Genomic DNA, 683,315 nt, shown 5'->3' with positions numbered 1-683,315 from the left:
CGGCTCCCCGAGTGCGGGTTCGCGAAACCCGCCCGCAGGCGCCGCATCCTCCTCCGCTTCCACGACGCCTCGCGAGAGCGCCCCTCGGCGAAGAGGACGAAGCCGATCTAGACTATATTCCTAACAATGTCAAGCCGCATGTCATCCCCGGCGCCTGCGCAGCAGGCGGGAAGGGGATCCAGACAACCTACCGCCGCGTGTCCCCCTGGATTCCCTTCCCCTTCGCAGCGCTGTCGCGCCGCTCCGGCCGGGAATGACAGTTGCGCGTGTCATCCCCGGCGCCTGCGCAGCAGGCGGGAAGGGGATCCAGGAAACCTACCCGCTGCGCGACGCCCCTGGATTCCCTTCCCCTTCGCAGCGCTGACGCGCTGCTCCGGCCGGGAATGACAGTGGAGGCGGTCCGGTGTCATCCCCGGCGGCCCGCAGGGCCGGGAAGGGGATCCAGACAACTCGCCGGTGTGCGACGCCTCTGGATTCCCTTCCCCTCCGGCGGCTCCGCCGCCTCCGGCCGGGAATGACAGTTGCGCGTGTCATCCCCGGCGCCTGCGCAGCAGGCGGGAAGGGCGGCTCCACCGTCATCCCCGGCGGCCCGCAGGGCCGGGAAGGGGATCCAGACAATCTCGCACCGCGGGAAACACCCCTGATGTCCCGTCCCCTCCGGCGGCTCCGCCGCCTCCGGCCGGGAATGACAATGGGGCTTGTCATCCCGGCGGGCGCGTAGCGCCCGGGAAGGGGACCAGAGAACTTGAGCGCCACACCCTTCCCCTGGATGCCCGTTCCCCTCCGCAGCGCTGCTCCGGCCAGGAATGACGGCGGAGACGATTGACCGCCCATTCCCGACGGAATAGCTGTAGCGCTTCAGATAGATAGTCAGATTCCTTTCAGCGACGATCCGGGGGGACGAATGGCGGGTCGGACGATCACGCGGGCCGATCTCAGCGAGGCCGTGTACCAGAAGCTCGGCCTGTCCCGGACCGAATCGGCGGCGCTCGTCGAGAAGGTCCTGGACGAGATCTGCGACGGGCTCGCCCGGGGCGAGACGGTGAAGCTCTCCTCCTTCGGGTCCTTCCTGGTCCGCAGCAAGGGGCAGCGGGTCGGCCGCAACCCGAAGACCGGGGTCGAGGTGCCGATCGAGCCGCGGCGCGTCATGGTGTTCAAACCCTCGAACGTGCTCAAGGCGCGGATCAACGGCGGAAACGGCGCCGCATCCGACGCGTGAGGCCGCAGCAGAACGCGCCGCCATGCAGAAGAGCCCCGACGCGTTCCGGACCATCAGCGAGGTCGCAGCCGACCTCGACATCCCCCAGCATGTCCTCCGCTTCTGGGAGACGCGGTTCTCGCCCATAAGGCCGCTGAAGCGGGGCGGCGGGCGTCGCTACTACCGCCCCGACGACGTCGACCTGCTGAAGGGCATCCGCCACCTGCTCTACGGCCAGGGCTATACGATCAAGGGCGTCCAGCGGATCCTGAAGGAGGACGGGCTCCGCTTCGTCCAGGCGATCGGCCGGGGCGAGCAGGTCGTTGCGGTGGCGCGGCCGGACAGCCAGCCCGACGACGGGCCCGAGCTCGGCGATTTCGAGGCGGCGGAGCTCAAGAGCGACCCCGGGCGGCCGCAGGCGGTCGCGCGCGAGGCGGCGGATCCGGAGGAGCCGGCGCATCCCCGGCTCGCGGCCGAGGACGTCGCGGCGCTCCAGGCGGCGCTGGACGAGCTCCTCGAATGCGAGCGGATCCTGGGAACGCTTCGCCGCGACTAAGGTGCCCGGGCGCCGCGGCCCGGTCCGCTTGCCGCCGAAGGCGCACGCGCCGTCGGTCTCACGGATGCGGAATGACCTGCCGTTTCCCTCCCCCGGCGAAGCGCCCGAGTTGCCGAACCGGCCGTCCAGCGGCAGTGTCGGCGCCGCAACACAATGTTCAGCGGGTATATGCCAGTGTCCCCTCTCGTCGGGCACCACGGCAGCGGAAAGACCAGGTCATGATCATGGACAGCGGAAAGCCCGATGCCGGCGATGCGGCGTCGCTGGGACGGCGGCCGGGTCTCCTTGGCCGCCGCTCGTTCCTGGTCGGCTCCGCCGCCGCGGGTGTCGGCGCGCTGGGGCTGGCCGGCTGCCAGACGACCGACGGCATGAGCTTCGCCGAGGCGTCGAAGCTCTACGGGCCGGTGCCCGAGGAGAAGTTCCCGATCCCGGCGGTCGACATCAGCAAGGTCGACCCGAAATACTACCGGCGAACGGTGGCCTACGAGACCAAGGAAGCGCCCGGCACGATCATCGTCGATCCGGCCAACTACTACGTCTACCGCATCGAGGAAGGCGGATCGGCCACCCGCTACGGCGCCAATGTCGGCCGCGACGGGTTCCGCTGGAGCGGGGACGCCTATGTCGGCCGGAAATCCGAATGGGCGACCTGGACGCCGCCGAGAGAGATGATCAAGCGCCAGCCCGAGGCGGCCAAATGGGCCCGCGGCATGCCGGGCGGGCTCGACAACCCGCTCGGCGCCCGCACGCTGCATCTCTACCAGAACGGCGCCTATACGCTCTACACGATCTACGCCTCGAGCGACCCCGAATCGATCGGCAGCGGCATCACCAGCGGCTGCGTGGGCCTCCTCAGCCAGGACATGATCCACCTCTACAACCGGACGCCGGTCAAGACGAAGGTGGTCGTCCTGCCGGCCTGAGGAATCGGCTTTTTGCCTCAGGCCTTGCTGGAGGCCGACGAAGCAGCGGGCGAGCCGCCTTCCTTCTCCCCTTGCGGGAGAAGAAGGCGCACACAGGTCGCGCGAGCGGCCTGCTACCGCGCCCCCGTTCCCCTGATCTCGCTCAGCGTGCGGTCCGGCGTGATCGCCTCCGGATCGACGAGGCAATGGATGATGGCGGGCTGGCCCGAGGCGAGCGCCCGTTCGAAGGCGGGCGCGAAATCCTCCGTGCGCTCGACGCGCTCGCCGTGGCCCCCGAAGGCGCGGGCATAGGCCGCGAAATCGGGGTTCACCAGCTTCGTGGCCGAGACCCGGCCCGGATAGTCGCGCTCCTGATGCATGCGGATCGTGCCGTACATGCCGTTGTCGACCACCACGACGACGACCGCGATCCCGTACTGGACCGCGGTCGCGAATTCCTGGCCGTTCATCAGGAAGTCGCCGTCGCCCGCGAAGCAGACCACCGTGCGGTCAGGGAAGATGCGCTTCGCCATGATGGCGGCCGGCGGGCCGTAGCCCATCGAGCCGCTGGTCGGGGAGAGCTGGGTGCGCCGGCCGGTCATCCGCATGAAGCGGTGGACCCAGACGGCGAAGTTGCCGGCGCCATTGGCGACGACGGCGTCCTCCGGCAGCCGGTCGCGCAGCCAGACCATCGCCTCCCCGTACTGGAAGGCGCCGGGCCCTTTCTTCGGCGTCTCGGTGCGCTCCAGGTAGTCGGCATGCGCCTCCGCGGTGCTCTGCAGCCAGGGGATCCGGCTCGGCGGCTCGAGCCGCCGCACGGATTCCGCGAAGGCCGCGGGCGAGGCCTCGATGGCGAGCGCGGGCTGGTAGACGCGGCCGAGCTCGGAGGCGTCCGGATAGACATGGACGAGCCGCTGGCGCGGGCTCGGGATGTCGAAGAGCGTGTAGGAGGAGGACGGCATCTCCGACATGCGCCCGCCGACGAGGAGCACGAGGTCGGCCCCCTTCACCCGCTCCGTCATCTTCGGCCCGGGATTGATCCCGACATCGCCGGCATAGTTCGGATGATCCGCCGGAAAGAGCTGCGCGCGCCGGAACGAGGTCGCGACGGGTAGGCCGAACCGCTCGGAGAACTCCACCATCCCGGCGCGCGCCGCCTCGCTCCAGCGCGAGCCGCCGAGGATGACGAGCGGCCTTCGGGCTTCCCCGAGCATGCGGCCGAGCTCGTCCACCGCCTGCGGGGCGGGCCAGGGCTCGACGGGCTGGACGCGCGGCGCGTCCTCGACGACGGCCGTGTCGAGCAGCATGTCCTCCGGCAGCGCGACGACGACCGGGCCCGGCCGGCCCTGGGTGGCGACCCGGAACGCCCGCGCCACGATCTCGGGGATGCGCTCGACCTGGTCGATCTCGGTCGCCCATTTCGCCACCGGGCCGAAGGCGGCGCGGTAATCCAGCTCCTGGAAGGCCTCGCGCTCGCGCATGGAGCGGTCGACCTGCCCGACGAAGACGATGAGCGGCGTCGAATCCTGCCTGGCGATGTGGATGCCGGGGCTCGCGTTGGTGGCGCCCGGGCCGCGCGTGACGAACAGGATGCCGGGCCGGCCGGTGAGCTTGCCGTAGGCTTCGGCCATCATGGCCGCCCCGCCCTCGTTGCGGCACACGAGCACGTCGATCTTCGCGTCGTGGAGGGCGTCGAGCACGGCGAGGTAGCTCTCGCCGGGCACGCAGGTCGCCCGGTCCACGCCCTGCGCAAGGAGCTGATCCACCAGGATCCGCCCGCCCGTCCGTGCCTGGCCTGAACTCATCCCGATCCGCTCCTCCGCCCTGGACTCCAGGCGGAGCGCGCCGGGTCCGGTGATCAGGCGGAGGCTGTAGCGGGGGCGGCCCCGCAAGGCCAGAGGCGGCGCGCCCCCGGCCCGGCCCCGTGCGGGCCCCGGCGCTCTCCCGCCGTCAGGACCTCTGGTAGCCGCACTGGTTCGTCTTGCCCCAGCAGCCGGTGCTCATGCAGTCGCTCTTGCGCCCGTCGCAGGTGCGGTTGCACTGCGTGCTGTTGCGGTAGTTCCTCACGCATTCCTCTCGGCAGACCTGGTCGCGGCCGCTGCAGGTCCGCCCCTGCGCAGAGGCGGGCAAGGGCGCGAGAAGCGCCGACAGGACGAGAGCCGAGAGCGCAGCCTTGACCATCTTTCCCCTCCCCTTCCGGCCGGACGGAGCCCGGCGCCGCGAGTGGATGGCCAGGCACGCCCGAGGGCAATGCTCTCTTTAGGGGAGGCGGAGCGATCGCCCCGGCGAGCAAGAGGTAGCACCGGGCGGAACCGCCCGGGCCTCCCGCCGGCGCCGGCCCGGCTCACTCCGGCGGACGCCGGAGATGCCAGTCGGTCGCCGCCTGATAGGCCCAGCCGATCCGAAGGGCGGTGGCCTCGTCATAGGACCGGCAGACGATCTGCAGCGAGGTGGGAAGGCCGCCGCTCCCGACGCCGTTGGGCAGCGCCACGGCGCAGAGGTCCAGGAAGTTGCCGAAGCGCGTGTAATGGGCCGGCGCCTTGGTCTGGTCCACCTCGTCGAGCGGCAGCGCCGTCGTCATCGTCGTGGGCGTCAGCAAGGCGTCGATGCCCGCCATCGCCAAGCCGAAAGCCTCCTTCATCGCCTCCCGCTGCTGCAGCGCCTCGAGATAGGCCTGCGCCGTCAGGCTCCGGCCCGCCGCGATGCGCGGGCGGACATGCGGGTCGAGCGGCGCATTCTCGTCGTCGATCAGCTCGCGCAGGATCGCATAGCTCTCCGCCGCCATGATGCGAAGGTTCAGCGCGGCAACATCTGCGAAGCCGAAGGGCAGCCTGGCCTCGACGATCTCGGCGCCGAGCCGCTCGAGCTCGAGCAGCGACGCATCGTAGGCGGCCAGGACCTCCGCAGTCGCAAAGCTGCGCTCGGCCTCCGGCATGCGCGCGAGGCGCAGGCCCCTGACGCCGCGCTTCAAGGTCGGCAGCGGGTCGGCCTCGGGCACCCGCAGGGTCCGCGGGTCCAGCGGATCCGGTCCCTGCATGGCCATGTAGAGCAGCGCCGCATCCTCCACGTCGCGGGTCATCGGGCCGGGCGTGTCGAGCGTCGGAGAGAGCGGCAGCACGCCGTGCGTGCTGATCCGGCCGATCGTCGTCTTCAGCGAGGTGATCCCGCACCAGGAGGCCGGCATCCGCACCGAGCCGCCCGTATCGGTGCCGAGCGCCCAGGGCGCCATCCCGGCCGCGACCGCGACGCCCGAGCCGCTGCTCGAGCCGCCCGGCGTCCGCGGGCGCTCGAGGTCCCACGGGTTCCAGGGCGTGCCGAGGCGCGAATTGGTGCCCCACCCGCCCATCGCGAACTCGACCGTATGCGTCTTCCCGAGCACGATCATGCCCTGGGCGATGAGGCGCCGGGCGAGCGTGGCGGTCCGCTTGGCCCTGCGCTCCCGCCACGCCGCCGTGCCGCCGGTGACGATCCGGCCCTCGAGCTCGACCAGGTCCTTCAGGGCGACCGGTATCCCGTGCAGCGGCCCGACCGCATGCCCGGACCGGATGGCGAGTTCGGCCGCCTGGGCGGCCTGACGCGCCTCCGCCGAATACACCTCGACGAAGGCCTGGAGCTTCGGCTCGCGGGCCGCGATGCGGCCGAGATAGGCTTCGGTCAGCTCCACCGGAGACAGGCGGCGCGCCATGATCTCCTGCGAGAGCTGATGGACGGGCAGGAAGATCGGATCGGTCGACGTCATTACGGGCCCTTGTGGAAACGCATCTCTCGGCCGCGAGCGGTCAGGTCGCGGAGAACATGGTGCGGGGCAGCCAGGTCACGATCCCCGGAAAGATCGTGATGAGGAGGATGCCCAGGCACAGCACGAAGAAGAACGGCAACACCGCCCGGGCGACGCGCAGGATGTCGTAGCCGGTGAGCCCCTGGACGACAAACAGGTTGAACCCGACCGGCGGGGTGATCTGCGCGATCTCGACCACGAGCACGATGAAGATGCCGAACCAGATCAGGTCGATCCCCGCGGCTTCGACCATCGGCATGATGACCGCCGTCGTCAGCACCACCATCGAGATCCCGTCCAGGAAGCAGCCGAGGATCAGGAACAGGATGGTGAGCGAGAAGATGAGGCCGTATGGCGAGAGCCCGAGCGTCCCGATCCAGCTCGCCAATGCGCGCGGGATGCCGGCATAGCCCATCACGACGGACAGGAAGGCGGCGGCCGCGATGATGAAGCCGATCATGCAGGAGGTGCGGGTGGCGCCGTAGAGGCTCTCCTTGAAGTTCTCCCAGCTCAGGCTGCCGGAGAAGAGCGCCACCAGGAGCGAGCCGACGACGCCGAGCGTCGCGGCCTCCGTCGCGGTCGCGATGCCGGTATAGATCGAGCCGATGACGGCCATGATCAGGAGCACGGTCGGAAGGAGGAGGCGCAGCCGCTTGAGCCGCTCGCGCATGGGCAGGTCCGGCTCCGGCGGAGGCATCTTGTCCCGGTTCAGCAGCGCCCAGATCATGATGTAGCCCATGAAGAGCGCCATCATCAGCAGGCCCGGGAGGACCCCGGCCAGGAACAGGCGGGCGATCGAGACGTTCGCCGAGACGCCGTACACGATCATGATGATCGAGGGCGGGATCAGGAGGCCGAGCGTGCCCGAGGCCGCGAGCGAGCCGATGCTCGTGGCTTCGTGATAGCCGCGCCGCCGCAGCTCCGGCAGCGACATCTGCCCGACCGTCGCGGCCGTAGCCGCCGACGAGCCGCTGACGGCCGCGAAGATCCCGCAGCCGATGACGTTGACGTGCATCAGGCGGCCCGGGAGGCGGGTCGTCCAGGGCGCGAGGCCGTTGAAGAGGTCGTCCGCGAGCTTCGTCCGGAACAGGATTTCGCCCATCCAGACGAAGAGAGGCAGCGCGGTCAGCGTCCAGCTGCTGACCGCGCCCCAGATCGAGGAGGGCATCACCAGCTCGATCGGCGCGTCGGCGAACAGCAGCATCCCGAGAAGCGCCACGCCGATCAGCGACACCGCCACCCACAGGCCCGAGGCCAGGAGCAGCAGGAGCGCGAGGGCGAGGATGGGGCTGTAGAGAAGCGGATCCATGCTCGCCCTATTCGGTGAAGCCGTCGCCCTCGGCGCGGGCGTAGCTGGGTTCGCGTCCGGTCAGGACCCGGACCAGTTCCTCGATCGCTGCGATCTCCAGCAGCACGGCCCCGAGCGCCATGGAAAGCTGCGGTATCCACAGGGGGATCGGCATCATGCCGGTGGAGACGTCGCCGAACTCGTAGGAATCGAGCACCAGCTTGACCGCGAAGGCGGCAAAGAGGCCTCCGACCACGCACAGGAACGACACGCACCACACTTCCAGGGCCCGGCGCATGCCGCGCGGAACATGGATTAGAAGCAGGTTCACGCGGATATGCCCGCCGCTGCGGAGCGTGTGCGGCAGGGCCAGGAAGATCGATCCCGCCATGGCGTAGCCGGCGAGGTCGCCCGCATCCGGCACCACCAGGCCGAAATAGCGGCCGACGACCTGCGAGAGGGTCAGGGCCGCGATGATGACCATGAAGATCGCGGCGAGGACGATCCCCGCCGCGTACAGCCTGTCGAGCAGCCGCATCCGCTTCAGCTTTTGCGGTAGGCCGCGAGGATCTTCTGGCCGTCCTCACCGGCGGCCTTCGCCCATTCCTGGATGAGCTGGTCGCCGATGGCCTTCAGCTCCTTCATCAGTTCCGGACTGGGCTGGCGGACCTCCATGCCCTTGGACCTGAGGGTCTCGACGAGCTTGCCGGTCTCCTCGGCCTGCAGGGCCCAGCCCCGCTCCTCGGCGGATTTCGCTGCCGCGAGCACCGCGTCCTTCGTGGCCTGATCGAGCCGGCTGAACACGCGCTCGTTGACGATCACGACGTTCCAGGGGGCCATGGCCTTCACTTCGTAGAAGTACTTCACGAAGTCCCAGGCCTGGGTGTCGACGCCGGTGGCCGGCGAGGTGATCATCGCCTGGATGACGCCGGTCGAGAATGCCTGCGGCACCTCCGATTGCTGGACGGTGGCCGGGATGGCGCCCATCAGCTCGGCCAGGCGGCCCGTGACCGGGTTGAAGGCGCGGAACTTCACGCCCTTGAAGTCGGCCACCGAATTGATCTCCTTGCCGGCATAGAAGGAGTTCGGCGGCCACGGCACCACGAACAGGACGCGCATCCCCTGGCGGCCGAGACGCTCCTCGATGAACGGCCGGGCGGCCGCCAGGAGCTTGCGGTTCTCCTCGTTGTTGCTCGCCAGGAACGGCACCGCGTCGACGCCGAAGACCGCATTCTCGTTCGAATGCATCGACATGAGGAACTCGCCGAGCTGAACCTGCGCGGTCTGCACGGCCCGCTTCACCTCCGGCTGCTTGGTGAGCGAGTCTTCGGGATGGACGACGATCTCGACCTTCCCGCCGGTCCCCTGCTTCACGTCCTGCGCGAACTGCTGGATGTTGCGCGTGAAATAGTTCCGCTCATTGGAGCGGACCGGCATGTTCCATTTGTCCGCCAGGACGGCAGAGCTCGCAAGGAATGCGGCCGCAAATCCGGCACCCGCGAAAATCGATCCGATGTTGCGCACGTTTCATCTCCATAAGGATGATTACAGGGTTGCTGGATGCGGTCCGCTCATAGTTCACCTTTCACGAGGTCCCACAAGAGCCGGTACGTGCCGGTCGCGACGACGGGAATCCCGGCTGCCTGGAACCTGCTCTCGACGAGTTGGGTGACGGCGCCGACATCGGTGCCGTCGATGAGCACGTACCAGTCGGCGGCACCCGGATTCGCCGTGTCCGGATCGGTCAGCGTCCTGGACAGTTCCGGATCGCTCTCCACGAGATGGAGCGAGACGATGCCCGGCAGCATGCCCGGATCGAGCAGCGGGAGAAGCCCGGTACGGGCGGCGTCCCTCCCGTCCGCGGCGGGCCGGAGGCGGACGACGCCGAGCGCGCCGCCGCGGCCCTGGCCGCGGCTATGGCTGATGCGGCCGATCACCCGGCCCGGGTTGCGGAAGCGGGAGATGTGCTTGTTGGACCAAGCCGTCTGGTTCGCCAGGACCTGCTTGTAGGCCGGGCTGCTGAGGGTCTCGAAGCTCTGCGTCGAGTAGGTGTTGAAGTATTTCGCCCCCGCCTGCACGGCGATCCAGCGCCGGGCCTCCATGAAGCCCTCGATCGCCACCCGCTCGGCGAGATGCTCGCGGTCGTACCAGAGGTTGAAATCGGCCTCATCGGCGGGATCCACGTCCATCCAGGTGATCAGCATTCCCTTTCCGGCGATCGGCATCCTCGATTCCTCCCGTTCTGGTCCCGAAACAGTCGTGCGGCGGCCTCCGGCGCCGGTCTCGCGTGCATGCTCGCCTTCCTGGGACAGGTCGCCTCCCGCAGAGTTGCGTCACGATGCCCTTTCCACGGCGAGGAGGCGCGGCACGACCGAAACATCCTCCAGCTCGTCGAACCGGGCGACGAGCGCCACCAGCCTGTCCCGCAGCTCCGGCGGCACCGGCGGATGGGCATAGCCGCAGCAGCGGCCGAACTTCTCCAGGTTCTCGGCCTCGCTCAGGGGCGCGTCCGGGTGACCGTAGATCGCCGGAACGATCATCTCGTGCCGCTCGCCGCCGTTCAGCCGGACGGTGACGCGCTGCGGGGCGATGGCGTTCTGGCTCGGGTTGTCGTCCGGGACGAGGCGGACGCGCCCGGCGAATGCGTGGACCGCCGGATCGTTCCGCATCTCGGGCGTGCTGAAATCGGGCACATCGACCCGCCCGCGAGCGAGATACGTGCCAACCACGAAGGGCAGGCAGAGCTTGGCGTAGTTCGAGGACGGGTTCGGCACGTTCGGCCGGCCCATGAGCCGCATCACGACCGGCGGCACATGGACCACGACCTCCGCCACGGCCTCCGGCGCGAAGCGATGCGCGGCGATCAGCCGGCGCAGGCCGTCCACGGCGCCGTGGCTCAGCCGGCCGCTCGGATAGGGCTTGTGCGAGAGCCGGGTGAGCTGCGGGACCCGCCCGAGCTCCGCCTCGATCGGCGCCGGCTCGAACGAGCCGTCCTCCATCATCGCGTAGTAGCCGAAGGGCCCGTTGAGCATGTCCTTCGGGCCGGTCAGGCCGGCTTCGGCGAGATCGATCGCGGTCACCGCCGCCCGCGCGTTCGCCGCGATCTGCAGGCCCAGCGCGGGCGAGCCCTCCACATGGGCCTGCATCGTCCCGGAGACCTGTCCGAAATGGAGGCCGAGAACATTCAGCACCCCGGCTTCGGCGAGGCCGGCCGCGTTCGCAAGCGCGGCCGCGGCCCCGAACCCGCCGGCCGTGGCGGGGCGGAAGAAGCGCAGGCCGGATCGGGTGGCCGATCCGAGGAGGCCCGCGACGTCCACTCCGACCGACATCGCGGCGACGAAGCGGCGTCCGCTCACCGGGTCGCCGCGGCGCGCCGCGCGCTCGGACCAGGCGAAGAGCGCCGACAGCAGCGTCGCCATCGGGTGGACGATGGCGCGCTCGTGGATGCAGTCGAACTCCAGCGCGTGCACGAGATAGGCGTTGACGAAGGCCGCGGAGGGCGCCGGCAGCTCCGCGCCGCTGCCCCAGGCGGTCGCGTCCGCGCCGCTGCCCCAGCCGGACGCCGCCGCGAGCACCCGGCCCGCATTCGCGTCGGACGTGCCGGCAAGCCCCACGCCGAGGCTGTCGAGCAGGAAGGTCTTCGCCCTGGCCACGGCCTCCGCCGGGAGATCGCCGAACCGCGTCTGCGCGGCATGGCGCGCGAAGGCCCCGGCCGCATCGAAGGAGTCGGGTGCGCCGGCCGGGCGGTCGTCCATGCGCCTATCCGGCCGGGTTCCGCGATGACGGCGCCGGCTCGTGCCGGGCGTACCAGTCGGCGATCTCCGCGCCGACCACGAACTTCACCTGCGTCGAGGCCTGGAGCAGGTCGACCATCCGCTCCAGCTCGTGGAAGCGGTGCGGAACGCCGATGAGATGGGGGTGCAGCCCGAGCGCCAGCACGCGCACCGTCTCCGTCGCCTCGCGCTCGAACAGACGCAGCGTGTGCTCCAGGCGGCTCGCCATCTCGCCCGTCGCGTGCCGCTCCACCGCGTAGATTACCGAATCGTTGATCTCGAGGTTGTAGGGCATCGCAAGGAGCGGCCCGGCCCGGGTCGTCATCCAGGACGGCAGGTCGTCGACGACCCAGTCGAAGACGTAGTCGATCCCGGCCTCCTTCAGGATGTCGGGGGTGGTCTCGGTCTCCCGCAGGCCGGGCGAGAGCCAGCCGCGCGGGCGCCTGCCCGTGAAGGCGGCGATGCGGTCGAGAGCCTCCCGGATCGTGGCGCCCTCCCCGCCTTCGGCATGGTTCAGCGCCTTCTGGTGCATGCCGTGGCCGATGAATTCCCAGCCGGCCTCGCGCATGGCCGCGGCGGCCTCCGGATAGGCCTCGATCACGCCGGCGTTGAAGCTCGTCGAGGCCGGCAGCCCGCGCGACCTGAACAGCTCGAGTATCCGGGCCATCCCGGCCCGCATGCCGTAATCCGCCCAGGAGAAGTTCGGCACGTCGGGCACCGTCTCGCGCCCGTGCGGAGGCGTGAGGATCGTCCTCGGCATGGGGTCGCTGAAGCGCCAATGCTCAACGTTCACGACGAGATGCGCCAGGATGCGCTTGCCGCCGAGCGGCGGCAGCGCGGGCCGGCTCGAGCTCAGGCGGTAGGGGATGCGGGGATTGGCCATCAATGGGTTCCGTGCGCGAGCTTCATCTCCGCCATGATCATCGCCTTGTAGGCGGTGAATTCGGGCGTGATGAGATTGTCGATCGAGCGCGGCCGGGGCAGCTCGACCTGGATCTCGCGCGTGATCCGTCCGGGGCGGGCCGACATCACGCAGATCCGGTCGGCGAGGAGAACGGCCTCGTCGATGTCGTGGGTCACGAACAGCACCGCGATGCCGAGCGTCTGCCACACGTCGAGCAGCAATTGCTGCATCGCGAGCCGGGTCTGCGCGTCGAGCGCCCCGAAGGGCTCGTCCATGAGGAGGGCGCGCGGGTTCATCACCAGGGCGCGCGCGATGCCGACGCGCTGACGCATGCCGCCGGAAAGCTGCGCCGGGAGCGCGTCCCTGAAGGCCTCCAGGCCGACGAGGCGGAGCATCTCGCGTGTGCGCTCCTCGTATTCCGCCCTGCTCCGGCGCTGCACGCGCGGCCCGAAGGTCACGTTGTCCCAGACGGTCAGCCAGGGGAACAGCGAGGCCTCCTGGAAGACGACGGCCCGATCCGGTCCGGGGCGACGGACCTCCTGGCCTGCGAAGGTGAGATGACCCTCGCTGAGCGGCTCGAAGCCGGCGAGCAGGTTGAGGAGGGTCGATTTCCCGCAGCCCGACGGTCCGAGCAGCGCGACGAACTCGCCGTCCCGGATGGAGAGATCGACCTCGGCGAGCGCCTGGACCGCGGTGCGGCCGGCGAAGGTCTTCGATACGCCCTGGAACTCGATCACCCTCGCGTGCCCCTCAATTCTGGAAGCTCTGGAGACGGCGCCAGCCGAGCACCCAGTGCTCCAGCAGGAGGATGAGCCGGTCGCTGAGGAAGCCGAGCAGGCCGATCGAGGCCATGTCGGCGATCACCACGTCCATCCGGCCGATGTAGTAGGCGTCCCAGAGCACGTAGCCGAGGCCCGACTTCACGGCGACCATCTCGGCCACGATCACGGCCGTCCAGCCGATGCCGAGGCCGATGCGCAGGCCGGTGAAGACCGACGGAAGCGAGGCGGGCAGGACGACGCGGAGCAGGATGTCGGACGGGCGCGCGCCCATCATCAGCGCGGCGCGGATCCAGTTCTTCTCCACGCCCCGTGCCCCGGCCGTGGTGTTGATCACGATCGGGTAGAAGGCGCCGAGCGCGATCAGGAACACCGCGCCCATGCTCTGGATGCCGAAGACCGCGATCGCGAAGGGCAGCCAGGCCGTGATCGGGATCGGCCGCAGCACCTGGATCAGCGGATCGAAGCTGCCGGCCGCGAGCCGGTTCCAGCCGATCAGGATGCCGAGCGGGATCCCGACCAGCGTGGCCAGCGCGAAGCCCTGGGCGACGCGCTGCGCAGAGAAGAGGACGTTGGCGAGCCAGGTGCCGCTATACGGATTGAGGCCGAGGCCGGACTTGCCGAAGGCCCAGACCTCCCAGGCCGCCCAGACGCGGTCGGGCGTGGGCAGCACCCCTCCGAAGAGCGATCCCGTCCCGCGCCCGGCAAGCTGCCAGAGAACGAGGACGAGCAGCGGCAGGATGACCGCGAGGACGGCCCTGCCCCCGCCCGTGCCGGTCAGGAAGGCGGCCGCGCCCCGGGCCGCCGCCGGGCGGGCGGATGCCGGCCGCGCCGGCTTGGACGCGGATGCGCTCTGCCCCGCCTGCAGGAGTTCAGCCTGTGCCATCTGCCCCTCCGCAGCCGCCGCCCGGAGGGCGACGGCCGTCGAGCCTCCCCGTTACCTTCCCGTCGCCTTCGCCACGAAGGACGCGTCCCAGTACTTGCGGATCTCGCCGGACACGTCCTTCTGGATCACCCCGAGCTCGTTGAAGGCCTTGGCCTGGCGCTCGAGCTGCTCGGGGGAGACGACGGCGCCGAGCGTGATCAGCTTGGAGGCCTCGGTCGCGATCTTGGGGTCGACGCCGGTCAGCTTGGCGTAGGCGTCGGCGAACCTGGCCGGGTCGGCGCTGAGCGTCTCCTGCGCCTTGATGTAGGACCACACGAAGCGCTCGACGGCGTCGCGCTTGGTCTCGACCGCCTTGCGGCTCGCGGCGATCATGCCGAGCTCGGCGCCGACCGACTTGGACTGGCTGTATTCCAGGTTCTTGGCGAAGAAGCCGTGCCCCTCCATCACGGCGAGCGACTCGAACGGCTCCCAGCAGACGATGGCGTCGACATCGCCGCGCTGGAGCGCCTGGACGTAGTTGGCGCCGCCGCCCTGGATGTTGACCGCCTGGAAGCTGTTGTACGGGATCCCCTTCTCCGTGACCGTCGCGGCGAACTGGAACCAGACGGCCGATCCGGGCCCGATCGCGACCTTCTTGCCCTTCAGGTCGTCCCAGGAATCGAGCTTCACGCCCGTGCGGCCGATCACGTACTTCTTCGACCCGCCGACGCCCATGATCCCGACCATGCTCGTCGAGCCCTGGGCGAGGCTGATCGCGAGGTCCGCGGGCGCGACCGCGGCGACGTCGAGCGAGCCGGCCAGAAGCGCCGTGCGGGCGTCGGCGTAGCGCGAGAACTCGACGAGATCGAGCTCGACGCCGAGCTTCTTGGCCTCTTCCGGCACCAGCGACAGCGGCGCGAGATGGCCGACCTTCACATAGCCGACCGTGAGCTTGGTCGGCGGCGAGAGCGGCGCGGGCGCCGGCTGGACCGCCCGGGCGAGGCCGGGCGCGAGCGCGAGCGCCGCCGAGAGACAGAGTGCAGCGAGTGACCTCATCATGTCCGACCGTCCTCTCTCCGTTGTGGCGCAATTCTGAGCCGATTGCGCGCTGGTTGGTTCATCGACCCGTGAACCGCGGCTCCCGCCGTTCCCGGAACGCCGCCTGCCCTTCGCGGTAATCCTCGCTTGCCGAGCAGGCGGACACGGCCGCCTGCAGCAAGGCGAAGTCCCGCTCCCCGGCCGGCTTGGCATGCTCCAGCAGACCCAGCTTGAGCGCCTTCAGGACCAGCGGGGCGTTGCGGGTGACCGACGCGGCATAGGCGGCCGCGTCGGAGGCGAAACTCTCCTCGGCGAAAACGCGCCCGACGATGCCGGCGCGGCGCGCCTCCTCCGCATCCAGGATCGCGGCCGTGAACAGGATCTCCGCCGCCGCGCCCGCGCCGAGCCGGTCGGCGAGCAGCGCGACGCCCTCATACGCATAACCGAGGCCAAGCCGCGCGGCCGGCAGCCTGAACCGCGCACCCGCCGACGCGATCCGCAGGTCGCAGCAGAGCGCGATCTCCAGGCCGCCGCCGAAACAGATCCCGCGGATCGCCGCGATGGTCGGCTTGGCGGCGGTCCGAAGGGCGTCGATGGCGGCGTGGACTGCCCTGTCATACGCCGCGGCAGCGTCCGGACCGCTCCGGTTCTCGCCGAATTCCGAGATATCCGCGCCGGCGCAGAAGGCGCGTTCCCCGGCGCCCGTCACGAGGATCGCCCGCACCCGCTCGTCGGCGACGGCCGCCTCGACCCGCTCCGGCAGTTCCCGCCACATCGCGAGCGACATCGCGTTGTGGCGCGCCGGCTGGTCGAGGGTGATGGTCGCGAGCGCGCCTTCGACCGCGAGCCCGATCGTCCCGATGCTGAAGTCCGCGCCCATCCTACACCACCCCGGCTGCGCGCAGGTCGGAGACCGCGCCGGCGTCAAGCCCGATGTCCCGGAGGATCTCCTCCGTATGCTCGCCCGCATCCGGCGTGGGCGAGGCGATGCCGGCCGGCGTGCGCGACAGATCGATCGGCTGTCCGACCAGCCGGATATCGCCGAGCTGCGGGTGCCGGACGGGCTTGGCGATCCCCAGATGCTGGACCTGCGGATCGGCGAAGACCTCGTTCACCCGATAGATCGGGCCCGCGGGCACGCCATGGGCGTCGAGCGTGCGCAGCCAATCGGCCGAGCTGCGCGTGGCGAAGACGGCCGCGAGTTCGGTCATGAGCTTCTCGCGGTTGCGGAAGCGCAGATCCTGCACGGCGTAGTCGGGATGGTTCGCCAGATCGGGCCGCTCGAGCGCCCGGCAGAGCGCGGCCCACTGCCCCTCGCCGCCCACCCCGATATTGATGAAGCCGTCCTGCGTCGGAACCACCCCCATCGGAGTGGAATAGGGATGGTCGTTCCCGGCCTGGCCCGGCACCTTGCCCTCCACCAGGAAGGCGGCGGCCTGGAAATCCATCATGGCGATCTGGGACTGGAGGAGCGATGTCTGGACCCATTGGCCCTCGCCGGAACGCTCGCGCTCCGCGAGCGCGACCAGGATCCCGGTGGCGGCGTAGATGCCGGCGGAGGAATCCGCGACCGCGATGCCCGCCCGCATCGGGCCCTGGCCCGGCGCGCCCGTGACCCACATGAGCCCCCCCATGCCCTGGGCGATCTGGTCGAAGCCGGCGCGGTCGCGGTAGGGCCCGGTCTGGCCGAAGCCCGAGATGGAGGCGAGAATGATCCGCGGGTTCACGGCCCGCAGGTCCTCGTAGGCGATCCCGAGACGCTCCTTCACGTCGGGACGGAAATTCTCGACCACGACGTCCGCGGTCTCGACCAGCCGCATCAGGATGGCGCGGCCCTCCGGCTTCTTGAGGTTGAGGGTCAGCGAGCGCTTGTTCCGATGCAGGTTCTGCATGTCGTAGCCGAGGCGCTGGCCGCTCATGCCCTCGTTCGGGTCGACGCCCTGCGGCGCCTCGATCTTGATCACGTCCGCGCCGAAATCGGCGAAGATCCGGCAGCAGGTGGGGCCTGCCCGGACGCGCGTGAGGTCGAGCACCCGGATGTGGGAGAGCGCTGAGGAAGGTGCGGCGGCCGTCATGGGGTCCGATGCTCTCATGGAAGATCGCCGAGAGCCGGCGGGCGGCGGCCATGCCAGTCGGTCATCGCCTGGACGCGGATGGCGGTCGCCAGGAGACGCGCTTCGCTGCCGGCGGGACCGATCATCTGCAGACCGATCGGGACGCCGCGCTCGTCGAACCCGCAGGGCAGCGAGAGCGCCGGAAGGCCGAGGAAATTCACGAACCGGGTGAACTGGCTCATCCGGTAGAGAACCCGCGGCTGGAAGGCGGCGCTGGCCGGGTCCGTCTCCGCCGCAAGCGGCGTCTCGATCGGCATGACGGGCAGCAGCGCCGCCTCGGCCCCGCCGAGGCTGGAGAGGAACGCCTCCGCGACCCGGGATCTCGCGCCGTGGCTGGCCTCCAGGATGTCGTCGGCGATCTCCCGGCCCTTGGCCAGACGCCTCGCCAGCGTGGGCGGGAGATGCTCCTCGCCGAAGCCGTCATGGGACCGGGCGCTCTCGGCCTGCATGACCGTGAGGGCGTGCCCGTCTGCCTCGGCGAGAGTCCCGCCGAGCTGCGCCGCGCCGATCTCCAGCCCGGCCGCCCGCAACGCCTCGGTCCCGGCCGCGAAGGCGCGCCGGACCGGCGCCGTCGCCTGCGCGAGGCAGTCCGTCAGGATCGCGGCGCGGGTGAAAGGCTCGCCGGCATCGGCCGCCGCGGCCGGGGCGACGACCGGCAGGACGGAGGCGATCTCGGCCGCGCTTCGCGCCATGAATCCGATCGCGTCCATGCTGGGGGCGAGCGGCATCACGGCCCGGTCCAAGGGCGCGCCGCCCGTGGGCTTGAGGCCCGTGATCCCGCAGCAGCCCGCGGGGATGCGGACGGACCCGCCGGTATCGGAGCCGAGGCCGAGGACCACGGCCCCGCATGCGACGAGCGCAGCGGAGCCGCTGGAGGAGCCCCCGGACACGGCGTCCGGATGCCACGGATTGAGCGTGCGGCCGCGCAACGCGTTGTAGCCGGACGGCTCGTAGGCGAGTTCGGTCATGGCGGAGATCGCCACCTCGACGGCACCGGCGCCATCCAGCCGCTCCAGAATCTCCGCCGTGGCCTCGGGAGCCGGGCGATCCGCCCTGACGCCACCCCAGCCGGCGGGGCGCCCGACCCGGTCGAGCATGTCCTTGGTGGCATAGGGCAGACCGGCAAGAAGGCCTGCGGCCTCGGGTTTCCGGGATGGCGCGATGATCTCGACGGTCGCGTTCAGCCGCGGCCCGAGCTCGGTCAGCCGCCGGAACGATGCGGCCGCCTCGCTCCGGCGCTCCTCCGGCGAGAGCGAAGTCCAGTCGGGAAAACGTGCCTCGGTCATCATTCGCGATGCAGCTCGGACGGCTGCGGGGCCTCCAGGCCCGGACATTAGGGGTTCGCCGGACGGAGCAGAACCTGAATTACGAGGGGCCAGGATTCGATAATTTCGAAACCTCGCCCCGCTTGGCTGCGTCGCCGAGCAGAAACGTGATCAGGCGGCGGGCAGGCGCGTCGAGTTCGTCGTAGGAGCGGACGCAGATTGCGAAATCGCGGCAGGCCCAGGGCTCGTCGAGCACGAGCACCTTCAGGCCGAGCGCCTCCGCGAAGGGCCGGACCGCGTGTTCGGGCAGGATGCCGATCCCGAGGCCCTTAGCCACCATCAGGCCCACCACCTCGAAGCTGCTTACCTGAACGCGGACCTTGAGGTGCTGCCCGAGGTCCCGCGCCCGGTCCGTCAGGAGGCGCCGCAGCGCCGTGGACGGCTCGAGGGTCACGATCTCCTCGGCCAGGATGCGCTCGAACCGGAGCCTGCCGAGCTCCGCGAGCGGATGCGAGGCGGGCACCGCGACGACGAGACGGTCGCCGCCGAACGGAAACCGCTCGAAGGCATGCGCCTCCGCGCCCATCACGACGGCGCCCATATCGACGCGCTTCCGCGCGAGGGCATCGAGCGTGCCGAGGGTGGGATGCTCCTCGAGCTCGAGCTTGATCTCGGGATTCTCCTTCATGAATTGCGAGAGGTCCGAGGCGAGGCGCTGGACGAGCACGGAGCTCGAGGCGCTGATCCGCACGAAGCCGCGGATGCCGGAGCGATGCTCCTCCAGCAGCCCGCCGAGCTGCTCGGTCATGTGCAGCATGTCGCGGGCATAGCGCAGGACGGTCAGCCCGGCCGCCGTCGGCTCCACCCCGTGCGGCCGCCGGGCCAGGAGCGGGCTGTTCGCCTGTTTCTCGAGAAGCTGGATGCGCCGGCTCGCGGCGGAGGGGGCGAGGTTCATGCGCTCGGCCGCCTGGCTCAGGCTCCGCAGCTCGCAGGCGGTCACGAACAGCCGCAGCGTCTTGGCATCGTGGTAGTTCATCGTCTCCCGGGACCCCACCGTCAGCCGTCCGAGCTCAGGATATGCCATGCGAGCCTGCGCGCGACGACATCACCGGTCATGCGCGCTCCGGCTCTCCGAACCTCCCGGACCGACCGCCCGGAAGGCGGCTTGCAACCTCCCCTTGCCGATCCGGCAGCCACCGCTCATATTTGAACTCGGGCGGCTCAGTTATGACCCACGAGTAGCAAGACCGGATGAAGGCAGAAACCCTGGAGCGGCGCCGGAGGAAGGTGCTGGGCGTGGCGGCGGCGCTGTTCGCGTCCGAGGATTACGCGCGCGTCCATATGGACGACGTCGCGGTGGCGGCGGACATCGCGAAGCCCACCCTGTACCGCTACTTTCCGACGAAGGAGGCCCTCTTCATGGCCGCCCTCGAACAGACGCTCGGGGAGCTCCGCTCGAAGGTCGCGGCCCTGCGGAGCGAGCCCGGCTCGGCGGAGACGCGCCTGCGCCGGACGATCGCGCTCATCCACGAGCAGATCGGCGCGCTCGCGCCGGCCCTCCGGGCCATCGAGGGCGAGGGAACCGGACCGAGCGAGCACAGCCGCAAGATGCTCCGAAAGGGCATGAGGGACCTCCGCGACGAGGTCGTCTCCCTGATCGAAGAGGGGAACCGGAGAGGCGAATTCGACGCCGCCGATCCCCAGCTCGCCGCCCTCGCCATACTGGGTGCGGTCCGGATGGCCGCGATCGTCGGCGGCGGCACGGGCGCGAGCTCGAAGCGGCTCAGCGACCTGCTTCTCGGCGGCCTGGCGCGCCGGGAAGAGCCGCATTGCTCGTCCGAGCGCCACAGGCAGGCTCTCGCAATCGGAGGGGCGTCTTGAAGCGTTCTGTCCTTCTCATCGCCGCGATGCTCGTCATCGCGGCGGCGGCCGGCTTTGCCTGGCTCGGCGGGGCCGAGAGGCTCGGCATCGTCAAGCCGGGGCCGCGGGCAAGCGCGGCGGCGCCGTCGCAGGCCGCCGCGGGCCCGGTCCCGGTCCCGGTGGAAATCACATCCGTTCGGGTCGAGCCCGTTTCCGACGAGGTCGAGGCGCTCGGAACCCTGATGGCGGACGAGTCCGTCGCGATCGCGCCGGAGATCGCGGGCCGGCTTATGAAGCTCGGGTTCCGGGAGGGCGACCGGGTCAAGGCGGGGCAGATGCTCGTGGAGCTCGACACCGCGATCCTGACGCAGGAGCTGAAGCAGGCGCAGGTCGACCGCGGCCTTGCGCGGGACACGTTCGAACGCGCGAACTCGCTGGTCCAGCGCGGGGCCGGCACGCGCGTCGCCCTGGAGCAGGCGGAGGCCCAGCTCGCGGCGGCAGAGGTCCGGGTGGCTCTCGCCCAGGCCCGCCTCGAGAAGGCCACGATCGCCGCCCCGATCGACGGCATCGTCGGCCTGCGCAGCGTGAGCGTCGGGACCTACCTGACGCCCGGGCAGACCGTCGTCACGCTGACGAAGCTCGATCCCATCAAGGTCGATTTCAGGGTCCCCGAACTGCTGCTGCAGGACGTGGCGGTCGGCCAGAAGATCCGCGTCCGGGTGGACGCCTTTCCCGACCGCGTCTTCGAGGGCGCGGTATACGCGATCGATCCCGTGGTCGACGTGAACGGACGCGCGATCCGCCTGCGCGCCCGCATCCCGAATCCGGACCTGCTCCTGAAGCCCGGCCTGTTCGCCCGCGTCTCGATCGTGACCGACATCCGCGAGAGCGCCGTGGTCGTTCCGGAATCGGCGGTCGTGCCCGACGGCTCCGCCAAGGCGGTCTATGTCGTCGAGGGCGACAAGGCGCGCCTCGTCCGCGTGCGGCTCGGAAAGCGCCTCCCCGGCCGCGCCGAGATCGCCGAGGGCCTGAAGCCGGGCCAGAGGATCGTGACCACCGGCCAGATGAGGCTCCGCGACGGCTCGCCCATCGAGGCGGTGCAGCCCCAGGCCAAGGCGGGAGAGACCGTCACGCAATGAGTCTCTTCGAGCTTTTCGTCCGCCGGCCGGTCCTCTCCACGGTCCTCAGCCTGCTGGTCGTCCTGGTCGGCGCGGTGTCCTACACGCGGCTGCCGGTCCGGGAATACCCCAACATCGACGAGCCGATCGTCTCCGTGCGCACGACCTATCCCGGGGCGAGCGCGGAGATCATCGAGACGCAGGTCACGCAGATCCTGGAGAACTCGATCGCCGGCATCGAGGGGATCGAGACGGTCACGTCGATCAGCCGTCAGGAGAGCTCGAACATCTCCGTCACCTTCCGGCCGGAGGTCGACCCGGACGTGGCCGCCTCGGACGTGCGCGACCGGGTCGGGCGCGTTCGCGGCCGGCTGCCCGATGAGATCGACGAGCCGATCATCGCCAAGGTCGAGGCCGACGCGCAGCCGATCCTGTACCTCTCGCTGATGAGCTCCCGGCATACACCGCTCGAGCTCACCGATTTTGCGGACCGCTTCATCACGGACCGCGTCCAGAACGTCACGGGCGTCGCCGAGGTCCGCATCCTCGGCGAGCGCCGCATCGCCATGCGGATCTGGCTCGACCAGACCCGGCTCGCCGCCCAGAACCTGACCGTGCAGGAGGTCGAGGCGGCGCTGCGGCAGCAGAATATCGAGATCCCGTCCGGTCGCATCGAGAGCAAGGACCGCGAGTTCACCGTGCTCTCGCAGACGGGCCTCGTCACGCCCGAGCAGTTCGGCAACATCGTCGTCAAGGACGTGCAGGGCTTCCCCGTCCGGATCCGGGACGTCGCCCGCGTCGAGATCGGCGCCCTGCAGGAGCGCAACGCCGCCTGGTTCACGGGCCGCCCCTCGGTCACCATCGGCATCGTCAAGCAGGCGACGGCGAACCCGCTCGACGTCTCGGCCGGCGTGCGTGCCGCCCTGCCGGAGATCACGTCGGACCTGCCCGACGGCATGAGCATCGCGGTCTCGTACGACACATCGATCTTCATCGATCGCTCGATCAAGGCCGTCTATCACACGGTCGCCGAAGCGGTCGCGCTCGTCGTGCTGATCATCTTCGTGTTCCTGCGCTCGGTCCGGGCGACGCTGATCCCGCTCGTCACGATCCCGGTCTCTCTCATCGGCGCCTTCGCGATCATGGCGGCGCTCGGCTTCACGGTGAACACGCTCACCCTGCTGTCCATGGTCCTGGCCATCGGCCTGGTCGTCGACGACGCGATCGTCGTGCTGGAGAACGTGCACCGGCATATCGAGGACGGCATGAAGCCTGTCGCCGCCGCGATCCGGGGCATCAAGGAGATCGCCTTCGCGGTGGTGGCGATGACGCTGACCCTCGTGGCGGTCTATGCGCCGATGGCCTTCGCGACCGGCCGCACGGGCAAGCTGTTCATCGAGTTCGCCCTGACCCTGGCGGGCGCCGTGCTGGTCTCCGGCTTCGTGGCGCTGACCCTGACCCCGATGATGTGCGCCAAGCTCCTGCGACATCACGAGGGGCACGGGCGCCTGTACAACCTCCTCGAACGGTTCTTCGAGGGTATGACCAGCGGCTATCGCCGCGCGCTGAACTTCGCCCTGTCGATCCGCCCCGTAGTGGTCGTCCTGGCGCTCGCGGTGGCCGGCTCGAGCTACTACTTCTTCACGCATCTGAGGTCCGAGCTGGCGCCCGTCGAGGATCGCGGCAGCATCACGGCGATCGGGGTCGCTCCCGAAGGCGCGACCCTGTCCTTCACGGCCGAGCATGCACGCCGCGTCGAGGAGTTCTTCGCCGCCGCTCCCGAGGTGCAGAACTACCTCGTGATCGTGGGCTTCCCCGACGTGACGAGGGCCATCGCGTTCGCGCGGCTGAAGCCCTGGGAGGAGCGGACGCGCACCCAGCAGGAGATGGTCGCCGACCTGAACACGCGGCTCGCCAAGATTCCCGGAATCCGGGTCTTCGCCACGAACCCGCCCTCGCTCGGCCAGGGCGGGGCAAGCAGCCGCCCGGTGAACTTCGTCCTGCGCAGCTCGGAGAGCTACGAGCAGCTGCGAAGATATGTCGACCTCGTCATGACCGAAGCGTCGAAGTCGCCGGCCCTGACGAATGTCGAGACCGACCTCATCCTCGACAAGCCGCAGGTGAAGGTGGAGCTCGACCGGCAGCGCGTCGCCGATCTCGGCCTGTCCGTGGATATCGTCGGGCGCACCCTCGAGACGCTGCTCGGCGGTCGCCAGGTCACCCGCTTCAACATGAACGGCGAGCAGTACGACGTCGTGGTGCAGGTCGCCGAGGATGGCCGCGACACGACGGAGGACCTGCAGACCATCTATGTGCGGGGCCGGCAGGGAGAGATGGTTCAGCTGTCGAGCGTCGTTCGGATCGCGGAGACGGTCGCCCCGAAGGAGCTGAACCGCTTCAACCAGATGCGCTCGGCGACGATCACGGCCGTGCCGGCGCCCGGCTATTCGCTCGGGGACGCGCTCGCCGTCCTCGAGCAGACCGCTGCGCGCGTGCTCCCGCCGACCGTGCAGACGGACTATGCCGGCCAGAGCCGCGAGTTCAAGAAGTCGGGCGCCAGCATCGTGTTCGTCTTCATCCTCGCGCTCGGCTTCATCTATCTCGTGCTCGCCGCGCAGTTCGAGAGCTTCGTCGATCCGCTCGTGATCATGTTCTCGGTGCCGCTCTCGATCACCGGCGCGCTCGCGGCGCTCTACTGGTCGGGCGGGACGCTGAGCGTCTACAGCCAGATCGGCCTCGTGACGCTCATCGGGCTCATCACCAAGCACGGCATCCTGATCATCGAGTTCACCAACCAGCTGCGGGAGGAGGGACGTCCGGTCCGGGAGGCCCTGGTGGAGGCCGCCGCGCTCCGGCTCCGCCCGATCCTGATGACGACGGGCGCCATGGTGCTCGGCGCAGTGCCGCTCGCGCTGGCGACCGGCGCGGGGGCCGAGAGCCGCTCCCAGATCGGCTGGGTCATCGTCGGCGGCATGACCTTCGGCACGCTGCTGACGCTGTTCGTCGTTCCGGTCGCCTACACGTTCCTGGCCGGATCGCGCGACCAGGAGGAGCCGCGCCCGCTCCAGGGCACGGCCGTCCAGCCTGCCGAGTAGGCCTGCTTCAGATCATCTCGGGCGAGTCCGGGCCTCAGGGCACGGTCGAGGCGGCATCGACCGTCAGGGCCGCGCCGTTGATATGAACCGCGCTGTCCGAAAGAAGGAATGCCACCGCAACCGCAACGTCCTCGGGGCGGCCGTAGCGAGCGGAGCCGGCGCGCTGCACCTGCGAGCCGCGCGAGCGCGCGATCTCGTCGAGGGAGCGGATCATCCGAGACTCGATCGGCCCCGGAAGGACGGCGTTGACCCGCACCTTCGTGCCCTCGGCCTCGAGCGCCGCGACGCGGGTCAGTCCGAGCACCGCGTGCTTGCTCGCGACATAGGCTGCGAGCCCGGCGCGGCCGCGGATCGATGAGGTGGAGCCCGTATTCACGACCGCTCCGGCGCCGCGCGGGATCATTCTCGCGAGGACATGCTTGAGGCCGAGGAACACTCCCCTGACATTGACCGACTGGACGCGGTCGAAGATCTCGTCCGGAAAGAGGTGGATCGGCGCGATCGTCCCCTCGATCCCCGCATTGTTCGCAAAGGCGGCGATCGGCCCGAGCCGCGTTTCCGCCTCGGCGACGAAATGCTCCACTTGGTTCGCGACGGTGACGTCCGCGCGGATGAAGAGCGCACTCCGCCCCGCCGCCTCGACAAGGCGCGCTGTGTCCGCGCCCGCCGTCTCGTCGAGATCGACGAGGGCCAGATCGTATCCGGCTTCCGCCAGCCGGAGCGCGATGGCGCGCCCGATCGCGCCGCCGGCACCGGTGACGAGCGCGACCGTCATGTCCTGACCAAGGGACAGCCGCCCTGGTCGAGCGGACGCCAGACCTCCGCGGCCGGGATGGACCCGACCACCCGGTAATAGTCCCAAGGGTATCTGGACTCGACCGGCTTCTTTACCTCGAAAAGGTACATGTCGTGCAGCTTGCGGCCGTCGATCCGGATCGAGCCCTTGCCGAAGCAGGGATCGTCTGTCGGGAGCGCCTTCATCTTCTCGACGACCGCCCGGCCGTCCGCGGGACCACCGGCCGCGTCAGCAGCCTTCAGATAATGCAGGACCGACCCGTAGGCGCCGGCATGCAGCGCGCTCGGAGCCCGTCCGCCCATCCGCTCCGCGAACCGCTTGCTCCAGGCGCGGGTGGAATCGTTCAGGTCCCAGTAGAACGATTCTGTGAACTGGAGCCCCTGCGCGACGGTCAGTCCGAGGCTGTGCACGTCGGTCACGTAGAGCACCGTGGCCACGAGGCGCTGCCCGCCTGCGACGATCCCGAACTCGACCGCCTGCTTGATCGAGTTGATCGTGTCGCCGCCGGCATTGATCAGACCGATCACCTGCGCCCCTGACGCCTGCGCCTGCAGGAGAAAGGATGAGAAATCCTGCGTGTTCAGCGGGGTGCGCACGCTCCCGAGAACCTGGCCGCCCTCCTTCTCGACCACGCGCCGGACATCCTGCTCCATGGCGTGGCCGAAGGCGTAATCAGCCGTCAGGTTGAACCAGCGCCGGCCGCCGGATTTCACGACCGCCGTCGCCACCCCGGTCGCGAGCGCATAGGTGTCGTAGGTCCAGTGGATCGTGTTGGGCGAACATGCCCTGCCGGTGAGGTCCGAGGAGGACGGCCCGGAGGCGAGCATCACCTTGTTCTTCTCGCGGACGATGTTGCTGACTGCAAGCGCGACCGCGGAATTGGGAACGTCGACGACGACATCGACGCCCTGCCGGTCGATCCATTCCCGGGCGATGGCGGCGGAGACGTCCGGCTTATTCTGATGATCGGCGCTCAGGACCTCGATCGGGCGGTAGCTCCTGCCGCTGCGGAAATCCTCCGCCGCCATCTGCGCGGCCGTGACCGAACCCGGGCCGGACACGTCCGCATAGAGGCTCGACATGTCGGTGAGCACGCCAATGCGCAGTGGTGTTGCGCTTTGCGCCCTGGCCCCGACTGCGGCCGCGCTCGCGAATGCGGCGCCCGATCCAAGCATCGCACGCCGGCTTAGAGTCGCATGTCTCATCGTCCCGCTACCCTCCCTGTCGTTATCGTTGGTCGACCGCCGGCGTCACCGCGGCTTCAGGCGCTCACGGGATCAGCCGCTTCAGCAGCCGCCGGTCCTCGACCTCGAAGCCGCCGCCGTAGACGTCGGAGGTCATGAAATGCGCGCCCAGGATCTCCGGCTCGAGATCGGCGACGGGATCGAAGGCCGAGGAGTGGAGCACCATTCTGGCGCGGCCTGCGAGCGGAGGCGTGTATTCGAGTGGCGTTCGGCGGTAGACGATATCGGCGTAGGCCGTCTCGAGGCGCTCGGGATGAGGGAGGCGGCGGACATGGATCTCGCCTGCCGGCTGCTCGGGTCCGTCCACGAGCCGCACGATCTCCGCCGAGGGATCGGGCTGAAACTCGTAATCAACGAGCTGAACGCCCCGCCGCCTCACCCAGCCGGTGACCGCGTGGTCGGGGCTCTCCTCGAAGGCGTAATGGGTGTCCTTCTTGGTGTAGCCGAAGAGTTCGCGTCCGGCCGCGATCCCCATCGGATCACTACAGTACATGTGGATATGTGTCTGCGTGAAGAGGTCCTCGTAGCGCACCGCCACGGTCACCATCAGGTCGAACATCTGGCCCGCATGGATCGCTAGGGTGTGGCCCGGCGAGAGCATGAAGCGGAACGCCACCCGGTCGTTCACGAGCCGAAAAGGTGTGTCCGCAAGCAGCTTCTCGACCTTCGACTGGTCGACCCTCGTGACCACCTCGACCGTCCGCAGCGGACATTCCCACTCGACCGGGTAGGCGGGAGCGTAGGGAGGGTTCACCCCGCTATTGGGGTGCATCTTGTATCGCCCGAACATCGCAGCCTCCCTGGCGCCCTGCTCGGCAGGACATTTGTACTTGGCATTCAAAGTTCATAAATTGCTAGGGGTAGAGGTTTGCGGTGTCAAGCTGGCAGCCGGCGGGAGTGGACGAGGCGATGGGGATGGTTCGGGACAGCGGGGCGCGTGCGGCGGAGGATCCCGATTCCCTCCGCCATCGGGCGTTCGCTCGCCTTCGGGATATGATCGAGGATGGCCGGCTCCGCTCGGGCGACCGGCTGACGGAATCACAGGTCGCCCGCGCCTTCGGCATCAGCCGCTCTCCCGCGCGCGAGGCTCTCGCTCTGCTCGCGTCGCAGGGGCTGATCGTGCAGCGACAGGGGCGCGGATACGAGATCCCCGGCGGCTCCGGGGACGTCCACGGCCGGGCAGCCGAGCTGGACGGAGAGAAGATCAGCTCATCGCCGCAGTGGCAGCGGATCTATGCCGAGGTCGAGCAGGAGATCCTGAACCGTGTCCTCCTGGGCTCGGTCAGGATCAAAGACAGGCAGCTGGCGGACCACTTCGGCGTCAGCCGCACCGTGACGCGGGACCTCCTGGGGAGGATGCACGGGCTCGGCATCGTGTCGAAGACCGATACGGGGAAGTGGGTCGCTCGGCAGGTTCGGCCGGAGCAGATTAGCGACCTCTTCGAGCTTCGAGCCGTCCTGGAGCCCGAGGCGTTGCTGCGGGCCGCATCGGCTCTGGATCCCGCTTTACTGTCCGAGGCGCTCCGGCACGTGGAGCGATTGTTGGGCGGCGCTCCCGCAGGAAGCTCGGATTTCGACAGGGCGGAAACGGATCTTCACATCACCATTCTCGGCGCATGTCCCAATCCTGAATTGCTCAGGCCCTTGAGGAAGGCCCATCTTCTGTTCGCGCCGACCCGCCACCTGGTCGACCCGGTGCTGGGCCTCCCGTCCGAATTGATCGATGCGGCGCTGCGTGAACACGCGGAGATCCTGCACGCTCTCGCACAAGGCCGAGCAGAGATGGCCGCGAAACTGCTCAGGAACCACATCCAGGTCGCCGAGGCACGCTGGATGCACCGCTTCAATCTGGCCGAACTCGGCTCCCTTCCCCAGCTTCCTCGGTATCTGACCTTCGTCGACTGATCCCTCCCCTGGACTCCGTCGGCCGGGACCCGCGAAAGACTCGGATCCCGCCGAGCGGCGCCATGCTGGCCTTCGGAGGGACAAGGACGCTATGATGCCGGCCGTGCTGTACGAATTCTCGTCCGAGGACATGCGCCTCGCCGTGGAGGCGCAGAACAAGAATCACTTCCTGGGCCTGCTCGCAGGACAGGCGGCCAGGTGCCTTCAGCTTCCCGACAGCGGGATCCTGGATGCGCCCGCGACCCAGCTGGAACTCGGTTCCACGGCGCACGGCAAGGGAGTAGCCCTTCCCGCACACGCAGCTTTACGAAGCGGGGTGGCCGGTCGTTCTCTGCGCCACCTGCTATATGGCGGGGAAGCGATTCTGCCGATGGGAGCCGAAGCTGAAGCGGCTGCTCTTCCCCGCCCTCCTTTTTCTCGCCGGCTGCGGGCCCAGCACGGGCCAAAGGGCCGTGACGCCCGGCGACCTCCCGCCGATCGCGCGCGACTACCGCGCCCGCATCGCGGAATGGGCGCGAGGCTTCTATCGGGATCCCGGCGCGCTCCGGGATGCCGCCCTGAGCGACCCCGTCCTGACCCGCGACAGCACCGGCCGGCTGCTCTGGCTCGTCTGCCTGGACGTCGATGCCGGACCCGGCTCCGGCGGGCGCCAGATGCAGGCCTTCGGTTTCGCGCCGGGCTATGTCTCGCTGCCGCTGAGCCGGGCGGGCTCCAGCGTGAACCGGGCCGATTGCGCCACGGCGCCGCTCACCTGGCGGCCCTGGCCCGGGCTGCACGCCCGGCCCTGATCCGGAGCTATTCCGGGTCCTCGTCCGGCGCGTCCCGGGCGGGTTCGCGCACGCGGGAGGACAGCAGCTCGCCCTGCCCCTGCAGCACCGGATAGGCGGCGCCGGCCACGAGGTGGTCGTTCACCCGCTTCAGATCCCGCAGGAGATCGAGGTGCAGCGGGCTCGTCTCGGCGGGCGCAATCCCCGTCCCGCGCAGCTGGCCGAAATGCGCCGCCATCGCCTTCGCTTCGAGGTCGCGGAAGGCCGCCTTCTCGTCGGCCAGGATCCGGGCCGCCCGCGCATCCTCCGTCACGAAGACCGAGGCGGCCGCACGCAGATTCGCCTCCAGCCGGTCGATGAGAGCGCGCATCTCCTCCCGGTCCTGGCGGGAGAGCTGCAGCCCCCGCTTCAGCCGCTTGGCGGCGAGCGCCATGACGTTCTTCTCGATGATGTCGCCGGCATGCTCCAGATTGATGGAGAAGCGCAGGATCGCGGCGGCGCGCCGGCGGTCGGCCCTGGTCATGCTGTCGACATCGAGCGCCATGACATAGGCCTTGATGGCGGCGTTCAGCCTGTCGAGCACGTCATCCATCCGGCGCGTTTCGCCGATGCGCGCACGGTCGCCCCGGTCGAGCGCGTCGGAGGCGCCCTTGAGCATGGTCTCGAGCACGTCCACCATCCGCAAGGCCTCGCGGGTGGCGAGGCCGAGCGCGATCGGCGGTGTCTCGAGCGCGCCCTGGTCCAGGTGCTCAGGCTGGCCGGGATCGGCCGCGTCCACGCGCGTCGGGAACCAACGCTTCAGAAGGCGCGCGAGCGGCCCGAGCAGCGGCAGGAACAGCACCGCGAGGACGAGGTTGAAGGCGGTGTGGAAATCCGCCACCGCCCGGCCGAGGTCCGGCTGGTAGCGCAGGATCGCCGGGCCGATCACGCCGAGCAGGGGAACCACGACCGCGAGCCCGACGAGGCGGTTGATCATGTTGCCGACCGCGACCCGGCGGCCGGCCGGATCGGATCCCGAGGAGCCTTCCAGAAGGGGGTTCAGCGCCGAACCGACATTCGCCCCGATCACCAGCGCCATCGCGGCCTCGAAAGGCACGATGCCCTTGTCGGCGAGCGACATCACGAGGAGCACGACCGCAACGCTCGAATGCGCGACCCAGGTGACGAGGGCCGCCAGCATGATCGCGACGAAGGGATCGGTCACGACCATGCCCAGCATGGAGCGGAGCGGGGGCGAGTCCTCGTAAGGAGTGAGGATTTCCAGAAGGCCAGCCAGGGCCAGCAGCATCAGCCCCAGTCCGATCGCGACGCGGCCGAGATCGCGCGCCCGCGTCGAGCCGCCCCGGCGGAACATGATCACGCCGGCGAGCACGAAGAGCGGCGCGATGCGCACCACGTCGAAGGACAGGACCTGGACGATCAGCGTCGTGCCGATATTCGCCCCGAGCATGACGGCAAGCGCCGGCACCAGGTCGACGAAGCCGCCGGCCGCGAAAGACGATGCCATGAGGCCGGTCGCCGTGCTCGACTGGAGCGCGGCCGTGACCCCGATGCCGGCCAGCACGGCTCGAAAGCGGCTCCCGAGGGCGGATCCGAGCATGCGCCGCAGATCGGGCCCGTAGGCGCGCTGGATCCCGCTCTGGACCATATGCACGCCCCAGAGGAGGAGAGCCACCATCCCGGCGAGATCCAGCAGGGTGAGGGTCGCGCCCATTCCAGTCCTCCGCCGCGAGCGGCCGCCTGCGGCAATCTGTGCCCGGATCTGACGTCCCGCGTTAGGCCACCGTCAACCCTGCCGCGGCCCTAATCGCATCCATCAAACTCGAACAGATCGCGTGGTTCTGTGATGCGTACCTACGAATGGGATGCGCCTGCGAAGCTATTCTTCTGGCCCGCGGGCGACGGCTGGGACGAAGAGGCGGTCTACCCGACCCTGCACGACGCCCTCCAGGCAGCCTCCGAGGGGGCGTCCGAGGCCGCCTGGATCGTCACGCGCAACGGCGACATCATCTCGCCCAGGCTGATCGCGCATCTTCGCGAGGAGATCGAAGAGGCCGCGCGACGCCGCCCGGCTCCGTCCCGCTCCCTGTTCGGCTGGGCCCGCGCGGCCTGATCAATCGACCTGAAGGAAGGCCTCCGGGGCGGCCTGCTCGTCGCCGAAGCGGGCGGCCGTGAGCCGCCCGCCATAGACGGCCGCGGTGTCGAGGTTGACGCGGTGCCGGCGCAGATCCGGCCTGCCGTCCGGGCGCGGCGTATGGCCGTGCACGACGAACTTCCCGAAATCGTGGTCGCCCACCAGGAACTCGTCGCGGATCCAGATGCGGTCGTACTCGCTCTGCTCGTCCAGGAGCCGTCCCGGGCGCAGCCCCGCATGGACGTAATAGCGCCACTCGTCCTCGAAGCTCACCGGACATGACGCGATCCAGGCGGTGACGTCGGCCGGCACCTCCTCGATCCCGCCAGCTCCGAAGGAGGCGAGCATCGCGTCCCCGCCGTTGTAGAGCCAGTTGCGCAGGACCTCCGGCCGGCCGAACGATCTCAGATAGAGATCCTCGTGGTTGCCCTTCAGGCAGACGACCTCGCCGCCGCGCTGGGCCTGAAGCGACCGCAAGGTCCGGATCACGCCGGCGCTGTCCGGCCCGCGGTCGATATAGTCCCCCACGAAGACGAGCCGGTGCCGGCGTCCGGCGGCATCCGCCTCGATCCGCGAAAGCAACGCGACAAGAAGGTCGAGGCATCCATGAATATCCCCGACCGCATAGGTCAGCATGATCCGGTTCAGGCCCCCGACGATGTGGCTTCCCTGGCGTTCGTCCGCCACGCAGAGGCGCTTACGTCGTTTCCAGCCGGAGGGGAATTCGGTCTCCGGGCTTCCCCCGGTCTCTCGGGCTCTCCGCGCCCGACGATCGCCAGGACCTCGCGCGCCGCGCGCTCGCCTTCCTCCCAGGCGCCTCCGACGGTGCCCCACAGCGAACGGGAGGTCGCCTCGCCGGCGAACCATATCCGGTCTGCGACGGGCTTCGCCGCCTCCGTGCGGATCGCCACGCGGCCCGGCGGCACGACCGACCAGGAAGAGCGGGACAGGGGGTCGGAGAGCCAGTCGGTCACGGCGAGGACGCGCATGTTCCGGATCGCGTGCGTCCCGAGGACGCCGGCCAGGAAGTCGCGCGCGAGGCGGGCGGCGCGGTCGCGCCCGCTGGCCGCGAGGGCCGTGGCGTAGTCCAGCTCAAGATAGTGGATCGGCGCCCCTTCGATCCAGGTCAGGAGCCCGAGGCTCCGGCGCACGGTCACGATCTTGGCCAGCCGGTCCGCCCCCCTGAAAGGTGCGTCGGGCCATTGCAGCACGACATGCTCGTAGGCGCCGGGCAGGAAGCCGGACAGGGCTTCGGCCATCCCCGGCGGAAGGCCGGGCGCGAAGCGGATCGCGCCTCCGGCGAGGAGCGGCATCGGCACCGTCACGACCGCGGCCCTCGCCCGCACCGTGCCTCGCGGCGTGGACAGCCGCACGCCCGGTCCCGACCAGTCGATCGCGGTGACTGGGCAGCCGAGCCGGACCGGAAGGCCGGCCGCGAGCCGGGCCAGGAAGGCGCCATAGCCGCCGCGGATGAAGTAGTTGTCGCCGAACTCGTCGCTCGGGAAATCCTGGGCGCTGACCTCGGCCAGGGGGCGGCCGCTGATCAGCGCCATGGTGGCCGCGATCGGAGCGCGCCAGCGCCCGAGCGGCGGCAGCGCCTGCGCGAGCGAGACGTCCCCGTCGCGGCGGGCGGCAGCCGCGAAGGCCCTGTCCGCCGCCTCGAAGCCGCGGCCATGCGCCTCCCGGTCGGCCCGCGTCCCGAAGCGCCCGTCCAGGACGACGTGGCCCTGCCCGGGCGCCCGCCGGATCGCCTCACCCCGCTCGCGGCCGAGGCGCACGAGCGGATTCAGGCCGCCGGCATGCAGCCAATGGGCGCCGAGATCCACCGCATGCCCGCCGAGCCGCACGGTGACGGCGCGCCCCCCCACCCGGTCGCGCGCCTCCAGGACGGCGGTGCTCGCGCCCGCGGCGCGGCAGAAGCGGGCGGCCGCGATCCCGGCCGCGCCCGCCCCGACGATCGCGACGTCGACCTCCCCTTCGGGCTCTGCGAGGGACGGCGTGGAGATCGGGCGATGCACGGAGCGCTCGGAGGTGACTGACCGGAGGGTGATGCCGGGAGGCAGCCGCGGGGGCAAGCCACAGCCGCGCGAGCGCGCCTCCGCAAGGTCGTGTATGGCGGAGCGATGCTCGCCATCCTCCTCCCATCCGCCTATGCCGCCTTCCGCCAGGTCCTGTCCCCGGAACTGCGCGGCCTGTTCTGGCGGACGCTCGGCTTCACCCTCCTGCTCATCGGGCTCCTCTGGTACGGCCTGACGCAGCTCCTGGCCTATATCGTCACCGCCCACCCGGTCAGCGCGGACTACCCCGTCGTCAACACGGCGCTCGTGTTCCTCGCCGGCGCCGGACTCCTGGTCGGGCTCTTCTACATTCTCCCGGTCACCTCGGCGCTGGTCGCCGGCTTCTTCCTCGACGAGGCGGCGCTCGCGGTGGAGCGGACCGACTTTCCGGCCGATCCGCCGGGGCAGCCGATCTCGCTCGGCAAGTCGATCGCCTACGGTCTGCGCTTCGCCGGGCTCGCGCTCCTCGTGAACCTCGCCGCCCTCATGCTCATCCTGGTGCCGGGGGTGAACATCTTCGCCTTCTTCGCGGCCAACGCCTATCTGCTCAGCCGCGAGTATTTCGAGATGGCGGCCGGACGCTTCAGGCCGATGGCGGAAGCCGCCCGGCTCCGCCGCGAGAACCGGGGGACGATCCTCGCCGCGGGCGCGATCCTTGCCGGGCTCGTCCTCATCCCGATCGTCAACCTTCTGATCCCGCTCTTCGGGATCGCCTTCATGGTCCACCTGCACAAGCGCATTGCGGCGCGGCGGCTGCCAGCCCTATGAGCGAGGCGAGGAGCCGAGATCCATGTCTTCCAAGCTCGAGCAATTGCGGTCCATGATGACGGTCGTCGCCGATACGGGCGACATCGAAGCCGTGCGGCGCCTGCAGCCGCAGGACTGCACCACCAACCCGACCCTCCTGCTCAAGGCGGCCGAGACCGAGGCGGGCGCCGAGCTGCTCGAGCGCGCGCTCGACTGGGGGCGGCGCCAGTCCGGGACCAGGGAGGCGACGGTCGCGGCGGTGGCGGACCGGGTCGCGGTCGCGGTCGGCGCCGAGCTCGCCGGCATCGTGCCGGGCCGGGTCTCGACGGAGGTCGATGCCGACCTCTCCTTCGACACCGCCGCCACGGTCGAGGCAGCGCGCCGGATCATCCGCGACTACCAGGCTCTCGGCGTCGGGCGCGAGCGCATCCTCATCAAGATCGCCGCGACCTGGGAGGGCATCCGGGCGGCCGAGATCCTCCAGCGCGAAGGCATCGATTGCAACCTCACGCTGGTCTTCTCCTCCGTCCAGGCGATGGCCTGCGCCGAAGCCGGAGTGTTCCTCATCTCGCCCTTCGTCGGGCGCATCCTCGACTGGCACATCAAGAACGGCGGCGGGCCCTACACGGCCGAGACGGATCCCGGCGTCCTGTCCGTTGCCAGCATCTACGGGGCGTTCAAGGCGCGCGGCGTGGCGACGATCGTCATGGGCGCGTCGTTCCGCAACGTGGGCGAAGTCGAGGCGCTCGCCGGCTGCGACCGGCTCACGATCTCCCCTGCCCTGCTCGACGAGCTGTCGCGGGACGAAGGCAGGCTGGAGCGCCGCCTGTCGCCGCACACGCCGGCGGCCCATCCTCCGTGGCGCGATTTCGACGAGCCCAGCTTCCGCTTCTGCCTGAACGAGGACGCGATGGCGACGGAGAAGCTCTCGGAAGGCATCCGCCTCTTCGTCCGCGATCTCCGTGCGCTGCGCTCGCTCGTCGCCCGCCGGCTCGACGAGGCGAAGGCCGCCTGAACCGGGCTTCGCCCTCGGACTAACGTCGCAGGAGCGGCTGTCATCGTATTGTCGTATATCGGTCACGCGGGCATCGTGCCGTCCGACCAACACGAGACGGGCCCGGCCTCCCGGCCAGGGCTCCGGATTTCAGGGAAGAACGCTATGAGATCATTCGCCCGCTTCGCGGCCGCCGCCGCGGCCGTCGCGCTTGCTTCGCCGGCTTCCGCGCAGATCGAGGTCCAGTGGTGGCACGCCATGACCGGCGGCAACAACGAGGTCGTCGTGAAGCTCTCCGAGGAGTTCAACGCCGCGCAGCGCGAGTACAAGGTCGTCCCGACCTACAAGGGCAGCTACCCGGACACGATGAATGCCGGCATCGCGGCTTTCCGCGCCGGCAACGCCCCGCACATCCTCCAGGTCTTCGAGGTCGGCACCGCGACCATGATGGCCGCGCGGGGCGCCGTGAAGCCCGTCTTCGAGCTGATGAAGGAGGCGGGCGAGCCCTTCGATCCGAAGTCGTACCTGCCCGCCATCACCGGATATTACTCCACCGCGAAGGGAGACATGCTCTCCTTCCCCTTCAACTCGTCCTCCATGGTGATGTGGATCAACAAGGACGCGCTGACCAAGGCCGGGCTCAACGCCGACCAGCCGCCGAAGACCTGGCCGGAGGTGTTCGATGCCGCCAAGAAGCTGAAGGCCGCCGGCCATGCGACCTGCGGCTTCTCGACCGCCTGGACCACCTGGGCCAATCTCGAGCAGCTTTCCGCCTGGCACAACCTGCCGCTCGCGACGAAGGCGAACGGGCTCGACGGCTTCGACACGGAGCTTCGCTTCAACGGACCGGTCCAGGTCAGGCACCTGCAGACGCTCGTGGAGCTGCAAAGGGACAAGACCTTCGACTATTCCGGCCGGACCAATGCCGGCGAAGGCCGCTTCACCTCGGGCGAGTGCCCGATCTTCCTGACCTCGTCCGGCTTCTACGGGAACGTGAAGGGCAACGCGAAGTTCAACTGGGCCGCGGTGCCGATGCCGTACTATCCCGACGTTCCGGGCGCGCCGCAGAACTCGATCATCGGCGGCGCCTCGCTCTGGGTCATGGGCGGCAAGAGCGCGGCCGAATACAAGGGCGTGGCGAAGTTCTTCGCCTTCCTGTCCGACACGGACCGGCAGGCGAAGCTGCACCAGGAATCCGGATATCTGCCGATCACCCGCGCGGCCTATGACAAGACCAAGGCGTCGGGCTTCTACGACAAGAACCCCTCGCTCCAGACGGCGCTCATCGAGCTCACGAACAAGGAGCCGACCGAGAATTCGCGCGGCCTCAGGCTCGGCAACATGGTCCAGCTCCGCGACGTCTGGGCGGAGGAGATCGAGGCGGCGCTCTCGGGCCAGAAGCCCGCGAAGGACGCGCTGGACGCGGCGGTCGCCCGCGGCAACCAGATGCTGCGGCAGTTCGAACGCTCGGTGAGCCGGTGAGTCGCGCGTTCCCTCCCCCTTGCGGGGAGGGCCGGGCCGAAGCGAAGCGAAGGACCGGGGTGGGGGTCGGGCCGGATAGAGCTCGACGCCTACGCCCCCCACCCGTCTGCTTCGCAGCCGGTCTCCCCGCAAGGGGGAGGTAGGGCGCCGTGGAGAAGCGCGCCGTCTTCGGCAACCGCGCCCTGCCCTACGCGCTCCTCGCGCCGCAGATCGCGATCACGCTGATCTTCTTCTACTGGCCGGCGGCCCAAGCGGTCCGCCAGTCATTCCTCGTCGAGGACGCCTTCGGGCTCTCGACCGAGTTCGTCTGGTTCGAGAACTACATCCACCTCTTCACCGACCCGGGCTATTACCGCACGCTCTGGACGACGGTGGTCTTCTCGACGGCCGTCACGGTCATGTCGCTCTCGGTCGCGCTGCTGCTCGCGGTCATGGCGGACCGGGAGATCAAGGGAGCGACCGGCTACCGGACGCTGCTGATCTGGCCCTACGCGGTCGCGCCGGCCGTCGCGGGCGTGCTCTGGATCTTCATGCTCGATCCCTCGCTGGGGATCATCGCGCAGGGATTGCGGCGGCTCGGCATCGACTGGAACCCGCGGCTCAACGGCACCCACGCGATGATCCAGGTCGTGCTCGCCTCCTCCTGGAAGCAGATCTCCTACAACTTCCTGTTCTTCCTGGCCGGGCTACAGGCGATCCCGAAGAGCGTGATCGAGGCGGCCGCGATCGACGGCGCGCGGCCGTGGCGACGCTTCTGGACGATCATCCTGCCGCTCCTCTCGCCCACGACCTTCTTCCTCGTGGTCGTGAACATCGTCTATGCCTTCTTCGAGACCTTCGGGACGATCGACGCGATGACCGGCGGCGGCCCGGCCAAGGCGACCGAGACGCTCGTCTACAAGGTCTATGCGGATGGCCGGCTCGGCGGCGATCTCGGCGGCTCGGCCGCGCAATCCGTGATCCTCATGGCGATCGTGATCGGCCTCACGGCCATCCAGTTCCGCTTCATCGAGCGGAAGGTGACCTACTGATGGTCGAAAGACGCAGTCTCTGGGGCACGCTCCTGCCCCATCTCGTGCTCATGGCCGGCGTCGCCGTCGTGGCCTTCCCGGTCTATCTCGCGGTCGTCGGCTCGACGCATGAATCGGCCGTGATCGCGAACGGCCAGATGCCGCTCTATCCGGGCGGCGAGGCCATCGACACCTATTACCGGACCCTCGTCATCGGGCCGAGCCGGTCGACGCGCGAGCCGGTGGCGGGGATGCTGCTGAACAGCTTCCTCATGGCGATGATCATCGCGGTCGGGAAGATCGCGATCTCCATCCTGTCCGCCTACGCGGTCGTCTATTTCCGCTTCCCGCTGCGGATGGCCGCATTCTGGACGATCTTCGTCACGCTGATGCTGCCGGTCGAGGTGCGCATCTACCCGACCTACAAGATCGTCGCCGATCTCGGGCTGCTCGATTCCATGGCGGGCCTCACCCTGCCGCTGATCGCCTCGGCGACCGCGACGCTGCTCTTCCGGCAGTTCTTCATGACGGTCCCGGACGAGCTGGTGGAGGCCTCCAAGATCGACGGTGCGGGGCCGTTCCGGTTCTTCAAGGACACGCTGCTCCCGCTCTCGCGCACCAACATGGCGGCGCTCTTCGTGATCCTCTTCATCTATGGCTGGAACCAGTATCTCTGGCCGCTGCTGATCACGACCCGCGACGACATGCAGACCATCGTGATCGGCATCAAGAAGATGATCGTCACCTCCGATGCGCTCACCGAGTGGCAGATCGTGATGGCGACGGCCGTCCTGGCCATGCTGCCGCCGGTCCTGGTCGTGATCGGGATGCAGAAGCTCTTCGTCCGCGGCCTCGTGGAAACCGAGAAATGACGGCCCCACGCCCGCTTCTCCCCTTGCGGGAGAAGCCGAGCCGCGCGCTAGCGCGGCCGGATGAGGGGCGGGGCCGCCTGAACCCCTCATCCGTCACGGCTCCGCCGTGCCACCTTCTCCCAAGGGGGAGCGGGATCGCGCGCACAGCTTGAGAGACACATGGCAAGCGTCACCCTCACCGACGTCCGCAAGGTCTACCACGGCGGCGTCGAGGCCGTCCGGGGCGTCTCCTTCGAGGTCGCGGACGGCTCGTTCTGCGTGCTCGTCGGCCCCTCGGGCTGCGGAAAATCCACCCTGCTGCGGATGATCGCGGGCCTGGAGACCATCTCGGGCGGCACGGTCAGGATCGGCGAGCGGGTCGTCAACGCGATCGAGCCGGCCGACCGGGACATCGCGATGGTGTTCCAGAACTACGCCCTCTATCCGCATATGAGCGTGTACGACAACATGGCCTATGGGCTGCGCAATCGCGGCACGCCCAAGGCCGAGATCGATGCGCGCGTGCGCGAGGCGGCCCGCATCCTCGATGTCGAGCCCTATCTGGACCGCAGGCCGAAGGCGCTGTCGGGCGGCCAGCGGCAGCGCGTCGCGATGGGACGGGCCATCGTGCGCAAGCCGCAGGTGTTCCTCTTCGACGAGCCGCTCTCGAATCTCGACGCGAAGCTCCGGGTCCAGATGCGGGTCGAGATCAAGCGGCTGCAGCGCTCGCTCGGCGTGACCTCGATCTACGTCACGCACGACCAGGTCGAGGCGATGACCCTGTCGGACCAGCTCGTCGTGATGAATGCCGGCCAGGTCGAGCAGATCGGCACGCCGACGGAGCTCTACCGCCGCCCGGCCACGCGCTTCGTCGCCGGCTTCCTCGGCTCGCCGGCGATGAACTTCATCCCGGCCGTCCTCCGCGACGATGGAGCGGTCTCGGTTGGCGAGCGGCGGGTCGCGGTCTCGGCCGGCGCCGGCGGCGGGAGAGCGGGGCTTCCGGTGGAGCTCGGGATTCGTCCGGAGGACCTGCGCGTCGCGGCGTCGGCGCCGGGCACCCTGCCGCTCGAGATCGAGTTCGTCGAGGAGCTGGGCGCCACGCAGCTCATCCATGGCCGAATCGACGGCGTCGCGGCAACGGTCCAGGTCGCCACCGGGGCCGCGCCGACCGAGGGCACCCTCGCGCTCGCCGTCGAGCCGGCCGCGACCCATCTCTTCGAGCCGGAGAGCGGGCGTCGGCTCTGAAAAGCCCGACGAGCCCGCCCGAGGCGGGTCCAGCTCCCGTCGCGCTTCAGCCGTCGGCTGCGATCTGCTCCTGGGCGCGGCGCGTGATGGGAGGCGTGCCGGACTGCTCCACCGCCTCCGCCCGCAGATGGCGGCGCTGCTGCGAGCGCCGCACCCACATGTTGAGCGCCTCCACCGAGATGGAGAACGCCATGGCGGCGTAGATGTAGCCCTTCGGCACCTTGAATCCGAACCCGTCCGCGATCAGGACCATGCCGATCATCAGGAGGAACGACAGGGCCAGCATCACGATGGTGGGGTTCGCCTTGATGAAGTTCGCAAGCGGCCCGGCCGCGATCACCATCACGACGATGGCGAAGATCACGGAGATCACCATGATCGGCAGATGCTCCGTCATCCCGACCGCGGTGATGATCGAATCGAGAGAGAACACGAGGTCGATCATGATGATCTGGACGATGATCCCGCCGTAGCTCACCGCCGCTCGGCCGACGCCGGGCGCGTGCTCGCGCGGATCGACGCTCTCGTGGATCTCGCGCGTGGCCTTGTAGACGAGGAACAGCCCGCCGCCGATCAGGATCAGGTCGCGCCACGAGAAGCCCTTGCCGGCGATCTCGAAGATCGGCTGCGTCAGACCGATGATGATGGTGATTGTGAAGAGGAGGCCCAGCCGCATGAAGAGAGCGAGGCCGAGGCCGATATAGCGCGCGCTGGCCCGCTGGTGCTCCGGCAGCTTGTTGGTCAGGATCGACAGGAAGATCAGGTTGTCGATGCCGAGCACCACCTCCATGACGATGAGGGTGGCGAGCGCCGCCCATGCGGTCGGGTCGGTGAGAAGCGGTAGGATCTGATCCATCGTCAGGTTTCGCGTCCGGTGGGCGCAGGGGTGAAGACGCGCACGGCCTTGGGCCGGACGCGGAAGACGGCGGGCGTCGCGGTCGTGAGTTCGCCGTCCGTGTTCACGGAGCGGCTGCGCCGCGTCTTGATGGTCACTTCGGAGGCCGTGAAGGCCCGCACGTCGCGCCATGTGCCCTGCGTGCCGCGCTTGAGCGCCGGGGCGAGCGCCACGAGCTGCCACCAATGGGCGACCTCGAGGCTGTAGACGTGGAAGCGGCCGTCATCCGGCTCGGCGGCCGGATCCATCGTGAGCCCGCCGCCGTAGTGACGGCCGTTCCCCACCGCGATCTGGACGGTCTTCACCTTGAGGGTCTCGCCCTCATGCTCGATGAAGGCCGTGAAGGGGCGCGTGCGGGCGAGAAGCCGGGCGCTCGCCATGGCATAGCCCAGCACGCCCCAGCGCTTCTTCGCCTCCCGGGTCAGCTCGCGCGCGAGCTCGGCCGAGAAGCCGATCGAGGCGACGTTGAAGAAGAGATGGCCGTTGACCTCGCCGAGATCGATCGCGCGCAGGTGGCCGTCCACGATCGTGCGGGCCGCGCTCGCCGGGTCCGGCCCGATGCCGAGCGTCCTGGCGAGGTCGTTCGCGGTGCCGAGCGGCAGGATGCCGAGCGGGAGCCCGGTCTCGACGAGGCCCGGGGCGGAGCAGTTCAGCGTGCCGTCGCCGCCGCCTACGATCACGAGGTCGACCCCGCCCGCGACCGACCGGATGGTCTCGGCCATGGCGGCGGCGCTGTCGCAGCCGCGCGTCTCGATCTCGATCCCGCCGCGGCGGAGGATGTCGAGGGGCTCCGAGATGTCGAGCCCGCCGTTGCGCGCCTTCTGGTTGAGGAGCAGGAGCGCGCGCCGGGTCGCAACCCGCCCGGGAGCAGCGCTCTCCTCGTCGATGACCTCCACGGACCGCTCCGGACCAAGCGCCGCCAACCGGCCCAACCCTCGCGAGGGCCGCCGGAAGGCGCCATCCCCAACCTGTCCGGCGAAGCCGAACGACGGCCCCCGCCAGAGCGGGAGACTTAGCTGGGAATGCCCGCTGCGCCGTACAAGTTCCCGGCTGCCGCGTTATGTGCGGCGGAGCTCGACCTCGAGCTGCGGGCGCTGGTTGATGGTCTGGAAGACCACGCAATAGCGCTCGGTGAGCTTGAGCAGCGTGTCGATCTGATCGGGCGAGGCGTCGGTATCGACCTCGAAGCCGAGCCGGATCGACCTGAAGCCGACCGGCGCGCCCTTGTCGACGCCGAGCGTCCCGCGGAAGTCGAGGTCGCCCTCCGCCTTCACCCTCCCGCTGCGCAGCTCGATCCCGAGCGCGGTCGCGACCGCCTTGAGCGTGACGCCCGCGCAGGCCACGAGCGCCTCGAGCAGCATGTCGCCCGAACAGAGCTCCGCCCCGGAGCCGCCCGTCGCCGGGTGGAGGCCCGCGACCGCGAGCGCCCGGCCCGTCTCGACCTTGCAGGCGATGTTCGACTCGTCGAGCCTGCCCTCCGCCTTCAGGGTGATCGTCGCGGCGTCGGGATCGCTCCGATAGCGCTCCTTCAGGGGAGCCTGCATGGCCCTGAGCGCAGCCGCATCCATCCTCGCCTCCATCACCACCAGAGCGCATTCCCGGCCGGTCCGCCGGCCGGGCGGTTCTGCACGGGTTTGAGAGAGCGGTCGAGGGCCGCGAGCACGCGCCGCGTCGCCACCTCCACGGCGGCCGACATCCGGTCGCGCGGCCGGGCGAGCCCGAGATCGAGCTCATCGTCCACGCGGCCGGGCTTGGGCCGCATCACGACGACGCGGTCGGCGAGCGTCACGGCCTCCGAAACGTCGTGCGTGACGACGAGGACCGTGGGCCGCGTCTCGTCCCACAGCCGGAAGAGGTGCTCATGCAGGCTCGCGCGCGTGAAGGCGTCGAGCGCCGAGAAGGGCTCGTCGAGCAGCAGGACCTTGGGCCGGGTCACGAAGGAGCGCGCGATCGCGACCCGCTGCTGCTGCCCGCCCGACAGCTCCTTCGGCCAGCGATGGGCGTGCTCGGCGAGCCCGACCCGTTCGAGCGCATGGGCCACGATCTCGCGCCGCTCGGCCGCGGGCCGGTCCATGAGGCCGAAGCCGACATTGTCGGCCACCGTGTGCCAGGGCAGGAGCCGCGGCTCCTGGAACACGATACCGATGGCCGGATGGGGCTCCACCACCAGCTCATCGTCGAGGCGCACCGCTCCGGCGCTCGGCCGGTCGAGCCCGGCGATCAGGCGGAGCGCGGTCGTCTTGCCGCAGCCCGATCCCCCGATGAGGGCGACGATCTCTCCGGGACGGACCTGGAGCGAGACGTTCGACAAGGCCGCGGTGCCGTCGGCATAGGTCTTGGAGAGACGATCCAGAACCAGCATCAGAGCCTCTCCCGGGAGACGTCCTGCCAGCGGAGCAGCGGCCGCGTGGCGGCGACGAGAATCGCGTCGGCCAGCTTGCCGAGCAGCGCGAAGGCGATGATCGCGGCCAGGATCCGGTCCGGCTTGCCCATCTGCTGGCCATCCACCAGCAGGTAGCCGAGCCCCTCCGAGGCGCCCATGAACTCGGCTGCGACCACGAACATGAAGCCGAGCCCGAGGCCGGAGCGCAGCGCGATGATCGTCTCGGGGAGTATCGCCGGCAGCAGAATCCGCCGCACCTGCGCGGAGCGCGAGAGGCGGAAGACGCGGCCGACCTCCACGAGCTTGCGGTCCACCGACATGATCGCGCCCGCGACCCCGAGATAGACCGGAAAGAAGACGCCGACCGCGATCAGCGCGACCTTGGAGGCCTCGAATATCCCGAGCCAGAGGATGAAGAGCGGCACCCAGGCGATCGAAGGTATGGCGCGCAGCGCCTGCAGGGTCGGATCGAGCAGCCGCCGGCTCGTGTCGCTGATCCCGGAGAGCGCGCCGAGCAGGATGCCGCCGGCGGCGCCGAGCCCGAATCCGACCGCCACCCGCCAGAGCGTCGCCCAGACATGCGTGGAAAGCTCGCCACTACGGGCGAGCTCGGCGAAGGTCTGGAGGATGCGGCTCGGCGGCGGGACGAGGCGGCCCTGGGCAAGGCCGAACCGCACGGCCGCCTCCCAGCCCAGCGCGAGACCGACCGGAAGGACGAGGCCGAGCAGAACCCGCAGGTCGAGCTGCTTGTTGCCGGCGCGAGCGGGAGCCGCCGCAGCCCCGACGGAGCCTTCCGCGAGCGCCGCCTCGGTCACTGCGGCGCCGGGGCGAAGCGCCGGTCGACGAGGGCGTCGACCGCCTGCGCGACATTGGTGTCGGCCGGCAGGACGCCCGCCTCCTTCAACGCCAGGCCCGCCTGCAGGATCGTCTCCCGCTGGTGCTCGCCGATGGCGGAGTGAGTGAGTTCCGTGCGCTCGAGCTGCCGCTCGATGACGGGCGCGGACAGCCCGGTCGCCTGGCCGAGGATGCGGCGCAACTCCGCCGGATTCTCGAGCGACCATTTCCGCGCCTTCTCGTAGGCGGCGAGCACGCGGTTCACGAGTTCCGGATGGTCCTTGGCGAAATCCTCGCGGACATTGAGGATGCCCCAGGTATTGGCCGACTTGTCGCGGTGGAAGAGGATCGCGCCGCTGTCGATCTCGGCGGCGGCCATGATCGGATCGAGACCCGCCCAGGCGTCGACGTCGCCCCGCTCCAGGGCCGTGCGCCCATCCGGATGCTGCAGCAGGACGAGCCGGACGTCCTTCTCGGTGAGCTTCGCGCCGGCGAGGGAGCGGACAAGGAAGATGTGCGGGTCGGTCCCGCGGGTGACCGCGACGCGCTTGCCCTTCAGTTCCTCGACTTTCGTGATGCCCGAATCCTTCCGGGTCACGAGCGCAGTCCATTCGGGCCGCGAATAGACGTAGATCGACTTGATCGGGTTGCCGTTGATCCGGGCGATCAGGGCGGCCGCGCCGGCCGTCGAGCCGAAGTCGATCGAGCCGGCATTGAGGAATTCGAGCGCCTTGTTCGAGCCGAGCGTCTGCACCCAGCGCACGCCGATCCCGTCCTTCGCAAGGTCGTCCTCCAGGAAGCGCTTCTCCTTGAGGACGAGGCTGACGGGATTGTACGTCGCCCAATCGATGCGTATCTCCCGCGGCGCGGACGCGGCCTGGGCCGGGGCTGCGGCGAGCAAGGACCCCCCAAGCAGGGCGAGGAGGCAGCGTCGGGTCGTCAGCATCTCCGGCAATCTCTCCAGCGCCCTGACCGGGCGTGTTCTTTTTGTAGGACAGCCACGTTCGTTATGTCAAACGAACGCGCGGGAACCGCATGGCTGTCCGGAGCTTGCGGTGCTAAGGCCGCTTAGCAGCGAACCCGAATGTCCGCACAGACCGCCACCGGCCGGCCCGAGCCGCGCATCGTGAGCCCGAACGCCTTCCGGGAGCGTCTCGTTCCCGAGCTGCGCGCCCAGCTCGAGGCGGATCGCGCCGGGGCCGAGCGCCGGCTCGTGCGGGATCGTGAGGGGCTCGCCTGCGCACGCTGCCTGTCGGACTCCATGGACCGGCTCCTGCGCCAGGCCTACACGGCGATCGCCGGCGAACTGGGCTTCGCGCGCTCGCCGAAACAGACCGGCATGGCCGTGGTCGCGACCGGCGGATACGGCCGCGGCGCGATGGCGCCCGGCTCGGACGTCGACCTCCTGTTCCTTCTGCCGCCACGGGGACCCGGCCCGGAGCAGGCCGTCCTGGAGACGCTGCTCTACGCGCTCTGGGACCTCAAGCTGAAGGTCGGTCACGCCACGCGGACGGTGGACGAATGCATCCGCGAGGCGCGGGCCGACATGACGACACGGACGGCGCTGCTGGAAGCGCGGTTCCTGTTCGGCGACGAGAAGCTGTTCCGGGAGTTCCAGGCCCGCTTCGCCAGGGAGGTGGTGAAGGGCTCGGCCGCGGCCTTCGTGGACGCCAAGCTGAAGGAGCGCGACGCCCGGGTGAGGCGCGCCGGCGAGTCCCGCTACCTCGTGGAGCCCAACGTCAAGGACGGCAAGGGCGGCCTGCGCGATCTGAACACGCTCTCCTGGATCGCGAGATACGTCTACGGCATCTCCAATCCGGACGATCTCGTCGGGGTCGGCCTGTTCACGCCGGACGAGGCGCGCCTATTCAAGCGCTGCGAAGCCTTCCTCTGGCGCGTGCGCTGCCATCTCCATTTCGCGACCGGCCGCGCGGAGGAGCGGCTCACCTTCGAGAACCAGCGGATCGTCGCAGCCCGGATGGGATTCAAGGATCGCGGCGCGGAGCAGGCCGTCGAGCGCTTCATGAAGGCCTATTTCCGCATCGCCAAGGACGTCGGCGACCTCACGGCGATCGTCTGCGCGGGGCTCGAAGCACGCCATGCCAAGCACCGCCCGGTGCTCGACCGGATGCTGCGCAGCTTCAAGCGGCGCCGCGGCGCGCTGGAATCGCCCGACTTCACGATCGACAACGACCGGATCACGGTCCGGGACGACGGCGTCTTCGAGCGGGATCCGGTCAATCTCATCCGCATGTTCTGGCTCGCCGACCGCCACAACATGCCCATCCACCCGGACGCGACGCGCCTCGCCTCGCGATCGATCGGGCTCATCGGCCCGCGCTGCCGGCGCGATCCGGAAGCCAACCGGCTCTTCCTGGAGATCCTGACCTCGCAGAACGCCCCGGAGGTGGTGCTGCGGCGCATGAACGAGGCGGGCGTGCTCGGGCGTTTCATCCCGGACTTCGCCCGCATCGTCGCGATGATGCAGTTCAACATGTATCATCACTACACGGTGGACGAGCACCTCATCCGCTCGATCGGCGTCCTGTCGGAGATCTATGCGGGACGGGCCGAGAGCGAGCACCCCCTCGCCAACACCATCGTCCACTCCGTCCGCAACCGCCGCGCGCTCTACGTTGCCCTGTTTCTGCACGATATCGCCAAGGGCCGGCGCGAGGACCATTCCCTCGCCGGCGCCGCGATCGCGCGCAAGCTGGGACCGCGGCTCGGGCTGGACCCCGCCGAGACCGACACGGCCGCGTGGCTCGTCGAGCACCATCTCCTGATGTCCTTCACGGCCCAGGGCCGGGACCTGTCCGACCCGAAGACGGTCGAGGCCTTCGGGGCCGTGGTCCAGACGATGGAGCGGCTCAAGCTCCTGCTCGTCCTCACCATCGCGGACATCAAGGCGGTCGGTCCGGGCGTCTGGACCGGCTGGAAGGGAGAGCTTCTGCGCACCCTCTACTACGAGACGGAACTCTATCTGAGCGGCGGCCATTCCGAGCGGATCAAGCCGGCGCGCGCCCGCTCCATCCAGGCTCAGCTGCGCGCCGCCCTCCCCGACTGGAGCGATGCCGAGTTCGAGGCCTATGCGGGGCGGTTCTATCCCGCCTACTGGATGAAGACGCCGCCCGAGCGGCAGCTCAAGCATGCCCGCTTCGTGCGGCAGGCCGAGCAGGCCGGGAAGACCGTCGCGACCGCGGTTGAGACCGACGAGTTCAAGGGCGTCACGGAGCTCACGCTGCTGTCGCCGGACCACCCCCGCCTGCTCGCCATCGTGACGGGCGCCTGCGCGGTGGCGGGCGGAAACATCGTCGATGCCCAGATCTTCACCTCGGCCGACGGCACGGCCCTCGACACGATCTTCCTGTCTCGCGCCTTCGATCGCGACGAGGACGAGATCCGCCGGGCGGAGCGCATCGCCGCCTCGATCGAGCGCGCGCTCCGCAGCGAGGTCAGGATCGCCGACCTCGTCCGCGACCGCCGGCCGGGCAGGCCGCTGCCGAAGGCCTTCCAGGTCAATCCCGAGGTCAACATCGACAACGACCTGTCGTCGCGCCACACGGTGGTGGAGGTCTCGGGTCTCGACCGGCCGGGGCTGCTCTACGACCTCACCACGGCGCTCGGGAAGCTCAACCTCAACATCGCCTCCGCCCATGTCGCCACCTTCGGGGAACGGGCCGCGGACGTCTTCTACGTCACCGACCTCACCGGCACGAAGGTCAGCCATCCCTCGCGGCAGGCTTCCATCAGGCGCGGGCTCCTGAGCGTACTGGAGCAGAATCAATAGGCGAGGAGACCGGCCGAAATCCTTGATCTTGCACTGCGAAACACTGATATCAGCGGCAACCCAACCGGACAGCGGACGATGATGAACGACAGCACGCCGAGCAACGGCGCGATGGACGCCACATTGCAGACCGAGCAGAACAAGGATGCCCCCGAGACGCAGGTGCCCGACAGGGTCGCCGAGCTCGAGGCGGAGCGGACGGACCTCAAGGAGCGCCTGCTCCGCACGCTCGCCGAGATGGAGAACCTGCGCCGGCGCACCGAGCGCGAGGTGCAGGATGCCCGCACCTACGCGGTCACGAACTTCGCGCGCGACATGCTGACCGTCGCCGACAACATCCGCCGCGCGCTCGAGAACGTTCCGGAGGGCGCGGCGGAGGGCGCGACCAAGGCGCTCATCGAGGGGATCGAGCTGACCGAGCGCGACCTCCTCAAGACGCTCGAGCGCCACGGCGTGAGGCGGGTGGAGCCGCAGGGCCAGAAGTTCGACCCGAACATGCATCAGGCGATGTTCGAGGTCCCCAACGAGGAAGTGCCGGCCGGGACGGTCACGCAGGTGATCCAGACCGGCTACGCCATCGGCGAGCGGGTGCTGCGCCCGGCGCTCGTCGGGGTGGCCAAGGGCGGGCCGAAGCCCGCGCCCCAGCCAGCGGCGACCGCGGACGAGGCCGCGCCGGAGAACGGCTGACTATTTCAGCGCGACGCCGTCCACGAGGCGCCGGAAGCGGGGCATGACCTCGTCCCGCTTGTCCGCGCGGGCGATCCCGACCATCCGGATGTAGCCGTCCGGCGCGAAGCGGATGGTCTGCATCACGATGACGGGCTGCTCGGACGGCCCGTCCTTCGCCTTGGCCACGATCTCGTGCCACTCCGAGCCGCCCAGGCGGAAGCCCTGGGCGCGCTCGAGCACGGTCTCCTTCAGCATCGTGTTGGCGACGAGGGCCTGGCGCGCGAAGACGTCGCGCTGCTCGGCGGTGGGCGGGGCCGGCGCGAAGGATTGCGCCACGATCATGATCGGCTGCTCGGCATCCTTCACGACATCCTTCGGCCCGTCGGTCATCAGCAGCGCATTGCCGGCCATCGCCCGCACGGGGCGGAAACCGGCGGGATCGCCGATCCTGAAGGGCAGGGAGGCGACCTGCTGCTCGACGGAGAGCGGCGGGCGCAAGGCCACGGTCTTCAGCGCCGCCTTCGCCTCGTCGCGGGCGGCCTGCGCCGCGCCGACCGGGAGCTGCGCGATGACCAGCGCGGTCATGGTGCCGTCGCCGGTCAGGAGGATCGCCTTCGGGATCGCACGGCCGTTGTCGTTCTGCTCGCCCGCGACCAGCGTCGCCTCGCTCTTGCCGACCGTGAGCTTGTCGCGCGACTTCAGCGTGAAGCCCTGGTTCTTCAGCGCTTCGTCGCCGAAGCCGGCCACTAGGGTGGAATAGGCCTCGGCCGGCATCTCGATGGCGACGATCGCGGCGCCCGTCGCCGGGTCCTGGAATCCGGCCACCCCGCGGGTGAGCTTCATGCTCTTGGGCGGCACGAGCCCGATCCGGGAGCCGGGCGGGAAGACGGGCTCGGCCGCCAGGGCGGCGCCGGCCGCGAGGAGGGCCAGGACGAATGTCGTGGGACGGAGCATCGCTGTCGCTGCGGTCAGGAGGAAGCCCGAAGGTGGAGCCGAGAAAAGGGGCGTAAACGTGACCCCGGGGTCAAGCGGCGGGCGCGGGCGTCACGCGCCGCAGCGTGAGGTTGACGCGGCCGGATCCGGGGATCAGGTCGGAGGTCTCCGGAAGGATCCTGTCGATGCCGTGGAAGACCAGCCGGGCCGCGCCGCCGAACACAAACGCATCGCCCGAGGAGAGGCGGATGGAGCGCGTCCGGTCCCGCCGGGACAGCCCGCCGATGCGGAACAGCGCGGTCGCCCCGAGCGAGAGCGAGACCACGGGCGCGGCGAGTTCCCCCTCGTCCTTGTCCTGGTGCAGCCCCATCCGGGCGCCAGGCCCATAGAAGTTGATGAGGCAGGCCTCCGGCGGGTGCGGGAACCGGGCGAGTTCGTTCCAGGCGTCCAGGAGGCTCTCCGGCATCGCGGGCCAGGGCTCGCCCGTCTGCGGATGAGTGGGCTGGTAGCGGTAGCCGGAGACGTCCGACACCCAGCCGAGCGGCCCGCAATTGGTCATCCTGACGGAGAAGGGCTGGTCCGTTCGCGGCATGCGCGGCGTGAAGAGCGGGGCGCGCCGCGCGAGATCGCGGATCTCCGCCAGGAGCCGTTCCTGGGCGAGGCGGTCCAGATAGCCGGGGACGAAGGTCAGGCCCGGCCCGAGATCGAGCCGCTGGGCCGCAGGCCGCGCGGACGCGAGGTCCGGCCCGCCGGTCAAAGCTCGGACAGGCCGAGGACGTCCGCCATGCTGTAGAAGCCGGGCGGCTTCTCGCGCGCCCAGAGCGCGGCCTTGACTGCGCCCCGGGCGAAGATCGCCCGATCCTCGGCACGGTGCGCGAGCTCGATCCGCTCGCCCGCGCCTGCGAAGATCACGCTGTGCTCGCCGACGACCGTGCCGCCGCGCAGGGTCGCAAAGCCGATATCGCCGGCTCCCCGCTTCCCGGTATGGCCGTCGCGCGAGCGGACGGAGCGTTCGCGAAGTTCGATCCCCCTCCCCTCCGCGGCGGCCTCCCCGAGCAGCAGCGCGGTGCCGGAGGGCGCGTCCACCTTCATCCGATGGTGCATCTCCAGGATCTCGACGTCCCAGTCCTCGCCGAGGGTGCGCGCCACCTTCCGGACGAGTCCGGCAAGGAGATTCACGCCGAGCGACATATTCCCGGACCGGACGATGCGCGCGCGGGCTGCGGTGCTGCGGAGCGCCTGCAGGTCCGCGTCGGACAGGCCGGTCGTTCCGATCACATGGACCAAGCCGGCCTGCGCGGCGGCCTCGGCGAAGAGCCGGGTCGCGGCCGGCGCCGTGAAGTCGATCACCCCATCCGCCGATCTGAAGGCCGCGATCGGATCGTCCGTGATCGGCACCGAGAGGCGGCCGACGCCGGCGAGCAATCCGGCATCTTCGCCGAGCGCCAGCGAGCCCGGCTGCTCGACCGCACCGACCACGCGGCAGGCCGGGTCTTCCTCCGCCGCCCGGACGAGCATGCGGCCCATGCGGCCCGCGGCGCCGACGACAACCAGCCGCATCTCGCTCATCGTGCTTCCCGCTCAGGCCCCAGGCTGCGGGCCGTCGTACCCTTCGACGATGACGAGGTCCATCTCGGCGCCGCCCTTCTGTTTGGCCTTGGCGGCCTGGTATTCGGGCGAGCGCCAGCATTCGAGGGCCGCCTCGTAGGACGGGAACTCGATCACGACGTTGCGGCCGCGGCTCGTGCCGACCGGGTTCTCGAACCGGCCCGCACGCACCAGGAAGCGGCCGCCGAACTTGGCGAAGGCGGCGCCGTTCGAAGCCACGTAGTCCTTGTAGCTTTCGGTGTCGTGCACATCGACCCGCGCCACCCAATAGCCCTTCGGCATTCCGATCCCCTCCCCGGCGCCGCGCTTGCCCGGCTCCACCCAGTTGACTAGTTTGTTGACTAACAGGAGGCCCGCATGGTCGCAACATCGGCTGAACGACGGAAGGCGGCAGTCCCGGTGCCGAGCTGCGGGCTTCGCGAGGCGACGGTACACGAAGCCAAGACCCACCTTTCCCGGCTGCTCGCCGAAGTCGAGGCGGGCGGAACAGTCATCATAACGCGGCGCGGAAAGCCGGTCGCGAGGCTCGGGCCCGTCGAGCCGACGCGGCATCGCGCGAAAGGTTCGATGAAGCACCTGATCAAGTTCGACGAACGCTTTTTCGAGCCGCTTTCGAAGGAAGAGCTCGCTCTTTGGGGTGAGATTTGAGGCTGCTCCTGGACAGCCACACCCTGCTTTGGTGGCTGACCGACGATTCTCGACTGTCCGCAGCCGCCGATGCCGCACTCGCTGACGCGGGTAATTCTGGCCTTGTAAGTGCCGCATCGGCTTGGGAAATCGCAACCAAGCACCGCATCGGCAGGCTGCCGGATGCGGCGGCCCTCGTGCGCCACTTCCAGCAGGTCGTCATCGACGAGGGCTTCGAGCCGCTTTCGGTGACCGTCCAGCATGCCGAGCTCGCAGGAACGATGGACGGGTCGCACAAGGACCCGTTCGACCGCATGCTGGTCGCCCAGGCGCTCGTCGAAAATCTTGTGCTCGTCTCGAACGAGAGCGCGTTCGACGCCTTCGGCGTGACCCGCCTCTGGTGAGCTGAGCGGTTCAGCGGCTTCGGTACACCCAGACCCGGGCCGGCGGAACGTTGCGCCAGATCCGCTCGGATGCGGTCGCGACGTAATGGGGCGAGCGCGCCGGCATCGGCGGGACGACCGCATAGGTGAACTGGACGAAGGGCGCGCCCGGGCGCGACATCGCGTGGGCGGCGGCCAGGAGCTCGAGCCGCTGCGGCAGGGGCTTGGTGAAGAGCGGCAGGCTCGAGACGAACCCCGCGCAGGGCTCCGTCACGACATCGGCCAAGGCATCCTTCACGTCATAGGCATCGCCGCAGACGATCGCCGCGCGCGGGAAGCGCCGCTTGAGGAGCTGGGCGAATTCCGGGTTGAATTCGACCAGGACGAGCCGCTCCTGCTCGATCCCGCGCCTGATCAGGGCGTCCGTCACAGGGCCCGTCCCGGGACCGAGCTCGACCACCGGCCCGGGCACGCGCGGGTCGACATAGGACGCCATCGCCTGCGCGAGGTGCTTGCTCGAGGGCGCGACCGCGCCCGTCAGCAGCGGGCGCTCGATCCAGGACCGCAGGAAGCGGGCCTCGTCCTCGAACCTCTCACGACCGAAGAGACGCTTCCGCGGCGCCGGTTTCTGCGACAGTTGAAGCAACGACACGCCCCCTGCACCCGGCCGAAGCCGGGCAGCTACACAATGCTATCAAGCTCGACTTGATCCACCGATCCCGTCGAAGAAATCACGCACTCGCGCGAAAAATCCACTGCTTTCGGGATGCGTGTCGCCGGACGACTCGCGCTCGAACTCCAGCAGGAGCTCGCGCTGCCGGCGCGTCAGGTTCTGCGGCGTCTCGACCACGACCTGGATGTAGAGGTCGCCGACATCGCGCGAGCGCAAGACGGTCATTCCCTTGCCGCGCAGCCGGAACTGCCGGCCCGACTGGGTGCCCTCCGGCACCTTCACGCGGGCGTCGAGGCCGTCGAGCGTGGGGACCGTGAACTCGCCGCCGAGCGCCGCGGTGACGAGCGAGATCGGCACCTGGCAGAAGAGGTCGGCCCCATCCCGCTGGAAGAAGGGATGCGGCTTGATCGAGACGAAGATGTAGAGGTCGCCGGCCGGGCCGCCGCGCAGGCCCGCCTCTCCCTCCCCGGCAAGCCGGATCCGCGTGCCGTCCTCGACCCCGGCCGGCACGTTGACCGTCAGCGTGCGCTCGCGCGTCACCCGGCCGGCGCCGCCGCAATTCGGACAGGGATCGTCGATGACCTCGCCTCGCCCGTGGCAGTTGGGGCAGGTCCGCTCGATCGAGAAGAAGCCCTGCGCCGCCCGCACCCGGCCGGCTCCGCCGCAGGTCGGACAGACGCGCGGCTTGGAGCCGGCCTTCGCGCCCGTGCCGGAGCAGACCTCGCATGACACCGAGGTCGGAATCGTGATCGAGGCGGTCTTGCCCTGGTAGGCCTCCTCGAGGGTGACCTCGAGATTGTAGCGCATGTCGGCGCCGCGCTCGCGGCCGGGCGCACCGCCGCGGCCGGATCGCACGCCGCCGAAGAACGTGTCGAAGATGTCCGACATCACGTCGCCGAAATCGGCGCCGAATCCGGGGCCGCCCGGTCCTCCGCCACCGCCCTGGAAGGCGGCGTGACCGAATCGGTCATAGGCGGCCCGCTTCTGCGGGTCCGACAGGACCTGGTAGGCCTCGTTGATCTCCTTGAACTTGACCTCGGCCTCGCCGTCGCCCGGGTTCCGGTCCGGGTGATACCTCATGGCGAGCTTGCGGAAGGCCGACTTGAGCTCGACTTCAGTCACAGTGCGGGACACGCCCAGCACCTCGTAGTAGTCGCGCTTGGACATTGGTCGCCGCTTTGACCCCGAAATACGTCATGGCCGGGCTCGGCCCGGCCATCCACGTCCAGCTGTCACAATCCCAAAGAGATGGCCGGGACAAGCCCGGCCATGACGATGATCCCAGGGGCGATCAGGCCCGCTTCTTCTTGTCTTCCTCGACGTCCTGGAAGTCGGCGTCCACGACGTCGTCCTTCTTCGGGCCGCCGGTCCCGGGCTCGTTGGCGGCGCTTGCGGCCGCCTCGGCCTGGGAGGCCTTGTACATGGCCTCGCCGAGCTTCATCGAGGCCTGCATGACGTCGTTGGTCCGGGCGCGGATGGCCTCCACGTCCTCGCCGGCGAGCGCCGTGCGCAGCGCCGCGATGGCGCTCTCGATGGCGGACTTGTCCGCGGCTTCGACCTTGTCGCCATGCTCGGCGACCGACTTCTCGGTCGCGTGGATCATGGCCTCGCCCTGGTTGCGGGCCTCGACGAGCTCGCGCCGCTTCTTGTCCTCGGCCGCGTGAGCCTCGGCCTCCTTGACCATCTTCTCGATGTCGGCCTCGGAGAGACCGCCGGAGGCCTGGATGCGGATCGCCTGCTCCTTGCCCGTCGCCTTGTCCTTGGCGGACACGTTGACGATGCCGTTCGCGTCGATGTCGAAGGTGACCTCGATCTGCGGCATGCCGCGCGGGGCGGGCGGAATCCCCATCAGGTCGAACTGGCCGAGCAGCTTGTTGTCGGCCGCCATCTCGCGCTCGCCCTGGAACACCCGGATCGTGACCGCGCTCTGGTTGTCCTCGGCGGTGGAGAAGACCTGACTCTTCTTGGTCGGGATCGTGGTGTTACGCTCGATGAGCCGGGTGAACACGCCGCCCAGCGTCTCGATGCCCAACGACAGAGGCGTGACGTCGAGCAGGAGGACGTCCTTGACGTCGCCCTGGAGCACGCCCGCCTGGATCGCCGCGCCGATCGCGACCACCTCGTCCGGGTTGACGCCCTTGTGCGGCTCCTTCCCGAAGAAGGTCTTCACGACCTCCTGGACCTTCGGCATGCGGGTCATGCCGCCGACGAGCACCACCTCGCTGATGTCGCCGGCCGTGAGGCCCGCATCCTTCAGCGCCTTGCGGCACGGCTCGACCGTCTTCTGGATCAGGTCGTCGACGAGGCTCTCGAACTTGGCCCGGCTGAGCTTCAGCGCGAGGTGCTTCGGACCGCTCGCATCGGCCGTGATGTAGGGCAGGTTGATCTCGGTCTGCGCCGCCGAGGACAGCTCGATCTTCGCCTTCTCGGCCGCCTCCTTCAGGCGCTGGAGGGCGAGCTTGTCCTTGGTCAGGTCGATGCCCTGCTCGCGCTTGAACTCGGCCGCCAGGTACTCGACGATCCGGTTGTCGAAGTCCTCGCCGCCGAGGAAGGTGTCGCCGTTCGTCGACTTTACCTCGAACACGCCATCCCCGATCTCGAGGATCGACACGTCGAAGGTGCCGCCGCCGAGGTCATAGACCGCGATCGTGCCGGAGGACTTCTTGTCCAGACCGTATGCGAGCGCCGCGGCGGTCGGCTCGTTGATGATGCGCAGGACCTCGAGCCCGGCGATCTTGCCGGCATCCTTGGTCGCCTGCCGCTGCGCGTCGTTGAAATAGGCCGGAACCGTGATCACGGCCTGCGTGACGGGCTGGCCGAGATGCGCCTCCGCCGTCTCCTTCATCTTCTGCAGGATGAAGGCGGAAATCTGCGAGGGCGAATACTTCTTGCCGTCCGCTTCCACCCAGGCGTCGCCATTGTCGCCGCGCACGATCTTGTAGGGGACGAGACCCATGTCCTTCTTGGTCATCGGGTCGTCGAAGGTGCGGCCGATCAGTCGCTTGATGGCGAAGAAGGTGCGGTCGGGGTTCGTCACCGCCTGGCGCTTGGCCGGCTGACCGACGAGCCGCTCGCCGTCGTCGGTGAAGGCGACGATGGATGGGGTGGTACGGGCGCCTTCCGAGTTCTCGATGACCTTCGGCGTGGCGCCCTCCATCACTGCGACGCAGGAATTGGTGGTGCCGAGGTCGATACCAATCACCTTACCCATGGGGTGGATCCCTCGTTTCTTAAGCAGACCACCGGGCCCCTCCGCGAGGCAGCCCGGTCCATGGCTCTGTTACATGCGGATGGGAGTTGCGCGCCCGCAGGTCCTTGGACGCTGCTGACGCCGCACCTCCCGTGACAGGTCCGATATAGTCCCGAGGAGAAGCCCTTCAAGACAAGCTGCTGCCCCGCGTGACACTTTTCCGCCACACGGGCACCGGCTCAGACGCGCCAGCGGCCGTTCCGCCGGACCAGAACCGTCGCACCCACGGGCACCCGGTCGTAGAGGTCGACCACGTCCTCGTTCAGCATGCGGATGCAGCCGGAGGAGACCTGCTCCCCGATGGACCAGGGCTCGTTGGTTCCGTGGATGCGGAACAGGGTGTCGCGGTTGCCCTGGTAGAGATAGAGGGCGCGCGCGCCGAGAGGGTTGTCGATGCCTGGCTCGCGCACCCCGGCCGAGGCGATCTTGAGGCTCACCATGGTGCTGGTCGGGTTCCAGCTCGGCCACTTCGCCTTGCGGCCGACACGCGCCACCCCCTTCCAGGAGAAACCCTGGCGCCCGACCCCGATGCCGTAGCGGATGGCCGTCCCGTCATCCTGGACGAGGTAGAGGAAGCGCTCGTCGATATCGACGATGATCGTGCCCGGCCGCTGGTCCCCCTTGTAGGGCACGACCTGCCGGGCGAGTTCGGGCCGCATCAGCTTGCGGTCGACCAGATAGTAGTCGTGCGGATCGTCCTTGACGGCGCCGATGTACCAGCGGTCGTAGTCGGAATCGGCCGCGGAAGCGGGCTGCGGCGGCACGGCCGCCATCTGGCTCGTCTGGCAGGCGGCCAGGGGCAGCCCGGCCAGGAGGCCGAGCAGGGCGCGTCGGGTGGTCATGATCTGCCGCGATCGGGAATCGGATCGCCTCACCTAGCAGTCGGCACCGGGGCGCGTTGTGCCCTGCGGGTCACACGTGTTGCTTCGCAGATGCAGCAATCGTCGGCTGAGGCCGGAGTTCGGGCGCGCGCGAAAGTCCGAGATGTTTCAGGAGGCCGACGAAGGCGGCGAGGCGCTCCCGGCGATATGCGTCGAGATCGAGCCCGGCATAGTCCAGGAAGCCCTCCCCCGTGCGCAGCCCGATGCGGCCCTCCTCCATGTTGCGGTGGATGACCTCCGGCGCGCGATAGCGCTCGCTGCCGAGAGCGCCTTCCAGGTAGCGGCTCGCGTGATAGAGGATGTCGCCGCCGCCCCAATCGATGAACTCGAGCAGGCCGAGCACGGCGAAGCGGAAGCCGAAGCCGACCCGGATGGCCTTGTCGATCTCCTCGGCGGAGGCGACGCCCTCCTCGACCATCCTGGCCGCCTCGTTCATGGCCAACGCCTGGATGCGCGGGACGATGAAGCCGGGGCTCGACCTGCAGACGACCGGGACCTTGCCGATCCCTTCCAGCACCGTCTTGAGCCGTTCCGTCACCGCGGCATCCGTGGCGCTGCCCGGCGAGACCTCGACGAGCGGCACGAGATAGGCGGGATTGAGCCAGTGAGCGTTCAGGAAGCGCTCGGGCCGCGCCACCGCCACGGCCATGTCGTCCACCATGATGGTCGAGGTGGTCGAGGCGATGACCGCGTCCGGACGGGCGAGGCGCGAGGCGTCGGCCAGCACCTCGCGCTTGAGGGCGAGGATCTCCGGCACGCCCTCGAAGACGATCCCGGCTCCAGCCAGCGCCGTCCCGCGCTCCGCCGCCGGCACCACCTCCACCCGTGCGGCCAGAGTGTCCACGGCAGAGGGATCGAACAATCCGAGCGAGGCGAGGCTGGCCAGGATACCGCGCACCTCCCCGAGGGCGGCATCGCTCAAGGCCCGGAAGCCGTCCGCATCGCGCTCCTTCACGTCGAGAAGGAGCACGCTGTGCCCGGCATAGGCGAAGGCGACCGCGATGCCGCGCCCCATCCGGCCTGCGCCGAGGCAGGCGATCAGCGGGCGGGTCATGGTGTGGCTCCCATGGTCGGATCGCGGCGATGAACGACCGTCAGGCCGAGGCCACGTCGATCCGATCCCGTTCGCCGAACGGATCGATCGTCACCTGGAGCTCCCGCACGACCACTTCGGGCACACGTCTGTTGTCGACGCGCTTCAGGACGAGCAGACCGGCACTGGCGAGCTTTTCGAGAGTGCGGCTCAGGTTCGACTCGGCGCGGTCGACCTTTCGGGCCAGCTCGGCGATCGATTGCGGTCTCTCGTCGCGGATCACGCGCATCAGGACCCGGTTTTCCGGCGTGAGGATGCGGGCAAGGGCTTCGAGCGAATTGAAGCTTGCGACGTTCGCGCCAGGCGGGGCCCGCCGCTCGCCTCTCGCGACCGCCCGCATCTGCGCCTCGAGCTCGCTCAGGCTCATGAGCCGATGTTCCGTCACCCTCGCCTCCCCGCACGGTCACGCCGACCACCGTGTCGCCGATCCCATGCTCCCCGAGCACGCGTCGGACTTCCGCGAAGAAGTCGGCGAGCAGCTGGTCTGCGTCCTTGAACTCATATGGCCGGCCTTCATCGGCTTCCGTTCGGTGCCAATGATCGTGGCTGACCGGCCTCGCCTTCGTTCCAGCCCGTTTCGGCACGGAATGAGCGTTGTCGAAGCCGAGAATGCGCTCGCCGGAAGGCTTGTGGAGCGTGAACGAGTACCGCAGCCCATGGGGTCTCTCCCGACTCGGCGTCGTGCGGACGATCTCGAATTTCAGCCAGTATCCCTGCTCCAGCCAATGAACGCGGCCATCGAAGTCGAGCAGGAATTCCAGTGTATGGTCCAATACCCCATCCTATGGTGATATGATAGAGTGAGCGCAGATCGGCATCATCTTCGTCAGAACCCCTCCCTCAACAGCCGCTGCAGCGCGTTCCGGTCGAGCTGCCCGAGCCCGAGATCGGCGAGGGTCCGACTCCTGATCTCCCCCGCATCGGCGCAGATGGCGCGGCCGATCGCCAGGAAGGCGCGGGCGAGCGGCGTCTCCACGCCGGCGAGCTCGGCGACGGAGACCAGGAAGGAAAGACCCAGGAGCAGGTCCTCCCGCATGTAGCGATGCTGCGTCAGGACCAGCGTCTCGCGCCAATCGCCGGAATCGGTCAGCCGGTCGTGCGAGCCGCGGCCATACATCCACTCGGCCCCCTCGCGGGCATAGTGGTCCGCGAGCGGGAAATGCGGCGCGCCGTAGCCGAGCGCCTCGCGCACACGCATCCGCTCCGCGTCGAGGCGGTCGGTGACGCGCCGGATCGCGGGCTGGGTGCCCTCCTTGTGGATGTCCCAGCGCTCGAAATGCTCGATCGGCCCCGCATTCATCACGATGAGCGGCGGATGGATGATCGGGCCGGCATTCATCAGCGCGCCGGACAGCGCATCACCGCAGGAGGTGACGACGCCCGGGAAGGCGCGACCGATCACATCCAGCGCCCATTCGGATGCCGTCGCCGGAAAGGTCCCGACCGGCAGATGCTTCGCCCTGACGGTGATCGCGACCTCGCGCGGTCCGTGCTTCCTGGCGAGCCAGGGGAGCGTGCCCGTCTCGGCAAAGGCGGCGCCCTCGGCCGTGCCGGCCCGCCGCGCGGCCTCGGCGAAGATCATCGAGCCGAAGGTCGCCGGAGGCAGGAAGACCACCTGCCCGGGCTTCAGATGCGGAGCGAGCCGGGCCGCGATGTCGGGCTGGGCGAAGGCCGGCGCCGGGCAGAGGATCAGCTCAGCTCCATCGATGGCGGCCGCGATGTCGGTCGTGGCGAGCGCCAGCCTCGCTTGGTGCCGCCCGGCATGATCCTTCACGGTGATGGCGGAACCGTTCCCGGCGAGGTCGGCGATCGCCTCCCCGTCGCGGCGCCACAGCCGCACCTCGTGGCCGGCGAGCGCGAAATCGCCGGCGGCGGCGAAGGACCCGTTGCCGCCGCCGAGTACCGCAATCTTCATCGAGACACCTTTGTCATTCCGGACGCACGAAGTGCGATCCGGAAACCACGGCTAGGCTCCGGAGCTTGATCGTGGGTTCCGGGCTCTCGCTTCGCGCGCCTCGGAATGACAGGTCGCGCCATCATCGGCGCTCCCGCAGCAGGTGGTGCTGCACCTTGCCGAGCGCGCTCTTCGGCAGGCTGTCGGCGAAGATGAAGTCCTTCGGCGCCTTGAACCGGGCAAGCTGCGACAGGACATGTGCCGACAGGCTTTCGGCCGTGCAGGATGCGCCCGCGCGGAGGACGACATGCGCGACCGGCACCTCGCCCCAGCGCGGGTCGGGGCGGCCGATGACGGCGCATTCGGCCACCGCCTCGTGCTCCAGCAGCACGCGCTCGATCTCGGCCGGGTAGATGTTCTCCCCGCCCGAGATGACGACGTTCTTCTTCCTGTCGTGCACGTAATAGGCGCCGGCCGCATCGCGAGAGGCGATGTCGCCGGTGCGGAACCAGCCGTCCACGATGCTGTCACGCGTGGCGGCCTCGTCCCGCCAATAGCCGGAGAGGATCTGCGGCCCCCGAATCCAGATCTCGCCGGAGGTGCCGTCCGGCAGCTCCCGCCCGGCATCGTCGACGAGCTTCGCCTCGCAGAACGGGCCGGGCCAGCCGGTCGATCCTTCCGGCCGCGGACCGCCCAGGCGCGTATAGACCGAGATCGGGCAGGTCTCCGTCGCGCCGTAGACCTGGAGCACCGGCACGCCACGCCGCTCGAAGGGGTCGATCAGCGCCTGGGGCACATAGGTCGAGCCGGTCGTGATCGCGCGCAGGCTCGACAGGTCGGCCGAGCCGAAACCGGGATGAGAGAGGACGGCCCCGAGCGTCGCCGGCACGAGGACCGTCAGCGTCGGCCGGTCGTCCGCGATGGCGGCGAGCGTCGTGTCTGGCGCGAAGCGCGAATGGATCGTGACCGTCGCACCTTGATGCAAAGCCGGCGTCGTCTGGATGTTCAGCCCGCCGACATGGAAGAACGGCAGGACGGTGAGGACGTGGTCGTCCGATGTCAGGCCATGCATGTGCTGGCTCATGACGCCGTTCCAGACGAGGGCCTCCTGCCGGAGCAGGGCGCCCTTGGGCCGCCCGGTGGTGCCCGACGTATAGACCACGAGGAGCGGGTCCGAGAGCCGGCCCTCGCATCGGGAGCTTCCCTCCCCGCCGGATGCGATCAGCTCGCCCAGGCTCCCCGCGGCTTCACCCACGGAAAACAGGGGCAGGTTCGAGCGCCCGGCGGCGAGCTCCGCTGCTTCCTTGGCGAAATGCTCGTCCGCCACGAAAAGGGCCGGATCGGCATCGGCCAGGATGTATGCGAGCTCCGGCCCGGCAAGGCGCCAGTTGAGCGGCACCAGCATCGCGCCGAGCCGGGCGCAGGCATAGAGGAGGACCAGCGTATCGGGGTGGTTGTAGGCGAGGATCGCGACCCGGTCGCCCTTCCCTATCCCGAACTCGCCGGCAAGCAGCGCGGCCGTCGCTTCGATACGCCCGCTCAGCGCACCGTAGGAGATCGTCCCGCCCTCGAACCGGAGCGCAACCTTGCCCGGCGCGAAGGCGGCGTTGCGACGGATGACGTCGGCGAGGTTCACAGTTCCCCTCCCCCCGCTTGCGGTGGGGAGGGAATGCCGCGTGCGGTCCTCACTCGTCCGTCTCGCCCGGCTCGTAGAGCGCGGCACGGCCGATCCGGTCGACGCAGAGCTCCGCCGTCCAGGGCAGCATGAGCGAGCCGCAGCGGCTGTCGCGGAAGATCCGCTCGAGCGGCAGCGACTTCAGCATCGACTGGCCCCCGCAGGTGCGGATCGCGAGGCGCGCGATGTCGTTCGCACCCTCCATGACCGCGTATTGCGCCGTCCAGGCCCGGATCACCTGATCCTTGGACGGATCGGCGCCCGCCTCCGAGACCGCCTGGAACCACACGGCTTTCAGCTGCTCGAGCTTGATCCGCATCTCGGCGACGGCGATCTGCTTCGTCGGGTACTGGCGCCGCTTCACGGGCGGCGTGCCGGGCTGCTCGCCTCGCAGATATCGCACCGTGAAGTCATAGGCCGCCTGCGCCTGGCCAACATAGGTCGGCGAGAGCGTCAGGAACATGTGCGGCCAGCGCGAGGCAGCCTGGAAATAGGTGCCGCGCGGCATCAGCGCGGCCTCCTCCGGCACGAACACGTCCTTGAAGATGAGCGTGCGCGAGACGGTGCCGCGCATGCCGAGCGGGTCCCAGTCGCCGACGACCGACACGCCCTCGGCCTTGGCGGGAATGGCGAGATACAGGGTGTTGCGGCGCGAGGCCTTCTCGTCCGGGCCGATCTCGGTGCAGAGGATGCCGTAATAATCCGCATGGCCCGCGAGCGAGGCGAAGATCTTCTTGCCCGAGACGAGCCAGCCGCCGTCCGTCGGCACGGCGCGGGTCTCGAAGGCGACCCCGCCCGCCGCCGCCGCGCCGCCTTCCGAGAAGGGCTGCGAATAGACGGCCCCCTCCTCCACGATGCGGCGGTAATGCAGGGAGCGCCGGCGCTCATGCTCCTCGCGCTCCTGCGGCGTGAGGTCGAGATCGTCGACGATCGCGCCGGACCACAGCGTCGAGCAGACATGCATGTTCCAGGAGAGCGCGGTGGCGCCGCAATAGCGCCCGATCTCGGCCGCGACGATCGCGTAGGTCTTGTAGTCCGCGCCCGCGCCGCCCTGCTCCTTGGGGATGCAGATTGCGAGAAGGCCCGCCTTGTGGAGGTCCTGGTAGTTCTCCGTCGGAAAGCGCGCATCCCGGTCGTAGCCCGCGGCGCGCTCGGCGAAGACGGTCTGGGCGAGCGCCCGGGCCCTGTCGGCGAGAGCGGCCGTATGCGCCGACAGCCTGAACGCCTTCGGGTCGAAGAGAGGCGGATCGAGATCGGCGGGACGCACGGCCTCGAACAGGTCTGGGGCGCTTGCGGTCACGAGGCAGCTTCTCCGGTTGCGAGTCGGCGGTTCAGGAAGTCGAGCACGGCGCCGTCGAATGCCTCCGGCGCCTCCGCAAAGGCGAGATGGCCGATCCCGTCCAGGCAGACGTACTCCGCCCCCGGAATCCGCTCCGCCATCTTCGCCATGGTCGGCGCCGGCGCGTTCTGGTCTTTCGACCCGGCGATCAGCAGCGTCGGGACCGAAATGCGCCCGAGCGCCTCGCGCTTGTCGAATCCGACCAGCGCCATCACGCTGGCACGCCATGTCGCTTCCGGGACGGCCGCGACGCAGTCTCGCGCGAGCGCGAAGGCGGCAGGATCCGGGTCCTCGCCCAGGAGCGACGCAGCGATCGCCGGGGCGAGCGAGGGCATGGTCTCCCCGCGGTCGAGCGGGCCGAGGCGCGCGGCCACGAACTCCTCCGCCCAGCGCGGATCCTTGCCGCCGAAGGCCGGCGTCGTCTGGGCGAGGACGGCGGCCCGGATCGGCCCGAGTCGGTCCGCCATGTAAGTCTGGACGATCATGCCGCCGATCGAGTGGCCGACGAGCACGGGCGACGCGAGCCGGAGCGTGCGGAGGAAATCCGCCACCGCTTCGGCATAGGTCCGGATGCCGGTCTCGGCGAGCGGCTGCGAGCCGCCGTAGCCGGGCAGGTCGAGGGCGATCGCCCGATAGCGCGGAGCGAAGCTCTCGAGCTGGCTCGACCAGAGCCGCGCGCCGCCGCCGATCCCGTGCAGGAAGACCACAGGCTGAGCCCCGTCCGGCCCGGCCGCCAGATAGCTGAACCGGCCGTCCCGGGTTGTCGCCGCGATCGCCTGCCCCATCTGCCCTCGTCCTGTCCCGGTTGCACGATAGCGCGGCTGTTCGGGATGAAAAGAAAATCTTTTAAGCTTCAAGCATTCCGGTCTAGCCTTCAGGGCGCGCAAGTCCCGCAGCCCGGAGGCCGGACATGACGATCGCCCGCGAGGCCTGCCTCGCCCAGGACAGGGACGACCCGCTCGCCTTCGCGCGGGAGCGGTTCGAGCTGCCGCCGGGCGTGATCTATCTCGACGGGAACTCGCTGGGAGCGCTGCCGAAATCGGTTCAGCCCCGGATGGAGGATGCCATCCGGCGCGAATGGGGACGGGACCTGATCGCCTCCTGGAATACGGCCGGCTGGTACACGGCACCGGGACGGGCGGGCGAGAGACTGGCCCGTCTCCTCGGCGCGAAGCCGGGCGAGGTGACGATCACCGACTCGATCTCGGTCAACCTCTTCAAACTGCTCGTGGCCGCGGCCCGGATGCGGCCGGACCGCCGCGAGATCCTGGCGGAGGCGGGCAACTTCCCGTCCGACAATCACATCGTGGAGAGCGTGGCCCGGCTCCTCGGCCTGGAGCCCCGCTTCGTGCCCGCCGGCGAGATCGCCTCTGCCGTGACGCGGGACACCGCCGTCGCGACGCTCTCCCACGTGAACTACCGCACGGCCGAGATGCAGGACATGGCGGCCGTCACCGCCGCGATCCACGCAGCGGGTGCGCTGGTCGTCTGGGACCTCGCGCATTCCTCCGGCGCGGTCGAGCTCGATCTGGATGGCTCCGGCGCCGATTTCGCGGTGGGCTGCGGCTACAAATACCTGAATGGCGGCCCGGGCTCGCCGTCGCACGTCTTCGTCGCCGAGCGGCACCAGGCTGCGTTCGACCAGCCGCTCCAGGGCTGGTTCGGCCACGCCGATCCGTTCCGGTTCGAGGATGGTTTCGCCAAGGCACCGGGGATCCGCGCCGCGCTCTGCTCGACGCCTCCGATCCTGTCCTTGCTCGCCTTTGAGGCAGCGCTCGACGCGTTCGACGGGATCGCGATGCGGGACGTCGCCGCGAAGGGCCGCGCGCTCTGCGATCTCTTCATCGCGCTCGCGGACGAGAAGCTCGCGCGCTTCGGCGTGACGCTCGCGACGCCCCGCGACGGCTCGCGCCGCGGCAACCACGTCTCGCTGCGCCATCCGGAGGCCTTCGGCATCGTCCGGGCGCTCATCGCGCGCGGGATCGTCGGCGATTTCCGGGCACCGGACGCCATGCGGTTCGGCTTCGCGCCGCTCTATATCCGCTTCGTCGACATCTTCGATGCGGTTGCGGCCATGGAGGAGGTGATCGCGACGGGGGCTTGGCGCGAGCTTGCGCCGGTCGAGGCGGGAGCGGTGACGTGAGCGGGAAGTCCACATCGTCATTCCCGGCGACCGCGGAGCGGCCGGGAAGGCAATCCAGTGCGCCGGCCGGCTCCCCTTCCCCTCCGGCGGCCTCGCGGCCTCCGGCCGGGGATGACAAGGGTGCTGCCCCCGCCTGGCACGACGCCAAGCTCGATTTCCGCAAGGACATGTCCTACGCGGACTACCTCGACCTCGACCGCATCCTGGCCGCGCAGCACCCGCTCTCGCGCGATCCGAACGAGCTCCTCTTCATCATCCAGCACCAGGTCTCGGAGCTCTGGATGCGGCTGATGCTGCACGAGATCGACGGCGCGATCGCGGCGATCCGCGACGACCACCTGCCCCAGAGCTTCAAGGCGCTGGCGCGCGTCTCCCGCATCATGGAGCAGCTCGTGAACGCCTGGAGCGTGCTCGCGACCATGACCCCGTCCGAGTACAGCATCATCCGGCCGCATCTGGCGAACTCGTCCGGCTTCCAGTCCTTCCAGTACCGCGCGATCGAGTTCCGGCTCGGCAACAAGAACCCGGCCCTGATCGAGCCGCACCGGCACGATCCGGCCCGCCTCGCGGTCGTGGAGGCGGCCTATGCGGAACCCTCGCTCTACGACGAGGCGGTCCGCTGCCTCGCCCGGCGCGGCTTCGCGATCGGGCCTGCCGTGCTGGACCGCGACCTGACGCAGCGCATGCCCGAGGACCCGACAATCCTCGCCGCCTGGACGGAAGTCTATCGCGATCCCGACCGCCATTTCGATCTCTACGAGCTGGCCGAGGAACTCGTGGACCTCGAGGAAGCCTTCCGGCTCTGGCGCTTCCGGCACGTCACGACGGTTGAGCGCATCATCGGCTTCAAGCGCGGCACCGGCGGGACCGCCGGCGTATCCTATCTGCGCAAGATGCTCGACGTGGTCCTCTTCCCGGAGCTATGGCGGCTCCGCACGGAGCTGTGAGCATGGCGGAGGGTGACCGCGACTGGGCGGAGCGCGAATACAATCCGCGCCTTCTCGTCCCGCATGCGCTCGAGATTTACGGGAAGTGGCCGGCCCGCGCCGAAGCGGCCCGGCGCCGCCATCCGCCGATCGCGGATATCCGCTACGGCGAGCATCCGCGCGAGGTGCTGGACCTGTTCCGGGCCGAAAACGCCCGCGGCACGGTGCTGTTCATCCATGGCGGCTATTGGCGCGCCTTCTCCAAGTACGATTTCTCCTGGGTGGCGGACGGCTTTCTGCCCTTCGGCCTCTCGGTCGCGATCCTCAACTATCCGCTGACGCCCGAGGTGCCGCTCGCCCGCATCGTCGCGGCGGCGCGCGACGCCTTCGCCAGTCTCTACGCCGACGTGCTCACGCCAGCCGAGCGGAGGCGGGTGGTCGTGACCGGCCACTCGGCCGGGGGCTATCTCTCCGCCCTGCATCTCGCGACCGCCTGGGACGATTACGGCCTGCCGGAAGATCCGCTCGCGGGCTGCGTGCCGATCTCGGGCGTGTTCTCGCTCGCTCCCTTGATCGACACCACGATGAACGACGCGATCCGGCTCGATCTGGCGCAGGCGGGCGAGCTCAGCCTCTACGGCAAGCCGTGGCGCTCGCGCGCCCCGCTGACGCTCGTCGTCGGCGGCGACGAATCGGCCGAGTTCCACCGGCAATCGGAGGACCTCGCCTCCGGCTGGGCGGAGCTGGAGCCGAAGATCCTCGACATCCCCGGCCGGAACCATTTCGACGTCATCGACGGCCTGGCGGAACCCGGCTCGGAACTTCACGCGGCCGTCATGGCCATGATCGAGGCCGCGCGCTAACGAGGGGGGACCTGCAGACCATCCCCTGACCGGAGCCGCCGTGAAGCCGATCGCCACCCTGACCCTCAACCCCGCCATCGACGGGGCCGCCGAAGCCGAACAGGTCAGGCCGATCCGCAAGATCCGCACCTCCAACGAGCGCTACTTCCCCGGCGGCGGCGGCATCAACGTCGCCCGGGTGGTCCGGGAGCTCGGCGGGTCCGCGCTCGCGCTCTACCTGTCGGGCGGCGTTCCCGGACCGCTCCTCGACGCGCTCCTCGACGCGACCGGCATTCCGGCCAAACGCATCCCGATCGCGGATCATACCCGGATCAGCCATGTCGTGTTCGAGCGCTCGACCGGGCTCGAATACCGCTTCGTGCCGGAAGGACCGGAGATCGCGCCGGCCGAGTGGCAGGCGGCGCTCGACGCCGTACGGGAGCTCGACTTCGCCTATATCGTCGCCAGCGGCAGCCTGCCGCCCGGCGTGCCGGCGGATTTCTACGTCCGGGTCGCCGCGATCGCGGCCGAGAAGCGGGCGAAGCTCGTGCTCGACAGCTCGGGCGAGGCGCTGCGGCGCACGCTCGGCCGCGGCGTCCTCCTCGTGAAGCCGAGCCTCGGCGAGCTCGAATCGATCGTGGGCAAGCCGCTGCGGGACCCGGCCTCGCAGGAGCGGGAGGCCGTGGCGCTCGCGCGTTCCGGCGCTGCCGAGATCGTCGCCGTCACGCTCGGCAGCGAGGGCGCGCTTCTTGCCACCCGCGACGGCACGCTGCGCCTCGCGCCGCCCCCGGTCGAGGCGAAGAGCGCGGTCGGCGCCGGCGACAGCTTCGTCGGCGCGATGACGCTCGCGCTCGCGCAGGGCCGCGCGGTCGAGGACGCTTTCGCGCTCGGGCTCTGCGCCGGGAGCGCCGCCGTCCTGTCGGTCGGGACCGAGCTCTGCAAGCGGGAGGATGTCGAGCGGCTCTACGCCGCGCTCCCTCCCGCTCCGCGGCTCGCCTCCCCTGCATCGCCGGTTGCTCCGTCGCGCGCGGAGCATTGACCCACCGCCCGTTCCGCCCTATCTGACCGCGACCGACGCCCGGCCACCCGCCGCGGCGCAGATCCCTGTCTCGGCAGCATGGATCGCAGGGCCGCCAGCGGCTCCGTTGGGGGATAGTTTAACGGTAGAACAGCGGACTCTGACTCCGTTAGTCGTGGTTCGAATCCACGTCCCCCAGCCAACCTAGAAGACGTTCGCAAGTGAGGCGGCGGAGTTGCCCCATTTCCGTGGACAGTGACGTGGTCGGGTCTCAGCTCTCGAACGTCATCTTCATCTCATAGGCGCTCGGGGATATGTAGCACAGGTCGGAGTGTCGCCAGCCGAGTTGTGCCAGCCCTCGATATAGCTGAAGAGCGCCATCCGGCTTCTGCCTGCGAGGCGAAGCGGCGGCGGGCCAGGAGCTCGCATTCGAGCGTGGCGAAGAAGCTATCGCACATGGCGCTGTCGTAGGCGTCGCCGACCGAGCCCATCGAGGTCGCGGACCCCAGCCTCGCGACAGCGCCCTCCGAAGGCGAGATACGTGTATTGGCTTCCCTGGTCGGAGTGGTGCACGACGTCCGCCGGCCGGCGCTGGCCGAGCGCCAGCTGAAGACGCCGAAGGGCCTCACGCCGCGTTCATCTGCAAGCGCTGGACAATCGAGCGGGAGCGCTTCACCCGCAGCCCGCTCCAGCAAATGCCGGGACCGTACATCTTCTAGGGCGGGGGTTATCCAGGTTACGGTGACAATGCCAAAGGCCGCACCTGGACGGCCGACGAGTTCCAACGCGTCTTCGATGAGGAGACGTGAACGACCTCTCATCCGAGGACCCGCATGCCTGGCCGCGTGAAACTCGAGCCGAGCGACGCTCGCACCAGCGCTCAGACGACGCTGATCCGCCCGAGGCAGGGGCCGGATGAACTCCCCATTTTACGCGGCAACGATAGAAGCGGCGATCTACTGTGCAGCGGATGCGAGAGCGTTCTGTTTGCGGCAACGAGCCCTGAGTTTTTCTACCAGAACCTGTCTCCCCGCCGGCGGCTCACGGTGCAATGCCCCGAATGCGGCGCCTACAGCGCGGTCCCGGCGCCCGCAGACGATAACCATGGCGGCGCCTAGGTCGAGAGGACAATCAGCGACAAAAGCCCCGAGCCGAGACCCGGACCTGGCTCGCTTGATGGTCGGGAGGGCGGAGTTGACGAGAGATCCGTATCTCTCTCGACAAAGTCGCGCCCTACAAAATTTTTCTTGGGCCACATTGTAATTTTTGTCCGGACGGCGTAGGTATAGTCATCGACTTTGGCCGGACAATCGGGCCGTCGCTCCTGGCATTGCCGAGCGCACGTTCAGACTTCTCTCCAATTATCGACAGCGGAGACGGATTTGCATCCCGCAGGTCCGACTTACGTGCATTCACATGTCAAGGAACACGAAATGATCAACGGAACAGTCAAGTTCTACAACGAGATGAAGGGCTTCGGCTTCATCGCTCCCGAGGACGGCGGCAAGGACGTGTTCGTCCATGCGACCGCTCTGGAGCGGGCCGGCATGCGCAACCTCGTCGAAGGCCAGAAGGTCTCTTTCGACACGGAAGCGGATCGCCGCACCGGCAAGATCGCGGTCGGCAACATCCAGAACGCCTGATCGGGCTCCAGGGGAGAAGCGCCGCTTCTCCCCTTTTTCTTATCCGGAGGAGGCTCGCGTGGCGAGATTTGTAGGACACGCGCTCGGGCGAACCCCCGCCGAGACGCTGCAGCAGGCAAGCGGGTATCTCTCCGAGAAGGAGATGCCCAAGGCGAACGTCCCCGCGCGCGGTAAGCGCTTCTCGCCCCGGCAGGCAGCAAAGGTCGAGCCTGATGCGCTAAGGCAGGAGCCCGCAGCCGACGAGGCGCAGGATTAGTCTCTTGCGCCCGCTCCCGACCCGAGGAGTCGGCGCCGTTCGGGAGCGCTCTGCTCACGCGAAACGCGACGCCGAGCGCCGGAACAGTCGGCAATCATGAGCGACCACACGAAGAGCGCGCGCGCCAAAGCCGAGGCGGAATTTCAGAAGGTCCAGAGCGAAGCTCGCGACCGCGACAGGATCCGCGACAGGCGGCATTCGGAGACACAGGCTCGCGACGACAACACGGCTCGGTTGAAGGCCTTGCGCTTGGCGGCGGACGGGGCCGAGAAGAGGGAAGCGGTCGTGAAGCAGAACGCGGCCGAGGCACGTTCTCACGCGGCCAGCGCTGCCGATAAGGAAATGGCAGGGATCGAAGCGACGGCAGATCAGAAGGTCGAACGTCGTAAGGCTCTGACCGACGAACCGGCGCTCGTCGCGAAAGCTCGCACCAAGCGGCCGCGCCAGCGTAGTGGCTGATCAAACGCTTCCTTCCGTTGAAGAGCGTCGTGGCGCGATCGGCCGGCACTGCCACGGCATGACCGATGCACCCTATCCGCGACGATGATGAACGCGGCCGCCAGGAGGTCGCCCGCAAGCACGCGGCTTGGCTGCGAACGCGGATGCTCCTCGGTGTCGTTGCCATCTTGGTCGGGGCGATTGCAATCCAAGTTCTGGTCGGGTGGGTGCGGGGTTAATCCAGAGGGACACGATCACGAAGCCAGGAGCCCAGATGGAGCAACTAGCTGCAATGCGGTCCTTCACGATCACGCTCGCGACCCCCGTGGGCGCACTCTCCGTCCGCAGAGGCACCGCCGCAGAGGCCCTTGCGAAGGGCCGCGAGCTTGCGACCGAATCCACTGATCGGGTGATTATCACCGACCCGGACGGCCGGTCCTTCGAGCTGGCGGATTTCGCGGCGGACCGGTCGGAAGACAGCACGGGTTGAGAGACGATGCGCCTCACCGTCAGGCCGGGAGGGAGCACGTCGAGCGGCGGATTGGCAGATCGCAATGACGCGCGCGACGCTCTCGACCTCGTCCAGAACATGCTCGATCGAGGCCCGACAGATATCGACGTCCTGGATCCTGATGGGAGTCGCGACGATCTCGCGAGCTCGAGCGGTCGGCGAAGGAGACAGAGGATGGCGGCGATGGCACGCCTACCGCTTGCTCCGGCTCGTGCTGAAGGCGGTATCCCGGCAGACGTTGAGGATGCGGGTCGGCCTACCTATGCAGCAGACCAGCGCGGCGCCGCCGATGAGGATCATCGCGGTTCGGTTCGTCGGTGGTAGTGGGCATCAGCGAGCCGCAACGCTGCTCATCTGCTGAACGCGCTCTGACATCGTTGCTCGAAAGCGGGCACCCCAGCGGCAGGCATGATCAAGCCCCTTTCTACGAGGCGCGGGCGGATTCCGACACGACGGCCATCGCGAGGGTGCCGCGGCCCCGGTTTTTCGCGCGATAGAGCGCGGCGTCGGCCTTTCCGACAAGACTGGCCGGGTCTGTACCGTCCTGCGGGGCTACGGCCACACCGACGCTGGCGCTGACATGGATGTCACGGCCCGCGATGTCGAAGGGCATCTTGAGAGCCCGGACGATCCGTTGCGCGACAAATTCTGCCTGGTCGCGTGAGGTGCAGTTCACTTGGAGCACGACGAACTCGTCTCCGCCCAGCCTGACCGCGAGATCGCCCTGCCGGAGTAGCCCTTCAAGCCTCGCCGCCGCGGCCCTCAGAAGCGCATCGCCGATCACGTGGCCGTACATGTCGTTCACCGGCTTGAAGCGATCGAGGTCGACGAAGTGGACCGCGACTCCCTGGCCGCGCGCCAGTGCATCCTCCAGCTGCTCCTCGAACTGTAGGCGGTTCGCGAGCCCGGTCAGAGAATCGCGGCGCGCGAGCCCGTCGAGATGGTGCTTGAGCTGAACTTGGTCGCGGACCGCCCGGTAGATATAGGCAGTCGTCTCGACACCCCCGAGCGCGAACGTTGCGAGCACCGCCGCGAGAATCATGTGCTCGATCGTGCCGGTCTGAACCAGCGCGAGGACCGGCGGAGTCGCCGCGAGGGCGAGGCCCGACAGCGCGATCCACGGTCGGATCGAGACTCGAGCGACGAGGCCCGCACCGAAGCCGAACAGCAGCGCAATCACGAGTTCGTGCACGAGCGGCGTGCCGAGCGTGATCGTGCGCGCGGTGAATAGCCCGAGGACCGAGCCAAAGGCCATGGTGCCCGCCCCAAAAATGCGCTCCCAGACCTGGACTTCGTTCGGCGCGATGGGGCGCTGTGCCCCTCGCGCCCGAAACCGGAAGATGATCCAGATCCGGACGCATGAAACTGCCATGCCGAGCAGGTAGAGGGCGGTGAGCCAGGAATCTCGGCTCTCTCCCAGATAGAGGACGACCCCACCGACCACCGCGTAGCTCAGGGAGACCAGAGCGAGCGGCATCATTGCGTCAAAAAGCGGCGCGGTCAGCTCCAGTCGCACTTCGGGAGAGAGGGCCTGCCTGCCCTGACGTGGAGCGTTCGCCTGCAATACGTCCTCGCTACGGAGGAGGGAGAACCTGCCTCAGCTCCGTAAAGAGAGCGTTGCGGCCGCCAGCAGATCTAAGATGCAATCCCAGCCCGCCTGGGACGCACCCATGGGGCCGCTGGGGCGCTCAGCCATTGGACTTGAGCGGGGCTCACCGTGTCCCTGCGCTGGTCCGAACCGTGTATGCTGGGCGGGAAGCGGGAGCGAAACCGATCATGTCAGAGCGACGAGAGCTGTACCGAAGCCCGAACGGGGATGCCTGGTTTCTCGGTCGCGAACCGCAGAACGGGCACGCCTTCGTGATCCATCAGCCCAATCCCGGTTCTGGCGGCCATGTCTCACATATCGAGCTTGGAGCCTTCTTGAGCCGCGACAGAAACCGCCCAGAATGCCAGGCCATCCTACGGCTGATTGGCACGCTCGTCGAAATTCCTCCATATGCCGAGCGCCCGCTGCCCCCCCGCGAATGAACAGCTTGCGCACGAGGTGCTGCGGCGATCGCTAGCCGAAGATTTTCACCTGGTCTGCCACCACGTCAGGCTCATCCGTTCCGCATCTCCACCCCTCGCTCCAAACCACTCGCGCGGCCGATCCGGCAGGGTAAGGGCAGCTTTCAAGGGGCGTGCCGTCTAGGCCCGCCTGCATGCCAGCCTCGAGGACTTCTCCATCCCCGAAGGCTTTGTTGCGGTTGTGCATGGTTGGGCCTGTACCCCGTTCAAAACGGGTGGTCGCGTCGTATCGCTGCCGAGCTGCGATCAAGAAAAAGGCCGCCTCCCGGGAAGGAAGCGGCCCATAGCGACGTCGAGAGCCGGAGGCTGCTTACGCAGCCTGGATGTTGCCGACCGCGATCTTGCCGCTCCGGCGATCCGCTTCCGTGTCGAAAGAGACCTTCTGGCCTTCGACGAGGTTGCGCATGCCGGCCCGCTCCAGAGCAGTCGCATGGACGAACACGTCCTTGCCGCCGTCCTCGGGGGCGATGAAGCCGAAGCCCTTTGTCTCGTTGTAGAACTTGACTGTGCCGTTGATCATTTCGTGTTCCTTGACATGTGAATGCACGTAAGTCGGACCTGCGGGATGCAAATCCGTCTCCGCTGTCGATGATTGGAGAGAAGTCTGAACGTGCGCTCGGCAATGCCAGGAGCGACGGCCCGATTGTCCGGCCAAAGTCGATGGCTGTACGTACTTCATCAGATTGAAAAAGGCAACATGGCCCGAGAAGATATTGCGGGTCGGCGTGAACGAGGATCTGTTGTTGCCGCCGAACAACCGGACACGGTCACGGGACAGAGCGAGCCTTGATGAACTCGCGTGAGGGCTCTGGCTAAGCGCTACGGCGTCAGCCCGACCACGATCCAGAAGTGGCGTAAGCGATCCACGACGACCGATGCCAGAATGGGGCCGTGCCGGCTGGACATGCAGGCGAACTTTTGCGCTTGGCGGGCTGCCTGCCCACCGCGGAGCCTTCGCGCCCTCCGGTCGGAAGAGAGCCTCTCCGCAAGCCTGCTATCCGCCCCTTCCTCCGAGCGCGCCGGTCACGAGCGATTCGATCGTGAGCCCCTCGCCTCCTTCGGGAGCGGCGGGAGCCGCCTCCCGGTCCAGCCCGTAGATGTCCTCGCGGAAATGGACGGTCCCGTCGGGCGTGGCGTAACCCGTGAGGTAGGTCCAGATCACCGGGATCTGCCTGGTCAGCTTCACGTCGATGCGCTGTCCGGACGCGATGGCCGCCGCGATCTCGGCCTGGCCCCAGCTCGAGCCCGGACCGTTCGGGCCGGGCTGGCCCTCCAGCACCCATTGCGCGAGCTCGCGAATGCCCGAGACCCGCACGCAGCCGGAGGAGAGATTGCGGGCATTGCGCGCGAAGAGCTTCTTGGACGGCGTGTCGTGCATGTAGACGGCGAGCTTGTTCGGCATGTCGATCCGGATCTCGCCGAGCGAATTGTCCACTCCCGGATCCTGCCGGAGCGTGTAGGTCGCGGCCTTGTCCGTCGACCAGTCGATCGTCGCCGGGTCGATCTCGGCGCCCTGCCCGTCGAAGATGCGGATCTTCATCCTGGCGAGATAGCCGGGATCCTTGCGCATATGCGGGATGATGTCCTTCCTGATCAGGGACACCGGCACCGTCCAGGTCGGGTTGAAGTTCACGTTCTGGATGCGGGCCGCGATGGTCGGCGAGGGCCGATCGGTCTTGCCGACCACGGCGACATGGCGCTTCGCGACGACCCCGCCCTGGACGGCCTCGACGGTTGCGGCCGGGATGTTCACCGCGACGTAGCGCTCGCCGAAGGGAAACCTGGACCCCATGAGGCGGTTCGCCGAGGCCTGGAGCTGGCGTATCCGGACCGAGACCGGCACGTTCAGCTCGACGAGGGTGCGCGGCCCGACGAGGCCGAGAGCCGGCAGCCCGTGCCGGTCCTGGAAGCGGCGGATAGCGGCCTGCACCGCCTCGTCCAGCGCATCGCCCCCGGCGAGATCGGCCGAGAGATCGCCCGACGCGATGAGGCGCGCCCGCAGCGCGGCGACATGCGGTCCCCTGTCGCCGGGCTTTGCGCGCGTGATCTCGTTCGGGACGGTCGCCCAGCCCCCCGCCTCCGCGATGGCGCGATAGCGCTCGACCGCGTTCATGGTGGCCACGAAGGTGCCCGGCCCGAGCGTCGGCGTCGGGTCGGCGGAGAGCTTCACGGGCTCGGGGACGGCCGCGGGCTGGGCGGGCTTCGCCTGGGCGCCGGGAGTTGGCACGGGCTGGGCGGGCGCCGGGACTGCGGGGAGCGCCGGAACTGGCCGGGGCGGAGCAGCGGGCTCCTCCTGCGCGAGCTTGGGGAAGGGCGGACGCGGGGCCGGGGCGGGCTCGGCGAGAGCCGTGGCCGCAAAGCCCGCCAGCCCGAGGGCCAGACCTGCCGATCCGCTCCGCACCATGGTCCCGTCCCGACGCAACATGCGCGGGAGCATGGTTGACGAAGGTTGAAGAAGTCTGACCCGATCCGAGCCGCCCGGGTCCGGGTTACAGCACAACGATCCCGGAATGCTTCGCCTTGTTCTCGGGCTCGACATGGATCGTGACCAGCGCATCCGGCACGTCGGCCCTGAGCGCCCGCTCCACCGCGTCGCAGATGTCGTGCGCGTCCGAGACGGTGAGGTGGCCCGGCACGACGAGGTGGAAGTCGATGAACGTCATGCGGCCGGCATGGCGCGTGCGCAGATCGTGCGCCTCGATCGCGCCCTCCGCATTGGCCGAGATCACCTCGCGGATCCGCGCCAGAGTCTCCGGCGGCGCCGCCTCGTCCATCAGGCCGCCGAGCGACTCGCGCATCACCTTCCAGCCGGACCACAGGATGTTCAGCGCCACGACCGCCGCCAGCGCCGGATCGAGGATCGGGAGGTCGAAGGCCCAGGCCGCCCCGAGACCGGCGAGCACGCCGGCCGAGGTCAGGACGTCGCTGAGGAGATGCTTGCCGTCCGCGACCAGCGCCTGCGAGCGCAGCCGCCGCCCCGCGCGGATCAGGAGCCAGGACCAGGCCGCGTTGACCACCCCCGCCGCGCCGTTGATCGCAAGCCCGAGCCCCGGCGCGTCGATCCGGCGCGGCTGGAAGACGGCCTCCCAGGATTCGCGCAGGATGAGCAGGGCGGCCACGATGATCAGCGCGCCTTCGAGCACGGCCGAGAAATACTCGGCCTTGGTGTGGCCGTAGGGGTGGTTCGCGTCGGCGGGCTGCGCGGCGATGCGGATCGTGTAGAGCGCGACGGCGGCGGTCACGACATTGATCACGCTCTCCAGCGCGTCCGAGAACAGCGCGACGCTGCCGGTCACGTGATAGGCGAGCCATTTCAGCCCGAGCACCAGGAGCGCCACCCCGATCGAGGCCGCGGCGAGCTTTTGCCGTTTGTCCATCCGAGGCCCGTGACGGTCGCGTCGATGCCGAAGGGAGCGGCTGCTAGCACGCTACCACACGGATTTGCAGGCCCGGCGACGTCGCCGCCGTACCTCCCATGGTCTCCCCCTTGCGCTCGCACGTACGTTCCGCGAAGCCGCGCGGACATGGCCGCCTGGATCAACGCCTTCTTCCCGACTTTCGCGCTGATCGGGCTCGGGCTGCTGCTGCGCTGGCGCCTGCTTGCCGATCAGGCGGTCTGGGGCGGGATCGACCGGCTCACCTTCTTCGTGCTCCTGCCCTCCCTCCTCGCCTCCTCGATCTCCACCGTGAAGCTGTCCGAGCTCCCGCTCGGTTCCCTCGCGACGACGATCTGGATCACGCTCGGCCTCGCGACCGTGTCGGCGCTGATCCTGTCGCGCCTCCTCGGGCATAACCGGGCCGCGATGACCTCCGTGGTCCAGGGCGGTATCCGCTTCAACAACTATGTGGCCCTCGCGATCTCGGCCGGTCTCTACGGCGACGAGGGTTTGGCTTTCGGCGGCGTCGCGGCCGGGCTGATCGTGCCCTGCGTGCAGGTGATCCTGACCGTGGTCTTCGTCGTGAGCGACGGCGGCCGCCTTCAGCCGCTGAAGCTGCTCCGGCAGATCGCCATCAACCCCCTCCTGCTCGGCTGCCTTGTCGGCTTCGCCTTCGCGGCCGCGGGCGGCATGCCGCCCGGCATCGCGCCGCTCGCGCGTTCGCTCGGCCAGGCGGCGCTGGCGCTGGGCCTCCTGTCGGTCGGCGGCGGGCTGGTGGTCGGAGCCTTGCGGGAGGCCCCCCTCACCCAGACGCTGGTCGGCCTGCAGAAGCTGCTGCTCGTGCCGCTCGTGACGCTCGGGCTGGCGCGCCTCTTCGGGCTTCCTGCCGGCCCGGCCGCCATCGCGACGCTCACGATGGCCATGCCCACCGCGTCCACGGCCTATGTCATGGCGCGCGCAATGGGGGGCGACGCCCGCCTGATGGCGGCGATGATCACCCTCCAGCACCTCGCGGCCGTCGTCACGCTGCCGCTTTGGGCGCTCTTCCTCGCCGGCTGAGGGCGGCCGCTACTTTTTCGTCGCTTCCTTCACGGCATGGGCGAGCTTGTCGCCCTGGTGCTTTGGGCTGTCGCCCGTCGCCTTTGCACCCGTCTTGCCGAGAGGCGGCTCCGTGCCGGCCTTGAGCTTGTCGCCCTGCCGCTTCGGGCTGTCCGCGCTTCCCCCCGCCTTTCCGTCCGCCATGTGAACCTCCCTTCCGAGCCCAACCCCGGACGAGAGCCCGGGTTGCCATCCCGGCATCCGCCCGTCCAGCCATTCCGTGGCAACCTACCGCAACGGAGGTGACGCCGGAGCCCTTGGCGAGGCCGCAGCGAGATGCTAAGTGATTGATATCACAGCTTGTTTTGAATCCTTCCAAACTGCGGCTCCCGTGATCGTCTGCTCCTGCAACGTTCTGTCCGATGGCGACGTCAAGTCCTGCCTCGCGCCCGGTCCCGGCTGTCCGCGCACGCCGGCACAGGTCTATACCTGCCTGGGCTGCAGCCCGGATTGCGGACGCTGCGCCCGGACGATCCGCTCGATCATGGATCAGGCCCTGCGGGCAGCCGCCGAAGAGGCCTGCGGAGCCTGCCCCCTCACCTGCGGCCTCGACCACGAGCACGTCCATCGCGGCCACGCCGAACAGGCTCCCGCGCTGGCCAACGCCAACATTTGAAATCGTTCTAAACTAGCTGGACAATCCGCCCCGATCGCCCTAGATGCCTCCCATCATCATGCATGTGAGGATGGGATGAAGGGCGACCCCAAGGTCATCGACTACCTGAACCGCGGGCTCCGCAGCGAGCTGACCGCCGTCAACCAGTACTGGCTCCATTACCGCCTTCTGGACGACTGGGGCTACAAGGAGCTCGCCAAGAAGTGGCGCAAGGAATCCATCGAGGAGATGGAGCATGCCGACCGCTTCGTGACCCGCATCATTTTCTTCGAGGGCTTCCCGAACATGCAGGTGCTCGATCCCCTGCGCATCGGGCAGAACATCAAGGAGATCCTCGAATGCGACCTCGCGGCCGAGGTCGAGGCTCGGGCGCTCTATCTCGAGGCGGCGAAGTACTGCGACAGCGTCAACGACCGCGTCTCCAAGATGCTGTTCGAGGACCTCGCCTCGGACGAGGAAGGCCATATCGATTTTCTCGAGACCCAGCTCAACCTGGTCGAGCAGCTCGGCCTGCAGCTCTACGCCCAGAAGCATGTCGGCCATGTCGACGAGGGCGGCGCCTCCGGCAGCCCGGGCCTGGAAGGCTGACGATTCCGGGGGGGCGCCTCGGCACCCCCTTCCGGTCCTCACGACAGGCGCAGCCGCGCCTCGACGAGATTCGCCTCGCCGGCTGCCGAAAAGGTGAAGCCGAGCTCGCGGCAGAGCGCGATCATGTTCACGTTCTCGCGCAGGATCAGGCCGAGGACGGAGCGTAGACCCAGCTCCTTCGCGCCCTCGAGGACGAGGTCCATCAGCGCGTGGCCGAGGCCAAGGCCTTTCAGGTCCGAGCGGACCAGGACGGCATACTCCCCCTCGTCGTCCGAGAGCCGGTGGACGCGTCCGACGCCCAGGAGCCGCCCACTCCCCGGCTCGATGGCCGCATAGGCCCGGCCGTGTTTCCGGTCGAAATGCGTGAGCCGGAAGATCTGGTTCTGCGGTATCTCCCGCATCGCGACGAGGAAGCGGAGGCGGCGGTCCTCGTCGCTCACATGGCTGTCGAATTCGGGATAGAGCGCGTCGTCCTCCGGGCGGAGCGGGCGCAGCAGAACCTCCCGCCGGTCGGCGAGAACAATCCTGCGCGGCGGGACGTCGAACGCGTCCCGCCTCTCGATCTCGGCGGCCTGGGTCACGGGCCTGTAATCTGGGGGCCGCGGACCGGCTCCCCAAGGCTGGCCGGCCGGTTAATCCTCGGCCAGAACCCGTGCGGGCGGGAACAGGACTTCGACGAGCGTGCCCTCGCCGCGGCGGCTCGAAATTGAGAAGCTGCCGCGATTGGCCTCCACCAGGGCCTTTGAGAGCGGAAGCCCGAGACCGGTGCCGTCCTCCCGCCGCACGACCGACACCTGGCGGAACGGTTCCAGGGCCTCCGCGATCTCGGCCGGGGTCATCCCGATGCCCGTGTCCCGCACGCGGAAGACGAGTTCGCCGCGCTCCGTGAGGCTCGTGGAGACGATGACCTGGCCGCCCGGGCCGGTGAACCGGATGGCGTTCGACACCAGGTTCAGGGCGATCTGGCGGATGGAACGTTCGTCGGCAATGAGGCGCGGCAGCCTGGACGCGAAGCTCGTGCGCATCACAATGCGCTCGCGCGCGGCGGCAGGCTGCATCATGCCGACGCTCTGGGCGACGATCTCGTTGAGATCGAGGCTCGTGAAGACGAGCTCGCTGCGGCCGGAGGTGACCTTCGCCAGATCGAGAAGGTCGTTGACGAGGCTCACGACATGCCCGCCGGAATCGTGGATGTCGCGGAGGTAGTGCTTGTAGCGCTCGCTCCCGACCGGGCCGAAGCGCTCCTCGAGCATGATCTCGGCAAATCCGATGATCGCGTTGAGCGGGGTGCGGATTTCGTGGCTGATCCGGGCCAGGAACTCCATCTGCCGCGCGGCGGCCTCCTCCGCGGCCCGGCGCGCGCCCTTCAACTCGGCTTCCGTGCGGCGGAAAGCCGAGACGTCGCGGAACAGGAGCGCCAGCGACGGGCCGAAAGCCGTCCCGATGGAGCCGGCGCGCGCCAGGAGCGGAACGGGCTCCCCGGTGCGCGGCCTGCCGAGCAGCTCGACATCCTTCGCCTCTCCCGGCCCGGCCGTCGCGCGCGCCGCGTCGACGAGGTCGATCGCGGCCCTGTGGCTCTCCACGGCGATGAGGGTCGTGAAGCCCTCGCCGGCGATCTCGTTCTCGCGATAGCCGAAGATCCGCTCGGCGGCAGCATTGGCCGTGAGGATGCGGCCGGCCCCGTCGATCGTCACCAGCCCGAGACCCGCGAGATCGAGCGCGCCGCGCAGTTCCTGAAGGCGTGCGTCGCGCCGGCCGATCTCGAGCTCGAAGGAGCGCGCGGCCCCGTCCGAGCCAGCCTCGGGCAGAGGGCGCACCAGGACGAGCGAGGCAGGCCCGTCGCCCCATTCGACGCTCGTCAGCCTTGCTTCGACCGGCAGGCTCCGCCCACCCTTCCCCACGAGCGCCAGCGAGCCTTCCCGCGCTTCGAGCCGGCCGGCGAAGAGCCGGGACACGCCGCGAAGCTCGCCGATGTCGCGGTAGCCGAGAAGGTCGAGCACCGAGCGGTTGGCGAAGAGCGGCGCCTCTCCTCGCAGGACGAGAATGCCGACGGGCAGCCGCTCCAGGATCCGGACGGCGTCCGGCTCGCGCGGACGCGCGGCCGAGATGGACACGATCTCGGCCGGGAGGCGCGGCGCGGGCTGGTCCTGGGCGTCGTCCGTCTCGAGACGCGCTCCCAGCGCCCGGGCGATCTCCCGAAGGGCGCCGCGTTCCGAGACCGAGAGATGGGGCTTCGCTTCGCCGGACTCCACCACGGACTCGCTCCGGGCGGCACCGCGGCCCCCTGCATCCGGATCTGTGAGAGGCCGAAGCGGCACCGCACGGGCGCCGCCGAGCTGGGCCCCCACCCGCGCCTGGATCGGCTCGAAGGCGAGGTCGACCGACCCGGCCTCCTCACCCGCCAGATGGAGCAGGGGCAGCTCCGATCCTTCCGCCTCCGCTTCGGCTTCGTCCGGCCTCTTCTCCCCGACATCCGCTTCGGCCTGGAGCCGCAGGACCGGGCTGTCCGGCGCCGGCCGGATCTCGTCTGCGCGGCAGAGCCCGAAACCGCGGAACCCTTCGAAAACATGTCCCCGCCCGAAGACCGGCATGCCGCCCAGGTCGACGGGAACCACATAGGAGGTATCCGCCACGCGCCACAGAACGGTCTCGTCGCTCCAGGTCGAGCGTCCGCTCAGAAAGGAGGCGATCCGGTCCGGCTCGTCGAGCACGAAGCGGTCGAGGATCTCCGCCCAGGTCAGGCCTGTGATCGCGGCGTTCTCCGCCCCCACCACCTGGCCGAGCGGCGGCGAGACGGAAACGAAGCGCCCATCCCGGTCCATGCTCCAGATGAACCGAAGGCGTCCCTGACGCCGGACCCGCTCCACGAAGGGTGCCGTCCGGCCCGAATCTGCGGGGCCGTCCTCTCCGCCGCGAAGGCCGATTCTAGCCGGAAGCGGGCCGGTGAAAACGGTGACGAGCACCGGCTCTCCCTCAACCTCCATGAGGCGGCAGGCGAGTTCGGCCGGGGCCTCGCCGGGCTCGTCAGAGAAGGAAAGCCGCTCGATTCGTACGCCCGCTGTCGGGGCGAGGCCGCCGGCAAGCGCCGCGAGGCGGCGATGCGCCGGAAAGCGCGCCGTCACGCGGCCGTCCGAACCCGCGAGTTGCTCCGCCACGGCCCGAGCCGCGGACGAAGCCCAGAGCACGCGCTCGGCCGTCCGATCCCATGCGATGACCGCGGCCTGCGGACCGAGCGACCCGGCCAGGGCCGGATCGCCGGAGAGTGCCGCGACGGCTGCCTCGATCCCGTTCGTCACGATCCTGCCCAAGCAACGACGCCGTCATGACGAGAAAGCAAATCGGGGCACCGAAAGCGAGGCCTCCCCGGTTGCGGAGCCATTTACTTCGGGTCAACGTTAACCGCCGAGCAGCGCATTGTCTTTTTGCGCTGCACAAAGTACGGTGCAACGCACAAGCACGATGGAGGATCCCATGGCCATGAACCAGGGCATGAAATACGAAATCCCCACCGAAATGAGAGATTTCGCCGAGAAGAGCGTCGAGCAGGCCCGCAAGGCGTTCGACGGTTTCCTGAGCGCCGCCCAGAAGGCCGTGGAATCCATAGAGGGTTCGACCTCGTCGATGCAGTCGAGCGCGGCGGATGCGACGCGGCGCACGCTGAGCTTCGCCGAGCAGAACATCACGGCAGCCTTCGACCACGCGCAGAGGCTCGTCCGCGCGAAGGACCTGCAGGAAGCCTTCCAGCTCCAGTCGGATTTCGCGAAGGCGCAGTTCGCGGCCATCCAGGGCCAGATGAAGGAGCTCGGCGAGCTCGCCTCCTCGGCCGCCCGGACCGCCTCCAGCCAGGCGGCCTCGGCTGCCGGCCAGGCCGCGGCCGCGGCGCGCAGCGCCGCCGACCAGGCGACCTCCGCCATGAACCCGAACCGGGGCCCGAACGAGGGCTGAGTCCCACCGCTCGGCTTCCCCGAGATGTGACCGGGCCGGCGGTTTCTCCGGCCCGCCTTTCCCGCCCGCGTAAAGCTCCGGATGGTCGGAGGACGTGGTGTCGAGTCCAGAAAAGCCTTCCGCGAATCGTCGGAAGCCGCGGACCAAGACGGCGCAGGCCGCCGGCTCCGGTCCGTCCGACCGGCCGGCCGCTCCGACGCCCCGAAGCAAGAAAGGGCGGGCCGGCCGCGCCGTCGCGCGGCCGCCTGCGCAGGATCGCGCCTCGCTCACCGGCATCCCGGAATTGCAAGCCGAATTCGCGAGCCTCTATGTCCAGGCCGCCGCCATCGGCATCTCCGCCTGGGCACGGATCCTGGCCCCCGTGATCGAGCAATGGGCGCCTCCCAGGCGGCCGAGGCGCTGAGCCAAGCCCCGTTGAACCACTCCCCTTGCGGGAGATTGTTTTAGGCTTAAAATATCTTCCCGCATGGCGGATGGAGGCGGGGCATGAGGATCGCGGTCGTGGGCGGCGGCCCGGCGGGGCTCTATTTCGCCATCCTCATGAAGAAGGCGCGACCGGAGACCGAGATCACGGTCTTCGAGCGCAACCGGCCCGACGACACGTTCGGCTTCGGGGTCGTCTTCTCGGACGCCACGCTCGACACCTTCGAGCGCTATGACGGGCCGAGCTACGAGCGGATCACGCGCGAATTCGCCTACTGGGACGACATCGCCATCCATTTCAAAGGAACGGTGCATCGCATCGGCGGCAACGGCTTCTGCGGCTGCTCGCGGCGCACCCTCCTCCTGATCCTGCAGGACCGCGCGAAGGCGCTCGGCGTCGACATCCACTACTCGACCGAGATCCGGGACGAGAGCGAGCTCCGGGGCTACGACCTGATCGTCGCGGCGGACGGGATCAACAGCCTGTTCCGTCAGAAATACGTGGAGCACTTCCAGCCCGAGACTGACCTCAGGCCGAACAAGTTCACCTGGATGGGCTCCACCCGGCCGCTCGATGCCTTCACGTTCCTCTTCGAGGAAAGCGAGTGGGGGCCGTTCATCGCGCATGCCTACCAGTACGAGCCTGGACGCTCGACCTGGATCTTCGAGACCGATCCCGAGACCTGGCAACGCGCCGGGCTCGACCGGATGGACGAGCGGGAATCCGCCGCCTTCTTCGAACGGATGTTTGCCCCCTTCCTGCAGGGCCATCCGATCCTGACGAACCGCTCGATCTGGCGCTCCTTCCCGATGATCCGGAACAAGCGCTGGGTGAAGGACAATATCGTGCTGATGGGCGACGCCAAGGCGACGGCCCATTTCTCCATCGGGTCCGGCACCAAGCTCGCGATGGAGGATTCCATCGCGCTCTACGAGGCGATGGTGGCCAATCCGGACGTGGAGACGGCGCTCGCCGCCTACGAGACCGGCCGACGTGAGGAGGTGGAGAAGACCCAGCACGCCGCGGACGTGTCGCTGGTCTGGTTCGAGCATGTGGACCGCTTCTGGGACTTCGACCCCGTCCAGTTCGCCTTCGGGGTGATGACGCGCTCGAAGGCCATCACCTACGACAACCTGCGTCTCAGGGCGCCGGACTTCGTCGACAAGGTCGACCGGAATTTCGCCGAGGGCGTTCGCCGCGCGGGGTTCGACGTCGATGTCGCAAAGCCCGCCGTCCCGATGTTCCAGCCTTTCCGGCTCCGCGAGATGCGCATCGAGAACCGCGTCGTGCTCTCGCCCATGTGCATGTACTCGGCGCAGGAGGGCGTACCGGGCGACTGGCATCTCGTCCATTACGGCTCGCGCGCCATCGGGGGCTGCGGCCTCATGTTCACGGAGATGACCTGCGTCGGGCGCGACGCCCGCATCACGCCCGGCTGCACGGGGATGTGGAACGACGAGCAGGAGGCTGCCTGGAAGCGGATCGTCGACTTCGTCCACGCGAACTCGGCCGCCAAGATCTGCCTCCAGCTCGGCCATGCCGGCCGCAAGGGCGCGACCAAGCTCATGTGGGAGGGCATGGACCGGCCGCTCGAGGAGGGCGGCTGGGAGGTCTTCTCCGCCTCCCCCCTGCCCTACTATCCGGACAGCCAGGTGCCGCGCGAGATGACCCGCGCCGACATGGACCGAGTCAAGGCCGAGTTCGTCCAGGCGGTCGAGCGCGGGGAGCGCGCGGGCTTCGACATGGTCGAGATGCATGCGGCCCACGGCTATCTGCTCGCGAGCTTCCTCTCGCCGCTCACCAACCGGCGGACGGACGAGTATGGCGGCTCGCTCGAGAACCGCATCCGCTTCCCGCTCGAGGTGTTCGAGGCCATGCGCGAGCGCTGGCCGGCGCACAAGCCGATGTCCGTCCGCCTATCGGCGACAGACTGGACGGAAGGCGGGCTCACGCCCGAGGATTCGGTCGAGATCGCCCGAGCCTTCGCGCGCGCCGGGGTGGATCTCGTCGACGTGTCGACCGGCCAGACGGTGCGCGAGGCGCGGCCCGTCTATGGGCGCATGTTCCAGACCCCGTTCTCCGACCAGATCCGCAACGAGGCGAAGGTCGCCACCATGTGCGTCGGCAACATCACTACGGCGGACCAGGTGAACACGATCCTGGCCGCGGGCCGCGCCGATCTCGTCGCGCTCGGCCGCCCGCATCTGGTCGATCCGGGCTTCACCATGAAGGCGGCGGCCTGGTATGGCGCGGCCTCGATCCATTGCCCGCCGCAATACGCCCCCGGCAAGGACCAGATCTTCCGCAACAGCGTGCGCGACCGTGCCGATCTCGAGGATCTCAAGATCCGCGGCAAGCCGAAGACCCGCGCCGAACTCGCCATGGGCCGGGACACGCCCATGGCGGCCGAGTGACACCCGCGCCGCAGATGGTGGTAGATCAGCAACACTCGGTCCGGCTCGCCGACAGGTTGCGCGACGTCCCGGTGCGAGCCGGACCGGCGAGCCAGCGCAGACTCACCGGGGATCGTCCGAATTGAAAGCCATCATCGTCGGCGGCGGGATCGGCGGCCTGACCGCCGCGCTCATGCTGCATGCGCGCGGGATCCGCGCCGAGATCTACGAGCAGGCCGAGGAGATCCGTGAGCTCGGGGTCGGCATCAACACGCTCCCGCAAGCCATCGCCGAGCTGTCCGAACTCGGGCTCCTCGAGCGCCTCGACCAGGTCGCGATCCGCACCCACGAGCTCCTCTATCTCAGCCGCCACGGGCAGGAGGTCTGGCGCGAAACGCGCGGCATGCATGCCGGCCATCCGGTGCCGCAATTCTCCATCCACCGCGGCCGCCTCCAGGCGGTGATCAAGGAGGCGGTCCTCGAGCGTCTCGGCCCCGCCGCCATCCGGACCGGATGCCGGCTCGGCGGCTGGGAGGAGGACGAGGGCGGGATCACGGGCCACTTCTTCGACAGGGCGGGCCGGCAGGTCGCCTCGGCACATGGGGACATCCTCGTCGGGGCGGACGGCATCCACTCCTTCGTGCGCGGCCGGCTTTTCCCCGAGGAAGGCCCCCCGCGCTGGAACGGGCTGCTCCTCTGGCGCGGCGCCCGGGACTGGCCGGCCTTCCTGGACGGCCGCTCCATGATCGTCGCCGGGGGGCTCGAAGCCAAGCTCGTCGTCTACCCGATCGCCGAGGGGACGCGCCCCGAAACGCGCCTGACCAACTGGGCCGTGATCGGCCGGATCGGCGAGCCGAACACGCCGCCGCCTCGGCGCGAGGACTGGTCGCGGATCGGCCGGTTCGACGAGCTCGAGCCGCATGTCTCGGGGTTCCGGGTGGATCAGGTCGATTTCCTCGGCCTGATGCGAGAGAGCCCGGCCATCTTCGAATACCCGATGTGCGACCGCGACCCGCTGCCGTTCTGGACCCGCGGACGCGCGACGCTCCTCGGCGATGCGGCGCATCCGATGTACCCGGTCGGCTCCAACGGCGCCTCGCAGGCGATCCTCGATGGCCGCGCCCTGGCCGATGCGCTGGTCCGGGCCGAGCATCCGCGCCAGGCCCTCGTCGCGTATGAGCGCGAGCGGATCCCGAAGACGGCCGCGATCGTGCTGGGCAACCGGCAAGGCGGACCGGAAGGCGTCATCGACGCCGTCGAGCGGCTCGCGCCCGAGGGATTCGACGACATCGAGGCCGTGCTGCCCCATGCCGAGCGGCAGGCGATCGTCCAGGGCCGCGCCGGCGCGGCCGCGCTGAAGGGCTGAGCGGGCTTCAGCCCTGCTCGTTCGGCGCGCATCGCCGGCATCTGAGCGCATTCCACCCTGGCACCCCGTTCAGAGCGGTCGCCCGTGCCGGCGATGCGCGCCGATCAACCAGCAAGGATGTCGCGCACCGCACTCCCCCATGCGGCGGAGAAACCGATTCCCGAGCCTCGCTGCCCCGACCCCGAATCCAGCGATTTTCGCCTATCTCGGTGACTGTTTGAAACTGAACAAGGAAAAATGATCCATCGATCTCTTTCTTTTCAAGTGTTCTATTTAAGATATTGAACGATAGTCTTGATCGTATCGGCCGTATTCGCTACGAATAGCGGCCTTGATTTACTAATCGGCCGGACGATGACGCCGCGCATATCGGAGCGTGACGTGAGGGCTCTGCTCGGAGCGCTGGATGATCTGATCCTGCGCGAGATCATACGTACCGGAACCACGGGACCGGAGCTTCGGCGCGCGATCCGCCTCGCCCGCCGTCCGGACCTGCAGGACGATGCCACCGGGAAGGACCAGAATCCGCGCATGCAACGTCTCGTCGATCTCTGCCTCGTCGCTGTCCGAGACGGCGATCGCAAAGCCGAGGGTCACTGATTATGCCGGGCAGGCCCGACCTCGGCAGTGCGGAAAGCGAGGCGCTGGACGAGCTGCGTCAAGCTCTCGTTCGCTCGTTCTGTGCCGTGCTGGCCAGAAGCCGCATGCCGCCAATGACCGTGCTGCGCCTGGCGGGCATGGCGTTAGGCTCCGTCTATCGCGAGGTGGCCGCGGCCCACCGCGGGCCCGATGCTTGCCCCTGCGGCTGGGAACCCTGGGAAGAGGCCGATCTCGAGGTCCTGCGCGGATCCATCACGGATGACAGCGTGGCCTCCAACGCCATGAATCTCTTGGCCGTACGCGCGGCGGGCTCCGCCTGAGCAGGTACATGCCGGGAGGTGAGGCAAGAGCTTCCGGCGGTCCCAAGCTTCGTGGCGATATCGATGGAGCGAACAGGTCAGACCTGCTACCTTCATTTTCGAATTTTTCTAATTCTTCTTGGGTCGTTTGTTGCGGCAATTTCGTCGTCGGTTCTTTCGACGGTGCGCGACCGAGGCAGAAGACATGCTTCGACTTGACTGCCGGCAGAGAGGATGCAACCCAGCTGCGGCCCGTTCGGGATTTGAATCCCCGCTCTGCCGCTCTCGTGATCAGCGGGTGCATGCCGGAGCAGATGCTCCGCTTGGGGCCCGGCCGGGACGTCTTTGGAGTCACCCGTGAGCTTTCTGCGCCAATCGACTTTAGCAGCCGCGGTGGCGGTCGCGTTCAGCATGCCCGCCTCCGCCCAGGCACCCCAGCCCACGGCCGTGATCGAGACCTATGTCGCGATCGCTCGTGCCATGTACGAGGACGCGGCCGCCGGGACCCGGGAGCTGGCCAAGCGCGTCGACGCGCTTCTGGCCGACCCGTCGGACGCGACGCTCGGAGCCGCGCGAGAGGCCTGGCGCCAGGCGCGGGTTCCCTATCAGCAGACCGAAGGACTGCGTTTCGGCAACAAGTCCGTGGATGAGCTCGAAGGCAAGGTGAACGCCTGGCCGCTGGACGAGGGGCTCATCGACTATGTCGACACCTCGATCTACGGGGAAAGCTCGGACGACAACCCGCTGTTCCGGGCGAACGTCATCGCCAACAAGCGCATCCGAGTCGGCCGCAACCAGATCGATGCGGGCAAGATCGACAAGAAGCTGCTCGAGCGCCTGCACGAGGCCGGCGGCGTCGAGGCCAATGTCGCGACGGGCTATCACGCCATCGAGTTCCTCCTCTGGGGACAGGACCTGAACGGCACCGGACCGGGAGCGGGGAACCGCCCTGCGACCGACTACTCGCTCAAGGCCTGCACGGGCGGGAATTGCGACCGCCGGCGCGACTACCTGAAGGCCGCCACGGCGCTCCTCGTGGAGGACGTGGACGCCATGGCCAAGCTCTGGGCCCCGGGCGGCAAGGCCGTGACGGACCTCGCCAGATCGGGCGAGAGCGGGGCGCTGGCCGTGATCCTGACCGGGATCGGTTCGCTCTCCTACGGCGAACTGGCGGGCGAGCGCATGAAGCTCGGCCTCATCCTGCACGATCCCGAGGAAGAGCACGATTGCTTCTCCGACAACACCCACAACTCGCACTGGTACAACCAGGTCGGCATGGTCGACATCGTCAGGGGCCGCTACGTCCGGCCCGACGGGAAGGTCGTCGAGGGGCCCTCGATCATGCAGCTGGCCGAGGCGAACGCGCCCGAGGAGGCGCGCCGGCTCGAAGCCGCCATGAACGCGGCCTCCGAGAAGCTCGGGGCCATCAAGGCGCGGGCCGATTCCGGCACGGAGGCCTACGACCAGATGATCGCGGAAGGAAACGCGGAGGGGAACCGCATCGTCCAGGAGGCGATCGACGCCCTGATCGCGCAGACGCGAGCCGTCGAGGCCGTGGTCGCGAAGCTCGGGCTCAAGATCTCGGTCGGCGGGTCCGACAGCCTCGACGATCCTGGGAAGGTGGGAAAGAAGGGCTGAAGCTTGTCCCGTCACGAGGGGCTCACGCGTCGCCTCCTCCTCGGCGGAGCGCTGGCGGGAGCCACCGCAGCGACCCTGCCGTTCGCGCCGGCAGTCCGCGCGGCGGATGACGGCCTGAGCGGGCTGCCGGCCCGTCCACCCACGTCGGGCCCCGAACGCACGCACCGCCTCACGCTGGTCGCGGCCGAGCGGGACGCTCACATTCTCGGACCGGGCCGGCCGGCCAGCCGGGTCTGGTCCTTCGCGCGCCAGGGCGAGCCGATCTTTCCCATCCTGCGGGCCCAGGTGGGCGACCGCATCTCGGCGCGGCTGGAGAACCGCCTGCCGCAGCACACCTCCATCCACTGGCACGGCGTCCGCGTGCCGAACGGGATGGATGGCGTCCCCTACGTCACCCAGCCGCCGGTCCAGCCGGGGGAGACCTTCGAGTACGGCATCCCGCTGGAGGATACCGGGACCTATTTCCTGCACCCGCATTGCGACGAATCCGGCCAGACGGGACGCGGGCTCATGGCGATCCTCGTCGTCGAGGGCGATGCGCCGCCGGGCTATGCGGATTCCGACCTCGTCCTGGCCGTCAAGGATTGGCGCCTGGCGGATGACGGCACCTACCTGCCCTTCGACACGAAGGACGGAGCCGGGCGTGCGGGCACCTTCGGCACCGTCCGGGGCACCAATGGGCAGGCCGGCCCGATGCGGGCCGCCGTGCCGACGGGCGGGATCGTGCGGCTGCGCGTGCTCAACCTCGATCCGACCCGCATCCTTCAGCTCGGCGTCGAGGGCGCCGCCGCGGCCCTGATCGCGACGGACGGCCACGCACTGCAGCCGGTATCCCTCGACGGCCTGACGGACGGGGTCTGGCGTCTCGGCCCCGCCATGCGGGCCGACCTTCTGGTCCAGGCTCCGGCGCGCGCCGGCGAGACCCTGCGCATCATGGATTACGGCTCGGCCGAGCCATGGCTCGCAGCCGAGCTCACTGCGGCCGGCCCCCGGATCCGGCAAGACGCCTTCGAGCCGCGGCCCCTCTACGCGGCGCAGATTCCGCGCGTCACCGATCTCGGCGCGGCGGAGCGGCTGTCCTTCACCTTCGGAGCGAGCTCCGGCGCTGATGCCGCTGCCGAGATCGCGGCGGGCCTGCCGGCCGGAGATCCGCTCGCGAAGGTGCTTCTGGATACGCTCTGTGTCCGCGATACGAGCCTCTGGGCCATCAACAAGACGCCCTGGCCGGCCGGTCCGAATGCAGTCCTGCCGCCCCCGCTCGGCACCCTCGCGGCGGGCCGGCCCTACATCGCCGAGTGGATCAACACCACGCCGCACCCCCATCCGATCCATCTGCACGGACACACGTTCGAGGTCCTGTCCTATTCCCGTCAGGCGGGGATGCCGCGGCACCTCGCCGACACCGTCATCATCAACCCGCGCGAGCGGGTGGAGGTCGCCTTTCTGGCGGCACCGGGGGACTGGATGCTCCACTGCCACATCGTGGAACATCTCGAATACGGGATGATGGGCTATCTGAGGGTGGCGTGATGCGGCGCGCTCTCGCCGCGGCCCTCCTGGCGGTCCCGATCATCGGGAGTGCCGCCTTCGCGGCCGGCGATTTCGAGGCGGCGATCGGCCGCGCGCTCTTCCGGCGGGCCTGGGTGCCGGCCCCCTCCTCGACCCGGGGAAATGACGGGCTCGGCCCGCTTCACAATGCGCGCTCCTGCCAGGCCTGCCACGGCGGTCTGGGCCGAACACCGCCACGCCTGGATGCAGACGGAACGGTCGTGGGCGAGCAGCTCGTGCTTCGCTTCTCCGACGCGGACGGACGGCCCGACCCCGTCTACGGCGCCCAGATGCAGACGCGCGGGCTGCCTGGAGTACCTGGAGAGGGGTTCGCCGTCCTGGCCGGCGGCAGCTACGGGCCCCAGGGCCTGACCTATGGTCCGCTCGCTCCCTCGACCCGTGCGGGCGCGCGCCTTGCGCCCCCCCTCCTCGGGCTCGGCGGGCTGGAGCAGATACCCGAGGCTGCGATCCTTGCGATCGCGCAGGAGCAGGCGCGAGGAGGCGACGGCGTCCGCGGACGCCCGAACTGGACAATCGGCAAAGACGGCGCCCGCCGGCTCGGCCGGTTCGGCCTGAAAGCCTCGGCAGCGACGCTGGCCGAGCAGGTCGAGACGGCCTTCGCGCTCGATCTCGGGATGTCGACGCCCGGGCGCGATGCGGCTGCAGGTGATTGCACGCCGGCGCAGGAGGCCTGCCTCTCGGCGCCGCACGGCGGACAACCCGACGGACCGGAGATCACGGCGGATCTGGTCCGCCTGCTCGCGGGTTTCCTCGCCACGCGCCCAGCACCCGCAGCCCCGCCGGCCGATCCGGACGGGGCGGCGGTGTTCCGGGATGCCGGCTGCGCGTCCTGCCACCGCCCGGCCCTTCCATCGCCGGGCGGCCCGGTCGCGGCCTATACCGACCTTCTGCTGCACGATCTCGGACCTGGGCTCGACGGCGGCGCGACCGAGCCTGGAGTCGCGCCGACCGAATGGCGCACGGCGCCGCTCTGGGGCGTATCCCGCACCCTGGCGGCCGGGGCCGGCCTGCTCCATGACGGGCGTGCCCGCACGGTCGCCGAAGCCATCGACCTTCACGGGGGCGAGGGAGCCGCTGCCCGCGCCCGTTTCCGCGCCCTGCCCCCCGCCGACCGGGAGCGCCTTCTCGCCTTCGTGAGCACCCTATGACGACGACCCACGATCACCCGACGCGCCGCACAGCCATCATCGGCGCGCTGCTCCTGCCGCTCCTGCCGAGGCGGGCGGCGGCACAGGCGGTCTCCGGGGAACGGTCCCAGCGCGAGATCGCATTGCGGATCGCGCGCGAGCTGATCATCCCGCGATACCGGGCGCTCGCGGCCGAGACCGGAAGCCAGGCCGAGGCCTGGCGCAGCTTCCGGGCCCGTCCGGAGGCGGGCGCCCTCGCCTCGCTGAAGCGCGCCTATGGCGCCGCTGCGGATGCCTGGTCCGGAATCGAGGCGGTGCGGTCGGGTCCGATCGCGGAGGACAGCCGCTACGAGCGCATCGCGCATTGGCCCGAGCGCCGAAATGCCGTCAGCCGTGCGCTGACCTCGCTGCTCGCCGGCGACGAGCCGTTCGCGCCGGAGCGTCTGCGCCGCGCGAGCGTTGCCGGCCAGGGCCTCACGGCCCTCGAACGCCTGCTCTACGGCGAGGCGGAGGGCGGGACGGACGCCGCCGCCCGCGCCATAGCGGCTCCGGATAAGGCGGGCGCCCGCCGGCGCGACCTCGGCCTCGCCATCGCGGAGGGCGTGGACCGCATCGCGAGCGAGGTGCTCGCGGCCTGGACCGGTCCCGAACTCGCGCGTTGGGAGGCGCCGGGCCCGGACGAGGCGCGCGAAGCGCTGACCCGGCTCGCGACCGACCACCTTGCCATGCTGGAAGTGATCCAGGACGCGAAGATCAACGCGGTCATCGGCAGGGACTCGGACGAGGCTCGCCCTCTGCTCGCGGAAGGCTGGCGGTCGGGCCGCTCGCTCCGGGCGATCAGCATCGGCCTGGAGGAGCAGGAGGCGTTCGCCCGCGCCGCACTGGCACATGATCCGGATCAGCTCCAGAGCGTCGTCGCCGGCCTCGCCACGGCGCGGTCGCTCGCCGGGGAGCTTGCAGCGAAGCCCGCCTCCATCGGGGCCGTCGCGGCAGACGCGAGCGGCCGGATGCGCCTGGTTCTGCTTCGCGACGCAGTCGCCTCGGCCAGAGAGGTGGCCGGGCCGGCTCTGTCGGAGAGCCTGGACATCACCATCGGCTTCAACAGCCAGGACGGAGACTGAGATGATCGAGCGCCGCACCTTCCTGGCGCAGCTCGGCGCCACGCTCGCAGCCGGCATGGCCGCGGGATCGGCCCGCGGCGGCATCCTGCCGCCGGTCTTCATCTCGGCCGCGATGCGAAGCTCCGACCGGGACGGGGCCGCCGTCAATGCCTTCGACCTCGACGGACGCCTGCTCTTCTCGACGCGCCTCCCCGAGCGCGGCCACGACGCCACCGCCCGGCCCCACGCCGCGGAGATCGTCGTCTTCGCCCGGCGGCCGGGAAACTGGGCCGCCGTGATCGACCGGGCAACGGGAACGGTCCGGCAGGTGATCACCTCGCCGCCGGGCCGCCACTTCTTCGGGCATGGGGCCTTCTCGCCCGATGGGCGGCTGCTCTACGCCACGGAGAACCTGATCGCGACCGGGGAAGGCGTCCTCGGCATCTACGACGCGGCGGCCGGCTATCTGCGGGTCGGCGAGATGCCGACCCACGGCCTCGGGCCGCACGATCTCGGCCTTCTGCCCGACGGCGCCATGCTCGTCGCCAATGGTGGAACCCGGACCCAGCCCGAGACCGGACGCGAGATCCTGAACCCGGACAGCATGCGCCCGAGCCTCGCCGTGGTGGATCTCGAGGGCGGCGAGCCGCGCCACGTCGTCGAGCTCGGCCGGAACCTGCGCGGGCTCAGCATCCGCCACCTCGCCATCGCGTCCGACGGCCAGGCGGCCTTCGCCTGCCAATGGGAGGGCTCGCCGGACGAGGGTCCGCCGCTCGTCGGCCTCTTCGATCCCGAGGCAGGCGCGCGCTTCCTCGACATGCCCGAGGACGACCTGGCCGCGCTCGACAATTATGTCGGTTCCGTCGCGCTCAGCGCGGGCGAGAGCTTGATCGCGGCGACCTCGCCCAAAGGCGGTACGGTCGCGTTCTGGGATCGGGCGAGCCGGCGCTATCTCGGCCGCAAGCGGCTGCCGGACGTGTGCGGGGTGGCGCCCGCCCTCGGCCAGCCGAGCGGTTCCGAGCTGTTCGTCGTGACCTCCGGCCATGGCGGAGCGTATCTCGCCGGAGCAGGCCCGCGCGGCCCCGACCGTTTCGGCGACGCCGCGCTCGGGCGAGAGGCGTGGGACAACCATGTCCTAGCCCTTTAGGATTAATCTCGCTCCCCGAGGACCGAACCACTCCGACTGGCTGGCGGCCCGCACACGGCGCCCGGCCCCTTGTCAGGCGCCCGAATGCAGGCTCTGATCGACCCAGGCCTCTCGCTCCTGCCGGATGAGGAACGGACCACGCCACGACGAAGCATCGTGCGAAATCCCCTGCGAAGCGATCGGGCGAAATCGCTTCATCGAGCAAACAGGGCCGTCGCGACTGGTCCATGTCGTCGGCGCCAGCCCCCAGACGTCAGCAGCGAGAGGAGCAGGGCATGGGCACGGTGACGACACGGGACGGGACGGAGATCTTCTACAAGGACTGGGGTCCGAAGGACTCCCAGCCCATCGTCTTCCATCACGGATGGCCGCTCTCGTCGGACGATTGGGACGGGCAGATGCTCTTCTTTCTCGCGAAAGGCTATCGGGTCGTCGCCCACGACAGGCGCGGCCACGGCCGCTCCGCCCAGGTCTGGGACGGTCATACGATGGACGGCTACGCGGCCGACGCCGCCGCGGTCGCGCAGCATCTCGATCTAAGAGGGGCGATCCATATCGGCCATTCCACCGGCGGCGGCGAGGTCGCCCGCTACGTTGCCAGGCACGGAGAACCTCAGGGGCGGGTCGCCAAGGCCATCCTCGTCAGCGCCGTGCCGCCGCTCATGGTCAAGACAGAGGCCAATCCAGGCGGCCTGCCGGTCGAGGTCTTCGACGGCTTCCGCAAGGCACTCGCGGAGAACCGGGCGCAGTTCTTCCTGGATGTGGCGAGCGGGCCCTTTTACGGCTTCAACCGGCCGGGCGCCAAGATCGACCAGGGTGTGATCTGGAACTGGTGGCGCCAGGGCATGATGGGCAGCACGAAAGCCCATTACGACGGCATCAAGGCCTTCTCCGAAACGGACCAGACCGAGGACCTGAAGGCGATCGGCGTCCCGACCCTCGTCCTGCACGGCGAGGACGATCAGATCGTTCCGATCGGCGCCAGCGCCAAGCTCTCGATCAAGCTGCTGAGGAACGGCACGCTCAAGACCTATCCCGAGTACGGCCATGGCATGCTGACCGTGAACGCCGACCTCCTCAACGCCGATCTCCTCGCCTTCGTGGAGGCGTGACCTGGCCTCAGGCCCGGCCGGCACGTTCGTCCGGGACGACGGTGCGCTCGGTCGAGGTCTCCGCCCGCCGCCGCGCTCACACGGCCGTGCCCGTCGCGCGGAGCGCCTCGGCCGCCTTGGTCCGGACGGACATGGCATTGCCGCGCCACTCGATCCGCACGGCCACCCAGGCATAGGCCCACATCGGCAGGATCATCAGGTCGCGGACCACGAAGGTCACAAGCGAGCGGCGCGAGAGCGGCCAGCCCTTGAGGCGGGCGAGCACGAATTCCGGCCCGTACCAGAACAGCGCGACGGCCAGCACCGTCCCGATCACGCTCCAGCCCGCGCTCGCGGCCCAGAGCGCGCCCGCCGCCATCGGCAGCACGGCGCCGGACGAGATCTCCGGCGCGAAGAAGAGCGGAAACGTGACCCGGCGCAGCCGGGCCCAGCGGAGCTGGCGATACCATACCTCGGCAGCGGTGCGCGGCCCCAGCGGCTGCTGGAAGGGAGCGTCCACGAGGTGCACGTGCAGCCCGGCCTTGCGCACGAGCTTCGTCGCCGCCGCATCCTCCGCGATCTCGGCCGCGAGCGCCCGGATCCCGCCCCGCGCCTCCAGGATGTCCTTGCGCCAGAGCATGCTCTTGCCCTGCGCGAAGCCGAAGCCGAGCGCCTCGCCGGCATATTGCCAGCGCGCCTGGAGGGTGTTGAGGAAGGCGCACTCGACCTCGGCCCAGAACCCGTCCGGATGGGAGCCGGCCGGCGTGGAGCAGACGAGACCGGTATCGGGGCGCCAGGAGGCCCGGAGCCGCTGGACGTAATCGCGCGGCATGAGAACGTTCGAATCGGCCAGGATCACCCAGTCGTGACGGGCTGCCTCCCAGCCGCGCACGCAGTTGTTCAGCTTCGGGTTCTCGCTGATGCGCTCGTCGCCGATGATGAGCTGCGACGGAATGGCCGGATAGGCCGCCATCAGCTTCTGGACGAGCGGCACGATCGGATCGGAGGCCCGGGCGACGCAGAAGATCAGCTCGTAATCCGGATAGTCGAGCTCGAAACCGGAGCGTAGCGTCTTCTCGCTGAACGTTTCGATCCCGCAGACGGGCCGGACGATGGAGACGGGCGGGGGATCCGCCCCGACCGGCAGCGGCGCACGCGGGCCGCGGATGCGGATCGCGGCCACCGCCAGGCTGACGAGGTTCACGACCGTCGCGGCAAGGCAAAACGCGCCGGCCCAGAATGCACCCGTCATCCGTCCCTCTCCGAAACCAATCAGGGACTTAGAGGCCGAGCGGGGGCGCTACAAGGTTCGTGGCGTGCTGCCCACGATTATGTCTATCATCGGGCCGTCCGGGCCTGGGCAGCCCCGGGAGGCCGCCATGCCGCACACCGTCACCCCAGCGGAGCCCGGATCCGGCGACCAGGTGGTCACGCTGCAGGAGGCGCTGGAGATCGCGGTCTCCGCGCACAGGTCGGGCGACCTCCAGGCCGCTGAGGAGGTCTACGGGCGCATCGTCGCAGCGGCGCCGGACTGGGCGCCGGCGCTGCACTTCTACGGCCTGCTCCACCACCATCGGGGCAAGTCCGAGGAAGCGGTTCGGATGATACGCCGTGCGATCTCGCTCGGAGGCGATCCCGGCATGCACAACAATCTCGGCAACATCTTCTCCGAGCTCGGCCGCCCGGCGGAGGCGGCGGAGGCCTACGAGGCGGCGATCCGCCTCTATCCCGAGCATAGCGACGCGCTCAGCAATCGCGGCGTCGCGCTGCGGGCGCTGGGCCGTCTGGAGGAGGCGGAGGCGTCCTACCGGCGCGCGATCGAGGTCGATCCCCGGCATCGCGAGGCCTACGACAATCTCGGCGGGCTCCTCTCCGGGCTCGGCCGCGTCCAGGAGGCGATCGCCTGCCATGCGCACGCCATGGAGCTGCAGCCGCGCAACGCCGATACGCGCCGCCTCCTCGCCTCCGCCTATACGGCCACGGGCGAGTACGACAAGGCGCTCGAGATCCTGCGGGCCTGGCTCGACCAGGAGCCGAACAGCCCGACCGCCCGCCATCTCTACGCCGCGATCTCTGGACGGGACGTCCCCGAGCGGGCCGGCGACGCCTTCGTCGAGACGACATTCGACCGCTTCGCGGCGACCTTCGATGCGAAGCTCGCCAAGCTGGACTATCGCGCGCCGGAACTCGTCGGTGCCGCCGTGGCCGGGGCGGCCGGCAAGCCGGGGGGCGATCTCGCGGTGCTGGATGCAGGCTGCGGCACGGGCCTCTGCGGCCCCCTCCTTCGCCCATACGCGTCACGCCTCGTCGGTGTCGACCTCTCCTCCAAGATGCTGCAGGGCGCCGCCTCGAGGGGCGGCTACGACGAGCTGGTCCACGGCGAGCTCACGGGCTTCCTCCAGAGCCGCCCCGCCTGTTTCGACGTGATCGTGTCGGCCGACACGCTCTGCTATTTCGGCCCGCTCGAGGCGGTGCTCGCCGCCGCCGCGGCCGCGCTGCGACCGGGCGGGCTCATCGCCTTCACGGTGGAGGAGGAGGAAGGGCCGGAGGAGGTTCGGCTCAACCCGCATGGCCGCTACAGCCACCGTGCCGGCTACGTCGAGCGCGTGCTGGCCGGGGCCGGCCTCGCCGGGATCACGATCGCACGCGACATCCTCCGGAAGGAGCGCGGCCTGCCGGTCGGCGGGCTCGTCGTCACGGCCCGGATGCCCGCCTGACCGACGAAAGGCTAATTCAGCGCGGAGCTGTTCCGCTCGCGGTGGCAGCGAGCCAGCCTCTGCCCCGCTTCGAGCAGGCTCATGTCGATGATGCTGCGCAACATCTCCTCGCCGGCTTCCGCCGCCAGGGCGCGCGCCATCAGGAGATGGTCGGCAATCAGGTCCAGCACCGAATGGGGCTGCGTCAGCGGGCTTGGCGGCAGCGGGCGGTAATGGCCGACCCGGCCATGGGCTTTCGACGCCGCGAGCTTCGGGGCCTCGGAGATCGAGCCGAGGAACCCCAGAAACCGGCCGTCCTGCGGCGAGAAGGACGGCATCGCTCCGCCGACCATCCAGACGAAGTCGCCGTTCCTGCGGCGGAGCCGGAACGTGATGGTGAAATCGGCCGCCGCCCTGTTCGCCTCCTCCACGACGGCCAGAACGATCTCGCGGTCCGCCGGATGGGTGACCTCCAGCCAGCCGAGGCCCTCCGCCTCGGCCCGGCTTTGCCCCGTGAGGACGAGCCATTCCGGGCTGACATAGGTCGTTCTGCCCTGGCTGTCGGATGCCCAGATCATTGGCGAGCCCCGGGGTGGAACGGCGCATCGGCAGATTAACGCCCGGGGCGCACTTTCGTCCCCTCGGAAGCTCTGCTGCCGACCTAGACCATTGTCGATACGGCTCGATGGAATAAGTGGAACGCCTGATTCTCGGCAATAAAGGGCACGCTTTCGCGCCCCGCAGCTGCTGCGGATTTCCGGAAGAGCCGCCCGCCCAGGCCGGATCGATTTGCCCTGTACGGAACGAGACTGAACAAAGATCTGCGCCGCCGATGCCCGCCCGGGCGCCAGAGCCACCAGGGGAACGCTTCGGTCTCCGCCCGGCTCGAATAGACAGAGCGGAGGCCTCTCCGGCAGATCAGCCGGGGCACCCTGCTCCGGGCCCCAAGGGCGGCATGGCGATCCGGCGCGTCCTGGACCAGCGGCGGAGCACCCGCTGATCCAGGACGCTAGCGGCAGCAGCGTCGAGGCCGGATGGCGAAGGCCCGGACCGATCCAGGCGCCGTTGCCGTAGCTGGCAGAGGCCGCCCGCCGGCCTTCCGTGGCCGCGACCGTGACGCGAGAGCCATCGCGGACGGGATTCCGACAATCCCAGCCGGATTGCAACGACGTGTGGCCACCAACGACATGGGGCGGCGCGGAGCCGCCTGCCGCGAGGATCCGATGAACCTCAGCTCGGGCCTCGGCTCACGCAGCCGAAACCCCGGAAAGGGCAGGAGCTCACATCTTCCTGTAGGCGTCGATAACCGCCTGCCCGGAGGCTCCCGCCTTCTTGATCCAGTCGGCCGTGAGCTGCTCGCCGATCTTCCGCATGTCGCTGGCGAGCCTCTCGGACGGGGGCTGCACCTTCATGCCGCGCGCCTTGAGCTGGTCGAGATACCAGCCCGACTTCTCCTCCCAGGCCTTCCAGCCCCGCTGCTCGGCGATGGCGGCCGCCTTGAGAATCGCCTCCTGGGTCGGCTTGTCCAGCCCGTCGAAGGCCGCTTGGTTCACGAAGGTGAGGTTCTTCGGAATCCAGGCCTGCAGATCGTAGAAGTGGGTCAGCGACTCCCACACTTTCGAATCGTAGCCGGTGCCGCCAGAGGTTATGAATGCATTGATGACGCCCGTCGCGAGCGCCTGGGGCAGCTCGGCCGCCTGGACGGTGACCGACTGAGCGCCGATGAGCTCGCCGATCTTCGCCGTCCCGACATTGTAGGAGCGCCACTTCAGCCCCTTCATGTCCTCGACCGAGTTGATGTCCTTCTTCGCGTAGAGGCCCTGCGGCGCCCACGGCACGGCGAAGAGCAGCTTGATCCCTTGGCTGGCGAGCTTCGCTTCGACGGCCGGCTTCTGGGCCTCCCAGAGCTTCTTCGCCTGCGGATAGGAGGTCGCCAGGAAAGGAACGACGTCCAGACCGAAGATCGGGTCCTCGTTCTCATGGATCGAGATCAGCACCTCGCCCATCTGAGCCTGCCCCGTCTGGACCGCCCGCTTGATCTCCGGGGCCTTGAACAGCGAGGCATTGGCGTGGACGGTGATCTGGAGCTTGCCCCCGGTCGCGTCCGCCACGTCCTTCGCGAAGGCGGTCAGGTTCTCCGTATGGGGGTTGTCGGCCGGATAGGCGGCGGGAAGGTTCCACTTCGTCTGGGCCGAAGCGGGCAGAGCCGCCAGCAGTCCCACTGACAGGCCGAAGGCCAGAGCACTCAATCTCATCTACGTCCCCCTTGTTTGGCCCAGAGCGGCAGGTTCGGGCGCTCAGGTCGGAAAGGCAAGCCGCGGCAGAATCATCACGATGTCCGGAAAGACCGTGATGATCGCCACCGCGACGACGAGCAGGAAGAAGAAGGGCAGCGCGGCGAGCGCGACGAAGTTCGAGTCCTTGCCCGACATCGTCTGCAGCACGAAGAGGTTGAAGCCCACAGGCGGCGAGACTTCGGCCATCTCGACCACGAGCACGAGGAAGATCCCGAACCACACGGGATCGAAACCGGCCGTCTTGATCATCGGGATGACGACGGTCGTGGTCAGAACGATCATCGACAGCCCGTCGAGCGCGGTCCCGAGAAGGATGTACATGACCGTGAGCGCCGCGACGAGCGCGTAGGGCGAGAGCTGGAGGCTGTCGACCCAGGTCGCGAGCGCCTGCGGGATGCCCGTATAGGCCATCGAGGTCGACATGAAGGAGGCGCCGGCCAGGATCAGCATGATCATGCAGGTCACCCGGACCGTGCCCATGACCGAGAGCCAGAACGCCTCCCAGGACAGGCTTCCCGACCACCAGGCTATCACGAAGGAGGCGACGACGCCCCAGGCGGCGCATTCCGTTGCGGTCGCCCAGCCGAGAAGGAGCGCCGCGAAGATGAGGAGGATCAGCAGCGAAACCGGGATGAGATTGGCGGATTCGCGAAGCTTGTGGCGGAAGGTCGAGGGCGGCTCGGGGGGCGGCGCTTTCGCGGGGTTCGCGAGAGACCACACCGCGATGTAGCCGGAATAGAGCGCCATCACGAGGAGGCCGGGCAGAAAGCCGGCCAGGAAGACCTGGATGATCGAGACGTTCGCGGCGACCGCATAGACGACCATCGTGATCGAGGGCGGAATGAGGATGCCGAGCGTCCCTGCCCCGGCGAGCGAGCCGAGCGAGAGCTTCTCGTCGTAGCCGCGCCGCTTCAGCTCGGGCAGCGCGATCTTGGCGACGGTCGCGCAGGTCGCGGCCGAGGAGCCGGAGACCGATCCGAAGATTCCGCAGGCCAGCACGTTCACGTGCATCAGCCGCCCGGGGATCCGGTTCAGCCAGGGTGCGAGCCCGCGGAACATCTCCTCCGAGAGCTTCGTCCGGAACAGGATCTCGCCCATCCAGATGAAGAGCGGGAGCGCGGCGAGCGTCCAGGACGCCGAGTTGCCCCAAATCGTGGTCGCCAGCACGGCGCCTGCCGGAATGCCCCCGCCCACGAACTGCATGCCGACCCAGCCGCAGGCGAGCAGCGCGATGGCGATCCAGACGCCGCCGGCCAGGAGGCCGAGAAGGAGAAGGAGCAGGAGCCCCGCGATCTCGATCATGGCCATGGCTAGACGGCGCTCTCCATAGCGCGCTCGATGACCTCGTCGGCCGTCTTCGGGGGCGGCTTCTCGTATCGCGGCGTGCCGCCCGCCGCGACGTGGACGAGCTCGTCGACGAAGGCGACGAGCAGGATGGCGAGGCCGCCCGCATAGCCGAGCTGCGGGATCCAGAGCGGCACCGCGACCACGCCCGTCGAGGTGTCGGCGAACTGCCAGGACTGCCAGGTCATCACGGCCGCGTACCAGGCGAAGTAGCCGACGAACCCCGTGCCGGTGAGAAGCGCGAACATCTCGACGAGCCAGCGCGCCCGCCCGGACAGCCGGTCGACCAGGAGCCCTACGCGGATCATGTCGCCATGCTTGAAGGTGTGCGCGAGGCCGAGGAAGGCCGTCGCGGCCATGCACCAGGACGCGAAATCGTCGCCGGCCGGGATGTTCACGCCGATCTCCCGGCCGAGCGAGAGGCCCATCATCAGGAGGAGAATGGCGATGAGGAAGAGCCCCGCCAGCCAGCCGGCGAGGAGGTAGAGGCCGTCCAGGGCGCGGCGGAGCCGGCCGGGTACGGGAACAGTGGTCGATGCCATCGAGGATGTCACGTGAAAGATCGCGAAGACCCGATCCAGCGGCCGGCCCGGACGGCGCGCCGGACAAGAGGAGTTGCGGTACGATGAAGCGGCGCGAAGAAGCGGTCGGTTGACATCGGGCGCCCTGTCCGGCCGGCGAAGCCGGTCCCCTCGGGCCCGTTGCGGCCCTGCCTCACTCTAAGCAGAAGCCGTGCCGGACGCGAAGCTACCCGCCTTGTCGGCTTGCATTCCGCGTAGGACGCCGGACGCGAAGCCTCGACCGCGCCGATGCCCGCTCGGTTAACCGGGCGGTAGGGACGTTTCGGCAATCACGGCCCTCCTTGGAAGCCCGTTCGCCGGAGAGCGCTCCTTGCAGAAGAAGGCCCAACTCGCAGCGGCCGAGATCAGGAAGATCGTCAAGGCGCAGCTCGACGATTGCCACCGCGCCATCAAGGCCGGCACGCGCTCGATCGCGCTCTACGAGCTGGAGGATGCGAGCCGCAAGCTGAAGCAGATCGCGGACATCCTGGAGAAATAGCCGCTCAGGCAGGCAGCGGCGCGTCGATCGTGCAGACCAGACCGCTCGGCCGGAACTCCATCGACACCTCCCCCTCGAGCTCCTGGGCGAGGCTGCGCTCGATGAGGCGGGATCCGAAGCCGCGCCGGGCGGGCGGCCTGACCTCGGGGCCGCCCCGCTCGACCCAGCTCAGGCGAAGCCGCGCGGGTTGGGCGTTGCTGACGCTCCATTCCACGCCGATCTCGCCTTCCGGACCGCTCAGCGCGCCGTATTTCACGGCATTCGTCGCCAGTTCCTGGAGCGCCATGGCGACCGCGAGGGCGGTCCGGGGCTGGAGCCGGACTTCCGGGCCGCGGTAGCGCAGCCGTCCCGCCCCGTGCTCGCCATAGGGCTCGAGCGCCTGCGCGACGATCTCCTGCAGGTTGGCGCCGTCCCAGTTCTCGCGGGTCAGCACGTCATGCGCCTTCGACAGCGCGATGAGCCGGCTCTCGAGGGCCTCGCGGGCGGCCTCCGCCGTCGCGGCGTTCCGCAGCGTCTGGGTCGCGACGGACTGCACGGTCGCGAGCGTGTTCTTCACGCGGTGATTCAGCTCGTGGATGAGGAGCGTCTGGTGCTCCTCGGCACGCTTGACGTCCGTGATGTCGACCGCGCAGCCCGTATAGCCCAGGAAGGCCTGGCTGTCCGAGCGCCGCGGCACGCCCTCGCAGCGCAGCCACCGGACCTTTCCGTCGCGGTCGAAAACGCGGACCTCCGCCCTAAACGGCCCGCGGCTGGCGAAGGCTTCGCGCATCACCGCCCGGAAGCTCTCCAGGCGCGAGGGTTCGACGACATCCATCCAGCCCTGGCCGTGCATGTCGCTGTTGGGCCGGCCGAAGACATGGTCGAAATGGAGATTGGCGAAGATGACCCTGCCGCGCTCGTCCGTCATCCAGATCAGGGCCGGCGCGCTGTCGGCCATGTGGCGGAACCGCGCCTCGCTCTCGCGCAAGGCCGTCTCGGCCCGCGCCCGCACGACGGCGTCCCAGGTCCGGTGGGCGACGTCCTCCGCCACCTGCACGTCGAACTGCGCCCACCGGCGCGGGGCAGGCTCGTGTAGATAGAGCAGCGCGGCAAGTTCCCCGTCCCGAAGCAGCGGGACAACTAAGAGCGAGCGGCATCCGGTGCCCGCCCAGCTCTGCGCGGAGATCTCACCCGCACATCGCGGATCGCTGGTGCAGTCCTCGACGACGACCGTGCGTCCCGCGCGCAGCTCGCCGGTCAGCGTGGGACCGAACGCCTCGCGGAGGCGGGCTTCTCCCGCCAGGCTGGGAACCTCGGGAGAGCCGACCCAGTCCCGCGCGACGGAAACGATCTCGCCTCCGGCCACGATCTCCGCGTAGCCGACCCGCGCGGCCCGAAGCTCGCGGCCGAGCGCTTCGGCCGCGGCCTCCGTGATCGCGACCGGATCGGTGATCACCCGCAGGGCATCGTCGAGCGCTAGGCGGAAGGTGGCCCGCCTCTCGGCCAGAACCTCGTTCGTCGTCTCGGTGCAGGCGCAGAACATGCCCGCGACGCGGCCCGAATCGTCCCGGACCGGCGAATAGGAGAAGGTGTAGAAGGTCTGCTCCGGATAGCCGTTCCGGTGCATGACCAGGGGCAGGTCCTCGGACCAGGTCGCCCTGCCCTGCAGCGCCGTATCGATGAGGGGCCAGAGATCGTCCCAGATCTCGGGCCAGACCTCCCGGAAGGGGCGCCCCATCGCGCCCGGGTGCTTGGCGCCGAGGATCGGCGCGTAGGCCTCGTTGTAGAGGAAGGCGAGATCGGGCCCCCAGGCCACAAACATGGGGAAGCGGGAGCTCGCCATCAGGTCCGCGACGGTCCGCAGCGAGGCCGGCCAGTCCTCCGGCGGGCCGAGGCGGCACGCCGACCAGTCCCGCCCGGCGAGCAATCTGCGCAGGCCGGCCGAGACGGACCGCTCCGATCCTTCTTCTATCGGCTCATCCTGCAGCAGCAAGGTCCGCCCACATAGCATAGCCCCGCCGAAGCCTCTCAGAACTGCCCCCCGATGGGAACAGGTTCCAACCACGCGCACAACTCAAGGTCAGCAAATCACCAATCGCTGCACCGAAACCGCAATGCCCTGCTCGCCCGGAACCCGCAGCCGGCTGCGCCTTTCCCCCAAAGCGAGGCAGAGGATGGGAGAACAGCATGCAGGGAGAGGCGGCCAGCTCGCCAGGCCGCCGTCGCGGCCGCGACGGCGGGGGTTCGAAGGTGGTGGGCGGCGCGGCGGACGCGACCGCGGTCGAGGAAGCCGACATCGCGCTGTCGGCCGAGATCACGGCCGCGCGGCACCATCCGGCCGTGAGAGCGCTCGGCACGTTCGGGGAGCTTGGGGACCAGCCGCCGCTCTTCGGCCTGTGCGCCGGGATCGTCGCAGCCGGCGCGTTGCGCCGGGATTCCCGCATCGCGGCCGCCGGCGCGATGATGCTCCTCTCCTTCGGAGCGGCAACCGCGATCAAGGCCGTCCTGAAGCGGAGCGTCTCGCGAACGCGCCCGCATGTCCTGCTGGACGAGGGCCGCTACGAGGTGCGTCCGCTCGGGCCCGATGCCGGTCCCTGGCACTCCTTCCCGTCCGGTCACACGGCCGGGAGCGTCGCGGCCGCCCGCGCGCTCGCCCGGGTGGTGCCGGAGGCCGCCCTCCCGGCCTATGCGGCGGCGGCCGTGGTCGCGGCGGCGCAGCTGCCGACCGCCCGGCACTTCGCGAGCGATGTCGTCGCGGGAGCCGCGATCGGCGTCGCGGCCGAGGCGCTTGCGCGCCGCGGCGTGAGACTTGCCCTGGCCGTCGCGGCTCGCCGAGCCGGAGGGTAGCGCGCCGGCTACCAGGTGCCGGTATTCGGCATCGACTTCCAGGGCTCGGCCGGCTCCTTCGACCCGCCCTTGTGCAGGAGCTCGATCGAGATGCCGTCCGGCGACTTGACGAACGCCATCCGGCCATCCCGCGGTGGGCGGTTGATGGTCACCCCGGCATCCATCAGTCGCTGGCAGGTCTCGTAGATGTCGTCGACATTGTAGGCGAGGTGCCCAAAGTTGCGGCCCCCCGTGTACTCCTCCGGGTCCCAGTTGTAGGTCAGCTCGACGAGCGGGGCCTGATCCCGCCGGGCGCGCTCCAGATCGCCGGGGGCGGCCAGGAAGACGAGCGTGTAGCGCCCCGCCTCGTTCTCCGTGCGGCGGACTTCGACCAGGCCCAGCTTGTTGCAGTACCAGTCGAGCGACTGCTCCAGGTCCCTCACGCGCACCATCGTGTGCAGGTATTCCATGTCGTGTCCTTTCAGAGAGCGGCCTCGGGGCCGAGAAGCTTGCGGATGGCGGGCTCAAGCGCGCGGGGCCGGATGCGGGGCGCGAAACGCGCCACCACCTGCCCGTCCCGGTCGGCCAGGAACTTCGTGAAGTTCCACTTGATGCTCCTGGTGCCGAAGATCCCGCGCCTGGCCGATGTCAGAAACGCGTAGAGCGGGTGCGCGTTCGGCCCATTGACGTCAACTCTGGCGAAGACCGGGAAAGTCACGTCGTAGGCGACGCGGCAGAAGGTGGAGATCTCCTCCGCGCTCCCGGGCTCCTGCGCCCCGAACTGGTTGCAGGGGAAGGCCAGGACCGAGAGCCCCAGCGGCCCGAGCGCCTTGTGAAGCTCGACGAGCTCCGCATATTGCGGCGTGTAGGCGCAGAAGCTCGCCGTGTTCACGACGAGGAGCACGCGGTCGCGGTAGCGGTCGAGCGGCACGACCTCCCCCCGCGCGCCCGTCACCTCGAAATCGTAGATGCTCGGCAAGTCCCGGTGCTCTCCTCGCCGCCTCCGGCCCGCGTTGCGGCGCCATCCGCACTCGGCGATAACGCAACCACCCGCAAGAGCCCAGGCCCCGACGTGCGCACGGACACGCAGACCATCACCCGTCTCGAGGATTACCGGCCGCCGGACTACCTCATCGACACGGTCGAACTCGACATCAGGCTGGATCCGGCCGCGACCCGGATCAGGTCCGTCCTGAAGATCCGCCCCAATCCGGCGGGACGCTCCGGCGCGCCGCTCGTGCTGGACGGGGACGAATTGCTGTTCCACGGCCTCGCGGTCGACGGCGAGCCCGCCCCGCCCGATTCCTACGAGGCTACGCCCGAGGCGCTCACCCTGCGCGAGCCCCCCGCCGGGCCCTTCGCGCTGACGGTCGACACGGAGGTCAATCCGAGCGCCAACACCAAGCTCATGGGCCTCTACCGCTCGAACGGCGTGTACTGCACCCAATGCGAGGCGGACGGCTTCCGCCGCATCTCCTACCTGCTCGACCGCCCGGACGTGCTCTCGGTCTATACCACACGCATCGAGGCCGAGCGGGAGGAGGCGCCGGTCCTCCTGGGGAACGGCAACCTGCGCGAGACGGGCGAGGTCGAGGGCACGACGCGCCACTTCGCCGTCTGGCACGACCCCCATCCCAAGCCGGCCTATCTCTTCGCGGTGGTCGGCGGCGATCTCGCACGCACGGCCAAGACCTTCCGCACCATGAGCGGCCGCGAGGTGGAGATCGCGGTCTATGTGGAGCCCGGCAAGGAGGACCGCTCGCACTACGCGCTCGACGCGCTGGAGCGCTCCATGCGCTGGGACGAGCGCGTCTTCGGCCGGGAATACGACCTGGACGTGTTCAACGTGGTCGCCGTGTCCGACTTCAACATGGGCGCGATGGAGAACAAGGGCCTCAACATCTTCAACGACAAATACGTCCTGGCGAGCCCGGATACGGCGACCGACGCCGATTACGCGAATATCGAGGCGGTCATCGCGCACGAATACTTCCACAACTGGACGGGCAACCGCATCACCTGCCGCGACTGGTTCCAGCTCTGCCTGAAGGAGGGGCTGACCGTCTTCCGCGACCAGGAATTCTCGTCCGACGAGCGCTCGCGCGCCGTCCACCGCATCGCCGAGGTGCGCACGCTGCGGGCCCGCCAGTTCGCGGAGGATGCCGGCCCGCTCGCTCACCCCGTGCGCCCGACGCGCTACCGCGAGATCAACAACTTCTACACGGCGACCGTCTACGAGAAGGGCGCCGAGATCGTCCGCATGCTGAAGACGCTGCTCGGCGACGCTACCTTCGCGCGCGGCATGGAGCGCTATTTCGAGCGCTGCGACGGCACCGCCGCCACGGTCGAGGATTTCCTGGATTGCTTCGCCGAGGTCTCCGGCCGCGACCTCGGCCATTTCAAGCGCTGGTACGAGCAGGCCGGCACCCCGACCGTCACGGTCGGCACGGCCTATGATCCGCAGGCGGGCACCTACCGGCTCGACTTCCGGCAGGAGACGGCGCCGACGCCGGGGCAGCCGGACAAGGCGCCGCTGGTCATCCCCGTGCTTCTCGGCCTCGTCGCCGAGGATGGCGGCCGCCTCGATTGCGTCAGCAACAACCTGCGCGAGGACGGCCTCTTCGTGCTCGAGAGCGCGACGGACAGCCTGAGCTTCGAGGGCGTGCGGTCGCGCCCCGTGCCGTCCCTGTTCCGGGGCTTCTCGGCTCCCGTCCGGGTGGAACTCGATCTTCCCGACAGCGATCTCCTGACGCTGCTCCGCCACGACACGGACCCGTTCAACCGCTGGCAATCGGCCCAGACGGTCGCGCTTCGCCTGCTGACGGCGCTGGCCCGCGATCCGTCGCAGGCGCCGCGCGACGAGTTCCCGGACGCGATTGGGGCCTTTCTCGACCGCTCTGGACGCCACGATCCCGCCTTCACCGCCATGGTGCTCGCCCTGCCGGGCGAGACCGAGATTGCACAGGAGATCGGCCGCGACGTCGACCCCGACGCGGTCCACGCGGCGCGGGACCGGATGAAGGCTGCGCTCGGGCACAGGCTCGGAGAGCGGCTGCGCAGCCTGCGCGATGCCTTCCCGCCGGAGGACCGCTACTCGCCGGACGCTGCGAGCGCCGGGCGCCGGGCGCTGCGCAACGCCGCGCTCGACCTGATCGCGGCGGGGGACCCGGCAGGCGGCGAGCGCCTCGCGGCGGAGCAGTTCGAGCGGGCGACGAACATGACGGACAGGCTGGCGGCGCTCGTTACCCTGTCCCTCATTCCCGGCGAGGTCCGTGAGACCACGCTCGCCCGCTTCGGCGAGCTCTACGCGGCCGAGCCGCTCGTCCTCGACAAGTGGTTCGCGCTCCAGGCGGCGATCCCCGAGGAGGGAACGCTCGCGCGCGTGCGCGAGCTGATGAACCATCCGGCCTTCGCGTTCTCGAACCCCAATCGGGTACGCTCCCTCATCGGCAGCTTCGCCATGGCGAACCCGACGCAGTTCCACCGGGAGGACGGAGCCGGATATGCCCTGCTCGCGGAGGCGGTCCTGGCCCTGAACGGCACGAATCCGCAGATCGCGGCGCGCCTGCTCACCGGGTTCGGAACGTGGCGCTCGATGAACGCTCCCCGCCGCGCCCAAGCTCAGGCGGCGCTCGAGCGGATCGCCGGCGCCCCGAACCTTTCGCCGGACGTGCTGGACATCGTCCAGCGCTCGCTCGCACCGACCTAAGCTTCTGACGCGACTCATGATTTCGTCGAGTGAGTCGCACGTGCAACGGACTCCGAAAACTTAACGAGTCTTTACCGGATCCCTGGACAAATCGGCTGTCCTCGATTCTATTGTTCCCGATTCGAGGAGATGCGGCACGTCTTCCCGAACGGGGCAAGATGAGCAGGGGAGCTCGCATGGGTGCGAACGCCTTAGGCGTTGCCACACGTTTGCACGAAATCGCGAGCCGTTCGGGGCTCGCGATCGCCCCCCTTCTCCGCAGGATCGCTCCCTCCACCCTCAAGCTGGAATACGTCACCCCCGCCCTCGTTGCGGGAATCCTTCTGGCGCTCGTGCCCGCAGCCCTCTCGGCCCTGCGCGCGGACCGGGACGCGGCGATCGAGGATGGGCTCGTGCAATCCGAGCTCACGCTGGCTCTGCTGGCCCAGGAGATCGCGCGGGCTGCCGGTTCCGGTCCGGCCGAGACCGCCCATTTCCAGGCCGCCGCGCGCCGTCTGCCTGCGGGTGCGCTTTCCGCGGGACGGCTCTTTCTGACGGACGATGCGGGCCGGGTCGTCGCGGCCGTCCCGAGCGGCGCGGCGATGCCCGCTCACATCGGCGATCTCCTGGACGAGGAGCAGCCGCTCGCCATCCTGGCCGATCAGGCCGGCGCCATGCGGATCAGGCTCCAGGACGGAACGGATGCGCTCGCGGCGCTCCGGAACGTCCGGGGCGGCCAGGTCGCGATCGTGAAGCCAGTTGCCGAGCTCGCGGCCGCCCGCGAGCCCGGCCTCCCCCCTTCGGCAGCGGCCGCGGCCTTCATCCTGGCCTTTGCGGCGCTGGGCGGCGCGTGTCTCGCGCATGCGCGAGGGGCCCGGGTCGCGCGCGCCGCCTGCTCGCGGATGCAGCGGCGCGTCGACACGTCCCTGGCGCGGGGCCGCTGCGGCCTATGGGACTGGGACATCTCGCGCGGGCGCATCTACTGGTCGAGCTCCCTTTACGGCCTCCTCGGCTACCAGCGCCGGGACGAGTACCTCTCCTTCGGCGAGGTCAACGGGATGATCCATCCCGACGACGGCAACCTCTTCGAGCTAGCCAAGCGCATCGCCTCGGCGGGCGTCCGCCATCTCGACCACGATTTCCGCATGCGCACCGCCGAGGGCGGCTGGCTCTGGCTCCGGGCCCGGGCCGAGGTGGTGACCGATCCGGAGGATGGCGGGCGCCATCTCGTCGGGATCGCGGTCGACATCTCGGACGAGCGCGGCTTCGTCGAGCGGAGCGCCAAGGCCGACATGCGCCTGCGCGACGCGATCGAAGCCATCTCGGAGGCATTCGTCCTCTGGGATTCCGAGAACCGCCTCGTCCTGTGCAATTCGAAGTTCAGGAAGTTCCACGATCTCTCGCCCGAAGCGGTGGTGCCGGGGGCGACCTATGCCGAGATCATCGCGGCCGGTCGCCCGCCGCGGATCACCTCGCATGTGACTCACGAATGCACGGACGGCGCCGGCGCCCGGACGCTCGAGGTGCAGCTCTCCGACGGCCGCTGGCTGCAGATCAACGAGCGTCGGACCAAGGACGGCGGCTACGTCTCGGTCGGAACGGACATCACGGCGCTCAAGCGGCACGAGGAGAAGCTGCGCGAATCCGAGCGCCGCCTCCTGGGGACGGTGAGCGACCTCAAGCGCTCGCGCGAGACGCTGCAGCTCCAGGCGCAACAGCTCGCCGACCTTGCCGAGCGCTACCACGAGCAGAAGGCGCAGGCCGAGACCGCGAACCGGGCCAAGACCGACTTCCTGGCCAAGGTGAGCCACGAGCTGCGCACGCCGCTCAACGCCGTGATCGGCTTTGCAGAGGTGATGCAGCGGGAGATGTTCGGGCCCCTCGGCGACGAGCGCTACCGCGATTACGCCGGCCATATCCGCGGCAGCGGGCTCGATCTCCTCGCCGTGATCAACGACATCCTGCATATCTCGCGGATCGAGGCGGGGCACGTGACGCTCGCCACCGGGCCGCTCGACGTGGGCGAGGCGGTGCGCGACGCGATCGCCGCGGTCGAGGAGCCGGCCAGGCAGAAGGGCGTGACCATCGATTGTGCGGTCCGGGGGCAGGGCTTCGTGCAGGCGGACGAGCGCGCGCTGCACGACGTCCTCACCCAGATCCTGCAGAACTCGGTGAAGTTCGCCCCCGAGGGGGCAGGCACCATCCGCGTCCGCGTGGCGCGGGCCGGGCGCGTGATGAACTTCTTCATCGAGGATGACGGGCCCGGAATCCCGCGCGAGTTCATGCCGCGTCTCGGCCGCCCCTTCGAGCAGGTCGAGCCGGAGTTCAACCGCGCGCAGAGGGGGACGGGATTGGGCCTCGCCATCGCCAAGGCCCTGACCCGCATGCATCGCGGCGGGCTGCGCATCCGCTCTCAGGTCGGCGTCGGGACGATCGTCCTGGTCAGCATTCCGTTGAGCGAGGCGGAGGCGGCCGACCGGCCCTTTCGCCCGGCCGCCCTCCCCTTCCTGCAGGCGGCGGAATAGGCCTGCCTAACGCTGGCTTGGCTCGCCGAGCACGGCGCGGAAGATCGTCCGGACCTCCGTCCTGATCTCGCCCAGCCGGGCCACGAGCTCATCCGGGCCGGGCGCACCGACGAGCGCCGCGAGCCGACGCAGCATGGCCGGGGGCGCCGCCTCGCCCTGCGTCTCGCCGACCGTGAGCCGCTGCCAATGCGCGACGTCGTCGAGCACGCGATGGGCCTCGGCGAGGCGCGCCGCCGCGTCCGGAGCGAGGATGCCGGCCCGCCCCGCCTCCGCGATGACGCCGGGCGTGCCCTGCCCCAGGAGCGAGGGATGCTCCGAAGCATGCGTCAGGACGAGAGCCTGCGCGAGGAAGTCGAGATCCATGATGCCGCCGGCCGCGAGCTTGAGATCCCAGAAATCCTGCTCGCCCTTTTCCCGGGCGACGAGCTCGCGCATCTCGCCAACGCGGCGGAAGACGTCGGCGCTCGACCGCGGCTGCGCGAGGATCGAATGGATCGCCGCCGCCGCCTCCTCTGCGAAAGCCGCGTCCCCGGCGAGGACGCGGGCGCGGGTCAGCGCCATGTGCTCCCAGAGCTCGGCCTCGGCCCGATGATAGGCGATGAAGCCGCGGTACTGCGACGCGACGGGGCCCTTCGTGCCGGAGGGCCGCAGCCGCATGTCGACCTCGTACAGCCGCCCGCGCCGGGTCGGCGCCGTGAGCGCCGCGATCAGACGCTGCGTGAGGCGCGTGTGGTAGACGACCGCGTCGAGCGGGCGCCTCCCGTCGCTGGTCCGGCGCGCCTCGTCGAAATCGTACAGGACCACGAGGTCGAGATCGGAGCCCGCCGTGAGGTCGCGCACGCCGAGCCGGCCGAGCCCGAGCACGGCCATGCGGGCGCCCGGCACCGTGCCGTGCTCCTCTGCGAAGGCGCGTGCGGCCCATTCGAGGCAGAGCCTGACCACTCCCTGCGCGATCGCCGCGAAGGACATCCCGGCCTCGGCTGGCGAGATCACGCCGGAGAGGAGGCGCGATCCGGTCGCGAAATGCACCTGGCGGAAGGCATCGCGCACCCGGTCCAGGAACTCCTCCGTGCTGCCGGGCGTGCCGACGAGGCCGCGGATCTCGGCCTCCGCGGCGGCCTCGTCGCGCGCCGGCGCGGCGAAGCTCGGATCGAGGATGGCGTCGAGGACATGCGGGCTGACTGCGACCGTCTCCGCCAGCCGCGGCGCGCTGCCGAGGAGGTCGGCGAAGAGAAGCCGCAGCCTCTCGTGCGAGCGCAGGATGGTGAGGAGCTCGACCGCGGCCGGCATCCGGGCGAAGGCGCGGTCGAGCCGAGCGAGCGCGCCGTCGGGATCGGCGGATCCGCCGAGCGCTGCGAGGAGGGCGGGCGTGAGCTCGGTCAACACCTCGCGCGCCCGTGCGCTCGTCACCGCGGCGCGGCGGCCGAAATGCCAGCCGCGGACGGTCTCGGCGGCGAGTTCCGGGTCGCGAAAGCCGAGCCGCCGGAGCGTTTCGACCGTGCCCGGATCGACGCTGGCGCCGGTGAAGACGAGGTCGCCGAGATCGGAGGCGAGTTCGGGCCCCTCCTCGAAGAGGAGCCCGTAATGGTGCTGCACGCGCTGCGCCCGCCGCGTCAGGGCGGACGCGAAGGCCGGCAGGTCCTCGTAGCCGCAGAAGCGGGCGAAAGCGGCGAGCTCGTCGTCGCGCGACGGCAGCCGCTGCGTCTGCTCGTCCGCCACCATCTGCAGCCGATGCTCGACGGTGCGCAGGAAGCGGTAGGCTTCCGCCATCTCGTCGCGCGCTTCCGCCGTGATCCAGCCCTCGTCGTGCAGCGCGCCCAGCATGTCCAGCGTGCGGCGGCCGCGCAGCTTCGGCCTCCTGCCGCCGAAGACGAGCTGCTGCGTCTGCACGAAGAACTCGATCTCGCGGATCCCGCCCCGCCCGAGCTTGATGTCGTGGCTCGCCACCGCGATCTCGCCATGCCCGCGCACCGCATGGATCTGACGCTTCATCGCGTGGATATCGGCGATGGAGGCGAAGTCGAAATACTTGCGCCAGATGAAGGGCGCGAGATCGGCGAGGAAGCGCTCGCCGAGCGCGACGTCGCCCGCGATCGGGCGCGCCTTGATCATCGCGGCGCGCTCCCAGTTCTGGCCCACGCTCTCGTAGTACACGAAGGCTCCCGGCAGCGAGACCGCGGGCGGGGTCGAGGCCGGATCGGGCCGCAGGCGGTAATCCACCCGGTGCACGTAGCCGTCCACCGTGCGCTCCTGGAGAAGCCTGGCGACGCTCTGGGCGAGGCGGGTATAGAGCTTGGCCGGAGCCTCCGGGGAGCCGGAGGCCGCCTCCGATTTCGGGTCGTAGAAGACCACGAGGTCGACGTCGCTGGAGAAGTTCAGCTCCCCGGCGCCATGCTTGCCGAGCGCCAGGACGACGAGGCCGGAGCCGGCGAGATCGGCCCCGGGCGCAAAGGCGGGCAGCTTCCCAGCCATGGCGAGCTCGGCCAGCGCGATCTCGACCGCGCTCCGGACGGAGGCGTCGGCGAAGTCGGACAGGGCGAGCGTCACCTCCTCGACGTTCCACACGCGGCCGAGATCGGCGAGGGAGACGAGGAGCGCATGCGCGCTCTTGTTCCGGCGCAGCTCGCGCATCGCTTCGTCGCGCGAGAGCTCGCCCGCGGCAAAGCGGCAGCCGACGGCGCGCTGTGCGGCGACGATCGCCGCGTTCGCCGCCTGCGGCTCGCCTGCTGCCAGGCGGTCGAGGCGTGCCGGATCGGAGCCGGCCAGCTGCCGGAGATAGGGCGAGTAGAGCCCCGCGAAGCGGACGAGGCCGGCGAAGGGAGGCTCCCCGGCCGAGAGCGGATGATGGTCCGGCGCCTGGACCAGCTCCGCCAGAGGCCGCGAACCGGCGCTCATGCCGAGCCGGCCGCGCGCGCCGGGATGCAGAGCTGGACCTCGAGTCCCGGCTGGTTGTCGTTCAGCTTCAGCGTGCCGCCGTGGAGACGGGCGACCGCCGCCGCGATGCTGAGGCCGAGCCCGAAGCCGGGGCGGGAGCGCGCCTCCTCCAGCCGCACGAAGCGCCCGAGCACCCGGTCGCGCTCGTCCACCGGGATGCCCGGCCCGCGGTCCCCGACGGTGATGATCACGGTGTCATCGTCCTTGCGCGCCCTCACCGTCACGGGCGCAGCCGCCGGGCGGCCCCCCTCGGTCCCGTACTTGATGGCGTTGTCGACGAGATTCGCCACCGCCTGGCCGAGAAGCTCGCGGCTGCCATGGACAGGCAGGCCCGGCTCGACCTCCACCTTGAGCTCGGTCCCGGCCTCCTCGGCGACCGGTTCGTACATATCGGCGACGCCGCGCGCCACCTCGGCCGCGTCGAAATCCGCCATGCCCTCGCTCTGATGCCCGGCTTCGAGGCGGGCGATCATGAGGAGCGCGTTGAAGACCCGGATGAGGTTGTCGCTCTCCTCGATCACGGCCTCGAGCGAGGCCCGCAGCTCCTCGGCGCTGCGCGCTCCGCGCAACGCTTCGTCGGCGCGGTTCCTCAGGCGCGTCAGCGGCGTCTTCAGATCGTGCGCGATGTTGTTGGAGACCTCCGTCAGGCCCGCCATCAGCTCGCCGATGCGGTCCAGCATGGCGTTGAGATGCTGTGCGAGCCGGTCGAGCTCGTCGCCCGTGCCGGCGATCTGAAGCCGGCCGTCGAGATTGCCGGCCATGATCGTCTCGGTCATGGCCGTCATGTCGTCCACCCGTTTCAGCACGCGCCGGGCGACGAACCAGCCGCCCAGGCAGCCGAGGACGCAGATCAGCAGAAGCGACAGCCCGAACGCGCGGCCGATGATCTCGCGAATGCGGACGCGCTCGTCGACGTCGCGTCCGACCAGGAGGCGGAAGCCGCCGGGCAGGATATAGACCCGCACGATGGCGCTGTGCTCCCGCGCATCCTCGTCCAGCCGGGCATAGGTGACCTCCTTCTGGCCCGCCTCGTTCAGCGTCCCGGGCGGAAGCGAGCCGACATTGCCGGCGATGCGCTCGCCCTGGAAATTCGTCACCAGGTACAGGGAGGCGCCGGGCTGGCGCGAGCGGCGATCCACGATCGCGACGAGACGCCGGATGCCGGCGAGCCGGTACTGCTCGGCAAGGCCCGTGATCTCGGCCTCGATCGTGTCGATGATCTGGCTGTCGAGCACCTTCGTGGCGTTCCAGGCGACGTAGCCCAGGATGACGAAGGCGAAGACCGCGAAGGTGACCAGGTAGGCGAATGACAGCTTGAAGGCCGTCGTCCGGAAAAGCTTGGGAAGGAAGCTACTTTGCGGTGTCACGGACCATGTACCCGGCGCCGCGGATCGTGTGGATGAGCGGCCGATCGAACCCCTTGTCGATCTTGGACCTGAGGCGGGAGACGTGAACGTCGATCACGTTGGTCTGAGGATCGAAATGGTAGTCCCAGACATGCTCCAGCAGCATCGTGCGGGTCACGACCTGGCCGGCATGGCGCACGAGGTATTCGAGGAGCCGGAACTCCCGCGGCTGGAGCGGGATCTCCTGCCCGCCGCGCGTGACGCGGTGCGAGAGGCGGTCGAGCACGAGGTCGCCGACCGTGTAGCTCGTCGGCTCCCCACGGGCCGCGCCCGTGCCGCGGCGCGCCAGCACCTCCACGCGCGCGAGCAGCTCGGAGAAGGAATAGGGCTTCGGCAGGTAGTCGTCGCCGCCCGCACGCAGCCCCTTCACGCGGTCGTCCACCTGGCCGAGGGCCGACAGGATGATGGCGGGCGTGTCGACCTTCTGCTCGCGCAGGGAGCGGATCAGCGACAGGCCGTCGAGCTTGGGCAGCATGCGGTCGACGACGAGGACGTCGTAGGCCCCTTCCCGGGCAAGCGCATAGCCGTCGAGACCGTCCGGTGCGGCATCGGCGACATGACCGGACTCGCGGAAGGCCTTGGCCAGGTACTCGCGGGCTTCCCGGTCGTCTTCGATGATGAGGATGCGCATGTCGGCCATGGTAGCGCGCCCTTGAACGGAACGGCAGGCCGGATCGGGGTGATCCGGCCTGCCGCCACGAGCCGCAGAGCTGGCGGGGGGCGACATGGCAGCCCCGCGTCCCGTTCCCTTCTGAGAGCGGCGGTCCGGACTGGGGGGTCCGGCTTCCGCCCTTGGGGATGAGGATGGGTATAGGAGCCGCCGCCTTACGGTGCTCTCTCGCTCGGATGAACTCTTCGTAAGGTACGGACCCGCGTCAGAAGATGGCCGCAAGGCCGCTGACCACCGCCCAGATGAAGCCGAAGCTCAGCGCGAGGCCGCCCAGACCGGCAATCAAGCCTACCACGACCAGGACGCCGTCCCGCTCGACGAGGCCGAGCCCGACGAGGCACACCGCGATGCCGAGCGGGATCTGGCCGATGATGGGCGCGGCGACGAGCAGTCCGAGCGCAAGCACGATGAGAACGAGCCCGAGGATGCGCACGGCGATCGGCGTCTCGAAGAACTCGATCCGCGGCCTGGACCAGCGCTCGAGCTTCTGGAGGATGGGAAGCGCGCGCCCGACGGCGCGCTCGACCGCATCCTGCGGCACGGAACGGCGCAGGAGCGTACGCGGCAGCCAGGGGGTGGGCCGCCCGGCCGCGAGCTGAGCCGCGACGAGCGCCAGGAGGAGGCCGCACACGAAGGGGATCGGCGGCGGCATCGGCAGGCAGTTGGGCAGCCCGAGCAGCACGACGAGCAGGGCGAAGGCCCGATCGCGCAGGACGGAGACGATGTCGGCGACGGTCAGCCGCTCGCCCGCGTTCCGCGCCAGCGAGGAGAGGACCGCAGAGATGCGCGCTTCAGGAAACAACCGGGGATCGCCGCTGGGAGGGAGAGCGCCTCTCTAGACCAGCGGCGCCCACGGGCCAAGCCGTGGGCCGGGGACTCGCAGATCGGGCCGTGACGGAGCTGATCTCAGTGCAGCATCAGCTCGCCGTTGACCGCCCGGAATTCAGCAGGGCGGATCAGGCCCGCATGGGCCACCTGCACGGAATGGAGGGGACCCTCGATCTCCCGCTGCCAGAAGGCCAGGAACCTGGTCAGGACCGGGAAATTCGGCGCAAGATCGTATTGCTGCCAGATGAAGGTCTGGAGGACGTTCGGATGGTCCGGCATGCCGTACAGGATCTGGGCCGTCGTCAGCCCATAGCCCTGAAGCTGGCGGATGAAATCCTTGGAGACCATGCAACCTCCTTCTGAATCAGCACCTTTCGCGCGGAGCTCCCGCTTATCCTCGACGGTAGAACGTTATCTTCAAGCGCAAAGATTAAGAAGTTAGTCTAATGCCGCAGCATTCTTAGCACTCAAGACCCGCAAGTGCTAAGAGGACTGGCCGGCTATACCATGCGAGTGCTTCCCCTGAGTGGACCGCTTGAACGCGGCAGGATCAACAAGGGTTCCGCAGCGGGCGCCCCCGCGCCGCCGATGCCCGCGGCCGGATGCATTTCTCCCGCAGTGACTCGACAGCTTGCCCCAGCTGAGCTTTGATCATCCGAAGTAACCGGGAAGCCGAGCTTCGTTCAGGCGAGCATCGCTTTGTTGCGTACCTGGCGCTTGCGCCGTCTCGGCTTCGCTTGTCTGGCGCTCCACTTGGCCGCCTGCCCCTGGCCTGCGGCGGAGGCCGCCGATCCCGATCGCCTCCTCTTCATCCGTGCGGAAGACCAGCGGACGGTGCTCTTCGGGCAAATCGACGCGGGGCGGTCGGTGTTCCTGAGCGCCGGGTCCAAGCAGACCCTGACCGGTCCGCTCGACCGAACCGGCTTCGTGACGATGGAGGCGAGCGGGTTCGGCATTACCCGGGAGCGCGTCTCGGGCCCGCAGGGCGAGCTGCCCGCCACGCGGTTCGTCACCCAGACGAGCGTGGTGGTCGGCCACCAATGGAGTTTTGACAAGCTCTTCCTCGCCGGCTTTCTCGGGCCGGAGATCCTCCATGAGCAGCTCACGGTCGCCGGGCAGGTCTACCGCTTCTCGGAGCCGCGTTACGGGGCCAAGGCCCAGCTCGAACTCTGGGCCCATCCGACGCGCGACACGCTCCTCACGGCGACAATCGTCGGCTCGACATCCAACCGCAGCCTGTGGACCCGCGGCTCGGCGGGCGTGCGGGTCTGGGCCGACCTCTTCGCCGGACCGGAGGTCACGGCCTATGCGACGCAGACCTATCAGGAGACCAAGCTCGGCGCCCACCTGACCGGCTTCCGCCTGGGCCTCGTGCAGGGGCGGCTCTCCGGCGGCTGGATGTTCACCGACGACGGTCGTCCGGGTGCGCCCTATCTGTCGCTCGCCGCCTGGATCAGGATGTGAGCGGAACCGTCACTCCGTCTCGTCCGCCACCGGGCCGAGCGCCATGGCGGCGAGATCGAGCGGCTCCTCGTCCTCGTCAAGCGCCGTGTCGTCGGACGGGACGGGAACGAGGTCCCCCGGCAGCTTGCCTTCGAGAAGCCCGAGGCCCTGGAGCTCCTCCAGGCCCGGCAGGTCGGTGATCGCGTTCAGGCCGAAATGGCGGAGAAACTCCGCCGTGGTGCCGAAGGTGACCGGCCGGCCGGGCGATTTCCGGCGGCCGCGCATGCGGATCCAGCCGGTCTCCAGCAGGACGTCGAGCGTCCCCTTGGAGGTCGTGACCCCGCGGATCTCCTCGATCTCGGCCCGGGTCGTCGGCTGGTGGTAGGCGATGATCGCCAGGACCTCCATGGCGGCGCGGGAGAGCTTCTGCGGCTCGGGCGCCTCGCGTGCGAGCGCGAAGGCGAGGTCCGCCGCCGTCCGGAAGGCCCATTTGCCCTCGACCCGGACGAGGTTGACGCCGCGGCCGGCATAGGCGCGCTCGAGATCGGCGAGCACCCGGCCCGCATCCGCGCCGGCCGGCAGCCGCGCCGCGAGCTCCTGCTCGCCGACCGGCTCCGGCGCGGCGAAGAGCACCGCCTCGGCGATCCTCATGGCTTCGGCCTGGACGGGACCCCGTTCCGCCAGGTTGTCGACGGCGAGCGTCAGGGCGCGGCGCGCGGTCATGCCGGGGCCTCGCAGCGGCGCACCATCAGGGGGCCGAAGGGTGCGTCCTGGCGGAGGACCGCCCTCCCCTCGCGCACGAATTCGAGCGCGGCCGAGAGCGCGGATGCGAGCACCGTCGGCCGCATGGCGGGCTCGACCACGTAGCGCAGCAGGTAGCTGTCGAGGACCATCCAGTCTCCCGCCTGGCCGACCAGCCGCTCGAGCGCAGCCCGCGCATCGACGAGGGACCAGAACGGCCGCTTGGCGACGGTGACGTGGTTGGAGACATGCCGCTGGCGCTGCCGGGCATAGGCCGAGAGAAGATCGTAGAGATTGGCCGTGAAGCTCTGCGGCCCGGCCTGCACCGGCGTCTCGCGCCAGCCTCGCGCGAAAACCTCGCGGCCGAGCTGCGGGCGCTGGGACAGCAGCCCGGCCGCCTTGCGGATCGCCTCCAGGCGGCGGAGCCGGTTCGCGAGGGCGGTGGCGAGCTCGCTCGCGCTCGGCCCCTCGGGCTTGGGCGGCTCGGGCAGGAGCAGGCGGGACTTCAGATAGGCGAGCCAGGCCGCCATGACGAGGTAATCGGCCGCGAGCTCGAGCCGCATCGTGCGCGCCGTCTCCACGAAGGCGAGGTACTGCTCGGCGAGGGCCAGGACCGAGATCTCGTGCAGGTCGACCTTCTGGCGGCGGGCGAGGTCGAGCAGGAGGTCGAGCGGGCCCTCGAACCCGCCCACATCCACGACCAGGAGCGGGTCGCTCTCGGCCCGGTCGGGCTCAGCCTCGAAGGGAAACGCCTCCGCCATCGCTCACGTCTGATTCGGCCAAAGGCCAGCTTGACGCGTCAGGCGGCCTCGGCAAGCGCCGCCTCGAAACCTCGCCGCGCGTCCACAACATCGAAGGCCGGAGGAGGTCCGGCGATGCGCGCCTGGGCGGCGGCGACGCGGCGCGCGCTCTCGCCCGAGAGCCGGGGCGCGGCTTCGGCCACGGCGCGCGCCTCGGCAAGATCGCCGTTGCAGTGGAGGACGACGTCGACCCCGGCCCGCAAGGCCGCCTCCGCGCGTTCGCGGAAGGAGCCGGACAGCGCCCTCATGGAGAGATCGTCGGTGAGGAGCAGGCCGCCGAAGCCGATCTCGCCGCGGATGATCTCCGATACGACCAGGGGCGAGGTGGTGGCCGGTCGGTCAGGGTCGATCGCCTCGTAGACGACATGCGCCGTCATCGCGATCGGCATGTCGGCGAGCGCGCGGAAGGGCGGGAAATCCTGCGCGCGGAGCTCGGCGAGGCTCGCCGAGACGCGGGGCAGGCTCTCGTGGCTGTCCACCCCGGCCCGGCCATGCCCCGGAATGTGCTTGACGACCGGGAGCACGCCGCCCGCCAGCAGGCCCTCAGCCGCCGCGCGGCCGAGAACGGCGACGGCGGCCGGATCCGTGTCGTAGGCGCGGTCGCCGATGATGTCGTGCGCGCCCGGGACCGGCACGTCGAGCACCGGAAGGCAATCCACGTCGATGCCGACGGATCGGAGGTCATGCGCGATCAGCCGCGCGCCCGTCCGCGCACAGGCGCTGCGGCCGGCGAGATCGGCCGCGAGGCGTCCATAGGCGCGGCCGGCCGGATATCGCGGCCAATGCGGGGGTCCGAGCCGCTGCACGCGCCCGCCCTCCTGGTCGACGAGGACAGGCGCGTCCGCGCGCCCGACCGCCTCCCGCAAAGCCGCCGTCAGCGCCCGGACCTGGTCCGGATCGGCGATGTTGCGGCGGAACAGGATGAAGCCGAGCGGATCGGCATCGCGGAAGAACGCGACCTCTTCCGCCGTGAGGCTCTGGCCGGCGCAGCCGGCGATGAAGGCGCGGGGGCTCGCCACGTCGGTCCCCGGCTCAGTTCGCCACGACGAAGCACTGCCCGCCCGAGGCTTTCAGGCGCGTGCAGAGCGTGTTGGCGTCCTCGCGCGAGAGCGGCGTCACGCGGACGCGGAAGACGGAACGCCCGTTCACCTGCGCCTGGGTCACGGTCGCAGGCTTGCCGCCGAGATCGGTCGCGAACTTGTCGGCGAGCTGATCATAGGCGGCCCGCGCGGCCTCCTCGGTCGGCCGGACGGCGAGCTGCACCGCATAGGTACGCGAGCCGGCGGCCGCCGTCGCGGCGGCCTGTTCGGGCAGTTCGGCGACGGCGTCCGTCGCGGCGACGCGCTGGCCAAGCCGCGCGGGACGCGAGGGCGGCCGCACCGAGACGGCCGGGCCGCCGGCCGGGGCGGGGCTGTCGCCGGCATCGGTCCGTCCGACATCCGCGTGCTGGAAGAGCCCGCCGGAGCTCTGCTCCGCCGCGCCCGTCGCGGCGGGTTCCGGTGCGGCTGCGGCAGCGGCCGAGCGCGGGCGCGAGGGAGGCAGGACCTGAACCGGCGTCGCCGTGGCGGGCGGCGTGCTGCCGTCGGCGGAGGGCGTCGCCGAGGATGCCGCAGGCGCGGCCTCGGGCGGCGGCGGCGCGGCGGGAGTTGACGGGATCGAGATGGTCGGCCGGGTGACGGGCGGCGGGGCCTGGCCGGTCGGCAGGACCGGAAGGTTGGGATCGCTCACCATGAGCCCGCCGGAAGCCCCGATGGGAGTCCCGTCGGGCCTGACCGCCACGGTGCGCACCCGCCGGGGCTCGCCGAGGGCGCTCAGCGCCGGGTTGCGGGGCGCGGCCGCAGGGGGCGGTGCAGGCGGCGACACGGTGGCGTTCACGCCGGGGGGTACGGAGGTCTCGGCCGAGGAGGGCGCGACCGCGACCACGGCCGGGGGCGGCGCGCCCGCGATCCCGCCATTCGCGGGCGGGATCGCGGGCTGCGGCGGGGGCGGCTCGGGCTGCGCCATCTGCCGCGCGGCCTCGCGCACGTCGATCGGCTGCTCCTGCCGGTCGAGCACGCGGGAGCGGCCGGCATCCGTCCGCCCCTCGAAGATCTGCTTGTTCTGGTTCGGGATATCCATGCCGCCCGGGTTCTCCGGCGCGACCTTGAGCGGCGCATTGTCGGCCGTGATCAGCGGCGGCGGGCCGGACTGAGCGAGATCGCCGCCCATCTTGCGCCAGGTATAGGCCCCGGCGACGCCGACGGTGGTCAGCGCCACGAGCGCCATCACGGCGCCGAGCCGGCGGCGCGAGCGCGGAGTCGGCATGGGCGTGAAGTCGCCCTCGTCGAATGCGTCGGCCTCGCGTCCGAAGCTGCGCGCGACGGGATCGAACGGCTCCGGCGCGGCCGAAAGCGCGCCTTCGTCGCGGGCGGGCTGCCCGGTGCCGAGCACGCTCCGGTCCTCCGCCGTCAGGACGGCATCGGCCTGGCTGCGGCGCGGCTCGCGGACAGGTTCGGCCGGAGGAGGCGGCGTGTCGAGCTTGGGCTCCTGCCGCTCCCGTACCGCCCCCGTCTTCTTCGCTTCGCCCAGGATGTTGAGGAAGGGATCGTCCTGCCCGACGATACGGGCGAGCTCGGCCAACGGATCGGATTGCGCAGGCGGCGCCGACGGGCCGAGCTCTGCCGACCGCCGGAGCTGGCGCTCGATCTCGTCGAGATCGATCTCGAAGCGATTCTGTCCCGTGTCGCTCATACCTGGACCCAACTCAGCACCGGGGCTGGCACGAGACGCTCAGCTGAAGCTTGCGCCGGCGCCGTTCCGCAGATGCCCCCGCAGAACGAAAGGCATCACCGCATCTCGTCAGGCGCACTCACGCCGAGGGTCCCGAGCCCCGACGCCAGCACTGCCTTCAGCGCGCCCAGAAGGGCGAGCCGCGCCCGCGTTGATCTTTCATCGTCATGCTTAACAAAGCGTAATTGCGGCAAGTCTTTGCCTTTGTTCCACAATCCGTGGAACACGCTCGAGAGGTCGTAGAGGTAGAACGCGATCCGGTGCGGCTCGTGCGCCTGCGCCGCGGCCTCGACGATCCGCGGATACTGCGCGATCCGCCGCTGCAGCTCCAGCTCCGCCTCGTCGGCGAGGAGCGACAGGTCCGCCGTCGCCAGTTCCTCCAGCGCAGGCACCCTGCCCGGGAAAGCTTCGCCCGCCTGCCGGAACACCGAGGCGCAGCGGGCATGGGCATACTGGACGTAGAAGACCGGGTTGTCCTTCGACTGTTCGAGCACCTTGGCGAGGTCGAAATCGAGCGGCGCGTCGTTCTTCCGGTACAGCATCATGAACCGGACCGGGTCGCGCCCGACCTCGTCGACGACCTCGCGCAGCGTGACGAAGTCGCCCGCCCGCTTCGACATCTTCACGGGCTCGCCGCCGCGCAGGAGCTTGACCAGCTGGCAGAGCTTCACGTCGAGCTCCGCCCTGCCGCCGCTCACGGCCTGCACGGCGGCCTGCATGCGCTTCACGTAGCCGCCGTGATCGGCCCCCCAGACGTCGATCATGGTCGCGAAGCCACGCTCGAACTTCGAGCGGTGATAGGCGATGTCGGCCGCGAAATAGGTGTAGGAGCCGTCCGACTTGAGCAGCGGGCGGTCGACATCGTCGCCGAACGCGGTCGCCCGGAACAGCGTTTGCTCGCGGTCCTCCCAGTCGTCCGGAAGCTGACCCTTCGGCGGCGGCAGCCGGCCCTCGTAGACGAGGCCCCGCGCACGCAACTCCTCGATCGTCTCGCCGATCTTGTCGACCTCTCCCTTGGTAAGGGAGCGCTCGGAGAAGAAGACGTCATGCCGGATGTCGAGGGAGGCGAGATCGTCGCGGATGAGCGCCATCATGGCCTCGATCGCGGCCGCCCGAACGACCGGTAGCCACTCCGCCTCGGGCAGGTCGCGCAAAGCCGGACCGTGCCGCTCCGCAAGCGCCTGGCCGACCGGCACGAGGTAGTCACCCGGATAGAGCCCCTCTGGGATCTCTCCGATCGCGTCCCCAAGCGCCTCGCGATAGCGTAGGAAGGCCGAGCGGGCGAGAACGTCCACCTGCGCGCCGGCGTCGTTCACGTAGTACTCGCGCGTCACCTTGTAGCCCGCGAAGGCGAGAAGGTTCGCGAGCGCATCGCCGAACACCGCCCCGCGGCCGTGGCCGACATGCATGGGTCCCGTCGGGTTCGCGGAGACGTATTCCACGTTCACGGCCGCGCCGGCCCCCTGCCCGCTCCGGCCGAAGCCCGCAGTATCCAGCAGGGCCGCCCGGACCACGTCGTGCAGGACATGCGGGTGCAGCGACATGTTGATGAAGCCGGGCCCTGCGACGGAAGCCTCGCTGACGCGGGGATCGGTCCGCAGGTCCTCCGCGATCAGCTCCGCGAGCTGGCGCGGATTGGTCTTCGCCGCCTTCGCGACCGCCATGGCGGCGTTCGTCGCAAGATCGCCGTGGCTCGCGTCGCGCGGCGGCTCGACAAGGACCTTGGACGTGTCGATGCCGGCCGGGATCTTCCCGGCTGCCGCCAGGCGGTCGAGAGCCTCGCCGACGCGGCGCTCGAAAAGCCCGAAGATGTTCATGGAATCCGTGTTCGCAGGCGCGACCGGAACGGAGCCGGCTCGTGGAATGACGCAGGATCGCTGGTGAGCGCGACCCTCTAGCAACCCGAAGCGCGAGTGTCACGCACCCTCCGGTGCGCTGGCCCCTGTCTCGCCTCGCTCCAATGTAGTAAAGTAGAAACAACCCCTCGGGAGACCGCCATGACGGTGTCGCGGATGACGAGCCGTGAGTTCAACCAGGATACCGCGCGCGCAAAGAGAGCCGCGGAGAATGGCCCGGTGCTGATCACGGATCGGGGGACACCGTCTCACGTCCTCCTCAGCATAGAGGATTACCGACGTCTGACCGAGGGAGGACCGAGCCTTCTGGACGCGATCGCACCGGCGGAGGCGCAGGACTTCGAATTCGAACCGCCGCGCTTGCACGGCGCGTTGCTCTCGGTTCCCGACCTGATCTGATGTTTCTGCTCGATACGAACGTCGTCTCGGAACTGAGGCGCCCCGATCGTGCGGATGGCGGCGTGCTTCAATGGGCGAAAGCTCAGCGCGCCGCAGAATTCCATCTGAGTGCGATCACCATCCTGGAGATCGAGCTTGGAATCCTGCGGCTTGCGCGCAAGGACGCCGAGCACTCCTCGCGTCTGCGGAGCTGGATGGACCACGTCCTACAGGAGTTCTCGAGACGCATCCTGCCGATCGACCTTGCGGTCGCGCAGCGATGCGCTCCGCTCCACATACCCGATCCCCTGCCGGACCGCGACGCGTTGATCGCCGCGACCGCGCTCGTGCATGGGCTGACGGTGGTGACGCGCAACACGAAGGACTTCGCACCCACGGGGGTCTCGACGCTCAACCCGTGGAGCGGCTGCCGCAGCTGAGGTCCCGCTCACGCGATGCGCAGGTCGGGCGTGCTTCCGAACAGGCGGCGATGCTCCAGGATCGCGTAGCGGTCCGTCATGCCGGCGATGTAGTCCGCGACGCGGCGGGCGAGCTTCGCATCAGGCGCCCCGGCAAGGTCCTGACGCCAATCCTCCGGCAGAAGCCGGGGCTCCTGCGTCAGCTTCCGGAAGAGGTCGTGGACGATCGCCTCCGCGTCGAGCCGGACCGACATCAGGCGGGGATGCTTGTAGAGCTTCGGAAACAGGAAGCCCTTGATGGAGCGGTCCGCCTCCGCCATCGCGTCGGAGAAGGCGACGACCGGCGCTCCGGCCGCCCGGATGTCGTCGGCGGATATCGGCCGAAGAGCGCGCAGGCGGCGGTCGCTTTCGTCCAGCACGTCCTCGACGAGCCGGGTGATCACGCGCCGCGTGAGCTCATGCGTCCGGCGGGAGGGATCGAGGTCCGGGCCGGCCGCGTCGATCTCGCGCAGGAGACCGTCGAGGAAGGGCACGGAACGGAGCTCCTCGGGATCGAGTATCCTGGCCCGGAGGCCGTCATCGAGATCATGCGCGTTGTAGGCGATGTCGTCGGCGATCGCGGCCGCCTGCGCCTCCGCCAAGGCATGGCCCGAAAGGCCGAGCGGCTGGAGCGCGTCGTATTCCGTGATGGCGGGCGGAATGCCGTGGCGCCGGTAGCGCTCCGTCGGCCGGCCATCCTCCCCGAGAAGCGGCCCGTTATGCTTCACGAGCCCCTCGAGCGTCTCGAAGGTGAGGTTCAGCCCGTCATAGGCGGCGTAGCGGCGTTCGAGCCGCGTCACGATCCGGAGCGCCTGCGCGTTGTGGTCGAACCCGCCGAACGACGCGAGGCAGGCCTCCAGCGCATCCTCGCCCGTATGCCCGAACGGGGTGTGGCCGAGATCGTGCGAGAGGGCCACCGCCTCGGCGAGATCCTCGTCTAGGCCCAGCGAGCGCGCGAGCGACCGGGCGATCTGGCTCACTTCGAGCGTATGGGTCAGCCGCGTCCGGAAGTGGTCGCCCTCGTGGTAGATGAAGACCTGGGTCTTGTGCGTGAGGCGCCGGAAGGCGGTCGAGTGGATGATCCGGTCGCGGTCGCGCTGGAACTCGGACCGGGTCGGGGACGGGTGCTCCGGATGGAGGCGGCCGCGGCTCTCCCCGGGATGGCAGGAATAGGCTGCGCGCCAGCGCTCGCCGTGGGGCCGCACGAGGTCTTCCGGGTTGAAGGGCTTCCATGCGCGCCTTACCTTGGGCCCGAGACGAACCGCAAGCTCAGGCCATGCACGTTCAGACCTCCGACGAGATCAGACTGACCGAGACCGCCGCGCGCCGCATCGGCGAGATCCTGGCAGACGAGCCGGCCGGCTCCATGCTGCGCATCAGCGTCAACGGCGGCGGCTGCTCGGGCTTCCAGTACGGCTTCGACATCGACCGCACCCGCCAGCCCGACGACATCGTCGTCGAGCGCGACGGCGCGACGGTGCTCGTGGACGAGACCTCGCTGCAGTTCCTGAAGGGGTCGGTGGTCGATTTCGTGGACGACCTGATCGGCCAGTCGTTCAAGATCGAGAACCCGCAGGCGACATCCTCCTGCGGCTGCGGTACATCCTTCTCCCTCTGACGACCCGGCCGTCTCCTCTCCGGGTCTCTATCCTCGATCGGAGAGCGGGATGGTCGAATCGGGGCGCGTCCTCCGGGGCGTGCGGCTGTGTCTGCTGGCCTGCATCGCAGCGGCGGCACTTCAGGGTCATGCGACCGCCGAAGAGCGGCCGCGGCTCGCCGCCCAGGCGGGCCCTGGCGGGCCGGCCTCGGTTGCCGTGCCGGCCGGACCCTTCTCGGTCACGCAGAACGCGGCCGGGTACAGGGCAGCGAATCTCCGGCTCGCGGCCGGACCGACGACCTATCTGATCCCGACGGCGGAAATCCGCGGAACGAGCCTCTCGCGGGACGAGCTCGCGCGCATCCTCGACCCGGGCTCGGCGGTCCCGCTGGCGGAGCGAGTGAGGACGCTCGCGGCTTCCGAGATCGTTATCCCCGAGCTGCGGGCCGAGACGCAGACCGGCGCCGGCCGGCAATCCTCCACATACCACGACATTCGCCTGTCCGGCATCGGGGACGGCCGCGTCGCGAGCGCCTCGGCGGCCGACGGGAGTTTCGAAGGGCTCGGGCCGGAAGGCCCCTCCCGCGGCACCTTCGGCCGCATGGAGATGAGCGAGGTCGATCTCGGCGTCATGATGGCCCTGCTCGAGATTCCCGCAGCAGGCGGACCCGCGGAGCTGCGCCGGGTCTACGGCGCATTTTCGGTCGAGAGGATCGCGACCGAGGGACCGAAGGGCGCCCGTTCGAGCATCGCCCGCATGTCGGGGCGCGACTTCCGGGCCAGGCCGACGAAGGATGGGTGGATCGCGACCGCGGATGCCGTCGCCGGCCATACCGACCTGGACAAGGCCGCCCCGGCGGAGCGCGGCCGCGTGATCGGCGCGATGGCCGATCTCTTCGACGCGTTCGAGGTCGGCTCCGTCGAGGCGACCGGCATCGCGTTCTCGGATGCCGGCGGGAAGGAGGCGGCCGGGCGCATCGGCCGCGTCGCCTATACGGCAGGTCAGGGCGGGGGCGAGTTCCGCATCGAGGAGATCGAGGCGGGCGGCGAGGACGGCCGGGTCCGCGTGGCGAGCTTTTCGATGGGCGGCGTCTCGATCGCTCCCGCCCTGGCGGCCGCACGCGAGCTCGCGGGCAAGACCGCCGAGCTCTCGGCCGCCGAGCTCAGGCGGCTCGTCCCCGTCATCGGCTCGATCCGGCTGAGCGGGATCGAAGTGGACGCGAAGGGTGAGCCGGCCGAAGGCCGCCCTCCCGTGAGGATGTCCGTCGGTGCGGCCGAGTTCCTCGCGGACAAGGTGGTCGAGGGCCTGCCGACGGACATGCGCGTCTCGCTGCGGAACGTCTCGGTGCCGATCGCGGCGGCCGCAAAGGACAATACGGCGAGGCAGCTTCTCGCTCTCGGCTACGACCGGGTCGATGCCTCCCTCACGGCCCATCTCGCGTGGAACGAGCCGGGCCAGGAGCTCGTCATCCGGGAGATCTCCGCGGAGGGCGCCGGGATGGGGAGCGTGCTCGTCCGCGGCGTGGTGGGTGATGTGGGACGGGAGGCCTTCGGCGCCGATCCGACACTGGCTGCGATCGCCTGGATGGGGGCGAGCGCGCGCGCGCTCGATGTCGTGGTCCAGGATGCGGGTCTCCTGGAGCGCTTCCTGTCGCGGAAAGCGGCGGAGAAGAAGCGGGGCGTCGACGATCTGCGGCGCGAATACGGCATGACGGCCGCCATCGGGATACCCGTCATGCTCGGCAACTCGCCGGCGGCCAAGGAGATCGGGCAGGCCGTGGCGCGCTTCATCGCGAGGCCGGGGCGCCTCACGATCGAGATGCGGGCACGCGACGGCGCGGGGCTCGGCATCGCGGACCTGGCCGGGGTCTCCGATCCGACCGAGCTGCTCGACAAGGTCGAGATCAACGCGACCGCGGAATAGGTCTCAGTCCTCGTCCTGACGCGGCAGACGCGTCTGCGCCTCGACGACCGCGACCGCCGTCACGTTGACGATGCCGCGCGCCGTGACCGAGGGCGTGAGGATGTGGGCGGGCTTGGCCGGCCCGAGAAGGATGGGGCCAACGGGCAGCGCGTCGGCCAGCACCTTCACGATCTGCAGCGCGATGTTCGCGGCGTCCAGGTTCGGCATGATGAGGACGTTGGCCTCGCCCTTCAGGGTGGAGGCGGGGTTCACGCGGTCCCGGATGGTCTGGAGAAGGGCGGTGTCGGCCGCCATCTCGCCGTCGACCACGAGGCCTGGAGCCCGCGCCTGGATGAGGGCCAGCGCGCGCTGCATCTTGCGGGCGGAGGCCGTGTCGGCCGAGCCGAAATCCGAATGCGACAGGAGCGCGATCCGCGGCTCGATGCCGAACCGGCGCACATGGCCCGCGCAGGCGAGCGTCATGTCGGCGAGCTCCTCGGCCGTGGGCTCGGCCGTGACATGCGTATCGGCAAGGAAATAGGCGCCCTTGCTGGTGATGAGGAGGCTCATCGCGGCCATCTGGCGCGCGCCCGGCGCGAGGCCGAGGATGTTCGAGATGTGGCGCAGGTTGGACTGGAAGCGGCCCTCAAGGCCGCAGATCAGCGCATCCGCATCTCCGCGCCGGAGCGCGATCGCGCCGATCACGGTCGAGTTCGTCCGCACCAGCGTGCGGGCAGCATCCGGCGTGATGCCCTTCCGGCCTGCGGCCTCCAGATAGGTCGCCACGTAGTCGCGGTAGCGCGGATCGTCCTCGGGGTTGATGAGGTCGAACTCGCGCCCGATCGCCATCGAGAGGCCGAAGCGCCTGAGGCGCGTCTCCACGACCGAGGGCCGCCCGATCAGGATCGGCCGTGCGATCCGCTCCTCGACGACGGCCTGCACGGCGCGGAGCACGCGCTCGTCCTCGCCCTCGGCATAGATAACCCGCTTCGGCTCCTCGCGCGCCGCCGTGAAGAGCGGCTTCATGATGAAGCCCGAGCGGAAGACGAAGCGGCCGAGCGATTCGGCATAGGCGGCAAGGTCCGGCAGGGGCCGGCGCGCCACGCCCGTCTCCATGGCCGCCTTCGCGACCGCAGGCGCGATCCGGAGGATGAGGCGCGGATCGAAGGGGCTCGGGATGAGCGAATCGGGCCCGAAGGGCCGGGCCTCGCCGCCATAGGCCCGGGCGACGACGTCCGACGGCGCCTCGCGGGCGAGCCCTGCGATGGCCTCGACCGCCGCCGCCTTCATGGCCTCGTTGATCGTGGAGGCCGCAACGTCGAGCGCGCCGCGGAAGATGTACGGGAAGCAGAGGACGTTGTTCACCTGGTTCGGGAAATCCGACCGGCCGGTGCAGATGAGCGCATCCGGCCGCGCCGCGCGCGCCAGGTCCGGCATGATCTCGGGTGTCGGGTTGGCGAGCGCCATGATCAGCGGCACGGGCGCCATGCGCTGCAGCATCTCGGGCTTCAGCACTCCGCCGGCGGAGAGACCGATGAAGACGTCCGCGCTCTCGATCACCTCGGCGAGGGTCCGGAGTTCCGTCCTCTGCGCGTAGGGTTCCTTCCAGCGGTCCATGAGGACGTTGCGGCCCTCGTAGACGACCCCCTCGATATCCGTGACCCAGATGTTCTCGCGCTTCACCCCGAGCGAAACGAGCAGGTTCAGGGTCGCGAGCGCGGCCGCGCCGGCGCCGGAGGTCACGACCTTGATGTCGGCGAGCTTCTTCGAGGCGAGCTCCATCGCGTTCACGACCGCCGCCGCCACGATGATCGCCGTCCCGTGCTGGTCGTCGTGGAAGACGGGAATGCCCATCCGGGCCTTCAGCCGCTCCTCGACCTCGAAACATTCCGGCGCCTTGATGTCCTCCAGGTTGATCCCCCCGAAGGTCGGCTCGAGCGCCGCGACGACGTCCACGAGCCGGTCGACGTCGTTCTCCGCGACCTCGATGTCGAACACGTCGATCCCGGCGAATTTCTTGAAGAGGACGGACTTCCCCTCCATCACGGGCTTGGAGGCGAGCGGCCCGATATTGCCGAGCCCGAGCACGGCTGTGCCGTTGGACACGACGGCGACGAGATTCTGGCGGGAGGTGAGGCCGGCGGCCTCGGCCGGATCGGCCGCGATCGCCTCGCAGGCCGCGGCCACCCCGGGCGTATAGGCAAGCGCCAGGTCGCGCTGGTTGCCGAGCGGCTTCGTCGGCTGGATCTCGATTTTCCCCGGGCGCGGGTTGCGGTGATAGAAGAGAGCCCCCGACCGCAGGTCTTCCGTGACGTCCGCCATCAGCTTCTCCAGAGCCCCGGGCCCCCGCCCGTGCCGTTCCCTTAACCCCCCGGGCCGCCGCTGTTCAGCCCCCGCCCTCGCTGCGCGGGCGGGAAGCCGATGAATCTACGTCACCGGATCCGGAACTGGCGCAATCCGCACAACGCGACCGCCCTGCACCTCGCGCATCTCTCCCGGCGCTACGGCTTCTCGATCGGCGCGCATTCCTACGGGCGGCCGAAGGTCCGGTTCCCCGAATCGGGCGCGAAGCTCACCATCGGCCGCTTCTGCTCAATCGCCGACAAGGTCGAGATCCTGCTCGGCGGCAACCACCGCACGGACTGGGTGACCACCTTCCCGTTCGCGGCCTTTCCGGAGCTCTGGCCGGGGGCCGCGGCGAGCGGTAGCGCCTACCACGGCAGCCGCGGGGACGTGGTTATCGGGTCCGATGTCTGGCTCGGCTCGGCCGCCATGATCATGTCGGGCGTCGCCATCGGGCACGGCGCCGTCGTCGCCGCACGCGCCGTCGTCACGAAGGACGTGCCGCCCTACGCGATCGTGGGCGGCAACCCGGCCCGGCCGATCCGGACGCGGTTCACGGAAGAGCGGGTCGAGGCGCTGCTGGAGACGGCCTGGTGGGACCTTCCGGACCGCGACGTCGCGGGTCTGATTCCGCTTCTCTCGACCGGCCAGGTGGACGAGCTGGTGGCGGCGGTCAGGGCGCTGCGGGCTCGATCGTCCTGATCGTGCGCCGGCCGAAGGCGCGCGCCTTCAGGGCGAGCGCGGGCGCCTCGACGAGACGCCAGGACAGCCAACCGGCCGCGAGCGCGATCAGGAGCGAGGGGGCGAGCAGTTCCGGGATGCCCGCCTTGGGCCAGAGCTGCCGCAGCGCCTGCTGTACCGGCCAGCCGTACAGATAGACGCCGTAGGAGAGGTCCTGCGAAAGGTCGAAGGACGGCCGGGCGAGCGCGGGCGCAAGGCCAAGATAGATGACCCCGTAGGCCTCGGCCGCGAACAGGAGGGCGCCGTAGGCCGGACTTCCGGCCGCAAGCGCGGCTGCGAGCGCGAGCGCGAGCGCGAGCGGACCGGAGACGGGCACCCGGTCGCGCCACACGAAGAGCGCGCCCCCGGCGGCGAAGAGGAAAGGCAGGCGCAAGGCCGTCTGAACCCCCTTGGACGCCTCCGGCGAAAGCCAATCGAGCGCGGCTACCGCCAGGAAGAGGCCGCCCGCGACGGCTGCCGCGACCCACCGGAACCTGAAGAGGCCGGCGAGACCGGCGAGAAGCACGCCGAGATAGCAGAGCACCTCGTATTTCAACGTCCAGACCGTCCCCATCGGCATGCGGAACGGGTTCTCGGCGAAGAGCCCGGGCAGGACGGCGTTGCTCTTCAGCGTCGTTAGCGTGGCGGAGACGAAGCGCCAGGTGCCCGCGCTCGCCAGATACTCGCCGGCGGAGAGCCGCGTCAGGGCCGTCCCGAGGACGAGCGCGACCACGAGCGTCGCGGCGACGAGCCCCGGGGCGATCCGGAGCGCCCGGGCGATCACGTAATCGCGCCAGCCGCGCCGGCAGAAGCTCATCGTGACGAGGAAGCCGGAGACGGCGAAGAAGCCGTTGACCGCGTGCTCGCCGAGCGTGAAGCCGGTAAGCCGGTGAAGCGGCTCGTCCTCGACCCGGCCGGTCACCACGCTGAAGCCGTGGCTCACGACGACCGCGAGGGCCAGCCCCAGACGCAGGGCCGTGAAGGCGTTGGCGGGCGCATCGAGCGCGGCCGCGATCGTGCGGGTTCCCCCTCCCCTGCCCTTCATCGCGGCTCCGGCAATCCCTCGCGCTCGAGCGCCGTACGTCCCCGCAGGAAGGCCCAGGCTCCCGCCGCGGAACCCGCATAGCGCTCCACCAGAGAGCGCCGGAAGGTCAGGCAGGCAAGCGCCACCTTCAGGCCGTTCACCGCGAAGATGCGAAACGCGCCGCCGGGCAGGCCCCATTTCCGCGCCGCATAGGCGCGCGACCAGGCGAGGTGCCAGCGTGCCGCGAAGACCCGCCCCGGGCGTGAGCGCGTCGAGCCCCCCCTGACATGGCGCGCCACCGCCTCGTGGACATGGACGAGCGCGTGCCCGGAATCGGCGACGCGGCGGCAGAGGTCGTCGTCCTCGTAGAAGAGGAAGATGCGCTCGTCGAAGCCGCCGAGCCGCGCGAACAGCTCCCGCCTGATCATGAAGCAGGCGCCGGACAGAAAGGGCGCGCAGCAATCGCCTTCCGGAGGGCTGCGCCGGCCGCCCGGATTGGGGAGATAGGGCGCGAGCAGCGAGCGCGGCTGGAAGAAGAACCGTCCATCCGGCTCGACGATGCGCGGCGCCAGCATCCCGGCATCGGGATAGAGTGCGGCGGCGCGCAGAAGCGCCTCCGCCGCGTTGCGCTCCAGCACCACGTCCGGGTTCGCGACGAGGAGCCAGGGCGTGTGAGCGACGGCCGCGCCGCGGTTGCAGGCCCGCCCGTAGCCCTCGTTGCGGCGATTGCTCAGGACCCGGGCGCCGAGCCGTCCGGCCAGCTCCGCCGAGCCGTCCTGGCTGGCATTGTCCACGACCACCGCCTCGACGCCGTTCTCATGCAACGCGCCGAGGCATGCCGGCAGGACCTCGGCGGAATCGAACGCCACCACGACGGCGGTGATCCCCGGCCTGTCCGATCTCCCGCCCGCGACATCTCCGCCCATGCGGCCTTGTCCCACCGGCGCTCCCATCCGGCAATCCATGACGGCCGGCTGAACGGGCCGTTCTGAAGCTCGCCAGCATCGAAACGGTGCGTTCCGATCAGCGGCCCTGAACGGAACGGATCGTTTCGGCGCATGCTGAACCGGAACGATCCGTTCTGATTCGATAAGCTGGGAGACACCCGTTGCCGGGAGAGAAGGATCGGCGCAGATCGATCGGCGCGCGGCGCAATCCCGCCACCGAGGCCGCCGTGCTGGCGGCCGCCCGCGAGGTGCTCGCGGAGGCGGGCTATGCCGGCTTCTCGGTCGACGAGGTGGCGCGGCGGGCCGGGGCCGGGAAGCCCACGATCTATCGCTGGTGGCCGAACCGGGCCGATCTGCTGGCGGAGGTCTATTTCGCCGACCGCGCCGCCCGGATCCCGGAGCCGGAGACGGGCCGTCTTGCGACAGATCTCGCCGCGCTCGCCCGGTCCTATCTCGGAGCCTGGCGCGGCTCGCCCGCGGGAGCCGCCCTGCGCGGCCTCCTGGCCGAGGCGCAGGCGAACGAGGCGGCGCTCGTCGTCCTGTGGGAGCGCTTCCTTCCGCGCTGGTCCGAGCCCGTCCGAGGCGTCCTCGGCGAGGCGGCGCGGCGGGGCGAGGTGGAGCCGGGCGACATCGAGATGCTGGCCGAGCTCTTCTCCGGGTTCCTGTGGCTCCGGCTCCTGACCGGGCAGACCGACGACGATCGCGCCGCGATCGATCGGGTGGCCCGCCTCCTCGCCAGCGCGCGCGGCCGGAAGGTCTAGCCGGTCCTCACGGCCGCAACGACGAGGCCCGTCACGGGCTCGCCTCGCTCCATCCGGAGCTGCTCGCGGTGCAGGCTTGCCACGCCGAACCCCGCCTCGTGCAAGGCGGCGCGAACGTAATCTTCGCGATGGCAGTAGCGCCCATGCGGGTGGAGCCTGAAGCCCTCCGGCCCAAGCTCCTCCTCGACGCTGAAGATCAGGCGACCGCCCGGGCGAAGCGCTCCCGCGGCGGCGGCAAGGGCGGGGCCGAGCGCGCCGAAATAGCAGAGCGTGTCGGCCGACACGATGACGTCGTGGGCTCCGGTCCGGCCCCGGAGATATTCGGTGAGCTCCGCCTGGCGCAGCTCGTCGTAGCCGCCCCGGGCCGCGGCCTTCTCCAGCATGCCGCGGGAGAGATCGACGCCCGTGAGCCGGGACGCGAAAGGCCGAAGATGGGGCGCGCAGAGCCCGGTCCCGCAGCCCGCATCGAGGATGTCGAGCTCCGCCCTGCGGTCGGCGTATGCCTCGGCGACCAGCCCGGCCACGAGTTCGGGCGCGCGGTAGCCGAGCGAGGCGAGCTTGTGGTCGAAGCTCGCGGCGAAATCGTCGAACAGCGTCTCCACATAGCCGTCGCTCGCCCGCTCCGGCACCTCCTCGCCGGAAAACGCGGCCAGCAGGTGCCGTCCCATCGGGTTGTCCGGCTCGTCGGCCAGCCAGTCCCGGAGGATAAGCATCGCCCGGTCGGTCTCCTTCACGGCCCCGAAAGCGGAGACGAGGTCGCGCCGGCTGCGCTCGTGACCAGGCTCGAGTTCCAGCGCCCGCAGGTGGCACTCGGCCGCCTCGGCGAGCCGTCCCGTGCTGGCGAGCAGCCGCCCGAGATTGCTCCAGCTGTCCCGATGCTGCGGGTCGAGCGCCACGGCCTCGCGATAGACCTCCTCGGCCTCCTCGACCCGGCGCATGGCCCGCAGCGCGACCCCAAGATTGTTGCGCGCGCCGACATGTCCGGGATTCATGACGATGGTCATCCGGTACGCCTGCATGGCGAGGTCCGGCCGGTCGATCTCCAGGAAGACGTTGCCCAGATTGACGTGCTTGCCGGGATCCTCCGGGTCGATCTCGATCGCGCGCCTGATGAGCCGGATGGCCTCGAGCGGCCGGCCGCGCTGGTGGTGCAGCACCCCATAGAAGTGGAGCGCGTCCGGCATCTCGGGCAGGACGGCGAGGACGCGCCGGTAGACCGCCTCGGCGACGTCGAGGTCGCCCGCACGATGCGCGTTCACGGCGGCCCGGAGCGCCTCCACGGGGGTCAGTTCGCCCGTCCTCTCCTCAGGTTCCGCTTCCGACCCCGGCATGTCGCTCCGCCTCCGGCCCGGCCGCCCAATGAGAGCGCGGCGCGGCGGCCCGGGCAAGTCGCTGTCCGGGTCAGGTCATATGGGACCGGAGGCCTCGGCGGCTTGGCGGTCTGCGAGTATGCGGCAGCGCGTGAGGGCGAAGGCCCGGCCGATCTCGGCCAGATCGGTGCCAGCGACGCCGGCTGGCTGGGGTCGCACCGACCGGGCTCCGCAAACGGTCACGCCTGCCGGGCCGTCCGGATCGCGCGCCAGAGCCGCTCGGGCGTCGCCGGCATGTCGAAGCTCTCGATCCCGAGCGGCGCGAGCGCGTCCAGGATGGCGTTCATCACCGTCTGGGGCGCCGCGATGCAGCCGGCCTGGCCGGAGCCCTTCACGCCGAGCGGGTTCGCGCGGCTCGGCACGGGATTGAACAGCACCTCGAGGGGCGGCAGGTCGGCCGCGCGCGGGAGTTGGTAGTCCATCAGCGAGGCGGTCAGGAGCTGGCCCGATCGCCCGTCGTAGACGACCCGCTCGAAGGCCGCCTGCCCGATTCCCTGGACAAGGCCTCCCTGGACCTGCCCCTCGGTCAGCATCGGGTTGACCAGGGTTCCGTAATCGTCGACCGCGACGTATCGGAGGATGGAAAGCTCCCCCGTCTCCCGGTCGATCTCGACCTCCGCGACGTGGCAGCCGTTCGGGTAGGTGACGAGGTCGAGCGGATTGTCGACCTCCCCGAAGAGCCCCGGCTCGAAGCCCGGCGGAAGCTGCTCCGGATCGCGGGCCGCCGCCGCGACGGATCCGATCGCGACCGAGCGCCCCTCCCCGCTCGCAGCAAAGGATCCTCCCTCGAACCGGAGCTCCTCCGGGGATGCCTGGAGGAGTTGCGCCGCGATGAGCCGCGCCCTGTCAAGCAGCGCTTCGATGGCGCGAACCATCGCGGTCCCGCCCTGGTGCAGCGAGCGCGCGCCGCCATGGCCGGACCCCTTGCGGACGCGCCGCGTGTCGGCCTGGACATAGCGGAAGCTTTCGACCGGCAGACCCAGAAGGTCGGCGGCGATCTGCGGAAAGCTCGTCTCGTGTCCCTGGCCGTTCGACTGCGTGCCGACGAGCAAGGTCACGGTCCCGTCCGGCTCGAACGCCACCCGCGCCCATTCGCCGGGCGCCCCGCGCGCAGTCTCCAGGAAGCAGGCAAGGCCGAGCCCGCGCAGCATCCCCCGCCCGGCGGAATCCTGCCGGCGCGGCTCGAAGCTCTCCGCAGCCGCCGCCGCGAGCGCGCGGTCCAGACTGTCTCCGAACGCGCCCTTCTCGATCGTCATCCCCATCGGGGTGACGTGGGGGAAGCTGCGGATGATGTTCCGCCGGCGAATCTCGGCGGGGCTGATACCGATCCGGCGAGCGGCTAGATCGGCAAGCCGCTCGACGATGTAGTTCGCTTCGGGCTTCCCGGCACCCCGGTATGCGTCGACCGGGACGGTATTCGTGAAGGCCCCGCGGACGTCCATGAAGATGGCGGGAATGTCGTAGACGCCGCCCATGGCGGTCGAGGCGGGATTGGTCGGGATGGCGGGGCCGAGCGAGGAGAAATAGGCGCCCATATCCGCAACCGTCGCCACGTCGAGCGCAAGAAATCGGGCTTCCGCATCGAGCGCGAGGCGCGCGCGGGTGTGATTGTCGCGCCCCTGGACCGAACTGACGAAATCCTCCGTCCGGTCGGAGCTCCAGCGCACCGGCCGGCCAAGCCGGCGCGCCGCAAAGAGCAGCAGCACCCATTCGGGGTGGAGCACGTTCTTCATTCCGAACCCGCCGCCGACATCCGGCGCGACGAGCTGGATCTTCTCCTCGGGGACCCGGAAAACGTCCGCGGCAAGCTCGCGGCGGATGTCGTGGACCGCCTGGCCGGAGAGAATGAGTTCGAAGCTCTCCCGCTCCGGATCGTATCGGCCGATCCCGGCGCGCGGCTCGAGGGGCGCGACCACGAGCCGATTGTTCACCAGCTCGATCTCGACCACGGTCGCAGCCCGGGCGAAGGCCTCGTCCACGGCCGCGCGGTCGCCCTTCAGGAAGCGGAACGCCTCGTTGCCGGGGACCTCGTCCCAGACGAGCGGCGCGCCGGATTCGAGCGCGGCCGCGCAATCCACGACCGCAGGCAACTCCTCATAGGTCACCTCGATCAGCTCGGCCGCATCGCGCGCCGCTTCCGCGGTTTCGGCCACCACGAAGGCGACCGGATCGCCGACATGCCGGACGCGCTCCCGCGCGAGCGCATGGCGCGGCGGGACGACGAGCGGCGAGACGGTTGCGACCTTGGCGCTGCAGGGAAGCGGACCCAGGCCCTCGGCCTCGAGATCCGCACCGGTGAAGACCGCGACCACGCCGGAGGCCTCACGCGCGGCTGCCGCGCCGATCGCGAGGATGCGCGCATGCGCCATGGGCGAGCGCAGGACATGGCCGAAAAGCTGGCCGGGCTCGGCGAAATCGTCCACGAACCGGCCGCGCCCGGTCAGAAAGCGCTCGTCCTCGAGCCGCCGCCGGGAACGCCCCCGCTCGGGCGCCGCTTCGAACTCGTGTCTCATCGCGACTCAGCCGTCCTCGCCTGCCCCGCCGCCCCGCCCGCGTTCGGATAGCCGACGCAGGAGGGCGCCGCTATGGTCCGCCTGCGCCGCCCGCGGCGCAGCGCCTCACCTGCCACCCACGCGCGAGCGCCAGCGTGACCGCAAGCAAGACCTATGAAACCGCGGGCCTGTCCGCTCCCGCAGAGATCCTCGTCGACCGCTATGGCGTCGCGCATATCCGGGCGGGCTCGCGCCGCGACCTGTTCTTCGCCCAGGGCTTCAACGCGGCTCGCGACCGGCTCTGGCAGATCGATCTCTGGCGTAAGCGCGGGCTCGGCCTGCTCGCTTCGGATTTCGGGCCGGGCTACCTTGAGCAGGATCGCGCCGCGCGCCTCTTCCTGTACCGCGGCGACATGGATGCGGAATGGCGCGCCTATGGCGTCCCGGACCTGCGCGAGATCGTCCAGGCCTTCGTGGACGGCATAAACGCCTTCATCGGGCTGGCGGGGCGCGAGCCGGAGCTGATGCCGCCGGAATTCGCCGCCCTGGGCACGCGCCCGGGCCGCTGGGCGGCGGAGGACGTGGTCCGGATCCGCTCGCATGCCCTCGTCGCGAACGTCCTGTCGGAGGCGCTGCGCGCCCAGGTGCTCGCGAAGGCCGACCTCGAGACCGATCTCGCCCGGCGCTCCATCGATCCGCCGCACGAGATCCGCATCCCGAAGGGGCTCGATCCGTCTGCCGTGACCGCCCGGGTGCTCGACGACTTCAAGCTCGCGACCGCGCCGGTGACCTTCTCGCCCGAGCGGCTTTCGGCGACCCTCGCCGACGGCCCCCGCTGGCGCAAGGTGGACGAGTTCGGCACCGTGTTCCTCGACCCTTCCGCGCCGGAGGACGGGTCGAACAACTGGGCGGTCGCGCCGGCGCGGACCGCGACCGGCCGGCCGATCCTCGGCAGCGACCCTCACCGGACCTACCAGCTCCCGTCGCTGCGCTACCTGGTGCACCTGACCGCGCCAGGCCTGGACGTCATCGGCGCGGGCGAGCCGGTCCTGCCCGGCATCTCCTTCGGCCATAATGGCCATTCGGCCTTCTCGATGACCATCTTCCCGACCGACCAGGAGGACCTGATCGTCTACGAGACAGATCCGGGCGATCCGGACCTGTACCGCTTCGGCGACGGGCAGGAGCGGATGCGCACCGTCGTCGAAACGATCGCGGTGAAGGGAGCCCCGGACCAAGAGGTGACCCTCAAGTTCACCCGCCACGGCCCTGTCGTCCACGAGGACCACGCCCGCCATCGCGCCTTTGCGGTCAGGACCGTCTGGCTCGAGCCGGGCAGCGCCGCCTACCTGGCGAGCATCGGCTCGATGGAAGCCCGGTCTCCGGAGGCCTTCGAGGCGGCCATCCGGCATTGGAACGTGCCGCCCGGCAATCAGGTCTATGCCGATGTCGCGGGGAACATCGCCTGGTACGCTTCGGGACTCGCCCCCCTCCGGCCCAACCACGACGGCCTGCTGCCCGTGCCGGGCGATGGCCGCTACGAATGGGACGGGTTCCACGATCCTTCGGAGCTGCCGCGCTCGGTCAATCCCCCGTCCGGTTTCGTCGCCACCGCGAACGAGATGAACCTGCCGCCCGGCTTCCCGGCCGAGGAGGTGAAGCTCGGCTACGAGTGGTTCGAGTATGCGCGGGCAGACCGGATCAAGGCGGTGCTCGGCCAGGATACGGCCCACACGGTCGAAGCCTCTATGCGGCTTCAGACGGATGACCTGTCGCTGCCCGCGCTGCGCCTCCTGAAGCTGATGCCGAAGGAGGGTGCGCTCTCCCCCGCCCTCCAGCTTCTCTCCGGCTGGGACGGGCATCTGCACGAGGACAGCGGCCCCGCCGCCCTCTTCGAGGTCTGGTGGACCAGGCACCTGAAACCCGCGCTGTTGGCCCGCGCGGCGCCCGACCCGGCCGTCCGCGCATTGCTGTCGCCCGGCGACCACGAAAGCCTGCTGGCCGCGCTGGAGCGGCCCGGGCTGCGGCCCTGGATACGCGACGAGCAGGACCGGACCGAGCTCCTCGTCGCCACGCTGGCCGACGCCTACGCCGCCTGTCAGACGCTCCTCGGCGCCGATCCGAAGGGCTGGCGCTGGGGCGATCTCCATCACGGCCATTTCGAGCACCCGCTCGGCGCCGTCCTGCCGGAGGCCGCCGAATTGCGCGATGTCGGGCCGCTGGCGAAGGGCGGATCGGGCTCGACCGTGATGAACACACGCTACCGCCAGAGCGATTTCCGCGCCGTGGCGGGCGCCTCCTTCCGCATGGTGCTGGATGTCGGCAACTGGGACGGGAGCTGGTTCATCAACGCGCCGGGCCAGTCCGGCGACCCGCGCTCGCCGCATTACGACGACCTCGCGCCGCTCTGGGCCTCCCGCCAGTACCTGCCGCTGCTCTATTCCCGCGAGGCGGTGGATGCGGCGGCCGAACTGCGGATCGTGCTGATGCCGTCCTGACCCCGAAGCTCACTCGAAAAGCTCGGGGTTCTCCGCCTCCACGCGCGGCATCGCCCGGAGGATTTCGGTGAGATGCTGCCGCATGGCTTCGGCCGCGCCGTCCGGATCGCCTGCGTCGATCGCCCTGATGATCGTCCGGTGCTGCTCGACCAGCGCCAGCATGGCGGGCGCGTCGAATAGGGTGAGCTGGCAAAGCCGGTCCATATGGGTCTTGATGTCCCGCACGACCTCCCAGGCCAGCGGGCAGCCTGCGCCCTCGGCCAGCGCGATGTGGAAGAGTTCATCGTAGCGCTGGAAGCTGTCGTGATCGCCGGCGGAGGCGAAGCGCTCCTGCACGTCGATGAAGCCGTCGATGCGCTCGCGCGCGTCCCGGTCGAAGGCATCGCAGGCGCGGCGGACCACCGCGGTCTCCACCGCCTCGCGCACGAAGCGCGCCTGCATGAGGCGGCCTACCGAGATCTTGGTCACCACCGTGCCGCGCTGGGGCAGCACCTCGACAAGGCGCATGCGCGAGAGCGCGATCAGCGCCTCGCGGGCCGGCTGCCGGGACACGCCGTGACGGTCGGCGATCTCGGATTCCGACAGCCGGGTGCCAGGCCGCAGCTCGAGCCCCACGATCGCGCGCTTCAGCTCCGTCTCGAGCCGCTGGGCCGCCGACCCTGCCGTCGCACCTGAGCCGTTCCCGGCCAACGAATCCTCCTTGACAGTCCTTCAGCTTTGTCGACACTACCATACAAGTCTGTGGCGACAACGCCAGCCGGCCCGGGACAAACCCGGCGGAAGGCAGAGGACGGGCCCGAGAGGCCGACGGAGGAAACGACGATGAAGCGCAGAACGGTTCTGTCCCTGCTCGGCGCCGGCGCACTCGGCGCAACGGCGCCCGGCCGTGCGGCGGCCCAGAGCAAGATGGTGCTCAAGGCGAGCGACGTGCATCCGCTCGGCTATCCGACGGTGGAAGCCGTGCAGCGGCTGGGCAAGAAGCTCGATCAGGCCACCAACGGCCGGCTCACCGTGCAGATGTTCCCGTCCATGCAGCTCGGCGGCGAGAAGGAGGCGCTGGAGCAGGCGCAGGTCGGCGCGCTCGCCTTCGCCCGGGTCAGCGTCGGCGTGGTCGGCTCGATCGTGGACGAGGTGAACGTCTTCAACCTGCCCTTCGTCTTCCGCGACGTCGCGCATATGCGCAAGGTGATCGACGGCGAGATCGGCAAGGAGCTCCTCGACAAGATCACCACCAATCCGCAGGCCCGCCTCATCGGCCTCTGCTGGATGGATGGCGGCTCGCGCAATGTCTACAACACCAAGCGCCCCGTCCGCACGGTGGAGGACCTGAAAGGCCTCAAGATCCGGATGATGGGCAATCCGCTCTTCGTCGAGACGATGAACGCGCTCGGCGGCAACGGCGTCGCGATGGGCATGGACCAGGTCTACAGCGCGCTGCAGACCGGCGTCGTGGACGGTGCGGAGAACAATCCGCCGAGCTACGATTCATTCGGCCATTACACGATCGCCAAGCATTACTCGATGACCGAGCACCTGATCATCCCGGAGATCCTGGTGTTCTCGAAGCGGATCTGGGACGGCCTGTCGAAGGACGACCAGGAGCTCATCCGCAAGTTCTCGGCCGAGGCCCAGCTGGAGCAGCGTCAGCTCTGGGACCAGCGCGTCGCGGAATCGATGAAGAAGATCAGGGACGCGGGGATCGAGGTCGTCACCTTTACCGACAAGAAGCCGTTCCAGGATGCCGTGAAGCCGGTCTGGGACAAGTACGGTGCGAAGCACACAGTGCTCGTGCAGCGTATTCAGGCCATACAATAGGCGGCGCCCTTGTCATTCCGGGGCTGCGAAGCAGAACCCGGAACCCACGACCAGGTGAGCGAGGCCCAGCGGCGCTCTCCCTCGTCCAGCCAAGCCATGGGTTCCGGGTCTTCGCCTGCGGCGAATCCTGGAATGACGGGCGGAGGCGAAGCACCAGCGCAAGGAGCCTCGATTGCAAGCCAGCTACATCCGGGCGATGGATGCCATCCATCGCGCCTGCCTCGTGGTGTGCGGCGTCTGCCTCGCCGTGATCGCGATCATCATCCCGTGGGGCGTCTTCACCCGCTACGCGCTGAACAGCGCCGCGTCCTGGCCTGAGCCGCTCGCCGTGCTGCTGATGATCGTCCTCGCGTTCCTCTCCGCCGTCGTCTGCTACCGGGAATATCTGCATATCGGGGTCGGCATCATCCCCGGCCTGCTGCACGGCCCGGCCAAGGTGGCGCTCGGGGTCGTGATCGAGCTCTGCATGGCCGCCACCAACGTGTTCATGCTCTGGTGGGGCATCTCGCTCGTCCAGACCACCTGGTACCAGACGATCGGCGAGTTCCCGGTCGTGACGGTCGGGATGTCCTACCTGCCCGTGCCGATCGCCGGCCTGCTCACGCTCCTCTTCGTCATCGAGCGGCTCTGGACGGGCGCGCTGTTCCCGGCCGAGCCGGAGGACGCGACCGCCACCGTCTCTCTCGAATAGCCGGACCGCCTATGGACATCCTGGTTCTCCTCGGCGGCTTCACGATCATCTGCCTTCTCGGCGTGCCGGTGGCCTATGCGCTCGGCCTCGCCTCCATCCTGGCCGCGCTCTGGATCGACCTGCCGCTCGAGGCGGTGATGCTGAAGACCTCGGACGGGATGGACAACTTCCCGCTCCTCGCCATTCCCTTCTTCGTCCTGGCCGGCGCCATCATGGCCGAGGGCGGGATGGCCGCCCGCCTCATCAACGTCGCCAAGATCTTCGTCGGCTTCATCCGCGGCGGACTCGCGCTCGTGAACATCCTCGCCTCGACCTTCTTCGGGGCGATCTCCGGCTCGTCGGTGGCCGACACAGCCTCCGTCGGCTCGGTCATGATCCCCGAGATGATCCGCAACGGCTATCCGCGGCTCTTCGCGGTGAACGTGACGATCTCGGGCTCGCTGCAGCCCCTGCTGCTGCCACCCTCGCACAACATGGTCATCTACTCGCTGGCGGCAGGCGGCTCGATCTCCATCGCGCATCTCTTCCTCGGCGGCATCATCCCGGCCCTGATGCTCGGCGCCTCGCTGATGATCCTCTGCCTCATCATCGCGCACCGGGAGGGCTACCCGAAGGGCGAGGTCATTCCGTTCCGGCAGGCGCTGAGGATCATCCTGGATTCGATCTGGGGCATGATCACCGTCGTCATCATCATCGGCGGGATCCTCACGGGCGTGTTCACGCCGACGGAATCCGGCGCGGTCGCCTGCGTCTACGCCCTCCTCGTCACGCTCTTCGTGTACCGCGACTACAAGTTCAGCCAGGTGCCGCTGCTGCTCGCCCGCGTCGTGCGGACCGTCGGCATGGTCATGATCATGATCGGGTTCTCGGTCGCCTTCGGCTACATGATGGCGCTGATGCAGGTGCCCGCGAAGGCGACGGAGTTCTTTCTCCACATCTCCGAAAACAAGTACATGTTCCTCCTCTGGGTGAACATCCTGCTTCTGCTGCTCGGCACCTTCATGGATCTGGCGCCGATGCTGCTGATCTGCACGCCGCTGTTCATGCCGATGCTGAAGACCTTCGGTATCGATCCGGTGCATTTCGGGATCGTGATGATCCTCAACCTCGGGATCGGGCTGCTGACGCCGCCGGTCGGGCCGACGATGGTGGTCGGCTGCGCCATCGGAAAGGTCAGCATGGAGGCCGTCGCGCGCTCCATCATGGTCTTCTACATTCCGATGATCATCGTCCTCCTGCTCGTCACCTACATCCCGGGGCTCGTGCTCTGGCTGCCCTCCCTCTTCGGCTGAGGACGACATGACCATCGACATCCGGCAGGCGAGCCATCCGGACGCCGTCCGTCACTTCACGACGGTCGAGCTCCGGCGCCATTTCCTCGTCGAGGGGCTGTTCAGCCCGGGCGAGGTCAACCTGACCTACAGCCATATCGAGCGCTTCGTCATCGGCGGTGCCGCGCCCGTCGGCGCGCCCCTCTCCCTCCCGGCGCCGAGATCCCTCGGCACGGCGACGTTCCTCGCCCGCCGTGAGCTCGGGATCTTCAATATCGGCGGGCCCGGGCTCGTCCGAGTCGGCGCCAGGCGTTTCGAGCTCGCCCACCGCGACGCCCTCTATGCCGCAATGGGCGCCGGCGAGGTCACCTTCGAGAGCCAGGACGGCGGCGAGCCTGCGAGATTCTACCTGCTCTCGACCCCAGCCCACACCGCCTACGACACCGTCCAGGTCCGTCTCGCCGAGGCGAAGAGCATGGTGCTCGGCGACCAGGCGACCGCCAACCGGCGCACGATCTTCCAGATGCTGCACCCGGACGTCTGCACCACCTGCCAGCTCGTCATGGGCATGACGAAGCTCGACGAGGGCTCGATCTGGAACACGATGCCGGCCCACGTCCACGACCGGCGCTCGGAGGTCTATCTCTATTTCGACCTCAAGGAGGACTCGCGTGTCTTCCACATGATGGGGGAGCCCGCCGAGACCCGGCACCTCGTGATCGCGAACGAGCAGGCGGTCATCTCGCCCAACTGGTCCATCCATTCGGGCGTCGGCACGCGCGCCTACACCTTCATCTGGGGCATGGGCGGCGACAATATCGACTACACGGACATGGACCCGGTCACGATGGACATGCTCCGTTGAGCCGGTTCGACCTCTCGGAAAAAGCCGCGATCGTCACGGGCGCGAATACCGGGATCGGCCAGGCGATCGCGGTGGGGCTGGCCGAAGCCGGGGCCAGCATCGTCGCGGTCGGCCGCTCGCCGATGGACGAGACGGAGGCGCTCTGCCGCCGGCATGGGACGGGCTTCCTCGCCGTCCACGCCGACCTCAGGACAATCGAGCCGATCGAGCGGATCATGCGGTCGACCGAGGAACGGTTCGGCCGCGTGGACATCCTGGTGAACAATGCCGGGATCATCCGGCGGGCCGACGCTCTCGATTTCACGGAGGCCGATTGGGACGCCGTGATCGACGTCAATCTGAAATCGGCCTTCTTCCTCGCCCAGGCAGCGGGCCGTCGGATGATCGACAGCGGCCGCGGCGGCAAGATCGTGAACGTCGCCTCGCTGCTCTCCTTTCAGGGTGGGATCCGGGTTGCATCCTACACCGCCTCGAAAAGCGGACTCGCCGGGCTGACCCGCCTCCTCGCGAACGAATGGGCCGCCAAGGGCGTGAACGTCAACGCGATCGCGCCGGGCTACATCGTGTCGAACAACACGGCCGCCCTCATCGCCGACCCGAAGCGCTCGGCCGAAATCCTCGCCCGCATCCCGGCCGGGCGCTGGGGCGAGCCGCAGGACATCGGCGGCGCAGCCGTTTTCCTCGCCTCCCCGGCGGCGGACTTCGTGCACGGCGTCATCCTGCCGGTCGATGGCGGCTGGCTCGCCCGCTGAGGAACCTGCGATGATCGGCAGAAAAGACGAGCCCTTCGTTCGGGATGGTGAGGCGGAATGGCAGCCGGCCGGCGAAGGCGTCGTGCGGAAGGTGCTGACCTATTCCGACCGCGTGATGATGGTGCGCGTCCGCTTCGAGGCGGGCGCGGTCGGTCCGCCGCACAGCCACCCGCATGTGCAATGCACGCTGGTCGAGAGCGGCGTCTTCGACGTCACGATCGCGGGGCGGACCGAGCGCCTGCGGGCGGGCGACAGTTTCCTCGTGCCTCCGCACGCGGAGCACGACGCGAGGAATATCGAGGCCGGCACCCTGCTCGACGTCTTCACGCCCATGCGCCGGGACTTCGTCTGATCAGGGCCGCACGGCGGGTGTCTCGATGGGGAGTCCGGCGGCCCGCTGCATGAGGAAGGCCTCGAGCTCGATCAGCTCCGGCGCGTCGTATGGAAAGGGCTCTGCCCGGACGCCGCTCAGGCAGTTGCGGAGGCGGCGCTGCAGGGAGCCAACGGCCTGCCATTCGAGCCGATAGATCGGATACCCGACCGGATGCGCCTGGGGGATCGGCGTTCCGCCGAGGCGCTTCCCCCAGTTGTCGTCGTGGCATGCGGCGCAGGCGAGATCGAGCTGCCCCATGCGGGCGGTGAAGAGGCGTCCGCCGCGCTCGCGCGCGGCCGCCATCTCCGGATCGCCCGGCGGAGAGATCGGCATTCCGCGCGACTGGTGCGCCACGTAGGCCGTCACCGCGAGCCGCTCGCGGCTCTCCGCCGGCCAGGCGGAGATGCCCTGCCGGTCGGCGCGGCAGATATCGATCTGGCCGGCGAGACCGACCGGGGTGCCGCGCGCGGCATTCCAGGCCGGATAGCGTGCCGCAACGCCCCTCATGGTGATGCGCGCGTCGCCGTGGCAATCGGCGCAGGATCGTCCGGCCGGCCCCGCCTTCGCCCGCCACAGCGCCTCGCCGTCAAGGACCGCGAGCATGCCCGGATTGGCTGTATCGTCCGTCTGCATGGCCCGGGTCTCAGGGCTCATCTGGTGGAAATCGGATCGCCGCTCGTCGGGACGGATCTCCGCCCCGAGCGGCGACGCCAGGAGCAGCGTGAGGGCGGCCGCGCCGGGGAGCCTCACGCGACCTCGATGGTGGCCGTCTCGGTCTGGCTGAAGCCGTTGTCGCCGGTCCAGGTCAGCGCGATCGTGCCGCTCTCGGACGCCACGGTGGTGAAGACGAGATAGGGATTCGCCGACATGGCCGGGAAGAGCTCGGCGCTGAAGACCTCGACCCCGTTATAGGTGCAGGTGAAGCGCGTGATGATGTCCCGGGGCAGCAGCACGCCGTTGGGTCCGGGCCGGTAGCCGGTCTCCATCTCGTGCGAGATCAGGGTCCGGATCTCGATGACGTCGCCGCGGCGGGCGGTCTTGGGGATGTTGACGAGCGCGCGGGCCATCTCACGCTCCCTCGATGCAGGCGGCGAGCGTGACGATCACGTCCGCAGTGCCGGACCAGAACGAGCCGTCGCTCATCTCGGCGACCGCCGTGATCCGCTGCGAGTTGGCGAGGCGTATGCGGGTGGAGAGGCTCGCTCGACCGGAGCGCGGACCGAGATGGGCCGTGATCACGTTCGGCTGGGGGTTGCGCTCGTTGAACACGGCGATCCGGCGGACATGGTCGGCCTCGGTCATCGGGCTCTCGACCAGGATCGCGAGCGGCGCGGCGTTGCCGTTCTCGACGAGCGGCGGCAGGTCGAGCCGGACCCGGCCGGCCTTCGTCTCCGCGCCGCTGGTGAAGCGCCGGATCGCCTCGTTCATCTCCTCCGGGCTCGCAAGCGCCGGGACGGCGAGGACGAACGAGGCGGCGCTCCCGGCCAGCAAGACCTCGCGGCGGCTCAGACTCACGAGCATGAGCCCCTCCTCACGGCTGCTCTCGGAGCGTGGCGAGATATGCGACCACGTCCTCGATCTCCTGCGGCTCCAGGATGGGCCTGCCGCGCCAGGCGGGCGCGACCCGGGTCAGGCCGTCCCGCCGCAGATAGGACGGCATGATCGTGTCCGGATTGAGCCGTCGCGGGTCCACCACCCGCAGCCGCAGCTGCCCCTCGGACCAGCGCGTGCCGGCACCGGCGAGCGGCGGCGCGAGATCGCCCTGGAAGCGCTCCTCGGGGATCGGCGCCGAGTGGCAGAGAAGGCAGAGCCCACGCGTCCGGTCCGCCACGATCCTGCGGCCCCGCGCCGGATCTCCCGGCAGCCCGGTCAGGGATGCCGGAATCGCATCGCCGCGCTCCTGCGCGGAAACGTGCGTTCCTATCGTGCAGCAGGCCAGCGCGGCTGCCACAGGCAGACGGAACCACATCCTCACCCGAAGACGTCTGCCGTGATCGTGCGGAACCAGGCTTCCGCATAGGCGGCCTCGAGCTCGCGCGTTTGCCGCGGCGCCTCGAGCGGACTCGTCCCGCCTGCGCCTTCCACATCGGCCAGAAGGCCGTTCCGCGGCCGGTACACGCCCGCGACCGAGATGCCGTATCCGGGCGCGACGAGGCTGTAGCAGGTATTGATCAGCTTCGGGGTCGCGGGCTCCTTGTCCGCGAGAAGATCGACCACCGCCGCGGCGCAGACCTTCGCCTGGGCATTCGCCGAAAAGGCGGATTTCGGCATCCCGCCCGCGATCGCGGAGTCGCCGATGACGTGGATGCCCGCCCTGAGCCGCGACTCGAAGGTCACCGGGTCGATCGGGCACCAGCCCGAGCGGTCGGCCACGCCCGCGATCTCCGCGATCCGCCCGGCCCGCTGCGGCGGGATCACGTTCGCGACCGCGGCCCCGTGCCGAGCGAAATCGGTGACGAGAGTGCGGGTGGCAGGCTCGACCGCCGTCACCTGCCCTCCGCCGGCGAGCCCCACCCATTCCAAACGATTCGAGTAAAGCTCCTTCCAGCCCTGCTCGAACAGACGCTGCTTGGAGAAGGTATCCTTGGCGTCGAGCACGAGGAGCTTCGAACGCGGCTTCCTGGTCTTGAGGAAATGCGCGATGAGGCTCGCGCGCTCATAGGGACCGGGCGGGCAGCGATAGGGATTGGGAGGCACGGAGATCACGACGGTCCCGCCATCCTCCATGGCCTCGAGCTGGCGCCGGAGCAGCAGCGTCTGCGACCCGGCCTTCCAGGCATGCGGCATCTGCTCGGCAGCGTCCTCGCCATAACCGGGCAGCGCGTCGAAGCGGAGCTCGATCCCGGGCGCGAGGACGAGCCGGTCATAGGAGAGTTGCGCCCCGTCCGCGAGCGTGACGCGGCGCGCCTCGGCATCGATGCGGGTCGCTGTGGCCTGAACGAGCTCGATGCCCTCGCGCCGGATCGCGTCGTAGCCGAAGAATTGACCTTCCAAGGGCCGCAACCCGGCGATCACCTCGTTGGAAAAGGGACACGCCACGTAGGTCGCGTTCGCCTCGACCAGGGTCACGTCGAGCCCGGCCCGCTTCAGCTCGCGCGCGGCCGTCGCGCCGCCGAACCCACCGCCGATCACGACGACCTTCGGCCGGGCCTGGGCGATCGCGGGGCGGGGGAGGATGGAGGCAAGTGACACGGCAGTGAGGCCGCCGAGCAACGCACGCCTTGTCGGAGAGCGCGAAGCTTGGGCGCGCGCCACCTTCTCCCCTTGCGGGAGAAAGTGGCCTGGCATAGCCGGGTCGGACGAGGGGAGGAGGACGTCCTGCAAGCGGGCCCTCACCTCTGCCCCTCCAGCCATTCGGCGATCGCGCGCGTCTCCTCGGGCGAGAAGCCGCGGGCGATCCGCGTCATCACGGTTCCCGAGCGCTCGCCGGCCCGGAAGGCGGCCATGAGGTCCGCTATCTCGGCCGCGGGCCGGCCGGCGATCCAAGGCACGGCCAGCCCTGCCGCGGGCCGGGAAGCATGGCATCCGCTGCACGAGGATGCCCCGGGCGGGGCGACCCGTCGCAGGCCGGACGCCTCCTGGGCCGCGGTCGCGAGCGGTATCGCGGCAACCGCGAAGGCCACCGGGAGGCAGCGCATCAGGCGCGGCGCAGATCCGCGTTCTTTACCGGGATCTGACGGACGCGCTTGCCCGTAGCAGCGAAGATCGCGTTCAGCACGGCGGGCGCAGCGACCGCGATCGTCGGCTCACCGACCCCGCCCCAGAACCCGCCGGACGGCATGACGATCGTTTCCACCTTGGGCATCTCGTCCAGCCGCATCACCGGGTAGCTGTCGAAGTTCTGCTCGACGATCCGCCCGTCCGCCACCGTGCACTCGCCATAGAGCGCGGCCGAGAGACCGTAGACGAAGGACCCCTCCACCTGCGCCTCGATCTGTTGCGGGTTCACCGCGTGGCCGGGGTCGGTCGCGGCCACGATGCGATGGATCTTCAGGCGTCCGGCATCGTCCACCGACACCTCCGCGACGGCTGCCGTGTAGCTGCCGAAGCCCATGATCTGCGCGATGCCGCGGCCGTGCCCGGCCGGCATCGGCTTGCCCCAGCCTGCCCGCTCCGCCACGGCATTCAGCACCCCGAGATGCTTGGGGTGGTTGGCCATCAGCTTGCGGCGGAACTCCAGCGGATCCTGCCCGGCCGCATGGGCCAGCTCGTCCATGAAGGATTCGAGATAGATGGCATTCGGATTGGTGTTCACGCCGCGCCAGAAGCCCGGCGGCACATGCGGATTGCGCATGGCATGGTCGATCAGGACGTTCGGGATCGTGTAGCCGATCGCCGCTTCCGCCCCGCCGGGATTGAGACCCTGGAAGGTGACCGGGTCGCGCCCGTTCTGCAGGTTCTGCGGCAGGAGCCCGGCCAGGATCGACTGGCCGGAGATGCGCATATGCACCCCGACGAGATTGCCCCTGTCGTCCAGCCCGCCGACCAGCTTGCATTGCGTGATCGGGTGATACTTGCCGTGCACCATGTCCTCTTCGCGCGACCAGATCAGCTTGATCGGCGTGCCCGGCATCTCCTTGGCGATCGCGACCACCTGGCGGACCCAGTCGTGCACCGCGCCGCGCCGGCCGAAGCCGCCGCCGAGGTGGATCTTGTGGACGTCGCATCTCAAGGCCGGCAGGCCGGCCGCCTCCGAGGCCGCTGCGAGCGCCGCCTCGCCGTTCTGGGTCGGCGTCCAGACCTCGCATCTGTCGGACGTCCAGACCGCGGTGGCGTTCATCACCTCCATCGTGGCGTGGTTCTGGAACGGGTAGCCGTACACGGCTTCCACCCGCTTCGCCGCTCCGGCGATCGCGGCCGCCGCGTCCCCGTTCCTGTTGCCGACGAAAGCTTCCTTGGCCTCGAGCCCCTCCTTCAGCATCGCCATGATGGTCTCGCTCGAGACCTTGGCGTTCGGGCCCTCGTCCCAGGTGACCGGAAGCGCGTCGAGCGCGGTCTTGGCGCGCCACCACGTGTCGGCGACGACCGCGACGGCGCTTTCGCCCACCCGGACGACCGCCTTCACGCCGGGCATGCCCTCGACGGCCTTCGCATCGTAGCTCGCCACCTTGCCGCCGAAGACGGGGCAATCCTTGATCGCCGCGTTCAGCATGCCGGGCAGCCTCAGGTCCATGCCGTAGACCTGCTTGCCGGTCAGCTTCTCCGCCGTATCGAGCCGCGGGACGGACTTGCCGGCGATCGTCCAGTCCTTCGGGTCCTTGAGCTGGACTTCTTTCGGCGGCTCGATCTTGGAGGCTGCCTCCGCCACCTTGCCGTAGCTCGTCGAGCGGCCGGAGGCGGGATGCGAGATCACGCCCTTCTCCACGCGGCATTCCGAGGCGGGCACGCCCCAGGCATTGGCGGCGGCCTGGACGAGCATGGTGCGAGCGGCGGCGCCGCCCTGGCGCATGTACTCCTGCGACTCGCGCACGCCGCGGCTGCCGCCCGTGGAGAAGTTGCCCCAGACGCGATTGCGCGCGAGGCTCTGGCCGGGCGTGGGATATTCGGTCGTCACCTTCGACCAGTCGCATTCCAGCTCCTCCGCCACGGGCTGAGCGAGGCCGGTCAGCGTCCCCTGCCCCATCTCGGAACGCGCGATCCGGATGACGACCGTCTCGTCCGGGCGGATGACGACCCAGGCATTCACCTCCGGCGTCGAAGCGGCTGCGCTCTGCGCCGCGGCGTCGAAGGGGACGTGGAAGCCGAGGCCGAGCCCGCCGGCCACGGCGGCGCTGCGGGCGATGAAATCGCGGCGGGACAGTGCGGAGGCGGATTGCTGCTCGGTCATGTCGCCCTCCTCAGCCGCGGCCGGCTTCGCCGCCCTCGGCGGCGAGCTTCACGCCCGCCAGAACCCGGTTGTAGGTCCCGCAGCGGCAGATATTGGTGATCTCGGAGCGGATCTGCTCCTCCGTCGGCTTCGGGTTCTGCGCCAGCAGCGCTGACGCCGCCATGATCATGCCGGGCTGGCAGAAGCCGCATTGCGGCACGTCGAGCGCGAGCCAGGCCTTCTGGACGGGGTGCGAGCCGTCGGGTGAGAGACCCTCGATCGTGACGATCTTCTGCTCCTCGGCGACCGCCGAGACCGGGAGCGCGCAGGAGCGGACAGCCGCCCCGTCGATGTGAACCGTACAGGCCCCGCACTGGGCGATGCCGCAGCCGTATTTCGTGCCGGTCAGCCCGATCTGCTCCCGGATGACCCAGAGGAGGGGCGTGTCGGGCTCCACCTCGATGTCCCGGACGGTCCCGTTGACGTTCAGGCGCGGCATCGATCCCTCCCCGTTCGGGGGAGATCATCGATTGGAATTGGACGAAGTCAAATCCGAGTTGCGGCAATTCGGCGGCAGAGGGTGCGCCTGCCGCGCCTCACGCCGACGTGATCGGCCCGCCTTCGGGTTGCGCGGCGACTTGACCTACTGCTGCTTCTTCCCGGAGGCGTCGAACTGCTTCAGGTAGGCGATCAGGTCCGTGATCCGCTGCTCGTCCTTGAGACCCGCATAGATCATCTTGGTGCCCGGCATCTTGGCGCGCGGATCCTTGATGTATTCCCGGAAGGTGGCCTCGTCCCAGGTCAGGCCGGAATTCTTGTTGGCGGGCGAGTAGCTGTAGCCCTCAACCGTACCGGCCTTGCGACCGAACAGCCCGTTCAGGACCGGACCGACGATATTTCTGGCCGTCTCGCCGACCTGATGGCAGGCGCGACACTGCGCGAAGACGCGCTCGCCCGCAGCAACGTCCTGCGCCCGGGCGGAAGAGGCGCCGAGCAGCACGAGGGCGAGCGTAGGGAGGATTCGCATGGAGACTCCTGGTCTTGAGTTCCCGGCCGGGCAATGGACCGGAGCCCACAACGGTTCCCTGCCAGGCGGACGCCGACGCCCGACCCTCATGCCCGGTAGTTCGGCCAGAGTCCCGGCGTTGCGAGTTCGAGAAGATGGCCGTCCGGATCGCGGAAATAGACGCTCGTGCCGCCTTGCGGCCAGTCCGTCCGACCCTCGACCGGGATGCCATAAGCGGCGAGATGGCGCTCCCAGGCGGCAAGGTCATCCGCCGCCACGGCAAGCGCGATGTGGATCGGGCCGTGCCCGTCATGCGGCGGGATGGTGCCGCCCGGCATGGTCGCGGTCGTGAGCGTCGACCCCCGGCGGAAGAGCAGCAGCACGCTGCGCGGGCCGGCATCGTAGGCGGCGAGCCGCTCGTCGCGGAAGATCGGCCTCAGGCCTAGAACATCCTGGTAGAACGCGGACGCGCCAGAGAGATCATCGACGTAGAGCGCCGTCTCGAGCACGCCCGAGATCGGCGGCGGGGCTCCGCCCTCGCCTTGGCGCCCCGTCGGCATCACCACATGTCGAGCGCGATGCGGGCCTCGTCCGACATGCGGCTCTGATCCCATGGCGGATCGAACACCATGTTGACCTTCACGTCCCGGACGCCGGGCACGGCCGAGACGGCGTTCTCCACCCAGACCGGCATCTCGCCCGCGACCGGGCAGCCGGGCGCCGTGAGCGTCATATCGATGGTGACCGCCCGGTCGTCGGCGATATCGACGCGATAGATCAGGCCGAGCTCGTAGATGTCGGCCGGGATCTCGGGGTCGTAGACGGTCTTCAGCGCCGCCACGATGTCGTCCGTCATGCGGTCGAGCTCCTCGGCCGGAAGCGCGGAGGGCTGCGCCATCGCGGGCGCGTTCGGGGCCGCAGCCTCGATCGGGGTACCGTCGCTCATGTCGTCACCAAAACGGTCAGGTGCCTGGCACCGGTGCGGCGGAAGATAGGTCCGCCGCCTGGAAAAGACCACTCAGCCGAACAGCGCCTCGGCCTTCTGCAGGGCTTCGGCGAGCTTATCGACCTCCTCCATCGTGTTGTAGAGGCCGAAGGAGGCGCGGCAGGTCGAGGTCGCGCCGAAGCGATCGAGCAGCGGCATGGCGCAATGCGTCCCAGCCCGCACGGCGACGCCCTGCCGGTCGATCACGGTCGCAACGTCATGCGCATGGGCGCCCTGCATCTCGAAGGAGAGGATCGGGCCCTTGCCTTTGGCCCTGCCGATGATCCGGATCGAGTTCATGGCGGACAGACGCTCATGCGCGTAGGCCGAGAGCCGCTCCTCGTGCGCACGGATGTTCGAACGCCCGACCCGCTCCATGAAGCGGAGCGCGGCCCCGAGCCCCACCGCCTCCACGATCGCCGGCGTGCCGGCCTCGAACCGGTGCGGCGGGTCGCCATAGGTGACCTCGCCGCAGGCGACTGTCTTGATCATCTCGCCGCCCCCCTGATAGGGCGGCAGCCGCTCCAGCCATTCGCGCTTGCCGTAGAGCACCCCGATGCCGGTCGGGCCGTACACCTTGTGGCCGGTGAAGACGTAGAAGTCGGCGTCGAGCTCGCGCACGTCCACGTCGAGATGCACGGCGCCCTGCGCCCCGTCGACCAGGACCGGCACGCCATGCGCATGGGCGATGCGGATGATGTCCGCAATCGGCGTCACGGTGCCGAGCACGTTCGACATATGCGTGATGGCGACGAGCCTGGTCCGCGCTGAGAACAGCTTCTCGAACTCCTCGAGCAGGAAGTTGCCCTCGTCGTCCACCGGTGCCCATTGCAGCACGGCGCCCTTCCGCTCGCGGAGGAAGTGCCAGGGAACGATATTGGAATGGTGCTCCATGATGGAGAGGATGATCTCGTCCCCCTCCCCGATCATGGACTGTCCCATGCTGTTGGCGACGAGGTTGTAGGCCTCCGTCGCCGACTTGGTGAACACGATCTCGTCGACGGAGCCGGCGTTCAGGAAGGCCCGCACGCTCTCACGCGCCGCCTCGAAGGCGTCGGTCGCGGCATTCGCCATGTAGTGAAGGCCGCGATGGACGTTGGCGTAGCCCGTCTCCATGGTGGAGACCATCGCGTCGATGACCTCGCGCGGCTTCTGCGCCGAGGCGGCATTGTCCAGATAGACGAGGGGCTTGCCGTAGACCCTCTGCGCCAGGATCGGGAACTCAGCCCGAAGCGCCTCGACGTCGTAGGGCGGTAGGAAGGGTGCGTTCATCTTGTCATGGCTGGGCCTTGCCCGGCCACCCCGATTAGATGTGCTTCGAACGTCTCCGATCGGGATGGCCGGGCCAAGCCCGGCCATGACACCGGAGCATTGCTCAGTGCCTGGCCTGCAGCCAGCCTTCGACCACCTCCACCAGGGCGTCGTGCACGGCCTCGTTCTCGACCGTTTCGACCGCCTGGCCAAGGAAGGCCTGGAGCAGGAGGCTTTCGGCCTCCGCCGCGGGCAAGCCGCGGCTGCGCAGATAGAACAGGAGATCCTCGTCGAGCGCGCCGCAGGTCGCGCCGTGGCCGCAGACCACGTCGTCGGCGAAGATCTCGAGCTCGGGCTTGTTGTTCATCGTCGCGCGCTCCGACAGGAGGAGCGCGTCCGACTTCATGCCGCCGTCGGTCTTCTGCGCATCCGGACGGACGATGATCTTGCCCTGGAAGATGCCCGTCGCCTCGTCGTCGATCACCGTCTTGTAGAGCTCGCGGCTCGTGCAATGCGGGACGGCATGGTCGACGAGGAGCGTGGCATCCGCGTGCTGGCGTCCGCGCAGCAGGTTCGCGCCGTCGATCCGCGCGGTGGAATTCTCGCCCGCGAAGGTCACGAAGACCTGGTGGCGCGAGACCTGCGCGCCGCTCACGACGTTGATGGTGTTGAAGGACACCTCCGCCCCGAGCCGCGCGGTCAACGTCGATAGCGCCAGCGCGTCGCGCCCCTCCGCGTTCAGCCGGACGTGCCGGACCCGCGCGCGGTCGCCGACCACGAACTCGATCACGTCGTTCGGCTGGCAGGCGAGCCCGTCCGGTCCTTCGTGCGATTCGAGCACCGTCACGGACGCGCCTTCCTCCACCACGACGAGGACGCGGGTGGCTGTCGCGAAGGCCTGGCTGCCGGAATTGACGAAGCGCAGATGGAGCGGCTGCTCCACGGCCGTGCCGGCCGGGATCCGGATCACCGCGCCGTCCGCCATGAAGGCGGTGTTCAGCTCGTAGACCGGGTTGCCGCGGGCTGCCTCGACCGCGCCCAGCCAGCCGAGAAGCGCGTGCCCCCTCGCCAGCGCCTCGTTCATGGACGCGACCTCGACGCCGGCCGGAAAGGCAGTGGCCTCGGACAGCTCGGTCGCCACATGCCCGTTCACGATCGTGAGGCGGGCAGCGGCAAGACCGGTGAAGGCTTTCGCATGGTTGAAGGCGACCGCGAGCTCGGCCGAGCCGGGCTTTTCGGCGAAGGGCGCCGCCTCGCGCAGAAGCGCCCGCAGGTCGGTGTACTTGAACTCCTCGATGCGCCTGTGCGGCAGGCCGCGCTCGGCGAAGCCGGCCATCGCGGTCTCGCGGACCGACAGGTCGCCCGGGAGCGACCCCTTGAGGCTCTCGAAGAGCTGGGCGAGGCCGGTCTCGGCCGGCGTCTTCATGATGGTGATATCGGCCATGGCTTACGCCGCCTCGGCCTGCTGCCGGTAATCGGCATAGCCGTTCGCCTCGAGCTCGAGCGCGAGTTCCTTGCCGCCGGAGCGGACGATGCGGCCGCTCGACATGACGTGCACGGTGTCGGGCACGATATGGTTCAGGAGCCGCTGGTAGTGCGTGATTACCAGGAAGGAGCGGTCGGGCGAGCGAAGCGCGTTGACACCCTCCGACACGATGCGGAGCGCGTCGATGTCGAGGCCGGAATCGGTCTCGTCCAGGATGCAGAACTTCGGCTCGAGCAGAGCCATCTGCAGGATCTCCATCCGCTTCTTCTCGCCGCCCGAGAAGCCGACATTGAGCGCGCGCTTCAGGAAGTCACGGCTGATCTCGAGCTTCTCGCCGACCGCGTTGACGCGCTTCATCAGCTCGGGCGTGGTCAGCTCGGGCTCCCCGCGTGCCTTGCGTTGCGCGTTGAGCGCCGCCTTCAGGAAGGTCATCGTGCCCACGCCCGGGATCTCGAGCGGATACTGGAAGGCGAGGAACACCCCGGCGGCTGCGCGCTGGTCCGGCTCCATCTCCAGCAGGTTCTGCCCGTCCAGCACGATCTCGCCGTCCAGGACCTCGTAGTCCTCCTTGCCCGCGATGACGTAGGACAGTGTCGACTTGCCGGAGCCGTTCGGCCCCATGATCGCGGCCACCTCACCGTCGTGCACGGTCAGGTTCAAGCCGTTCAGTATGCGGTTGTCCTCGATCTGGACGACCAGGTTTCGGATCTCGAGCATATCTCTTCTTTCTTCGTTCAGATCGCCGCGAAGGCCCGGATCTCTTCGACGAGCCCGTCGAGATCGCGTTCCTGGCCGCCGCCGGCATCAAGGAGATTGGTGGAGCCGCTCGCGGCGGCATTCTCGGACAGCCTGAAGAGGTTCGGCCCGACGCGGCGGACGAGCAGCCGACGCGTCTCCCCGGCGACGATCACGAGATCGTCCTCCTCGCGGAAGACCGAAAGGTCCGGAAAGGCCTGCTCGATCACGCGGTCCAGCTCGGCCGCGGGCCTGCCATCCCCGAGAGCGGCCGAGATCGCGTCCCTGAAGTGGTGTTCGCTCATCAATGGGTGCTCCCCGGCGCGCCCGCGAGGACCGCCTGGAACTTCGCACGCAGCCTCCGCTCGCGGGCGTCGAGCTCGGCGTGGCGGTGGCGCGTCCTGTCCAGCACCTCGCGCAGATGCCCGACCTGAAGGTCGTGCCGGGCGAACTCGGCCATCCTGGATTCCGCCAGCGCGATCTCCTCGGCCATCTCGTCCAGCTCCTGGCGCGTGATGTCGAACTCGCGGCGGAGTTCCTCGGCTTCGCTAGCCAACGGAGCCCTCCAGCGAAATCGAGATGAGCTTCTGCGCCTCGACCGCGAACTCCATCGGGAGCTGCTGCAGCACGTCCTTGACGAAGCCGTTGACGATGAGCGCGACCGCCTCCTCCTCGCCGAGGCCCCGCTGCATACAGTAGAACATCTGGTCCTCGGAGATCTTCGAGGTCGTCGCCTCGTGCTCGAAGACGGCGGTCGAGTTGTTCGACTCCAAATACGGGACAGTATGAGCCCCGCACTGGTTGCCGATGAGGAGCGAGTCGCAGTTCGTGAAGTTGCGCGCCCCTGTCGCACGGCGATGGGCCGAGACGAGGCCCCGGTAGGTATTGTCCGACTTGCCCGCGGCGATGCCCTTCGAGATGACCCGGCTCGTCGTGTTCTTGCCGAGGTGGATCATCTTGGTGCCGGAATCGACCTGCTGCCGGCCGTTGGAGATCGCGATCGAGTAGAACTCGCCGCGCGAGCCGTCGCCGCGCAGGATGCAGGACGGGTACTTCCAGGTGATGGCGGAGCCCGTCTCCACCTGCGTCCACGTGATGACCGAGTTCCTGCCCCGGCAGTCGCCGCGCTTGGTGACGAAGTTGAAGATGCCGCCCTTCCCTTCGCTGTCGCCCGGGTACCAGTTCTGGACGGTCGAATACTTGATCTCGGCATCGTCCAGCGCGATCAGCTCGACGACGGCAGCATGGAGCTGGTTCTCGTCCCGGCGCGGAGCCGTGCAGCCCTCCAGATACGAGACGTAGGATCCCTTGTCCGCGATGATGAGCGTCCGCTCGAACTGGCCGGTATTGCGCTCGTTGATGCGGAAATAGGTCGACAGCTCCATCGGACAGCGCACGCCCGGCGGCACGTAGACGAAGGACCCGTCAGAGAAGACGGCCGAATTCAGTGTCGCGAAGAAGTTGTCGGTGACCGGCACGACCGACCCGAGGTACTTCCGCACGAGCTCGGGATGCTCGCGGATCGCCTCGGAGATGGGCATGAAGATGACGCCGGCCTTGGCGAGCTCGGCCTTGAAGGTCGTGGCCACCGAGACCGAGTCGAATACCGCATCCACCGCCACGTTCGGACGCTGGATGCCCTCGAGCATCTCGACCTCGCGCAGCGGGATGCCGAGCTTCTCGTAGGTCTTCAGGATCTCGGGATCGAGTTCGTCGATCGAGGTCGGGCCCGTCATCCCCTTCGGGGCGGCATAGTAGTAGAGTTCGTCGTAGTCGATGGGCGGGTACTGGACGCGCGCCCAGCGCGGCTCGCGCATGGTGAGCCAGCGCCGGTAGGCGTCGAGGCGCCACTCGGTCATCCATTCGGGCTCGTCCTTCTTCTTCGAGATGAACCGGACGATGTCCTCGGAGAGACCCTTCGGGGCCTTCTCCATCTCGATGGTGGTCTCGAACCCGTACTTGTACTGATCGACATCGATCAGCTTCACCCGATCGATCGTCTCCTGCACTGCAGGCATCGCTGTCTCCCAAAGCCGGCCCCGCGCGGGACCGGGCAATCCAAGCCGAATTTGATCTAGATCAAGCCGCGCGCGCCCGTCCCGGCTCATATAGGCGGCGCAGCAGAGTTTCGAAGGCCCGCGCGAAGCCGAGCACGTCGTCCTCTCGGGAATTCCAGCCGAAGCTCACCCGGATGGCGCCGCGCGCAAGGGCATCGGGCACGCCCATGGCGGCGAGCACATGCGAGCGGCCGACCTTCCCCGAAGAGCAGGCCGAGCCTGAGGACACCGCGATCCCGGCGAGGTCAAGCGCCATGAGCGCCGTTTCGGCCGACAATCCGGGAACCGCGAAGGCGAGCGTATTGGGAAGCCGATCCGCTCCTTCCCCGAAGACGACCGCATCGGGGGCGAGCCGCCGAACCTCCTGCTCGGCGCAGTCGCGCAGCCTCCGCTGCCGTGCGCCTTCGGCCGCGAGGTCCCGCGCCGCCATCTCGGCCGCAACCCCGAAGCCGACGATGCCGGCCAGGTTCTCCGTACCGGCGCGTGCGCGGCTTTCCTGGCCGCCACCCCGGACGAGGGGCAGGTTCGGCCCGGCCCGCCCCGGCCGAAAGACGAGAGCCCCGATCCCCGCCGGCGCCCCGAGCTTGTGCCCGGAGAGCGTCAGGGCGTCGAGGCCGAACGTCGCCATGTCCAGCGGCATCCGCCCGGCCGCCTGGACGGCATCCGCATGCGCGATGCCGCCGCGGGCCCGGACGAGCGCCGCCGCCTCCGCCACCGGCTGGATCACGCCCGTCTCACTGTTCGCGACTTGGAGCGAGAACAGAGCCGGCTGCCCGACCGCACCGTCCAACATGGCCTCGAGCGCGGCAAGATCCACGCGCCCGGTCCGATCGACGGGGATCGCCTCGATCTGTCCGAAGCCGTGGCCCTGGAGGACGGAAGGGTGCTCGGCCGCGCCGCAGGCGAACCGCTCGGCAGGCTGCCCGGCCGCATTGCGGAGGGCACCCGGCCGCAGGGCCATGTTGTTCGCCTCGGTGCCGCCGCTGGTAAAGACGACATCCTCCGGCCGCGCGCCGACGAGGGCCGCCACCTGCGCGCGCGCATGCTCGACCAGTGCACGCGCCGCCCGCCCCTCGGCATGGACCGAAGAGGGATTGCCTCCACAGGCGAGCGCCTCGCCGACCGCCGAGAGCACCTCGGGGCGGATCGGCGAAGTCGCGTTATGGTCCAGGTAGATCCGGGCCGCAGCCATGCCTCAGGTCTCTCCCAGCCAGGCAGCAAGGCGCGCGAGAGCCTTGCAATTCGCCCCGCTGGACGTGATATTCTCTTGTGGTACGACACCGTCGCATCCGGCATGCGAGATGTCCACGATTCGTTCTTGTCTTAGAATATTTCTAAACTCGTGTACGGCCCCATATGGTCGGAGTCAAGCGCGCCGCTGATCGGCTCGCGCAGCACAGCACCCGACCCCGCCTCGCCAGAAGGTTCATCGCGCATGCCTGAAGTCACGTTCACGGGCCCCGCCGGTCGTATCGAGGGGCGCTACCAGCCCGCCAAGCAGAAGGGAGCGCCGATCGGCATCGTGCTCCATCCGCATCCCCAGTTCGGCGGCACGATGAACAACCAGATCGTGTACAACCTGTTCTACGGCTTCGTGAACCGGGGCTTCTCGACGCTGCGCTTCAACTTCCGCGGCGTCGGGCGGAGCCAGGGCTCCTTCGACCATGGCGCGGGCGAGCTCTCGGACGCCGCCGCAGCGCTGGACTGGGCGCAGGCGATGAACCCGGACGCGCGCACCTGCTGGATCGCGGGCGTGTCGTTCGGCGCATGGATCGGGATGCAGCTCCTGATGCGCCGCCCGGAGATCGAGGGCTTCATCTCGATCGCCGCCCCGGCGAACCGTTTCGACTTCACATTCCTCGCGCCCTGCCCCTCCTCGGGCCTGTTCGTGCACGGCTCGGAGGACCGCGTGGCCCCGCAGAAGGAGGTGATGGCGGTCATCGAGAAGGTGAAGACCCAGCGCGGGATCCAGCTCGAGCACCAGATCGTCGAGGGCGCCAACCACTTCTTCGACGGCAAGATCGAGGAGCTGATGGCGACGGTCGATGCCTATCTCGACAAGCGTCTCGGCAAGAGGGAAGAGCAGGCCGCCTGAGCCATTCTCGCCTGGGATGATCCTCCGAGGCTTGGGAGGCGAACCGGAGCCGCCCTCCAGAACCTCGGATAGACGACCTCCCTGGCGGCGATCGCCCGGACCTACTTCTGCGGCAGGTTCAGGCGGATATGCAGCTCCCGGAGCTGCTTGGGCGTCGGCTCGGACGGCGCGCCCATCAGGAGATCCTCGGCCCTCTGGTTCATCGGGAAGAGCGTCACCTCGCGCAGGTTGATGGCGCCGCAGACGAGCATCACGATGCGGTCGATCCCGGCCGCCAGCCCGCCATGCGGCGGGGCGCCGTACTGGAAGGCGCGCAGCATGCCGCCGAACCGCTGCTCCAGCACCGCCTCGGGGTAGCCCGCCACCGCGAAGGCCTGCTTCATGATGTCGGGCCGGTGATTGCGGATGGCGCCCGAGACGATCTCGTAACCGTTGCAGACGGCGTCGTACTGAAAGGCGGTCAGCTTCAGCATCGCGTCCCTATCCGTGACGTCCATCTCCAGAAACGCCTCGGGATCGACATTCGGCATCGAGAACGGATTATGGGAGAACTCGATCTTCTTCTCCTCGTCGTCCCACTCGTACATCGGGAAATCGGTGATCCAGGCGAGCGCGAACTGGTCCCGGTCGACGAGGTCGAGCTCCTCGCCGATGCGTAGCCGCGCCTTGCCGGCGAGGCCGGCGGCCTTGGCCTCCTCGCCCGCCGCGAAGAAGATCGCGTCGCCCGCCCCGACGCCGGCGCGGAGGCAGATGCGCGCGAGCGCGTCCTCGGGCACGAACTTCGCGATCGGACCGCGGCCGACGACCTTCTCGTCCTCATCCGCCAGGATGATGTAGCCCAGCCCGGCCGCGCCCTCGCCCCGTGCCCAATCGTTGAGCTTGTCGAAGAACGAACGCGGCTGCGCGCCGGCGCCCGGCGCCGGGATGGCCCGCACGACGCCGCCCGCCCTGATCACGTTCTTGAAGGCGTTGAAGGTGACGCTCTCCTCGGCGAACTCGGCCGTGACGTCCGCGATGACGAGCGGGTTGCGTAGGTCCGGCTTGTCCGAGCCGTATCTGAGCATCGCCTCCCGGTAGGGGATGCGCGGGAACTCGCCCGTCACGCGCTTGCCGTCGGCGAAGTCCTCGAAGACGCCGCGGAGCACCGGCTCCAGCGTCCGGAAGACGTCCTCCTGCGTGACGAAGCTCATCTCGCAGTCGAGCTGATAGAACTCGCCGGGCAGGCGGTCGGCGCGGGGATCCTCGTCGCGGAAGCAGGGCGCGATCTGGAAGTATCGATCGAAGCCCGCGACCATCAGGAGCTGCTTGAACTGCTGCGGCGCCTGCGGCAGCGCATAGAACTTGCCGGGATGGAGCCGCGACGGCACCAGGAAGTCGCGCGCCCCTTCCGGCGAGGAGGCCGTGAGGATCGGGGTCTGGAACTCGAAGAAGCCCTGCTCCTTCATGCGCCGGCGCAGCGAGTCGATCACCTGGCCGCGGCGCATGATGTTGGCGTGCAGCTTCTCCCGGCGCAGATCCAGGAAGCGGTATCGGAGACGGACGTCCTCCGGATATTCCTGCTCGCCGAAGACGGGAAGCGGAAGCTCGCCGGCGGGGCCGAGCACCTCCATGTCGGTCACGTACAGCTCGATCCCGCCCGTCGGCAGGTCGGGATTGGCCGTCCCCTCCGGCCGCTGCCGCACGCGTCCGTCGACGCGCACCACCCATTCCGACCGGACCTCGTTGGCGAGCCTGAAGGCAGCCGAGTCCGGATCCACCACGCATTGCGTGAGGCCGTAATGGTCCCTGAGGTCGATGAAGAGCACGCCGCCATGGTCGCGGATGCGGTGGCACCAGCCGGACAGGCGGACATTCTGGCCGATGTCGGACGGGCGGAGGGCGCCGCAGGTGTGACTGCGATAACGGTGCATGACGGTTCCTCGGGAAGCCGCGCACCATTCATGGGGTCCGGGCCTTGTCAAGCCGTCGAGCGCACGCCCCCGCAACGCCGTTCGGTTCCCTCCCACGGCGCCGATCTTGGCCGGGATCGTTACCGCTTAACCCTGCGGACCACGCGCGAAAAGTAACTCAAATCGTAAGGGTCTCGTTGAGATTTGCGGACCTAGCTGGGGCGCTCGTCAGGACCCGCGAGCCATGCGAGCTCCCCTTCAGCACACCCTCATTCTCGTCCTCTGCACCGGCGCAACCATGGTGGTGCTCGGCCGGGCGCCGGGCGCCGTTAACCTGCGCACGCGCGACATCGAGACGGCGATCGCGGCAGAAGGAAAGCCCGGGCGCGATCTCAGGTCGCGATCGAGCTCGGCCGCGCGCGGCATCGCGTGAGCATGCCACCGCCAAGTCGAGGCCAAGTCGCCATCGCGCAAACATCTTGTCTCGGCTATAGCCGCGGGATGGACTTGATCACGACGACGGAGGCGCTCGCCTCCGCCTGCTCCCGCTTTGCCTCCGCGCCCTTCGTGACGGTCGATACGGAGTTCATGCGGGAGACCACCTACTACTCGAAACTGTGCCTGATCCAGATGGCCGGGCCGGGGCTCGACGGCGTTCTGGTGGATCCGCTCGCGCCCGGGATCGAGCTGCAGCCGTTCTTCGGCCTGATGGCGGACGAGAGGGTGCTGAAGGTCTTCCACTCCGCACGGCAGGATCTCGAGATCGTCTGGAACATCGGCGGCCTGATTCCGAGGCCGCTCTTCGACACGCAGGTTGCGGCCATGGTCTGCGGCTACGGCGATTCCGTCTCGTACGAGCAGCTCGCGAACGACCTCGCCAAGGCGCGGATCGACAAGTCGTCCCGCTTCACCGACTGGTCGCGCCGCCCGCTGAGCGAGGCGCAGCTCGCCTACGCCCTGTCCGACGTGACCTCGCTCGTCACCATCTACGAGAAGCTCGCCGACGAGCTCGAGCGCAGCGGCCGGACGGACTGGGTCGAGGACGAGATGGCCATTCTCACCTCGCCCGAGACCTACCGGAACGACCCCGACAAGGCCTGGATGCGGCTCTCCGGCCGCATGCGCAAGCCGCGCGAGATCGCGGTGCTGCAGGAGGTCGCCGCGTGGCGCGAACGCGAGGCGCAGACGCGTGACGTCCCCCGCTCGCGCGTGCTGAAGGACGAGGCCGTGATCGACATCGCGGTCTCGGCACCCCGCGGAGTCGAGGCGCTCGGGCGTCTCCGCTCGGTCCCGAACGGATTCGAGCGCTCGCGCGCGGCAGCCGACATCCTGGCCGCGGTGGAACGCGCCCTCGCGCGCGATCCGGCCACCGTAACGATGCCGCAGCGCGGGCGGCCGCGGGGCGGCGGCAACGGCGCCACGGTCGAGCTGCTCAAGGTGCTGCTCCGGGCGGTCGCCGAGAGCGAGCGCGTAGCCCCCAAGGTCCTTGCGACCGTCGACGATCTGGAGGCGATCGCGGATGACGACGACGCGGACGTGCCGGCCCTCAAAGGCTGGCGCCGCAGGCTGTTCGGCGAGAAGGCCCTCGCCCTGAAGGCCGGTCGGCTCGCGCTCGCCATCGAGCGCGGCGCCGTGGTGGCGACCCCGCGCGAAGGCTGACCGCCTCAGCCCGCCTGGATCACCGTCTCGGCATCGAGCAGCTTGCCCAGCGCGCGCATGCGGTTGGCGAGGCGCTCGCTCGCCAGCGGCGCGAGTTCTCCCGGGAGCTCCAGCACGATCCGACCGCCCCGGCATGTCAGGGGCGCGCGCGGCAGGATCCCGGCCATCGCGACCGTGATCGGATAGGCGATCCGGAAGAGAGCGGCCGAGAGCTTGGCCAGCTCCGCAAGCCGCTGGCCGGCGAGCGCCATCAGCGGCGTGCTCGTCGGATCCGAGGTCACGCCCTCGTGCCTGAAATAGACTGCAAGCGCCAGGAAGGCGCGGCCAGGATGATCCACCCCCTGCAGGGCCGCATGCGCGATCATGGCGAGGCTCTGGGCGCCCCGATAGTCGGGATGGGCGCGCCAGCCCGTGTCGGAGAGGAGGCAGGCGGCATGCCTCAGCCGCCGCTCGTAGGGCGTCTCCTTCGCCCCGAAGCTCTCCATGAAGGCGTCAGTCCAGGTCCGCAGCTCCTCCCCGTGCCGCGGGGCGCGGGCGCGCAGCTCGTTCAGCTCGGCGGCCGCGGTCAGCAGCGGATCCTGCTTGCGCTCCTCCGGGGAGAGAGCCTCGAAGAGGAGCCCCTCTCGCACCCCGAGCGCCGAGATGGTCACGCCCGAGGGCTGGCCCAGCCGGACGATTTCGTCGAGCACGATCGCCCCGTAGATCAGGAGCGGCCGGCGGGCTTCGGACACCGAGGCCATGGCCTTCAGCGCGGCCGGACTCGTCCGCTCGACCATGCGCTGGAACCCTCCCCGCATGAGCTCGAACTGGTAGCCGTGCATCACATGGAGCGGGTAGCCGCGCTCCACCATCTGCATCCGCGCGAGCGCACGCCACGTCCCGCCGACCGCGTAGAAGGTGCGCCCGGCAAGCTTCCTGAGCTGCGGCGCCTCGGCCAGCTCGGCCCGGGCGATCTTGACCGCGTTCTTGGGCGAGTCGTTCGCCATGTCCCGCAGGACGAGGCCGCCAAGGGGCAGCGTGATGCCGGTGCCCGCCTGGTCTCCCCGGACGTCGACGATCTCGAGCGACCCTCCGCCCAGATCGCCGACCACGCCGTCCGGCTCGTACAGGCCCGAGATGACGCCGGCTGCCGAGAGCAGCGCCTCGCGCTCGCCGGTGAGAAGCTCGACGGGAGCGCCGCAGGCCTCCTCCGCGGCCTCAAGGAAAGCCGGGCCGTTCGCGGCCATCCGGGCGGCCGCGGTCGCGAGAACCCGCAGCTGGCGGGCGCGGACCGTCCTGCAGAGCACGCGGAAACGGGCGAGCGCCGCGAGCGCACGCTCGACGGCCTCCTCCGACAGCCGGCCGGTCGTCGCGATGTCGCGCCCGAGGCCGCAGAAGAGCTTCTCGTTGTAAAGCGGAGTGGGCGAGCGCGACGGCCCCTCATAGATCACGAGACGAACCGAATTCGACCCGATATCGACGATGGCGATCGGCTCGCGGCCGGCGATGCGGCCGGGCGTGGCGCGGTCCATGCTATGAGGCGGCGGGGCGTCCACGCTTGGGCAACGACCGGGGGCTGGAGGTCTTCTGAGCCTTGCCGCGTCCGGAGAGGCTCGGATTGGTCATGAAATACTTGTGCGCGTTGAACGGTTCCTCGCCGGGCTGAAGCTTGACCCGCTCACTCGCGCCGGAGGGCAATACGGTCCAGCTCTGCTCGTTGTCCAGCAGGTTCGCGAGCATGATCTGGTCCAGGATCTGCTGGTGCACCGTCGGGTTGAGGATCGGCAGCAGCGCCTCGACCCGGCGGTCGAGGTTGCGGGTCATGAGGTCGGCCGACGAGATGTAGATATGCGCCTTCGCGTGCGGCAGCCCGTGGCCGTTGCCGAAGGCGTAGATGCGGCTGTGCTCCAGGAAACGCCCGACGATCGATTTGACCCTGATGTTCTCCGACAGGCCCGGTATGCCGGGCCTGAGGCAGCAGATGCCGCGCACGACGAGATCGATCTGGACCCCCGCCTGGCTCGCATCGTAGAGCGCGTCGATGATCTGGGGATCGACGAGCGAGTTGCACTTGCCCCAGATCGCGGCCGGGCGGCCGGCCTTGGCATGGGCGACCTCTTCCTCGATCCGGCGCAGCAGGCGCTTGCGCAGGTTCACGGGCGAGACCGCCATCAGCTCGAGCTCGTCCGGCTCCGCATAGCCCGTGATGAAGTTGAAGATGCGGTTCACGTCGCGCCCGATCGCCGGATCGGCCGTGAAGAAGGACAGGTCCGTGTAGATGCGGGCCGTCACCGGATGGTAGTTCCCGGTCCCCACGTGGCAATAGGTGACGAGCTGCCCGCCCTCGCGCCGCACCACCATCGAGAGCTTGGCGTGCGTCTTGAGCTCCAGGAAGCCGAACACGACCTGCGCGCCGGCCCGCTCCAGGTCGCGGGCCCAGCGGATATTCGCCTCCTCGTCGAACCGCGCCTTGAGCTCGACGAGCGCCGTCACGGACTTCCCGGCCTCGGCCGCCTCGGCCAGCACCCGCACGATCGGGCTGTCCGATGAGGTGCGATAGAGGGTCTGGCGGATGGCGACCACGTTCGGGTCGCGCGCGGCCTGCTGGAGGAACTGGACGACCGCGTCGAAGGACTCGTAGGGGTGGTGGACGACGATGTCCTTCGGCCTGATGGCCGCGAAGCAGTCCCCCCCATGCTCCCGAATCCGTTCCGGGAAGCGCGGGTTATATGGCTTGAACCTGAGGTCCGGCCGTTCGAGCCCGACGAGTTGCGAGAGGTCGTTGAGGGCCAGCATGCCCTCCACGACGAAGACCTCGTCCGGCTCGGCATCGAGTTCGTCGGCCACGAACTGCGCGAGGTCTTCGGGCATCGCCGCCTCGACTTCGAGCCGGATGACGCTGCCGCGCCGGCGTCGCTTCAGCGCGGTCTCGAAAAGGCGAACGAGGTCTTCCGCCTCCTCCTCAACTTCGAGGTCCGAGTCGCGCAGGATCCGGAACGCCCCGCGGCCCTCCACCTTGTAGCCGGGAAAGAGCTGCCCCGTGAACAGGCTGACGCATTCCTCGAGGGCAACGAATCGCGCGCCCCCGCCCCCTTCCAGGTCGGGCAGACGGATGAAGCGATCGATCTTGGCCGGCAGGCGGATCAAGGCTTTCAGTGCCCGGCCGTCGAGCTTGCGCGAGAGCTTCAGCGCGATCGAGAATCCGAGATTCGGGATGAACGGGAACGGATGGGCGGGATCGACGGCGAGCGGCGTCAGCACGGGAAAGACGTGGTTGAGGTAGTGGTCCTCGAGCCAGGCGCGCTCGCGCTCGCTGAGCCTGTCGCCCTCGACGAGAGCGATGCCCTCGTCGAGGAGGACGCGCCTCAGTTCGCTCCAGCGCCGCTGCTGATCGCCCGCCAGCGACGAGGCTTCCGCGGCGATGCGAGCCAGCTGTTCCGCGGGAGACAGACCGTCCTGAGACGGCACCGCGACGCCCGTTTTCACCTGCCCGCGCAGACCCGCCACGCGGACCATGAAGAACTCGTCGAGATTGTTCGCCGAGATGGATAGGAAGCGAAGCTGCTCCAGGAGCGGGTGATTGGGGTTCGACGCCTCCTCCAGGACGCGCCGGTTGAACTGCAGCCAGGACAGCTCCCGATTGACGAAGCGCTCCGGTCGCTTGCGCAACGCCTCGCCCTCGTCGCGGCTCGTATCAGCCTGCACACGGGTCGCGGGCTCGCGCGGTTCGAGCGCCACGACCTCGGCTTCGGGCGGCGGAGTGTCGCTGCCGATGGGGTGCGACTGAGCCACGACGCGCCGCCTCTGCGACGGACGCAAGATCCTCGGAGCTCTCCCCGCGTCGCGCTCCGCGGCACCGTCGCTCGAGCCGGCCGCGGGATCGGCCTCGGGCTGAACCGCGCTCTCACCAGCCGGCATGGTCTGCGAAATCCGTCTGCGGCGTGCTGCCATCGTAGAGGCCTTAAGACGCGTTTGTGACTGAGCTATGATGCCAAGTCACGGGTCGGTCATATCCGCGGCTGGATCGCCCTCCGCGAGAAGCGCGGACGCGACCGGCCGCGTGATGCGGCGGCCGCGGCTCAGCGCCTCCCGGTCGAGGGCGGCCACGATCTCGGCCGCACGGCCGAGCGAACGTTCGATCCGCGCCGCGATGTAATCGACAACGCTCGTGTCGACGACGAGTTGGCGGTCGACGAAGAGCTTCACGAGCACGGCCTTGAGCAGGGCATCGTCCGGCGGATGGATGTCGACGGAAGGTGCGAGGCGCAGGCGCGACAGGAGATCCGGCGTGCGGATCCCGCAGCGATCGACGGGCTCGGCGCTGGTGAAGAGGAGCGGCAGCCGCTGCTCGCGCGCCATGTTCACCAGATGGAACGCCGCCTTCTCTGCGAGCGGTCCCCGGTCGAGGTCCTCCAGCACCAGCGCGGGAGCCCGCGACAGCGCGGGTGCGCTCTCGTCCGTCACGGCGGCCGCCGCGACTATGGCCGCCCCGGCGCGCTCGGCCCAGATCGCGGCCAGATGGCTTTTCCCGCTGCCCCGCGGCCCGCGCAGGTGGAGCATCGGGTTCGGCCAATCCGGCCAGCGCTCGAGCAGCGAATAGGCTTCCTCGTTGGAGGGGCTCACCAGGAAGTCGTCCGGCCCGAAGCGCGGTTCGACGGGAAGGTCGAGGACGAGCTGGCGCATGGCTCAGAGCTCGGTCTTCTTGGAGACCGGCAGGATCGTGATGTCGGGCGGCGGAAGCCTGGCATCGCTGTCGAGATAGAGCGGGCTCTGCTGGTAGCGCGTGATCGCAAATCGGGTGAGCACGCCGATGATCGCCGCGACCGGGACCGCGAGAAGCAGCCCGAGGAAGCCGAAGAGCGATCCGAAGGCGAGGAGCGCGAACATGACCCAGACGGGGTGGAGCCCGGCCGAGGCCCCGACGAGCTTGGGCGAGAGGATGTTCCCCTCGATGAACTGCCCGACCAGGAAGATGCCGAGCGTGACGAGGACCATCGTCCAGTCCGGCAGGAACTGAACGAGCGCGACGCCGACGGACAGAAGGAGGCCGGTCAGCGAGCCCACATAGGGGATGAAGCTGATCAGGCCGGCCAGGATGCCGATGAGCGCCCCGAAGTTCAGCCCGATGATCGAGAGCCCGGTCGCGTAGAACACGGCGAGGAAGATGCAGACCGCCGTCTGGCCGCGCACGAAACCGGATACGGCCCGATCCATCTCGCGGCCGAGCCGCCGGACGGTGGAACGGTGCCGGGGCGGGACCCAGCTGTCGATGGTCGAGATCATCCGGTCCCAGTCGACCAGGAGGTAGAAGGCCACGACCGGCGTCACGACGAAGATCGAGACCAGCCCGATCACCGCCTGCGATCCGCTCCAGAGGGAGCGCATGAAGGTTGTGACCCAGTTCGCGCCCTGGCCGAGCAGATCGCCGAGCGAGCGCTGGACCTGCCCGAGCGCCTCCTCGCCACCGAATTCCCGCACGAGCGGGCCGCCGTGCTCGGCGATGAGCGCCTGCAGCCGGACGATGTAGCCCGGCACCTGCTCGGCGAATTTCACGACCTGCTGCACCGCGATCGGGACCGCGATGATGAGGACGAGTCCGAACAGGAGCACGAAGACGACGAGGATCACGATCGTCGCCCCGAGGCGCCCGACCCCGAGCCTCTGCAGGCGGTCGGCTACGGGATCGAGCAGGTAGGCGAGCGCCGCCCCCGCCACGAATGGCAGGAGCACGTCCCGGAGCACGTAGAGGCCGAGGAGCAGGAGCCCCAAGGCGAGCAGAGGATAGGCGAGCTGCCGCTGCATGTGAGATCCGGGGTGACCCTGGCCAATGTAGCGGATTTCGTGCCGTTCCGCTCCGGTCGCCGGGACCTGCCCGCGCTACCCGGCCATGTGGCGGAGCCAGCGCCCGAGATAGCCCACTCCGGACACCACGGTCAGGAAGGCCACCACCCAGATTCCGATGCTGATGATCCAGGCGAGCCCGCCGTCGAAGGCCATGGCCGCGAGGACGAGACCTGCGAAGGCGATCTGCGCGGCGGTGTTCAGCTTGCTGATGAGCAGCGGCCGGATCGCCATCGGCTTCTCCATGAGCCGCGACACGAGGATGGCCGCGAAGATCATGAGGTCGCGCGAGACCACGATGATGGTGATCCAGGCCGGAAGCACGTTCACGAGGGAGAGCGCGGCGTAGATGGAGACGAGGAGCGCCTTGTCCGCGAGCGGGTCGATATAGGCGCCGAACTCGGTGCGCATGTCGAAGCGGCGCGCGATGAAGCCGTCGACCGCGTCCGAGATGCCGGCCAGGGCGAAGATGCCGAAGGCGGCCGCCCACTGGCCCTGGTTGATCATCACCACCACCACGGGAACCAGGACGAGCCGCAGGATCGTAATCAGGTTGGGGATCGTCATCTCGCGACCGGCTGGGGTCTCTCTCTGGCCTGTCCTCGCGAGCGTCCGTGCTTGCGTCGGGTCGACGGGACCCTTACTGCCCGGGCAGCTTCAGTCCAAGACCGCATGAGCGACCCACGATCCCGGCCGACCGGCTCCGGCCTGACCTATGCCCAAGCGGGTGTGGATATCGATGCCGGCAACGCGATGGTCGATGCCATCAAGCCGCTCGTGCGGGCCACGCGGCGCCCCGGTGCCGATGCCGAGATCGGCGGGTTCGGCGGCCTCTTCGACCTGAAGGCGGCCGGGTTCAGGGACCCGATCCTCGTCGCCGCCAATGACGGCGTCGGCACCAAGGTGAAGATCGCCATCGAGACCGGTCGGCACGACACGATCGGCATCGACCTCGTGGCGATGTGCGTGAACGACCTCGTGGTCCAGGGCGCCGAGCCGCTGTTCTTCCTCGACTACTACGCGACCGGCCGGCTCGATCCGAAGGCCGGGGTCGAGATCGTGCGCGGCATTACCGAGGGCTGCAGGCGGGCGGGCTGCGCCCTGATCGGCGGCGAGACGGCCGAGATGCCGGGCCTCTATGCGGAGGCGGATTACGACCTCGCGGGCTTCGCGGTCGGCGCCGCCGAACGGGGCGCGCTGCTGCCGCGCGGCGTCCAGGAGGGGGATGTGCTCCTCGGGCTGCCGTCCTCCGGCGTCCATTCCAACGGGTTCTCGCTGGTGCGCAGGATAGTCGAGCGGGCGGGGCTCGCCTGGAGCGACCCGGCCCCGTTCGACGGCGGCCGGACTCTCGGCGAAGCGCTGCTCGAGCCGACCCGCATCTACGTGAAGCCCCTCCTTGCCGCGCTGAAGTCGGGCGCCCAGATCCGGGCCATGGCGCATGTCACCGGCGGCGGCTTTCCGGACAACATCCCCCGCGTGCTGCCGGACGTGCTCGGGGTCGAGCTCGATCTTCAGGCCATCTCCCCTCCCCCCGTCTTCGGCTGGCTCGCACGGGAAGGCGGCATCGCCGAAGCCGAGATGCTGCGCACCTTCAATTGCGGCATCGGCATGGTGGTCGTCGCGCCTGCAGGCGAGGCAGACGCCATCGCGGGAGCGCTGCGCGAACAGGGAGAGAATCCGGTGCGGCTCGGGCGCGTGATCGCCGGGGCGGCGGAGCGCGTGCGCTACGCGGGCAGGCTCGCCATCTGATGGCGGCTGCGAAGAAGCGCGTCGGGATCCTGATCTCGGGGCGCGGCTCGAACATGGCCTCCCTGATCGAGGCCGCGCAGGCGCCCGACTACCCGGCCGAAATCGCCCTCGTCGTCTCCAACCGTCCGGGCGCGGCAGGGCTTGTCCGGGCGCAGGCGGCGGGGGTCGCGACGGCCATCGTCGACCACAGGCTCTTTCCGGCCAGGGCGGATTTCGACGCGGCCCTCGGACGGGCGTTCGAGGAGGCCGGGATCGAGCTGATCTGCCTGGCCGGCTTCATGCGCATCCTGACGGACGGCTTCGTCCAGGCCTGGCTCGGCCGGATGCTGAACATTCATCCGTCGCTCCTGCCGCTCTTCAAGGGGCTCCACCCGCATCGCCAGGCGCTGGAGGCGGGCGTCCGCATTCATGGCTGCACGGTGCATTTCGTCGTGCCGGAACTCGATTCCGGGCCGATCGTGGCGCAGGCGGCCGTGCCCGTGCTGCCGGGCGACACCGAGGAGATGCTCGCCTCCCGCGTCCTGGCCGAGGAGCACCGGCTCTATCCGCTTGGGCTCAGCCTCGTAGCCGCGGGGCAGGCGCGCCTCGAGGGCGGCCGGACGGTCTTTGCAAACGGGAGCCGGACGGCGCTCGGGCTCGCCTGACCCTTCAGGCCAGCGCCGGCTCGGGCTCCGCCCGCACCGGCTCGTCGAAACCCTCCAGCACGGGCCCGATCCGCTCCAGGGCAACCCGGTTGTCGTGGAACCCCGCCCCGCCATAGGGCGCGACGGGATCGGCCGAGGTCAGCGTGTTGATGCCGCGGCCGTCCGGGAAGAAGCCGTTCGGCCAGATCGACTCCGCGATCAGCACGCCCCGCCGCAGGCCGGCGAAGATCCGCGCCCGCAGCAGCACGGCTCCACGCTCGTTGGAGAGCCGGACCCAGTCCCCGGACGCGATGCCGAGCCTCGCCGCATCCTCCGGATGGACCATCACTTCGGGGCGGCCCCCTTCCTTGGCGCGGGAGGTCGGGGTCTCGTTGAAGCTGGAATTCAGGAAGTTGCGGGCCGGGCTCGTCGCGAGCCGGAAGGGGTGGCGCTCCGTCGCGACCTCGATCGCCTCCCAGTGGTCCGGAAACTCGGGGAGCTCCTGCCAGGGGCCCATCGGCCCATCATTGGCGTTCGGGACCTTCGTCCAGTCCGGAGCGAAGCGGAACTTGCCGTCCGGATAGCCGAACCCGTTCAGGTAATGCGCCTCCTCGAAAGGCGGCTGCGCGTCGAGCCAGTTGTCCCTGGCGAGATCCGCGAAGGTCCCCCGCCCAGATGCCGCGAGCATCCGGTCGATCAGCTCGCGCGGCGTCATTCCGAACCCGGGATGCTCCGCGCCGACGCGGCGCGCCAGCCCGCAGATGACGTCATGGTTGGAGCGGCACTCGCCTGGCGGGTCGACGAGCCTGAGGCCGAGCTGGATGTGCTGGTGCCCCCCGCCCGTATAGAGATCGTCGTGCTCCAGGAACATGGTCGCGGGCAGCACGATGTCGGCCATCCGTGCGGTCTCGGTCATCACCTGCTCGTGCACGCAGGTGAAGAGGTCCTCACGGGCGAAGCCTCGCTTGACAAGTTCCTGCTCCGGCGCGACCGAGACCGGGTTCGTGTTCTGGATCAGCATCGCCGTGACCGGCGGGCCGTCCCGCAGCGCCTCGCGGTCGCCGGTCAGCACGCGACCGATCTGGGTCTGCTGCAGCCGCCGGATCGAGGGGTTGCGGACGTCCTCGCCCTCGATCAGACGCTTGTCGAGCCGATACACGCCCGAATTGGAGTGGAACGCTCCGCCGCCCTCGACCTGCCAGGCTCCCGTGACCGCCGGGATGGAGAGCGCCGCGTGCATGTTCACGGCGCCGTTGCGGCTGCGCGAAAAGCCGTAGCCCAGGCGGAAGAAGCTCGCCTTCCGGGTCCCGACGATCCCGGCAAAGCTCTCGATCTCTCCGACCGAGAGCCCCGTGATCGCGGCGGCCCATTCCGGCGTCCGGGCCGCGAGATGCCGCTCGAGATCGCCGGGCCGGTCGGTGTAGCGGGCGAGATAATCGCGGTCGGCCATCCCGTCCCGGAAGAGGACGTGCATGACCGCGCAGGCGAGCGCCCCGTCCGTCCCCGGCCGCAGCAGCAGGGCGAGATCCGCCTGCTTCATGGTCGGGTTGTCGTAGACGTCGACGACCACGATCTTCGCCCCGCGCTCCTTCCGGGCGCGCAGGGCGTGCGTCATCACGTTGACCTGCGTGTGGACCGGGTTCGTCCCCCAGATCACCACGCAATCCGCTCGCGCCATCTCGCGCGGATCGGCGCCGGCGAGCTTGCCGGTTCCGGCAATGTAGCCCGTCCAGGCGGGCGTCGTGCAGATCGTCGAATACTGGCCGGAATAGTTCTTCGCGTGGCGCAGGCGGTTGATGCCGTCGCGCATCACGTAGCCCATCGTGCCGGCGTAATAGTAGGGCCACACGGCCTCCGAGCCGAAGCGGCGTTCGGCCTCGATGAATGCCGCAGCCGTCCGGTCGAGCGCCTCCTCCCAGGAGATGCGCTTGAACTGACCCGACCCTTTCGGACCGACCCGCAGCAGCGGGTGCATCAGCCGGTCGGGATGATAGAGCCGTTCGGAATAGCGTGCGACCTTGGCGCAGACGACGCCCGCCGTGTAGCTGTGGCCGGCGGCGCCCCGCACCCGGCCGATCGTGCGTCCCTCGATGACCTCAACCTCCAGCCCGCAGGTGGAGGGGCAATCGTGCGGACAGGTGGAAAGCCGGGTTTCGACCCGGGGGATGAGGTTCATAGGCCTTCCGATCGGAACGCCTCGAAACTACGGCCGGCTCTTCCAGCCCGCAACCTCCGTGGCCTGTTGGCGCGTAGCGCGCCGACGAAAAGGCAATCGTCGAGGAGGCGCTCGGAAGGCTGGTCGCCGATTGCGAGCGCCGTCCCTCGGGCTTGTCGGCAGCCTACCGCACGATCTCGTTGCCGGAGAAAAACTGCGCGATCTCGATCCTGGCGTTCTCCGGGCTGTCGGAACCGTGGACGGTGTTCTCGCCGACCGACTGCGCGAACTTCTTGCGGATCGTGCCCTCGGCTGCGTTGGCGGGGTTGGTCGCCCCCATCACCTCCCGATACTTGGCGATCGCGTTCTCCCCTTCGAGCACCTGGACCACCACGGGCCCGGAGGTCATGAATTCCACGAGCTCGCCGAAGAAGGGGCGCTCGCGGTGCACCGCATAGAAGGTCTCCGCCTGGGCCTTGGTCATCAGGATCCGCTTCTGCGCCACGATGCGCAGGCCCGCCTCCTCGATGACGGCATTCACGGCGCCTGTCAGGTTGCGCCGGGTCGCGTCGGGCTTGAGGATGGAAAAGGTCTGCTCGGTGGCCATGTAAATCCGTTCCTAGAGGAGATGGGTGGCGGCTTATAGCACCGAGCTTGCCCGTCTCAACCCGGACCGGGCCCTCGGTTGCCCAGCCGGCGTCTGGTTCTCGTCACAGATTCTGCAAGATCAACCCTGAGCTTGCCCCCGCGCCGGCAGTCGGGGCGCCACAGCGAGGTGACTGACGGGAGGGTTTCGGGATGCGAGTAGCTTGGATGGCCGGAGCGGCGGCGTCGCTCCTGATCGCAGGCGCTGCCTCGGCGGAGAGCGGGCGCATCACGGGCGTGTGGCTCACCGAGAACGGGGATTCCAAGATACGCATCTCGCCCTGCGGCAAGGGCTATTGCGGCACCGTCGTATGGGCGAAGACCCAAGGGGTCGACGAGAACAATCCCGATCCGTCGCTTCGCAAGCGTCCGATCGTCGGCATGCCGCTGACCAGGGACATGCGCCCGGCTGGCGACCGTTATGCGGGCTCGATCTACAATCCCGACAATGGCAAGACGTACAGCGTGACGATGCAGGTCAGGGGCACGAGCAAGCTGGAGGTCGAGGGATGCGTGCTGGGCTTCCTGTGCGGCGGGGAGTCCTGGTCGCGGCTGCCGGACGAGACGGCAAGCGCCGAACCCGTCCCGAAGGCGCGCTGAGGCTCGCAAAAGCGATCGCTGCCGGAGGGCTCTGGCTCGGAGCGGTCCCAGCGCTGGCGCAGGACGTCACCGGGACTTGGCTGACGGAGGGCGGGCGGTCGCAGGTTCGGGTCGCTCCATGCGGGACCGCCCGGTGCGGGACGATCGTCTGGACGCCGGCCGGGGCGAAGGATGTCAACAACCCCGACCCTGCCCGCCGCTCGAACGCCCTCGTTGGGCTGCAGATGATCCGCGGCGCGCGGCCCACGGCCGACGGCTGGACAGGCGAACTCTACAATCCGCTGGACGGGCGGACCTATACCGGCCGCATGCGGCTGATCTCGCCGGCGCAGCTCGAGCTCTCGGGCTGCGTCCTCGCCGGACTGATCTGCAAATCACAAATCTGGACGCGACTCCGCTAGCACTATCGCGCGCGAGGATCGAAGAATACGGAGCGACGGCGGGATCATTCCTGTTCGTGCTGCCGCGATCTCCGGCTTTCTCTCGATGGCTAAGGACATTCACCGCAAGGATGCTCCCGGCTGCGCTGAACACGACATCTCTCCATGTCGTCGCGACCGCGTTCGGGCGGTCAGGATGCAGCGCGCCGGCGTGGATTTTTACAGTTGCAAGGCGGTCCGCGGCATTTAGCATCGCGCTCCAGGCCGCCAACCGGCTGCACGGAGACAACATGCGCAGGCTCAGCTTCGTTTCAGCAGCCCTCATCTTCACCTGTTTCGTCGGAGTTCAGCCGAGTCTCGCCCAGGGAAACCCTCCCGCGGGAGCGAGCATCGGTGAGAAAGTCGCGGAGCAGCCCAAGGCGGAACGGTCCTCCCGGCGGACGCGGGCGGCGCGCAAGGACCGCGAGCCGACCGTCGGGCAGATGGCAGCGCGCGAGCGGCAGCGGAAATGCGGGGCGGAATGGAAGGAGGCGAAGGCCGCCAACAGGACGGGCGCGATGAAGTGGCCGCAATTCTGGAGCAGGTGCAACGCCCGGCTCAAGGGAGGCCAGGCCTGACCCGGATTCGCCTGCGCGGCCGTGTGGGACAGCGGCAGCGCTCCGTTGCGGGCACCCTCTTCCGCCCCGGGTGAGGCGGCGATGGACCGGATCGAACGCGAGAGGCGCCTGCTGCAGAAGGTGGTCGCTGTCGGCGGCTTCGTGCCCGTGGCTGTGGGCCTCTTCGGCGTGCTGTTCGGCCCCACGCTCACCGGCGATGTCGGGCTCAGCGTCTCCGGCGACAGCCATTACCGCTATCTTTCCGGCCTCCTCCTCGGCGTCGGACTTCTATTCTGGTCGTGCATTCCGGCGATCGAGGAGAAGACCGGCCGCTTTCAGTGCCTGACCCTGATCGTCGTCGCGGGCGGTCTCGCGCGCCTGCTCGGGCTCGGGCTGACCGGCATTCCATCCCTCGCGATGCTCGGGGCGCTCGCGATGGAGCTCTTCGTCACGCCCGTCCTCTGCCTGTGGCAGGCACGGGTCGCCCGTCAGCACCGCCGGCCGCCGCAGGACGAGGCCGCCAAGCCAACCTGAAGCTTACGGCACCCGGCTCGCAACGGCCGTCTCCCGGTCCAGCGCCTTCTCGAAGAAGAACTCGCGCGACCGCGAGATATCGTGGAGGTCCCGCGTTTCGCCGGAGGTCGAGAAGCCCAGGCGGGCGTAGAGCCGGTGCGCGGCCGCAAAGCGAGTGTCCGACCAGAAGACGAGGCGTTCCGCCCCGGATGCGCGCGCATGATCTTCAGCCAGGCCCACCAGCCTCTCGCCAAGGCCGCGACGGCGCTGGTCCGGACGCACGTAGAGCCGGTGGAGCTCGGCGAGCCGAGGTTCCGGGAAATCGACCGCGACGCAAGCGCAGACCCGGCCGCGGCCGTCTTCCGCAACCCAGAACGTGCCTCCCGTCCGGACATAGACGTCCGCCGGACGAAGCAGGTCGGAAAGGTCCTGGTGCGGATCGACATAGCAGCCCGGATATTCCGCGAAGCACAGAGCCAAGAGCCCGAAGAGGTCCTGGGCGTCGTCCTCGCGGACCGTCCGAATAGCGATGCTCATGATCCAGCCATGGCCAGGAGAAATCCCAGCGCAACATGAAAAGGCCCGCCGGGGAACCGGCGGGCCAGGATCTCGACAGGGAAGCCCGGTTACCGGGTCGCGGGAGCGGCCGCGCCCGACCCGGCCGAGGGTCCGCCGCCCGTAACGCCGCCGGCCGAGCCGGTCGCCCGCGTGCCGGCCGAGCCGGAGCCCTCGGAGCGGGCGCCGCCTTGCTCGCCGCCGCTCCGGCCGGAAACGCTGCCCGTCGCATCCATGCGGCTGCCGCCCGTGCGCGCGCCGCCCGTCAGCTCGCGGCTGCCGCCGTCACGGCCACGAACCTCGTTCTGGGTACCGGTGCGGACGCCGATCGAGACGCCCGTCCGCTCGCGGGCGCCGACGCCGACCCGTACGGTATCGCGGTCGTAGCTGCGCACGCGGCGGCTGCGGACGGTCACGCTGTCCGGCTCCGAATAGCTGCGCACCACCGTGCGGCGGCGCACCGTGGTGGCCGGCTCGGCGACATAGCGCCGGCTCTTCACGACGTATTTCGTTCCCTTCTTTTTCTTGGAGACGTGCTTCGCGGCTACCTTCCGCTTGATGACCGTCTTCTTCACCGCCGGGACGGAATCCTCCTCCACCGTCACGTGGCGGACGCCGCGCCGGCGATGGACGACCTGCACGTCGGGCTCGCTCGAATGGCTGCGCACGCGGGTGCGGCTATGGACGACCGAAGGGCGATCCCGAACCTCGATGCCGACCCTTGCTCCGGATTCGCGACGCAAGCCGGTCTCGACCTGTGCCGAGCCCGAGGTGCGGCCCTCGGCGCTCACCCCGGAACTGCTGCCCCGGTCGCTGGAGCGGCTCGTGCCGCCGCCCGTGCCGCGGCTTTCCGTCGTGGCGCCGGCCGAACCGCCGGCGGGTGAGCCGGCGCTCGTGGCGCCTGTCGCCCCACCCGAGGCCGCACCCGCAGCACCACCCGATGCGCCTGGGCCTGATCCGCCGGATGTCTGGGCCAAGGCAGTGCTGCCGATCAATGCGGCAGCAAGCCCGAGAGCAAGAATTCTCATAGGCGTTGTCCTCTCAACCGGTTCCACCGTGGCCGAGGAACGCCCTGCGCGGGGCCGAGTTCCGGATCTGCAGCTGTGGATCTTGAATTCGCCTGCCGCTACACTGAAAATGAACGCCCGTTCATCTTTTCGAATGGAGCTAAATACCGCCTCACCCTATCAGATGCCGAGCTTCTGCTTGAGCATCTCGTTTACTGCCTGGGGGTTTGTCTTCCCGCCGGTAGCCTTCATGACCTGACCGACGAACCAGCCGAGCAGGGTCGGCTTGGCCTTAGCCTGCTCCACCTTGTCCGGGTTCGCGGCGATGATCTGGTCGACTGCGGCCTCGATCGCGCCCGTATCGGTCACCTGCTTCATGCCGCGCGCCTCGACGATCTCGCGCGGCTCGCCGCCCTCGCTCCACACGATCTCGAACAGGTCCTTGGCGATCTTGCCCGAGATCACCTTCTCCCCGATCAGGTCCACGATCGCGCCGAGCTGCGCGGCGGAGACGGGCGAATCCTCGATGCCCTTGCCCTCCTTGTTGAGTCGGCCGAAGAGCTCGTTGATGATCCAGTTCGCCGCCGCCTTCCCGTCGCGGCCTCTCGCCACCGCCTCGAAGTAGTCGGCTGAGGCGCGCTCGGCCACGAGCACGCCCGCGTCATAGGGCGTGAGCCCGTAATCGGCGACGAACCGCGCCTTCTTGGCATCGGGCAGTTCGGGCAGGTGCTGCGCGAGGTCCTCCACATAGGCCGGGCTGAGCTCCAGCGGCAGCAGGTCCGGATCCGGGAAGTAGCGGTAGTCATGCGCCTCCTCCTTGGAGCGCATCGACCGCGTCTCACCCCGGCCCGCATCGAAAAGCCGCGTCTCCTGGTCGATCGTGCCGCCGTCCTCGAGGATCGCGATCTGGCGGCGTGCCTCGTACTCGATCGCCTGGCCTATGAAGCGGATCGAGTTCACGTTCTTGATCTCGCAGCGCGTGCCGAGCGGCTCGCCCGGCCGGCGGACGGAGACGTTCACGTCCGCCCGGAGATTTCCCTTCTCCATGTCGCCGTCGCAGGTGCCGAGATAGCGCAGGATCGTGCGCAGCTTCGCCACATAGGCCTTGGCCTCCTCGGAGGAGCGCATGTCGGGCTTCGACACGATCTCCATGAGCGCCACGCCCGACCGGTTCAGGTCGACGAAGCTGTCCGTCGCCGAGAGGTCGTGGATCGACTTGCCGGCGTCCTGCTCCAGGTGCAGCCGCTCGATGCCGACCGTGATCGTCTCGCCGTCGGGCAGGTCGACGACCACCTCCCCCTCGCCCACGATCGGGCTCTTGTACTGGCTGATCTGATAGCCCTGCGGCAGGTCCGGGTAGAAGTAGTTCTTGCGGTCGAAGACGGACCTGAGATTGATCCGGGCCTTGAGCCCGAGCCCGGTGCGCACGGCCTGGGCGACGCATTCCTCGTTGATCACCGGGAGCATGCCGGGCATCGCGGCGTCCACCAGCGACACGTGGGCGTTCGGCGGCCCGCCGAAGGCTGTGGACGCGCCCGAGAACAGCTTCGACTTGCTGGTCACCTGCGCATGGATCTCCATGCCGATGATGACCTCCCAGTCGGAGATGGCCCCTTTGATCAGCTTCTTCGGGTCGATAGCGGCGTTCATGACTTCGTCCAGTTCCGGCCTGCAGTAAGGACGAGGAGCCCGGAGGGTCAACCGGCGCCCGCTGGACGCGCCCCTCTGCCGCGTCTGCTTGCCCGGGCGGCGACGCACCTCCTGGCCGCCCGACAGGTCCATTCCGGCGGACGTCCCTGCAGCAATACCGGAGGCGCCCGAACCGCCAAGCTGTCTTGCTCGCGAAGGAATACGTACAGCATTCGGCAAGCTGAGCAGCTCATCAGGTTGAATCGCGATGAACCAAGCCATGTGCTTCTGCGTTGGGAAAGCAGAAATGAGCAACCTGGAGCTTGGTTATGGCTCTCGAGAGACCAGACAACCTTGACAATATGCCGCCCGAGCTCGAGCTGCGGGACGACGACCGTTTCACCGGTTACGAAGCGGAGCCGGAGCGCTCGCATTTCGGCGCGTTCCTCATGGGCGGCATGGTCGTTGCCGGCGGGCTCCTCGCCTTCCTGTACTACGACACGGACAACCTGAACGGCCGGGCGAGCAGCGATCTCATGACAGGCGGCATCAGCCGGACGGAGGCTCCGCCTTCGCTTCCGAGCCTGAGGCTCTCGCCCTCCAGGCAGGACGCTCCACAGCAGCCGTGACCGAGGCCGGGCGCATGCCCGGCTTTCATCTCCAGCGGCCGCGAAGCCGGCGAGCGCCATATCCCAGAGCTGCCCAGGCGAGAGCCGCGACCGCCCGCACCGGGAACAGGGTCGGGCCGCTTCGCGAGAGCGGCGCGAGCGTCGGCAGGCCGATCAGGGTGAGCAGCCAGTCGACGAGGAGCGCGATCGCGAGCGCGGCGATCGCGGCGATGAAGATCTTGCCCTTCTGGTCCGCGCGCCAGCCCAGCGACACGGCGACCGCGATCAGGACGGGATCGAAGGCCGCCCAGATCCAGACCGAGACCGGAACGCCGACCGGTGTCACGTCCACCAGGCGTCCGGCATCGTCAGACGCCCGGCCGCATCCTCGATCACCTGGCCGGCCGCGAACAGCGTCTCCTCGTCGAAGGCGCGGCCGATCAGCTGCAGCCCGAGCGGCAGGCCCTGCGAATCGAGGCCCGCGGGCACCGAGATTCCCGGCAGACCGGCCATGTTCACGGTGACCGTGAAGACGTCGTTCAGGTACATCTCGACCGGATCGGCCGAGCCCTTCTCGCCGATGCCGAAGGCCGCTGACGGAGTCGCGGGCGTGAGGATCGCGTCCACCCCGCTCGCATAGACCTGCTCGAAATCCCGCTTGATGAGCGTCCGGATCTTCTGCGCCCGGACGTAATAGGCGTCGTAATAGCCGGCCGAGAGCACGTAGGTGCCGATCATGACCCGCCGCTTGACCTCGCGCCCGAAGCCTAGGGCGCGGGTCTCCTCGTAGAGGCCGATCACGTCCTTGGCGGGAACCCGGAGCCCGTACCGCACGCCGTCGTAGCGGGCGAGGTTCGACGAAGCCTCGGCGGGCGCCACGATGTAATAGGCCGGAAGAGCGTATTTGGTGTGAGGGAGGGAGACCTCGACGATTTCGGCTCCGGCATCGCGCAGCCACTCGGCCCCGCGCTGCCAGAGCGCCTCGATTTCGGCCGGAATGCCGTCGAGCCGGTATTCCTTCGGGATTCCGATCTTCAGCCCCTTCACGCCGCGCCCGACAGCGGCCTCGAAATCCGGCACCGGGATGTCCGCCGAGGTCGTGTCCTTCGGATCGTGCCCGGCCATGGAGCGGAGCAGGATCGCGTTGTCGCGAACCGTGCGGGCGATCGGGCCGGCCTGGTCGAGGGACGACGCGAAGGCGACGATGCCCCAGCGCGAGCAGCGGCCGTAGGTCGGCTTGATCCCGACCGTCCCCGTGAAGGCGGCGGGCTGGCGGATGGACCCGCCGGTATCGGTCGCGGTGGCGCCCAGGCAAAGGCGGGCCGCGACGGCTGCCGCCGAGCCGCCCGAGGATCCGCCGGGCACCAGGTGCTGGCCGACGATTCCCTCGCCCGTCTCGGCATGGACGTTCGAGCCGCGCCGCCGCCAGGGCGACACGACGGGCCCGAAGCAGGAGGTCTCGTTCGACGAGCCCATCGCGAATTCGTCGTTGTTGAGCTTGCCCAGCATCACGGCGCCGTCGCGCCAGAGATTGGCCGTGACGGTCGACTCGTAGGTCGGCTTGAACTCCCCGAGGATGCGGCTGCAGGCGGTGGTGCGCACTCCCCTGGTGCAGAACAGGTCCTTGATGCCGAGCGGAAGCCCTTCGAGCGGGCCTCCCTCGCCGCGGGCCAGCCTCGCATCGCTCCGAGCCGCGGCTTCGAGGGCGAGCTCGGGGGTCTCGAGGACATAGGCGTTGAGCGCCCGCGCGTTCTCGACCGCGGTCACATGGGCCTGCGTCAGCTCGGTCGAGGAGAGCTTGCGGGCCTTCAGGGCGTCGCGGGCCTCCGCGAGGGTCAGATCGGTCAGATCGCTCATGGGCTCTTCGGGCCGGGTTCCGGCGCTCGGGGATCTCGGCGCTCCGATCGTTGCGGAGCGCGGCAGGGAATTGTCGGCCTATTCGACGACCTTGGGTACGACGAAGAAGCCATCTTCGGACACAGGCGCGTTGGCCAGAATGGACACGACGTCGCCGCCGTCCGTCACGACGTCCGGCCGCATCCTCATGGCCATCGGCGTGACGGAGGTCATGGGCTCCACACCGGCCACATCCACCTCCTCGAGCTGCTCGACGAAGGACAGGATGGCGTTGAGCTCATCCTGCATCTGCGGCAGGTCCGCCTCGTCCAGTCTGATGCGAGCAAGACGTGCGATCCGGCGGACAGTCGCTTGGTCGACCGACATGGTTTCCTCGAGATGGCGGTGATGGGGCGGCTATAGCACCGCCCGTCTCACGCCGACAACCGACGGGCCGCTCAGGTCACGACCGAATAGAAGCTCGACGGCCCCGGAACCACGATGACTTTCTGCAGGCCGTGGACCCGCCCGCTCCAGAAGGCTCCGGCCACGGTGGCGAAGAGGACGGCCAGAAAGAACAGGTCGCGCCACACGGAGCGGCGCTCGCCGGCCGGCGCATTGTCGTTCGCCGAGCGGCCGCTCACCTGCCTCCCGGCCCGGTGGCTCGGTACGGGCGAGGACGCACGCCGCCCGATGGAGACGAAGGCCGAAACGGGCACCCGCCGGACCGCCCCGGGGATCCGGAGAACCCGCTCGCCCTCGCCGGCTCCGGGGAGGGACCGGACGGCACCGGCCGCCGGCCCCGCCGGCACGACAGGTGCCGACCCGGGCACTTTCGGGAGAGATGCGAGCACAGGCCCCAGGCCGAGCTGGTGCCAGCTCTCGTCCCGGACCTCGCCGTCGATCACCTGCACCGCCCGGCGGCTATCCGCGTCCCCTGTCCCGGCCATCCGTCGCGCCCCGCTACGGTTAAGAAACCGTAAACGGTCTTATGCCACCGGCGCACTGCAGGTGTCACGCGCCTAGGGACGGGCGCACGGGATATGGTTAATCCGCGCGGATCGTGACCGCCGTTCCGACATGCGGCGTGATCACCTGGACGCCGCTCCCCTCCATGGCGGCCACGAACCCGTCGGCATTCTGGGCGATGATCGGGAACGAGCCGAAATGGCACGGTATCACGGCCTTCGGCGTGAAGAAGCGCTTCACCGCGAAGGCGGTGCGCTCGGCGCCCATCGTGAAGCGGTCGCCGATCGGGACCATCAGGATGTCCGGCCGATGCAGCTCCTGGATGAGTTCCATCTCCATGAAGAGATCGGTATCGCCCATATGGTAGACGGTCGGCTCACCGGGGGCCGTGACGATGAGGCCGTGCGGATTCCCCATTGGCGTGAAGACTTCGCCGTCGATCATGGTCGAGCTGTGGTCGGCCCGGACCATCGTGACCTGGAACCCGCCCTGGTCGGTCGTCCCGCCCGAATTCATCGGGTCGATGGAGGACACGCCGCGATTCGCGAGCCACATGCAGATCTCGAAATTCGCGACGACCTTCGCTCCGGTGCGCTTGGCGATATCGATCGTGTCCCCGATGTGATCGGAATGGCCGTGCGTGATCAGGATGTGGGTCGTCCCGGCGGAGGCGGCTTCGCCCTCGCCGGAGAAGCCCGGATTGCCGGTGAGAAACGGATCGATCAGCACGACCTTGTCAGCGAATTCGAGACGGAAGGCGGAATGGCCGAGCCAGGTAATCCTCATGGACGTGCATCTCCTTGTCGCGCCCTCCCACTTACCGGGCGAATGAAGGAGCCGGAAGCCTTTGCGCGGGCTTGTTCCGGGGCGGGCACGTGATCGCGCTAGAGCCTGCGCTCGCAGCCCTCGCAGCGCTTCCCCGCGGCCAGCGCCTGCTCGGCTTCGACATCGGGACGAAGACGATCGGGCTCGCCATGTCCGACGTGGAGCGGACCTTGGCGACGCCTCTGGAGACCCTGGTGCGGACCAAGTTCGGCAAGGACGCCGAGCGGCTCGGCGAGCATGTGCGGCGGTACGGGATCGGCGGCTTCGTGGTGGGCCTTCCAGTCAACATGGACGGGTCCGAGGGACCGCGCGCCCAGGCGACCCGCGCCTTCATGCGCAACCTCGGGCGCGTCCTGCCGCTGCCGGTCGCCTTCTGGGACGAGCGGCTCTCGACGGCGGCCGTGCAGCGGGCCCTGATCGACGCGGACGCCTCGCGCGCCAGACGAGCCGAAGTCGTCGACCGCATGGCTGCAGCCTACATCCTTCAGGGCGCCCTCGACCGCATCCGCACCTCGCGCAGCGAAGACACAACCTTGTATTAGTCATCAACCGCCGTTGCGATAATCTTTGGTTGTGTATACCTTCCGCTGGAAGGGCGGAACGGGGGCAGACGCATGGGGATGCCGCAAGATCCCGGAGACGGCGTCAACCGGGCGGCAGGCAGGGCTCGGCAGCATCGCCGGGCGGAATGCAGCTCCGCACCTGTCCGGCCCGAAAGCACAGCCGCCTATATAGCCGACATTACGATCGAGCTCGCCAGACTTGCCCGAGGCTCGCAGCTCGAGGTGCTGGCCTATCTTCTGGATATCGCTCAGCTCGAAGCGGCGAGCACGCTCCGGCGGCTCGCCCGAGAACCCCGCGCCCGCTGAACTCCCCTCGGCCGAAACCTGGTTCAGACCGGGCGGGCTGCCCGGTCCGGCCGGAGCGTGATCGTCTGGCCGGGATGACGGTCGATCACCCCTTCCATGTCGAGCTCTACGAGGACCATCTGCACGGTCCTGACGGGCAATCCTGACTGCCGGGCGATCTCATCCGGTCCGATCGGAGCACCACCGATCAGGGAGAGCACGCGCTCGCGGTCCGTCGTCGCGGCAGCGGGTTCCTCGAACGCCTCCTCGAAGCTGAGGCTCGGGGCGGGCGCGGCGCCTGCGATCTCGAGCTCGTCCCACAGTTCCTCGTGCTGCCCATAGAGGCCGGCCGCCTCGCGATAGACGCCGTCCGTCCCGGGCGAAGCCGTAGGGGTCGGACCTGCCGCCAGGAGCGGCTCGATCACCGCAATCACATGCTCGGCGCCGGCACACAGCGTGGCGCCGCTGCGGATCAGGTCGTTCGTGCCCTCCGCCCGGGGATCGAGGGGCGAACCCGGAACGGCGAAGACCTCCCTGCCCTGCTCCAGGGCGAAGCGCGCCGTGATCAGCGAGCCGGAGCGCCGCGCCGCCTCGACGACCACGACCCCGTAGGACAGTCCGGACACGATACGATTCCGTCGGGGAAAATCGCGGCCCCGCGGCTCCCAGCCGATCGGCATCTCGCTCACCGCGGCTCCACCCTCTCCGAGGATGCGGTCCAGGAGAGGCAGGTTCTCGCTCGGATAGACCCGCTCGTGGCCCCCGGCGAGCACCGCGACCGTCCCGGTGGCCAGCGCGGCCTTGTGGGCCCGCGTGTCGATGCCCCGGGCGAGGCCGGATACGATCACGTAGCCGTGGCGGCCGAGCTCGGCCGCGAGCCGCTCCGTGAAGGCGCCGCCCGCAGCGGACGCGTTCCGGGAACCGACGATCGCCACGGTGGGTCTTGCGAGCGCCTCCGCCGAGCCGCGCACCGCGAGGAGCGGCGGCGCGCTGTCGATCGCGAGAAGCGGTTTCGGGTAGTCCGGCTCTCCTTGCGCCACGAAGCGGCCGCCGAGCCGCGCGAGCGCATCGCGCTCGCGCTCCGCTTCCGCGCGGGTCGCCACCCTGATGGTGAGCCGCCCGGCACGCCGGGCGAGATCCGGCAGCGCCTCCAGCGCCGCCCTGGCCCCGCCGAACTGGTTCACCAATGCCCGGAAGGTGCGGGGACCGACGCGCTCGCTTCGGATCAGGCGCAGCCAGTCGAGCCGCTGCTCGTCCGTGAGCGCGAAGCCGCTCATCCCTTCTGGCCGATCCGGCCTTCGGTGCCGGCCAGGAGCCGCTCGATATTCGGGCGATGCTTGAACCAGAGGACGACGACGAGCCCGGCCATGGCGAGAGCCGTCGGCGCATCGCCGAAATACCACAGCCCGAACGGGGTCAGGATGGAGGCGACGAGGGCGGCGAGCGACGAGTAGCGCGACACGAACGCCACGCCGAGCCAGACGGCCGCGAATATCAGAGCGACGCGCCAATCCAGGGCCAGGAGGCAGCCGATGAAGGTCGCCACGCCCTTGCCGCCCTTGAAACCGAGCCAGACCGGGAAGACGTGGCCCAGGAAGGCGCCTGCCGCCGCCGCGAGCGCCGCTTCGGGGCCGAGGAGCCGCAGCGCGACCAGGATCGCCACCGTCCCCTTCAGGGCGTCGAACAGGAGCGTCGCGGCGGCAAGCCCTTTGCGGCCCGTGCGGAGGACGTTCGTCGCGCCGATATTCCCCGAGCCGATCGCCCGGACGTCGCCGAGCCCGGCGGCCCGAGTGAGAAGCAGCCCGAACGGCACGGACCCGAGCAGGTAGCCGAGAAGGAGCCCGGCGCCGATCGCGCCCCAGGACAGGGCGGTCATCCAGCCACCTCCTCGAAGCCCCCATGCACGCGGCGCCCGGCGACAAAGGTCGCGACGACCCTACCCTCCAGCCGGGCCTCGTCGAAGGGCGAGTTCTTGGACAGCGAACGCAGCTTGCGCTTGTCCAGCACATAGGGCCGGTCGATATCGACGAGTATCAGGTCCGCCGGCGCCCCGGCGGCGATCTGCCCCCCGGGCAGGCCCAGGATCTCGGCCGGCCGGCTCGACAAGGCCGCGAGGAGCGGCGCCAATTCGATCGCCCCCTCGTGGACGAGCCGGAGCGAGGCGGCGAGGAGCGTCTCCAGTCCGACCGCGCCATCGGCGGCCTCGGCAAAGGGAAGCCGCTTGGTCTCCACATCCTGCGGGTTGTGATCGGAGACGACCACGTCGATCAGCCCCTCCGCGAGGGCCTGGATCACGGCTTGGCGGTCATCCTCGTGGCGGAGCGGCGGCGAGAGCTTGCAGAAGGTGCGGTAATCGCCGACATCGTTCTCGTTCAGCGCGAGATTGTTCACGGAGACGCCGCAGGTGACCTGCAGGCCCGCCTCCTTCGCGCGCCGCACGATCTCGACCGAATCGGCGCAGGAGATCATGGCCGCGTGGTACCGGCCGCGGGTGAGGCGGACGAGGCGGATGTCCCGCTCCAGCATCAGGGTCTCGGCCTCGCGCGGAATGCCGCCGAGACCGAGCCGCGAAGCGAATTCCCCCTCGTTCATCACCCCGGTGCCGACGAGGCTGGCCTCCTCGAGATGCGGCATCAGGAGAGCGTCCAGGTCGCGCGCATAGGTCAGGGCCCGCCGCATCACGCCCGCGGACGCCACCCCCTTCGCACCGTCGGTGAAAGCGACCGCTCCCGCCTCGCGGAGAAGGCCGATCTCGGTCATCTCGCGACCTTCCAGGCCCTTCGTAATGGCGGCGGCGGGATGGATGTTGACGATCGCGGTATCGCGTGCCCGGCGCAGTAGGAAGTCGACGATCGCGGGATCGTCCACGACCGGGTTCGTATCCGGCATGGAGACGAGGGTCGTGACCCCGCCCGCGGCCGCAGCTTCGCTCGCGCTCTTCAGCGTTTCCCGGTGCTCCGCTCCCGGCTCGCCGATGAAGGCCCGCATGTCGACGAGCCCCGGCGCGAGGACCAGGCCCTCGCACGCGACGCGCTCCGCGCCGTCGGGCAGATCGGGGGTCGCGCCCCAGACCACGTCGGCGATGATCCCGTCCCGCACCAGCACCGCGCCGCGCCCGTCGCGGCCGGAGCGCGGGTCGACCACGCGGGCGTCGGCGAACAGGACAGGCCGGGCCGGATTCGCGCCGCCCATCAGCGCCGCGCGTCCAGATCGTCGAGGGTCGGGAAAGCAGCCATCGCCTCTGCCGATTTGCCGGTCGCCCGCCGTGCATCGGACACAGCGGCCGCTACATACAGGAAAGCCGCCCGGAGGCGGCCTTCGGAATTGGTGCCAGAATGGTCGGAGCGGCGGGATTCGAACCCACGACCCCTAGTCCCCCAGACTAGTGCGCTAACCGGGCTGCGCTACGCTCCGACACCCTGGCGGGCGTCTGCTTGGTATGGCCTTCCGGCCGTTCGCGCAACCCCGGCCGGCGGACCGGCCGGAGCCACGCTTCGGCTCAGCTATGGGCGAGGATCGCGAGAAGAAGCAGCGCGATGATGTTGGTGATCTTGATCGCCGGGTTCACGGCCGGGCCTGCGGTGTCCTTGTAGGGGTCGCCCACGGTATCGCCGGTGACGGAGGCCTTGTGCGCCTCCGACCCCTTCATGTGGCGCACGCCGTCCTTGTCGACGAAGCCGTCCTCGAAGCTCTTCTTGGCGTTGTCCCAGGCGCCGCCGCCGGAGGTCATCGAGATCGCGACGAAGATGCCCGTGACGATCACGCCCATCAGCATCGCGCCGACCGCCGCGAAGGCCTGGTTCCGCCCGGCGATCGCGTTGATGGCGAAATAGGTCACGATCGGCGCAAGCACCGGGAGAAGGGACGGGATCACCATCTCCTTGATCGCGGCGCGGGTCAGCATGTCGACGGCGCGGCCGTAATCGGGCCGGTCCCGCCCCTCCATGATGCCGGGCTTCTCCCGGAACTGGCGCCGCACCTCCTCGACCACCGAGCCCGCCGCACGGCCGACCGCGGTCATCGCGATGCCGCTGAACAGGAAGGGGATCAGGCCGCCGAGCAGGAGCCCGACCACGACGTAGGGGTTGGACAGCGAGAAGTCGACCGTCACGCCCTTGAAGTACTGGAAGGCGGTCGAGCCCGGCTTGTTCGCCTCCGTCACGAAGAAGTTGAGGTCGGACGTGTAGGCGGCGAAGAGCACGAGCGCCCCGAGCCCGGCCGAGCCGATCGCATAGCCCTTGGTGACGGCCTTGGTCGTGTTGCCGACGGCATCCAGCGCGTCGGTGGACTTGCGGACGTCGCTCGGCAGCCCCGCCATCTCGGCGATGCCGCCGGCATTGTCCGTGACCGGGCCGAAGGCGTCCAGCGCCACGACGACGCCCGCCAGCGCCAGCATCGCGGTCGTCGCGATCGCGATCCCGAAGAGGCCCGCGAGCGCATAGGAGACGATGATGCCGGCGATGATCACGATGGTCGGCATCGCGGTCGATTCGAGCGAGACCGCGAGGCCCTGGATGACGTTCGTGCCGTGGCCCGTGACGGAGGCCTGCGCGATCGAGACCACGGGGCGCTTGCCGGTCCCCGTATAGTACTCGGTGATGACGACGATCAGCGCCGTCACGACGAGCCCGGTGAGAGCGCAGCCGAACAGCGCGCCGGACGTGAAGGTCGCCCCGGCCGCCGTGCGGAACTCCGCGCCGAAGCCGCCGAACATCACGAGGTTCACGATGGCGATCGCGACGACCGAGAGGAGGCCGGTCGCGACGAAGCCCTTGTACAGGGCGCCCATGATCGACTGGTTCTGCCCGAGCTTCACCGCGAAGGTGCCCATGATCGAGGTCACGATGCAGGCCGCCCCGATGGCGAGCGGGTAGAGCAGCATCGTCTCGAGATAGGGCTGGGCGGCGAAGAAGATCGCGGCGAGGACCATCGTGGCGACGATGGTCACCGCGTAGGTCTCGAACAGGTCCGCCGCCATGCCGGCGCAGTCGCCGACATTGTCGCCCACGTTGTCCGCGATGGTGGCGGGGTTGCGCGCATCGTCCTCCGGAATGCCGGCCTCGACCTTGCCGACGAGGTCGGCGCCGACATCGGCGCCCTTGGTGAAGATGCCGCCGCCGAGGCGGGCGAAGATCGAGATGAGGGAGGCGCCGAAGCCGAGCGCGACCAGCGAATCGATCACCAGGCGGCTCGCCGGCTGCGCGCCCAGCACGCGGGTCAGGAAGGCGTAGTAGATCGTGACGCCGAGAAGCGCGAGGCCGGCCACCAGCATCCCGGTCACGGCGCCGGACTTGAAGGCGACATCCAGCCCGTCGCCGAGCGAGCGGGAGGCGGCCTGCGCCGTCCGCACATTCGCGCGGACAGACACGTTCATGCCGATGAAGCCCGCCGCCCCCGAGAGGATCGCGCCGATGGCGAAGCCGACCGCGACCCAGATCCCGAGGAAGAAGGCGAGGACGACGAACAGGACGAGGCCGACGACCCCGATCGTGATGTACTGGCGCTTCAGATAGGCCTGCGCGCCTTCCGCGACCGCCGCCGCGATCTCCTGCATGCGCGCCGTTCCGGCATCGCGCTTCATGACGTCGTTGATGGCCCACAGGCCATAGGCGATCGACAGCGCGCCGCCGATCACGATGAGGAGGAGTGCCAGCATCGAGGGTCCCGGTCCGTTTCCTGAAGGAGTGCCTGAGGTGTTCTGGGCAGCCGGACGGCCGCCGCCCTCTTGGGGCGAGAAGAGACTCCCAAGTCTCTGCCAAACTTTCGCCGTATGGGCAAATGCGCCCTTCAGACGAGGCGGCCCTCCGCCGGAGCGAAGACCCGGCGCGCCAGGCCCCAGAGCATCAGGGCGATGGTGAGCGCCACCACGGGCAGCACGATCCAGTTCAGGAGCGTCCAGCCGCCGGCCGTGACCAGCGTTCCGGACGAGAACGACGCGACCGCCACGCAGCCGAAGACCAGGAAGTCGTTCATGGCCTGCGTCCTGGTGCGCTCCTCCGGCCGGCAGCATTCGGCGACGAGCGCCGTCGCCCCGATGAAGCCGAAGTTCCAGCCGATGCCGAGCAGGACCAGCGCGGTCCAGAAATGGGGAACGCTCGTCCCGCCGAGCGCGACCGCCGAGGCCGCCGCGATCAGAACAAGGCCCGCTATCACGACCCGCTCCCGCCCGAACCGTCCGATCAGGCCCGCCGTGAAGAAGCTCGGGCCGTACATGGCCAGGATGTGCCACTGGATCCCGAGCGTCGCGCTCCCCAGCGAGTGGCCGCACTCGACCACCATGGCGAGCGGCGCGGCGGTCATGACGAAGCTCATCAGCCCGTAGGAGACGAGCCCGGCCACGACGGCGAGCAGGAAGCGCGGCTGGGCGAAGATCACGCCGAGGGGGCGTCCGGCGGCCGCGCCTGCGGTCGGGGAAGCCGCCGCGACCGGGGTCGGGCGAAGGAGCGCCACCACGCCGAACGACAGCAGGGCCAGCACCGCCTGCCCCAGGAAGCCGCCGGCAAAGGGCGAATGGGGGACGAGATCGCGCGTCCAGATCACGGTCTGCGGGCCGACGATCCCGGCCACCACCCCGCCCGCCATCACCCAGGCGATGGCGCGCGCCCGGAACCCGGGCGATGCCGCGTCGGTCGCGGCGAAGCGGTAGCTCTGGACATAGGCGGAGTAGAAGCCCGCCAGGAAGGTCCCGAGACAGAACAGGCCGAAGCTGCCATAGGCCGCCCCCGCAGCCGCGACCGAGCCCGCGACGACGCCGATCGTCGTACCGACGAAGTAGCCGCCGCGCCGTCCGAGGCGCCGCATGACCAAGGCCGCCGGTATCGTGCCGGAGGCGATGCCGAGCTGCAGCAGGCTGACCGGCAGGGTCGCATAGGCGGGATCCGGCGCGATCGCCTGCCCGACCAGCCCGCCCAGCGAGACCACGATGGCGGGATTCGCACCCCCGAGCGCCTGGGCGCAGCAGAGAATGACCGCATTGTGCCGGGCGGTCCTGTCATCGATCGCAGGCAAGATCCCGCCTCAGTTGAACGACGTGCGAGCGGCCCGATACGCGGCAAAGGCGTTCTCCGCAACGATTGCGGGGGAGCAGATCGTTCTATCCGAAAGGTAGAGTCCCGGGCGACGCCCCGAATTGAGGAGCATCGCATGTGCCGGAGCGGGACCGATCCTGCGTGAGCTCCACAATGCGCCGTTCCCGGAGCTTCGTCAGGCAGTGCGCCCAACCGGCCACCTTCCCTCGCCCCATCAGGGACGCAACCGAAGGTCAGTTGCAAGGTCGCCTATGGGTTGAAAGCGGACACCTGCCGTGGTGTGCTCTCCGTGTGGGTTGGAGTTGCCATTATGGTGGTCGCGAACGTGGTCGAAGCCCTCGACATCGACGGAGATGATAGCGTCGATATCGTTGTTGCCGTCGAACAAGCCTTCGGGATCAAGATCACCGACAGCGAAGCAGAAGCCTGTCAGACGGTTGGCGACCTCTTCCGGGTCATTTGCGCTCACGTCCCGACTGTCGAACGAAGCGACGCCATCCCCTGCCTAACGGCTGCAACGTTCCGCGAGCTTCGTCGCGTGATCAGGTTGATCGAACCGTCGCTCGACCTTCGCCCAGCGACCCTGTTGTCCAGCTTCGCCGGCCATCATGATCATCGAGAGTGGCACGCGCATCTGAAAAACACGAGCGGCCTGTCAGTCCCAGACCCGTCATTGACGGTGCCCTCAATGGTTGGCGGGCTAACGCTATACGGCATTGCCGCTGCTGGTGCGGTCGCCACGTTTGGGCATGATGCTGCCGGCTTCTTTGTAGCCGCGCTTTTAGCCCCCGCGGCCGGCTTCATTGTTCATAGCTACGGGCGTCGGACGTGGGACGCAAACAGAACCTTGGGTGATCTCGCGAGAGAGACGGCGGCCTACAGCTTAGGTCAGATCGCCAAAGCGCACGGCGCGGTACGCACGCGAGAACTGTGGGAGGCGCTAGTAATCGTGCTCCGCCCCTTTTCTCGACACACTGGCCTTTTCGCGCACGAGACCCGCTTCTTCGCGAAGCAGAAATAAGGGTTCCTGCCAATGTCCGACATGGGTGGGAAGCAGACCTGTCCAGACCGGTTCGATTAGCCCTGCTTACCTCGTGCGTGCTGCCTCGATCTCCCGAAGAAGCCACGCCAGACGACCTCGCTTGTCACTATCATAACCTGGGTCCCTGAGCCGAATGTCCTGATCAGACACCCATTGGTGAAGTTCCAGCCACGCCTTCCTAGCTGTTCGCTCCGCAGCGCCGAACTCCTCCCAAGTTACGCTAGGGAGAGCTTCGGCAGCTATCGTTCCTCCGGCAGCGATCTGCCTCAAGGCGTCGGTGAGCGGAATGGAGTTCACCTGTTTGTCTTCCCCGGGTGGATGACGCTGAGTGGGAGGCCGACCTTCACGAAGCCACCCGCCGCGATTTCCCATTCTGACGCTGAGCCGAACGTCCGAGAAGGGTCGGAAGCGGCCGAGTTGCCTGCTTCCGCTTCTCCGGCTGCGTGCCCGAAAGTGCTCGTTCCGGTCCGCGGCTCAACGCGGCGATCGGGCGTGCGCAGTCACGTTGTCCGAAGGGAAGATCATCCGGTCGCACCGCTTCGGGAACTGGCCTGAACGGCAGAGTGCGCTTTCACGGATCGTCCGCCCGCTCGGGCGTTTGAAGTCGCCTCGTAGCGCCGGCATGCGGCCGGCACGCCGTCGCCCGCCGCGGCACGCGGATCGCGGCTTCCAGTTGCACCGAGGCTGTCATCCGGACATGCTCCTCCTCATCGGAGGATTCTGCTCATGTCGGTTTGGTCGAGGCCGCGCGCCCTGCTCGCAACAATCGTGCTCGCCGCCGCCTCGTCCTCCGCGCTATCGCCCGCGCAGGCCGATGGTGGACGCATTCAGTTCTCGGTGATCAAGGCGGGCCTGGTGATCGGTGGTTCCGGCGGCAGCGGCACGCTCAACTTCAAGGGGCGGCGCTACCCGCTCTCCATCGGCGGGCTCAGCTACGGCTTCACCTTCGGCGCCTCGCAGACGGATTTCCGTGGCACGGTCAGCAACATCCGGCGGCCGCAGGATGTCGAAGGCGTTTACGCCGCCGGCTCAGCGGGAGCCGCGCTGGGCCGCGGCGCGCAGGTGATCGTCCTGACCAATCAGAATGGCGCGGTGCTCACGCTGTCGGGCCGGTCTGTCGGCGCAATCGTTTCCGCCGACCTCAATGGCCTCGCGCTTTCCTTGAGCCGTTAGCGGCGTCCTCCGATCCGTCGCCCGTATGCGCCCGTTCCCGCGTTCCAACCGAGCACCCGGCCTGATCGCTGCAGGCTTGGGTTCCAGCCGACCGGTCGTTCTGGATAAGTGATGGCGGCTGTCCTGCTCGGCGGGTAGACCAGGCGCGCACCCTCGATGTCCAGGCCTTCTGGATGGCAGAAGCCTCACGGACGGCGCGGCGGACGACGCCGGCGCCGCCGCGCCGGGCGGCCGTCCGGAAGCGGGATGTCGCGCGGACGCGTCCAGCCATACGCCTTCGCCCACCGTGACAGGCGTGACCCGCACCCGTGCGGCGATGATGACGGTCGGCAACTCGGTCTGTTCGAACCATCGCCGCGCCGCCGCGACGGTCTCGGGCGCGTAGGGGCGGCCGCGGCGGCTCCCGGACTCGGCGAGCGGCGCCGTTCGCGCGGCCGCGGTGAAGCGGCGGCTGCCGGGCCTTGGGGACGGCCGCGTCCAGCCGCGCTTCCGGATCCAGATCGAGACCGTGGCCTGGCTGACGCCGGCCTGGGGTGCGTTGTTCTACAACTTCTCGCTCCTTGGCGTGAGGCTCAGAGCGGCGCACGTCCCCAAGATCACGGCCGACGCCCGTCACCAGCACAGAACCGAGTTCTTCACGGAATAGGTGGAGTGCAGATATCGAGCGGGAGCGTCGTTTAGCTTAAGCGACGGTTCGTACCGCCCCAAGCTTCCCGAGTGCCGCCGTACCGTGCAGCGATCCGCATCACAGTGGCCATACTGCTCGGAACCGTCGGCGCTTGGCTCCTTCAAGGGAACCATCAGCAGCAAACACTCTGGCTTGTATTGGTCGCCGTTGTAGTCTTGGGCTGGTGGTCCACCATTTGAGTCTTAGCGCTACGGTGAGACTGGTCTCAGAACACTGCCTTAGGAACGAGTTGGGTGGTTTGCGGACCCGCCGAAACAACGACCGTAACTAGCCTTCGAGGTGGCGATCATTGCGGCTCATCTTGCGCAACCGTGCTGCTGCTCTAACTGCGCTTTCTCAAGCGTGCCCGGAATATGAGAAAAGCCAAGACCACCGCCAAGGCAGCTAGGGCGATCATGCTCGCGCTTTGGCGGTCGAAGGCGAATATGAGGATGAGGGATACTGCGCAGAGCGATAGCGCGATCTGAATCAGTACAAGCGTCCAGGTGACCCTGGAACTACCTTCATGCCTGTCGAAGGGGTTGCGCCACCCCTCAAGCCAAAGCCAGACGTTTGCCAGGGGCGTGAAGACACCGCCGAGGAACTGCCATAGTGTTATCCGAGGGAAGCGCTCCTCGTCGTCGTCGTGTATCAAGGTAAGCCGGGTTGCTGGGCAGATGACAAGATGCTCTAGCACAGATTACGGAGGCTCGGCGTCTAGCCTTCAATAAGCGATGTCCCTCTTGGGTTCGAAAGCGTCCGAACGGCTACGCCCGCGTGCCCGTCCCGCTCGCCCGAAAGCGGTCCTTCCGGTCCAGGCCTTGCCCCGTCCGCACCGGCCGTTCAGCCGCCGCGCATTCCGGTGGCACCGTCAGAAATGCTGGAACGACCCGGCGGAAAGAGGATATGGTGCCCCGTTGCGCAGGATGGCGAGCGGCTCCGGTCCGCTCCGCACCTCGCCCAGGACGGCGAAGCCGATCCCGAGCGCGGCGGCTTCGCGGGCGAGCGCGTCGAGACCGTCCGGCGCGGCGGTGAGCAGGATCTCGTAATCGTCGCCGCCTGAGACGAGGCCCGGCAGGAGGTCCGGCGTGGCGGCGAGCGCGGCCTGGGCGGCGGGCGAGAGCGGGACGCGGTCGAGCGCGAGCGTGCCGGAGACCCCGCTCGCCCGCAGCATCTTGGCGAGGTCACCCGCGAGCCCGTCGGAGACATCCATGGCGGCCTTGGCGTGGCGGCGGAGCGACGCCGCAAGCGCGGTCCGGGGCTGCGGGTTGCGGTAGCGGTCGAGGAGGAAGGCGCGTTCGGCCGCGGAGAGCGCTTGCGCCCAGCCCGGCTCCGGATCGAGACCGGCCTCGGCGCGGGCGAGCGCGAGGCCGAGCGCCGCGTCGCCGATCGTGCCCGTGACGCAGATCGCCTGGCCCGGTGCGGCCGCCGTGCGCCGGACCATGCGGCCGGCCGGGACGGCGCCGAGCGCCGTGACCGAGATCGAGAGCGGCCCGGAGGTCCTGACCGTGTCGCCTCCCAACAGGGGGCAGGCGAGCTCGCGCGCCATGCCGCCGAGGCCCGAACAGAAGCCGGCGAGCCAGGCTTCGGTCCAATCGGCCGGGAGCGCGAGCGTGAGCAGGAAGCCGAGCGGGTCGGCCCCCTTCGCGGCGAGGTCGGACAGGTTCACGCCCAACGCCTTGCGGCCGATCGCGCCCGGCGGATCGTCGGGGAGGAAATGGACCCCGGCGACGATCGCATCCGCCGTGAGCACGAGGTCGTGGCCGGGCGGCGGAGCGAGGAGCGCCGCGTCGTCCTTCAGCGCCAGAGCGCCCGGGCCGGCGAGCGGCGCGAAATAGCGCGCGATCAGCTCGTCCTCGCCGGGCCGGGGCAAGCGCCCCTCCCTAGCTGCGCGGGCGGGACGGACCGCGCGCCTTCATCTCGCCTTCCCGGACCTCGCGCGCGATCGCATCGAGCACGGCGTTCACGAGGCCGGGCTCCTCCTCGCCATAGAAGCCATGCGCGACGTCGACATATTCCGAGATGATGACGCGGGCAGGGACATCCTTCCGGAAGGCGAGCTCGTAGGCGCCGGCCCGCAGGATCGCGCGCAGGACCGCCTCCACGCGCGTCAGCGGCCACCCGGTCGCCAGCGCCTTGTCGACGAGCTTGTCCACCGTCACCTGCTCGGACACGGTCCCGCGCAGGATGTCGCGGAAGAAGGCGTTCTCTGCGGGTTTGAAGGAGACCCCCTCGACCTCGCGGCCGATCCAGAACGCCTCGAACTCGGCCATGGCGTCGATCACGCCCTTGCCGGCGACATCCATCTGATAGAGGGCCTGGACGGCGGCGAGCCGCGCGGCGCTGCGCTCGGCCGGCTTGGATACGGGCGCGCCTCTAGCCACGGGTGCCCTCCCTCAGCCGGCGGGCATGCCGGAGCACCCCGAGCGCGGCCTCGGCCGCGCCGCCCCCCTTGTTCATCTCGGACACGCGGGCGCGCGCCCAGGCCTGCGCCTCGTTCTCGACCGTAAGGATCCCATTCCCGAGCGGAAGGCGCTCGGCGACCGAGAGATCCATGAGCGCCCGCGCGCTTTCGCCCGCCACGATGTCGTAATGCCCGGTTTCTCCCCGGATGACGCAGCCGAGCGCGACCGCGGCGTCATAGGGCCTGCCCCCGCTCCTCGCGGCATCCACGGCGATGGCGATCATGGCCGGGATCTCGAGCGCGCCATCGACCGTGACGAGGTCCCAGGAGGCGGAGGCGGCTTCGAGCGCCGCACGCGCGCCTGCCAGGAGCTCGTCGGCGATGCCGTCGTAATAGCGCGCCTCGACGATCAGAACGCGCGCCCCGGGGACGGGTTCGCGCGGCTCGGCCCTTGTGTCTGTAATCATCTCGTCCAGCTGGCCGCGGAGCTCGGGGCGAGCCGCAGCGAGCGGGTGACTACCCGCCCTGCCCCGCCTCGACAAGGCGCGCAGCGTAGCGCGCCATCAGGTCGACCTCGAGATTCACGCGGTCGCCCGCCCGGCGCTCGCCCCAGGTGGTCACGGCGAGCGTGTGCGGGATGAGGAGCACGGAGAAGGTGTCTCCCTCGACCGCGTTGACGGTGAGCGAGGTGCCGTCGAGCGAGACCGAGCCCTTCTCGGCGACGAACCGCATCAGGCTCGACGGCGCGCGAAGGACGAAGCGGGCGGTCGGGCCCCATTCGCCCTCGCCCGTCACCTCCTCGCGCGCCGCGATCTCGGCGACGCCGTCGACATGGCCCGTGACGATATGCCCGCCGATCTCGTCGCCGACCTTCAGCGAGCGTTCGAGATTGAGGCGCGTCCCCTCCCGCCAGTTCGCGGCGGTCGTCCTGGCGAGCGTTTCGGCGGCGACGTCGACCTCGAACCAGGATCCCTGGTTGCGCGGCCCGGATGCGACCACGGTCAGGCAGGGGCCGGAGCAGGCAATGGAGGCGCCCAGCGCGATCGTCTGCGGATCGTAGGCCGACTCGATCCGGAACCGGCGGAGCTTCTCCCCGCCGGACGCGGCGACGACCCGCCCGACATCGCTGACGAGACCGGTGAACATCAGGGCGCCCTTTCGAAGACTTGGATGCGATCTGGCCCGACCTGCTCAACCGACAGCGGGATGAGCCTGGACCGGAGCGCCTCCGCAAGGTGGGGTCCGATGGCCACGAGCCCGGGCCGGCCGAGCGGGCGCTCGTTCGTGATCACGACCGCCTCGTCGACCAGATCGTCGCGCGCGAGCGCATCGGCAAGGGTCGGCCCGACCTCGCACAGAACCCGTGTCAGACCGGTATCGCCGAGACGTCGCAGGGCGGATGTCAGCTCGATCCTCCCCTGGTCGTCGCACGATGTCCGGATGATGCGCGCACCATGATCGGACAGCGCCCGCTCGGCATCCGGATGCGCACCCCGTCCGCACAGGATGATGGTCTGGCGCTCTCCGGCCGTCTTCACGAGGCGCGACTGCGGAGGCGTGCGCAGCCGGCTGTCCAGCACGATCCGCACGGGCGAGCGCTCCTGCAGGCCGGGCAGCCGCACATCGAGCCGCGGATCGTCGGCAAGGACTGTCGAAACCCCGACCAGCACGGCGTCGGCATGGGCCCGCAACATGTGGGTCCGAGCATTGGCACCCTCCCCCGTGATCAAAAGCCGCCCCTGTTGTTCCGCGGCGGCAAAACCGTCCGCCGTCTGGGCGAGCTTCAGGGTTACGGCGGGCCTTCCCTCCCGGACCCGAGTGAAATGCCCGCGATGATCGCTCGCCGCCTCGGCTGCCAGCACGCCGGTTTTGAGCGCGATGCCGGCCTCCTGGATCATCGCGTGGCCACGCCCCGCCACACGCCCGTCCGCATCCTCGAGTGAGGTCACGACCCGGCTTACCCCCGAAGCGATCACGGCCTCTGCGCAGGGAGGCGTCCGGCCATGATGCGAACAGGGCTCGAGCGAGACATACAGCGTCTTGCCGCGGGCGGCCCCGCCGGCCTCCGTAAGTGCAATCCGCTCGGCGTGCGGGCGCCCACCGGACTGCGTCATCCCGACGGCGACGATGCGGCCGTCATCGGGATCGACCAACACCGCCCCGACGGAAGGGTTCGGCCAGGTCCGGCCGAGGTTGCGGTACCCGAGCGCCAAGGCGAGGCGCATGAGCCGCTCGTCTTCCGGATGTCCGGTCACGCCTCGGCGCGCTCAGGCGGCGGGCCATCCTCGCCCGCCGCCTTGTCCTCCGCGGCAAGCCTGCCGATCAGCTCGGAAAAATCGTGTGCGTCCCGGAAGTCCTTGTAGACGCTGGCATATCTGACATAGGCGACTGCGTCGAGCGTGCGCAGGCCTTCCATCACGAGCTCGCCGATCGTCCCGCTGGGGATCTCGGTCTCGCCCGAACTCTCGAGCTGGCGCACGATGCCGTTGATCAGCCGCTCGATCCGTTCGGGCTCCACGGGCCGCTTCCGCAGTGCGATCTCGACCGAGCGCTGCAGCTTGTCACGGTCGAAGGCGACCTTGCGGCCCGACCGCTTGACCACAGTCAAATCGCGCAGTTGCACACGCTCGAAGGTGGTGAAGCGGCCGCCGCAATCCGGGCAGACCCGTCGCCGGCGGATGGACGACGCGTCTTCCGCCGGGCGGCTGTCGCGCACTTGGGTCTCGAGGCTCCCGCAATAGGGGCAGCGCATCGGCCGGACCTCGTCCTGAGCTCAGCCCTGAGGCGCCGCGCGTCAGCCGTAGATCGGGAAGCGGCGGGTCAGCTCGCGGGCGCGCTCGGCGACGGCCGCCTCGACGGCGCCGTTCCCCTCCTCGCCATTCGCCTTCAGCCCGTCCAGCACCTCCACGATCATGGCGCCGACCTTGCGGAACTCCGCGACGCCGAAGCCGCGCGTCGTGCAGGCCGGCGTCCCGAGCCGGATCCCGGACGTCACGGTCGGCTTCGCGGTGTCGTTGGGCACCCCGTTCTTGTTCACGGTGAGATGGGCTCTTCCTAAACTGGCCTCTGAGGATTTTCCTGTAAGCCCCTTGGAGCGCAGGTCCACCAGCATCAGGTGGTTGTCCGTCCCCCCGGCGACGATCTTGTAGCCGGCCGAACTCAGCGAATCGGCCAGCGCCTTCGCGTTCTCCACCACCGCCCTCGCGTAGAGCTTGAAATCCGGCCGCAGGGCCTCGCCGAAGGCCACGGCCTTGGCAGCGATGACATGCATCAGCGGCCCGCCCTGCAGCCCGGGGAAGATGGCGGAGTTGATCCTCTTCGCCAGCTCCTCGTCGTTCGTCAGGATCATGCCGCCGCGCGGCCCGCGCAACGTCTTGTGCGTCGTCGTCGTCGCGACATGCGCGTGCGGGAAGGGCGAGGGATGCGCCCCGCCCGCGACGAGCCCGGCGAAATGCGCCATGTCGACCATGAACACGGCCCCGACCTCGTCCGCGATCTCGCGGAAGCGCGCAAAATCCCAGAGGCGCGAATAGGCCGAGCCGCCCGCCACGATCACCTTGGGCTTATGCTCGCGCGCGAGGTTCGCCACCTCCTCCATGTCGATCGTCTCGTCCCCCTCACGCACCTTGTAGGAGACGACGTTGAACCACTTCCCGCTCATGTTCACGGCCGAGCCATGCGTCAGGTGCCCGCCGCAGGCGAGGTCGAGCCCCATGAAGGTGTCGCCCGGCTTCATCACGGCCATGAACACGGCCTGGTTCGCCTGGCTGCCCGAATTCGGCTGCACATTGGCGAAGCGGCAGTCGAAGAGCCGGCAGGCGCGCTCGATCGCGAGTTTTTCCGCGATGTCGACGAAGGCGCAGCCGCCGTAATAGCGCCGGCCCGGATAGCCCTCGGCATATTTGTTCGTCATCACCGAGCCCTGCGCCTCGAGCACGGCGCGGGAGACGATGTTTTCGGACGCGATCAGCTCGATCTCGTCCCGCTGCCGCCCGAGCTCGCCCTCGACGGCGCGAAAGATCTCCGGATCGGCATCGGCGAGGCCGGCGGAGAAGAACGAATTCGACAGCCGGTCGCCGCCGGACGGGGATGCGCTCATGGGTTCTCGCCCTTGGGACTTGGCTCGCGGGATCTGGGCCTATGCGGAGGGTTCCGCCGGTTAGCACGCGGGGCGCGGCGGGGGCAAACGGGCCGGCCGTGATCCTCCCCCGCTCTGGATCCTCCCCCGCTCACGGGGGAGAGCCTGCCCTCGGGCCCGACCCGAGGTGGCGAGCGCAGCGAGCCGGAGGAGCGAGAGGTAACTCAACCGCCCTATCGGGTATTACACCGTTGTTTTCTGCCTGACTATTTCACTCTGCCCTTCGCGCCGGCAGTATCCTTCTATGTTCGACATAGCTCCCAACGACATCTCTCAGTTGAATGACATCGACCTGCGCGAGCTTGTCGGACGTCTCTGTGAAGCCGAGCTCGCCAGTCGCAGGCTTTCCCCCGCCGCCGTAACGTGGGGCGGCAACCAAACAGCGGCGGACGGTGGCCTCGACGTGCGTGTCGCGCTGCCGGCAGGTACCCCCATCGACGGCTACATCCCAAGATTTTCGACGGGGTTCCAGGTCAAGACACCAGACATGCGGAGGGTTGCTATCCTCGCCGAGATGCGGCCGGATGGTGCGATCCGGCCCGTCATCCAGGAACTCGCCGACGAGGCGGGCGCCTACATCATCGTCAGCTCGCACGGATCAACGGCCGACATCGCTCTTCGGAATCGGCGAAACGCCTTGCGCGAGGCCCTGACGGGGGTCGCCAACGCCGCTCAGCTCCACACCGATTTCTACGATCGCACGCGGCTTGCGAGTTGGGTGCGAAAGCACCCCGGGCTGATTACCTGGGTCAAGGAGAAGGTAGGCCGCGCTCTCGTCGGCTGGCGTCCTTATGGGCCGTGGAGTGGCGCGGCGGAGGGCGTCGAGGCCGAGTACCTGCTCGACGACAAGCTGCGCCTGCATCTCGGCGGGCACCGCGATACGCCCGCGCAGCCCGTCGCCGACGCCATAGACGAGCTGCGTGACGGGCTCGCCCAACCTGGCAAGATGGTGCGCTTGGTCGGCTTGTCGGGGGTGGGCAAGACCCGCCTTGTCCAGGCGCTCTTCGATGCGCGCATCGGCTCGCTTCCCCTCCCGCCGTCGCTCGCCGTCTACACCAACCTTTCGGACAACCCCGACCCGCAGCCGACCGGCCTCGCCTCTGACCTGATCGCGACCCGCACGCGCGCCATCCTGATCGTCGACAACTGCCCTCCGGATCTCCACCGCAGGCTCTCGGATCTGTGCGCCGCATCGGGCAGCACGGTCAGCGTCCTCACGGTCGAGTACGACGTGCGCGACGACCAGCCCGAGGGGACACAGGTCGTCACCCTGGACACGTCCTCGCCCGAGCTGATCGAGAAGCTGATCCGACGTCGCTTCCCGCACGTGTCCGAAGTTGACGCACGCACCATCGCCGAGGCGTCCGGCGGCAATGCCCGGATCGCGATCGCCCTCGCCGGGACGATCGAACGCTCCGAGAGCATCGCCGGATTTTCAGATGTCGACCTCTTCGAGCGGCTTTTCTGGCGGGAGCGCGACCGAGATCACGCGCTCCTGCGCGCTGCAAAGGCGTGCGCGCTTGTGTACTCATTCAATGGCGAGACACTGGACGGAGATGAGGCTGAGCTGCCGCGGTTATGTGCGTTCGCCGGCCAGACGCCCGCGGAGATGTACCGGCACGCTGCTGACCTGCTCCAGCGCGATCTGGTGCAGCAGCGCGGGGTGTGGAGGGCGGTGCTGCCTCATGCTCTAGCGAACAGGCTAGCCGCGTGGGCTCTCGACGAGATCCCATACCAGCTGATCGATCAGCAGCTCGTGACGGGCGGAACGGATCGGCTCGCCCGGTCCTTCTCGCGGCGACTGGCATTCCTGCACCAGCATCCCCGCGCCATTGCCATCGTCGAGCGGTGGCTCGCGCCCGGTGGCCTGCTGGGCGACGTGACCGCTCTCAATGACCTTGGCCGAGCGATGTTTGAGAACGTCGCCCCAGTGTCGCCCGGGGCCGCGCTCGCGGCTCTGGAGCGGGAGGGCGATGGCAATCCAGAGTCGGCCGCGACGGTATGGCGGCAATATCGGTCGTTGCTGCGCTCTCTGGCCTACGACCCAACCCTTTTCGAACGAAGCGCCTCTCTACTGGTGCTGTCGGCGACGCAGAGCTCGGACGAGCGAAAGGCCAAAGAAGCTTCGGACACGTTCGTCTCACTCTTCACGATCTACTTGTCAGGGACGCACGCCACCATCAAACAGCGCCTCGGGCTGATCGAGCGGCTGCTCCGATCCGGCGAGGTGAAGCAGCGCTCGCTCGGCTTGGCCGCCCTGGATGAAGTTCTGGAAGCGACACACTTCAGCTCCGGCCATCGTTTCGAGTTCGGGGCGCGGTCGCGGGATTACGGTTACCGGCCCGGGAGCGATGAGGACGTCACCCGATGGTACGGCACCGCGCTGGCGCTGATCGAACGGTTGGCATTCACCGAGGAGGTGCTCAAGCCCGAGTTGGGCGGTCTGCTGGCGCGGAACTTTCGCGGGCTGTGGACCTCGGCGCACATGTTCGACGAACTCGAAGGTCTGTCCCGCCGGTTCGCCGCCGACGGGTTCTGGCGAGAGGGCTGGGCCGCGTGCCGGCAGACCATGCGTTTCGACAGGGAACGGCTGACCCCAGACAGCTCGTCTCGCCTTTCCGCTCTGGAAGCCGTGCTCAGGCCGTCCAACCTCTCGGAACGGGTCCGGGCGGTGGTGCTAGGCGACAGGTCGGGCGGGCTCGACCTGGAGGACATTGACCTCGAAGGCGACATCACGAGCGAGTTCGAGCGGCTTCAAGTGATCGCCGCCGAGCTTGGCGCGGCAGTTGCCGCCGACGAAGCGGTGTTCGCAGATCTCCTGCCCGACCTTCTCCGTGGCGGGAACAGGGCCTGGGCGTTCGGTCGTGGGCTCGCAGGCGCAGCCGAGAACAGCCGCGCTACTTGGTCAAGGCTCGTGGAGGGTCTCGAGCAGATCCCGCTGGAGCAACGCGACGTTCAGGTGCTCCGAGGCTTTCTCGCCAAATTCTGGGAGCAGGACAGAGACCTTGCGCAAGACTTCCTCGATGCGGCTCTCGACCAGCCCGCTCTCATCGCGTTCATGCCAGTACTGCACTCGGCGGTGCAGCTTGATGCGCGTGGTGTCGAGCGGCTGAAGCAGGCCCTCAACTCGGATCAGGTGCCGGTCTGGATGTATCGAAACCTGGCGCTCGGGCGAACGACGGACCAATTGGGAGCCGGGGATCTGAGAGATCTGCTCCAGCTGATCGCTGACAAACCCGACGGGTTCGAGGTAGCTCTAAATGTCCTCTTCATGCGCCTATACTCGGATCGCTCGGCACAGAGACAGCATGAGCCCGAACTCCTGGAGGCCGGTCGAGAGTTACTGCGGCGCATCAGGTTCAGAAAGGACCACCAGCGTGACGACCATAATTTGGCGGGGGTCGTGCGAGCCTGCCTTACAGGGCCAGAGGCCGCGCTCCTCGCGGCGGAAGTCGCCGGCCGGCTGAGGCGGGCCGTCGCGGCATACGAGACCTACTCGTTCCACAACGACGACCTGCTTAAAGCCCTGCTGGCGGTCCAGCCAGTGGCCGTTCTGGATGCCCTATTCGAGGGAGAAGACCAGGAGCAACGGGCGGGTGTCGGCGTGTTCGACCACCTACATGACTACCGGCCAAATCCAGCGGACGAGATTCCGTGCGAGGAGCTCGTTGCTTGGTGCAACCGAGACCGCGAGAGGCGTTATCCGATCGCCGCCTCATTCGTCACGTTCGCCCGCCGATCCGGTGAGGCCAGCCCCCTGGCGTGGTCCGAGGAAGCGATCGCACTATTCGCAAACGCACCCGAACCCGACCGTGTTCTGATGATCTTCATCGAGCGGTTTCGGCCGACAAGTTGGAGCGGCTCGCGCGCAGCGATCATCGAGGCGAACGCTCGGTTGCTGGACGATCTGGAGCCCCATCTCAGTCCGGATCTGATGTCCTTTGTTCAGGTTGCCCGCGCTAAACTCGACCACGTGATTGCGGCTGAGCGCCAGTGGGAAACTGAGCGGGACCGCGAAAGAGATGAAACATTCGAGTAGCAGAGCTGGTTACATCCTTAGGTCGACATACGAGAGCCGACCTAAGAGATCCTCGGATCGAGCCCGAGGATGACGGCCCGTGGCGCGCCCCTCCGCCGGGCTTCGACCGCCCTTCCACCGCCGATCGAGCGAGGTCACGGCGAGTGGGGTGCTTGACGTTTAGTGAAAATAGGTCTATTTTCCTGAATGACAAATACAGGACCCACCCTGCCCGGCTGCGCCCCACGCCCCCTTCGCCGGGCGGAGCTCGGTCCCCCTCCGCCATGGGCGAGAAACCCCCTCCGGCGCTGCACGCCACCCTCGTGTCGTCGCCCGAGGGCAGAGTCTTCCCCCGCGCCAGCCGGGCCTACCCGGTTTGCGCATGCCTGATTGCGGATCTCGGCAAGAGCCGGGATCCGATGCGAGGGAGGATAACCGGCGCCAGCGGCCCCGCCCTGCCCGGCTTCCGCTCGCCGGGCAGCGCGGCGGCGGGCATCCGATCGTGCCGGAGGTGGTGGCCGCGGCACGGGCGCTGCTGGAGGGCACCCGGCTCTCCTTCGAGGCGATCTCCGAACGGACGGGCGTGTCGGCGACGAGTCTCTGCCGCTGGCGCAAGCGGAACGGGTGGCAGCGCCCGGCAGCGCCCGGTCCGGATCGGGTGCGTCCGCCCCGCTATCGCCGCGGGCGTGGAAGACCCTACGCGGCGGACGCGATCGGCATGGCGCGGGATCTCGTCACCGGGACGCTCCTGTCGCAGAAGGCGATCGCGCGGCAGGTCGGGGTGTCCCAGGCGCAGATCTCGGTGTGGATCCGCAGACGCGGCTGGGAGCGGCCGGCGGTGCCGTCCCATTCGCGGCGCTTCGCGGCGTCGAAGCGGAGGGGCGTGCTCGCCGGCGCGGGGGATCGCCGCGGCCGGCCCTATGCGCCGGAAATCCGCAAGGAGGCGCGGGCGCTCTACGAGCTGACGCGGCTCGGCACGGCGCTGATCGGGGCGCGGCTCGGCGTGCATCCGGGCACGGTCGCGCGCTGGGCCAGGGAGGATGCGTGGGAGCGCCCGCGCGGGCGGGCCAACGCGGCGCAGCTGCGGGGGTTCTTCGGGTCCGGCGCGTCCGGGCGCTGATCCCCGCCTGGACCCTCCGCCGGAACTGACCGGGACGGCCAAGGTTGGTTGCAAAAGGCTGAGGTTTCGAGGGTTTCCATGAACAACATCATCTGGCTTGTCGGCGCAGTGGTGATCGTCCTCGCGATTCTGTCGTTCCTCGGCCTGCGCTAGGTTTTCCGGGCCCGGGTCCACTCTCCCCGGCGGAGAGAGGGACAGGGTGAAGGGGATGCGCCTTGTCCGGAGAGGGCACGCCCCTTAACCGTTCGCCCTCCGGGCAACTCGGCCTCCCGCTCTCGGGAGAGGCGGGGCGCGCGAACGAAAACGGCCCGCGTGAGTGGGCCGTTTTGTCGGAGCAGGCGGGACGAGGTCCCGGGTCGAGCCCGGAGATGACAGGGACCCTCGGGACGCGCCCGAGGGTGAGTCCTGATGCTCCGCCTCAGGCTCAGTTCTGGAGGAAGGCCGCGTCCGGATCGTCCGGCTCGATCGCGCCGCGGCGGGCGAGCGCGACGGAGAAGTTGCCGAGCCCGTCCTTGTTGTAGATGTCGTCGCGGAACTGGACGAGGCCGTCCGGCGCCGCCCAGGCCGTGATGTAGACCCAGTAGACCGGGATGGGCTGGGCCAGGGTCGCGTCCGTGCGCGAGCCCGCCTCGAAGGTCTGCTCGATGCGGTCGCGGTCCCAGCCGGGCGTGTCCTTGAGGAGCCAGGTGATGTAGTCGCGCACGTTCTGCACGCGCACGCAGCCGGAGGAGACGAAGCGGAAATCGTCGCCGAAGATGCCCTTGGACGGCGTGTCGTGCATGTAGACGCCGTGCGGGTTCGGGATGTTGATGCGCACGAAGCCCATCGAGTTGAGGTCGCCGCCCGGATCCTGGCGGAACATGTAGCGGGTCGCCTCGTCCGAGCGCCAGTTGATGCTCTCCGGCCGCACCTCCTGCCCGTCGCGGTTGAACACGCGGATGCGGTTCTCCGTCAGGTAGGTCGGGTTCTTCTGCATCATCGGGATCAGGTCCTTGCGGACCACGGAGGCGGGCGCCGTCCAGAACGGGTTGAAGTTCACCTGCGTGATCTTCGCGTTCATGATCGGCGATTGCCGGTCGATCTTGCCGACGCCGGCGGCGTGGCGGGTGACGACGCGGCCGTCCTCGACCGTCTCCACGAGCGCGGCCGGGATGTTCATGATGACGTAGCGCTGGCCGAGATTGCCCGCATAGGAGCGCAGCCGCACGATGTTCAGCTCGAGCTGCTTGAGCCGCGTCTCGGCCGGGACGTTCATGGAGGCGAGGGTCGCCTCGTTGAGGATGCCGGTGGCGTTGAGGCCGTGCCGCGCCTGGAAGCGCTTCACGCCCGCCTCGACATAGGAATCGAAGATCGGCGAGGAGCCGGCCGCCGGGTCGAGGTCGCCCTCGACGATGAGGCGCTGGCGCAAGGCCATGACGGCGGGGCTCTTGGAGCCGACGCGCAGGCCGGCCGGCGCCGCGAGGCGCTCCCAGCCGCCACGGTTCACGATGTCGCGGTAGCGCTCGGCCGCCTCCTCCGTCGCGGCGACGGCCTGGGGCGAGAGGATGGGCGTGGTGGAGCGGGGGACGCGGATGCGCGCGACGGCATCGTAATTCTGCGCCCATTCCGCCTGCTCGGCGGCGGCGGCGGGAAGCCCCCCCGCGGCGGCGAGCGCGACGGCGGCGGAGGCAGACAGGAACTGGCGGCGTGACGGCATTCGGCCCTGCTCTCGGAAGCTGGTGGCGGCGTGAGCACAGCGGCCCAGGCGCGATGCCAACCATCACTGCCCAAGCCGCGGTTAAGGAAGCCTGAGCAGTCCGGCCGTTTTGTGGCGGTGCGGCAGCGCACACCGCGCCGTGCGGAGCAGGACGGTCCGCCTCAGAGGCGGTAGCGGATCTGGTCGGTCCAGAAGCGCTCGAGCCGGACGAGCGCCTGGTTCAGCCGGGCGAAGTCGTCGGTCGAGATGCCGCCGATCGGCTCGATGGTGCGGGCATGCTTGTCGTAGAGCCCCGACACGATGTCGTGCACCTGGCGGCCCTTGTCGGTCAGGCTGATGCGGACCGAACGCCTGTCCACCCGCGAGCGGGCGTGGTGCAGATAGCCCATCTCGACGAGCTTCTTGACGTTGTAGGAGACGTTCGAGCCGAGATAGTAGCCGCGGGTGCGCAGCTCGCTCGCCGTCAGCTCCTTGTCGCCGATATTGTAGAGCAGCAGCGCCTGCACGCTGTTGACGTCGTCCCGGCCGCGCCGCTCGAACTCGTCCTTGATCACGTCGAGGAGGCGGCGGTGAAGCCGCTCGACCAGGTGCAGCGCCTCCAGGTAGCGCGGCTTCACGCCTTCCTCGGCCGCCGGAGCTTCCGGCTGAGCGACCTTCTTCGCCAGGTTTGCCATCTGTTGCCTCATGCCCTGTCTGCCGGCCGGGTTCTCCCGGTCCGTTATGAGGCCAACCTAGGTTACGCGAATGAAGACCACTTTAAGTAAGAGGATGAATCGGCGATTTACATCTCTACGTAAATGAACCTTGAAGTTGCTGGTTTGTTAGGTAAACGAGTCGTTAGCAGAGCCTACAAAATCGTTACTCCGTCACTCCTCGACCGCCGCGAGCCAGGATATAGTCAAGTACATCATCAACCCGATGATGAATAGCGCAATGAGAAGGGCGCCGTTGGCAACGAAGCGGGGAAAGAACACGGCAAGGATCAGGTGGCTCATGACGGCGAGGAGCCAGAGCACGCCGCCCCATGTCGAGGTGAGCCAGAGGCCGACGGCGGCAATGAGATCGATCACGGCGAAATAGACGGTCACGGCCTGCTGGCCGGTCGGGCGCGCCTCGAAGGGCACCGTGCCCGCGATCCCGAGGATATGCGCCCAGGCGATCAGGCCCTTCACGGCCCAGACGAGCGCCATGATGCGCATGAACCAGACGAGGACGAGGTTCCAGCGCAGGTGCCGCGGCGCGGCGGTCGCGAGCAGGCGGTCGTCCTCGTCCGCGACGCTCGCCCCGCCGATATAGCGCACGCCCAATCAGGCCACTCCCAGCTCGGCCGGCCCGAGGGCCGCGAAATGCGCCGCCACCCAGTCCGGATCGACCTCGTCGATGCTCGTCCGGCTCCAGCGCGGCGCGCCGTCCTTGTCGATGATGGTCGCGCGCACGCCCTCGTAGAAGTCGGGCTCGTGCACCACGCGGCTCACGATGCGGAACTCCGTCGCCATCGCCTCCTCGAAGGAGAGGTCGCGTCCGCGGCGGACCTGCTCGAAGGCGATCGCCAGGCTCGAGGGCGCCTTGGTCCGCATCTCGGCGGCGGTCGCGCGGGCGAAATCCGAACCGTTCGCGGCCGCTTCGTCCAGCCGGGCCAGGATGGCCGGCACGCTCTCGGCCGAGAAGCAGGCATCGATGACGGCGCGCTCGCGCATGATCGGGCCGGGCTCGCTCGCGCGGCACGCGGCCGCGAGCACCGCGTCCACGTCCCCGCCCGCGGCCAGGTCCCCGAGCACCTGCGGAAAGGCGCCCGACGGCACGACATGGGTCGCGAGCCCGAGCCCCCCGGCATCGTCCGGGCCGACCCGGGCGCCGGTCAGCGCCAGATACATGCCGGTCGCGCCCGGCAGGCGCGGCAGCGCGTAGGTCGCCCCGACATCCGGGAAGAAGCCGATGGCGACCTCCGGCATCGCGAAGCGGTAGCGGTCGCCCGCGACGCGGTGCGAGCCGTGCAGCGACACCCCGACGCCCCCGCCCATGACGATGCCGTCGATCAGCGAGACATAGGGCTTAGGATAGCGCTTGATGCGGATGTTGAGGTGGTACTCGTCGCGCCAGAAGGCGAGCGCCTCCCCGTGCCGGCCGCCCTGCCCGGCCTCGTAGAGGGCGCGGATGTCGCCGCCGGCGGAGAAGGCCTTCCCGCCGGCTCCCTGGACCACGATCCGGGTGACGGCCGGGTCCTTCTCCCAGGCATCCAGCGCGCGGGCGAGGTCCAGCACCATGCCGTGCGTGATCGCGTTCAGCGCCTGCGGGCGGTTCAGCGTGACGAGGCCGGCGGCGCCGCGGCGCTCGCAGATGATCTCCGGTTCGCTCATGCCCGCGGCATAGCCGGAAGGGACGGCCGAGAGCAAACGGCGGAGCCGTGGGGCAGCTTCGATGCCGGGACAGGATCGCCCGGCGGCGCTATGCCCAGGTCCGGAGGTGGTAAAGGCATCGGGTCTCGCGCCACTCACGCGGTCGGCTTCGACCCGAGTTGGAAGCTCATGAGGTCTGCTTACGGGCATTCCGCTCCGGCTTCATCGACCCGTCCTGGCCGAAATCGGTTCGACTGCTCTGAAGCGCGCAGGGCAGGGAAGCGGACGTAGCGCTCTCGTCCGTTCTGACCGAGCAGGAGAACGCGCCGAGCTTTCCTGCTCCGGTAGGCCGAAGTGGCCGTCGGTGATAGAACCGGCTAAGATGCAGTTTTATAAAGGCGTGGTTGAGCGCAAGAAGTAGGGTGCCGATTGGGGAGTGCCTCACCATGAACGATGGCTCGCCTATCCATCTTGATCTGAACTCAGAGATTTTAGCGGACCTTGATAGCTGGATCGCCGACGCGCCACACCCCAAGCCGTCGCGTTCCGAGGCTATCCGGCAGATCCTTGTCGCGGCCTTAGACGTTCGCCGCCGAGATCAACAGCGGGCTAACCGCGCCGAGTGTGCTGATCAGGCCTTCGCCGCTCATCTCAGGGCCAAAGGATTCCTGCCTGACTAAGCTGCCCACATCACGCGGGCCGGCAACTGTTTCACTGACAAAAGCCGTTGCCGCCGGCATCACCGGCGCCTTGGGATACTGGCGAGCATCGAAGATCGCGGGCTCAGATTCCGAGGCATAGATCTGGCCCGCTCCGCTCGGGAATTACGAGATCTCGCGCGTCGTTACGGCAAATTTGATCAACTCGGCCGGGCCGAATGTGAGTGTGAGCGGAACATCTGCTGCGTCCCTTCCATAGGCGATCAGGATGCGCCCGATTCGCGGGTCCTTGTTGCGCGGATCGAACATGTGCCAGCCTTCTCCGAGGAAGACTTCTATCCAAGCCGCAAAATCCATCGGCGAGTTGGGCGGCGGAAGGCCGATATCGCTCACGTATCCAGTGCAATAACGAGCTGGGATGTTGAGGCACCGGCAGAACGCTACCGCTAGATGGGCGAAGTCACGGCAGACCCCTCGCTGCCCTTCGAATGCCTCGAAGGCTGTCCGGGTCGCTCGGGAGGCATCGTAGCTGAACGCGATGTGGTCGTGAACGAAGTCGCAAACCGCTTCTACGCGCTGGAGGCCAGGCGGCGTGTGGCCAAATAGCTTCCACGCGATCTCAGACAACCGGTCCGTCTCGCAATAGCGGCTGCCGAGCAGGAAGACGAGCACATCCCCAGGGAGGTGCTGAACGGGCGTTTCTTCAACTTCAGGCGGGGGCGGATCCCACTTCCCGTCGTCACGCACAACAGTGTCCGTTCGCAGAGTAAAAGCCCCCGAAGGCGCAACGAGACGATTGCACCAGTTCCCGAACCCGTCACGATAGCCGCGGACAGGAACCCAGGGCTCGGTCGTGAGTTCATCGGGCCGCTCAAGATCGGCGATCCGAGACGAGTGAATGTTCAGCGTTGTTAGAATGGGCGTTGCCTGCCCAAGCACATACGACATCTCGCATCCGACCTGGATTCGCATCGGGTCGCCCTATTGCCCCCGTCCTCGAGCCCCAAGATCTTCGCAAAGCTCGTGCTGCTGAACGATCCGATCGAACGACTCTCCCGCGCTTCTGATCGCGTATCGAGTGCCACCGCCGCGAACCGGGTGCAGGCCGATTATCTCGAACCCGCCCGCCCAAATCTCGGGTTTGCCGTCCTCAGCATATGAGACCGCTTCACCGATCTCAAAAGGCCGCCGCATGCTCGGCACAGGAGGGGCGGGCCGGGATGGTTCTGGTTCGACTACATCACGTCTCGCCAGGGCCGGGTGATCGGCTGTGGGACTTAGGTTCTCCATCGAGGTGCTGCCTCGGCTCGGCACGAGCGCTTGTAGGAGCGTGCGCCCGTTGTCGCCCAAGATGCGGATCGCTTCTGTCTGAAACGGCCAAGCCCGGCCGCCTCTAAGAGCCACTGCACCGTCGAGGGCTGCGTGTTCATCTGTTCCGGGGTAATTCCACGTGGACACCACCTCGGGAACACCGCGCCTGAACCGCAGGAACTGAATCATCATGCTCATTGTTGGCTCCTAATTCGTACGCGAGGCTCGATTCCAACAGATTGGTCGAACGAACCGCGTTCGGAATCCGTCGGCGCCTCTGACTGGTCGTAGAAGACGACCGTCGGCCTGGAGCGAAGGACACTGCCCAGATGCGGGCGCGCAGTTCGTTTCTCGATCCCCGGCACGTCGTGAGGCGCCCTGCGGCATCGTCCGCAGCCTCCTGCGCTGCCCCAGCCGTTACCTCACCCTGGTTTCCCAAATCCGCGTGGCCGGGTTCCGACTGAAGGATGAAGTTGGTCATGGTGCGACCTCTCACGTCTAGCGGAGGAGAAGAGTTCGCCTTCAGCAAAAGTCACTCTTCGGGTAGCCCCGTCCGCTAGAAGATAACACTGCTCGGGACCGCCCATGAGGCAGGTGATAACGGTGAGTTCGAAGCGCCGCACCCCGCAGGGGCATCGCGTGCCCACGTGAGTGACTGCGTCGCCTGCGCGGAACCGTTGCTCTGCCACCGTCGCCTCCTCCAGCTCGAATTCCCAGGCGTCCCCTGTTACGTGTAGCCTAGCGCCGTCAGAACCGACGCGAACACGACGGCGGCGATGGCGATGGCCACGAAAACCTGACCTGTCGGCTCGTTCATCCAGCCGTAGCGAGTGCTGATCAACATGGCTTCCTCCTATGCGTGATCTGACCGCATGATCGGTGAGTGGCGCGGGCACCCACCTGAATGTCAGCCGTCAGAATTGTTTGCCTCGGACCCAGTCCCGAACATCCTCCCGGGCGGCGTCGGCGGAAGACCCGGAGCGGTCCTTGACCATAGACGTGAGCTGCTCTTCGTTCTTGATGGTAGAAAGGTCGAAATTGGTCAGAAAGCTCCAGCGCTGCTGTGCAGCGCTCATGTAGCTCTTCTTACGCGAAACCGTCTCGGGGCTCTCGCCACCTCTGAACCCGAACATCTTGCGTCCTCCACCCGGCGCTCGGAGGCGGCCGTGCCATAGGCGTCGCGTCGAGCCCACTATTTAAGATATGAGTCCGAATAACAGTCGTTACAAGGAGCCGACATTGAATAAAAGCGCGCCGCTCCTACTTATTTAAATGCCTAGCCAGCCCCAGATATACGAGACCTAAGGGAGGTACGTATGCGCTATGTAGCGGCGGCTCATGACAACATGTTCCAACACGCGCTTCGACGTCATCCTGGTGCCGCCGAGGCGAGGTGGCCTAATCTTTCTACAAGGGAATTGTCTAAGATCACGACAGAGCGCCACTTCGCGGTAACCGTAGCAGGACGCTACGGGATCGGGATGGCTGCCGCCGAAAAAGAGGTCCACGGCTGGATAATAAGTCAGAGCTGAGTGCAGGGACGACCAAATCAGGGGACGACCAATGAAGATTATGGTGTTTGCCGCATGCCTCATCGGGCTTTGCGGGTCCGGCGCAGCAGCTCCGCTTCAGCCGGCCGAGTGCGCCAGAACCGTTCCTTTGATAGATCGGGCTGTCGCTTCCACAGACCTCGACGTAGCAAAGCTCGTCCGCGATGGTGACCCGGAAGTTGCTGCTGCAGCCCGTCGCTTCCAGGCGGTCCGGTCACAAGTGCCGCGGTCGGAGGCCGCGCTCATGAACGCGGCGCAGGATCTCCGCTATCAGCTCCAGGTCTGCGCCCACCGCTGATGAAGGGCAGGCGGAAACCGGCGAGACGAATAGGAGCCGAATAGCGATGAAATACGTTCTTCTCATAGCGGCTGTCTTCGCGGGAGACCACACTGCGAGCGAGCCGTCGCTGGAACTGATTCTGACGGCTTTTGACAATAGGACGAGCTGCGAAGAGACGAAAGCCAAATCAACAGGTATCGGTAAGGGTGAAATTCGTGGCCGACAGGTGCTACGGATTGTCGGTGTCTGCCAGGAGCTGAGCGAGAAGGGCGTTGCTCAATTAAAAGAGAGCTTGAATCGGTGAGGGTCGAGAAGAGCACCGTTTCGAGGGCAACTGGGCTCAGAGAGCCATGGTGGGCCTGGGCGGCTCGGAACACTCGGCATGGCCAGTTGTTGGTGGCCTCAGTATGTTTGTTGCTCCGCCCCTAGCAGGGGCACCCTCTCGGCGCTTGGGCACTTTCACCCGGAGGCAGAGCCATGACCCATACCGTCGTTATCGAGAGCCTGGTTTACAGCCCGGACCACGACTCTGTTCGGGCTGTTCTCTCCGGTGAGATGGGAGGCAGGCATGTAGACCTTCAGCTCCATTTCCCCTTGAGAGCTCATGGCGAAGCCACCCCGGACGAACTCCGGCGGAGTGCCCTCCTGGAATTGCAGCAGATTCTAAGGTCCGCCTCGAACGTAACCTTGGCGAGTCGTTCTTACACGGACGCGGCAGAGCCTCCCGAACGGAACGAAGCCACGTCACGATGGGACGACGAGGGTGGCTCCTCGCCGGCGAAGAGCCCCGATATCGTTTGGGCCTAGCACTGCTCTGACAGCGGACGGGCACCACTTGCAGAACGAGGTCAACGCGGCTGCCTGTCCAGGGCGGCGCAAACCGATTCCGAGCCGCGCAGTGTATGACATCTTGACTTATCTCAACGAGGGAGCGGAGGCGGGTCTGGACGGGCTCTCTGTCGAGAGATGCCCTTACTTGGCCGGCTCCCGGAAGGGGGGTCTCTGGATCCGGGGCTTTGTGTGTGCCGAAGCTGGTCCAGCCGTGCCCTTTCCGACATCCTCGCCGCGCTCCGCTTCGGCAGCGGAGCGCGCACCCAGAGTACGTCCACCGAAGCTGTCATGACCGGAACGGGCGCAACGCCGAATGCCCGGTTCTGGGCTGCCGGCGAACTTCGGCTTCCCACCCCTCCCGGCCCATTCGTGCCCGAAGCCGAGCCAGGATCAGGACCACTCGCGGCCCGAGCCGGCCTGCGGCCCTACGTAATCCACCATATCTGTTTTGGATCAGTTCGAATGTGCTAGGTGTTGCGCCACCCGCCTGCGAGACGCCGCCGAGCCACCGATGTCCAACGTCCGATCGATCTCCCGCCCCGCGATCCGCGAGGTCGTCCGCGAGACGCTGAGCCCCGAGGCGCCGCCGCTCGCGCTGCGCAACCGCCCCCGCCGGAACCGCAAATCGGCCTGGAGCCGGGCGCTCGTGCGCGAGAACGAGCTCACGGCGGGCGACCTGATCTGGCCGCTCTTCCTCATCGACGGCGAGCGGCGGCGCGTCCCGGTCCAGGCGATGCCCGGCGTGGAGCGGCTCTCGGTGGACGAGGCTTTGCGCGAGGCCGAGCGGGCCGCGAGGCTCGGCATCCCGGCGATCGGCGTCTTCCCCTACACCGATCCGGCGCTCCGGGACGAGCGCGGCTCGGAGGCGCTGAACGCCAAGAACCTCGTCTGCCGGGCGGTCCGGGCGATCAAGGAGGCGGTCCCGAATATCGGCCTCATCACGGATGTCGCGCTCGACCCCTATACCAGCCACGGCCATGACGGGCTGCTCGACGGCGACCGCATTCTCAATGACGAGACGGTGGCGGTGCTGGTGGAGCAGTCGCTCATCCAGGCGGCGGCGGGAGCGGACATCATCGCGCCCTCCGACATGATGGACGGGCGCGTCGCGGCGATCCGCGAGGCGCTCGACCGCGCCGGCTTCCTCGACGTCCAGATCATGGCCTACGCGGCCAAGTATGCCTCCGCCTTCTACGGCCCGTTCCGGGACGCGCTCGGCACGAAGCTGAAGGGCGACAAGCTCACCTACCAGATGGATCCGGCGAACTCGGCGGAGGCGCTGCGCGAGGTCGCGCTCGATCTCGACGAGGGCGCCGACATGGTGATGGTCAAGCCCGGCCTCCCCTATCTCGACGTGATCCGCCGGGTGCGGGACAATTTCGACGTGCCGACCTTCGCCTACCAGGTGTCCGGCGAATACGCGATGATCCAGGCGGCCGCCCAGAACGGCTGGATCGACGGCGAGCGCGCGATGATGGAGAGCCTGATCGCCTTCAAGCGCGCCGGGGCGGACGGGGTGCTGACCTACTACGCCCCGGTCGTGGCGGAGCGGCTGCGGCGGGGGTGAGCGGCACATTCTCCGCGCGGGACGGCCCCTCACCCGGCCCTCTCCCCCTCGGGGAGAGGGAGCGCGGCGGCGTTTCCCGCGATAGTGCTCGAAGCTAGCTCCCGACCTTGCCAGAATAGGCGCGGGCTCCCTCTCCCCGAGGGGGAGAGGGCTGGGGTGAGGGGGCTGCGCCGATGCCGAACCTGACGCCCGTTGCGCGGCGGCTCCGGCGAAAGCAGACCGAGGTCGAGCGTCTTCTCTGGAGCAGATTGCGGGACCGCAGGCTTGGTGGGTGGAAATTCCGCCGGCAGATGCCGATCGGGCAGCATGTGGTCGACTTCTGCTGTCCCGACGCCTGGCTGATCATCGAGCTGGATGGCGAGCAGCATGCGGCCGAGGAAAAGCTGAATCGGGATCGCCAGCGAACGGTCACCCTTGAGGCCGGCGGATACCTCGTGGTGCGCTTCTGGAATCGCGAGGTGATCGAGAACCTGGACGGCGTTTGCGAAACCATCCTGAACCTGCTGCAAGGCGCGCCTGCCGATCTGGATCAGCCTGCCCTGCGCGCCGACATTTGAGTTCGAATCCCCCCTCACCCCAACCCTCTCCCCGACGGGGAGAGGGAGCGCGGCGGCGCGTCCTGCGGTCTCTTACGACTGCCGCATTCACGGCATCCGCCCTCCTCTCGCTCGCGCTCGCAGCCTGCTCCCGCGCGGTCGATGGCGAGCAGGCGCGGATCTGCCGCATGGCGCTGCCGGCGCTCGAGGGCGGCGGGGCGCGGATCGAGATCCGCCAGGTCCTGCACGGGCACGAGCCGAACAGCGTGCGGATCGAATACCGCGCGACCCGCCCCGGAGGCCCGGCCTTCGCGCGCCACGCCGTGTGCCGCTTCGCGGCGGACGGGCTCTCCGCCAGCAAGATGGAGCTCGTCGGCGTCACGACCGATCGCGGTCCGCTCTCGCCCGCGGCCGTGTACCTCCTCAAGCGCTACTACCTGGACACGCCGGACGCGCTGGCGGACGAGCCGCCCGAGCCGGCGCCGGGCGGGAGGAGCTGAGCCTCCCCTGTTCCGGATCGGCGGGAGGGCTGGCGATCGGCCTCTTCGAGACGCTATGGTCGGCCTATCTGCCCATCGAGGGACGCGATCTCGCGCTCTTTGTCATGCTGGTCCTGTTCGCGCTCCTGCGGCCGGAAGGCCTGTTCGGCCTCCCCTCCTCCCCGAAGGCCGCCGCTTGACGGACGCGATGCCGGCCATCGCGGTCGAGGACGTGCGGCGCGCGGCCGCCGCGATCCGCGGCCAGGTTCTCCGGACGCCGTTCCTGGCCGCGCCACGCCTCTCCGAGCTCACGGGCGCGACCGTCGCGGTGAAGTACGAGAACATGCAGGCGACGGGCGCCTTCAAGGAGCGGGGCGCGCTGAACCGCCTCCTCGCGCTCTCGCCCGAGGAGCGGGCGCGCGGCGTCGTCGCGATGTCGGCGGGCAACCACGCCCAGGCCGTGGCCTATCATGCCGGCCGGCTCGGCATCCCGTCCACCATCGTCATGCCGGAAGGCACCCCGCTCGTGAAGGCGGAGAACACGCGCGGGCATGGGGCCGAGGTGGTGCTGCGCGGCGCGACGCTCGCGGATTCGGAGGAGGTCGCCCGCCGGCTCTCGGCCGAACGCGGCCTGACCCTGGTCCATCCCTACGACGACCCGCTCGTCATGGCCGGCCAGGGCACGATCGCGCTGGAGATGCTGGAGGAGGATCCGGAGCTCGACGACATCCTCGTGCCGATCGGCGGCGGCGGGCTGATCTCCGGCGTCGCGGTGGCGGCGAGCGCGGTGCGGCCGGACATCCGCATCATCGGCGTCGAGGCGGCGCTGTATCCCTCCTGCGCGAACGCGATCCGGGGCGAGGACGCGCCGGTCGGCGGGGCGACGCTCGCCGAAGGCATCGCGGTCAAGAATGTCGGCCGCCTGACGCTGCCCATCATCCGTGCGCTCGTCGCCGAGATCGTGCTGGTCGACGAGCCGGCGATCGAGCGCGCCGTCAACGCCTATGCCACGTTCTGCCGCGCCATGGCGGAAGGGGCCGGCGCCGCGGGGCTCGCGGCCATGCTCGCCCGGCCCGACCTGTTCCGGGGCCGGCGCGTCGGACTCGTCCTGTGCGGCGGCAATATCGATGCCCGGCTCCTCGCCTCCGTGATGGTGCGCGAGCTCGAGCGCGAGGACCGCATCGCCTCCTTCCGCATCACCTCGCCGGACCGGCCCGGGCTGCTCGGCGAGATCGCGACCCGGCTCGGCGCGCTCGGCGCGAACATCCTGGAGGTCTCGCACGGGCGGCTCTTCCTCGACGTGCCCGCCAAGGGCGTCTCCGTCGACGTCACGATCGAGACGCGCAGCCGGGAGCACACCGCCGCGATCTTCGAGGCGCTGACGGGCGGAGGGCTCAATCCCCGCCGGATCGGACCGGCCGGCCTCTCCGAAACGAATTTCTGAACGGGCAGCCCATGCAGGACATCCTCTCGCTCGACGTCGCCGGGCTCGTCTCCGCCTACCGCGACAGGAAGCTCTCGCCCCGGGACGCGGTCGGCGCGGCGCTGGATGCGATCGAGCGCGTGAACGGGGCCGTGAACGCCTTCTGCCTCGTGGATCGCGAGGGCGCGCTGAAGGAGGCTGCGGCGTCCGAGAAGCGCTGGGCCAAAGGCAACCCGGCGGGCCCGCTGGACGGCGTGCCCTTCACGGTCAAGGACAACGTGATCTGGCAGGGGCACCCGACCCGCCGCGGATCGCGGACCACGGACGAGACGCCCTCGGCCGAGAACGCGCCGGCGGTCGACAGGCTGCTGGAGGCCGGCGCCATTCCGGTCGGCAAGACGACCCTGCCCGAATTCGGCTGGAAGGGCCTCGGCGACAGCCCGCTCTACGGTCTCATCCGCAATCCGTGGGACACACGAATGACGACCGGCGGCTCCTCGGGCGGTGCCGGGGCGGCCGCCGCGCTCGGCCTCGGTCCGCTCCATATCGGCACGGACGGCGCGGGCTCGATCCGCATCCCGGCCTCGTTCTGCGGCGTCTTCGGGATCAAGCCGAGCTTCGGCCGGGTGCCGGCCTATCCGCCCTCCCCCTTCGCGATCGTGTCGCATGTCGGGCCCATGACGCGGAGCGTGGCGGATGCGGCGATCATGCTCGGCACGATCGCGGCGCCGGATCCGCGCGACATGACCGCGCTCGTCACGCCGCCGCAGGACTACCTCGCGGGGCTCGAGCTCGGGGTGCGCGGCCTGCGCGTCGCCTGGAGCCCGCGGCTCGGCTATGTCGAGACGCTCGATCCGGAGGTCGAGGCGATCACCGCGCGGGCGGCGCGCGTCTTCGAGGAGCTCGGGGCGCGCGTGGAGGAGGCCGATCCCGGCTTCGCCGATCCGATCGGGATCCTGGAGACGCTCTGGCATGTCGGCGCCTGGTCGGTCCTGCGCGGGATCCCCGAGGCGCGCTGGGCGGAGCTCGACCCCGGCTTCGTCGCCGTCGCCGAGAAGGGCCGCTCGGTGCTCGGCGCCGATTTCGTGACCGCGATGAACGCCCGCGGCGCGCTCTATCTCGCGATGGAACGCTTCCACGAGCGCTACGACCTGCTCCTGACGCCGACGCTGGCGACGCCTCCTTTCGAGGTGGGGAACAACACGCCGCCGGACGGACGCTTCGGGGAGAACTGGATCGACTGGGCGCCCTACAGCTTCCCGTTCAACCTGACGCTGCAGCCCGCCGCGACCGTGCCCTGCGGCTTCACCGCGTCGGGGCTGCCGGTCGGGCTGCAGATCGTCGGCGCGGTCCAGCGGGACGGGCAGGTGCTGCGCGCCGCGCGCGCCTTCGAGACGGCGCGGCCCTGGCCGACCCTGACCGAGCCGCGCGTGACGCACGGGTGAGGCGGCGGCCCGCGCTCAGGCGGAAGGCTGCTCGCTCATCTCGGCCAGGAAGTCCTGGCCCGGGAGGAGGTCGCCCTCCGGGGTGGTGACGTAGACCGTCCGCCCCTCGGCCAGGAGGGCGCCGGTCCGCTCCGCCGCGCCTTCCGCGCTCGGATGCAGGACCGAGCTCACCCCGTAGGGGGGCGTGTCCACCGTGATGTAGTAGCCAGGCGCCACAGCTCACCCCGTCGAGGGCCGAACATCGCATGCGTACGGCATGCAGGTTGCAGGCCAGATGGTTACCCGAAGATTAAGCCGGCAGGAACGCCGCCGTTCGGAAAAAGTCACCGCCTCGCCTCCTCGAAGGCGCGGAGGAAGGCGACGAGGTTCCCGGGCAGCGCCTCGCAGAGATAGCCGCCCTCCTGGACGAGGAGAACGGTCCCGTGCGCAGCCGCGACGGCGCGGGCGGCAGCCTCGAATCCCGCGGTCGTCACCTTGAATGCGCCGATCGGATCGTGCTCGGAGGCGTCGAATCCGAGCGCGACGACGAGCGCGGCGGGGCGGAAGGCGGCGATCCGCCGGAGCCCCTCGCCGATCGCCTCGAGCCACGCGCCGTCGCCGGTGCCCTGCGGCAGGGGGATGTTCAGGTTCGCGCCCGCCCCCGCGCCCTCCCCCGTCTCCCCGGCATAGCCCGCATAGAAGGGGAAGTAGTTCGCGGGATCGGCATGGACCGACACGGTCAATACGTCGCCGCGGCCGTAGAAGATGCCCTGCGTGCCGTTGCCGTGATGGACGTCGATGTCGAGGATCGCGACGGGGCCGCCGGTTCTCGCCAGCAGTCGCTCGGCCGCGATCGCGGTGTTGTTCAGGAAGCAGAAGCCGCCCGCCGAATCGGCATAGGCATGGTGCCCGGGCGGACGGCACAGCGCATAGGCGGCGCCGCGTTCCGGCACGGCGTCTGCGGCGGAGATCGCGGCCTGCGCGCTGCCGTAGATGGCTTCCCAGGTCCCGGCCCGGACGGGCGTCGAGGTGTCGGCCATGTGGTAGCCGAGAAGCCCGAGGAGACCCTCCGGGCGCGCATGCATCTGCGGCCGCGAGAAATGCCCGGTCAGGATCTCCTCGCCGATGCCGGGCAGTTCCGCCTTGCGGTCCCAGGCCGTCCTGAACAGGTCCAGGTGGCTGTCCGTATGGACGGCCCGCAGCGGCTCGATCCCGTGATCGGCGGTGTCGAGGAGCGCGTGGCCCGCCTCCTCCACGGCCGTCCGGAGGATGCGGTAGCGCGAGGCCTGCTCGGGATGCTCGACCGTCCGGCCGCGCCGGAAATATCCGGTAGGGTCGTGCAGGACGGATGCGGGAGAATGCGTGACGAGCATGGGACAGGGGGATTGCGGATCGGAGCCGGGCGGCTCACGCTTTCCTGAATCCACCCGGGACGCAACCGGAATAGCTCGGCCGTATACAGCGTCATTGCGTCTGGCCTGCGCAGGACCGGCAGCTTCCGCCGGCGGACGACGACGAGGGAGGTTTTTGGGATGATCAACCGACGCATGGTACTCGCTTCAGGACCGATCGCGGTCGCGGCCGCCGGCACGAGCCCCGCCCTGGCCCAGACCGCCGCGGCGCCGGCCGCGCCGGCCGGCTCCGCCCAGGCCCCCGGCTATTACCGCTACAAGGTCGGCGACATCGAGATCACGGCCATTCATGACGGCTTCGGGATGCGGCCGCTGGAAGGCTTCATCAGGAATGCCGAGCTCGCCGATGTGAAGAAGGCGATGGCGGAGGCGTTCCTCCCGGACAACGCGCTCCCGATCACGTTCACGGCGCTGGTCGTCAGAACCGGCGGCAAGACGGTCCTGATCGATACCGGCAACGGCGATGTCGGCCCGCCGACCGCGGGCCGCTGGATGACGAATTTCCGCGCCGCCGGCTTCGACCCGGCCCAGGTCGACACGATCGTCGTCAGCCATTTCCACGGCGACCACATCAACGGGATCCGGCTGAAGGACGGGCCCGCCGTGTTCCCGAAGGCCGAGATCATGGTGCCGGAGCCCGAATGGGCCTTCTGGATGGATGACGGAAAGATGAGCTCCGCGCCGGAGGGCATGAAGGGCGCGTTCCAGAACGTGCGCCGCGTCTTCGGACCGATCGCCAAGGACGTGAAGCAGTATCAGGCCGAGAAGGAGCTGGCGCCCGGAATCACCGCCGTCGCGGCGCCCGGCCACACGCCCGGCCATACGGCCTTCCGCATCGCCTCGGGCGGCAGGCAGCTCCTGATGGTGTCCGACATCACCAACCATCCGGCGCTGTTCGTCCGCAATCCCACCTGGGCCGCGGTCTTCGACATGGACGCCGACAAGGCGCGCGAGACCCGCATCAGGATGCTGGACATGATCGCGGCCGACCGCATGCAGGTGTCGTTCTACCACGCCCCCTTTCCGGCCACCGGCCATGTGCTCAAGGAGGGCAGCGGCTTCCGCTTCGTCCCGATCCAGTGGACGCCCGCCATCTGAGCTGACCGGGCCGGCGCGGCTCTCCGGACCCGCGCCGTCTCCCCGGACGCTGCCGCTCGGGACGGTTCCAAGCCGGGTCCGCCTCGTGTAGAGGCACCCGCTCGGCTGCGACGCAGCGCCGACCCGGGCGCGAGCCCTCCGGACCAGAGCGGGACGAGATGACCGGCCGGGACATCACAATCGGCTTCGTGGCGAGCCCGACGCCGGACGCGCAGGCCGCGCTCGCCGACCTTTCGGCCCGCTATCCGTCCGTCCCGCCAGACAAGGCCGAGATCGTCGTCGCGCTCGGGGGCGACGGGCTCATGCTGCAGACCCTGCACCGCTTCATGGGCCAGGCGAAGCCCGTCTACGGCATGAACAAGGGCTCGGTCGGCTTCCTGATGAACGAGTTCAGGCCGGAGGGCCTGGTCGAGCGTCTCGGAGCCGCCCAGCGCAGCGTCGTCCACCCCCTGCTCATGGACGTGCGCGACGTGCAGGGCGAGCGCCACACGGCCTACGCCATCAACGAAGTCTCCATGCTGCGCCAGACGCACCAGGCGGCGAAGCTGAGGGTGGAGGTGGACGGCAAGGTGCGGCTGCAGGAGCTCGTCGCCGACGGCATCCTGCTCGCGACGCCCTTCGGCTCGACGGCGTACAACCTGTCCGTGAACGGGCCGATCCTGCCGCTCAACGCCCCGCTCCTCGCGCTGACCCCGATTTCGGCCTTCCGGCCGCGGCGCTGGCGCGGCGCGCTCCTGCCCGACCGCGCGCGGATCACGATCAACGTCATCGACCCGGAGCTCCGGCCGGTGAGCGCGGTCGCGGACCATACCGAGTTCCGGCGCGTCGCCTGCGTGAGCGCGTCGCTCGACTACACGATCGACCTCGTGATGCTGCACGATCCCGGCCACGGGCTCGAGGAGCGCATCCTCGTCGAGCAGTTCGGGTACTGACCCGCTTCAGGCGGCCATCGAGGAGGGGGATTCGGGCCCTTCCAGCAGGATCTCGGGGGCGTGCCGCATGACGATGTCCAGCGCGGCCTCGTCCGCGAGCTCGTCGGCGATGAGCCGGGCTTCCTCGCGCGCCGCCTCGACCTCGAAGCGCCGCAGCAGCGCGACGAGGCGTCCGGCCTGGTCGGGCGGCAGGTCGCTGCAGGCGGCGAGCGCGCGCTCGATCACGCCGCGCGACAGCCTGGCCCCGGCGGGCCGGGCGGCGGCGGTGCCGCCCCGCAGGGCCGCGAGCGCGGCCTCGAAGGCCGGGCGGAGCGCGGCGGGCAGGCCGGCCTTCGCGAACATGGCGCGGAATCCGTGCCCGCCCGGCTCGCGGCAGAAGCCGGCGACGCGCTTGGGCGAGACCTCGGTGAGCTCGCAGAAGGCCGCCTCGACGAAGGCCAGCTCGCCCGACAGGATCGCCCGCAGCATGAGGGCGGGCGTGAGCTGCTGGGACTCGCGCAGATAGGCGACGAGCCGGCCGACCTCGTCTCGCTCCGACTGCGCCGAGAGCGCGACCGTGGTGCGCTCGCAGGCCTCGCGGGTGATGCGGCCGGAGCGCTCCGGGCTCAGCCAACCGCAGCCCACCACGAAGCTTTCCAGGGCTCGCGCCAGCGCGGCCGCGATCGCCTGGGCGATGTCGACCGGCAGGTCCGGACGGGCGAGAAGCGTCTCGCGGAGCGGCGCGTGGTCGCCGTGTCGCTCGACCATGCGGACGAGCGTCGAATGGCCGATATCGGCGCCGCGATTCCTGGCGAGCCGCACGAGCGCCGGCCGGCGCCCGATCTCGCCCAGCGCGGCCGCGACCGGGCGCGAGAGAGGTGCCCGCGAGGCGATGGCGCACTGGACGCGATCGTCGCCGATCGCGGCCGCATCGACCAGATCCGCGTCGATCAGGACCGGCGAGCGCGCGAGCACGAGTTCGGCCACCTCGGGCGCATCCGCCGCGAGCGCCACCATGATGTGGCGCGGCGCGTCAGGCGAGGCGGCGAGGCTCTCGGCCATGGCCCGGCGGACGATCGCGGAGGGATCGTCGAGCATGGCCGTGAGCGCGGTCTCGGCCTCCCAGCGGTCGGCCTCCGAAAGGTCCGAGTAGAGGAAGGCGCGGGCGAGCGCGCCCGTCGCCTCGGCGCGATGGCCGGGGGAGGCGCTGCGCGCCCAGAGCAGGAAGCGGCGCACGATCATCTCGGCAGGCCCGTCGTGGCGAGGCGCGCATTCGCGGCCGGGCCGGCGGCGCGCGGCCGCGGCGGGGGAAGCGGCACCTCGGCCGGGATCCCCGCCACAGGCAGGCTCCCCGTCGAGACGGCCGCCTCCGGCTCGGCCGCGAGGGCGACCTCGGCGCCGTCCCCGCGCGGGAAATAGCCGAAGGCGGCGCGCTGCTCCCCGGCGCCGCGGTTCACGCGCCAAAGCTTGGCGACGGCATCCGAGACCGGACCAGTCCGCACGTCGTTGCGGAACAGCCCGTGCAGCGGCGGCCCCTCCCCGGTGCGGGTGACGGCGGGCTGGCCCGTCGCCGTGATGGTGCGCGGCGCGCCGGGCGGGGTCGGGACCGGCGCCGGACCGGCGGCGGCGCCGAGCAGCGCGTAGAGCTCGCCGGCGCTGCGCGCCCTGCCGGTGCGGTCGAAGAAGATCGGGCGGTTCGCGGCCGCCGCCTCGGGCATGTCGGGTGCGACCGGGCGCTCCGGGTTCCGGCTCGCCGTCCGGATCAGGTCCGTCGCGCCGCGGGCGCCGAGGAGATGCGCCATGTAGAGTTCGCCGCCGCTGGGCTCGCGGCCGGTCGCGGCCGCCAGCGCCTGGCGGTTCTGCTGCGTCAGCGCCCCGGCCATCATGGAGGCGAGGCGCGGATCCTCCCGCAGCTTCAGGATGGCCTCCCGCGCCGAGCCGTCCGGGACCGCATAGGTGCCGTCGCCGCGCGCCGTGATCGCGGCCGAGAGGTCGGAGAGCCCGAGCCGGCCGCCCTCGCTCTTCATCAGCCCGAGCCAGGTCTGCTCGACGAACTGGAACAGCCCCGCGGCCGAGGAGGTCGCGGCCCGGGCCGCGGGGTCGAGGGCCGATTCCCGCCGCGCCGTCGAGAGGAGGTACTCGAAGCTCGTGCCGGTCTGCTCCGCGCCCTGGCGGATGGCGTCGACGACCGGCGTCGCGGCTGCGCTCGCGCGGGGTTCGGCGGGCGTCGTGAACAGGAACATCGATCGGGGGCGCCGCCTCGGATGGAGAGCCCGACCTTGCGGCCTTATGGTAAACGAAGCCTCAACCCGCGGGATCGGGCTTGGCACGGGCCGCTCCGGCCGCTCATCCTGGGACGATGCGCGCCGCCCTCCTCATCGCCGCCGAGAGCCCCCGGATCGAGGACGCGCTCCGGGTCCGACCCGACCTGTTCGTGATCGACCAGTGGCGCGGGGGCGACCCTGCCGCGGCGCTCGGGCGGGTGCGGGCCGGCGCCCCGGGGGCCCCGGTCTTCATGCGCATCCAGTCGCTCGAACGGGGCGGCGCCGACGAGCTCGCGGCCGCCATGCCGGCCGGACCGGACGGGATCTGGCTGCGGGACGCGGTCGGCCGGGCCGATGCCGAGCGGCTCGCCGCCCGCCTCGCCGTGATCGAGGCCGAGCTCGGCCTTCCCGACCGGGGCACCCGGATCGTCGCCTGCGTCGAGAGCGCGCGCGGCGCGCTCGCCCTCCCGTCGCTCGCCGAGACCGGGCCGAGGCTCGCCGGGATCTCCTACGACTTCGCGGCGCTGGCTCGCGATCTCGGCTGCGCGAGCGCGGGAGCGGCGCGCCTGCCCGAACCGCTGGCAGCGATCCGCGCGGCCGTGGTCGTCGCGGCCGCAGCGGCCGGCGTCCCGGCCATCGACTCGGCCGGCCCGGCCCTCCCGGATCTCGACGCCTTCGCGGGCGAGGCCGCGCGCGCCCGGCGGGACGGGTTCTCGGCAAAGCTCGCGCTGAGCCCGGACGAGGCCGCGGTGCTGAGGCGCCTCGACCCTCAGGCGCCCTTGGGGCGCTGGATGGAGAACTTCGTCTCCGGCGTCGCGACGAAGTAATCCATGTAGCCGCCCCGCATGATCGGCCGCATGGCGGCGGTGTCGACGAGCCCGTCCTTGACGAAGCGGTCGTCGATATGGACGCCGATCACCTGGCCGAGGACGAGGTACTGCTCCATCCTGCGGCCGTCCCGGTCCTCGAGCTGGATGGTGCGCAGCCACTGGCATTCGAGCGCGGCCGGCGCCTCGGCCACACGCGGCGGCTTCACGAGGCGCGAGGGCGCCTGGGTGAGGCCCGCGAAGGCGAATTCGCTCTCGCCGCGCGCGAGCGGCGCCGAGGTGAGGTTCATGGCCTCGCGCGTGTCCCAGGTCGCGAGGCTGCAGACGAACTCCTTCGTCTCGTCCACGAAGGCGACCGCGTCCTTGTAGCCGTTCGACGAGAAGGCCACGATGAAGGGGTTCTCCGCCACCGCATTGAAGAAGGAATAGGGCGACAGGTTCACCTCGCCCCTGGCGTTCAGGGCCGAGATCCAGCCGATCGGCCGCGGGCCGATCAGCGCCTTCATCGGGTTGTGGCGCAGGCCGTGGTCGTTCTTTGTCGCGTCGTAGAACATGGGGGCCCCTCAGAGGCGGGTGACGATGTCCGAAAGCGCCGGGCGCTGACGGTCGGCCGGCACCTCGCTCGCCCGGCCGATATGGATGAACCCGGCGAGCCGCTCGTGCGCCCTGAGCCCGAGCACATCGAGCACCCGGCGGTCGAACCCGTACCATTCGGTCAGCCAGGCGGTGGCGTAGCCGAGGAGGTTCGCGGCGACGACGAGGTTCATGCAGACCGCGCCGGCCGACAGGACCTGCTCCCATTCCGGGATCTTCACGTGCGGCCGGGCGGCCGAGACGACCGCGACGACGAGCGGCGCCCGCGCGAGCCGGTTCCGCTCGGTCGCCACGCGCTCGGGATCGGCGCCGGGCTCGTCGGCCTGGAAGGCCGCCGCGATCGCCTCCCCGATGCGATGGCGGGCCTCGCCCGCGATCACGATGAAGCGCCAGGGCGCGAGCTTGCCGTGGTCGGGGACGCGGGCCGCGATGGTGAGCAGCGCCTCGAGCTCCGCCTCGTCGGGACCGGGACCGGTCATCAGGTGGGGCGGCACCGAGCGGCGCCGCGCCAGAAGAGCCAATTGTTCGTTCATTCTGCCTTCAGCCGAGAGGGAGCAGGGAAGAGGCGGCTCGCGGGACAGAACCATCAGGTCAGCCGCGGGCCGGGCCGAGAACACGAGTCCGCCATCTCCCTGCCACTTGTCCCCGGTAGAGATCAAACCGGATCGGACAGGCACCCGGCGCGAGCGGGCGGAGAGGTCGGCGGCGCCGCGGGGGATGTCAGGTGTCAAACGCGTTTCAGCCGGCGCGGCTTCCGCGCCGGGCCATGCCGCAGCGGGCCATCGCCGCGCGCCGGCCAGGGGCCTCCTCCGTCACGGCGTCACCCTTCGATGCGTGCTGAATATCTCGGACCGGCCGGCGGCACAGTCGCGACCGACGCCGATGCCGCGACCGCCTTGGTGGTCGAGCCGCGCCGCATCTCCGGCGCCTGGACGCGCCGGCAATGGGCGCTCGCGATCGCGGCCGTCCTCGCCTTCTGGACCTGCGCCGCGCTCGCCTGGCCGCTGACCGGAAGCGTCGTCCCGTGGGATTCCAAGAACCACTTCTACCCGATGCTCCGCTATCTGGGCGAAGCGCTGGCCCATGGCGAGCTGCCGCTCTGGAACCCGTACCATTTCAGCGGGCATCCGGCCGTGGCCGACCCGCAATCGCTCCTCTTCACCCCGACGATGCTGCTCTTCGGCTGGCTCGTGCCGCAGCCCTCCATGCAGCTCTTCGACGCCGTGGTCTTCGCCCATTTCCTGCCCGGGGCGCTCGCCATGCTCGCGCTCTTCGCCCGGCGCGGCTGGCGGCCCGAGGGCGCCTTCGTGGCGGCCGCGATCTTCGTGCTGGGCGGCTCCGCCTCGGCGCGCCTGCAGCATACGGGCATGATCTTCGGCTACGGGATCTTCCCGCTCGCCCTCCTGCTGCTGGAGGAGGCGCTCGACCGCCGCTCCTACCTCCTCGCCTGCCTCTTCGCCGCGGTGGCGAGCACCATGGTCGTCGGGCGCGACCAGGTCGCCTTCCTGACCGGGCTGATGCTGATCGGCGTCGTCGTCCACCAGGCGGTCCTGTCCGGCCGCCCGGTCGGGTATCTGCGGGCGCGGGCCGGCATCCTGCTCGCCGCGGGCCTGGTCGGAGCGGCGCTGCTGGCCGTGCCGGTCGTCCTTACGATGCAGCTCCTGGCGACCTCGACCCGTCCCTCCTTCGGCTTCGGGGTCGCGGCGATGGGCTCGCTGCCGCCCGAGAGCCTCGCGACCATCCTCTTCGCCAACGTCTTCGGGTCGCTGCGCTGGACCTATGACTATTGGGGGCCGGACTGGCACTCGCTCGTCGAGGGCACCTGGACGGACCGCGCCACGAACTACCTGTTCGCCGGCACGGCCCCGGCGGTCCTGATCCTCTGGCACGGGCTCGCCGGGGGGCGGCTCCTGGCGCGCGAGTTCCGCTTCTTCCTCGTCGTCGGGATCGCGGCCGTGCTCTATGCGCTCGGCCGCTATACGCCCGTCTTCTCGCTCGTCTTCGACAACCTGCCCGGCATCGCCCTCTACCGGCGGCCGGCCGACGCGACCTTCCTGATCAACATCGCGCTCGCCTTCGCGGGCGGCTACCTGGTCCATCGCTTCCTGAACGAGGGCAATCCGCGCTTCGCCGACATGCGCCGCTCGCCGCTTGCCGCCGTCCTGGTCGCCTGCGCGATCGCCGCGGTCCTGGGCGCGGTTCTCTCCGGGCTCACCTTCGCGATCAGGGCGAACCAGGGCGCGGCGGCCGGGACCGAGATCGCGCTCGGCTTCGCGCTTTCCGGCGCGCTCGTCTGGCTCCTGTGGAAGAGCGGCGGCGACCGGCGCCGGCGCGCGGCCGCGGCCGCGCTCCTCGCCGCCCTCACGGGCGGCGAGCTCCTGTGGCGCAACGCGGCCTCGGCGCTCAACGCCGAGCCGGCGGAGCGCTATGCCGTGTTCCGCGAGCTTCCGGCGGAGCAGCTCCGCGGCCTGCAGGTGCTGAAACAGGCCCTGGCCGAGCGCCATGCGCGCGGCGAGCGCCCGCGCGTCGAGATCCTCGGGCTCGGCGGCGCCTGGCAGAACGCCTCGATGGTCCTCGGGCTCGAGGACACGATCGGCTACAACCCGCTCCGGCTCGCCGATTACGAGCGCGCGATCGGCCCCGGCGAGAATGCGGCCGATCCGAACCTGCGCCAGTTCCCCGGCACCTTTCGGGGCTATCGCTGCCGGCTCGCGAGCCTGCTCGGCCTCGAATATCTCGTGCTGGACCGCCCGGTGGAGAAGCTGCCGCGGCACTTCCCGCGCCTGCCGGGGGCGAAGCTCCTCTACGGCTCGGGCCCGATCTGGGTGTACCAGCTCAGCCCCGGGGCGCCCCGGGCCTATCTGGCGACGCATGCGATCCCGGTCGATTCGGAGAAGGTGCTCTCCGAGGAGGAGATGCCGGAATTCGACCGTCGCTCGGCGGCGCTCATCGAATCGGACCAGGTCGCGGAGCTCGCGGGCGATTACGGCGTGCGGGACACCGCGACCGAGCCGGACCCGGCGGTCGGGTCCGTGAAGGTCGCCGGCTATCGCCGCAATGCCGTCTCACTCGAGGTGGATACGGACCGCAACAGCATCGTCGTCCTGCATGACATCTATTATCCGGGCTGGGAGGTCACGGTGGACGGCAAGCCGGCCAGGATGCTGCGGGCGAACCTGCTCTTCCGCGGCGTCGAGGTGCCGGCCGGCCGCCACCGGGTCGAGTTCCAGTTCCGCCCGCTCTCGGTCGCGAACCTGGTCTCGGCCGCGAGCGGGCTGATCGAAGACGAGGACGGCGAGGCGGAGACGCTGACCCGCTGAACGGAATGGTGATGGGTTTCAGGCGGTTCGGGATTGCGGCGGCGCTGCTCGGGCTTCTCGCGCAGCCGGCGGTGGCGCAGAGCCTGACGGGGCCGGCGCCATCGCCCAACGGCCTCCTCGGCACGATGCCGCCACCCCCGGCCGCCGCCCCGACCATTCCGCTTCCCGGCGGCGCGATCGGGGTCGCGCCGCCTCCGCCCGCCGTGCCGGGCCCGGCTCCTGCGGCGGATGCGGCCAATCTGTCGCTCGCCGCCGTGTTCTCGGCCGATGGCCGGCCCATCCGGTCCGGCCTCGTCTGGCGCGTCTTCGCGGAGAGCGGCGTCGAGGCCCGGCCCAAGCTGATCGCGAAATCGACGGCGGCCGCGCCGACGATCTCGCTGTCCCCGGGCAGCTACACGGTGCATGTCGCCTACGGCTTCGCCACGGCCTCCAGGAGGATCTCCGTCTCGAATGGCGGCGCCTCCGAGCGCCTCGCCGTCAACGGCGGCGCCCTCAAGCTCGCCGGCGCCATCGGGGACAGTCCGATCAGCCCCGACCGCCTCAGCTTCTCGGTCTTCCTTCCCGTCGGCAACGACAGCGAGGGCCGGCTCGTCGTCGGCAATGTCCGCGCGGGCGAGATCATCCGGCTGCCCGAGGGCAGCTACCATGTCGTCTCGACCTACGGCGAATCGAACGCCATCATGCGGGTCGACCTGAAGGTCGAGGCCGGTCGTCTCACCGAGGCGACCGTGAACCACCGTGCCGCCACGGTCACGCTCAAGCTCGTCGCCGCACCGGGCGGCGAGGCCTTCGCGGGCACGGCGTTCAGCGTGCTGACCCCCGGCGGCGACGTGATCCGCGAGGCGATCGGCGCCTTCCCGACCGTCACCCTCGCCGAGGGCGAATACATGGTCATCGCCCGGCATGACGGGCGTGTCTATACCCGCGAGTTCAAGGTCGAGAGCGGCCTCGATCGCGACATCGAGGTTCTGGCCGGCAATTCCTGAGCCGGCACCGCGAGGCTCAGCGCCGGGAGGGCGGCGTCGCGTTCGTGCCCCGCCACCGGCCGTAGCGCCAGGGCAGGTACCAGGCGGCGCGCTCGGGCAGCTCCTCGCAGACGAAATCGAGGCCCGAGCTGCCGCCCGGCCCGCAGCGGCAGATCCGGGCGGCGGCCATCCAGGCGCCCGGCCAGACGCCGTGCCGCTGCACCGCCTCGGCCGCGTAATCCGAACAGGTGGGAAGATGCCGGCAGGTCCGCCCGGCAACGGCCGAGAAGGTGAGCTGGTAGGCGCGGATCAGGCCCGTCGCGAGGCGCCGGCCGGCGGCGCCGGCCAGGCTGCCGGCCGTCATTCGGCGGCCTCGCGCGGGGCGCTCCGGCGCGCCTCCGCCTGGTCGAGCGCCTCCACCACCGCATCGAAGGTCAGCATCGTCGAGGCGTGGCGCGCCTTGTAGTCGCGGACCGGCTCGAGCGCGGCGAGGTCGGCCCAGCGCCCGCTCGGCGGTGGGCCGTTCTCCTTCAGCATCCTGCGCATCGTCTCGCGCAGCCCGCGCAGCTCGGCCGCCGTGGAGCCCACCACGTGGCGCGCCATGATGGACGAGGAAGCCTGCCCGAGCGCGCAGGCCTTCACGTCATGCGCGAAGTCGGTGACGACCTCGCCGTCCGTCGCGATATCCACCGTCACGGTCGACCCGCAGAGCTTCGAATGGGCACGCGCCGTGCCGTCCGGGTGCGGCAGCCGGCCCAGCCGCGGGATATCCGCCGCGAGCTCCAGGATGCGCTGGTTGTAGATGTCGCTCAGCATGCCGGGATGGCTTCCCTCGGCCCGTCGGGTCCGGCACAGGATATAGGAAGAGGCGTGCCCCGTCGCGAGCGGCGCGCAGGAGGGCCGGGCCGGTGGATTTCGCAAGCGTCGGGACGAAGCGTGAGCTGGAGGAGGGCCTGCGGCTCGCCCCGCGCTTCGGGCGGGACGGACTCGTCACCTGCGTGGCGACGGACGCCGATACCGGCGAGCTCCTGATGGTCGCGCACATGAATGCCGAGTCGCTCGCGCGAACGCTCGCGACTGGCGAGGCCTGGTACTGGTCGCGCTCGCGCGGCGAGCTCTGGCACAAGGGCGCGACCAGCGGCCAGATCCAGACCGTCGAGGAGATGCGGGTCGATTGCGACCAGGACGCGATCTGGATCAGGGTCCGGGTCGGGGGCGACGGCGGCTGCTGCCACACGGGCCGCCGGAGCTGCTTCTACCGGAGGGTGGAGCGGTCGGGCGAGGGAGCTGTCCTCGTGCCTGCATCCGCGGGATCGGACACCTAGCCGCGTGCGCAGCGCGGCGGAGGGTTGCGCCCGCCGTTCATGCCGCCTTCACGGCGCCGTGGCAGCATCCGGGGAGGAGGAGTGAGCCGGAATGCTGTTCGATGGACTTGCCCGCCGCGCCTTCAGCCTCGGAGGGGACGGCACGGCGGAGGCGCAGAAGGACCCGGCGCCAACGAGGCGGCTCCGCGTGGGGCTGGCGCTCGGCGGGGGCGCGGCGCGGGGCTGGGCGCATATCGGCGTGCTGCGGGTGCTCGACGCGGCCGGGATCAGGCCCGACATGATCGCGGGCTGCTCGATCGGCGCCGTGGTGGGCGGCTGCTACGCGGCCGGCAAGCTCGCGGAGATCGAGAGCTTCGCCCTCTCCCTGACCAAGCGCCGGGTGATGGGCCTGCTGGATTTCCATCTCGGCGGCTCGGGCCTCATCGCGGGCGGCCGGCTGCAGAAGCTCCTCGAATTCGATCTCGGCCGGCTCCGCGTCGAGAACCTGCCGATCCGGTTCGGGACCGTCGCGACCGAGCTCGTGACCGGGCACGAGATCTGGCTCACCCGCGGCTCGCTGGTCGACGCGCTGCGGGCTTCCTACGCGCTTCCCGGCGTCTTCTCCCCGGTCCGGCTCGGCGGGCGCTGGCTGATGGACGGGGCGCTGGTCAATCCCGTTCCGGTGACGGTGGCGCGCGCCTTCGGGGCCGACGTCGTCATCTGCGTGAACCTGAACAACGACATCCGGCTGCGCGGCACCGTCATTCCCGATCACGGGGAGGACGAGGAAGGGCCGCTCGACGAGGCCGCCGGCGAGCCGCCGCGGTCCGGCCTGTTCTCGCAATGGCTCGACAATCCCGCACGGCGGCGGGAGCGTCGCACGGCGCCGGGCATGGCGAGCGTGATGATCGATGCCTTCAACATCACGCAGGACCGCATCTCTCGGTCCCGTCTGGCGGGCGATCCGCCGGACGCGATGGTCTCGCCCAAGCTCGCCGGCATCGGGCTGTTCGAGTTCCACCGCGCCGCCGAGGCGATCGAGCTCGGCAGGCAGTCGGCCGAGCGCGCGCTGCCCGACATCCTCGAGATGATGGACGCGGCGCTCGCCGTACCCGGCGCCGCGAAGGGGTCGCTTCAGGCGGTCGCGATGTAGTCGCGCATCGCGCGGTGCTCCGATTCGATGTCGGAAAGGCGCTGCTTCACCACGTCCCCGATCGAGATGATCCCGGCGAGCTTGCCGCCCTCGATCACCGGGACGTGGCGGAACTTGCCCTCCGTCATCAGCCCCATGATGTCGTCGATGCTCGAGGTCGGCGTGCAGGTGACGACCTTGGCGGTCATCCGGCTCGAGACGGGCGCGTTCAGCGCCTCGGATCCGGCCTCCGCGACCGCCCGCACGACGTCGCGCTCGGAGATGATGCCGAGCACTCCGCCCGAGCCGTCGACGACGACCACGGCGCCGATCCGGCGCCGGGACAGGCACTCGGCCGCGTCGGCGAGCGTGCGGTCGGGGCCGATCGTCACCACGTCGCGGCCCTTCCCCGCCAGAATCTGCTCGACGCTCATGGGCTTGCCTCCAGATCGACCCGTGCTTCGGACCCGGATTGTGCGGAAGCGGGCGGCCGCGTTCAAGCCGCGGGCGGATACGGCAGGCTCGGCGAGCGCCGCACGGGATCGAGCCAGGGGAAGACGAGGAGGCCGGTCAGGAGCCCGCCGATATGGGCCTGCCAGGCGATGCCCCCCTCGGCGATCCCGAGCGGCTGCGACACGAGCCCGACCAGGAGGTTGATGCCGAGCCAGGTGCCCAGGAAGAAGAGCGCGCTTCGGTTCCGCAGGAGGTCGAGGGCGCTCGTCCGCTCCGTCCGCGGACCGGCCGGCCAGGACCGGAACGGAGACGGCCTGGTGAAGACGAAGAGCGCGGCCGCGCCCATGAAGCCTGATACGGCGCCCGAGGCCCCGATCATCACCTGCGGGCTCAACGGATTGGCGAGCCATTGCGCCAGGGCGGCCCCCACCGTCGTCGCGGCCGCGAGGGCCACCGCCCGGCCCGCCCCGCAGCGGCGCACCACGGGACTGGCGAAGGCCGCGAGCCAGATGCAGTTCAGGAGAACATGCATCCAGGACCCGTGCAGGAGCGCATAGGTCAGGAGCGACCAGGGGCGCGTCTCCCCGCTCGCGACGACGAACTGGGCCAGCGCCGCGCGCGCAGCCTGGAGGTCGGGATCCCCCGTCTCGGCCGCCGCCCGGATGATCTCGCCGGCTTCGGCCCAGCCGATCGCGAGCGACCAGCGCGCCGGGATGAAGCCGGCCCCGAAGAGGAGCTCGGCATCGGCCATCGGCGACAGCCATCCGCGGACGAGATGGATGGCGACGAGAGCCAGGATGGCGCCCAGAACCACGCCCGGCAGGTTCACGGCCGGCTCGCGGCGCCCGATCGCATCATAGGACATCGCCGGCGAAATTGGGGCCGCGCACCCGAACCCGCAAGCGGGCTCCTCGCCTGCGTTAACCCTAACAGGACCTTTCTGTGGGCGGCCGCCTCTTCGGCATGCCCCTCGCGCCGGGGCCGCGTGAGCCTCGCGCCCGTCCCGGTTTAGACCGGGGGGCGCGGGCCCGGTTCCCGAAACGGAGCGGCGCACGCTCCGGAAGCATCGAGGCGGTCCCGAGATGAAACACGCCACCTCGCGCCTGCTGTTCGCCTATTGGGACAGCCTGCGCGGCGACAGGGCAGCTCCGGAGCGGTCGCAGATCGAGCCCGGCCGGATCCGCCACATCCTCGCCGACACCTTCATTCTCGGCATCGACCCCGAGGGCCGCGCCCATGTACGGCTTGCCGGAACGCGCGTCTGCGCGCTGTTCGGCCGCGACCTGAAAGGCGTCGAATTCGCCAGCCTGTGGCTCGCCGATCGCCGCGCCGAGCCCGAGCAGCTGATCGACCTCGTGGTGAACGACACGGTCGGCGTCGTCGCCGGGATGGTCGGCCAGTCGGAGCTCGGATCCGTGATCGGGCTCGAGCTGATCGTCCTGCCGCTGCGCCACCACGGCGCGCCGAACCGGCGCGCGCTCGGCGCCCTGTCGCCGAGCGCGGTTCCCTCGTGGCTCGGCCTGACCCCGCTCGACTCCTTCGAGATGCGGTCCCTGCGCGTGATCGGCAACGCCCGGCCGCTCGCGCCCGGCCTGGCCGAATTCGCCGCGACGCCCGCGACGAAGCGGTGGCCCTTCGTGGTTCTCGACGGCGGCCTCTGCTCCTGAGCCGGGACGGGCGGCGCCGTTTTGTCGCCCTGACGCCTTCTGCTCAAGCCAGCGTTAACACTGGAGGGGTATCGTCCGACGGCCATAAAGGACCCGATCCGTCGAGATGAGCGCATTGCAGGCGGCGCCCCAGCTTCAGACACGCCCGATCGAGCGGCGCCGTCACCAGCGCGTGCTTGTCTCGCTGCTCGGCCGCTACATGCTGACGGACCGGCAGGAATATCCCTGCCAGACGGTCGACATCTCGCCGGGCGGGGTGCTCCTGACCGCGCCCGTGAAGGGCGCTATCGGCGAGCGCGTGGTGGTCTATCTGGAGCATCTCGGCCGCATCGAGGGCGAGATCAAGCGGCACACCGCGCAGGGCTTTGCGATGTGCATCCATGCCGCCCCGCGCAAGCGCGACAAGCTCGCCTCGCAGCTCACCTGGCTCGCCAACCGGACCGCGCTCGGCCTGCCGGAGGACCGCCGGCACGAGCGCATCACGCCGCGCGTCCTGACGAGCGTGCTGAAGCTGGAGAACGGGCGGGAAATCCCGGCCCGGATCATCGACATCTCCATGTCGGGCGCCGCGATCGCGGTCGATTCCAAGCCGCCGATCGGCGCGGGCGTCACCATCGGCAGCACGAACGCCAAGGTCGTGCGCCATTTCCAGAACGGCGTCGCGCTCGAATTCCGGCTCCCGCTCTCGGCCGACCGGTTCGACGAGAACATCATCCTCTGAGCGGCGGCGCGGCCGCTTCGCCGCCCTTCATCTCCGGCCGGCCGGGCCGACCCGGCCCCTCCGTCCAGATCCGCCCGACCCGCGGGTCCAGGCGGGCTCGCCCTGCCCGCCCCGCCGTTTCGCGAAACCGTCAAATTCTTCGCATTCCGGCAGAGCCGTGTTCGGCACGTGATTTGTCGAGAATTGCGCGGCGCCGATTGCATCAAATTGCGCAGATCGGCTTCAGCGCCGGTGTATAGGGCGCGGGCATGTTGCTCCCCGGGACAGGGGGAACAACATGAACAACAAGATCAAGGCGGCGGCAGCGCTGGTGATCGCGGCGGGTTGCTTGGGGGCGGCGTCGGGATCTGCTTGCGCGCAGACGGTGGCCGCGCTGCCGGCCCAGGCGCAGCCGATCGCCCATGTCGGCGAGGCGCGCCCGCTCCCGGCCTGGACGGATTTCTGCCGGAACTTCCCGGGCGAATGCGCGGTCGATCCGACCGAGCCGGCCGTCGTGACGCTCACCCCGCGCATGTGGCAGACCATCGTGGCCGTGAACCGGAAGGTGAACGGCACCATCAAGCCCATGCTCGATTCCGAGCACTGGGGCGTTGCCGACCGCTGGGACCTCGCGGCCGACGGCTACGGCGATTGCGAGGATTTCCAGCTCCTCAAGCGCAAGATGCTGGCCGATGCCGGCCTGCCGCGCCGGGCGATGCGCATGACCGTGGTCATCGACGAGAAGAACGAAGGCCATGCGGTGCTCATGATCCGCACGAGCCAGGGCGATTTCACGCTCGACAACAAGACCGACGAGGTCCTGCCCTGGTCGGAGACCGGCTACATCTTCGTCAAGCGCGAGAGCCAGGACGCGGTCGCTTGGGTCTCGCTCGGGCGGGCCGCCTCCCCGACCGTGACGGCCAATCGGCGCTGACCTCGGTCCATTCGGACGCGCACCGGCCTCCATGCCCCCAGGGCCGGGATCGCGGCGGGGCCGGCTCCTGCGAGCCGGCCCCGTGTCTTCGGGACAACGCCCGGCAGCGGCGTTAACGAAGCTTTAACAATCGCCTTGAGGGCTCCCGGCGGCCATGGCACGCTTGGTTAATCGGACGTTAATCGGGGCAGGCGGTCATGCTGAGGGGCGGGGTAGGGTCGCGCGGGTTTCGTGGCCTCACGAAGGTCCTCGCGGTCGCAGGCGCCTTTCTAGCCGTAGCCTCCGCAAGTCCCTCCTCCGCCCAGACGGTCGCGGCCCTGCCGAACGCCGCATCGATCGGCAGGGTCGACGCGGCCGGCTCCGCCCGCCCCGTCCAGGGCTGGGTGAAGTTCTGCGAGCGCTACCAGGGCGAATGCGACGTCAATCCCGCAGAGCCCGCCACCGTGGCGCTGAACGGCCGGACCTGGAAGGCGCTGAACGCCGTGAACCGGAAGGTGAACACCACCATCAAGCCCCGCACCGACATGGAGCATTGGGGCGTGGTCGACCGCTGGGACCTGCCTGAGGACGGCTACGGCGATTGCGAGGACTTCCAGCTGCTCAAGCGCAAGATCCTGGTCGAGCAATACGGGTTTCCGAAGCGCGCCTTCCGCATGACCGTCGTCATCGACGAGCAGGGCGAGGGCCACGCGGTCATGATGGTCCGGACCGACGGGGGCGACCTCATCCTCGACAACAAGCGCTCCGCCATCCTGCCCTGGCACGAGACGGGCTATGTCTTCGTCAAGCGCGAAGGCCAGGACGGCCGCGAATGGGTCTCCCTCGGGGAGCAGACCTCGCCGACGACGACGGCGAACCGCTAGAAGCCGCGGCGCAGCTCTCCTCCGCCGGCGGACGGCGCCGACCGGGTGAGGCGCTGTCTGGCTCGGCCGGGGCATGGTGCGGTGCGGGCCGTCATGACGGCCCAGTGTTGTCAATTTTCGACATACTCCTACGCTCGGCGCAGAGGAGGGGTGCCGTGCCGACGCGGAACATCAATCTCACCGATCGTCTCGACGCCTTCATCGAAAGCGGAATGAGACTGGAGCGGCTTCGGGCAGCAGCGGAGGAAGGCGAAGAGGCATATCGCCGGGGCGAATTCGCCGACATCGAGCCAGAGGCGCTTGCGTCCCACATAGCCCGTCACGGCGCAACCGCGCGGCGTTAGGCGAGGTCGGATGCGCGCTCTGCGGCTCACGTGGGCCGCCCGTCGCGACATCGAAAATGTCCTCGACCGGAGCGCCAAGCTCTTTGGCCCCTCGGGTCGCGATCGCTACGAGGCACTCCTCGTCGCCGCTCTCGAGGATATCAGGATGGAACCCGACCGAGCCGGCAGCCGCCTGGAGGCGTGCATCGGTCCGGGCCGCCGCATATACCATCTCCGCCTGAGCCGCAGCCGCGCAAAGCAATCGCCTCGGTCCGTGCGGAAGCCGAGGGCACTTCCTGCTCTACCGTGTGCTGGACGACCAGGCGGTTCTCGTCCTGCGAGTCCTCCACGACAGCATGGATCCGTTTGATCTTGTCGAGGGAAACCCGAATTTCGGCGGGTAAGCTCGGGCGCGATCCAGATTCCGCGCGGTGAGGCTCACCCGATCCGCCTGAGCCCGGCCGCGTAGCGGCGCCAGTTCCTGACATAGTGCTCTGCCGTGCCGGCGAGGCGGGCGACGGCCGCGTCGTCGAGCTCGCGGACGGCCTTCGCGGGCGCGCCGACGATCAGGGAGCGGTCCGGAAAAGTCTTGCCCTCGGTCACGAGCGCGTTCGCGCCGACGAGGCATCCGGTCCCGATCACGGCGCCGTTCAGCACGGTCGCGCCCATGCCGATGAGCGAACCCTCGCCGACCGTGCAGCCATGCAGGATGGCGTGATGGCCGATCGTGCAGGCGGCCCCGAGCGTCAGGGGGAAGCCCGGATCGGTGTGGAGGAGCGAATTCTCCTGGATGTTCACGTCCTCGCCGACATCGATCAGCTCGTTGTCGCCGCGGAGGACCGAGCCGAACCAGATGCTCGCCCCGCGGCCGAGGCGCACGCGCCCGATCACATGCGCGTCGGGCGCGATCCAGTATTCGCCGTCCGGCGGCAGCTCGGGCGCGACGTCGTCGAGGGCATAGATGGGCATGGGACCGGGCGGCTTGGGAGACAGTCGCCGTCCAGAAAGACCGCAGGCCGCGGCCGGTCAAGCCTGGGTCAGAAGATGCGTCAGGTCGAGCACGATGCGGCCGCACATCAGGCTCCAGAGGCACGCGATCACCGTCGCCAGCATGACGTAGGGGATCGGACGCCCGTCCAGCCGCCGCCCCCTCACGGTGTTGCGCAGGATGATGAGCGGCGCGGAGAAGACCAGGACCGGCACGGTCGCCACCGCGCCGAGATCGCCGGTCTGGAGAGAGGAGAAGCCGAGCGGCCGCCGCACCACAAGCTCGAAGCCGCTCGCGAGGACGCCCGCGAAGGCGAAGCCCAGCAGTATCGCCGAGAACGCGTCGATGCTCGATTGGCCAAGCGCCATGCCGGTCTCCTCTCGGGCCGTTTTGGCGCGGAGTTTACCTCCCGTTAAGCAACTTCGCCGGACTTGGTTAAAATCCGACCGGATCAGTCCTGTAGGTCCTCGCTCAGGATCGCCATCTGGAAGTTGAAGGAGCGGTCGCCGTCCTCGTCGTCCACGAACACGACGCCGACGAATTCCTCGCCGACGAAGACCTCCGCGGAATCGGTCTTGCGCGGCCGGGCCACCACGCGGATCGAATGGTTGGCGAAGGTGCGCCGCATGAAGCGCTCGATCTTGGCGAGCTCAGACTTGTCCAAAAGCTTTCCCTCGAATTGTTCCGAACCAGCCCTGCCACGACGCGGCGCGGGCGGCAAGGCGAGCTCCGCCGCTCGGTAAGGCGGCTACGGCTCGCTCTTCTCGGACAGGATCTGGTCCATGGAGCGGGCGGGCTCGGCGCAGCCCGCCGCCCCGACGACCCGGGCCGGCACGCCCGCGACCGTCGTGTTGCGCGGGACCGGCTGCAGGACGACGGAGCCTGCGGCCACGCGGGCGCATTGCCCGACCTCGATATTGCCCAGCACCTTCGCGCCCGCACCGAGCAGCACCCCGCGCCGGATCTTGGGATGGCGGTCGCCCCGCTCCTTGCCGGTGCCGCCCAGCGTCACGCCCTGCAGGATCGAGACGTCGTCCTCGATCACGGCCGTCTGGCCGACCACAAGGCCGGTCGCATGGTCGAGGAAGATCCCCTTCCCGATCCGCGCGGCCGGGTTGATGTCGGTCTGGAACACCTCCGAGGAGCGGCTCTGGAGATAGAGGGCGAAGTCGCGTCGCCCCTCGTTCCACAGCCAGTGGGCCAGCCGATGCGTCTGGATGGCGTGGAAGCCCTTGAAATAGAGCAGCGGCTCGAGGAAGCGCGAGCAGGCCGGGTCGCGATCGACCACGGCGATGAGATCGGCCCGGAAGGCCTCGGCGACGCTCCGGTCCGCCGCCAGCGCCTCCTCGAAGGTCTGGATGATCAGGTCCGAGGTGAGCGCCGCATGCGCGAGCCGGCTCGCGACCCGGTGGATCACGGCGGCTTCGAGCGTCGCCTGGTTCAGGATCGTGGTGAAGAGCAGGGTCGCAAGCGCGGGCTCGGCCCGGAGCGCCGCCTCCGCCTCCTGGCGTATCCGCATCCAGACCGGGTCGACGATGCCCGCGATCTCTCCGACGGCCTCCTGACGGGCCAAGTGATGCGCCATGACGGTGCCTCCTGGAGGATCTCTCTACCACGCCCGGCTCGCCGCCCGGAACTGGCCGGCCGCCCGGCTCAGCGGTGCTCAGCCAGGAAGGCCAGCACGCCTTCCTTGTGCACCCGGTCGCCCACCGCGAGATTGTGGTCGCGGCCCGGGATGTCCAGGGCGCGGCCGCGCGGCAGGAGGTCGGCGAGCTCGTGCGGCGAGCCGGCGATCGGATCGCGGGTGCCGACGGAGACCAGCGCGGGCATGCTGATCCGGGCGACCTCGTCCCTGCTCAGCGTCTGGCGCGACCCTCTTATGCAGGCGGCGAGCGCGCGCAGATCGCTCCGCGTCTGCTCGGCGAAGGCGCGGAACATCCGCTGCATCGGGTCGGTCAGCACCTCGAGGGAGGGCGCCTCCATGGCGTCCGCGATCCCGAGCGGCAGGCCGACGCCCTCGACGAGGTGGATGCCGAGCCCGCCGAGCAGCACGGTCTCGGCCCGGCCGGGATGCTCCAGCGCCGCGAAGGCCGCGATGCGCGCGCCCATGGAATAGCCCATCACGTGGGCGCGCTCGATCCCGAGACGGTCGAGCAGGCCGATCGCGTCGCCCGCCATGAGCGAGGTGTGGTAGTCCTCGGGCCGGTACAGCTTGGCGCTCTCGCCGTGCCCGCGGTTGTCGAGCGCGACGACCCGGTAGCCGGCCCGGCTCAGGGTGCTCGTCCAACCGGTCGCGATCCAGTTCACGCCGCGGTTGGACGCGAAGCCGTGGATCAGCAGGACGGGCACGGGCTGCGGCGCGACGCCCGCCGCCGGCGCCACGTCCGCATAGGCGATCTCCACGGAGCCGAGATCGGCCCGCCTCGTCTCCAGGCCCGCTGCGTCAGCCACGAAAGGTCTCCGCCCATTGCCCGGCCCGGCCACGCATGCCAGAGAGCGCCGCGTGCCCGGAGGCGAACGGGCGGCCGGAAGAGGCAGGATGGCTCAGTCGGGTATTCCGCATTTCCACAACGATGTCGGCGTGTCGACGATTCATATCGGCGCGAAGGAGTTCATGTGCATCGGGGCGCGGCCGCCGGTCGACCATCCGCATGTCTTCATCGACATGGGATCGGCCGACGAGGCGATCTGCTCCTATTGCGGTACGCTCTACAAGTACAAGCCGTCGCTCTCCGCCTCCGAATCCGAGCCGGCCGACTGCCTCTGGGACGACCGCGACAGGGCCTGAGCGCAATCCGTTGTGAGCCGTCTCAGCATCGCGGTCGTCGGCGCCGGGATCGGGGGCCTCACGGCCGCCCTCGCCCTCGCCGGCCGGGGCCATGACGTCACCGTCTACGAGCGGCGGACCGGGTTCGGCGAGACCGGCGCCGGCATCCAGCTCTCGCCCAATGCCAGCCGCATCCTGATCGATCTCGGGCTCGGGCCGGTGCTGCGGCGCGTCGCCTCCGAGCCCGAGCGCATCCGCGTGCGCGACCTCGGCTCCGGGGCGGAAATCGCCACCGTCGCGCTCGGCGCCGAGGCGAACGAGCGCTTCGGCGCGCCCTACTGGTTCGTGGCGCGCCAGGACCTGCACACGGCGCTGCTCGACGCGGTGCGCGGCCGCGGCAATGTCCGCCTCCGGGTCGGTCGCGGCCTCGCCGGCCTGTCGCAGGCGGGCGGGCGCGTCGCGCTCTCCTTCGAGGCGGCGGGCGGGGCGGCGGATGCGGCCGAGGCGGACCTCGCGGTCGGGGCCGACGGGCTCTGGTCGCGCGCGCGGACGTGCCTCGGCGACGCGCGCGAGCCCGTCCCGAGCGGCTTCGTCGCCTACCGGGCGAGCGTCCCGCGAGCCGGCGCGCCGGTCGAGCTCGGCGGCAACGAGGGCGGGCTCTGGCTCGGGCGCGGCCGCCACCTCGTGCACTACCCGATCGGGGCGACCCGCCTGATCAACGTCGTGGCGGTCGAGCGCCGGGCCGAGCGGCTGGCCGAGTGGTCGACCCCGGCCGGCCGCGAGCGGGTGCTCGCCGCGTTCGACGGCGTCGCGCCGCCGGTCCGCGAGCTCCTGTCCGCCGCGGAGCGATGGTCCGCCTGGTCGCTGCACGACCTGCCGGCGAGGCGGATGGGCGCGGGCCGCGTCGCGCTCCTCGGGGACGCGGCGCATCCCGCCCTGCCCTTCCTGGCGCAGGGCGGCGCGATGGCGGTCGAGGATGCCGCCGTGCTGGCCGCCGCGATCGCCCGCGCGCCGGACGACGTTCCGGGCGCGATCCGGGCCTACGGCAAGGCCCGCCTGGCGCGGGTGAAAAAGGTCCAGGAGGCGGCGCGCAGGAACGCGACCGCCTACCATGCCGGCGGCTTCGTCCGGCTCGGCCGCAACCTCGTCATGCGCCGGCTCGGGCCGGACGGCATGAGCGAGCGCTATGCCTGGCTCTACGGCTGGCGGCTGCCGGCTTGATCGCCTCCCCGGCCCCGGCTACCGCTGCCGGGAGCGCGGACGTGGCGAAACCGGTAGACGCAAGGGACTTAAAAAGTCTTTTTTCTACCGTGCTGAAAAAAAGTTTTGGAGAGGAAAAAGGTTGGCATTTCAGAATGTTGGGAGTGCGGGCTAAGGGAGGCATAAAAGGGCTGTTTTTGTGCTAGGTGCAATATAGGTGCAGAAACCTAGTGCGAGAATCGGCGGCAAAAGGCGGACGTGGCGAAATCGGTAGACGCAGCAGACTTTATAATTGGAGTGCCCGTGGGGAAATCCGCGGAGTAGAACCGCTCAAAGTCGGGGAACGCTAACGGGCAGATGCCTTAAGCCAATCCCGAGCCAAGCCCCTCTTCGGGGGAAGGTGTAGAGACTGGACGGGCGGCGCCTAAAGCCTTTGGGCCACGGCGAAGGGACAGTCCAGACCACGAACGCCATATGGCGGCGGCGAAAGTCGAGGTGGTACGAAAATCTGCTTCTCTGTGAGAGTACGGGTTCGAGTCCCGTCGTCCGCACCATTATCCAGCGTCACAGGGTGCCGCTGGAATCCAAGCATTAAGCGGTGGCGGGTGATCTTGCATAATAAGATCGTGTACGGTGAGTCCGAGTCCAAAAGATCGTGCGCGCCATTTCATCTTCGAACTATGAACACTACAGCCGCTGTTCCGAAGGTCAAAGTGGAACGGGCGTTACGTTTTCGATCCTGACCCTGTGATGCAGTTCACCTAGCAACGCACCTCAAGCCCCGAAATAAAATCCGCTTATGCAGCTTGCGGACGGTCCCTCTCGAATTCCTATGCAGCAGCATCCTAGAAATAGCTGCGCACTGGAGCGCCGAGGGAGCGCTCATCGCAAATGGCTGGAAATGATAGGGTCTGGAAGAATCAGAACGAGGCGCCGCGCCCTCAGAAAGAGCCAGGGAATGGTGGGCTTGGCTTGCTGCTTGTCCTGGCGATTACCGCGATCGGCGTTGGGTATGTCGGCTACCGGCTGTCCCTCGTCTTCGGCCTGATCTAACGAACGATCCAGGCGTGTTATGCGGTTAGACGAGCAGTCGCGAGAGCACATTGGGCGCTATGGCATCAAGCTGGTCGTCGCTGCGGCAATCGCCTACATTCTGAAGAGCGAGAACTTCCTTGCCACATTCGCGCTGTGGACCGGCATATACGGCGTAATGGCCGTCGCTTACGCAGTTCATCGCGGCGAACGATTCGGCAAGACCAGGTTCACCTATTGGGATGAGGCTCTATGGTTGGCGGCGACGGCGTTGGGTCTCTACATTTTCAGTGGCCATCAGTTGGCCGTCTGATCGGCTGCTTCTGTTGGTTCAAAGAAACCGTGCGGATGCGTCGCCAACGCCTGACAACTCGACCTTCAGTTCCTGACCAGGAAGGATTTGCAGCAGCATCGGAATAATCGATCCGGTTGCTACGATATCGCCGGCGCTGAGATAATTGCCTCTGGCGATCAGGTCATTCACGAGCCAGAGCGCAGAGTTGATCGGATCAACCAGCCCCTCTCCCGATGCCGACTGAAACACCGGAACGTTATTGATCGACGCTCGCATGTCGATTCTGTCCATGGCCTCCAGGCCTGTTGGCTCATGATATTTGTCGACGATCGTCGAAACATGAAACGCGTAGTCAGCGATGGCGGCCAAGTGTGGTTGCCCAGTCAGGTGACCACGTCGCCCAACAAGACCAATAGCCGGTTGGTAGCTGAGGATCGCCTTGCAGAATTGATCGCGAGTGATGGGCCAATGGTCCGCCCCCAGGGGACCGCCTATCGTAAAGACGATTTCGCATTGTGCCCCGATGAAGCCTTGAGGAAGCCGGAACGGCCCGTGGGAGTCCTGAAGAACTGTTCCCACAGGGATCGGGCAGTAGATGGGACTGGTAAGGCCAAGCGTGCCGCGGATGGCGGGGCAAGTGCCTATCAGGGCATAGCCCACCGCGTCATTGGCGAAGGCCGAGATTGCTGCTGACTGCACCGCCCAGGCGTCATCCTCGCTACGAAGCAGATCGAACGGGATATCTGAGGTCAGTCCTTGCCGACGGTTTCGGCAAAGCAAGTTAGCGAGATAATCGAGATTCTGGTCAATCATAGAAGCACACTCCCGCGCGAGAGAGGGCGCAAAGTCGTGCTCAGTCAAATAAAAATCCGGCTATATGAGTACGTATATTTTTGTCAGGGCTTTTTCTTATGAAAATACTATCGCAGCGCGGCTGAGCTCCCGTCGAAACAATATGCGGCTCTATTTAGCTTGAGGGTCCCACCAAACCGGAAGGACCTGAAGGTATGAAGCCGCATAAACCGTCCCTCGCACCCGCCGCTACGGCCACAGCCGAGGCCGGTCGTCCAACAAGACCGGGGTCTGAGCGTCGGAAGATGTTTTGCCTGAGCGCGGTTGGCGCGGTCGCGATCATGGCCGGTTCGGTGATGGGTCTTGGCCAGGCAGCGGCCGAACCCCTGAGCGCGCCGAGCTTTGGTGGCCCTCTGCGCCCGAACCCCGATCCGATGAGCATGGATGCGGGCGTGTTTGGTCGCGTTCATATCACCGGCCAACTCACAGGCATCGGCAATGCGCAGACGAACGGCATTCCTGGCATCGATCCCCGAACGACAGATCCCCTAGTCGATATCGGCAATGCCCAAATTCAGGTGCAGACAACCGGGGCGCCCTTGACGTTCTTCGTCCAGGGCGGTGTCTACTCGCTGCCTTCTTTGGGTTCGGCCTATACCCGCGCAACCGACGTCACCGATCAGTTCTACGGGCCCGTGCCGGTTGCCTATGGCAAGCTCGAGCTGTCGCCGAATTTCTCGGTGCAGGCGGGTTTGCTGCCGACGTTGATCGGCGCGGAATCGACCTTCACGTTCCAGAATATGAATATCGCGCGCGGCCTGCTCTGGAACCAGGAGCCGGCCATCAGCCGCGGTGTGCAGGTGAACTATAGCAATGGACCGCTCAATGCCTCGGTGTCGGTCAATGATGGGTTCTACTCAGGCGATTACAACTGGGTATCCGGTCTGTTGTCTTATGCGGCGACGCCGTCGAGCACGATCACGCTGGTCGCCGCAGGCAATTTTGCAGAGTCCGGCAAGACCGGCGCGGCAACGCCTCTGGCGCAGAACAACAGCAGCATCTTCAATGTGATCTACACCTATGTCGACGGCCCGCTGACGCTCCAGCCCTACCTGCAATACACAACGGTCCGCTCGAACAGGGACATCGGGATTGATCGCTCGGCCGAAACATTCGGCGGAGCGCTGCTGGCTCGTTATGCCATCAATGAGAATTTCTCGATCGCTGGACGCGCCGAGTACATCGCTTCAAGCGGAGGAGATTGCGGCGTCGCCGCAGACTGCGCCCCCACCAATCTGCTCTATGGGCCGAAAAGCAGGGCGTGGTCGCTGACAGTGACGCCGACCTATCAGCGCGGGATCTTCTTCGCGCGGACCGAGCTTTCGTACACCCGCATTGACCGGGTCACCGAAGGCTACGGCTTTGGGTCCAATTTCGACAAGCGCGACCAGGTTCGCGGGATGTTCGAGGCTGGCGTGCTTTTCTAAGGCGGGGTCGAGATCAAACGCGGAGCCATCGGCTCCGCAGACTCTCTGCTTGCTTAGGTGAAATATGGCTTTGGAATTGATCAACTCGAAATCGGAGGCGCCTCAAGCCGTAGCGACTTTGTATCCGGTCCTGCCCGTGCTCTGGGTCTATCGGAACTACGACGATCGCTGGACTGTGCATCTGGAAGGTGAAGACTCGGAGTGGTGCCACCCGACGCGCAATGATGCGGTCGTCGCGGCACGGCTGATAGGCGAGAGCTACGGCTGCTACCGCCTCTTTCTTCAACTGTCAGACGGTCGCTTCTGCATGGAGATGCTGAACCTCAGTCGGCGGCGCGAGCCGCGTCAGATTGGGTAGTGAGGGCGAAAATTGAGCCAGGCTGTACCAAGCAAGCGCCAAGTCTCCCGACACCTCATCCGCTGCGGCGTGGAGATCATCGTTCTGGTGGTGATCGCCGGTTGCGCTGTTGTTGCTGCCGCAGGCCCCAGCATCTATCTGGTGCTCAGCAATGGCGGCTGAATGCAGATTTGCAGGCCGTTCTGCTCGCCCCAGGTTGCCGCGGTCGAAACCGAAGTTCAGCAAACGCGAGCGACGCCGTAGATCGGAATACCTGCTCCTGATGTTTGCGGCGAGCTGTGCCGCTGTGCAAGTCGTCGCCATAGTTTTTCTGAGAGCGGCATGACACGCCCTGCTGCGCCCGCTCTCCAACCCGACGACCGAAGGCGCGCTATCGGTGAAAGCCGTCTGGCTGAGTTGCCAGGCCTGAGGACGCAGTTGGAAATGGCCAGAGTCCTCAAGGAGCACCACATCTGGCTGGCTGTGAGGATTATCGAGGAGCGCGAAGACCAGCCGCAGTTTCGACGGCACCGCCGGCTCCGGGATCTGCTCGAAGCGAATGCCTTGCTTGAAGCGGTGATCGAACTGGGAGCGCATTTGCAGCCGAAACGCCACCCGTGGTCGATGGGTCGTTCGGGAGATCGGTGGCGGTGTCGCATGGCCTGGAATGATCGCGGCAATTTACGCAGGTGCGTGGGCCGACATGACGATCTAGCGGCAGCCCTGATGATCGCGTTGCTAGGCTCCCTCGGTCGGCGCCGGGCACGGCCAAAAGATGCTTCGAAAGATGGAGAAAAAGCACCATGAAGCCCAGTGGCGACCCTCCTTTATTTGGCGGGTTGATGACCGCGCTTGTCACTCCGTTTAGGGGTGAGGCTATCGATTTCGACGCCTTGGCGGAGCTTGCCAACTGGCAGATCGACCAGGGCGTGCAGGGGCTGGTCGCCTGCGGCACCACGGGCGAGGCGCCGACCCTGTCTCATCCGGAATGGGCGGCGGTGATCCGGTTGTGCGTCGAGGTTTCCAATGGCCGTGTGCCGGTGATCGCCGGCTCGGGGACAAACGACACCCGGCGGACCGTCGAACTAACCCGCGAGGCGGCTCGGCTCGGCGCGGATGGAGCCCTGGTCGTCACGCCTTATTATAGTCGGCCGAGCCAGGAGGGCCTGTTCCGGCATTTCGAGAGTGTCGCGCAAGCTGCGGAGCTGCCGATCATCATCTACAATGTGCCTTCGCGGACGGCCGTCGATATCAGGATCGAAACGCTGGACCGCCTTGCGCACCTGCCCGGCCTTGTCGGCATCAAGGACGCAAGCGGAGATCCGACGCGGGTAAGCGCGATGGCTCTCCGCTTTGCCGATCGTTTCACCCAGCTTTCCGGACATGACCGTTCGATGCTCGCCTTCATGACGACAGGAGGAGATGGTGCGATCTCGGTCGTCTCCAACGTCGCCCCGATGTTGACCGCGGCGATGATCGGCGCGGTACGGAAAAGCGCCTATCTGGAAGCACGGCGCATCAACGCCCATCTTTTCCCCCTGATCGAAGCGCTGGAGCTTGAAAGCAATCCATGCCCGATCAAGTTCGCGTTGCATTGCGCGCGCGGATACTCGCCCGCCGTCCGCCTTCCGCTGGTCGAGGTCACTGAAGCCACCGTGGCAAGAGTTCGCGCGGCCGTTGCGGAGATCGACACATTGGCGATCGACACGTCCCTGGTCGCCGAGCGGTCTCTCGTCCCCCTCTCGGTCTGACCGGGTCGCCTTTATAACAGCAGCATGGTGCTGCCGTGTTCTCCAATGAAAATACTATGAAATGCGTTCTTCCAAGAAATGGAGAACAAATCCCGACATCCTTAAATTCAACGTATCGGCAAAAAGCATCATCTTACTCGACGAGTAGAAGGTCCTGCCGATATCGAGAAAGGATGTCTGCGATGTACCCTCGTGGTTACTATTTCTATGCGATGCAACAACAGAACAAGGCCAAGGTCGGGCGGACGGATGGGGAGGTCAAGGTTGCCACGCCCTCGGATGAGCCGATGGCCGACGTTGGAATGTTCCTGCGGCTCGGAGTCGTGATGGCCCTGGTGATCGCGGCCGTCGCCACAGTCACCTCGTTGGCCGGCTAGCGCGCCATCGACGTCCACAGCTCAGTCTTCAACGAACAATCAGGATTATCCACCATGGCAAGCGCCATTCAGCCGAAAGAGCCTCCTCAACCTCTGAACCATTTCTTTGTCGGCCAGGACAACCGAGGATGCTGGACCGTCCGCGATGAGCGTAACCTCGTCGGCGGCTGCTTCGTGAGCAAGGAAGCGGCGATCCACTTCGCCCGTCAGGAAACCAACAACGCGCCGGGTGCCGTGATCTGCATGGGCGAAAGCCAGCGCCTGAGCCTGGACCCGCTGTTTGGACATAGGGCAGCCGCCTAGCCGGTTGCCGTCGATCCGGAAGCCCCGCCTTTGCACTCATGACCTTCTCGCGACGTTGGAGATGGGGAAGTAAAGCTTCGGCTTGAAATAAGCAAAGCCCGCCGACTCTGCCGAGTCGGCGGGCCTTTTACTTGCCAACGGGCTTCTAGCGAAAAATTCCTATGGAATTTTTATGCGCGAGGCCCAAAATACTATTAGATTCCTATTTTTTGAGGCCCCGTCCTCTCTCGAACCTATATGCGGTTCGCGTCCATATTTCCGCCAAATTCCTCCTCCGGCACCCGTGCGTACGCAAGGGCGCGCTGGAAGAATTCAACCTGTGACCGGTCAGGACGATCCATCCTGGGCGGCCATTTGTACCAACAGCGGCGCCGGAGGCGAAAGCAATGGATGTTCTTGTACTAGCGATAGGGTTCGGATTCTTCGCCTTGATGTTTGGATACATCAAGCTTTGCGAAAAGCTCTGACCCAGGAGGCGGCAACATGATCTTGGAATATTTCCTTGGGGCAGCAGTCGCGGTGTTTATCACCGGCTACCTGCTTTACGCCCTCGCTCGTCCCGAGCGGTTCTGATCAAGGCAACAGCTCGGAAAGAAACGACCGATGACAATAAATGGATGGATACAGATCCTAGTCTTTCTCGGGATCGTCATCGCGCTGGTGAAGCCGCTCGGCGGCTACATCACGCGTGTCATGAACGGCGAGAGGACCTTCCTTTCGCCGGTTCTGGGACCCGTGGAACGCGGCCTCTATGGCATGGCCGGAACCAGTGAGAAGGAAGAGCAGCACTGGACGACCTATCTGGGCGCCATGCTGCTGTTCAACCTAGCCGGTTTCGCACTGCTTTATCTCTTGCAGCGCATCCAGGGCGGTTTGCCCTTCAATCCCGCCGGAATGGGCGCTGTAAGCGCGGATTCGTCGTTCAACACGGCGGTCAGCTTCATGACCAACACCAACTGGCAGGGCTATGGCGGCGAAACCACCATGAGCTATCTGACACAGATGGCCGGCATCACGGTGCAGAACTTCGTGTCGGCGGCTGTGGGCGTGGCCGGTGCCATGGCGATCATTCGCGGCTTCTCTCGCGCGTCCGCCAAGACCGTCGGCAATTTCTGGGTCGATCTGACGCGGGCGACGCTCTACATCCTGATGCCGATCTGCATCGTCGGCAGCCTGGTGCTGGTGTGGCAAGGCGTTCCGCAGAACCTGAACCCCTACACCGTCGCCACGACGGTTGAAGGCGCTCAGCAGACTATCGCGCAGGGCCCTGTCGCTTCGCAGATGATCATCAAGCATCTGGGAACGAATGGCGGCGGCTTCTTCAACGCCAACTCTTCCCATCCGTTCGAGAATCCGACGGCACTGACCAACTTGATCCACATTCTGGCGATCTACTCGATCTCCTTTGCGATGCTGAACGTGTTCGGCCGTATGATCGGTAACCAGAAGCAGGGTTGGGCACTGCTTGGCGCGGTCCTCACCATCGTTGTCGCCGGCATCAGCGTCATCTATTGGGCTGAATCCGCTGGAAACCCGCTGCTCCATGCGCTCGGCCTCGAGGGCGGCAACATGGAAGGCAAGGAGACGCGGTTCGGTCTCGCACTGTCTTCGCTTTTTGCCGTCGTAACGACCTCTGCCTCGACGGGCGCGGTCAACACCATGCACGACAGCCTGATGCCGCTCGGCGGCCTGGTGCCGCTGTTCAACATGCAGATCCCGCCGCTCGGCGGCATCGGCGCCGGCGTCTACGGCACCTTGATCTTCGCGATCCTGGCCGTCTTCATCGCTGGCCTGATGGTCGGTCGGACGCCGGAATATATCGGCAAGAAGATCGAGGCCAAGGAAGTGAAGATGAGCATCCTCGCGATGCTTGGGCCGTCGCTCGCCATTCTGGCCCTGACCGCGATCGCCGTCGTTCTTCCTGTTGGCTTGTCCAGCATCCAGGACGCTGGCCCGCATGGATTGAGCGAGGTGTTGTACGCCTACACGTCCGGCGCCAACAACAACGGCAGCGCCTTTGCCGGTCTCAGCGCGAACACGCCCTTCTACAACATCACCATCGGTCTCGCGATGCTGATGGGGCGCTTCCTGCTCATCGTGCCGGTGCTGGCGATCGCGGGCTCGCTCGCAGCCAAGAAGAGCGTGCCGGCATCAACGGGAACACTGCCCACGACGGGACCGCTGTTCATCGGCCTTGTCGTTGGCGTGACGCTGATCGTCGGCGGCCTGACGTTCTTCCCGGTCCTGGCGCTGGGTCCGATCGTCGAGCACTTCGCCATGTTGGCGGGCCAGACGTTCTGAGGATCGCGATGACGGCCAAATGGCTGAGATCGATCCGATTTGTCGTGAACCCTCGCTCCTGGTTTCAGGAGCGAGGGGCGGCCAGACCGCCCAGGGCATCGACGATCATTCTCGGCATGACACTGGCTTTGGGGGGCGTGGTGCTCCTCGCCAAACTTATCACTGAATTGCTCGCGGCGGCGTGACCGAGTGGTTGGCCCCCAAGAACAAACTCGCTGGAGTTTCTTATGAACCAGTCCAAATCCGCGAGCATGCTGGACGCTCGCATACTTGTACCGGCCATTGGCGATGCCTTCCGGAAACTGAATCCGAAGAGCCTCGCCAAAAACCCCGTAATGTTCGTCGTCGCGGTCGTCTCGGTGCTGACGACGGTGCTGCTGTTGAAGGACATCGCGACCGGGGCCGAAAATGTCGGCTTCTCGCTGCAGATCGTGCTGTGGCTCTGGTTCACAGTGCTTTTCGCCAACTTTGCCGAAGCCGTCGCCGAAGGGCGCGGCAAGGCGCAGGCGGAATCGCTTCGGCGCACGCGCAGCGAGACCCAGGCCAAGCTGCTTTCGAACGGCGGCTCCGACTACAAAATGGTGCCCGGGGCCACGCTGAAGGTTGGTGACGTTGTTCTCGTCGAGCCCGGCGACATCATCCCCTCTGACGGCGAAGTCATCGAGGGCGTCGCGTCGGTGAACGAAGCGGCTATCACCGGCGAATCGGCCCCTGTCATCCGCGAGTCTGGTGGCGACCGCTCCGCCGTCACTGGCGGCACGCAAGTGCTCTCCGACTGGATCAAGGTCCGGATCACGGCCGCGGCTGGCTCGACCTTCATCGACAAGATGATCGCTCTCGTTGAAGGCGCCGAGCGCCAGAAAACGCCGAACGAAATCGCGCTCAATATCCTGCTTGCGGGCATGACGCTGATCTTCGTTCTGGCGGTCGTGACCATTCCGAGCTTCGCGACCTATTCGGGCGGGTATGTTCCCATCATCGTTCTGGTCGCCCTGTTCGTCACGCTGATTCCGACCACCATTGGCGCACTGCTCTCGGCCATCGGCATTGCCGGTATGGACCGGCTGGTCCGCTTCAATGTTCTGGCCATGTCCGGCCGTGCCGTTGAAGCCGCTGGCGACGTCGACACGCTGCTGCTCGACAAGACCGGCACGATCACGCTCGGCAACCGTCAGGCGAGCGAGTTCCGGCCGATCCGGGGCGTCACCGAAAAGGAACTCGCCGATGCAGCGCAGCTTGCTTCGCTGGCCGACGAGACCCCCGAAGGCCGCTCGATCGTCGTGCTCGCCAAGGAAAAATACGGCATCCGCGCGCGAGACATGGCGAGCCTCAACGCCACCTTCGTCCCCTTCACGGCGCAGACCCGGATGAGCGGCGTCGACCTGGACGGTTCGACCATCCGCAAGGGCGCGGTCGATGCGGTTCTGAAGCACGTGGATCTCTCCACGGTCGCGACCGGCAGCCCGCGCGCGTCCGCCGAAAGCGTTCGTGAGCTTCAGGGCATCGCCGACCAGATCGCCAAGGCAGGCGGCACGCCGCTCGCCGTGGTGAAGGATGGCCGCCTGCTCGGCGTCATCTACCTCAAGGACATCGTCAAGGGCGGCATCAAGGAACGGTTCGCCGAGCTGCGCCGCATGGGTATCCGCACGGTGATGATCACCGGCGACAACCCGATGACCGCGGCGGCCATCGCCGCCGAAGCTGGCGTCGATGACTTCCTGGCGCAGGCGACGCCGGAGAACAAGCTGGCGCTGATCCGCGAGGAGCAGGCCAAGGGCAAGCTGGTCGCCATGTGTGGTGACGGCACCAATGACGCCCCGGCGCTCGCCCAGGCGGATGTCGGCGTCGCCATGAACACCGGCACGGTCGCCGCCCGCGAGGCCGGCAACATGGTGGATCTCGACAGCGACCCGACCAAGCTGATCGAGATCGTGGAAATCGGCAAGCAGTTGCTGATGACGCGCGGCGCGCTGACGACGTTCTCGATCGCCAACGATATCGCGAAGTATTTCGCGATCATCCCGGCGATGTTCCTCGTCTTCTATCCGCAGCTCGGCGCGCTCAACATCATGGGCCTCGCTTCGCCCGAGAGCGCGATCCTGTCGGCGATCATCTTCAACGCCCTCATCATCGTGGCGCTGATCCCGCTGTCGCTGAAAGGCGTCAAGTATCGCGCCATCGGAGCGGGTTCGCTGTTGTCCCGTAACCTCCTGATCTACGGCCTGGGCGGCATCCTCGTCCCCTTCGCCGGCATCAAACTCATCGACATGGCGATCACCGCCGTCGGTCTCGCCTAAGGCGCGCCCGACGACCACGAAATCATTCCGCGTCCTTGCTGTTGTTCAGCGGCGGATCATTCGGGACAAACAAAGATGCTTAAGCAAATCCGACCTGCGATTTTCATGATCGTAGCCTTCACCATCATCACCGGGCTTCTCTATCCGCTCGGTATCACCGGAATCGCGCAGGCGATCCTTCCCTTCCAGGCCAATGGCAGCCTGATCGAGCGCAACGGCACGGTCGTCGGCTCCGAGCTGATCGGCCAGCGGTTCACCGGCGAGCGCTACTTCCACCCCCGCCCGTCGGCGGCCGGCTCCGACGGCTATGACGCGGGCGCTTCGGGTGGCTCCAACCTTGGCCCTACCAGCCAGGCGCTTCGCGACCGCGTCGCCGCCGATACAGAGGCTCTGCGCGCGGCGAACGGTGGCGATGCGACCGTTCCGATGAACCTCGTGACCGCCTCGGGCAGCGGACTTGACCCGCACATCACGCCCGAAGCCGCCTACTTCCAGGTGGGGCGTGTCGCCAAAGCGCGCGGTATCGACGAGGCTGTGGTGCGCGCATTGGTCGATCAGTATGTCGAGCCGCGCATGCTCGGCTTCATGGGTGAGCCCGTGGTCAACGTTCTCAAGCTGAACCTGGCGCTCGACGACGCCAATAGAGGCTGAATGAAGCTGTCAGGACGGCTATAATAGTCGTCCTGACGGATGATCCGGAGCCAATTAAGTGTCTGACGACCCAATACGAGAGCAGAACCGGCCATCGCCTGATGCATTGCTGGAAAGTGCGCAGCGGGAGACGCGGGGCCACCTCAAGATCTTTCTTGGGGCGGCGCCGGGTGTGGGCAAGACGTATGAGATGCTCATGTCGGGCCGGGCTCAGCGGGCCGATGGCGTCGACGTGGTCATCGGGGTGGTCGAGACCCACGGGCGGGCCGAGACCGAGGCTCTGGTCGACGGGTTCGAGATCGTTCCGCGCCGCACTGTGCCGTATCGAGGGCATGTGCTCGATGAGATGGATATCGACGCAATTCTGGCGCGCAAGCCGGCGCTGGTCCTGGTGGACGAACTCGCCCATACCAACGCGCCGGGCAGTCGCCATCCGAAGCGCTATCTCGATGTCGAGGAACTGCTCGCGAACGGCATAGACGTCTACAGCACCCTTAACATCCAGCACGTCGAAAGCCTCAACGACGTGGTGGCGCAGATCACACGGATTCGGGTGCGCGAGACCGTTCCGGATTCGATCATTGACCGCGCCGATGATATCGAAATCATCGACATCACGCCGGGCGACCTGATCAAGCGCTTGAACGAGGGCAAGGTCTATCTGCCCAAGACCGCCAAGCGCGCGACGCAGAACTATTTCTCGCCGAGCAATCTGACGGCCCTTCGTGAGTTGGCGCTGCGGCGCACGGCGCAGCGGGTCGATGACCAGTTGGTCACCCATATGCAGGCGCATGCGATCGCCGGGCCGTGGTCGGCCGGTGAGCGCGTATTGGTGTGCATCAACGAACGGCCCGGAGCGATGGCGCTCGTGCGCTATGGCCGCCGCCAGGCGGACCGGCTTCGTGCGCCATGGGCCGCGGTTCACGTCGAGACGAGCAAGGATGCCCGGCTCTCCGAGCAGAATAAGGACAAGATCGCCAGCGCATTGCGTCTCGCTGAACAGCTTGGAGCCGAAGCCGTTACCCTGCCCGGCGAGAACGTTGCGCAAGAGATTCTGACCTACGCATCCACCAACAACTACACACACGTCATCGTCGGCATGCCGACCTCGCCCCGATGGCGGGAGATTTTCGCGGGCTCCGTTTCGCATGATCTGATCCGCGCCAAGACGGACGTGAGCGTGCATGTCATCTCGCCGGGCAACGGCGAGGAAACACGATCTCCAGCGACAGTCAGCGCGCGGCCCAAACGACGAATCGACTTCGGCCACTATCTGTGGAGTTCGCTCTACGTCGCCATGGCGTTGGGTATTGGAACGGCGCTGTCGCGCTTTCTGGATGTCCGCAACATCGCCCTCGTCTTCCTGATGGCCGTGCTGGCCTCGGCGATGGGCGGCGGGCTCTGGCCGGCGCTGTTCGCCTCCGTGGTCAGCGCGCTCGTGTTCAACTTCTTCTTCCTCGAGCCCCGTTACACGCTGGATATCGGCGACCCGGAAAGCGTCGTGGCTTTTGCGTTCTTTCTCGGCGTCGCGGTGATTGCCAGCAATCTGGCGGGCCGGGTGCAACGGCAAGCCGTGACGGCGCGCCAGCGGGCCAAAACGACCGAGGGCCTTTATCTCTTCAGCAAGAAGCTCGCCGGCGCCGGCACCTTGGGCGACGTCCTCTGGGCGACGGTCTATCAGATCGCTTCCATGCTTCAGGTCAGGGTCGTCGCTCTGTTGCCGGAGAACGGCCGCATCGCGGTCCAGGCGGGTTTCCCGCCCGATGACACGCTCGACGATGCGGACATTGCGGCGGCTCAGTGGGCCTGGGAGCATGACAAGCCCGCAGGGCGTGGCGCGGACACGCTGCCGGGCGCGAAGCGCCTCTACTTGCCCCTGAAGACCGGGAGGACCCGGGTCGGCGTCATCGGTCTGGACAACGACAAGCAGGGTCCGGTTCTGACGCCAGTGGAACAGCGGCTTTTCGACTCTTTGGCGGATCAGGCCGCTCTGGCGATCGAGCGTATCCAACTGGTCGCCGATGTCGACAATGCTCGTCTGGCCGCCGAGGCGGACAAGCTGCGCTCCGCGCTTCTGACGTCGCTTTCGCATGACCTCAAGACGCCTTTGGCGTCGATTCTCGGGTCGGCGGGAGCGTTGAGAGACTATTCGACATCCCTGACCGATTCCGGTCGGGTCGAGCTGCTGACGACGATTGTCGAAGAGGCCGAGAGACTCAATCGATTCATCGCGAACCTTCTCGACATGACACGGTTGGAATCCGGCGCTGCGGCGGTGTCGCTGACACCACTGTTCATCGGCGACAGCGTCGGCAGCGCCCTGCGCCGAGCCGAAAAGATTTTGGCTCTCCATAAGCTGGACCTCGCGGTGCCGTCCGATCTGCCGATGGTTCGGCTCGATCCGGTCCTGTTCGAGCAGGTGCTGTTCAATCTGCTCGACAATGCTCGCAAATATGCGCCGACAGGCTCGCTGATCTCGATCAGGGCATGGGCGGAAGACAGCCACGTTGTCTTGCAGATCGTCGATGAAGGTCCCGGCATTCCGCCCGACGATCTGACGAGGATTTTCGACAGCTTCTATCGCGTCCGGAAGAAGGACCACGTTCAGGCTGGGACCGGGCTCGGTCTGTCGATCTGCAAGGGTTTTGTCGAGGCGATGGGCGGGACGATTTTCGCGACCAACCGGGCCGACAGACCCGGCGCCATTTTCACGCTGCGGTTTCCGATTGGACCGGAGCCCTCGACTTTGGAAGGAAGGATATGAGTACGTCCGTAGTCAAGATTCTCGTCGTCGATGACGAGCCGCCGATCAGGAAGCTCCTGCGCGTCGGGCTGACAGCCGAGGGCTACGCCATGGTCGAGGCCGCGAATGGCGAGGAGGCCGTCGCGCTTCTCGCCGAGGAAAAGCCCGATCTCATTCTGCTCGATCTTGGGCTGCCCGATATCTCGGGCCATGAGCTGCTTGAAAGGTGGCGGGCCGAGCTCGTCGAACTGCCGATCGTCATCCTCTCCAGCCGGACCGATGAAACGGGCATCGTCAAGGCGCTGGAACTGGGCGCCGACGATTACCTCACCAAACCATTCGGGATGCGCGAGCTGGCGGCGCGCATTCGGGTGGCGCTCAGGCACAAGCTCCAGCAGCAGGGCGAGCGTCCGATATTCCAGGTCGGCGATCTCTCGGTCGACCTGGTGAAACGGATCGTCAAGGTCGCAGACAAGGAGGTGAAGCTCTCACCCAAGGAATACGAAATCCTGCGCGTTCTCGTGCAGCACGCGGGCAAGGTTATCACGCACCAGCACATCCTCAAGCATGTGTGGGGCGGCTCGACCGATGTCCAGTATCTGCGGGTCTATGTCCGCCAGTTGCGGCAGAAGATCGAGGCCACGCCCGATCAGCCGCAATATATCCTTACTGAAACAGGTGTCGGTTACCGCCTCCGTGAGCCGGAGCAGTGACCGCGCGCGCTCGTCCACGGGCGGGCGACTTAACGTGAGTGCTCTTATGAACCTGTCATCTGCAATTGCACCAGAGGACGTGATCCTTGATCTATCCATCTCGACAAAAGCCGTCCTGATCAAGAAGCTGGCCGCGCATGCGGCCGCCCGCACGGGGCTGACCGAAGAAGCGATCCACACGGCGTTGCTGGGCCGCGAGCGTCTGGGTTCGACTGGCATCGGCCATGGCGTCGCCATGCCTCATGCACCAGTCCCCGGCCTTCAGACATCCTTCGCCGCGCTGATGGTGCTGAAGAAGCCCATTGATTTCGAGGCAGTGGACGACCTTCCGGTCGATGTTGTCTTTCTGCTGCTGTCGTCCCCCGAAGGCAGCAACGAGTACCTGAAGATTCTCGCCGCAGTCGCCCGCCGGATGCGCGATGAGCAGGTCATGAAAATGCTGCGCGGCGCGAAGTCGGCGCATGCCGCTTACTCCATCCTGGTGGAACAGCCGGTATGAGGAGTATCCGACGACCGGATAGGCAGGCGGTCGTAGAGGTCGCTGGCTTCGCCCGTGTGGCGACGCCAGGACTGACCGTGGCGGTTTTTCACAAATGGGATTGTTGCCCGAGGCCATTGATCCTGAGGCAGTTATCGCTTCCTCCGCCGGCGGACTGAAGGTCGAGCGGATGGAGGAGGAAAACCACGATTCGGAGGGGCCTTCTTTTCCTCCCGTGTCCGAGAAGATCCCATTTGATCTGAGCGCGCTTCAGTATGTCGTGGCGGCGGCGGACTATCGCAGCTTTCGGCGGGCTGCGGAGGCGCTTGGCCAGTATCCGGCGACAGTGAGCCGGGGCGTGCAACGCATTGAGGATGTGGTGGGCGTTTCGTTCTTCGAGCGATGCCCTTCCGGAATTTGCCTGACGGATGCCGGAGAGCAATTTGTCGCTGCCGTCCGTCCAGCGATTGACCAGATCATGCGAGCGACCCGAACCGCCGGTGCTGCGGGCCGCGGTGAAAGCGGAAGCCTGAGCATCGGCGTCCTGACCTCGCTCGCGGGCGGGTTTCTGAGGGAACTGATTGAACAGTATGCCTTATCACATCCAGGGGTAGCCATAGAGATCAGGGATGGAGGAAGGGCTGAACACATAGCCGCACTGCGGTCCCGGCAACTGGATATCGCTTTCTTTACCGGGAACGGCGCGATCGCCGATTGTGAAACCGCCGAACTCTGGCAAGAGCGGGTGCATGTTGCGTTCTCGGCGGATCATCATCTAGCCGAGCGTGAAACGATTGAATGGTCGTGGCTCCGCGACCAGAAATTCTTGGCAACGAAATGCGCGCCTGGACTCGAAGTCCACGATTACATCGTTCGTCGCTTGGCGGATTACAGCACCTATCCCGCCATCAAGATCATGCCATGCAACCAGGAGACCTTGATGAATATGGTCGCTATCGGCAGGGGCATAACCGTGGTATCGGCCGGCTGGAGCTTTGTTTCAGTCCCGCGGCTCGTACTGCGACCTCTGGTCGAGGACGAAGACATAGTGCCGTTCAGCGCAGTGTGGGCACCCGGGCGGGATAATCCAGCACTTCGGCGATTTCTATCGCTAGCCTCAAAACTGGCGTCCAAAGGCTCTGGAGACCATCTGCGGCTTATCTGATCTTGTCGGACGACGTCCGGGATCACTATCAGCCGCGATTTCGGCGCGCTTTGGCGAACCCCCGGTCGGTTGCCATAAACCGCTCAAGCATCGGAACAATGAGCTTTTTGGGGTCGATGACGGGTTGGCCGGATTCACGACCAAGCGCCTCCGCATAGGCACTGAGGTCACGGTGCAGAGCGCCGGGCAGATCCAGAGTTATCTTTACAGGCTTATCCTCGGCGATCGGGCCGAGCTTCAGTTTGGTCATTGCGCTGCTCCATAGGGTTCGAGCACCAGGTCGCGAGTGACGATCACCCGGACCGGGAATCCCGGCCGGATTGTCAGGGTGGGCGCGACCTGCAACTGACGGCGGATGATCTGCTGGCCAGCGTCATTGATGGTGTCCTGGGCGCCGTCGCGAATGGCGCGGATCAGACGGTCCTCATCGTCGACGGCGATCTCGGCGCCCACGGCGAGAAGGGTCGACAACCCGGCGGCTTTCGCAAGGTCCCACCAATGGTAGTCGACGCCGTCCTCAAGGCCGGCATAGCCTTGCGTGTCGGCGCCGGGCTGGCGTTCCAGGACGATAGAGCGTCCGTTCGGCAAGATCAGCCGGTTCCAGACCAGCAGCACGCGGCGTTGTCCGAAGCCGACATCATTGCTGTATTCGCCGATGATACGGGTGCCTTGGGGGACGAGCAGGATGCGGCCGGTGGGACTGTCATAGATGTGCTCGGTCACCTGGGCGGTGATCTGGCCTGGAAGGTCGGAGCGGATGCCGGTTATGAGGGCGGCGGATATCACCGCGCCGGCCTGAAGCAAATAGGGTGATGCCGGGGCCATGACGCGATCTGGCGCGACCGTGCGCCGATCGACAGCAGCGTTCAGGAAAGCGCTCTGCCGCTCCTGGGCGGTTGGTGTTCCCATCTGACCCGGCAGGCCGAGGCCCGCCAGCGACGGACTGCTCATGGCTGGGGTTGCAGGCGGCGCGCCCGTTCCAGGTCCTGTTTGGAAGAACACCCGGCTCGTTCGAGCTGCTTCTTCCTCGGCGAGACGACGTTGCTCCTCGGGATCGACCTGGGGTGTCGCCATTGCTGGCGGCACGACGGGCTGGCCGCGGTTCTGGGCGTCGAGTATCGGACCGCCGAGATCGCCTGGCAAAGGCGGGCCGAGGACCGGTCCGGTATAGTCGCGCGGCAGTCCCGCAAGACCATCGGCAGTGGTTCTGTTCTCCGTGGAATAGAGCTCCTCGTTGCCAGGCCCGCCTTGGCGCGTCTGCAACGCATAAATCAGCGCGCTGCCGATGCCGATGCTGGCGATAAGGCCGACACCAGCCAATACCTTGCGGGATAGCCGGGTGACGCGCGGGGGCTCAGAGCGCAGCCGCATGGTCGAGGTTGACTCGACAGTGGGACCGGCGGGCGCCAGGCCGTCATCGCGGTTATCTTCCTTGTTGCTCATGACGCTGGCCTCCCGTCGGTGCGGACAATCCTGACGGTTTGCTGGCGGTCGCCACTGCCGAGTCTCAGCTCGGCTGCGCCGAAGAGACGATCGACGATCAGGATGTGCTGGAAAATGCGGCTGTTGGCGATCTGCGCTTCGCCATCGAAACCAATGACGAACAGCGGCGGCATCTCGCCCTGCACGATGCCGCGCGGGAACTCGACATAGACCCGCCGTCCGTCATCATAGACCGACACCGGCCGCCAGGGCGGTGAATCGCCGGTCAAGCCGTAGCGATAATTGCGCGCCGAGGCGACGGGGATGACGGGCGTCGCCGGGACGCTCTGTCTCTGACCTGCGGGCGGCTGCGGGTAGGCCCAAGCGACGGCGGGCATATAGGGCGCTTCGCCGGAGCGCAGCTCGATCATATAGACCCGCCGATCGGTCGTGATGACGAGGTTGGTCGTGATGTCAGCGCGACTTGGTTTGACGAGGATATGGACGCGACGGGTCGCGCCGCTGCCGCTTTCGGTATCGCCGATGATCCATCGTGCCGTGTCGCCAGCAGCAATGGGGCCGGCCCCGGTCAGGCTCTCCCCTGGCTCCAGCGCGATATTGGTGATCTGGCCGGGCGCGGCATAGACCTGATAGAGCGCGCCTTCGCTCCAGGGATAGATCTGGATCGAGTTGAAATAGCCTTCGCGGCGAGGCTGAACGCGGGCGGCCGAGTTGGCGTTCTGGACGCGCCCCTCCGGGGTGTTGGCGGCTGTCCCCCCTCTTGCCGGCGTCCATGCCGGAGGGACATGCAATGGCCTCGGCTGCGCGTCCGTGACGACTGCCGGCACGGCGGGCAGCGGCGGCACGTCCGAGTCGTAACTGATTTGCGGCGGCCGATTGGTCGCGCAACCGGCGAGTACGGTCGCGGAAAGCAGAACGATCGCGAGGCCAGATCTGGATAAACCCTGAAACGCGGATTTGCTCATCGGAGGGCGGCTCATTGGCTCATCTCCCGCGACCAGTTGATGGCATTGACATAGATGCCCAGAGGATTGGCGCGGAGGCGTTCTGCGTCGCGCGGCGTCTGGATGACGATGGTCAGGATGGCGGTCCAGCGTTCCGTTCGGGCGAGCTGGCCGTTTTCATAGTGACGCTCTGTCCAGGCGACACGGAAGCTGTCGGGGGAAGCCCGGATCACACTTGAGACTTCTACGGCGACTTGCTGGCGGCCGACCCGTGTGAAGGGGTCGTTGGAGCGGGCGTAGTCGTTCAGCGCTGCGGCGCCGCGATCAGTGGTCCATTCATAAGCGCGAAGCCAGTTCTGGCGCACGATAATGGCGTCAGACGGGATCGCTCGGGTCTGTTCGATGAAGCGAGCAAGGTGGAAAGCGATCTGAGGGTCGTTGGGCCGGTAGTCCGCGGAGGCTGGTGCGACGGTTTGCGCCTGGCCGAGATTATCGACCTGCACGACCCAGGGTACGACGGTCCCGCGTGCTGACTGCCAGACCAGGGCCGCGGCAAACCCCGCTGTGAGAATCAGGCTGCCGAACGCCATGTAGCGCCAGTTCTTCGCCTGCACGCGGGCCGAGCCGATGCGTTCGTCCCAGACCTGAGCAGCCTTCTGATATGGTGTTTCAGGTTCGGGTGTCTTGCCGTAGTGGGTGGCGGGTCGTTTGAAGAGGCTCATGAGCGATCACTTTCAGAAAGGTTGACGGAAGAGCCGCCGCCATGGCTGTCGCCGGAGCGGACGGCCTGACCGGCCGCTGAGACGCCGTGGCTGAGTGCCTGGCTGCGTTTCATGCGCTTCGCCCAGTCAGGGGCTCCATCTCGCGGGGGGCTGGCGGAAGCGGCGGCAGCGTCGGCGCCGCCTATGGTCCCCATGGTCGAGGACCCGCCGGTCGCTCCAAAGCCGGCCTTCGAGCCTTCGGCGAAGCTGGACTTGACGCTTTCGCTGGCCTTCGATGCGGCGCGCTTGAGCGGCGATGCGGCAGCCGAACCTGCGGCGCGTGCGACGCCTCCGAGGCCCGAGGCCACGCTCGACGCGCCGGTCTGACCAAGAGAACCGAGACTGTAGGCCGAGGATGCGGCGCCGGCTGCGGCAGCACCGCCACGCACGGCGGCCCCTCCACCGGACATGGCTGCAGCGCCACCCTTGACGGCAAGGCCCGCTGCACCACCGGCGGCAAGAGCCGCGCCGCCGACGGCAAGCCCCGTACCGACTGCGGCGCCGGCGCCGAGCTGCGGACCGCCTGAGACAAGCCCGCTGGCTATGCCAGGACCGAAGATTCCCAGGCCGAGCAGCGAAAGCGCAGCGAGGACAACGGCCATGGCCTCATCAATTGTAGGGGTCTCGCCGCCTAAGCCAGCGGTAAACTGGGAGAACAGCGTCGATCCGATGCCGATGATGACGGCAAGCACCAGGACCTTGATGCCGGATGACACGACGTTGCCCAGCACGCGTTCGGCCATGAAGGCGGTCTTGCCGAACAGCCCGAAGGGTATCAGCACAAAGCCGGCGAGCGTCGTCAGCTTGAACTCGATCAGCGTTACGAAAAGCTGCACGGCCAGGATGAAGAAGGCGAGAAGCACCAGAGCCCATGCGAACAGCAGGCAGGCGATCTGGATGAAGTTCTCGAAGAAGGCGATCCACCCCATCAGATCGGAAATGGATTCGAGCAATGGACGGGCGGCATCGAGGCCGGTCTGCGCCACCTTGCCGGGGCGTAAAAGATCCTGAACGGTGAAGCTGGTGCCCGAACCCTTCAGACCGAGGCCGGCGAAACTGTCGAAGACGATGTTCGCCAGATTGTTCCAGTTGCCGATGATGTAGGCGAAGACGCCGACGAAAAGTGTCTTCTTTACAAGGCGCGCGATGATGTCGTCGTCGGCTCCCCAGGACCAGAAGAGCGCGGCCAGCGTCACGTCGATGACGATGAGGGTTGTGGCGATGAAGGCGACTTCGCCGCCAAGCAGGCCGAAGCCGGAATCGATGTAGCGGGTGAAGGTCCCGAGGAATGTGTCGATGACGCCGGTACCGCCCATGGATCACTGTCCTTGATTCTGAGGTGGGGCTGTGGGCGCCGGCGCACGGCCGAGGAAGCGGTCGCGGGTTTCGGCCCAGACGCGCATGCAGTCCGCATCGCTTGCGGCGCTCTGACCAAGCTGCTGGCACCGGCGTTGAGCCTCGCGCAGGGGATTGCGCACGGGCTCTGCGAGACGCGCGGGCTCCTCTGCGGGAGCTTCCTCCTTCCGGGTCATCTCGATCGCCGTCGCAGTGATCGCGATGGCGACGAAGACGACCGCGCCGAGCCGTGCCAGCAGCTTGCCATCCATGCTCGCGCCCTCAGTTGCCGTTGTTGAACATCTGGGCGTTGCCGGGCTGATAGCCGGAGCCAGGCGTCAGGAACCGGCGGCGTTGTTCGCGCCCCTGTTCGGCTGCGGCAGCCCTTTCTGCTTCGGTCAGCGCCCCGGCACGTCCATCGGCCGCAAGCAATGCGACAAGATCGGAGAGCTGCTGCGACTGGAGAGCGAGAAGCTGATTGCCGGCCTGGGTCGCCTGGAGCGCGCCTGTCGCCCCCTGGCTTTGGCCGACCAGCGTCGAAACTTCGGCGCGGTTCGTGTCGATGTTGCCGACCACGCCGGCCTGGACGCGCATGGCGTCCTGCAGTCCGCCCACGGTGTTCTGCCAGCGTGAGCGTGCATCGGCGACGAGCTGCTGTTCCGTCGTCGACAGTGAGACATTGCTGTATTGTTGCTGAAAGGCCCGATCGATGCCCTGAACATCGAACGCGATGTTCTGAGCCTGGCTCAGAAGCTGTTGCGTGCGCTGAAAGCCCTGTTGAAGCTGCTGGAGCGAGGAATGCGGCAGGCTCGCGAGATTGCGCGCCTGATTGATGAGCATCTGCGCTTCATTCTGGAGCTGTGTGATCTGGTTATTGATCTGTTCGAGCGTGCGCGCGGCAGTGAGCACGTTCTGCGCGTAATTGGACGGATCATAGACGATCCGTCCGAAGCCAAATTGAGCATGCGCCTGAGAGATGAAGATCGGCGACAGGGCGACGGGCATCGCCAGCATTGTCGCGGCCATGAATAGTGCGCGCGAGCGGGAACGATGGATAGTCATGACGTAGTCTCCTTGGGGGCTGGGGGAACGAGATTGGCGAGATCGGGGATAAGGTCGGCGGCCCAGCCGACGCCGCGCAGGCGCAGCCATGCGGGGAGAAACCCCTCCGGCCCATGCTCGGCCAAGATCCTGGCGATGGCCGTCTGATCGGTTTTGGAGGAAGCCGCGGTTAGCGCGAGGCCCACTTCGGAGAGGCCCAGGTCGAACAAGCGGTTGCCGCGTCGCGACTGGCAGTAATAGTCCCGCTTCGGTGTGGCCCGCGCGAGGATCTCGATCTGCCGATCATTCAATCCGAAGCGACGATAGATTGCGGTGATCTGGGGCTCGATCGCTCGTTCGTTAGGCAGCAACAGCCGCGTCGGGCAGCTTTCGATGATGGCCGGGGCGATCGCCGAGCCATCGATGTCGCTGAGCGATTGGGTGGCGAAGATGACCGAGGCGTTCTTCTTGCGCAGGGTCTTCAGCCATTCGCGGAGCTGACCTGCGAAGCCTTCGTCATCGAGGGCGAGCCAGCCTTCGTCGATGATCAGCAGTGTGGGCGATCCGTCGAGGCGGTCGCCGATGCGGTGAAAGAGATAGGCGAGAACGGCGGGCGCTGAGCCTGTGCCGACAAGGCCCTCGATCTCGAACGCCTGCACCGCTGCATGCCCAAGATGCTCGTTCTCGGCATCAAGAAGCCGACCATAAGGCCCGCCGACGCAATAGGACCGCAAGGCTTGCTTGAGATCGTTCGATTGCAGCAGCACGCACAGGCCGGTGATGGTGCGTTCCTGGACAGGGGCGGAGGCGAGCGACGTTAAGGCGGACCAGAGGTGTTCCTTCACCTCCGGCGTGATCTGGATGCCTTCGCGCATGAGGATGGCGATGAGCCAGTCGGCCGCCCAGGCGCGTTCGGGCACGTCATGAACGCGCGCGAGAGGCTGAAGCGACACGGAAGATTCGGCGCCGTCAGTCAGGTCACCACCAAGGTCGTGCCAATCGCCGCCCATCGCCAATGCCGCGGCCCGAATGGAGCCGCCGAAGTCGAAGGCGAAAACCTGTGAGTTTTCGTAGCGGCGGAATTGGAGCGCCATCAGCGCCAGCAGCACGGACTTGCCCGCACCAGTCGGACCGACGACGAGCGTATGGCCGACGTCTCCGACATGAAGGGAAAACCGGAACGGAGTGCTTCCCTCGGTCTTGCCGAACAGCAAGGGGGGCGACCCGAAGTGCTCGTCCCGTTCCGGCCCCGCCCACACCGCTGAAAGCGGGATCATGTGGGCGAGATTGAGCGTGGAAATCGGCGGCTGCCGAACATTGGCGTAGACATTGCCCGGCAGCGAGCCGAGCCATGCGTCTACGGCGTTGATGGTCTCGGGCATGGCGGTGAAGTCGCGGCCCTGGACCACCTTCTCGACCAAACGCAGCTTTTCGTCTGCGATCCGCGGGTCGTTGTCCCAGACGGTGATCGTCGCCGTGACATAGGCCTGGCCGGCATAGTCGGCCCCGAGTTCCTGGAGCGCGAGATCGGCGTCTGCGGCCTTATTGGCTGCGTCGGTGTCAACGAGGGCGGATGCCTCGTTGGTCATGATTTCTTTCAGGATCGCGGCGATGGATTTGCGCTTGGCGAACCATTGCCGCCTGATCCTGGTGAGCAGCTTGGTCGCGTCGGTCTTGTCGAGCAGGATTGCCCTTGTCGACCAGCGATAGGGGAATGCAAGACGGTTCAGCTCGTCCAGGATTCCGGGTGTCGTCGCGGTGGGGAAGCCGACGATAGTGAGGATGCGCAGATCGGAATGTCCCAGACGCGGCTCAAGCCCACCGGTGAGCGGCTGATCGGCGAGCAGAGCATCCAGATAGATCGGCGTTTCGGGGACCCGCACCCGATGACGGTTGGTTGAAACGCAGGAATGCAGATAGGTCAGCGTCTCGGCGTCATCGAGCCAGCCGCATTCCGGCATGAAACCATCGAGCAGCGACAGCACCCGGTCGGTGCGATCGATGAAGCCGCGCAGGACTTCGTGCGGATCGACGCCGCTTCGGTCGCGTCCTTCATAGAGCCACGCTTCGGTACGCGCCGCATCTTCGGCCGGCGGCAGGTAGGTGAAGGTCAGGAAGTAGCCGGAAATGAAATGAGCGCCGGCTTCTTCGAAGTCGGCCTTACGCTCGGCATCGACCAAGGCCGAAGCCGGATCGGGAAAACGGCTCTTGGGATAGGTCGAGGCTTCGTGCCGTTGCGCTTCAACGAAGATCGCCCAGCCAGAGCCGAGCCGACGGAAGGCGTTATTGAGGCGTCCCGCGACCGCGACCAATTCGGCCGCAACGGCACTGTCGAGGTCGGGGCCGCGGAAGCGTGCGGTACGCTGGAACGAACCGTCCTTGTTGAGGACGGCGCCGTGGCCCACCAGAGCCGCCCAAGGCAGGAAATCCGCCAGGCGGCTGGCAGTGCGGCGATATTCGGCAAGGTTCATCATGGGCGGTGCTCCCTCAGACCGACAGGTGGCCGGGGATGCGCAGATGCCTCCGCCCGACCTCGACGAAGAGCGGGTCGCGCTTGGCGGCCCAGACGGCGGCAAAGTGGCCGACAACCCAGATGGCAAGGCCGACAAGCCAGAGGCGCAGACCGAGGCCGACGGCGCCGGCCAAAGTGCCGTTCATGATGGCGATGGAGCGCGGGGCGCCGCCGAGCAGGATGTGCTCGGTTAGCGCCCGGTGGACCTGCACGGTGAAGCCCGGCACCTCGTCGAGCTGTTCCAGCCTCCCCGCCATCAGACGAGCGCCCCGCCGCCGAACGAGAAGAAGGAGAGGAAGAAACTGGATGCGGCGAACGCGATCGACAGACCGAACACGATCTGAATCAGACGGCGGAACCCGCCGGACGAGTCGCCGAAGGCCAGTGTGAGGCCGGTGACGATGATGATGATGACCGCGACGATCTTGGCGACCGGGCCCTCGATCGATTGCAGAATCGATTGAAGCGGCGCCTCCCAGGGCATGGACGAACCGGAAGCGTGAGCGGCCGGGGTGAGGATCAGGGTCGCATAGGTGACGGCTGCTGCTGCCGTGACATGGCGGCGGATGCGCCGGGCGTGACGGATCATGAGGGATCTCCTGTTGGGCTTGAGGCTGAGGTTGCGGGAGTGACGCGGTAGTCGCCGTCCGGGCCGAGGCCATCGACGCGCGCAAGTTCGGCGAGCCGGCGTTGCGAGCCACGACCAGCAAGAACGGCCACAAGGTCGATGGTCTCGGCGATCAGCGCCCTTGGGACGGTGACGACGGCTTCCTGGATGAGTTGCTCGAGGCGGCGCAGCGCACCGATCCCTGTGCCGGCATGGATGGTGCCGATGCCGCCCGGATGACCCGTTCCCCAGGCCTTAAGCAGGTCGAGAGCTTCGGAGCCGCGGACCTCTCCGATCGGAATGCGGTCTGGGCGCAATCGCAGTGAGGACCGCACCAGATCCGACAAGGTGGCGACACCGTCTTTGGTGCGCATGGCGACCAGGTTGGGTGCGGAGCATTGCAGCTCGCGCGTGTCCTCGATGATGACGACGCGATCCGTGGTCTTGGAGACCTCGGCGAGCAACGCATTGGTGAGCGTGGTCTTGCCGGTCGAGGTGCCGCCGGCGACAAGGATGTTGGCCCGGGCGGCGACCGCCCCGCGCAGAGCCTCGGCCTGGTCCGCCGACATGATTCCGGCGGCCACATAGTCGTCGAGCGTGAAGACTGCGACGGCTGGTTTGCGGATCGCGAAAGCCGGCGCCGCAACAACCGGGGGCAACAGGCCCTCAAACCGCTCCCCCGTTTCGGGCAGTTCGGCCGACACCCGCGGATTGCCGGGATGGACCTCGGCGCCGACATGGTGCGCGACGAGTCGCACGATCCGTTCGCCATCTGCGGGCGCCAGCCGCTCGCCTGTGTCAGACAGGCCTTCGGACAGCCGGTCGATCCAGAGCCGGCCGTCAGGATTGAGCATCACCTCGACGATCGACGGGTCTTCCAGAAACCGCGCGATGGCCGGTCCAAGGGCTGTGCGCAGCATGCGCGCGCCGCGCGTGATCGCTTCCGATTTCTGGTGAGATGCCGCCATGTCGTCCCCTTGCGGCCAGGGACCGTTCAGCCGGCCCTGGATCGGGGACGATTAAAAGAGCCCGAAGTTGGGCTGATTCAACAAGTCTTTGTCGTAGTAGTAGCGTAGAGTGCAAATACAGGCGAACGGCGGAGCGGACTTCGGGAAGATTCGAAAAGGGTATAACTATTGCTTCGCTTCTGGCGAATCGCCTTCGCCAGGTTCTAGGTCAGGAACCACGTCGTCCGGGATCTCCCGTAGGAAACTCTGACCCTGCTGTAGTCGTCGCCCGATTGTCTCAATGAACCCTTCATAGCGTTCGCGGCCTTTTGGCTGCGCAGCGGCGTTGGCGTCGCTGGTCAGCGGCGGTGTGACCGACAGCCAAAAGCGAACGTATAGCGCTAGCGTCTCGGCGGTGATGCCGAGATCGCGTTCGATGCGCTGGATCTGCCTTGTCATACGGTCGAGACGGCGTGTGAGGGCGGCTTCGCGCTTGTCTGCGCCATCTGGCGAGAGAAACGATGCGACTGCGGCTTCGACGATCGCCGAGCGTGAGATTTTCTTTCGGTCAGCAAGGTCTGCGATCTGGCGCAGCATCTCGGGCGGGAAGTATACGTTCATCCGGTCGCGCATGGCTCAGAGCTCCATATTGTCGTTGGGGTCCATGGCGACCTGGCGCGCGATGCCGCTCATCTGGCGGCGAAGCGCTTGCCGCTGGCGCGCGGCGTCCTCGGGTTCGTCGTCGAGCAGGGCTTTGAACTCGTCGGCAGGGTTCGGATCGGTCGTTTCCTTGACGATTGCGACATGGTCGGGAAGCTCGGGCTCTCGACGAAGGCCGCTATTGGCCGCGTCTTGCTCGGCCTTCTGGATCTCGGCGAGCAGCGCAGCGTCCGGCGCCTGCGGCTTCAGCTCTGTCCACGCATCCTTGCGCGTCGTGCGACTGGTTTTAGCCGGGTCCGGTGGGGGCAGTACGCGCTCGACGAAGCGCTTGTCCTCGAAGTAGCGCGCCTTGTTGGCCCGGATCGGCGGGGTCGCCGCCAACATGACGATTTCATCGTTGGGCGGAAGCTGCATGATCTCGCCGGGGGTCAGCAGCGGACGCGCGGTTTCAGAGCGCGACACCATGAGGTGACCGAGCCAGGGCGACAGACGGTGCCCGGCGTAGTTTTTCATCGCCTTCATTTCTGTGGCGGTGCCGAGCGCATCCGAGACGCGCTTTGCGGTGCGCTCGTCATTGGTCGCGAAGCTCACGCGGACATGGCAGTTGTCGAGGATCGAGTTGTTGGCGCCGTAGGCCTTTTCGATCTGGTTGAGCGACTGAGCGATGAGGAAGGCTTTCATGCCGTAGCCGGCTATGAAGGCGAGCGCGCTTTCGAAGAAGTCGAGACGGCCGAGAGCCGGAAACTCGTCGAGCATCATCAGGACCCGGTGTCGCCGGGCCTTGGTGTGCAGATCCTCGGTCAGGCGGCGGCCGATCTGGTTGAGCACAAGCCGGATCAACGGCTTGGTGCGCGAGATGTCGGATGGCGGGACCACCAGGTAGAGGGTCGCCGGCCGCGCGTCCTCGATAAGGTCGGCGATGCGCCAGTCGCAGCGGCGTGTCACCTCGGCGACAACGGGATCGCGATACAAGCCTAGAAAGGACATGGCGGTAGACAGGACGCCGGAGCGCTCGTTGTCGGACTTGTTGAGCAGTTCGCGGGCCGTCGAAGCGATGACAGGATGCGGGCCGGCCTCGCCGAGATGTGGCGTGGTCATCATCGCCGCCAGCGTGGTTTCGATCGGGCGCTTCGGGTCGGACAGGAAACCTGCGACGCCGGCGAGGGTCTTGTCCTTCTCGGCATAGAGGACGTGAAGGATGGCGCCGACCAGCAAAGAGTGACTGGTCTTTTCCCAGTGGTTGCGTTTCTCCAGCGAACCCTCGGGGTCGACCAGGACGTCAGCGACGTTCTGGACGTCGCGCACCTCCCACTCGCCGCGCCGCACTTCGAGCAGAGGATTGTAGGCGGCCGATTTCGGATTGGTGGGGTCGAACAGCAGCACCCGACCGTGCTTCGAGCGGAAGCCGGCGGTGAGCTGCCAGTTTTCGCCCTTGATGTCGTGGACGACGACGGAGCCCGGCCAGGTCAGCAGGGTTGGGACGACGAGGCCGACACCCTTGCCGGATCGGGTCGGAGCAAAACACAGAACATGCTCCGGTCCGTCGTGGCGAAGATAGTCACGATCGAGCTTACCGAGGACGACGCCGTCAGGGTTGAGCAGGCCCGCCGCCTTCACCTCCTGCGGTTTCGCCCATCGAGCCGAGCCATAGGTTTCGATGTTCTTCTGTTCGCGGGCGCGCCACACCGACATGCCGATGGCGACCGAGATGGCGATGAAGCCGCCTGATGCGGCGATGACGCCGCCCTTGGCGAACACGCCCGGCGCATAGGCGTCGAAGAAGTACCACCACCAGAAGATCGCCGGGGGATAATAGATTGGCGTGCCGGCAAGCTCGAACCATGGTGTGCCGAGCTGGGCCTGATAGCCAAGTTGCCAGGCGACATATTGCGTCGCGCCCCAGGTGGTGAGGAGGATGATCAAAAAGACGGTAAGGATCTGGCCCCAGAGGATTTTGGTGGCGGACATTCGCCGGGTCCTTTCTTGCTGCTTGTGGTGCTAGAGGCCCAGGCCGCGCTGGCGGCCCAGGCTCCACTCGATGCCGCCATGCCCCTTGGCGACGCCGGCGATATGCTGGCCGAGCTTCTTTTCGAGCGGCGGTGTCCAGGGCACGAGCTGGAAGCCGAGCCCGTTGTCGATCATGGCGAAGCGGCCCGAGGTGAGCGCGATACGCTGGCGATAGACACCGGCGACATGCTCGCCGGCCTGCGCTTTCTGGTACGGCAGTCCGTGTTCGCTCTGGAGCTTCGTGCCAACGGCATCGAGCTCGCGCTGTCGCAGCGTATTGAGCAGATCGCGTTGCAGCAGGATGCGTTGGCCCTGCCGGCGGGCAAGGCCCTCATCGGCCAGATGCTCGGCGCGCGCCTGCATGGCGTCGCGCACCTCGGCGCCGAAGCCTCCCATCGACATGGGCATCGCCTCGCGCTCAACCAGGCGATGATCCAGCCAGGTCGCGCCCGGCGCCGTGATCTGGCGGTTGAGATCGAAGTCCGATCGGTTGGCGAGCGCCAGCGTCGGCCGGGAATCGTCGGGGCCGCCGAAGCGACGCACCTCGACGATGCCGCCAATCGGGGGCGCATGCTCGAAGGCCTCGATCCCGCGGAAGCGGACATGGTGCGCGCGGCCGTCCGTGCCGTCGATCACCGCATAGGCTTCGCCGGTCAGCTCGTCATGCAGGCCGCGATCGACCAGGCGGCCGATAACGGGTGAACCCGCCCCGCCGCCGTCGATCGTGTAATCGCTGACGCCGCGATCCTGACCACGCTCGGTAAAGGCGCGGTGCATGGTCTTGATGATGTCGCCGCGAATGCCGAGATCGCGCAGTGTGCGTTCGGCCTGCAGCCCGACGGTCCATTCCCCTGGAGAGCCTTGTGCCGCGAGCTCCATCCTTTCGAGATGCTGGAGCCTGCCGATCATCAGGCGGCGCAGCGAGGGATCGGCCTTGCCGTTCGCCTCGGGGCGCAGGTCGATAAAGCCGGTCTCGTCGGCGGCGATGCGGATTTCAACATCGAGCCGGGTCCAGCGCTCGGCGGTGACTTCCTTTTCCAGCGCGTTGCGGACTTCATGTTCGGGCTTGGGGCCGAGCTCGATGGAGACAAGATCCTCGGCGCGGGAGCGCAGGCCGCGGCTGATATAGTCGCGCGAGATCACCAAATCGGCGCCGGTCTCATCGACGCCGCGCACAAGCAAATGCACATGCGGATTGTCGGTGTTCCAGTGATCGACGGCGACCCAGTCGAGCTTGGTGCCCAGATCCGATTCCATCTGGTTGGCGAGGTCGCGGGTGAACTCCCGCAGATCGGTCATGTCCCCCGCGTCTTCGGGAGAGACGATGAATCGAAAATGATGCCGGTCATCCCTGCATCGGTCGGAGAAGGCGAGATCGTCGGCGCGCTCGTTCGTCGCGTCGAACAAGACCCCCTTCTCCCCGTCACGGCTGACGCCTTCGCGCTTCAGGTAGGACACATGAGCCGAGAGTGGCGCGGAGCGGAATGACTTGCCCCGATGGCGGACCACGCGCGCCTTGATGACGACACGGCGCGAAGCACTGAATATGCGCGAACGGCTGAAACTGGTTCGTCCACGCCCGAAGGTTGAATGACCACGGCCGGCGCTTCTCTTGGCGGTCTGCCCTTCGCCAGAGCTGTGCCCGGCCTTCTTCGAGGCCCTCAGCACTTGATTGATGAAGCTCTTGGACTTGGGCGCGCGGGTGGATTTGATGCGTCCTGGGCGGACGCGGAAATCGCTGTCGCCTTCGCTCATGGGAGGACCTCCCGAGACGGCGCGAAGGCGCACAGTGCCGAAAACAGCGTTGAAATCGCTGGGTAAACCAGCAGTCGCGGCACGCGACCCGACCGACCGGCACGCCAAAAGCCAAGCCATGTCAATGGCTTGTGCGAATTTGGCGAGGCCCTTTTATCTCGCCGTCCTGCTGTCGCTGCTCTCTGCTCCTCCCACCCTTCCGCACAACGCTCTCGGGAACACGCCAAGCTGCGCCATAATGCGAACCGGCTCATTGCGGGTCTCCATCATCGGCACGGGCAACGAAAATGCTGCCGTATTGCGCAGAATTGGCGGGACCTTCCCCCGATGACGGCGCAGTCGGGGTGTCATTTTCTTGCGGTTCGGATATCGTTTTGCGCGCATCCAGACCGTGGGCTGACGGCGTGACGAAGAGCGGCGCTCGTCGCCAAGCGTGCGGGTCGGCGGCGGCAACGGCGACGGTCCCCGGTGCGGGTGGCGACAGGTTTGCCCCGCCGATCAATGGCGCGAGCGTGGCGACATAGGCGCGGGTTTCTGCCGGAAGGGGGCGGCCCGCGAGGTATTCCTCATAGCGTCCGGGTCCAGCGTTATAGGCTGCAAGAAAGCCCGGCGATCCGTAGCGATCGTACATTTCGCGCAGATAGGCCGTACCGGCGATGATGTTGTCGCGCGGGTCGAACGGATCGCGTCCAAGGCCATAACGGACGCGCAATTCCGCCCAGGTGGCGGGCATGACCTGCATCAGGCCCATTGCGCCCGCCGATGAGACGGCGCGCACGTCATCGGCGCTTTCGACGCGGCGCACCGACCTGATCCAGTGTTCGGGAATGCCGAAACGCTGCGAGGCTTCGGTCACGAAGGCGGCGTGAGGGTCGCGGATTGGCTGCGCGATCGACGGGGCGCTCTGCGCGAGAACGGCGAGCGGCGGCGCGGCGGAAATAGACAGGCCGGAAAGGAGGAAGAGGATGACGCACCGGGCAGCGCGAGGCCGCCCGGTTGACATCGGCGATGCGGGCTTCGTGCGAGCGATCCGCATGCGCTATTCCCGTTCGCCGCGCTTCTGAGGGCGGCTCCAGTGCAAAGACCAGGAGGTCGTATCAGCCCCGTTCTGGAACAGGCGGGCACGGATCGGCTGCGCAAAGCTGGGGTCGTCGATCAGCAGTGAGAGATATTCGCCAGCCTTTTCGCTGGACTCCGTCCAGGCCGCGCCGATCTCCGGTGCGTTGTCATCCGCGCCGTGATGGACGCGGTAGCTCGGCGCGTTCTCGACGTCCGAAGGATCGACGGGAACGATGGTGATCTCGCGAAACAGGGTGAGCGTATGAATGCGGCCGGTGAAGCCGGATTCCTCGCGGGTGAATTCGCCGATTTGCGGCATGGCGGTTTCCTTTCAAGATGCGGTGGAGAAGGATTGGGCGAGCAGTACGCCCGCCCCAGGCTGGGCGATCACCGCGTTGGCGCCCGCCATTCGAAGCGGCCGTGGCCGTCCTCGTCGGTCCACAAGGGAACCGCGCGGCCGATGACGGCGCTGGCCGGGATCGGGCCGAAATAGCGGCCGTCCAGACTGTCGGGAACGTCCCAGTTCATGAGGAAGACCTCGCCGTCCGAGACGATGCGGCAGCCCTGCCAATCGGGGAGCGGGCGGTCGATGCGGTCGCGTTGGAGAGCCGTTCCCATCGCGACGCCGTCGACACTGATCAGGACGCCGGAGCGGCAGACGGTCTGCCCGGGAAGGCCGAGAACCCGTTTCAGGAGCGGCGTGTCGCGCGGCAGGTATCCGCCGTCGGCGAGAAAGCTCGCAATCGGTTCCGGCGCAGCGACGGCGACCAGATCGGTGACTTCGAGCCGCTTTGCAGGTTCGACCGAATAGAAACCGATCGGGGTGCTGGCCGAGGCATTCCAGATGAGTTTGGTGGGGGCGTCGATCCACGTCGTCACGGCGATCGCGCTGGACGCTACGAACGTCGCCATGGCCCATTTGAGGTCGGTCATGGCGCGATCCTCCGGCGCTTAAGCCACGCCTGGTGCTGATCGCGCGAGTAGCGGCGTGCGTCCTGGCCGGCGCTCAGTCGGTTGTGTACATGCCGCCAATAGTCTGGCGCGGCTTCGGCCGGATCGAGCGAAAGGGCCTCGATCGCGTCGATGAGCTGCAGCACGCGTTCGACCTTCGGCCAGCTTTCGATCTTGAGCAGGATGTCGCCGCCGGGGCGCACAAAGGGCAGCGTCTGATAGGGTTCGCCGGGCGTGATGGCGCGCACGATATCGATGCGCGAGATGATCGTGCCGAAGTCGTTGGAGGCCCACCGGACGAAGGCGAAAGTCGTGCCGGGCCTGAAGGAGAGGACGCGGCGGCGGCGATCAAGGATCGTCTCCTGCACGTCTTGACCGAACCTGATCCAGTATTCGATCTGCTTTTCCACCCATGTCAGCTCGACGTGGGTGAGACGGTCGGTTTGGAAAGACGACGGCGTCGAGCCGCCGCGCATGCGGGGGGCCGCGATGCCGGTCATGACGGGTCTCCTGGCGATTGGGGGAATTCGCGCGCGAGCAATTCGCGAAGCATGTCGGCGACGGTGACGCCGCGTTGAAAGGCGGCGATCTTGATGCGACCGCGCACCTCCGGCGTGACGTCGATGGTCAGCCTTGCGGTGAAGCCCGTGCTGGAAGCTGGACCGGGCGACACCGGTTCAGCGGACTTGATCCAGTCGTCTGGGTCGGAAGGACGGGCGACGAAGCCACGCCGGGCGCTGGCTTTGGTCATGGCGCCAACCTCCCGACTTCCGCAGTCAGGGCGGCGATCTCGCGCGCGGCCGCGCTATTGTCGTCGGCCTCAAAAACGAGGCGCCCGGACTGTGCCAGGTCGGCGAAGGCGACACGCTGGCCGATCGTCGCCGACAGCAGGGGCGGATCGTGATCGGCCAGTGTCTCGGCGGTCTCGCGGGCGATGACGGTGCGTGCAGCGCAGCGGTTGAGTACGAAGCGGGCCATGAGTTGCGGCCGATAGATTCGGGCCTCTGCGAGCAGCGCCAGCATTTCGGCCGAGGCCCAGCCATCGAGCGGTGACGGCTGCACAGGGATCAGGACAAGATCGGCGGCGAGCAGCGCCGAACGCATAAGACCTGCAACGCGCGGTGGTCCGTCGATGACGATGTGAGCGGCGTCACGCGCGAGCTCGGGCGCCTCGCGATGAAGTGTGTCGCGCGCTAGGCCGATGACGCCGAACAGGCGAGGCAGGCCCTCGCGGGTGCGTTGCTGCGACCAGTCGAGCGCCGATCCCTGCGGGTCGGCATCGATCAGGGTGATGCGCTTGCCTTCACGCGCCCATTGACCGGAGAGATGCAGCGCGAGCGTCGTTTTGCCGACGCCGCCTTTCTGATTGAGAAGCGCGACGATCATTTCGCGCCTCCAGGCTCGTCGCCGAAGGTGCGATGCGCGTGGCCGGAAGAGCGGTCCGTACAGGCGGAGCTACGAAGAGCCTGATCGGTTACATGCGCTTGAAGTGATGGCTTTTTGGCCTGGTTCGGCCGCCTTCCGGCGATGTTTTCCACATCGCGCGCGCGCTCTTCAAAGTTAGATTCTTGGTTAGACTCTAAGTTAAGGGCGCGATTTCGTTTTTTGTTTCCAGAGCTTACACCCTGTTTCGGTTCCCGATAGCACGAGCCTCCGGTTCCCGATAGCACGATAGGTCGGGTTCCTGATAGCACGAGGCCGTCCACAGGTTGTCCACAGGCCGCCGATGGTTCGAAAGCAAGCAGCAACCGGCCGCCGACTTCGACCTCAAGGAACAGCGAGTAGCCAGGCAATGGCTGGCGGCGAATGATGTCGCGCAGCTCGAACGCGAAGCGTTTGAATGGCGATAGACTGCCGGATTTCTGATGCAGGTGGCGGAAGTCGAAGCGCCAGCCATTGCGTTGTTTGCCGCCATGCTTGCGCACAATGCGGTAGAGCCAGCGATCGAGGCCTCCAGTGAGACCGAAATAGTCCCGGTCGATGGTCAGGACGAGCGCATCGTCGAGAACGGCGCGGTAGAACCAGTCCGGCACGATCAGCTCGATGCCGGCGGGACGCCCCTGGCGATCGGTGCGCTCCTGCCATTCATTGATCCAGGAGAAACGGTGGCGGCGGCCTTCGGCCGCTTGCCGTATCGAGGTTGCGACCGTGGTCGACTGCAGCCGGTCGAGTGCAGCCTTGAGGCGCTGATAATCGCGCATCGATACGCCGCGACCGATGAAATTGAGGATCTCGTAGGGGGTGGCGGCCATCAGGCGCGAAGTGCGAAGACCCTTGTCGCGCGCTTCGACGATCTGGCTCGCCGCCCAGATGAGGATGTCGGCATCCCAGATTGTGGCCATGCCATGATCGGGAACTGCCTCGACGCGGATGCTCACGTCGCCGGCGACGAAATCGATCGGCGCGGTGCGGTGTGACTTGGAGAGGGAGAAGAACGGATAGGCCATGAGGTCCTGCGCGTCGCGGGGCGCGAAATCGCCAGGGAGCGCGTGGAACAGATCGAGTTGTCCGCGCTCCGGAGATGGGCGATGCCGCGTCGTCATTGAAAACACCGCGCGGATCAGCGGGCGTGACGGCCGGCATGGGATGCCGGTGCGGGCTCATGGCGTTTCGCGGGCAGCACGCTGCCCCGCGGATCGGAGGTGGACGTCACGGCGCCGCGTTCAGCCCATGCCTCAAGCTCATTGACGGAATAGACGACGCGCCCGCCAAGCTTGCGATAGGCCGGCCCGGTGCCGTAGGTCCGGTGCTTTTCGAGGGTACGGGCCGAGAGACTGAGGAATTCGGCGGCTTCCTTGGTGCGGAGGAAGCGCGGCGGCAGGGTCGCGAGATTGGCGTTCATGGTGGCCTCCGTGGCTTTCGCGGGAGCCGCTGGCGATCAGCGGCGAACGAAGGCCACGGTGGCGAAGAAGAATAGCGAGGGGGGAGTGCGAACTTGAGGGGGCCTAATTCGCACACCTTGCCCTAGTAGCGCAGGTTATGAACGACGGCGGTGGCGAAGAAGCTTGCGATAGCCACCGTCGATCATCGCGAAGCCGTCCTTGACCAGATCGAGGACAGCGTCCCGGAGCGCGGACGTTTTCCAGGGGTCGCTGGCAACGCGTTCAACGCCGAAAATCGCTTCGGCGATCTCGCGATAGTCGGCATTGTGCAAACGGCCGTCAGCGGCGCGTAGCATGTTTTTGAGACGACGGCGCTGCTGCGCCGTCATCCGGCTGTCCTGTGGAACAGACAGGCCGTGAAGGCTTCGCCAGAGTCTGATCAGAGACTGGACACGATCCAGGCTGTGGGCGTCCATCGGAATGATGGCGGCGATGGACTGCGTCGGCTCGAGACCCGCTCTCGCGACAAGATGCAGGCGACCGCTTCCGGTGAGAACCGATATATGCAGTCCTTCCTCTGAACTGCGGCTGATTTCCGAGCGAATATCCTCGAAAATGCGAGGGCTGACCTGCTCAATTTCCGGGGCGGGTCCGATATGGACTACGCTGGTGTCAGCTTCCGGCGTCCAGAAAACAGGTTGTTCGAGTGCATTCAGGCTGGGCCTGGCGGGGAAATCGGAGACCCCAGCGATAGCCGATCGCTTCGGTCTCAGGCCCAGGTTTGGAGGCCGTGCGGATGGAGTTTGCGTAGTCGCGCTGGTAATCGAGATTGCGCCGAAGGCACTCCCACGCCAGTGCATCTACATCTGCCCGATCAAGATAGTCGTATGTAGTTGATGATCGCCATTCTCTTGTATCGGGCGTCATTTAATCCTCCCCGTTCAGCGAATACGCGTACAGAGCGAATTGATTCCGGGGATTCTATTTCTTGGGAAGGCTGCAAGGCGCAACAGGCGTTGCACTTGAGACAACACGGAATCTAATGAGGCCGGCCGCGCCTGAGCTGCCGGTAGCCATGCTCGGTCATCCAGTGTGCGCGAGCCAGATGGCTGTCGTGGACGCGGCGAGCGCGGTCCGGCTCAGTCCTTGGACAGATGCCGAAAAGAACCTCGGCCGCTTCCCGCCAGTCTGCTCCATCTGCCTCTGCGTCCAGCAGACGAGCATAGAGTTTGATGTGCTGTCGGTCATATTCGGTGAGCGACAGCATGGAAGGGGCTTCGTCGAGGAAATCAATTGTGGTCATTAGTCGGCACGTGACACTCTGGGATGGCGGTTGCTATTCTTAAGCACCATTACAGCGCGACGATGACAAGCGGGAGGCGATAGAAGGGTGGGAATTACCGGACTCTGCTGCGTTCGGCTGCTTCGTGCACATCGACAAGCATAACCCCTTCGTTGCGGCCCGATCTGATGAAGGCGATTCCTTCGGCCTCAAGCGCTCTGCGGACCTGGTCGCTGGTGCTTTCATACACACGCAGTTCAGCGGCCGACTCCATGCGCTTGAGCGCCGTCAGCGAAACCTTGGCCTTGTCAGCGAGCATCTCCTGTGTCCAACCCAGTAATGCGCGCGCGGCCCGTGTTTGTCGGGAAGTGATCATGCATGATCACCTCCCACCGTGCGTCAACGTCACGCCAGAACTACGGCTATTATAGACGGAGTTGGAGTGGAAAGCGACCCAGAATCGGTGTTCCTAAAGATTTGACGTCGGGTCAGTGGCGGGGGCGATTCGGGCGGTGCTGGGTTCTCTCTCCGCAAGCCAAGGCGGGCAGGAAAGATTGTTCGAAGCTTATCGTGCTGCCGGGAGACGACTACTCATGCCAGGAACGCCAGACAATTAGGAAATCCCGGCGACTTACGCCGCCGGGCTCCCGGTATCCCGCTCAGAACGGGATGTCATCGTCGTCGATGAACTTGCCGTCGTCGTTCTGGGTCTGCTTTGCCCGGCTGAGGAAGTCCACCGTCTCGGCGATGATCTCGCAGCCGTAGCGCTCAACGCCCTGCTGATCGGTCCACTTGGTGTAGTGGATGCGGCCGCGAACCAGAACCTTCATGCCCTTCTCGCAATGCTGCTGGATCGTCTTGCCGAGGCCGTTGAAGGCGGTGATCCGGTGCCACTCGGTGTCCTGGACGCGGTAGCCGTCCTTGTCTCGGACAACCTTGCCTTCCGAGTAGCGGGGGCGCGAGGTGGCCAGCGTGAAGTGGGTGATCGAGGTGCCGCTCTGGGTGTTGCGGGTTTCGGGGTCCTGGCCGATGTTGCCGGCAAGAATGACGATGTTCTGCATTGTAAGTCTCCGTTGCTTCTCGAAGGGACCATCCCTCCGACGAGACCCGGCCAAGGCCGTCGGGAGACGCCAGCAAGTGCCGCCTTGGCGGCACCTCGCCCTTAAGGCCCGGAGTGGAGCGGGCAGCCGCGCTTGCGCGGCAACACGGTCCGGAGCCGCGGGGGTTGCGGTCGGAAACCGAACGGACTTAGGGGATCAGTCAGTCGGAGGGATTGGCGCCTCGGAAAGCTCACACCGGGGACGCACAGCAGAACCGTTCGTCCTTCCCGGCAACGAGGGCGCTACAGCCCCGATATGAAACCCGCTTCAGCAGGGTGTGCGCCGCCGGGATCGCCGTCAGCAGCCACAGCACGCCACCAGCCGGAAGGCGAGCCGAGACCAGGAAGAAATGACTATCGCGCTCCGGGGCGCATGGCGCCGTTCCCGCCCGCGGTGGCTGAAGGTGCGATCTAGGGAATTGCAGGGCCGCAGAGCAGGAAGGTTTTCACGGACGCCACGACACCGAGGGAAACGAGGCTGAGCGTGGAGGCCTTGCTACAGCAGAGAGCACCGGCCAATGACCGACTTCCACATCCGGACCAAGCATAGCGAAGACCCTGGCCGATACAGCGCCGGCAGACCATTCCTCTGAGCAGGATGCCAGGAGCCCGGCGGTGCAAGCCGGCACAGATTTTTGTGACGAGCGGCGGATCGCAATCGCCGCATCAGCGAGACAGGACGCCTGTGCCGAGTGCATTGAGATTGAGCATCGCCGCTATGCCGATGAAGAGACCGCCCGCGCCGCCGAGCAGGTTCAGCATGATCGTCGAGTCGACGAAATTCTTCGTGACGCCATGCACGAGCGCATAACCGGCGATCATCGCCGGCACAGCGAATACGGCGAGGGCGATGAGCCGCAAGGCCGGGTTCTTGGCAAAGCCTACGACGGCGATGACCAGCGCCACGGAAAGCAGCGCCGCTCCGAGGGCGGCGAGCGCCGACAGCAGGAAGCCGGCGTCCATTCCATAGACATATTGAAAGGCCGTCAGCCCGACCATGAACGGCAAGGCGTAGATGGCAAAGTTGTAGGCGATGACGCAAAGCGCGATCGTCAGGGAGATGGCAAGCAGAATGAGGGTCACGGCAGCCTCCGCATGAACGATTGAGGATCACGACAGGCTGCCGGATAATACGCTCCGCCTGCGACTATGCCAGTTCGCCGTTGCTGCAAATATTCTTCAAGAAAGCCATCAACCTCGTGTTCAGTCAAGTAGAGGCGGCTGGCAGGCCGCCGAGCGGCGGCGCTTTACGCGCCGCCGTCGAACTTCATGACCGGAATGCCGAGCTTGCGCGCCTTGTCCGCAAGGTTCTCCTGAATGCCGGTGCCGGGGAAGACCAGGACGCCGACCGGCAGGACATCGAGCATGGCGTCGTTGCGCTTGAAGGGCGCGGCCTTGGCGTGCTTCGTCCAGTCGGGCTTGAAGGCGACCTGCGGCACCTTGCGACTGTCTGCCCAGCGGGAGGCGATCAGTTCGGCGCCCTTCGGCGAGCCGCCGTGCAGGAGCACCATGTCCGCGTGCTTGGCATGGACCTGATCGAGCTTCGTCCAGATCAGGTTGTGATCGTTGAAGTCCGCACCGCCCGTCACGGCGACCCTGGGACCGGCGGGCAGCAGCACCTCGGTCTCGGCCCGGCGCTTAGCGGCAAGGAAATCGCGGCTGTCGATCATTGCCGAGGTGAGGTTGCGATGGTTGACCATCGAACCGCTGCGCGGCCGCCAGGGCGTGCCGGTGTGGTGCTCGAAGGCGTCCGCCGAGAGATCGCGGAAGAGTTCCATGCTGTTGCGCCGTTCGACCAGGGTCTGTCCCTCCGCCGTGAGGCGTTCGAGTTCGACGCTCTTGACCTCGCTGCCATCCTGTTCCCGCTGAAGGCGGCGCTGCCCCTGCTCGTTGTCGTCGAGTTCGCGTTCGACCCGGTCGGCGGCGCGATGGAAGAGATTGACCGTCGACCAGAGGAGATCGTCGAGATCGGGTTCGAGGCGGGTGTCGCCGAGCGTCGAGACGAGGGCGTCGAAGATGTCTGCGACGGCTGCGGCGACGGTGTTGCCCTCCGGCAGCGGACGCGGATCGGGTTCGTCCTGGAAGGGGCGGTAGCCATAGAGCTGGAGTTCGGTGAGGACGTGATCGGTGGGGGATGAGGTGTGGAACGGCTCGAAGCCTGCGTCATCGTCTTCGTTCATCATCGGGAGCATCCTTCGTCTGGAGACCGCGCCCATCGCGGCCTTCGCAGGCGTCGAAGCTCACAGGCGGGACGGCCTGGCAGCCCTCGTGCTCCCGCGAGGGCCTTGATGGCCAAGCCGGCTATTTTGCTTCGCGATGCAAAGGCGGGGCTTGCCCCGCCGGCGGAAAATAGCCGAAAGCGCAGCGCCATTGCCCGGCTGGCCCGTTTGTGAGCCGATCGCCCTCTCAGAAGGCCGTGGGCGCCCTCTCCGACGCGGGAAGGGTGTTCCCGATGATGAGTGGAGACGGCAGGCGGAGCCATTCAGAGCTTTGCCCCATCCCCCGCCGATCCTCTCACCCCTCCATGAACCGGCTGACGTCCACGGGATGAAGCTGATCCTTCAGGGCCGCCCGGAGGGCATCGACGCCGCGCCAGCGCAGATCCTCGTTGAAGTCCTCGCGCGCTGGCGACATCGCAACCGCTTCGATCCCGACGCTCGCAGCTCGGGCGATCAGGCTGTCTCTCGCGCCGTCCCCAGCCGGATCACGATCGCGAAGGACATAGAGCCTGCGCAGCGTCGCCGGGAACAGGATGGCGGCGAGGTGTGCGGCCGAGAGCGCCGCCAGCATCGGCATGTGCGGCAGAACCTGACGGGGCGACAGCACGGTCTCGATGCCCTCTCCGGCGACCAGCACATCGCCGGCAACGCCAAAGCGGACGCCGTGTCCGAGAAGGTCGCCCATCGCCCGCCTCGGCGTTTCGACAGGCGCCTTGCCCGAGCCGTCCGGGGCGAGCCAGGTGCGGTGCGCGCCGGTCTGTCGCCCGTCAAGGTCGGTGACGGACGCGATCATCGCCGGCCAGATCTCCGTGGGCGAACGCTCGTCGGGCCGGTAATAGCACCGGGGATGGTAGCGTAGCGCGGTGGCGCCGATGAGCGACGTGATTGCCCGCACGCTGAGGTAGGTCGCCGCGAGCGTGCCGGGGATCGGCTGCGACATGGCGAACAGCCGCCGCGACGCTTCGGGCGAACCGACGACAATGCCCAATGTCCTGCCGGTCGGTGTCCCTGTCTGTTCCGGCGCGGGATGCGGGAGACTGAGGAAACGGCGCGCTTCCTCGGCCACATCCTTGAAATCGACGAGGCCAAGCGCCTCGCGGATGATGTCGAGCAGATCGCCATGGTCGCCGGTGGCGGCGTCGGTCCATTTCCCGGCCGGACCTTTGGGGGTGTCCCTGAGCCGGACATAGAGGGAGCGGCCGGGGCTGTTCTGCGCGTCCCCGACCTGCCAGTAATTGCCTGCCCTCCGACCGGAGGACAGGTATTCGCGGCAGACCGCCTCGGCCTCGCGGCCGAGACGATGCGCCAGTTCCGAGCCGTGACGCGAAGCCATTTATGCGGCCTCCCGTTCGCCGATGCGTTCGACCGGCCAGCGGTCGAAGAGCTTGTCGATGATGGCCGGACCCTGCGCGTCGGTCGGCACGAAGAAGCGCAGCTTCCACGAGATGATCTCGTGATAGAGGCCATAGGCCGTGAGGCGCTGGCGCATCGTGTCGGTGAAGCCGGTGAGTTCGATGCGCAGCGCGCCCATGACGCGGACCCGGCGAAGCTGGAGGCCCTCGGTGAGATCGAGGATCGTCTTGCCGTCCATAAGGGCGGTGAACGCATCCTCCGGCGTGATCGAGGCGGCGCCGGTCGCAGTCGCGTGAGCAACCCAGGCGGGAGAAACGCGGCGGCCGATGATCCGCTCGCCGGCATCGGTCTGAAGCCGATAGACGCGGGTAGATTCGTTCGGCAGCCGCTTCCAGATCGGCAACAGGAGACCCGTCACCATATGCAAAGTGCTGTCGGAAAACTCCGGCACCTCGGCAATCTCGGCATTCCAGGCCAAGGCGAAGGCATCCCGCTCGGCTTCGACCCAATGGGTCTCCGGCATGGCCTTGACCGGGATGTTCTGCGCCTCCATCGGCCGGAGCAGCCGGACACGGCGCTCGATCTCGCCATCGTCCAGCATGACGCTGGTGGTCGGAACCTGCACGGCGGCGCGGCCAGACCGCTCGTTAATCAGAAGCACCGCGAGCGGATCGTCGAGGTAGCCCATCGCTTCGGCCAGCGTGACCGGATGGTTGCGCTTGCGCTCGGTGATGGTCAGCAGGCGGGTCTGGGCGCCGGAGCGCGGGTGCGTATAGATCGTCTGGCGGTCGGTGACGACAAAGCTCTCGGCCCGCAGCGTCTCCAGCCCGGCGTCATAGGTTCCCGATGCGATGGCGCCCTCGATCCGCGCGGTCAGAAGCTGCTCGAAGGCGGTGAACAGCACGCCCTGAAGCTCGATGGTCAAGGCCAGCAGCCGGTTCAGGAAGGTCGTGATGGCGGGGAGGTCATCCTTGATGCCGTTGGAGTCCATCAGCTTCAACCCGGTGGCGCTTTCAAAGCGATCGAGCGAGCATCCCTCGACCTTGCCGCGGATCAGCAGGAGATAGAGTTGGCGCAGCGCGTCGCGGGCGTAGTGCGATTCCAGATTGTCCTCCGGCCGGAACAGGCCCTGACCGCCGGTCTGGCGCTGGCCGCGCGTGATCGCGCCCAGGGTGTCGAGACGGCGGGCGATGGTCGAGAGGAAGCGCTTTTCGGCTTTGACGTTCGTGGTGATCGGCCGGAACAGGGGCGCTTGCTTCTGGTTGGTCCGGTGCGTTCGGCCAAGTCCCTGGATCGCAGTATCGGCCTTCCATCCGGCTTCGAGCAGGTAATGGACGCGCAGCCGCGTGTTTCGGGCCGACAGTTCGGCATGATAGCTGCGGCCGGTACCGCCGGCGTCGGAGAATACCAGAACCTGCTTGCCGTCGTCCATGAACGCCTGGGTTTCGGCCAGGTTGGCCGAAGCTGCGCGGTTCTCGACGACAAGGCGGTCAACAGTGACGCCCTTGCCAGCCTTGCGGATGATGCGCCGCGACCGGCCCGTCACTTCAGCCACGGTATCGGTGCCGAAATGCTGGATGAGCTGGTCCAGCGCACCGGGGACCGGCGGCAGGCTGGCGAGCTTTGCGATCAACTCGTCGCGGCGGGCGACCGCTTCGCGGCTTTCGACGGGCTGGCCGTCGCGCATGACGGGCCGCGACGACATATTGCCCTCCGAGTCGGTGAACGGCTCGTAGAGCTGCACCGGGAAGGAATGGGCAAGGTAGTCCAGGACATATTCCCTCGGGGTGATGTCCACGCGGACGTCGTTCCATTCCTCGGTCGGCAGCTCGGCCAGCCGGCGTTCCATAAGCGCCTCGCCGGTCGAGACGATCTGGATGACGGCCGAATGGCCCGCCTCCAGATCGGATGCGATGGAGCGGAGCAGCGTCGGGGTTTTCATGCTGGTCAGGAGGTGGCCGAAAAACCGCTGCTTGGCCGACTCGAAGGCCGAGCGCGCGGCGGATTTCGCCTGCCGATTCAGGGTGCCGGTGCTGCCGGTGATATTGGCCGCTTCCATCGCCGCATCCAGATTGTTGTGAATGATGGCGAAGGCCCCGGCATAGGCGTCGTAGATGCGGGTCTGTTCGGGGGTCAGCTCATGCTCGACCAACTCGTATTCGACGCCGGCGAAGGACAGCGACCGGGCGGTGTAGAGGCCGAGGGCGCGCATGTCCCGGGCCAGAACCTCCATCGCCGCGACGCCGCCGCCCTCGATAGCCTCGACGAATTCGGCCCGCGTGGCGAAGGGGAAATCCTCGCCGCCCCACAAGCCCAACCTTTGCGCATAGGCGAGGTTGTGGACCGTGGTGGCGCCGGTCGCCGAGACATAGACGATGCGGGCATCCGGCAGGGCGTGCTGGAGGCGAAGTCCGGCGCGGCCCTGCTGGCTGGCGGCGACATCGCCCCGTTCTCCCTTGCTGCCTGCGGCGTTCTGCATCGAATGCGCCTCGTCGAATATGATCACTCCATCGAAATCCTTGCCCAACCATTCGACGATCTGCTTGACGCGGGAAACCCTCTCGCCGCGGTCGTCGGAGCGTAGCGTGGCATAGGTCGTGAAAAGGATGCCCTCGGGCAGCGTCACGGGCTTGCCCTGCGGGAAGCGCGACAGCGGCGTGACCAGCAGGCGCTCCATGCCGAGCGCCGACCAGTCGCGTTGCGCGTCTTCCAGCAACTTGTCCGACTTCGAGATCCAGACGGCCTTGCGGCGGCCCTGCATCCAGTTGTCGAGGATGATGGCGGCGGATTCCCGCCCCTTGCCGACGCCGGTGCCGTCACCGACGAAGAAGCCTTGCCGGAAGCGGACGGCGTTCTTGGCGTCCTCGGCCGCCGCGCTGACCACATCGCAAGTCTCGTCCACGGTCCAGGCCCCGGCGAGATGGTCGGCATGGGCCTGGCCGGCATAGATGACGGTCTCAAGCTGCGCGTCGGACAGAAGGCCGAGGATGGTCGTCGGCAGATGCGGCCGGTAGCTGGGCTTGGGCGGCGCGACGCTCGCCATCGCCGCCGACTGGACGAGTTGGGTCGGATGGGCCTGGGCGCCGGGAATACGGATGACCTGAAGCCCGTATTCCTCATAGATGGCGTCGGTGATGTGGCCACCCTCGGCAGGCTGCCAATCGACGGTCTCATAGTCGAGCGGTGTGGCTTCCGGTTCGGTCTGGGGCGCCGGGCGAGCAGCTTTTGCCGTGCGGTTGATATAGCCGCGCACGGTGCGGGGTGCAGGCGTTGCGGCGACCGGAACGACGACAGAGGGATCGACGGGCTGCCGTGCAGGCAGGTGTGCGCAGATCCAGGTCATCAGCGTAGCGGCATCCGGTGCGACGCCGGGAGCGGTCGGGAAGACCGCCGGATCGTCGGCGGGCAGCTTGTCGATGACGGTCAGGCGCGTCGGGAAAGTCGTGCCATGCTTGGCATAGACCGCTCCTTCGATCGCTGCCGAGAAGACGACGCGGCCACGCTCCTGCAGCCGGGTAAAGGCCGGGGTCCAGGCAGGGATGTCCGGTGCGAAATTCGCGCCGGTGATCGTCACCAGCCGGCCGCCGGGCGCCAGACGCGCCAGCGCCGAGGCGACATGGCGGAAGGCGGCGTCGGCGACGCGGCTCTCGACATTCGCAAGCACCGAGAACGGCGGGTTCATCAGCACCACGGACGGGACCAGGGCGGGATCGAGGTGATCGTCGATCTGGGCCGCGTCGAAGCGTGAGACGGAGAAGGCCGGAAAGAGGGAGGAGAGAAGACCGGCGCGCATGTCGGCCAGCTCGTTGAGGACCAGCGCGCCGCCGGCGATCTCGGCGAGGATGGCGAGAAGCCCGGTCCCGGCCGAGGGTTCCAGAACCCGGTCGGCAGGCGTGATGGCGGCGGCGGTCGCGGCGGCCAGCCCCAGCGGGATCGGGGTAGAGAATTGCTGGAAGGTCTGCGCTTCCTCCGAGCGCCGCGTATGGGTCGGCAGCAGTCCGGCGATCCGCGTCAGCAGCGGCAGGCTGTCGCTCGGAGACCCGGCTTTACGGAAAAGCGCCTTTCCGTATTTGCGCAGGAAGAGAACGGTCGCCGCCTCGCAGGCGTCATAAGCGGTTTTCCAGTCCCAGGCGCCGGCGGTATCGGACGCGCCAAAGGCGGTTTCCATCGCGCCGCGCAGCGTGGCCGCGTCGATACGCTGGCCGCGCTCGAGATGGGGCAGGAGAAGGCCCGCTGCCGAAAAGACGGACGTGGCGGTATCGCTGTAGGAGGCAAGCGGAAGCGGCCCGGCGACCGATGCTGCCGCGGATGCGGAAATCATGTTCATGGGGAAGACCTCGGGAGAGCAGGACAGGATCGAGCCGCGCAGCGCTCTCTCTCGACCGCACAGGCTCAAACCCGTCTCGGCCTCCCTCTGCCTCTCGAAAGGTGGGCCGTGCCTGGCATGAAAAAAGCGCCCTGCCGAATGGCAGGACGCTTGCCGGGTTCAGCCGAAGCGGCGGCCGGTTGCCGTAAAGGTGTATTCGTTGGTGGCGATGACCTCATCGACGGCTTCGTCCGAGGTGAGATACTCGTATTCGCGTTCGAGCTGCCGATAGAGCCAGCAGGCCAGGTCGCGCAGCGCCTCGATCACGGTATCTTCGGCATCGGCCGTCATGTCCTGATAGTTCGGGCTGTCGCGTTCGACCGAGATCGCCATGCTATTCTCGTGATAATAGTGGCCGCGATGGCTGGCCTCGGCGTGAAGCTGGTAGAAGTTGCGCCGCTGGATCGACTGAAGCGCATCGGCGATGCGGTGCAGCTCAGTATCCTGCGGCGCGTGTTGCCTGATCCGGCGCGGGGCCTCCTTCCGGTAGGAATAGAAGGTCTCGAAGCAGGCGCCGTCGCCCTGGCTCCAGAAGCCCCGGAACCAGATGCAGGGCTTCTGCCGGGAGCCGCCGCCGTAGAGCCGCACGCTGCGGGTCTTGAGCCGCAGGCCGAGGATTTCCGCGATCTGCTGGAAATCCTCGTAAACGGTATCATACCAGTCGTAATCGAACCCGTCTTCACGATACCAGGCGCGGGCCTTGTCTCTTGCGTCGTCGGAAAGCTCATTGAGCCGATAGACGGTGGTTTCGATGATCTCAGGCATCGGCATTGCCTCCGCCCAGCACATTGGCGAGCCAGCCGTCGGTATAGATCCAGGCGACCGTCTCGCCGGTGGCGAGGTCTATGACATGAGCGCCGCCGCCGAAACCGTCGAGGCGGGGCCGTGAGCAGATATTGGCGTATTGGAAGCCCCAACGACCTGTCAGGCGGAACTCAGCCGCGCAGATCGTGACGAACTGGATCATGCGCGCGGGATCGCCGGTCTCGTCATGGCGCATCCAAAGCTCGGTTCCCCCATATTGGGGTTCGATGGAGAGACGAAAGCCCTCGGAGGGAGGCTCCTCTGAGGCACCTTCCTCGGAGAGCTTGTTGTAGAGGTCGAGCGCGCGGGCGGCGTTTTCGGGTGTGCCGACGTTAAGCAGGCACGAGAAATGCGTGAGGTAATTGGCCATGTCAGGCTCCTGAAACGAGAAAGCCCGGCGCGAGGCCGGGGAAGGTGGGGAATGAAGACGCCGGAAGCGTCAGAGGCGGAATTGCATCACGCGCCGCTGGGCATCGGCATGGTGGCCGAGCATGTCGCGGTAGAAGCGCTTGCGCGCTTCCAGGCTGGCCGGATTGCGCAGAGCGGATCGCGCGAGCTTCAGGCGTGCGGCGCGGATGACGGCGCGGTTGCCGTCCCAGACGGTGATGCCGAGGCGCAGATAGGTCGCATACATCGCCGCCACCTATACGTTGATGCGTTCGCACAGGGCGTCGATCCGGATCGGATCAGGGCCGATATGCGCGCCGTCATTGGTGACGATGTTCCTGAGCGCGGGGTCGATGTCTCCGCGCGCAAGGGCGAGCTGTAGTAGGCGCAGCCCCGCCAGTATGGCGTCGCGCTCCTGGGCGGTGACGCCGATGGTCAGGAACGCCTCGACGGCTTCTCCGTCGTCGAGCGGGCGAACGCCACTATGCTCGTCGATCTCATAGTCGTCGAACTCCTGCACATAGCCGGTGGCGAGCCACGCGCCTTCGTAATGGGCGCTCCGGGCGAAATTTCGCGCCTGTTCGGGCGTGTCGGCCTCAAGGATGGTTTCGTAATAGACGAAGGCATCGTGGCCTTTGCTGACGACGAATTTCGGCATGGGAAAACTCCATAGGTGAGCGCCCGGCGAAGCGAAGCGCCGGGTCGGATGGGTGGAAATCGGGGATGGATTTAGGCGGCCTGCGGCAGCCGGAGCAGATCAGCGGCGGCCTCGCGCCAGAAGGGATCGACCAGGCATGCTTCGAGCAGGCTGGCCTGGTGGCGATGATTGCGGGCCGTGTTGTGATCGCCCCGGCTGGAGGCGGCGAAGGCGATCCCGCGCAGGCGGCTGGCCTCGGTCACGATCCGGCGGGCCTCGCTGTCACTGGCGACGGGCTGTTGCCAGAGGATGATCCCGGCCCGGATCTCGCCGGCAAGGACCAAGCCCTGATCGTTATCCTGGATGACGACGAGGCGCGGATGAAAGCGCAGCGTCTCATCCGCTCCCACGCCAATGCCGCCGCGCCTGACCGAAAGGGCCGCGAAGCTGGTGGCGTCCTCCAGCGAGGGGCGGTCGCCGAGAGCGACGTTTCGGTCGAAGCTGTCGGCATCGTCGGCGCCGACATAGCTGGCCGTGCCGATGCAGATGACGCGCAGCGGCAGCTTCGCGGCAAGGCGCAGCCGGGGCAGGATCTGGCGCGCGAGGATTTCGCCGATCGGGGCGAAGGTGGTTTGAGGTGCAAGGGCCATCGGAGGATGCTCCATGACGGGTGCCGAGAGCCTCTCTCTCCGGCAACCAACCCGTCACGAAAAACCCGTCCGCACTCTCACTCTCCCTTGCCGGGACATGACCCGGCACCGCCGGCGATGGGCGGTAGCGCAGCGCTGAAGGCCCGGACGCGATCTTGCGCTCCGAGCCGTCGGGCTGAGGCGCTGTTGCGCCTCAGCCGAAGGGATCAAGTTCCAGCCTGACCATTTCTTCGTCGCCATCGAATTCGTCGGCGGGCATGGCGCCGTGAGTGCCGTCCCCGGCCTGGAAGACGATGATCGAAACCATCAGCGTGGTGGCGAGGCTTGCGGCGAAAGCGGTGGCATCTGCATAGGACATGGTTCCGGCTCCTGTCTTGGGAGGCGGGGGACCATCCCCCGCGCGACAGGCGCCCGAAGTGTCTGACCGGCTCTGCAATCACCCTCGGGCGTTCGGACCTTTTCCGAATCCCCGAGGGCGGCACGCGCGCGTAAGCCGACCCCTTGCGGGTTGATTGATAAGGAGACGGATCGGACCAAGGTTTGCGAATGGAAGCGGGATGGTGTCCGGCATCAGACAGCAGCCGGATCATCAATCTAAAGGGATGCCATCGCCCCGCACTTCCCGCCTAATGGTGAAGCGAAGATGTTTGAGGGTCTGAGCTGTCCGGGCACGAGCTTGGCCAGCTATGGCGTTGCATGGCGCCGAGGTCTACCGGTCGAATTGATGAGAATACTATGAGCGGCCGGTTGCGTCAGGATGGAATTCATACGCGCTCGAAGCTTTGATGCGGCCTCTTGTTGAGGTGAAACCATGAGCAGAAATGCACTTTTGCGGGCAACGATGAAGACGAACGAGAGCAGCCGATCATCCTGGCGTATGGCGATGGCGGTTATCGGAGCGGCCTTCGGGGTTTGGACGAAGTCCGACACACCGAATCAACGAAGCGATCGACGCTCATGATGAGTGGCTATGTGACGGGTAAGTCCGCCAATGTCGGTGGAGAGCGACGGCGTTATACAGTCATTGAGAAGCCTGATGGGTGGTGCGTTAGCCTGAACGGGATGACAACGGGGGCGTTTCCGAACCGGGCTGCGGCTGCAACGGTGGCGAGGAGCCTGCAACACCAGGCCGATAACCTCAATCACGTCTACGAACGGAAAATCCACTGAGAGGAGAACCGACTAGGGGTTTGCCGAGACTAGTCGAAAGCGAACCGTTGGCCGGCATTTCAAAAAGACTGATGAGATTCACAAATCACCAGAAGTTCGTCGCCGTCATGGCGGTGCTTATGTTTGTGCTTGTTGGCGGGGCTGTGTTCACAGTGGCCCGCTTGTTGGAGTGGATATGACGAGACAGCTCGTGAGCAACTTTCGGGTCGGGGAGATTCAGAAAGGTTTCGTGAAGTTTTTCAATACCGAGAAGGGTTTTGGCTTCATCGGATCGCATAGCGGCGGGCCGGATATCTTCGTGCACATGTCAGCCCTGGAAGGCTCCGAGGTCACCAAGCTGAACAAGCAGGATTTCGTGGAGTTTGAGCTGGGAAAATCAGCGGAAAGCGAGCGAATCTTTGCAACGAGGGTCAGATTGCTGCGCAAGGCGGAGCAATCTTCGGGCGGCCACTCTGGCGGGCGGCCGCTTCGAGGCGGAAGCAAGCTGGAAAAGGCTGGTCAAGGCTCTGGTGTGGTAAAGTGGTTCGACCTCGGCAAGGGCTACGGCTTCATTACACCGCAAGGCGGCGACAAGGACGTATTCGTCCACGCCAGGGTGCTGAAACGTGCTGGCCTGACGGACCTCACGAGCGGCCAAGCCGTTTCTTTCGAGCTTGAGATCGACCCAAGCCGTAACCGCCTTTCCGTTTCAAAGATCGTCAGGGTCGGCAGTCCAGAAGCTTCGGACCGGCCGGCTGGTAGATAAATGTCGGAGGTGGGAGTTCCCTGAAAATGAAAAAGGCCCGACGACGGATCGCCGGGCCTTGACGCTGAAGATGAAGACGGGGGGCGGCTTCGACCGCCCCGCCGGGATTTGGCGTCATTCCGCGGCGATCATCGATGGCGCCTCGGCTTCCGGGTCTTCGGCGGTTTCCTCGTCCTCGTCCTCTCCGGCAAGGAAGGCTGGGAGCGCCGTATCGGCCTCGCCTTCCGAGGCATCGGACGTGGTCGGCTCGTCATGGTCGATCAGGCGCAGCGGCTCCGGTAGCCAGCCACTGTCGGCCAGCAGGCGTTCGGCCTCCTTGGCCATGTCGCCCTTCTTCAGGTGGTCGATGAGCTGGGCCGCGCGTTCGCCCGCGCCTTCGCGGACGGCCGCGAGAATGCGGGGCTTGGTGACGCGGCCGAGATAGTTCTCGACCGTGGGTCGGAAGCCGACGTCCACCATGTCGAGGCCGGTGGCGCGGGCCAGTCGATCGGCCTCTGCCATACGCCGGTCGAGGCCCGACTGCGACACGCCGCTGCCGCTGTAGGGATTGGGCCGTTCATAGAGGGCGTTGATCCCATAGCTGACGCAATGCGCGAGCAGCGCCATGCGGCTGGCGTCGTCGAGCACGGCGAGCCAGTCCCACAGCGCATCCTCATCGGCTGGTAGGTCAGCCTTCCAGTCCTCATGCCGCTGGGTGACGGACTTGGCATAGACCGTCTCGGCGAGATCCTTGCCTTGTTCGCGGAAGAAGACGTGATTGACGGACGCCTGAAGGCTCGCGCCGGAGCTGCCCGTCCGCTGGAAGGTGTCGCGCACAAGCTTGTGCAGCAAGGCGGTAAACGCGACCTGGGGATTGGCGCCCACGGCATCGCGGAGCGCCAGGGTGCGGTGCGCAGTCAGCTCGGTAACGAGCCGTTCGGGCAGCGGCTTGATGACGTCTTCCTCGTCGTCATCCTCCGGTTCGGCCGACTGGCCGCCGATGGTGATGACGGCGCGCTGGACGGTGCCGGTCGCCGTGACTTCGGTACCGGTGGTTTCGGCCTCGCCGTCGGGGTCCTCGACGCCGACCGGCGTCTCGTCCTCCGGGCGCACATAGCCGCGATCGACGACGGGCTCGCCATCGCGGTCGACGCTGATGAAGACGCCGCCACGCGCGATGTCGGCCGGATCGTAGATGACCGGGCGCTTCTCGAAGGCTTCGAGCGCCGTCTCGATCTCGCCGAGACGCTGGTCGATCTCGTCCGGCAGCTCGTCGGCTTCCGAGTATTCAGCCCCGATCCGTTCGTATTCCTCACGCAGGGCTTCTCGGGCCGCGCGCTCGTCATCGTTCAGATCGACGAGGGTGAAGTCGAGCGCCCGCAGCCCCTGATCGTAGCCATAGGGCAGATCGGTATCGACGGTGATCCACTTCCAGCCCTCGGCGGCGATTTCATCGGCGAGGGTCTTGAGCTTCTCCGCGACGAGGCGGTCGAGAAGCGCGGGGTCCTGAAGCCAGCCGCCTCCATCGGTCTGGAAGAGATCGCGCAGCACGCTGCCGCCCGCCTGCTCATAGGTTTCGATGCCGATGAACAGGGCGCGCTTGTCGGTGGCCGGCACCGTGGTTTCAGTGAGCAACTGGCGGATATACCAGGGCTGGCGATTGTGGGAGGTCTGGACCGTCTCCCAGACCTGCTCCTGGCGGGCATGGTCGGGATTGACGGTAAAGGCCATCAGCTCTTCGAGCTTCATGCCGTCCTCGGCATAGATGTCGAGGAGCGTGGGCGAGACAGAGGCCAGACGCAGGCGCTGCTTCACCACCTGCGCGGTCGTGAAGAAGGCCGCAGCGATCTCCTCCTCGCTCATGCCCTTGCGGCGCATGTCGTAGAAGGCCCGGAACTGATCGAGAGGATGCAGCGGCACGCGCTGGGTGTTTTCGGCGAGGCTGTCGTCCTCGGCGAGAATCGACGTGGAGGGATCACGCACGACGCAGGGCACAGGCGCGGTCCTGGCGAGACGCTTCTGCTTCACAAGGATGGCGAGCGCCTGATAGCGGCGACCGCCGGCGGGAACTTCATACATGTCGGTCTCATCGCCCCTGGCGTCGAGGACCGGGCGGACATTGAGGCTCTGGAGGAGCGTGCCTCGGCGGGCGATGTCCTCGGCCAGTTCCTCGACCGAGACGCCGGCCTTGACGCGTCGGACATTCGATTGGCTGAGCACGAGCTTGTTGAAGGGGATGTCGCGGGAAGGCGACAGGATGATTTTCTGGGCGGCAGTAGCCATCGTGGTAGTCTCCGCGACGGGCGCCGAGAGCCTCTCTCTCGACCCGAACCCGTCACGAAAATCCCCACCTCCCTCTCACTCTGCTGGTCGGACCCTGTCGTCTGGCCAGGGGCGAGAACGGAACGGCGTGTTCAGGACTGTCTTCCTGTGCCATAGGGATTGCATCGCCTGCGGCTTGAACACCGCATCGATCGCATCAAGCGTTTGAACACTGGGTCACCGACTATGTCGGGCGGCCCACGGAATAGAATACCCATCAGCGTCGGGCTTGCCCGGCGTGGGAAATACGTGGGGCGCGGTTCCCAGTGTTCACGCGTGTTCAACCGTCCCGGCGCCAGTCGGGGCGGCGGGGAATTGTCTATGGACGCTATGATTTCTGGCTGGAGAAATCCGCCCTGGGCGGACTTGGCGCGTGTTCTGCGCCGATGGCTGAGCGCGTCGCCAGCCCGCCATGTCCGCTTTTCCGAGGCGGACCGGGCCGTCATCACCGCGCAGGGCAAGGCACTGATGCTGTTGGCGACAATGCTTCACGCACGGGGCGTGATGGATATGGAGGAGTTCGCCGGCACGCTCGCCGTGTTCAGCGTGGTTGTCGCTGAGGACAACGCGGCCGAAGGCGATATTCTCGCTGTCTGGGCAGGGTTGATGAAGGACGGTCGGTAGGCTGAGCGTCGTGGCGCAAGGCTGCAAGCTGACGAACCGGAAACGCGGAAAACCGCAGAACCGGACACCCGGAAAGCCGGAGAATCGGCTTTGCGCATCTGCGGATTTCAGGAAATCAGACCCCGCACATGCCCTCGCACTCGTTCGGCCAGAGATCGAGCTGGCCGTGGTCGGCGGTCGTCGATAGATCGGCTTGGTCCAGCGGGACGGCGGAGCGGTGCAGATAGACTTCGGCGCGGATGCCGCGGAAGCCGGTTCGGATGGCGGCATCGACCGACACGGCGTCCGTCCAGGCTTCGGGATCATGATCGCGCATCTGCCGCCAGTGATTGTCGGAGTGAAACGGACACCCCATGCAGGCGCTCTTGGGCGGCAGCGGATAATCATGCCGTTCCAGCCAGCGTAGGCAATCCTGGCGGGTAAAGCCCCGCTCGATCAGGGGCCAGCGGTTGACCTGCCACATCTCGAAAGAGGGTTTCATGCGAAGCGCCTCGTCGAGCGAAATCCCGATCCATTGCTCGGCGACCGGCGACGTGGGCGAGCGCCGCCCTGCGATGCCGAGCAGCTCGCGCACTTTCCGCCTGATCGGCACGATCTTGTAGTCTCCGGTGCATTGGCGGCGGATCATGCCGATGCTGGCCCGCTCGGTCGCCACGATGCGGGAGCCGACGACGACGAGATCGCCGTTTTCATCCTCGTCATAGACGGGAAGCTCGCTCCCGGCAGGCGTCACGGTGCGGGTGAAGGCTGGAATGGATGCCCAGCGCTCGCCCTGTGCGCCAGCGATGAGGTCGGCGCGCAGATCCCCGGCCGAGACGATATGGACGGGAAACGGCAGGACATTGGGCGACCGCAGCCAGGCGAGATGGTCATAGACGGCCTGCGGCTCCCACCCGGTGTCGGCGAAGATGGCGCAATCGGGCATGGGGCCGACTTCGCCATGCGCCGCCATCAGCGCCAGCGTGGTGGACTGGACGCCGGCGCCGAGGCTGAGGACGCGTAGGCGGATGTCGGCCGACTGCGCGGGGTCGGGGACGAAACCCGGAAAGGCGAGCGCGTTCATCACGCCGCCTCCCGCTCGTCGTCGTTCTGGTCGATGCTGCCGGCATCCGGCAGGAAGCTGAGAAGCCAGTCGGCCGCCTTGCTGGCCTGGGAGGCGGCTCGGACGATGGCGCGGTTGTCCTCGCGCAGGACGTCGAGCCAGGAGCCGATATAGTCGGCATGGCGCACGGTCGGGACGATCCCGAGCGCGGCGCAGCTATAGGCCGAGATCAATTCGGCGGTGATTTCCTCGACCGAATAGAGCTTCGAGCCGAAGGAACCTGAGAGGTTCCGGTTCAGCCGGTGCTCTGCGCCGCTCGCGTGACCGAGTTCATGCAAGGCCGTCCGGTGCCAGTTGATCGGCTCGAAATAGGCGGCCGGCGGAGGGACTTGCACGTAGTCGAGCGACGGAACGTAGAACGCTCGGTTGCCGCCAATGCGGAAATCGATGCCGGTCGCTTTGATGAGCGCCTCCACTTGGGGCTCGATCATGCCGGGCGGCGGCGGCGGCGCGGTCGCCTCAATGTCTTCGGGCAGGTCGTCGCATTGCGCCGTGTTGAACACCGTGAAGCGCTTCAGGAACGGGATCGCCTGCGCTTCCTCGCCAGCCTCGAAGGCGCGGCGCTTCTCGTCCTCCGGCGTGAAGCGGTCGGCATAGACAACGGTGGTGCCGCGCTCGCCCTTGCGGACATGGCCGCCGAGCGACAGTGCCTGGCGGAAGGTGAGCCAGCCCTGGCCGGGAAAGCCGTGCTCGATGACGGCTCCCCAGAGGATCAGGACATTGATGCCGCTGTAGCTTCGCGAAGTTGCGGCGTTGCGAGGCAGGCCAAGCGGGGCCTTGGCCGCCGACGTGCCCCAGGGCTGGACCCACGGCACGCGGCCGGCTTCCAGCTCGGCGATGATCTTGTCGGTGATTTCGTCATAGAGGTTCGCCCGGTCGGCTCCGGCACGAACGCGGCGATCGTTTCTGGACATCGCGGCTCTCCGCGACGGGTGCCGGAAGCCTCTCCTCCAGCTCTCTACCCGTCACGGCAAAACCGGTCCGCACTCTCACTCTAATAGTTCAGGCACTGCATCGTGTGGTCGGGCAGCGCCATGATCGGCGCGGTGCGATCAAGTGAAACGGCGCGTGATCAAGCAGTGCGCTCGGACTGCCAGTGGCCATCTTGGCCCTTGGCGAGCCGCCAGTTCCGCGCGGTTACGAGCGTGCCGCGGGCGGTGCGATAGTCGGGAACGGTGAGACGGATGGAATCGCCTTCGGCGCGCCATTCCGCGATGACGGTGACGCCATCGCCGAACTCGACTAGGCAGTGGGGCGCGGCCTTCCCATCATCGTCGACGGTGACGCGGCCTTTCCGAAAGGCATGGCTATGAGGAAACAGGAAATGCATTCGGGCGCTTTCTCCTTGGCGTCTTACGCCTTGAAGATCGCGCTGGACGATCGCCTGACAAGGGGGTGTTGCGGGGGTCTCCCCGCAGAAGGGGGTGTGCCGGCGACCTCGGCGCCGGCCAGGGGGAAGGCTTCCCCCTTCACCTGAATCTGTTCACCTGGTCCGGGCCTGCTTCCGACGACGGGCCACGGTACGAACGCCAGCACCATCGCCCATGGTCATGTCACCCAGGCTATGGAGATGAAGCGCCGGATGCGATGGCAGCTTCACCGTGAGTTCGAGCTTGCCGCCGATGGCTTCGACATAGCTGCGCAGCGTGGAGAGATACATATCCGCCTGCTTCTCGATCTTGGACACGGACGGCTGCTTGATGTTGAGAGCCGATGCGATGTCCTCCTGTGCCTTGCCGGCGATTTGGCGCAGCTCGCGCAGACCCTCGACCTCCTGCCGGAGTTGCTGATAGCGCTCCTCGACGGCCGCCTGTTCGTCCGCGGGAAGCGCGGCAATGATTTCATTCAGGCTTTGTGCCATCTCAACGTTCCTTCTTTGCGGATTTCAGGCTTTCCACATGCTCGGAAAACCGGAGATCCGCTTTTGCTATAAGCTGCCGGTAGAACCGCTTCTGGCTCCCACCGGACTTATCGCCCGCCACGAGCATGATCGCCCGCCGTTCCGGGTCGAAAGCGAAGGCCGCGCGCCATTCGCCATCGGCCGCTTCAAACCGCAACTCCTTCATATTGGCGTGTTTCGAGCCTTTGAGAGTGTCGGCGTGCGGCCGACCAAGCTGGGGTCCGTAGTCCTGAAGCAGCCTCGCGGCTGCGATCAGGGCGACACGGACATCGCGCTCAAAGGCCAAAACCTCCGCCTCGAAGGCAGCGTGGAATTGAACCTCCCACATTATATAGCCTCAGAGCTATGCGGGTCAATTGGTCGGAGCGACGGTGCTTTTGAAGCGGCTGCCGCCGAGCGTCGGCAACTCGCGGCCCAGGTATCGAGATCTTCGACGGCGTAGCGGACCCACTTGCCGAACTTGTGATAGGCGGGGCCGCCGCCGAGCGAGCGGTAGCATTCGAGCGTGTGGGCCGACAGCGCGAGGTATCGCGCTGCGGCTTCGGTATCGACGAAGCGGATGGGGCCGGCATCGTCGACGAATTGGGCACGACGCAGAATTTCGGGCGTCGGCCAGCGGCGTTGAGCTTTGGCTTCCTCATGCATGATCGGCCACCTCCGGCTCGGAGCGCTTGCTGCCGGGCGGCAGGGTCCGGTTCTCACCGCTGCGGTGGCGGAACGGCCGGTAATTTCCAACACGCGTGCGCGAGGCGTATTTGCCGTCCTCGAACCCGAGCGGCTTGCCCTCTGAGCCCAGGATCGCGGGCGCCGACCCGACGACCGGCGCGATAGACGGCGGCTCGATGACGGGCGGAGACGGTGGCGCGGGCGGCTGATGCTCGATGCCGATGACGTTCAGTCGGCGCCGCGTCACGGCTTCCGCCGCCGCCCGGACAGGCTCGTCCTCGGTGTGGACGTAGCGCATGAACATGGTCACCGTCTTGTGGGCAGTGAGCGCCATGCCGACCTTCACCGGCACGCCGGAATTGGCGATGTCGGTGGCGGAGCGATGGCGGATGCCGTGGGTGCCGACATGAGGAAGCCCGGCCCGCTCCAGAATGCGCTTCCAGCCCTGATAGTAGGTATAGGCCGACATCGGCTTTTCCGGGTCGAAGATCGAAGGGCAGACATAAGGTGAATCCACCACCAGGGGCGCGTTCTCGAACAAGCGAAGAGCCTCAGCGCTCATCGGTTTCGACATCCCTCCGGTCTTGCTGTCCGGCCAGACGACGCGGCGGTTGTCGAAATCGACCCAGGCCCATTCGAGTTCGGTGATCTCCGACATGCGGGCGGCAAACTCGAACTGGAGCCGAATGGCCAGAATGATGAACGGGTGTTCCAACCCTTCCGCCTCGGCGCGATCGAGATATTCGAAGAGTTTGCGCATTTCCCCATCGGTGATGAGGCGGGTCTTGCCGCGTTCGGGATATTTCGGGACATGGCGGCAGGGATTGGAGCCATCAGGCCGCAATCCCCAGACTTCGGCCACATTGAACATTTTCCGGCACATTGCCAGAACGCGGTTTGCGCTGGTGGGAGACTTCGCCATCTTCTTCATGAGATCGGCAATGTCGGCGCGCGTAACGTCCGGCACCTTCAAGTGGCCGAGCTTGGGAATGAGGTGGCGCTTGCCCCGTTCCCGATTGGACTGGACAGTAGAGGGCTTATTGCGGCCCTCCGAATAATCGGTGATGAAACGATCGAAGAGTTCTTTGACCGTTGGGGCCTGACGGATCGCCGTCCGATCGGCGCTGGGATCGCCGCCGCGCCGAACCTCGGCAAGCCAGTCCTGTGCGATCCCACGCGCCTGTTCGACGGTGATCTCGCCGTAGCGACCAATGGCGGGCTTTCGGCGCTGACCGCTGTTCGTGACATAGGCGATCATGAAAGTTTTCCGACCAGCGGGAGTGACCTTCACGAGAAAGCCCGGTATCGTCGTATCGCGGAGTTCGTAGTCGCGTTCCTGCGGGGTTGCGGCGTCGACAGCAGTCTTGGTGAGCTTGATTTTGGCCATTCCTAACCTCCTTTGAGGCCGGATTTCAGGTGCAAAATAGGAGCACCTAGAAATCCAGCCGTGGCGTGTGCCCGGTTAGGTATGGATGTATTGATAGCCGAAAAAAGCTAGTGCCTACAGTCGGTTATCGGGAAATCGGATACCCCCGGATAAACAAAGGATAGGCCATCTGGGCTCGCTTAAAATCCCTCGGGCCCTGCCCGTGCGGGTTCGACCCCCGCCGTCCGCACCAGGTTCTCCGATCCGGGAGCGGCACGGGCGCAGCCGTGTCCAGCGCGGCGGGGCGGTGTTTCCGGCCCGGACCGCGTCACGCGCTCGGCGTCGTCTTGTAATAGGCGTCGACCCTGCGGCCGTATTCGTCGTCCGCGAAGGGGTCCTCCCCGGCCCCGTGCGTCGGCGCGCCGGCGAGCTGGTCTCTGTCGATATCCACCACATAACCGCCGAGCCGCGTGTCGTAGGTCAGCGCGCGCCAGGGCAGCGGATGGTAGCTCTCGCCGATCCCGAGAAAGCCGCCGAAGGACATGACCACATAGGCGACCTGGCCTGTGACCTTGTCGACCATGAAGTTGTAGACCGTCCCGATCTGGTCGCCGGCGCGGTCGAACACGGCCGTGCCCTCGACCTTGTTGGACGCGATGAGGCGGCGCGTCTCGTCCGTCGAGATCCCCTCGCCCGAGGGGTCGAGCTCCATGGAGCCCGGCGCGCGCAGGGCGCGCTCGTTCGGAAGGTCTGTCGGCATCGGAAGCCTCCGGCTCGGTTCTGATCGTTGCCGGGCGAACGCGCCTCGCCCCGGCCTGGTTCGCGGCAGGAGGTCGCGGCGGCCAGGAACTGCCGCGCTCGGCTGCGCGTTTGCGCCGCATATCATCAACGTTTCGGAAGACTGCCATGCGCAACGCATTGATCGGATTGCTGTCTCTCTCCGCCATCGCCCTGCCGGGCGCGGCCCTCGCCGAGGGCGGCGCGGCCGCGGGTGCGGCGACGGGCGCCATCACGGGCGCGGTGGTCGGCGGGCCGATCGGGGCCGCGGTCGGCGCGGGCGTCGGCGGCATCGCGGGTGCGGCGGCCGACGACGCGAACCGCCGTCCCGACGCCGTCGTGATCGAGCGCCGCGGCGTCGATTGCGCCACCCGCACCACCCGGACCGAGAACGCCTTCGGCGAATCGAAGACCGTCACGACCCAGAGCTGCGACTGATCCCGTCCGGCTGAGCCGATCGGGCCGGCGGGCGCCACCCGCCGGCTTTTCCGTGCTTTCAGGCGGCCTCGTCGACGACCTCGTCGGCAGAGAGGCCGCGCGCCTGGAGCCGCCACATCGCCTGGAACACGCCGTTCAGCCGCCTCAGCTCGGCGGGGGTGCCGTCCTCGACGATGCGCCCGTTCTGGATGACGATGACGCGGTCGAAGGAGGCGAGCGTCGAGAGCCGGTGCGCGACCGCGATCACGGTCCGGCCGCGCATGCGCTGCACGAGCGAGCGCTGGATCTCGATCTCCGATTCGGTGTCGAGCGCGGAGGTGGCTTCGTCCAGCACGATGATCGGCGCGTCCTTCAGGAAGGCGCGCGCGATGCCGATGCGCTGGCGCTGCCCGCCGGAGAGCTTGGCGCCGCGCTCACCCACGATCGTGTCGTAGCCCTCCGGCAGGCGCCGGATGAAGCCGTCGCAATGGGCGGCGCGCGCCGCCTCGACGACCTCCTCGTCCGTCGCGTCGGGCCGGCCGAAGCGGATGTTCTCCATGACGCTGCGGTGGAACAGGACGATCTCCTGCGGCACCACCGCGAGCGCCGCCCGGAGCGAATCCTGGGTCACGTCCGCGATCGGCTGGCCGTCGACCAGGATCTCGCCGTCATCGACGTCCCAGAGCCGCTGCAGCAGGTTGACGAGCGTCGACTTGCCGGCGCCGGAGGGGCCGACGATGCCGATCTTCTGCCCGGCCGGGATGGTCAGGGACAGCTCGTGCGTCACCTCGCGCGGCCCGCCATAGGAGAAGGACACGCCGCGGAACTCGACCGCGCCGCCCCGCGGCACGAGGGTGGCTGCATCCGGCGCGTTCACGACCGTGCGCGGCTGCGCGATCTTCCGCAGCGTCTCGTCGATGAAGCCGAATTGCTGCGACAGGTCGACGAGCGAGAGCGCGAGATCGCGCGAGGAATGGAGGATCCGGAAGGTCAGCGTGGAGACCACCACGACGTCGCCCGGGGTGATCCGGCCCTCGCTCCACAGCGTCACCGCCCAGACGAGCATGCCGGCGGCGGACAGCGTGAGCACGACATCGTTGAGAAGCCGCGCCGTCTCGATATGCATCCAGCTCCGGCGCTGGGCCGCCGCCTCCTCGCGGAAGCCCTGGGCGAGGCGGGCATGCTCGCGCTGGCGGGCCGAGAAGGCCTTCACGGCCCACATGTTCGTGATGGTGTCGACGAGCTCGCCCGCCACCCTGCCGGCCAGGCCCGAATAGTGCCGGTGCCGCGGACGCCCGCGCTCGCCGAAGACGACGAGCAGCGTCGTCACGACCACCACGACGGTCGCGAGCGCCGCCATCATGCCCAGATTGATGCCGCTGAAGATGATCAGCGCGCCCGCGAAGTCGATGCAGGGCGGCAGCACCCGCCAGATGAGCGTATTGGCGAGCGCGCCGAAATTCCCGGCCGTCGCCGTGATGCGCTGGCCGAGGGAGCCCGCGAGGTTCTCGGCGAAATACCGCATCGGCTGCCGGTTCAGGTACTCGAAGAGGTCGAGCCGCATGTCGACCCCGACCCCGATCGTCGTCCGGCAGGTGAGCCAGCCCACCACGCGCCACGACAGGCTCTCCGTCGCGATCAGCCCGACGAAGAAGGCGAGCGCCGTCCAGACGAGGACGCGCGCCTCCGCCGGCCCCGCCATGATGTCGACGAGCACCTTCAGGACGTACTGGATGCCGATGGAGGCACCGGCCGCCACGATCACGAACAGGAAGATCGCCCCGAAGGACCAGCCCCAGTTCCGGACGTAGTGGAGGATGAAGGCGACCGGCCCGCGCAGATAGGCGGGCGGGCGGCGCGGGAGCGCTGCGGGAGCCATCCTGCTAGGCCGCCGCGTCGAGGCCGGGCGCCGTGACGCGAGCGGCCTCGAGCCGCGCGCGCTGCGCCCGGAGCTCCTCGGCGAGCGGCTCGTGGACGCGCCGCCGGCCGGATGCGTCCGGGGACGAGAGGAGACCGGTCGCGCAGAGGCGGTCGTTGTCCCAGCCGTGATAGTCGAGGATCGGGTAGAGGCAGACGCCTTCGAGCGGGACGCCGGCGGCCATCGCGGCCCGGACCTCGCCGCAGACATAATGGAGCCACGAGGCCCGGCCGGAGCCCTCCGCCCCCGTCTCGGCGATGAACATCGGACGGCTGTAGCGCTCCCATACCTCCAGCAGCATATCGCGGAGAGGCCGAAAGGCGTGGTGCCCGAGCGGGATGGTGCTGCCGCCGTGGTACCATTGGTTGAACGGATAGAAGTTCACCCCGACGAGGTCGAGGCAGTCCGGGCCGCCGCCGAGCTCCGGCTCCGCGCGGCCCAGCATCAGATCGACGGCCTCGAACTGCGAGTTCCGGTGACCCTCCGCGCCCGCGACATGGTCCGGCGCGTCGTGCAGAGCCGGCTCGACATGGATCAGCGGCTCGGCGCAGACGAAGCGGGCTCCCGGTACGGCCTCCCGCACGGCCCTGGTCGCGGCGAGCGCGGCACGGACGAGCTGGCGCTTGAGGCGGGCGCCCTCCCCCGTCCGGTTCGGGCCGAAGCGGCCGACCTCGCCTCCCGCCCAGGCCCAGAACGAGATCTCGTTCACGGGGCAGAGCAGGGGCGGCCGGCCGGTCTCGCGCACGATCACCTCCGCGGCCGCCGCCGCATAGGCCGCGAGCCGCGCCGGGAAAGCATCGGACCAGATGTCGATGTCCTCGGGCCAGCCGTAATGGCAGAGGTCCCAGATCACCTGGACGCCCGCTTCCTCCGCCGCCTGCAGCATCGGCAGGAAGCTGTCCCAGTCGTATACGCCGGGCGCCTTTTCGATCAGGTGCCAGCGCAGACCGTCCCGGACGGCCGCGATCCCGTGCTCGGCCAGCGCCCGGTAGTCCTGGAGGGCGAAGCGGTCGTGCCCGGTCGACCGGAGCAGGTCGAGCCTGCGCCCGTCGCGACGAATCTGCGTCGAGCACTCGAACCCGCCCAAGAAGAAGCTCTGGAAAATGCCCATGGGAATCCCTGGCCGGTCGGGCGATCGCACGCCGCCGGGCGAGCAGGCTCATGCCCAACCCTCCGGATCGGGCATGGTTCTCCAGCTTCTTCGCCCTGCCCGAAATTCGTTCGAATCCGCACGCGGCCGGCCATGGCGCGGCGCCATTCCGGTCAGGCCTGGGTACGCTCGTGGACGCGCCTGCCCCGGGCGGGAGAGCGCAGGAACTCCCGATGGGTGTGGGGAGTCTCGCTCCCGTGACGCACTGCCCGAACACCATCTCTCCCGCCGGGCGATCCACCCCCTCCCAGACAGAAGGACCGCGCATGGTCACGCGTAACGGAGAAGCCGCGTTCCCGCCGGGGAGCCTCCAGGTCTCGCGCGGCCCGGAAGCAAGGCTGGGCCGCGAACGCGAGCGGAAGCCGCTGCTCCTCTGCCTGTCCCATCTGCGCTGGGATTTCGTCTGGCAGCGGCCGCAGCATCTCCTCACCCGGGCGGCGCGGGATTTCACGGTCGTCGTGTTCGAGGAGCCGGTGTGGCGCGACGCCGCCGCCCCGCACCTGGAGGTGACCCGCCGCCGGGGCGACATCCGGATCGCCGTCCCCGTCCTGCCGCATGGGACGGACGACCTCGAAGCCGTGGGCGCGCAACGCAAGCTGCTCGAGCGCTTCCTGGCGGGCGAGCCCGCGACATCGCGCGTCTTCTGGTACTACACCCCGATGGCGATGGCCTTCTCGGGCCACCTGCCGGCGGACGCCGTCGTCTACGACAACATGGACGAGCTCTCGGCCTTCCGCGGCGCCTCGCCCGAGATGCTGGCCAACGAGGAGGATCTCTTCGCCCGCGCCGATCTCGTCTTCACGGGCGGCATGAGCCTCTACGAGGCCAAGCGCCACCGCCACCCGAGCGTGCATCCCTTTCCGTCCTCCATCGACGCGGCCCATTTCGCCCGCGCCCGGACGGAGCGCGCCGATCCCGCGGACCAGGCCGGCATCCCCCGGCCGCGGCTCGGCTTCTTCGGCGTCATCGACGAGCGCATGGATCTCGATCTGGTCGGCGCGGTCGCCGATGCCCGGCCGGACTGGCAGGTCGTCATGCTCGGCCCGGTGGCGAAGATCGATCCCGAGATCCTGCCCAGGCGGCCAAATCTCCACTGGCTCGGCCCGAAGACGTACGAGGAGCTTCCGCGCTACCTGTCAGGCTGGGACGTCGGCCTGATGCCCTTCGCGCTCAACGAATCGACCCGCTTCATCAGCCCGACGAAGACGCCGGAATTCCTGGCGGCCGGCGTGCCCGTGGTCTCGACGCCCATCACGGACGTGATCCGTCCATACGGACAGAAGGGCCTCGTGGAGATCGCCGGGGACGCGGCCGGAATGATCGCGGCCGCCGAGCGCCTGATGGCGAGGCCGAAGGCCGCCTGGCTGCAACGGGTCGACCGCCATCTCGCGACCGGGTCCTGGGACGCGACCTGGGCCGCCATGCGCCGGCTGATCGACGACGCGCTCGGCGAGCCGGTCGCATCCCCGGCGGGCGTCCCGGCAGTCGCCGGCACGGCCGTCTCCCTTCCGGCAGAATGAGCGGCGACCGATGTACGACTGGCTCATCGTCGGCGCGGGCTTTGCCGGCAGCGTTCTTGCGGAGAGGCTCGCGAACGAGCGGGGCGACAGGGTGCTGCTCGTCGACCGGCGCCCGCATATCGGCGGCAACGCCTACGACCGCTACGACGATGCGGGCATCCTGATCCACCAATACGGGCCGCACATCTTCCACACGAACTCGAAGGCGATCTTCGACTACCTGTCGGGCTTCACGGCGTGGCGCTTCTACGAGCACCGGGTGCTCGGGAGGGTGGACGGCAAGCTCGTCCCGATCCCGATCAATTTGGATACGGTGAACACGCTCTACGGCCTGAGCCTCACGCCGGAGGAGTTCGAAGGCTGGCTGGCCGCGCGGGCGGAGCCGGTCGGCGAGATCAGGACCTCCGAGGACGTGGTGGTCTCCAAGGTCGGGCGCGAGCTCTACGAGAAGTTCTTCCGCGGCTACACGCGCAAGCAATGGGGCGTTGACCCCTCCGAGCTCGACAAGTCCGTGACGGCGCGCGTGCCGACCCGCACGAACCGGGACGACCGCTACTTCACCGACGAGTTCCAGTTCATGCCCGCCCAGGGCTACACGCGCATGTTCGAGACCATGCTGCGGAGCCCTAACATCCACGTGATGCTCCAGACCGACTACCGGGACGTCAAGGACGTCGTCCCGCACCGGCGCACGATCTATACGGGGCCGATCGACGAATATTTCGGCTTCCGCTTCGGCAAGCTCCCCTACCGGTCGCTGCGCTTCCGGCACGAGACGCTGGACCAGGAGCGGTACCAGCCGGTCGGCACCGTGAACTACCCGATGAGCGAGGATTACACCCGCATCAGCGAGTACAAGCACCTCACCGGCCAGGTGCACCCGAAGACGAGCATCACCTTCGAGTATCCGAGCGCGGAGGGCGACCCGTACTACCCGATCCCGCGGCCGGAGAACGCCGAGCTGTTCAAGAAGTACGAGCGGCTCGCGCTCGCCACCCCGGACGTGTGGTTCGTCGGGCGGCTTGCGACCTACCGCTACTACAACATGGACCAGGTCGTCGGACAGGCGCTCGCCACCTTCCGCCGCATCTCGGACGCGCTGCCGGCAGGCGCCGACACGCGGGACGTGAAGGCGATCGGCGCCGCCGCCCGCGCCTGAGGAGGGGATACGCGGGCCGGAACCGTGGCAGTCCGGGGACGTTCCCCCCCCGACAAACGCATCAATTCGAAGGTTCGAACATGGCCAAGACAGTGGCAGACCAGCGTGCCCGACAGGGCGGACCGGGACGGCCCGTGCTGATGGTGCTCGTGGCGAGCCTGGTTCTCCTCGGGATCTACATGGTCTCGCTGATGAGCTGGTCCGGCTCGACCTCGCCCACCAGCCCGCAGCAGAACGCGGCCGAACAGAGCAACAACGCCGCCAGTTCCGCCAACTCGGCGCGCGTTCCGACCGAGAACCCGGCCTACCCCTCGCCAGCCGCGCCGCCAGCGGGTACGACTGGCAGCACGACGACGCGCTGAGCGCATCCGTCGAAACCCTCCGGCCCGCACGGGCCGGAGCCGTCGTTCCGAACAGGTAAGGCGAGTTCAACCCTGCTTCGCTGGCTCGTTCTCGCGGTGATGCTCGCCGCGGCGCATCCCGCCGCGGCTCAAGGCGTTTCGGCCACCGCCCCATCGCCCGCCCCCGCCTCTCCGGGAGCTCCCGCCAGCCCGGGAGCGTCGGCCGACCCGGAAGCTTCGGCCGCAGCGCCGTCCCCCGAGAGCCCGCCGGAACCGGAAGCCGCGGCGTCTCCGGGCGGCCGCATCCGGGCGGAGCTCGAAGCTGCCAGGGCCGAGCTCGTCCAGCAGCAGGCGGCCCTGCGCCGGCCGAACCTGTCTCAGGCGGAGCTGCAGGAGCTCCGCGCGAACATCGACGCGATCGCGGAGCGGCTCCGCGAAACGGTGGCCGAGATGGCGCCCCGCGTCGAGGCGGCGAAGAACCTGCTGGAACAGCTCGGGCCGAAGCCGAAGGACGGCGCCCAGGAAGGTCCCGAGGTCGCGCGCGACCGCGCCGAGCGCGAGGCGCGGCTCGCCCGCCTCGACGAAACGCAGCGCCTGGCCAGGACGCTCCTCGCCCAGGCCGAGCAGCTGACCGCCCAGATCAGCGACCGGCGGCGCACGGCCTTCGCCAGCGCCCTCTTCGAGCGCAGCTACAGCCTCCTCAGCCCCGACCTCTGGGTCTCGGCCGGCAGCTCCATCCCGCGCGACCTGCGCGCGCTCCGCATCGTGATCGAGGATTCGGCCTCCCGTTTCGAGGGCCGCTCCTCGCCCGCGACGCTGACCCTGCTCGGGCTGGCGATCGGCGCTGCGGTCGCCTTCCATGTCGCGCGGCGGCACCTCGCTCCGCGCCTGGTCCGCAGGAGCCCGACGGCCGCGGAGGTGAACCGGCGGCGAAAGGTCCGCTCCGCGGTCGGCATCCTGCTCTTCGAGGCAGGCCCCGCGGCGGCCGGCGCCTTCGTGATCTACCAGCTGCTCGCCGTTGCCGACCTCTTCCCGAACCGGCTCTACCCCGTGCTGGCCGCCCTTCTCGGCGGGCTCGCCTTCGTGGCGTTCGCCCGCGCGGCGGGCGACGCCATCCTGGCGCCGGACCGGCCGGCATGGCGGCTCGTCCCGATGTCCGACGCGCCCGCCGGGTGGACGGCGCGCTTCGCGGTCGCCTTCGCGGCGACCGTCGCGACCGGCAAGGTACTGGACGCGATCAACCAGGCGATCGCCGCCGGCCTGCCGCTCACGATCGCGACCCGCGCGCTCGTCATCCTGGTCGCGGTCGGCATCCTGGCCGAGCTTCTCCGCCGCTTCGCCATGCGGGTGGAGACGGACGAGAGCTGCCTCGGCCCCTATGTCCCGACCGAGCCTGCGCTCGCGGGCCCCGCCCGGCTCGTCGGCTGGGCGATCGTGGCCGCCGTGATCGCCGGCCTGCTCGGCGGCTATATCGCGTTCTCGTCCTTCCTCATCGACCAGGTCGCCTGGATCGCCTCGCTCGTCGTGCTCCTCTACGTCGCGGTCGCGCTCACGGACGAGTTCCTGGGCGAGACGCTCCGGAGCCAAAGCCGCGTCTCGACGACGCTCCAGGCCAATCTCGGCCTGCGCCGCCGGGCGGTGGAACAGCTCGGCGTGCTGGGCGCGGGCGTCGCGCGCGTGGTGCTCTTCCTCGTGGCCGCCCTCCTCGCGCTCGCCCCCTGGGGCGTCGAATCCGGCGACCTCACGTCCAATCTGCGGGCCGCCTTCTTCGGCTTCCAGGTCGGGGACGTCACGATCTCGCTGTCCACGATCCTCGTCGCCCTCCTGCTCTTCGGGGCCGTGATCGGGACGACCCGCATCGTCCAGCGCTGGCTGGCGAACACCTTCCTGCCCACGACCGAGCTCGATGCCGGCCTGCGGAACTCGATCCAGACGGCGGCCGGCTATCTCGGCTTCTTCGGAGCGGCCGCGCTCTGCCTCTCGTATCTCGGCCTGGGGCTCGACAAGATCGCGATCGTGGCCGGCGCGCTGTCCGTCGGCATCGGGTTCGGCCTGCAATCGATCGTCAACAATTTCGTCTCCGGCCTGATCCTGCTCTGGGAGCGGCCGATCCGTGTCGGCGACCTCGTCGTGATCGGGGACGGCGAGGGCTATGTCCGCCGCATCAGCGTGCGCGCGACCGAGATCGAGACCTACGACCGCTCGAGCGTGATCATCCCGAACTCCAACCTGATCTCGGGCGTGGTGAAGAACCGCGTGCGCGGAGACCGCACGGGACGGGTCATCATCTCGGTCGGGATCGGCCGCGACAAGGACCCGGCCCGGACGGCCGAGCTGCTCGTCGAGGCGGCGAGCCGGCACGGCGACGTGCTGCACGAGCCGCCCCCGCGCGTGCTGTTCAAGACGATCGGCGCATCCACGCTCGACCTCGATCTCGTCTGCTACGTGGACGACGTCACCAAGCAGGCGCGGGTGCAGAGCGACCTCAATTTCGCGGTGTTCAAGACGCTGGTCCAGGAGGGCATCATCCCGATGCCCGGCCCCGGCGTGATGAATATCGGCGGGCTCGAGCAGATCCAGGCGGCGCTCCAGCACATCGCGGACGCCCTCGAGGCGGAGAAGGACGGCGATCCCGGTCCGCAGCCCCGGGCCCGCGAAGAGACCCGGAAGAGGCAGATCCGCTCGGACGAGAAGGAGCCGGCGCGCGCCTGATGCGGGTCAGGGCTTCAGGCCGGGCGGCAGCGGCGGCGCCTCGTCCATCAGCGTGATCGTCACACGCCGGTTCGCCGCCAGGTAGGGGTTGTCGGGGAACATCGGCTCCACATCCGCCTTGCCGGCCACCAGCGCGAAGCGGTCGTCCGGCACGCCGGCGGCGGCCAGGATCTCGCGCACCACCGTGGCGCGGCCCGCGGAGAGGTCCCAGGGCGGCCCCTCCGGGCGCTGGCCCGGGCGGTTCGCGGCCGTGTGGCCGGTGATCGAGATGCGCTGGTTCACCCGCCGCAGCGTCGGCGCGATCCCTTCCAGGATGCGGCGCGTGCGGTCATAGGGCTGGGTCGAGCCGACGCCGAACATGGACCGCCCGTCCTGGTCGATGAGGGAGACGTTCAGGCCGTCCCTGGTGTCCTCGACGATGATGTTCTTGGACAGCTCGGCTACGTCGGGCAGGTCCTGGAGCGCCTGGCGCAGCGCGGTCGCCGCCTGCGAGAAGCCGGCGCCCGTCACCTCGCGCTCGACGGGATCGAGGTCGAGCTGGCCCGGCCGCGGCCGGTCGGTCGCCTTGTCCGGGCTCGCCTTCTGGAGGTTGCGGATATGCGCCTTTACGGGAATCCCGTCCTGCTCGACGATCCCGGCGAAGCGGCTCTCCTTGATGACCCCGAAGGCGTCGCGCATCGATCCCGCGACGAGCTGGAGCTTCTTCTGGTCCTGCGTCGAATAGGCGGCGATCATGACGAAGAAGCTCATCAGCAGCGCCATCAGATCGGCGAAGGTCACGAACCAGCCGTGACCGCCATGGGCGCCGCCCCTCTTCCTTCTCGCCACGGCCCGGTCCTCAGGCCGCCTCGGCGAATTCTGCGCGGTGATGCTCCGGCAGGTAGGCGACGAGCATCTCCTTCACGAGAGAGGGGCTCTTGGCGTCGCGCAGCAGGAGGACCCCGTCGATGATGAGGGAGCGGGACACGTCCTCCTCCTCCATCTTGATGTGCAGCTTGTCGGCGAGCGGCAGGCAGATCATGTTCGCGATGACCGCCCCGTAGAGCGTGGCGAGGAGCGCGGTCGCCATGGCCGGCCCGAGCTTGGAGGGGTCGGACATGTTGGCGAACATGGTCACCATCCCGAGGATGGTGCCGATCATTCCCCAGGCCGGGGCGCAGTCGCCATAGGCGCGATAGACCTTGGAGCCTTCCTCGAGCCGCTGAAGGAAGTTGTCGCGGTCCTTCTCCATCGTCTCGCGGATGAAATCCTTGTCGTACCCGTCCACCAGGTAGCGCACGCCCTGGGCCAGGAACGGGTCGCTGATCTGGATGGATTCGAGCGCCATGGGCCCGCCCTTGCGGACGAGCTCGGCGATCTTCGTGAACTCCTCGATGAGGTCGCGCGGATGCATCGTGCGCGAGCCGAACGCGACCTTGATCCCCATCGGCAGGCCGTGCGCGATGACCGAGAAGGGAAAGCGGGTCATCGTCGCGGCGGTCGCACCCCCGAAGATGACGATCACGGCGTGCTTGTCGAAATAGGCGGCGAAATTGCCGCCGTCGATCATGATCAAGCCGACCACGACACCGATGCCGCCGAGCAGCCCGAGGCCGGTTGCGATATCCATGTAGCCTCGTCGCGCCTCGACCAGCCGCGCCGGAAGGAGCGCGTGCAGCGCAAGGCTAGGCAGGCGCGCTGAATTAACGGTTAAGCGGAAGTTGCCCGAGGTGCGGGGCCGCATGTCAGAACGGCGACATCCGGCAGAAACAATAACCCTGGCAGGTGCCCGGCTCGCGCCGAAGCCGGTGATTTGCCTACGGGTTTCGGGACGTGTGATAGTCGTCCGGACGAGGGCCGGACGGCTTCTTGGAAATCGGGTTCGCCAGGAGCCTGGGCCGAAACGGCCCAGCCCGCCATGTGGCGCGCCCAGCGTGCAGGGAGTGGGGCCTTGCTGAGGGAAGACCTGGCGAGCCGTGGGCTCGACCTGTCGCTCGCAACTGCAAAGCCGTTGCGGGAGATGGAGATCGAGGCCGGCTCCGCCGCCACGATCCGAATTCCCGACGCCCACCTGATGTTCCAAGGAGAGTACCGGCGCGAGGGTTTCGATCTCGTTATCGAGGATGAGGCGAACCGGATCGTCCTGAACGATTACTTCCGCGCGGCGAAGCGCGCGACGCTGGAATCGCCGCAGGGCGCGCGGCTGACCGAGGACGTGGTCGCGGCGCTCACGATCGACGAGCACGGGCTGCGCTATGCGCAGGCCACCCCGCCGCAGGGCCAGGCCGCGATCGGACGCGTCGAGACGGTCGCCGGCCAGGCCACCGCGATCCGGAACGGCACGCCCGTCGTGCTGAACCAGGGCGATCTCGTGTTCCGCGGCGACGTCGTCCAGACCGACCGCAGCTCCTCGCTCGGCATCAACTTCGTCGACGGGTCGACCTTCAGCCTCGGGGCCGGCGCCCGGATGGTGCTGAACGAGATGGTCTACCAGCCGGGCGGGACGCAGAACTCCGCCCTCATCAACATCGTGCAGGGCTCGGTCACGTTCCTGGCCGGGCAGGTCGCAAAATCGGGCGAGATGCGCGTCGGCACCCCCGTCGCGACCATGGGCATCCGCGGCACGCTCGTGAATGCCGAGATCAACGCAGAGAACGGCCAGACCCGCTTCTCCGTGCTGCGGGAGCCGAACGGAGAGATCGGCCGCTACGACCTGATCCGGGACGGCCGCGTCATTGCCACGGTCTCGGCCGTGGACCAGGTGACCGTCGTCTCGCCCACCGGGATCGTCACGACGGAGCCGAAGACCTTCCAGCAGCAGCAGGCGGAGGAGCTCCTCGTCCAGCAGGTCTTCCAGATCTTCTCGATCGGGCAGGCCAATCCGCTCCTGCCCGGCACCGGCCCGACGGGCCCCGGGCCGGGCGGCGGGGGTGGGGGCGGCGCCGGCGGCGGCAGCTCGACGGATCCGAGCCTGAACGGCGGGTCTTCGGCTACCCCGCCGAACGGGATCGAGCTCGTGCCGAGCCCGCAGGCCCCGCCCGTCTCCAATCCGCCCCCGACTCCGCCGAGCCAGAGCCCCGTCCCCGATCTCGGCGGCGGGGCCGGGGGAACCGGCGGGGGCAGCGGACCGAACCTCGCCTCCAAGACCTTCGACGTCAGGCCGGCGGAGGTGATCGCGGGCACGGGCGACGACCTCCTCGGCGCGGGAGCGGCGGCATCGGGGCAGCGGGTCGTCTTCGTCCGGGTCGCGGGCGGACAGGACATCGCGGTTGCGGCGGGCGACGAGCCGACCCTCGTGTCCGGACCATACGGCACGCTCGGCATCCGGCCCGACGGGAGCTACAGCTATGTCGCGCTCCGGGCGGAGGCGCTCGCCCAGGGCGAGCACGGGCTCGAGAGCTTCACGATCACCGTCCAGGACGCCGAAGGGCGGCTCTCGACCGCGACCGTCACCTTCGACATCACGGGCGAGAACGAGGCCCCGACGGTGGCTGGGGCGCTGAGCGCAAGCCTGGCGGAAGGGCCGGGCACGGGCACGATCGACCTGCTTGCCGGCGCGTCCGACATCGACAACGGCGCGGTACTCCATGTGGAGAACCTGAGCTGGACCGGGGGGCCGGACGGAGCCCCGCCGCCGGGCGTGTCGCTCTCGCCCGACGGGCGCACGCTCCTCATCGACTTCGCGAACCCTGCCTTCGACAGCCTCGCGGCAGGGCAGCCGCAAACCTTCGTCCTGACCTACGAGGTCGTGGACGAGTTCGGCGCCCGCGTCGCTCAGACGGTCACGGTCACCGTGACCGGCACGAACGATGCGCCGGTAATCAGTGGCGCGATCGCCCGTTCCGTCACCGAGAATTCAGGCACCGCGACGATTCTGCTGACCGCCTTCGCGTCCGACCCGGACCAGGGTGCGGTGCTCCGGGCGGCCAATTTCAGCTGGTCCGGCGGCTCCGGCCTTCCGCCCGGCTTCAGCCAGGCGCAGGATGGCGTCACGCTGCTGGTCGACACGGACCATCCCGGCCTGAGCTACCTCGCCGAGGGGGTCAGCGAGACCTTCGTCCTGACCTACGACGTGGTGGACGAGCACGGCGCCAGCGCCAGGCAGACGGCCACCGTGACCGTGACGGGCACGAACGACGCGCCCGTGGTGAGCGGCCCCGTATCGGGCTCCGCGACCGAAGACACGGGCGCGGCGAGCTTCCTGCTCACGGCGTTCGCCTCGGACGTCGACGAGGGCGCGGTCCTGCGGGCGACGAACCTCAGCTGGTCGGGCGGGACCGGGCTGCCGCCCGGCTTCACGCTCGCCGCCGACGGCCTCACCCTCCTCGTCGACACGAACGACCCCGGCCTCAGCTACCTTGCCGACGGTCAGACGGAGACGTTCGTCCTCGACTACACCGTCGTGGACGAGCACGGGGCGGGCGTGGCGCAGACGGCCACGATCGTCGTGACGGGCACGAACGACCCGCCGACGATCGCGATCTCGCAGCCGACGAACCCCGTGCGGGAGACGAACGACGACGATCAGGCCCCCCAGAACGTCACGTCGGCAAGCGCGACCGTCACCCTCGGCGACCCCGACGGCACGCCGAGCTATGACCTGAGCGGCTGGCAGTTCTCCTCGTCGACGTTCCAGTACTACAAGGTCGGCACCTACGGGACGGCCTTCCTCAACACCAGCACCGGTGTCGTCACCTACCAGCTCAACGACGGCGACCCTGACACCATGGCCCTCGTCGACGGTGACGTCGTGTACGACACCTTCACCATCACGGCGACGGACGGCTCCGCGAGCACCAGCGCGGATGTGTCCTTCGAGGTCCAGGGCACCACGGACGGCTTCGACGGCGGTTTCGAGAGCGGCTATGTCGGCTGGTTCACCAGCGGCAATGCCCAGATCGCGAACGGCGACGGCTTCCCCGAAGGAACTCACGCCGCGCAGATCGCGACGACGTCGAACGTGTCGTATCAGAGCATCGCGAGCTTTCTCGGCATCCCGGACAGCGCCGTCGCGTCGAATCCGAGCTCGACCAACACCAGCAGCACGGCGACGGTCGGCTCGGCGATGAAGACGATCGGCCTGCACCTCGACGCCGGCCAGCAATTCATCTTCGACTACAAGTTCTCCACCAGCGACTATTCGCCCTACAACGACTTCGCGTTCTTCTCGGTCGACGAGCTCGACCAGGTCGTCGAGCTGTCCGACATCGAAGCGGTAGGAGATTACGGGCAGACGGGCTGGGTCACGTTCAGGTTCACGGCCAGCAGCTCGGGCGTGTACCATTTCGGCCTCGGCGTCATGGACACCGGCGACGACGCTGTCGTCTCGACACTGCTGGTCGACAGGGTCGCGATCGAGACGGCGCCGACCATCGTGTCCGATCGCGTGCTGACGAACCTGACCGGCACGTTCGAGATCCCGACCGCCGCCCTCCTGTTCAACGATCTCGTCGCGAACGGCACGTCGTCCACCTTCTCGGTGATCGGCACCTCCCCCGGCAGCGCCGCCAGCTTGTCGGGCGACCACGTTACGGTCACGAGCGGCAGCACGACCTTCACGTACGAGGCGGCGGATGACGGGACTCGCGCCAGCGATACGGCCGGCGTGACGCTGGCCAGCAACCTGGCAAACAGCGGCACGATCGCCGCCGATAGCGGCGGGTCGATCCTGATCGCCTCCGACACGGAAACCGCGCTCCAGGGCGGCAGCGGCGTTGACGTCTTCGTCCTCCAGGGTCTGCCCACCGGCAGCGGCAGCTACGACCTCGCCCACCTGAACCTCGTGGGCTCGGAGGATGCGGTCGACATCACGTTCCTGCTTCGGAGCGGCCAGTTCGCACAGCCCGCAAGCGGAAGCTTCGCGCAGCTCGTGTCGGATAGCGGCCATTACGACCTGCAATTGGCGCGCGCCGACGGGACCGGCTACGAGACGGTGGCCGAGCTGTACAACGCAAGCTACAGCAGCTCCGCCACCTTCCACGTGATCTGGGACGATCACGTCGTCCAGGCCTATTTCGTCGTCTAGATGCGGAGTCCGGCAACCGGGCGGGCGTCGCCGTGAGCCGAAAGCCCGCCAAGATCTTCATCGCCACGACGACTGCGGACGGGATCGTCATGGCCGAGCATGCGGCATCGCTCGTCCGGATGGTCGCGAGCCTGGCGCGGGCCGGCATCGGGACCGAGTACCAGATCCAGGACGGCAGCAGCATCGTCGCGCAGCGGAACCTCCTGGCCGAGAGGTTCATGCGCTCGGACTGCACGCACCTCTTGTTCCTCGACAGCGACATGACCTTCCCGGCGGATCTCTGCGAGACCCTGCTCGGCTTCGGCAAGCCGCTGATCGGCGCCGTCTACACGAAGCGTGCGCTCGACCTCGCCAAGCTGAAGGAGCTCGTGGCCTCCCGCCCGGTCGATGCCGCATTGCCGCTCGCCTACGAGTGGAACGTCCACCCACTTCCCGGCCCGACGCGGATGGAGGGCGGCATCTGCCGCGTGGCCGCCCTGCCCGGCGGCTTCGTCCTGACCGAGCGCGGTTGCCTCGAGGCCATGGCCGCCCGCCTGAACCCGCCGCTGCTGCGCCTCGACAGGCATCATGCGCCCGTCCGGGCGTTCTACCGGGAGGTGCGGGACGGCGAGGTCGTGTTCGACCTCGACTACTCCTTCTGCATCAACTGGGGCCGGATCGGGGGCGAGGTCTGGACCTATCCCGCCGCCGATATCCGTCATATCGGCGACTGGCGCTCGCCCCCGCCTTTCCTGAGCTTCCTTGCCGCCGCCGGGCCGCCGCGCCGGGAGAGCGACATCGACCCTCCGCCCGGCAGCGCCCGGCCGTGACCTCGCAGCCCAAGGTCCTGATCGGCACCACCACCGCCAACGGCGTGGTGGCGAGCGACTACGTCATGTCGCTGATGCGCATGACCGACGACCTGCGGGCGAGAGGCGTCCGGACGGAGCTGCGCCTCATCGACGGGCCGAACCTGATGGTCCAGCGGGACGTGCTCGCTCGCGAGCTGCTCAACTCGGATGCCAGCCACCTCCTCCTCATCGGCAGCAGCATGCGGTTTCCGGCGGATCTCTGCGCCCGACTGCTCGCATCCGGGAAGCCGGTCGTCGGCGCGATCCATCCGCGCGGCGGGGTCGACCTCGAGCGTCTCGGCGCCTCGGTCGGGGTGCTGCCGTTCGAGGCGGCGGTGGCGCGGGCGCATGATTGGCATGTCGAGCTCCTCGATCGGACGATCCGCGTGCAGGACGGGTTCTGCGAGGTCCGGGCGGTCGGGCCGGGCTTCCTGCTGATCGCCCGCGAGGCGATCGCACGGCTGGCCGAAGGCGGAAGGCTGCCGCGCTACGAGTTCCCCGCCGGCAAGGTCGTGCTCACCGCCTTCTTCCGCTACTTCTTCGGCGACGACCCGCCCTCGGACCCCGAACATGCCTTCTGCCGGCGCTGGCGCGAGAGCGGCGGCGCCGTCTGGGGTTTCGCGGCGGCCCCGGTCGGCCCGGTCGCGGAGGTCCATTACGGGCTGCCCTTCTCCCGCATGATCGCGGCCTCGTCCGAACCCGCCCCGACCGGCCGGGACGGGGGCGCAGTCTAGCCATGCACGGCCGCCCGGCACCCGAGCGGGTCGGACCCGCCCCGCCGCGCCGGCTGCGGCGCGGCGGCGGCCCGGGCTCGCTCCGCCGCACGGCGCGGCGGTTCGGCTTCGGCCGCGCGCTGTCGCTCGCCCTTCTCGCCCTGCTCCTCGCGATCCGGATCTGGGATCCCGCCCCCGTGGAGGCCGTGCGGCTGCGGACCTTCGACGCCTTCCAGGTGCTGAAGCCGCGCGTGCCGCATCCGGCGAAGCCCGTGATGATCGTCGACATCGACGAGGCGAGCCTGCGCGAGCTCGGACAATGGCCATGGGCCCGGACGCGCGTCGCGGAGCTCGTCTCCAAGCTGACGACGGCCGGCGCGGTCGTGATCGCCTTCGACATCGTCTTCGCGGAGCCGGACCGGCTCTCGCCCGCGCTGGTCGCGGATGCCCTCAGCCAGCTCGACGAGGCCACGCGGACGACGCTCAGGAGCCTCCCGAGCAACGACGAGGTGCTCGCGGGTGCCATGAAGGCCTCCCGCGTCATCCTCGGGCAGACGGCACTCGGCCATCCGGCGCCCTGGCCCGACCCCGAGCCGCCGCCCCAGACCGGCATCGGCAGGCTCGGGCCCGATCCGGCCCGCTTCCTGCCGTCCTTCCCGGGGCTCCTCCGGAACGTGCCGGTGCTCGAGAAGGCGGCGCTCGGGCGGGGCCTCTTCACGATCCTGCCGGAGCGGGACGGCATCGTGCGCCGCGTGCCCATGGTGGTCAGGGCCGAGGGGGCGGAGGTGCCGACCCTCTCGCTCGAGATCCTCCGGATCCTGACCGGCGGGGCTTCCATCCTGATGCGCAGCGACGAGGCTGGCGTGCAGTCGGTCCGCCTGCCCGGCTTCGAGATGCAGACCGATCCGCACGGGCAGGTCTGGGTTCACTTCACGCCGCACGATCCGAGCCGCTTCCTCTCGGCGAAGGACGTCCTGGCCGGCCGCTTCGCGCCCGAGCAGGTGGCCAATAAGATCGTGCTGGTCGGCACCTCCGCGATCGGGCTGCTGGACAACAAGACCACGCCCCTGGAGCGCGCGATGCCGGGGGTCGAGGTGCATGCGCAGGTCCTTGAGAGCGCCCTCACGGGCCAGGTCCTATCCAGCCCGAGCTATGCGGCCGCGATCGAGATCCTGGTCACGGTCGCGGTCGCGGTCGCGATCATCCTCTTCGCCCCGATCCTCGGCGCCGTGCCGCTGCTCCTCTTCGGCACCGCGGTCGCGGCGTGCCTGGCCGCAGCCTCCTGGTACCGCTACAGCCATTCGGGCCTTCTGCTCGACGCCACCTTCCCGCTCGGGGCGAGCTTCCTCGTCTATCTGACGCTCGTCTTCACGAACTACTTCCGCGAGCAGGTCGATCGCAGCCGCATCCGCTCGGCCTTCGGCCAGTACCTTTCCCCCGCCCTCGTCGAGCAGCTCGCCCAGAATCCGGAGAAGCTGAGGCTGGGCGGCGAGGAGCGGCTGATGACCATCATGTTCTCCGACGTGCGCGGCTTCACGACGATCTCGGAGAGCTACAAGCGCGATCCGCAGGGTCTCACCGCGCTGATGAACCGCTTCCTCACGCCCCTCACCAACGCGATCCTCGACCGGCAGGGCACGATCGACAAGTATATGGGGGACGCCATCATGGCGTTCTGGAACGCTCCGCTCGACGATCCGAAGCAGGAGGAGAACGCCTGCGCGGCCGCGCTCGACATGCTGCGCCGCCTCAAGGCCGTGAATGCGGAGCGCGAGCGCGAAGCCGCCGAGAGCGGGCAGGCCTTCATCCCGCTCGATATCGGGATCGGCATCAACACGGGCCCCTGCGTCGTCGGCAATATGGGGTCGAATCTCAGGTTCGACTATTCCGTCCTGGGCGACACGGTGAACCTCGCCTCGCGCCTGGAGGGCCAGTCCAAGCTCTACGGCGTGAAGGTCGTCCTCGGCGCGGCGAGCGCCGCGAAGGTGACGGCGAGCTTCGCGGTGCTGGAGATCGACCTCATCCGCGTGAAGGGGAAGAAGGAGCCGGAGCGGGTCTTCGCGCTCCTCGGGGATGCGGATCTGCGCGGTACCGCCGAGTTCGGCCGCCTCGCGGAGACGCATGCCGACATGATCGCGCGCTACCGGGCCGGAGACTGGGACGGGGCGGAGGCCGCGCTGGAGGATGCACGGGAGCTGGCGGAAGGGCTCGGCATCTCCGGCCTGTACGAGCTCTATGCCGGGCGCATCGCGGCCTTCCGGGCCGAGCCGCCCCCGCCGGACTGGGCGGGCGTCTACGTGGCGCTATCCAAGTAGCAGCCCTGCGGACCGGGCATGGCTTCGGGGTCGGTTCCTGTTGCGGCCGGGATCGCCGGAGGGCAAAGCTGGCACTCTCGTTTCGAGCCCTGGAACCCTCACGATCGGGTCCGCGTTCAAGGGTTCGGCGTAATGCGGGGCGTTAGATGGTTGTGGGGGCCAGTTTCACCTCCCTCGGGCTTGCGGCCGGAGCGCTGCTCTTCTTCGGTCCCGGAGCGTCTCCCCTTCTGGCCGAGATCCTGGGCCTGGTCGCCGTTGCGAGCGCCTTCGTGGCGATCTGCTCGGCCGAGGCGCGCTTCGCCTCCTGAGCGGCGGCGGCGGCGGGCGTAAGACTCTCTTGGCGCCGGAGAGGTAAGGCTCGCCGGGTCCGATCCGGCCCGGCGCATGACCTTCGTCGCCATCTTCCTCGTCAATGCGGCGCTGAGCTTCGCGCTCTCGCTCGTCGTCGCGCATCTCGTCGGGCCGGCCGCCTTCGGGCGCTACGCGGTGGCCCTCGCGGCGTCCGTCGTCATCAACACGGCCCTGTTCGAGTGGCTGCGGCTATCGACGACGCGGTTCTATTCCGAGCGGGTGCGAAGCGAGGCGCCCGCGGTGGGCGCGACGCTCGACATCGCCTACGCGACGACCGCCGCGACCGTCACGGCCGCGACCGCGCTGCTCCTCGTATCGGGCGCGGATCTCGGCCTGCCGGCAGGCCTGCTTGCGGCTTCCGCCGCGGTCGGGCTGTCGGTCGGACTCTTCGACTACCGCACCGCGCAGGCCAGGGCCCGCTTCCTGGACCGGCGCTACGCTGCGCTTCTCCTCGCACGCGGCGGCCTCGCCTTCGCGCTCTCGACGGGCGCCGCCTGGCTCTGGCGCGATCCGACCGCGGTGCTCGGCGGCTCGGCGATGGCCGCGGTCCTGACGCTTGCGCTCCTCCGGGAGCGCGGGCGCACGCCGCACGGCCGCTTCGATCGCGCCCTGCTCGCGCGGTTCGCGCGCTACGCGCTCCCGCTCGTCGCCGCGAGCGCGGTCTACCAGCTCCTGCCGCTGCTCAACCGCTCCGTGCTCGCGGCGCGATCCGGCTTCGCGGAAGCCGGCTACTTCTCGCTCGCGGGCGAGATCGCCGTCCGCCTCTTCCAGAACCTGGGCTCGGCGCTCGATCTCGCGCTGTTCCAGCTCGCGGTCCGGGCCGAGGAGCGGGACGGCGCCGCGGCGGGCGAGCGCCAGACCGGCCGCAATCTCGGGATGGTGGCGGCCGTCCTGCTCCCGTCGGCAATCGGCCTCTGCGTCGTGTGGCCGAATTTCGAGGCGATCTTCGTCCCGTCGGAATTCCGCGGCGCGGTCGCCGCACCGATGATGTTCGCCGTGCCCGCCTTCGCGGCCTATGCGCTCGTGCAGTACGGGCTGAACCCGATCTTCCAGATCCGCCACCGCACGGCGCCCGTCATCGCGGCTGCGCTCGCGGCGCTGGCGGCCAACCTGGCGTTCCTCTTCGCCTGGCCGGCGCCGGCCGGGGCCGGCCCGATCGCGGCCGTCCAGCTCGCGGGATTCGGCGCCGGGCTCGCGGTCCTCGCCGCGCTCGCGATCGCGTCCCGCGCTCTCGTCCCCTGGCGGGACCTCGCCCTGTCCGCGGCGGCAGCCTCCGCCATGGGAGCGGCACTCTGGCCGTGGCGGGACGCGCTGCCCCCCGTGCCCGGCCTGGCCGCGCAGGTGGCGGCGGGCATGGCTATCTACGGCGCCCTGGCGCTCCTCCTGGACATCGCCGGGGCCAGGAGCACCCTGCTGCCGCTCTCGCGGCGATGGATCCCGGCAAGCAACCGTTAAGCACAGGCCGCAAGCAGGCGGTAACCCTGGTATTCCGTTTCCCGGGCGGGACGGCTTTTCGGCAGATCAGGCCGGGCCGTCTTCACGCCTGAGTTAACCGGCAGGACGGATCATCCTGGCCGTGATCGCGAACCGCGGCGGTTCCGATCGAGGGATTCCCGACAGGATGATCCGATGAAGCTCGGTCCTTCAGCCTTGGCGTTCGCTCTCGCGCTCGGGCCCGGCGCAGCGCATGCGCAGGCCATGTACAACCAGGCCCGGCCCGGCCAGTACGGCGGCGGGTTCATCGAGCTCCTGATGACCGGACGCGACCCGGGCCAACCGCTCCGGCAGGTGCGTCAGCCGCCTCAGCCCTCCGCGCCGGCGAACGCCGCCTACCGGTATGTCGACCCGTTCGACGAGCCGCAGGTCGAGCGCGAGCCCGAGCGGAGGCGGATGGCGGCGTTGCCCGCCGCGCCGCACGAAGCGGTTCCGCTGCGCGAACCCTCGCCCGAATACCAGCGCCAGATCGTCTCCTTCGACGGCCCGGAAGCGCCAGGGACGATCGTGATCGATACGCCGTCGCGCTTCCTCTATCTCGTCCAGCCCGGCGGGCAGGCGATCCGCTACGGCATCGGCGTCGGCCGGCCCGGCTTCACCTGGGCCGGCGTGAAGACGATCACGGCCAAGCGCGAATGGCCGGGCTGGACGCCCCCGCCCCAGATGCTCAAGCGCCGCCCCGACCTGCCGCGGCACATGGAGGGCGGGCCGGACAACCCGCTCGGCGCCCGCGCCCTGTATCTGGGCTCCTCGCTCTACCGCATCCACGGCACGAACGAGCCGCATACGATCGGGCAGAACGTCTCGTCCGGCTGCATCCGGATGATGAACGAGGACGTGATGGACCTCTACGAGCGCGTCCGGGTCGGCACGCGCGTCAAGGTGATCTGATTACAGAGCGAAAACGGCCGGGCAGATGCCCGGCCGTCCCCTGCAGAGTGGATCGGACCGGTCAGGTCCAGCTGGAATCGTCGCCGCCGCCGAAATCGCCGCCGTCGTCGAACGAGGCGTCCTGGAAGCTCGCGCCGTCGGCCCCGCCGAAGGCGTCGCCGCCCCCGAAGGCCGCATCCTGCGCCCCGCCTCCGTGCAGGCCGCCGCCCAGGGAGGCGAGATCGGTATTCGAGAAGCTGCCCAGCGCGCTATGGCCGCCCGAAAAGGCGTTCATGAGGGCGTTGCCGACCATCATGCCGCCCGCGACGCCCGCCGCCGTCGTCAGCGCGCCGCGCAGGAACCCGCCGCCGCCCGACGCCTGCTGGGGCTGCCCGCCCCACGGGCCGCCCTGCTGCGGCGCGTAGCCCGGCTGCTGGCCATAGCCGGGTTGGCCATACCCGCCCTGCTGCGGGGCATAGCCCGGCGCCGCGCGCCCGAAGGAAGGCTGCTCGCGCCGCTGCCCGCCGCCGAAGATCGAGGACAGGATGCCGCCGCCGCCCGAGCCGGCACGGCGGAGTTCCTCGTTCTCGGCGCGGAGCTGCTCCATCTGCTGCTCCAGGCTCTTGAGCGCCTCTTCCTGCACGTAGAGCGCCTGCGCCATGGCATAGGGCGCATAGGGCTGCTGGCGCACCTTTTCCGCGATGAAACGCTCCGCCTCGGGGTCCCGCTGCTGCCCGGCTGTCTGCTCCAGCCGCTTGAAGATGTCTGCGATGATCTGACGTTCCTGGTCGTTCACGTTGGTCCCCTCTGGTGGAGGCCGGTCAGGACGGCCGCACGAAGACATGGGTGGCGCACCGGGCTTTTGAAGACCCCCTCCCGGTACATGTTACGGGCCGCAACATCCGGGATCGGACGCGCCGGCGCCGGGGGCTGACGCTGCCTGCGGCCCCTGTTAAGGACCACGCCCAACGACACTGGGTTGCGGAGGAAGGCGTGGCGCATATCGAGGCGGGTGGGCTGCAGGTCGACCGGAGCCTGCACGATTTCGTCGTGAACGAGGCCCTGCCCGGGACCGGCCTGGACGCGTCGTCATTCTGGACCGGGTTCGCGGCCATCCTCCGCGACCTCGCGCCGCGCAACCGCGAACTCCTCGACATCCGCGACCGGCTCCAGGCGCAGATCGACGCCTGGCACACGGAGCGGACGGGCCGCTCGATCGACCCGGCCGAATACGAGGCCTTCCTGCGGGAGATCGGCTACCTTCGGCCCGAACCCGCCCCGACGACCGTCCAGACCGGGAATGTCGATCCGGAGATCGGCACCATCGCGGGCCCGCAGCTCGTCGTGCCGATCTCCAACGCCCGCTACTCGCTGAACGCCGCGAACGCGCGCTGGGGATCGCTCTACGACGCGCTCTACGGCACGGACGCCATCCCGGAGGATGGCGGTGCGACGCGCTCGGGACCCTACAACAAGGTCCGGGGCGAGCGGGTGATCGCCAAGGCGCGCGAGGTCCTCGACCGCGCCGCGCCGCTCGCCGAAGGCAGCCACAGGGACGCCGCCGCCTACGCGGTGGAGGACGGCATGCTCTCCGTCCGGCTCCGGAACGGCGACACGACCCCTCTCGCCCGCCCCGAGAGCTTCGTCGGCTATTCCGGAGAGGCCGCGAGCCCGTCGGCGCTCGTGTTCCGGCACAACAACCTGCATCTCGAGTTGCGGATCGACCGCTCGCACCCGATCGGGCGGGACGACCCGGCCGGCGTGGCCGACCTCGTGATCGAGTCGGCCGTCACGACCATCATGGACCTGGAGGATTCGGTCGCCGCGGTCGATGCGGACGACAAGGTCGAGGTCTACCGCAACTGGCTCGGCCTGATGCAGGGGACGCTCTCGGCCACGCTCGAGAAGGGCGGCAGGACGATCGAGCGCCGCCTGAACCCCGACCGCACCTATGCGGCGCCGGAGGGCGGCGAGATCACGCTGCCCGGCCGCAGCCTCATGCTGGTCCGCAATGTCGGACAGCACATCTACACCGACGCCGTGCGCGACGAGACCGGGGCGGAGATCCCGGAGCACATCCTCGATGCGGTCGTGACTTCGCTCATCGCCAAGCACGACCTCGCGGGAACCTACCCGTACCGCAACAGCCGCGCGGGCTCCGTCTACATCGTCAAGCCCAAGATGCACGGGCCGGACGAGGTCGCCTTCGCCGACGAGCTCTTCGGGCGCGTTGAGGATCTCCTCGGCATGACGCGCAACACGCTGAAGATGGGCATCATGGACGAGGAGCGGCGCACCACCGTGAACCTCGCGGCCTGCATCGCGGCCGCACGCGAGCGCGTCGTCTTCATCAATACCGGCTTCCTCGACCGCACCGGCGACGAGATCCACACCTCGATGGAGGCCGGGCCGGTGATCCGGAAGAACGAGATGCGCTCGACGCCCTGGATCAAGGCCTACGAGGATCGCAACGTCGATGTCGGGCTCGCCATGGGGCTGCCCGGGCGGGCGCAGATCGGGAAGGGCATGTGGGCGATGCCGGACCGGATGGCCGACATGCTGGCCCAGAAGGTCGCGCATCCGAAGGCCGGCGCGAACACGGCCTGGGTGCCCTCCCCGACCGCGGCGACGCTGCACGCGCTCCACTACCACGAGGTGGACGTCGCCGCCCGCCAGCAGGAGCTGCGCTCGCGCGGGATGGCGAAGCTCTCGGACATCCTCACGATCCCGCTCGCGCAGTCGAATTTCGCCCCCGACGCCGTCCAGGAGGAGCTCGACAACAACGCCCAGGGCATCCTCGGCTACGTCGTGCGCTGGATCGATCAGGGCGTCGGCTGCTCCAAGGTGCCGGACATCCACGATGTCGGGCTGATGGAGGACCGGGCGACGCTGCGGATTTCGAGCCAGCACATCGCCAACTGGCTCCGGCACGGCATCGTCACCGAGGAGCAGGTGATGGCGACGATGCGACGCATGGCCGAGGTGGTGGACCGGCAGAACGCCGGCGACCCGGCCTATCGGCCGATGGCGCCGGCCTTCGAAGGCCCAGCCTTCGCAGCGGCTTGCGACCTGGTCTTCAAGGGCCGTGCCCAGCCCAACGGCTATACGGAGTGGATCCTGCACGAGCGCCGCCGCGAGGCGAAGGCGCTCGGCCGGCCCGACCGCTCCGGCGAGGCTGCCGCGCCGACCGACCGCCGGCCGACCACGATCACCTGACTGGGCGGCGGTCCACCCCTGCTGGTTGCGGAAAGGCGGATTGAGCCACAGTGCTGCCGCAGGAAAGTCACGTTTAAGTTCAGCGGCTTACGGCTACGCTTCGCGAAGCCGTTAACGGTTTATTAACCATATTTCCCCAGCTTCTCCACAACTTTTATGGAGCCGGGGAAGGATGTCGGCGAGTTTCGGAAAGAGCAAAGAGGCGGTCGCACGCCCACCCTACAAGATGATCGCGCGGCGCATCGGACTCCAGCTCCGGGAGGAGCTGGAGCACCCGGAAGCCGAGCCGCTGCCGATCGATCATGTCGATCTGCTGCTGCGGCTGAGGCAGAAGGAACGCGAGCGCTCCCGCCGGCATGCCTGAGAGGCTAGGCAGGCGTCGGCGCATCCTCCGGCAGAAGGCCGGCGGCCCGGAGCGCGGACCAGAAGTCCGGCGGGATGGGTTGCCGCATCAGCTCCGCATTCGTCCGCACCCGCTCGGCGCTCTTGGCGCCCGGAATGACGGCGGCGACGACCGGATGCGCGGCGCAGAACTGGAGCGCGGCCGCCCTGATGTCGACGCCGTGCTCCTCCGCGATAGCGGCGATACGGTCCCGCGCCGCGACCTTGTCCGCCGGAGCCTCCCGGTAGTCGTAGTTCCGCCCGCCGGCGAGCAGCCCCGAATTGTACGGACCGCCGATCACGACATGCACGCCGCGCTCCTGGCAGGCCGGGAAGAGCTCCCGCAGCCCTGAGAAGTCGAGCAGGCTGTAGCGGCCGGCGAGCAGGAAGACGTCCGGATCGGACTGGTCCAGCGCACGCCGGCAGGGTTCGACGAGATTCACCCCGAGGCCCCAGCCCTTGATCACGCCCTCGTCCCGGAGCCGGATCAGCGCCTTCGCGGCGCCCTCCATGGCCGTCCGGAACACCTCTTCCCAGGCTGTTCCGTGGTGGTCCTCGGCGAGATCGTGGATGAACGCGATGTCGATGCGGGCGAGGCCGAGCCGGTTGAGGCTGTCCTCGATCGAGCGCCGGACGCCGTCGAAGCTGTAATCGTACTCCACCCGGAACGGCAGGCCCTCCTTGAAGGGCGGGTTCTCGGGCGCGTTCTCGTCCGCGACAAGAAGACGTCCCACCTTCGTCGACAGGACGAATTCCGCGCGCGGATGGCGCCGGAGCACCCGCCCGAAGCGGTGCTCCGACAGACCCTGCCCGTAATGCGGGGCCGTATCGAAGTAGCGGACGCCACACTCCCACGCGGCCTCCAGGGCACCCTCGGCCGTCTTCTCGTCGACCGTATCGAACATGTTGCCGAGCGGCGCGCCGCCGAAGCCGAGCGGGCCCGGCGGACGGAAATGAGTGTCTGGCATGCGGCCTCCTCTTCGCCGCCGCCAACGCTCCTCCTCGCGGAGGGTTGCCGGCCGATCCGGCAGGGCAGCTATTCGGCGGCCGCGAGGCTCGGCGGCCGCTCCTGGTCGAGGCCGCGCTGGGCGAGTACGGCCGGGGCGGGCCCCCCGGTCGCCCAGTCGAGCAGCTCGGCCGTATGCACGATGGGGATGTCCGTCCCCTTCCCGATCTGGGTGATGCAGCCGATATTCCCGGTCGCGATCACGTCCGGCCGGATGCGCTCGATATTGGCCACCTTGCGGGCCCGGAGCCGGCCCGCGATCTCGGGCTGCAGCAGGTTGTAGGTGCCGGCCGAGCCGCAGCAGATATGGCCTTCCGGCACGTCCTTCACCGTGAAGCCCGCCTGTTTGAGCAGCGTCTTCGGCTCGGTGCGGATCTGCTGGCCGTGCTGCATCGAGCAGGCGGAGTGATAGGCCACGACGAGATCGCTCTCCCGCAGGGCCGGCTTCAGGCCGAGCGACAGCATGTACTCGACGATGTCCTTCGCGGCGGCCGAGACGCGCTTGGCCTTCTCGGCATAGGCGGGCTCGTCGCGGAACATGAAGCCGTAATCCTTGATGGTCGTGCCGCAGCCCGAGGCCGTCACGATGATCGCTTCCAAGCCCCGGTCGAGCTCGGCCGACCAGAGGTCGATGGCCTGGCGCGCGAGCGCCCTCGCCTGCCCGTCGCGTCCCATATGGTGGACGAGCGCGCCGCAGCAGGTCTCGCCCGCCTGCGCCACCTCGACCCCATGCCGGTTCAGCAGCCGGATGGCGGCCTCGTTGTAGTGCGGCGCGAGCACGGATTGCGCGCAGCCCTTGAGCATGACGACGCGGGCCCGCCGCTCGCCCTCGGCCGGGAAGACCCCGACGCGGTCGCCAGCCGATCGGTTCGGCACCTCTGCCGGCGCGAGGTCGAGCATGGCGGCGAGGCGGTTGCCCACCCGCGGCAGGGCGCCGAGCAGCGACCGGAAGGGCTTCGCCATATGCGCGCCGAGCATCGCGAGCCGGAAGCGGTTCCGGTACGGCAGCACGCGGGCGATCAGCTCGCGGACGAGGCGGTCGTGCAGCGGGCGCCTGTGGGTCTCCTCGATATAGGCCCGGGCATGATCGACCAGGTGCATGTAATGCACGCCCGAGGGGCAGGTCGTCATGCAGGAGAGGCAGGAGAGGCAGCGGTCGATATGGCGGACGACCTGTGCGGTCGCGGCCTTACCGCCCTCGAACATGTCCTTGATCAGGTAGATCCGCCCGCGCGGGGAATCGAGCTCGTCGCCGAGCAGCAGATAGGTCGGGCAGGTCGCGGTGCAGAAGCCGCAATGGACGCAGGTGCGGAGGATCTTCTCCGAGGCCCGCATATGCGGATCGGCAAGCTGCGCGGCCGTGAAATTGGTCTGCATCGCCTCAGGCTCCGGCCTGCCAGGTCCTAATTGCGTCAAGCGGATAGAGCAGCATGATCACATTCAGGATCAAGTTGTCGCGCACCAGATAGCCGACCCCGATCTCCATCGCGAGCGCGGCCGCGACCACAACGTATACGGGAAGGCGGGACGTCGCCACGAAGCCGGCGATCATCGCGAGCATGTCCCCGACGGAATTGACGATGCTGTCGCCGAAATAATGCTGCGCGATCGCCTCCGCCCGGTAGCGCTCGATGATGAGCGGCGTGTTCTCCACGATCTCCCAGGCGGCCTCCAACACCGTGGCGCCGAGGAGTCCGGCCCAGAGCGGCATCTCGCGGCCGAGGAGGCGGGCGACCGCCCAGGCCCCGAAGTAGAACAGGAAGCCGTGGACGATATGCGAGGGGGTGTACCAGTCCGCGAGGTGCTGCGAGTTCTCGGCGCTCTGGATCGCCCCGTGCCAGAGCTTGACCGTGCCGCAGGTGCAGATCGGCGTGCGTCCCATCCAGAACAGGACGGCCGCGGTGGCCACGACGAGGAGGGCCGGAAGCGCGAAGTCGTGCGGACGCCAGCGCCGGCCGGCAGGCCGGCGCGCCGCGGGAGCGGGCATGGCGAGTGCGCGATCAGATGCCGGCATACATCCGCCCCGGGCTGAAGATCCCGACAGGATCCAGGGATCCCTTGATCCCGGCCGTCAGGCGCCGGAGCGGCTCGCTCAGCGGCTGGAAGACCTCCACCGCCGCCCGCACCTCGGCAGGCGCACGGATCAGCGTCGCGTGGCCGCCGGTTTCGGCGAGCGCGGCTCGGATTACCGCCGCGCCCGCATCCTCCTTCGGACTGCAGGCGAGCCACACGAGCCCGCCGCCCCAATCGTAGAACCAGCGGCACGGCACGGAGCGGGCGACCTGAGCCGTGAAGACATGCCCCTTGGTCGGCGCGGTCGAGACGCGCCAGACCGCCTCGTCCGACACATCCGCCGCGAAGGGCGCCACGTCCCGCACGCTCCGCCAGAGCGAAAGGTTCGCCTCGCCGTCCACGAGGTCGAGGTCATAGCGCCGAAAGAGGCGGCGCAGCTCGCCGCTGCGGTAGTCGACCGAGTAGGCGAAGCCTTCGAGCCGGATCAGCGTCTGCGCGCCGCCGCCGAGTCCGGCCGGCAGATGGGCGGCCGCCGTGACCTCGTAGGGCGAGCCGAGCGCGGCCGCCATCGCGGCCGCCGCGCCCGGCTCGTCGAGACCGCGCAGGATGAGGGTGCGGGTCCGCTCCGGCTTCGGCAGGACCTTGAAGGTCACCTCGGTGAGGAAGCCGAGCGTGCCCCAGGAGCCGGCCATGAGCTTCACGAGGTCGAGCCCGGTCACGTTCTTCATGACGCGGCCGCCGTTCTTGACGAGCTCGCCGCGGCCGTTCACGAACCGCACCCCGATCAGGCTGTCGCGCGCGGCGCCCGCCTGGATGCGGCGGGGGCCGGACAGGTTCGCGGCCGCGACGCCGCCGATCGTCGGCTCGCCGCCGGAGCCGAGCAGCGGGCGATAGTCGAGCGGCTCGAAGGTGAGCTGCTGGCCGCGCCCGGCGAGCACCCGCTCCACCTCGGAGAGCGGCGTGCCCGCCCGGGCGCCGATCACGAGCTCGGCCGGCTCGTAGAGCGTGACGCCGGAGAGGCCCGAGGCCGAGAGCGTCCGTTCGGTCTGGGCCGGCCGCCCGATGGACACCTTCGTGCCGCCGCCCGCGATCGCGAGCGGAATGCGGCCGGACGCGGCCTCCGCGACCGCGGCACAGGCGTCCTGTTCGTCGCGTGGGGTGACGGTCGTCATGAGAACCTGAGCGGACGACGGCGCGCGTGGCGGATTCGGACAACCCGAAGCTCACTCTGGCCGATAGGGCGATAGAAGACCTTGTAGGGGAAGCCGGATATCATCACGAAACGGTGTCCTCGCGTTCCGGCAGGTGCGCCCGCGTCAGGGAACTCGGATAGGCGTTCCCATAGGTCGATGATCGCGGCAGAGAATTCGCTCGCAGCACGCGGGCTCTCGTGCGCCAGATGGGCGAGGATGGATCGGAGGTCTCGGAGGGCTGCGGGACCGAAACTGACTCCCATCACAGGCGGTAGCGGTCGAGGAGCGCGCGGACCTCCTCGTCAGAGGCAACCTCTCCCCGCTCGATCTCCATCTCGGCCTCCTCAAGCGCAGCCAGATCTTCCTCACTGAGTCCGGACCCCTCCGCGTCGATCTCTTCCATGCGAAGAAGGATGCGGACCGCGTCTTCCTGCCGCTCGGGCGGCCAGGTCTTCACCCGCTCGAACACGGCCTCGATCTCCTGCCTCGTCATCGCTGCCTCCGGGCTCACGCCGCGATCCTGCCGTCCAGCGGGAAGACCTTGGCGGGGTTGAGAAGCCATGCCGGATCGAAGACGCTGCGGATGCGCATCTGCTGGGCGAGGTCGGCTTCGTCGAATTGCCAGCGCATGAGGTCGCGCTTCTCGATTCCGACGCCGTGCTCCCCGGTCAGGCAGCCGCCGACCTCGACGCAGAGCTTCAGGATCTCCTCTCCTGCCCGCTCGGCCTTCTCCATCTCGCCGGGCTTGTTGATGTCGAACAGGATCAAAGGATGCAGGTTTCCGTCGCCCGCGTGGAAGACGTTGGCGACCTTCAGGCCTTCGCGTTTGACGATCTCGTCGATGCGCCGGAGCACGAGGGGGAGCTGGCCGGTCGGGATCGTGCCGTCCATGCAGATATAGTCGGAGATGCGGCCGGTCGCGCCGAAGGCGGCCTTGCGGCCCTTCCAGATCGCGGCGCTCTCCGCCTCCGACTTCGACACCTTGACGGCGCTCACCTTGTGCCGCTCGGCGATCGCGACGACCCGGCGCAGCTGCTCGTCGATCTCGGCGTCGGAGCCCTCGACCTCGACGATCAGCATGGCCTCGACGTCGAGCGGATAGCCGGCCTGGGCGAAGCCCTCCGTGATCTCGATCGCCACCTTGTCCATGTATTCGAGCGCGACCGGGACGAGACCCTCGCCGATGATCGCCGCGACGCAGGCGCCGGCATCCTCGGCGGAGGGGAAGCCGAGAAGCGCCGGGCGCGCGCCCTCCGCCGCCCGCAGAATCCGGACCGTCGCCTCCGTCACGATGCCGAGCTGCCCCTCCGAGCCGACGATCAGGCCGAGGAGGTCCAGGCCCGGACTGTCGAGGTGCTGCCCCCCGATCTCCACCACGGTCCCGTCCAGCAGCACCATCGTGACGCCCAGGATGTTGTTGGTCGTCACCCCGTACTTGAGGCAATGCGCCCCGCCCGAGTTCATCCCGATATTGCCCGCGATCGTGCAGGCGAGCTGGCTCGAGGGGTCGGGCGCATAGAAGAAGCCCTCGTGCGAGACCGCGGCGGAGATCGCGAGGTTGGTGATCCCGGCCTCCACGCGCGCCGTGCGGTTCTCGAAATCGACCTCCAGCACGCGCGCCATCTTGGAGACGCCAACGACCACGGCGTCCTCCTGCGGAATGGCGCCGCCGGCGAGCGAGGTTCCGGCGCCCCGCGGCACGACCTTCACGCCCTGCTCGCCGAGATAGCGCATGACGGCAGAGACCTCCGCCGTCGAGGACGGGAGGACGACGGCGAGCGGCAGCTTGCGATAGGCCGTGAGCCCGTCGGTCTCGAAGGCGCGGCGCTCGTCCTCGGAGGCGATCAGCGCCTCCGGATGGACGAGGCGCGCGAGCCCGGCCAGGATCTCGTCGCGGCGGGCGAGGATGGCGGGATCCGGCGCCGGAAAGGCGATGGACATCGATCGTCTCCGAACGGGCACGCGCCCGGAAGGACAATCTAGTGCGTGGCCCCGGGCGGCGCGAGCCGTTTCACGCCGCGGCGGCGGGCGGCACCACGGCCACCTTGTTGCGCCCGCCCTGCTTGGCCGCATAGAGGGCGCCGTCCGCCGATTTCAGAAGCGTCTCGAGGTCGGGCGCATCCGCCGCGATCTCGGCGCAACCGATGCTGACCGTGACCGGAATGGTCCGGCCGTCCACGACCGGGGCCAGCGCGGCAACGGTCTGCCGGAGACGCTCGGCGATCATCGCCGCGCCCTGCAGATCCACGGATGGCAGCAGGATGGCGAATTCCTCGCCGCCGAGCCGCCCGATCGCGTCGATCGAGCGGAGGCCGCCCTGTAGGGAAGCGGCGACCTGCTTCAGCACCTCGTCGCCCGCCGCGTGGCCGTGGCCGTCATTGACCCTCTTGAAGTGGTCCACATCCACCATCATGGCCGAAAGCGGCTGGCGGAAGCGCTTCCATCGCGTGAACTCGGCCTCGCCGAGCTCGAAGAAACGCGCCCGATTGGAGACGCCGGTGAGCTGGTCCGTGGTGAGGAGACGGCGGATCTCCTCGGCATTGGTCTTGGACTGGGTGACGTCCCGCAGGACGACCGAGAAGCCGGTGACCTCGCCCGTCTTCTCCTCCAGCGCCGAGACGAGGCTCTGGCACCAATAGCGAGAGCCGTCCTTGCGCCGGCGCCAGCCCTCGTCGATATGCCAGCCGTCGCGGCGCGCGAGATCGACCTGCTGCAGCGCTCTCCCCTGCACGGCCTCGTCGGGGAAGTAGAAGACGTTCATCGTCCGGCCGAGGACGTCGCGGGACGCATATCCGGTCTGCCGCTCGCCGGAGACGTTCCAGGCGCTGATCCGTCCGGTGGCGTCGAGCGACAGCAGCGCGAAGTCGTTGACGCCCGCCAGGATCATCGAGAACCAGGACTCGGCCTCCTTCAGCCGCCGCTCCTGCACGACCTGCTCCGTCACGTCCGTCAGGACGGCCATGATACGGCCGCGCTCGATCTTGATCAGCGAGCAGGCGAGGACCTCCGGGGCGTCCGGCCTGCCCTGGCGCAGATGGATGCGCCGGTTCTCGCAGATCGCGCCTCTCTCGCCGCCGAAGCTCGACGCGATGTAGCGGAGGTCGGGCGCATAGGGCTCCAGCGCCGCAAAGAGATTCGCGAGAGAAGCCGGCGCGGCGATCGGCATCAGGAGCCGCGCGGCGAGCGGGTTCATCAGGCTCACCTCGCCGGCTTCGTCCGTTTCCACCAGCCCGACCGGGCAGACGTAGAGGAACTCCAGAAGCCGCTCGCTCTCGGACGCCAGTTGGCCGAGATCCAGGCCGGCCGCGACGGCGGACATGGCGTCAGCGCTGAACGAGGAGATAGCGCCGCGCGGCCGAGGCGCTCCGGAGCATGCGGAGCTTCACGGGCGTGGGGCGCATCCGCAGCGTGAGCACGTAGTCGATCGTCGCGTCCAGCTCCGGCTCGTCCTCGTAACGCTGCGCGACCATGAAGTTGTTCATGCAGGGCGCGACCACGCTGAAGAGGTGCTTGCCGACCACCTTCTCGGGGGAAAGGCCCGCGAGGCGGGATTCCGTCGCGCTGTAGAAATTCACCGTGCCGGCCGCATCGAAGCCGATCACCCCGAACGGAAGATCGTCCAGCATTGCGCCGGAAGCCCGATCGAGGTCCCCGATCGAGCAGGTTGCAAAGTCCATGAGGCGCGCCCACTCCTGATTGCGAGGAGTGAAGCACGCCGGGATGGACGAGAGGTGAATCCCCTTCCGGGCCTTCTCCTGAAAGCGAAGGCTCAGCCGCCCAGCTTCTTCCGGCGCTGGCCGAGGGTGCGCAGCCGCAGCGCGTTCAGCTTGATGAAGCCCGCCGCGTCGCGGTGGTCGTAGGCGACCGCGCCCTCCTCGAAGGTCACGAGCTCCTGGTCGTAGAGGGTGTTGGGGCTCTGGCGGCCGATCACGTAGACCCCGCCCTTGTAGAGCTTCAGCCGGACCTCGCCCGTCACCATCTCCTGGCTTCTGTCGATCAGCGCCTGGAGCATCTCGCGCTCCGGCGAGAACCAGAACCCGTTATAGATGAGCTCCGCATAGCGCGGCATCAGCTCGTCCTTGAGATGCGCCGCGCCGCGGTCGAGCGTGATCGACTCGATCGCGCGATGCGCCGGCAGCAGGATCGTGCCGCCGGGCGTCTCGTACATGCCGCGGCTCTTCATGCCCACGAAGCGGTTCTCGACGAGGTCCAGCCGGCCGATGCCGTTGTCATGCCCGAGCTGGTTGAGCCGGGCGAGAAGCGTCGCGGGCGACATGCGCTGCCCGTCGATCGAGACCGCGTCGCCGCGCTCGAAGCCGATCGTGATCACCGTCGGCCTGTCCGGCGCCTCCTCGGGCGAGAGCGTGCGCGAATAGACGTAGTCCGGCACCTCCTGGGCGGGGTCCTCCAGAACCTTGCCCTCCGAGGAGGCGTGCAGGAGGTTGGCGTCGACGGAGAACGGCGCCTCGCCGCGCTTGTCCTTGGCGATCGGGATCTGGTGCTTCTCGGCGAAGTCGATGAGGGCTTCCCGCGACCGGAAATCCCATTCGCGCCAGGGCGCGATGACCTTGATGTCGGGCTTCAGCGCGTAATAGCCGAGCTCGAACCGGACCTGGTCGTTGCCCTTGCCCGTCGCCCCGTGGGCCACCGCATCGGCGCCGACCTTCTCGGCGATCTCGATCTGCTTCTTGGCGATGAGAGGCCGGGCGATGGAGGTGCCGAGCAGGTACACGCCCTCGTACTGGGCGTTCGCCCGGAACATCGGGAACACGTAGTCCCGCACGAATTCCTCGCGCAGGTCCTCGATGAAGATGTTCTCGTCCCTGATGCCGAGAAGCTGCGCCTTGCGCCGCGCAGGCTCGAGTTCCTCGCCCTGGCCGAGATCGGCCGTGAAGGTCACGACCTCGCAGCCATAGGTGGTCTGCAGCCACTTGAGGATGATCGAGGTGTCGAGCCCGCCCGAATAGGCGAGCACGACCTTCTTCACTTGCTTGTCGGCCATGGGCGGCAGGCGATCCGTCTGAGAAGGGAACGCCTGCGCTTATCAGTCGATACGGAGGATGAGCAACGGGTGCCGACGATCCGCATGCGTGACCCGGCAATGGCCGGCGCAGGTTCCGATCTGCGCGGGCGATCGGTCCAGGCCGGACTATGCCGAAGCGGTCTCGGTCAGTCTGGCGTGGTAGCGCGGAGCTTCGGAGACGCCGCGCCGCTCGAGGGAGGCTTCGTCGAAGGGCAGGCCGAGATGCCCGCGCAGGGTCTCGTGCTCATAATCGGCCCGGAACCGGCCGCGCTCCTGGAGCAAGGGCACCACCTCGTCGACGAACTCGTCGAGCCCTGCCGGCAGATGCGTCGTCAGGATGTTGAACCCGTCGCAGCCGCCTCCGTCGAGCCAGGCCTCCATCTCGTCGGCGATCTCCTCCGCGGTGCCGACCATGAAGCAGTGCGTGCGGGTGGCGGCCACGCGTGCGGCGAGCGCGCCGAGCGTCAGCTTCTCCCGCCGCGAAATGTCGATGATGTTGGCGAAGCGTCCCTTCTGGCCCCGGATCCGCTCGATGTCGAAGATGTCCGGCAGCGGGCGGTCGGGATCGAACCCGGAGAGGTCCGTCTCCAGCCATTGCGAGAGGTACCGGATCGCGGCCTCGGGAAGCAGCAATCCCTTCAGGAACCGGTGCTTCTCCTCTGCCTCCGCACGCGTCCGGCCGACGATGGGGATCATGCCGGGCAGGATCTTGATCGCCTCCGGCCGGCGCCCCTCCGCCACCGCGGCTTCCTTCACGTCGGCGTAGAAGGCCCGGGCGGAGCGGAGATCCGGGGTCGAGGCGAAGATCACCTCCGCGTTGCGGGCCGCGAAGGCCTTGCCGATGCTGGAGGCGCCGGCCTGGACGATCACCGGCTCGCCCTGCGGCGAGCGCGGCACGTTGAGCGGACCCTCGACCGCGAAATGGCGGCCCCGGTGGCGGATCGGGTGGATCTTGTCGGGATCGGCGAAGCGGCCGCTGGCGCGGTCGGCGACGATCGCGTCAGGCTCCCAGCTGCGCCACAGGAGGCGAACGACGTCGAGAAATTCCTGCGCCCGCTCGTAGCGGGTCGCGTGGTCGAGGCTGCCCTCGCGGCCGAAGTTCCAGGCCTCGCTCTCCCGCATGGAGGTCACGACGTTCCAGGCGCCGCGGCCGCCGCTGAGAAGGTCGAGCGTCCCGAAGGCCCGGGCGACGTGGTACGGCTCGCCGTAGGAGGTGGAGACGGTGGCGGCGAGCCCGATCCGCTTCGTCGCCGCCGCGAGCGTCGCGAGCAGGACGAGGGGTTCGAAGTAGAAGGTCGTCGTGAAGGCGGAATTGTTCTCCGGCAGGAGGGTCAGGGCGTCTGCGAGGAACACCATGTCGAACTTGCCGCGCTCCGCCGTTCGGGCGAGCCGGGCCTGGTACTCGAGCGTGAGCACGGTCTCGGTCGCCGCCTCCGGATGGCGCCAGGCCGCGAGGTCGTGCCCGACCTTGTCCTGGAAGAAGCTGAGCACGAAGGGGGGTCTTTCGGGGGTCAAAGTCTGTCTCGCGGTGAAGCGCTCGCGCGGAGGCGGCAGGTCCGGCGGGGGCAGAGGGAAAGGCGCGGAGGGCCGGGGCTACCAGGCCGTCTTGAAATGCGGATACTTGTCCGCGATGTAGCTCTTCACCTCGGCGCTGAGGAAAGACTTCAGGAACAGCCCGATGTCCTTGTCCGCCGCCCGATCGCGGCGTGCCACGAAGCTGAGCTGCAGGAGCGCGTTGTCGAAATCCTCCTGCAGCAACGCCGCCGCCGGATCGATCCCGGCCGGGATCGCGACATAAGGCGAGATCGAGGCGAGGTGGACGTCGCTCAGCGATACCGCGAGCTGGGTGCCCTCCAGCTCGACGATGGTCAGCTTCTTCGGGTTCTCGATGATGTCGAACCGGGTCGCCTTGATGCCGACCCCGTCCTTCAGCCGGATCAGCCCGGCCTTTTGCAGGAGGAGCAGCCCGCGGGCGGAGTTGAGCGGGTCGTTCGCGACGGCGACCGTGGCGCCGTCCGGGAGCTCGGCGATGCTCTTGATCTTGCGGGAGTGGAGACCCGTCGGCACGATCAGCGCGCCCGCGACCGGCACGAGGTCAAGCCGCCGCTGCTCGATCTGCGTGTTCAGGTAGGCGACGTTCTGGAAGAAGTTGAGGTCGATGTCGCCCGCGGCGAGCGCGAGGTTCGGCGTGACCCAATCGGTGAATTCGACCGTCTCGATCCTGAGGCCGTCCTTCTCCGCCAGGGCCGCCGCCCGCTTCACGAACTCAACCGTCGGGCCCGGGTTGAGACCGATCCTCAGCCGACGCTCGGCGGCAGCGGATGATGCGGCGGCGGCGGTTGCCGCGAGTGTCGCCGCCATCACCAGGCGGCGGGTCCAGGATGAAGTCACCATGAGCTCCTCGGCGGTTCGCTTGGGCCGAAGAAGGCCGGCCTGCGATGCCGAAGCATTCCCGTTCCGGGTGCCTGCGGTCAATGAAACGTTCTTTCAAAAGAACGACACGCTTGAGACTTCTCTCTCATTCGCGCTAATCCGAGAGGGGGTATCGTTCTAAATATCGGATTTTTGCAGCCGGTTCCGTCCTTCCAACCGCGTGGACCTCGCGTCGTGGCGGCAAGCCGGGCGAAGCGGGGCCCGTCAGGTTTCGGCTCGGCCGCGGGCCGGAACGGGAGACTTTCCGTCCAAGGCGTCGCCCCAGGAAAGGAAAAAGACCTGCAGGAATTCGTTTGATAAAAAGAACATTCTGTTGCGTTATGTCGAACGATATGGGACACAGCACCCCGCCTTTCCTCCGCCGATCCACCGTCTGCACCCCTGCGATGAACATGCCCGTCCGGCCTTCGGATTTGAGCGAAGCCGCACCGCTCCCGATCCCCGCCGCAGCCGCCATCCGGTTCGAGAACGTCTCGAAGACCTTCGCGGCCCGCGGCAAGGGCGCGGCGGAGGTCCGGGCGCTGTCGGGCATCGATCTCGCCGTGCCTGCCGGCTCGATCCTGGGCGTGATCGGCCGCAGCGGCGCCGGGAAGTCGACGCTCATCCGCCTCGTGAACGGGCTCGAGAAGCCGACGAGCGGGAAGGTGGTCGTCGACGGGACGGAGGTCTCGGGCCTCGACGAGCGCGGGCTTCGCGACATCCGCCGCCGCGTCGGCATGATCTTCCAGCACTTCAACCTGCTCTCGTCGCGCACGGCCTTCGACAACGTCGCGCTGCCGCTCGAGATCGCCGGGATGCCTAAGGCGGAGATCAGGAGACGTGTGGAGCCGCTGCTCGATATGGTCGGGCTCGCGGATAAACGGCACCGCTACCCGGCCGAGCTATCCGGAGGCCAGAAGCAGCGGGTCGGCATCGCGCGCGCGCTCGCGACGCGGCCCAAGGTGCTGCTCTCGGACGAGGCGACCTCCGCGCTCGACCCGGAAACGACGCGCTCCATCCTGGAGCTCCTGTCCTCCATCAACCGCGAACTCGGCCTCACCATCCTCCTCATCACGCACGAGATGTCGGTCATCCGCGGGGTCGCGCGCGAGGTCGCCGTGATCGATGCCGGCCGCATCGTCGAGCATGGCGAGGTGTTCGACATCTTCACCCGGCCGAAACATCCGACCACGAGGTCCTTCCTCGGCGCCGAGACGGGCCGCGAGCTCCCGCCCTATCTGCGCGCGCATCTCAGGCCCGAGCCCGTCCCGGGCGCGGCGGTCGCGCTGCGCATCCTGTTCCGCGGCCCGCACGCGACCGATCCCGTCATCTCGGAACTGTCGCGGGAGCTCGGGCTCGACCTCAACATCCTGTCCGGCTCGGTCGACGAGATCGCCGGGCGACCCTTCGGCACCCTCGTGGTCAGCCTGCCGAACGACCCGGCGAAGCTCGGCCAGGCCCTGACCTTCCTCCAGGCCCGCGACCTCGACACGGAGGTGATCGGCTATGTCGCCTGAGATCCTGCGCCTCATCTGGGAGGCGACCCTCGATACGCTCTGGATGGTGGCCGTCTCCGCCTCGCTCGCCACCCTCATGGGGCTGCCGCTCGGCGTGTTCCTGGCGACGAGCGGGCGCGGCGAGCTCTTCGCGGCCCCGCTCGTCAACAAGGCGCTCGGCTTCGTGGTGAACGCGACCCGCTCGACGCCCTTCATCATCCTGGTCGTCGCGATCATCCCCTTCACCCGGCTGCTGGTCGGCACCTCCATCGGCACGAAGGCCGCCATCGTGCCGCTCACGATCGCGGCGACGCCGTTCATCGCGCGCCTGATCGAGGGCGCGATCCGGGAGGTCGACCAGGGCCTCGTCGAGGCGGCCCGGGCCATGGGCGCGACGCCGCTCCAGATCGTGCGCAAGGTGCTCGTGCCCGAGGCCCTGCCGGCGATCGTGCTGTCCCTCACGCTCGCGGTCGTGAGCCTTCTCGGCTTCTCGGCCATGGTCGGCGCGGTCGGCGGGGGCGGCCTCGGCGATCTCGGCATCCGCTACGGCTATCAGCGCTTCATGCCCGACGTGATGGCCGTGGTGGTGGTGGTCCTCATCGTCCTCGTACAGCTCGTCCAGAGCACGGGCGACCACCTGTCCCGGCGCCTGAACAAGCGCCTGCGTCACGGCTGATCCGTCTCTCAACCCAAGGAGAACACCATGTCGCTTCTGTCCCGACGCGCCGTGCTCGGCGCGGCGATGACCCTCTGCGTGCTCGCGGCCGAGGCCCGGGCCGAGACGATCCGGGTCGGCGTGACGGCCGGCCCGCATGCGGAGGTGCTGGGCGCCGTGAAGAAGGTCGCGGCGGAGCGCGGGCTCGACCTGAAGGTCATCGAGTTCACCGACTACGTCGTCCCCAACCAGGCGCTCGCCGCAGGCGACATCGAGGTGAACTCGTTCCAGCACGAGCCCTACCTCAAGAACCAGATCGCGAAGACCGGCTGGAAGCTCGTGAAGGTCGCGACCACCACGGCCTCGCCGCAGGGCATCTATTCCAAGAAGTACAAGCGGATCGAGGACCTGCCCGCCGGTGCGACCATCGCGATCCAGAACGATCCCTCCAACGGGGCGCGCTCGCTCCAGATCCTGGACGCGAACGGCGTCATCAAGCTGAAGGACCCGACGAACACGGCGTCCACCATCGCGGATATCGCCGGAAACCCGAAGCGCTTCCGCTTCGTCGAGCTGGACGCGGCCCAGCTCGCCCGCTCCCTCGACGACGTCGACGCCGCCTCGATCAACAACAACTATGCCATCCAGGCGGGACTCTCGCCGGTGACCGATCCGCTCATCAAGGAACCGGTCGAGGGCCCGTGGGTCAACATCATCGCGGTGCGCGAGCAGGACAGGGACAAGCCCTGGGTCAAGGCCTTCGTCGAGGCCTACCGGTCGGAACCCGTGAAGGAGTTCATCCTGACCCGGTTCAAGGGCGCCTACATCCCGACCTGGTAGCCGCGCGCCGCCCCGATCCTCGAGAAGAAAGACACCGAACGATGAAGCACCTTCTCCTCGCGGCGGGCTTCGCCGCCTCGATCCTCGCCGGCCCGGCGCTGGCGCAGTCGCTCCAGACGATCCGGGTCGGCGTGACGCCCGGCCCGCATGCCCAGATCCTGGAAGCCGTGAAGCCGGTCGCCGCCAAGCGCGGCCTCGACCTGAAGGTGGTCGAGTTCTCCGACTACGTCGTGCCGAACGCGGCGCTCGATGCCGGCGAGCTCGAGGCCAATTCCTTCCAGCACACGCCCTATCTCGACAACCAGAAGGCCGATCGCGGCTTCAGGATCGAGGCCGTCGGGCTTACCGTCAACTTCCCGATGGGCGTCTATTCCAAGAAGCACAAGAGTTTCGACGCCGTGCCGCAGGGCGGCTCGATCGCGATCCCGAACGACCCCACCAATGGCGGCCGCGCGCTCCTGCTCCTGCAGGACAAGGGCGTGCTGAAGCTGAAGCCGGATGTCGGCTTCAAGCCGTCCGTGGCGGACATCGTCGAGAACCCGCGGCGGCTCAGGTTCATCGAGGTGGACGCCGCCCAGACGCCGCGCTCGCTCGACGACGTGGATGCGGCCGCGATCAACACGAACTATCTCGTCTCGGCCGGGCTCAGCCCGAACGACGCGATCCTCAAGGAGGACCCGAAGGGGCCCTACGTGAACCTGATCGCAGTGCGCAGCGCCGACAAGGACAAGCCCTGGGTGAAGGAACTCGTGGAAGCCTATCGCTCGCCGGAGGTGAAGGCCTTCATCGCCGACAAGTTCAAGGGCGCCGTGATCGCGAGCTGGTGATCCCGCCGGGGCCGCCTCGTCGGGGGCGGCCCTTCACAGAACGCCGCCCGGTCACACCACGCGACGGCCTAGCGCCCGGCTCCCTGCATGCGGCGCTGCATGGGTGTGGCAGGCCAGTTCTTGTCTTCCCGGCCCTCCAGGAATTGCTCCGCGATCCGAGCTTCCTTCGGCGTGACTTTGCCGGATGGACGCCGGCGCTGGTCCCGGGTCGTGCCTTTTACGGGCGTCTGCTGCTTGTCCGAGTTCATCGGCTGCCAAGCTCCTGCAACACGATCACCATACGTTGCCCGCGCTGCGCTGTGCTGACCACCCGGAAGCGGCACCCTGTGGGGAGGAGCGCCTCCTCCTCATGGAAATGAGCGGCCAAGTACCAGACTGAGCGAGCACTATTGGCCCGGATGATGAACAACACGTTTCCGCCGAAGGCTGCCGATTCCTTGTAGGCGGCACTTGTGAACGCAGGAAAGACTATCTCCGAGCCCTCGACATAGGCCTGGGAAAATGCCTCGATATCGGAGACGTTCAAACCGCGATATACAGTGCCCGCCTCCCCCTTCAGCGCTGGAAGCTTCAGCAAAGCCTCATCAAGCACTTGGGCGAATGTTAGGACGTCCGGGTCGCTCGCACCTGCCCAGAGCGCACGGTTGATGTCGGCGTGCCAGTTCGAGGCGTTGGAATAGATATAGAATGCGAGCGCTTCGTAGCCGAGAAGGTCGAGGTGAAACAGCTCGTCGAGCTTGCCGCCGATCTTCTTGATGCAATGTTCGGTGTCCGCCCGGCCGATAAGGCGCTGCACGACACGGGTGAACTCCTCCCCATTCATCCTCCCGGCCAGCACCCCTTAGTCCGGGAAGATACAACACATACACGATCTCGCCGTCTAGCCTTGAGACATGGCGCTCGGCAGCCACCGTGCTGGACCGGGAAACATGAGGTTCTGAAATCAACCTCTGTGGAATAATTCGGGTAAGAGCAGTCGGCCGGATTGCGTAGGACGAAAACCTTCGCTCGACCCGTCCCGGGGCGGCCCTATTTCTTCAGGCGGTAGCCGGTGCGGAAGATCCAGGCGACGAGCCCGAGGCAGATCGCGAGGAATCCGAGCGTCGCCCCGATGCTGATCGCGGGGTTCACGTCGGCGATGCCGAAGAAGCTCCAGCGGAAGCCGCTCACGAGATAGACGACCGGGTTGAAGAGCGCGACGGTGCGCCAGCCCGGCGGCAGCATGTCGACCGAATAGAAGCTCCCGCCCAGGAAGGTGAGCGGCGTCACGACGAGGAGCGGCACGAGCTGGAGCTGCTCGAACCCGTCCGCCCAGATGCCGATGATGAAGCCGAGCAGGCTGAAGGTCACCGCCGTCAGCACGAGGAAGAGGAGCATGACGAGGGGATGATCGATCCTGAGCGGCACGATGAAGGCCGCGGTGAGCAGGATGATCAGCCCGAGCATGATCGACTTCGTGGCCGCCGCCCCGACATAGCCGATCACGATCTCCGCCGCCGAGACCGGGGCGGAGAGGACCTCGTAGATCGTGCCCGTGAAGCGGGGAAAGTAGATGCCGAAGGACGCGTTCGAGATGCTCTGGGTCAGGAGCGAGAGCATGATGAGCCCCGGCACGATGAAGGAGCCGTAGGGCACGCCCTCGACCTCGCTGATCCGCCCGCCGATGGCGGCGCCGAACACCACGAAGTAGAGCGCGGTCGACAGCACGGGCGCCACGATGCTCTGGACGAGCGTGCGGCGGGTGCGCGCCATCTCGAACAGGTAGATCGCCCGGATCGCGTGGAGGTTCATGCGGCCCTCCGGACGAGGTCGACGAAGATGTCCTCGAGGGAGCTCTGCTCGGTCCGCAGATCCGTGAAGCGGATCCCGGCTGCCGCGAGATCGCCGAGAAGCGCGGTGATGCCGGTCCGGCCCGCCTTCGCGTCGTAGGTATAGACGAGCTCGGCCCCGCCGCCCGCCAGTTCCAGGTTCTCCCGGGCGACGGATGGCGGGATGGCCGCGAGCCGCTCCTGCAGCTGCAGGACCAGGCGCTTGCGGCCGAGCTTGCGCATCAGCTCGGCCTTCTCCTCCACCAGGATCAGCTCGCCGCGGTTGATCACCCCCACCCGGTCGGCCATCTCCTCGGCCTCCTGGATGTAGTGCGTGGTCAGGATGATCGTGACGCCCTCGTCGCGCAGCCGCCGCACGAGGCTCCACATGTCGCGGCGCAGCTCCACGTCCACGCCCGCGGTGGGCTCGTCGAGAAACAGGATCTGCGGCTCGTGCGAGAGCGCCTTCGCGATCAGCACCCGCCGCTTCATGCCGCCGGACAGCGACAGGATCTTGCTGTCGCGCTTCTCCCAGAGCGAGAGGTCGCGCAGCACGCGTTCGATATGGGCGGGATCGGCCCGCTTGCCGAAAAGGCCGCGGCTGAAGCTGACGGTGTCCCACACGGTCTCGAAAGCGTCGGTCGTCAGCTCCTGCGGGACGAGGCCGATGAGGGAGCGCGTCTTGCGCGGCTCGAGCAGGATGTCGTGGCCTTCGACGAGGACGCGCCCGGCGCTCGGGTTCACGATGCCGCAGATGATGGAGATCAGCGTCGTCTTGCCGGCGCCGTTCGGGCCGAGAAGGGCGAAGATCTCGCCGCGCCGGATGGCGAGATCGAGCGGCTTCAGGGCCGTGAAGCCGGACGCATAGGTCTTCTCGAGGGCCGAGACTTCGATCGCAGCATGCATGAGGGCCCGGTCAGGCGGCCAGAAGGTGGCGGCCGTCATGCCCTGCGATGCGGGCCCGGACAATCTCCCCGGAGGTCAGCCGTGTGCGGAAGCGCACAGGCGTGAACCCGCCCGTCCGGCCGGTCTCGCCCGTCTCGACGAGGACCTGCCGCTCCGCCCCGACCTCGCTCGCGAGATGGCGGAGGAGCGCCGCCGCGCCCGCCTCGCGCAGCCGGGCCGCGCGCTCCTTCACGACCTCGCGCGGGACGGGCGGCATGCGGGCGGCGGGCGTGCCGGGCCGAGCCGAGAAGGGGAATACGTGGAGATGCGTGAGGCCGCATTCCCCGACGATGTCGAGGGACCGCCGGAACATCTCCTCCGTCTCGGTCGGGAAGCCCGCGATCAGGTCCGCCCCGAACACCACCTCGGGCCGGGCGGCGCGGACGCGCTCACAAAAAGATATAGCGTCGTTCCGCAAGTGCCTGCGCTTCATGCGCTTTAGGACCATGTCGTCGCCCGCCTGCAGCGACAGGTGAAGATGCGGCATGAGCCGCTCCTCGGTCGCGAGCGCATCGAGAAGCTCGTCATCCGCCTCCACCGAATCGATGGACGAGAGGCGGAGCCGCGGCAGTTCCGGGACGGCCCGCAGGATCGCCTTCACCAGCGTCCCGAGACGGGGCGTCCCGGGCAGGTCGGCGCCGTAGCTGGTGAGGTCCACGCCCGTCAGCACGACCTCGCGCGCGCCCTCCTCCACCAGGCGGCGGATCTGGTCGGCGACGGTCTCCACCGGCACGGAGCGGGAGTTCCCTCGCCCGAACGGGATGACGCAGAAGGTGCAGCGGTGGTCGCAGCCGTTCTGCACCTGGACGATCGCCCGCGTGCGACCGACCTCGCGCCCGGCGATCGCCGCGACCGTGCTCCGCTCGCGCATGATGTCGCCGACTTGGATGCGCCCGCCCCCGCCCGGGTCGAGCCGGCGCCAGGTTTCCGGCCTGGTCTTTTCGGCATTGCCGATCACCGCCGCGACCTCGGGCATGGCGGCGAAACCTTCGGGCTCGATCTGGGCGCCGCAGCCGGTGACCACGATGGTTGCGTCCCGATGCTCGCGCGCTGCCCGGCGAATGGCCTGGCGTGCCTGGCGCGTCGCCTCCGCGGTGACCGCGCAGGTGTTCACGACGACGAGATTCTGCTGGCCGGCCCGCTCCGCCTCGCGCCGGATCGCCTCCGATTCGGCTGCGTTCAGGCGGCAGCCGAAAGTCAGGACCTCCACGCCCATCAGGCCGCCCCGGCGAAGAGCTCGGGCGCGAGCACCCCGTCATGCTCCAGTTCCACCGGCCCCGTCATGAGGACGTGGTTGTCGCTCTCCCGCCATTCGATCTCGAGATCGCCGCCGGGCAGGGTCACGACCGCGCGCCGCAGAGCGAGGCGAAGCCGGACGGCCGCGACGAGGGCCGCGCAGGCGGCGGAGCCGCAGGCCCGCGTCAGCCCCGCCCCGCGCTCCCAGACGCGCAGGACGATGCGGTCGGGCGCGGCCACATGCGCGAGCGAGATATTGGCGCGCTCCGGAAAGAGCGGGTGGTTCTCGAGCAGGGGCCCGATCCGGCCCAGATCGATCGCGTCCGGGTCATCGACCCAGAAGATCGCGTGCGGGTTGCCCATGCTCACGGCGGAGGGCGAATGGAGGATCGGCGCGTCGATCGGTCCGATCTGGAGCTCGATCCGGCGCGTGTCCTGGAAGGGCTCGGCCAGCGGAATCTCGTCCCAGCGCAGCCGCGGCTCGCCCATGTCCACGGTGAAGGCGAACTCGCCGGCAGCGGCGGCCGTGAGGCGGCCGGCATCGGTGTCCAGGACGAGCGTCTCGCCATGCGGGCGCGCCATGGCCGGATCGTGCGTCATGGCCCAGGCGACGCAGCGCGTGCCGTTGCCGCATGCGGCCGAGGCGGAGCCGTCCGCGTTGTAGATCGCAACACGGGCATCGGCTCCGGGCCGGTCGGCATCGTGGATGACCATGAGCTGGTCGAACCGGCTCCGCGCCGCCGCCGCGATCGCACGCGCCTCCCGGGGCTGCACCGCAAGCTGTGTGCCGCGCAGATCGAGGACAACGATCTCGTTGCCGAGCCCGTTCATCTTGAGGTAGCGGCGATGGGCCAGGGAATTCATCGGGAACAATCCGTCGGGCGCCTCGTATATCGGAGCCCGCCGCCTCTGTCGCGAGGGGCGGATCCGGCGCTCCCGCCGGGCGGCCGCGGACGGCAGGACGGGATCGGGACGACGATGGCGAGGCGCGGACGGATCAGGATCGGCGCTGCCCTGCTGGCGCTCGCGCTGGCGCAGGGGGCCGCCGCGCAGGCGCCGGCCCCGGTCGAGAGTGCTCCCGTCACGCCCCCGGCGGCTACTGCGCCGGCCACTCCGCCGGCCGCGTCACCGCCTCCGCAAGCTCCCCCTGCCGCGACGATCCAGCAGCCCGGACCGCCGCCCGCCACGCTCGTGCAGCCGGCGCCTCCCGGCGCCGCGCCCGCGGCACCGGCCGTGGCGGGCCGGCCGACGCTCATCCCGGGTTCGGGCGATACGTCCAGCGTGGACGAGGTGGTGCTGCCCGAGAAGCCGGTGCTGATCCTGTCGGGGACGAGCGGCTGGGAGGACGGGCTGAAGAACCTGCGCGCGGCTTTCGGGCGGATCGAGGCCGAACTCGCCCGGCTCGGCATCGCGCCCACGGGCCGGCCGCTCGCCGTCTTCGTCCAGACGAGCGACGACAATTTCCGCTACGACGCGATGGTCCCGATCGCGGCGGTCCCGACCCCGGCTCCGGGCGTCCCGGCCGAGATGCGCTTCGGGACGACGCCCTCGGGGAAGGCCTACCGGTTCGTGCACAAGGGCCCGTATGACGACATCGACACGACCTACGAGACCATCACGACCTATCTGGATGCCAAGGACATCCTGGCGAAGGACGCCTTCATCGAGGAATACGTGAACGACGCGGCGGATTCGGCCGACCCCGCGCTCGAAATCAACATCTTCGTCCAGCCGCGCTAGATCCTAGGCCGGGATCCGCTCCGCCGGCGTCCAGACCTGGCCCGGCCGCATCGCCGGGAAGCGCTCTGGCGGGATCTCCGCCTCGGCAAGCGCCGCCGCGAGATCGATCTCGGGCTGGTCCACCTTCTCGTTGGTGAGCTGGAACGTGCCCCAATGGATGCCGAGCGCCTGCTCGGCCTCGAGATCGCGGAAGGCCTGGACCGCGTCGGCCGGGTTCATGTGCTGCGGCTGCATGAACCAGCGCGGCTCGTAGGCACCGATCGGCAGCGCTGCGACGCGAGGCGCGCCGAACCGCGCCCGCACCGACCGGAAGGTGCCGCCGTCGACATAGCCCGTGTCGCCGGCCATGTAGAGCGTCCCGGCGGCGCTGGTGAGCACATAGGCGCCCCAGAGCGCCATTCGCCGGTCGCTGATGCCCCGCGCCGACCAATGATGCGCCGGCTCGAGATGGGCCGCGACGCCGCCGCCGAGCCCGACCGACTGGCCCCAGTCCAGCGCCTCCACCCGGACCGCATCGTCATGCGCCCGGATGATGCTGTCGTTCCCGAGCGGGGCCACCACCTTCGGCGCGTCGCGGTGCCAGAGGCGCGCGATCGTCTCCACGTCGAGATGGTCGTAGTGGTTGTGCGTGATCAGGACCGCGTCGATCGGCGGCAGATCGTCGAAGGCGATTCCCGGCGGATTGACCCGCCGCGGGCCCGCGAAGCGGACCGGGCTCGCGCGCTCCGACCAGATCGGGTCGGTAAGGATGTTCCGACCCGCCGTCTGGATCAGCAGCGTCGCGTGGCCGACGAGTGCGATGCGCAGGCCGGGCACCCGCTCCGGCGGACGGTCCGCATAGGGGCTCGGAAAGCTCTCGGGCCAAGGTTCGCGGCCCCCGCCCATCTGCCATCGGGCGAGGTCGAGCAGCCCGCGATCCGTCACCGGGCCCGGACCGAAGAAACGCACCCCGTCGTAATGGTCGCTGACCGGCCCGTCGTAGTAGCGGTTGCGGCTGCGCGCGACCGCGGAATAGCCGACCCCGCCCAATGTCAGGACGGCGGCCGCACTTGCGATCCGCCCTACGCTTCGCCGGTTCATCCGTTGCAGCATGCAGGGCGCAGGTGGGGCGTCAAGCGGTGCCGTGCGGACGGAACGCAGCCGGACCGTTCAGGTTGACCCGCCGAGAGCCGCGTATGCGGCGAAGGAACAGGAGCGCCCGATGGGAGACCTCGGCAGCTACGTTTGGTTCATCGGCCTGGGCGCCGGCATCGTGATCCTTGGCATCGCCATGATGGTGGCGCGCGGCCGGAAGCGTCCGACCTACAAGGGCGACGAGAACCACGCCTGGAAACAGGCCGCCGCGGAGACCGGCCACCCCGAGGTGGCAAAGCCGAACCCGCGCTGACGCGGCGTACCGGTATCCGAGGACGACAGGATCCAGGGATCCGGCGATCCCGGTATCCTCCTTGGCGGGAGGAGGGTTGACGTCCCGCCTGCAACGAGACTCCCCTAGAGGCGGCGCCAGGGGGTCGCGGCGTGGGCCTGCGGCTCGAACCGGGCCGCGAGCGGGCATGCCCGCCGGGACAGGAGGAGCGGCGCGAGATGCCAGGCGATCGCCGCCCCGATCACGAAGCTCTCCGCACCGATATAGGGCAGGAGCCGGGCGGCATCGGCCGCGAGCGGCGGAACAGACATGATCGCCGTGGTCCCGATCCCAGCCGGGACGGCCCAGGCGACGGGATAGAGCAGCATGGCCAGAAGGAAGCGGAGAGACACGGGCGCACCGCCTGGTTGAACCTGCGGACCCAATGCGAGGGGCACCGCCGCTGTTCCGAAGAGCGTTCCGAGCTCCTTGCAGGCCGCGCTCCGCGGCTTATGCTGATTGCGCGCAACATCGATCAACCCGTTGATTTCGCCTGGAATATCGATTTATCGGCGGAACATCTCGCCTCTTCGGGTGTTCGGTCGCGGCAAGCGGGGCGACGGCTGGAGGCTGGTTCGCACGTGACTGCCTCTACGGCCGGTTTCGCAACCATCCGACAGAGCGACGGGCATGATCCCTCGGGCGGGTCTGCGGCGCGATGGGGCATCGTTGCGGCGATCGCAGCGTCGGTCGGATGGCTTCTCCTCAGCGGAACCGCCGTCGCGCAGGAGAGCGCCTCCGGCTTCTCGTTGCGCCTCGTCGGCACCTTCCGCACGGACAACCCGAACGCGCATCTGGCCGCGCCGGTCATGGCGGGCGGGCGGCTTCTGCTGCTCACGCCCTTTCCGCATCGGCTGACCGCCCTGCGGCTGGGCCCCGAAGGGCTGCACCCCGAATGGCGCTTCACGCCGGAGACGGACCGCATGGCCGAGGGAACCGCCTGCTGCGGGCTCGGCGTCAGGTCTCCGGCGGTTGCGGGCGGGCGGGCCTTCCTCAACACCGCCGACGGGCGCACGATCGCGCTCGACGCCGCTTCAGGCACGAAGATCTGGGAGATGCGGACGGCCGACCGGGGTAGCGGGGAATCGCTGGCCTCCTCGCCCCTGCCCGTCGGCGACAAGGTCCTGATCGGCAATGCCGGCGACGATTTCGGCGTGCGCGGCTGGCTCAAGGCGCTGGATGCGACGAGCGGCGCGACGCTCTGGACGCGATACAGCACCGGCCCGGACGAGGATGTCGGCATCGGGCCGGATTTCGCGCCGTTCTACAAGATTGCGCGAGGCCGTGACCTCGGCGCCGCCACATGGCCTCCCGGCGCCTGGGAGCGCGGCGGCGGGTCGGTCTCGGGCCCGCTGATGGCGGACACGGGTCTGGGCCTCGTGTTCCACGGGACGGGCCGGCCCGCGCCGCTCAACCCGGACCAGCGGCCCGGCGAGAACCGCTGGACTTCCGGCCTCTTCGCCCGCGACCTCGCGACGGGTGCGGCCCGCTGGTTCTACCAGCTTGCGCCCCATGACCAGCATGGCGTGAGCGGTACCGGTCCGCTGATCCTCGCCGACCGCGACTGGAAGGGCCGAGCGCGCAAGCTCCTGATCCATGTGGGGCTGAACGGCCATGTCTATGTTCTCGACCGCATCTCCGGCGAATTGCTCTCGGCGGAGGCTTTCGCCCCCGTGAATGCGTTCCGCGGCGGCGCTGCCGCGAGCGGCGCCATCGCGGTTGCGCAGGAGAAGGCGACGCGGGTCGGTGCGACCACCCGCGACGTGTGCCCGGCCTGGACCGGCGCAACCTCGTCCGAGGGCGCCGCTCTCTCCGCCGAGACCGGCCTGCTCTTCATCGCGGCGGCGCGGCTCTGCATGGACATCGAGATCCGGCCCGCGAACTACATCCGGGGGACCCCCTATCTCGGCGCGAATGTCCGCGTGAAGGGCCCGCCGGAAGGCGGCGCCGGCGAGCTTGTGGCCTGGCGCCTGGACGACGCACGGCCCGCCTGGACGGTTTCGGAGCCGTATCCGCTTCTGGGCGGTCCTCTCTGGCATCCCCGAGGGTTCGTCATTTACGGAACCCTGGACGGCTGGCTGAAAGCGCTGGATGCGCGGGACGGAAGGCTCGTATGGCAGCAGAGGCTGGCGTCGGGCGTCGTCAGTGCGCCGATGCTGGTGCGGGGTGCCGATGGGGCGGAATACGTGACGGTCCTGGCGGGGCGCGGCGGCGCGGCAGGGCCTGCGGCCGGCCTGGAGGCCGACCTGCGCGACGCGACCGCCGCCCGCGGCTTCGGCAACCTGCTTCGCGGCCTGTCCGCGGAGGCGCAGCCGGGCGGCACCCTGTACCTCTTCGCGCTTCCGTGAGAGCCGTCGCGATCGCAGGCCTCGCGGCTCTCCTGGCCGCCGGCTGCCAGCGCGAGGAACGCGACCTCCGCCTCGACCCGCCGGTCACCGCGGCGCTGGATCAGGTCGCGCCCATGGCGAACGCGGTCGGCGGCGCCCCGCCGGATGTTTTGGGGGCGCTCGGCGAACCTTACGAGGGCAACGCCTACAACCTGAGCGAGGGAAAACGCCTCTATTCCTGGTTCAACTGCAAGGGCTGCCATGCGGATGGCGGCGGAGCCTCCGGGCCGGCCCTTCTGGACGGCTGGTGGCGCTATGGCTCAGATCCGGTCTCGCTCTTCGTGACGCTCCGCGATGGGCGCCAGAACGGTATGCCGGCCTATGGCGACAAGCTCACGACCGAGCAGATCTGGCAGCTCGTCGGCTATCTCCGCACCGTCGGGGTCTCGTCCGCGTCCTTCGCCGCCCCGAGCCGCAACGACGAGATGCAGTCGCGTCCCGCCGAGAACCGGGCGCCGGCCTCGGCCGAGCTCGGAACCCCGCCGAGCCGGTAGCATGCGGCCCCACCCGCGTCTCGCCGCAGCGGCGCTTCTCCCGCTCCTGACGGGCTGCACGGGACCGCAATCCGCTCTCGATCCGCAGGGTCCGAACGCAGCCTCCCTGGCATGGCTGATCTGGACCTTCACGGCCGTATGCGGGCTCGTCTGGCTCCTCGTCCTGCTGACGGTCGGGATCGCGTTGTGGCGGCGCCGAGCGAGTTCCGGGGCGGCAGATGAGCCCCTCCGGCCCGAGTCCGCGACGGAGCGGCGGAAACAGGGCGTTGTGATTGGAGCAGTCGTCGCGACCGTGCTCATCATCGCCACCCTGACCCTGATGAGCTTCGTCGCGACGCGCTCCCTCACTGCTTCCAGCGGCGAGCCGCTCACCGTCAGGCTGCGGGGGTACCAATGGTGGTGGGAGGTCACCTACACGGCCGACAGCCCGGACCGCTTCGTCACGGCGGCGAACGAGATCCGGGTCCCGGTCGGACGTCCCGTTCGGCTCGAGCTGAGCTCGGGCGACGTCATCCACTCCTTCTGGGTGCCGAGCCTGGCGGGCAAGCAGGACATGATCCCGGGCCGCGACAACGTCCTCACCTTCACGGCGGAGCGGCCGGGTTCCTACCGGGCCCAATGCGCCGAGTTCTGCGGCATGCAGCACGCCCGCATGGCGCTCGTCGTGATCGCGATGGCCGCGCCCGAGTTCGAGAGCTGGCTGGACGCGCAGCGCCAGCCCGCGGCCGAGCCCGCCGACGAGGAGCAGGAGGCGGGGCGGCAGGTCGCTACGGGAAAGGCCTGCGCCGCCTGCCACACGATCCGCGGCACGCGAGCCGCAGGCACGGTCGGGCCCGACCTGACCCATGTGGGAAGCCGCCAGACCATCGCGGCCGGCACGCTCCCGACCACCCGCGGCGCACTTGGGGCCTGGATCGCGGATCCACAAACCGTCAAGCCTGGCAACAAGATGCCGATGGTCCCTCTATCCGCGGATGAGCTCAGGGCCGTATCCGCCTACATGGCCGGCCTGAAATGAGCGCCGCGTCGAGCCCGCCTCTCGACATCGATATCCGGCACGAGGAGCTGGACGGGCGCCTCGCCGAGACCTGGCGCACCCGCCCCGGCTTCTGGGGCGCGCTCGCGACCGTGGACCACAAGGTGATCGGGCGGCGCTACATCGCGACCGCCTTCGTGTTCCTCATCCTGGGCGGCATCCTGGCGCTCGCCATGCGCTGGCAGCTCGCCCGGCCGGAGGGCCGGCTCGTCAGCCCCGACCTCTACAACCAGATCTTCACCATGCACGGGGCGAACATGATGTTCCTGTTCGCCGTGCCCGTGATGGAGGCGATGGCGGTCTATCTCGTGCCCCTGATGCTGGGCACCCGGAACATCGCCTTCCCGCGTCTCAACGCCTTCTCGTACTGGATCTACCTCGCGGGCGGGATCCTGCTCTGGGTCTCCTTCGCGCTGAACATGGGGCCGGATATCGGCTGGTTCGGCTACGTGCCGCTTTCCGGCCCGCAATTTTCCCCGGGCAAGCGGGCCGACATCTGGGCCCAGATGATCACCTTCACGGAGATCGCGGCGCTCGCGGTCGCGGTCGAGATCGTCGTGACCGTGTTCAAGCAGCGCGCGCCCGGCATGACGCTCGACCGCATCCCGCTCTTCGTCTGGGCGATGCTGGTGACCTCGTTCCTGGTGATGCTGGCCATGCCGGCGATCATGGTCGCCTCGACCTCGCTCATCCTCGACCGGCTCGTCGGGACCCACTTCTACAACCCGGCGGAGGGCGGCGACGTTCTGCTCTGGCAGCACCTGTTCTGGTTCTTCGGCCACCCGGAGGTCTACATCATCTTCCTGCCGGCGACGGGCATGATCTCCTCCATGCTGCCCGCCTTCGTACGCCGGCCGGTCTTCGGCTATCTGCCGCTCGTCCTCTCCATGGTGACGATCGGCATCCTCTCCTTCGGGCTGTGGGTGCACCACATGTTCACCACCGGCCTGCCACGGCTCGGGGAGAGCTTCTTCACGGCCTCCTCCATGGCGATCGCGGTGCCGGCCGGCGTCCAGATCTTCTGCTGGATCGCGACGATCTGGGACGGGCGCCCCGTCTACCGGACGCCCTTCCTCTTCATCCTGGCCTTCTTCTTCACCTTCGTGCTGGGCGGGATGACGGGCGTCATGGTCGCCTCCGTGCCGCTCGATACCCAGGTGCACGACACCTACTTCGTCGTGGCCCATTTCCACTACGTGCTGATCGGCGGCGCCGTCTTCCCGCTGATGGCCGCCATCTACTTCTGGTATCCGAAGATGGTGGGCCGGATGATGTCCGAGCGGATCGGACGCTGGGTGGCGGGGCTGACCTTCGTCGGCTTCAACCTCGCCTTCTTCCCCATGCACATCCTGGGGCTGCAGGGGATGCCACGGCGCATCTACACCTACCAGACGGACGTGCCCTGGAGCGGCCTCAACCTCTTCGTGAGCCTCAGCACGGTCATCCTCGCGGCCGGCTTCCTCCTGTTCTTCATCGACGCCGTCCGCTCGGCCCGCCGCGGCGAGCCGGCGGGCGAGAACCCCTGGGGCGCACCGAGCCTCGAATGGGCGACGACCTCGCCGCCGCCGCCCTACAACTTCGCCCGGATCCCGGTCGTCACGGGCCGCAACCCGCTCTGGGACGAGCGCGGGGACATGCCGGTCGCCTCGGGACTGCGGGTCGACAGGCGCGAACTCCTCATCACGTCGGTTGCCGACGCGATCCCCGAGGCGCGCGATTCCTCGCCGCGCGATTCGATCTGGCCGTTCTGGGCGGCGATCGCGACGAGCGCCATGCTGATCGGCTCGATCTTCTCGCCCTGGGCGGTGGTCTGGGGCTCGATCCCGGTCGCGATCACGCTGGTCGGCTGGTTCTGGCCTAAGGGCACGCCGGAGGACGACGCATGAGGGAACGCGTCGTCGCCGACCTGTCGCACCTTCCCCTGCACGGGAAGGGAACCGCCAGCCCGACCTGGTGGGGCACCCTCGTCTTCATGCTGCTCGAAGGCTCCGGCTTCGCGCTCATGATCGTGGTCTATCTCTATCTCGGCTCGCTCGCGCCGAGCTGGCCGATGGGCGCGCCGCCCCCGGATCTCGGGCCCGGGCTCGTCCTGACCGCGATCCTGATCGCAAGCCTCGTCCCGAACTGGCTGGTCTCGCGATGGGCCGGGCGCGAGGACATGCGCAAGGTCCGGATCGGTCTCGTGGTGATGTCCGTCTTCGGCATCGTGCCGCTCGTCGTGCGCTGCTTCGAGTTCCCGGCGCTGAACCTGTCCTGGGACAGCAATGCCTACGGTTCGGTCGTCTGGACCCTCCTCGGCCTGCACACGACGCACCTTCTCACGGATGTGGCAGACACCCTCGTCCTCACCGTCATGATGTTCACCCGCCACGGCGCGAACAGCCGGCGGTTCGGCGACGTCGAGGACAACACGCTCTATTGGGGCTTCGTGGTGGCGACCTGGCTGCCGATCTACGCCTGCATCTACGGGCCGGCCTGGCTGTGACCTCCGCCTCGAGCCTTGCGGCGAATCTCCGCCCCTGTTCCGGCCTGATCGCCGGCCCGGCCGTCTGGGCCGCCAACATGCAGCTGAGCCAGATCCTGCCCTATGCCGATTGCGGCGGCGGGCTGCGCCTGACGAGCCTTGCCGCCTTTCTCGGCGTCATGGTCGCGCTCGGCTCGGGCTATCTCTCCTGGCGCAGCGCCGGGCCGGCGCCGGATACCGGGGCGGAGAGCGCCTATCCCGCGTCCCGGCGGTTCGTGGCGATGCTCGGCGCGCTGGCGGGGCCGATCTTCGCCTTCGCCATGCTGCTCCAGGCCCTGTCGGGCCTGTTCCTCACGGGATGCGAACGGTGAGGCGGCCGGTCCGGCATGCGCCGTTTCTCGTGGCCGGGCTCGCCTGGCCGCTCGCGGCCGTCGCGCATGGCGGGCCGACCGATGCGCCGCCCTCCTGGACCTTCGATCCGGTCGTGGTCGTGCCGCTGATCGTCTGCGCCACCCTCTATGTCGCCGGCACGCTCCGCCTCTGGTCAAAGGCCGGCGCCGGGCGCGGCATCCGGCCCTGGCAGGTGGTCTCCTACTCGGCGGGCCTCCTGGCGCTCGCGGGTGCGCTCACCTCGCCCCTGCACTGGCTCGGCGAGCGCCTCTTCACGGCGCATATGATCGAGCACGAGATCGTCATGGCGGTCGCGGCCCCGCTGCTCGCGCTCGCGCGGCCGTTCGGCGCGTTCCTGTGGGCCTTCCCCGGCAGGATCCGCCGCGCTGCCGGCCGGCTCGGCCGCGGGCGGAGCGTGGGGGCCGCCTGGTCCGTCGTGACGCGACCCGCCGTCGCGACGGTTCTGCATGGCGCCGCGATCTGGGTCTGGCACCTGCCTCCCCTGCTCGATCTGACGGTGACCGACATCGCCCTTCACCGGCTGCAGCATGCGAGCTTCCTTGCGACCGCCCTCCTCTTCTGGTGGGCGCTCGTACGGCGGAGCAACCCGGGAGCGGCCTGCGGGCACGTCTTCGTGACCATGCTCCACACCGGCCTGCTCGGAGCGCTCATCGCGCTCGCCCCGCGGGTGCTCTATGCCGCGCAGACATCGGGCGCCGCGATCTGCGGGCTGACGCCGCTCGAGGACCAGCAGCTCGCGGGTCTCGTCATGTGGGTCCCGGCCGGTACCATCTATGCCGCGGCCGCTATCACCTTCCTGGGGCTGTGGATCCGGGGTGCGGGGCCGGGCCGGATGGCGCGCGATGCCGTCGCTTAGGCTGCGGCTCGTCGCGCTCGCCGGAACCCTGATCGCCACGCGGGCGATGCGGCGCGCGCGCCGTGCTCCGGCCCAACGGACCGAGTTGCGGGAGGATAAGGTTGCGGAGCCGAAGGCGGCGTTCCCGTGGGGAACGGTGGCCGGGCTTGCGGGAGCGATCGCGATCGCGGCAGCAGCAGCCCTCGCCTGGCAGGCCTGGAGGAGCCAGTCCCAGGCGATTGCGGTCGCAAAGGCGCTCACCCGGGGCGAGCCGGGCAAGGGCCCGGCGCTCATCACCAAGTACGGCTGCGGCGGGTGCCACACGATTCCGGGCGCACCGGGGGCGGACGGCAAGGTCGCCGGCCCGCTCGGCGGCATGCGGGCGCGGGTCTATGTCGGCGGGGTTGCCCGGCACGACGCCGACACCCTGATCCGCTGGATCGTCGCCCCCCAATCGATCTCGCCGCGCTCGGCCATGCCGGCGACCGGCATCACGGAGGAGGAGGCCCGCCATGTCGCGGCCTTCCTCTACACGCGCTGATCAGCGGGCTTCGCCGACGCGCGGATAGCGATGCTGCCGCGCCTCGGCCGGCGTCGGGCGGGGCTGGAGCGACTTCACGTAGGCGGCGATCGCAGCGCGGTCCTCGGGGGTGAGGCGGGACATGTTGGCGACCACCTCGGCCATGGTCGCCCCGACATAGCGCAGGTCGGGCGTACGCCCGGAGGTCAGGACCTCGGCGATCTGCGCCTCGGACCAGCTTCCGATGCGGTCGGGCGTGATGTTCGGAGCCGAGCCCGCCTGTTCGGGATTGAGCCCGCCGGCGAAGCGCTGCTCCGGCTTCACGGCATAGGTGAGGTTCCGCGGCGAGTGGCACTCGGCGCAATGCGCCAGCGCTTCGACGAGGTAGCGTCCGCGCTGCCAGCCGGGGCTCCGCGCCGGCTCGGCCGGCAGCGGCGCAGCGTCGAAAAAGAGGAGCTTCCACAGCCCGATCCCCCGGCGCAGCGTGAACGGGAAGGACAGGTCGTGCGGCTGCGGGCGGCCCCCGACCGGCGGAAGCGTCCGCAGATAGGCAACGAGGTCGCGCATGTCGCCGGCTTCCATGCGGACATAGCTCGTCCAGGGGAAGGCGGGGTAGTAGTGCTGGCCCCCCGGCGACACGCCGCTCATCACGGCATTGGCGATCTCGACCGCGCTCCAGCCGCCGATCCCATCCGAGGGATGCGGCGAGATGTTCGCTGGCCGGAGCGTCCCGAGCGGGGTGGCGAGCGCCATCCCTCCCCCAAGCCGCAGGCGGTCCGGCTGGCCGGGCGAGGCGTGGCACGAGGCGCATTGGGCCGCATCGAAGACGAGCCGACCTCGCGCGGCGTCGCCTCCGGCGAGCCGCTCTTCGTCCACCGCCGAGAAAGCCGGCTTCGGAGCAGAGAGGACCCAGGCGGACGCCGCCCCTGCCACGGCCGCAAGGATACCGAGCGCGACGAGGATGCGCGCGAGCAAGCCGTCCTCAGTCGTGCGCCGGGAGTTCCGCCGGCCGCCTGATGCGGACCGGGATCGACTTGGCGGCCGGGGTGTGCGCCTGCTCGTCGTGATGCCAGAGCGGGACGAGAACGTTCAGCTCCGGATAATAGCCCGCGCAGTTCCCGGCCGGGATGTCGTATTTCACGACGCGCAGGCCCGCGACCTCGCGACGGTGGCCGTCCTTCGCCTCGGTCGCGAGATCGACCTCGCCGCCGTCCTCGAGCCCGAGCCGCTCGATGTCGCTGCCGTTCATGAACAGCACCATTCGCGTTCCCTCGACCCCGCGGAAGCGGTCGTCATAGCCGTAAACGGTCGTGTTGAACTGGTCGTTGGACCGGATGGTGATGAGGTCGAGAACGTCGCGACGGTCGCTCGCCATGTCCGGATCGGCCTCGAGGCCCTCCGGCACGATGAAGTTGGCCTTCCCGGTCTCGGTCTCCCATTTCCGCTCGCGCGCCGCGAGCGGCTTGCGGAAACCGCCCGGCTCGAACAGGCGCTTGTTGAAGTCCTTGAACAGCTTCGGATAGGTCGCCTCGATGGCGTCGCGGATGCGCGCGTAGTCGGCCACCCAACCGTCCCAATCCACCTTCGGGTTCGGCGGCAGCGTCGCCTTGGCGAGCTCGGCCACGATCCAGGGTTCCGACCGGACGTGCTCGCTCACCGGCCGCGTGAAACCGCGCGAGCCGTGGAAGCAGGCTGTCGAATCCTCCATCGACACGGCCTGGGGTCCCGTCGACTGCTCGTCGATCTCGATCCGTCCGAGGCATGGCAGGATATAGGCGATCTCGCCATGCACGAGATGCGAGCGGTTGAGCTTGGTCGAGACCTGGACGGTCAGCCGCAGCCTGCGCCAGGCCTGCTCCATCCGGGTCGTGTCCGGCACGGCCCGTATGAAGTTCCCGCCGAGCCCGACGAAGGCCTTCACCTCTCCCGAGATGACCCCCTCGCAGGCTTCGACGGTGTTCATGCCCTTCTCGCGCGGCGGCTCGAACCCGTATTGCTCGGCGAGCCTGTCGAGCGGCACGAGCTCCGGCTTCTCGGCGATGCCGACGGTCCGCTGGCCCTGCACGTTGGAATGGCCGCGGACCGGGCAGATCCCCGCGCCGGCCTTGCCGATGTTCCCCCGCAGCAGAAGCAGGCTCACCAGCATGTTGACGGTCTCGACGCCCTTGCGGTGTTGCGTGAGCCCCATTCCGTAGATGCCGATGACGGAGGTCGCGCGGGCATAGACGGCGGCGGCGGCCTCCATCGCCTCCCGGGTCAGGCCGGACCGACTCTCCAGCCGCGCCCAGTCCTGCGCGTCGCAGAAGGCGACGAACTCGGCGAGACCATGGGTGTGCTCCGCGAGGAAGCGGTGGTCGAGGATGCGCGGCCGGCCCTCCGCCCCCGCCTCGCGATCGGCCGCGATGAGCGCCTTGCACATCCCGGTGATCGCGGCGAGATCGCCGCCCGCCTTCACCTGGTGGTACTGGGTCGAGATCTCCGTCGAGGCGTTGGTGAGCATCTCGATCGGGTTCTGCGGGTTGATGAAGCGCTCGAGGCCCCGTTCGCGAAGCGGGTTGAAGGTGATGATCGGCACGCCGCGCTTGCGGGCCTCCTGGAGCTGATGCAGCATCCGGGGCGCGTTTGACCCGACATTCTGCCCGAAGAACAGGATGAGGTCGGTCTGCTCGAAATCGTCCAGGAGCACGGTTCCGACCGGCACGCCGATGGATTGAGGCAGCGCCACGGACGTGGTTTCGTGGCACATGTTCGAGGAATCGGGCAGGTTGTTGTTGCCGTACATGCGCGCGAAGAGCGCATACATGTAGGAGGTCTCGAGCGAGGCCCTGCCGGACGCGTAAAACACCGCGGCGCGCGGGTTCTCGGCGCGGAGCGCCTGCAACTCGCGGCCGATCTCGGCGAAGGCCTCCGCCCATTCGACCGGCACGTATTTGTCGGTGCCGCGGTCGTAGCGGAGCGGATGCGTGAGCCGCCCCTTCTCCTCCAGGTCGTGATCCGGCCAGCCGAGCAGCTCCGTGACGGTGTGGCTGTCGAAGAAGTCCGGCCCGACGCGCTTCGCGGTCTGCTCCCAGAGGGTCGCCTTGGCGCCGTTCTCGCAATACTCGAAGAGGTGCGGCTTGGCCGGCTTGGCCCAGGCGCAGGACACGCACATGTAGCCGTCGGGCTTGTTCTGCTTGTTGAGCAGGGCCGCGCCGGAGGCGGGTATCCGCTCCCGAACGAGGTATTTCGCCAGAGACTTCGCGGAGCCCCAGCCGCCCGCCGGATCGATATAGGCTTCGATCTTCGGCTCGGTCATGCGCCTCTCCTCCCCTGGCACGCCGCGGATGTGCGAAACGCGAGGCTTGGCCAGGCGTTCCTGGCGACGGCCCGACGGGAGCGGGAGGGGTCAGTCGTCGCCGAACCAGTCGTCGAGGCTCGGCTCGATGCAGCGGTAGCCGATGAAGCATTGCGGCGTGTCGCGGGTCGGCACGAAGGCGGTGCGCGTGACCTCTGTCGGCTGGCAGAAGGAGCGGTCGCGCACGAAGCGGTCGTAGGTGTATCCGCCCGTCCCGATCACGGCCGCGCCGCGGGCGGCCAGGAAAGAGCGGGCCTGGCCGCAGGTCATGCCCGTCGTCGAGGCGCGCTGCGCCGCGGCGGCGCCCGCGACGAGGCACATTCCGAGGGCGGCTGCGAACCTGACCATGGCGGCTCCTCCGCCCGCCTCAACGCGGACCCGGGCCAGGCGATCCCGTCCGGAGCCGGACGGCTCCTCAGGCGAGCATCTGCAGGTCGCCGTCCACCGAGATCGCCTGGCCGGAAATGGTGCGGCTGCGGGGCGAGCACAGGAACAGGATCTGGTCGGCGAGCTGCTGCGGCGTCACGTAATCCTTGATGGAGGCGTTCGCGAAGGCGCGCTGCTCCATCTCCGCATAGGAGACGCCCTGCTGCTGCGCCTTCGCCTCCAGCACGCGCCGCTGACGGTCGCCCGACACGATGCCCGGCAGGACCGCGTTCACCCGGATGCCGAACTCGCCGAGTTCGCGCGAGAGCGACTTGGTGAAGCCGATCACGGCCCATTTCGCGGCCGCGTACGGGGTCCTGAGCGGGAAACCGAACCGTCCCGCCGCCGAGGACAGGTTCACGATCGAGGCGTTCCGGCTCTCCTTCAGATGCGGGACGGCGAGCCGCGTGCAGTTGAACTGCCCGGTGATGCAGATCTCCAGGCAGCGGTCCCAATCCTCCGGGTTGATCTCCTCGACCCGGCCGGTAGGCCCGGCGATCCCGGCATTGTTGACGAGCACGTCGAGCCCGCCGAGCGCCGCCAGAGCGTCCTCGAAGACGCGGGCGACGTCGTCGCGGCTCGCGACGTCGCCGTAGGACCGGCTCACCTCCGGATCGCCGGCCGCCATCGCATCGAGCGCCGCCCGGTCGACGTCGCAGACATGAACGCGCGCGCCCTCGCGCAGGAAGGCGCGCGCGATCTCGAGCCCGATCCCGCCCGCGCCCGCGGTGACCAGGACGCGCAGTCCCGCGATCTGAAGGTCCATGCCGTGTCCTCTCGTTACGCCAGGCGGCCGGTCGCCTCGATGAAGGCCGCCGCGCCCTCGATATCGGCCGCCAGCGCCGCACGGGCCCCCGCCGCGTCGCCCCCTGCGATCGCGGCGACAGCACGGGCATGCTGAATCTCGGCCCCGCCATTCGCGAGCCGCTCCGGCGACAGCTTGAGATCGAGATTCAGCACCGGCCCGATCTTCAGCCAGAGGCCCTCGACGATCGCCACGAGCGACGGCATCCGGCTGGCGCGGTAGATGGCGAAATGCAGGTCCTTGTTGGCGCGCACGGCCCGCTTCGGATCGGGCGCGCCGCTCCGCGCCTCGCGCCGGAAGGTTGCGTCGAAGGCGGCCATGACACGGAGGTCGGCCTCCTTGCGGTTGAGCGCCGCCTGCTCGGCCGCGAAACCTTCGACGACCAGGCGGATTCGGGTCAGCTCGCGGAACTTCTCCCGCGTCATGGCGGGAACGCAGACGGCCCGGTTCGGCAGGACCTCCAGCGCCTCGTCCGCGACGAGGCGGGACACGGCCTCGCGCACCGGCATGATCGAGACGCCGAGCGTATCGGCGACGGAGCGGAGCGAGAGCTTGTCGCCGGGCGCGAGCTCGCCGCCGATGATCAGCTCGCGTAGCTCGTCATAGACGCGATCGCCCAGCGTCACGCGCTCGATGCGTCCGACCTGGGCAAGGGCTGCGACCAACGTGATGTCCGGACTCGACAGGACCGCCGAATTGAGCCAGCCTAGCTGTGATCACAGATCACGGCAACATGACCGTGGCGCTTCGGGAGGACAGAGGATGACGACTTTCGACAGGCCGGATCGCCGCGCGCTCCTGAAGGGTGCGGCGGGAGCGGCGGCGCTCGCCGGGATCGGCATGCCGGCGATCAGCCGCGCGCAGAGCGACGTCATCCGCATCGGCCACCTGGTCCCGATCACGGGCTTCCTCGGTCCGCTCGGAGAATATGCGCAGATGGGCGTGAAGCTCGCCGTCGAGGAGGTGAACGCCTCCGGAGGCGTGCTGGGGCGCCGGATCGAGCTGGTGCTCGAGGATTCGGTGAACCCGCAGACGGGCTCGGCCAAGGCCGAACGGCTGATCGAACGCGACAAGGTGGCCATGCTCATCGGCGAGATATCGTCGGCGACCGCGCTCGGCATCGGCCAGGTGGCGCAGCGGACGAAGACCGTCTTCATCAATACCGGCGCGAATTCCGACGCGCTGCGCGGCCAGAACTGCAATCCCTTCATGTTCCACATCGAGGCCGCGAACTCGATGATGGTCACGGCCGTCGGACAGTATCTCAAGTCCGAGAAGATGATCTCCGGCAAGAAGTGGTACTCTCTGACGGCGGATTACGCCTTCGGACACGATCTTTTCCGGGTTGCGAAGAAATTCGTGTCGGAGAACGGCGGCAACTTCATCGGCGAGGAGCTGGTCCCGACGGACGCGACGGACTTCAGCCCGTACCTGCTCAAGATCCGCCAGGCCCGTCCCGACGTCGTCGCGTCCAATCTCGCCGGCAACCAGATCACCAACTTCATCAAGCAATATGCCGAGTACGGCCTGCAGATGCCGATTACGGGTTTCGGCTTCGACACGGCGGTTGCCTGGGGTGCCGGCCAGGACAATTTCTCCGGGATCTGGCCGCTGATCTGGCACCATCTCGTCGACAATCCGTCATCGAAGAGGTTCGTGGATGCGTTCACGAAGACATACGGCAAACCGCCTGAAAACCAGGCCTGGGGCGACTACAACTCGCTGAAACTGGTCGCGCAGTCCTTCAACGAGCTGAAATCGACCGACTCGCAGAAGCTGGCAGAACACCTGCGCAAAGGCGCGAAGTTCGACATCCTCAAGGGCCGAGAGGGCTATTTCCGGGCCTACGACAACCAGATGATCCAGGAGATGTACGCGGTCCGCGCGAAGCCCGCCGCCAAGATGAAGGACAAGTGGGACATCTACGAGCCGCTCGGCACGGTGCCGGAAGCGGGCGGCGACCTGGAGGTGCTCGCTCCGCCGAAGGACGGCACCTGCAAGATGCCGGCGTGACGCCCCTGCCCTCCCCCTCGTGGGGAGGGTGGACTCGGCCGAAGGCCGAGCCGGGTGGGGGGCGATCCGAATCGAGCGTTCCTGCGCCTCCTGGACGCCCCCCATCCTGGTCCGACGCTCCGCGTCGGCTCGGCCCTCCCCACGAGGGGGAGGGCAAATCCCGGTCAGGTTCCTTCAGGTGCAACTCCTCTTCCTTCTCGAGCAGGTGCTGAACGGCCTCCTTGTCGGGGCCTATTACCTGCTCATCGCACTCGGGCTGTCGCTGATCTTCTCGCTCGGCGGCATCGTTAACCTGGCGCACGGGGCCTTCTACGCGATCGGCGCCTATCTGGCCGTGACGCTCGCGCCGCGGATCGGCTTTGCGGGCGCCTTCGTGGCCTCGCCGCTCCTCGTCGCCGCGATCGGCGTGATCGTCGAGCGCCTCCTCTTCCAGCGCTTCTATCGGTCGGACCCGATCCTCTCGCTCCTCCTCACCTTCGGGCTCGCGATGGTCATCGAGCAGAGCCTGCGCATGACGTTCGGGGCGGCTCCCCTTCCCTTCTCGATTCCCCGCGAGCTGCGCGGCCAGGTGCTCCTCGGCGACTTCATCTATCCCCGCTACCGCCTGATGATCCTCGGGGTGGCGCTGGCCGCCGTCGCGGCGACCTGGGCGGTCGTCTACCGCACCTCCTTCGGCCGGGTCGTCCGAGCCGGCGTGCAGAACCCCGAGATGGTGGGTGCGCTCGGCATCTCGCTCGCGCCCTACATGACGGCGATCGCGGCGCTCGGGATCGGGCTTGCGGGCCTCGCCGGCGTGCTGCTCGCGCCGATCTCCGGCGTCCATCCCGCCATGGGGGCGGAGATCCTGACCGCCGCCTTCGTGGTCGTGGTGATCGGCGGCCTCGGCTCCTTCTGGGGCGTGATCGCGGCCGCCGCACTGGTCGGCGTGGTGCGCGGGCTCACGATCTATTTCTTCCCGCCGGCGGGCGAGGCCTCGATGTATCTGCTGATGGCGCTCGTCCTCCTGCTGCGACCGCGCGGCCTCCTGGGCGAGCGCATCCAGAGGTTCGAGTAGGCCGATGCGCTCCGACCTGCGGCCGCTCGCCATCGCGGCGCTCTCGCTCGCCCTCCTCCCCTTCGCCCTCGACCTCGTCGGCCTGCCGCTGCGCTCCTCGATCGACGTGGTGGTCATGGCGATCGCCTGCCTCGGGCTGAACGTGCTCGTCGGCCATACCGGCCTCGTCTCCTTCGGGCATGGCGCATGGTTCGGGCTCGGCGCCTACGCGGCGGCGCTCTCCCAGCTGCACTGGTTTCCGGACGGCATCGTCCTGCCGGCCGTGCTCGCGCTGCTCTTCACGGCCGCGGCTTCCGCTCTTCTCGGCGCGTTGATCCTCCGGCGCCGCGGTGTCTATTTCTCGCTGCTGACGCTCGCGCTCACCGCGATGCTCTTCGCGATCGCCTATCGCTGGACGGCGTTCACGGGCGGCGAGAGCGGGCTCGGCGGCATCCGGCGCCCGCCGCTGCTCGGGCTCGATCTGGGGGCGGACTGGACCTATTACTGGGTGGTCGCCGCGATCGGCTTCGTCGTCTGCTTCGTTCTCTCGCGCTTCCACGCCTCGCCCGTCGGCAGCGTCCTCGTGGCGATCCGCGAGAACGAGCAGCGCGCCCGCTTCATCGGCTATCCGACGAACCGCTACAAGCTCCTCGGCTTCGTGGTCTCGGCGACGGTGGTCGGCACGGCCGGCATGCTGTCCGTCTTCAACCACCGCTTCGCCTCCGCCGACCCGCTCTCCGTCGCCTTCTCGGGCGAGCTCATCGCCATGGTCGTGATCGGCGGGATGCGGAGCTTCCTCGGCCCCGCGCTGGGGGCCCTGTTCTACATCCTGTTCCGCGAGTTCCTGTCGATCTGGACGCCGCATTGGCTGTTCTGGTTCGGGCTCCTCTTCATCGGCTTCATCGTGTTCTCGCCGACGGGCCTCGTAGGCGTCGCGGGCCGCCTCCTCGCGCCGTTCCGCAAGGTGCCCGCGGGCGAGGCCGCAATGGCCGCCCGCACCCTGTCCGACGAGCCGCTGCCGTCCTTCCTCCTGCCGCAGGACCACGTGACCGGCACGATCCTGGAGGCGCGCGGCATCTCGAAGAGCTTCGGCGGGCTGAAAGCGGTGCAGGACGTCACGATCCGTGTGCGGGACCGGTCGCTGCACGCGCTCATCGGCCCGAACGGCGCCGGCAAGACGACGGCCTTCAACCTGATCTCCGGCCTCTACAAGCCCGATTCCGGCGACGTGCTCCTCGCCGGCCGCTCGGTCGCGGGGCTCTCGCCGGAGCGGATCACGCAGGCCGGGATCGGCCGCTCCTTCCAGATCACCAACCTGTTCCCCGGCCTCAGCGTCGGCGAGAACCTCCGCCTCGCGATCCAGGCCCGCCATGCGCGCCGCTTCGACCCATGGACGGCGGCACGCGGGCTCGGGGACGTGGAAGCCGAGGCCGCCGCCCTCGCCCGCTATCTCGGAGTTGCCGGCATGGAGGAGGCCGAGGCCGGCGCCCTCTCCTATGGCGGCCAGCGCCTCCTCGACATGGGGCTCGCGCTCGCGACGAAGCCGCGGGTGCTCCTCCTGGACGAGCCGCTCGCCGGCCTCTCGGCGGCCGAGCGCCAGCGGATCGGCGACATCATCAAGCGCATCTCGGCCGACCTACCTGTGCTGCTCGTCGAGCACGACATCGACCGCGTCTTCCAGATCGCGGATGCGGTCACGGTCATGAACGAGGGCCGGGTCCTCGTCGACGGCACGGTCGAAGACGCGCGCTCGAGCCCCAAGGTGCAGGAGGTCTATATCGGATCCGGTGCCGCGGCCGTGGCGGCGCGCCCGCGCGAGAGCGCCGCCGAGAGCGAGACGCTGCTCGGGGTGTCCGGGGTCGATACCTTCTACGGCAAGAGCCACATCCTGGCGGACGTCTCCTTCGACCTGCACCGACACGAGATCCTGGCGCTGCTCGGCCGGAACGGAGCGGGCAAGTCGACCCTGCTCAAGACCCTGATGGGGATCGCACCGCCTTCGTCCGGATCGATCCGACTCGCCGGGCAGGAGCTCGCGGGCCTGTCCTCCGCCGAGATCGGCCGGCTCGGCATCGGCTACGTGCCGCAAGGGCGCGGTCTCTTTGCCGGAATGACCGTGAAGCAGAATCTCGAACTGGGACGCCTGCGCCGGCTCACGGGCCACGGGGTCCACTGGGACATCGAGCGCATCTTCGACTACTTCCCGCGCATCCGCGAGCGGCTCGACACGCCGTCGGATCTCCTTTCGGGCGGCGAGCAGCAGATGGTGGCGGTGGCCCGCGCGCTGTCCGGCGACGTGCGCGTGCTGCTCCTCGACGAGCCGTTCGAGGGGCTGGCGCCCGCCGTGGTGGAGCAGCTCTTCGAGAGCTTCGACCGGCTGCGGCACGAGATATCCATCATCATCGTCGATCACCATCTCGACCTCGCGCTCGCTTTGTCCGACAGAACCGTCGCGCTGGAGCGCGGCCGGGTGATCCATGTCGGACCATCGCTGGCGCTTCGGGACGATCTGGCGCTGAGACGGAAGGTTCTGTGGCTGTGAGGCCTGTCCCCTTGTCATGGTCGGGCTCGACCCGACCATCCGGCGGCCTCGCGCGAACCTTTCTCGATCCTCGGGTCAAGCCCGAGGAGGACGGCCGGATCAAGAAAGGACGCGCATGAGCACAGTCGCCATCGTCGGATCGGGCCTGATCGGCCGTGCCTGGGCCGTCGTCTTCGCCCGGGCTGGCTGGGACGTCCGCCTCGCCGACACGCACCGAGACACCTTGGAGGCCGCCCCGGCGCTCGTCCGGCAGGGGCTCGAAGACCTCGCCGGGCACGGCCTCGTCGCGGACCCGGAAGCGGCCGCGTCGCGGGTGACGGTCGCGGGCTCGCTGGAGGAGGCCGTGCGCGACGTCGACCTCGTCCAGGAGAACGGGCCCGAGACGCTGCCGATGAAGCGCCTGCTCTTCGCCGAACTCGACCGGCTGACGCGCCCCGATACGATCCTGGCCTCGTCGACCTCCGCGATCGTGGCCTCGCTCTTCACCGAGAACCTAGCTGGACGGGCGCGCTGCCTCGTGGCGCATCCCGTGAACCCGCCGCATCTCGTGCCGATCGTCGAGCTCTGCGGGGCGCCTTGGACGGACCCGGCCGTGATCGAGCGGGCCAAGGCGATCTACGAGGCGGTCGAGCAGGTGCCGATCATCGTCCACAAGGAGGCGGAGGGCTTCGTCCTGAACCGCCTGCAGGGCGCCCTCCTTGCCGAGGCCTTCCGCCTGGTCGGCGAGGGCGTGGTCAGCCCGCAGGACCTGGACAAGACGATCAAGGACGGCCTCGGGCTGCGCTGGTCTTTCCTCGGCCCCTTCGAGACGATCGAGCTGAACGCGCCGGGCGGCATCCCGGATTATTGCGCCCGCTACACGGGCTTCTACCGCCGGGTCAGCGCCGATCCCCCCTCCCCGACCGTCTGGGACGCCGAGAATGTGGCCCGCATCCTGGCTGCGTGGGGCGACACCCCGAGCCGGGACGAGCTTGCGCGGAAGAGCGCCTGGCGGGACCGCCGCCTCGCCGCGCTCAAGGCGCATAAGCGCAGCCAGCCGACCTGAACCGGACACGAGGACCGTCATGCCCAGCCGCAAAGTCATCATCACCTGCGCCGTCACCGGCGCGATCCACACGCCGACGATGTCCCCTCACCTACCGATCACGCCGCAGGAGATCGCCGATGCCGCGATCGGCGCGGCCGAAGCGGGCGCGGCCATCGTGCACCTCCATGCACGCAACCCGCAGACCGGCCAGCCGGACCAGTCGCCGGAGGCCTTCGCGCCCTTCCTGCAGGTGATCAAGCAGCGCTCGGACGCCGTCATCAACATCACGACCGGCGGCTCGCCGACCATGCTCGTCGAGGAGCGCGTGAAGCCGGCCGCCCATTTCGCGCCCGAGGTCGCCTCGCTCAACATGGGTTCGATGAATTTCGGCCTCTACCCGATGCTGTCCCGCTTCAAGGAGTTCAAATTCGACTGGGAGAAGCCGTATCTCGAAGGCTCGCGCGACCGCATCTTCCGCAATACATTCGCGGATATCGAGTACATCCTGACGACCTGTGCCGAGAACGGCACACGCTTCGAGATCGAGTGCTACGACATCGGCCATCTCTACACGCTGGCGCATTTCGTCGACCGCGGCGTGATCAAGCCGCCGCTCTTCGTGCAGAGCGTGTTCGGCCTCCTTGGCGGGATAGGGCCGCATCCCGAGGACGTCGCCCATATGAAGCGCACGGCCGACCGGCTCTTCGGCGACCAGTACCGCTGGTCGGTGCTCGGCGCGGGGCGCAACCAGCTCCCGATCGCCGCCATGGCGGCCGCGATGGGCGGCAACGTCCGCGTGGGCCTCGAGGATTCGCTCTGGATCGGCCCGGGCAAGCTCGCCGAGTCGAATGCGCAGCAGGTCAAGCTCGCGCGCCAGATCATCGAGGGCCTCGGGCTCGAGATCGCCTCGCCCGACGAGGCGCGCGAGATCCTGCAGCTCAAGGGCGGCGACCGGGTGAACTTCTAGGCTCAGGCCCCGCGGCGGAGCGTTGGTTCCGCATCGATGCGGCCACGGCTACAGCACGGCTCGTGCGCGGACGCACATCGGTGCGGCGGCGGCCTTGCGACTGTCCAGTCGTCCTTCGAGGAGGGGCGGCCATGAGGAGCAGAGCCACCATCGTCGCCGGGCAGATCGCCCTGATCGCCGGAGCCATCTTCGTCGGCGCCGAGGCGGAGCCCGTGCGGCTGGCCCATCTCGGATTGTCGGCCGGCAGCACCGGCTCGGCGACGACGCAATCGGACCGCCTCGGCTCCCCGCGGCCGGGCTCCGATTGCACGCCGGAGATCTTCGGCCGCATCTTCGCCCGCACGGCCGCGGCAGGCTCATGCGACCGGCGCCCGCCAGGGCCGCGTGGGGTTGCATAGCAGGTCAGGTTGCCCGCTGCAGACCCGTCGTGTAATCCCTCGCGCTCACCCGAGCCCGCGCTCCCGGCGCCGAGGGCTCACGAGAGATTCGAGTCATGTCGTCCACATTCGAGACGGTCGCGGGAATTATCTCCGAGACCGCCGACATCCCGCGCGAGAAGATCACGCCCGAGAGCCACGCGATCGACGATCTCGGGATCGACTCGCTCGCCTTCCTGGACATCGCCTTCGCGATCGACAAGGCGTTCGGCATCAAGCTTCCGCTCGAGCAGTGGACGCAGGAGGTGAACGAGGGGAAGACACCGGCGGAGGAGTATTTCGTCATCCGCAATCTCGTCTCGCGCATCGACGCGCTCGTCGCCGCCAAGGCGGCCTGATCCGGGCGGCGGTCCGACGCTCGTCGAGAGGACCGCTTTCGCCCGGCCCGCTTCCCGCCCGGTCCTCTCCCCATGCGCCTCGAATATTTCGAGATGATCGACCGGGTCGCCGAGATCGACCCGGACGCCCGCCGGATCGTGGCGCGATCGACGGTTCCGGGCGCGAGCCCGGTCTTCGAGGGCCATTTCCCCGATCACCCACTCGTCCCGGGCGTGCTGCTGACCGAGACCATGGCGCAGGCCTCGGGCTACCTCATCCTGGCGCTCACCGGTTACGTGGCGATGCCCTTCCTGATGGCCGTGGACCGCGCCCGGTTCCGCGACTTCGTGGGACCCGGGACCACGCTCGAGATCGAGGCGAGGCTGGAGCATGAGGGCTCGGGCTACATGGCCACCCGGGCCAGCATTGCGGTTGGGTCCAGGCGCATCGCGGATGCCGAGCTGCGCTTCCGCACGATGCCGTTCCCGGCCGGCCTGAGCGAGCGCATGAAGGATCAGGCCCGACGCATCGGCCTGCCAATCGAGGTCGTGGCGTGACCCGTCCCGTCGTCGTCACGGGGATCGGCCTCGTCTCGAGCCTCGGCGAGGGGATCGAGACGCATCTCGCGGCGCTCGCGGGCCCGCCCCGACCGAGGATCGATGCCGAGCGCTTCGCCCCCTATCCCGTCCATCCGATGCCGGCGATCGAATGGGACCGCCAGATCGCCAAGAAGGCGGACCAGCGCCAGATGGAGCCCTGGCAGCGGCTCGGCGTCTACACGGCCGGACTCGCGCTGGAGGCGGCGGGCCTGAAGGACGAGGCCGAGGCCAAGTCCCGCATGCAGATGATCGTCGCGGCCGGAGGGGGCGAGCGCGACTACGCGGTGGACGGCCAGATCCTCACGGGGTTGAGGAACGCGGCGGATCCGGGCGCCTTTCTCAACGAACGCCTGATGAGCGATCTCAGGCCCACGCTGTTCCTGGCCCAGCTCTCGAACCTGCTCGCAGGCAATATCGCGATCGTGCATGGCGTCACGGGCGCGTCCCGGACCTTCATGGGCGAGGAGATGTGCGGCGTCGACGCGCTCCGGATCGCGCAGGCCCGGATCGCCTCGGGCCAGGTGGACGCGATGCTGGTCGGCAGCTCCTACAATGCCGAGCGCTGGGATTCGCTGCTCATCTTCGAACTGGGCGGCTATCTCTGGACACGGCCTTTCGCCCCCGTATGGGACCGCCCTGCGGAGGGCGGCGGGCTCATCCTCGGCTCGGCCGCCGCGTTCCTGGTCCTCGAAGCGCGCGACCAGGCCGAGCGCCGGGGCGCGGCGATCCAGGCGGAGCTCCTGCCAGTGCAGGCGGCGCGCACGCGCCGCGGGCCGGGCGCCGTACCCGCGAGCCTGCGCCAGCTCTGGACCGGAGCTGCCGTGCCGGAAGGCGCAACGGTGCTCTCGGGCGCGACGGGCGTCGCGGGCGTCACGGAAGAGGAGCGCGAGGCGCTTGCGCAGCTCGCGCCCGGTGTGCCGCTGCATGCCACCGGCGACCTTCTCGGGCACCCGCTCGAGGCGGTCGCGCCGGTCGGAGCCGCAATCGCGGCGGCGCTGGTCGCCTCGCGCCGTGCCTCCGATGCGGTCGCCACCACCGTCGGCCACCGCCGCGGCGAAGGCTTGGTGCGCTTCGCGCGCGCGCAGTAGAACGTCCCATGGCACAGGCTGACACCGACAGATCCGGGCGCCCGCTCGTCGCCGTGACGGGCATGGGGATCGTGACCTCTCTCGGCCGCGGCCAGGCCGAGAACTGGTCCGCGCTGACGGCCGGACGCTCCGGCATCCACGCCATCTCCCGCTTCCCGACCGAGAACCTCCGCACGCGCATCGCCGGGACGATCGATTTCGAGCCGGTCGAACCCTTATGCGCGCCGATGCTGTCCGAACGGCTGGCCGAGCTCGCCGCCGAAGAGGCGGTGGCGCAGGCGGCCCTGCCGCGCCGGGACGAGTTCCCCGGCCCGCTCTTCGTGGCCGTGCCGCCCGTCGAGGTGGAATGGCCGCAGCGGCAGACACTCGCCGAAGCGGGGTCAGACCCCGCGGGCGAGGTGACCTATGCGCAGCTCCTCGCCGGCGCGGCGACGGGCCGCTTCGCGCCCTGGCACGACCTCTTCACGTTCGGGACGGTTGCAGACCGGATCGCGGAGCGGTTCGGCACACTGGGCTCGCCCATATCGCTCTCGACCGCCTGCTCCTCCGGCGCGACTGCGATCCAGCTCGGCGTCGAGGCGATCCGGCGCGGCGAGGCCGAGGCCGCGCTCTGCATCGGCACCGACGGCTCGGTGAACCCGGAATCCCTCGTGCGCTTCTCGCTCCTCTCGGCGCTCTCCACCCAGAACGAGCCGCCGGAGGGCGCCGCGAAGCCCTTCTCGAAGAACCGCGACGGCTTCGTCATGGGCGAAGGGGCGGCGGCCCTGGTCCTGGAGAGTGCCGCATCTGCCCGTGCCCGCGGCGCCCGCATCCTCGGCTATGTGCTCGGCTGCGGCGAGAAGGGGGACGGCTTCCACCGCACGCGGTCGAGCCCGGACGGAACGCCGATCGTCGCGGCGATCCGCGAGGCGATCGAGGATGCCGGGCTCACGCCGGACGACATCGACTACGTGAACGCGCACGGCACCGGCACGCCCGAGAACGACAAGATGGAGGCGCTCGGCTGCACGAAGGTGATGGGCGAGCGCATGGGCAGCGTTCCCATATCGTCGAACAAGTCGATGATCGGGCACACGCTCACCGCCGCGGGCGCCGTCGAGGCGGTCGTCTCGCTGCTGACGATCGCGAAGGGACGCCTGCCGCCGACCATCAACTACGCCGTGCCCGACCCTGCGATCCCGCTGGACGTCGTCCCGAACACGGCGCGCGACGCGGACGTGCGGTTCGTGCTGTCGAATTCCTTCGGCTTCGGCGGCCAGAATACCTGCCTGGTCTTCGGGGCCGAGCCGAAATGAGCGAGGCTGAACCGAGGCGCCGCGTCCTCGTGACGGGCGGCGGCCGGGGCGTCGGCGCCGCGATCGTGACCGCGCTTGCCGAAGCCGGCTTCGACGTGGGCTTTACCTTCCGCAACTCCGCCGCGGAGGCGGCGGCGCTCGTGCACGATCTGAAGGCGCGGCATCCGACCGTGGAGGTCGCGGCGCATCCTCTTGATCTCGCCGATCGAGACGCCGTCGAGACCTTCGCGACCGGAATCGAAGCAGAGGCGCTCTTCGGCCTCGTCCACAATGCGGGCCAGCCCTACGACGCGCTCGCCGCGATGCTCGACCAGGACAAGGCCGAGGCAGCGATGCAGGTGAACTTCTGGTCGCTGACCCGCCTCGCCAAGGCGGCCATGCGGGGCATGCTGCGCGCCCGTACCGGCCGGGTGGTCGCGATCGGCTCGGTCGCCGCGCTCCAGGCCAATGCCGGCAACGCCGCTTACGCCGCCTCGAAGGGCGCGCTCCTCTCCTATTGCCGAACGCTCGCCATCGAGACTGCGAAGCGCGGGATCACCGTGAACTACGTCGCCCCGGGCTTCATCGACACGGACATGATGGCGGGCTACGCGGCCCACCGCGCCCAGATGGAGAAGCAGATCCCGGCCGGCCGCTTCGCCCGGGCGGAGGAGATCGCGGGGCTCGTCGCCTTCCTCCTGTCTCCCCCGGCTTCCTATATCACCGGGGCCGTGCTGCCGGTCGATGGCGGGCTCACGGCCATGCTGGGCGTGCATCGGTGACAGGCGGATCGAGGCCCCGGAACGAGATCCCTGCTGCGATGACCGGACCGAGCGCCTCTGCAGGTGGACGAGGGTGCGACACCGGAATATCTACGGCCGGGTCGCGAAGCGAGAAGCGGCTCCTTCCGCGAATGAACCTCGGGATGACCCCATGTCTGCGGCGCTAACCGTCCAGATCGACGAGACCGTACTTGCCCGCTTGGAGGCCTTGGCTGCCGAGCGCGGCACGACTCGCGAGCACGTCGTCCAGATGGCCGTGGCTGACCTGGTCTCGTCTGTGGATTCGGAAGGCCGCCACTTCGAGGACTGGCAGCTCGCGTTGATCGATGAGGGCCTCGCGGCGGCTGAGAAGGGCGATTTCGCCGCCGACGAGGAGGTGGAAGCCGTCTTCTCGAAATACCGGGCGTGAAGGTCCGGTGGACCTCTCCGGCGCTACGGCAACTTCGTGCGGCTGAGACCTACCTCCAGCAAGCGGATCGCAAAGCCGCCGCCCGCATCGTACGTCGGATCGAAGAGGCTGCAGGACGGCTTGCACGAACGCCGCATATCGGACGGCCGATGCCGCAACGCGATGTCCGGGAACTCGTCGTATCGGGAACCCGCTACATCATCATCTATCAGGTGGAACGAGACGAGGTGCTGATTCTCGCTCTGTTTCACGAGCGTCAGCAACGTCCCACTTCGCCAGGCCGGCCCATCACATGAAAGCCCTCCAGCTCTTCGGCGACCGCGACCTCCGGCTCGGCGAGGTCGAGCCCCCTCCCCCGCCCGGGCCCGGCGAGGTGCAGATCCGGGTGCGCGCGGTCGGGCTCAATCACATCGATGTGTGGGGCTTTCGCGGTATGGCCTTCGCGCGCCGCAAGCTGCCCGTGGTAGTAGGCGCCGAAGCCTCGGGCGAGATCGCGTCCGTCGGCCAAGGTGTTTCGGCGCTCGTCCCCGGTCAGCGGGTCGTCATGTACGGCGCCATGACCTGCGGCCGCTGCCGCGCCTGCCGGGAGGGGCGCGACAACCTCTGCGAGGAGGTGGGCGGCATCATGGGCTTCCACCTCGACGGATTCTCGCGCGAGTTCGTCAACATGCCCGCCCGACTGGTCCTGCCCGTTCCGGACGGCGTCTCGTTCGAGGACGCGGCCTGCGCGCCCATCGCGTACGGTACGGTGCAGCACATGCTGTTCGACAACGCCCGGCTCGAGCCCGGCGAATCGATCCTCGTCCATGCCGGGGGATCCGGCATCGGCACGGCCGCGATCCGGATGGCGAAGGCGATCGGCTGCACGGTGTTCACGACGGTCGGCGACGATGCGAAGGCCGACAGGGCGCGCGGGCTCGGAGCCGACCACGTCATCAACTATCGGTCGGAGCGGTTCGAGGGCGAGGTCAGGCGGCTGACGAAGCGGCGCGGCGTCGATGTCGTCTTCGAGCATGTGGGTGCCGGGACCTGGAACGGCTCCCTCCTCTGCCTGAAGCGCGGCGGCCGGCTCGTGACCTGCGGCTCGACCTCGGGCGTGTCCACTTCCATGAACCTGATGCAGCTCTTCCAGCAGCAATATCGGATCACGGGCTCCTTCGGCTGCCGGATGGCCAACATCACGGATTCGCTCGCCAAGATGGCGGGCGGGCTCACGCCGGTGCTCGACGAGGTCCTGCCGATTGCGGATTTCGCGCGCGGCCTGGAGAAGCTCGAATCCCGCCGGGTCTTCGGCAAGGTGATCGCGACCCTCTGAGGTGCCCCAAGCCGTGCCACCGCGGCGTTCCTGGGCTACAGCCGGGGCATGTCGCATGTTGGGCGAGTCGCCCGCCAGACCGCCTTCCTCACCGTCGCGCAGTTCACCGGGCTCGGCATCAGCCTGCTCGGGACGATCCTGGTGGCCCGCGCGCTCGGTCCGGAGGGTCGCGCGGTCTATGCCTGGCTCGTGACGCTCGTCGGCATAGCGATCCAGATCGCCCTGATCGCACCTCCGGCCGTCGTGCGTTCGGTGGCGCTCTCGGCGCCGCGGCGCCTTCCCGCGACGCTCGTGCTCCTGTCGCTCGCGGGCTCGCTCCTCACGCTGCCGCTCGCAGCCTATGTGCTGCTGGACGGACATATCGGGCCGGAGGCGAGGCCGCATCTCCTTCTCGCCTGGCTCTGCGTCCCGGTCACCGCGACGACCCTTGCCCTCACCACCCTTCTCCAGATCGAGGCGCGGGTCCTGCCGGTGCTGGCCGTCCACGTCTGGCCGCGGATCATCCAGGTCGCGTTCCTCCTCTATTACTGGCTCCAGGGCCGGCTCGACCTGTCGACGGCGATCGCCGTCTTCGTCTTCACGGCCGTGCTGGAGCTCGTTCTCGCGCTCGCCTGCCTGGGCCCCAGGATCGACAGCCCGAAGCCCAGCCTCGAGCTCGTGCATCGGATCACGGCGCTGCTGGGTGCCGGCTGGATCGCCTCGCTCGCCATCTTCGCGGTACCCCGGATCGGGCTGATCGTGCTCGGATCCCATGCGCCGCTCGACGAAACCGGCCTCTACAGCGTCGCGCTGACGATCCAGGAAGCCGCGCTGGTCGGGCCGGCGGCCTTCGGCGGCGTCCTCATCACCCATGTCGGACGGCACGGCTGGTTCAGCAGGAGCACGCGGATGCGCGGCGGCGCCTCGGTCCTGGCCTTCTCGGCCTCGACCTGCGCGATTGCGGCGGCGGTCGCGCCCGAATTCATCGCCCTGACCTTCGGGCCGAGCTTCGGCCCATCGGCTTCGGCGCTCCGTGTCCTGCTCATATCCGTGGTTCTCGCGACGCTCTACCAGATGTGCCAGCCCATCCTGTTCTCCCGCGGCCGTGCCGTCCCGATCGCGTTTCCCAGCCTCGCAGCCTGCGGCATCGCGCTGGCTGTCGCGCTTGTTGCGGTTCCGCGACTTGGCGTAAGCGGGGCCATTCTCTCCAACCTCGCGGGCTTCACGGCGCTCGTCGTCCTCGGCTGGGCGTTCTCCCTCGTCGAGCTGCGTCGCCCGGCCGCCGTTTCGAAACCCTGACCCATGGCTCCTCTCACAACCGTATTGCGCGCGGCGAAGGCACGGTTTCTCGGAGCCGTCGTGGCCGGCGCGGTGCGGAGCCTCTTCGCCTTCGCGCGCCTCATCGGCCCGGACCGCTCCAGCGATCTCGGCGCCTGGCTGGTCCGAACGGTGGGACCGCTGCTGCCGCAGCACCGGATCGCTCTGGCGAATCTCAGGGCGGTCTATCCGGAGAAGTCGGAGGCCGAACGACGCGCCATCGCCCGCAGCGCATGGGCCAATCTCGGCCGCACCGGGGCCGAATACGCCCATCTCGACCGGCTGTTCGACTACGATCCCGAGGCTTCGACGCCCGGCCGTGTGGACGTGGTCGGCATCGAGCACTTCCTCAAGCTCCGCGACGACGGCCTCCCGGGCATCGTCTTCTCGGCACATCTCGGCAACTGGGAGCTTCCCGCGATCTGCGCGGCGCGCTTCGGCCTGGACGCCACCGCCGTGTTCCGGCCTCCGAACGATCCGGCCGCGGCGCGGCTCGTGTACGAGGTGCGGTCGGGCACGATGGGCGGACTGACCGCGTCCTCAGGCGGGGGGGCAGCCTTCGCGATCGCCGCCGTGCTGGAGCGCGGCGGCCATCTCGGCCAGCTCATCGACCAGCATTTCACCCGCGGCGTGGTGACGTCCTTCATGGGACGGCCGGCCCTGACCAATCCGCTCCTCGCCAAGCTCGCACGGCACCACGACTGCCCCGTCCACGGCGTGAGGGTGATCCGGCTCCAGGGCCACCGCTTCCGGATCGAGCTCACGCCGCCGCTCGACCTTCCGCGCGACGCGGAGGGCCGGATCGACGTCGCGGGCGCGACCCAGGCCATGACCGCCGTCGTCGAGCGCTGGGTGCGCGAGACCCCCGAGCAATGGCTCTGGATGCACCGGCGCTGGAGGGTGCCGGCCTCGACCCCGGCCCAGGCGGCCGCCTCACAGCAGCACCACCCGGTTCGATAGCTCGTCGCGATCGCCGACCTCGGGCGGCGCATGGCGGGATAGGATCGCCCCGATGGCGCGGACCGCTTGCGTCAGGCCCTCGACGCGGGCGCCGCGGGCGAAAGCCGCGACGAGGCTCTCGATCACGGCGCGCCACTCCTCTTCCGGCACACGGCCGGAAATCGCCACGTCGCCGATCACCTCCGCATGATGCTCGGCGGCGGAGACGTAGAGCAGCACGCCGGTGCGGCCTCGCGTATCGGCCATGCCGCGGCTCACGAATTCGTGCTGGGCGGCCTCCCGGGCCCGCGCGCGCTTGATCGCGCCCGGGACGAGGCGGAGCCGCAGCGGCCTCCATACCCCGAGCGCCAGGACCAGGATGGCGACCCCGAGCTGCGCGGCGAAGATGCGCACCGGGCCGAGCTCGGTCCACAGGATGAGCGGCCATGGCGCGAGCAGCGCCGCGATCAGCGCGTAGAGGAAGGGAATGGCTCGGTAGCCGCTCGACTGCCGGGCGATCACGACGACGATCTCGCCCGCGGTGCCCCGCTCGGCCTCGCGTATCGCCGTCTCCACCCGCAGACGCTCGTCGCCGCTCAGCATGTCACCATGACCCCGAGGCGCCGCCGCCGCCCGACGAGCCGCCTCCGCCGAAGAAGCCTCCGCCGAAGCCTCCTCCTCCCGAGAACCCGCCGCCCCAGCCTCCGCCCGGCGTCGGCAGGATCACCCACGAGCCGCCGCGGCTCCGGTGGTAGCGGCTCGGCCCCCCGCCGTTCCGGAAGAACGCCCGTATGACGATGATGAGGATCACGAGCATGAAGGCGACCGTGAACCAGTCGAGCTCGCCGTGATCGTCCGCGCGGACCTTGGCCCGTCGCTGCCATTCCTCCGCATCCCCGGTCAGGATGCTGAGCACGGCGTCCACGCCCGCGTCGATGCCGCCTGCGAAATCGCCCGCCCTGAAGCGGGGCGCCATCGCGGTCCGGATGATGACGCCCGAGAGCGCGTCCGTCAGCGCGCCTTCGAGGCCGTAGCCGACCTCGATGCGCACCTTGCGCTCGTTCGGCGCGACGAGGAGCAGCACGCCGTTGTTCCTCGCCTTCTGGCCGAGCTGCCAGTGGCGGAAGAGGCGGTTGGCGAAGTCCTCGATGCTGGTCCCGCCGAGCGACGGCACGGTGGCGACCACGACCTGGTCCGTGGTCCTGTCCTCATGCGCCTTCAGCTTCGCCTCGAGGGCCCGGCGCTGCTCGGCGCCGAGCAGGTTCGCGGCATCGACGACGCGGCCGGCGAGCGGGGGAAAGCTCTGGGCGAGAGCCGGCCCGAGCAGTGCGCACAGGGCAAGCAGGATGAAGAGCGCGTGCTTCGGCCCGCGCCGCCGCGCGGCGCCGCTCGGCAGCACGCATGTCGAGCTGATCAGCACCAGAAGACCCGGGTCGCAGCTTTCGTCATTCCAGGAAGCCCGCGGGCCCGCCCACGGCCGTCCCGAGGGCGCGCAAGGGGTCCCGTCAGAACTTCACCTGCGGCGGGCGGTCGGATCCCTGGGTCGCCGTGAAGACCTCCATGGGCTTGGCGTCCGGATAGAGGATGGCCGCGATCCAGCGCCCGGGGATCGTGCGCAGCTCCGTGTTGTAGGCCTGGACGGTCTGGATGTAGTCGCGCCGCGCGACCGCGATGCGGTTCTCCGTCCCTTCGAGCTGCGACTGCAGGGCCAGGAAGTTCTGGTTGGACTTCAGATCCGGATAGTTCTCCACGGTAGCAAGCAGCCGCCCCAGTGCGCCCGAGAGCTGGTTCTGGGCCTCCTGGAACTCCCTGAACTTCGCCGGGTCGGTGATCGTGGAGGCATCCACCCGCACGCTGGTCGCCTTGGCACGCGCCTCGATGACCTGGGTCAGCACCTCGCGCTCCTGCTGGGCGTAGCCCTTCACGGTCTCGACGAGATTCGGGATGAGGTCGGCCCGGCGCTGGTACTGGTTCTGCACCTCCGCCCAGGCGGCCTTCGCGCGTTCTTCGAGCGTCGGCACGTTGTTGATGCCGCAGCCGGCGAGCACCAGACTGAGGAGACCGGCAAGGAGACCGATGCGAAGACCCGTTCCAACCATATTCTTCCCTTCCGTCAGAAGCCTTCCGCCAGCGTACCGCGCTGGCGCGGATCGGCCGCGCCGGCAAGACCCTCGCGCGTGACGACGATCGAGCTCGCCGAGCCCGAGGTCGACCCGATGGCGACCCGGTGTCCCCTGTCACGCAGGAGACGCAACGTATCCGGCGACAGCCCGGTTTCGACGAGCAGGCGGTCAGGCCGCCATTGGTGGTGGATCCGCGGCGCGGCGACCGCCTCGGCTATATTTAGGTCGAAATCCAGGTATCCAAGGATCACCTGAAGCACGGTCGTGATGATGCGGCTGCCGCCCGGGCTCCCGGTCGCCATGACGAGCCTGCCGTCGCGGAAGACAAAGGTCGGCGCCATGGACGAAAGCGGCCGTGCTCCCGGGGCGACGCTGTTCGCCTCCCCGCCCACGAGCCCATAGGCGTTCGTCGCGCCGGGCCTGGCAGCGAAATCGTCCATCTCGTTGTTCAGCAGGACGCCGGTTCCGGCGGCCACGAGCCCCAGGCCGTAGGAGAAGTTCAAGGTATAGGTGTTCGAGACCGCGTTCCCGTCCCGGTCGACGACGGAGTAATGCGTGGTCTGGTCCGGCTCGTGGGCCAGCGGATCGCCGGCCGCGATCTCGTCCGCGGGGCGCGCCCGGGCGGGATCGATGCGCGCCCGGAGCTTGGCCGCATATTCCTTCGAGACCAGGCCGGCGACCGGGACCTTCACGCGGTCGGGGTCGCCGAGCCAGGCGGCGCGGTCGGCATAGGCCGGCTTCATGGCCTCTGCCATGAGGTGGATCCCATCGGCGCTGCCGGCCCCGAGCGCCGCCAGATCGTAGCCCTCCAGCATGTTCAGGATCTGGATCAGATGGACCCCACCCGAGCTCGGAGGCGGCATGGAGACGATCTCGTGGCCGCGATAGGTGCCCCGGAGCGGCTCCCGGACCAGGGGCCGGTAGCGGGCGAGGTCCTCCGGCGTCATCACGCCGCCCGCCTCCCGGACGGCGGCGGCAAGCCGCGTCGCGGTCTGCCCCTTGTAGAAGGCGTCCGGCCCCTCCCTCGCGATCGCGCCGAGCGTATCCGCCAGATCGGGCTGGGCCAGCCGCTGGCCGCGCCCGAGCGGGCGGTCGCCGTCGAAGAAGACCGCCCGCGTCAACGGGAAGCGGCCGAGGCGCCCGGCCGCACCCGGGAGCGAATCGGCAAGATCGTCCTCGACCGCAAAGCCCTCGCGCGCGAGACGCTCGGCCGGGGCGATCAGCTCCGCCAGCGCGAAGCGCCCTGACCCGTAGTGCCGGTGCGCCAGCGCGAGCCCTGCCACCGTGCCCGGAACGCCGACCGCAAGCCCGCTGTCGCGGGACTTCCTCGGATCCGGCTCGCCGCCGGGTCCCAGAAACATGTCGCGCGTGGCGGCCGCGGGCGCGGTCTCGCGATAATCGATCGCGACCGTCTCGTTCCGCGCCGCTAGATGCACCAGCATGAAGCCGCCGCCGCCGAGATTGCCGGCGCGGGGCAGCGTCACCGCGAGCGCGAAGCCGACGGCCACCGCGGCGTCGACGGCGTTGCCGCCCCGGCGCAGGATGTCGACGCCGATCCGCGTCGCCTTCGCCTCCTGCGAGGCGACCATCCCGTTCCGCGCGACCGCCGGCAGGAAGCGCGCCCGGTCCGACAGGATCGCGGCCGGCTCGTTCGCCGGCATGCCGGGCGGAGCCTCCTGGGCGACGGCCGCGCCGGCGGCGGCCCCGAGCGACAGCGCGAGGACCAGCCTGCTCAGCACCTCGCGCATGCATCTTCCCTCTGCGGCAGTCCGAACCTGGACCGGCCCCGAGCCGTCCTTTAAGGCCCGCACCGTCCGGCTGGAAGCCGCGCCGGGGGCGCCGCCGAACGGAGGGGGGAGACCAGATGATCGATCGCCGACGCATGCTGCTGCGGAGCGCCGGGGCGACCGCCGTCGCGCTCGCCGGCGGACGGGCCTGGGCTCAGGGTTGGGCGCCGAGCCGGACGGTGACCATCGTGGTTCCCTACCCGGCAGGGGGCGCCGTGGACGTGCTGGCCCGCATCGTGGCGGAGGGGATCCAGGGCCCTCTCGGCCAGTCGGTCGTGGTCGAGAACCAGCCCGGCGCCTCGGGCGCGCTCGGCACGCGGCGCGTCGCCCGCTCGGAGCCGGACGGGCATACCCTCGTCCTGTCCACGAACCAGACGCACGCGACGAACATCTCGCTCCTGCCCGATGGCGGGGGCTACGACCCGATCAGGGATTTCGCTCCGCTGGCGGGCCTTGCGGACCTGCAGCACCTCCTCGTCGTCAGGAAGGATCTCCCCGCCGAGGACGTCGCCGGGCTGCTTTCCCTGGCGAGGAGTTCAGGCCGCGAGCTCACCTGCGGCTCGACGGGTCCCGGCTCCGCCTCGCATCTCACGATGGAGCTCTTCAAGGCGCAGACGGGGACCAATCTCGTCCACGTGCCGTATCGCGGGGCCGCCCCGATGCTGCAGGATCTGATCGGCGGCCGCGTGGACATGAGCTTCGCGACGGTGCCGACCGTGCTCGGCCAGGTGCAGGGTCAGGAACTCCGGGCGCTCGGCGTCGCCTCGCCGCGGCCCTCCCCGCACCTGCCCGATCTTCCGACCCTTGCCGGCGCCGGCGTCCCGGGCGTCGAGGCGGATGCCTGGTGCGCCATCTTCGCGCCCGCCGGGATCGCGCCCGCGATCCGCGACCGCTACCGCGACCTGATCAAGGCCGCGCTCGACAGGCCGGAGGTCCAGGCCAACATCGCCAAGCAGGGGATGAGCCTGAACTGGCGCGAGCCCGACGCCTTCGCGGCGTTCCAGCGCGAGGAGGTGACGCGCTGGGCAGGCATCATCAAGGCGGCGAAGATCGAGCCGCCGAAACCCTGAGGACCTCCGTCATGCTGCTCGACGGCATCGTTCCTGCGCCCGGGCTGCTCGCCGCCTATTCGCTCGCCTGCTTCGTCCTGTTCATCACGCCGGGGCCGGACATGAGCCTCTTCCTGGCCAAGACGATCGCGGGCGGCCGGCGGGCGGGGCTCCTCTCCATGCTGGGGGCGATGGCCGGATGCTGCATCCACACGCTCCTTGCCGTGATCGGCGTCTCGGCGCTGCTCGCCGCCTCCGCGACCGCTTTCGCGGTCCTGAAGATGGTGGGTGCGGCCTATCTCCTATGGCTCGCGGTCGATGCCATCCGCAACGGCTCGGCGCTGCGGATGCGCGAGACCGGGCGGCAGGAGCTCTCTGCCTGGCGCACCTTCCTGCTGGGATTCGGGGTGAACCTGACGAATCCGAAGATCGTGCTCTTCTTCGTGACCTTCCTGCCGCAATTCGTGGACGCTGCGAACCCGCACGCCTCGGGCCAGCTCGTCTTCCTGGGCCTCTATTTCGTGGCCTTCTCGACCCCGCTCGCGGCGGTCCTCGTGCTGGGGGCCGAGCGGACGATCGCCCTTCTCACCCGCCACCCGCGCGTAATGCGTGCGATCGACTACGTCTTCGCGGGCGTCTTCGGCGCCTTCGCGCTGCGGATCGCGACCATGCCGGGGCGGTAGGATCGCGCACCGTGACGGCGGGCGGCGTTCAGCTTCCTTGACAGCGGCAGGCACCCGTCCATATAGGGCGCCTCCCGGTCGGACCCGCGGATGGCGGAGTAGCTCAGCTGGTTAGAGCAGAGGAATCATAATCCTTGTGTCGGGGGTTCGAGTCCCTCCTCCGCTACCATCTTTCCCCACTGACGCCCTGACGCCGCTCGGGTAGTCCCGCTCCCAGCAGCCGGGCGCACGGTAGCCGGCAAGACCGAAGGATCAGACGCCGATCCGTGGCGGCTTGTGGCGATCGAGACCGATCGCGATGTTCTTGGTCTCCATGTAGATCTCGAAGGCGTAGTCGCCGCCGTCCCGGCCGATGCCGCTCGCCTTCACGCCGCCGAAGGGAGTGGGCAGGTGGCGGACGTTCTCCGAGTTCACCCAGACCATCCCGGCTTCGACGCTCTCCGAGACGCGATGCGCGCGGCCGACATCCCCGGTCCAGATATAGGCGGCGAGGCCGTAGCGGACGTCGTTCGCGATGCGCACGGCCTCGGCCTCGTCCTCGAACGGGATCGCGGTCAGGACCGGCCCGAAGATCTCCTCCTGGGCGATCCGCATCTGGCTCTCCGCTCCGGTGAAGAGCGTCGGGCAGACGTAGTTGCCGGCCCCGTCCATCGCCCGCCCGCCCCCGAAGGCGATGGTGGCGCCGCCGGAGCGGGCATGGTCGGCGTAGCTCAGGACCTTGTCGACGTGGCGGCTGTGGATGAGCGGCCCGATCTCCGTCTTCGGGTCGAGGGGATGGCCGACGCGGATCCTCGCCACGCGCTCCTTCAGGCGGGCCGTGAAGTCCGGATAGATGGAGCGCTGGACGAGCGCGCGGCTCGACGAGGTGCAGCGCTGGCCGTTCAGGCTGTAGATCATGAACAGGACGGCATCGAGCGCACGGTCGAGATCGGCATCGTCGAAGACGATCACCGGGTTCTTGCCGCCGAGCTCGAAATGCACCCGCTTCAGCGTCGGCGCGCCCTGCGCCATGATGTGGCTGCCGGTGACCGACTCGCCCACGAAGGCGATGGCCTTGATCGCGGGATGCTCGGTCAGCGCCTTGCCCGCGCTCTCACCGAAGCCGTGGACGAGGTTGACGACGCCCTTCGGGAGCCCCGCCCCGTCGAAGACCTCGCTCATCACCTCCGACAGGACGACCGCGCTGAGCGGGCTCCACTCGGCCGGCTTGTGGACGACCGTGCAACCCGCCGCGAGCGCGGGCGCGATCTTCCAGGTCGACAGCATGAAGGGGGTGTTCCAGGGCGTGATCACGCCCACCGGCCCGATCGGCTGGCGGATCGTGTAGTTGAGATGGGTGGCGGTCGGAAGGGAGAGCCCGTCCCGGGCTGCCGGGGCCTTGTCGGCATAGAAGCGGAAGTTCTCCGCGCCGCGCAGCGCCGCCTTCGCCATGTAGCGGATCGGCTGGCCCGTATCGACGCTCTCGACGAGCGCGATCTCCTCGGCCCGCGCCTCGATGCGGTCGGCGACCGCGTGGAGCAGCTCGCGCCGCTTCTCGCCGTCGAGGGCGCGCCAGGCCGGGAACGCGGCCTCGGCCGCGCGCGCAGCCTGGTCGATCTCCGCGGCTCCCCCGCCGGCGACCCGGCAGAGAACGGAATTGTCGTGCGGGTCGAGATCGTCGAACGCCTCGCCGGATCGGACCTCCTCGCCCGCGATCCGGTGCGCCACGACGCCGTCCCGGAAGCGGGCGAGGAAGCGCTCCGCCTTGCGCAGGTTGTCACCGGCCGCATCGTTCCTGAGCGGCATGTTCATGTGAGGCGTCCCGATCACGCGGTATTTATCATGTTAATTATACCCTCGTCCGAGGGTCAACGTCACCCTGCGCCGAGCGGAGCCGCCCCGGGCGCGCGGGAGACATGGCGCGCCCGATGGGGTAGCAGGTGACGAACGTCCTGGCGCCGGGTTTCCAGCCAGGCGTTCGGGGAGGAGCAGGCACGTGGATCTCGGACTTCGGGGAAGGACCGCGCTCGTCACCGGGGGGTCGAAAGGCATCGGCTTCGCATGCGCCAAGGCTCTGCTGGACGAAGGCTGCCGGGTCGCCATCGCGTCGCGCTCGCGTGAGAACGTCGATCGCGCCTGCTCCGCCTTGTCGATTGCGGGCGGCTACTGCGCGGACCTGACGGATGCGCGGGAGGCGGCGAGCCTTGCCGACCGGGTCGAGCGCGAGCTCGGCCCGATCGACATCCTGGTCAACAGCGCCGGCGCGGCGCGCCGAACCCCGCCGGACCAGCTCACGCCCGAGAGCTGGCGCGCCGCCATGGACGCGAAGTTCTTCTCCTACATCAACGTGGTCGACCCGGTGATCAAGCGCATGGCGGCGCGCCGCGCCGGGGTCGTCGTGAACATCATCGGCAATGGCGGAAAGGTGGCCTCGCCCATCCACCTTCCGGGCGGCTCCGCCAATGCCGCGCTCATGCTCGCCACCGCGGGCCTGGCCCAGGCCTATGCGGAGGCCGGCGTCAGGGTCGTCGGGATCAATCCCGGCCTGACGGACACGGAGCGCGTTGCCGGCGGCATGGAGGCCGACGCAGCCGCGAAGGGCATCAGCGTCGAGGAGGCCCTCAAGCAGGGCGTCGCACGCATCCCCCTCGGCCGCATGGCCAAGCCTCGGGAGATCGCCGATTTCGTCGCCTTCCTCGCCTCCGACCGGGCGAGCTACCTGACGGGCGTGAACGTCACGATGGATGGGGCGCTGACCGCGACCATCGTCTGAGCTCCGGAAGACGGGGGCTGAGGTTCCGGCGGATGCCGCCGGGAGGCCGGGCGGTCATCGGCCGGGCTTGGGCGAGCGATCGAGCCGCCGGTTGAGGGCGAGGAGCGCGCCCGAGACGATGGTCGCGACGACGATGAGAAGCGTGGCGAGCGCGACCACCGTCGCGACGTCGTTCGTCTCCATCGCCTTGACCAGCAGGTAGCCGATGCCCCGCTGCGACGCGAACATCTCGCCGATCAGGGTCCCGAGCAGAGTGAGCGAGAACCCGATGCGCAGGCCGGACACGATCCCCGGCAGCGCGGCGGGCAGCATGATCCGGCCAGCCGTCTGAACGGGCGTGAGACGCATCGCGCGCGCCGCCCGGAGATAGACCGGGCGTATGTTGCGCACCGCTGCCATCGTGAACACCGCGACCGGCACGATCCCGTGGATGACCCCGAAGGCGATCTTCGCCGAGATCCCGAGCCCGAAGAGAAGGAGGATGATGGGATAGAGCGTGATCTTCGGGATGGCGTAGAGGGCGACCAGGATCGGCTCGGCCACCTCGGCCGAGAGGCGGTGCGCGCCGAGCAGGAGCCCGATCGCGAGCCCGGCCGCGAAGGCGATCGCAAGGGCCGAGAGGAAGGCGCGTCCGGTCTCCCAGGCGTGGCCGCCGAAATCGGAGGACGACATGATCGCCCAGAGCTTCGCAAGGGTCGCCGCAGGCGCCGGAAGCACCGCCGCGCCGACCACCCAGCTCCCGAACTGCCAGAGCGCCAGGAGGCCGAGCAGCACGAGCGCGGAATCGCCCAGGCGGCCCGCCCGCCGCACGGCGGGGGGCGAGGCGGGGACCGGGACGTCAACGTCCGCCGCGGCGCGCATAGAGCTTTTGCTCCCAGGTCCAGAGGCTCATGTTCAGCGTGCAGACGAACGCGAACAGGAGCAGCATCAGCCCGTACATCGTGAGGTTGTCGAAGGAGTTGTACGCGAAGGCGATCGCGAAGCCGATGCCCGAGCCGGCCTGCACGAATTCCCCGGCGATCACCCCGATGAAGGAATAGGCGACCGCGAACTTGACGGCCGTGAACAGCCAGGGCGCGATCGCCGGGACGGTGATCCGGAGCAGGGTCTGCCGCGGGCTGAGCCGCAGGACGCGGGCCGTGCGCATGAAGACCGGAGGCAGCCGGTCGAGCCCGTCCAGCGTGTTGATCGCCACCGCCACCACGGCGAACAGGAAGCCGATCGCGACCAGCGGCCAGCGGTTCAGGCCGAACAGCACGATGAAGACCGGATAGAACACGAAAGTGGGGACGGCGTAGTAGCTCGCCAGCAGGGGATCGACGGCGCGGCGGAAGCGCGGCAGGCGATGCAGCGCGACCCCGATCGCGAAGCCGGCGATCACGGACAGGAGGAAGGCGAGGGACACGGTGGTCAGCGTCTCGGCGATGTGGCCGCGCGCCTCCTGCGTCCCGAGCACGCGCCAGGCGCCGCGCACCATCTCGCTCGGGGCGATGACCGCCTGGCGGTTGACGTAGCCGGCCCGGCAGGCGGCTTCGAGCGCCGCCACCGCCCCGACCAGGACGCCGATCCGGATGATGCCGGCGCGGGTCACCGAGCAGCCGCCAGAGCGCGCATGGACTGATCCCGGAGCCCGGCCCAGATCCGGCCCGTCAGCTCGCCGAACTCCGGACGGGAGACGATGCGGCTGTCGCGCTCGCGCGGCCAGCCGGTCTCGACGAGATCGATGAACGTGCCCGGCCTCGCCGACATCACGCCGATCCGGTCCGACAGGAGGGCGGCCTCGTCGAGCGAGTGGGTGATGAGGAGAACCGTCGCGCCCGTCTCGCGCCACAGGGCCAGGAGCTCGTCTCCCATCAACAGCCGCGTCTGCTGGTCGAGAGCCCCGAACGGCTCGTCGAGGAGCAGGAGGCGCGGACGCGTCACGAGCGTGCGGGCGATGCAGACGCGCTGGCGCATGCCGCCGGAGAGCTGGGCGGGGTAGGCGCCGGCGAAGGGCATCAGGCCCATGAAGGAGAGCGTGTGCTCGACCCGGGCCCGGACTTCGTTCTCGGGCAGCCCGGCCTGGCGGGCCGCGAAGGCCGCGTTGTCGTAGGCGGTCAGCCACGGGAAGCTGGCATCCTCCTGGAACACGACCCCGATCCCGTCCGGAACCTGGCCGCGCACGGGCTTGCCCTCGAAGGCGATGGTTCCGGACGATGGCGGGGCAAGCCCCGCCATCACGTCGAGCAGGGTCGATTTCCCGCAGCCGGAGGGTCCGACGACCGAGAAGAACTCGCCGGCCCTGAGTTCCAGGTCGATGGGCCCGAGGGCGTGGACTGGCTTGCCTGCCCCTCCGGCGGGATAGACGCGCGTCACCCCGGAGAGGCTAGCCTGGACGGTTGAGCTGGAACCCATCTTCGTCAGGATTTCGGCTTCCGCTTCAGATCGTCGGGCAGGTAGCTCTCGTCGACATACTTGCTCCAGTCGAACGGGCCGGCTCCGACCGCCTTCACGAGCTGCAGGCCGCGCAGCATGACGTCCATGCCCTCGTAGTCGAACCCGCCGGGGCTCCAGTACTCCCCCTTCACGGCAAGGATGTCGTCGATCGACTTCTTCGCATGTTCGAGCGGTATCTTGTACTCCTTGGCCATGATGGCTGCGGCCTCGGCGGGGTTCTGGCGGATGAACTCGACGCCCTTGCGGCGCGCCACGATGAGCTTGCGGATGAGGTCCGGATTCTTCTTCAGGAATTCCGTCTTCACGACGCCGACGGTTTGGGTGACCCGCGGCACCCAGTCAGTCGACGTGAAGACGTGGCGGAAATTCGCCTCCTCCTTCGCCCAGACCGGCTGCGTGATGTAGGTCATATCCACCCCGCCCTCCCGCAGGGCGGCCACGCCCGCGCCGATGCCGCCGATCGGACGCCGCTCGACCTGGCCGGTCAGCTTGTTGTCCTCGAGCATCATGGTCGTGATCATGTCGGTGACGGACTTCGGGCTCGAATAGCCGAGCTTCTTGCCCTTCAGATCCTGGACGGTCTTGATGCGCTCGTCGTCCTTACGCGTGACCCAGACCTGGTCCGCGACGCTCAGGACGCCGCCATGCACGATGGTGAGTTCGAGGCCCTGCTGTGCGGCCGCGATGACGGCCGGCAGAGCGACCTCGCCGTAGGGGAGCTCGGAGGCGAGCGCGTTGCGCACGGTCGTGCCGCCGCCGGCGGAGGTGAGGAACCCTGTGACGTCGATCCCGGCTTCCTTGAAGTACCCCTTCTCCTTCGCCACCGCGTAAGGCACGCCGTACATGCCCGTGCCGAAATGGGTGACGTTGAGCTCGACTGCCTGCGGCGCCGTCGCGGTTGCGACCGCGAAGGCCGCGGCGATTGCCCATCTGCGCATGCTTTCCCTCCCGAATGGCGCGCTTTGCGGCGCCGCTGACGTTCGTTCACTCTAATCGACACGCTGGGGCCGCGGACGGCAACCCCGGCGATCCCACGCTCCGGTCAAAGCCAGGGATGGCGCCTGTCGTGCTCGCGCTCGAAGGCCTCCATCCTGTCCCGGTAGCGCAGCGTCAGGTCGATATCGTCGAGCCCCTCCAGCAGGCATTCCTTCCGGAGCGGGTCGATCTCGAACCGGTCGGCGTGGCCGTCCGGCCCCGTCACGGTCTGGGCCGCCAGGTCGATCGTGACGATGCTTCCGGGACGGGCCGACAGGATCTCCAGGAGCGCCGCCACGCGCTCCGGCGGAAGCACGACCGGCAGGAGCCCGTTCTTCAGCGCGTTGTTATAGAAGATGTCCCCGAAGCTCGGCGCGACGACGGCCCGAATGCCTCCGTCCCAGAGCGCCCAGACGGCGTGCTCGCGCGAGGAGCCGCAGCCGAAATTGCGCTCCGCCACGAGAATGCGTGCATGCGCGAATTCCGGCCGGTCGAGCACGAAGGTGCCGCCGTCCCGGCCGGAGCGCAGGTCGCTGAAGAGGGTATCCGCGAAGCCGTCGCGCCTGGCCTTCCAGAGGAACCGGGCCGGGATGATCTGGTCGGTGTCGACATTGGCCGAGGGAAGCGGCGCTGCCACGGCCGAGAGGGTGCGGAACGGCTCCATCAGGCGCCTCCCTGCAGAAGGCGGCGCACGTCGGTGAGCCGCCCCGTGACGGCCGCGGCGGCGGCCATGGTCGGGCTCACGAGGTGGGTGCGCGCTCCCCTCCCCTGCCGGCCGACGAAGTTCCGGTTCGAGGTCGAGGCGCAGCGCTCGCCGGAGGCGACGAGGTCGCCGTTCATGCCGACGCACATCGAGCAGCCCGCGTCCCGCCACTCGAAACCGGCGTCGCGGAAGATCCGGTCGAGGCCCTCGGCTTCGGCCTGAGCCTTCACCAGCCCGGACCCGGGCACGACCATCGCGGGCACGACCGAGCGGCGGCCATCCACCACCCGGGCCGCAGCCCGCAGATCCTCGATCCGGCTATTGGTGCAGGAGCCGATGAACACCCGGTCGATCGCGATCGCGTCGAGCCGCGTGCCGGGCGTGAGGCCCATATATTCCAGCGCGTGGACCATGTCCGTCCGCCGCTCGCGGTCTGCGACCTCGGCCGGGTCGGGGACGCGCCCGGTGATCGGGAGCGCGGCTTCGGGGCTCGTGCCCCAGGTGACCATGGGCGCGATCGAGGACGCGTCCAGCGTCAGCTCGCGGTCGAAGCGGGCGCCCTCGTCCGTCGGCAGCCTGCGCCAATGCGCCAGCGCCGCCTCCCAATGTTCGCCCTTCGGGGCGAAGGGCCGTCCCTCGAGATAGGCGAAGGTCGTCTCGTCCGGGCTGATCATCCCGGCCCGCGCGCCGGCCTCGATCGACATGTTGCAGATCGTGAGGCGCGCCTCGACCGAGAGGCTGCGGATCAGCGAGCCGGCATATTCGATGACGTGGCCGGTCCCGCCCGCCGCCCCGATCTTGCCGATGAGCGCGAGGATGACGTCCTTCGACTGGACCCCGGGCGCGAGCGCGCCGTCGATCGTGACGCGCATCGTCCTCGGCTTCTTCTGCCAGAGCGCCTGGGTCGCGAGCACATGGGCGATCTCGGAGGCGCCGATGCCGAAGGCGAGCGCGCCGAGCGCGCCATGGGTGGCCGTGTGGCTGTCGCCGCAGACGAGGACGGTGCCCGGCTGCGTGATCCCCTGCTCCGGCCCGATCACGTGGACGATGCCCTGGCGGATGTCGTCCAGCGCGAACAGGGTCATGCCGGTCTCGCGGGCGCCGGCCTCGAGCGCCCGGATATGGCCGGCATGGGGCGACGCCGAAAGCGGATCCGGACCCGCGCGCCCCGTGGTCGGCGCGTAGTGGTCCGGCACCGCGAAGGTACGGTCCGGCCGCCGGACAGGCAGCCCGCGCTCGGCGAGTTCGCCGATGATCACGCCGGCGACGTCGTGTATGAGATGCCGGTCGACATGGAGCAGCGTCGAGCCGTCCTCGCGCTCGACGATCGCATGCGCCGACCAGATCTTGTCGAAGAGCGTCCTGGGCGTCCCCATGCGCCCCTCCCCTATTCGGCGGCGATGCGCGGGGACGGCGGGCGGAAGCGGTCGCGCAGCGGGTCCCAGTCCGCCGATCCCATGCGCCGGAACATCTCGCCCGGCGACATCCTGGCGTCGAGCTGCGGATGGCGGCCGGCATCGCGAAGCTCCGCCAGCACCTCGTCGCAGCGGCTGATGACCGCCGCCATCAGCACGCCCGGCAGGATGGCGAGGCGGTAGCCCATGCGGTCCGCCTCCGCGAGGTCGACCTGGGGCGTCTTCCCGGCCCAGGCGAGGTTGAGCAGGCACGGCCCCTTCACGAGCTTCGGCACGGCGGCGATCTCATCGAGCGTCTGCGGCGCTTCGAGAAAGGCCATGCCGGCGCCCGCCTCCAGGGCCGCGTTGCAGCGGCGGACGGCCTCCTCCAGGCCCATCCCGGCACGTGAGTCGGTGCGGGCGATGATGGTGAAGTTCGGGTTCCGCTTCGCGGCGACCGCCGCCCTGATCTTGGCGATGTAGTCGTCGAGCGGGATGACGACCTTGTTGTCGAGGTGGCCGCAGCGCTTGGGGAATTCCTGGTCCTCGATATGGATGCCCGCGACGCCCTTCTTCTCGTATTCCCGTACGGTCCGGGTGGCGTTCAGTTCGTTGCCGAAGGCGGTATCGGCATCTGCGATGACCGGGACGTCGACCGCGTCCGCGATCCGGCCCGCATTCTCGGTCATCTCGCTCATCGTCACGAGCCCGTAATCGGGGAAGCCGAGCGTCGCGGCCGTCCCCGCGCCCGTCATGTAGACGGCGTCGAAACCCGCCTGGGCGATCAGCCGGGCCGTGATGCAGTCATAGGCGCCCGGAGCGACCACCATCCCCCCGCTCTTCAGCCGCTCGGCGAACCTGTCGGCAGCGTTCATCATCCTGTCATCCCCGTATCCTGTGAGCGGCCGTCGCCGATCTCGAACAGCGCTTTGACCTCGATCGGGATGTCCGCGTCGAGGTGGCCAGCCCGATGGCGGACCGGACAGGCCTGATGCCGAGGCCGAGGAAGCTCGCGCAGATTGCCGGGCCGGCGAACAGCCAGACTGCGCCGAAGACGAGGTCCAGCTGCCTCACTCGATCCTCCCCTGCTGGATCGCATGTTCGCGATCGGCTTTCCGCCCTTCGGCAGAGACTGCGCAACGGCCGTGCCACGCAGGGGAATGGCGACACGGCCGCCTAAGTCATTGAACCGGCGGCCGGACCAAGCTGCGACCTCCTCCCGTTGCGACTTGCTGCCCGTTTCACGGACGGAGCGATCCGTCTCATGAAACGTTTCACGTCGCCCGGCGCTCCAGCTCCTGCATGTGCCGCCAGAGCGTCGCCCGGCTGATGCCCAGGCGGCGCGCCGTCTCCTGCCGCCGCCCGCCGGTCTCGGCGAGAACCTCGTCGAGCCGCTCGCGCCAGTCCGCGGCGCTCCCTGCCGCCGGAGGTGGCTGCGGCAGCGCGAAGAGCTCGGGGCAATCCTGCGCGAGATATTCGAGGGATGCCGGCCCATCCGCCTGGCCGTGAGCCAGGAGCACGGCCAGGCGCTCGCACAGATTCTCCAGCTCCCGGACATTGCCGGGCCATCGGTACGCCACCAGGCGCGGCAGGAGGGCTGCGAAGAGTTCCGGATCGAGCGTCGATCCGAGACGCCGGAGGCAGCGGGCGAGGAAGGTACTCGCCAGCTCCTCGACATCCTCCGCCCGATCCCGGAGCGGCGGCACCTGCAGCCGCAGGATGTTGATGCGGTAGTAGAGGTCCGACCTGAACCGCCTCTCCTGGATGAGAAGGTCGAGCGGCTGATGCGTCGCGGCGATGATCCGGACGTCGACCGGGATCGGCCCGACGCCTCCCAGCCTGACGATCTCGCGCTCCTGCAGCGCCCGCAGGAGGCGCGTCTGCAGCGGGGGCGCCATGTCGCCGATCTCGTCGAGAAAGAGCGTTCCGGTATGCGCGGCCTCGAACAGGCCCGGCTTGCCGCCGCGGCGTGATCCGGAGAAGGCGCCTTCCTCGTAGCCGAACAGCTCGCTCTCGAGCAGCGTCTCCGGGAAGGCCGAGCAGTTGACGGCGACGAAGGGCCGATCGGCGCGCCTGCTCGCGCTGTGGATCGCCTGGGCGAACAGCTCCTTGCCGGTGCCGCTTTCGCCGGAGATGAGAACGGTGATGTCGGTGGCGGCGAAGCGGCGCGCCGTCTCCCGCGCCCGCTGGAGAGCGGGCGAGCTGCCCTTCAGATCCGCGAAGCTGTAGCGGGCGGCGGGGGACTTCTCCTTCCGCTTCTGCGAGCGCAGGCTCGTATCCGCCTCGCGGATGGAGCGCGCATCCTGCAGGGTCAGCACCGCTCCGGTGATCTGGCCACGCTCCCGGATCGCCGACCGGCCCCGGACCCAGTCGCGGCGCGCGACGCGGATCACCTCGCCCCGATCCGGCTCGCCGCTCTCCAGCGTGCCCAGGAGGGACAGTTCAGCCGGGTAGCGGTCGAGCGGCTGGCCGAGGAGCTCCGCCCGGCTGCCGCCGAGCACCCGCTCCATGGGCGTGTTGAGCGCCACGATCCGGTGCCTCCGGTCCACCGCCAGCACCGCTCCCTCCAGGCTCTGGAGCACGCCGTCGAGCTGGGCGTAGCGCGCCCGCTCGAGCCGGGCGACCCGGCCGAGCTCGAGCGCATCTTCGATGCCCTGCCGCACGGAGGAGAGCGAATAGGAGAGGATGGCCGTGAGCCCTTCCTTCTCAGCGCTTTCGCACACGATGCTGGAGCCGATCACGACCGGGTAGCCATGTGCGGCGAGTTCGCGCACCGCCTCCTGCGCCTCCGCCGGGGTACGATAGGCCTTCTGGGCCACCTCGACGCGCAGGAGGTCCCGCACCTGGTCGAGTTCGGGGACGGTCTGGCGATAGCTCACGACGCCGACGCGCCGCGTGATCTCGCGCGCCTTCAGCATCGCGAGCATGATGTCGTATCCCGTGACCTTGATGACCGCGACGGGCGTGGACAGCGAGCCGCGCAGGAAGCTGGCATTCGCGCCGGCGCTCACGAAGGCGTCGATGGTGCCGCTGCGCTCGCGGGCGCGCGCGATGGCGAGCGCCGCCTCGAAGGATTCGTCGATGACCTCGAACTGAGCCCGGTCGCCATATTCCTCGATCACCGAGCGCGCGAGGCGGCTCAGGTGACGATAGCTGAGGAAGCAGAGCCGGATCGGCCCCTCCGCCTCCGCAAGAGGTGTCTGCATCGCCGGCCTCCCGTTTCACCGACGTCTCACGCGTCTTCGTGAAACGTAGCATGCCGGGAGGTGACAACGTCAAACGCGAGCCGTGTCAGTCACTTGCACGACCGTCGCGGTGGCATGGCGGTTGCCGTGCCGTTGCCTTAGACCGGCGATTACCCGCACTTCTTCTCCGATCCCGCTCGGACCGAAGATTGCGACGAGCCGCGTCATGCGGGTCGCGATCACCTGACCTCCGAGGCGCCCTGGACCGACATGACGAGCAAGCCAGCCATGACAGACGACAGCCCTGCCGGCGCGGCCCAGGCAGGCCCACTTTCGGACCTTCGCGTGCTGGAGATGGGCCAGCTCCTTGCCGGTCCCTTCTGCGGTCAGTTGCTGGCGGATTTCGGCGCCGAGGTGATCAAGATCGAGCAGCCCGGCACCGGCGACCCGATGCGGGAATGGGGGCGCGAGAAGCCGCACGGGCAGTCGCTCTGGTGGCCCGTGATCGCCCGCAACAAGAAGTCGATCGAGATCAATGCCCGCGTTCCCGAGGGGCAGGAGATCATCCGCGAGCTGGTGAAGCGCTCCGACATCCTGATCGAGAATTTCCGGCCCGGCACGATGGAGAAGTGGGGCCTCGGCTACGAGGCGCTGGCCGCCGTCAATCCGCGCCTCATCATGATCCGCGTCTCCGGCTACGGCCAAACTGGGCCCTATTCCAGGAACGCCGGCTACGGCGCGATCGGCGAGGCCATGGGCGGGCTGCGCTACGTGGTCGGCGATCCGTCCAACCCGCCATCCCGCACCGGCATCTCGATCGGCGACACGCTGGCTGCGACCTTCGCCTGCCTGGGCGGCCTGATGGCCCTGCATGCGCGCGAGCGCACCGGACGCGGGCAGGTCGTCGACAGCGCCATCTACGAGGCCGTCCTCGCCGTGATGGAGAACCTCGTCACCGAATACGACAAGACCGGCTATATCCGCGAGCGCACGGGCTCGATCCTGCCCAATATCGCGCCCTCCAACGTCTACCCGACCAAGAGCGGCGTCTTCGTGCTGATCGCGGCCAACCAGGACACGGTCTTCAAGCGCCTCGCGGCCGCGATGGGCCGGCCGGAGCTGGCCGAGGATCCGCGCTACGCGACCCACACGGCGCGCGGCCAGCGCCAGGCGGAGCTCGACGCCATGATCGCGGAATGGACTTCCGGCTTCGAACGGGAGGAGCTCGGGCGGCTGCTGGACGAGCACGGGGTGCCGCGCGGCGACATCTACCGTGCCCCCGAGATGCTGGAGGATGCGCATTTCAAGGCGCGCGAGGCGATCGTCCAGGTGGCGCATCCGCGGCTCGGGATGCTGAAGATGCAGAACGTCGCCCCGCGCCTGTCGGCGACGCCCGGCCAGGTCAAGCGCGCCGGGCCGGACCTCGGCGAGCACAACGACGAGGTGTTCGGCGGGCTGCTCGGCATGGGGGCGGACCGGATGGCGAGGCTCGCCCGCGAGGGCGTCATCGGCGCCGGCCGGCGCGAGGCTGCGTGATGTCGGGCCCGACCGGAAACGGCGTGCGGCCGAAAGAGGTCGAGATCGTCGAGGTGGGGCCGCGGGACGGGCTCCAGAACGATCCCCAGCTCGTTCCGACCGACGTGAAGATCGAGCTGATCCGCAGGCTGGCCGCGACCGGGCTGCGGCGGATCGAGGCGACGAGCTTCGTGCATCCCAAGCGCGTGCCGCAGATGGCGGATGCCGAGGAGGTCGTGCGCCGCCTGGGCGATATCCCGCATCTGCGCCTGTCGGCCCTGGTCCTGAACGAGCGCGGCTTCGACCGGGCGCTCGCGACCGGAGCCTTCGCCGAGATCACCTTCGCGGCGGTGGCGAGCGAGACCTTCAGCCAGCGCAACCAGGGCGCGACGGTCCAGGAGAACCTGGAGACCTGGCGCGCCATCTCGCGCAGGGCCGAAGCGGCGGGACTGTTCCGCTCGGTCACGATCGCGGCGGCCTTCGGCTGCCCCTTCGAGGGCGAGGTCCCGGTGGCGCGGGTCGCGGATCTGGCCCGCGCGGTGGCCGATATCGGGACCGAGGAGCTGTCGCTTGCCGACACGATCGGGGTCGGCGGCCCGGCGGATGTCGAGATCCGCTTCGCGGCCATCCGCGACGCCGCGCCCGGGATGAAGCTGCGCGCCCATTTCCACAACACGCGCAATACCGGCTACGCCAATGCCGACGCCGCGCTCAGAATGGGCGTGTCGGCCTTGGACGCGAGCCTCGGCGGGATGGGCGGCTGCCCCTTCGCGCCCGAGGCGACCGGCAATATCGGCACGGAGGACCTCGTCTATATGCTCGACCGCAGCGGCGTCGCCTCCGGGGTCGCGTTCGCGGGCCTGCGCGATACAACCGCCTGGCTCGAAGAGCGGATGGGCCGCCGCCTTCCGGCCCAGACGGCACATTGCAGCATCTTCCCGCCTGTCCCGGCATGATCCTTCGGGGCCTTCCCGCCGGCCGGGCCCCGATCACGGCTGCAGCGCGGCCACGGCCTCTTCCAGCGCGTCCTGCCAGGGCCGCGGCGCGATGCCGAACGCGTCCCGGATCCGATCGGTCGCGAGACGCGAATTGGCGGGCCTGCGGGCCGGCGTCGGGTACTCGGCCGTGCTGATCGCCTTGACGCGCGCCGACGGCCCGCCGCGCCGGGCGGAGGCCGCGAAGATCGCTTCCGCAAATCCGGCCCAGCTCGCCTCGCCCGCATTCACGAAGTGGAAGGTGCCGGCCGGCGCATCCGGGCTGCGGACGAGATCGAGGGTGACGCGGGCGAGCGCCGCCGCGAGGTCGCCCGCGAAGGTCGGGCAGCCGCGCTGGTCCGAGACGACGCCCAGTTCCTCGCGGCCCGATCCCGCAAGCCGCAGCATGGTCTTGAGGAAGTTCGAGCCGTGCGGGCTCACCACCCAGGCCGTGCGAATGATCGCATGGCGCGGATTGCCCGTGCGGACCGCCTGCTCGCCGCCCTCCTTCGAGGCGCCGTAGACGCCGAGCGGACCGACGGGATCGTCCTCGCGGTAATAGCCGTCCTTCGATCCGGGAAAGACGTAATCGGTCGAGACATGCACGATCGGAATGCCGCGCTCGGCGCTGCGCCTGGCGAGGAGCGCCGGGGCGAGCGCATTGACCCGCCAGGCCTGCACGACCTCCGTCTCGGCCTTGTCCACCGCCGTATAGGCCCCTGACGAGATGATCGCGGCCCAGGGCCGGGCGGCGAGGACGCGATCGATCGCCTCCGCATCGGCCAGGTCGAGCTCGGCGCGCGCCGGGGCGTGGAGCCGCACGCCCTCCGGCCAGGCCTGCCGCTGGAGCTCGGTCCCGACCTGCCCCGAGCCGCCCGTAACGAGGATGTCCATGCGCGACCCTGGCCGATGCGTCCCCGTCCCGCGGACGCGATCCGGCGGTCAGGCCGGCTGCGCTGCGTGAGGGCTCGCCGCAATAGCACCGGGCCGAGGCCGAAGGAACCGCGCCCCATTGCGCGGCGACGCATCGGGTCGCGTGATCGGTACCATCAAGCGTTTCACCTTGAACCGGATGGTGCGGCGCACTAGGGTCCCGGCGCTCTCAGCACCATCGGAGACGTTCCATGGCCTTCCTGGCCGACACCCTTTCGCGCGTGAAGCCCTCCGCGACCATCATGATGACGCAGAAGGCCCGCGACCTGAAGGCGAAAGGCCGGGACGTGATCTCGCTCTCCGTCGGCGAGCCGGATTTCGACACGCCGGACAACGTCAAGCAGGCCGCGATCGAGGCGATCCGGCGCGGCGAGACGAAGTACACCCCGGTCTCCGGCATCCCGCAGCTGCGCGAGGCGATCGCCCGCAAGTTCAAGCGCGAGAACGGGCTCGACTACAAGCCGTCGCAGACGATCGTCGGCACCGGCGGCAAGCACGTCATCTTCAACGCGCTGATGGCGACGCTGAACCCGGGCGACGAGGTGATCGTCGTGGCGCCCTACTGGGTCTCCTACCCGGAGATGGTCGGCCTGTGCAGCGGCACGCCGGTGATCGTCGAGGCCGCGATGGAGCACGGCTTCAAGCTCCAGCCGGAGGTGCTCGAACGCGCCATCACGCCGAAGACGAAGTGGATCATCCTCAACTCGCCGTCCAATCCGTCCGGGGCCGCCTATACCTGGGACGAGATGAAGAAGATCACGGACGTGCTCGTCCGGCACCCGCATGTCTGGGTGCTCACCGACGACATGTACGAGCATCTCACCTACGGCGACTTCGAGTTCGTCACCCCCGCCCAGGTCGAGCCGAACCTCTACGAGCGCACGCTGACGATGAACGGCGTCTCCAAAGCCTATGCGATGACCGGCTGGCGCATCGGCTATGCGGCCGGTCCCGAGCAGCTCATCAAGGCCATGGACTTCGTGCAGGGCCAGCAGACGAGCGGCGCCTGCTCCATCGCGCAATGGGCCTCCGTCGAGGCGCTCGACGGGCCGCAGGACCACCTCAAGGTCTTCAGGAAGGCCTTCGAGGAGCGGCGCGACCTCGTCGTGTCCATGCTCAACCAGGCCACCGGCCTGAAATGCCCCAAGCCCGAAGGGGCGTTCTACGTCTATCCCTCCTGCGCGGACACGATCGGCAAGACGACGAAATCCGGCAAGCGCATCGAGACGGACGAGGATTTCGTCCTCGAGCTGCTGGAGCAGGAAGGCGTCGCGGCCGTCCACGGCTCGGCCTTCGGCCTCGGCCCGAACCTGCGCATCTCCTACGCCACCTCGAACGAACTCCTGGAGGAGGCCTGCCGGCGCATCCAGCGCTTCTGCGGCGAGCTGCGCTGACCTGCCGGCGAGCGGCCCCCACGGCCTCGCGGGGACCGCTCCGGCCCTTGCGAGGCCGGCATGATGATGCCGCTTGAAACCGCCGACGAACACGAGTTCGCCGGCTGCATCGACGCGATCCTGTCGGTCTATCCCGAGCTTGCGACCGCGCGCTTCGCGATCGCGGGGCGCGGCTGGCACAGCCTCGCGGTCGAGGCCGACGACCGGCTGATCTTCAAGTTTCCCAACGGGCAGGAAGCCGAGGCGGCCTTGCGGCGCGAGGCCGGCCTGCTCCGCGTCTTGCGCCGCCGCCTCTCGACCCCGGTCCCGGACATGGTCCTCAGCGAGACCCCGCGGCTGTTCTCACGTCACGAGAAGCTGCCGGGCGTTCTGCTGCTCAGCGATGTCTATGACGGCCTCGGACAGGCTGAGCGCGACACCCTTGCCGCGGATCTCGCCCGCTTCTTCGCCGAGCTGCATTCGCTGGATATCGACGCGATGCGGGCCGCCGGCGCGCTGCCCGTCGAGACGTGGCGCTCGGACGAGGCGAGCCTCGAGCCTGCCTGGCGCATCCTTCCAGGTGCCATCCGCGGCCGCGCGCAGGCGGCACTGCGGGATTACCGGAGGCTCGGCCCCGATCCGCTGGGCGAGGTCTACGGGTTCTTCGACGCGCATGGCTGGAACATGGCCTTCGACCCGGCGAGAGGCCGCCTGTCCGGCATCTTCGACTTCGCCGATTCCGGCCTCGGGCCGCCGCACCGCGAATTCGTGCAGCCGTCCCTCATCCACCCCGAGCTGCCGCGCCGGGCCGCGGAACGTTACGGGCGGCTCACGGGCCGCAGGGTCGAGCGCCAGCGCATCTTCCTGCTGACCGCCGCCATGCGGGTCTCCGAACTCGCCGGCGCCGTGGAGACCGGGCACGAGGTTCCAGCGCTCATGCGCCTGGTGGTGAGCTGGTTCGAGGCCCGCGACACCGGCTGAGCCGGGAGCGGCGCAACCCTTGCCATGCCTCACCTTTGTTGCTCGGCGGCGACAGCCGGCTCGTCGCGACTCGGCTAGGTTTTCCACATTCCTGGAGAACTCGATTCGATGGTGCGTTTCCTCGCGCTTGCGGCGGCCGGACTGGCGGGATTCACGACTGCCGCGTCTGCGGCGGATCTGCCGTCGCGGGCGGCGCCGGCGCCGGCGCCCGAGATGCTCGTCATCCCCTATGCCTGGTCCGGCTTCTATCTCGGCGTGAATGCGGGCTACGGCTTCTCCGACAACCGCCACCGCCCGGTCTGCGCCCCCGCCTGCGCTCCGACGCCCGCGCTCGATACGGACGGGGACGGCTTCGTCGGCGGCGGGCAGCTCGGCTACAACCAGCAGATCGGCCGGTTCCTCGGCGGCATCGAGACGGATCTCCAGTACAGCGATATCGGCCGCACGGTCGGCGGCACGGCCGCGGGCGCGGTCTCGTACACGGCCGCGCAGCGCCTCGACTATCTCGGCACGCTGCGGGCCCGCGTCGGCCTCGTCATGGACCGGGTCCTCGTCTTCGCGACCGGCGGCCTCGCCTATGGCGATGTCCGCAGCGCGCAGACCATCGCGTTCCCGGGTGCCGCCTATGCGGTCGCGTCGACCCGGACCGAAGTCGGCTTCGCGGCGGGCGGCGGCGTCGAGTACGGGTTCACGCCGAACCTCACGGGCAAGGCCGAGGCGCTCTATTACGATCTCGGCCGCCGCACCCTCGCCGGTCCCGCGACTCCTCCGGCGGGGCTCGTCCGCGGCGCGCGCTTCGAGAGTGCTGGCGTCGTCGCGCGGGCCGGACTGAACTACAAGTTCAACCTCTTCTAGGCCCGGCGCGGCGCTTCCGTCCAGGCCGGTCCGGAACCCTGGCCGCGTGCCGGGGCTTGTTCCGCTCGTGCGGTTTCGGCGTCCGCGCAGGGGCTGCCGGGTTCCGCCGGACGTGGATGAACGGAGATCGCTCATGCTGAAGCGGACCTTTCTCGCCCTCGGATTGTCGGCCGCCGCCGCCATCTTTGCGGGCAACGCCCAGGCGCAGCAGACGCAGATCGGCACGCTCACCTGCGAGGTCGCCGGCGGCATCGGCATGATCGTGGGCTCGCGCAAGGAGATCGTGTGCACCTTCCAGAATTCGGCCGGCCAGCTCGAGGTCTATGACGGCGCGATCACCCGGATCGGGGTCGATATCGGCGTGACGACCGCCGGCGGCATCGTCTGGAACGTCTTCGCGCCGAGCGGGCAGGTCACGCGGGGCGCGCTCGCGGGCCGCTATGTCGGCGCGGGCGGCGAGGCGACTTTCGCGGTCGGGCTCGGCGCCAACGTCCTCGTCGGCGGCTCGCGCCGGTCGGTCGCGCTGCAGCCGGTCTCGTTCAGCGGGCAGACGGGGATCAACGTCGCGGGCGGCATTTCCGAGATGACCCTCCAGCTCAGGCCGGAGCCGCGTCCGCGCCGCAGAGGCTGACGCCGCAGCCTTCGCAGATGAGCGAGACGGGGCGGCCGGGCAGCGCCCGGCCGTTCCCGCTTCGGCTTGCTTGCCTCCGCACGCGCCCGGTGTGACGATAAGGAAGCCGCTCGCGCAAGAGGCGGCCGAGGGAGGATCGGGTGACCATGGACCAGAGTGCGGCCATGCGGACGCAGGCGAGCGATCCCGCGGCAGCGCGGCCCTGGCTCGCCTCCTATCCGCCCGACGTGCCCGAGGAGATCGACCTCTCCTCCGTCGGGACGCTCGTCGATTTCTTCAACGAGAGCGTCTCGCGCTATCCCGAGCGCCCGGCGCTCGAGAGCTTCGGCAAGCGGATGAGCTACGGCGAGCTCGCGGCGCATGTCGGGGCGGTGGCATCCTGGCTGCAGGCGCAGGGCATCGGGCGCGGCGACCGCGTCGCGATCATGCTGCCGAACGTGATCGCCTACGGGCCCATCCTGTTCGGGATCCTGGCGGCGGGCGCCACGGTCGTGAACGTCAATCCCCTCTACACGCCGCGCGAGCTCACCTTCCAGCTCAGGGATGCGGGCGCCCGCATCCTTTTCGTCCTGGAGAATTTCGGCCGCACGGTCGAGGTCTCCCGGCCCGAACTCTCGCTCGAGCGCATCGTGCTCGTGAAGCCGGGCGACCTCCTCGGTCTGAAGGGCTCGGTCATCAACCTCGTCTCGCGCTACGTGAAGAAGGCGGTGCCGCCCTTCCGGCTCGACGGCGCGGTGTCCTTCGCGGAGGTCATCCGCACCGGCACGGCGCGCCCCCCCAAACCCGTCGAGGTGACACCGGAGGACGTCGCCTTCCTCCAATATACCGGCGGGACGACGGGCACCGCGAAGGGCGCGACCCTCACCCACCGCAACGTCGCGGCGAACGTGGTGCAGTGCGAGGTCTGGATGCGCAGCGGGGGGCTCGGCCGCAATGCCGAGATCGCCGTGACCGCGCTGCCGCTGTACCACATCTTCGCGCTCACGGCCTGCTGCCTCGTGATGATGCGGCTCGGCTCCTGCCTGCTCCTCATCGCCAATCCGCGCGACCTGAAGAGCTTCGTGAAGACGCTGAAGACGCGCCCCTTCACGATGATGTCGGGCGTGAACACGCTCTACAACGCGCTCGCCCGCCACCCCGAGATCCGCGGCGTGGACTTCTCCAAGCTCGTCTTCTGCGTCTCGGGCGGGATGGCGACGCAGGCCGCCGTCGCGAAAGCCTGGAAGGAGCTGACCGGCCGCCCCATCGTGGAGGGCTACGGCCTGTCCGAGACGTCGCCGGTGGTCACAGTGAACCGTCTGGACATCCCCGAATTCACGGGAACGATCGGCTATCCCCTCCCCTCGACCGACATCTCCATCCGCGACATGGCGGGCCAGCCCCTGCCGATGGGCGAGCCGGGCGAACTCTGCGTCCGCGGCCCGCAGGTCATGAAGGGCTACTGGAACCGTCCGGACGAGACCGCGAAGGTGATGACCGAGGACGGCTTCTTCCGCACGGGCGACGTCGCCGTGATGCAGCCGGACGGGGCGGTCCGCATCGTCGACCGGATGAAGGACATGGTCCTCGTCTCGGGCTTCAACGTCTACCCGAACGAGGTGGAGGACGTGATCGCGGGTCATCCCGGCGTGGCCGAGGTCGCCGTGATCGGCCTGCCGGACGAGCGGTCGGGCGAGGTTGTCGCGGCCTATGTCGTCAAGGCCGACCCGGACCTCACGGAACCCGAGATCCGCGAATGGTGCCGCGAGCGCCTGACCGGCTACAAGGTCCCGCGCCACGTCGAGTTCCGCGAGAGCCTGCCGAAGACGAATGTCGGCAAGGTGCTCCGCCGCGTCCTCAAGGAAGAGGTTGCGCATGCGGAAGGCCGCCCTGGATAGCCTCCCGCGCGCGGAGCCGCCCCGGCCGAAAAAGCGCCGGCCCAATTGACGCAGGCGGCGGCAGAAGCCAGCATGACCTTATCGGGGCGGCCGCCCCGATCGTGCCGAGCGGGCTGCGATCGGTCCTCAGCGGGAGCGGGCGATGGCGCATTTCGTGGCTTTGCTCCGGGGAGAGCCGGATCCCGATCTGGACGCGCTCGAATATCTCTATTTCTCCGACGGCGGCACCGCGCGGGTCGGGCTCTGGGGCTACTGGGACATCTGGGCGAAGCGCGCCTGCACCGTGAAGGTGGTCTCCGGGCCCGGCTCGGCCAAGCCCAGCAACACATACGGATCCGCGGTCCTCGCCTTCGACCTGAAGGGCCTGACCGAGCGAAGCGTCATCCAGGCCTTCTCGGGCGACAGCCCGTTCAGCGGCAAGCTGGAATGCAAGCGGGGCGGGGCGGGAAACCTCGCGGCCGAGAACAAGCGCCGGCTCGACAGCGGCGATCCCAAGGAAGTCTATCCGGGCGCGAAGCTCGTGCCGCTCAAGGCGGGCTTCGGCAACTACATGCACTCGCCGAACATGGTGGGCGTCAACGGCCTCGCGGTCCATATCACGGCCGGTCCGGGCAAGGCGGATGGGTTCACCGGCAACTTCCACACGCGCAAGGTGTCGACCCATTTCGTGATCGATCGCGAGGGCATGACGGCGCAGTACGTCGCCGCCTCGCTCCAGTCGCAGGCGCAGGGCCCGGGCAACCCGAACTTCCTCAGCGTCGAGATGGTGGGGAGCCAGGACCTCAAGAAGATCCAGTATACCGAGGCGATGACCACCAAGCAGCTCGACGCGCTGACGAAGCTCTGGGCCTGGGTCTTCATCACGTTCCCGGCGCCGCAATGGCAGCTCGCGGGAATCTACACGGGCCACAAGCGTAACAAGCAGGGCCTGGGGATGGGTCACGGCCTCGACAGCCTCTATCCGGATATCGGGGCGGATTTCGCCAGCCGCTACCCTTGCGCCGGCGCGCAATCCTCCATCAACAGCTGCATCAATACGGTCGGGCTGTCCTGCCACTGGTGGCTCGACACCGCCCTCAAGTCCTGCCCGGGCGTGCCGATGTTCACCCAGCTCCCGCAGGTGCTCGGATTCAGCGAGTACAAGCTGGCCAGCCTGTCCAAGTACCAGCTCGTCTGAGGGACGGGGCGTCGACATCAGGATACGGGGCGCCGGAATGAAGGGGCGCCCTCCGTCGTCAACCGCAGCGACGGCCCGCTCCGGTCGGGCGGATCGGTGCCGAACTTGCGGTCGAAGGGCCGGAGGATGGGGCGCGCGGGATCGTGACTTGCGGGTGCGCGCGGCGGCCCTATGTCCGGGAACGGCCTGAGGAGAGCCCCATGCTGATCAAGATCCGCCGCGGCTGGGAGATCCCCGAAAGCGAGGCCACCCCGGAAGTCGTGTTCCTGAACCGCCGCGCCCTGATGGCGGGCGGCGCCGGGCTGATCGGGGCGTCCCTCGTCGGAGGCGCGGAGGCCGCCTCTCCCGATCCGACCGCCGATCTCTACCCGGCGAAGCGCAACGAGGCCTACAGGCTCGACCGCGACATCACGGACGAGAAGTACTCGGGCGACTACAACAACTACTACGAGTTCGGCACCTCCAAGTCGATCGCGGCCGCGGCGGCGAGGCTCAAGACCCGGCCCTGGACCGTGAGGATCGACGGCCTCGTCGAGAAGCCGATCGAGATCGCGATCGACGACCTCGTCCGCAGGATGCCGCTCGAGGAGCGGCTCTACCGCCATCGCTGCGTGGAGGCTTGGTCGATGGCCGTGCCCTGGACCGGGTTCCCGCTCGCCTCCCTCGTCGCCCTCGCGAACCCGACGGGCGAGGCCCGCTACATGGTCATGCAGACCTTCAAGGACCCGTCCCAGGCGCCTGGCCAGAAACAGTTCTGGTATCCCTGGCCCTATACGGAGGGGCTCACGGTCGAGGAGGCGAGGAACGAGCTCGCCTTCATGGTCACGGGCATCTACGGCAAGCCGCTCGGCAACCAATTCGGCGCGCCGCTCCGCCTCGCGGTGCCCTGGAAATACGGGTTCAAGTCCGTCAAGGCCATCGACCGGATCACCTTCACCAAGGAACGGCCGAAGACGTTCTGGGAGGCGCTGCAATCCTCCGAATACGGGTTCTGGGCCAACGTGAACCCGGAGGTCCCGCATCCCCGCTGGAGCCAGGCGTCCGAGCGCGTCCTCGGCACGGGCGAGATGCGCCCGACGATGATCTTCAACGGCTACGGCGCCTACGTCGCGGAGCTCTACAAGGACCTGAAGACCGAGCGCCTGTGGGCTTGAGCCGGGCGCGGCCGATTGCGGCGCCCCGCATCTGTGCCTAAGGCTTGCTCCAGGACCGCAAAGGGTGCGGCCTGAAGGAGGCTTCATGTCGGGTACGTTGGCATCCCGCCCGGATACGACCCTCGCGGGCATGGTCTGGCCTGCCCGGGAAGGCGCCGCGCTCCGCCTCCTCCGCGGCGCAGCTCTCGGCTTCCTCGGCGCCTGTCTGCTGACGATCTCGGCCAAGACGCAGGTGCCCGGGCCCGTTCCGATGACGCTCCAGACCCTGGCCGTGATGGCGATCGGCGCGGGCCTGGGCATGCGCCTCGCGCTGGCCTCCGTCCTGATCTACCTGGCCCAGGGCGCCCTCGGCCTGCCCGTCTTCGCCAATACCCCGCCGCAGGTGCCGAACCTCGCCTATTTCCTCGGCCCGACCGGCGGCTTCCTGCTCGGTTTCGCGGCGGCGGCCGCCATCGTCGGGGCGGCGGCCGATCGCGGCCTGCTGAGAAGGCCCGTGATCTTCGGTCTCGTCCTGACCGGAGCCAATGTCGTGATGCTGGCGGTCGGCTGCATCTGGCTCGCCTTCCTGGCCAGGACGGCGTCCGGCACCGGCATCGGTCTCGTCCGGGCTTTCGAGTTCGGCGTACAGCCCTTCCTGGTCGGCAACGCCATCAAGCTCGCGATCGCGGCGCTTTCGTTCCCACTGCTCTTCAGGTTCGCGGCGAGGTTCAGCCGGTAACGCCCGCGCCATCCGGCCCGTCCGGGCAGCAGCCTGCAATCCGGCCGAGGCGGTGGCGAGACGCCCCTCCGCCGCGGCCTGCAGGACCTCCGCGCCAAGAAAAAGGCCGGACCCATGAGGATCCGGCCGAAAGTTCGAGACGCGACAGGAGCGTCTCCAGAGGGGAACGGCTGAACGGAACGCGGGAGGTCACCCGTTCCGCAGGTCTCAGCCGCAGGAACTCTGCTCCCGCGCGACGGCGCATGGCAGCGGTTCCGTCACATGGAAGCCATGCGGCGGCCGCATGGATCGATCGTCAATAGGACCAGCGCTGGGCCTTGGCGACGAGGAAGTCGCGGAAGGCCTGCACGCGGGCGACGTTCCGCATCTCCTCGGCATAGACCAGATAGGTGTCCAGCGCGGGCATCTCGACGTCGCGCAGGAGCTGGACGAGCTTGGTGCTGCCGTCCACGGCATAGTCCGGAAGGACGGCGATGCCCGCGCCGGTCTCGACCGCGGAGCGAAGCGCGGGGATGTTGTTGACGACCAGGTGGTAGTCGCGCGGCGCGCGCCCGTCCCGGCCGATGGTCGCGAGCCAATGCACCGAGAGGAGATAGGCCGGCTGATCCCCGCCGAAGGACAGGAGGCGGTGCTCGTCGAGATCCTCGATCGTCTTCGGCTCGCCGAACCGCTTCACGTAGTCGGTCGAGGCGTAGACGTGGAAATGGACGGTGAAGAGCCGGCGCTGGATCAGATCCGGCTGGGCCGGACGCCGCAGCCGGATCGCGACATCCGCCTCGCGCATGGCGAGGTCGAGTTCCTCGTTGGTCAGGATCAGGGAGACGCGCACGTCCGGATAGTTGTCGAGGAACTCGGCGATGCGCTGCGTGAGCCAGAGGGAACCGAGGCCCACCGTGGTCGTGACCTTGAGCTCGCCGGAGGGCCGCTCGCTCGTCTCCTCGAGCCGCGCCCGCGTGTTCTCGAGCCTGAGCCGCATGTCCTTCGCGGCCCGGAACAGGAGATCGCCCTGCTCGGTCAGGATCAGGCCGCGGGCATGCCTGTGGAAGAGCGGCGCCTTGAGCTCGCGCTCCAGCGCCGAGACCTGCCGGCTCACGGCCGACTGGCTCAGGCCGAGATCCTCACCGGCGCGGGTGAAGCTGCCCGCCTCGGCGACGGTGTAGAAGATGCGGATCTTGTCCCAGTCCAAGGCGGCCCCCAGGCCCGTTCGGTCCCTGCGGTTCGGGACCAGCTATTCCGCCGCCTCGGCGAGGAGGTTCGCGGCTTCGAGATACCGTTCGGCCTCCAGCGCCGCCATGCAGCCCATCCCGGCCGCCGTGACGGCCTGGCGGTAGACGTCGTCCGTCACGTCGCCGGCCGCGAAGACGCCGGGGATGTTGGTCGCGGTGGAATCCGGAGCCGTGCGCAGATAGCCGCCGGGCTTCATGTCGAGCTGGCCGGCGAAGATCTCCGTCGCGGGCTTGTGGCCGATCGCGACGAAGACGCCGTGCACCGGCAGGTCCTCGACCGCCCCCGTCTTCAGGTTGCGCAACTTCACATGCGTGACGGAGGGCGGCGGCCCGTCCGTGCCGCAGATCTCCTCGACGGCGCAATCCCAGACCACCCGCACGTTCGGGTGGCGGAACAGGCGGTCCTGCAGGATGCGCTCCGCCCGGAGCGACGAGCGGCGATGGATCAGCGTCACCTTGGAGGCGAGGTTCGCGAGGTAGAGCGCCTCCTCCACGGCCGTGTTGCCGCCCCCCACCACCGCGACCTCCCGGCCGCGGGAGAAGAAGCCGTCGCAGGTCGCGCAGGCCGAGACGCCGAAGCCGCTGAACTTCGCCTCGGAGGGCAGGCCCAGCCACTTCGCCTGCGCGCCCGTGGCGATCACGACCGCGTCGGCCTCGTAGACGTCGCCGGAATCGCCCGTGAGCCGGAATGGCCGCCGCTCCAGCTCCGCCTTCACGATCGTGTCGGAGATCATCCGGGTCCCGACATGCTCGGCCTGGAGGCGCATCTGCTCCATGAGCCAGGGTCCCTGGATGACGTCCGCGAAACCCGGATAGTTCTCGACATCCGTCGTGATCATGAGCTGCCCGCCGGGCTGGATCCCCGAGATGAGCACGGGCTCCAGCATCGCGCGCGCGGCGTAGATGGCGGTCGTGTAGCCGGCCGGGCCGGAGCCGACGATGATGAGCTTGGCGTGGAGATGCGCCATGAGGTCCTCCGGTCAGCGCGACGCGGCCGCGCGGATGGCGGCACGATGCGCTGCAAAACCCTCCGCGACTGCTTGTGCGATCACGGGGGTCGAGTCCAGCTTCTCGTAGGCGTAGCACTCGAGTTTGCCACCGAAGCTTTTCACCAGCCCCGCGGATTTGAGCTCGGCGAGAAACCGCCCGAGCCGCCCGACGCCGCCCTCCGGCTCGAAGACCAGCACCGGCGCGCCCGTCGCGACGGCTTCGGACAGCATGTTGACGGAATCCGCCGTCACCACGATCGCGTCGGCCAGCGCCAGCATGGAGGCATAGGGGTTCTCGCCCGTGCCGTCCCAGAGGAAGCCGCGCCCGTCCCGCGCGAGCGCCCGCAGCTCCGCCGCGAGCCCCGGCGGGGTGCGGCGCGACGTCGTGATCATCAGCGAGACCCCACCCGCCGCGAGCGACCGGAGCTGGCCGGCCAGGCGCGCGACGTCCCGGGTCGAGAAGGCGCCGTGCCGGCTGTCCCCGCCGGCGAGCACCGCCGCACGCGGGGCCGGCAGGGCCGACAGGCGCGGATCCGGCCGCGCGCGGGCCGCTTCGAGCCTTTCGGGCGAGAAGCGGTGCGGGGCGGTCAGCGTCCGGACGACGTTCGGCCCCTCGATCCGGTCGTAGCTCGGCGCCCAGACGAGGTCGGCCGCCCCGGGCCCGGTCCGCGGGTCCTTCAGGAAGACCGTGAAGCTCCGTCCGCCGGACAGCCGCTTCACGGCCCGCAGATAGGGCACCGCCCGCCGGCCGGACGCGATGGCGAGATCGGGAAAGGGCGGAGCGACGGGACTGCCCGGCCGCCCCGCCCGCTCGCGCGGATCGATCGGCCCCCAGGGCATGAGCCAGGCGAAAGGCGCCCCGGGCGCCACGCGCCGGATCTCGGGCGAGAGCCCGAGCCGTTCCGCGACCGCCAGGCATTGCGTCTCGTCGCCCGCCTTGCCGTCCGTCAGCACCCAGGCGCTCGCGCCCGGGAGGCCGGCCGCCGGGGGCGCGGCTAGATCGGGCTGCGTCGGAGCCATCCGGCATAATGGGCCGCGAGCGCCAGGACGCGCCGCTGCTCCGAGCGCTCGTCGTACCAGGCCCCGCCCGAATTCGACGGGAGAGCCGAGAGCTGCGGATGCCGTGCGAGGATCTGCCCGTTCGGCGCCACCACCAGCGCCTCGCCTTCGAGATAGTCGTTCTGGATGCCGCCGCCGAAGAAGCGGCCGCCTTCCCGGCCCACATAGGAGGGCATCGAGATGCCGTCGATGCGCACGACGAGGCGCGGCGCGCCGCGCCCGCCGCCGAGCCGGTCGGCAAAGGCACGGGCGAGCTCGGCCTGGAGCGCCGAGCGCAGGAAGTCCGCGAACGGCCCCAGCCGCCTGGCGTGGAGAGGTCCCACATCGACGATGACCGCGGAGAAGCGCGGCGGACCGGCCTGCGCCAGGGCGGAGGGCCCGCTCGCGGCCGCGGCCACGAGCCCCGCCACCATCGCGCGCCGATCAAGCCCGATGCCCGTCATGTGCTCTCCCCGGCCGTTGCGGCGCGGACTCAGATAAGTGGCGTGGCGGATTTGCGCAAAGCCGGCCTCCTTGAAACGCCCCGGCCGGCCACCGACCTTCCCGCCATCCCCTGGTCCGGGCCCCTCTGGCGGAAGCAGCCGGCGCTCTCGCGATGTCGGACCGTGTTCCCGACACCGTCAGCCGGCCAAGGAGAAGTCCGTGCAGGATTTCGTCGCCACGCTCCTGTCCCTCTTCCTGATCCAGCCGCTCCAGGCGGAGCTGACGGAAAGGCTCGAGGCGGCGCGGGTGCCGCAGGCGGTGGTCGCCGAGGTCGCCGCATGCACCCGTCAGGCCGCGCCGCGCGTTCTGGACCGGGCGCTCTCCGATCCCGTCTGGGCGGCCGGCAGCGCGATCCGGGTCTGGTTCGGGGCGGCGCGTCCGGAAGCGCTGCTCGTCGAGATCGCGCCGGGCTGCGCCCCGGCCGTCGCCGCGGCGCGTCCCTTCCTCGAAGGCGGTGCCTCCTCGTGAGCCGCTCCGTTGCGGCAACGCTTCCCCGCCGCGGCGGCGGCGGCACGGCAAGGGCCGGCGCCATCACCCGCCCCATCCTCCGTCTCGCCGGGATGCTTCGGCGCGACCGCGTGCAGCTCGGCGAGCTGTTCGACCGGCTGGGCTACGAGGGCTTCGGCCTCGCGCTCCTGGTGCTCACGCTGCCGACGATCATCCCGACGCCCGGACCCGTCGGCATGACCTTCGGGACCGTCATCGCGCTGGTCGCCCTGCAGGTGATGTTCGGCGCGCGCGGGGTCTGGCTGCCGGCCTTCCTGCGCCGCCGGACCGTGCCCGGGGCGGCGCTCCGACGCGGCATCGCGGTCGCCCTGCCCTATCTGGCGCGGGCCGAGCGCTGGCTCTGCGAACACCGGCTCGCCCTTCTCACCCGCGGTCCGGCCCGGGCGCTCCTCGGCCTGCCGATCTTCGTCCTCGCGGTCGCGATCGCGCTGCCGATCCCCTTCGGGAACACGGCCCCGGCGCTCGCGCTGCTCGTCTTCGCCTTCGGCTTCATGGCGCGGGACGGGGCCGCGATCGCGGCGGCGCTGGTCCTCACCGTCCTGGCGGTCGCCTGGACGGCCTTCCTGTTCCTCGCCGGCGCGAGCCTGTTCGGCTGGGCGACGGCCTGAGCGGAGCCGGCCTCAGATCGTCCCGCTCAGGCCCTGGCGGACCTTGTCGAGCTCCTCGGCATAGCGCCGCAACGCGTGCTGCTCGGTGAGGAGGCCGAGCACCTTGCGGCTTTTCGGGTCGTCCACCACGACGAGCGCCTCGCTCTCCGTCCGGTCGAAGGCGGCGATCGCGTCCTTCACGTTCATATCCGGCGTGAGGACGTCGCGACGGAGCTGGACGAGGTCGCAGACGCGCCGCGCCTTCGTGGCGCTCTCCTCCTCGGGCGCATAGGCGTCTGCCACGTTGACGAGCCCGGCATAGCGGTCCTCGGCGTCGAGGGCGACGACGCGGTGCTTGGAGCCGATCGGGAACTTGTTGCGGAACTCGGCGATCGGCATGTCCTCGCGCACGGTCTTCACGTCCTGGCGCATCATGCGCCCGGCCGTGAGCGAGCGAATCCAGCCGACGTCGTGCGCGGAGCGGATCGTCTCGCCGCGCAGGTGCAGCCGCCAGGTCGAGAAGGAATAGCCGAAGAACTCGCGCACCGTGATGCTGGAGACGGTCGCGGCCGCGAGCACGATGCCCGTGATGAGGAGGTCGCCCGAGGTCTCGAGGGCCAGGAAGGTCATGGTGAGCGGGCCGCCGACCACCGCGACCGCGAGCGCGCTCATGCCGACCACCGCCGCCGTGACCGGGTCCACCGCCAGATGCGGCGCCACGGCCATGATGCCGCTCGCGAAGATGCGGCCGAGCAGCGCCCCGAGCAGCAGCGACGCGAAGAACAGGCCGCCGCGGAAGCCCGCGCCGAGCGAGACGGCCGAGGCCAGCATCTTCAGGCAGAACAGGGACGCGAAGGCGAACAGGGTCGCGTCGCTCTCCAGCACGCCGTGCAGCGCGCCATGCCCGGAGGAAAGCACCTGAGGCGTGACGAGGCCGAGCGCGCCCAGGATCGCGCCGCCGAGAAAGGGCCGGAAGGTCGGCGAGATGCGGGTCTTCTGGAACAGCTGCTCCACCGCCGTCACCCCGCGCATGACCGCGATGCCGGCGAAGCCGGCCGCGAGGCCGAGGCTCATGAAGACGAGATACGCGAAGGCGTCGCTCGGCGGGCGCGCGGCCACCTCGAGCGGCGCCGCGGCGATCCCGATCGCGGCGCCGACCAGATAGGCCGCGAGCGAGGCGGCCATCACGGGCGCGACGGTCGCGACCGAATAGGTGCCGATGATGAGCTCGAAGGCGTAGAAGGCCCCGGTGATCGGCGCCCCGAAGGCGGCCGAGATCGCCGCCGCCGCGCCGCAGCCCACGAAGACCCGCACCTCCGCCCGCCGGAGCCGCAGCGCGAGGCCGAGCCGGGACCCGAGCACCGCCCCGCCCTGCGTATAGGCGGCCTCCAGCCCGACGGACGCGCCGAAGCCGTTCGAGACGAGCGTCTGGCCGGCCACGACGGCGGAATCCACCACCGACATGCGGCCGCCATGGAGGGCGTTGGCCTCGATCGGATCGATCGCAGGCCGGCGCCGCCACTTCACCACCCAGATCGACGTGATCCCGAGGATCAGCCCGCCGACCGCCGGCCAGAACAGCGCCCAGGGCGGCATGAGGACCGCGCTCGACAGATGCTCGACCCGGGAGATGCCGAAGAGGAGACGGTGCATGAGCTGCGCCGTCCAGCTCAGCCCCGACACGAAGACGCCCGTCACGGCGCCGATCACGGCCGCGACCGCGACGAGCCAGAACTCGCTCCCGCGCACGAGGCCGCGCAAAGCGGCGAGCAGCCGGCCCGCGGCGCCGCCGCGGGTCGAAGCGGCCCCCGCCGCGACCGCATCCTTCAGCTCGAGCGTCGACATCGCCTCGACATGACCGGCGAAACCTGAACGGGTTCCTTGCGGCCCTCGCAAGCCTGGCGCGAGGCGCGGGATTTACCGCCCGCTAACCATGCGCTCGGCAAGACTTGCCGGATCGGGCGGGGAGATGCGTCGGGGCATGAGCGAGGGGGCGGCGGCAGCTCTGCAGGCGGCGGGACGGGTTCCGCCGGTCGGCTCGCGTTTGGGCACGGTGCCGGTGCCGACGCTCGCCGACCTGCGCGCGCTGACGCGCCGGCCGGACATCCTGCTCGCGGTCGGCGTGATGGGCATCCTGGTGGTGCTCGTCTTTCCCATGCCGGCGCTGCTGCTGGACCTGCTGCTCGCGCTGTCCATCATCATGTCCGTCCTGATCCTCATGACGGCGCTCTTCATCGAGAACCCGCTCGAATTCTCGATCTTCCCGACGGTGCTCCTCATCGCGACGATGTTCCGGCTCGCCCTGAACCTCGCCTCGACGCGCCTCATCCTGGCGCATGGGCACGAGGGCGGCGCGGCCGCAGGCCACGTCATCGAGGCGTTCGGCAATTTCGTGATGGGCGGCTCCTTCGTGATCGGGGTGATCGTCTTCGCGATCCTGATCATCGTGAACTTCGTGGTGATCACGAAGGGCTCGGGCCGCATCGCGGAGGTCGCGGCGCGCTTCACGCTCGACGCCATGCCCGGCAAGCAGATGGCGATCGACGCCGACCTCTCGGCCGGGATCATCGACCAGGAGACCGCGCGCGAGCGCCGCAAGAGCCTGGAGGACGAATCCGCCTTCTACGGCGCCATGGACGGCGCCTCGAAATTCGTGCGCGGCGACGCGATCGCGGCCCTCCTCATCACCTTCATCAACGTGGTGGGCGGCATCATCATCGGGGTGGCCCAGCAGGGCCTCTCGGTCGGCGACGCGGCGAGGAGCTACACCCTGCTGACCGCCGGCGACGGCCTGGTGAGCCAGGTGCCCGCCCTGATCGTCTCGATCGCCGCTGGCTTCCTCGTCTCGAAGGCGGGCGTGCGCGGCGCCGCCGCCGGCGCGCTGCACAGGCAGTTCGCCCATTACCCGAAGGCGCTCGGCATGTCGGCCGCCGTCATGGCGGGGATCGGCCTCCTGCCGGGCATCCCGATCCTGCCCTTCGCGACGCTTGCGGCCGCCGCGGGCTGGCTCGCCTACAAGCTCGACCGGCAGAACAGGGCGAAGGCGGCGGCCGAGGCCGTGCAGGCCGTCGCCGGCCAGGCCGGCGCCCCGGCCGCCGAGGAGCCGATCTCCGAGACGCTCAGGATCGACGACCTCAAGATCGAGATCGGCTACGCCCTTCTCCCGCTCGTCAATGGCGGCGAGGGCGGCGACCGCCTGACGGAGCAGATCAAGGCGCTGCGCCGCCAGCTCGCGGCCGAGCTCGGCTTCGTGATGCCCTCCGTCCGCATCCTGGACAACGTCACCCTGGAGCCGAACAGCTACATCGTCCGCGTCAAGGAGGTGGAGGCGGGAACGGGCCGCGTCTTCCCCGGCCTGTTCATGGCCATGGACCCGATGGGCGGCCAGGTGCAGCTTCCCGGCCAGCATACGCTCGAGCCCACCTTCGGCCTGCCGGCCACCTGGATCGACGAGGTCCTGCGCGACGAGGCCTCGATCCGCGGCTACACGGTCGTCGATGCGGCCACCGTCATCTCGACGCATCTCACCGAGGTCATCAAGGGGCACACGGCCGAGCTCCTCTCCCATGTCGAGGTGCAGAAGCTGCTCAAGGACCTGCCCAAGGAACACGGCGAGCTCGTGCGCGAGCTCGTGCCGTCGCAGATCTCGACCACCGGCATCCAGCGCGTGCTGCAGCTCCTCCTGGCGGAGCGGGTCTCCATCCGCGATCTCGGCACGATCCTGGAGGGGATCGCGGACGTGGTCGGCAGCGTGAAGAACCCGCGCGACATCGCCGAGCATGTCCGCATGCGCCTCGCCCGGCAGATCTGCGCGCAATACGCCGCGCCGCAGGGCTATCTGCCGATCGTCACGCTCTCGCCAGCCTGGGAGACGGCCTTCCTCGACTCGATCGTCGGCCAGGGCGAGGAGCGCCACCTCGCCATGCAGCCCTCCAGGCTCGGCGAGTTCGTCACCGCCGTGCGCGAGCGGTTCGAGGACGCCGCCCGCATGGGCGAGATGCCGGTGCTGGTCACCTCGTCGAGCGCCCGCCCCTATGTCCGCTCGATCATCGAGCGCTTCCGCCGCGAGACGCCGGTGCTCGGCCAGGCCGAGATCCACTCGCGGGTCAGGCTGAAGACGGTGGGGAGCGTGTGAGGACGCTATTCTGTTTCCTCAGGATTGATGACCTCATAGCAGGCCACAACTCGGAACAATCTCCGGTCTTCGCCAAGAGGATTGAGGATTTTCGCTCTCTTGCTGTCCCAAACTACCCAGTGACCCTTATCAAATTCATTCTCTTTCCTAACGACTTTCAGGAGCGCATCCGAGATGCCGGCGGTCGCGAGAAATTCGGATACGGTCTTTAGGCGATGATATGTCATCATCCTGAAGCGTCTTGGGTGCGCTGCGAGTTCAGTTCCAAGCTCTCGAAGCGCCGCTCTGACCGTGCGTGCACTTGTCGATGTTTGTCGGCCGTCGGGATAGACAACAGCGTACGCTTCGGCTCTCGGCCTGCGCGAGAGCATAGCGACGCACGCAGCGCCACAGTCGTTCCCGTCTGCGGCCTGCCGAACTAAACGCATGTCGCACTCTCTCCTGCCGTTCCCAAAAGAGATATAATGAGAAACCGCTGAGAGACTGCAAGAGATATCAAAGCTCATCTTGCTTTCGAACGGACAGGAATCCTCGACGTCGCGGCTGTCTCCTTCACCCGCGTCGAGGGAACGCAACCCTTCGCCCAACTCGCCGTGAAGGCGATGCAGCCGGTTCACATGCTGCAGGAGCTCCCGCCCGATCTGATCTTGCGCCTCGACGGGCAACTCCGCGACCGCGGCGAGTGTCGTGTCGAGCGTCTTCGTCATCGACCCCCTTCCCGTTCCGTTGAACACGTTCCCACAAAGTCGACCGCGGAATGACAGCCCGCATAGCTTGACGTCTGCGCAAACTAGTGAGAATGAACGTTCATTCTCATCGATACCGGCATGCTCCAGACCAATCAGAACGGGGTCGACCGCCGCACGCGCATCCTGGACGCGGCGGAGACCTGCTTCGTGCGCTCGGGCTTCCACCGGACGACCATGCAGGACGTCGCGGCCGAGGCCGGGATGAGCGCGGGCAACCTCTACCGCTATTTTCCGTCCAAGGACGCGATCGTGGCCGGCCTGTCCGAGCGCGACCGGCGCGAGGTGGCCGAGAGCTTCGCGGTCATGGACGAGGCGGGGCGCGACTTCATGGCGGGCTTCGCCGAGCTCGGGCGCCGGCATTTCGAGGACGAGCCGCGCGAGAAGGCGGTGCTCTGCCTGGAGATCTGGTGCGAGGCGACGCGCAACCCGACCTGCGCGAAGCTGACCGCCGATTTCGCCAACGACATCGTCGAGCGGCTCACCACTCTGCTCGATCAGGCCGCGGCGGCAGGGAACATCAGCCCGGCCATGGAGACGCGCACGATCGCGACGCTGATCTGCACCCTCGCGGACGGCGTGATGGTTCGCCGGGCGACCCTGCCCGACTACGACCCGGCGCGCGAGCTGCCGGCCGTGATGCACCTGATCTGCTCCCTGGTCTCGGGGCACGTTCCGGCCCTCTGCCCCGCGAAGCCCACCGAGGTCACGCCATGAAACCGTCCCGCATCGCGGCCGCAGCCCTCGTGATCGGCGGAGGGATCTGGATCGGCTCGGGCGTGCTCGGGCGCGACGCCGCCAAGGAAGCGGCCCTCCAGACCAAGGAGCCGGCGGCCACGCCGCTCTTCAAGGTCGCCGTCCTGCCCACGCAGCAGCAGCTGCACCAGCGCCGCATCACGCTCTCCGGCCGCACGGAGGCGGACCGCAAGGTCTGGGCGGTGGCCCGCGTCTCCGGCGAGATCGTCGACCTGCGCGTCCGGCGCGGCTCGGTCGTCAAGGCCGGCGAGGTGATCGCCACCCTGTCGGACGAGGCCCGTACCGCGCAGGTGCTGCAGGCGAAGGCCCGGCTCGAGCAGCGCAAGTCCGAGGCTCAGGCGCGCCTGCGGCTGATCGAGCTCGGCTCCTATCCGTCCATCAACAAGCCGCTGATCGAGGCCGAGCTGCGCGCCGCCGAAGCGGGCCTGGCCCAGGCGGAGCTGGAGCAGAAGAAGGGCGAGGTCGTGGCCCCGATCTCCGGCGTGGTAGTCGATGTGCCGGTCGAGGTGGGCCAGGCCGTCCAGGTGATGATGTCCGGCGTGAACGTGGCCGAGATCATCGCGCTCGACCCGATGCTCGCCGTCGTCGAGGTGGCCGAGCGGCAGCTCCCGGGGGTCCAGCCCGGCGGCAAGGCCGAGGTCCGCACCGTCACCGGCCAGACCACCGAAGGCACGGTCCGCTTCGTGTCGAAGAAGGCGAGCCCCGGCACGCGCACCTACAGGGTGGATATCGAGCTCAGGAATCCGGAGGGCGTCATCCCGGACGGCGTGACCTCGGAGGTGGACCTTCTGCTCGCGCCGGTCCGGGCGGCGCGCGTGCCCCGCTCCGCCCTCACCTTCTCGTCGGAGGGCAAGCTCGGCGTGCGCCATGTCGGGCCCGACGGCAGGGTCGCGTTCGCGCCGGTCTCGATCGTCGAGGACGGCCAGCACAGCCTGTGGCTCGGCGGGCTGCCGGACGGCGCGCGTGTGATCGTCGAAGGCCAGGACTTCGTGAAGGAAGGCGAGACGGTCGAGGCCGTGCCGGCGAAGGCGCTGGGGTGACCTGATGGCGGCCGGGACCCTGATCCCTCCCCTCCAGGGGAGGGCGAGTCGCGCGAAGCGCGAACCGGGGTGGGGCTATCCTGCAATCCCCCTCCGTCAGGCGCTGCGCGCCTGCCACCTCCCCTTCCAGGGGAGGATCCCGGCGCTCCCGCGCCGTCCGGAATGACAGGCGTCGCGCCATGAGAAACCCCGTCGACTACGCCATCAGCCATGCCCGGCTGACGATCTCGGTCCTGCTCTTCCTCCTGGTCGCGGGACTCTCGGCCTACCTCTCCATCCCGAAGGAGGCCGAGCCGGACATCAAGGTCCCGATCGTCTACGTGATGGTGACGCAGCGCGGCATCTCGCCGGAGGATTCCGAGCGCCTGATCCTGCGCCCGCTCGAGACGCAGCTGAAATCGGTCTCCAGCATCAAGGAGATGCGCAGCCAGGCCTTCGAGGGCGGCGGCTACGTGCTGGTCGAGTTCGAGGCCGGGTTCGACGCCAACCGCGCGCTCGCCGATGTCCGCGCGAAGACGGACATGGCCAAGAAGGACCTGCCGCGCGACGCCGACGAGCCGATCGTGCAGGAGGTCAACCTCTCGCTCTTCCCGGTCATCGTCGTGGCGCTCGGCGGCGACGTGCCGGAGCGCACGCTGCTCCGCTTCGCACGCCAGGCGAAGACGGTGCTGGAAGGGCTTCCGGGCGTGCTGTCCGCAGAATTGCGCGGCGCGCGCGACGAGGCGGTCGAGATCATCGCCGAGCCGATGCTCATGAAGAGCTACGGCATCAACCTCACGGACCTGATCAACTCCTTCGCGGCGGGCAACTCGCTCATCGCCGCCGGCGCGATCGAGAGCCAATCGGGCCGCTTCGCCGTCAAGGTCCCGTCGCTGATCGAGACGCCGACCGACATCCTCAAGTACCCGATCGCGGCCTCCGGCGCTGCCGCGGTGACGCTCGGCGACGTGGCCGAGGTGCGTCCGACCTTCAAGGACGCGACCTCCGTCACGCGCATCAACGGCAAGAGCGCGATCACCATCGAGGTCGTGAAGCGCACGGGCGCGAACCTGATCAACACCGTCGACGGCGTGAAGGCCGCCATGGCCCGCATCAAGGAGACCTGGCCCGGCACCGTCGAGGTCTCCTTCACGCAAGACAAGTCGAAGACGATCCGCGACATGCTGCACGAGCTGCAGAACAGCGTGATCACAGCCGTGCTGCTCGTCTTCGTGATCATGCTGGTCGTGCTGGGCGGACGCGCCTCGCTCTTCATCGGCATCGCGATCCCGGCCTCGTTCCTCACCGGCATCCTCGGCCTACAGATGGCGGGCCTGACGGTGAACATCGTCGTGCTCTTCGCCCTGATCCTGGCGGTCGGCATGCTGGTCGACGACGCGATCATCGTGTCCGAATTCGCCGAGCGGCGGATGGCCGAGGGCATGGAGCCGAAGGCCGCCTATTCGCTGGCCGCCAAGCGCATGGCCGGCCCGGTCATCTCGGCGACGCTGACGCGCGTCGCCGCCTTCTCGCCCCTCATGTTCTGGCCGGGCATCGTCGGCGAGTTCATGAAGTACCTGCCGCTGACCTTGATCGCGACGCTCTCGGCCTCGCTCGTCGTCGCGCTCTTCTTCACGCCGACGCTCGGCGCCCTCCTCGGCCGCGCGCCGACCCACCTTCATGACGAGCGCATGGCCGAGCGCGGCCTCTATATGCGGGTGGTCCGGGCCGCCATCGCACGGCCCGGCGCGACGCTCGCGCTCGCCGCCGTGATGCTGGTCGGCGTGATCTTCGCCTATGGCAGGTTCGGCAACGGGGTGGAGTTCTTCCCGGATGTCGAGCCGGATTACGGCCTCGTGCAGGTCCGCGCCCGGGGCAACATCGCCATCACCGAGAAGGACCGCCTCGTCCGCACCGTCGAGGAACGGCTCCTCCCGATGAAGGAGCTCTCGACCGTCTATGCCCGCGCCGGCGAGGGCCAGCGCGGCTCCGACGAGGTCACCGAGGACACGATCGGCACGATCCAGTTCGAGTTCGTCGACTGGCGCCAGCGCCGTCCGGCGTCGCTCATCATGGACGAGATCCGCGAGCGCACGCGCGACATCCCGGGCGTGATGATCGAGGTGACCAAGCCCCGCGCGGGCCCGGCCACCGGCAAGCCGATCACCGTCCAGCTCGGCTCCTACGACCCGACCCATCTGGCGGATGCCGCGCGGAAGACCGCCGAGATCCTGCGCGCGCGCTCCGACACGCGGGACGTGGATGACGGGCTGCCGCTGCCGGGTATCGACTGGCGGCTCGAGGTCGACAAGGCCGAGGCCGCGAAATACGGCGCGACCCCCGCTTCCGTCGGCGCGGCCGTGCAGCTCGTCACCAACGGCCTGAAGGTGACCGAGTACCGTCCGATCGAGACGGACAAGTCCGTGGACGTGCTCGTGCGCTTCCCGGAAAATCGCCGCTCGCTCGATCAGCTCGACGAGCTGCGCGTCAACACGCCGGCGGGCTCGGTCCCGATCGGGAACTTCGTGTCGCGCAAGCCCGCCCCCAAGGTCGGCCAGATCAACCGCGTGAACTCGATCCGGGTCGTCACCGTCACGTCGAACGTGGCCGAGGGCGTGCAGAGCGCGGCGGTGCAGAAGGAGGTCGCCGAGGCGCTCCGTCAGGCAGATCTCGGACCGGGCGTCACCTTCAAGATGAAGGGCGAGGACGAGGAGCGCGAGAAAGCGGGCGCCTTCCTGATGAAGGCCTTCAGCGCCGCCCTGTTCCTGATCTTCGCGATCCTGCTGGCGCAGTTCAACAGGTTCTCGTCGGTCGCGATCACGCTCTCGGCCGTGGTGCTCTCCACCATCGGCGTGCTGATCGGCTTCATGGTGATGGGCCAGGCCTTCGGCGTGGTGATGGGCGGGATCGGCGTCATCGCCAATGCCGGGGTCATCGTGAACAACAACATCGTGCTCATCGACACCTATGACCGCCTGCGCGAGGAGGGCTGGACGGCGCGCGACGCGATCCTCGAGACCTGCCGCGAGCGCGCCCGACCTGTGGTGCTGACCGCGGTCACGGCCGTGCTCGGCGTGCTGGCGGTCGCCTTCGGCATCAACATCGACTTCGTCCACCGCGACATCGCGATGGGCGCGCCCTCGACGCAATGGTGGATCAACCTCTCGACCGCCATCGTCTTCGGGCTCGGCTTCGCGACGATCCTGACCCTCGTCGTGACGCCCGCGATGCTGATGGGGCTCGCCAACATCTCCGAATGGCGCGCCGCACGGCGCGCCCGGCGGGCCGAGCGCAGGGCGTTGCGGCAGGCCCGCAGGACGGCTCGCGGCGGCGGAGCCGAGCCCCTGCCCCAGCCGGCTGAGTAAGGAGAACGGCGTTGCCGCGCTGCGTCGCGCCGCTTATCTTGGCCATGGAGATGAAGCCATGGGTAAGATCGCGAGACGGGCACCGCAGCCCTTCTGCTCCCCGGAGGAAGCGGAGCGGCTTCGCATCAGACCAGAGCTTCTCGCGATGCTGTCCGATACGAGCACGCCTGAATTCGCCGCCGAGGCCGAACGCCAGGCGAGGCTGGTGGCGGCGAGCCCGCAGGATGCCGATGATCAGGCGTTCCTCGATTCCGTGTCCGTCTTCTTCGATGATGACGCCCATTGAGGCGAGGCGAGATCTGGACCGCGGCCGGCGGGAAAGACTATGCCGGCAAGCAACGCCCCGTTGTGATCCTCCAGGATGACCGGTTTGCGGCCACGGCCTCCGTCACGATCTGCATGTTCACGACCAATCGGACCGAAGCCGAGTTCTTCCGTGTGACGATCGATCCGACACCGGACAACGGCCTGCGAGAGGTTTCGAGAGCTATGGCGGACAAGGTGTCGACGCTCCCGCGGAGCAAGATCGGCTACAGGATCGGGCGACTTAGTGATCACGACATGCACCGGCTGGACGTCGCGTTGATGACGTTCCTGGGTCTGCAGCGGCGAGAATCTAGGCAGTAGCCGGCGCAAAGGGACTTGAATGCCCCGCTTCCAGCTCAAGCGCGAGACGATCGCCGGCTACGCCGCGCTCGCCCCGGTGATCCCGGTCGTGACCGTGGACGATCCGGACCGGGCCGTCGCGCTGGCGAGGACGCTCGTCGAGGCCGGCCTGCCGGTCGTCGAGATCACGCTGCGTACGAGCTCGGCCCTGCGCTGCATCGAGGCCGTCGCGCGCGAGGTGCCGGAGGCGGTGCTGGCCGCCGGCACCGTCATCCGGCCGAAGCAGATCGAAGAGGCGGCGGATGCGGGTGCGAGGTTTCTCGTCAGCCCCGGCACCTCGCCCAGGATGGCCGAGGCGCTGGCGGAAGCGGCGCTTCCGGCCATGCCGGCCTGCGCCACCGTCTCGGAGGCGCTGCACCTGTTCGAGCTCGGCTTCGACCTCCTGAAGTTCTTCCCCGCGGGTTCCTCGGGCGGCGCGGCCTGGCTCAGGGCCGTCGCAGCGCCGGTTCCGGAGGTGCGGTTCTGCCCGACCGGCGGGCTCGACGGCACGAGCGCGCCCGACTATCTCGCCTGCCCGAACGTCGCCTGCGTGGGCGGCTCCTGGATGATCCCGAAGGATGCGCTCGCCTCCGGCGACTGGGCGCGGATCGGGACGCTGGCGCGCGAAGCGGCCGCGCTCCGGCGTTGAGATCGGGACAATCCGAGCGATCGGCCTGACGGCCTCTTCAGGTCTCGACCGCTACCCTCCTCGGGAAGGAGCGGAGCGGCGCACATGAACGTCATCGGAACGGCGAGCGCCGGCATGGCCGCGGCGATCCGGCGACTCGAGGCCGACGCGACCGACACGGCCCGGGAGGATGCGACCGAGGCCCGCAAGGAGGACCTGGCCGGGAAAGCGGTGGCGGCCGTTGCGGCGAAAGCCGAGTTCCAGGCCAACGCCGCCGTCGCCCGCACGGGATCGCGCACAGTCGGTGCGCTCGTCGACATCCTGGTCTGATGTCGAGGCCGGGCCGCGGAACAATCCCGGAGCTTGGCCGTTAGAGCCGCAACCGGCCGAAGCTTGGCCGGGACGCCTCTTCGATTCCGACGCTGCGGACGCGCTGCCCGGATCGCGGCGGCGCCGATCGCGGCGGGGTTGCGCTTTGGGCCGACAAGGCTCATCTAGAACAGGCGACCTCGATTCGATGCGGCGCTGAACGCCGGTCTCGTGGCGCATCCCAGCTCCGATCATTCGAGAGTTCGTGTCATCCGCCCGACATGGTGTCGGGCCAATAACTACGCTTGGCCGCGAGAGCCGGCGCAAGGGACCAGATGCAGATTTCGTTCACCAAGACCAACGCACATCATACCAGCACGTCAGACAGGCCCCGTCAGGGCACCTCATTTCACGTTCGGAACACCAAGCGCCCCCTCGGCTGGAGGCCGCAGCCTTCAGGGCTGACGCGCGACGAGACGCGAGAGCTCGTCCTCGAGATGATCGGCTGACGCCGGGCGCGATCCGGCGCGAGCTGCATTGCCGGAATTGGAGGCTGTCCTATCCTGGCGAGGCCTCCTGGATCCGCAGAGATGCGCTCGGCTTCCCTGAACAGCTCGCCCGCGCTCAAGGCGCGCCGTCGCAACGTTACGCGAGCGCGGCAGCAACGCGAGCACCTGAAGGCCATCCGCACGCACGGATTGCGGCGCGTGACGGTCTGGATACCGGACCCTAACTCCACCGCCTTCGCCATGGAGGCGCACCGTCAATCGGAGCTGGCCGCCGCGAGCCCACAAGCCGCGGCGGACCAGGCCTTCGTGGATGCGATCTCAATCGGATTCGACGATCTAGAGTGAGACGGGGCGCAATCTGGACCGTCTCGGCCGCGGGCAGCTACGCGGCGAAGCCGCGCCCCGCATTGATCTTGCAGGACGAGCGTTTCTCGGAACGCCCCCTCGCCGACAAACGGGCTTCGGCAGCTCTCTCATGTGATGGCGGACAAAGTTGCCACCGTTCCGCGAACGAAGCTCGGCCGAAAACTCGGCACGCTTTCGGCGACTGAGCTGTTAGCGGTCGACCAAGCCGTCGTGACATTTCTGGGCCTCTTACGCTGATCGGCGGCTACCGCCGCATCTTCAGCCCGGCTCCGAGCTCCGGCTCGCCCGGCCGCGTCTCGGCCCCGAGCGCCGGGATCGCGATGATCGGCGCGCCGCGCAGATCGCGGCGAAGCACGATCGCTCCCCTTTCCTCCAGATAGCTCAGCATGCGCCGGGCCCGCCCGGCCGAGCTCGTCCCGTAGGCTGCGGCGAGCTCGCGGTCGGTCGGGCATGGCGCCCCTTCGAGCGCCGCGCGCGCAACGAGCAGGAACAGGCCCGCCAGGTCCTCCGGCAGGCCCGCGGCAAGCGCCTCGGCCTCCTCCCAGCCCGGCATGGATGAGACGTCGGGCCCGACCCCAGCCCGCGCCACCGCGAGCCGGCGCTTGAACTCGGGCAGGCTCGGCAGCGCGCCCCCGACCCGGCGGATGCGGCAGCGGACCGTGAAGTCCTGGTACAGGGTCGCGGTTGTGCAGGACGCGGCGTCGGAATCGGCCAGGATCTCCGCCAGGATCGCGGCCATCGCGGCCTCGCGCTCTTCCGGCGGCATGGCCGGCTCCTCCGGGATCTCGGGCCGCGCCGCCGGGCGGTAATTCGCGAGCTGGACGAGAACGTCGGTCGGCGCCGACGCGCGCGGTCGCGGTGACGGACGCGGCACGAAATCCACGGGCTCGTTCTCGCCCCGCGTGAAGATGAGCTCGCGCGCGTCCGGCACGGGCTCCGGCAGCGGCACGAGCTTCGGCGAGCCCGACCGGCTCGACGTCTGGACCGGTCCGATGCGGATCGGCAGCGGCCGCTTCGACACCGCCGGGCCGAGCGCCACGAAATGCCCGCGCTCGAGATCGCGGAAGGTCTCGGCCTGGCGCCGGTCCATGCCGAGGAGGTCGGCCGCACGCGCCATGTCGATATCCAGGAAGGTGCGGCCCATGAGGAAGTTCGACGCCTCGGCCGCCACGTTCTTGGCGAGCTTGGCGAGGCGCTGGGTCGCGATGATGCCGGCGAGGCCGCGCTTGCGGCCGCGGCACATCAGGTTCGTCATGGCGCCGAGCGACAGGCGGCGCGCCTCGTCCGAGACCTCGCCCGCCGCGGCCGGCGCGAAGAGCTGCGCCTCGTCCACCACGACGAGGGCCGGGTACCAGAACTCGCGGTCGGCATCGAAGAGCCCGCCGAGGAAGGAGGCGGCGGCCCGCATCTGGTCCTCGGCGTCGAGGCTCTCCAGCGAGAGCACGACCGAGACCCGGTGCTGCCGCACCCGGGCCGCGATGCGCTGCAGCTCGGCCTCGCTCGCCTCGGCATCCACCACGACGTGGCCATAGGCGTCGCCCAGCGTGACGAAATCGCCTTCGGGATCGATCACGACCTGCTGCACGAGCCCGGCGCTCTGCTCCAGCAGCCGGCGCAGGAGATGCGACTTCCCCGATCCCGAATTGCCCTGGACGAGGAGCCGCGTCGCCAGAAGCTCCGTCAGGTCCATGAGGGCGGGCACACCGCCCGCCGCGCTCCCAAGCTCGATACCGGCACTCATACGCCCGGACCTAGCATCCCGGGCGGCCCGGCCGGAGCGGCGCCCGCCGCCCTTCCACAGCCCGTTGGTCGCGGCGGATCAGTTCTGCGGCCGGCCTTCCAGCTCCTTCGCCCGCGCCAGGGTCTTCTCCTTGAGGCAGGTCTCGACCGCATAGCCGGTCCCCGTCCCGCCGTTCCAGGAGGTCCCGACCGCCTGGATGCAATCGGCGTCCCGGAAAGCGATCCACTTGCGCTGCGCGTCCTGGATGGCGGCCTTCAGCGCCGCCTTGGTCTTGTCGTCGTAATCGTCGCTGGCGTCGATCCGGCCGATCATCGCCCTGTAGGCGGCGTTCAGCCGCGCATCCGCGCGCCTGTATTCCTGCTCGGCGCAATAGTTGATCTCGGGCGTTCCCTGCGGATCCTTGCAGTTCACCTCGGGGGCGCCGCTTCCCTGGGCCGCCGCCTGCCCGGCTGCGAGCAGCCCCGCCACGCTCATCACGACGCCGAAACGCAAGCCACCCTCCCCGTCCGAGGCCCGGACCCTAGCGGGCTCCGCTTGCGGCCCCGTGAACGCGGGCGCTCGAAAGCGCTACGAATCCCAGGCCGCCGGCTCGAGCCGGATCGGCACCGGCTCCGGCAGGTCCGTCCAGCCGCGCTCACGGAGCACGTCGTTGCTTTCCTTGGCGGTCCGGCCCTTCGCCCGGTCGAGCGACCAGGTGACGTGGTAGGTGCCGCCGCCCGGCCGGTCCGTCGTGCCGTCGAGGCGCACCACGAGGCATTCCACGCCCGCGCCATCGTCGGCGCGGCCGATCAGCTCCGCGCCGCGGGGCCGGGCCGGCAGCGCCGCCTCCGCCGAGCGTGCGAGGGTGACGTGGTCGGCGACCGGGTCCGGATAGGCCGGCGGGAAGCGGGCGAGCAGCGCGGCCCTCTCGGCCCGGTCGAGCTTCCATCCGACGATGCGCTTGGTCATGAGCGTCCTCCGGGAGGGAGACGCGAGGAGCCGGACGGGCGTTCCGGAGCGGCCCTCACGCAGCGATCGGCGCGGTGAGCACAGCCCGGAGGCCCGGCCCGTTGTCCCGGTATTCGAGCGCCCCGGAGAGCTGGGCCACGAGGGCGCGCATCATGCGCGTGCCGAAGCCCTGGCGGTCGCCGCTCCTGCCCCGCCCGCGATCGGCGACGACGAGCCGGATCTGCGCACGGTCCTGCTCCAGGGCGATGTCGATCGGGCCCGGCTCGCCGCCATAGGCGTATTTGTTCGCGTTGATGACGAGCTCGGTGAGGACGAGGCCGAGCGGCACGGCGCGGTCCGTGGGCACGGAGACCGGCGCGAGGTCGAGCGAGACGTGCCCGGACCACTCGCCGCCCATGGAATCGAGCATCTCGGTGCAGAGCTCCTCCAGGTAGCGCGAGAGATCCACCGTCTCCACCTGGTCGGACCGGTACAGGCGGCGATGCACGAGCGCGACGGCGGAGAGCCGCCGCTGCGCCTCGTCGAGATGGCCGCGGAGGCCCGGGTCATCCGACGCCCTCGCCTGCAGGGCCAGGAAGCTCGACACGAGCGCGAGGCTGTTCTGGACGCGGTGGTTGACCTCCTTCAGCAGGACCTCCGTCCGCTCCAGGAGGAGATCCTTGTCGGCCAGCATCTGCGCGAGCTGCTGGTTGAGCTCCCTCAGCCGGCGGCCCTGGCGGGCCTCCAGCAGGGCGTGCCGGATGCGGACCGCGCCTTCGAGCTCGGCGGCGCTCCACGGCCGCGAGCGGCCGCGCACGGACTCGCTCCAGGCCGCGAACGAGGCGCGCGGGCTGAGCGTCTCCCCGGGCCGAAGCCGCACCGCCTTGTGCGGGTTCCCGGCCCAGTTGATCGTCTCGACCTGCTCCGCCCGGAACCAGAGGAGGCCGAGATTCTCCTCGGCCGAGACGGCGGTCGCGAGGAGCCCGCTGGCGAGGGAGAAGTCCGCCAGGCCCGGCGGATGGAGCGCTCCCAGCTCCGCGGTCGCGAAGGGCTCCGCGAGAGCCTGCGGGAGAGCCCAGCGGCCCAGCGCCCGGATCGCGGTCTCGTCCGGGCAGGTCCCGGCCCGGACGACCTTGCCGCCGCTCAGGATCGCGAGCCCGTCGGCGCGCATCATGTCGCGCAGCTCGCCTCTGCTGTCCACGAGCGCCTCCTCGACGCTCGGTGCCCGGCCGAGCCGCGCCACGAGCTCGTCCTCGTAGCCGCGGGCGCGGATGCGCTCGCGGTAGAGCCCCGCCTCCTCCCGCACCTTGATCTGCCGCGCGAACGCGCCGGCAAGGGCCCGGCACGCCGCCCGGCTGTGGTAGGGCAGGAGCTTCGGGATCGCGTTGTGGCACGCCACCAGGCCCCAGAGCGCGCCGTCCTTGACGATCGACACCGAGGCCGAGGCGCCGACCCGCATGTTGCGCATGTATTGCAGATGGACGGGCGACACGCTGCGGAGCGCGCAGTCGCTCATGTCGAGCGGCTCCGCTCCCGGCCGCGCGGGACGGAGCGGAGCGGGCGTGTAGCCGATATCCGGGATGACCCTCACGAGGTTCCGGACGTAGAGCGCGCGCGCCTGAAGCGGCACGTCCGCACTCGGGAAGTGGTGGTTGAGGAAGCTGCCGAGCGCGCCGTCGCGGTCCTCGCCCAGCACCTCGCCGGACCCGTCCTCGCTGAAGCGGTAGACCAGCACGCGGTCGTAGCCGGTGAGCCGGCGGAACTCGACGGCGGCCCGGTCGCAGAGCGGCTTCAGGCCCGATGCCCGCTCGAAGGAGCCGGCCGCGGCTTCGATGCCGCCGAGCAGCACGGCGGACGGGATCTCGGCGGCGGGCGCGGGCTCCAGCTCGACGCAGACGAACTCGCCCGACTGGTGCGCGCTGACGTCGAGCCGCTCGCCCGAGGGCCCCCGGAGCTGCCCGACGAAGCCGCCCGCTCCCATCGAATCCGCCGTGCGGGCGATCCTCGCCGCGAGCGCGTCTCCCAGGATCAGGCCGGCCGAGCGCCCCACCCACTCCTCGATGCCGAGGCGGCCCTCGATGTCGCCCGCGCCCTGGACGGCCGAAAGGGTCCCGCGCTCCAGGACGATCAGCATCCCGTGCGGCTGGATCGCATCCGGGATGTGGATCGGCTCGCGGTCGCATTCGGCGAAATCCATGCCGGGCTCGGTCACGCGGCTTCGGTCGGACATAGCCAGCTCTCCGCCTGCCTGAAGGCCCGCACGGAGCCGGCCACCATCTCGTTTCCGGCCTGCCCATGACCGTCCGGGCATTCGCGCCTGAGCACGGCCAGGAAGGCGCGCCAGCGCTCGCCGGTCTCCGCCCCATAGGGGTCGAGGAAGGCCAGTCCCGTTCCGGGCAGGCCGCGCGCCTCGAGTTCGCGCCGGATCATCTTGCCGCCGAGCGTCGAGCCTTCCAGAACGTAGAAGAAGCCCATCGCCTCCGCGCTCGATCCCGGAGGCTCGACGCTGCAGACGGGAAGCGGCTTGAAGTCGTCCCGGCCGAGCGCCGCGAGATCATCCAGGATGGTCGGCGCGCGGCGTCGCTTCGGGAAGGCGAGATCCGCCACCGGATCGAGCAGCGGCGCGAGACTCCGTTCCGCTCCCTCGTGAAGGCCGTAGAACCGCTCGACGAGCGCGCGACGCCCGCCCGGCGACGACACGCGTCGGATGATGTCGAGCCGGGTTTCGAGGCGCTGGTGAGCCTCCCCGGTCGCATCGCGCAGCCGCGCGACGATGTCGTCTCTCATCTCCCCGTAGTCTCACGGCGGCTGGGCGGCCACAAGGCGCCTGGACCCGCGGGCGCAAGGTGCCGCAGCAGCGTCTTGCGGAGGTTCGGGGCAGCCGCGGCTGATATTCAGCCAATCGGTTGACAATCTCGCGACCCGGGATATATTCAACCATATGGTTGAGCTATTGACGGCCCGATTGGACACGGTCTTCCACGCCCTGGGCGATCCGACGCGCCGGCGGATGCTGCGCGATCTGGCCGAAGGCGAACGCACGGTGATGCAGCTCGCCCGTCCCTTCGACATGTCGCTGGCGGCGGCCTCCAAGCACATCAAGACGCTGGAGAATGCAGGCCTCATCCGGCGCGAGATCCGCGGCCGGACCCATCTCTGCTCGCTCGAGCCGGCGCCGCTCGCGAGCGCCCATGCCTGGCTCGGCTTCTACGAGCGCTTCTGGACCGGCCGCCTCGACGCTCTCGAACGGCTCCTCCGCGAGGAGGACGCCAAGAAGGCGGCAGCGCCCACGGAAGGAGAGGACACATGACCGACGGTACGATCCCGAACGCCTATGCCGTGCATCCGGAGCCCGCCGCATTGAAGCTCCAGCGACTTCTGCCCGGGCCGATCGAGCGGGTCTGGGCCTATCTGACGGAGAGCGACCTGCGCCGCCGCTGGCTCGCGGCAGGAGATATGGCGCCGGAGCCGGGCGCGGCCTTCGAGTTCGTCTGGCGCAACGACGAGCTCACGAACCCGCCCGGAGAGCGGCCGCCCGGATCCTCCGCCGAGCACCGGCTGGCGTGCCGCATCATCGAGTTCCGCCCGCCGACCAGGCTCGTCATCGGCTGGGGCGAGAACGGCGAGGTCACGTTCTCCCTGGAGCCCAGAGGCGGGGAAGTGCTGCTGACGCTGCTGCATCGCCGTGCCCGCGACCGCGACATGCTGCTCAAGGTCACGGCGGGGTGGCACGCGCATCTCGACGTCCTGGCCGCCCGGCTCCGCGGCGAGGAGCCGGCGCCCTTCTGGGACGGCTGGAACCGCCTGAAGGCGGAATACGAAACCCGGCTGCCGGCGTGAGGGCCGGGGTCTCCCACAAGCCGAAGGAGCAAGCGATGACGACACATGCGACCGGCACCAGGCAGGAATGGCTCGCGGCCCGGCTCGAGCTGCTGCAGGCCGAGAAGGAGCTGACGCGCCGCGCGGACGAGCTCGCGCGACGGCGCCGGGAACTGCCCTGGCTTCGCGTCGGCAAGGCGTACCGGTTCGACACGGACGAGGGCGAAGCCTCGCTGGAGGACCTCTTCCGGGGCCGCTCGCAGCTCCTCGTGTACCACTTCATGTTCGGGCCCGAATGGGCGGCCGGCTGCCCGTCCTGCTCCATGCTCGCGGACGGCTTCAACGGCTTCCATGTCCACCTCGCGAACCACGACGTGATGCTCTGGGCGGTCTCGCGCGCGCCGCTGCCGAAGCTGCGGGACTACAAGCGGCGGATGGGCTGGAGCTTCCCCTGGGCTTCCTCCGGCGACGATTTCGGCTCCGACTTCAACGTCGTCTTCACGGAAGAGCAGCAGCGCGGCGGCGGGGTCGAGTACAATTACCGGCGCGAGCCGGTCTTCGAATGGCGGCCCGGCCGGGAAGGCGGCGGTGCCGATGCCGAGGATCGGTTCGCGGCGATGTGCGGAACCGACCGGGCCTCGTTCCACCGCGACAGGCCGGGACTCAGCGCCTTCGCGCTCGAGGACGGCGTCGTCTACCACACCTATTCCGCCTATTCGCGCGGGCTGGACGGCCTGTGGGGTGCCTATCAGTGGCTGGACCGCGCCCCGAAGGGCCGCAACGAGACGGGCGGCGTCTGGTGGCGCCGCCGCGACGAGTACGCGGCGGCGTGACGGCCCGGCCTCGCCGAGGCTATTGCAGCGCCCGCCGCACCTCGGCGAGCGCCGCCTCGCAGCCGCTCGCATCGTTGGCGCGGTCCGCCTCCCGCGCCCGCCCGAGCGCCGCGAGCGCCCTCTCGGCCTGCGCACCTTCGCCGAGCTTCCCCTCCGCCTGCGCCACCGAGCCCGGCGTCGGCTGGCGGTGAAGGCGCGCCTCCCGGCTCTCGGTGCCGGCTCGCCCGGCGCCCGCGACGGCATCGATCCGGGCATCGACCGCGGCCTGCGCGGCATCGATCTGAGCCGTGCAGGGGCCCGCCTGTGCGGACGCGCCCGGGATGACGAGCGCCGCGACCCCGAGGACCGGCAGGAGGCGAAGGATCATGGCGCGTGTTCCTTTCCACGACGAGACCTAGGCCCGCACCAGCCGCGGGATCTCAAGTCCCGCCTCGGCCGCCGGGATGATCAGAGGCTCTTCCCCGTGATTCCGATCTTCGCATAGATCGCGTTGATGTGGTCCTTCACGTCCTGCGAAGTCGTGTCATTAGCGGCTGTCTTGGACCACCCGACCTTGAGGCGAGCGTATTCCGACATGACCTCGTCCTGGTCGGATGTCGCGCCGCTCACGCCGTAGGCTCCCACCATCTCGTCACCGATGAAGATCGGCGCGCAGCCGCCGGAGGCCTGGATGCGGCCGCCGGAGAAGATCGCCGCGTTCACCATGAGCTGGGGATTGCGCTCCTTGAACCAGTGCTGGATCACGAGCCCGTCCGGGAAGCGCGGGCTCATGGAGCGGAAGGCAGCCGCCGTATAGGCCTTGCTCCAGGCCGTCTCCGGCGTGATGAAACCCGCATCGTCCATGCGCTCGAGCGCGATCAGGTTGCCCTCCGGACCGACCACAGCGATGGAGACGGGCGCTCCCATCTCGGTCGCCTTCTCGACGACGGCGTCGAAGAACGGACGGCAGTCGCGCGCGCGAATTTTGCTCAAGTCTGTCTCCCGGATATCCAGCGCCTACTTCTTGACGAGACCCGCGCGGGCGATGACGCCCTCCCACTTCCGAGTCTCGGCGGCAACCCACTCGCGAAACTCCTTCGGACCGCCACTCAGCGCGTCCACCATCTGCGCCGCGAACGCGGTCTTGACCGGTTCGGAGGCGACGGCGCTCTGCGTCGCGGCCGCGAGCTTCTCGACAACGTCCTCCGGCGTACCGGCCGGAGCCATGATGCCGAACCAGATGTTGGTGTCGAAACCAGGCAAGCCCGCCTCGGCCACCGTAGGAAGATCGGGCGCGACGGCGGTGCGCTCACGTCCGGTCGACGCGAGCGCCCGCAGCGCGCCGGACTGAACCTGCGCCAGCGCCGAGGACGCCGGGACGAACATCATGTCGAGCCGGGCGGCGAGCAGGTCAGTGACGGCTTGGGCGCTGCCGCTGTAGGGGACATGGGTCAGCTTCACGCCCGCAAGCTGCGCGAACATCTCGCCTGCCAGATGCGGCGCAGTGCCGTTCCCGGGCGAGCCGTAGGTGATCCCCTCCGGCTTGGACCGTGCGTAGGCGATCAGCTCAGGGACGGATTTCACCGGTAGGGAGGCAGGGACCGCCAGGATGGTGGGCGTCGAGCCGAAGAGCGCAACTGGCGTGAGGTCGCGTGAGAAGGTCGCGGAGCCCGGATTGAGACTGTCGTTGATGACATTGGCCACCGTACCGACGAAGAGTGTGTAGCCGTCCTTGGGCGCGCGGGCGACCGCCTCGGCCGCAATGCGGCTCGCCGCCCCCGGCTTCGTCTCGACTACGACCCGCTGGCCGAGGATGTTGCCAACCTGCTCTGCGATAATGCGAGAGGCGACGTCCGTCGACGAACCGGCCGCAAAGCCGATGACGAGCGAAATCGGCCGAGTCGGCCAAGTCTGGGCGAAGGCTCCGCCTGTCCCGAGGGCAGGCATGGCGACAGCGGCCGAACCGACCGCTAATAAGTGGCGCCGCGTCGTTCTCACCTCATTTCCTCCATCCGGGCCGGTTCTGCCCTCCTCACGCCACCTTGCGCTCGGCGAGGAACGCGCCCATCCGCTCCAGCGCGCGCGAGATGTTGTCCGCCGAGTTGGCGTAGGAGACGCGGATATAGCCCTCGCCGTGGATGCCGAAATCCGGCCCGCCGATGGTGGCGACGCCCGCCTGCTCCAGCAGCGCCGAGGCGAGGGGCTTCGCCTTCCAGCCGGTCCCGGCGATGTTCGGGAAGGCGTAGAAGGCGCCCTTCGGCGTGATGCAGGAGACGCCGGGGAGCCGGTTCAGCCCCTCGACCACCAGCGCGCGGCGCCGGTCGAACTCGGCGACCATCCGCGCCACGTCGTCCTGCGGCCCGGTGAGCGCGGCGACGCCCGCCCATTGCGTCGGCGCGTTGACGCAGGAGAACGAGTTCACGGCGAGCTTGCGGGCCATGTCGTAGAGCTTCTTCGGCCACACGGACCAGCCGAGGCGCCAGCCGGTCATGGCGTAGGTCTTGGAGGCGCCGTCGAGATGGATCAGCCGGTCGCGCAGCTCCGGATAGGCGAGGAGCGAGACATGCTCCTCGCCGTCATAGGTCATGGCGCCGTAGATCTCGTCGGACAGGATCGCGACGTCCGGATGGTCCGCAAGGCCGGCGACGAGCGTCTCGATCTCGGCCTTCGGCGTCACCCCGCCGGTCGGGTTGGCGGGCGAGTTGAGGATGAGGAGCCGCGTCCTCGGCGTGATGAGGGACAGGGTCTCCTCCGCCGAGAAGGCGAAGCCGTTCTCCTCGCGGATCGGCACCGGCACGGGCGTCGCGCCCGTATACTCGATCATCGAGCGGTAGATCGGGAAGCCCGGATCCGGATAGAGGATCTCGGCGCCGGGCTCGCCGAACATCAGGATGGCGGCGAACATCGTGACCTTGCCGCCCGGCACGATCATCACGCCGTCCGGCGAGACCTCGACGCCGTAGCGGCGGCGGAGGTCGGCCGCGACCGCCTCGCGCAAGGGCAGGATGCCGGTCGCCGGCGTGTAGCCGTGCTGGCCGTCGCGCAAGGCCTTGACCGCGGCCTCGACGATATGCGGCGGGGTCGGGAAATCCGGCTGGCCGATGCCGAGATTGACGATGTCGCGCCCCTGCCCCGCGAGCTCGGTCGCGCGCGCCAGCACGGCGAAGGCGTTCTCCTCGCCGATGCGGTCGAAGTTCCGGACCGTCTGCAGCATGGTTCCTCCCCCGGCGGCCTGGCCGCGCCCTGGCGAGCGCTGTCGCGCGTCCGGCCGCCCCGCGCAAGCCCCGGCTCTCCCCTGCTTGCGGCGCATTGATCTCCCCGGCGCGAGCGTTCACAACTCGCCCGTTTGGAGCGCTTCCGAAGAAGGCGCCCCGCATGGGAGCTGCGAGTGGGAATGGCCGAGACGCCGCGCAAGATCACGCCCGAGAAGCTGCGCTCCAGGCAGTGGTTCGACAATCCCGACAACCCGGGCATGACCGCGCTCTACCTGGAGCGCTACCTCAATTACGGCCTGACCCCGGGCGAGCTGCGCTCCGGCAAGCCGCTGATCGGCATCGCCCAGACGGGCTCGGACCTCTCGCCCTGCAACCGCCACCATCTCGAGCTGGCCAAGCGCGTGCGCGACGGCATCACGGCCGCGGGCGGCGTCGCCTTCGAGTTCCCCTGCCACCCGATCCAGGAGACGGGCAAGCGCCCGACCGCCTGCCTCGACCGCAACCTCTCCTACCTGTCCCTCGTCGAGGTCCTGTACGGCTACCCGCTCGACGGCGTCGTCCTCCTCACCGGCTGCGACAAGACCATGCCGGCCTGCCTGATGGCGGCCGCGACCGTGAACATCCCGGCGATCTCGCTGAATGTCGGGCCGATGCTGAACGGCTATTTCCAGAAGGAGTTGAGCGGCTCCGGCACCGTCGTCTGGAAGGCGCGCGAGCGCCACGCCAAGGGCGACATCGACTACCAGCAGTTCATGGACATCGTCGGCAGCTCGGCGCCCTCGACCGGCCATTGCAACACGATGGGCACGGCCTCCACCATGAACGCGCTCGCCGAGGCGCTCGGCATGAGCCTGCCCGACTCGGCCGCGATCCCCGCGCCCTATCGCGAGCGCGGCCAGGCCGCCTACGAGACCGGCCGGCGCATCGTCGAGATGGTGTGGGAGGACCTGAAGCCCTCCGACATCATGACCCGCGAGGCCTTCGAGAACGTGATCGTCGCCAACGCCGCGATCGGCGGCTCCACCAACGCGCCGATCCACATCAACGCCATCGCCAAGCATATCGGGGTGCCGCTCGACAACGACGACTGGGAGCGGATCGGCTTCGAGATCCCGCTCCTCGTCAACATGCAGCCGGCCGGCCAGTGGCTCGGCGAGGATTACCACCGCGCCGGCGGGCTGCCGGCGGTGATCGCCGAGCTGATCGAGGCCGGCAGGATCCACGAGCATTGCATCACGGCGAACGGCCGCACGATCGGCGAGAACTGCCGCGGCAAGTTCTCGTGGAACCGCGAGGTGATCAGGCCCTATGCCGAGCCCCTGAAGGAGAAGGCGGGCTTCCTCAACCTCAAGGGCACGATGTTCGACAGCGCCATCATGAAGACGGCCGTCATCTCGGAGGAGTTCCAGCAGCGCTACCTGAACAACCCGGACGATCCGAACGCCTTCGAGGGCCGCGTCGTCGTCTTCGACGGGCCGGAGGACTACCACCACCGCATCGACGATCCCGCCCTGAACATCGACGAGCACACGATTTTGATCATGCGCGGCGCGGGGCCGATCGGCTATCCGGGCGCGGCCGAGGTGGTGAACATGCAGCCGCCGGGCGAACTCCTGAAGCGCGGCGTCTCCTCCCTCCCCTGCATCGGCGACGGGCGCCAGTCCGGCACCTCGGGCACGCCCTCGATCCTGAACGCCTCGCCGGAGGCGGCGGCCGGCGGCGGGCTCGCGCTCCTGCAGACGGGCGACCGCATCCGCATCGACCTCAACAAGCGAAGCGCCGACATCCTGCTCCCGGCCGAGGAGCTGGAGCGGCGGAGGAAGGACCTCGAGTCACGCGGCGGCTACGCCTACCCGGCCTCGCAGACGCCCTGGCAGGAGATCCAGCGGAGCATGGTCGACCAGCTCTCCGAGGGCATGGTGCTGAAGCCGGCGGTGAAGTTCCAGAAGGTCGCGCAGACGTTCGGGGTGCCGCGGGATAATCATTGAGGGCCGGAGCTACGGAAGTCCCGGAGGGAGTCTCGCCCCGGCCCTCCGTCTCTCCCCCCGATACTGCGCGTCCCGCCTTCGTCCACATGTGAGGTATAGGACGGGCCTCGAAGATAACATTACGTCATGGCATACCTTGAACATCGACCTAGCGGAACGCTCTATCAGTACTGCTCCCAGGAGGGATTTTTCGGGATAACACGCTCAAAACGTTTGTGGTTTTCGGATCTCGCGGAAGCGAACGACCCTCGCGAAATCGAGCTTGGGTTTGAGAAATTCATCGAAGCTCTGAAATCCGTTCGGCATGACGAATACAGCGGTGAGCGGGGCATTTTCCTATCTATTCTGGCCAGCAAGCTTGCTCCCTATCGGAAAAATATCCACGCATTCTGCGCGTGTTTCTCTCAGGCCCCAGATGAGCTTCCGATGTGGAGCGCCTATGCCTCGAGCTACACTGGGCTCGCTATAGGCTTCAGGCCGACTGCCCTGCTCGGCATTTCGGGGCGCGTTCAGAAGGTGAGGTACCTGAATGACAACACCGCCGCCGACTTCAGGCGGATGGTTTTAGACGTTGCACAGGATTTGGACCGAGCTCCGCCCGCGATCGATACAGACTATTGGATCCCGGCATCCGTCTCCGTATTCGCGGCTGTTACCGCGCTCAAACACCAGTCCTGGTCGTACGAGCGCGAAGTCAGGATGATCCACATCCAGACAAAGAAGCCAACTGAGGGCGTACCTACCGGCATGTTGCCTGACGGCACCGAGACGCACTGGACAGAACCTCTTGTACGTCAGGTAGATGGCCGTCCGATCTCGTACCTGGAGTTCCCGTTTGGTCAGTATAGAGACGGAGCTTACGATCCGCGAAGAGCCATCAAGGATGTAATTATCGGGCCGAAGTGCACGCTGACTGAGCTGGAAGTGCGAGACTGGCTCGAAAGATGCGGCTTCGAGGATGTTGTCGTGAGACAGTCAACCTGCGCCGTTCGGTAGCCCGGCCAGAAGCTCACCCGCCCACGATGAGAGATGATGGCGGGCTCTGAGCGGAGGGATGGCGACGGGACCAGATCGACGACGAAATGGAGCGCAGTTTTCACGGGCGGCCGGCGGGCTTTCGCACCGGCGCGCTCGTCTGCGGCGCCTCTGCCCTCTTTATGCTGGTCATCATTGTACCTTGTCTGGATCCCCTTCCCGCCTGCTGCGCAGGCGCCGGGGATGACAGGGAGCCCTTCCCGGCCCTTCGGGCCGCCGGGGATGACGGTGCGCCCCTTCCGCCTGCTGCGCGGGCGCGGTTGACAGGGAGCTTGCGTCGCGTCCGGCCTCGAACGACATTCGGGTCGTGGAACGCTATGCCGTCTACATCCTGGCCAGCCGGCGTAACGGCACGCTGTATATCGGCGTGACCAGTAGGCTCGCGGAGCGGATCGCGCAGCACAAGGCGCGTGCGGTGCGGGGGTTTACCCAGCAATACGGCGTGACGATCCTCGTGTACGTCGAGCGCTACGCGAGCATCTACGACGCCATCGCGCGCGAGAAGCAGCTCAAAGGCTGGAACAGGGCCTGGAAGATCAAGCTGATCGAGGCGGGCAATCCGAACTGGGACGAGCTCGATCCGACGGCGTGCTGAGGCTCACTGTCATTCCCGGCCGGAGGCGGCGGAGCCGCCGGAGGGGAAGGGAATCCAGGGGCGTCGTCCGCGGTGGGAGGTGTGCTGGATCCCCTTCCCGCCTGCTGCGCAGGCGCCGGGGATGACACCGAGCCCTTCCCGGGACCTGCACGCTACCGAAGAGGACGTGGTGCCGGCGTCTCCACTGTCATTCCCGGCCGGAGGCGGCGGAGCCGCCGGAGGGGAAGGGAATCCAGGGACGTTGTCCGTGTGGGAGGTGTGCTGGATCCCCTTCCCGGCCCTGCGGGCCGCCGGGGATGACAGGCGGCTTGACATTTCTAGGAATATAGTCTAGACCGGCTTCGTCCTCTTCGCCGAGGGGCGCTCTCGCGAGGCGTCAACAGAGCGGAAGAGCTTGAATGGGCCGGAATGGGCGAGAGCCCGAGCCGGCTGACGCGGCGCCTGCGGGCGGGTTTCGCGAACCCGCACTCGGGAAGCCGGACCAGCGCCGCCCTCCGGGTAATACGGCCCGGGCGCCAGTGCAGCATGGCTAGTGTTCTCTCGTCCGGCAACGGATGAGCGGGCGGAAGAGCGGCAGGTCCGGTCCAAAATCGCCGCCCGTGCCGGGGAAACCCGGACGCGGTACCCGTGTCTGGATCCCCTTCCCGGGCGCTCCGCGCCCGCCGGGGATGACGGGGGCGGGCATCGCGGGGACGCCGAAAGGCTCCTCTATAAAATTGATCGAGCGTTTCGGCGTCCCACGCCCCTCGACCAATTCACCCGCTCTTTGAACCGCCGAGACACCAGACCCCGGGCCGGGGAAGGACGGCGCGTGCCCGGATGAGGGGCGCGGCGCAAGCCGCTCCGCGAGAGGATGGGCGCCGCGGCCGAGCCGAGGACCGCCCCTCCACGGCTGCGCCCGCCTCGCAGGACGGCCGCCGGAACTCCGGCCGCGACCGCCCCGTTGAGGGCCGGACAGCCGCGATCCGAGCGGCGCATGGAGCTTTTCCGATGAAGACGACGCTTCTGATGGCCGCTTCCCTCGCGGCCGCACTTTCGACCGGCGCGCTGGCGCAGGGCACCATTCCGGGCGCGGCGCATGGCGCGGCGCAGGGCGCCGATACGGGCGCGGCGGTCGGCGGGCCGGTCGGCGGCGTGGTCGGCGGGGTCGTGGGCGGCGCGGTCGGCGCGGCGACCGGCACGGTCGGCGGCATCCTGGGCGTGGATACGCGGCCGCGCTTCCGCACCTATGTCGAGAGCCGCAACGTCCCCTCCTACCGCTACCGCGAGGAGGTCCGGGTCGGCACCGTGCTGCCGGCCGAGGGCGTGACCTATTACGAGGTCCCGGCCGAATACGGCGTGCGCGAGTACCGCTACACGGTGGTGAACGACCGCACCGTGCTGGTCGAGCCGCGCACCCGCCGCATCGTCGAGGTGATCGAGTAGCGGCCCCGTCCGGGCCGCCCGCTCAGGCGGCCCGGCGTTCCGCCTCCCGCACCCGCGGGGCGAGGTCGCGCAGCACGGCGAGCGTCGAGAGCACGTCCTCCCGGGTCGTCCAGGTCGAGCCGGCCTGGAAGCGGATCACGAAGCGGCCCGCATGGCTGGTCTGGGTCAGGTAGATGCGGCCATCCGCATTGACCGCCTCGAGGAGCCGGGCGTTCAGCCGGTCGCGCTCCTCCTCGGAGAGGCCCGCCGGCGCGTAGCGGAAGGTGAAGAGCGACAGGACCGGCCCGGTCGCCACCTCGAAATCCGGCTCGCGCGCGACGGCCTCGGCGAGCTCGCGCGACCAGGCGATATGGTCGCGGATCATGCCGCGCAGCCTCTCGACCCCGTAGGCGCGGATGACGAACCACAGCTTCAGCGCGCGGAAGCGCCGCCCGAGCGGCACCGACCATTCGTTGTAGTCGACGAAGCCCTCCTGCCCGAGCGTGCGCAGGAAGGGCGGGCGGATGCCGAGCGTGTCGGTGAGCGCCTTCGGGTCGCGCACGAAATGCGCCGAGCAGTCGAAATTCGTGAACAGCCACTTGTGCGGGTTGAACACGAAGCTGTCGGCCAGATCGGCCCCGCGCATGAGGTCGCGGTGCTCGGGGCAGATCATGGCCGAGCCCGCCCAGGCGGCGTCGACATGGAGGAAGATGCCGTGCGCCCGGGCGACGGAAGCGGCCGCCGCGATGTCGTCGCAGGCGCCGACCGAGGTGCCGCCGAGCGCGGCCACGATCGCGGCGGGCTTTAGCCCGGCGGCGATGTCGGCCTCCACCGCCTGGCGGAGCGCGGCCGGGTCCATGCCGTGCAGCGGGCCGGATGTCGGGATGCGGACGAGGTTCCTGTCGCCGAACCCGGCGATCCGGACCGCCTTGTCGACCGATGAATGGACCTGGGCGGAGGCGTAGACCCGAAGCGGCTTCTGGCCGAACAGGCCGTCGGAATTGCCGGTATGGCCGAGCGCCCGCTCCCGGGCGGTGAGCAGCGCCGCGAGCGTCGCGCTCGAGGCGGAATCCTGGATGACGCCCGAGAAGCCTTCCGGCAGGCCGATCATCGCGCGCAGCCAGTCGAGCATGCGGGTCTCGAGCTCGGTCGCGGCGGGCGAGGTCTGCCACAGCATGCATTGCGCCGCGATCGCGGCCGTGACCTGCTCGGCCAGGACCGAGGGCGGCGAGGCATTGGCCGGGAAATAGGCGAAGAAGCGCGGGTGCTGCCAATGCGTGATGCCCGGCATGATCACCCGGTCGAGATCGGCGAAGATCGCCTCCATGGGCTCGCCCGCCTCGGGCGGCGCGTCCGGGATCTGGCGGAAGACCTGCCCGGGCTCGACCGGCGCCCGGACCGGGCGCTCGCCGATGCCCGCCAGGTAATCCGCCGACCAATCTGCGGCGCGGTGCGACCAGCGCCGAAATTCTTCCCCGTCCAAGGCCCTGCTCCGGCTCGCGCGGCCGTCTGGCGGCGGCAGGCCGTGGTAGAGCGCCGGGCCGGGCCCGCCAAGCCGGCATCCCGCCGCGCGCATGGCCGGGCTGCCGCGAAACTGCACACGAAGGCGGCAGCCCCTGCTATAGTTCTCGCCTCCCCCGAATCGGTGCCGTGTCCGCCTCCCACCCGACCGCGCAGCGCGCCCCCGCAGAGATCGCAGCGCCCACCCTCGCCGACGAGCCCCTGCGCGGCATCCTGCTGGTGGCGGCCGCGATGGCGCTCTTCGCGGTCTCCGACGCCGTCTCGAAGCATCTCTCCGCCGCGCTGCCGGCCACCGAGATCGCCTGGCTGCGCTGGGTCGGCTTCGCGGCCATCATGGCGCCCTTCGTCCTGCGCGCGCCGCGCCGCATCCTGCGCTCGCGCGCGCCATGGCTGCAGGTGCTGCGCACGCTGGGCCTCCTCGGCTCGGCGCTCTTCTTCATCGCGGGACTTCGCTACCTGCCGCTCGCCAGCGCCTCGGCCATCGCGTTCGCGGCGCCGCTCATGGTAACGGCGCTCTCCATCCCGTTGCTGGGCGAGAAGGTCGGAGCGCGGCGCTGGGCGGCGGTCGCGGTCGGCCTCGTCGGCGTGCTCGTGGTCATCCGGCCCGGCAGCGGCACCTTCGGGCCAGCGGCGCTGCTCCCGCTTCTCTCGGCGGTGAGCTGGGCCTTCGGCATGATCGTCACCCGCAAGCTCGGCGGGCTCGATGCCGCCCCGACCACCATGGCCTATTCGGCGCTCGTCGGGCTCGCCGTCCTGACCCTCCTGGTCCCGGTCGGCTGGACGACCCCGACCCTGCCGCAGATCGGGCTGGCGGCCGGGATGGCGCTCGCCTCCACGGCGGCGCAGTTCCTGGTGGTCACGGCCTACCGCCTCGGCCGCGCCTCGGTGCTGGCGCCTGTCTCCTACAGCCAGCTCGTCTGGTCGGGGCTGCTCGGCTTCCTCGTGTTCGGCAACGTGCCGGACGCCTGGACGCTGCTCGGCGCGGCGATCATCATCGCAAGCGGGCTCTACACGGCGCATCGCGAGCGGATCGCCTACCGGACGAGGCGGGCGGAGACGGGCTGAGGCCGCCGGTCGGGACTTCCGGCAACACCCGTCCGAAACCATTCCGGGTCGGGCACGGGACCCTTGACCCGGCCGGGCCGGCATGGCGCACCATCGCGGCCGGCGCGGATTCCCGCGTCTTTCCGCCGGAGCGCCCGAATGACCATGCCGAGCCGCCGCTTCCTGCTTGCGGGACTGGCCGCTGCGGCGGGACCCGGCCTTGCCGGCTGCGTCGCGCCGGGCGGTCCCGCCGCCTCGCGGCCGCCCGTCAACGGCCTTGCGGCGACTCCCGGGGCGGAGGTTTTCGACTACGACCGCATCTACGCGGAGGTGAAGGGCGAGAAGTTCCCGGTCCCGGCCGTCGATTACAGCAAGCTGGATCGCGCCTTTCTCCGGCAGGAGGTCGCCTATACGGGCAAGGAGAAGCCCGGGACGGTGGTCGTCGATCCGAAGGCGCGCTTCCTCTACCATGTCGGCGAGAACGGCCGGGCCCGCCGCTACGGCGTGGGGGTCGGCAAGGAAGGTTTCGGCTGGTCGGGCGTGGCGGACGTCCGATCCAAGCAGGAATGGCCGGACTGGTACCCGCCCCCGGAGATGATCAAGCGGCGGCCCGACATCAAGCCGCAGCTCACCAAGCTCCCGAGCGGCATCGGCATGAAGGGCGGGCCGGGCAATCCGGTCGGCGCCCGCGCCCTCTATCTCTGGCAGGGCAACAAGGACACGCTGTACCGCATCCACGGCACGATCGAGCCGGAGACGATCGGCACATCGGTCTCGTCGGGCTGCATCCGCATGATCAACCAGGACGCGATCGACCTCTACGCGCGCGTTCCGGTCGGCACGAAAGTCGTGGTCCTGGCGTGACGGCGCAAGCATAGCGCGCGGCAGGACCACGCTGGGCCGGCAGGTTGCCCGCTCGGCCGGACGCTGCCCGCCTCGGCCTGCTGATCGCGTTCTAATCCGGGATCGTGGAGCGCTTCGGGCCTGTCCGTCGGCCCGTTCGGCGGCCCGCACCGAACTCCTCCGGCGCGCGGGCGTTGAATCCTGCCCAACCAGCAGGGAGAGAACCATGGATCAGCAGCAGGGCTGGACGGTGGAGGCGGTGCAGAAGCTCACCGAGATGGCGCGCGAACGCGTCCCGGTCGCGGCCATGAGCCTGGCGCTGAAACGGCCGATCGAGGCCGTGCGGGCGAAGCTGAGCGAACTCGGGATCACCCCCGTCGAGAGCTGACGGCCGATCCCACCGCATGAGATGGCCGGATGCCCCGGCCATCGACTCGATCGCGCCGGGGCAGCGGCAGGCGCTACTTCTTCGTGGTCGTCCCCTTGGTGGAAGGATTTGCCGCGATCGTCTTCGGCACCTCCTTCTTCGGCTTCTTGGCCTCCTTGTTCGACCGCATCTGACCTTTTGCCATGGCTGGCGCTCTCCTCTGCGGCCGAAGGGCCGGCCGCAGAAACGTAGCCCTTTCGGCTGAGAGCACAAACGAAAAGGGCCGGCTTGCACCGGCCCTTCCGTTTTGTCTGGATCCTCGGATCGAGCCCGAGGATGACAGAGCGCGGGGCTTAGAAGTCCATCCCGCCCATGCCGCCCATGCCGCCGCCGCCAGGCATCGCAGGGGTCTCCTTCTTGGGAGCCTCGGCGACCATGGCCTCGGTGGTCACGAGCAGGCCGGCGACGGAAGCCGCGTCCTGCAGAGCCGCACGGACGACCTTCGCCGGGTCGACGATGCCGGCCTGGAGCATGTCGACGAACTCCTCGGTCTGCGCGTTGAAGCCGAAGGTCTGCGACGAGTTCTCGAGGATCTTGCCGACGACGATCGAGCCTTCCACGCCCGCGTTCTGGGCGATCTGGCGGACAGGAGCCTCGATGGCCTTGAGGACGATGTCGATACCGGCCTGGACCTCGGGGTTGTCCGACTTCAGGCCAGCGGCCGCCTTCTTGGCCAGCAGCAGAGCGACGCCGCCGCCCGGCACGATGCCTTCCTCGACCGCCGCGCGGGTGGCGTGGAGGGCGTCGTCGACGCGGTCCTTCTTCTCCTTCACCTCGACCTCGGTCGAGCCGCCGACGCGGATCACCGCGACGCCGCCCGCGAGCTTGGCCAGGCGCTCCTGGAGCTTCTCACGGTCGTAGTCCGAGGTGGTCTCCTCGATCTGCGCCTTGATCTGCGCCACGCGAGCCTCGATGGCCTGCTTGTCGCCGGCGCCGTCGATGATCGTGGTGTTCTCCTTCTCGATGCGGACGCGCTTGGCCCGGCCGAGCATGTTGAGCGTGACGTTCTCGAGCTTGATGCCGAGGTCTTCGGAGATCGTCTGACCGGCGGTCAGGATCGCGATGTCCTCCAGCATGGCCTTGCGGCGATCGCCGAAGCCCGGCGCCTTCACGGCCGCGACCTTGAGGCCGCCGCGGAGCTTGTTGACGACGAGGGTGGCGAGCGCCTCGCCCTCGATGTCCTCGGCCACGATCAGCAGCGGCTTGCCGGTCTGCACGACGGCCTCGAGGACCGGGAGCATCGGCTGAAGGGAGGAGAGCTTCTTCTCGTGGATGAGGATGTAGGGATCCTCGAGCTCGGCGACCATCTTCTCCGCATTCGTGATGAAGTACGGGGAGAGGTAGCCGCGGTCGAACTGCATGCCCTCGACGACGTCGAGCTCGGTCTCGGCGGTCTTCGCCTCCTCGACCGTGATGACGCCCTCGTTGCCGACCTTCTGCATCGCCTGGGCGATCATCTCGCCGATCGACTTGTCGCCGTTGGCCGAGATCGTGCCGACCTGGGCGACTTCCTCGGAGGAGGCGACCTTCTTGGCGCGGCCCTTGATGTCCTTCACGACCGCCTCGACCGCGAGGTCGATGCCGCGCTTCAGGTCCATCGGGTTCATGCCGGCCGCGACGCGCTTGGCGCCCTCGCGGACGATCGCCTGGGCGAGAACCGTGGCCGTCGTGGTGCCGTCGCCCGCCACGTCGTTGGTCTTCGACGCGACCTCGCGCACCATCTGCGCGCCCATGTTCTCGAACTTGTCGGCGAGTTCGATCTCCTTGGCGACCGTGACGCCGTCCTTCGTGATGCGCGGGGCACCGAAGGACTTCTCGATCACGACGTTGCGGCCCTTCGGGCCGAGCGTGACCTTCACCGCATCGGCCAGGATGTCGACGCCGCGCAGCATCTTCTCGCGCGCGTCAGACGAGAAACGTACGTCTTTAGCAGCCATGTGAATTCCTCACGTGAATGATCTGAGAGGGGAGCGTCGGCGCTTACGCGGCCTTCGCGAGCCTGGAGCCCTCGATGATGCCCATGATGTCGGACTCCTTCATGATGAGGAGTTCCTGGCCATCGATCTTCACCTCGGTACCGGACCACTTGCCGAAGAGCACGCGATCGCCGGCCTTGACGTCGAGCGGCTGGACCTTGCCGTTCTCGTCGCGGGCGCCGGGGCCGACGGCGATGACCTCGCCCTCCTGCGGCTTCTCCTTGGCGGTATCGGGGATGATGATGCCGCCCTTCGTCTTCTCTTCGCTTTCGATGCGACGAACGACGACGCGGTCGTGCAGCGGCCGGAAGTTCATGCGAGACCTCACGATGTCGATTGGTGCGGCGGAGCCGCCTTGGGCCTTGATTTAGCACTCTCAATCCGGGAGTGCCAAGGCTGACGGGGAGATAGGCCGGGGCCGATCTCCCGTCAAGGCGGGTTGCGGACATTTTCGCGCCGAGCGCGGAACTTTCCTCTCAGCGGGCTTGTGGGGCCGATCCCGGGGAAGCGCAACCGGCTCGGAGCCCGAGATTGGGCCCGAAGAACCAGCGGAGCCATCTCCCGAGATCGCTTTCTCGTGCCGACTCAGCACGTTAACCACGTACTCTGATGTCGGCTGGGATCACACCAATCCGGCCGCCCCGACCACGGCGGCGGCGCCGAAGAACCAGAGCGGGTTCAGGCGGGTGAGATACGAGACGAGCGCCGTGCCGCCGGCAACCGCCATGCTGACCCAGCCGGTATCCGCCGCCCGGGCGAGCAGGAAGGCGGAGGCCGCGATGAGCCCGACCGTGACGGCCGAGAGCCCGTTCTGGACCGGGCGGCGCCAGAGCGCGTCGCGGAAGCGGTCCCAGAGGTGGAACACGACATAGACCAGGATGCTGGTCGGTCCGACGAGCGCCACGGTGGCGAGGAGCGCGCCGACGACGCCCGCGACGTGCCAGCCGACCAGCGTGACGAGCAGCATGTTCGGGCCCGGCGCCGCATTGGCGATCGCAAACAGCGCGGCGAACTCGCCGTTCGTCATCCAGCGCTCCACTTCCACGACCTGCCGGTGGATCTCCGGGACGGCGGCGTTGACGCCGCCGATCGCCAGGAAGGCGATGACGAAGAAGCGCCAGGCGAGCGTCGCGAGAGCGGCCGCGCTCACCTCAGCCTCCAATGCGCCGCGATCGAAAGCGGGGCGAGGACGACGAGAACGGGCCAGAGCGGCAGCCGCAACAGCGCCACCGCCACGAAGGTGAGCGCGATGAACGGCGCCGCCGGCCAGAAGCGCCGCTGGAGGATGGGTGCGGCCATCTTTCCCGCCATGCCGAGGATGAGGCCGGCGGCCGCGGCGGCCATGCCGGCGAGGGCTCCCTGGACGACGGGCACGTCGGCGAAGCCGGAATAGAAGGCCGCCAGCACGAGCACGACCGCGACCGGGAGCCCGATGATGCCGAGCACGGCCGCGAGCGCACCCGCGATGCCGTGGAACCGCGCCCCGATCGCGACCGACATGTTGACGATGTTCGGCCCGGGCAGGAGCTGCGCCAGCGCCAGCGTGTCCGTGAACTCGTCCGGCGTGAGCCAGCGATAGCGCTCGACCATCACGTAGCGCGCCCAGGGAAGGACACCGCCGAACGCGAAGGCCGAGATGCGGGCGCAGCCGAGGAACAGCTCGGAGAGGCTCGGCCCGGCAGCCTCGCGTGCGCTGGGCATCGGGGGCGCGGCGGGACTGCTCATGCGGGCGGTCTAGCGCAGCACGAACCGGCAGGACAGCGTTTCAGGCGCGGCGCCGGGACCCGGCGAAGGCGCCGGCGAGGATCAGGACGGCTCCCGTCACGGCCCAGAGGGTCGGCACCTCGGCGAAGGCGAAGAACCCGATCAGCACCGCCCAGACGAGCGCCGTGTAGTCGAGCGGCGCGAGCCGGATCGCCTCCGCGCCCGCATAGGCGCGCGCCAGACAGAGATGACCTGCGACCCCAAGGGCGCCGACGAGCGCCAGCCGCGCCGCCTCTCCGGCGTTCGGCATGCGCCAGAACAGCCAGGCCGGGACCGCCAGCATGAGTGCCGGAGCGACGTTCTGGATGAGGACGATCAGGATGACGGGATCGCGCTGCGCGCGAGCCCGAAGCAGCACGTTGGATGCCGAATAGGTCAGTGCCGAGACGAGCACGGCCGCGACGCCCCATAGGGAATGCGCTCGCGTCGCCCCCGAAGCGCCCTCCCCCCAGGCCCCCTGGCTGCCCAGCACGATCACGAGGACCCCGCCGAACCCCGCCGCGATGGCCAGGAGGATGCGCGCGCTGAGCCGCTCGCCGAGCAGCAGCACGGCAAGCAGCGCCGTGAAGAGCGGGGAGACGAAGGACAGGATGAGCGCCTCCGCGAGCGGCAGCACGCCGAGCCCGTAGAAGAAGCAGGTCGCCGTCACGACCACGAGGACCGCTCGGAGTGCATTGGCCCTGACCGTGTCCGGGCGCGGCCAGCCGGGTTGCTGGATCGCGGCGATCGCGGCCATCACGCAGGAGCCGACGACGTAGCGCAGGAACGCGACCTCGACGACCGGCAGCGTCGCGACCAGCCCCTTGATCAGCGCGTCCATGATCGAAAGCAGCGCGATGCCGGCGAGGCATTCGAGTATCGGGCGGCTCACGTCCCCTCCCCCGGGGAACCTGGCTGTTGTGGGATGAAGGGGCGCTGCACCGATGGCGCCGCCCGGAAGCGCGGCTCTATGCGACGCCGGCGCGGAGCAGGTCGTGGAGATGCAGGATCCCGATCGGCCGGCGGCCCTCCACGACGAAAATCGTGGTGATCCGCATGCGGTTCATCATCTCGAGCGCCGCGCTCGCCAGGAACTTCGGCCCGACGGTGATCGGGTCCGGCGTCATCACGGCCTCGACATTCTGCGTCAGCAGCACGTCGCTCATGTGGCGACGCAGATCGCCGTCGGTGACGATGCCGACGAGTTCCCCGTCGCGGCCGATCACGCCGACGCAACCGAACCGCTTGCCCGCGATCACCAGGAGCACGTCCGACATGCCGGTGCCGCGCGGCACGAGCGGCATCTCGTCCCCGCCATGCATGATCTGGTCGACGCTCTTGAGCCTCGCGGCGAGGGTGCCCCCCGGGTGGAAAACCTCGAAATCGCTCGCCGTGAAGCCGCGGCTGTCGAGAAGGGCCATCGCGAGCGCATCCCCGATCGCGAGCTGCATCAGGCTCGAGGTCGTGGGCGCGAGATCGTGCGGGCAGGCCTCCTTCACCCGCGGCAGCGCCAGGATGATGTCGGCCGCCTGCCCGAGCGTGCTGCCCGGACGGGAGGTCACCGCGATGAGACCCACCGAGAAGCGTCGCGAATACTCGATGAGGTCTCCGAGCTCCGCCGTCTCGCCCGACCAGGACAGGGCGAGGATCACGTCGTCCGACGTGATCATGCCGAGATCGCCGTGGCTCGCCTCCGTCGCATGGACGAAATAGGCCGGGGTGCCGGTCGAGGCGAGCGTTGCCGCGATCTTGCGGCCGATATGGCCGCTCTTGCCGATCCCGGAGACGATCAGGCGCCCGCTCGTCCGGCGGATCAGGGCGACCGCGGCATCGAAGCTCGCCCCGAGATCGCCGACGAGGGCGTCCGCGAGCGAGTGCAGGCCTGCGATCTCGAGCTGCAGGGTGCGCAGCCCGGCCGAGCGGGCGCGCGAATCGGCATCGTCATTCGCCGCAGCCGCTTGGGCGGCCTTGTTCTCTGAGACGAGCATGGAAGGTCCGGCGCTCTGATGTGAGCAGGCCTTAGACCCCAGCCTTATGGCCTAAGCAAGTCTCGCGCGGAAGTTGCGATAGCGCTGATCTCAGCCGATCGCCCAGCGCACCAGGGCCAGGACAGACCAGCCGAGAGCGGCAACCCAGGCGAGAGTCGCAGCGAGGCCCGCCACGACCAGTGCGATCGCGCCCCGCTCTGCCAGCCACCCCAGGAAGTCGCGCCACCGATGTCCATCCTCGAGGCGGCCGTGCAGCTTCGGCACGGTTGCGACGCTTCGTGGCTCGATCTGCACCATGACTGTCCCGCTTTGCGACGCCCCGGCCGCCCAGGCGGCCCTCTCGACGACCGCTCTGCAAGGACCGGGCAGCGGCATGTCTCGGCGCAGCAGTCCCGAGAGCGAACGGGATGCCTGCTACGGATCGGTCAGAGCGTCGGCGCCTTTCCCATCTGCTCGGGGGAGGAGAAGGGCCGGTCGACCTCCACCTCTCGGCGGCGGAGCGCGTGCCACGCGCCCTCGGGATCGTTCGCAAAGGTGAAGATGTGCAGGTCGCGCCTGGCGATCATGCCGAGTTCGACCAGGCGCTCGAAATTCACCACCGAGCGCCAGTAATCCTCGTCATAGAGGATGATGGGGATCGGCGGCGCCTTGCCGGTCTGCTTGAGCGTCAGGATCTCGAACAGCTCGTCGAAGGTCCCGAACCCGCCCGGGAACACGACGAGCGCGTTGGCGCGCATCGCGAGATGCATCTTGCGCATCGCGAAGTAGTGGAACCGGAAGGTGAGATCCGGGGTGGAATAGGCGTTCGGCTCCTGCTCGTGCGGCAGGGTGATGTTGAAGCCGATGGAGGGTGCGCCCGCGTCGTGCGCGCCGCGGTTCGCCGCCTCCATGATGCCTGGCCCGCCGCCTGTCGCGATGACGTTGTCGCGCATGCCCCCATCCGGCTCGAGCGCCCCGCCCCGTTCCGAGACGATCCGCCCGAAGGTGCGCGCGGCATTGTACCAGCCGGCCTGCAGCGGCGGGCCGTCCTCGCGGACCCTCGCGCCGCCGAAGACGACCACGGTGGAACGCACGCCCCAGGCGCGCAGCGCCTCCTCGGCCTTGGCATATTCGATCAGGAACCGGACCCCGCGCATGGAATCGCCCAGGAGGAAGTCCTGATCCAGGATCGGCAGGCGATAGGACGCGGAGGCGAGCTGGGCCCGGTTGTCGGGCTTGGGACGGGCTGGCGGGTTCATGCGTCCTCATAGACCCGGGCCGCACCCGCCTGAAGGGCCGCTCAGCCGGACGGGCCGTCCGCCTCCTTCCGGTCCCCCTTTCCGAGATCCGTGCCTTGCGTGACGCCGGTTCCCTCCTTGACCTGCGTCTCGGCTCCCGGAGGGGGCGGGCCGATCCCGGTCGGGTCGCTGTTCTCCGGCCCAGACTTGTCCGGGTCCGGTCGCCGCTGCCGATCCTCGTCCGCCATGCTGCGTCTCCGTCGATCCGTCGGGCTCGTCTGCCCGCCCGGACGGAACCGGACCGGCAGGGTCCGGTTCCAGCGTCATCGGAACAGGTCCGGGGCACGGGCCGTTCCCCTCGGAGACGGAGAACCGAGATGCAGGAGCGCAGCAGGCGAGCCAGTTACCTCCTGGCCGGGCTGGCCGCGATCGTCGTGATCGCCGGCGCGATCGGCTACCAGATGACGCAGCAGGGCCAGCCTACGCCGACGACGGAGAGCGCGGCTACGGCGGACCAGAAGCCCCGCTGAGCCGGCCAGGAGTTGCCAGGAGACCGCCATGTCCTTTCCGCCCGGCGAGATGCCGGCCACCAACACGATCAGGCGCATCGATGCGCCGCCGGAGAGCTCCCATCCGACGAGCGCCCAGCTCAAGGGCGACATCGACAGCGGCCGGACGGGCGACAAGGTCGGCGCCTACGATCCGGGCCTCTCGCCTCTCGGCACCGATGACGAGGCGGCCGGCACGAGCCCAGAGCCGCACCGGGTGAAACTGGCGCGCCAGTTCGAGCGCGTGCGGCGCTGGGCCAAGGGCTCGCGCCCCTCAGGGACGAGCCACGATACGCCGAGCCAGGCCGGCTACCTCTTCCTCGGCCTGACTGCGGCGATCGCGCTGGTGCTCCTCGTCGGCATCGCGGCGACCTGACGGGGCTCAGCGGGGCGCGGGCAGCTCGACGAGGTTGATCGGCGCGCCGGTCTCGAAGGCGAGGATCTGGTCGATCGCCGTGCCGAACAGCGCCTCGTAGGTCTCCCGCGCCACATAGCCAAGATGTGGCGTGCAGAGCGCGTTCGGCATCCCGATCAGCGGATCGGAGGCGCCGAGCACCGGCTCGTCGTCGAAGACGTCGACCGCGGCGCGTCCCGGCCGGCCGGCCAGGAGCGCTGCGGCGAGCGCCCCCTCCTCGATGATCGGCGCCCGGCTGGTATTCACCAGAAGCGCGTCGGGCTTCATGTGGGCGAGATCCGCGGCCGTGATGACGCCCCGCGTCTCGGGCGTCAGGAGCACGTGCAGGCAGATCACGTCGCAGACGGAGAAGAAGGCGGCCCGGCTGGACGGCACCTCGTAGCCCGCCTCCCTGGCGCGCGCGAGCGAGCCCTCGCGCCCGAAGCAGAGCACGCGCATGCCGAAGGCGCGGCCATAGCCGGCGACGATGCTGCCGATCCGGCCGAAGCCGTAGATGCCGAGGATCTTGCCCCTGAGCCGCGTACCGAGGGTGGACTGCCAGCGGCCGGCCTTCAAGTTCCCGACCTCTTCCGGGATGTGCCTGAGGGCGGCGAGCACGAGGCCCCAGGTGAGCTCGGCCGTCACGCTCGGATCCCCCGCTCCGCCGGCCGAGACCGTGACGCCCTGCCTCCGGCACGCCGCGAGATCGAGGTGGTAGGTGTTGCGGCCGGTCTGGCTGATGAATTTCAGGTTCGACAGCCGCGAGATCACGGCGTCCGGGAGCGGCGAGCGCTGCTGGATCAGCACGATCGCGTCGAACGGCGCGAGCCGGGCGGCAAGCTCGTCCGGATCCTTGACGGTGTCCGTGAAGGCCGTCACCTCGTGCGCGGCGAGCGCCTGGAAGTTCGGATGTCGGCGGAACGCGTCCTGGTAGTCGTCGAGGACCGCGATGCGCATGGGTGTTTCCTCCGGCAGGCGCCTGCCCCGCCGTCACCCTCTCCTAAGCGGCGCCCGGCAGCCTCTCAATTGTTCGCCTGGATGAAATTGCGCAGAAGCGGGTAGACCTGCCCCTCCCATTTCCGCCCCGAGAACACGCCGTAATGGCCCACGCCGGCCTGGAGATGGTGCCGCTTCATGTAGGGCCTGAGCCCCGAGCAGAGATCGTGCGCCGCGACCGTCTGGCCGACGGAGCAGATGTCGTCCCGCTCGCCTTCGACCGTCATCAGCGCCGTGCGCCGGATCGACCGCATATCGAGAATGCGCCCGCGATACGGGAGCTTGTTCTGCGCCAGCAGATTCTTCTGGAAAACCCGCTCGACGGTCTCGAGGTAGAACTCCGCCGCGAGGTCGAGCACGGCGAAATACTCGTCGTAGAAGGTCTTGATCTGCAGCGCCTTCACGGTCTCGCCGCGAACGAGGTGCCAGAACAGGTCGAGGTGCCCCTTCATGTGCCTGTCGGCGTTCATGGACATGAAGGCGAAGAGCTGCACGAAGCCGGGATAGACCCGCCTCCCCGCCCCGGCATACCGCGCCGGGACCGTCGCGATGAGGTTCCGCTCGAACCAGGCTATGGGGCGCCCCGTCGCGAGCTCGTTCACCATGGTCGGGTTGACGCTGATATCGACCGGCCCGGCCATCAGCGTGATGGAGGCGGGAGATGCCGGGTTCTTCGTCTCGGCCATGAGGGCGGCGGCGGCCAGCGCCTGCACGGCCGGCTGGCATACGGCGACCACGTGGCTTCCCGGCCCCATCGACTCCACGAACCCGACCAGGTGATCGACATACTCGTCGAAGCCGAAGCGTCCCTCGGGCAGCGGGACGTCGCGCGCGTTCGTCCAGTCCGTGATGTAGACGTCGTGATCGGCCAGGAGCGTCCGGACGGTGTGGCGCAGAAGCGTCGCGAAATGCCCCGAGAGCGGCGCCACGACGAGCACGCGGGGCTGCGGCTGGTCGAGATCCTTGCGGAAATGCGTGAGGGTGCCGAACGGCGTCCGATGGGCCGGCTCCTCGGTGACGGGCACGTCGCGGTTGCCGACCGTGACCGTGTCGATGCCGTAGCCGGGCCGGCGGTGGGTCAGCCCGGCCCGCATCATCATCTCGCCGGCCGCCGTGAACCAGGTCGCCGGCTCGCGGTAGCCGGCCTCGGTCCAGGGCGACCAGGCGTGGTGCACCGCGCGGCCCCATGTCCGAAGCCTGTCCGCGGCGTCCGACCCGATGTCGTAGGCCTCGTAGAGCACGTGCGGCCTTGCCCCCGGCTGATCTTCCGGGGAGGAAGCTAGACCATTGTTTGTTGCACTGCGAGATGGTTTTGTAGGCGGGCCGAAGACCTCCTGAGCGGGGACGCGAGATGGCCGATGCGAAGCTCACGATCTCGAGCCGGAACTATTCCTCGTGGTCGCTGCGCGGCTACCTGATCTGCCGGATGGCCGGGCTGGATTTCGCGACGGAGGTCCTGTCCGGCAACGACCCGTCGAGCCGGGCGGAGCTCCTGCACCTGTCGCCCTCGTTCCTGGTGCCCCGGCTGACACACGGCGACATCCGGGTCTGGGACACGATGGCGATCGCGACCTATGTCAACGAGATCAGGCCGGAGGCCGGGCTCCTGCCCGCCGACCCAGCGGCCCGCGCCTGGTGCTGGTCGGTTTCCGGAGAGATGCACGGGGGCTTCATCAACCTGCGCTCGTCGCTGCCGATGAACCTCAAGGCGCGGCACGAGAACTTCAAGATCTGGGGCGGCGCGGCCTTCGACATCGAGCGCATCACGACGATCTGGCGCGAATGCCTGGCGCGCTTCGGCGGGCCGTGGCTGTTCGGCAGCAGGCCGACGCTTGCGGACGCGATGTACGCCCCCGTCTGCACGCGCTTCGCAACCTATGGCGTGGAGCTTCCGCCGGACTGTGCCGCCTATCGCGACCACGTCATGGCCTGGCCGATCCTCGCCGAATGGATCGAGGCGGCGGTGAACGAGCCGGAGGAGATCGAAGAGCTCGACATGGAGTTCTGATCGCCCGCGACAGGATCATGTGATCCTCGGCCGCAATGTTTCGCGGGTCCTCCGCGAGCTGAAACGAAGCGGCTGCGCGCGAAACGAACCAAGCTCCGGCGCAATCGCCGCGACACCCCGCGGGCCCATAGAAGCGGCCGCAAGAGCCGAAGGCCCGCCACGAGGCCGGCGCGGAGGTCGGGATGTCAAGCAAGCTGAAGCTGGCCGGAATGGCCGCCGGGTTCGCGGCCACCATGGCCGGGATCGGGCTCATCGGCGCCGGCGAGAGCACGCCCGCCGCGGCTGCGCCGGCCGCGGCCGCCTATGCCGCCCCGCCGCAGGCCAGGCCGGTGGAGAGCCCCCCGGCCGTGGTCACGCAGGAGGCCGCGGCCCGGCCGGCCGTGGATTGCGCGAGGCAGGCCTGGCCCTACGTTGCCCGCGAATGTCTCGCCGCGGCGGACGGCACGCCTGTCCGCAAGGTGAGCCGGACGATCACGGCGAGCGGGCGCTGAGCCCCGCTCACTTCAGGTCGACGCCGTCGAACCGGTGCCGGCCGAGAAGGTCCATGCGGAAGCCGGACACCTCCTTGCGGGCCGCCATATAGACGACCGAATGCGCGATCGGCACCCAGGGCGCCTCGCGCTTGGCGATGACCTGCGCCTCCCGGTAGAGTCTCTCCCGCTCGGCGCGGTCCAGGCTCCGCTTCGCGCGCGTCACGAGCTCGTCGTAGCCGCGGTCGCACCATTTCGCGATGTTGTTCCCCCCCGGCCGCGCCGAGGTGCAGCCGAGGAGCACATCGAGGAAGTTGTCCGGGTCTCCGATATCGCCGGTCCAGCCGTAGAGCGCCATCGGCGCCTCCCCGGCGAGCAGCTTCGTCCGGTAGGCGCTCCAGTCGGCGGTCATCAGCCTGACCTGGATTCCGAGCTTGGCGAGGTCGGCCTGCATCATCTCGGCGACCCGCTTCCCGTTCGGGTTGTAGGGCCGGCTCACGGGCAGGTACCAGAGCTCGGTCTCGAAGCCCGCCGCGTAGCCCGCCTCCGCCAGAAGCCTGCGCGCGCCTTCCGGGTCGAAGGGATAGTCGGCGATCTCGGCGTTGTAGGACCAGAGCATGGGCGGGATCGGGTTCGTGGCCACGCGCCCGGCCCCGCCGTAGACCGCCTGGACGATGGCGGCCTTGTCGATCGCCATGTTGAGCGCGCGGCGGACGCGGAGATCGTCGAACGGCCTGCGTCCCGTATGCAGGCCGAGATAGCCGATGTTCAGCCCCTCCTGGCTGAGAAGGACGAGCGAGGAATCGGCCGCGATCCGGCCGATATCGGCCGGGTTCGGGTAGGCCATCACGTGGCACTCGCCCGATTTCAGCTTGGTCAGCCGGACGGCGGCGTTCGGCGTCACCGAGAAGACGAGGGTGTCGATCGGCTGCCGCCAGCCCCAGTACTCGCCGAAGGCGCGGTACCGGACCACGACGTCCTTCTGGTACCCGGCGAAGACGAAGGGGCCCGTCCCGACCGGCGCCTCGTCGATCAGCTCCTTCCGGCCCTCGCGCTCGAGCTGGGCGCCGTATTCCGCCGACAGGATGACGTTGAAGGGCATGCCGAGGCTCGGCAGGAAGGTCGCTTCCGGGCGGCGGATCGTGATCCGGAGCGTGTGGTCGTCGAGCTTTTCGACGCGCTCCAGCAGATCCGGCATCCCGACATCGCGGAAATAGTCGTAATGGCCGCCCGAAACCTTGTGGAAAGGGTGGTCCTCCCGCCATTGCCGGCCGAGCGAGAAGATGACGTCGTCGGCGTTGAAGTCGCGGCTCGGCCGGAAGCGGTCGTTGGAATGGAACTTCACGCCGCGCCGGAGGCGGAACGTGTAGGCGCGCCCGTCCTCCGACACGTCCCAGCTCTCGGCGAGACCCGGCACCGGCTTCAGCGTCTCGGTCTCGAGCTCGACCAGGCTGTCGAACATCGGCCGGCCGGCATTCATGCCGGTGGTGTCGGTCACGAGCTGCGGGTTCAGCGAGCGCGGATCGCCCTCCGAGCAGAAGACGAGGGTCTTGGCCGCGGCGGGGGCCGCCGCGAGGCAGACTGCGACGGCGAGCGATGGCGCGATCCTCATGTCGTGTGCTCCGCGACGCCGTCCGGCTTCGCCCCCTCCGCCCCGACCGAGCCGAGATCGGCCGGGATCTCGATGCGGACCCGGGTGCCGACGCCGCACCGGCTCGTCATGTCGATGCGGCCCCCGAGGGTGCCGGTCACGAGATTGTAGATGATGTGCAGCCCGAGCCCGGTCGAGCCGCGGTCGCGCCCGGTCGTGTAGAAGGGATCGAAGACCTTCGGCATGTGCTCGGGCGCGATGCCCACGCCGTCGTCCGAGAACTCGATCCTGACCCAGCCGCCGCGCAGCCGGGTCACGAGGAGGGCGAGATGGCCGGTCCGCCCGTCCGGGAAGGCGTGGTCGCGCGCATTCGAGATGAGGTTCGTGATCACCTGGACCAGGGCGCCGGGATAGGAATCGAGCGTGATGTCGTCCGGGCACTCCACCCTCATCTCGTGCCCGGCCCGGCGCAGCATCGGGCCGAGGCTGGTCAGGAGCTCGTGCAGCCAGCCCTTCAGCTCGAAGCGGCGGCGCTCGCCGGATGCCTGGTCGGCCGCGATCTGCTTGAAGCTGTAGACGAGGTCCGCGGCGCGGTTGAGGTTCACGAAGGTGAGGCGCGCGCCCTCGGACAGCCGCTCGACCGTGCGGGTCATGTCGGACTTCATCAGCCGCCCCGTCTCGAGCTTCTGCCGCAGCGCCTCCACCTCGCTCTCGAGCGCCGTCGAGGTCGTCATCGCGACGCCGACGGGCGTGTTGATCTCGTGCGCCACCCCGGCCACGAGCTGGCCGAGCGAGGCGAGCTTCTCGGCCTGGATGAGGCTCTGCTGCGCGTCGCGCAGCTCGGCAAGCGCCGCATCCGCCCGCTCCTTCGCGCTGCGCAGGTCGCGCTCGCGCCGGCTGAGCTCGGTCACGAACACGTTCGCGGCCCGCGCCATGGCGCCGAGCTCGTCGCGGCGGTCGGCCTCGGGGATGAGGCTCCCGGCCGGATTGGCGGCCAGGCCGATCATGCGGTGCTGCAGGTTGCGCAGGGGCCGCGTGATCGAGCGCGCGACCACATAGGCGGTCAGCGATCCGAGCAGCAGGCCGATGGCGGCGCCGATCACGAGCGTCGTCCGCACCAGGTGGCCGATCCGGTCCGCATTCGAGGCCAGCATCTCGTAGAGCGAGCTCGCGCGCGCCGTCATGACGGAGGCGGTCGCGGCCATCCGGGACAGGATCTCGTTCTGCTCGCGGAGACTCTCGCCGGTCGCCGACAGCCGCTCCTGCCACTGCGTCATCGCGTCCATCATCTCGGTCTGGATCAGGGGCGAGATCGGCAGCACGCTCATCGTGCGCTCCAGCAGCCTGCTCTCGCCCACCATGCGGGCGACCGCATCGGCATCCCGGATCGCGAGCGCGTTCGTGGTCAGGCGCTCGAGCTCGAGCATCTCGATGGCGATGTTCTGGGTCGCCTGCTCGGTCTCGGCGGCCTGGACGGCGTAGGTCAGGAGCTGCGTGACCTCGTCGTGCAGCGCCCGCTCCTCCGTGGCGTTCACCTTGATGAGGCGGTCGAGCCAGTCGTCGAATTCCCGCGCGCCGTCGCGGCCGGCGGCCCCGGTCACGGTCTCCCTGAGCTGGTCGGCGGCCCGGGTATTTCCCGCCGCCCGCAACGCCTCCGCGAGCCGTTCGGCGGCGTTGCGGATGCGGGCTTCGGCGAGCAGCGAGGTATCGCCCGCCCCCTTCGGCTCCCCGGCCGCGACGAGGCGGCCCTCGAGCGCGGCCGCACGCAGGTCGTGGGCGACGCTGACGATGTCGCGCGCCTGCCGCAGCCTGCGGTCGCCGGCCGTGATGGAGGCGATGATGTCCGTGTTCGAGACATGCTGCCGGGTGCGGGCGCGGTCGGTCAGGATGACGAGGGATGCCGTGCGGGCGTTGAGCTCGGCGACCTTCCGGTCGCTCTCCTCCGTGAGCGCCCGCAGCTGGCCCATCTCGCGCGCGTAGCTCTCCAGCGTCTGGCTGACGTCGCCCGCCGTGCTGCGCTGGGTCTCGGTCCCGAAATATCCGTCGAGCTCCTCGAGCAGGGTGCGGGCGCGGCCCGCGGCGCCGTCGAAGCGCACGGCCTGGCGCTCGCGCTCGGCCGGCTGGCCCCGGATGTAGCTCTCCTTGGCGTTCACGACCTCGACGAGATCGCGGAAGGCCGCGCCCGCCAGGGCCGCTCCGCCGCGCGCGCGTTCCGCCTGGTCGAGAAGGAGCCAGGCGATGAGCGCGATCGCGGCCGCGACCGTGATCGGGATGATCCCGACCAGGGCGACTTTGTAGCGGATCCGCATCGGCTCGGTTCTTCGGCTTCACTCTCGCGCATGAGCAGGCCGACCGCTGCTCGCACCCAATTGTTTCAGTCGCAATTCGTCGGCCCGGCAAAGCCGCGTCCGACGGCAGCGGTGCATTGTCCCCAGTGTCGCGGGCGCGGCGCACGCCCCCTCGTCGACGCCGCTCTTCCGCCCGATCCCGCGGCGGGCGCTTGTTTGCGAGGAGGTGGCGGGCGGCGTGGGTGATCTCGTCGGCGGCGCGGTCGAAGCCTCCGCATCGGCCTTCGACGGGTGCGTCGTGCCGGAGAGCTTGCGCCGAATTGCGGCGCGGCGGCCCGCTCTCACTGTCATTCCCGGCCGAGGCGGCGGAGCCGCCGGAGGGGAAGGGAATCCAGGGGCGCCGCGCACCGGCGAGGTTGTCTGGATCCCCTTCCCGCCTGCTGCGCAGGCGCCGGGGATGACACGCGCAACTGTCATTCCCGGCCGGAGCGGCGCGTCAGCGCCGCGGAGGGGAAGGGAATCCAGGGACGTCGTCCGCGGTGGGAGGTGTGCTGGATCCCCTTCCCGGCCCTACGGGCCGCCGGGGATGACACCGGACCGCCTCCACTGTCATTCCCGGCCGGAGGCAGCGTAGCCGCCGGAGGGGAAGGGAATCCAGGGACGTCGTCCGCGGTGGGAGGTGTGCTGGATCCCCTTCCCGGCCCTGCGGGCCGCCGGGGATGACACCGAACCGCCTCCACTGTCATTCCCGGCCGGAGCAGCGCGGCAGCGCTGCGAAGGGGAAGGGAATCCAGGGACGTTGTCCGTGTGGGAGATGTGCTGGATCCCCTTCCCGGCCCTTCGGGCCGCCGGGGATGACACGCGCAACTGTCATTCCCGGCCGGAGCAGCGCGTCAGCGCTGCGGAGGGGAAGGGAATCCAGGGGGACACGCGGCGGTAGGTTGTCTGGATCCCCTTCCCGCCTGCCGCGCAGGCGCCGGGGATGAGGGGCGAGCCGCGCCGCCATCCCGGCCGGAGCGAGGCGGCGAAGCCGGCGAGCACAGGGAAACGGGAATCCAGGCGCGCTTCGCCCGCTCCGCCCCCGCGGCCGCTCCCGGAATGACCGGGAGAGCGTCGCCCGCCGGAAGATGAACCGCGGATGCGCGATCTCGTTCTCCTCGCGATGAGTGCGCCTGTATCCCGACCTTCCGCGACCATCGCCGACCTGCCGGTCGGGCTCGACACACATCCCATGGAGGCGCGATCGGTCGACCAGCTTCCCGACGGCGAGGGCTGGCAGTTCGAGCCGAAATGGGACGGGTTCCGCTGCCTCGCCTTCAAGGCAGGCGACGCCGTCGAGCTCCGGGCGAAGTCGGGCAAGCCGCTCGGGCGCTATTTCCCCGAGGTGGTGCAGGCGCTCGGGGATCTGCCGCCGGCCTCTTTCGTGCTCGATGGCGAGCTTGCCATCCCGAAAGGCGAGACGCTCGACTTCGACGCGCTCCAGCTCCGCCTCCATCCGGCCGAGAGCCGCATTCGCAAGCTCGCGCGCGAGACCCCGGCGCGGCTCATCCTGTTCGACATGCTGCTCGCGCCGGAGGGTGGCGACATGCGGGACCTGCCCCTATTCGAGCGGCGTGACGCGCTGGAGCGCTTCTGGGCATCGCTCCCCGACAAGGGGCTGCTGCGGCTCTCGCCCTTCACCCGCGACCGGAAGGAGGCGGAGGGCTGGCTCGCCAGGGCCGGCGGCGCGCTGGATGGCGTGGTCGCCAAGCGCGTGGACGGCCGCTACGAGGCGGGCGAGCGCGCCATGCTCAAGATCAAGCGCCTGCGCACGGCCGATTGCGTGGTCGGCGGCTTCCGCTACGAGGCGAAGCGCAAGGTGGTCGGCTCGCTGCTGCTCGGGCTCTACGACGAGGAGGGCCGGCTCGACCATGTCGGCTTCACGTCCGGCATAGCCGATGCGGAGAAGCCCGCCCTCACCAAGAAGCTCGAGGCGCTGATCGAGCCGCCCGGCTTCACGGGCGATGCCCCCGGCTGGCCGAGCCGGTGGGCGACCGAGCGCAGCACGGAATGGCAGCCGCTGCGGCCCGAGCTCGTCGCGGAAGTGCGCTACGATCACGTGACCGGCGGCCGCTTCCGCCACGGCACCCGCTTCCTGCGCTGGCGCCCTGACAAGGCGCCGCGGCAATGCACCCTCGAGCAGATGCAGGAAGAGGCGCGGCCGGGCGCGATCATCGGCGCGGTAACGGAGGGCTGAGATGGCGGCCGCGAAGGAGGAGATCGAGCTCCAGGGTGTCCGGCTGACCAGCCCCGACAAGGTGCTCTATCCGGAGCAGGGCGTCACCAAGCGCGAGCTCGCCGAATACTACCTGGCGGTCGCCGGCGTGATGCTGCCGCATGTCGCCCGCCGCCCGATCACGCTGGTCCGCTGCCCGACCGGCCGCGCCAGGAAATGCTTCTACCAGCGCCATGCCGGATCGGGCATGCCCGCGGAGCTGAAGCAGATCCCGATCGAGGGCTTCGAGGAGCCCTATCTGTACCTGGAGGATGTGCGCGGCCTCGTCGCCCTCGTGCAGATGGGGGTGCTCGAGATCCATCCCTGGAATTCGCATGTCGACCAGCCGCACAAGCCCGACCAGGTGATCTTCGACCTCGACCCCGGGGAAGGGCTCGCCTTCCCGGATGTCGTGGCGGCGGCGCACGAGCTCCGGGCGCGGCTCGCGGGGCTCGGGCTGCGGAGCGTGCCGAAGACCACGGGCGGCAAGGGGCTTCACCTCGTCGTCCCCATCGAGCGGCGCTACGAATGGCGGGACGTGAAGAGCTTTGCCAAGGCGGTCGGCGATCTCATGGCGAAGGATGCGCCCGATCGGTTCCTCACCAAGCAGTCCATCGCCGAGCGCCGCGGCCGCATCTATATCGACTACCTGCGCAACGACCCGACCTCGACGGCGGTGGCGCCCTACTCGACCCGCTCCCGCGAAGGCGCGCCGGTCTCGGTCCCGCTGACCTGGGACGAGGTCGTGCCGGACCTCGACCCGAGGGCCTTCACGGTGCGGACGGTGCCGGCGCGGGTGGCCGGGCTGACGGCCGATCCCTGGGCGGACATCGCGGGGCTGAAGCAGCGGCTGCCGAAACTCACTTGATGAGGATCGCCCGGAAATCATTGACATTGGTCAGCGTCGGCCCGGTGACCACCTGGTCGCCCAAAGCCTCGAAGAAGCCGTGGCCGTCGTTGCGGGCGAGGCTGTCGGCGATGCGGACGCCCCTCTCCAGCGCACGCGAGATCGAGTCGGGGCCGAGATAGGCGCCGGCCACCTCCTCGGCCCCGTCCACGCCGTCGGTGTCGCCGGCGAGCGCGTGGATGCCGGGATGCCCGGCGAGCGCCTGGCCGAGCCCGAGCAGGAACTCGACATTGCGCCCTCCCCGTCCGTCGCCCCGGATCGTGACGGTCGTCTCGCCGCCCGACAGCAGCAGGCAGGGCTTGGGAAAGGGCTGCCCATGCCGGGCGACCTGCAGCGCGATGCCCGCCATCGCCTTCCCGACCTCGCGCGCCTCGCCCTCGATGGCGTCCCCGAGAATATGGGCCGGAATGCCCGCCTCCTCCGCCACCGCGGCGGCGGCTTCGAGGGCCATCTGCGGCGTCGCGACCAGGCGGAAATCGGAGGCGGCAAGATGCGGATCGCCCGGCTTCACGGTCTCGCCGCGCCGGCTCTCCAGGATATCCCGCGCCACAGCCGGGATCTCGACACCGTAGCGGGTGAGGACCGCGAGCGCGTCGGCGCAGGTGGTCGGGTCCGCGACCGTCGGCCCGGAGGCGATGACGGCGGGATCGTCGCCCGGCACGTCGGAGATGGCGAGCGTGACGACCTTAGCCGGATGGCAGGCGGCCGCAAGCCTCCCGCCCTTGATGGCCGAGAGATGCCGCCGGACAATGTTCATCTCGGCGATATTCGCGCCGGACCGCAGCAGCGCCCGGTTGATCTCCTGCTTGTCCCCCAGGGTCAGGCCCTCGGCCGGCAGCGCCAGCAGGGCCGAGCCGCCCCCGGAGATGAGGCAGATGACGAGGTCATCAGCGGTGAGGCCGCGCACCAGGTCCAGCATTCGCCGGGCGGCGCGCTCGCCCGCCTCGTCCGGCACGGGGTGGGACGCCTCGACGATCTCGACCCAGCTCGTCGGCGCCCCATGGCCGTAGCGCGTGACGACGAGGCCGGACAGGTCGCCGGGCCAATGCTGCTCCAGCGCGCACGCCATCTCGGCCGAGGCCTTGCCGGCCCCGATCACGAGCGTGCGGCCGCGCGGCTTCTCGGGCAGGTGACGCGCGATCACCCGCGCCGGCTGCGCCGAGGCGATCGCGGCGTGGAAGAGTGTGCGGAGGAGGTCCCGCGCCTCTGCAATCATAGTGTCGGTATCGATCGACGCAGTCGCTTGAAGGCGGGTGCGGGCGCGAGTTCATGCTCCAGCCCTGCTTCTTCGTCCAGCCACCTGCGCCACCGCCGGCCGTCCCAGCCGACCCGGACCAAGCAGGGCCGGCGACGCTCCGCACTCTCCAGTTCGGTCAGAGTCGTGAGAAGCGGAAGCGGGTTGTCTCGAAGGATCGGGAAGAGGTTGGTCGGCAGAACCACGACCGAGAGACGACGTCCAAAGAGCCGGTTCTGAAACGACAGCCCGGAATCGGCCGTGACCAGCACGTCAAAGCGTTGCTCCACGAGGGCCAGCAAGGTTCCGTTCCTTGTCCCCTTCCACCCTTCCCGATCGACGGAGGAAACCGCGTGCTCGGTCAGATCCCTGGCGATGCTCTCGGGCAAGTTCTCGTCAAGAAACACGTGCAAGAGGCGATCCCACCGTGGCCTCGGGCGCAGAGGCTTTCAACCGATCGCACGCTTGACGAAGGGCAATCTCAACGTCGCACCGATCCAGCGTCGGAAAATTCTGCATGATTTCATCGAGACCCACGCCTTCGATCAGGTGATCGAAAACGGTCTCCACCGGCACCCTCGTCCCCCGGAAGGTCGGTCGCCCGCCCAGGATCTCTCTGTCGCAGACCACAACCGGTCCGTCTCGATCGATGTCGGCCATGGCGTCAGCCTCTCATCACTGCTGCCGTCGAATATAGCACTCACCCTGCCTGGGCCGCATCTCCGTCGCGTCCTGGATGGCCGGGTGCAGGAGACATGCTATTCCAGCGCATCGCCGCGTCAGACGGCTGCAGATGGAGGAACGCATGCTGTCGGAGGCGACGCGCGCCAAGCTGAGGACCGTTTCCGTCGCGACCCTCACCACGGCGCTCTTCAAGCGCGGGCTGCGCAGCCAGTTCGTGCAGGACGTCCACCCGCTGAACCCGGGTGCGGGCCCGATGGTCGGGGAGGCCTTCACGCTCCGCTACATGCCGGCCCGCGAGGACCTGAACCCGATCTCCGTCTTCCAGGACCGTTCCCATCCGCAGCGCAAGGCGGTCGAGGAATGCCCGCCCGGCGCCGTCTTCGTGATCGACAGCCGCGGCGATCCGCGCGCCGCCTCGGCCGGCGGCATCCTTGTGACGCGGCTGATGGTGCGGGGCGTCGCAGGGATCGTGACCGATGGCGGGTTCCGCGACTCGCCCGAGATCGCCGGCCTCGCCATCCCGGCCTATCACCGCCGCCCTGCCCCGCCGACCAACCTGACGCGGCTCCAGGCGATCGACATCAACGTGCCGGTCGGCTGCGGCGAGGCGCCGGTCTTTCCGGGCGACGTGATCGTGGGCGACGCGGAAGGCGTGGTCGTCCTGCCCGCCCACCTGGCCGAGGAGCTCGCCGACGAGGCCGTCGAGATGACCGCCTTCGAGGATTTCGTCGCCGAGGAAGTCAGGCGTGGCCGGTCCATCCTCGGCCTCTATCCGCCGACCGACCCGGAGACGCCAGGCCAGTTCGCCGCCTGGCGCAAGGCGCACGGACGTTGAAACTGGTCCAACTCGACGGAACCGTCAGGATCGGATGTAGTAGCAGGCGGCCGGGAGAACGCGTCCCGGACAGGAGCCGCGATGCCCCTCCTCCCACCCCTCCCGTTCGATCCCGCCCTCGAGACGCCGGCACCCGACGAGGACAAGACCTTCCAGAGCATCATCGCGAGCCTGCGCACCATCCAGGAGACCACGTTCAAGGATTACGGCCGGGCGGTCCGCGGCGTTCATGCCAAGCCGCATGGCTTCCTGTTCGGCACGCTCGAGGTACTCGCCGGGACCGATAGGAGCGTGGCGCAGGGCCTCTTCGCCCGTCCCGGCCGGCACGAGGCGGTCCTCCGGCTGTCCACCAATCCGGGCGACATCCTGGACGACAGCGTTTCCACGCCGCGCGGGCTCGGCCTGAAGATCCTCGGCGTATCCGGCGAATTCCTGCCCGAGGCGGCGGGCGGGACGCAGGACTTCGTGCTGGCGAACTCCCCCGCCTTCTTCGCGCCGAACGCCAAGAGCTTCGCGCCGGGCCTCAAGCTCCTCGCGGCGACGACCGACACGCCGCAGATCTTCAAGAAGGCGCTCTCCGCCGTGCTGCGCGGCGCGGAGAGCGTCGTCGAGGCGCTCGGAGGCAGGAGCCCGACGCTTGTCGCGCTGGGCGGACATCCGGAGACGCATATCCTGGGCGAGACGTTCTACAGCGCCGTCCCGTTACGCTGGGGCGACTACGTCGCCAAGGTCGCGGTCGCGCCGGTCTCGGAGAACCTCCGCGCCCTCACGGGCGCACCCCTGAACGTCAACGGCAGGCCCAACGGCCTGCGCGAGGCGGTCGTCGCCTTCTTCGCCGAGAACGAGGCCGTGTGGGAGCTGCGCGCGCAGCTGCGCCGGAACGAGACGACGATGCCGGTCGAGGATGCGAGCGCGGTCTGGCCCGAGGAGGAGAGCCCGTATGTTCCCGTCGCCCGGATAACCGTGCCGCGGCAGGAGGCCTGGAGCGAGGCGCGGTCGCGTTCCGTGGACGACGGCCTGGCGTTCAGCCCCTGGAACGCCCTCGCCGCGCACCGGCCGCTCGGCTCGATCATGCGGGCGCGGAGGGCAAGCTATCCGGTCTCCTCCGGGTTCCGGGCGGAGCATAACGGCTGCCCGATCCGGACGCCGGCCAGCATCGCCGAACTCGGCGGCTGACGCGCGGAGGCGCTGGACGCCGCGGCCGGGACCTCATACCCGTCCGGCAACACACGAATCCTCGCCGCCCCAGTCGGGCGAGTCGAAGACGATGGGAGACGCCTGCATGACCCGCCGCCGCTCGGTGGAGGACCTGCGCAGCCAGCGCTGGTTCGCGCCGCAGGACCTGCGCTCCTTCGGCCACCGCTCCCGCATGCTGCAGATGGGCTATTCGGCCGCCGACTTCATGGGCAAGCCGGTCGTCGCCATCATCAATACCTGGAGCGACCTGCAGCAGTGCCACCAGCACTTCAAGCAGCGCGTCGAGGAGGTGAAGCGCGGCGTGTGGCAGGCCGGGGGCTTTCCGGTGGAACTTCCGGCACTGTCGCTCTCGGAAAGCTTCGTGAAGCCGACCACGATGCTCTACCGCAACCTCCTCGCGCTCGAGGTGGAGGAGCTCCTGCGCCAGCACCCGGTCGATGGGGCGGTGCTGATGGGCGGCTGCGACAAGACCACGCCCGCGACCATCATGGGCGCGATCTCGATGGACCTTCCGATGATCTTCATGCCGGCCGGCCCGATGATGCGCGGCCATTTCGGCGGCCAGATCGTCGGCTCCGGCTCGGACGTCTGGAAATACTGGGCCGAGAAGGAAGCCGGCACCATCACGATCCAGCAATGGAACGACATGGAGGCCGGCATCGCCCGCTCGGCCGGCACCTGCATGACGATGGGCACGGCCTCCACCATGACCATCATCGCCGAGGCGCTCGGGCTGACGCTTCCCGGCGCGACCTCCATCCCGGCCGCCGACGCCGCCCATCCCCGGATGGCGACGGAATGCGGCCGGCGCATCGTCGAGATGATCTGGGACGATCTGAAGCCGTCCGACATCATCGACCGGCGCTCGGTCGAGAACGCGCTCGTGGTCCATAACGCGCTCGCCGGGTCGACCAACGCGATGATCCACCTCGTCGCGATCGGCCGTCGCGCCGGAATCGAGGTGACCCTGCGCGACTTCGACGATTTCGCCGGCCGCGTCCCGGTGATCGCGAATCTCCGCCCGTCCGGCGCCTGGCTGATGGAGGATTTCCACATCGCCGGGGGCACGCGCGCGCTCTTCAAGCGGCTCGAGGACATGCTGCATCTGGAGGCCCGCACCGTGTCGGGCACGCTCGGCGCGGGCATCGCGGGGGCGGCAGTCTACGACGACGACGTCATCCGTCCGCTCGACAATCCCCTCGCGGCGTCGGGCGGCACGGCGATCCTCTACGGCAACCTCGCGCCCGACGGCTGCGTGATCAAGCCGCCCGCGGCGGAGCCGCGCCTCCTCCAGCATACCGGCCCCGCGATCGTCTTCGACAGCTACGACGAGATGTCGGCGGCCGTGAACGATCCGGATCTGGACGTCACGCCCGATCACGTCATGGTCTTTCGCAATGCCGGCCCGATCGGCGGTCCGGGCATGCCGGAATGGGGCATGCTGCCGCTGCCGAAGAAGCTGCTCGCCCAGGGCGTGCGCGACATGGTCCGCATCTCGGATGCGCGCATGTCCGGGACGAGCTACGGCGCCTGCATCCTGCACGTCTCGCCGGAAGCCGCGATCGGCGGTCCGCTCGCGGCGCTCCGGAACGGCGACATGGTCACGGTCGACGTCGCCGGCCGCCGCCTGCACGCGCACCTGACCGACGAAGAGATCGCCGAGCGGCTCAAAAGCTGGACGCCTCCTCGCGGCGAGTATCCGCGCGGCTACAACCGGCTCTACGCCAAGCATGTCCGCCAGGCGCATGAGGGCTGCGATTTCGACTTCCTGGAGGGCGCGGGCGGGATCGGCGAGCCGGAGATCCATTAGGACGAGGCTCGCCCCGGTTGACATTCATAGGAATATAGTCTAGATCGGCTTCGTCCTCTTCGCCGAGGGGCGCTCTCGCGAGGCGTCAACAGAGCGGAAGAGCTTGACTGGGCCGGAATGGGCGAGAGCCCAGGCCGGCTGACGCGGCGCCTGCGGGCGGGTTTCGCGAACCCGCACTCGGGGAGCCGGACCAGCGCCGCCCTCCGGGTAATACGGCCCGGGCGCCAGTGCAGCATGGCTAGTGTTCTCTCGTCCGGCAACGGATGAGCGGGCGGAAGAGCGGCAGGTCCGGTCCAAAATCGCCGCCCGTGCCGGGGAAACCCGGACGCGGTGCTTGTCGTCTGGATCCCCTTCCCGCCTGCTGCGCAGGCGCCGGGGATGACGGGGCGGGCATCGCGGGGACGCCGAAAGGCTCCTCTATAAAATTGATCGAGCGTTTCGGCGTCCCACGCCCCTCGACCAATTCAGCTCTTTGAACCGCCGAGACACCAGACCCCGGGCCGGGGAAGGACGGCGCGTGCCTGCCTGTCATTCCGGGAAGCGGCGGCACGCGACAGCACCCCCGCCCCCGTTCCCATCGAAAACTAGACCGCACTCCTCTCCGCCTTCGCACCCGCCCCGCGCTCCTGGTCCGCCTCGAAGATCCGCGTGAGCTCGGCCGCGGCCTGCTTGGCGCTTTGGATCACCTGCTGCTCGTCGTCGTAGAAAGGGTGCGTCTCGATCAGGGTCTGCTCGTCGTGCTGCCGGAAGATCTCGACGGCGCGTCGCGCCTCGGCCTGCGACACCCCAAGCGCAGTCAGAGCGTGCTCCGTGAGGCGCAGGCTCGAATGGAAGGTCTCGCGCACGAAGACCTTCACGCCGCGGTCGATGAGAAGATGGGCGTGGCGCCGGTTGCGCGCCCGGCTGACGATCTGGAGGTTCGGGAAATTGCGCTGGACCGCATCGACCAACGCGAGGTTCTCCTCGATATCGGCCAGGCAGTTCACGAGCAGACGCGAGTTCGCTGCGCCGGCGGCGCGCAGCAGGTCGGGCCGGGCCGGATCGCCGAAATAGACCTTGCTGCCGAAGCGGCGGAGCACCTCGACCTGCTCGGAATCCTTCTCCAGCGCCACGAAGGGGATGCCGCGCATGCGCAACACGCGGCCGACGATCTGTCCCATGCGCCCGAAGCCGCAGATGATGACGGGCGCGCCCTCGTCGCGCATGGCGTCGTAGACGGGCTCCGGCGGACGGGTCAGGCGCGGCACCACGAACCGCTCGGACAGCGCGAAGATGAGCGGCGTCGCGGCCATGGACAGGGCTGCCACCAGATTGGCCTCGTCCGCGGCCGCCTCGCTCAGCGCGCCCGCCGCGACCGCCACGCCGGACAGGACGAAGCTGAACTCGCTGCCCTGGGGCAGCGCCAGCGCGAACCGCACGGAGGTCGCGGCCGGCTGGCCCGAGAGGCGGCCGATCATGAAGCAGACCGCCGCCTTGATGGCGATCAGCCCGATCAGGCCCAGGAGGATGCGCCCGGGCTCCGCGACCGCGAGGCCCAGATTCGCCGACATGCCGACCGAGATGAAGAAGAAGCCGAGCAGCAGCCCCTCGAACGGCTTGATGTCGGCCTCGAGCTCGTGCCGGTATTCCGAATCCGACAGCAGCACGCCGGCCAGGAATGCGCCGAGCGAGGTGGAAAGCCCGACCGCATGCGCGATCGCGCCCGCACCGGCGACGGTGAGAAGCGAAGCTGCAGTGAAGACCTCCGGCGTCCTCGCCCCGCCGATGACGCGGAAGAGCTGCGGCACGAGGAAGCTCCCGCCGACCAGGATCAGCGCCACCCCGGCCACGGCCTTCGCGACGGAGAGCCAGGGCAGGTGATCCGGCAGGCTCTGGCCGGCGAGCAGCGGCACGAGCGCGATCAGCGGGATGAAGGCGAGGTCCTGGAAAAGGAGGACGGCGAAGCTGTCGCGGCCCGAGGCGAGCCCCAGGAGCTCGCGTTCGGCCAGCATGGGAAGCACGATCGCCGTGGAGGAGAGAGCGAGCCCTGCGCCCAGCACGATCGCGCTCGTCCAGGACAATCCGATTAGGGCGAGCGGAAGGGCCAGAGCCGCGGCCGAAAGCCCGACCTGCGCGGTCCCGAGGCCGAAGACGGAGCGGCGCATCACCCACAGCCGGCGCGGCCGCAATTCCAGCCCGATGAGGAAGAGCAGCATGACGATGCCGAGCTCCGAGACCTGCCGGATCGTTTCCACATCCGTCACCAGCCGGAGCCCGGCCGGCCCGATCACCGCGCCGGCCACGAGATAGCCGAGGATGGAGCCGAAGCCGGCGCGCCGCGTGAGCGGAACCAGCAGCACGGCACCGGCGAGAAGGGTCACGAGGGTCTCGAGCATTCGGACGATCCTTGGCGGAAGCGGCTTACCGGCTACGGCGCCCACCGGGCAGCTCGCGCGAGGCTGGCGCCTCCGGCCCGCTCCATGCAAGGCTCGCGGGACGGATTGCGGAGACGCCTCATGGCAGCGACGTTCGGCTTGTCCCTGGCCCTCGCGATGGCGCTCGGGGCCGCCTCGCTCGCCACCCCCGGCAAGGCGCTCGCGTCCGAGGAGGGCTGCCCCGGCCTGATCGCCCGGCGGGCATCGCCGATCATCCCGGCCGCGCTCGCGCAGAACGAGGTGGGCCTGACCTATGTCGGCCACGCCACCTTCCTCATCGAGACCGCCGCGGGCGTGAAGATCGCCACCGACTACAACGATTACGTGCGGCCGAGCGTGACGCCCGACATCGCGACCATGAACCGGGCGCATTCGACCCATTACTCGACCCGCCCGGATCCCGGGATCAAGACCATCCTGCGCGGCTGGAACCCGGATGGCGGACGTGCCCCGGCCTATGACCAGCGCTTCGGCGACGTCCGAATCCGCAATGTCGTGACGAACATCCGTCAATGGGGCGGGGAATCGACCATCATGGAGGGGAACTCGATCTTCGTGTTCGAGGCGGCCGATCTCTGCATCGCGCATCTCGGCCACCTCCATCACACGCTGACACCGGAGCACCTGAAGCAGCTCGGGCGGATCGACGTGGCCCTCGTGCCCGTTGACGGGTCGTACACGCTCGATATCGAGGGCATGATGGAGGTGCTTTCGGCCATGGGCCCAAAGCTGATCGTTCCGATGCACTTCTTCGGCCAGAGCACGCTGAACCGCTTCCTCGACCGCGCCCGTTCGAAGTCCTGGGACACGGCCCGGCTCGACAGCGCCTCCATGACCCTGTCGCGCGAGACCCTCCCGGGGACCCCCAGGGTGGTCGTCCTGCAGGGTTACTGACCGACGCCTTCCGGATTCCGCCTTGCCCGAACCAGACGTCTCGTCCGAGGAGGCCGCGGCCCGCCGACTCCTCTCCTCCGCAGCCGTGCGCGAGCGCGCCGGCATCATGCTCCGTCTTGGCCTCGCGGGCGAGCTGGAGCATTTCTCGGTCGATCTCGGCCGGCTTTCCGCCTGTGCCGACGAGGTGGTCGCGACCACGCGGGCGGAATATCCGACGCTCGAGATCCCGTTCCATGCGCGCTGGCGCCACTTCGCGGCGGGTGGCCTCGACCGGTGGGGCACGCTGGCCGAGGCGGTCCGCTGGACCGACCGGCGGGAACGCGCCCGCGCGGCGTTCGATCTGGCCATCGTGAGCGTGCTCCTCGATGCCGGTGCCGGCCCCGCTTGGCGCTACGAGGAGGGCCGGACGGGCGAGACATATTCCCGCTCGGAGGGGCTTGCGGTGGCGAGCTTCGACATGTTCATCGGCGGGACCTTCTCGGCCCGGCCGGACCTGCCGTATCAGGCCGATGCCGACGCCCTTGCGCGCCTCTCGGTCACCGAGCTTGCGCGCGGCATGCAGGTCTCGGCGCAGAATCCGCTCGTCGGCCTGGAGGGCCGCGCCTCCCTTCTCAACCGGCTCGGCCAGGCCGTCGCGGCCAGGCCGGAGGTCTTCGGCGTCGCCGACGCGCCCCGCCCGGGCGGGCTGTTCGACCATCTCGTCGAAGGCGCGCCGGAGGAGCGCATCGCCGCACCCGCGATCCTGGAGGCCCTCCTTCTGCATCTCGGCTCCGTCTGGCCCGGCCGCATCGCGCTTGGCGGGATCGATCTCGGCGACACCTGGCGGCACCCGGCGCTCCGGACCGGCGGCGCGACGGACGGTCTCGTCCCCTTCCACAAGCTCTCGCAATGGCTCGCCTATTCCCTCATCGAACCGCTGGAGGAGGCGGGCATCGCCGTCGTCGAGCTCGACGGCCTGACGGGGCTTCCCGAATATCGGAACGGCGGACTTCTCATCGACACGGGCGTGCTCGCGTTCCGCAGGGCGGAGGATGCGGGCCGGCCGCATCCGGTCGGCTCGCAGCTCGTGGTCGAGTGGCGCGCGCTCACCGTCGCCCTTCTCGACCGCCTGGCCGAAGAGGTCCGCGGCAAGCTCGGCCTCTCGGCCGAGCAGTTCCCGCTCGCCAAGGTGCTCGAGGGGGGCACCTGGGCGACCGGCCGGCGCCTCGCGCGGGAGAGGCGCCCCGGCGGCGAGCCGCCCATCCAGGTGGTCAGCGACGGCACCGTGTTCTGAGGCGGAGTCCGCTTGCCGCGCCCCGGCCGCTCGGGTCAGATGCGCCGTTCTGGCAAGAGGCTCCGAATGCAGGGCGTGACCGTCGTCGACCATCCGCTGGTTCAGCACAAGCTGACGCTGATGCGGGACAAGTCGCGCTCGACGAAGGGCTTCCGGCAGCTCCTGAACGAGATCGGCATGCTCCTCCTCTACGAGGTCACGCGCGACCTGCCGCTCGAGACGGTGGAGATCGAGACGCCGCTCACCCGGATGATGGCGCCGCAGCTCGCCGGCAAGAAGCTCGTCCTCGCGCCGATCCTGCGCGCCGGCGTCGGATTCCTCGACGGCATGCTCGATCTCGTGCCGTCCGCCCGCGTCGCGCATGTCGGGCTCTACCGCGACCCCGAGACGCTCGCGGCGGTCGAGTACTATTTCAAGGCTCCTTCCGATCTCGCCGACCGGCAGGTCCTGGTGCTCGACCCGATGCTCGCCACCGCCAATTCCGCCATCGCGGCCGTCGACCGCCTGAAGGAGCGCGGCGCCAAGGACCTTCGCATCGTGTGCCTCCTCGCGGCTCCCGAGGGCATCGCGAATTTCCAGGCCATGCACCCCGACGTCTCGATCTGGACGGCCGCTATCGACGAAAGGCTGAACGAGCACGGCTATATCGTGCCGGGCCTCGGCGATGCCGGCGACCGCATGTTCGGCACCCGATAGAAGCCGTCCCGCATGCGCTTCGTCGCGGTGGACTGGGGCACGAGCCGCATTCGGGCGCTCCTGGTGGAGAACGGGCGCGTCCTCGCCCGCTCCGAATCCGATGAGGGCGTGTCACGGCTGAAGCCGGGCCAGCATGAAGCGATCTTCGCCCGCCACTGCGGCGCCTGGCTCGCGGCCGAGCCCGACCTGCCGGTCGTGCTCGTCGGCATGGCCGGGAGCCGCGAAGGCTGGGCGCCCGCGCCCTATGCCGAGTGCCCGGCCGGACCGGACCGGATCGCGGCGGCGCTCACCCGTATCGACCTCGGGGCCGGCCGGGAGGCGGCCATCGTGCCGGGGCTGCTCTGCCTGCGGAACGGACAGGCTGACGTCATGCGCGGCGAGGAGACCCATCTTGTCGGAGCGGAGGTCCCGGACGGGCTCGTCTGCCTGCCGGGCACGCATTGCAAATGGGCGCTGATGCGGAATGGCGAGGTCGTCTCCTTCGCGACCTTCCTGACCGGTGAGCTCTATGCGCTGTTGCGCGAGCATTCGATGGTCGGTCGCCCGGCGACCGAGCCTGCCGACCCGGCGGGGTTTGCCGAAGGCCTCGCCGCCTCATCGCTCCGCGGCGGAGGCGGAGGCGGTCTCCTGCACGAGCTCTTCGCCGCACGCGCCGCGACGCTCACCGGCCGGCTCGGCCCCGAGCGGCTCGGCCCTTACCTGTCCGGCCTCCTCACGGGCGAGGAGATCGCCGGCGCCTTCCGTCTCTTCGGCCGACCGGACCGGGTCGCGATCGTGGCCGACCCGCCCCGCGCCGAGCTCTACCGCGAGGCGCTCGCGGCCGAGGGCATCGCGGCCGAGACGCGCGGTCAGGAGGACACGCTGCTGGCCGGGCTTGCGGTCATCCTGGCGCGCTCGGAAGGCTGACCCCCTGTCGAGTCGGGCCGGTGAGCAGGCCCTCTCCGCTCCGGGAGAGGTTCTGGCCCTGCCTGCCGGTCGGGCACGGGCCGTTCTTCCAGGTCCGGGGTCGGTCAGATGGCGCGCATGGATGGTCCGCAGCCTTGGTCCGCTCCGTCCGGCCCGCTAGGATGGGTCAATGACGGAGGTCCCGCCCGACCACGCGCAGCTCGTTGCGCTGTTCGACTTCTACGTCGCGACCGGGATCGACCTGGCGCTGGACGAGGCGCCGCACGACCGCTTTGCTGAATCGACGCAGACGGCGCAGTCGCTCGACTCAGCTAGGTCGCTTGAGCAGCTGACTCTTAACCAGCGGGTCCGCGCGGAACCGCTCCGCGCAAGAGACGAAGGTTCCCAGCCGGCGACCCGTGCCCTCCCCCTCGCCGCGACCGCGCCGCCAGACGAGGTGGCGGAGAACGCGCGGCTGCGGGCACGCGAAGCCGGCTCGCTCGCCGAGCTCGAGGCCATGGTCGCCGCCTTCGACGGCTGCGCGCTTAAGCGGACCGCCAAGCAGCTCGCCTTCGCGGACGGCAATCCCGAGGCCGACATCATGCTGGTCGGCGAGGCGCCCGGCGCCGAGGAGGATCGGGCCGGCAGGCCCTTCGTGGGGCGGGCGGGCCAGCTCCTCGACCGCATGCTCGCCTCCATCGGCCTCGACAGGAGCCGGGTCTATATCGCCAACGTCGTGCCCTGGCGGCCGCCGGGCAACCGCACGCCGACGCCGCAGGAGGTCGCGATCTGCCTGCCTTTCACCCTGCGGCAGATCGAGCTCTGCGCGCCGCGCTTCCTCGTGACGCTCGGGGCGCCCGCCACCCAGACCCTTCTCGGGCTGAAGGAGGGGATCAAGCGGACGCGCGGGCGCTGGGTGGAGTATCCCGGCCTCGTCCGTCCGGCGCGGGCCCTCCCCATGCTGCATCCGGCCTATCTTCTACGCCAGCCGATCGACAAGCGGCTCGCCTGGCGCGACCTGCGCCTGCTCCGCCGCGCCCTGGACGAGGAACCGCCCCGGCCAAGCTCGACTTGATAGCGCATTCGCGCTGGTCTTTATCGGTGCGGCCAGGGTTCAGGAACGCGCGATGCGCTGGGAAGACTTTCGCACCTCCGAGTATGTCGAGGACCGCCGCGGCCAGGGTGGAGGGGGCGGCTTCGGCATCCCGATGGGCGGGGGCGGCGGGCTCGGGATCGGCACCGTGATCGTGCTCGGCCTGGTCGGCTGGGCGCTCGGCATCGATCCGCGCATCCTGATCGGCGGGGCCGAGATGGTGACCCGCGGCGGCGGGTCCGGCTACGAGCGGCAGGCGCCGCCCTCCCCGAGCCGGACCGGCGCGCCGAGCGACGAGGTCGGGCGCTTCGCGGCCGCTATCCTCGGCAACACGGAGGATGTCTGGAAGGAGGTCCTGCCGGCGCAGGTCAACCGGCCCTATACGCCGACGCCGCTGGTCCTCTACACGCGGGGCACCCGCTCCGGTTGCGGCGCGGCACAGTCGGCGATGGGCCCGTTCTACTGCCCGCTCGACCGCAAGGTCTATCTGGACACCTCGTTCTTCCAGGAAATGCAGCGCCGGTTCAATGCCGGCGGCGACTTCGCCTATGCCTACGTGATCGCGCACGAGGTGGGGCACCACATCCAGAACATCCTCGGCATTCTGCCCAAGGTGCAGGCGCGCCAGCGCGAGGTCGGCGAGCGCGAATCGAACCAGCTTTCAGTCCGGGTCGAGTTGATGGCCGACTGTCTCGCAGGTGTCTGGGCCAAGAACTCGAACGCGAAATGGAACGCGATCGACGAGAACGACATGCGCGAGGCCGTCAACGCCGCCCAGGCCATCGGCGACGACCGCCTGCAGGGACGGCGCGGCGGCGAGGTGATGCCCGATAGCTTCACGCACGGCTCCTCGGCGCAGCGCGTCCGCTGGCTGCTCACCGGGTTCAAGAGCGGCCAAGTACAGAGCTGCGACACGTTCAGGGCAAGCCGGCTGTGAGCCAGGCGAAGGAGCCGCGGGCCTTCATTCCGCTCTCGATCGCGGTCCTGACCATCTCGGACACGCGCACATTCGCGGACGATCGCTCGGGCGACACTCTGGTCCAGCGCTTGACGGATGCCGGCCACCGGCTCGCCGATCGCGCGCTCGTGCCCGACGACGTCGAGGTAATCCGCGCGAAGGTGCGAAGCTGGATCGCGGATTCCGGCGTGGATGTCGTGATCACGACCGGCGGCACGGGCTTCACCGGCCGGGACCTCACGCCCGAGGCGCTCGAGCCGCTGTTCGAGAAGCGCATGGAGGGCTTCTCGGTGGTCTTCCACCAGATCTCTTTCGCCAAGATCGGTGTCTCGACGATCCAGTCGCGGGCGACGGCCGGCGTCGCGGGCGCGACCTATATCTTCTGCCTGCCCGGGTCCCCTGGGGCGTGCCGGGACGCCTGGGACGGGATCCTCGCCTCGCAGCTCGACTACCGGCACAGGCCCTGCAACTTCGTCGAGATCATGCCGCGGCTGGACGAGCACCTGCGGCGCAAGAAGAGCTGAGAGGTGACCCGGCAGAACCGCGTCCTTCCCACCAGCGAGATCGTCGCGCTTCCCTTCCGCGGCGCCTGGATGGGCAACCGCGGCATCCTGCACGACGAGGAGGGCCGGCTCGGACGGGCCCGCTGGCGGCACCCGCACTGGATCATCTGCCGGCTGGAGTTCAGAGGCCGGCACCGCCCGGTCATGGCGCCGCGCCGCTACACCGAACTCTTCTTCTTCGACGAGGCGGTGGCACTCGCGGCCGGGCACCGGCCCTGCGCCGAATGCCGGCGCGGCGCCTTCGAGGCGTACCGCTCCGCCTGGGCACGTGCCCAGGGTGGAAAGCCGCCCTCGGCCGCCGCCATGGATGCTGTGCTCCATTCCGCCCGGACCGACCTCCGGACCCGCGATCCGGCGACCTTCGCGGCCGCGCTCGGCGAGCTTCCGGACGGCGTGTTCGTCCGGACCGGCCCGGGTGAGGCTGCACTGCTGTCGGACGGCCGCCTCCACCCCTATCTGGGCGAGGGCTACGGCCCTCCCCGCATGGCCGGCACCCGGACGGCTGTCGAGGTGCTGACGCCGGCTCCGACCGTCGCCGCTTTGCGCGCCGGCTACCAGGCGGAGGTGCGGCTTCCCACCTGAGCCGAAGGAGGATCTTCCTCGCATCCTTGATTTGTTCTTGCTTTGTTCTTATCTGGACTGGAGCATCGTCACGATTCGGGAGGGCCTCGATGGCCATGGTCCGTCTCAGAAGAGCCCACCGCGACGCGACACGGTCGGGCCCCGTGATCCCGGTACCGCCCGATGTCGAGCGCCGCCGGCCGGAGCTGCGGACCTACGCCACCGTCGAGGCGGAACGCCGGCGCGGACGCGGTACCAACGCCAATCCGGACGGGCGCTACGAGCCGATCCAGCGCGAGGCAGCCTTCGACGGCTGGGACCTCGTCGAGGAGCCCACGTCCATCCGGACGGAGGTGACGGTCGAGAAGCCGCGCACGATCATCGCGCGAAACGACTCCCCCGACATCTCCTTCGACCGCTCGATCAATCCGTATCGCGGGTGCGAGCACGGTTGCGTCTACTGCTTCGCGCGGCCGAGCCACGCCTATCAGGGTCTCTCGCCGGGTCTCGATTTCGAGACCAGGCTCTTCGCCAAGCCCAACGCGGCGGAGCTCCTTCGCCGCGAGCTCGCGGCGCCCGGCTACAGGGTCGACACGATGGCGCTCGGGACGAACACCGATCCGTACCAGCCCATCGAAAAACAGTACCGGATCACCCGCTCGATCCTCGAAGTGCTGTCGGAAACGGACCACCCGGTCGGCATCGTGACGAAATCGGCCCTGGTCGCGCGCGACATCGACATCCTGGCCCCGATGGCGGCGCGCGGGCTCGCCAAGGTCGCGATCTCGGTCACCACGCTCGATCCGAAGCTCGCCCGCCGCATGGAGCCTCGCGCCGCGACGCCCCAGAAGCGTCTCGCCACGATCAGGACGCTGGCCGAGGCCGGCATCCCGGTGAGCGTGCTCGTCGCGCCCGTGATCCCGGCGCTGAACGACCACGAGATCGAATCGATCCTCCAGGCCTGCTGGGCGGCCGGCGCGCGCGAGGCCGGCTACGTGCTCCTGCGGCTGCCGCACGAGCTCAAGGGCCTCGTCCGCGACTGGCTCGCCGAGAACTATCCGGACCGCATGAAGCACGTACTCTCGCTCGTGGAAGGCACGCGGGACGGCAAGCTCTACGACGCGACATGGGGCCAGCGGCAGACGGGGGTCGGCCCCTATGCCTGGATGATCGGGCGGCGCTTCGAGAAGGCGTCCGAGCGGTTCGGCTTCAATCGCGTCCGGCGCGAGCTCCGCACGGATCTGTTCCGCAAGCCCGCGAAGGAGACGGCGCAGCTCGCGCTGTTCTGACGCGAGCCGGATCTGGGGAATGTCCCCGCCTGGGGCGTGACAGCGGCGGCGGTTGAGGCTCCTCTTTCGCGAAGCCGAATCGCCGTCCGACATGCCGCCCGCCCCTCTCAAGCTCACGCGCGAACGCAAGCTGAAACGCTGCGGCCACGGCGCCATCGCGGGCGTGGACGAGGTGGGCCGCGGGCCGCTCGCCGGGCCGGTCGTGGCGGCAGCCGTCGTGCTCGACCTGAGGCGCGTGCCGGCGGGGCTCGCCGATTCGAAGGCGCTCGACCGGGACCGCCGCGAGGAGCTCTTCCTGGAGATCCTGGCGACGGCGGAGGTCGGGATCGGGTCGCTCTCGGCCGCCGAGATCGACCGCATCAACATCCGCCAGGCGACGCTCGTCGATGTGCCGGGCGCTCGAGGCCCTGCCCTGCCGGCCCGACATAGCGCTCGTCGACGGGAACGACCCGCCGAAGCTGCCCTGCCCTGTGGAGACGATCGTGAAGGGCGACGCCCACGTGCCCTCGATCGCGGCGGCCTCCATCGTGGCCAAGGTCGTGCGCGACCGCATGATGCGGCGGCTCGGCGAGACCTATCCGGCCTACGGCTTCGGCCAGAATGCCGGCTACTCCACGGGAGCGCATCTGTCCGCCCTGTCCGAGAGCGGGCCCTGCGGCTTCCACCGCCGCTCCTTTGCGCCAGTCCGGGCCGCGGGAGACCTCCTCCAGGGACTTTGACAGGCGCGAAAAGACGAGCCGAATCAACGGGGTAGGCAAAAATTGCAGCCCCAAAACGAGACGCGGCCCGCTCCGTGGCGAAACCTGGCCTTTACCCTGCCCGGGCATAAACGCAGCGTCAGTTGCGTAATCGGTGTTGGCCATGGGTACCCAGCGTACCGGGGCCGTCGGCGCCGCCTCCCGGAAACAGGTCTCGCGTACCGGGCAGGCCGCTCCGACGCCCCGGAGGGGGTGCGTCGCCCCTCGGCTCGACGATGTCCTCGTCGGCGATTGTCTCCAGATCCTGCGGGATATTCCGTCGGAAAGCGTCGACCTCGTCTTCGCCGACCCGCCCTACAATCTCCAGCTCGAGAACGCGCTGATCCGGCCGGACCAGTCGCTCGTCGACGCCGTCGACGACCACTGGGACAAGTTCGCGAGCTTCGCCGAATACGACGCCTTCACGCGCGCCTGGCTCGGCGAGTGCCGCCGGATCATGAAGCCGAACGCGACGCTCTGGGTCATCGGCTCCTACCACAACATCTTCCGGGTCGGAGCGGCGCTGCAGGATCTCGGCTACTGGATCCTGAACGACGTGGTCTGGCGCAAGGCGAACCCGATGCCGAACTTCCGCGGCCGCCGCTTCACCAATGCGCACGAGACCTTGATCTGGGCCGCCAAGGACGCGCGGGCGAAATCATACACCTTCCATTACGAGGCGCTGAAGGCCGGCAACGACGACCTGCAGATGCGCTCGGACTGGCTCTTTCCCCTTTGCACGGGCGAGGAGCGCCTGAAGGATTCCTCGGGCCGGAAGACCCACCCGACGCAGAAGCCCGAGGCGCTCCTCGCCCGCATCCTGCTCGCGGCCTCGAGCCCCGGCGACGTCGTGCTCGATCCATTCTTCGGCACGGGCACGACCGGCGCGGTGGCCCGGAAGCTCGGCCGGCGGTTCGTCGGGATCGAGCGCGAGGAGGTCTATGCCGAGGCGGCGCGGCGCCGGATCGAGCGCGTGCGCCCGCTCGACCAGGCGGCGGTCGCAGCGCCCCCGGCGAAGCGTGCCGAGCCCCGCATCCCGTTCCTGTCCCTGATCGAATCGGGCCGCGTCCAGGCGGGCGAGACGCTCGTCTGTGGCGCGGGCCGGCGCTCGGCGCTCGTTCGCGCGGACGGGACGCTGAAGGCGGGGCCCGCGATTGGCTCCATCCACAAGATCGGCGCGCTCGTCCAGGGCCTGCCGGCCTGTAACGGCTGGACCTTCTGGCACGTCGAGCGGAACGGCAGCCGCATCGTGCTCGACACGCTGCGCTCGGAACTCCGCGCCGGGCTCGTCTAGGGCCGAATTTCGCCGACAAGCTTGACCATTGCACGATTGCAGGGTTGTTGGCGAAGCGCGTCGCTCCTGCGCATGCGGCAAGGTTTTCCGAGAGGTTCCCCAGAATGGCTACAGAAGCTCCGTCCAGCACCAGCGAACTCGTGAGGCTCACCGCTGAACTCGTGTCGGCCTATGTCGGCAACAATGCCGTCACGCAGAGCGATCTACCGCAGCTCATCGCATCCGTGCACGGGAGCCTGAGCGGACTTGGAAGCCAATCGCAGCCGCTGCAGACGGAACGTCCTGTGCCGCCGGTCCCGATCAAGAAATCCATCACGCCCGATTACATCATCAGCCTGGAGGACGGCCGTCGCTACAAGTCGCTGAAGCGCCATCTCGCCGGCCGCGGCCTCACGCCGGAGCAGTATCGGCGCAAGTGGGGCCTCTCCGGCGACTACCCGATGGTCGCGCCGAACTACGCCAAGCAGCGTTCCGAACTCGCCAAGGCCGCCGGCCTTGGCCGCAAGCGCGAGAGCGTCCCCGCGCAGGCTGCGAACGGCCGCCGCCGCGCCGGCCGCTGACGCGGGCGGGACGACATCGGACGGAAACAGAGCAGCCGCAAAGGACCGGGCCGGCGTCCGCGATCTGGCGCCCCCAACCTCCGAAGAAGCGAGCCGTGTCGAACCTGCGTCCGAGCGTCACCGATCTTGCGAGCTACGCGGTCGGGGCGGTGCTCTATCTCTGGCTGATCTTTCTCGGCTTCACGCATTAGGCCGTCCGGCCTCACGCGGCGCGGGGGACCAGCTCGGCAAGCGGGCGAATCGGGGCGTGGCCGTAGCTCCCGGAGAGCGCGGCCGCGTGATACGTGTCCAGGCTCTCGCGAAGGCGGGCCAGCGCGGCGTCGCTGCGGTCGAACTGGTAGGCCGATATCGCCCGCGTGAGCGCCAGGTCGGCCGTTCCGAGCTCGGGCGAATACCCGGTCTTCAGCTTCAGCACCGTGATCTCGTGGATGTGCAGCCGCAGCGCCGAGGCCAGCAGCGGCTGCAGCACGGGACAGACTGCAGCCCGCTCCAGGAAGGCATCCATCAGCTCGAGATGGGTCCGAAGATCGCGCAAATGAACTCGCTCCCGATCGCCCGGGAGAGTGTCGCCCCGGATGGTTGCCGGAGCCTTAAGAAGTGACCGCCGAGCGCGCGGCTTCCTCGGCGTTCAGGCGCGGGACGCCGCTCAACCTCTCCGGCGCGCCGCCTTGGGCCGCTCCGGCAGGGCTTCGCCGAGAGCGAGCGCGAGTACCTTCTTCATCAGGTTGGGCAGGGGCTCGTCCGCAAGGCCGGCGCGGGAGGTCCAGCGCATGCCCTCCGGGGCCGGCGCGTCGGCCGCCGCGCGCCCGACCAGCACCGCGAGCTCCAACGGGAAATGCGTGAAGACGTGGCGCACGACTCCCGGGGCGCGCCGCCAGCGCGCCTCGAACGGCGCGTCCAGGACCGCCTTCGCGGAATCGTAGTCGCCGCGCCACTCGCTCGTCGGCACCTCGGCCATCCCGCCAAGCAGTCCCTTCGGCGGGCGGGTGCGCAGGAGGATGGCACCGTCGGGCTTCACGGCCACGAAGGCCGCCCCGCGCCGGAGCAGCCCCTCCCGCTTGGGCGCCTTAACGGGATAGTTCTCCTGCAGGCCGGCCTGTCTCGCCCGGCATGGCCCGAGCCAGGGGCAGAGCGCGCAGGCGGGCCGCTTCGGCGTGCAGATGGTCGCGCCGAGATCCATCAGCGCCTGCGCGAAATCGCCCTCCACCCGATGGAGCCGCGACACGACGCGCTCGACATTGCCGTCGACGGCCGCCGCGGGGCGCCCGAAGGCGATCGCCGCGATCGCGGCCGCCGTGTAGGGCCCGATTCCCGGCAAGGCGCGCAGCCCCTCCTCCGTATCCGGGAAGCGCCCGCCATGCTGCGCGACCACGGCCCGGGCGCAGGCATGGAGGTTACGGGCGCGCGAATAATAGCCGAGCCCGGCCCAGGCGCTCATCACCGCCTCGCTCGAAGCGGAGGCGAGCGCCTCGACGGTCGGGAAACGGTCGAGGAAGGCCGCGAAGTAGGGCCGCACCGCCGCGATCGTCGTCTGCTGCAGCATGATCTCGGACAGCCAGACCCGGTACGGCTCTGCCGTCTCGCCGGGCCGCGCGCGCCAGGGCAGGTCACGCCGGTGCCGGTCGTACCAAGCGAGCAGATCGGCCGCGCTCGGCTTGGCCTCCCGGCCCGCCGCGGCTAGGACCGGAGCGGGGTCGGAACGGGCCGCCACGGGAGCTTCAGCCATCCGCCGCTTCGCATGCACGGCCCTCATGGGCGCGCGCCTCCGGGCCGGAGCGGGCTGATGCGGATCGCGCTCCTCACCCTGGAGGGAGTGGCCGCCTCCCGCGCGGTGCGCCGCTTCATCGCGGCCGATCCCGGACGCCTGGCGCTCGTCGGCCTCTCCGATCCGTTCCGGCGCGAGGCGGGCGGCGCGCTCGGGCAGACCCTGAAGCGGCTCGGCCATTCGGGACCGCGGATCATTCCCTACCTGTTCCTCAATTTCTCGGCCCCCCGGATCGCGGGAGCCATCCTCCCGCGCACCCGCCCCGGCGAGGTGGACCGCACCCCGATCCCGCGTCTCTGCCGCGAGCTCGGCGTCCCCGTCGCCGACGTGCCGGACGTGAACGCTCCCGCCTTCCGGACACGCCTCGCCGAGAGCGGCGCCGAGCTGATTCTGACCTTCCACTTCGACCAGATTCTCCGGGCGGAGACCATCGGCAGCGTGGCCGCGGGGGGGATCAACGTGCATCCCGGCCTCCTCCCGAAGCATCGCGGCCCAGTGCCGACGATCCACGCGCTCCTCGACGACCCGGTCGAGCTCGGCGTCTCCATCCACCGGCTCGCGCCGAGGATCGACGCCGGCGCCCTGCTCGCGCAGGTACCGATGCCGGACGAGCCGGGCCTGACCGCTCTAGAAGCGGCCGCGCGCCTGCACGAGGCGGCGCTCCCCGAGCTGGAGCGGGTGCTGGCGACCGTCGCGGCCGGAGGCGCGGCCGAAACGCCGCTTCCCACCCTCCCCTATCGGGGCTTCCCGACCTCTGCCGAGATGCGTCGGCTGGCTGCGAAGGGCCGGCGCGCGGCGGGCTGGCGCGACCTCGCGGCGGCGCTGCGGCTGCGTGCCTGACTTGCGGCCCGGCCACGGAGCCGCCACCCTCTCCCCTCATCCGGCATTCCCCATGAAGCGCGCCGCCCCCCTTGCCGAGTTCCTGGAGACCTGCCTCGCGCCGACAGTCGCGAAGCAGGGCTTTTCGGGTACGGACGTCGTCGTGTCCTGGCCCGAGATCGTCGGCGAGCGGCTCGCGGCCTATTCGCAGCCGGTCAAGGTCGAGTGGCCGCGCCGCGCGAACCCCGACGCGCCGGCCGATCCGTCCACTCTCGTCGTGCGCGTCGAGAGCGCCTTCGCGCTCGAGCTGCAGCATCTGGCGCCCGTGATCATCGAGCGGGTGAATGCCTTCTACGGCTGGCGCTGCGTCGGCCGGCTCGTGCTGAAACAGGGCCCGGTGGTGCGCCCCGCCCGCCCGGAGCCGCTCCCGGAGCCGGGCCCGGCCGAGCGCGCCCGGGCGGTCGAAGCAGCCAGCGAGGTGGCGGACGAGGGCCTGCGCGGCGCCCTCGAGCGGCTCGGCTCGGCGGTGCTTGCGGCGGAGCGTCGCTACCGCGGTGGCACCGGGAGCCCGCCCGTGCCACATTCGTCCTGATATATCCCGTTCCCGAATCTGGAGATCTCACATGCTGTCACGGCGCGAGGCGCTGGGCACGCTCGGTTCTGCCCTCGGCGCGGCCGCCCTGCTGCGCTCCGTCCCGGCATCGGCGCAGGACGTTCCCGCCGCCGAGCTCGCGGTGCCGGGTCCTCTCGGCGACGTGTGGCAGGGGCCGGAGGACGCGAAGGTCACGGTCATCGAATACGCCTCGCTGACCTGCTCGCATTGCGCCCATTTCCACAAGACGACCTATCCGGAGCTGAAGAAGCGGTACCTGGAGGGCGGGCAGGTGCGGTTCACGCTGCGCGAGTTCCCGCTCGATCCGCTTGCGACCGCCGGTTTCATGCTGGCCCGCGCGGATGGGAGCGCGCGATACTACCCGATCACCGACATGCTGTTCGAGACGCAGCAGAGCTGGGCGTTTGCGAGCAAGCCGCTCGACGCGCTCGCGCAGACGATGCGCCAGGCCGGCTTTTCACAGGAAAAGTTCGAGACGACCTTGCGCGACCAGAAGCTGTATGACGCGGTGAATGCGGTGAGGAACCGGGCGGCGGACAAGTTCAAGGTGGATTCGACGCCGACCTTCTTCGTGAACGGCCAGCGCATCAAGGGCGCAGCCTCGATTGACGAGCTCGAGAAGATCATCAAGCCGATCCTCGGCGCCTGATCTCCCGCGCACCGGCCCACGGGCCGGGCGGCGGAGCCTCGCCTCACCATGAAGCTGACGCGGCTCCGCATCGTCGGCTTCAAGACCTTCGTCGAGCCGACGGAGGTCCTGATCGAGCCGGGCTTGACGGGGGTCGTCGGGCCCAACGGCTGCGGCAAGTCCAACCTCGTCGAGGCCCTGCGCTGGGTCATGGGCGAGAGCTCGCACAAGAACATGCGGGCGGCGGGGATGGACGACGTGATCTTCGCCGGGTCCGGCACTCGCGCCGCCCGCAACACGGCCGAGGTGCTGCTGGCGATCGACAACACCGATCGCGCCGCGCCCGCCGCCTTCAACGACACCGATGCCCTGGAGGTCTCGCGCCGGATCGAGCGCGAGCAGGGATCGAGCTACCATGTCAACGGCCGCGAGGTGCGGGCGCGGGACGTCCAGCTCCTTTTCGCCGACGCCGCAAGCGGCGCCCGCTCGCCCGCGCTCGTCCGCCAGGGACAGATCAGCGAGCTGATCAACGCCAAGCCGCAGGCGCGCCGCCGCATCCTGGAGGATGCGGCCGGGATCGCCGGCCTCCATGCGCGCCGGCACGAGGCCGAGCTGCGGCTCAAACACGCCGACGAGAACCTCCTGCGCGTCGAGGACGTGCTGCGCGAGATCGACGCCCAGGCCGAGGGTCTGCGCCGCCAAGGCCGGCAGGCGCAGCGCTACCGGACGCTCTCGGCCGAGATCCGCCGGCTCGAGGCGCGGCTGCAGGCGGTCGCCTGGCGGAGCGCCGAGCGCGACGCGCTCGCGGCCGAGGCCGAGGCCCGCGCGGACCTGAACGCCGTCGCGGAGGCGACCGCGACGCAGGCAGAGGCCGCGAAGCGGCAGGCAGTCGCCGCGCACGAGCTGCAGCCGCTCCGCGAGGCCGAGGCCGCGGCCGCCGCCGCCCTCCGCCGCCTCTCCGGCGCACGCCATGAGCTCGAGCACGAGGAACGCCGCGCCAAGGAGAAGCTCGCCGATCTGGAGCGCCGCATCCGCGAGATCGAGGCGGATATCGCCCGGCAGGCAGGCGTGCAGCACGATGCGGCGGCGACGATCGCCCGACTCGGCGCGGAGGCGGCCGAGATCGCCCGCGCGGCGGAGGATGCCGGGAGCCGGCGCGAGGCGCTGGCGGCGCGCCAGGCCGAAGCCGAGGCAATGCTGGCCGAGGCGGAGGCGCGCCTCGCCGCAGCGCAGGCCGAAGCCGCCGATCTCACGGCGCGGCGCCAGGCGCTGGAGGCGGCGCGCCGGGATGGGCTCGACCGCGCGGCGCGCGCGGCGCGGCAGCGCGAGGAGGTCGAGCGCGACCTCGCGCGGCTCGGCTCAGGTCCCGACGGCCCCTCGCTCGACGATCTCCGGGCGGCGCTCGCAGGCGCTGAAGCCGCGCTCCGCGAGGCCGAGGAGGCCGCGGCCTCCGCCCGGGCCGGGCTGGCGCCAGCGCGCGAGGAGGAGGCGCGGCGCCGCGCCGCCGCCAACGAGGCCGATCGCAGCGCCGGCCGGGTCGAGACCGAGCTGCGCACGCTCGCGAAGCTCTTCGCGCCGAGCTCGGGCCGCTGGCCTTCGCTCCTCGACCGCGTGACGGCCGAGCCGGGTTTCGAGACCGCGCTCGCGGCCGCGCTCGGCGACGATCTCGAAGCCTCGCCGGATCCGGCCGCCCCGGTCCATTGGACCGAGAGTGGCGATGGGGCGGGGGATCCCGACCTGCCGGACGGTGTGCCGGCGCTCGCCGCCCGGGTATCGGCCCCCGCCGCGATGGCGCGACGGCTGCGACAGATCGGCATCGTGGCCCGCGAGGACGGAGCCCGGCTCGCGCCCTGGCTGCGGCCTGGCCAGCGGCTCGTCTCACCGGAGGGCGATCTCTGGCGCTGGGACGGGCTCACGGCCGCGGCGGAAGCGCCCTCGGCGGCCGCGCGCCGGCTCGCCGAGAAGAACCGGCTTGCGGACCTGGAGCGGTCCGCCCAGACGGCGCGCGCGGCCGCGGATGCGCAGAAGGTTGAACTCGCGGCGGCGAGCGCGCGCTTGCAGGAGCTCGTCGCCGGGGAAGCCGCCGCGCTCGACCGCGCCCGGCGCGCCCGGGCGGGCTTCGATGCGGCGCGCGACGCGCTCGCCCGGGCCGAGAAGCGCGACCTGGAGGCAGCCGCGCGCCGTTCGGCGCTCGACGAGGCTCTGGCGCGGATCGATGCGGCGGTCGAGGAGGCGGCGGCCCAGTTCGCTGAGGCCGAGGCCCGGCTCGCCGCGCTGCCCGAGTCCCGAGAGGCCGAGACGCGGTTGCTGGAGGCGCGCGCCGCGGCCGCAGAGGCGCGCGCCGCGGCGGCGGATGCGCGGGCGGCGCTTGGCGCACTGACGCGCGAGGCGGAGCTCACGGCGAAGCGTCGCACCGCGCTTGCGGCCGACATCAAGCTCTGGACGGAGCGGGCCGAGCGCGCCGGCCATGCCGCAACCGAGCTTGCCGGGCGGCTCTCCTCCTCACAGGCGGAGCATGCCGAACTCGCCTCCGCGCCCGACACGTTCCTGATGCGGCGCCGCGCGCTCACTTCAGAGATCCAGGCCGCGGAGGCGCGCCGCAGCGAGGCGGCGGACCGGCTCGCACGGGCGGAGACCTCGCTCGCAGAGGCCGACCGCGCAGCACGGGCCGCGCTCGATACCCTCTCCGCCGCCCGCGAGCGCCGCGCCGCTTCCGAGGTGCGGGCTCAGGCCGCGGCCGCCCGCCTCGCCGAGCTGACCCGGCTCATCGTGGAGGCCTTCGAGATGGATCCGGCGGGGCTCATGCAGCTCGCCGAGCTCGCGGAGGGCGATGCCGGGGCCGACCTGCCGGCTGTCGAGGCCCGCCTCGCCACGCTAAAGGCCGACCGCGAGCGGCTTGGCGGCATCAACCTGCGGGCCGAGGAGGAACTCGCCGAGACGGAGGGGAAGCGCAGCCAGCTCGCGGCGGAGCGCGACGACCTCGTCGAAGCGATCCGGCGCCTGCGCGGCGCGATCGGGACCCTCAACCGCGAAGGCCGCGAGCGGCTCGTCGCGGCCTTCGGCACCGTCAATGCCCATTTCGGCCGGCTCTTCACGAGGCTCTTCGGCGGGGGCGAGGCCGAACTGACGCTGATCGATTCGGACGATCCGCTGGAAGCGGGCCTCGAGATCCTCGCGCGCCCGCCCGGCAAGAAGCCGGCCTCGCTCTCGCTGCTCTCCGGGGGCGAGCAGGCGCTCACCGCAACCGCCCTCATCTTCGCGGTGTTCCTGACAAATCCCTCGCCCATCTGCGTGCTGGACGAGGTCGACGCGCCACTCGACGACGCCAATGTCGAGCGCTATTGTGACCTCCTGCGCGAGATGGCGAGCGAGACCGAGACGCGATTCCTCGTCATCACGCATAACCCGATCACGATGGCCAGGATGGACCGGCTCTTCGGGGTGACGATGGCCGAGCGCGGCGTCTCACAGCTCGTCTCGGTCGATCTCGGGGTCGCCGAGCAGCTTCGCGAGGCGAGCTGACGAGCGCGCGGCACCAGCTAGACCAACGCGTCCAGCGGCCGTCCGGCCGATTGTGCCGGCAGCCGGCCCGCGGCAACCCGCCCCGGCCACCGCATCAGACAGGAGATAAATTCATAATCGTTTTCAGATACTTAGGACATGCGGCCACATTCTTGACACCCCTTGGACCCGCCACTATGGTGCACGCCGACCTCGGGGGGTGTCCGGCCGCTCCGCTTCTGCTTTCGCGAGTTTCGCCACGATGAGCGGCAACGGCGCGCGGGACGGGCGCGATGAGACGTCCGGTTCAGCCGCCGACGGGGATCTGTCCGGGAGGCTCGAGCGTCTCGGGGCACAGCTCGATGCGAAGCGGCCATCCGCGGAGCATGGCAGCAGCCCCGGCGGACAGCAATCGGGACAATCCTCCGCGATAGGTCTTGCTTTTCGGCTTTCGGCAGAGTTTGTAGCCGGGGTCTTGGCGGGCGGCATTCTCGGCTGGCTGGTCGACCGTTTGGTCGGAACCGCGCCGTGGGGCCTTATCGTCTGCCTGATCCTGGGTTTCGCTGCCGGCATGCTGAACCTGCTCCGGGCAACCGGTGCGGTGAAGCCTGTCAGGCCGAACGGACGATGAGGCGCGGCCCGGCGGCCGCGACAGCCTTGAGGTGCGAGAGTAGCGACGGACCATGGCGAGCCCGATCGAGCAATTCGAAATTAAGCCCATCATCCCCGCTCTTGGCTTCACCAATTCGTCGCTGTTCATGGTGGGCGGGGTCGCCCTGATCGTCGGGGGGCTGCTCTACGCCACGCGCAACCGCTCCGTGGTGCCGGACCGCTTCCAGGCCGGCGCCGAGATCCTGCACGATTTCGTGGCCGGCACCCTGACGGATGCCGCCGGACGCGACGGGATGAAGTTCTTCCCGTTCGTCTTCTCGCTGTTCATGTTCGTGCTGACCCTGAACCTGGTCGGGCTGATCCCGGGCTTCTTCACGGTCACGAGCCACATCATCGTCACCTTCGCGCTCGCCGCGCTCGTGATCGGGACCGTCATCGTCTACGGCCTGATGCGGCACGGCACGCATTTCCTCGGGCTCTTCGTCCCGTCGGGCGTTCCCGTCTGGCTCCTGCCCTTCATCGTGGTCATCGAGATCATCTCCTTCATCTCGCGCCCGATCAGCCTCAGCCTCCGTCTCTTCGCCAACATGCTGGCGGGCCATATCGCGCTCAAGGTGTTCGGCGGCTTCGTGGTGGCGCTGGGCGGGGCCGGAGCGCTCGCGGTGCTTGCGCCGCTGCCGCTGCTCATGGCCGTCGCGCTCACGGCGCTGGAGTTCCTGGTCGCGGGACTCCAGGCCTACGTCTTCACCGTTCTCACCTGCATCTACCTCAACGATGCAATCCACCCCGGCCACTAGGGTCCCGACCCGAAGCCGGTTTCCTTCACCGCCCTGACCGAGCCTACGCTCAACGGAGTTTTCCATGGATCCAGTCGCCTTCAAGTTCCTCGGTGCCGGCCTCGCCTGCATCGGGATGGGCCTCGCCGCGATGGGCGTCGGCAACATCTTCGGCAACTTCCTGTCCGGCGCGCTCCGCAATCCCTCGGCCGCCGACGGGCAGTTCGCCCGGGCGTTCATCGGCGCTGCCCTGGCCGAAGGTCTCGGGATCTTCTGCCTCGTCGTCGCCCTGGTTCTCCTCTTCACCTGACGCCGGGACCGGTTCAGGGCGGGTACCGGACGCCGCCTCGCCGCGGCGTCCTCATTTTCGAGTAGAGGCAGCTCAAGCCAGATGGCCCAGACAGGCACAACCGCGGGAACGGTGCACGAGGCCGCCCATGGAAGCGGCGAGTTCCCGCCGTTCAACACGGCGACCTATCCGGGCCAGCTCGTCTGGCTCGCACTGACCTTCGGGTTCCTCTACTTCATGATGGCGCGGATCATCGTTCCGCGCCTCTCCGGCATCATCGGCGACCGCCGCCGCCGCATCGCGACGGATCTCGAACAGGCCGCCGAGATGCGCTCCCGCGCCGAGGAGGCCGGGCGCGCCTACGAGCAGGCGCTCGCGGAAGCCCGCGCCAAGGCGCAGGCCATCGCGCAGGAGACCCGCACGGCGCTTGCCACCGAGAGCGAGGTGCGCCGCAAAGCGCTGGAGGCCGACCTCGCCCAGAAGCTCGCCCAGGCCGAGGCGGTGATCCAGGCCCGGACCGAGAGCGCCATGGCGAATGTGCGCGAGGTCGCGACGGAGGCGGCGAGCGCCATCGTCGAGCGGCTGACCGGCCGCGCGCCGGACAGCGCCGCCATCGAATCCGCCTACGACCGCGTCGCCCGGAGCTGAGGTCCGACGATGTTCAGCAATGCCACGTTCTGGGTCGGCGTCGCCTTCGTCATCTTCATGGCGCTGGCCTGGCGCATGGGTGCGTTCCGGCAGATCGCCGAAGGCCTCGACAGCCGCGGCCGGCGGGTGCGAGCGGAGCTTGAGGAGGCGCAGCGCCTGCGCGCCGAGGCCGACGCGTTGCTCGCCGAGTACAAGCGCCGGCGCGAGGAAGCCGAGCGCGAGGCGCAGGATATCGTGAACGCCGCCCGCGAGGATGCCGAGCGCGTTGCCCGCGAGACGCAGGAGCGCATGGCCGAGTTCGTCCGCCGCCGGACGGCAGCCGCGGAAGCGAAGATCGCGCAGGCGGAGGCGAGCGCGGCCCAGCAGGTCCGGGCCGCCGCCGCCGAGGCTGCTGTCCGCATCTCCGAAGCCGTGCTGAGTGAGCAGATGCGTGGCGGCGCCGGCGAGGACCTGCTCGTCCGCAGCCTCTCCGAGGTCCGGGGCAAGCTGCATTCGTGAGCGCCCGAGGCGCATCGCCTCGCCTGCATCTCGGAACAATCAAGGCCGGCCTCAGGAGCCGGCCTTATCTTTTCCCGGGGCCTATTCCGCCTGCTGGGCCGGGATCGGCGCGGGTGGCGTCCAGCGCAGCACCGGCTGGCGTGCCGCGCGCGTCTCGTCGAGGCGGCGTCGCGGGGCGAGATAGGGCGCGCCGGTGAACCGCTCCGCCTCGCCGCGCCTGGCGGCCATGGCAAGATCGCGCAGGGTCGCGACGAAGAGGTCGAGCGAGGCCTTAGATTCGGACTCGGTCGGCTCGACCAGCATCGCCCCGTGCACGACGAGCGGGAAATACATCGTCATCGGATGGTAGCCCTCGTCGATCATCGCCTTGGCGAAATCGAGGGTGGTGACGCCCGTCTCCTTAAGCCAGGAATCGTCGAACAGCACCTCGTGCATGCAGGGCTTGTCGCCGAACGGCAGCGACATCAGGTCGGAGAGGCAGGCGCGAACGTAGTTGGCGTTCAGCACCGCATCCTCGGAGGCCTGCCGCATCCCGTCGGAGCCGTGCGACAGCATGTAGGCGAGCGCACGCACGAACATCCCCATCTGCCCGTGGAAGGCCGTGATGCGGCCGACCGCGTCGGGGCTCCCGGCGTCCTCGACCAGCCGGAAGCCGTCGCCCTCACGCCGCACGAACGGCACCGGCGCGAAGGCGGCGAGCCGCTCGGACAGGACCACCGGACCGGCGCCCGGGCCCCCTCCGCCGTGGGGGGTGGAAAAGGTCTTGTGCAGGTTGATGTGCATGGCGTCGACGCCGAGATCGCCCGGCCGCGCCTTGCCGACGATCGCGTTGAAGTTGGCGCCGTCGCAATAGAAGTAGCCCCCGGCCGCGTGGATCACCTCGGCGATCTCGGCCGCGCGCGGCTCGAACAGCCCGCAGGTATTCGGATTCGTCAGCATGATGGCCGCGACATCCGGCCCGAGCAGCGGCTTCACGTCGGCGAGATGCACCCAGCCGTCCTCGCGCGCGGGCACGGGCTTCACCTTGAAGCCGAGGAGCGCCGCGGTGGCCGGGTTCGTGCCATGAGCCGAATCGGGCACGAGCACGGTGGTGCGCGTCTCTCCCTCTCCCCTCGCTGCGATCGCGGCCTTGATGGCCATCATGCCGAGGAGCTCGCCATGCGCGCCCGCCTTCGGCTGGAGCGCGACCGCCGGCATGCCGGTGAGCGTGGTCAGATAGCGCGCGAGCTCGCTCATCAGCTCGAGTGCGCCCTGCACGGTCGAGACGGGCTGGAGCGGGTGGATGTCGGCAAAGCCCGGCAGCCGCGCCATCCGCTCGTTCAGCCGCGCATTGTGCTTCATCGTGCATGAGCCGAGCGGAAACAGCCCCGTATCGATGCCGTAATTCGCCTGGCTGAGCCGCACGAAGTGCCGCATCGTCTCCGGCTCGGAGAGGCCGGGCAGGCCGATCGGCGCTTTGCGTTCCAACCCGCCGAGGCGGAGTTCGAAGGGTTCCGGCTCCTCGATGTCAACGCCGGTGACTTCCGGCCGGCCGATCTCAAACAGGAGCGGCTCCTCCTGGGCGAGGGCGCGGTTCCCCGTGAAGGTCCGGCGCGTGCCGGGAGCAGCGGCCGCGGGCCCGGCGGCGCTGGCGGGCGGGCGCTCGCTTCCCGCTGCGCCCGCGACGGCGGGCTCGTCGGCGAGCGGGGTGATCGAGGTGGGGCGGCCCTGGCGGTTCAGCATGATCCACAATCCGAATCGGCGAGCGCGACGTGTTCGCCTCGCCGCCTCTGCCAGATACCTTTAGCGAATGCGGATCCGGCGCTCAGCGCGGCGCGATGTGATTGACTCGCGTCTCCACGTCCTCGAGCCGGCCCGTGAAGGTAGCCATCATGTAGGTCATGCCGCGGAGGGTGCGCTTCACCTCGAGCATGTCCGTTTCCAGCTTTTCGAAGCGATGGTTCACCAGCTCGAAGCGGCGTTCTACGTCCGACCGGAACGCTCCGAGCTCGGCCCGGATCTGCCGGAGCAGTTCGAGGGTCAGATCTGACGGATCGTCGGCCATATGAGTGGAAATCCCGTCCGATTGAGAGCGCCGCCATCAAAGCACATCCCGCAGGGCCTGGACCAGCGCGGCCCGGTCATCGTCCCTGTTCACCTCCGTCGAGGCTACGAGCAGGAGGTCGTCGAGTTCCCGGCCGGGCAGCAGCCGGGAGACCGGGACGCCGGCCAGCACTCCTCGCCCGGCCAGGGTCTCGACGACGCCAGCCGCCGGTTTGGGCAGCCGGACCGTGAACTCGTTGAAGAAGTTCCCGTTCAGCACCTCCAGGCCCGGCACCGCGGCCAGCAGGTCCGCGAGCTTCACCGCAGCGGCGTGGTTCGCGCGGGCGAGACGCCTCAGTCCCGCCTCCCCGAGCAGCGTCATGTGGATCGTGAAGGCAAGGCAGCAAAGCCCTGAATTCGTGCAGATATTCGAGGTCGCCTTATCGCGCCGGATATGCTGCTCGCGGGTCGAGAGTGTCAGCACGAAGCCGCGCCGGCCCTCCGCATCGACGGTTTCCCCGCAGAGCCGGCCCGGCATCTGCCGGACGTATTTCTGCCGCGTCGCAAAGAGCCCGACATAGGGCCCCCCGAAGGAGAGCGCGTTCCCGATCGACTGCCCCTCGCCGACGACGATGTCCGCCCCCATCACGCCGGGCGATTCGACGAGGCCGAGCGAGACGGCCTCCGTGAAGACCGCGATCAGCAGCGCGCCCTTGGCATGCGCCGCCTCGGCGACCGGCCGCAAGTCGCGCAGGTTGCCGAAAACGTCCGGGCTCTGGACGACGACGCAGGACACGCCGCTGTCGATGGCGGCCAGAATGTCCTCGGTCGCGCTCACATCCGGCGGCAGCGAGACGACCTCGTCCCCCGCCATGCCGGAGACCGTGCGGACCACCTCGGCGTAGTGCGGATGCAGCCCGCCCGAGAGCACCGCCTTGCGGCGACGCGTGACCCGGTGCGCCATCAGCACCGCCTCAGCCGTGCCCGTTGAGCCGTCATACATGGAAGCATTGGCCACCTCCATGCCGGTAAGCGCGGCGACCTGCGTCTGGAACTCGAACAGGTATTGCAGCGTGCCCTGCGCGATCTCGGGCTGGTAGGGCGTGTAGCTGGTCAGGAATTCCGAGCGTTGGATCAGGTGGTCGACGGTCGCCGGCACGTGGTGCTTGTAGGCGCCGGCGCCGACGAAGAAGGGTACTGCGGAGGCCGGCACGTTGCGGGCCGCCATGCGGGATAGGATGCGCTCGACTTCCAGTTCGCCCTTGTGGCGCGGGAGATCAGGCGGCGCGGTGACACGCCTCTCGGCCGGGATGTCGGCGAAGAGGGCGTCGATGTCGGGCACGCCGATGCGGGCCAGCATCGCCTCTCGATCGGCAGGTGTCAGGGGCAGATAGCGCATCAGGCAGGCTCGGCTTCCGCATGGGCGAGGCCCGCCACCGTCACCTCGGCGAGGATCGAGTTCGCGATGTAGCACTCGGCATGGGCTTGATGGTGGAGCTTGGCGATCTCGGCCTGGCTCGGCTGCCTCTCGCCGGAGAACGCGACGAGCGGGTTCAGCCCGACCTTCGAGACGTAGAGCTTGGCACGCGCGTTCCGGCTCATCGTGGCGACCGCCTCGTCGCGGTAGCTGTCGACGACGAAGCCTTCCTTCGCGGCGAAGGCGAGGAAGAAGAGCATGTGGCAGCTCGAGACGGCGGCGCAGAGCGCCTCCTCCGGATCCACCGCATCGGCGCGCGAAAGAGGCAGCGGGACGGAGCTCGGCGCGGAGGAGGCCGGCACCTCCACACCGCCGTCGAAGATCCAGCGGTGGGAACGGCCGTATTTCCCGTCCGTGAAGACGGCGCCGTCGCGTCGCCAGTCGACAACCGCCCGGTATTCGTGCGCCATCAGCCCGGACCTCAGCTGATCGACGAGACGTATTCGGCGTATTGCGCCTCGGTCATCAGGCCGTCGAGCTCGGCCGGATCCTTCAGCCTGAGCTTCACGAACCAACCGCGGCCCGCCGCGTCCTCGTTCACGGTGCCGGGGGCGCTCTCCAGCTCGCCATTGACGGCCACGACCTCGCCGGAGACCGGGGCAAAGACCTCGCTCGCGGCCTTGACGCTCTCGACCACGGCCGCCTCCTGGCCCTTGGCCAGCGTCTTTCCGACCTCCGGCAGCTCGACGAAGACGACGTCCCCGAGCTGCGCCTGGGCGTAGTCGGTGATGCCGATCGTCCCCGTATCGCCCTCGACGCTGATGTATTCGTGGTCGCGCGTGTAGCGGATCGTCATGGCAGAACCTCAGCGGCGGTAGCGGTGGGGGACGAAGGGAAGCTTCACGATCTCGGCCGGGACGCGCCTGTCACGAACCATGACCGCGACGCGCGTGCCGGGGACGGCGAACTCGGGAACGACATAGCCCATGGCGACCGGTCCGCCGACGGTCGGGCCGAAGCCGCCGGAGGTCACCTTGCCGATGAGCTCGCCCGAAAGGTCCAGGATCTCGGCATGTTCGCGGGCCGGCGCGCGGCCTTCGACCCGGATGCCGACGCGGCGCCGCAGCGGCCCCTGCGCGATCTCCTCGGCGATGCGGATATGGCCTGGAAAGCCGCCTTCCTCGCGCCGGCGCCGCTGGATGGACCAGGCGAGCCCGGCCTCGACCGGCGAGGTCTCCTGGTTGATGTCATGGCCATAGAGCGGAAGGCCGGCCTCGAGCCTGAGCGAATCACGGGCGCCGAGCCCGACGGGCTTCACGGCCGGCGAGCGGGCGAGCAGCGCCCAGAGCTCCTCCGCGCGCTGCGCTGGGACCGAGATCTCGAACCCGTCCTCGCCCGTATAGCCGGACCGGCTGGCATAGGCCGGGATTCCCGCGAGATCGAGGGGCGCGCCGGTCATGAAGGCGAGCGCGGCCGCCTCCGGCGCGATCGCGCCGAGCACCCCGGCCGCTTCCGGCCCCTGCAAGGCGAGGAGCGCCCGATCGTCCTCGCGGCGGAGTTCCACCTCCTCCGGCAGATGGGCCGCGATGTGACGGTAATCGGCCTCCTTGGTCGAGGCATTGACTACGAGGATCAGCTCGCCGCCGCCCGCACCGCGGGCCGGGCGGGCGACCATCAGATCGTCGAGGATGCCGCCCTCCTCGTTGAGGAGCTGCGTGTAGCGCTGCTGCCCGAAGGCGAGCCCGGCGATATCGGCCGGCACGAGAGACTCGAGCGCCGCCGCCACGGAGGCGTGGTCCGGCCCGACGAGTCGCGCCTGGCCCATATGCGAGACGTCGAAGAGGCCCGCATGCTCGCGCGTCCAGACATGCTCGGCGATGATGCCCGTCGGGTACTGCACGGGCATGGCGTAGCCCGCGAAGGGAACCATGCGGGCGCCCGCGTCGCGGTGCAGACGCGCAAGCGGCGTCTCCAGCAGCTCGTCCGGTCGGATGTCGTCGCTCACGCAGGCCCCTCGGATCCGGACACGCAATCTCGAGCCCGCGGCTGCGGACCGGCGATTGCCCCCTCTGTCCAAGGACCTGAGAGATTCCCCTGGGCGCGCCGCCCTCGGGTTACTCCGTCGGTGGGCGGCGCCTTCCGGCGCAGCCGCTTTCCAGAGCGCCAGCTCCCACGCGGTCCTTCGGGCCTGAGCGTTTCCGGGGCGGTTGCGCCTTCGGCGTCGAACCGGCCTTGCGGCCGATTCGAACTCTCCCGCGGGGGATCATCGACCAGGGAAGCTTAAGGAGCGGCGGTGCAGGGTGTCAACGCGGACCGGAGGGCCGAATGTGCCTTGCCCCCGCCCAACTCGCGGCCGAGACGGACGGAATGGAGACGGGAATGATCGATCGCCGGCGCCTGCTCGGCCTGGCTGCCGCCTCGGCATTCGGTGCGGCGGCAGGAGGGCGCGCCCTTGCCGAGAGCGCCGCGAACCAGTGGTTCGCGGTCACGGGCGACGACGGACAGCCGGTCCCGAATCTGCGCGTCCCGGTGGAGCTCGCGGAGGAGATCGAGGATCTTCCCGGCGCGATCTGGGGCGGGCCGGCGAGCGCCGCCATCAAGCTCGTGGAGTTCTACGACTACAACTGCCCCTGGTGCCGGAGCGCGTACGAGCAGGTGAACGTTCTCCTGCGGGACAACCGCGATCTGCGCATCGGGCTGGTCAACAACCCGATCCTGTCGCCGATGTCGGCTCAGGCCGCCAAGGTGGAGCTCGCGCTGCTGAAGCTGAAGGGCGCGACAACGGCGCACAAGCTGACCGACGCCCTCTTCGCCACCCCGGGCCGGATCGACGGCCCCCGCGCGCTGGACTTGGCCGCGAGGTTCGGCGCGGATCGCGCGGAGGTGGAGCGCGTGGCCGACGGTCCGGACGTGAAAGCGATGCTCGGGCGGCAGATGCGGCTCGCCGCCTCGCTCGGGCTCATCGCCACCCCTTCCTACGTGATCGGCGGGGCGGCCGTGCTCGGCTATCCCGGCCCGAGGACGCTCGCGCGCATCGTCGCCGATACGCGGCGATGCGGCACCATCAGCTGCTGAGACCGGACGTCATCAGCTCCGGCCGCGGCGCCCTCGGGGGGCCGCCCCGCGGCCCATGGAGCCCAGCCCGACCTCCACGTCGAACTCTCCCGTCCCGGGCGGCACGACCATGTTGTCCTCCACGACCGCCACGCTCTGCTCGTACTGGCCGGCCGGGATCGAGATCGCGACGCGGCGGGAGCGGCTGACGATCACCTGGTCGCCGCGCTTGATGACGAAGTTCACCGGGGCGTCGAGGCGGCCGCCCGAGCCGCCCGGTCCGAGGAGCGCCCTGACCTGCACGCCGACCTTCATGACGATCGCGCCGTCCTCCCGGCCGATGCATTCGCGCGCGACATTGGCGATGGAGATCTGGTTGCGCACGGCGGCCGTCTCGCCGCCGCCGGAAACGGCCCGGATCGCGGCGCCGCCATCCATCACGGTCACGGGCGGGCAATCGGTCACCTCCAGGGGAGGCGTGGCCTGGGCAGGCGGCACGGTCGCGCCGCCATAGAGCAGGAAGTTCTGGAGCGTGCTCCCGCCTTCGCCCGAGCCGGACGAGGTGGAGCCGCACCCGGCCAAGGCGAGCGGAAGCAGCGCGCAGGCGACCGTGCCGGCGCGGCGAAGGGGAGAAGACGGCATTCCTGACCTCAAGGAAGAGCGTCGAAACCGGGTCCAAAGCCCTCGAGCGACACGGGAATCCCGACGCCTTCCTCCGGCGTCTGGAAGACGATGAAGGTCGCCGTCTTGCCGCTCTTGAGCTGGTTCAGGAGGTTGTCTTCGAGGACCACCTCGGCGACACAGCCCGTGGTCAGGCAGCGCACGAATCCCGCCCGGCCGACATCGGTCTGGTCGATCTTGAGGCCGAGACCCGCCGGCAGGAGGACCCCCAGGGGGGCCACGACGCGCAGCAGACGGCTCTTTGCGTCCGCGGTCTTCAGCATGATGACGAGCAGGGTGACGTTCGGCCGGTCCTCCGCCGCGACGTTCTGGACCAGCGCGCATTGCTCCGCCTTGGCTCCCGCCGGCGTCTCGCAGCGGAGCTGCCAGTCGCCGAAGGTGTTCTTCACCACGCCCTGCGCCGAGGCCGGGGCCGGGGCGACCGCCGCTCCGAGAAGCAGGGCGAAGCAGAGGCCGAGCCCCGCGAGCTTTGCAGATGATGCCATTGCGTGTTCCGCGCAGGCTCGCCGCAGCCCGCGATTGGCCGAACTCGGACCATGGTGGAGGTGCGCCTGTCAAGGTCGCCGGCCGCCTCCGTTATCCCGCGCCGCGGGGGCACAAATGACGCACGAATTGCCCAGCTTGGCGGCGTTGCGTCGGCCGGGGGGATGTGTTCTTAGACGGATTGTAATTGGGGCGCGGATGTGCCCGCCGCCGGGTTCGCGTCGCGGCTCTTGCCGACGCAGATACGGGCGGCCTCGGAGTCCTGGACGAGGTGGGGATGGCAAATCGGCTACGCGGCGCGGCATCGGGCCTGATCGCGGCGGGGTTGACGGGCTGCGCGGGAGCGGCTCTCGCGGCCGGGATCGGCCAGCCCGAAGAGTGGCAGGTTGCCATGCAGCAGCCGGTCACGGCCGTCGCGCGGGAGATGCACGACTTCCATACCGAGCTGATGTGGATCATCACGGCGATCGTCCTCTTCGTGCTGGCGCTCCTCGTCGTGGTCGTCGTCCGGTTCAACGAGCGGGCCAACCCGACGCCCTCCAAGACGAGCCACAACACGGCCATCGAGATCGCCTGGACGGTCGTGCCCGTCCTCATCCTGCTCCTGATCGCGATCCCGTCCTTCAGGCTCCTGCGCAACCAGCTGATCATCCCGAACGCCGATATCACCCTCAAGACCACCGGCCATTCCTGGTACTGGTCCTACGAATATCCGGCCGACCAGGGCGGCGGGTTCCAGTTCGACGCGAATCTGATCGAGGCCGCCGACCTGAAGCCCGGCCAGCCCCGCCTGCTCGCGACCGACAACGAGGTCGTGCTGCCCGTGAACAAGGTCGTGCGGCTGCAGACCACTTCGGCCGACGTGATCCATTCCTGGGGGGTGCCCTCGCTCGGCTTCACCCTGGACGCGGTCCCGGGCCGCCTGAACGAGATGTGGTTCAAGATCGAGCGCGAAGGCGTCTATTACGGCCAGTGCCGCGAGCTCTGCGGCCAGCGCCACGCCTACATGCCGATCACGATCCGGGCGGTGAGCGAGGCCGAATACGCGGCCTGGCTGGCCCAGGCGAAGCAGAAATTCGCCTCGACCGCGGCAGACGACGCCAAGCTCGCCGACGCGTCCCGCTGATTCAGACGACGAAGATTTCCGCCATGGCTCACGCGACCCACGCCGACCACGCCGACCATCACACCCCGACCGGGTGGCGGCGGTGGATGTACTCCACCAACCACAAGGACATCGGCACGCTCTACCTGCTGTTCTCGTTCTCGGCGGGCATAATCGGCGGCCTGCTGTCGATCGCCATGCGCATGGAGCTGCAGGAGCCCGGGCTGCAGATCTTCTCCAATCCGCAGACCTTCAACGTCTTCGTGACCGGCCACGGCCTGATCATGGTGTTCTTCCTGGTCATGCCGGCGCTCATCGGCGGGTTCGGCAACTGGTTCGTGCCGCTGATGATCGGGGCGCCCGACATGGCGTTCCCGCGCATGAACAACATCTCGTTCTGGCTGACGGTCTCGGCCTTCTGCCTGCTGCTCCTGTCGCTCTTCTTCGAGGGCGCGCCGGGCTCGACCGGCTTCGGCGGCGGCTGGACGGTCTATCCGCCGCTCTCGACCTCGGGCCATCCGGGCCCCGCGCTCGATTTCGGCATCTTCGCGCTGCACCTCGCGGGTGCGGCCTCGATCCTGGGCGCGATCAACTTCATCACCACCATCCTGAACATGCGTGCCCCGGGCATGACGCTGCACAAGATGCCGCTCTTCGCCTGGTCGATGCTGGTGACCGCCTTCCTGCTGCTCCTGGCGCTGCCGGTCCTGGCCGGCGCGATCACCATGCTGCTCACCGACCGCAACTTCGGGACGACCTTCTTCGACCCGGCGGGCGGCGGCGACCCGATCCTCTACCAGCACCTGTTCTGGTTCTTCGGCCACCCCGAAGTGTACATCATGATCCTGCCGGCCTTCGGCATCGTGTCCCACATCGTCTCGACCTTCTCGAAGAAGCCGATCTTCGGCTATCTCGGGATGGCCTATGCGATGGTGGCGATCGGCGTCGTCGGCTTCGTCGTGTGGGCGCACCACATGTACACGGTCGGCCTCTCGCTGCAGACGCAGGCCTATTTCGTCTTCGCGACCATGGTCATCGCGGTGCCGACCGGCGTGAAGATCTTCTCCTGGATCGCGACCATGTGGGGCGGCTCGATCCGCTTCTCGGCCGCCATGCACTGGGCGATCGGCTTCATCTTCCTGTTCACGGTGGGCGGCGTGACCGGCGTCGTCCTCGCCAATGCCGGCGTCGACCGCTACATGCACGACACCTATTACGTGGTGGCCCATTTCCACTATGTGCTGTCGCTCGGCGCCGTGTTCATGATCTTCGGCGGCGTCTATTACTGGTTCCCGAAGATGACGGGCCGGATCATCCCGGAACGGATCGGCATCATCCACTTCTGGATCTCCTTCGTCGGCGCCAACATCCTGTTCTTCCCGATGCACTTCCTCGGGCTCGCCGGCATGCCGCGGCGCTATGCCGATTACCCGGACGCGCTCGGCGACTGGAACCGCATCGCCTCCTTCGGGTCCTACATCTTCTTCGTCGGGCTGTTCGTGTTCCTCTACGGCGTGTGGCGGGCCTACACGTCCGGCGAGCGCGCGGCGGCCAATCCCTGGGGTCCGGGCGCCACGACGCTGGAATGGACGCTCTCGTCCCCGCCACCCTTCCACCAGTTCGAGACCCTCCCGCGGATCGCCGACACGGACCATCACTGATCCTCCGTCATCCCCGGGCCGCCGCCCGGGGACCCCACGGCCGACGGCCCGAGTTGTCCGTGGGATCCGGGTCCGCCTCCGGCGCCCCGGGATGACGGGCTGGAACTCACCATGACGAGCGCCACCGACACGATCTCAGCCCAGGCCGGGCCCGCCTTCGACGCCGGCGCCGCCGTCTCGAACGGCGAGGTCCGCGACTTCGTCGCGTTGCTCAAGCCGCGGGTGATGTCGCTCGTGATCTTCACGGCGCTGGTCGGGATGCTGGTTTCGCATGCCGCCGCGAACCCGGTGATCGCCGCAGCCTCGCTCCTGATGATCGCGGTCGGGGCGGGCGCATCCGGCTGCCTCAACATGTGGTGGGATGCCGATATCGACGCGGTGATGTCCCGCACCCGGACGCGGCCGATCCCGGCCGGCCGGATCACGCCCGACGAGGCGCTCTCCTTCGGGACCGCGCTCTCGGTCGGCTCGGTCCTCGCGCTCGGCCTGATCGCGAACTGGCTCGCGGCGGCGCTCCTCGCCTTCACCATCGCCTTCTACGTCGTCGTCTATTCGATGGGCCTGAAGCGCTGGACGGACCAGAACATCGTCATCGGCGGGCTCGCGGGCGCCCTCCCCCCGGTCGTGGCGGATGCGGCGGTCTCGGGCAGCGTCGGGCTGCCGAGCCTCGTCCTCTGCGCGCTGATCTTCCTGTGGACGCCGCCGCATTTCTGGGCGCTGGCGCTCGTCAAGTCCGGCGACTACGCCAAGGCGGGCATCCCCATGATGCCGAACGTGCGCGGGCCCGACGCCACCCGCACGCAGATCCTCGCCTATACGCTCGTCCTCGTCCCCTTCGGGCTCCTTCCGGTCTGGCTCGGCTTCGGCGGGCTCGTCTATGCGGCCGTGAGCGCCCTGTCGGGCCTCGGCATGATCGCGCTCGCCGCGCAGGTCTACCGTGTCCGGACCGGCGACCAGGCGGCGCGCGCTGCCATGCAGCTCTTCGGCTTCTCGGTCCTGTACCTGTTCCTCCTGTTCGCGGCACTGCTCGCCGAGCACGGCCTCGGCCTGTTCCGGCCGGTGCCCGGGCTCGCGTGATGGGCAGCCCCGCGCCCCGGCCGCCGCAGCTTTCGGAGGCGGACCAGAAGCGCAGGCGGGCGCGCTCGGTCGCCATCGCGCTCGCGCTCGGCTTCATGGTGCTCCTGTTCTACGTGGTCACGATCGCCAAGCTCGGGCCGCAAGTCCTGAATCGTCCGCTGTGAGGCCGGCATGAGCCCGCAGGAAAGGGAAGAACGCGAGAAGCGCATCGCGCGCGGGATCCGGAATACCGGGCTCGCCTGCCTCGGCCTCGCCGTCGCGATGGTCGGCGCAGCCTTCGCCGCGGTGCCGCTTTACGACCTCTTCTGCCGTGTCACCGGCTTCGACGGGACGCCGCTCGTCGGCACCGAGGCGCCGACCGAGACGCTGAACCGGCGCATGACGGTACGCTTCGACACCAATGTCGCGCCGGGCCTCGGCTGGAGCTTCAGGCCCGAGATCCCGCAGGTCGAGGCGCGGCTCGGCGAGACCCGCACGGTGTTCTTCAAGGTGAAGAACGAGGGACAGCGCGCCTCCACGGGAGTCGCGACCTACAACGTCCAACCCGCCCAGCTCGGCGCCCATTTCGTGAAGCTGAAATGCTTCTGCTTCGACGAGCAGACGCTCCAGCCGGGCGAGACGATGGACTTCCCCGTCGTCTTCTACGTCGATCCGGGGATCGCGAAGGACCGCAACCTCGACGACATGAGCTCCGTCACGCTGTCCTACACCTATTTCGCATCGCGCAACGGGCAGCCGCTGGCCTCCGCCGACCAGGGCGGTGCGAAGCCGAAACTTTGACCCCCGGCGCGCTGCCCGGCGCCCTGGGGACGTGACAAGATCAGAGCCCGCGTCGTAACGAGGGCGGAGCGAACGGAGACAAGCCGGCAATGGCCCAGACCGCCGAGATCAAACACGATTATCACCTGGTCGATCCGAGCCCCTGGCCGCTCGTCGGCTCGATCAGCGCCTTCGTGATGATGGTCGGGCTCGTCTTCACCATGAAGGGCCTGCCGGTCGCCGGCCTCAAGCTCGGCCCCTACGTCTTCGGCGCAGGCCTGCTCGGCGTCATCTACACGATGGTCTCCTGGTGGAGCGACGTGATCCGCGAGGCGGGGCCGGAGCACAGGCACACGCGCGTCGTGCAGCTCCATCACCGCTACGGCATGATCATGTTCATCGCCTCGGAGGTGATGTTCTTCGTCGCATGGTTCTGGGCCTATTTCGACGCCGCCCTCTACGCGACGGAGCCGAACCAATATGCGCGCGCCGAGCTCCTCGGAGGCTGGCCGCCGAAGGGGATCGAGACCTTCGACCCCTGGCACCTGCCGCTCCTCAACACGCTCATCCTGCTCACCTCCGGCACCACCGTGACCTGGGCGCACCATGCCCTGCTGGAAGGCGACAAGAAGGGCGTGCTGCAGGGCCTTGCGCTCACGGTGGGCCTCGGCGTCCTGTTCACGATCTGCCAGGCCTACGAGTACAGCCACGCCGCCTTCGGCTTCTCCGGCCACATCTACGGCGCCACCTTCTTCATGGCGACCGGCTTCCACGGCTTCCACGTCGTCATCGGGACGATCTTCCTCGCCGTGTGCCTGTGGCGCGCCTACAAGGACCAGTTCACGCCCGAGCAGCATCTCGGGTTCGAGTTCGCCGCCTGGTACTGGCACTTCGTCGACGTGGTCTGGCTGTTCCTGTTCGCCGCGATCTACGTCTGGGGCGCCGGTCCCAGCGGCGGCGGCCACTGACAACCGCGCCCCGCGACACCACATGAAGGGCGGCCCCGGGGCCGCCCTTCCCGTTTCAGCATCGGGTGCTCCTTGTACGACCAGCATGCCCGCCCATCCGCGCTCTCGACCGGGCTCGCCTGCCGCTGCCCGCGCTGCGGCCGCGGCAAGCTCTTCAACGGCTTCCTGTCCGTGCGTCCGCGGTGCGAGGCATGCGGGCTGAATTTCCAGTTCATCGATTCGGGCGACGGCCCGGCCTTCTTCGTGATGTCCATCGTGGGCATCGTCGTGGTCGGCCTCGCGATGTGGGTCGAGTTCGCCTACGAGCCGCGCATCTGGGTGCATATGACGCTCTGGATCCCGCTCACGCTGATCCTGAGCTTCATCCTGGTCCGCCCGGCGAAGGGGCTCCTGATCGCGCTCCAGTTCCAGCACAAGGCCGAGGAGGGCCGGCTGCAGCGGTGAGCGCAGCCACGCGCCCGGCGCCGGGCTGGCGCAGCCTTCTCGCGCCGGCATTCGCGACTCTCGTCGCGCTGGCGATACTCCTCGCGCTCGGGTTCTGGCAGCTCGAGCGCAAGGCCTGGAAGGAGGGCCTTCTCTCGTCCATCGACGCCCGGGCCTTCGGCGAGCCCGTCCCCGTGCCCCAAGAGGCCGATTGGCCGTCCTGGTCCGCCGACAGGGACGAGTTCCGCCGCGTCCGGCTTTCCGGGACATTCCTGCACGACCGGGAGGTCCAGCTCCACGGGCTTGCGGAGGAACGGCGCGGGCAGCCCCTCCAGGGCTTCTATGTCTTCACGCCGCTCCGGCAGGCGGAGGGCTCGATCGTCATGGTGAACCGGGGCTTCGTCCCGACGGCCCTGCGCGACCCGGCGAAGCGGGCCGCGGCGCAGCAAGGCGGGGAGGTCACGGTGACGGGTCTCCTGCGCAATCCCGAGCGGCGCGGCTGGTTCGTGCCGGCGAACGACCCGGTCCGGGACGAGTGGTTCGTCCGCAGCATCGCCGAGATGGCATCGGCCCGCGGCCTGTCGCGCGTCGCGCCCTTCTACGTCGATGCCGATGCGACCCCGAACCCCGGAGGCTGGCCGCGCGGCGGCCAGACCCGGATCAGGCTGCCGAACGACCATCTGGGCTATGCGCTCACCTGGTTCGGCCTCGCGCTCACGCTCGTGGGCGTGTTCGCGGCCTTCGCCTGGCGGCGGCTGCATCCCGCCTCAGGAGACGAGCTTCAGCCCGAGTATCCCGGCGACGATCAGGCCTATGCAGGCGAGCCGCAAAGCGGTCGCCGGATCGCCGAATAGCACCATGCCGAGGATCGCGGTTCCGACCGTCCCGATGCCCGTCCAGACCGCATAGGCTGTGCCCACGGGCAGGTACTTGAGGGCCAGGCCGAGCAGGACGACGCTCGCCACCATGCTCGCAACCGTGAGGACGGTCGGGAGCGGCCGGGTGAAGCCGTCCGTGTATTTCAGCCCGATCGCCCAGCCGATCTCGAATAGGCCGGCGATCAGAAGGAGGAACCAGGGCATTTCGGCATCGTCTCTCGGGCGGCGGAGCACCGCCCGAGGCGATGTAGAAGCTCGGCCGACCCGGCGCATCCCTCCCGGACGGGGCGCGCCATTCCGGCGGCCATCTTGGAAAGCGCCGCCCGAGACTCTATCCTGGCCACTTCTCACGAGCTTCGGATCTTGCTTCACATCTCGACACGCGGCGAGGCGCAGCCGCTTACCTTCACGGATGCCCTTCTCGCCGGACTCGCCCGGGATGGCGGGCTCTACGTGCCGGAGGCCTGGCCGAGCCTCGCGCCCGACAGGATCGCGGATTTCGCCGGCCGGCCCTATGCCGAGGTCGCCAAGGCCGTTCTCGGCGCGCTTGTCGGCGACGAGATTCCGGCGGTCGAACTCGGCCGCATGGTGGACGAGGCCTACTCGACGTTCCGGCATCCGGCCGTCTGCCCGCTCGTGCAGATCGGCGACAATCTCTTCGTCCAGGAGCTCTTCCACGGCCCGACGCTCGCCTTCAAGGACGTCGCGATGCAGCTCCTCGGGCGGCTGATGGACCATGTCCTCGCCGTGCGCGGGCAGCGGGCGACGATCGTCGGCGCGACCTCGGGCGATACCGGCAGCGCCGCGGTCGCGGCCTTCGCGGGCTCGCCCCGCGTCGACGTCTTCATCCTCTATCCGCATGGCCGGGTGTCGGAGGTCCAGCGCCGGCAGATGACCTCGGTGCCGGATGCCAATGTCCACGCGATCGCGATCGACGGCACCTTCGACGATGCCCAGGCGCTCGTGAAGGCGATGTTCTCGAACGCCCGCTTCCGGGACGAGATGCGGCTCTCGGGGATCAACTCGATCAACTGGGCCCGCGTGGCCGCCCAGGCCGTGTACTACTTCACGGCGGCCGTCGCGCTCGGCGCGCCGCACCGGCAGGTCTCCTTCTCCGTCCCGACCGGGAATTTCGGCAACGTGCTCGCGGGCCATGTCGCAAAGCGCATGGGGCTTCCCGTCGAGCGGCTGGTCGTGGCGACGAACGCCAACGACATCCTGGCCCGGACCATCGCGACCGGAACCTACGAGGTGCGCGGGGTGATCCCGACCACCTCCCCGTCCATGGACATCCAGGTCTCGTCGAATTTCGAGCGGCTCCTGTTCGAGGCCTATGGCCGCGACGCGGCGTCCGTGCGCGGCCTGATGGCGAGCCTCGCGCAGTCGCGCTCCTTCACGGTCGCGCCCGAGCCGCTCGCGGCGATCCGGCGTGATTTCGAGGCCGCCGCGGTCCCGGAGAACGAGGTGGCGGACGAGATCGGCAGGACCTGGCGGGAGGCCGGCTACCTGCTCGACCCGCATACCGCGATCGGGGTGCGCGCCGCCCGGCGCCACCTTGCGCGCGCTCCCGCGGTCCCGGTCGTGGCGCTCTCCACCGCCCATCCGGCGAAGTTCCCCGACGCGGTCGAACGCGCGACCGGCATACGGCCCGCCCTTCCCCCGCACCTGGCCGACCTCCTGGAGCGGCCTGAGCGCGTGACGCGGCTGCCGAACGATGCCGCTGCCATCGAGCGCTTCATCCGCGCAGAAGCCCGCGCCGTGACGGGCCGGGCCGCGTGAGCCCCCTGCAGAGGTCCGAGGCAGCGATCCGCATCTCACGGCTGCCGAACGGGCTCACGGTCGCGACGGAGGGCATCCCGGGTGTCGAGACGGCGACGCTCGGCGTCTGGGTGGCGGCGGGCTCCCGCAACGAGCGCGAGGAGGAGCACGGCCTGTCGCACCTCATCGAGCACATGGCCTTCAAGGGCACCGAGCGCAGGAGCGCCCGCCGCATCGCCGAGGACATCGAGAATGTCGGGGGCGAGATCAACGCCGCGACCTCGACCGAGTTCACGAGCTATACCGCGCGGGTCCTCGGGCAGGACATCGAGCTCGCGATCGACGTCCTCGGCGACATCCTGACGAAGTCGGTCTTCGACGCGACCGAGCTCGCGCGCGAGAAGAACGTCATCCTGCAGGAATACGCCTCGATCGAGGATTCGCCCGACGATGTCGTCGCCGACGCCTTCATGGAAAAAGCATTCTCCGGCCAGGCAATCGGGCGTCCGATCCTCGGTCGGCCCGAGACGATCACGAGCTTCGAGGCCGGGATCATCCGCGCCTTCATGGCGCGCGAATACACGCCCGCCCGCATGGTCTTCGCGGCCGCGGGCCAGGTGGATCATGGCCGGGTGCTGGACGCCGTCGCCACGACGCTCGGCGGCATCCCGGCCGCGCAGGCGCCAGAGCCAGCGCAGGGCGCCTATACGGGCGGCGAGCGGCGGATGCGGCGCAAGCTCGAACAGGCGAGTCTGATGATCGGCCTGCCCGGGGTCTCGTTCCGCGACCCGTCCTATTTCGCGACCCACATCTTCGCCCAGGCGCTCGGCGGCGGCTTGACGTCACGGCTCTGGCACGAGGTGCGCGAGACCCGAGGCCTCGCCTATTCCATCGACGCCTTCCACTGGCCGTTCACCGATTGCGGGCTCTTCGGCATCGGCGCGGGGACCTCGGCTGCCGACCTCCCGGCCCTCGTGGACGTCGTGACCGCGACCGCGCGGCAGGCCGCCCAGGGCATCGAGCCGGCCGAGCTCGCCCGTGCGCGGGCGCAGCTCAAGGTGGCCATGCTCGCCGCGCTCGAGACGCCGGGCGGCCGGATCGACCGTGCGGCGCGGCAGCTCCTCGCCTGGGGCCGCATCATCCCGGCCGAGGAGACGATCGCGCATGTGGACGCCGTCACGGTCGAGGAGGTGCGCGCGGCCGGCGCCCGCACGCTCGCGGGGCCCCCCACGGTCGCCGCCATCGGGCCGATCAAGGGCCTGCAGCCGCTCCGCGACATCGCGGCCGCCTTCGCGGCATGAGCGGCATGAGCGGCGCCCGTCCCGGACAGGTTGGCGCAGGGCGCGCCGCCATCCGCCTTTCGGCCGCAAAGCGCACTCAGAGCGGCCGTTCTCCACAACGCAATCACCCCCCGCTGCGCCGTCCTTTGCCTTGCCGCCCGGCTTACCCCTATGAGCACAGCTAGCAGCCGTGGCTGACAGGCACGGATCATCCAAGCCGGTGCGCGCCCTCCTTATCGTTCTCGGCCTCCTGGCCGCCGCCCTGAGCGGGCTCGTCGCGCCCGTGCCGGCCGCGGCCGTGGAAGCCGTGCGCGTCGCCCCCGACGCCGATGCCATCGACCTCACGCCGATGATCGAGCGCTACCGCTCGGACGGCGACCTCGTGCAGATCTCGACCGCACCCGGGCGGGACGGCATCGTGCGCCGGATCGCCGTGAAGGCGCGCGAGGCCGGCTCGCGGCCGGACTGGATCGTCTTCGCGCTCACCAATTCGTCGGACGAGCAGATCGAGCGCCTGCTCGTGGCTCCGCATTTCCGGCTGGTCGGCTCGGGCCTCGTCTGGCCCGATCTCGGCGCCATCCGCATCGCCGCCATCACGGCGAGCGAGGGGATCAGGCCGGAGCGGGAGCCCTCGCCGGACGCGGACCTGTTCCAGATCACGCTCGACCCCGGCACCACCGTCACCTTCGTGGCCGAGCTCGCCTCGCCGAATGTCGGCCAGCTCTACCTCTGGGAGGCGGAGGCCTATCGCCAGAAGGCCGCCCGGCTCCTCCTGTACAAGGGGATCATCATCGGCATCGCCGGGCTGCTCGCGCTCTTCCTCACGATCGTCTTCGTGGTGAAGGGCGCGCTGATCTTCCCGGCGGCGGCCGCGCTCGCCTGGGCGGTGCTGGCCTATGCCTGCATCGATTTCGGCTTCTTCCAGCGCATCTTCCCCCTGCCCGAGACGGCCGAGCGCATCTATCGCGCCGGCGCGGAGGCGGTGCTCGCCGCCACCCTCCTCGTGTTCCTCTTCGCCTATCTGAACCTGAACCGCTGGCATGTCCGCTACAGCCATGTGGGCATGTTCTGGCTGGTGTTCCTGACCGCCCTGGTCGGCCTCGCCATCGTCGATCCGCCGATCGCCGCGGGCGTCGCCCGGATCTCGATCGCGGCGCTCGCGGTGGTGGGCCTGATCCTCATCCTCCATCTCGCCTTCCACGGCTTCGACCGCGCGATCATGCTGATCCCGACCTGGCTGCTGCTCGTGGCCTGGGTCGCGGCGGCGGGCTTCACGATCATGGGCCGGCTCGGGAACGACCTCGTCCAGCCGGCGCTGATCGGCGGGCTCGTCCTCATCGTCATGCTGATCGGCTTCACGGTGATGCAGCACGCCTTCGCGGGCGGCCCGCTCGCGGCCGGCATGTCCGGAGAGGCGGAGCGCCGGGCGCTCGCGCTCGCCGGATCGGGCGACGTGGTCTTCGACTGGGACGTCGCCGGCGACAACGTCTTCGTGTCGGCCGATCTGGAGCACGCGCTCGGGCACCGCCGGGGCGGGCTCGGCGGCTCGGCGGCGGACTGGATCGACCATGTCCATTCCTTCGATCGCGACCGGCTGCGCGCGGCCCTGGACGCGATCATCGAGAACCGGCGCGGCCGGCTCAGCCACGATTTCCGCCTGCGCGCCGTGTCGGGCGCCTATCACTGGTACCGGCTCAAGGCCCGGCCGGTGATCGGCGCCGACGGCGAGGTCATCCGCATCATCGGCACGATGACGGACGTCACCGAGGCGAAATCCGCCGAGGAGCGGCTCCTGCACGACGCCGTGCACGACAACCTCACGGGCCTGCCGAACCGCCAGCTCTTCCTCGACCGGATCGATGCGGCCCTCTCCTTCCCGGCCGGCGACCAGCCGCTCCGTCCGACCGTCATCGCGCTCGATCTCGACCGCTTCAAGCAGGTCAACGACGGGGTCGGACACACGGCCGGCGACCAGATCCTGCTCACGATCGCGCGCCGGCTGGGACGGCTGCTCCGCCCGCAGGACACGCTGGCGCGCGTCTCGGGAGACGAGTTCGCCGCCCTGATCCTCTCGGAGACGGAGGACGACCGCATCGACCGCATCGCGGACATGCTGCGCCAGACGGTCTCGACGCCCATCACCCATGCCGAGCGGGAGATCTTCCTCACGGGCTCCGTCGGCATCGCCCGGCACGATCCGGCCCGGCCTGTCAAGGCGGAGGAACTCCTCAAGAACGCGCAGATCGCGCTCACCTATGCCAAGCGGCTCGGCGGGGATCGCGTGGAGGCCTATGAGCCGTCCATGCGCCAGCTCCAGCGCGGCGACCGGCTGGGCCTCGAGAGCGACCTGCGCCGCGCGCTCGATCGCGGCGAGATGCGGGTCGCCTATCAGCCCATCGTGCGTCTGGAGGACCGCACCATCGCGGGCTTCGAGGCGCTGCTCCGCTGGAACCATCCGAAGCTCGGGCCGATCGGACCGCAGACCTTCATACCCGTGGCCGAGGAGACGGGGCTGATCGTGGATCTCGGCGTCTTCGCGCTCGAGCAGACCGCGCTCGAGCTCGCGGCCTGGCAGCGCGCGCTGGAGGTCGATCCGCCCATCTTCGCATCGGTGAACGTGTCGAGCCGCCAGCTCCTGAAGCACGATCTCCTGCAGGACCTGAAGACCGTGCTCGCCCGCTCGGGCGTGCTGCCCGGCTCGCTCAAGCTGGAACTCACCGAGAGCCTCGTCATGGAGAACCCCGAATATGCGGCCCAGATCCTCACCCGCATCAGGGACCTGGGCGCCGGGCTGTCGCTGGACGATTTCGGGACGGGCTTCTCCGCCCTCTCCTATCTGCAGCGCTTCCCGTTCGACACGATCAAGGTGGACCAGAGCTTCGTGCGCGAGCTCGCGAACGGGCGGCCGGTGATCCTGCGCTCCATCGTGCGGCTCGCCGAGGAACTCGGGATGGACGTCGTGGCGGAAGGCGCGGAAACGGAGAGCGAGGCGATCGAACTCTACCACATGGGCTGCGACTACGCGCAGGGCTTCGTTTTCGGCGAGCCGATGTCCTCGCTCCAAGCCCGCCGGCTCGTGGGCGCGGCGCCGGAGGCCGCCTGACCGGGAAGTGGGTCGCTCAGGCGTGCCCGGCCTGCGCGGACAGCATGCCGAGATCGACCCCGATCTTGCGCAGCGCGCGGTCGTATTTCACGTCGAGTTCCGGGCCGAAGATGATGTTCGGGTCCGCGTCGCAGCTCAGCCAGCCATTCGCCTGGATCTCGCTTTCGAGCTGTCCCGCGGACCATCCGGCATAGCCCAGCGCCAGCACCGCGCTCTCCGGCCCCTTGCCTTTCGCGATGGCGCGCAGGATGTCGATCGTCGCGGTCAGGCAGATGCCGTCGTCGATCGGCAGGGTCGACTGGTCGATGAAGAAATCCGGCGTGTGCAGGACGAAGCCGCGGCTCGTCTCCACCGGCCCCCCGATCAGCACGTTCATTCGCTCGACCCGCCGCGGCAGCCGGATCGCGTCCTTTTCCGGAATGACGTCCAGTTGAACGAGCAGGTCGGGAAAGCTCAGATCGGAGGCCGGCTTGTTCAGCACGATGCCCATCGCGCCCTCGGCCGAGTGCGCGCAAATATAGATCACAGTGCGCTGAAAGCGCTCGTCCATCATTCCGGGCATCGCGATGAGCATCTGCCCATCGAGATAGCCCGCGCTTGCCCCGCCACGGTTCATGGTTCGCGCCTGGCCATGACGAACATGCTACGCCAGAGCAGAAGATTGTCCACCCCGCGAAAAGGTTCCGGTCCGGAATGCGACGGCGCCTTCTCCCCTGTGCTCGACGGGGACGGGCCGGCGCGGTAAGCGGACCGAAGCTTCCCGACCACAGGTGGAGAGACGTGCAATGACGATCAAGATCGGCGACCGGCTGCCTCAGGCGACCTTCCGGGTGATGACGCCCGAGGGCCCGGCTGCGCGGACGACCGACGACCTGTTCCGCGGCCGCAAGGTGGTGCTGGTCGCGGTGCCCGGCGCCTTCACGCCGACCTGCGACCGCAATCATCTGCCGGGCTACGTGCAGCGCGCCGACGAGATCAAGGCGGCCGGCATCGACGCGATCCTCGTCACCTCGGTCAACGACGTCTTCGTGCTGAAGGCCTGGAGCCAGGCGGCCGGCGCCGACGGCAAGGTCGAGTTCCTGTCGGACGGCAACGCCGATTTCGCGAAGGCGATCGGCCTCGCCTTCGACGGTTCGGGCTTCGGCCTCGGCACGCGCTCGCAGCGCTACTCCATGATCGTCGAGGACGGCGTCGTGAAGGCCCTCAATGTCGAGGACGTGCCCTCCAAGGCCGACGTCTCCAGCGCCGAGAATCTGCTCAAGCAACTCGGCGAAGGCCAGCAGGCGAACTGAGCGGCGCCCTAACGCTCGCCGCCCCGCGTCACCGCCGGGGCCTGCGGCTTCTTCCTCGCCGCCCGCATCGCCTCGATGGCCGCGCGGGCGATGCCGTCCACCCGGTGGTTGAGGGCATCGTCGGCGTGGCCGCGCACCCAGTGCCACGTCACGTCATGGCGCTGACGCGCTTCGTCGAGCCGGCGCCAGAGGTCCTCGTTCTTCACGGGCTTGCGGTCGGCCGTGAGCCAGCCCTTGGCCTTCCAGCCCTTGATCCAGCTCGAGATGCCGTTCCGGACGTATTGCGAGTCCGTGTAGAGGTCGACCGCGCAGGGCCGCGTCAGCGCCTCGAGCGCCGAGATCGCGGCCATCAGCTCCATGCGGTTGTTGGTCGTGTTCGGTTCGGCGCCGGAGATCTCGCGCTCCTTGCCGCCCATCATCAGCAGCGCGCCCCAGCCGCCGGGGCCGGGATTCCCCGAACATGCACCGTCCGTGTAGATCTTGACCCGTTCGCTCATGGGCAGCCCCGGTCCTTATCGGCGCGAGCGGGGCAAGCCCCGCGCGCGCGGCCGGGATTCCCCGAACATGCGCCGTCCGTGTAGATCTTGACCCGTTCGCTCATGGGCAGCCCCGATCCTTATCGGCGCGAGCGGGGCAAGCCCCGCGCGCGATCGGGATTCCCGGAGCATGCGCCGTCCGTATCGATCTTCACGCCTTCGCTCACGTCTCGATTCACGCGGAAGCCGTCGAAGTAGCCGTCTCGCGCACGGGCTCCCAGCCATATTCCGTCGCGCCCGCAACCTTCCGGTGGAAGCCGAGCTTGCGGTCGTATTCCAGCGGGTCCTTAGGGCGCACCAATGCGCCGGGCGGCACGTTCAGCCAATCGACGAGCCTGGTCAGCATGAAGCGGAGCGCCGCGCCGCGTGCCAGAGTCGGCAACGCGGCGACCTCTTCCGGCTCGAGAGGGCGCACGCTCTGGTAGCCCGCGATCATGGCCCGGCCCTTGGTGGCGTTGAACGAGCCGTCCGGCTCGAAGCACCACGCGTTGAGGCAGATCGCGAGATCGTAGGCGAGCGCGTCCGTGCAGGCGAAATAGAAATCGATCACGCCCGACAGCCTGTCGCCGATGAAGAAGACGTTGTCCGTGAACAGGTCCGCATGGATGACGCCCTCCGGCAGGCCCCTCGGCCAGATCGCCGCCAGTTCGTCGAGCTCCGCCTGCGTGCGCGCCGCAAGGCCCGGCGCGACGCGATCCGCCTGCCCGTCCGCGCTCGCGAAGAGCCCCGCCCAGGAACCGAGGGAGAGCGCGTTCGGCCGCCTCCCGGGAAAGTCGCGCCCGGCCTCGTGCAGCCGGGCCAGCTCGGCCCCGACCGCCCGGCAATGGCCGGCCCCCGGCCGCTTTACCGCGAGCCCCTCCAGGAAGGTCACGATCACGGCAGGCCGCCCGGCGAGCCTGCCGAGCGCCTGCCCTGTCCGGTTCCGCACCGGCAGCGGGCATTCGAGCCCGCGCTCCGCCAGATGCTCCATGAGCCCGAGGAAGAACGGCAGGTCCGCCTCGCGTACGCGCTTCTCGTAGAGGGTCAGGATGAAGCGGTCTCGCGCCGTCTGGAGGAAGTAGTTCGAGTTCTCGACGCCTTCCGCGATGCCCTTGAAGGACAGCACCTCGCCGAGATCGTACATGTCCAGGAAGCCGCGGAGGTCCTCGTCGGAGACCTCGGTATAGACGGCCATGTCGGCAACCAGCTCAGGCGGCGAGAGAAGAAAAGAGCCTCCTCGTGCGAAAGCGTTCCCAGGCTGTCAAGCGGTGACCGCTTCGGGGTGGAATGCTCCGACCGCGTTAACCGGACGCGAAGGGCCGCGTGCCAGAGTGCACGTGACAGGCCGAGGGCGACATGAGACGGTTCCTCCGCGACGAAAGCGGCGCGACGGCGATCGAGTACGCCCTGATTGCGACCATCGTATCGCTCGCCATCGTGGCCGGCGCGACGCTGTCCGGCACGAGCCTGAAGGGCTCCTTCGAGCAGGTCTCGTCCGGCTTCTCGTCCCGCTGATCACTCGGCTGCTTCGGCGAGCGGGAGGAGGCGGCCCGCGCTCAGGTTGTCGAGGCTCTGCCTGATCTGGTCCGCGAGCGCATCGGCGAGCTCGTTCGGCTCGCGCGCGCCCCGGATGAGCCCGATCTTGCAGGTGGGGAGCGCCGGAAAGCCGTCCCGCGGCCCCAGGATGCGCATGCCGGGCCTGACCGCGCTCTCGGGCAGGACGGCAACCGCGAGCCCGGCGAGCACGGCCGCCCCGACCGCGGTCGAGTTCCAGCTCACATAGGCGACGCGGAAGCTCCGGCCCGTCTCTTCCAGGGCCGCGACCGCGGAGGAGCGCCAGTTGCAGGTCGGCCGGCCGAGGGCGAGAGGCACCACCGCCTCGTCATGGACGCAATGGCGGGCCGAGGTCACCCAGAGGAGCTGCTCCGAGCGCACGACCTCCGAGCCTCCCCGCCCGTCCACATGCGTGATGATGGCAAGGTCGAGCTCGCCCGCGTTCACCTGCTCCACCAGCATCGGGGTGGGCTCGCAGACGACCGTCACCTCCGCGCGCGGGTTCGAGCGCGAGAAGGTCGCCAGGATCTCCGGCAGGTAGCGGTCGGCATAGTCGTCCGGCAGTCCGAGACGGACGCGGCCGACCAGGTCGGTCTCCGCGAAGGAGGCGACGCATTCGCTGTTCAGCCGGACGATCCGCCGCGCATAGTCGAGCAGGCGCTCGCCATCGTCGGTCAGCTTCGACATGCGCCCGTCACGGGCGAAGATCTCGCGTCCGAGCCGCTCCTCGAGCCGCTTCATCTGCATGGAGACGGCCGATTGCGTCTTGTGGACGATCTCGGCCGCGCGGGTGAAAGAGCCGGTATCCGCGATCGCCAGGAAGGTGCGGAGCTGATCGCTGTCGAGCATATGGGCCATGGTTCGCCCCATCAAACGGCGTGATCTTACACATCTAAATCATTCGCTTCACGAATGACAAGGGCGGGAGCATGGTCCGTCCGGCGAAGCGCAGCGCTTCGCACCCGGCGCGGAGCCGGGACAGCAGGGAGCCTGACCTCCTCGGGAGAATGCGATGATCACGACCGAGACCGCCGCCACGCAGAGCTTCGGACGGGCCGCCGCCCTCCGGCACGCCGCGATGCTCGTCCTCCGGACGATAGCCGGCTTCGTGCGGGCCCTGATCCATCGCCGCGAGGTCCGCAAGCTCCTGGAGCTCGACGAGCGCTCGCTGCGGGACATCGGGCTCATCCGCAACGACGTGATCGGGGCCCTCGACCAGCCGCTGGTGAAGGACCCGTCCGTAATCCTGCTGGTTCGATCCGTCGACCGGCGCCGTCACCTACGAGCGGGCGCGCCTGCATCTCGGCGCGTGAAAGCACCCGCCCGAGCCGCCGCCGAGTGCTGAGCGATGCCGGGCCGCCTTCAGGCGGACCCGGCCTTCTCGTTCTGACCCCGCCAGAACCCGTCCACGACGCCCCGCAGCGCGGCCATATAGTTCTCCTGCACTTCGCCGCCCGTCTGGAACATCTGCGCGAGCAGTTCGAACGGGTTGGGCTTCGCAGGCGGAGGGGGCGGCGGGGGCGGCGCTCCCGGGCCCTGCGGCAGACCCTGCAGGAAGGCCTGCATGAAGCCGGTCCAGGGATCCGGGGCGGGTTCCGGCTGCCTAGGAGCCGGGCCCTGGCCGAGCATGGTCCGCACCATCTCGGCCCAGGCCGCGTAGGGGTTGCCCATGCCGGAATTCGGCGCCGGCCTGGATTGCTGCGGTGCCAGCGCGCGAAGCCAATCGCTCCACGCCCGCAGGACATCGGCCATGCCTTCCACCGAGGCGTAGCGGAACAGGCCGCCCATCAGCATGGCGGCGAGCGCCGGAAGCATCTGCTGCAGCACCTGGGCGGCGATGCCGGTCGCCGCGGAGGCCTGCGCCGCGATCTGCCGCGCGGCTTCCGGCGATCCGAAGATGCTGTCGAGAACCTGGTTCCCGTTCTGCTGCGCGGCGGGGCCGGCCGCATCGAAGAACGGGGCGTAGCGGCCCGAGCCCATCATCTCGAAGAGCTGCGCCAGCGCGGCCGGGTTCTGCAGGCTGCGCTGGAAGCCGAGCGCGAAGGCCGGCAGCAGGGCCTGCACGGCGCGCTGCGTCTGGTCGAAGCTCAAGCCGAATTGCCGGGACAGGTTGTCCAGGGCGGACCCGCTCTGGGCTTGCCGCACGATGTCGAAGAGATTGACGACGATCCGGGTCTCCGCCGGGCCGTCCGTCGCGGCCGGCTTCTGAGGCGTCGGGATACTGCTCTACACGCGTTTCGTGCTCAAGCTTCCCGGAAGCCGGGAGATCACGATGGGCGATGGCGATCCCGAGGGCCAAGGCCACCCGGGGGCCGACTGGGCCCGGGCTGAGCAGGATCTGCGCTGGTGTCTCCTGGACGGGCGCGGCGTGGAGGGGCGCGACGTCCTGTTCGACGCCGTGCAGATGAAGGATCCGGCCCGGCGCAGGGCCGCGCTGCATAACGGCTTCATGATGAGCCGCCGGGACGAGGAGAGCACCTCCAACTTCGTCGCCTGCGAGCGGGAGGATGCGATCCAGCTCTTCAACATCGCGCGGCGGATCGTCGGTCTCGCACCGGTCTCCTGAGGCCGGAAAGATCGTAACCCAACGGCGTCGCTTTTCCGCCCCGTGTGGATTCCGGGCATATCGGGGACGATCTGGGCGCTGCGGCGTCGTGACGCCGCTCCGACGGAACGCCGGGCGGAGAACGTCATCCTGCTGCAACGTTCGCGTCCGAACGTCGCTGCGCGCCCGAGAACGGACGCGAGGAGGATCGAGGAATGGCGATCCACTACTTCCACTGTACGGACGGTTTCGACCTCATTCTCGACCGGCGCGGCCGGGACACGAAAGCCTTCGGCGACGCGCTCATCACGGCCCGGGAAGTCGCCGCGGAGATCATGCAGGCCGTCCCCGCCTATCGCGAATGGGACAACTGGGCCGTCCACATCTACGACGAGGCGGGCCCGCTCGAGGTCGTGCCGTTCGCCCGCCAGCCCCGCGCCGCCGTCTGAGCCGTCAGAAGACGCATTCCTCGAAGGCGGGCTCGACCGATCCGGCCCAGGCGCCGCGATAGCGGTCGAGGAGGAGATCGGCTCCGGTACGGCCGGTTTCTGCGATGGCGAAGAGCGGATCGAGGAAGCGGCTCTCGTCCCGCCCGCTATCGTCCGGCATCGCGCGGCGTGCGAGACCGGCGCGCGCGATGCGCAGCACCTCGGCCGCGAGATCCTTGAGCGGCCGCCCCCCGATCTCGGAAGCAAGAGCGAGCCGCGGGACGTCGTCGCGCAGCTTCTGGCGCTCGGCCGCGGACCAGGGCCGGACGAGGTCCCAGGCCGCATCGAGCGAATCCCGGTCATAGAGAAGGCCGACCCAGAAGGCGGACAGGGCTGCGATCATCTCGGGCCCGCCGTTATCCGCCCCGCGCATCTCCAGGAAGGTCTTGAGCCGCACCTCGGGAAAGATGGTGGACAGGTGGTTCGCCCAGTCCGAGCTCGTGGCCCGCTCGCCGGGAAGCTGCGGCAGCCGGCCCTCGAGAAGGTCGCGGAAGGAGGCACCAGCCACGTCGTGATAGGTGTCGCCGCGCTTCACGAAGTACATCGGCACGTCGAGCGCGTAATCGACATAGCGCTCGTAGCCCATCCCGTCCTCGAACGCGAAGGGCAGCATCCCGGTGCGGTCGCCATCCGTGTCGCGCCAGATCTCCGACCGGAAGGACAGGAACCCGTTGGGACGGCCCTCCGTGAAGGGCGAGTTGGCGAAGAGCGCGGTCGCGACCGGCTGGAGCGCGAGCGAGACGCGGAGCTTCTTCACCATGTCCGCCTCGCTGCCGAAATCGAGGTTGGCCTGTACGGTGGCCGTCCGGAACATCATGTCGAGCCCGAGCCGGCCGACCTTCGGCATATAGGCCGACATGATGCGGTAGCGCCGCTTGGGCATGATCGGCGTCTCGGCGCGCGTCCATTTCGGGCTCATGCCAAGCGTCAGGAAGCCGATGCCCAGCGGCTCGGCGACGCGCTTCAGCTCGCGCAGATGCCGGGCGAGCTCCTGGGCCGTGCCGTGGATGTCGCGCAACGGCGCACCGGAGAGCTCGAACTGCCCGCCGGGCTCGAGCGAGATCGCCCCGCCTCCCGCTTCGTCTGCGAGCCCGATCGGATTCCCATCGTCGAGGATCGGCTCCCAGCCATTCTGCCCGGCAAGTCCCTCGATGACGGCCCTGATCCCGCGCTCGCCCTCGTAGGGGACCGGCCCGTGAGCCGCCCGATAGAACGGAACTTTCTCGTGCTCGGTCCCGACCTTCCAGTCGGAGGCGGGCTTCTCTCCGGCCGCAATCCAGGCGACGAGCTCGTCCCGCCCGGAAATCGGCGTCGCATCGGTGACGTCGCGCGCCATGCGCTCCTCGGTCAGCGGGCGCATGGCCCAGACGGGCCGTCGGACCGGCCCCAAGTCGAGGCGGGTTCATAGAGCGGCGAACACGACGCCGCAACGACACCGTCCCGGGCGTATCCGGCGGATCCTCCTAGCGCCAGTCCCCGATCGCCGCCTGGATCACCGCGAGCGCGGCCACCGCCGCCGTGTCCGCCCGCAGGATGCGCGGCCCGAGCGAGAGCCGGACAACATTCGGCCGGGCGAGCAGGACCTGCCGCTCCTCCGGCGCAAAGCCGCCCTCCGGACCGATCAGGAGCGCGCAGGGGAGCCCGCCGCCCGCCTCCGCAAGCGCCTCGAACGGGTTCGCAAGCGGCGCATCCTCGTCGCAGAAGACGAGGATACGCTCGGGCTCGAGCCGTGCCAGCGCGGGCGCCAGGTCCTCGTCGGGCAGAATCTCGGGCACGGCCAGGATCCCGCATTGCTCGGCGGCTTCGATCGCGTTCGCCCGCATCCGGTCGAGATTGACCCGAGTGGCAACGGTACGCCGGGTCCGGACGGGCCCGAGCCGCCCCGCCCCCATCTCGACCGCCTTCTGGACCATGTAGTCCAGGCGCGCGTGCTTCAGCGGGGCGAAGAGATAGTCGAGATCGGGAGCGGCCGGCTGCGGCCGGGTCTGCTCGCGCGGGATGAGCGCGGCGGATTTGCGGCCGGTCCCGACGATCTCGGCGCGCCATTCGCCGTCGCGACCGTTGAACACGAGGACGGAGCCGCCGTTCGGGAGACGGAGAACGTTGAGGAGGTAGTTCGCCTGCGCGCGGTCGAGCCCGACCTCGGCTCCCGCCGCGAGGTCGGAGTCCACGAACAGCCGCGGTGCGGAGAAGTCGTAGAGCGCCACCTCAGCGCCCGCCTTCAACAGCCGAGAGCGCCTCCTGGAGGTCCCGCCTCTCGACAAGGCGGGGCGTTCCGTACCAAAGCCGCCACATTCCTGTGGTTACCGGCCTCTTTCCATGTCCATGAACGGGTCGGGAGCCTGCGGCGGCGCGGGCCTCGCGTGACGGGCCCTCGGCGTGGCATGTCGTGCACGGAACCGAAGAACCCGGCAAACCGGGGCGGAACGAGGGGACAGGTTTCATGATGCTCAGCCAAGCTGCTCGATCCCGGCGTGCAGCCCGCAACGCGGTCAAGGCGGCGCTGTTCACCGCAACGCTCCTGTCCGTATCGCTCGGCGGCGAGGCCGCCTATGCGCAGGCATCCGGTTGCGGCGATATCCAGCCGATGCTGCTGCAGCGCAAGTCCATCGGCGAGCGGATCACGGCTGCCACCAGGGGCAAGAAGCAGATCGACGCCAAGCGCGCCTGCTCGGATTTCGGCTCGCTCGTCGCCAACGGCGACAAGGTCCTCAAGTGGGCCGAGGCCAACAAGGAATGGTGCCAGATCCCTGACAACTTCATCCAGAGCATCAAGGAGGATCACGGCCGGGCCGTGAAAATCCGCGGCCAGGCCTGCGGCGCGGCCGCCAAGCAGGCGCAGATGGAGAAGCAGGCGCGGGAAGGCGGGGGCGGCGGCGGGCTCCTTGGCGGCGGCGGATTGTCGGGCGTCACCCGCCTGCCGCAGGGCGCCCTGTAGGAGCGGTCAGACCCCTTTTCCGCCGGCGATCTCGCGCTCGCGGAAAACCAGGGGAAGAGCAGGAAGCCGCGCACTCTTGCGCCGCGTGAGGAAGCGCGGACGGCGGCCTTGAAGCACAGCGAGCCGACGCCCGTCCTGGACGCGTCCGAGCCGGAGCCGGCCGAGCTGGCAGGCGAGCGGCTCCGTATAGCCGTTCCAGGCCCGCATCATCGGCGCGAGCCCGGCCTTGGTGGCGATCGAGCGCCAGATCGCGATGACCTCTTCTTCCGGGAACGGCCCGAACGAGATCACCGCCTCGCCCTCCCCGTCGACGAGCACGATCCTGAGGTCGGTTTCGCTGCGCGTCAGGTCGAGCACCGCGCCGGCAAGTCGATTCCGAGTATCGCCGAAGATGATCGTCGCCCTGGACCCGCCCTCGCAGACGGTCCGGCGCGGACCGGGGCCGCTCCCGCGAGAGGAGCGCTCCCCGGCCCGTCCGTCGTAGCCCGACATTCTGATGCCTTACCCTGCAGGCGGCGTTTTTCACCGCTCTCACGGGCAGGAATATGCGCCCTCGACCTGCCGCAGGAGCTTAATTCAAACGGTTAAATACCCGTAGATTGCGGCCGATCCGCTCCCATGTTCAACAGATGATTGCCGGGCCGCGCGGCCGCGCTCCTTGCCGGGCCATCCGCCCGGACCTAAAGCTGCACTCGAAACCCAGGCCGCATGACCCGCTCCGCCCCAGACCCGCACGACCTGATGCCCGAGCTTCGGGAGATCGCGCGGGAGGCGGGCGGCATCGCGATGCGGTTCTTCCGGTCGGGCCTGTCCACCTCCGCGCGCATCTGGTCGAAGGCGGGCGGCTCGCCCGTGACCGAGGCCGACGTCGCGGTGGACACATTCCTGAAGGTGCGGCTGAGCGGCCTCCTGCCCGAGGCCGGCTGGCTTTCGGAGGAGACGGCGGACGACCCGCGCCGGCTCGACCGCCGGCACGTCTGGATCGTCGACCCGATCGACGGCACGCGCGCCTATCTGTCCGGCAGCCACGACTGGTCGGTCGCGATCGCCCTGCTGGAGGAGAACCGGCCTGTGCTCGGCTTCGTCTACGCCCCGGCGCACGAGACGGTGTTCGAGGCCGAGGCCGGCCGCGGCGCCTTCCGCAATCGCGAGCGCATCGCCGTGTCGCGGGCGACCTCGCTCGAGGGCATCAGCGTGGCCGGCCCGAAGCCGTTCGTGGACCGGCTCGAGCGCCGGGTGCCCTCCATCAAGCGCCCGCCGCGCATCCCCTCGCTTGCGCTGCGCATCTCGCGCGTCGCGGAGGGCTCGGTCGATGCGGGCCTCGTCTCGACCGATGCGCGCGACTGGGACATCGCGGCCGCCGATCTGATCCTGCACGAGGCCGGCGGGGCGCTCACGACCCTTGCCGGCGCCGTGCCGCGCTACAACCAGCCCGAGCCCTCGCATGGCGAGCTCGCGGCGGCCCCGCAGCGCTTGCATCAGGACCTCCTCGCCGCCATCACCGGGCGGTGACGCGACCACCAGGAGACCATGGGATGACCGGCGAGAAACAGCTCCTCCACCTCGTGTTCGGCGGGGAGCTGAAGAGCCTGGACTCGACCGAGTTCCGCGACCTCTCCGCGCTCGATATCGTCGGCATCTACCCGAACTACGCCGCCGCCCACGCGGCCTGGAAGGCGAAGGCGCAGTCCACCGTGGACAATGCGCAGATACGCTACTTCATCGTGCACCTGCACCGGCTGCTCGATCCGCAGGCGGCCTGACCGGCATGGGCCTTCTGAAGCGCCTCGGGCGGATCCGCGCGACGCAGGAGGCGCTGGGCTATGTCTTCGCCCGCTATCTCGACCTGGTACGGAGCACGAACCGCTTCGTGCACGAGCCGGCGGACATCTATGGCGAGCTCATGCCGCTTCGGCCCTTCATCGGGGCGATGTGGCACGGCCAGCATTTCATGGCGCCCTATCTGCGACGGCGGGAGGACCGGGCCGCCAGCCTCGTCTCGCGCTCGAGCGACGGCGAGCTCAACGCGATCGCGCTCCGGCACCTCGGCGTCCGGACGATCCGCGGCTCCGGCGCGCGCGGCCGCGACCAGCGCGCCAAGGGCGGCGCCCCGGCTTTGCGCGCCATGCTGCGTGCGCTGGAAGAGGGCGACAACATGTTCCTCACGGCCGATGTGCCGAAGATCGCGCGCCGCTGCGGGGAAGGCATCGTGACGCTCGCGCGCCTGTCGGGCCGGCCGATCGTGGCGGTGGCGGTCGCGACCAGCCGGCGGGTGGAATTCGAGAGCTGGGACCGGGCCAGCATCGGCCTGCCCTTCGGGCGCGGCGCGATCGTCGCCGGAGCGCCGATCCGGGTCGGCCGCGACGTGTCCCGGGCGGAAGCCGAGGAAGCGCGGCTCGCCGTCGAGCGCGAGCTGGACCGCGTCAACGCGAGAGCCTGCGCGCTCGTCGGGCGTACCGATCCCGGGGCCAACCTGCGGGCCGGGGCGGCGCAGGAACCCGCCGCGCCGGCATGATCCAGCGCCTGCCCGCGCCGCTCCTGGCCTACCGCGCCGCGACGGCCCTTCTCGGGCCGGCAGCCGCTCCGGCTTGGCTGAAGGCGCGGGTGCGGCAGGGCAAGGAGGACGAGGCGCGGCTCTCCGAGCGCTACGGCATCCCAGGCCGCGAGCGCCCGGGCGGCGAGATCGTCTGGGCTCATGGCGCCTCGATCGGGGAGACCATGGCGCTCCTGCCCGTCGTCGGTGCGCTCGTCCGGCGCGGCGTGAAGGTCCTGGTCACATCCGGCACGGTGACCTCGGCGGAGCTCCTCGCGCGCCGCCTCCCGCCCGGCGCCCGGCACCAGTTCCTGCCGCTCGATGTGCCCAGATACCTGCGCCGCTTCCTCGCGCATTGGCGTCCCCGGCTCGCCATCTTCGCCGAATCCGAGATCTGGCCGAACACCGTCCTCGAGCTGGACCGCGCCGGCATCCCGCTCGCCCTGGTAAACGGGCGGATCTCCGCCCGGTCCTTCGCCGGCTGGCTCAGGGCGCCCCGCGTGGCGCGCGCCCTCTTCGGACGCCTCACCGTCTGCGTGGCGCAGAGCCGGGCGGATGCGGAGCGCCTGGCCGAGCTCGGCGCGACCATTGCCACGATCTCGGGCAACCTGAAGTTCGACCTGCCGCCGCCGCCCGCCGATCCGGCGGCGGTGGAGCATCTCGCCGCGCTATCCGCCGGGCGCGAGATCTGGATGGCGGCGAGCACGCATCCCGGCGAGGAGGAGGCGGTCTTCGCCACCCATGCGGCCGTAGCCGCGCGCCGGCGGAACCTGCTCACGATCCTGGCACCGCGCCATCCGGAGCGCGGCTCCGAGATCGCCGGGGCCGCGCGGAATGCCGGGCTGGGCGCGGCCCGCCGCTCCCTGGGCTCCGGTCCGGACGAGGCGGCCGACATCTATCTCGTCGACACGCTGGGCGAGCTCGGGCTCTTCTACCGCCTCGCGCCGCTCGTCTTCGTGGGCGGCACGCTCGCGGCGCGCGGGGGCCAGAACCCGTTCGAGCCGGCCCGGCTCGGAACCGCGATCCTGCACGGTCCGCACACGGAGAACTTCTCGGAGATATTCGCCGCCCTCGACCAGGGCGGCGGCGCGATAGGGATCGAGGACGCCGCCGGTCTGGGCAGAGCGGTCGCGACGCTGCTCGCGGACGGGGCGCTGACCCGGGACATGGCGCGCGCGGCGGCCGACACAGCCGCCTCCCTCGGCGGCGCCCTGGAGCGGACGATGCAGGCGCTCGGGCCCTACCTCCCACCGCCGGCGGATCCGCGCGAGGCCTTCTGGTGAAGGCGCCGGCCTTCTGGTGGCGCCGCCCGGGCCTCGCCGCCCGGCTTCTCCAGCCCGCATCCCTCGTCTACGGCGCCGTCGCGGCATCCCGGATGGAGCGGGCGGGAGCGCGGGCACCGGTCCCGGTCATCTGCATCGGCAACGTCACCGTCGGCGGGTCCGGCAAGACGCCGACCGCCATCCATGTTGCGGCCCTGCTGCGCAGCATGGGCCGCCATCCGGTCTTCCTGACGCGCGGCTATGGCGGCGGGCTCGCCGGGCCTGTCGGGGTCGATCCGGCGCGTCACGGCTTCAGGGAGGTCGGAGACGAGGCGCTGCTTCTCGCCCGCCAGGCGCCGACGGTCGTGTCGCGGGACCGGCCGGCCGGGGCCGCGCTCGCAGCCTCTCTCGGGGCGGACGTCATCGTGATGGATGACGGGCTGCAGAACCCGTCCCTCGAGAAGGACCTCGCGATCGGCGTCTTCGACGGGAGCGTCGGGATCGGCAACGGCCTCGCGCTTCCTGCCGGACCGCTGCGCGCGCCGCTCGCGGCGCAGTGGCCCAAGATCGGCGGAGTGCTCGTGGTCGGGCGGGGCGATCCGGGGGAGCGCCTGGCCCGGGAGGCCTCGCTGAAGGGCCTGCCCGTCGTCACGGGGGTGCTTCAGCCGGATCCGGAGGTCGCAGCCTCGCTCCGCGGCCGCCGGGTGCTTGCCTTTGCCGGGATCGGCCGGCCGGAAAAGTTCTTCGACACCCTCCGGGAGATCGGAGCCGAGGTCGCGGAAACCCGGTCCTTTCCGGACCACCATCCGTATCGAGAGGGTGAGGCCACCGATCTGGTCGCCGCTGCCGCGAAGGCCGGCCTCGTCCCAGTCACGACCGAGAAGGACGCCGTCCGGCTCGCCGGGATGGAGATCTCAGAGCCGCGTCTGCGCGCGATCGCGACGCTCCCGGTCGGCCTCGTTCCGGACGACGAGGCCGATGCGTTCCAACGGCTGCTGGCGCCGGCGCTAGCGAGGCGCTGATCAGCCCTTCGCCTTCGGTTGCGGCAGGCCGAGCCGCGTCAACACCGCGGCCGGAGACGCATAGGCCTCCTGACGTTCCACGCTCCAGTACTTGAGCTGGTCGAGCGGGATCGCCTCGCCGGTGACGGCGCAGCGGACGAAGCGGCCCGGCCGCACGACCCGGATGTTCGAGTCGCGGTACTCGATGATGGCTTCGCCGCCTTCGTACTTGTTCATGGGTGGGTCCGGGTGGCGCGCCGGGCGCCCGTCTCCTTCAGTTATCGAACAGGCTCGTCTGTACAAGGGGGTCGGGCCGGCGCTTCGGTCGCGCACCCTCGGCCTGGACCCGCCGCCTGCCGTCGGCGAACTCGATCGTGAGCGCCTGGCCGGGAACCACCTCCGCGGCCGTGCGGACCACCCCGTCGCGCTCGTCACGGACCAGTGCGTAGCCGCGCGCCAGGACCGACCTGTAGCCCAGGCTTGCGAGGAGACCCGCCTGACTTTCCAGCCTTCGCACGCCGCGCTCGATCGCGGCGCGGGCGGCGCGGTCCGCCCGGCCGGCGAGGCCGCCGACGCGCTCGCGGCAGGTCTCGATGCGCAGCCGCTCGGCCCGGATCACCGCATCCCGTCCGGCAGCGAGCCGGGCGGAGAAACCCGCAAGCGCCTTGCGCCTCTCCGCGATCGCCCGCGCGAGGTGGTCACGCGGCTTGTCGCCCACCGCCTTCAGCCGCGTGCGCACCTCCGCAAGCCGGACATAGGGCGCCTGGCGCGCCAGCCGGTCCGAGGCGCGCCGCAATTCGCGCTCGTGCTCGCGCGCATTGGCCAGGAGCCCGGGCGCGAGCTTCGCCCAGGCGAGATCGAGGCGCTGGCGCGGCACGCCGACGAGCGCCTCGGGGCTCGGGAGAGCCCGGGCTGCCGACCGCAGCTCGGTCCGGCGGCTCTCGATGAGGCGCAGCATCGCCTCCTCTTGCCGGCGGGCCGCCCCGCCGACCTGCACGACGAGCTCCGCCCGGACGGGTACGGCCATTTCGGCAGCGCCGGTCGGAGTCGGCGCGCGGAGGTCGGCCGCATGGTCGATCAGCGTCCAGTCGGTCTCGTGGCCGACGGCCGAGATGAGCGGGATCGGGCTCTCGGCGGCAGCCCGGACGACCGCCTCCTCGTTGAAGCCCCAGAGATCCTCGAGCGAGCCCCCTCCCCGGGCGACGATGAGCACGTCCGGCCGCGGAACGGGACCGTCCGGGGACAGCGCGCCGAAGCCGCGGATCGCCGCCGCGACCTCCTCCGCGCAGGTCTCGCCCTGGACCCGGACCGGCCAGACGAGGACATGGCGCGGGAAGCGGTCCTCCAGCCGGTGGAGGATGTCGCGGATCACGGCCCCGGTCGGCGAGGTCACGACGCCGACGACCCGCGGCAGGAAGGGCGGCCGGCGCTTTCGCGCCTCGGCGAACAGCCCCTCCGCGGTGAGCCGGCGGCGGCGCTCCTCCAGGAGCGCCATGAGGGCGCCGATTCCGGCCGGCTCCAGCTGCTCGACGACGATCTGGTAGGTGGACTTGCCCGGGAATGTCGTGATGCGGCCGATCGCGACGACCTCGAGCCCCTCCTGCGGCCTGAACCGCATGCGGCCGAAGGCCGATTTCCAGATCACCGCGTCGATGCGGGCGTCGCGGTCCTTCAGGCAGAAATAGGCGTGGCCGGAGGAATGCGGGCCGCGATAGCCCGAGATCTCGCCCCGCAGGCGCACATGCCCGAAGGCGTCTTCGAGCGTACGCTTCAGGGCGCCGGAGAGCTCGGAGACGGTCCATTCTGGAGCGTTGGTTGGCTCTGCAGCGGCTGGAATCATGGAAGACCGATAGAGCCTTGGGCCCAGTCCGGCCACCGGCTTTGCGGCAGGGCGGGAAATGACCATATCCTATGGTCATCTTCGGAGGCGTCGATGTCGGCCGCGGAGATCACGCTCAACGTCACGGAATTCAAGGCGCGCAGCCTGTCGCTCCTGGAAGACATCGCCAAGGGCCGCCTGTCCAGGATCATCATCACCAAACGCGGCAAGCCGCTGGCGGTCGTGTCGCCCTCACCGGCCGAGGAGACGGAGCCGAAATTCGGCTACGGGGCGATGAAGGGACGATCTTCATCCCGCCCGGCGTCGACCTGACGGAGCCGATGTTCCCGGAGGATGACCCCTGGGAGGAGGAGTGGCTGGCGAACTGGGACCGCCTGCCGAAGGAACCCTGATGCTGCTGGACACCCACACCCTCCTCTGGTTCAGCGCAGGACAGGGGGCTCACGGCACAAGCCCAGGACCTCCTTAGCGCAGCGTCCGAGATCGGCGCCTCCTCGTCTCAGCAATCACGGCCTGGGAAATCGGCCGGCTCGCTCAATCCGGCCGGATCGGCATCAGCATGCCGGCTCGGACCTGGTTCTTCGCTGTCACGTCCGCAGCCGGCACGGAGGTCGTCCCAGTCGATGCCGACATCGCCCTCGCCGCGACGGAGCTCCCGGGCGAGTTCCACCGCGATCCGGCCGACCGGTTCCTGGTCGCGACCGCCCGACACTTCGATGTTCCAATCGTGACTCGGGACGCTGCCATCCTGGACTACGCCGCCGCCGGACATGTGCGCGCCCTGCCCTGTTGAAGCGATGGCCGAAACTCCCTAGGGCGAAGCCGTCTCAGGGGATACGCGGTTGAACATCCTGCTCATCGGCTCCGGCGGGCGCGAGCACGCGCTGGCGCGCGCCATCCAGGCGAGCCCGCTCTGCACCCGGCTCGTCACGGCGCCCGGCAATCCGGGCACGGCGCAGCACGGGACGAATGCCGCGATCGACGTGGCGGATCATGCGGCCGTGATCGAGCTGTGCCGGCGCGAGGCGATCGACTTCGTCGTAGTCGGGCCCGAGGCGCCGCTCGTCGCCGGCATCGTGGACGCGCTCTCCGCAGCGGGAATCAGGGCCTTCGGTCCGAGCCGGGCCGCCGCGCAGCTCGAAGGGTCCAAAGCCTTCACCAAGGAGCTCGCGCGCGAGTTCGGCATCCCGACCGCCGGCTTCGCCCGCTTCACGGATGCGGCTGCCGCCAAGCGCTACGTCCGGCAGGAGGGCGCGCCGATCGTCGTCAAGGCGGACGGGCTCGCGGCCGGCAAGGGCGTGGTCGTCGCCGCGACCGTCGAGGAGGCCGAGGCTGCCGTGGAGGCGATGCTCGGCGGCAGCCTCGGCGAAGCCGGTGCCGAGGTCGTGATCGAGGAATGCCTGGTCGGCGAGGAGGCGAGCTTCTTCGCGCTCTGCGACGGCGGACACGCCGTCCCGCTCGGCACCGCGCAGGACCACAAGCGCGCCTTCGACGGCGACCAGGGCCCTAACACGGGTGGGATGGGAGCCTATTCGCCGGCCCCGGTTCTGACGCCGGCGCTCGAGGCGGAGGTGATGGAGACCATCATCCGCCCGACGCTGGACGGCATGCGGGAGCGCGGGACGCCCTTCACGGGCATCCTCTATGCCGGCCTGATGATCACGGCCGAAGGACCCAAGCTCATCGAGTACAACGTGCGCCTCGGCGATCCGGAGGCGCAGGTGATCCTGCCCCGGATGCGCACGGACATCCTGGCCGCGATGGTCGCGGCCGCGGACGGCGTTCTGGACGAGGTCGAGATCAGCTGGTCCGACTTCGCGGCCCTGACCGTGGTCATGGCGGCGAAAGGCTATCCGGGAGCCGTCGAGAAGGGCTCCGCCATCCGCGGCGTCGAGGATGCGAACAGGCGCGACCTCGTGACGGTCTTCCACGCCGGGACGGCGCTCCGCGGCGAGGAGCTCGTCGCGAACGGGGGCCGCGTGCTGGCCGTCACAGCGCTCGCGCCCACCATCGCCGAGGCGCAGGCGAAGGCCTACGAAGCGGTGCGGGCGATCGACTGGCCCGCGGGCTTCTACCGCACCGATATCGGCCGGCGGGCGGTGGAGCACAGCGGCTAATCCGCGCCGGCCGGGCGCGCCACGAAGGTCATCCGCTTCGGGTTGTGGCCGAGATTGGCCGCCTTCCGCTCGCCCGCGAAGCCGCGGCCGCGCAGGATCTCGAGCATCTCGCTCTCCGAATACTGCGTCAGGCCGAGCTCGGCGCGGAGCTTGCGGTAATCGGAGACCGCCGTCCGCGCGAGCCCCCTGAGAGCCGCGACGAGAAACCCGCCCTTCCAGGCGAAGGAGAGGAGCGCCGCCGCATCGTCGACGGCGCGGATATCGGGCGGGATCACGTCCGCCAGCACGAGCCGGCCGGCACCTTTCAGCTTGCGCCGCCACAGGCCGAGGAGCTCGCCGAACTCCTCTACCGAGAGATACTGGAGGAGCGAATTGACCACGATCAGGTCGAGGCTGCCATCAGCGATCGCGTCCGTCTCCTCCGGAGCGAGCACGATCACCTTCGGGTCGCCCCGGAAGCGGGCCTGCAGCCGCTCGCGGACGAACGGCGCGCCGTCGCAGAGATAGAGCTGCCCGCATGCGGCCGCGACGCGCCCGGCCGAGAGGGCCTCGCCGCAGCCGTAATCGAGCACGGCCGCGTCCCGGGAGGGGATCAGCGCGACGATGTCGCGCGCGACGAGGCCGTAATGGAGCACCTTGTGCCGTTCGTTGACGTAGATCGGGGTGTCGGCGTTCCAGAAGTCGCGCCAGCTCATGTCAGAACTTCTGGCACGACTTCGCCCCAGAGCCGCAGCAGCACGCCGTCCGCGCCGGCGACCGGATCGGCATCCGGGAGCGGCACCGCGGCGATCCGCTGGCGCGCCGCTTCCAGGCTCGCCCCGCGCGGGCGCAGAAGGTCCCAGTGCCGCCCGCCCGCATAGGCGCCGACGACCAGGAACCCGTTCCGTTCCTCCACGAGCTTATGCGCGACCCCCGCCGGGATCACGACGACGTCGCCGGACGCGACCTCGACCTCCGTTCCGCCCTCCCCGCCGAAGCAGACGCGGGCGGAGCCGGACGCTACGCCCAGCACCTCGTGCGCCGTGGAATGGTAATGGTGGTAGGGATAGATCCCGTTCCGCCAGCAGCCCGTCCAGCCGTTGCGCCGGAACACGTCCTCGAAGGCGGCCGGACCGTCCTCCGGATCAGGCGCGACGGCCCCGCGCACGAGAACGAGCGGCAGCGCGCTGTTCGGGGCATCGCCGCGGGGCGCCAGGCGCAGAGCCTCTATCCCGGCCGGCAGGTCGGATTCAGTCTCGCCCGGCGCTGTCGGGCGGCGCCGCGCCGTTGTCTTCGTCGAAATGGGTCAGCCGTTCGGGTCGTCAGAGGCCTAGAGAATAGGCCGTCACCGCCCGGTACACCGCCATGCAGAACACTGCAAAGGCCACGAGGCCGGACAGCCCGAACTCGAGGCTCTGGTTCTTGAGGACGCGCGTCCGCCGGAAGGCCTCGCCGCCGAAGGCGAGGCAGAGCCAGGCGACGGTCATGAGGGCGGGCAGCGCGAAGAGATAGGAAGCGGTGCTCTCCGGGCGCGCGAAGGGGTCGATGAGCCCGCGGATGTTGCGCACCCAGGGAGCATAGGCCGCCGCATAGGCCGAGGCGGCCCAGGCGAAACCCACCGCAAGCCCGAGATGCTCGGTGAAGATCCGGTGGAGCCGCGTGAACTCGTCGGGCGCGCGCTCGCCCCGGATCGCCTGGAGTGCCATCTTCCCCTGCCCCATCGGCCGCCGGCCGACCTCGATGAGGACGGAGCCTTGCGCGTCGTCGTTAAGGGAGGGTTACCCCGGCCCGGCGGGATGCGGCAACAGGGCCGTTTCGTCGCAGGGAACTATCGCGGGGCTTCCGCGTTGCGACGCTCCATCATCTGCACGAAGCGCTCGAACAGATAGTGGCTGTCCCGCGGCCCGGGCGAGGCCTCGGGGTGGTACTGCACGGAGAAGGCCGGCCGGTCGGTCAGCTCGATGCCGCAATTCGTGCCGTCGAACAGCGAGACATGCGTCTGGGCGGCGTTCGGCGGCAGCGTCGCAGGGTCGACCGCGAAGCCGTGGTTCATCGACACGATCTCGACCTTGCCGGTCGTGTTGTCGCGCACCGGGTGATTCGCGCCGTGATGGCCGTGGCGCATCTTCACCGTCCTGGCTCCGAGCGCGAGGCTCATCAGCTGATGGCCGAGGCAGATGCCGAAGGTCGGGACCTTGCGGTCCAGGAGCTCGCGAATCACCGGCACCGCATAGGCACCCGTCGCGGCCGGGTCGCCCGGCCCGTTGGACAGGAAGATGCCGTCCGGATTGAGCGAGAGAATCTCGTCCGCGGTTGCTGTCGCCGGCACGACCGTCACGCGGCAGCCGGCATCCGTGAGGAGGCGCAGGATATTCCGCTTCACCCCGAAATCGATCGCGACGACGTGGAAGCGGCCGCCCTGCCCCTTGCCGTAGCCCTTGCCGAGTTCCCAGACGGTCTCGGTCCACTGTCCGTTCTCGTCGCGCGTCACCATCGGGACGAGGTCGAGCCCCTCCATGGAGGGCAGGCCGGCGGCACGCGTCTTGAGCGCATCGAGGTCGAACCGGCCCGCCGGATCGTGCGCGATCACGGCGTTCGGCATGCCCTTCTCGCGGATGAGCGCGGTGAGCGCCCGGGTGTCCACGCCCGTGATGCCGATGATTCCGCGCGCCTTGAGCCAGGTATCGAGCGGCCGCGTGGCACGCCAGTTCGCCGGCTCCGTGATGGTGGCCCCGAGCACGGCGCCGCGCACGCCCGCGCTCTTGTCGACATCGACCGTCTCGACGTCCTCGTCGTTCGCCCCGACATTGCCGATATGCGGGAAGGTGAAGGTGACGATCTGCCCGGCATAGGAGGGATCGGTGAGGATCTCCTGGTAGCCGGTCATGGCCGTGTTGAAGCAGACCTCGCCCGAGGCCTCGCCGGCCGCGCCGATCCCCTGCCCTTCGATCACCGTCCCGTCCGCCAGCACCAGCAGCGCGGTCGGGCGGGGCTCCTCCCAGCCTGAGGCGGCGGGCGCGGGGGATTGCCGTCCCGGCGCATGGCCGGGGGCGTGGTGCTGTTGCGACATCGCAATGATCCGGGCTAAGTCGCGCGACCTCCAGATCACAGGTCCGCGCGTTCTCCGTCACTTAGGAGCGCCGTCCAGCCGCGTCAACGCGCCGGACCGCATCACCCGGGGCGGGACCATGCAGCTGCGCGAACGCTTCACCGACGAGCTCAAGACGGCCATGAAGGCGGGCGACAAGGCCCGGCTCTCCACCATCCGCCTGATCCAGGCGGCGCTGAAGGACAAGGACATCGAGGCGCGCGGCCAGGGCAAGGGCCCGGTCTCGGACGAGGAGATCCTGGCGCTGCTGCAGAAGATGGTGAAGCAGCGCCAGGAATCCCTCGCCATCTACGAGCAGAACGACCGGCCGGAGCTCGCCGCGCAGGAGCGCGGCGAGATCGAGGTGATCTCCTCCTTCCTGCCGCAGCAGCTCGGCGAGGCCGAGATCGACGCCGCCATCGCGGCCGCGATCGCCGAGACCGGAGCGGCGTCCGTCAAGGACATGGGCAAGGTGATCGCCAAGCTCCGGGCGGATTATGCCGGCCGCATGGATTTCGCCAAGGTGAGCCCGCGCGTGAAGGAGAAGCTGTCGGGCGCGGGCTGACCGCGCCCCCATTCGCCCGGGTTCGAAGCTGGCGCCCAGGGCCGGCCCGAGACGTCAGGTGCAGTCGTGCCGCTGCGCCTGGATGCGCGTGATCCGGCCGCGGCGGTCCTCCTGCCAGTCGATGCGCGTCTGGCTGTAGCAGGGGAGGTTCTGCGGCCGGAACAGGGCCGTGTTCAACCGCGTCGCCGGGTCGGAGACGATCGTGAAGCCTTCACGGATCAGCTCCTCGCGCAACCGGACGGCAGATGTGCCCGGCCCATGGTTGCGGGCGATGCGAGCCTTGAAGGCATGATCGCCCGCGAGGCCGGCCGCGATGGGCGGGAATTCGGGCGCGCAGCCGGCGAGGGCAGCCGCGATGGCCAAGGCAGGGACGAGGCGCACGAGGGAACTCCAGGAGCACTGCCTATAACAAGCCGTGGCCGACCGCGCCTGTGGAGAGACGCGTCGGATCTGTGGACGGCTCAGGCTTGTTCATGATACGTTCTATTTCCCAGGCCGTGCCAAACCGCAACAGCTGGACTGTGCGCTACCCCCCTCACCTTCTCGACGAGATCCGTGCCCGGCTGCCGGTCTCGAGCGTCGTCGGCCGCAAGGTGCGGCTGAAGAAGGCCGGCCGCGAGTGGCGCGGATTGTCGCCCTTCAACGCGGAGAAGACCCCGTCCTTCTACGCCAACGACCAGAAGGGTTTTTATCACGACTTCTCCTCGGGCAAGCACGGCGACATCTTCACCTTCCTGATGGAGACGGAGGGGCTGTCGTTCCCGGAGGCGGTGGAGCGTCTCGCCGCCGAGGCCGGGGTGGACCTGCCGAAGCCGACCCCCGAGCTGGAGCGCGCCGTCGAGCGGCGGCGCGACCTCTACGACGTGCTGGAGATGGCCTGCCGCTTCTTCGAGAAGCAGCTCGCGCTGCCGGCCGGACAGAAGGCGCTCGCCTATCTGGACGGGCGCGGCATCACGGCCGAGACCCGGCGCGAGTTCCGCATGGGCTACGCGCCCGATGCCCGCACGGCCCTGTTCGACCATCTCAGAAGCGAGGGCGTCGAGCGCGATCTCATCCTGCGCGCCGGGCTCGCGATCGAGCCGGATGACGGGCGCTCGCTCTACGACCGCTTCCGCGGCCGGGTGATCATCCCGATCCAGGACATGCGTGGCCGGGTCGTGGCCTTCGGTGGCCGCGCGCTCGCGCCGGACCAGCAGCCCAAATACCTCAACAGCCCCGAGACGGAGCTCTTCCGCAAGGGCGAGATCGTCTTCAACTTCCACCGCGCCCGCCAACCCGCGCACGAGGCGAATTCCGCGATCGTGGTCGAGGGCTATCTCGACGCGGTCTCCGTCTACCAGGCCGGCATCAGGAACGTCGTCGCGACGCTCGGCACGGCCTTCACGGAGGAGCAGATCGCGCTCCTCTGGCGGCTCGCGCCCGAGCCCGTGATCTGTTTCGACGGCGACCGCGCCGGCCGCAACGCCGCCTTCCGGGCGGTCGACCGCATCGTGCCGGCTCTCAAGACGGGCTTCACGTTCCGCTTCGCCTTCCTGCCGCCTGGCCAGGACCCGGACGACGCGGTCCGGCAGGCCGGGCCGGACGCCTTCCGGGCCATCCTGGACGAGGCGAAGTCCTTCTGGGACGTGATCTGGCTGCGCGAGACGGAAGCGGCCCGGCTCGACAGCGAGAACGGCCAGGCGGTGTTCGAGAAGCGCATCCGGGAGGTGGTCGGCCAGATCGCCGACCCGACGCTGCGGCGTCGCTACGAGCTCACCGCGCGGCTGCAGGTGTCCGACTATCTCTGGCGCCTCAGCAAGCGCCAGGTCCAGTCCCGCCTGCGGGAGGGCGTCGCGATGCCCGCGCTCCCGAACTTCTTCTCAGGCGAGCCGACGCGCCTGATCGGCCTCGAGCGCGTCTTCCTCGGCATGTGCGTCCACTATCCCGATCTCGTGGAGCAGCACCGCGACCGCATCGCGTCCATGAACTTCCGCGGCGAGCATGCCGGCACGCCGTTCAGCAGCTTCGTCTCCGATCTTCTGCGCGTCGTCGACGAGGAGGACGTGCGGGAGTTCCGGGCCTTCTATCTCAGGCTGTCCCCAGGCTTCTCGCCGACGCTCGACTTCCTCCATGGCCATGCGGTCGAGATCGGCGGCCAGGAGATCCTGCCCTGGGGCTACAATCTCTTCGCCCGCTTCCCGGTGCTGCAAAGCCCCGTCCCGGAGCGCTTCATCGAGGAATGCTTCTCGAACTTCATGGAGCTCCTCTGGCTGCGCGACCTGGAAGACGAGCTGAAAACCGGGGTCGAGGAGATGCCGGCCGACCCGGACGACAGCTACTCGCTGTGGCTCGTGCATCTGCAGCACGACATCCTGGAGATGCGCGAGCGGGTGCTGCGCAAGGAGCTGGAACTCGCGGAGGAGGCGACGCTCTACAGGTCGGTCGGGCGTGGCCTCGCGGTGGCGGCCGATCCCCGCGGCATGTTCCGGCAGCTCGGCCAGGACCGGCTGGAAGCGCCTCGCGCGGTCGCCTGAGGCCCTGCCGCTGCCGCTACCGCCTTGATGCGGCCGGGCTTCACCTTGCAATGCACACCTCCCGCGCTAAATAGCCGGTAAGTCAACCGGTCCGGCGAGGCCGCGGCGCGAGGCGGGCGCTGCACGGCCGACCGCCGATTCGTCGGCACGGCTGGCGGATCGCGGCCGAATCGGCCTAACGCGCGGAGCGCGCGTGACCGTGAGGGTACATCTTGGTTAACGGTCGGTCAGGCAGACCGCCCGTATAATCATCGAAGGAGCTGAAGGGTGGCAGGCGTCCGACGCCTCGCCGCCTTTCGTGCGTATCGGCGTCCGAGCTTGACCATTGGCGGCGCAATGGCACCCGGCTCGGCTTTGGGCAAGGCTGATCATGGCGACCAAGACCACCGAAAGGCAAGAGGCCGAGGCGGCTCCGGAGCAGCAGACGGACGGGCCCCTGCTCGACCTGACGGATGCCGCCGTCCGGCGCATGATCAAGAATGCCAAGCGCCGCGGATACGTCACTTACGACGAGCTGAACGAGGTTCTGCCCCCGGACCAGAACACCTCCGACAAGATCGAGGACATCTACGCGATGCTCAACGATATGGGCATCAATGTCGTCGAGCCGGAGGAGGCCGAGGAGGGTCAGAAGGACGGCGAGGGCGGCGCGGAGGAGGAGGAGGCCGAGGGGACCGAGGTCGCCGAGATCGCGCCCGCGCGCGCCGTCGCGCTGCGCCCGGATGCGCCGGCCAAGGAGCCGACAGACCGCACGGACGATCCGGTCCGCATGTATCTGCGCGAGATGGGCTCGGTCGAGCTCCTGTCGCGCGAAGGCGAGATCGCGATCGCCAAGCGCATCGAGGCCGGCCGCGAGGCGATGATCGCGGGCCTCTGCGAGAGCCCCCTCACCTTCCAGGCCATCATCATCTGGCGCGACGAGCTCGTCGAAGGAAAGGTGCTGCTGCGCGACATCATCGACCTGGAGGCGACCTATGCCGGCCCGGACGGCAAGGGCGCGCCGAAGGACGGCGAGGACGCCGAGGGCGAAGAGGAGGGTCTCGACGCCGAGGGCCGCCCGCCCGAGGGCGATCTCGACGACGACGACATGGAGAACAACGTGTCGCTCTCGGCCATGGAGGCCGAGATCAAGCCGCGCGTGCTCGAGATCTTCGACAACATCGCCGACAACTACAAGAAGCTGCGCCGCCTCCAGCTCGAGCATGTCGAGCAGCGCATGCAGAACAAGCAGCTCACCCCGGCGCAGGAGCGCAAGCACAAGCAGCTGAAGAACGACGTCATCAAGGACGTGAAGTCGCTCTCGCTGAACGGCAACCGGATCGAGGCGCTGGTCGAGCAGCTCTACGACATCAACAAGCGGCTGATCTCGTACGAGGGTAAGCTGATGCGGCTGGCCGAGTCGCACGGCGTGGCGCGCGACCAGTTCCTGCAGCACTATCAGGGCTACGAACTCGACCCGAAATGGGTGCTCCGCGTCTCGAAGCTTGGCGGCAAGGGCTGGAAGGAATTCGTGGCCAACGGCAAGAGCCAGATCCACGAGCTGCGCGAGCAGATCCACACGCTCGCCTCCGAGACGGGCCTGGAGATCCAGGAGTTCCGCAAGATCGTCTCCATGGTCCAGAAGGGCGAGCGCGAAGCCCGTCAGGCCAAGAAGGAGATGATCGAGGCGAACCTGCGTCTCGTGATCTCGATCGCCAAGAAGTACACGAACCGCGGCCTGCAGTTCCTTGATCTCATTCAGGAAGGCAACATCGGCCTGATGAAGGCGGTCGACAAGTTCGAGTACCGCCGCGGCTACAAGTTCTCGACCTACGCCACCTGGTGGATCCGGCAGGCGATCACCCGCTCGATCGCCGACCAGGCCCGGACCATCCGCATCCCGGTGCATATGATCGAGACGATCAACAAGATCGTCCGCACCTCGCGCCAGATGCTGCACGAGATCGGCCGCGAACCGACCCCGGAGGAGCTGGCCGAGAAGCTGGCCATGCCGCTCGAGAAGGTGCGCAAGGTCCTCAAGATCGCCAAGGAGCCCATTTCGCTGGAAACTCCGATCGGCGACGAGGAGGATTCGCATCTCGGCGACTTCATCGAGGACAAGAACGCGGTCCTGCCGATCGACGCGGCGATCCAGTCGAACCTGCGCGAGACCACGACCCGAGTCCTGGCGTCGCTCACGCCGCGTGAGGAACGCGTCCTGCGCATGCGCTTCGGCATCGGCATGAACACCGACCACACGCTCGAGGAGGTCGGCCAGCAGTTCTCGGTCACACGCGAGCGCATCCGCCAGATCGAGGCGAAGGCCTTGCGCAAGCTCAAGCACCCGAGCCGCTCGCGGAAGCTGCGCAGCTTCCTGGACAACTGACTGGAGCGCTCCAGACCGGGCCTTCATCGGCGGCGGCATGTGCTAGGATGGCACCATGATCTCGTCCGCGCCTGCAACGAGGGACGCTCCGTCGCTTGCGGAGGGGCTGCGCCGTCGCCGCTTCCCGGTGGCAGACGTGGTGCGGATGGTCGAGCTCGGCCTCATCCAGGAGGATGAGCGGCTCGAAGTCCTGGACGGGGAGATCGTCGAGATGTCGCCCAAGGGCTACCGCCACGAGGGCCTCAAGGGCGCAATCAACCGCCTATGGGGCCGGCACTGCCCGGACGGCTTCGACTACATGCAGGAGACCGGGCTTTACCTGTCCGAGTGGACCTACCTGGAACCGGACTTCGTGGTGTTTCCGGCCTCGGTCGCGCTGCGCGAGCTCAAGGGACCCGACGTGCTGCTCGCGATCGAGGTGGCGGATTCGTCGCTGGATTACGACCTCGGGCGCAAGCCTGGGATCTACGCGTCCTTCGGGGTGCAGGAGCTTTGGGTGATCGATGTGCCGCGCCGTCTGACGCACGTGCATCGCGATCCGGGCGAGCACGGCTACAGCAGGATCGAGCGCGTGCCGGCATCATCGAGACTTGAGCCGCTCCATGCGCCCGCCGCTCTCGGCTTCGCGCTCGACGATCTTGGTCGGTCCTGACGATGTCCTGGCTCTCACGCCTCTTCGGCGGCCGGAAGGAGGCCGAGGCTGCCCCCGGCCCGACCGCCGAGATCGAGCATCGCGGCTTCACGATCCGGGCCGAGCCGTACCGGACCGAAGGCGGGCAGTTCCAGACCGCCGGCACGATCCTGAAGGTGATCGACGGGGAGGAGCGGCGGCATGCCTTCGTGCGCGCCGATCGCTTCGCGTCGATCGAGGACGCGACATCCCTCTCGCTCCAGAAGGGGCGCCAGATGGTGGACGAGCAGGGCGAGCGGATCTTTTCGCGCCCCTGAGGGACTGCCCATCAGGGGCCTCGCGGGTTCGCCCCGGGTCCCATCGCAAGGTGGCCTCGGCGTCGAGCACGATTCTCTGCCGACCGGACGCGTCGTCGCGCAAGCGAAGAAGGCCGCGGTCCGGTGACCGCGGCCTTCCGATTCGATCTCGGGCCCGGCTCTGCCGGCCGTCTTGCGCTCAGTACTTGCGGATGATCGGTGCGGGCTCGGAGACCTTCGGGTCGTCCCAGCGGTAGCGGGCGGAGAGCGAGAACAGGTTCACGTCGGCCTGGGTGTCGGCGAAGAAGGGCCCCGCGGCCGCATTGAAGAGCGGGTTGCCGGGCGCGATCGCGATCCGCCTGTTCCCGACCGCGAAGTAATGCGCATAGGAGGCGTTGATCGTCAGCTTGTCGTTCCAGGCGTAGCTTGCACCGACGGAGGCGTGGACGCGGTCGGTATCGGGCAGCCGCGTCGAGCGGTTGCTCGTGTCGATCGGCGACCACTCGTAGCCGACGCCGGCGCGCAATGCCCATTGCGGATTGAGCTGGTACTCGCCGCCGACCGAGACGAGATAGCCATCCTTGTAGTTGAGCGGGAACTGCCCGATCGTCACGCCCGGGCCCTCCAGGCGGATCGCGGGCGACCGCAGGCGGCTCCAGTTCATCCATTCGAAGGCCGCGTTCAGCCGGAAGTCGGGCGTGATGGCCTGGCTCACGCCGAAGGTGAGCTGGTCGGGCGTGCTGACCTTCACACGGATGGGAAGCACGGCCGCCGCCGTGCGAAAGGTGCCCTGCAGCGCATGATCGATCGTCGAGCGGTAGCCGACGCCCAGCACGGTGCCGGGTGCGGGCGTGACCGTCACGCCCACGGTGCCGCCGCCCCCCCAATCGTCCCCTTCCAGCATGACGTTGCTTCCGGCTGGGCCGGCGCTGTTCAGCCGTACCTTAAAGTACTGGATGATCGGCCCGCCGCCGATAGACAGCCAATCGTTGACCTTGATGCCGACGAGCGGCGCGAAGCTCAGCGAGACGATGCGCGATGATCGCGAATAGAACTGGCCCGCCCAGGGGGTGTTGGGCTTCGTGACGCTGCCGAACGGCGCCGCACTCGCCACGCCGATCCAGATCCGGTCGGTGAGCTGCCGCGAGCTGTAGGTGGCCGGCACGAAGGCATTCTGCGCGATGTCGCCTGAGCCGCCCAGCGCGAGAAGGGCGCCCGGTGTCGGCGGCGTGGGCGAGATCCGCGCATAGGCGTCCACGAAGGTGAAGTTGTATTCGCTCTGGAAGCCCGGATGCATGGTGATGGTGGCCGGGTTCCAGAAGGCCGACGAGACGCCAGCAGCGCCGGCGGCCGCGCCCGCATAGGCCTGGCCGATCGCGATCGTGCTCTGGCTCCGCAGCCCGAACGCCCCCGCATGGGCGCTTCCCGCCGCACCGGCCAGGACCGCCGCGGACCCGACCCCAAGAAGAAAGGCACGCCCGAGCTTCATCCGTTTCCTCGACCCCGATGGTTGGCCACCCTGCGAATCGGATCCGCAGCGCCGCGTCTGAACTGTGTCGGAGCCACCACTTCGCCGCAATCTGCAGGAGCGGCGCCGTGCTCTGATCCTACCCTTCGAGGCCGCGAATCCGGCTTTCAGTTGCGCGGCGGCCACAATCGACGGTGGCGGAAGAGCCCTTCGGGCCAGCTCCTCTCTTGCGGCCGGGCGTGCGATCGCTAGAGATCGCGCGCCCAAGGGAGGAATTCGGACATGAAGCTCGTGCGTTTTGGAGAGCCGGGCCGGGAGAAGCCCGGGATCGTGGCCTCCGACGGAACGGTCCGCGACCTCTCGGGCCTGATCCCGGACATCGATGCGGACGCGCTCTCTTCGGGTTTCGCCAAGCTGCGCGGGCTCGATCCGGCGAGCCTGCCCGAGGCGCCTGCCGGCGCCCGCCTCGGCTGCCCGGTCGCCCGGGTCGGCCACTTCATCGCCGTCGGGCTCAACTACGCCGACCATGCGGCGGAGGCGGGCCAGCCCATTCCGGCCGAGCCCATCCTGTTCTCGAAGGCGCCGTCCTGCATCGTCGGCCCGAACGACGACGTGATCATCCCGAAGGGGTCTAGCAAGACCGACTGGGAGATCGAGATCGCCATCGTGATCGGCCGGCGCGCCTCCTATGTGGCCGCAAACGAGGCGCTGGACCACGTGGCCGGCTACACGATCTGCAACGACGTCTCCGAGCGCGAATTCCAGCTCGAGCGCGCCGGGCAATGGATGAAGGGCAAGGGCTGCCCGACCTTCGGACCGCTCGGCCCGTGGCTCGTCACGCCCGACGAGATTCCGGACGTGCAGAACCTCGCCATGTGGCTCGACGTGAACGGCGAGCGCATGCAGACGGGCAACACCAACACGATGATCTTCGATTGCGCGAAGATCGTCTCCTACTGCTCGCACTTCATGACGCTCGAGCCGGGCGACGTCATCACCACGGGCACGCCGCCCGGGGTCGGGCTCGGGATGAAGCCGCCGCGCTATCTGAAGCCCGGCGACGTGATGACTCTCGGGATCGAGCGCCTCGGCGAGCAGCGCCAGCAGGTGAAGGCCTTCGCCGGCTGATGACGGAGCCACTTTTCCGGGACGATGCGTATCTGCGCGACTGCGCGGCGAGCGTGGTCGCGATCACGCCTGAGGGCGGGATCGTGCTCGACCGGACCGTCCTCTACGGCCAGGGAGGCGGGCAGCCCGGCGATGCCGGGCGGATCGTCCGATCCGACGGATCGGCGCTGGAAATCGCCAATACGGTCTACGGCCCCGACCGGGCGGCGATCGTGCATCTGCCCGCGCCCGGGGTCGCCCTTCCCTCTCCCGGCGACCGCGTCAGGGTGGAGCTCGACTGGGAGAAGCGCTGGCCGCGCATGCGGGTGCATACGGCGCTCCACCTTCTGAGCGTCGTCCTGCCCTACCCGGTCACGGGCGGCGCGATCGGCGAGGGCGAGGGCCGGCTCGATTTCGACATCCAGGAGGCGGGGCTCGACAAGGCGGAGCTCACGGAAAAGCTCCAGGCGCTGGTGGATCAGGACGCGCCGGTCTCCTTCCGCTGGATCACGGACGAGGAGCTCGACGCCAATCCGGGCCTCGTCAAGACGATGTCGGTCAAGCCGCCGCGCGGTTCCGGCCGGGTGCGGCTCGTGGAGATCGAGGGCATCGATCTCCAGCCCTGCGGCGGGACGCATGTGCGGCGCACGGGCGAGATCGGCCGTGTGACGGTTACGGATATCGAGAAGAAGGGCAAGCAGAACCGCCGCGTGCGGATCAGGCTCGCCTGACGGCTTCGTCGCGATCTCGACGAACCTGGCGGCGGCACCTACATTCCATGCCATGGCTGTAATGCTCGGCAACCTCTACGGTGCGCTCAGGGACGCTGGCGTGCCTGACGACAAGGCACAGAAGGCCGCCGAAGAAGTCGCAACCTGCAAGGATGAGATTGCGACCATCAAGGGCGACATCCAGCTCCTGAAGTGGATGCTCGGGTTCGTGCTCGCATCCGTTATCGGCGGGTTCGGGATCGTTATCCGCCTGCTTGTTGGCTGACGTTCATCCCGCAAATCAGCTGACCGCTCGCTGTAGGAAGGCCAGCATGCCCAAGATCGACGTCGTCTCCCCCGAATGGCTGTCGCAGCGCCTCGGCGATCCGAACGTGATCGTGCTCGACGGCTCCTACTACCTGCCGACGCAGAACCGCGATGCCGATGCCGAATACCTCAACGCCCATATCCCGGGCGCCATCCGGTTCGATATCGATGTCGTGAAGGACAGGCGCTCCCCGCTGCCGCACATGCTGCCGGACGCCGACGAATTCGCCGCGGCCGTCGGCGCGATGGGCATTTCCGACGAGCACACCATCGTCGCCTATGACGGGCTCGGGCTCTTCGCGGCCCCGCGCGTCGCCTGGACGTTCCGCACCTTCGGAGCGCCGCGGGTCGCGGTGCTCGACGGAGGGCTCCCGGCCTGGCGCGCGGCCGGTCTTCCGCTGGAAAGCGGCGAGCCCGAGCCGCGCGATCCGGTCGAGTTCGCGGCGCGGTTCGACGAGGCGGCGGTCGCGAGCCGGGAGGATGTCGCGCGCGCGCTCGCCGACGGCTCCGCCCAGGTCCTCGATGCGCGCTCGGCCGCCCGCTTCACCGGGGAGGAGCCTGAACCCCGGCCAGGCATGCGGTCGGGCCACATGCCGGGTGCGCGCAACCTGCATTATGCGGGCGTGTTGCAGGACGGACGGCTCGCGGACCCGGCCACGATCGAAGCCGCCCTCGCGGCGGCCGGCATCGACCCCGACAAGCCGATCCTCACGAGTTGCGGCTCGGGCGTGACCGCCGCGATCCTGGTCCTGGCGATCGAGCGGACGGGCCGTCCCGCACCTGCGCTCTATGACGGGTCCTGGGCCGAGTGGGGCTCGCGCGACGACACGCCGGTGGTGACCGGGCCCGCATAGGAGCGGCGCGCCAGGAAGTCCGAGGCCGCAGCAGATCGCCGGAGGAGGGCCGGGGAACGGCAAGCGCTGGGTTCGGCACCCCCGGCCGGAGCCGCTCAGCTGCTCTTCGGCCAGAACGGCTTTGCGGTGGCGAGCTCGGTCGGGAAGACCGTGTAGGGCACGCCGTTCTGCCACTGCACCACGGTGAGGCCCGCGCCGACGCGGCGACCCATCGCGTCGAACTTGGTCAGGCCGCCCGGATAGTACTTGGAGGGGCCAAGATCGAGGTTTCGCAGCGCGTCCGCGACCGCGACCCGGTCCGCCTTGCCGGCCTTCTCCAGCGCCTCCTTGATGATCCACATGTCGCCGTAGGTCGAGATCGCGTTCTGGTCCATCCAGGGTTCGTTGTAGCGGCTCTTCAGCTCGGCGATCAGCTTCTCCTGGCCCTTCACGCCCCAGTTGCCGACGCAGGTGAGCACGCCCTGCAGGAGGTCGGCCGAGACCGTGTTCAGGATGTCCGGCATGGCGATGGCGATGCCGAAGGAGATCGTCGGCACCTTGCCCTGCCCCATGCCGAACTCGTTCATCTTCTCGAGGACGAGCTTGGCGTCCGAGATGACGGTAGGAAGGAAGAAGAAGAGGTCGGGCCGCGCCGCCCTGACCTTCTGGATGAGCGGGGTCGCATCCGCGATCGGCGGCGTGAAGGTCTCGTCGACGACGAGCTTCAGGCCGAGCCGCTGCAGCAGCCCCTCGCGCATCGGCTTCACGGAAGCGACCGAGGCCCCTGTGTTGTCGGTGACGATCGCGACCGTCTGGGGCTTCCGGCCGGAGGCGGTCTCGGCGAGCTTCAGGATCTCGGGAAGCGCCTGCTCGGCCTGGGACGCGGCCGTCGCCGAGGTCTGGAAGACGTATTTGAAGCCGCGCGCCGTGATCAGGTCCGAATAGGAGAGCGTCAGCACAGGAAGCTGCGCGCGCTCGGTCACCTCGGTCACGGCGAGCGTGAAGGAGGAAAGATAGGAGCCGCTCGCCGCGACGATGTCCGGCTCCTGCGCGACCATGCGCTGCGCGGCGTTCTTGGCCTTCTCGGTCGTGTCGCCGCAATCGAGCACCACGAGCTTCAGCTTGGCGCCGCCGAGCGATCTGACGCCGCCCTCCGCATTGATGTGGTCGAGCGCCATCTCGGCTCCCATCCGCATCACGGTGCCGAAACGGGAATACATGCCGGAGATCGGCACGAGGAGGGCCACCTTCACCTCGGTTGGGTTCTGCGCCCGCACGATGCCGGGCAGGGCCATGGAAGCGGCCGCCGTGCCCAGAAGGGTGCGGCGGGTCAGGTCGTAACGACTGGTCATGGTGTTCCTCCCTGGTTGTTTCTTTCTCTCCGTCATTCCGGGGCCCGCGAAGCGGAACCCGGAACCTACGACGGGGCTCCTGAGCTCGTTCGCGGGTTCCGGATCTCCGCTCGGTTCGTCCGGAACGACGGCCTCAAGTCAGCGCTTCGGCCAGAACGGCTCGGCGACCGCAATCTCCTTCGGGAAGACCGTCACGGGCACGCCGTTCTGCCACTGGACGATGGTGACGCCCGCCCCGACGCGGCGGCCCTTCTCGTCGAACTTGAGCTGCCCGCCCGGATAGTACTTGGCCGGCCCGCCATCCATCGTGCGGAGCGCCTGGGCCACGGCCTCCTTGTCGGGCTTGCCCGCCTGCTCGAGCGCCGCCGCCATGAGCCAGATGTCGCCGTAGGTTGAGATGACGTTCTGGGTCGCCCAGGGCTCGTTGTAGCGCCTCTTCACCTCGGCGATGAGCCGCTCGTGACCCTTGAAGCCCCAGTTCGCCACGACCGTCATCACGCCTTGGAGCACCTGCGGCGAGACGCTCTGGAGCACGTCCGGCTCGGCGATGGTGATCGAGAAGGAGATGGTCGGGATGCGGCCCTGGCCGAGACCGAACTCGTTCATCTTCTCGACCAGGAGCTTGGCGTCCGAGACGGCGTTCGGCATCGCAAAGAGGAGGTCCGGCCGCGCCGCCCGCACCTTCTGGATGAGCGGCGTCGCGTCCGCGAGCGGCGGCGTCCAGACCTCATCCACCACGAGTTCGAGCCCGAGCTGCTTGAACAGCTTCTCCTTGAGGGCCTTCGCGGTCGCGACCGAGGTCGCAGTGTTATCCATCACGATGGCAACCGTCTTCGGCCGCTTGCCCGAGGCGGTCTCGGCGAGCTTCATCAGCTCCGGCAGGCCCTGCTCGGATTGAGAGCTCGCGGTCGCAGCCGTCTGGAAGATGTACTTGAAGCCTCGGTCGGTCAGGAGGTCCGAATAGGACAGCGTCAGGACGGGAAGCTGCGCGCGCTCGGTCACCTCGGTGACCGCGAGCGTGAAGGAGGAGAGATAGGCGCCGGTCGCCGCGACGAGATCGGTCTCCTGCGCCACCATGCGCTGGGCGGCGTTCTTGGCCTTCTCGACCGTATCGCCGCAATCGATGAGGACGAGCTTCAGCTTCGCCCCGCCGAGCGCCTTGATGCCGCCCGCCGCGTTCACGTCGTCGATGCCGATCTCGGCGCCCATCCGCATGACCGAGGCCGGGCGCGCATAAAGGCCGGAGAGCGGGACGATGAGCCCGACCTTGACCTCGGTGGGGCTCTGCGCGCGCACGATGGAGGGGGCTGCCAGGGCAATGGCCGTCGAGCCGATGAGCGTTCGCCGTGTCAGGTCTGCCATTGATCGTTCCTCCCGATTTGGTCTGTCGGCTACATCCCGAGATAGGCCTGCCGGACGCGGTCGTCGGCGCGCAGCGCCGAGTTCGGCCCCTCAAGCACAACGCGGCCGGCCTCCAGCACGTAGCCCCGGTCGGCGGATTCGAGCGCCTCCGCGACGCGCTGCTCCACGAGCAGGATGGTGAGCCGCGAGTGCTTCCGGATCTCGAGGAGCTTCTCGAAGATGAGGTCGGCGATGGCGGGCGACAGCCCCATGGAGGGCTCGTCCAGCATGAGCAGCCGCGGCGAGGAGGCGAGGCCGCGGCCGATCGCCAGCATCTGCTGCTCGCCGCCCGACAGCGTCCCGGCGAGCTGGTTGCGGCGCTCCGCCAGGACCGGGAACCAGCCGAGGATGGCCTCGAGGTTCTCCTTCCAGGCCCGGCGTCCCGCCTCCGTATAGGCGCCCATCTCCAAGTTCTCGAAGACGGTGAGCGAGGCGAAGACCTGGCGGCCCTCAGGCACATGCGCGATGCCGAGATGCGGGCGCCTGTCCGGCCGGACGGCCGCGAGGTCCTGCCCGTCGAAGGTGATCCGGCCCGCGAAGGGCCGGAGCGTGCCGGATATCGTGCGGAAGATCGTGGTCTTCCCGGCGCCATTGGGGCCGACGATGGCGACGAACTGGCCCTCGTCCACCCGGATCGAGACGCCGTTCAGGACGGGGATCGCGGTGTAGCCCGCGTGGACGCCCTCAAGCGTCAACATGGGCGCTCCACTTCTTGCCGAGATAGGCCTCGATCACGCGGCGGTCCTTGGTGACGGTCTTCGGCACCCCCTCGACGAGCACCATCCCGTGGTCGAGCACGACGAAGCGGTCCACGAGCTGCACCATCGCGCCCATCGTGTGCTCGATGATCACGATGGTGATGCCGCTCCGGGCGAGCTTGCGGATGACCGCGAGGACGTCGCCGACCTCGGAATGGCCGAGCCCCGCGAGCGTCTCGTCGAGCAGGAGGAGACGCGGGCGGCCCGCGAGCGCCCGGGCGAGTTCCATGAGGCGGAGCTGCTTGGTCGTGAGCTCGCCGCCGAGCCGGTCCGCGACATCGGTCAGGCCCACGGTCGCGATCGCCTCGTCCGCGCGGCGGCGCGCCTCCTCGTCCGTCTCGGCATGCACGTAGGCGCCGACGACCACATTGTCGGCGACCGACATGCGCAGGAACGGCCGCATGACCTGGAAGGTGCGGCCGACGCCCGCCCGGCAGAGCTCATGCGGCTTCCTTCCGACCATCTCGGTTCCGTCGAGCAGGACGCGCCCGGCATCCGGCCGCAGGAAGCCGTTCAGCAGGTTGAACAAAGTGGTCTTGCCGGCGCCGTTCGGGCCGATGATGCCGAGTATCTCCCCGCGCAGCACGTCGAAGCTGACGTTCTGCACCGCCTTCAGGCCGCCGAAAGACTTCGAGACGCCCTGGACGGACAGGATGACGTCGTCGCCCCTACGCAGCTCCCCTCCCCCTTGCGGGGAGGGGCTGGGGGTGGGGCCGGATGGGACGCCGGCAGTGCCGCTTGCACCATCTCCGCCCCGGATCTCCGCTTCGCTCAGGCTCGGCCCTCCCCGCAAGGGGGAGGGCATGCCGGCGCCGGACTTGGCAAGCGAGCGCTTCCGCAGGAGGTCGCGGACGCGCCAGTAGATCCCCTCAGGCGCGAGCAGGATCACGGCGATGATGGCGAGGCCGAAGACGACGCCCTGGATGCCCGGGATCCTGGCGCCGAGCTCGGCGTGGAGGATCTCGCTGATCGGGATGAGGATCACGGACCCGAGCACCGGGCCCCAGACCGTGCCGACGCCGCCGAACATGGCCACCGTCAGGGCCTGAGCCGATACGAGCATCCCGAACACGGAGGGCGGCGTCACAACGAGCAGGACGACCGTGTAGAAGCCGCCCGCCATCGCGGCGATCGCGGCCGAGACCGTGATGGCCCGCAGCTTCCACCGGAGCGTGTCGATCCCGGCCGCCTCGGCCGCCGCCTCGTTCTGCTTGATGGCGAGAAGCGCCATCCCGAAGCGCGAGCGCTCGATGAAGCGCGTCGCGATCACGGTCGCGACCAGCATGACCAGCGCGATCAGCGTGTTGATGCGCGGATCCTCGAACTGCATGTAGGTGAAGGGCGCATCGCGCCGCATCGGCAGCGTCAGCTCCTGGTAGCCGAGCCACTCGAAGACGTAGAGAAGCGCAAGCGGGTAGGCGAGCATCGCGAGCGCGAAGTAATGGCCGCGCAGCCGGAAGGTCGGGAAGCCGACGATGAGGCCCGCGAGCGCGCCGAGCGCCACCGCGATCGGAATCGTGATCCAGGGCGAGAGGTTGAAATAAACTTGGCCCAGCACCGTCGTATAGGCGCCGATGCCGAAGAAGGCGGCATGGCCGAAGGAGATCAGGCCCGTATAGCCGCTGAGCACGTTCCAGGAGAGGCCGAACACCGCCCAGACGAGGACCAGCGTCAGCATGAGCTGGTAATACGAGTTGGTGATCACCATCGCGACCGCCGCATAGGCGAGCGCGAAGAGCGCGAGCGGGCCGAGGGAGCGGACGGCGTTCATCGCTCAGGTCCGTTCCGCCACGCGGCCGAAGAACCCCTGCGGCCTGAAGAAGACGATGAGGAGGAAGACGACGAAGATCGCCGTGTTCTGGAGCTGCGTCGGCAGGATCAGGGTGGAGAGCTGCTGCACGAGCCCGATGGTCATGCCGCCCCAGAAGGCGCCGCCGATGGAGCCCATGCCGCCCAGTACGACCCCGGCATACATCACGATCACGTAGTCGATGCCGACGAACGGGTGGAACGGCAGGTTGGTCGCGAGGAGCCCTCCCGCGATGGCGGTCACGGCCACGCCGAGCCCGAATGCGACGCGGTGCGCACGGGCGACGTCGATCCCCATGAAGGTGGCGGCGTCCGGGTTGTCGGCGGATGCCCGCAGCGCCTTGCCGAGGCGCGAGCGGCCGATCAGCACCGTGAGGGCCACGATCGTGGCGACCGAGATCAGCGCGGCCACGCCCCGGGCCTTGTTGACGAAGAGCATGACGTCCCCATCGAGCAGCGGGATCGTCCAGGCGCTGGCGGAGAGCGGGGTGCGGATCGAGATGAGCTGCGACCCGAATGCGATCAGCGCCCCGTTCTGGATCACGAGCGCGATCCCGAGCGTCAGGATGAGCTGGGCGTAGTGCCCTTCGCCTTCCAGCCGCGCCGAGCGCGTGCCGGAGACCTGCGAGATCAGGAAACCGTGGATGGCGTAGCCGACCACGAAGAGGAACGGCCCGGTGAGCAGGATGCCGATATAGGGCGTGATGCCGCCGGTCAGCCCGAGCTGGGTGGCGAGCCCGAGCACGAGATAGAAGGCGGCATACATCCCGAGCATCATGAAGTCGCCCTGGGCGAAGTTGATGACCCGCATGATGCCGAAGATCAGCGCCAGCCCGACGCACATCAGGCCGTAGATCGCGCCGACCAGGAGCCCGGCCACCAGCGCCTGGAGCATGTTCTCGATGAGCTGCGCGCTCATTGATCCTCCCCCTGCAGGGGGAGGTGGCAGGCCCGCAGGGCCTGACGGAGGGGGACGTACCCGCCAACCGGTCCCCACCCCGGTTCGCGGCTGCGCCGCGACTCGGCCCTCCCCGGCTGGGGAGGGATCAGCGCGCGAAGCATCGAGCCGCTCACGGATTGGCCGGCTTTATCTCGACGCCGGCCCATTCCTCGACGACCTTGGCGATCGAGGTGAAGTCGGATCTCGGCCCGAATTTCGCCTGCGTGACGGCAAGCATCTGCCGCACGGCCGCTCCGACCACCATCGGAACGCCCATGGCCTCCGCCTCGTCCACGCAGAGGCGCACGTCCTTGTAGGAGAGCCCCGTCTCGAAGCCGAAATCGAAGGTGCGCGTCAGGACCGCCTTGGGGAACTTGTCCTGACTCGCGCTGTTGCGGCCGCTCGAGACGTTGATGATGTCGATCATCACCTTGGCGTCGACGCCCGACTTCACGGCCATTGCCATCCCCTCCGAGGTGATGACGAGCGCAGCAGCGGCGAGCAGGTTGTTGGCGAGTTTCGCCGATTGCGCGAGGCCGGGCTTCTCGCCCGTGAAAAACAGTTTGCCGAAGGTCTTCAGGATGGGCTCGACGCGCTCGTATACGGGCTTCCTGCCCGAGACGATCACGGCAAGCGTGCCGTTGGTCGCGCCCGCGATGCCGCCGCTTACCGGGCAATCGACCCAGTCGATGCCTTTTTTCGCCAGCTCGCCTGCCACCTGCGCAGCCGTGCTGGGGCCTGTGGTCGAGAGGTCGACGACCACCTTCGCGCGCGAGCCATGGATCAGCCCGCCCTCCCCAAGGACCACGCTCTTCACGATGTCCGGCGTCGGCAGGCTCACGAGGACGATGTCCGCGCGGGAGGCTACGTCCTGGGGCGATGAGCCGAGCTGCGCCCCGCGGTCGACGAGCGGCGTCGTGGCGGAATTCTGCGCGTCGAAGACGACGAGCTTGTGCCCGGCCTCGATCAGCCGGCCCGCCATCGGCCCGCCCATGCGGCCGACCCCGACGAAGCCGATCACCTCACCCGCCATTTCCGTCCTCCCGATCGGGGCCTTCAGGACCTCTTGGGCGAGGCGCCCGTCTTTCACTCACTATATTCCTGCCTGACGGTCTGACAATCCCGTCATGCGATGGACCAAGCTCCGTCCACCGGCAGCGCCGCCCCGGTGATGTCGCGTCCCCCCTCGCCGCACAGGAAGGCGATCAGCGCCGCGACGCCCTCGGTCGCGACGAAGCGGCGCGTCGGCTGGCGCGTTGCGAGATATTCCTTCGTCGCAGCCGCCTCCGTGATGCCGGCCGACGCCGCGATGCCGCAGATGCGCTCCGTGATGGCCTCGGTCGGGACCGTGCCCGGGCAGATGGCGTTGCAGGTGATGCCGCTCTCCGCCGTTTCCAGGGCGACAGCGCGCGTCAGCCCGATCAGTGCCGTCTTCGTGGTGACGTAGTCGGCGCGGTTCGTCGCGCCGATGAGGCCGTAGATCGAAGACACGTTCACGATGCGCCCGAAGCCGCGCTTGCGCATGCCCGGCAGCGTCAGCCGGATCGTGTGGAAGGCCGCCGACAGATTCACGGCGATCGACTGATCCCAGCCCGCGATCGGCATCAGTTCCACCGGCGCGAATTGCCGGACGACGGCGTTGTTGACGACGATGTCGAGCTCGCCGAATTCCGCCTTCGCGGTCCAGACCAGCGCCTCGATCGCCTCGGGCCTGGCGAGGTCGGCGCCATGGAAGACCGCCTCGACGCCGTGCCGGCGCGCGATGTCGCGGCCGAGAGCCCCGCCCTCCTCGGGGGAAATCAGGCCGTTCAGGACGATGCTGCAGCCTTCGCGCGCGAGACTGTCGGCTATGGCGAGACCGAGCCCTCCGGTCGAGCCCGTAACGAGAGCCTTCCGCCCGGCGAGAGACCGCGTCCCGTCCGACATCCTCGCGCTGTTCCCCGCCCAGTTCCGGCCCTGCAGACCGGCTGATATTGTCAGGTTGACAGACAGGATGTCCCGCTGTCAAACCATCAAGGCAATGCGCAAGGTGAGCTAGCATGGCCGAACGCCCAGAGTTTCAGAGCGACCTCTTCAAGAAGGGCAAGAAGATCCGCGGCGAGGTCGCCGGCGCCGATCATCTCGAGCGCATGCTCGCCAAGGCGGACGACTTCTCCGCCCCCATCCAGCAGCTCGTGACGGAGTATTGCTGGGGCCATGTCTGGGGCCGGGAAGGCCTCGACCGGAAGACCCGCTCCATGCTGAACCTCGCGATGCTCTCCGCCCTCGGGCGGGGCCACGAGTTCAAGCTTCACTGCCGCGGCGCGCTGCGGAACGGCGTCTCGCGGGACGAGATCCGCGAGATCATCATGCAGATCGGCATCTATTGCGGCGTCCCCGCCATGATGGAGAGCACTCGGCTCGCGCAGGAGGTCTTCGCGGACGTCGACGCGGGCAAGTAAGGGCTGCGTCTTTCGGCCGGCGGAGGGCGTGAAGCGGCTTGGAACCGCCCTCCGTACCGGGGCAGTCGCGGCAACGGGAGGGAGCGGCCTGTGGACAGACTGGCGCGCCCCATGCACATGCCGGGAGCCACGCTCCAGAGTGGAACCCGGCAGGATCATTCCCGTTCGGCAGACGCAGCCCTGAGCCCCCCCATGAAGACATTCGACAACTCGATGCGGGTGGCGCCGGTCGCCGCCCCGGTCCGCAGCCAGGTGGTGGAGACGCTCCGCACCGCGATCACCAGCGGGCGCTTCGCGCCCGGCCAAAGGCTCGTCGAAAAGGATCTCTGCGACCTGCTGGGCGTCAGCCGGCCCTCCGTCCGCGAGGCGCTGCGGGAGCTCGAGAGCGAGGGGCTGATCAACACGATCCCGAATCGCGGGCCCCTGGTGACCACGCTGACCGCGCAGGATGCGGCGAGCATCTACGAGGTGCGCGGCGTGCTCGAGGCGCTCGCCGCCAAGCTCTTCGCCGAAAAGGCCTCGGACGAGCAGGTGCAGGAGCTCGCCGGCAGCGTCGACCGGCTCGAAGAAGCCTATGCCAGCCAGGACGTCGAGCGGATACTTGTCGCCAAGAAGGCCTTCTACGACGTGCTGCTCGCAGGCTCGCAGAACGTCATCATCCCGTCCATGCTGCGGACGATGAACGCCCGCATCACGCAGCTGCGGCGCGTCTCCCTGTCCAGCCCGAAGCGGCTGCCCGGCAGCATGAGGGAGATCCGCGCCGTCCTGAAGGCGATCGCGGCGCGCGACCCCGAGGCGGCGTTCCAGGCCTCCATGCGCCATATCGCGGAGGCCTCCAAGGTCGCGATCGCCAAGCTCAAGGACTGAGCTTAGGTCAGAACCGGTTCACGGGGAGCACCATGATCTCCGCGATCTGCACATGCGGGGGCTGGTCGAGCGCGAACATGATCGTGCGCGCGACGTCCTCTGGGTCCAGCGCCATTCCGAACTGGTCGAAATAGGCCTGCTCCTTCTCGCGGTCGCCGCGATAGCGCGTGCGGATGATGCCCGTGCGGGTCAGGCCCGGCAGGATCTCCGTCACCCGGATGGCCGTCTCGGCGAGCTCTCCTCGGATCGTCTCCGTGAACATCCGGACGCCCGCCTTGCTGGTGCTATAGGCCGCCATGTCGGGGATGATCCGGACGGCGTTGATCGAGCTGATATTGACCACGTGGCCGTGGTTGCGTGCGACCATCGCGGGCAGGACCGCGCGAGTTATCCGCATCGTGCCGATCAGGTTCGTGGCGACGATGTTCGTCCAGTCGTCCGCGGAGCCGAGATCGAATCTGGTGCGCCCGCCGATGTCGTGACCGGCATTGTTGATCAGCACGTCGATCGGCCGGAACGCCTCCGGGATGCTGTCCGAAAGCCCGTCGACCTCCGGATGGTCCGTGATGTCGAGGCGGATGGGACAGGCGGCCTCCCCGAGCTCGGCCGCGAAGGCTTCGAGCGCAGGACCGTCACGATCGGCCAACACGATGCGCCGCCCGCCCGCCACCGCGGCCCTGGCGATGGCCCGGCCCATGCCGCCGGCGGCCCCCGTCAACAGAACGATCTCTCCCATCGGCTCCTCCTGCTTGCCTCCGTCGTGAACTGGCAAGCATATCGTCAGGCAATCTCCAAGCGAGTTCGCGTGGAGCGGCCGGGAGCGGAGGAGAGATGAGCGGAAGGAAAGACGGAGCGGAGGGCGAGAATCGTCCGGAATCCGTTGCGGCGACGCTGGGATGCTTCCTTGCCGGAACGCGGTCGCTGCCCGGCCCGCTCCGCCACCAGGGCAGGCGGGCCATCCTGAACGGTGTCGCGACGGCGTTGGGATCCGCGCGCGACGAGCCGGTGAAGCAGGCCGCCTCCGTGATGCAGGAGCTGGGCGGGGCCGGGATCGCGACCGTGCTCGGCCGCCCGGAGCGCCTCCGCCCCGCGGAGGCCGCCTTCGTGAACGCGATCGCGATGAACCTCCTCGACTTCGACGACACGCATCTGCCGACCATCATCCACCCGACCTCACCCGTCGCGCCGGTGGCGCTTGCTCTCGGGGAGCAGCTCGGATCGGGCGGGGCCGAGGTCCTCGCGGCCTTCGTGCTCGGCGCGGAGATCGCATGCCGCATCGGCAACATGGTATCGCCCGGCCATTACGCGCGGGGCTGGCACATCACCTCGACCTGCGGCACGTTCGGAGCGGCTGCCGCCGCCGCAAGACTCATGCGGCTCGACGGCGTCAGGAGCGCCCACGCGCTCGGCATCGCCTCGAGCCTTGCGGCGGGCAATATCGAGAACCTGCCGAGCGCGGGAAAGAACGCGAGCGTCGGCGTGGCCGCGCGGAACGGCATCCTGGCCGCCCATCTGGCGCGCGCCGGCTACGAGGCCGCGCCAACCGCGATCGAAGGGCCTCTCGGCTGGGCCCGTGCCTGCGGCGATGTCCCCGACGTGGAAGCGGGCCTGCGAGAGCTGGGCCGGTCCTGGGAGTTCGCGCTCGACGCCTTCAAGCCGTACCCTTGCGGCATCGTGTTCCACGCCGTGATCGATGCCTGCCTCGCGCTGCGCGAGCGGCACGCCATGGATCCTGGCTTGATCGAAGAGGTGGTGGTGAAAGGCGACGCGCTCCTCCTCGCCCGCGGGGACAGAGCGGTCGGGAACGCGCGCGATGCCCGCGTCAGCCTCCATCACGCCGCCGCCATCGGGCTCCTCCGCGGCGCTGCTGGCATGCGCGAGTTCGAGGCGGATTGCGTGGAGGCGCCCGAGATCGTGGCATTCCGGGCAAAGGTCAGAGGCGAGATCGATCCCGGGCTGCCGCCCGGCGCGGCGACCGTCGAGGCGCGGCTGAAGGACGGACGAACCGTCTCATGGACGGTGCTGCACGCCCGGGGCAGCGCCGAGCGACCCCTGAGCGATGCCGATCTGGAGAGCAAGGCTCGGATGGCGGTCGCAGCCGGAGGCACGGGCTGCGACGCCGAGCGGATCATCGAGGCCCTCTGGCGCCTGGACGATGTCGCTGACATCGGGCCGCTTATGCGAACGACGCGTCCGCCGGGCGCCACGGTCCTCTGAGGAACGCCGGAGCCGGCCCGCCTGCCGGCTCCGGAACAAGTCTTTCGCCTATTTCTTCTTGGTCGCCGCCGCTTTGCTCTTGGCCGGCGCTGTCGGAGCCGGAGCCGCGGCAGCCTTCTTGGCGGGAGCAGCCTTAGCCTTGGTCGTGGATTTTGCTGCGGGGGCCGCTTCTTTCTTCGCGGCCGCCGCTGCTGGTTTCTTGGCCATCGCAGTAAATCCCCTGTTGCTGCGGGATTTCAGCTTCACTGAGTCGCCGGAACTGAGTCGATGACCCGTCAACTGTCCGCCTGTGGACAACTCTCAGAATTTGCGATCCGGCAATTCTTCTTCAGGTCGTGAGGCAGGCTTCCAGGCGATCGACCGAGCTGAGGACGTGGTGACGGGCCGTGACCGGATCTCCCTTGCCGTGAAGGGATGTCAGGAAGCCGAGGCTCGCATCCCGGACCGCCTCGGTCGCGTCCGTCAAAGCCGGCATCGTCGGCAACTCGATCGCCAGGGCCTGCAAATGTCCGCCGATCGTCGCCGCCACCATGCGGGAGTTTTCGCGTCCTGCGAGGTTTAGGATCCGCCTGAGGCTCGACACGCGATCGATCCCGGGCGCTTTGACGAAGGCTGGGGAAGTCGTCGTCACGAGCTTGAGTCTCCGCTGCATTCTGCGCGGGGATAACCTCTTGCCGCTTTGGTTAACGCCTCGTTAACTCGCCCCCATTCTGGTGAGGTCGTCTTAACCCTACCGAAGCGCAACGCCGCGCATGATGGAGCGAGACATGGCGGCCTTCATATGCACGGCATGCGGAACGCAGCATGCGCCGTCCGGGAGCCCGCCGGCAGCCTGCCCGATCTGCACGGACGAACGGCAATACGTGCCGTTCTCCGGCCAGGGCTGGACGACGCTCGACCGGCTCCGGCTCGGCCACATGCCGACCTTCCGGGACGATTGCGGGATCCTCGGCATCGGCATGAGCCCGCATTTCGCGATCGGCCAGCGTGCGCTGCTGGTCCGCACGCCGCACGGGAACGTGCTGTGGGACTGCATCAGCCTGGTGGATGACGTGATGGTGGAGTTGATCCGGGGGATCGGCGGGCTCACGGCGCTCGCGATCTCGCATCCCCACTACTACACAACCATGGTCGAGTGGAGCCACGCCTTCGGGGGCATTCCGGTGCACCTGCACGCCGCCGATCGGCAGTGGGTGATGCGACCGGATCCATGCCTCGACTTCTGGGACGGCGAGGCAAAGGCGATAGGCTCCGGCCTCACTCTCGTTCGCGCCGGCGGCCACTATGCCGGCGGAACGGTGCTCCACTGGGCCGATAGTGCGGGGGGCCGCGGCGCGCTGCTTTCGGGAGACATCCTCCAGGTTGTAGCCGACCGGAAGCATGTCGGCTTCATGCGGAGCTATCCGAACTTCATCCCGCTCGGAGCCGCCGCAGTTCTGGCCATCCGCGACCGGATCGCCCCCTATCCGTTCGATGCGGTGTACGGAGCATTCTGGCACGCCGTAATCCCGCAGGACGGGAAGCAGCGGGTCCAGGCCTCGGTCGAGCGGCATATCGCCTCGCTGGAGCGCCCGGAGGAATAAGCACCCTCCGACGCTAAGACGCGCGGCCGGGACCCTGCGCTGTCAGGCGGCTTTGCGGCGGCCGCCCCGCTTCTGCGCGGGGGCAGGCTTGGCGCGTGGACGGCCGAGACCGAGCGCCTTGGCGAGTTCCGACCGCTGCTTGGCGTAGCTGGGGGCGACCATCGGATAGTCTGGGGGAAGGCCCCATTTCCGCCGGTACTGCTCCGGCGTAAGCCCGCGCCCGGCAAGATGGCGCTTCAGCGACTTGTACTGCCGTCCGTCCTCAAGGCTGATCAGGTAATCGGGCGTGATCGATTTCTTGATCGAGACGGGGGGAACCGGCTTCTCGGCAGGAGCTTCTGGCCGGCGCGTGCCGAGGTCGGTAAGTGCGCCATGCACGGATGCGATGAGCTTCGGCAAATCCGCGATGGTGACCGCGTTATTCGCCACGAAAGCCGCGACGATATCGGCCGTAAGCTCGGTGTACTCAGGGGAAATGGTTTGTTCTTGCTCGTTCATACTGGCCTCCTGCCGACACGCTTGGAGCGCATGTGATCCGCGCGAGTAAATACGTCAAGCGAATAAGAGCCGCTTTCCGCTTTATGCTTGCGAGCGCGTTTCCTTATTGCGGTTCCAAGGAGAAGACACCCGCCAATTCCGCGCGCCGGGCACTCGAGAGCGGCGACGGCCGGATGAGGACCGCAGCGCCGGTACGCCGTCCCGACGCTTGCGGCCCGTGCGGCCGTTCCTAAGTGAGCCTCGTCTTCACCACCGGGGAAACGAGGATGGCGCTCCTCCGCCGCGCTCCGCTTCTTGCCACGCTGATCGCGATGCTGCTCGCGAACCTGGACGCGCGGGCGATCGAGGGAGGCGCATTCGCGCGGGCGAGGGATCCGCTCGCGCGCGCCACGGTTGCGGTCGGCACCCTGGTGGATGGCGGCGAGGCGATCGGGTTCAACCGCTGCTCCGGCGTGCTGATCGCGCCGGACCTCGTCCTGACGGCCGCCCACTGCGTGCGGGGCAGCCCGCTTGCGGCCGCGGTCGTGTTCTTCGACGGGCCGCGCCCGGTACGACCGCCGCTGCGGGTTGCAGCCGTCGCCCGCTACGCCGTGCTGGCCGACGAAGTCCCGCGCGAATACGTCACCCGCCTGTCCGAACTGTCGCTCGACACCGCCGTCCTGAAGCTCGAGCGCCCGGTCAGCCGCCGCCGGCCCATCACGGTCGAGCGCGAGCCCGAGAGCATTCCGCTGCGCCTCCGCCTCGCCGGCGCAGGGCTCTCTGCCGAAGGGACCGGCATCCTGAAGACGGCCCAGTTGCGGCCCATCGCGGTCACGAATAGCGGCCTTACGATCGCGCGCGCGATCGGCGCCCTCGTATGCCAGGGCGATTCCGGCGGACCGGTCATCGCCGAAGGCCGCGGCGGAACGCGTGTCTGGGGCGTGGCGAGCGCCGTCATCACCCGCGAGCCGCCCTGCGGCGACACCGTGATCATCGCGCCGGCCAACCCGGCCGCCTGGTAGCCGGGTTTCCGCACCCGGCGCGGCGCGCTACTGCGACCTGCTGTCTCCAGGAGCGCCGATGACCCTCACGGTCCCTCAAGCCAATGCCATGCTCGATGAGCTCTTCGCGCCCTGGGTGCGCGACCTGCGGCTCACGGTCGAGCGCGTCGAACTCGGGGCGGCGACGCTGCGCATGCCTTTCGACCCGCGGCTCGCGCGGGTGGGCGGAACCGTCTGCGGTCAGGCACTGATGGCGCTGGCGGATACCGCGATGGTCTTCGTGATCTCGAGCGCGCTCGGCGGTTTCAAGCCGATGACGACCGTGAACCAGAGCACGAACTTCATGCGCGCGATCGCCGGCAGGGACGTGATCGCGGAGGGGCGCATCCTCCGCCTCGGCCGCACCATGGCCTTCGGGGAAGTGTTCCTGCGGCCGGAGGGTGACGACGCACCGTCCGCCCACGTCGCGAGCGCCTACGCGCTGGTCGGGGAGCCTCCGAAGACGCCGGCCGCCCCGCCCTCACCTCACTGACCCAGCAGCGCAGCGCGGACGCGCTCCGGGCGCTCCATCGGCAGGAAATGTGTCGTGCCCGGGACGGTCTCGACCATCATCCCGGACGCGAGCGGCCGCGTGACGGCGCAGGTGCTGCCCTTCTCGGCCCTGATGATGCGGACGGGGCACCGGAGCTTTCGCAGCGCGCCCCAGACGTCGTGCGCATGGCTCAGGAAGTTCGAGGCTTCCCAGGCCGGCGCGCAGGCGAGCTCGACCCCGCCCGCCGGAGCGACCCTGAACCCGTCCGCGACATAGTCGGCGAGCTGCTCGGGCCGCCATGTCCGGAAGGCGCCGCGTCCCGTATACGCAGCGAGCGCCGCCTCGCGGGACGGAAACGACGCCTTGCGGCGCAGCGCGCCCTCGGCAAGCGAGCGAAGGTCCTTGAAGCGCCGGGCCGGAATGCCGAACCGGAGCGCCATCGTCACCGGCCACGGCAGGATCACAGGGTCGAACAGGACAAGCCGGCGCACCCGGTCGGGCCTCTGCACGGCCGCGAGAACCGACGCCGTGCCGCCCATCGAATGGCCCGCGAGCGTGACGGGCGGGCCATCAAGGCGGTCGAGTATCGCGACGAGATCGGCCGCAAGATCGTCCCAGCTCCGGCGCCCGGAGCGAGGCTCCGCCGGCAGCGTGGTCCGGCCATGACCGCGCTGGTCGACGGCCAGGATGCGCCGCTCGGACGCAAGCGGCTCCAGGATCGTCCGGTAGGTGCGGCCATTGAAGCCGTTGGCGTGGAGAAAGATCAGGTCCAGCGACCCCTCGGCCGGGCCGAACTCGATCGCCGAGAGGCGGCCGCCCTCCGCATCGCCGATGTCGAATGTCCGTCGCCTGAGCCTGGCCTCGGGCTCGGCAAGATCGCCGTGTGTCATCGCTTCGTGTCCTGCCCGGCTCTTCGGCGGAACCTGCCGATAACCGCGTCCCGCACCGTCCAGCACGGATAACCGGTCTGCTCCGCCGGCGCAGCTCAGGCCGCCGCCACCACGGGAAGCGGAGGCGCGCTGTCCGAAACCTGGACCATGTGCCCTGGCGAGACCTCGCGATAGAGCCGCTCGGGCGGCACGTAGTCGAGCGGCCGGATCGGGCTCTTCAGCTCCTCGTTGGACAGGCGGTGCTTTTCGCGCCGTCTCGCCGGGTCCGGAACGGGCACCGCCTCCAGCAGGCGCCGCGTGTAGGAATGCTGCGGGTTGCCGAAGATCTCCGCGCGCGGCCCGATCTCGACGATCTCGCCGAGATACATGACGGCGACCCGATGGCTGACCCGTTCGACGACGGCCATGTCGTGCGAGATGAAGAGATAGGCGAGCTTCATCCCCGCCTGGAGCTCGAGCATCAGGTTGACGACCTGCGCCTTCACCGAGACGTCGAGCGCGGAGACCGACTCGTCCGCCACGATCAGCCGCGGCCGGACTGCGAGCGCGCGCGCGATGCAGATGCGCTGCCGCTGCCCACCGGAGAATTCGTGCGGGAAGCGGCCCGCCATGTCGGGCGAGAGCCCGACGCGACGGAGCAGCTCCGCAGTCTTTTCGCGCGCCTCCGCACGGCTCGCGAGCCTGTTGATGACGAGCGGCTCGGCGATGGCGGCGCCGACCGTCATGCGCGGGTCGAGGCTCGCGAACGGATCCTGGAAGATCATCTGCATCTTCCGGCGCCGCTCGCGCAGTTCGCGTTCCCCGAGCGCCATGATGTCCTCCCCGTCGAGGAGCACGGAGCCCGATAGCGGCTCGATGAGCCGCATCACGGAGCGGCCTGTCGTGGACTTGCCGCAGCCGGATTCGCCCACGAGCGCGAGCGTCTCGCCCTGGCGGAGGTCGAAGGAGACCTTCTCGACCGCGTGAACCCGCCCGCGCGCCCGGCCCAGAAGGCCGCCGCGGATTTCGAACCGGGTGGTGAGGTCCTGCACCTCGAGCACCGGGCGTTCGGCGCGGGCGACGGTGTCCGGTATCTCCTCCGGCGGCGCCGGCAGGCCGGTGGTGCGGTCGATCTTCGGGAACGGCACCGGATGGGGATGCCCGGCCATGGATCCGAGCCGCGGCACGGCCGAGAGGAGCATGCGGGTATAGGGATGGGCGGGCCGCGCGAAGATGTCCGCCGTCGTGCCTGTCTCGACCGCCTCGCCGCCATACATGACGACCGTCCGGTCCGCGATTTCGGCCACGACACCCATGTCGTGCGTGATGAAGAGGACGGACATGCCTTCCTCTTCCTGGAGCAGCTTGATCAGTTCCAGGATCTGGGCCTGGATGGTCACGTCGAGGGCGGTCGTCGGCTCGTCGGCGATGAGCAGCTTCGGCCGGCAGGCGAGCGCCATGGCGATCATGACGCGCTGGCGCATGCCGCCCGAGAAGCGGTGCGGATAATCGTGGATCCGCGACGTCGCGGCCGGAATCCGGACCTTGTCGAGGAGGCGGACCGTCTCGGCTTCGGCCTCGGCGCGCGACATGCCGCGATGCAGGATAAGCGCCTCCGCGATCTGGAAGCCGATGGTGAGAACCGGGTTCAGGCTCGTCATCGGCTCCTGGAAGATCATCGCGATCTCGTCGCCGCGCACCTGGCGCATCGCGGCGTCCGGGAGCTGGAGGAGATCGCGGCCGCCGAGGATCACGCTGCCGGTGATGCGGCTCGAATCGCGCGGGGTAAGCCGCATGAGCGAGAGCGCCGTGACGCTCTTGCCCGAGCCTGACTCGCCGACCAGCGCCACCGTCTCCTTCGGGCCGATCGTGAAGGAGACGCTGCGCACGACCTCGCGCCACCGTCTCTCGACGCGGAACGCGGTAGAGAGCTTGTCGACGGACAGGACGGGATGTGTCGTCATGGCCCCTGTCACATGACCCGGCGCGGGTCGAAGGCATCGCGCAGGCCGTCACCGATGAAGTTGATGGACAGCACGGTCAGGAAGATCGCCGCCCCCGGGAACAGCGCCCAGTGCGGCGCGACGTCGAGATGGTCCTTGGCGTCGAAGAGGAGGCGGCCCCAGGTCGGGATATCGGGCGGAAACCCGAGCCCCAGGAAGGACAGCGTCGATTCCGCGATGATGGCGGCAGAGACCTCGATCGTGCCGGCGACGATGACCGGGCCGATCGCGTTGGGCAGGATGTGGCGCACGACGAGGCGCCACCTGGACGCGCCCATCGCACGCACCGCCTCGACGAACTCCTTCTCGCGCAGAGACAGGAACTGGGCGCGGACGAGGCGCGCGACCGGCATCCAGCGCAGGCCGCCGATCACCACGACGATCATGATGAAGACGCCCCCCTCGACCCCGAAGACCGCCTTCAGCTCGTCGCGGAAAAGATAGATGACGAGAAGAAGGAGCGGCAGCTGCGGCAGGGAGAGGAACAGGTCCGTCACCCACATGAGGACCGGGTCGAGATAGCGCCGCGACATGCCGGCGATCGCCCCGATCACGGTCCCGACCACCGTCGCCACGAGCATGGCGGCGAAGCCGACCGCGAGCGATATCCGCCCGCCATACATCATGCGGGCCAGCAGATCCTGCCCGAGATCGTCCGTGCCGAAGGGATGGTCCGCGGACGGGGTCGCGAGCCGCGCCGAGAAATCGATCTCGTCGATGGGAACCGGCCAGAGAAGGGGACCGACCAGGACGCCGGCAACCAGGATGGCGAGGACACCCGTGCTCGCCATGGCGAGCCTGTGCCGGCGGAAGCGCCGCCACGTCTCCCGCCCGGGCGGGACGGCAGGGTCGACGGCGGTCGACGGCTCGGCGGCGAGCGCCGGCTCAGCCGAACGAGATGCGAGGGTCGAGCCAGCCATACAGCAGGTCCGCGATGAGATTGAACAGGACGACGAGGCAGGCGAACACGAAGGTGACTGCCATGATGACGGGCGTGTCGTTGGCCAGCATCGCGCTGATAAGGAGGGAGCCGATCCCGGGAACGCGGAAGATCTGCTCGGTCACGATCGCTCCGCCGAATACCGCCGGCATCTGCAGGGCGACGAGCGTCACGACCGGGATGAGCGCGTTGCGCGAGACGTGGCGGAGAGTCACCGTCCTCTCGTCGAGGCCCTTGGCGCGGGCCGTCGTCACGTAGTCGAGCCGCGCGACGTCGAGGACGGAGGAGCGGACATAGCGCGTGTAGGAGGCGGCCTGGAAGAAGCCGAGCACCATGATCGGCATGATGGCCTGGCGCAGATGCTCCCAGTACCAGCGCCAGCCCTCGGCCGAGATGTCCGACCGGTAGACGAAGGGCAGCCAATCGAGCTGGATGGAGAACAGCAGGATGAAGAGGAGGCCGGTGAAGAAGGTCGGGAGCGAGAAGCCGACGAAGGCGAGCGTGTTCGCGATCTGGTCGAAGACGGAATAGGGCCGCATCGCCGCGTAGATGCCGATGGGCAGGGCGATCGCGAGCGCCAGGATCTGCGACGAGCCGATGACGAAGAGCGTGACGGGCACGCGCTGCAGGATCAGCTGGTCCACGTCGATTCGGCTGGCGAAGGAGAACCCCCAGTCGCCCTGCGCCATCGCGGCCAGCCAGCGCAGGTAGCGCACCATCACGGGATCGTCGATGCCGAACTTGGCCCGGAGCGCGGTGCGCACCTCGGGCGGCACGTTGGGGTTGGTGGCGAGTTCCTCGAAGGGATCGCCCGGCGCCAGGGCCAGCACGGTGAACAGCACCAGGCTGATGCCGAGAAGGCTCGGGATCGCGATGAGGAAACGGCGCAGCAGATAGGTCGCCATCAGCCCGTGCTCGTCAGAGAATCGGCTTCGGACTGGCCCGGCACCGCGCGGCCATCGAACGCGCGGTGCCAGCCATCAGGTGCGGTACCAGGCGGCGATGTTCCAGGTATCCACGTCCCAGCCCGAGTGGTCGAACATGAGATTGCTCGCGCCGGCCGCGACGCGCGTCCGCGACAGGAGCGGCAGGATCACGTGGGCCTCGCAGAATATCTCGTTGACCTTGATCAGCAGGGCTGCCCGCTTGACCGGATCGAGCTCCTTCTGGGCAGCCCGGTAGGCTTCGTCCGCCGCAGGGTCCGAGTAACGGGACACGTTGCGGCCGAGCCACTTGTTCTCCTTGTTGGCGATCTCCCAGGAGACGAACTGGTTGAGGAAGCGCTCGGGGTCGGGCTGCGGCTGGGTCGTCGTGTACATCTCCATGTCGCAGTAGAGCTTCGTGTAGGTATCCGGATTGGCGACGTCGGAGGAGAAGAACACCGACGCGGTGACCGACTTCAACTCGAGGTCGATGCCCGCTCTCTGGCAGGCCTGCTTGATGATGGCCTGCGTCTTCTGGCGCGGCGCGTTGATCGAGGTCTGGAAGACGTATTTGAGCTTCTTGCCGTCCTTCTCGCGGATGCCGTCCGAGCCGCGCTTGTAACCGGCGTCGTCGAGGATCTTGTTCGCCTTCTCGATGCTGAACTCGTATTTCAGCTTCTGCGACTTGAACCGCGGCGGCTGGTTCACGAAGCTCGCCGTGGCCGTGCCGCCGCGCCCGTAGATGAACTTCTGGATCGAGTCGCGGTCGATCAGCAGGTTGATCGCCTCGCGCACCTTCGGGTCCGACAGCGTCGGATGCTTCGTCTTGACGCTGGAGCGCTCCCCGTCGACCTCCGTCCAGGGGTCGGTCGTGTTCAGGATGATGAACTCGATGTCGCCCGAAACCACCGTGCTGACCCGGCCGCGGCCGCCCGTCTCCATGCGCTTGAGGACGTCGTCCTCGACCTGCAGGTTCCAGGCATAATCGTACTCGCCGGTCTGCAGCACCGCGCGCGCGGCGGAGACGGCGTCGCCGCCGCCCTTCACCTCGAGCCGGTCGAAGAAGGGCTGGTTCGGGACGTGGTAATCCGGGTTGCGCTCGCCGGTCAGGACGTCGCCCGGCTTGAAGTCGACGAACTTGTACGGCCCGGTGCCGACGGGCTTGAGGTTGGCCGGCGCCTCGCGCGACTTCGCCCCCTTGTACTCGCCGAAATGGTGCTTCGGCAGGATCTGGCCGGTGACGCCCACGAAGGGGTCGGCCCAGAACGGGGTGGGCTCCCTGAAGGTGATCTTGACCGTATGGTCGTCGATCTTCTCGACCTTGATGTTGGTGTACGCACCCGTCGTGAAGGCGGCCGTGGCAGGGTCGGCGGCGTATTCGGCGGTGAAGACGACGTCGTCGGCCGTGAAGGGCTTGCCGTCATGCCACTTCACGTTCCGCTTCAGCTTCCAGGTCACCTCCCGGCCGTCGGCCGAGAGGCCGCCGTTCTCCCGGCTCGGCACCTCCGCGGCCAGTTGCGGGATGAGGTTGCCCTCCTTGTCCCAGCCGGCGAGCGGCTCGAAGAAGATGCGCGAGGCGATCTGATCCTTTGTGCCGCTCGCGAAATGCGGGTTGAGCAGGGTGGGCGCCTGCCAGAGCAGCACCTTGAGAAGGCCGCCGCCGCCGGCCTTGGTCGGCTTGTAGGGCAGTGTGGCATCCGCGAAGGCGACGCCGGAATGGGCCAGCATCATCCCAGCCATGGGGGCGGTCAGCCCGAGCGCCAGCATCCGCCGCACGAAACCGCGCCTGGACAGCCGGCCCTCGGCCACCTCGGCGATCAGATCTCGAAGCTCGTGCTCGGTCATGCGAACCCCTCCGCTCGTTTGTGGCGGTCGGCACCGATCGCCGCCTCCAAGCGGCGCCCGTGTCGCAAGGCTCGCGCCAGCCTCCTCGGCATCGGCCGGGGGCCGGACGGCGCCGGCAGGCGGGCTTTCGGGAGGCGCTGCCTGTGCTCGTCCCTCCTTGTTGCGCGAGCAGGCTAGCCGGGGGCCTCGCCGACCACAACAGGAAGTCGAGCCGGGGCGGCCTGCACATCGCCCGATGCCGCCCGGCGAACATCCGATCTTAAAGGTCAGATCTTTGTTGCGCCGGCGCCGCCGACGTGCCAGCTTTGGACCGATCCGCCGCAGAGCGGGCACCAGGGAGGATGGTCATGCCGAGGCATGGCACGCGCGCGCCGCGAGGGCCCGCTTCTCATCGGTTTCCGGCACCCTTTCATCGGGCCGCGTGATGCAGCCCGCCATCGGCACGCGTCCGGGCAGCAAGCCCGGCAAGATCGGCAGGGTGGTCGCTACGCTCGGCGGCGGCATCGCGCGCGGCGAATTCCCGCCCGGCGCGCCCCTGCCCCCGGAGCACGACCTGGAGACCCGCTACGGCGCGAGCCGCGGCGTGGTGCGCGAGGCGGTCAAGATCCTGGCCACCAAGGGCCTCGTGACGGTCCGCCCGCGCTACGGCACGCATGTGCTGCCCCGGCGCGACTGGAGCCTGCTCGACCGCGACGTGCTGCAATGGATCCGGGCCGGCGGGATCGACCGCGAATTGCTGGTCGCGCTCGACGAAACGAGACGCATCATCGAGCCGGGCGCCGCGGCGCTCGCGGCCGAACGCGCCGGGCCGGAGGACAAGGCGCGCATCCGTGCGGCCTATCTCCGGATGGAGGAGACGGTGGCCGAGCACGAGGCCGCGATCGAGGCCGACAAGGCCTTCCACCTCGCGATCCTCGACGCCACCCACAACCCGGTGCTCGGCAGCTTCCGGACCGGGATCGACGCGATCCTCAGCGCCGTGTTCGACGTCGCGGCTCCGCTCCTCGAAGGCAACCTGCCGAACCACCTCGCCGTGCTCGAGGCGATCGAGGCGGGCGAACCCGAGCGGGCGCGCGAGTGGATGAACCGCCTCCTGAACCGCACCCGCGACGCCCTCGCGGCCGGCGAACAGGCAGGGGAGAGCGCCGCCGCATGAGCGGGACACGGACATATCTCCCCGACCTGTTCGCGGACCGCTCGGTCCTGGTGACGGGCGGCACGAGCGGCATCGGGCTCGCCTGCGCACGCGCCTTCCGGGATGTCGGCGCCGCCGTGACCGCGACGGGCGCTACCGGGCCCGAGCGGGACCGCGTGCAGGCCGAGGCCGCGAATGCCGGGATCGCCTTCCAGGTCCTGGACGTGCGCGACCCGGCCGCGATCGAGGCCGCCGTCGCTGCGCTTCCGGCGATCGACGTGCTCGTGAACGCGGCCGGCATGATCCGGCGCGACGCGGAGCACGACCCGGAGGTCTTCGCCGACGTCGTCGCCGTGAACCTCACCGGGACGATGCGGGTCTCCTCCGCTGCGAAGCCGAAGCTCGCGGCATCCGGCGGCTCCGTCGTGAACGTCGCCTCCATGCTGACCTTCTTCGGCGGGCCGCGCCAGCCGGGCTACAGCGCCTCAAAGGGAGGGGTCGGGCAGCTCACGAAGAGCCTGGCGGCAGCCTGGGCGAAGGATGGCGTGCGGGTGAACGCGGTGGCGCCCGGCTGGATCGCGACCCCCCTCACCCAGGCGCTGCAGGACGACCCGGAGCGGGCTGCCCCGATCATCGCCCGCACGCCCATGGGCCGCTGGGGCACGCCCGACGAGGTGGCCGATGCCGTCCTCTTCCTCGCCTCGCCCGCCGCCCGCTTCGTCACCGGCGCGATCCTCGCGGTCGACGGCGGCTATCTCACGATCTGACCGGAGCATTGCCATGTCCGAAGCTCCCGCAAATCCGAAATGGGTCCCCTACCGCCACCCGCAGCCGAAGGAATCCCCGCCGGAACTGGTCGTCCCCAATGCGATCCCGACGGACGAGCGCATCTGGGTGCCGGTCGAGGAGAACGTCTGGTTCCGGCCGCTGCTGATGTGCGTATCGCGCGGCTACTGGATGAACCTTCTCAAGGTGAGGAAGTCCGGCGTGCTTTCCCGCCACCGGCATCCTCTTCCCGTCCACGGCTTCGTGCTCAAGGGCGAATGGCGCTATCTCGAGCACGACTGGGTGGCGACCGAAGGCGGCTATGTCTACGAGGCGCCGGGCGAGACCCATACCCTCGTGGTCGACCCGCATGTGGAGGAGATGATCACGCTGTTCCAGGTGAACGGCGCGATGATCTATGTCGACCCGGACGGCAAGACGACCGGCTACGACGACGTCTTCACCCGCATCGACAAGTGCCGGGCCCACTACACGAAGAACGGGCTAGGCGGGGACTATATCGACCAGTTCATCCGATGAGGTGATCCGGATGGGCGCTGGCAATCACCTCGTCATCCTGAGGAGCCCGCGCAGCGGGCGTTTCGGAGGACGCATTGCCGTTCCGCGTGCGTCGAGACGGCGCGTACCGCGCCTCCTCGGCATGACGAGCGGGGAGAGGTACTAACGCCATGGCGACGGCAGAACTCGGCGCGGCCCGCCTCGGCCCATCCCGGGCCATGCGCCGGGTCGTCGGGGCAGTGACCTTTCTGCTCCCTCTCCTCTGCCTCTTCCTGCTCTGGCCCGTCGTCACGACGGCCTTCGACGTGAACCCGCGCGTGTTCCCCGGCGTGGGCATGGTCTGGGCGGCGCTCGTCGAATCCGTCCGGGACGGCAGCCTCTTCGCCCATATCGGCGCGAGCCTCGGGCGCGTGCTGGTCGGGACGGCGCTGGGCATCCTGGTCGCGGTGCCGCTCGGGATCGCGATGGGCGTGAGCTCGGGCATATCGACCTTCCTCACCCCGCTCTTCCGCTTCTTCTCCGTCCTCGCCGGCATCGCCTGGATCCCGATCGCGACGCTCTGGTTCGGCTACGGCTTCGGCGCGATCACCTTCGTGATCTTCAACGCCGTCTTCTTCATCGTGACCTACAACACGCTGCTCGGCGTCTCGGCGATCCCGATGCGGCTCCGCCACGCGGCCGCGTCGCTCGGGGCGGGCCGCCGGGCCATGCTGACCGAGGTCCTGCTGCCCGGGGCGCTCCCGAACATCGTCACAGGCATCCGCACCGGGCTCGGCTTCGCCTGGCGCGGGCTGATCGCGGCCGAGATGATCGCGACCAATGTCGGGCTCGGCTACATGCTCTTCGTCGCGCGCGACTTCTACCGCACCGAGGTGATCGTGCTCGGCATGATCGTGATCGGCGCGCTCTGGCTCCTGATCGACCGGCTGCTCCTCGCACCGCTGGAGCGCGCCACGATCGAGCGCTGGGGCCTGGTGACCCGCTCATGAACCCCGCCCTGCAAGCCTGGGGCTATTACGCCCGCTGGACTGCGCGCTGGCCCGGCGTCGCGGCGCTTGTGCCCTTCATCCCTGTCGTCGCGATCTGGTGGCTTGTCGCCTCTCTGGAGGTCTTTCCGCGCGCCTTCTTTCCCGGGCCGGCCGAGGTCGTCCGCGGCTTCGTCGACCTCACCTACAAGGGCATCCTGCCGGCCTATCTGGAGGATTCCGTCGGGCGCCTGCTCCTCGGGGCGGGATTCGGCATGGCGATAGGCATTCCGCTCGGCATCCTGGTCGGGCTGAGCCAGACCGCCTACCGCGCGACCTGGCCGATCATCCTGTTCTTCCAGGCGATCGGCGACATCGCCTGGCTGCCGATCCTGCTCATCTGGTTTGGCTTCGGCCTCACCACGATGACCTTCGTCATCGTCTACACGGTCGTCTTCCCCGTCGTGTTCAACACCGTGCTCGGCGTCCGCTCCGTGCCGCGCGACCTGCCGCGCGCCGCGCTCAGCCTCGGCGCCCCGCGCTGGCGCGTCCTGACGGAGGTGATCCTGCCGGGCGCCCTGCCGAACATCGTCACGGGCCTGCGCAACGGCCTGGGCTACGGCTGGCGCGCCCTGATCGCGGCCGAGATCATCGTCGGCACGAGCGGCATCGGCTTCCTCATGTTCGACGCCCGCCGCGCCGGCTCCGCCACCGAGATCGTGCTCGGCATGATCGTGCTCGGGCTTCTCTGGTACGCGGTCGACGCCTGGATCCTGGCGCCTATCGAGCGCGCGACCGGCCAGCGCTGGGGGCTGGTGACGCGGACATGAGCATGCCCACGACATCTCAATCGCTTGGTCGCATGTCATCCCCGGCGGCTGCGGAGCAGCCGGAAAGGGGATCCATTCCTCACGTCCGATCCCTGGATCCCCTTCCCCTCCGCTTCGCTCCGGCCGGGGATGACAATGTGCTGGACCTTCAAGCGGAGTGCATCGGGTGAAATCTCTCGAGATCCGCAACCTGCAGAAGACCTATTTCGACCCCTATGCGGGCACGAAGGTCACAGCCGTGCAGGACGTGTCGCTCGACATCCGCGAGGGCGAGTTCGTCTCCGTCGTCGGCCCGTCCGGCTGCGGCAAGACGACGATCCTCAACATGGTCGCGGGCTTTCTGCCGGCGACCGGCGGCGAGATCCGCGTCGGCGGCCGGCCCGTGAAGGGGCCCGGAGCCGATCGGGGCGTCGTCTTCCAGTCCTTCGCTCTGTTCCCCTGGAAGACCGTTCTCGACAATGTCGGGTTCGGCCCGAAGATGCGCGGCGTGCCCAAGGCCGAGCGCGACCGGATCGCGCGCGAATACCTGGCGCTGGCGGGCCTCTCTCACGCAGCGGACCGCTATCCGAACGAGCTCTCGGGCGGCATGCAGCAGCGCGTCGGCGTCGTGCGCGCGCTCGCCAACGATCCCGACGTCCTCCTGATGGACGAGCCCTTCGCCAGCGTCGATGCGCAGACCCGCATGACCCTGCAGGAGGAGCTGACCCGCATCTGGCAGGAGAAGCAGCACACGGTGCTGTTCATCACGCACGATGTCGGCGAGGCGGTCTTCCTGGCCGACCGGGTGGTGGTGCTCTCGAAGGGCCGCGTGATGCGGGACATCCCGGTCACCCTCCCCCGGCCGCGCGTCTGGGACGAGGTGACGGAGGACGAGGACTTCAAGCGCCTCTCCGCCGAGGTGCTGCACATGGTCCGCGCCGCATGAGGCTCGCGCGGGCGATCCTGGCGTCCAACAAGGGGCGGATCGTGCTGGCGCTGCTCGCCGGCTATCTCGGCTGGCAGGGCTGGCTGACGCTCGCCGCGCCCGGAAAGGTCGCGCCCGAACTCAAGGCTGGGCAGCCGCGCGTGAACGTGATGGTCACGCTCCCCTTCCCGCCCGAACGCTTCCACGTGCTGGAGATGCAGCGCTTCGGCCGCGTCTCCGGCACGGAGGACAACTCCGTCGAAGTGCGGGGGGTCAGGCAAGACGATCTCAACGCCATCGCCCGGCCCTACTGGGTCCGGCGCGTCGGCCCAATGGAAGAGGGAGGGTAGCAGATGAGACGACGCGAGTTCCTGGGCGCCGCAATCGCGGGCGCGGCGCTGGCCGGATCCGGCGCGGCACGCGCGCAGGGCATGACCAAGATCAAGGCCGGCATGGTCTCGGCCATCGACCAAATCGGGCTGCCGATCGCGCTCGAGCGCGGCTTCTTCGAGAAATACGGGCTGGAGGTGGAGATCGCCCGCCCCTACGCGACCGGCGTCGACGCGCTGAACGCGCTGCAGGCCGGCGAGACGCAGATCGTCCAGGTCGGGGTGCCGATGATCGGCGCGGTGCTGCGCGGCATGGACCTCGTCGCGCTCGGCAACTACTCGGGCAGCGCCGCCAAGCTGGGCGCGGATTCCACCATGGCGCTCATCGCGAGCGAGGCCTCCGGCATCAGGAAGGGCGACCTCGCGAGCCTCAAGGGCAAGAGGGTGGCGGCCTCCTTCGGCACCATCAACCACCTCTATATCCTGGCGCTGATCGAGAAGGCCGGGCTGACGCCGGGCGAGGTGACCCTCGTCAACACGCCGCCGCCCGACATGACGGTCGCGCTCCTGTCGAAGGGCGTCGACGCTTTCTCGGCCTGGGATCCCTGGCCCATCGTGGCGGTGCGGGACGTTCCCGGGGCGGTCGAGATCATCCGCGGCGGCGACGTCATCTCCTATCTCGGCTTCAACGTCGCGACCCGCGACTGGACGGCCAGGAACGGCGAAACGATCGAGAAATTCCTGGCCGGCGTCTCCGAGGCCGACCAGTGGATGCGCAAGAACCCGAAGCGCGCCGCCCAGGTCGCCACGCGCTGGGTGCCGGGCCTGAAGCAGGAGATCGCCGAGGCCGCGATGGAGTTCAACATCCAGCAGGCCGACCGGCGGCTCTCGGCCAACAACTACGCCGCCCTGCACTCCGCCCAGCAGCGGCTGCACCGGCTCGGCTTCCTGAAGGACACCTTCGACGTCAACAAGCACATCGAGCCCAAGCACATCCTGAAGGTCATGGCCGACCATGCCGGGCTCTTCGCGGACCTTCCGCCCATCCCGGAGGCCGCGCAGATCAAGCCGGGCTACGTGTTCAGGGCCTGAGGCGGCGGGCCCCAGACTGCCGGTTCTTAACCTTCCCGGCATTTCGTTGCGGCCCGGCGCGGCTATGTTGCCGGCCCGCAACGCTTTTCGGAATCGTGGTCGCGCGCGGTCAAACCCCTGTTAACCGGGAGGCGGGCATTCGGTAACGATCGTAGTTGCGTAGAGAGAGCGACGGCCTGATGCCACTCGCCTTCACCCCCGCCCTGACCTTCGGCCGCGCCCTGCGCGGAATCGCGATCGCGGGGGCCGCCCTCGCCCTCGCCTCCTGCGCCCAGCAGACCAGCCAGTACGGCCAGCTGGGCGATGTGAAACCGCATCCGGGCGTCGCCAAGGCGCACAGGATGCCCATTCAGGGCATCGACGTCTCGCGCTGGCAGGGCAAGATCGACTGGGCGTCGGTCGCCGCCTCCGGCAAGCAATTCGCCTTCATCAAGGCCACGGAAGGCGGCGACCATATCGACCCGCGCTTCATCGAGAACTGGTACGGCGCCAAGCAGGCGGGTCTTGCGCGCGGCGCGTATCATTTCATGTTCTGGTGCCGTCCGGCCGAAGACCAGGCGCGCTGGTTCAAGCAGAACGTCCCCAACGACCCCGACGCGCTGCCGCCGGTGCTGGACGTCGAATGGAACAACCATTCGAAGACCTGCCCCCAGAAGATCAGCAAGGAGCGGGCGCTCGCGATGATCCGGCACATGCTGCACGAGATGGAGCGCTACACGGGCAAGCGGCCGATCATCTACACGGATATCAACTTCCACGAGGATATTCTGGAAGGAGAGCTGCTCGACTACCCGCACTGGATCCGCTCGACCGCCGCCGAGCCGCACCATCGCTACCGCGACCGCAAGTGGACGCTATGGCAATTCACGACCACCGGCCGCGTACCCGGCATCAAGGGCGACGTCGACCGCAACGCCTTCTACGGCAGCGAGAAGGAGTGGCGCGCCTTCCTGCAGAACGACTGCGACCCGCGCCATACCTGCCCGACGACCCGCTACGCGTCCAACTGAGGAGCGGGCCGCGCATTGCGCCCGTGACACCCTCGCGGTCGCTCCCTAGAAGGGCCTGAAAGCTCTCCGGGAGGACGACCATGCTGAGGAACGCGCGCGAGTTCGATTTCGACCTCGGCGAGACCGCCCAGGCCATCCGCGAGACGGTGCGGGATTTCGCGGCCGCCGAGATCGCACCGCGCGCGGACGAGATCGACCGCACCAACACCTTCCCGATCGACCTCTGGCCGAGGATGGGCGCGCTCGGCCTGCACGGCATCACGGTCGAGGAGGAATACGGCGGCGCGGGCCTCGGCTATCTCGAGCACGTGGTCGCCATGGAAGAGGTCTCGCGCGCTTCCGCCTCCGTCGGCCTCTCCTACGGCGCCCATTCCAATCTCTGCGTGAATCAGCTTCGCCGGAACGGCACGGACGCGCAGAAGCGCAGATACCTGCCGAAGCTGATCTCGGGCGAACATGTCGGCTCGCTCGCCATGTCCGAGCCCGGCGCGGGGTCCGACGTCGTCTCGATGAAGACCCGGGCCGAGAAGCGCGGCGACCGCTACGTCCTGAACGGCTCGAAATTCTGGATCACCAACGGGCCGGTCGCCGAGACGCTGGTCGTCTACGCCAAGACCGACCCGAATGCGGGCGCGCGCGGCATCACGGCCTTCATCATCGAGCGCGGCATGAAGGGCTTCTCCACCGCCCAAAAGCTCGACAAGCTCGGGATGCGCGGCTCCGACACCTGCGAGCTCGTCTTCGAGGATTGCGAGGTGCCGGAGGAGAACGTGCTCGGCGAGGTCGGGCGCGGCGTGAACGTGCTGATGTCGGGGCTCGACTACGAGCGGGCTGTGCTCGCCGGGGGCCCGCTCGGCATCATGCAGGCCTGCATGGACGTGGTCATGCCCTATATCCACGAGCGCAAGCAGTTCGGCCAGCCGATCGGAACCTTCCAGCTCGTCCAGGGCAAGGTGGCCGACATGTACGTGACGATGAACGCCTGCAAGGCCTATGTTTACGCGGTGGCCAAGGCCTGCGACCGGGGCGAGACCACCCGCGAGGACGCCGCGGGAGCGATCCTCTACGCGGCCGAGAAGGCGACGCAATGCGCGCTGGACGCGGTCCAGCTCCTCGGCGGCAACGGCTACATCAACGACTACCCGACCGGACGCCTCCTGCGGGACGCCAAGCTCTACGAGATCGGCGCCGGCACGAGCGAGATCCGCCGGATGCTGATAGGACGCGAGCTGTTCGAGAAGACGGCCTGAGACGCGGGAGACCGCAGATGCGGACCGGAGCCGTCGGACGGATGTCGAACCGCAGGCCCGCCAGCGAGGCGTGGGGGATGCGCGCTCTCGGCCTGGCCGCGGTCATGTTCCTCTGCTCGATTGGCGATGCTCACGCCCAGAACAGGCCGAGCCAGAACGACCGGTCCCTGATCGAGAGCTGCCTGAGGGAGGCGCGAACCGAAAGACGGGGAGAGGAGACCTGCATCGGCACCGTCCAGGGACGCTGCATCAAGGAGCCGGGCGGCGACACCACGACGGGCATGCAGCGATGCGGCGGGAGGGAGCTCGCCGTCTGGGACGAGCGTCTGAATGCGGCGTACAGGGCAGCGCTCGCCAGCGACGTCGGAAAGCAGACGACTTTGCGGGGCCGATGGGCGCGGAGGCTCACGGGCGCCGACATCATCCGGGACGCGCAGCGTGCCTGGCTCAGGTTCCGCAGCAGGAAATGCGATGCGGCCGGCCTGCCGATGGAGGGCGGAACCGGCGCGGGCCTGCTCACGCTGGATTGCCATCTGCACGAGACGGCGCGGCAGGCGATCTGGCTTGAGAGGCTGGTCGGAGGCGAGCAATAGCTCGCCTGAAATCGAAGGGAGCCGATTGTGCTGAAAGTCTGGGGACGCCTCTCATCCATCAACGTCCAGAAGGTCGTCTGGTGCCTGGACGAGATCGGGCTTCCGTACGAGCGGATGGAGGCCGGCGGGGAGTTCGGCCTGGTGAACACGCCGGACTATCGGGCGATGAACCCGAACGGCCTGGTCCCCACGATCGAGGAGGACGGCTTCGTCCTGTGGGAATCGAACGCGATCGTCCGCTATCTCGCGGCGAAGCACCCGCGGACCGGGCTCTGGCCCGAGGATCTCCGCATCCGGGCCGATGCGGACCGCTGGATGGACTGGCAGGCCACGACCGCGACGCCCGCGCTGCGGGACGCCTTCTGGGGCCTGATCCGCACCCCGCCGGAAAAGCGCGACGAAGCGCTCATCCGCCGCTCCGTCGGAAAGACGGACGAGAACATGGGCATCCTCGACCGCTGGCTTGCGAACCGTCCCTACTTGGCGGGCGACGTCTTCACGGCGGGCGACGTCGCGGTCGGCTGCTTCGTCCATCGCTGGCTGAACATGCCGGTCGAGCGGAGCGCCATGCCGCACGTGGAGGCATGGCACGGCCGGCTGAAGGCCCGCCCCGGCGCCCGGCAGATCCTGTCCCTTCCGGTCAGTTGATCGCGGCGCGCCTCAGGGCGGACAAGACCAGCGACGGTTGACGCGGCGGCCCCGACGGATCATCGCTCGCCCGCGATGAGCGCGTCCCCCCTGCCCCCGGCTCCTTTCGTCCACGCGAACGGCGCCGCCATCCCGGCGATCGGCTTCGGCACCTGGACGCTCAACGGCGAGCGCTGCGTCGAGGCGGTCGGCTGGGCGCTCCAGGCCGGCTACCGGCATATCGATACCGCCGCCCGCTACGAGAACGAGGTCGAGGTCGGCGAGGCCCTGAGGGTGAGCGGGCTCGCGCGGGACGAGATCTTCGTCACGACCAAGGTCTGGTGGACGGACATCGCGCCCGGAGCTCTGGAGCGTTCCGCCGAGGCGAGCCTCGGCCGTCTCGGCCTCGACCAGGTCGACCTGCTTCTCATCCACTGGCCCAATCCGGCGGTTCCGCTGGCCGCCTCCACGGCCGCCCTCTGCCGGACGAGGAAGCTGGGGCTCGCGCGCCACGTGGGGGTCTCGAACTATCCCTCCGCGATGCTGGACGAGGCGGTGCGGCTTGCGAGCGAGCCGCTCGTCGCCAACCAGGTCGAGTACCATCCCTTCCTGGACCAGGGCCCGGTCAGGCGCGCCTGCGGGCGACACGGCATGGCGCTGACGGCCTATGCCCCGCTCGGCCGTGCCAGCGCGGTGCGGGACCCGACGCTGGCGCGGATTGCCGCCGCGCACGGGCGGAGCGTGCCGCAGATCATCCTGCGCTGGCACATGCAGCAGCCCGGGATCGTGGCGATTCCGCGCTCCGGCAGCCGCGAGCACATCGTCCAGAACCTCGACGTGTTCGGCTTCGCGCTGTCCGACGAGGAGATGGCCCGGATCTCCGCCCTGGCCCGCCCCGACGGCCGGATCATCGACCCCGACTTCGCCCCGACCTGGGACGACCCTTCCCGAGGACCCCCGCCATGACGATCGACAAAGCCATCCTGGACGCGCTGCGCGCGACCTCCACCGGCACCATCCACACGGTGCTCCTGAAGAAGGGCATCCGCCGCACCTGGATGCAGGGCCCGAAGCCCACCTTCCATGCCGGGGAGCGGCTCGTCGGGCCGGCCTTCACGCTGCGCTTCGTGCCCGCCCGCGAGGACCTCGCGACCCCCGAATCCTGGTCCTCCCCGACCTCGACCCGCGCCGCGATCGAGGCGATGCCCGAAGGCTGCATCGCGGTGATCGACGCGATGGGCGTCCCGGGCGCCGGCGTCTTCGGCGACATCCTCTGCGCTCGGATGAAGAAGCGCGGCGTCCAGGCCTTGGTCACGGATGGCGTCATGCGCGACGGGGTGGGCTGCGAGGCGACGGGCCTCCCGATCTGGTGCGCCGGCATCGCGGCGCCCTCCTCCGTCACGGGCCTCACCTTCGTCGGCTGGAACGAGCCGATCGGCTGCGGCGGGGTCGCGGTCTTCCCGAACGACATCGTCGTCGCGGACGGGGACGGCGCGGTCGTGATCCCGGCGGCCCTGGTCGCCGATGTCGCCAAGGCCGGTCCGGACCAGGAGCTCGTGGAGATGTGGATCATGAAGGAGGTCGAGCGCGGGGTGCCGCTGCCCGGCCTCTACCCGATGAATGCGGAGACCCGCGCCCGCTTCGAGGCGGAGATGAAGAAGGGCTGACCCGCTCAGGGCACCGTCCCGACCGCCACCCTCCAGCGGGCGATCCGCGTCGTCCGCAGCAGGCCGTGAACGGTCCAGGGATCGGCCGCGAGGCGCGCCTCGGCCTCCTCCCGGGTCGCGGCCCATACGAGAAGCATCACGTCGAGCCCGTCGTCGAAGGGGCCGGCGGCCTGGAGCGCGCCGTGCCCGGCAAGCTCCCGGAGGAAGGCGAGATGCGCCTCCCAGTGAGGCTGGCGGTCCGCGGGAGAGGAGGCGTCCCAGCCGGACCCGCGCTCGCGCATCACCGCGAAGAGCAGGCGCGCGGGCTCCGGCCCCGCCTCGTCCGGCACCGCCAACCCCGCCTCAGCCGAAGGCCGGCCGCGAGGGCAGCCCCATCCGCTTCAGCATCATGACCACCGGGCAGACGCCCGTGAAGGACGCCTGGACGAGATGCGCGCCCATCAGGCCGGTGACCCAGAGCCAGTTGATGTTGTGGTAGACGGCGAGGAGAACGGAGCCGAGCACCACGAGCCCGGCCACGAGAAGGATGCTGCGCTCGATCGTCATGCTGCCCTCCCTGGGAGAACGCCGCGATGATGATGCGGAGCCCCGGCCGGGGCAAGCGCATCCTTCAGAAGGAGGCCTCCTCCGGGCCGGAGATGCGGTAGACGCCGCGGAAATCGTCGGGATCGACCGGGCGACCCTTGCGGCGGATCACGATGCGGCCCTGCTTCATCAGCCGGACCGCGACCTGCCGCACCGGACCCATCAGCCGGCTCCACTGGTCGGGATGGTCGCCCGCGATGGCGCGCGCGGCCTCGGAGGGACAGATCGTCCGGCCCGGCCCGCGCTCCGCGACGAGCGCAAGGATGGTCTCCTCGATCCGCTCGGGTGCAACCTTCATGTCTCGCTCCTCAGGGCGGCGGCGGCCAGGGACCGCGGCCGAGCGCGGCCAGCGCATCGGATGCGAATTGCCGCCGCCACATCACGAACAGCACCGCGGCGGTGCTCGCCATGAGCACATAGGCCGACACGAACCAGCCGAGATAGGCGAGCGCGAAGAAGAAGGCGCGCTGCCCGCGGTTGAAGTGACGGCCGGCGACCGTGTTCATCGAGGCCGCGCGCCAGGCCGCGAGCTCCATCTCGGCCCGGCTCGTCTCCGGCCCCGGATTGGGTATCGCGCCGATCAGGATCGCCCCGTAGTTGAACAGCCGGTAGGACCAGGCGAACTTGAAGAACGCATAGACGAAGATGATCGTGAGCCCGATCACCTTCATCTCCCAGGCGAGCCGCGTCGTCGCGAAGCCGAGCGGCATCTCGGCGAAGATCGTCAGCACCTCGTCCGTCGAGCGCAGCAGCGTGAGCGTGCCGCCGATCGCGAGAAGCGAGGTCGAGGCGAAGAAGGCCGTGCCGTTCTGCAGGCTCGCATTGATGTTGGCGTCCACGATGCGGTTCTCGCGCCCCACCACGCCCCGCATCCAGTGGTATCGGTGGGCGTTGATGACCCGGTTCAGACTGCGCCGCCCGGCCTCGCTCCGCTCCACCATGAGGTAATAGGAGAGCCAGGCCGCCGCGTAGCAGGCGAGCCCGACATAATCCGCAACCGTGAACGCCGCCGTCGGCATGGACCTCGCCCGTTGACCTCGCCCCGTCCGGGAGGGCTAATCCGCGCCGGGAGGATTGCAAGCCCGATGCCTCAGACCATCACCCGCGGCTACCGTGCCCTCGTCCAGGAGGCGAACGCCAAGGTCGAGACGCTGCCGGCCGAGGAGGCCGTCAGGCTGCACGGCCGCGACGACGTGGTCCTGGTCGACATCCGCGATCCGCGCGAGCTGGAGCGCGAGGGCCACGTTCCCGGCGCCTTCCACTGCACCCGCGGCATGCTGGAATTCTGGATCGACCCGGAGAGCCCGTATCACAAGCCCGTCTTCGCACAGGACAAGCGCTTCGTCTTCTTCTGCGCGGGCGGGCTGCGCTCGGCCCTCGCAGCCGCGACCGCGCAGGAGATGGGCCTGAAACCGGTCGCGCATATCGAGGGCGGGTTCGGCGCCTGGAAGAAGGCGGGCGGCCCGGTCGAGCCCTGGACGCCGAAAGCGAGGAGTTGAGCAGGCCCGCCTCGTCCCCGCCCTGCCCCTCATCCGGGCACGCGCCGTCCTTCCCCGGGGCGGGGTCGGTCAGGACGGGCGACTTCAAAGAGCGGGTGAATTGGTCGAGGGGCGTGGGACGCCGAAACGCTCGATCAATTTTTTAGAGGAGCCTTTCGGCGTCCCCGCGATGCCCGCCCCGTCATCCCCGGCGGGCGCGGAGCGCCCGGGAAGGGGATCCAGACGACAAGCACCGCGTCCGGGTTTCCCCGGCACGGGCGGCGATTTTGGACCGGACCTGCCGCTCTTCCGCCCCCTCGCCCGTTGCCGGACGAGAGAACACTAGCCATGCTGCACTGGCGCCCGGGCCGTATTACCCGGAGGGCGGCGCTGGTCCGGCTCCCCGAGTGCGGGTTCGCGAAACCCGCCCGCAGGCGCCGCGTCAGCCGGCCTGGGCTGTCGCCCATTCCGGCCCAGTCAAGCTCTTCCGCTCTGTCGACGCCTCGCGAGAGCGCCCCTCGGCGAAGAGGACGGAGCCGATCTAGACTATATTCCTATGATTGTCAAGCCCGTCGTCATCGCGGGCGGCGGGCGGAAACGTCGACGTCTCCCCGGCCATCATCGTCGCGCCGCGGCCAGCGCACGCGCGAGCGTCGAGCGCGCCGCATCGATCGCGATGCTGGCCGCCTCCACGAGGCGCCAGTCGGCGCGCCGGTTCAACGCCTGCCGGGCGATGTTCGCGGCGATGCTGTCGACCTCGTCCGCGATGGAGCGCAGCCGCTCCGGATCGCTCACGCGGGTCGCTTCCGACCGGATCGCGAGCAGCCGGGCGGTGGCGACCTGGATTCGCTCGCGCCGGATGCGGAACAGGGTCTGGCGCAACCATGCGAAAGCCGAGCCGAGCCCGCCGCCGAAGATCGCCACGAGATAGATCCAGGACTCGTAGCGCTCGATGAAGCTCTCCTGCTCGCGCTCGAAATAATCGATCGCGCCCGGATGGTTCGGGAGCCGGGCCGTCGTCGCCACGGCCGTTGTGTCGTAGGCCGGGAAGGTGATGTCGTCGGCGGCCGGCGCCCTGGCCGCGACATCCGCCCGGTGCTCGAAGATGTGCTGCGTCACCTCGGCCGCGACGCTCCGGGAGAGGCTCGCCCGCGCCATCAGCCGGTACGACGAGCCGACCGTCGAGAGGTCCTCCTCCGGCAGCCTCGGATCGCCGCCGAAAAGGCCCGCAGGCACAGTCACGGCCTGCAGCTTCGGGCTGGTGGCGACGACGGCCGCTGCGTCGGGAATCCCGAGGAGCAGGAGCGAGCGGTCTCCGGCGGCCTCGTCCAGCAGCTTCACCAGCCGCCGGGCGCCCGGGCTGGCGGGCGTCGTGACCAGCATGGCCGCGTCGACCCGCCCGGCCGCGAGCGCGGGCCCCAGCTCCTCCTCGGCGAGGGGAACGAGCGCCACCGCCTCCTCCGGCACCGCGGCGCTCGCCGCGTCCGGGCGCAGCTCCAGCCCGTAGCGCTCGAGCAGCGCCGCAACGAGCGGCCGGTCGGATATCCGCTCGGCCAGCATGCCGAGGCGCCGGCCGCCGAGGTCGGAGAAGCCCCGGACCGGCCCGCCCTCCTTGATCGCGAGGATGACGGCGAGTTCGCGCAGGACCGCCAGCGTCAGCCCGTTCGGCGGCATGGCGATGTCCGGCCGCACCACCGCGAGGTCGACCTTGCCGGCGGCGAGCGCCTCCGCACTCTCGCGCACGCCGTCGAAGCGCACGATCTCGAGCCTGATGCCGGAGCGGCGCGTCACGGAGGTCTCGGCATAGGCGCGGAGCAGCGCCGGCTCCGTGCCGCCGCTCGGCGCGACGCCGACCGTCAGGACCGTCGCCCGGGTCAGCCAGAACGCGATCGCGGCGGCGACGAAGGCGAGCGTGACGAGAAGCAGCCAGCTCTCCCGCCGCAGGAGCGGCCGCCAGATGGAGGAGGCGGCGGGCTTGGGGCTGCGCGGCAAGCGTCAGGCCGTCCTGCGGATCTCGAACCGGCCGGCGGAGGGAGGGCCGAACTCGGCCTCGGTCGCGGGATATTCCTCCACCGCTTCGACGCGGGACCCTTTCGGGCCCTCGCGCAGCGCCTTCAGCATGAGCTCGAGCCGCTCGGCCGGGCCCGCGAGCATCGCCTCGACGGAGCCGTCCGACAGGTTGCGCACCCAGCCCTCCAGCCCGTGCAGCTGGGCCTGATGCTGGGTCCAGGCGCGGAAGCCGACGCCCTGGACGCGGCCGCGCACCACCACCCGCAGAAGAACGCGGTCGCGTCCGGCTTCCTCGCTCATCCGTCCCAGCTCCATCCGGCCGAAGGGTCCCGCTCCGGCTCGAGCGGAGACGTGCGGCGGGGCGTGACGGTTCCAGCCTCCCTCCCCTTCGGGGCGGCCGGCTGGAGCTGGAAGCCGATCGCCGCGAAGCCCTTCGCCGGATCCGCCTTCGACACGCGCGGCGAGAGCGCCTCGATCTCGCGCAGATAGCCCTCCGGCAGCCCGGCGCTGCGGCCGGCCGCGAGCACGGCTTCGACATAGCCCGGCCGCGGCATGCCGGGACCGGGATCGCGTCCGACATAGACGAGGGCGCGGCGCGACCCCGCCTCGGCGATCACGGCCTGGTGCACCTTGGTGTAGAGCCCGCCCGCCACGCCCTCGTAGCGGTCGAGTGCCGGGACATCGGCCAGCGCGAGGTCCCAGAGCAGGCCCCAGACCGTGCGGCGCGGATCGCGCACGACCGAGGCGTAGCCCTCGCTCATGACGACGAGCCGGTGCCGCGGCAGCCGGGCGAGGTCGAGCGGTTTCGAGGCCGGGCAGCGCCGCGCCATGGCCTCCCGGTCCATGTTGGAGCCATAGGCGAAGTAGAGGGGCATTTACTCCCATCCATTGATAGCGCTATGAACGTCAGAGGACCACGCCGATATGTTCCGCACCGTAGATAATCACTTGTTCTTTTCAGAGCACGTAGGCGGGGACGTACTCCCTGTCTGCGCTGCGATGCACAATCTCACGCACAAGCAGCTTCATAACGAAATCACTCTGGATTTCACATCGGCTACGTCGTTCGACGCTGCCTTCATGGTCGCCCTGTCGACGATCGCGAGATCGTACCGTGGCGATATGGTACATTTCGACATAATCTTGCCGCGGAACACCACTCAAGCTCGACTGTTACGGAACGCCAACTGGCTGCATTTGATATCTCCTGAGAAGTTCGAGGATAGGACAACTGCTAACAAGAATCATTTCTCCGCATTTCAATTCCTCGACGTACAACAGCAGGATCTTGCGGTAGTACGCTGCATCGACGTCCTCATGCAGCGAGTTGAGGGCCTTCATCGAAATAAGTTGAAAGCTCTTGAGTGGTCACTAACGGAAGTGACAGATAACGTACTTAATCATGCGGCATCACCTGTCGGCGGCGTTGTACAGGCGATAAGTCGCCCTACAAAACACCGCGTGGACTTCTTCGTTTGTGACGCCGGAATCGGAATACCACGAAGCCTTCGCCAAGGGAGGCCAGACATTCAGGACGACACACTTGCCGTTAAGGCGGCGATCGAAGAAGGCGTTACGAAGAATAAAACTACTAACCAGGGGAACGGTTTATTCGGCACTTTCAAGTGTTGCGAGGTCAGCGGAGGAGAATTTGAGATACTAACAGGTAACATCCGCTTGACTCACTCCAAAACAGGACTTCATGTAAGACGAACGACCATTCCTTTTCATGGCACCTTCATCAAGGCATCGATCGATTATAGCTTCGACAAACTCCTTGAGAAAGCCCTCGTGTTCCGGGGTCGCCCTCATGACCCTGCTTTTGATCACGTTGAGCGTTTTTACCAACCACATGGCGAACAGATCGAGGTTTTGGTCCAAACAGAATTCAACTCGTTCGGTAGCCGAGAAGCTGGAAAGCTCGCAAGAACAAAGATCGAGAACCTAATGGATAGCGGGCATACCCCTATCATGTTCGATTTCAACGGTATCCACCTCATTTCCAGCAGTTTTGCCGACGAGGTATTTGGGAAGTTGTTTGCACACCTCGGGCCGCTTAGGTTTGGTCAACTTTGTCAATTCAGGAACGTGGACTCAACAGTGCAAACGTTGATCGATAGGGCCATCTCACAACGGATGCGCGTGTAGCCCGAGCCCTCACGCGAATTCCAGGATCACCGCGTCGACCGCGAGGCTCTCGCCCTCCTTGGCCACGACCTTGGCGATGGTCGCGTCGCGCTCGGCGCGGAGCACGTTCTCCATCTTCATCGCCTCGACGATGGCGAGCGGCTCGCCGGCCTTCACCTCCTGCCCCGCCCTGACCTGGATCGCCTTGACCAAGCCCGGCATCGGGCAGAGCAGCGCCTTGCCGGCGCCGGACGCGACCTTCTCGGGCATGAGGGCCGCAAGCTCGGCCTCGCGCCGCGTATAGACGCGCGCCTCGGCCGAGGTGCCGGCATGGGAGAGGCGGACGCCGTTCGGGATCGTGCGGACCTGGACGGCCACGACCTCGCCGCCGACCTGGCCCGACCAGACGGGCTCGCCCGGCCGCCAGGACGAGGCGACCTCGAGCCGCGCCCCGTCCGCGAAGGCGATCGCCACGCCGGCCGGGCCGTCCTCCACCCGCAATTCGTGCCGCTCGGTCCCGAGCAGGACGACGCGGTCGCGCTCGAAGCGCACCGCCTTCGGCCGGCGCTGGCCGGAGATGCCGCGCTTGCGCTCGTTCAGCTTGTGGTCGATCGCGGCCGCGACCGCGGCCATGGTCCGGGCCGTCTCGCCCCGGGGCGGCGTCTCGGAGAAGCCGTCCGGGAACTCCTCGGCGATGAAGCCGGTGGAGAGCCGGCCCTCGCGCCAGCGCGGATGCGCCATCAGGGCGGAGAGGAACGGGATGTTGTGCCGGATCCCGTCGATGGCGAAGGCGTCGAGCGCGCGCGCCTGGGCCTCGATCGCCTGGAGCCGCGTCGGCGCGTGCGTGACGAGCTTGGCGATCATCGGGTCGTAGTAGATCGAGATCTCGCCGCCCTCGAACACGCCGGTATCGTTCCGGACGGTCACGCCCGGATCGACGATGCCCTCCGCCGGCGGCCGGTAGGTCACGAGCCGGCCCGTCGAAGGCAGGAAGCCGCGCGTCGGGTCCTCGGCATAGACGCGGCTCTCGACCGACCAGCCGTCCATGCGGACATCCGCCTGGGCGATGGGCAGCCTCTCGCCGGCCGCGACCCGGATCATCAGCTCCACGAGGTCGAGCCCGGTCACCATCTCGGTGACGGGATGCTCGACCTGGAGCCGGGTGTTCATCTCCAGGAAGTAGAAGCTCCTGTCCTGGCCGGCCACGAACTCGACCGTGCCGGCGGAATCGTAGCCGACCGCCTGCGCCAGCGCGACCGCCTGCTCGCCCATCCTGCGGCGGGTTTCCGCGTCGAGGAGCGGCGACGGCGCCTCTTCCAGCACCTTCTGGTTCCGGCGCTGGATCGAGCATTCGCGCTCGCCGAGATAGATGACGTTGCCGTGCTTGTCCCCGATGACCTGGATCTCGATGTGGCGGGGATCGGTGATGAACTTCTCCACGAAGACGCGGTCGTCGCCGAAGGACGAAGCGGCCTCCGACTTCGCGCGCGCAAAACCCTCCGCCACCTCGTCCGCCGAATGGGCGATGCGCATGCCCTTGCCGCCGCCGCCGGCGGAGGCCTTGATCATCACGGGATAGCCGATCTCGTCGGCGATGCTCACGGCATGTTCCGGGCTCTCGATGATGCCGAGGAAGCCCGGGACGGTGGAGACCTTCGCGGCCGCAGCCGCCTTCTTCGATTCGATCTTGTCGCCCATCGCGGCGATCGCGGCCGGGTTCGGGCCGATGAACACGATCCCCTCCGCCTCGAGCGCGCGCGGAAAGGCCTCCCGCTCCGACAGGAAGCCGTAGCCGGGATGGACGGCCTGGGCGCCGGTCCGCCTGCAGGCGGCGACGATCTTGTCGATGACCAGATAGGATTCGGCGGCCGGCGCCGGCCCGATGGCCACCGCCTCGTCCGCCATCTCGACATGGAGCGCGTCGCGATCGGCCTCCGAATAGACCGCGACCGTCCTGATCCCCATGCGCCGGGCCGTCTTGATCACGCGGCAGGCGATCTCGCCGCGATTGGCGATGAGGATCTTCTCGAACATGGGGCCTCTGGTGCAGCGGGTATCCCACCGCAAGAGGGCAGGACAGGCCCCGTTAGCGCACCCTGCCCCGTTCGGGAAGCGAGCCGCTCAGAAGACGAGATCGGCCTTTCGGCCCGCCGCGGGCTCGTGCCGACCGCGTGCGCGCGAGCGCATCACGAAGGCGACCAGCGCCTCGTCGGAGGTCTCGGCCTCGCGCACGATCTCGAACGCGATCGTCACCGCGGTCTTCGTCGGGCCGGCGCCGCAGCCGAGCGAGGCGATGAGCCACTCGGCCGTCTCCCGGTCGACCCGGCCGGTCGGCCGCGACGACCAGACGACGAAATCGACGACCGTCTGCACCAGGAAAGCGCCCCAGCTCTCGTCCTTCTCGTGCAGCGCGCGATCCAGCGCGATCAGCACATCCGCCTCGTCGCGCGTCTCGATCCCGTTCGGCAGCACGTCCCGCCGCAACGAGAGCACGTCGGCCCGAGATATCTCGCCGCGACCCATCGTGCCGGTGATAAAATTCTCGAGTGACCACCTGATCATCTGATGCGCTCCCTGGAGCCATTTACTTGGCTCTCATGTCCGCTTTGATGCGTTGACCTTTGCGCAACCTCCGTTTTGCCGCAGTTAATCCGGATTCGTGAATCGACGTTCAGGTTAAACGAGGCTCATCGGGCGTGGTTGCCGGTTCGTTGCTGACGGGAACAGAACTGGCGCGAGCCGGATTGGGCAATGCACCGGGGGGACGAGGCGTGACGGCGGAGCAGGGCAGGTTCGACAGGCCGGGGGACGGGCCGCCACCCATCTTCCCGCCGCCCCAGCCGAGCGGGCTCAGCCCCGTGCTGGCGCGCAACATCCGCACGCTCACCGAGCGGCGCGGGCGCGAGAAGCGCGAGGCGAGCCGGCAGGAGAAGATCGCCGACGCCGTCACCCGCTTCGCCGGCAGCATGACCTTCGTCTACATCCACATGGCCGTCTTCGGCCTCTGGGTCGCGGTGAATGCCGGGCTCGCCCCGATCCTGCCGAAATGGGACGAGAGCTTCGTGATCCTCGGCACCTCGGCCTCCGTCGAGGCGATCTTCCTGTCCACCTTCGTGCTCATCAGCCAGAACCGCATGTCCGCCGCGGCGGACCGCCGGGCCGATCTCGACCTGCAGATCAGCCTGCTCGCCGAGCACGAGGTGACCAGGCTCGTGGGGCTCACGAGCGCCATCGCGGAGAAGCTCGGCATCGCGGACGCGGCCGACCCGCACCTGGAGGAGCTCAAGCAGGATGTCGCGCCGGATGCCGTCCTCGACGAGATCGAGCGGCGCAAGGAGCCGGACTAGATCCGCCGCCACCCGGGGCGTCTTCCGCGGCGGCGCGGAGACGGCGTATCCTGGGCAATCGCTACCTTGAGGAGGAACGCCATGCGTCACCGTCCCGCCCGCCGCCCGCTCGCCGCCTTCGCCGTCGCGATCGCCCTTCCGGCGGCGGCCCTCGCCCATCACGGCTGGAGCTCCTACGACAGCACCAAGCTCATCAAGGCGACCGGGCCGCTGAAGTCGGTCGCCTGGCGCAACCCGCATGCCGAGGCGAAGCTGGACTACCAGGGCCGGACCTGGGACGTGATCCTGGCGCCGACGAGCCGGATGGAGGCGCGCGGCCTGAAGCAGGACATGCTGAAGGACGGCACGGTCGCGACCGTGGAGGGCTATCCGCGCTCGGACGGCACGCCCGAGATGCGGCTCGAGCGGATCACGGTCGCGGGCAAGACCGTGGAGCTCCGGTAGGATCCCCGCGCCGGCCGGAGACGGACGGTGGAATGGCTGGCGGAAGCTCCGGAAGCGCTCCAGGCTTCGGGTCTGGGAGCCTGGGCGCGCGGCCCTGCCTATGCCTGGCTCAACGTCCTCCACCTCCTCGGGCTGGTGCTGCTGGTCGGCGGCATCGGCATTCTCGACCTGCGGCTGTGCGGCCTCGGGCGCGAGATCCCGGCCGCCGCCCTCGCCCGGTTCCTGACGCCCTTCGCGCTCCTCGGGCTGGCCGTCGCGATCCCGACCGGATTCGGGCTGTTCGCGGCGGACGCGGTCTCGCTCGCGGCGTCCGGGACGTTCCGCTGGAAGCTCGCGCTGATCGGGCTCGGGCTCGCCAACGCGGCCGCGTTCCGGCTCGCCTGGCAGAGGCAGATCGAGGGCTGGGACGAGGGTCCGAGCCCGGCAGGCCGGCTGGTCGCGGCCGCCTCGCTCGCCATCTGGCTCGCGGTCGCGACGCTCGGGCGGATGATCGCCTATACCTGAGGGTCAGGCTGCCGGAGCGGCGCCCTCCGGCTCCAGCGCCTTGGCGAAGTTGGCGAAGAACTCGTCGGCGTATTTCTTGGCGACGCCGTTGATGAGCCGCCCGCCGAGCTGGGCGATCTTCCCGCCGACCTGGGCCTCGACGTCATAGTTCAGGACCGTACCCCCGCCCTCGGCATCCTCCAGCCTGACCTTCGCGCCGCCCTTCGCGAAGCCTGCGACCCCGCCCTGCCCCTCGCCCGAAATCGTGTAGCCGTTGGGCGGGTCGATGTCGGAGAGCGTCACATTGCCCTTGAACGTCGCCTTCACGGGCCCGACCGCGACCTTGGCGGTCGCCGTGAACCCGTTCTCGCCCGTGCGCTCCAGCTCCTGGCAGCCGGGGATCGACCGCTTCAGGATCTCGGGATCGTTCAGCTTCTCCCAGACCGTCGCCCGGTCCGCCGGCAGCGTCACCGCGCCGTTCATCGTCATGGCCATCGTCGCTCTCCCGAAACTGGACGTCCGCCCCCTTCTGCCACCATGGCGGCGCGGTGCAAACTCCGGCCGCTGGCCCGCGGCTTGCTCCCGGCCTTTCGATCTGCGTGTCGCGCTGGATCGGACGCGGTTTCCGTGCATGATCGATTCCGGTGACGGCATTCATCTCGACCGTGAATGCGATCTAGGGTAGCGGCGGGCGCATGGAAGTCTTCGTGCAGCAGCTCATCAACGGGCTGACGCTTGGCTCGATCTACGGCCTCATCGCGATCGGCTACACGATGGTGTTCGGCATCATCGGCATGGTGAACTTCGCCCATGGCGACGTGTTCATGCTGTCGGCCTTCATCGCGCTGATCTTTTTCCTGATCCTGACGACCTGGCTCGGCATCTCGTCCGTCGCGCTCGCCCTGCTCGTCGTGATGATCGTCGCGATGGTGCTGACCTCGCTCTGGGGCTGGACGGTCGAGCGCCTCGCCTACCGGCCGCTGCGAGGCTCCTTCCGCCTCGCGCCGCTCATCTCGGCGATCGGGGTCTCCATCTTCCTGTCGAACTTCGTCCAGGTCGCACAGGGCGCCCGCAACAAGCCGACCCCGCCCATGGTGCCGGACGTGATCCCGCTGTTCGAGCGGAACGGCTACGTGGTCGCGCTCTCCTACAAGCAGATCATCATCATGGTGGTCACGGCGGTGCTGCTGACGGCATTCTGGTACGTGGTGCAGAAGACCTCGCTCGGCCGGGCCCAGCGCGCCTGCGAGCAGGACCGCAAGATGGCGGCCCTGGTCGGCATCGACGTCGACCGCACGATCTCGCTCACCTTCGTGATGGGCGCCGCGCTCGCGGCCGTCGCCGGCACGATGTACCTCCTCTATTACGGCGTGGTGAACTTCGCCGACGGCTTCGTGCCGGGCGTGAAGGCTTTTACGGCCGCGGTGCTGGGCGGCATCGGATCGCTGCCCGGCGCCGTCATCGGCGGCCTGATCATCGGCCTCATCGAGACGATGTGGTCGGCCTATTTCTCCATAGAATACAAGGACGTGGCCGCCTTCTCGATCCTCGCCATCGTGCTGACCTTCATGCCGTCCGGCATCCTGGGCCGGCCGGAGGTCGAGAAGGTCTGATGTCGGCCGTCCATCCGACCTCCGTCGCGCCGACCTCCGATGCGGCGCTGACGGGCGGAGACGTCTCGGCGGCCGGCCGGCGCGGCGTCGATCTCGCCGGGACGCTGAGGAGCGCCGTCATGGCGGCGCTCCTGATGTTCGGCCTCGCCGTTCCGATCCTGCTGCTGCGCACGGAGCAGGGACCGGGCGGGGGCCTGATCCTCATCCCGCGCTGGAACCTCGTCCTCGTCTGCTGCGGGCTCGTCTTCCTCGCCCGGCTCGCGATCGGGCTCCTCGGCGGCGACCAGGGCCTGTTCAGCCGCGCCCGCACCCGGAAGGCGACGATCACGGTCTCGGCCGACCCGGCGAAGCAGTCCGGCTTCCGCTTCGCCGCGGTCGCGACGCCGCTCTTCGTCGGCGCGGCCGTCGCCTTCCCGCTGATCGTCTACCTGCTGAAGGGCGGGCTCGCCGAATCCCGCTACTGGATCGATCTCGGCATCCTGATCCTGACCTACGTGATGCTCGGCTGGGGGCTGAACATCGTGGTCGGGCTCGCGGGCCTGCTCGACCTCGGCTACGTCGCCTTCTACGCGGTCGGCGCCTATTCCTACGCTCTCCTCTCGACCACCTTCGGGCTCTCCTTCTGGATCTGCCTGCCGCTCGCCGGGATCCTCGCGGCCTTCTGGGGGATCCTGCTCGGCTTCCCCGTGCTGCGGCTCCGGGGCGACTATCTCGCCATCGTGACCCTGGCCTTCGGCGAGATCATCCGGCTCGTCCTCATCAACTGGGTCGACGTGACGGGCGGCGGCGCCGGCATCTCGTCGATCCCGCGCGTCACCTTCTTCGGCATCCCCTTCACGGCCGGCGAGGAGGGATTCGCGGCCCGGTTCGGGCTCGAATTCAACCCGATGCAGCGGGTGGTCTTCCTCTACTACCTCATCCTGGTTCTCGCCCTCATCACGAACCTCGTGACGATCCGGCTGCGGCGGCTGCCGATCGGGCGCGCCTGGGAGGCCTTGCGCGAGGACGAGATCGCCTGCCGGTCGCTCGGCATCAACACGACGAACACCAAGCTCACCGCCTTCGCGATCGGGGCCATGTTCGGCGGCTTCGCCGGCTCCTTCTTCGCGACCCGGCAGGGCTTCATCAGCCCGGAGAGCTTCAACTTCCTCGAATCGGCGACGATCCTGGCCATCGTCGTCCTCGGCGGGATGGGATCGCAGGTCGGCGTGGCGGTCGCGGCCATCGCGATGGTCGCGGGACCGGAACTGCTGCGCAACCTGGGATTCCTGAGGGCCGTCTTCGGCGAGGGCTTCGATCCGAACGAGTACCGGCTCCTCCTCTTCGGCCTCGCCATGGTGGCCATGATGGTCTGGCGCCCGCGCGGACTGATCTCGGTGCGCGAGCCCTCGGTCGTGTTCAGGGAGCGCAAGTCCATCTCCGGGTCGCTCGTGAAGGAGGGCCACGGCTGATGGCCTCGTCCGACGCCGTCCTGGAAGTCGAGCATCTCACCATGCGGTTCGGCGGCCTCGTCGCGGTCGGCGACCTCTCATTCGCCTGCCGGCGCGGGGACATCACGGCGCTGATCGGCCCGAACGGCGCCGGCAAGACGACCGTGTTCAACTGCATCACGGGCTTCTACCGCCCGACGGAGGGAATGATCAGCCTGCGCCACCCCTCCGGCGCGACGCATCTTCTCGAGCGGCTGCCCGGCCACGCCATCACCTGGCGCGCGAAGGTGGCGCGGACCTTCCAGAACATCCGGCTCTTCTCGGGCATGACGGTGCTGGAGAACCTGCTCGTCGCCCAGCACAACCCGCTGATGATCGCCTCCGGCTTCACGCTGGCCGGGCTCCTCGGCCTGCCGGGCTTCAGGCGCGCCGAGAAGGAAGCCGTCGAGAAGGCGGCCCTCTGGCTGGAGAAGACCGGGCTCGTCGACCGCGCGGACGACCCGGCGGGCGATCTGCCCTACGGCGCGCAGCGGCGGCTGGAGATCGCCCGCGCCATGTGCACGGACCCGATCCTGCTCTGCCTCGACGAGCCGGCGGCCGGCCTCAACCCCCGCGAGAGCCTCGAGCTGAACGATCTTCTCCTGTCGATCCGCGCCGAGCAGGGCACCTCGATCCTCCTGATCGAGCACGACATGTCGGTCGTCATGGAGATCTCCGACCACGTCGTGGTGCTCGATTACGGCGTGAAGATCGCCGACGGGGTGCCGGCCGAGGTGCGCAGCGATCCCCGCGTCATCGCGGCCTATCTGGGCGTCGAGGACGAGGAGGTCGAGGAGGTGGAGGCCGAGGTCGGCGTGGAGATCCCGGCATGAGCGTCGCCGGCATCAACGTGCTCGTCGAGGAGACGCGGGCGGCCGAGAAGGCGCGTACGGCGCCCCTGCTCTCCGTGCGCGGCGTCGAGACCTATTACGGCAACATCATCGCCCTGAAGGGCGTCGACCTCGACGTGCACGAGGGCGAGATCGCGACCCTCATCGGGGCGAACGGCGCCGGCAAGTCGACCCTCATGATGACGATCTGCGGCAACCCGCGGGCGCGGCGCGGCCGCATCGTCTTCGACGGCCGGGACATCACGAACCTGTCCACGCACGAGATCGCGCGGCTGCGGATCGCGCAATCTCCGGAAGGGCGCCGCATCTTCCCGCGCATGACGGTCTACGAGAACCTCCAGATGGGGGCCTCGCTCGACAATTTCGCCCATTTCAACGACGATCTCGAGCGGATGCTGGCCATCTTCCCGCGCCTGAAGGAGCGCCTGCACCAGCGCGGCGGGACGATGTCCGGCGGCGAGCAGCAGATGCTCGCGATCGCGCGCGCCCTGATGGCGCGCCCCCGCCTCCTCCTGCTCGACGAGCCCTCGCTCGGCCTCGCGCCGCTCATCGTGAAGCAGATCTTCGCCGTCATCCGCGAGCTCAACGAGCGCGACGGGATGACCGTCTTCCTGGTGGAGCAGAACGCCTATCACGCGCTGAAGCTCGCCCATCGCGGCTACGTGATGGTGACGGGCACGATCACCATGACCGGAACGGGCAAGGAGCTGCTGGCGAACCCGCAGGTCCAGGCCGCCTATCTGGAGGGCGGGCGGCACTGACCGGAGGCTCCCGTTGGAACGCCTGTTCGACTGCGACCCCGCCAAGCGGGAGCGGCTGATCGCCGACCGGGGCATCGATCTCCTCAGCCTGATCCCGATCTTTGCCGATCGATCCCGCCTCGACTTCGAAGATCGCCGGAGAGATTATGGGGAGATGCGATACGTCACTATTGGCCAGGTGGGTGGTCGCGTGTTCACCCTCGTCTATACCATCGAGGCGAGGTGACGTGGCTGATCACAGCCTGGCCTTCAAGCCGGCGCGAGCGCGCGCTCTACGCCGAACGGGCATCGCGATGACCTACAAGCAGCTTGCAGACGGAACCGTTGTCGAAGTGCTGCCGGATGGCGGCTCCAAGCCCGTCCCAACCCGCACCGATTGGGACCGCCTCGCGCGTCTGTCCGACGACGAGATCGAGGAACTCGCGGCGTCCGACCCCGATCACCCGGCACTCGACGACCGCTTCTGGGGCGATGCCGCGAAGCAGGCACGGACCGTTGTCCGACTCGAGCCGGACGTGGCCGCGCAGTTCGGAGGGGAGGAGCACGACCTCGACCGACGCGTCAACGCGATCCTGCGCGATCACTTCCGTGCCAAGCGGGCCGCTTCGTGATGCAAGGCCTCCTCTACGAAGAACCCTCCGCCTGGCTGTTCATCCTGGTCACGGTCGTGCTCGGCGGCTGGGCGGCCTGGATGACCGGCCGTGCGCTCGCGCTCACCTGGCGCCCCTTTTGGCAGGTTCTGCTCTGGTCGCTGCCGCTCGGTCTCGCCGTGCGGTTCATCCACTATGCTCTTTTCGAGGGCACCTTCCTGAGCCTGCATTTCTACCTGGTCGACCTCGTGATCGTCACCGCGATCGCCTCGCTCGGCTACCGCTATTTCCGCGCCCGCCAGATGACGCGGCAATACGGCTGGCTCTATGAGCGCGCGGGGCCGTTCTCCTGGCGCGAGAAGGCGCAGGCCTGACGCCCTTTTCCGCATCCCGCCCCCGGTGACAACGACAGGAAAACCGGCAAGACTGCCCCGTGAGGCGGTCCCGCCGCCAGGGCGGTCACGCTGCCCAAGCCGGACGGCGGATCCGGCCCATATGTTCAGGGGAGAGCTCGCATGAAGACAGGATTGTTGACCGGCCTCGCGCTCGGCTTCGGCCTTGCCGTATCCGGGGCGGCGCAGGCCCAGATCAAGCTCGGCGTGGCTGGGCCGATCACCGGGCCGAACGCGGCTTTCGGAGCGCAGCTGAAGAACGGCGCCGAACAGGCCGTCGAGGACATCAACGCCAAGGGCGGCGTGATGGGCCAGAAGATCGCCCTCCAGGTCGGCGATGACGTCTCCGATCCCAAGCAGGGCGTCTCCATCGCCAACAAGTTCGCCGCCGACGGCGTGAAGTGGGTCGTCGGCCACTTCAATTCGGGCGTCTCTATCCCGGCGTCCGAAGTCTATCAGGAAGCCGGGCTCATCCAGATCTCGCCTGCCTCGACGAACCCGAAATACACCGACCGCAACATGTGGAACACGTTCCGCACCTGCGGCCGCGACGACCAGCAGGGCGCGGTGGCCGGCGCCTACCTGTCCGACAAGTTCAAGGGCAAGAAGGTCGCTGTCGTCCACGATAAGACGCCCTACGGCAAGGGCCTGGCCGACGAGACGCAGAAGGCCATGAACGGGAAGGGCCTCAAGGAAGTCCTCTACGAAGGCATCAATCCCGGCGAGAAGGACTATTCCGCGCTGGTCTCGAAGCTGAAATCCGCCAATGTCGACGTGGTCTATTTCGGCGGGCTCCATACGGAGGCCGGCCTGATCATCCGGCAGATGCGGGACCAGGGCCTGAAGGCTCCGCTCATGTCGGGCGACGGCATCGTGTCGGCCGAGTTCACCTCGATCGCCGGCCCCGGCGCCGAGGGCACCTTGATGACCTTCTCGCCGGATCCCCGCAAGAACCCGAACGCCAAGGACGTCGTCGCCAAGTTCAGGGCGAAGAACTACGACCCGGAGGCCTACACGCTCTACAGCTATGCCTCCGTGCAGGTTCTCGCCCAAGCGGCCGAGGGTGCCAAGTCGACGGACGGCAAGAAGATGTCGGACTTCATGAAGTCCGGCCACGTCTTCAAGACCGTGATCGGCGACATCTCCTTCGACAAGAAGGGCGACATCACCCGGCCGGACTACGTCATGTATGTCTGGAAGAAGGGCGCCGACGGCAAGATCGACTATTCGGGCAACGAAGTCGGGATGTAATCCGAAGCCTGGGCGAGGTCCGCCGGACCTCGCCTTCAGCAAGCATCGAGGTCAGGCCCGCCGGTGGCGGGCCTTTCATTTTGGCCGCGGCCCGCCCGCACGGCTGCCTCGATCAACCTTCGAAGACCGCATGAACTACGTGTTTCTCGTGATCGCGATCGCCGCCGAGGTGATCGGGACCTCCGCCCTCAAGGCCTCGGAGGGTTTCACCCGCGCCGGCCCGGCAATCCTGTCGATCGCCAGCTTCGCGGTCGCGCTCTACCTCGTCGGCCTCGCGATGCGGACCATCCCGGTCGGGGTGGTCTACGCGACCTGGTCGGGCCTCGGGATCGTGCTGATCACGACCGTGGGAGCGGTCTTCTTCCGCCAGCATCTCGCCTGGCCCGTCCAGGCGGGCATCGCGCTGATCGTGATCGGCGTGGTCGTCGTGAACGTCTTCTCGGGTCCGCACGGCGCCTGAGGGACCCCGCTCCCCATCCCGGCCGCGGCGCGCTATGAAACGCCCATGAGCCTCGATGCCCTCCTCGTCTTCGCCGCCGCGCTGTTCGTCGCCGCAGCCGCGCCGGGACCCGGCATCGCGGCGCTCGTCGCCCGGGTGCTCGGGCGCGGCACCGGCGGGGCGGTCGCGTTCACGACCGGGCTCGCGCTCGGCGACGTGGTCTGGCTCGCGGTGGCGGTCGCCGGCCTCTCGGCCCTCGCCCAGAGCTTCCACACCGTCTTCCTCGTCCTGAAATATGCCGGCGCGGCCTATCTCCTGGTCCTCGCCTGGAAGCTCTGGACGGCGCCGGCCGCCCCGGCGGGGTCCGGCGAGGCGCCGCGGCCGGATCCGTCCTGGCGGCTGTTCCTGGCCGGCCTCGCGGTCACGCTCGGCAACCCGAAGGTGATGGTGTTCTATCTGGCGCTCGTGCCGAACCTCATCGACGTGGCGTCCATCACGCCGCTCGGCTTCGCGGAGCTCGCCGCCGTGCTGCTCGCGGTGCTGGCGGTCGTGTTCGGATCCTATATCCTGCTCGCGGCCCGCGCCCGGCGGCTGCTCGCGAGCCCGCGGGCGGTCCGGGCGGTGAACCGCACGACGGGCGCCGTCATGGCGGGCGCCGCGGTCGCGGTCGCGACGCGGTGACCGGCATGAACGGCCTTCGAAACCTCCTGACGGATGTCCCGGGCATCCGGGTCGGCAACGCGCACGACGAAAGGCTCGCGAGCGGCGTGACGGTCGCGCTCTTCGACCGGCCGGCCGTCGCCTCGGTCTTCGTGGCGGGCGGCGGGCCGGCCGGGCGGGACCAGGAATGCCTCGAGCCGGACCGCGCGGTGGAGCGCATCGACGCGGTCGTGCTGTCCGGCGGCTCGGGTCTGGGGCTCGATGCCGCCACCGGCGCGCAGGCCTGGCTGCGCGAGCGCGGGCGCGGCATCCCCGTGGCGAGCGTCCGGGTGCCGATCGTGCCGAGCGCCGTCCTGTTCGACCTGCTGAACGGCGGCGACAAGAATTGGGGCCGCTTCCCGCCCTATCGCGAGCTCGCCTATGCGGCCTGCGAGGCGGCGTCCGAAGACTTCGCGCTCGGAACGCAGGGCGGCGGCTACGGCGCCACGACGGTCGACCTGAAGGGCGGGGTCGGCTCGGCGAGCGCCACGACGCCGTCCGGCTACACGGTCGGCGCGCTTGCCTGCGTGAACGCGATCGGCTCCGCTGTGGTCGCGGGCGGCCCGCATTTCTGGGCCGCACCCTTCGAGCAGGGCCGGGAATTCGGCGGCCTCGGCCTGCCCGCCCGCCTGCCGGACGGCGCACGCCGCTTCCGCTGGAAGGGGCAGCGCGAGCCCGCGACCACGCTCTGCCTCGTCGCGACCGACGCGACGCTCGGCAAGGCGGAGGCCAGGCGGCTCGCGATCATGGCGCAGGGCGGACTCGCCAAGGCGCTCAGCCTCTCGCACGCGCCGATGGACGGGGACACGGTCTTCGCCGTCTCGACGCTCGCGAAGCCGGCCGAGGGCGGCCCGGAGCTCCTGACCGAACTCGGCGCCACGGCCTCCGACTGCCTGGCCCGCGCCATCGCGCGCGGGGTCCATGCGGCGACCGCCCTGCCCTTTCCCAGCGCGCTGCCGGCCTGGTCCGACCTCTTCGGGGCCGGAGGGGGCTGAGGCCCTCAGAGCTTGCCCATCGCGTACCGGATGGTGCAGCGCGGCTCCGACCATGCCAGCGCCGCATCGAGATGGAAGCCGAGCGCGGCCTCGTTCAGCCGGTGCGTCTCGGCCTCGGGCGGCACGTCCACGGCGGCGGGATCGAAATAGCCGAAGCGCAGGCAGACCGCCGGGCGGGCATTCTGGTCGGCCCAGGCCACGACGAGCGCCTCGCCCGCGATCTTGGAGGCCGCATACCAGGTCATCCTCGGCGCGAGCCGCCATGCGGCGAAATCCGCCCAGACCGAGCTCGCATAGACGAGGCGCCCGATCCCGTGCTCGTCGCAGGCCTGGAGCACGTTGAGGAGGGCCTCGGTGTTCGCCTTCGCGGCGCTCGCGAAGGCGGAGGCCGGGTCCGGGTCGGCCGCGAGATGCACCAGGGTCCCGGCCCCGGCGAGACGGCCTGCCCAGGCCGGGTCGTAGCGCGCCAGATCGCCCTCCTCCCGGTCGAGGAGGACGAGGTCGCGGCCCCGCCAATGCCCGGCGAGGGCGCGCCCGATCCGACCGCGCGCGCCCGTGACGACGATCCGGCCCGCCTCCATTCCCCGCCTCCGCGCAGCTTCGCGCCGGCGGCTTACCCGAGAACGGGGCCGGACGCCCGCCCTATCTGGTCGCGAACTTCATCGTCAGCGAGCCGCGGGCCTGGAAGCCGGGCGAGCGGTCGAGGTCGAGATACTTGATGTAGCGCTTGTCGAAGATGTTCGAGAGCGTGAGGTCGGCGCGGATCCAGTCGTTGTGCTCGTATGACGCGAAGAAGTCGACGAGCGCGAACTCCTTGGTGTTCACCACGACCGTGCTCGCGGGAATGTTCGCGCGCGCATCGTTGTAGACGATCCGCGTTCCGACCGTCAGGCGCCGGTCGAGGAAGCGGAGGCCGAGCGTCGCCGCGACCTTGTCCGGCGGAACGGTGAGCAGCGTCGCCCGGGTGGCGGCATTGATGCCGTCCGTGTGGGAATAGGCCAGCGAGAGGAAGCCGTCGCCCCAATCGTAGGCGCCCTCGATCTCGACGCCCGAGAGGTCGGCGCGCGCGATGTTGCGGTATTGCTGCGCCTGGACGGGGATCTGGCATGGCCCGAAGGGCGCCGTGCGCCCGGCGCAGAGCGCGTTCAGGGCCGGGCTCGGCGCCACGGCGACGAAGGTGCGCGGCCCGACGCCCTGGATGTCGATGAAGTTGTCGACCTCGTTGAAGAAGCCGACGACCTTGCCGCGGAAGGCGTCGCCGTCCTTGAGGATGTTGTCGAACTTGATGTTCACGCCCGCTTCGACGTTGTGGGCGGTCTCCGGCCGGAGCGCCGTGTTCGGCAGGATCTGGAAGGCCGGGAACGGATGGGTCCCGGAGATGAGGGTCTCGCTGATGGAAGGGGCGCGGTAGCCTTCCGCATAGGTCCCGAAGAACTCGATCCACGGGAACGGCGAGACCCCGACCGTGCCGCGCGGCGAGATCCGGTCGCCGCTCGACCGGAAGCCGCCGCCCGAGAGCTCGTAGGAATCGTAGCGCAGGGCGCCGATCGCCCGCAGCCAGCCGCCGAAGCGCATCTCGTCCTGCACGAAGGCGCCGGCGAGGTCGCGCCGGCCGCTCGGCGTGAAGGCGGAGGTGTAGCCGCCCGCCTGGTCGGTCGTGCGCACCCGGTCGAAGGCGCCATCGCCGCCGAAAGTGAGCGCATGGCTGACCGGCCCCGTGTCGAACCGGGAGGTGTTGAAGATGTCGAACCCGTAGGTATCGAGGTCGATCATGACCGGCGCGCCCGGGCGGGCGCCGAGCGCCGTGTAGGTCCGCGAGGCGCTGTCCGCCACGAAGGTGCGGACCTCGTCCGTGGTCGAGAAATAGCTCTTCACGCTGAGATCGATCAGCGGCTGGCCGACCGGCGTGAAACGGTAGCCGAGCGTATAGGTCTGCGTGTCGACGTTCGACTGGAACCGCGCGCCCGTGCCCGAGCTGCCGTTATTGGCGAAGTCGAATTTCTGCGTCAGGGCGGAGAAGCTGAGCTGGTGTCCCTCGGCCGGGTTCACGTTGACCTTGAAGTTGCCCGCCTTCAGCTCGCTCCCGGTATCGGCGATCAGGATGCCGGCCCCGTCGCGGTACACGTAGTTCTGCCGGTACACGAACTGGCCGAACACGTTGACCGCATTGTTCGGCAGGCGCACGCCCACGCTGGACGAGTTGACGATACCGTAGCCGTTCGTGCCGCCGCCGATCTTCTGCACGGCGCCGGCCTGTTCCTCCGGCCTCAGGATGTCGTCGATCCCGAGCGTCCGGAACGACACGACGCCGCCGATCGCGCCCGAGCCGTAGATGGTCGAGACGGGCCCGCGCGTGATGTCGACCCCGCCGATGAGCTCCGGGTCGAGATAGAAGACGCCGCTCGCCCCGTGTCCCGTCGACTGGAAGTTCTGGCGGGCGCCGTCGACCAGCACGTTGACCCTGCCGAAATTCTGCAGGCCGCGGATGTTGATCGCCTGGGCGGGGTCGTTGTGGTTCTCCTGGGTGGTGACGCCGGGGACCTGCCGCAGCAGGTCGGAGACGCGGTCCGGCTGGATGTCGCGCACGGTGTCGCGGGAGACGACGCTCGCACCGGCCAGGGCCTCGATCGCCCTCTCCTCGGTCTTCGTGGACGTGACCGTGATCTCGTCGAGCGCCGTCTCGCCCGAGGCGGAAGGAGGGTGCCGCGCGGCTGCGCCCGGCGGCACGGTGGCTTGCGCGACAGCGTGCGGGGCAAGGAGGGAGACGCCCGCGAGGCAGGACGCCCCGAGGAGCAGCGAACGTGTTCCAGCAAGCATGAGACAGGCCCAACCAATCGGATTGTCGGCTGGCTGGCTGGGCCTCTCGGGCCTGGCTGGCTGGCGTTCGGCTCGAGCTGAGCCGTTTCGGCCTCTGTTCCGTCCCGGTCGGATCAGGTCAAGGCAGATGTTCTCGCCTTGTAAAAAGTCTAATTCGTATCTCTTTCCGCCACAGAGCGTAGTCCGCTCGGGCGCGACGAAGACATGCAAGTAAACATCGGCGAGTGTTGCAGAATTGCGTCAGGCACATCCCGGCTCGAACGGGCGGTCAGGCCGCCGCCCGAGCCGGTCCGTGCGGCAGGACGAAGGGCCGCCCGCCCGGCGGCACCGCGCCGACGCTGAGATCGACGCCGAAGACGCGCCTGAGGAGCGCGTCGTCGAGGATCGCGGCCGGGGCGCCCGCGGCGACGAGGCGCCCGCCCGCCATCACCAGGAGGTCGTCCGCATAGGCCGAGGCGAGGTTGAGGTCGTGCAGGACGGCGAGGACGGCCATGCCCCCTCGCGCGAGCGCGGCCGCCTGGTCGAGGAGCGCGAGCTGATGCGTAAGGTCGAGGCTGGCGGTCGGCTCGTCGAGCAGGAGCACCTGCGCCTCGGCGACCGTGCGCCCCGCCGAAAGCTGCGCCAGCACGCGCGCGAACTGGACGCGCTGCTGCTCGCCGCCCGAGAGGCTCTGATAGGCCCGTCCGGCCAGGGACGCGACATCGGCCCGGGAGAGCGCGGCCGCCACCATCTCGGCGCGGGCGGCCGCGGTGAGGCCCCGCCCGATCCCGTCGAGCCCGATCCGGACGACCTCGCCGACCGTGAACGGAAAGGCGAGCCGCGAGGCCTGGGGCAGCACCGCCCGCATGCAGGCGAGCCGCCAGCCCGGAATGCGCTCGACCGGGCTTCCGGAATAGAGCACCTCGCCGGCGCTCGGCCGGAGCTCGCCGCAGAGAAGGCGCACCAGCGTCGATTTCCCCGCACCGTTCGGCCCGACGACCACGGCGAGCCGCCCGGGCTCGAGCCGGACCGTCACGTCCGCGACGAGCGCCTTCGGCCCGATCCGGAAGGCGAGATCCCGTCCCTCGAGCGGCGCCGTCATGCGTCGAGCACCGTCGAGCGGCGAAGCAGGAGCCAGAGGAAATAGGGCGCGCCGATGAGCGCGGTCACGATGCCGATCGGCAGCTCCGCCGGCGCGACCGCGACCCGGGCCACCATGTCGGCCGCGACCAGGAGAGCCGCGCCGAGAAGAGCGGAGGCGGGGAGGAGTACGCGATGGTCGGGCCCGGCCACGATGCGCACGGCGTGGGGCACGACGAGCCCCACGAACCCGACCGGCCCGGCGGTCGCGACGGCGGCGCCGACGGCGACCGCGATCGTCAGGACGGCCAGCGCCTTCACCCGCTGGACGGCGATGCCGAGGTGGAACGCCTCCGCCTCGCCGAGGACGAGCGCGTTCAGGGCGCGCGCCAGGAAGGGCGCCGCGGCGAAAGTCAGCGCCAGCATCGGCAGGATCGCCGCGAGCTTCGTCCAGGTCGCGCCGCCCACCGCCCCGAGCGTCCAGAAGGACAGGTCCCGCAGCTGGCGGTCGTCGCTCAGGAAGGCGAGGAAGCCGGTCCCGGCCATGGAGAGCGCCGCGAGCGCGACGCCGGCAAGCAGCATGGTGGCGATGGAGGTGCGGCCGCGGCGCGTCGCGATGGCGTAGAGCAGCGCGGTCGCCGCCAGCGCGCCCAGGAAGGCGGCGACCGGCAGGACCTCGAACGGCAGCGGGCCGGTCGCGAACCGATGGCCGAGGACGATGACCCCTGCGACCGCGACGGTCGAGCCGGAGGACACGCCGATCAGCGCCGGATCGGCGAGCGGGTTGCGGAACAGGCCCTGCAGGAGCGCGCCCGAGACGGCGAGAAGGGCGCCCACGGCCAGTCCGACGAGGGTGCGGGGCATGCGGATGTCGAGCACGATCGCCACGTCGCGGAGGAGGCCCGGGTCGGCGCTCGCGCCGGCCCGCCCGGCCCGGAGCACATCCACCACCCGGCCCGGCGGGATCGCGACGGCCCCGGTCCCGAGCGACAGGACCGCCACGCCGGCGACCAGCGCCGCAAGCAAGGCAAGGACCGCGGCCGGGGCCGGCCTCGGCGACGCATCCGCGCCCCGGGAGGCGAGGCCGGTCCGCACGGCGCGGGCCGCAGCGCTCATTCGGCCCGGAAGCCGGGCTTCAGGGCGAGCAGCAACTCGCGCGCCGCTTCCGGCGTCCGCGGCCCGAAACCGAGAAGATAGAGACCGTTCATCTTGACCAGCCGCCTGTCGCGGCCCGCCGGGGTCTGGGACAGGGCCGCCCCTTCGAGCACGTCGGCAGCCGGCACCGCGCCCGGCCCCGTCTCCATCATGACGACCACCTCCGGCTGGGCCGCCAGGATTGCCTCGTCCGTCATCGGCTTGTAGCCCTCGAAACCGGTGGCGACGTTCTCCGCCCCGGCAAGCGCGAGCATGCCGTCGGCGGTCGTGTTCCGGCCGCCCACCATCGCGCGCCCGTTCTGGAGCGACAGGATGAAGAGCGCCCGGACCGGCCGGGCGATGCGGGCCCGGCTCTCCGCCAGCGCCGCGAAGCCCATCTCCACCTCCTTGAGGAGCTCCGCAGCCTCCTTCTCCCGCCCGACGGCGCGCGCCACGGCCTCGATCTTGCGCGCCACGCCGGCCGGCGTCGGAGCTTCCGGGATCGGCTCGATCGGGACCCCGGCCTCGCGCACCTGCTTGAGCACGTCCGGCGGCCCCGCCCCATCCACCGCCAGGACCAGATCGGGCCGGGCAGACAGGATGCCCTCGGCCGAGAGCTGGCGCAGATAACCGACATTCGGCTTGGTCCGCATCACCTCCGGCGGATGGATGCTGGTGGTATCGACCGCGACGACGAGGTCCCCTGCCCCGAGCCGGTACAGGATCTCCGTCACGGCACCCCCGAGCGACACGATGCGCGCCGGCGGGCGGGCCTCCGCCGCACCCGCCGGGAAGGCCAGGAGAGCCGCGACGAGGAGCGCGGCGAACCGTGCGGCGGGCGAGCGAGAGAGAGCGGGAAGCGCGATCATCGGGTCACTTCGTCAGGATGAGCTTGTCGTGCTGGGTGACGCGGAGCCGATAGCGCTCGCCGCGATGAAGGATGATCACCTCGCGCCCGCCGGCCAGAAGCTCCCGCGCCTCGACGGCGCGCGGCTCCCTCCCGTCCGCGCGCGGGCCCTCCGCGTCGCGCGGCCGCACCTCGCCGTCGCGCGTCATCTCCGCCATGCACGCAAAGGTGCCTCCAATAAATCTACTTTAGAACAAAGAAAAACTTATGCCCTGTTCTTCTTGACCTGGGTATATCGGCGCTCCTATGAAAACAACACCTGCCGGACGGCGTTCGGCTAAAGGCGTGGCGGGCAGCTCACGCGAATTCCTGCGGCAGGAGCCGGCAGCTGAGGAGGGACGAGACGGTGTTCATCGCGATGAACCGGTTCAAGGTCTTGAAGGACGCGACGGAGGACTTCGAGGCCGTGTGGCGCAACCGGGACAGCCACCTCAACGAGATGAAGGGTTTCGTCGAATTCCACCTCCTGCGTGGGCCGGAGCACGAGGACCACATCCTCTATTCCTCGCACACGGTCTGGGCGTCGAAGGCGGATTTCGAGGCCTGGACGAAGTCGGAGCAGTTCCGCAAGGCGCATGGCCGCGCTCCGGGGACGAGGCCGCTCTATGCCGGCCACCCGCAATTCGAGGGCTTCGAGGTGATCCAGACGCTCACGCGGGAGACACCCGCCCAGGCCGCGGAATGAGCGCCGCGCTGGCGGACGAGGCCTCGCGCCTCCGGGCCGCCCTGGCGGCTGCGCCGGACGGCGTGCTGGAGGAGGTCGCCCGGCGCGAGGGCGCGACCTACCGGGCCGTGCTCGACGCGCTCGGGCCGGACCAGGCCGCCGCCGTTCCGGGCGAGCGCTTCGAGGAGGTCTGGAGCGAGCTCGCCGGCTGGGAGGGCGAGATCACCTTCATCGTGCACACGGCCGACGGCGTCTTCGAGACGCGCGGGCGCGTGCCGCCGGGCGCCTTCGGGCGCGGCTATTTCAACATCCACGGCGACAGCCCGATCGGCGGGCACATCCGGGCGGAGCGCTGCGCGGCGATCTATTTCGTCGACCGGCCCTTCTTCGGCCGCCGCTCCTGCTCCGTGCAGTTCGTCAACCGGGATGGCGGCGCCATGTTCAAGATCTTCGTCGGCCGCAACGCCGCCCGCGAGCTCGATCCCGCCCAGCTCGCCCGTTTCGAGGCGGCGTTCCGGCGCTACGCCGGCGCCTGACGCGCCTGTCCCGCGGGGCCGCCGCCCCGGCTCCGCTGCCGTTTTCCTGAAACTTGGCCGTACTCGTCGGGCGTTGTGCGCCCGCCATGTGCGCGGACGCACCGCTTTGCGGCGGCCGGGCGGCCAGATTGCGATCGTCGAGAGACGGTTAAGAACGGGGAAAGGCAATGGACAGGATCGGTCAGAGGCTGGACGCGATGATCTGCGAGATCGCCGCCTTCGTGTGGCTCGTCCGCGCCGCGGCGCGCTGAACCCGGCCCAGCCCCGCCCGAGGGCGGCGGCTCCCACTTCCCGCTTGCAGGGGAGCGAATACCCGGCGCATTAGCGAGGCTCTGACATCGAGGCCTCCGTTGCGCGACTTCTTCACTCCAGGACGCTCCCTCGCCATCGGGAGCGCCGGCATGGCGGCGACCAGCCACCCGCTTTCCACGCTCGCCGCGGTCGAGATCCTCAAGTCCGGCGGCAACGCCATGGATGCCGCGATCGCAGCCGTCGCGGTGCAATGCGTGGTCGAGCCGGCCATGACGGGGATCGGCGGCGACTGCTTCGTCCTCTATTCGCGCAACGGCGGCGTGCCGGTGGCGCTGAACGGCTCCGGCCGCGCCCCGGAGGGCGCCCGGGCGGAGTGGTTCGCCGAGCAGGGCCTGTCCGAGATCGCGGCGACCTCGCCCCATTCCGTGACGGTTCCCGGCGCGGTGGACGCCTGGTGCACGCTGAACGCGGAGCACGGGACGAAGGGCCTGGACGAGCTTTTCGCGCCCGCGATCCGCTGCGCCGAGGACGGCTACCGCGTCGCCCCGCGCGTCGCCTTCGACTGGCGCCGCAACATCGCAAAGCTCTCGCACGACCCGGACGCCAAGGCCGCCTTCCTGCCGGGCGGGGAGGCGCCGCGCACGGGCGATCTCATGCGGCTTCCGGCGCTCGCCAAGACCCTGCGGCGCATCGCCCGGGAAGGCCGCTCGGCCTTCTACGAGGGCGAGGTCGCGGCCGAGATCGTGGCCAAGCTGAAGGCGCTCGGCGGCCACCACACTGAGGCGGATTTCGCCCGGCAGCGCTCCAAGCCCGTCGAGCCCATCCGCACCGCCTTCCGCGGCATGGACGTGTACGAATGCCCGCCCAACGGGCAGGGCCTCATCGCGCTCATGATGCTGAACCTCGCCGACCACGTGGATCTCGCCGGCGGAACGGCGGACCGCACGCATGTCCTGGCCGAGATCACCAAGGCCGCCTACCACGCCCGCGACGCGCATCTCTGCGACCCCGATCACGGCGAGCTGCCCGTCGCGCATTTCCTGTCGGAGGAGTGGGTGCGGCGCGTCCTGCCGCATATCGATGCGAGGCGCGCGAAGGCGCTGCCGACCTGGGACGAGGTCGCCCACAAGGACACGGTCTATCTCACGGTGGTCGACCGCGACCTGAACGCGGTCTCCTTCATCAATTCGCTCTTCGGCGCCTTCGGGTCCGGCATCTTCGCGCCCGGATCGGGCGTCCTGCTGCATCATCGCGGCAGCGCCTTCCGGACGCTCCCCGGCCACCCGAACGCGATCGGGCCGGGCAAGCGTCCGCTCCACACCATCATCCCCGGCATGGTGATGAAGGATGGGCGCGCGATCATGCCCTTCGGCGTGATGGGCGGGCAGTACCAGGCGACGGGCCATGTCGACTTCCTGTCCAAGGTCTTCGATCTCGGGCTCGACATCCAGGAGGCTTCCGACGCGCCGCGCAGCTTCGCGACCGAGGGACGCCTCCAGCTCGAGCCGAGCTTCGCGCCGGAGGTGGTCGAGGAGCTCCGCAGCCGCGGCCACGAGATCGAGATCGTGGATTCGCCGATCGGCGGCTGCCAGGCCATCATGATCGACCACGAGCGCGGGGCCCTGTTCGGCGCCTCGGACCATCGCAAGGACGGCTTCGCGCTCGGGATCTGACCCATGCAGCCGACGCTTCTCTCCCTCCCGCCCGTGCCTTCGATCGACCGGTCGCTGGCCGGATCGCTCCGGGCCAAGGTCGACGGCAAGGCGAAGCCGCCCGGATCGCTCGGCCGGATCGAGGACCTCGCCATACGGCTCGGCCTCATCCAGGGCACGACGGAGCCGCGGGCCGACCGCGCGACCCTTCTCGTCTTCGCGGCCGATCACGGGCTCGTCGAGGAGGGGGTCTCGGCCTATCCGCAGGCGGTCACGGCCGCGATGGTCCGGACCTTCCTGGCCGGGCGCGGCACGGCGAATGCCTTCGCGCGTGCTGTCGGCGCGGAGGTCAGGATCGTCGATGCCGGGGTCGCGGCGGATCTCGCGCCCCATCCGGACCTGATCGACCGCAGGATCCGGCGCGGCACCCGCAATGCCGCGCGAGAGGCGGCGCTGCTGGAGAACGAGCTCGACGCCGCGCTGGCGTTCGGGGCCGAGTTGGCGGCCGACGCGGCGGATGCCGGAGCGGACGTGATCGTTCTCGGCGAGATGGGGATCGGCAATACTGCCTCCGCCTCGCTCCTGATGCACCGGCTGCTGCCGGCGCCCCTCGAGACCTGCATCGGCGCCGGCGCCGGGCACGATGCCGCCGGCCTCGCCCGCAAGCGGGAAGCGCTCGCGCGTGCGGCTGCCCGCAGCGGCGCGACGGAGCCGCGCGAGGTCCTGCGCGAATTCGGCGGGCTCGAGATCGCCATGATGGCGGGCGCGACCATCGGGGCCGCCGCCCGCCGCCGCGCGGTCCTGGTGGACGGCTTCATCGCCTCCGCGGCGGCGCTTGCGGCGATCCGGCTCGAGCCGGCCGTCCGCGACTATTGCATCTTCGCCCATTGCTCCGCCGAGCGTGGCCACGCCGCCCTGCTCGAGGGAATCGCGGCCGATCCGCTCCTCGAGCTCGGCCTGCGTCTCGGCGAAGGCACCGGCGGGCTCCTCGCCCTGCCCCTGCTGCGCGCCGCCTGCGGCCTCCTGAGGGAGGTCGCCAGCCTCGACGAGGTCCTGTCGGGTGCGGCTTGAGCCCCGGCGCGAGATCGAGCTGCTCCTCGCGGCGACGCAGTTCCTGACGCGCCTGCCCGTCCGCCCGCGGCGCCACGATCCCGAATGGCTGCCGCGCGGCGCCAAGTATTTCCCGCTGGTCGGACTCGCGGTCGGCTGCATCGGCGCCGCAATCCTGCTCCTCGCGGCCCGGCTCTGGCCCGCTCCCCTCCCCCAGATGCTCGCGCTCGGCGCGACCATCCTGGCGACGGGCGCCTTTCACGAGGACGGGCTTGCCGATTGCGCCGACGGGCTCGGCGGCCGGTCGCGCGAGAGGCGGCTCGAGATCATGAAGGATCCGCGGCTCGGCGCCTTCGGCGCGCTCGCCCTCCTTCTCTGCCTCGGGCTGCAGGCCGCCTCGCTCGCCGCCCTGCCCGTCGCCGTGGCCGCCGCCGCGCTGGTCGGCGCGCATGCCGCGGGCCGGCTCGCCGCCGTGCTGGTGATGGCCGCCTTCCCCTATGCGGGAGAGATCGCCGCCTCCCGTATCGAGCACCGGCCGGACGGCCCGAGCCGCGGCGAAGTCGCGCTCGCCCTCCTGTTCGGCCTGGCGCCCCTCCTGCTCCTCGCGCCGGAGCGCGCCGCCCTGGGGGCCCTGCTCGGCGCCGCCGCGGCCTTCCTGGCTGCCCGGACGCTCTGCCGAGGCCTGGGCGGCTATACGGGCGACGTCCTCGGCGCCACGGTGGTCATCTGCCAGACCGCCCTCCTGCTGGGCGTGGCGGCCGATCCCGGGCGCCTCACGGCGTGATCCTGATCGGCTGCCCGGCGGCGAGCCTGCGCGAGGTCTGCGCGGAGCGCGCGCCCTCGCACATCCTCCTGCTCGTCTCGCCGGGAATTGCCGCGCCCGTGCCGCCGCCCGCGCCCCTAACCCTCGCCCTGGTCTTCAACGACATCCCGGCCGAGCGGCCCGGCTTCGTGGCGCCGCGTACAGAGGACGTCGCGCGCATCCTCGCCTTCGGCCGGAGCTGGGACGGCGGCGCGCCGCTGCTCGCGAGCTGCCAGGCGGGCGTGAGCCGCTCGACCGCCGCGCTCTTCATCATCGCCTGCGCATGCCGGCCGGACCTGCCGGAGGCCGCCATCGCGGAGCGGCTTCGGCACGCGGCACCCAGCGCCACGCCGAACCCGCTCCTGGTATCCCTGGCCGACAGGATCCTTGGACGACAGGATCGCATGATCCAGGCGGTCGCCGGAATCGGCCGCGGCGCGGATTACGTGCCCTATCGCTCCTTCGAGCTCGCGCTTCCGCCCGCCGGTTGAACCTCGCCCGGCGCCATGCTTGGTGCCGGCCATGCCATCCCTCGCGACGAGTCTCGTCCTCGGCGGCGCCCGCTCGGGCAAGTCGCGTCACGCCGAGCGCCTCGTCGCCGCGAGCGGCTGCGAGCGGGTCTATGTCGCGACCGCGGCACCCGGGGATTCCGAGATGGCCGACCGCATCGCCCGCCATCGCGCCGAACGCGGCGCCGGCTGGCTCACGATCGAGGAGGAGCTCGATCTCGCGGGCGCCCTCGTCCGCGAGGCCCGGCCCGGCCGGGCGGTCCTGGTCGATTGCCTGACGCTCTGGCTGTCCAACCTGATGGTGGCCGGGCGCGACCCGGAAGCCGCCTCGGCGGAACTCTGCGGCCTCCTGCCTGGCCTGCCCTGCCCGGTCGTCCTCGTATCGAACGAGCTCGGCATGGGGCTCGTGCCCGAGACGCCGCTCGGACGCCGCTTCCGCGACGCCCAGGGCCGGCTCAACCAGGCCGTGGCGGCCGCCGTCCCGAACGTCATCTTCGTGGCGGCGGGCCTGCCTCTCACCCTCAAACAGGCCGGGGAGCCCGGCGCAGGGAGCTTCGCATGACGGACGCGCTCGACACCGCGGAGGCGAATGCCCGCCACGCCGAGAAGATGAAACAGCGCAAGACCTTGAAGGAAGGTCTTCTTGCGACGAAGAAGGACGGCAAGGGGCTCGTCATCGTCCATACCGGGACCGGCAAGGGCAAGACCTCGGCCGCGCTCGGGATGGTGTTCCGCCACATCGCGCACGAGTACCCGGTCGGGATCGTGCAGTTCACCAAGTCGCCGGACTGGGAAACCGGCGAGGCGAAGCTGCTGCGCCGCTTCCCCGATCTCCTCACGCTCAAGATCATGGGCGAGGGCTTCACCTGGGACACGCAGGACCGCGAACGGGACATCGCGGCGGCCCGGGCGGCCTGGGAGGCCGGAAAGGAGCTGATCCGGGACGGCCGCCACCGCCTCGTGCTGCTCGACGAGCTCAACATCGTGCTGCGCTACGACTACCTGCCTGTCGGCGAGGTCGTGGACTTCCTCCGCGACGAGAAGCCGGACTGGAAGCACGTCGTCGTGACCGGCCGGAACGCCAAGCCGGAGCTGATCGAGATCGCCGACCTCGTGACCGAGATGACGCTCGTGAAGCACCCGTTCCGGGCCGGCATCAAGGCGCAGAAAGGCATCGAATATTGAGCGGGCGCGTCCCGGCCCTGATGATCCAGGGCACGGGCTCGAATGTCGGGAAGTCGACCCTCGTCGCAGGCCTCTGCCGCGCCTTCGCCCGGCGCGGGCTCGCGGTGCGGCCGTTCAAGCCGCAGAACATGTCCAACAACGCCGCGGCGACGGCGGATGGCGGCGAGATCGGCCGCGCCCAAGCCGTGCAGGCCCGCGCGGCAGGCGTGCAGCCGAGCGTCCACATGAACCCGGTGCTCCTGAAGCCGGAGACGGATACGGGCGCCCAGGTCATCGTCCAGGGAAAGCGTCGCGGCACGCTCCGGGCGCGCGACTACGGCAGCCGCAAGGCCGAGCTGATGCCGGCCGTGCTCGACAGCTTCGCGCGGGTTTCCGCCGGCGCCGATCTCGTGCTGGTCGAGGGAGCGGGCAGCCCGGCCGAGATCAACCTGCGGGCCGGCGACATCGCCAATATGGGCTTCGCGCAGGCCGCGGACGTCCCGGTCGTGCTCGCCGGCGACATCGACCGCGGCGGCGTCATCGCGAGCCTCGTCGGGACACACGCGGTCCTCGAACCGAACGAACGCGAGCGCGTAAAGGCATTCATCGTCAATAAGTTCCGTGGCGAGGCTCAACTTTTTGCAGAAGGTGAGAAGGCCATCGTCGAGCACACAGGCTGGCCCTCGCTCGGCATCCTGCCCTGGCTGCCGCAGGCGGCCTGGCTCCCGGCGGAGGACGCGCTCGATCTCGACCGCAAAGGCGGCCGGGATGGCGCCGCCGGGCGGTGGAAGATCGCCGTCCCGATCGTCTCCCGGATCGCAAATTTCGACGATCTCGACCCGCTCGGCATGGAGCCTGAGGTCGAGCTGATCCTCGTCCCGCCGGGCGATCCGCTGCCCGGCGACGCGGACCTGGTGATCCTGCCGGGCTCGAAAGCGACGGTCGGCGACCTCGCCTTCTTCCGAGCCCAGGGCTGGGACGTGGACCTCCTCGCCCACCGGCGGCGGGGCGGTGCCGTTCTCGGGCTTTGCGGCGGCTACCAGATGCTAGGCCGGACGATCTCCGATCCGGACGGCGTCGAGGGCCGGCCCGGCACCGTGGACGGCCTCGGGCTGCTCGACGTGGCGACCGTCCTGACCGGCGACAAGATCACCGCCCCGGCTGCCGGGATCCACCTATCCACGGATACCGGGATCACAGGATACGAGATCCATCTCGGCCGGACCGAAGGTCCCGATTGCGCACGGCCGCTGCTCAAGCTGGCTGGCGGGCGGCTGGACGGCGCGACGAGCCCGGACGGCCGGGTGGCCGGCTGCTACGTCCACGGCCTGTTCGGCTCCGATCCGTTCCGCCGCGCCTATCTCGCCGGCTTCGGGGCGGCCTCCCGCCTCGCCTACGAGGCGCAGGTCGAGACGGCGCTCGATGCCCTCGCCGACCATGTCGAGGCGCATCTCGACCTCGACCGCATGCTGGCGATCGCGCGGGCGAGGTGAGGATTACGCGGCAGCCGCGTTCTCGATCACGTCAGCTACCCACTCGTTCAGGCTCTTGTTTTCCGCCGCGGCGGCAACGACGGCGGCCTCGTGCGTCTTGGGATCGAGCCGCAGATTGAAGCGGCCCGAGAAGGCACGGCGCGGTTCGATGCCCTTCTCGCGGCACATGTCCAGGAACACGCGCAGAGACTTCCTCCCCTCCGCTCGTAGTTCCTCTACACTCGCGGCATAGAAATCCGCACCTCCGTTAAGACCTACGAACTCTCCGCGAAAGGTGCCGATCTCCGGGTCGAACGCGAGCACCGCCTTGTACCCGTCGATGTCGATCACGTTCTTCATGGCGTCACTCCGTGGCTCTCCAGCCATTTCCTGATGCTGGCGAGAGCGCCTTTGTCGGTGTTCGGGCTCGGATGAGGCCGATGAAAGACCCGAATCTCTCCGAACAGGAACACGCCGATCCGCGATCCCTCGCGCTCCGTCACTTCGGCACCGAGAGCTTTGAACAAAGCTTCCACATCCGACCACCGAACGGACCCGCTGGCCGGCCGTCGGAAGATCAGTTCCAAGGTGGCGCGGTGTCGGCGGCTCAGCACTTGGTGTGAGTACTATTTTTTGGTACCAAATGCAACCACTCAGATGACCACGAGAGCGAGCGCGCCGTAGAACAGCCCATGCAGCACGCAGGCGGCCGCCATCACCCGCAGGGCGCGCGAAATGTCCTGCGGGCCGGCATCGCGGCGGCCGGGCGCGTTGAGGAAGGGCTCGTCCACCGGGCCCGCGGCATAGATCCGGGGTCCCCCGAGCGCGAGGCGGAGCGCGCCCGCCATCGCGGCTTCCGGCCAGCCGGCATTCGGCGAGCGGTGGATGCCGGCGTCCCGGAGCATCACCCGCGCCGCCTCCCCGGGCGAGCCGCGGACGGTCCAGGCGGCGGCCGCGAGCAGGAACCCGGCAAGCCGGGCCGGAACGAGGTTCAGGAGGTCGTCGAGCCGCGCCGCCGCCCAGCCGAAATCCCGGTGCCGCACGGAGAGGTGCCCGATCATCGAATCGGCGGTGTTGATCGCCTTGTAGGCGACGAGTCCCGGCAGCCCGAGCAGCGCGAACCAGAAGGCCGGCGCCACGACACCGTCCGAGAAGTTCTCGGCCGTCGACTCGATCGCGGCGCGGGCCACGCCTGCCTCGTCCAGCCGCTCGGGGTCGCGGCCGACGATCATCGAGACCGCCCGGCGGGCAGCCGGAAGACCTCCCTCCGCGAAAGCCTCTCGGACCCGCCGGACATGGGCATGGAGGCTCCTCTGGGCCAGGAAGACGGACGCGATCAGCGCGACGAGGACATCGCCCGCCGGGATCGCGCGGAGGGCCGCCTCGAGGAGCAGCGCCGGCACGAAAGCGGCCCCGAGCAGCGCCGCGACGCTCAGGATGCCCGCCGTCCGGCGCGTCTCCGCGCTCCAGCTCTCGCGGTTGAGCATGCGATCGAGCAGAGCGACGAGCGCCCCGAACCAGGCGACCGGATGCGGAAGACGCCGCCAGACCCGGTCCGGATCGCCGATCAGGGCGTCGAGAACCAGCGCCAGCAGGAGGACGAGGGGGGCGTCGGCCCGGAACAGCATCAGCACAGGGTCCGCGGAAGCGGGAACCGGGTCCGCGATGAGATCATGCCCAGCTTCTTGATCGCGCGAATCTGCCGGGCCGCATGATCCCATGCGGCCGGGCGGGGCGCTAGCGGAGCCGCTCGATCTCCGCCGCGAGACGGTCGAGGGCGGCGGCGATCTCCGGGCCGCCGCAGACGGTCATCTGCTCGGGCAGGACGAGGCGCCGTTCCGGCGGATATCGCCCCTTCAGCGCGGGGTGATGGAGGAGCGCGCTCCCCTGGTCCTCGGCCGCGGTCTCGCTGCGCGACACGAGGAGCATGTCGGCCCGGAGCGCCACGATCTCCTCCAGGCGCGCGAGCCCGCCATGGGGTCCGAGCGCCCCGCCTGCGTTGCGCAGCCCGACCGTCTCGAGAAAGGACGTCATCAGCGTCTCGCGCCCGGAGATCCAGCCGCGCCGCTGCAGCGGCAGCACGGTGACGGGGCGCACGAGCGCCGCCGCGCGGGCCCGGGCCGCGGCCGCCTCGATCTCGGCGATGCGGGCCTCGGCGCGACCGGGCTGGCCGAGCAGCGCCCCGGCGCGCCGGACCTGGTCGACCACCTGGGCCACCGAGGTCGCGGCCTCGAACTCGATCACCTCGACCCCATGCGCCTTCAGCAGCTCGCGCGTGGCGCGGCGGGTGAAGCGGCCGGCCAGGACGAGGTCGGGCTTCAGCACCAGCACCTCCTCGGCCGTACCCGACAGGATCGGGAACCGGGCCGCCGCGTCGCGCACCCAGGACCGGCGCGGATCGCGCACGAAGGGGCTGAGCCCGAGGATCTGGTCGGGATCGGCGAGCGAGAGCAGGAGCTGGTCCGTGCACAGATTGATGGAGACGACGCGAGGGCGCTCCGGCGCGGCGGCGAGGGGAGAGGCCGCGGCGGCAAATAGCCCGGCGGCCAGCCCCGTTCTCGCCGCCTTCGCGGCCCATCTCAGGGCCGCTGCGCCGATCGATTCCAGGATTGGCCGAGGGGTTTTCGGGAGGGATCGGCGATGCAGCATGGCGGCGACCTCGGCGAGGCGGCTTCGCGGTTCGGCGGCAGCGATGCTGCCTGGCTCGACCTCTCGACCGGGATCAACCCGCATCCCTGGCCGGTGCCGGACGAGCTCCGCCGCACGGGCTGGGAACGCCTCCCCTCCGGCTCCGACCTCGCCCATCTGATCGCCGCCGCCCGCACCGCCTATGGCGTGCCGCCGAAGGCCGTGATCGCGGCCGCGCCCGGGACCCAGACCATCATCCAGTGGCTGCCCTGCCTCGCGCCGCGCCGCCCGGTCGCGATCGTCGGACCGACCTATACGGAGCACGAGACGGTCTGGCGCGGCCACGGCTTCGAGGTGGAGCAGGTCCGCTCGCTCGCCGAAGCCGGAGATGGCGGCCGGCACGTCGTCGTCGTGAACCCGAACAATCCCGACGGACGGGTCGCCGGCCGGGCCGAGATCCTGGCCGCGGCCGCGAATTGCCGCCGGCACGGCACCTGGCTGGTGGTCGACGAGTCCTTCGCCGATGTCGAGCCCGGCTGCAGCGTCGTCCGCGATTGCGGCGAGCTGCCGATCCTGGTGCTGCGCTCCTTCGGCAAGTTCTACGGCCTCGCCGGACTCCGCCTCGGCTTCGCCATCGCGCAGCCGTCGATCGCCGAGAAGGTCGCGCGGGCACTCGGGCTCTGGCCGGTCTCCGGGCCGGCCATCGCGGTCGGGACCGCGGCCCTCGCCGATACCGCCTGGGCCGCCGCCATGCGGGGCCGGCTCGCGAGCGAGGCGGAGAAGCTCGATGCGCTCCTCGCCGCGGCGGGCCTGGAGGTGGCCGGCGGAACCAGCCTGTTCCGCCTCGTGGAGCATCCGCGGGCCGGCCGCCTGCACGAGGCGCTCGCCTCCCGCCGCATCTGGACGCGCCGCTTCCTCTGGTCCCCGACGCTGCTGCGCATCGGCCTGCCGCCGGACGAGGCGGCCTCGGTCCGGCTCGCCAACGGCCTCTCGGCGGCGCTCCGCGAGATCGATGCCGCGTATCACGACCAAGGGACCAGGACCGGCGCGCCCTGATGGGTGCCGATGAAGGCCTCGATCCCGAAGACCCGGCGCAGGCAGTCCGGCGCGAGCGCCTCCGCCGGCGGCCCGACGGCGGCAAGGCGTCCGGCCTCGAGCACCGCGACCGCGTCGGCATGGCGGGCCGCGAGGCCGAGATCGTGCGTGACCGCGATGACGAGCGTGCCGCACCGCGCGCGCGCCCGCAGCGCGGACATGACGTCGATCTGGTGGCGAGGATCGAGCGCGGCCGTCGGCTCGTCGGCGAGGATCACGGGCGCGCCCGCCGCGAAGACGCGCGCGAGGGCGACGCGCGCGCGCTCCCCGCCCGACAGCTCGGTCACGGCACGGTCGGCGAAGGCCTCCGTATCGGTCACCCGCATCGCCTCCGCGACCGCCTCCCGGTCCGCCTCCCCGAGGCGGTCCGGATCGGCGGCGCCGTGCGGGAAGCGGCCGAGCGCCACCACGTCGCGCGCCGGCAGCGGCCAATGCATCTCGTGCCCCTGCGGCAGATAGGCGATGCGGCGCGCGCGCGCGCGCGCCGACAGCCGGTCGAGATTCTCGGCGCCGAGCGCGATCAGGCCCGCATGGGGCACGAGCCCGGCAATGGCGCGCAGGAGCGAGGTCTTGCCCGCGCCGTTCGGTCCGACCACGGCCACGAAGCTGCCGGAACGGAGCTCCAGCGAGACCCCGCTCAGCACGGGGCGCCCGCCGAGCCGGACCGACAGGTCGCGGATGCGGAGATCGGCCGTCATGCCGCGAGCCCCGCCCCGAGCCGGCGCCGCTCGCGCAGGATCAGGTACAGGAAGAAGGGCACGCCGATCAGCGAGGTCAGCACCCCGACCTTGATGTCGGTCGTGGACGGGATGACCCGCACGGCGATATCGGCCGCGGTCAGGAGGCACGATCCCGCCAGCGCAGCCGGAACGAGCAGGCGCGCGGGGTCGTAGCGCACGAGCGGCCGCACGAGATGGGGGGCGACCAGCCCGATGAAGCCGATCGTGCCCGCGACCGCGACGGAGGCGCCGACGCCGAGCGCCACGCCCGCGATCACGAGAAGCCTGAGACGGGCGACGTTCACGCCGAGGCTCTGCGCGGCCTCCTCCCCGAGCGTGAGGGCCCGGAACGCGCCCCGGCTGGCGAACAGGATCGCGCCGCCCGCCAGGATGAAGGGCAGCGCCATGAGGACGTGCCGCATGGAACGGTCCTCCAGGGAGCCGAGCAGCCAGAACGCGATCTCGAGCGCCGCGAAGGGATTCGGCGCGAGGTTCATGGCGAGCGCGGTCGCGGCGCCCGCCAGGCTCGAGATGGCGAGACCGGCCAGGATGAGGAGCGTCAGCCCGGCATTGCGGCCCGCCACCGCGATCAGCAGGAACACGGACAGGAAGGCGCCCGCTATCCCGGCGACCGGCAGCGCGAAGGACAGCGCGTCGGCGAGCCCGAGCGACAGGGTCGCGACCGCCCCGAAGGCAGCGGCCTGCGGCGCGCCGAAGAGCGAGGGCGCCGCAAGCGGGTTGCGCAGCAGCCCCTGCATGGCCGCGCCGCAGAGGCCGAGGATGCCGCCGATCGCGACCGCGAGCAGGGCGCGCGGCAGCCTGATCTCGCGCACGATGACGAGCGCCGTCTCCTCGCCGCGGCCGATGAGCGCCGCCGCGACCGCGGCGGGCGAGAGCCTCACGGGACCGATGCCGAGCGAGACGAGGAAGAGGAGGATCGCGAGCGCCGCAAGCGCCGCGACCGCGATCCGCCGGCCCGCCGTCCCGCCCGGTCCGCCCGGTCCGCCGCTCACCACGTCACGCCGAGGCCGGCATAGACGGCGCGGCCGGTGGTCCCGTAGTTCAGGATTTCCTGGTAGCGCGCATCGGTGACGTTCTCGATCCGGCCGAAGACCCTCCAGGTCTCGTCGAACCTGTACTCGCCATAGATGTCGAGCCGGGCATAGGGATGCAGCGGCAGCGTCTCGTTGTTGCCGCTGAAGCGCTCCGAGACCAGCGTGACCCGGGGCTCGATGAGGAGGCCGGGCAGCGGCGTGATGCCGAGCCCGATCCGTCCGACATGCGGTGGCCGCCGCTGCAGCCGCCGGTTCGTCCGCTCGTCCTTCGCGTCGAGATAGGTGTAGACGCCCGTGAGCTTGAGGAATTCGGGCCACAGCACCAGGGCGCCTTCGAGCTCGACGCCCGACGTCTTCGCGCGCGAGACGTTGAAGTAGCGCGAGGTCGGCGAATCGAACTCGATCATGTTCTGGAAGCGGTTGCCGAACACGGTCGCCGCGACGGCGAGCCGCCCGTCCCAGAACGTCTGGTCGATGCCGGCATCCCAGCCGATCGAGGTCTCGGGCGAGAGACCCGGATTGCCGTAGCGCGGCTCGAAGAGCTGGTAGAGCGTCGGCGCCTTGCCGCCGGTCCCGCCGCTGGCGCGGAGCTTCGTGCCGGTCTCCGGGATCAGGAAGGCGCCGGTGGCGCGCCAGGTGTCGAACGAGAGCCGGTTCACCTCGTCGTGCCGCCCGCCGGCCGACAGGATGACGCGCTCGCCGATCGGGAGCTGGTAGAGCGCGAAGACCGAGCGGGTGTCCTGCTGCGCCTCGAGGGTCCTGGTCCGGATCGTCGGGCCGGGGACATAGGAGGTCGAGAAGGTCGTGGCCTTCTCCGATTCGACCCGGCCGCCGAAGGTGAGCGTGCCGAAGGTCTGGAGCCTGAGATCGCCCTGGTATTCCGTCCCGACCCGGTCGCCGCGGAACTCGGTCAGCCCGTCGCTCGTGATCCGAACGGGATTGGCCCGATAGGTCAGGTCGCGGAATTCGCGGTCGGTCTGGTTCGCATAGACCTGGAGCGTATGCGTGAGCGGCCCCTGCTCCGCGGTTCCCCTGCCCCAGATCTGGGTGAGCGTGCGGGTCGTCTCCGCCGGGGTGTCGGGGAAGATGCGGTTGTTGCCGCTGAAGACGACGTTGCGCGGCAGCGTCGAGGAGCCGGCATCGTATTCCGCGAAGGTGCGGAAGGAGAGCATTCCGATCTCCAGCCTGACGCCTTCGCCGGCATCGTAGCCGAGCCGGCCGTAGCCGCCCCAGCGCGTGAAGCCGTCGGGCTCGAACTTGCCGAAGCGGCGCTCGAGCTGCGGAATGCGGTAGCCGTAGCGGGAGAAGCCGTTCGTGGTCTGCCCGCCGCCCGAGAAGGCATAGGACCACGGCCCGACCGAGCCCGAGGCGGTCGCGCTGGACGAGAAGGTCCCGTAGGAGCCTCCCTCGGTGCGGGCCTCGAAGCGCGGCTGCCCTCCGCCGCTCCTGGTGATGATGTTCACCACGCCGCCGATCGCGTCCGATCCGTAGAGCGCGCTCTGCGGTCCGCGCAGCACCTCGATGCGCTCGATGGCGGTGGGCAAGAGGTTGGAGAAGTCGAACTCGCCGCTCGCGGAGGTCGGATCGTTCACCCGGATCCCGTCGATCAGGACCAGCGTCTGGCCGGTATTGGCGCCGCGCAGGCGGACCACGGTCGTGGAGCCGGGCCCGCCCGCATCCGATACGTCCAGGCCCGGCACGTTCCGGAGCGCGTCGACGAGGTTCGTGGGGCTGAAGCTCTGGAGCTCCTCGCGCGTGACGACCGTGATCGCCGAGGCCGACCGCCCGATCGGCTCCGGACGCCGGTCGGCCGTGACCACGACGTCGGGGAGCGGCACCGTGTCTGCCGCGTCCTGTGCGTACGCGGGGGCGGCGAGCGCCAGGAGAGATACGAATGACGAAAAGAGCGGCCTTGCGCCGCGTGCGGAACGAAGCATGACGTCTCCTCGCGGCCCACCGCCGCAGGTTCGGGGTCACGCTTCCGGCCGGTCTCCTGGCTCGCGGATCATCGCGCCGGCCCGCCTTCCCGGCCTTGCGGCCAGTGGCATGTTGGACCGACGCTCTCCGCCTACAGTTGCGGGGGCAGCCGCGGCATTGGACCGTGAAGGTCCGCACCGCATTCCCGTTTCACCTCGGGGTCGCCGAGGCACCGAAAGCCCGCTCAATCAGCACGCGGCAGGCTCCCGCCGCAAGGCCCGCGCTTCGCGGATCTAGGATTGCGGCATTCCGGCCACAGCGGGCCGATGCTCCCGGGCGATGCGTCTTCAGCGAGCCGCGACCGAGCCCGTCATCAGGCCGCGCATGGCGGCGGGATCGAACGGCTCGCGCACGACGGAGCTTTCGAACACGGTCGTCTTGATGCCTGTCTCGAAATCGTAGGAGACCGAGCGCGGCAGAAGCTGCGTGCGTCCGCCCGCAGCGGGGGATGCGGGAGCCGCGACGGCCTGGACCGGACCGCCCGCCAGCGAGCCCGTCGCAACCTCGGCGCGGGAGGCGGCGGCCGAGGCGATTGCAGGCGCATCGGCCACGGCGGCCGGGACAGGCGGGGCCGCCGGCGGGGCCGGCGCGGCCTCGCTCTTCGCCTTGAGCTCGCCCGCACGCGCCTCCAGGGCGCGGCGCAGCTTCATGGGACGCTCCTCGGCCGCGACCGCGACGTCGTCGGCCGGGGCGACGGGTCCGACGGCGGCCGTGACGAGCGCCGCCTCGACATCCGGCAGGGCAGGTGCCGGCGCGGGAGCGGGCTTGCGGTCCGCGAGCGTACCCGTGACGAGCGGCACAGGCGGGAGCGGCGGCAGGGGCGGCAGATCCCGCCTGGGCTCCGACGCCGGCAGCGCCGCGAGCGTGGCCGAGGCAGGGACGTCGGAGACGCGCGGGACGGATCTCGCCTGCACCTCCCGCCGGCCGCGCGCGGCCTGGGCGCTGCCGCCCGTCTTCGGGAAGCGGCCCGTGATCCAGACGCCGTTCACGCGCTTGCGGGTGTAGAACTGCGCCGCTTCGGCCGAGCTCACGCCGACAATCCCGAAGGAGATCGCCGATGACCCCATGTATCCGGCGAGGGCTAGTCCGACCGTGGCCGCCGCCCTCACGCACAGGCTCATGCGCATGAGAGTACTCCTGTTACACCGGCCCTTCTTGAACGATAAGCTTGACAGGTGCAACCCGCGACCGAATCACTCCGTATGAAGACGTCGCACGCGGGTCCGCAAGCTCAACGCTCGGATGACCGGGCTGATCTTGCCGGGTCAGGTCGATCATCCTTGGGCAGGATCATCGCAGCACCCCAGCGTGGCCGTGCGAAGGCGAAAATCAGGCAGTCTTGAACGGTCGGATTCTGACCCCGTCGGCCTCGAGCACGGCGCGCAGGCGCCGCGCCATGGCGACCGCATTCGGCCCATCGCCATGGACGCAGATCGTCTCGATCCGCGCCGGGATGCGCTTGCCCGAGGCGCAGAGGATCACGCCTTCGCGCACCATCTCGAGCACCCGGCGGGCGGCCTCGTCGGCATCGTGCAGGACGGAGCCGGGCTTCTTGCGGCTCATCAGCTGGCCGTCATCCTCGTAGGCGCGGTCGGCGAAGATCTCGGCCGCCTGTTCGAGGCCGAGTTCCTCCGCAGCCCGCTCCGTCGGCAGGCCCGGCATCGTCACGTAGACGAGCGCGGGGTCCACGCCCTTGATCGCGCGCCCGATCGCGCGCGCGAAATCCGGCTCCTCGTTCGTCAGGTTCCCGAGGGAGCCATGCGCCTTGACGTGCGTGACCCTGTGCCCGGCGAGCGCCGCGCAGGCCTGCATGGCGCCGATCTGGTAGGCCACCATGCGCTCGATCTCGGCCATCGTGTCGCCCCGGATGACGCGGCGCCCGAAGCCCCAGAGGTCGTTGAAGCCCGGATGGGCGCCGACGGAGACGCCGCGCTCCTTGGCGAGCCGCGCGGTCTCCACCATGATGTTCGGGTCCCCGGCGTGATAGCCGCAGGCCACGTTGGCCGAGGTGACGACGTCCAGCATCGCGGCATCGTCGCCGAGGGTCCAGCGGCCGTAGCCCTCCCCCATGTCGCAGTTGAGATCGACCTGCATCAGACGAGCACCGGCTGCGGCGCACGCTCCGCGAACTCGAAGAGACGCCGATAGCGTTCGACCTCCGAGCGCGGACCCATGGCCTTGGTGGGGTTGTCGGACAGCTTCACGGTCGGCCGGCCGTCCGCCGACACGACCTTGCAGACGATGGAGATCGGATCGAGCTTGCCGTCGGGCACGAGGCCGCGGAAGTCGTTGGTGAGCAGCGTGCCCCAGCCGTAGCCGAGCCGGACGCGGCCGTGGAAATGGCGGTGCAGCCGCTCGATCAGGTCGATGTCGAGCCCGTCGGAGAAGATGACGAGCTTCTTCATCGGATCCTCGCCGCGGGCGAGCCACCAGTCGATCGCCTCCTCGCCGCCTTCGAACGGGTCCTTGGAATCGACGCGGATGCCCGTCCAGGACGACACCCATTCGGGCGCGTTCCTGAGAAAGCGCGTGGTGCCGTAGGTGTCGGGCAGGATGACGAGCAGGTTGCCCTGATAGTCCTCCTGCCAGTCGGCGAGCACGTCGTAGGGCGCCTGCAGCGTCTCGGCATCCGTGTCGGCGAGCGCGGCATAGACCATGGGCAGCTCGTGGGCGTTGGTGCCGATCGCCTCCACCTCGCGGCGGAGCGCGATGAGGCAGTTCGACGTTCCCGTGAAGGCGGGTCCGAGCCCCTCGATCATGGCCTGCACGCACCAGTCCTGCCACAGGAACCCGTGCCGACGCCGCGTGCCGAAATCCGAGATGGACAGGTTCGGCAGATTTTTCAGGCGCTGGATCTTCTCCCAGACCCGCGTCATCGCGCGGGCATACATCACCTGGAGCTCGAATTTGCCCATGCCCTTCGTGACGCCGCGCGAGCGCAGCTCGTTCAGGATCGCGAGCGAGGGGATCTCCCACATCGTCGTCTCGATCCAGGGCCCGTGGAAGGTGAGCTCGTACTGGCCGTCGACGCGCTCGAGCTCGTAGTCGGGGTACCGGAAGCTCTCGAGCCAGGCCACGAAGTCCGGCGAGAACATCTGCCGCTTGCCGTAGAAGGTGTTGCCGCGCAGCCAGGTGGATTCGCCGCGCGACAGCCGCAGCGTGCGCACATGGTCGAGCTGCTCGCGCAGCTCGCCGATATCGATGTAGTCGGCGAGCCGGACGCGCGTGGTGCGGTTCTGGATCCCGAACGTGACGGCGACGTCCCGATGGCGGCGGAAGATCGTCTGCGCCATCAGAAGCTTGTAGAAGTCGGTGTCCAGGACCGAGCGGATGATCGGGTCGATCTTCCAGCTATGGTTGTAGACCCGTGTGGCGATGTCGACCATCGCGGAACTCACCTCGCATGACGGCGGGACCGGCCGCTCGCCGGCATCATGCCCGCTCGGGCGAGGCAAGGCTACCGTCCGGGCGAGATCGGCTTCGAGCGGAGGCCGATCCCGCCCGAGGCCGTCAGGCCGTGAGCGTGACCTTCCTGTTGTCGGAGAGCTCCGTCGGCGGCTCGCCGGTGAGCCGCGCCTTGGCGTAGCCGTAGAGCTGCATGACGCTGCGCGACGGGCCGTCCCAGTATTCCCCGCCCGCCGGGTGGATGCGGATGAGGGCGATGTCCGGATCGTCCGGCCCCTTCGGGAACCAGGTCCGCAGCCCCTCGCTCCAGAGCTCCTTCACCTTGGACTGGTCGCGGACGATCTCGGCCGTGCCGGAAATCGAGACGTAGTTCTGGCCGGACGGATCGGCGAAGCCGAGATTGACCTGGGCGTCCCGCGACAGCTCGCGTACCTTCGGGGCCCGCTCGCGCGTGAAGAACCAGAGGTCGCCGGAGGAATCGGCCGAGTGGTTCCACATCGGCCGGCTGTGCAGGGTCCCGTCCGGCTCGATGGTCGTCATCATCGCGACCTTGATGTCCTTGATCAGCTCGTAGAGCTTCGCCGCGCCCTCGTGCTGCGTGTGGTCGTGCGCCATGAGAATCTCCTTCTCTCCTTCGGCCGGGATCCGGGCGGGGGCGTGCGGCGGCGCCGCGCGCTCGCCCGGCCGCTCGTCGGAGGGGGAACGGCCGGCGCCGGGCTTGGTTTCCCGCCCGGGCGCTCACGCATGCGTGCGCGGCCCGCCTTCATCCGCGGCGGCGGATGCCCTAAAGCCGGCGCGGCATCGGGAAGGACAGAGCGTGGCGGTCTCGCGGGACGAGGTGCTCCGGGCACTTGGGACGATCAGGATCGGGAGCGGGCCGCTGCCCGCCTCCGGCCGGCTGTCCGAGATTTCGGTCGATCCGAGCGGGCGCGTCTCCTTCGCGATCTCGGCCGATCCGGGCGAGGCCGCGGCGCTGGAGCCGGTGCGCGCGGCGGCCGAGGCGGCCGTGAAGGCGCTCCCCGGCGCGGGCCCCGTCTTCGTGACGCTCACGGCCGACCGGCCGGCCGGAGCCGGGCCGGGCCGGGCGGCCGCGCCCCCCTCCGCCGCGCAACGTGCGGCAGCCGCGCCGCCGCGCGCGCAGGCGGTGCCCGGGGTCAAGCGCATCGTCGCGGTCGCGTCCGGCAAGGGCGGCGTCGGCAAGTCGACGCTGTCCTGCAATCTCGCGCTCGCACTGCGCCTGCAGGGCCTCGCGGTCGGGCTTCTCGATGCGGACATCTACGGCCCCTCGGCGCCGAAGCTCTTCGGCCTCTCGGGCAAGCCCCGCCTCGTCGGCGAACGCATGCTCGAGCCGCTCGACGGCTACGGCGTCAAGGTGATGTCGATCGGCTTCCTGGTCGAGGAGAGCTCCGCCATGATCTGGCGCGGGCCCATGGTGACCTCCGCCATCCAGCAGCTCCTGCGCGAGGTGGCCTGGGGGGAGCTCGACGTTCTCATCGTCGACATGCCGCCCGGCACCGGCGACGCCCAGCTCACCATGGCGCAGTCGACGCCCCTGACCGGGGCCGTGATCGTCTCGACCCCTCAGGACCTCGCGCTGATCGATGCCCGGCGCGGCGTCGCCATGTTCCAGAAGGTCGAGATCCCCATCCTCGGGGTCGTGGAGAACATGGCCAGCTTCGCCTGCCCGCATTGCGGGACCGTGTCGAACATCTTCGGCCATGGCGGCGCCCGCCGCGAGGCGGAAAAGCTCGGCGTGCCGTTCCTGGGCGAGATTCCGCTCCAGATGGAGATCCGGGAGACCTCCGATGCCGGACGTCCGGTCGTCGTCACCGATCCGGGCACGGCGCATGCGCGCGCCTTCATGGACGTCGCGCAGAAGCTGTGGGCGGGCCTTCAGGAAGGAGCGGGGCGGCGCGCCGCCCCGCGCATCGTGATCGAGTAGCTTCGCGGTTCAGCGCACCGCCAGCCGCCGGCCGGGATGGCGGAGCTGGTGCCTGGTCCGGTTGACGTCGAGCCGGGACAGCGACGCGAAGCACCCGAGCAGGCCGCCTGCCGCGGCAACGATGAGAACGATTTCCACTGACACCCTCGTTCGAACGCTGCCTGTAGGGTGAAGGGGCATGGTTGATGGGCCGTTAATGCCACGGCCGCGCGATTTCGCCGCGGCCACGAAAACGCCATGTTGACGGTGGCCCGGCGCGGTGATCCGCTCGTCTTGGGTCCGTGCAAGAGATTCGCGAGTAAAGAACAACAAGCTCCCCGCCGAGACCGCGTGCATAAGTGTGGCGTAACGGTTCGTTAACCATCTTTGTTCACTGCTGGTTGAAGAAGGGGGTGCCCTGCGCCGTCGCGGGCACTGGCGGAGGCATAGAAATGCAGCAGGCTCTCAAGACGCTCTGGACAGACGAGCTGAGCGACCAGCTCCGGCAATTGTCCACCCCGCAGAACCGCCGTCCGGCTCCGGCCCAGGTGGCCGAGAACGTCGTCCGGGCGCCGTTCCCGCAGCGCTCCTTCCCGGGCGTCGCGCCGCAGCAGAAGCCCGAGCTCTCCGCCGCGCTCGACGCCGTCGTGAAGGCGGCCGACCTCATCAAGAACGCACAGGAGCGCGCCGCCCATGCCGAGGAGCAGGCCCGCACCATCGCCGAGCGCACGGCCGAGCAGCTGAACCAGGCCGAGCAGCAGATCCAGGCGCTTCAGGAGCGCGCCCGCGCCGCCGAGGAGCGCCTCAACGCGGTCACCGAGCGGGCGGCCGAGAAGCTCGCCGACGCGGACGCCCAGATCCGCGCCGCGCGCGAGGAGGCCAGGCACGCCGAGCAGCGCGCCGCCGCCGCCGAGCAGCGCATCCAGGAGGAGATCGCCCAGGCCCGCGCGCTCCTCAAGGAGGCCGAAGACCGCGTCTTCGCGGCCGAGACCCGGGCGCTGGAGTCGAAGGAAGACATCGCCTACCTGGAAAACTACATCCGCGAGCGCTTCGCGCTCTGACGGCTATACGAGGCGAGCTAGTGAGGGGCCGGGCGCGACAGCGCACCGGCCCTTTTCCTTGCGGCCCGCGCCTCCTGACGCCCGGCTCGCTCAGCCTGCATCGGCGAGGACAGCACGCCGAACTCGGTCGGCTGCCTTGCGGTCGCCGCTCCGGCCTCATCGGTCACAGGCTGAGAACCGAATCTTCGACTTGCGCTGATCGCGGCCTGGAAAATCGGCCAGGCTGTCTCATCTAAGATGGGCGAGGCCACGTCCTCCCCCTCCAGGGTTCAAGTCCGGGACGGCCCGGCAGCTGCTCGGGAGCTGCCGTCGTGGCCTGGACCATGCTCATCATCGCCGGATTGCTGGAAGTCGTATGGGCTTTCACGATGAAGCAATCCGAAGGCTTCACGAAGCTTTGGCCCGGCCTGATCACGGTCGGCGCGATGATCGCCAGCTTCGCCCTGCTGGCACTCGCGATGCGATCCCTCCCGCTCGGGACGGCCTATACGATCTGGACCGGGATCGGTGCCGTCGGCGCCTTCCTGGTCGGCATCGCGGTCCTCGGCGAGTCTGCCGGCACGCTGCGCATTCTCGCCGCCCTGCTCATCGTGAGCGGCCTCGTCCTCATGAAGCTGTCCAGCGACGCGTGACCCGTCAGTCGCTCACGCCCTCGCGCCCGCGGACGGCCATCAGCGTCGCGGTAAGGAGCGCGATCAGCTTCTCCTGCCCGGCCGTCTCGGCGAAGACCTCCGACTGCGCCAGCGTCAGCGTCCGGCCGGCTTTCACCACCCTGCCCCGGGCCACGATGCGCTCGCCCGCGGCGGGCGCGAGCAGGTTGATCTTGAACTCGGTCGTCAGCACGCCCGTACCGGCCGGCATGAGGCTGAGCGCGGCATAGCCGGCCGCGCTGTCCGCGATCGCGCTGATCGCCCCGGCATGGACGAAGCCGTGCTGCTGCGAGACGCCGGGCCCGGGCCGCAGCGCGATCTCGACCGCGCCGGGCGCAACGCGGACGAGCGTCGCGCCGAGCGTCTCCATCAGGCCCTGCCGGGCGAAGCTCGACCGGACCCGCTCCTCGGCGACCATGTCAGGCCGTGCTGGCGACCTTGCCGCCGATCGCGGCCTGCGCCGCAGCAAGGCGGGCGATCGGCACGCGGTAGGGCGAGCAGGAGACGTAATCGAGCCCGATCTCATCGCAGAAACGGACGGAGGCCGGATCGCCGCCATGCTCACCGCAGATACCGAGCTTCAGGTTGTTGCGCACGCGGCGCCCGCGCTCGACCCCGATCCTGACGAGCTCGCCGACGCCCTCCTGGTCGATGGTCACGAAGGGATCCGAGGGAAGAATCCCCTTCTGGGTATAGGGCCCGAGGAAGGTCGCGGCGTCGTCGCGCGAGATGCCGAGCGCCGTCTGGGTCAGGTCGTTCGTGCCGAAGGAGAAGAACTCCGCCGTCTCGGCGATCTCGTCGGCCTTCAGGCAGGCGCGCGGCAGCTCGATCATGGTGCCGACCTGATACCCCACGGAGGCGCCCTTCTCCTTGAAGACCGCCTCGGCCATCGCGTCGATCCGCGCCTTCACAAGGTCGAATTCGGCACGGGTCACGATCAGCGGAACCATGATTTCCGGAACGACCGCGGCGCCGGTCTTCGCCTGCGCCTCGACGGCAGCCTCCAGGATCGCGCGGGCCTGCATCTCGGCGATCTCCGGATAGGCGATCGCGATGCGGCAGCCGCGAAACCCGAGCATCGGGTTGAACTCGTGCAGTTCGGCCGCGCGCCGCTTCAGCTTCTCCGGCGAGAGACCCGTCTGCGCCGCGACCTCGGCGATCTCCTTGTCCGTGTGCGGCAGGAATTCGTGCAGCGGCGGATCGAGCAGCCGGATCGTGACGGGCAGGCCCTTCATGATGGTGAAGAGCTCGAGAAAATCGCCGCGCTGATACGGCAGGAGCTTGGTGAGGGCCGCGCGCCGGCCCGCCTCGTCGTCGGCGAGGATCATCTCGCGCACCGCGACGATGCGGTCGCCCTCGAAGAACATGTGCTCCGTGCGGCAGAGGCCGATGCCCTCCGCGCCGAAATTGCGCGCCGTCTCGGCATCGCGCGGCGTGTCGGCATTGGCCCGGACCTTGAGCTTGCGGCCCTTGTCCGCCCATTCCATGAGCGTCGCGAACTCGCCCGACAGCTCCGGCTCCTGCATGCGGATCGCGCCCTGCAGCACCTCACCCGTGCCGCCGTCGATCGTGATCGTCTCCCCGGCCTGTACCGTCACGCCGCCGACCGTGAAGGCGCGCTTGGCGTAATCGACCCGGATCTGCCCCGCGCCGGAGACGCAGGGCTTGCCCATGCCGCGCGCGACCACGGCCGCATGCGAGGTCATGCCGCCGCGCGTCGTCAGGATGCCTTCGGCGGCATGCATGCCGTGGATGTCCTCCGGGCTCGTCTCGACCCGCACCAGGATGACCTTGCGGCCGGCTTTCCTGGCGGCCTCCGCCTCCTCGGACGAGAACACGACCTCGCCCGAGGCGGCGCCGGGAGAGGCCGGCAGGCCCGTGGCCAGCACCTTGCGCTCGGCCTTGGGGTCGATCGTCGGGTGGAGGAGCTGGTCGAGCGAGGCCGGATCGATCCGGTTGACCGCCTCCTCCTGCGAGATGAGCCCCTCGCCGGCGAGATCCACCGCGATCCGGAGCGCGGCCTTGGCGGTCCGCTTGCCGGACCGCGTCTGCAGCATCCAGAGCTTCCCCTTCTCGACGGTGAACTCCATGTCCTGCATGTCGCGATAATGCCGCTCGAGGATCCCGTAGATGCGGACGAGCTCCGCATAGGCCTCCGGCATCGCCTTCTCCATGGAGGGCTTGTCGGAGCCGGACGCGATGCGGGCGGCCTCGGTGATGTCCTGCGGCGTGCGGATGCCCGCCACCACGTCCTCGCCCTGGGCGTTGATCAGGAACTCGCCGTAGAGCGCGCGCTCGCCGGTCGAGGGGTTGCGCGTGAAGGCGACGCCCGTGGCCGAGGTCTCGCCCATATTGCCGAAGACCATGGCCTGCACGTTCACGGCCGTGCCCCAGGAGGCCGGGATGTTGTTGAGCTCGCGGTACTTGATCGCGCGCGCGTTCATCCAGGAGCCGAAGACCGCGCCGATGGCGCCCCAGAGCTGCTCCTTGGGGTCCTGCGGGAAGGGCTTGCCCAGGTGGTCCTGGACGATCTTCTTGTAGCGGGTGATGAGCTCGGCCCAGTCATCCGCGTTCAGATCCGTGTCGAGGGAATAGCCCTTGCGGTCCTTGTAGAGGTCGAGCGCCTCCTCGAAATTGTGGTGCTCGACGCCCAGCACCACGTCCGAATACATCGTGATGAAGCGGCGATAGCTGTCATAGGCGAAGCGGCGGTCGTCGGCCTGGCGGGCGACGGCCTCGACGGTCGCGTCGTTCAGCCCGAGATTGAGGACGGTATCCATCATGCCCGGCATCGAGGCGCGGGCGCCGGACCGGACCGAGACGAGGAGCGGGTTCTCGGCATCGCCGAAGACCTTGCCGGTCAGCCTGCCGACGAAATCCAGCGCGCGCGCCACCTCGCCTTCGAGCTCCGGCGGATATTGCCGGTCGTGCTCGTAGAAATAGGTGCAGACCGTGGTCGGGATGGTGAAGCCGGGCGGCACGGGCAGGCCGAGATTGGACATTTCGGCGAGGTTCGCGCCCTTGCCCCCGAGCAGATCGCGCATGCCGGATTCGCCCTCGGCCTTGCCGTCGCCGAAGGTGTAGACCCACTTCGCCATATCGATCAGATCCGGTCGTTCTTGGTTGCCCAGGATTGAGGCGGCTTGGACCAAACCGCGTCGAAACGCAATTGAACCGGCCCCCGTCCAGCGGCGTCATGAACGCCCCAGCCCTGAGAACGTTTCTGGCCCCGGAGCATCCTTCATGAGCGGAGGCGAGCCGGAACCGGAGGACTGGCGCGCCCGCTATGGCGGGCTGATCGGCGTCGTCTTCGCGGTCTTCCTTGCGCTCGCGGCGATCTGGATGCTGGAGCGGATGCGGAGCTGGGCGACGCTCGGCGACTGCGCCTTCACGCGCGCGCCCTCCTGCCGGGCATTGATCAGGAATTAGGCAGCCTTCCGCGGCCTGCGGGCGGCGCCGGCCGCAGTCGGCAAGCCCGAGATCCTGGCACATCGGTTGCGTCGCGAGCGGCACAATACGAGGTGCCGATGTCGACCTTTGACGATCCCTTCGACGCGACGCGCCGGCTGGGCCGGGCGGGCTGTTCCTGTGGCCGGCATGCGAGCGAGGCGGAGCACGACGCCGTCCTGTCCTCGGAGGCTCGGGTCGGGCGCGTCGTCGAAGGCGCGCTCATGCGGGCGCTCTTTCCCCAGGATGCGACCCGGCGCGCCTTCCTGAAGGCGGTCGGCGCCCCTGCCGCCCTGGCGGCGATCTCGCAGCTCTTCCCCGTCGCGGCCGCGGCCGAGGCCCTCGCCCAGGGCGCGCCGCTCGAGAAGAAGGACCTGAAGGTCGGCTTCATCCCGATCACCTGCGCGACGCCGATCATCATGGCGGCCCCCATGGGCTTCTATTCGAAGCAGGGCCTGAACGTGGAGGTGGTGAAGACGGCCGGCTGGGCGGTGATCCGCGACAAGACGCTGAACAAGGAATACGACGCCGCGCACATGCTCTCGCCGATGCCGGTGGCGATCACGGTCGGGGCGGGCTCGAACCCGGTCCCCTATACGGTGCCGGCGATCGAGAACATCAACGGCCAGGCGATCACGCTCGCCATGAAGCACAAGGACAGGCGCGACCCGAAATCCTGGAAGGGCTTCAAGTTCGCCGTCCCGTTCGACTACTCGATGCACAACTACCTGCTCCGCTACTATCTCGCGGAGCACGGCATCGATCCGGACACGGACGTGCAGATCCGCGCCGTGCCGCCGCCCGAGATGGTCGCCAACATGCGGGCGGACAATATCGACGGCTTCCTCGGGCCCGACCCGATGAACCAGCGCGCCGTCTATGACGGCGTCGGCTTCATCCACATCCTGTCGAAGGACATCTGGGACGGCCATCCCTGCTGCGCCTTCGCGGCCTCGCGGGAGTTCATCACCGCGATGCCGAACACCTATGCGGCGCTGCTCCGCGCGATCATCGACGCGACGGCCTATGCGTCGAAAGCCGAGAACCGGAAGGAGATCGCGGCCGCCATCTCGCCCGCGAACTACCTGAACCAGCCCCAGATCGTGGTCGAGCAGGTCCTCACGGGCACCTACGCGGACGGGCTCGGCCAGGTGCAGAAGGTGCCCAACCGCGCCGATTTCGACCCCTTCCCCTGGGAAAGCTTCGCGGTCTGGATGCTGACCCAGATGAAGCGCTGGGGGCAGATCAAGGGCGAGGTCGACTATGCGGCGATCGCCCGGCAGGTCTATCTCGCGACCGACGCCCAGAAGCTGATGGAGCAGCAGGGACTCACGCCGCCGAAGACGACCACCAAGACCTTCTCGGTGATGGGCAAGAGCTTCGATCCGGCCCGGCCCGAGGACTACCTCGCCTCCTTCGCCATCAAGCGGGCGAGCTGAGGATGGCGAGCCGTCATTCCGGGGCGGCCGGAGGCCGAACCCGGAACCCACGATCACGCTCCGGAGCCCCGTCGTGGGTTCCGGGCTCCGCTTCGCGGCCCCGGAACGACGCCGGAGCGGCAAGATGACCACCACCGCCCGCCTGCAGGCGCTTGCCGTCTCGGCGCTCATCCTCGCCGTGTTCCTGGCCCTCTGGCAGATCGGGGTGAGCGGCTCGGGCCCGGCCCAGGAGATGGATCCGGAATACGCCAAGCTCATGGGCGCGACCGCGACGCAGGGCAAGTCGGCGATGCCCGGCCCGCTGGATGTCGGCCGGACCATCTGGGGCCATCTGAGGGACCCGTTCTACGACAAGGGCCCGAACGACAAGGGCATCGGCATCCAGCTCGCCCATTCGGTCGCGCGGGTCGGGACCGGCTATCTCCTGGCCGTGCTCGTCGCCATCCCGGTCGGCTTCCTCGTCGGGATGTCGCCGCTGATGAGCCGCGCGCTCGATCCCTACATCCAGCTCCTGAAGCCGGTCTCGCCCCTCGCCTGGATGCCGCTCGCCCTCTACACGATCAAGGATTCGGGCATCTCGGCCGTCTTCGTCATCTTCATCTGCTCGCTCTGGCCGATGCTCATCAACACGGCCTTCGGGGTCGCGAGCGTGCGGCGCGAATGGCTCAACGTGGCCCGCACGCTCGAGGTCGGACCGCTGCGCCGCGCCTTCACGATCATCCTGCCCGCGGCCGCGCCGACGATCCTGACGGGCATGCGGATCTCGATCGGCATCGCATGGCTCGTCATCGTCGCGGCCGAGATGCTCGTGGGCGGCACGGGGATCGGCTACTTCGTCTGGAACGAGTGGAACAACCTCTCCATCACCAACGTGATCACCTCGATCCTGGTCATCGGGATCGTCGGCATGATCCTCGATCAGTTGCTGGCGCAGGCGCAGCGGCTCGTCACCTTCCCGGAGTGAGCCCGATGGAGGACAGGCTCATCTCCATCGAGGGTATCGCCAAGCGCTACCCGGCAGCCGCCGGCGGGCAGACCACGATCTTCGAGGATCTCTGGCTGCGGGTCGGGCGCGGCGAGTTCGTCTGCGTCATCGGCCATTCGGGCTGCGGCAAGACGACGGTGCTCAACATCCTGGCCGGGCTCGACGCACCCTCGGCCGGCGCCGTCATCGTGGACGGGCGCGAGATCTCCGGCCCGTCCCTCGACCGGGCGGTGATCTTCCAGGGCCATGCGCTCCTGCCGTGGAAGACCGTGCTCGGCAACGTCGCCTATGCGGTGGCGTCGCGCTGGCCGAAGGCGTCGAAGGCGGAGATCGAGGCGCGCGCGACGCGGGCCATCGCGACCGTCGGCCTCGCGGGCGCGGAGGGCAAGCGCCCCGCCGAACTCTCCGGCGGCATGAAGCAGCGCGTCGGCATCGCGCGCGCGCTCGCGATCGAGCCCAAGATCCTGCTGATGGACGAGCCGTTCTCCGCCCTCGACGCGCTCACGCGCGGCACCCTGCAGGAGGAGGCGCGGCGCATCTGCCGCGAGACCGGCCAGACCGTCTACATGATCACGCACGACGTGGACGAGGCGATCTACCTCGCCGACAAGATCGTGCTGATGACGAACGGGCCCGGCGCGAGGATCGCCGAGATCGTGGTCAATCCCCTCCCGGCCGACCGGCGGCAGGGCGCCATCCACCACGACCCGAACTACTACGCGCTCCGCAACCACCTCATCGACTTCCTGGTCTCGCGCTCGAAGACCTTCAGGGACGATCCGCCCGCCGGCTACGACCCGCGCCACCCGCCGGTGGTGAGGCTGGATGGTGGGGTGGCGGCTCCGCCCCTCCCCAGCGCAGCGCCGAAGCTCAGGGCCGTCGCGACCTAGCCGCTGTCATGGCCGGGCTTGGCCCGGCCATCCACGAACACCCTCGGCGCCCGGACGGAGATGGCCGGGCCAAGCCCGGCCATGACGCCGGAGAAAGCGAAAGGCGATGAAACGCGAAGAGCTCACCGAGAAGATCCTCGACATCAAGCGCGAGAAGGGCTGGACCTGGCGCCACATCTGCGACGAGATCGGCGGGATGTCGGACGTGCTGATCGTCGGCGCGCTGCTCGGCCAGATGAAGCTCGTGAAGCCGCAGGCCGCCAAGGCCGCCGAGCTCTTCGGCCTCACCAAGGCGGAGCAGGCGATGCTGAACGAGGTGCCCTATCGCGGAACCGGCACGCCGATGCCGCCGACGGACCCGCTCATCTACCGCTTCTACGAGATGGTGATGGTGAACGGGCCGGCCTGGAAGGCGCTGATCGAGGAGGAATTCGGCGACGGCATCATGTCGGCGATCGACTTCGACATCACCTTCGCGCGGGAAGCGAACCCGAAGGGCGACCGCGTCCGCATCTCGATGAGCGGCAAGTTCCTGCCCTACAAGTATTACGGCAACCAGCAGGGCGTGCCGGAATACGGCTTCGAGGAGGAATAGGGAAAAGTCCTGCCGGGCGGCCCTCGCTGGAGGCTCCGCCCGGCGGAGGGTCTCCGGCTACCAGCGGCCGTAGCCGCCCCGGCGATCGTAGCCGCCGCCGTCATAGCCCCGCCGGCCGCCATAGGCGGCGCCGTCCGGATCGTAGCCGCCCCCGCGCCTGCCGCCCTCGTCCCGGCGGCGCTCGCCGCCGCGCTCCCCTCCCCTGGCGAGCGAACCGCCGTCCTGGCGCGGAGGCGCGGCCTGCCCGCGTCCCGTCCCGGCCGGAGGCACGGGCTGTCCGCGGGCGCCCGGCACATAGGGCTGCTCGGCCGAGCCGTAACCGCCGCCGGCCGGGCCCTGATAGATCTTGCCCTGGGCCTGGGCTGCACCCGTCCCTGCCGCGAGGGCGGCTCCCGCGACGAGGCATCCGGCCAGCATGGTCATCTGGTGTCGATTCATGTCGTGCTCCTGCCAGCTAGCTGAACCATCGCGGCCGAGGCGGGTTCCGGACGCGGAACGGGAGCCGGCGCGCCATCGTCACAGCCATCCCGTGCGCCGGAAGCGCCAGTAGAGCCCGGCGCAGGCGAGCCCGATCGCGGCGAGGACGACGTAGTAGCCATAGGCCGTCCTGAGCTCGGGCATGTTCTCGAAATTCATGCCGTAGATCCCCGCGATGGCGGTCGGCACGGCGAGGATCGCGGCCCAGGCGGCGAGCTTGCGGGTGATGTCGCCCTGGCGCTGCTGCTCGAGCAGCGTGGAGACCTCGAAGACGGAGGTGAGCGCGTCGCGCAGCCCCGCCGCCATCACCTCGACGCGCCTGACATGGTCGAGCACGTCCCGGAAATAGGGCCGGACATCGGGATCGATGCCCGGCAGGTCGAGATGCACGAGCTTGCTTGCGACCTCGGACATCGGCCCCATCACCCGGCCGAAGCGGATCAGCTCGCGCCGGAGCTGGAACAGGCGGTTGATCTCGCCGCGGCCGAGGCAGGATTCGAGGGTCTTCTGCTCCATGGCGAGGACGTCCTCCTCGATCGCCTCGACGATCGGCAGGTAGCCGTCCACGATGAAGTCCAGGATGCCGTGCAGGACATAGTCGACGCCGAGCCTGAGCTGGTTCGGGGCCGCCTCGAGCTGCGCCCTGAGCTGCGTATGGGCGCGCGCGGAGCCGTGCCGCACGCTGATGACGTGGGTCGGCCCGACGAAGACCGAGGTCTCGCCATAGGCGATGCGGTCGCCCTCCAGATGCGCTGTGCGGGCGACCACGAAGAGCTGGTCGCCATAGACCTCGACCTTGGGCAGCTGGTGCGCCTTGAGGGCATCCTCCACGGCGAGCGGATGCAGGCCGAGATTCTCCTGGAGGACGCGGAGCTCCTCCTCGGAGGGCTCGACCAGGCCGATCCAGATGAACTCGGACTTGTCGCCGGCGCAGACGGGCGCGGGCGATGAGAGCGTGACGGGGGCGGCGCGCTGGCCGTTGCGGTAGAGATAGGCGGCGACGACGGGCATTCTCGCTCCGGCTTCCGGCCGGGCTATAACGCATGAGCGCAGGATCGGTCCGGCCGCATGATGCGGACGGACGCTGGGCCGCGGCCCCATGCAAGTCGGCCTGCCCGGCATGCGCGCCAGGGAAGCCGAATTTTGGAACACCCGAGTTCGGCGGGGAGGGTCGAGCGGCGGCTCGGGCCGGATGGCCGCCCCGTCATGGTCGGGCTTGACCCGACCATCCAGTCTCCATCCTCGGCTCAAGGCCGAGGATGGAGCTCACTGTCATTCCCGGCCGGAGCGGCGCGTCAGCGCCGCGGAGGGGAAGGGAATCCAGGGACGTCGTCCGTGTGGGAGGTTGGCTGGATCCCCTTCCCGGGCGCTTCGCGCCCGCCGGGGATGACGGTGGAGCCGCCTTTCCCGCCTGCTGCGCAGGCGCCGGGGATGACATCCCGCTTGACATTCATAGGAATATAGTCTAGATCGGCTTCGTCCTCTTCGCCGAGGGGCGCTCTCGCGAGGCGTCGTGGAAGCGGAGGAGGATGCGGCGCCTGCGGGCGGGTTTCGCGAACCCGCACTCGGGGAGCCGGACCAGCGCCGCCCTCCGGGTAATACGGCCCGGGCGCCAGTGCAGCATGGCTAGTGTTCTCTCGTCCGGCAACGGGCGAGGGGGCGGAAGAGCGGCAGGTCCGGTCCAAAATCGCCGCCCGTGCCGGGGAAACCCGGACGCGGTGCTTGTCGTCTGGATCCCCTTCCCGGGCGCTCCGCGCCCGCCGGGGATGACGGGGCGGGCATCGCGGGGACGCCGAAAGGCTCCTCTATAAAATTGATCGAGCGTTTCGGCGTCCCACGCCCCTCGACCAATTCAGCTCTTTGAAGTCGCCCGTCATGACCGACCCCGCCCCGGGGACGGACGGCGCGTGGGCGCTTTCAGGAGCGCGCCCGGATGAGGGGCGAGCCTGCCCGCGGTGCAGGCGCGGAGGGCCGGAGCGGCCACGCCCTCGACATCCCGCCTTTCCGCGGCCCCGGACCGACATTCCGGCTTTACCTTGCCGCTCCGTTCCGAAATCATCCGGCGCAGGGAGGGACGCATGGCGAAGACCGAGGCCTCGCAGAGGGCCGAGTTCCACAATCTCGACGACGCCTCCGACGGCCTGCTGCGCGAGCTCGCGCCGGGGCTCACGACCCGCATCTTCGCCGGCGAGCAGGCGATGCTCTCGGTGGTGACCATCGCGCCGAACGCGGAGGGCACGCTGCACCATCATCCGGAGGAGCAATGGGGCGTGCTGCTCGAGGGCTCCGCGATCCGGGTGCAGGGCGGCGAGGAGATTCCCGTACGGAAGGGCGATTTCTGGCGCACGCCGGGCAACGTCCCGCATACGATGCGCGCCGGGCCCGAGGGCGCGAAGGTGCTGGACATCTTCAGCCCGCCCCGGCCCGAATACAGGAAGCCCGGAAAGGGTTTCGGCAGCTGATAAGCAGCGCCAGAGCGAGGGAGGGACAGGGATGGCGAAGCTCACCAGGCGCGGCGCGCTCGCTTGCGGCGCCGCGGCGCTGCTCTGCGGGCCGGCGCTCGCCCAGCAGGGCGGACGCACGATGCGGCTCGTCGTGCCCTTCCCGCCCGGCGGCTCCACGGACGCGCTCGCCCGCATGCTGCAGGCGCGGCTGCAGGACATGCTGGGCCAGACGACGATCGTGGAGAACATGCCGGGCGCCGCGAGCGCCCTCGGGGCGGCGCATGTGGCGAAGAGCGCGCCCGACGGGATGACGCTGCTGGTCACCTTCGATTCCCACACGGTCATCCCCGCGATGGTGCCCAACCCCCCGCTCGACATCGAGAGGGACCTCGTGCCCGTGAGCCTCGTCGGCACGGCGCCCTACGTCGTCGCGACGAACAGGGACAAGCCGTACAGGACCTTCGCGGACGTGCTGGCGGCCGCCAAGGCGCGGCCGCGGGCCGTCACCTACGCCTCCGTCGGCATCGGCACGATCGGCCACCTCGCCATGACGCTGCTCGCCAAGCGGGCCGGGGTCGAGATCACGCATGTGCCCTACCGGGGCGGCGGCCCCGCCATGAACGACCTTCTCGGCGGCCATGTCGAGCTTCTCTGCGGCTCGATCGCGCTCGTCGCGCCCCAGCTCGGCGGACAGGTGCGGACCGTCATGCAGATGGGCGCCCAGCGCCTGCCCATGCTGAAGGACACGCCGACCGCCATCGAATCCGGCTTCGACGGCTTCGAGGCCCTGGCCTGGTGGGGCGTCTTCGCCCCGGCCGCGACCCCGGCCGACACGCTGGCGCGGCTCTCGGCGGCGGTGCGCGAGGCGCTCTCCGAGCGCCAGATCGCGACGAAGCTGCAGGAGTCGCAGCAGATGACGCTGCTTCTCACCGACAGCGCGGCCGCGATCCCGTTCTTCGCCCGGCAGACGAAGCTCTGGGGCGACGTCGTGCGCGAGAACAACATCAAGGCCTGAGATCGCGATGCAGCTTCCCGGTCACCGCCTCCGCGAAAGCGCGCCCCAGGCGCCGGCGCGGCTCCTCGAGAGCTTCCGCGAGGTTGCGGTCGCGGTCGTCTCCGACAACCTGAACCGCCTGCACGGGACGCGCGCGCTCAGGCCCGTGCACGGCTCCCGGCGGCTCGTCGGGACCGCCGTGACCGTGAAGACGCGGCCGGGCGACAACTACATCCTGCACAGGTCCTACGACCTGCTGCGGCCCGGCGACGTCCTGGTCGTCGACGGCGGGGGCGACCTGAACCAGGCCCTCGTCGGCGAGATCATGATGCAGCGCGCCAGGATGCAGGGCGTCGCGGGCTTCGTGGTGGACGGCGCCGTGCGGGACGTCGCGGCCTTCGCGGCGGCGGAGTTCCCCTGTTTCGCGCGGGGCGTGACCCATCGCGGGCCCTACAAGTTCGGCCCCGGCGAGATCAACGTGCCGGTGGCCGTCGACGGCATGGTGGTGCTGCCCGGAGATGTCGTGCTCGGCGACGAGGACGGCGTCGTGGCCTTCGATCCGTCCTGCGCCGACGAGCTTCTCGGACGCATCCGCGCCCAGGAGGAGCGGGAGGCGGCGGCGCTCGCCGCCATCGCCGAGGGCCGCTTCGACAACAGCTATGTCGGCATCCAGAGCGAGCCGCGGAGCTGAGCGGTTCAGATGCCGCTGGCGAGATAGCCGCCGTCCACGTTGAGGATCGTGCCGGTCACGAAGCTCGCGGCGGGCGAGGCGAGATAGATCGCGGCGCCCACGAGCTCGCCGAGCTCGCCGAAGCGGCCGGCCGGGGTGCGCATGAGCGCGGCGTCCTTGCGCGCCTGGGGCATGCGGGCGCGGTTCAGCTCGGTCATGAAGAAGCCGGGCGAGATGGCGTTCACCCGCACGCCGTGCGGCGCCCATTCCGCCGCGAGCGAGGTCGTGAGCCCGACCACGCCGTGCTTGCTGATGGCGTAGGGGCAGGCATTGGGCCAGCCCCGATGGGCGGCGAGCGAGGCGATGTTGATGATCGCGCCGCTCCCCTGCTCCACCATCAGCCGGCCGAAGGTCGTGCAGGCGAAGAACACGCTCGTCAGATTGGTCGCGATCACGCTGTCGTATTCGGCGGGCGTGAGTTCGAGGGTGGGCTTGATGACCGTCGTCCCCTGGCAGTTCATCAGGATGTCGATGCGGCCGAGATCGGCCTGCGCCCGCTCCGCCAGCTTCGCCAGTTCGGCCCTGTCGGTGACGTCGGCCGCATAGGCCCGCGCCTCCCCGTCCAGCTCGGCGAGGCGCGCATGCGCGGCCTCGAGCTTGTCGGGCCGGCGTGCCGCGATCGCGACCCGGGCGCCCGCCTGCGCGAAGCCATGCGCCGCGGCCTCCCCGATCCCGCTCGACCCGCCGATGACGAGGGCCGTCATCCCGGCAAGGGACAGCGATGGCGGGCTTACGGGCAGCATGGGCGTTCCTCGATCGGTTGTCGCGGGCGGATGATAGTGGCCGGCAGCCCGCCGTGGCGACGGCCGGCCCGCCCGACCAAAGGCTTACGCCGGCATCTCGCCTTCCGCCGCAAGCCCTGCTTAAACTCCGGCCCGCGCGCGGCCACGCAGAGGGCCGGCTTCGGGAGGAATCGCATATGACGTTTGCCTGGTCACGCCGATCGGTGCTTGGGGCGGGCGCGGGCGCGGCCGTGACGCTGCGGACCGGGAAGGCCCTCGCCAACGACTATCCGACACGGCCGATCCGCTGGGTGGTCGGCTATCCGCCGGGCGGCACGACGGACGTCCTGGCGCGCCTCGTCGCGGAGCCGCTTGCCAAGCGCCTCGGGCAGCAGGTCTATATCGAGAACCGGCCGGGGGCCGGCAACAACATCGGCACCGAAGCGGTCGTGAACGCCGATCCCGACGGCTACACGATCCTTCTGGTCAATCCCGCGAACGGCATCAACGCGACCCTCTACAAGAAGCTGAACTTCAACTTCGTCGAGGACATCGCGCCCGTCGCGGGCATCACGCGTTCCCCGAACATCATGGAGGTGACGCCCTCGCTGCCCGTGAAGACGGTTGCGGAGTTCATCGCCTACTGCAAGGCGAATCCGGGCAAGGTGAACATGGCCTCCTCGGGCCTCGGCACCTCCGTCCACATGTCGGGCGAGCTGTTCAAGTCGATGACCGGCGTCGACATGGTCCACGTCCCCTATCGCGGTGCCGGGCCGGCGCTCATCGACATGCTGTCCGGCCAGGCGCATGTGCTGTTCGACAACCTCCCCTCCTCGATCGAGCATGTCCGCTCGGGCAAGCTCCGCGCCCTCGCGGTCACGACGCTCGAGCCCTCGCCCGCGCTCCCGGGCGTGCCGACCGTCGCGGAGACGGTTCCCGGCTACGAGGCCGTGGCCTGGTTCGGTATCGGGGCGCCGAAGAAGACGCCGCCCGAGATCATCGCGCGCCTCAACAAGGAGGTGAACGAGCTTCTGCAGGAGCCCCCGATGGTGAAGCGGCTCGCCGATCTCGGCGGCGCGCCGTGGCTGCTCACGCCCGCGCAGTTCGGCCAGGCGATCCGGGACGAGACCGCGAAGTGGAAGAAGGTGGTCGAGTTCTCGGGTGCCAAGCTCGAGTGACCGGCCGGGCGGGTCCGGCCAGATGAGGCAGGTGCGGATCGGCGCAGGAGCCGGCTATTCGGGCGACCGGATCGAGCCGGCCGTCGAGCTCGCGGAGATCGGCGATCTCGACTACCTGGTCTTCGAGTGCCTGGCCGAGCGCACCATCGCGCTCGCCCAGCAGGCGCGGCTCAAGGACCCGAAGGGCGGCTACGATCCGCTGCTCGAGACCAGGATGCGGGCCGTCCTCCCCGCCTGCCATGCCCGGCGCACCCGCATCGTCACCAATATGGGCGCGGCAAACCCGCTCGCCGCCGCGGAGAAGATACGCGAGATCGCCCGCGAACTCGGGCTCGCCGGGCTGAAAGTGGCGGCCGTGCTCGGCGACGATGTGTTCGACCTCCTGCGCGGGAGCGATCTTCCGCTGGAGGAGATGGAAGGCACGGTCGCCGATCTCGGCAACCGGATCGTCTCCGCGAACGCCTATCTGGGCGCCGGTCCGATCGCCGAGGCGCTGGCCGCCGGGGCCCAGGTCGTCGTGACCGGGCGGGCGGCCGATCCCGCCCTGTTCCTCGGACCGCTGATGCACGAATTCGGCTGGGCGTTGTCCGACCACGAGGCCCTGGGACGCGGCACGCTCGTCGGCCACCTGCTGGAATGCGCCGGGCAGGTGACGGGCGGCTATTTCGCCGATCCCGGCTTCAAGGACGTTCCGGATCTGGCGCGGCTCGGATTCCCGATCGGCGAGGTGTCGGAGGACGGCAGCGTCGTCGTAACCAAGGTGGAGGGCTCCGGCGGGCGCGTCACGCCGGCGACCGTAAAGGAGCAGCTCCTCTACGAAATCCTCGACCCGGCCCGCTATCTCCAGCCCGACGTCGTTGCGGATTTCACCGCGGTCGAGATCCGCGAGACCGGCCCCGATCGGGTGAAGGTCGGCGGCGGACGCGGCCGCCCACCGACGGGCAAGCTGAAGGTATCGATCGGCACCATCGAAGGCTTCATCGGCGAGGGCCAGATCTCCTATGCCGGGCCGGGCGCGGAGGCGCGCGGACGCCTCGCGCTGGAGATCGTGCGCGAGCGGCTTGCACTGACCGGTGTCGCGGCAAGCGAGCTTCGCTTCGACCTGATCGGCCTGAACGCGCTGCACGGGGCCGGTCGCGCCCAGGGGTCCGAGCCCTACGAGGTTCGCGTCCGCGTCGCGGGCCGCACGGACAGCCTGGCGGAAGCGATCCGCATCGGGAACGAGGTCGAGACGCTCTACACCAACGGTCCTGCCGGCGGCGGCGGGGTCGCGAAATCGGCGCGCGAGGTGCTCGGCATCGTGTCGACGCTGATTCCCGCCGAAAGCGTGACGCCGTCCCTTTACATCCTGGAGGCGTGATGAAGCTGCGCGCGATCGCCCATTCCCGCACCGGCGACAAGGGCAACACGTCCAACATCTCCGTCATCGCCTATGACGAGCGCGACTTCGCGCTGCTTGCCCGGCACGTCACGGCCGAGCGCGTCGCGGCGCATCTCGCCGGCATCGTCCGCGGTGGGGTCACGCGCTACGAGCTGCCCCGCATCGGGGCGCTCAACTTCGTGCTCCGCGGCGCGCTGGGCGGCGGCGTCACGCGATCGCTCGCGCTGGACCCGCATGGGAAGTCGCTGAGCTCGGCCCTGCTCGACCTCGACATCCCGGACGGAGAGCCTGTCTTCGGCCGATGGCCGGCCGAACCGGAAGCAGATGGGAGAAGGACGCCGTGAGGAGAGTGACACGCTGGGCATTGGCTGCCTTCGGGCTTGCCGCGACGGCCTTTCCTGCGCTCGCCCAGACCTATCCGAGCCGCTCGATCAAGTTCGTCGTCCCTTTCGCGGCGGGAAGCGCAACGGATGCGGTGGCGCGCATCATCGGCGACCATGCGTCGAAGACGCTCGGCCAGCCGATCGTGGTGGAGAATGTTGCCGGCGCGAGCGGGGTCGTGGCCGCGCAGAACGTGGCCCGCGCGGAGCCGGACGGGCACACGATCCTCGTCACGACCAACACGACCCATGGCGCGAACCAGAGCCTGCTCAAGCGGGTGCCCTACGACGCGGAGAAGGATTTCGAGCCGGTGACGAAGCTCGGCACGATCACGCTCGCCCTGATCGCCAATCCGAGCGTGCCCGCGAAAAGCGTCGCAGAGCTCGTCGCCTACGCGAAGGCCAATCCGGGCAAGCTGAGCTTCGGCTCCGGATCGAGCTCTTCCCGGATCGCCGGCGAGATGCTGAAGAGCCGTGCCGGCATCGACATCCTGCACGTGCCCTACCGTTCGAACCCGCAGGCCGTGACGGATCTCCTCGCCGGCAACATCCAGCTCTTCTTCGCCGACATCTCGACCACCCTGCCGCAGGTCAAGGCGGGGGCGGTGACCGGACTTGCGGTCTCGACCGCAAAGCGCAGCCCGCTCGCACCGGACCTGCCGACGATGGCCGAGGCAGGCGTGCCGGGCTACGACCTCGCGGCCTGGTTCGCAGCATTCGCGCCGGCCAAGACGCCCGCCCCGGTCGTCGCGAAGCTGCACGACGCGCTGACCGCGGCCGTGAGCGACAAGGCCACGGCCGAGAAGCTGCTCACGGCCGGAATCGAGCCGGAAGCCTCCTCGCCGGAGGAACTGCGCGCGTTCGTGACGAGCGAGATCGCGAAATGGGCCGAGATCGTGAGAGCGGCCGGGATCGAGCCGCAATAGGGCGGCAGCGCCCCGGCCGGTGCGGGCGCGCACAACGGCAAGCGGCGGCTCGGCTAAGCTCCACCCATGACACAGACCGCCGCACATCCCGCCGCGAGCGAGGCCCGCATCACCCCGCCGGTCCGGAAGCACCGCCCGGCCTGGAATTACGGACCCCGGCCTTCGGAGATCCGGGCCTGGGCGCGGCGCTGCGAGGAGCGCGCACCCGAAGGGTTCGGCGTCGGGCCCGGCTGGCCCGCGGAGATCGTTGCGGAGGCGCTTCTGCTCCTCGCCGAGAAGCGCGAACGGCGCCTCAGCCGGCGCTGAGCTGCCGAGCTCAGCTCTGCATGCCCCAGCGGCGCACGGTCCGCCGCTCGAGCGTGCGGAAGACGAGGTTGTCGACCACGAGCCCGAACACGATCACGGTGAGCAAGCCCGCGAAGACGTTCGGGATCTCGAGCAGGTTCTTGTTCTGGAAGATGTACCAGCCGAGCCCGCCGCCGCTGGACGACACGCCGAAGACGAGTTCGGCCGCGATCAGGGTGCGCCAGGCGAAAGCCCAGCCGATCTTCAGGCCCGTCAGGATGCTCGGCAGCGCCCCGGGGATTAGGATCTTCGTGACATAGCCGATCTGAGACAGGCCGTAGTTCTGCCCGACCATGCGCCAGGTCGGACTGACCGACTTGAAGCCCGAATGGGTGTTCAGCGCGACGGACCACAGCACGGCGTGGATCAGCACGAAGATGATGCTCCCCTCCCCCAGGCCGAACCAGATCATGGCGAGCGGCAGCAGTGCGATGGACGGCAGCGGGTTGAACATCGAGGTCAGCGTCTCGAGGAGGTCGGCCCCGATCCGGGTCGTGATGGCGAAGGCGGTGGCAAGCGCCGCGAAGAGGAGGCCCAGCGCGTAGCCCTGCAGCAGCAGGGCTATGGAGTGGAAGGTGGCGGCGGCGAGTTCGCCGGACCTGAGGGAAGCGAAGAAGGCCTTCGCCGTATCCGTGAAGGTCGGCACGAGGAGCGGGTTGTCGAGCCAGAGCGCGTAGATCTGCCAGGCCAGCGCCAGACCTGCGAGCAGGACCGTCTTGCGCAGGACGTTGTTGTCGGCGAGCCGTTCCCACCGGCCGAGCGGCTTCGCCACGACCCCGAAACCTTCAGGCAGATCCGTGTTGACGATGTCCGGTCGCGACCGGAGTGCCAGCCTCGCCTCAGCCATGCGCGCTCTCCCGAGAGATCGGCGCCTCGTCGAACAGCAGCGACTCGATGCGGCCCGATAGCGTCCTGCCGTCCGGCCCGACGCTATCGACGCCGGCGCTGCCGAGTTCGGCCCGCACGCGGCCCGGATGCGGCGAAAGGAGCAGGATGCGGTTGCCGATCCTGACCGCCTCCGGGATCGAATGCGTGACGAAGAGGAGGGTCACCTTCGTGTCCTCCCAGAGCTGAAGCAGTTCCTCCTGCATCTTGCCGCGCGTGAGCGCGTCGAGCGCCGCGAAGGGCTCGTCCATCAGCAGAATCTCGGGCTCCATCGCCATTCCACGAGCTATGGCGACGCGCTGCTTCATGCCGCCCGAGAGCTGGTGCGGGTAGCTGTCGGCGAACTTCGTCAGGTGGACCTTGGCGATGTACTCGTCCGCGCGCTCGGACGCGGCGCGGCCTTTCAGGCGGCCGCTCGCCGTGAGCGCGAAAAGCACGTTCTCGCGCACCGTCTTCCAGGGGAGGAGCTGGTCGAATTCCTGGAACACGAGCACCCGGTCAGGGCCGGGCCGCGCGATCTCGCGCCCGTTCAGCCGGATCGAGCCTTCCACCGGCTTGATGTAGCCCCCGACGGCCTTGAGCAGGGTCGACTTCCCGCATCCGGACGGCCCGAGGATGACGTAGCGATCGGAAGCGAGGACCTCGAAGCTGACCCGGTAGGTGGCCGTGACGAGGCTCTCGCGCGTCCGGTACTGGAGCGTGAGCCCCTCGACCGACAGAAGCGGCGGTGCGGCCGCGCCCTCCGCCACCACCGGTCCGGCGCTTGGCGCCACTGGCCTCAATTGCCGCCCGCGATCTCGGGATTGCCGAAGAAGAGATCGTTCAAGCCTGCGGGCTTGTTCTTCAGCGACCCGATCTCGTGCATGAAAGCGGCGTAGGTCAGCACGTTCTCCGGCTTCATCGTGTACTTGGTGCCGGGCTCGTTCAGGATCTCGACCAGCTCATCGACCGTCCAGCCCTTGCCACCCATCGCCTCCAGCAGCACGGCAGCCGCGGCCCTCCTGTCCTCCCCGATCATTTCCTGGGCGCGCTTCAGCGCCTTCACGACGGCGCCGAACACCTTCGGGTTCTCGCTCTGGAACCGGCTCGTGGTGGACATCATCGTGAAGGTGGTCGAGCCGCCCATCACGTCGTCGGAATTCATGATGGCCTTGATCGCCGGGTCCTTGAGCTCGCGCTGGTCGAAGGGGGCCGACGCCCAGTGAGCCACGATCGGGCCGCTGCCCGACAGGAGGGAGATCAGCGCCTCGGGATGGGCCATGGTCACCGTGAAGGGGTCGAAGCGGAAGACCTGATCCTTCCCGTACTTCTTCAGGGCGTACATCTGCATGATGATCGACGGGATCGAGACCTTCACGGAGGTGACCGCGATCTTCTGCGCGCCCGAGATGCTGTCGAGCTCCTTCAGCTCCGAGACGCGGGCATTCAGGTGCATCGGCATTGAGCTGATCGCGCCGATCGACTTCACGCCGATATTGCCACGGGTCCGGTCCCAGAGCGTCAGGAACGCGGGCGGACCGGCCGAGATGAAATGCGCAGAGCCGGAGAGCAGCGCGTCGTTCATGACGGCCGGGCCGCCGATATTGGCCCAGTTCACCTTGAGCTTCACGCCCGCCTCCTCGGCGAACTTCTCGATCAGGCCGTGCTTCTGCATCATGTGCAGCGGCAGGAAGCCGAAGCCGCCGGCGCCGAGGGGAATCTTGAGCTCGCTCACCTCGGCGCGAACCGAGGCGGGCAGCACGGCCAGCGCGGCAGCGACGGCGAAAGCCTTCCAGCTCCTCATGTGAACTCCCCTCCCCTGTTGGCCGTTCGGCTTTTCTGGTCCGCGATGCTCGCTCACCGCGGAATGCAGGGTGCGATCAGCCGGGCGGCATCGTCCAGTTGGTCTATGATCCAGCAGGCCGTGATCGCCTCGTCGGCCTGATCGGGCGTGACGACCTTGGCTTGGTCGCGGAACTTCGCCTCGAGCTGCGCGTCCGAGAGCGGCCGCTTCAGGTTGCCGAGCGACTCGCTGAGGTGCATGCCGACCTCGCGGCCGTCCTTGAGGCGGACCGTCACGACGACCCCGTCCTCGTGGACGGCGGGATCCCCATTCGCTTCGGCGAGGAGCCGGATGCGCTTCAGCGCCGGATCGTTCACCGCCTCGTCCGTGAACTCGGCAAGGGCCGCCTTCCCCCGGCCCAGCCCGATCGCCGCCGCGTGGTAGATCGAGAACTTGCCCTCGAGCCCGACCGAGATCTCCTTCTTGTTGCAGAGATCCTTGACCAGCGGCGCGACCCGCAGTTCGACGGCCTCGACCTCCTCCGCCGAAAAGCCGTGCTTCTCCCGGAGCTGGATGCAGGCATCGATCGTGGGGTGCACGACGATCCCGCAGGGGAAAGGCTTGTAGGTGTTGTCCGTCAGCTCGAAGTGGCGGCCGAGATCGACGGTCAGCTTGCCGAGGTCGTATTCCGCTGAGGTGACGGCCGCGAAGCCGCGCGGGCCCTCCAGCGGGAGACGCCCGCTGGTGAATCCCTTTTCGGCCAGCAGCGCCGCCATGTAGCCGCGCTGCGCCGAGCTGCCGGGGTGGAAGCCCTTGCCCATCGAGCCGAACATCTCGCGGATGCCGGCTCCCTGGGTCGCGGCGAGCCCGATCGCCCAGGTCATGCGCTGGGCATCGAGGCCGAGGAGCCTCCCGACCGCGACGGCCGCCCCGAAGACGCCGATCGATCCGGTCGAGTGCCAGCCCGCCTCGTAATGCGCCGGATAAGTCGCGTTGCCGATCCGCGACACGATCTCGAAGCCGAGGATGAAGGCGTGGAGGAAGTCCGGCCCGCTCACCTCGTTCACGCTCGCATAGGCGAGCAGCGCGGAGGCGACGGGCGAGGAGGCATGGATGTAGTTCTTCGGCAGCGTGTCGTCGTAATCGTGGACGTGGGACGACACGCCGTTGAGGAGCGAAGCCAAAAGCGGATCGAATCGCTCGCGCCGTCCGATCACGGCCGATACCGGCGGCCCGGCATGAGGGCCGAGCGCCGCGATCGCGATGTCCATCACCGGGTGATCGGCGCCGCCGAGGGCGCAGCCCACGATGTTGACGAGCGCGCGCTTGCCCTCGTGCCGCACGTCGTCCGGAATCGCATCGAGGCGGCTTCCCAGGATGTAGTCCACCAGCGCCGCCGTGGGTGTGACCATCGATCCATTCTCTCCCTAGGAGGCGCGATCGCCTCTGCCGTCATCGGTGCGGCTTGGACCGTATGTCAACTAGATTGGCAGATTGTCTGTCAATCCTGAATGCGCGAGGAATGCCCGGCGACGGCGGCGGTCCGTTGCAGCGGTGGGAAGCGGCTGCAGCCCAGGTCAGAGCCGGGTCGCCTGCCCGTCCAGCAAGTCCCGGACACGTCCGGCGAGGTCGGCGAAGCTGAAGGGCTTCGTGATGAGTTCGACCCCCCGATCGAGCCGCCCCTGGTGCATGATGGCGTTGCGGGCATAGCCCGTGGTGAACAGCACCTTCAGGCCGGGTCGGAGCGCCCGCGCCTTTTCGGCCAGCACCGCCCCGGTCATGCCGCCGGGCAGGACCACGTCGGTGAACAGGAGGTCGACGCGCCTCTCGCGCTCCAGAAGCCGCAGGGCAGAGGGGCCATCATGCGCCTCCAGTACGCGATAGCCGAGCTCGCGCAGCACTTCGACCGAGTAGGCCCGCACATCGTCGTCGTCCTCGCAGACGAGGATGATCTCGTCGCGCGTGCCTTCCGGCACCGTCGGTGCACTCGCCTCCTCCTCGTCCTCCACTCCGCCGACGAGGCGGGGGAGATAGATCTTCACCGTCGTTCCCTCGCCGGGCTCGGAATAGACCTTCACGTGCCCGCCGGACTGCTTGACGAAACCGTAGACCATGGAGAGCCCAAGCCCGGTGCCTTTGCCGACCTCCTTGGTGGTGAAGAAGGGCTCGAAGGCCCGGCTGACCGTTTCCGCATCCATGCCGTGACCCGTGTCCGTGACGCAGATGCAGACGTACTGGCCGGGCGCGACCTCGGCGTTCTGGATCACGTAGCCCTGGTCGAGATAGCTGTTCGCGGTCTCGATGGTCAGCTTGCCCCCTTCGGGCATGGCGTCGCGCGCGTTCACGGCGAGGTTCAGGAGCGCATTCTCGAGCTGGTGCGGATCCACCTCGACGCGCCAGATGCCGGAGGCCAGGACCGTCTCGACCGAGATGGTCTCGCCGAGCGTACGATGGAGCAGCTCGGACATCCCGGCGACGAGCTTGTTCGGGTCGGTCGGCTTCGGGGCGAGCGGCTGCCGCCGCGAGAAGGCGAGAAGGCGCTGCGTCAGCGTCGCGGCGCGCTTCGCGCCGGTCATCGCGTTCTCGGCCGATCGGCGCAGGCGGGGCATGCCGTCCGGCAGGTTGCGCAGGAGAATTTCCAGGTTGCCGGTCACGATCTGGAGCAGGTTGTTGAAATCGTGCGCGACGCCGCCGGTGAGCTGGCCGACGGTCTCCATCTTCTGCGCCTGACGCAGGCTGTCCTCGGCCGCGCGCAGCTCCGCCGTCCGCTGCTCGACGGCCGCCTCGAGCGCCTCGCGCGCGAGCTTGATTTCTGTGATGTCGACGTCGCAGCCGACATAGCCGACGAAGCGGCCTGCCCCGTCGTAGCGAGGCGTTCCGGCGCAGCGGAGCCAGCGGGTCTCGCCGGCGCTGTTGAGCACTCTCACGTCCCGCTCGAAGTCTCGCCGCTCCCGGAAGGCTTCCAGGAAGGCCGCCATGAACCCGTCCAGGTCCTCCTGATGGACCATCGCACGCCAGCCATTCTGGAGGATCACCTCCGGCGCGACGCCGAAATCGGAGGCATAGCGCCGGTTGGCGAAAGTCGGCTTCGCCTTGGCATCGCAGGCCCAAATGAAGGCGGGCGCGCTGTCGGCCATGATGCGGAAGCGCTCCTCGCTTTCCCGCAAGGCCGCCTCGGCGAGCTTCAGGTCGTGAATGTCGGTGCAGGTCCCGTACCAGCGAAGGATCTTGCCGGCGGCATCCCGGACGGGCTGGGCGCGCCCCAGCACCCATCGGTAATCGCCGGATCGATGCCGGAGCCGATACTCGATATGATAGGGTTCGCCAGTCGCAAGGCAGCGGCGCCAGAGATCCCAGGCGCGCTCCCGATCGTCCGGATGGAACATACCGTTCCAGGCCTCGCCATCCGTCGAGCCTTCGGGGACACCCGTGTAGTCGTACCAGCGCTGATTGTAGAAATCATGGAAGCCGTCGGGGCGGGTGGACCAGATCATCTGGTCGACGGAATCGACGATGGCCTTGAGCCGTGCGTCGCTCTCGCGCTGCGCCTCGATCGCCCGGACGCGATCGGTTACGTCCGTACCCTCGACGAAGATGCCCGTGACCTTGCCTTCGGTGTCCTTGATGGGCTGGTAGACGAAGTCGAGCAGCCGCTCCTCGCCGCTCCGGCCGGAATCGGAGGCCAGCAGAATCGGCGTGGACTTCCCGGCATAGGGTTCGCCGGTTTCGCAGACCCGATCGAGCAGCTCGAAGAAGCCCTGCCCCTCGAGCTCCGGCAGGGCCTCGCGCACCGTTCTGCCGATCACGTCGCGACCGCCGATCAGCTTCTGATAGGACGCGTTCGTCAGCTCGAAGACGTGCCCGGGCTCGCGCAGCAGCGCCATGAAGCCGGGCGCCTGCTGGAACATGCCTGCCAGCCGCTCGCGCTCCTCGACGATCTGCCGCTGCGCCCGCACCCGCTCCGTCGTCTCGCTGACGATGCAAAGGACCCCGCCGACGGACCCGTCATCGAGCGGCACGGGCGAATAGGAGATGTCGAAGAACACCTCCTCGCCGTAGCCGTGGCGCTCGATGTAGAAAGGGCGATCCTTGGCCGCGACCGTCTGCCCCGTCTCGCGTACCCGCCGCAGCAGAGGCTCGAGATCGTCCCAGAGCTCGCTCCAGTTCTCCCGCGCCGGCCGGCCGAGCGCGCGCGGATGCTTCTCGCCGATCGTCGGCGCATAGGCGTCGTTATAGAGCGCGACGTAATCCGGACCCCAGAACAGGACGATCTGCGCCTGCGCGGGCAGGACGAGTCCCACTGCGCTGCGCAGCGCCGCGGGCCAGGCCTCCGGCGGCCCGAGCGGCGAGGTCGACCAGTCGAGGACCGCCATCAGCTCGCCCAGCCTGCCGCCGCCCATGAACGCCGGCGCGGCAGGAGCCGCCGCGCTGCTCGGCATGGTGACAGACATGCGGATTCCGACCTGACGCGCGCCTTGTGGGATAGGCGGCTCTCTAGCCGCGCTGCGACGTGAACGGAAGTGGCGCGGGACAGAGGGTACTCACGAGAACGTGAGCGACCTGCCCGGCGCCGGACGGCAGCCTATTCCGCGGCGTGCTGGGCGTGCATGCGGCTCGTCCCGGCGATGAGCTTGTTCAGGGCGCCGAGATAGGCCTTGGCAGAGGCGACGAGCGTGTCCGGGTCCGCGCCCCGCGCGGTGACCGAGCGCCCATCGGCCGCGAGCCGAACGGAGACCTCCGCCTGCGCATCGGTGCCCTCCGTGACGGCATGGACCTGGTAGAGCTCGAGCACCGCCTCATGCGGAACGAGCGCCTTGATGGCGTTGAACACCGCGTCCACCGGGCCGTTGCCGTCCGCCTCCTCCGTCACCTGGCGGCCGTCGATGTCGAGGCGCATCGTGGCGCGCTGCGGACCGCGGGTGCCGGCGATCACGGTCAGGGAGACGAGGCGGACGCGATCGTGAGCGGTCGCGATATTCTCGTCGACGAGGGCTTCGATATCCTCGTCGTAGACGACCTTCTTGCGGTCGGCGAGATCCTTGAAGCGCGCGAAGACGTCCTGGAGCTGGTTGTCCGAGAGCCGATAGCCCATCTCCTCGAGCTTGGAGCGGAAGGCGGCGCGGCCCGAATGCTTGCCCATGACCAGCGAGGTCTTGGAGACGCCTACCGATTGCGGCTCCATGATCTCGTAGGTCTGGGTGTGCTTCAGCATCCCGTCCTGGTGGATGCCGCTCTCGTGCGCGAAGGCGTTCCGGCCGACGATGGCCTTGTTGTACTGGACCGGGAAGGAGGTCGCGTTCGACACCATCTTCGAGGCCCGCGTCAGCATCGTGGAGTCGATGCCGGTCTCGTACGGGTAGGCGTCCCCCCGCACCCGCATCGCCATCACGACCTCCTCGAGCGCGGCGTTGCCGGCCCGCTCGCCGATGCCGTTGATCGTGCACTCGATCTGCCGCGCGCCGCCCTCGACGCCTGCCAGCGAGTTCGCGACCGCCATGCCGAGATCGTTGTGGCAATGGACGGAGAACACCGCCTTGTCGGAGTTCGGCACGCGCTCGCGAACCGTGCGGAACAGGGCGCGGTACTCGTCGGGCGTCGTGTAGCCGACCGTGTCGGGGATGTTGATCGTGGTCGCGCCCGCCTTGATGACGGCCTCGACGCAGCGGCACAGGAAGTCGACCTCGGTCCGCGTCCCGTCCTCGGCGGACCACTCGACGTCGTCGATGAGGTTGCGCGCCCGGGTGACCGAGGCGATCGACATCGCCAGGACCTCGTCCGGGGTCTTCTGCAGCTTGTACTTCATGTGCACCGGCGAGGTGGACACGAAGATGTGGATGCGGGACCGCTCGGCGAAGCGCACCGCCTCGCCCGCCCGGTCGATGTCGTTCGGAATCGTGCGGGCGAGGCCGGCGACGATGGCGCGCTTGGTGCGGCGGGCGATCTCGGACACGGCCTCGAAATCGCCGTTGGAGGCCGCCGGATAGCCCGCCTCGATGATGTCGACGCCCATCTCGTCGAGGAGATCGGCGACCGCGAGCTTCTCCTCGAAGGTCATGGTGGCGCCGGGGCATTGCTCGCCGTCGCGCAGGGTCGTGTCGAAGATGACGACGCGGTCCTTGGTGGTCTGGTTCGTGCTGGTCATGGGGTCGAGCCTTGTCTGGATTCTCGCGCCCGGCGGGCGCCATCGGGTTGGTTCAGTCCCCCTGAGCGCCCAGGCACGCAGCCCAGCCGGCCCTCAGGGGCTGATAAGCAGAAGGCCCGAAAGAAGAAGGCGCGCGCAGCCCGGCAGCTCCGCCCGGCGGGCGGCGCGATGCTGGCAGGATCCGGTGCCGATGCGGCTCACGGGGCGCGTTCCAGGCGGGCACCTTCGCCCGCTCGTTCCCTCATACGCGGGGGGCGGCGGCCCCGCAAGGCCAGCGTGATACCCGGCCGGAAGGGCGGCCGCGGCCGCATCTCCGCTGCGGTCCGGCGAGGGCCGAGCGACCAGCCACCTACGGCAGCCCATCACGTCGCGGCCGCGCGCAACGGCGCCGGACAGCCACCAGGGCGGGCAAAGATCCCGTCGAGATGCGCCCCCGCAAACGGCCTCGATCCGCCGGTCGAGGTGCCGTCCTGGACCGCGGTAGCGGCGGGACTGCAGAGGTCGTGCAGATCGATCTGACACGCGTCGGCCCGCGTGGCGACCATCCCGCCGGCCGGCGAGCGGACGAGCCGCCCATCCCCGGTCCGGCCATATTCTCCGACGCCCCCGACCCGTTGCAGCCGCGCGCCCCGCCTTGGTCAGAAACGGGCGGGCTGCTTCAGGGGCATCGTCGACGGACCTGAGCGGGAGACGCGACATAAATCACTGTCCTATAATGTATATTAAGCGATCATACGTCGTGGACGGTGAAAAGTCGATACGCACGGCGCAACGCTGGATTTTGGACAGCCTGCCCTCCACGGCTCCCTCATCTGTTCCGGCTCGCCCTCCGCAGCGGTCGGCGACGCGGCCGATCGGGATTGGCCCGAGCAACGCGGCCAGCACCCGCGGGGCGGGACACACCCGCCTGCGCGAGCCGCGGCCACGACGCATGAACATTGTTCATCGAACCCGAAAAACTTCGATTTTCCGAAGCGGCCTTCCTGCTGGAGATAGGCGGGCGGCAGGCGATGCATGACCTGCCGGGAACGATGCCTGTCGGAGGAACCCTTGAGGGCTGCCAATTTCACGCTCACGCTCGTCTGTGCAGCGATGTTCGGATGGCTCCAGCCCGCCGTCGCTCAGACCTATCCGAGCCGTCCGGTCACGATCGTGGTGCCGTTCGGCGCAGGAAGCGCAACCGATTCCGCGGCACGCATGCTCGCTGCGCATCTCGATTCAGCCCTGGGCCAGCGCTTCGTCGTCGAGAACAAGGCAGGAGCCGGAGGCACGCTCGCGGCGAACTTCGTCGCCAGGGCCGAGCCCGACGGCTACACGCTCCTTCTTACGACGAACACCACGCACTCCGCCGCGCATGGCCTCTTCAAGAACGTGCCTTACGATCCGCTCAAGGATTTCACGGCCGTCGCGCGGGTCGGCAGCTTCCCGTCGATGGTGGTCGCCAACCCGAACGAGCCTTTCAAGACGATCCAGGATCTCGTGGCATACGCGAAGGCCAATCCCGGCAAGCTCGAATATGCGCATGGCAACAGTACGGGACAGGTTGCGGGCGAGACCCTGAAGCGGCGCACCGGGATCGAGGTCGTCCGGGTGCCCTACCGGAGCAATCCGCCGGCCGTGCTGGACGTCGCCACGGGACGGGTCGCCACGATGATAGCGGATTTCACGACGGCGCTGCCCCAGGTCCGGGACGGGAAGATCCGTCCCCTGGCGGTGCTCACCAAGACCCGCAGCTCCATCCTGCCCGACGTCGTGACGCTGCATGAGACGGTCGCGCCCGAGTTCGACCTGATCGCCTGGGCGGGTCTTTTCGGGCCCGCGAACCTGCCGGGCGACGTGGTGCAGACGCTCGCCAAGGAGGTGAAGGCCTTTGTCGAGAAGCCGGAGAACCGCGCCAAGCTCGAGGCGAACGGCATCGAGGCCTTCTATCTGCCGCCGGCGGAATTCAAGGCCTATGTGGCGGACGAACTGGTGAAGTGGACCACAGCGATCAAGGAGGCCGGGATCGAGCCGCAATAGCGGCTCGATCCCGAGAGGATTGGGCAACGAAGCCGGCCGGCCACAGGCCGGCCGGCTTCGCGATCGAGGCGATCGCGACGGCCCGAATCTCGGCGAGATCGCTCACCCCGCCCTGGAGAGAGGTCCAGCCCGGCTGCATGCGGGAAGCGCGGTGGACGTCGCCTCCGGCCGTGGCCGGTCAGGCGGGGGCCGCGGCCATGCCCATCCTGTCCTCACTGATCATGTCCGACGCCTTCTCGGCGATCATGATCGTGGCCGCGTTGGTGTTGCCGGAAACGATCGTCGGCATCACGGAGGCGTCGACAATCCGCAGGCCGCCGATGCCGTTCACCCGTAGCCGCGGATCCACGACCGCGCCGGGGTCGACGCCCATGCGGCAGGTGCTCGTCGGATGGAAGATGGTGGCCGTGATGTCGCGTGCGCCAGCCGCGATCTCCTGGTCGGTCTGCAGCGCCGGGCCCGGCTTGAACTCCTCGGGCTCGAAGCGCCGGAGCGCGGGCGCGGCGCAGATGCGGCGGATGCCGCGGATGCCCGCGACCGCAGCCTGCATGTCCCGCTGGTTGGTCAGGAAGTTCAACCGGATCGCGGGCGCGACGGCCGGGTCGGGCGACTTGATGCGGACGGAGCCGCGGCTTTGGGGTCGCACCAGGCAGATCGAAGCCGTGAAGGCGGAGAACCTGTGCGCGGGCTCGCCGATCGTATCGTAGGTGAGCGGATAGACGACGTATTGGAGGTCCGGCGCCTCGCGCGAGGGATCGCTCTTCACGAAGGCGTTCACGAGCGCCGGCGGGATGGTGAGCGGCCCGCGCCGGAACAGGGCATATTCGAGGCCCATCAGGACCTTGGAGAACACGCTGGCGAGCTGGTCGTTCAGCGTGCGCGTGTTCCGGACCTTGAACATCATCCGGACGGCCGGATGGTCCTGGAGGTTTTCGCCGACGCCGGCGGCCGCATGGACCACCGGGATTCCGTACGCGCCGAGCAGCGCCGGATCGCCGATGCCAGAGAGCTGCAGGATTTGTGGAGAGCCGACGGCGCCGGCCGACAGGATCACCTCGCGCCCGGCCGCGACGAATGCCGGCGCGCCGTCCTGGAGGAGCTCGACGCCGATTGCCCGGCGTCCGGCGAAACGGATGCGCTGGACATGGCAGCCGGTGAGAACCGCAAGGTTCGGGCGCGAGCGTGCAGGCTTGAGGAAGGCACGGGCCGCGCTCATCCGGCGCCCGTTCTTCTGCGTGACCTGGAAATAGCCGACGCCTTCGCTGTCGCCGGAATTGAAGTCATCCGTGGCCGGGATGCCGGTCTCCGTGGCGGCCATGCGAAAGACCTCGAGGATCTCCCATGAGGCGCGCAGATCGTCCACGCCGAGCTCGCCGCCGACTCCATGCGTCTCGCTCGGGCCGCGCACCTGGTTCTCGGAACGCTTGAAGTAGGGGAGGACGTCGCTCCAGCCCCAGCCGGAATTGCCGAGCTGTCGCCAGCCCTCGTAGTCGAGCGCATGGCCCCGGATGTAGACCATGCCGTTGATGGAGGACGAACCTCCGAGCACGCGGCCGCGCGGATATTTCAGCACGCGCCCGTTCAGGCCCGGCTCGGGTTCCGTCCGGTAGCGCCAGTCGGCGCGCGGATGGTCGAAATTGAAGAAATAGCCGACCGGGATATGCACCCAGGGATGCAGGTCGCGACCGCCCGCCTCCAGAAGGCAGACTCTGACCGTGGGATCGGCCGACAGGCGGTTCGCCAGGACGCAGCCCGCCGAGCCGGCCCCCACGATCACGTAGTCATAGGAGCCGAGCTCCCGGTACGCTGGCTGGTCCATGGTTACGTCCAAGCCTCGGCTCAGCCATTCTTCACCAGCGGGCAGGCGCTTTCCGCCAATGGGCGGAACGCCTTGTCGCCCGGTATGACGTTGAGAAGCTTGTAGTAGTCCCATGGCTTCGTGCTCTCGGCCGGCGACTTCACCTGGAACAGGAACAGGTCGTGGATCAGGAGGCCGTCCTCGCGCAAGTAGCCGTTGCGGGCGTACATATCCTCGAATTTGGTCTTTCGGAGCTGTGCCATGACGGCGTCGGCGTCGTCTGTGCCGGCCACCTCGATCGCCTTCAGATAATTGCTGACCGCGGAATAATTCGCGGCATGGACCATGGTCGGCATCTTGCCGACGCGCTTGAAGAAGCGCTCACCGAAGGCGCGGGTCCTGTCGTCGAGGTCCCAGTAGAAGTCGGATTCGAGGATTAACCCCTGCACGGTCGGCAGGCCGACGGCGTGCATGTCTGTGATGAAGACGAGCAGTCCCGTCACCCGCTGCTTGCCGGAAACGGTGAGGCCGAACTCCGCCGAGGACTTCAAGCTGTTGATCATGTCGCCGCCGGCATTGGCGAAGGCGATGATCTTGGCGCCCGAGGCTTGCGCCTGAAGGATATAGGACGAGTAGTCCGTCGTGCCGAGCGGATGGAAGACGCTGCCGAGCACCTTGCCGCCGGCCTTCCCGACCACGTCGGAGATGTCCTTCGCGAGCGTTCGGCCGAACGTGTAATCGGCACCGATGATGAACCAGGTATCGCCGCCCTGTGCCAGGATCCCCTCTGCGGTCGCTTTGGCCATGGCGTAGGTGTCGCTGCGATATTGCAGGACGTAGGGGCTGCAGCGCGCGCCGTTGATTTCTGCCGTCGCGCCGTTCGTCGCCAAGACGATGCGCTTGCGTTCCTGCCCGATCGCGATGACCGCCAGCGAACTCGCCGAACCGACGATGTCGGTGATCGTGTCCACCTTCTCGACATCGTACCACCTGCGGGCGATCGTCGCCGCGATGTCCGGCTTGTTCTGGTGATCGGCCGAAACGATCTCGATCGGCTTGCCCAGGACGTTCCCGCCGAAATCTTCCACGGCCATCCGGACGGCCTCGACGGCTCCCCTGCCCGACACGTCCGCATAGATGCCGGACATGTCTCCCAGGACGCCGATCTTCACGAGGTCGTCGGAGATCCCGGCCGGCGCGGATTGGGCGAGGACGCCGCTCGAGCTCAGAGCGGCGAGCGCCGTCGCGGCCAGCATCGATCGCAGCATAGGCATCCTCCCGTCAGCTATTCGCGTTGCTTGGATCCTCCATCCGACAGCTCGGGCGGTCCGCGCCAATGAGAAATGCGCATGCTGCATGATGCGCGCTGCTTGCTCTTCGACGGGGCCGCTGCTCGACGTTTGGAATTGCTTCAATGCGAGGTCGGCCATAAACGGAGGGCATGCGTACTCGTCTTCCGTCGATGACGAGCCTGCGGGCTTTTGAGGCCGCTGCCAGGCATCTCAGCTTCACCCGTGCCGCCGTCGAACTAAACCTCACCCAGACGGCGATCAGCCACCAGATCCGCAATCTCGAGGAACTGCTCGGCACGAAACTGTTCGTCCGCAACGGCAACGCCGTGACGCTGACGGAAGTCGCGAACGGCTATCTCCAGTCCGTCCGCAACGCGCTCGTCGAGATCTCCGCCGCAACGGATATGGCTGCGGACCGCAACGACGAGAACGTTCTCACGCTCCAGTGCCTCGGGACCTTCGCGATCAAGCGGCTGGTACCAGTCCTTCATCTCTTCCAGGCGCGCTATCCCTCGATCTCGCTGAGATTGCGCACGGTGCAGTCGTTCGAAAGCAACATGCCTCACGACTTCGATCTGGCGGTCTGGCACGGTTCGGGCGACTGGCCGGGCGTCACCGTCGACAAGCTCGGAGAGGAGCAAGTCTTTCCGGTATGCTCGCCGCGCCTGCTCGCCGAACGCGGCAAGCTGGAGACCCCGGCGGATCTCAGCAACCACACGGTGATCCGGACCGTGTCGCTGATCCTGCGCGACGAATGGCCGTTCTGGCTGGAGACGGCCGGCGTGCGCGACATCAGCTTCGGTGCGGAGCTGACCTGCGACTACCTGATCACGTCCATGCAGGCGGCCGTGGACGGTCTCGGTGTGGTGCTCGGCCGCTCGGGGGTCGTCGGGCCCGATCTCGCGAGCGGGCGCCTTGTCGAGCCCTTCTCGGTGCGGGCCCGATCCAATTTCGGCTATTACCTGGTCACGCCGTTGCGGACCGCGAAGCTCCGCAAGGTGCAGCTCTTCAGGAGGTGGCTCCTGGAGCAGGTGAACCAGACGGCGAGAACAGCCCGCGAGCTACCTGGGCTGACAGCGGCAGAATGAAGGTCCTGCGATGCAAGCCGGCGGATGGCCAGCTTGCCGCTTAGATCAGCCGAGCTTGAACGGGTCCCGGGGGGCTCCGGAGAGCTCGACATAGACGGACTTTGTCTCCGTGAACTCGCGGATGGAATCCATTCCGTTCTCGCGCCCAAGACCGCTTTCCTTGAACCCGCCGAACGGCGCCGCGAACGAGACGACACGGTAGGCATTGACCCAGACCGTGCCGGCCCGGAGCCGGTGCGCGACGCGGTGCGCCCGGTGCACGTTCTGCGTCCATACCGCCGCCGCAAGGCCGAAGCGGGTATCGTTCGCGATCTCGACGGCGTCGTCCTCGTCCTTGAACTTGATCACGCTGAGGATGGGGCCGAAGACCTCCTCCCGCGCGATGCGCATGTCGTTCGTGACGTTCGAGAAGATCGTCGGCTGGACGAAGTAGCCGCCCAGCGTCGGATCGAGGCCCCCGCCATACGCGCAGGTCGCACCGTCCGCGCGCGCCACATCGATGTATTCCAGCACTTTGCGGAGCTGAGGCTCGTTGGAGACCGGGCCCATCTCGGTGTCCTCGTGCATCGGATCGCCGAGGCGGATCTGCTTCGTGCGCTCCACGATTCGCTCAAGCAGGCGGTCGTGGACGCTCTCCTGCACGAGGAGGCGCGAGCCGGCCATGCAGGTCTGACCGGTGGCCCCGAATATGCCGGCGATCGCCCCGTTGGCGGCAACGTCGAGATCGGCGTCGTCGAAAACGATGTTGGGCGACTTTCCGCCCAGCTCCAGCGAAACGCGGGTCAGGTTCTTGGCCGCAGCCGCCGCGATCACCTTACCGGTCTCGGTCGCGCCCGTGAAGGCGATCTTGTCGACGTCAGGATGGCTCACGAGCGCGGCACCGATCTTCCCCATTCCGGTCACGACGTTGAACACGCCGGCCGGGAATCCCGCTTCCTGGATCCGCTTTGCAAGTTCCAGCGTGGAGACCGGCGTATGCTCGGACGGCTTCACGACGAAGGTGCAGCCCGCCGCGAGCCCCGGCGCGAGCTTGAAGGTCAGCAGCAGCATCGGCGAGTTCCAGGGCGTGATCGCGCCCACCACGCCGATCGGCTCGCGCCGCGTATAGATGAAGAAGTTCGGCCGGTCTGACGGGATGGTGTCGCCCTGCAGCTTATCGGCCATACCGGCATAGTAGTAGAACCATTCCGGGATGTATTTCCACTGTCCCAGCATCTCGCGGTACAGTTTGCCGTTGTCGCGCGACTCGATCGTCGCGAGTTCCTCGGCATCCCGCGCGATGATGTCGCCGAGCTTGCGCAGGAGGGCGCCGCGCTGCGTCGCCGTCATCTGCCCCCACGGACCCTTGTCGAAGGCGTGCCGGGCGGCCCGAACCGCCCGGTCCACATCCGCCTCGGACCCGTCCGGGACGAGTGCCCAAGGCTTCCCGCTATACGGGTTGAGGCTCTCGATGGTGCGGCCGGAGGCGTCCTGCACCTCCTGGCCGTCGATGAACATCGAATATCGTTCGATCGAAGCTGGGCGCTCGGCCTGGTCGAGCATGGACGTCTCCCCCTTTGATTTCGCGTTGTCGGCTGGGTGCCGACCTATTCGGCCGGCACGACATCCTGCCGCCAGGTGTCGACGAGCGGCGATGCGGCGCGCCCGTGGTTCTCGGGGAAGCGATCCGACACGTCGAGGCCAAAGATTCGCTTCGCGTTCAGGCCGAGGATGTTGCGCTTGGATTGCTCGCTCAGGAACGGCAGGTCCCAGATCGTCGACGGCAGGTCCATGTCCCAGTGCGGGTAATCCGACGAGTACAGAAGCTGCGTGTCGGCGTTGATCATCTCGAAGGTGAGTTCAAGCGCCTTGTGGTTGTTCACCATCTCCATCGGCTGCGTCGTGTAGTACATGTCGCGCATGTACTCGCTCGGCAGCCTCTTCAACGCCGGGGCCTCCGAAGTGCGCATGCGATAGTCGTTGTCGAGCCGCTGCATCAGCCACGGGATCCAGGCAAGCCCCGACTCGATCCAGATCACCTTCAGCTTCGGAAAGCGTTCGGGGAGGCCGTTCACCACCCAGTTGGCGCAATGGACAGCGTTGAAGAACGTGAAACCGACCGCATGCGCCGTGATGAAGCGGTTCGTCAGCGAGACCAGCTGGTCGTTCCAGTGATAGGACGCGTGGAAGGAGAGGGGCAGGCCCATCTCCTCGAGCAACGCGTAGGTCTTCATATACGCGTTGTCGTAGACCGGCTTGTAGCGGGTCGAGACGACCATGAAGCCGATCACCCCGTCCTTCTTCCCGTATTCCTGCACCATCCTGTAGGTGGCATCGGGATCGTTGAACGGCAGGTACAGCATCGAGCGCAGGCGCTTGTTCGCCGGCAGGATGTTGTCCGTGATCCAGCGGTTATAGGCGCGCGCCATGTTCACCTCGACCTCCGGCTGCGGATGCAGGCCGAGGAAGAGCATCGGGGTGGGGAAGAGGCAGGCGTAGTCGACGCTGAGCGCATCCATCCAGCGCAGTGTCTGCGCGACCTCGCGGGGCCGCCCATCCTCCGGGATCTTCTCGCCCTTGCGCTCGAGGTAGCGCGTGACGCGCCCACCGAGATCCTGGTAGCCGGGCTGGTCGTACAGGACCGCGCTCGGCCCCTTGTAGGCGTAGGTGTTCAGCGCAACCTGCTTCAGCGACGGATCCTCGATGTATTCGAGGATTTCGGCGAAGTTGTCGGTCTCGTAATGGTGGCAGTCGACGTCCACGACCAGGACGTCATCGAGCCCGCGCATGTCGGCTTGCTTGCGCGCATTGGCGAGGTGCTGACCGGTATGGAAGCCTTCGATGTTCATGTCGAAGGCGGGCGTGCTGGAACGGAACAGCATCGAAAAAACCTCAGAGTATCAGCGGGTGCCCGACCAGGACTGCCACATCCCGAGCTCGAAGATCTCGAGACTGGCGGCCTTCAGCAGGGCGGAAGCGGTAACGAGGACGGCGGTCGCCCCCATCGTCGGGTTCTCCTCGATCGGCGGCTGCCGCAGCCCGGCATCGAAGCGGGCCCCATAGGTCGCGACCAGCGCGGACATGAGATCCTGGATGGCGGCATCCGGAAGGTCGACCGACCGGCCAGCATGAACGAGGGCCTCGAGGTCGCGCGCGAGCTCGCCGGCCCGGGTGGCGACATGCTCTGGCGAGGGCATCGGCGCGGCGGAGGAGAGCACGGCCGCCTCAGACAACAACATAGATCCCATCCGCTCGCTCCTCGGTCCGGAAACGCTTGAGGCCGTGCTGGCCGTCGCCGGCGCAGCGCCCTGTCTCGATATTGAATTCCCAGCCGTGCCAGGGGCAGACGATGTGCAGGTCGTCCTCGCTGAAGCGCATGCCCTGGTAGGTCTTGTCCTCGGCGATGATCTCCTCGACGCGGTGGACCATCAGACCCTCGCAGACCGGCCCCCCCTGGTGAGGGCAGATGTTGAGATAGGCGTGAAGCTGGCCTTTGGCCCGCACAACCCCGATCTGGTTTCCGTTTGCCGTCACGAAGACGCGGCCGCCCTCGGGAAGATCTTCGGATCTGGCAACGAATATTTCGGGCATCCCTGTCCTCTGGGCCATTCGGGGCGAATGGAATGTCCCGTGCGCCGCGGCCGCGCAAACGAGCAATCGTCACCGCTGCATGAGCAAAATTCAGGAAATGGGACCCTGTCGCATGCCAGTGTGACACCGGGCGAGGCGGGCGGCGGTCTATACTAGGGCTCTTCGGTCACCCCGGGGAGCCGAGATCGAGGAGGACACGCTCAGTGACATGGCAGGCCGCGCGGGTTGCACAGGTGCGGGAGGAGGCGGTCGGCATACGCTCGCTCGAGCTGGTCCCGGCCGGCGGCTCCGACTTCGCACCGTTCGCACCGGGCGCGCATGTCGAGCTGCAGCTCGGGCCGTCGCTCATCCGCCCCTATTCGCTCGTCAACACGGTGGGCTGGGACGGGACCTATCGGGTCGCCGTGAAGCTGGAGCCGACATCGCGCGGCGGCTCCCGGCGTGTGCATGAGCTCCGCGAAGGCGAAGAGATCGCGGTCCGTCCGCCGCGCAACAACTTTCCGCTCGATCCGGGAGCCAAGCACCATCTGCTCCTTGCGGGCGGGATCGGCATCACGCCGATCCTCGGGATGGCGCGGCACCTCGCTGCGTCGGGAGGCTCGTTTGAGCTCGGCTATTTCGGGCGCTCCCGAAGCGAGATGGCGTTCCTGGACGAACTTTCCGGGGCATCGCTCAGGGCCCGCACCGCCCTCCATGTCGGGCTGGAGCCACCTGCAGTGCGCGACGTTCTCGCGGATATGCTGGCAAGACAGCCGCGCGGAACGCATGTGTATGTCTGCGGTCCGTCCCCTTTCATGACGCTTGCGCGCGAGCTCGTGGCCGGGCACCCGGATCTCGCGCTGCACCTGGAGTACTTCTCCAACGACGCAGCCATGCCCGACCAGCAGGCGGATGGCTTTCGCGTCGTCCTCGGACGGAGCGGACGGAGCTTCGAGATTCCCCCCGACCGCACCATCGTCGAGGTGCTCGCGGAGAACGGGATCGTCGTTCCGACCTCGTGCGAGCAGGGGGTTTGCGGAACCTGCCAAACGGGCGTCATTTCCGGCCGACCGGAGCATCGCGATCTGTTCCTGTCCGACGAGGAGCATGCCGCCGGAGACACGATGCTGATCTGCGTGTCACGGTCCCTTGACCGGGAGCTCGTTCTCGATCTCTGAGCGCCCTGCGGCACGAGGTGGCCAAGGCCGATATGCAAGGGCGCGAAGATGCCCCAAGCTGGAGGAAGTCGAAGGAGGATCGTCCATGGCTGACGAGGCACCTGCGCCAAGGCCATCCCGCGCCGACACCGTGCCGGCTCGCGCGAGCACGTGAGCGGGTCGAAGCGGGATGCTCGAGAACCTGATACTCAGCATCGGAAGCCCTGATTTCGGGGCTGCTCTGTTCGACGTGTTCTGCCGCGAGATGTCGGTCCGCCAGGTCGTTCTGAACCGGTTCGAGCCCGACCGACCGATCGAGGCCCTCGTCGCGCAGGACAACCGGACGGACGGCTGCGTGCATACGCTCGTCAAGGACTACATTCGACACTTCCACCGGCACGATCCGTTCTGGCCGATGTTCGCCCCCTCGGAGCGGCGCGAGGTCGAGATGCGGGCGATCGCCGTCAAGGAGATCGCCGAGAGCGAGTACGCACAGCGCCTGTTCGTGGGGCCGGGCATTGCGGGCAAGCTGTCCATCATCGTGCGCCAGCCCCGCCAGGCGATCTGCCTGACGCTGTATCGTGACCGTCGGAACGGCTTCTTCTGCGGCGATGAGGTCGCGCGCATCGACGCGATGAAGCCGGTCCTCGCGGCCGCGCTCGAGCGCCATCTCGCCCTCGTGAGCAGGCCGCCCGCTCCCGACGTCGCCGGCCTGACGGCGCTTCTCGAGATGCCGAACGGCGGCAAGACATTGTCCCAGCGGGAGGCTGCCGTCTGCGCCCGCGTCCTGCTCGGTTTCTCGAACGAGGCCGTCGCGCTCGACCTGGGTCTCTCCTTCCACTCGGTAAGCACCTACCGCCGGCGCGCCTATGCGAAGCTCGGCATCACGTCGCAGAACGAGCTTTTCGCCCTCATCCTCCGGCGGAACCGCGACATCTGAACATTTCCGGCCTCCGGCTTGTCACGCGTTCGCGTGACTTGCCGCTTTGCCGCCCTCCGGCAACATCGCGTGGCCTGGACCTGAACCAATTCCATTCTGATCCGGGCGGGAGAAGCGCTCACGCGCTCACAAGCGGCTCGCGCGGAATCCGAATGCCTGCGCGGCTCTCGAAGGAGGGAACTTGGGATGAGCTTTCTGCGCAATACCTGGTACGTCGCGCTGTGGTCTCAGGACCTCGAGGCCGGCAAGCTCGTATCGCGCACCTTTCTCAACGAGCCGATCGTCATGTTCAGGCGGGAGGACGGAAGTCCCGCGGCTATCGCGGATGCCTGCGCCCATCGCTTCGCTCCGCTCTCGATGGGCAAGATCGTGCATGGCGACCGGGTGCGGTGCCCGTACCACGCGCTCGAATTCGACGGGTCCGGGGCCTGCGTTCACAACCCGCACGGCAATGGACGGATACCGCCTGCCATGAAGGTGCGCAGCTACCCGCTGCACGAGAAGCATTCCCTGATCTGGATCTGGATGGGGGACAAGGAGGCGGATCCCGCGCTCATCCCGGATTTCCGCCTCCTCGACCCGGATAGCGGACGCCTGGTCAGCAAGCGCGACTGGATCCTCATGGAGGCGAGCTGGGAGCTGATCACCGACAACCTCCTTGATCTCAGCCATACGGCGGTCGTGCACGAGGGCATCCTCGGCAGCGAGCATACGATCAAGGCCAATCTGACCATCGAGCAGAAGGGGACGACCGTCTTCGTCGGGCGCTCCGTCCCGAACGTCCCGGCGCCGGGCCTCTACGACCTCCTCTACAAGCGCGACGGCGGGCAGGTGGACCTGTGGGCCGACATGCGCTGGGACGTCCCCGGCTGCATGATCAACGACACGGGCGTGACGGAGCCGGGTGCGCCGCGAGCCGAAGGGACCGGCTTCTTCGGGATGCATTTCCTCACGCCGGAAACCGAGAAGACGACATATTACCTGTTTGCGGCGGTCCGGCAGAATCCGCGCTCCTGGGGCGAGCCCCTCGATACCGAGATCCAGCGCCAGGTCTCCGACCTGCGCCGCATCGCGTTCCAGGAGCAGGACCAGGGCATCATTCGCGCGCAGCAGAACGTGATGCACACAGCACCGTATCCGCTGAAGTATTGCCTGCTCGAAATCGACGTCGGACCCGTGCGGTACAAGCGCATCATGGACGGTCTCGTCCGGCAGGAGCAGGAAGAATTGCAGGCAGGCACAGGACGCGCGGCCTGACGAGCTGCGGGCGATATTTTTCGTCTCTTCATTTGCCGATGAGGAGCGGGTTAATCGCGCGCGATCAGCGTTGCTGTTCTGTGTCGAATAGCAGCGGATTCTGCCGTCCAAACACAAGAGCATGAGGGGAAACGCATGATCAAGATCAGGTTGGTCGGCCCGATGGCGGCCGCGGGAATGCTGATGGCCGCGGGCCTCGCCCAGGCGCAGGGCAGCAGCCAGGCACCTATCAAGATCGGGGTGATCGCCGACATGTCGTCGGTCTACCAGGGCAATTCCGGGCCAGGTGCGGTGGTCGCCGTCAAGCTCGCGGTCGAGGATATGGGCGGGAAGGTGCTCGGCCGGCCGATCGAGGTCATCTCGGCAGATCACCAGACGAAGCCGGACATCGCGGCCGCCATCGCCCGCAGGTGGTTCGATGTCGAAGGCGTCCACGCGATTGCCGACGTGGTGAGTTCGGGTACCTCGCTCGCAGTCTCCGCGGTCGCGCGGGAGAAGAAGCGCGTCTTTCTGGCCAGCAATGCCGCGAGCTCAGCTTTCAACATGGAGCAGTGCTCGCCCTACACGGTCCAGTGGCGCAGCGACACCTACGCGCAGGCGAAGGCGACGGCGCGCAAGTTCCTGGAGAGCGGCGCGACGAAGTGGTTCACCATCGCGGCGGACTACAATTTCGGCCACGCGCTCGAGCGGGAGATCGGCGAGATGGTGGTCGCCGCCGGCGGCAGGATGGTCGGGGGCGTCCGCCATCCCGTCGGAGCGTCCGATTTCTCGTCCTACATTCTCCAGGCGCAGCAATCCGGAGCGCAGGTCGTCGCGCTCGCGAATGCCGGCGCTGACATGGTGAACAGCCTGAAGGCCGCGTCCGAATTCGGCCTTCTCGGTTCATCCAAGCAGAAGATGACCAGCATGCTCGTCTTCATCACCGACGTCCATGCGCTCGGCCTCAAGACGATGCAGGGTCTCGTCGTGCAGAGCGACTGGGAATGGAACCTGGACGAGAAGTCCCGCGCCTGGGCGCAGCGCTACTTCAAGCAGATGGGCAGCATGCCGACCATGACGCACGCTTCCGACTATTCAGCCGTGCTGCAATACCTCAAGGCGATGGAAAAGGCCGGAAGCGACAAGGCGGAAGACGTGCTGGCGGCGATGCGCGGCATGAAGATCGAGGACATGTATGCGCGGAACGCCAAGCTCCGCGAGGACAATCTCCTGATCCACGACACCTATCTCATGGAGGTCAAGAAGCCCGAGGAGAGCAAGGAGCCGTGGGACTACTACAAGGTTGTGGACACGATCCCGGGCGACAAGTCGTTCCGCCCGCTGACCGAGAGCAAGTGTCCGCTGGTGGCGAAGAGCAACTGAGCGCGAAGGACCGGCCCGCGGGCCGATCGAGCCGCCATCGGACGGAGAGCACCTGGGCATGATCGCGAGTGGAATTGGGGCGAGCGGGCTTGGCCTGGAGGGCTCGCCCGAAGAGCAGGATGCCCGCGCGGTGCGGCAGGCCTGGGCGCAGCTTGCCGCGCCGATGCCGCTGCAGATCGAAGAGCGGCTGGCGACCCGGCAGTTCTTTGATGCCGCGCTCGACCTCGCGCATCGTGTCGTCGGCCAGGAGCGCCTGCACGGATTTCGGTTGAGCTTCACGTCCCTGGGGGGCCCCTATGCGGCCACGCTGATCCTCGCAGAGCCGGATGGGGGCGGGCTCGGGGAGGTCGGAGCGGAGCATGAGACCTCGCTCGTCCAGGCCTTAGTGGCGGCAATCTTCCGATGGGCCCGGGAACAGAGCGCATCCTGATCGGCCTGCGGCCTGCCGGTGAGCTCGCGACTCGCCGGTACCGGCCGATCTTCTCCCGACAGCCTGGGAACGTCAGAAGACAAGCAGGTTCAGCGGTTCGGCTCGAGAGGGTTTCAGGGCTGAATCGAAAGACGCGAGGTCTCTGCCGTAAGATGGCGGAAAGTGTGCATGCCGTGGCCAGGACCTGCGCGCGTCCCGGAGCAGGCCAGCCGAAGCGGTCGAAGCTCGACACGTACCGCGACTATCCGCCGGCTGGGCGCGACACTCCCACACAGGACCCGCCCACCGCGCTTTTGCTTCCACTCCGGCGCGACCGAAACCCGGGATCGAACAATCAGCCGATGAAGGCGAGCGACAACCAAGGAACAGCTGCGATGACGGCCAGACCTGCAAGCAGAGCGAGGAGATAGGGCCAGATTGCTACCACCACCTCGTCCGGGGAGACGTTGCCGATGCGGCAGGCGAGATAGAAGCCGACGCCGATCGGGGGCGCCATCAGCCCGATATTCATCGCTGTCACGATGACCATGGAGTAGTGGATGTCATCAATCCCGAGCCGCTTCGCGATCGGGAACATGAGGGGTGCCATCAGCACGATCGCGGGCAGGCCTTCAAGGATGCAGCCGAGCACCAGGAATACCACGACCGACACGGCCATGAAGGTCATCCATCCGCCCGGCAGTCCCGTCATGAACGACGCGATGTCCTGGGCAACGCCGGCCTGAGTGATGGCCCAGGCCATGGCCAGCGCCGTCCCAAGGATGAGCAGGATCGCGCCGGTCAGGGCCGAGGTCTCCACCAGCATGCCGTAAAAGGTGCGCCACCCTACGCCTCCGTAGAGGACGATCCCGATGAACAAGGCGTACAGGACCGCGATGGTGGACACCTCCGTCGCCGTAGCCACCCCATCGGCCACGGCCCAGCGTATCAGGAAAGGCAGCACGAGCGCGGGCGCCGCCGCGAGCAAGGTCCGGCCGATCAGGCTTGCTCGAGGGCGGCGGACGCCGGCCATGTTCTCGCGCCGGCTCTTCCAGCGAGCCAGGATCGCGAGCGCCATCAACAGCACGAGCGCGACGGTGAAGCCGGCCGTGAAGAGCCCGGCGATCGAGACACCGGCCGCCGCGCCGAGCACGATAAGCACGATGGAAGGCGGAACCGTATCCGCCATGGCTGCGCCCGTCGCCAGGAGGGCTGTCATCTCGCGCGGGGAATGGCCGCGCCGTTTCATCTCCGGAAAGAGCGCGGGCGCCACCGTCGCCATGTCGGAGACCTTTGAGCCCGAAATGCCGGACACGACGAAGAGGGACCCTAGCAGGACGTAAGACATGCCGGCCCGGACATGGCCGAGCGCCGAGGCCAGAAAATCGACGATCGCCTTGCCCATGCCCGTCGTGTCGAGGAGGCAGCCGAGCAGGACGAAGACCGGCACCGAGAGCAGGATCAGCGCCGACATCCCCTCATCCATCCTCCCGATCATGACGACGGTGGGTATATGCGTGGAGAAGGCCAGATAGCTGACGGTCCCGACGGCGAAGCAGAAGGCGATCGGCACCCCGGCCGCCAGACAGGCGCCAACGAACACGACCAAGAACAGCGCCAGTTTGACGTTGCCTAGCCGGACCAAGAATGGCGACGACACCCAGAGGACGCCGATGATCACGGCGAGGAAAAGCGAGGCGGCGACGAGGTCGCGCGTGCCCGCCTCACGGACCGCCTGTCGGAGGGCAATGGCGAGCATGCCGCAGATGCCGAGAGGGATCGCCGCTACCCGGTACGTGCTTGGGATTTCAAGAGAGGGAGACGTGATCACCCACTCGTCCCAGGCATGGTGCACCGCCGGAAGCAGGAGCGCCGCCAGGAGAGCAGCGACGGTCAGAGGAGCGAGTGCCTTAAGCGCACGCTGCAGCCCCGAAGGCATCATGGACAGGAACAGCGTCAGACGAAGGTGTTCGTTGCGGTGAAGGGCCAACACCGCGCCAATCATCGCCAGCCAGAGGAAGCAGATCGATGCAACCTCGTCGATCCAGACAATCGGGCGCCCGAAACCGTATCGGGAGACCACCCCGGCGACGAGAAGCGCCACGATGGTCAGGAGGAGCATCGCGGCGACGGCTTCCGTTGAGCGGACGAGCCAGGCGCCAAGGGACGATTTGGTCTCGGCCCTCGGACCTTCCCATACGAGTGTGCTTGTCATGGACGCTAACCCGGCACGAACAGGAAGCAACGGCGTCAGGCGAGCGGGCCGGAATACTTCTCCAGGAGCCCCCAGGCCTGGGACCCCATCTTCTCGCGCCATTCCTTGTAGAAGCCGGCGCTTGTGAGCTTCTGGCGAAACGGTGCCAGGTCCGGCTGGTTGAAGACCATTCCCTGCTTCTCGAGCAACGAGCGATATTCCGTGTTCGCGGCGAGCGTGTCAGCTCGGCTCGCCACGGCGGCCGCGTTGATGCGCGTCGTCACGATCTCCTGCACGTCCGTCGGAAGAGAGCGCCATATCCGCGCGTTGGCCAGGAAATGCAGTCCGCCCCACATATGGTTCGTCAGAGAGCAGTACTTCTGGACCTCGTAGAGACGAGCCGAGTGGATGTTGGAGATCGGATTTTCTTGCCCGTCCGCGATTTTGGTTTGAAGCGCGCTGTAGAGTTCGGCAAAACTGATGCTGGTAGGGGAGGCGCCAAAGCTCTTGAACATCGAGGTCCAGAGCGGACTCACCGGAACGCGGATCTTGAATCCTTCGAGGTCCTGCGGCCGTTCGATAGGCCGGTCGCGACTGGTGATCTGCCGATAGCCCATGTCCCAGACTTTCTCGAAGGCAATCAGCGAGGAACGCGAAAGCTCCTTCTGGACGTAGGCGCCCAAATCGCCGTCCATCGCCGCCCAAACCTTGCTGTAATCCTCAAAGGCGAAGCCGAGACTGCTGATCTGAGCCACAGGAACCAGCTGGCCGAGCTGGATGCCGGCGGTCGCGTAGAATTCAAGCGCTCCCGAGCGGACCTGGCTCAGCATGTCCGTCGCGCTGCCGAGCTGGCTCGCTGGAAACACCTTGAGCTCGACGCGGCCTTTCGAGTCGCGCCCGATCGCCTCGGCGGCCTTCATCATCTGGATTACCACAGGATGATCGGGATTGGGCTCGCAGCCGAGCTTCAACGTGAACTCGGCCGCCTGCGCTCGCCTCGGCAGAATGGCCGCGCTTAGACCTGCGGCCGCGCCCGCAGCGATCAGAGCTCTCCGATGCAACGTTCCCATAGTCCCTCCCCTCTTTTGCTTCCCGTTTCCACCCACCCGTCTCACGCGTTCGCCCTAGGCGGCGGCCGAGACCGCCGCTTTTCGCTCGCCCTGGAGGGCGGTCGCGTATGTCCGCAGCCCTTCGGCGAACAGCATCTTGTCGGTGCCGACCGTGAGAAATTCGACGCCTCTGGCCGCGTAGCTCGCAGCCTGGATCCGCACATGGGCCGGATCCATGCCGAGCATCGGGGCCATGATGGCGACGCCGGCCGCCTGGGCCACGGCTATGGTCCGCTCCAGCGCCGCAACCAGTTCCGGGTTCCGGAAGTCTCCGCCACGGCCATAGGTGACCGACAGATCGAACGGGCCGAGCGCGACGGCGGCGACACCATCCACCGCGCAAATCTCCTCGAGGCAGGCGACCGCCTCGGGCGTCTCGACGAGGACGATGATCTGATCCCGTTCGTTCTGCTCCGCCTCGAAGCTGGGCCAATCTCTCGTGTACTGGTCGGCCGCAGCAACGCACGGGCAGGCGCCTCGGCGCCCTCTCGCCCCGAACCTCGTCCCAGAAACCGCCGCCCGGACTTCCTCCGCAGTGCGGGCGTTCGGGACGATCACCGCACAGGCCCCGGCGTCCAGCGCTCTGCTGATCCAGCCAGGATCATGGCTCGGTGCCCGAATCATCGGGACGATGGCGTTCGCGTCGCAGGCCCGGATCAAGTTTTCCGCTGTCTCGAGCCCAAAGGCGCCATGCTCGCAATCGACGACGGTGAAGTCGAACCCGGCTCCGGCAACCAGATCCACCGCCTCGGGCGAGGCGATCTGAGACCATGTCCCGATGGCCGGCCGTCCAAGGCGCCGGAGCTCCGCAAGACCGCGACGATGCCTCACTCGACTGTCTCCTCTCGCGCCCGAACCCCGTCACCACGAGGTTTGTCGCCACGCTATCTCCTATCATGCATTTCGCGTCAATTGTCATATTTTGAGAATTTACCTGTTTCATGAACGCGACCGCGCGCTTAGACCACCGATGGCGCGGATGCTTGGCGAGAGCTCAACGGCGTGAACGAGAGCGCAGAAGACCTGGAGCCGGCGGACGAGACCGTCACCACCCGAGGAGCGGAGGGAAGCAGCCTCACTCGTGTCTTGGGCTTGCTGGAACTGTACACGGTGGACCGGCCGGCCTGGACGGCCGAGGAGATCGCCCACAGCTGCGGCTACTCGAAAGCGACTTCTTACCGGTACCTTCGGGCCTTGGCGCATGCAGGTCTGATCGCGCCGGACGAGGGCGGACGCTACGTGCTCGGCCCTCGGATCATCCAGCTCGATCGCCAGATTCGCATGAGCGATCCCCTGCTCGTCTCGGCGCGGCCTGTCATGGCGAGCATGAGGGACCGGCTGGGGGTGAACCTCATCCTCTGCAGCATCTATGCGGATCGGGTTATCTGCATCCACGAGGAATGGCAGAGTTCGGCGGTCGAGACGCAGTTCAGCCGCGGCCGACCGATGCCGCTCTTCCGCGGGGCGGCCTCGAAGATCATCCTCGCCAATCTGCCTCCCTCCCAGATCAAGTCCGCGATGCTGAACTGTCCTGACGAGATCCGGGCGGCAGGGCTTGGAAGAACATGGGCGGAGTTCCGGGGTCGGCTCCGAGAGATTCGGCGCGCCGGCTTCTGCATCGCTGATAGCGAGGTCGACGCAGGTCTCGAAGGTACGGCCGTTCCGATCTTTCGGCCGAGCGGAAGTGTGATGGGGTGCCTGTGCATGATCCGCACGTATGCCGAGAGGGGTGGGCGCTCAGCGCAGAGCTTCATCGCCGCCCTGCAGTCGGGGGCGCGAGAGATCGAACAGCGGCTAGCGACCTCGGCGGTCCCACGCGCGACGGATCAGGCTAGGAGGCGCAGAAGTCGAGCTCGCCCGGCGGCGGACAAGGAGTAGCTGACTATGGCCGCGGCGCGATATGGCGCTGTGGGCCGGGTTCTGCTTGGAAGCGCCACCACGACAGGGGGCTCTCCCCCGAGCGCAGCATCGTGGAGCGAGTTCAGGACGTCGGCAGCCGATCGGCTGTTCCTCGGCCCGTCCGGGCGGTATTGGTCTTGGGCAGGAGCGGCCGGACTTCATCCTGCGCCGCAGCGGGTCAGATCGACATGCGCCAGACCTCGCCCCACCGGCCCGCGGCCGAGCACTCCTGGGCCGCGCTCCTCGCAGGCGCCTGCATCCTCCTTGCCGCACCCGCCGCGGCGGAGTGCCGGGACGGCCCGGACCCGAAGGTGAACTGGGCGGGCTGCAGCAAGACCTCGCTCCTCCTCGACCGCAGCGATCTGACCGGGGCGGTGATGACGAAGGCGATGCTGACCTCGACCACCCTGAACGGTGCCGTTCTCAAGGGAGCCAAGATGACCGAGACGGAGCTGAGCTTCGTCCGCCTGGACGGCGCGGACCTCACCGGGGCGGACCTCTCCAAGGCCGTCGGCTGGCGCACGAGCTTCCGCGGCGCGACGCTCGCCAACGCGGTCTTCGACATGGCCCAGATGAGCCGCGCCGCGTTCGAGAAGGCGAAGCTGCCCGGCGCGAGCTTCGTGAAGTCGGAGATCAACCGTTCCGATTTCAAGGAGGCCGACCTTACGGGCGCGAACATGTCGAAAGCCGAGCTCGCGCGGGTCGACTTCACCAAGGCACGGCTGGAGAAGGTCGATTTCAGCTACTCGAACCTGTCCCGCGCGCGGCTCGACGGCGCGCATCTCGGGGGTGCGCAACTCAAGGGCGCCTATCTGTACCGGGCGCAGCTCGGCGGCGCCGACCTGAGCGCCGCCTCCGGGCTCACTCAGGGCCAGATCGATCTCGCCTGCGGCACCGCCCAGACGAAGCTGCCCGCCGGCCTCTCCGCCCCTAGGAACTGGCCTTGCGGGACGGAGGACGACTGAGCGCGGGACGGGCCCTTGGCGGCAGGGCCGGTCTCGCCTATATTGGGACCGTCGGGGCGACCCGACTATGATCGTAGAGGCAGAGCGGAATAGGCGTTCAGGACGCGGGTTCAATTCCCGCCGCCTCCACCACGAGCGCATCGGCACGGTGCGTTCCTGAGGGGGGCGACTTGGGTTCGACTGGGCGCGGTAAAGGCTAGGCTGCGATTGGGCTGAGCTACGGCCCTGATAGTGCAAATCCACAAATGCCAACGACAACGTTGACATGGGTGAGGTTCGCCTCGCGGCGTAACCATCCGGGGCTCGGGAAAGCCTAGCAACAGAAACGGCGCCTCAGGGCGCCGTTCCCATTTCTGCCGATGCGCAGCGTCAGCTCCGGTACAGGACCAGCGCACTTCCACCGGGACAAAAGTCCGGCCGGCGCGCCCGGGCCTTGCCGAGGCGGCGGGCGAAGCGGGGTCGCTCGCCCTCCTTCACAGCACCGCCGTCGGAATCTCTCCCGATAGAAGCCCGGTCCTCCGCCCGACATATGCAAGGTGCTGCCGGGCACGCGGCAGTTCCACCTCGTAGAAGTAGCGCAAGGCCCAAAGCTTGGCGGCGGCGAAGGACGGCTCGATATCCGGCCGAGAGCTTCCGGCAAGCAGGACGGCCTGATCGAGGAGCATCCAGGCCAGAACACCATGCCCGAACGCCGGCAGAAACGCCCAGGAATCGTCGAGGGCCTCGCCGGTCGGGAGTTCCGACAGGACCGCGATCGTCCCGTCGATCTCGCTCCAGAACGAGCGCAGCTTTGCGGCATGGTCCTCGAGGTCGGCGTGGCACGCCGCCCGAGAGGCGGTACCGTCGACCAGGCGGAGAAACTCCCGGAATGATCGGCCCTTCTCCCGGAGGATCTTGCGGCCCAAGAGGTCCAGGGCCTGGATTCCCGTTGTGCCTTCATGGATCGGGTTGAGACGGTTGTCGCGGTAGACCTGCTCGACATCGAACTCGCGCGTGTAGCCGTATCCGCCGTGAACCTGGATGGCGAGATCGTTCGCCTCCAGGCAGAATTCCGAGGGCCAACTCTTCGCCACCGGGGTGAGCAGTCCGAGTAGCCGCTCGACCTCCTCGCGGCGCTCACCCTGCGCCACGGCCTGCTCGTCGACGAGCTTTGCGCAGTAGAGCACCAGCGCCAGCGCGCCTTCCGCATAGCACTTCTGGGCGAGCAGCATCCGCTTGACATCGGCATGCTCGATGATCGGCACCGGCGCGGCTGCCGGATCCTTCGCGCCCGGCAACCGGCCCTGCCGTCGGGTTCGCGCATAGTCGAGCGCATGCCGATAGCCCCGGCAGCCGAGGGCGGCTGCGCCGAGGCCGACCGCGATCCGTGCCTCGTTCATCATGTGGAACATGATGGGAAGGCCATCCCCTGGCTGCCCGACAAGGTAGCCGACGGCCCCGGCCTTTCCTTCCGGGCGAAACCGTTCGCCTTCGCCGAAATTCAGCAGGCAATTCGTGGTGCCCCGGTAGCCCATCTTGTGGTTCAGGCCCGCGAGGGCGATGTCGTTGCGATCACCCAGCGGGCCGTCGGGACGAACGAGCCGCTTCGGCACGGCGAATAACGAGATGCCCTTCGTGCCGGGAAGGGTTCGGCCGTCGGGGCCTGGGGTTTTGGCCAAGACGAGATGGACGATGTTCTCCGTCATCTCGTGCTCGCCGCCCGAGATCCACATCTTGCGGCCGAAAAGCCGATAGCGCATCCCGAGCGAAGACCGGCCGTCCGGCACGGCTTTCGTGCTGATGTCGGCGAGGGACGAGCCCGCGTCCGGTTCGGACAGGCACATCGTTCCGAACCAGCGCCCCTCGATCTGAGGCCGCGCAAAGGCCTCGATCTGAGCAGGCGTGCCGAAGGTCGTCAGCAGCCGGGCATTTGCCGTCGTCAGCATCGCATAGGCGGACGTCGCGATGTTCGCGGCGAAGAACTGCGACATCGCTGCCGAGTGGATCACCTGCGGCAGCTGCAACCCGCCGTGGGCTTCGTCAAAGGAGCCGGCGAAGAGCCCCGCCTCCGCAAAGGCCTTCAACGCCTCTCCGATCTCGGGCAGGACCTTCGCGGAACCGTCCTGGAAGACCGGCTCCTCGCGGTCGGACTTCTTGTAATGCGGCGCGAAGAGCTCGCGCGCGAGCTTGCGGCTCGTCTCCAGGACGGCATCGAACGTCTCGCGCGAATGCTCGGCGAACCGCGGAGCCTTCGTCAGCTCTTCCACTCCGAGCCAGTCATACAGGAGGAAAGTGAGCTCGCGCTGGTCGATGAAGTCCATCCGTCGGCCGTCCGTCAAATCGCCGTCGCGCCGCCATCGACGGCGAGGATCTGTCCCGAGATATGCCGTCCCGCAGGGCTGGCGAGGAGGAGCGCTGCGCCCTGAGGTCGTCGGGACGGCCGAACCGGCCAGAAGGCGTACACGATTCCCACCTAGCGATCCGATCCGGCTTCGTCCCGCCGGTCGAACAGGTTGCTCCATGCGCGGCCGGTGGGCTTGGCGGCGCTTGCCCTATCCCGGAGCACGTCGAAACCTGCCCTGACGCCAGGCCTCGCCTTCATGGTCGTGTTCCAGCGCGCCACGTTCGGAAACGCTTCGAGATCGATGCCTTGCAGCTTCCGCGGCACGATCCAGGGCCAGATCGCGATGTCGGCGATCGAAAACTCGTCGACGACATATTCACGTTCCTCGAGCCGCCGATCCAGCACCCGATAGAGCCGCTCCGCCTCTCGCGTATAGCGCTCCACGCAATACGAGATCTGCTCGGGGGCATAGAAGCGGAAGTGATGCGCCTGGCCGAGCATCGGTCCAAATCCGCTCGCCTGCCACATCAGCCACTGCAGCGTCTCCGAGCGGCGGCGCGCATCCGCCGGCAGGAAGCGGCCGGTCCGCTCCGCGAGGTGCAGAAGGATCGCGCCAGACTCGAAGATCGGCCACGCTCCCCCGCCGCGAGGGAACCGGTGGTCGACCAGGGCGGGGATCTTCCGGTTCGGATTGATCTCTGCATAGTCCGGCTCGAACTGCACGCCGGCGGCCGTGTCGACGGGGACGAGGTTGTAGGGAAGCTCGGCCTCGGCGAGAAGGATCGTGACCTTGCGGCCGTTCGGGGTCGGCCACGTATAGACATCGAGATCGGCCGGACCCTGCGGCTCGCGCCAGTTCATGGAACCTCGCCTTCGGCGGCAAAGAGCCGCCGCAGATCGGGCTTGGACACCTTTCCGGCGGCGGTGAGCGGGAGAGAGTCGATCACCCTGACGTGACGCGGCAGCTTGTAGCGCGCCAGATGGGCGGCGCAGTAAGCTCGCACCTGCTCGGCATCGGCCGTGACCCCCTCCCGCGTCACGAGATAGGCACAACCCACCTCGCCCCACTTGGGATCGGGAACGCCGATTACTGCGGCGGAGATCACGCCGTCCATCCGGTGAAGAACGTCCTCGACCTCGGCCGGGTAAACGTTCTCCCCGCCCGAGATGTACATGTCCTTCCAGCGATCGACGATCGTTACGAAACCCTCGGCATCGATCCTGGCGGCATCGCCTGTGAGGAACCATCCGTCCCGGAACGCGCGCGCCGTTTCGGACTCGTTCCGCCAGTAGCCGGGCGTGACGGTCGGGCCGCGAATGACCAGCTGGCCGACGGCGCCCGACGGGACCTCTCTTCCGTCCTCGTCCTCGATCCGCAGCTCGGCATGCATCACGGGCAGGCCGGACGAGCCGAGCTTCTCAACCGCCCTGTCGGCGCCGAGCATGGTCCCGAGCGTCGTGGTCTCGGTCATGCCCCAGGCCTGCCGGATGCGCACGCCCTTGTCCGCGAAGGATCGCAGCACGCTGAGTGGGCAGGGCGCCCCTCCGACCAGCAGGCACTCGATCGCGGAGAGATCGGCTGCGGCAAACCCCTCCTGCTGCGTCATCATGAGGAAGTTCGTCGGCACGCCGAAGACATGCGTGATCCGCTGCTCGGGATCGGAGAGCGCAGCGAGCGCTTCCGCGGGATCGAACGATCGCATCACGGTGTTCGTCCCGCCGGCGTGGAAGATGAAGCCGGCCATCAGGTAGAGGCCGCCGACATGAAAGAGCGGCAGGAATGTCAGGCCCCTCGAGCCGGCACTCACCCCGGCCTTCATCATGCTGTTCACGGCGCTGAAGGTGACCATGCCGTAGGTGATCATCGCACCTTTGGGCCGCCCGGTCGTGCCGGACGTGTACATGATCGTCCAGACATCGCCGTACCGGACCTGCGCCCGCCGCGGGAGCGGAGAGGCTTCCGCGATCCCGGTCTCGTAGTCCGAACCGGCGCCGTCCCGGACGGATACGAGCCGCAGCCGGGGGCTGGCCGCCGCCACCGCGCGCGCGGAAGGCGCGAATTCCGGACCGTAGATCAGGACGGAGAGGCCCGCGTCGGCTGCGATCTGCCGCATTTCCGCATCCGCCAGCCGCCAGTTGAGAGGCACGAAGATCGCGCCGATCCGCGGACAGGCGAACTGTACCTCGAAGAGGTCGGTCGAGTTGTGAGCCAGCACGCCCACCCGGTCGCCGACGCTCACCCCGCACTCGGCCGAAAGAAACGAGGCGAGCCGCTCGCAGCGGCCATCGAGTTCGGCATAGGTCCAGCGGCGGCCGGAATGCAGGTCGATGGTGGCGATCTTGCCGGGGGACCAGAGCGCGTGCTGCGCGATCCAGTCAGGCGATGCGCATCGGTCGATCATGCGCCCTCCCCGGCGAGGATCGGCCAGCATCCGGTCCGCCGAAGAACCGGCTCGAGTCGCGAGCGATCGGGGGCGCCCAAAGCGCAGAAGCGATCGCGAAGCGTCGTGAGGCACTTCACCTGGTACTTGAAGGGAGCGAGCGCGTAATCGAGGCCCCAGACGGTGATCCTGAGCCGCTCAAGCCCTCCGTTGAAGGCCTTCTCGTTGGCGGCGAGGAACGGCAGGTAGAGCTCGCCCGCGAGGGCGAGAAGATCGCCCGCGGCACCCGCGAGCACCTTGTCGAGGGGCCACCACTCCCCATCCACGCCCGAGGTGTCGTCCAGACGGCGGGCCCAGATATCCGTCTTCGGCGCGATCGCCCGCATGATCCGCATCGGGGTAGGATCGGTGGCCATCTCATTGAGCTGCCCGTACCAGGCGAAATCCGCCAACGAGGGACGGGTACCGAAGAAGAACCTGTTCAGCCCGACATGCGGCTCGATCGCGGCCAGCATGCGCCGGTAGCTTTCCTCCAGAAGGGGCTTGTTTTCGGCCGTCGCGCCGAGGATCGGCATGCGCGAGATCTGGCGTCGGCGCATCGCCTCGCGCTCGGCTTCCGAGCCGGCCTCCTCCTCGAACACGGACCACTCCTCGGCCGCCCAGCGGGAGACGTAATCCTGGTCCTCCGGATCCCACCACCGGTAGAGGAAGAGCGGTTTCACAGCCCATTCGTCCGCCATGTCCTCGAGGAGATCGCAGAGAAACGCCAGCGCCGGGTCCTCCGGGATGATCGAGCGCTCCCGGTGTCTTGTCTCGAGATCATGGGCGAGCGTGGTCGTCTCGCCCCGCCAGGTGCCGTCCGGGTAGCGAAGAGCCGGAATCAGGTTCGGCTTGAGGTGGGCGGTTTCGGCCCGCAACGCGGGCGTCATGATCACCCAGTCGAACGGTATCCTGCGGTAGCGCAGGATCGCCCGCATCTTGAGCGCGTAGGGCGAGGCGGTGGACCCGACGAGACGATAGCGGCCTTCGGAGGACACGGTCGGCACCGACATCCCTACTTGCCGGCGTGGGGGCAGCCGCCCCCCTCCATCGGCCGGAAGGCTTCGCGGCCGGGAATCGTTTGCACGACCTCGTAGTAATCCCAGGGATAGCGCGACGCCGACGGCTGCTTCACGCGCACGAGGTACATGTCGTGAACCATGCGGCCATCCTCGCGCACGACGCCGTTGGTCGCGAACATGTCGTTGACGGGCATCGACTTCATGGTTCGGGCGACCTGCACTGCGTCCCTGGTCCCGGCCTTTTTGACGGCCTGGAGATAGTGGCTGACGGAAGAGTACATCCCGGCCTGGGCCATGGTCGGCATCGCCCCGACGCGATCGAAGAAGCGCCTCGACCACGCGCGAGTGGCCTCGTCCCGGTCCCAGTAGAAGCCCGTGGTCAAGTACACGCCCTTCGACTGGTCGAGGCCGAGGGCATGCACATCCGTGATATAGACCAGGAGC

At 68.9% G+C, this 683,315-nt stretch carries 691 protein-coding genes, 3 tRNA genes, 1 other RNA gene, 8 pseudogenes and 2 riboswitches (1 of these 705 cut by a window edge); of the genes and pseudogenes, 335 read left to right on the top strand and 368 right to left on the bottom strand.

Annotated elements, in window-relative coordinates; all coding sequences use genetic code 11:
• The first annotated feature begins 904 nt into the window (after positions 1–904).
• The 3 genes from HJG44_RS13950 (at position 905) to HJG44_RS13940 (ending at position 2,677) form a co-directional block, all read left to right on the top strand.
• Positions 905–1,219, top strand: coding sequence for an integration host factor subunit alpha (locus HJG44_RS13950; protein ID WP_171218933.1), 315 nt, complete (start codon positions 905–907; stop codon positions 1,217–1,219).
• A gap of 22 nt (positions 1,220–1,241) precedes the next feature.
• The gene (locus tag HJG44_RS13945; protein WP_171218932.1) at positions 1,242–1,754 is read left to right on the top strand and encodes a MerR family transcriptional regulator; all 513 of its coding nucleotides are present in this window, start codon (positions 1,242–1,244) and stop codon (positions 1,752–1,754) included.
• 218 nt (positions 1,755–1,972) lie between these two features.
• Positions 1,973–2,677, top strand: a complete 705-nt coding sequence (locus HJG44_RS13940; RefSeq protein WP_171218931.1) for a L,D-transpeptidase — start codon at positions 1,973–1,975, stop codon at positions 2,675–2,677.
• A gap of 113 nt (positions 2,678–2,790) precedes the next feature.
• Here HJG44_RS13940 and HJG44_RS13935 read toward each other — a convergent pair whose 3' ends face one another.
• The 16 genes from HJG44_RS13935 to HJG44_RS13860 form a co-directional block, all read right to left on the bottom strand.
• Positions 2,791–4,461 (bottom strand): thiamine pyrophosphate-binding protein, encoded by a 1,671-nt coding sequence (locus HJG44_RS13935; RefSeq protein WP_171218930.1) that lies wholly within the window; start codon positions 4,459–4,461, stop codon positions 2,791–2,793.
• A gap of 145 nt (positions 4,462–4,606) precedes the next feature.
• Positions 4,607–4,837, bottom strand: coding sequence for a hypothetical protein (locus HJG44_RS13930; protein WP_171218929.1), 231 nt, complete (start codon positions 4,835–4,837; stop codon positions 4,607–4,609).
• Between the two features lie 163 nt (positions 4,838–5,000).
• Positions 5,001–6,395 (bottom strand): amidase, encoded by a 1,395-nt coding sequence (locus HJG44_RS13925; protein WP_171218928.1) that lies wholly within the window; start codon positions 6,393–6,395, stop codon positions 5,001–5,003.
• A gap of 40 nt (positions 6,396–6,435) precedes the next feature.
• The gene (locus tag HJG44_RS13920) at positions 6,436–7,743 is read right to left on the bottom strand and encodes a TRAP transporter large permease (protein ID WP_171218927.1); all 1,308 of its coding nucleotides are present in this window, start codon (positions 7,741–7,743) and stop codon (positions 6,436–6,438) included.
• Between the two features lie 7 nt (positions 7,744–7,750).
• A complete protein-coding gene (locus HJG44_RS13915) occupies positions 7,751–8,260 on the bottom strand; it encodes a TRAP transporter small permease (RefSeq protein ID WP_171218926.1) in 510 nt (169 codons plus the stop codon).
• Positions 8,261–8,265: 5 nt separating this feature from the next.
• Entirely contained in the window at positions 8,266–9,246 is a 981-nt protein-coding gene (locus HJG44_RS13910) for a TRAP transporter substrate-binding protein (RefSeq protein WP_210261088.1), read from the bottom strand.
• 47 nt (positions 9,247–9,293) lie between these two features.
• Positions 9,294–9,947, bottom strand: coding sequence for a DUF4286 family protein (locus tag HJG44_RS13905; protein ID WP_171218925.1), 654 nt, complete (start codon positions 9,945–9,947; stop codon positions 9,294–9,296).
• Between the two features lie 108 nt (positions 9,948–10,055).
• Entirely contained in the window at positions 10,056–11,477 is a 1,422-nt protein-coding gene (locus tag HJG44_RS13900) for an MmgE/PrpD family protein (protein ID WP_171218924.1), read from the bottom strand.
• Positions 11,478–11,481: 4 nt separating this feature from the next.
• Positions 11,482–12,378, bottom strand: coding sequence for a polysaccharide deacetylase family protein (locus HJG44_RS13895; protein ID WP_171218923.1), 897 nt, complete (start codon positions 12,376–12,378; stop codon positions 11,482–11,484).
• Positions 12,378–13,136, bottom strand: a complete 759-nt coding sequence (locus tag HJG44_RS13890) for an ATP-binding cassette domain-containing protein (RefSeq protein ID WP_171218922.1) — start codon at positions 13,134–13,136, stop codon at positions 12,378–12,380. Before HJG44_RS13890 ends, HJG44_RS13895 begins: the two co-directional genes overlap by 1 nt.
• A gap of 13 nt (positions 13,137–13,149) precedes the next feature.
• Positions 13,150–14,064, bottom strand: coding sequence for an ABC transporter permease (locus tag HJG44_RS13885; protein WP_171218921.1), 915 nt, complete (start codon positions 14,062–14,064; stop codon positions 13,150–13,152).
• A gap of 51 nt (positions 14,065–14,115) precedes the next feature.
• Positions 14,116–15,102, bottom strand: coding sequence for an ABC transporter substrate-binding protein (locus tag HJG44_RS13880; protein ID WP_210261087.1), 987 nt, complete (start codon positions 15,100–15,102; stop codon positions 14,116–14,118).
• A 58-nt stretch (positions 15,103–15,160) separates the two neighbouring features.
• Positions 15,161–15,961: an enoyl-CoA hydratase gene (locus HJG44_RS13875; protein ID WP_171218920.1), complete on the bottom strand. Its 801-nt coding sequence runs from the start codon at positions 15,959–15,961 to the stop codon at positions 15,161–15,163.
• 1 nt (position 15,962) lies between these two features.
• Positions 15,963–17,156, bottom strand: coding sequence for a CaiB/BaiF CoA transferase family protein (locus HJG44_RS13870; protein ID WP_171218919.1), 1,194 nt, complete (start codon positions 17,154–17,156; stop codon positions 15,963–15,965).
• 14 nt (positions 17,157–17,170) lie between these two features.
• Positions 17,171–18,484 carry an amidase gene (locus HJG44_RS13865; protein WP_171218918.1) on the bottom strand — a complete coding sequence of 438 codons (1,314 nt, stop codon included), beginning with the start codon at positions 18,482–18,484 and terminating at the stop codon, positions 17,171–17,173.
• Positions 18,485–18,560: 76 nt separating this feature from the next.
• A complete protein-coding gene (locus HJG44_RS13860) occupies positions 18,561–19,544 on the bottom strand; it encodes a LysR family transcriptional regulator (protein WP_210261086.1) in 984 nt (327 codons plus the stop codon).
• Between the two features lie 167 nt (positions 19,545–19,711).
• On the opposite strand from HJG44_RS13860, the gene HJG44_RS13855 reads away from it, so the two are divergent.
• From HJG44_RS13855 to HJG44_RS13845, 3 genes are read left to right on the top strand one after another with little or no spacing between them, the layout of a single operon-like run.
• The gene (locus HJG44_RS13855; RefSeq protein ID WP_171218917.1) at positions 19,712–20,341 is read left to right on the top strand and encodes a TetR/AcrR family transcriptional regulator; all 630 of its coding nucleotides are present in this window, start codon (positions 19,712–19,714) and stop codon (positions 20,339–20,341) included.
• On the top strand, positions 20,338–21,459 hold the full coding sequence (locus tag HJG44_RS13850; RefSeq protein ID WP_171218916.1) for an efflux RND transporter periplasmic adaptor subunit: 1,122 nt from the start codon (positions 20,338–20,340) through the stop codon (positions 21,457–21,459). Before HJG44_RS13855 ends, HJG44_RS13850 begins: the two co-directional genes overlap by 4 nt.
• Positions 21,456–24,533: an efflux RND transporter permease subunit gene (locus HJG44_RS13845; protein WP_171218915.1), complete on the top strand. Its 3,078-nt coding sequence runs from the start codon at positions 21,456–21,458 to the stop codon at positions 24,531–24,533. Before HJG44_RS13850 ends, HJG44_RS13845 begins: the two co-directional genes overlap by 4 nt.
• 34 nt (positions 24,534–24,567) lie before the next feature.
• On the opposite strand, the gene HJG44_RS13840 is transcribed toward HJG44_RS13845, so the two are convergent.
• The 3 genes from HJG44_RS13840 to HJG44_RS13830 form a co-directional block, all read right to left on the bottom strand.
• Complete coding sequence (locus tag HJG44_RS13840) at positions 24,568–25,308, bottom strand: SDR family NAD(P)-dependent oxidoreductase (protein WP_171218914.1); 741 nt, start codon at positions 25,306–25,308, stop codon at positions 24,568–24,570.
• Positions 25,305–26,534, bottom strand: coding sequence for an ABC transporter substrate-binding protein (locus HJG44_RS13835; RefSeq protein WP_430395062.1), 1,230 nt, complete (start codon positions 26,532–26,534; stop codon positions 25,305–25,307). The genes HJG44_RS13840 and HJG44_RS13835 overlap by 4 nt, the downstream gene beginning before the upstream one ends.
• A gap of 64 nt (positions 26,535–26,598) precedes the next feature.
• Positions 26,599–27,363, bottom strand: coding sequence for an acetoacetate decarboxylase family protein (locus tag HJG44_RS13830; RefSeq protein ID WP_171218913.1), 765 nt, complete (start codon positions 27,361–27,363; stop codon positions 26,599–26,601).
• 83 nt (positions 27,364–27,446) lie between these two features.
• Here HJG44_RS13830 and HJG44_RS13825 point away from each other — a divergent pair, with 83 nt between their 5' ends.
• Both HJG44_RS13825 and HJG44_RS13820 read left to right on the top strand, forming a co-directional pair.
• A complete protein-coding gene (locus tag HJG44_RS13825) occupies positions 27,447–28,478 on the top strand; it encodes a GntR family transcriptional regulator (protein ID WP_171218912.1) in 1,032 nt (343 codons plus the stop codon).
• 452 nt (positions 28,479–28,930) lie between these two features.
• A complete protein-coding gene (locus HJG44_RS13820) occupies positions 28,931–29,266 on the top strand; it encodes a hypothetical protein (protein WP_210261085.1) in 336 nt (111 codons plus the stop codon).
• Between the two features lie 7 nt (positions 29,267–29,273).
• Here the strand turns inward: HJG44_RS13820 and HJG44_RS13815 are convergent, their stop codons facing one another.
• The gene (locus HJG44_RS13815; protein ID WP_171218910.1) at positions 29,274–30,959 is read right to left on the bottom strand and encodes a Na/Pi cotransporter family protein; all 1,686 of its coding nucleotides are present in this window, start codon (positions 30,957–30,959) and stop codon (positions 29,274–29,276) included.
• Between the two features lie 132 nt (positions 30,960–31,091).
• On the opposite strand from HJG44_RS13815, the gene HJG44_RS13810 reads away from it, so the two are divergent.
• Positions 31,092–31,358, top strand: coding sequence for a hypothetical protein (locus HJG44_RS13810; RefSeq protein WP_171218909.1), 267 nt, complete (start codon positions 31,092–31,094; stop codon positions 31,356–31,358).
• Here the strand turns inward: HJG44_RS13810 and HJG44_RS13805 are convergent, their stop codons facing one another.
• Both HJG44_RS13805 and HJG44_RS13800 read right to left on the bottom strand, forming a co-directional pair.
• Positions 31,359–32,015 (bottom strand): metallophosphoesterase family protein, encoded by a 657-nt coding sequence (locus HJG44_RS13805; RefSeq protein ID WP_171219004.1) that lies wholly within the window; start codon positions 32,013–32,015, stop codon positions 31,359–31,361.
• A gap of 8 nt (positions 32,016–32,023) precedes the next feature.
• Positions 32,024–33,397 (bottom strand): flavin monoamine oxidase family protein, encoded by a 1,374-nt coding sequence (locus tag HJG44_RS13800; RefSeq protein ID WP_346767158.1) that lies wholly within the window; start codon positions 33,395–33,397, stop codon positions 32,024–32,026.
• A 114-nt stretch (positions 33,398–33,511) separates the two neighbouring features.
• On the opposite strand from HJG44_RS13800, the gene HJG44_RS13795 reads away from it, so the two are divergent.
• The 6 genes from HJG44_RS13795 to HJG44_RS13770 all read left to right on the top strand — a co-directional run bounded on the left by HJG44_RS13795 (position 33,512) and on the right by HJG44_RS13770 (position 39,765).
• Complete coding sequence (locus HJG44_RS13795; protein ID WP_171219002.1) at positions 33,512–34,204, top strand: sulfate transporter family protein; 693 nt, start codon at positions 33,512–33,514, stop codon at positions 34,202–34,204.
• 22 nt (positions 34,205–34,226) lie between these two features.
• Positions 34,227–35,198 carry a transaldolase gene (gene tal / locus HJG44_RS13790; RefSeq protein ID WP_171218908.1) on the top strand — a complete coding sequence of 324 codons (972 nt, stop codon included), beginning with the start codon at positions 34,227–34,229 and terminating at the stop codon, positions 35,196–35,198.
• 144 nt (positions 35,199–35,342) lie between these two features.
• The gene (gene ugpB, locus HJG44_RS13785) at positions 35,343–36,659 is read left to right on the top strand and encodes a sn-glycerol-3-phosphate ABC transporter substrate-binding protein UgpB (RefSeq protein WP_171218907.1); all 1,317 of its coding nucleotides are present in this window, start codon (positions 35,343–35,345) and stop codon (positions 36,657–36,659) included.
• 149 nt (positions 36,660–36,808) lie between these two features.
• Positions 36,809–37,690 carry a sn-glycerol-3-phosphate ABC transporter permease UgpA gene (ugpA, locus tag HJG44_RS13780; RefSeq protein WP_171218906.1) on the top strand — a complete coding sequence of 294 codons (882 nt, stop codon included), beginning with the start codon at positions 36,809–36,811 and terminating at the stop codon, positions 37,688–37,690.
• Complete coding sequence (gene ugpE, locus HJG44_RS13775; RefSeq protein WP_171218905.1) at positions 37,690–38,541, top strand: sn-glycerol-3-phosphate ABC transporter permease UgpE; 852 nt, start codon at positions 37,690–37,692, stop codon at positions 38,539–38,541. Before ugpA ends, ugpE begins: the two co-directional genes overlap by 1 nt.
• 159 nt (positions 38,542–38,700) lie before the next feature.
• Positions 38,701–39,765 (top strand): sn-glycerol-3-phosphate import ATP-binding protein UgpC, encoded by a 1,065-nt coding sequence (locus HJG44_RS13770; protein ID WP_171218904.1) that lies wholly within the window; start codon positions 38,701–38,703, stop codon positions 39,763–39,765.
• A gap of 46 nt (positions 39,766–39,811) precedes the next feature.
• On the opposite strand, the gene HJG44_RS13765 is transcribed toward HJG44_RS13770, so the two are convergent.
• The 6 genes from HJG44_RS13765 to HJG44_RS13740 form a co-directional block, all read right to left on the bottom strand.
• Entirely contained in the window at positions 39,812–40,621 is an 810-nt protein-coding gene (locus tag HJG44_RS13765; RefSeq protein WP_171218903.1) for a TerC family protein, read from the bottom strand.
• Between the two features lie 2 nt (positions 40,622–40,623).
• A complete protein-coding gene (locus HJG44_RS13760) occupies positions 40,624–41,556 on the bottom strand; it encodes a lipid kinase (RefSeq protein WP_346767157.1) in 933 nt (310 codons plus the stop codon).
• Positions 41,557–41,718: 162 nt separating this feature from the next.
• The gene (locus HJG44_RS13755) at positions 41,719–42,228 is read right to left on the bottom strand and encodes an OsmC family protein (protein ID WP_171218902.1); all 510 of its coding nucleotides are present in this window, start codon (positions 42,226–42,228) and stop codon (positions 41,719–41,721) included.
• A gap of 11 nt (positions 42,229–42,239) precedes the next feature.
• A complete protein-coding gene (locus HJG44_RS13750) occupies positions 42,240–43,022 on the bottom strand; it encodes an ABC transporter ATP-binding protein (protein ID WP_171218901.1) in 783 nt (260 codons plus the stop codon).
• Positions 43,022–43,858 carry an ABC transporter permease subunit gene (locus HJG44_RS13745; RefSeq protein WP_171218900.1) on the bottom strand — a complete coding sequence of 279 codons (837 nt, stop codon included), beginning with the start codon at positions 43,856–43,858 and terminating at the stop codon, positions 43,022–43,024. Before HJG44_RS13745 ends, HJG44_RS13750 begins: the two co-directional genes overlap by 1 nt.
• Positions 43,855–44,823: an aliphatic sulfonate ABC transporter substrate-binding protein gene (locus HJG44_RS13740; protein ID WP_171218899.1), complete on the bottom strand. Its 969-nt coding sequence runs from the start codon at positions 44,821–44,823 to the stop codon at positions 43,855–43,857. Before HJG44_RS13740 ends, HJG44_RS13745 begins: the two co-directional genes overlap by 4 nt.
• Positions 44,824–44,961: 138 nt before the next feature.
• On the opposite strand from HJG44_RS13740, the gene HJG44_RS13735 reads away from it, so the two are divergent.
• Together HJG44_RS13735 and grpE are read left to right on the top strand one after the other, a co-directional pair.
• Positions 44,962–47,667 (top strand): [protein-PII] uridylyltransferase, encoded by a 2,706-nt coding sequence (locus HJG44_RS13735; protein ID WP_171218898.1) that lies wholly within the window; start codon positions 44,962–44,964, stop codon positions 47,665–47,667.
• 78 nt (positions 47,668–47,745) lie between these two features.
• The gene (grpE, locus tag HJG44_RS13730; RefSeq protein ID WP_171218897.1) at positions 47,746–48,354 is read left to right on the top strand and encodes a nucleotide exchange factor GrpE; all 609 of its coding nucleotides are present in this window, start codon (positions 47,746–47,748) and stop codon (positions 48,352–48,354) included.
• Here grpE and HJG44_RS13725 read toward each other — a convergent pair whose 3' ends face one another.
• The 4 genes from HJG44_RS13725 to HJG44_RS13710 form a co-directional block, all read right to left on the bottom strand.
• On the bottom strand, positions 48,355–49,290 hold the full coding sequence (locus tag HJG44_RS13725; RefSeq protein ID WP_171218896.1) for a hypothetical protein: 936 nt from the start codon (positions 49,288–49,290) through the stop codon (positions 48,355–48,357). It abuts the gene before it with no gap.
• Positions 49,291–49,360: 70 nt separating this feature from the next.
• Positions 49,361–50,026 (bottom strand): alpha-ketoglutarate-dependent dioxygenase AlkB, encoded by a 666-nt coding sequence (locus tag HJG44_RS13720; protein WP_171218895.1) that lies wholly within the window; start codon positions 50,024–50,026, stop codon positions 49,361–49,363.
• Positions 50,023–50,829, bottom strand: a complete 807-nt coding sequence (gene dapB / locus HJG44_RS13715; protein WP_171219000.1) for a 4-hydroxy-tetrahydrodipicolinate reductase — start codon at positions 50,827–50,829, stop codon at positions 50,023–50,025. Before dapB ends, HJG44_RS13720 begins: the two co-directional genes overlap by 4 nt.
• Positions 50,830–50,850: 21 nt before the next feature.
• A complete protein-coding gene (locus HJG44_RS13710; RefSeq protein ID WP_171218894.1) occupies positions 50,851–51,159 on the bottom strand; it encodes a DUF1330 domain-containing protein in 309 nt (102 codons plus the stop codon).
• A 75-nt stretch (positions 51,160–51,234) separates the two neighbouring features.
• On the opposite strand from HJG44_RS13710, the gene HJG44_RS13705 reads away from it, so the two are divergent.
• Both HJG44_RS13705 and HJG44_RS13700 read left to right on the top strand, forming a co-directional pair.
• Positions 51,235–51,525 (top strand): type II toxin-antitoxin system Phd/YefM family antitoxin, encoded by a 291-nt coding sequence (locus HJG44_RS13705; protein ID WP_171218893.1) that lies wholly within the window; start codon positions 51,235–51,237, stop codon positions 51,523–51,525.
• Entirely contained in the window at positions 51,522–51,908 is a 387-nt protein-coding gene (locus tag HJG44_RS13700; protein ID WP_171218892.1) for a type II toxin-antitoxin system VapC family toxin, read from the top strand. The genes HJG44_RS13705 and HJG44_RS13700 overlap by 4 nt, the downstream gene beginning before the upstream one ends.
• Positions 51,909–51,918: 10 nt before the next feature.
• Here HJG44_RS13700 and HJG44_RS13695 read toward each other — a convergent pair whose 3' ends face one another.
• The 11 genes and pseudogenes from HJG44_RS13695 to HJG44_RS13645 form a co-directional block, all read right to left on the bottom strand.
• A complete protein-coding gene (locus tag HJG44_RS13695) occupies positions 51,919–52,533 on the bottom strand; it encodes a class I SAM-dependent methyltransferase (protein ID WP_246736252.1) in 615 nt (204 codons plus the stop codon).
• A gap of 48 nt (positions 52,534–52,581) precedes the next feature.
• Positions 52,582–53,727 carry a molecular chaperone DnaJ gene (gene dnaJ / locus HJG44_RS13690; protein ID WP_171218891.1) on the bottom strand — a complete coding sequence of 382 codons (1,146 nt, stop codon included), beginning with the start codon at positions 53,725–53,727 and terminating at the stop codon, positions 52,582–52,584.
• Between the two features lie 124 nt (positions 53,728–53,851).
• Positions 53,852–55,771 (bottom strand): molecular chaperone DnaK, encoded by a 1,920-nt coding sequence (dnaK, locus tag HJG44_RS13685; RefSeq protein ID WP_171218890.1) that lies wholly within the window; start codon positions 55,769–55,771, stop codon positions 53,852–53,854.
• A 218-nt stretch (positions 55,772–55,989) separates the two neighbouring features.
• Positions 55,990–56,652 (bottom strand): L,D-transpeptidase, encoded by a 663-nt coding sequence (locus HJG44_RS13680; protein ID WP_171218889.1) that lies wholly within the window; start codon positions 56,650–56,652, stop codon positions 55,990–55,992.
• Between the two features lie 70 nt (positions 56,653–56,722).
• The gene (locus HJG44_RS13675; RefSeq protein WP_171218888.1) at positions 56,723–57,745 is read right to left on the bottom strand and encodes a 3-hydroxybutyryl-CoA dehydrogenase; all 1,023 of its coding nucleotides are present in this window, start codon (positions 57,743–57,745) and stop codon (positions 56,723–56,725) included.
• Positions 57,746–57,785: 40 nt separating this feature from the next.
• Complete coding sequence (locus HJG44_RS13670; protein ID WP_171218887.1) at positions 57,786–58,124, bottom strand: HVO_A0114 family putative DNA-binding protein; 339 nt, start codon at positions 58,122–58,124, stop codon at positions 57,786–57,788.
• A gap of 163 nt (positions 58,125–58,287) precedes the next feature.
• A pseudogene (locus HJG44_RS23730) lies at positions 58,288–58,557 on the bottom strand (toxin-antitoxin system TumE family protein); the annotation flags it as partial.
• A 53-nt stretch (positions 58,558–58,610) separates the two neighbouring features.
• A complete protein-coding gene (locus tag HJG44_RS13660; RefSeq protein WP_171218885.1) occupies positions 58,611–59,699 on the bottom strand; it encodes an NAD/NADP-dependent octopine/nopaline dehydrogenase family protein in 1,089 nt (362 codons plus the stop codon).
• Between the two features lie 121 nt (positions 59,700–59,820).
• A complete protein-coding gene (locus HJG44_RS13655) occupies positions 59,821–61,314 on the bottom strand; it encodes an AMP-binding protein (protein WP_171218884.1) in 1,494 nt (497 codons plus the stop codon).
• Positions 61,315–61,363: 49 nt separating this feature from the next.
• Positions 61,364–62,653, bottom strand: coding sequence for an acyl-CoA dehydrogenase family protein (locus HJG44_RS13650; protein WP_171218883.1), 1,290 nt, complete (start codon positions 62,651–62,653; stop codon positions 61,364–61,366).
• Positions 62,650–63,477 (bottom strand): alpha/beta fold hydrolase, encoded by an 828-nt coding sequence (locus tag HJG44_RS13645; RefSeq protein ID WP_171218882.1) that lies wholly within the window; start codon positions 63,475–63,477, stop codon positions 62,650–62,652. Before HJG44_RS13645 ends, HJG44_RS13650 begins: the two co-directional genes overlap by 4 nt.
• A gap of 125 nt (positions 63,478–63,602) precedes the next feature.
• Between HJG44_RS13645 and kynU the strand changes: the two genes are divergently transcribed.
• The 5 genes and pseudogenes from kynU (at position 63,603) to HJG44_RS13620 (ending at position 67,823) form a co-directional block, all read left to right on the top strand.
• The gene (gene kynU / locus HJG44_RS13640; RefSeq protein ID WP_171218881.1) at positions 63,603–64,835 is read left to right on the top strand and encodes a kynureninase; all 1,233 of its coding nucleotides are present in this window, start codon (positions 63,603–63,605) and stop codon (positions 64,833–64,835) included.
• Positions 64,836–64,963: 128 nt separating this feature from the next.
• Positions 64,964–65,782 (top strand): annotated as a pseudogene (gene kynA, locus HJG44_RS13635) (tryptophan 2,3-dioxygenase); the annotation flags it as partial.
• A 2-nt stretch (positions 65,783–65,784) separates the two neighbouring features.
• Positions 65,785–66,624, top strand: a complete 840-nt coding sequence (locus HJG44_RS13630; RefSeq protein WP_171218879.1) for an alpha/beta hydrolase — start codon at positions 65,785–65,787, stop codon at positions 66,622–66,624.
• Between the two features lie 40 nt (positions 66,625–66,664).
• Positions 66,665–67,642, top strand: coding sequence for a hexose kinase (locus HJG44_RS13625; protein ID WP_171218878.1), 978 nt, complete (start codon positions 66,665–66,667; stop codon positions 67,640–67,642).
• A gap of 107 nt (positions 67,643–67,749) precedes the next feature.
• Positions 67,750–67,823 (top strand) — tRNA-Gln (locus tag HJG44_RS13620).
• 69 nt (positions 67,824–67,892) lie between these two features.
• Here HJG44_RS13620 and HJG44_RS23725 read toward each other — a convergent pair.
• Positions 67,893–68,227, bottom strand: a pseudogene (locus HJG44_RS23725) (integrase core domain-containing protein); the annotation flags it as partial.
• Positions 68,228–69,054: 827 nt separating this feature from the next.
• On the opposite strand from HJG44_RS23725, the gene HJG44_RS13615 reads away from it, so the two are divergent.
• The 4 genes from HJG44_RS13615 (at position 69,055) to HJG44_RS13600 (ending at position 70,448) form a co-directional block, all read left to right on the top strand.
• Positions 69,055–69,264: a cold-shock protein gene (locus tag HJG44_RS13615; RefSeq protein WP_171218877.1), complete on the top strand. Its 210-nt coding sequence runs from the start codon at positions 69,055–69,057 to the stop codon at positions 69,262–69,264.
• A gap of 58 nt (positions 69,265–69,322) precedes the next feature.
• Entirely contained in the window at positions 69,323–69,520 is a 198-nt protein-coding gene (locus HJG44_RS13610) for a hypothetical protein (RefSeq protein ID WP_171218876.1), read from the top strand.
• 96 nt (positions 69,521–69,616) lie between these two features.
• Positions 69,617–69,979, top strand: coding sequence for a hypothetical protein (locus HJG44_RS13605; RefSeq protein ID WP_171218875.1), 363 nt, complete (start codon positions 69,617–69,619; stop codon positions 69,977–69,979).
• A 253-nt stretch (positions 69,980–70,232) separates the two neighbouring features.
• Positions 70,233–70,448: a hypothetical protein gene (locus HJG44_RS13600; RefSeq protein WP_210261082.1), complete on the top strand. Its 216-nt coding sequence runs from the start codon at positions 70,233–70,235 to the stop codon at positions 70,446–70,448.
• A 445-nt stretch (positions 70,449–70,893) separates the two neighbouring features.
• Here the strand turns inward: HJG44_RS13600 and HJG44_RS13595 are convergent, their stop codons facing one another.
• From HJG44_RS13595 to HJG44_RS13590, 3 genes are all read right to left on the bottom strand, one after another.
• Positions 70,894–72,033 (bottom strand): GGDEF domain-containing protein, encoded by a 1,140-nt coding sequence (locus HJG44_RS13595; RefSeq protein ID WP_171218873.1) that lies wholly within the window; start codon positions 72,031–72,033, stop codon positions 70,894–70,896.
• Between the two features lie 498 nt (positions 72,034–72,531).
• Positions 72,532–72,726, bottom strand: a complete 195-nt coding sequence (locus tag HJG44_RS24435; RefSeq protein WP_430395061.1) for a ribosome modulation factor — start codon at positions 72,724–72,726, stop codon at positions 72,532–72,534.
• Between the two features lie 123 nt (positions 72,727–72,849).
• Positions 72,850–73,059, bottom strand: a complete 210-nt coding sequence (locus tag HJG44_RS13590) for a cold-shock protein (protein WP_171218872.1) — start codon at positions 73,057–73,059, stop codon at positions 72,850–72,852.
• Between the two features lie 279 nt (positions 73,060–73,338).
• Here HJG44_RS13590 and HJG44_RS24430 point away from each other — a divergent pair.
• Positions 73,339–73,431: pseudogene (locus tag HJG44_RS24430) on the top strand (helix-turn-helix domain-containing protein); the annotation flags it as partial.
• Between the two features lie 102 nt (positions 73,432–73,533).
• On the opposite strand, the gene HJG44_RS13580 reads toward HJG44_RS24430, so the two are convergent.
• Positions 73,534–74,943, bottom strand: a complete 1,410-nt coding sequence (locus HJG44_RS13580) for a L,D-transpeptidase family protein (protein WP_246736203.1) — start codon at positions 74,941–74,943, stop codon at positions 73,534–73,536.
• 85 nt (positions 74,944–75,028) lie between these two features.
• Positions 75,029–75,916, bottom strand: a complete 888-nt coding sequence (locus HJG44_RS13575) for a cation diffusion facilitator family transporter (protein WP_171218870.1) — start codon at positions 75,914–75,916, stop codon at positions 75,029–75,031.
• 147 nt (positions 75,917–76,063) lie between these two features.
• Here HJG44_RS13575 and HJG44_RS13570 point away from each other — a divergent pair, with 147 nt between their 5' ends.
• The gene (locus HJG44_RS13570; RefSeq protein ID WP_171218869.1) at positions 76,064–76,975 is read left to right on the top strand and encodes an AEC family transporter; all 912 of its coding nucleotides are present in this window, start codon (positions 76,064–76,066) and stop codon (positions 76,973–76,975) included.
• Between the two features lie 9 nt (positions 76,976–76,984).
• Here HJG44_RS13570 and HJG44_RS13565 read toward each other — a convergent pair whose 3' ends face one another.
• Positions 76,985–77,158 (bottom strand): hypothetical protein, encoded by a 174-nt coding sequence (locus tag HJG44_RS13565; RefSeq protein WP_171218868.1) that lies wholly within the window; start codon positions 77,156–77,158, stop codon positions 76,985–76,987.
• A 187-nt stretch (positions 77,159–77,345) separates the two neighbouring features.
• On the opposite strand from HJG44_RS13565, the gene HJG44_RS13560 reads away from it, so the two are divergent.
• Both HJG44_RS13560 and bfr read left to right on the top strand, forming a co-directional pair.
• A complete protein-coding gene (locus HJG44_RS13560; RefSeq protein WP_171218867.1) occupies positions 77,346–77,630 on the top strand; it encodes a (2Fe-2S)-binding protein in 285 nt (94 codons plus the stop codon).
• Between the two features lie 75 nt (positions 77,631–77,705).
• Complete coding sequence (gene bfr, locus HJG44_RS13555) at positions 77,706–78,218, top strand: bacterioferritin (protein WP_171218866.1); 513 nt, start codon at positions 77,706–77,708, stop codon at positions 78,216–78,218.
• 38 nt (positions 78,219–78,256) lie between these two features.
• Here bfr and HJG44_RS13550 read toward each other — a convergent pair whose 3' ends face one another.
• The gene (locus HJG44_RS13550) at positions 78,257–78,799 is read right to left on the bottom strand and encodes a GNAT family N-acetyltransferase (protein ID WP_171218865.1); all 543 of its coding nucleotides are present in this window, start codon (positions 78,797–78,799) and stop codon (positions 78,257–78,259) included.
• 51 nt (positions 78,800–78,850) lie between these two features.
• Positions 78,851–81,526, bottom strand: coding sequence for a PAS domain-containing sensor histidine kinase (locus HJG44_RS13545; protein WP_210261081.1), 2,676 nt, complete (start codon positions 81,524–81,526; stop codon positions 78,851–78,853).
• 169 nt (positions 81,527–81,695) lie between these two features.
• On the opposite strand from HJG44_RS13545, the gene HJG44_RS13540 reads away from it, so the two are divergent.
• The 12 genes from HJG44_RS13540 (at position 81,696) to HJG44_RS13485 (ending at position 94,938) form a co-directional block, all read left to right on the top strand.
• A complete protein-coding gene (locus HJG44_RS13540; protein WP_430395067.1) occupies positions 81,696–82,163 on the top strand; it encodes a phasin in 468 nt (155 codons plus the stop codon).
• Positions 82,164–82,260: 97 nt separating this feature from the next.
• Positions 82,261–82,566: a hypothetical protein gene (locus HJG44_RS13535; RefSeq protein WP_171218863.1), complete on the top strand. Its 306-nt coding sequence runs from the start codon at positions 82,261–82,263 to the stop codon at positions 82,564–82,566.
• Positions 82,567–82,649: 83 nt separating this feature from the next.
• Entirely contained in the window at positions 82,650–85,001 is a 2,352-nt protein-coding gene (locus HJG44_RS13530; protein ID WP_171218862.1) for a bifunctional salicylyl-CoA 5-hydroxylase/oxidoreductase, read from the top strand.
• A 121-nt stretch (positions 85,002–85,122) separates the two neighbouring features.
• Positions 85,123–86,346 carry a flavin-dependent oxidoreductase gene (locus HJG44_RS13525; RefSeq protein ID WP_171218861.1) on the top strand — a complete coding sequence of 408 codons (1,224 nt, stop codon included), beginning with the start codon at positions 85,123–85,125 and terminating at the stop codon, positions 86,344–86,346.
• Between the two features lie 381 nt (positions 86,347–86,727).
• Complete coding sequence (locus HJG44_RS13520) at positions 86,728–86,946, top strand: hypothetical protein (protein ID WP_171218860.1); 219 nt, start codon at positions 86,728–86,730, stop codon at positions 86,944–86,946.
• A gap of 2 nt (positions 86,947–86,948) precedes the next feature.
• Positions 86,949–87,266, top strand: coding sequence for a hypothetical protein (locus HJG44_RS13515; protein ID WP_171218859.1), 318 nt, complete (start codon positions 86,949–86,951; stop codon positions 87,264–87,266).
• Between the two features lie 390 nt (positions 87,267–87,656).
• The gene (locus HJG44_RS13510; RefSeq protein ID WP_171218997.1) at positions 87,657–88,883 is read left to right on the top strand and encodes an imelysin family protein; all 1,227 of its coding nucleotides are present in this window, start codon (positions 87,657–87,659) and stop codon (positions 88,881–88,883) included.
• 3 nt (positions 88,884–88,886) lie between these two features.
• Positions 88,887–90,413, top strand: coding sequence for a multicopper oxidase family protein (locus tag HJG44_RS13505; RefSeq protein WP_171218858.1), 1,527 nt, complete (start codon positions 88,887–88,889; stop codon positions 90,411–90,413).
• Complete coding sequence (locus HJG44_RS13500; RefSeq protein ID WP_171218857.1) at positions 90,413–91,600, top strand: di-heme oxidoredictase family protein; 1,188 nt, start codon at positions 90,413–90,415, stop codon at positions 91,598–91,600. The genes HJG44_RS13505 and HJG44_RS13500 overlap by 1 nt, the downstream gene beginning before the upstream one ends.
• Positions 91,597–92,700, top strand: coding sequence for an imelysin family protein (locus HJG44_RS13495; protein WP_171218856.1), 1,104 nt, complete (start codon positions 91,597–91,599; stop codon positions 92,698–92,700). Before HJG44_RS13500 ends, HJG44_RS13495 begins: the two co-directional genes overlap by 4 nt.
• Before the next feature lies 1 nt (position 92,701).
• Positions 92,702–93,826 carry a DUF1513 domain-containing protein gene (locus HJG44_RS13490; RefSeq protein ID WP_171218855.1) on the top strand — a complete coding sequence of 375 codons (1,125 nt, stop codon included), beginning with the start codon at positions 92,702–92,704 and terminating at the stop codon, positions 93,824–93,826.
• 275 nt (positions 93,827–94,101) lie between these two features.
• Positions 94,102–94,938 (top strand): alpha/beta fold hydrolase, encoded by an 837-nt coding sequence (locus HJG44_RS13485; RefSeq protein ID WP_171218854.1) that lies wholly within the window; start codon positions 94,102–94,104, stop codon positions 94,936–94,938.
• A gap of 76 nt (positions 94,939–95,014) precedes the next feature.
• Here the strand turns inward: HJG44_RS13485 and HJG44_RS13480 are convergent, their stop codons facing one another.
• Positions 95,015–96,169 (bottom strand): ceramide glucosyltransferase, encoded by a 1,155-nt coding sequence (locus tag HJG44_RS13480; protein ID WP_171218853.1) that lies wholly within the window; start codon positions 96,167–96,169, stop codon positions 95,015–95,017.
• A 127-nt stretch (positions 96,170–96,296) separates the two neighbouring features.
• On the opposite strand from HJG44_RS13480, the gene HJG44_RS13475 reads away from it, so the two are divergent.
• Complete coding sequence (locus tag HJG44_RS13475; RefSeq protein WP_171218852.1) at positions 96,297–97,634, top strand: tetratricopeptide repeat protein; 1,338 nt, start codon at positions 96,297–96,299, stop codon at positions 97,632–97,634.
• An 11-nt stretch (positions 97,635–97,645) separates the two neighbouring features.
• On the opposite strand, the gene HJG44_RS13470 is transcribed toward HJG44_RS13475, so the two are convergent.
• From HJG44_RS13470 to HJG44_RS13455, 4 genes are all read right to left on the bottom strand, one after another.
• A complete protein-coding gene (locus HJG44_RS13470; protein WP_171218851.1) occupies positions 97,646–98,191 on the bottom strand; it encodes a PAS domain-containing protein in 546 nt (181 codons plus the stop codon).
• 702 nt (positions 98,192–98,893) lie between these two features.
• Complete coding sequence (locus HJG44_RS13465) at positions 98,894–99,868, bottom strand: TRAP transporter substrate-binding protein (protein WP_171218850.1); 975 nt, start codon at positions 99,866–99,868, stop codon at positions 98,894–98,896.
• Between the two features lie 42 nt (positions 99,869–99,910).
• A complete protein-coding gene (locus tag HJG44_RS13460) occupies positions 99,911–101,218 on the bottom strand; it encodes a TRAP transporter large permease (protein ID WP_171218849.1) in 1,308 nt (435 codons plus the stop codon).
• A 2-nt stretch (positions 101,219–101,220) separates the two neighbouring features.
• Positions 101,221–101,796 carry a TRAP transporter small permease gene (locus HJG44_RS13455; RefSeq protein WP_171218848.1) on the bottom strand — a complete coding sequence of 192 codons (576 nt, stop codon included), beginning with the start codon at positions 101,794–101,796 and terminating at the stop codon, positions 101,221–101,223.
• Positions 101,797–102,145: 349 nt separating this feature from the next.
• On the opposite strand from HJG44_RS13455, the gene HJG44_RS13450 reads away from it, so the two are divergent.
• Positions 102,146–102,313 (top strand): hypothetical protein, encoded by a 168-nt coding sequence (locus HJG44_RS13450; protein WP_171218847.1) that lies wholly within the window; start codon positions 102,146–102,148, stop codon positions 102,311–102,313.
• 4 nt (positions 102,314–102,317) lie between these two features.
• Here HJG44_RS13450 and HJG44_RS13445 read toward each other — a convergent pair whose 3' ends face one another.
• Positions 102,318–104,135 (bottom strand): PAS domain-containing sensor histidine kinase, encoded by a 1,818-nt coding sequence (locus tag HJG44_RS13445; RefSeq protein WP_171218846.1) that lies wholly within the window; start codon positions 104,133–104,135, stop codon positions 102,318–102,320.
• Between the two features lie 344 nt (positions 104,136–104,479).
• Between HJG44_RS13445 and HJG44_RS13440 the strand changes: the two genes are divergently transcribed.
• Positions 104,480–105,139, top strand: a complete 660-nt coding sequence (locus HJG44_RS13440) for a phosphatase PAP2 family protein (RefSeq protein ID WP_171218845.1) — start codon at positions 104,480–104,482, stop codon at positions 105,137–105,139.
• Between the two features lie 8 nt (positions 105,140–105,147).
• Here the strand turns inward: HJG44_RS13440 and HJG44_RS13435 are convergent, their stop codons facing one another.
• Together HJG44_RS13435 and HJG44_RS13430 are read right to left on the bottom strand one after the other, a co-directional pair.
• Positions 105,148–105,588, bottom strand: a complete 441-nt coding sequence (locus HJG44_RS13435; protein ID WP_171218844.1) for a VOC family protein — start codon at positions 105,586–105,588, stop codon at positions 105,148–105,150.
• Positions 105,589–105,599: 11 nt separating this feature from the next.
• The gene (locus tag HJG44_RS13430; RefSeq protein WP_171218843.1) at positions 105,600–106,097 is read right to left on the bottom strand and encodes a glutathione peroxidase; all 498 of its coding nucleotides are present in this window, start codon (positions 106,095–106,097) and stop codon (positions 105,600–105,602) included.
• Positions 106,098–106,190: 93 nt separating this feature from the next.
• Between HJG44_RS13430 and pepN the strand changes: the two genes are divergently transcribed.
• Together pepN and HJG44_RS13420 are read left to right on the top strand one after the other, a co-directional pair.
• Positions 106,191–108,827 carry an aminopeptidase N gene (gene pepN / locus HJG44_RS13425; protein ID WP_171218842.1) on the top strand — a complete coding sequence of 879 codons (2,637 nt, stop codon included), beginning with the start codon at positions 106,191–106,193 and terminating at the stop codon, positions 108,825–108,827.
• A 209-nt stretch (positions 108,828–109,036) separates the two neighbouring features.
• The gene (locus HJG44_RS13420; RefSeq protein WP_210261080.1) at positions 109,037–111,331 is read left to right on the top strand and encodes a PAS domain-containing sensor histidine kinase; all 2,295 of its coding nucleotides are present in this window, start codon (positions 109,037–109,039) and stop codon (positions 111,329–111,331) included.
• Positions 111,332–111,337: 6 nt separating this feature from the next.
• Here HJG44_RS13420 and HJG44_RS13415 read toward each other — a convergent pair whose 3' ends face one another.
• The 5 genes from HJG44_RS13415 to HJG44_RS13395 form a co-directional block, all read right to left on the bottom strand.
• On the bottom strand, positions 111,338–114,226 hold the full coding sequence (locus tag HJG44_RS13415; protein ID WP_171218840.1) for a bifunctional [glutamine synthetase] adenylyltransferase/[glutamine synthetase]-adenylyl-L-tyrosine phosphorylase: 2,889 nt from the start codon (positions 114,224–114,226) through the stop codon (positions 111,338–111,340).
• Positions 114,223–115,632, bottom strand: coding sequence for an ATP-binding protein (locus HJG44_RS13410; protein ID WP_171218839.1), 1,410 nt, complete (start codon positions 115,630–115,632; stop codon positions 114,223–114,225). Before HJG44_RS13410 ends, HJG44_RS13415 begins: the two co-directional genes overlap by 4 nt.
• Complete coding sequence (locus HJG44_RS13405; protein ID WP_171218996.1) at positions 115,616–116,302, bottom strand: response regulator transcription factor; 687 nt, start codon at positions 116,300–116,302, stop codon at positions 115,616–115,618. Before HJG44_RS13405 ends, HJG44_RS13410 begins: the two co-directional genes overlap by 17 nt.
• 244 nt (positions 116,303–116,546) lie before the next feature.
• Positions 116,547–117,143: an exopolysaccharide biosynthesis protein gene (locus HJG44_RS13400; RefSeq protein WP_171218838.1), complete on the bottom strand. Its 597-nt coding sequence runs from the start codon at positions 117,141–117,143 to the stop codon at positions 116,547–116,549.
• A gap of 104 nt (positions 117,144–117,247) precedes the next feature.
• Positions 117,248–117,517, bottom strand: coding sequence for an usg protein (locus HJG44_RS13395; RefSeq protein ID WP_171218837.1), 270 nt, complete (start codon positions 117,515–117,517; stop codon positions 117,248–117,250).
• 354 nt (positions 117,518–117,871) lie between these two features.
• On the opposite strand from HJG44_RS13395, the gene bcsS reads away from it, so the two are divergent.
• Entirely contained in the window at positions 117,872–118,633 is a 762-nt protein-coding gene (bcsS, locus tag HJG44_RS13390) for a cellulose biosynthesis protein BcsS (RefSeq protein WP_171218836.1), read from the top strand.
• 9 nt (positions 118,634–118,642) lie between these two features.
• Here bcsS and scpB read toward each other — a convergent pair whose 3' ends face one another.
• The 5 genes from scpB to argS form a co-directional block, all read right to left on the bottom strand.
• Entirely contained in the window at positions 118,643–119,335 is a 693-nt protein-coding gene (gene scpB / locus HJG44_RS13385; RefSeq protein ID WP_171218835.1) for an SMC-Scp complex subunit ScpB, read from the bottom strand.
• Positions 119,332–120,114 (bottom strand): segregation and condensation protein A, encoded by a 783-nt coding sequence (locus tag HJG44_RS13380; RefSeq protein ID WP_171218834.1) that lies wholly within the window; start codon positions 120,112–120,114, stop codon positions 119,332–119,334. The genes scpB and HJG44_RS13380 overlap by 4 nt, the downstream gene beginning before the upstream one ends.
• Positions 120,115–120,152: 38 nt before the next feature.
• Positions 120,153–121,172: a beta-N-acetylhexosaminidase gene (gene nagZ, locus HJG44_RS13375; protein ID WP_171218833.1), complete on the bottom strand. Its 1,020-nt coding sequence runs from the start codon at positions 121,170–121,172 to the stop codon at positions 120,153–120,155.
• Positions 121,173–121,185: 13 nt separating this feature from the next.
• The gene (locus HJG44_RS13370) at positions 121,186–122,883 is read right to left on the bottom strand and encodes an SPOR domain-containing protein (RefSeq protein ID WP_171218832.1); all 1,698 of its coding nucleotides are present in this window, start codon (positions 122,881–122,883) and stop codon (positions 121,186–121,188) included.
• Positions 122,884–122,978: 95 nt separating this feature from the next.
• Positions 122,979–124,739 carry an arginine--tRNA ligase gene (gene argS / locus HJG44_RS13365; RefSeq protein ID WP_171218831.1) on the bottom strand — a complete coding sequence of 587 codons (1,761 nt, stop codon included), beginning with the start codon at positions 124,737–124,739 and terminating at the stop codon, positions 122,979–122,981.
• A 180-nt stretch (positions 124,740–124,919) separates the two neighbouring features.
• Between argS and HJG44_RS13360 the strand changes: the two genes are divergently transcribed.
• A complete protein-coding gene (locus tag HJG44_RS13360; RefSeq protein ID WP_171218830.1) occupies positions 124,920–125,177 on the top strand; it encodes a type II toxin-antitoxin system Phd/YefM family antitoxin in 258 nt (85 codons plus the stop codon).
• Positions 125,177–125,596 (top strand): type II toxin-antitoxin system VapC family toxin, encoded by a 420-nt coding sequence (locus tag HJG44_RS13355; protein ID WP_171218829.1) that lies wholly within the window; start codon positions 125,177–125,179, stop codon positions 125,594–125,596. The genes HJG44_RS13360 and HJG44_RS13355 overlap by 1 nt, the downstream gene beginning before the upstream one ends.
• Positions 125,597–125,604: 8 nt before the next feature.
• Here the strand turns inward: HJG44_RS13355 and HJG44_RS13350 are convergent, their stop codons facing one another.
• A complete protein-coding gene (locus HJG44_RS13350; RefSeq protein ID WP_171218828.1) occupies positions 125,605–126,819 on the bottom strand; it encodes a deoxyguanosinetriphosphate triphosphohydrolase in 1,215 nt (404 codons plus the stop codon).
• Between the two features lie 71 nt (positions 126,820–126,890).
• Between HJG44_RS13350 and erpA the strand changes: the two genes are divergently transcribed.
• Both erpA and HJG44_RS13340 read left to right on the top strand, forming a co-directional pair.
• Positions 126,891–127,232: an iron-sulfur cluster insertion protein ErpA gene (gene erpA, locus HJG44_RS13345; protein WP_171218827.1), complete on the top strand. Its 342-nt coding sequence runs from the start codon at positions 126,891–126,893 to the stop codon at positions 127,230–127,232.
• A 49-nt stretch (positions 127,233–127,281) separates the two neighbouring features.
• Positions 127,282–129,135 (top strand): hypothetical protein, encoded by a 1,854-nt coding sequence (locus HJG44_RS13340; RefSeq protein WP_171218826.1) that lies wholly within the window; start codon positions 127,282–127,284, stop codon positions 129,133–129,135.
• A 3-nt stretch (positions 129,136–129,138) separates the two neighbouring features.
• Here the strand turns inward: HJG44_RS13340 and HJG44_RS13335 are convergent, their stop codons facing one another.
• Entirely contained in the window at positions 129,139–131,436 is a 2,298-nt protein-coding gene (locus HJG44_RS13335; RefSeq protein ID WP_171218825.1) for an NADP-dependent malic enzyme, read from the bottom strand.
• Between the two features lie 99 nt (positions 131,437–131,535).
• On the opposite strand from HJG44_RS13335, the gene HJG44_RS13330 reads away from it, so the two are divergent.
• A complete protein-coding gene (locus HJG44_RS13330; RefSeq protein ID WP_171218824.1) occupies positions 131,536–132,159 on the top strand; it encodes a CatB-related O-acetyltransferase in 624 nt (207 codons plus the stop codon).
• Here the strand turns inward: HJG44_RS13330 and HJG44_RS13325 are convergent.
• Both HJG44_RS13325 and HJG44_RS13320 read right to left on the bottom strand, forming a co-directional pair.
• Entirely contained in the window at positions 132,131–133,222 is a 1,092-nt protein-coding gene (locus tag HJG44_RS13325) for an acyltransferase family protein (protein WP_171218823.1), read from the bottom strand. The genes HJG44_RS13330 and HJG44_RS13325 overlap by 29 nt on opposite strands.
• Positions 133,219–134,127 (bottom strand): glycosyltransferase family 2 protein, encoded by a 909-nt coding sequence (locus HJG44_RS13320; protein WP_171218822.1) that lies wholly within the window; start codon positions 134,125–134,127, stop codon positions 133,219–133,221. Before HJG44_RS13320 ends, HJG44_RS13325 begins: the two co-directional genes overlap by 4 nt.
• Before the next feature lie 182 nt (positions 134,128–134,309).
• Between HJG44_RS13320 and HJG44_RS13315 the strand changes: the two genes are divergently transcribed.
• On the top strand, positions 134,310–134,909 hold the full coding sequence (locus tag HJG44_RS13315; protein ID WP_171218821.1) for a TetR/AcrR family transcriptional regulator: 600 nt from the start codon (positions 134,310–134,312) through the stop codon (positions 134,907–134,909).
• On the opposite strand, the gene HJG44_RS13310 is transcribed toward HJG44_RS13315, so the two are convergent.
• Both HJG44_RS13310 and HJG44_RS13305 read right to left on the bottom strand, forming a co-directional pair.
• Complete coding sequence (locus HJG44_RS13310) at positions 134,906–136,240, bottom strand: tetratricopeptide repeat protein (RefSeq protein WP_171218820.1); 1,335 nt, start codon at positions 136,238–136,240, stop codon at positions 134,906–134,908. The genes HJG44_RS13315 and HJG44_RS13310 overlap by 4 nt on opposite strands.
• A gap of 218 nt (positions 136,241–136,458) precedes the next feature.
• Positions 136,459–138,792, bottom strand: a complete 2,334-nt coding sequence (locus tag HJG44_RS13305) for a xanthine dehydrogenase family protein molybdopterin-binding subunit (RefSeq protein ID WP_171218819.1) — start codon at positions 138,790–138,792, stop codon at positions 136,459–136,461.
• 134 nt (positions 138,793–138,926) lie between these two features.
• On the opposite strand from HJG44_RS13305, the gene HJG44_RS13300 reads away from it, so the two are divergent.
• Positions 138,927–141,269, top strand: coding sequence for a penicillin acylase family protein (locus tag HJG44_RS13300; protein ID WP_171218818.1), 2,343 nt, complete (start codon positions 138,927–138,929; stop codon positions 141,267–141,269).
• A 9-nt stretch (positions 141,270–141,278) separates the two neighbouring features.
• On the opposite strand, the gene HJG44_RS13295 is transcribed toward HJG44_RS13300, so the two are convergent.
• A complete protein-coding gene (locus tag HJG44_RS13295) occupies positions 141,279–141,959 on the bottom strand; it encodes a GntR family transcriptional regulator (protein WP_171218817.1) in 681 nt (226 codons plus the stop codon).
• Between the two features lie 132 nt (positions 141,960–142,091).
• On the opposite strand from HJG44_RS13295, the gene HJG44_RS13290 reads away from it, so the two are divergent.
• The 6 genes from HJG44_RS13290 to HJG44_RS13265 all read left to right on the top strand — a co-directional run bounded on the left by HJG44_RS13290 (position 142,092) and on the right by HJG44_RS13265 (position 147,015).
• Positions 142,092–143,084: a TRAP transporter substrate-binding protein gene (locus HJG44_RS13290; RefSeq protein WP_171218816.1), complete on the top strand. Its 993-nt coding sequence runs from the start codon at positions 142,092–142,094 to the stop codon at positions 143,082–143,084.
• 172 nt (positions 143,085–143,256) lie between these two features.
• Positions 143,257–143,775, top strand: a complete 519-nt coding sequence (locus tag HJG44_RS13285) for a TRAP transporter small permease (protein ID WP_171218815.1) — start codon at positions 143,257–143,259, stop codon at positions 143,773–143,775.
• Positions 143,776–143,786: 11 nt separating this feature from the next.
• Positions 143,787–145,067: a TRAP transporter large permease gene (locus tag HJG44_RS13280; protein ID WP_171218814.1), complete on the top strand. Its 1,281-nt coding sequence runs from the start codon at positions 143,787–143,789 to the stop codon at positions 145,065–145,067.
• A 7-nt stretch (positions 145,068–145,074) separates the two neighbouring features.
• Positions 145,075–145,911, top strand: coding sequence for a 5-dehydro-4-deoxy-D-glucuronate isomerase (gene kduI / locus HJG44_RS13275; RefSeq protein WP_171218813.1), 837 nt, complete (start codon positions 145,075–145,077; stop codon positions 145,909–145,911).
• On the top strand, positions 145,908–146,663 hold the full coding sequence (kduD, locus tag HJG44_RS13270; RefSeq protein ID WP_171218812.1) for a 2-dehydro-3-deoxy-D-gluconate 5-dehydrogenase KduD: 756 nt from the start codon (positions 145,908–145,910) through the stop codon (positions 146,661–146,663). Before kduI ends, kduD begins: the two co-directional genes overlap by 4 nt.
• Before the next feature lie 10 nt (positions 146,664–146,673).
• Positions 146,674–147,015: a cupin domain-containing protein gene (locus HJG44_RS13265; RefSeq protein ID WP_171218811.1), complete on the top strand. Its 342-nt coding sequence runs from the start codon at positions 146,674–146,676 to the stop codon at positions 147,013–147,015.
• On the opposite strand, the gene soxA is transcribed toward HJG44_RS13265, so the two are convergent.
• From soxA to HJG44_RS13175, 18 genes are all read right to left on the bottom strand, one after another.
• The gene (gene soxA, locus HJG44_RS13260; protein WP_346767155.1) at positions 147,016–147,786 is read right to left on the bottom strand and encodes a sulfur oxidation c-type cytochrome SoxA; all 771 of its coding nucleotides are present in this window, start codon (positions 147,784–147,786) and stop codon (positions 147,016–147,018) included.
• Positions 147,783–148,103 (bottom strand): thiosulfate oxidation carrier complex protein SoxZ, encoded by a 321-nt coding sequence (gene soxZ, locus HJG44_RS13255; RefSeq protein WP_171218810.1) that lies wholly within the window; start codon positions 148,101–148,103, stop codon positions 147,783–147,785. The genes soxA and soxZ overlap by 4 nt, the downstream gene beginning before the upstream one ends.
• Position 148,104: 1 nt before the next feature.
• Positions 148,105–148,557, bottom strand: coding sequence for a SoxY-related AACIE arm protein (locus HJG44_RS13250; protein WP_171218809.1), 453 nt, complete (start codon positions 148,555–148,557; stop codon positions 148,105–148,107).
• A 10-nt stretch (positions 148,558–148,567) separates the two neighbouring features.
• Positions 148,568–149,005, bottom strand: a complete 438-nt coding sequence (gene soxX / locus HJG44_RS13245) for a sulfur oxidation c-type cytochrome SoxX (protein WP_171218994.1) — start codon at positions 149,003–149,005, stop codon at positions 148,568–148,570.
• Between the two features lie 2 nt (positions 149,006–149,007).
• Positions 149,008–150,249 (bottom strand): FAD-dependent oxidoreductase, encoded by a 1,242-nt coding sequence (locus tag HJG44_RS13240; RefSeq protein WP_430395060.1) that lies wholly within the window; start codon positions 150,247–150,249, stop codon positions 149,008–149,010.
• Positions 150,250–150,368: 119 nt separating this feature from the next.
• Entirely contained in the window at positions 150,369–150,527 is a 159-nt protein-coding gene (locus tag HJG44_RS24230; protein ID WP_346767153.1) for a c-type cytochrome, read from the bottom strand.
• A 146-nt stretch (positions 150,528–150,673) separates the two neighbouring features.
• The gene (locus HJG44_RS13230; protein WP_171218807.1) at positions 150,674–152,863 is read right to left on the bottom strand and encodes a xanthine dehydrogenase family protein molybdopterin-binding subunit; all 2,190 of its coding nucleotides are present in this window, start codon (positions 152,861–152,863) and stop codon (positions 150,674–150,676) included.
• Between the two features lie 10 nt (positions 152,864–152,873).
• A complete protein-coding gene (locus HJG44_RS13225; RefSeq protein WP_171218806.1) occupies positions 152,874–153,341 on the bottom strand; it encodes a (2Fe-2S)-binding protein in 468 nt (155 codons plus the stop codon).
• Between the two features lie 144 nt (positions 153,342–153,485).
• Complete coding sequence (locus tag HJG44_RS13220) at positions 153,486–153,869, bottom strand: c-type cytochrome (protein ID WP_171218805.1); 384 nt, start codon at positions 153,867–153,869, stop codon at positions 153,486–153,488.
• Positions 153,870–153,955: 86 nt separating this feature from the next.
• Complete coding sequence (locus tag HJG44_RS13215) at positions 153,956–154,408, bottom strand: VOC family protein (protein ID WP_171218804.1); 453 nt, start codon at positions 154,406–154,408, stop codon at positions 153,956–153,958.
• On the bottom strand, positions 154,408–154,794 hold the full coding sequence (locus tag HJG44_RS13210; protein WP_171218803.1) for an SUF system Fe-S cluster assembly protein: 387 nt from the start codon (positions 154,792–154,794) through the stop codon (positions 154,408–154,410). The genes HJG44_RS13215 and HJG44_RS13210 overlap by 1 nt, the downstream gene beginning before the upstream one ends.
• A gap of 72 nt (positions 154,795–154,866) precedes the next feature.
• Complete coding sequence (locus HJG44_RS13205; RefSeq protein WP_171218802.1) at positions 154,867–156,105, bottom strand: cysteine desulfurase; 1,239 nt, start codon at positions 156,103–156,105, stop codon at positions 154,867–154,869.
• A gap of 103 nt (positions 156,106–156,208) precedes the next feature.
• Positions 156,209–157,528 (bottom strand): Fe-S cluster assembly protein SufD, encoded by a 1,320-nt coding sequence (gene sufD, locus HJG44_RS13200; RefSeq protein WP_171218801.1) that lies wholly within the window; start codon positions 157,526–157,528, stop codon positions 156,209–156,211.
• Between the two features lie 3 nt (positions 157,529–157,531).
• Positions 157,532–158,287 carry a Fe-S cluster assembly ATPase SufC gene (sufC, locus tag HJG44_RS13195; RefSeq protein WP_171218800.1) on the bottom strand — a complete coding sequence of 252 codons (756 nt, stop codon included), beginning with the start codon at positions 158,285–158,287 and terminating at the stop codon, positions 157,532–157,534.
• A gap of 17 nt (positions 158,288–158,304) precedes the next feature.
• Entirely contained in the window at positions 158,305–158,610 is a 306-nt protein-coding gene (locus tag HJG44_RS13190) for a hypothetical protein (protein WP_171218799.1), read from the bottom strand.
• On the bottom strand, positions 158,610–158,861 hold the full coding sequence (locus HJG44_RS13185) for a hypothetical protein (RefSeq protein ID WP_171218798.1): 252 nt from the start codon (positions 158,859–158,861) through the stop codon (positions 158,610–158,612). Before HJG44_RS13185 ends, HJG44_RS13190 begins: the two co-directional genes overlap by 1 nt.
• Entirely contained in the window at positions 158,854–160,323 is a 1,470-nt protein-coding gene (sufB, locus tag HJG44_RS13180; RefSeq protein WP_171218797.1) for a Fe-S cluster assembly protein SufB, read from the bottom strand. Before sufB ends, HJG44_RS13185 begins: the two co-directional genes overlap by 8 nt.
• Positions 160,324–160,384: 61 nt before the next feature.
• Positions 160,385–161,554: a cysteine desulfurase family protein gene (locus tag HJG44_RS13175; protein WP_171218796.1), complete on the bottom strand. Its 1,170-nt coding sequence runs from the start codon at positions 161,552–161,554 to the stop codon at positions 160,385–160,387.
• Positions 161,555–161,797: 243 nt separating this feature from the next.
• On the opposite strand from HJG44_RS13175, the gene HJG44_RS13170 reads away from it, so the two are divergent.
• Positions 161,798–162,457, top strand: coding sequence for an alpha/beta hydrolase (locus HJG44_RS13170; protein ID WP_171218795.1), 660 nt, complete (start codon positions 161,798–161,800; stop codon positions 162,455–162,457).
• A gap of 101 nt (positions 162,458–162,558) precedes the next feature.
• On the opposite strand, the gene aspS is transcribed toward HJG44_RS13170, so the two are convergent.
• Complete coding sequence (gene aspS, locus HJG44_RS13165) at positions 162,559–164,367, bottom strand: aspartate--tRNA ligase (protein WP_171218794.1); 1,809 nt, start codon at positions 164,365–164,367, stop codon at positions 162,559–162,561.
• A 223-nt stretch (positions 164,368–164,590) separates the two neighbouring features.
• On the opposite strand from aspS, the gene HJG44_RS13160 reads away from it, so the two are divergent.
• Together HJG44_RS13160 and rnd are read left to right on the top strand one after the other, a co-directional pair.
• Positions 164,591–164,779 carry a hypothetical protein gene (locus tag HJG44_RS13160; RefSeq protein WP_171218793.1) on the top strand — a complete coding sequence of 63 codons (189 nt, stop codon included), beginning with the start codon at positions 164,591–164,593 and terminating at the stop codon, positions 164,777–164,779.
• Positions 164,780–164,847: 68 nt separating this feature from the next.
• A complete protein-coding gene (gene rnd, locus HJG44_RS13155) occupies positions 164,848–166,005 on the top strand; it encodes a ribonuclease D (protein WP_171218792.1) in 1,158 nt (385 codons plus the stop codon).
• A 5-nt stretch (positions 166,006–166,010) separates the two neighbouring features.
• Here the strand turns inward: rnd and HJG44_RS13150 are convergent, their stop codons facing one another.
• The 5 genes from HJG44_RS13150 to HJG44_RS13130 form a co-directional block, all read right to left on the bottom strand.
• Positions 166,011–167,516 (bottom strand): Ppx/GppA family phosphatase, encoded by a 1,506-nt coding sequence (locus HJG44_RS13150; protein WP_171218791.1) that lies wholly within the window; start codon positions 167,514–167,516, stop codon positions 166,011–166,013.
• Between the two features lies 1 nt (position 167,517).
• Positions 167,518–169,722 carry an RNA degradosome polyphosphate kinase gene (locus tag HJG44_RS13145; RefSeq protein ID WP_430395066.1) on the bottom strand — a complete coding sequence of 735 codons (2,205 nt, stop codon included), beginning with the start codon at positions 169,720–169,722 and terminating at the stop codon, positions 167,518–167,520.
• 258 nt (positions 169,723–169,980) lie between these two features.
• Entirely contained in the window at positions 169,981–170,667 is a 687-nt protein-coding gene (locus HJG44_RS13140) for an HdaA/DnaA family protein (RefSeq protein WP_171218790.1), read from the bottom strand.
• A 3-nt stretch (positions 170,668–170,670) separates the two neighbouring features.
• Entirely contained in the window at positions 170,671–171,786 is a 1,116-nt protein-coding gene (locus tag HJG44_RS13135) for an AI-2E family transporter (protein WP_171218789.1), read from the bottom strand.
• 75 nt (positions 171,787–171,861) lie between these two features.
• A complete protein-coding gene (locus HJG44_RS13130) occupies positions 171,862–172,392 on the bottom strand; it encodes a CDP-alcohol phosphatidyltransferase family protein (RefSeq protein ID WP_171218788.1) in 531 nt (176 codons plus the stop codon).
• A gap of 105 nt (positions 172,393–172,497) precedes the next feature.
• Here HJG44_RS13130 and purM point away from each other — a divergent pair, with 105 nt between their 5' ends.
• Both purM and purN read left to right on the top strand, forming a co-directional pair.
• Entirely contained in the window at positions 172,498–173,574 is a 1,077-nt protein-coding gene (gene purM / locus HJG44_RS13125) for a phosphoribosylformylglycinamidine cyclo-ligase (protein WP_171218787.1), read from the top strand.
• Complete coding sequence (purN, locus tag HJG44_RS13120) at positions 173,574–174,218, top strand: phosphoribosylglycinamide formyltransferase (protein WP_171218786.1); 645 nt, start codon at positions 173,574–173,576, stop codon at positions 174,216–174,218. Before purM ends, purN begins: the two co-directional genes overlap by 1 nt.
• A 4-nt stretch (positions 174,219–174,222) precedes the next feature.
• On the opposite strand, the gene HJG44_RS13115 is transcribed toward purN, so the two are convergent.
• Positions 174,223–176,373 (bottom strand): molybdopterin-containing oxidoreductase family protein, encoded by a 2,151-nt coding sequence (locus HJG44_RS13115; RefSeq protein WP_171218785.1) that lies wholly within the window; start codon positions 176,371–176,373, stop codon positions 174,223–174,225.
• A gap of 163 nt (positions 176,374–176,536) precedes the next feature.
• On the bottom strand, positions 176,537–176,959 hold the full coding sequence (gene ndk / locus HJG44_RS13110) for a nucleoside-diphosphate kinase (protein WP_171218784.1): 423 nt from the start codon (positions 176,957–176,959) through the stop codon (positions 176,537–176,539).
• 206 nt (positions 176,960–177,165) lie between these two features.
• Here ndk and HJG44_RS13105 point away from each other — a divergent pair, with 206 nt between their 5' ends.
• The 4 genes from HJG44_RS13105 (at position 177,166) to HJG44_RS13090 (ending at position 179,107) form a co-directional block, all read left to right on the top strand.
• Positions 177,166–177,597: a DUF2147 domain-containing protein gene (locus HJG44_RS13105; RefSeq protein WP_171218783.1), complete on the top strand. Its 432-nt coding sequence runs from the start codon at positions 177,166–177,168 to the stop codon at positions 177,595–177,597.
• Complete coding sequence (locus tag HJG44_RS13100; protein ID WP_171218782.1) at positions 177,507–177,998, top strand: DUF2147 domain-containing protein; 492 nt, start codon at positions 177,507–177,509, stop codon at positions 177,996–177,998. The genes HJG44_RS13105 and HJG44_RS13100 overlap by 91 nt, the downstream gene beginning before the upstream one ends.
• Positions 177,999–178,267: 269 nt before the next feature.
• The gene (locus HJG44_RS13095; RefSeq protein WP_171218781.1) at positions 178,268–178,594 is read left to right on the top strand and encodes a hypothetical protein; all 327 of its coding nucleotides are present in this window, start codon (positions 178,268–178,270) and stop codon (positions 178,592–178,594) included.
• A gap of 90 nt (positions 178,595–178,684) precedes the next feature.
• Entirely contained in the window at positions 178,685–179,107 is a 423-nt protein-coding gene (locus HJG44_RS13090; RefSeq protein ID WP_171218991.1) for a DUF4345 family protein, read from the top strand.
• Between the two features lie 3 nt (positions 179,108–179,110).
• Here the strand turns inward: HJG44_RS13090 and HJG44_RS13085 are convergent, their stop codons facing one another.
• The 3 genes from HJG44_RS13085 to gatB all read right to left on the bottom strand — a co-directional run bounded on the left by HJG44_RS13085 (position 179,111) and on the right by gatB (position 182,298).
• A complete protein-coding gene (locus tag HJG44_RS13085; RefSeq protein ID WP_171218780.1) occupies positions 179,111–179,623 on the bottom strand; it encodes a GNAT family N-acetyltransferase in 513 nt (170 codons plus the stop codon).
• An 89-nt stretch (positions 179,624–179,712) separates the two neighbouring features.
• The gene (locus HJG44_RS13080) at positions 179,713–180,432 is read right to left on the bottom strand and encodes a hypothetical protein (RefSeq protein WP_171218779.1); all 720 of its coding nucleotides are present in this window, start codon (positions 180,430–180,432) and stop codon (positions 179,713–179,715) included.
• Between the two features lie 396 nt (positions 180,433–180,828).
• Entirely contained in the window at positions 180,829–182,298 is a 1,470-nt protein-coding gene (gene gatB / locus HJG44_RS13075) for an Asp-tRNA(Asn)/Glu-tRNA(Gln) amidotransferase subunit GatB (RefSeq protein ID WP_171218778.1), read from the bottom strand.
• A gap of 308 nt (positions 182,299–182,606) precedes the next feature.
• On the opposite strand from gatB, the gene HJG44_RS13070 reads away from it, so the two are divergent.
• Positions 182,607–182,906 (top strand): hypothetical protein, encoded by a 300-nt coding sequence (locus tag HJG44_RS13070; RefSeq protein ID WP_171218777.1) that lies wholly within the window; start codon positions 182,607–182,609, stop codon positions 182,904–182,906.
• Between the two features lie 25 nt (positions 182,907–182,931).
• Here the strand turns inward: HJG44_RS13070 and HJG44_RS13065 are convergent, their stop codons facing one another.
• The 5 genes from HJG44_RS13065 to HJG44_RS13045 form a co-directional block, all read right to left on the bottom strand.
• On the bottom strand, positions 182,932–183,231 hold the full coding sequence (locus HJG44_RS13065) for a hypothetical protein (RefSeq protein ID WP_430395065.1): 300 nt from the start codon (positions 183,229–183,231) through the stop codon (positions 182,932–182,934).
• Positions 183,228–184,742, bottom strand: a complete 1,515-nt coding sequence (gene gatA, locus HJG44_RS13060) for an Asp-tRNA(Asn)/Glu-tRNA(Gln) amidotransferase subunit GatA (RefSeq protein WP_171218775.1) — start codon at positions 184,740–184,742, stop codon at positions 183,228–183,230. The genes HJG44_RS13065 and gatA overlap by 4 nt, the downstream gene beginning before the upstream one ends.
• A 78-nt stretch (positions 184,743–184,820) precedes the next feature.
• Positions 184,821–185,108, bottom strand: a complete 288-nt coding sequence (gatC, locus tag HJG44_RS13055; protein ID WP_171218774.1) for an Asp-tRNA(Asn)/Glu-tRNA(Gln) amidotransferase subunit GatC — start codon at positions 185,106–185,108, stop codon at positions 184,821–184,823.
• Positions 185,109–185,179: 71 nt separating this feature from the next.
• The gene (locus HJG44_RS13050) at positions 185,180–185,671 is read right to left on the bottom strand and encodes a hypothetical protein (protein WP_171218773.1); all 492 of its coding nucleotides are present in this window, start codon (positions 185,669–185,671) and stop codon (positions 185,180–185,182) included.
• A gap of 97 nt (positions 185,672–185,768) precedes the next feature.
• Positions 185,769–186,476: a metal-dependent hydrolase gene (locus HJG44_RS13045; protein ID WP_171218772.1), complete on the bottom strand. Its 708-nt coding sequence runs from the start codon at positions 186,474–186,476 to the stop codon at positions 185,769–185,771.
• A gap of 89 nt (positions 186,477–186,565) precedes the next feature.
• Here HJG44_RS13045 and ruvX point away from each other — a divergent pair, with 89 nt between their 5' ends.
• A complete protein-coding gene (gene ruvX, locus HJG44_RS13040; RefSeq protein ID WP_171218771.1) occupies positions 186,566–187,057 on the top strand; it encodes a Holliday junction resolvase RuvX in 492 nt (163 codons plus the stop codon).
• Positions 187,058–187,129: 72 nt separating this feature from the next.
• Positions 187,130–187,384, top strand: a complete 255-nt coding sequence (locus tag HJG44_RS13035; protein ID WP_171218770.1) for a hypothetical protein — start codon at positions 187,130–187,132, stop codon at positions 187,382–187,384.
• A 23-nt stretch (positions 187,385–187,407) separates the two neighbouring features.
• On the opposite strand, the gene dprA is transcribed toward HJG44_RS13035, so the two are convergent.
• The 6 genes from dprA to HJG44_RS13005 form a co-directional block, all read right to left on the bottom strand.
• The gene (dprA, locus tag HJG44_RS13030; protein ID WP_171218769.1) at positions 187,408–188,640 is read right to left on the bottom strand and encodes a DNA-processing protein DprA; all 1,233 of its coding nucleotides are present in this window, start codon (positions 188,638–188,640) and stop codon (positions 187,408–187,410) included.
• Positions 188,637–189,239, bottom strand: a complete 603-nt coding sequence (plsY, locus tag HJG44_RS13025) for a glycerol-3-phosphate 1-O-acyltransferase PlsY (protein WP_171218768.1) — start codon at positions 189,237–189,239, stop codon at positions 188,637–188,639. The genes dprA and plsY overlap by 4 nt, the downstream gene beginning before the upstream one ends.
• Positions 189,236–190,555 (bottom strand): dihydroorotase, encoded by a 1,320-nt coding sequence (locus tag HJG44_RS13020; RefSeq protein ID WP_171218767.1) that lies wholly within the window; start codon positions 190,553–190,555, stop codon positions 189,236–189,238. Before HJG44_RS13020 ends, plsY begins: the two co-directional genes overlap by 4 nt.
• 144 nt (positions 190,556–190,699) lie before the next feature.
• Positions 190,700–190,777 (bottom strand) — tRNA-Pro (locus HJG44_RS13015).
• An 85-nt stretch (positions 190,778–190,862) separates the two neighbouring features.
• A complete protein-coding gene (locus HJG44_RS13010; RefSeq protein ID WP_171218766.1) occupies positions 190,863–193,019 on the bottom strand; it encodes a sodium-translocating pyrophosphatase in 2,157 nt (718 codons plus the stop codon).
• Between the two features lie 131 nt (positions 193,020–193,150).
• A complete protein-coding gene (locus HJG44_RS13005) occupies positions 193,151–194,371 on the bottom strand; it encodes an MFS transporter (protein WP_171218765.1) in 1,221 nt (406 codons plus the stop codon).
• A 330-nt stretch (positions 194,372–194,701) separates the two neighbouring features.
• On the opposite strand from HJG44_RS13005, the gene HJG44_RS13000 reads away from it, so the two are divergent.
• The 3 genes from HJG44_RS13000 to HJG44_RS12990 all read left to right on the top strand — a co-directional run bounded on the left by HJG44_RS13000 (position 194,702) and on the right by HJG44_RS12990 (position 197,252).
• Positions 194,702–195,412, top strand: a complete 711-nt coding sequence (locus HJG44_RS13000) for an acyl carrier protein (protein WP_171218764.1) — start codon at positions 194,702–194,704, stop codon at positions 195,410–195,412.
• Between the two features lie 747 nt (positions 195,413–196,159).
• Positions 196,160–196,606, top strand: a complete 447-nt coding sequence (locus tag HJG44_RS12995; RefSeq protein ID WP_171218763.1) for a lipid-binding SYLF domain-containing protein — start codon at positions 196,160–196,162, stop codon at positions 196,604–196,606.
• Between the two features lie 439 nt (positions 196,607–197,045).
• The gene (locus HJG44_RS12990) at positions 197,046–197,252 is read left to right on the top strand and encodes a hypothetical protein (RefSeq protein ID WP_171218762.1); all 207 of its coding nucleotides are present in this window, start codon (positions 197,046–197,048) and stop codon (positions 197,250–197,252) included.
• A gap of 364 nt (positions 197,253–197,616) precedes the next feature.
• Here the strand turns inward: HJG44_RS12990 and HJG44_RS23405 are convergent, their stop codons facing one another.
• From HJG44_RS23405 to glyA, 8 genes are all read right to left on the bottom strand, one after another.
• Positions 197,617–197,928 carry a hypothetical protein gene (locus tag HJG44_RS23405; RefSeq protein WP_210261076.1) on the bottom strand — a complete coding sequence of 104 codons (312 nt, stop codon included), beginning with the start codon at positions 197,926–197,928 and terminating at the stop codon, positions 197,617–197,619.
• Between the two features lie 216 nt (positions 197,929–198,144).
• Positions 198,145–199,146 carry a thiamine-phosphate kinase gene (gene thiL, locus HJG44_RS12985; protein WP_171218761.1) on the bottom strand — a complete coding sequence of 334 codons (1,002 nt, stop codon included), beginning with the start codon at positions 199,144–199,146 and terminating at the stop codon, positions 198,145–198,147.
• 10 nt (positions 199,147–199,156) lie between these two features.
• Entirely contained in the window at positions 199,157–199,657 is a 501-nt protein-coding gene (gene nusB, locus HJG44_RS12980) for a transcription antitermination factor NusB (RefSeq protein ID WP_171218760.1), read from the bottom strand.
• Positions 199,650–200,144 carry a 6,7-dimethyl-8-ribityllumazine synthase gene (ribH, locus tag HJG44_RS12975; protein WP_171218759.1) on the bottom strand — a complete coding sequence of 165 codons (495 nt, stop codon included), beginning with the start codon at positions 200,142–200,144 and terminating at the stop codon, positions 199,650–199,652. The genes nusB and ribH overlap by 8 nt, the downstream gene beginning before the upstream one ends.
• Positions 200,145–200,193: 49 nt before the next feature.
• Positions 200,194–200,823 (bottom strand): riboflavin synthase, encoded by a 630-nt coding sequence (locus HJG44_RS12970; protein ID WP_171218758.1) that lies wholly within the window; start codon positions 200,821–200,823, stop codon positions 200,194–200,196.
• The gene (gene ribD / locus HJG44_RS12965; protein WP_346767152.1) at positions 200,823–201,932 is read right to left on the bottom strand and encodes a bifunctional diaminohydroxyphosphoribosylaminopyrimidine deaminase/5-amino-6-(5-phosphoribosylamino)uracil reductase RibD; all 1,110 of its coding nucleotides are present in this window, start codon (positions 201,930–201,932) and stop codon (positions 200,823–200,825) included. The genes HJG44_RS12970 and ribD overlap by 1 nt, the downstream gene beginning before the upstream one ends.
• Positions 201,929–202,429, bottom strand: coding sequence for a transcriptional regulator NrdR (gene nrdR, locus HJG44_RS12960; protein ID WP_171218757.1), 501 nt, complete (start codon positions 202,427–202,429; stop codon positions 201,929–201,931). Before nrdR ends, ribD begins: the two co-directional genes overlap by 4 nt.
• Positions 202,430–202,471: 42 nt before the next feature.
• Positions 202,472–203,776 carry a serine hydroxymethyltransferase gene (glyA, locus tag HJG44_RS12955; protein ID WP_171218756.1) on the bottom strand — a complete coding sequence of 435 codons (1,305 nt, stop codon included), beginning with the start codon at positions 203,774–203,776 and terminating at the stop codon, positions 202,472–202,474.
• 316 nt (positions 203,777–204,092) lie between these two features.
• On the opposite strand from glyA, the gene HJG44_RS12950 reads away from it, so the two are divergent.
• On the top strand, positions 204,093–207,854 hold the full coding sequence (locus tag HJG44_RS12950) for a hypothetical protein (RefSeq protein ID WP_210261075.1): 3,762 nt from the start codon (positions 204,093–204,095) through the stop codon (positions 207,852–207,854).
• Between the two features lie 493 nt (positions 207,855–208,347).
• Positions 208,348–208,953 carry a hypothetical protein gene (locus HJG44_RS12945; protein WP_171218754.1) on the top strand — a complete coding sequence of 202 codons (606 nt, stop codon included), beginning with the start codon at positions 208,348–208,350 and terminating at the stop codon, positions 208,951–208,953.
• A gap of 424 nt (positions 208,954–209,377) precedes the next feature.
• Here the strand turns inward: HJG44_RS12945 and HJG44_RS12940 are convergent, their stop codons facing one another.
• The 7 genes from HJG44_RS12940 to HJG44_RS12915 all read right to left on the bottom strand — a co-directional run bounded on the left by HJG44_RS12940 (position 209,378) and on the right by HJG44_RS12915 (position 216,031).
• On the bottom strand, positions 209,378–210,649 hold the full coding sequence (locus HJG44_RS12940) for a L,D-transpeptidase family protein (protein WP_171218753.1): 1,272 nt from the start codon (positions 210,647–210,649) through the stop codon (positions 209,378–209,380).
• Positions 210,650–210,810: 161 nt separating this feature from the next.
• Complete coding sequence (gene ldtR / locus HJG44_RS12935; protein ID WP_171218752.1) at positions 210,811–211,323, bottom strand: transcriptional regulator LdtR; 513 nt, start codon at positions 211,321–211,323, stop codon at positions 210,811–210,813.
• Between the two features lie 192 nt (positions 211,324–211,515).
• Positions 211,516–211,950, bottom strand: a complete 435-nt coding sequence (locus tag HJG44_RS12930) for a DUF6163 family protein (RefSeq protein ID WP_346767167.1) — start codon at positions 211,948–211,950, stop codon at positions 211,516–211,518.
• A gap of 6 nt (positions 211,951–211,956) precedes the next feature.
• On the bottom strand, positions 211,957–213,006 hold the full coding sequence (locus HJG44_RS12925) for an enoyl-CoA hydratase/isomerase family protein (protein ID WP_171218750.1): 1,050 nt from the start codon (positions 213,004–213,006) through the stop codon (positions 211,957–211,959).
• Positions 213,007–213,563: 557 nt separating this feature from the next.
• On the bottom strand, positions 213,564–213,725 hold the full coding sequence (locus HJG44_RS23400; protein WP_210261074.1) for a hypothetical protein: 162 nt from the start codon (positions 213,723–213,725) through the stop codon (positions 213,564–213,566).
• A gap of 84 nt (positions 213,726–213,809) precedes the next feature.
• Positions 213,810–214,616, bottom strand: coding sequence for a transglutaminase-like domain-containing protein (locus tag HJG44_RS12920; protein WP_171218749.1), 807 nt, complete (start codon positions 214,614–214,616; stop codon positions 213,810–213,812).
• A gap of 1,253 nt (positions 214,617–215,869) precedes the next feature.
• Positions 215,870–216,031 (bottom strand): hypothetical protein, encoded by a 162-nt coding sequence (locus tag HJG44_RS12915; protein ID WP_246736200.1) that lies wholly within the window; start codon positions 216,029–216,031, stop codon positions 215,870–215,872.
• Positions 216,032–216,849: 818 nt separating this feature from the next.
• Here HJG44_RS12915 and HJG44_RS12910 point away from each other — a divergent pair.
• The 7 genes from HJG44_RS12910 to HJG44_RS12885 all read left to right on the top strand — a co-directional run bounded on the left by HJG44_RS12910 (position 216,850) and on the right by HJG44_RS12885 (position 223,066).
• Positions 216,850–217,089, top strand: a complete 240-nt coding sequence (locus HJG44_RS12910) for a hypothetical protein (protein WP_171218747.1) — start codon at positions 216,850–216,852, stop codon at positions 217,087–217,089.
• Positions 217,090–217,548: 459 nt separating this feature from the next.
• Positions 217,549–217,908, top strand: a complete 360-nt coding sequence (locus tag HJG44_RS24425; protein WP_430395057.1) for an Rmf/CrpP family protein — start codon at positions 217,549–217,551, stop codon at positions 217,906–217,908.
• A gap of 219 nt (positions 217,909–218,127) precedes the next feature.
• Positions 218,128–219,183, top strand: a complete 1,056-nt coding sequence (hemB, locus tag HJG44_RS12905; protein WP_171218746.1) for a porphobilinogen synthase — start codon at positions 218,128–218,130, stop codon at positions 219,181–219,183.
• Positions 219,184–219,356: 173 nt separating this feature from the next.
• The gene (locus HJG44_RS12900; RefSeq protein WP_171218745.1) at positions 219,357–219,740 is read left to right on the top strand and encodes an endonuclease domain-containing protein; all 384 of its coding nucleotides are present in this window, start codon (positions 219,357–219,359) and stop codon (positions 219,738–219,740) included.
• A gap of 167 nt (positions 219,741–219,907) precedes the next feature.
• A complete protein-coding gene (locus HJG44_RS12895; RefSeq protein WP_171218744.1) occupies positions 219,908–220,219 on the top strand; it encodes a hypothetical protein in 312 nt (103 codons plus the stop codon).
• A 187-nt stretch (positions 220,220–220,406) separates the two neighbouring features.
• Positions 220,407–221,642, top strand: a complete 1,236-nt coding sequence (locus HJG44_RS12890) for a threonine ammonia-lyase (protein WP_171218989.1) — start codon at positions 220,407–220,409, stop codon at positions 221,640–221,642.
• A gap of 11 nt (positions 221,643–221,653) precedes the next feature.
• The gene (locus HJG44_RS12885; RefSeq protein WP_171218743.1) at positions 221,654–223,066 is read left to right on the top strand and encodes an amidase; all 1,413 of its coding nucleotides are present in this window, start codon (positions 221,654–221,656) and stop codon (positions 223,064–223,066) included.
• A 15-nt stretch (positions 223,067–223,081) separates the two neighbouring features.
• Here the strand turns inward: HJG44_RS12885 and HJG44_RS12880 are convergent, their stop codons facing one another.
• Entirely contained in the window at positions 223,082–223,282 is a 201-nt protein-coding gene (locus HJG44_RS12880; protein ID WP_171218742.1) for a hypothetical protein, read from the bottom strand.
• Between the two features lie 107 nt (positions 223,283–223,389).
• On the bottom strand, positions 223,390–224,418 hold the full coding sequence (locus tag HJG44_RS12875) for a histone deacetylase family protein (protein WP_171218741.1): 1,029 nt from the start codon (positions 224,416–224,418) through the stop codon (positions 223,390–223,392).
• 159 nt (positions 224,419–224,577) lie between these two features.
• Here HJG44_RS12875 and HJG44_RS12870 point away from each other — a divergent pair, with 159 nt between their 5' ends.
• Together HJG44_RS12870 and HJG44_RS12865 are read left to right on the top strand one after the other, a co-directional pair.
• Positions 224,578–225,555 carry an MBL fold metallo-hydrolase gene (locus HJG44_RS12870; RefSeq protein ID WP_171218740.1) on the top strand — a complete coding sequence of 326 codons (978 nt, stop codon included), beginning with the start codon at positions 224,578–224,580 and terminating at the stop codon, positions 225,553–225,555.
• A 158-nt stretch (positions 225,556–225,713) separates the two neighbouring features.
• Entirely contained in the window at positions 225,714–226,487 is a 774-nt protein-coding gene (locus HJG44_RS12865; RefSeq protein ID WP_171218739.1) for an NAD kinase, read from the top strand.
• Positions 226,488–226,493: 6 nt separating this feature from the next.
• Here the strand turns inward: HJG44_RS12865 and HJG44_RS12860 are convergent, their stop codons facing one another.
• Complete coding sequence (locus HJG44_RS12860) at positions 226,494–227,708, bottom strand: DUF2336 domain-containing protein (protein ID WP_430395056.1); 1,215 nt, start codon at positions 227,706–227,708, stop codon at positions 226,494–226,496.
• Positions 227,705–228,709, bottom strand: coding sequence for a lytic transglycosylase domain-containing protein (locus HJG44_RS12855; protein ID WP_171218737.1), 1,005 nt, complete (start codon positions 228,707–228,709; stop codon positions 227,705–227,707). The genes HJG44_RS12860 and HJG44_RS12855 overlap by 4 nt, the downstream gene beginning before the upstream one ends.
• A gap of 116 nt (positions 228,710–228,825) precedes the next feature.
• Here HJG44_RS12855 and HJG44_RS12850 point away from each other — a divergent pair, with 116 nt between their 5' ends.
• Positions 228,826–229,557 carry an aldolase/citrate lyase family protein gene (locus HJG44_RS12850; protein WP_171218736.1) on the top strand — a complete coding sequence of 244 codons (732 nt, stop codon included), beginning with the start codon at positions 228,826–228,828 and terminating at the stop codon, positions 229,555–229,557.
• Here the strand turns inward: HJG44_RS12850 and HJG44_RS12845 are convergent.
• Together HJG44_RS12845 and HJG44_RS12840 are read right to left on the bottom strand one after the other, a co-directional pair.
• Positions 229,500–230,111 (bottom strand): flavin reductase family protein, encoded by a 612-nt coding sequence (locus HJG44_RS12845; RefSeq protein WP_171218735.1) that lies wholly within the window; start codon positions 230,109–230,111, stop codon positions 229,500–229,502. The two genes, HJG44_RS12850 and HJG44_RS12845, sit on opposite strands and share 58 nt — an antisense overlap.
• A 9-nt stretch (positions 230,112–230,120) precedes the next feature.
• A complete protein-coding gene (locus HJG44_RS12840; RefSeq protein WP_171218734.1) occupies positions 230,121–230,684 on the bottom strand; it encodes a nitroreductase family protein in 564 nt (187 codons plus the stop codon).
• Positions 230,685–230,981: 297 nt separating this feature from the next.
• Between HJG44_RS12840 and HJG44_RS12835 the strand changes: the two genes are divergently transcribed.
• Positions 230,982–233,471: a YfhO family protein gene (locus HJG44_RS12835; protein WP_171218733.1), complete on the top strand. Its 2,490-nt coding sequence runs from the start codon at positions 230,982–230,984 to the stop codon at positions 233,469–233,471.
• Positions 233,472–233,482: 11 nt separating this feature from the next.
• The gene (locus HJG44_RS12830) at positions 233,483–234,457 is read left to right on the top strand and encodes a hypothetical protein (protein WP_171218732.1); all 975 of its coding nucleotides are present in this window, start codon (positions 233,483–233,485) and stop codon (positions 234,455–234,457) included.
• Between the two features lie 16 nt (positions 234,458–234,473).
• Here HJG44_RS12830 and yidD read toward each other — a convergent pair whose 3' ends face one another.
• Positions 234,474–234,800 carry a membrane protein insertion efficiency factor YidD gene (gene yidD / locus HJG44_RS12825; RefSeq protein WP_171218731.1) on the bottom strand — a complete coding sequence of 109 codons (327 nt, stop codon included), beginning with the start codon at positions 234,798–234,800 and terminating at the stop codon, positions 234,474–234,476.
• Positions 234,797–235,252 (bottom strand): iron-sulfur cluster assembly scaffold protein, encoded by a 456-nt coding sequence (locus tag HJG44_RS12820; RefSeq protein ID WP_171218730.1) that lies wholly within the window; start codon positions 235,250–235,252, stop codon positions 234,797–234,799. Before HJG44_RS12820 ends, yidD begins: the two co-directional genes overlap by 4 nt.
• Before the next feature lie 92 nt (positions 235,253–235,344).
• Here HJG44_RS12820 and hisI point away from each other — a divergent pair, with 92 nt between their 5' ends.
• Complete coding sequence (hisI, locus tag HJG44_RS12815; RefSeq protein WP_171218729.1) at positions 235,345–235,761, top strand: phosphoribosyl-AMP cyclohydrolase; 417 nt, start codon at positions 235,345–235,347, stop codon at positions 235,759–235,761.
• Positions 235,762–235,852: 91 nt separating this feature from the next.
• A complete protein-coding gene (locus tag HJG44_RS12810) occupies positions 235,853–236,893 on the top strand; it encodes a patatin-like phospholipase family protein (RefSeq protein ID WP_171218728.1) in 1,041 nt (346 codons plus the stop codon).
• Here the strand turns inward: HJG44_RS12810 and HJG44_RS12805 are convergent.
• Both HJG44_RS12805 and HJG44_RS12800 read right to left on the bottom strand, forming a co-directional pair.
• On the bottom strand, positions 236,875–237,306 hold the full coding sequence (locus HJG44_RS12805) for a CBS domain-containing protein (RefSeq protein WP_171218727.1): 432 nt from the start codon (positions 237,304–237,306) through the stop codon (positions 236,875–236,877). The genes HJG44_RS12810 and HJG44_RS12805 overlap by 19 nt on opposite strands.
• A gap of 62 nt (positions 237,307–237,368) precedes the next feature.
• Positions 237,369–238,190 carry a rhomboid family intramembrane serine protease gene (locus HJG44_RS12800; RefSeq protein ID WP_171218726.1) on the bottom strand — a complete coding sequence of 274 codons (822 nt, stop codon included), beginning with the start codon at positions 238,188–238,190 and terminating at the stop codon, positions 237,369–237,371.
• A 217-nt stretch (positions 238,191–238,407) separates the two neighbouring features.
• Between HJG44_RS12800 and HJG44_RS12795 the strand changes: the two genes are divergently transcribed.
• From HJG44_RS12795 to HJG44_RS24420, 6 genes are all read left to right on the top strand, one after another.
• On the top strand, positions 238,408–238,992 hold the full coding sequence (locus HJG44_RS12795) for a PAS domain-containing protein (RefSeq protein WP_171218725.1): 585 nt from the start codon (positions 238,408–238,410) through the stop codon (positions 238,990–238,992).
• Positions 238,993–239,098: 106 nt separating this feature from the next.
• Positions 239,099–239,713 carry a PilZ domain-containing protein gene (locus HJG44_RS12790; RefSeq protein ID WP_171218724.1) on the top strand — a complete coding sequence of 205 codons (615 nt, stop codon included), beginning with the start codon at positions 239,099–239,101 and terminating at the stop codon, positions 239,711–239,713.
• 277 nt (positions 239,714–239,990) lie between these two features.
• Positions 239,991–240,626, top strand: coding sequence for a transglutaminase-like cysteine peptidase (locus HJG44_RS12785; RefSeq protein ID WP_171218723.1), 636 nt, complete (start codon positions 239,991–239,993; stop codon positions 240,624–240,626).
• Between the two features lie 197 nt (positions 240,627–240,823).
• Positions 240,824–241,489 carry a transglutaminase-like cysteine peptidase gene (locus tag HJG44_RS12780; protein WP_171218722.1) on the top strand — a complete coding sequence of 222 codons (666 nt, stop codon included), beginning with the start codon at positions 240,824–240,826 and terminating at the stop codon, positions 241,487–241,489.
• 155 nt (positions 241,490–241,644) lie between these two features.
• On the top strand, positions 241,645–241,833 hold the full coding sequence (locus tag HJG44_RS23395; protein ID WP_210261073.1) for a hypothetical protein: 189 nt from the start codon (positions 241,645–241,647) through the stop codon (positions 241,831–241,833).
• A gap of 275 nt (positions 241,834–242,108) precedes the next feature.
• On the top strand, positions 242,109–242,216 hold the full coding sequence (locus HJG44_RS24420) for a hypothetical protein (protein WP_430395064.1): 108 nt from the start codon (positions 242,109–242,111) through the stop codon (positions 242,214–242,216).
• Between the two features lie 34 nt (positions 242,217–242,250).
• Here the strand turns inward: HJG44_RS24420 and HJG44_RS12770 are convergent, their stop codons facing one another.
• From HJG44_RS12770 to HJG44_RS12750, 5 genes are all read right to left on the bottom strand, one after another.
• Positions 242,251–242,781 (bottom strand): gamma carbonic anhydrase family protein, encoded by a 531-nt coding sequence (locus tag HJG44_RS12770; protein ID WP_171218720.1) that lies wholly within the window; start codon positions 242,779–242,781, stop codon positions 242,251–242,253.
• A 57-nt stretch (positions 242,782–242,838) separates the two neighbouring features.
• Positions 242,839–243,168: a DUF6949 family protein gene (locus HJG44_RS12765; protein WP_171218719.1), complete on the bottom strand. Its 330-nt coding sequence runs from the start codon at positions 243,166–243,168 to the stop codon at positions 242,839–242,841.
• 83 nt (positions 243,169–243,251) lie between these two features.
• Positions 243,252–243,464: a DUF3126 family protein gene (locus tag HJG44_RS12760; RefSeq protein WP_171218718.1), complete on the bottom strand. Its 213-nt coding sequence runs from the start codon at positions 243,462–243,464 to the stop codon at positions 243,252–243,254.
• Positions 243,465–243,548: 84 nt separating this feature from the next.
• A complete protein-coding gene (gene cysE, locus HJG44_RS12755; RefSeq protein WP_171218717.1) occupies positions 243,549–244,385 on the bottom strand; it encodes a serine O-acetyltransferase in 837 nt (278 codons plus the stop codon).
• Positions 244,386–244,453: 68 nt separating this feature from the next.
• Positions 244,454–245,251, bottom strand: a complete 798-nt coding sequence (locus HJG44_RS12750; protein WP_430395055.1) for an alpha/beta fold hydrolase — start codon at positions 245,249–245,251, stop codon at positions 244,454–244,456.
• Positions 245,252–245,339: 88 nt separating this feature from the next.
• Between HJG44_RS12750 and HJG44_RS12745 the strand changes: the two genes are divergently transcribed.
• From HJG44_RS12745 to HJG44_RS12735, 3 genes are all read left to right on the top strand, one after another.
• Positions 245,340–245,588: a zinc-finger domain-containing protein gene (locus HJG44_RS12745; protein WP_171218716.1), complete on the top strand. Its 249-nt coding sequence runs from the start codon at positions 245,340–245,342 to the stop codon at positions 245,586–245,588.
• Between the two features lie 12 nt (positions 245,589–245,600).
• Positions 245,601–246,788 (top strand): FAD-dependent oxidoreductase, encoded by a 1,188-nt coding sequence (locus tag HJG44_RS12740; protein ID WP_171218715.1) that lies wholly within the window; start codon positions 245,601–245,603, stop codon positions 246,786–246,788.
• A 1,051-nt stretch (positions 246,789–247,839) separates the two neighbouring features.
• A complete protein-coding gene (locus tag HJG44_RS12735) occupies positions 247,840–248,112 on the top strand; it encodes a hypothetical protein (RefSeq protein ID WP_003168944.1) in 273 nt (90 codons plus the stop codon).
• Between the two features lie 18 nt (positions 248,113–248,130).
• Here HJG44_RS12735 and HJG44_RS12730 read toward each other — a convergent pair whose 3' ends face one another.
• The gene (locus HJG44_RS12730) at positions 248,131–248,907 is read right to left on the bottom strand and encodes a 2-keto-4-pentenoate hydratase (protein WP_171218714.1); all 777 of its coding nucleotides are present in this window, start codon (positions 248,905–248,907) and stop codon (positions 248,131–248,133) included.
• A 284-nt stretch (positions 248,908–249,191) separates the two neighbouring features.
• Here HJG44_RS12730 and HJG44_RS12725 point away from each other — a divergent pair, with 284 nt between their 5' ends.
• Complete coding sequence (locus HJG44_RS12725; protein ID WP_246736199.1) at positions 249,192–250,373, top strand: porin; 1,182 nt, start codon at positions 249,192–249,194, stop codon at positions 250,371–250,373.
• A 289-nt stretch (positions 250,374–250,662) separates the two neighbouring features.
• Here the strand turns inward: HJG44_RS12725 and HJG44_RS12720 are convergent, their stop codons facing one another.
• Entirely contained in the window at positions 250,663–251,325 is a 663-nt protein-coding gene (locus HJG44_RS12720) for a hypothetical protein (protein WP_171218713.1), read from the bottom strand.
• A gap of 188 nt (positions 251,326–251,513) precedes the next feature.
• Here HJG44_RS12720 and dapA point away from each other — a divergent pair, with 188 nt between their 5' ends.
• The 11 genes from dapA (at position 251,514) to HJG44_RS12665 (ending at position 263,489) form a co-directional block, all read left to right on the top strand.
• Positions 251,514–252,461: a 4-hydroxy-tetrahydrodipicolinate synthase gene (gene dapA / locus HJG44_RS12715; protein WP_171218712.1), complete on the top strand. Its 948-nt coding sequence runs from the start codon at positions 251,514–251,516 to the stop codon at positions 252,459–252,461.
• Positions 252,462–252,634: 173 nt separating this feature from the next.
• The gene (locus tag HJG44_RS12710) at positions 252,635–252,838 is read left to right on the top strand and encodes a hypothetical protein (RefSeq protein ID WP_246736198.1); all 204 of its coding nucleotides are present in this window, start codon (positions 252,635–252,637) and stop codon (positions 252,836–252,838) included.
• Between the two features lie 54 nt (positions 252,839–252,892).
• The gene (locus HJG44_RS12705; RefSeq protein ID WP_171218711.1) at positions 252,893–253,141 is read left to right on the top strand and encodes a hypothetical protein; all 249 of its coding nucleotides are present in this window, start codon (positions 252,893–252,895) and stop codon (positions 253,139–253,141) included.
• A 483-nt stretch (positions 253,142–253,624) separates the two neighbouring features.
• Complete coding sequence (kdpF, locus tag HJG44_RS24415; RefSeq protein ID WP_114076011.1) at positions 253,625–253,714, top strand: K(+)-transporting ATPase subunit F; 90 nt, start codon at positions 253,625–253,627, stop codon at positions 253,712–253,714.
• 30 nt (positions 253,715–253,744) lie between these two features.
• Positions 253,745–255,442, top strand: a complete 1,698-nt coding sequence (kdpA, locus tag HJG44_RS12695; RefSeq protein ID WP_171218710.1) for a potassium-transporting ATPase subunit KdpA — start codon at positions 253,745–253,747, stop codon at positions 255,440–255,442.
• Positions 255,443–255,669: 227 nt separating this feature from the next.
• Positions 255,670–257,739, top strand: coding sequence for a potassium-transporting ATPase subunit KdpB (gene kdpB, locus HJG44_RS12690; protein ID WP_119036641.1), 2,070 nt, complete (start codon positions 255,670–255,672; stop codon positions 257,737–257,739).
• Between the two features lie 75 nt (positions 257,740–257,814).
• Positions 257,815–258,390, top strand: coding sequence for a potassium-transporting ATPase subunit KdpC (gene kdpC / locus HJG44_RS12685; RefSeq protein ID WP_171218709.1), 576 nt, complete (start codon positions 257,815–257,817; stop codon positions 258,388–258,390).
• A gap of 58 nt (positions 258,391–258,448) precedes the next feature.
• Positions 258,449–261,154: a DUF4118 domain-containing protein gene (locus tag HJG44_RS12680; protein WP_171218708.1), complete on the top strand. Its 2,706-nt coding sequence runs from the start codon at positions 258,449–258,451 to the stop codon at positions 261,152–261,154.
• A complete protein-coding gene (locus tag HJG44_RS12675) occupies positions 261,151–261,846 on the top strand; it encodes a response regulator transcription factor (RefSeq protein WP_137388825.1) in 696 nt (231 codons plus the stop codon). Before HJG44_RS12680 ends, HJG44_RS12675 begins: the two co-directional genes overlap by 4 nt.
• A 46-nt stretch (positions 261,847–261,892) precedes the next feature.
• Positions 261,893–262,345: a PTS sugar transporter subunit IIA gene (locus tag HJG44_RS12670; protein ID WP_137388824.1), complete on the top strand. Its 453-nt coding sequence runs from the start codon at positions 261,893–261,895 to the stop codon at positions 262,343–262,345.
• A gap of 94 nt (positions 262,346–262,439) precedes the next feature.
• Positions 262,440–263,489, top strand: a complete 1,050-nt coding sequence (locus HJG44_RS12665; protein ID WP_246736197.1) for a LysR family transcriptional regulator — start codon at positions 262,440–262,442, stop codon at positions 263,487–263,489.
• 28 nt (positions 263,490–263,517) lie between these two features.
• On the opposite strand, the gene HJG44_RS12660 is transcribed toward HJG44_RS12665, so the two are convergent.
• The 37 genes from HJG44_RS12660 to HJG44_RS12485 form a co-directional block, all read right to left on the bottom strand.
• Positions 263,518–263,739, bottom strand: coding sequence for a DUF2274 domain-containing protein (locus tag HJG44_RS12660; RefSeq protein WP_171218707.1), 222 nt, complete (start codon positions 263,737–263,739; stop codon positions 263,518–263,520).
• A complete protein-coding gene (locus HJG44_RS12655) occupies positions 263,736–264,860 on the bottom strand; it encodes a TraB/TrbI/VirB10 family type IV secretion system protein (protein WP_430395063.1) in 1,125 nt (374 codons plus the stop codon). Before HJG44_RS12655 ends, HJG44_RS12660 begins: the two co-directional genes overlap by 4 nt.
• Positions 264,861–264,928: 68 nt before the next feature.
• The gene (trbG, locus tag HJG44_RS12650) at positions 264,929–265,897 is read right to left on the bottom strand and encodes a P-type conjugative transfer protein TrbG (RefSeq protein WP_246736196.1); all 969 of its coding nucleotides are present in this window, start codon (positions 265,895–265,897) and stop codon (positions 264,929–264,931) included.
• A gap of 11 nt (positions 265,898–265,908) precedes the next feature.
• Positions 265,909–266,598: a conjugal transfer protein TrbF gene (trbF, locus tag HJG44_RS12645; RefSeq protein WP_010395139.1), complete on the bottom strand. Its 690-nt coding sequence runs from the start codon at positions 266,596–266,598 to the stop codon at positions 265,909–265,911.
• Positions 266,595–267,953, bottom strand: a complete 1,359-nt coding sequence (gene trbL, locus HJG44_RS12640; RefSeq protein ID WP_171218704.1) for a P-type conjugative transfer protein TrbL — start codon at positions 267,951–267,953, stop codon at positions 266,595–266,597. The genes trbF and trbL overlap by 4 nt, the downstream gene beginning before the upstream one ends.
• Before the next feature lie 3 nt (positions 267,954–267,956).
• Entirely contained in the window at positions 267,957–268,244 is a 288-nt protein-coding gene (gene trbK-alt / locus HJG44_RS12635) for a putative entry exclusion protein TrbK-alt (RefSeq protein WP_171218703.1), read from the bottom strand.
• Positions 268,245–268,254: 10 nt separating this feature from the next.
• Positions 268,255–269,034, bottom strand: coding sequence for a P-type conjugative transfer protein TrbJ (gene trbJ / locus HJG44_RS12630; protein WP_171218702.1), 780 nt, complete (start codon positions 269,032–269,034; stop codon positions 268,255–268,257).
• The gene (gene trbE, locus HJG44_RS12625; RefSeq protein ID WP_171218701.1) at positions 269,031–271,487 is read right to left on the bottom strand and encodes a conjugal transfer protein TrbE; all 2,457 of its coding nucleotides are present in this window, start codon (positions 271,485–271,487) and stop codon (positions 269,031–269,033) included. Before trbE ends, trbJ begins: the two co-directional genes overlap by 4 nt.
• A gap of 13 nt (positions 271,488–271,500) precedes the next feature.
• Positions 271,501–271,782 (bottom strand): VirB3 family type IV secretion system protein, encoded by a 282-nt coding sequence (locus HJG44_RS12620; RefSeq protein WP_003170524.1) that lies wholly within the window; start codon positions 271,780–271,782, stop codon positions 271,501–271,503.
• Positions 271,782–272,114 (bottom strand): TrbC/VirB2 family type IV secretion system protein, encoded by a 333-nt coding sequence (locus HJG44_RS12615; RefSeq protein WP_003170525.1) that lies wholly within the window; start codon positions 272,112–272,114, stop codon positions 271,782–271,784. The genes HJG44_RS12620 and HJG44_RS12615 overlap by 1 nt, the downstream gene beginning before the upstream one ends.
• Positions 272,111–273,100: a P-type conjugative transfer ATPase TrbB gene (gene trbB, locus HJG44_RS12610; RefSeq protein ID WP_171218700.1), complete on the bottom strand. Its 990-nt coding sequence runs from the start codon at positions 273,098–273,100 to the stop codon at positions 272,111–272,113. The genes HJG44_RS12615 and trbB overlap by 4 nt, the downstream gene beginning before the upstream one ends.
• Positions 273,101–273,265: 165 nt before the next feature.
• Positions 273,266–273,712: a CopG family transcriptional regulator gene (locus HJG44_RS12605; protein ID WP_171218699.1), complete on the bottom strand. Its 447-nt coding sequence runs from the start codon at positions 273,710–273,712 to the stop codon at positions 273,266–273,268.
• 3 nt (positions 273,713–273,715) lie between these two features.
• Entirely contained in the window at positions 273,716–275,707 is a 1,992-nt protein-coding gene (locus tag HJG44_RS12600; RefSeq protein WP_171218698.1) for a conjugal transfer protein TraG, read from the bottom strand.
• 30 nt (positions 275,708–275,737) lie between these two features.
• Complete coding sequence (locus tag HJG44_RS12595; protein WP_171218697.1) at positions 275,738–277,501, bottom strand: relaxase/mobilization nuclease domain-containing protein; 1,764 nt, start codon at positions 277,499–277,501, stop codon at positions 275,738–275,740.
• A gap of 250 nt (positions 277,502–277,751) precedes the next feature.
• Entirely contained in the window at positions 277,752–278,537 is a 786-nt protein-coding gene (locus tag HJG44_RS12590; RefSeq protein ID WP_210261072.1) for a lytic transglycosylase domain-containing protein, read from the bottom strand.
• 3 nt (positions 278,538–278,540) lie between these two features.
• Positions 278,541–278,879, bottom strand: a complete 339-nt coding sequence (locus HJG44_RS12585; protein WP_003167733.1) for a DUF736 domain-containing protein — start codon at positions 278,877–278,879, stop codon at positions 278,541–278,543.
• A 68-nt stretch (positions 278,880–278,947) separates the two neighbouring features.
• Positions 278,948–279,493 (bottom strand): S26 family signal peptidase, encoded by a 546-nt coding sequence (locus tag HJG44_RS12580; protein WP_171218696.1) that lies wholly within the window; start codon positions 279,491–279,493, stop codon positions 278,948–278,950.
• The gene (locus tag HJG44_RS12575; protein WP_171218695.1) at positions 279,490–280,011 is read right to left on the bottom strand and encodes a DUF2840 domain-containing protein; all 522 of its coding nucleotides are present in this window, start codon (positions 280,009–280,011) and stop codon (positions 279,490–279,492) included. Before HJG44_RS12575 ends, HJG44_RS12580 begins: the two co-directional genes overlap by 4 nt.
• Entirely contained in the window at positions 280,008–280,262 is a 255-nt protein-coding gene (locus HJG44_RS12570; protein WP_114076035.1) for a hypothetical protein, read from the bottom strand. The genes HJG44_RS12575 and HJG44_RS12570 overlap by 4 nt, the downstream gene beginning before the upstream one ends.
• Entirely contained in the window at positions 280,259–280,897 is a 639-nt protein-coding gene (gene parA, locus HJG44_RS12565) for a ParA family partition ATPase (protein WP_171218694.1), read from the bottom strand. Before parA ends, HJG44_RS12570 begins: the two co-directional genes overlap by 4 nt.
• Complete coding sequence (locus HJG44_RS12560) at positions 280,894–282,054, bottom strand: replication initiator protein A (RefSeq protein ID WP_029371818.1); 1,161 nt, start codon at positions 282,052–282,054, stop codon at positions 280,894–280,896. The genes parA and HJG44_RS12560 overlap by 4 nt, the downstream gene beginning before the upstream one ends.
• A gap of 17 nt (positions 282,055–282,071) precedes the next feature.
• Complete coding sequence (locus tag HJG44_RS12555) at positions 282,072–282,353, bottom strand: helix-turn-helix transcriptional regulator (RefSeq protein ID WP_003167739.1); 282 nt, start codon at positions 282,351–282,353, stop codon at positions 282,072–282,074.
• Between the two features lie 135 nt (positions 282,354–282,488).
• Complete coding sequence (locus tag HJG44_RS12550; protein ID WP_171218983.1) at positions 282,489–282,809, bottom strand: DUF2285 domain-containing protein; 321 nt, start codon at positions 282,807–282,809, stop codon at positions 282,489–282,491.
• A 196-nt stretch (positions 282,810–283,005) separates the two neighbouring features.
• Positions 283,006–283,260 (bottom strand): transcriptional regulator domain-containing protein, encoded by a 255-nt coding sequence (locus HJG44_RS23720; protein ID WP_246736195.1) that lies wholly within the window; start codon positions 283,258–283,260, stop codon positions 283,006–283,008.
• Positions 283,261–283,372: 112 nt separating this feature from the next.
• Complete coding sequence (locus tag HJG44_RS12545; protein ID WP_171218693.1) at positions 283,373–283,636, bottom strand: DNA -binding domain-containing protein; 264 nt, start codon at positions 283,634–283,636, stop codon at positions 283,373–283,375.
• Positions 283,637–283,730: 94 nt separating this feature from the next.
• The gene (locus HJG44_RS12540) at positions 283,731–283,991 is read right to left on the bottom strand and encodes a helix-turn-helix domain-containing protein (protein ID WP_029371814.1); all 261 of its coding nucleotides are present in this window, start codon (positions 283,989–283,991) and stop codon (positions 283,731–283,733) included.
• A 283-nt stretch (positions 283,992–284,274) separates the two neighbouring features.
• Entirely contained in the window at positions 284,275–284,676 is a 402-nt protein-coding gene (locus HJG44_RS12535) for a single-stranded DNA-binding protein (protein ID WP_114076039.1), read from the bottom strand.
• Between the two features lie 704 nt (positions 284,677–285,380).
• Complete coding sequence (locus tag HJG44_RS12530) at positions 285,381–285,797, bottom strand: hypothetical protein (RefSeq protein WP_171218692.1); 417 nt, start codon at positions 285,795–285,797, stop codon at positions 285,381–285,383.
• A gap of 164 nt (positions 285,798–285,961) precedes the next feature.
• Positions 285,962–286,894, bottom strand: coding sequence for a DUF2493 domain-containing protein (locus tag HJG44_RS12525; RefSeq protein ID WP_428977700.1), 933 nt, complete (start codon positions 286,892–286,894; stop codon positions 285,962–285,964).
• Between the two features lie 334 nt (positions 286,895–287,228).
• Positions 287,229–288,266, bottom strand: a complete 1,038-nt coding sequence (locus HJG44_RS12520; protein ID WP_171218691.1) for a DUF7146 domain-containing protein — start codon at positions 288,264–288,266, stop codon at positions 287,229–287,231.
• Entirely contained in the window at positions 288,267–292,613 is a 4,347-nt protein-coding gene (locus HJG44_RS12515) for a strawberry notch family protein (RefSeq protein ID WP_171218690.1), read from the bottom strand.
• A 159-nt stretch (positions 292,614–292,772) separates the two neighbouring features.
• Positions 292,773–293,417, bottom strand: coding sequence for an antitoxin of toxin-antitoxin stability system (locus HJG44_RS12510; RefSeq protein ID WP_171218689.1), 645 nt, complete (start codon positions 293,415–293,417; stop codon positions 292,773–292,775).
• On the bottom strand, positions 293,410–293,826 hold the full coding sequence (locus HJG44_RS12505; protein ID WP_171218688.1) for a hypothetical protein: 417 nt from the start codon (positions 293,824–293,826) through the stop codon (positions 293,410–293,412). The genes HJG44_RS12510 and HJG44_RS12505 overlap by 8 nt, the downstream gene beginning before the upstream one ends.
• 69 nt (positions 293,827–293,895) lie before the next feature.
• Positions 293,896–294,090, bottom strand: a complete 195-nt coding sequence (locus tag HJG44_RS12500; RefSeq protein ID WP_171218982.1) for a hypothetical protein — start codon at positions 294,088–294,090, stop codon at positions 293,896–293,898.
• A gap of 9 nt (positions 294,091–294,099) precedes the next feature.
• The gene (locus HJG44_RS12495) at positions 294,100–294,501 is read right to left on the bottom strand and encodes a hypothetical protein (protein ID WP_171218687.1); all 402 of its coding nucleotides are present in this window, start codon (positions 294,499–294,501) and stop codon (positions 294,100–294,102) included.
• Positions 294,502–294,572: 71 nt separating this feature from the next.
• Complete coding sequence (locus HJG44_RS12490; RefSeq protein WP_171218686.1) at positions 294,573–295,130, bottom strand: hypothetical protein; 558 nt, start codon at positions 295,128–295,130, stop codon at positions 294,573–294,575.
• Between the two features lie 193 nt (positions 295,131–295,323).
• Positions 295,324–295,488, bottom strand: a complete 165-nt coding sequence (locus HJG44_RS12485) for a hypothetical protein (protein WP_170984264.1) — start codon at positions 295,486–295,488, stop codon at positions 295,324–295,326.
• A 987-nt stretch (positions 295,489–296,475) separates the two neighbouring features.
• Here HJG44_RS12485 and HJG44_RS24010 point away from each other — a divergent pair.
• On the top strand, positions 296,476–297,045 hold the full coding sequence (locus HJG44_RS24010) for a cold-shock protein (RefSeq protein WP_281411508.1): 570 nt from the start codon (positions 296,476–296,478) through the stop codon (positions 297,043–297,045).
• Positions 297,046–297,159: 114 nt separating this feature from the next.
• Here HJG44_RS24010 and HJG44_RS12475 read toward each other — a convergent pair whose 3' ends face one another.
• On the bottom strand, positions 297,160–299,307 hold the full coding sequence (locus tag HJG44_RS12475; RefSeq protein ID WP_171218685.1) for a ParB/RepB/Spo0J family partition protein: 2,148 nt from the start codon (positions 299,305–299,307) through the stop codon (positions 297,160–297,162).
• A gap of 360 nt (positions 299,308–299,667) precedes the next feature.
• On the opposite strand from HJG44_RS12475, the gene HJG44_RS12470 reads away from it, so the two are divergent.
• Complete coding sequence (locus HJG44_RS12470; RefSeq protein WP_171218684.1) at positions 299,668–299,970, top strand: hypothetical protein; 303 nt, start codon at positions 299,668–299,670, stop codon at positions 299,968–299,970.
• Between the two features lie 115 nt (positions 299,971–300,085).
• On the opposite strand, the gene HJG44_RS12465 is transcribed toward HJG44_RS12470, so the two are convergent.
• The 8 genes from HJG44_RS12465 to HJG44_RS12430 all read right to left on the bottom strand — a co-directional run bounded on the left by HJG44_RS12465 (position 300,086) and on the right by HJG44_RS12430 (position 305,764).
• Positions 300,086–301,033 (bottom strand): hypothetical protein, encoded by a 948-nt coding sequence (locus HJG44_RS12465; protein WP_171218683.1) that lies wholly within the window; start codon positions 301,031–301,033, stop codon positions 300,086–300,088.
• Positions 301,033–301,986: an ArdC family protein gene (locus HJG44_RS12460; protein WP_171218682.1), complete on the bottom strand. Its 954-nt coding sequence runs from the start codon at positions 301,984–301,986 to the stop codon at positions 301,033–301,035. The genes HJG44_RS12465 and HJG44_RS12460 overlap by 1 nt, the downstream gene beginning before the upstream one ends.
• Before the next feature lie 158 nt (positions 301,987–302,144).
• Positions 302,145–302,402, bottom strand: a complete 258-nt coding sequence (locus HJG44_RS12455) for a hypothetical protein (protein ID WP_171218681.1) — start codon at positions 302,400–302,402, stop codon at positions 302,145–302,147.
• A 153-nt stretch (positions 302,403–302,555) separates the two neighbouring features.
• Positions 302,556–302,933 (bottom strand): XRE family transcriptional regulator, encoded by a 378-nt coding sequence (locus HJG44_RS12450; protein WP_171218680.1) that lies wholly within the window; start codon positions 302,931–302,933, stop codon positions 302,556–302,558.
• A 1-nt stretch (position 302,934) separates the two neighbouring features.
• Positions 302,935–303,303: a type II toxin-antitoxin system RelE/ParE family toxin gene (locus HJG44_RS12445; protein ID WP_171218980.1), complete on the bottom strand. Its 369-nt coding sequence runs from the start codon at positions 303,301–303,303 to the stop codon at positions 302,935–302,937.
• The gene (locus HJG44_RS12440; protein ID WP_171218679.1) at positions 303,300–303,617 is read right to left on the bottom strand and encodes a helix-turn-helix domain-containing protein; all 318 of its coding nucleotides are present in this window, start codon (positions 303,615–303,617) and stop codon (positions 303,300–303,302) included. The genes HJG44_RS12445 and HJG44_RS12440 overlap by 4 nt, the downstream gene beginning before the upstream one ends.
• Positions 303,610–305,025 (bottom strand): tyrosine-type recombinase/integrase, encoded by a 1,416-nt coding sequence (locus tag HJG44_RS12435; RefSeq protein ID WP_171218678.1) that lies wholly within the window; start codon positions 305,023–305,025, stop codon positions 303,610–303,612. The genes HJG44_RS12440 and HJG44_RS12435 overlap by 8 nt, the downstream gene beginning before the upstream one ends.
• 307 nt (positions 305,026–305,332) lie before the next feature.
• Positions 305,333–305,764: a PRC-barrel domain-containing protein gene (locus HJG44_RS12430; protein ID WP_171218677.1), complete on the bottom strand. Its 432-nt coding sequence runs from the start codon at positions 305,762–305,764 to the stop codon at positions 305,333–305,335.
• Positions 305,765–305,910: 146 nt separating this feature from the next.
• Here HJG44_RS12430 and HJG44_RS12425 point away from each other — a divergent pair, with 146 nt between their 5' ends.
• Positions 305,911–306,219: a glycine zipper domain-containing protein gene (locus tag HJG44_RS12425; RefSeq protein WP_171218676.1), complete on the top strand. Its 309-nt coding sequence runs from the start codon at positions 305,911–305,913 to the stop codon at positions 306,217–306,219.
• Positions 306,220–306,277: 58 nt separating this feature from the next.
• On the opposite strand, the gene HJG44_RS12420 is transcribed toward HJG44_RS12425, so the two are convergent.
• Positions 306,278–308,077 carry an ABC transporter ATP-binding protein gene (locus tag HJG44_RS12420; RefSeq protein ID WP_171218675.1) on the bottom strand — a complete coding sequence of 600 codons (1,800 nt, stop codon included), beginning with the start codon at positions 308,075–308,077 and terminating at the stop codon, positions 306,278–306,280.
• A 4-nt stretch (positions 308,078–308,081) separates the two neighbouring features.
• Positions 308,082–309,227: a glycoside hydrolase family 1 protein gene (locus HJG44_RS12415; RefSeq protein ID WP_171218674.1), complete on the bottom strand. Its 1,146-nt coding sequence runs from the start codon at positions 309,225–309,227 to the stop codon at positions 308,082–308,084.
• 305 nt (positions 309,228–309,532) lie between these two features.
• Between HJG44_RS12415 and HJG44_RS12410 the strand changes: the two genes are divergently transcribed.
• From HJG44_RS12410 to HJG44_RS12395, 4 genes are all read left to right on the top strand, one after another.
• Positions 309,533–310,786 carry a glycosyltransferase family 1 protein gene (locus tag HJG44_RS12410; RefSeq protein ID WP_171218673.1) on the top strand — a complete coding sequence of 418 codons (1,254 nt, stop codon included), beginning with the start codon at positions 309,533–309,535 and terminating at the stop codon, positions 310,784–310,786.
• Positions 310,787–310,796: 10 nt separating this feature from the next.
• Entirely contained in the window at positions 310,797–311,945 is a 1,149-nt protein-coding gene (glf, locus tag HJG44_RS12405; protein ID WP_171218672.1) for a UDP-galactopyranose mutase, read from the top strand.
• Between the two features lie 80 nt (positions 311,946–312,025).
• Positions 312,026–312,307 carry a hypothetical protein gene (locus HJG44_RS12400; protein ID WP_171218671.1) on the top strand — a complete coding sequence of 94 codons (282 nt, stop codon included), beginning with the start codon at positions 312,026–312,028 and terminating at the stop codon, positions 312,305–312,307.
• A 99-nt stretch (positions 312,308–312,406) separates the two neighbouring features.
• Positions 312,407–314,998 (top strand): DUF3772 domain-containing protein, encoded by a 2,592-nt coding sequence (locus tag HJG44_RS12395; RefSeq protein WP_171218670.1) that lies wholly within the window; start codon positions 312,407–312,409, stop codon positions 314,996–314,998.
• A gap of 6 nt (positions 314,999–315,004) precedes the next feature.
• Here HJG44_RS12395 and HJG44_RS12390 read toward each other — a convergent pair whose 3' ends face one another.
• Together HJG44_RS12390 and HJG44_RS12385 are read right to left on the bottom strand one after the other, a co-directional pair.
• On the bottom strand, positions 315,005–315,826 hold the full coding sequence (locus tag HJG44_RS12390) for a flagellar motor protein MotB (RefSeq protein WP_171218669.1): 822 nt from the start codon (positions 315,824–315,826) through the stop codon (positions 315,005–315,007).
• A 10-nt stretch (positions 315,827–315,836) separates the two neighbouring features.
• On the bottom strand, positions 315,837–316,607 hold the full coding sequence (locus tag HJG44_RS12385) for a motility protein A (RefSeq protein WP_171218668.1): 771 nt from the start codon (positions 316,605–316,607) through the stop codon (positions 315,837–315,839).
• A gap of 321 nt (positions 316,608–316,928) precedes the next feature.
• On the opposite strand from HJG44_RS12385, the gene HJG44_RS12380 reads away from it, so the two are divergent.
• The 7 genes from HJG44_RS12380 (at position 316,929) to HJG44_RS12350 (ending at position 327,596) form a co-directional block, all read left to right on the top strand.
• The gene (locus HJG44_RS12380; protein WP_171218667.1) at positions 316,929–321,002 is read left to right on the top strand and encodes a VCBS domain-containing protein; all 4,074 of its coding nucleotides are present in this window, start codon (positions 316,929–316,931) and stop codon (positions 321,000–321,002) included.
• A gap of 32 nt (positions 321,003–321,034) precedes the next feature.
• Positions 321,035–321,811 carry a hypothetical protein gene (locus HJG44_RS12375; RefSeq protein ID WP_171218666.1) on the top strand — a complete coding sequence of 259 codons (777 nt, stop codon included), beginning with the start codon at positions 321,035–321,037 and terminating at the stop codon, positions 321,809–321,811.
• Positions 321,808–322,566 carry a hypothetical protein gene (locus HJG44_RS12370; protein WP_171218665.1) on the top strand — a complete coding sequence of 253 codons (759 nt, stop codon included), beginning with the start codon at positions 321,808–321,810 and terminating at the stop codon, positions 322,564–322,566. Before HJG44_RS12375 ends, HJG44_RS12370 begins: the two co-directional genes overlap by 4 nt.
• Before the next feature lie 2 nt (positions 322,567–322,568).
• Positions 322,569–324,860, top strand: a complete 2,292-nt coding sequence (locus HJG44_RS12365; protein ID WP_171218664.1) for a CHASE2 domain-containing protein — start codon at positions 322,569–322,571, stop codon at positions 324,858–324,860.
• Between the two features lie 146 nt (positions 324,861–325,006).
• Positions 325,007–325,168, top strand: a complete 162-nt coding sequence (locus tag HJG44_RS12360) for a hypothetical protein (RefSeq protein ID WP_171218663.1) — start codon at positions 325,007–325,009, stop codon at positions 325,166–325,168.
• Between the two features lie 76 nt (positions 325,169–325,244).
• The gene (locus HJG44_RS12355) at positions 325,245–326,666 is read left to right on the top strand and encodes a lipopolysaccharide biosynthesis protein (RefSeq protein WP_171218662.1); all 1,422 of its coding nucleotides are present in this window, start codon (positions 325,245–325,247) and stop codon (positions 326,664–326,666) included.
• A 174-nt stretch (positions 326,667–326,840) separates the two neighbouring features.
• Positions 326,841–327,596 (top strand): L,D-transpeptidase, encoded by a 756-nt coding sequence (locus tag HJG44_RS12350; RefSeq protein ID WP_171218661.1) that lies wholly within the window; start codon positions 326,841–326,843, stop codon positions 327,594–327,596.
• A gap of 61 nt (positions 327,597–327,657) precedes the next feature.
• Here the strand turns inward: HJG44_RS12350 and HJG44_RS12345 are convergent, their stop codons facing one another.
• On the bottom strand, positions 327,658–328,371 hold the full coding sequence (locus HJG44_RS12345) for a DUF2076 family protein (RefSeq protein ID WP_171218660.1): 714 nt from the start codon (positions 328,369–328,371) through the stop codon (positions 327,658–327,660).
• Between the two features lie 197 nt (positions 328,372–328,568).
• Here HJG44_RS12345 and HJG44_RS12340 point away from each other — a divergent pair, with 197 nt between their 5' ends.
• Both HJG44_RS12340 and HJG44_RS12335 read left to right on the top strand, forming a co-directional pair.
• Complete coding sequence (locus tag HJG44_RS12340; RefSeq protein ID WP_171218659.1) at positions 328,569–330,791, top strand: malate synthase G; 2,223 nt, start codon at positions 328,569–328,571, stop codon at positions 330,789–330,791.
• A gap of 172 nt (positions 330,792–330,963) precedes the next feature.
• On the top strand, positions 330,964–331,155 hold the full coding sequence (locus tag HJG44_RS12335; protein WP_171218658.1) for a hypothetical protein: 192 nt from the start codon (positions 330,964–330,966) through the stop codon (positions 331,153–331,155).
• Between the two features lie 4 nt (positions 331,156–331,159).
• On the opposite strand, the gene HJG44_RS12330 is transcribed toward HJG44_RS12335, so the two are convergent.
• The 12 genes from HJG44_RS12330 to HJG44_RS12275 all read right to left on the bottom strand — a co-directional run bounded on the left by HJG44_RS12330 (position 331,160) and on the right by HJG44_RS12275 (position 342,801).
• Positions 331,160–332,140, bottom strand: a complete 981-nt coding sequence (locus HJG44_RS12330; protein WP_171218657.1) for an aldo/keto reductase — start codon at positions 332,138–332,140, stop codon at positions 331,160–331,162.
• 68 nt (positions 332,141–332,208) lie between these two features.
• On the bottom strand, positions 332,209–333,555 hold the full coding sequence (gene glcF, locus HJG44_RS12325; RefSeq protein ID WP_171218656.1) for a glycolate oxidase subunit GlcF: 1,347 nt from the start codon (positions 333,553–333,555) through the stop codon (positions 332,209–332,211).
• A 4-nt stretch (positions 333,556–333,559) separates the two neighbouring features.
• A complete protein-coding gene (locus tag HJG44_RS12320) occupies positions 333,560–334,192 on the bottom strand; it encodes a DUF2585 domain-containing protein (RefSeq protein ID WP_246736194.1) in 633 nt (210 codons plus the stop codon).
• Positions 334,179–335,363 (bottom strand): glycolate oxidase subunit GlcE, encoded by a 1,185-nt coding sequence (gene glcE, locus HJG44_RS12315; protein WP_171218655.1) that lies wholly within the window; start codon positions 335,361–335,363, stop codon positions 334,179–334,181. Before glcE ends, HJG44_RS12320 begins: the two co-directional genes overlap by 14 nt.
• Complete coding sequence (locus HJG44_RS24410; protein ID WP_171218654.1) at positions 335,360–335,647, bottom strand: type II toxin-antitoxin system RelE/ParE family toxin; 288 nt, start codon at positions 335,645–335,647, stop codon at positions 335,360–335,362. Before HJG44_RS24410 ends, glcE begins: the two co-directional genes overlap by 4 nt.
• A complete protein-coding gene (locus HJG44_RS12305) occupies positions 335,647–335,877 on the bottom strand; it encodes a hypothetical protein (RefSeq protein ID WP_171218653.1) in 231 nt (76 codons plus the stop codon). Before HJG44_RS12305 ends, HJG44_RS24410 begins: the two co-directional genes overlap by 1 nt.
• 14 nt (positions 335,878–335,891) lie before the next feature.
• Positions 335,892–337,325, bottom strand: a complete 1,434-nt coding sequence (locus HJG44_RS12300) for an FAD-linked oxidase C-terminal domain-containing protein (RefSeq protein WP_171218652.1) — start codon at positions 337,323–337,325, stop codon at positions 335,892–335,894.
• 70 nt (positions 337,326–337,395) lie between these two features.
• A complete protein-coding gene (locus HJG44_RS12295) occupies positions 337,396–338,703 on the bottom strand; it encodes a sensor domain-containing diguanylate cyclase (RefSeq protein WP_171218651.1) in 1,308 nt (435 codons plus the stop codon).
• A 4-nt stretch (positions 338,704–338,707) separates the two neighbouring features.
• Positions 338,708–339,061, bottom strand: a complete 354-nt coding sequence (locus HJG44_RS12290) for a PAS domain-containing protein (protein WP_171218650.1) — start codon at positions 339,059–339,061, stop codon at positions 338,708–338,710.
• 92 nt (positions 339,062–339,153) lie between these two features.
• Positions 339,154–340,386 (bottom strand): argininosuccinate synthase, encoded by a 1,233-nt coding sequence (locus tag HJG44_RS12285; RefSeq protein WP_171218649.1) that lies wholly within the window; start codon positions 340,384–340,386, stop codon positions 339,154–339,156.
• Between the two features lie 147 nt (positions 340,387–340,533).
• Positions 340,534–341,922 carry an LLM class flavin-dependent oxidoreductase gene (locus tag HJG44_RS12280; RefSeq protein WP_171218648.1) on the bottom strand — a complete coding sequence of 463 codons (1,389 nt, stop codon included), beginning with the start codon at positions 341,920–341,922 and terminating at the stop codon, positions 340,534–340,536.
• A 78-nt stretch (positions 341,923–342,000) separates the two neighbouring features.
• The gene (locus tag HJG44_RS12275; RefSeq protein WP_171218647.1) at positions 342,001–342,801 is read right to left on the bottom strand and encodes a MetQ/NlpA family ABC transporter substrate-binding protein; all 801 of its coding nucleotides are present in this window, start codon (positions 342,799–342,801) and stop codon (positions 342,001–342,003) included.
• A 425-nt stretch (positions 342,802–343,226) separates the two neighbouring features.
• Between HJG44_RS12275 and HJG44_RS12270 the strand changes: the two genes are divergently transcribed.
• The 4 genes from HJG44_RS12270 to HJG44_RS12255 all read left to right on the top strand — a co-directional run bounded on the left by HJG44_RS12270 (position 343,227) and on the right by HJG44_RS12255 (position 346,637).
• On the top strand, positions 343,227–344,336 hold the full coding sequence (locus HJG44_RS12270; RefSeq protein ID WP_171218646.1) for a methionine ABC transporter ATP-binding protein: 1,110 nt from the start codon (positions 343,227–343,229) through the stop codon (positions 344,334–344,336).
• Positions 344,326–344,991 carry a methionine ABC transporter permease gene (locus HJG44_RS12265; RefSeq protein ID WP_171218645.1) on the top strand — a complete coding sequence of 222 codons (666 nt, stop codon included), beginning with the start codon at positions 344,326–344,328 and terminating at the stop codon, positions 344,989–344,991. Before HJG44_RS12270 ends, HJG44_RS12265 begins: the two co-directional genes overlap by 11 nt.
• Before the next feature lie 66 nt (positions 344,992–345,057).
• Positions 345,058–345,810 carry a MetQ/NlpA family ABC transporter substrate-binding protein gene (locus HJG44_RS12260; protein WP_246736240.1) on the top strand — a complete coding sequence of 251 codons (753 nt, stop codon included), beginning with the start codon at positions 345,058–345,060 and terminating at the stop codon, positions 345,808–345,810.
• Between the two features lie 41 nt (positions 345,811–345,851).
• Positions 345,852–346,637 (top strand): MetQ/NlpA family ABC transporter substrate-binding protein, encoded by a 786-nt coding sequence (locus HJG44_RS12255; RefSeq protein WP_171218643.1) that lies wholly within the window; start codon positions 345,852–345,854, stop codon positions 346,635–346,637.
• A gap of 68 nt (positions 346,638–346,705) precedes the next feature.
• On the opposite strand, the gene HJG44_RS12250 is transcribed toward HJG44_RS12255, so the two are convergent.
• The 6 genes from HJG44_RS12250 to dapF all read right to left on the bottom strand — a co-directional run bounded on the left by HJG44_RS12250 (position 346,706) and on the right by dapF (position 351,490).
• Positions 346,706–346,885, bottom strand: coding sequence for a hypothetical protein (locus tag HJG44_RS12250; protein ID WP_171218642.1), 180 nt, complete (start codon positions 346,883–346,885; stop codon positions 346,706–346,708).
• Positions 346,882–347,433, bottom strand: coding sequence for an ADP-ribosyltransferase domain-containing protein (locus HJG44_RS12245; RefSeq protein WP_171218641.1), 552 nt, complete (start codon positions 347,431–347,433; stop codon positions 346,882–346,884). The genes HJG44_RS12250 and HJG44_RS12245 overlap by 4 nt, the downstream gene beginning before the upstream one ends.
• 233 nt (positions 347,434–347,666) lie before the next feature.
• On the bottom strand, positions 347,667–348,428 hold the full coding sequence (locus tag HJG44_RS12240; protein ID WP_171218640.1) for an ABC transporter permease: 762 nt from the start codon (positions 348,426–348,428) through the stop codon (positions 347,667–347,669).
• Complete coding sequence (locus tag HJG44_RS12235) at positions 348,425–349,351, bottom strand: ABC transporter ATP-binding protein (RefSeq protein ID WP_171218978.1); 927 nt, start codon at positions 349,349–349,351, stop codon at positions 348,425–348,427. Before HJG44_RS12235 ends, HJG44_RS12240 begins: the two co-directional genes overlap by 4 nt.
• 10 nt (positions 349,352–349,361) lie before the next feature.
• Entirely contained in the window at positions 349,362–350,606 is a 1,245-nt protein-coding gene (mtaB, locus tag HJG44_RS12230; RefSeq protein ID WP_171218639.1) for a tRNA (N(6)-L-threonylcarbamoyladenosine(37)-C(2))-methylthiotransferase MtaB, read from the bottom strand.
• Positions 350,606–351,490: a diaminopimelate epimerase gene (dapF, locus tag HJG44_RS12225; protein WP_171218638.1), complete on the bottom strand. Its 885-nt coding sequence runs from the start codon at positions 351,488–351,490 to the stop codon at positions 350,606–350,608. The genes mtaB and dapF overlap by 1 nt, the downstream gene beginning before the upstream one ends.
• Before the next feature lie 114 nt (positions 351,491–351,604).
• Between dapF and HJG44_RS12220 the strand changes: the two genes are divergently transcribed.
• Complete coding sequence (locus HJG44_RS12220) at positions 351,605–352,366, top strand: GyrI-like domain-containing protein (RefSeq protein WP_171218637.1); 762 nt, start codon at positions 351,605–351,607, stop codon at positions 352,364–352,366.
• Between the two features lie 3 nt (positions 352,367–352,369).
• Here HJG44_RS12220 and HJG44_RS12215 read toward each other — a convergent pair whose 3' ends face one another.
• Positions 352,370–353,446 (bottom strand): MBL fold metallo-hydrolase, encoded by a 1,077-nt coding sequence (locus HJG44_RS12215; RefSeq protein WP_171218636.1) that lies wholly within the window; start codon positions 353,444–353,446, stop codon positions 352,370–352,372.
• Positions 353,447–353,567: 121 nt separating this feature from the next.
• Between HJG44_RS12215 and HJG44_RS12210 the strand changes: the two genes are divergently transcribed.
• Positions 353,568–353,753 carry a hypothetical protein gene (locus HJG44_RS12210; protein ID WP_171218635.1) on the top strand — a complete coding sequence of 62 codons (186 nt, stop codon included), beginning with the start codon at positions 353,568–353,570 and terminating at the stop codon, positions 353,751–353,753.
• Positions 353,754–353,857: 104 nt separating this feature from the next.
• Here the strand turns inward: HJG44_RS12210 and HJG44_RS12205 are convergent, their stop codons facing one another.
• The gene (locus HJG44_RS12205; protein ID WP_171218634.1) at positions 353,858–354,124 is read right to left on the bottom strand and encodes a hypothetical protein; all 267 of its coding nucleotides are present in this window, start codon (positions 354,122–354,124) and stop codon (positions 353,858–353,860) included.
• Between the two features lie 228 nt (positions 354,125–354,352).
• Between HJG44_RS12205 and HJG44_RS12200 the strand changes: the two genes are divergently transcribed.
• The 8 genes from HJG44_RS12200 to HJG44_RS12165 are packed head-to-tail and all read left to right on the top strand — an operon-like array spanning position 354,353 to position 361,939.
• The gene (locus HJG44_RS12200) at positions 354,353–356,119 is read left to right on the top strand and encodes an outer membrane protein assembly factor BamB family protein (protein WP_171218633.1); all 1,767 of its coding nucleotides are present in this window, start codon (positions 354,353–354,355) and stop codon (positions 356,117–356,119) included.
• Positions 356,116–356,652: a c-type cytochrome gene (locus HJG44_RS12195; protein WP_171218230.1), complete on the top strand. Its 537-nt coding sequence runs from the start codon at positions 356,116–356,118 to the stop codon at positions 356,650–356,652. Before HJG44_RS12200 ends, HJG44_RS12195 begins: the two co-directional genes overlap by 4 nt.
• A 1-nt stretch (position 356,653) precedes the next feature.
• Positions 356,654–357,670 (top strand): cytochrome c oxidase subunit II, encoded by a 1,017-nt coding sequence (gene coxB / locus HJG44_RS12190; protein WP_171218632.1) that lies wholly within the window; start codon positions 356,654–356,656, stop codon positions 357,668–357,670.
• Positions 357,667–359,574, top strand: a complete 1,908-nt coding sequence (gene ctaD / locus HJG44_RS12185) for a cytochrome c oxidase subunit I (protein ID WP_171218631.1) — start codon at positions 357,667–357,669, stop codon at positions 359,572–359,574. Before coxB (HJG44_RS12190) ends, ctaD (HJG44_RS12185) begins: the two co-directional genes overlap by 4 nt.
• Positions 359,571–360,173 (top strand): cytochrome c oxidase subunit 3, encoded by a 603-nt coding sequence (locus HJG44_RS12180; RefSeq protein WP_171218630.1) that lies wholly within the window; start codon positions 359,571–359,573, stop codon positions 360,171–360,173. The genes ctaD (HJG44_RS12185) and HJG44_RS12180 overlap by 4 nt, the downstream gene beginning before the upstream one ends.
• Entirely contained in the window at positions 360,170–360,523 is a 354-nt protein-coding gene (locus HJG44_RS12175) for a hypothetical protein (RefSeq protein WP_171218629.1), read from the top strand. Before HJG44_RS12180 ends, HJG44_RS12175 begins: the two co-directional genes overlap by 4 nt.
• On the top strand, positions 360,511–361,419 hold the full coding sequence (locus HJG44_RS12170; RefSeq protein WP_171218628.1) for a cytochrome c oxidase assembly protein: 909 nt from the start codon (positions 360,511–360,513) through the stop codon (positions 361,417–361,419). The genes HJG44_RS12175 and HJG44_RS12170 overlap by 13 nt, the downstream gene beginning before the upstream one ends.
• Entirely contained in the window at positions 361,406–361,939 is a 534-nt protein-coding gene (locus HJG44_RS12165; RefSeq protein ID WP_346767150.1) for a c-type cytochrome, read from the top strand. Before HJG44_RS12170 ends, HJG44_RS12165 begins: the two co-directional genes overlap by 14 nt.
• On the opposite strand, the gene HJG44_RS12160 is transcribed toward HJG44_RS12165, so the two are convergent.
• From HJG44_RS12160 to HJG44_RS12140, 5 genes are all read right to left on the bottom strand, one after another.
• Complete coding sequence (locus tag HJG44_RS12160; protein WP_210261068.1) at positions 361,940–362,893, bottom strand: c-type cytochrome; 954 nt, start codon at positions 362,891–362,893, stop codon at positions 361,940–361,942.
• A gap of 7 nt (positions 362,894–362,900) precedes the next feature.
• The gene (locus HJG44_RS12155; protein ID WP_171218627.1) at positions 362,901–365,213 is read right to left on the bottom strand and encodes an FdhF/YdeP family oxidoreductase; all 2,313 of its coding nucleotides are present in this window, start codon (positions 365,211–365,213) and stop codon (positions 362,901–362,903) included.
• 90 nt (positions 365,214–365,303) lie between these two features.
• Positions 365,304–365,600 (bottom strand): hypothetical protein, encoded by a 297-nt coding sequence (locus HJG44_RS12150; protein WP_171218626.1) that lies wholly within the window; start codon positions 365,598–365,600, stop codon positions 365,304–365,306.
• A gap of 67 nt (positions 365,601–365,667) precedes the next feature.
• Entirely contained in the window at positions 365,668–366,444 is a 777-nt protein-coding gene (locus tag HJG44_RS12145) for an SDR family oxidoreductase (protein WP_171218625.1), read from the bottom strand.
• A 14-nt stretch (positions 366,445–366,458) separates the two neighbouring features.
• Positions 366,459–367,148, bottom strand: coding sequence for a GntR family transcriptional regulator (locus HJG44_RS12140; protein ID WP_171218624.1), 690 nt, complete (start codon positions 367,146–367,148; stop codon positions 366,459–366,461).
• A gap of 97 nt (positions 367,149–367,245) precedes the next feature.
• Here HJG44_RS12140 and HJG44_RS12135 point away from each other — a divergent pair, with 97 nt between their 5' ends.
• From HJG44_RS12135 to HJG44_RS12060, 16 genes are all read left to right on the top strand, one after another.
• Complete coding sequence (locus HJG44_RS12135; protein WP_171218623.1) at positions 367,246–368,496, top strand: ABC transporter substrate-binding protein; 1,251 nt, start codon at positions 367,246–367,248, stop codon at positions 368,494–368,496.
• A 178-nt stretch (positions 368,497–368,674) separates the two neighbouring features.
• Complete coding sequence (locus tag HJG44_RS12130; RefSeq protein WP_171218622.1) at positions 368,675–369,550, top strand: ABC transporter permease subunit; 876 nt, start codon at positions 368,675–368,677, stop codon at positions 369,548–369,550.
• 4 nt (positions 369,551–369,554) lie between these two features.
• Positions 369,555–372,071: a branched-chain amino acid ABC transporter ATP-binding protein/permease gene (locus tag HJG44_RS12125; protein ID WP_171218621.1), complete on the top strand. Its 2,517-nt coding sequence runs from the start codon at positions 369,555–369,557 to the stop codon at positions 372,069–372,071.
• A gap of 115 nt (positions 372,072–372,186) precedes the next feature.
• On the top strand, positions 372,187–373,116 hold the full coding sequence (locus HJG44_RS12120) for a 3-hydroxyacyl-CoA dehydrogenase (protein WP_171218620.1): 930 nt from the start codon (positions 372,187–372,189) through the stop codon (positions 373,114–373,116).
• A 19-nt stretch (positions 373,117–373,135) separates the two neighbouring features.
• On the top strand, positions 373,136–374,065 hold the full coding sequence (kce, locus tag HJG44_RS12115; protein WP_171218619.1) for a 3,5-dioxohexanoate:acetyl-CoA acetone transferase: 930 nt from the start codon (positions 373,136–373,138) through the stop codon (positions 374,063–374,065).
• 131 nt (positions 374,066–374,196) lie between these two features.
• Complete coding sequence (locus tag HJG44_RS12110) at positions 374,197–374,463, top strand: hypothetical protein (protein WP_171218618.1); 267 nt, start codon at positions 374,197–374,199, stop codon at positions 374,461–374,463.
• Positions 374,464–374,558: 95 nt separating this feature from the next.
• Positions 374,559–374,840, top strand: coding sequence for an acyl carrier protein (locus HJG44_RS12105; RefSeq protein ID WP_171218617.1), 282 nt, complete (start codon positions 374,559–374,561; stop codon positions 374,838–374,840).
• A gap of 72 nt (positions 374,841–374,912) precedes the next feature.
• The gene (locus HJG44_RS12100; RefSeq protein WP_171218616.1) at positions 374,913–375,377 is read left to right on the top strand and encodes a 3-hydroxyacyl-ACP dehydratase FabZ family protein; all 465 of its coding nucleotides are present in this window, start codon (positions 374,913–374,915) and stop codon (positions 375,375–375,377) included.
• Positions 375,374–376,507, top strand: a complete 1,134-nt coding sequence (locus HJG44_RS12095; RefSeq protein WP_171218615.1) for a beta-ketoacyl-ACP synthase — start codon at positions 375,374–375,376, stop codon at positions 376,505–376,507. The genes HJG44_RS12100 and HJG44_RS12095 overlap by 4 nt, the downstream gene beginning before the upstream one ends.
• A gap of 8 nt (positions 376,508–376,515) precedes the next feature.
• Positions 376,516–377,802 carry a beta-ketoacyl-ACP synthase gene (locus HJG44_RS12090; protein WP_171218614.1) on the top strand — a complete coding sequence of 429 codons (1,287 nt, stop codon included), beginning with the start codon at positions 376,516–376,518 and terminating at the stop codon, positions 377,800–377,802.
• On the top strand, positions 377,799–378,563 hold the full coding sequence (locus HJG44_RS12085; RefSeq protein ID WP_171218613.1) for an SDR family NAD(P)-dependent oxidoreductase: 765 nt from the start codon (positions 377,799–377,801) through the stop codon (positions 378,561–378,563). The genes HJG44_RS12090 and HJG44_RS12085 overlap by 4 nt, the downstream gene beginning before the upstream one ends.
• 151 nt (positions 378,564–378,714) lie before the next feature.
• Entirely contained in the window at positions 378,715–378,972 is a 258-nt protein-coding gene (locus HJG44_RS12080; RefSeq protein WP_171218612.1) for a CopG family ribbon-helix-helix protein, read from the top strand.
• Entirely contained in the window at positions 378,969–379,268 is a 300-nt protein-coding gene (locus HJG44_RS24405) for a type II toxin-antitoxin system RelE/ParE family toxin (RefSeq protein WP_171218611.1), read from the top strand. Before HJG44_RS12080 ends, HJG44_RS24405 begins: the two co-directional genes overlap by 4 nt.
• Positions 379,265–380,287, top strand: coding sequence for a zinc-binding dehydrogenase (locus HJG44_RS12070; RefSeq protein WP_171218610.1), 1,023 nt, complete (start codon positions 379,265–379,267; stop codon positions 380,285–380,287). Before HJG44_RS24405 ends, HJG44_RS12070 begins: the two co-directional genes overlap by 4 nt.
• Before the next feature lie 48 nt (positions 380,288–380,335).
• Positions 380,336–381,565, top strand: coding sequence for an oligosaccharide flippase family protein (locus tag HJG44_RS12065; RefSeq protein ID WP_171218609.1), 1,230 nt, complete (start codon positions 380,336–380,338; stop codon positions 381,563–381,565).
• A gap of 3 nt (positions 381,566–381,568) precedes the next feature.
• Entirely contained in the window at positions 381,569–382,543 is a 975-nt protein-coding gene (locus tag HJG44_RS12060) for a lipid A biosynthesis lauroyl acyltransferase (RefSeq protein WP_171218608.1), read from the top strand.
• On the opposite strand, the gene HJG44_RS12055 is transcribed toward HJG44_RS12060, so the two are convergent.
• The 4 genes from HJG44_RS12055 to ggt (HJG44_RS12040) all read right to left on the bottom strand — a co-directional run bounded on the left by HJG44_RS12055 (position 382,517) and on the right by ggt (HJG44_RS12040) (position 386,393).
• Entirely contained in the window at positions 382,517–383,125 is a 609-nt protein-coding gene (locus HJG44_RS12055; RefSeq protein WP_171218607.1) for a TPM domain-containing protein, read from the bottom strand. The two genes, HJG44_RS12060 and HJG44_RS12055, sit on opposite strands and share 27 nt — an antisense overlap.
• A gap of 1 nt (position 383,126) precedes the next feature.
• Entirely contained in the window at positions 383,127–383,918 is a 792-nt protein-coding gene (locus HJG44_RS12050) for a TPM domain-containing protein (protein WP_210261115.1), read from the bottom strand.
• A 109-nt stretch (positions 383,919–384,027) separates the two neighbouring features.
• The gene (locus HJG44_RS12045; protein ID WP_171218606.1) at positions 384,028–384,621 is read right to left on the bottom strand and encodes a LemA family protein; all 594 of its coding nucleotides are present in this window, start codon (positions 384,619–384,621) and stop codon (positions 384,028–384,030) included.
• Between the two features lie 14 nt (positions 384,622–384,635).
• Positions 384,636–386,393, bottom strand: coding sequence for a gamma-glutamyltransferase (ggt, locus tag HJG44_RS12040; RefSeq protein ID WP_171218605.1), 1,758 nt, complete (start codon positions 386,391–386,393; stop codon positions 384,636–384,638).
• Between the two features lie 116 nt (positions 386,394–386,509).
• Here ggt (HJG44_RS12040) and HJG44_RS12035 point away from each other — a divergent pair, with 116 nt between their 5' ends.
• The 3 genes from HJG44_RS12035 to HJG44_RS12025 all read left to right on the top strand — a co-directional run bounded on the left by HJG44_RS12035 (position 386,510) and on the right by HJG44_RS12025 (position 388,333).
• A complete protein-coding gene (locus HJG44_RS12035; RefSeq protein WP_171218604.1) occupies positions 386,510–387,502 on the top strand; it encodes a Bug family tripartite tricarboxylate transporter substrate binding protein in 993 nt (330 codons plus the stop codon).
• An 11-nt stretch (positions 387,503–387,513) separates the two neighbouring features.
• A complete protein-coding gene (locus tag HJG44_RS12030) occupies positions 387,514–388,164 on the top strand; it encodes a LysE family translocator (RefSeq protein ID WP_171218603.1) in 651 nt (216 codons plus the stop codon).
• 92 nt (positions 388,165–388,256) lie between these two features.
• Positions 388,257–388,333, top strand: a tRNA-Met gene (locus HJG44_RS12025).
• 83 nt (positions 388,334–388,416) lie between these two features.
• Here the strand turns inward: HJG44_RS12025 and hpaE are convergent.
• Complete coding sequence (hpaE, locus tag HJG44_RS12020) at positions 388,417–389,949, bottom strand: 5-carboxymethyl-2-hydroxymuconate semialdehyde dehydrogenase (protein ID WP_171218974.1); 1,533 nt, start codon at positions 389,947–389,949, stop codon at positions 388,417–388,419.
• A 190-nt stretch (positions 389,950–390,139) separates the two neighbouring features.
• Between hpaE and HJG44_RS12015 the strand changes: the two genes are divergently transcribed.
• Positions 390,140–390,916: an SDR family oxidoreductase gene (locus HJG44_RS12015; RefSeq protein WP_171218602.1), complete on the top strand. Its 777-nt coding sequence runs from the start codon at positions 390,140–390,142 to the stop codon at positions 390,914–390,916.
• Between the two features lie 54 nt (positions 390,917–390,970).
• Here HJG44_RS12015 and HJG44_RS12010 read toward each other — a convergent pair whose 3' ends face one another.
• The 8 genes from HJG44_RS12010 to prpR form a co-directional block, all read right to left on the bottom strand.
• Entirely contained in the window at positions 390,971–391,777 is an 807-nt protein-coding gene (locus HJG44_RS12010) for an ABC transporter permease (protein ID WP_171218601.1), read from the bottom strand.
• Positions 391,755–392,507 (bottom strand): ABC transporter permease subunit, encoded by a 753-nt coding sequence (locus tag HJG44_RS12005; RefSeq protein ID WP_171218600.1) that lies wholly within the window; start codon positions 392,505–392,507, stop codon positions 391,755–391,757. Before HJG44_RS12005 ends, HJG44_RS12010 begins: the two co-directional genes overlap by 23 nt.
• A complete protein-coding gene (locus tag HJG44_RS12000) occupies positions 392,504–393,310 on the bottom strand; it encodes an ABC transporter ATP-binding protein (protein WP_171218599.1) in 807 nt (268 codons plus the stop codon). Before HJG44_RS12000 ends, HJG44_RS12005 begins: the two co-directional genes overlap by 4 nt.
• Before the next feature lie 5 nt (positions 393,311–393,315).
• Positions 393,316–394,290, bottom strand: a complete 975-nt coding sequence (locus tag HJG44_RS11995) for an ABC transporter substrate-binding protein (protein WP_171218598.1) — start codon at positions 394,288–394,290, stop codon at positions 393,316–393,318.
• Between the two features lie 104 nt (positions 394,291–394,394).
• Entirely contained in the window at positions 394,395–394,991 is a 597-nt protein-coding gene (leuD, locus tag HJG44_RS11990; RefSeq protein ID WP_171218597.1) for a 3-isopropylmalate dehydratase small subunit, read from the bottom strand.
• Complete coding sequence (gene leuC, locus HJG44_RS11985; protein ID WP_171218596.1) at positions 394,991–396,406, bottom strand: 3-isopropylmalate dehydratase large subunit; 1,416 nt, start codon at positions 396,404–396,406, stop codon at positions 394,991–394,993. The genes leuD and leuC overlap by 1 nt, the downstream gene beginning before the upstream one ends.
• A gap of 11 nt (positions 396,407–396,417) precedes the next feature.
• The gene (locus tag HJG44_RS11980) at positions 396,418–397,302 is read right to left on the bottom strand and encodes an isocitrate lyase/PEP mutase family protein (RefSeq protein ID WP_210261067.1); all 885 of its coding nucleotides are present in this window, start codon (positions 397,300–397,302) and stop codon (positions 396,418–396,420) included.
• Positions 397,303–397,698: 396 nt separating this feature from the next.
• On the bottom strand, positions 397,699–399,630 hold the full coding sequence (gene prpR / locus HJG44_RS11975) for a propionate catabolism operon regulatory protein PrpR (protein WP_171218595.1): 1,932 nt from the start codon (positions 399,628–399,630) through the stop codon (positions 397,699–397,701).
• Positions 399,631–399,897: 267 nt separating this feature from the next.
• Between prpR and HJG44_RS11970 the strand changes: the two genes are divergently transcribed.
• Positions 399,898–401,145 carry a CaiB/BaiF CoA transferase family protein gene (locus HJG44_RS11970; protein ID WP_171218594.1) on the top strand — a complete coding sequence of 416 codons (1,248 nt, stop codon included), beginning with the start codon at positions 399,898–399,900 and terminating at the stop codon, positions 401,143–401,145.
• The gene (locus HJG44_RS11965) at positions 401,145–402,080 is read left to right on the top strand and encodes a hydroxymethylglutaryl-CoA lyase (protein WP_171218593.1); all 936 of its coding nucleotides are present in this window, start codon (positions 401,145–401,147) and stop codon (positions 402,078–402,080) included. The genes HJG44_RS11970 and HJG44_RS11965 overlap by 1 nt, the downstream gene beginning before the upstream one ends.
• Positions 402,081–402,113: 33 nt before the next feature.
• On the opposite strand, the gene rfbD is transcribed toward HJG44_RS11965, so the two are convergent.
• On the bottom strand, positions 402,114–402,992 hold the full coding sequence (gene rfbD, locus HJG44_RS11960; protein WP_171218592.1) for a dTDP-4-dehydrorhamnose reductase: 879 nt from the start codon (positions 402,990–402,992) through the stop codon (positions 402,114–402,116).
• Between the two features lie 230 nt (positions 402,993–403,222).
• Here rfbD and HJG44_RS11955 point away from each other — a divergent pair, with 230 nt between their 5' ends.
• The 8 genes from HJG44_RS11955 (at position 403,223) to HJG44_RS11920 (ending at position 411,797) form a co-directional block, all read left to right on the top strand.
• On the top strand, positions 403,223–404,425 hold the full coding sequence (locus tag HJG44_RS11955; RefSeq protein WP_171218591.1) for a pyridoxal phosphate-dependent aminotransferase: 1,203 nt from the start codon (positions 403,223–403,225) through the stop codon (positions 404,423–404,425).
• Positions 404,426–404,485: 60 nt separating this feature from the next.
• Positions 404,486–405,385 carry a phosphotransferase family protein gene (locus HJG44_RS11950; protein WP_171218590.1) on the top strand — a complete coding sequence of 300 codons (900 nt, stop codon included), beginning with the start codon at positions 404,486–404,488 and terminating at the stop codon, positions 405,383–405,385.
• A gap of 108 nt (positions 405,386–405,493) precedes the next feature.
• A complete protein-coding gene (locus HJG44_RS11945; RefSeq protein WP_171218589.1) occupies positions 405,494–406,240 on the top strand; it encodes an outer membrane protein in 747 nt (248 codons plus the stop codon).
• A gap of 133 nt (positions 406,241–406,373) precedes the next feature.
• Positions 406,374–406,871 carry a DUF992 domain-containing protein gene (locus HJG44_RS11940; RefSeq protein ID WP_171218588.1) on the top strand — a complete coding sequence of 166 codons (498 nt, stop codon included), beginning with the start codon at positions 406,374–406,376 and terminating at the stop codon, positions 406,869–406,871.
• Between the two features lie 146 nt (positions 406,872–407,017).
• Entirely contained in the window at positions 407,018–408,748 is a 1,731-nt protein-coding gene (locus tag HJG44_RS11935) for an AMP-binding protein (protein WP_171218587.1), read from the top strand.
• A gap of 142 nt (positions 408,749–408,890) precedes the next feature.
• A complete protein-coding gene (locus tag HJG44_RS11930) occupies positions 408,891–409,925 on the top strand; it encodes an N-acetylmuramoyl-L-alanine amidase (protein ID WP_171218586.1) in 1,035 nt (344 codons plus the stop codon).
• 200 nt (positions 409,926–410,125) lie between these two features.
• Positions 410,126–411,079, top strand: coding sequence for a protein-methionine-sulfoxide reductase catalytic subunit MsrP (gene msrP, locus HJG44_RS11925; RefSeq protein ID WP_171218585.1), 954 nt, complete (start codon positions 410,126–410,128; stop codon positions 411,077–411,079).
• A gap of 85 nt (positions 411,080–411,164) precedes the next feature.
• Entirely contained in the window at positions 411,165–411,797 is a 633-nt protein-coding gene (locus HJG44_RS11920; protein WP_171218584.1) for a biotin transporter BioY, read from the top strand.
• Positions 411,798–412,092: 295 nt separating this feature from the next.
• On the opposite strand, the gene HJG44_RS11915 is transcribed toward HJG44_RS11920, so the two are convergent.
• The 4 genes from HJG44_RS11915 to HJG44_RS11900 are packed head-to-tail and all read right to left on the bottom strand — an operon-like array spanning position 412,093 to position 415,514.
• On the bottom strand, positions 412,093–412,983 hold the full coding sequence (locus tag HJG44_RS11915; RefSeq protein ID WP_171218583.1) for a LysR family transcriptional regulator: 891 nt from the start codon (positions 412,981–412,983) through the stop codon (positions 412,093–412,095).
• 42 nt (positions 412,984–413,025) lie between these two features.
• A complete protein-coding gene (gene trxB, locus HJG44_RS11910; protein ID WP_171218582.1) occupies positions 413,026–413,991 on the bottom strand; it encodes a thioredoxin-disulfide reductase in 966 nt (321 codons plus the stop codon).
• Between the two features lie 12 nt (positions 413,992–414,003).
• Positions 414,004–415,032, bottom strand: coding sequence for a mitochondrial fission ELM1 family protein (locus HJG44_RS11905; protein ID WP_171218581.1), 1,029 nt, complete (start codon positions 415,030–415,032; stop codon positions 414,004–414,006).
• A complete protein-coding gene (locus tag HJG44_RS11900) occupies positions 415,008–415,514 on the bottom strand; it encodes a hypothetical protein (RefSeq protein WP_171218580.1) in 507 nt (168 codons plus the stop codon). The genes HJG44_RS11905 and HJG44_RS11900 overlap by 25 nt, the downstream gene beginning before the upstream one ends.
• Positions 415,515–415,713: 199 nt before the next feature.
• Between HJG44_RS11900 and HJG44_RS11895 the strand changes: the two genes are divergently transcribed.
• Both HJG44_RS11895 and HJG44_RS11890 read left to right on the top strand, forming a co-directional pair.
• Positions 415,714–416,022, top strand: coding sequence for a hypothetical protein (locus HJG44_RS11895; RefSeq protein ID WP_171218579.1), 309 nt, complete (start codon positions 415,714–415,716; stop codon positions 416,020–416,022).
• On the top strand, positions 416,019–416,669 hold the full coding sequence (locus HJG44_RS11890; protein WP_171218578.1) for an exopolysaccharide biosynthesis protein: 651 nt from the start codon (positions 416,019–416,021) through the stop codon (positions 416,667–416,669). Before HJG44_RS11895 ends, HJG44_RS11890 begins: the two co-directional genes overlap by 4 nt.
• 12 nt (positions 416,670–416,681) lie before the next feature.
• Here the strand turns inward: HJG44_RS11890 and HJG44_RS11885 are convergent, their stop codons facing one another.
• Positions 416,682–418,493 carry a chloride channel protein gene (locus HJG44_RS11885; protein WP_171218577.1) on the bottom strand — a complete coding sequence of 604 codons (1,812 nt, stop codon included), beginning with the start codon at positions 418,491–418,493 and terminating at the stop codon, positions 416,682–416,684.
• A 136-nt stretch (positions 418,494–418,629) separates the two neighbouring features.
• Between HJG44_RS11885 and flhA the strand changes: the two genes are divergently transcribed.
• A complete protein-coding gene (gene flhA / locus HJG44_RS11880; RefSeq protein ID WP_171218576.1) occupies positions 418,630–420,783 on the top strand; it encodes a flagellar biosynthesis protein FlhA in 2,154 nt (717 codons plus the stop codon).
• A gap of 5 nt (positions 420,784–420,788) precedes the next feature.
• Here the strand turns inward: flhA and HJG44_RS11875 are convergent, their stop codons facing one another.
• Positions 420,789–421,490: a hypothetical protein gene (locus HJG44_RS11875; protein WP_171218575.1), complete on the bottom strand. Its 702-nt coding sequence runs from the start codon at positions 421,488–421,490 to the stop codon at positions 420,789–420,791.
• 120 nt (positions 421,491–421,610) lie between these two features.
• Here HJG44_RS11875 and HJG44_RS11870 point away from each other — a divergent pair, with 120 nt between their 5' ends.
• The 9 genes and pseudogenes from HJG44_RS11870 to HJG44_RS23700 all read left to right on the top strand — a co-directional run.
• Positions 421,611–422,246: a TetR/AcrR family transcriptional regulator gene (locus tag HJG44_RS11870; RefSeq protein WP_171218574.1), complete on the top strand. Its 636-nt coding sequence runs from the start codon at positions 421,611–421,613 to the stop codon at positions 422,244–422,246.
• On the top strand, positions 422,243–423,325 hold the full coding sequence (locus HJG44_RS11865) for an efflux RND transporter periplasmic adaptor subunit (RefSeq protein WP_171218573.1): 1,083 nt from the start codon (positions 422,243–422,245) through the stop codon (positions 423,323–423,325). Before HJG44_RS11870 ends, HJG44_RS11865 begins: the two co-directional genes overlap by 4 nt.
• A 179-nt stretch (positions 423,326–423,504) precedes the next feature.
• A complete protein-coding gene (locus HJG44_RS11860) occupies positions 423,505–426,669 on the top strand; it encodes an efflux RND transporter permease subunit (RefSeq protein ID WP_171218572.1) in 3,165 nt (1,054 codons plus the stop codon).
• A 145-nt stretch (positions 426,670–426,814) separates the two neighbouring features.
• Positions 426,815–426,955 carry an antitoxin MazE-like protein gene (locus HJG44_RS23705; protein ID WP_246736191.1) on the top strand — a complete coding sequence of 47 codons (141 nt, stop codon included), beginning with the start codon at positions 426,815–426,817 and terminating at the stop codon, positions 426,953–426,955.
• The gene (locus HJG44_RS11850) at positions 426,952–427,296 is read left to right on the top strand and encodes a type II toxin-antitoxin system PemK/MazF family toxin (RefSeq protein ID WP_171218570.1); all 345 of its coding nucleotides are present in this window, start codon (positions 426,952–426,954) and stop codon (positions 427,294–427,296) included. The genes HJG44_RS23705 and HJG44_RS11850 overlap by 4 nt, the downstream gene beginning before the upstream one ends.
• 19 nt (positions 427,297–427,315) lie before the next feature.
• Entirely contained in the window at positions 427,316–427,963 is a 648-nt protein-coding gene (gene eda, locus HJG44_RS11845) for a bifunctional 4-hydroxy-2-oxoglutarate aldolase/2-dehydro-3-deoxy-phosphogluconate aldolase (protein ID WP_171218569.1), read from the top strand.
• Between the two features lie 84 nt (positions 427,964–428,047).
• Complete coding sequence (locus HJG44_RS11840; RefSeq protein ID WP_171218568.1) at positions 428,048–428,272, top strand: flagellar hook protein FlgE; 225 nt, start codon at positions 428,048–428,050, stop codon at positions 428,270–428,272.
• A 569-nt stretch (positions 428,273–428,841) separates the two neighbouring features.
• A complete protein-coding gene (locus HJG44_RS11835; protein WP_171218567.1) occupies positions 428,842–429,105 on the top strand; it encodes an antitoxin MazE-like protein in 264 nt (87 codons plus the stop codon).
• Positions 429,106–429,216: 111 nt separating this feature from the next.
• A pseudogene (locus HJG44_RS23700) lies at positions 429,217–429,363 on the top strand (type II toxin-antitoxin system PemK/MazF family toxin); the annotation flags it as partial.
• A 7-nt stretch (positions 429,364–429,370) separates the two neighbouring features.
• Here the strand turns inward: HJG44_RS23700 and HJG44_RS11825 are convergent.
• The 5 genes from HJG44_RS11825 to HJG44_RS11805 form a co-directional block, all read right to left on the bottom strand.
• Positions 429,371–430,867 (bottom strand): helicase HerA domain-containing protein, encoded by a 1,497-nt coding sequence (locus HJG44_RS11825; protein ID WP_171218566.1) that lies wholly within the window; start codon positions 430,865–430,867, stop codon positions 429,371–429,373.
• A gap of 78 nt (positions 430,868–430,945) precedes the next feature.
• Positions 430,946–431,359 (bottom strand): lysozyme inhibitor LprI family protein, encoded by a 414-nt coding sequence (locus tag HJG44_RS11820; protein WP_171218565.1) that lies wholly within the window; start codon positions 431,357–431,359, stop codon positions 430,946–430,948.
• 75 nt (positions 431,360–431,434) lie between these two features.
• Positions 431,435–431,815: a hypothetical protein gene (locus tag HJG44_RS11815; protein WP_171218564.1), complete on the bottom strand. Its 381-nt coding sequence runs from the start codon at positions 431,813–431,815 to the stop codon at positions 431,435–431,437.
• A 55-nt stretch (positions 431,816–431,870) separates the two neighbouring features.
• Positions 431,871–434,024, bottom strand: a complete 2,154-nt coding sequence (locus tag HJG44_RS11810; protein WP_171218563.1) for a histidine kinase dimerization/phosphoacceptor domain -containing protein — start codon at positions 434,022–434,024, stop codon at positions 431,871–431,873.
• A complete protein-coding gene (locus tag HJG44_RS11805; protein WP_171218562.1) occupies positions 434,003–434,581 on the bottom strand; it encodes a biliverdin-producing heme oxygenase in 579 nt (192 codons plus the stop codon). The genes HJG44_RS11810 and HJG44_RS11805 overlap by 22 nt, the downstream gene beginning before the upstream one ends.
• Before the next feature lie 154 nt (positions 434,582–434,735).
• Here HJG44_RS11805 and HJG44_RS11800 point away from each other — a divergent pair, with 154 nt between their 5' ends.
• From HJG44_RS11800 to HJG44_RS11790, 3 genes are read left to right on the top strand one after another with little or no spacing between them, the layout of a single operon-like run.
• Entirely contained in the window at positions 434,736–435,104 is a 369-nt protein-coding gene (locus HJG44_RS11800; RefSeq protein ID WP_171218561.1) for an ArsR/SmtB family transcription factor, read from the top strand.
• On the top strand, positions 435,101–435,634 hold the full coding sequence (locus HJG44_RS11795; protein ID WP_171218560.1) for an SRPBCC family protein: 534 nt from the start codon (positions 435,101–435,103) through the stop codon (positions 435,632–435,634). The genes HJG44_RS11800 and HJG44_RS11795 overlap by 4 nt, the downstream gene beginning before the upstream one ends.
• A gap of 35 nt (positions 435,635–435,669) precedes the next feature.
• The gene (locus HJG44_RS11790; RefSeq protein ID WP_171218559.1) at positions 435,670–436,446 is read left to right on the top strand and encodes a DUF899 domain-containing protein; all 777 of its coding nucleotides are present in this window, start codon (positions 435,670–435,672) and stop codon (positions 436,444–436,446) included.
• A gap of 19 nt (positions 436,447–436,465) precedes the next feature.
• On the opposite strand, the gene HJG44_RS11785 is transcribed toward HJG44_RS11790, so the two are convergent.
• The 4 genes from HJG44_RS11785 to HJG44_RS11770 all read right to left on the bottom strand — a co-directional run bounded on the left by HJG44_RS11785 (position 436,466) and on the right by HJG44_RS11770 (position 439,639).
• The gene (locus HJG44_RS11785; RefSeq protein WP_171218558.1) at positions 436,466–436,813 is read right to left on the bottom strand and encodes a hypothetical protein; all 348 of its coding nucleotides are present in this window, start codon (positions 436,811–436,813) and stop codon (positions 436,466–436,468) included.
• Between the two features lie 80 nt (positions 436,814–436,893).
• The gene (locus HJG44_RS11780) at positions 436,894–437,418 is read right to left on the bottom strand and encodes a GlcG/HbpS family heme-binding protein (protein WP_171218557.1); all 525 of its coding nucleotides are present in this window, start codon (positions 437,416–437,418) and stop codon (positions 436,894–436,896) included.
• A 24-nt stretch (positions 437,419–437,442) separates the two neighbouring features.
• On the bottom strand, positions 437,443–438,372 hold the full coding sequence (locus HJG44_RS11775) for a Bug family tripartite tricarboxylate transporter substrate binding protein (protein WP_171218556.1): 930 nt from the start codon (positions 438,370–438,372) through the stop codon (positions 437,443–437,445).
• An 85-nt stretch (positions 438,373–438,457) separates the two neighbouring features.
• Complete coding sequence (locus HJG44_RS11770; protein WP_171218555.1) at positions 438,458–439,639, bottom strand: pyridoxal phosphate-dependent aminotransferase; 1,182 nt, start codon at positions 439,637–439,639, stop codon at positions 438,458–438,460.
• Between the two features lie 180 nt (positions 439,640–439,819).
• Between HJG44_RS11770 and HJG44_RS11765 the strand changes: the two genes are divergently transcribed.
• The 4 genes from HJG44_RS11765 (at position 439,820) to HJG44_RS11750 (ending at position 444,683) form a co-directional block, all read left to right on the top strand.
• Entirely contained in the window at positions 439,820–441,628 is a 1,809-nt protein-coding gene (locus HJG44_RS11765; RefSeq protein WP_171218554.1) for an IlvD/Edd family dehydratase, read from the top strand.
• Positions 441,629–441,754: 126 nt separating this feature from the next.
• Positions 441,755–442,624: a DUF2971 domain-containing protein gene (locus HJG44_RS11760; protein WP_171218553.1), complete on the top strand. Its 870-nt coding sequence runs from the start codon at positions 441,755–441,757 to the stop codon at positions 442,622–442,624.
• A gap of 346 nt (positions 442,625–442,970) precedes the next feature.
• Positions 442,971–443,258 (top strand): GIY-YIG nuclease family protein, encoded by a 288-nt coding sequence (locus HJG44_RS11755; protein WP_346767149.1) that lies wholly within the window; start codon positions 442,971–442,973, stop codon positions 443,256–443,258.
• 990 nt (positions 443,259–444,248) lie between these two features.
• A complete protein-coding gene (locus HJG44_RS11750; RefSeq protein ID WP_171218552.1) occupies positions 444,249–444,683 on the top strand; it encodes a DUF1236 domain-containing protein in 435 nt (144 codons plus the stop codon).
• Positions 444,684–444,705: 22 nt separating this feature from the next.
• Here the strand turns inward: HJG44_RS11750 and HJG44_RS11745 are convergent, their stop codons facing one another.
• On the bottom strand, positions 444,706–446,145 hold the full coding sequence (locus HJG44_RS11745; protein ID WP_171218551.1) for a pyridoxal phosphate-dependent decarboxylase family protein: 1,440 nt from the start codon (positions 446,143–446,145) through the stop codon (positions 444,706–444,708).
• A 167-nt stretch (positions 446,146–446,312) separates the two neighbouring features.
• Between HJG44_RS11745 and HJG44_RS11740 the strand changes: the two genes are divergently transcribed.
• The 3 genes from HJG44_RS11740 (at position 446,313) to HJG44_RS11730 (ending at position 448,458) form a co-directional block, all read left to right on the top strand.
• A complete protein-coding gene (locus tag HJG44_RS11740) occupies positions 446,313–447,248 on the top strand; it encodes a DMT family transporter (RefSeq protein WP_346767148.1) in 936 nt (311 codons plus the stop codon).
• A gap of 144 nt (positions 447,249–447,392) precedes the next feature.
• A complete protein-coding gene (locus tag HJG44_RS11735; RefSeq protein WP_171218970.1) occupies positions 447,393–448,091 on the top strand; it encodes a L,D-transpeptidase in 699 nt (232 codons plus the stop codon).
• A gap of 205 nt (positions 448,092–448,296) precedes the next feature.
• On the top strand, positions 448,297–448,458 hold the full coding sequence (locus tag HJG44_RS11730) for a hypothetical protein (protein WP_171218550.1): 162 nt from the start codon (positions 448,297–448,299) through the stop codon (positions 448,456–448,458).
• A gap of 332 nt (positions 448,459–448,790) precedes the next feature.
• On the opposite strand, the gene groL is transcribed toward HJG44_RS11730, so the two are convergent.
• The 9 genes from groL to HJG44_RS11685 form a co-directional block, all read right to left on the bottom strand.
• A complete protein-coding gene (gene groL, locus HJG44_RS11725) occupies positions 448,791–450,434 on the bottom strand; it encodes a chaperonin GroEL (RefSeq protein ID WP_171218549.1) in 1,644 nt (547 codons plus the stop codon).
• A 43-nt stretch (positions 450,435–450,477) separates the two neighbouring features.
• On the bottom strand, positions 450,478–450,789 hold the full coding sequence (groES, locus tag HJG44_RS11720; RefSeq protein ID WP_171218548.1) for a co-chaperone GroES: 312 nt from the start codon (positions 450,787–450,789) through the stop codon (positions 450,478–450,480).
• Positions 450,790–451,095: 306 nt separating this feature from the next.
• Positions 451,096–451,623: a chromate transporter gene (locus HJG44_RS11715; protein WP_171218547.1), complete on the bottom strand. Its 528-nt coding sequence runs from the start codon at positions 451,621–451,623 to the stop codon at positions 451,096–451,098.
• The gene (locus HJG44_RS11710) at positions 451,620–452,174 is read right to left on the bottom strand and encodes a chromate transporter (protein ID WP_210261065.1); all 555 of its coding nucleotides are present in this window, start codon (positions 452,172–452,174) and stop codon (positions 451,620–451,622) included. Before HJG44_RS11710 ends, HJG44_RS11715 begins: the two co-directional genes overlap by 4 nt.
• A gap of 64 nt (positions 452,175–452,238) precedes the next feature.
• Positions 452,239–453,108, bottom strand: coding sequence for a DMT family transporter (locus tag HJG44_RS24220; RefSeq protein WP_346767147.1), 870 nt, complete (start codon positions 453,106–453,108; stop codon positions 452,239–452,241).
• 76 nt (positions 453,109–453,184) lie between these two features.
• Positions 453,185–454,204 (bottom strand): KpsF/GutQ family sugar-phosphate isomerase, encoded by a 1,020-nt coding sequence (locus tag HJG44_RS11700; RefSeq protein ID WP_171218545.1) that lies wholly within the window; start codon positions 454,202–454,204, stop codon positions 453,185–453,187.
• Between the two features lie 90 nt (positions 454,205–454,294).
• Positions 454,295–454,501: a hypothetical protein gene (locus tag HJG44_RS11695; protein WP_171218544.1), complete on the bottom strand. Its 207-nt coding sequence runs from the start codon at positions 454,499–454,501 to the stop codon at positions 454,295–454,297.
• Positions 454,502–454,629: 128 nt separating this feature from the next.
• Positions 454,630–455,442 (bottom strand): LOG family protein, encoded by an 813-nt coding sequence (locus tag HJG44_RS11690; RefSeq protein ID WP_171218543.1) that lies wholly within the window; start codon positions 455,440–455,442, stop codon positions 454,630–454,632.
• A 41-nt stretch (positions 455,443–455,483) separates the two neighbouring features.
• Positions 455,484–455,669 carry a hypothetical protein gene (locus HJG44_RS11685; RefSeq protein WP_171218542.1) on the bottom strand — a complete coding sequence of 62 codons (186 nt, stop codon included), beginning with the start codon at positions 455,667–455,669 and terminating at the stop codon, positions 455,484–455,486.
• Between the two features lie 129 nt (positions 455,670–455,798).
• On the opposite strand from HJG44_RS11685, the gene HJG44_RS11680 reads away from it, so the two are divergent.
• Complete coding sequence (locus HJG44_RS11680) at positions 455,799–455,951, top strand: hypothetical protein (RefSeq protein ID WP_171218541.1); 153 nt, start codon at positions 455,799–455,801, stop codon at positions 455,949–455,951.
• A 28-nt stretch (positions 455,952–455,979) separates the two neighbouring features.
• On the top strand, positions 455,980–456,345 hold the full coding sequence (locus tag HJG44_RS11675) for a hypothetical protein (RefSeq protein ID WP_171218540.1): 366 nt from the start codon (positions 455,980–455,982) through the stop codon (positions 456,343–456,345).
• Positions 456,346–456,351: 6 nt separating this feature from the next.
• Here the strand turns inward: HJG44_RS11675 and HJG44_RS11670 are convergent, their stop codons facing one another.
• The gene (locus HJG44_RS11670) at positions 456,352–457,320 is read right to left on the bottom strand and encodes a D-2-hydroxyacid dehydrogenase family protein (protein ID WP_171218539.1); all 969 of its coding nucleotides are present in this window, start codon (positions 457,318–457,320) and stop codon (positions 456,352–456,354) included.
• A gap of 65 nt (positions 457,321–457,385) precedes the next feature.
• Positions 457,386–458,600, bottom strand: coding sequence for a polyhydroxyalkanoate depolymerase (locus HJG44_RS11665; protein WP_171218538.1), 1,215 nt, complete (start codon positions 458,598–458,600; stop codon positions 457,386–457,388).
• 110 nt (positions 458,601–458,710) lie between these two features.
• Between HJG44_RS11665 and HJG44_RS11660 the strand changes: the two genes are divergently transcribed.
• Both HJG44_RS11660 and HJG44_RS11655 read left to right on the top strand, forming a co-directional pair.
• The gene (locus tag HJG44_RS11660) at positions 458,711–459,367 is read left to right on the top strand and encodes a glutathione S-transferase family protein (protein ID WP_171218537.1); all 657 of its coding nucleotides are present in this window, start codon (positions 458,711–458,713) and stop codon (positions 459,365–459,367) included.
• A 182-nt stretch (positions 459,368–459,549) separates the two neighbouring features.
• Entirely contained in the window at positions 459,550–459,858 is a 309-nt protein-coding gene (locus HJG44_RS11655) for a hypothetical protein (RefSeq protein WP_171218536.1), read from the top strand.
• 7 nt (positions 459,859–459,865) lie between these two features.
• Here HJG44_RS11655 and HJG44_RS11650 read toward each other — a convergent pair whose 3' ends face one another.
• Together HJG44_RS11650 and HJG44_RS11645 are read right to left on the bottom strand one after the other, a co-directional pair.
• Positions 459,866–461,449 carry an ABC transporter substrate-binding protein gene (locus HJG44_RS11650; protein WP_171218535.1) on the bottom strand — a complete coding sequence of 528 codons (1,584 nt, stop codon included), beginning with the start codon at positions 461,447–461,449 and terminating at the stop codon, positions 459,866–459,868.
• Positions 461,446–463,737, bottom strand: a complete 2,292-nt coding sequence (locus HJG44_RS11645) for a sensor histidine kinase (RefSeq protein WP_171218534.1) — start codon at positions 463,735–463,737, stop codon at positions 461,446–461,448. Before HJG44_RS11645 ends, HJG44_RS11650 begins: the two co-directional genes overlap by 4 nt.
• 1,141 nt (positions 463,738–464,878) lie before the next feature.
• On the opposite strand from HJG44_RS11645, the gene HJG44_RS11640 reads away from it, so the two are divergent.
• Both HJG44_RS11640 and ligD read left to right on the top strand, forming a co-directional pair.
• Positions 464,879–465,952, top strand: coding sequence for an ATP-dependent DNA ligase (locus HJG44_RS11640; protein ID WP_246736231.1), 1,074 nt, complete (start codon positions 464,879–464,881; stop codon positions 465,950–465,952).
• A gap of 1 nt (position 465,953) precedes the next feature.
• Positions 465,954–466,838, top strand: coding sequence for a non-homologous end-joining DNA ligase (gene ligD, locus HJG44_RS11635; protein ID WP_171218532.1), 885 nt, complete (start codon positions 465,954–465,956; stop codon positions 466,836–466,838).
• Here the strand turns inward: ligD and HJG44_RS11630 are convergent.
• From HJG44_RS11630 to HJG44_RS11620, 3 genes are read right to left on the bottom strand one after another with little or no spacing between them, the layout of a single operon-like run.
• Positions 466,831–468,093 (bottom strand): glycerate kinase type-2 family protein, encoded by a 1,263-nt coding sequence (locus tag HJG44_RS11630; protein WP_171218531.1) that lies wholly within the window; start codon positions 468,091–468,093, stop codon positions 466,831–466,833. The two genes, ligD and HJG44_RS11630, sit on opposite strands and share 8 nt — an antisense overlap.
• The gene (locus tag HJG44_RS11625; RefSeq protein WP_171218530.1) at positions 468,090–468,524 is read right to left on the bottom strand and encodes a DUF5615 family PIN-like protein; all 435 of its coding nucleotides are present in this window, start codon (positions 468,522–468,524) and stop codon (positions 468,090–468,092) included. The genes HJG44_RS11630 and HJG44_RS11625 overlap by 4 nt, the downstream gene beginning before the upstream one ends.
• Positions 468,508–468,771, bottom strand: a complete 264-nt coding sequence (locus HJG44_RS11620) for a DUF433 domain-containing protein (RefSeq protein WP_171218529.1) — start codon at positions 468,769–468,771, stop codon at positions 468,508–468,510. Before HJG44_RS11620 ends, HJG44_RS11625 begins: the two co-directional genes overlap by 17 nt.
• A 145-nt stretch (positions 468,772–468,916) precedes the next feature.
• On the opposite strand from HJG44_RS11620, the gene HJG44_RS11615 reads away from it, so the two are divergent.
• The 3 genes from HJG44_RS11615 to araD all read left to right on the top strand — a co-directional run bounded on the left by HJG44_RS11615 (position 468,917) and on the right by araD (position 472,637).
• On the top strand, positions 468,917–469,630 hold the full coding sequence (locus tag HJG44_RS11615; RefSeq protein ID WP_210261064.1) for a ribonuclease activity regulator RraA: 714 nt from the start codon (positions 468,917–468,919) through the stop codon (positions 469,628–469,630).
• Positions 469,631–469,711: 81 nt separating this feature from the next.
• Positions 469,712–470,806, top strand: a complete 1,095-nt coding sequence (locus HJG44_RS11610) for a catalase family protein (RefSeq protein ID WP_171218527.1) — start codon at positions 469,712–469,714, stop codon at positions 470,804–470,806.
• A 106-nt stretch (positions 470,807–470,912) separates the two neighbouring features.
• Positions 470,913–472,637 carry an L-arabinonate dehydratase gene (araD, locus tag HJG44_RS11605; RefSeq protein WP_171218526.1) on the top strand — a complete coding sequence of 575 codons (1,725 nt, stop codon included), beginning with the start codon at positions 470,913–470,915 and terminating at the stop codon, positions 472,635–472,637.
• 584 nt (positions 472,638–473,221) lie between these two features.
• On the opposite strand, the gene HJG44_RS11600 is transcribed toward araD, so the two are convergent.
• Positions 473,222–475,012 carry a monovalent cation:proton antiporter-2 (CPA2) family protein gene (locus HJG44_RS11600; RefSeq protein WP_171218525.1) on the bottom strand — a complete coding sequence of 597 codons (1,791 nt, stop codon included), beginning with the start codon at positions 475,010–475,012 and terminating at the stop codon, positions 473,222–473,224.
• A 120-nt stretch (positions 475,013–475,132) separates the two neighbouring features.
• Here HJG44_RS11600 and HJG44_RS11595 point away from each other — a divergent pair, with 120 nt between their 5' ends.
• The 12 genes and pseudogenes from HJG44_RS11595 (at position 475,133) to HJG44_RS11540 (ending at position 485,854) form a co-directional block, all read left to right on the top strand.
• On the top strand, positions 475,133–475,945 hold the full coding sequence (locus tag HJG44_RS11595; protein WP_171218524.1) for an MBL fold metallo-hydrolase: 813 nt from the start codon (positions 475,133–475,135) through the stop codon (positions 475,943–475,945).
• A 22-nt stretch (positions 475,946–475,967) separates the two neighbouring features.
• Positions 475,968–477,218 carry a URC4/urg3 family protein gene (locus HJG44_RS11590; RefSeq protein WP_246736189.1) on the top strand — a complete coding sequence of 417 codons (1,251 nt, stop codon included), beginning with the start codon at positions 475,968–475,970 and terminating at the stop codon, positions 477,216–477,218.
• A gap of 66 nt (positions 477,219–477,284) precedes the next feature.
• Positions 477,285–477,914 carry a uracil phosphoribosyltransferase gene (gene upp, locus HJG44_RS11585; protein WP_171218523.1) on the top strand — a complete coding sequence of 210 codons (630 nt, stop codon included), beginning with the start codon at positions 477,285–477,287 and terminating at the stop codon, positions 477,912–477,914.
• Between the two features lie 12 nt (positions 477,915–477,926).
• Positions 477,927–478,820 (top strand): 2-dehydro-3-deoxygalactonokinase, encoded by an 894-nt coding sequence (locus HJG44_RS11580; RefSeq protein ID WP_171218522.1) that lies wholly within the window; start codon positions 477,927–477,929, stop codon positions 478,818–478,820.
• A gap of 169 nt (positions 478,821–478,989) precedes the next feature.
• The gene (locus HJG44_RS11575; protein WP_171218521.1) at positions 478,990–479,874 is read left to right on the top strand and encodes a uracil-DNA glycosylase; all 885 of its coding nucleotides are present in this window, start codon (positions 478,990–478,992) and stop codon (positions 479,872–479,874) included.
• Between the two features lie 52 nt (positions 479,875–479,926).
• On the top strand, positions 479,927–480,829 hold the full coding sequence (gene ypfJ, locus HJG44_RS11570; RefSeq protein WP_171218520.1) for a KPN_02809 family neutral zinc metallopeptidase: 903 nt from the start codon (positions 479,927–479,929) through the stop codon (positions 480,827–480,829).
• Positions 480,826–481,374, top strand: coding sequence for a molybdenum cofactor biosynthesis protein B (gene moaB, locus HJG44_RS11565; RefSeq protein WP_171218519.1), 549 nt, complete (start codon positions 480,826–480,828; stop codon positions 481,372–481,374). Before ypfJ ends, moaB begins: the two co-directional genes overlap by 4 nt.
• Positions 481,375–481,377: 3 nt before the next feature.
• Positions 481,378–481,995: a hypothetical protein gene (locus HJG44_RS11560; RefSeq protein WP_171218518.1), complete on the top strand. Its 618-nt coding sequence runs from the start codon at positions 481,378–481,380 to the stop codon at positions 481,993–481,995.
• Positions 481,996–482,084: 89 nt separating this feature from the next.
• Positions 482,085–483,263: a PA0069 family radical SAM protein gene (locus HJG44_RS11555; protein WP_246736188.1), complete on the top strand. Its 1,179-nt coding sequence runs from the start codon at positions 482,085–482,087 to the stop codon at positions 483,261–483,263.
• Positions 483,264–483,354: 91 nt separating this feature from the next.
• A pseudogene (rnhB, locus tag HJG44_RS24400) lies at positions 483,355–483,982 on the top strand (ribonuclease HII).
• Between the two features lie 142 nt (positions 483,983–484,124).
• Positions 484,125–485,294, top strand: a complete 1,170-nt coding sequence (locus HJG44_RS11545; RefSeq protein ID WP_171218517.1) for a site-specific DNA-methyltransferase — start codon at positions 484,125–484,127, stop codon at positions 485,292–485,294.
• Positions 485,295–485,398: 104 nt separating this feature from the next.
• Positions 485,399–485,854: a Ros/MucR family transcriptional regulator gene (locus tag HJG44_RS11540; RefSeq protein ID WP_171218516.1), complete on the top strand. Its 456-nt coding sequence runs from the start codon at positions 485,399–485,401 to the stop codon at positions 485,852–485,854.
• 202 nt (positions 485,855–486,056) lie between these two features.
• Here HJG44_RS11540 and HJG44_RS11535 read toward each other — a convergent pair whose 3' ends face one another.
• Together HJG44_RS11535 and HJG44_RS11530 are read right to left on the bottom strand one after the other, a co-directional pair.
• Positions 486,057–486,389, bottom strand: a complete 333-nt coding sequence (locus HJG44_RS11535; protein ID WP_171218515.1) for a hypothetical protein — start codon at positions 486,387–486,389, stop codon at positions 486,057–486,059.
• A 111-nt stretch (positions 486,390–486,500) separates the two neighbouring features.
• Positions 486,501–487,580 (bottom strand): A/G-specific adenine glycosylase, encoded by a 1,080-nt coding sequence (locus tag HJG44_RS11530; RefSeq protein ID WP_171218514.1) that lies wholly within the window; start codon positions 487,578–487,580, stop codon positions 486,501–486,503.
• Positions 487,581–487,637: 57 nt separating this feature from the next.
• On the opposite strand from HJG44_RS11530, the gene HJG44_RS11525 reads away from it, so the two are divergent.
• The 9 genes from HJG44_RS11525 (at position 487,638) to HJG44_RS11485 (ending at position 496,003) form a co-directional block, all read left to right on the top strand.
• Entirely contained in the window at positions 487,638–488,459 is an 822-nt protein-coding gene (locus tag HJG44_RS11525; protein WP_171218513.1) for a formyltransferase family protein, read from the top strand.
• A 52-nt stretch (positions 488,460–488,511) separates the two neighbouring features.
• A complete protein-coding gene (locus HJG44_RS11520; RefSeq protein ID WP_171218512.1) occupies positions 488,512–489,030 on the top strand; it encodes a DUF721 domain-containing protein in 519 nt (172 codons plus the stop codon).
• A 31-nt stretch (positions 489,031–489,061) separates the two neighbouring features.
• On the top strand, positions 489,062–489,700 hold the full coding sequence (locus tag HJG44_RS11515) for a DsbA family protein (RefSeq protein ID WP_171218511.1): 639 nt from the start codon (positions 489,062–489,064) through the stop codon (positions 489,698–489,700).
• A gap of 48 nt (positions 489,701–489,748) precedes the next feature.
• On the top strand, positions 489,749–493,201 hold the full coding sequence (locus HJG44_RS11510) for a chromosome segregation SMC family protein (protein ID WP_171218510.1): 3,453 nt from the start codon (positions 489,749–489,751) through the stop codon (positions 493,199–493,201).
• Between the two features lie 241 nt (positions 493,202–493,442).
• Entirely contained in the window at positions 493,443–493,811 is a 369-nt protein-coding gene (locus HJG44_RS11505; protein WP_171218509.1) for an AtpZ/AtpI family protein, read from the top strand.
• Positions 493,812–493,863: 52 nt separating this feature from the next.
• The gene (locus tag HJG44_RS11500) at positions 493,864–494,589 is read left to right on the top strand and encodes a F0F1 ATP synthase subunit A (RefSeq protein ID WP_171218508.1); all 726 of its coding nucleotides are present in this window, start codon (positions 493,864–493,866) and stop codon (positions 494,587–494,589) included.
• A 64-nt stretch (positions 494,590–494,653) separates the two neighbouring features.
• On the top strand, positions 494,654–494,878 hold the full coding sequence (locus HJG44_RS11495; protein WP_009764739.1) for a F0F1 ATP synthase subunit C: 225 nt from the start codon (positions 494,654–494,656) through the stop codon (positions 494,876–494,878).
• A gap of 81 nt (positions 494,879–494,959) precedes the next feature.
• Positions 494,960–495,505 (top strand): F0F1 ATP synthase subunit B family protein, encoded by a 546-nt coding sequence (locus HJG44_RS11490; protein ID WP_171218507.1) that lies wholly within the window; start codon positions 494,960–494,962, stop codon positions 495,503–495,505.
• Positions 495,506–495,514: 9 nt separating this feature from the next.
• On the top strand, positions 495,515–496,003 hold the full coding sequence (locus HJG44_RS11485) for a F0F1 ATP synthase subunit B family protein (protein WP_171218506.1): 489 nt from the start codon (positions 495,515–495,517) through the stop codon (positions 496,001–496,003).
• A gap of 81 nt (positions 496,004–496,084) precedes the next feature.
• Here the strand turns inward: HJG44_RS11485 and gcvPB are convergent, their stop codons facing one another.
• From gcvPB to gcvT, 6 genes are all read right to left on the bottom strand, one after another.
• Positions 496,085–497,725: an aminomethyl-transferring glycine dehydrogenase subunit GcvPB gene (gcvPB, locus tag HJG44_RS11480; RefSeq protein WP_171218505.1), complete on the bottom strand. Its 1,641-nt coding sequence runs from the start codon at positions 497,723–497,725 to the stop codon at positions 496,085–496,087.
• 82 nt (positions 497,726–497,807) lie between these two features.
• Positions 497,808–498,047 carry a hypothetical protein gene (locus HJG44_RS11475; RefSeq protein WP_171218504.1) on the bottom strand — a complete coding sequence of 80 codons (240 nt, stop codon included), beginning with the start codon at positions 498,045–498,047 and terminating at the stop codon, positions 497,808–497,810.
• Between the two features lie 36 nt (positions 498,048–498,083).
• Positions 498,084–499,424, bottom strand: a complete 1,341-nt coding sequence (gcvPA, locus tag HJG44_RS11470) for an aminomethyl-transferring glycine dehydrogenase subunit GcvPA (RefSeq protein ID WP_171218503.1) — start codon at positions 499,422–499,424, stop codon at positions 498,084–498,086.
• Positions 499,424–499,912, bottom strand: coding sequence for an OsmC family protein (locus HJG44_RS11465; protein ID WP_171218502.1), 489 nt, complete (start codon positions 499,910–499,912; stop codon positions 499,424–499,426). Before HJG44_RS11465 ends, gcvPA begins: the two co-directional genes overlap by 1 nt.
• An 11-nt stretch (positions 499,913–499,923) precedes the next feature.
• Positions 499,924–500,298, bottom strand: coding sequence for a glycine cleavage system protein GcvH (gcvH, locus tag HJG44_RS11460; protein ID WP_171218501.1), 375 nt, complete (start codon positions 500,296–500,298; stop codon positions 499,924–499,926).
• A 9-nt stretch (positions 500,299–500,307) separates the two neighbouring features.
• A complete protein-coding gene (gene gcvT / locus HJG44_RS11455) occupies positions 500,308–501,447 on the bottom strand; it encodes a glycine cleavage system aminomethyltransferase GcvT (protein WP_171218500.1) in 1,140 nt (379 codons plus the stop codon).
• A gap of 160 nt (positions 501,448–501,607) precedes the next feature.
• Positions 501,608–501,708: riboswitch (glycine riboswitch) on the bottom strand.
• A 59-nt stretch (positions 501,709–501,767) separates the two neighbouring features.
• On the opposite strand from gcvT, the gene HJG44_RS11450 reads away from it, so the two are divergent.
• On the top strand, positions 501,768–502,517 hold the full coding sequence (locus tag HJG44_RS11450) for a DsbA family protein (protein ID WP_246736187.1): 750 nt from the start codon (positions 501,768–501,770) through the stop codon (positions 502,515–502,517).
• A 12-nt stretch (positions 502,518–502,529) separates the two neighbouring features.
• Here the strand turns inward: HJG44_RS11450 and HJG44_RS11445 are convergent, their stop codons facing one another.
• Both HJG44_RS11445 and HJG44_RS11440 read right to left on the bottom strand, forming a co-directional pair.
• A complete protein-coding gene (locus HJG44_RS11445) occupies positions 502,530–503,138 on the bottom strand; it encodes a hypothetical protein (RefSeq protein ID WP_171218499.1) in 609 nt (202 codons plus the stop codon).
• 8 nt (positions 503,139–503,146) lie between these two features.
• Positions 503,147–503,662, bottom strand: coding sequence for an invasion associated locus B family protein (locus HJG44_RS11440; RefSeq protein WP_171218498.1), 516 nt, complete (start codon positions 503,660–503,662; stop codon positions 503,147–503,149).
• Positions 503,663–503,937: 275 nt separating this feature from the next.
• Here HJG44_RS11440 and coxB (HJG44_RS11435) point away from each other — a divergent pair, with 275 nt between their 5' ends.
• The 8 genes from coxB (HJG44_RS11435) to HJG44_RS11400 all read left to right on the top strand — a co-directional run bounded on the left by coxB (HJG44_RS11435) (position 503,938) and on the right by HJG44_RS11400 (position 510,507).
• On the top strand, positions 503,938–504,786 hold the full coding sequence (gene coxB, locus HJG44_RS11435) for a cytochrome c oxidase subunit II (RefSeq protein WP_171218497.1): 849 nt from the start codon (positions 503,938–503,940) through the stop codon (positions 504,784–504,786).
• Between the two features lie 23 nt (positions 504,787–504,809).
• The gene (gene ctaD, locus HJG44_RS11430) at positions 504,810–506,426 is read left to right on the top strand and encodes a cytochrome c oxidase subunit I (RefSeq protein WP_171218496.1); all 1,617 of its coding nucleotides are present in this window, start codon (positions 504,810–504,812) and stop codon (positions 506,424–506,426) included.
• A gap of 111 nt (positions 506,427–506,537) precedes the next feature.
• Positions 506,538–507,503, top strand: coding sequence for a heme o synthase (locus HJG44_RS11425; RefSeq protein WP_171218495.1), 966 nt, complete (start codon positions 506,538–506,540; stop codon positions 507,501–507,503).
• A complete protein-coding gene (locus HJG44_RS11420) occupies positions 507,503–507,667 on the top strand; it encodes a hypothetical protein (protein ID WP_171218494.1) in 165 nt (54 codons plus the stop codon). Before HJG44_RS11425 ends, HJG44_RS11420 begins: the two co-directional genes overlap by 1 nt.
• A 7-nt stretch (positions 507,668–507,674) precedes the next feature.
• On the top strand, positions 507,675–508,283 hold the full coding sequence (locus HJG44_RS11415) for a cytochrome c oxidase assembly protein (protein WP_171218493.1): 609 nt from the start codon (positions 507,675–507,677) through the stop codon (positions 508,281–508,283).
• Between the two features lie 89 nt (positions 508,284–508,372).
• A complete protein-coding gene (locus HJG44_RS11410; RefSeq protein ID WP_171218492.1) occupies positions 508,373–509,230 on the top strand; it encodes a cytochrome c oxidase subunit 3 in 858 nt (285 codons plus the stop codon).
• A 72-nt stretch (positions 509,231–509,302) separates the two neighbouring features.
• Positions 509,303–509,674: a DUF983 domain-containing protein gene (locus HJG44_RS11405; RefSeq protein ID WP_171218491.1), complete on the top strand. Its 372-nt coding sequence runs from the start codon at positions 509,303–509,305 to the stop codon at positions 509,672–509,674.
• On the top strand, positions 509,671–510,507 hold the full coding sequence (locus HJG44_RS11400; RefSeq protein ID WP_171218490.1) for an SURF1 family cytochrome oxidase biogenesis protein: 837 nt from the start codon (positions 509,671–509,673) through the stop codon (positions 510,505–510,507). Before HJG44_RS11405 ends, HJG44_RS11400 begins: the two co-directional genes overlap by 4 nt.
• On the opposite strand, the gene sugE is transcribed toward HJG44_RS11400, so the two are convergent.
• Positions 510,421–510,735, bottom strand: a complete 315-nt coding sequence (sugE, locus tag HJG44_RS11395) for a quaternary ammonium compound efflux SMR transporter SugE (protein ID WP_171218489.1) — start codon at positions 510,733–510,735, stop codon at positions 510,421–510,423. The genes HJG44_RS11400 and sugE overlap by 87 nt on opposite strands.
• Before the next feature lie 159 nt (positions 510,736–510,894).
• On the opposite strand from sugE, the gene thrC reads away from it, so the two are divergent.
• The 3 genes from thrC (at position 510,895) to HJG44_RS11380 (ending at position 516,672) form a co-directional block, all read left to right on the top strand.
• Positions 510,895–512,310, top strand: coding sequence for a threonine synthase (thrC, locus tag HJG44_RS11390; RefSeq protein ID WP_171218488.1), 1,416 nt, complete (start codon positions 510,895–510,897; stop codon positions 512,308–512,310).
• On the top strand, positions 512,307–513,590 hold the full coding sequence (locus HJG44_RS11385; RefSeq protein ID WP_171218487.1) for an insulinase family protein: 1,284 nt from the start codon (positions 512,307–512,309) through the stop codon (positions 513,588–513,590). Before thrC ends, HJG44_RS11385 begins: the two co-directional genes overlap by 4 nt.
• Positions 513,591–513,789: 199 nt before the next feature.
• Positions 513,790–516,672, top strand: coding sequence for an EAL domain-containing protein (locus tag HJG44_RS11380; RefSeq protein ID WP_171218486.1), 2,883 nt, complete (start codon positions 513,790–513,792; stop codon positions 516,670–516,672).
• A gap of 16 nt (positions 516,673–516,688) precedes the next feature.
• Here the strand turns inward: HJG44_RS11380 and HJG44_RS11375 are convergent, their stop codons facing one another.
• Positions 516,689–517,288 carry a YqgE/AlgH family protein gene (locus tag HJG44_RS11375; protein ID WP_171218485.1) on the bottom strand — a complete coding sequence of 200 codons (600 nt, stop codon included), beginning with the start codon at positions 517,286–517,288 and terminating at the stop codon, positions 516,689–516,691.
• Between the two features lie 169 nt (positions 517,289–517,457).
• On the opposite strand from HJG44_RS11375, the gene HJG44_RS11370 reads away from it, so the two are divergent.
• Positions 517,458–517,964 (top strand): peroxiredoxin, encoded by a 507-nt coding sequence (locus tag HJG44_RS11370; RefSeq protein WP_171218484.1) that lies wholly within the window; start codon positions 517,458–517,460, stop codon positions 517,962–517,964.
• Positions 517,965–517,972: 8 nt separating this feature from the next.
• On the opposite strand, the gene rnhA is transcribed toward HJG44_RS11370, so the two are convergent.
• Positions 517,973–518,461, bottom strand: coding sequence for a ribonuclease HI (rnhA, locus tag HJG44_RS11365; RefSeq protein ID WP_171218483.1), 489 nt, complete (start codon positions 518,459–518,461; stop codon positions 517,973–517,975).
• A 214-nt stretch (positions 518,462–518,675) separates the two neighbouring features.
• Positions 518,676–519,674: a homoserine kinase gene (gene thrB, locus HJG44_RS11360; protein ID WP_171218482.1), complete on the bottom strand. Its 999-nt coding sequence runs from the start codon at positions 519,672–519,674 to the stop codon at positions 518,676–518,678.
• Between the two features lie 161 nt (positions 519,675–519,835).
• On the opposite strand from thrB, the gene HJG44_RS11355 reads away from it, so the two are divergent.
• The gene (locus HJG44_RS11355; RefSeq protein WP_171218481.1) at positions 519,836–519,994 is read left to right on the top strand and encodes a Flp family type IVb pilin; all 159 of its coding nucleotides are present in this window, start codon (positions 519,836–519,838) and stop codon (positions 519,992–519,994) included.
• Here the strand turns inward: HJG44_RS11355 and HJG44_RS11350 are convergent, their stop codons facing one another.
• The gene (locus HJG44_RS11350; RefSeq protein ID WP_171218480.1) at positions 519,995–520,891 is read right to left on the bottom strand and encodes a LysR substrate-binding domain-containing protein; all 897 of its coding nucleotides are present in this window, start codon (positions 520,889–520,891) and stop codon (positions 519,995–519,997) included.
• Positions 520,892–521,045: 154 nt separating this feature from the next.
• Here HJG44_RS11350 and HJG44_RS11345 point away from each other — a divergent pair, with 154 nt between their 5' ends.
• Complete coding sequence (locus HJG44_RS11345) at positions 521,046–521,378, top strand: YjiS-like domain-containing protein (protein WP_171218479.1); 333 nt, start codon at positions 521,046–521,048, stop codon at positions 521,376–521,378.
• Positions 521,379–521,395: 17 nt separating this feature from the next.
• Here the strand turns inward: HJG44_RS11345 and HJG44_RS11340 are convergent, their stop codons facing one another.
• The gene (locus HJG44_RS11340) at positions 521,396–522,178 is read right to left on the bottom strand and encodes a DUF937 domain-containing protein (RefSeq protein ID WP_171218478.1); all 783 of its coding nucleotides are present in this window, start codon (positions 522,176–522,178) and stop codon (positions 521,396–521,398) included.
• 127 nt (positions 522,179–522,305) lie between these two features.
• Between HJG44_RS11340 and HJG44_RS11335 the strand changes: the two genes are divergently transcribed.
• Entirely contained in the window at positions 522,306–522,599 is a 294-nt protein-coding gene (locus HJG44_RS11335) for a hypothetical protein (protein ID WP_171218477.1), read from the top strand.
• A 194-nt stretch (positions 522,600–522,793) separates the two neighbouring features.
• Positions 522,794–523,027 carry a DUF6894 family protein gene (locus HJG44_RS11330; protein ID WP_171218476.1) on the top strand — a complete coding sequence of 78 codons (234 nt, stop codon included), beginning with the start codon at positions 522,794–522,796 and terminating at the stop codon, positions 523,025–523,027.
• Positions 523,028–523,031: 4 nt separating this feature from the next.
• On the opposite strand, the gene HJG44_RS11325 is transcribed toward HJG44_RS11330, so the two are convergent.
• A complete protein-coding gene (locus HJG44_RS11325) occupies positions 523,032–524,402 on the bottom strand; it encodes a glutamate--cysteine ligase (protein ID WP_171218475.1) in 1,371 nt (456 codons plus the stop codon).
• 127 nt (positions 524,403–524,529) lie between these two features.
• Positions 524,530–525,273, bottom strand: coding sequence for a 16S rRNA (uracil(1498)-N(3))-methyltransferase (locus HJG44_RS11320; RefSeq protein WP_171218965.1), 744 nt, complete (start codon positions 525,271–525,273; stop codon positions 524,530–524,532).
• Between the two features lie 236 nt (positions 525,274–525,509).
• On the opposite strand from HJG44_RS11320, the gene HJG44_RS11315 reads away from it, so the two are divergent.
• Positions 525,510–526,004, top strand: coding sequence for a hypothetical protein (locus tag HJG44_RS11315; protein ID WP_246736186.1), 495 nt, complete (start codon positions 525,510–525,512; stop codon positions 526,002–526,004).
• A 6-nt stretch (positions 526,005–526,010) separates the two neighbouring features.
• Here the strand turns inward: HJG44_RS11315 and HJG44_RS11310 are convergent, their stop codons facing one another.
• Positions 526,011–526,496, bottom strand: coding sequence for a DUF6101 family protein (locus HJG44_RS11310; protein ID WP_171218474.1), 486 nt, complete (start codon positions 526,494–526,496; stop codon positions 526,011–526,013).
• A 216-nt stretch (positions 526,497–526,712) separates the two neighbouring features.
• On the opposite strand from HJG44_RS11310, the gene HJG44_RS11305 reads away from it, so the two are divergent.
• The 5 genes from HJG44_RS11305 to lpxK are packed head-to-tail and all read left to right on the top strand — an operon-like array spanning position 526,713 to position 530,821.
• Complete coding sequence (locus HJG44_RS11305; RefSeq protein ID WP_171218473.1) at positions 526,713–527,516, top strand: inositol monophosphatase family protein; 804 nt, start codon at positions 526,713–526,715, stop codon at positions 527,514–527,516.
• Positions 527,517–527,539: 23 nt separating this feature from the next.
• Complete coding sequence (locus tag HJG44_RS11300; protein ID WP_171218472.1) at positions 527,540–527,767, top strand: DUF4170 domain-containing protein; 228 nt, start codon at positions 527,540–527,542, stop codon at positions 527,765–527,767.
• Positions 527,768–527,772: 5 nt separating this feature from the next.
• Positions 527,773–528,519 carry a lysophospholipid acyltransferase family protein gene (locus tag HJG44_RS11295; protein WP_171218471.1) on the top strand — a complete coding sequence of 249 codons (747 nt, stop codon included), beginning with the start codon at positions 527,773–527,775 and terminating at the stop codon, positions 528,517–528,519.
• Complete coding sequence (locus HJG44_RS11290) at positions 528,516–529,820, top strand: 3-deoxy-D-manno-octulosonic acid transferase (RefSeq protein WP_171218470.1); 1,305 nt, start codon at positions 528,516–528,518, stop codon at positions 529,818–529,820. Before HJG44_RS11295 ends, HJG44_RS11290 begins: the two co-directional genes overlap by 4 nt.
• Positions 529,817–530,821: a tetraacyldisaccharide 4'-kinase gene (gene lpxK / locus HJG44_RS11285; protein WP_171218469.1), complete on the top strand. Its 1,005-nt coding sequence runs from the start codon at positions 529,817–529,819 to the stop codon at positions 530,819–530,821. The genes HJG44_RS11290 and lpxK overlap by 4 nt, the downstream gene beginning before the upstream one ends.
• Here lpxK and HJG44_RS11280 read toward each other — a convergent pair whose 3' ends face one another.
• Positions 530,822–531,037: a DUF2093 domain-containing protein gene (locus HJG44_RS11280; protein WP_171218468.1), complete on the bottom strand. Its 216-nt coding sequence runs from the start codon at positions 531,035–531,037 to the stop codon at positions 530,822–530,824.
• Between the two features lie 37 nt (positions 531,038–531,074).
• Entirely contained in the window at positions 531,075–532,640 is a 1,566-nt protein-coding gene (gene xseA, locus HJG44_RS11275) for an exodeoxyribonuclease VII large subunit (RefSeq protein WP_171218467.1), read from the bottom strand.
• 93 nt (positions 532,641–532,733) lie between these two features.
• On the opposite strand from xseA, the gene HJG44_RS11270 reads away from it, so the two are divergent.
• From HJG44_RS11270 to purD, 3 genes and pseudogenes are all read left to right on the top strand, one after another.
• Positions 532,734–532,952, top strand: coding sequence for a type II toxin-antitoxin system Phd/YefM family antitoxin (locus HJG44_RS11270; protein ID WP_171218466.1), 219 nt, complete (start codon positions 532,734–532,736; stop codon positions 532,950–532,952).
• 184 nt (positions 532,953–533,136) lie between these two features.
• Positions 533,137–533,433 (top strand): annotated as a pseudogene (locus HJG44_RS11265) (type II toxin-antitoxin system VapC family toxin); the annotation flags it as partial.
• 49 nt (positions 533,434–533,482) lie between these two features.
• Entirely contained in the window at positions 533,483–534,757 is a 1,275-nt protein-coding gene (gene purD / locus HJG44_RS11260; protein WP_171218465.1) for a phosphoribosylamine--glycine ligase, read from the top strand.
• Here the strand turns inward: purD and HJG44_RS11255 are convergent.
• From HJG44_RS11255 to carA, 4 genes are all read right to left on the bottom strand, one after another.
• Complete coding sequence (locus HJG44_RS11255) at positions 534,754–535,452, bottom strand: class I SAM-dependent methyltransferase (RefSeq protein WP_171218464.1); 699 nt, start codon at positions 535,450–535,452, stop codon at positions 534,754–534,756. The genes purD and HJG44_RS11255 overlap by 4 nt on opposite strands.
• Entirely contained in the window at positions 535,449–535,904 is a 456-nt protein-coding gene (locus tag HJG44_RS11250; protein ID WP_346767145.1) for a cupin domain-containing protein, read from the bottom strand. Before HJG44_RS11250 ends, HJG44_RS11255 begins: the two co-directional genes overlap by 4 nt.
• Before the next feature lie 154 nt (positions 535,905–536,058).
• Complete coding sequence (locus HJG44_RS11245) at positions 536,059–536,442, bottom strand: hypothetical protein (protein WP_210261062.1); 384 nt, start codon at positions 536,440–536,442, stop codon at positions 536,059–536,061.
• 122 nt (positions 536,443–536,564) lie between these two features.
• Positions 536,565–537,806 carry a glutamine-hydrolyzing carbamoyl-phosphate synthase small subunit gene (carA, locus tag HJG44_RS11240; protein ID WP_171218463.1) on the bottom strand — a complete coding sequence of 414 codons (1,242 nt, stop codon included), beginning with the start codon at positions 537,804–537,806 and terminating at the stop codon, positions 536,565–536,567.
• A gap of 118 nt (positions 537,807–537,924) precedes the next feature.
• Here carA and HJG44_RS11235 point away from each other — a divergent pair, with 118 nt between their 5' ends.
• Positions 537,925–538,389 (top strand): GatB/YqeY domain-containing protein, encoded by a 465-nt coding sequence (locus HJG44_RS11235; RefSeq protein ID WP_171218960.1) that lies wholly within the window; start codon positions 537,925–537,927, stop codon positions 538,387–538,389.
• A gap of 54 nt (positions 538,390–538,443) precedes the next feature.
• Here the strand turns inward: HJG44_RS11235 and HJG44_RS11230 are convergent, their stop codons facing one another.
• Positions 538,444–538,770: a hypothetical protein gene (locus tag HJG44_RS11230; protein WP_171218462.1), complete on the bottom strand. Its 327-nt coding sequence runs from the start codon at positions 538,768–538,770 to the stop codon at positions 538,444–538,446.
• Positions 538,771–538,910: 140 nt separating this feature from the next.
• Between HJG44_RS11230 and dnaG the strand changes: the two genes are divergently transcribed.
• From dnaG to HJG44_RS11210, 4 genes are all read left to right on the top strand, one after another.
• Positions 538,911–540,902, top strand: a complete 1,992-nt coding sequence (dnaG, locus tag HJG44_RS11225) for a DNA primase (RefSeq protein WP_171218461.1) — start codon at positions 538,911–538,913, stop codon at positions 540,900–540,902.
• A gap of 370 nt (positions 540,903–541,272) precedes the next feature.
• Complete coding sequence (rpoD, locus tag HJG44_RS11220) at positions 541,273–543,267, top strand: RNA polymerase sigma factor RpoD (RefSeq protein WP_171218460.1); 1,995 nt, start codon at positions 541,273–541,275, stop codon at positions 543,265–543,267.
• Between the two features lie 55 nt (positions 543,268–543,322).
• Entirely contained in the window at positions 543,323–543,919 is a 597-nt protein-coding gene (locus HJG44_RS11215) for a Uma2 family endonuclease (protein ID WP_171218459.1), read from the top strand.
• Between the two features lie 2 nt (positions 543,920–543,921).
• Positions 543,922–544,215 carry an HlyU family transcriptional regulator gene (locus tag HJG44_RS11210; protein WP_171218458.1) on the top strand — a complete coding sequence of 98 codons (294 nt, stop codon included), beginning with the start codon at positions 543,922–543,924 and terminating at the stop codon, positions 544,213–544,215.
• 178 nt (positions 544,216–544,393) lie between these two features.
• Here HJG44_RS11210 and HJG44_RS11205 read toward each other — a convergent pair whose 3' ends face one another.
• Complete coding sequence (locus HJG44_RS11205) at positions 544,394–545,683, bottom strand: OmpP1/FadL family transporter (RefSeq protein WP_171218457.1); 1,290 nt, start codon at positions 545,681–545,683, stop codon at positions 544,394–544,396.
• Between the two features lie 261 nt (positions 545,684–545,944).
• On the opposite strand from HJG44_RS11205, the gene HJG44_RS11200 reads away from it, so the two are divergent.
• From HJG44_RS11200 to sseA, 4 genes are all read left to right on the top strand, one after another.
• Positions 545,945–546,790 carry a fumarylacetoacetate hydrolase family protein gene (locus HJG44_RS11200; protein WP_171218456.1) on the top strand — a complete coding sequence of 282 codons (846 nt, stop codon included), beginning with the start codon at positions 545,945–545,947 and terminating at the stop codon, positions 546,788–546,790.
• A complete protein-coding gene (locus HJG44_RS11195; protein WP_171218455.1) occupies positions 546,790–547,500 on the top strand; it encodes an alanyl-tRNA editing protein in 711 nt (236 codons plus the stop codon). The genes HJG44_RS11200 and HJG44_RS11195 overlap by 1 nt, the downstream gene beginning before the upstream one ends.
• 61 nt (positions 547,501–547,561) lie before the next feature.
• Entirely contained in the window at positions 547,562–547,765 is a 204-nt protein-coding gene (locus tag HJG44_RS11190; protein WP_171218454.1) for an integrase, read from the top strand.
• A 46-nt stretch (positions 547,766–547,811) separates the two neighbouring features.
• Positions 547,812–548,660: a 3-mercaptopyruvate sulfurtransferase gene (sseA, locus tag HJG44_RS11185; protein ID WP_171218453.1), complete on the top strand. Its 849-nt coding sequence runs from the start codon at positions 547,812–547,814 to the stop codon at positions 548,658–548,660.
• Positions 548,661–548,755: 95 nt separating this feature from the next.
• On the opposite strand, the gene HJG44_RS11180 is transcribed toward sseA, so the two are convergent.
• The 7 genes from HJG44_RS11180 to HJG44_RS11150 all read right to left on the bottom strand — a co-directional run bounded on the left by HJG44_RS11180 (position 548,756) and on the right by HJG44_RS11150 (position 556,825).
• Positions 548,756–549,991: an ABC transporter substrate-binding protein gene (locus HJG44_RS11180; RefSeq protein ID WP_171218452.1), complete on the bottom strand. Its 1,236-nt coding sequence runs from the start codon at positions 549,989–549,991 to the stop codon at positions 548,756–548,758.
• A 138-nt stretch (positions 549,992–550,129) separates the two neighbouring features.
• On the bottom strand, positions 550,130–551,353 hold the full coding sequence (locus HJG44_RS11175) for an ABC transporter substrate-binding protein (RefSeq protein ID WP_171218451.1): 1,224 nt from the start codon (positions 551,351–551,353) through the stop codon (positions 550,130–550,132).
• A 29-nt stretch (positions 551,354–551,382) separates the two neighbouring features.
• On the bottom strand, positions 551,383–552,090 hold the full coding sequence (locus tag HJG44_RS11170) for an ABC transporter ATP-binding protein (RefSeq protein WP_171218450.1): 708 nt from the start codon (positions 552,088–552,090) through the stop codon (positions 551,383–551,385).
• Complete coding sequence (locus HJG44_RS11165; RefSeq protein WP_171218449.1) at positions 552,077–553,921, bottom strand: branched-chain amino acid ABC transporter ATP-binding protein/permease; 1,845 nt, start codon at positions 553,919–553,921, stop codon at positions 552,077–552,079. The genes HJG44_RS11170 and HJG44_RS11165 overlap by 14 nt, the downstream gene beginning before the upstream one ends.
• A gap of 3 nt (positions 553,922–553,924) precedes the next feature.
• Complete coding sequence (locus tag HJG44_RS11160; protein WP_210261061.1) at positions 553,925–554,878, bottom strand: branched-chain amino acid ABC transporter permease; 954 nt, start codon at positions 554,876–554,878, stop codon at positions 553,925–553,927.
• 151 nt (positions 554,879–555,029) lie between these two features.
• Complete coding sequence (locus HJG44_RS11155) at positions 555,030–555,932, bottom strand: NAD(P)-dependent oxidoreductase (protein ID WP_171218448.1); 903 nt, start codon at positions 555,930–555,932, stop codon at positions 555,030–555,032.
• 92 nt (positions 555,933–556,024) lie between these two features.
• Positions 556,025–556,825, bottom strand: coding sequence for an SDR family NAD(P)-dependent oxidoreductase (locus HJG44_RS11150; protein ID WP_171218447.1), 801 nt, complete (start codon positions 556,823–556,825; stop codon positions 556,025–556,027).
• Between the two features lie 113 nt (positions 556,826–556,938).
• On the opposite strand from HJG44_RS11150, the gene HJG44_RS11145 reads away from it, so the two are divergent.
• Both HJG44_RS11145 and HJG44_RS11140 read left to right on the top strand, forming a co-directional pair.
• The gene (locus HJG44_RS11145) at positions 556,939–557,340 is read left to right on the top strand and encodes a carboxymuconolactone decarboxylase family protein (RefSeq protein ID WP_171218446.1); all 402 of its coding nucleotides are present in this window, start codon (positions 556,939–556,941) and stop codon (positions 557,338–557,340) included.
• A gap of 192 nt (positions 557,341–557,532) precedes the next feature.
• On the top strand, positions 557,533–558,207 hold the full coding sequence (locus HJG44_RS11140; RefSeq protein WP_171218445.1) for a GntR family transcriptional regulator: 675 nt from the start codon (positions 557,533–557,535) through the stop codon (positions 558,205–558,207).
• 7 nt (positions 558,208–558,214) lie between these two features.
• Here the strand turns inward: HJG44_RS11140 and HJG44_RS11135 are convergent, their stop codons facing one another.
• Positions 558,215–558,943 carry an SDR family oxidoreductase gene (locus HJG44_RS11135; protein WP_171218444.1) on the bottom strand — a complete coding sequence of 243 codons (729 nt, stop codon included), beginning with the start codon at positions 558,941–558,943 and terminating at the stop codon, positions 558,215–558,217.
• 95 nt (positions 558,944–559,038) lie between these two features.
• On the opposite strand from HJG44_RS11135, the gene HJG44_RS11130 reads away from it, so the two are divergent.
• Positions 559,039–560,424: an MmgE/PrpD family protein gene (locus HJG44_RS11130; RefSeq protein WP_171218443.1), complete on the top strand. Its 1,386-nt coding sequence runs from the start codon at positions 559,039–559,041 to the stop codon at positions 560,422–560,424.
• Positions 560,425–560,472: 48 nt separating this feature from the next.
• On the opposite strand, the gene HJG44_RS11125 is transcribed toward HJG44_RS11130, so the two are convergent.
• Both HJG44_RS11125 and HJG44_RS11120 read right to left on the bottom strand, forming a co-directional pair.
• Positions 560,473–560,670 carry a hypothetical protein gene (locus HJG44_RS11125; protein ID WP_171218229.1) on the bottom strand — a complete coding sequence of 66 codons (198 nt, stop codon included), beginning with the start codon at positions 560,668–560,670 and terminating at the stop codon, positions 560,473–560,475.
• 82 nt (positions 560,671–560,752) lie between these two features.
• Complete coding sequence (locus tag HJG44_RS11120) at positions 560,753–561,055, bottom strand: hypothetical protein (RefSeq protein ID WP_171218442.1); 303 nt, start codon at positions 561,053–561,055, stop codon at positions 560,753–560,755.
• A 136-nt stretch (positions 561,056–561,191) separates the two neighbouring features.
• On the opposite strand from HJG44_RS11120, the gene HJG44_RS11115 reads away from it, so the two are divergent.
• Positions 561,192–562,007, top strand: a complete 816-nt coding sequence (locus tag HJG44_RS11115) for an MBL fold metallo-hydrolase (protein WP_171218441.1) — start codon at positions 561,192–561,194, stop codon at positions 562,005–562,007.
• A gap of 42 nt (positions 562,008–562,049) precedes the next feature.
• Here the strand turns inward: HJG44_RS11115 and HJG44_RS11110 are convergent, their stop codons facing one another.
• Positions 562,050–562,505, bottom strand: coding sequence for a Ros/MucR family transcriptional regulator (locus HJG44_RS11110; protein WP_171218440.1), 456 nt, complete (start codon positions 562,503–562,505; stop codon positions 562,050–562,052).
• A 266-nt stretch (positions 562,506–562,771) separates the two neighbouring features.
• On the opposite strand from HJG44_RS11110, the gene HJG44_RS11105 reads away from it, so the two are divergent.
• Both HJG44_RS11105 and HJG44_RS11100 read left to right on the top strand, forming a co-directional pair.
• A complete protein-coding gene (locus HJG44_RS11105) occupies positions 562,772–563,506 on the top strand; it encodes a trypsin-like serine protease (RefSeq protein ID WP_171218439.1) in 735 nt (244 codons plus the stop codon).
• Between the two features lie 58 nt (positions 563,507–563,564).
• Positions 563,565–564,017, top strand: coding sequence for a PaaI family thioesterase (locus tag HJG44_RS11100; RefSeq protein WP_171218438.1), 453 nt, complete (start codon positions 563,565–563,567; stop codon positions 564,015–564,017).
• Here HJG44_RS11100 and HJG44_RS11095 read toward each other — a convergent pair.
• From HJG44_RS11095 to HJG44_RS11075, 5 genes are all read right to left on the bottom strand, one after another.
• Positions 564,011–564,907 carry an alpha/beta fold hydrolase gene (locus HJG44_RS11095; protein WP_171218437.1) on the bottom strand — a complete coding sequence of 299 codons (897 nt, stop codon included), beginning with the start codon at positions 564,905–564,907 and terminating at the stop codon, positions 564,011–564,013. The genes HJG44_RS11100 and HJG44_RS11095 overlap by 7 nt on opposite strands.
• Positions 564,908–565,002: 95 nt before the next feature.
• Positions 565,003–566,850: an ABC transporter ATP-binding protein gene (locus HJG44_RS11090; RefSeq protein WP_171218436.1), complete on the bottom strand. Its 1,848-nt coding sequence runs from the start codon at positions 566,848–566,850 to the stop codon at positions 565,003–565,005.
• Positions 566,851–566,858: 8 nt separating this feature from the next.
• On the bottom strand, positions 566,859–567,809 hold the full coding sequence (locus HJG44_RS11085; RefSeq protein ID WP_171218435.1) for an ABC transporter permease: 951 nt from the start codon (positions 567,807–567,809) through the stop codon (positions 566,859–566,861).
• The gene (locus HJG44_RS11080) at positions 567,775–568,734 is read right to left on the bottom strand and encodes an ABC transporter permease (RefSeq protein ID WP_171218434.1); all 960 of its coding nucleotides are present in this window, start codon (positions 568,732–568,734) and stop codon (positions 567,775–567,777) included. Before HJG44_RS11080 ends, HJG44_RS11085 begins: the two co-directional genes overlap by 35 nt.
• Positions 568,735–568,809: 75 nt before the next feature.
• Positions 568,810–570,597, bottom strand: coding sequence for a peptide ABC transporter substrate-binding protein (locus HJG44_RS11075; protein WP_171218433.1), 1,788 nt, complete (start codon positions 570,595–570,597; stop codon positions 568,810–568,812).
• Positions 570,598–571,021: 424 nt separating this feature from the next.
• On the opposite strand from HJG44_RS11075, the gene HJG44_RS11070 reads away from it, so the two are divergent.
• The 14 genes from HJG44_RS11070 (at position 571,022) to HJG44_RS11005 (ending at position 582,283) form a co-directional block, all read left to right on the top strand.
• Positions 571,022–571,753: a FadR/GntR family transcriptional regulator gene (locus HJG44_RS11070; protein ID WP_171218432.1), complete on the top strand. Its 732-nt coding sequence runs from the start codon at positions 571,022–571,024 to the stop codon at positions 571,751–571,753.
• On the top strand, positions 571,750–572,499 hold the full coding sequence (locus HJG44_RS11065) for an SDR family NAD(P)-dependent oxidoreductase (protein ID WP_171218431.1): 750 nt from the start codon (positions 571,750–571,752) through the stop codon (positions 572,497–572,499). Before HJG44_RS11070 ends, HJG44_RS11065 begins: the two co-directional genes overlap by 4 nt.
• A 13-nt stretch (positions 572,500–572,512) precedes the next feature.
• Positions 572,513–573,037, top strand: a complete 525-nt coding sequence (locus tag HJG44_RS11060; protein WP_171218430.1) for a 2,4'-dihydroxyacetophenone dioxygenase family protein — start codon at positions 572,513–572,515, stop codon at positions 573,035–573,037.
• A gap of 149 nt (positions 573,038–573,186) precedes the next feature.
• Positions 573,187–574,005, top strand: coding sequence for an ABC transporter permease (locus HJG44_RS11055; protein WP_246736184.1), 819 nt, complete (start codon positions 573,187–573,189; stop codon positions 574,003–574,005).
• Entirely contained in the window at positions 574,002–574,811 is an 810-nt protein-coding gene (locus HJG44_RS11050; protein WP_171218429.1) for an ABC transporter permease, read from the top strand. Before HJG44_RS11055 ends, HJG44_RS11050 begins: the two co-directional genes overlap by 4 nt.
• Before the next feature lie 166 nt (positions 574,812–574,977).
• A complete protein-coding gene (locus HJG44_RS11045) occupies positions 574,978–575,736 on the top strand; it encodes an ATP-binding cassette domain-containing protein (RefSeq protein WP_171218428.1) in 759 nt (252 codons plus the stop codon).
• Positions 575,733–576,065 (top strand): hypothetical protein, encoded by a 333-nt coding sequence (locus HJG44_RS11040; RefSeq protein ID WP_171218427.1) that lies wholly within the window; start codon positions 575,733–575,735, stop codon positions 576,063–576,065. Before HJG44_RS11045 ends, HJG44_RS11040 begins: the two co-directional genes overlap by 4 nt.
• Positions 576,066–576,068: 3 nt before the next feature.
• Entirely contained in the window at positions 576,069–577,136 is a 1,068-nt protein-coding gene (locus tag HJG44_RS11035) for an ABC transporter substrate-binding protein (protein WP_171218426.1), read from the top strand.
• Positions 577,137–577,315: 179 nt separating this feature from the next.
• On the top strand, positions 577,316–578,146 hold the full coding sequence (locus tag HJG44_RS11030) for a glycoside hydrolase family 25 protein (RefSeq protein ID WP_171218425.1): 831 nt from the start codon (positions 577,316–577,318) through the stop codon (positions 578,144–578,146).
• Between the two features lie 80 nt (positions 578,147–578,226).
• Positions 578,227–579,396: an isovaleryl-CoA dehydrogenase gene (locus HJG44_RS11025; RefSeq protein ID WP_171218424.1), complete on the top strand. Its 1,170-nt coding sequence runs from the start codon at positions 578,227–578,229 to the stop codon at positions 579,394–579,396.
• A 17-nt stretch (positions 579,397–579,413) separates the two neighbouring features.
• Entirely contained in the window at positions 579,414–579,989 is a 576-nt protein-coding gene (locus HJG44_RS11020) for a lysozyme inhibitor LprI family protein (protein ID WP_171218423.1), read from the top strand.
• 27 nt (positions 579,990–580,016) lie between these two features.
• Positions 580,017–580,637 carry a glutathione S-transferase N-terminal domain-containing protein gene (locus HJG44_RS11015; protein WP_171218422.1) on the top strand — a complete coding sequence of 207 codons (621 nt, stop codon included), beginning with the start codon at positions 580,017–580,019 and terminating at the stop codon, positions 580,635–580,637.
• Between the two features lie 75 nt (positions 580,638–580,712).
• Positions 580,713–581,582 (top strand): aldo/keto reductase, encoded by an 870-nt coding sequence (locus HJG44_RS11010; RefSeq protein WP_171218421.1) that lies wholly within the window; start codon positions 580,713–580,715, stop codon positions 581,580–581,582.
• A complete protein-coding gene (locus HJG44_RS11005; protein WP_171218420.1) occupies positions 581,579–582,283 on the top strand; it encodes a ribonuclease activity regulator RraA in 705 nt (234 codons plus the stop codon). The genes HJG44_RS11010 and HJG44_RS11005 overlap by 4 nt, the downstream gene beginning before the upstream one ends.
• 5 nt (positions 582,284–582,288) lie before the next feature.
• On the opposite strand, the gene HJG44_RS11000 is transcribed toward HJG44_RS11005, so the two are convergent.
• The 4 genes from HJG44_RS11000 to HJG44_RS10985 all read right to left on the bottom strand — a co-directional run bounded on the left by HJG44_RS11000 (position 582,289) and on the right by HJG44_RS10985 (position 583,887).
• Positions 582,289–582,612: a YciI family protein gene (locus HJG44_RS11000; RefSeq protein ID WP_346767164.1), complete on the bottom strand. Its 324-nt coding sequence runs from the start codon at positions 582,610–582,612 to the stop codon at positions 582,289–582,291.
• A gap of 13 nt (positions 582,613–582,625) precedes the next feature.
• Positions 582,626–582,829: a YgaP family membrane protein gene (locus tag HJG44_RS10995; RefSeq protein ID WP_171218418.1), complete on the bottom strand. Its 204-nt coding sequence runs from the start codon at positions 582,827–582,829 to the stop codon at positions 582,626–582,628.
• Positions 582,830–582,893: 64 nt separating this feature from the next.
• Positions 582,894–583,166 carry a DUF3253 domain-containing protein gene (locus HJG44_RS10990; protein ID WP_171218417.1) on the bottom strand — a complete coding sequence of 91 codons (273 nt, stop codon included), beginning with the start codon at positions 583,164–583,166 and terminating at the stop codon, positions 582,894–582,896.
• 10 nt (positions 583,167–583,176) lie between these two features.
• Complete coding sequence (locus HJG44_RS10985) at positions 583,177–583,887, bottom strand: DUF599 domain-containing protein (RefSeq protein WP_171218416.1); 711 nt, start codon at positions 583,885–583,887, stop codon at positions 583,177–583,179.
• Between the two features lie 66 nt (positions 583,888–583,953).
• Here HJG44_RS10985 and HJG44_RS10980 point away from each other — a divergent pair, with 66 nt between their 5' ends.
• On the top strand, positions 583,954–584,367 hold the full coding sequence (locus tag HJG44_RS10980; protein ID WP_171218415.1) for a rhodanese-like domain-containing protein: 414 nt from the start codon (positions 583,954–583,956) through the stop codon (positions 584,365–584,367).
• Positions 584,368–584,964: 597 nt separating this feature from the next.
• On the opposite strand, the gene HJG44_RS10975 is transcribed toward HJG44_RS10980, so the two are convergent.
• From HJG44_RS10975 to HJG44_RS10965, 3 genes and pseudogenes are all read right to left on the bottom strand, one after another.
• Entirely contained in the window at positions 584,965–586,305 is a 1,341-nt protein-coding gene (locus tag HJG44_RS10975; RefSeq protein WP_171218957.1) for a TAXI family TRAP transporter solute-binding subunit, read from the bottom strand.
• Between the two features lie 36 nt (positions 586,306–586,341).
• Positions 586,342–586,656 (bottom strand): acylphosphatase, encoded by a 315-nt coding sequence (locus HJG44_RS10970; RefSeq protein WP_171218414.1) that lies wholly within the window; start codon positions 586,654–586,656, stop codon positions 586,342–586,344.
• Positions 586,657–586,820: 164 nt separating this feature from the next.
• Positions 586,821–587,231, bottom strand: a pseudogene (locus HJG44_RS10965) (gamma-glutamylcyclotransferase family protein); the annotation flags it as partial.
• Positions 587,232–587,280: 49 nt separating this feature from the next.
• Here HJG44_RS10965 and HJG44_RS10960 point away from each other — a divergent pair.
• Positions 587,281–588,504, top strand: coding sequence for an STAS-like domain-containing protein (locus HJG44_RS10960; RefSeq protein ID WP_171218412.1), 1,224 nt, complete (start codon positions 587,281–587,283; stop codon positions 588,502–588,504).
• Positions 588,505–588,513: 9 nt separating this feature from the next.
• Here HJG44_RS10960 and HJG44_RS10955 read toward each other — a convergent pair whose 3' ends face one another.
• Together HJG44_RS10955 and HJG44_RS10950 are read right to left on the bottom strand one after the other, a co-directional pair.
• Positions 588,514–590,517: an acetyl-CoA carboxylase biotin carboxylase subunit gene (locus HJG44_RS10955; RefSeq protein ID WP_171218411.1), complete on the bottom strand. Its 2,004-nt coding sequence runs from the start codon at positions 590,515–590,517 to the stop codon at positions 588,514–588,516.
• A gap of 87 nt (positions 590,518–590,604) precedes the next feature.
• A complete protein-coding gene (locus HJG44_RS10950) occupies positions 590,605–591,045 on the bottom strand; it encodes a hypothetical protein (protein ID WP_171218410.1) in 441 nt (146 codons plus the stop codon).
• 209 nt (positions 591,046–591,254) lie between these two features.
• Between HJG44_RS10950 and HJG44_RS10945 the strand changes: the two genes are divergently transcribed.
• The 3 genes from HJG44_RS10945 (at position 591,255) to HJG44_RS10935 (ending at position 592,778) form a co-directional block, all read left to right on the top strand.
• The gene (locus HJG44_RS10945) at positions 591,255–591,830 is read left to right on the top strand and encodes a DUF1003 domain-containing protein (protein ID WP_430395054.1); all 576 of its coding nucleotides are present in this window, start codon (positions 591,255–591,257) and stop codon (positions 591,828–591,830) included.
• A gap of 81 nt (positions 591,831–591,911) precedes the next feature.
• Positions 591,912–592,274 (top strand): DUF6152 family protein, encoded by a 363-nt coding sequence (locus tag HJG44_RS10940; RefSeq protein WP_171218409.1) that lies wholly within the window; start codon positions 591,912–591,914, stop codon positions 592,272–592,274.
• A gap of 27 nt (positions 592,275–592,301) precedes the next feature.
• Positions 592,302–592,778: a DUF6644 family protein gene (locus HJG44_RS10935; protein ID WP_346767144.1), complete on the top strand. Its 477-nt coding sequence runs from the start codon at positions 592,302–592,304 to the stop codon at positions 592,776–592,778.
• Between the two features lie 3 nt (positions 592,779–592,781).
• Here the strand turns inward: HJG44_RS10935 and HJG44_RS10930 are convergent, their stop codons facing one another.
• On the bottom strand, positions 592,782–593,252 hold the full coding sequence (locus HJG44_RS10930) for an SRPBCC family protein (RefSeq protein WP_171218408.1): 471 nt from the start codon (positions 593,250–593,252) through the stop codon (positions 592,782–592,784).
• A 200-nt stretch (positions 593,253–593,452) separates the two neighbouring features.
• On the opposite strand from HJG44_RS10930, the gene HJG44_RS10925 reads away from it, so the two are divergent.
• The 11 genes from HJG44_RS10925 to HJG44_RS10875 all read left to right on the top strand — a co-directional run bounded on the left by HJG44_RS10925 (position 593,453) and on the right by HJG44_RS10875 (position 601,817).
• Positions 593,453–594,370: a branched-chain amino acid ABC transporter permease gene (locus tag HJG44_RS10925; RefSeq protein ID WP_171218407.1), complete on the top strand. Its 918-nt coding sequence runs from the start codon at positions 593,453–593,455 to the stop codon at positions 594,368–594,370.
• A complete protein-coding gene (gene livM / locus HJG44_RS10920; RefSeq protein WP_171218406.1) occupies positions 594,370–595,821 on the top strand; it encodes a high-affinity branched-chain amino acid ABC transporter permease LivM in 1,452 nt (483 codons plus the stop codon). The genes HJG44_RS10925 and livM overlap by 1 nt, the downstream gene beginning before the upstream one ends.
• Positions 595,821–596,672 carry an ABC transporter ATP-binding protein gene (locus HJG44_RS10915; RefSeq protein WP_171218405.1) on the top strand — a complete coding sequence of 284 codons (852 nt, stop codon included), beginning with the start codon at positions 595,821–595,823 and terminating at the stop codon, positions 596,670–596,672. The genes livM and HJG44_RS10915 overlap by 1 nt, the downstream gene beginning before the upstream one ends.
• Entirely contained in the window at positions 596,669–597,451 is a 783-nt protein-coding gene (locus HJG44_RS10910) for an ABC transporter ATP-binding protein (RefSeq protein WP_171218404.1), read from the top strand. Before HJG44_RS10915 ends, HJG44_RS10910 begins: the two co-directional genes overlap by 4 nt.
• A 13-nt stretch (positions 597,452–597,464) precedes the next feature.
• Positions 597,465–597,677 carry a BrnT family toxin gene (locus HJG44_RS10905; RefSeq protein WP_171218403.1) on the top strand — a complete coding sequence of 71 codons (213 nt, stop codon included), beginning with the start codon at positions 597,465–597,467 and terminating at the stop codon, positions 597,675–597,677.
• Position 597,678: 1 nt separating this feature from the next.
• The gene (locus HJG44_RS10900) at positions 597,679–598,062 is read left to right on the top strand and encodes a hypothetical protein (RefSeq protein ID WP_171218402.1); all 384 of its coding nucleotides are present in this window, start codon (positions 597,679–597,681) and stop codon (positions 598,060–598,062) included.
• Positions 598,062–598,415, top strand: coding sequence for a DUF6867 family protein (locus HJG44_RS10895; protein WP_171218954.1), 354 nt, complete (start codon positions 598,062–598,064; stop codon positions 598,413–598,415). Before HJG44_RS10900 ends, HJG44_RS10895 begins: the two co-directional genes overlap by 1 nt.
• Before the next feature lie 141 nt (positions 598,416–598,556).
• Entirely contained in the window at positions 598,557–599,684 is a 1,128-nt protein-coding gene (locus HJG44_RS10890) for a branched-chain amino acid ABC transporter substrate-binding protein (RefSeq protein WP_171218401.1), read from the top strand.
• A 130-nt stretch (positions 599,685–599,814) separates the two neighbouring features.
• Positions 599,815–600,144, top strand: a complete 330-nt coding sequence (locus HJG44_RS10885) for a DMT family transporter (protein ID WP_171218400.1) — start codon at positions 599,815–599,817, stop codon at positions 600,142–600,144.
• A gap of 45 nt (positions 600,145–600,189) precedes the next feature.
• Positions 600,190–600,804: a LysE family translocator gene (locus tag HJG44_RS10880; protein ID WP_171218399.1), complete on the top strand. Its 615-nt coding sequence runs from the start codon at positions 600,190–600,192 to the stop codon at positions 600,802–600,804.
• Positions 600,805–600,809: 5 nt separating this feature from the next.
• Complete coding sequence (locus HJG44_RS10875; protein WP_171218398.1) at positions 600,810–601,817, top strand: P1 family peptidase; 1,008 nt, start codon at positions 600,810–600,812, stop codon at positions 601,815–601,817.
• A 5-nt stretch (positions 601,818–601,822) separates the two neighbouring features.
• On the opposite strand, the gene HJG44_RS10870 is transcribed toward HJG44_RS10875, so the two are convergent.
• The 6 genes from HJG44_RS10870 to hemP all read right to left on the bottom strand — a co-directional run bounded on the left by HJG44_RS10870 (position 601,823) and on the right by hemP (position 607,892).
• Positions 601,823–602,398 carry an NAD-dependent epimerase/dehydratase family protein gene (locus HJG44_RS10870; protein WP_171218397.1) on the bottom strand — a complete coding sequence of 192 codons (576 nt, stop codon included), beginning with the start codon at positions 602,396–602,398 and terminating at the stop codon, positions 601,823–601,825.
• Between the two features lie 61 nt (positions 602,399–602,459).
• Positions 602,460–604,634 (bottom strand): TonB-dependent hemoglobin/transferrin/lactoferrin family receptor, encoded by a 2,175-nt coding sequence (locus HJG44_RS10865; protein WP_171218396.1) that lies wholly within the window; start codon positions 604,632–604,634, stop codon positions 602,460–602,462.
• Between the two features lie 268 nt (positions 604,635–604,902).
• Complete coding sequence (locus tag HJG44_RS10860) at positions 604,903–605,715, bottom strand: heme ABC transporter ATP-binding protein (RefSeq protein WP_171218395.1); 813 nt, start codon at positions 605,713–605,715, stop codon at positions 604,903–604,905.
• Positions 605,712–606,809 (bottom strand): FecCD family ABC transporter permease, encoded by a 1,098-nt coding sequence (locus HJG44_RS10855; protein WP_171218394.1) that lies wholly within the window; start codon positions 606,807–606,809, stop codon positions 605,712–605,714. The genes HJG44_RS10860 and HJG44_RS10855 overlap by 4 nt, the downstream gene beginning before the upstream one ends.
• Positions 606,806–607,696 carry a heme/hemin ABC transporter substrate-binding protein gene (locus HJG44_RS10850; RefSeq protein WP_171218393.1) on the bottom strand — a complete coding sequence of 297 codons (891 nt, stop codon included), beginning with the start codon at positions 607,694–607,696 and terminating at the stop codon, positions 606,806–606,808. Before HJG44_RS10850 ends, HJG44_RS10855 begins: the two co-directional genes overlap by 4 nt.
• Before the next feature lie 4 nt (positions 607,697–607,700).
• Entirely contained in the window at positions 607,701–607,892 is a 192-nt protein-coding gene (hemP, locus tag HJG44_RS10845) for a hemin uptake protein HemP (RefSeq protein ID WP_246736183.1), read from the bottom strand.
• 188 nt (positions 607,893–608,080) lie between these two features.
• Between hemP and hmuQ the strand changes: the two genes are divergently transcribed.
• The 9 genes from hmuQ to HJG44_RS10800 all read left to right on the top strand — a co-directional run bounded on the left by hmuQ (position 608,081) and on the right by HJG44_RS10800 (position 615,856).
• On the top strand, positions 608,081–608,419 hold the full coding sequence (gene hmuQ, locus HJG44_RS10840) for a heme-degrading protein HmuQ (RefSeq protein WP_171218392.1): 339 nt from the start codon (positions 608,081–608,083) through the stop codon (positions 608,417–608,419).
• A complete protein-coding gene (gene hutX / locus HJG44_RS10835) occupies positions 608,416–608,934 on the top strand; it encodes a heme utilization cystosolic carrier protein HutX (protein WP_171218391.1) in 519 nt (172 codons plus the stop codon). The genes hmuQ and hutX overlap by 4 nt, the downstream gene beginning before the upstream one ends.
• A gap of 401 nt (positions 608,935–609,335) precedes the next feature.
• Complete coding sequence (ggt, locus tag HJG44_RS10830) at positions 609,336–610,859, top strand: gamma-glutamyltransferase (protein WP_246736182.1); 1,524 nt, start codon at positions 609,336–609,338, stop codon at positions 610,857–610,859.
• A 3-nt stretch (positions 610,860–610,862) separates the two neighbouring features.
• Positions 610,863–611,909: a nicotinate-nucleotide--dimethylbenzimidazole phosphoribosyltransferase gene (cobT, locus tag HJG44_RS10825; RefSeq protein WP_171218389.1), complete on the top strand. Its 1,047-nt coding sequence runs from the start codon at positions 610,863–610,865 to the stop codon at positions 611,907–611,909.
• Entirely contained in the window at positions 611,899–612,672 is a 774-nt protein-coding gene (gene cobS / locus HJG44_RS10820) for an adenosylcobinamide-GDP ribazoletransferase (RefSeq protein WP_171218388.1), read from the top strand. The genes cobT and cobS overlap by 11 nt, the downstream gene beginning before the upstream one ends.
• The gene (locus HJG44_RS10815) at positions 612,669–613,181 is read left to right on the top strand and encodes a tyrosine phosphatase family protein (RefSeq protein WP_346767143.1); all 513 of its coding nucleotides are present in this window, start codon (positions 612,669–612,671) and stop codon (positions 613,179–613,181) included. Before cobS ends, HJG44_RS10815 begins: the two co-directional genes overlap by 4 nt.
• Positions 613,182–613,212: 31 nt before the next feature.
• On the top strand, positions 613,213–613,761 hold the full coding sequence (gene cobU, locus HJG44_RS10810) for a bifunctional adenosylcobinamide kinase/adenosylcobinamide-phosphate guanylyltransferase (protein WP_171218387.1): 549 nt from the start codon (positions 613,213–613,215) through the stop codon (positions 613,759–613,761).
• Complete coding sequence (gene cobO / locus HJG44_RS10805) at positions 613,758–614,384, top strand: cob(I)yrinic acid a,c-diamide adenosyltransferase (RefSeq protein WP_171218386.1); 627 nt, start codon at positions 613,758–613,760, stop codon at positions 614,382–614,384. Before cobU ends, cobO begins: the two co-directional genes overlap by 4 nt.
• 20 nt (positions 614,385–614,404) lie before the next feature.
• A complete protein-coding gene (locus HJG44_RS10800) occupies positions 614,405–615,856 on the top strand; it encodes a cobyric acid synthase (protein ID WP_171218951.1) in 1,452 nt (483 codons plus the stop codon).
• Positions 615,857–615,859: 3 nt separating this feature from the next.
• Here the strand turns inward: HJG44_RS10800 and HJG44_RS23695 are convergent, their stop codons facing one another.
• Positions 615,860–616,195 (bottom strand): type II toxin-antitoxin system HicB family antitoxin, encoded by a 336-nt coding sequence (locus HJG44_RS23695; RefSeq protein WP_171218385.1) that lies wholly within the window; start codon positions 616,193–616,195, stop codon positions 615,860–615,862.
• Positions 616,192–616,338, bottom strand: coding sequence for a type II toxin-antitoxin system HicA family toxin (locus tag HJG44_RS24205; protein WP_346767162.1), 147 nt, complete (start codon positions 616,336–616,338; stop codon positions 616,192–616,194). The genes HJG44_RS23695 and HJG44_RS24205 overlap by 4 nt, the downstream gene beginning before the upstream one ends.
• Between HJG44_RS24205 and HJG44_RS24200 the strand changes: the two genes are divergently transcribed.
• Positions 616,276–616,458 (top strand): hypothetical protein, encoded by a 183-nt coding sequence (locus tag HJG44_RS24200; RefSeq protein WP_346767168.1) that lies wholly within the window; start codon positions 616,276–616,278, stop codon positions 616,456–616,458. The genes HJG44_RS24205 and HJG44_RS24200 overlap by 63 nt on opposite strands.
• Before the next feature lie 30 nt (positions 616,459–616,488).
• Here the strand turns inward: HJG44_RS24200 and cbiB are convergent, their stop codons facing one another.
• Together cbiB and HJG44_RS10780 are read right to left on the bottom strand one after the other, a co-directional pair.
• The gene (gene cbiB / locus HJG44_RS10785) at positions 616,489–617,463 is read right to left on the bottom strand and encodes an adenosylcobinamide-phosphate synthase CbiB (protein ID WP_171218384.1); all 975 of its coding nucleotides are present in this window, start codon (positions 617,461–617,463) and stop codon (positions 616,489–616,491) included.
• 109 nt (positions 617,464–617,572) lie between these two features.
• Positions 617,573–618,484: an ABC transporter substrate-binding protein gene (locus HJG44_RS10780; RefSeq protein WP_171218383.1), complete on the bottom strand. Its 912-nt coding sequence runs from the start codon at positions 618,482–618,484 to the stop codon at positions 617,573–617,575.
• Here HJG44_RS10780 and cobD point away from each other — a divergent pair.
• Positions 618,476–619,519, top strand: a complete 1,044-nt coding sequence (gene cobD, locus HJG44_RS10775; RefSeq protein ID WP_171218382.1) for a threonine-phosphate decarboxylase CobD — start codon at positions 618,476–618,478, stop codon at positions 619,517–619,519. The genes HJG44_RS10780 and cobD overlap by 9 nt on opposite strands.
• On the opposite strand, the gene HJG44_RS10770 is transcribed toward cobD, so the two are convergent.
• From HJG44_RS10770 to HJG44_RS10740, 7 genes are all read right to left on the bottom strand, one after another.
• Positions 619,486–620,256 (bottom strand): ABC transporter ATP-binding protein, encoded by a 771-nt coding sequence (locus HJG44_RS10770; protein ID WP_171218381.1) that lies wholly within the window; start codon positions 620,254–620,256, stop codon positions 619,486–619,488. The genes cobD and HJG44_RS10770 overlap by 34 nt on opposite strands.
• A complete protein-coding gene (locus tag HJG44_RS10765) occupies positions 620,253–621,245 on the bottom strand; it encodes a FecCD family ABC transporter permease (protein ID WP_346767161.1) in 993 nt (330 codons plus the stop codon). The genes HJG44_RS10770 and HJG44_RS10765 overlap by 4 nt, the downstream gene beginning before the upstream one ends.
• Before the next feature lie 41 nt (positions 621,246–621,286).
• Positions 621,287–623,269, bottom strand: coding sequence for a TonB-dependent receptor plug domain-containing protein (locus tag HJG44_RS23995; protein ID WP_210261059.1), 1,983 nt, complete (start codon positions 623,267–623,269; stop codon positions 621,287–621,289).
• A 29-nt stretch (positions 623,270–623,298) separates the two neighbouring features.
• Positions 623,299–623,501, bottom strand: a riboswitch (cobalamin riboswitch).
• 95 nt (positions 623,502–623,596) lie between these two features.
• Positions 623,597–624,436 carry a hypothetical protein gene (locus tag HJG44_RS10755; RefSeq protein WP_171218378.1) on the bottom strand — a complete coding sequence of 280 codons (840 nt, stop codon included), beginning with the start codon at positions 624,434–624,436 and terminating at the stop codon, positions 623,597–623,599.
• 202 nt (positions 624,437–624,638) lie between these two features.
• Complete coding sequence (locus HJG44_RS10750; RefSeq protein ID WP_171218377.1) at positions 624,639–625,403, bottom strand: LamB/YcsF family protein; 765 nt, start codon at positions 625,401–625,403, stop codon at positions 624,639–624,641.
• Entirely contained in the window at positions 625,403–626,695 is a 1,293-nt protein-coding gene (gene pncB / locus HJG44_RS10745; RefSeq protein ID WP_171218376.1) for a nicotinate phosphoribosyltransferase, read from the bottom strand. The genes HJG44_RS10750 and pncB overlap by 1 nt, the downstream gene beginning before the upstream one ends.
• Before the next feature lie 124 nt (positions 626,696–626,819).
• Positions 626,820–627,329, bottom strand: coding sequence for a pyridoxamine 5'-phosphate oxidase family protein (locus tag HJG44_RS10740; protein ID WP_171218375.1), 510 nt, complete (start codon positions 627,327–627,329; stop codon positions 626,820–626,822).
• 202 nt (positions 627,330–627,531) lie between these two features.
• Between HJG44_RS10740 and HJG44_RS10735 the strand changes: the two genes are divergently transcribed.
• Complete coding sequence (locus HJG44_RS10735; protein ID WP_171218374.1) at positions 627,532–628,656, top strand: P-loop NTPase; 1,125 nt, start codon at positions 627,532–627,534, stop codon at positions 628,654–628,656.
• 9 nt (positions 628,657–628,665) lie between these two features.
• Here the strand turns inward: HJG44_RS10735 and HJG44_RS23990 are convergent, their stop codons facing one another.
• Complete coding sequence (locus tag HJG44_RS23990) at positions 628,666–628,794, bottom strand: hypothetical protein (protein ID WP_281411503.1); 129 nt, start codon at positions 628,792–628,794, stop codon at positions 628,666–628,668.
• A 293-nt stretch (positions 628,795–629,087) separates the two neighbouring features.
• Here HJG44_RS23990 and HJG44_RS10730 point away from each other — a divergent pair, with 293 nt between their 5' ends.
• Both HJG44_RS10730 and HJG44_RS10725 read left to right on the top strand, forming a co-directional pair.
• Positions 629,088–629,696 (top strand): hypothetical protein, encoded by a 609-nt coding sequence (locus HJG44_RS10730; protein WP_171218373.1) that lies wholly within the window; start codon positions 629,088–629,090, stop codon positions 629,694–629,696.
• A 311-nt stretch (positions 629,697–630,007) separates the two neighbouring features.
• The gene (locus tag HJG44_RS10725) at positions 630,008–630,328 is read left to right on the top strand and encodes an SMR family transporter (RefSeq protein ID WP_171218372.1); all 321 of its coding nucleotides are present in this window, start codon (positions 630,008–630,010) and stop codon (positions 630,326–630,328) included.
• A gap of 4 nt (positions 630,329–630,332) precedes the next feature.
• Here HJG44_RS10725 and HJG44_RS10720 read toward each other — a convergent pair whose 3' ends face one another.
• Complete coding sequence (locus tag HJG44_RS10720; RefSeq protein WP_171218371.1) at positions 630,333–630,764, bottom strand: PaaI family thioesterase; 432 nt, start codon at positions 630,762–630,764, stop codon at positions 630,333–630,335.
• 1 nt (position 630,765) lies between these two features.
• On the bottom strand, positions 630,766–633,444 hold the full coding sequence (gene ppdK, locus HJG44_RS10715; protein ID WP_171218370.1) for a pyruvate, phosphate dikinase: 2,679 nt from the start codon (positions 633,442–633,444) through the stop codon (positions 630,766–630,768).
• A 145-nt stretch (positions 633,445–633,589) separates the two neighbouring features.
• On the opposite strand from ppdK, the gene HJG44_RS10710 reads away from it, so the two are divergent.
• From HJG44_RS10710 to cynS, 5 genes are all read left to right on the top strand, one after another.
• Positions 633,590–633,775 carry a hypothetical protein gene (locus tag HJG44_RS10710; RefSeq protein WP_171218369.1) on the top strand — a complete coding sequence of 62 codons (186 nt, stop codon included), beginning with the start codon at positions 633,590–633,592 and terminating at the stop codon, positions 633,773–633,775.
• Positions 633,776–633,873: 98 nt separating this feature from the next.
• Positions 633,874–635,232, top strand: a complete 1,359-nt coding sequence (locus HJG44_RS10705; RefSeq protein WP_171218368.1) for a CmpA/NrtA family ABC transporter substrate-binding protein — start codon at positions 633,874–633,876, stop codon at positions 635,230–635,232.
• A 124-nt stretch (positions 635,233–635,356) separates the two neighbouring features.
• Positions 635,357–636,196, top strand: a complete 840-nt coding sequence (gene ntrB, locus HJG44_RS10700) for a nitrate ABC transporter permease (protein WP_171218367.1) — start codon at positions 635,357–635,359, stop codon at positions 636,194–636,196.
• Between the two features lie 5 nt (positions 636,197–636,201).
• Positions 636,202–637,107 (top strand): ABC transporter ATP-binding protein, encoded by a 906-nt coding sequence (locus tag HJG44_RS10695; protein WP_171218366.1) that lies wholly within the window; start codon positions 636,202–636,204, stop codon positions 637,105–637,107.
• A 106-nt stretch (positions 637,108–637,213) separates the two neighbouring features.
• Positions 637,214–637,702, top strand: a complete 489-nt coding sequence (cynS, locus tag HJG44_RS10690) for a cyanase (protein ID WP_171218365.1) — start codon at positions 637,214–637,216, stop codon at positions 637,700–637,702.
• A gap of 57 nt (positions 637,703–637,759) precedes the next feature.
• On the opposite strand, the gene HJG44_RS10685 is transcribed toward cynS, so the two are convergent.
• Positions 637,760–638,140, bottom strand: coding sequence for a hypothetical protein (locus HJG44_RS10685; RefSeq protein WP_171218364.1), 381 nt, complete (start codon positions 638,138–638,140; stop codon positions 637,760–637,762).
• Positions 638,141–638,218: 78 nt separating this feature from the next.
• Complete coding sequence (locus tag HJG44_RS10680; RefSeq protein ID WP_171218363.1) at positions 638,219–639,190, bottom strand: magnesium and cobalt transport protein CorA; 972 nt, start codon at positions 639,188–639,190, stop codon at positions 638,219–638,221.
• Between the two features lie 1,067 nt (positions 639,191–640,257).
• Between HJG44_RS10680 and HJG44_RS10675 the strand changes: the two genes are divergently transcribed.
• Genes HJG44_RS10675 through HJG44_RS10665 form a run of 3 tightly spaced genes read left to right on the top strand, consistent with a single transcriptional unit; the run spans position 640,258 to position 642,308 of the window.
• Positions 640,258–640,641: a cupin domain-containing protein gene (locus HJG44_RS10675; protein WP_171218362.1), complete on the top strand. Its 384-nt coding sequence runs from the start codon at positions 640,258–640,260 to the stop codon at positions 640,639–640,641.
• Positions 640,642–640,672: 31 nt separating this feature from the next.
• Positions 640,673–641,638, top strand: coding sequence for a tripartite tricarboxylate transporter substrate binding protein (locus HJG44_RS10670; RefSeq protein WP_171218361.1), 966 nt, complete (start codon positions 640,673–640,675; stop codon positions 641,636–641,638).
• A 7-nt stretch (positions 641,639–641,645) separates the two neighbouring features.
• Positions 641,646–642,308 carry an RraA family protein gene (locus HJG44_RS10665; RefSeq protein ID WP_171218360.1) on the top strand — a complete coding sequence of 221 codons (663 nt, stop codon included), beginning with the start codon at positions 641,646–641,648 and terminating at the stop codon, positions 642,306–642,308.
• A 5-nt stretch (positions 642,309–642,313) separates the two neighbouring features.
• On the opposite strand, the gene HJG44_RS10660 is transcribed toward HJG44_RS10665, so the two are convergent.
• Positions 642,314–643,090, bottom strand: coding sequence for an SDR family NAD(P)-dependent oxidoreductase (locus tag HJG44_RS10660; protein ID WP_171218359.1), 777 nt, complete (start codon positions 643,088–643,090; stop codon positions 642,314–642,316).
• A 176-nt stretch (positions 643,091–643,266) separates the two neighbouring features.
• On the opposite strand from HJG44_RS10660, the gene HJG44_RS10655 reads away from it, so the two are divergent.
• From HJG44_RS10655 to HJG44_RS10635, 5 genes are all read left to right on the top strand, one after another.
• Entirely contained in the window at positions 643,267–644,247 is a 981-nt protein-coding gene (locus HJG44_RS10655) for a Bug family tripartite tricarboxylate transporter substrate binding protein (protein ID WP_171218358.1), read from the top strand.
• Between the two features lie 22 nt (positions 644,248–644,269).
• On the top strand, positions 644,270–645,607 hold the full coding sequence (locus tag HJG44_RS10650) for an acyclic terpene utilization AtuA family protein (protein WP_171218949.1): 1,338 nt from the start codon (positions 644,270–644,272) through the stop codon (positions 645,605–645,607).
• Positions 645,607–645,972, top strand: a complete 366-nt coding sequence (locus HJG44_RS10645) for an AtuA-related protein (protein WP_171218357.1) — start codon at positions 645,607–645,609, stop codon at positions 645,970–645,972. Before HJG44_RS10650 ends, HJG44_RS10645 begins: the two co-directional genes overlap by 1 nt.
• Positions 645,969–646,934: a Bug family tripartite tricarboxylate transporter substrate binding protein gene (locus HJG44_RS10640; RefSeq protein WP_346767142.1), complete on the top strand. Its 966-nt coding sequence runs from the start codon at positions 645,969–645,971 to the stop codon at positions 646,932–646,934. Before HJG44_RS10645 ends, HJG44_RS10640 begins: the two co-directional genes overlap by 4 nt.
• 66 nt (positions 646,935–647,000) lie before the next feature.
• Positions 647,001–647,240, top strand: coding sequence for a hypothetical protein (locus tag HJG44_RS10635; protein ID WP_171218355.1), 240 nt, complete (start codon positions 647,001–647,003; stop codon positions 647,238–647,240).
• A gap of 10 nt (positions 647,241–647,250) precedes the next feature.
• Here the strand turns inward: HJG44_RS10635 and HJG44_RS10630 are convergent, their stop codons facing one another.
• The 6 genes from HJG44_RS10630 to HJG44_RS10605 form a co-directional block, all read right to left on the bottom strand.
• Positions 647,251–648,126 (bottom strand): ABC transporter permease, encoded by an 876-nt coding sequence (locus tag HJG44_RS10630; RefSeq protein ID WP_171218354.1) that lies wholly within the window; start codon positions 648,124–648,126, stop codon positions 647,251–647,253.
• Positions 648,119–648,916, bottom strand: a complete 798-nt coding sequence (locus HJG44_RS10625) for an ABC transporter ATP-binding protein (RefSeq protein ID WP_171218948.1) — start codon at positions 648,914–648,916, stop codon at positions 648,119–648,121. Before HJG44_RS10625 ends, HJG44_RS10630 begins: the two co-directional genes overlap by 8 nt.
• A 26-nt stretch (positions 648,917–648,942) precedes the next feature.
• A complete protein-coding gene (locus tag HJG44_RS10620) occupies positions 648,943–649,947 on the bottom strand; it encodes an ABC transporter substrate-binding protein (RefSeq protein WP_171218353.1) in 1,005 nt (334 codons plus the stop codon).
• Between the two features lie 53 nt (positions 649,948–650,000).
• Positions 650,001–651,338, bottom strand: a complete 1,338-nt coding sequence (locus tag HJG44_RS10615; protein WP_171218352.1) for an MmgE/PrpD family protein — start codon at positions 651,336–651,338, stop codon at positions 650,001–650,003.
• 165 nt (positions 651,339–651,503) lie between these two features.
• The gene (locus HJG44_RS10610) at positions 651,504–654,377 is read right to left on the bottom strand and encodes a hybrid sensor histidine kinase/response regulator (RefSeq protein ID WP_171218351.1); all 2,874 of its coding nucleotides are present in this window, start codon (positions 654,375–654,377) and stop codon (positions 651,504–651,506) included.
• 131 nt (positions 654,378–654,508) lie between these two features.
• On the bottom strand, positions 654,509–656,068 hold the full coding sequence (locus HJG44_RS10605; protein ID WP_171218350.1) for a 2-isopropylmalate synthase: 1,560 nt from the start codon (positions 656,066–656,068) through the stop codon (positions 654,509–654,511).
• A 1,050-nt stretch (positions 656,069–657,118) separates the two neighbouring features.
• On the opposite strand from HJG44_RS10605, the gene HJG44_RS10600 reads away from it, so the two are divergent.
• A complete protein-coding gene (locus tag HJG44_RS10600) occupies positions 657,119–658,087 on the top strand; it encodes a Bug family tripartite tricarboxylate transporter substrate binding protein (protein ID WP_246736181.1) in 969 nt (322 codons plus the stop codon).
• 178 nt (positions 658,088–658,265) lie between these two features.
• On the opposite strand, the gene HJG44_RS10595 is transcribed toward HJG44_RS10600, so the two are convergent.
• Positions 658,266–659,906, bottom strand: coding sequence for a GMC family oxidoreductase (locus tag HJG44_RS10595; protein ID WP_171218349.1), 1,641 nt, complete (start codon positions 659,904–659,906; stop codon positions 658,266–658,268).
• A 20-nt stretch (positions 659,907–659,926) separates the two neighbouring features.
• Complete coding sequence (locus HJG44_RS10590; protein ID WP_246736180.1) at positions 659,927–661,153, bottom strand: ABC transporter substrate-binding protein; 1,227 nt, start codon at positions 661,151–661,153, stop codon at positions 659,927–659,929.
• A gap of 173 nt (positions 661,154–661,326) precedes the next feature.
• On the opposite strand from HJG44_RS10590, the gene gcvA reads away from it, so the two are divergent.
• On the top strand, positions 661,327–662,265 hold the full coding sequence (gene gcvA / locus HJG44_RS10585; RefSeq protein WP_171218347.1) for a transcriptional regulator GcvA: 939 nt from the start codon (positions 661,327–661,329) through the stop codon (positions 662,263–662,265).
• 45 nt (positions 662,266–662,310) lie between these two features.
• On the opposite strand, the gene HJG44_RS10580 is transcribed toward gcvA, so the two are convergent.
• The 4 genes from HJG44_RS10580 to HJG44_RS10565 all read right to left on the bottom strand — a co-directional run bounded on the left by HJG44_RS10580 (position 662,311) and on the right by HJG44_RS10565 (position 665,835).
• The gene (locus HJG44_RS10580; RefSeq protein WP_346767160.1) at positions 662,311–663,777 is read right to left on the bottom strand and encodes an aldehyde dehydrogenase; all 1,467 of its coding nucleotides are present in this window, start codon (positions 663,775–663,777) and stop codon (positions 662,311–662,313) included.
• 74 nt (positions 663,778–663,851) lie between these two features.
• Complete coding sequence (locus HJG44_RS10575; protein WP_171218345.1) at positions 663,852–665,126, bottom strand: amidohydrolase family protein; 1,275 nt, start codon at positions 665,124–665,126, stop codon at positions 663,852–663,854.
• Positions 665,127–665,144: 18 nt separating this feature from the next.
• Positions 665,145–665,483 (bottom strand): hypothetical protein, encoded by a 339-nt coding sequence (locus HJG44_RS10570; RefSeq protein ID WP_171218344.1) that lies wholly within the window; start codon positions 665,481–665,483, stop codon positions 665,145–665,147.
• Positions 665,470–665,835 (bottom strand): Rieske (2Fe-2S) protein, encoded by a 366-nt coding sequence (locus HJG44_RS10565; protein WP_171218343.1) that lies wholly within the window; start codon positions 665,833–665,835, stop codon positions 665,470–665,472. Before HJG44_RS10565 ends, HJG44_RS10570 begins: the two co-directional genes overlap by 14 nt.
• A 203-nt stretch (positions 665,836–666,038) precedes the next feature.
• Between HJG44_RS10565 and HJG44_RS23675 the strand changes: the two genes are divergently transcribed.
• The 5 genes from HJG44_RS23675 to HJG44_RS10540 all read left to right on the top strand — a co-directional run bounded on the left by HJG44_RS23675 (position 666,039) and on the right by HJG44_RS10540 (position 670,960).
• Positions 666,039–666,992 carry a 2Fe-2S iron-sulfur cluster-binding protein gene (locus HJG44_RS23675; protein WP_171218342.1) on the top strand — a complete coding sequence of 318 codons (954 nt, stop codon included), beginning with the start codon at positions 666,039–666,041 and terminating at the stop codon, positions 666,990–666,992.
• A gap of 169 nt (positions 666,993–667,161) precedes the next feature.
• Entirely contained in the window at positions 667,162–667,911 is a 750-nt protein-coding gene (locus HJG44_RS10555) for a helix-turn-helix transcriptional regulator (protein ID WP_171218341.1), read from the top strand.
• 186 nt (positions 667,912–668,097) lie between these two features.
• Positions 668,098–669,168: an aromatic ring-hydroxylating oxygenase subunit alpha gene (locus HJG44_RS10550; protein WP_171218340.1), complete on the top strand. Its 1,071-nt coding sequence runs from the start codon at positions 668,098–668,100 to the stop codon at positions 669,166–669,168.
• Between the two features lie 135 nt (positions 669,169–669,303).
• Positions 669,304–670,530, top strand: coding sequence for an ABC transporter substrate-binding protein (locus tag HJG44_RS10545; RefSeq protein WP_246736179.1), 1,227 nt, complete (start codon positions 669,304–669,306; stop codon positions 670,528–670,530).
• 58 nt (positions 670,531–670,588) lie between these two features.
• Entirely contained in the window at positions 670,589–670,960 is a 372-nt protein-coding gene (locus HJG44_RS10540; protein ID WP_171218339.1) for a hypothetical protein, read from the top strand.
• 334 nt (positions 670,961–671,294) lie between these two features.
• Here the strand turns inward: HJG44_RS10540 and HJG44_RS10535 are convergent, their stop codons facing one another.
• From HJG44_RS10535 to HJG44_RS10525, 3 genes are read right to left on the bottom strand one after another with little or no spacing between them, the layout of a single operon-like run.
• Positions 671,295–673,154, bottom strand: a complete 1,860-nt coding sequence (locus tag HJG44_RS10535; RefSeq protein WP_171218945.1) for a TRAP transporter large permease — start codon at positions 673,152–673,154, stop codon at positions 671,295–671,297.
• A 35-nt stretch (positions 673,155–673,189) separates the two neighbouring features.
• Entirely contained in the window at positions 673,190–674,203 is a 1,014-nt protein-coding gene (locus HJG44_RS10530) for a TRAP transporter substrate-binding protein (RefSeq protein WP_171218944.1), read from the bottom strand.
• Positions 674,204–674,257: 54 nt separating this feature from the next.
• The gene (locus HJG44_RS10525; protein ID WP_171218338.1) at positions 674,258–675,073 is read right to left on the bottom strand and encodes an aldolase/citrate lyase family protein; all 816 of its coding nucleotides are present in this window, start codon (positions 675,071–675,073) and stop codon (positions 674,258–674,260) included.
• A 171-nt stretch (positions 675,074–675,244) separates the two neighbouring features.
• Here HJG44_RS10525 and HJG44_RS10520 point away from each other — a divergent pair, with 171 nt between their 5' ends.
• The 3 genes from HJG44_RS10520 to ssrA all read left to right on the top strand — a co-directional run bounded on the left by HJG44_RS10520 (position 675,245) and on the right by ssrA (position 677,440).
• The gene (locus tag HJG44_RS10520; protein ID WP_171218337.1) at positions 675,245–676,120 is read left to right on the top strand and encodes an IclR family transcriptional regulator domain-containing protein; all 876 of its coding nucleotides are present in this window, start codon (positions 675,245–675,247) and stop codon (positions 676,118–676,120) included.
• Between the two features lie 209 nt (positions 676,121–676,329).
• The gene (locus HJG44_RS10515; RefSeq protein ID WP_171218336.1) at positions 676,330–677,106 is read left to right on the top strand and encodes a pentapeptide repeat-containing protein; all 777 of its coding nucleotides are present in this window, start codon (positions 676,330–676,332) and stop codon (positions 677,104–677,106) included.
• 11 nt (positions 677,107–677,117) lie between these two features.
• Positions 677,118–677,440, top strand: a transfer-messenger RNA (tmRNA) gene (ssrA, locus tag HJG44_RS10510).
• Positions 677,441–677,579: 139 nt separating this feature from the next.
• Here ssrA and HJG44_RS10505 read toward each other — a convergent pair.
• The 5 genes from HJG44_RS10505 to HJG44_RS10485 form a co-directional block, all read right to left on the bottom strand.
• Positions 677,580–679,406 (bottom strand): acyl-CoA dehydrogenase, encoded by a 1,827-nt coding sequence (locus tag HJG44_RS10505; protein WP_171218335.1) that lies wholly within the window; start codon positions 679,404–679,406, stop codon positions 677,580–677,582.
• 152 nt (positions 679,407–679,558) lie between these two features.
• Complete coding sequence (locus HJG44_RS10500; protein ID WP_171218334.1) at positions 679,559–680,290, bottom strand: glutathione S-transferase N-terminal domain-containing protein; 732 nt, start codon at positions 680,288–680,290, stop codon at positions 679,559–679,561.
• Entirely contained in the window at positions 680,287–681,831 is a 1,545-nt protein-coding gene (locus HJG44_RS10495) for an acyl-CoA synthetase (RefSeq protein ID WP_171218333.1), read from the bottom strand. The genes HJG44_RS10500 and HJG44_RS10495 overlap by 4 nt, the downstream gene beginning before the upstream one ends.
• On the bottom strand, positions 681,828–682,862 hold the full coding sequence (locus tag HJG44_RS10490; protein WP_171218332.1) for a glutathione S-transferase N-terminal domain-containing protein: 1,035 nt from the start codon (positions 682,860–682,862) through the stop codon (positions 681,828–681,830). Before HJG44_RS10490 ends, HJG44_RS10495 begins: the two co-directional genes overlap by 4 nt.
• Positions 682,863–682,864: 2 nt before the next feature.
• A protein-coding gene (locus HJG44_RS10485) for an ABC transporter substrate-binding protein (protein ID WP_171218331.1) crosses the window boundary here: on the bottom strand, positions 682,865–683,315 show its final stretch. The gene runs 749 nt beyond the window's last position; 451 of the gene's 1,200 nt are visible here — the last part of the coding sequence; its start codon lies beyond the right edge, outside the window — the gene reads right to left on this strand; its stop codon occupies positions 682,865–682,867.

Origin of the sequence: Enterovirga aerilata (assembly GCF_013044135.1) — a bacterium.
GTDB classification, from domain to species: domain Bacteria; phylum Pseudomonadota; class Alphaproteobacteria; order Rhizobiales; family Beijerinckiaceae; genus Enterovirga; species Enterovirga aerilata.
This window is presented reverse-complemented; position numbering and strand designations above follow the sequence as displayed.

Excerpts from the sequence above, each read along its gene's own strand:
- HJG44_RS10605 (WP_171218350.1), bottom strand. The coding sequence starts at position 656,068 with ATGACCAGCACGAACCAGACCACCAAGGACCGCGTCGTCATCTTCGAC.
- mtaB (WP_171218639.1), bottom strand. The coding sequence starts at position 350,606 with ATGGGCGTGGAGGTCCTGACTTTCGGCTGCCGCCTGAACGCAGCCGAA.
- HJG44_RS12425 (WP_171218676.1), top strand. The coding sequence starts at position 305,911 with ATGCGCAACGCATTGATCGGATTGCTGTCTCTCTCCGCCATCGCCCTG.
- HJG44_RS10990 (WP_171218417.1), bottom strand. The coding sequence starts at position 583,166 with ATGAAGGTTGCACCCGAGCGGATCGAGGAGACCATCCTTGCGCTCGTC.
- HJG44_RS11995 (WP_171218598.1), bottom strand. The coding sequence starts at position 394,290 with ATGCGCAGATGGGCAATCGCCGCGGCCTTCGCGGTCGCAACCGCGACG.
- HJG44_RS10970 (WP_171218414.1), bottom strand. The coding sequence starts at position 586,656 with ATGAGCGAGGAAGCCGGACGCGACCGCGTTCTTCTGCGGGTGGTGGTG.
- HJG44_RS11775 (WP_171218556.1), bottom strand. The coding sequence starts at position 438,372 with ATGCCTGCCCTCGGGACAGGCGGAGCCTTCGCCCAGACTTGGCCGACT.
- HJG44_RS11330 (WP_171218476.1), top strand. The coding sequence starts at position 522,794 with ATGGCGATCCACTACTTCCACTGTACGGACGGTTTCGACCTCATTCTC.
- HJG44_RS11680 (WP_171218541.1), top strand. The coding sequence starts at position 455,799 with ATGCAGGAGCGCAGCAGGCGAGCCAGTTACCTCCTGGCCGGGCTGGCC.
- HJG44_RS10630 (WP_171218354.1), bottom strand. The coding sequence starts at position 648,126 with ATGGCTGAGGCGAGGCTGGCACTCCGGTCGCGACCGGACATCGTCAAC.
- HJG44_RS13290 (WP_171218816.1), top strand. The coding sequence starts at position 142,092 with ATGAAGCGCAGAACGGTTCTGTCCCTGCTCGGCGCCGGCGCACTCGGC.
- HJG44_RS13215 (WP_171218804.1), bottom strand. The coding sequence starts at position 154,408 with ATGCCGACGGGGCGCCAAGGCGAGGGCGGAGCCCCGCCGCCGATCTCG.
- HJG44_RS12105 (WP_171218617.1), top strand. The coding sequence starts at position 374,559 with ATGTCGTCCACATTCGAGACGGTCGCGGGAATTATCTCCGAGACCGCC.
- HJG44_RS12285 (WP_171218649.1), bottom strand. The coding sequence starts at position 340,386 with ATGGCCGACAAGCAAGTGAAGAAGGTCGTGCTCGCCTATTCGGGCGGG.
- HJG44_RS10995 (WP_171218418.1), bottom strand. The coding sequence starts at position 582,829 with ATGACGATCGAGCGCAGCATCCTTCTCGTGGCCGGGCTCGTGGTGCTC.
- HJG44_RS23995 (WP_210261059.1), bottom strand. The coding sequence starts at position 623,269 with ATGCTTCGTTCCGCACGCGGCGCAAGGCCGCTCTTTTCGTCATTCGTA.
- HJG44_RS11305 (WP_171218473.1), top strand. The coding sequence starts at position 526,713 with ATGACCCGCTCCGCCCCAGACCCGCACGACCTGATGCCCGAGCTTCGG.
- HJG44_RS12350 (WP_171218661.1), top strand. The coding sequence starts at position 326,841 with ATGAAGCTCGGTCCTTCAGCCTTGGCGTTCGCTCTCGCGCTCGGGCCC.
- HJG44_RS13830 (WP_171218913.1), bottom strand. The coding sequence starts at position 27,363 with ATGTTCGGGCGATACAAGATGCACCCCAATAGCGGGGTGAACCCTCCC.
- HJG44_RS10495 (WP_171218333.1), bottom strand. The coding sequence starts at position 681,831 with ATGATCGACCGATGCGCATCGCCTGACTGGATCGCGCAGCACGCGCTC.
- HJG44_RS12790 (WP_171218724.1), top strand. The coding sequence starts at position 239,099 with ATGAGCGCATTGCAGGCGGCGCCCCAGCTTCAGACACGCCCGATCGAG.
- HJG44_RS13590 (WP_171218872.1), bottom strand. The coding sequence starts at position 73,059 with ATGATCAACGGCACAGTCAAGTTCTACAACGAGACAAAGGGCTTCGGC.
- HJG44_RS12940 (WP_171218753.1), bottom strand. The coding sequence starts at position 210,649 with ATGCCGTCACGCCGCCAGTTCCTGTCTGCCTCCGCCGCCGTCGCGCTC.
- HJG44_RS12805 (WP_171218727.1), bottom strand. The coding sequence starts at position 237,306 with ATGAGCGTCGAGCAGATTCTGGCGGGGAAGGGCCGCGACGTGGTGACG.
- HJG44_RS13925 (WP_171218928.1), bottom strand. The coding sequence starts at position 6,395 with ATGACGTCGACCGATCCGATCTTCCTGCCCGTCCATCAGCTCTCGCAG.
- HJG44_RS13615 (WP_171218877.1), top strand. The coding sequence starts at position 69,055 with ATGATCAACGGAACAGTCAAGTTCTACAACGAGATGAAGGGCTTCGGC.
- HJG44_RS12305 (WP_171218653.1), bottom strand. The coding sequence starts at position 335,877 with ATGACGAGGCAGGAGATCGAGGCCGTGTTCGAGCGGGTGAAGACCTGG.
- HJG44_RS13150 (WP_171218791.1), bottom strand. The coding sequence starts at position 167,516 with ATGGACCGCGCCACGCCCGGCCGCATCGCCGGCCGCGAGCCGATCGCC.
- HJG44_RS12270 (WP_171218646.1), top strand. The coding sequence starts at position 343,227 with ATGAACATGCCCGTCCGGCCTTCGGATTTGAGCGAAGCCGCACCGCTC.
- HJG44_RS11690 (WP_171218543.1), bottom strand. The coding sequence starts at position 455,442 with ATGAACCCGCCAGCCCGTCCCAAGCCCGACAACCGGGCCCAGCTCGCC.
- HJG44_RS13815 (WP_171218910.1), bottom strand. The coding sequence starts at position 30,959 with ATGGGCGCGACCCTCACCCTGCTGGATCTCGCCGGGATGGTGGCTCTC.
- HJG44_RS12435 (WP_171218678.1), bottom strand. The coding sequence starts at position 305,025 with ATGGCCAAAATCAAGCTCACCAAGACTGCTGTCGACGCCGCAACCCCG.
- HJG44_RS12475 (WP_171218685.1), bottom strand. The coding sequence starts at position 299,307 with ATGGCTACTGCCGCCCAGAAAATCATCCTGTCGCCTTCCCGCGACATC.
- HJG44_RS13575 (WP_171218870.1), bottom strand. The coding sequence starts at position 75,916 with ATGGACAAACGGCAAAAGCTCGCCGCGGCCTCGATCGGGGTGGCGCTC.
- ggt (WP_246736182.1), top strand. The coding sequence starts at position 609,336 with ATGGCGGCGACCAGCCACCCGCTTTCCACGCTCGCCGCGGTCGAGATC.
- HJG44_RS13045 (WP_171218772.1), bottom strand. The coding sequence starts at position 186,476 with ATGAGGATTACCTGGCTCGGCCATTCCGCCTTCCGTCTCGAATTCGCT.
- HJG44_RS13020 (WP_171218767.1), bottom strand. The coding sequence starts at position 190,555 with ATGGGCGGCGCGAATCCGGCCCGGCCTGTCCTGTTCGCCGACGCCCGC.
- HJG44_RS13515 (WP_171218859.1), top strand. The coding sequence starts at position 86,949 with ATGCCGGGCAGGCCCGACCTCGGCAGTGCGGAAAGCGAGGCGCTGGAC.
- rnhA (WP_171218483.1), bottom strand. The coding sequence starts at position 518,461 with ATGAGCGAACGGGTCAAGATCTACACGGACGGTGCATGTTCGGGGAAT.
- HJG44_RS12855 (WP_171218737.1), bottom strand. The coding sequence starts at position 228,709 with ATGTTCCTGTTCACGACGCCCGCCGAACCCCGCGCGAGCGCAGCCGCG.
- HJG44_RS23720 (WP_246736195.1), bottom strand. The coding sequence starts at position 283,260 with ATGACGCCCGATACAAGAGAATGGCGATCATCAACTACATACGACTAT.
- hemB (WP_171218746.1), top strand. The coding sequence starts at position 218,128 with ATGTCCAACGTCCGATCGATCTCCCGCCCCGCGATCCGCGAGGTCGTC.
- HJG44_RS11375 (WP_171218485.1), bottom strand. The coding sequence starts at position 517,288 with ATGAACCGTGGCGGGGCAAGCGCGGGCTATCTCGATGGGCAGATGCTC.
- HJG44_RS11885 (WP_171218577.1), bottom strand. The coding sequence starts at position 418,493 with ATGTCGACGCTCGAGCTGAAGGATGCGGTCGCGGCGGGGGCCGCTTCG.
- HJG44_RS13000 (WP_171218764.1), top strand. The coding sequence starts at position 194,702 with ATGGTGGTCGCGAACGTGGTCGAAGCCCTCGACATCGACGGAGATGAT.
- leuC (WP_171218596.1), bottom strand. The coding sequence starts at position 396,406 with ATGGGGACGCCCAGGACGCTCTTCGACAAGATCTGGTCGGCGCATGCG.
- cysE (WP_171218717.1), bottom strand. The coding sequence starts at position 244,385 with ATGGCGCATCACTTGGCCCGTCAGGAGGCCGTCGGAGAGATCGCGGGC.
- HJG44_RS11075 (WP_171218433.1), bottom strand. The coding sequence starts at position 570,597 with ATGACCGAGCACGAGCTTCGAGATCTGATCGCCGAGGTGGCCGAGGGC.
- HJG44_RS12360 (WP_171218663.1), top strand. The coding sequence starts at position 325,007 with ATGGTTGTGGGGGCCAGTTTCACCTCCCTCGGGCTTGCGGCCGGAGCG.
- HJG44_RS10850 (WP_171218393.1), bottom strand. The coding sequence starts at position 607,696 with ATGATCGCGCTTCCCGCTCTCTCTCGCTCGCCCGCCGCACGGTTCGCC.
- trbB (WP_171218700.1), bottom strand. The coding sequence starts at position 273,100 with ATGGCGGCATCTCACCAGAAATCGGAAGCGATCACGCGCGGCGCGCGC.
- HJG44_RS13770 (WP_171218904.1), top strand. The coding sequence starts at position 38,701 with ATGGCAAGCGTCACCCTCACCGACGTCCGCAAGGTCTACCACGGCGGC.
- HJG44_RS10545 (WP_246736179.1), top strand. The coding sequence starts at position 669,304 with ATGATCAAGATCAGGTTGGTCGGCCCGATGGCGGCCGCGGGAATGCTG.
- HJG44_RS12575 (WP_171218695.1), bottom strand. The coding sequence starts at position 280,011 with ATGACCGGCATCGCGGCCCCCCGCATGCGCGGCGGCTCGACGCCGTCG.
- cbiB (WP_171218384.1), bottom strand. The coding sequence starts at position 617,463 with ATGCTGTTCCGGGCCGACGCCCCCCTCGTCCTCCTGCTGGCGCTGGTT.
- HJG44_RS12850 (WP_171218736.1), top strand. The coding sequence starts at position 228,826 with ATGCGCGCCGCCCTCCTCATCGCCGCCGAGAGCCCCCGGATCGAGGAC.
- HJG44_RS11790 (WP_171218559.1), top strand. The coding sequence starts at position 435,670 with ATGACGACACATGCGACCGGCACCAGGCAGGAATGGCTCGCGGCCCGG.
- HJG44_RS12910 (WP_171218747.1), top strand. The coding sequence starts at position 216,850 with ATGAAATACGTTCTTCTCATAGCGGCTGTCTTCGCGGGAGACCACACT.
- gcvPB (WP_171218505.1), bottom strand. The coding sequence starts at position 497,725 with ATGCTGAACCGCCAGGGCCGCCCCACCTCGATCACCCCGCTCGCCGAC.
- HJG44_RS24200 (WP_346767168.1), top strand. The coding sequence starts at position 616,276 with ATGAAAGACCCGAATCTCTCCGAACAGGAACACGCCGATCCGCGATCC.
- HJG44_RS11945 (WP_171218589.1), top strand. The coding sequence starts at position 405,494 with ATGGTGCGTTTCCTCGCGCTTGCGGCGGCCGGACTGGCGGGATTCACG.
- HJG44_RS13880 (WP_210261087.1), bottom strand. The coding sequence starts at position 15,102 with ATGATGAGGTCACTCGCTGCACTCTGTCTCTCGGCGGCGCTCGCGCTC.
- kdpA (WP_171218710.1), top strand. The coding sequence starts at position 253,745 with ATGACAATAAATGGATGGATACAGATCCTAGTCTTTCTCGGGATCGTC.
- HJG44_RS13805 (WP_171219004.1), bottom strand. The coding sequence starts at position 32,015 with ATGCTGACCTATGCGGTCGGGGATATTCATGGATGCCTCGACCTTCTT.
- HJG44_RS12090 (WP_171218614.1), top strand. The coding sequence starts at position 376,516 with ATGGCACAGGCTGACACCGACAGATCCGGGCGCCCGCTCGTCGCCGTG.
- HJG44_RS13865 (WP_171218918.1), bottom strand. The coding sequence starts at position 18,484 with ATGATGACCGAGGCACGTTTTCCCGACTGGACTTCGCTCTCGCCGGAG.
- HJG44_RS13475 (WP_171218852.1), top strand. The coding sequence starts at position 96,297 with ATGCCGCACACCGTCACCCCAGCGGAGCCCGGATCCGGCGACCAGGTG.
- HJG44_RS12100 (WP_171218616.1), top strand. The coding sequence starts at position 374,913 with ATGCGCCTCGAATATTTCGAGATGATCGACCGGGTCGCCGAGATCGAC.
- HJG44_RS10860 (WP_171218395.1), bottom strand. The coding sequence starts at position 605,715 with ATGACGGCGCCGCTCGAGGGACGGGATCTCGCCTTCCGGATCGGGCCG.
- HJG44_RS13135 (WP_171218789.1), bottom strand. The coding sequence starts at position 171,786 with ATGCAGCGGCAGCTCGCCTATCCTCTGCTCGCCTTGGGGCTCCTGCTC.
- ugpB (WP_171218907.1), top strand. The coding sequence starts at position 35,343 with ATGAGATCATTCGCCCGCTTCGCGGCCGCCGCCGCGGCCGTCGCGCTT.
- HJG44_RS11940 (WP_171218588.1), top strand. The coding sequence starts at position 406,374 with ATGCTGAAGCGGACCTTTCTCGCCCTCGGATTGTCGGCCGCCGCCGCC.
- HJG44_RS11205 (WP_171218457.1), bottom strand. The coding sequence starts at position 545,683 with ATGAAGCTCGGGCGTGCCTTTCTTCTTGGGGTCGGGTCCGCGGCGGTC.
- HJG44_RS12735 (WP_003168944.1), top strand. The coding sequence starts at position 247,840 with ATGCGGTTAGACGAGCAGTCGCGAGAGCACATTGGGCGCTATGGCATC.
- upp (WP_171218523.1), top strand. The coding sequence starts at position 477,285 with ATGCAGGGCGTGACCGTCGTCGACCATCCGCTGGTTCAGCACAAGCTG.
- HJG44_RS12895 (WP_171218744.1), top strand. The coding sequence starts at position 219,908 with ATGGCGCTGCCGGCGCTCGAGGGCGGCGGGGCGCGGATCGAGATCCGC.
- HJG44_RS13940 (WP_171218931.1), top strand. The coding sequence starts at position 1,973 with ATGATCATGGACAGCGGAAAGCCCGATGCCGGCGATGCGGCGTCGCTG.
- HJG44_RS11875 (WP_171218575.1), bottom strand. The coding sequence starts at position 421,490 with ATGACGAAGACGCTCGACACGACACTCGCCGCGGTCGCGGAGTTGCCC.
- HJG44_RS12525 (WP_428977700.1), bottom strand. The coding sequence starts at position 286,894 with ATGAACGAAGACGATGACGCAGGCTTCGAGCCGTTCCACACCTCATCC.
- HJG44_RS13920 (WP_171218927.1), bottom strand. The coding sequence starts at position 7,743 with ATGGATCCGCTTCTCTACAGCCCCATCCTCGCCCTCGCGCTCCTGCTG.
- HJG44_RS13370 (WP_171218832.1), bottom strand. The coding sequence starts at position 122,883 with ATGAGCGACACGGGACAGAATCGCTTCGAGATCGATCTCGACGAGATC.
- HJG44_RS12265 (WP_171218645.1), top strand. The coding sequence starts at position 344,326 with ATGTCGCCTGAGATCCTGCGCCTCATCTGGGAGGCGACCCTCGATACG.
- hemP (WP_246736183.1), bottom strand. The coding sequence starts at position 607,892 with ATGGCGGAGATGACGCGCGACGGCGAGGTGCGGCCGCGCGACGCGGAG.
- grpE (WP_171218897.1), top strand. The coding sequence starts at position 47,746 with ATGATGAACGACAGCACGCCGAGCAACGGCGCGATGGACGCCACATTG.
- HJG44_RS13740 (WP_171218899.1), bottom strand. The coding sequence starts at position 44,823 with ATGCTGACGACCCGACGCTGCCTCCTCGCCCTGCTTGGGGGGTCCTTG.
- HJG44_RS12900 (WP_171218745.1), top strand. The coding sequence starts at position 219,357 with ATGCCGAACCTGACGCCCGTTGCGCGGCGGCTCCGGCGAAAGCAGACC.
- HJG44_RS13265 (WP_171218811.1), top strand. The coding sequence starts at position 146,674 with ATGATCGGCAGAAAAGACGAGCCCTTCGTTCGGGATGGTGAGGCGGAA.
- HJG44_RS10985 (WP_171218416.1), bottom strand. The coding sequence starts at position 583,887 with ATGCCGACGGCGGCGTTCACGGTTGCGGATTATGTCGGGCTCGCCTGC.
- HJG44_RS12000 (WP_171218599.1), bottom strand. The coding sequence starts at position 393,310 with ATGGGTTCCAGCTCAACCGTCCAGGCTAGCCTCTCCGGGGTGACGCGC.
- HJG44_RS13310 (WP_171218820.1), bottom strand. The coding sequence starts at position 136,240 with ATGCCGGGGTCGGAAGCGGAACCTGAGGAGAGGACGGGCGAACTGACC.
- HJG44_RS11280 (WP_171218468.1), bottom strand. The coding sequence starts at position 531,037 with ATGAACAAGTACGAAGGCGGCGAAGCCATCATCGAGTACCGCGACTCG.
- HJG44_RS12780 (WP_171218722.1), top strand. The coding sequence starts at position 240,824 with ATGCTGAGGGGCGGGGTAGGGTCGCGCGGGTTTCGTGGCCTCACGAAG.
- HJG44_RS10665 (WP_171218360.1), top strand. The coding sequence starts at position 641,646 with ATGCAGCTTCCCGGTCACCGCCTCCGCGAAAGCGCGCCCCAGGCGCCG.
- HJG44_RS11650 (WP_171218535.1), bottom strand. The coding sequence starts at position 461,449 with ATGAGGATCGCGCCATCGCTCGCCGTCGCAGTCTGCCTCGCGGCGGCC.
- ypfJ (WP_171218520.1), top strand. The coding sequence starts at position 479,927 with ATGCGCTGGGAAGACTTTCGCACCTCCGAGTATGTCGAGGACCGCCGC.
- HJG44_RS12295 (WP_171218651.1), bottom strand. The coding sequence starts at position 338,703 with ATGTCCGCCGTCGCGGCCGGCCTGGATCTCGGCCAACTGGCGTCCGAG.
- HJG44_RS13755 (WP_171218902.1), bottom strand. The coding sequence starts at position 42,228 with ATGGATGCGGCTGCGCTCAGGGCCATGCAGGCTCCCCTGAAGGAGCGC.
- HJG44_RS12725 (WP_246736199.1), top strand. The coding sequence starts at position 249,192 with ATGTTTTGCCTGAGCGCGGTTGGCGCGGTCGCGATCATGGCCGGTTCG.
- HJG44_RS10540 (WP_171218339.1), top strand. The coding sequence starts at position 670,589 with ATGATCGCGAGTGGAATTGGGGCGAGCGGGCTTGGCCTGGAGGGCTCG.
- dapB (WP_171219000.1), bottom strand. The coding sequence starts at position 50,829 with ATGCGGCTGGTTGTCGTCGGCGCCGCGGGCCGCATGGGCCGCATGCTC.
- HJG44_RS11255 (WP_171218464.1), bottom strand. The coding sequence starts at position 535,452 with ATGAGCTGGCGCGACTTCTGGAACGCCGACACCCCGATCTACGTCAAC.
- HJG44_RS11515 (WP_171218511.1), top strand. The coding sequence starts at position 489,062 with ATGCTGTCACGGCGCGAGGCGCTGGGCACGCTCGGTTCTGCCCTCGGC.
- HJG44_RS11290 (WP_171218470.1), top strand. The coding sequence starts at position 528,516 with ATGATCCAGCGCCTGCCCGCGCCGCTCCTGGCCTACCGCGCCGCGACG.
- HJG44_RS13085 (WP_171218780.1), bottom strand. The coding sequence starts at position 179,623 with ATGAGCATCGCTATTCGGACGGTCCGCGAGGACGACGCCCAGGACCTC.
- HJG44_RS11660 (WP_171218537.1), top strand. The coding sequence starts at position 458,711 with ATGGCCGATGCGAAGCTCACGATCTCGAGCCGGAACTATTCCTCGTGG.
- leuD (WP_171218597.1), bottom strand. The coding sequence starts at position 394,991 with ATGGAGCCGTTCCGCACCCTCTCGGCCGTGGCAGCGCCGCTTCCCTCG.
- HJG44_RS12415 (WP_171218674.1), bottom strand. The coding sequence starts at position 309,227 with ATGGGCATTTTCCAGAGCTTCTTCTTGGGCGGGTTCGAGTGCTCGACG.
- HJG44_RS11060 (WP_171218430.1), top strand. The coding sequence starts at position 572,513 with ATGTCCGAAGCTCCCGCAAATCCGAAATGGGTCCCCTACCGCCACCCG.
- HJG44_RS10685 (WP_171218364.1), bottom strand. The coding sequence starts at position 638,140 with ATGAATCGACACCAGATGACCATGCTGGCCGGATGCCTCGTCGCGGGA.
- HJG44_RS13840 (WP_171218914.1), bottom strand. The coding sequence starts at position 25,308 with ATGACGGTCGCGCTCGTCACCGGTGCCGGCGGCGCGATCGGGCGCGCC.
- dnaJ (WP_171218891.1), bottom strand. The coding sequence starts at position 53,727 with ATGTCCAAGCGCGACTACTACGAGGTGCTGGGCGTGTCCCGCACTGTG.
- HJG44_RS13305 (WP_171218819.1), bottom strand. The coding sequence starts at position 138,792 with ATGAGACACGAGTTCGAAGCGGCGCCCGAGCGGGGGCGTTCCCGGCGG.
- HJG44_RS11485 (WP_171218506.1), top strand. The coding sequence starts at position 495,515 with ATGTTCAGCAATGCCACGTTCTGGGTCGGCGTCGCCTTCGTCATCTTC.
- HJG44_RS10780 (WP_171218383.1), bottom strand. The coding sequence starts at position 618,484 with ATGCTGCATCGCCGATCCCTCCCGAAAACCCCTCGGCCAATCCTGGAA.
- HJG44_RS13355 (WP_171218829.1), top strand. The coding sequence starts at position 125,177 with ATGTTTCTGCTCGATACGAACGTCGTCTCGGAACTGAGGCGCCCCGAT.
- HJG44_RS11105 (WP_171218439.1), top strand. The coding sequence starts at position 562,772 with ATGGCGCTCCTCCGCCGCGCTCCGCTTCTTGCCACGCTGATCGCGATG.
- HJG44_RS11760 (WP_171218553.1), top strand. The coding sequence starts at position 441,755 with ATGGCATACCTTGAACATCGACCTAGCGGAACGCTCTATCAGTACTGC.
- HJG44_RS13680 (WP_171218889.1), bottom strand. The coding sequence starts at position 56,652 with ATGACCACCCGACGCGCCCTGCTCGGCCTCCTGGCCGGGCTGCCCCTG.
- HJG44_RS12675 (WP_137388825.1), top strand. The coding sequence starts at position 261,151 with ATGAGTACGTCCGTAGTCAAGATTCTCGTCGTCGATGACGAGCCGCCG.
- HJG44_RS11670 (WP_171218539.1), bottom strand. The coding sequence starts at position 457,320 with ATGCGCATCGCGGTCCTCGACGACTACCAGGACGCGTTCCGCCGACAT.
- HJG44_RS10570 (WP_171218344.1), bottom strand. The coding sequence starts at position 665,483 with ATGTTGTTGTCTGAGGCGGCCGTGCTCTCCTCCGCCGCGCCGATGCCC.
- HJG44_RS12840 (WP_171218734.1), bottom strand. The coding sequence starts at position 230,684 with ATGAACGAACAATTGGCTCTTCTGGCGCGGCGCCGCTCGGTGCCGCCC.
- HJG44_RS11335 (WP_171218477.1), top strand. The coding sequence starts at position 522,306 with ATGGGCGATGGCGATCCCGAGGGCCAAGGCCACCCGGGGGCCGACTGG.
- HJG44_RS11325 (WP_171218475.1), bottom strand. The coding sequence starts at position 524,402 with ATGGCGCGCGACGTCACCGATGCGACGCCGATTTCCGGGCGGGACGAG.
- HJG44_RS12555 (WP_003167739.1), bottom strand. The coding sequence starts at position 282,353 with ATGAACGCCAATCTCGCGACCCTGCCGCCGCGCTTCCTCCGCACCAAG.
- HJG44_RS10915 (WP_171218405.1), top strand. The coding sequence starts at position 595,821 with ATGGCCTCGTCCGACGCCGTCCTGGAAGTCGAGCATCTCACCATGCGG.
- HJG44_RS12585 (WP_003167733.1), bottom strand. The coding sequence starts at position 278,879 with ATGCCGCAAATCGGCGAATTCACCCGCGAGGAATCCGGCTTCACCGGC.
- HJG44_RS10645 (WP_171218357.1), top strand. The coding sequence starts at position 645,607 with ATGAAGCTGCGCGCGATCGCCCATTCCCGCACCGGCGACAAGGGCAAC.
- HJG44_RS11170 (WP_171218450.1), bottom strand. The coding sequence starts at position 552,090 with ATGTTGACGCTTGAGGGCGTCCACGCGGGCTACACCGCGATCCCCGTC.
- HJG44_RS13705 (WP_171218893.1), top strand. The coding sequence starts at position 51,235 with ATGGTCGCAACATCGGCTGAACGACGGAAGGCGGCAGTCCCGGTGCCG.
- gatA (WP_171218775.1), bottom strand. The coding sequence starts at position 184,742 with ATGAGCGATCTGACCGATCTGACCCTCGCGGAGGCCCGCGACGCCCTG.
- kdpF (WP_114076011.1), top strand. The coding sequence starts at position 253,625 with ATGATCTTGGAATATTTCCTTGGGGCAGCAGTCGCGGTGTTTATCACC.
- HJG44_RS10930 (WP_171218408.1), bottom strand. The coding sequence starts at position 593,252 with ATGGCCATGACGATGAACGGCGCGGTGACGCTGCCGGCGGACCGGGCG.
- HJG44_RS12010 (WP_171218601.1), bottom strand. The coding sequence starts at position 391,777 with ATGCGCGCCGCGGCGGACGTTGACGTCCCGGTCCCCGCCTCGCCCCCC.
- HJG44_RS10955 (WP_171218411.1), bottom strand. The coding sequence starts at position 590,517 with ATGTTCGAGAAGATCCTCATCGCCAATCGCGGCGAGATCGCCTGCCGC.
- HJG44_RS11440 (WP_171218498.1), bottom strand. The coding sequence starts at position 503,662 with ATGGCATCATCTGCAAAGCTCGCGGGGCTCGGCCTCTGCTTCGCCCTG.
- HJG44_RS11215 (WP_171218459.1), top strand. The coding sequence starts at position 543,323 with ATGATCTCGTCCGCGCCTGCAACGAGGGACGCTCCGTCGCTTGCGGAG.
- cynS (WP_171218365.1), top strand. The coding sequence starts at position 637,214 with ATGAAACGCGAAGAGCTCACCGAGAAGATCCTCGACATCAAGCGCGAG.
- HJG44_RS12785 (WP_171218723.1), top strand. The coding sequence starts at position 239,991 with ATGAACAACAAGATCAAGGCGGCGGCAGCGCTGGTGATCGCGGCGGGT.
- HJG44_RS11065 (WP_171218431.1), top strand. The coding sequence starts at position 571,750 with ATGAGCGGGACACGGACATATCTCCCCGACCTGTTCGCGGACCGCTCG.
- HJG44_RS12500 (WP_171218982.1), bottom strand. The coding sequence starts at position 294,090 with ATGTATGCGACCTATCTGCGCCTCGGCATCACCGTCTGGGACGGCAAC.
- HJG44_RS10960 (WP_171218412.1), top strand. The coding sequence starts at position 587,281 with ATGTTCCGCACCGTAGATAATCACTTGTTCTTTTCAGAGCACGTAGGC.
- HJG44_RS13870 (WP_171218919.1), bottom strand. The coding sequence starts at position 17,156 with ATGACGGCCGCCGCACCTTCCTCAGCGCTCTCCCACATCCGGGTGCTC.
- ndk (WP_171218784.1), bottom strand. The coding sequence starts at position 176,959 with ATGGCCACCGAGCAGACCTTTTCCATCCTCAAGCCCGACGCGACCCGG.
- HJG44_RS13570 (WP_171218869.1), top strand. The coding sequence starts at position 76,064 with ATGGCCGCCTGGATCAACGCCTTCTTCCCGACTTTCGCGCTGATCGGG.
- glf (WP_171218672.1), top strand. The coding sequence starts at position 310,797 with ATGTACGACTGGCTCATCGTCGGCGCGGGCTTTGCCGGCAGCGTTCTT.
- HJG44_RS10705 (WP_171218368.1), top strand. The coding sequence starts at position 633,874 with ATGTCGACCTTTGACGATCCCTTCGACGCGACGCGCCGGCTGGGCCGG.
- HJG44_RS13630 (WP_171218879.1), top strand. The coding sequence starts at position 65,785 with ATGGCGGAGGGTGACCGCGACTGGGCGGAGCGCGAATACAATCCGCGC.
- HJG44_RS12385 (WP_171218668.1), bottom strand. The coding sequence starts at position 316,607 with ATGGATATCGCAACCGGCCTCGGGCTGCTCGGCGGCATCGGTGTCGTG.
- gcvPA (WP_171218503.1), bottom strand. The coding sequence starts at position 499,424 with ATGCGCTATCTGCCCCTGACACCTGCCGATCGAGAGGCGATGCTGGCC.
- HJG44_RS12865 (WP_171218739.1), top strand. The coding sequence starts at position 225,714 with ATGACCGGCCGGGACATCACAATCGGCTTCGTGGCGAGCCCGACGCCG.
- HJG44_RS10530 (WP_171218944.1), bottom strand. The coding sequence starts at position 674,203 with ATGGGAACGTTGCATCGGAGAGCTCTGATCGCTGCGGGCGCGGCCGCA.
- HJG44_RS12800 (WP_171218726.1), bottom strand. The coding sequence starts at position 238,190 with ATGTCCTATGATGCGATCGGGCGCCGCGAGCCGGCCGTGAACCTGCCG.
- HJG44_RS11035 (WP_171218426.1), top strand. The coding sequence starts at position 576,069 with ATGAGACGACGCGAGTTCCTGGGCGCCGCAATCGCGGGCGCGGCGCTG.
- HJG44_RS11315 (WP_246736186.1), top strand. The coding sequence starts at position 525,510 with ATGATGCTCAGCCAAGCTGCTCGATCCCGGCGTGCAGCCCGCAACGCG.
- HJG44_RS12110 (WP_171218618.1), top strand. The coding sequence starts at position 374,197 with ATGAGGAGCAGAGCCACCATCGTCGCCGGGCAGATCGCCCTGATCGCC.
- HJG44_RS12620 (WP_003170524.1), bottom strand. The coding sequence starts at position 271,782 with ATGGCGGGGAGGCTGGAACAGCTCGACGAGGTGCCGGGCTTCACCGTG.
- HJG44_RS11475 (WP_171218504.1), bottom strand. The coding sequence starts at position 498,047 with ATGGCCGACGATCCGTCAGATCTGACCCTCGAACTGCTCCGGCAGATC.
- HJG44_RS13885 (WP_171218921.1), bottom strand. The coding sequence starts at position 14,064 with ATGGCACAGGCTGAACTCCTGCAGGCGGGGCAGAGCGCATCCGCGTCC.
- HJG44_RS13415 (WP_171218840.1), bottom strand. The coding sequence starts at position 114,226 with ATGAGCGCCGGTTCGCGGCCTCTGGCGGAGCTGGTCCAGGCGCCGGAC.
- HJG44_RS13750 (WP_171218901.1), bottom strand. The coding sequence starts at position 43,022 with ATGCTGGTTCTGGATCGTCTCTCCAAGACCTATGCCGACGGCACCGCG.
- HJG44_RS13605 (WP_171218875.1), top strand. The coding sequence starts at position 69,617 with ATGAGCGACCACACGAAGAGCGCGCGCGCCAAAGCCGAGGCGGAATTT.
- HJG44_RS10720 (WP_171218371.1), bottom strand. The coding sequence starts at position 630,764 with ATGGTCGCCGAGGAGCGGGTCCGGTCGAGCTTCGCCCGGCAGGGCCTG.
- HJG44_RS13600 (WP_210261082.1), top strand. The coding sequence starts at position 70,233 with ATGGAGCAACTAGCTGCAATGCGGTCCTTCACGATCACGCTCGCGACC.
- HJG44_RS10800 (WP_171218951.1), top strand. The coding sequence starts at position 614,405 with ATGATCCAGGGCACGGGCTCGAATGTCGGGAAGTCGACCCTCGTCGCA.
- HJG44_RS13130 (WP_171218788.1), bottom strand. The coding sequence starts at position 172,392 with ATGACGATCCCCAACCTGATTACGATCCTGCGGCTCGTCCTGGTTCCC.
- HJG44_RS11735 (WP_171218970.1), top strand. The coding sequence starts at position 447,393 with ATGCCGAGCCGCCGCTTCCTGCTTGCGGGACTGGCCGCTGCGGCGGGA.
- HJG44_RS10500 (WP_171218334.1), bottom strand. The coding sequence starts at position 680,290 with ATGAACTGGCGCGAGCCGCAGGGTCCGGCCGATCTCGATGTCTATACG.
- sufC (WP_171218800.1), bottom strand. The coding sequence starts at position 158,287 with ATGCTCGAGATCCGAAACCTGGTCGTCCAGATCGAGGACAACCGCATA.
- HJG44_RS13115 (WP_171218785.1), bottom strand. The coding sequence starts at position 176,373 with ATGAACCTCATCCCCCGGGTCGAAACCCGGCTTTCCACCTGTCCGCAC.
- cobT (WP_171218389.1), top strand. The coding sequence starts at position 610,863 with ATGCAGCCGACGCTTCTCTCCCTCCCGCCCGTGCCTTCGATCGACCGG.
- HJG44_RS10595 (WP_171218349.1), bottom strand. The coding sequence starts at position 659,906 with ATGGACCAGCCAGCGTACCGGGAGCTCGGCTCCTATGACTACGTGATC.
- HJG44_RS12745 (WP_171218716.1), top strand. The coding sequence starts at position 245,340 with ATGGCTCAGTCGGGTATTCCGCATTTCCACAACGATGTCGGCGTGTCG.
- HJG44_RS11930 (WP_171218586.1), top strand. The coding sequence starts at position 408,891 with ATGGCGCATTTCGTGGCTTTGCTCCGGGGAGAGCCGGATCCCGATCTG.
- HJG44_RS11825 (WP_171218566.1), bottom strand. The coding sequence starts at position 430,867 with ATGAGTGCCGGTATCGAGCTTGGGAGCGCGGCGGGCGGTGTGCCCGCC.
- HJG44_RS11540 (WP_171218516.1), top strand. The coding sequence starts at position 485,399 with ATGGCTACAGAAGCTCCGTCCAGCACCAGCGAACTCGTGAGGCTCACC.
- cobO (WP_171218386.1), top strand. The coding sequence starts at position 613,758 with ATGACGGACGCGCTCGACACCGCGGAGGCGAATGCCCGCCACGCCGAG.
- HJG44_RS13875 (WP_171218920.1), bottom strand. The coding sequence starts at position 15,961 with ATGGGCGCGGACTTCAGCATCGGGACGATCGGGCTCGCGGTCGAAGGC.
- HJG44_RS12070 (WP_171218610.1), top strand. The coding sequence starts at position 379,265 with ATGAAAGCCCTCCAGCTCTTCGGCGACCGCGACCTCCGGCTCGGCGAG.
- HJG44_RS12260 (WP_246736240.1), top strand. The coding sequence starts at position 345,058 with ATGACCCTCTGCGTGCTCGCGGCCGAGGCCCGGGCCGAGACGATCCGG.
- HJG44_RS10620 (WP_171218353.1), bottom strand. The coding sequence starts at position 649,947 with ATGAGGAGCTGGAAGGCTTTCGCCGTCGCTGCCGCGCTGGCCGTGCTG.
- msrP (WP_171218585.1), top strand. The coding sequence starts at position 410,126 with ATGCTGATCAAGATCCGCCGCGGCTGGGAGATCCCCGAAAGCGAGGCC.
- dprA (WP_171218769.1), bottom strand. The coding sequence starts at position 188,640 with ATGAGCGGCTTCGCGCTCACGGACGAGCAGCGGCTCGACTGGCTGCGC.
- HJG44_RS11950 (WP_171218590.1), top strand. The coding sequence starts at position 404,486 with ATGATGATGCCGCTTGAAACCGCCGACGAACACGAGTTCGCCGGCTGC.
- HJG44_RS13470 (WP_171218851.1), bottom strand. The coding sequence starts at position 98,191 with ATGATCTGGGCATCCGACAGCCAGGGCAGAACGACCTATGTCAGCCCG.
- HJG44_RS13490 (WP_171218855.1), top strand. The coding sequence starts at position 92,702 with ATGATCGAGCGCCGCACCTTCCTGGCGCAGCTCGGCGCCACGCTCGCA.
- HJG44_RS13930 (WP_171218929.1), bottom strand. The coding sequence starts at position 4,837 with ATGGTCAAGGCTGCGCTCTCGGCTCTCGTCCTGTCGGCGCTTCTCGCG.
- HJG44_RS10490 (WP_171218332.1), bottom strand. The coding sequence starts at position 682,862 with ATGTCGGTGCCGACCGTGTCCTCCGAAGGCCGCTATCGTCTCGTCGGG.
- HJG44_RS11835 (WP_171218567.1), top strand. The coding sequence starts at position 428,842 with ATGCGCTCGGCTTCCCTGAACAGCTCGCCCGCGCTCAAGGCGCGCCGT.
- HJG44_RS12170 (WP_171218628.1), top strand. The coding sequence starts at position 360,511 with ATGCGAACGGTGAGGCGGCCGGTCCGGCATGCGCCGTTTCTCGTGGCC.
- HJG44_RS13735 (WP_171218898.1), top strand. The coding sequence starts at position 44,962 with ATGTCCGCACAGACCGCCACCGGCCGGCCCGAGCCGCGCATCGTGAGC.
- HJG44_RS11145 (WP_171218446.1), top strand. The coding sequence starts at position 556,939 with ATGGCCGAACGCCCAGAGTTTCAGAGCGACCTCTTCAAGAAGGGCAAG.
- HJG44_RS11370 (WP_171218484.1), top strand. The coding sequence starts at position 517,458 with ATGACGATCAAGATCGGCGACCGGCTGCCTCAGGCGACCTTCCGGGTG.
- HJG44_RS11630 (WP_171218531.1), bottom strand. The coding sequence starts at position 468,093 with ATGATTGCAGAGGCGCGGGACCTCCTCCGCACACTCTTCCACGCCGCG.
- HJG44_RS11770 (WP_171218555.1), bottom strand. The coding sequence starts at position 439,639 with ATGCTGCAGACGGTCCGGAACTTCGACCGCATCGGCGAGGAGAACGCC.
- HJG44_RS13765 (WP_171218903.1), bottom strand. The coding sequence starts at position 40,621 with ATGGATCAGATCCTACCGCTTCTCACCGACCCGACCGCATGGGCGGCG.
- HJG44_RS11270 (WP_171218466.1), top strand. The coding sequence starts at position 532,734 with ATGTCGGCCGCGGAGATCACGCTCAACGTCACGGAATTCAAGGCGCGC.
- rpoD (WP_171218460.1), top strand. The coding sequence starts at position 541,273 with ATGGCGACCAAGACCACCGAAAGGCAAGAGGCCGAGGCGGCTCCGGAG.
- HJG44_RS10890 (WP_171218401.1), top strand. The coding sequence starts at position 598,557 with ATGAAGACAGGATTGTTGACCGGCCTCGCGCTCGGCTTCGGCCTTGCC.
- HJG44_RS11465 (WP_171218502.1), bottom strand. The coding sequence starts at position 499,912 with ATGGCGCACGAATACCGGGCGGTTGTCGACTGGCGACGCGACGGCGCC.
- kdpC (WP_171218709.1), top strand. The coding sequence starts at position 257,815 with ATGCTTAAGCAAATCCGACCTGCGATTTTCATGATCGTAGCCTTCACC.
- HJG44_RS12395 (WP_171218670.1), top strand. The coding sequence starts at position 312,407 with ATGCTCGCCGCGGCGCATCCCGCCGCGGCTCAAGGCGTTTCGGCCACC.
- HJG44_RS12470 (WP_171218684.1), top strand. The coding sequence starts at position 299,668 with ATGGACGCTATGATTTCTGGCTGGAGAAATCCGCCCTGGGCGGACTTG.
- HJG44_RS11795 (WP_171218560.1), top strand. The coding sequence starts at position 435,101 with ATGACCGACGGTACGATCCCGAACGCCTATGCCGTGCATCCGGAGCCC.
- HJG44_RS12710 (WP_246736198.1), top strand. The coding sequence starts at position 252,635 with ATGTCTGCGATGTACCCTCGTGGTTACTATTTCTATGCGATGCAACAA.
- HJG44_RS11115 (WP_171218441.1), top strand. The coding sequence starts at position 561,192 with ATGGCGGCCTTCATATGCACGGCATGCGGAACGCAGCATGCGCCGTCC.
- HJG44_RS13580 (WP_246736203.1), bottom strand. The coding sequence starts at position 74,943 with ATGGTGCGGAGCGGATCGGCAGGTCTGGCCCTCGGGCTGGCGGGCTTT.
- HJG44_RS11750 (WP_171218552.1), top strand. The coding sequence starts at position 444,249 with ATGAAGACGACGCTTCTGATGGCCGCTTCCCTCGCGGCCGCACTTTCG.
- glyA (WP_171218756.1), bottom strand. The coding sequence starts at position 203,776 with ATGAGCGCATCCCCGTCCGGCGGCGACCGGCTGTCGAATTCGTTCTTC.
- trbL (WP_171218704.1), bottom strand. The coding sequence starts at position 267,953 with ATGGGCGGTACCGGCGTCATCGACACATTCCTCGGGACCTTCACCCGC.
- HJG44_RS11450 (WP_246736187.1), top strand. The coding sequence starts at position 501,768 with ATGTGCCTTGCCCCCGCCCAACTCGCGGCCGAGACGGACGGAATGGAG.
- HJG44_RS12835 (WP_171218733.1), top strand. The coding sequence starts at position 230,982 with ATGCGTGCTGAATATCTCGGACCGGCCGGCGGCACAGTCGCGACCGAC.
- HJG44_RS12275 (WP_171218647.1), bottom strand. The coding sequence starts at position 342,801 with ATGGTGACTTCATCCTGGACCCGCCGCCTGGTGATGGCGGCGACACTC.
- gatB (WP_171218778.1), bottom strand. The coding sequence starts at position 182,298 with ATGAACGCCGCTATCGACCCGAAGAAGCTGATCAAAGGGGCCATCTCC.
- dapF (WP_171218638.1), bottom strand. The coding sequence starts at position 351,490 with ATGAATTCCCTGGCCCATCGCCGCTACCTCAAGATGAACGGGCTCGGC.
- HJG44_RS12490 (WP_171218686.1), bottom strand. The coding sequence starts at position 295,130 with ATGGCCCTTGCACCTCAAACCACCTTCGCCCCGATCGGCGAAATCCTC.
- HJG44_RS13860 (WP_210261086.1), bottom strand. The coding sequence starts at position 19,544 with ATGGCATATCCTGAGCTCGGACGGCTGACGGTGGGGTCCCGGGAGACG.
- HJG44_RS10550 (WP_171218340.1), top strand. The coding sequence starts at position 668,098 with ATGAGCTTTCTGCGCAATACCTGGTACGTCGCGCTGTGGTCTCAGGAC.
- HJG44_RS13900 (WP_171218924.1), bottom strand. The coding sequence starts at position 11,477 with ATGGACGACCGCCCGGCCGGCGCACCCGACTCCTTCGATGCGGCCGGG.
- kduI (WP_171218813.1), top strand. The coding sequence starts at position 145,075 with ATGACCATCGACATCCGGCAGGCGAGCCATCCGGACGCCGTCCGTCAC.
- HJG44_RS11640 (WP_246736231.1), top strand. The coding sequence starts at position 464,879 with ATGAGTGCGCCTGTATCCCGACCTTCCGCGACCATCGCCGACCTGCCG.
- HJG44_RS13175 (WP_171218796.1), bottom strand. The coding sequence starts at position 161,554 with ATGGCTGCGGCCCGGATCTACCTGGACCATAACGCGACTTCGCCGATC.
- HJG44_RS13945 (WP_171218932.1), top strand. The coding sequence starts at position 1,242 with ATGCAGAAGAGCCCCGACGCGTTCCGGACCATCAGCGAGGTCGCAGCC.
- HJG44_RS10660 (WP_171218359.1), bottom strand. The coding sequence starts at position 643,090 with ATGCTGCCCGTAAGCCCGCCATCGCTGTCCCTTGCCGGGATGACGGCC.
- HJG44_RS12460 (WP_171218682.1), bottom strand. The coding sequence starts at position 301,986 with ATGTCCAGAAACGATCGCCGCGTTCGTGCCGGAGCCGACCGGGCGAAC.
- HJG44_RS13435 (WP_171218844.1), bottom strand. The coding sequence starts at position 105,588 with ATGGAATACCTGCACACGATGGTGCGCGTGAGGGACCTGGAGCAGTCG.
- HJG44_RS11730 (WP_171218550.1), top strand. The coding sequence starts at position 448,297 with ATGGATCAGCAGCAGGGCTGGACGGTGGAGGCGGTGCAGAAGCTCACC.
- HJG44_RS12300 (WP_171218652.1), bottom strand. The coding sequence starts at position 337,325 with ATGTCCATCGCCTTTCCGGCGCCGGATCCCGCCATCCTCGCCCGCCGC.
- HJG44_RS11595 (WP_171218524.1), top strand. The coding sequence starts at position 475,133 with ATGGCAGCGACGTTCGGCTTGTCCCTGGCCCTCGCGATGGCGCTCGGG.
- HJG44_RS12440 (WP_171218679.1), bottom strand. The coding sequence starts at position 303,617 with ATGCATGAGGAAGCCAAAGCTCAACGCCGCTGGCCGACGCCCGAAATT.
- HJG44_RS10555 (WP_171218341.1), top strand. The coding sequence starts at position 667,162 with ATGCTCGAGAACCTGATACTCAGCATCGGAAGCCCTGATTTCGGGGCT.
- HJG44_RS12515 (WP_171218690.1), bottom strand. The coding sequence starts at position 292,613 with ATGAACATGATTTCCGCATCCGCGGCAGCATCGGTCGCCGGGCCGCTT.
- ugpE (WP_171218905.1), top strand. The coding sequence starts at position 37,690 with ATGGTCGAAAGACGCAGTCTCTGGGGCACGCTCCTGCCCCATCTCGTG.
- HJG44_RS11810 (WP_171218563.1), bottom strand. The coding sequence starts at position 434,024 with ATGTCCGACCGAAGCCGCGTGACCGAGCCCGGCATGGATTTCGCCGAA.
- HJG44_RS13050 (WP_171218773.1), bottom strand. The coding sequence starts at position 185,671 with ATGGCCGGGACAGGGGACGCGGATAGCCGCCGGGCGGTGCAGGTGATC.
- HJG44_RS12220 (WP_171218637.1), top strand. The coding sequence starts at position 351,605 with ATGGCGAGGCGCGGACGGATCAGGATCGGCGCTGCCCTGCTGGCGCTC.
- HJG44_RS12970 (WP_171218758.1), bottom strand. The coding sequence starts at position 200,823 with ATGTTCACCGGTCTCGTCAGCGATGTCGGGCGGGTCGTCGCCGCGTCC.
- HJG44_RS12045 (WP_171218606.1), bottom strand. The coding sequence starts at position 384,621 with ATGGTTGGAACGGGTCTTCGCATCGGTCTCCTTGCCGGTCTCCTCAGT.
- HJG44_RS12465 (WP_171218683.1), bottom strand. The coding sequence starts at position 301,033 with ATGAACGCGCTCGCCTTTCCGGGTTTCGTCCCCGACCCCGCGCAGTCG.
- HJG44_RS10515 (WP_171218336.1), top strand. The coding sequence starts at position 676,330 with ATGCGCCAGACCTCGCCCCACCGGCCCGCGGCCGAGCACTCCTGGGCC.
- coxB (WP_171218632.1), top strand. The coding sequence starts at position 356,654 with ATGCGGCCCCACCCGCGTCTCGCCGCAGCGGCGCTTCTCCCGCTCCTG.
- HJG44_RS10680 (WP_171218363.1), bottom strand. The coding sequence starts at position 639,190 with ATGCCCGTCGTCGCCGCCTATCTCTACCGCAACGGCCAGCGCGCCGCC.
- carA (WP_171218463.1), bottom strand. The coding sequence starts at position 537,806 with ATGTCGCAACAGCACCACGCCCCCGGCCATGCGCCGGGACGGCAATCC.
- HJG44_RS11080 (WP_171218434.1), bottom strand. The coding sequence starts at position 568,734 with ATGGCGACCTATCTGCTGCGCCGTTTCCTCATCGCGATCCCGAGCCTT.
- dapA (WP_171218712.1), top strand. The coding sequence starts at position 251,514 with ATGAAGCCCAGTGGCGACCCTCCTTTATTTGGCGGGTTGATGACCGCG.
- soxZ (WP_171218810.1), bottom strand. The coding sequence starts at position 148,103 with ATGGCCCGCGCGCTCGTCAACATCCCCAAGACCGCCCGCCGCGGCGAC.
- HJG44_RS12455 (WP_171218681.1), bottom strand. The coding sequence starts at position 302,402 with ATGCATTTCCTGTTTCCTCATAGCCATGCCTTTCGGAAAGGCCGCGTC.
- HJG44_RS11860 (WP_171218572.1), top strand. The coding sequence starts at position 423,505 with ATGAGAAACCCCGTCGACTACGCCATCAGCCATGCCCGGCTGACGATC.
- HJG44_RS12550 (WP_171218983.1), bottom strand. The coding sequence starts at position 282,809 with ATGGACGCCCACAGCCTGGATCGTGTCCAGTCTCTGATCAGACTCTGG.
- trbJ (WP_171218702.1), bottom strand. The coding sequence starts at position 269,034 with ATGACTATCCATCGTTCCCGCTCGCGCGCACTATTCATGGCCGCGACA.
- HJG44_RS11175 (WP_171218451.1), bottom strand. The coding sequence starts at position 551,353 with ATGGCAGACCTGACACGGCGAACGCTCATCGGCTCGACGGCCATTGCC.
- HJG44_RS10655 (WP_171218358.1), top strand. The coding sequence starts at position 643,267 with ATGACGTTTGCCTGGTCACGCCGATCGGTGCTTGGGGCGGGCGCGGGC.
- HJG44_RS11620 (WP_171218529.1), bottom strand. The coding sequence starts at position 468,771 with ATGGCCGACATCGATCGAGACGGACCGGTTGTGGTCTGCGACAGAGAG.
- HJG44_RS11210 (WP_171218458.1), top strand. The coding sequence starts at position 543,922 with ATGTCCTGGCTCTCACGCCTCTTCGGCGGCCGGAAGGAGGCCGAGGCT.
- HJG44_RS11085 (WP_171218435.1), bottom strand. The coding sequence starts at position 567,809 with ATGGCTGGCTCGACCCTCGCATCTCGTTCGGCTGAGCCGGCGCTCGCC.
- trbG (WP_246736196.1), bottom strand. The coding sequence starts at position 265,897 with ATGAGCAAATCCGCGTTTCAGGGTTTATCCAGATCTGGCCTCGCGATC.
- HJG44_RS13360 (WP_171218830.1), top strand. The coding sequence starts at position 124,920 with ATGACGGTGTCGCGGATGACGAGCCGTGAGTTCAACCAGGATACCGCG.
- HJG44_RS13500 (WP_171218857.1), top strand. The coding sequence starts at position 90,413 with ATGCGGCGCGCTCTCGCCGCGGCCCTCCTGGCGGTCCCGATCATCGGG.
- dnaK (WP_171218890.1), bottom strand. The coding sequence starts at position 55,771 with ATGGGTAAGGTGATTGGTATCGACCTCGGCACCACCAATTCCTGCGTC.
- plsY (WP_171218768.1), bottom strand. The coding sequence starts at position 189,239 with ATGACCGCCCTGTCCTGGGGCGCGATCGGCGCCGGGCTCCTTCTCGGC.
- HJG44_RS12705 (WP_171218711.1), top strand. The coding sequence starts at position 252,893 with ATGGCAAGCGCCATTCAGCCGAAAGAGCCTCCTCAACCTCTGAACCAT.
- HJG44_RS12400 (WP_171218671.1), top strand. The coding sequence starts at position 312,026 with ATGGCCAAGACAGTGGCAGACCAGCGTGCCCGACAGGGCGGACCGGGA.
- HJG44_RS11070 (WP_171218432.1), top strand. The coding sequence starts at position 571,022 with ATGCAGCCCGCCATCGGCACGCGTCCGGGCAGCAAGCCCGGCAAGATC.
- HJG44_RS11010 (WP_171218421.1), top strand. The coding sequence starts at position 580,713 with ATGAGCGCGTCCCCCCTGCCCCCGGCTCCTTTCGTCCACGCGAACGGC.
- HJG44_RS13540 (WP_430395067.1), top strand. The coding sequence starts at position 81,696 with ATGAACCAGGGCATGAAATACGAAATCCCCACCGAAATGAGAGATTTC.
- HJG44_RS11295 (WP_171218471.1), top strand. The coding sequence starts at position 527,773 with ATGGGCCTTCTGAAGCGCCTCGGGCGGATCCGCGCGACGCAGGAGGCG.
- HJG44_RS11935 (WP_171218587.1), top strand. The coding sequence starts at position 407,018 with ATGGACCAGAGTGCGGCCATGCGGACGCAGGCGAGCGATCCCGCGGCA.
- HJG44_RS12605 (WP_171218699.1), bottom strand. The coding sequence starts at position 273,712 with ATGCGCGACCGGATGAACGTATACTTCCCGCCCGAGATGCTGCGCCAG.
- HJG44_RS11645 (WP_171218534.1), bottom strand. The coding sequence starts at position 463,737 with ATGCGGATCCGCTACAAAGTCGCCCTGGTCGGGATCATCCCGATCACG.
- HJG44_RS11555 (WP_246736188.1), top strand. The coding sequence starts at position 482,085 with ATGGCCATGGTCCGTCTCAGAAGAGCCCACCGCGACGCGACACGGTCG.
- sseA (WP_171218453.1), top strand. The coding sequence starts at position 547,812 with ATGCCCAAGATCGACGTCGTCTCCCCCGAATGGCTGTCGCAGCGCCTC.
- HJG44_RS11345 (WP_171218479.1), top strand. The coding sequence starts at position 521,046 with ATGATCACGACCGAGACCGCCGCCACGCAGAGCTTCGGACGGGCCGCC.
- HJG44_RS13405 (WP_171218996.1), bottom strand. The coding sequence starts at position 116,302 with ATGCGCATCCTCATCATCGAAGACGACCGGGAAGCCCGCGAGTACCTG.
- HJG44_RS11350 (WP_171218480.1), bottom strand. The coding sequence starts at position 520,891 with ATGGCCCATATGCTCGACAGCGATCAGCTCCGCACCTTCCTGGCGATC.
- HJG44_RS12065 (WP_171218609.1), top strand. The coding sequence starts at position 380,336 with ATGTCGCATGTTGGGCGAGTCGCCCGCCAGACCGCCTTCCTCACCGTC.
- nrdR (WP_171218757.1), bottom strand. The coding sequence starts at position 202,429 with ATGCGCTGCCCCTATTGCGGGAGCCTCGAGACCCAAGTGCGCGACAGC.
- HJG44_RS10615 (WP_171218352.1), bottom strand. The coding sequence starts at position 651,338 with ATGGTCACACCCACGGCGGCGCTGGTGGACTACATCCTGGGAAGCCGC.
- HJG44_RS10980 (WP_171218415.1), top strand. The coding sequence starts at position 583,954 with ATGCCTCAGACCATCACCCGCGGCTACCGTGCCCTCGTCCAGGAGGCG.
- HJG44_RS12145 (WP_171218625.1), bottom strand. The coding sequence starts at position 366,444 with ATGGACCTTCAGATCGCGGGACTGCGCGTCCTGGTCACCGCGGGCGCG.
- HJG44_RS11200 (WP_171218456.1), top strand. The coding sequence starts at position 545,945 with ATGAAGCTCGTGCGTTTTGGAGAGCCGGGCCGGGAGAAGCCCGGGATC.
- hutX (WP_171218391.1), top strand. The coding sequence starts at position 608,416 with ATGAGCGCCGCGCTGGCGGACGAGGCCTCGCGCCTCCGGGCCGCCCTG.
- HJG44_RS12920 (WP_171218749.1), bottom strand. The coding sequence starts at position 214,616 with ATGCGAATCCAGGTCGGATGCGAGATGTCGTATGTGCTTGGGCAGGCA.
- HJG44_RS10565 (WP_171218343.1), bottom strand. The coding sequence starts at position 665,835 with ATGCCCGAAATATTCGTTGCCAGATCCGAAGATCTTCCCGAGGGCGGC.
- HJG44_RS13495 (WP_171218856.1), top strand. The coding sequence starts at position 91,597 with ATGACGACGACCCACGATCACCCGACGCGCCGCACAGCCATCATCGGC.
- HJG44_RS13330 (WP_171218824.1), top strand. The coding sequence starts at position 131,536 with ATGAATCTACGTCACCGGATCCGGAACTGGCGCAATCCGCACAACGCG.
- HJG44_RS12035 (WP_171218604.1), top strand. The coding sequence starts at position 386,510 with ATGATCGATCGCCGACGCATGCTGCTGCGGAGCGCCGGGGCGACCGCC.
- scpB (WP_171218835.1), bottom strand. The coding sequence starts at position 119,335 with ATGACCGCGCGCCGCGCCCTGACGCTCGCCGTCGACAACCTGGCGGAA.
- cobU (WP_171218387.1), top strand. The coding sequence starts at position 613,213 with ATGCCATCCCTCGCGACGAGTCTCGTCCTCGGCGGCGCCCGCTCGGGC.
- HJG44_RS12505 (WP_171218688.1), bottom strand. The coding sequence starts at position 293,826 with ATGGCCAATTACCTCACGCATTTCTCGTGCCTGCTTAACGTCGGCACA.
- HJG44_RS12820 (WP_171218730.1), bottom strand. The coding sequence starts at position 235,252 with ATGCTGAGCGACATCTACAACCAGCGCATCCTGGAGCTCGCGGCGGAT.
- HJG44_RS11685 (WP_171218542.1), bottom strand. The coding sequence starts at position 455,669 with ATGGCGGACGAGGATCGGCAGCGGCGACCGGACCCGGACAAGTCTGGG.
- HJG44_RS11355 (WP_171218481.1), top strand. The coding sequence starts at position 519,836 with ATGAGACGGTTCCTCCGCGACGAAAGCGGCGCGACGGCGATCGAGTAC.
- HJG44_RS11050 (WP_171218429.1), top strand. The coding sequence starts at position 574,002 with ATGAACCCCGCCCTGCAAGCCTGGGGCTATTACGCCCGCTGGACTGCG.
- HJG44_RS11545 (WP_171218517.1), top strand. The coding sequence starts at position 484,125 with ATGGGTACCCAGCGTACCGGGGCCGTCGGCGCCGCCTCCCGGAAACAG.
- HJG44_RS12535 (WP_114076039.1), bottom strand. The coding sequence starts at position 284,676 with ATGCAGAACATCGTCATTCTTGCCGGCAACATCGGCCAGGACCCCGAA.
- HJG44_RS13205 (WP_171218802.1), bottom strand. The coding sequence starts at position 156,105 with ATGAACGCACCCTTCCTACCGCCCTACGACGTCGAGGCGCTTCGGGCT.
- groL (WP_171218549.1), bottom strand. The coding sequence starts at position 450,434 with ATGGCTGCTAAAGACGTACGTTTCTCGTCTGACGCGCGCGAGAAGATG.
- HJG44_RS11870 (WP_171218574.1), top strand. The coding sequence starts at position 421,611 with ATGCTCCAGACCAATCAGAACGGGGTCGACCGCCGCACGCGCATCCTG.
- gcvA (WP_171218347.1), top strand. The coding sequence starts at position 661,327 with ATGCGTACTCGTCTTCCGTCGATGACGAGCCTGCGGGCTTTTGAGGCC.
- HJG44_RS10875 (WP_171218398.1), top strand. The coding sequence starts at position 600,810 with ATGAACGGCCTTCGAAACCTCCTGACGGATGTCCCGGGCATCCGGGTC.
- HJG44_RS12355 (WP_171218662.1), top strand. The coding sequence starts at position 325,245 with ATGACCTTCGTCGCCATCTTCCTCGTCAATGCGGCGCTGAGCTTCGCG.
- thrB (WP_171218482.1), bottom strand. The coding sequence starts at position 519,674 with ATGGCCGTCTATACCGAGGTCTCCGACGAGGACCTCCGCGGCTTCCTG.
- HJG44_RS11025 (WP_171218424.1), top strand. The coding sequence starts at position 578,227 with ATGCTGAGGAACGCGCGCGAGTTCGATTTCGACCTCGGCGAGACCGCC.
- HJG44_RS12870 (WP_171218740.1), top strand. The coding sequence starts at position 224,578 with ATGATCAACCGACGCATGGTACTCGCTTCAGGACCGATCGCGGTCGCG.
- HJG44_RS13335 (WP_171218825.1), bottom strand. The coding sequence starts at position 131,436 with ATGGCGGACGTCACGGAAGACCTGCGGTCGGGGGCTCTCTTCTATCAC.
- HJG44_RS12510 (WP_171218689.1), bottom strand. The coding sequence starts at position 293,417 with ATGCCTGAGATCATCGAAACCACCGTCTATCGGCTCAATGAGCTTTCC.
- HJG44_RS11410 (WP_171218492.1), top strand. The coding sequence starts at position 508,373 with ATGGCCCAGACCGCCGAGATCAAACACGATTATCACCTGGTCGATCCG.
- HJG44_RS11765 (WP_171218554.1), top strand. The coding sequence starts at position 439,820 with ATGGCCGAGACGCCGCGCAAGATCACGCCCGAGAAGCTGCGCTCCAGG.
- sufD (WP_171218801.1), bottom strand. The coding sequence starts at position 157,528 with ATGGCCGATATCACCATCATGAAGACGCCGGCCGAGACCGGCCTCGCC.
- trbE (WP_171218701.1), bottom strand. The coding sequence starts at position 271,487 with ATGATGAACCTTGCCGAATATCGCCGCACTGCCAGCCGCCTGGCGGAT.
- HJG44_RS13380 (WP_171218834.1), bottom strand. The coding sequence starts at position 120,114 with ATGGCGGAGGCGTTTCCCTTCGAGGCTGAGCCCGACCGGGCCGAGAGC.
- HJG44_RS11110 (WP_171218440.1), bottom strand. The coding sequence starts at position 562,505 with ATGAACGAGCAAGAACAAACCATTTCCCCTGAGTACACCGAGCTTACG.
- glcF (WP_171218656.1), bottom strand. The coding sequence starts at position 333,555 with ATGCAGACCAATTTCACGGCCGCGCAGCTTGCCGATCCGCATATGCGG.
- HJG44_RS13440 (WP_171218845.1), top strand. The coding sequence starts at position 104,480 with ATGCAGGGAGAGGCGGCCAGCTCGCCAGGCCGCCGTCGCGGCCGCGAC.
- HJG44_RS13320 (WP_171218822.1), bottom strand. The coding sequence starts at position 134,127 with ATGGGCGGAGATGTCGCGGGCGGGAGATCGGACAGGCCGGGGATCACC.
- HJG44_RS13485 (WP_171218854.1), top strand. The coding sequence starts at position 94,102 with ATGGGCACGGTGACGACACGGGACGGGACGGAGATCTTCTACAAGGAC.
- HJG44_RS11955 (WP_171218591.1), top strand. The coding sequence starts at position 403,223 with ATGGCCTTCCTGGCCGACACCCTTTCGCGCGTGAAGCCCTCCGCGACC.
- HJG44_RS13835 (WP_430395062.1), bottom strand. The coding sequence starts at position 26,534 with ATGAGACATGCGACTCTAAGCCGGCGTGCGATGCTTGGATCGGGCGCC.
- HJG44_RS12770 (WP_171218720.1), bottom strand. The coding sequence starts at position 242,781 with ATGCCCATCTATGCCCTCGACGACGTCGCGCCCGAGCTGCCGCCGGAC.
- HJG44_RS13660 (WP_171218885.1), bottom strand. The coding sequence starts at position 59,699 with ATGAAGATTGCGGTACTCGGCGGCGGCAACGGGTCCTTCGCCGCCGCC.
- HJG44_RS12925 (WP_171218750.1), bottom strand. The coding sequence starts at position 213,006 with ATGAGCGAACCGGAGATCATCTGCGAGCGCCGCGGCGCCGCCGGCCTC.
- HJG44_RS11520 (WP_171218512.1), top strand. The coding sequence starts at position 488,512 with ATGAAGCGCGCCGCCCCCCTTGCCGAGTTCCTGGAGACCTGCCTCGCG.
- HJG44_RS12730 (WP_171218714.1), bottom strand. The coding sequence starts at position 248,907 with ATGATTGACCAGAATCTCGATTATCTCGCTAACTTGCTTTGCCGAAAC.
- HJG44_RS11785 (WP_171218558.1), bottom strand. The coding sequence starts at position 436,813 with ATGATCCTTCGCCTCCTGCCGGTCCTCGGGGTCGCGGCGCTCGTCATC.
- ggt (WP_171218605.1), bottom strand. The coding sequence starts at position 386,393 with ATGCGCGAGGTGCTGAGCAGGCTGGTCCTCGCGCTGTCGCTCGGGGCC.
- HJG44_RS13070 (WP_171218777.1), top strand. The coding sequence starts at position 182,607 with ATGGCTCTCGAGAGACCAGACAACCTTGACAATATGCCGCCCGAGCTC.
- HJG44_RS11600 (WP_171218525.1), bottom strand. The coding sequence starts at position 475,012 with ATGCTCGAGACCCTCGTGACCCTTCTCGCCGGTGCCGTGCTGCTGGTT.
- prpR (WP_171218595.1), bottom strand. The coding sequence starts at position 399,630 with ATGCAGACACCTCTTGCGGAGGCGGAGGGGCCGATCCGGCTCTGCTTC.
- HJG44_RS12915 (WP_246736200.1), bottom strand. The coding sequence starts at position 216,031 with ATGAGCGCTGCACAGCAGCGCTGGAGCTTTCTGACCAATTTCGACCTT.
- HJG44_RS10575 (WP_171218345.1), bottom strand. The coding sequence starts at position 665,126 with ATGCTGTTCCGTTCCAGCACGCCCGCCTTCGACATGAACATCGAAGGC.
- HJG44_RS13460 (WP_171218849.1), bottom strand. The coding sequence starts at position 101,218 with ATGGCCATGATCGAGATCGCGGGGCTCCTGCTCCTTCTCCTTCTCGGC.
- HJG44_RS12615 (WP_003170525.1), bottom strand. The coding sequence starts at position 272,114 with ATGATCCGTCACGCCCGGCGCATCCGCCGCCATGTCACGGCAGCAGCA.
- HJG44_RS13710 (WP_171218894.1), bottom strand. The coding sequence starts at position 51,159 with ATGCCGAAGGGCTATTGGGTGGCGCGGGTCGATGTGCACGACACCGAA.
- HJG44_RS13935 (WP_171218930.1), bottom strand. The coding sequence starts at position 4,461 with ATGAGTTCAGGCCAGGCACGGACGGGCGGGCGGATCCTGGTGGATCAG.
- HJG44_RS12055 (WP_171218607.1), bottom strand. The coding sequence starts at position 383,125 with ATGCTGAGCGGCGACGAGCGTCTGCGGGTGGAGACGGCGATACGCGAG.
- HJG44_RS12885 (WP_171218743.1), top strand. The coding sequence starts at position 221,654 with ATGCAGGACATCCTCTCGCTCGACGTCGCCGGGCTCGTCTCCGCCTAC.
- HJG44_RS13530 (WP_171218862.1), top strand. The coding sequence starts at position 82,650 with ATGAGGATCGCGGTCGTGGGCGGCGGCCCGGCGGGGCTCTATTTCGCC.
- HJG44_RS12240 (WP_171218640.1), bottom strand. The coding sequence starts at position 348,428 with ATGAACCTCCACGCGATCCGGGCGATCTACCTGTTCGAGATGGCGCGC.
- HJG44_RS12165 (WP_346767150.1), top strand. The coding sequence starts at position 361,406 with ATGCCGTCGCTTAGGCTGCGGCTCGTCGCGCTCGCCGGAACCCTGATC.
- HJG44_RS11510 (WP_171218510.1), top strand. The coding sequence starts at position 489,749 with ATGAAGCTGACGCGGCTCCGCATCGTCGGCTTCAAGACCTTCGTCGAG.
- erpA (WP_171218827.1), top strand. The coding sequence starts at position 126,891 with ATGCACGTTCAGACCTCCGACGAGATCAGACTGACCGAGACCGCCGCG.
- cobD (WP_171218382.1), top strand. The coding sequence starts at position 618,476 with ATGCAGCATGGCGGCGACCTCGGCGAGGCGGCTTCGCGGTTCGGCGGC.
- HJG44_RS13225 (WP_171218806.1), bottom strand. The coding sequence starts at position 153,341 with ATGCCGCGCCTGAACGTCAACGGGACCGTCCGGGACATCGAGGTGGAG.
- HJG44_RS11710 (WP_210261065.1), bottom strand. The coding sequence starts at position 452,174 with ATGCCCAGCGCACGCGAGGCTGCCGGGCCGAGCCTCTCCGAGCTGTTC.
- argS (WP_171218831.1), bottom strand. The coding sequence starts at position 124,739 with ATGAACATCTTCGGGCTTTTCGAGCGCCGCGTCGGCGAGGCTCTCGAC.
- HJG44_RS12795 (WP_171218725.1), top strand. The coding sequence starts at position 238,408 with ATGAAACACGCCACCTCGCGCCTGCTGTTCGCCTATTGGGACAGCCTG.
- HJG44_RS12235 (WP_171218978.1), bottom strand. The coding sequence starts at position 349,351 with ATGCATGCTGCGATCGAAGTCTCGGCCCTCGAGAAGACCTATGCGTCC.
- HJG44_RS11695 (WP_171218544.1), bottom strand. The coding sequence starts at position 454,501 with ATGGTGCAGATCGAGCCACGAAGCGTCGCAACCGTGCCGAAGCTGCAC.
- HJG44_RS13395 (WP_171218837.1), bottom strand. The coding sequence starts at position 117,517 with ATGGTCTCCAAGGATTTCATCCGCCAGCTTCAGGGCTATGGGCTGACG.
- HJG44_RS12080 (WP_171218612.1), top strand. The coding sequence starts at position 378,715 with ATGTCTGCGGCGCTAACCGTCCAGATCGACGAGACCGTACTTGCCCGC.
- trbF (WP_010395139.1), bottom strand. The coding sequence starts at position 266,598 with ATGAGCCTCTTCAAACGACCCGCCACCCACTACGGCAAGACACCCGAA.
- HJG44_RS13190 (WP_171218799.1), bottom strand. The coding sequence starts at position 158,610 with ATGAGCGAACACCACTTCAGGGACGCGATCTCGGCCGCTCTCGGGGAT.
- HJG44_RS12330 (WP_171218657.1), bottom strand. The coding sequence starts at position 332,140 with ATGCCAGACACTCATTTCCGTCCGCCGGGCCCGCTCGGCTTCGGCGGC.
- HJG44_RS11675 (WP_171218540.1), top strand. The coding sequence starts at position 455,980 with ATGTCCTTTCCGCCCGGCGAGATGCCGGCCACCAACACGATCAGGCGC.
- HJG44_RS10910 (WP_171218404.1), top strand. The coding sequence starts at position 596,669 with ATGAGCGTCGCCGGCATCAACGTGCTCGTCGAGGAGACGCGGGCGGCC.
- HJG44_RS23705 (WP_246736191.1), top strand. The coding sequence starts at position 426,815 with ATGCTGTCCGATACGAGCACGCCTGAATTCGCCGCCGAGGCCGAACGC.
- HJG44_RS11135 (WP_171218444.1), bottom strand. The coding sequence starts at position 558,943 with ATGGGAGAGATCGTTCTGTTGACGGGGGCCGCCGGCGGCATGGGCCGG.
- HJG44_RS11160 (WP_210261061.1), bottom strand. The coding sequence starts at position 554,878 with ATGAGCGCGCAGCTCATCGAGAACATGCTCCAGGCGCTGGTGGCCGGG.
- trbK-alt (WP_171218703.1), bottom strand. The coding sequence starts at position 268,244 with ATGGATGGCAAGCTGCTGGCACGGCTCGGCGCGGTCGTCTTCGTCGCC.
- HJG44_RS11575 (WP_171218521.1), top strand. The coding sequence starts at position 478,990 with ATGACGGAGGTCCCGCCCGACCACGCGCAGCTCGTTGCGCTGTTCGAC.
- HJG44_RS11580 (WP_171218522.1), top strand. The coding sequence starts at position 477,927 with ATGCGCTTCGTCGCGGTGGACTGGGGCACGAGCCGCATTCGGGCGCTC.
- HJG44_RS11005 (WP_171218420.1), top strand. The coding sequence starts at position 581,579 with ATGACGATCGACAAAGCCATCCTGGACGCGCTGCGCGCGACCTCCACC.
- purM (WP_171218787.1), top strand. The coding sequence starts at position 172,498 with ATGAGCGACCCACGATCCCGGCCGACCGGCTCCGGCCTGACCTATGCC.
- HJG44_RS13250 (WP_171218809.1), bottom strand. The coding sequence starts at position 148,557 with ATGCTCGTGAGTCTGAGCCGCCGCGAGGTCTTGCTGGCCGGGAGCGCC.
- tal (WP_171218908.1), top strand. The coding sequence starts at position 34,227 with ATGTCTTCCAAGCTCGAGCAATTGCGGTCCATGATGACGGTCGTCGCC.
- HJG44_RS10880 (WP_171218399.1), top strand. The coding sequence starts at position 600,190 with ATGAGCCTCGATGCCCTCCTCGTCTTCGCCGCCGCGCTGTTCGTCGCC.
- trxB (WP_171218582.1), bottom strand. The coding sequence starts at position 413,991 with ATGGCGCATCTCCACGCCAAGCTCATCATCGTCGGCTCCGGCCCGGCC.
- HJG44_RS12085 (WP_171218613.1), top strand. The coding sequence starts at position 377,799 with ATGAGCGAGGCTGAACCGAGGCGCCGCGTCCTCGTGACGGGCGGCGGC.
- ctaD (WP_171218631.1), top strand. The coding sequence starts at position 357,667 with ATGAGCGCCGCGTCGAGCCCGCCTCTCGACATCGATATCCGGCACGAG.
- HJG44_RS13855 (WP_171218917.1), top strand. The coding sequence starts at position 19,712 with ATGAAGGCAGAAACCCTGGAGCGGCGCCGGAGGAAGGTGCTGGGCGTG.
- HJG44_RS11190 (WP_171218454.1), top strand. The coding sequence starts at position 547,562 with ATGCTCGGCAACCTCTACGGTGCGCTCAGGGACGCTGGCGTGCCTGAC.
- HJG44_RS12420 (WP_171218675.1), bottom strand. The coding sequence starts at position 308,077 with ATGGCTCCCGCAGCGCTCCCGCGCCGCCCGCCCGCCTATCTGCGCGGG.
- HJG44_RS12655 (WP_430395063.1), bottom strand. The coding sequence starts at position 264,860 with ATGCGGCTGCGCTCTGAGCCCCCGCGCGTCACCCGGCTATCCCGCAAG.
- HJG44_RS11150 (WP_171218447.1), bottom strand. The coding sequence starts at position 556,825 with ATGTCGGACGGGACGCGGTCTCTCGCCGGGCGGAAGGCTCTCGTTACG.
- ctaD (WP_171218496.1), top strand. The coding sequence starts at position 504,810 with ATGGCTCACGCGACCCACGCCGACCACGCCGACCATCACACCCCGACC.
- HJG44_RS13105 (WP_171218783.1), top strand. The coding sequence starts at position 177,166 with ATGGCCGGAGCGGCGGCGTCGCTCCTGATCGCAGGCGCTGCCTCGGCG.
- HJG44_RS12875 (WP_171218741.1), bottom strand. The coding sequence starts at position 224,418 with ATGCTCGTCACGCATTCTCCCGCATCCGTCCTGCACGACCCTACCGGA.
- HJG44_RS11425 (WP_171218495.1), top strand. The coding sequence starts at position 506,538 with ATGACGAGCGCCACCGACACGATCTCAGCCCAGGCCGGGCCCGCCTTC.
- HJG44_RS10940 (WP_171218409.1), top strand. The coding sequence starts at position 591,912 with ATGCGTCACCGTCCCGCCCGCCGCCCGCTCGCCGCCTTCGCCGTCGCG.
- HJG44_RS12255 (WP_171218643.1), top strand. The coding sequence starts at position 345,852 with ATGAAGCACCTTCTCCTCGCGGCGGGCTTCGCCGCCTCGATCCTCGCC.
- HJG44_RS12670 (WP_137388824.1), top strand. The coding sequence starts at position 261,893 with ATGAACCTGTCATCTGCAATTGCACCAGAGGACGTGATCCTTGATCTA.
- HJG44_RS10770 (WP_171218381.1), bottom strand. The coding sequence starts at position 620,256 with ATGACGGCCGATCTCCGCATCCGCGACCTGTCGGTCCGGCTCGGCGGG.
- HJG44_RS11180 (WP_171218452.1), bottom strand. The coding sequence starts at position 549,991 with ATGACCAGTCGTTACGACCTGACCCGCCGCACCCTTCTGGGCACGGCG.
- HJG44_RS12150 (WP_171218626.1), bottom strand. The coding sequence starts at position 365,600 with ATGGTCAGGTTCGCAGCCGCCCTCGGAATGTGCCTCGTCGCGGGCGCC.
- HJG44_RS11980 (WP_210261067.1), bottom strand. The coding sequence starts at position 397,302 with ATGATGAACGCTGCCGACAGGTTCGCCGAGCGGCTGAAGAGCGGGGGG.
- parA (WP_171218694.1), bottom strand. The coding sequence starts at position 280,897 with ATGATCGTCGCGCTTCTCAATCAGAAAGGCGGCGTCGGCAAAACGACG.
- HJG44_RS13810 (WP_171218909.1), top strand. The coding sequence starts at position 31,092 with ATGCGTACCTACGAATGGGATGCGCCTGCGAAGCTATTCTTCTGGCCC.
- HJG44_RS11615 (WP_210261064.1), top strand. The coding sequence starts at position 468,917 with ATGCTGTCGGAGGCGACGCGCGCCAAGCTGAGGACCGTTTCCGTCGCG.
- yidD (WP_171218731.1), bottom strand. The coding sequence starts at position 234,800 with ATGACGGCCGGCAGCCTGGCCGGCGCCGCCGGCCGGCGCCTCGCGACG.
- HJG44_RS11865 (WP_171218573.1), top strand. The coding sequence starts at position 422,243 with ATGAAACCGTCCCGCATCGCGGCCGCAGCCCTCGTGATCGGCGGAGGG.
- rfbD (WP_171218592.1), bottom strand. The coding sequence starts at position 402,992 with ATGGACATCCTCGTTACGGGCGGCTCGGGGCAGGTCGGGACCGAGCTC.
- HJG44_RS11525 (WP_171218513.1), top strand. The coding sequence starts at position 487,638 with ATGCGGATCGCGCTCCTCACCCTGGAGGGAGTGGCCGCCTCCCGCGCG.
- HJG44_RS12520 (WP_171218691.1), bottom strand. The coding sequence starts at position 288,266 with ATGGCTTCGCGTCACGGCTCGGAACTGGCGCATCGTCTCGGCCGCGAG.
- HJG44_RS12540 (WP_029371814.1), bottom strand. The coding sequence starts at position 283,991 with ATGATCACTTCCCGACAAACACGGGCCGCGCGCGCATTACTGGGTTGG.
- kynU (WP_171218881.1), top strand. The coding sequence starts at position 63,603 with ATGACGATCGCCCGCGAGGCCTGCCTCGCCCAGGACAGGGACGACCCG.
- HJG44_RS13510 (WP_171218997.1), top strand. The coding sequence starts at position 87,657 with ATGCCCGCCTCCGCCCAGGCACCCCAGCCCACGGCCGTGATCGAGACC.
- HJG44_RS11500 (WP_171218508.1), top strand. The coding sequence starts at position 493,864 with ATGGCGAGCCCGATCGAGCAATTCGAAATTAAGCCCATCATCCCCGCT.
- HJG44_RS12335 (WP_171218658.1), top strand. The coding sequence starts at position 330,964 with ATGTCGGCGAGTTTCGGAAAGAGCAAAGAGGCGGTCGCACGCCCACCC.
- HJG44_RS12485 (WP_170984264.1), bottom strand. The coding sequence starts at position 295,488 with ATGTCCTATGCAGATGCCACCGCTTTCGCCGCAAGCCTCGCCACCACG.
- HJG44_RS13010 (WP_171218766.1), bottom strand. The coding sequence starts at position 193,019 with ATGCTGGCACTCCTCCTCATCGTGATCGGCGGCGCGCTGTCGATCGCC.
- HJG44_RS12210 (WP_171218635.1), top strand. The coding sequence starts at position 353,568 with ATGGGAGACCTCGGCAGCTACGTTTGGTTCATCGGCCTGGGCGCCGGC.
- HJG44_RS10535 (WP_171218945.1), bottom strand. The coding sequence starts at position 673,154 with ATGACAAGCACACTCGTATGGGAAGGTCCGAGGGCCGAGACCAAATCG.
- hpaE (WP_171218974.1), bottom strand. The coding sequence starts at position 389,949 with ATGCCGCTCAGGAACGATGCGGCCGGTGACAACCTGCGCAAGGCGGAG.
- HJG44_RS12180 (WP_171218630.1), top strand. The coding sequence starts at position 359,571 with ATGAGGGAACGCGTCGTCGCCGACCTGTCGCACCTTCCCCTGCACGGG.
- HJG44_RS12595 (WP_171218697.1), bottom strand. The coding sequence starts at position 277,501 with ATGAGCGAAGGCGACAGCGATTTCCGCGTCCGCCCAGGACGCATCAAA.
- HJG44_RS12410 (WP_171218673.1), top strand. The coding sequence starts at position 309,533 with ATGGTCACGCGTAACGGAGAAGCCGCGTTCCCGCCGGGGAGCCTCCAG.
- HJG44_RS13905 (WP_171218925.1), bottom strand. The coding sequence starts at position 9,947 with ATGCCGATCGCCGGAAAGGGAATGCTGATCACCTGGATGGACGTGGAT.
- HJG44_RS13325 (WP_171218823.1), bottom strand. The coding sequence starts at position 133,222 with ATGAAGGGCAGGGGAGGGGGAACCCGCACGATCGCGGCCGCGCTCGAT.
- HJG44_RS13670 (WP_171218887.1), bottom strand. The coding sequence starts at position 58,124 with ATGCGGGCGGTCGCGAGAGGCGAGCGGCGGGCCCCGCCTGGCGCGAAC.
- HJG44_RS11165 (WP_171218449.1), bottom strand. The coding sequence starts at position 553,921 with ATGAACGCCGTCCGCTCCCTCGGCCCGCTCGCGCTCTTCGCGCTCGCC.
- purN (WP_171218786.1), top strand. The coding sequence starts at position 173,574 with ATGGCGGCTGCGAAGAAGCGCGTCGGGATCCTGATCTCGGGGCGCGGC.
- eda (WP_171218569.1), top strand. The coding sequence starts at position 427,316 with ATGCCCCGCTTCCAGCTCAAGCGCGAGACGATCGCCGGCTACGCCGCG.
- HJG44_RS13170 (WP_171218795.1), top strand. The coding sequence starts at position 161,798 with ATGCCTGAAGTCACGTTCACGGGCCCCGCCGGTCGTATCGAGGGGCGC.
- sufB (WP_171218797.1), bottom strand. The coding sequence starts at position 160,323 with ATGCCTGCAGTGCAGGAGACGATCGATCGGGTGAAGCTGATCGATGTC.
- HJG44_RS13095 (WP_171218781.1), top strand. The coding sequence starts at position 178,268 with ATGCGCAGGCTCAGCTTCGTTTCAGCAGCCCTCATCTTCACCTGTTTC.
- HJG44_RS11815 (WP_171218564.1), bottom strand. The coding sequence starts at position 431,815 with ATGACCAAGCGCATCGTCGGATGGAAGCTCGACCGGGCCGAGAGGGCC.
- HJG44_RS12155 (WP_171218627.1), bottom strand. The coding sequence starts at position 365,213 with ATGACCGAGCCGAAGATCGAAGCCTATATCGATCCGGCGGGCGGCTGG.
- HJG44_RS11505 (WP_171218509.1), top strand. The coding sequence starts at position 493,443 with ATGAGCGGCAACGGCGCGCGGGACGGGCGCGATGAGACGTCCGGTTCA.
- livM (WP_171218406.1), top strand. The coding sequence starts at position 594,370 with ATGTCGGCCGTCCATCCGACCTCCGTCGCGCCGACCTCCGATGCGGCG.
- HJG44_RS11235 (WP_171218960.1), top strand. The coding sequence starts at position 537,925 with ATGCAGCTGCGCGAACGCTTCACCGACGAGCTCAAGACGGCCATGAAG.
- HJG44_RS10610 (WP_171218351.1), bottom strand. The coding sequence starts at position 654,377 with ATGTCTGTCACCATGCCGAGCAGCGCGGCGGCTCCTGCCGCGCCGGCG.
- HJG44_RS13725 (WP_171218896.1), bottom strand. The coding sequence starts at position 49,290 with ATGCTCCGTCCCACGACATTCGTCCTGGCCCTCCTCGCGGCCGGCGCC.
- HJG44_RS10950 (WP_171218410.1), bottom strand. The coding sequence starts at position 591,045 with ATGATCAGGTGGTCACTCGAGAATTTTATCACCGGCACGATGGGTCGC.
- HJG44_RS24410 (WP_171218654.1), bottom strand. The coding sequence starts at position 335,647 with ATGGGAGTCAGTTTCGGTCCCGCAGCCCTCCGAGACCTCCGATCCATC.
- ribH (WP_171218759.1), bottom strand. The coding sequence starts at position 200,144 with ATGATTACAGACACAAGGGCCGAGCCGCGCGAACCCGTCCCCGGGGCG.
- HJG44_RS11300 (WP_171218472.1), top strand. The coding sequence starts at position 527,540 with ATGACCGGCGAGAAACAGCTCCTCCACCTCGTGTTCGGCGGGGAGCTG.
- HJG44_RS11490 (WP_171218507.1), top strand. The coding sequence starts at position 494,960 with ATGGCCCAGACAGGCACAACCGCGGGAACGGTGCACGAGGCCGCCCAT.
- HJG44_RS10675 (WP_171218362.1), top strand. The coding sequence starts at position 640,258 with ATGGCGAAGACCGAGGCCTCGCAGAGGGCCGAGTTCCACAATCTCGAC.
- kdpB (WP_119036641.1), top strand. The coding sequence starts at position 255,670 with ATGAACCAGTCCAAATCCGCGAGCATGCTGGACGCTCGCATACTTGTA.
- HJG44_RS10730 (WP_171218373.1), top strand. The coding sequence starts at position 629,088 with ATGCAGCAGGCTCTCAAGACGCTCTGGACAGACGAGCTGAGCGACCAG.
- HJG44_RS13445 (WP_171218846.1), bottom strand. The coding sequence starts at position 104,135 with ATGGCGAGCTCCCGCTTCCCCATGTTTGTGGCCTGGGGGCCCGATCTC.
- HJG44_RS13645 (WP_171218882.1), bottom strand. The coding sequence starts at position 63,477 with ATGGGGCAGGCGATCGCGGCGACAACCCGGGACGGCCGGTTCAGCTAT.
- ldtR (WP_171218752.1), bottom strand. The coding sequence starts at position 211,323 with ATGGCAAACCTGGCGAAGAAGGTCGCTCAGCCGGAAGCTCCGGCGGCC.
- HJG44_RS12570 (WP_114076035.1), bottom strand. The coding sequence starts at position 280,262 with ATGACCAAAGCCAGCGCCCGGCGTGGCTTCGTCGCCCGTCCTTCCGAC.
- ntrB (WP_171218367.1), top strand. The coding sequence starts at position 635,357 with ATGACCACCACCGCCCGCCTGCAGGCGCTTGCCGTCTCGGCGCTCATC.
- HJG44_RS11970 (WP_171218594.1), top strand. The coding sequence starts at position 399,898 with ATGACAGACGACAGCCCTGCCGGCGCGGCCCAGGCAGGCCCACTTTCG.
- HJG44_RS12830 (WP_171218732.1), top strand. The coding sequence starts at position 233,483 with ATGGGTTTCAGGCGGTTCGGGATTGCGGCGGCGCTGCTCGGGCTTCTC.
- HJG44_RS12545 (WP_171218693.1), bottom strand. The coding sequence starts at position 283,636 with ATGACCACAATTGATTTCCTCGACGAAGCCCCTTCCATGCTGTCGCTC.
- gatC (WP_171218774.1), bottom strand. The coding sequence starts at position 185,108 with ATGTCGGTCGACCAAGCGACTGTCCGCCGGATCGCACGTCTTGCTCGC.
- HJG44_RS12860 (WP_430395056.1), bottom strand. The coding sequence starts at position 227,708 with ATGATCGTGCGCCGCTTCCTGCTCTGGGCGCGCAGCGCCTCCCCCGGC.
- HJG44_RS13675 (WP_171218888.1), bottom strand. The coding sequence starts at position 57,745 with ATGACCCGCCCGCTGATCGCCTGCCTCGGCGCAGGCCGGATGGGGCGC.
- HJG44_RS10710 (WP_171218369.1), top strand. The coding sequence starts at position 633,590 with ATGAGCGGAGGCGAGCCGGAACCGGAGGACTGGCGCGCCCGCTATGGC.
- HJG44_RS13230 (WP_171218807.1), bottom strand. The coding sequence starts at position 152,863 with ATGACCGAGCAGCAATCCGCCTCCGCACTGTCCCGCCGCGATTTCATC.
- HJG44_RS11415 (WP_171218493.1), top strand. The coding sequence starts at position 507,675 with ATGAGCCCGCAGGAAAGGGAAGAACGCGAGAAGCGCATCGCGCGCGGG.
- HJG44_RS10925 (WP_171218407.1), top strand. The coding sequence starts at position 593,453 with ATGGAAGTCTTCGTGCAGCAGCTCATCAACGGGCTGACGCTTGGCTCG.
- HJG44_RS12250 (WP_171218642.1), bottom strand. The coding sequence starts at position 346,885 with ATGAACTCGGACAAGCAGCAGACGCCCGTAAAAGGCACGACCCGGGAC.
- HJG44_RS12765 (WP_171218719.1), bottom strand. The coding sequence starts at position 243,168 with ATGGCGCTTGGCCAATCGAGCATCGACGCGTTCTCGGCGATACTGCTG.
- HJG44_RS11840 (WP_171218568.1), top strand. The coding sequence starts at position 428,048 with ATGAACGTCATCGGAACGGCGAGCGCCGGCATGGCCGCGGCGATCCGG.
- HJG44_RS11420 (WP_171218494.1), top strand. The coding sequence starts at position 507,503 with ATGGGCAGCCCCGCGCCCCGGCCGCCGCAGCTTTCGGAGGCGGACCAG.
- pncB (WP_171218376.1), bottom strand. The coding sequence starts at position 626,695 with ATGGTCGACATCGCCACACGGGTCTACAACCATAGCTGGAAGATCGAC.
- coxB (WP_171218497.1), top strand. The coding sequence starts at position 503,938 with ATGGCAAATCGGCTACGCGGCGCGGCATCGGGCCTGATCGCGGCGGGG.
- HJG44_RS10895 (WP_171218954.1), top strand. The coding sequence starts at position 598,062 with ATGCAAGGCCTCCTCTACGAAGAACCCTCCGCCTGGCTGTTCATCCTG.
- HJG44_RS11195 (WP_171218455.1), top strand. The coding sequence starts at position 546,790 with ATGACGGAGCCACTTTTCCGGGACGATGCGTATCTGCGCGACTGCGCG.
- HJG44_RS12365 (WP_171218664.1), top strand. The coding sequence starts at position 322,569 with ATGCACGGCCGCCCGGCACCCGAGCGGGTCGGACCCGCCCCGCCGCGC.
- HJG44_RS13210 (WP_171218803.1), bottom strand. The coding sequence starts at position 154,794 with ATGAGCGACGGTACCCCGATCGAGGCTGCGGCCCCGAACGCGCCCGCG.
- glcE (WP_171218655.1), bottom strand. The coding sequence starts at position 335,363 with ATGACGACCGTCACCCCACGCGACGAACAGGACGCCTGTGCCGCGGTC.
- HJG44_RS12845 (WP_171218735.1), bottom strand. The coding sequence starts at position 230,111 with ATGTTCTACGACGCGACAAAGAACGACCACGGCCTGCGCCACAACCCG.
- HJG44_RS11095 (WP_171218437.1), bottom strand. The coding sequence starts at position 564,907 with ATGACACACGGCGATCTTGCCGAGCCCGAGGCCAGGCTCAGGCGACGG.
- HJG44_RS12060 (WP_171218608.1), top strand. The coding sequence starts at position 381,569 with ATGGCTCCTCTCACAACCGTATTGCGCGCGGCGAAGGCACGGTTTCTC.
- HJG44_RS11130 (WP_171218443.1), top strand. The coding sequence starts at position 559,039 with ATGAGCGGAAGGAAAGACGGAGCGGAGGGCGAGAATCGTCCGGAATCC.
- HJG44_RS10590 (WP_246736180.1), bottom strand. The coding sequence starts at position 661,153 with ATGCTGCGATCGATGCTGGCCGCGACGGCGCTCGCCGCTCTGAGCTCG.
- HJG44_RS13915 (WP_171218926.1), bottom strand. The coding sequence starts at position 8,260 with ATGCGGCTGCTCGACAGGCTGTACGCGGCGGGGATCGTCCTCGCCGCG.
- HJG44_RS12125 (WP_171218621.1), top strand. The coding sequence starts at position 369,555 with ATGCGCTCCGACCTGCGGCCGCTCGCCATCGCGGCGCTCTCGCTCGCC.
- HJG44_RS10750 (WP_171218377.1), bottom strand. The coding sequence starts at position 625,403 with ATGCAGGTCGATCTCAACTGCGACATGGGGGAGGGCTACGGCCGCTGG.
- HJG44_RS12665 (WP_246736197.1), top strand. The coding sequence starts at position 262,440 with ATGGGATTGTTGCCCGAGGCCATTGATCCTGAGGCAGTTATCGCTTCC.
- HJG44_RS24435 (WP_430395061.1), bottom strand. The coding sequence starts at position 72,726 with ATGCACAACCGCAACAAAGCCTTCGGGGATGGAGAAGTCCTCGAGGCT.
- HJG44_RS11495 (WP_009764739.1), top strand. The coding sequence starts at position 494,654 with ATGGATCCAGTCGCCTTCAAGTTCCTCGGTGCCGGCCTCGCCTGCATC.
- HJG44_RS10505 (WP_171218335.1), bottom strand. The coding sequence starts at position 679,406 with ATGGACTTCATCGACCAGCGCGAGCTCACTTTCCTCCTGTATGACTGG.
- bfr (WP_171218866.1), top strand. The coding sequence starts at position 77,706 with ATGAAGGGCGACCCCAAGGTCATCGACTACCTGAACCGCGGGCTCCGC.
- HJG44_RS13950 (WP_171218933.1), top strand. The coding sequence starts at position 905 with ATGGCGGGTCGGACGATCACGCGGGCCGATCTCAGCGAGGCCGTGTAC.
- HJG44_RS11245 (WP_210261062.1), bottom strand. The coding sequence starts at position 536,442 with ATGGCACTCCAGGCGATCCGGGGCGAGCGCGCGCCCGACGAGTTCACG.
- xseA (WP_171218467.1), bottom strand. The coding sequence starts at position 532,640 with ATGATTCCAGCCGCTGCAGAGCCAACCAACGCTCCAGAATGGACCGTC.
- HJG44_RS12215 (WP_171218636.1), bottom strand. The coding sequence starts at position 353,446 with ATGAACCGGCGAAGCGTAGGGCGGATCGCAAGTGCGGCCGCCGTCCTG.
- rnd (WP_171218792.1), top strand. The coding sequence starts at position 164,848 with ATGGACTTGATCACGACGACGGAGGCGCTCGCCTCCGCCTGCTCCCGC.
- gcvH (WP_171218501.1), bottom strand. The coding sequence starts at position 500,298 with ATGACGATCCGCTACACGCGCGACCACGAATACATCAGCGTCGAGGGC.
- HJG44_RS13340 (WP_171218826.1), top strand. The coding sequence starts at position 127,282 with ATGGTCGAATCGGGGCGCGTCCTCCGGGGCGTGCGGCTGTGTCTGCTG.
- HJG44_RS12430 (WP_171218677.1), bottom strand. The coding sequence starts at position 305,764 with ATGCCGACAGACCTTCCGAACGAGCGCGCCCTGCGCGCGCCGGGCTCC.
- HJG44_RS12120 (WP_171218620.1), top strand. The coding sequence starts at position 372,187 with ATGAGCACAGTCGCCATCGTCGGATCGGGCCTGATCGGCCGTGCCTGG.
- ligD (WP_171218532.1), top strand. The coding sequence starts at position 465,954 with ATGGCGGCCGCGAAGGAGGAGATCGAGCTCCAGGGTGTCCGGCTGACC.
- HJG44_RS11800 (WP_171218561.1), top strand. The coding sequence starts at position 434,736 with ATGGTTGAGCTATTGACGGCCCGATTGGACACGGTCTTCCACGCCCTG.
- HJG44_RS10740 (WP_171218375.1), bottom strand. The coding sequence starts at position 627,329 with ATGGCGCACGACCACACGCAGCACGAGGGCGCGGCGAAGCTCTACGAG.
- HJG44_RS10885 (WP_171218400.1), top strand. The coding sequence starts at position 599,815 with ATGAACTACGTGTTTCTCGTGATCGCGATCGCCGCCGAGGTGATCGGG.
- HJG44_RS11900 (WP_171218580.1), bottom strand. The coding sequence starts at position 415,514 with ATGACGGGCATCGGGCTTGATCGGCGCGCGATGGTGGCGGGGCTCGTG.
- HJG44_RS11310 (WP_171218474.1), bottom strand. The coding sequence starts at position 526,496 with ATGTCGGGCTACGACGGACGGGCCGGGGAGCGCTCCTCTCGCGGGAGC.
- HJG44_RS13455 (WP_171218848.1), bottom strand. The coding sequence starts at position 101,796 with ATGGCATCGACCACTGTTCCCGTACCCGGCCGGCTCCGCCGCGCCCTG.
- HJG44_RS12580 (WP_171218696.1), bottom strand. The coding sequence starts at position 279,493 with ATGACCGACCTCAAATGGGCCATGGCGACGTTCGTAGCGTCCAGCGCG.
- HJG44_RS13895 (WP_171218923.1), bottom strand. The coding sequence starts at position 12,378 with ATGGCCAATCCCCGCATCCCCTACCGCCTGAGCTCGAGCCGGCCCGCG.
- HJG44_RS12290 (WP_171218650.1), bottom strand. The coding sequence starts at position 339,061 with ATGGACTTTGCAACCTGCTCGATCGGGGACCTCGATCGGGCTTCCGGC.
- araD (WP_171218526.1), top strand. The coding sequence starts at position 470,913 with ATGACCCGCCGCCGCTCGGTGGAGGACCTGCGCAGCCAGCGCTGGTTC.
- HJG44_RS13565 (WP_171218868.1), bottom strand. The coding sequence starts at position 77,158 with ATGGCGGACGGAAAGGCGGGGGGAAGCGCGGACAGCCCGAAGCGGCAG.
- HJG44_RS11655 (WP_171218536.1), top strand. The coding sequence starts at position 459,550 with ATGTCAAGCAAGCTGAAGCTGGCCGGAATGGCCGCCGGGTTCGCGGCC.
- HJG44_RS13160 (WP_171218793.1), top strand. The coding sequence starts at position 164,591 with ATGCGAGCTCCCCTTCAGCACACCCTCATTCTCGTCCTCTGCACCGGC.
- HJG44_RS13465 (WP_171218850.1), bottom strand. The coding sequence starts at position 99,868 with ATGAGATTGAGTGCTCTGGCCTTCGGCCTGTCAGTGGGACTGCTGGCG.
- aspS (WP_171218794.1), bottom strand. The coding sequence starts at position 164,367 with ATGCACCGTTATCGCAGTCACACCTGCGGCGCCCTCCGCCCGTCCGAC.
- flhA (WP_171218576.1), top strand. The coding sequence starts at position 418,630 with ATGAGCGAGGGGGCGGCGGCAGCTCTGCAGGCGGCGGGACGGGTTCCG.
- HJG44_RS12995 (WP_171218763.1), top strand. The coding sequence starts at position 196,160 with ATGTCGGTTTGGTCGAGGCCGCGCGCCCTGCTCGCAACAATCGTGCTC.
- HJG44_RS11100 (WP_171218438.1), top strand. The coding sequence starts at position 563,565 with ATGACCCTCACGGTCCCTCAAGCCAATGCCATGCTCGATGAGCTCTTC.
- HJG44_RS13845 (WP_171218915.1), top strand. The coding sequence starts at position 21,456 with ATGAGTCTCTTCGAGCTTTTCGTCCGCCGGCCGGTCCTCTCCACGGTC.
- HJG44_RS23400 (WP_210261074.1), bottom strand. The coding sequence starts at position 213,725 with ATGCCGGCGGCAACGGCTTTTGTCAGTGAAACAGTTGCCGGCCCGCGT.
- HJG44_RS11920 (WP_171218584.1), top strand. The coding sequence starts at position 411,165 with ATGTCGGGTACGTTGGCATCCCGCCCGGATACGACCCTCGCGGGCATG.
- HJG44_RS10635 (WP_171218355.1), top strand. The coding sequence starts at position 647,001 with ATGACACAGACCGCCGCACATCCCGCCGCGAGCGAGGCCCGCATCACC.
- HJG44_RS24010 (WP_281411508.1), top strand. The coding sequence starts at position 296,476 with ATGACGAGACAGCTCGTGAGCAACTTTCGGGTCGGGGAGATTCAGAAA.
- HJG44_RS11040 (WP_171218427.1), top strand. The coding sequence starts at position 575,733 with ATGAGGCTCGCGCGGGCGATCCTGGCGTCCAACAAGGGGCGGATCGTG.
- HJG44_RS12560 (WP_029371818.1), bottom strand. The coding sequence starts at position 282,054 with ATGACGACGCGGCATCGCCCATCTCCGGAGCGCGGACAACTCGATCTG.
- HJG44_RS13100 (WP_171218782.1), top strand. The coding sequence starts at position 177,507 with ATGCGTGCTGGGCTTCCTGTGCGGCGGGGAGTCCTGGTCGCGGCTGCC.
- HJG44_RS10650 (WP_171218949.1), top strand. The coding sequence starts at position 644,270 with ATGAGGCAGGTGCGGATCGGCGCAGGAGCCGGCTATTCGGGCGACCGG.
- soxX (WP_171218994.1), bottom strand. The coding sequence starts at position 149,005 with ATGTGGTTCCGTCTGCCTGTGGCAGCCGCGCTGGCCTGCTGCACGATA.
- HJG44_RS11805 (WP_171218562.1), bottom strand. The coding sequence starts at position 434,581 with ATGAGAGACGACATCGTCGCGCGGCTGCGCGATGCGACCGGGGAGGCT.
- HJG44_RS10670 (WP_171218361.1), top strand. The coding sequence starts at position 640,673 with ATGGCGAAGCTCACCAGGCGCGGCGCGCTCGCTTGCGGCGCCGCGGCG.
- HJG44_RS11610 (WP_171218527.1), top strand. The coding sequence starts at position 469,712 with ATGCCCCTCCTCCCACCCCTCCCGTTCGATCCCGCCCTCGAGACGCCG.
- ppdK (WP_171218370.1), bottom strand. The coding sequence starts at position 633,444 with ATGGCGAAGTGGGTCTACACCTTCGGCGACGGCAAGGCCGAGGGCGAA.
- HJG44_RS11965 (WP_171218593.1), top strand. The coding sequence starts at position 401,145 with ATGTCGGGCCCGACCGGAAACGGCGTGCGGCCGAAAGAGGTCGAGATC.
- HJG44_RS11055 (WP_246736184.1), top strand. The coding sequence starts at position 573,187 with ATGGCGACGGCAGAACTCGGCGCGGCCCGCCTCGGCCCATCCCGGGCC.
- HJG44_RS11155 (WP_171218448.1), bottom strand. The coding sequence starts at position 555,932 with ATGGCGGGTGAGGTGATCGGCTTCGTCGGGGTCGGCCGCATGGGCGGG.
- HJG44_RS12320 (WP_246736194.1), bottom strand. The coding sequence starts at position 334,192 with ATGCCGGCATCTGATCGCGCACTCGCCATGCCCGCTCCCGCGGCGCGC.
- kce (WP_171218619.1), top strand. The coding sequence starts at position 373,136 with ATGCCCAGCCGCAAAGTCATCATCACCTGCGCCGTCACCGGCGCGATC.
- HJG44_RS12135 (WP_171218623.1), top strand. The coding sequence starts at position 367,246 with ATGACGACTTTCGACAGGCCGGATCGCCGCGCGCTCCTGAAGGGTGCG.
- HJG44_RS11020 (WP_171218423.1), top strand. The coding sequence starts at position 579,414 with ATGCGGACCGGAGCCGTCGGACGGATGTCGAACCGCAGGCCCGCCAGC.
- HJG44_RS12890 (WP_171218989.1), top strand. The coding sequence starts at position 220,407 with ATGCCGGCCATCGCGGTCGAGGACGTGCGGCGCGCGGCCGCCGCGATC.
- HJG44_RS10695 (WP_171218366.1), top strand. The coding sequence starts at position 636,202 with ATGGAGGACAGGCTCATCTCCATCGAGGGTATCGCCAAGCGCTACCCG.
- HJG44_RS11700 (WP_171218545.1), bottom strand. The coding sequence starts at position 454,204 with ATGCTCGTCTCAGAGAACAAGGCCGCCCAAGCGGCTGCGGCGAATGAC.
- HJG44_RS11445 (WP_171218499.1), bottom strand. The coding sequence starts at position 503,138 with ATGCCGTCTTCTCCCCTTCGCCGCGCCGGCACGGTCGCCTGCGCGCTG.
- HJG44_RS10865 (WP_171218396.1), bottom strand. The coding sequence starts at position 604,634 with ATGCTTGCTGGAACACGTTCGCTGCTCCTCGGGGCGTCCTGCCTCGCG.
- HJG44_RS13220 (WP_171218805.1), bottom strand. The coding sequence starts at position 153,869 with ATGCGAATCCTCCCTACGCTCGCCCTCGTGCTGCTCGGCGCCTCTTCC.
- HJG44_RS11530 (WP_171218514.1), bottom strand. The coding sequence starts at position 487,580 with ATGGCTGAAGCTCCCGTGGCGGCCCGTTCCGACCCCGCTCCGGTCCTA.
- HJG44_RS12030 (WP_171218603.1), top strand. The coding sequence starts at position 387,514 with ATGCTGCTCGACGGCATCGTTCCTGCGCCCGGGCTGCTCGCCGCCTAT.
- HJG44_RS12450 (WP_171218680.1), bottom strand. The coding sequence starts at position 302,933 with ATGGCACAAAGCCTGAATGAAATCATTGCCGCGCTTCCCGCGGACGAA.
- HJG44_RS23695 (WP_171218385.1), bottom strand. The coding sequence starts at position 616,195 with ATGAAGAACGTGATCGACATCGACGGGTACAAGGCGGTGCTCGCGTTC.
- sugE (WP_171218489.1), bottom strand. The coding sequence starts at position 510,735 with ATGCCCTGGTTCCTCCTTCTGATCGCCGGCCTATTCGAGATCGGCTGG.
- HJG44_RS11090 (WP_171218436.1), bottom strand. The coding sequence starts at position 566,850 with ATGACGACACATCCCGTCCTGTCCGTCGACAAGCTCTCTACCGCGTTC.
- HJG44_RS10755 (WP_171218378.1), bottom strand. The coding sequence starts at position 624,436 with ATGCGCATGAGCCTGTGCGTGAGGGCGGCGGCCACGGTCGGACTAGCC.
- HJG44_RS13280 (WP_171218814.1), top strand. The coding sequence starts at position 143,787 with ATGGACATCCTGGTTCTCCTCGGCGGCTTCACGATCATCTGCCTTCTC.
- HJG44_RS12590 (WP_210261072.1), bottom strand. The coding sequence starts at position 278,537 with ATGCGGATCGCTCGCACGAAGCCCGCATCGCCGATGTCAACCGGGCGG.
- HJG44_RS12495 (WP_171218687.1), bottom strand. The coding sequence starts at position 294,501 with ATGCCGAAATTCGTCGTCAGCAAAGGCCACGATGCCTTCGTCTATTAC.
- HJG44_RS10870 (WP_171218397.1), bottom strand. The coding sequence starts at position 602,398 with ATGGAGGCGGGCCGGATCGTCGTCACGGGCGCGCGCGGTCGGATCGGG.
- HJG44_RS12600 (WP_171218698.1), bottom strand. The coding sequence starts at position 275,707 with ATGTCCGCCACCAAAATCCTCTGGGGCCAGATCCTTACCGTCTTTTTG.
- HJG44_RS10855 (WP_171218394.1), bottom strand. The coding sequence starts at position 606,809 with ATGAGCGCTGCGGCCCGCGCCGTGCGGACCGGCCTCGCCTCCCGGGGC.
- HJG44_RS11905 (WP_171218581.1), bottom strand. The coding sequence starts at position 415,032 with ATGGCTCCGACGCAGCCCGATCTAGCCGCGCCCCCGGCGGCCGGCCTC.
- HJG44_RS11030 (WP_171218425.1), top strand. The coding sequence starts at position 577,316 with ATGCCACTCGCCTTCACCCCCGCCCTGACCTTCGGCCGCGCCCTGCGC.
- HJG44_RS13480 (WP_171218853.1), bottom strand. The coding sequence starts at position 96,169 with ATGACGGGTGCATTCTGGGCCGGCGCGTTTTGCCTTGCCGCGACGGTC.
- HJG44_RS12810 (WP_171218728.1), top strand. The coding sequence starts at position 235,853 with ATGCTGTTCGATGGACTTGCCCGCCGCGCCTTCAGCCTCGGAGGGGAC.
- HJG44_RS12660 (WP_171218707.1), bottom strand. The coding sequence starts at position 263,739 with ATGACCAAACTGAAGCTCGGCCCGATCGCCGAGGATAAGCCTGTAAAG.
- HJG44_RS13035 (WP_171218770.1), top strand. The coding sequence starts at position 187,130 with ATGGGGATGCCGCAAGATCCCGGAGACGGCGTCAACCGGGCGGCAGGC.
- groES (WP_171218548.1), bottom strand. The coding sequence starts at position 450,789 with ATGAACTTCCGGCCGCTGCACGACCGCGTCGTCGTTCGTCGCATCGAA.
- HJG44_RS11140 (WP_171218445.1), top strand. The coding sequence starts at position 557,533 with ATGAAGACATTCGACAACTCGATGCGGGTGGCGCCGGTCGCCGCCCCG.
- HJG44_RS13140 (WP_171218790.1), bottom strand. The coding sequence starts at position 170,667 with ATGCGCCAGCTCGTCCTCGACCTTCCCGTCGAACCGCGCTTCGGGCCG.